The organism is Streptomyces sp. NPDC026659, from assembly GCF_040638245.1.
GTDB lineage: Bacteria > Actinomycetota > Actinomycetes > Streptomycetales > Streptomycetaceae > Streptomyces.
In genome coordinates this window covers 115,344-912,820 of sequence record NZ_JBEZXY010000002.1, presented here as the reverse complement: position 1 = coordinate 912,820, position 797,477 = coordinate 115,344, and the positions used below count along the sequence as shown (strand labels likewise).

Annotated in this window: 742 protein-coding genes, 6 tRNA genes, 2 rRNA genes, 5 pseudogenes and 3 riboswitches (1 of these 758 only partly in view); of the genes and pseudogenes, 459 read left to right on the top strand and 296 right to left on the bottom strand. The window is 71.5% G+C overall.

Going from position 1 to position 797,477, the window contains the following annotated elements; genetic code table 11:
* The 11 genes from AB0E91_RS08860 to AB0E91_RS08810 form a co-directional block, all read left to right on the top strand.
* Window positions 1–74 (top strand): 23S ribosomal RNA (locus tag AB0E91_RS08860); the annotation flags it as partial.
* An 86-nt stretch (window positions 75–160) separates the two neighbouring features.
* A 5S ribosomal RNA gene (gene rrf / locus AB0E91_RS08855) occupies window positions 161–277 on the top strand.
* 74 nt (window positions 278–351) lie between these two features.
* On the top strand, window positions 352–996 hold the full coding sequence (locus tag AB0E91_RS08850) for an HAD family hydrolase (RefSeq protein WP_361777243.1): 645 nt from the start codon (window positions 352–354) through the stop codon (window positions 994–996).
* A 93-nt stretch (window positions 997–1,089) separates the two neighbouring features.
* Window positions 1,090–1,827 (top strand): VC0807 family protein, encoded by a 738-nt coding sequence (locus tag AB0E91_RS08845; RefSeq protein ID WP_361777240.1) that lies wholly within the window; start codon window positions 1,090–1,092, stop codon window positions 1,825–1,827.
* A gap of 112 nt (window positions 1,828–1,939) precedes the next feature.
* Window positions 1,940–3,151 carry an MFS transporter gene (locus AB0E91_RS08840; RefSeq protein ID WP_361777237.1) on the top strand — a complete coding sequence of 404 codons (1,212 nt, stop codon included), beginning with the start codon at window positions 1,940–1,942 and terminating at the stop codon, window positions 3,149–3,151.
* Window positions 3,102–4,274, top strand: a complete 1,173-nt coding sequence (locus AB0E91_RS08835) for an acetoin utilization protein AcuC (RefSeq protein WP_361777234.1) — start codon at window positions 3,102–3,104, stop codon at window positions 4,272–4,274. The genes AB0E91_RS08840 and AB0E91_RS08835 overlap by 50 nt, the downstream gene beginning before the upstream one ends.
* Window positions 4,275–4,395: 121 nt before the next feature.
* Entirely contained in the window at window positions 4,396–5,211 is an 816-nt protein-coding gene (locus tag AB0E91_RS08830; protein WP_361777231.1) for a phosphatase, read from the top strand.
* A 130-nt stretch (window positions 5,212–5,341) separates the two neighbouring features.
* The gene (locus AB0E91_RS08825; RefSeq protein WP_093781815.1) at window positions 5,342–5,551 is read left to right on the top strand and encodes a helix-turn-helix domain-containing protein; all 210 of its coding nucleotides are present in this window, start codon (window positions 5,342–5,344) and stop codon (window positions 5,549–5,551) included.
* A gap of 132 nt (window positions 5,552–5,683) precedes the next feature.
* Complete coding sequence (locus AB0E91_RS08820) at window positions 5,684–5,782, top strand: AURKAIP1/COX24 domain-containing protein (protein WP_003948845.1); 99 nt, start codon at window positions 5,684–5,686, stop codon at window positions 5,780–5,782.
* A gap of 198 nt (window positions 5,783–5,980) precedes the next feature.
* Window positions 5,981–7,042, top strand: coding sequence for an NAD-dependent epimerase/dehydratase family protein (locus tag AB0E91_RS08815; RefSeq protein WP_361777228.1), 1,062 nt, complete (start codon window positions 5,981–5,983; stop codon window positions 7,040–7,042).
* 14 nt (window positions 7,043–7,056) lie between these two features.
* Entirely contained in the window at window positions 7,057–8,094 is a 1,038-nt protein-coding gene (locus AB0E91_RS08810) for a lysophospholipid acyltransferase family protein (protein ID WP_361777225.1), read from the top strand.
* A gap of 77 nt (window positions 8,095–8,171) precedes the next feature.
* Here the strand turns inward: AB0E91_RS08810 and AB0E91_RS08805 are convergent, their stop codons facing one another.
* The 3 genes from AB0E91_RS08805 to AB0E91_RS08795 form a co-directional block, all read right to left on the bottom strand.
* Window positions 8,172–9,398, bottom strand: a complete 1,227-nt coding sequence (locus tag AB0E91_RS08805; RefSeq protein ID WP_361777222.1) for a DUF5667 domain-containing protein — start codon at window positions 9,396–9,398, stop codon at window positions 8,172–8,174.
* A 151-nt stretch (window positions 9,399–9,549) separates the two neighbouring features.
* Window positions 9,550–10,335: an ECF subfamily RNA polymerase sigma factor, BldN family gene (locus AB0E91_RS08800; RefSeq protein WP_361777219.1), complete on the bottom strand. Its 786-nt coding sequence runs from the start codon at window positions 10,333–10,335 to the stop codon at window positions 9,550–9,552.
* 355 nt (window positions 10,336–10,690) lie between these two features.
* Complete coding sequence (locus AB0E91_RS08795) at window positions 10,691–11,611, bottom strand: HAD-IB family hydrolase (protein WP_361777217.1); 921 nt, start codon at window positions 11,609–11,611, stop codon at window positions 10,691–10,693.
* Window positions 11,612–11,717: 106 nt separating this feature from the next.
* Between AB0E91_RS08795 and AB0E91_RS08790 the strand changes: the two genes are divergently transcribed.
* From AB0E91_RS08790 to AB0E91_RS08770, 5 genes are all read left to right on the top strand, one after another.
* Complete coding sequence (locus AB0E91_RS08790; protein ID WP_361777399.1) at window positions 11,718–11,999, top strand: glutaredoxin family protein; 282 nt, start codon at window positions 11,718–11,720, stop codon at window positions 11,997–11,999.
* A 254-nt stretch (window positions 12,000–12,253) separates the two neighbouring features.
* Complete coding sequence (locus AB0E91_RS08785; protein WP_361777214.1) at window positions 12,254–13,033, top strand: redox-sensing transcriptional repressor Rex; 780 nt, start codon at window positions 12,254–12,256, stop codon at window positions 13,031–13,033.
* Window positions 13,030–14,748, top strand: a complete 1,719-nt coding sequence (locus AB0E91_RS08780) for a glutamyl-tRNA reductase (protein WP_361777211.1) — start codon at window positions 13,030–13,032, stop codon at window positions 14,746–14,748. Before AB0E91_RS08785 ends, AB0E91_RS08780 begins: the two co-directional genes overlap by 4 nt.
* Complete coding sequence (gene hemC, locus AB0E91_RS08775; protein WP_361777208.1) at window positions 14,745–15,704, top strand: hydroxymethylbilane synthase; 960 nt, start codon at window positions 14,745–14,747, stop codon at window positions 15,702–15,704. The genes AB0E91_RS08780 and hemC overlap by 4 nt, the downstream gene beginning before the upstream one ends.
* A complete protein-coding gene (locus tag AB0E91_RS08770) occupies window positions 15,701–17,407 on the top strand; it encodes a bifunctional uroporphyrinogen-III C-methyltransferase/uroporphyrinogen-III synthase (protein ID WP_361777205.1) in 1,707 nt (568 codons plus the stop codon). Before hemC ends, AB0E91_RS08770 begins: the two co-directional genes overlap by 4 nt.
* Window positions 17,408–17,467: 60 nt before the next feature.
* Here the strand turns inward: AB0E91_RS08770 and AB0E91_RS08765 are convergent, their stop codons facing one another.
* Entirely contained in the window at window positions 17,468–18,028 is a 561-nt protein-coding gene (locus AB0E91_RS08765; RefSeq protein ID WP_361777202.1) for an alpha/beta hydrolase, read from the bottom strand.
* A gap of 134 nt (window positions 18,029–18,162) precedes the next feature.
* Between AB0E91_RS08765 and hemB the strand changes: the two genes are divergently transcribed.
* From hemB to AB0E91_RS08750, 3 genes are all read left to right on the top strand, one after another.
* Complete coding sequence (hemB, locus tag AB0E91_RS08760; RefSeq protein WP_361777199.1) at window positions 18,163–19,155, top strand: porphobilinogen synthase; 993 nt, start codon at window positions 18,163–18,165, stop codon at window positions 19,153–19,155.
* Window positions 19,156–19,274: 119 nt separating this feature from the next.
* Complete coding sequence (locus AB0E91_RS08755) at window positions 19,275–19,643, top strand: hypothetical protein (RefSeq protein WP_361777196.1); 369 nt, start codon at window positions 19,275–19,277, stop codon at window positions 19,641–19,643.
* A gap of 188 nt (window positions 19,644–19,831) precedes the next feature.
* Window positions 19,832–21,001 carry a hypothetical protein gene (locus tag AB0E91_RS08750; protein ID WP_361777193.1) on the top strand — a complete coding sequence of 390 codons (1,170 nt, stop codon included), beginning with the start codon at window positions 19,832–19,834 and terminating at the stop codon, window positions 20,999–21,001.
* 27 nt (window positions 21,002–21,028) lie between these two features.
* On the opposite strand, the gene AB0E91_RS08745 is transcribed toward AB0E91_RS08750, so the two are convergent.
* The 6 genes from AB0E91_RS08745 to argS form a co-directional block, all read right to left on the bottom strand.
* On the bottom strand, window positions 21,029–21,604 hold the full coding sequence (locus tag AB0E91_RS08745) for an SUKH-4 family immunity protein (protein ID WP_361777190.1): 576 nt from the start codon (window positions 21,602–21,604) through the stop codon (window positions 21,029–21,031).
* A gap of 10 nt (window positions 21,605–21,614) precedes the next feature.
* Window positions 21,615–23,333: a nucleic acid/nucleotide deaminase domain-containing protein gene (locus AB0E91_RS08740; protein WP_361777396.1), complete on the bottom strand. Its 1,719-nt coding sequence runs from the start codon at window positions 23,331–23,333 to the stop codon at window positions 21,615–21,617.
* A 173-nt stretch (window positions 23,334–23,506) separates the two neighbouring features.
* Window positions 23,507–24,784: a hypothetical protein gene (locus AB0E91_RS08735; protein WP_361777187.1), complete on the bottom strand. Its 1,278-nt coding sequence runs from the start codon at window positions 24,782–24,784 to the stop codon at window positions 23,507–23,509.
* Window positions 24,785–24,865: 81 nt separating this feature from the next.
* On the bottom strand, window positions 24,866–26,524 hold the full coding sequence (locus tag AB0E91_RS08730; RefSeq protein ID WP_361777184.1) for a hypothetical protein: 1,659 nt from the start codon (window positions 26,522–26,524) through the stop codon (window positions 24,866–24,868).
* A 26-nt stretch (window positions 26,525–26,550) separates the two neighbouring features.
* Window positions 26,551–27,426: an SUKH-4 family immunity protein gene (locus AB0E91_RS08725; RefSeq protein WP_361777182.1), complete on the bottom strand. Its 876-nt coding sequence runs from the start codon at window positions 27,424–27,426 to the stop codon at window positions 26,551–26,553.
* Window positions 27,427–27,485: 59 nt separating this feature from the next.
* The gene (gene argS, locus AB0E91_RS08720; protein ID WP_361777179.1) at window positions 27,486–29,267 is read right to left on the bottom strand and encodes an arginine--tRNA ligase; all 1,782 of its coding nucleotides are present in this window, start codon (window positions 29,265–29,267) and stop codon (window positions 27,486–27,488) included.
* Between the two features lie 157 nt (window positions 29,268–29,424).
* On the opposite strand from argS, the gene lysS reads away from it, so the two are divergent.
* Window positions 29,425–31,167, top strand: a complete 1,743-nt coding sequence (gene lysS / locus AB0E91_RS08715) for a lysine--tRNA ligase (RefSeq protein WP_361777176.1) — start codon at window positions 29,425–29,427, stop codon at window positions 31,165–31,167.
* A 73-nt stretch (window positions 31,168–31,240) separates the two neighbouring features.
* Here the strand turns inward: lysS and AB0E91_RS08710 are convergent, their stop codons facing one another.
* The 3 genes from AB0E91_RS08710 to AB0E91_RS08700 form a co-directional block, all read right to left on the bottom strand.
* Window positions 31,241–32,521, bottom strand: a complete 1,281-nt coding sequence (locus AB0E91_RS08710; protein ID WP_361777173.1) for a DUF2637 domain-containing protein — start codon at window positions 32,519–32,521, stop codon at window positions 31,241–31,243.
* 99 nt (window positions 32,522–32,620) lie between these two features.
* A complete protein-coding gene (locus AB0E91_RS08705) occupies window positions 32,621–33,547 on the bottom strand; it encodes a DUF3558 domain-containing protein (protein WP_361777170.1) in 927 nt (308 codons plus the stop codon).
* A 111-nt stretch (window positions 33,548–33,658) separates the two neighbouring features.
* Complete coding sequence (locus AB0E91_RS08700; protein WP_361777167.1) at window positions 33,659–34,486, bottom strand: DUF3558 domain-containing protein; 828 nt, start codon at window positions 34,484–34,486, stop codon at window positions 33,659–33,661.
* Between the two features lie 225 nt (window positions 34,487–34,711).
* Between AB0E91_RS08700 and AB0E91_RS08695 the strand changes: the two genes are divergently transcribed.
* Window positions 34,712–35,905, top strand: coding sequence for an RtcB family protein (locus AB0E91_RS08695; protein WP_361777164.1), 1,194 nt, complete (start codon window positions 34,712–34,714; stop codon window positions 35,903–35,905).
* Between the two features lie 5 nt (window positions 35,906–35,910).
* On the opposite strand, the gene AB0E91_RS08690 is transcribed toward AB0E91_RS08695, so the two are convergent.
* From AB0E91_RS08690 to AB0E91_RS08675, 4 genes are all read right to left on the bottom strand, one after another.
* A complete protein-coding gene (locus AB0E91_RS08690) occupies window positions 35,911–36,711 on the bottom strand; it encodes a hypothetical protein (RefSeq protein WP_361777161.1) in 801 nt (266 codons plus the stop codon).
* A 163-nt stretch (window positions 36,712–36,874) separates the two neighbouring features.
* Complete coding sequence (locus AB0E91_RS08685; RefSeq protein WP_361777158.1) at window positions 36,875–37,024, bottom strand: hypothetical protein; 150 nt, start codon at window positions 37,022–37,024, stop codon at window positions 36,875–36,877.
* Window positions 37,024–37,800 (bottom strand): SDR family NAD(P)-dependent oxidoreductase, encoded by a 777-nt coding sequence (locus AB0E91_RS08680; protein WP_161180958.1) that lies wholly within the window; start codon window positions 37,798–37,800, stop codon window positions 37,024–37,026. Before AB0E91_RS08680 ends, AB0E91_RS08685 begins: the two co-directional genes overlap by 1 nt.
* 131 nt (window positions 37,801–37,931) lie before the next feature.
* Window positions 37,932–38,270 carry a YnfA family protein gene (locus AB0E91_RS08675; RefSeq protein WP_018543752.1) on the bottom strand — a complete coding sequence of 113 codons (339 nt, stop codon included), beginning with the start codon at window positions 38,268–38,270 and terminating at the stop codon, window positions 37,932–37,934.
* Between the two features lie 172 nt (window positions 38,271–38,442).
* Between AB0E91_RS08675 and AB0E91_RS08670 the strand changes: the two genes are divergently transcribed.
* From AB0E91_RS08670 to AB0E91_RS08650, 5 genes are all read left to right on the top strand, one after another.
* Window positions 38,443–38,922 (top strand): hypothetical protein, encoded by a 480-nt coding sequence (locus tag AB0E91_RS08670; RefSeq protein WP_361777154.1) that lies wholly within the window; start codon window positions 38,443–38,445, stop codon window positions 38,920–38,922.
* A gap of 55 nt (window positions 38,923–38,977) precedes the next feature.
* Window positions 38,978–39,550 (top strand): MarR family winged helix-turn-helix transcriptional regulator, encoded by a 573-nt coding sequence (locus AB0E91_RS08665; RefSeq protein ID WP_361777151.1) that lies wholly within the window; start codon window positions 38,978–38,980, stop codon window positions 39,548–39,550.
* Between the two features lie 75 nt (window positions 39,551–39,625).
* Window positions 39,626–40,435, top strand: coding sequence for a DUF4232 domain-containing protein (locus AB0E91_RS08660; RefSeq protein ID WP_361777148.1), 810 nt, complete (start codon window positions 39,626–39,628; stop codon window positions 40,433–40,435).
* Window positions 40,436–40,596: 161 nt separating this feature from the next.
* Complete coding sequence (locus AB0E91_RS08655) at window positions 40,597–41,325, top strand: response regulator transcription factor (protein WP_361777145.1); 729 nt, start codon at window positions 40,597–40,599, stop codon at window positions 41,323–41,325.
* Window positions 41,325–42,788, top strand: coding sequence for a HAMP domain-containing sensor histidine kinase (locus AB0E91_RS08650; protein WP_361777142.1), 1,464 nt, complete (start codon window positions 41,325–41,327; stop codon window positions 42,786–42,788). Before AB0E91_RS08655 ends, AB0E91_RS08650 begins: the two co-directional genes overlap by 1 nt.
* Window positions 42,789–42,859: 71 nt before the next feature.
* Here the strand turns inward: AB0E91_RS08650 and AB0E91_RS08645 are convergent, their stop codons facing one another.
* A complete protein-coding gene (locus AB0E91_RS08645; protein WP_361777139.1) occupies window positions 42,860–43,156 on the bottom strand; it encodes a hypothetical protein in 297 nt (98 codons plus the stop codon).
* A gap of 294 nt (window positions 43,157–43,450) precedes the next feature.
* Between AB0E91_RS08645 and AB0E91_RS08640 the strand changes: the two genes are divergently transcribed.
* Window positions 43,451–44,506: a MerR family transcriptional regulator gene (locus AB0E91_RS08640; protein WP_361777136.1), complete on the top strand. Its 1,056-nt coding sequence runs from the start codon at window positions 43,451–43,453 to the stop codon at window positions 44,504–44,506.
* 35 nt (window positions 44,507–44,541) lie between these two features.
* On the opposite strand, the gene AB0E91_RS08635 is transcribed toward AB0E91_RS08640, so the two are convergent.
* On the bottom strand, window positions 44,542–45,027 hold the full coding sequence (locus AB0E91_RS08635) for a hypothetical protein (protein ID WP_361777133.1): 486 nt from the start codon (window positions 45,025–45,027) through the stop codon (window positions 44,542–44,544).
* 273 nt (window positions 45,028–45,300) lie between these two features.
* On the opposite strand from AB0E91_RS08635, the gene AB0E91_RS08630 reads away from it, so the two are divergent.
* Window positions 45,301–46,731: a hypothetical protein gene (locus AB0E91_RS08630; RefSeq protein WP_361777130.1), complete on the top strand. Its 1,431-nt coding sequence runs from the start codon at window positions 45,301–45,303 to the stop codon at window positions 46,729–46,731.
* Here AB0E91_RS08630 and AB0E91_RS08625 read toward each other — a convergent pair.
* The 4 genes from AB0E91_RS08625 to AB0E91_RS08610 all read right to left on the bottom strand — a co-directional run bounded on the left by AB0E91_RS08625 (window position 46,643) and on the right by AB0E91_RS08610 (window position 50,228).
* Entirely contained in the window at window positions 46,643–47,560 is a 918-nt protein-coding gene (locus tag AB0E91_RS08625) for a YhjD/YihY/BrkB family envelope integrity protein (RefSeq protein ID WP_361777127.1), read from the bottom strand. The genes AB0E91_RS08630 and AB0E91_RS08625 overlap by 89 nt on opposite strands.
* A gap of 465 nt (window positions 47,561–48,025) precedes the next feature.
* Entirely contained in the window at window positions 48,026–48,790 is a 765-nt protein-coding gene (locus tag AB0E91_RS08620; RefSeq protein ID WP_361777124.1) for an ABC transporter permease, read from the bottom strand.
* Window positions 48,787–49,719, bottom strand: a complete 933-nt coding sequence (locus tag AB0E91_RS08615) for an ABC transporter ATP-binding protein (protein WP_361777121.1) — start codon at window positions 49,717–49,719, stop codon at window positions 48,787–48,789. The genes AB0E91_RS08620 and AB0E91_RS08615 overlap by 4 nt, the downstream gene beginning before the upstream one ends.
* Entirely contained in the window at window positions 49,716–50,228 is a 513-nt protein-coding gene (locus AB0E91_RS08610; RefSeq protein WP_361777117.1) for a YceI family protein, read from the bottom strand. The genes AB0E91_RS08615 and AB0E91_RS08610 overlap by 4 nt, the downstream gene beginning before the upstream one ends.
* A gap of 486 nt (window positions 50,229–50,714) precedes the next feature.
* Here AB0E91_RS08610 and AB0E91_RS08605 point away from each other — a divergent pair, with 486 nt between their 5' ends.
* On the top strand, window positions 50,715–52,370 hold the full coding sequence (locus tag AB0E91_RS08605; protein WP_361777114.1) for a hypothetical protein: 1,656 nt from the start codon (window positions 50,715–50,717) through the stop codon (window positions 52,368–52,370).
* Window positions 52,367–52,777 (top strand): hypothetical protein, encoded by a 411-nt coding sequence (locus AB0E91_RS08600; protein ID WP_361777111.1) that lies wholly within the window; start codon window positions 52,367–52,369, stop codon window positions 52,775–52,777. Before AB0E91_RS08605 ends, AB0E91_RS08600 begins: the two co-directional genes overlap by 4 nt.
* 85 nt (window positions 52,778–52,862) lie before the next feature.
* Here the strand turns inward: AB0E91_RS08600 and AB0E91_RS08595 are convergent, their stop codons facing one another.
* Window positions 52,863–53,528, bottom strand: a complete 666-nt coding sequence (locus AB0E91_RS08595) for a hypothetical protein (RefSeq protein WP_361777108.1) — start codon at window positions 53,526–53,528, stop codon at window positions 52,863–52,865.
* 415 nt (window positions 53,529–53,943) lie between these two features.
* Here AB0E91_RS08595 and hemL point away from each other — a divergent pair, with 415 nt between their 5' ends.
* The 8 genes from hemL (at window position 53,944) to AB0E91_RS08555 (ending at window position 62,074) form a co-directional block, all read left to right on the top strand.
* On the top strand, window positions 53,944–55,269 hold the full coding sequence (gene hemL, locus AB0E91_RS08590) for a glutamate-1-semialdehyde 2,1-aminomutase (RefSeq protein WP_361777105.1): 1,326 nt from the start codon (window positions 53,944–53,946) through the stop codon (window positions 55,267–55,269).
* 56 nt (window positions 55,270–55,325) lie between these two features.
* A complete protein-coding gene (locus AB0E91_RS08585; RefSeq protein WP_199587137.1) occupies window positions 55,326–55,979 on the top strand; it encodes a histidine phosphatase family protein in 654 nt (217 codons plus the stop codon).
* Window positions 55,980–56,122: 143 nt separating this feature from the next.
* Window positions 56,123–57,391, top strand: coding sequence for a hypothetical protein (locus tag AB0E91_RS08580; protein ID WP_361777102.1), 1,269 nt, complete (start codon window positions 56,123–56,125; stop codon window positions 57,389–57,391).
* Between the two features lie 102 nt (window positions 57,392–57,493).
* Complete coding sequence (locus AB0E91_RS08575; RefSeq protein ID WP_361777099.1) at window positions 57,494–58,084, top strand: TlpA disulfide reductase family protein; 591 nt, start codon at window positions 57,494–57,496, stop codon at window positions 58,082–58,084.
* Between the two features lies 1 nt (window position 58,085).
* Window positions 58,086–58,856 (top strand): cytochrome c biogenesis protein CcdA, encoded by a 771-nt coding sequence (locus tag AB0E91_RS08570; RefSeq protein ID WP_161180974.1) that lies wholly within the window; start codon window positions 58,086–58,088, stop codon window positions 58,854–58,856.
* On the top strand, window positions 58,856–60,568 hold the full coding sequence (locus AB0E91_RS08565) for a cytochrome c biogenesis protein ResB (protein WP_361777095.1): 1,713 nt from the start codon (window positions 58,856–58,858) through the stop codon (window positions 60,566–60,568). Before AB0E91_RS08570 ends, AB0E91_RS08565 begins: the two co-directional genes overlap by 1 nt.
* A complete protein-coding gene (gene ccsB, locus AB0E91_RS08560) occupies window positions 60,565–61,653 on the top strand; it encodes a c-type cytochrome biogenesis protein CcsB (protein WP_361777092.1) in 1,089 nt (362 codons plus the stop codon). Before AB0E91_RS08565 ends, ccsB begins: the two co-directional genes overlap by 4 nt.
* A 25-nt stretch (window positions 61,654–61,678) precedes the next feature.
* Entirely contained in the window at window positions 61,679–62,074 is a 396-nt protein-coding gene (locus AB0E91_RS08555; protein ID WP_361777089.1) for a hypothetical protein, read from the top strand.
* Between the two features lie 57 nt (window positions 62,075–62,131).
* Here AB0E91_RS08555 and AB0E91_RS08550 read toward each other — a convergent pair whose 3' ends face one another.
* The 4 genes from AB0E91_RS08550 to AB0E91_RS08535 all read right to left on the bottom strand — a co-directional run bounded on the left by AB0E91_RS08550 (window position 62,132) and on the right by AB0E91_RS08535 (window position 65,532).
* Window positions 62,132–63,526: a condensation domain-containing protein gene (locus AB0E91_RS08550; RefSeq protein WP_361777086.1), complete on the bottom strand. Its 1,395-nt coding sequence runs from the start codon at window positions 63,524–63,526 to the stop codon at window positions 62,132–62,134.
* Window positions 63,527–63,696: 170 nt separating this feature from the next.
* Complete coding sequence (locus tag AB0E91_RS08545) at window positions 63,697–64,146, bottom strand: nucleoside deaminase (protein ID WP_361777083.1); 450 nt, start codon at window positions 64,144–64,146, stop codon at window positions 63,697–63,699.
* A gap of 42 nt (window positions 64,147–64,188) precedes the next feature.
* Window positions 64,189–65,034: a putative RNA methyltransferase gene (locus AB0E91_RS08540; protein ID WP_361777080.1), complete on the bottom strand. Its 846-nt coding sequence runs from the start codon at window positions 65,032–65,034 to the stop codon at window positions 64,189–64,191.
* A gap of 222 nt (window positions 65,035–65,256) precedes the next feature.
* A complete protein-coding gene (locus tag AB0E91_RS08535; RefSeq protein WP_361777077.1) occupies window positions 65,257–65,532 on the bottom strand; it encodes a PLD nuclease N-terminal domain-containing protein in 276 nt (91 codons plus the stop codon).
* 75 nt (window positions 65,533–65,607) lie between these two features.
* Between AB0E91_RS08535 and AB0E91_RS08530 the strand changes: the two genes are divergently transcribed.
* From AB0E91_RS08530 to AB0E91_RS08485, 10 genes are all read left to right on the top strand, one after another.
* The gene (locus AB0E91_RS08530) at window positions 65,608–67,065 is read left to right on the top strand and encodes a menaquinone biosynthesis decarboxylase (RefSeq protein ID WP_361777074.1); all 1,458 of its coding nucleotides are present in this window, start codon (window positions 65,608–65,610) and stop codon (window positions 67,063–67,065) included.
* On the top strand, window positions 67,062–67,967 hold the full coding sequence (gene mqnP, locus AB0E91_RS08525) for a menaquinone biosynthesis prenyltransferase MqnP (protein WP_361777071.1): 906 nt from the start codon (window positions 67,062–67,064) through the stop codon (window positions 67,965–67,967). The genes AB0E91_RS08530 and mqnP overlap by 4 nt, the downstream gene beginning before the upstream one ends.
* A gap of 286 nt (window positions 67,968–68,253) precedes the next feature.
* Entirely contained in the window at window positions 68,254–68,904 is a 651-nt protein-coding gene (locus tag AB0E91_RS08520; protein ID WP_161180964.1) for a UbiX family flavin prenyltransferase, read from the top strand.
* A gap of 79 nt (window positions 68,905–68,983) precedes the next feature.
* Window positions 68,984–69,439, top strand: a complete 456-nt coding sequence (locus AB0E91_RS08515; protein ID WP_161180963.1) for an Lrp/AsnC family transcriptional regulator — start codon at window positions 68,984–68,986, stop codon at window positions 69,437–69,439.
* Between the two features lie 62 nt (window positions 69,440–69,501).
* Window positions 69,502–70,665: an aminofutalosine synthase MqnE gene (gene mqnE / locus AB0E91_RS08510; RefSeq protein WP_361777068.1), complete on the top strand. Its 1,164-nt coding sequence runs from the start codon at window positions 69,502–69,504 to the stop codon at window positions 70,663–70,665.
* A 72-nt stretch (window positions 70,666–70,737) separates the two neighbouring features.
* Window positions 70,738–71,262, top strand: coding sequence for a GNAT family N-acetyltransferase (locus tag AB0E91_RS08505; RefSeq protein ID WP_361777065.1), 525 nt, complete (start codon window positions 70,738–70,740; stop codon window positions 71,260–71,262).
* 96 nt (window positions 71,263–71,358) lie between these two features.
* Entirely contained in the window at window positions 71,359–71,658 is a 300-nt protein-coding gene (locus AB0E91_RS08500) for a DUF4229 domain-containing protein (protein ID WP_361777062.1), read from the top strand.
* A 148-nt stretch (window positions 71,659–71,806) separates the two neighbouring features.
* Window positions 71,807–74,632: a BTAD domain-containing putative transcriptional regulator gene (locus tag AB0E91_RS08495; protein WP_361777059.1), complete on the top strand. Its 2,826-nt coding sequence runs from the start codon at window positions 71,807–71,809 to the stop codon at window positions 74,630–74,632.
* 173 nt (window positions 74,633–74,805) lie between these two features.
* Entirely contained in the window at window positions 74,806–75,528 is a 723-nt protein-coding gene (locus tag AB0E91_RS08490; protein ID WP_361777056.1) for a DUF4232 domain-containing protein, read from the top strand.
* 319 nt (window positions 75,529–75,847) lie between these two features.
* Window positions 75,848–77,734 (top strand): AMP-binding protein, encoded by a 1,887-nt coding sequence (locus tag AB0E91_RS08485; protein ID WP_361777392.1) that lies wholly within the window; start codon window positions 75,848–75,850, stop codon window positions 77,732–77,734.
* Between the two features lie 6 nt (window positions 77,735–77,740).
* Here the strand turns inward: AB0E91_RS08485 and AB0E91_RS08480 are convergent, their stop codons facing one another.
* Window positions 77,741–78,406 (bottom strand): class I SAM-dependent methyltransferase, encoded by a 666-nt coding sequence (locus tag AB0E91_RS08480; RefSeq protein WP_361777053.1) that lies wholly within the window; start codon window positions 78,404–78,406, stop codon window positions 77,741–77,743.
* A 309-nt stretch (window positions 78,407–78,715) separates the two neighbouring features.
* A complete protein-coding gene (locus AB0E91_RS08475) occupies window positions 78,716–78,919 on the bottom strand; it encodes a cold-shock protein (RefSeq protein ID WP_023547521.1) in 204 nt (67 codons plus the stop codon).
* 286 nt (window positions 78,920–79,205) lie between these two features.
* Here AB0E91_RS08475 and AB0E91_RS08470 point away from each other — a divergent pair, with 286 nt between their 5' ends.
* From AB0E91_RS08470 to AB0E91_RS08450, 5 genes are all read left to right on the top strand, one after another.
* Window positions 79,206–80,054 carry a menaquinone biosynthesis protein gene (locus AB0E91_RS08470; protein ID WP_361777049.1) on the top strand — a complete coding sequence of 283 codons (849 nt, stop codon included), beginning with the start codon at window positions 79,206–79,208 and terminating at the stop codon, window positions 80,052–80,054.
* 72 nt (window positions 80,055–80,126) lie between these two features.
* Window positions 80,127–81,839, top strand: coding sequence for a serine/threonine-protein kinase (locus AB0E91_RS08465; RefSeq protein ID WP_361777046.1), 1,713 nt, complete (start codon window positions 80,127–80,129; stop codon window positions 81,837–81,839).
* The gene (locus AB0E91_RS08460) at window positions 81,836–82,555 is read left to right on the top strand and encodes an A24 family peptidase (protein WP_361777043.1); all 720 of its coding nucleotides are present in this window, start codon (window positions 81,836–81,838) and stop codon (window positions 82,553–82,555) included. The genes AB0E91_RS08465 and AB0E91_RS08460 overlap by 4 nt, the downstream gene beginning before the upstream one ends.
* Before the next feature lie 123 nt (window positions 82,556–82,678).
* Window positions 82,679–83,893: a cyclic dehypoxanthinyl futalosine synthase gene (gene mqnC / locus AB0E91_RS08455; protein ID WP_361777040.1), complete on the top strand. Its 1,215-nt coding sequence runs from the start codon at window positions 82,679–82,681 to the stop codon at window positions 83,891–83,893.
* Between the two features lie 7 nt (window positions 83,894–83,900).
* Entirely contained in the window at window positions 83,901–84,500 is a 600-nt protein-coding gene (locus AB0E91_RS08450) for a hypothetical protein (RefSeq protein ID WP_361777037.1), read from the top strand.
* Between the two features lie 28 nt (window positions 84,501–84,528).
* On the opposite strand, the gene AB0E91_RS08445 is transcribed toward AB0E91_RS08450, so the two are convergent.
* Window positions 84,529–85,509, bottom strand: a complete 981-nt coding sequence (locus AB0E91_RS08445) for a chitinase (protein ID WP_361777034.1) — start codon at window positions 85,507–85,509, stop codon at window positions 84,529–84,531.
* A 348-nt stretch (window positions 85,510–85,857) separates the two neighbouring features.
* Between AB0E91_RS08445 and AB0E91_RS08440 the strand changes: the two genes are divergently transcribed.
* Genes AB0E91_RS08440 through AB0E91_RS08425 form a run of 4 tightly spaced genes read left to right on the top strand, consistent with a single transcriptional unit; the run spans window position 85,858 to window position 90,211 of the window.
* A complete protein-coding gene (locus tag AB0E91_RS08440) occupies window positions 85,858–86,091 on the top strand; it encodes a hypothetical protein (protein WP_361777032.1) in 234 nt (77 codons plus the stop codon).
* Window positions 86,092–86,105: 14 nt separating this feature from the next.
* On the top strand, window positions 86,106–88,391 hold the full coding sequence (locus AB0E91_RS08435) for a bifunctional polysaccharide deacetylase/glycosyltransferase family 2 protein (protein ID WP_361777030.1): 2,286 nt from the start codon (window positions 86,106–86,108) through the stop codon (window positions 88,389–88,391).
* A gap of 60 nt (window positions 88,392–88,451) precedes the next feature.
* Complete coding sequence (locus AB0E91_RS08430) at window positions 88,452–89,519, top strand: acyltransferase (RefSeq protein ID WP_361777027.1); 1,068 nt, start codon at window positions 88,452–88,454, stop codon at window positions 89,517–89,519.
* Window positions 89,516–90,211, top strand: a complete 696-nt coding sequence (locus AB0E91_RS08425; protein WP_361777024.1) for a demethylmenaquinone methyltransferase — start codon at window positions 89,516–89,518, stop codon at window positions 90,209–90,211. The genes AB0E91_RS08430 and AB0E91_RS08425 overlap by 4 nt, the downstream gene beginning before the upstream one ends.
* A 58-nt stretch (window positions 90,212–90,269) precedes the next feature.
* Here the strand turns inward: AB0E91_RS08425 and AB0E91_RS08420 are convergent, their stop codons facing one another.
* Window positions 90,270–90,578: a PASTA domain-containing protein gene (locus AB0E91_RS08420; protein ID WP_361777022.1), complete on the bottom strand. Its 309-nt coding sequence runs from the start codon at window positions 90,576–90,578 to the stop codon at window positions 90,270–90,272.
* Between the two features lie 158 nt (window positions 90,579–90,736).
* Window positions 90,737–91,243, bottom strand: a complete 507-nt coding sequence (locus AB0E91_RS08415; RefSeq protein ID WP_361777019.1) for a GNAT family N-acetyltransferase — start codon at window positions 91,241–91,243, stop codon at window positions 90,737–90,739.
* Window positions 91,244–91,290: 47 nt separating this feature from the next.
* Here AB0E91_RS08415 and AB0E91_RS08410 point away from each other — a divergent pair, with 47 nt between their 5' ends.
* Window positions 91,291–92,625 (top strand): geranylgeranyl reductase family protein, encoded by a 1,335-nt coding sequence (locus AB0E91_RS08410; protein ID WP_361777016.1) that lies wholly within the window; start codon window positions 91,291–91,293, stop codon window positions 92,623–92,625.
* A gap of 183 nt (window positions 92,626–92,808) precedes the next feature.
* Here the strand turns inward: AB0E91_RS08410 and AB0E91_RS08405 are convergent, their stop codons facing one another.
* Window positions 92,809–93,633: a C40 family peptidase gene (locus AB0E91_RS08405; RefSeq protein ID WP_361777013.1), complete on the bottom strand. Its 825-nt coding sequence runs from the start codon at window positions 93,631–93,633 to the stop codon at window positions 92,809–92,811.
* 719 nt (window positions 93,634–94,352) lie between these two features.
* On the opposite strand from AB0E91_RS08405, the gene AB0E91_RS08400 reads away from it, so the two are divergent.
* The 15 genes from AB0E91_RS08400 (at window position 94,353) to recQ (ending at window position 112,478) form a co-directional block, all read left to right on the top strand.
* Window positions 94,353–94,712, top strand: coding sequence for an NADH-quinone oxidoreductase subunit A (locus tag AB0E91_RS08400; RefSeq protein WP_018543830.1), 360 nt, complete (start codon window positions 94,353–94,355; stop codon window positions 94,710–94,712).
* Window positions 94,713–94,724: 12 nt separating this feature from the next.
* Window positions 94,725–95,279, top strand: a complete 555-nt coding sequence (locus AB0E91_RS08395) for an NADH-quinone oxidoreductase subunit B (protein WP_161181938.1) — start codon at window positions 94,725–94,727, stop codon at window positions 95,277–95,279.
* Window positions 95,276–96,010, top strand: coding sequence for an NADH-quinone oxidoreductase subunit C (locus tag AB0E91_RS08390; protein ID WP_361777009.1), 735 nt, complete (start codon window positions 95,276–95,278; stop codon window positions 96,008–96,010). Before AB0E91_RS08395 ends, AB0E91_RS08390 begins: the two co-directional genes overlap by 4 nt.
* Window positions 96,007–97,329: an NADH-quinone oxidoreductase subunit D gene (locus tag AB0E91_RS08385; protein ID WP_361777006.1), complete on the top strand. Its 1,323-nt coding sequence runs from the start codon at window positions 96,007–96,009 to the stop codon at window positions 97,327–97,329. Before AB0E91_RS08390 ends, AB0E91_RS08385 begins: the two co-directional genes overlap by 4 nt.
* Window positions 97,326–98,189, top strand: a complete 864-nt coding sequence (nuoE, locus tag AB0E91_RS08380; protein WP_361777003.1) for an NADH-quinone oxidoreductase subunit NuoE — start codon at window positions 97,326–97,328, stop codon at window positions 98,187–98,189. The genes AB0E91_RS08385 and nuoE overlap by 4 nt, the downstream gene beginning before the upstream one ends.
* The gene (gene nuoF / locus AB0E91_RS08375) at window positions 98,186–99,535 is read left to right on the top strand and encodes an NADH-quinone oxidoreductase subunit NuoF (RefSeq protein ID WP_361777000.1); all 1,350 of its coding nucleotides are present in this window, start codon (window positions 98,186–98,188) and stop codon (window positions 99,533–99,535) included. The genes nuoE and nuoF overlap by 4 nt, the downstream gene beginning before the upstream one ends.
* Window positions 99,532–102,036, top strand: a complete 2,505-nt coding sequence (locus AB0E91_RS08370) for an NADH-quinone oxidoreductase subunit G (RefSeq protein WP_361776997.1) — start codon at window positions 99,532–99,534, stop codon at window positions 102,034–102,036. The genes nuoF and AB0E91_RS08370 overlap by 4 nt, the downstream gene beginning before the upstream one ends.
* Window positions 102,033–103,397 carry an NADH-quinone oxidoreductase subunit NuoH gene (nuoH, locus tag AB0E91_RS08365; protein ID WP_361776994.1) on the top strand — a complete coding sequence of 455 codons (1,365 nt, stop codon included), beginning with the start codon at window positions 102,033–102,035 and terminating at the stop codon, window positions 103,395–103,397. The genes AB0E91_RS08370 and nuoH overlap by 4 nt, the downstream gene beginning before the upstream one ends.
* A complete protein-coding gene (gene nuoI, locus AB0E91_RS08360) occupies window positions 103,390–103,992 on the top strand; it encodes an NADH-quinone oxidoreductase subunit NuoI (protein ID WP_361776991.1) in 603 nt (200 codons plus the stop codon). Before nuoH ends, nuoI begins: the two co-directional genes overlap by 8 nt.
* Complete coding sequence (locus tag AB0E91_RS08355) at window positions 103,989–104,819, top strand: NADH-quinone oxidoreductase subunit J (protein WP_161178695.1); 831 nt, start codon at window positions 103,989–103,991, stop codon at window positions 104,817–104,819. The genes nuoI and AB0E91_RS08355 overlap by 4 nt, the downstream gene beginning before the upstream one ends.
* Complete coding sequence (nuoK, locus tag AB0E91_RS08350; protein WP_161178696.1) at window positions 104,816–105,115, top strand: NADH-quinone oxidoreductase subunit NuoK; 300 nt, start codon at window positions 104,816–104,818, stop codon at window positions 105,113–105,115. The genes AB0E91_RS08355 and nuoK (AB0E91_RS08350) overlap by 4 nt, the downstream gene beginning before the upstream one ends.
* A 15-nt stretch (window positions 105,116–105,130) precedes the next feature.
* Window positions 105,131–107,026: an NADH-quinone oxidoreductase subunit L gene (gene nuoL / locus AB0E91_RS08345; RefSeq protein ID WP_361776987.1), complete on the top strand. Its 1,896-nt coding sequence runs from the start codon at window positions 105,131–105,133 to the stop codon at window positions 107,024–107,026.
* 5 nt (window positions 107,027–107,031) lie between these two features.
* Window positions 107,032–108,603, top strand: coding sequence for an NADH-quinone oxidoreductase subunit M (locus tag AB0E91_RS08340; protein ID WP_361776984.1), 1,572 nt, complete (start codon window positions 107,032–107,034; stop codon window positions 108,601–108,603).
* On the top strand, window positions 108,600–110,249 hold the full coding sequence (gene nuoN, locus AB0E91_RS08335; protein ID WP_361776981.1) for an NADH-quinone oxidoreductase subunit NuoN: 1,650 nt from the start codon (window positions 108,600–108,602) through the stop codon (window positions 110,247–110,249). Before AB0E91_RS08340 ends, nuoN begins: the two co-directional genes overlap by 4 nt.
* Before the next feature lie 237 nt (window positions 110,250–110,486).
* Window positions 110,487–112,478 carry a DNA helicase RecQ gene (gene recQ, locus AB0E91_RS08330; RefSeq protein WP_361777389.1) on the top strand — a complete coding sequence of 664 codons (1,992 nt, stop codon included), beginning with the start codon at window positions 110,487–110,489 and terminating at the stop codon, window positions 112,476–112,478.
* Between the two features lie 33 nt (window positions 112,479–112,511).
* Here recQ and AB0E91_RS08325 read toward each other — a convergent pair whose 3' ends face one another.
* Window positions 112,512–113,450, bottom strand: a complete 939-nt coding sequence (locus AB0E91_RS08325; protein WP_361776979.1) for a M56 family metallopeptidase — start codon at window positions 113,448–113,450, stop codon at window positions 112,512–112,514.
* A 185-nt stretch (window positions 113,451–113,635) separates the two neighbouring features.
* The gene (gene fahA / locus AB0E91_RS08320; RefSeq protein WP_361776976.1) at window positions 113,636–114,847 is read right to left on the bottom strand and encodes a fumarylacetoacetase; all 1,212 of its coding nucleotides are present in this window, start codon (window positions 114,845–114,847) and stop codon (window positions 113,636–113,638) included.
* Window positions 114,848–115,130: 283 nt separating this feature from the next.
* Between fahA and AB0E91_RS08315 the strand changes: the two genes are divergently transcribed.
* From AB0E91_RS08315 to AB0E91_RS08305, 3 genes are all read left to right on the top strand, one after another.
* A complete protein-coding gene (locus AB0E91_RS08315) occupies window positions 115,131–116,387 on the top strand; it encodes an ATP-grasp domain-containing protein (protein ID WP_361776973.1) in 1,257 nt (418 codons plus the stop codon).
* Window positions 116,388–116,489: 102 nt separating this feature from the next.
* Window positions 116,490–117,695, top strand: coding sequence for an FAD-dependent oxidoreductase (locus AB0E91_RS08310; RefSeq protein WP_361776970.1), 1,206 nt, complete (start codon window positions 116,490–116,492; stop codon window positions 117,693–117,695).
* 545 nt (window positions 117,696–118,240) lie between these two features.
* Window positions 118,241–119,050 (top strand): HAD family hydrolase, encoded by an 810-nt coding sequence (locus AB0E91_RS08305; RefSeq protein WP_361776967.1) that lies wholly within the window; start codon window positions 118,241–118,243, stop codon window positions 119,048–119,050.
* Window positions 119,051–119,126: 76 nt separating this feature from the next.
* Here AB0E91_RS08305 and AB0E91_RS08300 read toward each other — a convergent pair whose 3' ends face one another.
* A complete protein-coding gene (locus tag AB0E91_RS08300) occupies window positions 119,127–119,615 on the bottom strand; it encodes a transglycosylase SLT domain-containing protein (RefSeq protein WP_361776964.1) in 489 nt (162 codons plus the stop codon).
* A 2-nt stretch (window positions 119,616–119,617) separates the two neighbouring features.
* A riboswitch (cyclic di-AMP (ydaO/yuaA leader) is annotated at window positions 119,618–119,831 on the bottom strand.
* A gap of 615 nt (window positions 119,832–120,446) precedes the next feature.
* Between AB0E91_RS08300 and AB0E91_RS08295 the strand changes: the two genes are divergently transcribed.
* The 4 genes from AB0E91_RS08295 (at window position 120,447) to AB0E91_RS08280 (ending at window position 124,793) form a co-directional block, all read left to right on the top strand.
* Window positions 120,447–121,457 (top strand): polyprenyl synthetase family protein, encoded by a 1,011-nt coding sequence (locus AB0E91_RS08295; RefSeq protein WP_361776961.1) that lies wholly within the window; start codon window positions 120,447–120,449, stop codon window positions 121,455–121,457.
* Window positions 121,458–121,704: 247 nt separating this feature from the next.
* Entirely contained in the window at window positions 121,705–122,889 is a 1,185-nt protein-coding gene (locus tag AB0E91_RS08290; RefSeq protein ID WP_361776958.1) for a sigma-E factor regulatory protein RseB domain-containing protein, read from the top strand.
* Between the two features lie 52 nt (window positions 122,890–122,941).
* Window positions 122,942–123,937 (top strand): ABC transporter ATP-binding protein, encoded by a 996-nt coding sequence (locus tag AB0E91_RS08285; RefSeq protein WP_361777386.1) that lies wholly within the window; start codon window positions 122,942–122,944, stop codon window positions 123,935–123,937.
* Window positions 123,924–124,793 carry an ABC transporter permease gene (locus tag AB0E91_RS08280; protein ID WP_361776955.1) on the top strand — a complete coding sequence of 290 codons (870 nt, stop codon included), beginning with the start codon at window positions 123,924–123,926 and terminating at the stop codon, window positions 124,791–124,793. The genes AB0E91_RS08285 and AB0E91_RS08280 overlap by 14 nt, the downstream gene beginning before the upstream one ends.
* Before the next feature lie 12 nt (window positions 124,794–124,805).
* On the opposite strand, the gene AB0E91_RS08275 is transcribed toward AB0E91_RS08280, so the two are convergent.
* The gene (locus AB0E91_RS08275) at window positions 124,806–125,393 is read right to left on the bottom strand and encodes an NAD(P)H-dependent oxidoreductase (RefSeq protein ID WP_361776952.1); all 588 of its coding nucleotides are present in this window, start codon (window positions 125,391–125,393) and stop codon (window positions 124,806–124,808) included.
* A gap of 196 nt (window positions 125,394–125,589) precedes the next feature.
* Here AB0E91_RS08275 and AB0E91_RS08270 point away from each other — a divergent pair, with 196 nt between their 5' ends.
* Window positions 125,590–126,192: a hypothetical protein gene (locus tag AB0E91_RS08270; RefSeq protein ID WP_361776949.1), complete on the top strand. Its 603-nt coding sequence runs from the start codon at window positions 125,590–125,592 to the stop codon at window positions 126,190–126,192.
* Here the strand turns inward: AB0E91_RS08270 and AB0E91_RS08265 are convergent.
* From AB0E91_RS08265 to AB0E91_RS08240, 6 genes and pseudogenes are all read right to left on the bottom strand, one after another.
* Window positions 126,189–126,416: a hypothetical protein gene (locus AB0E91_RS08265; protein WP_361776946.1), complete on the bottom strand. Its 228-nt coding sequence runs from the start codon at window positions 126,414–126,416 to the stop codon at window positions 126,189–126,191. The two genes, AB0E91_RS08270 and AB0E91_RS08265, sit on opposite strands and share 4 nt — an antisense overlap.
* 157 nt (window positions 126,417–126,573) lie before the next feature.
* Window positions 126,574–126,912, bottom strand: a pseudogene (locus tag AB0E91_RS08260) (bifunctional diaminohydroxyphosphoribosylaminopyrimidine deaminase/5-amino-6-(5-phosphoribosylamino)uracil reductase RibD); the annotation flags it as partial.
* A gap of 103 nt (window positions 126,913–127,015) precedes the next feature.
* Window positions 127,016–128,404, bottom strand: a complete 1,389-nt coding sequence (locus tag AB0E91_RS08255; protein ID WP_361776943.1) for a M1 family metallopeptidase — start codon at window positions 128,402–128,404, stop codon at window positions 127,016–127,018.
* Between the two features lie 175 nt (window positions 128,405–128,579).
* Window positions 128,580–129,047 carry a VOC family protein gene (locus tag AB0E91_RS08250; RefSeq protein ID WP_361117883.1) on the bottom strand — a complete coding sequence of 156 codons (468 nt, stop codon included), beginning with the start codon at window positions 129,045–129,047 and terminating at the stop codon, window positions 128,580–128,582.
* Between the two features lie 106 nt (window positions 129,048–129,153).
* Window positions 129,154–130,167 carry an EamA family transporter RarD gene (gene rarD, locus AB0E91_RS08245; RefSeq protein WP_361776940.1) on the bottom strand — a complete coding sequence of 338 codons (1,014 nt, stop codon included), beginning with the start codon at window positions 130,165–130,167 and terminating at the stop codon, window positions 129,154–129,156.
* A gap of 126 nt (window positions 130,168–130,293) precedes the next feature.
* Window positions 130,294–131,148 (bottom strand): SDR family oxidoreductase, encoded by an 855-nt coding sequence (locus AB0E91_RS08240; RefSeq protein ID WP_361776937.1) that lies wholly within the window; start codon window positions 131,146–131,148, stop codon window positions 130,294–130,296.
* Between the two features lie 95 nt (window positions 131,149–131,243).
* Here AB0E91_RS08240 and AB0E91_RS08235 point away from each other — a divergent pair, with 95 nt between their 5' ends.
* The gene (locus tag AB0E91_RS08235) at window positions 131,244–131,648 is read left to right on the top strand and encodes a helix-turn-helix domain-containing protein (protein ID WP_361776934.1); all 405 of its coding nucleotides are present in this window, start codon (window positions 131,244–131,246) and stop codon (window positions 131,646–131,648) included.
* Window positions 131,649–131,688: 40 nt separating this feature from the next.
* Here the strand turns inward: AB0E91_RS08235 and AB0E91_RS08230 are convergent, their stop codons facing one another.
* The 5 genes from AB0E91_RS08230 to AB0E91_RS08210 all read right to left on the bottom strand — a co-directional run bounded on the left by AB0E91_RS08230 (window position 131,689) and on the right by AB0E91_RS08210 (window position 138,905).
* Complete coding sequence (locus AB0E91_RS08230) at window positions 131,689–132,771, bottom strand: 2-oxoacid:ferredoxin oxidoreductase subunit beta (protein WP_361776931.1); 1,083 nt, start codon at window positions 132,769–132,771, stop codon at window positions 131,689–131,691.
* Window positions 132,764–134,692 (bottom strand): 2-oxoacid:acceptor oxidoreductase subunit alpha, encoded by a 1,929-nt coding sequence (locus AB0E91_RS08225; RefSeq protein WP_361776928.1) that lies wholly within the window; start codon window positions 134,690–134,692, stop codon window positions 132,764–132,766. The genes AB0E91_RS08230 and AB0E91_RS08225 overlap by 8 nt, the downstream gene beginning before the upstream one ends.
* Before the next feature lie 251 nt (window positions 134,693–134,943).
* Window positions 134,944–135,615: a response regulator transcription factor gene (locus AB0E91_RS08220; protein ID WP_161178881.1), complete on the bottom strand. Its 672-nt coding sequence runs from the start codon at window positions 135,613–135,615 to the stop codon at window positions 134,944–134,946.
* A gap of 224 nt (window positions 135,616–135,839) precedes the next feature.
* Window positions 135,840–137,180, bottom strand: a complete 1,341-nt coding sequence (locus AB0E91_RS08215; protein ID WP_361776925.1) for a sensor domain-containing protein — start codon at window positions 137,178–137,180, stop codon at window positions 135,840–135,842.
* Between the two features lie 249 nt (window positions 137,181–137,429).
* A complete protein-coding gene (locus AB0E91_RS08210; RefSeq protein WP_361776922.1) occupies window positions 137,430–138,905 on the bottom strand; it encodes a sensor domain-containing protein in 1,476 nt (491 codons plus the stop codon).
* 256 nt (window positions 138,906–139,161) lie between these two features.
* On the opposite strand from AB0E91_RS08210, the gene AB0E91_RS08205 reads away from it, so the two are divergent.
* From AB0E91_RS08205 to AB0E91_RS08145, 13 genes are all read left to right on the top strand, one after another.
* Window positions 139,162–139,578 carry an NADH-quinone oxidoreductase subunit A gene (locus AB0E91_RS08205; RefSeq protein ID WP_361777383.1) on the top strand — a complete coding sequence of 139 codons (417 nt, stop codon included), beginning with the start codon at window positions 139,162–139,164 and terminating at the stop codon, window positions 139,576–139,578.
* Complete coding sequence (locus AB0E91_RS08200) at window positions 139,569–140,204, top strand: NADH-quinone oxidoreductase subunit B family protein (RefSeq protein WP_361776919.1); 636 nt, start codon at window positions 139,569–139,571, stop codon at window positions 140,202–140,204. Before AB0E91_RS08205 ends, AB0E91_RS08200 begins: the two co-directional genes overlap by 10 nt.
* Window positions 140,201–141,799, top strand: a complete 1,599-nt coding sequence (locus tag AB0E91_RS08195) for an NADH-quinone oxidoreductase subunit C (RefSeq protein WP_361776916.1) — start codon at window positions 140,201–140,203, stop codon at window positions 141,797–141,799. Before AB0E91_RS08200 ends, AB0E91_RS08195 begins: the two co-directional genes overlap by 4 nt.
* Window positions 141,796–142,764, top strand: coding sequence for a complex I subunit 1 family protein (locus AB0E91_RS08190; RefSeq protein WP_361776913.1), 969 nt, complete (start codon window positions 141,796–141,798; stop codon window positions 142,762–142,764). The genes AB0E91_RS08195 and AB0E91_RS08190 overlap by 4 nt, the downstream gene beginning before the upstream one ends.
* Window positions 142,764–143,366: an NADH-quinone oxidoreductase subunit I gene (locus AB0E91_RS08185; RefSeq protein WP_361776910.1), complete on the top strand. Its 603-nt coding sequence runs from the start codon at window positions 142,764–142,766 to the stop codon at window positions 143,364–143,366. The genes AB0E91_RS08190 and AB0E91_RS08185 overlap by 1 nt, the downstream gene beginning before the upstream one ends.
* The gene (locus AB0E91_RS08180; RefSeq protein ID WP_361776907.1) at window positions 143,363–144,040 is read left to right on the top strand and encodes an NADH-quinone oxidoreductase subunit J; all 678 of its coding nucleotides are present in this window, start codon (window positions 143,363–143,365) and stop codon (window positions 144,038–144,040) included. Before AB0E91_RS08185 ends, AB0E91_RS08180 begins: the two co-directional genes overlap by 4 nt.
* Window positions 144,040–144,417 (top strand): NADH-quinone oxidoreductase subunit NuoK, encoded by a 378-nt coding sequence (gene nuoK / locus AB0E91_RS08175; protein ID WP_361776904.1) that lies wholly within the window; start codon window positions 144,040–144,042, stop codon window positions 144,415–144,417. The genes AB0E91_RS08180 and nuoK (AB0E91_RS08175) overlap by 1 nt, the downstream gene beginning before the upstream one ends.
* Window positions 144,414–146,408, top strand: a complete 1,995-nt coding sequence (locus AB0E91_RS08170) for an NADH-quinone oxidoreductase subunit L (RefSeq protein ID WP_361776901.1) — start codon at window positions 144,414–144,416, stop codon at window positions 146,406–146,408. The genes nuoK (AB0E91_RS08175) and AB0E91_RS08170 overlap by 4 nt, the downstream gene beginning before the upstream one ends.
* A 6-nt stretch (window positions 146,409–146,414) precedes the next feature.
* Window positions 146,415–147,989, top strand: coding sequence for an NADH-quinone oxidoreductase subunit M (locus AB0E91_RS08165; RefSeq protein WP_361776898.1), 1,575 nt, complete (start codon window positions 146,415–146,417; stop codon window positions 147,987–147,989).
* A complete protein-coding gene (locus AB0E91_RS08160) occupies window positions 147,986–149,512 on the top strand; it encodes an NADH-quinone oxidoreductase subunit N (protein ID WP_361776895.1) in 1,527 nt (508 codons plus the stop codon). The genes AB0E91_RS08165 and AB0E91_RS08160 overlap by 4 nt, the downstream gene beginning before the upstream one ends.
* Window positions 149,513–149,667: 155 nt before the next feature.
* Window positions 149,668–150,531 (top strand): zinc metalloprotease HtpX, encoded by an 864-nt coding sequence (htpX, locus tag AB0E91_RS08155; RefSeq protein ID WP_161180987.1) that lies wholly within the window; start codon window positions 149,668–149,670, stop codon window positions 150,529–150,531.
* Window positions 150,528–150,920 carry a YccF domain-containing protein gene (locus AB0E91_RS08150; RefSeq protein ID WP_361776891.1) on the top strand — a complete coding sequence of 131 codons (393 nt, stop codon included), beginning with the start codon at window positions 150,528–150,530 and terminating at the stop codon, window positions 150,918–150,920. Before htpX ends, AB0E91_RS08150 begins: the two co-directional genes overlap by 4 nt.
* 138 nt (window positions 150,921–151,058) lie before the next feature.
* Window positions 151,059–151,325: a GlsB/YeaQ/YmgE family stress response membrane protein gene (locus AB0E91_RS08145; RefSeq protein WP_018543880.1), complete on the top strand. Its 267-nt coding sequence runs from the start codon at window positions 151,059–151,061 to the stop codon at window positions 151,323–151,325.
* Between the two features lie 61 nt (window positions 151,326–151,386).
* On the opposite strand, the gene AB0E91_RS08140 is transcribed toward AB0E91_RS08145, so the two are convergent.
* A complete protein-coding gene (locus AB0E91_RS08140) occupies window positions 151,387–151,875 on the bottom strand; it encodes a YajQ family cyclic di-GMP-binding protein (RefSeq protein WP_018543882.1) in 489 nt (162 codons plus the stop codon).
* A 226-nt stretch (window positions 151,876–152,101) separates the two neighbouring features.
* On the opposite strand from AB0E91_RS08140, the gene AB0E91_RS08135 reads away from it, so the two are divergent.
* Together AB0E91_RS08135 and AB0E91_RS08130 are read left to right on the top strand one after the other, a co-directional pair.
* Window positions 152,102–152,183: transfer RNA gene (locus AB0E91_RS08135), tRNA-Tyr, on the top strand.
* Between the two features lie 91 nt (window positions 152,184–152,274).
* On the top strand, window positions 152,275–153,198 hold the full coding sequence (locus AB0E91_RS08130) for a GNAT family N-acetyltransferase (RefSeq protein WP_361776886.1): 924 nt from the start codon (window positions 152,275–152,277) through the stop codon (window positions 153,196–153,198).
* A 388-nt stretch (window positions 153,199–153,586) separates the two neighbouring features.
* Here the strand turns inward: AB0E91_RS08130 and AB0E91_RS08125 are convergent, their stop codons facing one another.
* On the bottom strand, window positions 153,587–154,168 hold the full coding sequence (locus AB0E91_RS08125) for a lamin tail domain-containing protein (protein ID WP_361777380.1): 582 nt from the start codon (window positions 154,166–154,168) through the stop codon (window positions 153,587–153,589).
* Between the two features lie 373 nt (window positions 154,169–154,541).
* Between AB0E91_RS08125 and AB0E91_RS08120 the strand changes: the two genes are divergently transcribed.
* A complete protein-coding gene (locus tag AB0E91_RS08120) occupies window positions 154,542–154,754 on the top strand; it encodes a hypothetical protein (protein ID WP_161180991.1) in 213 nt (70 codons plus the stop codon).
* Window positions 154,755–154,781: 27 nt separating this feature from the next.
* Here the strand turns inward: AB0E91_RS08120 and AB0E91_RS08115 are convergent, their stop codons facing one another.
* Window positions 154,782–155,438, bottom strand: coding sequence for an SDR family oxidoreductase (locus AB0E91_RS08115; protein ID WP_361776883.1), 657 nt, complete (start codon window positions 155,436–155,438; stop codon window positions 154,782–154,784).
* Window positions 155,439–155,606: 168 nt separating this feature from the next.
* Entirely contained in the window at window positions 155,607–156,860 is a 1,254-nt protein-coding gene (locus AB0E91_RS08110; protein WP_361776880.1) for an amidohydrolase family protein, read from the bottom strand.
* A 290-nt stretch (window positions 156,861–157,150) separates the two neighbouring features.
* Between AB0E91_RS08110 and AB0E91_RS08105 the strand changes: the two genes are divergently transcribed.
* From AB0E91_RS08105 to AB0E91_RS08080, 6 genes are all read left to right on the top strand, one after another.
* A tRNA-Thr gene (locus AB0E91_RS08105) sits at window positions 157,151–157,223 on the top strand.
* A 46-nt stretch (window positions 157,224–157,269) separates the two neighbouring features.
* Window positions 157,270–157,342, top strand: a tRNA-Met gene (locus tag AB0E91_RS08100).
* Window positions 157,343–157,428: 86 nt separating this feature from the next.
* Window positions 157,429–157,593 carry a 50S ribosomal protein L33 gene (rpmG, locus tag AB0E91_RS08095; RefSeq protein WP_003948671.1) on the top strand — a complete coding sequence of 55 codons (165 nt, stop codon included), beginning with the start codon at window positions 157,429–157,431 and terminating at the stop codon, window positions 157,591–157,593.
* A gap of 124 nt (window positions 157,594–157,717) precedes the next feature.
* The gene (locus tag AB0E91_RS08090) at window positions 157,718–158,170 is read left to right on the top strand and encodes a MaoC family dehydratase N-terminal domain-containing protein (RefSeq protein ID WP_361776877.1); all 453 of its coding nucleotides are present in this window, start codon (window positions 157,718–157,720) and stop codon (window positions 158,168–158,170) included.
* 6 nt (window positions 158,171–158,176) lie between these two features.
* Window positions 158,177–158,605, top strand: a complete 429-nt coding sequence (locus AB0E91_RS08085) for a MaoC family dehydratase (RefSeq protein WP_361776874.1) — start codon at window positions 158,177–158,179, stop codon at window positions 158,603–158,605.
* A gap of 80 nt (window positions 158,606–158,685) precedes the next feature.
* Window positions 158,686–159,741, top strand: coding sequence for a UDP-N-acetylmuramate dehydrogenase (locus AB0E91_RS08080; protein ID WP_361776871.1), 1,056 nt, complete (start codon window positions 158,686–158,688; stop codon window positions 159,739–159,741).
* 12 nt (window positions 159,742–159,753) lie between these two features.
* Here the strand turns inward: AB0E91_RS08080 and AB0E91_RS08075 are convergent, their stop codons facing one another.
* Window positions 159,754–160,386, bottom strand: coding sequence for an NAD(P)H-binding protein (locus tag AB0E91_RS08075; protein WP_361776868.1), 633 nt, complete (start codon window positions 160,384–160,386; stop codon window positions 159,754–159,756).
* Between the two features lie 114 nt (window positions 160,387–160,500).
* Between AB0E91_RS08075 and AB0E91_RS08070 the strand changes: the two genes are divergently transcribed.
* Entirely contained in the window at window positions 160,501–161,097 is a 597-nt protein-coding gene (locus AB0E91_RS08070; protein ID WP_361776865.1) for a helix-turn-helix domain-containing protein, read from the top strand.
* 34 nt (window positions 161,098–161,131) lie between these two features.
* Here AB0E91_RS08070 and AB0E91_RS08065 read toward each other — a convergent pair whose 3' ends face one another.
* A complete protein-coding gene (locus tag AB0E91_RS08065) occupies window positions 161,132–162,172 on the bottom strand; it encodes an adenosine deaminase (RefSeq protein WP_361776862.1) in 1,041 nt (346 codons plus the stop codon).
* A gap of 124 nt (window positions 162,173–162,296) precedes the next feature.
* Complete coding sequence (locus AB0E91_RS08060; protein WP_361776859.1) at window positions 162,297–163,523, bottom strand: pyridoxal phosphate-dependent aminotransferase; 1,227 nt, start codon at window positions 163,521–163,523, stop codon at window positions 162,297–162,299.
* Between the two features lie 260 nt (window positions 163,524–163,783).
* Here AB0E91_RS08060 and AB0E91_RS08055 point away from each other — a divergent pair.
* From AB0E91_RS08055 to AB0E91_RS07965, 19 genes are all read left to right on the top strand, one after another.
* Window positions 163,784–163,856 (top strand) — tRNA-Trp (locus AB0E91_RS08055).
* 106 nt (window positions 163,857–163,962) lie between these two features.
* Window positions 163,963–164,241: a preprotein translocase subunit SecE gene (gene secE / locus AB0E91_RS08050; protein WP_161182758.1), complete on the top strand. Its 279-nt coding sequence runs from the start codon at window positions 163,963–163,965 to the stop codon at window positions 164,239–164,241.
* 80 nt (window positions 164,242–164,321) lie between these two features.
* Entirely contained in the window at window positions 164,322–165,191 is an 870-nt protein-coding gene (nusG, locus tag AB0E91_RS08045) for a transcription termination/antitermination protein NusG (RefSeq protein ID WP_361776855.1), read from the top strand.
* Window positions 165,192–165,370: 179 nt separating this feature from the next.
* Window positions 165,371–165,805, top strand: coding sequence for a 50S ribosomal protein L11 (gene rplK, locus AB0E91_RS08040; protein WP_018543896.1), 435 nt, complete (start codon window positions 165,371–165,373; stop codon window positions 165,803–165,805).
* Between the two features lie 98 nt (window positions 165,806–165,903).
* Window positions 165,904–166,635: a 50S ribosomal protein L1 gene (rplA, locus tag AB0E91_RS08035; protein WP_361776852.1), complete on the top strand. Its 732-nt coding sequence runs from the start codon at window positions 165,904–165,906 to the stop codon at window positions 166,633–166,635.
* A 153-nt stretch (window positions 166,636–166,788) separates the two neighbouring features.
* A complete protein-coding gene (locus AB0E91_RS08030; protein WP_361776849.1) occupies window positions 166,789–167,700 on the top strand; it encodes a hypothetical protein in 912 nt (303 codons plus the stop codon).
* 324 nt (window positions 167,701–168,024) lie between these two features.
* Window positions 168,025–168,555 (top strand): 50S ribosomal protein L10, encoded by a 531-nt coding sequence (gene rplJ / locus AB0E91_RS08025; RefSeq protein WP_361776846.1) that lies wholly within the window; start codon window positions 168,025–168,027, stop codon window positions 168,553–168,555.
* Between the two features lie 117 nt (window positions 168,556–168,672).
* The gene (gene rplL / locus AB0E91_RS08020) at window positions 168,673–169,056 is read left to right on the top strand and encodes a 50S ribosomal protein L7/L12 (RefSeq protein ID WP_361776843.1); all 384 of its coding nucleotides are present in this window, start codon (window positions 168,673–168,675) and stop codon (window positions 169,054–169,056) included.
* A 571-nt stretch (window positions 169,057–169,627) separates the two neighbouring features.
* Window positions 169,628–173,113 (top strand): DNA-directed RNA polymerase subunit beta, encoded by a 3,486-nt coding sequence (rpoB, locus tag AB0E91_RS08015; protein WP_361776840.1) that lies wholly within the window; start codon window positions 169,628–169,630, stop codon window positions 173,111–173,113.
* A 109-nt stretch (window positions 173,114–173,222) separates the two neighbouring features.
* Window positions 173,223–177,122 carry a DNA-directed RNA polymerase subunit beta' gene (locus tag AB0E91_RS08010; RefSeq protein WP_361776837.1) on the top strand — a complete coding sequence of 1,300 codons (3,900 nt, stop codon included), beginning with the start codon at window positions 173,223–173,225 and terminating at the stop codon, window positions 177,120–177,122.
* A gap of 185 nt (window positions 177,123–177,307) precedes the next feature.
* Complete coding sequence (locus AB0E91_RS08005; RefSeq protein ID WP_361777377.1) at window positions 177,308–177,808, top strand: DUF1707 and DUF4190 domain-containing protein; 501 nt, start codon at window positions 177,308–177,310, stop codon at window positions 177,806–177,808.
* Between the two features lie 327 nt (window positions 177,809–178,135).
* Complete coding sequence (gene rpsL / locus AB0E91_RS08000; RefSeq protein ID WP_003948652.1) at window positions 178,136–178,507, top strand: 30S ribosomal protein S12; 372 nt, start codon at window positions 178,136–178,138, stop codon at window positions 178,505–178,507.
* A 2-nt stretch (window positions 178,508–178,509) separates the two neighbouring features.
* Entirely contained in the window at window positions 178,510–178,980 is a 471-nt protein-coding gene (rpsG, locus tag AB0E91_RS07995; RefSeq protein ID WP_003974303.1) for a 30S ribosomal protein S7, read from the top strand.
* A gap of 39 nt (window positions 178,981–179,019) precedes the next feature.
* Window positions 179,020–181,146 carry an elongation factor G gene (gene fusA, locus AB0E91_RS07990; RefSeq protein ID WP_361776834.1) on the top strand — a complete coding sequence of 709 codons (2,127 nt, stop codon included), beginning with the start codon at window positions 179,020–179,022 and terminating at the stop codon, window positions 181,144–181,146.
* 142 nt (window positions 181,147–181,288) lie between these two features.
* Entirely contained in the window at window positions 181,289–182,482 is a 1,194-nt protein-coding gene (gene tuf / locus AB0E91_RS07985; RefSeq protein WP_161182749.1) for an elongation factor Tu, read from the top strand.
* 238 nt (window positions 182,483–182,720) lie between these two features.
* Entirely contained in the window at window positions 182,721–183,044 is a 324-nt protein-coding gene (locus tag AB0E91_RS07980) for a hypothetical protein (RefSeq protein ID WP_361776831.1), read from the top strand.
* Window positions 183,045–183,060: 16 nt separating this feature from the next.
* Window positions 183,061–185,055: a hypothetical protein gene (locus AB0E91_RS07975; protein ID WP_361776828.1), complete on the top strand. Its 1,995-nt coding sequence runs from the start codon at window positions 183,061–183,063 to the stop codon at window positions 185,053–185,055.
* 95 nt (window positions 185,056–185,150) lie between these two features.
* Complete coding sequence (locus tag AB0E91_RS07970) at window positions 185,151–185,579, top strand: hypothetical protein (protein WP_361776825.1); 429 nt, start codon at window positions 185,151–185,153, stop codon at window positions 185,577–185,579.
* 216 nt (window positions 185,580–185,795) lie between these two features.
* Window positions 185,796–186,518 (top strand): hypothetical protein, encoded by a 723-nt coding sequence (locus AB0E91_RS07965; protein ID WP_361776822.1) that lies wholly within the window; start codon window positions 185,796–185,798, stop codon window positions 186,516–186,518.
* A gap of 247 nt (window positions 186,519–186,765) precedes the next feature.
* On the opposite strand, the gene AB0E91_RS07960 is transcribed toward AB0E91_RS07965, so the two are convergent.
* The 4 genes from AB0E91_RS07960 to AB0E91_RS07945 are packed head-to-tail and all read right to left on the bottom strand — an operon-like array spanning window position 186,766 to window position 190,010.
* Window positions 186,766–187,443 carry a hypothetical protein gene (locus tag AB0E91_RS07960; protein ID WP_361776819.1) on the bottom strand — a complete coding sequence of 226 codons (678 nt, stop codon included), beginning with the start codon at window positions 187,441–187,443 and terminating at the stop codon, window positions 186,766–186,768.
* A gap of 4 nt (window positions 187,444–187,447) precedes the next feature.
* On the bottom strand, window positions 187,448–188,971 hold the full coding sequence (locus AB0E91_RS07955) for a putative T7SS-secreted protein (RefSeq protein ID WP_361776816.1): 1,524 nt from the start codon (window positions 188,969–188,971) through the stop codon (window positions 187,448–187,450).
* Window positions 188,972–189,003: 32 nt separating this feature from the next.
* Window positions 189,004–189,708 carry a hypothetical protein gene (locus AB0E91_RS07950; protein WP_361776813.1) on the bottom strand — a complete coding sequence of 235 codons (705 nt, stop codon included), beginning with the start codon at window positions 189,706–189,708 and terminating at the stop codon, window positions 189,004–189,006.
* Entirely contained in the window at window positions 189,705–190,010 is a 306-nt protein-coding gene (locus tag AB0E91_RS07945; RefSeq protein ID WP_361776810.1) for a hypothetical protein, read from the bottom strand. The genes AB0E91_RS07950 and AB0E91_RS07945 overlap by 4 nt, the downstream gene beginning before the upstream one ends.
* 474 nt (window positions 190,011–190,484) lie before the next feature.
* On the opposite strand from AB0E91_RS07945, the gene rpsJ reads away from it, so the two are divergent.
* From rpsJ to truA, 31 genes are all read left to right on the top strand, one after another.
* Window positions 190,485–190,793, top strand: coding sequence for a 30S ribosomal protein S10 (gene rpsJ, locus AB0E91_RS07940; RefSeq protein WP_003948644.1), 309 nt, complete (start codon window positions 190,485–190,487; stop codon window positions 190,791–190,793).
* A gap of 17 nt (window positions 190,794–190,810) precedes the next feature.
* Complete coding sequence (gene rplC, locus AB0E91_RS07935; protein ID WP_161182741.1) at window positions 190,811–191,455, top strand: 50S ribosomal protein L3; 645 nt, start codon at window positions 190,811–190,813, stop codon at window positions 191,453–191,455.
* Window positions 191,456–191,460: 5 nt separating this feature from the next.
* Window positions 191,461–192,117 carry a 50S ribosomal protein L4 gene (gene rplD / locus AB0E91_RS07930; RefSeq protein ID WP_018543907.1) on the top strand — a complete coding sequence of 219 codons (657 nt, stop codon included), beginning with the start codon at window positions 191,461–191,463 and terminating at the stop codon, window positions 192,115–192,117.
* Window positions 192,117–192,536 carry a 50S ribosomal protein L23 gene (rplW, locus tag AB0E91_RS07925; protein WP_161182740.1) on the top strand — a complete coding sequence of 140 codons (420 nt, stop codon included), beginning with the start codon at window positions 192,117–192,119 and terminating at the stop codon, window positions 192,534–192,536. Before rplD ends, rplW begins: the two co-directional genes overlap by 1 nt.
* A gap of 40 nt (window positions 192,537–192,576) precedes the next feature.
* Entirely contained in the window at window positions 192,577–193,413 is an 837-nt protein-coding gene (gene rplB / locus AB0E91_RS07920) for a 50S ribosomal protein L2 (protein WP_161182739.1), read from the top strand.
* Between the two features lie 12 nt (window positions 193,414–193,425).
* A complete protein-coding gene (rpsS, locus tag AB0E91_RS07915; protein ID WP_018543910.1) occupies window positions 193,426–193,707 on the top strand; it encodes a 30S ribosomal protein S19 in 282 nt (93 codons plus the stop codon).
* Between the two features lie 44 nt (window positions 193,708–193,751).
* Window positions 193,752–194,099 carry a 50S ribosomal protein L22 gene (gene rplV / locus AB0E91_RS07910; RefSeq protein ID WP_019329637.1) on the top strand — a complete coding sequence of 116 codons (348 nt, stop codon included), beginning with the start codon at window positions 193,752–193,754 and terminating at the stop codon, window positions 194,097–194,099.
* Window positions 194,099–194,929, top strand: a complete 831-nt coding sequence (gene rpsC, locus AB0E91_RS07905; protein WP_030317320.1) for a 30S ribosomal protein S3 — start codon at window positions 194,099–194,101, stop codon at window positions 194,927–194,929. Before rplV ends, rpsC begins: the two co-directional genes overlap by 1 nt.
* Window positions 194,930–194,934: 5 nt before the next feature.
* Window positions 194,935–195,354, top strand: a complete 420-nt coding sequence (gene rplP, locus AB0E91_RS07900; protein ID WP_161182738.1) for a 50S ribosomal protein L16 — start codon at window positions 194,935–194,937, stop codon at window positions 195,352–195,354.
* The gene (gene rpmC / locus AB0E91_RS07895) at window positions 195,354–195,578 is read left to right on the top strand and encodes a 50S ribosomal protein L29 (protein ID WP_007494763.1); all 225 of its coding nucleotides are present in this window, start codon (window positions 195,354–195,356) and stop codon (window positions 195,576–195,578) included. Before rplP ends, rpmC begins: the two co-directional genes overlap by 1 nt.
* On the top strand, window positions 195,578–195,862 hold the full coding sequence (rpsQ, locus tag AB0E91_RS07890) for a 30S ribosomal protein S17 (protein WP_018543912.1): 285 nt from the start codon (window positions 195,578–195,580) through the stop codon (window positions 195,860–195,862). Before rpmC ends, rpsQ begins: the two co-directional genes overlap by 1 nt.
* Window positions 195,863–195,988: 126 nt before the next feature.
* Window positions 195,989–196,357 carry a 50S ribosomal protein L14 gene (rplN, locus tag AB0E91_RS07885; protein WP_003998823.1) on the top strand — a complete coding sequence of 123 codons (369 nt, stop codon included), beginning with the start codon at window positions 195,989–195,991 and terminating at the stop codon, window positions 196,355–196,357.
* 2 nt (window positions 196,358–196,359) lie between these two features.
* Window positions 196,360–196,683, top strand: coding sequence for a 50S ribosomal protein L24 (rplX, locus tag AB0E91_RS07880; protein WP_018543913.1), 324 nt, complete (start codon window positions 196,360–196,362; stop codon window positions 196,681–196,683).
* Complete coding sequence (gene rplE, locus AB0E91_RS07875; protein ID WP_161182766.1) at window positions 196,680–197,237, top strand: 50S ribosomal protein L5; 558 nt, start codon at window positions 196,680–196,682, stop codon at window positions 197,235–197,237. Before rplX ends, rplE begins: the two co-directional genes overlap by 4 nt.
* A 5-nt stretch (window positions 197,238–197,242) precedes the next feature.
* A complete protein-coding gene (locus tag AB0E91_RS07870) occupies window positions 197,243–197,428 on the top strand; it encodes a type Z 30S ribosomal protein S14 (RefSeq protein WP_003948630.1) in 186 nt (61 codons plus the stop codon).
* 209 nt (window positions 197,429–197,637) lie between these two features.
* Window positions 197,638–198,036, top strand: a complete 399-nt coding sequence (gene rpsH, locus AB0E91_RS07865; protein ID WP_026248232.1) for a 30S ribosomal protein S8 — start codon at window positions 197,638–197,640, stop codon at window positions 198,034–198,036.
* A gap of 24 nt (window positions 198,037–198,060) precedes the next feature.
* Window positions 198,061–198,600 carry a 50S ribosomal protein L6 gene (rplF, locus tag AB0E91_RS07860; protein ID WP_361776801.1) on the top strand — a complete coding sequence of 180 codons (540 nt, stop codon included), beginning with the start codon at window positions 198,061–198,063 and terminating at the stop codon, window positions 198,598–198,600.
* Window positions 198,601–198,603: 3 nt separating this feature from the next.
* Window positions 198,604–198,987, top strand: coding sequence for a 50S ribosomal protein L18 (gene rplR, locus AB0E91_RS07855; RefSeq protein ID WP_199586236.1), 384 nt, complete (start codon window positions 198,604–198,606; stop codon window positions 198,985–198,987).
* A 64-nt stretch (window positions 198,988–199,051) separates the two neighbouring features.
* Complete coding sequence (gene rpsE / locus AB0E91_RS07850; RefSeq protein WP_007494753.1) at window positions 199,052–199,657, top strand: 30S ribosomal protein S5; 606 nt, start codon at window positions 199,052–199,054, stop codon at window positions 199,655–199,657.
* Window positions 199,657–199,839 (top strand): 50S ribosomal protein L30, encoded by a 183-nt coding sequence (gene rpmD, locus AB0E91_RS07845; protein WP_003974250.1) that lies wholly within the window; start codon window positions 199,657–199,659, stop codon window positions 199,837–199,839. Before rpsE ends, rpmD begins: the two co-directional genes overlap by 1 nt.
* A gap of 2 nt (window positions 199,840–199,841) precedes the next feature.
* Window positions 199,842–200,297 (top strand): 50S ribosomal protein L15, encoded by a 456-nt coding sequence (gene rplO / locus AB0E91_RS07840; RefSeq protein WP_361776796.1) that lies wholly within the window; start codon window positions 199,842–199,844, stop codon window positions 200,295–200,297.
* A 187-nt stretch (window positions 200,298–200,484) separates the two neighbouring features.
* On the top strand, window positions 200,485–201,798 hold the full coding sequence (secY, locus tag AB0E91_RS07835; RefSeq protein ID WP_361776792.1) for a preprotein translocase subunit SecY: 1,314 nt from the start codon (window positions 200,485–200,487) through the stop codon (window positions 201,796–201,798).
* Window positions 201,798–202,463 (top strand): adenylate kinase, encoded by a 666-nt coding sequence (locus AB0E91_RS07830; RefSeq protein WP_361776789.1) that lies wholly within the window; start codon window positions 201,798–201,800, stop codon window positions 202,461–202,463. The genes secY and AB0E91_RS07830 overlap by 1 nt, the downstream gene beginning before the upstream one ends.
* A gap of 99 nt (window positions 202,464–202,562) precedes the next feature.
* Window positions 202,563–203,399 carry a type I methionyl aminopeptidase gene (gene map, locus AB0E91_RS07825; protein ID WP_361777374.1) on the top strand — a complete coding sequence of 279 codons (837 nt, stop codon included), beginning with the start codon at window positions 202,563–202,565 and terminating at the stop codon, window positions 203,397–203,399.
* A 293-nt stretch (window positions 203,400–203,692) separates the two neighbouring features.
* Complete coding sequence (gene infA / locus AB0E91_RS07820; protein ID WP_004927214.1) at window positions 203,693–203,914, top strand: translation initiation factor IF-1; 222 nt, start codon at window positions 203,693–203,695, stop codon at window positions 203,912–203,914.
* 59 nt (window positions 203,915–203,973) lie between these two features.
* Window positions 203,974–204,087 carry a 50S ribosomal protein L36 gene (gene rpmJ, locus AB0E91_RS07815; protein WP_003998809.1) on the top strand — a complete coding sequence of 38 codons (114 nt, stop codon included), beginning with the start codon at window positions 203,974–203,976 and terminating at the stop codon, window positions 204,085–204,087.
* 185 nt (window positions 204,088–204,272) lie between these two features.
* Window positions 204,273–204,653 carry a 30S ribosomal protein S13 gene (gene rpsM / locus AB0E91_RS07810; protein WP_020132619.1) on the top strand — a complete coding sequence of 127 codons (381 nt, stop codon included), beginning with the start codon at window positions 204,273–204,275 and terminating at the stop codon, window positions 204,651–204,653.
* Between the two features lie 69 nt (window positions 204,654–204,722).
* Window positions 204,723–205,127, top strand: a complete 405-nt coding sequence (gene rpsK, locus AB0E91_RS07805) for a 30S ribosomal protein S11 (RefSeq protein ID WP_003956432.1) — start codon at window positions 204,723–204,725, stop codon at window positions 205,125–205,127.
* A 127-nt stretch (window positions 205,128–205,254) separates the two neighbouring features.
* A complete protein-coding gene (locus tag AB0E91_RS07800; protein ID WP_161182732.1) occupies window positions 205,255–206,277 on the top strand; it encodes a DNA-directed RNA polymerase subunit alpha in 1,023 nt (340 codons plus the stop codon).
* A 179-nt stretch (window positions 206,278–206,456) separates the two neighbouring features.
* A complete protein-coding gene (gene rplQ / locus AB0E91_RS07795) occupies window positions 206,457–206,942 on the top strand; it encodes a 50S ribosomal protein L17 (RefSeq protein WP_018543923.1) in 486 nt (161 codons plus the stop codon).
* 91 nt (window positions 206,943–207,033) lie between these two features.
* On the top strand, window positions 207,034–207,888 hold the full coding sequence (truA, locus tag AB0E91_RS07790; protein WP_361776784.1) for a tRNA pseudouridine(38-40) synthase TruA: 855 nt from the start codon (window positions 207,034–207,036) through the stop codon (window positions 207,886–207,888).
* Between the two features lie 43 nt (window positions 207,889–207,931).
* Here truA and AB0E91_RS07785 read toward each other — a convergent pair whose 3' ends face one another.
* Entirely contained in the window at window positions 207,932–208,801 is an 870-nt protein-coding gene (locus AB0E91_RS07785; protein ID WP_361776781.1) for a hypothetical protein, read from the bottom strand.
* Window positions 208,802–209,132: 331 nt separating this feature from the next.
* Here AB0E91_RS07785 and rplM point away from each other — a divergent pair, with 331 nt between their 5' ends.
* The 3 genes from rplM (at window position 209,133) to glmM (ending at window position 211,677) form a co-directional block, all read left to right on the top strand.
* Window positions 209,133–209,576 carry a 50S ribosomal protein L13 gene (gene rplM, locus AB0E91_RS07780; RefSeq protein ID WP_053748093.1) on the top strand — a complete coding sequence of 148 codons (444 nt, stop codon included), beginning with the start codon at window positions 209,133–209,135 and terminating at the stop codon, window positions 209,574–209,576.
* 42 nt (window positions 209,577–209,618) lie between these two features.
* Window positions 209,619–210,140, top strand: coding sequence for a 30S ribosomal protein S9 (gene rpsI / locus AB0E91_RS07775; protein ID WP_161178976.1), 522 nt, complete (start codon window positions 209,619–209,621; stop codon window positions 210,138–210,140).
* Between the two features lie 178 nt (window positions 210,141–210,318).
* Complete coding sequence (gene glmM, locus AB0E91_RS07770) at window positions 210,319–211,677, top strand: phosphoglucosamine mutase (protein ID WP_361776776.1); 1,359 nt, start codon at window positions 210,319–210,321, stop codon at window positions 211,675–211,677.
* On the opposite strand, the gene AB0E91_RS07765 is transcribed toward glmM, so the two are convergent.
* Together AB0E91_RS07765 and coaA are read right to left on the bottom strand one after the other, a co-directional pair.
* Window positions 211,674–212,603: a DUF389 domain-containing protein gene (locus AB0E91_RS07765; RefSeq protein ID WP_361776773.1), complete on the bottom strand. Its 930-nt coding sequence runs from the start codon at window positions 212,601–212,603 to the stop codon at window positions 211,674–211,676. The two genes, glmM and AB0E91_RS07765, sit on opposite strands and share 4 nt — an antisense overlap.
* 22 nt (window positions 212,604–212,625) lie before the next feature.
* Window positions 212,626–213,615, bottom strand: a complete 990-nt coding sequence (gene coaA / locus AB0E91_RS07760) for a type I pantothenate kinase (RefSeq protein ID WP_361776770.1) — start codon at window positions 213,613–213,615, stop codon at window positions 212,626–212,628.
* Between the two features lie 199 nt (window positions 213,616–213,814).
* Here coaA and AB0E91_RS07755 point away from each other — a divergent pair, with 199 nt between their 5' ends.
* From AB0E91_RS07755 to AB0E91_RS07715, 9 genes are all read left to right on the top strand, one after another.
* Window positions 213,815–215,020: an acyltransferase gene (locus AB0E91_RS07755; RefSeq protein ID WP_361776767.1), complete on the top strand. Its 1,206-nt coding sequence runs from the start codon at window positions 213,815–213,817 to the stop codon at window positions 215,018–215,020.
* 239 nt (window positions 215,021–215,259) lie between these two features.
* Window positions 215,260–216,063, top strand: a complete 804-nt coding sequence (locus tag AB0E91_RS07750) for a hypothetical protein (protein WP_361776764.1) — start codon at window positions 215,260–215,262, stop codon at window positions 216,061–216,063.
* Window positions 216,064–216,170: 107 nt separating this feature from the next.
* Window positions 216,171–218,018: a glutamine--fructose-6-phosphate transaminase (isomerizing) gene (glmS, locus tag AB0E91_RS07745; protein WP_361776761.1), complete on the top strand. Its 1,848-nt coding sequence runs from the start codon at window positions 216,171–216,173 to the stop codon at window positions 218,016–218,018.
* Window positions 218,019–218,048: 30 nt separating this feature from the next.
* The gene (locus tag AB0E91_RS07740) at window positions 218,049–218,420 is read left to right on the top strand and encodes a holo-ACP synthase (RefSeq protein WP_161178984.1); all 372 of its coding nucleotides are present in this window, start codon (window positions 218,049–218,051) and stop codon (window positions 218,418–218,420) included.
* Between the two features lie 46 nt (window positions 218,421–218,466).
* A complete protein-coding gene (locus AB0E91_RS07735; RefSeq protein ID WP_361776756.1) occupies window positions 218,467–219,915 on the top strand; it encodes an NAD(P)H-hydrate dehydratase in 1,449 nt (482 codons plus the stop codon).
* Window positions 219,916–220,019: 104 nt separating this feature from the next.
* On the top strand, window positions 220,020–221,186 hold the full coding sequence (gene alr, locus AB0E91_RS07730) for an alanine racemase (RefSeq protein WP_361776754.1): 1,167 nt from the start codon (window positions 220,020–220,022) through the stop codon (window positions 221,184–221,186).
* A gap of 128 nt (window positions 221,187–221,314) precedes the next feature.
* Window positions 221,315–222,568 carry an alpha/beta hydrolase gene (locus tag AB0E91_RS07725; protein WP_361776751.1) on the top strand — a complete coding sequence of 418 codons (1,254 nt, stop codon included), beginning with the start codon at window positions 221,315–221,317 and terminating at the stop codon, window positions 222,566–222,568.
* Window positions 222,534–223,046 carry a tRNA (adenosine(37)-N6)-threonylcarbamoyltransferase complex ATPase subunit type 1 TsaE gene (gene tsaE, locus AB0E91_RS07720; protein WP_361776748.1) on the top strand — a complete coding sequence of 171 codons (513 nt, stop codon included), beginning with the start codon at window positions 222,534–222,536 and terminating at the stop codon, window positions 223,044–223,046. Before AB0E91_RS07725 ends, tsaE begins: the two co-directional genes overlap by 35 nt.
* Window positions 223,047–223,228: 182 nt before the next feature.
* Window positions 223,229–223,402, top strand: a complete 174-nt coding sequence (locus tag AB0E91_RS07715) for a hypothetical protein (RefSeq protein WP_361776745.1) — start codon at window positions 223,229–223,231, stop codon at window positions 223,400–223,402.
* 11 nt (window positions 223,403–223,413) lie between these two features.
* Here AB0E91_RS07715 and AB0E91_RS07710 read toward each other — a convergent pair whose 3' ends face one another.
* Window positions 223,414–223,968: a hypothetical protein gene (locus AB0E91_RS07710; protein WP_361776742.1), complete on the bottom strand. Its 555-nt coding sequence runs from the start codon at window positions 223,966–223,968 to the stop codon at window positions 223,414–223,416.
* A gap of 114 nt (window positions 223,969–224,082) precedes the next feature.
* Between AB0E91_RS07710 and tsaB the strand changes: the two genes are divergently transcribed.
* From tsaB to AB0E91_RS07690, 4 genes are read left to right on the top strand one after another with little or no spacing between them, the layout of a single operon-like run.
* On the top strand, window positions 224,083–224,739 hold the full coding sequence (gene tsaB / locus AB0E91_RS07705) for a tRNA (adenosine(37)-N6)-threonylcarbamoyltransferase complex dimerization subunit type 1 TsaB (RefSeq protein ID WP_361776739.1): 657 nt from the start codon (window positions 224,083–224,085) through the stop codon (window positions 224,737–224,739).
* A 17-nt stretch (window positions 224,740–224,756) separates the two neighbouring features.
* Window positions 224,757–225,242: a ribosomal protein S18-alanine N-acetyltransferase gene (gene rimI, locus AB0E91_RS07700; RefSeq protein WP_361777371.1), complete on the top strand. Its 486-nt coding sequence runs from the start codon at window positions 224,757–224,759 to the stop codon at window positions 225,240–225,242.
* Window positions 225,235–226,338, top strand: coding sequence for a tRNA (adenosine(37)-N6)-threonylcarbamoyltransferase complex transferase subunit TsaD (gene tsaD, locus AB0E91_RS07695; RefSeq protein WP_361776736.1), 1,104 nt, complete (start codon window positions 225,235–225,237; stop codon window positions 226,336–226,338). Before rimI ends, tsaD begins: the two co-directional genes overlap by 8 nt.
* Complete coding sequence (locus tag AB0E91_RS07690) at window positions 226,335–226,589, top strand: hypothetical protein (protein WP_361776733.1); 255 nt, start codon at window positions 226,335–226,337, stop codon at window positions 226,587–226,589. The genes tsaD and AB0E91_RS07690 overlap by 4 nt, the downstream gene beginning before the upstream one ends.
* Window positions 226,590–226,811: 222 nt before the next feature.
* Here the strand turns inward: AB0E91_RS07690 and AB0E91_RS07685 are convergent, their stop codons facing one another.
* Genes AB0E91_RS07685 through AB0E91_RS07670 form a run of 4 tightly spaced genes read right to left on the bottom strand, consistent with a single transcriptional unit; the run spans window position 226,812 to window position 232,252 of the window.
* On the bottom strand, window positions 226,812–229,127 hold the full coding sequence (locus tag AB0E91_RS07685; RefSeq protein ID WP_361776730.1) for a glycoside hydrolase family 3 N-terminal domain-containing protein: 2,316 nt from the start codon (window positions 229,125–229,127) through the stop codon (window positions 226,812–226,814).
* A gap of 50 nt (window positions 229,128–229,177) precedes the next feature.
* The gene (locus AB0E91_RS07680) at window positions 229,178–230,026 is read right to left on the bottom strand and encodes a carbohydrate ABC transporter permease (RefSeq protein WP_361777368.1); all 849 of its coding nucleotides are present in this window, start codon (window positions 230,024–230,026) and stop codon (window positions 229,178–229,180) included.
* A gap of 49 nt (window positions 230,027–230,075) precedes the next feature.
* Window positions 230,076–230,930, bottom strand: coding sequence for a sugar ABC transporter permease (locus AB0E91_RS07675; RefSeq protein WP_361776727.1), 855 nt, complete (start codon window positions 230,928–230,930; stop codon window positions 230,076–230,078).
* 17 nt (window positions 230,931–230,947) lie between these two features.
* Window positions 230,948–232,252: an extracellular solute-binding protein gene (locus tag AB0E91_RS07670; RefSeq protein ID WP_361776724.1), complete on the bottom strand. Its 1,305-nt coding sequence runs from the start codon at window positions 232,250–232,252 to the stop codon at window positions 230,948–230,950.
* Between the two features lie 141 nt (window positions 232,253–232,393).
* Between AB0E91_RS07670 and AB0E91_RS07665 the strand changes: the two genes are divergently transcribed.
* Entirely contained in the window at window positions 232,394–233,422 is a 1,029-nt protein-coding gene (locus AB0E91_RS07665) for a LacI family DNA-binding transcriptional regulator (RefSeq protein WP_361776721.1), read from the top strand.
* Between the two features lie 21 nt (window positions 233,423–233,443).
* Here AB0E91_RS07665 and AB0E91_RS07660 read toward each other — a convergent pair whose 3' ends face one another.
* Window positions 233,444–234,631, bottom strand: coding sequence for a methyltransferase domain-containing protein (locus AB0E91_RS07660; RefSeq protein ID WP_361776718.1), 1,188 nt, complete (start codon window positions 234,629–234,631; stop codon window positions 233,444–233,446).
* Between the two features lie 90 nt (window positions 234,632–234,721).
* Here AB0E91_RS07660 and AB0E91_RS07655 point away from each other — a divergent pair, with 90 nt between their 5' ends.
* From AB0E91_RS07655 to groL, 4 genes are all read left to right on the top strand, one after another.
* On the top strand, window positions 234,722–235,645 hold the full coding sequence (locus AB0E91_RS07655) for a polysaccharide deacetylase family protein (RefSeq protein ID WP_361776715.1): 924 nt from the start codon (window positions 234,722–234,724) through the stop codon (window positions 235,643–235,645).
* A gap of 149 nt (window positions 235,646–235,794) precedes the next feature.
* Window positions 235,795–236,532 (top strand): hypothetical protein, encoded by a 738-nt coding sequence (locus AB0E91_RS07650; protein ID WP_361777366.1) that lies wholly within the window; start codon window positions 235,795–235,797, stop codon window positions 236,530–236,532.
* 345 nt (window positions 236,533–236,877) lie between these two features.
* Window positions 236,878–237,186 carry a co-chaperone GroES gene (gene groES, locus AB0E91_RS07645; RefSeq protein WP_018543953.1) on the top strand — a complete coding sequence of 103 codons (309 nt, stop codon included), beginning with the start codon at window positions 236,878–236,880 and terminating at the stop codon, window positions 237,184–237,186.
* Between the two features lie 116 nt (window positions 237,187–237,302).
* Entirely contained in the window at window positions 237,303–238,931 is a 1,629-nt protein-coding gene (gene groL, locus AB0E91_RS07640) for a chaperonin GroEL (RefSeq protein ID WP_361776711.1), read from the top strand.
* 574 nt (window positions 238,932–239,505) lie between these two features.
* Here the strand turns inward: groL and AB0E91_RS07635 are convergent.
* A complete protein-coding gene (locus tag AB0E91_RS07635) occupies window positions 239,506–240,279 on the bottom strand; it encodes an SDR family oxidoreductase (protein ID WP_361776708.1) in 774 nt (257 codons plus the stop codon).
* A gap of 51 nt (window positions 240,280–240,330) precedes the next feature.
* The gene (locus tag AB0E91_RS07630; protein ID WP_361776705.1) at window positions 240,331–240,999 is read right to left on the bottom strand and encodes an MOSC domain-containing protein; all 669 of its coding nucleotides are present in this window, start codon (window positions 240,997–240,999) and stop codon (window positions 240,331–240,333) included.
* A gap of 80 nt (window positions 241,000–241,079) precedes the next feature.
* On the opposite strand from AB0E91_RS07630, the gene AB0E91_RS07625 reads away from it, so the two are divergent.
* On the top strand, window positions 241,080–241,988 hold the full coding sequence (locus tag AB0E91_RS07625; protein ID WP_161182056.1) for a LysR family transcriptional regulator: 909 nt from the start codon (window positions 241,080–241,082) through the stop codon (window positions 241,986–241,988).
* Window positions 241,989–242,067: 79 nt separating this feature from the next.
* Here the strand turns inward: AB0E91_RS07625 and AB0E91_RS07620 are convergent, their stop codons facing one another.
* On the bottom strand, window positions 242,068–242,397 hold the full coding sequence (locus tag AB0E91_RS07620; protein WP_161182055.1) for a WhiB family transcriptional regulator: 330 nt from the start codon (window positions 242,395–242,397) through the stop codon (window positions 242,068–242,070).
* A 381-nt stretch (window positions 242,398–242,778) separates the two neighbouring features.
* Between AB0E91_RS07620 and AB0E91_RS07615 the strand changes: the two genes are divergently transcribed.
* The 4 genes from AB0E91_RS07615 to AB0E91_RS07600 all read left to right on the top strand — a co-directional run bounded on the left by AB0E91_RS07615 (window position 242,779) and on the right by AB0E91_RS07600 (window position 247,909).
* Window positions 242,779–243,390, top strand: coding sequence for a response regulator transcription factor (locus AB0E91_RS07615; RefSeq protein ID WP_003948568.1), 612 nt, complete (start codon window positions 242,779–242,781; stop codon window positions 243,388–243,390).
* 936 nt (window positions 243,391–244,326) lie between these two features.
* Entirely contained in the window at window positions 244,327–244,914 is a 588-nt protein-coding gene (locus AB0E91_RS07610) for a sigma-70 family RNA polymerase sigma factor (RefSeq protein WP_161182054.1), read from the top strand.
* Window positions 244,915–245,163: 249 nt separating this feature from the next.
* Window positions 245,164–246,672 carry an IMP dehydrogenase gene (gene guaB / locus AB0E91_RS07605; protein WP_361776700.1) on the top strand — a complete coding sequence of 503 codons (1,509 nt, stop codon included), beginning with the start codon at window positions 245,164–245,166 and terminating at the stop codon, window positions 246,670–246,672.
* A 112-nt stretch (window positions 246,673–246,784) separates the two neighbouring features.
* Window positions 246,785–247,909: a GuaB3 family IMP dehydrogenase-related protein gene (locus AB0E91_RS07600; RefSeq protein WP_361776697.1), complete on the top strand. Its 1,125-nt coding sequence runs from the start codon at window positions 246,785–246,787 to the stop codon at window positions 247,907–247,909.
* Window positions 247,910–248,446: 537 nt separating this feature from the next.
* Here AB0E91_RS07600 and AB0E91_RS07595 read toward each other — a convergent pair.
* Complete coding sequence (locus AB0E91_RS07595; RefSeq protein ID WP_361776694.1) at window positions 248,447–249,655, bottom strand: nucleotide sugar dehydrogenase; 1,209 nt, start codon at window positions 249,653–249,655, stop codon at window positions 248,447–248,449.
* Window positions 249,656–249,947: 292 nt separating this feature from the next.
* Here AB0E91_RS07595 and AB0E91_RS07590 point away from each other — a divergent pair, with 292 nt between their 5' ends.
* The gene (locus AB0E91_RS07590) at window positions 249,948–251,654 is read left to right on the top strand and encodes a glycerol-3-phosphate dehydrogenase/oxidase (protein ID WP_361776691.1); all 1,707 of its coding nucleotides are present in this window, start codon (window positions 249,948–249,950) and stop codon (window positions 251,652–251,654) included.
* A 155-nt stretch (window positions 251,655–251,809) separates the two neighbouring features.
* Here the strand turns inward: AB0E91_RS07590 and AB0E91_RS07585 are convergent, their stop codons facing one another.
* Window positions 251,810–252,943, bottom strand: a complete 1,134-nt coding sequence (locus AB0E91_RS07585) for a serine hydrolase domain-containing protein (RefSeq protein ID WP_361776688.1) — start codon at window positions 252,941–252,943, stop codon at window positions 251,810–251,812.
* A 172-nt stretch (window positions 252,944–253,115) separates the two neighbouring features.
* On the opposite strand from AB0E91_RS07585, the gene AB0E91_RS07580 reads away from it, so the two are divergent.
* The 7 genes from AB0E91_RS07580 (at window position 253,116) to AB0E91_RS07550 (ending at window position 266,196) form a co-directional block, all read left to right on the top strand.
* Window positions 253,116–255,077, top strand: a complete 1,962-nt coding sequence (locus AB0E91_RS07580; RefSeq protein ID WP_361776685.1) for a serine/threonine-protein kinase — start codon at window positions 253,116–253,118, stop codon at window positions 255,075–255,077.
* A gap of 165 nt (window positions 255,078–255,242) precedes the next feature.
* Window positions 255,243–258,077 (top strand): protein kinase, encoded by a 2,835-nt coding sequence (locus AB0E91_RS07575; RefSeq protein WP_361776682.1) that lies wholly within the window; start codon window positions 255,243–255,245, stop codon window positions 258,075–258,077.
* 210 nt (window positions 258,078–258,287) lie between these two features.
* Window positions 258,288–259,934 (top strand): serine/threonine-protein kinase, encoded by a 1,647-nt coding sequence (locus tag AB0E91_RS07570; protein WP_361776680.1) that lies wholly within the window; start codon window positions 258,288–258,290, stop codon window positions 259,932–259,934.
* Window positions 259,935–260,006: 72 nt separating this feature from the next.
* Window positions 260,007–261,656, top strand: a complete 1,650-nt coding sequence (locus AB0E91_RS07565; protein ID WP_361776677.1) for a protein kinase — start codon at window positions 260,007–260,009, stop codon at window positions 261,654–261,656.
* A gap of 68 nt (window positions 261,657–261,724) precedes the next feature.
* Entirely contained in the window at window positions 261,725–262,579 is an 855-nt protein-coding gene (locus AB0E91_RS07560; protein ID WP_361776674.1) for a serine/threonine-protein kinase, read from the top strand.
* Window positions 262,580–262,704: 125 nt separating this feature from the next.
* Entirely contained in the window at window positions 262,705–264,318 is a 1,614-nt protein-coding gene (locus AB0E91_RS07555) for a succinic semialdehyde dehydrogenase (RefSeq protein ID WP_361776671.1), read from the top strand.
* 48 nt (window positions 264,319–264,366) lie between these two features.
* Entirely contained in the window at window positions 264,367–266,196 is a 1,830-nt protein-coding gene (locus tag AB0E91_RS07550) for a GMC family oxidoreductase (RefSeq protein ID WP_361776668.1), read from the top strand.
* A gap of 491 nt (window positions 266,197–266,687) precedes the next feature.
* Here the strand turns inward: AB0E91_RS07550 and AB0E91_RS07545 are convergent, their stop codons facing one another.
* Complete coding sequence (locus AB0E91_RS07545) at window positions 266,688–266,966, bottom strand: chorismate mutase (RefSeq protein WP_361776665.1); 279 nt, start codon at window positions 266,964–266,966, stop codon at window positions 266,688–266,690.
* A 319-nt stretch (window positions 266,967–267,285) separates the two neighbouring features.
* On the opposite strand from AB0E91_RS07545, the gene guaA reads away from it, so the two are divergent.
* The 6 genes from guaA to AB0E91_RS07515 all read left to right on the top strand — a co-directional run bounded on the left by guaA (window position 267,286) and on the right by AB0E91_RS07515 (window position 273,934).
* A complete protein-coding gene (guaA, locus tag AB0E91_RS07540) occupies window positions 267,286–268,866 on the top strand; it encodes a glutamine-hydrolyzing GMP synthase (RefSeq protein ID WP_361776662.1) in 1,581 nt (526 codons plus the stop codon).
* Between the two features lie 139 nt (window positions 268,867–269,005).
* A complete protein-coding gene (locus AB0E91_RS07535; RefSeq protein WP_361776659.1) occupies window positions 269,006–269,800 on the top strand; it encodes a class II aldolase/adducin family protein in 795 nt (264 codons plus the stop codon).
* A gap of 215 nt (window positions 269,801–270,015) precedes the next feature.
* The gene (locus tag AB0E91_RS07530; RefSeq protein ID WP_361776656.1) at window positions 270,016–271,302 is read left to right on the top strand and encodes a hypothetical protein; all 1,287 of its coding nucleotides are present in this window, start codon (window positions 270,016–270,018) and stop codon (window positions 271,300–271,302) included.
* Between the two features lie 172 nt (window positions 271,303–271,474).
* On the top strand, window positions 271,475–272,005 hold the full coding sequence (locus AB0E91_RS07525; RefSeq protein WP_361776653.1) for a DoxX family protein: 531 nt from the start codon (window positions 271,475–271,477) through the stop codon (window positions 272,003–272,005).
* Window positions 272,006–272,077: 72 nt separating this feature from the next.
* Window positions 272,078–272,602, top strand: coding sequence for a hypothetical protein (locus tag AB0E91_RS07520; RefSeq protein WP_361776650.1), 525 nt, complete (start codon window positions 272,078–272,080; stop codon window positions 272,600–272,602).
* Between the two features lie 39 nt (window positions 272,603–272,641).
* The gene (locus AB0E91_RS07515; RefSeq protein WP_361776647.1) at window positions 272,642–273,934 is read left to right on the top strand and encodes a DUF6348 family protein; all 1,293 of its coding nucleotides are present in this window, start codon (window positions 272,642–272,644) and stop codon (window positions 273,932–273,934) included.
* A gap of 95 nt (window positions 273,935–274,029) precedes the next feature.
* On the opposite strand, the gene AB0E91_RS07510 is transcribed toward AB0E91_RS07515, so the two are convergent.
* Together AB0E91_RS07510 and AB0E91_RS07505 are read right to left on the bottom strand one after the other, a co-directional pair.
* Complete coding sequence (locus tag AB0E91_RS07510; RefSeq protein ID WP_361776644.1) at window positions 274,030–274,242, bottom strand: hypothetical protein; 213 nt, start codon at window positions 274,240–274,242, stop codon at window positions 274,030–274,032.
* Window positions 274,229–275,860, bottom strand: a complete 1,632-nt coding sequence (locus AB0E91_RS07505) for a PspC domain-containing protein (protein WP_361776641.1) — start codon at window positions 275,858–275,860, stop codon at window positions 274,229–274,231. Before AB0E91_RS07505 ends, AB0E91_RS07510 begins: the two co-directional genes overlap by 14 nt.
* Before the next feature lie 222 nt (window positions 275,861–276,082).
* On the opposite strand from AB0E91_RS07505, the gene AB0E91_RS07500 reads away from it, so the two are divergent.
* On the top strand, window positions 276,083–277,375 hold the full coding sequence (locus AB0E91_RS07500; protein WP_361776638.1) for a PspC domain-containing protein: 1,293 nt from the start codon (window positions 276,083–276,085) through the stop codon (window positions 277,373–277,375).
* Window positions 277,372–278,118, top strand: coding sequence for a response regulator transcription factor (locus tag AB0E91_RS07495; protein WP_361776635.1), 747 nt, complete (start codon window positions 277,372–277,374; stop codon window positions 278,116–278,118). Before AB0E91_RS07500 ends, AB0E91_RS07495 begins: the two co-directional genes overlap by 4 nt.
* 98 nt (window positions 278,119–278,216) lie before the next feature.
* Here the strand turns inward: AB0E91_RS07495 and AB0E91_RS07490 are convergent, their stop codons facing one another.
* Complete coding sequence (locus AB0E91_RS07490; protein ID WP_361776632.1) at window positions 278,217–279,323, bottom strand: NlpC/P60 family protein; 1,107 nt, start codon at window positions 279,321–279,323, stop codon at window positions 278,217–278,219.
* A 371-nt stretch (window positions 279,324–279,694) separates the two neighbouring features.
* On the opposite strand from AB0E91_RS07490, the gene AB0E91_RS07485 reads away from it, so the two are divergent.
* Entirely contained in the window at window positions 279,695–280,048 is a 354-nt protein-coding gene (locus AB0E91_RS07485) for a hypothetical protein (RefSeq protein ID WP_361776629.1), read from the top strand.
* Here AB0E91_RS07485 and AB0E91_RS07480 read toward each other — a convergent pair.
* A complete protein-coding gene (locus AB0E91_RS07480) occupies window positions 280,026–281,036 on the bottom strand; it encodes a tellurite resistance/C4-dicarboxylate transporter family protein (RefSeq protein ID WP_361776626.1) in 1,011 nt (336 codons plus the stop codon). The genes AB0E91_RS07485 and AB0E91_RS07480 overlap by 23 nt on opposite strands.
* A 238-nt stretch (window positions 281,037–281,274) precedes the next feature.
* On the opposite strand from AB0E91_RS07480, the gene pcrA reads away from it, so the two are divergent.
* Window positions 281,275–283,755, top strand: a complete 2,481-nt coding sequence (gene pcrA / locus AB0E91_RS07475) for a DNA helicase PcrA (RefSeq protein ID WP_361776623.1) — start codon at window positions 281,275–281,277, stop codon at window positions 283,753–283,755.
* Window positions 283,756–283,824: 69 nt separating this feature from the next.
* On the opposite strand, the gene AB0E91_RS07470 is transcribed toward pcrA, so the two are convergent.
* The 3 genes from AB0E91_RS07470 to AB0E91_RS07460 all read right to left on the bottom strand — a co-directional run bounded on the left by AB0E91_RS07470 (window position 283,825) and on the right by AB0E91_RS07460 (window position 287,076).
* The gene (locus AB0E91_RS07470) at window positions 283,825–285,312 is read right to left on the bottom strand and encodes a M23 family metallopeptidase (RefSeq protein WP_361777363.1); all 1,488 of its coding nucleotides are present in this window, start codon (window positions 285,310–285,312) and stop codon (window positions 283,825–283,827) included.
* Window positions 285,313–285,612: 300 nt separating this feature from the next.
* Window positions 285,613–285,969, bottom strand: coding sequence for a hypothetical protein (locus AB0E91_RS07465; protein WP_361776620.1), 357 nt, complete (start codon window positions 285,967–285,969; stop codon window positions 285,613–285,615).
* Between the two features lie 255 nt (window positions 285,970–286,224).
* Window positions 286,225–287,076, bottom strand: coding sequence for an alpha/beta fold hydrolase (locus AB0E91_RS07460; RefSeq protein WP_361776617.1), 852 nt, complete (start codon window positions 287,074–287,076; stop codon window positions 286,225–286,227).
* A 220-nt stretch (window positions 287,077–287,296) separates the two neighbouring features.
* Between AB0E91_RS07460 and AB0E91_RS07455 the strand changes: the two genes are divergently transcribed.
* Window positions 287,297–287,719 (top strand): cobalamin B12-binding domain-containing protein, encoded by a 423-nt coding sequence (locus AB0E91_RS07455; protein WP_361776614.1) that lies wholly within the window; start codon window positions 287,297–287,299, stop codon window positions 287,717–287,719.
* A gap of 38 nt (window positions 287,720–287,757) precedes the next feature.
* Here the strand turns inward: AB0E91_RS07455 and AB0E91_RS07450 are convergent, their stop codons facing one another.
* A complete protein-coding gene (locus AB0E91_RS07450) occupies window positions 287,758–289,365 on the bottom strand; it encodes a DUF5691 domain-containing protein (protein WP_361776611.1) in 1,608 nt (535 codons plus the stop codon).
* 26 nt (window positions 289,366–289,391) lie between these two features.
* Entirely contained in the window at window positions 289,392–290,525 is a 1,134-nt protein-coding gene (locus AB0E91_RS07445) for a hypothetical protein (protein ID WP_361776608.1), read from the bottom strand.
* 96 nt (window positions 290,526–290,621) lie between these two features.
* Here AB0E91_RS07445 and AB0E91_RS07440 point away from each other — a divergent pair, with 96 nt between their 5' ends.
* The 5 genes from AB0E91_RS07440 to sucD all read left to right on the top strand — a co-directional run bounded on the left by AB0E91_RS07440 (window position 290,622) and on the right by sucD (window position 297,917).
* Window positions 290,622–291,833, top strand: a complete 1,212-nt coding sequence (locus AB0E91_RS07440) for an AAA family ATPase (protein ID WP_361776605.1) — start codon at window positions 290,622–290,624, stop codon at window positions 291,831–291,833.
* Window positions 291,830–294,364 carry a DUF5682 family protein gene (locus AB0E91_RS07435; RefSeq protein WP_361776602.1) on the top strand — a complete coding sequence of 845 codons (2,535 nt, stop codon included), beginning with the start codon at window positions 291,830–291,832 and terminating at the stop codon, window positions 294,362–294,364. The genes AB0E91_RS07440 and AB0E91_RS07435 overlap by 4 nt, the downstream gene beginning before the upstream one ends.
* Window positions 294,361–295,554 carry a VWA domain-containing protein gene (locus AB0E91_RS07430; RefSeq protein ID WP_361776600.1) on the top strand — a complete coding sequence of 398 codons (1,194 nt, stop codon included), beginning with the start codon at window positions 294,361–294,363 and terminating at the stop codon, window positions 295,552–295,554. Before AB0E91_RS07435 ends, AB0E91_RS07430 begins: the two co-directional genes overlap by 4 nt.
* 269 nt (window positions 295,555–295,823) lie before the next feature.
* Window positions 295,824–297,005, top strand: coding sequence for an ADP-forming succinate--CoA ligase subunit beta (gene sucC / locus AB0E91_RS07425; protein ID WP_161181693.1), 1,182 nt, complete (start codon window positions 295,824–295,826; stop codon window positions 297,003–297,005).
* Window positions 297,006–297,032: 27 nt separating this feature from the next.
* Window positions 297,033–297,917 (top strand): succinate--CoA ligase subunit alpha, encoded by an 885-nt coding sequence (sucD, locus tag AB0E91_RS07420; RefSeq protein WP_361776596.1) that lies wholly within the window; start codon window positions 297,033–297,035, stop codon window positions 297,915–297,917.
* Between the two features lie 200 nt (window positions 297,918–298,117).
* On the opposite strand, the gene AB0E91_RS07415 is transcribed toward sucD, so the two are convergent.
* Window positions 298,118–299,185: a helix-turn-helix domain-containing protein gene (locus AB0E91_RS07415; protein WP_361776593.1), complete on the bottom strand. Its 1,068-nt coding sequence runs from the start codon at window positions 299,183–299,185 to the stop codon at window positions 298,118–298,120.
* A 107-nt stretch (window positions 299,186–299,292) separates the two neighbouring features.
* Here AB0E91_RS07415 and AB0E91_RS07410 point away from each other — a divergent pair, with 107 nt between their 5' ends.
* A complete protein-coding gene (locus tag AB0E91_RS07410) occupies window positions 299,293–300,897 on the top strand; it encodes a DUF6350 family protein (protein ID WP_361777360.1) in 1,605 nt (534 codons plus the stop codon).
* A 6-nt stretch (window positions 300,898–300,903) separates the two neighbouring features.
* On the opposite strand, the gene AB0E91_RS07405 is transcribed toward AB0E91_RS07410, so the two are convergent.
* On the bottom strand, window positions 300,904–301,740 hold the full coding sequence (locus AB0E91_RS07405) for a hypothetical protein (protein WP_361776590.1): 837 nt from the start codon (window positions 301,738–301,740) through the stop codon (window positions 300,904–300,906).
* Window positions 301,741–302,060: 320 nt separating this feature from the next.
* On the opposite strand from AB0E91_RS07405, the gene purN reads away from it, so the two are divergent.
* Together purN and purH are read left to right on the top strand one after the other, a co-directional pair.
* Complete coding sequence (purN, locus tag AB0E91_RS07400; RefSeq protein ID WP_361776587.1) at window positions 302,061–302,699, top strand: phosphoribosylglycinamide formyltransferase; 639 nt, start codon at window positions 302,061–302,063, stop codon at window positions 302,697–302,699.
* Window positions 302,696–304,267 (top strand): bifunctional phosphoribosylaminoimidazolecarboxamide formyltransferase/IMP cyclohydrolase, encoded by a 1,572-nt coding sequence (purH, locus tag AB0E91_RS07395; protein WP_361776584.1) that lies wholly within the window; start codon window positions 302,696–302,698, stop codon window positions 304,265–304,267. The genes purN and purH overlap by 4 nt, the downstream gene beginning before the upstream one ends.
* Before the next feature lie 93 nt (window positions 304,268–304,360).
* Here purH and AB0E91_RS07390 read toward each other — a convergent pair whose 3' ends face one another.
* Entirely contained in the window at window positions 304,361–305,056 is a 696-nt protein-coding gene (locus AB0E91_RS07390; RefSeq protein ID WP_361776581.1) for an RDD family protein, read from the bottom strand.
* 277 nt (window positions 305,057–305,333) lie between these two features.
* Between AB0E91_RS07390 and AB0E91_RS07385 the strand changes: the two genes are divergently transcribed.
* The 4 genes from AB0E91_RS07385 (at window position 305,334) to AB0E91_RS07370 (ending at window position 309,745) form a co-directional block, all read left to right on the top strand.
* Complete coding sequence (locus tag AB0E91_RS07385; protein ID WP_018544005.1) at window positions 305,334–306,188, top strand: bifunctional methylenetetrahydrofolate dehydrogenase/methenyltetrahydrofolate cyclohydrolase; 855 nt, start codon at window positions 305,334–305,336, stop codon at window positions 306,186–306,188.
* Window positions 306,189–306,240: 52 nt separating this feature from the next.
* On the top strand, window positions 306,241–306,666 hold the full coding sequence (locus AB0E91_RS07380; protein ID WP_361777357.1) for a DUF3017 domain-containing protein: 426 nt from the start codon (window positions 306,241–306,243) through the stop codon (window positions 306,664–306,666).
* Between the two features lie 521 nt (window positions 306,667–307,187).
* Window positions 307,188–308,354 (top strand): DUF2690 domain-containing protein, encoded by a 1,167-nt coding sequence (locus tag AB0E91_RS07375; protein WP_361776577.1) that lies wholly within the window; start codon window positions 307,188–307,190, stop codon window positions 308,352–308,354.
* A 401-nt stretch (window positions 308,355–308,755) separates the two neighbouring features.
* A complete protein-coding gene (locus AB0E91_RS07370) occupies window positions 308,756–309,745 on the top strand; it encodes a malate dehydrogenase (RefSeq protein WP_361776574.1) in 990 nt (329 codons plus the stop codon).
* Window positions 309,746–309,819: 74 nt separating this feature from the next.
* Here the strand turns inward: AB0E91_RS07370 and AB0E91_RS07365 are convergent, their stop codons facing one another.
* Window positions 309,820–310,506 (bottom strand): siderophore-interacting protein, encoded by a 687-nt coding sequence (locus tag AB0E91_RS07365; protein WP_361776571.1) that lies wholly within the window; start codon window positions 310,504–310,506, stop codon window positions 309,820–309,822.
* Between the two features lie 228 nt (window positions 310,507–310,734).
* On the opposite strand from AB0E91_RS07365, the gene AB0E91_RS07360 reads away from it, so the two are divergent.
* From AB0E91_RS07360 to AB0E91_RS07315, 10 genes are all read left to right on the top strand, one after another.
* On the top strand, window positions 310,735–312,471 hold the full coding sequence (locus tag AB0E91_RS07360; protein ID WP_361776568.1) for a hypothetical protein: 1,737 nt from the start codon (window positions 310,735–310,737) through the stop codon (window positions 312,469–312,471).
* 68 nt (window positions 312,472–312,539) lie between these two features.
* The gene (locus AB0E91_RS07355) at window positions 312,540–312,896 is read left to right on the top strand and encodes a hypothetical protein (RefSeq protein WP_361776565.1); all 357 of its coding nucleotides are present in this window, start codon (window positions 312,540–312,542) and stop codon (window positions 312,894–312,896) included.
* 764 nt (window positions 312,897–313,660) lie between these two features.
* A complete protein-coding gene (locus AB0E91_RS07350) occupies window positions 313,661–314,614 on the top strand; it encodes a hypothetical protein (RefSeq protein WP_361776562.1) in 954 nt (317 codons plus the stop codon).
* 187 nt (window positions 314,615–314,801) lie between these two features.
* Window positions 314,802–316,322 carry an aldehyde dehydrogenase family protein gene (locus tag AB0E91_RS07345; protein ID WP_361776559.1) on the top strand — a complete coding sequence of 507 codons (1,521 nt, stop codon included), beginning with the start codon at window positions 314,802–314,804 and terminating at the stop codon, window positions 316,320–316,322.
* A gap of 66 nt (window positions 316,323–316,388) precedes the next feature.
* Window positions 316,389–317,921 carry a GMC oxidoreductase gene (locus tag AB0E91_RS07340; protein WP_361776556.1) on the top strand — a complete coding sequence of 511 codons (1,533 nt, stop codon included), beginning with the start codon at window positions 316,389–316,391 and terminating at the stop codon, window positions 317,919–317,921.
* Complete coding sequence (locus tag AB0E91_RS07335; RefSeq protein WP_361776553.1) at window positions 317,918–319,123, top strand: glycine betaine/L-proline ABC transporter ATP-binding protein; 1,206 nt, start codon at window positions 317,918–317,920, stop codon at window positions 319,121–319,123. Before AB0E91_RS07340 ends, AB0E91_RS07335 begins: the two co-directional genes overlap by 4 nt.
* Window positions 319,123–321,069 carry an ABC transporter permease subunit gene (locus tag AB0E91_RS07330; protein WP_361776550.1) on the top strand — a complete coding sequence of 649 codons (1,947 nt, stop codon included), beginning with the start codon at window positions 319,123–319,125 and terminating at the stop codon, window positions 321,067–321,069. The genes AB0E91_RS07335 and AB0E91_RS07330 overlap by 1 nt, the downstream gene beginning before the upstream one ends.
* Window position 321,070: 1 nt before the next feature.
* Entirely contained in the window at window positions 321,071–322,033 is a 963-nt protein-coding gene (locus AB0E91_RS07325; RefSeq protein ID WP_361776547.1) for an ABC transporter substrate-binding protein, read from the top strand.
* A gap of 105 nt (window positions 322,034–322,138) precedes the next feature.
* Window positions 322,139–322,621, top strand: coding sequence for a gamma-glutamylcyclotransferase family protein (locus AB0E91_RS07320; protein WP_361776544.1), 483 nt, complete (start codon window positions 322,139–322,141; stop codon window positions 322,619–322,621).
* 7 nt (window positions 322,622–322,628) lie between these two features.
* Window positions 322,629–323,102, top strand: a complete 474-nt coding sequence (locus AB0E91_RS07315) for a hypothetical protein (RefSeq protein WP_361776541.1) — start codon at window positions 322,629–322,631, stop codon at window positions 323,100–323,102.
* A 25-nt stretch (window positions 323,103–323,127) separates the two neighbouring features.
* Here AB0E91_RS07315 and AB0E91_RS07310 read toward each other — a convergent pair whose 3' ends face one another.
* Together AB0E91_RS07310 and AB0E91_RS07305 are read right to left on the bottom strand one after the other, a co-directional pair.
* The gene (locus tag AB0E91_RS07310; protein ID WP_361777354.1) at window positions 323,128–323,526 is read right to left on the bottom strand and encodes a hypothetical protein; all 399 of its coding nucleotides are present in this window, start codon (window positions 323,524–323,526) and stop codon (window positions 323,128–323,130) included.
* 35 nt (window positions 323,527–323,561) lie between these two features.
* Window positions 323,562–324,062: a carboxymuconolactone decarboxylase family protein gene (locus tag AB0E91_RS07305; protein ID WP_361776538.1), complete on the bottom strand. Its 501-nt coding sequence runs from the start codon at window positions 324,060–324,062 to the stop codon at window positions 323,562–323,564.
* 46 nt (window positions 324,063–324,108) lie between these two features.
* Here AB0E91_RS07305 and AB0E91_RS07300 point away from each other — a divergent pair, with 46 nt between their 5' ends.
* A complete protein-coding gene (locus tag AB0E91_RS07300) occupies window positions 324,109–325,503 on the top strand; it encodes a PLP-dependent aminotransferase family protein (RefSeq protein WP_361776535.1) in 1,395 nt (464 codons plus the stop codon).
* Between the two features lie 118 nt (window positions 325,504–325,621).
* Here the strand turns inward: AB0E91_RS07300 and AB0E91_RS07295 are convergent, their stop codons facing one another.
* On the bottom strand, window positions 325,622–326,506 hold the full coding sequence (locus AB0E91_RS07295; protein WP_361777351.1) for a hypothetical protein: 885 nt from the start codon (window positions 326,504–326,506) through the stop codon (window positions 325,622–325,624).
* 132 nt (window positions 326,507–326,638) lie between these two features.
* Between AB0E91_RS07295 and AB0E91_RS07290 the strand changes: the two genes are divergently transcribed.
* From AB0E91_RS07290 to AB0E91_RS07280, 3 genes are all read left to right on the top strand, one after another.
* Window positions 326,639–327,046 (top strand): hypothetical protein, encoded by a 408-nt coding sequence (locus AB0E91_RS07290; protein WP_361776532.1) that lies wholly within the window; start codon window positions 326,639–326,641, stop codon window positions 327,044–327,046.
* A 20-nt stretch (window positions 327,047–327,066) separates the two neighbouring features.
* Window positions 327,067–328,254, top strand: a complete 1,188-nt coding sequence (locus AB0E91_RS07285) for a glutathionylspermidine synthase family protein (RefSeq protein ID WP_361776529.1) — start codon at window positions 327,067–327,069, stop codon at window positions 328,252–328,254.
* A gap of 388 nt (window positions 328,255–328,642) precedes the next feature.
* Window positions 328,643–328,731: riboswitch (ZMP/ZTP riboswitch) on the top strand.
* 40 nt (window positions 328,732–328,771) lie between these two features.
* The gene (locus tag AB0E91_RS07280) at window positions 328,772–330,229 is read left to right on the top strand and encodes a glycine hydroxymethyltransferase (RefSeq protein WP_361776526.1); all 1,458 of its coding nucleotides are present in this window, start codon (window positions 328,772–328,774) and stop codon (window positions 330,227–330,229) included.
* Window positions 330,230–330,252: 23 nt separating this feature from the next.
* Here AB0E91_RS07280 and AB0E91_RS07275 read toward each other — a convergent pair whose 3' ends face one another.
* From AB0E91_RS07275 to AB0E91_RS07265, 3 genes are all read right to left on the bottom strand, one after another.
* Window positions 330,253–330,957: a hypothetical protein gene (locus AB0E91_RS07275; protein WP_361776523.1), complete on the bottom strand. Its 705-nt coding sequence runs from the start codon at window positions 330,955–330,957 to the stop codon at window positions 330,253–330,255.
* Window positions 330,958–331,174: 217 nt separating this feature from the next.
* Complete coding sequence (locus AB0E91_RS07270) at window positions 331,175–332,152, bottom strand: hypothetical protein (RefSeq protein ID WP_361776520.1); 978 nt, start codon at window positions 332,150–332,152, stop codon at window positions 331,175–331,177.
* Window positions 332,145–332,705 (bottom strand): sigma-70 family RNA polymerase sigma factor, encoded by a 561-nt coding sequence (locus AB0E91_RS07265; protein ID WP_361776517.1) that lies wholly within the window; start codon window positions 332,703–332,705, stop codon window positions 332,145–332,147. The genes AB0E91_RS07270 and AB0E91_RS07265 overlap by 8 nt, the downstream gene beginning before the upstream one ends.
* 265 nt (window positions 332,706–332,970) lie before the next feature.
* Between AB0E91_RS07265 and trpS the strand changes: the two genes are divergently transcribed.
* Window positions 332,971–333,984 carry a tryptophan--tRNA ligase gene (trpS, locus tag AB0E91_RS07260; protein ID WP_361776514.1) on the top strand — a complete coding sequence of 338 codons (1,014 nt, stop codon included), beginning with the start codon at window positions 332,971–332,973 and terminating at the stop codon, window positions 333,982–333,984.
* A gap of 204 nt (window positions 333,985–334,188) precedes the next feature.
* Window positions 334,189–334,770, top strand: coding sequence for a 2'-5' RNA ligase family protein (locus AB0E91_RS07255; protein WP_361776511.1), 582 nt, complete (start codon window positions 334,189–334,191; stop codon window positions 334,768–334,770).
* Between the two features lie 7 nt (window positions 334,771–334,777).
* Here the strand turns inward: AB0E91_RS07255 and AB0E91_RS07250 are convergent, their stop codons facing one another.
* Complete coding sequence (locus AB0E91_RS07250; protein WP_361776508.1) at window positions 334,778–335,533, bottom strand: decaprenylphospho-beta-D-erythro-pentofuranosid-2-ulose 2-reductase; 756 nt, start codon at window positions 335,531–335,533, stop codon at window positions 334,778–334,780.
* A gap of 158 nt (window positions 335,534–335,691) precedes the next feature.
* Here AB0E91_RS07250 and AB0E91_RS07245 point away from each other — a divergent pair, with 158 nt between their 5' ends.
* Complete coding sequence (locus tag AB0E91_RS07245; RefSeq protein ID WP_361776505.1) at window positions 335,692–336,618, top strand: YihY/virulence factor BrkB family protein; 927 nt, start codon at window positions 335,692–335,694, stop codon at window positions 336,616–336,618.
* Here the strand turns inward: AB0E91_RS07245 and AB0E91_RS07240 are convergent.
* A complete protein-coding gene (locus AB0E91_RS07240) occupies window positions 336,566–337,888 on the bottom strand; it encodes a D-alanyl-D-alanine carboxypeptidase (protein WP_361776502.1) in 1,323 nt (440 codons plus the stop codon). The two genes, AB0E91_RS07245 and AB0E91_RS07240, sit on opposite strands and share 53 nt — an antisense overlap.
* A gap of 91 nt (window positions 337,889–337,979) precedes the next feature.
* Here AB0E91_RS07240 and AB0E91_RS07235 point away from each other — a divergent pair, with 91 nt between their 5' ends.
* The 4 genes from AB0E91_RS07235 to AB0E91_RS07220 all read left to right on the top strand — a co-directional run bounded on the left by AB0E91_RS07235 (window position 337,980) and on the right by AB0E91_RS07220 (window position 340,540).
* Window positions 337,980–338,219 carry a hypothetical protein gene (locus AB0E91_RS07235; RefSeq protein ID WP_361776499.1) on the top strand — a complete coding sequence of 80 codons (240 nt, stop codon included), beginning with the start codon at window positions 337,980–337,982 and terminating at the stop codon, window positions 338,217–338,219.
* A 158-nt stretch (window positions 338,220–338,377) separates the two neighbouring features.
* Entirely contained in the window at window positions 338,378–338,557 is a 180-nt protein-coding gene (locus AB0E91_RS07230) for a hypothetical protein (RefSeq protein ID WP_361776496.1), read from the top strand.
* A 33-nt stretch (window positions 338,558–338,590) separates the two neighbouring features.
* The gene (locus AB0E91_RS07225; protein ID WP_361776493.1) at window positions 338,591–339,856 is read left to right on the top strand and encodes a metallophosphoesterase; all 1,266 of its coding nucleotides are present in this window, start codon (window positions 338,591–338,593) and stop codon (window positions 339,854–339,856) included.
* A gap of 45 nt (window positions 339,857–339,901) precedes the next feature.
* Window positions 339,902–340,540 carry a hypothetical protein gene (locus AB0E91_RS07220; RefSeq protein ID WP_361776490.1) on the top strand — a complete coding sequence of 213 codons (639 nt, stop codon included), beginning with the start codon at window positions 339,902–339,904 and terminating at the stop codon, window positions 340,538–340,540.
* A 54-nt stretch (window positions 340,541–340,594) separates the two neighbouring features.
* On the opposite strand, the gene AB0E91_RS07215 is transcribed toward AB0E91_RS07220, so the two are convergent.
* Window positions 340,595–341,101 carry a hypothetical protein gene (locus tag AB0E91_RS07215; protein WP_361776487.1) on the bottom strand — a complete coding sequence of 169 codons (507 nt, stop codon included), beginning with the start codon at window positions 341,099–341,101 and terminating at the stop codon, window positions 340,595–340,597.
* 299 nt (window positions 341,102–341,400) lie between these two features.
* On the opposite strand from AB0E91_RS07215, the gene AB0E91_RS07210 reads away from it, so the two are divergent.
* The gene (locus tag AB0E91_RS07210; protein WP_361776484.1) at window positions 341,401–341,805 is read left to right on the top strand and encodes a hypothetical protein; all 405 of its coding nucleotides are present in this window, start codon (window positions 341,401–341,403) and stop codon (window positions 341,803–341,805) included.
* A gap of 4 nt (window positions 341,806–341,809) precedes the next feature.
* Here the strand turns inward: AB0E91_RS07210 and AB0E91_RS07205 are convergent, their stop codons facing one another.
* Window positions 341,810–342,394, bottom strand: coding sequence for a hypothetical protein (locus AB0E91_RS07205; protein ID WP_361776481.1), 585 nt, complete (start codon window positions 342,392–342,394; stop codon window positions 341,810–341,812).
* A 425-nt stretch (window positions 342,395–342,819) separates the two neighbouring features.
* Here AB0E91_RS07205 and AB0E91_RS07200 point away from each other — a divergent pair.
* The 4 genes and pseudogenes from AB0E91_RS07200 to AB0E91_RS07185 all read left to right on the top strand — a co-directional run.
* A pseudogene (locus AB0E91_RS07200) lies at window positions 342,820–343,567 on the top strand (transcriptional regulator); the annotation flags it as partial.
* 194 nt (window positions 343,568–343,761) lie between these two features.
* A complete protein-coding gene (locus tag AB0E91_RS07195; RefSeq protein ID WP_361776478.1) occupies window positions 343,762–346,281 on the top strand; it encodes a peptidoglycan recognition protein in 2,520 nt (839 codons plus the stop codon).
* Window positions 346,282–346,503: 222 nt separating this feature from the next.
* Window positions 346,504–346,707: a hypothetical protein gene (locus AB0E91_RS07190; RefSeq protein WP_161180751.1), complete on the top strand. Its 204-nt coding sequence runs from the start codon at window positions 346,504–346,506 to the stop codon at window positions 346,705–346,707.
* A 271-nt stretch (window positions 346,708–346,978) separates the two neighbouring features.
* Window positions 346,979–347,425 (top strand): NUDIX domain-containing protein, encoded by a 447-nt coding sequence (locus AB0E91_RS07185; protein ID WP_361776475.1) that lies wholly within the window; start codon window positions 346,979–346,981, stop codon window positions 347,423–347,425.
* Here the strand turns inward: AB0E91_RS07185 and AB0E91_RS07180 are convergent.
* The 4 genes from AB0E91_RS07180 to AB0E91_RS07165 form a co-directional block, all read right to left on the bottom strand.
* Complete coding sequence (locus tag AB0E91_RS07180; protein ID WP_361776472.1) at window positions 347,422–348,204, bottom strand: VOC family protein; 783 nt, start codon at window positions 348,202–348,204, stop codon at window positions 347,422–347,424. The two genes, AB0E91_RS07185 and AB0E91_RS07180, sit on opposite strands and share 4 nt — an antisense overlap.
* A gap of 140 nt (window positions 348,205–348,344) precedes the next feature.
* The gene (locus AB0E91_RS07175; RefSeq protein ID WP_361776469.1) at window positions 348,345–349,076 is read right to left on the bottom strand and encodes a TetR family transcriptional regulator; all 732 of its coding nucleotides are present in this window, start codon (window positions 349,074–349,076) and stop codon (window positions 348,345–348,347) included.
* Between the two features lie 11 nt (window positions 349,077–349,087).
* The gene (locus tag AB0E91_RS07170) at window positions 349,088–349,576 is read right to left on the bottom strand and encodes a DCC1-like thiol-disulfide oxidoreductase family protein (protein ID WP_361776466.1); all 489 of its coding nucleotides are present in this window, start codon (window positions 349,574–349,576) and stop codon (window positions 349,088–349,090) included.
* 5 nt (window positions 349,577–349,581) lie between these two features.
* A complete protein-coding gene (locus tag AB0E91_RS07165; protein WP_161180760.1) occupies window positions 349,582–350,001 on the bottom strand; it encodes a hypothetical protein in 420 nt (139 codons plus the stop codon).
* Between the two features lie 147 nt (window positions 350,002–350,148).
* Here AB0E91_RS07165 and AB0E91_RS07160 point away from each other — a divergent pair, with 147 nt between their 5' ends.
* The 3 genes from AB0E91_RS07160 (at window position 350,149) to AB0E91_RS07150 (ending at window position 351,627) form a co-directional block, all read left to right on the top strand.
* On the top strand, window positions 350,149–350,733 hold the full coding sequence (locus AB0E91_RS07160) for a TM2 domain-containing protein (protein ID WP_361776461.1): 585 nt from the start codon (window positions 350,149–350,151) through the stop codon (window positions 350,731–350,733).
* Entirely contained in the window at window positions 350,726–351,133 is a 408-nt protein-coding gene (locus tag AB0E91_RS07155) for a DUF2752 domain-containing protein (RefSeq protein WP_361776458.1), read from the top strand. The genes AB0E91_RS07160 and AB0E91_RS07155 overlap by 8 nt, the downstream gene beginning before the upstream one ends.
* 230 nt (window positions 351,134–351,363) lie before the next feature.
* On the top strand, window positions 351,364–351,627 hold the full coding sequence (locus AB0E91_RS07150; RefSeq protein ID WP_161180762.1) for a TM2 domain-containing protein: 264 nt from the start codon (window positions 351,364–351,366) through the stop codon (window positions 351,625–351,627).
* A gap of 72 nt (window positions 351,628–351,699) precedes the next feature.
* Here the strand turns inward: AB0E91_RS07150 and AB0E91_RS07145 are convergent, their stop codons facing one another.
* The 5 genes from AB0E91_RS07145 to AB0E91_RS07125 all read right to left on the bottom strand — a co-directional run bounded on the left by AB0E91_RS07145 (window position 351,700) and on the right by AB0E91_RS07125 (window position 355,830).
* Window positions 351,700–352,461 carry a succinate dehydrogenase iron-sulfur subunit gene (locus AB0E91_RS07145; RefSeq protein ID WP_361776454.1) on the bottom strand — a complete coding sequence of 254 codons (762 nt, stop codon included), beginning with the start codon at window positions 352,459–352,461 and terminating at the stop codon, window positions 351,700–351,702.
* Complete coding sequence (gene sdhA, locus AB0E91_RS07140; protein WP_361776451.1) at window positions 352,461–354,215, bottom strand: succinate dehydrogenase flavoprotein subunit; 1,755 nt, start codon at window positions 354,213–354,215, stop codon at window positions 352,461–352,463. The genes AB0E91_RS07145 and sdhA overlap by 1 nt, the downstream gene beginning before the upstream one ends.
* Before the next feature lie 19 nt (window positions 354,216–354,234).
* Window positions 354,235–354,708, bottom strand: a complete 474-nt coding sequence (locus AB0E91_RS07135) for a succinate dehydrogenase hydrophobic membrane anchor subunit (RefSeq protein ID WP_161180765.1) — start codon at window positions 354,706–354,708, stop codon at window positions 354,235–354,237.
* 5 nt (window positions 354,709–354,713) lie between these two features.
* A complete protein-coding gene (gene sdhC / locus AB0E91_RS07130) occupies window positions 354,714–355,094 on the bottom strand; it encodes a succinate dehydrogenase, cytochrome b556 subunit (RefSeq protein WP_361776448.1) in 381 nt (126 codons plus the stop codon).
* A gap of 187 nt (window positions 355,095–355,281) precedes the next feature.
* Window positions 355,282–355,830: a 2-oxo-4-hydroxy-4-carboxy-5-ureidoimidazoline decarboxylase gene (locus AB0E91_RS07125; RefSeq protein ID WP_361776445.1), complete on the bottom strand. Its 549-nt coding sequence runs from the start codon at window positions 355,828–355,830 to the stop codon at window positions 355,282–355,284.
* A 204-nt stretch (window positions 355,831–356,034) separates the two neighbouring features.
* On the opposite strand from AB0E91_RS07125, the gene AB0E91_RS07120 reads away from it, so the two are divergent.
* From AB0E91_RS07120 to AB0E91_RS07105, 4 genes are all read left to right on the top strand, one after another.
* Window positions 356,035–357,651 (top strand): glycoside hydrolase family 20 protein, encoded by a 1,617-nt coding sequence (locus AB0E91_RS07120; protein ID WP_361776442.1) that lies wholly within the window; start codon window positions 356,035–356,037, stop codon window positions 357,649–357,651.
* Between the two features lie 127 nt (window positions 357,652–357,778).
* Complete coding sequence (locus AB0E91_RS07115; protein WP_361776439.1) at window positions 357,779–358,603, top strand: DUF4328 domain-containing protein; 825 nt, start codon at window positions 357,779–357,781, stop codon at window positions 358,601–358,603.
* 91 nt (window positions 358,604–358,694) lie between these two features.
* Window positions 358,695–359,252 carry a hypothetical protein gene (locus tag AB0E91_RS07110; RefSeq protein ID WP_361776436.1) on the top strand — a complete coding sequence of 186 codons (558 nt, stop codon included), beginning with the start codon at window positions 358,695–358,697 and terminating at the stop codon, window positions 359,250–359,252.
* A gap of 174 nt (window positions 359,253–359,426) precedes the next feature.
* Window positions 359,427–359,831 (top strand): hypothetical protein, encoded by a 405-nt coding sequence (locus tag AB0E91_RS07105; protein ID WP_361777348.1) that lies wholly within the window; start codon window positions 359,427–359,429, stop codon window positions 359,829–359,831.
* Window positions 359,832–359,887: 56 nt separating this feature from the next.
* On the opposite strand, the gene AB0E91_RS07100 is transcribed toward AB0E91_RS07105, so the two are convergent.
* From AB0E91_RS07100 to AB0E91_RS07085, 4 genes and pseudogenes are all read right to left on the bottom strand, one after another.
* A complete protein-coding gene (locus AB0E91_RS07100) occupies window positions 359,888–361,300 on the bottom strand; it encodes a S8 family serine peptidase (RefSeq protein WP_361776433.1) in 1,413 nt (470 codons plus the stop codon).
* Window positions 361,301–361,451: 151 nt separating this feature from the next.
* The gene (locus AB0E91_RS07095; protein WP_361776430.1) at window positions 361,452–362,843 is read right to left on the bottom strand and encodes a S8 family serine peptidase; all 1,392 of its coding nucleotides are present in this window, start codon (window positions 362,841–362,843) and stop codon (window positions 361,452–361,454) included.
* Window positions 362,844–363,046: 203 nt separating this feature from the next.
* A complete protein-coding gene (locus AB0E91_RS07090; RefSeq protein WP_361776427.1) occupies window positions 363,047–364,588 on the bottom strand; it encodes a hypothetical protein in 1,542 nt (513 codons plus the stop codon).
* 139 nt (window positions 364,589–364,727) lie between these two features.
* Window positions 364,728–364,907: pseudogene (locus AB0E91_RS07085) on the bottom strand (UDP-N-acetylglucosamine--N-acetylmuramyl-(pentapeptide) pyrophosphoryl-undecaprenol N-acetylglucosamine transferase); the annotation flags it as partial.
* Window positions 364,908–365,182: 275 nt separating this feature from the next.
* Here AB0E91_RS07085 and AB0E91_RS07080 point away from each other — a divergent pair.
* Window positions 365,183–365,845: an RNA polymerase sigma factor gene (locus AB0E91_RS07080; protein ID WP_361776424.1), complete on the top strand. Its 663-nt coding sequence runs from the start codon at window positions 365,183–365,185 to the stop codon at window positions 365,843–365,845.
* On the top strand, window positions 365,845–367,032 hold the full coding sequence (locus tag AB0E91_RS07075) for a hypothetical protein (RefSeq protein ID WP_361776422.1): 1,188 nt from the start codon (window positions 365,845–365,847) through the stop codon (window positions 367,030–367,032). The genes AB0E91_RS07080 and AB0E91_RS07075 overlap by 1 nt, the downstream gene beginning before the upstream one ends.
* Window positions 367,033–367,218: 186 nt before the next feature.
* Here AB0E91_RS07075 and AB0E91_RS07070 read toward each other — a convergent pair whose 3' ends face one another.
* Window positions 367,219–368,055, bottom strand: a complete 837-nt coding sequence (locus AB0E91_RS07070; protein WP_361777345.1) for a L,D-transpeptidase family protein — start codon at window positions 368,053–368,055, stop codon at window positions 367,219–367,221.
* A gap of 188 nt (window positions 368,056–368,243) precedes the next feature.
* Here AB0E91_RS07070 and AB0E91_RS07065 point away from each other — a divergent pair, with 188 nt between their 5' ends.
* From AB0E91_RS07065 to AB0E91_RS07035, 7 genes are all read left to right on the top strand, one after another.
* Window positions 368,244–369,824 carry a methylmalonyl-CoA mutase family protein gene (locus AB0E91_RS07065; protein WP_361776419.1) on the top strand — a complete coding sequence of 527 codons (1,581 nt, stop codon included), beginning with the start codon at window positions 368,244–368,246 and terminating at the stop codon, window positions 369,822–369,824.
* A gap of 200 nt (window positions 369,825–370,024) precedes the next feature.
* Complete coding sequence (tnpA, locus tag AB0E91_RS07060) at window positions 370,025–370,447, top strand: IS200/IS605 family transposase (RefSeq protein WP_361777342.1); 423 nt, start codon at window positions 370,025–370,027, stop codon at window positions 370,445–370,447.
* Window positions 370,444–371,652, top strand: coding sequence for a transposase (locus AB0E91_RS07055; RefSeq protein ID WP_361776416.1), 1,209 nt, complete (start codon window positions 370,444–370,446; stop codon window positions 371,650–371,652). Before tnpA (AB0E91_RS07060) ends, AB0E91_RS07055 begins: the two co-directional genes overlap by 4 nt.
* Window positions 371,653–371,736: 84 nt before the next feature.
* Window positions 371,737–372,387, top strand: coding sequence for a leucine efflux protein LeuE (gene leuE / locus AB0E91_RS07050; RefSeq protein WP_361776413.1), 651 nt, complete (start codon window positions 371,737–371,739; stop codon window positions 372,385–372,387).
* A gap of 176 nt (window positions 372,388–372,563) precedes the next feature.
* Complete coding sequence (locus AB0E91_RS07045) at window positions 372,564–372,770, top strand: hypothetical protein (RefSeq protein ID WP_361776410.1); 207 nt, start codon at window positions 372,564–372,566, stop codon at window positions 372,768–372,770.
* Window positions 372,754–373,275 (top strand): DUF6879 family protein, encoded by a 522-nt coding sequence (locus AB0E91_RS07040; RefSeq protein ID WP_361776407.1) that lies wholly within the window; start codon window positions 372,754–372,756, stop codon window positions 373,273–373,275. Before AB0E91_RS07045 ends, AB0E91_RS07040 begins: the two co-directional genes overlap by 17 nt.
* Window positions 373,265–374,104 carry a helix-turn-helix transcriptional regulator gene (locus AB0E91_RS07035; RefSeq protein WP_361776404.1) on the top strand — a complete coding sequence of 280 codons (840 nt, stop codon included), beginning with the start codon at window positions 373,265–373,267 and terminating at the stop codon, window positions 374,102–374,104. Before AB0E91_RS07040 ends, AB0E91_RS07035 begins: the two co-directional genes overlap by 11 nt.
* A gap of 656 nt (window positions 374,105–374,760) precedes the next feature.
* Here AB0E91_RS07035 and AB0E91_RS07030 read toward each other — a convergent pair.
* Together AB0E91_RS07030 and AB0E91_RS07025 are read right to left on the bottom strand one after the other, a co-directional pair.
* Complete coding sequence (locus tag AB0E91_RS07030) at window positions 374,761–375,066, bottom strand: hypothetical protein (protein WP_361776401.1); 306 nt, start codon at window positions 375,064–375,066, stop codon at window positions 374,761–374,763.
* A 244-nt stretch (window positions 375,067–375,310) separates the two neighbouring features.
* Window positions 375,311–376,702: an FAD-dependent monooxygenase gene (locus AB0E91_RS07025; protein ID WP_361776398.1), complete on the bottom strand. Its 1,392-nt coding sequence runs from the start codon at window positions 376,700–376,702 to the stop codon at window positions 375,311–375,313.
* A gap of 79 nt (window positions 376,703–376,781) precedes the next feature.
* On the opposite strand from AB0E91_RS07025, the gene AB0E91_RS07020 reads away from it, so the two are divergent.
* A complete protein-coding gene (locus AB0E91_RS07020; protein ID WP_361776395.1) occupies window positions 376,782–377,432 on the top strand; it encodes a TetR/AcrR family transcriptional regulator C-terminal domain-containing protein in 651 nt (216 codons plus the stop codon).
* A gap of 83 nt (window positions 377,433–377,515) precedes the next feature.
* Here AB0E91_RS07020 and AB0E91_RS07015 read toward each other — a convergent pair whose 3' ends face one another.
* The 3 genes from AB0E91_RS07015 to AB0E91_RS07005 form a co-directional block, all read right to left on the bottom strand.
* The gene (locus AB0E91_RS07015; protein WP_361776393.1) at window positions 377,516–380,161 is read right to left on the bottom strand and encodes a glycosyltransferase family 4 protein; all 2,646 of its coding nucleotides are present in this window, start codon (window positions 380,159–380,161) and stop codon (window positions 377,516–377,518) included.
* Between the two features lie 182 nt (window positions 380,162–380,343).
* On the bottom strand, window positions 380,344–381,681 hold the full coding sequence (locus AB0E91_RS07010; RefSeq protein ID WP_361776390.1) for a polysialyltransferase family glycosyltransferase: 1,338 nt from the start codon (window positions 381,679–381,681) through the stop codon (window positions 380,344–380,346).
* Window positions 381,678–382,655: a glycosyltransferase family 2 protein gene (locus tag AB0E91_RS07005; protein WP_361776387.1), complete on the bottom strand. Its 978-nt coding sequence runs from the start codon at window positions 382,653–382,655 to the stop codon at window positions 381,678–381,680. The genes AB0E91_RS07010 and AB0E91_RS07005 overlap by 4 nt, the downstream gene beginning before the upstream one ends.
* Window positions 382,656–382,853: 198 nt before the next feature.
* Between AB0E91_RS07005 and AB0E91_RS07000 the strand changes: the two genes are divergently transcribed.
* The 5 genes from AB0E91_RS07000 (at window position 382,854) to AB0E91_RS06980 (ending at window position 389,061) form a co-directional block, all read left to right on the top strand.
* Window positions 382,854–384,182, top strand: a complete 1,329-nt coding sequence (locus tag AB0E91_RS07000) for a DUF6716 putative glycosyltransferase (RefSeq protein WP_361776384.1) — start codon at window positions 382,854–382,856, stop codon at window positions 384,180–384,182.
* A gap of 329 nt (window positions 384,183–384,511) precedes the next feature.
* Window positions 384,512–385,798 (top strand): N-acylneuraminate cytidylyltransferase, encoded by a 1,287-nt coding sequence (locus AB0E91_RS06995; protein ID WP_361776381.1) that lies wholly within the window; start codon window positions 384,512–384,514, stop codon window positions 385,796–385,798.
* Between the two features lie 14 nt (window positions 385,799–385,812).
* Window positions 385,813–386,751: an N-acetylneuraminate synthase family protein gene (locus tag AB0E91_RS06990; RefSeq protein WP_361776378.1), complete on the top strand. Its 939-nt coding sequence runs from the start codon at window positions 385,813–385,815 to the stop codon at window positions 386,749–386,751.
* Between the two features lie 715 nt (window positions 386,752–387,466).
* Complete coding sequence (locus AB0E91_RS06985; protein ID WP_361777339.1) at window positions 387,467–388,564, top strand: hypothetical protein; 1,098 nt, start codon at window positions 387,467–387,469, stop codon at window positions 388,562–388,564.
* A gap of 98 nt (window positions 388,565–388,662) precedes the next feature.
* On the top strand, window positions 388,663–389,061 hold the full coding sequence (locus AB0E91_RS06980; protein ID WP_361776375.1) for a hypothetical protein: 399 nt from the start codon (window positions 388,663–388,665) through the stop codon (window positions 389,059–389,061).
* A gap of 13 nt (window positions 389,062–389,074) precedes the next feature.
* Here AB0E91_RS06980 and AB0E91_RS06975 read toward each other — a convergent pair whose 3' ends face one another.
* Window positions 389,075–389,725: a class I SAM-dependent methyltransferase gene (locus AB0E91_RS06975; RefSeq protein ID WP_361776372.1), complete on the bottom strand. Its 651-nt coding sequence runs from the start codon at window positions 389,723–389,725 to the stop codon at window positions 389,075–389,077.
* Between the two features lie 592 nt (window positions 389,726–390,317).
* On the opposite strand from AB0E91_RS06975, the gene AB0E91_RS06970 reads away from it, so the two are divergent.
* The 9 genes from AB0E91_RS06970 to AB0E91_RS06930 all read left to right on the top strand — a co-directional run bounded on the left by AB0E91_RS06970 (window position 390,318) and on the right by AB0E91_RS06930 (window position 401,058).
* Window positions 390,318–391,571, top strand: a complete 1,254-nt coding sequence (locus AB0E91_RS06970; RefSeq protein ID WP_361776369.1) for a M20 family metallopeptidase — start codon at window positions 390,318–390,320, stop codon at window positions 391,569–391,571.
* 439 nt (window positions 391,572–392,010) lie between these two features.
* Window positions 392,011–393,066, top strand: coding sequence for a BMP family ABC transporter substrate-binding protein (locus AB0E91_RS06965; protein ID WP_361776366.1), 1,056 nt, complete (start codon window positions 392,011–392,013; stop codon window positions 393,064–393,066).
* 208 nt (window positions 393,067–393,274) lie between these two features.
* A complete protein-coding gene (locus AB0E91_RS06960) occupies window positions 393,275–394,801 on the top strand; it encodes an ABC transporter ATP-binding protein (protein ID WP_361777336.1) in 1,527 nt (508 codons plus the stop codon).
* Window positions 394,798–395,925, top strand: coding sequence for an ABC transporter permease (locus tag AB0E91_RS06955; RefSeq protein WP_361776363.1), 1,128 nt, complete (start codon window positions 394,798–394,800; stop codon window positions 395,923–395,925). Before AB0E91_RS06960 ends, AB0E91_RS06955 begins: the two co-directional genes overlap by 4 nt.
* A complete protein-coding gene (locus AB0E91_RS06950; protein WP_361776360.1) occupies window positions 395,925–397,214 on the top strand; it encodes an ABC transporter permease in 1,290 nt (429 codons plus the stop codon). The genes AB0E91_RS06955 and AB0E91_RS06950 overlap by 1 nt, the downstream gene beginning before the upstream one ends.
* Entirely contained in the window at window positions 397,211–397,612 is a 402-nt protein-coding gene (locus tag AB0E91_RS06945) for a cytidine deaminase (RefSeq protein WP_161178717.1), read from the top strand. The genes AB0E91_RS06950 and AB0E91_RS06945 overlap by 4 nt, the downstream gene beginning before the upstream one ends.
* 66 nt (window positions 397,613–397,678) lie before the next feature.
* Complete coding sequence (locus AB0E91_RS06940) at window positions 397,679–398,962, top strand: thymidine phosphorylase (RefSeq protein ID WP_361777333.1); 1,284 nt, start codon at window positions 397,679–397,681, stop codon at window positions 398,960–398,962.
* 272 nt (window positions 398,963–399,234) lie between these two features.
* Window positions 399,235–400,194, top strand: coding sequence for an ATP-binding cassette domain-containing protein (locus AB0E91_RS06935; protein ID WP_361776357.1), 960 nt, complete (start codon window positions 399,235–399,237; stop codon window positions 400,192–400,194).
* Between the two features lie 48 nt (window positions 400,195–400,242).
* Entirely contained in the window at window positions 400,243–401,058 is an 816-nt protein-coding gene (locus AB0E91_RS06930; RefSeq protein WP_361776354.1) for an ABC transporter permease, read from the top strand.
* A 92-nt stretch (window positions 401,059–401,150) separates the two neighbouring features.
* Here the strand turns inward: AB0E91_RS06930 and AB0E91_RS06925 are convergent, their stop codons facing one another.
* Together AB0E91_RS06925 and AB0E91_RS06920 are read right to left on the bottom strand one after the other, a co-directional pair.
* Entirely contained in the window at window positions 401,151–404,279 is a 3,129-nt protein-coding gene (locus tag AB0E91_RS06925; protein WP_361776351.1) for a BTAD domain-containing putative transcriptional regulator, read from the bottom strand.
* A gap of 288 nt (window positions 404,280–404,567) precedes the next feature.
* The gene (locus AB0E91_RS06920) at window positions 404,568–405,488 is read right to left on the bottom strand and encodes an AEC family transporter (RefSeq protein WP_361776348.1); all 921 of its coding nucleotides are present in this window, start codon (window positions 405,486–405,488) and stop codon (window positions 404,568–404,570) included.
* A gap of 125 nt (window positions 405,489–405,613) precedes the next feature.
* Here AB0E91_RS06920 and AB0E91_RS06915 point away from each other — a divergent pair, with 125 nt between their 5' ends.
* Window positions 405,614–406,027 (top strand): STAS domain-containing protein, encoded by a 414-nt coding sequence (locus tag AB0E91_RS06915; protein ID WP_361776345.1) that lies wholly within the window; start codon window positions 405,614–405,616, stop codon window positions 406,025–406,027.
* On the opposite strand, the gene AB0E91_RS06910 is transcribed toward AB0E91_RS06915, so the two are convergent.
* Window positions 405,911–406,924: a sigma-70 family RNA polymerase sigma factor gene (locus tag AB0E91_RS06910; protein WP_361776342.1), complete on the bottom strand. Its 1,014-nt coding sequence runs from the start codon at window positions 406,922–406,924 to the stop codon at window positions 405,911–405,913. The two genes, AB0E91_RS06915 and AB0E91_RS06910, sit on opposite strands and share 117 nt — an antisense overlap.
* Window positions 406,925–407,083: 159 nt before the next feature.
* A complete protein-coding gene (locus AB0E91_RS06905; protein ID WP_361776339.1) occupies window positions 407,084–408,445 on the bottom strand; it encodes an MFS transporter in 1,362 nt (453 codons plus the stop codon).
* A gap of 63 nt (window positions 408,446–408,508) precedes the next feature.
* Between AB0E91_RS06905 and AB0E91_RS06900 the strand changes: the two genes are divergently transcribed.
* Complete coding sequence (locus AB0E91_RS06900) at window positions 408,509–409,462, top strand: LysR family transcriptional regulator (protein ID WP_361776336.1); 954 nt, start codon at window positions 408,509–408,511, stop codon at window positions 409,460–409,462.
* Window positions 409,463–409,479: 17 nt separating this feature from the next.
* Here AB0E91_RS06900 and AB0E91_RS06895 read toward each other — a convergent pair whose 3' ends face one another.
* On the bottom strand, window positions 409,480–410,238 hold the full coding sequence (locus AB0E91_RS06895) for an alpha/beta hydrolase (RefSeq protein ID WP_361776333.1): 759 nt from the start codon (window positions 410,236–410,238) through the stop codon (window positions 409,480–409,482).
* Between the two features lie 466 nt (window positions 410,239–410,704).
* On the opposite strand from AB0E91_RS06895, the gene AB0E91_RS06890 reads away from it, so the two are divergent.
* On the top strand, window positions 410,705–411,022 hold the full coding sequence (locus tag AB0E91_RS06890; RefSeq protein ID WP_161178709.1) for an ATP-binding protein: 318 nt from the start codon (window positions 410,705–410,707) through the stop codon (window positions 411,020–411,022).
* A gap of 70 nt (window positions 411,023–411,092) precedes the next feature.
* On the opposite strand, the gene AB0E91_RS06885 is transcribed toward AB0E91_RS06890, so the two are convergent.
* Both AB0E91_RS06885 and AB0E91_RS06880 read right to left on the bottom strand, forming a co-directional pair.
* On the bottom strand, window positions 411,093–411,296 hold the full coding sequence (locus tag AB0E91_RS06885) for a PspC domain-containing protein (RefSeq protein ID WP_161178708.1): 204 nt from the start codon (window positions 411,294–411,296) through the stop codon (window positions 411,093–411,095).
* A 182-nt stretch (window positions 411,297–411,478) separates the two neighbouring features.
* Window positions 411,479–412,306 (bottom strand): SDR family oxidoreductase, encoded by an 828-nt coding sequence (locus tag AB0E91_RS06880; protein WP_361776328.1) that lies wholly within the window; start codon window positions 412,304–412,306, stop codon window positions 411,479–411,481.
* 237 nt (window positions 412,307–412,543) lie between these two features.
* Between AB0E91_RS06880 and AB0E91_RS06875 the strand changes: the two genes are divergently transcribed.
* On the top strand, window positions 412,544–413,455 hold the full coding sequence (locus AB0E91_RS06875) for a helix-turn-helix transcriptional regulator (protein WP_361776325.1): 912 nt from the start codon (window positions 412,544–412,546) through the stop codon (window positions 413,453–413,455).
* Between the two features lie 9 nt (window positions 413,456–413,464).
* On the opposite strand, the gene AB0E91_RS06870 is transcribed toward AB0E91_RS06875, so the two are convergent.
* The 4 genes from AB0E91_RS06870 to afsQ1 form a co-directional block, all read right to left on the bottom strand.
* Window positions 413,465–414,019, bottom strand: coding sequence for a VanZ family protein (locus AB0E91_RS06870; protein ID WP_361776322.1), 555 nt, complete (start codon window positions 414,017–414,019; stop codon window positions 413,465–413,467).
* A gap of 171 nt (window positions 414,020–414,190) precedes the next feature.
* Window positions 414,191–414,802 carry a hypothetical protein gene (locus AB0E91_RS06865; RefSeq protein ID WP_361776319.1) on the bottom strand — a complete coding sequence of 204 codons (612 nt, stop codon included), beginning with the start codon at window positions 414,800–414,802 and terminating at the stop codon, window positions 414,191–414,193.
* A complete protein-coding gene (locus tag AB0E91_RS06860) occupies window positions 414,799–416,427 on the bottom strand; it encodes a HAMP domain-containing sensor histidine kinase (protein WP_361777330.1) in 1,629 nt (542 codons plus the stop codon). Before AB0E91_RS06860 ends, AB0E91_RS06865 begins: the two co-directional genes overlap by 4 nt.
* A gap of 26 nt (window positions 416,428–416,453) precedes the next feature.
* A complete protein-coding gene (gene afsQ1, locus AB0E91_RS06855; protein WP_026248263.1) occupies window positions 416,454–417,131 on the bottom strand; it encodes a two-component system response regulator AfsQ1 in 678 nt (225 codons plus the stop codon).
* A 270-nt stretch (window positions 417,132–417,401) separates the two neighbouring features.
* Between afsQ1 and AB0E91_RS06850 the strand changes: the two genes are divergently transcribed.
* Window positions 417,402–418,172, top strand: a complete 771-nt coding sequence (locus AB0E91_RS06850) for a SigE family RNA polymerase sigma factor (RefSeq protein WP_361776315.1) — start codon at window positions 417,402–417,404, stop codon at window positions 418,170–418,172.
* Between the two features lie 286 nt (window positions 418,173–418,458).
* Here AB0E91_RS06850 and AB0E91_RS06845 read toward each other — a convergent pair whose 3' ends face one another.
* Window positions 418,459–419,094 (bottom strand): uridine kinase, encoded by a 636-nt coding sequence (locus AB0E91_RS06845; protein WP_361776312.1) that lies wholly within the window; start codon window positions 419,092–419,094, stop codon window positions 418,459–418,461.
* Window positions 419,095–419,221: 127 nt separating this feature from the next.
* On the opposite strand from AB0E91_RS06845, the gene AB0E91_RS06840 reads away from it, so the two are divergent.
* A complete protein-coding gene (locus tag AB0E91_RS06840) occupies window positions 419,222–419,647 on the top strand; it encodes a hypothetical protein (RefSeq protein WP_361776309.1) in 426 nt (141 codons plus the stop codon).
* A 106-nt stretch (window positions 419,648–419,753) separates the two neighbouring features.
* Here the strand turns inward: AB0E91_RS06840 and AB0E91_RS06835 are convergent, their stop codons facing one another.
* Genes AB0E91_RS06835 through deoC form a run of 3 tightly spaced genes read right to left on the bottom strand, consistent with a single transcriptional unit; the run spans window position 419,754 to window position 423,091 of the window.
* Window positions 419,754–420,665 carry an aldehyde dehydrogenase family protein gene (locus AB0E91_RS06835; RefSeq protein WP_361776306.1) on the bottom strand — a complete coding sequence of 304 codons (912 nt, stop codon included), beginning with the start codon at window positions 420,663–420,665 and terminating at the stop codon, window positions 419,754–419,756.
* The gene (locus AB0E91_RS06830) at window positions 420,666–422,123 is read right to left on the bottom strand and encodes an aldehyde dehydrogenase family protein (RefSeq protein WP_361776303.1); all 1,458 of its coding nucleotides are present in this window, start codon (window positions 422,121–422,123) and stop codon (window positions 420,666–420,668) included.
* 5 nt (window positions 422,124–422,128) lie between these two features.
* Entirely contained in the window at window positions 422,129–423,091 is a 963-nt protein-coding gene (gene deoC / locus AB0E91_RS06825; RefSeq protein ID WP_361777327.1) for a deoxyribose-phosphate aldolase, read from the bottom strand.
* A gap of 142 nt (window positions 423,092–423,233) precedes the next feature.
* Here deoC and AB0E91_RS06820 point away from each other — a divergent pair, with 142 nt between their 5' ends.
* On the top strand, window positions 423,234–423,902 hold the full coding sequence (locus AB0E91_RS06820) for a PH domain-containing protein (protein ID WP_361776300.1): 669 nt from the start codon (window positions 423,234–423,236) through the stop codon (window positions 423,900–423,902).
* Between the two features lie 31 nt (window positions 423,903–423,933).
* On the opposite strand, the gene AB0E91_RS06815 is transcribed toward AB0E91_RS06820, so the two are convergent.
* The 3 genes from AB0E91_RS06815 to AB0E91_RS06805 all read right to left on the bottom strand — a co-directional run bounded on the left by AB0E91_RS06815 (window position 423,934) and on the right by AB0E91_RS06805 (window position 427,158).
* Window positions 423,934–425,298 carry a hypothetical protein gene (locus tag AB0E91_RS06815; RefSeq protein ID WP_361776297.1) on the bottom strand — a complete coding sequence of 455 codons (1,365 nt, stop codon included), beginning with the start codon at window positions 425,296–425,298 and terminating at the stop codon, window positions 423,934–423,936.
* An 83-nt stretch (window positions 425,299–425,381) separates the two neighbouring features.
* Window positions 425,382–425,897, bottom strand: coding sequence for a hypothetical protein (locus AB0E91_RS06810; RefSeq protein ID WP_361776294.1), 516 nt, complete (start codon window positions 425,895–425,897; stop codon window positions 425,382–425,384).
* 46 nt (window positions 425,898–425,943) lie between these two features.
* Window positions 425,944–427,158 (bottom strand): transposase, encoded by a 1,215-nt coding sequence (locus AB0E91_RS06805; protein WP_361776291.1) that lies wholly within the window; start codon window positions 427,156–427,158, stop codon window positions 425,944–425,946.
* A 51-nt stretch (window positions 427,159–427,209) separates the two neighbouring features.
* Between AB0E91_RS06805 and tnpA (AB0E91_RS06800) the strand changes: the two genes are divergently transcribed.
* Window positions 427,210–427,638, top strand: coding sequence for an IS200/IS605 family transposase (gene tnpA, locus AB0E91_RS06800; RefSeq protein WP_361776288.1), 429 nt, complete (start codon window positions 427,210–427,212; stop codon window positions 427,636–427,638).
* Between the two features lie 19 nt (window positions 427,639–427,657).
* On the opposite strand, the gene AB0E91_RS06795 is transcribed toward tnpA (AB0E91_RS06800), so the two are convergent.
* The 4 genes from AB0E91_RS06795 to AB0E91_RS06780 form a co-directional block, all read right to left on the bottom strand.
* Complete coding sequence (locus AB0E91_RS06795; protein ID WP_361776285.1) at window positions 427,658–428,332, bottom strand: hypothetical protein; 675 nt, start codon at window positions 428,330–428,332, stop codon at window positions 427,658–427,660.
* Window positions 428,333–428,440: 108 nt separating this feature from the next.
* Window positions 428,441–430,072, bottom strand: coding sequence for a phospho-sugar mutase (locus AB0E91_RS06790; protein WP_361776282.1), 1,632 nt, complete (start codon window positions 430,070–430,072; stop codon window positions 428,441–428,443).
* Between the two features lie 52 nt (window positions 430,073–430,124).
* Window positions 430,125–430,937, bottom strand: a complete 813-nt coding sequence (locus AB0E91_RS06785; RefSeq protein WP_161181586.1) for a purine-nucleoside phosphorylase — start codon at window positions 430,935–430,937, stop codon at window positions 430,125–430,127.
* Between the two features lie 236 nt (window positions 430,938–431,173).
* Window positions 431,174–431,611 (bottom strand): gamma-glutamylcyclotransferase, encoded by a 438-nt coding sequence (locus tag AB0E91_RS06780; protein WP_361776279.1) that lies wholly within the window; start codon window positions 431,609–431,611, stop codon window positions 431,174–431,176.
* Window positions 431,612–432,306: 695 nt separating this feature from the next.
* On the opposite strand from AB0E91_RS06780, the gene AB0E91_RS06775 reads away from it, so the two are divergent.
* Window positions 432,307–433,755 (top strand): NAD(P)H-quinone dehydrogenase, encoded by a 1,449-nt coding sequence (locus tag AB0E91_RS06775; RefSeq protein ID WP_361776276.1) that lies wholly within the window; start codon window positions 432,307–432,309, stop codon window positions 433,753–433,755.
* A gap of 185 nt (window positions 433,756–433,940) precedes the next feature.
* Window positions 433,941–434,876, top strand: a complete 936-nt coding sequence (locus tag AB0E91_RS06770; protein ID WP_361776273.1) for a DeoR/GlpR family DNA-binding transcription regulator — start codon at window positions 433,941–433,943, stop codon at window positions 434,874–434,876.
* Between the two features lie 301 nt (window positions 434,877–435,177).
* Here the strand turns inward: AB0E91_RS06770 and AB0E91_RS06765 are convergent, their stop codons facing one another.
* The gene (locus tag AB0E91_RS06765) at window positions 435,178–436,950 is read right to left on the bottom strand and encodes a biotin carboxylase N-terminal domain-containing protein (RefSeq protein ID WP_361776270.1); all 1,773 of its coding nucleotides are present in this window, start codon (window positions 436,948–436,950) and stop codon (window positions 435,178–435,180) included.
* A 442-nt stretch (window positions 436,951–437,392) separates the two neighbouring features.
* Between AB0E91_RS06765 and AB0E91_RS06760 the strand changes: the two genes are divergently transcribed.
* On the top strand, window positions 437,393–437,932 hold the full coding sequence (locus AB0E91_RS06760; RefSeq protein WP_361776267.1) for a hypothetical protein: 540 nt from the start codon (window positions 437,393–437,395) through the stop codon (window positions 437,930–437,932).
* Here the strand turns inward: AB0E91_RS06760 and AB0E91_RS06755 are convergent.
* From AB0E91_RS06755 to AB0E91_RS06735, 5 genes are all read right to left on the bottom strand, one after another.
* Window positions 437,904–438,521 carry a nucleoside triphosphate pyrophosphatase gene (locus tag AB0E91_RS06755; protein WP_361776264.1) on the bottom strand — a complete coding sequence of 206 codons (618 nt, stop codon included), beginning with the start codon at window positions 438,519–438,521 and terminating at the stop codon, window positions 437,904–437,906. The two genes, AB0E91_RS06760 and AB0E91_RS06755, sit on opposite strands and share 29 nt — an antisense overlap.
* Before the next feature lie 27 nt (window positions 438,522–438,548).
* On the bottom strand, window positions 438,549–438,677 hold the full coding sequence (locus AB0E91_RS06750; protein ID WP_272919024.1) for a hypothetical protein: 129 nt from the start codon (window positions 438,675–438,677) through the stop codon (window positions 438,549–438,551).
* Between the two features lie 99 nt (window positions 438,678–438,776).
* Window positions 438,777–438,986, bottom strand: coding sequence for an acyl-CoA carboxylase epsilon subunit (locus AB0E91_RS06745; RefSeq protein ID WP_361776260.1), 210 nt, complete (start codon window positions 438,984–438,986; stop codon window positions 438,777–438,779).
* 37 nt (window positions 438,987–439,023) lie between these two features.
* A complete protein-coding gene (locus AB0E91_RS06740; protein ID WP_361776257.1) occupies window positions 439,024–440,625 on the bottom strand; it encodes an acyl-CoA carboxylase subunit beta in 1,602 nt (533 codons plus the stop codon).
* A 96-nt stretch (window positions 440,626–440,721) separates the two neighbouring features.
* Entirely contained in the window at window positions 440,722–441,963 is a 1,242-nt protein-coding gene (locus AB0E91_RS06735; protein ID WP_361776254.1) for an RNA-guided endonuclease TnpB family protein, read from the bottom strand.
* A 104-nt stretch (window positions 441,964–442,067) separates the two neighbouring features.
* Here AB0E91_RS06735 and AB0E91_RS06730 point away from each other — a divergent pair, with 104 nt between their 5' ends.
* Window positions 442,068–442,928 (top strand): biotin--[acetyl-CoA-carboxylase] ligase, encoded by an 861-nt coding sequence (locus tag AB0E91_RS06730; protein ID WP_361776251.1) that lies wholly within the window; start codon window positions 442,068–442,070, stop codon window positions 442,926–442,928.
* Window positions 442,929–443,449: 521 nt separating this feature from the next.
* On the top strand, window positions 443,450–444,568 hold the full coding sequence (locus AB0E91_RS06725) for an adenylate/guanylate cyclase domain-containing protein (RefSeq protein ID WP_361776248.1): 1,119 nt from the start codon (window positions 443,450–443,452) through the stop codon (window positions 444,566–444,568).
* Between the two features lie 91 nt (window positions 444,569–444,659).
* Here the strand turns inward: AB0E91_RS06725 and AB0E91_RS06720 are convergent, their stop codons facing one another.
* The gene (locus tag AB0E91_RS06720) at window positions 444,660–445,448 is read right to left on the bottom strand and encodes a hypothetical protein (protein WP_361776245.1); all 789 of its coding nucleotides are present in this window, start codon (window positions 445,446–445,448) and stop codon (window positions 444,660–444,662) included.
* Window positions 445,449–445,647: 199 nt separating this feature from the next.
* Here AB0E91_RS06720 and AB0E91_RS06715 point away from each other — a divergent pair, with 199 nt between their 5' ends.
* From AB0E91_RS06715 to hutH, 3 genes are all read left to right on the top strand, one after another.
* The gene (locus AB0E91_RS06715; RefSeq protein WP_361776242.1) at window positions 445,648–446,442 is read left to right on the top strand and encodes an enoyl-CoA hydratase-related protein; all 795 of its coding nucleotides are present in this window, start codon (window positions 445,648–445,650) and stop codon (window positions 446,440–446,442) included.
* A 251-nt stretch (window positions 446,443–446,693) separates the two neighbouring features.
* A complete protein-coding gene (locus AB0E91_RS06710; protein ID WP_361776239.1) occupies window positions 446,694–447,836 on the top strand; it encodes a GGDEF domain-containing protein in 1,143 nt (380 codons plus the stop codon).
* 129 nt (window positions 447,837–447,965) lie between these two features.
* Window positions 447,966–449,504 (top strand): histidine ammonia-lyase, encoded by a 1,539-nt coding sequence (gene hutH / locus AB0E91_RS06705; protein ID WP_361777324.1) that lies wholly within the window; start codon window positions 447,966–447,968, stop codon window positions 449,502–449,504.
* A gap of 104 nt (window positions 449,505–449,608) precedes the next feature.
* On the opposite strand, the gene AB0E91_RS06700 is transcribed toward hutH, so the two are convergent.
* Both AB0E91_RS06700 and AB0E91_RS06695 read right to left on the bottom strand, forming a co-directional pair.
* A complete protein-coding gene (locus AB0E91_RS06700) occupies window positions 449,609–450,370 on the bottom strand; it encodes a hypothetical protein (RefSeq protein ID WP_361776236.1) in 762 nt (253 codons plus the stop codon).
* 54 nt (window positions 450,371–450,424) lie between these two features.
* A complete protein-coding gene (locus tag AB0E91_RS06695; protein WP_361776233.1) occupies window positions 450,425–451,207 on the bottom strand; it encodes a TetR/AcrR family transcriptional regulator in 783 nt (260 codons plus the stop codon).
* A 95-nt stretch (window positions 451,208–451,302) separates the two neighbouring features.
* Between AB0E91_RS06695 and AB0E91_RS06690 the strand changes: the two genes are divergently transcribed.
* Entirely contained in the window at window positions 451,303–452,748 is a 1,446-nt protein-coding gene (locus AB0E91_RS06690) for a DHA2 family efflux MFS transporter permease subunit (RefSeq protein WP_361776230.1), read from the top strand.
* Between the two features lie 174 nt (window positions 452,749–452,922).
* Here the strand turns inward: AB0E91_RS06690 and AB0E91_RS06685 are convergent, their stop codons facing one another.
* Window positions 452,923–453,270: a hypothetical protein gene (locus tag AB0E91_RS06685; protein ID WP_361776227.1), complete on the bottom strand. Its 348-nt coding sequence runs from the start codon at window positions 453,268–453,270 to the stop codon at window positions 452,923–452,925.
* A 110-nt stretch (window positions 453,271–453,380) separates the two neighbouring features.
* Here AB0E91_RS06685 and AB0E91_RS06680 point away from each other — a divergent pair, with 110 nt between their 5' ends.
* The 4 genes from AB0E91_RS06680 to AB0E91_RS06665 all read left to right on the top strand — a co-directional run bounded on the left by AB0E91_RS06680 (window position 453,381) and on the right by AB0E91_RS06665 (window position 457,540).
* Window positions 453,381–453,725, top strand: coding sequence for a hypothetical protein (locus AB0E91_RS06680; RefSeq protein WP_161182469.1), 345 nt, complete (start codon window positions 453,381–453,383; stop codon window positions 453,723–453,725).
* 214 nt (window positions 453,726–453,939) lie between these two features.
* Window positions 453,940–455,187, top strand: coding sequence for an Ig-like domain-containing protein (locus AB0E91_RS06675; protein ID WP_361776222.1), 1,248 nt, complete (start codon window positions 453,940–453,942; stop codon window positions 455,185–455,187).
* 139 nt (window positions 455,188–455,326) lie between these two features.
* Window positions 455,327–456,802, top strand: coding sequence for an ABC transporter permease (locus AB0E91_RS06670; protein ID WP_361776219.1), 1,476 nt, complete (start codon window positions 455,327–455,329; stop codon window positions 456,800–456,802).
* A 54-nt stretch (window positions 456,803–456,856) separates the two neighbouring features.
* Window positions 456,857–457,540: an ABC transporter ATP-binding protein gene (locus AB0E91_RS06665; RefSeq protein WP_361776216.1), complete on the top strand. Its 684-nt coding sequence runs from the start codon at window positions 456,857–456,859 to the stop codon at window positions 457,538–457,540.
* A gap of 66 nt (window positions 457,541–457,606) precedes the next feature.
* Here the strand turns inward: AB0E91_RS06665 and AB0E91_RS06660 are convergent, their stop codons facing one another.
* Complete coding sequence (locus AB0E91_RS06660) at window positions 457,607–458,497, bottom strand: helix-turn-helix transcriptional regulator (RefSeq protein ID WP_361776213.1); 891 nt, start codon at window positions 458,495–458,497, stop codon at window positions 457,607–457,609.
* A gap of 186 nt (window positions 458,498–458,683) precedes the next feature.
* Between AB0E91_RS06660 and AB0E91_RS06655 the strand changes: the two genes are divergently transcribed.
* Together AB0E91_RS06655 and AB0E91_RS06650 are read left to right on the top strand one after the other, a co-directional pair.
* Window positions 458,684–459,727 carry an NAD(P)-dependent alcohol dehydrogenase gene (locus AB0E91_RS06655; protein ID WP_361776210.1) on the top strand — a complete coding sequence of 348 codons (1,044 nt, stop codon included), beginning with the start codon at window positions 458,684–458,686 and terminating at the stop codon, window positions 459,725–459,727.
* Window positions 459,728–459,999: 272 nt separating this feature from the next.
* On the top strand, window positions 460,000–460,896 hold the full coding sequence (locus AB0E91_RS06650; protein WP_361776207.1) for a hypothetical protein: 897 nt from the start codon (window positions 460,000–460,002) through the stop codon (window positions 460,894–460,896).
* Window positions 460,897–460,921: 25 nt separating this feature from the next.
* Here the strand turns inward: AB0E91_RS06650 and msrA are convergent, their stop codons facing one another.
* The 4 genes from msrA to AB0E91_RS06630 form a co-directional block, all read right to left on the bottom strand.
* Window positions 460,922–461,587 (bottom strand): peptide-methionine (S)-S-oxide reductase MsrA, encoded by a 666-nt coding sequence (gene msrA / locus AB0E91_RS06645; RefSeq protein WP_361776204.1) that lies wholly within the window; start codon window positions 461,585–461,587, stop codon window positions 460,922–460,924.
* A gap of 90 nt (window positions 461,588–461,677) precedes the next feature.
* Complete coding sequence (locus tag AB0E91_RS06640) at window positions 461,678–462,826, bottom strand: hypothetical protein (RefSeq protein WP_361776201.1); 1,149 nt, start codon at window positions 462,824–462,826, stop codon at window positions 461,678–461,680.
* Window positions 462,823–464,490: a M48 family metallopeptidase gene (locus AB0E91_RS06635; RefSeq protein ID WP_361776198.1), complete on the bottom strand. Its 1,668-nt coding sequence runs from the start codon at window positions 464,488–464,490 to the stop codon at window positions 462,823–462,825. Before AB0E91_RS06635 ends, AB0E91_RS06640 begins: the two co-directional genes overlap by 4 nt.
* 223 nt (window positions 464,491–464,713) lie before the next feature.
* A complete protein-coding gene (locus tag AB0E91_RS06630) occupies window positions 464,714–465,829 on the bottom strand; it encodes a hypothetical protein (RefSeq protein ID WP_361776195.1) in 1,116 nt (371 codons plus the stop codon).
* Window positions 465,830–466,008: 179 nt separating this feature from the next.
* Here AB0E91_RS06630 and AB0E91_RS06625 point away from each other — a divergent pair, with 179 nt between their 5' ends.
* Window positions 466,009–467,166: a cystathionine gamma-synthase gene (locus AB0E91_RS06625; protein WP_361776192.1), complete on the top strand. Its 1,158-nt coding sequence runs from the start codon at window positions 466,009–466,011 to the stop codon at window positions 467,164–467,166.
* Between the two features lie 45 nt (window positions 467,167–467,211).
* Here AB0E91_RS06625 and AB0E91_RS06620 read toward each other — a convergent pair whose 3' ends face one another.
* The 3 genes from AB0E91_RS06620 to AB0E91_RS06610 all read right to left on the bottom strand — a co-directional run bounded on the left by AB0E91_RS06620 (window position 467,212) and on the right by AB0E91_RS06610 (window position 468,641).
* Window positions 467,212–467,460 (bottom strand): hypothetical protein, encoded by a 249-nt coding sequence (locus AB0E91_RS06620; protein WP_361776190.1) that lies wholly within the window; start codon window positions 467,458–467,460, stop codon window positions 467,212–467,214.
* Window positions 467,457–467,972 carry a sigma factor-like helix-turn-helix DNA-binding protein gene (locus tag AB0E91_RS06615; protein ID WP_361776187.1) on the bottom strand — a complete coding sequence of 172 codons (516 nt, stop codon included), beginning with the start codon at window positions 467,970–467,972 and terminating at the stop codon, window positions 467,457–467,459. The genes AB0E91_RS06620 and AB0E91_RS06615 overlap by 4 nt, the downstream gene beginning before the upstream one ends.
* A 174-nt stretch (window positions 467,973–468,146) precedes the next feature.
* Window positions 468,147–468,641 carry a MarR family transcriptional regulator gene (locus AB0E91_RS06610; RefSeq protein ID WP_361777321.1) on the bottom strand — a complete coding sequence of 165 codons (495 nt, stop codon included), beginning with the start codon at window positions 468,639–468,641 and terminating at the stop codon, window positions 468,147–468,149.
* A gap of 162 nt (window positions 468,642–468,803) precedes the next feature.
* On the opposite strand from AB0E91_RS06610, the gene ilvA reads away from it, so the two are divergent.
* Together ilvA and AB0E91_RS06600 are read left to right on the top strand one after the other, a co-directional pair.
* The gene (gene ilvA / locus AB0E91_RS06605; RefSeq protein WP_361776184.1) at window positions 468,804–470,033 is read left to right on the top strand and encodes a threonine ammonia-lyase; all 1,230 of its coding nucleotides are present in this window, start codon (window positions 468,804–468,806) and stop codon (window positions 470,031–470,033) included.
* Between the two features lie 189 nt (window positions 470,034–470,222).
* The gene (locus tag AB0E91_RS06600; RefSeq protein WP_361776181.1) at window positions 470,223–472,526 is read left to right on the top strand and encodes an N-acetylmuramoyl-L-alanine amidase; all 2,304 of its coding nucleotides are present in this window, start codon (window positions 470,223–470,225) and stop codon (window positions 472,524–472,526) included.
* A 78-nt stretch (window positions 472,527–472,604) separates the two neighbouring features.
* Here AB0E91_RS06600 and greA read toward each other — a convergent pair whose 3' ends face one another.
* Window positions 472,605–473,105 carry a transcription elongation factor GreA gene (gene greA, locus AB0E91_RS06595; RefSeq protein ID WP_361776178.1) on the bottom strand — a complete coding sequence of 167 codons (501 nt, stop codon included), beginning with the start codon at window positions 473,103–473,105 and terminating at the stop codon, window positions 472,605–472,607.
* 207 nt (window positions 473,106–473,312) lie between these two features.
* A complete protein-coding gene (locus tag AB0E91_RS06590) occupies window positions 473,313–473,711 on the bottom strand; it encodes a DUF4307 domain-containing protein (RefSeq protein ID WP_361776175.1) in 399 nt (132 codons plus the stop codon).
* Between the two features lie 156 nt (window positions 473,712–473,867).
* Here AB0E91_RS06590 and mca point away from each other — a divergent pair, with 156 nt between their 5' ends.
* Both mca and AB0E91_RS06580 read left to right on the top strand, forming a co-directional pair.
* Window positions 473,868–474,749: a mycothiol conjugate amidase Mca gene (mca, locus tag AB0E91_RS06585; RefSeq protein ID WP_361776172.1), complete on the top strand. Its 882-nt coding sequence runs from the start codon at window positions 473,868–473,870 to the stop codon at window positions 474,747–474,749.
* A complete protein-coding gene (locus AB0E91_RS06580; RefSeq protein WP_361776169.1) occupies window positions 474,742–474,993 on the top strand; it encodes a hypothetical protein in 252 nt (83 codons plus the stop codon). Before mca ends, AB0E91_RS06580 begins: the two co-directional genes overlap by 8 nt.
* Here AB0E91_RS06580 and AB0E91_RS06575 read toward each other — a convergent pair.
* From AB0E91_RS06575 to AB0E91_RS06560, 4 genes are all read right to left on the bottom strand, one after another.
* Window positions 474,990–478,196, bottom strand: a complete 3,207-nt coding sequence (locus tag AB0E91_RS06575) for a tetratricopeptide repeat protein (RefSeq protein ID WP_361776166.1) — start codon at window positions 478,194–478,196, stop codon at window positions 474,990–474,992. The two genes, AB0E91_RS06580 and AB0E91_RS06575, sit on opposite strands and share 4 nt — an antisense overlap.
* Before the next feature lie 120 nt (window positions 478,197–478,316).
* On the bottom strand, window positions 478,317–480,713 hold the full coding sequence (locus AB0E91_RS06570) for a glycosyltransferase family 39 protein (RefSeq protein WP_361776163.1): 2,397 nt from the start codon (window positions 480,711–480,713) through the stop codon (window positions 478,317–478,319).
* An 86-nt stretch (window positions 480,714–480,799) separates the two neighbouring features.
* Window positions 480,800–482,626: an ABC transporter ATP-binding protein gene (locus tag AB0E91_RS06565; RefSeq protein WP_361776161.1), complete on the bottom strand. Its 1,827-nt coding sequence runs from the start codon at window positions 482,624–482,626 to the stop codon at window positions 480,800–480,802.
* Window positions 482,627–482,725: 99 nt separating this feature from the next.
* Window positions 482,726–482,857 (bottom strand): hypothetical protein, encoded by a 132-nt coding sequence (locus tag AB0E91_RS06560; protein ID WP_361776158.1) that lies wholly within the window; start codon window positions 482,855–482,857, stop codon window positions 482,726–482,728.
* 390 nt (window positions 482,858–483,247) lie between these two features.
* Between AB0E91_RS06560 and AB0E91_RS06555 the strand changes: the two genes are divergently transcribed.
* A complete protein-coding gene (locus AB0E91_RS06555; protein ID WP_361776155.1) occupies window positions 483,248–485,281 on the top strand; it encodes a thioredoxin domain-containing protein in 2,034 nt (677 codons plus the stop codon).
* A gap of 119 nt (window positions 485,282–485,400) precedes the next feature.
* Here AB0E91_RS06555 and AB0E91_RS06550 read toward each other — a convergent pair whose 3' ends face one another.
* Window positions 485,401–486,129, bottom strand: coding sequence for a Mut7-C RNAse domain-containing protein (locus tag AB0E91_RS06550; protein ID WP_361776152.1), 729 nt, complete (start codon window positions 486,127–486,129; stop codon window positions 485,401–485,403).
* Between the two features lie 49 nt (window positions 486,130–486,178).
* Window positions 486,179–486,862: a hemolysin III family protein gene (locus tag AB0E91_RS06545; protein WP_361776149.1), complete on the bottom strand. Its 684-nt coding sequence runs from the start codon at window positions 486,860–486,862 to the stop codon at window positions 486,179–486,181.
* A gap of 379 nt (window positions 486,863–487,241) precedes the next feature.
* On the opposite strand from AB0E91_RS06545, the gene AB0E91_RS06540 reads away from it, so the two are divergent.
* Window positions 487,242–489,074, top strand: a complete 1,833-nt coding sequence (locus tag AB0E91_RS06540) for a phosphoenolpyruvate carboxykinase (GTP) (RefSeq protein WP_361776146.1) — start codon at window positions 487,242–487,244, stop codon at window positions 489,072–489,074.
* A 6-nt stretch (window positions 489,075–489,080) separates the two neighbouring features.
* Here AB0E91_RS06540 and AB0E91_RS06535 read toward each other — a convergent pair whose 3' ends face one another.
* Together AB0E91_RS06535 and AB0E91_RS06530 are read right to left on the bottom strand one after the other, a co-directional pair.
* Window positions 489,081–489,509, bottom strand: a complete 429-nt coding sequence (locus AB0E91_RS06535) for a hypothetical protein (RefSeq protein ID WP_361776144.1) — start codon at window positions 489,507–489,509, stop codon at window positions 489,081–489,083.
* 114 nt (window positions 489,510–489,623) lie between these two features.
* Window positions 489,624–490,835, bottom strand: coding sequence for a pyridoxal phosphate-dependent aminotransferase (locus AB0E91_RS06530; protein ID WP_361776141.1), 1,212 nt, complete (start codon window positions 490,833–490,835; stop codon window positions 489,624–489,626).
* Window positions 490,836–490,970: 135 nt separating this feature from the next.
* Between AB0E91_RS06530 and AB0E91_RS06525 the strand changes: the two genes are divergently transcribed.
* Entirely contained in the window at window positions 490,971–491,660 is a 690-nt protein-coding gene (locus tag AB0E91_RS06525; RefSeq protein ID WP_361776138.1) for a hypothetical protein, read from the top strand.
* A gap of 26 nt (window positions 491,661–491,686) precedes the next feature.
* Here AB0E91_RS06525 and AB0E91_RS06520 read toward each other — a convergent pair whose 3' ends face one another.
* From AB0E91_RS06520 to AB0E91_RS06510, 3 genes are all read right to left on the bottom strand, one after another.
* The gene (locus tag AB0E91_RS06520; RefSeq protein ID WP_361776135.1) at window positions 491,687–492,517 is read right to left on the bottom strand and encodes an aldo/keto reductase; all 831 of its coding nucleotides are present in this window, start codon (window positions 492,515–492,517) and stop codon (window positions 491,687–491,689) included.
* Between the two features lie 77 nt (window positions 492,518–492,594).
* Window positions 492,595–492,900: a hypothetical protein gene (locus AB0E91_RS06515; protein ID WP_361776132.1), complete on the bottom strand. Its 306-nt coding sequence runs from the start codon at window positions 492,898–492,900 to the stop codon at window positions 492,595–492,597.
* A 16-nt stretch (window positions 492,901–492,916) separates the two neighbouring features.
* On the bottom strand, window positions 492,917–494,626 hold the full coding sequence (locus tag AB0E91_RS06510; protein WP_361776129.1) for a sodium:solute symporter family protein: 1,710 nt from the start codon (window positions 494,624–494,626) through the stop codon (window positions 492,917–492,919).
* 356 nt (window positions 494,627–494,982) lie between these two features.
* Between AB0E91_RS06510 and AB0E91_RS06505 the strand changes: the two genes are divergently transcribed.
* Entirely contained in the window at window positions 494,983–495,825 is an 843-nt protein-coding gene (locus tag AB0E91_RS06505) for a serine protease (RefSeq protein WP_361776126.1), read from the top strand.
* A gap of 22 nt (window positions 495,826–495,847) precedes the next feature.
* Here the strand turns inward: AB0E91_RS06505 and AB0E91_RS06500 are convergent, their stop codons facing one another.
* Both AB0E91_RS06500 and AB0E91_RS06495 read right to left on the bottom strand, forming a co-directional pair.
* Complete coding sequence (locus AB0E91_RS06500; protein ID WP_361776123.1) at window positions 495,848–497,458, bottom strand: D-aminoacylase; 1,611 nt, start codon at window positions 497,456–497,458, stop codon at window positions 495,848–495,850.
* Window positions 497,459–497,470: 12 nt separating this feature from the next.
* Window positions 497,471–498,748: an amino acid deaminase gene (locus tag AB0E91_RS06495; protein WP_361776120.1), complete on the bottom strand. Its 1,278-nt coding sequence runs from the start codon at window positions 498,746–498,748 to the stop codon at window positions 497,471–497,473.
* A 169-nt stretch (window positions 498,749–498,917) separates the two neighbouring features.
* Here AB0E91_RS06495 and AB0E91_RS06490 point away from each other — a divergent pair, with 169 nt between their 5' ends.
* From AB0E91_RS06490 to AB0E91_RS06470, 5 genes are all read left to right on the top strand, one after another.
* Window positions 498,918–499,976 carry a sugar kinase gene (locus tag AB0E91_RS06490; RefSeq protein WP_361776117.1) on the top strand — a complete coding sequence of 353 codons (1,059 nt, stop codon included), beginning with the start codon at window positions 498,918–498,920 and terminating at the stop codon, window positions 499,974–499,976.
* Window positions 499,973–500,737: an IclR family transcriptional regulator gene (locus AB0E91_RS06485; RefSeq protein WP_361776114.1), complete on the top strand. Its 765-nt coding sequence runs from the start codon at window positions 499,973–499,975 to the stop codon at window positions 500,735–500,737. Before AB0E91_RS06490 ends, AB0E91_RS06485 begins: the two co-directional genes overlap by 4 nt.
* Window positions 500,734–501,144, top strand: coding sequence for a RidA family protein (locus tag AB0E91_RS06480; RefSeq protein ID WP_199585142.1), 411 nt, complete (start codon window positions 500,734–500,736; stop codon window positions 501,142–501,144). Before AB0E91_RS06485 ends, AB0E91_RS06480 begins: the two co-directional genes overlap by 4 nt.
* A 138-nt stretch (window positions 501,145–501,282) precedes the next feature.
* Window positions 501,283–502,839, top strand: a complete 1,557-nt coding sequence (locus AB0E91_RS06475; RefSeq protein ID WP_361776110.1) for an SLC13 family permease — start codon at window positions 501,283–501,285, stop codon at window positions 502,837–502,839.
* A gap of 76 nt (window positions 502,840–502,915) precedes the next feature.
* Window positions 502,916–503,539 carry a hypothetical protein gene (locus AB0E91_RS06470; protein ID WP_361776107.1) on the top strand — a complete coding sequence of 208 codons (624 nt, stop codon included), beginning with the start codon at window positions 502,916–502,918 and terminating at the stop codon, window positions 503,537–503,539.
* Window positions 503,540–503,572: 33 nt separating this feature from the next.
* Here the strand turns inward: AB0E91_RS06470 and AB0E91_RS06465 are convergent, their stop codons facing one another.
* Window positions 503,573–504,043, bottom strand: a complete 471-nt coding sequence (locus tag AB0E91_RS06465; RefSeq protein ID WP_361776104.1) for a hypothetical protein — start codon at window positions 504,041–504,043, stop codon at window positions 503,573–503,575.
* A 53-nt stretch (window positions 504,044–504,096) separates the two neighbouring features.
* On the opposite strand from AB0E91_RS06465, the gene AB0E91_RS06460 reads away from it, so the two are divergent.
* Window positions 504,097–504,999 (top strand): hypothetical protein, encoded by a 903-nt coding sequence (locus AB0E91_RS06460; RefSeq protein WP_361776101.1) that lies wholly within the window; start codon window positions 504,097–504,099, stop codon window positions 504,997–504,999.
* A gap of 74 nt (window positions 505,000–505,073) precedes the next feature.
* Here AB0E91_RS06460 and AB0E91_RS06455 read toward each other — a convergent pair whose 3' ends face one another.
* Window positions 505,074–506,780, bottom strand: coding sequence for a glycoside hydrolase family 18 protein (locus AB0E91_RS06455; protein WP_361777318.1), 1,707 nt, complete (start codon window positions 506,778–506,780; stop codon window positions 505,074–505,076).
* A gap of 326 nt (window positions 506,781–507,106) precedes the next feature.
* Here AB0E91_RS06455 and AB0E91_RS06450 point away from each other — a divergent pair, with 326 nt between their 5' ends.
* From AB0E91_RS06450 to AB0E91_RS06385, 14 genes are all read left to right on the top strand, one after another.
* Complete coding sequence (locus AB0E91_RS06450; RefSeq protein ID WP_361776098.1) at window positions 507,107–507,967, top strand: hypothetical protein; 861 nt, start codon at window positions 507,107–507,109, stop codon at window positions 507,965–507,967.
* Window positions 507,968–508,032: 65 nt separating this feature from the next.
* On the top strand, window positions 508,033–508,734 hold the full coding sequence (cpaB, locus tag AB0E91_RS06445) for a Flp pilus assembly protein CpaB (protein WP_361776095.1): 702 nt from the start codon (window positions 508,033–508,035) through the stop codon (window positions 508,732–508,734).
* 12 nt (window positions 508,735–508,746) lie between these two features.
* On the top strand, window positions 508,747–509,988 hold the full coding sequence (locus AB0E91_RS06440) for a P-loop NTPase (RefSeq protein ID WP_361776092.1): 1,242 nt from the start codon (window positions 508,747–508,749) through the stop codon (window positions 509,986–509,988).
* Window positions 509,989–509,994: 6 nt separating this feature from the next.
* Entirely contained in the window at window positions 509,995–510,423 is a 429-nt protein-coding gene (locus AB0E91_RS06435; RefSeq protein ID WP_361776089.1) for a pilus assembly protein, read from the top strand.
* A gap of 97 nt (window positions 510,424–510,520) precedes the next feature.
* A complete protein-coding gene (locus tag AB0E91_RS06430) occupies window positions 510,521–510,835 on the top strand; it encodes a pilus assembly protein (RefSeq protein ID WP_361776086.1) in 315 nt (104 codons plus the stop codon).
* Window positions 510,836–510,859: 24 nt separating this feature from the next.
* Entirely contained in the window at window positions 510,860–512,197 is a 1,338-nt protein-coding gene (locus AB0E91_RS06425; RefSeq protein WP_361776083.1) for a CpaF family protein, read from the top strand.
* An 11-nt stretch (window positions 512,198–512,208) separates the two neighbouring features.
* Window positions 512,209–513,153, top strand: coding sequence for a type II secretion system F family protein (locus AB0E91_RS06420; protein WP_361776080.1), 945 nt, complete (start codon window positions 512,209–512,211; stop codon window positions 513,151–513,153).
* A gap of 16 nt (window positions 513,154–513,169) precedes the next feature.
* Complete coding sequence (locus AB0E91_RS06415; RefSeq protein ID WP_361776077.1) at window positions 513,170–514,057, top strand: DUF5936 domain-containing protein; 888 nt, start codon at window positions 513,170–513,172, stop codon at window positions 514,055–514,057.
* 358 nt (window positions 514,058–514,415) lie between these two features.
* The gene (locus AB0E91_RS06410) at window positions 514,416–515,723 is read left to right on the top strand and encodes an ATP-binding protein (protein ID WP_361777315.1); all 1,308 of its coding nucleotides are present in this window, start codon (window positions 514,416–514,418) and stop codon (window positions 515,721–515,723) included.
* On the top strand, window positions 515,723–516,481 hold the full coding sequence (locus AB0E91_RS06405) for a response regulator transcription factor (RefSeq protein ID WP_361776074.1): 759 nt from the start codon (window positions 515,723–515,725) through the stop codon (window positions 516,479–516,481). Before AB0E91_RS06410 ends, AB0E91_RS06405 begins: the two co-directional genes overlap by 1 nt.
* A gap of 113 nt (window positions 516,482–516,594) precedes the next feature.
* Window positions 516,595–516,780 carry a hypothetical protein gene (locus AB0E91_RS06400; protein WP_161178158.1) on the top strand — a complete coding sequence of 62 codons (186 nt, stop codon included), beginning with the start codon at window positions 516,595–516,597 and terminating at the stop codon, window positions 516,778–516,780.
* Window positions 516,777–517,361, top strand: coding sequence for a pilus assembly protein TadG-related protein (locus tag AB0E91_RS06395; RefSeq protein WP_361776071.1), 585 nt, complete (start codon window positions 516,777–516,779; stop codon window positions 517,359–517,361). The genes AB0E91_RS06400 and AB0E91_RS06395 overlap by 4 nt, the downstream gene beginning before the upstream one ends.
* Window positions 517,362–517,396: 35 nt before the next feature.
* Window positions 517,397–517,972: a hypothetical protein gene (locus AB0E91_RS06390; RefSeq protein WP_361776068.1), complete on the top strand. Its 576-nt coding sequence runs from the start codon at window positions 517,397–517,399 to the stop codon at window positions 517,970–517,972.
* Window positions 517,973–517,983: 11 nt separating this feature from the next.
* The gene (locus tag AB0E91_RS06385; protein WP_361776065.1) at window positions 517,984–518,643 is read left to right on the top strand and encodes an OmpA family protein; all 660 of its coding nucleotides are present in this window, start codon (window positions 517,984–517,986) and stop codon (window positions 518,641–518,643) included.
* On the opposite strand, the gene AB0E91_RS06380 is transcribed toward AB0E91_RS06385, so the two are convergent.
* Window positions 518,585–519,028 carry a DUF192 domain-containing protein gene (locus AB0E91_RS06380; protein WP_361776062.1) on the bottom strand — a complete coding sequence of 148 codons (444 nt, stop codon included), beginning with the start codon at window positions 519,026–519,028 and terminating at the stop codon, window positions 518,585–518,587. The two genes, AB0E91_RS06385 and AB0E91_RS06380, sit on opposite strands and share 59 nt — an antisense overlap.
* A 121-nt stretch (window positions 519,029–519,149) precedes the next feature.
* On the opposite strand from AB0E91_RS06380, the gene AB0E91_RS06375 reads away from it, so the two are divergent.
* The 5 genes from AB0E91_RS06375 to AB0E91_RS06355 all read left to right on the top strand — a co-directional run bounded on the left by AB0E91_RS06375 (window position 519,150) and on the right by AB0E91_RS06355 (window position 525,614).
* Window positions 519,150–519,953, top strand: a complete 804-nt coding sequence (locus AB0E91_RS06375; protein WP_361776059.1) for a methyltransferase domain-containing protein — start codon at window positions 519,150–519,152, stop codon at window positions 519,951–519,953.
* Window positions 519,954–520,533: 580 nt separating this feature from the next.
* Window positions 520,534–521,307 carry an isoprenyl transferase gene (locus AB0E91_RS06370; protein ID WP_361776056.1) on the top strand — a complete coding sequence of 258 codons (774 nt, stop codon included), beginning with the start codon at window positions 520,534–520,536 and terminating at the stop codon, window positions 521,305–521,307.
* 357 nt (window positions 521,308–521,664) lie between these two features.
* The gene (locus AB0E91_RS06365) at window positions 521,665–522,990 is read left to right on the top strand and encodes a PhoH family protein (RefSeq protein WP_361776053.1); all 1,326 of its coding nucleotides are present in this window, start codon (window positions 521,665–521,667) and stop codon (window positions 522,988–522,990) included.
* A gap of 425 nt (window positions 522,991–523,415) precedes the next feature.
* Complete coding sequence (locus AB0E91_RS06360; protein ID WP_361776050.1) at window positions 523,416–524,114, top strand: transglycosylase SLT domain-containing protein; 699 nt, start codon at window positions 523,416–523,418, stop codon at window positions 524,112–524,114.
* Window positions 524,115–524,231: 117 nt separating this feature from the next.
* Window positions 524,232–525,614, top strand: a complete 1,383-nt coding sequence (locus AB0E91_RS06355; RefSeq protein ID WP_361776047.1) for an AI-2E family transporter — start codon at window positions 524,232–524,234, stop codon at window positions 525,612–525,614.
* Between the two features lie 21 nt (window positions 525,615–525,635).
* Here AB0E91_RS06355 and AB0E91_RS06350 read toward each other — a convergent pair whose 3' ends face one another.
* Together AB0E91_RS06350 and AB0E91_RS06345 are read right to left on the bottom strand one after the other, a co-directional pair.
* A complete protein-coding gene (locus AB0E91_RS06350) occupies window positions 525,636–526,169 on the bottom strand; it encodes an alkyl hydroperoxide reductase (RefSeq protein ID WP_361776044.1) in 534 nt (177 codons plus the stop codon).
* A 3-nt stretch (window positions 526,170–526,172) separates the two neighbouring features.
* A complete protein-coding gene (locus tag AB0E91_RS06345) occupies window positions 526,173–526,727 on the bottom strand; it encodes a peroxiredoxin (protein WP_361104888.1) in 555 nt (184 codons plus the stop codon).
* 135 nt (window positions 526,728–526,862) lie between these two features.
* On the opposite strand from AB0E91_RS06345, the gene AB0E91_RS06340 reads away from it, so the two are divergent.
* Window positions 526,863–527,849, top strand: coding sequence for a LysR substrate-binding domain-containing protein (locus AB0E91_RS06340; RefSeq protein WP_361776040.1), 987 nt, complete (start codon window positions 526,863–526,865; stop codon window positions 527,847–527,849).
* A gap of 47 nt (window positions 527,850–527,896) precedes the next feature.
* Here the strand turns inward: AB0E91_RS06340 and AB0E91_RS06335 are convergent, their stop codons facing one another.
* From AB0E91_RS06335 to AB0E91_RS06325, 3 genes are read right to left on the bottom strand one after another with little or no spacing between them, the layout of a single operon-like run.
* Window positions 527,897–530,242, bottom strand: coding sequence for an FtsX-like permease family protein (locus AB0E91_RS06335; RefSeq protein ID WP_361776037.1), 2,346 nt, complete (start codon window positions 530,240–530,242; stop codon window positions 527,897–527,899).
* Window positions 530,239–530,928, bottom strand: coding sequence for an ABC transporter ATP-binding protein (locus tag AB0E91_RS06330; RefSeq protein WP_361776034.1), 690 nt, complete (start codon window positions 530,926–530,928; stop codon window positions 530,239–530,241). Before AB0E91_RS06330 ends, AB0E91_RS06335 begins: the two co-directional genes overlap by 4 nt.
* Entirely contained in the window at window positions 530,925–531,449 is a 525-nt protein-coding gene (locus AB0E91_RS06325) for a PadR family transcriptional regulator (protein ID WP_361776031.1), read from the bottom strand. The genes AB0E91_RS06330 and AB0E91_RS06325 overlap by 4 nt, the downstream gene beginning before the upstream one ends.
* 232 nt (window positions 531,450–531,681) lie before the next feature.
* On the opposite strand from AB0E91_RS06325, the gene AB0E91_RS06320 reads away from it, so the two are divergent.
* Complete coding sequence (locus tag AB0E91_RS06320) at window positions 531,682–534,000, top strand: transglycosylase domain-containing protein (protein WP_361776028.1); 2,319 nt, start codon at window positions 531,682–531,684, stop codon at window positions 533,998–534,000.
* Between the two features lie 90 nt (window positions 534,001–534,090).
* Here the strand turns inward: AB0E91_RS06320 and AB0E91_RS06315 are convergent, their stop codons facing one another.
* The 5 genes from AB0E91_RS06315 to AB0E91_RS06295 form a co-directional block, all read right to left on the bottom strand.
* Complete coding sequence (locus AB0E91_RS06315; RefSeq protein ID WP_361776025.1) at window positions 534,091–536,202, bottom strand: SpoIIE family protein phosphatase; 2,112 nt, start codon at window positions 536,200–536,202, stop codon at window positions 534,091–534,093.
* A gap of 292 nt (window positions 536,203–536,494) precedes the next feature.
* Window positions 536,495–537,184 carry a DUF402 domain-containing protein gene (locus AB0E91_RS06310; protein ID WP_361776022.1) on the bottom strand — a complete coding sequence of 230 codons (690 nt, stop codon included), beginning with the start codon at window positions 537,182–537,184 and terminating at the stop codon, window positions 536,495–536,497.
* 84 nt (window positions 537,185–537,268) lie between these two features.
* Complete coding sequence (locus tag AB0E91_RS06305) at window positions 537,269–538,657, bottom strand: class II fumarate hydratase (protein ID WP_361776019.1); 1,389 nt, start codon at window positions 538,655–538,657, stop codon at window positions 537,269–537,271.
* Between the two features lie 55 nt (window positions 538,658–538,712).
* On the bottom strand, window positions 538,713–539,492 hold the full coding sequence (locus AB0E91_RS06300; RefSeq protein ID WP_361776017.1) for an SDR family oxidoreductase: 780 nt from the start codon (window positions 539,490–539,492) through the stop codon (window positions 538,713–538,715).
* Between the two features lie 71 nt (window positions 539,493–539,563).
* On the bottom strand, window positions 539,564–541,234 hold the full coding sequence (locus AB0E91_RS06295; RefSeq protein WP_361776014.1) for a fumarate hydratase: 1,671 nt from the start codon (window positions 541,232–541,234) through the stop codon (window positions 539,564–539,566).
* A gap of 187 nt (window positions 541,235–541,421) precedes the next feature.
* Here AB0E91_RS06295 and AB0E91_RS06290 point away from each other — a divergent pair, with 187 nt between their 5' ends.
* Together AB0E91_RS06290 and AB0E91_RS06285 are read left to right on the top strand one after the other, a co-directional pair.
* Complete coding sequence (locus AB0E91_RS06290) at window positions 541,422–542,114, top strand: DUF1707 domain-containing protein (RefSeq protein ID WP_361776011.1); 693 nt, start codon at window positions 541,422–541,424, stop codon at window positions 542,112–542,114.
* 176 nt (window positions 542,115–542,290) lie between these two features.
* A complete protein-coding gene (locus AB0E91_RS06285; RefSeq protein WP_361776008.1) occupies window positions 542,291–542,656 on the top strand; it encodes a WhiB family transcriptional regulator in 366 nt (121 codons plus the stop codon).
* 109 nt (window positions 542,657–542,765) lie between these two features.
* On the opposite strand, the gene glpX is transcribed toward AB0E91_RS06285, so the two are convergent.
* On the bottom strand, window positions 542,766–543,797 hold the full coding sequence (gene glpX, locus AB0E91_RS06280) for a class II fructose-bisphosphatase (protein ID WP_361776005.1): 1,032 nt from the start codon (window positions 543,795–543,797) through the stop codon (window positions 542,766–542,768).
* A gap of 128 nt (window positions 543,798–543,925) precedes the next feature.
* Here glpX and AB0E91_RS06275 point away from each other — a divergent pair, with 128 nt between their 5' ends.
* Window positions 543,926–544,459, top strand: coding sequence for a DUF4245 domain-containing protein (locus AB0E91_RS06275; protein WP_361776002.1), 534 nt, complete (start codon window positions 543,926–543,928; stop codon window positions 544,457–544,459).
* Window positions 544,460–544,529: 70 nt separating this feature from the next.
* Here the strand turns inward: AB0E91_RS06275 and AB0E91_RS06270 are convergent, their stop codons facing one another.
* The 3 genes from AB0E91_RS06270 to xseA all read right to left on the bottom strand — a co-directional run bounded on the left by AB0E91_RS06270 (window position 544,530) and on the right by xseA (window position 546,725).
* On the bottom strand, window positions 544,530–545,120 hold the full coding sequence (locus tag AB0E91_RS06270; protein ID WP_361775999.1) for a malonic semialdehyde reductase: 591 nt from the start codon (window positions 545,118–545,120) through the stop codon (window positions 544,530–544,532).
* Window positions 545,121–545,240: 120 nt separating this feature from the next.
* Window positions 545,241–545,465 carry an exodeoxyribonuclease VII small subunit gene (locus tag AB0E91_RS06265; protein ID WP_161178259.1) on the bottom strand — a complete coding sequence of 75 codons (225 nt, stop codon included), beginning with the start codon at window positions 545,463–545,465 and terminating at the stop codon, window positions 545,241–545,243.
* A gap of 9 nt (window positions 545,466–545,474) precedes the next feature.
* Window positions 545,475–546,725: an exodeoxyribonuclease VII large subunit gene (gene xseA / locus AB0E91_RS06260; RefSeq protein WP_361775996.1), complete on the bottom strand. Its 1,251-nt coding sequence runs from the start codon at window positions 546,723–546,725 to the stop codon at window positions 545,475–545,477.
* 99 nt (window positions 546,726–546,824) lie between these two features.
* Between xseA and AB0E91_RS06255 the strand changes: the two genes are divergently transcribed.
* Together AB0E91_RS06255 and ppgK are read left to right on the top strand one after the other, a co-directional pair.
* A complete protein-coding gene (locus tag AB0E91_RS06255; protein ID WP_361775993.1) occupies window positions 546,825–547,832 on the top strand; it encodes a 4-hydroxy-3-methylbut-2-enyl diphosphate reductase in 1,008 nt (335 codons plus the stop codon).
* A gap of 117 nt (window positions 547,833–547,949) precedes the next feature.
* A complete protein-coding gene (gene ppgK / locus AB0E91_RS06250; RefSeq protein ID WP_161178262.1) occupies window positions 547,950–548,699 on the top strand; it encodes a polyphosphate--glucose phosphotransferase in 750 nt (249 codons plus the stop codon).
* A gap of 45 nt (window positions 548,700–548,744) precedes the next feature.
* On the opposite strand, the gene AB0E91_RS06245 is transcribed toward ppgK, so the two are convergent.
* Window positions 548,745–549,368, bottom strand: coding sequence for a DUF6542 domain-containing protein (locus tag AB0E91_RS06245; RefSeq protein ID WP_361775989.1), 624 nt, complete (start codon window positions 549,366–549,368; stop codon window positions 548,745–548,747).
* 231 nt (window positions 549,369–549,599) lie between these two features.
* Here AB0E91_RS06245 and ychF point away from each other — a divergent pair, with 231 nt between their 5' ends.
* The gene (gene ychF / locus AB0E91_RS06240; protein WP_361775986.1) at window positions 549,600–550,688 is read left to right on the top strand and encodes a redox-regulated ATPase YchF; all 1,089 of its coding nucleotides are present in this window, start codon (window positions 549,600–549,602) and stop codon (window positions 550,686–550,688) included.
* 84 nt (window positions 550,689–550,772) lie between these two features.
* Here the strand turns inward: ychF and AB0E91_RS06235 are convergent, their stop codons facing one another.
* From AB0E91_RS06235 to AB0E91_RS06210, 6 genes are all read right to left on the bottom strand, one after another.
* Entirely contained in the window at window positions 550,773–551,036 is a 264-nt protein-coding gene (locus tag AB0E91_RS06235) for a type II toxin-antitoxin system RelE/ParE family toxin (RefSeq protein WP_361775983.1), read from the bottom strand.
* Window positions 551,029–551,298: a type II toxin-antitoxin system Phd/YefM family antitoxin gene (locus tag AB0E91_RS06230; RefSeq protein WP_361775980.1), complete on the bottom strand. Its 270-nt coding sequence runs from the start codon at window positions 551,296–551,298 to the stop codon at window positions 551,029–551,031. Before AB0E91_RS06230 ends, AB0E91_RS06235 begins: the two co-directional genes overlap by 8 nt.
* Window positions 551,295–551,924 carry a hypothetical protein gene (locus AB0E91_RS06225; RefSeq protein ID WP_361775977.1) on the bottom strand — a complete coding sequence of 210 codons (630 nt, stop codon included), beginning with the start codon at window positions 551,922–551,924 and terminating at the stop codon, window positions 551,295–551,297. The genes AB0E91_RS06230 and AB0E91_RS06225 overlap by 4 nt, the downstream gene beginning before the upstream one ends.
* A gap of 164 nt (window positions 551,925–552,088) precedes the next feature.
* On the bottom strand, window positions 552,089–552,727 hold the full coding sequence (locus AB0E91_RS06220) for a DUF6000 family protein (RefSeq protein ID WP_361775974.1): 639 nt from the start codon (window positions 552,725–552,727) through the stop codon (window positions 552,089–552,091).
* 3 nt (window positions 552,728–552,730) lie between these two features.
* The gene (locus AB0E91_RS06215; protein ID WP_361775971.1) at window positions 552,731–553,462 is read right to left on the bottom strand and encodes a HEAT repeat domain-containing protein; all 732 of its coding nucleotides are present in this window, start codon (window positions 553,460–553,462) and stop codon (window positions 552,731–552,733) included.
* 86 nt (window positions 553,463–553,548) lie between these two features.
* Window positions 553,549–554,079: a hypothetical protein gene (locus AB0E91_RS06210; RefSeq protein ID WP_361775968.1), complete on the bottom strand. Its 531-nt coding sequence runs from the start codon at window positions 554,077–554,079 to the stop codon at window positions 553,549–553,551.
* 200 nt (window positions 554,080–554,279) lie between these two features.
* Here AB0E91_RS06210 and AB0E91_RS06205 point away from each other — a divergent pair, with 200 nt between their 5' ends.
* Together AB0E91_RS06205 and AB0E91_RS06200 are read left to right on the top strand one after the other, a co-directional pair.
* Entirely contained in the window at window positions 554,280–554,684 is a 405-nt protein-coding gene (locus AB0E91_RS06205; RefSeq protein WP_361775965.1) for a CbrC family protein, read from the top strand.
* 111 nt (window positions 554,685–554,795) lie between these two features.
* Entirely contained in the window at window positions 554,796–556,976 is a 2,181-nt protein-coding gene (locus AB0E91_RS06200; RefSeq protein ID WP_361775962.1) for a DEAD/DEAH box helicase, read from the top strand.
* Window positions 556,977–557,118: 142 nt separating this feature from the next.
* Here AB0E91_RS06200 and AB0E91_RS06195 read toward each other — a convergent pair whose 3' ends face one another.
* Window positions 557,119–558,276 (bottom strand): serpin family protein, encoded by a 1,158-nt coding sequence (locus AB0E91_RS06195; protein ID WP_361775960.1) that lies wholly within the window; start codon window positions 558,274–558,276, stop codon window positions 557,119–557,121.
* Between the two features lie 479 nt (window positions 558,277–558,755).
* Here AB0E91_RS06195 and AB0E91_RS06190 point away from each other — a divergent pair, with 479 nt between their 5' ends.
* The 5 genes from AB0E91_RS06190 to AB0E91_RS06170 all read left to right on the top strand — a co-directional run bounded on the left by AB0E91_RS06190 (window position 558,756) and on the right by AB0E91_RS06170 (window position 563,945).
* Entirely contained in the window at window positions 558,756–559,508 is a 753-nt protein-coding gene (locus AB0E91_RS06190) for a GntR family transcriptional regulator (RefSeq protein ID WP_361775957.1), read from the top strand.
* A gap of 338 nt (window positions 559,509–559,846) precedes the next feature.
* On the top strand, window positions 559,847–560,038 hold the full coding sequence (locus AB0E91_RS06185) for an SPOR domain-containing protein (RefSeq protein WP_361775954.1): 192 nt from the start codon (window positions 559,847–559,849) through the stop codon (window positions 560,036–560,038).
* Window positions 560,039–560,108: 70 nt separating this feature from the next.
* Entirely contained in the window at window positions 560,109–560,543 is a 435-nt protein-coding gene (locus AB0E91_RS06180; RefSeq protein ID WP_361775951.1) for a (deoxy)nucleoside triphosphate pyrophosphohydrolase, read from the top strand.
* Between the two features lie 155 nt (window positions 560,544–560,698).
* Window positions 560,699–561,097, top strand: a complete 399-nt coding sequence (locus AB0E91_RS06175; RefSeq protein ID WP_361775948.1) for an ATP-binding protein — start codon at window positions 560,699–560,701, stop codon at window positions 561,095–561,097.
* Between the two features lie 250 nt (window positions 561,098–561,347).
* The gene (locus AB0E91_RS06170; RefSeq protein WP_361775945.1) at window positions 561,348–563,945 is read left to right on the top strand and encodes a SpoIIE family protein phosphatase; all 2,598 of its coding nucleotides are present in this window, start codon (window positions 561,348–561,350) and stop codon (window positions 563,943–563,945) included.
* Between the two features lie 21 nt (window positions 563,946–563,966).
* Here AB0E91_RS06170 and AB0E91_RS06165 read toward each other — a convergent pair whose 3' ends face one another.
* Window positions 563,967–565,541, bottom strand: a complete 1,575-nt coding sequence (locus tag AB0E91_RS06165) for a hypothetical protein (protein WP_361775942.1) — start codon at window positions 565,539–565,541, stop codon at window positions 563,967–563,969.
* Between the two features lie 238 nt (window positions 565,542–565,779).
* On the opposite strand from AB0E91_RS06165, the gene AB0E91_RS06160 reads away from it, so the two are divergent.
* Window positions 565,780–567,978 carry an ABC transporter family substrate-binding protein gene (locus AB0E91_RS06160; RefSeq protein ID WP_361775939.1) on the top strand — a complete coding sequence of 733 codons (2,199 nt, stop codon included), beginning with the start codon at window positions 565,780–565,782 and terminating at the stop codon, window positions 567,976–567,978.
* Window positions 567,979–568,065: 87 nt separating this feature from the next.
* On the opposite strand, the gene typA is transcribed toward AB0E91_RS06160, so the two are convergent.
* Window positions 568,066–569,973, bottom strand: a complete 1,908-nt coding sequence (gene typA / locus AB0E91_RS06155) for a translational GTPase TypA (RefSeq protein ID WP_361775936.1) — start codon at window positions 569,971–569,973, stop codon at window positions 568,066–568,068.
* 781 nt (window positions 569,974–570,754) lie between these two features.
* Between typA and AB0E91_RS06150 the strand changes: the two genes are divergently transcribed.
* The 6 genes from AB0E91_RS06150 (at window position 570,755) to AB0E91_RS06125 (ending at window position 577,234) form a co-directional block, all read left to right on the top strand.
* Window positions 570,755–572,398 carry an ABC transporter substrate-binding protein gene (locus AB0E91_RS06150; RefSeq protein WP_361775933.1) on the top strand — a complete coding sequence of 548 codons (1,644 nt, stop codon included), beginning with the start codon at window positions 570,755–570,757 and terminating at the stop codon, window positions 572,396–572,398.
* Window positions 572,399–572,579: 181 nt separating this feature from the next.
* Window positions 572,580–573,506 (top strand): ABC transporter permease, encoded by a 927-nt coding sequence (locus AB0E91_RS06145; protein WP_361775931.1) that lies wholly within the window; start codon window positions 572,580–572,582, stop codon window positions 573,504–573,506.
* A 33-nt stretch (window positions 573,507–573,539) separates the two neighbouring features.
* Window positions 573,540–574,463 carry an ABC transporter permease gene (locus AB0E91_RS06140; protein WP_361775928.1) on the top strand — a complete coding sequence of 308 codons (924 nt, stop codon included), beginning with the start codon at window positions 573,540–573,542 and terminating at the stop codon, window positions 574,461–574,463.
* Window positions 574,464–574,514: 51 nt separating this feature from the next.
* Complete coding sequence (locus AB0E91_RS06135) at window positions 574,515–575,561, top strand: ABC transporter ATP-binding protein (RefSeq protein ID WP_361775925.1); 1,047 nt, start codon at window positions 574,515–574,517, stop codon at window positions 575,559–575,561.
* Window positions 575,554–576,711 (top strand): dipeptide ABC transporter ATP-binding protein, encoded by a 1,158-nt coding sequence (locus tag AB0E91_RS06130; protein WP_361775922.1) that lies wholly within the window; start codon window positions 575,554–575,556, stop codon window positions 576,709–576,711. Before AB0E91_RS06135 ends, AB0E91_RS06130 begins: the two co-directional genes overlap by 8 nt.
* 130 nt (window positions 576,712–576,841) lie before the next feature.
* Window positions 576,842–577,234, top strand: a complete 393-nt coding sequence (locus AB0E91_RS06125; RefSeq protein WP_361775919.1) for a VOC family protein — start codon at window positions 576,842–576,844, stop codon at window positions 577,232–577,234.
* 16 nt (window positions 577,235–577,250) lie between these two features.
* Here AB0E91_RS06125 and AB0E91_RS06120 read toward each other — a convergent pair whose 3' ends face one another.
* From AB0E91_RS06120 to AB0E91_RS06095, 6 genes are all read right to left on the bottom strand, one after another.
* Complete coding sequence (locus tag AB0E91_RS06120; protein WP_361777313.1) at window positions 577,251–578,246, bottom strand: ABC transporter ATP-binding protein; 996 nt, start codon at window positions 578,244–578,246, stop codon at window positions 577,251–577,253.
* Window positions 578,247–578,266: 20 nt separating this feature from the next.
* The gene (locus AB0E91_RS06115; protein WP_361775916.1) at window positions 578,267–579,283 is read right to left on the bottom strand and encodes an ABC transporter ATP-binding protein; all 1,017 of its coding nucleotides are present in this window, start codon (window positions 579,281–579,283) and stop codon (window positions 578,267–578,269) included.
* Window positions 579,280–580,197, bottom strand: coding sequence for an ABC transporter permease (locus tag AB0E91_RS06110; protein ID WP_361775913.1), 918 nt, complete (start codon window positions 580,195–580,197; stop codon window positions 579,280–579,282). The genes AB0E91_RS06115 and AB0E91_RS06110 overlap by 4 nt, the downstream gene beginning before the upstream one ends.
* A complete protein-coding gene (locus AB0E91_RS06105; protein ID WP_361775910.1) occupies window positions 580,194–581,258 on the bottom strand; it encodes an ABC transporter permease in 1,065 nt (354 codons plus the stop codon). Before AB0E91_RS06105 ends, AB0E91_RS06110 begins: the two co-directional genes overlap by 4 nt.
* A gap of 46 nt (window positions 581,259–581,304) precedes the next feature.
* Window positions 581,305–583,173: an ABC transporter substrate-binding protein gene (locus AB0E91_RS06100; RefSeq protein WP_361775907.1), complete on the bottom strand. Its 1,869-nt coding sequence runs from the start codon at window positions 583,171–583,173 to the stop codon at window positions 581,305–581,307.
* A gap of 385 nt (window positions 583,174–583,558) precedes the next feature.
* Window positions 583,559–584,095 carry a hypothetical protein gene (locus tag AB0E91_RS06095; RefSeq protein ID WP_361775904.1) on the bottom strand — a complete coding sequence of 179 codons (537 nt, stop codon included), beginning with the start codon at window positions 584,093–584,095 and terminating at the stop codon, window positions 583,559–583,561.
* A 308-nt stretch (window positions 584,096–584,403) separates the two neighbouring features.
* On the opposite strand from AB0E91_RS06095, the gene AB0E91_RS06090 reads away from it, so the two are divergent.
* From AB0E91_RS06090 to AB0E91_RS06070, 5 genes are read left to right on the top strand one after another with little or no spacing between them, the layout of a single operon-like run.
* Window positions 584,404–586,026, top strand: coding sequence for an ABC transporter substrate-binding protein (locus tag AB0E91_RS06090; protein WP_361775901.1), 1,623 nt, complete (start codon window positions 584,404–584,406; stop codon window positions 586,024–586,026).
* Between the two features lie 6 nt (window positions 586,027–586,032).
* Window positions 586,033–586,956: an ABC transporter permease gene (locus AB0E91_RS06085; RefSeq protein WP_361775898.1), complete on the top strand. Its 924-nt coding sequence runs from the start codon at window positions 586,033–586,035 to the stop codon at window positions 586,954–586,956.
* Window positions 586,949–587,932 (top strand): ABC transporter permease, encoded by a 984-nt coding sequence (locus AB0E91_RS06080; protein ID WP_361775895.1) that lies wholly within the window; start codon window positions 586,949–586,951, stop codon window positions 587,930–587,932. The genes AB0E91_RS06085 and AB0E91_RS06080 overlap by 8 nt, the downstream gene beginning before the upstream one ends.
* Window positions 587,933–587,939: 7 nt before the next feature.
* The gene (locus AB0E91_RS06075) at window positions 587,940–588,923 is read left to right on the top strand and encodes an ABC transporter ATP-binding protein (RefSeq protein WP_361775892.1); all 984 of its coding nucleotides are present in this window, start codon (window positions 587,940–587,942) and stop codon (window positions 588,921–588,923) included.
* The gene (locus tag AB0E91_RS06070; protein ID WP_361775889.1) at window positions 588,907–590,022 is read left to right on the top strand and encodes a dipeptide ABC transporter ATP-binding protein; all 1,116 of its coding nucleotides are present in this window, start codon (window positions 588,907–588,909) and stop codon (window positions 590,020–590,022) included. The genes AB0E91_RS06075 and AB0E91_RS06070 overlap by 17 nt, the downstream gene beginning before the upstream one ends.
* 111 nt (window positions 590,023–590,133) lie before the next feature.
* Here AB0E91_RS06070 and AB0E91_RS06065 read toward each other — a convergent pair whose 3' ends face one another.
* The gene (locus AB0E91_RS06065) at window positions 590,134–592,272 is read right to left on the bottom strand and encodes a prolyl oligopeptidase family serine peptidase (RefSeq protein ID WP_361775886.1); all 2,139 of its coding nucleotides are present in this window, start codon (window positions 592,270–592,272) and stop codon (window positions 590,134–590,136) included.
* Window positions 592,273–592,474: 202 nt separating this feature from the next.
* Between AB0E91_RS06065 and AB0E91_RS06060 the strand changes: the two genes are divergently transcribed.
* The 4 genes from AB0E91_RS06060 to AB0E91_RS06045 all read left to right on the top strand — a co-directional run bounded on the left by AB0E91_RS06060 (window position 592,475) and on the right by AB0E91_RS06045 (window position 595,664).
* On the top strand, window positions 592,475–592,669 hold the full coding sequence (locus AB0E91_RS06060) for a hypothetical protein (RefSeq protein ID WP_018544306.1): 195 nt from the start codon (window positions 592,475–592,477) through the stop codon (window positions 592,667–592,669).
* 177 nt (window positions 592,670–592,846) lie between these two features.
* Window positions 592,847–593,572, top strand: coding sequence for a DUF4241 domain-containing protein (locus tag AB0E91_RS06055; protein WP_361775883.1), 726 nt, complete (start codon window positions 592,847–592,849; stop codon window positions 593,570–593,572).
* A gap of 341 nt (window positions 593,573–593,913) precedes the next feature.
* Complete coding sequence (locus tag AB0E91_RS06050) at window positions 593,914–594,762, top strand: hypothetical protein (RefSeq protein WP_361775880.1); 849 nt, start codon at window positions 593,914–593,916, stop codon at window positions 594,760–594,762.
* A gap of 61 nt (window positions 594,763–594,823) precedes the next feature.
* Window positions 594,824–595,664 (top strand): IS5 family transposase gene (locus AB0E91_RS06045; protein ID WP_361775877.1). Its coding sequence is split into 2 segments (ribosomal slippage): window positions 594,824–595,225 and window positions 595,227–595,664, totalling 840 coding nucleotides; the frame shifts between segments, so codons are not numbered across the junction.
* 15 nt (window positions 595,665–595,679) lie between these two features.
* On the opposite strand, the gene AB0E91_RS06040 is transcribed toward AB0E91_RS06045, so the two are convergent.
* From AB0E91_RS06040 to AB0E91_RS06025, 4 genes are read right to left on the bottom strand one after another with little or no spacing between them, the layout of a single operon-like run.
* Complete coding sequence (locus tag AB0E91_RS06040; RefSeq protein ID WP_361775874.1) at window positions 595,680–596,168, bottom strand: hypothetical protein; 489 nt, start codon at window positions 596,166–596,168, stop codon at window positions 595,680–595,682.
* A gap of 53 nt (window positions 596,169–596,221) precedes the next feature.
* Window positions 596,222–596,416 (bottom strand): DUF397 domain-containing protein, encoded by a 195-nt coding sequence (locus AB0E91_RS06035; RefSeq protein ID WP_361775871.1) that lies wholly within the window; start codon window positions 596,414–596,416, stop codon window positions 596,222–596,224.
* A gap of 52 nt (window positions 596,417–596,468) precedes the next feature.
* Window positions 596,469–596,675 carry a DUF397 domain-containing protein gene (locus tag AB0E91_RS06030; protein ID WP_199585064.1) on the bottom strand — a complete coding sequence of 69 codons (207 nt, stop codon included), beginning with the start codon at window positions 596,673–596,675 and terminating at the stop codon, window positions 596,469–596,471.
* Window positions 596,672–597,547 (bottom strand): helix-turn-helix transcriptional regulator, encoded by an 876-nt coding sequence (locus AB0E91_RS06025; protein ID WP_361775867.1) that lies wholly within the window; start codon window positions 597,545–597,547, stop codon window positions 596,672–596,674. Before AB0E91_RS06025 ends, AB0E91_RS06030 begins: the two co-directional genes overlap by 4 nt.
* Before the next feature lie 140 nt (window positions 597,548–597,687).
* Here AB0E91_RS06025 and AB0E91_RS06020 point away from each other — a divergent pair, with 140 nt between their 5' ends.
* From AB0E91_RS06020 to AB0E91_RS05980, 9 genes are all read left to right on the top strand, one after another.
* Window positions 597,688–598,164 (top strand): ATP-binding protein, encoded by a 477-nt coding sequence (locus AB0E91_RS06020; protein ID WP_361775864.1) that lies wholly within the window; start codon window positions 597,688–597,690, stop codon window positions 598,162–598,164.
* A 213-nt stretch (window positions 598,165–598,377) separates the two neighbouring features.
* Window positions 598,378–599,523: a helix-turn-helix domain-containing protein gene (locus AB0E91_RS06015; RefSeq protein WP_361775861.1), complete on the top strand. Its 1,146-nt coding sequence runs from the start codon at window positions 598,378–598,380 to the stop codon at window positions 599,521–599,523.
* 34 nt (window positions 599,524–599,557) lie between these two features.
* On the top strand, window positions 599,558–600,412 hold the full coding sequence (gene mshB / locus AB0E91_RS06010) for an N-acetyl-1-D-myo-inositol-2-amino-2-deoxy-alpha-D-glucopyranoside deacetylase (RefSeq protein ID WP_361775858.1): 855 nt from the start codon (window positions 599,558–599,560) through the stop codon (window positions 600,410–600,412).
* The gene (locus AB0E91_RS06005; RefSeq protein WP_361775855.1) at window positions 600,409–600,825 is read left to right on the top strand and encodes a DUF6113 family protein; all 417 of its coding nucleotides are present in this window, start codon (window positions 600,409–600,411) and stop codon (window positions 600,823–600,825) included. The genes mshB and AB0E91_RS06005 overlap by 4 nt, the downstream gene beginning before the upstream one ends.
* A gap of 152 nt (window positions 600,826–600,977) precedes the next feature.
* A complete protein-coding gene (locus AB0E91_RS06000; protein WP_361775852.1) occupies window positions 600,978–603,299 on the top strand; it encodes a hypothetical protein in 2,322 nt (773 codons plus the stop codon).
* A gap of 233 nt (window positions 603,300–603,532) precedes the next feature.
* Window positions 603,533–604,471, top strand: a complete 939-nt coding sequence (locus AB0E91_RS05995) for an ABC transporter ATP-binding protein (RefSeq protein WP_361775849.1) — start codon at window positions 603,533–603,535, stop codon at window positions 604,469–604,471.
* The gene (locus tag AB0E91_RS05990; protein WP_361775846.1) at window positions 604,468–605,211 is read left to right on the top strand and encodes an ABC transporter permease; all 744 of its coding nucleotides are present in this window, start codon (window positions 604,468–604,470) and stop codon (window positions 605,209–605,211) included. The genes AB0E91_RS05995 and AB0E91_RS05990 overlap by 4 nt, the downstream gene beginning before the upstream one ends.
* A gap of 5 nt (window positions 605,212–605,216) precedes the next feature.
* On the top strand, window positions 605,217–606,401 hold the full coding sequence (locus AB0E91_RS05985; RefSeq protein WP_361777310.1) for a sensor histidine kinase: 1,185 nt from the start codon (window positions 605,217–605,219) through the stop codon (window positions 606,399–606,401).
* Window positions 606,398–607,012: a response regulator transcription factor gene (locus tag AB0E91_RS05980; RefSeq protein WP_361775843.1), complete on the top strand. Its 615-nt coding sequence runs from the start codon at window positions 606,398–606,400 to the stop codon at window positions 607,010–607,012. Before AB0E91_RS05985 ends, AB0E91_RS05980 begins: the two co-directional genes overlap by 4 nt.
* Window positions 607,013–607,049: 37 nt before the next feature.
* On the opposite strand, the gene AB0E91_RS05975 is transcribed toward AB0E91_RS05980, so the two are convergent.
* Both AB0E91_RS05975 and AB0E91_RS05970 read right to left on the bottom strand, forming a co-directional pair.
* Complete coding sequence (locus tag AB0E91_RS05975) at window positions 607,050–607,940, bottom strand: transglutaminase-like domain-containing protein (protein ID WP_361775840.1); 891 nt, start codon at window positions 607,938–607,940, stop codon at window positions 607,050–607,052.
* A gap of 8 nt (window positions 607,941–607,948) precedes the next feature.
* On the bottom strand, window positions 607,949–608,965 hold the full coding sequence (locus tag AB0E91_RS05970; RefSeq protein ID WP_361777307.1) for a GNAT family N-acetyltransferase: 1,017 nt from the start codon (window positions 608,963–608,965) through the stop codon (window positions 607,949–607,951).
* 140 nt (window positions 608,966–609,105) lie between these two features.
* Between AB0E91_RS05970 and fdxA the strand changes: the two genes are divergently transcribed.
* Complete coding sequence (gene fdxA, locus AB0E91_RS05965) at window positions 609,106–609,426, top strand: ferredoxin (protein ID WP_161182322.1); 321 nt, start codon at window positions 609,106–609,108, stop codon at window positions 609,424–609,426.
* 128 nt (window positions 609,427–609,554) lie between these two features.
* Window positions 609,555–610,652 (top strand): succinyldiaminopimelate transaminase, encoded by a 1,098-nt coding sequence (gene dapC / locus AB0E91_RS05960; protein WP_361775837.1) that lies wholly within the window; start codon window positions 609,555–609,557, stop codon window positions 610,650–610,652.
* Between the two features lie 126 nt (window positions 610,653–610,778).
* Here the strand turns inward: dapC and AB0E91_RS05955 are convergent, their stop codons facing one another.
* Together AB0E91_RS05955 and AB0E91_RS05950 are read right to left on the bottom strand one after the other, a co-directional pair.
* Window positions 610,779–611,081: a hypothetical protein gene (locus tag AB0E91_RS05955; protein ID WP_361775834.1), complete on the bottom strand. Its 303-nt coding sequence runs from the start codon at window positions 611,079–611,081 to the stop codon at window positions 610,779–610,781.
* A gap of 89 nt (window positions 611,082–611,170) precedes the next feature.
* On the bottom strand, window positions 611,171–612,166 hold the full coding sequence (locus AB0E91_RS05950; protein ID WP_361775831.1) for a heavy metal transporter: 996 nt from the start codon (window positions 612,164–612,166) through the stop codon (window positions 611,171–611,173).
* Window positions 612,167–612,239: 73 nt separating this feature from the next.
* Here AB0E91_RS05950 and dapE point away from each other — a divergent pair, with 73 nt between their 5' ends.
* Both dapE and AB0E91_RS05940 read left to right on the top strand, forming a co-directional pair.
* Window positions 612,240–613,319 carry a succinyl-diaminopimelate desuccinylase gene (gene dapE, locus AB0E91_RS05945; protein WP_361775828.1) on the top strand — a complete coding sequence of 360 codons (1,080 nt, stop codon included), beginning with the start codon at window positions 612,240–612,242 and terminating at the stop codon, window positions 613,317–613,319.
* 128 nt (window positions 613,320–613,447) lie between these two features.
* Window positions 613,448–614,206, top strand: a complete 759-nt coding sequence (locus AB0E91_RS05940) for a TIGR00730 family Rossman fold protein (RefSeq protein WP_361775825.1) — start codon at window positions 613,448–613,450, stop codon at window positions 614,204–614,206.
* A gap of 45 nt (window positions 614,207–614,251) precedes the next feature.
* On the opposite strand, the gene folP is transcribed toward AB0E91_RS05940, so the two are convergent.
* Window positions 614,252–615,112 (bottom strand): dihydropteroate synthase, encoded by an 861-nt coding sequence (gene folP / locus AB0E91_RS05935; RefSeq protein WP_361775822.1) that lies wholly within the window; start codon window positions 615,110–615,112, stop codon window positions 614,252–614,254.
* Between the two features lie 139 nt (window positions 615,113–615,251).
* Here folP and AB0E91_RS05930 point away from each other — a divergent pair, with 139 nt between their 5' ends.
* Together AB0E91_RS05930 and AB0E91_RS05925 are read left to right on the top strand one after the other, a co-directional pair.
* Window positions 615,252–615,602: a DivIVA domain-containing protein gene (locus AB0E91_RS05930; RefSeq protein ID WP_361775819.1), complete on the top strand. Its 351-nt coding sequence runs from the start codon at window positions 615,252–615,254 to the stop codon at window positions 615,600–615,602.
* A complete protein-coding gene (locus AB0E91_RS05925; protein ID WP_361775816.1) occupies window positions 615,599–616,195 on the top strand; it encodes a DNA-3-methyladenine glycosylase I in 597 nt (198 codons plus the stop codon). Before AB0E91_RS05930 ends, AB0E91_RS05925 begins: the two co-directional genes overlap by 4 nt.
* A gap of 37 nt (window positions 616,196–616,232) precedes the next feature.
* Here the strand turns inward: AB0E91_RS05925 and AB0E91_RS05920 are convergent, their stop codons facing one another.
* The gene (locus tag AB0E91_RS05920) at window positions 616,233–617,036 is read right to left on the bottom strand and encodes an enoyl-CoA hydratase-related protein (protein WP_361775813.1); all 804 of its coding nucleotides are present in this window, start codon (window positions 617,034–617,036) and stop codon (window positions 616,233–616,235) included.
* A 376-nt stretch (window positions 617,037–617,412) separates the two neighbouring features.
* Between AB0E91_RS05920 and AB0E91_RS05915 the strand changes: the two genes are divergently transcribed.
* Window positions 617,413–617,580: a DUF3117 domain-containing protein gene (locus tag AB0E91_RS05915; RefSeq protein ID WP_018544333.1), complete on the top strand. Its 168-nt coding sequence runs from the start codon at window positions 617,413–617,415 to the stop codon at window positions 617,578–617,580.
* A 99-nt stretch (window positions 617,581–617,679) separates the two neighbouring features.
* Here AB0E91_RS05915 and AB0E91_RS05910 read toward each other — a convergent pair whose 3' ends face one another.
* Window positions 617,680–618,378 carry an O-methyltransferase gene (locus tag AB0E91_RS05910; RefSeq protein WP_361777304.1) on the bottom strand — a complete coding sequence of 233 codons (699 nt, stop codon included), beginning with the start codon at window positions 618,376–618,378 and terminating at the stop codon, window positions 617,680–617,682.
* Window positions 618,379–618,550: 172 nt separating this feature from the next.
* Between AB0E91_RS05910 and sigE the strand changes: the two genes are divergently transcribed.
* The 5 genes from sigE to AB0E91_RS05885 all read left to right on the top strand — a co-directional run bounded on the left by sigE (window position 618,551) and on the right by AB0E91_RS05885 (window position 624,191).
* Window positions 618,551–619,330, top strand: a complete 780-nt coding sequence (sigE, locus tag AB0E91_RS05905) for an RNA polymerase sigma factor SigE (RefSeq protein ID WP_202486364.1) — start codon at window positions 618,551–618,553, stop codon at window positions 619,328–619,330.
* Window positions 619,327–620,268 (top strand): zf-HC2 domain-containing protein, encoded by a 942-nt coding sequence (locus AB0E91_RS05900; RefSeq protein WP_361775808.1) that lies wholly within the window; start codon window positions 619,327–619,329, stop codon window positions 620,266–620,268. The genes sigE and AB0E91_RS05900 overlap by 4 nt, the downstream gene beginning before the upstream one ends.
* 421 nt (window positions 620,269–620,689) lie before the next feature.
* Complete coding sequence (locus tag AB0E91_RS05895; protein ID WP_361775805.1) at window positions 620,690–622,753, top strand: trypsin-like peptidase domain-containing protein; 2,064 nt, start codon at window positions 620,690–620,692, stop codon at window positions 622,751–622,753.
* Window positions 622,754–622,837: 84 nt separating this feature from the next.
* Entirely contained in the window at window positions 622,838–623,275 is a 438-nt protein-coding gene (locus tag AB0E91_RS05890) for a sec-independent translocase (RefSeq protein WP_361775802.1), read from the top strand.
* A gap of 244 nt (window positions 623,276–623,519) precedes the next feature.
* On the top strand, window positions 623,520–624,191 hold the full coding sequence (locus AB0E91_RS05885; RefSeq protein ID WP_361775799.1) for a hypothetical protein: 672 nt from the start codon (window positions 623,520–623,522) through the stop codon (window positions 624,189–624,191).
* 55 nt (window positions 624,192–624,246) lie between these two features.
* Here the strand turns inward: AB0E91_RS05885 and AB0E91_RS05880 are convergent, their stop codons facing one another.
* The 3 genes from AB0E91_RS05880 to AB0E91_RS05870 are packed head-to-tail and all read right to left on the bottom strand — an operon-like array spanning window position 624,247 to window position 627,329.
* Entirely contained in the window at window positions 624,247–625,380 is a 1,134-nt protein-coding gene (locus AB0E91_RS05880; RefSeq protein WP_361775796.1) for an Mrp/NBP35 family ATP-binding protein, read from the bottom strand.
* Between the two features lie 43 nt (window positions 625,381–625,423).
* Window positions 625,424–626,044, bottom strand: coding sequence for a DUF1003 domain-containing protein (locus AB0E91_RS05875; RefSeq protein ID WP_361775793.1), 621 nt, complete (start codon window positions 626,042–626,044; stop codon window positions 625,424–625,426).
* Complete coding sequence (locus AB0E91_RS05870) at window positions 626,034–627,329, bottom strand: CBS domain-containing protein (protein ID WP_361775790.1); 1,296 nt, start codon at window positions 627,327–627,329, stop codon at window positions 626,034–626,036. Before AB0E91_RS05870 ends, AB0E91_RS05875 begins: the two co-directional genes overlap by 11 nt.
* A 223-nt stretch (window positions 627,330–627,552) precedes the next feature.
* Between AB0E91_RS05870 and AB0E91_RS05865 the strand changes: the two genes are divergently transcribed.
* A complete protein-coding gene (locus tag AB0E91_RS05865) occupies window positions 627,553–628,284 on the top strand; it encodes a hypothetical protein (RefSeq protein WP_361775787.1) in 732 nt (243 codons plus the stop codon).
* Here AB0E91_RS05865 and AB0E91_RS05860 read toward each other — a convergent pair.
* Window positions 628,281–628,820, bottom strand: coding sequence for a hypothetical protein (locus tag AB0E91_RS05860; protein WP_361775784.1), 540 nt, complete (start codon window positions 628,818–628,820; stop codon window positions 628,281–628,283). The two genes, AB0E91_RS05865 and AB0E91_RS05860, sit on opposite strands and share 4 nt — an antisense overlap.
* Window positions 628,821–628,863: 43 nt before the next feature.
* Window positions 628,864–629,985 carry a magnesium and cobalt transport protein CorA gene (locus AB0E91_RS05855; RefSeq protein ID WP_361775781.1) on the bottom strand — a complete coding sequence of 374 codons (1,122 nt, stop codon included), beginning with the start codon at window positions 629,983–629,985 and terminating at the stop codon, window positions 628,864–628,866.
* A gap of 459 nt (window positions 629,986–630,444) precedes the next feature.
* On the opposite strand from AB0E91_RS05855, the gene AB0E91_RS05850 reads away from it, so the two are divergent.
* The 4 genes from AB0E91_RS05850 to AB0E91_RS05835 all read left to right on the top strand — a co-directional run bounded on the left by AB0E91_RS05850 (window position 630,445) and on the right by AB0E91_RS05835 (window position 633,864).
* Window positions 630,445–631,029 carry a suppressor of fused domain protein gene (locus tag AB0E91_RS05850; protein WP_361775778.1) on the top strand — a complete coding sequence of 195 codons (585 nt, stop codon included), beginning with the start codon at window positions 630,445–630,447 and terminating at the stop codon, window positions 631,027–631,029.
* Between the two features lie 420 nt (window positions 631,030–631,449).
* Window positions 631,450–632,091, top strand: coding sequence for a DUF6758 family protein (locus tag AB0E91_RS05845; protein WP_361775775.1), 642 nt, complete (start codon window positions 631,450–631,452; stop codon window positions 632,089–632,091).
* 164 nt (window positions 632,092–632,255) lie between these two features.
* On the top strand, window positions 632,256–633,113 hold the full coding sequence (locus AB0E91_RS05840) for a PHP domain-containing protein (protein ID WP_361775772.1): 858 nt from the start codon (window positions 632,256–632,258) through the stop codon (window positions 633,111–633,113).
* Window positions 633,114–633,258: 145 nt separating this feature from the next.
* Window positions 633,259–633,864 (top strand): MarC family protein, encoded by a 606-nt coding sequence (locus AB0E91_RS05835; protein WP_361775769.1) that lies wholly within the window; start codon window positions 633,259–633,261, stop codon window positions 633,862–633,864.
* A gap of 47 nt (window positions 633,865–633,911) precedes the next feature.
* Here the strand turns inward: AB0E91_RS05835 and AB0E91_RS05830 are convergent, their stop codons facing one another.
* The gene (locus AB0E91_RS05830) at window positions 633,912–634,064 is read right to left on the bottom strand and encodes a hypothetical protein (RefSeq protein WP_202485837.1); all 153 of its coding nucleotides are present in this window, start codon (window positions 634,062–634,064) and stop codon (window positions 633,912–633,914) included.
* A 232-nt stretch (window positions 634,065–634,296) separates the two neighbouring features.
* Between AB0E91_RS05830 and AB0E91_RS05825 the strand changes: the two genes are divergently transcribed.
* Window positions 634,297–635,190 carry an NYN domain-containing protein gene (locus tag AB0E91_RS05825; RefSeq protein WP_361775765.1) on the top strand — a complete coding sequence of 298 codons (894 nt, stop codon included), beginning with the start codon at window positions 634,297–634,299 and terminating at the stop codon, window positions 635,188–635,190.
* Between the two features lie 64 nt (window positions 635,191–635,254).
* Here AB0E91_RS05825 and AB0E91_RS05820 read toward each other — a convergent pair whose 3' ends face one another.
* Window positions 635,255–637,612 carry a DEAD/DEAH box helicase gene (locus AB0E91_RS05820; RefSeq protein WP_361775762.1) on the bottom strand — a complete coding sequence of 786 codons (2,358 nt, stop codon included), beginning with the start codon at window positions 637,610–637,612 and terminating at the stop codon, window positions 635,255–635,257.
* Window positions 637,613–638,103: 491 nt separating this feature from the next.
* Between AB0E91_RS05820 and AB0E91_RS05815 the strand changes: the two genes are divergently transcribed.
* Window positions 638,104–638,868, top strand: a complete 765-nt coding sequence (locus AB0E91_RS05815; protein ID WP_361775759.1) for a ferritin-like domain-containing protein — start codon at window positions 638,104–638,106, stop codon at window positions 638,866–638,868.
* Between the two features lie 23 nt (window positions 638,869–638,891).
* Here the strand turns inward: AB0E91_RS05815 and AB0E91_RS05810 are convergent, their stop codons facing one another.
* From AB0E91_RS05810 to AB0E91_RS05795, 4 genes are all read right to left on the bottom strand, one after another.
* A complete protein-coding gene (locus AB0E91_RS05810) occupies window positions 638,892–639,161 on the bottom strand; it encodes a hypothetical protein (protein ID WP_161183685.1) in 270 nt (89 codons plus the stop codon).
* Between the two features lie 167 nt (window positions 639,162–639,328).
* Entirely contained in the window at window positions 639,329–639,556 is a 228-nt protein-coding gene (locus AB0E91_RS05805; RefSeq protein ID WP_018544356.1) for a DUF3107 domain-containing protein, read from the bottom strand.
* 131 nt (window positions 639,557–639,687) lie between these two features.
* Window positions 639,688–640,329 (bottom strand): TetR/AcrR family transcriptional regulator, encoded by a 642-nt coding sequence (locus AB0E91_RS05800; protein ID WP_161183683.1) that lies wholly within the window; start codon window positions 640,327–640,329, stop codon window positions 639,688–639,690.
* Window positions 640,330–640,520: 191 nt separating this feature from the next.
* Window positions 640,521–640,751 (bottom strand): hypothetical protein, encoded by a 231-nt coding sequence (locus AB0E91_RS05795; protein WP_361775754.1) that lies wholly within the window; start codon window positions 640,749–640,751, stop codon window positions 640,521–640,523.
* 231 nt (window positions 640,752–640,982) lie between these two features.
* On the opposite strand from AB0E91_RS05795, the gene AB0E91_RS05790 reads away from it, so the two are divergent.
* From AB0E91_RS05790 to moeZ, 12 genes are all read left to right on the top strand, one after another.
* Window positions 640,983–641,996, top strand: a complete 1,014-nt coding sequence (locus tag AB0E91_RS05790; RefSeq protein WP_361775751.1) for an alpha/beta hydrolase — start codon at window positions 640,983–640,985, stop codon at window positions 641,994–641,996.
* Window positions 641,997–642,313: 317 nt separating this feature from the next.
* Window positions 642,314–643,546 (top strand): DUF3152 domain-containing protein, encoded by a 1,233-nt coding sequence (locus tag AB0E91_RS05785; RefSeq protein WP_361775748.1) that lies wholly within the window; start codon window positions 642,314–642,316, stop codon window positions 643,544–643,546.
* Window positions 643,547–643,602: 56 nt separating this feature from the next.
* Window positions 643,603–643,698 (top strand): Ms4533A family Cys-rich leader peptide, encoded by a 96-nt coding sequence (locus AB0E91_RS05780; RefSeq protein ID WP_018544361.1) that lies wholly within the window; start codon window positions 643,603–643,605, stop codon window positions 643,696–643,698.
* Between the two features lie 184 nt (window positions 643,699–643,882).
* The gene (locus AB0E91_RS05775) at window positions 643,883–645,595 is read left to right on the top strand and encodes an ABC transporter substrate-binding protein (protein ID WP_361775744.1); all 1,713 of its coding nucleotides are present in this window, start codon (window positions 643,883–643,885) and stop codon (window positions 645,593–645,595) included.
* A gap of 4 nt (window positions 645,596–645,599) precedes the next feature.
* The gene (locus AB0E91_RS05770) at window positions 645,600–646,664 is read left to right on the top strand and encodes an ABC transporter permease (protein WP_361775741.1); all 1,065 of its coding nucleotides are present in this window, start codon (window positions 645,600–645,602) and stop codon (window positions 646,662–646,664) included.
* Window positions 646,661–647,659 (top strand): ABC transporter permease, encoded by a 999-nt coding sequence (locus AB0E91_RS05765; RefSeq protein WP_361775738.1) that lies wholly within the window; start codon window positions 646,661–646,663, stop codon window positions 647,657–647,659. Before AB0E91_RS05770 ends, AB0E91_RS05765 begins: the two co-directional genes overlap by 4 nt.
* A complete protein-coding gene (locus AB0E91_RS05760) occupies window positions 647,656–649,266 on the top strand; it encodes an ABC transporter ATP-binding protein (RefSeq protein WP_361775735.1) in 1,611 nt (536 codons plus the stop codon). The genes AB0E91_RS05765 and AB0E91_RS05760 overlap by 4 nt, the downstream gene beginning before the upstream one ends.
* Before the next feature lie 217 nt (window positions 649,267–649,483).
* Window positions 649,484–651,166, top strand: coding sequence for a DUF3492 domain-containing protein (locus AB0E91_RS05755; protein WP_361775732.1), 1,683 nt, complete (start codon window positions 649,484–649,486; stop codon window positions 651,164–651,166).
* On the top strand, window positions 651,163–652,419 hold the full coding sequence (locus AB0E91_RS05750; protein ID WP_361775729.1) for a hypothetical protein: 1,257 nt from the start codon (window positions 651,163–651,165) through the stop codon (window positions 652,417–652,419). The genes AB0E91_RS05755 and AB0E91_RS05750 overlap by 4 nt, the downstream gene beginning before the upstream one ends.
* A 208-nt stretch (window positions 652,420–652,627) precedes the next feature.
* Window positions 652,628–653,587, top strand: coding sequence for an NAD-dependent epimerase/dehydratase family protein (locus tag AB0E91_RS05745; protein ID WP_161181492.1), 960 nt, complete (start codon window positions 652,628–652,630; stop codon window positions 653,585–653,587).
* A gap of 86 nt (window positions 653,588–653,673) precedes the next feature.
* Window positions 653,674–654,408, top strand: a complete 735-nt coding sequence (locus AB0E91_RS05740; RefSeq protein ID WP_361777301.1) for a spherulation-specific family 4 protein — start codon at window positions 653,674–653,676, stop codon at window positions 654,406–654,408.
* Between the two features lie 63 nt (window positions 654,409–654,471).
* On the top strand, window positions 654,472–655,650 hold the full coding sequence (moeZ, locus tag AB0E91_RS05735; protein WP_361775726.1) for an adenylyltransferase/sulfurtransferase MoeZ: 1,179 nt from the start codon (window positions 654,472–654,474) through the stop codon (window positions 655,648–655,650).
* 71 nt (window positions 655,651–655,721) lie between these two features.
* Here moeZ and AB0E91_RS05730 read toward each other — a convergent pair whose 3' ends face one another.
* Complete coding sequence (locus tag AB0E91_RS05730) at window positions 655,722–655,943, bottom strand: hypothetical protein (protein ID WP_361775723.1); 222 nt, start codon at window positions 655,941–655,943, stop codon at window positions 655,722–655,724.
* 121 nt (window positions 655,944–656,064) lie between these two features.
* Here AB0E91_RS05730 and AB0E91_RS05725 point away from each other — a divergent pair, with 121 nt between their 5' ends.
* On the top strand, window positions 656,065–656,697 hold the full coding sequence (locus AB0E91_RS05725) for a DUF3887 domain-containing protein (protein WP_361775720.1): 633 nt from the start codon (window positions 656,065–656,067) through the stop codon (window positions 656,695–656,697).
* A gap of 27 nt (window positions 656,698–656,724) precedes the next feature.
* Here AB0E91_RS05725 and AB0E91_RS05720 read toward each other — a convergent pair whose 3' ends face one another.
* The 4 genes from AB0E91_RS05720 to AB0E91_RS05705 form a co-directional block, all read right to left on the bottom strand.
* Window positions 656,725–657,276 carry a 5-formyltetrahydrofolate cyclo-ligase gene (locus AB0E91_RS05720; protein ID WP_361775717.1) on the bottom strand — a complete coding sequence of 184 codons (552 nt, stop codon included), beginning with the start codon at window positions 657,274–657,276 and terminating at the stop codon, window positions 656,725–656,727.
* A 34-nt stretch (window positions 657,277–657,310) separates the two neighbouring features.
* Window positions 657,311–658,348, bottom strand: coding sequence for a serine hydrolase domain-containing protein (locus tag AB0E91_RS05715; RefSeq protein WP_361775714.1), 1,038 nt, complete (start codon window positions 658,346–658,348; stop codon window positions 657,311–657,313).
* Window positions 658,349–658,423: 75 nt separating this feature from the next.
* Window positions 658,424–659,968 carry an alpha/beta hydrolase gene (locus tag AB0E91_RS05710; protein ID WP_361775711.1) on the bottom strand — a complete coding sequence of 515 codons (1,545 nt, stop codon included), beginning with the start codon at window positions 659,966–659,968 and terminating at the stop codon, window positions 658,424–658,426.
* A 99-nt stretch (window positions 659,969–660,067) separates the two neighbouring features.
* Complete coding sequence (locus AB0E91_RS05705) at window positions 660,068–662,902, bottom strand: lysylphosphatidylglycerol synthase transmembrane domain-containing protein (RefSeq protein WP_361775708.1); 2,835 nt, start codon at window positions 662,900–662,902, stop codon at window positions 660,068–660,070.
* A 143-nt stretch (window positions 662,903–663,045) separates the two neighbouring features.
* Here AB0E91_RS05705 and AB0E91_RS05700 point away from each other — a divergent pair, with 143 nt between their 5' ends.
* The 5 genes from AB0E91_RS05700 (at window position 663,046) to nudC (ending at window position 673,461) form a co-directional block, all read left to right on the top strand.
* Window positions 663,046–663,492 carry an MGMT family protein gene (locus tag AB0E91_RS05700; RefSeq protein WP_361775705.1) on the top strand — a complete coding sequence of 149 codons (447 nt, stop codon included), beginning with the start codon at window positions 663,046–663,048 and terminating at the stop codon, window positions 663,490–663,492.
* A gap of 360 nt (window positions 663,493–663,852) precedes the next feature.
* Window positions 663,853–667,206: an ATP-dependent DNA helicase gene (locus AB0E91_RS05695; RefSeq protein WP_361775702.1), complete on the top strand. Its 3,354-nt coding sequence runs from the start codon at window positions 663,853–663,855 to the stop codon at window positions 667,204–667,206.
* A gap of 118 nt (window positions 667,207–667,324) precedes the next feature.
* Window positions 667,325–670,942: a UvrD-helicase domain-containing protein gene (locus AB0E91_RS05690; RefSeq protein ID WP_361775699.1), complete on the top strand. Its 3,618-nt coding sequence runs from the start codon at window positions 667,325–667,327 to the stop codon at window positions 670,940–670,942.
* Between the two features lie 10 nt (window positions 670,943–670,952).
* Complete coding sequence (locus AB0E91_RS05685; RefSeq protein ID WP_361775696.1) at window positions 670,953–672,362, top strand: dipeptidase; 1,410 nt, start codon at window positions 670,953–670,955, stop codon at window positions 672,360–672,362.
* Between the two features lie 154 nt (window positions 672,363–672,516).
* Window positions 672,517–673,461 carry an NAD(+) diphosphatase gene (gene nudC / locus AB0E91_RS05680; protein WP_161181193.1) on the top strand — a complete coding sequence of 315 codons (945 nt, stop codon included), beginning with the start codon at window positions 672,517–672,519 and terminating at the stop codon, window positions 673,459–673,461.
* Window positions 673,462–673,551: 90 nt separating this feature from the next.
* Here the strand turns inward: nudC and AB0E91_RS05675 are convergent, their stop codons facing one another.
* Window positions 673,552–673,809, bottom strand: a complete 258-nt coding sequence (locus AB0E91_RS05675) for a mycoredoxin (RefSeq protein WP_361775692.1) — start codon at window positions 673,807–673,809, stop codon at window positions 673,552–673,554.
* 182 nt (window positions 673,810–673,991) lie between these two features.
* On the opposite strand from AB0E91_RS05675, the gene AB0E91_RS05670 reads away from it, so the two are divergent.
* The 4 genes from AB0E91_RS05670 (at window position 673,992) to AB0E91_RS05655 (ending at window position 677,630) form a co-directional block, all read left to right on the top strand.
* Window positions 673,992–676,274, top strand: coding sequence for an ATP-dependent DNA helicase UvrD2 (locus tag AB0E91_RS05670; protein WP_361775689.1), 2,283 nt, complete (start codon window positions 673,992–673,994; stop codon window positions 676,272–676,274).
* 169 nt (window positions 676,275–676,443) lie between these two features.
* Window positions 676,444–676,764: a hypothetical protein gene (locus AB0E91_RS05665; RefSeq protein WP_361775686.1), complete on the top strand. Its 321-nt coding sequence runs from the start codon at window positions 676,444–676,446 to the stop codon at window positions 676,762–676,764.
* Between the two features lie 174 nt (window positions 676,765–676,938).
* Window positions 676,939–677,307, top strand: a complete 369-nt coding sequence (locus tag AB0E91_RS05660; protein WP_161181190.1) for a WhiB family transcriptional regulator — start codon at window positions 676,939–676,941, stop codon at window positions 677,305–677,307.
* The gene (locus tag AB0E91_RS05655; RefSeq protein WP_361775683.1) at window positions 677,304–677,630 is read left to right on the top strand and encodes a hypothetical protein; all 327 of its coding nucleotides are present in this window, start codon (window positions 677,304–677,306) and stop codon (window positions 677,628–677,630) included. The genes AB0E91_RS05660 and AB0E91_RS05655 overlap by 4 nt, the downstream gene beginning before the upstream one ends.
* Window positions 677,631–677,742: 112 nt before the next feature.
* Here AB0E91_RS05655 and AB0E91_RS05650 read toward each other — a convergent pair whose 3' ends face one another.
* Both AB0E91_RS05650 and AB0E91_RS05645 read right to left on the bottom strand, forming a co-directional pair.
* Entirely contained in the window at window positions 677,743–679,272 is a 1,530-nt protein-coding gene (locus tag AB0E91_RS05650; protein WP_361775680.1) for an AarF/UbiB family protein, read from the bottom strand.
* Window positions 679,265–680,512 (bottom strand): TOMM precursor leader peptide-binding protein, encoded by a 1,248-nt coding sequence (locus AB0E91_RS05645; protein ID WP_361775677.1) that lies wholly within the window; start codon window positions 680,510–680,512, stop codon window positions 679,265–679,267. Before AB0E91_RS05645 ends, AB0E91_RS05650 begins: the two co-directional genes overlap by 8 nt.
* Window positions 680,513–680,783: 271 nt before the next feature.
* Here AB0E91_RS05645 and AB0E91_RS05640 point away from each other — a divergent pair, with 271 nt between their 5' ends.
* The 4 genes from AB0E91_RS05640 to AB0E91_RS05625 all read left to right on the top strand — a co-directional run bounded on the left by AB0E91_RS05640 (window position 680,784) and on the right by AB0E91_RS05625 (window position 684,598).
* A complete protein-coding gene (locus tag AB0E91_RS05640; protein WP_161181187.1) occupies window positions 680,784–681,380 on the top strand; it encodes a M48 family metallopeptidase in 597 nt (198 codons plus the stop codon).
* 148 nt (window positions 681,381–681,528) lie between these two features.
* Complete coding sequence (locus AB0E91_RS05635; RefSeq protein ID WP_361775673.1) at window positions 681,529–683,133, top strand: TerD family protein; 1,605 nt, start codon at window positions 681,529–681,531, stop codon at window positions 683,131–683,133.
* Window positions 683,134–683,144: 11 nt separating this feature from the next.
* Window positions 683,145–683,825: an AIM24 family protein gene (locus AB0E91_RS05630; RefSeq protein WP_161182336.1), complete on the top strand. Its 681-nt coding sequence runs from the start codon at window positions 683,145–683,147 to the stop codon at window positions 683,823–683,825.
* A gap of 17 nt (window positions 683,826–683,842) precedes the next feature.
* Entirely contained in the window at window positions 683,843–684,598 is a 756-nt protein-coding gene (locus AB0E91_RS05625) for an AIM24 family protein (protein WP_361775670.1), read from the top strand.
* A gap of 85 nt (window positions 684,599–684,683) precedes the next feature.
* Here the strand turns inward: AB0E91_RS05625 and AB0E91_RS05620 are convergent, their stop codons facing one another.
* Both AB0E91_RS05620 and AB0E91_RS05615 read right to left on the bottom strand, forming a co-directional pair.
* The gene (locus AB0E91_RS05620; RefSeq protein WP_361775667.1) at window positions 684,684–685,205 is read right to left on the bottom strand and encodes an NUDIX hydrolase; all 522 of its coding nucleotides are present in this window, start codon (window positions 685,203–685,205) and stop codon (window positions 684,684–684,686) included.
* Window positions 685,202–686,650: a zinc-dependent metalloprotease gene (locus AB0E91_RS05615; RefSeq protein ID WP_361775664.1), complete on the bottom strand. Its 1,449-nt coding sequence runs from the start codon at window positions 686,648–686,650 to the stop codon at window positions 685,202–685,204. The genes AB0E91_RS05620 and AB0E91_RS05615 overlap by 4 nt, the downstream gene beginning before the upstream one ends.
* Before the next feature lie 191 nt (window positions 686,651–686,841).
* On the opposite strand from AB0E91_RS05615, the gene AB0E91_RS05610 reads away from it, so the two are divergent.
* The 4 genes from AB0E91_RS05610 (at window position 686,842) to AB0E91_RS05595 (ending at window position 689,963) form a co-directional block, all read left to right on the top strand.
* Entirely contained in the window at window positions 686,842–687,954 is a 1,113-nt protein-coding gene (locus tag AB0E91_RS05610; RefSeq protein WP_361775661.1) for an SDR family oxidoreductase, read from the top strand.
* 96 nt (window positions 687,955–688,050) lie between these two features.
* Window positions 688,051–688,512, top strand: a complete 462-nt coding sequence (locus AB0E91_RS05605; protein ID WP_161182341.1) for a molybdenum cofactor biosynthesis protein MoaE — start codon at window positions 688,051–688,053, stop codon at window positions 688,510–688,512.
* Window positions 688,513–688,686: 174 nt separating this feature from the next.
* The gene (locus AB0E91_RS05600) at window positions 688,687–688,815 is read left to right on the top strand and encodes a hypothetical protein (protein WP_267880467.1); all 129 of its coding nucleotides are present in this window, start codon (window positions 688,687–688,689) and stop codon (window positions 688,813–688,815) included.
* 50 nt (window positions 688,816–688,865) lie between these two features.
* Complete coding sequence (locus tag AB0E91_RS05595) at window positions 688,866–689,963, top strand: PDZ domain-containing protein (RefSeq protein ID WP_361775658.1); 1,098 nt, start codon at window positions 688,866–688,868, stop codon at window positions 689,961–689,963.
* 72 nt (window positions 689,964–690,035) lie between these two features.
* Here AB0E91_RS05595 and AB0E91_RS05590 read toward each other — a convergent pair whose 3' ends face one another.
* Window positions 690,036–690,578: a PPA1309 family protein gene (locus AB0E91_RS05590; protein WP_202486371.1), complete on the bottom strand. Its 543-nt coding sequence runs from the start codon at window positions 690,576–690,578 to the stop codon at window positions 690,036–690,038.
* A 163-nt stretch (window positions 690,579–690,741) separates the two neighbouring features.
* Here AB0E91_RS05590 and AB0E91_RS05585 point away from each other — a divergent pair, with 163 nt between their 5' ends.
* From AB0E91_RS05585 to AB0E91_RS05570, 4 genes are all read left to right on the top strand, one after another.
* Window positions 690,742–693,666 carry a UPF0182 family protein gene (locus tag AB0E91_RS05585; RefSeq protein WP_361777298.1) on the top strand — a complete coding sequence of 975 codons (2,925 nt, stop codon included), beginning with the start codon at window positions 690,742–690,744 and terminating at the stop codon, window positions 693,664–693,666.
* A 41-nt stretch (window positions 693,667–693,707) separates the two neighbouring features.
* A tRNA-Met gene (locus tag AB0E91_RS05580) sits at window positions 693,708–693,781 on the top strand.
* Window positions 693,782–693,987: 206 nt separating this feature from the next.
* Entirely contained in the window at window positions 693,988–695,805 is a 1,818-nt protein-coding gene (locus AB0E91_RS05575) for a tetratricopeptide repeat protein (protein ID WP_361775655.1), read from the top strand.
* Between the two features lie 84 nt (window positions 695,806–695,889).
* A tRNA-Met gene (locus AB0E91_RS05570) sits at window positions 695,890–695,963 on the top strand.
* Window positions 695,964–696,075: 112 nt separating this feature from the next.
* On the opposite strand, the gene AB0E91_RS05565 is transcribed toward AB0E91_RS05570, so the two are convergent.
* The 3 genes from AB0E91_RS05565 to hisN all read right to left on the bottom strand — a co-directional run bounded on the left by AB0E91_RS05565 (window position 696,076) and on the right by hisN (window position 697,963).
* Window positions 696,076–696,492: a Fur family transcriptional regulator gene (locus tag AB0E91_RS05565; RefSeq protein WP_361775652.1), complete on the bottom strand. Its 417-nt coding sequence runs from the start codon at window positions 696,490–696,492 to the stop codon at window positions 696,076–696,078.
* Window positions 696,493–696,611: 119 nt separating this feature from the next.
* Entirely contained in the window at window positions 696,612–697,013 is a 402-nt protein-coding gene (locus tag AB0E91_RS05560; RefSeq protein ID WP_361775649.1) for a CBS domain-containing protein, read from the bottom strand.
* A gap of 149 nt (window positions 697,014–697,162) precedes the next feature.
* Window positions 697,163–697,963: a histidinol-phosphatase gene (gene hisN, locus AB0E91_RS05555; protein WP_361775646.1), complete on the bottom strand. Its 801-nt coding sequence runs from the start codon at window positions 697,961–697,963 to the stop codon at window positions 697,163–697,165.
* 185 nt (window positions 697,964–698,148) lie between these two features.
* On the opposite strand from hisN, the gene AB0E91_RS05550 reads away from it, so the two are divergent.
* Window positions 698,149–698,757 carry a TetR/AcrR family transcriptional regulator gene (locus AB0E91_RS05550; RefSeq protein ID WP_161181473.1) on the top strand — a complete coding sequence of 203 codons (609 nt, stop codon included), beginning with the start codon at window positions 698,149–698,151 and terminating at the stop codon, window positions 698,755–698,757.
* A gap of 58 nt (window positions 698,758–698,815) precedes the next feature.
* Here AB0E91_RS05550 and AB0E91_RS05545 read toward each other — a convergent pair whose 3' ends face one another.
* From AB0E91_RS05545 to AB0E91_RS05520, 6 genes are all read right to left on the bottom strand, one after another.
* Complete coding sequence (locus AB0E91_RS05545; RefSeq protein ID WP_361775642.1) at window positions 698,816–699,139, bottom strand: multidrug efflux SMR transporter; 324 nt, start codon at window positions 699,137–699,139, stop codon at window positions 698,816–698,818.
* An 84-nt stretch (window positions 699,140–699,223) separates the two neighbouring features.
* A complete protein-coding gene (gene rsgA / locus AB0E91_RS05540; protein WP_361775639.1) occupies window positions 699,224–700,234 on the bottom strand; it encodes a ribosome small subunit-dependent GTPase A in 1,011 nt (336 codons plus the stop codon).
* A gap of 16 nt (window positions 700,235–700,250) precedes the next feature.
* Window positions 700,251–701,558, bottom strand: a complete 1,308-nt coding sequence (gene aroA, locus AB0E91_RS05535) for a 3-phosphoshikimate 1-carboxyvinyltransferase (RefSeq protein WP_361775636.1) — start codon at window positions 701,556–701,558, stop codon at window positions 700,251–700,253.
* A gap of 110 nt (window positions 701,559–701,668) precedes the next feature.
* Entirely contained in the window at window positions 701,669–702,385 is a 717-nt protein-coding gene (locus AB0E91_RS05530; RefSeq protein ID WP_361775633.1) for a M50 family metallopeptidase, read from the bottom strand.
* Window positions 702,386–702,540: 155 nt separating this feature from the next.
* Entirely contained in the window at window positions 702,541–702,903 is a 363-nt protein-coding gene (locus AB0E91_RS05525; RefSeq protein WP_361775630.1) for a hypothetical protein, read from the bottom strand.
* Between the two features lie 50 nt (window positions 702,904–702,953).
* Entirely contained in the window at window positions 702,954–703,364 is a 411-nt protein-coding gene (locus AB0E91_RS05520; RefSeq protein WP_361775627.1) for a hypothetical protein, read from the bottom strand.
* 191 nt (window positions 703,365–703,555) lie between these two features.
* On the opposite strand from AB0E91_RS05520, the gene AB0E91_RS05515 reads away from it, so the two are divergent.
* The 10 genes from AB0E91_RS05515 (at window position 703,556) to AB0E91_RS05470 (ending at window position 713,769) form a co-directional block, all read left to right on the top strand.
* Complete coding sequence (locus AB0E91_RS05515; RefSeq protein ID WP_361775625.1) at window positions 703,556–704,371, top strand: SOS response-associated peptidase; 816 nt, start codon at window positions 703,556–703,558, stop codon at window positions 704,369–704,371.
* A complete protein-coding gene (locus AB0E91_RS05510) occupies window positions 704,372–705,061 on the top strand; it encodes an alpha/beta family hydrolase (protein ID WP_361775620.1) in 690 nt (229 codons plus the stop codon).
* A gap of 258 nt (window positions 705,062–705,319) precedes the next feature.
* Entirely contained in the window at window positions 705,320–706,024 is a 705-nt protein-coding gene (locus AB0E91_RS05505; protein ID WP_361775618.1) for a sigma-70 family RNA polymerase sigma factor, read from the top strand.
* Window positions 706,021–706,323 carry a mycothiol system anti-sigma-R factor gene (rsrA, locus tag AB0E91_RS05500; RefSeq protein WP_161181484.1) on the top strand — a complete coding sequence of 101 codons (303 nt, stop codon included), beginning with the start codon at window positions 706,021–706,023 and terminating at the stop codon, window positions 706,321–706,323. Before AB0E91_RS05505 ends, rsrA begins: the two co-directional genes overlap by 4 nt.
* Window positions 706,324–706,476: 153 nt before the next feature.
* A complete protein-coding gene (locus tag AB0E91_RS05495) occupies window positions 706,477–707,895 on the top strand; it encodes an HD-GYP domain-containing protein (RefSeq protein ID WP_361775614.1) in 1,419 nt (472 codons plus the stop codon).
* 79 nt (window positions 707,896–707,974) lie between these two features.
* Complete coding sequence (locus AB0E91_RS05490; RefSeq protein ID WP_361775611.1) at window positions 707,975–709,204, top strand: HD domain-containing protein; 1,230 nt, start codon at window positions 707,975–707,977, stop codon at window positions 709,202–709,204.
* 111 nt (window positions 709,205–709,315) lie between these two features.
* Entirely contained in the window at window positions 709,316–710,296 is a 981-nt protein-coding gene (locus tag AB0E91_RS05485) for a hypothetical protein (protein ID WP_361777295.1), read from the top strand.
* Window positions 710,297–710,422: 126 nt separating this feature from the next.
* On the top strand, window positions 710,423–711,073 hold the full coding sequence (gene def, locus AB0E91_RS05480) for a peptide deformylase (RefSeq protein WP_161181488.1): 651 nt from the start codon (window positions 710,423–710,425) through the stop codon (window positions 711,071–711,073).
* 246 nt (window positions 711,074–711,319) lie between these two features.
* A complete protein-coding gene (cyc1, locus tag AB0E91_RS05475; RefSeq protein WP_361775607.1) occupies window positions 711,320–712,402 on the top strand; it encodes an epi-isozizaene synthase in 1,083 nt (360 codons plus the stop codon).
* Entirely contained in the window at window positions 712,399–713,769 is a 1,371-nt protein-coding gene (locus AB0E91_RS05470; RefSeq protein WP_361775604.1) for a cytochrome P450, read from the top strand. Before cyc1 ends, AB0E91_RS05470 begins: the two co-directional genes overlap by 4 nt.
* Window positions 713,770–713,805: 36 nt before the next feature.
* Here the strand turns inward: AB0E91_RS05470 and AB0E91_RS05465 are convergent, their stop codons facing one another.
* A complete protein-coding gene (locus AB0E91_RS05465; RefSeq protein ID WP_361775601.1) occupies window positions 713,806–714,768 on the bottom strand; it encodes a helix-turn-helix domain-containing protein in 963 nt (320 codons plus the stop codon).
* Between the two features lie 93 nt (window positions 714,769–714,861).
* Here AB0E91_RS05465 and AB0E91_RS05460 point away from each other — a divergent pair, with 93 nt between their 5' ends.
* Window positions 714,862–715,101 carry a hypothetical protein gene (locus AB0E91_RS05460; protein WP_361775598.1) on the top strand — a complete coding sequence of 80 codons (240 nt, stop codon included), beginning with the start codon at window positions 714,862–714,864 and terminating at the stop codon, window positions 715,099–715,101.
* Here AB0E91_RS05460 and AB0E91_RS05455 read toward each other — a convergent pair.
* The 6 genes from AB0E91_RS05455 to AB0E91_RS05430 all read right to left on the bottom strand — a co-directional run bounded on the left by AB0E91_RS05455 (window position 715,014) and on the right by AB0E91_RS05430 (window position 722,104).
* Window positions 715,014–716,027, bottom strand: a complete 1,014-nt coding sequence (locus tag AB0E91_RS05455; protein ID WP_361775595.1) for a ribonucleotide-diphosphate reductase subunit beta — start codon at window positions 716,025–716,027, stop codon at window positions 715,014–715,016. The two genes, AB0E91_RS05460 and AB0E91_RS05455, sit on opposite strands and share 88 nt — an antisense overlap.
* On the bottom strand, window positions 716,027–718,405 hold the full coding sequence (locus AB0E91_RS05450) for a ribonucleoside-diphosphate reductase subunit alpha (RefSeq protein ID WP_361775592.1): 2,379 nt from the start codon (window positions 718,403–718,405) through the stop codon (window positions 716,027–716,029). The genes AB0E91_RS05455 and AB0E91_RS05450 overlap by 1 nt, the downstream gene beginning before the upstream one ends.
* A 145-nt stretch (window positions 718,406–718,550) precedes the next feature.
* A riboswitch (cobalamin riboswitch) is annotated at window positions 718,551–718,630 on the bottom strand.
* An 88-nt stretch (window positions 718,631–718,718) separates the two neighbouring features.
* A complete protein-coding gene (locus AB0E91_RS05445; RefSeq protein ID WP_361775589.1) occupies window positions 718,719–719,225 on the bottom strand; it encodes a GNAT family N-acetyltransferase in 507 nt (168 codons plus the stop codon).
* Window positions 719,226–719,301: 76 nt separating this feature from the next.
* Complete coding sequence (mctP, locus tag AB0E91_RS05440) at window positions 719,302–720,912, bottom strand: monocarboxylate uptake permease MctP (protein WP_361775586.1); 1,611 nt, start codon at window positions 720,910–720,912, stop codon at window positions 719,302–719,304.
* On the bottom strand, window positions 720,909–721,172 hold the full coding sequence (locus AB0E91_RS05435) for a DUF3311 domain-containing protein (RefSeq protein WP_361775583.1): 264 nt from the start codon (window positions 721,170–721,172) through the stop codon (window positions 720,909–720,911). The genes mctP and AB0E91_RS05435 overlap by 4 nt, the downstream gene beginning before the upstream one ends.
* 167 nt (window positions 721,173–721,339) lie before the next feature.
* Window positions 721,340–722,104, bottom strand: coding sequence for a GntR family transcriptional regulator (locus AB0E91_RS05430; protein ID WP_361775580.1), 765 nt, complete (start codon window positions 722,102–722,104; stop codon window positions 721,340–721,342).
* Window positions 722,105–722,512: 408 nt separating this feature from the next.
* On the opposite strand from AB0E91_RS05430, the gene AB0E91_RS05425 reads away from it, so the two are divergent.
* From AB0E91_RS05425 to AB0E91_RS05410, 4 genes are all read left to right on the top strand, one after another.
* A complete protein-coding gene (locus tag AB0E91_RS05425; protein ID WP_361775577.1) occupies window positions 722,513–723,784 on the top strand; it encodes an extracellular solute-binding protein in 1,272 nt (423 codons plus the stop codon).
* 170 nt (window positions 723,785–723,954) lie between these two features.
* Window positions 723,955–724,941 carry a sugar ABC transporter permease gene (locus AB0E91_RS05420; RefSeq protein ID WP_361775574.1) on the top strand — a complete coding sequence of 329 codons (987 nt, stop codon included), beginning with the start codon at window positions 723,955–723,957 and terminating at the stop codon, window positions 724,939–724,941.
* The gene (locus AB0E91_RS05415; RefSeq protein WP_361105328.1) at window positions 724,938–725,786 is read left to right on the top strand and encodes a carbohydrate ABC transporter permease; all 849 of its coding nucleotides are present in this window, start codon (window positions 724,938–724,940) and stop codon (window positions 725,784–725,786) included. The genes AB0E91_RS05420 and AB0E91_RS05415 overlap by 4 nt, the downstream gene beginning before the upstream one ends.
* A gap of 8 nt (window positions 725,787–725,794) precedes the next feature.
* A complete protein-coding gene (locus tag AB0E91_RS05410) occupies window positions 725,795–727,276 on the top strand; it encodes a glycoside hydrolase family 3 protein (protein WP_361775571.1) in 1,482 nt (493 codons plus the stop codon).
* A gap of 69 nt (window positions 727,277–727,345) precedes the next feature.
* Here the strand turns inward: AB0E91_RS05410 and nagB are convergent, their stop codons facing one another.
* Window positions 727,346–728,131: a glucosamine-6-phosphate deaminase gene (gene nagB, locus AB0E91_RS05405; RefSeq protein WP_361775568.1), complete on the bottom strand. Its 786-nt coding sequence runs from the start codon at window positions 728,129–728,131 to the stop codon at window positions 727,346–727,348.
* Between the two features lie 594 nt (window positions 728,132–728,725).
* On the opposite strand from nagB, the gene AB0E91_RS05400 reads away from it, so the two are divergent.
* Window positions 728,726–730,192 carry a histidine kinase N-terminal domain-containing protein gene (locus tag AB0E91_RS05400; protein ID WP_361777292.1) on the top strand — a complete coding sequence of 489 codons (1,467 nt, stop codon included), beginning with the start codon at window positions 728,726–728,728 and terminating at the stop codon, window positions 730,190–730,192.
* 238 nt (window positions 730,193–730,430) lie between these two features.
* Here AB0E91_RS05400 and AB0E91_RS05395 read toward each other — a convergent pair whose 3' ends face one another.
* Both AB0E91_RS05395 and AB0E91_RS05390 read right to left on the bottom strand, forming a co-directional pair.
* Window positions 730,431–730,688 (bottom strand): WhiB family transcriptional regulator, encoded by a 258-nt coding sequence (locus AB0E91_RS05395; RefSeq protein WP_016639615.1) that lies wholly within the window; start codon window positions 730,686–730,688, stop codon window positions 730,431–730,433.
* A gap of 328 nt (window positions 730,689–731,016) precedes the next feature.
* On the bottom strand, window positions 731,017–731,985 hold the full coding sequence (locus AB0E91_RS05390) for a diacylglycerol kinase family protein (protein WP_361775565.1): 969 nt from the start codon (window positions 731,983–731,985) through the stop codon (window positions 731,017–731,019).
* Between the two features lie 125 nt (window positions 731,986–732,110).
* On the opposite strand from AB0E91_RS05390, the gene AB0E91_RS05385 reads away from it, so the two are divergent.
* Entirely contained in the window at window positions 732,111–732,563 is a 453-nt protein-coding gene (locus AB0E91_RS05385; protein ID WP_361775562.1) for a hypothetical protein, read from the top strand.
* A gap of 65 nt (window positions 732,564–732,628) precedes the next feature.
* Here AB0E91_RS05385 and AB0E91_RS05380 read toward each other — a convergent pair whose 3' ends face one another.
* From AB0E91_RS05380 to AB0E91_RS05370, 3 genes are all read right to left on the bottom strand, one after another.
* Window positions 732,629–733,765: an RNA polymerase sigma factor SigF gene (locus tag AB0E91_RS05380; RefSeq protein WP_361775559.1), complete on the bottom strand. Its 1,137-nt coding sequence runs from the start codon at window positions 733,763–733,765 to the stop codon at window positions 732,629–732,631.
* Window positions 733,762–734,178: an anti-sigma regulatory factor gene (locus tag AB0E91_RS05375; RefSeq protein WP_018544439.1), complete on the bottom strand. Its 417-nt coding sequence runs from the start codon at window positions 734,176–734,178 to the stop codon at window positions 733,762–733,764. The genes AB0E91_RS05380 and AB0E91_RS05375 overlap by 4 nt, the downstream gene beginning before the upstream one ends.
* Before the next feature lie 321 nt (window positions 734,179–734,499).
* The gene (locus AB0E91_RS05370; protein ID WP_018544440.1) at window positions 734,500–734,760 is read right to left on the bottom strand and encodes a UBP-type zinc finger domain-containing protein; all 261 of its coding nucleotides are present in this window, start codon (window positions 734,758–734,760) and stop codon (window positions 734,500–734,502) included.
* Between the two features lie 62 nt (window positions 734,761–734,822).
* Here AB0E91_RS05370 and AB0E91_RS05365 point away from each other — a divergent pair, with 62 nt between their 5' ends.
* Window positions 734,823–736,418 carry a Na+/H+ antiporter gene (locus tag AB0E91_RS05365; protein WP_361775556.1) on the top strand — a complete coding sequence of 532 codons (1,596 nt, stop codon included), beginning with the start codon at window positions 734,823–734,825 and terminating at the stop codon, window positions 736,416–736,418.
* Between the two features lies 1 nt (window position 736,419).
* Here the strand turns inward: AB0E91_RS05365 and AB0E91_RS05360 are convergent, their stop codons facing one another.
* Window positions 736,420–737,343, bottom strand: coding sequence for a pyridoxal-phosphate dependent enzyme (locus AB0E91_RS05360; protein ID WP_361775553.1), 924 nt, complete (start codon window positions 737,341–737,343; stop codon window positions 736,420–736,422).
* A gap of 80 nt (window positions 737,344–737,423) precedes the next feature.
* Window positions 737,424–738,017 carry an N-acetylmuramoyl-L-alanine amidase gene (locus AB0E91_RS05355; RefSeq protein WP_361775550.1) on the bottom strand — a complete coding sequence of 198 codons (594 nt, stop codon included), beginning with the start codon at window positions 738,015–738,017 and terminating at the stop codon, window positions 737,424–737,426.
* Between the two features lie 329 nt (window positions 738,018–738,346).
* On the opposite strand from AB0E91_RS05355, the gene AB0E91_RS05350 reads away from it, so the two are divergent.
* Together AB0E91_RS05350 and AB0E91_RS05345 are read left to right on the top strand one after the other, a co-directional pair.
* Entirely contained in the window at window positions 738,347–739,753 is a 1,407-nt protein-coding gene (locus AB0E91_RS05350) for a family 2B encapsulin nanocompartment shell protein (protein WP_361775547.1), read from the top strand.
* Between the two features lie 436 nt (window positions 739,754–740,189).
* Window positions 740,190–741,245, top strand: coding sequence for a family 2 encapsulin nanocompartment cargo protein polyprenyl transferase (locus AB0E91_RS05345; RefSeq protein ID WP_361777289.1), 1,056 nt, complete (start codon window positions 740,190–740,192; stop codon window positions 741,243–741,245).
* A gap of 151 nt (window positions 741,246–741,396) precedes the next feature.
* On the opposite strand, the gene AB0E91_RS05340 is transcribed toward AB0E91_RS05345, so the two are convergent.
* On the bottom strand, window positions 741,397–742,356 hold the full coding sequence (locus tag AB0E91_RS05340; RefSeq protein ID WP_361775544.1) for a beta-ketoacyl-ACP synthase III: 960 nt from the start codon (window positions 742,354–742,356) through the stop codon (window positions 741,397–741,399).
* Window positions 742,357–742,448: 92 nt separating this feature from the next.
* Here AB0E91_RS05340 and AB0E91_RS05335 point away from each other — a divergent pair, with 92 nt between their 5' ends.
* Window positions 742,449–743,060, top strand: coding sequence for a TetR/AcrR family transcriptional regulator (locus AB0E91_RS05335; RefSeq protein ID WP_361775541.1), 612 nt, complete (start codon window positions 742,449–742,451; stop codon window positions 743,058–743,060).
* Window positions 743,061–743,068: 8 nt separating this feature from the next.
* On the opposite strand, the gene AB0E91_RS05330 is transcribed toward AB0E91_RS05335, so the two are convergent.
* From AB0E91_RS05330 to AB0E91_RS05300, 7 genes and pseudogenes are all read right to left on the bottom strand, one after another.
* A complete protein-coding gene (locus AB0E91_RS05330; RefSeq protein WP_361775538.1) occupies window positions 743,069–743,500 on the bottom strand; it encodes a Scr1 family TA system antitoxin-like transcriptional regulator in 432 nt (143 codons plus the stop codon).
* A 277-nt stretch (window positions 743,501–743,777) separates the two neighbouring features.
* The gene (locus tag AB0E91_RS05325) at window positions 743,778–744,293 is read right to left on the bottom strand and encodes an NUDIX domain-containing protein (protein WP_361777286.1); all 516 of its coding nucleotides are present in this window, start codon (window positions 744,291–744,293) and stop codon (window positions 743,778–743,780) included.
* A 535-nt stretch (window positions 744,294–744,828) separates the two neighbouring features.
* Window positions 744,829–745,044: a DUF6243 family protein gene (locus AB0E91_RS05320; protein WP_361775535.1), complete on the bottom strand. Its 216-nt coding sequence runs from the start codon at window positions 745,042–745,044 to the stop codon at window positions 744,829–744,831.
* Between the two features lie 323 nt (window positions 745,045–745,367).
* A complete protein-coding gene (locus tag AB0E91_RS05315; RefSeq protein WP_361775532.1) occupies window positions 745,368–745,892 on the bottom strand; it encodes an Imm21 family immunity protein in 525 nt (174 codons plus the stop codon).
* Between the two features lie 175 nt (window positions 745,893–746,067).
* Window positions 746,068–746,421 (bottom strand): ASCH domain-containing protein, encoded by a 354-nt coding sequence (locus AB0E91_RS05310; protein ID WP_361775529.1) that lies wholly within the window; start codon window positions 746,419–746,421, stop codon window positions 746,068–746,070.
* Window positions 746,418–746,846 (bottom strand): annotated as a pseudogene (locus tag AB0E91_RS05305) (hypothetical protein); the annotation flags it as partial. The pseudogene AB0E91_RS05305 and the gene AB0E91_RS05310, both read right to left, overlap by 4 nt.
* Before the next feature lie 50 nt (window positions 746,847–746,896).
* Complete coding sequence (locus AB0E91_RS05300) at window positions 746,897–748,024, bottom strand: hypothetical protein (RefSeq protein ID WP_361775526.1); 1,128 nt, start codon at window positions 748,022–748,024, stop codon at window positions 746,897–746,899.
* 48 nt (window positions 748,025–748,072) lie between these two features.
* Between AB0E91_RS05300 and AB0E91_RS05295 the strand changes: the two are divergent.
* Window positions 748,073–748,239, top strand: a pseudogene (locus AB0E91_RS05295) (site-specific integrase); the annotation flags it as partial.
* A 7-nt stretch (window positions 748,240–748,246) separates the two neighbouring features.
* Here AB0E91_RS05295 and sodN read toward each other — a convergent pair.
* Window positions 748,247–748,642 (bottom strand): superoxide dismutase, Ni, encoded by a 396-nt coding sequence (sodN, locus tag AB0E91_RS05290; RefSeq protein WP_018544452.1) that lies wholly within the window; start codon window positions 748,640–748,642, stop codon window positions 748,247–748,249.
* A gap of 144 nt (window positions 748,643–748,786) precedes the next feature.
* Between sodN and sodX the strand changes: the two genes are divergently transcribed.
* Window positions 748,787–749,218 (top strand): nickel-type superoxide dismutase maturation protease, encoded by a 432-nt coding sequence (gene sodX / locus AB0E91_RS05285; RefSeq protein ID WP_361777283.1) that lies wholly within the window; start codon window positions 748,787–748,789, stop codon window positions 749,216–749,218.
* Here sodX and AB0E91_RS05280 read toward each other — a convergent pair.
* Window positions 749,122–749,751 carry a CGNR zinc finger domain-containing protein gene (locus tag AB0E91_RS05280; protein ID WP_361775523.1) on the bottom strand — a complete coding sequence of 210 codons (630 nt, stop codon included), beginning with the start codon at window positions 749,749–749,751 and terminating at the stop codon, window positions 749,122–749,124. The genes sodX and AB0E91_RS05280 overlap by 97 nt on opposite strands.
* A gap of 103 nt (window positions 749,752–749,854) precedes the next feature.
* Here AB0E91_RS05280 and AB0E91_RS05275 point away from each other — a divergent pair, with 103 nt between their 5' ends.
* Window positions 749,855–750,613, top strand: a complete 759-nt coding sequence (locus AB0E91_RS05275) for a class I SAM-dependent methyltransferase (RefSeq protein ID WP_361775520.1) — start codon at window positions 749,855–749,857, stop codon at window positions 750,611–750,613.
* A gap of 155 nt (window positions 750,614–750,768) precedes the next feature.
* On the opposite strand, the gene AB0E91_RS05270 is transcribed toward AB0E91_RS05275, so the two are convergent.
* From AB0E91_RS05270 to AB0E91_RS05260, 3 genes are read right to left on the bottom strand one after another with little or no spacing between them, the layout of a single operon-like run.
* Window positions 750,769–751,521: an amino acid ABC transporter ATP-binding protein gene (locus AB0E91_RS05270; RefSeq protein WP_361777280.1), complete on the bottom strand. Its 753-nt coding sequence runs from the start codon at window positions 751,519–751,521 to the stop codon at window positions 750,769–750,771.
* Between the two features lie 50 nt (window positions 751,522–751,571).
* A complete protein-coding gene (locus AB0E91_RS05265; RefSeq protein WP_361775517.1) occupies window positions 751,572–752,504 on the bottom strand; it encodes an amino acid ABC transporter permease in 933 nt (310 codons plus the stop codon).
* Window positions 752,505–752,540: 36 nt separating this feature from the next.
* Window positions 752,541–753,485 carry an ABC transporter substrate-binding protein gene (locus tag AB0E91_RS05260; RefSeq protein ID WP_361775514.1) on the bottom strand — a complete coding sequence of 315 codons (945 nt, stop codon included), beginning with the start codon at window positions 753,483–753,485 and terminating at the stop codon, window positions 752,541–752,543.
* Window positions 753,486–753,981: 496 nt separating this feature from the next.
* Here AB0E91_RS05260 and AB0E91_RS05255 point away from each other — a divergent pair, with 496 nt between their 5' ends.
* Window positions 753,982–755,205 (top strand): NADP-dependent malic enzyme, encoded by a 1,224-nt coding sequence (locus AB0E91_RS05255; protein ID WP_361775511.1) that lies wholly within the window; start codon window positions 753,982–753,984, stop codon window positions 755,203–755,205.
* A 222-nt stretch (window positions 755,206–755,427) separates the two neighbouring features.
* Window positions 755,428–756,390 carry a zinc-binding dehydrogenase gene (locus AB0E91_RS05250; protein ID WP_361775508.1) on the top strand — a complete coding sequence of 321 codons (963 nt, stop codon included), beginning with the start codon at window positions 755,428–755,430 and terminating at the stop codon, window positions 756,388–756,390.
* 115 nt (window positions 756,391–756,505) lie between these two features.
* Here AB0E91_RS05250 and AB0E91_RS05245 read toward each other — a convergent pair whose 3' ends face one another.
* The 3 genes from AB0E91_RS05245 to AB0E91_RS05235 all read right to left on the bottom strand — a co-directional run bounded on the left by AB0E91_RS05245 (window position 756,506) and on the right by AB0E91_RS05235 (window position 758,978).
* Entirely contained in the window at window positions 756,506–757,552 is a 1,047-nt protein-coding gene (locus tag AB0E91_RS05245) for a helix-turn-helix transcriptional regulator (protein ID WP_361775505.1), read from the bottom strand.
* Window position 757,553: 1 nt separating this feature from the next.
* Entirely contained in the window at window positions 757,554–758,480 is a 927-nt protein-coding gene (locus AB0E91_RS05240; protein ID WP_361775502.1) for a DUF4097 family beta strand repeat-containing protein, read from the bottom strand.
* Window positions 758,481–758,798: 318 nt separating this feature from the next.
* Complete coding sequence (locus tag AB0E91_RS05235) at window positions 758,799–758,978, bottom strand: DUF6104 family protein (protein ID WP_003992906.1); 180 nt, start codon at window positions 758,976–758,978, stop codon at window positions 758,799–758,801.
* Between the two features lie 304 nt (window positions 758,979–759,282).
* Between AB0E91_RS05235 and AB0E91_RS05230 the strand changes: the two genes are divergently transcribed.
* From AB0E91_RS05230 to AB0E91_RS05215, 4 genes are all read left to right on the top strand, one after another.
* Entirely contained in the window at window positions 759,283–759,675 is a 393-nt protein-coding gene (locus AB0E91_RS05230) for a CU044_2847 family protein (protein ID WP_161180673.1), read from the top strand.
* Window positions 759,672–761,666 (top strand): trypsin-like peptidase domain-containing protein, encoded by a 1,995-nt coding sequence (locus tag AB0E91_RS05225; RefSeq protein ID WP_361775499.1) that lies wholly within the window; start codon window positions 759,672–759,674, stop codon window positions 761,664–761,666. The genes AB0E91_RS05230 and AB0E91_RS05225 overlap by 4 nt, the downstream gene beginning before the upstream one ends.
* A gap of 98 nt (window positions 761,667–761,764) precedes the next feature.
* Window positions 761,765–762,775, top strand: a complete 1,011-nt coding sequence (locus tag AB0E91_RS05220; RefSeq protein WP_361777277.1) for a MoxR family ATPase — start codon at window positions 761,765–761,767, stop codon at window positions 762,773–762,775.
* The gene (locus AB0E91_RS05215) at window positions 762,775–766,947 is read left to right on the top strand and encodes an SAV_2336 N-terminal domain-related protein (RefSeq protein WP_361775496.1); all 4,173 of its coding nucleotides are present in this window, start codon (window positions 762,775–762,777) and stop codon (window positions 766,945–766,947) included. The genes AB0E91_RS05220 and AB0E91_RS05215 overlap by 1 nt, the downstream gene beginning before the upstream one ends.
* A gap of 62 nt (window positions 766,948–767,009) precedes the next feature.
* On the opposite strand, the gene AB0E91_RS05210 is transcribed toward AB0E91_RS05215, so the two are convergent.
* The 4 genes from AB0E91_RS05210 to AB0E91_RS05195 form a co-directional block, all read right to left on the bottom strand.
* Window positions 767,010–770,783 carry a multifunctional oxoglutarate decarboxylase/oxoglutarate dehydrogenase thiamine pyrophosphate-binding subunit/dihydrolipoyllysine-residue succinyltransferase subunit gene (locus AB0E91_RS05210; protein WP_361775493.1) on the bottom strand — a complete coding sequence of 1,258 codons (3,774 nt, stop codon included), beginning with the start codon at window positions 770,781–770,783 and terminating at the stop codon, window positions 767,010–767,012.
* Between the two features lie 312 nt (window positions 770,784–771,095).
* Window positions 771,096–772,202, bottom strand: a complete 1,107-nt coding sequence (locus AB0E91_RS05205; RefSeq protein WP_361775490.1) for an ATP-binding protein — start codon at window positions 772,200–772,202, stop codon at window positions 771,096–771,098.
* Complete coding sequence (locus AB0E91_RS05200) at window positions 772,199–772,939, bottom strand: response regulator transcription factor (RefSeq protein WP_361775487.1); 741 nt, start codon at window positions 772,937–772,939, stop codon at window positions 772,199–772,201. Before AB0E91_RS05200 ends, AB0E91_RS05205 begins: the two co-directional genes overlap by 4 nt.
* Before the next feature lie 108 nt (window positions 772,940–773,047).
* A complete protein-coding gene (locus AB0E91_RS05195; protein WP_361775484.1) occupies window positions 773,048–773,725 on the bottom strand; it encodes a spermidine synthase in 678 nt (225 codons plus the stop codon).
* A 184-nt stretch (window positions 773,726–773,909) separates the two neighbouring features.
* Here AB0E91_RS05195 and lon point away from each other — a divergent pair, with 184 nt between their 5' ends.
* Entirely contained in the window at window positions 773,910–776,333 is a 2,424-nt protein-coding gene (gene lon / locus AB0E91_RS05190; RefSeq protein ID WP_361775481.1) for an endopeptidase La, read from the top strand.
* A 125-nt stretch (window positions 776,334–776,458) separates the two neighbouring features.
* On the opposite strand, the gene AB0E91_RS05185 is transcribed toward lon, so the two are convergent.
* Window positions 776,459–777,313: a lysozyme gene (locus AB0E91_RS05185; protein ID WP_361775478.1), complete on the bottom strand. Its 855-nt coding sequence runs from the start codon at window positions 777,311–777,313 to the stop codon at window positions 776,459–776,461.
* 284 nt (window positions 777,314–777,597) lie between these two features.
* Between AB0E91_RS05185 and AB0E91_RS05180 the strand changes: the two genes are divergently transcribed.
* Window positions 777,598–778,041, top strand: a complete 444-nt coding sequence (locus tag AB0E91_RS05180) for a MarR family transcriptional regulator (protein WP_343245612.1) — start codon at window positions 777,598–777,600, stop codon at window positions 778,039–778,041.
* Between the two features lie 29 nt (window positions 778,042–778,070).
* Here the strand turns inward: AB0E91_RS05180 and AB0E91_RS05175 are convergent, their stop codons facing one another.
* Entirely contained in the window at window positions 778,071–778,859 is a 789-nt protein-coding gene (locus AB0E91_RS05175) for a hypothetical protein (protein WP_361775475.1), read from the bottom strand.
* 384 nt (window positions 778,860–779,243) lie between these two features.
* Here AB0E91_RS05175 and AB0E91_RS05170 point away from each other — a divergent pair, with 384 nt between their 5' ends.
* Genes AB0E91_RS05170 through AB0E91_RS05150 form a run of 5 tightly spaced genes read left to right on the top strand, consistent with a single transcriptional unit; the run spans window position 779,244 to window position 785,990 of the window.
* The gene (locus AB0E91_RS05170; protein ID WP_361775472.1) at window positions 779,244–783,101 is read left to right on the top strand and encodes a nitrate- and nitrite sensing domain-containing protein; all 3,858 of its coding nucleotides are present in this window, start codon (window positions 779,244–779,246) and stop codon (window positions 783,099–783,101) included.
* Window positions 783,098–783,595: a roadblock/LC7 domain-containing protein gene (locus AB0E91_RS05165; RefSeq protein WP_361775469.1), complete on the top strand. Its 498-nt coding sequence runs from the start codon at window positions 783,098–783,100 to the stop codon at window positions 783,593–783,595. The genes AB0E91_RS05170 and AB0E91_RS05165 overlap by 4 nt, the downstream gene beginning before the upstream one ends.
* A complete protein-coding gene (locus tag AB0E91_RS05160) occupies window positions 783,592–784,062 on the top strand; it encodes a DUF742 domain-containing protein (protein ID WP_361775466.1) in 471 nt (156 codons plus the stop codon). Before AB0E91_RS05165 ends, AB0E91_RS05160 begins: the two co-directional genes overlap by 4 nt.
* Window positions 784,043–784,708, top strand: coding sequence for an ATP/GTP-binding protein (locus tag AB0E91_RS05155; RefSeq protein ID WP_361775463.1), 666 nt, complete (start codon window positions 784,043–784,045; stop codon window positions 784,706–784,708). Before AB0E91_RS05160 ends, AB0E91_RS05155 begins: the two co-directional genes overlap by 20 nt.
* A 28-nt stretch (window positions 784,709–784,736) precedes the next feature.
* Window positions 784,737–785,990, top strand: coding sequence for a styrene monooxygenase/indole monooxygenase family protein (locus AB0E91_RS05150; RefSeq protein ID WP_361775460.1), 1,254 nt, complete (start codon window positions 784,737–784,739; stop codon window positions 785,988–785,990).
* 42 nt (window positions 785,991–786,032) lie between these two features.
* Here the strand turns inward: AB0E91_RS05150 and AB0E91_RS05145 are convergent, their stop codons facing one another.
* From AB0E91_RS05145 to AB0E91_RS05125, 5 genes are all read right to left on the bottom strand, one after another.
* On the bottom strand, window positions 786,033–786,275 hold the full coding sequence (locus AB0E91_RS05145; protein ID WP_361775457.1) for a hypothetical protein: 243 nt from the start codon (window positions 786,273–786,275) through the stop codon (window positions 786,033–786,035).
* Between the two features lie 292 nt (window positions 786,276–786,567).
* Window positions 786,568–787,611: a C40 family peptidase gene (locus tag AB0E91_RS05140; RefSeq protein ID WP_361775454.1), complete on the bottom strand. Its 1,044-nt coding sequence runs from the start codon at window positions 787,609–787,611 to the stop codon at window positions 786,568–786,570.
* Between the two features lie 111 nt (window positions 787,612–787,722).
* Window positions 787,723–788,046 carry a hypothetical protein gene (locus AB0E91_RS05135; protein WP_361775451.1) on the bottom strand — a complete coding sequence of 108 codons (324 nt, stop codon included), beginning with the start codon at window positions 788,044–788,046 and terminating at the stop codon, window positions 787,723–787,725.
* Window positions 788,043–788,711, bottom strand: a complete 669-nt coding sequence (locus AB0E91_RS05130; RefSeq protein WP_361775448.1) for a helix-turn-helix domain-containing protein — start codon at window positions 788,709–788,711, stop codon at window positions 788,043–788,045. The genes AB0E91_RS05135 and AB0E91_RS05130 overlap by 4 nt, the downstream gene beginning before the upstream one ends.
* Before the next feature lie 89 nt (window positions 788,712–788,800).
* Window positions 788,801–789,739 (bottom strand): diiron oxygenase, encoded by a 939-nt coding sequence (locus AB0E91_RS05125; protein ID WP_361775445.1) that lies wholly within the window; start codon window positions 789,737–789,739, stop codon window positions 788,801–788,803.
* A gap of 238 nt (window positions 789,740–789,977) precedes the next feature.
* Between AB0E91_RS05125 and AB0E91_RS05120 the strand changes: the two genes are divergently transcribed.
* Window positions 789,978–790,301, top strand: a complete 324-nt coding sequence (locus tag AB0E91_RS05120) for a hypothetical protein (protein WP_361775442.1) — start codon at window positions 789,978–789,980, stop codon at window positions 790,299–790,301.
* A gap of 7 nt (window positions 790,302–790,308) precedes the next feature.
* Here AB0E91_RS05120 and AB0E91_RS05115 read toward each other — a convergent pair whose 3' ends face one another.
* The 4 genes from AB0E91_RS05115 to AB0E91_RS05100 all read right to left on the bottom strand — a co-directional run bounded on the left by AB0E91_RS05115 (window position 790,309) and on the right by AB0E91_RS05100 (window position 795,091).
* Window positions 790,309–791,766, bottom strand: coding sequence for a penicillin-binding transpeptidase domain-containing protein (locus tag AB0E91_RS05115; RefSeq protein ID WP_361777273.1), 1,458 nt, complete (start codon window positions 791,764–791,766; stop codon window positions 790,309–790,311).
* Between the two features lie 65 nt (window positions 791,767–791,831).
* Window positions 791,832–793,193 carry an FtsW/RodA/SpoVE family cell cycle protein gene (locus tag AB0E91_RS05110; RefSeq protein ID WP_361775439.1) on the bottom strand — a complete coding sequence of 454 codons (1,362 nt, stop codon included), beginning with the start codon at window positions 793,191–793,193 and terminating at the stop codon, window positions 791,832–791,834.
* Between the two features lie 49 nt (window positions 793,194–793,242).
* Window positions 793,243–793,662 carry an SH3 domain-containing protein gene (locus AB0E91_RS05105; RefSeq protein ID WP_361775436.1) on the bottom strand — a complete coding sequence of 140 codons (420 nt, stop codon included), beginning with the start codon at window positions 793,660–793,662 and terminating at the stop codon, window positions 793,243–793,245.
* A 181-nt stretch (window positions 793,663–793,843) separates the two neighbouring features.
* On the bottom strand, window positions 793,844–795,091 hold the full coding sequence (locus tag AB0E91_RS05100) for an ATP-binding protein (RefSeq protein ID WP_361777270.1): 1,248 nt from the start codon (window positions 795,089–795,091) through the stop codon (window positions 793,844–793,846).
* A gap of 911 nt (window positions 795,092–796,002) precedes the next feature.
* Between AB0E91_RS05100 and AB0E91_RS05095 the strand changes: the two genes are divergently transcribed.
* Complete coding sequence (locus AB0E91_RS05095; RefSeq protein ID WP_361775433.1) at window positions 796,003–796,806, top strand: nuclease-related domain-containing protein; 804 nt, start codon at window positions 796,003–796,005, stop codon at window positions 796,804–796,806.
* A 19-nt stretch (window positions 796,807–796,825) separates the two neighbouring features.
* On the opposite strand, the gene ligD is transcribed toward AB0E91_RS05095, so the two are convergent.
* On the bottom strand, window positions 796,826–797,477 hold the 3' portion of the coding sequence (gene ligD, locus AB0E91_RS05090; RefSeq protein ID WP_361775430.1) for a non-homologous end-joining DNA ligase. The gene runs 230 nt beyond the window's last position; 652 of the gene's 882 nt are visible here — the last part of the coding sequence; its start codon lies beyond the right edge, outside the window — the gene reads right to left on this strand; the stop codon is at window positions 796,826–796,828.

Genomic DNA, 797,477 nt, shown 5'->3' with positions numbered 1-797,477 from the left:
GGTTGATAGGCCAGATATGGAAGCCCGGTAACGGGTGGAGTTGACTGGTACTAATAGGCCGAGGGCTTGTCCTCAGTTGCTCGCGTCCACTGTGTTGGTTCTGAAACCACGAACACCGCCATGTGCCACACATGGTTCGGCTGAAACAGTTTCATAGTGTTTCGGTGGTCATAGCGTGAGGGAAACGCCCGGTTACATTCCGAACCCGGAAGCTAAGCCTCACAGCGCCGATGGTACTGCAGGGGGGACCCTGTGGGAGAGTAGGACGCCGCCGAACAAATTTTAGGGAAACCCCCGCACCGATTGGTGCGGGGGTTTTCTGCGTTTGGGGATCTTTATAGGGTCTGGCATATGCGCTACGACCTCATTCTTTTCGACAACGACGGCGTCCTGGTGGACAGCGAGCCCATTTCCAACCGGTTGCTCGCCGCGTACCTCACCGAGCTCGGGCACCCGACGTCGTACGAGGAGTCCATCCGGGACTACATGGGCTCGGCCATGCACCGCATCCACGAGCTGGTTCTGGAGCGGACCGGGCAGCGGCTTCCCGAGGACTTCGACGACGTCTTCCACGCGCGGGTCTTCGCCGCGTTCGAGCGGGAGTTGCGGGCCGTCGCCGGGGTCGAGGGCGTGTTGGAGAAGCTGGCCGCGGACGGGGTGCCGTACTGCGTGGCGTCCTCCGGGAGCCATGAGCGGATTCGGGTGGGGCACCGGACGACCGGGCTCGACCGGTGGTTCGAGGAGGGGCGGGTCTTCAGCTCGCAGGACGTGGGGCGGGGCAAGCCGGCGCCCGACCTCTTCTTCTACGCCGCCGAGCGGATGGGGGTCGCCCCCGAGCGGTGTCTGGTCGTGGAGGACTCCCCGCTGGGCGTCCAGGCGGCCGTGGCGGCCGGGATGGACGTGTACGGGTTCACCGCCATGACCCCGGCCGAGAGGCTGGCCGGTGCCAATCAACTCTTCTCCACCATGGGCGAGTTGGCTGACCTGCTGGTATGACGGGGGCCATCGTCCGGGGGCTGACAATTGTCATGCGGACCTCCGGACGATCGTTTCTGTCGGCGGAGGGCCCTCGGCCGCGAAGCTGAGGGCATGACGAAGACGACGGGGAACCAGGGCCGGAACCAGCAGCCGAGCGCGCTGGAGAACTTCAAGCCGCTGCTCGTGGACGTGGCGGTGCCGCTCGGCGCGTACTACCTCCTGAAGGACGCCTTCGGGATGAGCACCTTCGCCGCTCTCGCCTGGAGCAGTGTGGTGCCCGCCGCGCGGACCGTCTGGAGTCTGGTGCGGGAGCGCACCGCCAACGCGTTCGCGCTCCTCATCCTCACCGTGAACGTGGTCGGGCTGGCGCTCAGCTTCGTGTCCGGCGATCCGCGGCTGATGCTCGCCAAGGACGGCGCGGTCAGCAGCACGATCGCCATCGGCATCCTCGTCTCCGTGGTGCTCGGCCGGCCGATGATGACCGAGGGCATGAAGCCCTTCCTGGTGAAGGGGGACGCGGCCAAGGAGAGTGCCTGGCAGCGGCTGGTGTCGGGCGGGGCTGCCGGGTCGGCGGACTTCCGGCGCAAGGAGCGGGCCTTCTCCGTGGTGTGGGGGGTGGCGCTGCTGGCCGAGTGCGTGGCGCGGGTGGTGGGGGCGTACACCGTGCCCGTCGACACCATGGTCTGGCTGGGCGGGGTGCTGATGGTCGGGGTGATGGTCCTGACGTTCATGGTCAGCGGTGCCGTCGCGGTCAAGCCGATGGAGCGGATCCTCGCCGACGAGGCGAAGAAGTCCGGCGAGAACCCCGAGGCCGCGGGTGCGGCCCGGAGCATCCCCGTCGCCGCCTGATCCGGCGTCCGGCCGACAGCCGGTCACCGACCACCGATCCGGCCGAAGATGAGCGGAACTCATCTTTGGCCGGATCTACCCATGCGCACCCCGGGGCCCTACGCTCGCCGCCATGACGGATGTGCTGCGGCGCGGCAGGGCCTCGCTGGCGTTCGGCTTCTTCACCCAGGGCGTCGCCTTTGCCCTGCTCGTGACCCGTATCCCGGCCGTCCAGGAGCGGTACGGGGTCTCGGACGCGCTGCTGCCCGTCTTCCTCGCCGCCGTGCCGGTCCTCGCCGGGTGCGGGAGTGTCGCCACCGAGCGGCTGGTGCGGCGGATACCGCCCAGCCGGTTGCTGCGCTGGTCCCAGCCGGTGGTGCTGCTGGCGCTGCTCGGTGTCGGGGCCGGGGACCAAGTGGCGGAGCTGGCCGTCGCGTTGGGGGTGTTCGGGCTGTCGGTGGGGGCGCTGGACGCCTCCATGAACATGCTCGGGGTGAGTCTCCAGCGGGCGTACGGGCGCAGCATCATGCTGAGCTTCCACGCGGCCTACAGTCTCGGCGGCATCCTCGGTGCCTCGCTCGCCTGGGCGGGCGCGCACTGGGAGTTGGCGCTGTGGGTGTCGTATCTGCCCGTGGTCCTGGTGCTGTTGCCCGCGACGCTGGTGGGGAGCCGGTGGTACGTCGACGGGGACGGCGGGTCGACGGGGGAGTCGGCCGGTGCGGGTGGCGGGGTCGCGTTCCGGGTGCTGTTGCCGCTGTGTCTGGTGATGACGTTCGCGTACATCGGGGACTCGACGGTCTCCAACTGGAGCGCGAAGTACGTCAAGGACGTGCTCGGCGGTTCGGAGCAGCTGGCGACCGTGCCGTACAACGTGTACATGGTGACCACGCTGGTGGGGCGGGCGCTGGGGGATCTCGGGGTGCGGCGGCTCGGGGCGGTGGCGGTCGTGCGGCTGGGGGCGCTGGTGGCGGCGGGCGGGTTCGCGGTGGTCGCGGCGGCGCCCGGGGCGTGGGCGGGGATGCTCGGGTTCACGCTGGTCGGGCTCGGGCTGTGCGTGCTGGTGCCGCAGACCTTCGCGGCGGCGGGCAGGCTCTTCCCCGGGGGGTCGGACGCGGCGATCGCGCGGCTCAACATCTTCAACTACGTGGGATTCCTGGTCGGTTCGCCGTTGGTGGGGGCGCTCGGAGGCGCCTGGAGCTATCGCGGGGCGATGCTCGTGCCGATGGCTCTGGTGCTGGTCACCATGGTGTACGCCCGGTCGTTCGACGGCGGAGGCGACCGATACGGTGACGGGCATGAGCGGCCGCGCACAGCTGATGTGGGACGAGGCAGTAACGGGCTATGACTTCGGCCCGGACCATCCGATGGCTCCGGTGCGCCTGGAGCTGACCCGGAGGCTGGTGTCGGCCCTCGGGCTCGACAAGGAGCTGGACATCGTGGCGGCGCCTCCGGCGGGGGAGTCCACGCTGCGCCTGGTGCACCGCGAGGACTACATCGACGCGGTGAAGGCGGCCTCGGCCGATCCGCGCGCGGCGGACGGGTCGTACGGGATCGGGACGGTCGACGATCCGGCGTTCGCCGGGATGCACGAGGTGTCGGCGCTGATCGCCGGGCAGTCGGTGGCGGCGGCGGAGGCGGTGTGGCGGGGGGACGTCGAGCACGCGGTGAACTTCGCGGGCGGGCTGCACCACGCGATGCCGGGCGGCGCGGCCGGTTTCTGTGTGTACAACGACGCGGCGCTGGCGGTGGCCCGTCTCCTTGAGCTGGGCGTGGAGCGGGTCGCGTACGTGGATGTGGACGTGCATCACGGGGACGGGGTGCAGGCGGCCTTCTGGGAGGACCCGAGGGTGCTGACCATCTCGCTGCACGAGCATCCGCGCACGCTGTTCCCGGCGACGGGGTGGCCGCAGGAGACCGGGGCCGGGGCGGGCGAGGGCGCGGCGGTGAACGTGGCGCTGCCGGCCGGGACCGGGGACGCGGGGTGGCTGCGGGCGTTCCACGCGGTGGTGCCGGAGCTGCTGGCGGACTTCCGGCCGCAGGTGCTGGTCTCGCAGCACGGCGCCGACACGCACTTCGAGGACCCGCTGGCGCATCTCGCGGTGTCGCTGGACGCGCAGCGGGCGGTGCAACTGGCCTGTCACGAGCTGGCGCACGCGTACGCGGACGGGAAGTGGCTCGCGCTGGGCGGTGGCGGCTATGCGGTGGTGGAGGTCGTACCGCGGTCCTGGACGCATCTGGTGGGGATCGCGGCGGGCCGGGAGATCGATCCGGAGACGGTGATCCCGGAGGGCTGGCGGCAGGAAGTGTACGCGCGGACACGGCAGTTGGGGCCGCAGCGGATGACGGACGGGCGCTGGCCGGTGGGTTACAGGGACTGGTCGGCGGGGTACGACCCGGCCGACCGCCTCGACCAGGCGGTGCTGGCGACGCGGCGGTCCGCGTTCCCGCTGCGGGGGCTGCTGCCGTGACGGGCGGAGGCCGCGCGGGCTCGTCGGCCGTGTCCGGTGGAGGCGCTCGGCGTTAGGCCGACCGTGCGGTCTTCCGCCGTTCCGGTCGCCGGGGCCGCGTTCATGGGCCACCATCGCTGCCGTGTCGGAAACCGGTGCCCTGCGGGCGCACCTGCTGGCCGCCCGGCTCGCCGGTGAGGTGGCCACCGCGCGCGAGGACAGCCTGCGCCGCTACCGGCTGTTCGCCGCGTGCGACCCGCGGGTGCTGATCGGGATCGATCCCGTACGGTCCTGGGGGCCGCGCGAGGTGCTGGCCCTGATGGCGGAGCGGTGCGGGGTGTCGCCCGACCCGGGGTGTGTCTCGGGGCCGGACGTGATCGACCCGGAGCGGACGCTGGCCGCGCTGGACGCCTTCGCGGGGCGGCTGCGGGCGGCGGTGCGGCGGGGGGTGCCGGTGCTGTTCGGCACCGGGCATCCGGGCGCGTTGCTCGGTTTCTACGCCGGGTTGGCGGCGGCGATGTCGGCGGCGGGATGTGTTGTGCTCACCCCGGCGCAGGGTCGCTGTGTCGACATATTGACCCGGTTCGGTCTACGCACGCACCGCCTCGACTACGTACGAGGTGTTGCGTTGGTGCGGGAAGCGGGTACCGGGCGCCCGGGGCGTGAGCCGGGGGCGCACAGCCATTCCCCGCTGCCGGTTCGGCTCGCGCTGGCCGCCCTGGCGGAGGCCGGCGAGCCGTTGCCGGGGCTGGTCGTCGGGGACCACGGGTGGGTCTGCGGCGCAGGTCAGCTGGGGTTCGAGGCGATCGGGCTGGCCGACTCCGACGACCCCGCGCCGTTCGTCGGCCAGGCCGAGGGGACGGTGTCCGTCGTCGTTCCGCTTGACGACGCCGTGCGGTCTAGTCACTACCGCCCGCTCACCCGCTACGTACTCAAACGGGCCTGTCTGTCACAGTAGGCCGCCGATGCGTCCACCTCTTCCCCACTCGCATCACCCGCCCCTACATTGGGGAGTGAGCACGCAACGACGAAGAGTCACCGGAAGGGGAAGCCGGTGGCCGTCGAGTGCGGAAGGTTCAGGTGTGGTCATGGCAGCTGGTGAGAGGCCTCTGAACGAGGTTCAGTTCCTTACCGTGGCGGAAGTCGCCTCGGTCATGCGAGTCTCGAAGATGACCGTGTACCGGCTGGTGCACAGCGGTCATCTGCCCGCGATCCGGGTGGGGCGGTCCTTCCGCGTCCCCGAGCAGGCGGTCCACGAGTATCTGCGCGAGAGCTATGTGGGGGTGGAAACGGCCTGACGACGGCCAGTGGATCTTCCCGGAACACCTCGATTACGACCCTGGCGTCCGGGCGGGTAGGCTGTCCCCTCGTAGGTCGTATGGGCCCATGGCGCCCAGCAACCGAGTCATGAGAAGTGAGCGAGGGTAGTCGTGGGCTCTGTTATCAAGAAGCGGCGCAAGCGGATGGCTAAGAAGAAGCACCGCAAGCTGCTCAAGCGCACGCGCGTTCAGCGTCGCAACAAGAAGTAAGCGGCGCGCCGCGAAAGCGCGGTCGGTGGCCCTTCGTCCCTCTGCGGGCGGAGGGCCATCGGCATGTCCGGGGCCGTTCGGCATGTCCGGGCCCGTGTGGTCATCGTGGCGCAACACCGACCCGATAGGTTGGCCGCACACGGGGAACGCGGGCGGAGAGCCGGGTTTCGCGCGAGGTCGGGAAGGAAGGCGCTGGTCTTGGGGAAGATCGTGCTCGTCACCGGAGTGGCCCGGCAGCTGGGCGGCCGGTTCGTGCGCCGCATTCAGCGGGACACCGACGTGGACCGCGTGATCGCGGTGGACGCCGTGCCGCCCGCGCACCATCTCGGCGGCGCCGAGTTCATCCAGGCCGACATCCGGCAGCCGACGATCGCCCGCGTGCTCGCGGAGACCGGCGCCGACACGGTCGTCCACATGGACGTGACCGGCACCGCGCTCGGCGGCGGCAGCCGGGCCACGGTCAAGGAGACCAACGTCATCGGCACCATGCAGCTGCTCGGTGCCTGCCAGAAGTCGCCCACCGTCAAGCGGCTCGTGGTGAAGTCCAGCACCAACGTCTACGGCTCCGCCCCGCGCGACCCGGCCGTCTTCACCGAGACCACCCCGGCCAAATCGCTGCCCAGCGGCGGCTTCGCCAAGGACGCCGTCGAGGTCGAGGGCTACGTGCGCGGGTTCGCCCGGCGCCGCCCCGACGTGGCGGTGTGCGTGCTGCGGTTCGCCAACATCCTCGGGCCGACGGCGGACACCCCGCTCGCCTCCTACTTCGCGCTGCCCGTCCTGCCGACCGTGTTCGGCTACGACCCGCGGCTGCAGTTCGTGCACGAGGACGACGTGATCGAGGTGCTGCGGATCGCCTCGCACGAGCCGCGCCGGGGCACCCTCAACAGCGGCACCTTCAACATCGCCGGGGACGGCGTGCTGCTGCTCTCCCAGTGCTCGCGCAGGCTCGGGCGGCCCACCGTGCCGCTGCTGCTGCCCGCGGTCACCTGGGCGGGCTCCCTGGTGCGTACGCTCGGTATGACGGACTTCTCGCCGGAGCAGATCCGGCTGCTGACCCACGGCCGGGTGGTGGACACCGGGCAGATGCGCGAGACGCTCGGCTTCGCGCCGAGGTTCACGACCGCGGAGACCTTCGCGGACTTCGCGCACGGCCAGGGCCCCGGCCTGCTGCCGCCGGAGGCGCTGGCGGGAGCCGTCGACCGGATCGCCGCGCTGACCGCGAGAAGCGGTGGCCCCTTCCCGCAGCCCGGCGCCAACTGAGGAGCGCAGCAACAATGGCGGACGCCAAGGTCATTCCGTTCGACGACGACCGTTCCCGGGGAAGCTCCACAGGCCGCCCGCAGCGGCGCCGGAGCATGGGCGGCAGGCCGGCCGGGGCCGGTGAGAGCGCGCCGGTCCAGCCGCTGCCGACGCGGGCCGTGCCCGAGGAACCCACGGGGGAGCCGCAGGGCGGCGGCCCGCACGAGGACGACGGCGGCCTCGACCGCCGCATCGCGCGCGGCCTCTCCTTCCTGCGCCGCAGGCTCACCGGGGACTACGAGGTCGACGACTTCGGCTACGACGAGGAACTCACCGACCAGGTCCTGATGTCGCTGCTGCGGCCGGTGTACGACAACTACTTCCGGGTCGAGGTCAAGGGCATCGAGAACATCCCGGCCGAGGGCGGCGCGCTGATCGTCGCCAACCACTCCGGGACGCTGCCGCTGGACGGCCTGATGATGCAGGTCGCCGTGCACGACCACCATCCGGCCGGGCGGCATCTGCGGCTGCTCGCGGCCGACCTGGTCTTCGTGCTGCCGGTGGTCAACGAGCTGGCCCGCAAGCTCGGTCACACCCTCGCCTGCACCGAGGACGCCGAACGGCTGCTCGGCCAGGGCGAGCTGGTCGGGGTGATGCCGGAGGGCTTCAAGGGCATCGGCAAGCCCTTCGGGGAGCGGTACAAGCTCCAGCGGTTCGGGCGGGGCGGGTTCGTCTCCACCGCGCTGCGGCAGGGGGCGCCGATCATCCCGTGCTCGGTCGTCGGGGCCGAGGAGATCTACCCGATGATCGGCAACGCCAAGACGCTGGCGCGGCTGCTCGGCTTCCCGTACTTCCCGCTGACGCCGACCTTCCCCTGGCTCGGCCCGCTCGGCGCGATCCCGCTGCCGACCAAGTGGACCATCCAGTTCGGCGAGCCGATCCCCACGGACGGCTATCCGCCGGAGGCGGCCGAGGACCCGATGCTGATGTTCAACCTCACCGACCAGGTGCGCGAGCAGATCCAGCACACGCTGTACAAGCTGCTGGTGCAGCGGCGGTCGGTGTTCTTCTGAGCCGTACAACGGCTTTTCGTGCGACGGTGGGGCGCCCCCGCTCGGAAAGGGGCGCCCCACCGTCGTACTGTTCGCGGCTAGTTGGAGTCCTGGCTGTCGATGCCCAGGCCGGGCAGCAGGCCCGGCAGGAGCGGCGGCAGGGTGACGTCCGGCTTGGCCGACGGGGACTTCTCGGCGGACGGGGAACCGCCCTGCTCGGAGCCCGACTTGGGCGGGTCGAGCAGTCCGCCGGTGCTGCCGCCGAGCAGGCCTTCGTCCCGGGCGGCGGCCGAACCGCTGGGGCTGCTGCCCGGGCTCGCGTGCTTGCCCCCGGCGGTGGGGGTGCTGCCGGGCTTGCTGGGCCTGGCCGGGCTCTGGGTGCCGGAGGGGCTGGTCGGTGTGGCGGCGTGCTTTCCGCCCTGCCTGCCGGTGACGGGCGGCTGCGGGAGCAGGGACTCCAGCGGGGCCACCTCTTGGTCTATGGCGTCGAAGACGGAGGAGACCTGGTCCTTGACGTCCCCCAGCTGCACGGGCAGCTGGTCGCTCAGGCTCGCCCATGCCTCGCGGTGGGAGCGGGAGAAGGACGAGAGGGCCTGGATGGGGCCGAGGGACTTCGGGTCGGCCTGGTAGGCCGCGTGCAGCAGGCGGTGGCCCTCGGTGACGTCCTGGCGCATCCCGGAGAGGGTGCGGCGGATCTCACCGATGGACTCGTGGTCGAGGTGGCCGCCGCGGCCGCGCTCCATCAGCCTGCGGGCCTCGCCCAGCCGGGTGGACGCCTGGTCGAGGTAGGTCTGGCCGCGTTCGCCGTCGCCCTCGCTCAGGTAGTTCAGCCGGAAGTCCTCGATGCCGCGTTTGAGGCCGTACAGATGGTCACCGGGCAGGGCGTCGGTGCTGGCGGCCGCCACGCCGCCGAAGGCGCTCGCGGTGACACCGAGGCCGAGTCCGCCCGCCGTGAGTCCCTTGGCCAGCCGCGACCGGGGGCGCAGTCGGCTCAGTGGGCTCGCCCGGTGGGCGCCCCGGGACCGTTGCCCGGGCACCGAGGTGTCCGCGGCTCCGCCCAGGGTGCCTTCCTGGAGCATGGCCTCCATCGCGGCCACCAGCTGGGCGCGCTGGACGACCTTGACCTCGGGGTCGAGCTGCGGTTGGGGCAGCGCGCCGAGGTCTCTGGTCAGGGACAGCAACAGCCCCTGCTCGGAGGGGTCCTCGGTCGGCGGTGATCCCGCCCGTGCTGCGGACTGCTCGGCCGCCGTGTCCCGGTCGGACTGCTCCTCCAGGGCCTGGGCGAAGGCGTTCGCCCGCCGGTGCGCCGATACGTTCGCGATCACTGGCGGCACCTCCTCTCGTCATGACGGTCGACTCCTGTATCCCGCACAACGAGCGGCTCGGCACTTCGGTTACGGACGGCGGATGACCGGATCGGAAAGACAACTGACGCTTACGGAACGTGAGTTGAGCGGCGTTCCTGGTTGCGCAGCGTCAGCGGGCGTCGTCCGGCAGGAGCCGGGCGAGGGTGCGTACGGCACGGTACTGGAGGGTCTTGATGGCGCCCTCGTTCTTCCCCATCACCCGGGCGGTCTCGGCGACCGAGAGGCCCTGGAGGAAGCGGAGCGTGACGCACTCCTGCTGCTGGGGGTTGAGCCGTCGTACGGCGTCGAGGAGGGCGGCGTTGGAGAGGGACTCCAGGACGGAGTCCTCGGGGGAGCGCTCGACCTCGTTGGCGTCGAGCATCTCGCCGGTGGTGACCTCCAGTCGGAAGCGGCTGGACTTGAAGTGGTCGGCGACCAGGTTGCGGGCGATCGTCACCAGCCAGGCGCCGAAGTCGCGGCCCTGCCAGGTGAAGGTGCCGATGCGGCGCAGGGCGCGGAGGAAGGTCTCGCTGGTGAGGTCCTCGGCGGTGGCCTTGCCGCCCACGCGGTAGTAGATGAACCGGTAGACGGTGTCGCTGTACTGGTCGTACAGCCGGCCGAACGCTTCCGCCTCTCCGGCCTGGGCGCGTTCGACCAGGTCCATCATGCGGGCGCTGTCGCTGTCCGCCGCGGGGCGGCGGGCGGCGGGCGCGCCGGACGACGCGGTACGGCCGCGTCTGCCGACGGCGGCGCTGCCCTCGGCCAGTGCGTAGCACGGGCCCAGGGGTGCGCCGGTGGCGAGGGCGGGGACGGTGAGCGCGGTGGGGACGAGGCCGCGCAGCGTCTCTTTGACCGTTGCGACAGTTGCGCGCAGCGTAGCCAGGCCCGAGGCGTCAACCCCGACGTGTGGGTACACGGGACTCCCAGAGGCAGAGCTTCCATCACGTGCAGTACGGGACCGTTCACCCGTCGTAGCGACGGAGGGGTACCGGTTTGCGTCTGAGGAGAATAACGCTTCGTGTAGACCCTGCTACACCCAGTTGCTCAAATCGTCGATTACGTTGCTTCTGTTACCACTTGACGCCTTGTCGGCTTTCAGTTTCTGATCGTTTCCTGACCGAAAACCAGCCGATTCCTGTGAACCTGAGGCGTTTCCGGGGCGGGCGCACATAATCGGCCGACTTGAGAAACGATTCATCGGAAAAGCCCGGTCCTGAAGTGGTCAGGACCGGGCTTGGGGCTTGTCCGCCGGGGTCGGCGGCGACAGGGGGTCAGCGGCGACGCCGGGTGAGCGCGATGGCCGCCGCCGTGCCGCCCGCCACCGCGCCGACGCCCGCCGCCGCCGGGATGCCGACCTTCGCGGCCTTGCGGCCGGTGCGGTAGTCGCGCAGACGCCAGTCCTTGTCGCGGGCGTGCTTGCGGAGCTTGGCGTCGGGGTTGATGGCGTAGGGGTGCCCGACGAGGGAGAGCATGGGGATGTCGTTGTGGCTGTCGCTGTAGGCGGCGCAGCGGGAGAGGTCCAGGCCCTCGGCCGCCGCCAGGGCGCGTACCGCCTCCGCCTTCGCCGGACCGTGGAGGGGTTCGCCCACCAGGCGGCCGGTGTAGACGCCGTCGACGGACTCCGCGACCGTGCCGAGCGCGCCGGTCAGGCCGAGACGGCGGGCGATGACCTGGGCGATCTCCACCGGGGCGGCCGTCACCAGCCAGACACGCTGGCCCGCGTCCAGGTGGGCCTGGGCGAGGGCGCGGGTGCCGGGCCAGATGCGGCCGGCCATGTACTCGTCGTAGATCTCCTCGCCGATCGTCTCCAGCTCGGCCACCCGGTGGCCCTTGACGATGGAGAGCGCCGAGTCGCGCGCGTCCTGCATGTGCTCGGGGTCCTCGACCCCGGCGAGCCGGAACCACGCCTGCTGCCAGGCGAACTTGACGAGGTCGCGGGTCTCGAAGAACTTCCGCTTGTACAGGCCGCGCCCGAAGTGGAACAGCGCGGCGCCCTGCATCACGGTGTTGTCGAGGTCGAAGAACGCGGCCGCGCGGTCGTCGCCGAGTACCGGGAACTCCGGCTCGGCGGTCTCCGGCTCCGGCGCGTTCCGTGCGGACTTGCGGGCGGCCTCCGCCGAGGCCTCGCCTGCCAACACGCTCCGCGCGGTGGCGGAGCGCCTACGGGGGGTGAGCCATCCTAGAGCGGCCATGGCGTGAGCATAGCCATTCCGTGACGCCGCTTCGGAGCCGAGACGTTGGAAGGGCGTGAACTCTGCGCGGCCTTGTTGTTAAGGGGCGCACATGAGCGGAGTGAGAATGGGCGGCATGAGTCCCCTCTTCCGGCGCCGGCCCGCGCCCCAGGAGCGCCTGGTCACGCTGATCCGCAAGCCCGGCTGCCACCTCTGCGAGGACGCCCAGGGTGTGATCGAGAAGGTCTGCGGCGACCTCGGCGTGCCGTGGGAGAGCCGGGACGTCACGGAGGACCGTGAGTTGTACGACACGTACTGGGAGCAGATCCCGGTCGTCCTCGTCGACGGTGAGCAGCACACCTTCTGGCGGGTGGACGAGAGCCGCCTTCGTAAGGCTCTGACCAAGTAGTCCGCAGGCGTCCCGGAACACCCGGAACGTCGCTTAGGATCGGACGCCTGTTTGGTCTCGGGGGCGGGATTCGCGAGGAGTGTGTAGTTTTGCCCCCAGGTACAGCCCCGGGAAGAGGGCGCGTGACCCCGGTCACGTTCGCCGGGCAAATCGGACACCATCTTTGTGCACACGTTCACAAAGACATAGCCTGCTTTCGACGGGGCGGTCCGGGGACGCATGACCGCCAGCCCCGCTCTACCCGCAGGAGCACCGTGGCAACTGGCCGAACTCACCGACCGGCGACCCGCAGCCGAGGGATTCCCGAGGCCACTGTCGCCCGGCTTCCGCTGTACCTCCGAGCCCTGACCGCGCTGTCCGAGCGTTCGGTCCCCACGGTCTCCTCCGAGGAACTCGCCGCGGCCGCCGGAGTCAACTCCGCCAAGCTCCGCAAGGACTTCTCCTACCTCGGCTCGTACGGCACCCGCGGTGTCGGCTACGACGTCGAGTACCTCGTCTACCAGATCTCCCGCGAGCTGGGCCTGACCCAGGACTGGCCGGTCGTCATCGTCGGCATCGGCAACCTCGGCGCGGCCCTCGCCAACTACGGCGGCTTCGCCTCGCGCGGCTTCCGGGTCGCGGCGCTGATAGACGCCGACCCCGCGATGGCCGGCAAGCCGGTCGCGGGCATCCCGGTCCGGCACACCGACGAGCTCGAGCGGATCATCGAGGACAACGGTGTCTCCATCGGCGTGATCGCCACCCCGGCCGGCGCCGCCCAGCAGGTCTGCGACCGGCTCGTGGCCGCCGGGGTCACCTCCATCCTGAACTTCGCACCGACCGTGCTGACCGTCCCGGACGGCGTCGACGTGCGCAAGGTCGACCTCTCCATCGAGCTCCAGATCCTCGCCTTCCACGAGCAGCGCAAGGCGGGCGAGGAGCTCGCCGCGAACGACGGCGCGCTGCCCGCCGCCGCCGCGCGCGCCGCCGCCGGGCACGGGCACTCGGCTGAGCAGGGACCGGACGGGGACGTACCCGCGGTGATGCCCGCATGAGCCTCCTCGTCGTCGGACTGAGCCACCGCAGCGCGCCCGTGAGCGTGCTGGAGCGGGCCGCGCTGAGCGTGGACGCCCAGGTCAAGCTGGCCCAGGACACGGTCGCCGCCGAACCGGCCGCCGAGGCCGCCGTGCTCGGCACCTGCAACCGCATCGAGCTGTACGCCGACGTCGACAAGTTCCACGCCGGTGTCGCCGAGCTGTCCACGCTGCTCGCCCAGCACTGCGGGGTCGGCCTGGAAGAGCTGACGCCGTACCTCTACGTGCACTACGAGGACCGGGCCGTCCACCACCTCTTCTCGGTGGCCTGCGGCCTGGACTCCATGGTCGTCGGCGAGGGCCAGATCCTCGGCCAGATCAAGGACTCCCTCGCCCGCGCCCAGGAGCTGCACACCGCCGGGCGCCTGCTCAACGACCTCTTCCAGCAGGCCCTCAGGGTCGGCAAGCGCGCCCACTCCGAGACCGGCATCGACCGTGCCGGGCAGTCCCTGGTCACCTTCGGCCTGGAGCAGCTGTCCGTCGGCGAGGACGTCGAGACGTGGGCCCAGGGCCGCCGGGCGCTGGTGATCGGCGCCGGTTCGATGTCCTCGCTGGCCGCCGCGACGCTCGCGCGCGCCGGGGTCGCCGAGATCGTCGTCGCCAACCGGACCTTCGAGCGCGCCGAGCGGCTCGCGCAGATCCTCGCCGACGCCGAGGGCGCCACCGCGCGTGCCGTGCGCATGGACGCCGTCTCCGCCGAACTGACACGTGCCGACGTCGTCGTCTCCTGCACCGGCGCCACCGGCCTGGTGCTCACCGCCGACGCCGTCGCCGAGGCCCTCCAGGACCGTACCGGCGCGCCCGTCGCCGAGGTCGCGGACGGCGGCCGTACGCCCGCCGCCGAGGCGCCGCTGCCGCCGACCACCGTCGGCACCGAGGAGAACTGCCCGCTGGACCTCGCCGCCGTGCAGGGCGCGAGCGGCTTCTCCGTGCTCGGCGAGGCCGCCGTGGCCGGACTTGACGCGGCCGCCCTTGAGCAGCACGCGGCCTGGGTCGCGGGCGGCACCGTGGACCGGCGCGAGCAGGGCACCGGCCGCGCGCTCAAGGCCGTCGAGGACACGCGGGCCGAGGCCGGGCTGATCGACGCGCTCGCCCAGACCGCCGCCACGATCGGTCGCGTCCCCGAGCACCGCAAGCCCGAGCCCGTCGCGGAGATCCCGCGTCCGGCGCCCGCCGTCTTCCTGCTCGACCTCGCCATGCCCCGCGACATCGACGCCGCCGCGCACCGCCTGGCCGGGGTGCGGCTGGTGGACATCGAGTCGCTGGCCGAGGCATCCGCCGACGCGCCGATGGCGGCCGACGTGGACCAGGTCCGGCGTATCGTCTCCGACGAGGTCGCCGCCTTCGGCGCGGCCCAGCGGGCCCAGCACATCACGCCGACCGTGGTCGCCCTGCGCACCATGGCCGCCGATGTCGTCGCCGCCGAGATCGCACGGCTCGACGGCAGGCTGCCCGGCCTGGACACACGCCAGCGCGGCGAGATCCGCCAGGCCGTGCACCGGGTCGTGGACAAGCTGCTGCACGCGCCGACCGTACGGGTCAAGCAGCTCGCGGCCGAGCCCGGCGGCGCCGGGTACGCGGACGCGCTGCGCACCCTGTTCGACCTCGACCCCGAGACGGTAGCGGCCGTCTCCCGGGCCGTGGACAACACAGACGAGAAGGACCGACCGGCATGACTGACAACGCACTGAGGCTGGGGACCAGGCGCAGCAAGCTCGCCATGGCCCAGTCCGGGCTGGTGGCCGAGGCCGTGAGCCGGGTGACCGGCCGGCCCGTCGAGCTGGTCGAGATCACCACGTACGGCGACGTCTCCCGCGAGGCGCTCGCGCAGATCGGCGGCACCGGTGTGTTCGTCACCGCCCTGCGCGACGCGCTGCTGCGCGGCGAGGTGGACTTCGCCGTGCACTCGCTCAAGGACCTGCCCACCTCCCAGCCCGAGGAGCTGGCCCTGGCGGCCGTCCCGGAGCGCGAGGACCCGCGGGACGTGATCGTCGCGCGCGACGCGCTGAAGTTCACCGATCTGCCGCGCGGCGCCCGCATCGGCACCGGTTCGCCGCGCCGCATGGCGCAGCTGAACGCGTACGCCCGCGCCCACGGTCTGGACATCGAGACGGTCCCGATCCGGGGCAACATCGACACCCGCGTCGGATACGTGCGCGAGGGGCGGCTCGACGCCGTCGTCCTCGCCGCCGCCGGACTCAACCGGATCGGCCGGATCGACGAGGTGACCGACTTCCTGTCGGTCGACACGGTTCTGCCCGCCCCCGGCCAGGGGGCCCTGGCGATCGAGTGCGCAGCGGACAACGCTGCCCTCGTCGCGGCACTCGGCGAGCTCGACGACCCGTCCACGCGGGCCGCCGTCACCGCCGAACGGTCATTGCTCGCCGCCCTGGAAGCCGGCTGCAGCGCCCCCGTGGGCGCGCTGGCCGACCTCCTGGCCGACGGGCCGCATGTCAAGGAAATGCGCCTGCGCGGCGTCGTCGGCACCACCGACGGTTCGCGCACGGTGCAGCTGTCCACCACCGGTCCCGTGCCCCAGACGCACGAGCAGGCTACGGCGCTCGGTCGCGAGCTCGCCGCCGAGATGCTCGTCCAGGGCGCGGCCGGTCTGATGGGGGAGCGAGCACTTTGAGCCCCACCACCCTTCCCGCCGCCCGTCCGGAACACGGTCACGTCACCTTCCTGGGTGCCGGACCCGGAGATCCGGGACTGCTGACTCTGCGCGCCGTGGAGGCGCTGGGGAACGCGGACGTCCTGGTCGCCGAGCACGACGTGCTCGACGTGATCCGGACGCACGCCCGCCCGGGCGTCTCCGTCGTACCGACGGAGGTCTCCGCGGACGCGTCCACGGGTGCGGGCGCACCCCAGCTGACGGTTGTTGACGGCACGTCAACAACCGTTGGGGCCCCGGCCGCTGCCCGGGATGCCGCTCATCTTGTCATGGAGGCCGCGCGTGGCGGCAGGCGGGTCGTGCGTGCGGTTTCCGGTGATCCGGGCCTCGACACGGACGCCGCCGAGGAGATGCTGGCCTGCGCCCGGGCCGGGGTGCCCTTCGAGGTCGTCCCCGGTGTCGCGGCCGCGACCGGTGTGCCCGCGTACGCCGGTGTGCCGCTGCGGGACGCGCAGGGCGCGGACGTGCGCTTCGTGGACGCGCGTACCGCCTCCGCCCGCTGCTGGACCGAGGTCGGCGCCTCCGACGGCACGGTGGTCGTCTCCACCGCGCTGGACTCCGTCGCGGCCGCCGCGGCCGAGCTGGTCTCGGCGGGCCGCAAGCCGGACACGCCGATGACGGTCACCGTCGCGGGTACGACCACCCGCCAGCGGACCTGGTCGGCCACGCTCGGCACGATCGCGCAGACGCTGAAGCAGGCGAAGGTGCTGCCGTCCCCGGACGGCGGGCGCCCGGTCATAGCCGTGGTCGGTGAGCGTTCCGCCGCCGCCCGCCGTGACCAGCTGTCGTGGTTCGAGTCCAAGCCGCTGTTCGGCTGGAAGGTGCTCGTGCCGCGTACGAAGGAGCAGGCGGCGTCGCTCTCCGACCAGCTGCGCTCCTACGGCGCGGTGCCGCACGAGGTCCCGACCATCGCCGTCGAGCCGCCGCGTACCCCGCAGCAGATGGAGCGCGCGGTCAAGGGCCTGGTCACCGGGCGCTACGAGTGGATCGCGTTCACCTCGGTCAACGCGGTCAAGGCGGTGCGCGAGAAGTTCGAGGAGTACGGGCTCGACGCGCGTGCCTTCGCGGGGATCAAGGTCGCCGCGGTGGGCGAGCAGACCGCCGCCGCGCTGATCGACTTCGGTGTGAAGCCGGACCTGGTGCCGAGCGGCGAGCAGTCGGCGGCGGGGCTTCTGGAGGACTGGCCGCCGTACGACCCGGTCTTCGACCCGATCGACCGTGTCTTCCTGCCGCGTGCCGACATCGCCACCGAGACCCTGGTGGCGGGCCTGATCGAGCTGGGCTGGGAGGTCGACGACGTCACGGCCTACCGCACCGTCCGTGCCTCGCCGCCGCCGCAGGAGACCCGCGAGGCGATCAAGGGCGGCGGTTTTGACGCGGTGCTCTTCACCTCGTCCTCGACCGTCCGCAACCTGGTCGGCATCGCGGGCAAGCCGCACAACGTCACGATCATCGCCTGCATCGGCCCGGCGACCGCCAAGACGGCCGAGGAGCACGGACTGCGTGTGGACGTGATGGCCCCGGAGCCGTCCGTGCACAAGCTGGCGGAAGCGCTGGCCGCGTTCGGCACCAAGCGGCGCACGGCCGCGCTGGAGGCGGGCGATCCGGTGACCCGGCCGAGCGAGCGGCGGCCGGGGGCGCGGAGGCGTCGTACGACGACGTGAGGCTGAGCTGAGTGGAAGTGTGGCGGGGTGTTCCCTTCGGGGGGCACCCCGCTCGCTTTGTCAGACCTTGATCGCCCTGAGCGCCTCGGGCAGCTCGGTGACCCCCTCGTCCGCCAGGAAGTGGCCCGCGCCGGGGACCACCTGGGCGGTGGTGCCGAGCAGGGTGGCGAGGTGGTCGGTGTGGGGGGTGGGAACCAGGGGGTCGGCGTCCGAGCGGAGGACCGTGAGGCGGTCGATGTGGGCGGGGAGGGCGGTGAGGTCGCAGCCGCCGGCGATGTACGCGTCCAGTTCGGGTATCGCGGGCAACGGGTCCACGAAGCCGGAGACCAGGACCAGGTTGCCCAGTCGCCAGGGACCTTCCAGGGCGCTCAGGTGGCGCAGGACGGTGAGGCAGCCGAGGCTGTGGGCGACGACCGTGGTGTGGGCGCCGGGAGTGCCGATGGCGGCGCCCGCGGCGGTCGTCCAGCGGGCGGGGCCGGGGTTGTCCGTGTCGGGGAGGGCGGGGACGGTGGTGGGGATGCCGTGCTCCTCCAGGCGCTCGGCGAGCCAGGGGAACCAGTGGTCCCCGGGGGTGGCGCAGTAGCCGTGGATGATCGTGGCGCGGGGGTGTGCGGTCGTCATGGGGGAGGACGGTACGGGCTGACACCGGTGTGAGGGTCAAGCCGGGGAAGGCCGTGCGGCGCCCGTGTGAAGCGTCCTCGCGTCCGACATCGCGTCGGCAAAGGCGCGGGTCCGGCGGGCGTAGCGTAGGGGATATGTCGAAGTACGGTTCCTTTCCCGGTACGCGTCCGCGGCGTCTGCGGACCTCGCCCGTCATGCGGCGGATGGTCGCGGAGACGCGGCTGAACCCGGCCGACTTCATCCTTCCGGCGTTCGTCCGCGAGGGCGTGAGCGAGCCGGTGGCGATCGAGGCGATGCCCGGGGTCGTGCAGCACACGCGGGACAGTCTGAAGAAGGCCGCGCTGGAGGCCGTCGAGGCGGGGATCTCCGGGATCATGCTGTTCGGCGTGCCGGAGGAGTCGAAGAAGGACGCGCTCGGCACGACCGGCACCGACCCGGACGGCATCCTCCAGGTCGCCCTGCGCGACGTGCGCGCCGAGGTCGGCGACGACCTGATGGTGATGTCCGACCTGTGCCTGGACGAGTTCACCGACCACGGCCACTGCGGGGTGCTGGACGCCGAGGGCCGCGTCGACAACGACGCCACCCTGGAGCGGTACGCCGAGATGGCCCAGGTCCAGGCCGACGCGGGCGCCCACATCGTCGGCCCGAGCGGCATGATGGACGGCCAGATCGGCGTCATCCGCGACGCGCTGGACCAGATCGGCCGCGAGGACGTGGCGATCCTCGCCTACACCGCGAAGTACTCCTCCGCCTTCTACGGCCCCTTCCGCGAGGCCGTCGCCTCCTCGCTCCAGGGCGACCGCAAGGCGTACCAGCAGGACCCGGCCAACCTCCGTGAGTCCCTGCGCGAGCTGGAGCTGGATCTCGCCGAGGGCGCGGACATGGTCATGGTCAAGCCGGCCGGGCCGTACCTGGACGTCCTCGCGAAGGTCGCGGACGCGGTGGACGTGCCCGTCGCCGCGTACCAGATCTCCGGCGAGTACTCGATGATCGAGGCCGCCGCCGAGAAGGGCTGGCTGGACCGGGACCGGGCCATCCTCGAGACCCTGACGGGGATCAAGCGGGCGGGGGCGCGGAACATTCTGACGTACTGGGCTACTGAAGTGGCCCAGAAGCTGCGGTAGGCGTCCGCCGTGACAACGACCTGGCCCCGGCCGCCCCTCCAGAGGGTGACCGGGGCCAGGTGCGCCGTGGGTACAGTTCGGACGCCGTACGAGTGGCGCGTGTACCGGAGGCTGTGATCGTGAAAGCTGAGGACGTCATGAACTTCCTTGTCGATCATCGGGCCGCGAATGTCACGCCGGGGTACATCTCTGAGCAGCTTCTCTCGATGTCATGGATCATCGATGCCAAGGACTCTGCTCGAATCATCGAAGTAGGGAAGCAATGGCTTGGATCGGACGATCCTTTCCGGGTGGCCGTTGCGATCGGACTGGAGAACGGGACGTACCTGGTCGATTCCTGGGAAGAGATCGTCGACCTGGCGGAGCCTCTGAAGGAGAGGTTCCCTTCCACGGCCATGGAGGTGGACGCGTGGATGGTGCGGGCCGAAGCCGCGTATGAGAGGCGGAGGAAGGGCGCTTTCTTCGATCAGGGTGTTGAGGGAGCCTGATGGGTTCAGGTGGCTGAAAGACATGGACCCGATGGTGTGGGTGCTCGACCTCGCGGTCTGGGCGGTTCCCCGCGCCGTACCGGTTCGGTCACGGCTTGTGCCGGGATGTTGTGCGGGACTTGTGGACGGCGCTTGTACCGACTAGGCAGTGATCTTGCTTCTCCTCTGACCCCGACGAGAGTGAGCCCGTGTCCACCGCCCCGCCCCCTGAACGGTCCGACGAGCCCGATGAGCCCGTGGCCATATCCGACGAGCAGTGGGACGCGTTTCTGCGTGACACGGTCGAGGGCGGTGGGCCGCCGGGGCCGAAGGAGCCGTCGGCCCGGGCGCGGATGGTGGCGCGGCGGTTGCGGGAGGAGGGGGAGCGGGAGGCCGCGGCCGCCGCGGGCCGGCGGTTCGGCCGGCGTGGCAAGGCCGCGCAGGCGCCCGTGGAGCCTCCCGGCTGGCGTACCGGGCCCACCCGGCAGGAGAAGCGGCGCGGGCCTCTCTGGGCGGTGCTGGGTGTGGTGCTGGCCGTGGCGGTCTGTCTGATCGCCCTGCGGCCCTCTCTGTTGCTGGACCACCTACCCGGGGGGCGGGCGGGCGCCGGCGCCACGTCCTCGCCGTTGCCCAGTGCGGCTCCGGGTGACACCGACGAGGGGGCCACCCTCGCGCACCCCTTCCGCGGCTCGCCCGCGGAGTCATGGGACGAGGGTGCGGACGCGATCGAGTTGCCGGAGGCCAAGGCGGTCAAGGGCTTCAGCGAGGCCGATGTGGCGCTCGCGCTGCGGCTCACCAAGGAGTACCTCGTCGGTACGAACCTCGACCCGGAGGTTCTGCGCGGCGGGCGGCCCGACAAGGCGCTGGCGCTTCTCGATCCCAAGCAGCCGGGGGCGGTTCAGCAGATTCTGCGGTCGCTGCGCGACCCGGACGCCAAGAACGACCCCGCCATGTACGTCAGCCGCTTCGACTACGCGCGGGTGCGGCCGGCCGGTGACGTGGTCAAGGTGCGCGGCCACATGTCCTTCGCGGCGGGGCGCCCCGGCGAGGTGAAGGTGCATGCGGACTACACCTTCGTCTATCCGCTCGTGCGGCGTGGCTCCGGCGACGGCCGTGTGGCTCGTACCATCGTCCGCCGCGACGTGACGACGACGTTGCTCGATCCGGCCAAGTGGGTTTCCACCAAGGGCAAGTTGGTGGTCGGCTCGGTGTCCGTGTACAGCTACAACAACGAGTGCGACGTCTTCGACGGCTATCTCCACCCCGTCTTCCCCGGCGACGCCCCCACCGGCGCCCCGTCGACCGGTGACCCTCACGACCCGTACGACTGGAGCGGGACCGTGCCCCGCGACGACTGCGGCAGGATCACGCGCTCCTGAGGCGTTACGGCCACGTGTACGCCGCGCTCAGGTGTAGACGCCCATCCACAGGTTCTCGAACAGTTCGTTCCACGTGCTTTGCTCATCCCTGAAGGGCAGAGGGTCGACCTGACTGATGCCGGCCATGAGCGCCTCGACCTCGTTGCGTCGGTGGGCGTCGTCGTACTCGTCGTCGGAATCGGAGTGGGAGTCGATGTAGTCGAGGAATTCGGTCACGGTGTGGACGAGTGACGAGACATCGCCGTGGAGGGGAATGACCCGCTTCGTTCCCTCGGTGTACTGGTACAGGATTCCCGTTCGCGGGTCGATCGCGACCGAGTTCGTGAGGAATCCGCCGAGCTTCACGACGGTTTCGGCTCGATCGGGGTTCACCCATCCCTGATCGGCCTGCTCGGTGAAGGACCAGACGAACTCGGGATCGAACTCGGCGGGTGGGCCGAACCACAGGTCGTACGCGTCGGACGACGGAAGGCCGGTGCGGACAAGGAAGTCCAGCGTCGCGCCCTGGAAGCCGTAGGCGCGGGCTGTGGCTTCCGGAAGGCAGCGGACCTCGTCCACGAGAGCGGATCCCGTCAAGGTGTCGTGGTCAACGCTGAACAACATGCTGTCGGCCTCACTTGCCTCGTGCGGCCTTCATGGCCGCGCCGTCCGATTCCGTCATCATCCCAGCATCGAGGCCATGTCGGCCGTGCCAGTCGCGGAGGTTCCGGACGAACTCCTTGTGTTCGCGGTCCATCTGCGAATCCCGCTTGCCGTTGGCGTCCTTTGTCTGGTCGTAGCTGTGGGAGTGCGTCACGTCCATTTTCTCGTCGAAGTGCTGGGCGAGCCACTGGTCGCACCATGAGCTGGCGTCCTGGCACGGTTCTCGTTCGGTGTAGAGGGGGCCGATCCCCTTCTTGTTGCCGTGTTTGAGTACGGGATAGCCGATGGTCCGCTCCGAATGGACGCCTTGGCTGTGGCCGACCAGGATGAATCTGTTGCCGTTGCTGTCGAGGTAATGCGAGGCGGCGTAATTGCCGTTGCTGTAGTCAGCTTTGGCATACCGGGCCAGCTGAGTGGCGTGGGCGAGGTCGTTGGCCTCGTCCGGCGCGAGCCGCCTGGACCGCACTTTCGGGCCGCCGGACGCGGGCTCCTCCACCGGGTAGGGGTTCTTTCCTCCGTCGACCGACTGCCGGTAGCGCCATACCTTGCCGTCCTCGCGGACCACGTCCGGCAGGCCGGTCTCGTCACCCTTGACGCGGACCTTGCTCCCGTCGTGGTGGAGACGGTAGACGCTGCCATCGGCATTGAGGAGATACATCGGGGTCTTGCCGTCCCCGCCGTGTTCCGTCTTGATCCGCTTCACCCGGTCCTCGACGTCGAGGTCCGTTCCCTTGTGCAGGCGGGATGTCGCCTTGACGCGTTCCGGGATGGTGTCCCGGAGGTGTTTGCCGACCTTGACCATGGCTTTTTCACAGCCGGTCAGGGCGCCGTGGAGCATGGCGTCGAAGGGCTGGGTGAAGGCGTCGCGGCCTCGGGTGCGGCCGAAGGCGCCCCTGGCGCGGCCGAGGGGGGAGATGCCGGCCAGGCGGAGTTCGCTGCCGTGGGTCGAGAGTCTGCCCGCCCCGTGTTCGAACTCGTCGTGGTCGATGAAGAGGTCGGCGGCGGAGGAGCCTGCGCCGGAGGAGGCCAGGCTGAGGCCGCCGTCGCCCGCCGAGGCGAGCTTCATGCCGTGGTGGCCGTGGGCGCCGTCGCCGCCGTTCGGTACCGGGGGGAGGGAGAAGGCGTCGTCCACCATGTTCAGGACGGCGTCCTCGATCATCGCCTCCAGCTTGGCGTTGACCGGTTCGGTGACGCGGGCGATCAGCTCGTCGACGATCCGGTCCACGGCCTCGTCGATGAGGCGTTTGATCACTTGCCGCATCGCCGTGACCTCGGCGGCGCCGATGAGGGCGGACAGGCCGCCCGTGACGACCGCGAGGCCGGCCGAGATGCCCAACGAGCCCGCCATGATGACGAGTTCTGCCTCGGCCTTGGTCTTCATGCCGAAGATGATGTCCGCGACGATGTCGCAGGCGTCGGCGAACAGCCGGGCCAGTTCCGGGATCTTGTCGAGGTGGCCGGCCTTGACCTGGGACCAGTGTTTCTCCATCGAGTCGACGGCCCAGCCGTGCGAAGAGGCCAGGATGCGTTCCACCGACTTGTGCGCGTCCGCGCCGTGCCCCTCGAACTTGTCGGCGAAGTCCCGCATGGCGTCGGCCATTTCGCGGTAGTCGTCCTCGTCGACGTTCGGGAAGTTGATGCCGATGAAGTCCAGCACGTCGTCCAGCCAGCCAGGCAGCGTGTAGCCCATCCCCGCGACGCCCCTCATCCCCGTGATTCAGCGTATGAGTACGAAAACCCTAGCGAGTGAAGGCAGTTGACCCGCAAGAGTGTGCGGGTGTTCATGGCAGGGCTGTGACAAGCTCCATGAAGTGATCACGACGCCCCCGGATGGTGTACGCCCCGCCAGGTGGCATAGGCCCGTCAGATGGCGTACGCCCCCGTGCTCGGCCTTCCGTGCTCACGGGCGTACGGGGTGAGCGCGACGAAGCCCGCGCCGCGCACCGTGGTGTGGGGGCCGAGGTCGAAGGGGCTCACTCCCAGCTTGGCGGCCAGTTCCGGGGCGAGGTAGGGGGCGAAGTCCGTCCACTCCTCCTCGCCGCTCTCCTCGAAGGCGGCGCGTTCCTCGGGGAGGGGCTCGCCCAGCTCGTACTCGCTGTCCTCGTCCTCCCAGGTCCCGCTGCAGCGGCGTACGGCCGTGCCGTTCTCGGCGATCAGCCAGCCCGAACCGCCGCCCTGATCGCCGAAGTAGTAGGCGTGGGCGCGCCCGTAGCGGATGCTCAACTCCGTGACGAGACGCAGCACTTCATCCGCCCGCTCCTCGTCGGTGGGGCTGCACCAGGGGCCCAGGACCAGGGTCCAGCCGTCCACTTCCGGGGTGACGTAGACCCTGCCGTACTCGGCGCCGTCATGGCTGTCGTGGGCGCCGATCTCCTGTCCCAGCTCGAACGTCGCGGGCCGGGCTTCGTAGAGGCCGAGCAGTTCCGCGATGCCCCGCTGGTCACCGCCGGGTACGGCGATCCAGGAGGTGAAGCACACGTCCAGGGACCGGGCTTGGTCGTCGAGCAGCTTGATCCGTATCAGCCGGTCCACGGCGGCCCGGTCCGCCGCCGACAGGGCCTCCTCGCCGCCCAGCGCGGCGAGCACGGACAACGCGGAGGCCCGGAGCCTGCCCGGTCCCTGCTCGCGGATGCGGCGCATGGGTTCCAGGACACCCGGGCCGAGCATGGTCAGCACCCACATGACGCGCTGGGCCACGCCCGGGTCGGGGTCGGCGAGCAGGGGGATCAGCGCGGCGATCAGCACGTCGTAGTCGACGTCCGGGTTCGGCTCCCGGCCGAAGGCCACCGAGCAGGCGGACTGGATGCCGTACGCGGCCGACCGGCGTACGGACGCGGCCGGATGGCTCAGCGCCGCGATGTAGCGGTCGACCGTCCCGAACGACGTGAACACGCGGCTGAGGCGGCGGCGCGACTCCTCGTCCGGCGCGGCGGCGAGCGCCGTCAGCACCTCGTCGTAGGCGTGCTCCGGAATCCACTTGACCAGCAGCCGTTCCATTTCCCATGTCTTCACAGGGGAGTTGACGTTCAGCAGCTCGTCGAGCAGGGGGCGTACCGCCGCACGGCCACCGGCGGTCAGTCTGACCCGTGCCGCCTCCCGCTCGTATCCGTCGCCCGTTGCCAGCGCCTTGAACAGGTCCATGGCCGTCTCCCCGCGTGAACTTCCGTTGTTCCGGAGCAACATGATCGTGCACGGCACTGACAGCGGCCGTATCCGCGAACTTCAGACGGCGGACAGCGCGATCAGCGACTCGTCCGTGCCGATCACGAGCAGGCCCGACCGGGTCACCGTCAACGCCCTTACCGCCAGGCCCGGATGGAACGTGCGGGGCGGGTCGTCGGAGTCCAGGGTGTGGTGTTCCACCAGGCCGTCGGACCAGGCGACGGCCAGCGCCGGGCCGTCCGGTGTCACTCCGGCGGCCAGCGCGGTCACCGGGCAGGCGCGGGCGGCCAGGGGTGTGCCGAGCGGGTCCGCCCGCGGACCCCACGCCCGCACCCGGCCGTCCAGCCCCCCGCTGTAGAGGAGGGGGATCGCCTGGCCTTCGGCCTCCGGCGGGACCGGCAGGTCCAGCGCCGCGAGCGCGGTCACGGGGCCCTCGTGCAGTACGGCATCGCGTTCGGTGCCGCCCTCCGGGGAGAGGGGGAAGGCGTGCACCCTCCCTGTCGCGTCCCCCGTCGCCAGTACCGTCCCGGAAGCCGCCAGTGCCGTGCCCGGGTGCTCCTTGAGCCGGGCGTTCACCCTCTCCAGCAGCCCTTCCAGGGGTGCCGGACCGTCGTCCAGTAGCGCCTCCAGGCCCTTCCGCTCGCGGACCGCGCCCGCGCGCAGGCGCAGGGTGCCCTCGGTGTCCAGGGCCAGCACCTCGCCCTCGGGGGCGGCAGCGAGGGCCTGGAGGCGGTCGGAGGACCGTGGCAGACGGCCGGCCGGGGTCGCGTCCTGCTCGTCGAGCAGGCGGACCGTGCCCTGGTGGTCGGCCACCAGGAGCTGCCCGCCCCGTACCGTCAGCGCCCGCGCCGGGCCCGGCCACGGCGGGCGCACGTCGTCGCGCACCCGGCGCCAGGCCATCCCCCACGCGGAACCGCCTGCCAGCGCCGCGAGGGTCTCCGGGTGGCGCGGGTCGGCCGCGTCGCCCAGGGCGGAGAGAAGGGTCAGGGCGCGCACGGAAGGGTCGCGCGCGTCCGTCAGGGACAGGCCCGCGCGCAGCCATGCCTCCCGCAGGCCCCCGTGAGACCCACCGGACCGTTCGAAGAGCCTCGTCACGTGCCACGGGTCGGCCGCGCAGATCGCTGTCGGGTCGTCCAAGTCGACGTGCGGCAGCGGGACTTCCGCTTCAGCGGCCGACTGCTCCGGCGCCTGCCGCGCCGCCCACTCGGCGTACCGGCGCGGGTCCGTCCACTGGTCCTCGTCCAGATTCATCACCGCTGAGCCGGTGGCCCTCAGTCGCGCACCGGCTTCCGGACGCGTCTCCACCACCAGCCGCACCTGGTCCAAGTCCAGCAGGGCCAGGGCGAGTTCGCTCACCGCCTCCGGGTCCTCCGCCGCGTGCAGATCCGGCAGGACCAGTACCGTACGGCGCCCGTCGGCGGCCAGCGCGGCCACCAGCCCGCCCGGTGTGTGCGCCGCCACCGACAGTTGCCGCGCCAGTGTCCAGGTCGCCGTCAGCGCGGACTGTCCGGCCAGCGGCACGAACCCGTGCACCCGCCGTTCCGCCCGCGTGTCCGGGCGCGTGCCGTGGCCCACCAGCCAGGCCAGTAACGTCGACTTGCCGCCGCCCGCGCCGCCCGTGACCAGGCAGAGTCTCGGCGCGTCCGGGTCCGCAAGCCAGGACAGCAGTGCGGCGGCGGCCGGTTCACGGCCCGCGGCAGGGCGCGACCAGTGGTCCATCGTGCGCTCCCCCTCTCGCACCGGAGTCAGCCGCGTCCGCCGTGTTCCGCCGCGTACGTGATCAGCTCCTTGAGCCCCTCCTCGCGGGACCCGGCGGTGTCGCCGTAGTCGAAGCTGTGTGTGAACTCCGCGTGCGGGAAGGTCGCCTGGAGCCAGACGGCGCAGTAGTGGCCCGGCATCATGCAGGGCTCCAACTCGCAGTAGACGCGGCGGACCTGCTCCGGGGTGACGCCCTGGGCGTGCAGGGTGTGCCAGACCAGTTCCTCGGGGTGGGGCAGGCCCGGACCGGTCGAGTCGGTGGCGATCTGCTTGGCGCCGGACGCGTCGACGTACTCGAAGGCGGCGGAGAAGGGGAAGTTGAGGGTGTGGCGCACGTCGTCCAGGACCTTCGGCCACCAGCTCTCGCGCTCCGCGAAGGCGTCGGGGTCGATCTGCCGCAGCTCGGCGTCGAGTTCGCGGAACGCGGCGGCGGCCACGGGGAGACTGGCCGAGGCGGCGATCACCGGGAGCCTGCGGTCGAGCGCGGCCAGACAGGCGTCGAACTCCGGGATGCCGGAGCTGACGAACATGTCGTCCTCGCCGAGCCCGAGGAACACCGCCTGGACCGCGCCGTCCGGCCGTACGCACAGGTGCGCCAGCGGGTCGGTGCCGATCCGCAGCCAGTCCTCCTGCCCGGCGGGCGCGCGCAGCCCCTGGTGCCCGGCGAACATCCCCAGCGTCAGCCCGTCGGTGTCGCCCGCCGCCGTGAAGTACGGCGTCACGTGCAGCGGAACCCCGGTGTCCGTCAGCGCCTCGCGGGCCGCCTCCGGCAGCCGTGTCCCGTACGAACCGGGGAGCTGGAACCGGCGCATACCGTCCGGGCCGAAGTGGTCCGTGGACGGGTCGGGAACGCGCTCGGGCATCGGGCACCTCTCGGTCGGTGGGGAGCGGTCACTCCCCACCGACCTTAAGGGGTCGGACGTCAGAGCTTCTCGGGCGTGCGGATGCCGAGGAGGGCCATGCCCTGGTGGAGGGTGCGGGCCGTGACGTCGCACAGGAAGAGGCGGTTCTCGACCTGGGCCGGCGTCTCGGCCTTCAGGACCGGGCACTTGTCGTAGAACGAGGTGTACAGGGAGGCCAGCTGGTACAGGTACGCGGCCAGCTTGTGCGGGGCGTACTCCGCGGCCGCCTCCGCGGCGACCTCGCCGAAGGAGTCGGCGTGCAGGCCCAACGCCCGCTCGGCGTCGGTCAGTTCCAGCTCCGGATGCGCGACCGGGCGGACCTCGCCCGCCTTGCGCAGGATGGACTGGATACGGGCGTAGGCGTACTGGAGGTAGACGGAGGTGTCGCCGTTGAGCGAGACCATCTGGTCCAGGTCGAACTTGTAGTCACGGGCCGCCGAGGTCGACAGGTCCGCGTACTTCACCGCGCCGATGCCCACCTGGGCGCCGCGCTCGGCGATCTCCTCCTCGGAGAGGTCCTGCGCCTTCTCGCGCACGACCGCCGACGCCCGCTCGACCGCCTCGTCCAGCAGATCCACCAGCCGCACCGTCTCGCCCTCACGGGTCTTGAACGGCTTGCCGTCCTTGCCGAGGACCGTGCCGAAGGCGAGCTGGTGCGCCTTGACCCGGTCGTTCAGCCAGCCGGCGCGGCGGGCGGTCTCGAAGACCATCTTGAAGTGCAGGGACTGCCGGGCGTCCACGACGTAGATGATGCTGTCGGACTTCAGGTGGAAGACACGGTCGCGGATCGCGGAGAGGTCGGTGGCCGCGTAGCCGTAGCCGCCGTCGGACTTCTGGACGATCAGCGGAACCGGGTTGCCGTCCGGGCCCTTGACGTCGTCGAAGAACACGCAGAGCGCGCCCTCGGAGCGGACCGCGACGCCGGACTCCTCCAGGAGGCGGCAGGTCTCGGCCAGCATGTCGTTGTAGCCGGACTCGCCGACCACGTCCGGGTCCTGGATGTCCATGTCGAGCTTGTCGAAGACCGAGTAGAAGTAGATCTTCGACTCGTCGACGAACCGCTGCCACATGGCCAGCGTCGCGGGGTCGCCCGCCTGGAGGTCGACCACCCGGCGGCGGGCCCGCGTCTTGAACTCCTCGTCGGAGTCGAAGAGCACCCGCGCCGCCTTGTAGAGGCGGTTCAGGTTCGACATGGCCTCCTCGCCGGAGACCTCGGTGACCTCGGCGGCGGAGGACTCCTTGTGGTCCAGCTCGTGCGGGTGCTCCTCCAGGTACTGGATGAGCATGCCGAACTGGGTGCCCCAGTCGCCGATGTGGTGGCGGCGGACCACGTTCTCGCCGGTGAACTCGAGGAGCTGGACGACCGCGTCGCCGATGACCGCCGAGCGCAGATGGCCGACGTGCATCTCCTTGGCCACGTTCGGCTGGGCGTAGTCGATGACCGTGGTGCCCGGGTGCGCGGCGAGCGGCACGCCGAGACGGCCGGTCTCGTCCGCGTAGCGCGCGGCCAGGTTCGAGGTGATCGCCTTGTCCGCGACGGTGATGTTGAGGAAGCCGGGGCCGGAGACCTCGACGTCCGCGATCACGTCCCCGGTGACGATCCCGGACACCACCTGCGTGGCCAGCTCGCGCGGGTTCGCCTTCGCCTTCTTGGCGAGCGCCAGGATCCCGTTGGCCTGGTAGTCGGCCCGGTCGCTTCGTCGCAGCAGCGGGTCCGCACCGGCGGCCTCCGGCAGGGCGGCCGAGAGGGCGGAGGCGAGGTGCTGCTGGACGGAGTCGCTGAGGGACGTGACCGAGGCCATAGGAAGGGGTGCCGTTCTCCTCGTGGGAATGGATAGACCGGCCCAGTATCCCATGGGAGGTAAAGCCGTTTTTTCGCGCGCGGGGCCGTCTGGGATTATGAAGAGGAGGCCGGCGGACGAGCGACCGCCGGACCGCCAACACTCCGAACCGAAGGACGTGCCGATCGTGGCTCAGAGCCCCGAGACCACCGACTGGGTCTCCCGTTTCGCGGACGAGGTCATCGAGGAGTCGGAGCGTCGGGCCCCCGGCAAACCGGTCGTCGTCGCCTCCGGGCTCTCCCCGTCCGGCCCGATCCACCTGGGCAACCTGCGCGAGGTCATGACCCCGCACCTGGTCGCGGACGAGATCCGCCGCCGCGGGTACCAGGTCCGCCACCTGATCTCCTGGGACGACTACGACCGGTACCGCAAGGTCCCGGCCGGTATCGCGGGCGTCGACGAGTCCTGGGCCGAGCACATCGGCAAGCCGCTGACCTCGGTCCCGGCGCCGGAGGGCTCCTCGTTCCCGAACTGGGCCGAGCACTTCAAGTCCGCCATGGTGGACGCGCTCGCCGAGCTGGGCGTGGAGTTCGACGGGATCAGCCAGACGGTGCAGTACACCTCGGGTGTCTACCGCGACCAGATCCTGCACGCGATGAAGCACCGCGGTGACATCGACGCGATCCTCGACCAGTACCGCACCAAGAAGGCCCCGGGGAAGAAGCCGCAGCAGAAGGCGGTCGACGAGGCCGAGCTGGAGGCCGAGGAGGGTTCCGGCGCGGCCGCCGAGGACGACGGCAGCTCCGGCTCCGCCGGGTACTTCCCGTACAAGCCGTACTGCGGCGAGTGCGGCAAGGACCTCACCACCGTCACGTCGTACGACGACGACACCACCGAGCTGTCGTACACCTGCACCGCCTGCGGCTTCGCCGAGACCGTCCGGCTCAGCGAGTTCAACCGGGGCAAGCTGGTCTGGAAGGTCGACTGGCCGATGCGCTGGGCCTACGAGGGCGTGATCTTCGAGCCCTCCGGTGTCGACCACTCCTCGCCGGGCTCGTCCTTCCAGGTCGGCGGCCAGATCGTCGGGATCTTCGACGGCAAGCAGCCCATCGGCCCGATGTACGCGTTCGTCGGCATCTCCGGCATGGCCAAGATGTCGTCCTCGCGCGGTGGCGTGCCCACCCCGGGCGACGCGCTGAAGATCATGGAGCCGCAGCTGCTGCGCTGGCTGTACGCCCGCCGCCGCCCCAACCAGTCCTTCAAGATCGCCTTCGACCAGGAGATCCAGCGCCTCTACGACGAGTGGGACAAGCTCGCCGGAAAGGTGGAGGACGGCTCCGCGCTGCCGGGTGACGTCGCCGCGTACACCCGCGCCGTCGGCACCGCCGCCGGTGAGCTGCCGAAGACCGCGCACCCGCTGCCGTACCGCACGCTGGCCTCGGTCGCGGACATCACCGCGGGCCACCAGGACCAGGCGCTGCGCATCCTGTCCGAGCTGGACCCGGCGAACCCGATCACCGACCTCGCCGACGCCCGCCCCCGGTACGACAAGGCCGAGGCGTGGATCAACGCCTACGTCCCCGCCGACCAGCGCACGATCGTCCGCGAGGAGCCGGACGCCGAGCTGCTGAAGTCGCTGGACGACGAGGCCCGCGAATCGCTGCGCCTCCTTGTCGACGGCCTCGCGGACAACTGGTCCCTGGACGGCCTGACCCACCTGGTCTACGGCGTCCCGAAGGTGCGCGCGGGCTTCTCCGCCGACGCCACCGCCAAGGAGCTGCCGCCGGAGATCAAGACGGCCCAGCGGACCTTCTTCGCCCTGCTGTACCACCTGCTGGTCGGCCGCGACACCGGCCCGCGTCTGCCCACCCTGCTGCTGGCCGTGGGCCAGGACCGGGTACGGACGCTGCTCGGCGAGTAGGTCGCACGGTGACGTGAGAGGGGGCGCCCGGTGTGACACCGGGCGCCCCCTCTACGTATCCCCACGCGCCGCGTCAGGCGATGTGGTCCTCCTCCATCTCCTTCATGTGGCGCTGCTGGAAGTGCTCGGCCAGTCCCTTCGCCTCACCAGGCTCCATGGTGATGCCGTACGTGGCCTGTATGTCCTCGGCGAGCATCGGGCCCGTCGGGTAACTGCCGTCTATCGACTGCCGGAAGACCTGGTACAGGTCCTCCTCGTCCGGCTCCGGGACGCCGCCGCCCTCGCCCAGCTCACGGGTGCGGTTCGGGCCGACCGGGATCGGGAAGCTGCCCGTCTCCTCCGGGGAGGGCTGCTGGAACTGCTCCTGCGGCTGCTCCTCGTACCAGTCCCCGTACTGCTCGTCGGGCACGTACTGGGGGTCGGGGACCGGCTCGAAGGCCGGGTCGTAGCCGCCCTGGTACTCCATGTCGCCCGGCGCCTTCCCCTGGAACCAGGGGCTCTGCTCGTCGCCCTCGGGACCCTCGGGGCCCATGGGGAAGCCCTGCGGCTGCTGGAACTGCCCGGCGGGCGGCTGCTGTTGGAGCTGCGGCCGGCCCTGCGCCGGGACCCCCTGGGCCGTCGGGGCCGGCTGGAGTTCGCCCGCCACCGGCACCGGCTGGGACAGCACCTGCACCGGCGGAGCCACCACCGCCTCGATGCCCGCCGCCGCCAGGCCCGCCGGGGCGGTCTCCGCGAGCGGGACGCCGTAGCGCGCCAGGCGCAGTGGCATCAGGGACTCCACGGGCGCCTTGCGGCGCCAGGCGCGGCCGAAGCGGGAGCGCAGCCGGGCCTGGTAGACGAGCCGTTCCTGCTCCAGCTTGATGACCTGCTCGTAGGAGCGCAGCTCCCACAGCTTCATCCGCCGCCACAGCAGGAAGGTCGGCCCCGGGGAGAGCAGCCAGCGCGTGATGCGCACGCCCTCCATGTGCTTGTCGGCCGTGATGTCCGCGATCCGGCCGACCGCATGCCGGGCCGCCTCCACGGAGACCACAAACAGGATCGGGATCACCGCGTGCATCCCGACGCCCAGCGGGTCCGGCCAGGCGGCCGCGCCGTTGAAGGCGATGGTGGCCGCAGTGAGCAGCCAGGCCGTCTGGCGCAGCATCGGGAAGGGGATGCGCATCCAGGTCAGCAGCAGGTCGAGCGCGAGCAGCACACAGATGCCCGCGTCGATGCCGACCGGGAACACATAGGAGAAGTTCCCGAAGCCCTTCTTGAGGGCCAGTGCGCGGACGGCCGCGTACGAACCGGCGAAGCCGATACCGGCGATGATCAAGGCGCCGGCCACGACCACGCCGATGAGTACGCGGTGCATCCGAGTCAGCTGAAGTGGCGCGGCCACTCGTACTCCCCTCCCGTTACGTGTTGTTGCGCGCAACAGGGTGGCACACGTGTACGCCGAACGTGGTGCCGGTCAGCTCTTCTTGTCGGCCCCGGCGGACGCGGAAGCGCTGGGCGAGGCGGACTGGGAGGGCTTGCCGGAGGCCGGGGCGGACGGCTTCCCGGACGGCTTCTGCGACGGCGAGGCGGACGCGCCGCCACTCGAACTCGGCGCCTGACCACGGCCGTTGGCGGCGGAGACGAAGGCGATGGCCTCCTTGGCGGCCTTCTCGGCCTTCTTCGTCAGGTCGTCGGCGTTCGGGGTCTTCTCGCCCGCGAGACCCGCGCCGTTGTAGTCGAGCGTGACGACAACATTCTGGACACGGGCGACCACCGTCTGCTGCTTGAAGGCGCCTTCCTTCTTCTTCAGGTCGTAGCGCACCACCGTCGCCTCGTCGCCCGTGCCGGTCAGCGGCTGCGACTTGGTGTTCTTCGCGTCCGAGACGTGCTGGGCGTCGGTGAGCTGCTGGGTGTAGTACGAGTGGGCCTGCTCGTTGCCGCTGCCCCGGGCCGCGTCGGAGTCGAAGCGCAGCAGGGAGACGCTCAGCCAGCGGAACTGCGAGCCCTTGACGCCGTTGTCGGCCAGGCTGGTCCACGAGCAGGACGAGCGGGCGGTGTTGTCGTCGGTCTTGCCCTGCTTGCCGGACTTGCTCTTCGGCACCAGCTCGCCCAGCGTCTTCTTGGTCAGCGCCGCGCAGGGCTCGGGAAGCTTCTGGTACGCGGCCGGAGCGACCGTCGGGGTGGTGTCCGACGAGGACGCGCCCGCCGTGTCACCGCCCGCGCTCTGCTGGGCGGCCGGGGTTTCCTTGTTCGCGGAGTCGCCGGAGTCCGACGAGCATCCCGCGGTGATGAGCACCGCGGGCACCGCGGCCGCGCACACCAGAACGCGGCTCAGGCGCCCGGCTCGATGGTGGGCACGGTCGTCTCGCTGTACGGCTCGCTGCATGGTTCCTTCACTCATGACGCTCGGTGTTCGTGCGGGTTCCTGCCAGGTCACCGTACGCGGTGAAGGAGACGTGTGTTTCCGGTTCGCGCGGTGCGCGGAGTGACGCCGGGGGCGGTCGAGGGGACGTCAGCCGTTGAGTTTGTCGGCCAGTTGAGAGGCCAGATCCCGGGCCCTGTCCTGCATTTCCTTGCTGTCCGGAACAGCTCCGACGACCATCGGCTGCTCCTCGTACTCGAGGGTGACGACGACGTTGGACGTGCGGAACACCACAGTCACGGTGCGCGGTTCGGCCGTCGAACCGGAGGTGGCGAGCTGGTCGTCGAGGTACGCCTCGTCGCCGAGGTCGGGGAGGGTGCGGGGGCGCAGATCGACGGCGTCGGTCTCGGTGTCCGAGGGGTCCGGGCTCGCGCCGGGGCTGGTGCCGGCGCTCGCGGCGGGGGTCGGGCTCGCCTTGCCGCTGGGGCTGCCGGAAGGAGCGGCGGGTTCGCCGCCCGGGGCGCCGGGGACAGGCAGATGGGCGGCCTTCTCCATGTCCTGGAACAGCGTGCGGGCCTCGCTGTCGTCGCTGACCGCGTTGTCGAAGGACACCACGCGCTCGAAGTCCACCGAGAGGCGGTCGGTCGCGGTGGTGGACTCGACCTTCCAGTGGCAGCCCACCTTGCGGTCGGTGTCGTAGGTCAGCTCGGGCACGCCCCGGTACGCCTTGTCGCGCTGGTCGGGGTCGGTGATCTGGCGGACGCCGGGCAACAGCGAGGCGAGGGTCTCGCGGCCGACGGCACCGCAGGGTTCGGGCAGGGTGCGGTACTTGCCGGGCTGGGCGGCGACGGTGGCCGCGCCCGCGTCACCCGGGTTGGCGTCGTCGGTGGGACTCGCTCCGTCCGAGCCGCTCGTGCAGCCTGTCAGCAGCGCCGCGAGAAGGGCGGCGGTACCGATGACGTAGGCCTTCCGCTGCACGGTCGGGCTCCTCTCGACGGGGATGCGGATCCGGCGGTGTGCGCGCCGGTGTTCCAGTGTCCCCGCTGGTTATTCGCTTGCCGCGGCGGGGCGCCTGCTGGACACAATGTGTATCGCACGCACCACCGCGGACGCCGGTCCCCTGTCCCATTTCGCTGACCATGGCGCCGCTTTTGCGTTCTGCGATTTTTGAGACTTTTGCCGCCCTGGGGGAACGAGGAAGCCATGTCGTACGTCGAGATACCGGGTGCCCGGGTACCGGTCCGCATGTGGGCCGACCCCGCCACCGTCGAGGACGGCGCGCTGCGCCAGCTCCAGAACGTCGCCACGCTCCCCTGGATCCACGGCCTCGCCGTCATGCCGGACGTCCACTACGGCAAGGGCGCGACGGTCGGCTCGGTCATCGCCATGCGGGACGCGGTGTGTCCGGCGGCGGTGGGGGTGGACATCGGGTGCGGGATGTCGGCGGTGAAGACGTCACTGACGGCGAACGACCTGCCGGGGGATCTGTCGCGGCTGCGGTCGCGGATCGAGCAGGTGATTCCGGTGGGGCGGGGGATGCACGACGACCCTGTCGAGCCCGGGCAGTTCCACGGTCTGGCCACGGCCGGCTGGGCGGAGTTCTGGGGCCGCTTCGACGGGGTCGCCGGAGCGGTCAAGTTCCGTGAGGAGCGTGCCCACAAGCAGATGGGAACGCTCGGCAGCGGCAACCACATGATCGAAGTCTGTCTCGACCAGTCGGACTCGGTCTGGCTCATGCTCCATTCCGGCTCCCGCAACATCGGCAAGGAACTGGCCGAACACCACATCGGTGTCGCGCAGAAGCTTCCGCACAACCAGGGCCTGGTGGACCGCGACCTGGCCGTCTTCGTCTCCGACACCCCGCAGATGGCGGCCTACCGCAACGACCTGTTCTGGGCGCAGGAGTACGCCAAGTACAACCGCACGCTGATGATGGCCCTCCTGAAGGACGTCATCCGCAGGGAGTTCAAGAAGGCGAAGCCGCTCTTCGAGCCGGAGATCTCCTGCCACCACAACTACGTGGCGGAGGAGCGGTACGAGGGCGTGGACCTGCTGGTGACCCGTAAGGGCGCGATCCGGGCCGGTTCCGGCGAGTTCGGCATCATCCCCGGCTCCATGGGGACGAGTTCGTACATCGTCAAGGGCCTCGGCAACGAGAAGGCCTTCAACTCCGCCTCCCACGGCGCCGGTCGGCGGATGAGCCGCAGCGCCGCCAAGCGCCACTTCACGGTCAAGGACCTGCAGGACCAGACCCAGGGCGTGGAGTGCCGCAAGGACTCCGGCGTCCTGGACGAGATCCCCGGTGCCTACAAGAACATCGACCAGGTGATGGAGCAGCAGCGCGACCTGGTGGAAGTGGTGGCGAAGCTCAAGCAGTTCGTCTGTGTGAAGGGCTGAGCCGTTCAGTCGGCGCCGGGCGGCGGCACTTGGCCGGTGCGCAGGCGCCAGAGCCGCAGATGGCAGCTCTGCGCCGTCCGGCCGAGCGCGTCGGCGGCAGCCTTCGACGAGTCGAGGCTCAACAGGATCCGGTCCTCGTCCGCACTCCAGCGACGGGGTGCGGAGGCGGCCCGCATACCGGCGGGCCGTACCCATGCGGCGAGCGAATCGGCGGCCACGCGCTTGCGCTCCAGCGCCAGGCAGTCCGGGTAGTACAGCCGGGCTGCCAGGCGCTGTGCCGGTTCCTTGACGTAGAGGACGTTGTAGATACCGTCCCGCGCGTTGCGCCGGACACTCCGCTCGGTTCCCGTCACTTCGGCGGCGTATTCGCACACGTAGGCCGTGATGGCCGTACTGGCCGAGGCCAGCGCGACGAACAGATCGCCTTTGCCGGTGAAGCCGACCGAGCCGTCGGCGTCGACGAGACCTCGCACGTAGTCGGTTCCTGAGAACTCGACGCCCGGCGGAGCGATCGTGTGCGATTTACGGCCGCAGGGCAGGCCGAGTTCGCTGATCCTGGTTCGCGCTTCCAGAGCACAGAGGGCCCAGATGGCCGAGGTGTGCGTCTCGGCGAAATTGGTTGACCGGGTGCGTTCGGTGATGCTGCTGTTGTACGGCGTCAGGCGCTGGAACGCGCGCAGAACGTCGCTGTCGCGAGCGCTCAGTTCGACGGTCAGGCGCCCCTTCTGTCCGGTGCCCTTCGAGAGGTGTCCGTCCGCCTGTAGGAATCCGAACATGTACGCGTACTCGGGAACCGTGAGGTCCATGAACCGATGGGCCCCGGGCCCGGGTTCAGCCATGAGGAAACCTCCCCTTGCCGACTGTCGCCTTGCTCGTGCGCTGCGAGCCTAGGACGCCGGTTCGGCCGGCGATCGGCTGATCGAAGAGATTCCCTCATGCGAGTGAGCAGGGGCGGAGCGACCCCCGCCCTCACTTCGCGTGCCGTACCGCGTAGATCATCACGAACGCGATCACGTGGATGCCGAAGAGGAAGTACGCCAGGAAGTACCAGACCTGGCGTTCGTCCTTGGTCTCCTGGGCGAGGCGGCGTTGTTCGGCGGTTTTGTCGGGGTCGGGCATCACAGCTCCCGGTGGACCTTGGTGTTGGAGGCCTGGGCGCGGGGGCGCAGGACCAGGAGGTCGACGTTGACGTGGCTGGGGCGGGTGACGGCCCAGGTGATCGTCTCGGCCACGTCGTCGGCGGTGAGGGGGGCGGCGACGCCCTCGTAGACCTTGGCGGCCCTGGCCGCGTCGCCGTCGAAGCGGGTCAGGGCGAACTCGTCCGTCTTCACCATGCCGGGGGCGATCTCCACGACCCGGACCGGCTTGCCGACGATCTCCAGGCGCAGGGTCTCGGCGAGGACGTGCTCGCCGTGCTTGGCGGCGACATAGCCCGCGCCGCCCTCGTACGTGCCGAGTCCGGCGGTGGAGGAGACGACGACCACCACGCCGTCGCCGCTCGCCTCCAGCTTGGGCAGCAGGGCCTGGGTGACGTTGAGGGTGCCGATGACATTCGTCTCGTACATCGTGCGCCAGTGCTCCGGGTCGCCCGTGGCCACCGGGTCCGCGCCGAGCGCGCCACCCGCGTTGTTGACCAGCACGCCGATCGTGCGGAACGCCGACGCGAACTCGTCCACCGCCGCGCGGTCCGTCACGTCCAGCGGGTACGCCGTCGCCGCGCCGCCCGCCGCGTTGATCTCCTCCGCGAGCGCCTCGATCCGGTCCTTGCGGCGCGCGGTGAGGACGACCCGGTACCCGGCCTCGGCGAGGCCGCGGGCGGTGGCCGCGCCGATCCCACTGCTCGCGCCCGTGACGACGGCGATACGGGCGGCGGCGGACGGGGCTGCGGGGGCCATGGGCTGCTCCTGGGGCGTGCTGGGAAACGGGCGCTGCCGTCCCAGCGTAGGCGAGCGCCGGTGGCCCGCTCCCCGGTGGTCGCGCGTCTCGGTGGCCCGCTCCCCGGTGGGCGCCTCTCGGTCCCCGTTCCTCAGCCGCCGTTCCTCGGCGCCCACATGATCAGCGCCATCCCCGCCAGGCACACCAGCGCGCCCGCGATGTCCCACCGGTCGGGGCGGTAGCCGTCCGCGACCACGCCCCACAGGATCGACCCCGCCACGAAGATCCCGCCGTACGCGGCCAGGATGCGGCCGAAGTGGGCGTCCGGCTGGAAGGTGGCGACGAAGCCGTACGCGCCGAGGGCCAGTACCCCGCCCGCCATCCACAGCCAGCCGCGGTGCTCGCGTACGCCCTGCCAGACCAGCCACGCGCCGCCGATCTCGAAGAGCGCGGCGACGACGAAGAGGGCGGCGGAGCGGAGGATCAGCATGGGGGAAGGGTGTCATGGCCCCGGCCGCCGTCCGCACGGGGGCGTCCAGGGCGCGTTCACCTGATGGACGGCGCCTGGCCTGCCGTTTCCGTGGCATACATCCCCTGGGCCCCGGCACGGACCGCGTGCCGCGGCCCCTCGGTACGGCATCGGCCTGGGAGTGGTGAGCGGCATGGGCGTGCGGGCGAGGACGTGGGTGCTGCTGGGTGCGTGCGTGGGTGCCGTGATGGGGGCGGGAGGACCCGCGGGCGCGGTGTCGGCCGCGACCCCACGCGCCGATCTCTCCTTCCACGGGCATGCCGCACTCGCGCGCGACCGGGTCGAGGTGCGGCTCACCCCGCGTGACGCCGGTCCCTCCGCCGTGAAGGACGCGAGTGTGCGGCTGCGGTGGTCGGTGGCGCTGGCCGAGCGGCAGGAGCTGCCCGCCGCGTGTGCGCGTACCGGGGAGCGGACCGTGGTGTGCGGCACCGGCGCGCTGGCCGTCGGACGGGCCGGCCGCACCCTCCTGCTCACCGTCGGCCTGCGCCGGGCGGCCTCGGAGGTCACCCTGGAGGTGGAGCCCGCCTGGAACGGCGGCGTGAGCGACCCGGACCGCTCGAACGACCGCCTGAAGGTGCTGGTCCTGGACACGGGGGACGCGTACGCGTTCTGAGCGGACGCGCCTCTCCGGCCCCCGAGGGGCCGCCGCCGATGTACAGGAGGTCCTCATGGCCGGGAACCGCACCGCCCGGGCCGGGCTGCTGGCGGAGCTGGAGCAGGTGTCCCGGCGGTACATCGCCGCGTACGCCCTGTTCAGCCAGGCCGTCGCCGACCGGATCGGGCTGCACCCCACCGACCTCCAGTGCCTGAACCTGCTCACCCTGGAGCCGGAGCCGGTCACCACCGGCCGGGTGGCGGAGCTGACCGGGCTCACCACCGGCTCCGCGACCCGCCTGGTGGACCGGCTCGAACGGGCCGGGTACGTCGTACGGGGCCGGGACGAGGCCGATCGGCGCCGGGTGCTCGTGGTGCCCGTACCGGAGCGGATCGGGGAGTTCCGGCGGGTGTGGGAGGCGCTGTCCGGCGACTGGTACCGGATCTTCGACGAGCTGGACGACGCCGAACTGGCCGTGATCGTGCGGCACATGGAACGCACGGTGGAGTTCTCCGGAGAGCAGGCCGCCCGGCTGCGCGAGGACCGCGCACCGGAGGAACGGAAGGCGCCGGCGGGGCCTGGTGAGGGGCGTCAGCGCGACATCAGCGAGGCGTCAGCGAAACGTGAGGCCGAGGGCGGAGAGTAAGGGATGTCAGCAGGTCGGGGCGGGTTTCACCCGCTTTCCGGTCACTCTCAGCGCCATGCTCCGGGGGGAATTCCCATGCGTACGTTCCACCGCTCCACCGCTCTCGCCGCCGCCGGTACCGCCGTCCTCGCCCTGGCCCTGACCGCGTGCGGCGGCTCCGACACCGGTGCGAAGGACGCGGGCGCCGCCAAGCCCGACGCCCCGGCGGTCTCGGCGCAGCCCTCGAAGGACGCCGCCGCCCCGGCCGGTTCCACCACCGGCGGGACCTCGGCGAACTCCGGCGGCACGTCGGGCAGCGGCTCCTCGTCGTCCGGCGGCACGACCGGCGGTACGTCCGGCGGCGGCACGGCCGGTACGACGTCCGGCAGCGGCGGCGCCAAGCAGACCGGCGCCAAGAGCGGTGGCGGGAACGACACCGACAGCTACGCCTACACCCACGCCTGCTCGGGCGGCCAGGTTACGGTGCGGGTGACCACGCGCACCGCCTCCCAGCGGGTGATCGAGGTGCGCAACACCGGCTCGTCGGCCTGCGGGCTGAGCTACTACCCCGCCGTCGACCTCGGCTCCTCCACCTCGGCGGACCAGAGCCGCAACATCAAGCCGCTGGTCCCCGGCGGCCTCGGCGGCCCGCCGGCGTACGCGCTCCGCGCGGGCCGCACCGCCTACGCGGTGATAGACCTCAACCCGAGCGGTGCGACCACCGGCACGGTGCCCGGCATCGACGAGATGAACGTCCTCGCGAACGGCGTCGACATGCCCGCCGCCGAGACCAGGAACTTCCCGCTGGGCTCCGGCGCGAAGGTCCTCAAGCCGAAGCTGGGCCTGTACTGCGAGACGGTCTCGGAGGCGGTCGCCTCGATGAAGCTGGCGGACTCGCAGTCCTGAACCACCCGCCCCGTCACCGGGCCCGCCGGAGCCGTCACGGTCTCCGGCGGGCCCGCCGACGGTGAGATCCCGGTAACGCCGACGGTGAGATCCCGGTAAAAAGGGCGACCGTGGATCACCGGGCCCGGCCGAACGGCCGCGCGCCTTGGCAGACTGGTCGGGTGCCCCAGACTGTGCTCCTCGCCGAAGACGACCGCGCCATCCGCCATGCCCTCGAGCGCGCCCTCACCCTGGAGGGCTACGCGGTGACGGCGGTCGCCGACGGGGTCGAGGCACTGGCGCAGGCCCACCGCACCCCGCCGGACGTGCTGCTGCTCGACGTGATGATGCCCGGCATCGACGGACTCCAGGTCTGCCGGGTGCTGCGCGCCGAGGGCGACCGCACCCCGATCCTCATGCTGACCGCGCTGGTGGAGACCGCCGACCGCATCGCGGGCCTGGACGCGGGCGCCGACGACTACGTGGTCAAGCCGTTCGACGTGGAGGAGGTCTTCGCCCGGCTGCGCGCGCTGCTGCGCCGTACCACCCCCGCCAAGGTGATCCCGGCCCCCGCCGTGAGCCCGGAGGACCGGCCGGTGGTCGCCGAGCGCCACCAGGTGGGCGCCGCCGGACTGCGCATGGACCTCCAGGCCCGCCGCTGCTGGCGCGGTGTGCGCGAGCTGGAGCTGACCCGCACCGAGTTCGAGCTGCTCGAACTGCTGGTGCGCAACGCGGGCATCGTCCTGGACCACGCCACGATCTACGACCGCATCTGGGGCTACGACTTCGGCCCCGGCTCCAAGAACCTCGCCGTCTACGTCGGCTATCTGCGCCGCAAGCTGGACGAGCCGGACGCCCCGCAGCTGATCCACACCGTGCGCGGTGTGGGGTACGTGCTGCGGGAGGAGTAGTGGGCCGTCCCTGGCGGGTGCCGGGCCGGTCCCGGGCCGGCCGGACCAAGCTGGTCTCGCTGCGCACCACCTTCGCGGTGTCCTTCGCCGCGGTCACCGCCGCCGTCACGATCCTGGTCGGCATCCTGTCGTACGGCTCGGCGGCCCGGCTGGTCCGGGTGGACCAGCAGTCGGTGTTCACGCAGGTCGTGCGGGACGTACGGGCCGAGGTCCGGCAGCACGACATGACCCCGGACGACTTCTCCTCCTCCCGTCCCGGGCACGACGTGGTGCGGCCCGCGCGGACCGACGTGCAGGTGCTGGGCGCGCGCGGGGAGATCGTTGACCACGGTAGTCCGGTGCTGCCGGTGACCGCCGCCGACCGTGCGGCCGCCGGGGCGCGGGCGGCGGGGAGGCTGGCCGAGCACAAGGACGTACGGGTCGGCGAGGACCTGTTCCGGGTCGCCACCGTCTCGCTGGGCGGCGGCAAGGGCGCGGTGCAGGTGGCGCAGGAGTTCAGCGACACCGAGGACCTGCTGCGCACGCTCCAGCAGCGGACGCTGATCCTGATGGCGGCGGTCGTGGTGGGGGCGGGGCTGTTCGGCTGGTGGCTGGCGCGCCGGATCACCCGGCGCCTGGTGGTGCTCACGGCGGCCGCCGAGGACGTGGCCCGTACCCGGCGGCTCGGCATCGAGGTGCCGGTCGCCGGTCTCGACGAGGTCGGGCGGCTCGGCCGCGCCTTCGACCGGATGCTCGGCCGGCTCGCCCAGTCCGAGGAGGACCAGCGGCGCCTGGTCCAGGACGCGGGGCACGAGCTGCGCACGCCGCTGACCTCGCTGCGTACGAACATCTCGTTGCTCAAGCGGCTCGACGAGCTGCCGCCCGCCGCGCGCGAGGAGCTGGTCGCGGACCTCGGGCAGGAGGCCCGCGAGCTGACCGACCTGGTGAACGAGCTGGTCGACCTCGCCGCCGGGCAGTCGGACTCCGAGCCGCCGCAGCGGGTGGACGTGGCCGACATCGCGGAGGACGTGGTGGGGCTCGCGGTGCGCCGTACCGGCCGGGAGATCGTGCTGCGGGCCGGCGGCGACACCCGGACCGAGGGGCGCCCCGGGATGCTTCAGCGAGCCGTGTCGAACCTGGTCGAGAACGCGGCCAAGTTCGACCGGGACGGCAGGGCGCCGATCGAGGTGCGGGTCACCGGTCCCGCCCGCGCGGGCATGGTGCGCGTCGAGGTCCGGGACCGGGGGCCCGGTGTCGCCGAGGGCGACCTCCTGCGCATCTTCGACCGCTTCTACCGCGCCGCCGACGCGCGCTCCCTGCCGGGCTCCGGCCTCGGCCTGTCCATCGTCCGCGAGGTGGCGCTGGCGCACGGGGGAGCGCCGTTCGCCTACCGGCGCGAGGGCGGCGGGGCGGTCATCGGGTTCACGGTGGGGGGCGGCGCGGCGCGGCCGGGCGATCCCGGGGGCGCGGCCGGGGGCGGATGACCGGGGGTACCCCTGGGGACCCGGTCGACCCGGTCGCCACGATCGACCTGTCGGCCCGGTTGACCGGGTTGTCAGCCCCCGCCGGGGTTGTCCCGGCGGGACGTGGCGAGGGTCCAGGCCAGGTTGCCCGCCGCCGCTCCGGCCGCGACCGCCGCGACGATCACGCCGCCGGTCGCCAGTCCGTCGCTGAACAGATGGGGGCGCCGGTCGAGGCTGTGCAGGCCGAAGCCGCACAGCTCGTACACCCCGACGGCGGCGACGACGAGGCTGCCGATCAGCAGGGTCAGCGTGGGGGTGAGGTCGCGCAGGTCGATGCCCGCCGCCGTACCCGGCGCCGCCGGTCCCGTGTGCGGTCGCGTCTGCTGCATGTCTCCCCTGGTGGACTGGATGGACTGGCTGGTCGCCGAAGGCGGATGGAAACCCACGGTATGGAGGACGGACCCGGGGCGGGTCCGGTGCCACGCGCACCGGCGACGTGCGTCACTGGTCGGGGTGACGCCCGCGGCAGCCGGCCGGGGCCGGTGACGCGGCCTTTCCATGATGACCGAGATCGCCGGCACCTCCGTACGGGGCGCGCGGACGGCCCCGTACGGGCGCGCCCCCTTACGCCTCCTGGCCGTGCTTGACCCTGCCCCCGGGGGCAGGGTTTAGCGTGCCGTGACATGAGCGGCGGGAAGAGCGGTGCGGACGATACGGCGACGGGCGCGGACGATACGGCGGTCGGTCCCGTCGGTTCCGTCGGCCCCATCGGTCCGGCCGGTGCGGCCGGGATGCGGATCGGGGAGCTGGCCCGCCGGGCCGGGACCACGGTCAAGGCGGTCCGCTACTACGAGTCCCTGGGCCTGGTCACCCCGTCCCGCCGCCCGAACGGATACCGCAGCTACGACGCGGCCGACCTGCGGCTGGTCCGCGAGATCCGGGCGCTCAAACGCCTCGGCATCCCCGCCGAGCGCACCCGCCCCTTCCTGGACTGCCTGACGGCGGGACGGAACCACGCGGAGTGCCCGGCGTCCCTGGCGGGATACCGCGAGGCGATCGACGAACTGGCCGTGCGGATCGAGGAGTTGACGGCCAGGAAGGCTCTGCTGGCCGCACGCCTGGAGGCGGCCGCGCGACCCCTGCCGAAGGAGACCCAAGCGGTGAACGACGACCACCTCACCCTGCCCGCCGACCTGCCCGTCCCCCCGGACGACGGCGCCGCCGATCACCTCCCCGGCTCCCGGATGCCGTCGCTCGCCCTGCCGGACACGGCGGACGGCACGGTCCGGCTCGACGGTCTCGGCCCCGGCCGCACGGTGATCTACGTCTATCCCCTCACCGGCCGCCCCGGCACGGACCTCCCCGAGGGCTGGAACTCCATCCCCGGCGCCCGGGGCTGCACCGTGGAGTCGTGCGGCTTCCGCGACCACTTCGAGGACCTGCGGGAGGCGGGCGCGGAGCGGGTGTACGGGCTCTCCAGCCAGGACACCCGCTATCAGCGCGAGGTCGTGGAGCGGCTCCGGCTGCCCTTCCCGATGCTCTCCGACCCCGGCTTCGCCCTCGCCGGGGCGCTGGGCCTGCCGACGTTCGAGGCAGCGGGGACGCGTCTGTACAAGCGGCTGACGCTGATCGTCCGCGCCGGGGTGGTCGAGCACGCCTTCTATCCGGTCTTCCCGCCCGGCGAGCACGCGGGGCGGGTGCTGGAGTGGCTGCGCGAGCGGCCGGTGCCCGTGGCGTAGCGGCCGCGTGGGTGCCGGGTGCCGGGTGCCCGGTGTCAGTGGCGCAGTGCCGTCGCCACCGTTGCCTGGATGTCGCCGGTCAGCTTGCGGTGGCTGCGGGCCGTGGCCTGGCGGGTGGAGCCCGCGTTCACGTTGTCGATGGTCACGACGACGGTGTCCAGCAGGTTGCCGTTCTTGTCGTCGAAGTTGACCTGGACCACGAAGGACTTCCGGGAGTCGGTGGTGTTCTTCGCGGTCACCGCGACATTCGCCCGGCCGTCCGCGTCGGTGGTGATCCCGCCCAGCGTCACCGCGCTCTTGGCGTTCACGCCGCCCTTGACCTGGTCCAGCTTGCGCCTGGCCTCCGCCGTGGCCGAGGCCAGCGAGTCGGACGCGCGGGAGGCGAGGGAGGAGGCCGCGGAGGCCGCCTTGCTCGCGCTGTCGGACGGGGTGCTCGACCCGTCCGAGCACCCGGCCGACGCCAGCCCGAGCGCCACCGCCACCACGGCCCCGGCCGTTCCTCTTATCCAGTAGCCCGCCATGTTCCGCCTCCATGCCTCGCCGACGATCACCGCTCCCAGTCAAGGGGCGCGCGTCCGACCCCGCACGCCGGGTGGGACGCCTGTGCGACCGGTCCACCCGAACGGGTCAGCGGAGCTGCCCGGCGCGGCCGCCGCCCGCGTCGGCGTCGCGGTGATCCCGCGTTACGGCCGAACAGCCCACCGCCGCTCGCGTGTGTCCACCGCACGGGTTCTGCTGCTCACAGGTGCCCGTCCGGCCGGGCCGCGGTGGAGTCGGAGCGGAGGAGTGCGGGCATGGCGCAGGAGCAGCCGTCGGGACGGAAGGACCGGGAGCAGCCGTCGGGACGGAAGGACCGGGAGCAGCCGTCGGAGCGGGAGGACTGGGACGCGTTGCGGGCCCGGGTGGCGGCGCTGGAGGAGCAGCGGCCCCGGCGGCCGCGGCGGCACCTCGGGCGGGCCGTCGTCGCCTTCGTGCTGATCGTGCTCGGCTGTCTGCTGGCCCCGCTCGGAGTGGTCGCCGCCTGGACCGCCGACCTCGCGGACGACACCGACCGGTACGTCGCCACCGTCGCCCCGCTGGCCCGCGACCCCGCCGTGCAGGACGCCGTGGCGAACCGGGTCACCAACGCGCTGATGGACCGGCTGGACATTCCGAAGCTGCTGGACAAGGTGGCGCCGAAGGACCGGCCGCTCGTCGACAAGGCGATCGGCGGCATCGGCAGCTCGCTCCAGGGGGCGGTGAGCAGCTTCGTGAACGACAAGACGCGGGAGATCGTCGCGTCCGACTGGTTCGCCACGTTCTGGACCAACGCCAACCGGCAGATCCACACCAGTGTCGACAAGGCGCTCACCGGCAGCGGGGGCGGCGCGGTCCAGCTCCAGGGCGACAAGGTGCAGATCGACCTCGCCCCCGTCATCGAGCAGGTCAAGAAGCGGCTGGTCGACGCGGGGCTCGGCCTCGCGGGCAAGATCCCCGTCGTGCACACCAGCTTCACCGTCCTCCAGGCGGAGGAGGTGGGCAAGCTCAAGACGTACTTCCGGCTGCTCGAACTGGCCGGGCTCTGGGTGCCCGTCATCGCCGCCGTCCTGCTGATCGCCGGTGTGCTGACCGCCGTACGGCACCGCAGGGCGCTCGTCGCCGCCGCGCTCGGCTTCGCCTTCACCGCCCTGCTGCTCGGCCTCGGCCTGACCGTTTTCCGGGTGATCTACCTGGACGCGCTGCCCGCCGACGTGTCCCAGCCCGCCGCCGAGGCCGTCTACGACACGCTCACCCGGTTCCTGCGCACCGCCGTACGGGCCGTGATCACGCTCGGCGTGGTCGTCGCCCTCGCGGCCTGGCTCTCCGGACCCGGCCGGTACGCGCGCGGCGCCCGGCAGCTGTGGCACGCGGGCATCCTCGCCGTACGCGGCCAGGCCGACCGGTTCGGGATGCGCACCGGCCCGGTCGGGCCGTTCGTGCACCGCTACCGGCGCTGGATCGAGTGGCTGCTGGTGGCGGGGGCGGTCGTGGCGTACGTCCTCTGGGACCACCCGACCGGGTGGGTGGTGGTCGGGCTCGCGCTCGCGCTGCTGTTCGCGCTGGCGGTGGTGGACTTCCTGGCGGAGGACCCGGCCGCAGAGAAGCCGGGTGGGGAGGTCAGGGGGCCGGAGGGCCGTCCGGCCGACGGTCCTGCGGACGACCGCCGTCCCGCGGAGGGGACGCCGGGCTCTCCCCGCGGCCCTTGAGCGACTCCGTCCCCAGCCACCGGCTCAGCGGCGGCTCCTGCGCCAGCACCGCCCCGATCGTCACCGCGAAGGTGATCGCCGCGCTGAGCACGATCAGCCAGGACAGCAGGGCCAGCACCAGGCCGAGGGAACCGTACTCGCGCAGGGAGCGGTTGAGGGCCTGCGGCATGTAGATCCGCGCGGTCAGGCTGAGCGCGGTCGACGCGGCCGAGGCGAGCAGCGCGCCCGGCAGCAGCGCGATCCACGGCACCCGCCCGGCGAGCAGCAGCCGCTGGGTCCACAGCCACACGAACGTGCCGACCAGGAAGAGCAGCGGCGTGCCGAGCCACAGCCCGACACCGAAGCCGTCGCGCACCGGCGCCTGGAAGAGGATCACCAGCACCAGCACGAGCAGCCACACCACCCACCGCCAGGCGGCGATCCGCGTACCGGCCTTGGGCAGCCGCCACGCCCGCTCGCACACCCGCGCCATCGCCCGGCTGAAACTGGTGGCCGAGGCCAGCGTCACCACCAGGCCGATGATCCCGCTGGTCTCCCGCGACTCGGGGTCGGCGGACTCGTTCAGCACCTGGTCCAGTTGCTGACTGGAACCCCCCGTCAGCCCGAACACGGCCCGCAACGAGTCCTGCAGTTGCTTCCGCATCCACTCGGGTGCGAACGCGGCGAACGCGAACAGCAGCGGTACGGTCGCCAGGAACGCCTGCGCGGCGAGCCGGGTGGCCGCGTCCAGCAGGTTGGCGGAGAGCAGCCGACTGGTCAGTTCGGTGATGACGGGGAAGCGCCGTTCGGCCTCCGCGCGCAGCCGCTCCAGCCGCGCCTTCCACGCCATACCGCCTCCCGACCCGCACGGCCCACAGAAACCCAGTCAACGGGGCGGTCGGCCGGGGCGGCGAGCGGTGCGCGTCCGATCGGGCGTGCGGGGGGCCATACCCGGCGCCGACCCGTACGGCGTACGCCCGCTCGTGCGCGCGGGGGCGGGCGGCGAGGCTGGCAGGGGCCGTGTCCGCGCGCGGGCCGCCGTACGGTCCGCAGCCCGAGGGAGCACGAGATGGCGTTCAGCAGCGACGGCAGCCGACCCGCCGAGCCCGCCATCGCCGAGGCCAACGCGGAGGTCGTACGACGGCTGCCGTTCGGGAACACCCGGGACCTCGCGGACGCGCGGCGCGGCTTCATGGGCACCGCCCGGGAGAACCTGATCAAGGACGCCGACGGGCGCACGGTGTGGGACCTGGACGCCTACGGCTTCCTGGACCAGGAGTGCCCGCCCACCGCCAACCCCAATCGCGGCGCCTGCTCAGTCCCCCCGCCCCTGATCCCACCGGAACCGCCGCACCGCCACCACCGCCCCCGCCACTCCCCACGCCGCCAGCACCCCGTAATCCCCCCAGGGAAGGCCCGTGTGGCCCGGGGTGAAGGCGTGGAGGAGGGCGTCGTTGAAGGGCTTCACCGGGAGGGCGGACGCGAGGGTGTTCAGCGCGTGGGAGTGGATCGGCATGTAGGTGCCGGAGACGAACACCAGTGGGAACAGGACGAGTTGGACCACCGCCGGGGCCGCCTCCGCGTTGCGGATCAGGGCGGCGACCGCGACGCCGAGGGCGCAGAAGGCGGCCGCGCCGAGGAGGAGGCCGGCCGCGAGGGCGGGCCAGTGGGCGGGAGTGGGGAGGGGAACGCCGTAGAGGGTGCCGACGGCGGTGATCAGCAGTACGTCGACCAGGCTGACCAGGACGCAGTGCGCCAGCAGGCCGACGAAGTACACCGAGGCGGGCAGGGGAGTGGCGCGGACCCGTTTCAGCACGCCGCTCTGCCGCCGCATCGCGAGCACGATCGCCAACTGGCTGTAGCAGGCGCCGAGTACGGACAGCGCGGCGATCGTGGGGACGTAGTACTGGAGCGCGGAGCGGCCGTAGTAGAACTCGGTCGGGCCGATGCCGCCGAACAGGCCGCCGAAGACCGCCATCACCACGACCGGGAACACGAAGGTGAAGAACGCGCTCTGCGGATTGCGCCAGAACGACAGCTGCTCGTACCGGATTTGGTGCCACGTCATGCTCGGGCTCATCCCGCGCTCCTCTCCCGTACGTCCGCCGTCGTCGGGGACGTCAGACGCAGATAGACCTCTTCCAGGCTCGGCCGGTCCACCGTCAGAGCGGTGAGGACGGTGCCGTGGCGCAGCGCCCAGCCGGTGAGGAGGTGCAGGGTCTCGGTGGGTTCGGCGGACTCGACGGTGAGGAGGCCGTCGTCGCCGTTCACGGCGTCAACAGGCAGGTCCGCAAGGGTGGTTCCGGGCGGTGGCGCGAAGCGGATGCGGGTGGTCGCGGTGTCGCGGCCGCCCAGGGTCTCCGGGGTGCCCTCGGCCACGATCCGCCCGTCGGCGATCACCGCGACCCGGTCGGCGAGGCGCTGGGCCTCCTCCATGTAGTGCGTGGTGAGGAGGACGGTGGTGCCCGTGTCGCGCAGGTCCCGGATCAACTGCCAGGCATTGCGGCGGGCGTTGGGGTCGAAGCCGGTCGTCGGCTCGTCCAGGAAGAGCAGCCCGGGGTCGCCGATCACCCCCAACGCCAGGTCCAGGCGCCGTTTCTGGCCGCCGGAGAGCGCCCGCACCTTCTGCCGCTCCAGCCCGCCGAGCCCGACCAGGCCGATGACCTCGTCGACGTCGCGCGGCGCGGGGTAGTAGCCCGCGTTGCGGGCGACCGTCTCGCGGACGGTGAGGTACGGCTCGACCGCGACGTCCTGCAGCACCAGCCCGATCCGCTCGCGCAGCGCCCGCCCGGTCGCCTTCTCGCCCGGGTCGAGCCCGAGCACCTCGACCCGCCCCGCGTCCCGGTCCCGGAACCCCTCCAGGATCTCCATGGTGGTCGTCTTGCCCGCGCCATTGCGCCCGAGCAGCGCGAAGATCTCCCCGTGCGCGACGGTGAATCCCACCCCGCGCACCGCGTGCACGTCGCCGTACCGCTTGTGCAGCCCCTCCACCACGACCGCGTCGCTCATCCCCGCACGCACCGCGCCTCCAGCGTCAGGTCGAGACGCCGCCCGGTCATCCCCGGCGAGGCCGTCACCCCGAACTCGGTGCGGTCGACCTGGAGCGTGGCCCGTACGGTGAAGTCGTCCGCCCGCACGTCGAGTCGTACGACCGACAGCCGCACCGGCCGGGAGACCCCGCGCACGGTCAGTGTGCCGGAGACCGAGGCCGCGTCCACCTCCTCGGAGACGAACGTGATCAGCGGGTGCGCGGCGGTGTCGAGGAACCTCGCCGACCGTACGGCGCCGTCCCGCTGCGCGTTGCCGCTGCGGAAGCTCGCCGCGTCGGCCTCCGCGCTGATTCGCGAGCCGGGGAGCGGGTCGGCCACGTCGACGCTGCCGCCGCGCAGCGCGAACGTGCCCCGCACCGGCAGCAGTCCGAAGACGTGCGTCGTCCTGAAGGAGAGCGTCGAGCCGTCCGGGTCGATCGTGTAGCGGCCGGGGCGGGGAGTCGTCGTGGTGTCGCCTGTCGCGTCCATGCGTCCATTGCACGACGGGGGCGGGTGGCGCGGAAGGGGGGAACGGCCTTATCCAGGGCCTGTGTTGGGGTGTGCGACGTCCGACTTTCGGGGTACGTCTCCCGCACCCTGGAAAAACTGGGCTGCGCGAACCGGACCCAGGCGGGGCTGCCGGCGCATGACGCGGGGCTGACGGACTGACGGGTTCTCTCACCTGACGGCGCCTTGTCGGCCAAGGGAGGCGCCACCTCTTCGAATTCCTCGCAGGGAACGAGATTCGGCCAAAGTGCTCAAGATACTCATGAGTTGGGCGCATTGTCGCGTTTGTGATCTGGTGCTTTGTTCGCCGCGCAGTCAGGATGCCCGCCGTGCTGAGAACGGGGGCGGACAGTGGGGTTCGGGTGGGGATCGCGTGTCCGGGCGCGGGTTGGAGAAGAGCTGTCCGACGGGCCCGAAGTGCCGGCCCAGGCCGGTCCTCCGACCATTGAGGACCAGCGGTCCGACGCAGTGGACCCGACGTCGTCGGAAGTGACCGGGTTGCTGTGCCAGGCCGTGTATGAGCGTCCTGACCGGATCGGGGCCGTCAAGGCGTGGTGGCGCACGGTACGCGGCAAAGGCGGCAACGCGGACAAGCCGCGGCGCAGCACGCGTCGGCGCATCTACCTGGAGGGCAGCGACGACTGTCCTCCCCTGGGCGAGCCGATGGCGCGATGGGTGATGGACCACGTTCTGCACGGGCCGCCGCTGGCTGTCCCGTCGTACGGGTTCGACTTGGTTCCTGTGGTGGCCCACAGCCTCCGCGCGAGAAGGGGCTGGTGGGCGAGGAGGCTTGGTGTGCTGCTGGTGGCCGCGGTCCTGGCCTGGCTGGCGCCACGAGCCGGCGCGGTGTGGGGCGTTGCAGTTCTCGTGGCTCTGCTGGCGCGGTGGGCCGCACTGCGGGCATCGAGAAAGATGAAGAAGTCACGGCTGGCCGCCTCTCCCCGGTCGGCGTACTTCGTGCTCTGCGTGCCGTGGGTGCTTGCGGTGGTGCCTTATGAGCCGACCGGTGCCGAGGTGGTAGGTCTGCGGGTCGGCTTGGTCGTCCTGCCATTCGCGCTCTTGACGGGAGCGGCGCTGGTGCATGCCGGTGACCGGTTGGCGGCTCGCGCGGCCATGAGGGGAATCACCCGCGAGGGAGTGTCGTCGGGCAGATTGCCCTGGATGGGTCCGAGAGCGGGGCGCCGGACGGCGAAGCTCGGCCGAGAACAGACGTGGCTGGAGCTGCCGTACGACCATCCGGAACGCTTCGTCGGTGCTGGACGCGATGTCTGGGGCGTCGCCGACCTCGGCATTCCGCTCGTACCCAAGGACCCGGAGACGTCGGTCAAGTTCGGGGAGGACGAACTGCTGGGGCGAATGGGCGCCGCCCTGAGAGAACTCGGAAACGAAGCGCACGAGATCACCGAACCACTGCGCGACCTGACCGCGACGAAGGTCAAGGGGCTTCCCGCCGCCTTGTGGCTGCGACACACTCGCGTGGCGAAGCTGGAGCTGCCGGATCTGCGTGGCCGTCGGTCGCCGTCGAGTGTCCCCGATCGACTGTACTTGCGTGCTCAGTGTGTGAGCTGGGACGGACAGGTCGTGGTGAGCGTCTTCGTGCACGCCGCGCTGGAGGCGGGAGAACTGCGCCTGACCGTACGGCCGCACGTGATGACGCCCCTGTACAACGAACTGCGGGCGACCGCTGCTCCGGTCGCCAAGCGCGGAGTCCGCCTGCTCGGCTGGATCGCTGTCCAAGCGCTGCTGGACGCCTTGTCGGGGCCGCTCGGGCTCTGGCGGACCGTGACCCGGCTCGCCCTCGGAGAGCCGGGTGAGGGCGGCCGGGCAGAGGAGAAGGACCCGGTCAGCCTGCGGGACCGATACTCCACGGAGGAGATCACCGACATGCACCAGAGCGACGACGCTAAACGGCACGTCGTGCTGATGCAGACCTGCGTTTTCCGCACCGTGTCCGAGTATCTCGATGAACTGGGCGTCGACACCGCTCCGTACGAGCGTCAGGTGGCCTCCGTGATCACCAACATCCAGGTGTACGGCGACAACAACGCCCCCATTCAGAACGTCGCGGGCAGCGACATCCGCGGTGTGGGCCAGAGCAACGGAACTCCAGGAGGGAATCGATGATCGTGGGACGTGGCCGTCGCGAGGAAGAACCGCCGGGACATGGATCGGGCGTGCATGTGGGCGGCAACAACAATGCCCCCATCCAGAACGTCGTAGGTCGGGACATCTCCCACGTGCGCCAGCACGCATCCGTCCAGGGGGCCGTCGACATCGAGACCGTGCGCGGACTCCTCACGTCCTTCCGGACTGACCTCGACCGCAACGAGGGAACCCTGGACCACGTGGTCGTGGTAGCCCTGCGTGCGATGAGCGACACGATCGACGCATCCCTGTCCGCCCCCGATCCCCAGGCATGCGCAGGTGCGCTTCGGGGAGTCGTTCAGGCGTTGCCCCAACTGGTCGTGGGAAGCGTGGTCGAGCAGGGCGGTGAAGCACTCGTCCATGCCCTTGCCGGCTGGCTGAGCTGAGGCGCCACGTGCTGCTGGAACTCAGAGAAGGCAGGCTGTGCCTGAGCACGTTCGGCACCCTGCCCGCGCCCAGCAAAGCCCAGCCTTATGGCCACACCAAGCAATAAGGCTGATGCCCCGCCTCATGCAGCCGGTGCGAGAAGTCCTGCCATTCATGCAGCAGTTGATACACATTGAACGCGTCCCGCGGCCCACCCCGGTCCGGCACCGTCGACCAGATGAACGCCGCCGCGCCCACCGCTTCCTCGCCTATGTCGCGGAGGGGGTCCACCACGGTCATGGGGAGCTTGACCACCGCGTAGTCCGGGTGCAGGACGACGAGTTCGAGGGGCGGCACCTTGTGCAGGGGGACGCCCTCGATGCCCGTGAGCACCATCGCCGCCATCGTCTCCGGCTTGATCTTGGTGAACATGCCGTTCATGCCCAGCTCGTCGCCGCCGAGTTCCTCGGGGCGCATCGAGATCGGGACGCGGGCCGCGGTCGCACCGTCCGGCGCGCCGAAGTACTTGTACGTCACCCCCACCCGACCACCATTCCTGCTCTCCAACCGGAGGCTCTCGGCCCGGTCGTCGGGCCGGCGGTCGCTCTGCCGGTCGTGCCGCTCGGGCTCACTCGGTACACCCTGTGTCTGACGCGCGTCAGCATGACGTGCTTCGGTCGCTTCCTCCGCTTCGCGCCGGTGCTTTCCCCGCCGGGCTCGCCGAGGACCCAGGTCATCAGTCCCCTCGCCCAGTCCGCCACCGCGATGCATATATCTCCACCCGAGTGCTTTTCTAGGACGCGTGGCCCCCGCCGCGCAACCCGATCATCGTGTCAGTGACCTCCCCCACGGCCGCCCGCCGAAACGTGCGGTGATTCTTCAGTCCGCAGGAAAATCCCCGGTCCCCGATCACTACGTGCCGCATGAGGTGTGTGTATCAGGTGTCAGTCTCGCAGATCGTGAAAGATCGGCCAGGGGTTCCGGGAGGAAGGTCCGGGAGACCCCGATCGAAAGATTCGAAAGATTCGGACCCACGCCCGTATGCCCATGCCGGTTGCCCACGTCCGTATGTCCACACCCCCGCCCGCAGCGCGCCCCCCGCTCCCCCTCTCCCTCCCGCCCCACCGCCTACCCTGAGGGAGTCCCCCCGCAACCGGAGTCCGAGAAGCCGGAGTAGTCGCACGCCATGAGTGCCCAGAGCGAAACGCCCTATCCCTACGACGCGCCCGCATCCCAGGCGCTCTTCGACCGCGCCTCCGCCGTCACCCCGGGCGGGGTGAACTCCCCGGTGCGCGCCTTCCGTGCCGTCGGCGGTACGCCCCGGTTCATGGTCTCCGGCAGCGGGCCGTATCTGACGGACGCCGACGGGCGCGAGTACGTGGACCTGGTGTGCTCCTGGGGTCCGATGATCCTCGGGCACTCGCACCCCGAGGTCATCGCCGCCGTGCAGGACGCGGTCGCCCGGGGCACGTCCTTCGGCACGCCCGGCGAGGGCGAGGTCGCGCTCGCCGAGGAGATCGTGGCCCGCGTCGAGCCCGTCGAGCAGGTCCGCCTGGTCAGCAGCGGCACCGAGGCGACCATGAGCGCGATCCGGCTGGCCCGCGGGTTCACCGGCCGGTCCAAGGTGATCAAGTTCGCCGGGTGCTACCACGGGCACGTCGACGCCCTCCTCGCCGCCGCCGGTTCCGGTGTCGCCACCTTCGCGCTGCCCGACACCCCCGGTGTCACCGGCGCGCAGGCCGGGGACACGATCGTGCTGCCGTACAACGACCTGGAGGCCGTGCAGGAGGCATTCCACCGGCACCCGGGCGAGATCGCCTGCGTGATCACCGAGGCCTCGCCGGGCAACATGGGCGTCGTCCCGCCGGACCCCGGTTTCAACCAGGGCCTGAAGGACGCCTGCGCCAAGAACGGCGCGCTGTTCATCTCCGACGAGGTGATGACCGGCTTCCGCACCTCCCGCGCGGGCTGGTACGGCATCGACGGCGTCAAGCCCGACCTCATGACCTTCGGCAAGGTGATGGGCGGCGGCTTCCCCGCCGCGGCGTTCGGCGGCCGCGCCGACGTGATGGCCCACCTCGCCCCGGCGGGCCCCGTCTACCAGGCGGGCACCCTCTCCGGGAACCCGGTCGCCACCGCCGCCGGTCTCGCCCAGCTCCGGCTGCTCGACGACGCGGCGTACGACAAGGTCGACGCGGTGTCCGCGCAGATCCAGGCCCTGGTCACCGAGGCGCTGAGCAAGGAGGGCGTGGCCCACCGGCTGCAGACCGCCTCCAACATGTTCTCGGTGTTCTTCACCGACCGGCAGGTGCGCACCTACGAGGACGCCAGGCGGCAGGAGTCGTTCCGCTTCAACGCGTTCTTCCACTCGCTGCTGGCGGACGGCGTGTACCTCCCGCCGTCGTCCTTCGAGTCCTGGTTCGTGTCCACGGCCCACGACGAGCGGGCCATCCAGAAGATCGCCGACGCCCTCCCGGCGGCGGCCCGAGCCGCCGCGGAGGCGACCGCGTGAGCACCAGCGCCAGCGACAACGGGACGAACGAGCAGGACATCACGGTCGTCCACGTCATGCGGCACGGCGAGGTCGACAACCCCGCCGGTGTCCTCTACGGCCGTCTGCCCGACTACCACCTCTCCGAGCTGGGCCGCCGGATGGCCGAGCGTGTCGCCGAGCACCTCGCCCCGCGCGACATCACCTACGTCGTCGCCTCCCCGCTGGAGCGCGCGCAGGAGACCGCCACGCCGATCGCCAAGGCGCACGGGCTCGACCTCGCCACCGACGAGCGGCTGATCGAGGCCGAGAACGTCTTCCAGGGCAAGACCTTCGGCGTCGGCGACGGCGCGCTGCGCAAGCCGGAGAACTGGAAGCACCTGGTCAACCCGTTCAAGCCGTCCTGGGGCGAGCCGTACGTCGACCAGGTCGTCCGCATGATGGGCGCGCTGAACGCGGCCAAGGACCGGGCCCGGGGCCACGAGGCGGTGCTGGTCAGCCACCAGCTGCCGATCTGGATCGTGCGCTCCTACGTCGAGCGGCGCCGGCTCTGGCACGACCCGCGCAAGCGGCAGTGCACCCTCGCCTCGCTGACGAGCTTCACCTTCCGGGGTGACAAGATCGTTTCCGTCGGCTACAGCGAGCCCGCCATCGACCTGGTCCCGGCCCACCTCCACGCGGGTGCCAAGCCCGCCAAGGGTGCCGGACAGGGCAAGGCGTTCGGGGCCTGAGGCAGGCGTGAATCCGCCCATAAGGAATGGTTCGTACGGTGTTGTCGTGTCCGCTGCGAAATAGGCGGTGGATCGCGCAACCTCCCCGTTCGTCGCGCCCTCTGACTGAGTGACACCAGCGGGCGTGACGGATCGGGGAACCCATGCACACCATCTCCCGGAGGGGAATACTCGGGCTCGGCGCGGGCGCGGCGGCGGCCGCCGGGCTCGCGGGCTGCGGGACCACGAAGTCCGCCCACTCCCCGGACGCCGACGGCCACCGGCCCGGTTCCGGGAAGCGCGCGGGCGACGGCAAGGGCCACCCCGCCGCGCGCCCCAAGGCCCGTCTCATCGGCGACGGCTCCACCTCCTTCACCGGCGCGCAGCCCCACCAGCCCGCCCGCCCCGAGCCGCTGGAGCCGGGCCAGACCCCGCCGCAGTTCGTGGTCTTCTCCTGGGACGGCGCCGGAGAGGTCGGCAACGGCCTCTTCCCGCGCTTCCTGGACCTGGCCAAGGAGCACGGCGCGAGCATGACCTTCTTCCTCTCGGGGCTCTATCTGCTCCCCGAGTCGAAGAAGCGCCTCTACGACCCGCCGAACAACCCGCGCGGCGCCTCCGACATCGGCTACCTCACCGACGCGCACGTCAAGGCCACGCTCATCAACGTCCGCCGGGCCTGGCTGGAGGGCCACGAGATCGGCACCCACTTCAACGGGCACTTCTGCGGCGGCCGCGGCACGGTCGGCAACTGGACGCCCCGCCAGTGGAGGAGCGAGATCGAGCAGGCCAAGTCCTTCGTCAAGGAGTGGCGCACCAACACCGGCTGGACCGACCAGCCGCCGCTGCCCTTCGACTACGACAAGGAGCTGACCGGCGGCCGTACGCCCTGTCTGCTCGGCCAGGACAACCTGCTGCCCACCGCCCGCGCGCTGGGCTGGCGCTACGACGCCTCCTCGCCCGGCGGCCGCCAGGTCTGGCCGTCCAAGCGGCTCGGGATCTGGGATCTGCCCCTTCAGCAGATACCTTTCCCCGGACACTCCTTCGAGGTCCTGTCCATGGACTACAACATGCTCGCCAACCAGTCGATCAACTCGACCAACGCCCCCGCGTACAACTACCCGGGCTGGCGCAAGCAGGCGGCGCAGGCGTACATATCCGGCTTCCAGCGGGCGTACGAGACGAACCGGGCGCCGTTCTTCATAGGCAACCACTTCGAGCACTGGAACGGCGGCCTCTACATGGACGCGGTCGAGGAGGCGTTCAAGCACATCGCTCGCGAGAAGGAGAAGGGCGGCGACGTGCGCCTGGTCTCCTTCCGGCAGTTCGCGGACTGGCTGGACGTGCAGAAGCCCGAGGTCCTCGCCGGACTGCGCACCCTCGACGTGGGGCAGAAGCCCGCCGGAGGCTGGAAGGGATTCCATGCCACGGCGTGACGGCCTGTCCGTTATGCCCGGTGTAAATACCGGCTGAAATGGGGTTTTCCGCCAGCAGGGGGGCGGGCGAAAGCCCCGGAACAGCCATGCGAAACTTTTCACATGAGTACCCGTAGCCGCGCCGCTCTGCTCGGTGCCGTGACCGCCCTCGCGGCCCTGGTCCTGTCCGCGTGCGGCAGCGGCGGCATCTCCGGCGGGGGCGGCGACACCAACTTCGTCACCGGAAGCAACGGCGTCGACACCGTCGCCCCGGCCAAGCGCGTCAAGGCGCCCGACCTGTCCGGGACGACCGTCGACGGCAAGAACCTCGACGTCGCCGACTACAAGGGCAAGGTCGTCGTCATCAACGTCTGGGGCTCCTGGTGCGGCCCCTGCCGCGCGGAGGCCAAGTACTTCTCCAAGGTCTCCAAGGAGTACGCGGACAAGGGTGTGCAGTTCGTCGGGATCAACACCCGCGACTCCAACACCACCCAGCCCCGCAACTTCGAGAAGGCCAACGGGATCACGTACCCCAGCCTGTACGACCCCACGGGCAAGCTCATGCTCCGCTTCGAGAAGGGCACCCTCAACCCGCAGCTGATCCCCTCCACCCTGATCATCGACAGGAACGGGAAGATCGCCGCGCGCGCCCTGGAGCAGCTGGACGACCTCGCGCTGCGGGAGATGCTCGAACCGGTCGCGGCGGAGAAGTGACGTGAGTCCGCTCCTCACGCTCGCCGCCGGCGGGCAGAACCAGACCGTGCTCAACGGCGCCCTGCTGCTCGCCCTGCCCGTCGCGGTGCTCGGCGGGCTCGTCTCCTTCTTCTCGCCCTGCGTCCTGCCGCTGGTGCCCGGCTACCTCTCCTACGTGACCGGCGTCACCGGCACCGACCTCGCCGACGCCCGGCGCGGCCGGATGGCGACCGGCGCCGCCCTGTTCGTGCTCGGCTTCACCGTCGTGTTCGTCTCCGGCGGCGCCCTGTTCGGGTTCTTCGGCCAGACCCTCCAGAGCTACAAGGACGTCCTGACCCGGGTGCTCGGCGTGCTCATGATCCTGCTCGGCGTCTTCTTCATGGGCCTGATGCCCTGGCTGACCCAGCGTGAGTTCCGCTTCCACCGGCGCCCGACCACCGGACTCCTCGGCGCACCCCTGCTCGGTGCCCTCTTCGGGATCGGCTGGACGCCCTGCATCGGCCCGACCCTCGCCTCCGTCGTCGCCCTCTCCTCCCAGCAGGCGAGCGCGGGCCGGGGCGCGATACTCACCGTCGCGTACTGCCTGGGGCTCGGCGTGCCCTTCGTGCTCACCGCCGTCGCCTTCCGCAAGGCCCTCGGCGCGTTCGGCTGGGTCAAACGCCACTATGTCTGGGTGATGCGCATCGGCGGCACGATGATGATCGTGACCGGTGTGCTGCTGCTGACCGGGGCCTGGGACCACCTGGTGCAGGAGATGCAGACCTGGTCCGACGGCTTCTCTGTGGGGATCTGATGAGCAAGACCACTACCGACACCTCCCCGGAGGGCCTGGGCGCGGCCGGCTCCCAGCTGTCCACCGCGCCCCAGGAGGACCTGTCGACCCCGCCCTCCCTGGGCGTGATCGGCTGGGCCCGCTGGTTCTGGCGGCAGCTCACCTCCATGCGGGTCGCGCTGCTGCTGCTCCTGCTGCTCTCGCTCGGCGCGATCCCCGGCTCGCTGATCCCGCAGACCGGCGCCGACGCCAACAAGGTCGACGACTTCCGCAAGGCGCACAGCACGCTCGCGCCCGTCTACGACAAGCTCGGCCTCTTCCACGTCTACAGCTCGGTGTGGTTCTCCGCGATCTACATCCTGCTCTTCGTCTCCCTCATCGGCTGCATCGTCCCGCGCACCTGGCAGTTCGTCGGCCAGCTCCGCGGCCGTCCGCCGGGTGCCCCGAAGCGCCTGGACCGGCTCCCGGCGTACACCACCTGGCGCACCACCGCCGACCCCGAGCAGGTCCGCGAGCGGGCGCTCGCGCTGCTGAAGAAGCGCCGCTTCCGCGCGCACCTGGTGGGCGACGCGGTCGCCGCCGAGAAGGGGTACGTGCGCGAGCTGGGCAACCTGGTCTTCCACATCGCCCTCATCGTCCTGCTCACCGCCTTCGCCTCGGGCCAGATGTTCAAGTCCGACGGCACGAAGCTGATGGTCGAGGGCGACGGCTTCTCCAACGCGCTGCCGATGTACGACGACTTCAAGTCGGGCAGCATGTTCCAGGCCGACGACCTGGTGCCGTTCAGCTTCGACCTGAAGAGCTTCACCGGCACCTACGAGATGACCGGCCCCAACCGGGGGACCCCGCGCACCTTCCAGGCGAGCATCGCCTACAGCGAGGGCGCCTACGGCAAGCAGCGCTCCACCACCGTCAAGGTCAACGAGCCGCTGAAGATCGGCGACTCCAAGGTCTACCTCGTCAGCCACGGCTACGCCCCCGTCATCACCGTCCGCGACGGCACGGGCAAGGTCGTCTACCGCGACGCCGTGCCCCTCCTCCCGCTCGACGGCAACGTCACCTCGCAGGGCGTCATCAAGGTCATGGACGGCTACCGCGACGCCCAGGGCACCAAGGAGCAGCTCGGCATCCGGGCCTTCTTCCTGCCGACCTACGGCGGCGGCGCCTCCGTCCTCTCCCAGTTCCCGGCGCTGCTCAACCCGGTGCTCAACCTGGAGCCGTACCACGGCGACCTCGGCGTGGACGCGGGCATCTCGCAGAGCGTCTACCAGCTCGACCAGCGGCACCTGAAGGGCTACAAGGACGCCAAGGGCGCCCAGCTGCGGGACAACCTGAAGCCCGGCCAGACCATGACGCTGCCGAACGGCGCCGGAACGGTCACCTTCGAGAAGAACATCAAGGAGTGGGCGGGCTTCGAGATCGTCCAGGAGCCCGGCGGCGGCTGGGCCCTCGGCGGTGCGCTCGCCGCGATCTTCGGTCTCGCCGCGTCCCTCTTCATCCAGCGCCGCCGCGTGTGGGTCCGCGCGGTACCGGGCCCCGACGGAGTGACCGTCGTGGAGATGGCGGGCCTCGGCCGCAGCGAGTCCGCGAAGGTCCCCGAGGAACTCGCCGACCTCGCCGGAACCCTGTACGACAGCGCGCCGGGCGCCCCCGAGAGCGCCGCCCCCGACGACGACACCAACGACGACACCGACGCATCCCGCGCCGTACCTGCCGAAGGGGCTGAGAAATGACTCTCGCCGCCGCCACCAACGAACACCTCGCGAGCGTCAGCAACACGCTGATCTACTCGTCGATGGCCGTCTACACCCTGGCCTTCTTCGCTTACATCGCCGAATGGCTCTTCGGCAGCCGCAGCAAGGTCGGCCGTACCGCCGCCGCGCTGACGGCCGGGGGCGGCACGGCGGAGAAGGCCAAGGGGCCCGCCGTCACCGTCAAGCAGGCGGGCGGGACCACCGTCCTGGAGCGGCCGCAGGTCGTCGTCCGCCAGGCGGCCGGTGCCCGGGACGTGCCGGACGGTCCCGGCGCCCACGGCGGCGACGCCCAGGGCGACATGTACGGCCGGATCGCCGTGTCCCTGACCGTGCTCGCGTTCCTCGTGGAGCTGGCCGGTGTGGTCGCCCGCGCGGCCTCCGTGCAGCGTGCCCCCTGGGGCAACATGTACGAGTTCAACATCACCTTCTCCACGGTCGCCGTCGGCGTGTACCTCGGGCTGCTGGCGCTGAAGAAGAACGTGCGCTGGCTCGGCCTGTTCCTGATCACCACGGTCCTGCTGGACCTCGGCCTCGCGGTCACCGTGCTCTACACCGCGAGCGACCAGCTGGTCCCGGCCCTGCACTCGTACTGGCTGTACATCCACGTCTCCACCGCGATCTTCTGCGGCGCGGTGTTCTACGTCGGCGCGGTCGCCACGATCCTGTACCTCTTCAAGGACTCGTACGAGAACAAGCTCCAGACCGGCGGCAAGCCCGGCGCCTTCGCCACCTCGGTCCTGGAGCGGCTGCCCGCCTCCGCCTCGCTGGACAAGTTCGCCTACCGGGTGAACGCGGCGGTCTTCCCGCTGTGGACGTTCACGATCATCGCGGGCGCGATCTGGGCGGGCGACGCCTGGGGCCGCTACTGGAACTGGGACCCCAAGGAGACCTGGTCCTTCATCACCTGGATCGGCTACGCCTGCTACCTCCACGCCCGCGCCACCGCAGGCTGGAAGGGCCGCAAGGCCGCCTACCTGGCGATGCTCGCCTTCGCCTGCTGGCTGTTCAACTACTACGGCGTCAACATCTTCGTGACGGGCAAGCACTCCTACGCGGGCGTGTGACCGACCGGTACGGGACACTGGTGCCATGAGCGGTTCCATCGAACAGGGCACCAGTCAGACCCACGGGAACACGCACATACTCCACCTCCTGGTGCGTCTGGCGAGGTCCATGGAGGACATCTGGCCCGCCCTGGCCACCGCCGAGGGCCTGACCGGCTGGTGCACACCGGTGGACGTCCTCGAACCCCGACTCGACGGCACCGTCGCCCTGCGCGGCCTCGGCGCGGGGCGCATCACCGCCTGGGACGTGGACCGCGTCGCCGAGTACACCGTCGAGGGCGGCGGCCGCATCCGCTTCCACCTGGAACGCGACGGCGAGAACGGCAGCGCCCTGCGCTTCACCCACGAGTTCCAGGGCGAGGGCGCGACGGAGACGGACTGGCGCGAGCGCTTCGAGCGGCTGATCACCCTGCTGAGCTAGTGCCGCAACAGGCAACGGGCCGCCCCGGCCTCCCGCGCCTCCGTCCCGCCCGTGCGCTCACCCCGGGAGCGTCGACATCAGGTCGCGCAGGCGCTCCACGTACAGGCGCATGTTCTTCGTCGCCACGTCCGTGTCCGGGTGGCGGCTGGCGAGCCAGAGGCCGTCGTGGAGGCGGCTGACCCAGACGCAGACCTGGTCGCCGTAGGAGACACGGAGGAGGGCGTGGGCGTTCTGGTCCGACCAGCGGTCGGCGCCCGCGATGCCCCGGGTGTCGACGTACGACACGATCGAGTACAGGTCGGGCGAGGTGGGGCGGAAGTCGGCGCCGAGCAGCCGCAGGACGCGGGCCAGCGGCATCCGGGACAGGGCGCGGTTGGACTGGAGCTCCGCGCGGACCGTGCGCAGGGTGGCCGTGAGGTCGGGGGTGTGGGACACCGGGACCTCGATGGGGGCGCCGCCGACGTACCAGCCGACCGAGCCGGTCCAGCGGGACTTCACTCGGGTGTGGAAGGGGACGACCGTGCGGTACACCGGCAGACCGCCCAGCTCGTGCACGATCAGCGCCGTGGCCGCGAGCAGCCCGACCAGGCTCCCGCCGTAGGGCCGGCAGTATGCCTCGAACGCGGCCGCCGCCTCCGCGTCCACCAGGGGCTCGCAGATCATCTTCTGCCGGGGCAGCGGACCGCCCGGCTCGACGCCGAGGTCCACCGGGAACGAGGGCAGCGTGCCGTCGCAGCGCTGGATGAACTCCCGCCAGCGGGCCACGATCGCGTGGTCGCCGTCGAGCCGGTCCGCGTCCGCGCGCTCGATCTCGCAGAAGTCGACGTAACTGGCGGCCGGGGTGCGCACCACCGGGCCGCGCCCCGCGAGCCCCGCCGTGTACAGCTCCTCGATCTCGGCCGGGATGCCGTGCAGCGAGTACGCGTCCACGTTGCTGTGGTCGAAGGCGAGGAAGACGGTGGCCGAGTCGTCCCGTACGACCGCCGCGTAGATCAGGTTGGGCCAGCGCAGCGCGTCCGCCACCGTGTCGAACCGGTCCTGGAGATGCGCGGCCAGTGCCTCCGCGTCCGGGAAGTCGCCGACCGTCTCCCGGTGCAGGGTCACGTCGTCCTCGTCCAGCGTGAACCGGCGCAGCTCGTCGCCCCGCTCGCCCGCCCAGCGGAAGCCGCTGCGCAGCGTCTCGTGCCGTACGGTCCAGGCGCGCAGGGACTCCTGGAGCACGTCGAGATCGACCGGGCCCGGCAGGTCGAAGGAGGTCCCCAGCCAGGTCGGCACGAACAGCCCGTCCTCCCGGACGGTCCTCGCGGTCCTGATGTGCGACTCCTGGATGTAGGCCGGGGGCCGGGAGTCCTCCGGCAGGCTCGCCGCCGCCGCGACGGTCGCCGGACTCAGCGTCCACTCGACGAGCCGTCCCGGCCGGACCTCGCAGCGCTGGATGTCAGTGATTCGCACGCGTCTCCGATCGCAGAGGGGGCCACTGCACGGGCCCCGCTCAAGGGAATGCCGTCCCGAGCGGTGGAGACATGCCCGCGCCGGTCATTTCAGCGGAACGGATGGTGAGCCGAACGCGGAAGTGATTAACCGACCGTGACCGGGAGAGGGACCTCACCTCAGGGGCGTCCTCACACCCCGATGTCCTCGAACCACAGCTCCGGCCGCTCCTCGATGAACCCCCGCATCAGCGCCACGCACTCCGGATCGTCGAGGAGCACGATCTCCACCCCGTGCGCGGCGAGCCACTCGTGCCCGCCGGAGAAGGTCTCCGCCTCCCCGATCACCACCCGCGAGATCCCGAACTGCCGCACCAGACCCGAGCAGTACCAGCACGGCGAGAGCGTGGTCACCATGGTCGTCCCCCGGTACGACCGCTGCCGCCCCGCCGCCCGGAACGCGTCCGTCTCCCCGTGCACCGAGGGGTCGTCGTCCTGCACCCGCCGGTTCCGCCCCCGCCCGAGCAGCTCGCCGCCGGGGCCGTACAGCGCGGCCCCGACCGGCACCCCGCCCTCGGCCCGCCCGGTACGGGCCTCCTCCAGGGCGGTGGCGAGCCAGGCCCGCGCCAACTCCGTGTCCATGCGGGCACTGTGCCCGGCCGGGGGCGCCGGGGAAACGTACGGTCACCTGGGCCAGTACGCGGTGGCCAGCACGGACACGGTGACCCGGCGGGGGAGGGCCGTCTCCGCGGGGCCCGGGTGGCGGGCGGTCGGGGTCATGTCCAGCAGGTCGCGGGCGTCCGCCGGGGGCAGGGACAGCACGTACTCCACCCGCTCGGTGACCGTCGCCGTGAAGAAGGGCTCCATCGCCCGGCGCAGCCGCTCCTCCTTGGCCGGATCGACCGCCACCGGCGCGCGCAGCTCGGCCAGATGACGCCCGGTCGGACGCGCCACGACCAGCCGCCCGCCCGGACGCAGCACCCGGTGGAACTCGGCCGGATTGCGCGGCGCGAACACGTCGAGGACCACATCGGCCACCCGGTCGGCCAGTGGAAAGGGACGGAACACGTCCCACGCGGCAGCGGCGGCCCGCTCGTGCGCCCGGGCCGCCGCCCGCAGCGCCCGTACCGAGCTGTCGATGCCGAGCCCGCGCGCCCCGGGGAGCCGGTCGAGCGCCCCGGCCAGGTAGTAGCCCGTACCGCACCCGGCGTCCAGCACCGCCCCCGTCCCGGCCGGGATGCCCTCCACCGCCAGCCCGGCCACCGCGTCCCGCACGGGCGCGTACCGCCCGCAGGACAGGAACCGCTCCCGCGCCCGGACCATCGCCGCGTCGTCCCCGCTGGTGGCCCGGGCGCCGGTCAACAGCCCGGCGTAGCCGTGCCGGGCGATGTCGAAGGCGTGCCCCGCAGGACAGCGCAGCACGCCCTCCTCGCGGCGCAGACACGGCACCCGGCACACCGGGCAGCGCAGCAGGCCGAGGACGGAGTCGAGGGCGGGGAAGGGGGAGGCGGGCAGGGGTGATGCGGGCATGGCGGCGCTCCTGGCGTGGCGTCGGAAAGGGACCGCGCCCGCGCGTGCGCCGGGAAAAGGCGTACCGGCCCGGAGAAGGGGCCGCGCCGAAGAAAAAAAGGGGCACACCGCGGGCACACCGAGGAGGGCGACGCCGTCCGGCCTCGCCCTCAGTGCCGCCCGGTCACAGGAAGCAGCGGTGCGGAGTGCTCATGAATGCCACGCCGGGAGTCTACGAGCCCCTCAGTCCCGGTCGGGGTCGTCCTTCTCCAGGGACTTCAGGAAATCGGGGTTGTCGTCCGGGGCCACCCACGTGGTCGCGGGGGCGGGTCGGTGCCGCACCTTGCCGGCGAGCAGCCAGGCCACAGGCCCGACCAGGATCTCGCCGAACAGGAGGATCACGACCACCCAGGCGAGCTTGGGGAGGTGGCGGACCTCGTCCTCGGGGGTGTTCAGACAGTCCACGAGGGCGTAGATCCACAGGGCCAGGACCAGCAGGAACGGCAGATACCTGAGCATGGGTGCGGGTTCTCCCGACGGTGTGTACGGCCCCGGTGACCGAGCCAGCGTATCCGGTGGCCGATACTGGGACACATGGCTTATGACGATCTTCGCTCCCTGCTGCGGGCGCTGGAGCGCGAGGGTGACCTCAAGCGCATCAAGGCCGAGGTCGACCCGTACCTGGAGGTCGGTGAGATCGTCGACCGGGTGCAGAAGGCCGGCGGACCGGCACTGCTCTTCGAGAACGTCAAGGGCTCCGCGATGCCCCTGGCGATGAACGTCTTCGGCACCGACCGCCGTCTCCTCAAGGCGCTCGGCCTGAAGTCGTACGCCGAGATCTCCGACAAGATCGGCGGACTGCTGCGGCCCGAGCTGCCGCACGGCTTCGTCGGCGTCCGCGAGGCGTTCGGCAAGCTCGGCTCGATGGCGCACGTCCCGCCGAAGAAGGTCAAGGGCGACAACGCGCCCGTCCAGGAGGTCGTCCTCACCGGCGACGACGTGGACCTCGACGCGCTGCCCGCGCTCTTCACCTGGCCCAAGGACGGCGGCTCCTTCTTCAACCTCGGGCTCACCCACACCAAGGACCCCGAGTCCGGCGTCCGCAACCTCGGGCTGTACCGGCTCCAGCGGCACGACAAGCGCACCATCGGCATGCACTGGCAGATCCACAAGGACAGCCGCAACCACTACCAGGTCGCGGCCCGGCGCGGTGAGCGGCTGCCGGTCGCCATCGCCTTCGGCTGCCCGCCCGCCGTCACCTACGCCTCCACCGCCCCGCTCCCCGGCGACATCGACGAGTACATGTTCGCCGGGTTCATCGCGGGCAAGCGGATCGAGATGGTCGACTGCAAGACCGTCCCGCTCCAGGTCCCGGCCAACGCCGAGGTCGTCCTGGAGGGCTGGCTGGAGCCCGGCGAGATGCTGCCCGAGGGGCCCTTCGGCGACCACACCGGGTTCTACACCCCGCAGGAGCCGTTCCCCGCGCTGAAGATCGACTGCGTGACGATGCGGAAGCGGCCGCTGCTCCAGTCGATCGTGGTCGGCCGCCCGCCGACCGAGGACGGCCCGCTCGGCCGCGCCACGGAACGCTTCTTCCTGCCGCTGCTCAAGATCATCGTCCCGGACATCGTGGACTACCACCTCCCCGAGGCCGGCGGCTTCCACAACTGCGCGATCGTCTCGATCGACAAGAAGTACCCGAAGCACGCGCAGAAGGTGATGTCCGCGATCTGGGGGGCACACATGATGTCCCTGACCAAGCTGATCGTGGTGGTCGACTCCGACTGCGACGTGCACGATCTGCACGAGGTCGCCTGGCGGGCGCTGGGCAACACCGACTACGCCCGTGACCTGGTGGTCGCCGAAGGCCCCGTCGACCACCTCGACCACGCCTCCTACCAGCAGTTCTGGGGTGGCAAGGCGGGCATCGACGCGACGAAGAAGCTGCCCGAGGAGGGCTACACGAGGGACGGGGGCTGGCCGGACATGGTCCTGTCCGACCCCGCTACGGCGGCGCTGGTGGACCGGCGCTGGAAGGAGTACGGACTGTGACCACCCCCTCTGCTGCCGCGATCCCGCAGCCGGGCCGCACCAAAGCCTTCCTCCGCCTCGTGATGATCGAGCACTCGGTCTTCGCGCTGCCCTTCGCCTACATCGCCTCCCTCACCGCGATGTACCAGTGGGACAAGAACATCCACTGGGCCCGGCTGCTCCTTGTCACCATCTGCATGGTCGGCCTGCGCACCTTCGCGATGGCCGTCAACCGGATCATCGACCGCGAGATCGACGCCCGTAACCCGCGCACCGCCCACCGCGAGCTGGTCACCGGCGCGATGTCGGTACGGCACGCGTGGACCGGCGCGCTGATCGCCCTGGTCGTCTTCCTCGGCTCGGCCGCCCTGCTGAACCCGCTCTGCCTGGCGCTCGCGCCGGTCGCGGTGATCCCGATGGTGGTCTATCCGTACGGCAAGCGGTTCACCAACTTCCCGCAGGCCATCCTCGGTATCGCCCAGGCGATGGGCCCGGTCGGCGGCTGGCTCGCCATCTCCGGCACCTGGTCCTGGGACGCGCTGATCCTCGGCCTCGCGGTCGGCATCTGGATCGGCGGCTTCGACCTGATCTACGCCTGCCAGGACGTCGAGACCGACCGCGAGATCGGCGTGAAGTCGGTCCCGGCCCGCTTCGGCATCCCGGCGGCGATCTGGGGCGCGCGGGTCTGCCACGCGATCACGATGGCCCTGTTCGTCTGGTACGCGCTGGCCACCCACGCGGGCGCGTTCTTCTGGCTGGGTCTGGTGATCGTCGCGGGCGCCTTCGTCTATGAGCACCGCATCGTGCGCCCGAACGACCTTTCGCGGCTGAACAGGGCCTTCTTCACGGTGAACGGCGCCATCGGTATCGCGTTGTTCGTATGTGCACTGCTGGATTTGCTGGTCCGTGGGCTTACGCCCTGACTCGATCGAGTGATCGGTCGGCGAAAGCGGGAGCGGAAGTTGGTAAAGGGATAGCTTCGGACCTGTCCCTGCTCGTGCGGGGGTGGTCCACCGTTCACGCTGAAGAATGCCCTGTTCAGCCGGTTGTCCCCGCCGACGCGGGGTTCGGTCCGGTACCCCGCAACACCAGCCGGGGTGCCGGACCTTCGCTGTCGCGCGGGTGCGAAGCCTCAAGGCCCCCACCCGGCCTGAACACGCCGCGTCACGCCGGTACTCTCAAGGTGTGAACGCAGGAGAATCGCAGCGCGTGCCTTGGATCGTGGGGGTTTCCGGAGCTTCCGGGACGCCGTACGCGGCTGCCGTGCTGCGGGCGCTGCTGGACGCCGGTGAGGCGGTGGACCTGGTGGTCAGCCGGGCCTCGCGGCTGACGCTGCTGGACGAGACGGGCATCTCGTTCCGCGACGCGCACTGGCAGGAGGACCTGCGGGAGTGGCTGGGGCGCGGCGCGGACGGCAAGCCCGGCACCTTCGAGGCGGACGTGAGCGGCGTGCGGTACTGGAGCGCGGGGGACCTGGCCGCGGGGCCGTCCTCGGGGTCGTACCCGGCCAAGGGGATGCTGATCGTCCCGGCCTCCACCGCCTGTGTCGCGGGAGTCGCCCTCGGCCTGTCCAAGGACCTGCTCCAGCGCGCGGCGAGCGTCACGCTCAAGGAGCGCCGCCCGCTGGTCGTGGCCGTCCGGGAGACCCCGCTGAACGGTCAGACCCTGCGCCATCTCGTCGCCCTGGACGACGCGGGCGCGAGCGTGGTCCCCGCCTCGCCCGCCTTCTACGCGGGCGCCACCCACATCCAGGACCTGGTGGACTTCGTGGCCGGACGGGTGCTGGATTCGGCGGGCGTCGGGCACGGGCTCTACCGGCGCTGGAAGGGCGAGCTGGGCGGCGGCGCGCAGAGCACGTAGCAGAGCTTGCGGCGGTACTTCTCCATCAGCGGTACTTCTCACTCCACTTGGCAATTTCACACCGGAAGGCTTCGATCGCATGGACGCGGTGGACAGGCAGCTCATCCAGGCCCTGAGGGAGAACGGCCGGGCCTCGTACGCGGAGCTGGGCCGCCTGGTCGGTCTGTCGGGGCCGAGCGTCACGGACCGGATCAACCGGCTGGAGGCGGCCGGGGTCATCACCGGCTACCGCGCGACCGTGGACGCGGCCTCCCTCGGCCTCGGGGTGACGGCGCTGATCGGCATCTCGCTCTCGGACGCCGCCGACCACGAGGACGTGGCGCGCAGGCTGCGGGACCTCACCGAGATCGAGGACTGCTGGTTCATCGCCGGTGACGACTCCTTCATGCTCAAGGTCCGCTCCTCGGACGTGGACGGCCTGGAGAAGACGATCCGCAGACTCAGCGGCACCAAGGGCGTCTCGCGCACCCGCACCACGATCGTGCTCTCCACCAAGTGGGAGAACCGGGTGGGGGAGCTGCCCGAAGAGGTGTAGCCGCCAGGAGCAGGCGGTGCGGGGGAGTACGGTTGGTCAGGTTGTCGGCGAAAGGTGTTGGTATGGACGTCGGGCTCAAGCGCGAGCTGGAGGAGAAGGTCCGCTCCGGTGAGCGGCTGACCCGTGAGGACGGCGTCGCACTCTACGAGTCGGACGACCTGGCCTGGCTCGGCGGCCTCGCGCACGAGGTGCGGACGCAGCTGAACGGCGACGTCGTGCACTTCAACGTCAACCGGCACCTCAACATGACCAACGTGTGCACGGCGTCCTGCGCCTACTGCTCGTTCCAGCGCAAGCCGGGCGAGAAGGACGCGTACACGATGCGCATCGAGGAGGCCGTGAAGCTGGCCAAGGCGATGGAGTCGGAGAACCTGACGGAGCTGCACATCGTCAACGGCCTCCACCCGAACCTGCCGTGGCGCTACTACCCGCGGTCCCTGCGGGAGCTGAAGGCCGCGCTGCCGCACGTCTCGCTGAAGGCGTTCACGGCGACGGAGATCCACCACTTCGAGACCATCTCTGGTCTCTCGGCCTCCGAGATCCTCGACGAACTCATCGACGCGGGCCTGGAGTCGCTGACCGGCGGCGGCGCCGAGATCTTCGACTGGGAGGTCCGCCAGCACATCGTGGACCATCGCACGCACTGGGAAGACTGGTCGCGGATCCACCGTCTGGCGCACGAGAAGGGTCTGAAGACCCCGGCCACGATGCTGTACGGCCACATCGAGGAGCCGCGCCACCGCGTGGACCACGTGCTGCGGCTGCGGGAACTCCAGGACGAGACCGGCGGCTTCCAGGTCTTCATCCCGCTGCGCTACCAGCACGACTTCGTGGACATGAAGGACGGCAAGGTCCGCAACAAGCTCCAGGCCCGTACGACCATGGCGACGGGCGCCGAGGCGCTGAAGACGTTCGCGGTCTCCCGGCTGCTGTTCGACAACGTCCCGCACGTGAAGGTGTTCTGGGTGATGCACGGTGTGCAGACCGCCCAGCTCGCCCTCCAGCACGGCGCGGACGACATGGACGGCTCGGTCGTCGAGTACAAGATCACGCACGACGCGGACAACTACGGCACGCCGAACAAGCTGACCCGCGACGACCTGCTGGACCTGATCCGCGACGCGGGCTTCCGCCCGGTCGAGCGCAACACGCGCTACGAGATCATCCGCGAGTACGAAGGCCCGGACCCGCTGCGCCGGGAGACGCCGCAGGCGATGCGCGTCTGAGGCGGCGGCGGACTCGTACCGCCTGTCGGAATTCTGTGGCCACGGGGCCAAGGTAAGGACTACCTTGGCCCCGTGCCTCTTACTTTCACGCTGGACCCCGAGATATCGCCCACCCTGCGCGACGGTCTGCTGGATCTGTGGACGGACGTCACCAACGCGGGCGGCGCGGTCGGCTTCGTACCGCCCGTCACGCGTGAGGAGGTACGGCCCGAGGTGGTCCGGTCGCTGGCGCAGCTCGCGCAGGGGCGGAGCAGACTGCTGGTCGGGCACGACGAGGAGGGGCGGGTCGCCGCCACCGCGTTCCTCACCCCCAACACCCACCGGCTGCGCACCCACTGGATCTGGCTGTACACGGTGATGGTCCACCCCAAGCACCAGGGCCTCGGTTACGGCCGCGACCTGATGGCGGCGGCCGCCGACGCCGCCCGCTCCCTCGGCGGGATCGAGGCGATCCGGGTCGGCTGCCGCGGCGGCCTCGGGCTGGAGCGCTTCTACACCTCCTGCGGCTATCGCGAGGTCGGCCGGGTGCCCGGTGCGATCCGGGTGGCGCCGGGCGACGACCGGGACGACGTGACCCTGCTGCTGCCGCTCGGCTGAGGCCCCCCACCCGCCGCCAAGATCGCCCGCTTGGCGTGCTTCACTGGGCGATGCCCCTTTGGGGGCTTCGAACCGTACGAACGGAAGTGGATGGACATGCTCCGCTACACGCTGATGCGTCTCGGCGTCTTCGCCGGCTGCCTCGTGGTCGCCTGGGGAGCCGTCTACTCGGGTCTCTTCCCGCGCGGCTTCGGTGACTCCAACTTCTTCTGGGTCGTGCTGATCGCGCTGGTTCTGTCCGCCCCGATCAGCTGGATCGTCCTGCGCAAGGAGCGCGAGCGCGCCTCCGTCCACATCGTCGGCCGGGTGGACCGCATGAAGGCCAACCTGGACGCCAACCGCAACCAGGAGGACGCGGTGGACGAGAGCGTGCGCACCCAGGGGCAGCCCGGCTGAGTTCCCGGCGGCCGAGTTCCCGAGCGGTCGTTTTCGGCCGCCCGGAAGGCGGCGGGCGCCGCATCGCCCCACGTCAGGCCCCGATACCCTGATACGCGATCCGCGTCCCCGTCCCGGGCGCGGGCCCGCTGCGAAGGAGAAGTCGCCCGTGGAGTTCCGGCTGCTCGGCACGGTCTCCGTCGACACCTTCACCGGGCCCCTGCCGCTCGGTCCCGCCAAGCGCCGGAGCCTGCTGGCCGCGCTGCTGCTGTCGGCCAACACCCCTGTCTCGGTGGCCCGGCTGACGGAGTCGCTGTGGGACGAGACGCCCCCCTCGCAGGCCCGGAGCGTCATCCAGGGGCATGTGTCCCGGCTGCGCGCCCTGCTCACCGGGGCGGACGCGGCGGCGTACGGGGTCGAACTGGTCACGCTGACCGACGCCTACCTCCTGAGGGTGCCCGAATCCCTCCTGGACGCGCAGCGGTTCGAGGAACTGCTGATGATGGCCCGGCAGCAGCGCGAGCCGGGCGACGCGGCCATGATGCTCACCGAGGCCCTGTCGCTGTGGCAGGGTCCGGCGCTCGGCGGTGCGTTCATCGGGCCGCCGCTCCAGGCCGCCGCGCACACGCTGGAGGAGTCGCGGCTCGCCACCGTCGAGGAGCTGGCCCGCACCTACACCGTGCTCGGGGAGCACCACCGTGCCGCCGCCGTGCTGCGTCCGGAGGCGGTCGCGCATCCGATGCGGGAGTCGCTGGCCGCCTCGCTGATCAAGGCGCTGTACGGAGCGGGGCGGCAGGCGGAGGCGCTGGACTGGTTCCACCGTACGAGGCGGCTGCTCGCGGAGGAGCTGGGCATCGACCCCGGGCGCGAGCTGGCCGACGCCTACGCGCTGATCCTGCGGGGCGGGGTGGTGGCGGACGATCCGGTCGTCCCCGTACCCCCGCCCGCGTCAGCGCCCGCGCCCGCGCCCGTAGCCGTGTCCGCGTCCGTGTCCGCCCCCGCGGCCGAGGCCCCGGTGCTGGCCGCCGTCGCCGTCGATCCGCTGGTCCGGCTGCCCCTGGCGGCCGCGGCGGTCGTGCCGCCCGCCGAGCTGCTGCCCCGGGCGCCCCGGGGCTTCCAGGGCCGTACGGAGGAGCTGGCCGCGCTCAGCCGGGCGGCGGCGGGCGAGGCGCCGGTGTGCCTGATCACCGGCCCCGCCGGGGTCGGCAAGACGGCGCTGGCCCTGCAGTGGGCGCACCACAAGGCGGCCGTGTTCCCGGACGGGCGGCTCTACGCGGATCTGCGCGGCTTCAGCGAGACCGGGGAACCCGCGCTGACCGACGTCCTGCGGGAGTTCCTGCCCGCGCTCGGGGTGCCGCCGCGCCGGGTGCCGGAGTCCGCGTCGGCCGCCGCCGCGCTGTTCCGGACGCTGACCGAGCGGCGCAGGCTGCTGGTCATCCTGGACAACGCCCGTGACTCGGCGACCGTACGGGCCCTGCTGCCCGGCGGACCCGACTGCGTCACGCTCGTCACCAGCCGCCACCGGCTCGAAGGGCTCATCGCGTCCGACGCGGCCCGGCCGGTGCCGCTGGACGTGCTCGAACCGCAGGACGGCATGGCGCTGCTCGCCGGAGTGCTCGGCGAGGAACGCGTGCTCGCGGAACCGGTGGCGGCCCAGCGGCTCGCGGAACTCTGCGGAGGGCTCCCGCTGGCCCTGCGCGTGGTCGCCGCGCGCCTGGCCGGACGGCCCGGCAGGCCGCTGGCCGCGCTGGCGGCGGAGCTGGCCGACGAGCGGGGGCGGCTGGCCTACCTCGCCGTGGACGACACCGGGGTCGCGGCCGCCCTGCGGCTCACCGTCCAGCAACTGCCGCCGGACGCCGTGCGGTTGCTGGCCCGGCTCGGCCATCATCCGGGCAGCCATGTCGACACGTACGCGTGCGGCGCGCTCCTGGACACCGGCCCCGCCGACGCGCAGGCGACGCTGGAGCGGCTCGGCGAGGCGCATCTCGTGACGGAGACGGCGCCGGACCGCTGGGTGCTGCACGACCTGGTCCGGCTGTACGCCCGGGACCTCGAACCCGAGGCCGGGCCCGAGGCGCTCGTCCGCGCCCTGGACCATCTGACGGCGACCGCGCTCGCCGCGACCGACACCGCCGAACCGGGCGGCGGCGCCTGCTTCGGGCTGCCGGACGACTTCCACCGACCCGCCGGGGTAAGGGAGTTCGCGGACCGGGCCGAAGCCCTCCGCTGGTTCGCCGCCGAACGCGACGACCTGGCCCGGGCGGTGGCCGCCGCCCGCTCCGCCGGGTTCCACGACCGGGCCTGGCGGATCGGCCTGCTGCACTGGCCGCAGGTGGTGCTGCGGGTGCGCGAGGGCTGGGTGCCGCTGCTGGAGTCGGCCCTCGACTCCGCGCGGGAGCTGCGGGACGCGTACGCCGAGTCGCGGGTGCTCAGCCTGCTCGGCTGGGTGCTGACGGAGGAGGGCCGGACCACCGAGGCCGTCGCCCTGCTGGAGACCGCGCCCGAGCTGGCGCGGAAGGCGGACGACGGGCCGGGCGAGGTGACCGCCACGATCAACCTGGCCGTGGCCCGGGCCCAGGACGGCGACCTCGACATCGCGCTGGAGGACTGCGAGCGGGCCGTCGCACTGGCCCGCGCGGCGGGCGACTGGCACACGGAGATGCTGGCGCTCCAGCACCTGGCCCGCACGCTCCTCACGGCGGGCCGCCCGGACCGGTCCCTGGAGGTCGTCCGCACCGCCCTCGCGCTCGGCCCCGAGCACGAGGAGACGGCCCGGCGCGCGCTGCTGCTCACCACGGCGGGCGAGGCCCGGCTGGCGCTCGGCGAGCACGAGGAGGGTGTCCACCTGCTGGAGCGGGCGGCCGACGAGGCGGAGCGCGAGGGCCACGACGAGGGCGCCGCCCGGGCGTTGGAGGGGCTGCTGCGGGTGGCGGAGAAGCCCGACCACCGCACCCGGTACGAGCGTGCCGTGCGCCGCCTCGCGCGGGAGGCGTGAGCCGCCGCAGGAGGCAAGGGGTGTGCTGACGCCGCAGGTCAGGGGCGTCAGCCGGACGTCAGCGCGACGGCACCGGAACGCAAGCGCCACCGCACAGACTCCTGGTGTCAGCAGCTCACCAGCGCCCCGGCCTCGACCCGGCCGGCCGCCCTTCTCCACCGGGGGATGCTCCCATGCGTACCTATCGCAGCCGTATCGCCGCCTTCACCGCCGTGACCACCGCCGCGCTCGCCCTCACGCTCACCGCGTGCGACGACGGCACCGGCGCCGCGGCCTCCGGGGCGGCGAGCGCCGCCTCGCCCTCCGCCTCCGCCGTCGAGCAGAGCGGTGACAAGGACCAGGGCGGTGCGAACCAGAGCGGCGACGAGGACCAGGGGAACGCCGGGCAGAGCGGCGACGCCGACCAGGGCAACGTCGAGCAGAACCGCGACGCCGACCAGGGCAAGCAGGTCGTGGGCGGCACCGGCTCGGCCACCGCTCCCCTGTGCACCACCAAGGGCCTGCGGATCAGCGCGGAGACCCAGGACGGGCCGCCCTACACCCACCTGGTCCTCACCGCGAAGAACACCTCGGGCCGCACCTGCCGCATGACGAGCTTCCCCGAGATCCGCTTCCTGGACAACGCCCGGGGCACCGTCCCGTCCGTCGCCAAGAGCAAGCCGGCCACCTCGGTCGTCCTGGAGCCGGGCTTCGCCGCCTACGCCGCCGTGCGGATCTCCGACGGCGGCCGCAAGGAGGAGACCGAGACGGTGAACGACTTCTCCGTCACGCTGCCGAACGGCACCGGCATGGCGATCGTGCAGGCCCCCGGCGCCGAGGGCATCTCCGTCGACCCGGCGCGGTGGGCCACGGGCTACTGGACGCAGGAACTGCGCAACGGCGCGGACGAGTTCTGATCCCGTCGAGGAGCGGCTCGGGCGCGCAAGCAGAACACTCCTCACGAAATCCCCGAGACTGCACAGCCCCGGCCCCGGACCCTCGCGCGATCCGCACAGACCCGCCACAGCGGCCTCGTACGATCGCCAGCCGGACCGGCGGTGCCGAGACCTCAGCGACGGCCGCCAGTGAACGCCTCGGTGTGCGAGGCGCGTATCTCATGCAGCAAGCAGTTCCCGCTGCACGCCCGAGGAGCCGCCCGTGACCGCCCCGTACCCGAACGCCCCCGTCGTCTCCGGCCCCCCGGTCTCGGCCCTCGACTACGACGGCCGGCCCGTCCTGGTGGAGCCCGAGATCCGGCGGCTGGACGGAGCGGTACGCGAGGTCGCCGTACCGCCGTTCGCGCCCCCGGTGACGCACGGCTCGCTCGCGGACCTGCCGTTCGAGAACGCCGAGGCGGACCCGGGCGCGATCGTGATCAGCCGACGCGGCGCGGACGGCGAGTGGGAGGATGTGACGGCCCAGCGGTTCGCCGCCGAGGTCCTCGCCGTCGCCAAGGGGCTGATCTCGGAGGGCCTGATGCCGGGCGACCGGATCGCGGTGATGGCCCGCACCCGGTACGAGTGGACCCTGCTGGACTTCGCGGCCTGGGCCGCCGGGCTGGTCACCGTGCCCGTCTACCCCACCTCCTCGGTCTACCAGACCAGTTGGATGCTCGGGGACTGCGGCGCCGTCGCCCTGATCACCGAGACCCGCGAGCAGGCCGCCGCCATGGCCCCCGAGCTGAGCCGGCTGCCCGGGCTGCGGCACGTGTGGGTGATCGACGACGGGCACGTGGACCTGCTGGCCGAGGTCGGCGACCGGACGGCGGACGGTGAGGTCGCCGTACGCCGGGGCATGCTGGGCCCCGACACCCTCGCCACCCTGATCTACACCTCCGGCACCACCGGCCGCCCCAAGGGCTGCGCCCTCTCGCACGGCAACTTCTTCGCCGAGGTCGACAACGCCATCGAACTGCTCCACCCGGTCTTCAAGGTGACGACCGGCGAGGAGGCGTCGGTGCTGCTGTTCCTGCCGATGTCCCACGTCTTCGGCCGCATGGTGGCCATCGCCTGCGTGCGCGCCCGGGTACGGCTCGGCCACGCGCCCAGCCTCAAGCCCGAGCATCTCCTCCCGGACCTGGCCGCGTTCCGCCCGACCTGCCTGCTGACCATCCCGTACATGCTGGAGAAGGTCTACAACACCGCCCGCGCCAAGGCCGAGGAGACCGGCAAGGCCGCCTCCTTCGACCGCGCCGCCGCCACCGCCGTCCGCTACGGAGAGGCCCTGGAAGCCCGCCGCAGCGGCACCGGGAACGGCCCCAGCGCCTCCCTGAAGGCGAGCCGGTCCATCTACGACCCCCTCGCCTACCGCCGTCTGCGCGCCGCCATGGGCGGCAAGGTCCGCTACGCCATCTGCGGCGGCTCCCCGCTCGGCCGCCGCCTGGCCGCGTTCTACGCCGGAGCCGGGATCGAGATCTTCGAGGGGTACGGCCTCACCGAGACCACCGGCGCCTCCACGGTCACCCCGCCGCTCAAGCCCCGTATCGGCACGGTCGGCTGGCCGCTGCCCGGCACCCGGATCAGGATCGCGGCCGACGGCGAGATCCTGGTCGCGGGCGACCATGTGCTGCGCGGCTACTGGGACGTGCAGGCGGGCGGCGTCGTCCCCGCCACCCGGGACGGCTGGCTGCCGACCGGGGACCTGGGCGAGCTGGACGACGACGGCTACCTCACCATCACCGGGCGCAAGAAGGAGCTGCTGATCACGGCGGGCGGCAAGTCGGTCGCCCCGGCCCCGCTGGAGAACTGGCTGCGCCAGCACCCGCTGATCTCCCACTGCCTCCTCGTCGGCGACGGCCGCCCCTACATCGGCGCCCTGCTCACCCTGGACCCCGACGGCCTCGCCCACTGGCGCCAGATGAACGGCAAGCACCCCGTCCCGGCCGAACTGCTCCTGAACGACCCCCAGCTGGCGGCGATCCTCCAGGACGCCGTCGACCAGGCCAACCAGCTCGTCTCCCGCCCCGAGTCCATCCGCCGCTTCACCGTCCTGCCCGTCGACTTCACCGAACGCGCGGGCCACCTCACCCCGTCGATGAAACTCCGCCGGGCCCGCATCCTGCGGGACTTCGCGGACGAGGTGGAGGGGCTGTACGCGGGGGCGGGGCAGATCACGGGGCCGTAGCCGCGCTCACCGGGCCGTGGCGAACAGGAACGCCTGGGCCACCGGCTCACCGAGGCGTTCGTCGGGCTCGCGGACCGTGCGGGAGACGAGGGCGAAGCCGGCCTCGCCGAGCAGCGCCGCCATGTGCTCGGGGTCGCGTCGCAGGAAGTCGAGGGCGACGGGGTGGCCCCACGGCTGCTCGTGGCGGCGCGGCCGGTCTCCCGCCTGGAAGGCGAGCAGCAGGTGTCCGCCCGGCGCCAGCACCCGCCGGTACTCGCGGAACAGGGCGGGCAGCCGGTCCACCGGCGTGTGGATGCTGGAGTACCAGGAGACGACCCCCGCCAGCGCGCCGTCGGGCAGCGCCAGTTCCAGCATGGAGCCCAGTTCGAAGCGCAGTCCTGGGTTCTCGCGACGGGCGATCTCCACCATGGCGGGGGAGAGGTCGAGCCCGGACACGTCGAGCCCGAGGGAGGCGAGGAGGGCGGTCACCTCTCCGGGTCCGCAGCCGAGATCGGCCACCGGCCGCCCGGGTCCCACCAGTTCGGCGTACGCGCGCAGCAGGGCCCGGTCGAGCGGCCGGCCGGCGTAGGCGCCCCGGAAGTTCGCGGCGTAGTCCTCGGCGACGGCGTCGTAGAACTCGCGGGTGGCGGTGAGGAATCCGGGGGCGTCGGAGGAGAGGCGGGAGTCGGTCATGCGGACGGACCCTACGGGGTGAACGGGCCCCGGCGCGGGGGCGGAGGAGGAGTATCGGCCACGGCCCCGGCACGCCCGGAATCCCGGCCGATTCCCCCGTCCGCACGCGTCCGTCGGAGTGAGGGCGCGTCACGGAAGGCGGGGCGGATTCCGCGCGCGGAATCCGTACGCCGGGCGCGCGACGGGAATGCGGCGGGCGGGAATTCACGGGGAATTCATCCGGGCGCCCCCGGGAAAGGCAGGAGCCCCGTTGCCGGAAGGCACGGGGCTCCTTGGGTACTGCACTCAGGTTCTGCGATCAGGGAGTGATCACGCGGGGGTGACGTTCTCCGCCTGCGGACCCTTCGGGCCCTGCGTCACGTCGAAGGTCACCTGCTGGTTCTCCTCGAGCGAACGGAAACCGTTGGCGTTGATCGCGGAGTAGTGAACGAAGACGTCGGGGCCGCCGCCCTCCTGGGCGATGAAGCCAAAGCCCTTTTCGGCGTTGAACCACTTCACGGTTCCGGTAGCCATAAGCCCTCCTTGGGCTCAAAAGGGTTGCCCTGCTCCAGAACCTGCAAGTGCGAAACGATGCTGCACGACTGCATTCGTCTGAAAACGACGAGAGCCCGCGGTCACATGCTCCGCAGGCTCTGTACTGCAAGGGAAACCAAACTGCAACTTGCGGCGAGCCTAGCACGCAGGCTCCCGAATGCAATAGAGGTCAAGATCACGTCACCCGAATGTTTGAACCCTCGGGCGGACGCGCTGACGCCGGGCCGGTCCCGGCCGACAGTCGTACGGGGTCTAGTCTCGCGATGTGGACAATTCTCGCACCCGGCCGCGCGTCGGCCACATCCAGTTCCTGAACTGCCTGCCCCTGTACTGGGGGCTCGCGAGAACCGGCACGCTCCTCGACTTCGAGCTCACCAAGGACACCCCGGAGAAGCTCAGCGAGCAGCTGGTACGCGGCGATCTCGACATCGGTCCGATCACCCTCGTCGAGTTCCTGCGCAACGCGGGCGACCTGGTCGCCTTCCCGGACATCGCCGTGGGCTGCGACGGCCCCGTGATGTCCTGCGTGATCGTCTCGCAGCTCCCCCTCGACCGGCTGGACGGCGCGCGTGTCGCCCTCGGCTCGACCTCGCGCACCTCGGTCCGCCTGGCCCAGCTGCTGCTGTCCGAGCGGTACGGCGTGCGTCCGGACTACTACACGTGCCCGCCCGACCTGAGCCTGATGATGCAGGAGGCGGACGCCGCCGTCCTCATCGGCGACGCGGCCCTGCGCGCCAACCTCCTGGACGGCCCCCGCTACGGCCTGGAGGTGCACGACCTGGGCGCGCTGTGGAAGGAGTGGACCGGCCTGCCGTTCGTCTTCGCGGTGTGGGCGGCCCGGCGTGACTACGCCGAGCGCGAGCCGGAGATCACGCGCAAGGTGCACGAGGCGTTCCTCGCCTCCCGCAACCTCTCCCTGGAGGAGGTCGGCAAGGTGGCCGAACAGGCCGCCCGCTGGGAGGCGTTCGACGAGGCGACCCTGGAGCAGTACTTCACCACCCTCGACTTCAGCTTCGGCGCCCCGCAGCTCGCGGCGGTCACGGAGTTCGCGAGCCGCGTCGGCCCGACGACCGGGTTCGCGGCCGACGTGAAGGTGGATCTCCTCCAGCCGTAATCACTACGCTGCGGGCGGTAGGCGTACCGAGGCCCACGGGGGTCCGGGGGTGCCTTCGGGGGAGGGGACGCCATGCAGCCGCTCGAAGCGGACGAACCGGCCGCCGTCGGGCCGTACGGGCTGCTCGGCCGGCTCGGCTCCGGCGGCATGGGCCGGGTCTACCTCGGCCGCAGCGCGGGCGGCCGCACGGTCGCCGTGAAGATCGTCCACCCGCACTTCGCGCTGGACGAGGAGTTCCGCGCCAGGTTCCGGCGCGAGGTCGCGGCCGCGCGCCGGGTCGGCGGCGCCTGGACGGCCCCCGTCCTGGACGCCGACCCCGACGCGCCGGTGCCCTGGGTGGCGACGGCCTACGCGGCGGGCCCGTCGCTGGCCGCCGCCGTCACCGAGCGGGGGCCGCTGCCGGAGCCGACGGTACGGGCGCTGGGCGCGGGCCTCGCGGAGGCGCTGGCCGCCGTCCACGCCCTTGACCTGGTCCACCGCGACGTCAAGCCGTCCAACATCCTCCTGACGCTCGACGGCCCCCTCCTCATCGACTTCGGCATCGCCCGCGCCACCGACGGCACCGCCTCCCTCACCTCGACCGGCGTCTCCATCGGCTCGCCCGGCTACATGGCCCCCGAGCAGATCCTCGGCACCCCGGTCACCGGAGCGGCCGACGTCTTCTCCCTCGGCGCGGTCCTCGCGTACGCGGCGACCGGCAGGCCCCCCTTCGCCAGTGACTCCGCGGCGGCGCTGCTCTACAAGGTGGTGCACGAGGAGCCCGCACTGGACGGCCTCACCGGTGACGTGCGCGACCTGGCGGCCGCCTGCCTGGCCAAGGACCCCGCGTCCCGCCCCACCCCCGCCGAACTGTCCCGCCGCCTGGCGCCCGAGGGCGCGGCGACCCTGATGACCCCGGGCTGGCTGCCGACTCCCCTGCTGGAGCAGGTGAGCCGGAGCGCGGTGAGCCTGCTGAACCTGGAGGGAATCCCCCAACCGCCTTCGGGCCCGGTCCCGTTCGCGAGCCCGGCCCTGATGCCACCGGAACAGGGCTCCAGGACCGGGGAGTTCGGCCCGGCACCGGTGATGTCCGCGCCCGGCGCGGAGAAGGAACCGGCCGACCCCGACCGCACCACACCCACCACAGGGCCGACACCCCCCGGCAAGGTCACCCTCAGCGTCTCGGCGGCCTCCGCGCCCGGGGAGTCGGGCCGGGGCCGCCGGGTGAGCTGCACGGTTGCGGTGGCCGTGGCGGCGGCGCTGGTCGGCGTCTCCGTGGGCCTGGGGGCCCTGCTGCGCCCCTGGAACGGCGGCGGGAGCCACGACGCGGCGGGCGGCAAACCGGAACCCACCCACCCCGCCTCCTCGCTCCCCGCCCACGCCTCCCCCTCGCCGCCTCCCGACGCGACGGAGCCCTCGGCGTCCCCGACCCCCGGCGAGACCGGAGGCGGTGCCGTACCGGCCCGCTACCTGGGCACCTGGGAGGGCAAGGCCACCGCACTCGGCGGCACCCTCCCCGCGGGCACCTTCAACCTGACGATCCATCAGGCAATCGTCGGCAAGGAGCTGGGCCGCATGCGCCAGACGGACCAACTCGGCGCGGTCTGCACGGACATACTCACCCTGAAGCAGGTCACGAAGAGCGGGATCGTCGCCACCTCCACCGGCGCCGCCGACAACCACGCGGGCTGCAACCCCACCCCGCACCCAGTGGAGTTGACCCCGGCAGGCGACAAACTGACGTACACGTCGGACAGTTCGGCCGAGGGCAACCCCGTGGCCCACCTGACGAGGACGGACCGATGACGGACGACCTGGCCCCCGTGGCGGTGGCCGCCCTCTGGGGCGCGGGAACGGGCGCGCTCCTGCCCCGGGCCGCCTACCGCTTCACCGTCCCCGAGGGCGAACCCTGGCGCTCCCGCTGCCCGAACGGCCACGCCCTCAGGGGCTGGCTGGGCCCGCACCCCTGCGCGGACTGCACATCAGCGACACCTCTGAGGCTGCCCCTGCTCACGGCGGCGGTCTGCGCGCTGCTCGCCCTGGCCACCGGCGCCCGCCCCGAAGTGGCCGTATGGCTCCTCCTGGCCCCCGCGGCCGTACTCCTGGCGGCGGTGGACCTCCGCGTACGCCGCCTCCCCGACCCGCTGACCCTCCCCCTGGCGGCGACCACCCTCACCCTCCTGGCCCTGGCCGCGCTGGTCCCGGAACACGCGGGCCACTGGCTCACCGCCTTGTACGGCACCCTCGCGCTGGGCACCGGCTACCTCGCCCTCCACCTCCTCAACCCCTCCGGCATGGGCTTCGGCGACGTGAAACTGGCCCCGGCGTTGGGCGCAGCCCTCGGCTGGTACGGCTGGCCCACCCTGATGCTCGGCACCCTCGCCGCCTTCGCCTCCGGCGCCCTCTACGGCCTCACCCTGGTCGCCTTCCGCAAAGCGGACCGCAAGTCGACGATCCCCTTCGGCCCCTTCCTCCTGACCGGCACGTTCCTGGGCCTGCTGGCGGGGGCCTACAGCGCTTGAAGTCGGGCAAGACCCATAGCTGGCGTAGGGTGAACAGGTCCGCCCACCCGTCTCCCGCCCCCACCCTTGTTTCGAGCGCTACGCGCACTGTCCTTGATTAACCCTTGACGAAAGGGACGCCCGGTGACCGAGAAGGCCGAACTCGCTTCTTTGGATGTCGCAGCCGTGCTGGACCGAGCGGCAGCGGGCGGACGCATCACGCCCGAAGAAGCGCTCGTCCTGTACCGCGACGCCCCCCTGCACGCGCTGGGCGCCGCCGCCGACGCCGTACGCCGCCGCAAGTACGCGGGTACCGAGCACATCGCGACGTACATCATCGAGCGGAACATCAACTACACGAACGTGTGCGTCACGGCGTGCAAGTTCTGCGCCTTCTACGCGGCCCCGAAGGACACCAAGAAGGGCTGGACGCGCGACCTCGACGACATCCTGCGCCGCTGCGCGGAGACGGTCGAGCTGGGCGGCACCCAGATCATGTTCCAGGGCGGCCACCACCCGGACTACGGCGTCGAGTACTACGAGCAGCACTTCAGCGCCATCAAGAAGGCGTTCCCCCAGCTGGTCATCCACTCCCTCGGCGCGTCCGAGGTCGAGCACATGGCCCGTATCTCCAAGGTGTCGGTCGAGGAGGCCATCACCCGTATCCACGAGGCGGGCCTGGACTCCTTCGCGGGCGCGGGCGCGGAACTCCTCCCGGAGCGCCCCCGCAAGGCCATCGCCCCCCTCAAGGAGAGCGGCGAGCGCTGGCTGGAGATCATGGAGACGGCCCACAAGCTGGGCGTGGAATCCACGTCCACCATGCTGATGGGCACCGGCGAGACCAACGCCGAGCGCATCGAGCACCTGCGCATGATCCGTGACGTGCAGGACCGTACGGGCGGCTTCCGCGCCTTCATCCCGTACACCTACCAGCCGGAGAACAACCACCTGAAGGGCCGCACCCAGGCGACGCTCTTCGAGTACCTCCGCATGATCGCCATCGCCCGCCTGTTCCTGGACAACGTCCAGCACATCCAGGGCTCCTGGCTCACCACCGGCAAGGAGGTCGGCCAGCTCTCGCTGCACTACGGCGCGGACGACCTGGGCTCGATCATGCTGGAGGAGAACGTGGTCTCCTCGGCGGGCGCCAAGCACCGCTCCAACCGCCTGGAGATCATCGACCTGATCCGCAAGGCAGGCCGCACCCCCGCGCAGCGAGCGACCACGTACGAACACCTGGTGGTCCACGACGACCCGGCGAACGACCCGGTCGACGACCGCGTGGTCTCCCACATCTCCTCGACGGCGATCGAGGGCGGCACGGCCCACCCGGAACTGAAGCTGATCGCCTCCAACTAGGCACACGATGCTGACACTTCACACCGCCGAACACTCTCCCGAGACGGCGGTCTTGATCGACGGCGCGACCGTCGTGGCCGTAGCTCCGTACGAAAACCTGACAGCCGCCGCACCCCAGGCCAGGGTGCGGCGCTGGCCGGGCATCCTCACCCCCGGCCTCCTGAACCCGTACGCCCCGGAACTCCTGGAGTCCACCTACCACCCGGACCCCCGCGAGGCAGCCGAACTCGGCACGGCCCCCATCACCGGAGACCGGGCCCGCGCACTCTTCCGCACCGACCCCACCCGCCTGGGCGCCAGCGCCCGCCGAGGCGTCCAGCGCATGCTGGCCCACGGCACGGTGGCAGTAGCCGGCGAACTCCACTCCAGAGCCGCAGCAGACGCCGTACGCAGAGCGGGCCTGGCGGTAGGCCAACGCCCACCCCGCCTTCCGGGCCCTCCGTCCCTCTCCCCCCGCCCCCTGATCCTCCTCCCACCCCTCAAGCCAGGCGCCCCGGCCCGCTTCGCGGTGTTCGACGTGGTGGACCGAGCAGCCCTGGTGGAACAGGGCGCGGGGACCTGTGTGGCGACGGTGGTGGCGGGCCGCCTGGTGTACCGCCGCCGCTGACCGCGTCCGCCCCCGGGCGGGGAACCGCTCACCCTGTGAACGCCTTTCCGAACGCCCCCGGCCGCTGGCTCACCCCGCTGCAGTTCGCCGACGCTTCGTTCCGCCCCGATTCGCCGTCCGCGCACGCCGTGTCCCGGAAGGCCGACCAGATCGACAGCCAGGCGAGGTTCTTTCGCCGCGCGAACTCCCGTACTCGTGCGGCGTCGGAGAGGGTGAAGGTCTCCCCGGCCACGTCGTTGACGCCGATCATCGAGGTGAGGGCCATGCCCCGCCACGCGGCCGCCGACGACAGCCCGAACACCTTCTCCAGCTGGGTGTGGGCGGCCCCGGCGGCGGTGACGGCGTACTCGCCCATGTTCCCGGTGTAGGACTCGCCGTAATTCATCGTCATGAGGTTGACGGTGGACACCTGGACGTCGTACGTGTTCGCGGACTCCAGCAGGGCGAGGCTGTCCGTGTCCAGCCCGGAGGGCATCACGGGGAGAGTGAAGGAGACCTCCAGGTCCGGCCGTTCCCGCTGCAACTGGGCTATCGCCCGGGAGCGCAGGGCGACGGACGCGGAGTCGGTCAGTTCGTCGCCCTCGATGTCGAAGTCGGCCTTGGAGGCGCCCGCCGCGTCCAACGCGTCGGCGTAGACGGCGGCCAGCGCGGACACGCTGCCGCAGACGGCGGCCAGTTCTTTGCCGGAGGCTCCCCCGAAGGAGACCCGGACGGCGGCTCCGTCCTTGCCGAGCCGTGCGATCCGCGTCTTCACGGCGGAGTCGCCGATCGCCTCGGTGCCGTTCCACTTCGGGGCGCAGGTGCCGTCGCCGGAGATCACGAAGGCGAGGTTGTAGGTGGCCGGTTCTCCGGCGGAGTCGGTCGCGGACGCCTCGACCGCGCTGACATAGGGGGCGTAGGAGACGGCCCCCGCGGCGGACTGCGAGGGCTGCGAGGACTGCGAGCACCCCGTCACGGCGAGTGCAAACGCACAGGTGAGCCCGGTCGCGGCGGTCAGGAGACGCCTCATCGTTCACGCACCTGCTTTCGTCTTGTCTGTCCCGGAACGGAAACAGAACGAGTTTTCCCCGACGGGAAATGTCTCACATGCCGATGAGGCGGGCGGTGGGAGTTTTGTGGCGAAGTGTCCGCGTTTCATGGCCGGTTCGCCCGTTTCGTCCATGGTGGACACGCTCAATTCCTCAGGGAAATGACAGCCTGTCGCCTTCTCTCACGGGTGGTTCAAATCTCTCGCCAAGAAAGTGCCACATGATGGTTTCCTAATATCCGGGGAATGCATTCCGAACCCGCCGTCGAAAGGCGCGCCGCCCGTAGCGGTCGCCATGGCAAACGTTGCAACGGGCCCGCAGGAGGGCCCGTGTTCGTCGACTCCAGCGGATTCCGGTCCAGAGTGCTGCGACGGATCGGTCTGGCCGTCGGCGTCGTCTGCCTCGCGTACGTGGGCGTGCTCGGCGCCACGTTCATGGGCTGGGGGACGTCCCTGAAACCGTCCGCGCTGCTGCCCTTCGACGGTGCTCCCCCGTCCCTCCCGTCGGGCGCCCCGCACCCGTCCGTATCCGCGCCCGCGTCCGCGCGGGCCGACCGTCCGTAGGCAGGCGACCGACGTTGACCACTTCCACGCCCTCCCGCGGTCGCAGGCGCGCCCCCTCCCGCATCGAGCGGGCGGCGAGCCGCGCCACCGCGCTCCAGCGCCCGCGCACGATCCTCGCCCTGCTGCTCCTGCTCGCGCTGACCTGCGTCATGCTGCTCGACGGCTATCTGCGCGCCGAGGTCGGCGGCGACCAGCGGGTACGTACCGGCGCCGCCTCCGACCAGGTACCCGACAAGGTCCTGGACGGCGGACCGATCCTCACCTTCCGCGGCGGCAGCGCCACCCCGGTCTCGGTGCCGGCCAAGACGATCGTGCTCACCTTCGACGACGGCCCGAATCCCACATGGACCCCACAGGTCCTCAAGATCCTCCGCGAGCACGACGTCCCCGGCACGTTCTTCCTGGTCGGCTCCATGGTGTCGCGCTACCCCGGCATCGTGCGGACGATGGTCGGTCAGGGCGAAGAGGTCGGTATCCACACCTTCACGCACGTCGACCTGTCCTACCAGAGCGCGAGCCGCGTCAACCGCGAAATGGAACAGACGCAACTCGCCCTCGCGGGTGCGGCGGGCATCACCACCACCCTGTTCCGCGCTCCGTACTCCTCAGAGACGGACGCCATCGACAACTACAGCTGGCCGGTCTACAAGAAGCTCGGCGAGGACGGCTACACCAGCGTGTTCGTGGACACCGACAGCGACGACTGGAAGCGGCCGGGCGTCTCCAGGATCGTCAAGTGGGCGACGCCCAAGGGCACCGAGGGCGCCGCCGTCCTCTTCCACGACGCGGGCGGCGACCGCTCGCAGACCCTGAAGGCGCTGCCCGAGTACATCGAGAAGATGAAGGCGAAGGGCTACACCTTCACCACCGTCAGCGGCGCCCTGCAAAAGGCCCGCGAGCAGAGCCGGACGGCACAGACCGCGGCGGCCGAACGACCCGCGCCCGCCGCCGAGCACGCGCCCGCCGGCCAGGGCGCTCCCGCCTCCTCGGGCCTCCAGGCCGCGCACCGCACCGCCACCGGCACGACCCTCTACGAGGGCAAGGCCCTCATCGCGGCCGTCGCCGTCGCCGAGTGGACCGTGCCCGTGCTCTCCGGCGGGCTGGCCGTCGTCGGCGTGGCCGTCATGGGCCGCTTCGGGATGATGCTGCTCCTCGCCCGCCGTCACCACCGGCAACGCAACAAGCGACGGTTCTCCTGGGGCCCGCCGGTCACCACCCCGGTGAGCGTGATCGTCCCGGCCTACAACGAGAAGGAGTGCATCGCCAACACCCTCGCCTCGCTCGCGAAAAGCACCCATCCCATCGAGGTCGTCGTGGTGGACGACGGCTCCACGGACGGCACGTCCGAGATCGCCCGCGCCGCCGCCGACTCGCTCGGCATGCCGAACGTCCGGATCGTCCGCCAGGAGAACGCGGGCAAACCGGCCGCCCTCAACAACGGTGTCCGCAACGCCCGGTACGACATCGTGGTCATGATGGACGGCGACACCGTCTTCGAGCCCGACACCGTGGGCCGACTCGTCCAGCCCTTCGCCGACCCGCGCGTCGGCGCCGTCGCGGGCAACGCCAAGGTCGGCAACCGGAACACGCTCATCGGGGCCTGGCAGCACATCGAGTACGTGATGGGCTTCAACCTCGACCGGCGCATGTACGACCTGCTGGGCTGCATGCCCACCATCCCCGGCGCGATAGGGGCGTTCCGGCGCGCGGCGGTCCTGGACGCCGGCGGGATGAGCGAGGACACCCTCGCCGAGGACACCGACATCACCATCGCGCTGCACCGGGCCGGATGGCAGGTCGTGTACCAGGAGCACGCCCGCGCCTGGACCGAGGCGCCCGGCTCGTTCAAGCAGCTGTGGTCCCAGCGCTACCGCTGGTCGTACGGCACCATGCAGGCGCTCTGGAAGCACCGCGGGTCCGTCACGGACAAGGGCGCCTCGGGCCGCTTCGGCCGGGTCGGCATGCCGCTGGTGGTGATCTTCCAGATCGTCACGCCGCTCTTCGCCCCGCTCATCGACGTGTTCACCGTCTACTCGATGCTCTTCGTCGACTTCTGGGCGGCCCTGCTGGCCTGGCTCGCCGTCCTCGGCCTCCAACTGGTCTGCGCCGCCTACGCGTTCCGCCTCGACCGGGAGAAGTATCGCTACCTGCTGATGATGCCCCTCCAGCAGCTGGCCTACCGGCAGATGATGTACCTCGTCCTCATCCACTCCAGTGTCACCGCCCTGACCGGCGGCCGCCTGCGCTGGCAGAAGCTGAAGCGCACCGGTGAGGTCGGCACCCCGGCGGGGGCGAGCTGAGTGGGCGCGCACAGCAGGACCGCGCCCCGGACTCCCGGCGCGGGAAGGGACACATCCCGGATGCCCGGAGCGGGACGGGACCGCTATTTCGACACCCTCCGCGCCGTGGCCCTCGTCCGGGTGGTCACCTACCACACCTTCGGCTGGGCCTGGTGCGGGCTGGTCTTTCCCTCCATGGGCATCATGTTCGGCCTGGCCGGCACCCTGATGGCCAAGTCCCTCCAGCGTCCCGCGCCCGGGGTTCTCAAGGGCCGCCTGCGCAGGCTGCTGCCGCCCTTCTGGTTCTGGGGCCTCTTCGTCGTCCTCGCGATGCTGATCCACGGCTGGATGCCCGGGTGGCAGATCGTCTACTGGATCGTGCCGCTCGGCGATCCCCCCGGCAACGCGTGGGGGCAGCAGGCCTGGGAGATCCTCTGGTACCTGCGCACGTACCTCTGGTTCGTCCTGCTCTCCCCGCTGCTCCTGCGCGTCTTCCGGCTCGCCCCGCTGCCGGTGCTGCTGCTGTCGCTCGCCCCGGTCCTGGCGCTCACCTTCCTGTGGACCCCGCCCGACGGCCGCTTCGGCAGCGCCCTGTGGGACCTGTCGACGTACCTCTTCTGCTGGCTCCTGGGGTTCGCCCACCGCGACGGTGTGCTCCGGCGGCTGAGCCCCGCCCTCGTGGCGGCCCTCTCGCTCGCCCTGCTCGGGTACGGCGCCTGGTACGCCTTCGCCCACCAGGCCGAGTACGGCACCTACGACCTGGACGAGAACCCGCTCGCCCAGGCGTTCTGGTCGGCCGGTTACGTGCTGCCGCTGATGTGGGCCAAGGAGCACCGGCGGATCGACTTCGCGTGGCTCAGCCGCTTCCCGAGGCTCGACCGGACGGTCACGGTCTTCAACGCGCGCGCGGTGACGGTCTACCTCTGGCACGAGATCGCCCTCGTCCTGGCAGTCCCGCTGATCGACCGGTTCTGGGACGTGCCCGCGTTCGAGGAATATCTGCCGCTCGGCAGCGAGTGGTTCCTGTTCGGCGTCGGCTGGTGCCTGCTCGCCGTCTTCGTCCTGACGTGCGGCTGGGCGGAGGACATGGCCGCCGGGAAGAAGCCGCGGCTGATTCCGGGGGGCCGGGCTGCAACAATGGCCGAGTGACCCGCGCTTCCTTGAACAAGCAGCCGCACGAAGTCGCCTCGATGTTCGACGACGTGGCGGAACGGTACGACCTGACGAACGACGTGCTGTCGCTCGGCCAGGACCGTCGCTGGCGCAAGGAGGTGGCGAGAGCGGTGGACGCGCGCCCCGCGCAGAAGGTCCTGGACCTCGCGGCGGGCACGGCGACCTCCTCGCTCCCCTTCGCGCGGACGGGCGCCTACGTGGTCCCCTGCGACTTCTCCCTGGGGATGCTCCAGGTGGGCAAGAGGAAGAACCCCTGGCTCCCGTTCACGGCGGGCGACGCCACGAAACTCCCCTTCAAGGACGACACCTTCGACGCCGTCACGATCTCCTTCGGCCTGCGCAACGTCCAGGACACGGACGCCGCGCTGCGCGAGATGTACCGCGTGACCAAGCCCGGCGGCCGCGTGGTGATCTGCGAGTTCTCGCACCCGACGTGGACGCCGTTCAGGACGGTGTACACGGAGTACCTGATGCGCGCCCTGCCCCCCGTGGCCCGCTCGGTGTCGTCGAACCCGGACGCGTACGTGTACCTGGCGGAGTCGATCCGCGCCTGGCCCGACCAGCCGAGGCTGGCGGAGAAGCTGCGCAAGGCGGGCTGGGAGCGCGTGGCGTGGCGGAACCTGACGGGCGGAGTGGTGGCGCTGCACCGGGGCTTCAAGGAGGCCTGAGAGCGCGCAGGGCAACGCACCTCGACCCAGGGCACACAGCACCCCGGGACGACGCACCTCAGCCCCCGACCACCTCGAACGCGTCCCCCGGCTCCCCCAACTCCCGCTGAAGTCCACCGGACGGCGGCCGGGGCAGCCGGGGCTCCCGCACGCCCCCGCCCCCCTCGCCCTCCCCGAAGTCGAACCAGACGTACACCATGGAGTCCGGCGGCACCTCGGCCCCGGGCGCCGGGTACTGGCGTACGACGTAGTCGACGACGGTGCGGGCGAAGTCCGGCCGGTCGGGGGCGTTGAGGAACAGCCCCCGCGCTCTGGCCGTCTCCCGCGCGTCCACGGCCATCAGCCCGACCAGACGAGGGACACGCACCTCGGATGTTTTGGGTGGTATGCGCACAGATGTCACCCCCAGCGGTACTGGAAGGGTAACTCTGCGAAGGGGTGCCCGGAAGCGGCAAGTGTCTTTCTGTAACAGTTAGTTACTCTCTGTTACGGAAAGCCGCCCACAGGCCCCGGCCGACCCACCACTCACAGCGCAAGCCGGTAACAGTGCCCCCGCCGCTCCGACGACGGAGTCGTGAACGTCTCCACGACCCGCATCCCCAGCCGCTCCGCCACAGCGATGGACCGCACGTTCTCGGCGTCGACCATCGCGACGACCCCCGCCACACCCGCGGAGCGCAACCGCTCCAGCGTCGCCTCCGCCGCAGCCGTCGCGTACCCCCGCCCCCAGTGGGCGCGCCCGAGCCGCCAGCCGATCTCGATCTCACCGGCCGGTCCCCACGCGTGCGGCCAGGGCTGCGCCCCGGTGAAGCCGACGACCTCCCCGGCGGGGTCGAGCACGGACCACAGACAGAACCCCAGCTCCGCGTCGTGCCGCCGCTGCCGCGCGGTCAGCTCCTCGTACACCGACAGCTCGGCGCCGCGGCCTCCGTGGAACTCCATGACGTCGGGATCGTCGAACACCCGGTGCCAGACGAAGGCGTCCTCGTCGGTGGGCACACGCAGCCGTACCACGGGGTGAGTTCGGTTCACGGTTCTGCCCTTCAGCCGGTTGATCAATTCTGCTGAATAGACTGCCCATGTCCAGTGCCGGTCGGCACGAAGATTCCGAACCTTGGGGAGATCCCGCCGTGACCGAGCCCCTCTCCGACCACTCCGCCGACGTGATCGTCGTGGGCGCGGGCCCAGCCGGCGCCTCCACCGCGTACCACCTCGCACGGGCCGGACTCGACGTACTCCTGCTGGAGAAGACCGAGTTCCCGCGCGAGAAGGTGTGCGGCGACGGCCTCACCCCGCGCGCGGTGAAGCAGCTCGTCGCCATGGGCATCGACATCTCCGAGGAGGCCGGCTGGCTGCGCAACAAGGGTCTGCGCATCATCGGCGGCGGCTCCCGGCTGCAGCTCGACTGGCCGGATCTCGCGTCGTACCCGAACTACGGACTGGTGCGCAAGCGCGACGACTTCGACGAGCAGCTGGCGCGCAACGCGCAGAAGGCGGGCGCGCGGCTGTACGAGCGCTGCAACGTCACCGGGCCGGTCCTGGACGACCGTACGGGCCGGATCACGGGCGTGACGGCCAAGCTGGGCGAGGAGAAGCGCGAGGCCACCTTCCACGCGCCGCTCGTCGTGGCCGCCGACGGCAACTCCACGCGCCTTTCGGTCGCGATGGGGCTGCACCGCCGGGAGGACCGTCCGATGGGCGTGGCGGTGCGCACGTACTTCAACTCGCCGCGCCACGAGGACGACTACCTGGAGTCCTGGCTGGAGCTGTGGGACCGCCGGGGCGCGCAGGACCGGCTGCTGCCGGGCTACGGCTGGATCTTCGGCATGGGCGACGGCACGTCCAACGTGGGCCTCGGCGTGCTCAACACCTCGGACTCCTTCAAGGAGCTGGACTGGCGCGAGGTGCTGAAGGCCTGGTGCGCGTCCATGCCGGAGGACTGGGGCTACACCCCGGAGAACATGACCGGCCCGATCCGCGGCGCGGCCCTGCCCATGGCCTTCAACCGCAAGCCGCACTACACGCGCGGCCTGCTGCTCGTCGGTGACGCCGGCGGCCTGGTGAACCCCTTCAACGGCGAGGGCATCGCCTACGCCATGGAGTCCGGCCAGCTCGCCGCCGACGTCATCGTCCAGGCGCACGCCCGCGCGACCCCGGCCCAGCGCGAGATCGCCCTCCAGCGCTACCCGCAGGTCCTCAAGGACACCTACGGCGGCTACTACACCCTCGGCCGCGCCTTCGTGAAGCTCATCGGCAACCCCAAGGTCATGCAGATCGGCGCCCAGCGCGGCCTGACCCACCCGATGCTGATGAAGTTCGTCCTCAAGCTCCTGGCGAACCTCACCGACCCCACGGGCGGCGACGCGATGGACCGCGTCATCAACGGCCTGACGAAGGTGGCCCCGAAGGCCTGACGCTCCCCCAACTCCCGCTCTCCCCCGGCCCGGCGCGACAACCTCGTCCCGCCGGGCCGCGGCCTGCCGCGACAAGCCACGACGAACCGGCACCCGCCAGGCCGCGGAGGGCCGCAGGAGACGCACGAAGGCCGCTGCCCCCCCCGCGTGGCAGCGGCCCTTCGTGAAAACGTGCCGGTGAGGTCAGAGGACCCGGACGGCGCCCGACGGCGGGTCGTAGGAGAGCGGCTTCTCCGCGACGCCCGTGGAGGGGTTCTGGGCGCCGACGAACATGCCGTCGCCGACGTAGACCGCCACGTGGTACGCGCTGCCCGCGCTGCCCCAGTAGAGGATGTCGCCGGGCTGAAGGTTGCTCAGGGAGACCTGGGTGCCCGCGGTGGACTGGTCCTGGGAGACGCGGGGGAGGCTGACGCCGACCTGCTTGAAGGCGGTCTGCACGAGGCCCGAGCAGTCGTAGGCCGAGGGGCCGGTGGCGCCGGAGACGTACGCCTTGCCGACCTGGGCCTTGACGAAGTTGATGATCGCGGCGGCCGAACCCGTCGCCGAGGACGACCCGGTGATGGTGCTCGCGTCGGCGCTGCTGCCGGACGCGGAGGCGGTGAGCACCGTGCGCTCGGCGTTGCGGGTGGCGCGGGCGGCGGCCTCCTTGCGGGCCTCCTCCTGCGCCTTCTTCTTCGCCTCGGCCTTCTGCTTGGCGTCGGCGAGGTCCGCCTTGGCCTGCTTGGCGGCGTTGGCCGCGGCCGCGTCACGCTCGGCCTGCAGCTCGTAGTTGGCGGCCGCCTGCTGGGTGGCGTCGGCGGACTGGGCGACCTGGGAGGCCACGTCGGCCGTCAGGGTGGGGAGTTCGAGCGTCTGCGTCGCGGGCGCGGCGTCGGCCGCGTTCGCGTAGCCGGCCGCTCCGACCGCCAGGGTGCTGAGGACGCCGACGGCGGCACCGGAGCGCACGGCGATCGACGACGCGCTGCGGCGGGGCTTCCGGTGGCTGCGTATGTGAGCGGTGTGGGACATGGGAACAACCGGTACCAGGGGCTCCTTCATATCTTCAAGAAACGTGTGCTGCGCCACAATTGTTCAACGGAGGCCCCGAAAACCTTTCGCGTCACTCTTTATTGACGCCGTAACGGACATTGCGGACGCCTGCCATAGGCCCGTTGATCACGGTCTTTGATCATTACGTCCGAATTGCCCCCGGCCTACCACCGGTTGGGGTGGTTGGCCAAGCCCGGTTACGGAATGATCACTACCGACGTGACGGAGGTCACGAAACCGGCTCGTGAACGCGCGCACGTGCGACATCGCGTCCACCTCGTATCGCCCACGTCGCTCCGACGTGTGAACGCGCATCCCTAGCACCCCACCCGGTCCAGCACCAATTTGCATGTACGGGAACTCTCTTGATATGGAGACGCCCCCTCGGACCTGCGGTAACAGGCGAGATTGTCACTTCTGGTGATCAACTGAACGCTTCGCGTGCGAAGATCACCCATCATCCGACTTCATGATCCTTCGTCAGGTGGTGGAGATCACAAAGCTCGTGCAATACCCCGTGTCGCAGATCACAGAGCGTCGGGCATAAGATGCGGAGCAGTTGGGCTTGTGACCTGCTTCACATGTTCTCGATCTTCGCCGGGACAGGTGGGGTTCATGGGACGCGTGCGGCGGAAGCGGGCCCCGAACCATCGAACCAACCGCCACCAGTCAATGCCGACTGAGAGGAGCGAGGAGCGGTGAACGCGTATGCGCCCATCCTCGTACTGGGAGCCCTCGGGGCAGGCTTTGCGATCTTCTCCGTGATCATGGCCGCGCTGATCGGCCCGAAGCGCTACAACCGCGCGAAGCTGGAAGCCTACGAGTGCGGCATCGAGCCGACCCCCACGCCGGCCGGCGGCGGGCGCTTCCCCATCAAGTACTACCTGACGGCGATGCTCTTCATCGTCTTCGACATCGAGATCGTCTTCCTCTACCCCTGGGCCGTCACCTTCGACGCGCTCGGGGTCTTCGGGCTCGTGGAGATGCTGCTCTTCGTGCTCACCGTCTTCGTCGCGTACGCGTACGTATGGCGGCGCGGCGGCCTGGAATGGGACTGAGGGGCCATAGACATGGGACTCGAAGAAAAGCTGCCGAGCGGCTTCCTGCTGACCACCGTCGAGCAGGCCGCGGGGTGGGTGCGCAAGGCGTCCGTCTTCCCGGCCACCTTCGGACTGGCCTGCTGCGCCATCGAGATGATGACCACGGGAGCCGGACGCTACGACCTCGCCCGCTTCGGCATGGAGGTCTTCCGCGGCTCGCCGCGCCAGGCCGACCTGATGATCGTCGCGGGCCGGGTCAGCCAGAAGATGGCGCCGGTGCTGCGCCAGGTCTACGACCAGATGCCCAGCCCCAAGTGGGTGATCTCCATGGGCGTCTGCGCCTCCTCGGGCGGCATGTTCAACAACTACGCGATCGTCCAGGGCGTCGACCACATCGTCCCGGTCGACATCTATCTGCCCGGCTGCCCGCCCCGCCCGGAGATGCTGATCGACGCGATCCTCAAGCTCCACCAGAAGATCCAGGGCGGAAAGCTCGGCGTCAACGCCGAGGAAGCCGCCCGCGAGGCGGAGGAAGCCGCGCTCCAGGCCCTGCCCACGATCGAGATGAAGGGGCTGCTGCGGTGAGCGACGCAGAGGGCACCAACCCCGAGAAGGACCTCTCGGCCTCCAACCTCCCCGGCCAGCGCGGCCGGGGTGGCGAGGAGATCCGCGTCCAGCGCGGCATGTTCGGCGCCAACAACGGCGGCGACACCTCCGGTTACGGCGGCCTGGTCCGCTCGGTCCGGCTCCCGGGACCGGCGGCCCGGCCCTACGGCGGCTGGTTCGACGAGGTCGCCGACGAACTGGAGGGCGCCCTGGAGGAACAGGGACTGCTCCCCGAGAACGCCATCGAGAAGACGGTCGTCGACCGCGACGAACTCACCTTCCACATCGAGCGCGAGCACCTGGTCCGCGTCGCCCGCACCCTGCGCGACGACCCGGCGCTCCGCTTCGAGCTGTGCACCGGCGTCAGCGGCGTCCACTACCCGCACGACAAGGGCCGCGAGCTGCACGCCGTCTACCACCTGCGCTCGATCACCCACAACAGGCTGATCCGCCTGGAGGTCTCCGTCTCCGACGAGGACCGGCACATCCCGTCCCTGGTCCCCGTCTACCCGACCAACGACTGGCACGAGCGCGAGACCTGGGACTTCTTCGGGATCGTCTTCGACGGTCACCCGGCCCTGACCCGGATCATGATGCCGGACGACTGGCAGGGCCACCCGCAGCGCAAGGACTACCCCCTCGGCGGCATCGCCGTCGAGTACAAGGGCGCCCAGATCCCGGCTCCGGACCAGCGGAGGTCGTACTCGTGAGCACTCCCCCCGTATCCGGCCGCGAGACCACCGAGGGAACCGTCTACACGGTCACCGGTGGCGACTGGGACGAGGTCGTCCAGTCCGCGGCCAAGGCCGACGACGAACGCATCGTCGTCAACATGGGTCCGCAGCACCCGTCCACCCATGGAGTGCTCCGCCTCATCCTGGAGATCGAGGGCGAGACGGTCACCGAGGCCCGCTGCGGCATCGGCTATCTGCACACCGGCATCGAGAAGAACCTCGAGTTCCGCACGTGGACGCAGGGCACCACCTTCGTCACGCGCATGGACTACCTGACGTCCTTCTTCAACGAGACCGCCTACTGCCTCGCCGTCGAGAAGCTCCTCGGCATCGAGGACCAGATCAGCGAGCGGGCGAGCATCATCCGGGTGCTCCTCATGGAGCTGAACCGGCTCTCCTCGCACCTGGTGTGCATCGCCACCGGCGGCATGGAGCTCGGCTCCACCACCATCATGATCTACGGCTTCCGTGACCGGGAGATGATCCTCGACCTCTACGAGCTGATCACCGGCCTGCGGATGAACCACGCCTACATCCGCCCCGGCGGACTCGCCCAGGACCTGCCCCCCGGCGCGGTCGACCGCATCCGCGAGTTCGTCAAGACGATGAGGAAGAACCTCCCCGAGTACGACAAGCTCGCCACCGGGAACCCCATCTTCAAGGCCCGCATGCAGGACGTCGGCCATCTCGACCTGGCCGGCTGCATGGCACTCGGCGCCACCGGCCCGATCCTGCGCTCCACCGGCCTTCCGCACGACCTGCGCAAGGCCCAGCCGTACTGCGGCTACGAGACGTACGACTTCGAGGTGCCGACCGCCGACACCTGCGACTCCTACGGCCGCTTCCTCATCCGTCTGGAGGAGATGCGCCAGTCGCTCGGGATCGTCGAGCAGTGCCTGGACCGGCTGCAGCCCGGGCCCGTCATGGTCGCCGACAAGAAGATCGCCTGGCCCGCGCAGCTCGCGCTCGGGCCGGACGGACTCGGCAACTCCCTCGACCACATCAAGAAGATCATGGGCACCTCCATGGAGGCCCTGATCCACCACTTCAAGCTGGTCACCGAGGGCTTCCGGGTCCCGCCCGGCCAGGCCTACGCGGCCGTCGAGTCCCCCAAGGGCGAGCTCGGCGTGCACGCCGTCTCCGACGGCGGCACCCGCCCCTACCGGGTCCACTTCCGCGACCCGTCCTTCACCAACCTTCAGGCCATGGCGGCGATGTGCGAGGGCGGCCAGGTCGCCGACGTGATCGTCGCCGTGGCCTCCATCGACCCCGTGATGGGAGGCGTCGACCGGTGACCACCTCTTCCTCCGAGCGGGGCGTCGGCCTCGGGATGCCCGAGCTGCCCCCGCCCGCCTACCCGGACGACGTCCGGGCCCGGCTGGAGCGGGACGCGCGCGAGGTGATCGCGCGCTATCCGGACTCCCGGTCCGCCCTGCTGCCCCTGCTCCACCTCGTGCAGTCCGAGGAGGGTTACGTCACGCGCACCGGGATGCGGTTCTGCGCGGACATGCTGGGCCTCACCACGGCCGAGGTCACCGCCGTGGCCACCTTCTACACGATGTACCGGCGCCGCCCCTCCGGCGACTACCAGGTGGGCGTCTGCACCAACACCCTGTGCGCGGTCATGGGCGGCGACGCCATCTTCGAGACCCTCCAGGAGCACCTGGGCGTCGGCAACGGCGAGACCACCGGGGACGGCAAGGTCACCCTGGAGCACATCGAGTGCAACGCGGCCTGCGACTTCGCGCCGGTCGTGATGGTCAACTGGGAGTTCTTCGACAACCAGACCCCGGCCAGCGCCACCCGCCTCGTCGACGACCTGCGCTCGGGGCAGCCCGTCGAGCCGACGCGCGGCGCGCGCCTGTGCACCTTCAAGGAGACCGCCCGCATCCTGGCCGGCTTCCCCGACGAGCGCCCCGGCGCCGTCGCCGAGGGCGGCAGCGCGGGCCCCGCCTCCCTGGTGGGGCTCCGCCTCGCCAAGGGCGAGACGCACCCCGCGCGCGTGGTCCACCCGCGCGACGGCGGACCGCACGAGGAGGAGCCGGTCCACGACCCCTCGCCCACCGAGCACCTCGGCTCGCACGACGCGCCGCAGGACACCTCGGCCTCCGACCCTGCGCATCCGGCGGGCCCGACCGCAGAGGAGGGGGAGTGATGACCGTGGCACCCGACCTCAAGGACACCAGCCCCGAGAAGCTGCTGGCCCCCGTGCTGTCGGCCTTCTGGGACGAGGACCGCTCCTGGTCGCTCGACGTCTACCGGCGCCACGAGGGCTACGAGGGCCTGCGCAAGGCGCTCGCGATGTCCCCGGACGACCTGATCGCCTACGTCAAGGAGTCCGGACTGCGCGGCCGCGGCGGCGCCGGATTCCCGACCGGCATGAAGTGGCAGTTCATCCCGCAGGGCGACGGCAAGCCGCACTACCTCGTCGTCAACGCCGACGAGTCCGAGCCCGGCACCTGCAAGGACATCCCCCTTCTCTACGCCAACCCGCACAGCCTCATCGAGGGCATCGTGATCGCCTGCTACGCGATCCGCTCCACGCACGCCTTCATCTATCTGCGCGGCGAGGCCGTCCCCGTCCTGCGCAGGCTGCACGAGGCCGTCCGCGAGGCGTACGCCGCCGGGTTCCTCGGCGAGAACATCCTCGGCACCGGCCTCGACCTCGAACTCACCGTGCACGCGGGCGCGGGCGCCTACATCTGCGGCGAGGAGACCGCGCTGCTCGACTCGCTCGAAGGGCGCCGCGGCCAGCCCCGGCTGCGTCCGCCCTTCCCGGCCGTCGAGGGTCTGTACGCCTGCCCCACTGTCGTGAACAACGTGGAGTCCATCGCGTCGGTTCCCGCGATCCTCCAGCACGGCAAGGACTGGTTCCGCTCCATGGGCAGCGAGAAGTCCCCCGGCTTCACGCTCTACTCGCTCAGCGGCCATGTCGCGAGCCCCGGCCAGTACGAGGCCCCGCTCGGCATCACCCTGCGCCAGCTGCTCGACATGAGCGGCGGGATGCGGCCCGGCCACCGGCTGAAGTTCTGGACGCCGGGCGGCTCCTCCACCCCGATGTTCACCGACGAACACCTGGACGTCCCCCTCGACTACGAGGGCGTCGCCGCCGCCGGTTCCATGCTCGGCACCAAGGCGCTCCAGTGCTTCGACGAGACCACCTGCGTGGTGCGGGCCGTCACCCGCTGGACCGAGTTCTACGCCCACGAGTCCTGCGGCAAGTGCACGCCCTGCCGCGAAGGGACGTACTGGCTCGTGCAGTTGATGCGGGACATCGAGGCGGGCAAGGGCGTGATGTCCGACCTCGACAAGCTGAACGACATCGCCGACAACATCAACGGCAAGTCGTTCTGCGCCCTCGGCGACGGCGCGGCATCCCCGATCTTCTCCTCGCTGAAGTACTTCCGCGAGGAGTACGAGCAGCACATCACGGGCCGGGGCTGCCCCTTCGACCCGGCCAAGTCGACGGCCTGGGCGGACCGCCCGGAGGTGAACGCATGACCGTGACCACCAATGCGCCCATGGGCGGGGGAGGCGCGGCGGTCCCGCCGGAGGACCTCGTCACGCTGACGATCGACGGCATCGAGATCAGCGTGCCCAAGGGCACCCTGGTCATCCGGGCCGCCGAACAGCTCGGCATCGAGATCCCGCGCTTCTGCGACCACCCGCTGCTCGCCCCGGCCGGCGCCTGCCGCCAGTGCATCGTGGAGGTGGAGGGCCAGCGCAAGCCGATGGCCTCCTGCACCATCACCTGCACCGACGGCATGGTGGTGCGCACCCAGCTCACCTCGCCGGTCGCGGAGAAGGCCCAGAAGGGTGTGATGGAGCTGCTGCTCATCAACCACCCGCTGGACTGCCCGGTCTGCGACAAGGGCGGCGAGTGCCCGCTGCAGAACCAGGCGATGTCGCACGGCAACGCCGACTCCCGCTTCGAGGGCCGCAAGCGCACCTACCCCAAGCCGCTCGCCATCTCCACCCAGGTACTGCTCGACCGCGAGCGGTGTGTGCTGTGCGCGCGCTGCACCCGCTTCTCCAACCAGGTCGCGGGCGACCCGATGATCGAGCTGATCGAGCGCGGCGCGCTCCAGCAGGTCGGCACCGGCGAGGGCGACCCCTTCGAGTCGTACTTCTCCGGCAACACCATCCAGATCTGCCCGGTCGGCGCGCTCACCTCGGCGGCGTACCGGTTCCGCTCCCGCCCCTTCGACCTGATCTCCTCGCCGTCGGTGTGCGAGCACTGCTCCGGCGGCTGCGCCACCCGCACCGACCACCGGCGCGGCAAGGTCATGCGGCGCCTCGCGGCCGACGACCCCGAGGTCAACGAGGAGTGGATCTGCGACAAGGGGCGCTTCGCGTTCCGCTACGCGCAGCAGCGGGACCGGCTCGACACCCCGCTGGTCCGCAACGCCGACGGCGTCCTGGAGCCCGCCTCCTGGCCGGAGGCGCTGGACGTGGCCGCGCGCGGGCTCGGCGCCGCCCGCTCCCGCGCCGGTGTGCTGACCGGCGGACGGCTCACCGTCGAGGACGCCTACGCGTACAGCAAGTTCGCGCGCGTGGCGCTCGACACCAACGACATCGACTTCCGCGCCCGCGTGCACAGCGGCGAGGAGGCCGACTTCCTGGCCGCCCGGGTGGCGGGCCGGGGCCGCGACCTCGACGGTACGGGGGTCACGTACACCGCCCTGGAGCAGGCGCCCGCCGTGCTGCTGGTCGGCTTCGAGGCCGAGGAGGAGGCGCCCGGCGTCTTCCTGCGGCTGCGCAAGGCCTGGCGCAAGCACGGCCAGAAGGTGTTCTCGCTGGCCACCCACACCACCCGGGGCCTGGAGAAGGCGGGCGGCACCCTGCTCCCCGCCGCCCCCGGCACCGAGCCCGAGTGGCTGGACGCCCTCGCGAGCGGCACCGGCCTGGAGGCGCCCGGCACCGAGGCCGCCGGGGCGCTGCGCGCCGACGGCGCGGTGATCGTCGTGGGGGAGCGGCTCGCGGGCGTGGAGGGCGGTCTGACCGCCGCCGTGCGCGCGGCGACCGCGACCGGGGCGCGACTGGTGTGGATTCCGCGCCGGGCGGGGGAGCGGGGCGCCGTCGAGGCGGGCGCGCTGCCCTCGCTGCTGCCGGGCGGCCGCCCGGCGACCGACCCGCGCGCACGGGAGGAGGTCGCCGCCGTCTGGGGCCTGGCCGAACTGCCGGGCCGCCACGGCCGCGACACCCAGCAGATCGTGGAGGGCGCCGCGACCGGCGAGCTGTCCGCGCTGCTCGTGGCCGGGGTGGAGATCGACGACCTGCCCGACCCGGCCCGCGCGCGGGAAGCGCTCGACGCGGTCGGCTTCCTGGTCTCGCTGGAGCTGCGGCCCAGCGAGGTCACCGAGCGCGCCGACGTGGTCCTGCCGGTCGCGGCGGTGGCCGAGAAGGGCGGCACCTTCCTCAACTGGGAGGGCAGGGTGCGCTTCTTCGAGGCCGCGCTCAAGCCCGACCAGATGACCCGCCGCCTCGCCCCGACCGACGGCCGGGTGCTCCAGATGCTGGCCGACGCCATGGACGTCCATCTGGGCCTGCCCGATCTGCGCACCACGCGCGCGGAGATCGACCGGCTCGGCGCCTGGAACGGCTCCCCGGCCGCCGACCCGCTGGCCACCGGCGGGGTGCTGCCCCGCCCGGCCGCCGGAGAGGCCGTGCTCGCCGGGCACCGGCTCCTGCTCGACCTCGGCGTCCTCCAGCAGGGCGACGACGCGCTCGCCGGCACCCGGCACGCGGCGTACGCGCGCGTGTCGGCCGCGACGGCCGCCGAGGCGGGCGTCGAGGACGGCGCCCCGCTCGCCGTGACCGGCCCGGCCGGAACCACCGAACTCCCGCTCCTGGTCACGGAGATGCCCGACCGGGTGGTCTGGCTCCCGCTGGACTCCACCGGCGCGGGCGTCGCCTCCGACACCGGGGCGCGGCCCGGCTCCCTCGTCCGTATCGGCCCGGCGGTGTCCGACGGCCAGGACCTCAAGGAGGACCGAGGATGAGCCCGTTCCTCGCCGCCGAAGACCTCTCGCTGTTCGGCCACGACCCCTGGTGGCTGGTCGTCGTCAAGGCCGTGTTCTGCTTCGCGTTCCTGATGCTGACCGTGCTGCTCTCCATCGTCTGGGAGCGCAAGGTCGTCGCCTGGATGCAGCTGCGCATCGGCCCCAACCGGCACGGCCCCTGGGGCATGCTCCAGTCGCTCGCCGACGGCGTGAAGCTCATGCTCAAGGAGGACGTGGTCGTCAAACGCGCGGACAAGCTGGTCTACGTCCTCGCACCGATCGTCGCGACCGTCCCGGCCTGCATGGCGATCGCGGTGATCCCGTTCGGCCCCGCCGACAACGAGATCTCGATCTTCGGCCACCGCACCACCATGCAGCTCACCGACCTGCCGATCGCGATGCTCTACATCCTCGCGGTCGCCTCCGTCGGCATCTACGGCATCGTCCTCGCGGGCTGGAGCTCCGGCTCCACCTATCCGCTCCTGGGCGGCCTGCGCAGTTGCGCGCAGATGATCTCGTACGAGATCGCCATGGGCGCCGCGTTCGCCTCGGTGTTCCTCTACTCGGGCTCCATGTCGACCTCGACGATCGTGGAGCAGCAGCACGACCGCTGGTACATCCTGCTCCTGCCGGTCTCCTTCATCCTCTACATCGTCACCATGGTGGGAGAGACCAACCGCGCCCCCTTCGACATGCCGGAGTCCGAGGGCGACCTGGTCGGCGGGTTCAACACCGAGTACTCGTCCATCAAGTTCGCGCTGTTCATGCTCGCCGAGTACATGAACATGGTGACGGTCTCGGCCGTCTCGGCCACCCTCTTCCTCGGCGGCTGGCGGGCCCCCTGGCCCATCAGCACCTTCTGGGAGGGCGCCAACCACGGCTGGTGGCCGATGCTCTGGTTCGTCATCAAGGTCCAGCTGCTGCTGTTCTTCTTCATCTGGCTGCGCGGCACACTGCCCCGCGTCCGCTACGACCAGCTGATGAAGCTCGGCTGGAAGGTCCTCATCCCGGTCTCGGTGGTCTGGCTGATGCTCGTCGCCACCGTCCGGGTCCTGCGCAACGAGAACTACGGCTTCGCCGACATCGCCCTCTACGTCGGCGGCGGGGTGCTCGCCCTGCTGCTGCTCTCCTTCGTCGCCGACCTGTTCCGCGAGAAGGCGAAGAGCGCCGAACCCCCGGTCGAGCGGCCCGCGTTCGACCCCCTGGCGGGCGGCTTCCCCGTCCCGCCGCTGCCCGGCCAGGAACTGCCGCCGGTGCCCAGGCGCCGTCCGCGCCGCGCCGAGCGGGAGCTGATTGTCAGTGGTGGGCCGGACACTGTCAGTGACGGAACCACGGATGGAAAGGAGGCGTCCGATGGCTGAGGAGCCGAAGGAGACCGCACCCGGTTTCCAGAACCCCGTGGCCGGCTTCGCCGTGACCTTCAAGGCCATGTTCAAGAAGCGGCTCACCGAGCAGTACCCGGAGCAGAAGAAGACCACCGCTCCCCGCTTCCACGGACGGCACCAGCTCAACCGCCATCCGGACGGCCTGGAGAAGTGCGTCGGCTGCGAACTGTGCGCCTGGGCCTGCCCGGCGGACGCCATCTACGTGGAGGGCGCCGACAACACCGACGAGGAGCGCTACTCCCCGGGCGAGCGGTACGGCCGCGTCTACCAGATCAACTACGCCCGCTGCATCCTGTGCGGGCTGTGCATCGAGGCGTGCCCCACGCGCGCGCTGACGATGACCAACGAGTTCGAACTGGCCGACTCCAGCCGCGCCAACCTCATCTACACCAAGGAGCAGTTGCTCGCCGGTCTGGAGGAGGGGATGGTCGACTCCCCGCACGCGATCTTCCCGGGCACGGACGAACAGGACTACTACCGGGGGCTGGTGACCGAGGCCGCCCCCGACACGGTCCGCCAGGTGGCCACCTCCAAGGGAGAGAAGCCCGAGGACGAGGAGGTGGAGGCGTGAACGCCTACACGACCTCCACCGGTGAGGCCGTCCAGTTCTGGATCCTCGGCACCGTCGCGGTGATCGGCGCTCTGTGCACCATCCTGATGAAGCGGGCCGTGCACAGCGCGCTCTCGCTCGCCGGGACCATGATCATCCTGGCTGTGTTCTATCTCGCCAACGGCGCCTATTTCCTGGGCGTCGTGCAGATCATCGTCTACACCGGCGCCATCATGATGCTGTTCCTCTTCGTGGTGATGCTCGTCGGTGTGACGGCGGCGGACTCGCTGAAGGAGACCATCAAGGGCCAGCGCTGGCTGGCCCTCCTGTGCGGGCTCGGCTTCGGCGTCCTGCTCGTCGGCGGCATCGCCAACGCCTCCCTGAAGCAGTTCGAGGGCACCGGCCAGGCGAACGCGAACGGCAACGTGCAGGGCCTGGCGGCCCTCATCTTCACCAAGTACGTCTTCGCCTTCGAGCTCACCGGCGCCCTGCTGATCACGGCCGCCGTCGGCGCCATGGTCCTCACCCACCGCGAGCGCACCGAACGCGCCAAGACCCAGCGCGAGCTGGCCGAGCAGCGCGTCCGCGACGGCAAGCACCTGCCCCCGCTGCCCGCCCCCGGTGTCTACGCCCGGCACAACGCCGTCGACATCGCGGGCCTGCTGCCCGACGGCACCCCCTCCGAGCTGACCGTCAGCGCGACCCTGCGCGCACGCGGCCAGATGCGGGACGTGTCCGCGCGGGCGCTCGGTGACCTCAAGGCACTCGAACAGCGCGCGAAGGACCGCCTGGAGCGCACGGAGAGCGAACCGGTGAACCTCAAGCGGACGGAGGACGCGTCGAAGTGAACCCCGTCAACTACCTCTATCTCGCGGCCCTGTTGTTCACCATCGGCGCGACCGGCGTGCTCATCAGGCGCAACGCGATCATCCTGTTCATGTGCGTCGAGCTGATGCTCAACGCCTGCAACCTCGCGTTCGTCGTCTTCTCCCGGATGCACGGCAACCTCGACGGCCAGATCATCGCCTTCTTCACGATGGTCGTCGCCGCGGCGGAGGTCGTGGTCGGCCTCGCGATCATCGTGTCGCTGTTCCGCGCCCGCCACTCGGCCTCGGTCGACGACGCCGGCCTGATGAAGCTGTAAGGGGTCGGAAGAATCGTGGAGAACCTGATCGCGCCGCTCATCGCGGCGCCCCTGCTCGGAGCCGCCGTGCTCCTGCTCGGTGGCCGGCGCCTGGACCGCGTCGGCCACTGGATCGGCACGCTGCTGTCCACCGCCTCCTTCGTCATCGGCCTGGTCCTCTTCGCCGGGCTGCTCGGCAAGGACGCCGAACACCGCACGCTGATCCAGCACTTGTGGACCTGGATCTCGGTGGGCGACTTCCACGCGGACATCACCTTCCGGCTCGACCAGCTGTCGATGACGTTCGTCCTGCTGATCACCGGCGTCGGCTCGCTGATCCACCTCTACTCCATCGGGTACATGGAGCACGACGAGCGGCGCCGCCGCTTCTTCGGCTACCTCAACCTGTTCCTCGCGGCGATGCTCCTGCTGGTCCTCGCCGACAACTACCTGCTGCTGTACGTCGGCTGGGAGGGCGTCGGCCTCGCCTCGTACCTCCTGATCGGCTTCTGGCAGCACAAGCCCAGCGCCGCGACGGCCGCGAAGAAGGCGTTCCTGGTCAACCGCGTCGGCGACATGGGCCTGTCCATCGCGATCATGCTGATGTTCACCACCTTCGGCACCTTCGCCTTCGGACCGGTCTTCGAGCGCGCCGGGGACGCCTCCGAGGGCAGGCTCACCGCGATCGCGCTGATGCTGCTGCTCGCCGCGTGCGGCAAGTCGGCCCAGGTGCCGCTGCAGTCCTGGCTCGGGGACGCCATGGAGGGCCCGACCCCGGTCTCGGCCCTCATCCACGCGGCCACCATGGTGACCGCGGGCGTCTACCTCATCGTCCGCTCCGCCGCGATCTTCAACGGTGCCCCGGACGCGCAGCTCGTGGTCACCGTGGTCGGCGCGGTCACGCTGCTCTTCGGTGCGATCGTCGGTTGCGCCAAGGACGACATCAAGAAGGCGCTGGCCGGGTCGACCATGTCGCAGATCGGCTACATGGTCCTCGCGGCGGGCCTCGGCCCCATCGGCTACGTCTTCGCGATCATGCACCTGGTCACGCACGGCTTCTTCAAGGCCGGGCTGTTCCTCGGCGCCGGTTCGGTCATGCACGGCATGAACGACGAGGTCGACATGCGCAGGTACGGCGGCCTGCGGAAGTACATGCCGATCACCTTCGTCACCTTCGGCCTCGGCTACCTCGCGATCATCGGCTTCCCGGGCCTGTCCGGCTTCTTCTCCAAGGACAAGATCATCGAGGCCGCCTTCGCCAAGGGCGGCACCGAGGGCTGGATCCTCGGCGGCGCGGCCCTGCTCGGCGCGGCGATCACCGCGTTCTACATGACGCGCGTGATGCTGATGACGTTCTTCGGGGAGAAGCGCTGGCAGCCCGACGCAGAAGGCCACGAGCCCCACCCGCACGAGTCCCCGAAGACCATGACGATCCCGATGATCGTGCTGGCCATCGGCTCGGTCGCGGGCGGTGCCTTCTTCGACGTGGGCGACCGCTTCCTGCACTGGCTGGAGCCGGTCACCGGGCACGCCGAGGGCGACTCCCCGCTGAGCGCGCTCACGGTCACCGGCGCCACCATGGTCTGCCTGGTGATCGGTGTGGGCCTGGCCTGGGCGCAGTACGGCCGCAAGCCGGTCCCGGCGCTCGCCCCGCGCGGCTCGCTGCTCACCCGGGCGGCCCGGCGCGACCTGTACCAGGACGACTTCAACCACGTCGTCCTCGTACGCGGCGGCGAGCACCTGACGCGCTCCCTGGTCTACGTCGACCACACGCTGGTGGACGGCGTGGTCAACGGCACGGCGGCCGGTTTCGGCGGCCTGTCCGGGCGGCTGCGCCGGGTCCAGAACGGCTTCGCCCGCTCCTACGCGGTCTCGATGTTCGGCGGCGCGGCCCTGCTGGTCGCCGCGACCCTGCTGATGAGGGCGGTCTGATACCCATGTCGTTTCCCCTGCTGACAGCGACGGCGGTGCTCCCGGCCCTCGGGGCCGTCGCCACCGCCGCCGTACCGGCCCGGCGGCGCACCGCCGCCAAGTGGCTGGCGCTCCTCGTCTCGCTGGCCACGCTCGCCCTGGCGATCGTCGTCCTGGTCCGCTTCGACCCGGACGGCGCGCGGTACCAGCTCACCGAGTCCCACGCCTGGATCAAGGACTTCGGGGTCCGCTACGACCTGGGCGTGGACGGCATCGCGGTCGCGCTGATCGCGCTGACCGCGCTGCTGATGCCGTTCATCGTGCTGGCCGGCTGGAACGACGCCGACCCGCTGGAGACCGGCAGCAAGCGGTGGCGCCCCACCCAGGGCTTCTTCGCGCTGATCCTGGCCGTCGAGGCGATGGTGATCATCTCCTTCGAGGCCACCGACGTCTTCGTCTTCTACATCTTCTTCGAAGCCATGCTGATCCCGATGTACTTCCTCATCGGCGGCTTCGGGGACCGTGCCCACGAGCACGGGGAGGTGGCGGCGTCCACGCAGCGGTCGTACGCGGCCGTGAAGTTCCTGCTCTACAACCTGGCCGGCGGTCTGATCATGCTGGCCGCGGTCATCGGGCTCTACGTGGTCGCCGGGAGCTTCAGCCTCCAGGAGATCGTGCAGGCCCGCGCGAACGGCTCGCTGCACATGGCGACGAGCACCGAGCGCTGGCTGTTCCTCGGCTTCTTCTTCGCCTTCGCGGTGAAGGCGCCGCTGTGGCCGCTGCACACCTGGCTGCCCAACGCCATGCAGGAGTCCACCGCCCCGGTCGCCGTCCTGATCACGGCGGTGGTCGACAAGGTGGGCACCTTCGCGATGCTCCGCTTCTGCCTCCAGCTCTTCCCGGAGGCGTCGAAGTGGGCGACGCCGGTCATCCTCGTCCTGGCCCTGATCAGCATCGTCTACGGCGCGCTGCTCGCGGTCGGGCAGCGGGACATCAAGCGGCTGGTGGCGTACGCGTCGATCTCGCACTTCGGCTTCATCGTGCTCGGCATCTTCGCGATGACCAGCCAGGGCCAGTCCGGCGCGACGCTGTACATGGTCAACCACGGCATCTCGACGGCCGCGCTGATGCTCGTCGCCGGATTCCTGATCTCCCGGCGCGGCTCGCGGCTCATCGCGGACTACGGCGGGGTGCAGAAGGTCGCCCCGGTGCTCGCGGGCACCTTCCTGATCGGCGGCCTCGCGACCCTGTCGCTGCCCGGACTCGCGCCCTTCGTCAGCGAGTTCCTGGTCCTGGTCGGCACGTTCGCGCGCTACCCGGTGATCGGGATCATCGCCACCCTCGGCATCGTCCTGGCCGCGCTGTACACGCTGGTGCTCTACCAGCGGACCATGACCGGCCCGGTGCGGCCCGAGGTCTCCGCGATGCCCGACCTGAGGGTGCGCGAGGTGCTGGTCGTCGCCCCGCTGATCGTGCTGCTGGTCTTCCTGGGCGTCTATCCGAAGCCCCTGACGGACATCGTCAACCCGGCGGTCAAGCAGACCCTGTCCGACGTACACGAGAAGGACCCCAAGCCCGCGGTGGAGGCGGCCAAGTGAGTGCGACAGCCGTCCACAGCCTGTGGACAATGGCGGCGGACCCGATCCCGAAGATCGAGGCGCCGAAGATCGAATACGGACAATTGTCCCCGACGCTCATCGTGCTCGGCGCCGCCCTGGTCGGGGTGCTGATCGAGGCGTTCGTCCCGCGCCGCTCGCGCTACTACGCCCAGGTGTTCGTCTCGGCCGTCGCGCTGTGCGCCGCCTTCGCGGCGGTCGTCGCGCTCGCGGCCGGGGGATACGGCACCACGAAGGCGCACGTCGCGGCCATGGGCGCGATCGCGGTCGACGGACCGGCCCTCTTCCTGGAGGGCACGATCCTGCTGGCCGGCCTTGTCGGTCTGTTCACCTTCGCGGAACGGCGTCTGGACCCGGAGGCGCACGGCAACCGGGTCGACTCCTTCGCGGCGCAGGCGGCGGCCGTGCCGGGTGGTGAGGGCGAGAAGGCGGCCGTGAAGGCCGGGTTCACCACCACCGAGGTGTTCCCGCTGCTGCTCTTCGCGATCGCCGGGATGCTGGTCTTCCCCGCGGCCAACGACCTGCTGACGCTGTTCGTGGCCCTGGAGGTCCTCTCCCTCCCGCTGTACCTGCTGTGCGCGCTGGCCCGCCGCAAGCGGCTGCTGTCGCAGGAGGCCGCGGTCAAGTACTTCCTGCTCGGCGCGTTCGCCTCCGCGTTCACGCTGTTCGGCATCGCCCTGCTGTACGGCTACGCGGGCTCGGTGTCGTACTCCCGCATCGCGCAGGTCGTCGACGGCACGGTCAGCGGGGTCGACCCGGCGCTCGCGGACACCATGGGCAACGACGCGCTGCTCCTGATCGGCATGGCGCTCCTGGTGATGGGCCTGCTGTTCAAGGTGGGCGCGGTGCCGTTCCACATGTGGACGCCCGACGTGTACCAGGGCGCGCCGACCCCGGTCACCGGCTTCATGGCGGCCGCGACCAAGGTCGCCGCGTTCGGCGCGCTGCTGCGGCTGCTCTACGTGGTGCTGCCGGGGCTGCGCTGGGACTGGCGCCCGGTGATGTGGGGCGTGGCCATCGTCACCATGCTGGGCGGCGCGGTCATCGCCATCACCCAGACCGACATCAAGCGCCTGCTCGCGTACTCGTCCATCGCGCACGCAGGCTTCATCCTCGCGGGTGTGATCGCCACGTCGCAGAACGGCGTCTCGTCGGTCCTCTTCTACCTGGCCGGCTACTCCTTCGTGACGATCGGCGCCTTCGCGGTGGTCACCCTGGTCCGCGACGCGGGCGGCGAGGCGACCCACCTCTCCCAGTGGGCGGGGCTCGGCCGCCGTTCCCCGCTGGTGGCGGCGGTCTTCGCGGTCTTCCTGCTCGCCTTCGCCGGTATCCCGCTGACCAGCGGCTTCGCCGGAAAGTTCGCGGTCTTCCGGGCGGCGGCGGAGGGCGGCGCGGCTCCGCTGGTGGTCATCGGTGTCCTCTCCTCCGCCATCGCGGCCTTCTTCTACATCCGCGTGATCGTCCTGATGTTCTTCAGCGCCCCGAAGCCGGACGGCCCCACGGTCGCCGTCCCGTCCCCGCTGACGACGACGGCGATCGCGATCGGTGTGGCGGTGACGGTGGTCCTGGGTGTGGCACCGCAGTACTTCCTGACGCTGGCGAACCAGGCGAGCGTGTTCGTCCGCTGAGGTCCACGCATGGCGCTGCCCGGCACCCCTGTTCTTCCAGGGGCGCCGGGCAGCGGCGTGGTTGGTGGGTCGCGGTCGTCGCACCAAGTTACCGACTGATCACGCGGAAGAGCCGGGGTTGTGGATAACTTCCGGGTCTGTCGGTGCGGGCGCCTATCGTGGGGGCGGTGGTCGATGGTCGGCGCACGGGGGAACGTACGGGGACGGACGATGAGCGGGACGGACGGGATCAGCGAGATGACGACAGCGACCGAGGGGCCGGGCGCGGACGCGAGTGAGGCGCTTGCCACGCTGCACCGGGTCTTCGGGTACGAGGCGTTCCGGGGTGAGCAGGAAGCGATCATCGAGCATGTGGTGGCGGGCGGTGACGCCCTGGTGCTCATGCCGACCGGTGGCGGCAAGTCGCTGTGCTACCAGATCCCGGCGCTGGTCAGGCCGGGCACCGGTGTCGTGGTCTCGCCGCTGATCGCGCTCATGCAGGACCAGGTGGACGCGCTGCGCGCGCTCGGTGTGCGGGCCGGGTTCATCAACTCCACGCAGGACTTCGACGAGCGCCGCACGGTCGAGGCCGAGTTCCTCGCCGGCGAGCTGGACCTGCTCTACCTCGCCCCCGAGCGGCTGCGCGTGGAGGCCACGCTCGACCTGCTCTCCCGGGGCAGGATCTCCGTGTTCGCCATCGACGAGGCGCACTGTGTCTCCCAGTGGGGCCACGACTTCCGCCCCGACTACCTGAACCTCTCGCTGCTCGGCGAGCGCTGGCCGGACGTGCCCCGGATCGCCCTGACCGCCACGGCCACCCAGGCGACCCACCAGGAGATCACCCAGCGGCTGAACCTCCCGTCGGCCCGCCACTTCGTCGCCAGCTTCGACCGGCCCAACATCCAGTACCGGATCGTCCCCAAGGCCGACCCCAAGAAGCAGCTCCTCGCCTTCCTGCGCGAGGAGCACGCCGGTGACGCGGGCATCGTCTACTGCCTCTCGCGCAACTCCGTCGAGCGCACCGCCGAGTTCCTCACCGCCAACGGCATCGCCGCGGTGCCGTACCACGCGGGCCTGGACGCGGCCACGCGCGCCGACCACCAGTCCCGCTTCCTGCGCGAGGACGGCCTGATCGTCGTCGCCACCATCGCCTTCGGCATGGGCATCGACAAGCCGGACGTCCGCTTCGTCGCCCACCTCGACCTGCCCAAGTCCATCGAGGGCTACTACCAGGAGACCGGCCGCGCGGGCCGCGACGGTATGCCCTCCACCGCCTGGATGGCGTACGGCCTCAACGACGTCGTGCAGCAGCGCAAGCTGATCCAGTCCGGCGAGGGCGACGAGAACTTCCGCCGCCGCGCCGCCGCCCACCTGGACGCGATGCTCGCCCTGTGCGAGACCGCGCGGTGCAGGCGCGGCCAGCTCCTCGCCTACTTCGGCCAGGAGCCCGGCGCCGAGGCGTGCGGCAACTGCGACACCTGTCTGACCCCGCCGGAGACCTGGGACGGCACGGTCGCCGCGCAGAAGGTCCTCTCCACGGTGGTGCGGCTCCAGCGCGAGCGCGGCCAGAAGTTCGGCACCCTGCAGATCGTGGACATCCTGCTCGGCAAGCGCAGCGCCAAGGTGATCCAGTTCGACCACGACCAGCTCTCCGTCTTCGGTATCGGCGAGGACCTGAGCGAGGGCGAATGGCGGGGCGTCGTCCGGCAGTTGCTCGCACAGGGGCTGCTGGCGGTCGAGGGCGAGTACGGCACGCTGGTGCTCACCGAGGAGAGCGGCGCGGTGCTGCGGCGCGAGCGGGACGTGCCGCTGCGCAAGGAGCCGAAGCGGCCCACCACGGCCCGTTCCGCAGGCGGCCGGGGCGAGCGCAGGGCCAAGTCCGCGGCCGTCGAACTGCCCGCCGAACTGGTCCCCGTTTTCGAGGCCCTGCGCGCCTGGCGCGCCGAGCAGGCGAAGGAACAGGGCGTCCCCGCGTACGTCATCTTCCACGACGCCACCCTCCGCGAGATCGCCACCGCCCGCCCGGAGTCGGTGCGTGAACTCGGCACGATCGGCGGGGTCGGCGAGAAGAAGCTCGCGACGTACGGCGAGGGGGTGCTGGCGGTGCTCAACGGGCAGCCGGAATCGGCGACTTCGGCCCCCGCCGCAGCTGCCGCACCCGCCCAGCCCGCCAGGGCCGCCGCGCCCGCCGCGGCGACCGGCCGCGACGAGCACTGGCCCGGCGACGACGAAGAGCCCTACTGGGACTAGACGAAAAGCCCTGCCGGGACGGGCCGTTCGCGCTCACGCCAGTGCCGTCAGCCCCGGTGCGAACGTGATCAGGAGGGGCAGCAGTGGTACCAGCGCGGCTGCCGCCGTGGCCAGCGCGCGCTGTCGGCGCAGCAGCCGGGGCGGGGGCTCAAGGAGCCGGTCCACGCGTTCGCCGAGCAGGCGGCGGCTGGAGGCGCAGGACAGCACGCCCCGGTGCTGGTTGAGCTCGATCAGGGCCAGGGCGGTGGTGAGGTGGCCGCAGCGCCGGGAGGCGGTGTCGTCGGCGGCCAGCTCCACCAGCCGGTGCGTCTGGTCGCGGAAGTGCGCGAAGAGCGGCACACGCGGGAAGCCCGACGCGAGCGCGCTCGACAGATGCAGCAGCCAGTCGTGGTGGGCGCGGGCGTGGCCGCGTTCATGGGTGAGGACCGCGTCCAGCTGGTGGTCGGTGAGCCGGTGCAGCGCCCCGGTGGTCACGACCAGGCGGGGCGGATGCCCGGGCAGCCACCAGGCGTCCGGGTACTCGTCCTCCAGGACCAGCAGCGGCCCGCGCCCCGAGGGCAGCCCGGCGGGCAGCTCCGGGGCCCGCTCGTCCAGATGCGCCCGGGTCACCCCGCGCCGCCGCCGCACCTCGGTCAGCTCGCGGGCCAGCATGGCCGTGGTCCAGGCGGCCCCGGAGGCCAGCAGCACCGTGAGCACGGCGGCCCACGGCGGCGCGGCCGAGAGGTCGTACGCGGCGGTGACGGCCGGCGGGGCGGGCGCGAACACATGGTCGCGGACGGTGTGGAAGACGGCCGCCGCGCCCAGCACCAGCGCGGTCAGACAGCACAGCAGCACGGTGGCGACCAGGCACTGCCACACCCACAGCGCCACCACGGGCTCCCGGTCGGGCCACGCGGCCCGGACGAGCGCGCGGGGCGCGGGCAGCGCGGCCGTCAGCGCGACGGCGCTCAGCAGGAGCAGGCAGACGGTCATGCCGGGGCTCCGGTTCCTGGTGGCCGAGGGGTGCGGGGCGGTGGTGCGTGTTACGCCAGTATGACGCGCGGTGGGCCGTCCGTCAGTCGTCCTCGGGGCCGAACGGGGAAGCGGAACAGCCCGGTTGGGACTTGCGCGCCACCGTCCCGGACCCGGCTCCCCCGGCCGTCCTCACCGCCCCGCGCTCAACTCCCCACGATCCGCCCGCTCACCTCGCCCAGCCCGACCCGGGCCCCGTCCGCCCCCGGCGCCCACGCCGACAGCGTCACCACGTCGCCGTCCTCCAGGAACGCCCGCTTCCCGTCCGGGAGTTCCAGTGGATCGCGGCCGTTCCAGGTCAGCTCAAGCAGCGAACCCCGCTGGTTCTCGGCGGGCCCGCTCACCGTGCCGGAGGCGTAGAGGTCGCCCGTGCGCAGGGAGGCGCCGTTGACCGTGAGGTGGGCGAGCTGCTGGGCGGCGGTCCAGTACATGGTGGAGAAGGGGGGCTCGGAGACGACCTGGCCGTTGATGGCGACGGAGATGCGGAGGTCGTAGCCGCCGGGGCCGGTGCCGGAGTCGTCGAGGTAGGGGAGGAGGGGGTGCGTGCGCTCGGGCGGGGTCACGCGCGCGTGCTCCAGGGCCGCCAGCGGGGTGATCCACGCCGACACCGAGGTCGCGAAGGACTTGCCGAGGAAGGGGCCGAGGGGGACGTACTCCCAGGCCTGGATGTCGCGCGCGGACCAGTCGTTGAGGAGGCAGAGCCCGAAGACGTGCTCGCGGAAGCCGGTCAGCGGCACCGGGGTGCCCTGCGCGGAGGGCGTGCCGACCACGAAGCCGACCTCCGCCTCGATGTCCAGCCGTACGGAGGGGCCGAAGACGGGCTCGGGGTCGCCGGGACCCTTGCGCTGTCCGGAGGGCCGTACGACATCCGTGCCGGAGACCACGACCGTGCCCGCGCGGCCGTGGTAACCGATGGGCAGGTGCTTCCAGTTGGGGGTGAGCGAGTCGGCGGCGTCGGGGCGGAAGATGCGGCCGACGTTGCGGGCGTGGTTCTCCGAGGCGTAGAAGTCGACGTAATCGGCCACCTCGAAGGGGAGGTGAAGGCCGACCTCCGCCAGGGGGTGGAGATGGGGTTCCACAGTGGCGCCGTAGGCGGGGTCGGTGACCCAGGTGGTCAGGGCGGTGCGCACCCGCGACCACGCCTCCGGCCCGGCGGCGAGCAGCGGGTTCAGCGTGGGCCGCGCGAGCAGGTCCGCGTCCGGGGAGCCGAGCTCCCTGGCGACCGCGCCCGCGTCGAGCACCCGGTCGCCGAGCCGGACCCCGACCCTCCGTTCGGCACTGCCGGAGGGCGAGAACACGCCATAGGGAAGGTTGTGCGGACCGAAGGGGTCGCCCTCGGGGACGTCGAAGGGGGGCATGGGTGCCGCCTCACTCTCATCCGGACCGTGCCTGGTGTGGCCATCCATGTGGTCGGCCCACACGTTATGGCCGGAACAGCTGTATTGGCAGCACTGTGAGGCGCGTTGACGAGCGGTTCCGTGGCGGTTTCGGGCGGCCGCCGTGGGGTTGTCCGCCCCATGTCTAAAGAGTTCGCAATGTCCGAATAGCTCTTGTCGGAGGGAACTGTTCCGGCTTAGCGTCCATGGGGGACACGGGCGGGGTGGGTCCGGTCCAAAGGGGGGACACGTGGGGGGACGACCCGTGGCCGGAAGCCGCGTCGGGGCGCCGGTCCAGGCGGACCGTGAAGTGCCGGGTCTCATAGTCAAGTTCGGCGGCTATCCGCTGCATCACGGCGGGGTCGGCGCGATCCGGAGTCTCGGCAGGCTGGGCGTGCCGATGTACGCGATCACCGAGGACGCCTACACCCCGGCCGCCGCGTCCCGTTATCTGAAGCGCGCCTTCGTCTGGCCGACGACGGGGGCCGAGGAGCCGGAGCATTTGGTCGAGGGGCTGCTGCGGATCGGCCGCCGGATCGGGCGCCCCACGGTCCTGATCCCGACCGACGAAGAGGCCGCCGTCCTCATCGCGGAGCACCAGGACGCGCTGGCCGGGCCGTTCCTCTTCCCGCGCGTGGACCCCGCGCTGCCGCGCCGCCTGGCCAGCAAGCAGGGGCTGCACGAGCTGTGCCGGGAGCACGGGATCGCGACTCCGGTGACGGTGTTCCCGCGTTCGTACGCCGAGATAGCCGAGTTCGCCGAGCGGGCCCGCTTCCCGGTGGTGGCCAAGAACCGCGAGGCGTTCGTCAGGCGCAGCCGGCCCGCCGTGGGCGGCACCACCCGGATCGCCACCCGCGCGGGGCTGCTCGACCTCGCCCGCGACTGGGGCGAGGACCCCGGCGTCATCCTCCAGGAGTATCTGCCGAGGGAGTCCGCCGAGGACTGGATCGTGCACGCCTGCTTCGACGCCGACGCGGGCCCGCTCGCCCTCTTCACCGGGGTCAAGGTGCGCTCCTGGCCGCCGCACGCGGGGATGACGGCGCACGCGTACGTCGTGGACAACCCCGAACTCGCCGACCTCGCGGCGCGGTTCATCAAGGAGATCGGCTTCAGCGGGGTCATCGACCTCGACCTGCGCTTCGACCGGCGCGACGGGCAGTACAAACTCCTGGACTTCAACCCCCGGATGGGCGCCCAGTTCCGGCTCTTCGAGAGCGAGTCCGGCATCGACGTCGTACGCGCCCTGCATCTGAACCTCACCGGGCGGCCCGTCCCCGAGGGCGCGCAGCGCTCCGGGAACCGGTACGTGGTGGAGAACATCGACCTGCCCGCGCTCCTCGCCTACCGCCGCAGCGGCTACACCACGCCGCACGCCCCGGCGCGGGCGAGCGGCACCGAACTGGCGTGGCTCGCGGCGGACGACCCGATGCCGTTCCTGACCATGATGGCCCGCTTCGTGCGTCCGGGCGCGAAGCACCTCTACGCGCTGTGGCGGACCAACCGCCGCGGCGGCACCGCCTGATCCCCGCAAGGGAATGACGCGGGCACCACGAAGGCAAGGCGCAGCGGCAAGCGAAGCGGCAGAGCCACGGGAGTGGCGTGAACGCGTCCTGGGAGGGACTTCGTGATTCGACCGGTTGCAGTCGTCGGGGCGGGGCCGTTCGGCCTGTCCACCGCGGCCCATCTGCGGGCGCGGGGGCTGCCCGTCCGCGTCTTCGGCGACCCCATGGTGAGCTGGCGCGACCACATGCCCGAGGGGATGCTGCTGAAGTCGACGCCCGCCGCCTCCAGCCTGGACTGCCCGCAGCCGGGGCACACCCTCGCGGACTACTGCGACGCGGCCGGGATCCGGCGGCTGGTCACCGACGAGGACATCATCCCGGTCGAGACCTTCACCGCCTACGGCGAGTGGTTCCAGCGCAAGCTGGTGCCCGGTCTGGAGCAGGTGCGGGTGGTCTCCGTCGAGCGGGCGCGGGGGAGCGGCGACTTCGAGCTGAAGCTGGACTCGGGGGAGGCGTTCCAGGCCCGCGCGGTGGTGGTCGCGACCGGCCTGTCCGGGCTCGCCCATCTGCCGCCCGAGCTGGCGGGCGCCGCGTCCGAGGGCTCCGGCCCCGCCGCCCCCGTCTCGCACGTCTACGAGCACCACGACCTCGGCCGCTTCTCGGGCAAGGAGCTGATCGTCGTCGGCGCGGGCCAGTCCGCGCTGGAGACGGCGGCGCTCGCCGCGGAGGCGGGCGCCCAGGTGCGGGTGGTCTCGCGCGGCCGGGGCCGGGTGGCCTTCGGCGCCCCGCCCTGGGAGCAGCCGCGCTTCCGGCCGGAGTCGCCGTTCGGCCGCGCCTGGTCCCTGTGGGCGCTCAGCTACCACGCCGACCCCTACCGCTTCCTCCCCGACCCCGTCCGCCACCACCTGGTCCGCCGGGTCCTCGGCCCGCTCGGCGCGTGGTGGCTGCGCGACCGCTTCGAGGGAAAGGTCCAGGTCGAGGAGGTCCAGCGCGTCGTGTCCGCCGAGGTGTCGGACGGCGCACCGGTCCTGAAGGTCCTCACCCACGGCGGCCGCGCCGAACGGCTGACGGCCGACCACGTCATCGCCGCCACCGGCTACCGCGTCGACCTCGCCGCCATGGACTTCCTCGGCCCCGGCCTCCGCACCCGCCTCGCCACCACCCGAGGCACCCCCCGCCTCGGCCCCGGCTACGTCTCCTCGCTCCCCGGCCTCTACTTCACCGGCCTCCCGGCGGCCTCGTCCTACGGCCCGGTCATGCGCTTCGTCTGCGGCACGGAGTTCGCGTCGCCACGCCTGGCGAAGCATCTGGCGGCGGCACACGGGTGAGGGGCGCGGGGGCGCGGGCGCGGCCTTCACCACCCGGGCTGCCCCCGGCCGCACCGGACCGCGTCCCCGGCCCCCGCCGACCGCACCCGGCGACATCCCGCACCCGACCGCGTCGCGGCTGCCTCCGGGTCACGTCCTGGCCGCGCATGGCGGCCCGGTGGGCCGCGACTCGGCCGCGTTCCGGTGGCAGCCGGGTTGCCCCCGGCAGGGGGGGCCGCACCGGGCAGCTGCCCGGCAGTCCCCCGGCCGCGCCCAGGCATCCCGCACTTGATCCCGTCGCGGCACCCCCTGGCTCCGCCTCGGTCGTGGTCCGGCGGCAGCTCGGGTTGCCGCACGGCGGTGCCATGGTCGTACGCGTTCGCCTTCCAGCGGCCCCGGCCGTAGCGGCCTCCCGGCAGGCGCCTGGGGCGCGCCTCGGTCAGACCTCGACTGCCCCTGGCCGTACTCCGCCCCCCCGGGCGCCCCGCGCCGCCACCGGCCGGCCGGGGTCAACTCCCGTACCCCGCCGGTGAGTCGGAGACCACCCGCGTCCGTATTCTCTGATCATGGCCGCACCTCCCCTTCCCGCACTCATCGCCACCGACCTGGACGGGACGCTGCTGCGCGGTGATGACACCGTCTCCGTGCGGTCCCGGGCCGCTCTCGCGGGGGCGGCCCGGGCCGGGGCGCGGCATCTGGTGGTGACCGGGCGGCCGGCGCCGCGGGTGCGGCCGCTGCTGGAGTCGCTGGGGTGTACCGGGCTCGCGGTGTGCGGGCAGGGGGCGCAGGTGTACGACGCGGGGAGCGGGAGCCTGCTGTGGTCGGTGCGGCTGGACCGGGAGCTGGCCGAGACGGCGCTCGGGAAGATCGAGGCCGAGGTCGGGCAGGTGTACGCGGCCGTCGACCAGGACGGGGTGGACGGCCTCACCCTCATCGAGCCCGGCTATCTGATGCCCCACCCCACGCTGCCCGCCGTACGGGTGGACCGGCGGGACGACCTCTGGCGTGAGCCCATCAGCAAGGTGCTGCTGCGCCACCCCGGCCTGTCCGACGACGAGCTGGCCGAGACCGCCCGCTCGGTCGTCGGCTCGCTGGCCACGGTCACGATGTCCGGGCCCGGTACCGTCGAGCTCCAGCCGTGCGGCATCACCAAGGCCACCGGACTCGCCCTGGCCGCCGAGCACCTGGGCCTCGGCCGCGCGGACACGATCGCCTTCGGCGACATGCCGAACGACATCCCCATGTTCCAGTGGGCCGCCCACGGCGTGGCCATGGCCAACGCCCACCGTGAACTGCTCGCCGTGGCGGACGAGATCACCCTCTCCAACGAGGACGACGGCATCGCGGTGGTCCTGGAGAGGGTGTACGGCGTCTGAGAGGACAACGGGCGGGGCGCCCGTAGGTGAGTCACCTACGGGCGCCCCGCCCCGGGAACGTGCCGGTCTCTACGGCCTAGTACGGGCCGTTGACGTTGTCGATGGAGCCGTAACGGTGCCAGGCGTAGTTGCAGGCGGCCGTGATGTTCGCGACCGGGTCGTACGGGTCGAGGGAGGTGCCCGCCACGTGGTACGCGGTGAAGGTCGGGTCGATGACCTGGAGCAGGCCCTTGGACGGGGTGCCGTTGACGGCGTTGATGTCCCAGTTGTTGATGGCGAGCGGGTTCCCCGAGGACTCGCGCATCACGTTGCGGTGAATGCCGTTGTAGGTGCCCGGGATGCCCTTCTGGGCCATGATCGCGAGGGACTCGCGGATCCAGCCGTCGAGGTTGTTCGCATACCCGGCCGGGGTCTTCACGGCGGCCGAAGCGGTGGCCGGAGCGGCGGAGGCGCTGGTGGCACCGATGAACGGCAGCGCGAGCACGGCGGCACCGGTACCGGTGACGGCGAGCGTACGGACGATGCGCTTGGCGCGGGCACGGCGCGGCTGAGCGGCAGCAGACATGACACGTTCCTCTCCGGCGCCTGCGAGGTGAGCTGTCGGGTTCGGGCGGGGAGGTGCCCGGCCGCTCACATCCGTGTCCGTGGGACACGAAGTCGCGGCTTCACCCCGAGCCGTTGCCGGGTCGACGCGCGTCAATCAACGCGCGTCGACCCGTCCCGGCGGCCTACCTGGTTCCCCCGCTCCTGCCGTACGAAATGAGTTCGTCGAGTGGGTGTGTCGGGCCCGGCAGGATTCGGCGTCGCCCGACGGGCCGGAACGTATGCGAGAGCAGATGTCCGGAACAAGTGCCGGATTCACACAAAGCAATGGTTGATCTTGACTTGCCCCAATTGAGGTACTTGATCCTTTGCGCCCGTCAACGCTCAACTGCCCCATGAACCAAGGTGAGGTGGGTAGTCGGGGCCTGTCGGCCGCCATCGGGCGTCCGGTGACCCAACTCACGAAACCGCAAAATACGCAAAGTCAGACATGGGCGATTAGGTGGATTTGATCCGTCTGTGGGTATTAGGGAGTGTCGGTCCGGTCGGATGCGGAACCTCTGGGGTGGTCCCGTTCGTTGGGGGAAGTGACCCCCTCCGCATGGGGGGCGGAGGGGCGCCCTGTCGGCGCGCCGTCCGACGACAGCAGGCACATCGTCCTGTTAAGTCGATGAATGTCCGACCATGTCCGCCAAAGCAGAAGACGACCGCTGTGACCCGATACCTCCCGTGGTGGACCGGTGGGTGATAGCGGTGATGGAAACGCGACCGGATACGCTGATCCGAGTGATGGCAGCGACCTATCGACAAACCGTGTAGTCGCCAGCAGACACCAGCAGACAGGAGACCCCTCGTGACCGTCGGCGAGCCGTTCGGGCTGAGCGTGCGGGACCAGGCACTGGAAGCCGATGTCCAGGCCGGATTGACGGCTGTCGAGGAGGGCCTGCTAGAGGCCACCAAGAGCGAGGTCCCCTTCATCACCGGAGCCGCGCAGCACCTCGTGCGGGCCGGCGGCAAGCGGTTCCGTCCCCTGCTCGTGCTCCTCGCCGCCCAGTTCGGCGACAAGTACGCCCCGGGCATCGTCCCCTCCGCCGTCGTCGTGGAGCTGACCCACCTGGCCACGCTCTACCACGACGACGTCATGGACGAGGCGGCCGTGCGCCGCGGCGTGGACAGCGCCAACACCCGCTGGGGCAACTCGGTCGCGGTCCTCACCGGAGACTTCCTCTTCGCCCGCGCGACGCAGATACTGGCCGACCTCGGCCCGGAGGCCGTCCGCGTCCAGGCCCTCGCCTTCGAGCGGCTGGTCACCGGCCAGATAATGGAGACCGCGGGTCCCATGGACGGCCGCGACCCGGTCGAGCACTACCTCGACGTGCTCTCCGGCAAGACGGGCTCCCTGGTCGCCGTCTCGTGCCGGTTCGGCGCGATGATGTCCGGCGCCGACGAGACCGTGGTGGACGTGCTCACCCAGTACGGCGAGCGCCTCGGCGTCGCCTTCCAGCTGTGCGACGACGTCCTCGACATCGCCTCCGAGACCCGGGAGTCCGGCAAGACCCCGGGCACCGACCTGCGCGAGGGCATCCCCACGATGCCCGTGCTCCGGCTGCGCGAGCGCGCCGCCCGGCTCGGCGAGGCCGAGGACGTCGCGCTGTGCGAGCTGCTCGACTCCGACCTCACCGACGACGCCCGGCACGCCGAGGCGCTGGCCGCGCTGCGTACGCACCCCGCCCTGGAGCAGGCCCGCCGCGACGCCGTGCGGTACGCGGAGGAGGCCCGCGCCGCGCTGGCCCCCCTCAAGGAGTGCAAGGCCAAGGCGGCCCTGCTCGAACTGTGCGACGCGGTGGTGCACCGCACCGGCTGACCGGGCAGACGTACGACAGGGGGCGGTGCCGCCCGTACGACCCCTACGGGTCGGGCGGGAGACACCGCCCCCTGCGTCATACCGCAGGTGTACGCCGAGTTGGCTCCGTGGACTGACGTGTTCACGCGGCTGATTTGGTCTGATGGTGACCACGGAAACCACCACTCCTCACCGATTCGGGTGAGAATGGCGGCTGGGTGGACCATAACGAGGGGCAGCCGCCGCCGACCACGGAGGTAAGGCACACATGGCACCGTACGCATCCGACGACACCAGGGGCACCGCAGCGGACGAGAACCCGCGCGCCGGCCGTCGCAAGGCCGTCCGGTACGTCGTTCCGGTCGCGGTGACGGGGGTGGCCGCGGCCACGATCGGCCTGGTCCCGGCACTCGCCAGCACCGGTGACCCCGATCTGCCGAAGATCAGCGCACAGCAGCTCGTGGAGAAGATCGCGAGCTCGGACGTCCAGCAGCTGTCCGGCACGGTGAAGATCAGCACCGACCTCGGCCTGCCCGACCTGGGCGGCCTGGAGAGCAGCCTGGGCTCCGGCAACGGCGGCCACGACGGCTCCTCGGCCGACCCGAGCAGCAAGCTCACCGAGCTGGTCTCCGGCACCCACACCCTGCGCGTGGCCGCCGACGGCCCGGACAGGCAGAAGCTCTCGCTGCGCGAGCGCGGCGCGGAGTACAGCCTGATCCACAACGGCAAGGACGTGTGGGGCTACGACAGCGGCAGCAACGAGGTCTTCCACGGCACCGCCGAGCAGCACGAGCAGGGCAAGGAGCGCAAGGAGGAGCGGCAGGGCACTCCCGGGGACTTCGCCAAGGAAGCCCTCAAGGCGGTGGACGACACCACCTCCGTCACCGTGGCCGGCACCGAGCGGGTCGCCGGGCGCGACGCCTACAAGCTGCAGATCAAGCCCAAGCAGCAGGGCAGCACGGTCGGCGCGGTCACCATCGCGGTGGACGCGAAGACGGGCATGCCGCTGAAGTTCACGCTCACCGCGAAGAGCGGCGGCAAGCCCGTCGTCGACACAGGCTTCACCCAGGTCTCCTTCGCCAAGCCGTCGGCCTCCACCTTCGACTTCACCCCGCCCAAGGGCGCGAAGGTCACCGAGGAGAAGGACTCCGGCAAGGAGGAGCACGGCCAGGGGCTGCGCGAGCTGTTCGGCGGGGCGCCCCAGGGCGGCGACGTCATCGGCAAGGGCTGGACCAGCATCGCCACCTTCGACACCGGCGCCGAGGGCGGTATGCCCTCCGGCTCGGCGGGCGGCTTCCTCGGCTCGCTCGGCGACCAGGTCACCGGCGACTTCGGCAAGGGCACGGTGTTCTCCACCCGCCTGGTCAACGCCCTGATCACCGACGACGGCAAGGTCTACGCGGGCGCGGTCACCAAGCAGACCCTGCTGAAGACGGCCAACGCCGAGCACTGATCCGGCGGGGCGGGGCCGCTTTTCGCGGAGGACGAGGATGAGTGAGGAGCCGATGAACGAGCCGTCCTCCGCGGAAGGGCCCGGGAGATCCGAGGCCGGTTCCCCGGCCGGGCCCGACGCCGGTCCGGTGATCGCCACCCAGGGCCTCACCAAGCGCTACGGCAGCCAGCTCGCCGTGGACGGTCTCGATCTGACCGTCCCGGCGGGCAGCGTCTTCGGGTTCCTCGGGCCCAACGGCTCGGGCAAGACCACCACCATCCGCATGCTGATGGGCCTGATCGAGCCGACCTCCGGCACCGCCCAGGTCCTCGGCCGCCCCATGCCCCGCTCCACCCGCGCCGTCCTGCCCCAGGTCGGCGCGCTCATCGAGGGCCCGGCCCTCTACGGCTTCCTCTCCGGCCGCGACAACCTCCTGCGCTACGACGCGGCCGACCCCACCGCCGACCCCCGCACCCGGAGCGCCCGCGTCGCCGCCGCGCTGGAACGGGTCGGTCTCGCCGCCGCCTCCGGCAAGAAGGCGAGGGCGTACTCCCTCGGCATGAAGCAGCGCCTCGGCCTCGCCGCCGCCCTGCTCCAGCCGCGCCGCCTGCTGGTCCTGGACGAGCCGACCAACGGCCTCGATCCCCAGGGCATGCGGGAGATCCGTACCCTCGTGCGCGAGCTGGCCTCCGACGGCACCACCGTCTTCCTCTCCTCCCACCTCCTCGACGAGATCGAGCAGGTCTGCACCCACGCCGCCGTGATGAACCGGGGGCGCCTGGTCGTCCAGGGCGCGGTGGCCGAGCTGGCCGCCGGGGCGCACGGACGGCTCGTGGTGAGCACCCCGGACCCGGCCGACGCGGCCCGGGTGCTGAAGGAACAGGGCGTGGCGGACGTGGCCGTCGAGGGCGAGCGGGTGACCGGCGCGCCGCCCGTGCGGGACCTCGCCGAGATCAACGCGGCCCTGGTGACGGCGGGCGTCCGGGTCCGCGGCTTCACGCTCGAACGCGCCTCGCTGGAGGACGCGTTCGTGGCACTGACCGGAGAGGGCTTCGATGTCGCGGGCTGAGCCGACGTACCGGGCCACGCACCCCCTGTGGACGTTCGGGCTGCTGCGCAGCGAGCTGGTGATCACGGTGCGCCGCTGGCGGACCCTCGCGCTGCTCGCCGTACTGGCGGCCGTACCGGTGCTGATCGGGATCGCGGTGAAGGCCGAGACCGGCGACGGCGGATCGGCCGGGGGAGGCGGCGGGGGACCGGCCTTCCTGTCGCAGATCACCAACAACGGCCTGTTCCTGGTGTTCACGGCGCTGGCCGCGACGCTGCCGTTCTTCCTGCCGATGGCCGTCGGCGTCGTCGCCGGGGACGCGATCGCGGGCGAGGCGAGCGCGGGCACCCTGCGCTATCTGCTGGTCGCCCCGGCAGGGCGCACGCGGCTGCTGCTCACCAAGTACGCGGCCGTCGTCGCCTTCTGCCTGCTCGCCACCCTCGTCGTCGCCGTCACGGCGCTGATCGTCGGGGCGCTGCTCTTCCCGTTGGGCGATGTCACCACCATCTCCGGGACCCGGATCTCCTTCGCCGACGGCATCGGCCGCGCCCTGCTGATCGCGCTGGTCGTCGCCGCCTCCCTGACCGGCGTGGCGGCGCTCGGCCTGTTCGTGTCGACGCTGACCAACAGCGGCATCGCGGCGATGGCGACCACGGTCGGCCTGCTCATCACCGTCCAGATCCTCGACCAGCTGCCCCAGCTGCACGCCCTCCAGCCGTACTTCTTCTCCCACTACTGGCTGTCCTTCGCCGACCTCCTGCGCGACCCGGTCCCCTGGGAGGACGTGTGGCGCAACCTCGGCCTCCAGGGGCTGTACGTGGCGGTGTTCGGCGCGGCGGCGTGGGCGCGGTTCACCGCGCGGGACATCGAGGCGTAGGCGCTCTTCGGCTCAGGCGTCCTGGTCCGGGAAGTGCGCGAGGGGTGCCTCGCCCGCGAAGAAGGTCTTGGCCCGGGCCAGCGCGTCGGTGTCCTGTCGTACGTCACCGGGCGCGCTGCCGTTGCCGAGCAGGACGCCGCCGAAGCGCATCCCCAGGTACGCGGCGGAGTTGTTGAGCGTGCCCACCAGCGGGTCGGCGACCGCGGGGTTCGCGCCCGCGAGCGCCGTCACGCCCCACAGGGTCCGCCCGGCCATGTGCTCCTTGAAGCCGAGCCCGGGGATGCGCAGCCAGCCCGACCAGTGGTCCAGGTAGTGCTTGGTGAGGTACGAGACCGAGTACCAGTACAGCGGCGAGGCGATCACGACGTCCGTGGCCGCGAGGGTGGCGTCCAGCAGCCGTCCGGCCGACGTGTCAGGCGCGGGCCGCACGTGGTCGCTGTCGTGCCGCAGGTCGGCGAAGTCGGGCAGCGGCAGCTCGGTCAGCCGCAGCCACTCCTGCTCCACGCCGGAGGGGAGCTGCTCGGCGGCGGCGCGGGCCAGGAACTCGGTGTTGCCCTCGGTGCGGGCGCTGCCCAGGACGAAGAGGAAGCGGCGGTTCATGGTTCTCCCGGGGTGGTGGCGGGCGACTTCCTTGATGCAGACGCAAGCATTTTATGCACACGCAAGTATTCCCCTTCAAGCCTCCGGCTGGTGCGAGGCTGTGACGCGCCGGTGACGGCCCGGCCGACGAGAGTTCGGCACACTGGCAGGCAGGAGGCGTACGGCCGGATGGCGGCGCCGGGGGAGTGAGGAAACGATGTCCGGACTGAGTCTGGAGAAGAAGCGCATGGTGTCGATCCCGGCGGCGCGGAAGGCGTCTGCCGAACCGATTCAGCAGACCGAACCGGTCCCGCCTGCCAGCCGCTTCGACACACTGGCCGAAGAAATCCTCTCCGACTCCCTGACCGGCCCCCTGACCCCGATCGCCGAGGCGATCCGCGACGGCCGCACCGCGGAAGCGGCGTCCCTGGCGTCCCGGACGATCACCGCTGCGGCCCGAGCCCTGGGCCCCCGCCACCCCGAGGTCCTCACCCTGGGCGAACTCGCGGCCTACATCGCCTACTTGACCGGCGACGTCCGCCACGCCTGCGAACTCTCCCTCAACCTCGCCTACCGCCACCGCGAGTCCGCCGACCCCACCGCGGCCTACGCCAACGTCCTCAGCGCGGCCACCGCCTGGCGAGCGATCCCCGACCCGGCTGTGGCCCTCCCCCTGGGCCGCACCCTGACCGCCCTCTGGACCCTCCTGCTGGCGGAACCGGGCCCGGCATCGACGGACGACCCGCACCTCCTGGAGTCGGCCCGCGCCCGCATGCCCCGCCTCGCGGCCCGCGCCCGAGCCGCCGGGGGCCCGGTCTAGAGATCCCGTTCCCCCACCAGCCGCACGAACTCCGCGTCGCGCGACACGTCGGTGAGGCGGTAGCCCGAGGGCAGCGCGACCGGAGTGCGGCTCGGCTGGGTGTACGACGCGCTGGTGGGCGTAGGCGGGAGATAACAGATCACCTGGTCGGCCAGTGCGGCCAGAGACGAGCCGGTGCCCGCCCCTTCCACCAGCACGGACCGCACACCCGCCCCGTCGAGCACCTTCAGCACCTCATCGCCACCGGTACTTGAGGAGAGCCGGGGAACCCGGAAAACCCGGTCCCCGTGACGGCCCGGATTTCCTTCTTCGACCTCTCCGCTCGCGCGAACCACCACGTCGTACGACTGCCGCAGCCGCCGAACCTCATCGGACACCGGCCCCCGCCGCCCGCAGCCGCGCGGCCCCGCCCTCTTCGCGCGACGTCGGGTCCATCACGGCGATGAGCACCCGGGCGACACCGGCGTCGATCAGCGCCTCCCGGCAGGGCGGAGTGTGCCCGTGGTGATTGCACGGCTCCAGCGTGACCACCGCCGTACCGCCCACCGCCCGCCCTCCGGCCGCCTTCAGCGCGTTGACCTCGGCATGGGACTCGCCCTTCCGCACGTGGTACTCCTCGCCGACGATCCGCCCGTCCCGATCGAGCACGACACACCCGACCGGCGGATTCGGACTCGTCGACCCGAGCCCCTGGGCGGAGACGGCGATGGCCCGCCGCATGGCGGCAAGTTCATGGGCCTTCACGTCGGAGACCCTCCCTTTTCTCGACGCGCTCGAACAAGGTGACCCATTGGTGAGGCGGCGGTCCGATGCTGTCTCCCGCTCACATCCGGGAGGGCTTCTCCTTGGCGAAGAGCCAGGTGTCGAAGAGTGCGGTCAGGTTCTTGCCGGACTTGGTCTCGCACAGGGTGATGAACTGCTGGGTGTCGGCGTTGCCGTGGCGGTGCTGTCGGGTCCAGGTGCGGAGGATGTCGAAGAAGGTGGCGTCGCCGACGGCCTGGCGGACCTTGTGGATGACCATGGCGCCGTGTCCGTAGACGGGCGGGTCGGAGAGACGGGCCGCGCTGGGGGGATTCGCCGGGGGGAAGGCCCAGATGCCTGCGCTCTCTTCGTCCTTGCCGTCGTAGTAGTCCTTGAAGGTCTGCTCGGTGGTCCGGCCGCTGCGTTTCTCCTCCCAGAGCCACTCCGCGTAGCTGGCCAGGCCCTCGCTGAGCCAGATGTCCTTCCACGCGCGCGGGGTGACGGAGTCGCCGAACCACTGGTGAGCCAGTTCGTGGACGAGGAGTCCCTCGTCGGGGGCCGCGCCGAAGTAGGGCTTGGTCTGGGTCTCCAGGGCGTATTCGAGGTCGGGCAGGTGGTCGACGACGGCGCCGGTCGAGGAGAAGGGGTAGGGGCCGAAGAGCGTGCTGCCCCAGTCGACCATCTCGGGCACCAGGTCCGGGACACCGGCGGCGGCCTTGGCCTCGGCGGGGTCGGTGGCGACGTAGACGGGCACGCCGTTCTTGCTGCGGCCCCGGTGGATCTCGAAGTTGCCGACGGAGACGTGGGCGACGTAGGAGGCCATGGGCTCCTTGTTGCGCCAGTGCCGGGTCACCGTCTCGCCGTGGTCCTTCTCCGTCAGCAGCTCGCCGTTGGAGATCACGTCGTACGGGTCGCCGTCCTCGTCCTTGGGCACGGTGACCGTGATGTCGTACGTGGCCTTGTCCGAGGGGTGGTGGTTGCCCGGGAACCAGGTCATGGAGCCGGACGGCTGGCCCAGGGCCGTCGAGCCGTCGGCGGTCTCCAGCCAGCCCTCCCTGGCGCCGTCGCTGCCGCTGCCGTACTTGAGCGTGTGCGGGGTGCCGTCGTAGGTGACGACCGTCCGGAAGACCTCGCGGTCGCGCACGGTCTTCGCCGGTGTCACCCGCAGCTCGTCGCCCGCGCGGGTGAAGTGGGCCCCGGCTCCGCGCACCGTGACGGTGCGCACCCGCAGTCCCGACAGGTCGAGGTCGAAGCGGTTCAGGTCCTGGGTGGCCCGCGCCGTGATGACCGCCGTGCCCTTCAGGTGGTTGGTCTCGGGTACGTAGTCCAGCGTCAGCCCGTAGTGCGTCACGTCGTAGCCGCCGTTGCCGAGCGTCGGGAACAGCCGGTCACCCACTCCGGCCGTGCCGTACTTTCCGGCCGCCGCGGCAGCGCCGCTTCCCGGCGTGGAGCCGGTGCAGGACGTCGTCACGGCCAGGAGGAGCGTTATGGCCGGGGCCCAGCCGGACACACGGCTCCGGCGCGTCGCGGGACGGCCCGCGTCCGTCGGAGGACGGCCCGGAATCGCCGGGATGTCACCCACAAGCTCACCACCCGTCTCGTCCGTACGACCCCGGCATCGTCGGAGCCGCCGCCTCCCGTACCGCCTAGCTCACGCAGAACTCGTTGCCCTCCGGGTCCGCCAGGACCACCCACTCGCCTGCCGGTTCCGAGACCTCGCGCAGGACGCGGGCGCCGAGGGTCTTCAGGCGCGTGATCTCCTCGGCGCGGTGGTCCGGGCCGGGGTGGAGGTCGAGGTGGAGGCGGTTCTTGGCGGTTTTTGGTTCGGGGACCCGCTGGAAGAGGAGGCGGCGGCCGAGGCCGGTGCCCGTGGCGGGGTCGTAGGGGTCGTCGGGGTGGCGGACACCGGCCAGGTCACGGAAGGCGGGGTGGCCGTGGTACTCCACCGTGGCCTCGCCGTCGAGCGCGCCGAAGGACAGGAGCCGTTCGATCAGCGCGCTGTTGTCCTCGGGCTCGTAGCGCAGGGCGGCGGCCCAGAAGTCGGCCTGCGCGTGCGGATCGGCCGCGTCGATGACGAGCTTCCAGTGCAGCGGGGCGGGGGACGGGTTCGTCATCCCTCACTTATAACCGCGGGGGCGGCCGGGCGCCGGGTGATCGACGGAACGGTGCGTCGCGGCGCCCCCTCGGGGAAGACCGGGCTGCCCCGGGAATCCCGGAGGCTCAGGACTCCGCCGAGGCCGTCTCCGCCGTGGCCGCTCGAGCGGGCGCCGCTTCCGCCGTGGCCGCCTCGGCCGGAGCCGTGGCCGCCGTCGGCACGGCCGCGGCCGACCGTGCGACCACCCGCGCCCGGCGGGCCGAGCGCATCGCGTTCCAGGTGAGGAGGATCAGGGCGATCCAGACCAGGCCGAAGCCGGCCCAGCGCTCCGGGGGCATCTCCTCGTGGAAGTAGAGGATGCCGAGCACGAACTGGAAGACCGGAGCCAGGTACTGGAGGAGGCCCAGGGTGGAGAGGGGCACCCGGATCGCCGCCGCGCCGAAGCAGACCAGGGGGAGCGCGGTGACGATGCCGGTCGAGGCGAGGAGCGCGGCGTGGCCGGGGCCGTCCGTGGTGAAGGTCGCGCCGCCGTGGGCGGAGAGCCAGATCAGATAGCCGAGCGCGGGCAGGAACTGGATCGCGGTCTCGGCGGCCAGCGACTCGACGCCGCCGAGGCCGACCTTCTTCTTCACCAGCCCGTAGATCGCGAAGCTGAAGGCGAGACAGAGGGAGATCCACGGCGGCTGGCCGTAGCCCACGGTGAGGACGACGACGGCGGCGAAGCCCACCCCGACCGCCGCCCACTGCACCGGCCGCAGCCGCTCCTTGAGCAGCAGCACGCCCATGGCGATGGTCACCAGCGGGTTGATGAAGTACCCGAGGGACGCCTCCACCACATGGCCCGCGTTCACGGCCCAGATGTAGACGCCCCAGTTCACCGTGATCACGGCCGCCGCCAGCGCGATCAGCCCGAGGCGGCGCGGCTGGCGCAGCAGCTCACCGGCCCACGCCCAGCGCCGTACGAAGACCAGCGCGGCCGCGACGAACACCAGGGACCACACCATCCGGTGGGCCAGGATCTCCATCGCCCCGGCGGGCTTCATCAGGGGCCAGAACAGGGGGACCAGGCCCCACATGCCATAGGCCGCGAAGCCGTTCAGCAGACCTATTCGATGCTCACCCTTGGACGTCCCGGCCACGGGCCCCTCCTTCTCACATTCCAGCCACGCGAGAAAGAAGGTAGCGCCGCCACGGGCCGCGTGTCATGTCCGTATCGCCATACGGTCATGACACACGGCCGGCAAGGGCGCTCGGGGCAGGGGCGCTCAGCCCTTCAGCGCCGCCTCGATCGCGACGGCCAGCGGCGTCGTCGGACGGCCGATCAGGCGGGACAGCTCCCCGCCGGAGACCACCAGCTCGCCCCGCTCGATCGCCTCGTCCACCTCGGCGAACACCGTCACGAGCGCCTCCGGCAGCCCGGCGCCGGTCAGGATCGCCTCCAGCTCCGGCACGGAGACCGCCTTGTAGACGATCTCCCGCCCGGTCGCCCGGCTCAGCTCCGCCGCGTACTCCGCGAAGCTCCACGCCGTGTCGCCACCCAGCTCGTACGCCGTGTTCTCGTGGCCCTCGCCGGTCAGCACCGCGACCGCCGCGGCCGCGTAGTCGGCGCGCGCGGCCGAGGAGACACGGCCGTCGCCCGCCGCCGCGACCACCGCGTCGTGGGCGAGGACCGGGGCCAGGTTCTCGGTGTAGTTCTCGTGGTACCAGCCGTTGCGCAGCAGCGAGTACGGCAGTCCGGAGGCGAGCAGCGCCTTTTCGGTGGCCCGGTGGGGGTCGACGAGCCGCGCGTGCAGCGCGCTCGGCGCGCTGGTGTACGCAAGGAGCGCCACCCCCGCCGCCTTGGCCGCGTCGATGACGACCTGGTGCTGGGCCGCACGGTCCTTGGCCAGCTCGTTGCCCGAGATCAGCAGGACCTTGTCGCCCTCGGCGAAGAGGCCGTCGAAGGTCTCGGGGGTGTTGTAGTCCGCGACGGCGATCCGCACCCCGCGCGCGGCGAAGTCGGCGCCCTTCGCCGCGTCCCGTACGACGGCGGCGATCTCCCCGGCGGGGACCTTCTCCAGCAGCTGCTCCACGACCAGGCGGCCGAGGTGTCCGGTGGCTCCGGTGACGACGATGCTCATGGGATGCGCTCTCCTTGGGGGTGGGTCGGTATGACACTCACCCTAGGGGTGGCACTAACCAAGTGAAAGTACCCACTTTGAAGTAAGATACTGGCATGGCAGTAAGTGACATGGCAGAGGCCGAGGCCCTGTGTCCGTACCGGCTGGTCCTGGAGCACGTCACCAGCCGCTGGGGCGTCCTCGTACTGATCGAGCTGCTCGACCGCTCCTACCGGTTCAGCGAGCTGCGGCGCGCCATCGACCGGTGGAACGGCCGGGGCGTCAGCGAGAAGATGCTCACCCAGACCCTCCAGACCCTGGAGCGCGACGGCCTGGTCCACCGCGACGCCAAGCCCGTCATCCCGCCCCGCGTGGACTACTCCCTCACCCCGCTCGGCCGCGAGGCCGCCGAACAGGTCCGGTCCCTGGCCCAGTGGACCCACGACCGCATGGAGCGGGTGGACGAGGCGCGCCGGACGTACGACGAGGCCCGGGCCGCCTCCGCGACCCGGGCCTCGTAGAACCGGCCCCGTAAACCGGCCCCGTAGAACCGGCGGCCCCTCAGCCGATGACCGTCCAGCTGTCCCCGCCCGCGAGGAGCGCGGCCAGGTCGCCCTTGCCGCGCTGCTCGACCGCGGTGTCGAGCTGGTCGGCCATGAGCGTGTCGTAGACCGGCCGCTCCACCGAGCGGAACACCCCGATCGGGGTGTGGTGCAGGGTGTCGGGGTCGGCCAGCCGTGAGAGGGCGAAGGCGGTGGTGGGGGAGTCGGCGTGGGCGTCGTGGACGAGCAGGTCCGCCTCGTTCTCCGGGGTGACGTCGACGACCTTCAGATCACCGGTCGCCCGGTCGCGCACGACCCCGCGCCCGCCGTCCGCGCCGCCGAACCGCACCGGCTGCCCGTGCTCCAGGCGGATCAGCGCCTCCTCGGAGCGCTGCCCCGTTTTTGAATCAGATGCAGTCTTGAGGGCGTCGAAGGCGCCGTCGTTGAAGATGTTGCAGTTCTGGTAGATCTCGATCAGCGCCGTGCCCGGGTGGTCGGCGGCCTGCCGCAGGACCTCGGTGAGGTGCTTGCGGTCGGAGTCGATCGTGCGGGCCACGAAGGACGCCTCCGCGCCGAGCGCGAGCGAGACCGGGTTGAACGGCGCGTCCAGCGAGCCCATCGGCGTCGACTTGGTGATCTTGCCCAGCTCGGAGGTCGGGCTGTACTGGCCCTTGGTCAGACCGTAGATCCGGTTGTTGAACAGCAGGATCTTGAGGTTGACGTTGCGGCGCAGCGCGTGGATCAGATGGTTGCCGCCGATGGAGAGGGCGTCGCCGTCGCCCGTGACCACCCACACGCTCAGGTCCCGCCGGGAGGCGGCGAGTCCGGTCGCGATGGCCGGGGCGCGGCCGTGGATGGAGTGCATCCCGTAGGTGTTCATGTAGTAGGGGAAGCGGGAGGAGCAGCCGATCCCGGAGACGAAGACGATGTTCTCCTTCGCCAGGCCCAGCTCCGGCATGAAGCCCTGGACGGCGGCGAGGATCGCGTAGTCACCGCAGCCCGGGCACCAGCGGACCTCCTGGTCGGACTTGAAGTCCTTCATCGACTGCTTGGCCTCCGCCTTGGGGACCAGCTGGAGCAGCCCGTTGCCCGGGTCAGTCATCGATGGCCTCCTTCAGCGCGGCGGCAAGCTGTTCCGCCTTGAACGGCATCCCGTTGACCTGGTTGTAGGAGCGGGCGTCCACCAGGTACTTCGCCCGGACCAGGGTGGCGAGCTGGCCGAGGTTCATCTCGGGGATCACCACCTTGTCGTAGCGCGCCAGGATCTCGCCCAGGTTGGCCGGGAAGGGGTTGAGGTGGCGCAGATGGGCCTGGGCGATCGGCTCGCCGGCCGTGCGCAGCCGTCGTACCGCCGCCGTGATCGGGCCGTACGTCGAGCCCCAGCCGAGGACCAGGGTGCGGGCGCCGTCCTGGTCGTCCACCCGGAGGTCGGGGACCTCGATGCCGTCGATCTTGGCCTGGCGGGTGCGGACCATCAGGTCGTGGTTGGCCGGGTCGTAGGAGATGTTGCCCGTGCCGTCCTGCTTCTCGATGCCGCCGATGCGGTGCTCCAGGCCGGGCGTGCCCGGGATCGCCCAGGGGCGGGCCAGGGTCAGCGGGTCGCGTTTGTACGGCCAGAAGACCTCGGTGCCGTCCTCCAGGGTGTGGTTCGGCCCATGCGCGAACTGCACGGTCAGGTCCGGGAGTTCGTCGGACTCCGGGATGCGCCAGGGCTCCGAGCCGTTGGCCAGGTAGCCGTCGGAGAGCAGGAAGACCGGGGTGCGGTAGGTCAGCGCGATCCGGGCCGCCTCCAGCGCCGCGTCGAAGCAGTCGGCCGGGGTCCTCGGCGCGACCACCGGGACCGGGGCCTCGCCGTTGCGGCCGTACATCGCCTGGAGGAGGTCGGCCTGCTCGGTCTTGGTCGGCAGACCGGTGGACGGGCCGCCGCGCTGGATGTCGATCACCAGCAGCGGCAGCTCCAGCGAGACCGCGAGCCCGATCGTCTCGCTCTTGAGCGCCACGCCGGGACCACTGGTCGTCGTCACCGCGAGGCTGCCGCCGAACGCCGCGCCCAGCGCCGCGCCGATCCCCGCGATCTCGTCCTCCGCCTGGAAGGTCCGCACACCGAAGTTCTTGTGCTTGGACAGCTCGTGCAGGATGTCGGAGGCCGGGGTGATCGGGTACGAGCCGAGGAACAGCGGCAGATCCGCCTGCCGGGAGGCGGTGATCAGGCCGTACGACAGGGCGAGGTTGCCCGAGATGTTGCGGTACAGGCCCGGCGGGAAGGCGCGCGCCGCCGGGGCCACCTCGTAGGAGACGGCGAAGTCCTCGGTCGTCTCGCCGAAGTTCCAGCCCGCGCGGTACGCGGCGATGTTGGCCGCCGCGATGTCCGGCTTCTTGGCGAACTTGGTCCGCAGGAACTTCTCGGTGCCCTCGGTGGGCCGGTGGTACATCCAGCTCAGCAGGCCGAGGGCGAACATGTTCTTGCTGCGCTCCGCCTCCTTGCGGGAGAGGTCGAACTCCTTGAGCGCCTCCACCGTGAGCGTGGTGAGCGGCACCGGGTGCAGCTGATAGCCGTCCAGCGAGCCGTCCTCCAGCGGGTCGCCCGCGTAGCCGACCTTCTGCAGGGCGCGCTTGGTGAACTCGTCGGTGTTGACGATGATCTCGGCGCCGCGCGGCAGGTCGCCGATGTTGGCCTTCAGGGCGGCCGGGTTCATCGCGACCAGAACGTTCGGCGCGTCGCCCGGGGTGAGGATGTCGTGGTCGGCGAAGTGGAGCTGGAACGAGGAGACACCCGGCAGGGTGCCCGCGGGGGCACGGATCTCGGCGGGGAAGTTGGGGAGGGTGGAAAGGTCGTTGCCGAAGGACGCGGTCTCGGAGGTGAAGCGGTCGCCGGTGAGCTGCATTCCGTCACCCGAGTCCCCCGCGAACCGGATGATCACCCGGTTCAGGCGCCGCACGTCCTTCGCGCCGCCCGGTGTGCGCTGCTCTCCCACGACCGTGTCGTCGGTCGGTTCCGCTGGGCTGCTGACCTGGCTGGTCACTGAACTGGACCTCCTTCGAGGCGGCTGTCCATGGGCGGCCGTCCCACCGGCCGTCCAGGATCAACCCTACGTCGGTTAGGGTCGCCTTCCGAGGCAATCCACATGGTGGACGGCTCTCCGGGACGGCCTCGGCGGGCTGACAGCTCATGATTTCCCGTCCCGGCCGAGGACCACTCGAAAGACACTCCCCAGGTGGCCCCCGGTTTCTCCCGGAGGGGACGCGCACGCCCGACCCGTAGGGGACCGGACCCTTACGAGTTCAGATACGTCAGCACCGCCAGCACCCGCCGGTGGTCCCCCTCGCTCGGGGCCAGGCCCAGCTTCATGAAGATGTTGCTGACGTGCTTCTCCACCGCGCCGTCGCTCACCACCAGCTGCCTGGCCACGGCCGAGTTGGTCCGCCCCTCCGCCATCAGCCCCAGCACCTCGCGCTCGCGCGGGGTGAGCCCGGCCAGCACGTCCTGCTTGCGGCTGCGCCCGAGCAGCTGCGCGACGACCTCGGGGTCGAGGGCCGTACCGCCCCCGGCGACCCGGACCACCGCGTCCACGAACTCGCGCACGTCGGCGACCCGGTCCTTCAGCAGATAGCCCACACCCCGGCTGGAGGCGGCCAGCAGTTCGGTGGCGTACCGCTCCTCCACGTACTGCGACAGCACCAGCACCCCGAGCCCCGGGTGCGCCTTGCGCAGCTCGACCGCGGCCCGTACGCCCTCATCGGTGTGGGTCGGGGGCATCCGTACGTCCGCCACCACCACGTCCGGCAGCTCGCCCGCCGCGTTCAGCTCGGTAATGGTCTTGACCAGCGCCTTCGCGTCCCCGACCCCGGCGACCACCTCATGACCCCGGTCGGTCAGCAGCCGGGTCAGCCCCTCCCTGAGCAGCACCGAGTCCTCGGCGATGACCACGCGCACCCTGTTCTCCACGATCGTCCGGCCCCCCAGAGCCCCGCTGCCTTTTCGGTCTGGACTAACGGGACCAGCATTCCAGCAATGGCGGCGGCGTGGGGGGTGTGTCGCGCGTCGCCTGTTCCGGTTGGGGAGTGGTGGGGTGGCGGTGATGCAGGGCGGGCCGCCCCGGCTCGGCTCGGTCCGGCTCGGTCCGGTCAAGGCGACCACGTCGGATCGGTCGGCCGGGGCGCCCCGCTCGCTCAGTCCCGCCAGGGCAGTTCCGCCGTGATGCGGGTCGGGCCGCCGGGCGGGGAGTCGACCACGAGCAGCCCGTCCACGGCCCCCAGCCGCGCCGACAGGCCCGCGAGCCCGGACCCCTTGGCGGGGTCGGCGCCGCCCACGCCGTCGTCCGTGACCAGCAGCATCAGCCGGTCGTCGGTGCGCCAGAGGTCGACGGTGGCGTGGTGGGCACGGCTGTGCTTGCTGACGTTCTGGAGGAGTTCGGATGCCGTGTAGTACGCGATGCCCTCGATGGCGGCGGCGGGCCGGCCCGGCAGGTCGGTGGTGACCGTCACCGGGACCGTGCAGCGGGCGGCGACGGAGGAGAGGGCGGGGTCGAGGCCGCGGTCGGTGAGGACGGCGGGGTGGATTCCCCTTGCCAGGTCGCGGAGTTCGCGCAGAGCCGTCTTCACCTCGCCGTGGGCCTCGTCGACCATGCGGGCGGCCTCCTCCGGGTCCTCGCGCAGCTTCTCCTTGGCGAGACCGAGGTCCATGGCGAGGTTGACCAGCCGCGCCTGGGCCCCGTCGTGCAGATCCCGCTCGATGCGCCGCAGGTCCGCCGCCGCCGTGTCCACCGCGGTCCCGCGCCCCGACTCCAGCCGCTCCACGCGCCGCGAGAGCCGCGACGGACCGAGCAGCCCGCGCACCAGCAGCCCGTCCACCGTGGTCAGACCCCGCAGGATCCACGGCGTGAGCAGTGTGAACACCAGGCCGAGCAGCGAGGTCACGGTGATCTCGAAGGGGTTGTCCAGATACACGCTGTGGTGGTCGTCGCCGTAGAGCTGGATGCCGCCCTGGCCGACGTACATCGGGAACACCCAGAACCACAGCGGGTACGACAGCAACGCCCAGCCGTACGTCCAGAAGCTCACCCCGACCGCGAACGAGAACACCGCCCAGGGGAAGCGGAGCAGCGCGAAGAGCAGGTTCCGCCAGGAGCTGCCGCTCTTCAGCACGGCGCCGATCCAGGCGAGGGCGCCCGGTCCGCGTACGGTCAGCGGCTCCGGCTCGGCCACGTCGACCCGCAGCAGCCCGCGCGCCCGCGCCCGCTCCAGTGCCCCGAACCCCCGGCAGCCGGCCAGCCCCAGCGCCAGCACCGGAATCCCGACGAACGTCACCAGCAGCCCCGCGCCGAGCGACATCGCCGTCACCGCCCACACGAACATCGCGATCGCGATCGGCAGGCTCAGCAGGACGTACCCGAACTCCCGCCAGGCCCGCGCCTCGAACGGCGCCCGCAGCCCGGCGGGCACCAGATGGCTCCGCCCGCCGCCGGATGCGCTGGGAACCCGGTACCCCTGTCCGTCGTACTCGGTGGCCATCGCCGTGGTCCGCCTCTCGTCGCGTGGGTGTCCGAACCGTGCCTTCAGGTTTCCGTGCGGGGTGGGTGCGGGGCCATGACGTGGGCTGGTGTCGGGGGCGGGGGTTTTCCCTACCGGGTCCCGGGCGAGCGGGGTGCCGTGCGGGCCCTGTTCCAGGGCGGCGGGCTGGTGGCATGGCACACGGCAGACCGGGCTGATCGCCCCAGGTCGGCTGGGGTGATCAGCCCGGTTCGGCGGCGCTCGTCCTCGCTATGCCGTCCGGTCCCGCCAGGGCAGTTCCGCCGTGATCACCGTCGGGCCGCCCGCCGGGGAGTCGATCAGCAGGAGGCCGTCCACCGCGCCGAGGCGTTCGGTGAGGCCGTGGAGGCCGCCGCCGGGGGACGCGGTCGCGCCGCCCGTGCCGTCGTCCCGTACCTGGAGCATCAGGCGGTCGTCGGTGCGCCAGAGGTCGATGGTGGCGTGGTGGGCGTGGCTGTGCTTGCTGATGTTCTGGAGGAGTTCGCTGGCGGTGTAGTACGCGATGCCCTCGATGGCGGGAGCGGGGCGGGTGGGGAGGTCGGTGGTGACGGTCACCGGGACCGTGCAGCGGGCGGCGACGGAGGAGAGGGCCGCGTCGAGGCCGCGGTCGGTGAGGACGGCGGGGTGGATTCCCCTTGCCAGGTCGCGGAGTTCACGCAGGGCGGTCTTCACCTCGCCGTGGGCCTCGTCGACCATGCGGGCGGCCTCCTCCGGGTCCTCCAGGAGCTTCTCCTTCGCCAGACCGAGCTCCATGGCGAGGTTGACCAGCCGGGCCTGGGCGCCGTCGTGCAGATCGCGCTCGATCCGGCGCAGGTCGGCCGCCGCCGTGTCCACGACGACTCCGCGGTCCGACTCCAGCTCGGCTATCCGGCGCTCCAGCTCGTCCGACGGCGACAACAGCCCCCGCGCCAGCGCCCGGTCCACGGCCGCCAGCCCCCGGGCGATGAACGACAGCACAGGCCAGAGCACGAACAGCGAGGTCAGGATCGTGCAGAAGGTGAAGATGCCCCAGGGCAACCGGATGAAGAAGTAGAGCAGCGTCCGCCAGCCCACCGGATCGCTCAGGACGAGCCACAGCCGCCGCGACAGCTTCCGGTCCCGCCGGCCCAGCAGCGACAGCGGCGACGGCTCGGCCACCCGCACCCCGAGCAGCCCCCGCACCCGCGCCCGCTCCAGCCGCCCCAGCAGCCGCGCCCCCAGCAGACAGCCCGCGAGCAGCGGCAGCCCGAGCACCGTCACCGTCAGCCCCGCGCTGACGGAGACCAGGGTGACGACGTACGTGAACCCGAACACCGCCACCGGGAGGTTCAGCAGGAGATGCGCGATCTCCTTCCAGGTCTGGGCGCCGTAGGGGAGGCGAGCGGGGGGCAGGGGGTCGGCGTCGGGGTGGGAGGTGGGGAGGGTCCGGCGGGGGGCGGGCCGGTTGGCACCGGCTTGGTGGGTGTGGCCGGGCCGGGTGGTGTCGGGGTGGTGGGCGTGACTGGTCCGGGTGGAGCCGGGTTGGTCGGTATCGGCCTGCAGGGCGTCGGCGGCCAGGAGGTGCCCGGCGTCCCGGGCGCCGACGCCCTGGCCGGGCTCGGCGTTCCGATCGAGGTCGGCGGCCCGGAGGGCACCGGTACCCCGGACGGGCTCGGCGTTCTGGTCAACGTCGGCGACCCGGAGGGCATCGTCCCCGTCCCGGCCCGCGGCGGAGGCGGCAGCGGTCATGGCGGTCAGCCTGCCGTGCCCAACACCCCCCGCGCCATGCGGCAGTCCGCCTTCCGCCCCCGGGGGAAAACCCCACCCCGCGCCCCTCCCGGCCCCTCTCAGCGCGTGACGACCTGCTTACCGCTCCTTTGCCAGGGCCTAGACTCCCGTGCATACAGACCCTCGGATCGCGTCACGTCGCGCGGTTCACAGGGGTCACCCAGGGCACGCGGAACACACAGGTCGGGGAGCGAGGAGAAGGACGGTGCGGGAGACGTTGGGGGACTCGACGGTCGCCGCGGCCAGCCTCGCGGCGGACCAGCCCGGTTCGTACTTCGGGTCGTACTCGGTCGTGGGGCTGATCGCCGTCGTCGGCGTGCTCTTCGTCGCGGTCGCCTTCGGCGCGGGCCGGCTGCTGCGGCCCGTCGTACCGACCCCCGAGAAGCTCATGACGTACGAGTGCGGCGTCGACCCGGTCGGTGAGGGCTGGGCCCACACCCAGGTCCGCTACTACGTGTACGCGTTCCTGTACGTGATCTTCGCCGTCGACTCGATCTTCCTGTTCCCCTGGGCGACGGTCTTCGCCGCCCCCGGCTACGGCGCGACGACCCTCGTGGAGATGTTCATCTTCCTCGGCTTCCTCGCCGTCGGCCTGCTGTACGCATACAAGAAGGGCGTCCTGACATGGACGTGAACCCGGCCGCGACCTCCGCCGCCTCCGAGCCGGTGCCGCTGCCCGACCCGGTGCTCCTGCCCGAACCGAAGAGGCTCGGCGCGCTCGCCCGGCTCGCCCCCGAGCCGATGAAGGTCGTCCTCAACTGGGGCCGCCGCTACTCCCTCTGGGTCTTCAACTTCGGCCTCGCCTGCTGCGCGATCGAGTTCATCGCCGCGTCGATGGCCCGGCACGACTTCATCCGGCTCGGTGTCATCCCCTTCGCGCCGGGCCCCCGTCAGGCGGACCTGATGGTCGTCTCCGGCACGGTCACCGACAAGATGGCGCCCGCCGTGAAGCGGCTCTACGAGCAGATGCCCGAGCCGAAGTACGTCATCTCCTTCGGCGCCTGCTCCAACTGCGGTGGCCCGTACTGGGACTCGTACTCCGTCACCAAGGGCGTCGACCAGATCATCCCGGTCGACGTGTACGTGCCGGGCTGCCCGCCGCGCCCCGAGGCACTCCTCCAGGGCATCCTCAAGCTCCAGGAGAAGATCGCGCGCGAGTCGCTGAGCGAGCGGTACGGCACCAGTCGTCCTTCGGCCGCCGCCCTCCAGAGCGGCCTGGTCAAGCCGCCGGCCGCCCCCTCTCAGGGAGACGCGCGATGACCACGACCGGCTGGCTGCCCGCCGACACCGAGGAGCTGTTCGGACCGGGAGCCACGGCGGAGGAGTCGTACGACGTCCTCACGGTGGACGTGGCCCCGGATGCCTGGCTCGACGCCCTGGAGACGGCCCGTACGACCCTGACCTGCACCTACTTCGACTGGCTGAGCGCGGTCGACGAGCCGGGCACCGGTTTCCGTGTCTCCGCGCACGTGGTGGCCCTGCATCCCGTACGGCGCCTGCTCGTGCGGACGACCGTGCCGCACTCGGCGCCGGTCCTGCCGTCCGCCGTCGGCGTCTACGCGGGCGCCGCCTGGCACGAGCGCGAGACGCACGAGATGTTCGGCGTCGACTTCACGGGCCACCCCGGCCTGGAGCACCTCCTGCTCCCCGAGAACTTCGAAGGCCACCCCCTCCGCAAGGACTTCGTCCTCGCCGCCCGCGTCGCCAAGGCGTGGCCCGGCGCCAAGGAACCGGGCGAGTCGGAACACGGCACCCCGAAGCGCCGTCAGATGCTCCCGCCGGGCGTCCCCGACCCCAACGAGTGGGGCCCTCTGAAGGGCCAGCTCCCGCCCGCCCCGACCCGCGAACGCCCCGCACGGGCCGCGGCGGGGGAGCGGCCGGTACGGCGTTCCCGTTCGGTGTCGGAGGGCTCGGCGAGTCAGGACGCCGCCGCGTCGGCGGAGCGCCCGGCACGTCGCGCGCGCTCGGCGTCGGACGGTTCCGCGAGCCAGGCGGCGCCTGCCGCCGAGGGGCGGCCGGTGCGTCGTTCCCGGTCGGCGGCAGAGGGTTCGGCCAGTCGGATCGCGGGGGCGGCGGAGGCCGCCGAGTCGGAGTCGGCCGGTCGTACCGACAGCTCTGCCGGGTCCACGGGCGCGACGGTGAGCGGCGAAGCCACCGGTGCCGCCCACCCCGCTGATGCCGCGTCGGCCGGCGAAGCCGCTGAGGCGGCCGGTCCCGCCGGCCCGGCTCGCGCTGCCTCGGCCGATGAGACCGCCGGTCCCGCGTCGACGGCTGGTGGCGCCACCCCCCGGCCCCGCCGTACCCGGAGCACGAGCGACGGCTCGGTGAGCCAGACGTCCGGTGCGGAACAGCAGGAGGCCGCGCCGCAGCCGCCCACGGCACCCGAGTCGGCCCCGGCCCGCCCGCGCCGCACCCGCAGCGCCTCCCAGGGCTCCGCCTCGCAGCAGCCGCAGGGCCCGGAACCGACACCGACCGCTGCCGAGCCCCCGGCCCGCCGAAGCACGGCCCCCCGCAGCGCGGACGCCCCCTGGCACCACGCCCGCCCGGCCTTCGACGAACCCACCCCGGAGCCCGACCAGGCCCCGCCCGCCGAGGAAACCTCGGAGCCGAGCGAGTCCCCGCAGGACAGCCGGAAGCCGGACCGGCCGCAGGAACCGTCCGCGAGCCGGGCGCCCGAGCCGGAGGAACCGTCCGCGAGCCGGGCGTCCGAGCCGCAGGAACCGTCCGCGAGCCGGGCGCCCGAGCCGGAGGACGTACCGGACCCCGAGCACCCCGCCGAGCCCACCCAGGCACCGGACCGCCCCGCGCACCCCGACCCCACCACCCCCGAAGACCCCACAGGAGGCCCGCGGTGAACGACGCATGGCCCGTCGCCCTGCGGCTCCTGATCGTGTTCGTCGTGTTCCTCACCTTCCCGCTGATCGTGGGTCAGACGGAGCACAAGGTGATGGCCCACATGCAGGGCAGGCTCGGCCCGATGTACGCGGGCGGGTTCCACGGATGGGCGCAGCTCGTCGCGGACGGGGTGAAGTTCGCGCAGAAGGAGGACGTCGTACCGGCGGGAGCCGACCGGCGGATCTTCCAGCTGGCCCCGGCCGTCGCGCTGCTGCCGTACCTGCTGGTGCTGCTGGCCATCCCGATCGGGCCGGGCAGCGGCGCGGTCGGGCAGGTGGTGGACGCGGGGATCTTCTTCGTGCTCGCGGTGATGGGCGTCGGCGTGCTCGGCTCGCTGATGGCCGGATGGGCGAGCGCGAACAAGTTCTCGCTGCTCGGCGGCCTGCGGACCGCGGCCCAGCTGCTGGCGTACGAGCTGCCGATGCTGCTCGCCGCCGCGTCGGTGGCGATGGCGGCGGGGACGGTCTCCCTGCCCGGCATCGTCAACGCCTTCCACTGGTGGTGGGTGCCCTGGCAGATCGTCGGCGGGCTCGTCTTCTTCGTCGCCGGACTCGCGGAGCTGCAACGCCCGCCGTTCGACATGCCCGTGGCGGACTCGGAGATCATCTTCGGCGCGTACACGGAGTACACCGGCCTCAGGTTCGCCCTGTTCCTGCTCGCGGAGTACGCCGGGATCGTCGTGCTGTGCGGCCTGACCACCGTCCTGTTCCTGGGCGGCTGGCACGGCCCCTGGGGCGCGGACGGGCTCGGCTGGGTGTGGACCCTGCTGAAGACCGCGGTGCTCGCGTTCCTCGTGATCTGGCTCCGCGTCACCTACCCCCGGCTGCGCGAGGACCAGCTCCAGAAGCTCTCCTGGACCCTCCTCGTGCCCCTCTCCCTCGCCCAGATCGCCCTCACCGGCGTCGTCAAGGTGGTGATCTCCTGATGCCCCGTATCCCCGGCTCCGGCCTGGCCAAGGGCCTGGCCGTCACCCTGCGCACGATGACGAGGAAGACCGTCACCGAGCGGTACCCGGACGTGGAGCCCGAACTGCCGCCCCGCACCCGCGGCGTCATCGGCCTGTTCGAGGAGAACTGCACGGTCTGCATGCTGTGCGCCCGCGAGTGCCCCGACTGGTGCATCTACATCGACTCCCACAAGGAGACGGTGCCCGCCGCCACCCCGGGCGGCCGCGAACGCAGCCGCAACGTCCTCGACCGCTTCGCCATCGACTTCTCGCTCTGCATGTACTGCGGCATCTGCATCGAGGTCTGCCCCTTCGACGCGCTGTTCTGGTCGCCGGAGTTCGAGTACGCCGAGACCGACATCCACGAACTCACCCACGAGCGCGACAAGCTCCGCGAGTGGATGTGGACGGTCCCGGCGCCGCCCGCCCTGGACCCGCACGCCGAGGAGCCCAAGGAGATCGCCGCCGCCCACAAGGCCGCCGACAAACTGGCCGCCGCGCAGGCGGCCGCTGCCGCCGAAGCCGCCGAAGCTGCCCAAGCGGCAGAGCCGAAGCCCGAGGAAAAGGAGGGAGAGTCGTGAGCCCCACCGCAGCCGCTCTGGCCGCCGCCGCTCCCCACGGCTTCCTGTCCCCGACCGGCGTCGAGATCGCCTTCCTGCTTGTCGGCCTCGCCACCTTCGGCGCCGCGCTGATCACCGTCACCACGCGGCAGCTGGTGCACGCCGCCCTGTGGCTGGTGGTCGCGCTCGGCGGCCTCGCCGTCGAGTACCTCCTGCTCACCGCCGAGTTCATCGCCTGGGTGCAGGTCCTCATCTACGTCGGTTCCGTCGTCGTCCTCCTCCTCTTCGGGCTGATGCTCACGCGGGCCCCCATCGGCCGCTCCCCGGACGCCGACTCGGGCAACCGCTGGGCCGCGCTCGCCGTCGCGGTGGGCGCCGCCGGTGCGCTGGTCTGGGTGGTCGTGGACGCCTTCCGTGCCACCTGGATCGACCTGGACGGCCCGGCCGCAGGCACCACCCGCGTCACCGGCGAGAGCCTCTTCCGCGGCTGGGTCCTGCCCTTCGAGGCCCTCTCCGTACTCCTCCTCGCCGCCCTGGTCGGCGCGATCGTCCTGTCCCGCAAGGCCAAGGCAGACCAAGGTCAGGACCAGCCACCCGGCGCCCCCGGCCTCACCAGGGCCCCCGGCGTCCCGAGCCCCACGCGGACGGCCGGCGAGCCCACCAAGACCCCCGGCGAGAAGGAAGGCGCCCGCTGATGCACCTCGCCTACCCCGCCGTACTCTCCGCCCTCCTCTTCTGCACCGGCCTCTACGGCGTCCTCGCCCGCCGCAACGCGATCCTGGTCCTCATGTCGGTCGAGCTGATGCTCAACGCCGTCAACCTCAACCTCGTCGCCTTCGACGTCTGGCTGAGCCGTGCCGCCCGGGACACCCTGCACTCCGGCCAGGCGCTGACCCTGTTCACCATCGCCATCGCCGCCGCCGAGATCGGCATCGGCCTGGCGATCGTGCTCGCCGTGTACCGCAACCGGGGCACCTCCGACATCGACCGACTCCGCGACACCGCCGAAGGCCCCGACACCACCGAGGGCCCCGACGCCCCCGGGGCCGAGAAGGCTGAGGCCACCGCGTGACCACGACCACCCTCGCCGCCCTCGTCCCCGTCCTCCCCTTCCTCGGCGCCGCCGCCGGACTGCTGCTCGGCCGCACCGCGCCCGGCCTCGTCCGGCCGCTTGCCGTACTGCCCGTCCTCGCCTCCCTCGTGCTGACCGCGCTCGTCGCGGCCCGCCAGGGCGGCGGCCGGGCGATCGACGCGGCCACGCTGTTGACGCCCACCGGTTCCGTCCCGGTCGACCTCGCCCTGCACATCGACGGCTTCGCCGCGCTCGTCGCCGTCCTGGTGGCCTTCGTCGCGAGCTGCGTGCAGATCTACTCGACCGGCTATCTGCGCGAGGACCCCCGCTACCCCTCGTACGCGGCCCTCGTCTCCCTCTTCACCTCCGCCATGCTTCTCGTCGTCTACTCCGGCGACCTGATCGTGCTGCTGGTCGGCTGGGAGGTCATGGGCATCTGCTCCTACTTCCTCGTCGGCCACTACTGGGAGACCCCCGAGGCCCGCGCCGCCTCCCTCAAGGCGTTCCTCGTCACCAAGCTCGGCGACGTGCCGTTCCTGATCGGCCTGTTCGCGCTCGGCACCGACGCCGGGTCCTTCCGCGTCACCCGCGTCCTCGCCACGGTGGCGAACGGCGGACTCGACCACCCGACCCTGATCGCCCTGCTGCTCCTCGCGGGCGTGGCGGGCAAGTCGGCGCAGTTCCCGCTGCACACCTGGCTCCCGGACGCGATGGCGGGCCCCACGCCCGTCTCCGCGCTGATCCACGCCGCGACCATGGTCGCCGCCGGTGTCTACTTCGTCGCCCGTCTCCTGCCCGTCTTCGAGGCGTCCGCCGCCGCGATGGTCGTCCTCGCCGCGATGGCCGCCGTCACCATGGTGGGCTCCGGCCTCTCCGCGCTCGCCCAGGACGACATCAAGCGCGTCCTCGCCTACTCGACCATCGGCCAGCTCGGCTACATGACCGGCGCCCTCGCCGTCGGCGACCGGGGTGCCGCCGTCTTCCACCTCCTCGCGCACGGCGCCTTCAAGGCGCTGCTGTTCCTCGCCGCCGGAGTGGTCATCCACGCCGCCGGCACCAACTCGCTGGCCGCCATGTCCCGGATGAGCCACCTGCGCGACCGCGTCCCGGACGCCTTCTGGACGATGACCGTGGCACTGCTCGCGCTCGCCGCGATCCCGCCGTTCAGCGGCTTCTTCTCCAAGGAGTCCGTCCTCGGCGCCGCCGAGCACACCGCCACCGGGCACGACGGCCCGATTCCCGGCGCGGCGGGCTGGATCGTCCTCGTAGCCGGTCTCGTCGCCGCCCTCCTCACCGCCGCCTACGCCACCCGTCTGTGGCTGCTTGCCTTCCGCGGCCGGGGTGCCGAGGCCCCGGAACGCATCCGTGAGCCCCTCACCATGACCGTCGTGCTCTGGGTGCTCGCCGTGCCCTCCCTGGCCTTCGGCGCGCTCGCCTACCGCACGCTGCCCGGCTGGTTCGACGGCCGTAGCCTCGCGCCCACCCTGCTCACTTCCGTCCTCGGCACCGGCCTCGCCGTCGTCGGCGGGCTGCTCACCTACGGCGTCTGGCAGCGCACCTCCGCCCGCGCCGCCCGCGTGCCCCTGGGCGCCGTCGCCGCGCACCCCGAGGGCGACGCGGGCCATGTGGAGGCCGAGGCCATCGCCGCGCACGAGGCGGCCTACGGCGACATCGCCCGCGCCCCCGACCCGGCCGACCCCGCGCGCGTCCTGCTCGGCCCGCTGTTCAGGCCCGCCGCGAGCGGCTTCCACCTGGACGCCGTGTACTCCGCGCTGTTCGTCCGCCCGGTCCTCGCCGGAGCGAGCCTCGTACGCTTCCTCGACCGCGAGGTCGTCGACACCTACGTGCGCGGCGCCGCCGCCCTGCCCCGGCTGCTCGGGGCCGCCGTACGCCGGGCACAGACCGGCAACGTCCAGACCTATGTGAGCGCGCTGCTCGCCGGCACCGTCGTCCTGACGGTCGCCGTCCTCCTCGTCGCCTCGGGAGCGTGAGCGGGCGTGATCGGTATCAACGAGTCAGTGATGCAGTTTCTTCTGGCGTTCATCGTCGTCGTCCCGCTCCTGGGCGCCGCCGCGGCTCTCCTGCCCGCCCCGCCCGGGCTCAGGGGCAAGTCCCCCGACCAGGCCGTGCTCCGCCACGGAGTGACCGTGACCGGCGTGGTCCTCGTCGCCGCGATCGTCCTCGCGCTCGGCTTCGACCACGACCACCCGTCGAGGATGCAGGCCCAGACCGACATCAGCTGGATCCCCGCACTCCATGTGCGCGTCCACCTCGGCATCGACGGCATCTCGCTCCCCCTCGTCGTCCTGACCGCGCTGCTGACCTTCCTCTGCGCGCTCTACTCCTACTTCAAGCCGCCCACGGGCCCGTCCCCGAAGGCGTTCACCGCCCTGGTCCTGCTGCTCGAAGGCGGCACCCTCGCCTCCTTCTCCGTGCTCGACCTCGTCCTCTTCTTCCTCGCGTTCGAGACCGTGCTCGTCCCGATGTACTTCCTCATCGCCCGCTGGGGCGGCGAGGGCCGGACCCGGGCCGCGTGGAAGTTCATCCTGTACACGCTGCTCGGCTCCGTGATCATGCTGCTCGGCCTGCTCCTGATCGGGATCAAGGCGGGCACTTTCGACATGGTGGCACTCGCCACTGACAACGGCCGGTCCCTGAGCACATCCGTGCAGGTCATCGCCGTTCTGGCGATCGGCATCGGGCTCGCCGTGAAGACCCCGATGTGGCCCCTGCACAGCTGGCTCCCGGACGCCCACACCTCGGCCCCGACCGTCGGCTCGGTCCTCCTCGCCGGCGTCCTGCTGAAGATGGGCACGTACGGGTTCGTCCGCATCCTGCTCCCCGAGGCGCCGCAGGGCTTCCACGTCTTCGCGCCCTACCTCGCCGCCTTCGCCGTGGTCGGGATCATCTACGGCTCCCTGGCCTGCCTCAACCTCGCCAAACCCGGCGCCAAGGGCGACCTCAAGCGGCTCATCGCCTACTCCTCCGTCGGCCACATGGGCTTCGTCCTGCTCGGCATCGCCACGATGACCCCGACCGGCGTGAACGGCGCCCTGTTCGCCAACATCGCCCACGGCCTCATCACCGGCCTGCTCTTCTTCCTGGTCGGCGCCCTCAAGGACCGCACCGGCAGCACCGACCTCGACACCCTGGCCGAGCACACGGGGGCGGCCCTGTACGGCAGGGCCCCGCGCCTCGGTGGCCTGCTCGCCTTCGCCGCCGTCGCCTCGCTCGGGCTGCCCGGGCTCGCCGGATTCTGGGGCGAGATGCTCTCCCTGTTCGGCGCGTTCCGCCCCGCCGCCGACCTCAACCGCACCGCCTACCTCGTCTTCATGGCGATCGGCGCCTTCGGCACCCTGCTCACCGCCGCCTACCTGCTGGTCGTGGTCCGCCGGGTCTGCATGGGCGACACGCGGCGCGACCTGCCCGAACTCACCGACGTACGCGGCTACGAGCTGGCGGCCTGGACCCCGCTCGTCGTCCTCACTCTCGTCGCCGGACTCTGGCCGAGGTCGCTGCTCGGTCTCACCGACCCGGCCGTGCAGCAGCTCCTCGCGGGAGGCACCCGATGACCGTCCTGGCCCAGCCGCTCGTCCAGTCGGCGGTCCAGTCCGTCGACTGGCTCGCGATCGCGCCGCCCGTCATCGCCGCCGTCACGGGGCTCGTCGTGCTCGTCGCCGACCTTTTCCTGCCGGAGGCCCGTAAACCCCTCCTGGGGTGGGTTTCCGTCGCGGGCCTGGCCGCCGCCGGGCTCATGCTGCTGCCCCTCCTGGACGGCGACCGCGCCACCTTCTGCGTGGGAAGCGGTGCCGCGCGCGCGTGCAGCTACAGCGCCGACCACTTCACCCTCGCCATCCAGCTCCTCGTCCTCGGCGGCGCCCTCCTCGCGGCCCTGCTGTCGATGACCGGGCTCAAGGACGAGCACCGGCGCGTCCCGGCCGGTGAGTTCTGGTTCCTGCTGCTGTCCTCGGCGGCCGGAGCCGCCCTGCTGCCCGCCTCCCGCGACCTCGCCACCCTGGTCGTCGCCCTGGAGGTCGCCTCGCTGCCCGCCTTCGCCCTCGTCGGCATCCGGCACGGCGACCGGCGCTCCTCCGAGGCGGCCCTGAAGTTCTTCCTCTCCTCGGTCACCGCCACCGCCGTCAGCCTCATGGGCGTCAGCTTCGTCTACGCCTGCACCGGCAGCCTCTACCTCACCCGGATCGCCCAGCGCCTGCCGCACGTCGACGGCCAGCTGCACGTCCTCGCCCAGACCGGCGTCGTCCTCACCCTGATCGGCTTCGCCTTCAAGACGGCCGCCGTCCCCTTCCACTTCTGGGTGCCCGAGACCTACGTCGGCGCGCCGCTGCCCGTCGCCGCCTACCTCTCGGTCGTCGGCAAGGCGGTCGGCTTCTCCGGCCTGATCCTCGTCACCGTGATCGGCTTCCCGTCGTACGCCGACGTCTGGGGCCCCGCCCTCGCGGTCCTCGCCGCGCTCACCATGACCGCCGGAAACGTCGGCGCCCTGCGTCAGAGCGGCACGCGCGCGTACAGCGCGGTACGGCTGCTCGCCTGGTCCTCCGTCGGCCAGGCCGGCTACCTCCTCGTACCGATCGCCGCCGCCGGATACACCCGCGACGCCCGCCAGGCCATCGGCTCCACCGTCGCGTACGCCCTCATGTATGGCGCGGTCAACCTCGGCGCCTTCGCCGTGGCCGCCCTGGTGGGCCGTACGCGCTCCGCCAACCGGATCGCCGACTACCGGGGCCTGTACGCCACCAACCCCGTCACAGCGCTGCTCCTGGCCTTCTTCCTGCTGTCCCTCGCGGGCCTGCCGCCCGGCGTGATCGGCCTCTTCGCCAAGGTCACGGTGTTCTCCACCGCCGTGAACGCGGGCCTCGGCTGGCTCGCCGTCGTCATGGCCGTCAACGTGGTGATCGCGCTGTACTACTACCTCAGGTGGACGGCCCTGCTGTTCCGCGCCCCCGAGGGCGAACCGGCCCGCCACCACGTCCCCGCCCCGCTCACGCTCGCCCTGGCCCTCACCGGAGTCGTCGGCGTCGCCCTGTCCGGCGCACCGGAACTGGTCCTGCGCTTCGCCGCCACGAACCTGTTCTGAGGCACCCGCGACCGCTCCCGAGCCACCCGCCCCACCCGTACGGACGTATGCCACCCCCGCCCGCACCTGGGAACTCGCGGCCGCCGCCTGGCGTTGACCAGTGCGGGAGGGTCCACTGGACCGAAGGGTTCGCTGCACGACTTGGAGGGCGTACCGTGCACCGCCGGCACAACGGGCTCAGGACCGCAGTACTCCTCGGGGGGCTGTCGGCGCTCATCATCGTCATCGGCAGCCTCTTCGGGCGTACGGGCCTGATCGTCGCCGTCCTGGTGGCCCTGGCCACCAACGCGTACGCGTACTGGAACAGCGACAAGCTGGCCCTGCGCGCGATGCGAGCCCGCCCGGTCAGCGAGTTCGAGGCGCCGGAGCTGTACCGGATGGTGCGCGAGCTGTCCACGCAGGCCCGCCAGCCCATGCCACGCCTGTACATCTCGCCCACCGAGGCCCCCAACGCCTTCGCCACCGGCCGCAACCCGCGCAACGCGGCCGTGTGCTGCACCGAGGGCATCCTGCGCCTGCTCGACGAGCGCGAACTGCGCGGTGTCATCGGCCATGAGCTGAGCCATGTCTACAACCGCGACATCCTCATCTCGTCCGTGGCCGGCGCCCTCGCCTCGGTGATCATGTTCCTGGTGAACTTCGCCTGGCTGATCCCGATCGGCCGCTCGGACGACGACGACGGCCCGGGCCTGTTCGGCATGCTGCTGATCATGATCCTCGGCCCGCTCGCCGCCACCGTCATCCAGCTGGCCATCAGCCGCTCCCGGGAGTACGAGGCCGATGCCTCGGGCGCCCAGCTCACCGGCGACCCGCTCGCCCTCGCGGGGGCGCTGCGCAAGCTGGAGACCGGCACCCAGCAGCTTCCGCTGCCTCCGGAGCCGCGCATCGAGACCGCGAGCCACATGATGATCGCGAACCCGTTCCGTCCCGGTCGGGGGCTGTCGCGGATGTTCTCCACGCACCCCCCGATGGCGGAGCGCATCGCCCGACTGGAACAGATGGCAGGTCGAAACCGGTGAAGACACTCCTCAACATCATCTGGCTCGTCCTGAGCGGCTTCTGGCTCTTCCTGGGTTACGTGCTCGCGGGCCTGCTGCTCTGCATCACGATCATCGGCATCCCCTTCGGGATCGCCGCCTTCCGCATCGGCGTCTACGCCCTGTGGCCCTTCGGGTACACCACCGTCGAGCGCCACGACGCGGGCGCGCCGTCCTGCGTCGGCAACGTCCTCTGGCTGATCCTGGCCGGCTGGTGGCTGGCGCTGGCCCACATCACGACCGGCGTGGCGCTGTGCCTGACGATCATCGGCATCCCGTTCGGCATCGCCAACTTCAAGATGATCCCGATTTCCCTGTTCCCGCTGGGCCGCGAGATCGTGCGCACGGACGAGGTGTTCGGAGCGCGCTGACGCAACCGATACCTGCCCGGAGGGCGTCTCCCCGGACGAAACGGAAGACGACCCCTGGTCTCCTCACCCACCTGGTCCGCACCGAATTCTCAGTGGTCGGACAGTGCGGAGACAGCGCGGAAGGGCAGGTAACTCGGCATGAGCATCATCGGTTGGATCATCCTGGGCCTGCTGGCCGGCGCCATCGCCAAACTCCTGCTCCCGGGCCGCGACCCGGGCGGCTTCATCGGCACCACCCTGATCGGCGTCGCGGGCGCCTTCATCGGCGGCTGGATCTCGTCCCGCTGGCTCGACCACCCGATCAGCAAGCACTTCTACGACGGAGCGACCTGGGCGGCGGCGATCGGCGGCTCACTGGTGCTGCTGATCCTTTACCGGGTGCTGTTCGGCAACTCGAGGGACTGACGCGTCCGGCGGACGACGGAGGGGGCTGCCCAGCTGGGCAGCCCCCTCCGTCCGTCTCTGCCTACCGGTAGTTCACGAACTGGAGGGCGAAGTCGAAGTCCTTGCCCTTGAGGAGGGCGATGATGGCCTGGAGGTCGTCACGGCTCTTGGAGCTGACGCGCAGCTCCTCGCCCTGGACCTGGGCCTTGACGCCCTTGGGGCCCTCATCGCGGATGATCTTCGCCACCTTCTTGGCGTTCTCCTGGGAGATGCCCTCCTCGATGGAGGCGAAGATCTTGTACTCCTTGCCGGACAGCTGGGGCTCACCCGCGTCCAGCGCCTTCAGGGAGATGCCACGCTTGATCAGCTTGGACTCGAAGACGTCGAGAACGGCCTTCACGCGCTCCTCGGAGTTCGCCTCCATGAGGATCTTCTCGCCGGACCACGAGATCGAGGCACCCACGCCCTTGAAGTCGTAGCGCTGCGAGATCTCCTTGGCGGCCTGGTTGAGGGCGTTGTCGACCTCCTGCCGCTCGACCTTCGAGACGATGTCGAAACTGGAGTCGGCCATGTCCTGTGGCTCCTTGCATCGGGGTGCGGATCGAGTGCGGCCCGGCCCAAGAGGCGACGGCCGCCGCGCCCGGCATCCTGCCGGGCCGCATCCGCACCAGCCTAGCCACCCCGCGCGCCTTGGGGCGGAGATCAACCGGGTGGCGAAGCACCCCTCCGCATCGGGTATTGTTTACGTCGTTGCCAGGGAGCACCGCCCACAGCGGGTCTCCTGACCAACACCCCCCGGCGGTGTGCCCGAGCGGCCAAAGGGAGCAGACTGTAAATCTGCCGGCTCAGCCTTCCCAGGTTCGAATCCTGGCGCCGCCACACGGGAACGAAGGGCCCGTGACCTGCTATCGCAGCAGGTCACGGGCCCTTCGTCGTACCCCCGTCGCCCAGGGTCCGCTACCCTCCGCCGATGCCTTCCCTCACCCCCTCCCTGCCGCCCGGCTACCGTTCGCGGCCCGCGACCCTCGACGACGTCCCCGCGATTCACGCGCTGGTCACGGAGTGTGAGCGGAAGCTGTATGGGCGGGGGCGGAGTGACGCAGGGGCCGTGGCCGCCGATCTCGCGCGGCCGGGGCTGGTGGTGGAGTCGGACACCGTTCTGGTGTTCGGTCCGGACGGTCGGCTCGTCGCCCGCGCCTGGGTGGACCGGCGGTCCGAGGTGGATGTGCATCCGGGGCACCGGGGGCGGGGGCTGGGGGCCGCGCTGCTCGGCTGGACGCTGGCGCGGGCGCGGCAGGCCGGGGTCGCCCGTGTCGTGCAGACCGTGCCGGACGCGGACACGGGCGCCGTGGCGCTGCTGCGGGCGTACGGGTACGAGCCGTTGGTGACGGCCTGGCTGCTGGAGTTCGCCCTGGCGGCCGAGCCCGCGGTACCCGAGCCTCCGGAGGGCATCACCGTGCGGCCCTTCCGGCCCGGTGACGGGGCTGCCACGCACGTCCTCGTCCAGGACGCGTTCGACGAGTGGCAGGAACGGCGGCAGCCGTACGAGGAGTGGGCTGCCCACACCGTGGAGCGGCCCGTGTTCGCCCCTCAGTGGTCGGCGCTGGCCTTCGCCGGTGACCAACTGGTGGGCGCCGCACTGGCGTTGGACGTACCGGGCACGGGGGAGGGGTACCTCGAACAGGTCGCCGTGCGACGCGATCACCGGGGCCGCGGCCTCGCCCGGCTGCTGCTGCGCCACACCTTCAGGGCCTTCCACCACGCGGGGCTCGACGCCTGCACCCTGTGGACCCACTCGGACACCGGCGCCCTCGACCTCTATCTGCACGTCGGTATGACGGTCCGCCACAGTTCCACGGTCTTCCGTAAAGACCTTGAAGACCTTGGCGCATAGACGCGCCGTCGCCGTGGGCCGAGGTTTCTCCGGTGCGGCCGGCTCGGTAGGAGCACGGGGGAGTGCGCGCCGTGCGCACCGGGGCAAGGGGGACTGACATGACCGATGACGACGGGATCAGTGCTCGGCTGCGCAGGCGGATTCGGAGGGACTTTCCCGATGCCGAGGTGGCGCGGGGTGTCGCCGGGGCGCTGCGGGGGCCGGCCGGAGGTGATGGACGCGGAGCTGGGGGCTCACTGACCACCCGGCGGCCGACCGAAACGGTGACCCGCTGAATTCCCGGCCGGGAAAACGCCAAGTGGCGCGGCAGCCCTCCGAGGGCTGCCGCGCCACCCGGGGTGGAGCGGAGGGAACGGTCAGAGATCAGAGATCGTTCGGGGTCGTCGCGTCAGCGACGGTGGTCGCCGCGGTGGTCGCGGCCGTGGCCCCGGTCGTCGCCTCGGTGGTCACGGCCGTGCCCGCGGTCGTCGTCACGGCCGCCGCGGCCGCCCCACGACGCGTCGTCGACGAGGCGGCGGTGGTCGTCGCGCAGCGTCGCGGTGTCGCGGTTGTTGTCCCAGACGTAGTTGCGACGGTCCAGGTAGACGTCACGGAAGGTGTCACGGCCGACACCGGTGTGGACGCGGACGGTCGAGTGCCCACCGAGGCTGAAGTGACGGAAGGTGTAGGTGACGCCGCGACGGCTCTCCGACAGCGTCCACCCGTCGAGGTTCACGCGGTGACGGGAGTTGTTGGTGAGCTCCACCCACTCGTTGTTCAGCGAGCGGTTGGAGCCGTTGTCGAAGCCGGGAGAGTCGTACTGCACGCGGCTGATCTGCACGTCTCCCCGGCCCGGGCGGGCGTCCGCGGCGGAGGCCGGCAGGGCCACCGAACCGACAAGAGCACCGGCCGCGATGGCGACGGCGGCCAGGCGGCGAGCGGTCACGGAAGCTGAAGCAGTCACAGGTTCTCCTGCATGGTGCGGGCACATCCGCATACGGGGACCGTATGCGGAGTCGTGCGGTGTGCGGATGGCGACCAACTGGCCGCGCATCCACACCTTGTCCGGGATGCGGATGTGATGTGGGGAAAACGTGAATCGTGTTACCGATCGAGCATGTATCTGTGACTCTTACCTGTAACGTCCATTCATAGGAAAAATGCACCGAGTTGACCACTTTGAAGGCCCGGAATCCTTGTGATCACTGGGGACGGGGTGTCTTCCGCCACACCGCGCCACCCCGGCCGCCCGGGCACCGTCACCCGAAAGTGAGTAACAGAGGTGTGTGACAGAACGGCGCTCGCAGGCCCCCGCACGCGCCCCTGACCGGCGCGCCCGCCCCCGCCCGGGGCAGACTGGCGGCATGTCCTCCCGCCGCAGAACCTGTCCCGTGTGCCGCCGCGAGATCGCCGTCGTGGCGGGCCGCTTCGCCCGCCACGACCCGCCCGGAGCGCGCGAGCACGGCGAACTCGTCTCCTGCTCCGGCTCCCGCAGCCATGCTCAACTCGGCACCGTACAGCCAACGTTGGACGGCTACGCCGTACCCGAGTTCCCCGGGCAGCTGCCCCTCTTCTGAGGGCGGCGCCGTCCGGGGGTGCCGGCCTCAGCCGCCCGCAACCGCCTTCACCGCCACCGCCACCGGCGTGGACCCGGCGATCAGTTCCAGCGTCAGCCCCGCCGTCGCCGAGGACTCCACCAAGTCCGCCAGTACGGCCGCGACATCGTCCCGTGACACCGGCCCGCGCCCGGTGTGCGCCGCGAGGGTCACCAGTCCGGTGCCGGGCTCGTCGGTCAGCGAACCGGGGCGCAGGACCGTCCAGTCGAGGGCCTCCTGCCGGGTGACGTACGCGTCCGCCGCACCCTTGGCCCGCAGATACACGTCGAACACCTCGTCACCGGCGTGGGCCGGGTCCGCGCCCATCGAGGAGACGACCAGGAACCGCCGTACGCCCGCGCGCACCGCCGCGTCCGCGAACAGCACCGCCGCGCCCTTGTCCACCGTCTCCTTGCGGGCCGTCCCGCTGCCCGGCCCCGCACCGGCCGCGAACACCGCCGCGTCCGCGCCACGCAGACACGCCTCGACCTCCTCGGGAGACGGCGACTCCAGGTCGAGCACGACCGGTTCGGCACCGGCCGCCCGCAGGTCGTCGGCCTGCCCCGGGGCGCGGATGATCCCCGCCACCTCGTCCCCGCGCGCGGCGAGCAGACGCTCCAGCCGCAACGCGATCTGTCCATGCCCTCCGGCGATGACGATGCGCATGTCTTCGACCGTACGCCCGGCCTCCGCCATCCGCCGAACGGGTCGACGCCCGCCCGCCGGAGCACCGGCACACCCGCCGGTCGACGCACCGACACCCCCGTCCGTCGAAGCACCCGCACACCCGCTCGCCGGAGCATCCGCACCCGCACCCCCGCCCGCCGAAGAAGCTCACGACAGCTTCCCCCGCCCCTGCCGCGGCAGCCCCAACTCCTCGGCGGCCGCCGAGTTGCAGTACTCCCGCACCGCGCTCGTACGGGCCACCACCCGCCCCCGGTGCACCACGATCCGGCTGTAGGCGAGGGAGAGCGCGCCCGGCAGCCGGTCGCCGCGCACCGCGAGGAGTTCGGCCGGGAAGCCCGCCTCCACGCGCACCTCGGGCAGCCCCAGCGCGGCGCGCGCCGAGACGCTCACCGTGTCGTAGGCGTCCTCGGGGTTGAGCCCGTGCACGGAGGCGAGGAGATAGGCCGCCTCCAGCGGATCGCCCCGGCCCACCGGGTTGGCCACGTCCCGCATCGCTCCGCTGCCCGCCGCCACCCGCACCCCGGCCGCGCGCAGCAGCCGTACCGGCGCCATGCCGCGGATGTCCGCGGCGCCGCAGACGCCCTGGGGCAGGCACATCACCGTCACCCCGGCCGCCGCGAGCTGGTCCGCCGCGCGGCGCGCGACCTCGACGGGCAGCCGGGCGAGACCCGCGCACGGGCCGATCGTCACACCGGCGCGCAGTCCGCCCGCCATGGCCGCGAGCCGGGCGAGCCGGGCCGGGTCGGCGGCGTCCGTGTGCAGGTCCACCGGAGCGCCGTGCTCGGCGGCCAGCTCCAGGACCGCCGCCGTGTACCCCGTGGGGTCCGGGTCCACGTCCGGGCAGCCGCCCACCACCGAGGCGCCCATCTTCACCGCGTCCCGCAGCAGCGCGAGCCCGTCGGCCCCGGCCGTCCCGGTCAGCAGCCGGGGCATCGCCACCGCCGTCAGCTCCGCGAGCCCGCGCAGCGAGCGCCGGGCCTGCAGCACCGCCTCCAGCGCGCCGAGCCCCCGCTCCTCGCCGACCCGGACGTGCGCGCGGGACGCCGTCGCCCCGTGCCCGAGCTGGAGCAGCGCCGCCTCGGTGGCCCGGCGCTGGACGTCCTCGGGGGCGTACGACACCGGACCGGGCTGCTCGGCGCTCAGTGCCGTGTCGCCGTGGGCGTGCGGTTCGGCGGGGGCGGGCAGCAGCAGATAGCCGCCGAGGTCCACGCGGGAGACGGTGCCGGGCGGCCCCGGAGCCAGGCTGCCGGCGGTGCCGACCGCCTCGATGCGCCCGTCCGACAGCCGTACGTCCACGGTCCGGCCGTCGGTCAGCCGTGCCCCGCACAGCAGGAGCGCGGCCGGGTCGGGACGGCCCGGGGGCTCCGGCGGATTCGGCGGCTGCGGATGGCTGTCGTGCATCGGACTCCAGGCGACGGAACGGACGGGATGGCCGCCGGAAGGCGTGGGGGAGGCGGCTCAAGATCACGCTGAGTAGTCCCGAGCCTAGGGTCGGCGCCTGCGCGGGCCGTGGAGGCCGCATTAGTCGTACCGGCGTGGTCACCCCAGGTCAGCCGCCTGCCGAGGGCCGGTGCCGACGTGGTCCCGGCCTGGTGCCGGAGGGGCGTGAGGGCCGGGAGAGGTGCCCGGGACGGGCGGCCGGATACGGATTTGGGCGAACGGCGGCGGACCGTGTAATGTCTTCCTCGCTCGCCCCAATAGCTCAGTCGGCAGAGCGTCTCCATGGTAAGGAGAAGGTCTACGGTTCGATTCCGTATTGGGGCTCTGATGTGAGAAGTTCCCGTCGCAAGGCGGGAACGGATCTCATCAAAGCGGTGTAGCTCAGTCGGTAGAGCAAGCGGCTCATAATCGCTGTGTCACCGGTTCAAGTCCGGTCACCGCTACACACGGTAGCCGATTGCGGGGTCGGTCCTTCGATCGGCTACTCTTTCCTGCGTTAAACCCATCCGTTCGTCCTAGGAGCACTCACGTGGCTGCCACCGACGTCCGCCCGAAGATCACGCTGGCCTGCGTGGAGTGCAAGGAGCGGAACTACATCACCAAGAAGAACCGGCGTAACAACCCGGACCGTCTTGAGATGAAGAAGCACTGCCCGCGTTGCAATGCGCACACCGCGCACCGCGAGACGCGATAAATCAGGCTCGTACATGAGGCCGCCCCCAGACACACGGGGGGCGGCCTCATGTCGTTTTATCTCACGTGTCGCACCACTCGGACACGCGAGCCGATGCCGCAGCTAGACCAGGAGGTTCCGGGCCATGGCGCTCGACCAGTCCTTCGTGGGGCGTACGTATCCGCCCACCGCGCCCTACGAGGTGGGCCGCGAGAAGATCCGCGAGTTCGCCGAGGCCGTCGGTGAGGCCAACCCGGCGTACACCGACCCGGAAGCCGCCCGCGCGTTCGGTCACCCCGATGTGATCGCGCCGCCGACCTTCGTGTTCTCCATCACCTTCCGCGCCGCCGGACAGGTCGTCCAGGACCCCCAGCTCGGCCTCGACTACAGCCGCGTCGTGCACGGCGACCAGAAGTTCGCCTACCGCCGCCCGGTGCGCGCCGGTGACCGGCTCACCGTCACCTCCACCATCGAGGGCATCAAGTCCCTCGCGGGCAACGACATCCTCGACATCCGGGGCGAGGTGCACGACGAGGCCGGCGAGCACGTCGTGACCGCCTGGACCAAGCTGGTGGCCCGCGCGGCCGAGGAGGGCTGAGCACCGATGACGGCGAACATCGCCTACGACGACGTCGAGGTCGGCACCGAGCTGCCCGCCCGGACCTTCCCCGTGGACCGCGCGGCCCTCGTGCGCTACGCGGGCGCCTCCGGGGACTTCAACCCCATCCACTGGAACGAGCGCTTCGCCAAGGAGGTGGGCCTGCCGGACGTCATCGCGCACGGCATGTTCACCATGGCCGAGGCGATCCGCGTGGTCACCGACTGGACCGGCGACCCGGGCGCGGTCCTGGAGTACGGCGTCCGCTTCACCAAGCCGGTCGTCGTGCCCGACGACGACAAGGGCGCGGAGATCCACGTCTCCGCCAAGGTCGCGGCCAAGCTCGACGACAACACGGTCCGCGTGGACCTCGTCGCCACCAGCGGCGGCCAGAAGGTCCTGGGCATGTCCCGGGCGGTCGTACGGCTGGCCTGACAGGCGGCAGCGCAGTGGGTAAGGGGCGTCCGCCGTGGCGGGCGCCCCTTACCGTTCACCCGGTCTCGTAGTCTGTGCCCGTGCACGTACTCCACGACGCCCCCCTCGCCCCGCTGACCACCTTCCGGCTGGGCGGCCCCGCCACCCGGCTGGTCACCGCCGTCACCGACGCCGAGGTGATCGACGCCGTACGGGAGGCCGACGACAGCGGCACCCCCCTGCTCGTCATCGGCGGCGGCTCCAACCTGGTCATCGGCGACAAGGGCTTCGACGGCACCGCCCTGCGCATCGCCACGCGCGGCCTGGAGCTGCGCGGCACCACCTTGGAGCTGGCCGCGGGCGAGGTCTGGAGCGACGCCGTCGCCCGCACCGTCGAGGCCGGACTCGCCGGGATCGAGTGCCTGGCCGGCATCCCCGGCTCGGCGGGCGCCACCCCGATCCAGAACGTGGGCGCCTACGGCCAGGAGGTCTCCGCCACGATCACCGAGGTCGTCGCCTACGACCGCCGAGCGGGGGAGACGGTCGTGCTGAGCGGCGAGGAGTGCGGCTTCTCCTACCGCCACAGCCGCTTCAAGGCCGACCCCGAGCGCTATGTCGTCCTGCGCGTCCGCTTCGGCCTGGAGGACGCGGACGGGCTGTCCGCGCCGGTCAAGTACGCCGAGACGGCCCGCGCGCTCGGCGTCGAGGTCGGCGACCGGGTGCCGCTGGCCGAGGCCCGCGCGACCGTGCTGAAGCTGCGTGCCGGGAAGGGCATGGTGCTCGACCCCGAGGACCACGACACCTGGTCCGCCGGGTCCTTCTTCACCAACCCGATCCTCACCGAGGAGGAGTTCGCCGCGTTCCACGCGCGCGTGCGCGCCCGCCTCGGCGACGGCGTCGAGCCGCCCGCGTACCCGGCGGGGGAGGGGCACCGGAAGACCTCGGCGGCCTGGCTGATCGACAAGGCGGGCTTCACCAAGGGCTACGGCACCGGCCCCGCCCGCATCTCCACCAAGCACACCCTCGCCCTCACCAACCGCGGCGAGGCCACCACCGAGGACCTGCTCGCCCTGGCCCGCGAGGTCGTCGCCGGGGTCCGCGAGGTCTTCGGCGTCACGCTGGTCAACGAGCCGGTGACGGTGGGCGTCAGCCTCTGACGGCCACCGGGGTCAGTACGCGACCCCGACGCCCTGCTTCACCGTGCCCGCATCGTTGATCACGGCCAGCATGGCGTGTGCCACGTCGGCCCGGCCGATCATGCGGGCCTTGTCGAGCGAACCACCGACCGCCGTGCGGTATCGGCCGGTCAGGGGCCGGTTCAGCAGGCGCGGCGGGCGTACGACGGTCCAGTCGGTGTCGCTGCGCGCCAGTTCCGCCTCCGTCTCTCGCAGGTCGGCGTAGACGTCCTTGTACAGCCCCGACACCAGGGTGCGGAGCGTGCGGTCCAGAAGGGGTTCGCGTGCCGGGAGGGGGCCGATCGGCGCGGCGGTCACCACCAGCAGACGCCGGGTGCCCTCCGTCTCCATGGCGGCCAGGATCGTCCGTGTGAGCCGTGCGGTCACCCCGGCGTCCTTGCGGGTGCGCGCGCCCAGCCCGGACAGGACCGCGTCCCGGCCCACGACGGCGGAGCGCAGGGACTCGGGGTCGGACAGGTCGGCGCGGACCACGTCGAGCCGGTCGTCGGCGACGGTCAGCCGGGCCGGATCACGGACCACCGCGGTGACGTCGTGCCCGGCCTCCAGCGCCTGCCGGACGATCTCGCCACCGATACCGCCGGTGGCACCGAAAACGGTGAGCTTCATGGCTTCTCCTCCTCGGGCATACCTCGGACCACGGGTGGGTGAGTATTCACTCACCCGTGTGCCTTCTAGAGTGGGTAAACACTCACCTGTTCGTCAAGGACGATTGGACGACACATGCAGACGAAGCCGGCCCGCGTCCGCATCCTCGACGCCGCCCACGAGCTGATGCTCACCGTCGGCCTCGCCCGCGCCACCACCAAGGAGATCGCCAAGGCGGCCGGCTGCTCCGAGGCGGCCCTCTACAAGCACTTCGACAGCAAGGAGGACCTGTTCGTCCAGGTCCTCCACGAGCGGCTGCCGGGCCTCACCCCGCTGCTGTCCGGCCTCACGGCCGCACCCGGCCAGGGCACCCTGGAGCAGAACCTCACCGGCATCGCCCGCGAAGCCGCCCTCTTCTACGAGCAGAGCTTCCCGATCGCCGCGTCCCTCTATGCCGAGCAGCAGCTCAAACGCCGCCACGACGACGCCCTGCGCACCCTCGGCACCGGCCCCCATGTGCCCATCGAGGGCCTGGACGCCTATCTGCGGGCCGAACAGTCCCTCGGCCGCGTGCGCCCCGACGCCGACACCTACGCCGCCGCCCTGCTCCTGCTCGGCGCCTGCGTCCAGCGCGCCTTCGCCTACGACGCGAGCCCCGACGGCACCCGGCCGCCCGTGGACGACTTCGCCGCCCGCATGGTCCGCACCGTGCTGACCGGCATCGCCGTCTGAGCCCGTACGGGCGCCCCGGGCCGCCGGGCGGCTCTCAGCCGGCCGGGCGCGTCAGCCAGTCGTCGACGCCCGCGAGCAGCTGCTCCTTCTTCGGCTCCGGAGCCGCCGAGGCGCGCACCGACTGGCGGGCCAGTTCGGCCAGCTCCGCGTCCGTGAACGCGTGGTGGTGGCGGGCGATCTCGTACTGGGCGGCCAGCCGGGAGCCGAAGAGGAGGGGGTCGTCGGCGCCCAGCGCCATCGGCACGCCCGCCTCGAAGAGCGTGCGCAGCGGGACGTCCTCCGGCTTCTCGTAGACCCCGAGCGCCACGTTCGAGGCCGGACAGACCTCGCAGGTGATGCCCCGGTCCGCCAGCCGCTTCAGCAGCCGCGGGTCCTCCGCCGCGCGCACGCCGTGCCCGATCCGGGAGGCGTCCAGGTCGTCCAGGCAGTCCCGCACCGAGGCCGGTCCGGTCAGCTCACCGCCGTGCGGAGCCGCGAGCAGGCCGCCCTCGCGGGCGATGTGGAAAGCCCGGTCGAAGTCACGGGCCATCCCCCGCCGCTCGTCGTTGGAGAGCCCGAAGCCGACCACGCCCCGGTCCGCGTACCGCACCGCCAGGCGGGCCAGCGTGCGCGCGTCCAGCGGGTGCTTCATCCGGTTCGCGGCCACCAGCACCCGCATCCCGAGCCCGGTGTCGCGGGAGGTGGTCTCCACCGCGTCCAGGATGACTTCGAGGGCCGGGATCAGACCGCCCAGGCGGGGGGCGTACGAGGTCGGGTCCACCTGGATCTCCAGCCAGCCCGAGCCGTCCTTCAGGTCCTCCTCGGCGGCCTCCCTGACCAGCCGCTGGATGTCCTCCGGCTCGCGCAGGCACGAGCGGGCCGCGTCGTACAGCCGCTGGAAGCGGAACCAGCCGCGCTCGTCCGTCGCCCGCAGTCTCGGCGGCTCCCCGCTGGTCAGCGCCTCCGTCAGCGCGTCGGGCAGGCGGACGCCGTACTTGTCGGCCAGTTCGAGGACGGTTTCCGGCCGCATCGACCCGGTGAAGTGCAGATGAAGATGGGCCTTCGGCAGCTCAGAGACATCACGTACACGCTCCATCCCCAGATCCTGCCGCACACGTGCGTCACACCGGTAGCGGGTTCCCCTTTAGTGGGCTTGCTCGCACACGGAAGCGGGCGCGACCCCTCGTACAGGAGATCGCGCCCGCTTCGGAGGAGGAACCTCAGTCCCGCGCCTCCGCCAGCAGCTTCTGCAGCCGGCTCACGCCCTCGACCAGGTCCTCGTCGCCGAGCGCGTACGACAGCCGCAGATAGCCCGGGGTGCCGAACGCCTCGCCCGGGACCACCGCGACCTCGGCCTCGTCCAGGATCAGCGCGGCCAGCTCGGCCGAGTCCTTCGGGCGCCGGCCCCGGATCTCCTTGCCGAGCAGCGCCTTGACCGACGGGTAGACGTAGAAGGCGCCCTCGGGCTCCGGGCAGACCACGCCGTCGATCTCGTTGAGCATCCGCACGATCGTCCTGCGGCGCCGGTCGAAGGCCTCGCGCATCTCCGCCACGGCCTCCAGATCGCCGGAGACGGCGGCGAGCGCGGCCGCCTGGGCCACGTTGGAGACGTTCGACGTGGCGTGCGACTGGAGGTTGGTCGCGGCCTTGATCACGTCCTTCGGGCCGATCACCCAGCCCACCCGCCAGCCGGTCATGGCGTACGTCTTGGCGACACCGTTGACCACGATGCACTTGTCGCGCAGCTCGGGCAGGATCGCCGGGAGCGAGGTGAACGTCGCGTCGCCGTAGACCAGGTGCTCGTAGATCTCGTCGGTCAGCACCCACAGGCCGTGCTCGACGGCCCAGCGGCCGATCGCCTCGGCCTCGGCCTCGCTGTAGACCGCGCCGGTCGGGTTGGACGGGGAGACGAAGAGGACGACCTTGGTCTTCTCCGTGCGCGCGGCCTCCAGCTGCTCGACGGTGACGCGGTAGCCCGTCGTCTCGTCGGCCACGACCTCCACCGGGACACCGCCCGCGAGGCGGATCGACTCCGGGTAGGTCGTCCAGTACGGCGCCGGGACGATGACCTCGTCGCCCGGGTCGAGGATCGCGGCGAACGCCTCGTAGATGGCCTGCTTGCCGCCGTTGGTCACGAGGATCTGGGACGCGTCGACCTCGTAGCCGGAGTCGCGCAGCGTCTTCGCGGCGATGGCGGTCTTCAGCTCGGGCAGGCCACCCGCCGGGGTGTAGCGGTGGAACCGGGGGTTCCGGCACGCCTCGACGGCCGCCTCGACGATGTAGCCCGGGGTCGGGAAGTCGGGCTCACCGGCGCCGAAGCCGATCACCGGACGCCCGGCGGCCTTGAGGGCCTTGGCCTTGGCGTCCACGGCGAGGGTGGCGGACTCGGAGATCGCGCCGACTCGGGCGGAGACCCGGCGCTCGGTGGGAGGGTTTGCAGCGCTCATGGGGCCCATCGTTCCAGACCCGAAACGCCCCGGGTACACGGGTTTCACAGACTGAACGGCAACAGGGCCCCGGCAGAACCGGTGTCCGAATCCGGGCCCCGGCCAGGACGATCACCGCTGCGCGGTACCCGGTCAGGCACTTTCTGTTCGACGCCGGGCCCGGGACCACGTACACTCACACCTCGTTGGCCTCCAGCGGCCTCGCACAGCCGGTGCACAACGGGCACTCGGCCGGATGCGGTACGTTGGGGAACACACAAAGGGTCGTAGCTCAATTGGTAGAGCACCGGTCTCCAAAACCGGCGGTTGGGGGTTCAAGTCCCTCCGGCCCTGCTACACACACCGCCAGGATGTGTGCGCTTGTACGTACTGCAATGCACCGCCGTGCGGCTCAGAACCGGGCGCGGCACGGTCACGACCCGGGATCAGGTGAGGACGCATGACGGACGCCGTGGGCTCCATCGACACGCCTGATGCTCAGGACGAGCTGCAGAAGAAGCCCCGTAAGGGCGGCAAGCGCGCCAAGAAGGGCCCGCTGAAGCGCCTCGCGATCTTCTACCGCCAGATCATCGCGGAACTCCGCAAGGTCGTCTGGCCGACGCGCAACCAGCTGACGTCCTACACCACTGTGGTGATCGTCTTTGTTGTCGTCATGATCGCCCTGGTGACCGTGATTGACTATGGGCTCAACCACGCGGCCAAGTACGTTTTCGGCTGAGCCAAAAGCGAAGGGCGCCGTGGTACCGGCGCCCGTTTTCGCATGTTCCACCCCTATGTATCCAGGAAGAAGCAGCCATCGTGTCTGACCCGAACCTGAACGACGACGCCATCGAGCCCAGCGGGCAGGCTGCCGAGACGGTCGACGACGAGCTCGACATCGTCGAGGGCGCGGACGAGCGGGACGAGTTCGAGGCTGCCGAGGAAGAGGCGGGCGAGCCGGCCGAAGAGGCCGCTGTGCACGTCGAGGACGACGAGGACGACGCCGAAGCGGTCGTCGAGGTCGCTGAGGACGCCGAGGGCATCGTCGAGGTCGAGGAAGAGACCGAGCCCGTCGACCCGGTCGTCGCGCTCCGCGAGGAGCTGCGCACCCTCCCCGGCGAGTGGTACGTCATCCACACCTACGCCGGTTACGAGAACCGCGTGAAGACCAACCTGGAGCAGCGCGCCGTCTCGCTGAACGTCGAGGACTACATCTTCCAGGCCGAGGTGCCGCAGGAAGAGGTCGTCCAGATCAAGAACGGCGACCGCAAGACGATCAAGCAGAACAAGCTGCCGGGTTACGTCCTGGTCCGCATGGACCTGACCAACGAGTCCTGGGGCGTCGTCCGCAACACCCCGGGTGTCACCGGCTTCGTCGGCAACGCCTACGACCCGTACCCGCTGACCCTGGACGAGATCGTCAAGATGCTCGCCCCGGAGGCCGAGGAGAAGGCCGCCCGCGAAGCCGCCGAGGCCGAGGGCAAGCCCGCTCCGCAGCGCAAGGTCGAGGTCCAGGTGCTGGACTTCGAGGTCGGCGACTCGGTCACCGTCACCGACGGCCCCTTCGCCACCCTCCAGGCCACGATCAACGAGATCAACGCCGACTCGAAGAAGGTCAAGGGCCTCGTCGAGATCTTCGGCCGCGAGACCCCGGTCGAGCTCAGCTTCGACCAGATCCAGAAGAACTAGCACTCGCCGGTTCCCGCTGGGCACACGCTTCCGGACAGGTCAGACAGGCTCTTCGCAGCCCGTCTGACCTGCTCGGTTTTCAGCCGCGCATCTATACCCGTTATCGTTGTGCGGTATGCCTGCATCCGGGTGGTTCCCCGGAAGCGGGCAGGACCCGAATCGAAAGGACCCGGAGAGCTATGCCTCCCAAGAAGAAGAAGGTCACGGGGCTTATCAAGCTCCAGATCAACGCCGGTGCGGCGAACCCGGCCCCGCCGGTCGGCCCCGCGCTCGGTCAGCACGGCGTCAACATCATGGAGTTCTGCAAGGCCTACAACGCCGCGACCGAGTCGCAGCGTGGCTGGGTCATCCCGGTGGAGATCACGGTCTACGAGGACCGCTCCTTCACCTTCGTGACCAAGACGCCGCCGGCCGCCAAGATGATCCTCAAGGCCGCGGGTGTCGAGAAGGGCTCCGGCGAGCCGCACAAGACCAAGGTCGCCAAGATCACCGAGGCGCAGGTCCGCGAGATCGCCACGACCAAGATGCCCGACCTCAACGCCAACGACCTCGACGCCGCGTCGAAGATCATCGCCGGCACCGCCCGCTCCATGGGCATCACGGTCGAGGGCTGAACACCCCCTTGTAGTCATGCGGCCGTAGCCGGTCGCACGTGGCAGGGCCTGCTCGGCCCGTACCACGACTCCTTTCCCAGAACACACCAGGAGCAGTTGTGAGCAAGCGCAGCAAGGCTCTCCGCGCTGCGGACGCCAAGATCGACCGGGAGAAGCTGTACGCCCCGCTCGAGGCCGTCCGTCTCGCCAAGGAGACCTCCACGTCCAAGTTCGACGGCACCGTCGAGGTCGCCTTCCGTCTGGGTGTCGACCCGCGCAAGGCCGACCAGATGGTCCGTGGCACCGTGAACCTTCCGCACGGCACCGGTAAGACCGCCCGGGTCCTGGTCTTCGCGACCGGCGACCGTGCCGAGGCCGCGCGTGCCGCGGGCGCCGACATCGTCGGCTCCGACGAGCTGATCGACGAGATCTCCAAGGGCAACCGCCTGAACGAGTTCGACGCCGTCGTCGCCACCCCGGACCTCATGGGCAAGGTCGGCCGCCTCGGCCGCGTCCTCGGCCCGCGTGGTCTGATGCCGAACCCGAAGACCGGCACCGTGACCCCGGACGTGGCCAAGGCCGTGACCGAGATCAAGGGCGGCAAGATCGAGTTCCGCGTCGACAAGCACTCGAACCTGCACTTCATCATCGGCAAGGCGTCGTTCGACGACACGAAGCTGGTGGAGAACTACGGCGCGGCCCTGGAGGAGATCCTCCGTCTGAAGCCGTCCGCCGCCAAGGGTCGCTACATCAAGAAGGCCGCCATCAGCACCACGATGGGCCCCGGCATTCCGGTCGACTCGAACCGCACCCGTAACCTCCTCGTCGAGGAGGACCCGGCCGCCGTCTGAGCCCTCGGCTCATGAGGCAGCCGCGTCGGTGACGCGTCAGCAGGGCGGACCCCGCACCCGAGAGGTGGCGGGGTCCGTCCTTTTTCTGTGCGCGCTGTCAGCGGCCCGCGCTACGGTGCGAACACGACAAGGCAGCAAGGGGTGGGGAAACACATGCAGAGCACGACCGTCCGCCGTACGGCCCTCGCGGCCGCCGTCGCCGCCGCGCTGTCCGGGGTGGCCGCCTGCGGCGCCCAGGACGACGGGAAGGGCGGGAAGGGCGGCAACGCGGCCCAGGAAGTCGTACCGGTGAGCCCCATCGCGGCGCTCCGCTCGGCGGACCGGTCGACCGAGCAGGCCGAGTCCGTGAAGGTGCGCTCCACCATGAGCCTCGGCAAGCTCATGGAGACCTCGGCCGACGGCTCCCTCGCGTGGAACGGCGGCCTGCGCGGTGAGATGACCATCACCTACACCGGCGGAGACATGGCCGAGCTGATGCGCAAGGCCGGCTCCGCCTCCTCCCAGGCCCGCTATCTGCCGGATGCCTTCTACGCGAAGATGAGCGGCGCCTTCGTCAAGCAGTACGGCGGCAGGCACTGGCTCAGGTACGGCTACGCCGACATCGCCAAGCTGGGCGGCCGGGGCGCGACCGCGTACCTCCAGGACCAGGTCCGCCACAGCTCCCCGAACCAGTCGGTGAAGCTGCTGCTCGCCTCCGGTGACGTGAAGAAGGTCGGCGAGGAGACGGTGGACGGCGTCGCCACGACGCACTACTCCGGTGCCGTGGACATCGCCGCCCTGGCCGGGAAGAACAGCGGACTCACGGCCGCGCAACTGTCCGATCTCAAGAGCGAGCTGACCCAGGCCGGCATCACCACCGAGACCGTCGACATCTGGATGAACGACAAGAATCTGCTGGTCAAGAAGGTCGAGAAGGCCAAGTCGGCGAACGGCGAGATGGTCAGCACCACCCACTTCAGCGACTACGGCGTCAAGGTCACCACCGAGGCGCCCCCGGCGAGCGACACCAGGGACTTCAAGGACCTGGTGAAGTCCCTGCCGTCCGGCAGCGGCCTCCCTTCCTGAGGGTCCAGGTCCTGAGGCTCCAGGGCCTCCGGAGGGTCCGGAGGGCACCGATTTGCTCGGCGGTGCCCCGGTCCCGTACTCTCTCGGAGAAGCCAAAGACCGCTGGTCGTTGCCGTGCGCTGTAATGAGCGCTCGGTGGCCGAAGGACCTACTGAAAAGTGGGCGACCCGCGCAGGTGATTGTGGAAGAACTCCCGGAGCAGACGCGCTCACGCGTGTGCGGCCGGTCGAGTCCGCCCCGAGCGCCTGCGCCGGGGCGTTTCGTTTTACAAGTCCTCCTTCGGGTCCGCGCGGTCAGAATCACCCGGAAGGAGGCCGAGGCTCTATGGCGACGCCCGACAAGGCTGCCGCGGTTGCCGAGCTGACGGACAAGTTCCGCAGCTCCAACGCCGCCGTGCTGACCGAGTACCGCGGTCTCACCGTGGCGCAGCTCAAGACGCTGCGCCGGTCGCTCGGTGAGAACGCCCAGTACGCCGTGGTGAAGAACACGCTGACCAAGATTGCGGCCAACGAGGCCGGGATCACGCTGGACGACCAGCTCTTCGCTGGTCCGACGGCCGTCGCCTTCGTCACCGGTGACCCGGTGGAGTCGGCGAAGGGTCTGCGTGACTTCGCCAAGGACAACCCGAATCTCGTCATCAAGGGCGGTGTCCTTGATGGCAAGGCGATGTCCGCCGACGAGATCAAGAAGCTTGCGGACCTCGAGTCCCGCGAGGTTCTGCTCAGCAAGCTGGCCGGTGCCTTCAAGGGCAAGCAGTCTCAGGCTGCTCAGCTCTTCCAGGCGCTGCCGTCGAAGCTCGTCCGCACCGTGGACGCCCTTCGCGCCAAGCAGGCCGAGCAGGGCGGTGCCGAGTAATTCGGCTCGCTTTCTGATCCTGGCCGCCTGACGCGGCCAGGGTCGCAGCGGGCCGAAAGTACGCCCGCCTCACCCAGTACATCCGGCACCTGCCGAATTAGTGGAAGGACCGCCATCATGGCGAAGCTCACCCAGGACGAGCTGCTGGCCCAGTTCGAGGAGATGACCCTCATCGAGCTCTCCGAGTTCGTGAAGGCCTTCGAGGACAAGTTCGACGTCACCGCCGCCGCTGCCGTCGCCGTCGCCGGCCCGGCCGGCCCGGCCGCCGCCGCTGAGGCCGTCGAGGAGCAGGACGAGTTCGACGTCGTCCTCACCGGCGCCGGCGAGAAGAAGATCCAGGTCATCAAGGTCGTGCGCGAGCTGACCTCCCTGGGTCTGAAGGAGGCCAAGGACCTCGTCGACGGCACCCCGAAGCCGGTCCTCGAGAAGGTCACCAAGGAGGCCGCGGAGAAGGCTGCCGAGTCCCTCAAGGCCGCCGGCGCCTCCGTCGAGGTCAAGTAAGACCTCACGGGGTTCAGCGAACCTCATAGCGCTCTGATTGCGGCCCGAGAGGGTCTGTAACGCGAACGCACCGAAGAGCGATCATCCATCCGGGTGGTCGCTCTTCGGCGTGTCCGGAGGGGGACCACGGTTGCCTTGCACTCGTGGTGGCGGGGGGTATGGTGATCATCGTCGTGTCTCCGGACGGCCTCGTTCCGGCTGGGGGGCCTTGACGAACCGCACGCAGCGCGCAATTCTCAGGACGCGTCGTCACAACGATCCGAATCCGAGGCATGGATCGACGGCGAAGAGGGCAGTATCAACGTGCGTTGAGGGCAGCATGCCGAGGGCGTCGAAGACGAGGGCGTTGAGAAAGACGAAGGGTCTCCGAAACCCGCACTGGACATCAGTGTGCCAAGTGGCTACACTGACCCTTTGCGCTGCCTGTTAGCTGTCCCCTGCCCGTCACCAGGGGTCTGCCCTCACCCGAGCACTGACGGCCGAACTTCCCTGACCTGGGGTTTTCCGTCTTCGCGCTGGGAGAGGGGCCGGTACGCGCGTAGTGAGTCCGAGCCCTCGGAAGGACCCCCTCTTGGCCGCCTCGCGCACTGCCTCGACCGCGAATACGAACAACGGCGCCAGCACCGCCCCGCTGCGCATCTCTTTTGCAAAGATCAAGGAGCCCCTCGAGGTTCCGAACCTTCTCGCGCTCCAGACCGAGAGCTTCGACTGGCTGCTCGGCAACGACGCCTGGAAGGCTCGCGTCGAGAAGGCTCTCGAGAACGGTCAGGACGTCCCCACCAAGTCCGGTCTGGAGGAGATCTTCGAGGAGATCTCCCCGATCGAGGACTTCTCCGGGTCGATGTCGCTGACGTTCCGCGACCACCGCTTCGAGCCGCCGAAGAACTCCATCGACGAGTGCAAGGACCGCGACTTCACGTACGCCGCTCCGCTCTTCGTCACCGCTGAGTTCACCAACAACGAGACCGGCGAGATCAAGTCCCAGACGGTCTTCATGGGCGACTTCCCGCTCATGACGAACAAGGGCACCTTCGTCATCAACGGCACCGAGCGTGTCGTGGTGTCCCAGCTGGTCCGTTCCCCCGGTGTCTACTTCGACTCCTCCATCGACAAGACGTCCGACAAGGACATCTACTCCGCCAAGATCATCCCGTCCCGGGGTGCCTGGCTGGAGATGGAGATCGACAAGCGCGACATGGTCGGTGTCCGCATCGACCGCAAGCGCAAGCAGTCGGTCACCGTCCTGCTCAAGGCGCTCGGCTGGACCACCGAGCAGATCCTCGAGGAGTTCGGCGAGTACGAGTCGATGCGCGCCACCCTGGAGAAGGACCACACCCAGGGCCAGGACGACGCGCTGCTCGACATCTACCGCAAGCTGCGTCCGGGCGAGCCGCCCACGCGCGAGGCCGCGCAGACGCTGCTCGAGAACCTGTACTTCAACCCCAAGCGCTACGACCTGGCCAAGGTCGGCCGCTACAAGGTCAACAAGAAGCTGGGTGCGGACGCTCCGCTGGACGCGGGTGTCCTGACCGTCGAGGACGTCATCTCGACGATCAAGTACCTGGTGAAGCTGCACGCGGGCGAGACCGAGACGGTCGGCGACAGCGGCCAGTCGATCGTCGTCGAGACCGACGACATCGACCACTTCGGCAACCGCCGCCTGCGCAGCGTCGGCGAGCTGATCCAGAACCAGGTCCGTACGGGTCTCGCCCGTATGGAGCGTGTCGTGCGCGAGCGCATGACCACCCAGGACGTCGAGGCGATCACGCCGCAGACCCTGATCAACATCCGGCCGGTCGTCGCCTCCATCAAGGAGTTCTTCGGCACCAGCCAGCTGTCGCAGTTCATGGACCAGAACAACCCGCTGTCGGGTCTCACCCACAAGCGCCGTCTGTCGGCGCTTGGTCCGGGTGGTCTCTCCCGTGAGCGGGCCGGCTTCGAGGTCCGTGACGTGCACCCCTCGCACTACGGCCGCATGTGCCCGATCGAGACGCCCGAAGGCCCGAACATCGGTCTGATCGGCTCGCTCGCCTCCTACGGCCGGGTCAACGCGTTCGGTTTCGTCGAGACGCCGTACCGCAAGGTCGTCGACGGCCAGGTCACCGACGAGGTGGACTACCTGACCGCCGACGAGGAGGACCGCTTCGTCATCGCGCAGGCCAACGCCACGCTCAACGACGACATGCGCTTCGAGGAGTCCCGCGTCCTGGTCCGCCGTCGTGGCGGCGAGGTCGACTACGTCCCCGGTGACGAGGTCGACTACATGGACGTCTCGCCGCGCCAGATGGTGTCGGTCGCGACCGCCATGATCCCGTTCCTCGAGCACGACGACGCCAACCGTGCCCTCATGGGCGCGAACATGATGCGTCAGGCCGTGCCGCTCATCAAGAGCGAGGCCCCGCTCGTCGGCACCGGCATGGAGTACCGCTCCGCCGTCGACGCCGGTGACGTGGTCAAGGCCGAGAAGGCGGGTGTGGTCCAGGAGGTCTCCGCGGACTACGTCACCACCGCCAACGACGACGGCACGTACATCACGTACCGCCTGCACAAGTTCTCGCGCTCCAACCAGGGCACCTCGGTCAACCAGAAGGTCATCGTCAACGAGGGCGACCGGATCATCGAGGGCCAGGTCCTGGCCGACGGTCCGGCCACCGAGAACGGCGAGATGGCCCTGGGCAAGAACCTGCTCGTGGCGTTCATGCCGTGGGAGGGTCACAACTACGAGGACGCGATCATCCTGTCGCAGCGCCTCGTGCAGGACGACGTCCTCTCCTCGATCCACATCGAGGAGCACGAGGTCGACGCCCGTGACACCAAGCTCGGCCCCGAGGAGATCACCCGGGACATCCCGAACGTCTCCGAGGAGGTCCTGGCGGACCTGGACGAGCGCGGCATCATCCGCATCGGCGCCGAGGTCACCGCGGGCGACATCCTCGTCGGCAAGGTCACGCCCAAGGGTGAGACCGAGCTGACCCCCGAGGAGCGTCTGCTCCGCGCGATCTTCGGTGAGAAGGCCCGTGAGGTCCGCGACACCTCGCTCAAGGTGCCGCACGGCGAGACCGGCAAGATCATCGGTGTCCGCGTCTTCGACCGCGAAGAGGGCGACGAGCTGCCGCCGGGCGTGAACCAGCTGGTCCGCGTCTACGTCGCGCAGAAGCGCAAGATCACCGACGGTGACAAGCTCGCCGGCCGTCACGGCAACAAGGGTGTCATCTCCAAGATCAACCCGATCGAGGACATGCCGTTCCTCGAGGACGGCACCCCGGTCGACATCATCCTCAACCCGCTGGGTGTCCCGTCCCGAATGAACCCGGGACAGGTCCTGGAGATCCACCTCGGCTGGCTCGCCAGCCGCGGCTGGGACGTCTCCGGCCTCGCGGAGGAGTGGGCTCAGCGTCTGCAGGCCATCGGCGCCGACCAGGTCGAGCCCGGTACCAACGTCGCCACCCCGGTCTTCGACGGTGCCCGTGAGGACGAGCTTGCGGGTCTGCTGCAGCACACCATCCCGAACCGCGACGGCGAGCGCATGGTGCTCCCGACCGGTAAGGCGCAGCTGTTCGACGGCCGCAGCGGTGAGCCGTTCCCGGACCCGATCTCGGTCGGCTACATGTACATCCTCAAGCTGCACCACCTGGTCGACGACAAGCTGCACGCCCGCTCGACCGGTCCGTACTCGATGATCACCCAGCAGCCGCTGGGTGGTAAGGCTCAGTTCGGTGGCCAGCGCTTCGGTGAGATGGAGGTGTGGGCGCTCGAGGCTTACGGTGCCGCCTACGCCCTCCAGGAACTGCTGACCATCAAGTCCGACGACGTCACCGGCCGCGTGAAGGTCTACGAGGCCATCGTCAAGGGCGAGAACATCCCCGAGCCCGGCATCCCCGAGTCCTTCAAGGTGCTCATCAAGGAGATGCAGTCCCTGTGCCTCAACGTGGAGGTGCTGTCCTCGGACGGCATGTCCATCGAGATGCGCGACACCGACGAGGACGTCTTCCGCGCTGCGGAGGAGCTCGGTATCGACCTGTCCCGGCGCGAGCCGAGCAGCGTCGAAGAGGTCTGACGGGAGTCCGGTACGGGGGCTCGGTCTCACAAGGACCAAGCCCCCGGCCGGCCCCAGGACCCCCGTTTCAGACCCCATGACTCACAACCCTGAGAGGGATTGACGCATAGTGCTCGACGTCAACTTCTTCGACGAGCTCCGGATCGGTCTGGCCACCGCTGACGACATCCGTCAGTGGAGCCACGGCGAGGTCAAGAAGCCGGAGACCATCAACTACCGCACGCTCAAGCCCGAAAAGGACGGACTCTTCTGCGAGAAGATCTTCGGTCCGACCCGGGACTGGGAGTGCTACTGCGGCAAGTACAAGCGCGTCCGCTTCAAGGGCATCATCTGTGAGCGCTGTGGCGTCGAGGTCACGCGCGCCAAGGTGCGCCGTGAGCGGATGGGCCACATCGAGCTCGCCGCTCCCGTCACCCACATCTGGTACTTCAAGGGCGTTCCGTCGCGCCTTGGCTACCTGCTCGACCTCGCTCCGAAGGACCTCGAGAAGGTCATCTACTTCGCCGCGTACATGATCACGTACGTCGACGAGGAGCGCCGTCAGCGCGACCTGCCCTCGCTGGAGGCCCATGTCTCCGTCGAGCGTCAGCAGATCGAGAACCGCCGCGACTCCGACCTGGAGGCCCGCGCCAAGAAGCTCGAGACCGACCTGGCCGAGCTGGAGGCCGAGGGCGCCAAGGCGGACGTGCGCCGCAAGGTGCGCGAGGGTGCCGAGCGTGAGATGAAGCAGCTGCGCGACCGCGCGCAGCGCGAGATCGACCGTCTCGACGAGGTGTGGAACCGCTTCAAGAACCTCAAGGTCCAGGACCTCGAGGGCGACGAGCTGCTCTACCGCGAGCTGCGTGACCGCTTCGGCACGTACTTCGACGGCTCGATGGGTGCCGCGGCGCTGCAGAAGCGCCTGGAGTCCTTCGACCTCGAGGAGGAGGCCGAGCGTCTCCGCGAGATCATCCGCACCGGCAAGGGCCAGAAGAAGACCCGTGCGCTCAAGCGCCTCAAGGTCGTCTCCGCGTTCCTGCAGACCAGCAACAGCCCCAAGGGCATGGTGCTCGACTGCGTGCCGGTCATCCCGCCGGACCTGCGTCCGATGGTGCAGCTGGACGGTGGCCGCTTCGCGACCTCCGACCTGAACGACCTGTACCGCCGTGTGATCAACCGCAACAACCGTCTGAAGCGCCTGCTCGACCTGGGCGCTCCGGAGATCATCGTCAACAACGAGAAGCGCATGCTTCAGGAGGCTGTTGACGCCCTCTTCGACAACGGTCGTCGTGGTCGCCCGGTCACCGGTCCCGGTAACCGCCCGCTGAAGTCCCTCAGCGACATGCTGAAGGGCAAGCAGGGTCGTTTCCGTCAGAACCTGCTCGGCAAGCGAGTCGACTACTCGGCGCGTTCCGTCATCGTCGTCGGCCCGCAGCTGAAGCTGCACCAGTGTGGTCTGCCCAAGGCCATGGCGCTGGAGCTCTTCAAGCCGTTCGTGATGAAGCGCCTGGTCGACCTGAACCACGCGCAGAACATCAAGAGCGCCAAGCGCATGGTGGAGCGCGGCCGCACGGTCGTGTACGACGTCCTCGAAGAGGTCATCGCCGAGCACCCGGTTCTGCTGAACCGTGCTCCCACCCTGCACCGCCTCGGCATCCAGGCCTTCGAGCCGCAGCTGGTCGAGGGCAAGGCCATCCAGATCCACCCGCTCGTCTGCACCGCGTTCAACGCGGACTTCGACGGTGACCAGATGGCCGTGCACCTGCCGCTCTCCGCGGAGGCGCAGGCCGAGGCCCGCATCCTGATGCTGTCCTCGAACAACATCCTCAAGCCCGCCGACGGCCGTCCGGTGACGATGCCGACCCAGGACATGGTCCTCGGTCTGTTCTTCCTCACCACCGACGGTGAACTGCGTGACACCAAGGGCGAGGGCCGCGCGTTCGGCTCCACGGCCGAGGCGATCATGGCGTTCGACGCCGGCGAGCTGGCCCTGCAGTCGCCGGTCGACATCCGCTTCCCGGTGGGCACCATCCCGCCGCGTGGCTGGACGCCGCCGGCGCGCGAGGAGGGCGAGCCCGAGTGGCAGCAGGGGGACTCGTTCCGTCTGCGCACCACCCTGGGCCGCGCGCTCTTCAACGAGCTGCTGCCCGAGGACTACCCGTTCGTCGACTACTCGGTGGGCAAGAAGCAGCTCTCCGAGATCGTCAACGACCTGGCCGAGCGCTACCCCAAGGTCATCGTGGCGGCGACGCTCGACAACCTGAAGGCGGCGGGCTTCTACTGGGCGACCCGTTCCGGTGTCACCGTGGCCATCTCCGACGTCGTCGTTCCCGAGGCGAAGAAGGAGATCGTCAAGGGCTACGAGGCGCAGGACGAGAAGGTCCAGAAGCAGTACGAGCGCGGTCTCATCACCAAGGAAGAGCGCACTCAGGAGCTCATCAACATCTGGACCAAGGCGACCAACGAGGTTGCCGAGGCGATGAACGCGAACTTCCCCAAGACGAACCCCATCTTCATGATGGTTGACTCGGGTGCCCGAGGAAACATGATGCAGATGCGGCAGATCGCCGGTATGCGTGGTCTGGTGTCGAACGCCAAGAACGAGACCATCCCGCGTCCGATCAAGGCGTCCTTCCGTGAGGGCCTGTCCGTGCTGGAGTACTTCATCTCCACGCACGGTGCCCGTAAGGGTCTGGCGGACACCGCCCTGCGTACCGCCGACTCGGGTTACCTGACCCGTCGTCTGGTGGACGTCTCGCAGGACGTCATCATCCGCGAGGAGGACTGCGGCACCGAGCGCGGTCTGAAGCTGCGGATCGCCAACCGCGGCGCCGACGGTGTGCTGCGCAAGGCCGACGACGTCGAGACCAGCGTCTACGCCCGGATGCTCGCCGAGGACGTCGTCATCGACGGCAAGGTGATCGCGCCGGCCAACGTGGACCTCGGCGATGTCCTCATCGACCAGCTGGTGGCCCACGGTGTCGAGGAGGTCAAGACCCGCTCGATCCTGACCTGCGAGTCCGCCGTCGGCACCTGCGCCATGTGCTACGGCCGCTCGCTGGCCACCGGCAAGCTGGTCGACATCGGTGAGGCGGTCGGCATCATCGCCGCCCAGTCCATCGGTGAGCCCGGTACCCAGCTGACGATGCGTACCTTCCACACCGGTGGTGTGGCCGGTGACGACATCACCCAGGGTCTGCCCCGTGTCGTCGAGCTCTTCGAGGCTCGTACGCCGAAGGGTGTCGCCCCGATCTCCGAGGCCAACGGCCGCGTGCGGATCGAGGAGACCGAGAAGACCAAGAAGATCGTCGTCACCCCGGACGACGGCAGCGACGAGACGGCGTTCCCGATCTCGAAGCGTGCCAAGGTCCTGGTGACCGAGGGCGAGCACGTCGAGGTGGGCCAGCAGCTCACCATGGGTGCCACCAACCCGCACGACGTGCTGCGCATCCTGGGTCAGCGTGCCGTCCAGGTCCACCTGGTCGGCGAGGTCCAGAAGGTCTACAACTCGCAGGGCGTGTCGATCCACGACAAGCACATCGAGATCATCATCCGGCAGATGCTCCGCCGTGTGACGATCATCGAGTCGGGCGACGCCGAGCTGCTGCCCGGCGAGCTGGTCGAGCGGTCGAAGTTCGAGACCGAGAACCGTCGTGTGGTCCAGGAGGGCGGTCACCCGGCCTCCGGTCGTCCGCAGCTGATGGGTATCACCAAGGCCTCGCTGGCGACGGAGTCCTGGCTGTCGGCCGCCTCCTTCCAGGAGACGACCCGAGTGCTGACGGACGCGGCGATCAACGCCAAGTCCGACAGCCTCATCGGCCTCAAGGAGAACGTCATCATCGGTAAGCTCATCCCGGCCGGTACGGGTCTGTCCCGCTACCGCAACATCCGGGTCGAGCCGACCGAGGAGGCCAAGGCCGCGATGTACTCGGCCGTCGGCTACGACGACATCGACTACTCGCCGTTCGGCGCCGGCTCCGGCCAGGCCGTGCCGCTGGAGGACTACGACTACGGTCCGTACAACCAGTAAGCGAGCAGTTTGAAGGGCGGCATCCTCTGCGGGGGGTGCCGCCCTTCGGCGTTGTCCGGGTGATGTCCGTGTCCGGGCGTTTCCGCCCGGGAAGGGGCGATCGGGCGCATCATGGAGAGACTCCGGCCGGGGGTTTCGGGAGGTGCTCCGTGTCGTATCCGTCGTGGTGGGAGGGGAACGGCCGTCTGCCGGGACCGGTCCCGGGCGGTGGTCCGTCGTTCCTGCTGGCCTCGCACGCCGACCGGGAGCGCACCGTGGACGTGCTGCGCGCCGGGTACGGCGAGGGACGGCTGGACAAGGGGGAGTTCGACCGGCGGGTGGAGCGGGCCTACGCGGCCCGTACGGTGGGTGAACTGGCGCTGGTGGTGGCCGACCTGCCCCATGGCCCCGCATCGCAGCAGACGGGCTTCGGGCCCGTTCCGCCGGCCTTTCTGCCGCACCCGCGGCCGCGGACCAACGGCAAGGCGGTCGGCGCCGCCGTCTGCGGGTTGCTGTGCCTGCTGACCGCCGGGCTCACCGGCATCCCGGCGATCGTGCTGGGACACACCGCGCGCGGTGAGATTCGGCACACCGGCGAGGACGGCGACGGGCTGGCGCTGATCGGGATCGTGCTCGGCTGGCTGTCGACGGCCGGCTGGACCGTGTTCTGGGCGCTGCTCATCGTGGCGGCCGCCACCGGTTCGTGAGATCCGTCGGCGTCCACGCGTGTCCGGCATGTGAAACCTGCGGCCGTCCGTAGCCCGGGGACTTGACATGCCCTGTCCGCCGGGTGCGGGTGCGCCGCATTTGTTTTGACCGAAGTCCGTGCGGTAGGTACGCTCATACCTTGTGCCTGGGGTGTGCCCTGGCTCTCGTGCGTGCCTTCGACCGCGCGGCGAGCCGTCACCGGCCATCGCAATCCGCGCCCTTCCCCCTTTGCGGCGGGAGGCAGCCGGATTCGACACACCCGACCGCGTGGGTCGGCGAAGTTCCAGGTTAGCTTCACCATTCGGCACACAGAAACCGGAGAAGTAGTGCCTACGATCCAGCAGCTGGTCCGGAAGGGCCGGCAGGACAAGGTCGAGAAGAACAAGACGCCCGCACTCGAGGGTTCCCCTCAGCGTCGCGGCGTCTGCACGCGCGTGTTCACGACCACCCCGAAGAAGCCGAACTCGGCCCTGCGTAAGGTCGCGCGTGTGCGTCTGACCAGTGGCATCGAGGTCACGGCCTACATTCCGGGTGAGGGACACAACCTGCAGGAGCACTCCATCGTGCTCGTGCGCGGCGGCCGTGTGAAGGACCTGCCGGGTGTTCGCTACAAGATCATCCGCGGTTCGCTCGACACCCAGGGTGTCAAGAACCGCAAGCAGGCCCGCAGCCGCTACGGCGCCAAGAAGGAGAAGTAAGAATGCCTCGTAAGGGCCCCGCCCCGAAGCGCCCGGTCATCATCGACCCGGTCTACGGTTCTCCTCTGGTGACCTCCCTCATCAACAAGGTGCTGCTGAACGGCAAGCGCTCCACCGCCGAGCGCATCGTCTACGGCGCCATGGAGGGTCTGCGTGAGAAGACGGGCAACGACCCGGTCATCACGCTGAAGCGCGCGCTGGAGAACATCAAGCCGACCCTTGAGGTCAAGTCCCGCCGCGTCGGCGGTGCGACGTACCAGGTGCCGATCGAGGTCAAGCCCGGTCGCGCCAACACGCTCGCGCTGCGCTGGCTCGTCGGTTACTCCCGCGCCCGTCGCGAGAAGACGATGACCGAGCGTCTGCTCAACGAGCTTCTCGACGCTTCGAACGGCCTCGGTGCGGCCGTCAAGAAGCGCGAGGACACGCACAAGATGGCCGAGTCCAACAAGGCCTTCGCGCACTACCGCTGGTAGTCGCTACCCACATCGAGACCGAGAGAAGACTGAAGCCTTATGGCTACCACTTCACTTGACCTGGCCAAGGTGCGCAACATCGGCATCATGGCTCACATCGACGCGGGCAAGACGACGACGACCGAGCGGATCCTGTTCTACACCGGTGTGTCGTACAAGATCGGTGAGGTCCACGACGGCGCCGCCACGATGGACTGGATGGAGCAGGAGCAGGAGCGTGGCATCACGATCACGTCTGCTGCCACCACCTGCCACTGGCCCCTCGAGGGCAACGACTACACCATCAACATCATCGACACCCCGGGTCACGTCGACTTCACCGTCGAGGTGGAGCGCTCCCTGCGCGTGCTCGACGGTGCCGTGACGGTGTTCGACGGTGTCGCCGGTGTCGAGCCGCAGTCCGAGACGGTGTGGCGTCAGGCCGACCGTTACGGCGTGCCGCGCATCTGCTTCGTCAACAAGCTGGACCGTACCGGCGCCGAGTTCCACCGCTGCGTGGACATGATCAAGGACCGCCTCGGCGCCGTCCCGATCGTCATGCAGCTCCCGATCGGTGCCGAGATGGACTTCCAGGGCGTTGTGGACCTCGTCCGCATGAAGGCGCTCGTGTGGTCCGCCGAGGCGGCCAAGGGCGAGATGTACGACGTCGTCGACATCCCGGCCACGCACACCGAGGCCGCCGAGGAGTGGCGCGGCAAGCTGGTCGAGACCGTCGCGGAGAACGACGACGAGATCATGGAGCTGTTCCTGGAGGGCCAGGAGCCCACCGAGGAGCAGCTGTACGCCGCGATCCGTCGCATCACCATCGCGTCCGGCAAGTCCGACGGCACCACCGTCACCCCGGTGTTCTGCGGTACCGCGTTCAAGAACAAGGGCGTTCAGCCCCTGCTCGACGCGGTCGTGCGCTACCTGCCGACCCCGCTCGACGTCGAGGCCATCGAGGGCCACGACGTCAAGGACCCCGAGGTCGTCGTCAAGCGCAAGCCGTCCGAGGACGAGCCGCTGTCCGCCCTCGCGTTCAAGATCATGAGCGACCCGCACCTGGGCAAGCTCACCTTCGTCCGGGTCTACTCGGGCCGCCTGGAGTCCGGCACCTCGGTGCTGAACTCCGTCAAGGGCAAGAAGGAGCGCATCGGCAAGATCTACCGCATGCACGCCAACAAGCGTGAGGAGATCGAGTCGGTGGGCGCCGGTGACATCGTCGCCGTCATGGGCCTGAAGCAGACCACCACCGGTGAGACGCTGTCCGACGACAAGAACCCGGTCATCCTGGAGTCCATGGACTTCCCGGCGCCGGTCATTCAGGTCGCCATCGAGCCCAAGTCCAAGGGTGACCAGGAGAAGCTGGGTGTCGCCATCCAGCGTCTCGCGGAGGAGGACCCCTCCTTCCAGGTCCACTCGGACGAGGAGACCGGCCAGACCATCATCGGTGGTATGGGCGAGCTGCACCTCGAGGTGCTGGTCGACCGTATGCGCCGTGAGTTCAAGGTCGAGGCCAACGTCGGCAAGCCGCAGGTCGCGTACCGCGAGACGATCCGCAAGGCCGTCGAGCGACTCGACTACACGCACAAGAAGCAGACCGGTGGTACCGGTCAGTTCGCCAAGGTGCAGATCGCGATCGAGCCGATCGAGAGTGGCGACACCTCGTACGAGTTCGTGAACAAGGTCACCGGTGGCCGCATCCCGAAGGAGTACATCCCTTCGGTGGACGCCGGTGCGCAGGAGGCCATGCAGTTCGGCATCCTGGCCGGCTACGAGATGACTGGCGTCCGCGTCATCCTTCTCGACGGTGGCTACCACGAGGTCGACTCCTCCGAGCTCGCCTTCAAGATCGCCGGTTCGCAGGCCTTCAAGGAGGCCGCGCGCAAGGCTTCGCCCGTGCTCCTGGAGCCGATGATGGCCGTTGAGGTCACCACGCCCGAGGACTACATGGGTGAGGTCATCGGCGACATCAACTCCCGCCGTGGCCAGATCCAGGCCATGGAGGAGCGGGCCGGTGCCCGCGTCGTGAAGGGCCTCGTGCCCCTCTCGGAGATGTTCGGCTACGTCGGAGACCTCCGCAGCAAGACCTCGGGTCGCGCAAGCTACTCGATGCAGTTCGACTCCTACGCCGAGGTTCCGCGGAACGTCGCCGAGGAGATCATCGCGAAGGCCAAGGGCGAGTAACGCACCCCGTTTACACGCTTTAGGCTTGACACCGACCGCCGGGGTCGGACCACTCGGAAACACCCCGGCGGGCGGCATCCCAGCAAAGATCACCTGGCGCCGATGAGTAAGGCGTACCAGAACCACTCCACAGGAGGACCCAGTGGCGAAGGCGAAGTTCGAGCGGACTAAGCCGCACGTCAACATCGGCACCATCGGTCACATCGACCACGGTAAGACGACCCTCACGGCCGCCATTACCAAGGTGCTGCACGACGCGTACCCGGACCTCAACGAGGCCACCGCGTTCGACAACATCGACAAGGCGCCCGAAGAGCGTCAGCGCGGTATCACCATCTCCATCGCGCACGTCGAGTACCAGACCGATGCGCGTCACTACGCCCACGTCGACTGCCCCGGTCACGCGGACTACATCAAGAACATGATCACCGGTGCCGCGCAGATGGACGGCGCGATCCTCGTGGTCGCCGCCACCGACGGCCCGATGCCGCAGACCAAGGAGCACGTGCTCCTGGCCCGCCAGGTCGGCGTTCCGTACATCGTCGTCGCCCTGAACAAGGCCGACATGGTGGACGACGAGGAGATCCTGGAGCTCGTCGAGCTCGAGGTCCGTGAGCTCCTCTCCGAGTACGAGTTCCCGGGCGACGACGTTCCGGTCGTCAAGGTCTCCGCGCTCAAGGCCCTCGAGGGTGACCCCGAGTGGACCGAGTCGGTTCTCGAGCTGATGAAGGCCGTCGACGAGGCCATCCCGCAGCCCGAGCGTGACGTCGACAAGCCGTTCCTGATGCCGATCGAGGACGTCTTCACGATCACCGGTCGTGGCACCGTCGTCACCGGTCGTATCGAGCGTGGTGTCCTCAAGGTCAACGAGACCGTCGACATCATCGGCATCAAGACCGAGAAGACCACCACCACGGTCACCGGCATCGAGATGTTCCGCAAGCTGCTCGACGAGGGCCAGGCCGGTGAGAACGTCGGTCTGCTGCTCCGCGGCATCAAGCGCGAGGACGTCGAGCGCGGCCAGGTCATCATCAAGCCCGGTTCGGTCACCCCGCACACCGAGTTCGAGGCCCAGGCCTACATCCTGTCCAAGGACGAGGGTGGCCGCCACACGCCGTTCTTCAACAACTACCGTCCGCAGTTCTACTTCCGCACGACGGACGTGACCGGCGTGGTGACCCTCCCCGAGGGCACCGAGATGGTCATGCCGGGTGACAACACCGAGATGTCGGTGCAGCTCATCCAGCCCATCGCCATGGAAGAGGGCCTGAAGTTCGCCATCCGTGAGGGTGGCCGCACGGTGGGCGCCGGCCAGGTCACCAAGATCACGAAGTAAGTTCCCTTGCTTCGAGGTCACTGACTGACCTTCGAGAGGCCCGTACGACTCCGGTCGTACGGGCCTCTTTGCCGTACCCGCGCAGACGTCAACCCGGCTCTCGACAACCCACCGTGACGAAGACCGGCGTCCGTCGGTTGGGGGTGTGGGACGGCGGATCGGAGGGTGGACGGTGGACGGACCTGGTATTTCTCTCGCACCTGGCGGTGCCGGCGGTTCCTCGGGTGGGGGCACGCTGTTGGCTTCCTCGCCCGCTCAGCAGCGTTCGGCGGCGCGGGCGCTCCAGGACGGCCTGGAGCCGGACACCCGGGCGGCCGGGGCGTGGGCGGACGACGAGACCGGCGCCGCCGTGAAAGCGTTCGGCGCCCGGGACGGCGACGGCTGGCTCACCTCGACGGCCCTGCGTACGGCACACACGACCTGGGGTGCGCAGGTGCGGAACCTGCTGGACCGCCTTGCCGCGGAGAAGGACGCGCTGGGCGGCACGATCACGGTGTTGACGGCAGCCGACCTGGACGTCGGTACGGACGTACGGCGCGTGTCGGCGCTGGACCGGTACTGAGCGGGGGCGGGCCGGGATGCCGACGTACCACGAGATCATGACCGCCGACCTCGCCGCGCTCACCGGCGCGGCCGAGCGCTGGGACGGCATGGCGGCGGAGTTCGCCAAGCAGGAGAAGGCGTACCGGCGGCAGGTGTACGGCATCACGCTCGCCCCCGCCTGGTCCGGCATGAGCGCGGAGGCGGCGCACGGCCGCTTCGGCGCCACCCTGCGGGAGTTCGAGTCCGCGCAGAAGGAGGCGAAGGCGATCGCGTCTCTCCTGCGGGACGCGTACGCGCAGTTCACGGAGCTGCGGGGGCGGTTGAGCGGGGTGCGTCGTGAGGTGGCGGCGGCGGGGCTGCGGGTGTCGGACCAGGGGGTGGTGACGGCGGACGGCTCCGACGACTCGGCCGTACGGTCCTGGCAGGACCGCATCGACCACGCCGTACGGGCGGTGTCGGACGCGGACGAGGGGGTGCGGCTGGCGCTGACCGCTGCGGTGGACGGCGGTTCGGACCGGGGCTTCAACGGTTCGGCGCGGGGAGATGTCGAGCAGTACGAGGCACTGGCCGCGGAGGGCCCGCTGGAGCGGCTGAGCCGGGGCGGGCGGCTCACCCCGGCTGAACTCGCCGAACTGCGGCGGGCGTTCCGCGACAACGCGGGCGACGAGACCTTCTCCCGCATGATCCTGGACGACCTGGGCCCTGCGGGCACCGTCCGCCTCACGAACGAGCTGAACGACCTCCTCCACGGCCCCCGGGGCGTTCCCGGCCTCTCCCCGACGTACAGCGCCCTCGAATCCGGTCTGGCCGACAGCCTGGCTACGGCGACCCGCGACACCGGCTCGGCCTGGTACCGCCACTGGCGCGCCGGTATGCGACGGGCAGGGGTACAGCGCCGGGCCACCGACGCGCAGGGCGAGCGCCTGGACAAGGCACTCGGCTACCAGTCCCTGGTCACCCTCATGCGCGCGGGCCACGGCTACTCCCCGCGCATGCTGGAGAACCTGACCGACGACCTGATCGCCGCCGAGCGGCGCCGTCCCGGGATCTGGCAGACGAGGGGGGAGTACGCGGGGGCTCGCTCGGGCTGGTTCGCCAACGACCCGGTGGACGGCGCGCTGGGTCTGATGAGCCGCGACCCCGCGACCGCGGCCCACTACCTCTCCTCGGACGCCCACATGCGGTACCTGGTGAAGGAACGGGACTGGTCGGTGACGCTGCGGGAGGGGAGGGGCGGCACCTGGACACCGGGCCCGGACGCGGACGACCGGGCCGGCTTCGGGGCGGCGCTCCAGGCAGGGGCGACGGGGGTCTCCCCGGCGGGCGGCCGCTACGTCCCGCACGGCCCCCAGAACGAAGCGGTGCTCCGCTCCGCCCTCCACCACCTCTCCGACCAGGGCGACGACTTCCCGCCGTCCCTGCGCCGCCCCATGGCGAACGTTCTGGTGAACCACGGTTCGACCGTGCACGCGTCGATGAGCGAGATCGACATCTCCCGCTCGCCGCTGCGGCAGGACGAGCTCTTCGAGGTGACGAAGCAGGTCTCCAAGGACCGGGGTGCCTACGGCGTCCTGAACGGCGGCCTCAACCAAGCGATGGTCTCCGGAATCCACACCCCCCACTCCCCGTCCCCCGAACCCCTCCTCCGCGCCGGCCGCACGGTCGGCTTCCTGGAAGAGGCCCGCGTGCAGGCTCAGGGGGACCCGAAGACGGCGACCTTTGAAACCAAGCCGTTGTTCGACAGGGTGATTGGTTATATCCCTGTGGCGAGTGCGGATGTGCAGGAGGGGTTTGATTATGTTACGGGGAAGTGGTTGGAGGATGAGCAGGAGAGGCTGGATGAAAAGCAGGCTGCTGGCAACGTCAAGGAATATTCGCGTAGGAATCAGCAGTTGATGGCTTTGGCTGGCGAGTGGTCCAAGGTGCACAAGGTGGACGAGGATTCCCGCTTTGATCCGCAGGTCGAGATCAGCCGGTCCAGCCAAGAAGGCATCGTCCATGCCACCGGAGTGTCCGGAGTAGTCAAGTGAATGTGCGCCGGATTTGTGCCTTCTTGGCTTGTGCTTTGATGACGGCAGGCTGTGCATCGCCGGATCGTGGCAGGGTCCCAGGGGTGATTTGTGGGGTGCGCGTCGATCCTGGACTCACTCGGCTCATTGTGAAGCCGGGAAGTGGTTGGCGTGAGTACAACCGAGTGGATCGGGCGCAGGCGGTCACCGCTCCTTGCTCGGTGCTCGCGGGGAAAAAGGTGATCCTCGACCTCCGATTCTCGTGGAGATCGACGGCGACAGATTTGATGTATCTCGCAAAGAGCACGGGGAATGTATCCGGAGTTGCGGCGCCGCGCGCTGTCGATTTCCGTTACAAGACAATCGTCGGAACCGACGGCGCCATTTCCCAAACCCCCTGCAGAACCAAAAGCGGGAACTACTTCACCCTCACCCTCCAGCTCCCCCAGATCAAGCTCACGGATCAGACCCACCGCAAGGACATCGAGAAGTTCATGCGGGCCTACTTTCCGGCGACCGTCAGGACTCTGGGCTGCGCTGGATGACGGCGCGAGTCACTCGTGACCCACGAGAGGTGCAAGACCGCTTCAAGGCGGGGCAAAGATTCCCAAGGCGGCGCATTGTTTGACCATCGCATGAATGTTCGGCCGCCGTTTCGTGATGCAGGCGTCCCTACACTCTGCGAGCCATCCAGCGATCTTGGCCCGTGCGGCAAGCCATACGGGCTTTCTCGTGCTGCCCTCTCCTCCGCAAGGACACCCATGCGCCTCCCGTCCCGTGCCGTCACGCTGCTCGCCGTAGCGGCGCTTCCCCTGGCCGCTCTGACGGCGTGCTCCTCCGGCTCGGCCTCCGACGGCGGTACGAGCGCCAAGGTGGCCAAGGCCAAGGACCCCAACGCCGGCCTGCTGACCGGTGCGCAGCTGAAGAAGGCGCTGGCTCCGGCCTCGTATTTCCCGGCGGGATTCGCGGTCGACGCCTCCGCGAGCCGGGACACCGGTGACACCTACACGCCGCCGTCCGCCAAGCCCATCGCCAAGCCCGAGTGCGACCTCCTCGGCGGCACCAGCTGGATCGAACTCACCGGCATCGGCGGAGTGTCGTTCGCCCAGAACTCCTACGTCAGCAAGAACACGTCCGAGGAGCTCGACCAGGAGATCGACGTCTACCGCGGCACCACCGCGGCCGACGTGCTGAAGGCCCTGCCGAAGGTCGTCGCCGCCTGCCCCTCCTACACGGACACCGATTCCCACAGCAAGGTCAAGATCGCCGGGGCGTCCACGGCCGGTCTCGGCGACGAGGCCTACACCATCACCCTCACCAGCGACGCCTGGGAGAGCGGGACCACGCTCATCGCCGCCCGGAAGGGCACCGCCGTCGTGACCGTGCTGTCCACGGCGGGGAGCGACAACGGGGTCGCGAACGCGAAGAAGCTCACGGACAAGGTCCTCTCCTCGCTGAAGGGCACGGACGCCGCGAAGGGCTAGTCCGGACGGTCCGACCGACGGAAACGGAAGGGGCCAGTGGGCGTGAAGCCCACTGGCCCCTTCCGGTGTCCGTGCTCAGCGCGCGCGGGACCGGTCCTCCAGCCAGGGCTCGTCGGCCGGGCACTCCCGCCGCAGCCGGGCCCGGCTCAGCCACAGGCGGCGGCGGGAGCGGAAACAGCGGCCGGTGCCGGGCGGCGCGGGCAGGTCGAGATCCCAGCGCTGCCGCTGCCCGGGGAGCCGATGGGGGTCAGCGTTGGGGGTCCCGGGTTCTGAGGACCGCGAGGGTGTAGGCCACGCGGAGGTCCAGGCGCTGGGGCTTGAAGTGGTAGGTCTTGCTGATGCCTCGGTAGTCCAGGGCCGTACCGATGCCCGGGACGCGCCAGCGGGTCCGGGCCGGGTGGCCGAAGGTGGCGTCGTCCGGTGAGCCCTCGAAGTACGAGTAGACCATCAGGCAGAGGACGAGCAGGAACCAGACCGGGGCGGTGGTGACGTAGGCGAGCCACGCGTACCAGGTGCCTTCCCTCCCCGTGACCTGCTGGGACGAGGTGTGGAGGTGGGCGGTCCAGCGGGCGCGGCGCGGCCACGGCATGAGGCGGCCGGTCCGGCGGGTGATCCGCGCCAGCGGCACCCCCTCTGCCGTGAACACGTCGTGGACATCGGGTGCCACGGGCTGGACGGAACAGAGCGGAGCGTCGTCCGGGCCCCTGTGTATCCAGAACGGCGCGGGTGACGGGTGGCTCCCGCGGTGGGTGGAACGCGGGGTGAAGATCTGGGCGAGCGGAGGTTGATCGGGGCGGCCGGTGCCCGGCAGCCGGATGGTGGCGGCCATCTCGGCGTCCGGCGGCAGATGCCCTGTTGATGGCCCGGACACCGGAACGGGGTTGTTCACGGAGACCAGGAACGTGTGCGGTGCGTAGTTGTCCACGGTGTCATCCAAACGGGTTGGCGCTCGCGAGGCGGCCGAGGGTCTGACCCGCCTTCTCGCGCGCCTGATCGATCTTCTCGTGGATCTTCTCGGAACCGTACTGAACGTCCTCGTTCGAGAGGCGAACGGCCTCCTTGTACAGGTCCTTCGTGCCGGTCACCGCTTCGTAGCCCCGCGCTGTCCAGGACCGGGGGTCGATGTAGTGGTCGACGACCTTGCCGGTCTCGTCGACGATCGGCCGGACCGAGTCCGCGAGCGCGGGAATGCGACGCAGCGGGGTCTTCTCGATCAGCTGGGGCATCAGCTTCTGGAAGCCCTTGTCCGTCAGCTTCGTGCCGGCCTTGTACAGGACGCGATCGCCGAGCTCCTTGGCCAGAGCCACGTGGAAGCGGTCCTTCAGGGTGTCCGCGGTGATGTGGATCGCCTGCGCCTTGCGGCCCAGGGCGCCCACGTTGCGCATCACCCATTTCTCGGTGTCCGTACCGAACTTCGCGGTGCCCCCGACGTGGTCGATGATGTCGCCGGCGCGCTTCCACGAGTCGGCCGCCTTGGCGCCGAAGTCGAGCAGGTTCATGGGGATCTTGACGCCGGTCAGGGCCCCCTTGGCGATCTTCCCCCCGCGCAGCAGATCGCCGAACGGGACGAAGCCGACGAGGTCCAGGCCGATGTCCAGCGCGTTGCCCTTCTTCGATCCGGCCGCCCAGCCGACGCCGTGGAAGGCGAGGGCGCCGCCGTTGAGCACCATGCCGATGGCCTCGAAGGCGATGGCGCCGACGACCGTCTCGGACGTGATGACGGCGAGGACGTCGCACGCGGCGCTGGCGTAGCCGAGCCAGTCGCCGATCTCGTAGATCGTGTCCGCGTGCTTCTGGACCCACTTCCAGAGATCGCCGGCGAGCTTCTCGATCTCGTCGCCGATGCTCGACAGCAGGTCGCCGAGCTTGTCGAGGAGGGACGCGTCCGGGGCGATCTCCGCGGCCCTGCGGAGCATCGACGCGGCTGCCGCGGCCGCAGCGTCGTGGTCGGCGAGCAGGCGCTGGGCCTTCTTGAGGATGTCGTCCAGGTCGGCCCGGGCGTCGTGCACCCGCTTCGTCGCGTGGTTCAGCCGCTGTTGTGCGTCATGCAGTTCCTCCTCCGTGTCGAAGGTCTTGCCGGCCAGCCCCAGATCGGGGTTGCCCTGCGCGGCCTTCAGCGCCTTGCGGGCCGCGGCGGCCTCGCTCTCGTAGCGGCGCGCGAGGGACTGGAACTCGCGCAGCCGCGTGTCCCAGCCGTGCAGTGCGTGTGCGGCGTCGGTCAGGGAGGTGTGGCCCTCGGCCAGGTACTTCGGCAGGCTGCCGACCTGCTTCGCGAAGGCCGAGGCCGCCTCGCCCGCCCAGGCGCCGTTCGACCTGCCCAGCCGCGTCAGCGTGGTGTGCGCGTCGTGGAGCCGCTTGCCCACCCCGGTGAGGGAGGTGACCAGGCGCTCCACCGAGGCGGGGACGCCGGGCGCGGGGTCGAAGCCGAGAGCTTCGTACGTCTGTGTGCTCACGGGGGTGATCTCCGGTGCCGTTCTCGGGTGCTTCAGTAGGCGGTGAAGGGGGAGGAGGGGGCCGCGGTGCCGTGCACGGGCCCGGCGGGCTCGCCGAAGGTGACGGTGTCGGCGATGTCCGCGAGGACCGCCTGGTAGTGGAAGAGGTCCTGTACGTCGGCGGTGCTCAGGCAGAGGAGCAGCAGCCGGTTCTCCGAGGGGAAGGGCAACCAGACCTCGATCCGGATGTGGAACTGCTCCAGCTGCTCCTCGTCGGGCAGCTCCCACACCGAGCGTGCCCCGGCGACGTGGACGACCCCGGGACCGGCCGGCAGCGTGATCAGCTGGACCTCGCTCTCCCCGCCGCCCTGGGCCAGGACCTCGGAGATGCCCGCCGCGGTGAGATGGGGGTCGGGATTCTCCAGCTCTCTCATGCTCACGGTGAGGGTGGCTCGGCTGATCCGCTCGGGCGGCTCGGTGCCGTCCGCGCTGCCACCGATGGGAAAGACCCCGATCGCGTGGTAGACGGCACCGCCCTCGACGAGGATCTGCGCACCGGCTGTCTGGATCACCCGGGTGAGCAGGCGCAGGGGCTCCAGGTCTTCCCGCTCGCCCCAGTAGTCGTGGGCGAACTCCCGCAGGCGCTCACCGTGTGTTTCCTCGTCGTCCCCGAGGCCGAGGGGCATCTCGTGGAACTCGGGCCCGACCTCGAAGCGGAACGCGGGCGGGGTGGTCTCCTCGGACAGGGGCGCCGTCATCGTCCCCCGGCCTTCACGGACCGGACCTTGGCGGCGACCTCGTCCTCCAGGTGCTGGAAGAGGCGTCCCGACTGCGCGACCTTCTCCGCGACGCCGCCCGTGGCCTCGGCTATCAGCTTGATGCCGTGACCCCACTTGTCCTGGAAGTCGTCGCAGGCGTCCTCCAACTCGGCGGAACCGGCCCCTCTCGGCCCGATGTCCTCCAGTTGCCGCATCGCGGACCGCATGTTCTCGGCGCACTCGCCGAGATCTCCGACGAGCCGGGCCAGTGCCTCGAACTCGGCCCTGCAGAAGCTCGCCATCCGTGTTCCGCCCCCATGGATCCGTCCATCAATGATGTGCACATCACAACATATGGACGACGCGGCGGCTGACCCGTGTTTGACCTGCGTCACTCTCGGGGTAATCTCTTCCGCTCGATTGGCCAGGGGCGGGGGCCATGTGGCAGACTGTCCGAGTTGCTCGGTCGAGTGTTGATGCTGCGCGCCTCCCGCCGGGAGGACCGGAAGCGAGTCCCACAGTACTCGTCAACCCCTGCGGGTTGGACGTACGGGAATCTTCCGGGAAGTGTAGGTGCGGCACCGGCCAGGCGCTCGGTGGGCCTTCCGCCCCCGGTCTGCGGTTCCGGACGGGCCGTGTGCATTCCCGAAGGGATGTTCCGTATAGGGACATTTCTGTCAGCGGGAGCGCGACACGCCCGACCGCGTGGGTCGGAGAGAAGGCATCGGAAACCACCGGGTTCCAGAGCGTTGAAGAGACAGGACTACTGAGTAGCCATGGCGGGACAGAAGATCCGCATCCGGCTCAAGGCCTACGACCACGAGGTCATCGACTCCTCGGCGAAGAAGATCGTCGAGACGGTGACCCGCACTGGTGCGTCGGTCGCGGGCCCGGTGCCGCTGCCCACTGAGAAGAACGTGTACTGCGTCATCAAGTCGCCGCACAAGTACAAGGACTCGCGCGAGCACTTCGAGATGCGCACGCACAAGCGCCTGATCGACATTCTCGACCCGACCCCCAAGACCGTTGACTCTCTGATGCGACTCGACCTTCCGGCCGGTGTCGACATCGAGATCAAGCTCTAGGGATCGGTGATCTGAGAATGGCTAAGCAGATCAAGGGCATCCTGGGCGAGAAGCTCGGCATGACGCAGGTGTGGGACGAGAACAACCGTGTTGTTCCGGTCACCGTCGTCAAGGCCGGTCCGAACGTTGTGACCCAGGTCCGCACGAACGACGTCGACGGCTACGAGTCGGTCCAGATCGCCTTCGGCGAGATCGACCCGCGCAAGGTGAACAAGCCCCTCAAGGGCCACTTCGCCAAGGCCGACGTAACCCCGCGCCGCCACCTGGTGGAGATCCGTACCTCCGACGCCAGCGAGTACACGCTGGGCCAGGAGATCACTGCCGAGGTCTTCGAGTCGGGCGTCAAGGTCGACGTCACCGCGAAGAGCAAGGGCAAGGGCTTCGCCGGTGTCATGAAGCGCCACAACTTCAAGGGTGGCAAGGCGTCCCACGGTGCCCACCGTGTGCACCGCATGCCCGGTTCCATCGGTGGCTGTGCCACCCCCGGCCGTGTCTTCAAGGGCATGCGCATGGCGGGTCGCATGGGCAACGAGCGGGTCACCACCCAGAACCTGACCGTTCACGCCGTTGACGCGGAGAAGGGCCTGCTCCTCATCAAGGGCGCGGTTCCTGGTCCGAACGGCGGCCTCGTCCTGGTCCGCACCGCGGCCAAGGGGGCCTGAGGACTATGAGCACCATTGACATCCTGTCGCCCTCCGGCGACAACGCCGGGACCGTCGAGCTCCCGGCCGAGATCTTCGACGTCGAGAAGATCAGCATTCCGCTGCTTCACCAGGTCGTCGTCGCGCAGCTGGCCGCGGCCCGTCAGGGCACGCACAAGGTCAAGAGCCGTGGCGAGGTCCGTGGTGGCGGTAGGAAGCCTTACCGCCAGAAGGGCACCGGCCGCGCGCGCCAGGGTTCGACCCGTGCGCCGCAGTTCGCCGGTGGTGGCGTCGTCCACGGCCCCACGCCGCGTGACTACTCGCAGCGGACCCCGAAGAAGATGAAGGCCGCGGCCCTGCGCCACGCCCTCACCGACCGGGCCCGCAACGCTCGCATCCACGTCGTCACCGGCGTGGTCGAGGGTGCGACTCCCTCCACCAAGGCCGCGAAGAGCTTCCTCGGCAAGATCAGCGAGCGCAAGAACGTGCTCCTGGTCATCGAGCGCTCCGACGAGGCCGCGCTGCTTTCCGCGCGCAACCTGCCCCAGGTCCACATCCTGGAGCCGGGCCAGCTGAACACGTACGACGTTCTCGTCTCGGACGACGTGGTCTTCACCCAGGCCGCGTTCGAGTCCTTCGTGTCTGGCCCCAAGGCCGCTGACACCGAAGGGAGCGAAGCCTGATGGCTACGCGTCACCCGAGCATCGCCTCGAAGGCCGCCAAGGCCGCCAAGGCCGCGCGCGTCGCCAAGGCGAAGCGCCACGCCACCGAGGGCAAGAACACGGTCGAGACCCCGCTGAGCAAGTCGTACACGGACCCCCGTGACGTCCTGCTGAAGCCGGTCGTCTCGGAGAAGAGCTACTCGCTCATCGACGAGAACAAGTACACGTTCATCGTCGACCCGAACGCCAACAAGACCCAGATCAAGCAGGCCGTCCAGGCGGTCTTCGACGTCAAGGTCACCGGGGTCAACACGATCAACCGCCAGGGCAAGCGCAAGCGCACGAAGACCGGCTTCGGTCAGCGTGCCGCCACCAAGCGCGCGATCGTGACCCTCGCCGAGGGCGACCGTATCGACATCTTCGGCGGTCCGACCGCCTAAGGGCGGTCTGGATCGTCCGATATCGGACGAGGACTGAGAAATGGGAATCCGCAAGTACAAGCCGACTACGCCGGGCCGTCGTGGCGCCAGCGTCGCCGACTTCGTCGAGGTCACGCGGTCCACGCCGGAGAAGTCGCTGGTCCGCCCGCTGCACAGCAAGGGCGGCCGTAACAACGCCGGTCGTGTGACCGTTCGCCACCAGGGTGGCGGACACAAGCGCGCCTACCGAGTGATCGACTTCCGTCGTCACGACAAGGACGGCGTGCCGGCGAAGGTCGCGCACATCGAGTACGACCCCAACCGCACCGCGCGCATCGCGCTGCTGCACTACGCCGACGGCGAGAAGCGCTACATCCTCGCCCCGCGCAACCTGCAGCAGGGTGACCGCGTCGAGAACGGTCCCGGGGCCGACATCAAGCCGGGCAACAACCTGGCCATCCGCAACATCCCGGTCGGTACCACGATCCACGCGATCGAGCTCCGTCCCGGTGGCGGTGCCAAGTTCGCCCGTTCCGCTGGTGCCTCCGTGCAGCTGCTGGCGAAGGAGGGCTCCATGGCCCACCTCCGCATGCCCTCCGGTGAGATCCGCCTGGTCGACGTGCGCTGCCGCGCCACCGTCGGCGAGGTCGGCAACGCCGAGCAGAGCAACATCAACTGGGGTAAGGCCGGCCGTAAGCGGTGGCTGGGCGTTCGCCCGACCGTCCGTGGTGTGGTCATGAACCCGGTTGACCACCCGCACGGTGGTGGTGAGGGCCGGACCTCCGGTGGTCGCCACCCTGTGTCCCCGTGGGGCAAGAAGGAAGGCCGTACTCGTTCGCCCAAGAAGGCGTCGAACAAGTACATCGTCCGCCGCCGCAAGACGAACAAGAAGCGCTAAGGACGGGTTGAGATGCCTCGTAGCCTGAAGAAGGGGCCCTTCGTCGACGACCACCTGATCAAGAAGGTGGACGCCCAGAACGAAGCCGGCACCAAGAACGTCATCAAGACCTGGTCCCGCCGCTCGATGATCATCCCGGCGATGCTCGGACACACCCTCGCGGTGCACAACGGCAAGACCCACATCCCGGTGTTCGTCACCGAGTCGATGGTCGGCCACAAGCTCGGCGAGTTCTCGCCGACCCGCACCTTCCGGGGCCACGTCAAGGACGACCGGAAGTCGAAGCGCCGCTAGTAGCGGATCGCATTCAGACACGTAAGTAACTGAGAGGGACAACCATGGAAGCCAGGGCCCAGGCGCGGTACATCCGCGTTACGCCCATGAAGGCCCGCCGCGTGGTGGACCTTATCCGTGGCATGGATGCCACGGAGGCTCAGGCTGTTCTGCGATTCGCTCCGCAGGCAGCCTCCGTGCCGGTCGGCAAGGTGCTCGACAGCGCCATCGCCAACGCCGCGCACAACTACGACCACACCGACGCCGACAGCCTCTACATCTCCGAGGCGTACGTCGACGAGGGCCCGACCCTGAAGCGGTTCCGGCCGCGTGCCCAGGGCCGTGCCTACCGGATCCGCAAGCGGACCAGCCACATCACCGTGGTCGTCAGCAGCAAGGAAGGAACCCGGTAATGGGCCAGAAGGTTAACCCGCATGGGTTCCGGCTCGGTGTCACGACCGACTTCAAGTCGCGTTGGTACGCCGACAAGCTGTACAAGGACTACGTCAAGGAAGACGTCGCCATCCGTCGGATGATGACGTCCGGCATGGAGCGCGCCGGCATCTCGAAGGTTGAGATCGAGCGCACCCGTGACCGCGTGCGTGTGGACATCCACACCGCTCGTCCGGGCATCGTCATCGGCCGCCGTGGCGCCGAGGCCGACCGCATCCGCGGTGACCTCGAGAAGCTCACGGGCAAGCAGGTCCAGCTGAACATCCTCGAGGTCAAGAACCCCGAGACCGACGCTCAGCTGGTTGCCCAGGCCGTCGCCGAGCAGCTCTCCTCCCGCGTCTCCTTCCGTCGGGCCATGCGTAAGAGCATGCAGTCCGCCATGAAGGCCGGCGCCAAGGGCATCAAGATCCAGTGCGGTGGCCGCCTCGGTGGCGCCGAGATGTCCCGCTCGGAGTTCTACCGCGAGGGCCGTGTGCCCCTGCACACGCTCCGCGCGAACGTGGACTACGGCTTCTTCGAGGCCAAGACGACCTTCGGCCGCATCGGCGTGAAGGTCTGGATCTACAAGGGCGACGTCAAGAACATCGCCGAGGTCCGCGCCGAGAACGCTGCGGCCCGTGCGGGTAACCGCCCGGCCCGTGGTGGCGCCGACCGCCCGGCCCGTGGTGGCCGCGGTGGCGAGCGTGGCGGTCGCGGTCGTAAGCCGCAGCAGGCTGCCGGCGCCGAGGCCCCCAAGGCCGAGGCTCCCGCCGCCGCCGCTCCGGCTGAGAGCACCGGAACGGAGGCCTGACCGACATGCTGATCCCCCGTAGGGTCAAGCACCGCAAGCAGCACCACCCGAAGCGCCGTGGTCAGGCCAAGGGCGGTACGCAGGTCGCGTTCGGCGAGTACGGCATTCAGGCCCTCACGCCGGCGTACGTGACCAACCGCCAGATCGAGGCGGCCCGTATCGCGATGACCCGCCACATCAAGCGTGGCGGCAAGGTCTGGATCAACATCTACCCGGACCGTCCGCTCACGAAGAAGCCTGCCGAGACCCGCATGGGTTCCGGTAAGGGTTCTCCGGAGTGGTGGATCGCGAACGTGCACCCGGGCCGGGTCATGTTCGAGCTGTCCTACCCCAACGAGAAGATTGCGCGTGAGGCCCTCACTCGTGCGGCTCACAAGCTGCCGATGAAGTGCCGGATCGTCAAGCGCGAGGCAGGTGAAGCGTGATGTCGGCCGGTACCAAGGCGTCCGAGCTGCGCGAGCTGGGCAACGAGGAGCTTCTTGCGAAGCTCCGCGAGGCCAAGGAAGAGCTGTTCAACCTCCGCTTCCAGGCGGCGACTGGTCAGCTCGAGAACCACGGCCGTCTGAAGGCGGTCCGCAAGGACATCGCGCGGATCTACACCCTGATGCGCGAGCGTGAGCTGGGCATCGAAACGGTGGAGAACGCCTGATGAGCGAGAAGAACGTGACTGAGAACGCAGAGGCCCGCGGCTTCCGCAAGACCCGTGAGGGTCTCGTCGTCAGCGACAAGATGGACAAGACCGTCGTCGTCGCCGTCGAGGACCGCGTGAAGCACGCGCTGTACGGCAAGGTCATCCGCCGTACGAACAAGCTCAAGGCGCACGACGAGCAGAACGCCGCGGGTGTCGGCGACCGTGTCCTCCTCATGGAGACCCGGCCGCTGTCCGCGACGAAGCGCTGGCGCGTCGTCGAGATCCTCGAGAAGGCCAAGTAATTCCCGCGAGGGAGTTGCTGAAGCAAGGTATTCCTGCGGGGTAAATCCGCAGGTCGTTCCGCCAGGCTCGGTCGGGGTCCTTCACCGGACCCCGGCCGGGAACCGGCAGACAAACAGGAGATAGACGTGATCCAGCAGGAGTCGCGACTGCGTGTCGCCGACAACACTGGTGCGAAGGAAATCCTTTGCATCCGTGTGCTCGGTGGCTCCGGTCGCCGCTACGCGGGCATCGGTGACGTCATCGTCGCCACCGTCAAGGACGCGATCCCCGGCGGCAACGTGAAGAAGGGTGACGTCGTCAAGGCGGTCATCGTTCGCACCGTCAAGGAGCGCCGCCGTCCGGACGGCTCGTACATCCGCTTCGACGAGAACGCCGCCGTCATTCTGAAGAACGACGGCGACCCTCGCGGCACCCGTATCTTCGGCCCTGTCGGCCGTGAGCTGCGCGAGAAGAAGTTCATGAAGATCATCTCGCTCGCGCCGGAGGTGCTGTAAGCATGAAGATCAAGAAGGGCGACCTGGTCCAGGTCATCACCGGTAAGGACAAGGGCAAGCAGGGCAAGGTCATTGCCGCTTACCCGCGCGACGAGCGCGTCCTGGTCGAGGGTGTCAACCGGGTCAAGAAGCACACCAAGGCCGGCCCGACCGCCAGCGGCTCCCAGGCCGGCGGCATCGTGACCACCGAGGCCCCCATCCACGTGTCCAACGTTCAGCTGGTCGTGGAGAAGGACGGCAACAAGGTCGTCACGCGCGTCGGTTACCGCTTCGACGACGAGGGCAACAAGATCCGCGTTGCCAAGCGGACGGGTGAGGACATCTGATGACTACCACCACTCCGCGTCTGAAGCAGAAGTACCGCGAGGAGATCGCGGGCAAGCTGCGTGACGAGTTCAAGTACGAGAACGTCATGCAGATCCCCGGCCTCGTCAAGATCGTGGTCAACATGGGTGTCGGCGACGCCGCCCGTGACTCGAAGCTCATGGACGGTGCCGTCCGTGACCTGACCACCATCACCGGTCAGAAGCCGGCCATCACCAAGGCCCGCAAGTCCATCGCGCAGTTCAAGCTGCGCGAGGGTCAGCCGATCGGTGCCCACGTCACGCTCCGTGGCGACCGCATGTGGGAGTTCCTGGACCGCACCCTGTCGCTCGCGCTCCCGCGCATCCGCGACTTCCGTGGTCTGTCCCCCAAGCAGTTCGACGGCCGTGGCAACTACACCTTCGGTCTCACGGAGCAGGTCATGTTCCACGAGATCGACCAGGACAAGATCGACCGTACCCGGGGTATGGACATCACCGTGGTCACCACGGCGACCAACGACGCTGAGGGCCGCGCGCTCCTTCGTCACCTCGGCTTCCCGTTCAAGGAGGCGTGAGCGAGATGGCGAAGAAGGCTCTTATTGCCAAGGCTGCTCGCAAGCCCAAGTTCGGTGTGCGTGGCTACACGCGCTGCCAGCGCTGCGGCCGTCCGCACTCCGTGTACCGCAAGTTCGGCCTCTGCCGCGTGTGCCTTCGTGAGATGGCTCACCGTGGCGAGCTGCCGGGCGTGACCAAGAGCTCCTGGTAATCCCCTAATTCGGGATTCCTGAAGCTCTCGGTAAGCATCTGGGTCGACAGAGGCCCTTCCCCGCATGCCGTAGGCTAGCGGGGTTGGGCGTCTGTCGCCCGTACGACTTACTACGCCGTAGGTCCACCGCGCCGCACCCGCCCCGTCTCGGATCGGGGAGAGGGATGGCGCACCAGGAAACCCCGGCGAGAGAGGCCGAAGGCCAATTCATGACCATGACTGATCCGATCGCAGACATGCTTACGCGTCTGCGTAACGCGAACTCGGCATACCACGACTCCGTGACGATGCCGGCGTCGAAGATCAAGTCTCACATCGCGGAGATCCTCCAGCAGGAGGGCTTCATCACCGGCTGGAAGACCGAGGACGCCGAGGTTGGCAAGAACCTCGTCCTCGAGCTGAAGTTCGGTCCGAACCGTGAGCGCTCCATCGCGGGCATCAAGCGGATCTCGAAGCCCGGTCTCCGGGTCTACGCGAAGTCCACCAACCTGCCCAAGGTGCTGGGTGGCCTCGGCGTGGCGATCATCTCCACGTCGCACGGGCTCCTCACCGACAAGCAGGCCGGCAAGAAGGGCGTAGGCGGAGAAGTTCTCGCCTACGTCTGGTAACGGAAGGGAACGGAGGAAACAGCTATGTCGCGTATTGGCAAGCTCCCCATCACGGTTCCCGCCGGCGTGGACGTCACCATCGACGGCCGTACGGTCAAGGTCAAGGGCCCCAAGGGCGAACTGACCCACACCGTCGTGGCGCCGATCGACATCGCCAAGGGTGAGGACGGCGTTCTGAACGTCACCCGCCCCAACGACGAGCGTCAGAACAAGGCCCTGCACGGCCTGTCCCGCACGCTGGTGGCGAACATGATCACCGGCGTGACCCAGGGTTACGTGAAGAAGCTCGAGATCAGCGGTGTCGGTTACCGAGTGACCGCCAAGGGTTCGAACCTCGAGTTCGCGCTCGGCTACAGCCACCCGATCGTCGTCGAGGCCCCCGAGGGCATCTCCTTCAAGGTCGAGGCCCCCACCCGGTTCTCGGTCGAGGGCATCGACAAGCAGAAGGTCGGCGAGGTTGCGGCCAACATCCGCAAGCTGCGCAAGCCCGACCCGTACAAGGCCAAGGGCGTCAAGTACGAGGGCGAAGTCATCCGCCGCAAGGTCGGAAAGGCGGGTAAGTAAGCCATGGCATACGGACAGAAGATCCTCAAGGGCGACGCCTACAAGCGCGCCGCGATCAAGCGCCGCCACATCCGGATCCGTAAGCACATCTCGGGTACGGCTGAGCGTCCGCGTCTCGTCGTGACGCGCTCGAACCGCCACATCGTGGCCCAGGTCATCGACGACATCAAGGGTCACACCCTGGCGTCGGCGTCGACCCTGGACGCCTCGATCCGCGGTGGCGAGAGCGACAAGTCCACGCAGGCCAAGTCCGTCGGCGCCCTGGTCGCCGAGCGGGCCAAGGCCGCCGGTGTCGAGGCTGTCGTATTCGACCGTGGTGGCAACCAGTACGCCGGGCGCATCGCCGCCCTGGCGGACGCCGCCCGCGAAGCCGGACTCAAGTTCTGAGTCCCCGTCGCGCAGCGACTTGTGTCACTGCGTAGCTAGCGGAAAACAGAGAGAGGTAATTCCAATGGCTGGACCCCAGCGCCGCGGTGGCGGTGCCGGTGGCGGCGAGCGGCGGGACCGGAAGGGCCGTGACGGCGGCGCAGCTGCCGCCGAGAAGACCGCGTACGTTGAGCGCGTTGTCGCGATCAACCGCGTCGCCAAGGTTGTGAAGGGTGGTCGTCGCTTCAGCTTCACCGCGCTGGTCGTGGTGGGCGACGGTGACGGCACCGTGGGTGTCGGTTACGGCAAGGCCAAGGAGGTGCCGGCCGCCATCGCCAAGGGTGTTGAGGAGGCCAAGAAGCACTTCTTCAAGGTCCCCCGTATCCAGGGCACCATCCCGCACCCCATCCAGGGTGAGAAGGCTGCCGGCGTCGTCCTGCTCAAGCCCGCGTCCCCCGGTACCGGTGTTATCGCCGGTGGCCCGGTGCGTGCCGTGCTCGAGTGCGCCGGTATCCACGACATCCTGTCGAAGTCCCTGGGCTCCGACAACGCGATCAACATCGTGCACGCCACCGTGGCGGCCCTCAAGGGCCTGCAGCGTCCCGAGGAGGTCGCGGCCCGCCGCGGTCTGCCGCTCGAGGACGTCGCCCCCGCGGCTCTGCTGCGTGCGCGTGCCGGGGCTGGTGCGTAATGGCGCAGCTCAAGATCACGCAGGTTAAGTCGTACATCGGCAGCAAGCAGAACCACCGTGACACCCTGCGTTCCCTTGGTCTCAAGGGCATCAACACGCAGGTCGTCAAGGAGGACCGCCCCGAGTTCCGCGGCATGGTGCACACCGTCCGCCACCTCGTGACGGTTGAGGAGGTCGACTGATCATGGCGGAGAACAACCCGCTCAAGATCCACAACCTCCGTCCCGCCCCGGGCGCCAAGACCGCCAAGACCCGTGTGGGTCGTGGTGAGGCGTCGAAGGGTAAGACGGCCGGTCGTGGTACCAAGGGTACGAAGGCCCGTTACCAGGTTCCGGAGCGCTTCGAGGGTGGCCAGATGCCCCTCCACATGCGTCTTCCGAAGCTGAAGGGCTTCAAGAACCCGTTCAAGACCGAGTTCCAGGTCGTGAACCTCGACAAGCTGGCCTCGCTCTACCCCGAGGGTGGCGAGGTCACCGTCGAGGGTCTGGTGGCCAAGGGTGCCGTTCGCAAGAACAGCCTCGTCAAGGTCCTCGGCCAGGGCGAGATCTCCGTGGCGCTGCAGGTGACGGTGGACGCCGTCTCCGACTCCGCCAAGGAGAAGATCACCGCCGCCGGCGGTACGGTCACCGAGCTGGTCTGAGTCCCTCAGGTCTCTCGATGACATAGACGATCCCGACCGGGGATACCTCACAATGAGGTATCCCCGGTTGGTCGTTCCTAGGGGGGCAGTGTCGCCGGTAAGGTGGCCTGCACTGTTCTTTTTCGTATTCGTCGAACCTCTAGACCGTCACCCTTGACGCAGTTGCGCGGGGGTCGCAGGAGGCACCGTGCTCACCGCGTTCGCCCGGGCGTTCAGGACGCCCGACCTGCGCAAGAAGCTGCTCTTCACGCTGGGCATCATCGTGGTCTACCGGGTCGGTACCCACATCCCGATCCCCGGCGTCAATTACAAGGCCGTCCAGACCTGCGTGACCGAGGCGTCCGGCAATCAGGGCCTCTTCGGACTGGTCAACATGTTCAGCGGCGGCGCGCTGCTGCAGATCACGATCTTCGCTCTCGGCATCATGCCGTACATCACGGCGAGCATCATTCTTCAGCTGCTCACCGTGGTGATTCCGCGTCTGGAAGCCCTCAAGAAGGAGGGGCAGTCCGGCACGGCGAAGATCACGCAGTACACGCGTTATCTGACCGTGGCGCTCGCCATCCTCCAGGGCACCGGCCTGGTCGCCACCGCCCGCACCGGCGCGCTGTTCAACGGCTGCACCGCCGCCGGGAGCATCGTCCCGGACCAGTCGATCTTCATCACGATCACCATGGTGATCTGCATGACCGCCGGTACCTGTGTCGTCATGTGGCTCGGTGAGCTGATCACCGACCGCGGTATCGGCAACGGCATGTCGATCCTGATGTTCATCTCGATCGCCGCGACCTTCCCGTCCGCGCTGTGGGCCATCAAGAAGCAGGGCACCCTGGCCGACGGCTGGATCGAGTTCGGCACCGTCATCCTGGTCGGCCTGGTCATGGTCGCGCTCGTCGTCTTCGTGGAGCAGGCCCAGCGCCGTATCCCGGTGCAGTACGCGAAGCGCATGATCGGTCGCCGGTCCTACGGCGGCACCTCGACGTACATCCCGCTCAAGGTGAACCAGGCCGGTGTCATCCCGGTCATCTTCGCCTCGTCGCTGCTCTACATCCCGGCCCTGGTCGCGCAGTTCGCGGGCGGGAACTCGGGCTGGAAGCAGTGGGTGACGGCGAACCTCACCAAGGGCGACCACCCGGTCTACATCACGCTCTACTTCCTGTTGATCGTGTTCTTCGCGTTCTTCTACGTGGCCATCTCGTTCAACCCCGAGGAAGTCGCGGACAACATGAAGAAGTATGGTGGCTTCATCCCGGGCATCCGGGCTGGCCGACCGACCGCTGAGTACCTGAGTTACGTGCTCAACCGGATCACCTGGCCGGGTTCGCTGTATCTGGGTCTGATCGCTCTTGTGCCGACGATGGCGTTGGCCGGCTTCGGGGCAAGCCAGAACTTCCCGTTCGGCGGGACCAGCATCCTCATCATCGTGGGTGTCGGCCTGGAGACCGTGAAGCAGATCGAGAGCCAGCTCCAGCAGCGCAATTACGAAGGGTTCCTCCGCTGATGCGTATCGTCCTCGTCGGGCCGCCCGGTGCCGGTAAGGGAACGCAAGCCGTCCGCCTCGCCGAGACTCTGTCCGTCCCGCACATCTCCACGGGCGACCTGTTCCGCGCCAACATCAGCCGGCAGACGGAGCTGGGCAAACTCGCGAAGTCCTTCATGGACGCCGGAAACCTCGTACCCGACGAGGTCACGATCGCGATGGCCAAGGACCGCATGGAGCAGCCGGACGCCGAGGGCGGCTTCCTGCTCGACGGCTTCCCGCGCAACGTCTCGCAGGCCGAGGCGCTGGACGAGCTGCTGCGCGGCGAGGGCATCAAGCTCGACGCGGTGCTGGACCTGGAGGTCCCGGAGGACGAGGTCGTCAAGCGGATCGCCGGCCGGCGCATCTGCCGCAACGACTCCTCGCACGTCTTCCACGTGACGTACAGCCCGTCGAAGCAGGAGAACGTCTGCGACGTCTGCGGCGGCGAGCTGTACCAGCGCGACGACGACTCCGAGGAGACGGTCCGTACGCGGCTGGAGGTCTACCACACGCAGACCGAGCCGATCATCGACTACTACCGGTCCCAGGGCCTGGTCGTGACGATCTCCTCGCTCGGTCCGGTGGACGAGATCACCGAGCGCGCGCTGGCCGCCCTCAAGAGCGAGCAGAGCGAGAACGAGTAACAAGCGGTACCTCCGGCCGCGGTGTCCCTCAAGGGCGCCGCGGCCGTAGTGTTGTGTCCCTAACCCCAGCCGATGAGTGACGGAGAGCGCAGGCCCCCCATGGTGCAGATCAAGACCCCCGAGCAGATCGCCAAGATGCGTGCGGCGGGGCTGGTCGTCGCCGCGATCCACGCGGCCACCCGTGAGGCGGCGGTGCCCGGCGCCACCACGCGCGACCTGGACCAGGTCGCCCGCAAGGTGCTCGACGAGCACGGCGCCAAGTCGAACTTCCTGGGCTACGGCGGCTTCCCCGCGACGATCTGCACCTCGGCCAACGAGGTCGTCGTCCACGGCATCCCCTCCGACGACGTCGTCCTCAAGGACGGCGACATCATCTCCATCGACTGCGGCGCGATCGTCGACGGCTGGCACGGCGACGCGGCGTACACGGCGTTCGTCGGTTCCGGGCACGCGCCCGAGCTGATCGAGCTGTCCCGGGTCACCGAGGAGTCGATGTGGGCGGGCATCGCGGCGATGAAGCAGGGCAACCGGCTGGTGGACATCTCCCGTGCCATCGAGACGTACATCCGCCGGCAGCCGAAGCCGGGTGGCGGGCGGTACGGGATCATCGAGGACTACGGCGGTCACGGCATCGGGACCGAGATGCACATGGACCCGCATCTGCTGAACTACGTCGAGCGGCGGCGGGGGAAGGGGCCGAAGCTGGTGCCGGGGTTCTGCCTCGCCATCGAGCCGATGGTTTCTCTGGGGACGCCGCGTACGGAGGTTCTCTCCGACGACTGGACGGTCATCACGACGGATGGCACGTGGTCCTCGCACTGGGAGCACTCTGTCGCGCTTACGGCCGAGGGGCCGTTGGTGCTCACGGCGCCTGACGGGGGTAAGGCGAAGCTTGCCGAGTACGGCGTGACCGCTGCGCCGGATCCGCTGGCCTAGGGGGCGGGCGCCGTCGTCGGCTGCGGGTGGTGCCGCTGTGCCCACCCGTTCCGCCCTGCGGAACGACTGCCCACAGCGACAGCGGCGAGCCCCCCCCACAGGCATAGTGGTGGGCCCCGGTGTGCATGATGATCTGTTGGGCAGGGCAGACTTCTGCGATTCGTGTTTTTCGGGTGCGCTGACGTAGACTGACTCGTCGGCTCTCGTGCACCCGCATGTCCTCATGCGCTCGCAGCCCGCCCTTCGGGGTAAGTGAGAGAGTCGATCAAGGTAGTCGATTCGAAGGGCGAAGCGTGGCCAAGAAGCAAGGTGCCATCGAGATCGAGGGCACTGTCGTCGAGTCTCTTCCGAACGCCATGTTCAGGGTCGAGCTCCAGAACGGCCACCAGGTTCTGGCACACATCAGCGGCAAGATGCGTATGCACTACATCCGCATCCTCCCTGACGACCGGGTCGTGGTGGAGCTGTCTCCGTACGACCTGACGCGTGGCCGGATCGTCTACCGCTACAAGTAGATCTTGCCCGCATCCCGGCAGCCGCCGGGGTGATGGCACTGACCCGGAGAACCTCACCCATGAAGGTCAAGCCGAGCGTCAAGAAGATCTGCGACAAGTGCAGGGTGATCCGCCGTCACGGCCGGGTCATGGTCATCTGCGAGAACCCGCGCCACAAGCAGCGCCAGGGCTGACGCACGACCGATCCCTCTGCACCGCAGAGATTCGCGCGACGCATAGCTGAATATGTTCATACGCAGAGCCCGAGCCATCCAGCTCGACACCCTCGGTTCGGAGGCCGAGGACCCGGTTCGTACCTAGTACGGCGGCCGGGGACCGGTTCTGTGGAAGACCTCCGAAGATCACCAGGAGCCATTGAATGGCACGCGTTTCCGGTGTTGACATCCCGCGCGAAAAGCGCGTGGAGGTCGCCCTCACCTACGTGTTCGGCATCGGCCGGACCCTGTCCCAGGAGACGCTGGCTGCGACCGGCGTCGACCCGAACACCCGCGTCCGCGACCTGAGCGAAGAGCAGCTCGTCGCGATCCGCGAGTACGTGGACGCCAACATCAAGACCGAGGGTGACCTCCGTCGCGAGATCCAGGCCGACATCCGCCGCAAGGTCGAGATCGGCTGCTACCAGGGTCTCCGTCACCGTCGTGGTCTGCCCGTCCGCGGTCAGCGCACCAGCACCAACGCCCGCACCCGCAAGGGCCCGCGTCGCGCCATCGCCGGCAAGAAGAAGCCGGGCAAGAAGTAGTCCTCAGCGGACAACGCTTCATCAGCGGTCTTCGCTGTAGGACCGACCACCTCCCCGTAGGAGTTTTAGATGCCCCCCAAGGGTCGTCAGGGCGCTGCCAAGAAGGTGCGCCGCAAGGAAAAGAAGAACGTCGCTCACGGCCACGCGCACATCAAGAGCACGTTCAACAACACGATCGTCTCCATCACGGACCCGTCGGGCAACGTGATCTCCTGGGCCTCCGCCGGCCACGTCGGCTTCAAGGGCTCCCGGAAGTCCACGCCGTTCGCCGCGCAGATGGCTGCCGAGTCGGCTGCCCGTCGCGCCCAGGAGCACGGCATGCGCAAGGTCGACGTGTTCGTGAAGGGCCCGGGTTCCGGTCGTGAGACCGCGATCCGCTCCCTGCAGGCCACGGGCCTTGAGGTCGGCTCCATCCAGGACGTCACCCCGACCCCGCACAACGGCTGCCGCCCGCCGAAGCGCCGCCGCGTCTGACGCACGGCTGCTTCTGCAGAGCTTTGGTTCCGGGCGGTACGGCACTGTAAAAGGGCCGTGCCGCCCGTACCCTTGCAGTACAAGTCGGGCGTCAAATAGTGGGCGCCCCTGACTGAAGGATCACAACATGCTGATCGCTCAGCGTCCCTCGCTGACCGAAGAGGTCGTCGACGAGTTCCGCTCCCGGTTCGTGATCGAGCCGCTGGAGCCGGGCTTCGGCTACACCCTCGGCAACTCCCTCCGCCGCACCCTCCTGTCGTCCATCCCCGGCGCCGCTGTCACCAGCATCCGCGTCGACGGCGTCCTGCACGAGTTCACCACCGTGCCGGGTGTCAAGGAAGACGTCACGGACATGATCCTCAACATCAAGCAGCTGGTCGTCTCCTCGGAGCACGACGAGCCGGTCGTGATGTACCTGCGCAAGCAGGGCCCGGGTCTGGTCACCGCCGCCGACATCGCGCCCCCGGCCGGTGTCGAGGTGCACAACCCCGACCTCGTCCTCGCCACGCTCAACGGCAAGGGCAAGCTGGAGATGGAGCTGACCGTCGAGCGCGGTCGCGGCTACGTCTCCGCCGTGCAGAACAAGCAGGTGGGCCAGGAGATCGGCCGTATCCCGGTCGACTCCATCTACTCGCCGGTTCTCAAGGTCACGTACAAGGTCGAGGCCACGCGTGTCGAGCAGCGCACCGACTTCGACAAGCTGATCGTCGACGTCGAGACCAAGCAGGCCATGCGCCCGCGCGACGCCATGGCGTCCGCCGGTAAGACCCTGGTCGAGCTGTTCGGTCTCGCCCGCGAGCTGAACATCGACGCCGAGGGCATCGACATGGGCCCGTCCCCCACGGACGCCGCCCTTGCCGCCGACCTGGCGCTGCCGATCGAGGAGCTCGAGCTCACCGTTCGGTCGTACAACTGCCTCAAGCGCGAGGGCATCCACTCCGTGGGTGAGCTCGTCGCCCGCTCCGAGGCCGACCTCCTCGACATTCGCAACTTCGGTGCGAAGTCCATCGACGAGGTCAAGGCGAAGCTGGCGGGTATGGGCCTTGCGCTCAAGGACTCGCCTCCCGGCTTCGACCCGACCGCCGCCGCCGACGCGTTCGGTGCGGACGACGACGCGGACGCCGGGTTCGTCGAGACCGAGCAGTACTGAGCGCTCCGCGGGGAGGCCGTACTGCGTCTGCGGGCCGGTTGTGGCTGGTCGCGCAGTTCCCCGCGCCCCTTCCGAGCGGGCCCCTTCGGGGCCTGCTCGGATCTTCGACGAGCAACCGCTCGCTCGGATACTGACTTCGGTACCTGACACGGCCGGGGCAGACACCTAGGAGAAACACCATGCCGAAGCCTGCCAAGGGCGCCCGTCTGGGCGGCAGTGCCGCGCACGAGAAGCTGCTGCTCGCGAACCTCGCGAAGAGCCTCTTCGAGCACGGCCGCATCACCACCACCGAGGCCAAGGCCCGCCGCCTGCGCCCGTACGCCGAGCGTCTGGTCACCAAGGCGAAGAAGGGTGACCTTCACAACCGCCGCCAGGTGCTCCAGGTCATCACGGACAAGGGCGTCGTCCACACGCTCTTCACCGAGATCGCCCCGCGCTACGAGAACCGCCCCGGTGGTTACACCCGCATCACCAAGATCGGTAACCGCCGTGGCGACAACGCGCCCATGGCCGTCATCGAGCTGGTCGAGGCCCTGACCGTCGCCCAGCAGGCGACCGGTGAGGCCGAGGCCGCCACCAAGCGTGCGGTCAAGGAGGCCGAGGAGGCCAAGGTCGAGCAGACCGAGGCCGTCGAGGCCCCCGCCGAGGAGTCCAAGGACGCCTGAGGCACTGCCTGACGCGTGAGAACGGGTCCGCCCTCCGGGGCGGGCCCGTTCTCTTGTTTTTCCATGGGCGGCGCCCTGAGAGGATTTCCCTGTGAGTGACGAAGCACAGCCCGGCCATGTCCGTATCCGCCTCGACCTGTCGTACGACGGCACCGACTTCCACGGCTGGGCCAAGCAGGCCGGCGGGAGGCGGACCGTGCAGGGGGAGATCGAGGACGCCCTCAGGACGGTCACGCGGTCGAAGGAGACGTACGAGCTGACCGTGGCCGGGCGCACGGACGCCGGGGTGCACGCGCGCGGCCAGGTCGCGCACGTCGACCTGCCCGAGGACGTGTGGGCCGAGCACCGGGAGAAGCTGCTGAAGCGGCTCGCCGGGCGGCTGTCCAAGGACGTACGGGTGTGGAGCCTGACCGAGGCGCCCCCCGGGTTCAACGCGCGCTTCTCGGCGGTCTGGCGGCGCTACGCCTACCGCGTCACCGACAACCCCGGCGGTGTCGACCCGCTGCTGCGCAACCATGTGCTGTGGCACGACTGGCCGCTCGACGTGGACGCCATGAACGAGGCCGCGCGCGTGCTGCTCGGCGAGCACGACTTCGCCGCGTACTGCAAGCGGCGCGAGGGCGCGACGACCATCCGGACGCTCCAGGAGCTGAGCCTCACGCGCGGTGCGGACGGGGTCATTACGGCGACGGTCCGCGCGGACGCGTTCTGCCACAACATGGTCCGCTCGCTGATCGGCGCGCTGCTGTTCGTCGGCGACGGGCACCGGGGACCGGAGTGGCCGGGCAAGGTACTGGCGGCCGGGGTGCGGGACTCGGCCGTGCATGTCGTACGGCCGCACGGGCTGACCCTGGAGGAGGTCGGCTACCCGGCCGACGACCTGCTGGCCGCCCGGAACAAGGAGGCCCGGAACCGCCGCTCGCTGCCGTCGACGGGGTGCTGCTGAGCCACGGGAGGCGGCGCGGGGGCCCGGGGGAGCCCCCTCGCGGCTACTTGGCGGCGGCCGACGCCTGGGCCTCGCCGCGGCGCAGGAGCTGGCGGAAGGTGAACTGCGCCAGGTCGTTGCCCGCCGAGAACACCTTGTTGTCCTTGAGGGTGACGTCCTTGCCGTTGGTGAAGCCCGCGGTGGTGAAGTAGGCGTACCGGCCGAGGGTGTTGGTCGTGGTGCGGCAGATCGCCGACTCGCAGAAGGGTTTGACGCCCTTGCCGGACAGCGAGGAGATGATGCTCTTCGTGTCGGTCTGGCCCTTGAAGGCGGTGGCCTCGGCCGCGGTGTCGAAGACGGCCACGCCCGCGGTGACCGCGACGCCGTCGTCGACGTAGCTGACCCGCATCAGACGGGTGCACTTGTTCGCGGTGAGGAGCTTCGGCAGGGTGCCGCGCGCGCCGGAGGCGCAGTTCTTCGTGTCGGCGGTGGCGCCCTTCTTGTACACCGTCTCGCCCATGGTGAGCTGGGTGCCCGGGAACAGGGTCTCGGGGCTGAGCGCGGCGGTGTCCTTCTTGGCGCTGGAGATGAAGTCCTTCGGGTCCAGCGGGGGCGGCGCGCTGGTCGGCTCGAAGGACGGCGCCGTGGCGGTGCCCGGCAGCGAGGCGCTCGGGGGCAGGGCGGAGGGGCCGCCGGCGGTGTCGTCGTCGCCCGCGTTGACGACGGCCATCGCGACGGCCGTGCCTATCGCGGCCGTGGCCAGGGCGCCGCCGACGATGAGCAGCACCTTGCGGCGCTTGCTCCGGTTCTCGGACTGGTCCGCGAGTGCGGCCCAGTCGGGAGACCCGTCGCCGCTCTTGGCGCTCCACGGCTGTTCGGATTGAGGTGTCCAGGGATCCCACTGATTCTGGGAGCCCCCCTGCCCGTAACTCATGGGGCGCATCTTAGAGGGGCCCCGAGGGTGCCGGTACGCCCGAGGGGACGGGCGCGGGAGGCGATACGGGGACCTTCCGCGCAGGGGGGAACATCTCGGCGCGCCGGGTTTTGGTTCCGGCGCGTTTTGACCCGTCCGGGGGTGCCCCGGTAGGCTGGCTCCTCGTTGTGTATTGGCTTGCTCATTCTCACGGGACGGGCCCTTACACCGGTCCACCGGGCCGATGACCAGCGATCTGCACGCGGTTGCGTCACCGCAGTGCGATCGAGGCTGTCGTGATCGTTTCGGTGACCTGTTCAGGACCATTCACTCGAAGCGAAGGCTACGAACCGTGCGTACGTACAGCCCCAAGCCCGGCGATGTGACGCGCCAGTGGCACGTCATCGACGCTCAGGACATCGTCCTGGGCCGCCTGGCCACCACCGCCGCCTCCCTGCTGCGCGGCAAGCACAAGCCGATCTACGCGCCGCACGTCGACACCGGTGACTTCGTCGTCATCATCAACGCCGACAAGGTGCACCTGTCCGGCAACAAGCGGACCCAGAAGATGGCGTACCGCCACTCCGGTTACCCGGGTGGTCTGCGCTCGGTCCGTTACGACGAGCTGCTCGACAAGAACCCCGAGAAGGCCATCGAGAAGGCCGTCAAGGGCATGCTCCCCAAGAACACCCTCGGCCGTCAGATGCTCTCGAAGCTGAAGGTCTACAAGGGCGACCAGCACCCGCACGCTGCCCAGCAGCCGGTGCCGTTCGAGATCACCCAGGTCGCGCAGTAATTCCGGCCGCCCCCTAAGACTGAACAGAATCTGAGGAGAATCGTGGCCGAGACCACTGCCGAGCAGCCGCTCGAAGAGACCGAGCTCGTCGACATCGAGAGCTACACCACCGAGACCGAGCTCCCCGTCGAGGGTGAGTACACCTCGGAGTCCGTCGCGTCCCGCTTCGGTGAGCCCCAGCCGGCCGCCGGCCTGGGCCGTCGGAAGAACGCCATCGCCCGCGTCCGGATCGTTCCGGGCACCGGCAAGTGGAAGATCAACGGTCGCACCCTCGAGGACTACTTCCCGAACAAGGTGCACCAGCAGGAAGTCAACGAGCCCTTCAAGGTGCTCGAGCTCGAGGGCCGCTACGACGTCATCGCCCGCATCGCGGGTGGCGGTGTCTCCGGCCAGGCCGGTGCGCTCCGTCTCGGTGTCGCCCGTGCGCTGAACGAGGCCGACGTGGACAACAACCGCGGCGCCCTCAAGAAGGCCGGCTTCCTCAAGCGCGACGACCGTGCGGTCGAGCGCAAGAAGGCCGGTCTGAAGAAGGCCCGTAAGGCCCCGCAGTACAGCAAGCGCTAAACAGCGGCGCTTCGCGCGTACTCCGAACGCCCCGACGGCACGCCTGTGTGCCGCCGGGGCGTTCGTTTATCTCCGTCAAGGGCGTATAACGACACAAGACGCTCAAAGGCTTGTGCGATTGGATGCTCTGGCACATGCCATGATTCCTCGCAGCAGTTGCGCTTCTTCAGGAGGACAAGTGGGACGACTCTTCGGCACCGACGGCGTGCGTGGCGTCGCCAACGCGGACCTGACGGCCGAGATGGCGCTCGGCCTGTCCGTCGCGGCGGCGCATGTGCTGGCCGAGGCGGGTACTTTCGCGGGCCATCGGCCGAAGGCGGTGGTCGGCCGCGACCCGCGGGCGTCCGGGGAGTTCCTGGAGGCGGCCGTGGTGGCCGGTCTGGCCAGTGCGGGCGTGGACGTGCTGTGTGTGGGCGTGCTGCCGACGCCCGCCGTGGCGCATCTGACCGGCGCGCTCGGCGCGGACCTCGGCGTGATGCTCTCCGCGAGCCACAACGCCATGCCGGACAACGGCGTCAAGTTCTTCGCGCGCGGCGGTCACAAGCTGGCCGACGACCTGGAGGACCGTATCGAGGCGGTCTACGATTCCCACCGCCACGGTGAGCCCTGGGAGCGGCCCACCGGTGCCGGGGTCGGCCGGGTGCGCACGTACGACGAGGGCTTCGAGACCTATGTCGCGCATCTGCTGTCGGTGCTGCCGAACCGCCTCGACGGACTGAAGATCGTCCTGGACGAGGCGCACGGCGCGGCCGCCGGTGTCTCCCCGGCCGCGTTCGCGCGGGCCGGTGCGACGGTCGTCACGATCGGCGCCGAGCCGGACGGCCTGAACATCAACGACGGCTGCGGCTCGACCCACCTGGGCCCGCTGAAGGCCGCCGTGATCGAGCACGGCGCCGACTTCGGCATCGCGCACGACGGCGACGCCGACCGCTGCCTGGCCGTGGACCACACCGGCGAGGAGGTGGACGGCGACCAGATCCTGTCCGTGCTCGCGCTGGCCATGCGCGAGCGCTCGGAGCTGCGCTCGGACACCGTGGTCGCGACCGTCATGTCGAACCTGGGCTTCAAGCTGGCCATGGAGCGGGCGGGCATCCGGCTGGTGCAGACGGGGGTCGGCGACCGCTATGTGCTGGAGGAAATGAAGCAGCACGGCTACGCGCTGGGCGGCGAGCAGTCCGGGCACGTCATCATCCTGGACCACGCGACCACCGGCGACGGCACGCTGACCGGTCTGCTCCTTGCCGCGCGGGTCGCCGAGACCGGGCGCGGGCTGCGTGAGCTGGCCTCCGTCATGGAGCGGCTGCCGCAGATCCTGATCAACGTCCCGGACGTCGACAAGTCCCGGGTCCAGACCTCGGCCGACCTCGCGGCGGCCGTCGGCGAGGCCGAGCGCGAGCTGGGCGAGACCGGCCGGGTGCTGCTGCGCCCCTCCGGCACCGAGCCGCTGGTCCGTGTGATGGTCGAGGCCGCCGACATCGACCAGGCCCGCTCGGTGGCGGGACGGCTGGCCGATGCCGTGAAGTCGGCGCTGGGTTAACTCGTGCTGCCCTTCCTGGCCCAGTACCACTTCTGGGCCAGGAGGGTCAGGACGCCCGCGAGCACGATGCCGAGCAGGTTCAGCAGGAGCTGTTCGCTGGAGCCGACGGTCTGGTTCGTGTCGCCGTAGGCCAGGGCGACGGCCGCGTTGGCGGCTGCCGGGACCGTCGTCACCGAGATGGCGACGCCGACCAGGGCACCCGACTTGGCCGAGGTCAGCGAGAGGGTGCCGGCGGCGCCCGCGAGCAGTGCGACCACGAACGAGAACGCGTCCGGCGCGTAGACGAACGCGGTGTTCGGGCGGTCGCCCTCCAGCTGCGCCTCACTGAACAGCCCGGCCGCGTCCATGAGGACGGCGAAACCGGCCGTCAGCGCCATCGCGGCGGCGAAGCCGACCAGCAGGGCGATGAGCGAGCGGGCCGCGAGCCGGGGCTTGCGCCGCACCAGAGCGGTGCTGATGCCCGCCAGTGGCCCGAACTCCGGCCCCACCGCCATCGCCCCCACGATCAGCACCGCGTTGTCCAGGACGACACCGCAGGCCGCGATCATCGTGGCGATGGCGAGGAACGCGACATAGGTGACCGAGAGGGTGGACTCCTCGTGGGTCTCCTCGACCAGGTGCTCCCACAGCACGGCGTCCGCCGCCTCGCCGGGTGCCTCCTCCTCGGCCCGGTCGGCCCGACGGGACAGCGACAGGTCGATGTCCTCCACGGCGATGGAGCCGTCGTCGTCGATGCCGAGCCGCTGGAGACCGGAGAGCAGCTCGTCGCCCGCCTCCCGTGCGACGTCGCACATCACCACGTCCCCTGCCGGGTTCCTGGCGGCACCGGGCAGCACCACCAGATGGGTGGTGCCGACGGTGTCCTCGATCAGACGTACGGCGTCGTCCGTGCGGTCGGGCGGGGTGATCAGGCGCAGATGCAGCATGGCGCCCATCCAACCGGAGCCGCTACAGCTTGCGCAGGCGGAGTCTCTGGACCGTGTGGTCGGGGCCCTTGCGCAGGACGAGGCCGGCGCGGCCGCGGGTGGGGGCGATGTTCTCGACGAGGTTCGGCTTGTTGATCGTGCGCCACAGGCCGCGCGCGTAGTCCATGGCCTCCTCCTCGGAGACCTGGGTGTACTTGCGGAAGTACGAGTCCGGGTCCTGGAAGGCGGTCTGGCGGAGCTTCTTGAAGCGGTTGAGGTACCAGCGCTCGATGTCCTCGGCGCTCGCGTCGACGTACACGCTGAAGTCGAAGTAGTCCGCGAGACCGACGCGGGTGCGGCCGTCCTTGCCGGGCAGGGCGGGCTGGAGGACGTTCAGGCCCTCGACGATCAGGATGTCCGGGCGACGGACCGTGAGCCTCTCGTCGGGGACGATGTCGTAGATCAGGTGGGAGTAGACGGGGGCGGTCACCTCGTCCTTGCCGGCCTTGATGTCGGCGACGAAGCGGGTCAGGGCGCGGCGGTCGTAGGACTCCGGGAAGCCCTTCCTGGACATCAGGCCGCGCGCCTGGAGCTCCTTGGTCGGGAGCAGGAAGCCGTCCGTGGTGACCAGCTCGACGCGGGGGTGCTCGGGCCAGCGGGACAGCAGGGCCTGGAGGAGACGGGCCACGGTGGACTTGCCGACCGCGACGGAGCCCGCGACGCCTATCACGAAGGGCGTCCCGGACTGGGAGCCCTTCTCGCCGAGAAAGGTGTTCAGCGCCCCCCTGAGGCCGTCGGTGGCGCCGACGTAGAGATTCAGCAGGCGCGAGAGCGGCAGATAGATGTCCCGCACCTCGTCGAGGTCGATCACATCGCCCAGCCCGCGCAGCTTCTCCACCTCCTCGGCGGTGAGCGGCAGCGGCGTCTTGTCGCGCAGGGCGCTCCATTCGGCACGGGTGAGGTCGACATAGGGAGTCGCCTCCGGCCGGTGCCGGTGGGCGCTCCTCGGGAACTCGGAGACCGGTGAGATCACATTCCATTGTTAACGGAGTTTGAACGGGGCAGGGAGGTGGGGTCGGTCACGTCGGGCGGATGAAGGGTGTGAGCGTCCTGTGTGGCAGGGTCGAAGGTTGTCCGGAGACGGCAGGGCAACCGTTCCTCCTGCCTGGCTGTCATGTGAGCGTGAGTTCGCACAGCACGGACGCAGAGACTGGTACTGAAACGGTGGATGGATGACCCTGAGGGATGACACGGCGGTGGCCGAAAAGACCGACGAGCGAAGCGCTGAGGAGACCGCCACCGCAGATGTCCGGGTGTCCCAGGCGCCCTCGGCACAGAAGGAGGCCGCCCCCGCCCGCCGCAAGGGGCGGCTGGCCGCGCTGGACGGGCTGCGGTTCCTGGCCGCGGTCGCGGTGGTGGTCTTCCACTTCACCGGCCAGGTCCCGGCGACCATGGAGCACATCTGGGGGCGCCCGTACCAGGCGGTCTTCCCCGACTCGCACCGCTATCTGGCCTACGGCCGGCTCGGTGTCGACCTGTTCTTCCTCATCAGTGGCTTCGTCATCTGCATGAGCGCGTGGGGCCGGTCCCCGCGGGACTTCTTCATATCCCGCGTCACCCGGCTCTACCCGATGTACTGGATCGGCGTGCTGGTGTCGGCGGCCGTCATCTACCTGTTCCACTCCCCGGTGGGGAACCCCAACCCGCGGGTGCTCTTCGCCAACCTCACGATGCTTCAGAAGCCGCTGGGCGTGCCCAACCTGGACGCGGTGTACTGGACGCTCTGGCCCGAGCTCTGCTTCTACCTGACCTTCTCGATCGTGGTGTGGATGGGCCTGACCTACACCCGGGTGGCGGTCTTCTGCGGCATCTGGACGGTCGCCGCGGTGCTCGCGCCGGCCGCTCACCTTCCCCTGATGACGGTCCTGGTCAACCCGACCTCCGCGCCGTACTTCATCGCGGGCATGGCCTTCTACCTGATGTACCGGTTCCGTCCGACCCCGCTGCTGTGGGGGATCGTCCTCATGTCGTGGCTGCTGGCGATGCACTTCGTCCTGACCCCGCACGGCGGCCGCCTCAACTGGGCCACCTGGCACCCGTGGCGGGGCTGGCTGGTGCTGGCGATCTCGGGCTGCTTCGCGCTGATCGCCGCCATCGCGCTCGGCTGGACCAGCCGCATCCAGTGGCGGTGGCTGAGCGTCGCGGGCACGCTGACCTTCCCGCTGTACCTGCTGCACGACGTGATCGGCCTGACCATCGTCCACCACTTCGGCGACCGGATCGACCCCCGTGTCCTGGTCGTGTCGACGGTGGCCGGACTGGTCGTGCTGTCCTACGTGGTGCACCGGCTCGTCGAGCGCCCGATCGCGCTGTACATGCGGCGCTGGCTGAACAGCGCCTCCTTCGGTCTGGAGGCACCTGCCACGCGCCGGGGCTGAACACTCCGACGCCGGGCACGGAGGCGCACCGCGGACGGATTGCCGTCCACGCGGTGCGCCTCCGCCTTGTGGCGGACGAGGAGCCCTCGCGGAGATCACATGATCGTCACGGTCCGGAGCCGGATGGTCATCGGATGATCATCTGTGGGGTATCTGTGATTAAAGTGCGAGGCAACTGTGCGTAAAGCGCAGGCCATTGCCGCGGGTTCCTTCCGCAGGCCCGAAGAGAGAGTCCCCACGTGAGTACCACTGCCGCCCGCCGTGCCGGTCTCGTCGCTGCTTCCGCCGCCCTCGCTCTGCTCGCCACCGCCTGTGGCGGCTCCGACGACGGGGCCAAGGGTGCGGAGGGCAAGGGAGACTCGACCGCCTCCGCCTCCGCCTCCGCCTCCGTGGCCGCCGCTCCGGTGGCCAAGCCGCTGACCGCCGCCGAGCTGGAGAAGGCCGCGCTGGCCCAGGCGGACGTCAAGAAGGGCAAGGTCCCCGCCAAGCTCGCGGCGACGGACGACATCGCCAAGGAGCGGGTCAAGGCGGACAACGCGGCCTGCCTGCCGCTGGCCTACGCCCAGGCCGGTGTGGCGCAGGGTGAGCCCGTGGCGACGGTCAAGCGGTCCTGGATGGGCGACGCGAAGCCGCCGGTCGCCGGTGCCAAGATCGAGGACGCGCTGGTGGCCTCGCTCGACAAGGAGAAGATGGTGGTCAACCTCGCCTCCTACAAGGACGGTGGCGCCGAGGAGGCGCTGAAGGGCCTGACCGCGGCCGCCGGGAAGTGCGCCGGCGGCTTCACGGCCACCGTGGACGGTGAGAAGGCCACGTACACCAAGGCCGCCGTCGCCCGCGCGCCGCAGGGTGGCGACGAGGGTGCCGCGATCACCCTGACCCTGGACGCCGGGGACGGTGTGAAGGCTCCGGTCAAGCTCGTCGCCCTCCGCAAGGGCGCCACGCTCGCGACCTTCAGTGTCATGAACTTCGCCTCCGCGGCCACGGGCAAGGACTTCACGGTCCCGGCCGACGCGATCGCGGCACAGATGGGCAAGCTGGGCTGAATCGCCCCCTCGGTGTTCCCGCCGGTGCTTCGTGCACCGGTGGGAATTTCCGAATTCGGGCACAGAGAGCCCGTTTTTGACAGCTGACGGACCGTAGGCTGCCGCGCATGTGCGGAATCGTGGGTTACGTGGGAGCGCGTTCGGCGCTCGAAGTCGTGATGGCGGGTCTGAAGCGGCTGGAGTACCGGGGGTACGACTCCGCCGGGGTCGCGGTGCTCGCGGACGGGGGACTGGCGTCGGCCAAGAAGGCCGGGAAGCTGGTCAACCTGGAGAAGGAGCTGGCCGAACGGCCGCTTCCGGCCGGGACGACCGGCATCGGGCACACCCGGTGGGCGACGCACGGCGGCCCGACGGACGCCAACGCGCACCCGCACCTGGACAACGCGGGCCGGGTGGCCGTCGTGCACAACGGCATCATCGAGAACTTCGCGGCGCTGCGGGCCGAACTCGCCGAGCGCGGGCACGAACTGGCCTCCGAGACCGACACCGAGGTCGTCGCGCACCTGCTGGCCGAGGAGTACTCCGCGACCGCCGACCTCGCCGAGGCGATGCGGCTGGTGTGCCGCCGTCTGGAGGGCGCCTTCACGCTGGTCGCCGTGCACGCCGACGCCCCGGACGTGGTCGTCGGCGCGCGCCGCAACTCCCCGCTGGTGGTGGGCGTCGGGGACGGCGAGGCGTTCCTCGCCTCCGACGTCGCCGCGTTCATCGCGCACACCCGGGACGCCATCGAGCTGGGCCAGGACCAGGTCGTCGAACTGCGCCGCGAGGGCGTGACGGTGACCGGCTTCGACGGCTCCCCGGCCGAGGTCCGCGCCTTCCACGTCGACTGGGACGTCTCGGCCGCCGAGAAGGGCGGCTACGACTACTTCATGCTCAAGGAGATCGCCGAGCAGCCGAAGGCCGTCGCCGACACGCTGCTGGGCCGCGTCGACCCGTCCGGCTCGCTCACCCTGGACGAGGTGCGCATCGACGCGGCCGAGCTGCGCGAGGTCGACAAGGTCGTCATCGTCGCCTGCGGTACGGCCTTCCACGCGGGCCTGATCGCCAAGTACGCCATCGAGCACTGGACCCGCATCCCCTGCGAGGTCGAGCTGGCGAGCGAGTTCCGCTACCGCGACCCGATCCTGGACGGCCGCTCCCTGGTCATCGCGATCTCCCAGTCCGGCGAGACCATGGACACGCTGATGGCGCTCCGGCACGCCCGCGAGCAGGGCTCCAAGGTGCTGGCCATCTGCAACACCAACGGCTCCACCATCCCGCGCGAGTCGGACGCGGTGCTCTACACGCACGCCGGTCCCGAGGTCGCCGTCGCCTCCACCAAGGCGTTCCTGACCCAGCTGGTCGCCTGCTACCTCGTCGCCCTCTATCTGGGCCAGGTGCGCGGCACCAAGTGGGGCGACGAGATCCGCGCGGTCGTACGCGACCTGTCCCGGATCTCCGGCGAGGTGGAGCGGGTCCTCGAAACCATGGAGCCAGTACGGGAGTTGGCCCGCTCCCTGGCGGACCACGACACGGTCCTCTTCCTCGGCCGCCATGTGGGCTACCCGGTCGCCCTCGAAGGCGCCCTCAAGCTCAAGGAACTCGCCTACATGCACGCCGAGGGTTTCGCGGCGGGCGAGCTGAAGCACGGTCCGATCGCGCTGATCGAGAAGGACCTCCCGGTGGTCGTGGTCGTACCCTCACCGCGCGGCCGCTCCGTCCTGCACGACAAGATCGTCTCCAACATCCAGGAGATCCGCGCCCGGGGCGCCCGCACCATCGTCATCGCCGACGAGGACGACGACGCGGTGGTCCCGTACGCCGACCACCTCATCCGCGTCCCGGCCACGCCCACCCTGCTCCAGCCCCTGGTCGCCACGGTCCCGCTCCAGGTCTTCGCCTGCGAACTGGCCGCCGCCCGCGGCAACGAGGTCGACCAGCCGAGGAACCTCGCGAAGTCGGTGACGGTGGAATAGTCCGGCAGAAACGCCCCTTAGGCTCCTCGCATGGGCATTGTCGGGGTCGGGATCGATGTGGCCGAGATCGAGCGGTTCCGGGCGGCTCTGCAGCGCACGCCCGGGCTTGCCGACCGGCTGTTCGTGGCGGGGGAGTTGCTGCTGCCGGGCGGTGAGCGGCGCGGGATCGCCTCCCTGGCGGCGCGGTTCGCGGCCAAGGAGGCGCTGGCCAAGGCGCTGGGCGCGCCGTCCGGGCTGCTCTGGGTGGACGCCGAGGTGTACGTCGAGGACAGCGGGCAGCCTCGGCTGCGGGTCAAGGGCACGGTGGCCGCCCGCGCGGCCGAGCTGGGCGTCAGGTCCTGGCACGTCTCCCTCAGCCACGACGCGGGTGTCGCCTCGGCCGTGGTCATCGCCGAGAACTGATCCACCCGGGTGCGCGGGGCCGCGCTCGCGGGGCAGACTCGAAGACATGCGTACGGCGTACAGCGTGGAAACGGTACGGGCGGCCGAGCGGGCCCTGATGGCACGGCTGCCCGAGGGCACCCTCATGCAGCGGGCGGCGGCCGGTCTCGCCGCGGCCTCGGCGGAGTTCCTGGGGCGGCTGCGCGGCAGCCGGGTGGTGCTGCTCGTCGGCAGCGGCGACAACGGCGGCGACGCGCTGTACGCCGGGGCCCGGCTGGCCCGGCGCGGCGCGGGCGTCACCGCCGTACTCCTCTCACCCGACCGGGCGCACACGGGCGGACTCCAGGCGCTGCGAAGGGCGGGGGGCGGCGTCGTCACAGACCCCGGGGACGCCGTCAAGGCCGTCGAGCGGGCCGGTCTCGTCCTCGACGGCATCGTCGGCATCGGCGGCAAGGGCGGGCTGCGCCCCGACGCCCGGCGGCTGGTGGAGGCCGCCGAGCGGGCGCGGGCCGGGATCGTCGCCGTCGACCTGCCCAGCGGGGTGGACGCGGACACCGGTGAGGTGCGCGGCGCGGCCGTGCGCGCCGATCTGACGGTCACCTTCGGGGCGTACAAGCCGGGCCTGCTGATCGACCCCGGGCACGAGTACGCGGGAGCGGTCCGCCTCGTCGGGATCGGGCTCGAACTGCCGCCGGAACCGGCCGTGGAGGCCCTGCAGCACGCGGACGTGGCCCGGCTGCTGCCGGTGCCCTCGGCGGAGAGCGACAAGTACCGGCGCGGGGTGCTCGGCGTCGCCGCCGGGTCCGCGCGCTACCCCGGCGCGGCCGTGCTCGCCGTCTCCGGCGCGCTGCGCGGGGGCGCGGGCGCCGTGCGGTACGTCGGACCGGCCGGGGACGCGGTGATCGCCCGGTTCCCCGAGACGCTCGTCTCCGACCAGGGCCCCGACCACGCGGGCCGCGTGCAGGCATGGGTGACCGGACCCGGCGCCGGGGACGACGCGGCCACCGTCGCCAAGGTGCTCGGCGCGGACGTACCGGTCCTGCTGGACGCCGACGGACTCCGGCTCGCGGACCGGGACGCGGTACGCGGGCGGAGCGCACCGACCCTGATGACCCCTCACGCGGGCGAGGCCGCCGCCCTGCTGGGCGTACGCCGCGAGGAGGTCGAGGCGAACCGGCTCGCCTCGGTGCGCGAACTGGCGGCCGTCTACCGGGCGACGGTCCTGCTCAAGGGCTCGACCACACTGATCGCCGCTCCCGACGGCGGCCCGGTCCGCGTCAACCCCACCGGCACCGCCTGGCTCGCCACCGCCGGCAGCGGCGACGTCCTCTCCGGACTCACCGGCTCGCTGCTCGCGTCCGGCCTTTCCCCGCTGGACGCGGGCAGCGTGGGCGCCTATCTGCATGGCCTCGCCGGGCGGTTCGCCTCGCGGGGCGCGCCGATCGCCGCCATGGACATCTCCGACCGGCTGCCGGAGGCGTGGCGGGACGTACGGCGGGAGCTTGACCGGGACTGAGCCCCATCGGCATGGGTGGGCATCCGGGGGACGCGCACCCGGGACAGGACCGCCGAGGAGTGCTTCCGGGGGCCGGGCGGTGCCTCTGAGAGACTGGGGGCGCCATGAACGAGACAGCAGCTGTGCCGACGGCGCCCCTGCGCGCCCGCGCCGAGATCGATCTGGGTGCCCTGCGCGCCAACGTACGGGCACTCCGCGCCCGGTTGAAGGGCGCGGCCCTGATGGCCGTCGTCAAGTCGGACGCGTACGGCCACGGCGCGGTGCCCTGCGCCCGCGCGGCCCTCGCGGCCGGGGCGACCTGGCTGGGCACCGCCACGCCCGAGGAGGCCCTCGCGCTGCGCGCGGCCGGGCTGCCGGGTCGGATCATGTGCTGGCTCTGGGTGCCCGGCGGCCCCTGGCGCCAGGCGATCGAGGCCGACCTCGACGTGTCGGTCAGCGGGATGTGGGCCCTGCGCGAGGTCACCGAGGCCGCCCGCGCGGCGGGCCGTACCGCCCGTGTGCAGCTCAAGGCCGACACCGGCCTCGGCCGCAACGGCTGCCAGCCCGCCGACTGGCCCGAACTGGTCGCCGAGGCGCTGAAGGCCGAGTCCGCCGGGCTGATCAAGGTCACCGGGCTGTGGTCCCACTTCGCCTGCGCCGACGAGCCGGGCCACCCCTCCATCACCGCCCAGCTCGACCGCTTCCGCGAGATGACCGCGTACGCCGAGGAGCAGGGCCTGCGCCCCGAGGTGCGGCACATCGCCAACTCCCCGGCCACGCTGACCCTTCCGGAGAGCCACTTCGACCTGGTGCGCACCGGCATCGCGATGTACGGCGTCTCGCCGAGCCCGGAGATCGGCACCCCGGCCGACTTCGGACTGCGCCCGGTGATGAGGCTGCGCGCCTCGCTGGCCCTGGTCAAGCGGGTGCCCGGCGGCCACGGCATCAGCTACGGCCACCACTACACGACCCCCGGCGAGACGACCCTCGGCCTCGTCCCGGTCGGCTACGCGGACGGCATTCCCCGGCACGCCTCGGGCACCGGCCCCGTGCTGGTCGAGGGCAAGTGGCGCACTGTCGCGGGCCGGGTCGCGATGGACCAGTTCGTGGTCGACCTCGGCGGCGACGAGCCCGAGCCGGGCACGGACGCGGTGCTGTTCGGCCCCGGCGACGCGGGCGAGCCCACCGCCGAGGACTGGGCACAGGCGTGCGGCACGATCGCGTACGAGATCGTCACCCGCATCGGCACCCGTGTGCCCCGCGTGCACCTGAACGGGGAAGAAGGGGAATAACCACCCTGCCGGGCCGGGCAGTTGAGCCCCGTGGCGCCCTGGGTGAGTCCTGTCCCCCTTTTTTCGTTTTTACGAACATGAGTACGGCGAAGATCTGAGCACGGCGGTACGGCGAGGAGGAGCGGTACGTGAGCGAGAGCAGTGCGGAGGGCGTGGCCGGGGCCGTCGCCGCGGTCTCCGCCGCCGGGGAGGCGGCGGGGAGCTGGCGCCGGGCGACCGGTCTCGCCGGGGCCGCGATAGGCGTCCTCGCCGCGGGCGCCGCCGCCGGGGTGGCCATCGAGCGCATGACGGTCGGACGCGGGATGCGCCGCAAGGCCCAGCTCGCCCTGGACTCGGCGGGCCCCTACGGCACCCTGCGCGGAACCCCCGGCAAGGCCATGGCGGACGACGGCACGGAGCTGTACTACGAGGTCGACGACATCGAGCCCGACCCCGGTCCGAACGTCTCCCCGCGCCGCCGCAGGCTCTTCGGCCGCAAGGCCCCCGCCCCCGTGACCGTCGTCTTCTGCCACGGCTACTGCCTCGGCCAGGACTCCTGGCACTTCCAGCGGGCCGCCCTGCGCGGCGTCGTCCGCACCGTCCACTGGGACCAGCGCAGCCACGGCCGCTCCGGGCGGGGTGTGGCCCAGACTCGTGACGGCGTGCCCGTCACCATCGACCAGCTCGGCCGCGACCTGAAGGCGGTGCTCGACGCGGCCGTGCCCGAGGGTCCGATCGTGCTGGTCGGCCACTCCATGGGCGGCATGACGGTGATGGCGCTCGCCGCACAGTTCCCGGAGCTGATCCGGGACCGCGTCGTCGCCACCGCGTTCGTCGGGACCTCCTCCGGGCGGCTCGGCGAGGTCAACTTCGGCCTCCCGCTGGCCGGGGTCAACGCGGTGCGCCGCGTCCTGCCGGGCGTGCTGAAGGCGCTCGGACAGCAGGCGGAGCTGGTGGAGAAGGGGCGCCGGGCCACCGCCGAGTTGTTCGCCGGGGTGATCAAGCGGTACTCGTTCGCGGGGCGGGACATCGACCCGGCCATCGCGCGGTTCGCGGAGCGGATGATCGAGTCCACGCCGATCGACGTGGTCGCCGAGTTCTACCCGGCCTTCACCGACCACGACAAGACCGAGGCGCTGGCCGCCTTCCGGGACATCCCGGTGCTCGTGCTCGCCGGGGTACGGGACCTGGTGACGCCGAGCGAGCACAGCGAGGCGATGGCGGACCTGCTGCCGGAGGCCGAGCTGGTGCTCGTGCCGGACGCCGGGCACCTGGTGATGCTGGAGCATCCGGAGGTCGTCACCGACCGGCTCGCGGACCTGCTCACCCGCGCGGGAGCGGTACCGGCAGGGGCTACCGTAAGTGCCTATGGAAGAGGCAGCAGCACCGCACAGCCCGGCTGAGATCCGGCTCACCGTCACCTCCCCCGAGCAGATGCGCCGGCTCGGCCTCCACCTGGCCGGGCTGCTGCGCGCGGGCGATCTCGTGATGCTCAGCGGGGAGCTGGGCGCGGGCAAGACCACGCTGACCCGAGGGCTCGGCGAGGGGCTCGGGGTGCGCGGCGCGGTCACCTCGCCGACCTTCGTGATCGCGCGGGTCCACCCCTCCCTGGTGGACGGGCCGCCACTGGTCCACGTCGACGCCTACCGCCTCGCCGGCGGCCTCGACGAGATGGAGGACCTCGACCTCGACGTGTCGCTGCCCGAGTCGGTGATCGTCGTGGAGTGGGGCGAGGGCAAGGTCGAGGAGCTGACCGACGACCGCCTGGAGGTCCTGATCGACCGCGCGGTCGGGGACACCACCGACGAGGTACGGCACGTGACGGTGACCGGGCTCGGCAAGCGGTGGGCGGAGACCGACCTGGGCGCGCTGGAGGGCTGAGGCGCCGAGGGGTGCCGAAGGGCGGGGCCGCCGCGGAGTGGGGCCGAGGGGTGGGCCCGCGTCCATATCCCGACATGCTGTCGGGATCGTATTGCGCGGGACGTACCGGGCGTGGTCACATGGTAGCCAGCCCGTGGTTAGGCATACCTAAGCACACCCGCCCCCGCAGCTCAGGAGGCGCCATGTCCGCTCCACGTCCCACGGCCCGGCCCGAGCGGGCCGGACACGCCCCGGTGACCCCGCAGGTGTCGATGCGCGACCTGCTGGCCTCGTGCGCGGCGGCGAAAGCGGTCTCCACCCCGCCTCCCGCCCCGGACCCGGCCGAACACACCCCGGACCACCGCGAGGCGGCCTGACCCCGCCGGGGTCAGCGGATCACCACCACCGGCACGCCGATCGTCGCGAACCGCCACATGGCGTCGCCGTCCGGCCGGGTCTCACGGATGCCGCCGGTCTTCACCGAGCCGGAGTCCGTCTGCGCCGGATCGTCGTCGGTGGCCGCGCTGAAGCCGATCGTCACGCCGTTCCGCGTGGCGAAGCGGACCACGTGCTCGACGAGCACCCCGTCGGTGCCCGGGACCTGCTTGGAGCGCGAGGTCACCCAGTACGCACCGAGGCGCGGGTCCACCTGTCCGGGGCGTACCCGGAAGGTGCGCTGTACGCGCTCGTGGTCGTCCACCAGCCAGACCCGGTCGTCGTCCACCGAGTACACGACCCGCTCCCCCTTGCCGGAGTCGCGCGGCAGCGCGGTCGGGTGGCGGCTGTCGCGCGGGGCCTTGGCGGCGGGGGAGGGGGAGGCGTTCGCCTTGACGCGGCCCATGCCCGGGGGGACGGTGGCCTGCGCCTGCCAGGCGAGGAGGGCGACGGTGCCGAGGGCGGCCGCGGTGAGGCCGGCCACGATTCCCGAGCTGGTGCCTGCCACGTGGGACCGCCTTCGCCTCGTGCCCATATGTCGTACTTCGTGCAGACCGTAGCAGCCGGTGACCGTCCGTCCGGGGCGGGCGTGCGCGAGCCGCGGGCGCCGTAGGCTGTTCGCGTGCTCTTGCTCGCTCTGGATACCGCCACCCCCGCCGTCACCGTCGCGCTGCACGACGGCGAGGGCGTCGTCGCCTCGTCCGGTCAGGTGGACGCGCGCCGCCACGGGGAGCTGCTGCTGCCCGCCGTCGACCGCGTGCTCGCCGCCGCCGGGGTCAAGCTCGACGCCGTCACCGGCATCGTCGTCGGCACGGGACCCGGCCCCTACACGGGCCTGCGCGTCGGTCTGATGACCGCCGACACCTTCGGCCTCGCGCTCGGCGTCCCCGTGTACGGCGTGTGCACCCTGGACGGCCTCGCCTACGCCGCCGACATCGAGAAGGGCCCCTTCGTGGTGGCCACCGACGCGCGGCGCAAGGAGGTCTACTGGGCGACGTACGCCGACTCGCGCACCCGGCTCACCGGCCCCGCCGTGGACCGCCCCGCCGACATCGCGGAACGGGTCGCGGGCCTGCCCGCCGTCGGCGCGGGCGCGCTGCTCTACCCGGACACCTTCCCCCAGGTCCACGAGCCGGAGCACGTCTCCGCCGCCGCGCTCGCCTCCCTGGCCGCCGAGAGGCTGGCGGCGGGCGAGGAACTGGAGGAGCCCCGGCCGCTGTATCTGCGCCGCCCCGACGCGCAGGTGCCGAAGAACTACAAGGTGGTCACGCCGAAGTGACCGCCGAACTGCGCGAGATGCGCTGGTGGGACATCGACCGGGTCCTGGAGCTGGAGAAGGACCTGTTCCCCGAGGACGCCTGGTCGCGGGGCATGTTCTGGTCCGAGCTGGCCCACTCCCGGGGCCCGGAGGCGACCCGGCGCTATCTCGTCGCCTCGGCGCCGGACGGCCGGATCGTCGGGTACGCGGGCCTCGCGGCCTCCGGCGACCTCGGCGACGTGCAGACCATCGCCGTCGCCCGCGACCAGCAGGGCACCGGTCTCGGCGCCCGGCTGCTGACCGAGCTGCTGCGGGCCGCGACCACCTTCGAGTGCGCCGAGGTGATGCTGGAGTGCCGGGTGGACAACACCCGCGCCCAGAAGCTCTACGAGCGCTTCGGCTTCGCCCCCATCGGCTTCCGGCGCGGCTACTACCAGCCGGGCAACGTGGACGCCCTGGTGATGCGCCTGACCGACCCCTCTTCCTCCCTGGAAGACGTACAAGGAACCGAGACCAATGGCTGACGAACCTCTCGTCCTCGGCATCGAGACCTCCTGCGACGAGACCGGCGTCGGCATCGTCCGCGGCACGACCCTGCTCGCGGACGCCGTCGCCTCCAGCGTCGACGAGCACGCCCGCTTCGGCGGTGTCGTCCCCGAGGTCGCCTCGCGCGCCCATCTGGAGGCGATGGTCCCGACCATCGACCGCGCGTTGAAGGAGGCGGGCATCAGCGCCCGCGACCTCGACGGCATCGCCGTCACCGCGGGCCCCGGCCTCGCGGGCGCCCTCCTGGTCGGCGTCTCGGCCGCCAAGGCGTACGCCTACGCCCTCGGCAAGCCGCTCTACGGCGTCAACCACCTCGCCTCCCACATCTGTGTGGACCAGCTGGAGCACGGCCCGCTGCCCGAGCCGACCATGGCCCTGCTGGTCTCCGGCGGCCACTCCTCGCTGCTGCTGTCCTCGGACATCACCTCCGACGTACGGCCGATGGGCGCCACCATCGACGACGCGGCGGGCGAGGCATTCGACAAGATCGCCCGCGTGCTGAACCTGGGCTTCCCCGGCGGCCCGGTCATCGACCGCTACGCCCGCGAGGGCGACCCGAAGGCCATCGCCTTCCCGCGCGGTCTGAGCGGTCCCCGCGACCCCGCCTACGACTTCTCCTTCTCCGGCCTCAAGACCGCCGTGGCCCGCTGGATCGAGGCCAAGCGCGCGGCCGGCGAGGAGGTGCCCGTCCGTGACGTGGCCGCCTCCTTCCAGGAGGCCGTGGTGGACGTGCTGACCCGCAAGGCCGTGCGTGCCTGCAAGGACGAGGGCGTCGACCACCTGATGATCGGCGGCGGTGTCGCGGCCAACTCCCGGCTGCGGGCGCTCGCCCAGGAGCGCTGCGAGGCGGCCGGCATCCGGCTCCGCGTGCCGCGCCCCAAGCTGTGCACGGACAACGGCGCGATGGTCGCCGCGCTCGGCGCCGAGATGGTCGCCCGCAACCGGGCCGCCTCCGACTGGGACCTCTCCGCCGACTCCTCCCTGCCGGTCACCGACCCGCATGTGCCGGGCAACGGGCACGACCACGACCACGACCACGTCCACGAGGTCAGCAAGGAGAACCTGTACTCGTGAGCGTCACCCTGATGTGGGAGGCGCGGGCCGCCGAGGGCCGGGGCGCCGACCTGCTCGCCTGGGCCCGCGCCCAGGAGCTGTCCGCCCCGCCGCTGCGCCGGGAGACCTTCCGGGCACCGGGGGAGCGGGTGCTGGTTCTCACCTGGTGGGACGCGGCGTACGACGCGGACGTGCCGGAACTGCCCGATCCGGACGCGGGGTTGGTGTCGCGGCCGGTGCACCGGTGGCGGTTCGAGCCGGTGGAGGACTGAGCCGGAAACTGTCCTTCGGACAGGGCTGGCGCTCGGTGGCGATCTTTGGCTATGATCATCACAGAGCGAACGGGCCGGAACAACTCCGGTCAGAACGCCAGGCGTTGGTGGTCCAAGGAAAGACGCCCCGCTTCCTGCGGGGAAATGCAGGTGCAAGGCCTGCCCGGCGCTCAGATCAGAAGGCGCCCCGGTTTCGACCGGGGCGCCTTCGCCGTTCCCGGCTCACCCGGCGGGGGTCACCACGGTGTCGCAGCGCAGTACGCGCTCCGGGCCCGCCACGCGCACCGGACCCGTCAGCGTCACACGGTCGGTGTGCCGCACCTCGGCACTCGACGGGCCCAACCGCAGCTCCAGCGCCCCCGGTTCGACGATCCGGGCGCCCGCGCGGCCGGTGAAGGACGCCAGGTCGGCGTGGAAACGGAAGCTCACACGGGCCGCCTCGCCCGGCTCCAACTCCAGCCGCCGGTAACCGATCAGCCGCACATCGGGCCGCGTCACCGAGGCCACCGGGTCGTGCAGATAGAGCTGCACCACCTCCGCGCCCGCCCGCTCCCCGGTGTTGCGCACGGTCAGCGAGAGGTCGTACGCCCCGTCCGTGCCGATCTCGACGGGCTCCGTTCCGCTGAACTCCCCCCAGGCGAACGAGGTGTACGACAGTCCATGCCCGAAGGGGAAGAGCGGGGTCGGGTCCAGGGCGCTGACCTCGCCCGCGAGGCCGAGCGGCGGCTGGAGGTAGGTCCAGGGCTGGCCGCCGGGGTCGCGGGGCACGCTCAGCGGGAGGCGGCCGGAGGGGTTGACCCGGCCCGAGAGCACTCCGGCTACCGCCGTGCCGCCCTCCTCGCCGGGAAAGAACGCCTGGACGGCCGCGCCGAGTTGGCCTTCCCAACGGCCCAGCGCGTACGGGCGGCCGGTCAGCAGGACCAGGACGACCGGGGTGCCGGTGGCCACCAGCGCGTCCAGCAACCCGGCCTGTACGCCCGGGAGTTCCAGGTCGGCCACATCGCACCCCTCGCCCGAGGTGCCCCGCCCGAACAGGCCCGCCCGGTCGCCGAGCACCGCCACGCACACGTCGGCGTCGGCTGCCAGGGCCGCGGCTTCCGCGAACCCGGAGGTGTCCGGGTCCGAGACGCCGCAGCCTTCGGCGAACTTGACCTCCATGTCCGGGAGTTCGGTGCGCAGGGACTCCAGGACCGTCGGGATCCCGATGCCGAGCGGCACGTCCGGGTGGTGGGGGAGGACATGGGAGGGGAAGGAGTAGCAGCCGAGCATCGCGAGCGGGTCGGCGGCGCGCGGGCCCACCACCGCGATCCGGGCGCCGGGGGAGAGCGGCAGCAGCCCGGCGGGGTTGGCGAGCAGGATCACCGACTCCTCCGCCAGGCGGCGGGCCAGGGCGCGGTTTCCGGGCGGGTCCAGATCCACCGGGCCCTCGTTCTCGGTCCCCGGGGTGAAGTCCTCGTCCAGCAGAGCCAGTTCGCACTTCTGGAGCAGCACGCGGCGGGCCGCGCGGTCCACCAGGGACTCGGGCACGTCCCCGGCCCGTACCGCCGCGACCAGGTCCGCGCCGTAGCAGTCCACGGTGGGCAGTTCGACGTCGATCCCGGCGGCCAGTGCGAGATGGGCCGCCCGGGTCTTCGTGGCGGCCACCCGGTGCAGGGTGCGCAGGAAGCCGACGGCGAAGTAGTCGGCGACCACCGTGCCGGTGAAGCCCCACTCCTCGCGCAGCAGCCCGGTCAGCAGCTCCGGGTCGGCCGAGGCCGGGACGCCGTCGGTCTCGGTGTACGCGGCCATCACCGACCGCGCGCCGCCCTCGCGCAGCGCCAGCTCGAAGGGCGGCAGGACGACGTCCGCCAGCTCGCGGACACCGGCCCGCACCGGCGCCAGATTGCGGGCGCCCGCCGAACCCGCGTACCCGGCGAAGTGCTTCAGCGTGGCGACCACCCCGGCCGACTCCAGGCCCCGTACATAGGCGGCGCCGACCGTGCCGACCAGGTACGGGTCCTCGCCGATGGTCTCCTCCACCCGGCCCCAGCGCAGATCGCGCGCCACGTCCAGGACCGGGGCGAGACCCTGATGGACGCCCACCGAGCGCAGGTCGGCGCCGATCCTGCGGCCCATCTCCGCCACCAGCTCCGGGTCGAAGGAGGCGCCCCAGGCGGGCGGGACCGGGTAGGCGGTCGCGCCCCAGGCGGTGAAGCCGGCCAGGCACTCCTCGTGGGCGAGCGCGGGGATGCCGAAGCGGCCCGCGGCGGCGATACGGCGCTGGGCGGCGGCGAGCGCACGGGCACCCGCCGCCGCGTCCACGGGGGCGGTGCCGAAGGAGCGCGTCAACTGGCCGAGGCCGTGCGCGATCAGCTCGTCCCAGTCCGCCACCCGGCTCATCTCGCCCTGGAGCGGGGCGACTTCACCGCCCTCCGCGTCCGCGCCCACCCACACGCCGTACAGCTGGGCCGTCTTCTCCTCCAGGGTCATCCGGGACAGCAGGTCGGCGACGCGGTCGGCGGCGGGCAGGGCGGGGTCGCGCCAGGGGGCGGTGGTCATGGAACTCCTGTCGGGGGTGTCGTACGAGAGCGGACGCGAGCGGGGTGGGGTCACTTGCCGCCGACGCCCATCAGGCCGCCGACCAGGGCGCGCCGGGCCACCAGGTAGACGGCGAACACCGGGATGCCGGAGAGGACGACCGAGGCGAGCAGTGCGGGGATGTTCACGCCGAACTGGCTGACGTAGGTGAACAGGCCCAGGGTGAGGACGCGGGGGCCGTCGGACTGGGTGAAGATCAGAGGGAAGAGGAAGCCGTTCCAGGCCTGGAGCGCCGCGTAGACGACGACGGTGCCGATGCCTCCCTTGGCGAGGGGGATGACCAGCTGGAACAGCATCCGCGCCGGGGAGGCGCCGTCCAGGGCCATCGCCTCGTACAGCTCCTCGGAGATGTCCCGCAGGGTGCCGGTGAGGACAAGGACCGACACCGGCATCGCGAAGGCGGCGGTGGGGAGAATGACCGCGAGCAGGCTGTCGTACAGGTTCAGCTTGGCGATCATCAGGTAGAGCGGGACCACCACGGCCTGCGCGGGGATGGCCACGCCGAGCAGGAACAGCCGGAAGGCGGCGCCGGACCAGAAGCCGCGGGTGCGTACGGCCACGTACGCCAGTGGCACGCACAGGACCAGGACGATGCCCACGACGGCGGCCGCCACCAGCGCGGTGTTGGCGAGGAAGTGGCCGAAGCCGCTGTGCAGGACGGTGTCGTAGTTGGCCAGGGTGGGGTGGCGCGGTGGGCGCAGGGCGTTGTGGCCCAGGGCCTCGTCCTGACCGGTCAGGGAGAGCGAGATCATCGCGTAGACCGGGACGATGACGACGGCCAGCCAGATCACCGAGCCGAGTCCGGCGAGCGGGTCGGCGCGGCGGGTCCAGGGGCGGCGCGGCGGCCGGGGCGGCTTCACGGCAGCGGGGGACTTCACCGGCGGGGTGAGGGTGTCGGGGGCCACGGCGTCACATTCCTTCGCGGGTGCTGCGCATGGCGCCGAAGCCGGACAGCCGGATCAGCAGCAGGGAGAGCGCGGTGGCGGCCACGACGAGGAAGGTCGCGACGGCGCTGGCGTATCCGAAGTCGTAGCTCTTGAAGCCCGCTTCGTACATCAGGTACGGCAGGATCGCGGTGTCCGTGCCGGGGCCGCCCTGGGTGAGGATGAGGACGGTCTCGAAGTAGGTCAGCGAGCCGACGATCATCAGCACGCCCGAGGTCGTCGCCGTGTTGCGCAGTTGGGGCAGCGTGATGGAGACGAACCGGCGCAGGCGTCCGGCGCCGTCGATCGCGGCGGCCTGGTAGAGCACGTCGGGGATCTGGCGTGCTCCGCCCTGGTAGATCATCGTGTGGAAGGGGATGAACTGCCAGCCGCCGACGAAGACGAGCGCGAGGAACGCGCCGGAGGTCGTGCCGAGCGTGTCGCCGCGCACGATGCCGAAGTTGGGGTCGAGCAGGGCGTAGAAGAGCAGCGAGATCGCCGTCGAGGACAGCAGGAACGGCACGAAGAAGACGGCCGAGAGGATCGCCCGGTTGCGCTGGCGTCCGGCCGCCCAGACGCCCAGGAGCAGGGAGGCGACCGTCTGGAAGGCCCAACTGGCCACCGTCAGCAGGGCGGTGGCGGTCAGGGACTGGGTGAGCCGGTCGTCCGTCATCAGCTTGTGCCAGTTGGCCAGACCGGCCGGGCGCGGGTCGCCCAGGCCGTTCCAGGTGGTGAAGGACAGGCAGAACGCGAGGACCATGGGCAGCAGGGCGAAGAAGCCGAAGAAGAGCACGGCGGGGAGGGCCCAGGAGGGGTGAGGGCGTCCAGCTCTGGCAGCCAACCCAGCGGTTTTACCGCTCACTTCAGCTCCTTGAGCGCCGACACGAACCGCTCCGGCGACGACTTGCCGACGAACAGCTTGTTGACCTCGGTGAGCATCGGGGTCGAGGCGTTCGGGTCGACCGCCTGGTCCCAACTGAGCGTGAAAGCGGGGGCGTTCTGGACCATGCGGTACTGGAAGCGGGCGAACTCCGGGTTGGGGGAGGCGTCCAGCAGCTTGGCCGCGTTGGAGGTGGCCGGGATGTCACCGTTGGCGATCAGGTCCCTGGCGTAGCGCTCGGAGGCGCAGTCGCGGAGGAAGGCGAGGGCCGCGTCCTTGTTGCTCGTACGGGCGTTGACGGACCAGTAGTTGGTGGGATTGCCGACCACGTTGCGGATGTCGCCCGCGCCGCCTTCGAACTCCGGGAACGGGCACCAGCCCAGGTCCTTCTTCGCGAAGTCGGGGAACTTGCCGAGCTGGGTGGAGTACTCCCACGACCCCATCAGATGCATGGCGGCCTTGCCCTTGGCGAAGGCCGCCGGCGCACCGCCGTTGGTGTACGCGACCGAGCTGAAGCCCTTGCCGAAGGCGCCGTCGTCGATGAGGTCCCGCACGGTCCGGGCGGCCTTGAGGACGGCGGGGTCGCCCCATCCCGCCGAGTCGCCGTTCTTGATCCGGTCGAAGACCTTGGGGCCGCCGATGCGGTCCACGAGGTACTCCAGCCACATGAGTTCGGGCCAGATGTCGGCGCCGCCGAGGGCGAAGGGGGTGATCCCGGCCTTCTTCAACTTCGCGTTGGTGTCCAGGAGTTGGTCCCAGGTGGCGGGCGCCTTCAGGCCGTGCTCGGTGAACAGGCGCTTGTTGTAGAAGAGGATCACCGGCTGCATTCCGCGCATGGGGATGCCGTACGCGCGGCCGCCGAGCGCGCCCGCGGCGAGGACGGAGGGCAGGAAGCCGTCCTTGAGGACCGGGTCGGAGGCGATGGTGCCGGTGAGGTCGAGGAGCTGGTGGGCCTCCTCGTACGCCTTGATGGAGCCGCCGCCCCAGTTGAAGAACACGTCGGGGGCGTTCGGCGAGCCCATCGCGGTGCGGAGCTTGGCGGGGTACTCCGCGCCGGGCACCTTCTCCAGTCGGACTCTGCCCTTGGTCGTGCGGGCGGCGGCCGAGGCGTTGAACCGCGAGACCGCCGCGGACTGCACCTTCGCCGCGTCGTCGCCGTACACGAACGCCGTGAGCGTGCCGTCCGCGCCGGAGCCGCCGCCGGAACCGCAGGCGGTGAGCCCGGCGGCGGCCCCGGCCGCGGCTCCGGCGGCGAGGAACCAGCGCCTGCTGTAGGTCTCCATGAACGGGCACCCCTCACGGATCGTTTCGCGGATGGCTCCGCGAGTGTCTTCGAATGTTTCGAAATTGAACTCGAATGTTCCGGGAACGTAAGACGCCCGAGGGAGCCCGTCAAGAGGTCGCGCAGAGATACGATCGCGGCCATGAAGCCGACGAAGAACGGAACGGCGCAGAGCGCCACGCTCGCCGAGATCGCCCGGGAGGCCGGGGTGTCGGCTCCGACTGTTTCGAAGGTGCTCAACGGGCGGGCCGACGTCGCCGCCGCCACCCGGGCCCGGGTCGAGGAGCTGCTGCGCGCCCACGGCTACCGCCGCAGACGGGCCGAGGCCACCCGCTCGCCGCTGATCGACCTGGTCTTCCACGAGCTGGAGAGCGCCTGGGCGATGGAGGTCATCCGGGGCGTGGAGAACGTGGCCCGGGAGGCGGGCCTGAGCGTGGTGCTCTCCGAGAGCGCCGGGCGGCTCACCCCCGGCCGCACCTGGGCCGACCAGGTCGCGGGCCGCCGCCCGCACGGCGTGATCCTGGTCCTGTCGGACCTCGACGACGCCCAGCGCGCCCTGCTGACCAGCCGCCGCGTCCCCTTCGTGGTCCTCGACCCGGCGGGCGACCCGGGGGCCGACGTGCCCTCCATCGGCGCCACCAACTGGCAGGGGGGTCTGGCCGCCACCCGGCATCTGATCGACCTCGGCCACACCCGGATCGGCGCGATCAGCGGGCCCTCCCGCATGATGTGCAGCCGCGCCCGCCTCGACGGCTACCGGGCCGCGCTGGAGACCGCGGGCCTGCCCGTCGACCCGGCCCTGGTCAAGGCCGGCGACTTCCACCACGACTCCGGCCGCCGCCTCGGTCTGGAACTCCTGCGCGCCCCCGACCGCCCCACCGCCGTCTTCGCCGGCAACGACCTCCAGGCCCTCGGCCTCTACGAAGCCGCCCGCGAACTCGGCCTCCGCGTCCCCGAGGACCTCAGCGTCGTCGGCTTCGACGACCTCCCCGTCGCCCGCTGGGTCGGCCCCCCGCTCACCACCGTCCGCCAGCCCCTGACCGAAATGGCCGAGGCCGCCGCCCGCCTGGTCCTCGACCTCGGCCGCACGGACTCCCCCTCCGCCTCCACCCGCGTGGAACTGGCGACGAGCCTGGTGGTGCGATCGAGCACGGGGGCGCCGCCTGCGTGAACACCGCCCGCGTGAGTGCCGCTACGCCGCCGGATGCCCGATCAGCATCGTCGGTGCGCCAGCCACCCGCGTGAGGAACACGGTCGCGGAGTTCGGCCCCTGCGGCTTCACCTTGCGGCGGAGTTCCTCCGGTTCGACCGCCGAGCCGCGCTTCTTGACGGTGAGGGTGCCGACCTGGCGTTCGCGGAGGAGGGCCTTCAACTTCTTGAGGTTGAAGGGGAGTTGGTCGGTGATCTCGTAGGCGGTGGCGTAGGGGGTGGGGCGCAGGGTGTCGGAGGTGATGTAGGCGATGGTCTCGTCCAGGAGGCCGCCGGACAGGTCCTCGGCGACCTCGGCGACCAGATGGGCGCGGATGACGGCGCCGTCGGGCTCGTAGAGGTAGCGGCCGACCGGGCGGACCGCCGGGTCGGGCAGGCCGCGGCCGAGCAGGGTGCGGGGGCCCGGGAGCAGGGTGGCGCGGACGCCGCCCGGGGCGCCGGTGCCGAACCACAGCACCGCCTCCTTCACGTCCCCGCCGTCCGAGATCCACTCGGCCTCGGCCTCGGCGGGCACCGCCTCGTGCGGGATGCCGGGGGCGATCTTCAGCGCGGCGCGCGGGGCCGTACGGGCCGCCGCGACCGCCCAGGACAGGGGCGGGGAGTACGCCTCCGGGTCGAAGATGCGGCCCCGGCCGCCGCGCCGCGCCGGGTCCACGAACACCGCGTCGTACCCGGCCGTGTCCACCTCGGTGACGTCCGCCTCGCGCACCTCGATCAGGTCGTCGAGGCCCAGCGCCTCCGCGTTCGCCCGGGCCACCGCCGCCGTCAGCGGGTCGCGGTCCACGGCCAGGACCCGGATGCCCGCGCGGGCCAGCGCGATCGCGTCGCCGCCGATCCCGCAGCACAGGTCGGCCACCGAGGTCACCCCGAGCGCCCGCATCCGCTCCGCGCGGTACGCCGCCACGCTGGTCCGGGTCGACTGCTCGACCCCGTTCGGCGTGAAGTACATCCGCTCCGCGTCCCCGGCCCCGAACTTGGCCGCCGCCCGCTGCCGCAGCCGGGCCTGCCCCAGCGCGGCCGACACCAGTTCGACGGGGTGGGTGCGGCGCAGCCGGGTCGCGACGGCGAGTTCGTCGGCCGGCGCGGTGCCGCGCACCTCGTCGAGCAGGGCCCGGCCCTCGTCGGTGCGCAGGGCGTGGAACGCGGGGAGGGGAGAGAGCTGGTCGTTCACCGGCTCATTGTGGGCCAGTCGGTGGACCGTACGCCTCCGGCGGCGGTGTCGGGCCGGTCACGGGGCTCCGGCCTGCCAGGATCCGGCACCATGCGAGCCGTCGTACAAAACGATAAAATTCGGGCGCGGTTGCGCTCGACCGCCCTGCGCTGCGGCGTCGCCGCACTGACCACCGCCGCCGTCCTCACCGGCTGCGCGGGCCCCGGCGACAGCGCCGCCCCGCACCACGCCCCGGCCGGACGGGGCGGCCCCGCCAAGGCCCCGGACGCGGCCGCCGCCCGCGCCGCCGAGCAGCAGCGCATGGCCGCCGCCACCCGCAAATGGGGCCTGAACGAGGTCCCCCTCACCCCGCCCGCGCCCCCCGCGACCAAGCCGGAGATCACCGCCCGCGCCGGTTTCGAGGTCGACCACCAGGACGACTGGGACCTCCCCCCGGTCTTCACCACCATCCCCACCCAGCAGAAGATCGTCTTCCTCACCATCGACGACGGCGCCGAGAAGGACCCCAGATTCCTGGAGATGATGCGGGAACTGAAGCTCCCGTACACCGCCTTCCTCAGCAACTACCTCGTCAAGGACGACTACGGCTACTTCCGCAAGATGCAGTCGTACGGCAACTCCCTCGAGAACCACACCCTGACCCACCCCTATCTCCCCGGCCTCTCCTACGAGCAGCAGCGCCACGAGATCTGCGGGATGCAGGACATCATGGAGAAGCAGTTCGGCAAGCGCCCCACCGTCCTGCGCCCGCCCTACGGCGACTACAACCAGGACACCCTGCGCGCCGCCAGGTCCTGCGGCATCAAGTACGCGCCGATCTGGAACGAAGAGGTCTACGTCGACCACTGGGAGTACCGCGAGGACGACCAGCGACTGCGCCGGGGCGACATCGTCCTCACCCACTTCCGGGGCCCCGACGAGTGGAACGGCACCATGGTCGACGACATGCGCCGCTTCCTGAACAAGATCACGGCCGAGGGCTACGCGGTCGCCCGCCTGGAGGACTACCTGTGAGCCACAGGGGGCGGGGACGGGTGCGGCGGGCGTTGGGACGTCCGGCGAGGGGCGGAGGCGACGGCGGGACCGGTGGCGGGACCGGTGGCGGGATCGGTGGCGGGATCAGGATCGGGACTGGGGTCGGAGTCGGGGGCGCACGCGCCGCACTGTGCGCCGTACTCGCCACCGCCGCCCTCCTGACCGGCTGCGCCCAGTCCGTCGACCCCATCGAACGCCTCGGCAAGAAGGCCGCCGAGGGAGTCCACCGCCCGGTCGTACGCGCCGACCGCGCCTACCGCCACTGGGGCCTCCCCGCCCCCCTCGCCACGGCCCCGCACCACGCCGCACGCCCCCTCGCGTCCCGCGGAACTCCCCTGCCCCGGGCCGTGGACCACGTCCCCACCACCGACAAGGTCGTCTTCCTCACCTATGACGACGGTGTCGGCCAGGACCCCCGCCTGGCCACCCTGATCCGCGAACTCCGCCTCCCGGTCACCGTCTTCGCCGCCGCCCACCAGACGGCCCTGCGCAGGGCGGGCGCGACGGTCGAGCGCCGGGCCCCCCGCCGGGGAACCCTCCCCGGCCTCCCCTACACCCGTCAGCGCGCCGTCCTCTGCGCCCACCCCGCGGCCCGCCTTCTCCGCCCCCGCCTCGGCACGTACGACCACACCACCCTCCGCGCCGCCGCCCACTGCGGCATCACGGCGGTCGTCCTCTGGCGGGCGACGGTCACGTCAACGGGCCTGGCCTACACGAGGGGCGCCCACACACTCCTCCCGGGCGACATCGTCAGAGTGGGCCCGGCGCGGGGCACGGCGACGGCGCTGGGGGAGCGGACGGCGAGGCTGTTGCGGAGGGTGCAGGAACGGGGGCTGACGGTGGGTCGCCTGGAGGACTACCTGTAGAAACGATTCGGCCCGGGCAACTGTCAGCCCGTCTCGGCCCGGGTAACTGTCAGCCCGTCCGGCGTTTGAGGACGAGGCCCGTTCAGGGCCGAAGCAGGGGCGTGGGGGTGCAACCCCCACACAGGCCGAGCCAACTCCCCGCACCCCCGATCGCCGACGCGCCGCACGGCAATTGGCACTCCGCTTGACCGAGTGCTAACCCCGGTCATAGTCTCGGCTCTGGCACTCGGCAGCAGAGAGTGCCAACAAAGCGACGGGCAGGTCCGGCACCCGCGACGACGGATCCACCTGGTCGCCACCTCAGACAGTCAACCCCGTGTGATCTCAGAAGGGGGAGGTCGGATCGTGACGACCGCCAGCTCCAAGGTTGCCATCAAGCCGCTCGAGGACCGCATCGTGGTCCAGCCGCTGGATGCCGAGCAGACCACGGCCTCTGGCCTGGTCATCCCGGACACCGCGAAGGAGAAGCCCCAGGAGGGCGCCGTCCTCGCCGTGGGTCCCGGCCGCTTCGAGAACGGCGAGCGCCTGCCGCTCGACGTCAAGGTCGGCGACATCGTGCTGTACAGCAAGTACGGCGGCACCGAGGTGAAGTACAACGGCGACGAGTACCTCGTCCTCTCGGCTCGCGACGTTCTCGCGATCATCGAGAAGTAGTTCACCCCGAAGCATCTGCTTCACCACTGCGCCCCTGGCCCCCGCTACCGAGAGGAAGCCGGGCGGCCGGGGGCGCGGTCACATCCACCCAGATTTTCGAGAGGGCTACCGCTGTCATGGCGAAGACTCTGAAGTTCGACGAGGACGCCCGTCGCGCCCTTGAGCGCGGCGTCAACAAGCTGGCCGACACGGTGAAGGTGACGATCGGCCCCCGGGGTCGCAACGTCGTCATCGACAAGAAGTTCGGCGCGCCCACCATCACCAACGACGGTGTCACGATCGCCCGTGAGGTCGAGATCGAGGACCCGTTCGAGAACCTCGGCGCCCAGCTGGTGAAGGAGGTGGCGACCAAGACCAACGACATCGCGGGTGACGGCACCACCACCGCCACCGTGCTCGCCCAGGCGCTCGTCCGCGAGGGCCTGAAGAACGTCGCCGCCGGTGCCTCCCCGGCCTCCCTGAAGAAGGGCATCGACGCCGCCGTCAAGGCCATCTCCGAGGACCTGCACGCCGCGGCCCGTCCGATCGACGAGAAGTCGGACATCGCCGCCGTCGCCGCGCTGTCGGCGCAGGACGACCAGGTCGGCGAGCTGATCGCCGAGGCCATGGACAAGGTCGGCAAGGACGGTGTCATCACCGTCGAGGAGTCCAACACCTTCGGTCTGGAGCTGGACTTCACCGAGGGCATGGCCTTCGACAAGGGCTACCTGTCCCCGTACTTCGTCACCGACCAGGAGCGTATGGAGGCCGTCCTCGACGACCCGTACATCCTGATCAACCAGGGCAAGATCTCCTCGATCACTGAGCTGCTCCCGCTGCTCGAGAAGATCATCCAGACCAACGCCTCCCGGCCGCTGCTGATCATCGCCGAGGACGTCGAGGGCGAGGCCCTGTCGACCCTGGTGGTCAACAAGATCCGCGGCACCTTCAACGCCGTCGCGGTGAAGGCCCCCGGCTTCGGCGACCGCCGCAAGGCGATGCTGCAGGACATGGCCGTCCTCACCGGCGCCACCGTCATCTCCGAGGAGGTCGGCCTCAAGCTCGACCAGGCCGGTCTGGACGTGCTGGGCTCCGCCCGCCGCGTGACCGTCACCAAGGACGACACGACGATCGTCGAGGGCGCCGGCAAGTCCGAGGACGTCCAGGGCCGCGTCAACCAGATCAAGGCCGAGATCGAGAACACGGACTCCGACTGGGACCGCGAGAAGCTCCAGGAGCGCCTCGCGAAGCTGGCCGGCGGCGTGTGCGTGATCAAGGTCGGCGCCGCCACCGAGGTGGAGCTGAAGGAGAAGAAGCACCGCCTGGAGGACGCCATCTCCGCGACCCGCGCCGCGGTCGAGGAGGGCATCGTCTCCGGTGGTGGCTCCGCTCTGGTGCACGCCTCCAAGGTCCTCGACGGCAACCTCGGCAAGACCGGCGACGAGGCCACCGGTGTCTCGGTCGTCCGCAACGCCGTGGTCGAGCCCCTGCGCTGGATCGGCGAGAACGCCGGCCAGGAGGGCTACGTCATCGTCTCCAAGGTCAAGGACATGGAGAAGGGCCAGGGCTACAACGCCGCCACCGGCGAGTACGGCGACCTGATCAAGGCCGGCGTCATCGACCCGGTCAAGGTCACCCGCTCCGCCCTGGAGAACGCCGCCTCCATCGCCGCCCTCCTCCTGACGACCGAGACCCTGGTCGTCGAGAAGAAGGAAGAGGAAGAGGCCTCCGCCGGTCACGGCCACGGCCACGGTCACTCCCACTGACCCGACCTCACCTCACGACCGAGGCCCGGCATCCCCACGGGGGTGCCGGGCCTCGGCGCTGTGCGGCCGCTCCTGATACGTCGTCGACATCGAGATCGCTGACATCGAATCGACGGCGCCCCGTTTTCACCACGAGAGCGTGGCAAGTCTGAGGCCAGGGGCTATCCATGATTCGACCCAGGCATTTCGTGGAGGCGGGTGGATATCAGGCTGTTCAGTGACGAAATCGCTGATGACGTGGACGTCCTGCCTCATCAGGCACTGCTCACCTATGCAGCCTTGATCCAGCCGCGCGGTTCCTGGCCTGCCACGCGCCGGCCTCCTGGGCTGATCCCATCGGCTACGCGACCGTCGTTGAGGCCGCCGTCGCGCCCGAGGGCCGGCGTGGCGGGGTCAGACCGCTCACCGCTTCAACGGGCAGAACGACACGTTCGCGCGCCTGGCCGGGGCCGTCGGCCGCAGCCAGGACATGGCCGGTGAGCGGGGAGCCGGGGCCGAGCACGCCAAGTGAGGGGGCGGAGTGGTACGCGAACGCCCCCCCCTCACCGACGAGGCTCCTCGGTGCCCCCGGCGTTCACTGCGGTCCGTACTTCCGCCCCGTCCGCGCGCTGAGCGTCCCCAGCAGCCCGCGCGGGGCCACCTTCGCCAGGCCCATCAGGGTCTTGTAGCGGGGGTCGGGGATGGAGAGGGTCTTGCCGCGGGAGAGGTCGTCGAGGCCCTCGGCGACGACCTTGTCGGCGTCGAGCCACATCCAGCCGGGGATGTTGTCGGTGCCCATGCCGGCGCGCTCGTGGAACTCGGTGCGGACGAAGCCGGGGCACAGGGCCATCAGCCGGACGCCGGTGCCCGCGAGGTCCTTCGCCGCGCCCTGGGTGAACTGCACGACCCACGCCTTCGAGGCGCCGTACGTGCCGCGCGGGACGAAGGCCGCCACCGAGGCGACGTTGACCACGCCGCCCCGCCCCCGCTCGCGCATCGCCTCCGTCGCGGCCGAGGTCAGCCGCAGTACCGCCTCGCAGTGGACCTTGAGCATCCGCAGCTCGTCGGCCATGGAGACGTCGAGATAGCGGCCCTTGTTGCCGAAGCCGGCGTTGTTGACCAGCAGGTCGATGGGGTTGCGGCGGTCGGCGAGGCGCTCGGCGACGGTCTCGATGCCCTTGTCGTCCGCCAGGTCGGCGGTGAGCACCTCCGCCTCGATGCCGTGCCGGTCGTGCAACTCGGTCGCCTGTTCCCGCAGCCGCGCGGTGTCGCGCGCCACCAGGACGAGGTCATGCCCGTCAGCCGCCAGCCGCCGCGCGAATGCGGCGCCGATCCCCGCGGTCGATCCCGTAATCAGAGCCGTTGTCATGGCCCAAGGGTAGTGACCCGGGCCGGGCCGTACCCCGTCGGTGACGTGGCCTCAGTCCGCCTGTTCCGTGAGGTACTTGTGCAGCCGCGCCCGCGTCTCGGTGTGCAGCGCGTCGATCGCCGGGAGCAGCCGGGGCAGCAGCTCGCGCTCCGTGGTGACCGCGCGGAACTGCATCGCCGCCGTCACCCCGTGCTCCGGCCGGTGCACGATCTCCACCGCGTCGCCCGCCCGGATCTCGCCCGGCTCGATCACCCGGAGGTAGGCACCGGTCGCGGCCTTCCGGGTGAATCTCTTCACCCAGCCCCGTTCGTCCAGATGGCCCTGGAACGTACGGCACGGGATACGCCCCGAGGTGACCTCCAGAACCAACTCCGCGCCGATCCGCCACCGCTCGCCGATGACCGCCCCGGACACCTCGACGCCGTCCAGGGTCAAGTTTTCCCCGAAGGAGCCATTGGCCAAAGGTCGGCCCAGTTCCCGTTCCCACTCGTCCAGATCCTCGCGCGCGAAGGCGTACACCGCCTGGTCGTCGCCGCCGTGATGGCGCAAGTCGCACACCGCGTCCCCGGCAAGACCGCTCCCGCCGACCCCCTTCGGGCCCGGGGCCGTCACCCGCACCGGTCCGTCGACGGGCCGCTTGTCGATGCCCGTCAGACCCTGCGCCTGGTCCGTGTACGGCACCGCCGTGGGGTGCCCGAGATTGACGGAAAGAAGCTTCATGAGCGCACGGTACGTGACCGTCTCCCAAAGCGTCGACGCGATATTGGGCATCTCTCCCAAGCGAGGCTTATGCTCAAAGGGTGATCGAGGCCCGTCATCTCCGCGTCCTGCGCGCCGTCGCCACGACCGGCTCCTTCTCGGCGGCCGGCCGCGAACTGGGCTGCACCCAGCCCGCCGTGAGCCAGCAGATGAAGGCGCTCGAAGCCTCGGTCGGCACCCCGCTGCTCGTGCGCGGCGGCCGCGAGATGCGGCTGACCCAGGCCGGAGAAGCCCTGGTCAGGCACGCCTCCGGCATCCTCGCCGGGCTCACCGCCGCCGAGGAGGAGGTCGCCGCCATCGCGGGCCTCAGGGCGGGCCGGGTCCGGCTCGTCTCCTTCCCGAGCGGCAGTTCCGCCCTGGTCCCCACCGCCCTGGCCGCCCTGCGCGCCGCCCACCCCGGCACCCGGGTCTCCCTGGAGGAGGCGGAACCCCCGAAGTCCGTCGAGCTGCTGCGCGAGGGCGACTGCGATCTGGCCCTCGCCTTCCGCTACGCGGGCGCGGCCGCCGAGGAGTGGGACGACCTGGTCGTACGGCGCCTGCTGACGGACCGCCTGGTCGCCCTCGTCCCCGAGCGCCACCGGCTCGCCCGCGCCGACTCCGTCGCCATCGGGGAACTGGCCGGTGAACCCTGGATCGCGGGCTGCCCCCGCTGCCGCGGCCAGCTGGTGCAGGTCTGCGAGGGCGCGGGCTTCACCCCGCGCATCGACTTCGCCACCGACGACTACCCGGCGGTGATCGGCCTGGTCGGCGCCGGTCTCGGGGTCGCGGTGCTGCCGCAGCTCGCCGTGGATTCGGTACGGCCCCGGGGCGTGCGCGTGGTCCGCCTGGAACCGGCGGTACGACGCGAGATCGTCGCCCTCACCCTCCCCGACCTGGCCCAGGTCCCGGCGGTGGCGGCGACTCTGGAGCAACTGGCGCGGGCGGCCGAGGGTTTGGGGCGACAGGGGTAGGCGCGCGGGAGCGCGAGGGGGGCTACGAAGGGGCGCGCGTGGGCGCACCCAGGGGGGAAGCGTCTGGAGAAACGTTCCTTCATGTATGGGGAGTGGCACTCCCGCCGGTGGTCGACGCCGACACCAGGCGGTTGCGTGCCCGCCCCATCAGCTCCTCGCGCTCGTCCTCGGTGAGGCCGCCCCACACGCCGTACGGCTCCCGTACCGCCAGGGCGTGTGCCGCACATTCGGCCCGGACCGGGCACCTCATGCAGACCTCCTTGGCCGAGTTCTCACGAGCGCTCCGAGCCGCCCCGCGCTCGCCCTCCGGGTGGAAGAAGAGCGAGCTGTCCACGCCGCGGCAGGCTGCGAGCAGCTGCCAGTCCCACAGGTCCGCGTTCGGTCCGGGAAGGCGGGAGAAATCTGCCATTACGTGACCCCTTGTAGCCGTTCTGGGCGGATACGGTGCCTTCGACCGTACATCTCCGGTCTAAGGAGATGAAAATATGACTCATTGCGAATCTAGCTCTAGACACCGTGAAATGGGAGCAAAAACGTCTAAATGGGGCATGGGTTGTGATGAAACGGCGAGGGTCCGTCGGCCATGTCTCGTCCGTGTCGGCCCCCTCACGTAGAGTGCCGAAGACAGCGTGTGGCCCCGTAACTCTTTCGAGTGACCGTCGTTGAGAGTGCGGAGGCGGTTGAAAACACAAGTGCTCGGGCAGGCGTCCGAGACGGTCGACCGCACAGGTGACGATTCCGTACCAGCCTGGAGGCTCAAGGTGACGCGCATCAGCTGCGGAGGGCGGTCATGACATCCGTCCTCGTCTGCGACGACTCCCCGCTTGCCCGAGAGGCGCTCCGCCGCGCGGTCGCGACCGTGCCCGGCGTCGAGCGCGTGACGACGGCTGCCAACGGCGAGGAAGTCCTCCGCCGCTGGGGTGCCGACCGCTCCGACCTCATTCTCATGGATGTCCGCATGCCCGGCCTGGGCGGTGTCGAGACCGTACGTCGGCTGCTGTCCGCCGACCCGGGCGCGCGGATCATCATGCTCACCGTCGCCGAGGACCTCGACGGCGTGGCGCTCGCGGTCGCGGCCGGGGCGCGGGGCTATCTGCACAAGGACGCCTCGCGCGCCGAACTGCGGGCCACCGTGACCCAGGCTCTCGCCGACCCGACCTGGCGACTGGCTCCGCGCCGGCTGCGCTCGGCCGAGATGGGCGCCGCGCCCACGCTCACCGCGCGTGAGATCCAGGTGCTGGAGGGCATGAGTCACGGCCGCTCCAACGCCGAGATCGGCCGCGAGCTGTTCCTCTCCGAGGACACCGTCAAGACCCACGCCCGGCGCCTGTTCAAGAAGCTCGGCGCCTCCGACCGCGCCCACGCGGTGGCGCTCGGCTTCCGCTGGGGTCTGGTCCGCTAGGACATGCTCGGCGGCGGTGCCCGGGCCGCCATCCGTCGCTCCCCGCCCGCGCGTTGGCGGGTGGGGCGGGTGGTGGGGGCTCGCGCCCCCGGCTGTCTTCGCGGTCTTCTCGCCTCCGTCTGCGGCGCGGTGCTGTCGGCCGCGTGGCATCGGGGGCTCACGGGGGCTGTCCGAGGGGCTTTCGCTGTGGGCTCGGTCGTGCGATCGGCGTCCGGAGGTGGGCTGTGATGCGGTCACCTGGTGGTGGGCCGTGGCGGGTGGCTGCCGTCGAGAAGCGCGGGCGTGCACGTGACGGTGCGCGTCGGCGGTGCTCGGGGGCGGTGGTGGGACGTGGCGCCGGGCCATGTGGTGCGGCGCCCCGTGATGGCTGGCCGCGTCAGGTCTTGGCGTGTGGGGTTTCGGTCCATGGTGGCTGGCCACATGGGGCCGTGGCACATGGGATCTCGACACACGCAGTCTGGCCCTATGGGGCCTCGGGGCCTAGTGCCCCGGCGCGTGGGGTCGGGCCGCACAGTTTTTGGCCACATGGGGTCGTGGCACGTGGAGTCTGGGCACATGGAGCTTCGGCCCGTGGGGTTCGGGCGCATGAGGCCCTGGCACACAGGGTCTCGGCACATGGAGTCCGGGCACGTGGTGACTTGGCACATAGGGTCTCCGCACGTGGAGTCCGGGCACACGGTGGCTGGCCACATGGCGCCCGCCCACACACCCCGAACCCCCCACCCGTACCCCCACTCCACCCACCCCCGAAGGTGCCCGCTGCTCGTTTCCGTGGGGATGCCGCATCCTTGAGGTGTGGAGTCTCTCGGGGAGTCGGTCAAGCGGAAGGGGAGGGTGCGGCGGATGAATGCTGCGGGCGCACCTGCTCATAACGCTTCGGTGCACAACCACGAACGCGATGCGACGGACCGGACGGCCGCAAGGCACCATGGACCGATGCGCGACGAGGAGGCGAGCACGGCTCACGGGGCGATCGGCGCCCTGGTGCACCGTGCCGTCGACGGGGACGAGCAGGCCACGCACGATCTGCTCGCGCACGTCCACCCCCTCGCCCTGCGCTACTGCCGTACGCGTCTGTCCCGGCTGCCCGGCGACGCGCGGCACTTCGTCGAGGACCTCGCACAGGAGGTCTGCGTCGCGGTGCTGCTCGCCCTGCCGCGCTACCGCGACACCGGCCGCCCCTTCGAGGCGTTCGTCTTCGCCATCGCCTCGCACAAGGTCGCCGACCTCCAGCGCGCCGCGATGCGGCACCCGGGTTCCACGGCCGTCCCCTCGGACGAGATGCCCGAGCGCCCCGACGACTCCCTCGGCCCCGAGGAACGCGCGCTGCTCAACAGCGACGCGGCCTGGGCCAAGAAGCTGCTGGCCAACCTCCCGGAGAACCAGCGCGAACTGTTGCTGCTGCGCATCGCCGTCGGCTTGACCGCGGAGGAGACGGGGCAGATGTTGGGAATGTCACCAGGAGCGGTACGGGTGGCGCAGCACCGCGCGCTGAGCAGGCTGCGCGCGCTGGCCGAGCAGTAGCCCGTACGCCGCCCCGTGACACTCCGCCGACGCCGGGCACGACCGGCCGGTGCGGAGCGAAAAGCGGTGGTGGGACGGCCGTGACGGCCGCCCGCGCAGGCCGGGTGCGAACCCGTGCGTGAACGCCCGCGCCACCGTTTCCGTACGAAAATACGAAGCCCGCGGTGCCCCCACAGCGTGGAATTTGCTGGCGACGCTTCCCGTTAGCATGGACATCCGCACCGATCAAGGCCATTTGGGGAAGGTGTCATGACTGCCAACGTCGACGGAGTGCCCGGTAAATTCGCGACACTCGGGCTGACCTACGACGACGTGCTGCTGCTCCCGGGCGCGTCGGACATGGCGCCCGAGGACATCGACACCGCCTCGTACGTCTCCCGCAATGTGCGTGTCAACATCCCGTTGCTGTCCGCCGCCATGGACAAGGTGACCGAATCCCGCATGGCGATCGCGATGGCCCGCCAGGGCGGTGTCGGCGTGCTGCACCGCAACCTGTCGATCGAGGGCCAGGCCAACCAGGTCGACCTGGTGAAGCGGTCCGAGTCCGGCATGGTCACCGACCCGATCACCATCCACCCGGAGGCCACGCTCGCCGAGGCCGACGCGCTGTGCGCCAAGTTCCGCATCAGCGGCGTCCCGGTGACCGACGCGGAGAAGAAGCTCCTCGGCATCGTCACCAACCGCGACATGGCCTTCGAGACCGACCGCAGCCGCCGGGTGCACGAGGTCATGACGCCGATGCCGCTGGTGACGGCCAAGGTCGGCATCTCCCGCCCCGAGGCGATGGAGCTGCTGCGCAAGCACAAGATCGAGAAGCTGCCGCTGGTCGACGACCGCGGTGTGCTCAAGGGTCTGATCACGGTCAAGGACTTCGTCAAGGCCGAGCAGTACCCGAACGCGGCCAAGGACTCCGAGGGCCGGCTGCTGGTCGGCGCGGCGGTCGGCGTGGCCGGTGACTCCTTCGAGCGCGCCCAGGCGCTGATCGAGGCCGGGGCCGACTTCATCGTCGTGGACACCGCGCACGGTCACTCCCGTCTGGTCGGCGACATGATCGCCAAGATCAAGTCGAACTCCTCCGGCGTCGACGTCATCGGCGGCAACATCGCCACCCGTGACGGCGCCAAGTCGCTGGTCGACGCGGGCGCCGACGGCGTGAAGGTCGGTGTCGGCCCGGGTTCGATCTGCACCACCCGCGTGGTCGCCGGTGTCGGCGTCCCGCAGGTCACCGCGATCTACGAGGCCGCGCTGGCCGCCAAGGAGGCCGGTGTCCCGGTCATCGGCGACGGTGGCCTGCAGTACTCCGGCGACATCGCCAAGGCTCTCGTCGCGGGCGCCGACACGGTGATGCTCGGCTCGCTGCTCGCGGGCTGCGCGGAGTCCCCGGGTGAGCTGCTGTTCATCAACGGCAAGCAGTTCAAGTCGTACCGCGGCATGGGCTCGCTCGGCGCGATGCAGACGCGCGGCGACCGCAAGTCGTTCTCCAAGGACCGCTACTTCCAGGAGGGCGTCGCCTCCGACGAGCAGCTGATCCCCGAGGGCATCGAGGGCCAGGTGCCCTACCGCGGCCCGCTGTCCTCCGTGGTCCACCAGCTGGTCGGCGGTCTGCGCCAGTCGATGTTCTACGTCGGCGGCAGCACCGTGCCCGAGCTGCAGGAGCGCGGCCGGTTCGTCCGGATCACCTCGGCGGGCCTCAAGGAGAGCCACCCGCACGACATCCAGATGACGGTCGAGGCGCCGAACTACAGCAGCCGCGGCTGACCAGCGTCCACGCGAAGCACCTGACAAGGGCGGTCCCGGTTCGACCGGGGCCGCCCTTGTCATGGGCGTCGGGGATACTGGAGGAGCCGAAACGCAAGAGGAAAGGCATGACGTGACTGAGATCGAGATCGGGCGCGGCAAGCGCGGCCGCCGGGCGTACGCCTTCGACGACATCGCCGTCGTCCCCAGCCGCCGCACGCGAGACCCGAAGGAGGTCTCGATCGCGTGGCAGATCGACGCCTACCGTTTCGAGCTGCCGTTCCTGGCCGCTCCCATGGACTCGGTGGTCTCCCCGGCCACCGCGATCCGCATCGGTGAGCTGGGCGGCCTCGGCGTCCTGAACCTGGAGGGTCTGTGGACCCGCCACGAGGACCCGCAGGCGCTGCTCGACGAGATCACCGAGCTCCCCGACGACCTGGCCACCCGCCGCCTCCAGGAGATCTACGCGGCTCCCATCAAGGAGGAGCTGATCGGCCAGCGCATCAAGGAGGTGCGCGACTCCGGTGTGGTCACGGCGGCGGCGCTCTCCCCGCAGCGCACGGCCCAGTTCTCCAAGGCGGTCGTCGACGCGGGCGTGGACATCTTCGTCATCCGGGGTACGACGGTCTCCGCGGAGCACGTGTCGTCCTCGCACGAGCCGCTGAACCTGAAGCAGTTCATCTACGAGCTGGACGTCCCGGTGATCGTCGGCGGCTGCGCGACGTACACCGCCGCGCTGCACCTGATGCGCACCGGCGCGGCCGGTGTGCTGGTCGGCTTCGGCGGCGGCGCCGCGCACACCACGCGCAACGTGCTCGGCATCCAGGTCCCGATGGCGACGGCGGTCGCCGACGTGGCGGCGGCCCGCCGTGACTACATGGACGAGTCCGGCGGCCGGTACGTGCACGTGATCGCGGACGGCGGTGTCGGCTGGTCCGGCGACCTGCCCAAGGCGATCGCCTGCGGCGCCGACGCGGTCATGATGGGCTCCCCGCTGGCCCGCGCCACCGACGCGCCCGGCCGCGGCCACCACTGGGGCATGGAGGCGGTGAACGAGGAGCTGCCGCGCGGCAAGAAGGTCGACCTCGGCACCGTCGGCACCCTGGAGGAGGTCCTCACCGGCCCCTCCCACACCCCCGACGGCTCGATGAACTTCTTCGGCGCCCTGCGCCGCGCGATGGCCACCACCGGCTACAGCGAACTGAAGGAGTTCCAGCGCGTCGAGGTCACGGTGGCGGACAGCCAGCACCGCCGCTGACACGCTCCCCTGAGCTGCGGAAAGGGCCCGGCCTGCGGAGGCCGGGCCCTTTCGCGTACCCGGGCGGGTGGGGCGCGCGTTGCGCCGGGGGGCGCATGGTTGCGTTCGGGGCGAATGCGCGGGGAACGGCCTGTACGAGCCGATAGTGTCCGTTTCCGGCGCCCCAGTTGTCTGGGACGCCCCCTTCCAAGGACACGATCCGGACCCCGGCCCTCGGGGCCCGGCCCGATTCCAGCGGACCGCCTACCGGGCTAATGGGCGGCGTCGTGGAAGGGGGTCGTCCATGGGACGTCACCGCAAGCCCACTCGCTGGGAACGGACCCGTCTGTGGATGGTGAAGTGCCGGAGGAGGTGGATCTTGCGGATTTTCGGATGGTGAGCGGCCGCCCCTACAACAACTAGGGGCGGACACTCCGCGAACCATCCCGGAGCCTGCCGCAGCAGCCACTGCGGTGGGCTCCACCTGGGTTCTACCGTAGCGGCGCGTGCCGTGGCTTGCCACCAACCTCGGGTGCCCCCGATCCCGCGCGCCCCCCTTCACAACCGGTGCGCCGCCCCCGTCGGAGTGACCCCCCTCGTGTCCAGCAGGAGCTGTGCCTTCACCGACAGGCCCTGGAGGTCGTACGTGCGGTGGGGCTGGAGGAGGATCGTGAGGTCGGCGGTGGCGGTGGCTTCGTAGAGGGAGTCGGCGCGGGGGACGGGGCGGTCCAGGAGGGTCCAGGAGGGGACCAGCGGGTCGTGGTAGCTGACGGAGGCGCCGAGTTCCAGCAGGCGCAGGGCGATCTCGTGCGCGGGGGTGTTCTGCTGGTCGGCGAGGTCGGCCTTGTAGGTGACGCCGAGCAGGAGCACGCGTGCGCCCCGGGCGGACTTGCCGTGCTCGTTGAGGAGAGCGGCGGCGCGCTGGACGACGTAGCCGGGCATGCGGCTGTTGACCTGCTGGGCCAGTTCCACCATGCGCAGCCCCCGGCTCGCGTGGCCGGTGAGGTCCTGCGGGACGGAGTGGCCGCCGACGCCGGGCCCCGGCCTGAACGCCTGGAAGCCGAACGGCTTGGTCTCCGCGCAGCGCACGACGTCCCACAGGTCGATGCCCAGCTCGTGGCAGAGGACGGCCATCTCGTTGACGAGCGCGATGTTGACGTGCCGGAAGTTGGTCTCCAGGAGCTGGACGGTCTCCGCCTCGCGCAGTCCGCGCGCGCGGACGACCTTGTCGGTGAGCCGTCCGTAGAAGGCGGCGGCCGATTCGGTGCAGGCGGGGGTGAGGCCGCCGATGACCCGGGGGGCGCCGGCGGGGGTGCGCTCGCGGTTGCCGGGATCCACCCGACTGGGTGAATAGGCGAGGTGGAAGTCGCGGCCGGCGCGCAGTCCGGAGCCGTGTTCCAGCAGGGGGCGCAGGACGTTCTCGGTGGTCCCGGGGAGGACGGGCGACTCCAGGACGACCGTGGTGTGCGGGCGCAGCTGTCCGGCCAGGGCGCGGGCGGCGGCCTCGACCTGGCCGAGGTCGGGGGAGCCGTCGGCGCCGCGCGGGGTCGGCGCGCAGATGACGGCGGTGCGGACGCGGCCGAGCTGGGCGGGGTCGGTGCCGGGGCGGAAGCCGGTGGAGCGCATCCGGCGCAGCTCGGCGGGGCTGAGCGGGCCCGGCTCGGGACCGGTGGCGTACCCGACGGTCGGGATGCCTGCGGCGACGGCGGCCTGGGCCAGCGGCAGGCCGTAGGGGCCGAGTCCGATGACGGCGAGGTCTGCGGGCATGGCGGGGGCCGTCCTTCGCGATAGCCGACGTGGAACAGGTGCGCAAGCGGTGTGGACCGGCTGAGCGAGCGCACGGTCAGACTAGGTACAAATATGACCGTTATGTGTGATTGTGTTCGTGTGTCTTCCGTGTCATGCGAGGGATACGGGGGAGTTGTCCACAGGGCGGAAGTCCGTGGTGGCTGAAGCCGCACGGGGCGGTCAGAATTTGGGCATGAGGAGGGGGTGAACCGGGCTTCGCCCACCGGGTGCGGCCGACGCGAGCGGGTTCTGCGAGGAGCGGGAGGCAGCGGTGAGGACAGCGAGTCTTGATCCGGCGCAGCGCGCCGAGGCACTGGCGGAGATGGCGGAGCGCGAGCTGGACGTGCTGGTCGTCGGCGGCGGCATCGTGGGCGCCGGGACCGCACTGGACGCCGCCACACGCGGGCTGTCCACCGGCATCGTCGAGGCCCGGGACTGGGCCTCCGGCACCTCCAGCCGGTCCAGCAAACTGATACACGGCGGACTGCGCTATCTGGAGATGCTCGACTTCCCCCTCGTCCGCGAGGCGCTGAAGGAGCGCGGCCTGCTGCTGGAACGGCTCGCCCCGCACCTGGTCAAGCCGGTGCCCTTCCTCTACCCGCTCCAGCACCGCGGCTGGGAGCGGCTGTACGCGGGCACGGGCGTCGCGCTGTACGACGTGATGTCGATGGCCCGGGGACACGGCCGGGGTCTGCCCATGCACCGCCACCTCAGCCGCAGCCGCGCCCTGCGCGTCGCCCCCTGTCTGCGCAAGGACGCCCTGGTCGGCGCCCTCCAGTACTACGACGCGGAGGTGGACGACGCCCGCTTCGTGGCCACCCTCGTGCGCACGGCGGTGTCCTACGGCGCGAAGGCGGCCAACCGCGCCCGGGTGACCGGGTTCCTGCGCGAGGGCGAGCGGGTCGTCGGGGTCACGGTGGAGGACGTGGAGGGCGGCGGGGAGTACGAGATCCGCGCCCGCCAGGTCGTCAACGCGACCGGGGTGTGGACCGACGACACCCAGGCGCTGGTGGGGGAGCGCGGCCAGTTCCACGTCAAGGCGTCCAAGGGCATCCATCTGGTCGTGCCCCGGGACCGCATCCACTCCAGCACCGGTCTGATCCTGCGCACCGAGAAGTCCGTCCTGTTCGTCATCCCCTGGGGCAGGCACTGGATCGTCGGCACCACCGACACCGCCTGGGACCTCGACAAGGCCCACCCGGCCGCCTCCAGCGCGGACATCGACTACCTCCTGGAGCACGTCAACTCGGTACTCGCGGTGCCGCTCACCCGGGACGACGTCGAGGGCGTCTACGCCGGGCTGCGGCCGCTGCTGGCCGGCGAGTCCGAGGCCACCAGCAAGCTCTCGCGCGAACACACCGTGGCGCACCCGGTGCCGGGGCTCGTGGTCGTCGCGGGCGGCAAGTACACGACGTACCGGGTGATGGCCGAGGACGCCGTCGACGCCGCCGTGCACGGTCTGGACCGGCGGGTGGCCGAGTCGGTCACCGAGGAGATCCCGCTGCTCGGCGCCGAGGGCTACCCGGCGATGTGGAACGCCCGCGAACGCATAGCCGCCCGCTCCGGACTGCACGTGGCCCGCGTCGAGCACCTGCTCAACCGGTACGGCTCCCTGACCGACCAGCTGCTCGACCTCATAGCCGCCGACCCGAGCCTCGGCGAGCCGCTGCGGCACGCGGACGACTATCTGCGCGCCGAGATCGTCTACGCCGCCTCGCACGAGGGCGCCCGGCACCTGGACGACGTGCTCACCCGTCGCACCCGCATCTCCATCGAGACCTTCGACCGGGGCACCCGCAGTGCCCGCGAGGCCGCCGAGCTGATGGCGCCGGTGCTCGGCTGGGACCAGGACCAGATCGACCGCGAGGTCGAGCACTACGAGAAGCGGGTCGAGGCCGAGCGTGAGTCCCAGCGCCAGCCGGACGACCTCACGGCGGACGCGGCGCGGCTGGGGGCGCCGGACATCGTTCCGCTGTAGATCCGTGCCGCTGTAGATCCGGGGCCCGGGGAGTGCGTCACCGGGTTCCGGCACCGGACCCGGGCCCCGGCACCGGACCCGGGTTCCGGTGCCGGGTGGCGGGTTCACTCGAACGAGTGGCCGATTCCGGGATCTCGGGCCGGAACCCGGACGTTCTACCAGGTGCGGGGGCAGAACTCGGCGGCGAGCAGGGCCGGTTCGAGCCGGTGGTCTGCCATCGCGTCCGTGTTCACGCGGAAGGTGAGCACATGGCCGCCGTCGGCCGTGGCGGCCGTGCGCACATAGCTTCCGCTGATCCGTCCGTTGTGTCCCCAGACGGTGACCCCGCACGGAAGCCGGGTCGGATACAGGCCCATGCCGTACTCGCCCTGTGCGGCACGGGTGTCCTTCATCTCGCGCAGCCAGTGCGGGGTGAGCAGCTCGCCGTCCAGCAGGGCCGCGTAGAAGCGGTCCAGGTCGTCGAGCGTGGTCACCAGCTCGCCCGCCGCGCCGGCCACGCGCGGGTCGAGTTCGGTGACGTCGGAGCCGTCGGCCGCGAAGGCGTGGCCGTGCGGTGCGGGAAGCGACCGGCGTGAGCCGGGGAAGGAGGTGCCCGCGAGACCCAGCGGGGCGATGATCCTGCGCTGTGCCTCGGCGGCGTAGGAGTGGCCGGTGACCTGGCGGATCACCATGCCGAGCAGGACGTAATTGGTGCTGGAGTAGGAGTAGTGGCCCCGGGGGGCCGGAGGGAGGGTGAGTGCGAGACCGACGGCCTGAGGCGGCGTCAAAGGCACTGCGCCGGCGGTGACCTGGGTGAAGTCGGGCAGTCCGCTGGTGTGGGTGAGCAGCTGACGCAGGGTGATGCGGCGGCCGTCCGGCGGTGAGCCGGAACCGGAATCGGAGCCGGAGCCGGAGCGGGACCGGGAGCGGGGCCCGGCGGTCCGGGCCGGTCGCAGCAGGCCCGGCAGATGCCGGTCCACGGTGTCGTCCAGCGACAGCCGGTGCTCGGCGGCCAGTTGCAGCACGACCACCGCGACGAACGTCTTGGTGATGCTCCCGGCCCGGAAGTGGTCGGTGCGGGCGATGCCCGGGCCGGTGTCGGCGTAGCGGGAGACACGCCCGGGCCCGGTGCGGATCCGGTCCAGCAGGGCGGCGGCCGGGGCCCCGCCCTCGGTGACCAGCCGGGGCAGCACCGCGTCCGTGGACCCGGCCGTGGTGGCGGTGCCGGACGTGTCGGGTGACAGGGCGGGAGAAAGGAGCAGCGCCGCCACGAGAAGCGGTATGGACAGGACTGTCCGAAGCGTCGGCATGTGTGTCTCCTCCCTCGCCGGGGGGCCATCATCCCGGCAACTGGAACATCTGGTTCAGGGGGCCTCCGGATACGGGGGCCGGGCATGCGAACAAGGGGCCCCCAGGGCGTCGGCCACTTGTCGGGTGAGGGACAATGGAGGCTCTGTCAGGGCGGGTTGCATGAGGGGACGCATGTCGGAGGCGGAGCGGGCGGGGTCATCCCGTCAGGAGACTCGTCAGGGCAAGAACGAGCGTCGTCTTCTCGCCGGGCGGTACCGGCTGGGGGATGTACTCGGCCGGGGCGGCATGGGCACGGTGTGGCGTGCCGAGGACGAGACCCTGGGCAGGACGGTCGCCGTCAAGGAGCTGCGGTTCCCGTCGAGCATCGACGAGGAGGAGAAGCGGCGCCTGATCACGCGCACCCTGCGCGAGGCCAAGGCGATCGCCCGTATCCGCAACAACAGCGCGGTCACGGTCTTCGACGTGGTCGACGAGGACGACCGGCCGTGGATCGTCATGGAGTTGGTCGAGGGCAAGTCCCTGGCCGAGGTCATCCGTGAGGACGGCCTGCTGGAGCCCCGGCGCGCCGCCGAGGTCGGCCTCGCCATCCTGGACGTGCTGCGCTCGGCGCATCGCGAGGGCATCCTGCACCGTGACGTGAAGCCGTCCAACGTGCTGATCGCCGACGACGGCCGGGTGGTGCTCACCGACTTCGGCATCGCGCAGGTCGAGGGCGACCCGTCCATCACCTCCACCGGCATGCTCGTCGGCGCGCCCTCCTACATCTCGCCGGAGCGCGCCCGGGGCCACAAGCCCGGCCCGGCGGCGGACCTCTGGTCGCTGGGCGGTCTGCTGTACGCGGCGGTCGAGGGCACCCCGCCGTACGACAAGGGTTCGGCCATCGCCACCCTCACCGCCGTGATGACCGAGCCCCTGGACGAGCCCAAGAACGCGGGCCCGCTGAGGGACGTCATCTACGGCCTGCTCACCAAGGACCCGGCCCAGCGGCTCGACGACGCCGGTGCCCGCGCGCTGCTCGACGACGTGATCAGCACGCCGGAGCCGCAGGTCCTGGAGCCCACGCGGGTCGTGCCGCTCCCGGTGCAGCCCGGCCCCGAGGAGAAGCGGGGCGAGGACGCGTCGGAGAAGCTGCGCGGGGCGCTGCGCTCGGTCCGCAAGGCGGCCGGAGCGGGTGCCACGGGCGTCGCGGGTGCGAAGACCGCCGGTCCGGGCGGTGCGTCCGGCACGGGTGCGCCGAAGACCACGACGGCGTCCGGACCGGCGTCCCAGGGTGCGGCGGGGGGCTCCGACTCCGTCGGCAACAAGCCAAGTTCGGGCTGGCCCGTCATGCCGCCGCCGGACCTCGACCTGCCGCCGCGCCCGGTGCCGAAGGCCCCGTTGACCGACGTCGTGCCCAAGCGCACGCTGGTGATCATCGCGGTGGTGGTCGCCCTCGCGGTGATCGGCACCGTCCTCGCCGTCGCCCTCAGCGGTGGCGACGAGGGAGACAAGGGCGACGGCTCCAAGGCGGCCCCCTCGTCCTCGGCCTCGGTCAAGCGGGACGACCACGACGGCAAGGGCAAGAACGGCGGTGCCGGGACCGACGGCGGTTCCTCGGAGGGCGCCGCGAACGGCACTGCGGCGAGCGCGGGGACGGCCTCGTCCGGGTCGGGCCCGTCCGGCTCGGACGGCTCCTCGGGCTCCGGGAAGGGCGGCGCCGCGCCGGTCGTCTCGACCCACAAGGCAGCCCAGGGCTACTCCATCGGCCTGCCCCAGGGCTGGTCGTACGAGTCGTCCTCCGCCGCCGGTGACCGCTACACCGGCCCGGACGGCCAGAAGCTGCTCGTCGGCTGGACCAGCACGCCCAAGGACGACCCGGTCGCCGACTGGAAGAGCCAGGAGCGGTACATGGTCCGCTCCCAGTACACGCGGATCGGCATAGAGAAGGTGGACTACCGCGGCTGGAACACGGCCGACTGGGAGTTCACGTACGTCGACGACGGCACCAAGTACCGTTCCATCGACCGGGGTTTCGTGGTCAACGACCACCTCGGGCAGGCGCTGATGTACACCGCGAAGGCCGACCACTGGGACAGCGCGGTGCGCGAGGGCACGTGGAAGACCCTGACGGCGTCCTTCGAGCCCAACTCGTGACCTGAACGAGCCCGGTTCGGGAGCGCGAGAATCCGTCATCCCCTCAATGCGGGTTGCCTCCGGCACGTATCGTGAGTGGTCGCGGACCGTACGCGGCGGGGTGTACGCGCGGAACGGACCGCCAGGGGAACGATTCTGGGCGACCGTACGGCAGGGGGTGGCGACGTGGACGAATACGCGGGCCGAGTGCTCGCCGACCGCTACCGTCTGCCGTTGCCGCCCTCCGACGAGTACGAGCTGACGGAGACGCGGGCCTTCGACACCTACAGCGGCCAGGAAGTGATGGTCCGCCAGGTGCCGTTGCCCGAGGTCGTCGAGGCCGAGGTGATCGACGCGGAGGGGCTGCCGGACGGGTTCACCGCGCGCGAGCGCGGGCGGCGTCCCTCGGCGGCCCGGGGTGCCACCCGCAGGCCGGCCGACCCCGCCGTGCGACGCGCGCTGGAGGCCGCGCAGGCGGCCGCCCGGATACCGGACCACCCCCGCCTGGACCAGGTCTTCGACGTGTTCGCGGAGGGCGGTTCGCTCTGGATCGTCAGCGAACTGGTGTCCGCACAGTCCCTGTCGGCGCTCCTCGCCGAGCAGCCACTCAACCCCTACCGCGCGGCCGAGGTCGCCTCCGACGTACTGATGGCGCTGCGCGTCCTGCACGCCCACGGCTGGACCCACCGCAACGTCACCGCCCGCACCGTCCTCGTCTGCGACGACGGCCGCGTCCTGCTGACCGGCCTCGCGTCCGGCGCGGCGGAGGAGGCGCTGTGCGGGTACGACCCGGTGCCGGTGGAGGCCGGGGAGGCTCCGCAGGGTCCGCCGCGTCAGACCGGTTCGGGCGGTCGGGGAGCGCAGGCCGGGGGGTCCGGCGGAGGCGGTGCCGGGGTGCCGCTCGCCGCCGGTGCGGGAGGCGCGGGCGCGTTGCCCGTCCGTCCCGGCGCCGATCACGGTGCCGACACCGACCCCGAGGCCGCCCGGCGCGCCGCGATCCAGGCGCGGGCCGCCGCGGCGGGCGGGGAGACCGCGGAGCCCGGAGCCTCCGGACGGCGGGCGCTGGAGAGCGGGGAGGACATCCGCGCGGCCCGTGCCGGTGCCATCGCCGCGTACCGCGCGGGAGCGCGTGCCGCGGCCCGGGTGCACGAGCATCAGGACGGTCACCGCGCCGCCCTGCCGGGGGCGCGTACCCCGGAGCCGGGCGAGACGGACGCCACGGACGCCGGGGCACGGTCCCCGTACCCCGAGCCGCGCCCCGCCGAGCCGTCCGCCTCCGGGCCGTACACCACCGAGTCGCACCGCGCCGCCCCGTACCCGGGGGAGCCGCGCCGTACCGAGCTGCCCGCCGCCGGGCCGCACGCCAACGGGCGGGACGGCTTGCCGCCCGGGTCCATCGCCGACCCCTACGGGGTGGCGGGCAGGCCGTGGCACGGAGCCGTACCCCGCTCGGGGTCCGTACCGCCGCCCGCCGCGGGGGAGCAACGGCGGGCGCCGGGGGAGCCGGTCCCGCCGTCGGGCCTCGACGCGTCCGGTACCGGCGCCGGGCGCGGCAGGCCCGCCATTCCCGGGCCCGGCGGCGAGGCGCCCGGCCCCGGCCAGGCCCGAGCGTCCGGCCACGCCACGCCCGACCACCGCATGTCCGGCAACGGGTCCGCCCGTACGACAGCGTCGCCCCCGTACGGAGCCGCCCACTCCCAGCCACCCGTTCCCGCCCAGTCCACCGCGAACTCCCGCTGGGACACGGCCGGTTCCGCCGGAGGCGCACCGCGCGGGCCCGGCAACGCCATCGCCGCCGAGCGGGCCCGGCAGATGCGGATGAGTGTCGTGGGGGCCGTCACCGAGCGGTGGGCGCCGGAGCAGGCCGGGCCGGTGCACGAGAACTGGCAGCTGGCGGCGCCGGTCGGGCCCGCCACCGATCTGTGGGCGCTCGGGGCGCTGCTGTTCCGGGCCGTGCAGGGGCACGCGCCGTATCCGGAGGAGTCCACGGCCGAGCTGGTGCAGCTGGTGTGCGCCGAGCCGCCCGCCTTCGCGGAGGAGTGCGGGGCACTGCGCCCGGTCGTGGAGTCGCTGCTGCGGCAGGACCCCACCGAGCGGCCGGACGTCGAGGAACTCGCCGGGTGGCTGCGCTCGTTGGTGCGGTCCGCGCCCGAGCCGGACGCCGGTGCCCATGTGGTGCCCGTGCCGCCCGCCGACCCGCGCAGGCTGCCGATAGTGCGGCGGCGCGGCGAGCTGGTGCGACGGCGCCGCAACCGCGCGCCCGCCCGGAATCCGCACGGCAAGCACAAGCGGGGCCGGTCGGAGCCGGAGCGTTCGCCGCGCAGCCTCGGCCGCTTTCTGCTGCTGCTCGTCCTGCTCCTGCTGGCCGGTGCGGTCGCCTACGCGATGCTGTTCCTGCCCAAGCGCGGCGAGGACGGCGCGTCGGGCCGCGACCACGCGGGTACGGCGGGGCGGGCGAGCCCCGAGCCTTCTCGTGAACAGCGGCCAAGTCCCGGTGAGACCAAGGGAGATGGCGAGCCGACCGCGTCCGCGCCCGCCGCCGAGACCCAGACCGGCGGTGTCACGGTGGCCGACGGTTTCACCCTGCGCACGGACCCGGACGGTTTCCGGATCGCCGTCGCCAAGGGCTGGGACCGCACCCCGCGCAACAACAGCGGCCAAGTCGTCTACAGCCATGGCAACTTCGAGCTGATCGTGGTGCCCGGCCGGGACGGTACGGCGTCCTACGGCACCGACCCGATGGCGTACCAGCGGGACAAGGAGCGCGAACTCCAGCCGTACCGCTCCTCCAGCTGGGCCACCGCGACCGGGCTCAGAACCATCGAGGTGGGCGGACGCACCATGGCCGAGGGGCAGTTCACCTGGACCGATGTGAGCGGGCGCGACCTGTACGTGCGCAACATGGCGATGCTGCTGAACGGCCGCTACCACGTCGTCCAGGTCCGGGGCCCGGAGGCGGAGCGGGACGAGGTGACGCGGCTGTACGACCAGGCCACGTCCTCGTACCGCTACACGGGCTGAGCGGCGTACCGCGCAGGCCATTCCCTGAAGCATCGTCATCAGTCGCGCAAAGCGCCTAAACCCCGCGGGGGAGCCGTACTTCGGTTCCCGGCACAGCGCGGAAGCGACAACCGTCACAGTGGTGTCTCCGTAGGACCCCGCCGGTTCCCTGCGGGGCGGCCGGTCCTTAGTCTGACCCTGTCAAGAGCATTGCGGGGCAACGTGAATCAGATGCAGGGTCTGCTCATAGCGGGCCGCTACCGGCTTGCCGATTCCATCGGCAGCGGCGGCATGGGCCGGGTGTGGCGCGCCCACGACGAGGTGCTGCACCGGAAGGTCGCCGTCAAGGAGCTGACCGCCGCGCTCTACGTCTCCGACAGCGAGCAGAGCGTGCTGCTGGCCCGCACCCGTGCCGAGGCCCGCGCCGCCGCGCGCATCAATCACTCCGCCGTCGTCACCGTGCACGACGTGCTGGAGCACGACGGCCGCCCCTGGATCGTGATGGAGCTGGTCGAGGGCGAGTCGCTGGCCGACGCGGTGAAGGAGCGCGGCCGCATCGAGCCGCGCGAGGCCGCGCGCATCGGACTGTGGGTGCTGCGGGCGCTGCGCGCCGCGCACGGGGCGGGGGTGCTGCACCGCGACATCAAGCCCGGCAATGTCCTGCTCGGCCGCGACCGCCGGGTGCTGCTCACCGACTTCGGCATCGCCCAGATCGAGGGCGACGCCACCATCACCCGCACCGGTGAGGTCGTCGGCTCGGTCGACTACCTCGCCCCGGAGCGGGTGCGCGGCCACGACCCGGGCCCGGCGTCCGACCTGTGGGCGCTCGGCGCCACGCTGTACACGGCCGTCGAGGGCCGCTCGCCGTTCCGCCGCACCTCGCCGCTGGCCACCATGCAGGCGGTCGTCGAGGAGCGCGAGGAGCGCCCGGAGCACGCGGGCCCGCTCGGTCCGGTCATCTCCGCCCTGCTCCGCAAGGAACCGGCGATGCGCCCCACTGCCGAGGACACGGAGCGGATGCTCGCCGACGTGGCCGAGGGCCGTGCGACCCGTCCGGCCCAGGTGCCCGTGCAGTCGGGCGTGGGCACGTCGCCCACCGTGCCCACCGGCCTCCCCGGGGTGGCGACGGCGACGAGCCCGACGGCCGCGGTGAACACCCCCGGCGGGCAGGTGCCCGCCGCGCCCCGTACGGGACGGGTGCGGCGCAGGCACCGCAACCGCACGGTCGCGCTCGTCGTCGTCCTCGCGGTCGTGCTCGGCGCGGCCGCCGCCGTCGGCTACCAGAAGTGGGGCGCGTCGAAGCACGAGGCGGCCACGGGTGGCGCCGGCCACGCGCCGGAGCCGACCGGTACCGCCAAGCAGGGCAGCAAGGGAACGAAGGGCGCCAAGGGCACGGTCCCGGCGGACTGGGTGCGTTACGACGACCCGCTGGGCTTCAGCCTCTCCCTGCCCAAGGGCTGGAAGCGCAAGACGTACGAGACGACGCCCCCGAGCGACCTCAAGCAGATCGACTACACCCCCGACGACGGCGTGCACTTCGTCCGCATCGGCATCGACCCCTCCCCGGACTTCGCCGACGCCTACAGCCACCAGGAGGACCTGGAACAGCAGTTGCAGAGGCTGGTCGACTACCGGCGGGTCAGGCTTGAGCAGAACACCTACCGCGACCGCGAGGGCGCGCTCTGGGAGTACACCTGGACCGCGCTGGAGAAGGACCCGCCCTACGTGCCGGGCCCGCGCCATGCCGTCGAGGAGACGTACATCTCGCGGGCGGGCGTGGAATACGCCATCTACATCTCCACTCCCCAGGCGGACTGGGCGGAGACGAACCAGCGGTTCAAGTGGGTCCTCCAGAGCTGGCGGCCCCCTGCGGGCTGACCCCGCAGACCGTCTCGTCTTGGCCGGTCACCGTCACGGAGGGTGTGCGTCCGGTACGGCATGATGGGATCCATGGGGACCGAGGGGCACGACTTCCGTGTGATCGCGGGCCGTTACCGCCTCCGGGCGCGCATCGGACGCGGCGGGATGGGCATCGTCTGGCGGGCCGAGGACGAGGTGCTGGGCCGCTTGGTGGCGGTCAAGGAGATCGTCCAGGACGACTCCGCGCCGGACGGGGACGCCCGGCTGCGGCGCGAGCGGACCTTCCGCGAGGCGCGGGCGGTGGCACAGCTGCACCATCCGCACATCATCGTCGTGCACGACGTGGTCGAGCAGGACGAGCGCCCGTACATCGTCATGGAGTTGGTCGACGGCGGCTCGCTCGCCGACCGGATCGCCGCGGACGGCCCGCTCACCCCCGAGGAGGCCGCCCGGATCGGCGCCGACCTGCTGAGCGCGCTCAGCACCGCGCACGACGCGGGGGTGCTGCACCGGGACATCAAGCCCGCCAACGTCCTCGTCGAGTCGGGCACCGACCGGGCCGTGCTCACCGACTTCGGCATCGCCCGGGTCGCGGGCGCCACCACGCTCACCGAGACCGGCTCCTTCGTCGGCTCGCCCGAATACACCGCGCCCGAGCGGATGTCGGGGCTGCGCAGCGGTCCGGCGGCCGACCTGTGGTCGCTCGGCGCGCTGCTGTGCACGGCGCTCAGCGGCGAGTCGCCGTTCCGCCGGGACTCGCTCGGCGGCATCCTGCACGCCGTCGTCAGCGACGACATCCGGCCGCCCGCCGAGGCCGAGCCGCTGCTGCCGGTCGTCCGGGGCCTGTTGGAGCGCGACCCCGAGCGACGGCTCGGTGCGGCGGACGCCGAACGGATGCTGCGCGCCTACCTGGAGACGGGCCGCACCCCCGCCCCGCCCGGCACCCCGACCCGCACGCCCCGGCTGCTGAACGCGGCCCGTGCCGTCAGATCCGCCGCCCAGCCGGACCGTACGGCCGACACCCCGCACCCGCCGACCGAGCACACCGCGCCCCCGGCCGCCGCCCCCGCCGAGACAGCCCCGGCCGCCCGGTGGCCGGGCCGGGGCGCCCTGGTGGCCGCGCTGCTCGTGGCGGCGGTGGCCGGGGCGGCCGCGTCGGCGGCGGTCCTGCTGGCCCACCAGAACGGCGGCGAACGCGACGGCACCCCCGGCACCACCGCGACCCGCCCGCCCACCGGCAGCCCCAGCCCCTCGGGCACACCCGCGACCCCCACCACCCCGGCCGGTCCCGTCGCGCCCTCCGGCTACCGCACCGCCCGCGACCCGGCAGGGTTCTCCCTCGCCGTGCCGTCGGCCTTCACCCGTGAACGGCAGGGCGAGCGGGTCTTCTACTTCTCCGCCGGGGACGTCTTCCGGCTCGGCGTGAAGGTCGCCCGCCCCGAGACCGGCGGCCCCGCGGCCGTCCTCGACCGGGCCGCCGCCGACGGCGCCGGCACCAACCCCGGCTACCGCGACGGCCGGGTCACCGAGACCACCCGCGCCGGACACCCCGCCGCCCTCTGGGAGTTCACCTGGAACGGCTTCAGCACCGCCGAGGGCGCCCGGCACACCTACGACCTGTGCTGGGAGGAGGACGGCCGGATGTACGACGTGCGGGTGTCGGCGCCGGTCGGCAAGGTGCGCGAGGCGCGGGAGTACTTCGACGTGGCGGTCGGGACGTTCACGGTGACGGCGCGCTGAGCCCGGATCGTCGTCCGGAAACGTCCGACCCTTCGACAAGGGCAGGGTGCGCACGGTACTCATGTGGCATGAGTGAAGACGGTGAACTCGCGCCCGGTGAAAGGCTGATCGGCGGACGCTACCGGCTCGTCGCCCGTATCGGCTCCGGCCCGACCGGCACCGTCTGGCGCGCGCGGGACGAGCGGGACGGGGGCGAGGTCGCCGTCAAGGAGCCCTCGCTGCCCGGGAGTCCGGCCGACGACGAGGAGAGCGCCCGGATCGCGCACCGGCTCCACCGCGAGGCGCGTGCCGCGGCCCGGGTGCGGCATCCCGGCGCGCTGACGCCGCGCGAGGTGCTCACCGAGGACGGAATCCCCTGGATCGTCATGGAGTTGGTCGAGGGCGAGTCGCTGAGCGAGGTCGTCCGGCGGGGCCCGCTGCCGCCCGCCGAGGCCGCCCGGGTCGGGCTCGCCGTGCTCGCCGCGCTGCGGGCCGCGCACGCGGTCGGCATCGTGCACCGGGACATCAAGCCCGCCAACGTGCTTGTCGAGTCCGGCACCGGACGGGTCCTCGTCACCGACTTCGGCATCGGGGACGGCCACACCGAGGCGGCCCCGGCCGGTTTCGTCGCCCCGGAACACGCCTCGGGTCCCGGCGCGGGCCCCGCCTCCGACCTGTGGTCCCTCGGCGCCCTGCTCGCCCTGGCGGTCGAGGGCGGCGACCCCGGCCTGCTCGCCCCGCTCCTGGACCGCCTGCGCTCCCCCTCCCCGGCGGCGCGTCCGACGGCGGACGAGGTGGCGGCGGCGCTGGAGGCGTGCCGGGCGGGCGGGTCCGATGCGGTCGCCGGTGCCAGTGGTGCCGCCGCCACCGTGCTCGGGGACCGCCCCGCCGCTCCCACGCCTGCCGAATCCGTGCCCGCCCTCGTTTCCGACGCGGCCCGCTGATCCGCGCCGACAACGCCCTGATCAGCGCGTTTGTCGCCAGTGATCACTGGCGCGATGTGTGCGGCTGGTGAAAGGGCATTACCGACGGGTACACAAAGCGTCCGGCCCGGCATACCCTGCGGCTCATGACGGACTCGCAGGCCCCGGAAACCACCGGCACCAACCCGCTCGCCCCGGCCCCCGAAGGCGTCCGCACCGCCGCCGACGTGGTCACCCCGGAGCTGGTGGCCCAGCTGACCAAGGGCGTGACCGGCTCGGGCCGTACCGCCAACCACAGCCCCTTCACCGGCGAGAAGCTGGCCGATCTGCCCGAGTCCACGCCCGAGGACGTGCTCAAGGCGTTCCAGGCGGCCCGCGCGGCGCAGGCGGTCTGGGAGCGGGTCCCGGTGCGCGAGCGCGCGGCGGTGCTGCTCCGCTTCCACGATCTGCTCCTGGAGCGTCAGTCCGAGGTGCTCGACCTCGTCCAGCTGGAGACCGGCAAGGCCCGGCTGCACGCGCACGAGGAGGTGCAGGCCGTCGCCGTCGCGGCCCGCCACTACGGCCGCAGGGCACCCGCGTACCTCCGTCCGAAGCGGCACACCGGTGCCGTTCCCGTGCTGACCAAGGTCACCGAACTCCGGCAGCCGCGTGGGGTGGTGGGGCAGATCGCGCCCTGGAACTACCCGCTGGAGCTGTCGGTCGGCGACGCGCTGCCCGCCTTCGTCGCGGGCAATGCGGTCGTGATGAAGCCCGACACCGAGACCTGTCTGACCGCCCTGTGGGCCCGTGACTTGCTCGTCGAGGCCGGTCTCCCCGCCGAGGTCTTCCAGGTCGTGCTAGGCGAAGGCCCGGTCGTGGGGCCCGAGTTGGTCAAGCACGCCGACTACGTCTCCTTCACCGGCTCCACCCGCACCGGTCGCGAGGTCGCCCAGGGTGCCGCCGCCCGCCTGGTCGGCGTCTCCCTCGAACTCGGCGGCAAGAACGCCATGCTGGTCCTGGAGGACGCCGACATCGAGAAGGCCGCCGCCGGAGCCGTCCGCGCCTGCTTCTCCTCGGCGGGCCAACTCTGCATCTCCATCGAGCGGTTGTACGTCCACGAGTCCATCGCCGACGCCTTCCTCGACCGCTTCGCCGCCCGCACCCGCGCCCTGCGCCTCGGCAACTCCCTCGCCTACGGTGCCGACATGGGCTCCCTCGCCGGGGAGCGCCAGCTCAAGGCCGTCGAACGCCACGTCCAGGACGCCGTCGCCAAGGGCGCGAAGGTGCTCGCGGGCGGGGTCGCGCGGCCGGACGCCGGGCCGTACTTCTTCGAGCCCACCGTGCTCGACGGCGTCGAGGACACCATGGCCGTCTGCGAGGAGGAGACCTTCGGACCGGTCGTCTCCGTCTACCGCTTCCGCACCGACGACGAGGCGGTCGAGCGCGCCAACGCCACGCCGTACGGCCTCAACGCCTCGGTGTGGACCGAGAGCGCCCGCCGGGGCCGCGACGTCGCCGCCCGGCTGCGCACCGGCACCGTCAACGTCAACGAGGGTTACGCCCCGGCCTACGGCAGCGCCCAGTCCCCGATGGGCGGCATGAAGGACTCGGGCCTCGGTCGCCGCCATGGCTCCGAGGGCATCCTCAAGTACACCGAGGCCCAGACGGTCGCCCAGCAGCGGCTGCTCCCCATGGCCCCCTCGCTCGGCATGGACGACGCCGCCTACGCCGCCTTCATGAGCCGCAGCCTGAAGCTGATGAAGGCGTTCCGCTTCCGCTGATCCCCACCCGCCCCGCCGTACCACCACCGTTCTCGACGAGGAGAGCACGTGTCGCAGGAGAAGACTGTCCAGACCCGGAACGAGGAAGGGCGCGACGACGGTCGCGACGACGGTTACGACTACGACGTGCTCGTGGTCGGCTCCGGCTTCGGCGGTTCGGTGACCGCCCTGCGCCTGACCGAGAAGGGGTACCGCGTCGGCGTCCTCGAAGCCGGCCGCCGCTTCACCCGCGACACCCTCCCCAGGAACTCCTGGGACCTGCGCAACTACCTCTGGGCCCCCAGGCTGGGCCTCTACGGCATCCAGCGCATCCATCTGCTCGGCAACGTCATGGTGCTGGCCGGCGCGGGCGTCGGCGGCGGCTCGCTGAACTACGCAAACACCCTCTACGTGCCCCCAAAGGCGTTCTTCGACGACCCCCAGTGGCGGGACATCACCGACTGGCAGGAGGAGCTGAAGCCGTACTACGACCAGGCGAAACGGATGCTGGGCGTCCGGCTGAACCCGACCGTGACGCCCTCCGACACGCATCTCAAGGCCGCCGCCGCGCGGATGGGCGTGGGCGACAGCTTCCACATGGCGCCGGTCGGCGTGTTCTTCGGCGACGGCGAGGACGCCGACGGCACCGCGAAGGCGCGGCCGGGGGAGAAGGCCGCGGACCCGTACTTCGGCGGCGCGGGCCCCGAGCGCCGGGCCTGCACCGAGTGCGGCGAGTGCATGACCGGCTGCCGCCACGGCGCCAAGAACACCCTCAACGAGAACTATCTGTACCTCGCGGAGAAGGCGGGCGCGATCGTCCACCCGCTCACCACGGTCGTCTCGGTCACCGACGACTCGCGCGGCGGCTACGCCGTCGCCACCCTGCCCACCGACCGCAGGCGCACCGGCGCGGGGCGGCTCTTCACCGCCCGCCGCGTCGTCCTCGCGGCCGGGACCTACGGCACCCAGACCCTGCTGCACCGCATGAAGGCGGGCCGCCAACTGCCGTACCTCTCCAGCCGGTTGGGCGACCTCACCCGCACCAACTCCGAGGCCCTGGTCGGCGCCCAGACCGACGACCGCCGCTACCGCAAGGCGCACGGCGCGGACAAGGTCGACTTCACGCGCGGGGTGGCCATCACGTCCTCCGTCCACCCGGACGAGAACACCCACATCGAGCCGGTGCGCTACGGCAGGGGCTCCAACTCGATGGGCGGCCTCACCATCCTCCAGGTGCCCTACGCCGAGGGCTCCTCGCGCGTCCTCGGCTGGCTCGCGCACGCGGTCCGGCACCCGGTGCAGCTGGCCCGGTCGGTCTCCAACCGGCGCTGGTCGGAGCGGACCATCATCGGCCTGGTGATGCAGTCCCTGGACAACTCGCTCACCACCTATCTGAAGCCCGGCGGCGTCGGCAAGGGCCTGCTCACCGCCCGGCAGGGGCACGGCGCCCCGAACCCGACCCAGATCAGGGCCGCCACCGAGGCCGCCTCCGCGCTCGCCGCCGAGATCAACGGCTTCCCGGGCAGCAACGTGGGCGAGCTGATGGGCACCCCGCTCACCGCGCACTTCCTCGGCGGCTGCCCCATCGGGGACTCCCCGGAGACCGGTGTGATCGACCCGTACCACCGGCTCTACGGCCACCCCGGCATCTCCGTGGTCGACGGCGCCGCCGTCTCCGCGAACCTGGGCGTCAATCCGTCGCTGACCATCACCGCACAGGCCGAGCGGGCCATGTCGTACTGGCCGAACAAGGGGGAGACGGACCCGCGCCCGGCACCGGGGGTGGTCTACGCGCGGCTGAAGCCGGTGGCGCCGCGCAGTCCGGCGGTCCCGGCGGAGGCGTTCGGGGCGCTGAGGCTGCCGCTGCTCAAGGTGCCGACGGTGCCGAAGCGGGACTGAGGCCGGGATACCGGGGCTGAGGCCGTCCAGGGCCCGGACATGCCACGAGGGACCTGTGTCCCCCTCCGAACGCAGGTCCCTCGACGCTTACCGTTTTCTTGATCCGGCAGCTGGTTCGATCGGTGAGGGCCCGGAAGGGTTGCGCCACCTCACAGGTATTTCCTGTGTGGCGTCGGTCACATCGGGAGGGGGTGCTGTAGGTGTGGTGTCCGCCGGTCGGCTCCGGGCGTCCCCGGAGCCGACCGTTTCTCTTGGGTGACCGGGCTGCTGTCCCCTGCCGTCCGATCACTTCCGGAGCGAGGTCCCACGGCGCACGGCACGACCCGTACGCCTCATCGCTCCGGCTATCCACGCGTGGTTCTGTCGGGCCCGCCCCTGGCTGGCACGGACACCGGGATCAACGAAGCGGCGCGCGCGGCGGTCACGCGCCGTACGGGTGAGAGCGGCACCGAACTCAGATACGACCCTTGACACGCGCGCGCCGCACACGCTCAGACGCGGCCCCGGCACAGCTCAAGGAGCGTCATCGCGAGCGCGGTGCCGGGCTTGCCGAGGGCGTCGCGGTAGCGGCCGAGGATCTCCATCTCGCGCGACAGGCTCACCCGGCGCCCGCCGGAGGAGATGCGCGCCTCCTGGACGACGGCGGAGACAGCCATGCGCTCCTGGACGAGGCCGAGGATGCGGTCGTCCAGCGCGTCGATGCGCTCACGGGCGTCGGCGATGGTCTCTTCGGCGGTGACGGCGTTCTCTTCGGCGGTGACGGTGGTCATGTTCGGGGCTCCTGGAAGAAGGGCGGCGACCCTGCGGTGACAGAACCCGGAAAACGACAGGCGCCCCGGGCCTTGTCGGCCCGGGGCGCCTGGTAAGTGCTTGGCGTTGGCTCAAGCAGCACGACCATGGCGACCGGCGGGCCGGTTGCCATAGGTAAAGAAGAAGGTCGTCTGCGTGAACATGCGGTCAGTATGCCACGGCCGCTCCGGGCCCGGCCCCGGTTTCGCCCGGGCCGCCCGGCGCACGGGGAAGGGGGCCCCGGCCCACCCCGTTAGAATCGGTCATACAGACCCCCGCCCACCCGCCGGAAGGCACCCCGTGTCATCAGCGACCCAGTCTGCCGCCGCCCCCGACACCGTCCTGGTCGTCGACTTCGGTGCGCAGTACGCCCAGCTCATCGCCCGTCGCGTCCGCGAGGCGCGGGTCTACAGCGAGATCGTGCCCAGCACCATGCCGGTCGCCGAGATGCTCGCCAAGAACCCCGCGGCGATCATCCTCTCCGGAGGCCCCTCCTCGGTCTACGAGGAGAACGCCCCGCAGCTCGACCGCGCCCTGTTCGAGGCCGGCGTCCCCGTCTTCGGCATGTGCTACGGCTTCCAGCTGATGGCGCAGACCCTCGGCGGCACCGTCGACAACACCGGCTCCCGCGAGTACGGCCGTACCGACCTGCACGTCTCCAAGTCCGGCTCCACCCTCTTCGAGGGCACCCCGGACGAGCAGCACGTGTGGATGTCCCACGGTGACGCCTGCTCCGCCGCCCCGGAGGGCTTCGCCGTCACCGCCTCCACGGACGTGGTCCCGGTCGCCGCCTTCGAGAACGACGAGAAGCGGCTCTACGGCGTCCAGTACCACCCCGAGGTCATGCACTCCACGCACGGCCAGCAGGTCCTGGAGCACTTCCTGTACCGGGGCGCGGGCCTGACCCCGTCCTGGACCACGGGCAACGTGATCGAGGAGCAGGTCGCCGCGATCCGCGAGCAGGTCGGCGACAGGCGCGCCATCTGCGGTCTGTCCGGCGGCGTGGACTCCGCCGTCGCCGCGGCGCTCGTCGCGCGCGCCATCGGCGACCAGCTGACCTGCGTCTACGTCGACCACGGCCTGATGCGCAAGGGCGAGACCGAGCAGGTCGAGAAGGACTTCGTGGCCGCGACCGGCGTCAAGCTGGTCGTCGTTGACGCCGAGGAGCGCTTCCTCACCGCCCTCGCCGGGGTCTCGGACCCCGAGGAGAAGCGGAAGATCATCGGCCGCGAGTTCATCCGCGTCTTCGAGCAGGCCCAGGCCGAGATCATCGCCGACGAGGGCCCGGCCGTGGAGTTCCTGGTCCAGGGCACCCTGTACCCGGACGTGGTCGAGTCCGGCGGCGGCACCGGCACCGCCAACATCAAGTCGCACCACAATGTCGGCGGCCTCCCCGAGGACCTCGAGTTCCAGCTGATCGAGCCGCTGCGCAAGCTGTTCAAGGACGAGGTCCGCATGGTGGGCCAGGAGCTGGGCCTGCCGGAGGAGATCGTCCAGCGCCAGCCCTTCCCGGGCCCCGGCCTCGGCATCCGCATCGTCGGCGAGGTCACCAAGGAGCGCCTGGACCTGCTCCGCGACGCCGACGCCATCGCCCGCGAGGAGCTGACGGCGGCCGGTCTCGACCGCGAGATCTGGCAGTGCCCGGTGGTCCTGCTCGCGGACGTCCGCTCGGTCGGCGTCCAGGGCGACGGCCGCACCTACGGCCACCCGATCGTGCTGCGCCCGGTCTCCTCCGAGGACGCCATGACCGCCGACTGGTCGCGCCTGCCGTACGACGTGCTGGCGAAGATCTCCACCCGGATCACCAACGAGGTCCGCGACGTCAACCGTGTCGTCGTCGACGTGACCTCCAAGCCGCCGGGCACCATCGAGTGGGAGTGACCCCGGCGCCGGTGCTCTGACCGGTCCCGCGAGAGGTGGAACGGCTCCGGCTGTTCCACCTCTTTTGGCAGGTTCCTTTTGGTGGGCGCCGCGTGACGGTACGTTCCGGTCCGTAAAGCACCCCAGCGCTGGAGGACCCATGCAGCGGCCCACCCCTCCCTCGCCCATGCCCACCGACCGGCTGCGGTTCGCGATGCCGCCCATGCACGAGTCGCTGGAGGACGAACGCCGCCACCGCAAGGAACGCCTCGCGGGCGCCCTGCGGCTCTTCGGGCGGGCGGGGTTCGAGGACGGGGTGTCCGGGCACATCACCGCGCGCGACCCCGAACACAGCGACTGCTTCTGGGTCAATCCGTTCGGGATGCCCTTCAAGCACGTCACCGTGAGCGACCTCGTCCTCGTCAACCAGGACGGCCAGGTCGTCGAGGGCCGCTACCACGTGAACCAGGCCGCCTTCACCGTCCACGCCCAGGTGCACGCCGCCCGCCCCGACGTGGTCGCCGTCGCCCACTGCCACTCCGTGCACGGCCGCGCCCTCGCCGCCCTCGGCGACCTCGTCGACCCCCTCACCCAGGAGAGCTGCGCCTTCTACGAGGACATCGCGCTCTACGACGCCTACAGCGGCGTCACCGTCGACGCCGAGGAGGGCCGCCGCATCGCGACCGCGCTCGGCTCCCGCAAGGCGCTGGTCCTGCGCAACCACGGGCTGCTCACGGTCGGGGACTCGGTGGACGCCGCCGCCTGGTGGTTCATGTCCCTGGAACGCTCCTGCCAGGTCCAGCTGACCGCCCGCGCCGCCGGACGCCCCGTCCTCATCGACCACAAACTCGCCGTCGCCACCCGGGAACAGCTCGGCGGCGACCTGGTGGCCTGGATCAACTACCAGCCGCTGTGGCAGGACATCAGCCGGAGCGAACCGGATCTGCTGAGCTGAGGGGGACCGTACGGGGGCGTGCAGGGGCGTGCGGGGTCGCGCGGCGTCAACACGGCGCCCCGCGCTTCACCCGCCACGACCCGGACCGGCTGCGACCGGCGTCCCGAGGTAGGGCACAATTCGCTTTGATCACAGGGGAGTTGTGTTGGGGCCGAAGTGTGCGCTGTGGGCGACTTCGGCCGGGTCCGGACTCGCGGGGAAGGCGGTCGGAGGTTGTGGCGGTACAGGAGGCGAGACGGGGCGCGTCGGTGGACGCCGACGGCGTCCACACGGGCGGCTGCACGTGCGGCGACTGCCCGCACGGCGCGCGCGAGGGACACCGGCGCGCGGTCGCCGCGTTCCTGCGCCGCCGTGACGAGTTCGCGGCCGGTCACGGCCTGCCCCAGGCGGTGGCCCACTCGGCCTCGGCGTCCCGGCAGTGGGTGTCCGCCGAGCTGACCCAGCGCGCGGAGACCATCGCCGAGCGCGGCCGCGCGGAGGGCGAGGCCTGGCTGGCCGGACTGTGGACGCGCACCGTGTGCGTGGCGTGGGGCGCCGTCGTCGTCCTGCTCCTCGCGCAGGCGCTCACCGCGATCGGCGCGGGCTGGAGCAACGCCCGCACCGCCGGTCTGCTCGCCGCCGTGGTCGTCGCGGGCGCGCTGACCACCGCCTCCTGGTTCCACCGGAGGCGCGGCGGGGTGCTCGCGCCGGTGATCGGCGAGGACAACCGCATGTCCACCTCCCGCACCGTCGCCGCCTCCTGGGTGCTCTTCGTCGCCTACGCCGTCCTGCTCCTGGCCGGCCGTCTGGCCGCCGCCTCCGACCCCGCAGAACGCGACGCCCTGATCGCGGGCCTCGACCTCGCGCGCGGCGTGGGCGTGGTGACCGTGCTCGCCGTGGTCTGCAGCATCGCCGTCCTGGTCCGCCGGGTGGTCGGACTGCGCGTCCTCGGCCAGCGGCTCCAGAAGGTCTCCGCGCACCGGCCGCGCGCCGCCGATCTGCTGACCGACGACGCGGGGCAGGGTGCCTTCGCCGACATCCAGTACGTCGTGATCAGCGCCGTCGCCCTCCTCTTCGCCGCCGTCCGTCTGGGCCGCCGCCCCGACCAGCTGCCCGACCTGCCCTGGGGCCTCGCGGTCGTGGTGCTGATCTCCGCCGCCACCTACCTCGCGGGCAAGTACGCGGAGGGCGGCCGCCCGGTGATCCTCTCCGTCGTCCGCTCCCGCGAACCCGGCGACCTGGACGGCCCGATCCGCCCCGGGGACGACATCGAGATCCGCGGCAGCGGCTTCGTCCCGCCCGGCGCGCAGGGCGCCGACCGGCTCGCCCGTCTGGTCGTGCGCATCGGCGTGGTCGACGTCCACGTGCCCCTGGTCCCGGTCCCCGGCGGCTTCCGCAACCCGACGGACAGCGTCCTCACCGTCCCCGTACCGGCCGAGGTGGAGCCCGGCCCGGTCGAGGTCCAGGTGGTGACGGCGGCCGGGGTGGGTACGAACCGGTACCCGGTAGAGGTCGTCGACTGAGTCTTCCGTTCTCCGTCCGCCCTCTGCCGTCCTCTCCGCCGTCCGTGCGGTGTGCCGGTGCCCCCCCCGAAAACCGGAAAAACCGCCGGGGGAGGATTGAACCGGCCCCGTTCGTCATACGTATCGTCCTGTTGAGGGGTCCGGCACGGCGAGCGAGAGGCAGCTGGCAGTGATGACTCACGGTATGCGTATGGACACGCACACCTCCCGACTGGACGGCGGCCACACCTGGCGGGAGACCGCCGTCCGCTTCTCTCTCCTCCCGCTCCGGGTCTTCCTCGGCGTCACCTTCGTCTACGCCGGGCTGGACAAGCTCACCGACAGCGCCTTCCTGAAGTCCGGCGGCGCGGGCTCCATCGGGGACACGATGCGCTCGGCCCGCGACTCCGCCGCCGTCCCCGCTCTCATCGACCTGGCCCTGCACAACCCGGTCGGCTTCGGCTACGCCATCGCCTTCGGTGAGTTGGCCGTCGGCATCGGCATCCTCGTCGGCCTCTTCGGCCGCCTGGCCGCCCTCGGCGGCGCCCTCATCTCCCTCAGCCTCTGGCTGACGGTGAGCTGGGCCGCCACCCCGTACTACTACGGCAACGACCTCCCCTACCTGATGGCCTGGCTGCCACTGATCCTGGCCGGAACGCCCTACCTGTCCCTGGACGCCCTGCTGCATGCCCGTCGGCGGCGGGGAATGGGCGGCTACCGGTAACTGACGGTGTGACAGCAGGGGAAGCGGAGGCTTGTACACTGCTCCGCTCCACCCCGACTGGAGGTCACCCGAGTGGTTCCCGCACGGATACTTGCCGGTGCTCCATTGGCTCTGGTGATCCTCGCCCTGTCGGGCTGCTCCTCCTGGGGATGCACCGACACGACGGCGGAGCGCGGCAAGGCCGGCGTCAAGGTGCGGATCGTGGACCCGTACGGGCAGTCCGACGGCGCCACCGCCGAGGTCGTCGACTGGCGCCGCAACCCCAACCCGCAGGCGCGCCACAAGGGTGACGAGATCAACTTCCACTACCGCTTCGACCATGTCCACTCGTATTCCGGCCCTGTGGTGGACGCCTGCGCGGTCGACAACAAGCGCAAGGCGCTGGGCTGCCAGACGATCTACTCCCCCGACGGGTCCCCACCGGGCGCCCCCGTCACAGGCGACGGCTGGCTCTATGCCGAGCACCCCGAGCAGGTCACCGGGGTACTGCTGATCCCCAACGACCAGTCCTACGACCGGCGAACCTGTGACCAGGACCCCAAGGACGGCGGCGGCCCGCATCCCCCGAAACCGGCGGAAGAGGGCGACCAGTTGTAAGCCGACGGGGTGGTCAAGCGGCTCAGTAGGATCCGCCGCATGTTCTGGATAAGACGGCGTGCACGCGACGCCGAGCCGCCCTCGGACCGCCTGCCCGACCTCGAGTTCCTGGCCCTGGTGCAGGCGAGTCTTGAGGAATACGCGCCCGGCGTGACACAGGGCACCGAGCTCAAGGGCAACTCGCTGATCAGCCCGAACGGATGGGCGGTGGCCGTGGCGCCACCCCATCACGGGGGCGGGCACCACTACGACCTCGTCGCGCTTCCGGACGTGAGTGTCCAACCGGACGTGCCCTGCTTCCCGGACTGTGTCGTGGCGATGGCCGGGGATCACCGGCGGGCGGCCGACAGTTGGGTGGAGACAGCCGGTGCCTGCCTGCTCGAACTCCTCGACCGGCGCGAGCGCTTCGCAGATCACGCGGGCCCCGGCCACGAGCGCGGCGTTCCCGGCCTGCACTCGATCACCTCCGGCGCGGTCGGCCTCGGGCTCGACACCGCCGAGAACCGTCGCCTGCAGACAGCGCTGATCGACGCGAACGTCCTCCACCGCATCGCCGACTCCATGACCGCAGACCTGGAATCGCCGTTCTTCAACGGGGTCAAGGTCTTCTACGGCGGGAGACCGGGCGCGATGCAGGCCGAGGTCCGCATCAACGGTGAGCGCCACGAGGCCGCCTCCGCCGCGATGGCCGCGCTGGGCCTCCCCGAACCCACAGTCTTCACGACCGTTCGCTACTACGCGCTCCTGCTGCCGGTTCCGGCCGACGGCGGGGAGCCGGCCTACCCCGCGACCAGCCTTGGCCTCGCCCCGGCCGCGCATCCCCACGGTGCGGTCTGCGGCTGCGGCGGTCACCTGGACCCCGAGCAACCCGGCTTCGCCTTCCCCCTGCCCCATCTGCTCGCTGAGCTTTCCGACGAGGAACGTGCCCGGCGCGTCAGGGCCGACACCGGGGCGATCATCATCGCGGACGGAATCGGCAACTTCCTCAAGGTGCGCCTGCCGGTCCGGCTCGAGGACGGACGCACCGTGGTCTACCACGTCTGGGTCTACCTCCACGCTGCGGTGATCAACGAGTTCACCGAGAGGGTCCACGAGGACAGGCTGTCCGGACACCGCTTCGAGGGCCTGCTGTGCAACGCTGTCGGCCCGTGGGGCGAGGAACTCCTGCGAGCGCCCGTCGTCCTCGGGGGCCAGCGAGTCAACGACGACGGATCGATCCGCATCCCCGAAGTCCTCGAGTCCAGCCACCCGCTGCTGAGCAAGGTGCTGGGGGAATCCTGGCCGGCGGAGTTCGTACTCGACGATCGTGATCCCCGCATGCACGCGTGCTGACCCTCCAGCTCTGGGTTCATCGGCGCTCGCCGGTGGGCGGCGATGAATGGCGGGGCGTCCGTCGCCATCCACCGCTGCCCCGTCCACCTGAGGCTCTACCCGTCCTCCGTCGCCCCGCGCTGCCTGCGTATCGCTCGGGCCACCGCGCCCGTCACGCCAGCCAGGAGCAGGGCGCCCGCGGTGATCGGGAGGGCGGTGAACCAGGGGATGTGCCAGAGGTTCTGGGCGTCGCCGATGTAGAGGGCGGCCACGGTGGCGAAGGCGAGGCCGGCGAGCAGGCGGCCGGGCTGGAATTCACGGCGTGGCACGGCTGACCACCACCTGTCCTACGCCGACTTCGAGGCCGATCGTCAGTGTTCCGGTGTTCTTCGCGCCTATGGCCGGGGCCAACGTCAGCTTCTTGTGCCTGCCCGGCTCCACGTCGATGTCCTTTCCGTTGTCGTAGGGCAACCGGATGTCGCCCACGCCGAGGTCGATCTTGATGGCGGCGGCCGTGTCCGCCGGGACGATCAGTCTGAGTCGGCCCGCGCCCACCTCGGCGTGGGTGGTCACGGTCTGCCCCTTCGCCGGGTGTACGCGGCTCAGATCGAGGGTGGCGGCGCCGGTCCCGAGGTCGTACGTGGGGCGGACGTCCGCCGCGGTGGCCGGCTGCCAGGAGGTCCGGGTCCACTGGGACTTGATGTCCCGGGGGAGAGCGGTGACCCCGGCCAGCAGGACCGCCGTGAGGATCGCCAGGAACGTCGTACCGGCTCCCGTGCGCCCGAGGAACGAGCTGAGGGCCATCCCCAGGCCGAACACCGCGAGCGCGCAGGCCAGACCGAGCTGGAGGCTCGTGCCCGGTGGCCGTGTGTGCCAGGTCTGTCCGACGGCCAGGACGCCCGCCAGCAGGGCGAGCAGGAACACCCGGCCGCCTATGCGGCGCGGGCCGCGCGGTCTCGGGGCGCGGGTGCCGGTGTCGGTGGGGTCTCCGGTGCCGGTGCTCGCCGGGCGCGTGGCGGTGCCGTGCGGCCACGGGGCGGCCATTCTCACGTCGAGGATCGAGGTCACGTCGCGCTGCTGGGAGTCGCCGGGTCCCCACAGATAGCCGGTGCCGCCGACATGGGTGCCGTCCTTGACGATCGGGTCGCGCCACCAGGAGGGGAAGTACGTCGCGATCGGCGGTGCCTGTGCCTCCGGCGGGGCGTCGGCGGCGGCCTGCGCGGCTATGGGGCTGGAGCGCGGGCGGGAACTCGGGGAGCTGGGGGAGGCGGGGGCGGGTTCCGATGTGCTCCGGTGCCGGGACCAGTACCCGGCACCGGCGAGGAGCAGGGAGAGGACCACCGCGAAGGTCAGCGCCCCGGTGTTCCGCAGCGTGGTCAGGACCACCCCGCAGCCGACCAGGGCGAACAGCACCGCGGCCAGCGCCTGGCCGTCGACCCGGCCGGTGAGCAGCTTGCGGACCTCGTTCTCCTCCTCGTCGTCCTGCGGCACGAGGAGCCAGGCGAAGCCGTAGAAGATCAGGCCGATGCCGCCGGTCGCGGCCAGCACGGCGAGGGTGATGCGGTAGATCACCGGGTCCATGTCCGTCTGCCGGCCCAGTCCCGCGCACACGCCCGCGATCATCTTGTGTCTGCGGTCGCGCCGGAGGGGACGGGAGGCGGGGGAGGCGGGAGGCGTCCCGTCCCCACCAGGAGCGCCTGGGGCGCCGGGAGTGCCCGACGTGCCGGGTGCCCCGGACGCGTCGGATGCTCCGGCCGTGCCCGTGACTCCGGGAGCGTCCGTCGCGCCGGTCCCGCCTGCCCCGTCCGTCCTGCCGGTTGCGCCGGTCCCGCCCGTTTCGCCGGTCCCGCCGATTCCGCCTGTCGTGTCCGCCATACCGGTGCCCGAGCCCGGGCGCGGGCCGGAGCCAGGTCCCGGACCCGTCGCTGCGTGCTCGTGATCCGTCATGCGTCCATCGTGACGGTTCGGGCGCCCGACCGGCAGTCGGATCAACCCTGGCCGAACCCTGAAATCGGCCCTGAGGCGGAACCGGGGGCATGTTCGAATCGCCGGTTCCGTCGCGGCCCGGGGTGCCCGGACCGGTATCGGGGAAACCCCGGCCGAAGATCAGGGGAGTCTCGGGGGCCGACCCTGATGACCCGCTGCCACGGCCGTGTGACCATCGATGTCATGCCGGAAGCCGCAGCACTGCCCCTCGAAGACCCGCGGCCGCCGCGCAAGCTCTACCGCAGCGGTGACGGCCGCTGGCTCGGTGGAGTGGCGCGGGGCCTCGCCGGGCACCTCGGGCTGCCCGTGGTGTGGGTGCGGCTGGCCTTCGTCGGCCTGTTCATGGCCAATGGGCTGGGCGCGCTGCTGTACGCCGCGTTCTGGTTCTTCGTTCCGCTCGGCGTCGGCGGCGTGGGCGACCACAAGCCGCCCTCGCTCGTCGGCACCGAGACCTCGCCGGACGGCCGCCGCAGACTCGTGGCCCGCAAGCCGGACAAGGGCCAGATGGTCGCCCTGCTGCTCATGGTCATCGTGTCGATGGTCTTCGTGGGCAGCGTCAACGTGACCAACACGGCGAAGGCGTACCTCGTGCCGACGGTCCTGGTCGCGGCCGGTGTCGCCCTGGTCTGGCGGCAGGCGGACAACGCCCGCCGGGCCCGCTGGGTCGAGGTCGGCAGCAGGCGGCGCACCCTCACCCTGCTCCGGGCGGGCGTCGGCGTGCTGCTGGTCACGGCCGGAGTGTCCGCCATCTTCGTCATGCAGGGCTCGGCGGCCCATCTGGGCGCGGTGCTCCAGGCGGCGCTCGCCGTCTTCGTGGGCATCACGCTGCTCGCCGGTCCCTATCTCGTCCGGGTCACCCAGGACCTCTCCGCCGAGCGCCTGATGCGCATCAGGGCCCAGGAGCGTGCCGAGGTCGCCGCCCACGTCCACGACTCCGTGCTGCACACCCTGACCCTGATCCAGCGCAACGCCGACAACGCGGGCGAGGTGCGCCGCCTGGCCCGCGCCCAGGAGCGCGACCTGCGCACCTGGTTGTACAAACCCGAGGGCACGGGCAAGGACGAGGCCGACGAGCCGGACACGGTTGCGGAGGCGGTCCGGCGCAGCGCGGCCGAGGTCGAGGACAAGCACGGCGTGCCCATAGAGGTGGTCGTGGTGGGCGACTGCCCGCTGGACGAGAGGACGGCCGCGCAGATGCAGGCCGCGCGCGAGGCGATGGTGAACGCCGCCAAGTACGGTGGCGACGGCGGTCCCGTGCAGGTGTACGCGGAGGTCGAGGGGAGGACTGTGTTCGTGTCCGTCCGCGACCGGGGTCCCGGGTTCGACATCGACTCGATACCCGCCGACCGCATGGGCGTCAGAGAATCGATCATCGGCCGGATGGAGCGGAACGGCGGCACGGCCCGGCTGCGGTCGGTGCCGGGCGGCGGCACGGAGGTCGAGCTGGAGATGGAGAGGGCGGAGAAGACGGCATGAGCGACGCGACCGAGGCGAACGGCACGACGGGGGCGGCGGAGGTGGCCGGTCCCGGGGGCGACGCCGGGAGCGGCGCGGGCGGCCGCCAGGTGCGGGTGGTGCTCGTGGACGACCACCGCATGTTCCGTACAGGTGTCCAGGCGGAGATCGGGCAGACCGAGCGGACCGGGGTCGAGGTGGTCGGCGAGGCCGCGGACGTCGACCAGGCGGTCACGGTGATCACCGCGACGCGCCCCGAGGTGGTCCTGCTCGACGTCCATCTGCCCGGTGGCGGCGGGGTGGAGGTGCTGCGCCGCAGCGCCTCCCTGATGGCGGACCCCGAGCGGCCGGTGCGGTTCCTCGCGCTGTCCGTGTCGGACGCGGCGGAGGACGTGATCGGGGTGATCCGGGGCGGCGCCCGGGGCTATGTCACCAAGACCATCACCGGCAGCGACCTCATCGACTCGATCTTCCGGGTCCAGGAGGGCGACGCGGTCTTCTCCCCGCGCCTGGCCGGGTTCGTCCTGGACGCCTTCGCGTCCACCGACGCCCCGCCGGTTGACGAGGACATGGACCGCCTCACTCAGCGGGAACGGGAGGTGCTGCGCCTGATCGCCCGGGGCTATGCCTACAAGGAGATCGGCAAGCAGCTGTTCATCTCGGTGAAGACGGTCGAGTCCCACGTCTCGGCGGTCCTGCGCAAGCTCCAGCTGTCCAACCGCCACGAGCTGACCCGCTGGGCGACGGCACGTCGCCTGGTCTGACCGCAGCCGTGAAGACCGTCTGTGAGACCGGGGCCGGGGGCCGGTGGAGACGCGGCAGCGCGCGGGCTTTCGGGCTGTCCCGTGCGCGTGTCGGCGCCTCACACGACCCGCGTCGCCCCCGCGAACGGCATCTGGCTGATCGGGGCCACGCGGACCGGGGCCGAGGGGTTCGGGGCGTGGATCATCCGGCCGTTGCCGATGTAGAGGCCGACGTGGCTGACGCCTGAGTAGAAGAACACCAGGTCACCGGGGCGGAGCTGGGAGCGCGAGACGCGCCGTCCGGCGTTGATCTGGGCGTAGGTGGTGCGGGGGAGGGAGACGCCCGCGGAGCGGTAGGCGGCCTGGATCAGGCCCGAGCAGTCGAAGGCGTTGGGGCCGGTGGCGCCCCAGACGTAGGGGCTGCCGAGCTTGCGGTAGGCGTAGGCGACGGCAGCGGCGGCGCGGGAGTTGGAGGCGACGGCCGGGGCGCCGGTCGCCTTCGCCGCCCGGTTTCCGGCCGTACCGCCGGCGGGCGTGTGCGCGCGGACCGGCCGGGTGGCCGTGACGGCCGCCCGGCCGGCGTGGGCCGGTGCGGTGCCGGTGGCCTTCTCCCGCTCGCGGGGGGTGAGCCGGTCGAGGAGCCGCCGGGCCTCGGTCAGCTTCGTGGTGACGGTCCTCTTCTGCCGCTTCGCCTCCGCCTGGCGGCCCCGCAGCGACTTCAGCTCGACGCGGGCGGCGCCGCGCAGCCTCTCGATCTCGCGCAGCTGGGTGCGTACCCGGGTGACGGCACCGGCCTGCTGGTCGCCGACGCGCTCGGCGAGCGCGGCTCCGTCCAGGTACCGGTCGGGGTCGCTGGAGAGGGCGAGCTGCCAGGTCGGGGCGATGGTGCCGTCGCGGTACTGCGCGGCCGCGTAGGTGCCGAGCGCGTCGCGGGCGGTGTTCAGCCGGGCCTGCTCGCGGGCGGTCTCGTCGTACAGCGAGTTGAGCCGCCGCTGTGCCGTGTCCGCCTTCTCCTTGGCGCCGTTGTACTTCTCGGTGGCGCTCTCCGCCTCCCGGTACAGCGTGTCCACTCTGGTCCTGACCTGCGCCGGGGTGAGCTGGGGCTCGGCATGTCCGACTCCCTCGAAGGCTGTCGCGGTCGCCGCCCCCGCGAGGGCGAGGGTCGCGGCCGTGCGGGCGGTGTTGCCACCCAGCGAGCGATGTCGGGGCCTCCGGTGCGTTGCCACCTGGACCGTCACGTCCTTCCCTGGACTCGTACGGCCGAGGACCCGTACGACTCGAGCGGCCGGTGTCCGACGGCCGCGCCCGCACAGGGGAGACGGGCCGCCGCCGGACGTTCCTCGGCGGTGGTGTCCGGCTGCCGCCCCTGGTCCGGGCGGCGTGGGGAGCCGGTCACCTGGGGGAGGACGCTAGGCGGCTGTGTGACAGCTTGGTAACGGGTGTGTGGAATTGTTCGCGACGGTCCATATAGAGACCGTTTACGAACGGGTCGCCTAAGCGGAAGCATCGCCTTCGCGCGGGCTGGTGACCGATGAGCGCATTGCGGACACGTGAGGCAGGAGAGGTGCTACGGCGCACCCCCGCTAGGCTCCTGAACATGGACGTACTCATCCATCTCTTCGTCGGCCTGCACATCATCGGCATCGCCGCGCTGCTCGGCGGTTTCCTCACCCAGATGAAGGCGATGGGCCGGGGCACCGCCCGCTTCGTCCCGGGCATGCTGCACGGCGCGTTCACCATGCTGGTCACCGGCGTGATCCTGGTCGGCCTCAACGAGGCGCAGGGCCACCACGTCAACTCCATCAAGATCGGCATCAAGCTGGCCCTGCTGATCGTGATCCTCGGCCTGGTCTACGTGAAGCGTGACGAGGAGGCGGTCGACAAGGGCTCCTTCGCCCTGGTCGGCGCGCTGACCACGGCGAACATCTTCATCGCCGTGCTGTGGACGTGACCCCGGGCTCCTCTGGGCCGCCGTCCTGACCCCGGGCTCCGGACCGCGCCGCGAACACCGCGCCCGCGGCGGCCGCGAGCCACACCGCGAACGACACCCACACCAGCACCCGGCCCGGCACGCGCAGCCAGTCGATGCCCACGGCGGCCGCGACCGCCAGTGTCGTCGCCCCCGTCATCCCCATCGAGAAGACCGTCGCCCAGCGCCCGAGGCCGTACCGCGGCCGCGGGCGCGCCAGTTCCGCCACCAGCAGGACGGCGTACCAGGCCAGGTCGAGGACGAGTAGGGCGACCGTCACATCGCGCAGGACGCCGCTGTCGTCCACGTTCCACAGGTACAGCCGCGAGCTGTCGGCCGAGATCAGCCGGGCCCCGGCCAGCGCCGAGACGGACAGCGCGCCGCCCGCGATCCAGTGGTCGCCGGGGCCCCGCGTCAGCTCGCGCGGGTCGAAGCGCGGCACGGCGAGGCCATAGAGCAGCAGCCCCACCCCGAACAGCACCAGTGCGGTGTGGGCGAGCCACGCCACCGCCTCGGTTCCGGCGAGCGTGGCCGCCAGCACCGCAAGCGCCTGTGTGGCGACACAACACAGGAACACCGCCCCGGGCATGCGATGCCCCCAGTGCCGTACGACGACGTAGAGCAGCACCGGCCAGCACAGCGCGGCCAGGGCCAGCAGCGCCTCGGCCAGGACGGGCACGCCGAGCAGCGCGAAGCGGGTGCCGAGCATGGCCGTCGCGGCCACGGCGGTGAGCGCGCCCGGGGTACGGGCCTCGGTCAGCCACCGCTCCCGCTGCCGGGCCAGCCGTACGGCGAAGTCGGCGCCCAGCGCGAGCCAGCCGACGCAGGCCAGGGCCAGGAAGATCAGGGACACCGTCTCGGCGCCGGCCAGGTGCAGGCCGATCGAGACGACGGCGGTCGCCATCACGGCGGTACCCGCCGCCGGAGGACGTTCCCACCACCACGCGCGCAGACCTGGGATGCCGGACATGAGGCGATGCTAGGGAGCCGTGCTGCTCCGGACCGCAGGGCACGCGCGCGGGGGGCTCGAAAGGACGCGCACGCGGAGCGTCGCGTCCGGCCCGGCGGCGCCGACGTGGGCCGCATCACCTCCGGACCCGCCCGACCAGGCCATACACCGCTCCACCGAGATCAACTCCCCGGAATTCCGACCGGGTTCCCCCGGGTGGCGACCGGTTGTCGGTGGGGCGCCCTAGACTCGTAGAGCGATGAGCAGCCTCTTTGACGACAGCTTCCTGGCGGACCTCCAGGCCCCGCACGGCCACGAGGAACAGCCCCCACCGCCCGAGGACGAACACGCTCCGGAGCCGCTTCCGGACGATCTGTTCGGCGGGAAGTTCGACCTGCCGCCGGACCGCGACGCGCACTACCGCGACGGCGCCCCGCGCCCCGCGATCGACGCGGCGGCCCTCCTGGACGGGCTGAACGAGAACCAGCGTGCCGCGGTCGTGCACGCGGGCTCCCCGCTGCTCATCGTCGCGGGCGCCGGGTCCGGCAAGACGCGCGTGCTCACCCACCGCATCGCCCACCTCCTGGCCGAGCGCCATGTGCACCCGGGGCAGATCCTCGCGATCACCTTCACCAACAAGGCCGCGGGCGAGATGAAGGAGCGCGTCGAGCAGCTCGTCGGCCCGCGCGCGAACGCGATGTGGGTCATGACCTTCCACAGCGCCTGCGTCCGCATCCTGCGCCGCGAGTCGAAGAAGCTGGGCTTCACCTCGTCGTTCTCGATCTACGACGCGGCCGACAGCAAGCGACTGATGGCCCTGGTCTGCCGCGACCTGGACCTCGACCCCAAGCGCTTCCCGCCCAAGTCCTTCAGCGCCAAGATCAGCAACCTCAAGAACGAGCTGATCGACGAGGAGGACTTCGCCGCCCAGGCCACCGACGGTTTCGAGAAGACCCTCGCCCAGGCCTACGCGCTCTACCAGTCGCGGCTGCGTGAGGCCAACGCGCTCGACTTCGACGACCTGATCATGACGACGGTCAATCTGCTGCGCGCCTTCCCGGACGTGGCCGAGCACTACCGCCGCCGCTTCCGGCACGTCATGGTCGACGAGTACCAGGACACCAACCACGCGCAGTACGCCCTGGTCCGCGAGCTGGTCGGCACCGGCGCGCACGATGAGGACGTTCCCCCGGGCGAGGCCGACCTGCCGCCCGCCGAGCTGTGTGTCGTGGGTGACGCGGACCAGTCGATCTACGCCTTCCGCGGCGCGACCATCCGCAACATCCTCCAGTTCGAGGAGGACTACCCGAACGCGACGACGATCCTGCTGGAGCAGAACTACCGCTCCACGCAGACCATCCTCTCCGCCGCCAACGCGGTCATCGAGCGCAACGAGTCGCGCCGCCCGAAGAACCTGTGGACCAACGCGGGCCAGGGCGCGGGCATCGTCGGCTATGTCGCGGACACCGAGCACGACGAGGCCCAGTTCGTCGCCGAGGAGATAGACCGTCTCACCGACGCCGGCGACGCCAAGGCCGGGGACGTGGCGGTGTTCTACCGCACCAACGCCCAGTCCCGTGTCTTCGAGGAGATCTTCATCCGCGTCGGCCTGCCCTACAAGGTCGTCGGCGGTGTCCGCTTCTACGAGCGCAAGGAGGTCCGGGACGTCCTGGCCTACCTGCGCGTCCTCGCCAACCCCGAGGACTCGGTGCCGATGCGCCGCATCCTCAACGTGCCCAAGCGGGGCATCGGCGAGCGTGCCGAGGCGATGATCGACGCCCTCGCCCAGCGCGAGAAGATCAGCTTCCCGCAGGCGCTGAAGCGGGTGGACGAGGCGTACGGCATGGCCGCGCGCTCCACCAACGCGGTCAAGCGGTTCAACGCGCTGATGGAGGACCTGCACACGATCGTGGAGTCCGGCGCCGGACCGGCCACCGTCCTGGAGGCCGTCCTCGAACGCACCGGATATCTGGCCGAGTTGCAGGCGTCCACCGACCCGCAGGACGAGACCCGCATCGAGAACCTCCAGGAACTCGCCGCCGTGGCCCTGGAGTTCGAGCAGGAGCGTGAGGAGAGCGAGGACCAGGGCACCCTGGCCGACTTCCTGGAGAAGGTCGCCCTCGTCGCGGACTCCGACCAGATCCCGGACGAGGAGGACGGCGACGGCGTCATCACGCTGATGACCCTGCATACCGCCAAGGGCCTGGAGTTCCCGGTCGTCTTCCTCACCGGCATGGAGGACGGCGTGTTCCCGCACATGCGCGCCCTCAACCAGACCAAGGAGCTGGAGGAGGAACGGCGCCTGGCGTACGTCGGCATCACGCGCGCCCGCGAGCGGCTGTACCTCACCCGCGCGTCGATGCGCAGCGCCTGGGGCCAGCCCTCGTACAACCCGCCGTCCCGCTTCCTGGACGAGATCCCGGCCACCCACATGGAGTGGAAGCGGACAGGTGCGGCGGCCGCGCCGCCGTCCTCCCGGGCGGGTTCGATCGCTTCCTCGCTCTCCTCGTCCCGCTCGCGTTCGTCGGCGGCGGGCGCGTCCGGGTTCGCCACGCGGCGGGCCTCGGAGAAGCCGGTGGTGTCGCTGGCGGTCGGAGACCGGGTCACGCACGACCAGTTCGGGCTCGGCACGGTCGTCGCGGTGGCCGGTGCAGGGGACAAGGCGCAGGCCACGATCGACTTCGGCGGCGGCAACGCCAAGCGACTGCTGCTGCGGTACGCGCCGGTCGAGAAGCTGTAGCCGGGCGGGAGTCGTGGACGAGTCAGCCCCCACCGGAAAGGCAGGGGCTGATTTCGGCTTCGGAGACGATCAGGTCGGGTCGAGCCCGTGGCTGCGCAGCCAGGGCAGCGGGTCGATCGCCGCGCCGCCGCCCGGACGCACCTCGAAGTGCAGATGCGGACCGGTGGAGTTGCCCGAGTTGCCGGAGAAGGCGACCGGGTCGCCGGCCTTGACGGCCGTACCGCTGGCGACGCGGTAGCTGGACAGGTGGCAGTACCAGGTCTCGGTGCCGTCCTTGGCCGTGATGATCATCATGTTGCCGTAGGCGCTGTTCCACTTGGTGGAGACGACGCCGTCGGTGGCCGCCATCACGCTCGTGCCATAGGCGACGGGGAAGTCGATGCCGGTGTGGACGGACATCCAGTTCACACCCGCCTGGCCGTAGTAGGCGCTGAGGCCCTTCTGGGCCACCGGGAGCAGGAACTTGGGGCGCAGCCGCTCCTTGAGCGCGGCCTCGGCGGCGGCCTTCCGCTTCTCCTCCGCCTTCTGTGCCTTGAGGTCGATGCGCTCCTGGGTACGGCTCGCCCGGTCGGTGAAGTCGTCGACCCCGGCGGAGAGCGTCTTGAGCCGGCTGTCCAGTTCGCTGTTGGCGACGGACGGCTGCACCGTGTGCGCGTCCGAGGCGGTGGCGCTGGTCTCCTGGGCGTCGTCGGTGAGGTTGCCCACCGAGGCGGCGGCGATCCCGGCCACGCCCATCACACAGACCGAGGGCACCGCGACCGTCAGCAGGGCCGAGCGCTTGGCGGGCGAACGGCGCCGGGAGCGGTTCGCCGCGCGGCCGCCCGCACGGGGTGCCGGTACGGTCTCCTCCTGGTCCTCCAGGAGGTCGGGCACGACGGGGAGTTCGCCGGTGGAGTCCGGCTCCTCATCGGGCAGCGCCGTCTCGCCGAACTCCTCGATCGCGGCGGCGTCGCCGTAGGGGGAGTGCGGGTCGTCGTCCAGGTGCTCGAAGGCGGCGGTCTGGTCGTACGGCGCGTGGTCCTGCGCCTCGTACGGCACCGCGTCCTGCGGGTCGTACGGCGCCGGATGCTCTTGGTGTTCCTGGTGCACGGAGGCAGCGCCGTCGGAGTTCCACTGCGTGGCGTCGTAGGCGCCGGTGTCGTAGGTCTGGGCGTTCCAGTCCCATTGCTGGGCCGGGTCGTGGCCCGCCGCGCCGTCGGTCTGGAGCCACGCGTTCGCGTCCCACTGCCCACTGACGTCGTGCCCGGTTGCCTGCGCGGGGACCTGCCAGGCGGTGGTCTCGTAGGCGCCCGTGTCGGCGACGGCGTGGTGCTGGGTGGCGTACGGGTCGTGCTCGTAGCCGGTCTGCCAGGCGGTGGTGTCGTACCCGCCGGTCTGCGCGCCGCCCGTCTGGACGCCGTAGTACGCGTCGAAGGCTCCGGTCTGGCCCGTGCCCACCGCGAAACCAGTGGCGTCGTAGCCGCTGTAGGTGGTGAGGTCGTCGTACGGGACTTCCGGTGCTCCGTACGGCGCGTAGTGCGCGGTGGAGGCGTCGGAAGCCGGGGCCGGGGAGGTCATGGTCCCCGACGGGTGACGGTCGTTCACCAACTTCTCTTTCGCCTCGACAACAGGGGCTGCCAGAGCAGTGCGGCGACTGTACCCGGCGGTACACGGGCGCCACAATCTTCGGCCGGTTTCGCGGCGACGGGAAACGGGCATTCAGCCGTGTTTCGGGGGTCGCGGACGCGAGTTTGGCTTTGTGTTCGAAGAATGTTCGATGGTGAGTGACGTTGTGTCACCTGTGCGCGGCCTGTGTTGCGGGTGTTTCGAGCGTCGGCAGGGGTGGCCCGGTGCGGGGTCTGTCTGTGTGACGCGCGTTCACAGGGCGGTCAGCCACTCCGTGTACCAGGCGCGGAAGCCGGGGTGCGAGGGGACGAACCCGGCCCAGTCCGGGTCGAAGAGCCAGATCTCCCTGGTGTGCGGGCCGTTCAGGACGAGCCGGAGGAACATTCCGCAGCCCAGCTCGGCCAGCAGGAGAGTTCCCCTGGTCAGCGTGGAGTCACTGGTCCCGATGCGGCCGGGCGCGGGCTCCGCGAGCGGGAACGGAGCGGCGAGACGCCCCGGCTGCCGGTCCTCCGCCCACTCGCCGTCCACCGCCCAGTCGTCGACGGCTTCGGGGCGGGGAGTGGTCAGGGGCATCAGGCCGTGGGCCGGACCGGCGGGGCCGTCGCCCACCTCCGCGACGAAGGAGCGGTACTCCGGCGGCAGTGCGATGCCGTGGACGGTCTCGAAGGAACGGATCTCCTGCTCGGGAAGCGGGGGCCTGAGTTCGTAACGGTGCGTGTTCGCCCCGAAGCGTTCCTCGGACCGGTCGCGTGCCGCCGCGCCTCTCGCAGCCGTGCCCGTACGGCGGCTCTGTCCCAGGTCTCCATGGCGGTGACCGTAACAATGCGGGCGTTCTGCCGCCCGGGCGTTTCCCGGGCCGCCGGGTCAGGCCACCGTGAGACCGCCCGGCTGCCGCTTCGTGGCGGACTCGGTGTCCAGGGCGTCCCGTATCCCGGCGGCCACGGCGGGGTGGACGGGGAGGGCGAGGTGACCGATGCCCGTGACGCGGACGTTGACGGCGTCCAGGTCGGGGTGCTCGACGCAGGCCGCCTCCAGGGGGTCCATCACGGAGTCCAGGTCGCTCCAGAAGCTCACGAACCGCGTGCGGCAGCCGGGCGCCGGGCGGGCCAGCTCCTCGATGACGGCGGAGTCCGGGCGCATCTGCCGGACGATGGGGTGCGCGTTGGCCAGCGGTATCGCGCGGGTACCGGCGTGCGGGGTGCCGAGGGTGACGAGGGTGCGGACCCGCAGGTCACCGCCGAGACACTGCACGTAGTAGCGCGCGATCAGGCCGCCCAGGCTGTGGCCCACGATGTCGATCCGCCGGCTGCCGGTGCGCTCGCAGATCTCCTCCACATGGCGGGCGAGCAGCTCGGCGGCCGTGCGGATGTCGCAGGTCAGCGGCGAGTAATTGAGCGATTCGACGCGCTGGCGGCCGTGCTGCGCGAGGCTGCGGCGCAGGAGCACGAACACCGAGCGGTTGTCGATGAAGCCGTGCAGCAGGATGACCGGAGGGCCCTCCGGGACGGGGAGCCGGGCCGCGCCGTCCGGCGGCGGGAGGGCCGCCTGGCGCCGCTCCTGGGTGAGTCCGGTCGGGTACAGCAGCACGTGTCCCGCCAGGATCGCGGCCTCCAGTGCGGTGGCCTTGAGCAGCGTGACGGACAGAGAGGCCAGTCTGCCGGGCCAGAAACGGCGGCAGATCGGGAGGAAGAGCGGAAATACTCCGGTGACCTTCATTGGCCGACCTCCTGTCGGCGCGCGGGAGGCGTCTCTGTCTCCCGCACACCCTCATGTCCCATCATGTGATTTCCCCCTCCCCGTCGGTCGTAAAACTGCCGGTTGCGGGATCCTGGGGATAACGTTCGTTCACTTCGCGACGGTGGCGGAACGTGCCAGAGATGCGGTACTTGTCGGTATGACGGAAGCGGCCGCTTCCGGTGGCTCGATGGAGGCAGTGATGGGTGTGGCAGCCGGTCCGATCCGCGTGGTGGTGGCCAAGCCGGGGCTCGACGGCCATGATCGCGGGGCCAAGGTCATCGCGCGCGCCTTGCGCGACGCCGGTATGGAGGTCATCTACACCGGTCTCCACCAGACACCGGAGCAGATCGTCACCACCGCGATCCAGGAGGACGCCGACGCCATCGGCCTGTCGATCCTCTCGGGCGCCCACAACACGCTCTTCGCCGCCGTCATCGACCTCCTCAAGGAGCGCGACGCCGAGGACATCCTCGTCTTCGGCGGCGGCATCATCCCGGAGGAGGACATCCCCCCGCTGCGCGAGAAGGGTGTCGCGGCGATCTTCACGCCGGGCGCGACGACCGGAGCGATCGTGGAGTGGGTGCGGGAGAACGTACGGCAGCCCGCGGCTTCCGGCGGCTGACACCTCCTTCTCCCCTTACTCAGGCACATTCGGGTTACTCAGGCGCTTTCGGGTATCAGCTCCTCCGCCATCGCCGTGCGCAGCCGCAGGGTGGTGGCGAGCCGCTGGAACGCCTCCGCCCAGTAGCCCCCGGCGCCCGGCCGGCCGTCCTCGCGTTCCTCGGGGCGGGCCAGCAGGGCGTCAAGGCGGGCGGTCTCCGCCGGGTCGAGGCAGCGTTCGGCCAGGCCCATCACACCGCTGAAGCTCCATGGGTAACTGCCCGCGTCCCGGGCGATGTCGAGCGCGTCCACCACCGCGCCGCCGAGCGGCGGCGCCCACGGCACCGCGCACGCGCCGAGCAGCTGGAACGCCTCCGACAGACCGTGCCGGGCGATGAACCCGGCCACCCACTCGGCGCGTTCGGCCGCCCCCAGGGTGGCCAGCAGCCTCGTCCGGTCCGCGAGGGACACGGCACCGGGGCCACCGGCCTCCGGCGCGGCGGGCGCCCCGAGCAGTGCCCTCGCCCACTCCGCGTCCCGCTGCCGCACCGCCGCCCGGCACCAGGCGGCGTGCAGCTCCTCCTGCCAGCCGTCGGCGACGGGCAGCGCCACGATCCCCTCCGGGGTACGGCCACCGAGCCGCGCGGACCACACCCCCAGCGGGGTCGCCTCTACCAACTGGCCCAGCCACCAGGACCGTTCACCCCTTCCCTTGGGTGCCCTGACCGCCATGCCGTCCCGTTCCATGCCCGCGTCGCAGACGTGCGGCGCCTCCACGGCGACGGTGGGCTCCGTGCCCGTGTGGTCGAGGGCCACGCAGGTCAGGGCGCGCTCCGCCATCCGCGCGGCGAGTGCCGAGCCGGGGAGGGCCGACAGCAACTCGGCCGCCGTGGCGCGCACATTGCGGCTGCGGTCGGCCAACGCCCGCTCCAGGAAAGGTTCGTCGTCCGCCGACAGGTTCGCGCGCAAGGAGTCGAGGAACATCAGGCGGTCCTCGGCGTGCTCCGTCGGCCAGGTGGATTCAAGCAACTCCCTTGCCTCCGAGGGGATGTGAGACCGCACGGCCGTCAGTACGGCGACCCGCTCGGCGAACAGGCCCTCCTGCCAGAGCTGTCGTACGGCCTCGCTGTCCCCGGGGTCGGGCAGGGCCGAGCCCCCGGGGGCCGCGCGGCGGGCGAACCGCCAGTCCGGGTTCAGCCGGGCCAGCCACAGGGCTCTCGGGCCCGCGAACTCCAGTGCCGCCGGGCGCAGATCGGTCCTGCCCCGGGCCGCGTCGAGCAGGGCGGGCAGGAGGTGCGGGGGTGGCGCGTAGCCGTGCGCGTTGGCCGCCGCGAGCCACTGGGGGAGGAGCTCGGTGAGGTCGGGGGCGCTGCCGCGCCGGGTGCCCGCGCCGGAACGATCGGCGAGGAGCGCCGTGAGTCTGCGGGCGGCGCGGCTGGGGAGGGGCGGGCGTGGGTCTTCGGGGGCGGGTTCCGGGCGGGGTGCGGAGGGCCCGGCACGTAGTCCGGCTCGGCGTCGGACGGTCGCCATGGCGGCGGCGTCGAGCAGGGCCAGGGGCGCCTGGCGTCCCTCGTTGTTCGTGGGGGCGGGGCGGCGGTCGGTGCCGAGCAGGGCGGTGGTGAGGAGGTCGTCCCAGGAAGGTGCGGTGGTGGCCGTCGTCTCGTGCATCAGGGTTCCCTTCCGTGCGGGCGGGGTCAGTGCAGCGTCACCGGGGCGCCGGGGTGTGCGGGCCAGGCCGTGAGGGGGGTGAAGCCTCGGTGGCCCAGCTCGCCGAAGACGGTGAGGGGAGTGCCGCCGGAGAGGGCGATCAGCCGCCAGAGGCCGGGGCGGGCGAGGAACGCCGAGGTCAGGGGGAGGGCCGCGTCGGCTGCCGGGTCGGTCTTCGAGTCCCCTTCCGCGTCGGCCAGTTGCCAGGTGCCCGGGCGCTCGCCCGGCGCCGGTACGACGCCCTCCAGGGTCACGGGGACCGTGTCGAGCCAGGGGTCCTCGCGCAGGGCGTCGCCGTAGTGGGCCATCGCCCGCGCCGTGGACAGTCCCTCCGGGCGGGTGGCGGCCGGGGCGGGCGGGGCGTACCGCTCGCCCAGCGCGGTGCGGAGCTGTCCCGCGCCCGGGAATGCGGTCAGGTCCGCCTCCAGGATGTGGCCGACCGGGAGGGACAGCTCGGGGGCGCGCCCGGCGGCGCCGTAGGAGAGGACCAGCCGGGTGTGGCCGGAATCGGTGCCGTGCAGCCATATGCGGCGGACCGTCAGCTTCGGGTCGGCCGTGTCGTACTGGGCGAGGACCAGCCAGCTGTCGCGCAGCGGTGGGCCGTCGGCGGAGGCGGGCAGACCGATCCGGGAGCGGACCGTGGCCGCGAGGGCGTCCGGCAGCCGGTCGCGGCGCAGCCAGCCCTGGGCGAGGAGGTGCAGCAGCGCGCACTCCTCCAGGAGCCGGGCGGGCCAACCCGGTCCGGAGGCGGGTATCGCACCCAACTCCCTTGCCTTCGCGGCGAGTCCGGGTGCCTGTGCGTCGACCATACGGGCGGCCGTCTCGTCCCACCACGCGTACCCCGTCTGCTCGGCCGAGGCCAGGCCGCCGCGCAGCAGGTCCGCGAGGCGTTGCTCCAACTCGGTCACGCCCGCTGTCACCCGCTGCTCCCGGCGCTCCGCTCGGCGCCGGGCCGCCTCGGGGTCGGCCGGGCCGCCCGATGCCGGCTTCTCCTCTTCTCTCTCCTTCGCCGTCCGTTCCTCCGTGCGCTCGTCGAGTCCGCTTCCCGTTCTGCGCGACGCGGCGTCAGGTGCCAGGGCAGACACCCGATCCGCAGGCCGGCGCACCCCCTGCTGAGTCATGCCAACGACGGTAGGTCCCGCCACTGACAATCGGCCCGGCCGAGTTGTCCACAGGCCGTTGTCCACAGGCCGGAGCGGTTGTCAGTGGCGTGCTGCATGGTGGATCCAGCTCGCCGACCGGCCGAGCCGAAGGGGGCCTCAGCCATGTCTGCGTCCAGGGGAACGACCGCCGAACCGACTGCCGAAACCACCGCCGTGCCGCCTGTCGCACCGCGCCGCGACCAGGCGTCCCAGGTGTTGCGTCCGCACGCCGAGGACGCCTTCGCGGCCGAACTCGCCGCGCTGGCCGCCCACGACGACCGTCCGCGCCCGGCCCGCTGGAAGCTGTCGCCCTGGGCCGTCGCCACCTATCTGCTCGGCGGCACGCTGCCCGACGGCACGGTCATAACCCCCAAGTACGTCGGCCCGCGCCGCATGGTCGAGGTCGCCGTCACCACCCTCGCCACCGACCGCGCCCTGCTCCTGCTCGGCGTTCCCGGCACCGCCAAGACCTGGGTGTCGGAGCACCTGGCCGCCGCCGTCAGCGGCGACTCGACCCTGCTGGTGCAGGGCACGGCGGGCACGCCGGAGGAGGCGATCCGCTACGGCTGGAACTACGCCCGGCTGCTCGCCCACGGCCCCAGCCGCGAGGCGCTCGTGCCGAGCCCGGTCATGCGCGCCATGTCCGAGGGCAGGACGGCCCGCGTCGAGGAGCTGACCCGCATCCCGGCCGACGTCCAGGACAGCCTGATCACGATCCTCTCCGAGAAGACCCTGCCGATCCCGGAACTGGGGGAGGAGGTCCAGGCCGTCCGGGGGTTCAACCTCATCGCCACCGCCAACGACCGCGACCGGGGTGTGAACGACCTCTCCAGTGCGCTGCGCCGCCGTTTCAACACGGTCGTGCTGCCGCTGCCGGAGACCGCCGAGGCCGAGGTGGACATCGTCACGCGCCGGGTCGAGCAGATCGGCCGCTCGCTGGATCTGCCGGCCGTGCCCGACGGCCTGGACGAGATCCGCCGCGTCGTCACCGTCTTCCGCGAGCTGCGCGAGGGCGTCACCGACGACGGCAGGACCAGGCTCAAGTCGCCGAGCGGCACCCTGTCGACGGCCGAGGCGATCTCCGTCGTCACCAGCGGCCTCGCCCTGTCGGCCCACTTCGGCGACGGCGTGCTGCGCGCCGGGGACGTGGCCGCGGGCATCCTCGGCGCCGTCGTCCGCGATCCGGCGGCCGACCGGGTCATCTGGCAGGAGTACCTGGAGACGGTCGTGCGCGAGCGTGACGGCTGGACCGACTTCTACCGGGCCTGCCGCGAGGTGGGCGCGTGAACGCGGCGCGCGGCGGGGTGTTCACGTCCGGGCCGCTGCTGCTGGGGGTACGGCATCACGGGCCCGGTTCCGCGCGTGCCGTCCGGACGGCACTGGACGCGGCCCGGCCCGCCGTCGTCCTGATCGAGGGGCCGCCCGAGGCCGACCCGCTGATCCCGCTCGCCGCCGACCCCGGCCTGCGACCACCGGTCGCGCTGCTCGCCCACGCCGTGGACGAGCCCGGGCGCTCGGCGTTCTGGCCGCTGGCCGAGTTCAGCCCGGAGTGGGTGGCGATCCGGTGGGCTGTCGAGCGGGGCATGCCGGTTCGGTTCATCGACTTGCCGGCCGCGCACACCCTGGCGGGGGTGGGGGAGCCGGAAGGCGGGGCGGGGCGCGAGGTCGAGCCGGGTACCGGGCCCCGTGCCGAGCCCGGTGCTGATCTCGGGCCTCCCGAGGGCGCGCGCCTCGATCCGCTTGCCGTGCTCGCCGACGCCGCCGGGTACGACGACCCCGAGCGCTGGTGGGAGGACGTGATCGAGCACCGGGGCGGTGAAGCGGGCGATCCCTTCGCGCCGTTCGCCGCGCTGGAGGAGGCGATGGGGGCGTTGCGTGAGCGGTACGGGGATGCGGGGCACGCAGGTGACCAGGCGCGGGAGGCGTACATGCGACTCCAACTGCGAGCGGCACGGCGGGAGTTCGGGGACGCGGTGGCGGTGGTGTGCGGGGCGTGGCACGTGCCCGCGCTGCGGGACAAGGTCACCGTCGCCGCCGACCGGGCACTGCTGAAGGGGCTGCCCAGGACCAAGGCCGAGCTGACCTGGGTGCCCTGGACACACCGCCGTCTCTCGCGCTTCAGCGGCTACGGGGCGGGGATCGACTCGCCGGGCTGGTACGCCCATCTGTTCCGGGTGCCGGACCGGCCGGTCGAGCGGTGGCTGACCAAGGTGGCGGGGCTGCTGCGGGAGGAGGACCGGATCGTGTCCCCCGCACACGTCATCGAGGCGGTCCGGCTGGCCGAGACCCTCGCCGTACTGCGCGGCCGCCCGCTGCCCGGGCTCGGCGAGACCACCGACGCCGTACGCGCGGTGATGTGCGACGGCTCGGACGTGCCGCTGTCCCTGGTGTACGACCGGCTGGTGGTCGGGGACGTGCTCGGGGAGGTACCGGAGTCGGCGCCCGCCGTGCCGTTGCAGCGGGACCTCGCCCGGGAGCAGCGCCGACTGCGGCTCAAGCCGGAGACGGCGGAGCGGGAGTTGGAGCTGGACCTGCGCAAGGACACCGACGCCGCGCGCGGCAGGCTCCTGCACCGGCTGCGGCTGCTCGGCGTCGGCTGGGGCGAACCCACCACGTCACGGGGGAGCACGGGCACCTTCCGGGAGACCTGGCGGCTGCGCTGGGAGCCCGAGTTGTCGGTGAAGGCGGCCGAGGCGGGTGTGTGGGGCACCACCGTCCTCGGCGCCGCGACGGCCAAGGCGGAGTCGGACGCGCTCTCGGCCCGCGCCCTCGCCGAGGTCACCGCGTTGGCCGAACAGTGCCTGCTCGCCGGGCTGCCGGACGCCCTCCCCGTGGTCATGCGGGTGCTGACCGACCGCGCGGCCCTCGACTGCGACGTGAGCCACCTCGCCCAGGCCCTCCCCGCGCTGGTCCGCTCCCTCCGCTACGGCGACGTACGCGGCACCGACACCGACGCGCTCGCCGACGTGGCCACCGGCCTGGCCGACCGCGTCTTCGTCGGCCTCCCCGCGGCCTGCGCCGGGCTGGACGCGGACGCGGCGCACGAGATGCGGGGGCATGTGGACGCGGTGCACGGGGCGGTCGCGTTGCTGTCCGAGACGCGGGGCGGGGGCGACGGTGCCGGGAGGATGCCCGATGCCGAGCGTCCCCAGCGCGCCGACCACCCGGGACGTGCCGACCACCCGGGACACACTGGGCACCCCCAACACCCTGGTCCCCCGACGCCCGACCACCCCCCACACCCGGACCGTCCACACCACCCCGCCCTCCGCGACCGCTGGCGGTCCGTCCTCCGCTCCCTCGCGCTCCGCGACGCCGTTCCCGGTGAGATCCGGGGTCGGGCCGTTCGGCTGCTGCTCGATGACGGGGCGTTGGCGGGTGGGGAGGCGGCGCGGCTGATGGGGCTGGCGCTGTCGCCGGGGACGCCGCCCGGGGACGCGGCCGTGTGGGTCGAGGGGTTTGTCGGGGGAGGCGGGGGCGGGTTGCTGCTCGTGCACGACGAGCGGTTGCTCGCGCTGGTCGACGGGTGGCTGACCTCGGTGCCGGACGACGCGTTCACGGACGTGCTGCCGTTGCTGCGGCGGACCTTCTCCGCGTACGAACCCGGAGTGCGCCGGACCCTGGGCGAGTTGGTCCGGCGGGGCCCGGACGGCGCCGCCGCACCAACGGCCGGCGCGACGGTGCCGCACGGCTTCGCCGCCGAGCCGGACCGGGGGCGCGCGGACGCCGTGGCGCCGGTGCTGCGGCTGCTGCTCGGCCTGGAGGACGAACGGACCGTGTCGGTGGACGGCAACACGCTTGCGGAGGTGGGCGGATGACCACGGGGACGACCGGTGCGGCACATCGCGACGCCGACGCCGAGGCCGAGCGGTTGCGGCGCTGGCGGCTGGTGCTCGGCGGGGACCAGGCCGACGGCACCAGATGCGCGCTCGCGGGCCGGGACGCGGCGATGGACGGCGCGCTGACCGCGCTGTACGGAAAGCAGGACCGGGGCGGCAAAGGTGCTGCGGGGCGGGAGCGTTCGGCGGGGCTCGGGGGTTCGGTGCCGTCGGTGGCGCGCTGGCTGGGGGACATCCGCACGTACTTCCCCTCCTCCGTCGTGCAGGTCATGCAGCGCGACGCCATCGACCGGCTCGGGCTCGCCGCGCTGCTGCTGGAGCCGGAGATGCTGGAGGCGGTGGAGGCGGATGTGCACCTGGTCGGCACGCTCCTGTCGTTGCACCAGGCCATGCCGGAGACGACGAGGGAGACGGCTCGGGCGGTCGTGCGGAAGGTGGTCGAGGATCTGGAGAAGCGGCTGGCGTCCCGTACCCGGGCGACCCTCACCGGCGCGCTCGACCGCAGCGCGCGGACCGCCAGACCGCGTCACCGGGACATCGACTGGAACCGCACGATCGCGGCCAATCTCAAGCACTACCTGCCCGAACACCGCACGGTGGTGCCGGAGCGGCTCGTCGGACACGGGCGGGCGGCGCGGTCGGTGAGGAAGGAGGTCGTCCTCTGCGTCGACCAGTCGGGGTCGATGGCCGCGTCGGTCGTGTACGCGTCCGTGTTCGGCGCGGTGCTCGCCTCCATGCGGTCGGTCGGCACGCGCCTGGTCGTCTTCGACACCTCGGTCGTGGACCTCACCGACCAGCTGGACGACCCGGTGGACGTCCTCTTCGGCACCCGGCTCGGCGGGGGCACCGACATCAACAGGGCGCTGGCGTACTGCCAGTCGCGGATCGCCCGGCCGTCCGAGACGGTCGTGGTGCTGATCAGCGACCTGTACGAGGGCGGCATACGCGACGAGATGCTGAAGCGGGTCGCCGCGATGAAGGCGTCCGGGGTCCGGTTCGTGACCCTGCTCGCGCTCTCGGACGAGGGCACGCCCGCCTACGACCGCGAGCACGCGGCAGCCCTGGCCGCCCTCGGCGTCCCCGCCTTCGCCTGCACCCCCGACCACTTCCCGGAGGTGATGGCAGCGGCTCTGGAGAAGCGCCCCGTCCCGCTCCCGAACCCGTCCTGACCTGTGGCAACACCCCATCACAGCCAAGCCTCCGGCCGGGGTTCCGGCACCGAGTGTCACGCGGCTCGGCATCATGTGACAGGTATCACCGCCCGGGTGTGACCCGCGATTTACGGGGCTCCCGTCAGCAGAGATAACCTGCGAGGCGGACATGCCGCGCACCCGGACACCGTGTGCGCCCCTTTAGTGACAAGCGGACGTCACGTTGCCCTTCGCGGCACGCCCACGCATCCAACGAACCGCGAGATCACTGATAGGGACGGAAGCGCGTGGACCTGTTCGAGTACCAGGCGAGGGACCTCTTCGCCAAGCACGATGTACCGGTGCTGGCCGGTGAAGTCATCGACACGCCTGAGGCGGCGCGCGAGATCACCGAGCGTCTGGGCGGCAAGTCCGTCGTCAAGGCGCAGGTGAAGGTCGGTGGTCGTGGCAAGGCCGGCGGCGTCAAGCTCGCCGCCACCCCGGACGAGGCCGTCGCCCGCGCGACGGACATCCTCGGCATGGACATCAAGGGCCACACGGTCCACAAGGTGATGATCGCCGAGACCGCTCCGGAGATCGTCGAGGAGTACTACGTCTCCTACCTCCTCGACCGTGCGAACCGCACCTTCCTCGCCATCGCCTCCGTCGAGGGCGGCATGGACATCGAGGAGGTGGCCGCCACCCGCCCGGAGGCCGTCGCCAAGATCGCGATCGACGCCATCGACGGTGTGGACGAGGCCAAGGCCCGCGAGATCGTCGAGGCCGCCAAGTTCCCGGCCGAGGTCGCGGACAAGGTCGTCAACGTCCTCATCAAGCTGTGGGACACCTTCATCAAGTCGGACGCCCTCCTCGTCGAGGTCAACCCGCTCGCGAAGGTCGCCTCCGGTGACGTCCTCGCCCTCGACGGCAAGGTGTCGCTCGACGAGAACGCCGAGTTCCGTCACCCCGAGTACGAAGAGCTGCACGACAAGGACGCGGCCAACCCGCTCGAGGCGGCCGCCAAGGCCAAGGGCCTCAACTACGTCAAGCTCGACGGCGAGGTCGGCATCATCGGCAACGGCGCGGGTCTCGTCATGAGCACCCTGGACGTCGTCGCGTACGCCGGTGAGAACCACGGCGACGTGAAGCCCGCCAACTTCCTGGACATCGGCGGTGGCGCCTCCGCCCAGGTCATGGCGAACGGCCTGGAGATCATCCTGGGCGACCCGGACGTCAAGTCCGTGTTCGTCAACGTCTTCGGCGGCATCACCGCCTGCGACGAGGTCGCCAACGGCATCGTCCAGGCGCTGCAGCTCCTGGAGGACCGCGGCGAGAAGGTCGAGAAGCCGCTCGTCGTCCGCCTCGACGGCAACAACGCCGAGCTGGGCCGCAAGATCCTCACCGACGCCAACCACCCGCTGGTGCAGCGCGTCGACACCATGGACGGCGCGGCCGACAAGGCCGCCGAGCTGGCCCACGCCGCCAAGTAAGCACTCAGGACGAGGACACAACACACCATGGCTATCTGGCTCAACAAGGACAGCAAGGTCATCGTCCAGGGCATGACCGGTGCCACCGGCATGAAGCACACCAAGCTCATGCTCGGCGACGGCACCGAGGTCGTGGGCGGCGTGAACCCGCGCAAGGCGGGGCAGACCGTGGACTTCGACGGCACCGAGGTACCCGTGTTCGGCACGGTCGCCGAGGCCATCGAGAAGACCGGCGCGAACGTCTCGGTCATCTTCGTGCCCGAGAAGTTCACTAAGGACGCGGTCGTCGAGGCGATCGACGCCGAGATCCCGCTGGCCGTCGTGATCACCGAGGGCATCGCCGTGCACGACACGGCCGCCTTCTGGGCGTACGCCGGCAAGAAGGGCAACAAGACCCGCATCATCGGCCCGAACTGCCCCGGCATCATCACGCCGGGCCAGTCGAACGTCGGCATCATCCCGGGCGACATCACGAAGCCGGGCCGCATCGGCCTGGTCTCGAAGTCCGGCACGCTGACGTACCAGATGATGTACGAGCTGCGTGACATCGGCTTCTCGACCGCCGTCGGCATCGGTGGCGACCCGATCATCGGCACCACGCACATCGACGCCCTGGCCGCGTTCCAGGACGACCCCGACACCGACCTGATCGTGATGATCGGTGAGATCGGTGGCGACGCCGAGGAGCGCGCGGCCGCGTTCATCAAGGAGAACGTGACCAAGCCGGTCGTCGGCTACGTCGCGGGCTTCACCGCGCCCGAGGGCAAGACCATGGGCCACGCCGGCGCCATCGTCTCCGGTTCGTCCGGCACCGCCCAGGCGAAGAAGGAGGCCCTGGAGGCCGCGGGCGTCAAGGTCGGCAAGACCCCGACCGAGACCGCCAAGCTGGCGCGGGAGATCCTCTCCGCCTGATCGCCTGATCGCCTGATCGCCTGATCGCCTGATCGCCTGATCGCCTGATCGGCCGATCGGCCGGTCATCGGCACACCGGTGGGCCCGGTCCCTTCTCGTGGGGGACCGGGCCCACCGGCGTTCCCGCAGGTCAACCGGGCCCGCGTCACCAGGCCCGCGTCATCCGAACCGCGTCACCCGGCCCGCGTCACCCGGTCGTGTCACCCCGGCTCCGGCGCCAGCCGCTGCGGCCCGTTGGCCTGTTCCCGGTGCAGCTTGGCGCGCAGATTCTGCTCCGTCTTCGACAGCGGGCCCATGGCCGGGGCAACGGGCACACCGCGTACCGCCTGGGCGGGGGCGATGGGGGCCTCGTAGTGCGTCGGGGCCGAGCGCAGGGTCAGCCCCGTCGCGCCGATGATGGCGACGGTGAAGGCGATGGCGGCGCGCGTCCAGAAGACGTTGCGGCGCTCGCCGACGGTGCGGACGGTGGTGGGGGCGTCCGCGCGCAGCCGTTCCGTGGAGGCCAGTTCGGTCAGCCGCCGGTGCAGCGCGGCGGGGTCGGCCAGTTCCGGGACGCACGCGGCGACGGCCTCGCGGGCGCGGGTCAGCCGCCCCGCCGCGGCCGGGGTGCTGGCCTCCGTCTCGGCGGCCAGCTCGGGGAGGTCCAGGCCGACGCCGTCGTAGAGGACGAGGGTGCGCCGGTACGACGGCGGGAGGCTCAGCAGCGCGTCCAGCAGGGCGCGGTCGGCCGGGTCGGCGGGCGGGGGCTCGGGGGTGCGGTAGCGGGGGCGGAAGCGGTGCCAGGGGGAGACGGCGTACTCGTACGCGGTCGCCCGCACCCAGCCGCCGGGGTCGCGGTCCCGGGCCACCTCGGGCCAGCGCTGCCAGGCGAGCTGGAAGGCGCGCTCGACGGCCTCGCGGGCCAGTTCGCGGCGGCCGGTGAGGAGGTAGGCCTGGCGGACGAGCGCGGGGGCACAGAACGCGTACAGCGCATCGAACGCCTGATCGGGTGTCAGGGGCGGCGGCTCGGGGCTTCTCGGTGGGGGAGGGCCCGCGGGGGACGCCTGACCCGCCGTCGGCTCGGCGAGGTCGGCCAGGTCGGCGAGCAGGCGGGCGTACGCCTCGTGGCGCGGGCCGCTCGGAGTGCTCCGGCCGCGTTCCCAGGCGCGTACGGTCGCCCGGCTGACGCCGAGTCGCCTGGCGACCTGAGCCTGTGTCAGTGCGCGGCTCTCGCGCAGGCGTCGGCGTTCGTCCGGTGGTGGCAGCGGACCGGCGTAAGTCTGCGTCACGGCTCACCCCTCTGCGTGAAAAAGCACATAAACACATCTTGGGCGACACTTCGGAGGTTCGCCTGTTACGCCGGGAAAGCGCGTGTCGTTGGGAGCATGTCGACGTGATCCTGCCGACCGATCGCCCCTCGGCGTCCCTGCCGTCGTCCCTGTCGTCGTCCCTGCGAACCCGGTTGCGCGACCGTTCACCCGGCCTGGGCGCGAGCCTCGCGGGCGGCGCGCTCGCGGCCGGGCTCGGACTCGCCGCGTGTGCCGCGCTGGTGATGGTGCTGTGGGTCAGCTCGCCGTATCCCGACAGCGGTCCGGGCGGCGCCCTGCACGTCGCCGCCGCGCTCTGGCTGCTGGCCCACGGCGCCGAACTCCTGCGCGCGGACACGCTCTCCGGTGCCCCGCAGCCGGTGGGCCTCACCCCGTTGCTGCTGCTCGCGCTGCCGGTGTGGCTGCTGCACCGGGCGGCGCGGGACGCGGTGGACGCACCCGATGCCTCCGCTGTCTCCGCTGTCTCCGGTGCCCCGGGCATCCCGGACGGACCCGCCAGGTCCGGCACCACCGGCACCATCGGCACCACCGGCTCGTCCGGCACCCCCGACACCCCACCCCCCGTCCCCGCCCGCACCGCGTGGACCGGCGTCGTCCTCGGCTACCTCGGCGTCGCCACGGCCGTCGCCCTCTACGGCTCCGGCGGTGAACTCCGCCTGTCCTGGCCCTGGGTGACGGCCTGTCTCCCACCGGTCGCCGCCGCTGCCGCCGCGTCCGGGGTCTGGTCGGCGTACGGCAGACCGCTCGGCCCGCTGCCGGGGCCCGTGCGGGGCCTGTGCGCAGGGGCCGAGGCGCGGGCCCGGCTGCGTACGGCCCTGCGCGCGGCCGTGGCCGGTGCGGCCGTGCTGACCGGCGGCGGGGCGCTGCTGCTCGGCGTCTCGCTGGTGGGGCACGGCGACGCGGCGCGGGTGTCCTTCACCCAGCTCACGGAGGGCTGGACCGGCCGGTCCACCGTGCTGCTGCTCGCGGTCTCGCTGATCCCCAACGCGGCCGTGTGGGCGGCCTCCTACGCCCTCGGCCCCGGCTTCACCCTCGGTTCCGGCCACCTGGTGCATCCGCTGCTCTCCGACCCGGCGCCGCTCCTGCCCCCGTTCCCGCTCCTGGCCGCCGTGCCCGACCCGGGCCCGGGTACCCCGCTGAACTGGGCGGCGGCCGCGGTGCCCGTGGCCGCCGGGGTGACCGTCGGCTGGTTCGTGGCCCGCGGGGCCACCCGGCGCGGAGAAGCGGCCACGCGCTGGCCGGCCCTGCACACCACCGGGGTACTCGCGCTCGCGGCCCTGCTCTGCGCGGGCACGCTGGCCCTGCTCGCCGCGCTGTCGGGCGGCCCGCTGGGCGTCGGCGCGCTGGCCGACTTCGGCCCGGTGTGGTGGCTGACGGGGCCCGCGGCGGGCCTGTGGGTCCTGGTCACGGGGCTGCCGGTGGCCTGGACGGTACGGGCCTGGCGGCTGCGCGGCACCCGGAAGCGGGGCGAGGCCGTCGCTCGGGCGGAAGACCCGCAGCGGCCGCTCGCCGGGTCACGGGAGGCGGCCATCGCACAGCCGCCGCAGCAGCCCGAGCCCCCCGCCGAGGAGCTGTACGACTTCCTCGACGCGGACGCCCCCTTCGCCTCGGACTGGTCCGACGCCCTCACCGGCGCGAGCCCGAAGCCTCCGCCCGAGCCCCGGACCGAGTAGCCCGGCTCAGCTCCTGCCCGACCCCAGAACGCCCCGCAGCTCCTTCGGCAGGTGGGTGTCGCAGGACTGCCTCGCCTGGCCCGTCAGGGCGTCGTTCACGCACGTGTAGTAGTCGCGGTAGACGATTTTGACGGCGAAGAGCGAGGCGGTCAGGCAGAGGGCCAGGGCCGCGGCGATCATGCCGCCGATCGCGGCCGTCGCCTGGGGGCGGCCGCTCGGGGGCGGCTGCGCGGCGGCGGGGGCGTCCGGGTCCGGGGTGCGGGGCTTGGCGCGCAGGGAGCTGCCGCCCCAGTACAGGGCGAGGGCGCCCAGGAGCAGCGAGACGTACGACCAGCCCAGGAGCACGAAGAAGACGGCCCACATGCCGGCCAGGAGCGCGTAGCGCGCGCGGCGCTGGGCCGGGTCGTTCAGGTCCCAGCGCTTCTTGTCCTGTCCGTCGCCGGGCCGCTCGGGACCGCTGCCGGGGCGCTCGCCGAAGCCGCCCGGGGCGCGGCCGGGCTGCCGGTCGCTCCACTGGCTGCCCCAGGGCGAGTGCTGCCCCTGGCCGGAACCCTGGGGACGGCCGCCCCACGGCGACCCCTGCCCCTCGCCGGAATCCGATCCCTCCGGGTGACGGGGGCGCCACGGCTGGTCGGGGCTGCCCTCGGGCGGGGGCGCGAACGGGTTGTCGTCCTGCCGGCCGTCGCCCCGGTCACCGCCGTCGCCGCCCGTCGGCGCCTCGGGCGGCGTGGAGGGCCGCTCCCGCAGCAACGTGAAGCCGCGCTCGGGCAGCACGGATCCGCGCTCGCCTCCCAGGTCCGGACGCGGCGGGAACGTGAGGAGTCGCGGGCTGCGATCGGGCATCAAAGGAGCGTCTTCCCCTAGGTCATGACGTGGGCCACTGCTGAAGGCCGTGACGGCTGTCCGGCGTGAGCTTCCGTCCCGTGAACGCACCGCGCCACCACGGCGTTCCCGAGCCGGTCCGGTGCGAACGCTACCTTCCGGCCACGCCCCCGTCCCGTGGGGGCCGTCCGGAGTGCCGGTATCGTTGCTGGCGACCGGCCGCTTCGTAGACTTCCCCGTATCCGGGGGCGCGAAGCATTCGTACGACCGCACAAACGCGACCGTACGGTCCGGCCGGACACATCGCCGTCCCGAGAACCGTCCCGAGAAAGGGCCCCATCGTGGCCGCCACCCCCGCCGGTCCAGCGGCCAAGCGCCTGGTCGTGCTGGTCTCCGGCTCCGGAACCAACCTCCAGGCCCTGCTGGACGAGATCGAGCGCGTCGGAGCGGAGGCGTACGGCGCCCGGGTCGTCGCCGTCGGGGCCGACCGCGACGGCATCGAGGGACTGGCCCGCGCCGAGCGCGCCGGGCTGCCCACCTTCGTGTGCCGGGTGAAGGACCACGGGAGCCGTGCGGAGTGGGACGCGGCGCTGGCCGAGGCGGTCGCCGCCTTCGAGCCCGACCTCGTGATCTCCGCCGGGTTCATGAAGATCGTCGGCAAGGAGTTCCTGACCCGGTTCGGCGGGCGGTTCGTCAACACCCACCCGGCGCTGCTGCCGAGCTTTCCCGGGGCCCACGGTGTGCGCGACGCGCTCGCGTACGGCGCCAAGGTCACCGGCTGCACCGTCCACTTCGTCGACGACGGCGTCGACACCGGGCCGATCATCGCGCAGGGCGTGGTCGAGGTCCGGGACGAGGACGACGAGAGCGCTCTGCACGAGCGCATCAAGGACGTCGAGCGAAGGCTGCTCGTCGAGGTCGTGGGCCGGCTCGCCCGCCACGGCCATCGCATTGAGGGACGAAAGGTAGTTATCCAGTGACCGCCACCGCCGAGAGCACCAAGCGGCCCCTTCGCCGGGCGCTCGTCAGCGTCTACGACAAGACCGGCCTCGAAGACCTCGCGCGCGGACTGCACGAGGCCGGTGTGGAGCTGGTCTCCACCGGCTCCACGGCGGCCCGCATCGCCGCCGCGGGCGTCCCCGTCACCAAGGTGGAGGAGCTGACCGGCTTCCCCGAGTGCCTGGACGGCCGGGTCAAGACCCTGCACCCCAAGGTGCACGCGGGCATCCTCGCCGACCTGCGCCTGGACTCCCACCGCGAGCAGCTGGACGAGCTGGGCGTCGCGCCGTTCGACCTCGTCGTCGTCAACCTCTACCCGTTCCGGGAGACGGTCGCCTCCGGCGCCTCGCCCGACGAGTGCGTGGAGCAGATCGACATCGGCGGCCCCTCGATGGTCCGCGCCGCCGCCAAGAACCACCCGTCCGTGGCCGTGGTCACCAGCCCCGAGCGGTACGCCGACGTGCTCGCCGCCGCGCAGGAGGGCGGCTTCGACCTCGCCGCCCGCAAGCGCCTGGCCGCCGAGGCGTTCCGCCACACCGCCGCCTACGACGTGGCCGTGGCCGACTGGTTCGCCACCGAGTACGCCCCGGTGGACGACTCCCCGTTCCCCGACTTCCTCGGCGCCACCTGGGACCGCGCGCACACCCTGCGCTACGGCGAGAACCCGCACCAGCCCGCCGCGCTGTACGTCGAGCCGGGCGCCGAGGGGCTCGCGCAGGCCGAGCAGCTGCACGGCAAGGAGATGTCGTACAACAACTACACGGACACGGACGCCGCACGCCGTGCCGCGTACGACCACGACGAGCCCTGTGTCGCGATCATCAAGCACGCCAACCCGTGCGGCATCGCGGTCGGCGCGGACGTGGCCGAGGCGCACCGCAAGGCGCACGCCTGCGACCCGCTGTCCGCGTTCGGCGGGGTCATCGCGGTGAACCGGCCGGTCAGCAAGGAGCTGGCCGAGCAGGTCGCGGAGATCTTCACCGAGGTCATCGTGGCGCCGGACTACGAGGAGGGCGCGCTTGAGGCCCTGACGCGGAAGAAGAACATCCGCGTGCTGAAGGCCCCGCACGCCCCTGCCTCCCGGGTCGAGGTCAAGCCGATCGACGGCGGTGTACTGGTCCAGGAGACCGACCGGCTCCAGGCCGACGGCGACGACCCGGCGAACTGGACCCTGGCCAGCGGTGAGGCGCTCTCCGCCGAGGAACTGGCCGAGCTGGCCTTCGCCTGGCGGGCCTGCCGCGCGGTGAAGTCCAACGCGATCCTGCTCGCCAAGGGCGGCGCCTCGGTCGGCGTCGGCATGGGCCAGGTCAACCGCGTCGACTCCTGCAAGCTGGCGGTCGAGCGGGCGGGCGAGGAGCGGGCGCGCGGCGCCTTCGCGGCCTCCGACGCGTTCTTCCCCTTCCCCGACGGGCCCGAGATCCTGATCGGCGCCGGGGTCCGCGCGATCGTGCAGCCCGGCGGCTCGATCCGCGACGAGCAGGTCGTGGAGGCCGCGAAGAAGGCGGGCGTGACGATGTACTTCACCGGGACGCGCCACTTCTTCCACTGAGTTCCGCCGAGCGGGCATACGCCGAGGGCCGTGTCCCACCCGATCCGGGTGGGACACGGCCCTCGGCCGTGAGCTGTGTGCTCAGTCCTGTGCTCAGTCCTTGTGCACGACCAGGGTGGTCGCGACCTTGTCGTGCCAGCCCTGCTGGCGGCCCGAGTTGTCCCAGAAGGGGGACAGGTAGACGAGGATCTGGCCGAGGCCGCAGCTGACGTAGCCCGCGGCGGTCGGGATGATCCAGCGCAGGAAGGACTTGAGCAGACCGGGCTTCTGGCCGGTGTCGGCCCGCACGACGCGGATGCCGACGGCCAGCTTGCCGAGGGTCGCGCCGACCAGGCCGACCATCAGCCACTCGTAGAGCAGGGTCGCGAGGCCGAACAGGAGCGCGATGGGAAGAATCTTGCTCATCATTCCCGTGCTGGCGTCGTTCATGCAGGTGTCGTACGTGGTCGAGGCCGGGTCGCAGTCCTGGACCGAGTTGGCGAAGCTCGCGATGCCGGCGCTCACCAGGATGATGTAGATCACGAACATGATCGCGAAGTCGATCGCGCGGGCGCCGAAGCGGCGGCCCATCGAGGCGAGCCGGGGGCCGGGGCCGCCGGGCTGGCCGAAACCGGGCTGCTGCGGGTAGCCGTAGCCCGGCTGGGGCGGCATGCCGGCGTCCTGCGGGTAGCCGTACTGCGGCGGCACGCCCTGCGGGGCCTGGGGGTAGCCGGGCTGCTGCGGCTGGCCGTAGCCCTGCTGGGGGTCCTGGGGCTGGCCGTACGGGTTGTTGGGCGAGCCGAAACTCATGGCTGGATTTCCTCCGTTGACCTTGCGGGGACGACGCGGAAGGCACGGAGGAATGACACGTTATGAGCGGTTAGCCCCCCACCGGACCGCGGCTTGTGCGCCATTCATCGTTGTGGAGGCGCAAGATCTTGTCCACCTAGATTCGCTATGTGTTGTGCAAGTGCAACATCAACGATCATCAGCGGACATCCCGGGGCGTGCGGGACGTGCGGGACGCCACTCCGCGAAGGGCCACCCGGATTGGAACCCGGGGCCCGTCATCCGGGAGGATGGGGGTATGACCGCCCAGATTCTCGATGGCAAGGCCACCGCAGCCGCGATCAAGTCCGATCTGACCGCCCGCGTGGCGGCGCTGAAGGAGAAGGGAATCACGCCCGGCCTCGGAACCGTCCTGGTCGGGGAGGACCCCGGCAGCCAGAAGTACGTCGCGGGCAAGCACCGCGACTGCGCGCAGGTCGGCATCGCCTCCATCCAGCGTGAACTGCCCGCCACCGCCACCCAGGAGGAGATCGAGGCGGTCGTCCGCGAGCTGAACGAGGACCCGGCCTGCACCGGCTACATCGTCCAGCTCCCGCTGCCCAAGGGCATCGACGAGAACCGCATCCTGGAACTCATGGACCCGGAGAAGGACGCCGACGGCCTCCACCCGACCAACCTCGGCCGCCTCGTCCTCAACGAGCCCGCGCCCCTGCCCTGCACCCCCAACGGCGTCCTCACCCTGCTGCGCCGCTACGGCGTCGAGACCAAGGGTGCCGAGGTCGTGGTCGTCGGCCGCGGTGTGACCATCGGCCGCTCGATGCCGCTGCTGCTCACCCGGCGCAGCGAGAACGCCACGGTGACCCAGTGCCACACCGGCACCCGTGACCTGGCCGCCCACCTCAAGCGGGCCGACATCGTCATCGCCGCCGCGGGCTCCCCGCACCTGATCCGCGCCGAGGACATCAAGCCCGGTGCGGCCGTCCTCGACGTGGGCGTCTCCCGCAACGCCGAGGGCAAGATCGTCGGCGACGTCCACCCGGACGTGGCCGAGGTGGCCGCGTGGATCTCCCCCAACCCCGGCGGCGTGGGCCCGATGACCCGTGCCCAGCTGCTGGTCAACGTGGTCGAGGCGGCGGAGCGCAGTGCCGGCTGACGACGTGCGCGAGGACCGCGAGAACACGGGGACCCGCGAGGAGGCCGGGACGGTGCGGACGCAGGCCGAGAGCGCCCCTGCGGGCGGATCCCGCAAGCGCCGCTTCCCGCTGTTCACCAAGGACACCGCCCGCCCCGAGGGCGGTGGCCGGGCCGCCCCCGGCGACGCCCCGGCGCCCGCCCGGCAGTGGCCCATGCTCGTCGTGCTGTCCCTGGTCGGGCTCGGTCTGCTGCTGACCGCGTTCGACCTGGTCCGCGTCGGCACCCTGCTGATCGGCCTCGCGCTGCTGACCAGCGCGGTGCTGCGCTGGCTGCTGCCCGGTGTCGGCATGCTGGCGGTCCGCTCGCGGTTCACGGACATCGTGACCTACGGCATCCTCGGCCTCTCGATCACCCTGCTGGCGCTGATGGTCCAGCCGAAGCCCCTGCTGGTGATCCCGTTCCTCAAGGACGCGCTGCACTTCACGGTGTCCAAGTAGCGCTGTCCGTAGGGCGGTTGCGGCCCGCAGCGGCCCCTGTGGCCATTGCGGCCCGCGATGGCCGATGGGCTCGCCCCCTCCCCCGGCCGGGGGCGAGCCGCCGGGATTCAGCCTGGCCCGGCCCGGCGCGGCTGTTCAACGCCTGTCCGTCGGCTGTGGCACGGAGGTGACGGTTCCGCTACGGCTCCGCGCCCTGGGCTCCGCCGGTTCCGGGGCAGTTCGGGGGTAACGGCGCGAACACCCCGTAGCGGCCGTGGAACCGGGCTAACGTGGTGAAGGTGCGTGAAGGCGCCCATCGGGGTTGCCCCGTGGGCGGGGGGCGGGGCGCGCGCGACGGAGCGCGGCCCACGGGCGGATGCTTCCGTGCGCCCCCGGAAGGGGAACTGGGGTCCTCCGGTGGCGCATCCCTGTGGATGAACGGGCGACCGGACGCACCGGGCGGATCGACGGGGACCGTCCGGTTCCGGGCGCGGCCGTGGGGAGACGGCCTTCGCCGGGGGACGAGTGTGGGGGGAAGTGGCATGCCTCGTTGGAAACCGCTGCCGGACGATCTCGATCCGCAGATACGGGAGTTCACCGGTCAGTTGCGGCGGATCGTCGACCGGGGCGGGCTCGGTGTCGCGGCCCTCGCCGACCGCACCGGCTACAGCAGAACGTCCTGGGAGCGCTACCTCGGCGGCCGCCTCCTCGCCCCGCTCGGCGCGGTCGTCGCCCTCGCCGAGGCCACCGACACCAGCCCGGTCCACCTCACCACCATGTGGGAACTGGCCGAACGCGCCTGGAGCCGCGCGGAGTCCCGCCACGACCGCACGATGGAGCAGATCAGGATCACGCAGGCGCGGGCGGCGCTGGGGGAGGCCCCGGCGCCGGGTGGCCCGGGCGGCACCGTCCAGGTGCCGGGGCCGGGCGAGACGGTCACCGACGCCGTTCCGGCGCCGGGCGGCTTCGGCCCGGCTCCCGCACCGGGCCGTAAAGGCGAGGGCGACGCCTCCGCGCCGGGTGGTACGAGTGGGGGTGACACCTCCGCACCGGGCGGCCCCGGCGCGGCTTCGGCGCCCGACGGTACGCCGCACGGGGGCAAGGCGGCCGGGGTTGCCGGACCGGCGGGTGTGGTGCCGTCGATTCCCGTCCAGCCGACCGCGGCCGACATGGACCGCGATGCCGCGACGGCCGAGGACACCGGCCGTGCCCGGCGTACGACGCTCTTCGCCGCCGGGGCCGCCGTCGTCCTGGTCGTCATCGGGGCGGTCCTGCTGTTCACCGGGCGGGACACCGGCGGCGACCGGCCCGGCACCGCCGCCCACAACTCGCCCTCGGCGGAGGCCAGTACGCCTCAGGTACTGCCGTCGGGCGTGCGGTGCGCCGGGGCCTCCTGCGCCGGGAAGGACGCCGAGGCCATGGGGTGCAGCGGGGGCCGGGTGGCGACGGTGAGCAACGCGGTCGTCGGGGCCGTCAGGCTGGAGGTGCGCTACAGCCGGATCTGCGGCGCGGCATGGGGGCGTATCACCGGGGCCGCGCCGGGGGACCAGGTGCGCGTGCTCGTCGGCGGCACCCGGCCGGGCGCGGTCACCAGGGCCGGGGAGACCATCGCGTACACCCCCATGGTGGCCGTGGAGAAGGCGTCCGGCGTCCGGGCCTGCGCGACCCTGGCGGCCGGGCGGACGGCCTGTACGAACCCGGCGAAGTAGGCGGAGGGGCCGCGTGCTCCGAATGAATTCCGGCTCACCCGGCATGGTCCGCCGGAACCCGGGCACTCGCACGAGTACCCCCCACGGGAGACCGGTGACGGCCGGTACCCCCGCCGGCGGCCGCCTTCGTTCACCTCTCCCGGACGGGCGGCCGCCTCAAACTTCTCGGGGGCGGGCCGGGGCGGCCGGTGCGGCCCGGGGCGGTTCAGGCCCGGCTCCGGGCCGACTCCGGGCCAACTCTGCGCCGGGGAAACCGCCCTGTGGGGTGAGCCACAGGGCCCCGGCCGTCCGGGATGCCGGATGCGCGATAGCCTGACCGCTGGATCTCTCTTGACGCCAAGAGATCGATCATCCACCCGGGGCAGGGACGCCCCACCGCCAGCTGTCATACGGAGAACGCCATGACCCGCACTCCCGTGAACGTCACCGTCACCGGCGCGGCCGGCCAGATCGGTTACGCCCTGCTCTTCCGCATCGCCTCCGGGCAGCTGCTCGGCGCGGACGTGCCGGTCAACCTGCGCCTGCTGGAGATCACCCCGGCGCTGAAGGCGGCCGAGGGCACGGCCATGGAGCTGGACGACTGCGCGTTCCCGCTGCTGAACGGCATCACCATCACCGACGACCCGAACGTGGCCTTCGACGGCGCCAACGTCGCCCTCCTCGTCGGTGCCCGCCCCCGCACCAAGGGCATGGAGCGCGGCGACCTCCTGGAGGCCAACGGCGGCATCTTCAAGCCGCAGGGCAAGGCCATCAACGACCACGCCGCGGACGACATCAAGGTCCTCGTCGTCGGCAACCCGGCCAACACCAACGCCCTGATCGCCCAGGCCGCCGCCCCGGACGTACCGGCCGAGCGCTTCACCGCGATGACCCGCCTCGACCACAACCGCGCGCTGACCCAGCTCGCGAAGAAGACGGGCGTGCCCGTCTCCGAGATCAAGCGCCTGACGATCTGGGGCAACCACTCCGCCACCCAGTACCCCGACATCTTCCACGCCACGGTCGCGGGCAAGAACGCCGCCGAGGTCGTCAACGACGAGCAGTGGCTGGCCGACGACTTCATCCCGACCGTCGCCAAGCGCGGTGCCGCGATCATCGAGGCCCGTGGCGCCTCCTCGGCCGCCTCCGCCGCCAACGCCGCCATCGACCACGTGTACACGTGGGTCAACGGCACCGCCGAGGGCAACTGGACCTCCATGGGCATCCCGTCGGACGGCTCCTACGGCGTCCCCGAGGGCCTCATCTCCTCCTTCCCGGTCACCACCAAGGACGGCCAGTACGAGATCGTCCAGGGCCTGGACATCAACGAGTTCTCCCGCGCCCGCATCGACGCCTCGGTGCAGGAGCTGGCGGAGGAGCGCGACGCGGTCCGCGCCCTCGGCCTCATCTGAGCCGTACCCGTGAGCTGAAGGGCCCCTCCGGGCTTACCGGAGGGGCCCTTTCACCTGTACGACGCCTACGACGCCTACTCCATGCCCCGCTTGCCCGGCGTCCAGAACGGCTTCGTCAGCACCGAGCGCCGGTCCCAGCCCGCGTCCCGCAGCACATGCCGTACCGCCTGCACGGTGCGCGCCTCACCGGCGACGTACGCCACTCCGCCGGGCGCGGGGGACAGCCGGCCCACCGCCTCGGCCAGCGGGATCTCGCCGCGCAGCACCCACTCGATCCGGCCCGCGTGGGCCAGCGGCAGCCGGTCGCCCACCGTGTCCGTCTCCACGCAGCCCGAGACCCGCGCCCCGGTGGGCAGCGCGGCGAGCATCGCGCCGAAGGCGACGGACGCGGTCTCGTCACCGACGAAGACATGGTGCGCGGCGTCCGCGCGCAGCGTGAACGAGCCCTCCGGCTTGCCGAGCCACACCTCGGCGCCGACCGCCGCCTCGCGGGCCCACCGCGCGCCCGGACCGTCGCCGGGGTGGTCGAGGACGCACAACTCCAGGGCGCCGGTGGGCTCGTAGCGCCACACCGAGTACGTGCGGCGGGTCAGCGCCGTGCCCACCAGAACCCGCACCTGCTGCCCCGGCAGCACCTCCAGACCGGCCAGCGCCTCGCCCTCGATGCGCAGGCGCCGCATCCGGGAGGTGAACCGTTCCACGGCGGTGACGGTGCCCCGGAGCATCAGCAGATCGAGAACGGGATTCAGCAGCGCGGCCATGCACGCCTCCTTGAAGTGCGACAACTCGGCCGAAAAGAACCCGAGTTGATCATCGGTGGGGGGTGGAGGGCGATGCTACGCGCTCCCTTTCCGGCGCCGTCGCCGGGAGGGGTCGCTTACGACCGCCGAGCAAAACGGGTGCCGTCGTCCCGGCCGCACCTCTATCCTCGGGGTCCGTCCGTCGGCCCACTGACAGGGGTCGCGCGTCACCACTTTCGGGGGAGTGGCATGAGCGCCGCACAGGTGCCGGAGCAGAGCCGGACCACGTCCGCGGGGGCGCCGCCCGCGCTTCCGGGCACGCCGCCGTACGCCAGCGAGGCGACCCGGCTGCTGTGCGCGGGGGTGTATCTGGACTCCGGCTACCGCGACCGCGTCATCGAGGAACTCCACGTCAACGAACAGCGCTTCGTGGCGCCGTCGTTCGGTTTCGACGCGGCGCGGGTCCTCGCCCACGCGCTGCGCGCCCGGCAGCTGGAGCTCCAGTGGGCCGGGGCGATCCTCGGGCTCTGGCTGGTGGGGATTCCGCTCAGCGGGGGCATGCTCGCGCTCGTCCTGTGGCCCAGCATCATGCTCGCGGCCGCCCCCGCGATCCGCGGCAGGGCCGCGCAGCCGCCGCTGTACCGCGTGGGTCTGGCGTTCCTCGTCCGCTGGTGGGGCCGTGTGTACTTCGCGGTGCTGCTCGCCCTGACGGTCGCCGCCGCGTTCGGCGCCGGGTCGGACAGCGGGCCGTCCCACGATTCCTACGACCCGTACGGTTCCACGGTCTCCTCGGGCGACCTCTTCGACGGGCTGATCGCGTTCGTCCAGCCCCTGAACGCGTGGCTCACGCTCGTCCTGCTCGCGCTCATCGCGGGATGCGTGCACCTCCAGCGCACCCAGCTCAGCCGGGCGCTCGCCGCCGAACTCTCTCCGCAGCGTTTCGCGGACGCCGCGGGCGACCCCGCCGAGCGGACCGGGAACCCGCGCCTCCAGCGGATCAGGCAGCGCATCCGGCTGGAGCAGCACGCGCCGCTGGTCCTGTACAACGAGGCCCGTCCCTTCTGCGGGGCCGGAGCGGCGTACGACACCTGGGTCCTCGCCGTGGAGCTGAAGCCGGACGAGCTGAAGAAGCGGCAGCCGCTCAGCAACCGCGCGATCCTGGACAAGATCCGGCCGCTGCTCGAACAGCTGCGGATTCCCGCGGAGTACGCGGGCCCCGCGGTGCGTGACCGGCTGCGGCGGATGGAGGTCGACGAGTGCGTGTTCCTCCCCGCGGAGGGGCTGCTCGCCCGTGACCAGGCGCCGTACACCGAGCAGGCCTTCGAGGAGCACCGGGCGCACGCCGTCGAGGAGGGCGCCGAGAAGCGGCGGCACTTCCTGCGGGTGCGTGTCGGCGGCTGGGAGGAGGAGCTGGTCGTCACGGTCTTCGTGCGCGTGCACACCCAGGGCCGGATGCTGGTGCTGGAGATCGCTCCGCATGTACTGACGCCGGTGCGCGAGGAGTTCAAGGACGCCGACCGTACGGCCCACCGGTTCCGCAACAACAACGCGTTCGGCAAGGCCGCCACCGCCCTCGTCCTGATGCCGGGCTCGGCGGGCCGCGCGCTGGCCCAGCTCGGCCGGGGCCTGGTGTACGTCTGGCGGCTGCTGACCGGCGGCCACTCGGGCGCCCTGCCCGACGGCCCCGCCCTCTCCGTGCGCGAACTCGGCTCCCGGCCCGACGGCTCCCTCTTCCAGGAGATGGACGTGGCCCGCTACCTCAAGGTCGTGCAGGACCGTGTCGCGGGCGGGGTACGTTCCGCGCTCGCCGAATCCGGTTACGAGACCGGTGAGTTCGTCCAGAAGGTCGTCAACATCAGCAACGGCGACGTGAACATCGGGCGCGTGGAGGGCAGCACGTTCGCCGTCGGCAGCCACGCGTCCGCCTCCGGCGCGGTCGCGGGTGGTCCGGTGCCGAAGAAGGGAACCGACGGTCATGTCCGGTGACGAGCCGAGGGCCCGTTCCGGCGACGCGATCGCGGGCAGCCCGGTGTCGAAGAAGGGAACCCACAGCCATGTCCGGTGACGAGCCCAACGTGAGCTTCGGGGACGTGTCGCACAGCACGTTCGCCGTCGGCAGCCATGCCCACGCCGAGAGTCATCACCACGCCGGGGGCGTCTCGCCCGACTCCGCGACCGAGGAACTCCTCGCCGCCGTCCGTGAGTTGCGTGCCGACCTGGCCCGTGTCCGCGCCGACGACCGCACCGCCGCGCTGGACGCCGAGCTCGCCGACACCGAGTCCGAGATCACCCGTACCGGCCAGGCAGCCCCGACCCGCCGCGAGCGCCTCCGGGAACTCCTCACCGACTCCCAGGCCCTCATGAGCGTGCTCGCCTCGGCCGGCGCCCTCGCCGGCCTCCTGGGAATCTGACCGCGCAAGGGGAGGGGGCCGCGATGAGCGGGGGACACCGGTACTGGAACGAGGACACCCAGCGATGGGAGGACGCCACGGGGGAGTCCCCGACGGCACCCACACCGCCACCACCGCCACGCCCGGACCGGGCACCGGACGTGACCGGGCCCGACGCGGCGGAAGGTGACACGACACCGGCTTCGCCCACGGCGTGGCCCCCGGCGGCGGGACAGGAGGCGTGGCCTCCGGCGGCGGGACCGGGCGAGTGGCCCCCGGCGGCCGGCCGGGCCGCATGGCCTCCGGCCGCGCCCGGGCCCCGGGGCGCGAGACCGTCCGACGGCGCCGACGGGCAGCCCCCGACCGAGCCGCCGGCCGGCCGCACCGACGGGACGGCTCACGCCGACGCGACGGCTCGCACCGACACGGCGGACGGCGGCCGGGGCGGGGGAGCGCCGGCCGGGGCTTCGCCCGGCGGACGTGGGCCGGGGCTTCCGGAGGGGTTCGTGCCGAAGGGTTCCGTTGAGGGGGCCTCGGCGCGCGATTCCGGCGCGGGGTCTCCGTCCGAGCCGTCGCCCGGCGGTCGTGGGCCGGGGGCGCCGGACGGGCTCGCGGGGGGTGCCCCCGATGCCGGGCCTCCGTCCGAGCCGTCGCCCGGTGAGCGTGACTCGGGGTTCCCGGCCGGTGCCCCCGACACGGGCTCTCCGGTGGAGCCGTCGCCCGGCGGACACGGGCCAGGACTCCCGGAGGGCTTCGCGGCGAAGGGGGCCGGTGGAGGGGCCTCGGTGGAGCCGTCGCCCGGCGGTCGTGGCGCGGAACCCCCGGAGGGCACCGCGTCGAACCGCCCCGCTCCCGCCTGGCCCCCCGCCGAAGCCCCGACCCACCCCTCGGTCCACCACCCCGATGCCGGGCTCCCCACCGAGACCTCCGTGAGTGCACCCGGCACCCCGTACCCCGGCGGCTGGCCCGCCGACAGCGGATGGCCGCCCCCCGACGGCCGCCCCGACCACCCCGACGACGACCCCGACGACCCCCACACCACCCGCACCCGGCGCCTCTGGCCCGTGCTCGCCGCTGCCGCCGTCGTAGGGGTGACCGTCGGTTTCGCGCTGGTCTTCGTGCTCGGCGGGGACGGCTCCGGTGGGCGTCGGAACACGGCGCAGGGCAGCTCCAGTTCGGCCCCGGCGCCGACCGGGACCACCGAGTCGGCCGCGACCGCGAGCCCCTCGCCGTCGGCCCCCCAGCCCCCCGAGGGCTACGACGTCCGCGAGGACGACGAGCGCTTCCGGATCGCTGTGCCGGAGGGCTGGACGCGCAGCACCGCCCCCTCGACGTACGGCATCGCCGTGGTCAACTACCGCAGCCCCGACCGCAGTCACCGGATTCAGATCTATCAGGTCGCGGAGCAGTCCCCGGACGCCTCGTTCGAGCTGTATCTGTCGGCGGAGACCCGCAAGCCGAACGGGTTCGAGAAGCTGGCGCTCACGAACATGGACGAGGGCGACTTCACCGGCTCGCGGCTGGAGTATCTGGCCGACACCATCCGGGGCGAGCCCGAGGTCGGGACCTGGCATGTGCTGGACGAGCGGTTCGTCGCGGCGGACGGAAGGATCTACGCGGTGGCGGTGTACGGCCCCGACGCCGACGGCCGTGCGGACGAGCTGGAGCTGCTCACCACGGCGCTGAGCTGGTTCTGCCCGCCCGACACCGGCTGCGACGCGTCGGCGTCGGTGGACTGAGCCCGCCACCGAGCAACCCCGAGCGGCCCATTTGTCCCCATTTCCTCCGTGATTTCAGTGACCCGGCCCACTTTCCCCCGTCGAACGCGCATGTGTGCCGCCGGGCAAGGGCATGCGGTCCCGGTCCTTGGACGTGGCACCTCTGTCACGCAGGGGCGCTGAACAGGAACGGAAGGCAATACCGATCATGGCGGACAGAACGGAACGACCGGCCGAGGCGACCATCCACGCCGGAGGCGAGTGGCTCGACGCGGCCTCCGGCGCGACACGCGAGATCCTGGACCCCGCGGACGGCCGGCCCTTCGCCGTGGTCGCGGAGGGCGGCGAGAAGGACGCGGACCGGGCGATCGCCGCCGCCCGGCATGCCTTCGACCACGGCCCCTGGCCCCACACCCCCGTCGCCGGGCGCGCCGCCCTGCTGCGCCGTGTGGCGGACCTCCTCGTACGCGACCGCGAGGCGCTCGGCCTGCTGGAGAGCCGGGACGCGGGCAAGACCCTCGAAGAGGGCCGCGTCGACATCGACTGCGTCGCCGACGCCTTCCGCTACTTCGCGGACCTGGTCGCCGCCGAGGCCCCCGGCCGCGTGGTCGACGCGGGCTCGCCCGACATCCACAGCGTGGTCGTGCACGAGCCGGTCGGCGTCTGCTCCCTGATCACCCCCTGGAACTACCCCCTGCTCCAGGCGAGTTGGAAGGTAGCCCCCGCGCTCGCCGCGGGCAACACCTTCGTGATCAAGCCGAGCGAGATCACCCCGCTGACCACGGTCAAGCTGATCGAACTGCTCACCGAGGCCGGACTCCCCGACGGCGTCGCGAACCTCGTCACCGGCCCCGGCCACACCGTTGGCGCCCGCATGGCCGAGCACCCCGACGTCGACCTGGTCTCCTTCACCGGCGGCCTGGTCAGCGGCGTCAAGGTCGCCCAGGCCGCCGCGCCCACCGTGAAGAAGGTCGCCCTCGAACTCGGCGGCAAGAACCCCAACGTGGTCTTCGCCGACTCCTGCGCCACCGAGGAGGGCTTCGACACCGCCGTCGACCAGGCCCTCAACGCCGCGTTCATCCACAGCGGCCAGGTCTGCTCGGCGGGCTCACGCCTCATCGTCGAGGAGTCGGTCCGGGACCGCTTCGTCGCCGAACTCGCGAGCCGCGCCGGGAAGATCAGGCTCGGCCGAGGCACCGCGCCCGGCGTCGAGTGCGGCCCCCTCGTCTCCGAGCAGCAGCGCGCGAAGACCGAGGAGTACGTCGCCTCCGCCCTCGCCGAGGGCGCCACCCTGGCCTGCGGCGGCAAGCGCCCCGAGCCCACCGAGGACCGCCCCTCGGAGGGCTACTTCTACGAGCCGACCGTCCTCGACCACTGCCACCGCGAGATGCGCGTCGTGCGCGAGGAGGTCTTCGGCCCCGTCCTCACCGTCGAGACCTTCCGCACCGAGGACGAGGCGGTCGCCCTCGCCAACGACACCGAGTACGGCCTCGCGGGCGCCGTCTGGACCGCCGACCCCGGCCGCGCCCGGCGCGTCGCCGCCCGGCTGCGGCACGGCACCGTGTGGATCAACGACTTCCACCCCTATCTGCCGCAGGCGGAGTGGGGCGGCTTCGGCAGGAGCGGCACCGGCCGCGAGCTGGGCCCCGCCGGACTCGCCGAGTACCGCGAGACCAAGCACGTCTACCAGAACCTCGCCCCCCGCCCGGTGCGCTGGTTCACGGGCTGACCCCCGCAGCCCCCCCCGCACGACCTTCGTACGACCTCCCTGCCCCCACCAGGAGCGAACACCCCCATGCCCGAACACACCCACGAGTACGACTACGTCGTCATCGGCGGCGGCACCGCGGGCTCCGTCATCGCCTCCCGCCTCACCGAGAACCCCGACGTCACGGTCGCCGTCATCGAGGGCGGCCCGAGCGACGTCGACCGCGACGACGTGCTGACCCTGCGCCGCTGGATGGGCCTGCTCGGCGGCGACCTCGACTACGACTACCCGACCACCGAGCAGCCGCGCGGCAACTCCCACATCCGGCACAGCCGCGCCCGCGTCCTCGGCGGCTGTTCCTCGCACAACACCCTGATCTCCTTCAAGCCGCTCCCGTCCGACTGGGACGAGTGGGAGCGGGCCGGGGCCAAGGGCTGGGGCGCGGTCCCGATGGAGGCGTACTTCGCCCGGCTGAAGAACAACATCGTCCCGGTGGACGAGAAGGACCGCAACGCCATCGCCCGCGACTTCGTGGACTCCGCGCAGGCCGCGCTGGACGTGCCGCGCGTCGAGGGCTTCAACCGGAAGCCGTTCACCGAGGGCGTCGGCTTCTTCGACCTCGCCTACCACCCGGAGAACAACAAGCGCTCCTCCGCCTCCGTGGCGTACCTCCACCCGGTGATGGACGAGCGCCCGAACCTCCACCTCTTCCTGGAGACCTGGGCGTACCGGTTGGAGCTGGACGGCACCCGCGCCGAGGGCGTCCACGTGCGCACCAAGGACGGCCAGGAGCTGCTGATCAAGGCGCGGGGCGAGGTGATCCTCAGCGCGGGCGCCGTCGACACCCCGCGCCTGCTGCTGCACTCCGGCATCGGCCCCAGGGCCCAGCTCGAAGCCCTCGGCATCCCGGTCGTCCACGACCTGCCCGGCGTCGGCGAGAACCTGCTCGACCACCCCGAGTCGGTCATCGTCTGGGAGACCGACGGGCCGATCCCGGAGAACTCCGCGATGGACTCCGACGCGGGCCTGTTCGTCCGCCGCGACCCCCAACACGCGGGCCCGGACCTGATGTTCCACTTCTACCAGGTCCCGTTCACCGACAACCCGGAGCGACTGGGCTACGAGCGGCCCGAGTTCGGCGTCTCGATGACCCCGAACATCCCCAAGCCCCGCAGTCGCGGCCGTCTTTACCTGACCAGCGCCGACCCGGCCGTGAAGCCCGCGCTGGACTTCCGCTACTTCACCGACGAGGACGACTACGACGCCCGGACCCTGGTCGACGGCATCCGCATAGCCCGCGAGGTAGCCAAGACCGAGCCGCTCGCCCACTGGCTCAAGCGCGAGGTCTGCCCCGGCCCCGAGGTCCAGGACGACGAGGCGCTCAGCGAGTACGCCCGCAAGGTCGCGCACACCGTCTACCACCCGGCGGGGACCTGCCGGATGGGTGCCCCGGACGACGAACTGGCCGTGGTGGACCCCGAGTTGCGCATCCGTGGCCTCGATGGCGTCCGCATCGCCGACGCCTCGGTCTTCCCGACGATGACGGCGGTGAACCCGATGATCGGAGTACTCATGGTCGGTGAGAAGGCCGTCGACCTGATCGGTGGTGACGCCCGATGACGCTCACCGTGCCGACCCGCAAGCCGCCCACCCATCCTTCCGGCGCCGACCCCGTCTTCTCCGTGGACGGCCTGTGGAAGGTGTTCGGACCCAAGCCCGAACGCGTCCCCGCCGACCCGGAGTTGGCTGCGCTCTCCCCGGCCGAGCTGCGCGCCCGCACCGGCTGCACCGCCGCCGTCCGCGACGTCTCCTTCGACGTGCGCAAGGGCGAGGTCTTCGTCGTCATGGGCCTGTCCGGCTCCGGCAAGTCCACCCTCGTGCGCTGTCTGACCCGGCTCATCGAGCCCACCGCGGGCACCATCGCCATCGACGGCGAGGACGTACGCGCCATGGACCGCACGCGGCTGCGCGAACTGCGCCGTCACCGTGCCGCGATGGTCTTCCAGCACTTCGGCCTGCTCCCGCACCGCACCGTTCTCGACAACGTCGCCTACGGCCTGGAGATCCAGGGCCTGGGCAAGTCCGAACGCCGGGAGAAGGCTGCCGAGTTCGTCGCCAAGGTCGGCCTCGCGGGCATGGAGAAGCGCCGTCCCGGCCAGCTCTCCGGCGGCCAGCGCCAGCGCGTCGGCCTCGCCCGCGCCCTCGCCGTCGACCCCGAAGTCCTGCTGTTCGACGAGCCGTTCAGCGCGCTCGACCCGCTGATCCGGCGCGACATGCAGGACGAGGTGGCCCGCCTGCACGAGGAGGAGGGCCGCACGATGGTGTTCATCACCCACGACCTCTCCGAGGCCCTCAAGCTCGGCGACCGCATCGCCCTGATGCGCGACGGCCGCGTGGTCCAGCTCGGTACCCCCGAGGAGATCGTCAACTCCCCGGCCGACGAGTACGTCCGCGAGTTCGTCCGCGACGTACCGCGCGAGCAGGTCGTCACCTGCCGCACCGCCATGCGGCCCGCCTCCGCCGACGAGGCGGGCAACGGCCCCGCCGTACGCCCCGAGGCGCCGGTCGCGGAGGCCATCGAGGCCGTCGCCCGCGCGGGCGCCCCGGCCCGGGTGATGGACGCGGGACGGTGCATGGGCGTGGTCGACTCCGAGGCGCTGCTGAGCGTGGTGGCGGGGACGAACGGGACGGACGGGACGGACGCCGGGGGCGACGAGGCCGCGCTCGAGACCCGGACCGAGCCGAAGTCCGCCCCCGACGCGAAGCCATCACCCCAACCCTCCGCCGCCCCCGACCCCGAGCGTGAGCCGGAGGCCGCCTGATGGCCACGATCACCGTCCCGGCCGCCGCCCGGCGCGCCCTCCCCGGTGCCCTCGGATCCCGCCCCGCGGCCAAGCTGCTCGTGCTCGCCGTCGTCGCCGCCGTCCTTGTCCCCCTGCTCAGCTCCCGCTGGGGCAGCGGAAGTTGGCCGCAGGCGCTGACCGTGAGCCTGGTGAAGCCGCTCGGTGCCGCCAGTGACTGGGTCATCGACAACCGGGACAGCCACCCGCTGTTCCTCTACTTCTTCGGCCACATCAGCAACGCGGTCGTCCTCGCCGTACGCGGCGTCTACCTCACCCTGCTCGCCGCCGGGTGGCCCGGCGTCGCCGTGCTCGGCGCCCTGGTCGCCTGGCGGGTGGCCGGAGTACGGCTCGCCGTCGGCACGGCCGTCGCGTTCCTCGCCTGCGGCGCGCTCGGCATGTGGGTGCCGACCATGCAGACGCTCGCGCTGATGGTGGTCGCGGTGCTCGCCTCCCTCGCCGTCGGCGCGCTGCTCGGCCTCGGCGCCGGGCTCTCCGACCGGCTGGACCGCGCCCTGCGCCCGGTCCTGGACACCATGCAGGTGCTCCCGGCCTTCGCCTATCTGCTGCCCGTGGTGCTGGTGTTCGGCATCGGCGTGCCCGCGGCCGTCCTCGCGACCGTGGTCTACGCGGCCCCGCCCATGGCCCGCCTCACCGCGCTCGGCCTGCGCGGCGCCGACCCCGAGGTACTGGAGGCCGTACGCTCGCTCGGCGCCACCTCGCGCCAGCGGCTGCTGACCGCGCGCCTCCCGCTGGCCCGCAAGGAACTCCTGCTCGGCCTCAACCAGACGATCATGATGGCGCTCTCCATGGCCGTCATCTCCTCCGTCATCGGCGCGGGCGGTCTCGGCGACCGCGTCTACCAGGCGCTCGCCTCCGTCGACGTCGGCGCGGCCCTCGCCGCCGGCATCCCGATCGTGCTGCTCGCCGTTGTCCTGGACCGCGTGACCGCGGCGGCGGGCCGTGCGGCCGAAGGCGCCGACCGGCCCCGCACCCAGTGGCTCTACGCCCTCGGCGCCACCGTCGCCGTCGCGGTCCTCGCGCGGCTGCTCGGCCGCGCCGACTGGCCCGACGGCCTGACCCTCGACATCGCCGCGCCCGTCAACGACGCCGTCAACTGGATGACCGCGCACCTCTACTCCGGCGTCCCCGTCATCGGCGGCACCGCCGACTGGGCGGGCCACTTCACCACCTGGATGCTGGACCCGCTGCGCGACGGCCTGCGCGCGCTGCCCTGGTGGGCGGTGCTGCTCCTGGTGGCCGCGCTCGCCTGGCTGATCGGCACCTGGCGCACCGCCCTGACCGCCGTCCTCGCCATGGCCGCGATCGGCGTGCTCGGCGTGTGGGACTCCTCGCTCGACACCCTCTCCCAGGTGCTGGCCGCCGTCGCCGTCACCCTGGTCCTCGGCATCGCCACCGGCATCGCGGCCGCGCGCAGCGAGCGCGTGGAGCGGGTGCTGCGCCCGGTCCTGGACGTGTTCCAGACCATGCCGCAGTTCGTGTACCTGATCCCGGTCGTCGCCCTGTTCGGCGTCGGCCGCGCGCCCGCCGTCGTCGCCGCCGTGGTCTACGCGCTCCCGGCCGTCGTCCGCATCACCGCGCAGGGCCTGCGGCAGGTCGACCCGGCCGCGCTGGAGTCGGCCCGTTCGCTCGGCGCGACCGGCCGCCAGCAGCTCTGGCAGGTCCAACTCCCGCTCGCCCGCCGCGCGTTGCTGCTCGCCGTCAACCAGGGAGTGGTCCTGGTCCTCGCCGTCGTCATCATCGGCGGCCTGGTCGGCGCGGGCGCGCTCGGCTACGACGTCGCGTTCGGCCTCGCGCAGGGCGACCTCGCGACGGGTCTGGTCGCCGGTGCCGCCATCGTCTGCCTCGGCCTGATGCTCGACCGGGTGACCCAGCCGACGGGGCGCGGCGCGAAGAAGGGAGCGTGAGATGCGTATCCGTACGACGTTCGGCGTGACGGCGGCCGCGGTCTCCGTACTGGCCCTGCTCACCGGCTGCGGCGCGGCCGACATGACCAAGCAGGCGAGCCCCTTCGCGGGCGCGGGCGGCCCGAAGAGCCTCACCCTCTCCGTGCAGTCCTGGGTGGGCGCGCAGTCCAACGTGGCCGTCGCGCAGTACATCCTCGAACACAAGCTGGGCTACCACGTCGACACCGTCCAGGTGGACGAGATCCCCGCCTGGGACGCCCTCAGCCAGGGCCGCGTCGACGCCCTCCTGGAGGACTGGAGCCACCCCGACCAGGAGAAGCGGTACGTCGACGACAAGAAGACGGTGACGCCCGCCGGGGGGCTGGGGGTGACCGGGCACATCGGCTGGTACGTCCCGACGTACTTCGCCAAGCAGCACCCGGACGTCACGGACTGGAAGAACCTGAACAAGTACGCGTCCCTCTTCCGCACCCCCGAGAGCGGCGGCAAGGGCCAGCTCATGGACGGCTCCCCGGCCTACGTCACCCACGACAAGGCCCTCGTGAAGAACCTGAAGCTCGACTACCAGGTCGTCTTCGCCGGCTCCGAAGCCGCCCAGATCACTCAGATGAAACAGTTCGCCAAGGAGAAGAAGCCCTTCCTGACCTACTGGTACACCCCCCAGTGGCTCTTCAAGAAGGTCCCCATGACAGAGGTGAAACTCCCTCCCTACAAGGAGGACTGCGACGCCGACCCAGCGAAGATCACCTGCGCCTACCCCCACACCCCCCTCCGCAAATTCCTCAACACGGACTTCGCCAAGTCCGGCGGCAAGGCGGCCGCCTTCTTGAAGAACTTCAAGTGGACGACGGAGGACCAGAACGAGGTCTCCCTCCTGATCGCCGACCGGAAACTGAGCCCCGAGGAAGCGGCGAAGAAGTGGGTGGACACCCACCCGACGGTGTGGAAGCGCTGGCTTCCGTAACCACTCTCGTAACCAACAGACCGCCGGGCGGTGGAGAGTGGGCCGCCGCCCGGCCCCCAGCCCTACACTCCGTACGAGGGCAAGCCGTCTGGAACGGAGAGTCACATGGGGGACACCATTCCGACGGGCGCGGACAGTGTGCCGGCGAACCGCCTCGTCGACGGTCCCGTCGCCCTGTTCGTCTACGGCACCCTCCAGTTCGAGGCCGTCCTCACCGGCCTCGTCGGACGTGTCCCCGACCACAGGCCCGCGACCGCCCCCGGCTGGCGTGCCGCGGCTCTCGATGCCCGCGTGTACCCCGGCCTGGTCCCCGCTCCCGGCTCCGAGGCCCACGGTCTGCTGCTGACGGGCATGAGCGAGCGGGAGTGGAGAATCCTCGACACCTTCGAAGACGATCAGTACGACCTGCGGCGCCTCGACCTGGCGTGCGGGTCCGCCGCCTGGGCGTATGTGTGGCTGGGCGGCGACGTACGGGCGGAGGACTGGGACGCGCGGGACTTCCAGGACCGCCACCTCCAGGACTACGCCGCCCGGTGCGCGCGGATCGCTCCCGCGCTGGAAGCCAAGGCGTCCACCGGCAGGGGATGAGCACGGCATGAGGGTGGGGATCACCGGGCACCGCGGACTCGGCGCGGACGTCGAGGCACAGGTGCGGGCTCTCCTGGCCGCCCAGGTCGAGGGGTACGACCCGGCCGAACTGGTCGGCGTCTCGTGCATCGCCGACGGCCCCGACGCCTGGTTCGCCGAAGCCGTACTGGCGCGCGGCGGCCGACTCGAGGTGGTCGTTCCGGCCGCCGAGTACCGCGCGGGCCTCCCCGGCCGGCACCACCCCGCCTACGACCATCTCCTCGCCCGCGCCGCAGACGTACACCACACCGGCCTGGCCGAGTCGACCTCCGAGGCCCACCAGGCCGGGTCCGAGATCCTGGTCGGCCTGGTGGACGAGCTGATCGCCGTGTGGGACGGGAAACCGGCGCGGGGCTACGGAGGCACGGCCGACGTGGTGGCGTACGCCGAGCGGACCGGGGTCCCGGTGCGGGTGCTGTGGCCGGAGGGGGCCGTTCGCTGAGAGGAGGGGAGGGCCGGCCGCCTTCTTACGCGGGCCCCGCGCCCCCGCGCCGGTCCTCGACGTGGACGACGTGCAGTTCGGTGCCGTCCTGGCCGCGCTGGGAGCGGCCGCAGAGGCCGACGGAGAGGTGGTCCTGGCCGCCGGGTTCGTCGGGGGTGACGTAGGTGAGGACGTCCGGATGGTGGCCGGTGACCACCCAGCCGTCGATGTCCTCGATCTCGATCACCCTGAAGTCTCCGGCGGGACCACCGCCATGGACGGGGCCGAACACCCTGAGGATGTCGGTGGCCTGGGCGGCGAGGTCGTCCTCGGGGGCGGTCAGCACCACACAGGTGCCGTGCTCGAACAGCACCCACGACTTGTGAGGGTCGGTGAGAAGCCGCTTCCAGACGTCGATGAGTATGTCGCTCTCCACGGCGGTCATCATGCCGCAGAGAGCCCCCGGCGCACAGTGACGGGCTACTTGTGCTGACCCGGCGTGTAGTGCCCCGGCACCATCCGGGTCGTCACCGCGAAGCGGTTCCACGCGTTGATCACGTTGATCGCGGCGATCAGGTGGGTGAGTTCGGCCTCCTCGAACTGCTTGGCGGCGCGCTCGTAGACCTCGTCGGGGACGAACCCGTCCGTCAACACCGTGACCGCCTCGGTGAGTTCGAGGGCGGCGGCTTCCTTCTCCGTGTAGAAGTGGCGCGACTCGTCCCAGGCGCTGAGCTGGACGATCCGTTCCACCGTCTCGCCCGCCGCGAGCGCGTCCTTGGTGTGCATGTCGAGGCAGAAGGCGCAGTGGTTGAGCTGCGAGGCGCGGATCTTGACCAGTTCGAGGAGGCGGGGGTCGAGGCCCTGCCGGGCGGCGATGTCGAGGCGGACCATCGCCTTGTAGACCTCGGGCGCGTGCTCGGTCCAGGCCAGGCGGGCGGGGTGCTCGGGGGCGTACTCGGTGGTGTCCTGTGCGGTGTCCATGCTTCGAGCCTAGGAGGGGAGCGGCCCAGGAGTATGGTCCATTCCCATGGCGGAATCGTGGGCCAATCCGGGCATCGACCTCCACCTGGAACCGGCCGGGAGTAGCGGCCTGCGCCAGGGGCTGACCGACGCGCTGCGCGACGCGGTGCGCGAAGGACGGCTCGCGCCCGGGACCCGGCTGCCCTCCTCCCGCGCCCTCGCCGCCGACCTCGGGATCGCCCGGAACACCGTCGCCGAGGCTTACGCGGGCCTGGTCGCCGAGGGCTGGCTCACCGCCCGCCAGGGCTCCGGCACCCGCGTCGCCGAGCGGGCCGCGCCCGCGGCCACGGCACCGGTCACCACCGTCCGGCACCGCCCACCGGGCCGCCCCGCCCTCAGCCTCGTCCCCGGCACCCCCGACCTCGCCGCCTTCCCGCGCGCCGCGTGGCTCCAGGCCGCCCGCCGCGCCCTGGCCACCGCCCCCTTCGACGCCCTCGGCTACGGCGACCCGCACGGCCGCCCCGAACTGCGCACCGCCGTCGCCGGATACCTCGCCCGCGTCCGTGGCGTACGCGCCGACCCCGACCATGTGCTGATCACCGCGGGCTTCTCCCACGCCCTGCGCCTCCTCGGTACAGTGCTGCGCGGCCGCGGCGCCCGCACGGTCGCCGTCGAGTCGTACGGCCTCGACGCGTACACCGCCCTGCTGCACGAGGCCGGCCTCACCACGACCCCGCTGCCCTACGACGAACTCGGCACGGACACACGTCCGTTGAGCGAGGAAGGTGCCGTACTCCTCACCCCCGCCCACCAGTTCCCCATGGGCACCGCGCTGCACCCCGACCGCCGCGCGGCCGTCGTCGACTGGGCCCGGCGCACCGGCGGGCTGATCCTGGAGGACGACTACGACGGCGAGTTCCGCTACGACCGCCGCCCCGTCGGCGCCCTCCAGGACCTCGCCCCCGACCAGGTCGTCTACCTCGGCACCGCCAGCAAGTCCCTCGCCCCCGGACTGCGCCTGGGCTGGATGGTGCTGCCCCCGGCCCTGTACGCCGAGACGGTCGCGGCCAAGGGCCGCATCGACACCTGCGGGGTCCTGGACCAGCTCACCCTGGCCGAGTTCCTCACCTCCGGCGCCTACGACCGTCACGTCCGCGCCGCCCGGCTGCGCTACCGGCGCCGCCGCGACGCCCTCGCGGCCGCCGTCGCCGACCGCGCCCCCGGTGTCCACGTCACCGGCATCGCCGCCGGTCTGCACGCGGTGCTGCGGCTGCCGCCCGGCACCGAGCGCTCGGTCGTCCAGGCCGCGGGCTGGCAGGGCCTGGCCCTGCACGGCCTCTCCTTCTACCGCCACCCCGACACCGTCACCGAACCGCTGGAGGCGCTGGTGGTGGGGTACGGGACACCGCCGGAGAGCTCGTGGAAGGCCGCGCTGGAGGCACTGTGCCGGGCGCTGCCGTAGCCGGGTGCCGGGTGCCGGGTGCCGGGTGCCGGGTGCCGAGGGCGCAGGGGGTGCAGGACGTGCAGAGGGGTGCGGGACGTGCAGAGGGGTGCAGCGGGTGGGCGGCGGCCCGCGTGTGTCAGCCCACGGGCTCGGCGTCCGCCTCTTCCGCCTCTTCCCGGGCGGCGGTCGAGCTGCCACCCGGACCCCCAGGCTCCGGCGCCTCCCCGAACCGAGCCAGCGCCAGCGCCCCCGCCACCGCCACGACGAACCCCAGCACCGCGAGCGGACCGAGCCCCGCCCTCGTGCGGTCGCCCAGCCAGATCACGCCCACCGCCGCCGGGCCCAGGGTCTCGCCGAGCACCATGCCGGCCGTCGCCGTGGTGACCGAACCGCGCTGCAGCGCCGAGGTCAGCAGCAGGAAGGCGGCGCCCCCGCCGAGGAGGAGGGCGTAGAGGGCGGGGTCGGTCAACAGGGCGGACGGACGCAAGGAGGTCACCAGGCGTACCGCCACCTCCACCACCCCGAACCCGAACCCCGCGCCGAGGCCGAGGAGCAGCGCGCGTGGCCGCCCCGAGAGCCGGCCGCCGACCGCGCCGAGCAGCAGGACGCCCGCCGCCGTCGCGAGCAGCGCGTACGGCAGCCAGGCCGGGCCGTCGCGGTCGCCCTCCGCGCCCGAGGCCAGGCCGAGCATCGCGAGCCCCGCGCACACCACGCCGACCGCCGTCCACTCCGCCCCGCTCAGCCGCACCCGCAGCAGCCGCGCCGCGACCACCGCCGTCACCGCGAGACTCGCGGCCAGCGCGGCGCCCACCGCGTAGATCGGCACCGAGCGCAGCGCGAGGATCTGGAGCACGAAGCCGAGCCCGTCCAGCGCGAGGCCCGCCGCATACCGCCACTGCCGCACCGCCCGCAGCAGCAGCGCCGCCTCCCCGCCACCCTGTCCTCCGGCCGCCCGCGCGGCCACCGCCTGAAGCACCGTGGCCGTACCGAAGCAGACCGCCGCGCCGAGCGCGCACACCATTCCAAAAAGCACAAAGCGACTCTAGGGGGAACAGGAGTACGTGGGGCCGCCCTCCCGGAAACTCACACCGATCTCTAGGCTGGCTGTCGAACACGACATCGACGGGTACGCATCGACGGGGGAGAACAGAACATGGCGAACACCCGGTCCCAACTCCGCTCCACCACAGTCGTCCTGGGCGGCATGGGCCTCCTCGCCGCCGCCCTGACCGCCTGCTCGTCCGAGCCGGACAAGCGCTGCGTCGACCACAGCAGCTACAACCTGGCCAAGGGCTACAAGGTCGTCGCGGGCAAGAACTGCACGTCCGCCACCAAGGTCAACGGCTACTGGTACTACGGCGGCAAGAAGAAGGGCTCCTGGGTCAAGGGCGGCTCCTTCACCGAACCTCGCGAGGGCTCCGGAAGCACCAGCACCTCCGGCACCTCCCGCACCTGGCGCAACGGGTCCGGCGGCTCGTCGCGCAACGACAGCGGCGACAGCGGCGACAGTGGCGTCCACCGGGGCGGCTTCGGCGACGGCCACGGCAGCTCCGGCGGCTGAGCGGACCGGAAACGACCACCATGGAACGCCACACCATCGCCCCCCGCCCCGACTGGCAGCAGATCGTCGAGCAGCAGGGCGTGATCTATCCGCTCACCCGCCACCCCGACGACTCCCTGCGCCCCTACTGGGACGAGAGCGCGTACTACTCCTTCTCCCTCCCCGAGGTCGAGGCGCTGGAGGAGACCGTCGCCGAGCTGCACGCCATGTGCCTGGCCGCCGCCGGGCACCTGGTCGAGCACGACCGGCTCGCCGAACTCGGCATCACCGACCCGAGAGTGGTCCGCGCGGTCACCGAGGCATGGCACCGCCGCGTCGAACTCCCCTCCGTCTACGGCAGGTTCGACCTCCGCTACGACGGCACCGGACCGGCCAAGCTGCTGGAGTACAACGCGGACACCCCGACCTCGCTGGTCGAGGCCGCCTCCGCGCAGTGGTTCTGGATGGAGGACCGCTTCCCTGGCGCCGACCAGTGGAACTCTCTGCACGAGCGCCTGATCGACGCCTGGCGCACACAGTCCAAGCTGCTCCCGCCCGGCGCCCCGCTGCACTTCGCGCACTCCTCGGCCGACGAACTCGGCGAGGACCTCATGACGGTCGCCTACCTCAAGGAGACCGCCGAGCAGGCCGGACTCGACACCGACTGGCTCACCATGGAGGAGATCGGCTGGGACACCCTCTCCGGCCGCTTCGTGGACAACCGGCTCAGGTTCATCCGCGCGATCTTCAAGCTGTACCCCTGGGAGTGGCTCACCACCGACTCCTTCGGCGGCCACGTCCTCGACACCCTCGACAACGGCGGCGGCACCGGCAGCACCCTGTGGATCGAACCCGCCTGGAAGATGCTGCTCAGCAACAAGGCGCTGCTCGCGATCCTCTGGGAGCTCTACCCCGATCATCCCAACCTCCTCCCCGCTCACCTGGACGGCCCCCGCGACCTGGCCGACACCACCGGCTACGTCGCCAAGCCCCTGCTCGGCCGCGAGGGCGACGGCGTCACCCTGCACCCGCCCGGCTCCCCGGCGCCCCCGGAGCCCGAGGACCTCTGCTGCTACCAGGCCCTCGCCCCCCTCCCCGCCTTCGACGGCAACCACGTCGTCCTCGGCGCCTGGGTCGTCGACGGCGAACCGGCCGGCCTCGGCATCCGCGAGTCCAGCGGCCTGATCACCGACTCCTACGCCCGCTTCGTACCGCATGTGATCCTCTGACCCCGGGGGCCGCTGCCGCTGCCCATCCACAGCCCCAGGGCCGCTGCCCATCCACAGCCCCAGGGCCGCTGCCCATCCGCAGCCCCCTGGGGGGCCGCAGCTCGCCCGCAGCCCCCAGGGCCGCTGCCCGCCCGTAGCTCCGGGGCTGCAGCCCGCCCGTCCCCCGGATCGACTGCCGTCCGCCTTTGTCCCGGACCGGCTGCCGTCTGCCTCGTCCGCCCTGGGACTGGCCGCCGTCTGCCTCGTCCGCCCTGGGACTGGCCGCCGCCCGCCTCGTCCGCCCACCCGGACCGGCCGCCGTCCGCCTTGTCCGCCCCCGGGACCGACCGCCGTCTGCCCCGTCCGCCCCCGGACCGTCCGCCGTCCCCCCGGCCCGGCCGGTATGGTGGCCGTGGGCCGTGACTGGCGCGCTGGGATGGGACGGACCATCGGGGAGCGGCCCGTGAACAGCGAGTGCCGTGCGCCTGGGCCGAACCGAACACGCCGACACACAGACGCGCCCTGTCCGGAGGTCCCCATGCCCGAGAACGCCACCCCGTCCGGCTCCGCCGAGTCCACCGCCTTCCGCGCCGCCCTCGACGTCATCCGCGCCGTGGAGCCCCGCGTCGCCGACGCCATCGGCCAGGAGGTCCACGACCAGCGCGACATGCTCAAGCTGATCGCCTCCGAGAACTACGCCTCCCCGGCCACCCTCCTCGCGATGGGCAACTGGTTCAGCGACAAGTACGCCGAGGGCACCGTCGGCCGCCGCTTCTACGCGGGCTGCCGCAACGTCGACACCGTCGAGTCCCTCGCCGCCGAGCACGCCCGCGAGCTCTTCGGCGCCCGGCACGCCTACGTCCAGCCGCACTCCGGCATCGACGCCAACCTCGTCGCCTTCTGGGCCGTCCTCGCCGACCGTGTCGAGGTCCCCTTCCTGGAGAAGGCGGGCGTCCGCCAGATGAACGACCTCAGCGAGGCCGACTGGGCCGAGCTGCGCCAGGCCTTCGGCAACCAGCGGATGCTCGGCATGTCCCTGGACGCGGGCGGCCACCTCACCCACGGCTTCCGCCCGAACATCTCAGGAAAGATGTTCGACCAGCGCTCCTACGGCACCGACCCCGCCACCGGCCTCATCGACTACGAGGCCCTGCGTGCCCAGGCCCGCGAGTTCAAGCCGCTGATCCTCGTCGCGGGCTACTCCGCCTACCCGCGCCTGGTGAACTTCCGGATCATGCGCGAGATCGCGGACGAGGTCGGCGCCACCCTCATGGTCGACATGGCCCACTTCGCGGGCCTGGTCGCGGGCAAGGTCCTCACCGGCGACTTCGACCCGGTCCCGCACGCCCAGATCGTCACGACCACCACCCACAAGTCGCTGCGCGGCCCGCGCGGCGGCATGGTCCTGTGCGACGACTCCCTGAAGGACCAGGTCGACCGGGGCTGCCCGATGGTCCTCGGCGGCCCGCTCCCGCACGTGATGGCCGCCAAGGCCGTCGCCCTCGCCGAGGCCCGGCAGCCCGCCTTCCAGGACTACGCCCAGCGGATCGTGGACAACTCCCGCGCCCTCGCCGAGGGCCTGATGCGGCGCGGCGCCACCCTGGTGACCGGCGGCACCGACAACCACCTCAACCTGATCGACGTCGCCGCCTCCTACGGCCTCACCGGCCGCCAGGCCGAGGCCGCCCTGCTGGAGTCCGGCATCGTCACCAACCGCAACGCCATCCCCGCCGACCCCAACGGCGCCTGGTACACCTCCGGCATCCGCGTCGGCACCCCCGCCCTCACCACCCGCGGCCTCGGCACGGCGGAGATGGACGAGGTGGCCGGCCTGATCGACCGCGTTCTCACCACCACGCAGCCCGGCACCACCAAGTCCGGCGCCCCCTCCAAGGCCCAGCACATCCTGGACCCGAAGCTGTCGGACGAGATCTCCAAGCGAGCGACGGACCTGGTGGCGGCGTTCCCGCTGTACCCCGAGATCGACCTCGGCTGACCTCATCCGGGCGGGCACGCCCCTCAGAGGTTGACCAGCTCATCCCGTGGCGGCCTGGCACTCTGCCGGGCCGCCACGCGGCGTATCAGCAGTCCACCGGCACCGCCCAGGACCAGTCCCGGTGCCGCCCACCACATCCCGTCCGTCAGCCGATCGGGCGCGGATACCCCCGACGCGCGGACGACAGCCGGGCGGGGAGTGGCCGACTCCGACTGCCAGGGCCCTGGGAAGACCCCCGCGTAACCGTCACCGGTGCGCGCGCCCATCACACCCAGCTTCTTGAGCAGCGCGGTCAGCTCGGCGCCATGTTCCGCGCGATGCCAGTAGCCGTTGGTCGAGTCGGGCAGGTCCTGCGCCGTGTGTATCCAGACGGTGCCCGGCTTGGTGCCGACGGGGAAGACCCGGTCTATCCGCCAGGGCGCCATGTCGTGCACCATCCAGGTCACATTGATCTGCCGGGCGTCCGACATGTCCAAGGACGCCTCGGGAGGCAGCTTGCGCGCGCCCTTGTTCTCCGGGCCGAGCAGCCGCAGCAAGGTCTCGTACTCCCTGTCGGAGTTGTACAGCGACGTGGTCTGCTGACTCTCCGGGGAGGCCACCAGCACACTGGTGGGCCCACCGGCGGCCGCAGGGGTCGCGGCCCACAGCACCAGACCGACCGTCGCCGCCAACAACCCGCCCAGAGCCCTCAGTTCACGAACCGTGCCGTTCCGCATTTCGTCCCCCAAGCCGTGTCCCGTGCGGCCCGTCCGTGAGCCGCGTGTCACTTCTGGTACACCGCTCGACACGACGGGGTTCCCACCCGGCCGGGACCGTTTTCGACGGCTTCGCCACGGCATCCACAGACCCCCGAAGCTCCGAGACCCGGAGCCCCCCGAGACCCCCGAAGCTCCGAGACCCGGAGCCCAGGAGACCCGGAGCCCCGGAGCACGAGACCCCCCAGACCTACCGCGCCCCCTTCTCCCCCGACCTCGCGATGTCCACGGCCCGCGACTTCGACGGCACCCCCTCCAGCCGGAGTGTGACCTCGCCGCCGGGCGACGCGTGCGTCCACAGCAGCGTCGGTCCGGCCGTGCGCACCGTATGGCTGTACCGCTCGCCGTGGTCGCCGAGCAGCCAGAAGCTCAGCAGGTGCGGCCGGGGGAACCACAGGGCCGGATCGGGCACACCGCCGCTCCCCTCCGCCGCGGTGCCGTTCAGCGCCAGCCACTCCGGTGGTTCGCGCACGGTCTTGATGAAGCCGACGTCCAGCCAGGCGGGGAACTCGTCGAGGCGGACGGTCCGGCCCTGCTCGCGCCAGCACAGGGTCACCAGGAAACGCCCGTGCGGTTCACCGCTCACTGTCACCACGTCCGGCGCCCCCAGCGCGTCCGGCACCAGCGGCTCGAACCCGGCCCGACGGGCTGCCTGCTCCAAGGTGATCGAGGACCTGCCGCAGCCGGGGATCTCGGCGCCGGGGGAGGGGGTCGCCGACGGGTCGTACCGCACCTCGACGCCGCCGAAGCCGAACCAGTCCAGCAGAGCCGCCCGCGCCGGGGGCGTGGCCACGGCCACCGTCAGCAGACCGCACAGTGTCGCGGCCAGCGAGCGCCGACGCAGCCGTATCCAGCGGCGGACCGCACGCAGCCGCTCCTGGGCGCTCGGCGGCTCGGCCACCGGGACCGGCAACTGCTCGGCCAATATCCGCTCCAGCACCCGCTCGACCATCGACTCGGCACCGGCGGCCGCGCCCGTCCCCCAGGCACTGTCCGCCCCGGCGGACCCGGCCCCCTCCGCGCCCCCGGGCGTGTCCAGGGACCGTCCCAGCCCCCGCAGCTCCTCCGGCAGCCCGGACTCCCGCTCACGGCCGCGCCGCCTCCAGGGCCACCGGCCGCCCGCGCCCTCGCGCGGACCCGGAGACATGTCCGCCTCGCCCTCACGCACCCCCGTCACCCCCTTCCCCGGGCTGAAGATCCGGCAGCAGGCGCCCCAGTTTCCGCAGGGCGCGGGTCAGGCGGGACTTGACCGTGCCCCGGGGCCAGCCCAGGGCCTCGGCGGTCTCGGACTCGTTCATCTCCAGCAGATAGCGGTAGGTGACGACCAGGCGATGCTCCTCGCTCAGCTGCTCAAGGGCGGAGAGGAGTGCCGCGCGGCGCTCGGTCTCCAGGGTCGCGACGGCGGGGTCCGCCGACTCGGGTATCAGCGGCTCCGCCTCCGCGAACGCGGCCTCCCGGCCCGCGAGCGTGCGCTGCCGTGCCGCCGTCCGCACGGTGTTCCGCGCCTCATTGGCGACGATGGCGAGCAGCCATGGCTTGAAGGCCGCGCCCTCCCGGAAGCGGCCCAGGGTGCAGTACGCCTTGACGAAGGCCTGCTGCACCACGTCCTCCGCGTCCGCACCCGCTCCGAGTGCTCTGGCCGCCCGGAGCGCGATGCCCATATGGGCCCGCACCAGCTCCGCATACGCCTCCGGCTCTCCGGCGCGTACGCGTGCGATCACTGCGGCCTCATCGGCGATGCGGCCCCCCTCCCGCGTTCTCACGTTCTTGTTACACCGCGAGAGCGGGATCGGTTCCCATCCGCTTCCGGCCGGTTCCGGACCGGCCCCGATGCCGGAGCGGACCGGTCCCTGGCGCCAGAGCGACCGGTCTCCGATGCCAGAGCGGCCAGTCCCCGACGTCAGAGCGACCGGCGCCCGGCACCGGAGCGATCAGTCCCCGGCACCTGGCGGAGACCGGTCCCCGACACCTGAGAGAATGGGGGGCATGGCGACTGACCGACCCCGCGTGCTCTCCGGCATCCAGCCCACCGCCGGCTCGTTCCACCTCGGCAACTACCTCGGCGCCGTGCGCCAGTGGGTGGCCCTCCAGGAGACCCACGACGCCTTCTACATGGTCGTCGACCTGCACGCGATCACGGTTCCGCAGGACCCGAAGGAGCTGCGGGCCAACACCCGCCTGGCCGCCGCTCAGCTGCTGGCCGCCGGTCTTGACCCCGACCGCTGCACCCTGTTCGTGCAGAGCCACGTGCCCGAGCACGCCCAGCTCGCCTGGGTCATGAACTGCCTCACCGGCTTCGGCGAGGCGAGCCGCATGACCCAGTTCAAGGACAAGGCCGCCAAGCAGGGCGCGGACCGCGCGAGCGTGGGCCTGTTCACGTACCCGGTCCTCCAGGTCGCGGACATCCTGCTCTACCAGGCCAACGAGGTCCCGGTCGGCGAGGACCAGCGCCAGCACATCGAGCTCACCCGCGACCTCGCCGAGCGCTTCAACACCCGCTTCGGCCAGACCTTCGAGATCCCGAAGCCGTACATCCTCAAGGAGACGGCGAAGATCTACGACCTCCAGGACCCGGGCGTCAAGATGAGCAAGTCGGCCTCCACGCCGAAGGGTCTCGTCAACCTGCTCGACGAGCCGAAGGCGACGGCCAAGAAGGTCAAGAGCGCGGTCACCGACACCGACACGGTGATCCGCTTCGACCCGGAGAACAAGCCCGGCGTCTCCAACCTGCTCACCATCCAGTCCACGCTCACCGGCAAGTCGATCGCGGACCTGGAGCGGGAGTACGAGGGCAAGATGTACGGCGCCCTCAAGACCGACCTCGCCGAGATCATGGTCGAGTTCGTGACGCCGTTCCGCGAGCGCACCCAGCAGTACCTGGACGACACCGAGACGCTGGACGCGGTCCTCGCCAAGGGCGCGGAGAAGGCGCGCGCGATCGCCGCCGAGACGCTGGCGCAGGCGTACGACCGGGTGGGCTTCCTGCCCGCCAAGCACTGAGCGCGCGCGGCGGAGACGCGCACTGAGCGGGCCCCGGGCGCCGAAGTCGCCCGGGGCGTACGACCGCACGCGTGTCCCAGGGGGAGAAGCGCCGTACATCACGTCCGTTGCGCCTGCCCGGGGGACGGCCGTGGCCGTACAGTCGATAGCCGGTGGCCGGGGCACAGGTGGCCGGCCGACCAACACGTGACGACGGGAGACGACGTGGGGACCGTAACGATCGGCGTGTCGATCGCGGTCCCGGAGCCTCACGGCAGCCTGCTCCAGGAGCGGCGCGCGGGCTTCGGTGACCCCGCCGCCCATGGCATCCCGACCCATGTCACCCTGCTGCCGCCGACCGAGGTCGACGCGGTGGACCTGACGGCCGTGGACGCCCATCTCGCCGCCGTCGCCGCCGCCGGGCGCCCGTTCCCGATGCGCCTGTCCGGCACCGGCACCTTCCGGCCCCTGTCGCCCGTCGTCTACGTGCGCGTGGTGCGCGGTGCCGAGGAGTGCGCGGAGCTCCAGCAGCGGGTGCGTGACGCCTCCGGACCGGTCCCGCGCGAGCTGCAGTTCCCGTACCACCCGCACGTCACCGTGGCGCACGGCATCGAAGAGGCCGCCATGGACCGCGCGTTCGAGGAGCTGGCCGGGTTCGAGGCCGAGTGGTCCTGCGCCGGGTTCGCGCTCTACGAGCAGGGCCCCGACGGGGTGTGGGGCAGGCTGCGCGACTACCAGTTCGGCGCGCCGGTCGTACCGCCGCAGGCGGGCCACCCGGCCGAACGCGGCACGATCGCCAGCCGCTGACCTCTCCTCAGAGGGGCAGCCGGCGGAACAGCGCCCGCGGAGTGTGCCGCAGCGCCGCCATGACCGGTCGCAGCGTCCCCGGCACCCACACCGTCTCCGAGCCCCGGCGCAGCCCGAGTTCGACGGCCGCCGCGACTGCCTCGGGGGTGGTGGAGAACGGCACCGGACCGAGCCCGGCCGTCTTCGCGGTCCGTACGAACCCGGGCCGTACGACCATCACCTGGACGCCCGTGCCGTACAGCGCGTCGCCGAGACCCTGCGCGAAGGTGTCCAGACCGGCCTTGCTGGAGCCGTAGATGAAGTCGGTGCGGCGGGCGCGTTCCCCGGCCGTGGCGGAGAGGACCACCAGCGCGCCGTGGCCCTGGTCCTGGAGCGCGCGGGCGGCGACCAGACCGGAGGAGACGGCGCCGGTGTAGTTGGTCTGGGCGAGGCGGACGGCGCGCATCGGGTCGCACTCGTCGCGCGCCTGGTCGCCGGGCAGCCCGAAGGCCAGCAGGACGAGATCCACCTCGCCCTCCGCGAACACCTTGCCGAGCACCGTCTCGTGGGACTCGGGGTCCAGGGCGTCGAAGGCGACCGTGCGCACGTCGGCGCCGAGGCCGCGCAGGCTCGCGGCCGCGCGGTCGAGTGCGGCGGAGGGGCGCCCGGCCAGCCAGACGGTACGGGTGCGGCGGGCGACCAGACGGCGCGCGGTCGCCAGCGCGATCTCCGAGGTGCCGCCGAGGACGAGCAGGGACCGGGGAGGTCCGGAGACAGCAGACATGCCCGTGACCGTATCGCCCGCATATGGGTGATTCACCGCAAGGCGCCGCCGGGCTCCCCGCAATGGGTGATTAGTGGGACGCGGTACAAGTGCGGTGCCGTACCCGTGGATCGGGGTACGGGCACATGGAGTTCCCGCGACGAGGGCAGAGACGGATCATGGACTGGCTGAAAAAGCTCCCTGGCATCGGGCCGGTCGTCACCTGGGTGATGACCACGCACGCGTGGCGGTCGTACGCGCGCCTGGATCGGGTGAACTGGACCTGGCTGGCCGCCGCGATGACGTTCGTCAGCTTCGTCGCGCTGTTCCCGCTGCTGACCGTCGCCGCCGCGATCACCGCCGCGACGCTCAGTCCGGCGCGGCAGAAGACGGTGGAGAAGCAGATCGCGGCCCAGTTCCCGGGCCTGGCCGACAAGCTGGACCTGGGTGCCCTGGTGCACAACGCCGGTACGGTCGGCGTCATCGCCGGTGCCGCGCTGCTGTTCACCGGCATCGGCTGGGTCGGCCAGATCCGGGACTGTCTGCGCGCGGTCTGGGAGCTGCCCGACCGGGGCATCAACCCGGTCGTCGCCAAGATCAAGGACGCCGGGGTCCTGGTCGGGCTCGGCGGCGCCCTGCTGCTCACCCTCGCCGCCTCGACCCTCGCCTCGGCCGCCATCGGCTGGGTGGCACACCAGGCGGGGCTCGACGAACACGGCTGGGGCACCGCGCTGCTGCGGGCGGCCGCCTTCGCCGTCGCCGTGCTCGCCGACTTCCTGATCCTGCTCTACGCCCTCACCCTGCTGCCCGGCGTCGAACCGCCGCGCCGCCGCCTGCTGGTGGCGGCCCTGCTCGGCGCGGTCGGCTTCGAACTGCTGAAGCTGCTGCTCAGCGGCTATATCCAGGGCGTCGCCGCGAAGAGCGTCTACGGCGCCTTCGGTGTCCCCGTCGCCCTGCTGCTGTGGATCAACTTCACCTGCAAGATCCTGCTCTACAGCGCCGCCTGGACGGCGACGACCGGCGAGGAGGGCAACGCGGAGGCGTCCGCCGAGGTCACGGACGGTTCCGGCGGTGCAGCAGGTCGGGCAGCGGCCAGCGGCGGTTGACCAGGAAGGCCGCGCCCGCGAGCAGTACGAGCAGTCCGCCCGCGATGGCGGCGGCGGTACCGGCGCCCCGGTGGCCGCCCTGGACGGCGGCACTGGCGACGGGTTCGGCCCCGGCGGCGCCGGGGGGCGTGCCCGGGGTGGTGGACGCCGAGGCGCCTGCCGATGCCGATGCCGATGCCGACGCCGAGGTGCTCGGCGAGGCGGTCACGGCGTTCTTCGGCGGGACCAGTGACCCCACCGGCTGGACCTTCCCGGCCGCCTGGAAGCCCCAGTCGAACAGCTTGGCCGTCTCCTTGTAGACCTCGTTGTGCTCGGCCTTCGCCGGGTTCATCACCGTGACCAGGAGCACCTTGCCGCCGCGCTCGGCGACGCCGGTGAAGGTGGCGCCCGCGTTGGTGGTGTTGCCGTTCTTGACCCCGGCGATGCCCTGGTAGACGGGCACGTCGGTGTCGCCGCTGAGCAGCCGGTTGGTGTTCTGGATGTCCTTGTACTCGGTGACCGCCTTGCCCTTGCCCGTCTGCGTGGTGCCGCTCGGGAACTTGGCCCGCACGGTCGAGCAGTACTCCCGGAAGTCCTTCTTCTGCAGCCCGGAGCGGGCGAACAGCGAGAGGTCGTACGCCGAGGAGACCTGGCCGGGGGCGTCGTAGCCGTCGGGGCTGACCACGCTGGTGTCCAGGGCCTGGAGCTGGTCGGCGTGGGCCTGCATGTCCTGGACGGTCGCGCCGACGCCGCCGTTCATGGCGGACAGCACGTGGACGGCGTCGTTGCCGGAGCGCAGGAAGACGCCGAGCCAGAGGTCCTGCACGGAGTAGGTCCGGTTCGCCTCTATCCCGACCACGCTGGAGCCCGCGCCGACGCCGGCCAGGTCGGCGGGCGCCACCTTGTACGTCTCCGACCTCGGAAAGCGGGGCAGCACCGTGTCCGCGAACAGCATCTTCAGGGTGCTCGCCGGGGGCAGCCGCCAGTGCGCGTTGTGCGCGGCCAGCACCTCGCCCGACTCGGCGTCGCTGACGATCCAGGAGCGGGCGGTGAGGTCCTTGGGCAGCACGGGTACGCCGCTCGCCAGGTTGACCTGGGTACCGGGCCGGCCGAGCCGTTCGCCGCCGACCATCGACATGTGGGCCGGGGGAGTGGCGGTGGCCGTGGGGCTGCCGGAGGGCTTGGGGGCGGCGAGGGCTGCTGGTGCCGTGAGCGTCGTGACGGAGGTGATCAGCAAAGTGGCGGAAGCGATCAACAAGGATCGCTTTCCGATCTTCTGAGGTGCGGACACGGTCGAGAACGTACCTGCCACGCGGTGTGAAGTCCCACTCCCCACCCCACCCCGCGCCCGGAACCGGCCAGCGGACGGAGATACTGGGGGCATGAAGCTCAGCCGCCCGGTGTCCTGGTTCCTGCTCGCCTTCGGGGTGTGGTCTTGGATCATCTGGGTAACTTTCGTTAAGAATTTGATCAAGGACGGCAGCGGCCTCGCCTTCGACAACGGCCACCCGACGGCCTATTTCTGGGTGCACCTGCTGCTGGCGATCGTTTCCTTCATCCTTGGGACCGTCGTCGGAGTGATCGGGTTGCGCGGACTGCGCGCATTGCGGCGGACGTCATAGGAGGACGGCTCGGCCCGGTCATCGCCCTCGCGTCGATCGCGCCGGCCGCGGGCCCTCAAGGACAAGGTCGACCGCGACGACGGCCGCGCGCGCTGTCGGACCCCGGGGACGACGAGAACCCGTTCCTGATCGGGTTCCTGCTGCTGGGCGACGGTGTGTTGCGGCTGTACGTACAGCGGCCGGATCTTCCCGGCATCGCCGGGGTCGACATCCGCCTCACCGGAGCCCCCACCGCGCTGATCGCCGCCGTCCCGAGCCTCGTCGAGGAGGAGCAGCACCGGCGGTCGTCCGCCGGCGACCCGCACTGCGATGTTCTGGTGGATCTGACCGACTGGTAGAACATCTGCAAGTCAAGGACGGGAGCGGTCTCGGTGGTCATCGTCTTCGTGCTGGTCGCCCTGGCCGTGCTGGCCGCCGTGGTGGGCCTGCACCACTACGTCTGGCGGCGCCTGGTCCGTGACACGACCCGCGCCCCGGGTCCGGCCCGCCGCGCGGGTACGGCGCTCTTCGTGGCGGGCCCGCTGCTGATGGTCGCCGCGCTGGTGGCGGAGCGCTCCGGGGCACCCTTCTGGCTCCAGCGGACGCTGGCGTGGCCCGGGTTCCTGTGGATGGCGCTGGCGCTCTACCTGCTGCTGACGACGGTGGCGACGGAGCCGGTGCGGTGGTGGGCGAACCGGCGGCGCGGCGCGGCCGCGAGCGCGGCCCCGGTGCCGACGGCCGAGACTCCGGAGCAGGTACCGGCTGCCTTGGCACCGGCGACGGACACCGTCGTCACCGCGCCCGTATCGCCTCCCGCCCCGGCCCCCTCGGACTTCTCCCGCCGCCTCTTCGTCTCCCGCGTGGCCGGAGGCGTCGTCGCCGGGGCGGCGGTCGGGACGGTCGGCTGGGGAACGTACGGGGTGCTGCGGGGCCCGCGCGTGAAGCGGGTCACCGTGCCGCTGGCGAAGCTGCCGAGGGCGGCGCACGGCTACCGGATCGCGGTGGTCAGCGACATCCACCTGGGCCCGGTCCTGGGCCGCGACTTCGCCCAGCGGGTCGTGGACACGGTCAACTCGACCCAGCCGGACCTGATCGCGGTGGTCGGCGACCTGGTGGACGGCAGCGTGAAGAACCTGGGCCCGGCCGCCGCGCCCCTCGCCGGTCTGAAGGCCCGCCACGGCGCCTACTTCGTCACGGGAAACCACGAGTACTTCTCCGGCGCCGCGCAGTGGGTCGCGGAGGTCCGCACCCTCGGGCTGCACCCGCTGGAGAACGCCCGCACGGAGATGCCGTACTTCGACCTCGCGGGCGTCAACGACGTCCAGGGTGCGAGCGAGGGCCAGGGTCCGGACTTCGCCAAGGCCCTCGACGGCCGCGACCCCGCCCGCGCCTGCGTCCTCCTCGCCCACCAGCCCGTCCAGATCCACGAGGCCGTCCGCCACGCCGTCGACCTCCAGCTCTCCGGCCACACCCACGGCGGCCAGCTCTGGCCCGGCAACCTGATCGCGGCGGCCGCCAACCCCACGGTCGCGGGCCTGGAACGCTACGGCGACACGCAGTTGTACGTCAGCCGGGGCGCGGGAGCGTGGGGTCCGCCGACCCGCGTGGACGCGCCGTCGGACGTGACGGTGATCGAACTGGCGGCGCTGCGCGCGTAGTCGCTCCGCCGGGCTTGCCGACCACTGACCTCAAGGGACTTCACCATGGGCGTTCATCCCGATGTGGCCGTACTGCTCGACCTCGTGCCGGCGGATCTCGCGGGCGGCGAACGGATCGACTGGGCCGCCGCCGAAGCCGCGCTGGGTACCGGATTGCCGAGTGACTACAAGGCCGTGCTGGACGCGTACGGCGTGGGCGACCTCGGCGAACTCGTCATCCTGCCGCCGCTCCCGAGCGACGTACGCGGGTGGGAGGAGTGCCACATCGGCGGCATGAGGGAGGACCTGCGCACGCGCTGGGAGGCGGACGGGGGAGTCCCCGGCGTGACTTCGGGTGCCGATGCCGTGCTGCCCTGGGGCACCGGAATGAACGCCAACGAGATGGCGTGGCTCATGAACGACCCGGACCCGGACAAGTGGCCCGTCATAGCCTGGCGCCGACAGCATGCGTGGGACGAGTCGCCGTGGGCCCTGTTCGACTGCACCATGGTCCAGTTCCTCACCCGCATGATGCTGGGCCGCTTCGACGACTGCCCGCTCGGCGACGCGTCGCTCTGGAAGCGGACGGACACGTTCGTCAGCTGGCGAGAACAGCACCGACGCCTCAGGTCCGGCCTGGACCCGCACACCGGCGAGCCGGACCCCTACGCCGACATGTTCCCCGTCACCGAGAACTGGCCCTGACCGGCACCGGCACCGGCACCGGCACCGGCACCGGCACCAGCGGCGAAGGCGCGGCTACCCTGCCCGGTGGAGCGTGACGTCGATGTCGGTCGGAGCGGACCGCCACATCACGCTGAGGAGCGGGTCCTGGTCGATGAAACGGCGTGTGGCCGCGAGCGCGTCCGCTCTGGGCCTGCCGATGGCCGCGTGATCGAAGCCGCTGTCTCCACCACCGCTGATGTACAGGCTCGCCCAGGCGGGGTCCTCGGCGAAGCATGCCTGGAACTCCACCTTCCAGTACTGAGGCTGCCAGTACGGATCCCGCCGATCGCCGATCTCGTTGACGGCCAGCAGTCGTCCAAGAGTCAGCGCGGGCCGGTTCCCGGTCCAGTCCCAGACGCCCCACTCGACGATGAAGCCGTCCCCGTCGTCCTCAGGGCCCTCGATGCCCTCGACCGGTACCTGTAGGAACTCCGCGAAGGCGGCCCACGCCGCCTCCATGGTGCGGGCCCCGGCGACGACACCATGCCGACCCAGCATCTGCTCGAACACTGCGGTGCTGGACCGCCAGGGGATGGACATGCCGCCAGGTTAGTCACACCGATCGCCTTCTCCAGGTTCAGGAGCGGAGGTCCGTGTTCCGTGATCCACGGCTGGGCCTCACGGCTCAACTCGCCCACGTGGTCCGCGCAGTTGCCGTCATGCCCGTTGCCCAGCTCGCACACGACGCGGTCGTACAGGTGCGGGGGGAATCCCTCGGGCGGTACAACTCCGGGCAGGGGCGTGCTCGTCAGGTCCGACCCGGGTGAAGGGGCGGAGGTGTTGCAGTGGTACATGGTCGGTCGTCCCGTCTGACGGTGGGAGAGAGCTACGCTCCGGTCATGTCCGAGCCCTTCGTGAACGGCGACGTGCATCACCGGGCGTGCGGTGTGTGTCCGTCGCGATTCCACACGGTCGGGGAATTCGACGTGTTTGAGCGGCCGACACCGGAATGCCCGTTCAGCCGGGACGACGGGCACCGGTATCTGAGCGACGGGACACCCGTCTGCGTCCACCCCGAAAAGGTCGGCCTGCCCGCGGGCCGCTACAAGAGCGCGGGCGTACCGCTCAGCGCCGAGCTGAACCTGCCGGCCGACCCGTCCGAGATGGTCCCTTACCTCCACTACGTGCTGTACGGCGCCGCGCCCGTGCTGCTCGACGAACTGATCGAGAAGGCGTCGGCCCAACTCCGGGACCGGTTCCCGGAACTCGACCCACTCACCGTTCTGCGCCGGGCGCTTGAGTAGCCGCTTATACGGTGGAGGTGGCGAGTTCTGCCGTCGAGAAGGTGAAGCTGTGCGCCTGGCCCTGCTTGCGGAAGCCCATGGCGACGTCCTTCCGGTCCAGCCAGTCGAGCCGCCGCGTGACCTCCTCCGCGCCGAGCCACAGGCGACTGTCCGGCTCGCCCCACGCGGCGCGATAGACCTGGTCCGTGTAATCGCCGGGACGCCAGTCCGTGTGCTCCTGGTCGGTCTGGTGGATGATCGCCACACCGACCCGGGCGGTGATACGGGCGAGCAACTGAGGCCGCGCGATCACCGCGTGCGTCATCTCGTCCACGGGAACGGCGATCGGGATCTCCGCCGCGTGCTCGTCGCCGGTCATCTCGTACACGGCCGCCTTGAGGCAGAGGGCCTTGAGCCCCTCCGCGAAGAGGGCGTGCTTGTCCTTCTCCTGGTCGTACTCGGCGACGACGACCGAGCCGGTGAAGCACTGCCAGTCGCTGTCGTACTTGAGGCTGGCCGCCTTGAACGCGGCGAATTCCGGGTCGGCCCCGACGGCCGCCAGGATCTCTCGTGCGCGCTCAGCCCACACGCTCGGCGGCAGGACGCTCAACTGTCATTGCTGCACTCCTTCGTGTACGTCAGGTTTGACCCGCTTCGTCACGCACCGTGTGGGACGAGCCGGGTATTGCCCGCCCCCTGCCGCAGAGCGAATCGATGTGGCAGGGGGCGGAGATCAGTTGCGGACAGCCGGCCTTCTCCAACTGGCGTTCGTCCACCGGTGAAGGCCGGGGCAGTCACAGGTACTCGCCCCTGCTCCGCGCGTTCGCGCAGGCCGTAAGGGCGTTCAGGCGTTGTTCGGGACTCGCTGGTTGCACGTCCCTGGGGTTGGCCTGCCAAGACGTGCCCCTGGCGACCGGAACACGGCGACGGTTTCTCGTGCGTTGTCGTGGGCCAGAGACCCGATCTCAGGTACTTCCGGTGAGTTCGTGCGTCCCGCCGCCCAGGCACGATCGACCGGCTGCCGCGGGTGACACGGTGGAAGGGTTGGTCGAACTGGGCAAGCAGGACATGGACCCCTCTCGGCGTGGCGTCCTGGAAGCCGGACTTTTCTCCGTCGCGCTCACCATCCCCGGGTGGCAGGACGTGCTCGGGCGGCTGGAGGCGTTCAAGGCCGGGCGGGCGACCCGCATCGGGATGCCGGAAGTCCGGATGGTCATCGACATGACGGCCAAGGTCTCCGAACTGGACGACCAGTTCGGCGGCCGCCACGCACGCCCCATGGCCGCCGCGTTCCTGGTGAACACCGTCACCGGCTATCTGCACGCGGACGGCCCCGAGGACGTACGCAAAGCCATGATGGCCGCGGCGTCCGACCTCAGTTATCTCACGGGCTACATGGCCGTCGACGAAGGTCTGCACGGTCTCGCGCAGCGCTACTACGTCAAGGCCCCTCGAACTCGCGGGAGCGGCGGGCGACCACCTGACGTACTGCACCACGCTCCGCGGCATGAGCGTGCAGGCCGTCGACCTCGGGCATGGCGCGAAAGCCATGGGCCTCGCGGAAAGCAGGGGCAAGCCCTTCGGTTCGTACGACCCGTCGTCGCTGAACTACCACATCGCGCAAGTCCGTTACGAGCTGGGCGATGTGGCCGGGTCGGTCGAGGCGATGGCGCAGTCGGACCACCTGCGCGTCGGGGTCTACCGAAGGGCCCGTGTACGTCACCGCGCCCTCCTCGCGGAACGGCAACTGCGGCTGGGGCATTTCGAAGCGGCATGCGAGACCTGTACGACCGAGCGAAGGCCGTACTGCCCGCGTCGCCGCGCTGACCGCCGGAAGCCCCGTCGCGTGATCCGGGTGCCCCTCGCCCTCGATCACCACCCCACCCGCAAGCCCCGTGCACCTCACCCCTACCATCCGTTTATGTGCACAGCGTGTGCACGTCAGCCGCTGGGGCGGCGGTGCAGGGGAGGGATCACATGGGAGCGGAAGCAGGGGGCGCCCAGGCGCGCCGGGGGAGACGGGCGCGGGTATGGCTCGCGGCCGGGATCGTCCTGGTGGGAGGGACGGGGGCGGCGGTCGCGCTGCACGGCTCCTCCTCGACCGACGACGCTGCGGGCCGCGGGCCGCACGTGGTGCACACCTCGGTCGACTCGCTCGGGCTGACCGGCGGTTCGGACGGTGAGCAGGCGCTCGCGGCCCGGTCGACCAAGCCGTTCCGGATGCTGGCGGTCAGCTGGAGCGACACCCACGCGCAGCTGGACGGCACGGTCGAGGTGCGGACCAAGTCGTCCGCGTCGGGACAGTGGAGCGACTGGCAGCGGCTGTCGGCCGGTGACGCGCAGCCCGATCCGGCGGAGCGGGACCGGGCCGGAGTGCGTGGCGCCACGGCACCGCTGTGGACCGGGCTCTCCGACGGAGTCCAGGTCCGCGTCCAGGGCAAGGACGGTACGCACGCGCTGCCGAAGGGCCTGACCGTCGACCTGGTGGACCCGGGCAAGTCCGGCTCCACCGCGTCCACCGACACCACCGACCAGGCCGCCGGCGCGGCCACTCCCGCCCTGCAGCCCGCCGCGTACAGCGTGGACGGGGACGGGGAGGAGACGGACCCCCCCGCCGACACCACCTCCCCGGATCCGGTGGACACCTCACCGGAGGCGTCGCCCTCGGGCGAGGCCTCGCCGGCGGACAGCAGCACACCGCCGCCCCCGCCCGTCGAGAGCGCGCCCGAGTCCCCGGTGGCCTCCTCGACGCCTCCGGCCGCCACCTCCTCGAGCCCGGCCTCCCCCACCGCGTCCGCGTCCGCGACCACCGCGTCGCCCAGCGCGACGCCGAGCGCGCCCGGCTACCTGCCGTCGCTCGCCGCCGCGTACCCGTCGTGCCAGGGGGCCTCCCCCGTACCGCACACGGTGCCGAGCCCGATGCCGGCCGCGCCCAGCGCCTCGACGGTGGCCGCGCCTCCGGTGGTCAGCCGCGCGGGCTGGGGTGCCGACGAGTGCGCCCGGGACACCGGTTACCCGGACTACGCGACGAAGGTGAAGGTGGTCTTCGTCCACCACACCGACACCACCAACACCTACTCCTGCACCGACTCCCCGGCGATCGTGCGGAGCATGTACGCGCTGCACCTGCACCAGGGCTGGCGCGACCTCGGCTACAACTTCCTGGTCGACAAGTGCGGCACGATCTTCGAGGGCCGCTTCGGCGGCACCGCCATGCCGGTGATCGGCGCGCAGACGTACGGCTTCAACACCGACTCGATGGGCATCGCCGCGATCGGTACGTACACCGACCTCAGCGGTGGTGACGCGTCCGCCAGCACCATCAAGGGCGCCGCTCCCAGCCAGGCCATGCAGACGGCCATCGCCCGCATCGCCGCCTGGAAGCTCGGCATGTCCGGCATCAGCCCCACCGCGACCAGCACCCTCACCGAGGGCGCCAAGGACAGCGTCAACTTCGTCTTCGGCAAGAGCTACACGCTGAACGCCGTCTCCGGACACCGCAACGGATTCGCCACCGACTGCCCCGGCAACCAGCTGTACAACCAGCTCGCCGCCATCCGCTCCTACGCGACCGGCCCCGCCACCGGGGTCGCCGTCACCGGCGTCGCCGGCGCGAGCGGCACCGCCAAGTCGGGCACCTCGTACGTCACCGGCACCAGCGCCACGGTCCGCTGGAGCACCACCACTCCCACCGCGCTGCTCTCCGGCGCGGAGGTCCTGGTGGACGGCAAGAGCGTGGCGAAGACGTCGGGCAGTGCCACCTCCGCGGCCGTCACCCTGACCGGTGGCCGGCACACCGTGCAGGTACGGGTCACGCACATCGCCGGCAAGACGACGACCTCGACCGGCGTCACCGTGATCGCGGACACCACCGTGCCGACCTACCCGACCGCGCCGTCCGCGGCGCTGCGCACCGGCACGGTGAACACGACCGGGATCCCGGTCACCGTCACCTGGAAGGCCGCCGACGACAACGGTCTGCGCGCCCAGGCCGCCACCTCTCCCACGGCGGCCACCCTGGCGAGCACGGCCACCAGCTGGGCCACCACGGCCAAGGCCGCCACGGCGACCAAGTTCGCCCTCAAGGCGACCGACCTGGCGGGCAACGCGGCCACCACCTCCGTCACCCGGACGGCGACGCTCGTCCAGGAGAGCTCGGCCAAGGCGACCGGCACCTGGACCAAGAAGACCAGCACCAGTTACCTGGGCGGCGCCTCGACCGGCTCCTCGGCCGCGAACGCCACCCTGACCTGGACCTTCAAGGGCCGCTCGGTCTCCTGGATCGCCTCCCGCGCCTCCACCTCGGGCCAGGTCAAGATCTACCTCGACGGCACCTACCAGTCCACCGTCGACTTGAAGTCCGCCACCACCCTGTACCGCCAGGCCATGTGGACCAAGACCTGGAGCAGTGCCGCCCAGCACACGCTCAAGATCGTGGTCGTCGGCACGGCGGGCCGTCCGGCGGTCACCACGGACGGCATCGCGGTCCTGAACTGACGTAGACACCGGCTGTGCGGAACGGGGGGTGCGATTTCTTCGCACCCCCCGTTCCATGTCGCCCGAGGCGGAGTCATCGCCAGCTGCAGCCGTAGGAGGAGCCGAGCGCGGCTACGGCCTGCGGGCCCAGCTCCGGATGCCGCGTGCGCATGAGCGCTTCCGCCGCCCGCGTTCCTGGCACCGTCCATGGATAAGCTCACAGGGAGCCTTTCAGGAGGGGTCATGGCGAAGGTCACCATCACTCTGGACAGCGATCTGGCCATCGAGGTCATGCTGCTGGCCGGTACCAGGAGCCCGCAGGACGCCGTCGAGCTGATCGTCCGGGACTACCTGGAACGGGGGCACCGCACCGAGGCCCGCACCGGCAACGCCACCGACCAGGAACGCCTCGCCGACCGGCGGTCGGCACCGGAAGAGGGCCGCTGACCACGGAACGGGCATACGCGCGGAGCGGGGACGCGGCGCCGTACCGCGAACTCCCCGACCGCGTGGAATCGCGACGGGCAGACACCGCACGCCACCTGGTGAGATCACAGACCGCACCCGCCGAGTTCGAGGACGACCGCTGGCTTGCCGCCCTGCCCCGGGGCTGACGAACCAACGCAGCTTGTCGATCTCCTGCTCGTCGTACGCCGTCGGGGACAGCCGCTGCGATCATCAGGGGTGATGTCGGCGCGCGGAGCGAAAGGGCTTGGCCGTGAAGCGAGTTGTCGCCTGGCTGTGGCGGAGCATCCGGGGTCCGCTGCAGTGGCGGATCCTGTGGTTCGTGAACGCCAAGTTCATGGTGGGGGTCACCGGGGTCGTACGGGACGACGCGGGGCGGGTGCTGCTGCTCAGGCATCGGCTGTGGCCGCCGGACCGGGCCTGGGGACTGCCCACCGGGTTCGCCCTCAAGGGTGAGGAGTTTCCGCAGACCGTCGTGCGGGAGGTCAAGGAGGAGACCGGGCTGGACGTCGAGCCCGGCCGGCTGGTGCGGCTGCTCAGCGGCTACCGGCTCCGTCTGGAGGTCGCCTACGAGGCGTCGTACGTCGGCGGCACCCTGAAGATCGACGACTTCGAGATCCTGGAGGCGCGGTGGTGCGACCCGGACGCGCTGCCGGAGGGCCTCCAGGAGTCCCACCGGCAGCTCATCAAGGGGGTCTAGGAGCGCGGGACCGGCTTGATCAGGGCGAACGGGGCGCCCTGGGGGTCCGCGACGACCGTCATGCGGCCGGCCACCATGTCGAACGGCGGGACCAGGACCGCGCCGCCGCGCTTGACCAGGGCGTCCACCGTGGAGTCGACGTCGTCGACGGCGAAGTAGGTGAGCCAGTGGGCCGGGGTGCCGGGCGGGTCGTTGGCGAGGAGGGTGGCGCCGCCGACGGTCCGGTCGCCGACGTGCAGTTCCCAGTACGCGTCCATGCCGTCGGCCGGGACGATGTCGATCCCGAACGCCTCGCCGTAGAAGGCGGCGGCCGCCTCCACGTCGGTGGTGTGCAGCTCGTTCCAGATCAGGGCGCCGGGCTCGTTGACCACGCCCGCGCCGAAGAAGTCCCCCGGCTGCCAGACGCCGAACACCGCGCCCTGCGGGTCGGCGGCGACCAGCATCCGGCCCAGCGTGCCGACGTCCATCACGGGGAAGAGCAGGGTGCCGCCCGCGGCGACGATCTGGTCCTGGGTGGCCTGGGCGTCGGTGGTGGCGAGGTAGCCGGTCCAGACGGTGGGCGGTTCCGGCATTCCCTCGGGGGCCATCGCCGGGCCGATGCCGGCCACCGGCTTGCCCTGGAGTTCACAGACCGCGTAGCCGCCGAACTCGGCCGGCCCTGCCACGCCCTGCCAGCCGAGCAGGTCGCGGTAGAAGTCCAGCGCGGCCTGCTGGTCCTGCGCCATCAGATCGACCCAGCACGGGGTGCCGGTCGCGTACGGGGTGGTGACGTCGGGCATCGCTCGCTCGCTCTCTGGAGAGGGTTCCCGCCAGCCACCCTGACGTTCACGCTCCGGGAACCACGCCCCGACACGCCGTCACGCTGTCCGGCACCGCCCCGCGAGCGCATCCTCACGCCGGAGAGCGCGGGACGCCGGACTCACCCCCGCTTCCCCGGATCCGGCAGCGCCTTCGTCATCCCCGGCAGGAAGTCCGTGAACAGTTCGTGCACCTCCAGGACGAGCGGGCGCAGGACGCGGAAGCGGGCCAGGGCCACGCCGCGGGCGGTGAGGCGGGCGCCGCGGCGGGCGAGGCGGTAGCTGCGTTCGCGGTTCTCGGTGCGGTCGAAGACCCAGTAGAGGACGAGGCCCATCTGGGAGAGCCACATCAACTCGGGCAGGACGTCGCGGAGTTCGGGGGCGACCTTGGACTTGGAGCCGGCCAGGACCTCGCGGTGGACGCGTATCGCCTGCTCGCGGGCGTGGCTGCTCTCGGGGGAGAAGGGGCTGAGCGGGCTGTCCGGGTCGGCGGCGTTCTTGAAGAACTGGACCGCGAACTCGTGGTACGGCCGGGCGATGTCCAGCCACGCCGTGAGGACGCCCGCGAGCCGCGCCTCCAGGTCGGTCTCCCGGTCGAGCACCTCCCGGACCGCCACCTGGTGTTCGGCGGCGATCCGGTCGTAGAAGCCCTGGATCAGGTGTTCCTTGCCCGCGAAGTAGTAGTAGGCGTTGCCCACGGAGACCCCCGCCTCCGTGGCGATGGCCCGCATCGTCGTCTTGTCGTAGCCGCGCTCCTGGAACAGCCGCATCGCGGTCTCCAGGATGAGTGCGCGGGTCTGCTCGGACTTGGTCTGGGGGCCGGCCTCGTCGGGGCCGTCGTTCTTCGCGGGCACGGTAGAAGAGCCTAACCAGTGGGGCACGAGCCGTCGGAACAGGACGGCGGGTTGTACACCCAGCCCGTGGACGGGTCGTACCGCCAGCCGTCCGCCCGGCGGTACGTCCGCCGCCCGCCCCACTGCCTTTCCCGGTACTTCGCGGCCGCCAGCACCGCGCCCCGCGCGAAGCGCATCCCGGTCGGGGTGCTCAGCTTGTGTGCCAGCGGGCGGTGCTCGCGCAGGGCCCACAGGACGACGATCCAGGCCCGGGCGCCCCGGTAGACCTGCCCGGCGTCGCCGACCACGGTCACCTCGTCCAGGGTGCGGGACGCGTCGAGCCCGGGGAACCGCCCGCGCGCCTCGGCGGACCCGGCCGCGACCAGCTCCAGCGGAACCAGCTTGGGCTGCCCGGCCAGCCAGTCCCGTACGTGTCGGCACAGCGCGCACTCGGCGTCGTAGAGCACGGTGAGCCCGCGGACCGGGGCGACGGGCGCGCCCCGGTCCCGAGCGGCGGTCATGGCGCTCACGCCCCGGCCGCCGGAGGCGCCATCGGCGGGACCCAGCCCTGCGGGGCCACCGGCGGGTGGGGCTCCCGCTCCATCAGCCCCCGCCGGCGGATCTTGTTGAGCACGTACACGTTGCCCAGGTGCATCACGCCGAGGACCAGCAGCACCACGCCGAGCTTGGTGGACAGGGCCTCGAAGATGCCGCGCGTGTCCTCGATCTCCCCGCTCTTGCTCAGGTAGAGCGCCACGAAGCCGAGGTTGACGAGGTAGAAGCCGACGACGAGCAGATGGTTCACGGCGTCGGCCAGCTTCTCGTCGCCGCGCAGCACGTCCGCCAGGAAGATCCGGCCGTTGCGGCTGAGCGTACGGGCCACCCAGACGGTCAGTCCGATGCTGACGGTCAGGTAGATGACGTAGGCGATGACGGTACGGTCCATGCCCCACCCCTTCTTGAACGCGTTCAAAACGCTGACAGGGCATGACTGTAGACCTGTTTTTGAACGCGTTCAACCGCCTGGCGCGACCGCCTGGCATGATGATCCGAAATACTCGGCTTGTCGTAACGATCCCCAGGAGCAGTCGCCTTGAGCGAGCAGCCTCAGCAGCCGGGCCCCGAGCGGCCCGACTTCCAGAAGTCCGGCCCCGGCACCGGTCCTGGCCCCGGTCGGCCGCCCGGCCCCGGCCCCGGTCAGGCGCCCGGTCAGGGCCCCGGCCCGACCCCCGGCCCGACCCCCGGCTACGGCTACCCCAACCAGCCCCCGCCCTTCCCGCCGCCCGGCTCCCCGCAGCCGGGCTACCAGCAGCCGGGCGGTTACCAGCAGGGCCACCAGCCGCCGCCGGGCTACCAGCCGCCTCCCGGCTACCAGCAGGGCTACTACCCGCCCCCGGGCCCCATCCCGCCCGGCATGTACACCGGCGACCCCAACGCCCCTTACGGCTACGACCCCTACGGGCGCCCGTACTCCGACAAGTCCAAGGTCATCGCGGGCGTCCTCCAGCTCCTCGTGGGCACCCTCGGTGTCGGCCGGTTCTATCTCGGCAACGTCGGCATGGGCCTGGCCCAGCTCTTCACCTGCGGCGGCTTCGGCATCTGGGCGCTGATCGACGGCATCATGCTCCTGGTCAGCGACAACCAGACCGACGCCCAGGGCCGTCCCCTGCGTGGCTGAGACCGCGCCCCGCGGCGCCCCGGCGTTCCGTCACCCGGCGGCGGCACCCCTGGCGGTGCTCGTCGCCGGTGCCGCCGGTTCCGGGTACCTCTACGTCACCGATCCGCACCAGCCCGGCCATCTCCTGCCCGGCTGCCCGTTCCGGATGGTGACGGGGCTGCTCTGCCCGGCCTGCGGCGGCACCCGCATGGTCTACGACCTGATGCACGGGCACTTCGCCCAGGCGTGGCTGGACAACCGCGTGCTGCTGCTCGCCTCGCCGTTCGCGCTGGCGCTGCTGGGGCGCTGGATGCTGGAGGGACTGCGCGGGCGCCGCTGGCGGCCCCGGCTGAGCCCGCGCGCCCAGGCGGCGATCCTGGGGACCGCGGTGGTGTGGTCCGTGGTCCGCAACGTCCGCTGAGCCGCTCCATCTGAGCCGCTCCATCGCGCCCTCGGGCGGCTCAACCGCCGTATGCGGCAAGGCATTTGATCACAGTAAGGGAACGGTAAGGGAACGATCGTTCGATCTTGCCCCTGAATATTCACTTCGCCTCCCTAGGATCACCCTTCACAGGGGGGACGACGAGGCACGCACTTCGCCGTGGGATCTCTCCTGCCCGCATCCCTACGGCACTGCCAGGAGCAACAGCCATGAGCGTTCCCACCCCTGACGCCCCCTACGGTTTCGACCCGCAGGGCCGCCCCTACTCCGACAAGTCCAAGATCGTCGCGGGCATCCTGCAGATCTTCCTGGGCGGCCTCGGCATCGGCCGCTTCTACGTCGGCAACACCGGCGTCGGGATAGCCCAGCTCCTCACCTGCGGCGGCCTCGGCTTCTGGGCGCTCATCGACGGCATCATCTTCCTCGTGAGCAACGACCGCACGGACAGCAAGGGTCGCGTGCTGCGCGGCTGACCCGCACCGTAAACGCCCGAGGGCCCCGCTTCCGGTGACGGAAACGGGGCCCTCGGGCGTGCTGCGGAAGGATCAGAAGCGGCGCGTGATCAGGGCGCGCTTGACTTCCTGGATCGCCTTGGTGACCTCGATGCCACGCGGGCAGGCGTCCGTGCAGTTGAAGGTAGTGCGGCAACGCCACACACCGTCACGGTCGTTGAGGATCTCCAGGCGCTGCTCGCCCGCGTCGTCACGGCTGTCGAAGATGAAGCGGTGCGCGTTGACGATCGCGGCCGGGCCGAAGTACTGGCCGTCGTTCCAGAACACCGGGCAGGACGAGGTGCACGCGGCGCACAGGATGCACTTCGTGGTGTCGTCGAAGCGCTCGCGGTCCTCGGCGGACTGCAGGCGCTCACGCGTCGGCTCGTTGGTGTCGTTGGTGACCAGGAACGGCATGACGTCCCGGTACGCCTGGAAGAACGGGTCCATGTCGACCACGAGGTCCTTGAGCGCGGTGAGGCCCTTGATGGGCTCGACCGTGATCGGCTTCTCGGGGTTGATGTCCTTGATCAGCGTCTTGCAGGCCAGCCGGTTCTTGCCGTTGATCCGCATGGCGTCGGACCCGCAGATGCCGTGGGCGCAGGAACGCCGGAAGGTCAGCGTGCCGTCGTGGTCCCACTTGATCTTGTTGAGCCCGTCGAGGACGCGCTCCTTGGGGTCCATCTCCAGCTGGAAGTCTTCCCAGTGGACGTCCGCCGAGACCTCCGGGTTGAACCGGCGGATGCGGAAGGTGACCGTGATGTAGGGGGACGCGGCGGCGGCCGTCTCCGCCTTGTCCAGAACAGGGGTAGCCATCAGTACTTACGCTCCATCGGCTGGTAGCGGGTCTGGACGACCGGCTTGTAGTCGAGACGGATGGTCTCCGAACCGTCGTCGCCCGTCTCGCGGTACGCCATCGTGTGGCGCATGAAGTTGACGTCGTCGCGGTTCGGGTAGTCCTCGCGGTAGTGACCGCCGCGGGACTCCTTGCGGGCGAGCGCGGAGACGGCCATGACCTCGGCCAGCTCCAGCAGGTTGCCCAGCTCGATGGCCTCGAGCAGGTCGGTGTTGAACCGCTTGCCCTTGTCCTGGATCGCCACGTTCTCGTACCGCTCGCGCAGTTCGGCGATCTTCTCGACCGCCGTCTTGATCGTCTGCTCGGTGCGGAACACCATGACGTTGGCGTCCATGGTCTCCTGCAGCTCGCGGCGGATGTCGGCCACCCGCTCGGTGCCGGTGGAGTTCCGCAGCTTCTCGATCTGCTCGACGACGAACCCGGCCGGGTTCTCCGGCATCTCCACGAAGTCGACCGTGTGCGAGTAGTCGGCGGCGGCGATGCCCGCGCGACGGCCGAACACGTTGATGTCGAGCAGGGAGTTGGTGCCCAGACGGTTGGCGCCGTGCACGGAGACACAGGCGACCTCGCCGGCCGCGTACAGACCCGGGATGACGGTGGTGTTGTCCGACAGGACCTCACCCTCGACGTTGGTCGGGATGCCGCCCATGGCGTAGTGCGCGGTGGGCTGGATCGGGATCGGGTCCGTGTAGGGCTCGATACCGAGGTAGGTGCGCGCGAACTCGGTGATGTCCGGGAGCTTCGCGTCCAGCTGCTCCGGCGGGAGGTGCGTGAGGTCGAGGTAGACGTGGTCGCCCTCGGGACCGCAGCCGCGGCCCTCGCGGATCTCCGTGTAGATGGAGCGCGAGACGACGTCACGGGACGCGAGGTCCTTCATGACCGGCGCGTACTTCTCCATGAAGCGCTCGCCGTCCTTGTTGCGGAGGATGCCGCCCTCACCGCGGGCGCCCTCCGTCAGCAGGATGCCCATGCGCCAGATGCCGGTCGGGTGGAACTGGAAGAACTCCATGTCCTCCAGCGGGATGCCCCGGCGGAAGCACGCGGCTTGGCCGTCACCGGTCAGGGTGTGCGCGTTGGAGGTCACCTTGAAGAACTTGCCGGTGCCGCCGGACGCGTAGATCACGGACTTCGCCTGGAAGACGTGGATCTCGCCGGTGGCCAGCTCGTACGCCACCACACCGGAGGACGTCTTGACGCCGTCGACCTCGGTGATGAGCTGGTCCAGGACGTAGAACTCGTTGAAGAACTCCACGCCCTCCTTGACGCAGTTCTGGTACAGCGTCTGGAGGATCATGTGGCCGGTGCGGTCGGCCGCGTAGCAGGACCGGCGGACCGGGGCCTCGCCGTGGTTGCGGGAGTGACCGCCGAAGCGCCGCTGGTCGATGGTGCCGTTGGGCGTCCGGTTGAACGGCAGGCCCATCTTCTCCAGGTCGAGGACGGCGTCGATGGCCTCCTTCGCCAGGATCTCGGCGGCGTCCTGGTCGACCAGGTAGTCACCGCCCTTGACCGTGTCGAAGGTGTGCCACTCCCAGTTGTCCTCCTCCACGTTGGCCAGCGCGGCGGCCATGCCGCCCTGCGCGGCGCCCGTGTGGGAGCGGGTGGGGTAGAGCTTGGTCAGCACGGCGGTGCGGCTGCGCTTCGTGGACTCGATGGCCGCGCGCATGCCCGCGCCACCGGCGCCGACGATGACGGTGTCGTACTTGTGGATCTTCATGATTCTCGCAGCCCCGTGCCTAGCGGATGTTCGGGTCGAAGGTGAAGATCACCAGCGTGCCCAGCAGGATGGTGAACACCGTGGCGGTGTAGAGCAGCGCCTTCAGCCACAGGCGGGTGTTCGCGCGCTCCGCGTAGTCGTTGATGACCGTGCGCAGGCCGTTGGCGCCGTGCAGCATCGCCAGCCACAGCATCGCCAGGTCCCAGACCTGCCAGAACGGGGACGCCCAGCGGCCGGCCACGAAGGCGAAGCCGATCTTGGAGACGCCGCCGTCCAGCACGAGTTGGATCAGCAGGTGGCCGAGGACGAGGACGACCAGCACGATGCCGGACAGGCGCATGAAGAGCCAGGCCGCCATCTCGAAGTTGCCCCGCGTGGACTTCGGGGTCTTCTTGGTGCGCGTACGGGAGCGCGGCGCGTCGAGGCTCATCGCGTAGGAGTCCTCGAAGGCGTCCGCGGAGGAGCCCGTCAGCTTGATCTCAGAGGTGGACATCGGCGTCAGCTCCCGAACAGGACACGAGCGGCGTGGCCGAGGACGGGGTAGAGCGCGCCCAGCATGAGGACGAGCCAGACACCGACGACGGTCCACAGCATCTGCTTCTGGTAGCGCGGTCCCTTCGACCAGAAGTCGACGGCGATGACGCGCAGACCGTTGAGCGCGTGGAAGAGGATTGCGGCGACGAGGCCGTACTCCAGCAGCGCGACGATCGGGGTCTTGTACGTGGCTACGACCTTGTCGTAGTCCTCGGGGGAGACACGCACGAGAGCGGTGTCCAGCACGTGAACGAACAGGAAGAAGAAGATGAGGACGCCGGTGACTCGATGAGCCACCCAGGACCACATACCTTCCCGGCCGCGGTACAGCGTTCCAGCCGGCACGGAAGAACCCTCCGGGTGCGGGGACTAGGGCCGCGCCGGCTTCACTGTCGGTCGGGCCCGGCCGGGTACGGTCCACCGGCCCTCAGCATCGTATCCATGACGTGCGCCAGGGCCGACGGGGGGCCGGTCTGTGTGATCCACCCCGCATCGCACGGGTGATCGGGCCCACGCCGGAACGGCTGCCCGACTAGGCCCTGGGGCGGGGCGCGTAGTCGCTGGTGGTGCGGCACCCGGAGCCGCCGAGGTGGACGGCGAGCCGGTACCGGGCCAGTCCGCGCAGTTCCTCGGCCACGACCACCCGCTCGTCGTCCGGATCGTTCGTCAATCGTGACCGGATGCCCTCCAGGACGCGGTCCGGGAGCTCCTCCGGCGTGGCGTCGCCGGGGGAGATGACGAAGACATGGCCGAACCGCGCCTCGTAGGCGGCGTGCGCGGCGTCGAGCGCGGTGTGGGCGGCGGAGTACGTCCCCTCGGGGAGCCGGGGCAGGGACTCCCCGGCCAGCGCCTCGGCGAGTTCGGCCCGGCTCAGGTCGTACGCCGCCTCGTCGGCGGCCGCGAGCAGGGCGGCCAGGTCCGGGTAGGGGCGGTGCTCGGCGAGCCGGTTGGCCCAGCGGCCGCTGCCCAGACAGCGCGTCAGCAGGGCGCGGGCCTCGTCGGCGGGGGCCAGGTTGAAGGCGTCGAGCGGCGTGGGGAGATACGGCGAACGGTGCGCAGGCAGCGTGGGTCCTCGCGTCACATGTGGGGCGGGGCAGGGGGGATGTGGCAGCGGTTGCGGCGGGGTGGGGCCGGGGAAACGGCAGGGGAACGTGTGAAAGGTGTGCCGACACGTTATCGAGAGTGGTCACTCCGTGTCCGACGGATGCCCGATTTTCACTCGGACGGGAGAGTTTGGGAATCGCTCGATGACGAGTCCCCGCCGGTTCGGTCGTAGGTTGGGAAGGTGAGCCAGCACAGGCGCCGTAGAGCGGCGCGGCAGGTGAAGCGGAAACGGGCGATCGTCGTCGCGGCGGTCGCCGGGACGGTCGTGGCCGGCGTGGGTGTCGGCGTGTGGGCCTCCTCGGGCGGCGGTCCGCCCAGTGGCTCGGACGTCGCGAGCGTGGGCGACAGTCCGAGCCCCTCGCCCACGCGGAACTATCCGCTGTCGAAGGCGCCGCAGACCATACCGGCGGTCCGCGCCCACACTCCGGCGCACGGCCCCGGCTGGCGGCCCTCGGGCGGCGACCGGGTGGTGGTCACCGACCCGGGGCTGGCCGACGAGGGCAAGCTCATAGCCGGGGAGCTCGGCCTGAAGTACGCCGGGCAGAAGAACGACGTGCGCGCGGGCGACGTACGGCTCACGCTCGGTGCCAGGGGCGGCAACCCGGAGTCGTACACCATGACCGTGCGCGACGGCCGGGTGGAGATCAGCGGCCCCGCCGACGCGGGCGTCTTCTACGGGACCCGCACCCTCAAACAGGAGGTGCACGGCGGCGGCACCGCCCCCGAGGGCGTCGTCAGGGACGAGCCCGCCAAGCCGGTGCGCGGCTTCATGCTCGACATCGCGCGCAAGCCGTTCTCCGAGACCTGGATCGAGGACCGGGTACGCGAACTGGGCGACCTGAAGTTCAACGAGCTGGGGCTGCACTTCTCCGACGACCAGGCGTTCCGGATCCAGTCCACCACCCACCCCGAGATCGTCTCCAAGGTCCATCTGACCAAGGCGCAGGTCAAGAAGATCATCGACCTCGCCGCCGCCCGGCACATCACGGTCGTCCCCGAGATCGACTCGCCCGGCCATCTCGGCGCCGTCCTCGCCGCCCACCCCGATCTCCAGCTGCGCAACGTGAGCGGCACCCCGACGCGGGGCGCGATCGACATCTCCAAGCCCGCCTCCGCCCGGATCGTCGACGATCTGCTGAACGAGTACTCCGGGCTGTTCACCCAGAAGCAGTGGCACCTCGGCGGCGACGAGTACCAGGCGCTGACCGTCTCCGACCCCGAGGCCTCCTACCCGCAGCTGGCCGCCGCCGCCCGCGAGAAGTACGGCTCCGACGGCTCCGTCGCCGACCTGGCCACCGGCTGGCTCAACGACCGCGCCGCCACCGTCCGCGCCCACGACCGCACCATGCGGGCCTGGAACGACGGCTTCCTGCGCGACACCTCCGTCCAGCCCGCCAAGGACCTCCAGGTCGCCTACTGGACCGGCAAGGAGATAGGCGCCCGGCAGCCGGTGACGTATCTGAGCGCGGGCCGCAAGGTCCTCAACTACAACGACGAGTACCTCTACTACGTCCTCGGCGAGCCCCAGACCTTCGTCTACCCGACCGGACAGCGGATCTACGAGCAGTGGACCCCGCGCGTGGTGCGCGGTACCGAGGCCGTCCCGGCGCGGTACGACGGGCAGATCCTCGGCGGCTCGTTCGCGGTGTGGTGCGACTTCCCCAACGCGCAGACCGAGGCGCAGGTCGCCTCCGGTATCCGGATGCCGCTGCGGGCGACCGTGCAGAAGCTCTGGTATCCGGGTCAACCCCCGTTGTCCTGGGCCCAGTTCCGGCAGTTGGCGAATCGGCTGGACTGAGGTTCGCGGGGAACGTAGGTTCCAGGTAAAGCCGTCGGCGGGTCCGCTCGTCGGCGGCTTCCTGGCGTACGCCGGCCCTGGGGAGGGGTGGTGACGCGCCGTCGGCATGCATCGGGGGGAAATCGTCATGACCTGCACTCATTGCGGCCGTCGGCCCGCGTCCGCCGGGAACACGCTGTGCCCCGAGTGTCTTGCGGCGGGGGCGCATCCGCCGTTCGCGCCGGCGGGGCCGCCGGTGGCTCCGCTGCCGGGTCCGCCTTACGACGCGTCGTCCGCGACGCCGTTCGCCGCGCCGTCCGCCGGGCCGTTCGCCTCGCCCTTCGCTCCGGCGCCCGGTCTCGCGCTGCGCTCGCCGGTCGGGCTCGGGCGGGCCACCGTCACGCTGCTCGGGCTCGTCGCCGTGGCCGACCTGTTCGCCGTCTGGGCCGACGCGCTGCAGCTGGACGGCGCGGTCCGGGGCCGTACCTCCGACCTGGCCGACCTCGCCACCGGGCTCACCGGGGGCGCCCAGGTGCTCACCCTGCTCGGGGCGATGGTCGTCTATCTGTGCTGGCTGTACCGGGTGCGGATCAACGCCGAGGTGTTCGACCAGGCCTCGCAGAGCCTGCGGCGGGGCTGGGCGATCGGGGCGTGGTTCTGTCCGGTCGTCAACCTGTGGTTCCCGCGCCGGATCGTGCTCGACGTCTGGAACGCGAGCGCGCCCCAGGGCCGTCCCGCCGGGCACGGGCTGATCAACGGCTGGTGGGCCCTGTGGCTCGTGTCGGTGTTCGCGAACGAGGCGGCCGTGCGCGATGCGACCGAGGGTGCCGTGTGGACGGCGCGCGTCATGCTCTTCTCCGACCTGACCGACATGGCGGCCGCCGTGCTCGCCGCCCTGGTCGTGCTCCGGCTGACCCGGATGCAGAACGGGAAGGCGCTCGGCCTTCCTCCGTTCGCCCCCGTTCTTGGCTGAAAACCGGCGACTGTGACACTCCGGGGCCGTCGCACGCAGTAAGGGGAAATGCGGGCTCCGTAAAGACGGTGCCCAGGCGAGGGGAGATTCCATGAGCCTGGTGGAACTGATCGCACAGGCCGACGCGCGCGGGCTGGCCGCCAGCGGACTGGCTTGTTCGGATCGGTGTGTCCCCCTGGTGTACGAGGACGACGAACTGCTGCGCCCGCTCTGGGCGCACCTCGCCGACGGCTCCGACTGGTCCGAGAGCCTGGAGAAGGCGCGGGCCGCGCTCACCGCGGTGGACCCCGGCGAGGACGAGGCGGCCCTGCTGGTCCGGCGGATGCTGGAGGAGGCCCCGGCCGAGCGCACCCTGGAGGCCGTACGGGCCTGGGCCGACACCTGCTCCATGGCCTCCCTGCGCATCCACCGCCTCCTCGACCCCGCTGTCGACGACACCACCCCGGCCGACGACGTGGAGGCCGAGCGCGCCGGCGGCCCGGAGAGCGCGTCCCCGCTGGTGGCCGCCGACCTGCGACGCCAGATCCTCGTCCTGGAACTCCTCGCCGAACACGGCACACAGGGGCTGCGCCGGGCCCTGGACGTGTCGGTCGAGGGGCGTCGGCTGCTGCGAGCGGTGGTGTCACGCCGGGAGCGCAGCCAGGGCTGAGCGGACCGGGCGTATCGGTTCTTCAGGGGCGCCCCACCGCTCAAACCCCCTCGCGTGGGCGGGAACTGTGATCGTTCCGGGGTGGCGGTGGGGCGGTCCTGCGCCGGTTCCCGGAACGGCCCGGATTCCTGTTACGGCCGGGGCCCCGGGACCGCTGTCCCCTGTGTGACAGCCCTGTACCCGCCCCCCGCGTACCCGCCCGTCCTGCCCGTGCCCGCGGACAGCCGTCCCGCGCGCTGGGCCGCGGACACCGTCGCCGCCCTGCGCGAGGGCGCCCGGCTGCGGCTCGACTACACCGCGCGCAGCCTGTGGCGCGTCGACCGCGTGATCGACGAGATACGCCGCGACGGCCCTCCGTACGAGGCCGTCCGCCGCGTCCTGCGCGGCTTCGGCGCCTACGCCGGTGAGGTCGTCGTCCGCCACACCGGCGCCGAGTGGCGGCTCACCGACACCGACCCCGACCCCTGCCTGCGCACCCCCGACGGCCGCCTCTGGACCCCGATGGACGAGGCGCGCCGGGCCTACGAGGGGGACGGGTCGCTGGGGGTGCTGTGCCGGGAGGCGATCGGGGGGCGGTGAGACGGGGCGGGGTGTGTACCGGCCCCCGCGACTCGGGCTGATCCGAAAGACACCCCCTAGTAACGGCGGGCCGAGACCAGGTGTCCGTAGGAGCGGCCCGGGATGGGGCGCAGGGGGTCGCCGAAGAAGCCGTAGCGGCGCTGCTTCTCGTTGTACTTCTTCGCGTCGTTCACGATCGTCCGCACGTTCCGGGCCGGGCTGTGGGTGCCGCAGCGGCCCGCGGAGACGCACAGCGCGGTCACGCCGGTGACCACGGGCGCCGAGAAGCTCGTACCGGTGACGAGGGCGAAGAAGGCAGGGTCCAGGTAGGTCGTCTCCATGCAGTCTCCGGGCGCGGCCACCGTGTGACGGCGGTCCGCCGCCGATACGGCGAAGTTGCTGAAGCCCAGCACCGCCTCGTCGTCCGCGTCACCGAAAACGCCGAGATCGGTGCCGTAGCAGACGGGTTCGGCCCGGCCGCCCGGACGTCCGTCGAAGTCCGCGATGGCGGTGGCGGCGAGCACCTCGTCGTAGGCCGCGGGGATCGAGTTGCGGAAGTCGACGTGGTCGTTGCCCGCGTTGGCCACCACGGTGACTCCCGCCCGCGCCGCCGCGCAGACGGCCATGTGGATGGCGTCGTGGTCGACCGTTCCGCAGTTGCCGTCGTCCGTTCCCCCGCCGTCCAGGCTCGTGTTGGCGATCGCGATGTCGTTGCCGGGGTCGTTGTCGGTGCGGGTCGACGCGACCCAGTCGAACGCGCACAGCACGGCGGCGTCGGTCGCGTCCTCGGTGGCGCCGTCGAAGACGTTCACCGCCCACAGCGGGGCGCCGGGGGCGACGCCCACGGTGTTCCGGTCGTTGTCCCGGGCGGCCGCCACCCCGGCCACCGCCGTGCCGTGATAGGTCACGGGAGTGAGGCTGTTGCCCGGGGCGACGGGCGAGCCGCTCGAACAGTCCACGCCGCCTCGCACGTTGAGGTCGGGGTGCCCGCCGGCGATGCCGTCGTCGATCACCGCGATGTGGACGCCGACCGAGCCGTGGCCGTCGCCGGAACGCGCCGAGGACCGGTCGGCTTCGACGCGGTGCGCCCAGTTCGGCAGGCACTGACCGGTGGCGCTCTCGGGCGTGCCGCAACGCACCGGCTCGGTCTGCGGGTGCGGGTGCGGATCGGGCCGCTGAAAGCCGTGCGACCGGCTCACGAACCGCACCGCCGGGTCGTTGCCGATCCTGCTCGCCTGATCCGGCGTCAGCGTGGCGGCATACCCCTTCAGCGCGTGGGAGTACACGCCCCTGCGGACGCCGCCATGGGTCTTGATCTGGGCGGCCGAGACCGCCGCCGGATCGGTCACCGACTCCTTGAGCACCACGACGTACTCCGCCGGGGCGGCGGAGCGGGCGGGTGGCGCCGCTGTGGCGGCGGGGGCGATCACGGGGACCAACAGCGCCACGGCCGACGTGGTCAGGATGACGGTACGTCTGAGACGGTTCATGAACCTCATCCGTGCCACGCGTGCCACACCTGCCACGACCCCTCACCCGGTCGGATGCCGTCCTCGGTGAAACGTCACCCCGGCGTCGCATCGGACAGCCGGTGGGTGGAGACATCCGAAGGTGCCGCCCGGCGGGTACACGAAGGCGTCGTCAGTAGCGGTCGGCGGCGACGAGGTGTCCGTAGTAGCGGCCGGGGATGGGGCGCCGGGGGTCGCCGAAGAAGCCGTAGCGGGGCCGCTTCTCGTTGTACTTCCTCGCGTCGTCCACGATCGTCCGCAGATTCCGGGCCGGGCTGTGGGTGCCGCAGCGGCCCACGGAGACGCACAGCGCCGTCACACCGGCGACCACGGGCGACGCGTAGCTCGTGCCGTCGACCCAGGTGTAGGGCGAGCCGGGGGGCTCCGTGGTCTCCATGCAGACCCCCGGGGCGGCCACGGTGTGGCGGCGGTCCTCCGCCGCTCTCGCGAAGTCGCTGAACTCCAGTGCGGCCTCGTCGTCGTGCTCCCCGAAGAAGGCGTGATCGAAGCCGTAGCACTGCGCGACGCCCTTGCCTCCCGGCCGTCCGTCGAAGTCCGCCATGGCGGTGGCGGTGAGCACCTCGTCGTACGCGGCGGGCACACGCTGTCCCAGATCGAGGTGCTCATTGCCGGCGGCGGCCACCAGGGTGACTCCGGCCCGCACCGCACCGCACACGGCGACGTGCACGGCGTCCGCGTTGGCCGTTCCGCAGGCGCCGTCGTCGGTTCCGGGCCCGGAGAGGCTCAGGTTGGCGATGGTGACGTCGTTGGCGGGGTCGCCGTCGGTACGGGTCGCGGTGACCCAGTCGAGTCCGCACAGCAGCGCGGAGCCGGTGATGTGCTCGTGGTCGTCGGCCACCTTGACCGCCCACACCGGTGTGCCGGGGGCGATGCCCACGACGTCGATGTCGTTGTCCTTGGCCCCGATCACGCCCGCGACCTCCGTGCCGTGCCCGTCCGGATCGTCGAAGCTGGTGCCCGGTACGACGGGAGAGCCCGAGAGGCAGTCGACGCCGCCGCGCAGATCGAGGTCGGGCTGGCCGTCGCTGATGCCCGTGTCGAACACGGCGACGTTCACATGGACCGAGCCCCGCCCGTCGCCCGAACGTGCCGACGACTTCTCGGCGTTCACCCGGCGCGCCCAGTCCGGCAGGCACTGCGCCGTACCGGTCGCCTCCTTGCAGCCGACGGGTCCGTGGTGCGACCGGGGAGGCAGGCTGTAGGTGCGCTCCCTGGTCACGAAACGCACCGCCGGGTCCCGCGCCAGGCTAGCCGCCTCGGCCTCCGTCAGTACGGCCGAGTATCCCTTCAGCGCGTGGGTGTAGACGTCGCGCCGAGTGCCGCCGTGGGCCTTGACCTGGGCCCGCGAGGTCGCGCGAGGGTCAGCCACCGAATCCTTCAGCACCACCACGTACGTCGCTTCCGGAGCCGGCGCCGAAGCGGCGGTGGACTGCGGGGGAACGGCGAGAGCGATGAACGCCAACGCCGACGTGGACAGGGTGACGGCACGGCCGAGGCGGGTCACGGGCACTCCGTTTCGAAGGGAGGGACTTCGCCCGGGACACCTCCGGGCACGACATCACTGCCACGTCCGCATCGGTATGGGACAACCCTTCACCCAGGCGGCGGCCGCCCGGCACACGAGCCTGGAGCGCGGGAGAGAACGGGAGCTGCCGGGCCGCCCACGCACCGGACGCCGCGACCTCGGCAGGATCCGGAAGACAGACCCTAGGTCCGTCCGACCGGCCGGAGGTGGCTCTCGGCGAGGTGGCGCAGTTCGGCGCGGGTGAGTGCGGGGTCGGCCGCGGCTTCGGTGGCGCGGCGGCTGGGGAGGTAGCGGACGCCGTCTATCTCGCAGATCAGCGGTCCCGCACCGGTGTCGCGCACCAGGGCCTCGCCGACCGGGGCGGGGCCGCCGATGGTACGGCGCCCGGTGCCCCGGGACCGGGATATCGGCTGGAGGAACTGGGGCGCCGTCACGTCCCCGCCCTCCGGCCGGAACAGGACCAGCACCATCTCGCCGGGCTCCGGGCACAGGCGGACGTAGCGCATGGGCTGCCAGGCGTCCTTCCCGGCATCCGGACGCGCGGCCCGCAGCACCGGACCGCAGAGCGTGGAGCGGTCGGTCACGACCCAGCCGATCCGGGCGAGGGACAGGATGCCGATCGTGCCGAACACGAGGAAGCGCCAGCGCCCCAGACCGAAGTGGTCGTCGAAGACGGCGCCGCAGGAGGCCACCAGGGGGAACCAGGCGCCGGTGCCGAGGACGGTCTCGGGCACCCACCTCCATGGCGACACGGACGTGCGGCCGGGGCCGCGGCGCGGCGGGGTCACCCGGAAGCCCGGCCGATGGCGGTCGGCGTGCCGGGCCGCGGCGGCGAGGCCCGCGTAGCGCAGGTCGTCGCCGAGGGCGGGCCACTTTTCCTCGTCCTGCTCCTCCGCCTCGCCGTCCGCGACCGCCTGCGGGAGGACCTCGGGCCCGTCCCGGCGTGCCCGTCGGACGCGCCGGGCGCAGAGCAGCGGGTTGAGCACCAACGCACCGGCCAGGCCGAGCAGTCCGGGGACGCCTCCGAGCACGGCGACCACACGCGGGGTGGTCACCGTGTCCACGGCCTCGCCCAGGAAGGGCCAGGGGAGGGCGACGACCGGTACGCGGTCGCCGGGGCGGACGTCCTTGGCGTCGCAGTCCACGCCTGCCTGCTCCACGCCGCCGTCCCAGGCGATGGTGCAGTCGTCCTCGTCGCGGTCCACCCGTACGACCTCGGCGTCCGTGTGCTTCCCGAACACCGCGAAGTCCGCGGTGGCCAGGCCCACGAACAGGGCCGCCGCGAGGGCGAACACCGCCCACGACGGCGCGGTCGGCAGCAGTGGCCACCGGACGGGCGTGGAGACCGGCCCGGCCTCTTCACCCAGCCAGGCGCCGAGAGTCCGCGCGTCGTGCGTGGCCAACCGCAGCTGCACGACCCGCCCTTGGGGTGTCCGGTAGCGCAGGCTGACCTTCTCGAAAGGGGGCCGGCCGACGGTGGAGACCGTCGCACCCAGCGCCTCGCCACCGCGCGGCAGCACGACGGCCTTCCCGGACCGGTGGAGAAAGACGGGCCCATCGAGCCTCGGGTCGATCAACAGCCGCCCCCTGCGTCCGTCGAGCCGACACCGGAAGTGCACGGCCCGCCCCACGGCCAGCGCGTGCCGCCTCCGCGCCGCGGCCCACCGGGCCAGCCCGGCGACGACCAAGGGCATCACCACGAACCCCACAAAGGCGCCCACCATCGGTTCCGTCGTCTCCTTCTCCGTGCTTGATCGGAGAAGAGTACGAGGACACCGGGAAGCACCTCACAACGGGCGGCAGGTGTGAAGCCGGGGCGGCCTGAGCGAGCGTCCGGGCAGGCCGTTCACGCCCGCACGGACGTCAGTCCCGCGCTGCGGACAGGATCACGTCCACAAGCCGCTCCGCGGCATCCGGACGACCATGCGCCCTGGCCGCGGCAGCCATCGCGGCCCGGCGCCGAGGATCGTCGAGCAGCGGGCCGACCGCCTCGCGCAGGTGCTCGCCGGTGACGTCGCCGAGGAGCGCGACAGTCGCCCCGGCGATCGTTCGCGAGGGGACGGTCGGCGCTGAGAAGGCCCGGCCGGAAGGGGGTTGGGGCGACGGCCGGGGCCGCCACCCCCCACAGGAGAGGCCCCGGCCGTCGCGGGTGGCGGGTCTGGGTGCGGCCCGCATTTCCTACAGCGCCGGGAGTGCGGCTTGTGTCACACCGGAATGGATCACGAGTCAGTTGCATCTTCTACAGACATGGACGGGGCACTGTTTCAGGCCGTAACGTGCCTTTCGCGCCGACCACCAGACAGGCGTAAGGGAGTGCGGTGCAGGGGGACGACGCGGAGCTGACCGCCGCGGTGCGCGCGGCCCAGGGCGGTGACGAGGGAGCCTTCCGCACGGTGTACCGCGCGGTGCATCCACGGCTGCTCGGCTATGTGCGCACGCTGGTGGGGGAGCCGGACGCGGAGGACGTCACGTCCGAGGCCTGGCTCCAGATCGCCCGCGACCTCGACCGGTTCAGCGGAGACGCGGACCGCTTTCGCGGCTGGGCCGCGCGGATAGCCCGCAACCGCGCCCTGGACCACATACGGATGCGCGGCCGCCGCCCGCTGATAGGCGGCGACGAGAGTGAACTGACCGGCCACGCCGCCGAGTCGGACACCGCCGGGGAGGCGATGGAGGCACTCGCCACCGACGGCACCCTCTCCCTCATCGCACGTCTTCCGCAGGACCAGGCCGAGGCGGTGGTGCTGCGCGTGGTGGTCGGACTGGACGCCAAGTCCGCCGCCGAGACGCTCGGCAAGCGCGCGGGAGCGGTACGCACCGCCGCGCACCGGGGCCTGAAGCGCCTGGCCGAACTCCTCGGCCCCGACCAGGAGTCGGCGGGCGGACTCGACGCGCTCCCGCCCCAGCGAGGACCCCGCGGCCGTGCGGTCGGGCCCGCGGGTGTGACGCCTGCGCGCGCCCGGACGCAGAGGGACATGTGATGGCCGACGAGCACGACGAGTGGCTGGACCTCGAGACGTCGGAACGTCTGCTGAACGGCGAGCCGCCGCGATTTTCCGCCGACCGGGTCCCCGGCGAGGCGGCCCGGGTGACGTCCCTCCTGGCGGCCCTCGCCGCCTCCGCGGTTCCGGCGAAGGGTGAACTCCCGGGCGAGGAAGCGGCGTTGGCCGCGTTCCGGGCGGCGAAGGCGGGGCGTGCGGCCGCCGTGCGCGATGCGGACGTTTCCGGTGATGTCGTACCCGAGGCCGTGGGTGATGTCGTCCGTGACGCCGCCGCGCCCCAACAAGCGTCCCTCGTAGGGGAGTTCCACGGTGTCGAGGTGGGCGTCGTCCGCATCGGCGCCCGGCCGGGCTGCCCCGTGGGCGAGCGGCGCGCGCGGTGGCGGCGGCCCGTGCGGATGGCGTTGGCCGCCGCCGTGGCCGTCGGGACGCTCGGCGGGGTGGCCGTGGCCGCCGGGACCGGGGTGCTGCCCGGACCGTTCCGGCAGGGGCGGCCCGAGCCCGGGGCGTCCGTGTCGGCCGCCGCGACGCCGGGGCGCTCCCGGCTTCCGTCGCCGCCGGGTCCGTCCCGGCCCGTCGCCCCCACCCCCAGCGCGAGCGGGTCCGTCGCGCCCGGTGGCGCCCCGCCCGAGGCGGCGGCCGGTGCCGGCCGGGACGCCGGCGGGACGGCCGGCCCCGGTGCCGAGTCCCGCAGGCCCGGTACCCGGTGGCGGGTGGCGATGGCCGCCTGCCTCGATCTGCGCGCGGGGCGGGAGCCGGAGGCGGGCCGCAGGCGTGCGCTGGAGCGTGCCGCGGGCGGCTCGGCGCGGGTGAGGACGTACTGCGCGGCCGTGCTCTCGGCCCGGCGGGACGGCCGGCCCACGGCCGTGCCCTCGACCGGCGGCGGGGAGAACGACGGCCCCTTCGGCCGCTTCGGCGACGGCCACCGGTCCGACGGCTCGGGCGGTTCCGGCGATGGTGATGGAGACGGTGACGGCGACGGTGGCTCCGGCTCCGGCTCCGGTGACGACGACAGCCGCATCCGTGACTACCGCCAGCGCGACCGCATCGCCCACCGTCATCACGACGGCATGGCCTCCCCCGTCCCCTCCACCTACGTCCTGCCCGCCGCCTCCGGCGGCACGGACCTCCCGACGGACACCCCGAGCCCGGCCTTCAATACCCTCTGACCTGCGGTTTTGTCCGGCGCGGAAAATTCTTCGCCACAGGTGTGACGTTTCTGGAGCCGGTGACGCAGTACAGAGTGAGCCGACTGGTCATCGGCCGTCGCACTGAGCCGGGGTTCCCCCCGTACCCACGGCTCGTGCACCCGGCGCGGGCGGGACACGTTCCCCCGGTCCCGCCCGCGCCCCGCTTCACCAGGAGACGACAACCTTGTCGCCCACCCTCACCTGCGCGAACAGCGAGGCGATCGCCTGCTCGTCCCGCACGTTGACACAGCCGTGCGAGCCGCCCGCGTAACCTCGCGCCGCGAAGTCGTACGAGTAGTGCACGGCCTGTCCGCCGCTGAAGAACAGGGCGTACGGCATGGGTGAGTCGTAGAGCGTCGACACATGGTGCCGGGACTTCCAGTAGACGCGGAACACACCCTCGCGGGTGGGGGAGTACTGCGAGCCGAAGCGGACGGACATCGTGGAGAGGGTCCGCCCGTCGGCCATCCAGCGCAGGGTGCGGCTGGTCTTGTCGATGCACAGCACGCGGCCGGTCAGACAGCGCGGGTCGGGCGCGGCGGCGGGCTGACCACCCATCAGATACAGCTCCCACCTGCCCGGCCGGTGCGTCATCGCGACCAGCCGCTGCCAGGTGACCGTGTCCGTACGGCCCGTCCTTGGCAGCCCGCGCTTGCCCTGGAAACCGCTGACGGCCTTCTCGGTCAGATCGTCGTAGCTCCCGGTCGGCCCGTCGAAGAGCCAGTCGAGCTGCCGCAGCCGCGCCTGCAGCTCGCGCACCCCGGAGCCGCCGTCGCCGCGCGACCACAGCACGCGGGCGGGGGTGGCGGGCGCGGGGGCACGGGGCGTCCGGGTGCGAGGCGTGGCCGCCGGGGTGCCCGACGGCACCTCGATGTGCAGCGGCGAGCGGTGCTTGCCGTCGGCGCCGTCCGGAGGCGTCACCGTGCAGCCGCAGAGCACGGCGAGGGCGGCGGCCGAGGCGAGTACGACGGCGGTTCTCCCCGGAACCCTGCCGCGCGGAATCCTGCCGCGCGGAATCCTGCCGCGCGGAATCCTGCCGCGCGGAATCCTGCTGCGCGGAACCCTCACGCGCGGAGCCCCCGCACCGGACCTGCCCCGAATCCTCATGCCCCGGATGCTTCCCCGCGTGCCCCGCGTTGAACTACACGGCAGGGTGGAACGGGGGAGGCACGCACACCCCGGAGGCGGCCATGGCGCGGCACACGGAATCGGGACGGCCCGTCGAGCCGGTGTACGGCCCCGGCGACCTCGCGGACTGGGACCCGGCCGAGCGGCTGGGCGAGCCCGGCGCCTACCCGTACACCCGGGGGGTCTACCCCACCATGTACACCGGCCGCCCCTGGACGATGCGCCAGTACGCCGGTTTCGGCACCGCCGCCGAGTCCAACGCCCGTTACCGCGAGCTGATCGCCCACGGCACCACCGGCCTGTCCGTCGCCTTCGACCTGCCGACCCAGATGGGTTACGACTCCGACGCGCCCCTCGCGCACGGCGAGGTCGGCCAGGTCGGCGTGGCGGTGGACTCGATCGAGGACATGCGGGAGCTGTTCGACGGCATTCCGCTGGACCGCGTCTCCACCTCCATGACGATCAACTCCCCGGCGGCCGCGCTGCTCCTCCTCTACCAACTGGTTGCCGAGGAGCGGGACATACCCGGCGACCGGCTCACCGGCACCGTCCAGAACGACGTGCTGAAGGAGTACATCGCGCGCGGCACCTACATCTTCCCGCCCCGTCCCTCGCTCCGCCTGACCGCCGACCTGTTCGCGTACTGCGCGGCCGAACTCCCGCGCTGGAACACCATCTCCATCTCCGGCTACCACATGGCGGAGGCGGGTGCCTCGCCCGCACAGGAGGTCGCGTTCACGCTCGCGGACGGCATCGCGTACGTCCGCACCGCGCTCGCGGCGGGCATGGACGTGGACGCGTTCGCGCCCCGCCTCTCCTTTTTCTTCGTGGCGCGCTCCACGCTCCTGGAGGAGGTCGCCAAGTTCCGCGCCGCGCGCCGCATTTGGGCCCGGGTGATGCGCGAGGAGTTCGGCGCGCGCGATCCGAAGTCGTGGATGCTGCGCTTCCACACCCAGACCGCCGGGGTCCAACTCACCGCACAGCAGCCGGAGGTGAACCTCGTCCGGGTCGCCGTCCAGGCGCTCGCGGCGGTCCTCGGCGGCACCCAGTCGCTGCACACCAACGCCTTCGACGAGGCCATCGCCCTGCCCACCGACAAGAGCGCCCGCCTCGCCCTGCGCACCCAGCAGGTCCTGGCGTACGAGACGGACGTCCCCGCGACGGTCGATCCCTTCGCGGGCTCCTACGCCGTCGAGTCGCTGACCGACGACCTGGAGGCGGCCGCGCTGGAACTGATGGGCCGGGTCGCGGAGTTGGGCGGCGCGGTCGCCGCCGTCGAACAGGGCTTCCAGAAGGGCGAGATCGAGCGCAACGCCTACCGGATCGCCCGCGAGACGGAGGAGGGCGAGCGCGTGGTCGTCGGCGTCAACCGCTTCCGCCTGGACGAGGAGGAACCGTACGTCCCGCTCCGCCTGGACCCGGACATCGAGACCCAGCAGCGGGAACGGCTGGCGCGGCTGCGGGCGTCGCGCGACACGGCGGCGGTGGAGTCGGCGCTGAGCGCGCTGCGGGAGGCGGCGCGGGGCACGGACAACGTCCTCCCGCCGATGAAGTCGGCGCTGCGGGAGCGGGCGACGGTGGGGGAGGTGTGCGAGGTGCTGCGGGGGGTGTGGGGGACGTATCGGCCGGCGTACGGCTTCTGAGCGCCGAGGTGCGGTGTGCCGCCCTGGCCTGCTGAGACGGGCCATCAGCACCTAGCCAGGGGAGGTCCCGCTTCAGCGGGGTGGGGAATGGCTTATGAGCCCTGCTCTGGCCTCAACTGTGTGCACGGATCTGCCCTGTTCGCCGATCCCGCCGATATGCCACATTAGACCTGTAGCGTGTGTATATTGATTTCGTGGCCGTGACCAGGAAAGTCCGTCGGTTCTCTGGCGGCGTGTGCGATCTCGGACTCCACGTGGTGTGGTGCCCGAAGTACCGCCGTCCGGTCCTCTGCGGCCGGGTCGCGGGACGGCTGGACGAACTGATCCGGCAGAAGGCCGCCGAACGGGGGTGGGAGATCGTGGCACTCGAAGTCATGCTCGACCACGTCCACCTGCTCGTAAAGCATGATCCGAAGTCGTCGGCCTCGTATGTGGCGAACCAGTTCAAGGGGTTCACCTCCCGCGTGCTGCGGGAGGAGTTCCCGCACCTGAAGTCGCGGATGCCCACCCTGTGGTCGTCGTCGTACTTCGCGGCATCGGTCGGCGCCGTCTCGGCGGACACCGTGCGCCGGTACATCGACACCCAGTGGGAACGCCCCCGGACGAAGGGCGACGGCTCGTGATCCGCGCGTACAAGTTCCTTCTGCGACCCACGGCCCGTCAGGCCGTCGCGCTGGGCGAGATGCTGCGGGACCACTGCTCGCTGTACAACGGAGCGTTGCAGGAACGTCGGGACGCCTACCGGCACGGCTCGAAGACCACAGTCAAGTACGGCGACCAGTCCGCGCAGCTCAAGGAGATCCGTACGTTCGACCCGGAATGTCAGGGCCGCTGGTCGTTTTCCTCCCAGCAGGCCACCTTGCGGCGCCTGGACAAGGCATTCCAGGCGTTCTTCCGCCGGGTCAAGGCCGGACAGACCCCCGGCTATCCGCGTTTCAAGGGCGTCGGGCATTTCGACACCGTCACCTTCCCGAAGGACGGTGACGGCTGCCGCTGGGACTCCACCTCCCACGGCCGTCAGACCCGTGTCCGCTTGCAAGGCGTCGGGCATGTCCGCGTGCACCAGCACCGGCCCGTGCAAGGTCATGTCAAGACGATCTCGGTCAAGCGGGAGGGAATCCGCTGGTACGTCGTCCTCGCCTGCGACAACGTGCCCGCCGAGGAGCTGCCCCCTACCGGTGAGGTCATCGGCATCGACATGGGCATCGCCCGCTTCCTGACCACCTCGGACGGCGGACACGTCGCCAACCCGCGCTTCCTTGAAGCGATGGCGGAGGAACTGGCCGAAGCGCAGCGGCACCTCGCGACATTCCCCAAGCGGACCCGGCGGCGCACCAAGGCACATCGGGCCGCCGCCCGGAAGGTCGCCAAGCTGCACGGCAAGATCCGGCGGCAGCGTGCCGACTTCCACCACAAGACCGCCCGCGCGCTCGTCACCGGCCACGACGTGATCGCGCACGAGCAGCTGAACACGGCGGGCATGACCAAGAGCCCCGCCCCCAAACCCGACCCCGACCAGTCCGGCAGCTTCCTGCCCAACGGTGCTACCGCGAAGGCCAGGCTCAACCGAAGTATTCTCGACGCGGGTTGGGCGCAGTTCCTCGGAATCCTGACGAACAAGGCTGAGAGTGCCGGTCGTCTGGTGGTCCCGGTGGATGCGCGCAACACCTCCCGCACGTGTCCCGAGTGCTGGCACGTCGCGAAGGAGAACCGTGTCAGCCAAGCGAAGTTCCAGTGCACGGCATGTGGCTTCACCGCGAATGCGGACCATGTCGGTGCGACGAACGTCCTCAACAGGGCCGGGCTGGCCCTCTGCGCGGCGGCTTAGCCACCGGCGCAGGAAGCCCGCGCTTTTCGCGTGGGTGGAGTCACAGGCACGGTCGGTGAGTCGTCGTCGTGCGACACTCCCCGCATGTTCGGCGTCATTGATCTCCCCACCTATCTGGCAGGGCTCGTCCTGATCGTGCTGCTGCCCGGTCCCAACTCCCTCTACGTCCTGTCCGTAGCCGCCCGCAAGGGTGTGCGCGCGGGCTATACGGCCGCCGCCGGTGTGTGGTGCGGCGACACCGTGCTGATGACGCTCTCGGCGGCCGGGGTCGCGTCGCTGCTCCAGGCGAACGCGCTGCTGTTCGGGATCGTGAAGTACGCCGGCGCCGGGTATCTGACCTGGCTGGCGATCGGGATGATGCGGTCCGCCTGGCAACTGTGGCGCACCCGGCGCGAGGCGGCCGTGGCGGAGGCGGGCGAGGAGAGCGCGGCGGACGAACGGCCGTTCCGGCGGGCGCTGGTGGTCAGCCTGTTCAACCCGAAGGCGATCCTGTTTTTCGTGGCCTTCTTCGTACAGTTCGTCGACCCCGGTTACGCCTACCCGGCCCTGTCCTTCGTCATCCTCGGCGCCTTCGCCCAGGCCTTCAGCTGCCTCTACCTCACCGCGCTCATCTTCGGCGGCACCCGCCTTGCGTCCGCCTTCCGCCGCCGCAAGCGGCTGTCGGCGACGGCCACTTCGGCGGCGGGGGTGCTGTTCCTGGGGTTCGCCGTCAAGCTGTCTCTGGCAAGCGTGTAGGAGGCTGGCATGTCTCAACTTGACGATGCTGCGGCTCTGTTCGCCCGCATGCGCCCCGCGCAAGATCCTTACCCGACAACGCGAATATTGGCGCTGCCGCATAGACCCCCATGTCCCCCCGCCGTACCGTCGTGTGCAACGGCCCCAGCAGGGGCCACACACAAGGGGGTTTCAGCATGGCCCGCGAGGAACTGACCCGCCTTACCGGCAACGGAAACGGCACCTGCAACAACGACGACTGCCCCAACGTCTACCGGACCGCAAGCGGCTCCATCGTCGTCCAGGGCGACGTATCCGACGCCTTCCTGCCGCCCCACGGTGAGGGCCTGGTGGAAATCCCCGAAGCGGTCCTCAAGGAGGCTGTACGTGCTCTTGGATGGTGAGGCGTGGACGGCACGAATGCAGGGCTTCCGGCGGGAAGCCTGGCGCCTTGAAACGCTCCCCTGGTACAGGGTTCCGAGCGAGGACGGGGATATCCGGGACTTCCTTGCGGGGCACCGGATTGATCCCGCGCACTACTCGTCCGGCTACACGGACGGCCTTCGGCGAATACGGGCCGAAGGGAAGTCCAAGGGGCGAGTTCACGTCGTATCGAGGCCCCTCACGGACTACCTCCGGTTTGAGTTCATGTACTACGCGGTTCATGCTGCGGCCGGTGACGATGTCCGAATCCTGGACGTGACCGACCGGCCCAACCCCCTTTACGGGGTACAAGACTTCTGGCTTTTTGACCGGTCGGAAGTCGTGCTCATGAACTACGCGGCAGACGGAACGCAGATCAACCGGGAAGTCTTCGAGGGGGACGTAACCCCGTTTCTCGAATATCAGCGCATCGCCTTGGCTGAGTCGGTGCCCTTTGAGGAGTACGTGAAGGGCCTTGACGTTTGATCCAGAGGAGCTAGGCCAGTCGAGATCAGACCTGGCGGAGGAACTGCGCAGTGAGCGGAGGCGGGCCGGGATCACTCAAACCCGGCTCGCTCAGCGCTGCAACATGTCACAAACCAAAATCAGCAACATTGAGGGCGGGAGACTCACTCCCGCCATTGTTGACGTTGAACTGATCCTTGAGGCTCTAGGGACTGAAAGTCCCGCCGCGACAAAAATTCTAGCCCTGGCCCGGACGGCGAACACGGAATGGCAAGGCCTGTGGGCCTCCCGCCGCCGTGGCATTGACAAGAAGCAAAATGAGCTGGCCCGTCTGGAATCCGCGACGGCGGAGTTTCGCTTCTTCCTGCCGACCATGATCACGGGCCTACTGGCAACCCCGGATTATGTGCGGGCGAGTCTCACCCGAAACCCCGGCAACATGTCCAAGACCGTGGCCAAAAAACTAGAGCGTCAGCAGGTCCTCACGGACCCGTCAAAATCCTTCACCTTCCTACTGACGGAGCAGGCCGTACGGTGGCCGCTGGCCTCACCTATCGCGATGTCTATGCAGCTCGACCGGCTCGTTTCCGTCTCACGCATTCCAACCGTACGACTAGGCGTGATCCCCCTCGGAATGGCTGGGCCTGTCACGGAGACACCGCTGAGCGTCTTCACCATTTACGACCGTCGCCTGGTCCAGGTGGAGACGCACACGGGGGCACTTATTCTCCGCGATCATAGGGATGTGACCGCGTACCGAGACGATTTTGAGCGGTACGAGTCGTACGCGCTCTTCGGGGACGAGTGCCGAGAACAATTGAGCGACTGGGCCGTCGGGTTCCGTTCGTGATCTTTACCCGACAACGCGAATGAGACGGTTGCCGCCGTCCTGTATCCGGCAACATTACCGAGACGATGGGAAATCTCGGGAAGAGGTCACGGAATGGGTCCGACGGCACCGGCAGACACGACCGACGCACGGCAGTGGGAATACATCACCTACGCCCCTAAGGGCGAGATGTGTCCGGCTTGCCTGCACAAGATCGAGCCGCTTGAGCAGGTGCGGCGCGGAAGTATCGAGAGGCAGTCCGGCCCGCCGGTCGTGGTCTATCGGCACATCGACTGCCCTCGGGGGTGATCGGCCCTGCCAATACCCCGTACTGACTACAGAGGCCCCGACGCCGGCCGGGGCCTCTCTCTTGTCGGAGGAGCCCCGTTACGCTGTCCCTTATGGAAGGGCCCGTTGGGGACCGGGGCGCCTGGGGAGAGCGTGAGGACATTGAGTAGACATCAGGCAGCCCCCGCAGGGGCTGTGTGGGAGCTTGAAGTAAACGGCATCACATACCAGTTGATGAAACTTGATGATGGATCGTACGCGGTGAGCGCTGAAGGCTGGGCCGTCACCGGGTGCGTAAACGAACTAGCCGCTATGGGTGCGATCCTGGACCGCATCGGGGAGCGCCAGGAAGCTCCTTAGGGGCTGAAACGGCGAAGAAATTCCGCTCCTCATCGCTGCCAGAGGAAGGCGGCTTCGCCGCAGGGGTGGCAGTGGAAGACGTAACCGCGGCCGCATCCGCCGAAGTTGACGGAGGTGGCGAAGTCGGCTCCCTCTTCCAGTTCGGCCGTGAAGGTCATACGAGTCGCGCAAGAGGGGCAGTCGGGGGTTTCGTCACCCAGCCGGCCCAGAACGGGCTCCGCGGCCGGGGTGCCGGCCGGGTGGGGGCGCAGGGCGGTCACCGCGCCGAGGAGCGCCTCGCTCTCGGCCGGGACGGTGGCCGCCGACAGGGGACCTGTGAAAGGCGCGGTTGGCACCGCCGGTGGCGTCCCAGTCGTCACACATGCCCGGGCCGTTCTGGCAGAAGAAGACCGCGACCACCCCCGTGTCGAGGGGCAGATGGGCGAGGAACTGCAAGGGCCCCTCACATTCACGGCAGTTCGGCCAGCGGAATCCCTCCGGAACCAGTGGCACGCCCCCCCCGTGCGCAGGACGGGACCGTCGGCTACGGCTCCTCCGCCGTTGATCAGCAGCATGGCCGAAGCCTAGGCGCAGCACCTCCTAGGACCCGGCCCGCCCGACGCGGGCCAGGTAGTCCCCGATCCCCTCGGCCGAGTCGCCCGCCCAGCCCACGTATCCGTCGGGCCGGACGAGGAAGACGCCGGGGCCGTAGGAGGCGGGGGCCGCCGGGAGTGAGCGGATGCCGTCGTGCGGGGCGGGGGCGCCGAGCAGGGTCCAGTGCGGGCCCCGGAAGGCGTCGAAGAGGCGTACGCCGTCCACGCGGCCGTCGGGTGCGCGGTCGCCCGCGCGGATGCCGGAGGGGTTCCGGCGGGTGTCCTCGGTGAGGGCGGAGTCCGGGTAGCCGAGGCCGAGTTGGACCGTGGCCCTGCCGCGCCGGACCTCGCCCCGGTGGACGCCGGTGGAGAGGTCGAGCATGGCGGCGGCGTTGGCGCGGCGCTCGGTCCCGTAGGTGTCGAGCAGCGCCTCGGGGGCGCCGTCGCGGAGCACCGCGCCCAGCTTCCAGCCCAGGTTGTAGGCGTCCTGGACGCTGGTGTTCAGCCCCTGCCCGCCCGCCGGGGAGTGCACGTGCGCCGCGTCTCCGGCGAGGAGGACCCGGCCCGCGCGGAAGCGGTCCGCGAGGGCGGCCCTCGGCCGGAACTCGGAGGCCCAGCGCAGCTCGGTGACGTCCTCGGGGGCGAGGTGGGTGTACGCGCCGACCAGCTTGCGGATGCCGTCCAGGGTCAGGTCGAGCACGGTGTCCTCGGGGAGCCTCGCCGCCAGCTGGAAGTCGTCCGTCCCGGCGAGCGGGCAGAGCATCATGCCGGTGCCGCCCTCGCCGGGGAAGGTGTGCCAGTGCTCCCGGCCGAGCCCGCGCACCCGTACGTCCGCCACCAGGAACGGGCTCGGGTCCACGCTCCCGCCGGTCATGCCGATGCCCACCGCGCGCCGTACCGCCGAGCGGCCGCCGTCGGCCGCGACCAGATGGCGCGCGCGGATCTCCGTACCGTCCGCGAAGTACGCCGTGACGCCCTCCGCGTCCTGCGCGAGGTCCGTCAGCTCGCGCCCGAAGGCGACCGTGCCGCCCAGCTCGGCCAGGCGCGCGGCGAGGATCTCCTGCGTGCGCCACTGGGGGACCATCCAGGGCTCGGTGTACGGCGCGCCCTCGTCCGGCTCCACGGGATCGAACATGGGCGCCGCGCCGACCTGTTCGCCGTCCTTCCAGATCACGCGCGGCGGGTACGGGCCGCCGCTCGCGCGGATCGCGTCGAGCACGCCGAGGTCGTCGAAGACCTCCATAGTGCGCGGCTGGAGCCCCTTGCCGCGCGAGCCGGGGAAGAGCGTCGCCGCCCGCTCCACGACCAGCGCGTCCACGCCGCGCCGGGCCAGGTCGACCCCGAGGGTGAGCCCGGTCGGCCCGGCCCCCACGATCAGCACATCCACCAGGGCATTCACGGCATATCTCCTTAACGTCGTTAAGTGCGGCCGCTCACCAGGGTGCCCTTAACGGCGTTAAGGTGTCAAGCTGTTCCCCGTGAGCACGGAACGACGCGCCCCTCTCGACCGCCGACGGGTCGCGGACACGGCACTCAGGCTGCTGAACGAGACCGGCCTGGACGGTCTGACCCTGCGCGCCATCGCCCGGGAACTGGACGTCAAGGCCCCCGCGCTCTACTGGCACTTCAAGGACAAGCAGGCCCTGCTCGACGAGATGGCGACCGAGATGTACCGGCGCATGGCGGCCGGTGTCGCGCTCGACCCCGCCGACACCTGGCGGGAACGGCTCCTCCACACCAATCGCGGCCTGCGCGCCGCCCTCCTCGCCTACCGCGACGGCGCCAAGGTCTTCAGCGGCTCCCGCTTCACCGGCACCGAGCACGGGAGCGCCATGGAGTCCCATCTGCGCGTCTTCACCGCCGCCGGTTTCACCCTGGCCCAGGCGGTCAACGCGGCCCGCACCGCGAACATGTACACGATCGGCTTCGTCACCGAGGAACAGGGCGTCCGCCCCCTGCCCGACGAGCGCCGCGAGGGCTACGACGTCGAGGAACGCGCCCGCAGACTCGCCGAGTTCCCCCTCGCCGCCGAGGCGGGCAGCCTGCTCTTCGACGACTACGACGCCCAGTTCGAGGAGGGTCTTGAGCTGATCGTGACGGGGATCGGGGCGCGGTACGGCCTGAAGTGAGGGCCCGGCCCGGCCCCGGTATACGCCGTGGAGGCGGCCGGGGTGAGCCTCCCCCGGCCGCCTCCACACAACAGCGGAAAGATCTACTCCGACTTCAGCAGCCGGGACGAGCGGTTGCCGAGCTGGATGCGCACCGACTCCTTGCGGGCGAGCTGCCGTATGGCCCTGCCCCGGGCGCCGAGCAGGTTCGCGACGCGGGCGACCTCCACCCACACCCGGCCGCGGTCGCCGCCCGCCATGGCCGCCGCCGCCAGCAGACGGCACGCCTCGGCCGGCTGGCCCCGCCGCGCCCGTATCTCGGCCATGCCGACCAGGACGTCCACCGGCTGTCTGCGGCGCAGTATCTCGGTGCCCACGCGCAGCGCGTCGTCGTGCCGGCCCGCCTGGAAGTGGCGGGTGAAGTCCTCGGCGAGGAAGCTGCCGCGCCGGGCGAGCAGCGCGGCGAACGGGCTCTCCTCGCCCTCCTCCGGTTCCCCGTCCCGGTGCGCCTCGTCGCCCGGGCCCGGAAGCCCCAGCGCCGTCGTCATCCGGGCGGTGAAGGCCGGGATGTCGAACAGCTCCTCCACGTCCTGGTACTGGCTCTCCGAGATCTCCTCGTCCAGCACCCGGCGCAGCGCCCCGAGCGCGGCCTCCGGGGTGTACTCGGCGAACGAGCGGTAGCCCGGCACGCCCTCCAGCACCTCACGGGAGCCGACCCGGTGATAGGTGACCGTGCGCAGCCGCTGCTGCACCGCCTCCACCACCGACAGCGGCATCGGGTCGTCCACGCTGGACAGGAAGAACACGTCGGAGGCGGCGAGTTCCTCGCGCACCCGGTCGCGGGAGAGCGCGCCCAGCCACTCCACCCGGTCCGACAGCAGCGTGGACGTGCCGATCCGCCAGGTCCTGTGCCCGATCCAGGTGAACCGCCACGGCAGACCCTGGGCGTACGCCAGTTCCGCGACCCGGGAGAACAGGTCCAGGCCCTTGCGGTCCTGCATCGAGCCGACCATGACGATGCGCGGCCGCTCACCCGGCGTACGGCGGGCCCGCTCGCGGTGGGTGTCGCGCGGGACGGTGTTGTAGACCACCACCGGGTCGATCACCCCGAGCGCGCGGAACATGTCGGCCTGCGCGGTGGACACGCACAGCACCTTCAGGCCGGGCAGCAGCGCGAGCAGCTCCTGATGCCGCAGAGTGTGTTCGCCGCCCTCGAAGTTCATGACGTACTCGGTCTCGTGGGCGTACAGCGCCACCGACTTGCCCGCGTCCTTCAGTGCCCGCACCAGCTCGCCCGCCAGCGGTGAACGCCAGAACGGCGCCAGGCTGTTGACGAGCACGACCTCCACGTCCGCGAGGTCGCCCATGACGTCCTCGGCCCGGGTGTAGGCGCCGAGGTCGAAGTAGCGCACGTCGACCGGGCTCTGCGCCAGCAGCGCCTGGGTGTAGGTGAGGACGGGGATCGCCACACCGGTGACGTAGGAGAAGCCGAGGCCGAGCACCGCGAGGGAGCGCGGCCGCTCCATGCGCCGCCGTACGTCGCGCAGCGCCCGCTCGGCGCGCGGCAGGGTGTCCTCGTCCTCCTCGGCGGAGGTCCAGCGGGGGGCGGGCCGCTCGGCCGGGACGGCGGCCTCCTCGACGATGGTGAGGACGCGCTCGGGCACGTCCTCGTGGAAGCCGATGAAGTGCTCGACGGGCTCGCCGTGCACATTGGCCGCGAACTTGCCCGAGCGCTGGAGGTCGGCGACGACGTCCGTCAGTTCTCCGACCGTGCCGACGTTGCGCAGCAGGGGGTGGTTGACCGTCGGGAAGACGATGTTGAGCGGGGGCGGGCTGAAGAGGATCAGCGGTGTGCCCGCGCGCAGGGTCTGGAGGTAGGTCGTGGAGAAGAACGTCACCGCGAGGTCGTAGCCGTCCAGCGCCTCGGCGTCGAGCAGGGCCTTCTCGTCCAGGACCGTCACGTCGGGCAGTGTGTGGAGCCAGTCGAGGTGTCCGCGCAGGGTCGAGGGGTGCGGCTTGATCTCCACGGAGCCGAACCGGGCCAGTTCCGCGCAGAGTTCGGTGAGCTGGGCGCGGTGGTCGGCGCGGGAGAGCTTCTTCTGGTCGCCCAGCGGCTGGTCCAGGACCACCATGCGCAGCGGCTCGCCGGGGTCCTTGGCGTGCCGGTGGGTGGTGGAGCGGGCCGCGCGCAGCAGCACCGGGTCGTCGCTGTGCCCGAGGGCGCCGGTCAGATGCACCGGCACGTCGGCGTCCGCCGTGCGGAACAGCAGGTGCTGTGCGGTGGCCGGACCCCAGACGCAGACGGCGGCGGGGCGGGACGAGCCGTAGTACCAGTTCTGGTCGTGGAGCCCGGCGTCGGTCCGCTTGAAACGGAAGTCCAGGTGGCCGTCCTGCACCAGGACCAGCGGCAGGGTGCGCCCGAGGGCGCCCGCGACCCGGCGGCCGCGCTGCGACTGGTCGTTGAAGAACACCAGCCGGTCGATGCCCTCCTCCGCCACGAACGCCCGTATGCGGTGGCCCAGTTCCTCCAGGAACTCGGCGTCGCTCAGCGGCTCGTCCACCACGAAGAGGTTGCGCACCGCGAGGCCGTCGAGGCGGGCGGCCGCCTCCTCCTCGATCCACCCGGCGACGTCCCCGTCACGGTCGGCCGTGACCAGGTGGAAGGAGTGGGCTTCGGCACCCGGGGCCCGCATGATCCCGGCGGCGAGCCCCACGCCGTTGCGGTTCTCGGCAAACACAGCGATACGCATGGATGTATCAGTCCACTCCGAATACTGGGCAGAAGAATTCTGGGGAGAAGCGAAGGAATCCGGGAAATGACGGCGTTCCGGTCGGGACATGAGCGCGAAGGAAACAGAGGTGCCCTCTTCGTGAATGAAATACGACCTCGTTTTCCCGGAGGGGGAATCCCGGGGAAATTCCCGGTGAACGGTCAGCGGCGTACGGACTTGCGCAGGTGTCGCGCTGTGCGGGCCATACGGCGGACCGTGGCGTTGCGCGGCAGGAACGCGAGCCGGCCGGGCACACCGCCGGGCAGCGCCAGGGAGGTCAGCCGCTTGCGCCGGAAATAGCGCAGGGTGCCCGCGTCCAGGTGTCCGGCCAGATAGCGCGCGGTCTCCCCGCGCAGCCGGTGCAGGATCTTCGGCTGCATGGTGAAGCCCACCGCGCGCACCAGCTCGCCCAGCGCCGCCACCGGCCTGCCCCGCCGCCCGGTGAGCACCGCGTCCCGGTCCGCGAGGTCCGGCAGCAGCGCGTCCACCACGGCCACCGGGACGCGGTTGCTGTTCTCGTACGGGTTCAGCCGCTCCAGCAGGGTGCCGGTGCCGACCCGGGCGACCGGCAGGCCGTACAGCTCGGCGGCGGTGAGCAGCGCGGTCGAGAAGCAGCCGACGACCAGTGCGGGCCGCAGCCGCTGGTACAGCACCTCGGCGAGGACGGGGGTGTCCAGCACCGTGAGGCTCACCCCGAGCCGCTCCGCCTCCTCCTCCAGGGTGCGCACATGGCGGGCCGGTGCGGTGGGATGGGGCTTGAACACCGCTGCGGTGTGGCCGAGTTCGACGGCGCCGCGCAGCATCCGCACATGCAGCTCCTCCTCCTGCTCGGGGGTGAGGATGCCGAGCGCGGAGAGGTACTGGCCGAGCAGGAGGGCGGGTTCGCCGGGGATCTCGGGCAAGTCCGTGTCGTCCGAGGCGAGTTCGCCCAGGATTTTGAGGAAGGCCGCCGTCGGCACGGTCTCCGGGGACACCCCGAACTCGGTGAGCAGCAGGGGCTTCAGGCCCGGCACCAGGTCCAGGTGGAGCAGCCGGTCGATGCGGGTGCCGACCAGCGGGTCGATCCTGTTGCGGGTGGGGCCGTAGCTCATCAGGCCGTCGGCGTAGACGGTGACGGGGGCGCCGTGCAGGATCTGGGCGAGCGCGAGGGACGGGTTGACCTGGATCGACTCGACCGCCAACTCCACGTCGCCATCGCCCAGTTGCCACTCGTGACGCAGATACCGCTCCCACAGCGGCAGGTCCTCCGGGCGCGGGGCCCAGACGCCGGGGTGGAAGGGGAAGATCGCCGCGTTGTACGAGACCACCTCGTCGAACCGGTCGCGCAGCCGCTCGAAGCCCGGCATCGCGTCCAGGCCCGGCATCGTCTCGGGCATCGCGGCGTTGTTGCAGACCAGCAGGATGCGCCGGTCGGCGTCCGCGAAGCAGCCCGCGTCCAGGGCGGCGGCGAGCGTGGCCGCGCCGTAGAGGGTGGACGCCTGGAAGATCTGGGTCGTCACGCGGCGGCTCCCAGCGTGGCGGGACGGCGGCGCAGCCGGCGCAGCAGCGTGGCGCGGTCGAGGTCCATGGAGTCCAGGGCGTCGCCCAGCACGTCCTGCGGCATCCGGCGCAGCGCGGCGGCACTCATGGATTTCAGCTTCTTCGCCACGGTGGGCTCGAACCTTTCGACGGAGCCCAGATGGTGGGCGATGATCGCGCAGTAGGTGCGTACGGCCTTCGGCAGCAGCAGGGCCGCGTCCGCGTCCCGCGCGGTCTCCTCCACCACCTGGTCGAAGGCCCGGACGAAGTCCAGCTGCCGTACGTCCCCGATCTGGGTCAGGGACGAGGCCACCCCGCGCCGGTAGAAGACGCCGAGGCGGGAGACCACCGCGAAGGACTCCGCCTCGCGGTGCAGCCTCCAGATCCAGGGGCGGTCCTCGGCCGTGCGCAGGCCGTCGGTGAAGTGGAGCAGGCCGCGGTCGAGGAGGCGGCGGTGATAGACGCCCGCCCAGGCGTAGGCGTAGTCGACGGACGTGGTCCGGTCGGCGGGCAGGATCGCGTCGCGCGGCCGCAGGACAACACCGCGCCGCCCGTGCGGCACCCGGTGCACCGTACGGACGCGGCCCGTGCACTGGACGTGGTCCGTGCGCACGAAGTCGCAGCCGAGGCGCTCCACGTCGGCCAGCAGCCGTTCGTAGTAACCGGGCGCCAGCCAGTCGTCGCCGTCCAGGAAGGTGACGTACTCGCCGCGCGCGGCGTCGATGCCGGTGTTGCGCGCGGTCGCCAGACCCTGGTTCCGCTCGTGCGCGAGCAGCACCGCGCCCGGCAGTTCGCGCTCCGCGCGCGCGAGTATGTCCGCCGTCCCGTCATGGGAACAGTCGTCGACGAGAAGGAACTCGAAATCGTCGCGCGCGTTGGCACGCAGACTCCTCAGAGTGTCGGGCGCGTATTGCCGCACGTTGTAGAACGGCACGATGACCGAGAGCTTGACCACCCGCGAGACGCTAGGCGGCGGCCCGGCATTCGCCCTGAAGAGCGGTGGGATATCAGGTGAACGAAGCCTGGCGATGCCGTGAACCGAACCGAATTCCGCCCCGAACGCGCGCCGAACGACCGTCCGTCGATGTGCTGTTAACCGTTTGTTGCATTCCGGTTGGGCCGCACCTCGAAATGGCTTCCTAGCGTCTGCGGCGTGCCAGCAATCACCACCGAACCCCTGAGGATCGCCGTCCTCGCGGATTCCGACACCCGATGGAAATGGGGCGCGCTCACCGCGCGACGCCTCGCTCCCGCCGGTGCGGAGATCCGGCTCGACGGCTTCCTGCTGCGCGGCCGGGCCACGCCGACCGCCCGCCAGCTCGAGGAGACCGGCGCCCACGCGGACAGCCTGCGCGAGGTGACGGCCGTGGAGTTCGTGCGCGCCATGGCCGGGGAGCGCTACGACGTGCTCGTGCTCGCGCTGGTCGGCGGGGGTGTGCAGGCGATGCTGCACGGGCTGCGGCACGCCTGGGGGAGCGGGCCGCGTCCCGTGGTCGTCACCGGGTACGTCGGTGTCGTCTACGAGAAGCTCGCCGACGGACTGCTGCTGCGGCACGGCGCCGATCTGGTGCTCGCCAACTCGGCGCACGACGCGGAGCGGTTCCGGGACGTGTACGAGGGGGTCGGCGCGGACGCCTCGGCGGTGACCGAGGTCGCGCTGCCGTTCCTCGACGGGGCGCCCTACAGCGGTCAACACGCGCCGTTCACCGTCGTGTTCGCCGCCCAGCCGTCGGTGCCCGCCAGTCGTGCGGACCGCGCCTATCTGCTCGGCCGGCTGATCGGTCACGCCCGCCGCCACCCCGGCCGCGAGGTGCTGCTCAAGCTGCGCTCCAAGCCCGGCGAGCACACCACGCACATCGAGGAACTGCCGTATCAGAAGCTGGTCCGGGGGATGGACGCGCCCGCCAACTTCCGCCTGGTGTACGGCCACATGGGCGAGGTGCTCGACCGCACCGACCTGCTGGTCACGGTCAGCTCCACCGCCGCCCTGGAGTCGCTGCACCGGCGCGTCCCGACGGCCGTACTCACCGACCTCGGGGTGCGCGAGGCGCTCGGCAACCACCACTTCATCGGCTCCGGGTGCCTGACCTCCTGGGACCGGATCGACGCGGGGGAGCTGCCGAAGCCCGATCCGGCGTGGGTCGCCCGGCAGGGGGTCGCGGCTGGCGGCACCCCCTCGGGGGGAGGCTCCTACGAGGCCGCCTTCGACGCCGCCCGCGAGCGCGTCGCCGCCCTGCTGACCCGCCCCGGCGGCCTGCCGCCGCTCGACCCGTACTACACGGCGGAGACCGCCCCCGGATACCTCCCCGGCATCCTCGCCCGCCACCACCTAGGCCCCGATGGCGCCCCGCTGCCCGGCTCCCCCGCCGCCGACCGGGCGCCCGGACCGGTGCGCCAGATCGTCCGCCGCGCGGCGCGGGGTGCCTACCGGCACGGGGTCCAGCGGGTGGCTCCGGTGATCCGCCGGATGGGGGAGCTGTGACGGACCCGGCCGGGATGCCGCGCGGCGGGCGAGCGGCGAGCGGTTCTGGCTGCATCCCGCGACTTGTGGCGAGCGGTTCCGGCTACGCCCCGCGTCTTGCGGCGAACGGTTCCGGCTGCACCCCGCGTCTTGCGGCGGGCGGCTCCGCCTCCACCCCGCGCCCTGCGGCGAGCGGTGACCGTCCGGGCCCGGGCGCCGCATCCCGGACCGCCGGGCAGGTCCCGCACGACGGGCGGCCGGGGACCGGCTCCGCCCCAGCCCGGCGCCCCGTCGCCCGCCCCGCCCATACCTCCACGCTCCCGCCTGAAGGATCTGAAGGAGACGACCCCATGTCCAACCCCGAAGCCCCGCGCAGCACTTCGCCGCGCCGGGTGCTCGCGGTGATCCCCGCGCGCGGCGGCTCCAAGGGGGTGCCCGCGAAGAACCTGGCGCCCGTCGGCGGGGTGCCGCTGGTGGCCCGCGCCGTCCGGGAGAGCCTCGCGGCGGCGCACGTCACCGACGTGGTCGTCTCCACCGACGACCCGGCCATCGCCGCGGCCGCCCGCGCCGCCGGTGCCGACGTGGTGCTCCGCCCGGCCGCCATCGCGGGGGACACGGCCACCTCCGAGGCCGCCGTGCTGCACGCCCTGGACGCGTACGAGGAACGGCACGGCACCACCGTCGACGTGGTGCTGCTCGTGCAGTGCACCAGCCCGTTCGTCGCCCGCGAGGACGTCGACCGGGTGGCCGCGGCCGTCGCGTCCGGCGCCGCCGACACGGCTGTCACGGTCGCCGCCTTCCACGGCTTCGTCTGGCGCGACGGCGACGGCGACGGCGATGACGACGGCAACGGTGACGGCAACGGCAACGGTGATGTCAACGGGGCTGCGGGCGACGGCGGTTACGGCGTCAACCATGACAAGTCCGTACGCCCGCGCCGCCAGGACCGCCCGCAGGACCTGCTGGAGACCGGTGCCGCGTACGCGATGGACGTGACGGGCTTCCGTACCCACGGCCACCGCTTCTTCGGCCGGACCGAACTCGTCCGCACCGACCCGGCCCGTGTGCTGGAGATCGACGACCCGCACGATCTCGCCCGGGCCCGCGCCCTCGCGCCGCTCCTCGACACCGAGCGGCCCGGCGCCCTCCCCCGCCACGACGACATCGACGCCGTGGTCCTCGACTTCGACGGCACCCAGACCGACGACCGGGTGCTGATCGACTCCGACGGACGGGAGTTCGTCTCCGTGCACCGCGGGGACGGACTCGGCATCGCGGCCCTGCGCGACAGCGGCCTGAAGATGCTGATCCTGTCCACGGAACGCAACCCGGTGGTCGCCGCCCGCGCCCGGAAGCTGCGGCTTCCCGTGCTGCACGGCATCGACCGCAAGGACCTCGCCCTCAAGCAGTGGTGCGAGGAACAGGGCATCGCGCCCGAGCGCGTGCTCTACGTCGGCAACGACGTCAACGACCTCCCGTGCTTCGCCCTCGTCGGCTGGCCCGTGGCGGTCGCGGGCGCCCACGACGCCGTACGCGGCGCCGCGCGCGCCGTCACCACCGTGCGCGGCGGCGCCGGTGCGATCCGGGAGGTCGCCGGCTGGCTTCTCGGACCCTCGCTCGAATCCCTCCCCCGTTAAGGAAACACCCTCACATGAGCATCAACTCCCGTATCCGCAAGCTCGGTTCGCGCGAGGCCGGCCCCGGCCGCCCGGTCTACGTCACCGGTGAGATCGGCATCAACCACAACGGCGACCTGGAGAACGCGTTCAAGCTCATCGACGCCGCCGCCGAGGCCGGGTGCGACGCCGTCAAGTTCCAGAAGCGCACGCCGGAGATCTGCACCCCGCGCGACCAGTGGGACATCGAGCGCGACACGCCCTGGGGCCGGATGACGTACATCGACTACCGCCACCGGGTCGAGTTCGGCGAGGACGAGTACCGCCGGATCGACGAGTACTGCAAGGAGAAGGGCATCGATTGGTTCGCCTCCCCGTGGGACACCGAGGCCGTCGCCTTCCTGGAGAAGTTCGACGTGCCCGCCCACAAGGTGGCCTCCGCCTCCCTCACCGACGACGAGCTGCTGCGCTCGCTGCGCGCCACCGGCCGTACGGTCATCCTCTCCACCGGCATGTCCACCCCGCGCCAGATCCGCCACGCGGTCGAGGTGCTCGGCTCGGACAACATCCTGCTCTGCCACGCCACGTCCACCTACCCGGCCAAGGCCGAGGAGCTGAACCTGCGCGTGATCAACACGCTGGAGAAGGAGTACCCGAACGTCCCGATCGGCTACTCCGGCCACGAGACCGGCCTGCAGACCACGCTGGCCGCCGTCGCCCTCGGTGCCGTCTTCGTCGAGCGCCACATCACCCTCGACCGCGCGATGTGGGGCTCCGACCAGGCCGCCTCCGTCGAGCCGCAGGGCCTGACGCGCCTGGTCCGCGACATCCGCGCCGTCTCGGCGTCCCTCGGCGACGGCGTCAAGAAGGTCTACGACTCCGAGCTGGGCCCCATGAAGAAGCTGCGCCGCGTCACCGGCGTCGTCGCCGAGGCGGACATCGCCGCGGCGGCGGGCGAGCCGGTCACGGTCTGATCCCTCAGCCCGACACCCCTCCCGGGACGGTCCCCCACCGATGAGTTCCCCACACGCCCACACCCTCGCGTTCGTCGAGAGCCCCGTGCAACTGCTGAACGTACTGGAGTGGGCCCACGTCCAGGGCCTGGGTCCGGCAGCGGCCCGCGCCACGGGAGCGGGCCAGGGCTCGCGCCCGGCGACGGGTCCGGCTCAGGGCCCGCGCACTGTGGCGGGTCCGGTTTCGGGTCCGGCTCATGGCTCGCTCCCTGCGGCGGGTCCGGTTTCGGGTCCGACTCATGGCTCGCGCACTGCGGTGCCCCACCTGGCGGGGGACCATCCCCAGGGGCCGGATCCGGCGGCGGCCCACGCGCGGGATTCGTCCCCTGCGACGGGCCCGGCCCCGGGCTCGCGCTCGACGGGGGGCCGCGCCCCGGGCCCTCACCCGGCGGGGCCCCGCTCGCAGGACCCGCCCCCGCCTATGGGGTCGGCTCCGGCGGCGACTTCGGCCCGGCATCCCGAGCCGGGAGCGCTTCCCGGGCAGCCGTCGTCCCAGGGCACCGAGCGGCGGTTGTCCTCCGGCTCGACGGCGTCCGGGGCTTTCGAGGTGGGGTTGTCTCCCCGTATGACCCCGTCCGAGGCTTCTGAGGCGGCGCCGCCTCCCCGCACGACCCCGTTCCGGGCCCCCGGCCCTGGGCCGCTCTCCGAGCGCGCCCCGAGCCAGGACCCCGGAGGGGTGTCGCCTCCCGCCCCCGAAACCGACCGTCCGCCCCGGCCCGCCCCGCTCCCGTCGTCCCCGGCCGGGCGGGGACGGCGGTCTTCGGGGGGCGGGGGAGCGGGGGACGCGGGGGCCGACGTACCCGGGGAAGCCGCACCCGGACTGACCCTCGTCGTGCTCGCGCCCACCGATCCCATGACCCGGGGCCAGCTGCGGCGGATGGCCGATCTGGCGCGGGACGAGGGGTATCGGGTGCGCTGGGAGGAGGCGCGGGGCGGCGCCGGGGCGCCGGTGCAGACGATCGGGGCGCTGGCGGGGCCGTTGCGGCGGGCGGAGCGGATCGTCATGGGCGACCCGTTCTCCCGGTACGTGCAGCTCCTGCTGACCATCACCCGCGCCCGCGACCTGGTCGTCGTGGACGATGGGACGGCGACGATGGAGTTCGTCGCCCAACTGGCCCGGGGCGAACGGCTGGTGCGCTGGCACCGCAAGGGCGGCCGCCCCGGCCCCCGCGATCTGCTCTTCGCGCCCGTGTCGGCCACCGCCCGCCGCCGGCTCACCCCGGTACCGGGCCGCCGCGTCGAGGTCTTCTCGGCGATGCCGGTGACGGAGACCCCCGAGGGTGTGACGGTCACCGCGAACGACTTCACCTGGACCCGCGCCCGCTTCGGACCGCCCCGCATCGCCAAGGGCGCCGACCTGGTCGGCACCTCCCTGGTGGAGACCGGCGTGGTGGACGTCGACCGCTATGTGGAGGCCGTACACACCCTGGCCAAGACCCATGGCGCCACCCGCTACTTCGCCCACCGTCGCGAAAGCACCGCCAAGCTCCACCGCTTGGCGGGCGAGACCGGTCTGGAGATCGTCCGCCCCGACCTCCCCCTGGAACTGATCGCCCGCCGCGGCCCCATCGGCCGTACGGTCCTCAGCTTCCCCTCCACCGTCGTCCACACCCTCCCCCTCGCCCTGAAGGGCACCGGCGTCCGCGTGGCCGTCTGCGACGTGGACCCCGACTGGCTCACTGAGCACGCCTCACCGCGCGCGCAGGGCTTCCTGTCGGGCGTGACGGGAACGGCCCGGGACGTGCACCGGCTGGCTTCGGTGCGGATGGCGTAGGGAAACGGGGCCCGGCCGTCGAAGGGCCAGGCCCGGCCGCAGAGGTCCGGCCGCCGAAGTCCGACCCCGCTGTCAGTGGGTGCTGCGATTCTGCCCGGATGACTCCCTGGAACCTGCTGGACCTCGACCGGGCACTGCGCACGAGCTGGGCCGCCGACACGTGCTCCCCCGACGACCTGCCCGACTGGCGCCCGGCCAACCCGGCCTGGGGACACTGCGACATCACCGCGCTGCTCGTCCACGACCTCTTCGGCGGCGAGCTCGTGGTCGGCGAGGTGCATCTCGACGGGGTCCAGCACGGATACCACTGGTGGAACCGGCTCGCCAACGGCATCGAACTCGACCTGACCCGCGAGCAGTTCCAGCGCGGGCAGACCATCACCACGCTCCGCGTCGTCGAGCGTCCGCCGGGCCCGGCGCTCCGCCGCTGGGCCGAGTACCTGCTGCTGCGCGAGCGGGTCGCGGCGCACCTCGGCCCGTTGCCGGAGCCGAGCTGAAGCGCGGACCCGCCTACTTCCGCGCCAGCACGAACCCCCGCGCCCGCTTCTCGTCCTCCTGCGGCTCCCGCAGCAGCGTCGCCACGGGGGTGAGCCCCGCCTCGGACAGCAGCCCCGCCATCTGCTCCGGCGTGCGCCAGTAGTAGTCGAGGTCGATGTCGTGGCCGAAGCGTTCGGCCAGATGGAGGTGGCCGGTGTCCGTACGGGCCTGGAAGGCCAGCAGGACGTGGCCGCCGGGCACCAGCGTGCGGCGGAAACCGGCGAAGACGGCGGGCAGGTGCGCGTCGGGGACGTGGATCGTGGAGTAGAGGGCGAGGATGCCGCCCAGGGTCCCGTCCGGCAGATCGAGGGACGTCATCGAGCCGACGTGGAACCGGATCCGGGGGTGCGCGGCGCGCGCGAGCGCGACCATCGCGGGGGAGACGTCCACCCCGAAGACCGGTACGCCCAGCTCGTGCAGATGAGCCGTGACATACCCCGGCCCGCTCCCCAGATCGGCCACCGGCTCCGGCCCGTTGGCCACCACCAGCCGGACGAAGGACGCCACCAGCGCCTGGTCCAGGGGGTACGTCAACGAGGACGGGTACTCGGCGGAGTAGTCCTTGGCGATCGCGTCGTAGGAGGAACGGGTGGCATGCAGAAAGCCGGTGTGCGTGTCGGTCACGCCCCCGCACCCTACTCCGCCGCGGCTCACCAGAACCCCGGCAACCCGAGCAGGCACCCCCTTCCCGCCTCCGCGTGCACGACACGGGCCCCCACGCGCCACCTCCACCCACGCCCCGCCCCCAGCTCCGCTCAAACCCCGCCCCCGCGGCGGCCTCGCACTCGCCCCGCACGAGCCCGTCTCCCGCCTGCGGCCCGACCTTGTCCGAGCCCCGCCCCCAACCCCACTCAAGCCCCGCGCCGGCGGTCTCGCGTCCGACCCGGCACGGGCCCCGTCTCCGCCCCGCAGTCCAAGCCGCGCCCCGAACCTTCGCCCAAGCTCCGCCCGAGCCCCGCGCACGCGGCCGCGCACCCCCACCCCGCTCAAGCCCCGCGCACGCGGTTCCGCCGCGCCAGGTCCGGTTCGTGGACAAAGCGAGCGGGGGCGCGTCAGGCGTGGTATCCGTGGAAGGAGAAAGAAAGGTTTTACCCACCCAAGCCCACCGCCATGCGTCCGCCGGTCGGATTTTCTTCCCTCTCACGGGCTGAACTTTTGTTGATCGAGGGTCAGTTGACCGGCCGGGCGTCCTACCCTTCAGAGGGTGAACCGATTGATGCTCCGAGAGACCGAGGCCGACCTGCCCGGGGATGTGCTCCCCGGCGCGCTCAGCGCGTCCCTGCACGCCGAACTCGTAGAGTTCCGCCGCGACTTGCACATGCACCCCGAACTGGGCAACCAGGAGTTCCGTACGACCGCCGCGATCAAGGAGCGGCTGGAGCGGGCCGGGCTCACCCCCCGCGTCCTGTCCACCGGAACGGGTCTCATCTGCGACATCGGGCTCACCGAGGGCCACGGCAGCCGCATCACCGACGACGGCCGCCCCGCCGCCCCCCTGCTGGCCCTGCGGGCCGACATCGACGCGCTGCCCATCCCGGACACCAAGACCGAGTGCGCCTACCGGTCCACGGTCCCCGGCCGCGCCCACGCCTGCGGTCACGACGTGCACACCACCGTGGTCCTCGGCGCCGGCCTGGTCCTCGCCGACCTGCACGCCAAGGGGCTGCTGTCCCGCCCCGTACGGCTGATCTTCCAGCCCGCCGAGGAGCAGTTGCCCGGCGGCGCGCTCACCGCCATCGCGGACGGCGCGCTCGAAGGGGTCGGCCGCATCCTCGCTCTGCACTGCGACCCCAAGGTCGAGACCGGCCGGATCGGCCTGCGGCACGGGCCCATCACCAGCGCCTGCGACAAGCTGGACGTCGCGCTGGACGGCCCCGGCGGCCACACCGCCCGCCCCCACCTGACCACCGACCTGGTCACGGCGGCCGCCCGCGTCGTCACCGACGTGCCCGCGGTGATCAGCCGCCGCGTCGACACCCGCAGCGGCCTCGCCCTGACCTGGGGCCGTATCGAGTCGGGCCACGCCCCGAACGTCATCCCGCAGCACGCCGAACTCTCCGGCACCGTCCGCTGCCTGGACCTCGACGCCTGGCGCGACGCCCCCGACATCGTGCACGCCGCCATCGACGAGGTCGCCGCCCTGCACGGCGCCAAGTCCGAGATCACTTACGTGCGCGGCGTGCCCCCGGTCGTCAACGACCAGGAATCCGCAGAGCTGTTGCGCCGCGCGATGGTCGCCCGCCGCGGCCTGGACTCCGTGGAGAGCACCGAACAGAGCCTGGGCGGCGAGGACTTCTCCTGGTACCTGGAGCACGTCCCCGGCGCCATGGCCCGCCTCGGCGTCCGCCGCCCGGGCGAGCGCACCGTACGCGACCTGCACCAGGGCGACTTCGACGCCGACGAGAACGCGATCACGGTCGGGGTGGAACTGTTCACCGCCGCCGCCCTCATGGAGGCGCCGGAGCTCTGACGCGCGGCGCGGGCGAGCCGCCGTACGAACCCCTGCGCGTGCCCTCGTACGAGCCGCCTCCCAGGCCGTTGTGCGGGCCACCACCCAGGCCCCGTACGCGCCACCATCCAGGCCCCCGTACGGGCTACCACCCAGGCCCTCGTGCGAGCCGTCGTACACCACCCGGCCCCCGGCACCACGCACACGCCGCCCGCCCGCGCAACACACCCGCAAGCCATTTGTTCCGCCCCCGAAACAAAGGCATGACACACCTGCCAGGCCGAGTTCAGACCCCGTTTGCCTCGGTTCGATAACGGCTGCCCGAGAGGTGTTTTTCTGACATCTACGCGCGTTACGATTCCGCGAGCCGACGCCGCCGGGGCGCTCGGCCGGAGCACCGCTCCTTGGTGCTCACATGAAGCGCCGTCGTGGCGCTCAGGTCAGGTGAAGGAGCCTTCCCGTGCGCCGGGTAGCCAAGCTTTCCGCTGCGTGTATAGCGACCGCAGCTCTTGCCCTCTCTGCCACCGCCTGTGGCAGCACCTCCACCGAGAACGACAAGGCCTCCGCCTCGTCGGGCGACGGCAAGGGTGTCAAGATCGGTCTCGCCTTCGACGTCGGCGGCCGTGGTGACCACTCCTTCAACGACTCCGCCGCGCGCGGTGCCGACAAGGCGAAGGGTGAGTTCAGCGGTTCCCTCAAGGAGCTGACCGCGAAGACCACCGACACCGAGGCCGACCGCGAGCAGCGTCTGTCGGACCTGGCGGACGCGGGCTACAACCCGATCATCGCCGTGGGTTACGCCTACGCCGTGTCGATGGACAAGGTCGCCGTCAAGTACCCGAAGACCAGCTTCGGCATCGTCGACTCGGTCGTGAAGGCCAAGAACGCCGACAGCATCACCTTCACCGAGGAGCAGGGCTCCTACCTCGCCGGTGTCGCCGCCGCGCTGAAGACCAAGACCAAGCACGTCGGCTTCATCGGCGGTGTCGACGTCCCGCTGATCAAGAAGTTCGAGGCGGGCTACGCCCAGGGCGTCAAGGACACCAACCCGAAGATCAAGGTTGACGTCCAGTACCTGAGCCACGGTGCGGACACCTCCGGCTTCGCCAGCCCCGACAAGGGCAAGGAAGCCGCGCAGGGCATGCTGGACAATGGCGCCGACGTCGTCTACTCGGCGGCCGGCTCCTCCGGCAACGGCGCGATCGAGGCCGTCAACGGCAAGAAGGGCGCCTGGGCGATCGGCGTCGACTCGGACCAGTACAACATCCCGGGTCTGGCCAAGTACAAGAGCTCGATCCTGACCTCGGTCGTCAAGAACGTCGACGTCGGTGTCTACGACTTCATCAAGTCCGTCCACGACGGCAAGCCGCTGACCGGCAACAACGTCTACTCGCTGGCCCAGAACGGCGTTTCGCTGGCCACGAGCGGCGGCTTCATCAACGACATCCAGCCCAAGCTGGACGCCGCGAAGAAGAAGATCGTCGACGGCTCCATCAAGGTCAAGACCACCCCGTGATCTGACCGGTCCACCAAGGACCATGGCTCGGCGTGGGGGCGCCTCGAAAGACGCCTCCCGCCGAGCCATAACAATGTGTCAACTCTACGCGTGTAGTACCGAGTTGCCGCGCTAGCGTCGCCGACGCCTGCCCTCCCTCCCCCAACGCAGCCCCTTTCCCCGAGGAGAGTGCGCCATCAACGCGTCCAGCCCTCCCGCTGCCGTCGAACTGCGCGGCATCACCAAGCGTTTCCCCGGCGTCGTCGCCAACCGCGACATCGACATCACGGTCCGCACCGGCACGGTTCATGCCCTGTGCGGCGAGAACGGCGCCGGCAAGTCCACCCTGATGAAGATCCTCTACGGCATGCAGCAGCCGGACGAGGGCACCATCACCGTGGCCGGCGAACAGGTCGTCCTGAACAACCCCGGTGACGCCATCGCGCGCGGCATCGGCATGGTGCACCAGCACTTCATGCTCGCCGACAACCTCACCGTCCTCGAGAACGTCGTCCTCGGCGCCGAGAAGCTCTACGGCATCGCGGGCAAGGCGCGCGCCAGGATCAAGGAGATCTCCGACGCGTACGGCCTGAACGTCCGCCCCGACGTCCTCGTCGAGGAGCTGGGCGTCGCCGACCGCCAGCGCGTGGAGATCCTCAAGGTCCTCTACCGGGGCGCCAAGACCCTGATCCTGGACGAGCCCACCGCCGTCCTGGTGCCCCAGGAGGTCGACGCCCTCTTCGACAACCTGCGCGAGCTGAAGGCCGAGGGCCTCACGGTCATCTTCATCTCCCACAAGCTGGGCGAGGTGCTGTCGGTCGCCGACGAGATCACCGTCATCCGGCGCGGCACCACCGTCGGCACCGCCGAGCCGAGCAGCACCACCCCCAAGCAGCTCGCCGAGCTGATGGTCGGCAGCGAACTGCCCACGCCCGAGACCGAGGAGTCCACGGTCACGGACGTCCCCATGCTGGAGGTCTCCGGGCTGCACCTCGCCCAGAAGGACCTCGACGGCGTGGAGCGGGTCATCCTCGGCGAGGTGTCCCTCACCATCCACAAGGGCGAAGTCCTCGGCATCGCGGGCGTGGAGGGCAACGGCCAGTCCGAGCTGGTCGAGGCGATCATGGGCATGCGCGCCCTGGACGCGGGCGTCGTGGTGCTCGACGGCGACGACATCTCCGCCGTACCCACCCGCCGCCGCCGCGAGGCCGGCATCGGCTACGTCCCCGAGGACCGCCACCGCCACGGCCTGCTCCTGGAAGCGCCGCTGTGGGAGAACCGCATCCTCGGCCACGTCACCGAGCGCCCCAACTCCCGCCGCGGCCTGATCGACATCAAGGCCGCCCGCGCGGACACCGAGCGGATCGTCGCCGACTACGACGTGCGCACCCCCGGCATCGACGTGACCGCGGCCTCGCTGTCCGGCGGCAACCAGCAGAAGCTGATCGTCGGCCGCGAGATGAGCCACGACCCCAAGCTGCTCATCGCCGCCCACCCCACCCGCGGTGTGGACGTCGGCGCGCAGGCGGCCATCTGGGACTACATCCGCGAGGCCCGCCGCGCGGGTCTGGCGGTCCTGCTGATCTCCGCCGACCTGGACGAGCTGATCGGCCTCTCCGACACCCTGCGGGTGATGTTCCGCGGCCGCCTGGTCGCCGACGCCGACCCCGCCACGATCACCCCCGAGGAGCTGGGCTCCGCCATGACCGGTGCCGCCTCCGGCCACCTGGAGCACACAGAGGACGCCGACCGATGAACAAGCTGACCTCACGGATCGACAAGGAGCGGCTGTTCCTCGGCATAGCCGCGCCGCTGCTCGCGATCGTCGCCGCGCTCGTGGTCACCGCCCTGGTGATCCTCGCGACCGGCAAGAACCCGGGCGCCGCGTTCAGCGACATGGTGACCTACGGCTTCGCCAGCGACAGCCAGGTCTACATCCTGAACAAGGCGACGACGTACTACCTCGCGGGTGTCGCGGTGGCCATCGGCTTCCGCATGAACCTGTTCAACATCGGTGTCGACGGCCAGTACCGCCTCGCCGCGTTCGTCGCCGCCGTCCTCGGCGGCGCGCTGACCGTGCCGGGCTGGCTCGCCATCCCGCTGATCATCCTGTGCGCCATGGGAACCGGCGCCCTGTGGGCGGCCATCGCGGGCGTCCTCAAGGTGACCCGGGGCGTCAGCGAGGTCATCGCGACGATCATGCTGAACTCGATCGCGACCGCGATCATCGGCTACCTCCTCCAGCCGGGCAAGCTCGGCCACCTCGACGAGGCGGGCACCCTGGTCTCCACCAAGCCGCTGCCCTCCTCGTCCTTCCTGCCGAACTTCGACGCGGGCCCGGCGGGCATGCTGGACAGCCTCATCGTGCTGGCCGTCCTGGTCGGCGTCGCCTACTGGTTCGTCCTCGGCCGCACCCGCTTCGGCTACGACCTGCGCACCGTCGGCCAGTCCGAGTCGGCCGCCGCCGCGAGCGGCGTCAGCGTCAAGAAGATGATCGCCACCAGCATGATCATCTCCGGCGCGGTGGCCGGTCTGATCGGCATGCCGACGCTGCTGAACGACGGCCACCAGTTCGACAACAGCTTCCCGGCGGGCATCGGCTTCACCGGCATCGCCATCGCGCTGCTCGGCCGCAACCACCCGATCGGCATCGCGCTCGGCGCCCTCCTGTGGGGCTTCCTGGAGCGCACCACCAACCACCTGGAGTTCCAGGGCTACGACAAGGAGATCCTCGGCGTGATCCAGGGCGTCATCGTCCTGTGCGTCGTGATCGCCTACGAGGTCGTCCGCCGCTACGGCCTCAAGCGCCAGCAGCAGCGGGTCGGCGCCGAACTCGCCGCCCAGGCCGCCAAGCCGACCGAGATGCAGGAGGTGGCGTGATGACCGCCACGATGACGGACGCGCCGCCGCCCACGGCGCCCAAGGCCCCGGGCAGCGCCGACAAGCGCCCGGGCCGTTCCACCACCCGGCTCTTCCTGGTCATCGCCGGTGCCCTGCTCCTCGTCGCCGTGGTGCGCCTGATCACCGGCGCCAACCAGCTGACCTCCGAGGGCCAGGTCAACGCCGCCCTCGGGCTCGCGGTGCCGATCGGCCTCGCCGGTCTCGCCGGTCTGTGGTCCGAGCGGGCCGGTGTGGTCAACATCGGCCTCGAGGGCATGATGATCCTCGGCACCTTCGGTGCGGGCTGGATCGGCTGGCAGTCCAGCCCCTGGCTCGGCCTGCTGTGCGGTATCGGCTTCGGCGTCCTCGGCGGCCTCGTGCACGCGGTCGCCACGGTCACCTTCGGCGTCGACCACATCGTCTCCGGTGTCGCGGTCAACCTGCTCGCGCTCGGCGCCACGCAGTACCTCGCCAAGCTGTTCTTCGCCGGCGGCAAGGCCGCCGAGGCGGGCGGCAACCCCAAGCAGTCCCCGCCGGCCGACTCGCTCGGCGACATCACCGTGCCCGGTCTGTCCGACGCGCTGCACTCGGTCGAGCAACACCACTGGTTCCTCATCTCCGACATCGCGGGCATTCTCGGCGGTATCGTCACCGACGTGTCCGTGGTGACGATCCTGGCCGCGCTGCTCTTCGCCGGCAGCTGGTGGGTGCTGTGGCGCACGCCGTTCGGCCTGCGTCTGCGCTCCTGCGGCGAGAACCCGGTCGCGGCCGAGTCCCTCGGCGTCAACGTCTACCGCTACAAGTACGCCGCCGTCGCCATCTCCGGCGGTCTCGCGGGCCTCGGCGGCGCCTTCCTCGCGCTGGTCACCTCGCACACGTACCTGGAGGGCCAGACCGGCGGCCGCGGCTACATCGGCCTCGCGGCGATGATCTTCGGCAACTGGCGGCCCGGCGGCCTGGCCATGGGCGCGGCCCTGTTCGGCTACTCCGACGCGCTCCAGCTGCGCAACGGCGGCGTCACCGTGCACGCCCTGCTGCTCCTGCTGGTCGTCCTGCTCGCCGTCCTCGCGGGCTGGAAGCTGTACCGCAAGGCCCTGTGGCAGGGCATCGTCAGCGCCGTCGTCGCCGCCGTCGTCCTCGTCTGGTACCTGCTCACCGACGAGGTCCCGAGCGACTTCGTGGGCGCCACGCCGTACGTCGTCACGCTGCTCGTGCTCTCGCTGTCCGCCCAGCGGCTGCGGATGCCGAAGGCGGACGGCATGCGGTACCGGAAGGGACAGGGCAAGTGACCACCGCGACCGCGTTCGACTGGGAGGCGCTGCGCGCCGAGGCCCGCGAGGCCATGGCCCATGCCTACGCCCCCTACTCCGGCTATCCGGTCGGAGTGGCGGCCCAGGTGGACGACGGCCGCACGGTCACCGGCTGCAACGTGGAGAACGCCTCCTACGGGCTCGGCCTGTGCGCCGAGTGCGGGCTGGTCTCCCAGCTCCAGCGCACCGGCGGCGGACGTTTGACACACTTCACCTGTGTGGACGGCACCGGCGCCCTCCTGGTGCCGTGCGGCCGCTGCCGTCAGCTGCTGTACGAGTTCGGCGGTCCCGGACTGCTGCTGGACACCCCCGAGGGCGTCCTCCCGCTCTCCGAGATGCTGCCCCAGGCCTTCGGCCCGGACCATCTCACCAAGTAAGTCCCGTACGGCCCCCCTACGCTCGCGCAGGGGGGCCGTACACCTGCACCTCCCGGAAGGAAACCCCTGACCATGGACGCCATCTCCGTCATCCGCACCAAGCGGGACCGCGCCGAACTGACCGACGAGCAGATCGACTGGGTCATCGACGCGTACACCCGCGGCGAGGTCGCCGACTACCAGATGGCCGCCCTCAACATGGCGATCCTGCTCAACGGCATGAACCGCCGGGAGATCGCCCGCTGGACCGCCGCGATGATCGCCTCCGGCGAGCGCATGGACTTCTCCGCGCTGTCCCGCCCGACCGCCGACAAGCACTCCACGGGCGGCGTCGGCGACAAGATCACCCTCCCGCTGGCGCCCCTCGTGGCCGCCTGCGGCGCGGCCGTCCCGCAGCTCTCCGGACGCGGCCTCGGCCACACCGGCGGCACCCTGGACAAGCTGGAGTCCATCCCCGGCTGGCGCGCGCTGCTCTCCAACGAGGAGATGCTGTCGGTGCTCGACGGCACCGGCGCGGTGATCTGCGCGGCGGGCGACGGCCTGGCTCCCGCCGACAAGAAGCTGTACGCGCTGCGCGACGTGACCGGCACGGTGGAGGCGATCCCGCTGATCGCCTCTTCCATCATGTCGAAGAAGATCGCCGAGGGCACGGGTTCCCTGGTCCTGGACGTGAAGGTGGGCTCCGGCGCCTTCATGAAGACCCTGGAGGACGCCCGCGAGCTGGCCTCCACGATGGTCGGCCTCGGCACGGACCACGGCGTGAAGACGGTCGCGCTCCTCACCGACATGTCCACCCCGCTCGGCCTCACGGCGGGCAACGCGCTGGAAGTCCGCGAGTCGGTGGAGGTCCTGGCGGGCGGCGGCCCCGCGGACGTGGTCGAGCTGACCCTCGCCCTGGCCCGCGAGATGCTCGACGCGGCCGGTCTCAAGGATGCCGACCCGGCGAAGGCCCTGGCCGACGGCTCCGCGATGGACGTCTGGCGCCGCATGATCGCGGCCCAGGGCGGCGACCCCGACGCGGCCCTCCCCGTGGCCCGCGAGCAGCACGTGGTGGTCGCCCCCACCTCCGGCATCCTCACCCGCCTCGACGCCTACGACATCGGCATCGCCGCCTGGCGCCTCGGCGCGGGCCGCGCCCGCAAGGAGGACCCGGTCCAGGCGGGCGCGGGCGTCCAGATGCACGCCAAGCCCGGCGACACGGTCGTCGCCGGCCAGCCCCTGCTGACCCTCCACACGGACACCCCGGACCGCTTCGCGTACGCCCTGGAGGCGACGGAGGGGTCGTTCGACATCGCCCCCGCCGGTACGGCGTTCTCGGCTTCGCCGGTGGTGCTGGGGCGGGTGGACTGATCCAGGGGCTTCTTCGTTCTGGGCGAAGAGGTCCTGACGGGCAAGACCAGGGCAAGGGCCCGATCCTCGGCGAGGATCGGGCCCTTCCCGTGTCTTCGGAGACCGTCTGGGAGAAAGCTGCGCCCCCGGCGACTACGTGCCCCCCGATACCGCTGACACCGCCTGACAGCTGTCGACGACCGCTGTCAGCGTGCTGTCCGCCGGCTGTCAGCGGAGTCCGGCAACGTCATGGTCATCGAGAACGACGAAGACCTGAAGAGGAGTTGTTGACCATGGCGTACGCGATCCGGGCCGAGGGGCTGGTCAAGAAGTACGGCGACTTCACCGCCCTGGACGGCGTCGACCTGGAGGTCCCGGCCGGCAAGGTCGTCGGCGTCCTGGGCCCCAACGGCGCCGGCAAGACCACCACCGTGCGCATCCTGGCCACGCTGATGCGCCCCGACGGCGGACACGCCACCATCGGCGGCCACGACATCGTCAAGGACCCGGTCAAGGTCCGGCAGCTGATCGGGCTGACCGGCCAGTTCGCCTCCGTGGACGAGACCCTGTCCGGCACCGAGAACCTGGTGCTCATCGGGCGGCTGCTCGGCCTGTCCCGGCGCGACGCGAAGGCGCGGGCCGCCGAGCTGCTGGAGAACTTCTCCCTCACCGAGGCGGCACGCAAATCGATCTCCACCTTCTCCGGCGGTATGCGACGGCGTCTCGACCTGGCCGCCTCCCTGGTCGGCCGGCCCCAGGTGCTCTTCCTGGACGAACCCACCACCGGCCTCGACCCGCACGCCCGCCAGGAAGTCTGGGACGTCGTAAGGCGGTTGGTCGCCGATGGCTCCACGGTGCTGCTCACCACCCAGTACCTGGAGGAGGCCGACCAGCTCGCCGACTCCATCACCGTCTTCGACAAGGGCCGCAAGGTCGCCGAAGGCCGGCCCGGGGAGCTCAAGCGCCGCATCGGCGGCCAGATCCTTCAGGTCCGGCCCACCGTGGCCGCGGATGTGCCGCAGGTCGCCGGGATGCTCGCCGAGCTGGCCGGACACGCCCCCGCCGAGGACTCCGGCGTACTCACCGTGCCGGCCGACGACCCGCTGATCGTCGCCGCGGTCGCCCGCCGCCTGGACGGCGCCGGCATCACCGTCGACGAGCTCGGCCTGCGGCTGCCCAGCCTCGACGAGGTCTTCCTCGCGCTGACCGGGCACGCGCCCACCGCCACCGAGGAACAGCCCGTCGCCGTCTGAGTCCCCGGCTCCCCGTTCCGCACAGACTTTCCCGAGAGGACCCCCGTCATGAGCACCCAGCCCCTCAGCGCGCACGCCGGACTCCGCAGCCGTATCGGCCTCGCGCAGACCGCCCAGCACAGCCTCGCCCTCGCCGGCCGCGGCATCACCAAGTTCATGAAGTCGCCGATGCAGCTGGTCGATGTGATCCTCACCCCGATCATCAGCCTGCTGATGTTCATCTACCTGTTCGGGGACGCCATGTCCGGCGGAGACACACACGGCTACCTGCAGCACGTCACCCCGGGCGTCATGGTCATGGCCGTCTTCCAGGCCAGCATCGGCGTCGGCGCCTCGCTCAGCGCGGACGCCAGTACAGGGATCTTCGACCGGTTCCGCAGCATGCCGATCGCCCGCTCCAGCCCGCTGATCGGCGCGGTCCTCGCCGACATCGTCCGCTACGTCGCCTGTCTGGGCACCCTGGTCGTCCTCGCCCTGGTCATGGGATACCGCGTCGAGACCAACCCGGTCGCCTCGCTCGCCGCGGTCGCCCTGCTCATCGGCTTCGCGCTCAGCTTCTCCTGGATCTCGGTGTTCCTCGGCATGCTGATCAAGAACCCCACCTCCGTCCAGGGCCTGATGACCATCCTGATCCTGCCGCTCACCTTCGCCAGCAACGTCTTCGTCCCCCGGGACGGCATGGCCGGCTGGCTCCAGGCCTGGTCCGACGTCAACCCCGTCTCCCTGGTGGCCGACGCTGTCCGCGGCCTGCTCAACGGTGGCCCGGTCGCCGGTTCCCTGGCCGGTGCCTCCGCCTGGATGGCGGGCGTGATCGTGATCTTCTTCCCGCTGGCCATGCGCGCCTACCGCAAAAGCGCCGGCTGATCCTTTCGCCGACAGGCCCGGCCGGGCGGGGTCCGCACCCACAGAGGTGGTGCGGACCCCGCCCGGCCGTCCGCGTGACCGCGCGCGCCTCGTCAGGTCCGCGCCACCGCCCGCAGGGTCTCCGCCTCCAGCCACCGCAGCGCATCCGCACGGGAGTACGCGGCCCCCTCCTCGTACGCCTTCTTGAAGCCCTCCGCGCCCAGCGTCGCCACGATGCGGTCGACCAGCTCGCGCCACTCCGGCTCGCCCCGGTCAAAGGCGCCGCGCATCACCTGGCTCATGCCGAGCGATCTGGCGCCGTCTTCGGGAGCTCCCTCCAATGTCCGTAGCCCGCCGAGCAGTTCGGCCACCCAGGCCAGCGCGGCGCCCGCTCCCTGGTCGAACAGGGCGCCGGCGGCCTCGGGCAGCAGAGCCCTGGCCCGCACGGCGTCCCCCTCGGCGAGACGGTTCTCGACGCGGGTGCTGACGATCAGGTCGCGGGCCAGTCCTCCGAGGGAGGGGCGCCGGGCGCCCAGCGCCTCGATGCGACCGAGGGTCGCATCGGACTGCGCCAGGTCACCGGCTCTGCGGTACACATTGGCCAGGCCCACGAGAATGTTGGCCTCCAGGCGCAGCTGTCCGCGCTCGCGGGCCTGCCGGTGTGCCGCGTGCAGATCGCGGAAGGCACCTGCGAGGTCGCCGCTGCGCCGTCGTTCGCGGGCGAGTCTGGCCTTGCTGAGGTAGAGGTAGTCCTCGGTGCCGAGTTCGGAGCTGAGCGCCACGGTCCGTTCGAAGACGGCGATGGCCTGGGGGTACTCGCCGCGCAGGGAGTGGTCGCGGCCGATCGGGAGCAGGCTCATCACGAGCCCCCAGCGATCGCCCACTTCCTCGAAGCCGCGCAGGGCCGCGATCCGGGACTCGGCGCCGGTCACCAGGTCCCCCTGTTCGGTGAGGGCGAAGTCCCGTGCCAGGTGGGCGCTGGCCCGCACCCAGGGGTCGGGCGAGTCGAGAGGGTCCCCCTGGTCCGCGGTTCCACCCGGTCCCGACGCGCCTGCGGGGAAGGAGGCCTGCGACATCCGCAGGAGCAGGGTGGCCGGGTGGAACTCGCGTGCCGTCGCCGACTCGCCCTCGACAGCCGGACGCTCGCCGCCCGTTGCCCGTCCGGAATCCCGTGCCGGCAGGGAATCCGGCCCGGCGATCTCCGCGAGATACGTGTCGAGCTGGGTACTCATCCCCCTGATCCCCCAGTACCAGAACATCGCCCTGGCGAAGCGCGCGGCCAGGTTCCCGTCCCGTGCGTCGACGACCGAGCGCAGCGCGAGGACGAGGTTGTCGTGTTCGGCGTCGAAGACCCCGATCGCACGCAGCTGTTCGCCGGTACGGAGGCGGGGTTCGTGTTCTTCCGCAAGGGCCAGGAAGTACGCGGCGTAGCGCTGGGTGACGACGTCCCCGGACTCGGCGCCGGCGAGCTGCCGCGCCGCGTACGCGCGTACCGTCTCCAGCATCCGGTAGCGCGGCTCGCCCACCCGTTCGTCGACGGTGTGGACCAGCGATTTCTCGACCAGGGCGTCGAGGACGTAGGGGATGTCGGCGGCCGGGAGCGACGGGTCCGCGCAGACCGCTTCGAGCGCGGAGACGGTCGCGCCGCCCGGGAACACCGACAGCCTGCGGGCGAGGATCCGCTCGGGTTCGTCGAGCAGGTCCCAGCTCCACTCGACGAGCGCGATCAGGGTGCGCTGGCGGGGCAGGGCGGTGCGGCTGCCCGAGGCGAGCAGGCGGAAGCGGTCGTCGAGGCGGCGCGCGATCTGCTCGACGCTCATCGAGCGAAGCTTTGCTGCGGCCAGTTCGAGGGCGAGCGGCATCCCGTCGAGCCGTCGGCAGACCTCGACCACGGCGTCGAGGGCGGCGTCGTCGAGCGTGAAGTCCGGCCGGACTCCGGTGGCCCGATCGACGAAGAGGCGGACAGCGGGCGACCGCACGGCTTCGGCGGGCTCCGGTGATCCCATCGGCATGTCGAGGGGGCCGAGGTGGCACAGGGACTCGCCGGTGATGGCGAGGGCCTCGCGGCTGGTGGTGAGGATTCGCAAATCCGGTATCTGATCCAGAAGTTCGGAGGCAAGTTCGGCCGCCGCCTCGACGAGGTGCTCGCAGTTGTCGAGCAGGAGCAGGGCGTCGCCGCTGCCGAAGAGCCCGGCCATGCGCTCGACCGGGGTGGCCCGCTGCCCCTGGCCGGCGTCGTAGAGGCGGCCGTCGGTGGAGCCGAGGGCGCCGAGTACCGCGTCGGCCAGCTGGTCCGGTGCGCTCACACCGGCGAGCGGCACGAACCAGACCCGGCCGCGCGCGTGGGCGCGGTCCCGGGTGGCCGCCTCGAGGGAGAGCCGGGTCTTGCCCGCGCCGCCGGGGCCGACGATGGTGACGAGCCGACCGCGGTCCAACTGCCCTGCGAGCCGGTTCAGTTCGGCGTCTCGGCCGACGAAGCTGGTCAGGCGGGCCGGGAGACGGCTCGGGGCGGCCTCGGCCCGCTCGGCGGGCGTCTCCAACTCGCCTCGCAGCAGGACGAGATGGATCTCTCGCAGTTCGGCCGACGGATCGACGCCGAGTTCGTCGCCGAGCCGCTTGCGTATCGTCTCGTACACCGTGAGGGCGTCGGACTGTCGTCCGGCCGCGGACAGCGCCCGGATCCGCAGCCCGGCGACCCTCTCGCTCAACGGCCGCTCGGCACCTGCCGTTTCGAGGTGGGCCAGCACCTCTCCGTACCGTCCGAGCCGCAGCTCGGCATCGCAGCGGTCCTCGGCCGCGGCGGCCCGCACACCGTCGAGCCGGGTCGCGACGGGCCCGGCGAACGGGGCGTCGAGGACATCGGCGAGCGCCGCGCCCTGCCACAGCCCGAGCGCCGTTCCGAGCAGCGAGGCCGCCTCGTCGGCCCGCCCGGCAGCGAGTGCCCGCCTGCCCCGCGCGGCCAGATCCTCGAAGCGGTGAACATCCACGTCCTCGGCCCGCACCGGGAGCCGGTAGCCGCCGGACGCGGACTCCACCGCCGCGGCTCCCCGCAGGGCCCTGCGCAGCCGGGACACCAGCGCCTGCAGCGCGTTGCCCGCGTCGGCGGGCGGCTCCTCTCCCCACAGGCCGTCGACGAGCGAGTCGACCGACACCGTCCGGCCCTCTTCGAGGGCGAGCCTGGCGAGGAGCATCCGCAGCCGGACGCCGCCCACCTCGACCGGCGTCCCGTCATCGGCATACACCTGAACCGGTCCAAGCAGCACTACACGCACCACCGCGGCCTCCCCCTCCGGCCCGACCGGCCCCCATCGGGGTCGGTCATTCCTCCAACGCCGGGTCAGCATCACCCACTTGACGCCCTTGGTAAAGGGTTTCCGGCACCGGACGGTGCCTCGGTGTGCGGTGCGTCTGCTCGGGCGCCGACGGGACCGCACCTTGGGGCGGCGCCGGCGGGAGATTCGGAGACTGCCTGACATCGTCGGCGAGAAACTCGCCAATCGACACCGGCGAGTTCCCCGTCGATGGAACCGTCACCCCAGTACCGCCGCCACCCCCACCAGCACCGGCACGGACACCACCGTCGACAGCAGGATCGACTCCCGGGCCAGGGATTCCGCCGTGCGGTACGTGCTGGCGTACGTGAAGAGGTTCTGGGCGGCCGGGAGGGCGGAGGTGACGACGACGTCCAGGAGGGCGGCGTGGGGGAGGGTGAAGGCGTAGTGGGCGAGGGTCCAGGCGATGAGGGGCTGGGCCAGGGACTTCAGGGTCACCGAGAGGAGGACCGGGCGGCGGTCGCGGCCGCGGGCGGGGAGGGTGCTGCCGGGGAGCGAGATGCCGAAGGCGAGGAGGGCCGCCGGGACGGACATGGCGCCGATCAGGGTGAGGGGGTTCATCAGGGGGCCGGGGACGGGGAGGTTCGTCGCCGAGACCACCACTCCGGAGAGGGAGCCGAGCGCGATCGGGTTGCGCAGCGGGGTCAGCAGGCGTCGCCACACCGGGCCCTTGTCGCCCGCGCCGGACAGGTCCAGGACGGTCAGGGCGAGCGGGGTCACCAGGACGACCTGGAAGAGCAGGACCGGCGCCACCAGGGACGCGTCGCCGAGGACGTACGCGGCGATCGGGATGCCGAGGTTGCCCGAGTTGACGTAGCCGGAGCACAGCGCGCCGATGGTCGTACGGCCCACGCCCCAGTGCCGCAGCACGCCCACCGCGACGAAGAACCCCGAGACCGCCGCCGTGCTCAGCGCGGTCACCAGCAGCCGGGCGGAGAAGAGGACCGACAGGTCGGCCGTCGCCAGGGTGGTGAACAGCAGTGCCGGGCCCGCGACCGAGAAGGCCAGCCGGGTCAGCACCTCACCGCCCCGCTCCCCGAGCGACCCGCGCCGCCCGAGCACGTACCCCACCCCGATGACGACCGCGATCACCGCGAACCCGCTCAGCACCCCCCGCACGGACCTCAGCCTCCGGGGCGGCCCGGTGACCGGTCAATGCGGGTGCCGCGATCTCCACGATCTCCGCGATTCCGCTCCCGGCCCCCGCGATTCCGCTCCCCGGCCCGCGATCTCCCGTCTCCGCGATGATTTCCGCGCCTCCCGCCGGTCCACCGCACGTGGACCCCGACACCCAGGCCGAGAGCAGGGCCGACAACCCCGCCGTGCCCATACCGCCCGGCCCCGCAGACCCCCGCGCGACGGCCGGGCTGTGCGACCGCGTGCGGGCGCTGCTGGTGAGCGACGGGGCGGCCGGGACCGTCGTGTGCGACGTGAGCGGGATGGGCGATCCCCGGCTCGGGCACGTCGAGCTGCTCGCCCGCCTCGAACTCGCCGCCCGCCGCGCCGGTGGGCGGATACGGCTGCGCGACCCCGCGCCCGCCCTAGTCGCGCTCCTCGCTTTCGTCGGACTCCGCTTCCAGGTGGAGGGGGAGGCCGAAGAGGGGGAACCAGCGGGCCGTGTCCAGGAAGCAGTGGAAACCGGTGATGCGGCCGGCTGAGATCTCCAGGGCCTGGACGGCCCAGGGGCTGAAGCCGCCCTTCTCCGGGTCCGGCTTGTAGTGGGCGAAGCCCGGGAGGCCGTTGACCTGGACCGGGACCAGGCGCGAGCCCGCGCACGAGGCGCCGATGGTCGACATGAAGCCCGTGATGTCGGCCGGGCCGCGCAGCCAGAGGTCGAACGGCGGCATCGTCATGACCGCGTCCTCGTGGAGGAGCGCCGTCAGGGCCGTCATGTCGTACCCCTCGAACGCCTTCACATAGCGCTCCAGGAGCCGCTGCTGCTCCTCGTCCAGCGGGTCGGAGACCGACGCGTCGTCGCCCGCGTCCGCGCGCTCGGCGAGGGTGGCGCGGGCCCGCTGGAGGGCGCTGTTCACCGAGGCGACCGTCGTGTCCAGCAGTTCCGCGACCTCGCTCGCCCGCCAGGCCAGTACCTCGCGCAGGATCAGCACCGCCCGCTGCTTGGGCGGCAGTTGCTGCAGTGCGGCCATGAACGCCAGCCGGATCGACTCCCGCGCGACCGCCGCCTCCGCCGGGTCCTGCACCGAGGGCAGCACCCGCGCGTCCGGCACCGGCTCCAGCCAGGTGTGGTCCGGGCGCGGGGACAGCGCCGCCCGCGCGAGCGGCGTCGCCTCCGTCAGGTCCATCGGCCGGGCCCGCTTCCCGCTCGCCGTCAGCATGTCCAGGCACACGTTCGTGGCGATCCGGTACAGCCACGACCGCAGACTGGAGCGGCCCTCGAACCTGTCGTACGCCCGCCAGGCGCGCACCAGGGTGTCCTGCACCGCGTCCTCGGCCTCGAAGGACGAGCCCAGCATCCGGTAGCAGTACCCGGTCAGCTCGGTCCTGTGCTTCTCCAGCGCGGTGTCGAGATCCGCCGTCGCCGTACCCTCGCCCATGGTCCACCCACCCCCGTGGCCGTCCTGATCGCGCCTCGTCGCGCCCCAGCACTCCGGAAGTTACCGCAGCCCACCGACAACGGCCCCCGGAGTACGGAAATGCCCGGTCCGCGCCCGCTGGATGACGGGCCCGAACCGGGCGACTGCCGAAGCGCGCGACTACGCGAGAACCGCCTCCCGCCGCGCCGCCCGCGTGCCCAGCAGCGTGATCGTGACGACGCCGAGCACCGCCAGGAGACCGACCGACACCGTGCCCGCCCAGCCGTCCGAGTGGAACGCCAGCGCGCCGACCGTGCTGCCCACGCTGGAGCCGATGTAGTACGCGGACTGGTACAGCGCCGACGCCTGCGCGCGGCCGTGCGTGGCCGTACGTCCGACGGCGGAGGACGCGACCGCGTGGCCCGCGAAGAACCCGGCCGTGATCAGCACCAGGCCGAGCAGTACGAGCGGGACGGCGGGGGCGAGGGAGAGCAGCAGGCCCGCCGCCGTGGTCCCGGCCGCCGCGTACAGCGCGCCCCGGCGGCCGAGGCGGCCCACCAGACGGCCCGAGGTGGACGCGGACACCGTACCGACCAGGTACACCAGGAAGATCGAGCCGATGATGCCCTGCGGCAGGGAGAACGGCGCCTCCGTCAGGCGGTAGCCGATCACCGTGTAGACCCCGCCGAACACCGTCATGAACAGCGCGCCGATCGCGTACAGACGGCGCAGCAGCGGGTTCGAGAGGTGGTCGCGGACCGTCCCGGCCAGCACGCGCGGGCGCAGGGAGCCCGCCCGGAAGTGGCGCGGCGCGGGCAGCAGCAGCCGGAACGCCACCGCGCACGCGACCGCCACCACGCCGATCACGGCGACGGCCGTCCGCCAGCCCCACTCCTGCGCGACCCAGCCGGTGATCACCCGGCCGCTCATGCCGCCCACGCTGTTGCCCGCCACGAACAGACCGATCGCCGTGACGAGTGCCTTTGGCTTGACCTCCTCGGCCAGATACGCCGTCGCGGAGGCGGGCAGCCCGGCCAGCGCCGCGCCCTGCACCGCGCGCAGCGCGACCAGCGCGCCGATGGACGGCGCGAACGGCACCAGCAGCCCGACGCCCACCGCGACCGCGAGCGAGGCCGTCATGACCGTACGGCGCCCGAAGCGCTCGGACAGTGCGCTCATCGGCAGCACGAACAGCGCGAGCCCGCCGGTCGCGGCGGCCACGGTCCAGCTCGCCTCGCCCGCCGCGACCCCGAGGTCGTCGGAGATCAGCGGGAGCAGGGCCTGGGTGGAGTAGAGCAGCGCGAAGGTCGCGACTCCGGCGAGGAAGAGGGCGAGGCTCATACGGCGGTAGCCGGGACCGCCGGGAGTCATGCGCGAATCGGCGGCCTCTGCGGCCTCGGCGGGCTTCACAGCTCCGGCGGGCTCCACGGCCCCGGCGGACTTCACGGCCTCGGGGGCCTGGGCGGCCGCTACGGCTTCGGAGGAGGGGACGGGCGTGCCGGCGTCCACGCGGATGGACGCCCCGGTACTGGCGGGAGACATGCTTCGACGCTACGTACGCTCCCGCTCATCCGTCCAATGCATGGAATCGCCATAATCGTTCCCATGGAGCATCAGCACAGGTCACAGCCGCACCTGTCACCGTCCGGTGACACAGAAGACATGGCGATGCTGCTCGCGCCGCGCCTCGCCTACTTCGCCGGGGTGGCCCGCACCGAGCACGTCACCCGGGCCGCGCGGGAGATGAACGTCCCCCAGTCCACCCTGTCCCGCGCGATGGTCCGCCTGGAGCAGGACCTCGGCGTCGGCCTGTTCGCCCGGCACGGCCGCACCGTCTCGCTCACCCCCGCGGGCCACACCTTCCTCGCCTCCGTCGAGCGCGCCCTCGCGGAGGTCGAGCGCGCCGCCGAGGAGGTCCGGGCCGACGCCGACCCGGCCACCGGCAAGGTCGCCTTCGGCTTCCTGCACACCATGGGCCCGGAGACCGTGCCCGGCCTGCTCCACGCCTTCCGCGCCGACCATCCGCGCGTCCGCTTCAGCCTGGTGCAGAACTACGGCGAGGCCATGCTGGAGCGGCTGCGCGCGGGTGAGCTGGACCTGTGTCTGACCTCACCGGTGCCGGACGCGCCGGACCTGGTGGCCCGGCGCCTGGACGAGCAGAAGCTGCGCCTGGTCGTCCCGGCCGACCACCACCTCGCCGGCCGCCGCCGCATCCGGCTCGCCGAGGCCGCCGAGGAGACCTTCGTGACCCTGGAGCCCGGCTACGGGCTGCGCCGCATCACCGACGACCTGTGCCACGAGGCCGGGTTCCGGCCGAGGGTCGCCTTCGAGGGCGAGGAGACCGAGACCCTGCGCGGTCTGGTCGCGGCCGGACTCGGGGTCGCGCTGCTGCCCCCGCCCACCGTGCCGAGGCCGGGCGTGGTCGAGCTGACCGTGACGGCACCGCGCGCGGTGCGCGAGATCGGCGTCGCCTGGCTGGCCGACCGCCCGGACACCCCACCGGTGGCCGCCTTCAAGAAGTTCCTCCTCTCCCGGCGGGGGAGCCTGCTGCCCAACTGACTTTCCCAAGGCCCCGCTTACCTGCGCAGCGAGCGGCCGAAGCCGGAGGCCAGCGGCATCCGCAGCCCTATCGGCGGCGGTGCCGCGAGGGCGTCCTCCACCGGACGGGACACCGCGTGCCCGAAGAGGGCGCCCAGGACGAAGTCCTCGGCAAGAGCGACGACTTCGTCCCGGTACTGGTGCAACCCATGGCCGTCCGCGTGCACTTCGAAGCGGCACACGTCCCGGTTGACCTTCTTGGCGCGGGCCGCGAGACGGAAGGACAGCTCCGGGTCGGACCGTTCGTCGTTGGTGCCGTGCGCGATCAGCACCCGTTGGCCGACCAACTGCTTCACCGGCTCGGGCGGCACCGCCACGTCCTCCTCCGGGAGCCAGGGCGCCAGCGCCACCACGGAGCTGACGGCCTCATGTCCTCCGGCGCGCAGCGCGGCCCGCCCGCCCATGTGCAGCCCCACCAGGCACACCGGCACATCGCCGTAGCGCCGTACCGCCTCGTCGGCCGCCCAGGAGGCGTCCGCCGCGAGGTGGGCCTCGGTGCCGTTCCACCCCCGGTACCGGTAGTGCACCGGATGGACGGCGAGTCCGTCGGCCCGGCCCGAGCGGGCGAGTCGGCGGCCGAGGGCGCGAACCAGGCCCGCGGAAAGGGGAAACGGCCGCCGCTCGGACACCTCCGCGCCCCCGGCGAGCAGCAGCACCGCCCCACTGACCGCGCCCGGCCCGGGGCCGACCGCCTTTCCCAGCCTGGCCGTTCGGACCGGCGCCGCTTGCTGTCCCATGGCAGAACAGTGTCAGAAGCGAGAGTGAACCAAACCCTTCACGGCGGTCACCGTTGCGTATCGGCCGAACACGTGCCCGACGTCGGGCAGGGGAGGGCTCACGGCGGGAAGGTGGCCCGGACCGGCACGTTCGGGTGTGTGCGCGATGTACCGGAACCGCTTCTCCGTCAATGCGATGAAAACAGGGTTCATTCCTTTCGATGAACGAGTCATGGTGTGAAATGACGCCCTCGAATGCGGATGCGAGGGAGAGTGGGGCGAATGTCTGTTCCTGGGCGGGGCGCCCATCAGGGGTTATCCCTCGAACGGGCGGCCGGGGGAGGGGGTGTTGGGGGCTGAGATACGGACACGCATTCACAGGTCGTCCGCATTTCGGTGTTTGCGGGGGACGGTTCGGCGCGTTTACGGTCGGGGACCGCTCATCGAATGAGATCCCCGTTTCTCGCATTCAAGGACGCCATTCACCATGAAGCAGTCTGCCGTCAAGACCCTCGGTGTCGCCGCGCTCGGTGCCGCTTTCGCCGCCGTCGGCGCCGGTGCCGCCAACGCCGCCCCGGCCGCTCCGCAGGGCCTGGACTCCGTCACCAAGACGCTCCCGGGTGCCACCGGGGCCCTCACCCAGGGCCAGGGTGCCGTCGGCAGCGGGCTCGCCGCCGCGCAGCCGGCCGTACAGAAGGTCCTCGCCCAGGGTCCGGCCGCGCCGGTCGCCGGGCTGCTCGGCGGCCTGCCGCTCAAGGGCCTGCCCACCCACGGTCTGCCGGTCAACGGCATTCCGCTCGGCTGACACCGAGGCACCCGCGAGCCGTCGTCGCGCCCGGATCCGTCCGGGACGCGTCGGCGGCTCGCGCATGGGGTCACCAGGTGGCCGGGCGCGCCTTGTCCTCGGACGGCAGCAGGATCCAGAGGGCTATGTAGAGCAGGAACTGCGGGCCGGGCAGCAGGCAGGACAGCAGGAAGATCACCCGCATCGTCGTCGCCGAGGTGCCGAAGCGGCGCGCCAGCGCCGCGCACACTCCGCCGATCATGCGGCCGTCGGTGGGGCGGGCAAGGGCGGTCATGGCTGTTCCTCCGTCGTCGTCGGCGGCCCGCGCACGGGCCGGTGGCCGGTCGGCGGCCGATGCGCCGCCCCCGTTCTGTGATTCCACGGTACGAGGGCAAAGCGGTCGAAATCATCACTCCAACGAGCGATGCCGACCCTGGAATTCGTCGGGGTCCACCCCTGAGGCGACCCCCGGGCCGCCTACCCAGCCGCCACCGAGTAAGCCACCTCCCGATGAGCCTCGTGCTCGGCGAGCCGCCCCGCGAGCGCCGTGTGCACGTCGTCGTACGTGTCGGGACCGAGCGGCAGCCGGAGCGGTGTCGCGCCGGAGTCGACGAGGCCGATCATCGCGTCCGCGATCTTCTCGGCGCTGTTGGGAAGCGGGAACCGGCCCTCGGCGATCGCCTGCCGGGTCGCGCCCGCGGGCGTGTCCGCGTAGGCGGCCAGCGGCGGCGCGGTGTCGATCGAGGCGCCGAAGTTGGTCGGGGTCGCGCCCGGCTCAACGATGGTCAGGGCGACCCCGAACGGCGCGATCTCGGGCGCCACGGTCTCGCAGAACCCCTCGATGCCCCACTTGGACGCGTGGTAGTAACCGAGCCCCGGATAGGTCGTCTGCCCGCCCGCGGTCGACACCTGGAGGACGCGTCCCCCGCCCTGCGCGCGCAGATGCGGCAGGGCCGCGCGGATCACCTGGATCGAGCCGATCAGGTTGGTGTCGACCACGCGGCGGATCTGCTCGTCGGACGCCTCCTCCACGGAGGCGAGCACGCCGTACCCGGCGTTGTTCACGACCACGTCGATCCTGCCGAGGTCCCGGAACGCCTCGTCCACGACGCGGCGCACCTCCTCGGTGTCCGTGACGTCGAGCCGGGCCGTCCAGAGCCGGTCGCCGTACTCCGCGCGCAGGTCGTCCAGGGCCTCGGGCCTGCGGAGCGTGGCCGCGACCCGGTCGCCCCGGGCCAGCAGGCGTTCGGTGAGCAGCCGGCCGAAGCCCGAGGAGGTGCCGGTGATGAACCAGGTGGTGGTCATGGTGCTTTCCTCGTCGTCTCATGGGTGTGTGTCGTACGGCTCCGCCGTCGGTCATGTCCGTATGTACGAGCCTGCCGCTGTCGGCGGGTTCCCGCTTCGCCGAGCGGAGCACGCGGCCGGGCGGCCGGGGAGGCGGTCACTCCATGCAACGGGAGTCCGCCGCGCCGGGGGAGTCCCCGCCGTGAGGGGTAATGGCAGGGACCCTCACGCCCGGCGCGGGCTGCCTACGCTGTTCCCATGGACAATCGGGACGCCGTCAGCGCCTTCCTCCGGTCCCGGCGCGACAGGATCACCCCCGACCAGGTGGGGCTGCCGGTGTACGGACAGCGGCGGGTGCCCGGACTGCGCCGGGGCGAGGTCGCGACGCTCGCCGGGGTGAGCGTCGAGTACTACACGCGGCTGGAGCGCGGAAACCTCCAGGGCGTCTCCGACGGCGTGCTGGACGCCCTCGCGCGGGCGCTGCGGCTCGACGCGACCGAGCGGATGTACCTGTACGACCTCGCCCGCGCCGCCGGACCGACGCCCGCCGCGCGGGCCCGGCAGCGGCAGAGCCGGCCGACGGTGCGGCCGAGCGTGGCGCGGATCGTCGCGGGGATGCCGGGACTGCCCGCGTTCGTGATGAACAACCGCCTCGACACGCTGGCCGCCAACCCGCTGGGCCGGGCGCTGTACTCGGAGTTGTTCGCCGACGCGGCCAACGGCGGGAACGTCGCCCGGTTCGCCTTCCTCACCCCCGCCGCCCGGCGGTTCTACACCGACTGGGAGCACATGGCCCGCTTCGCCGTGGGCGCGCTGCGCGTGGAGGCGGGGCGCAACCCCCACGACCGGGAGCTGTCCCACCTCATCGGTGAACTGTCCACCCGCAGTGAGGAGTTCCGCGTGATGTGGGGCTCCCAGGACGTGCATGTCTTCCGCGACACCACGAAGCGCGTCCACCATCCGCTCGTCGGCGACCTCGAACTCGAGCAGGAGACCATGAACCTGCCCGACGAGAGCGGCCTGAGCGTGCTCGTCTACAGCGCGGCTCCGGGAACACCCACCGAGGACGCCCTCACGCTGCTCGCCAACTGGTCGGCGACGACGGGACAGGCGGGGCCCACCGGACAGGGGCAGGACGCGGCATCGACCGACGAGCCCTACCGCCCCTGACGTACGCCCCTACGGCACGACCCCGACCCTGGGAAGCGTCGGGGTCCGCCCCTGAGACGCCTCCCCCGGAACCGCGACCGACCCCCGCTCCCCGTGCCGTGTTCTGCGCCGCAGCCAGCCGCGTCCCGCGGGGACGAACGCCAGATGGGCGAGGACGACCCCGGCGGTGTTCAGCAGCAGCGCGTCCACGTCCGCGACGCGCCCCGGCACGCCTGTCTGCGCCAGGACGATGCCCAGCGAGATCAGGGCGCCCGCGGCGGCCGTACGGAACAGGGAGCCGAGCAGGGAGACGGTGAGTCTGCCGTCGGCCATCGGCAGCAGGACGCCCAGCGGGGCCAGCAGCCCCAGGCCGGCGCCCAGCCGGGCGGCCGCGTCGGGCCAGCCCAGCGCCAGGTCGGCGCGGACCCCGGCGAGCGGGCGCAGATTGGCGGGCCGTACCCAGGGAACGTCCAGCGGACGCAGCGTCAGCCAGGCGACGAGGGCGAGGTGCGCGACGAGGAGGACGCCCCCTGTCACACGGATGCGGATCACGGCATTGCCGCCGATGGAGCCTTGACGCTGCACGCCTCCCAAGACGCGCCACCCCGCACGATCGGTTCCGCACGCACCACGCGCGCCCCCGTGAGGCATACGCCACACCGCCGTTCGCGGCGCCTCGTGCCCCGCACCCCGTGCGCCGAACCGCCGCGCGCCACCCCACGGCGGCCACTGGGGGGTGTCTCCTCGGCCCCGGGCTCAGCCCCGTTCGACCTCGCTGGACGGCGGCTCCGTGCGGCCCGGCCGGTCGCGTACGTCGTCGGTGCACGCGTAGCGGCGCAGGGTGCCCGTGCCCGGGCCGCCGAGGACCACCGCGCCGTCCTCCTCGGTCGCCGTCGAGTCGGAGAGGGTGCACACGACCTGGGCGAGGGCGTAGGAGGAGAGGCGGGAGGGGTCGGCGCTCAGCCGGAGCGCGTCCTCGGGGTCGTCGTGGCCCGGCCCGGACACGCCGAGGCCACCCGGCACCCGGGTCGCGTACCCGGCGGCGCGTTCCCCGGTGGAGGGGGCGGCGGCGAGCTGGTCGAGCAGGCCCTCGGCGACGATGATCCGGCGCCGCGCGTCCGGGGTACCCTCCGGCACCCGCACCGTACGGTCCACCGCGACCAGCGACGACTCGCACAGCAGGAAGACCTGGACGGGCACGCCGTGCGCGGACTCGTCGGGCCGGTCGGAGCCGGTGGGCGAGCAGGGCACCCGCGAGGGCGCCCGCCCGAAGTCGGTCGGCACCTCGGTGGGCCGGATGCCGCACCCGGCGAGCAGCGCGCCGAGCAGGGGCAGCGCCAGCAGCGGCCGCAGCGTACGCGCCCTCATCCGCGCCCCTCCCCGCCGGAAGCGCCAGGAGCACCAGGAGCACCGGAAGTGCCGGAAGCACCGGAAGTGCCGGAGCCGTCGCCCGCGGGGCCGCCCCCGGAAGCGCCGCCGTCCTTGCCCTCCTCGCCCTCCTCCTCGGTCAGCCGCGAGGCGTCCCGGGGCAGTCGCAGCGTGAACACCGCGCCGCCCTCGGGGGAGTTGGCGGCGGTGATCTCGCCGCCGTGGATGTGGGCGTTCTCCAGGGCGATGGACAGGCCGAGGCCGCTGCCCTCGGAGCGGGGGCGGGAGGCGCTGGCCTTGTAGAAGCGGTCGAAGACGTGCGGGAGGACGTCCTCGGGGATGCCGGGGCCGTGGTCGCGCACCGCGATGACCAGGTCGTCCCCGTCGATGCGCACCGAGACGCGCACCGGGGAGCCGCCGTGCTTGAGGGCGTTGCCGATGAGATTGGCGAGGATGACGTCCAGGCGGCGCGGGTCGAGCCGGGAGTGGATGCCGCGCTCGGCGTCCAGGTCCACCGCGTCGAGCCACGCGCGGGCGTCGATGCAGGCGGTGATCTGGTCGGCGAGGTCGACGTCGTCCAGGACGAGCCGAGCGGTGCCCGCGTCGAAGCGGGTGACCTCCATCAGGTTCTCCACCAGGTCGTTCAGCCGCCGGGTCTCGCTGACCACGAGCCGTACCGCGGGCTCGATCATCGGGTCTATGCCTCCGCCCTCGAACTCCAGCTCTTCCTCCAGGACTTCGGTCACGGCGGTGATCGCGGTCAGCGGGGTGCGCAGCTCGTGCGACATGTCGGCCACGAAGCGCCGGGACGCCTCGTCGCGCGCGGCCATCTCCGCGACCCGCGTCTCCAGCGCGGCGGCCGCGTTGTTGAACGTCCTTGACAGGTCGGCGAGTTCATCCGTGCCGGAGACCCGCAGCCGGGTGTCGAGGCGGCCCTCGCCGAGCCTTCGCGCGGCCACCCCGAGCCGGTGCACCGGCTTGAGGACGGTCGTGGCGGCGGCCTGCGCGAGCAGCGCGGAGCCGATCAGCGCCAGGCCCGTGGCGATACCGAGCGACCAGGCAAGGGAGTTGAGGTCCTTGGCCTCCGGTTCGAGGGACTTGGCCATGTAGCCGGTCGCGCCGCCGCCGATCACCTTCGTGCCCGCCACCAGGTACGGCGTGCCGTGCTCGGTGACCCGCTGCCAGTACAGGTGGTACGGCGCCTCGTCCGAACCGCTCGTCTTCTGCTGCTTGTTGACGGCGGCGGTCAGCGAGGGGGGCACGTCCTTCAGCGAGAAGCCGTTCAGCCCCTCCGAACTGCCGTACACCGTGCGGCGGTCGGTGTCCTGGGCGACCAGCAGCACGCTGAAGCGCTGGCTGCTGCCCGCCATCTGCCCGGCCGCGATCTGGAGTTCGTCCTGCGTGGGATGCGTGGGCAGCGCGCCCGCGCGGTTCTGCATCTCCAGGCGGAAGTCGCGCAGCACCGCGTCCTGGGCGCGTGTGAGCACCGCCTCGCGGTTGAGCCAGTAGGCGATGCCCGACGCGGACACCGCGGCGGTCAGCGCGACCAGACCGAAGACCAGCACCAGGCGCAGCCTGAGGCTCGAGAAACGCAGCCCGGCCGGCCTTCTCCCCCGCTCGGCCAGCCAGCGGCCGAGTCCCCCTCGTTCGTTCACTGCGGAGCGTCCAGGCGGTAGCCGACACCACGGACCGTGCGGATCAGGGTCGGGGAGGACGGCACGTCCTCCACCTTGGCGCGCAGCCGCTGCACACACGCGTCCACCAGGCGCGAGTCGCCCAGGTAGTCGTGCTCCCACACCAGCCGCAGCAACTGCTGCCGGGACAGGGCCTGTCCGGGCCTGCGGCTCAGCTCCAGCAGCAGCCGCAGCTCGGTCGGGGTGAGCTGAAGGTCCTCGCCGTTCTTCGTCACGGTCATCGCCGAGCGGTCGATGACCACGTTGCCGAAGGTCGCGGAGTCGCTGGACTCGCGTTCCCCGCGCCGCAGCACGGCACGGATACGGGCGTCCAGGACGCGGCCCTGCACCGGTTTCACGACGTAGTCGTCGGCGCCGGACTCCAGGCCGACCACCACGTCGATGTCGTCGCTGCGCGCGGTCAGCAGAATGATCGGCAACTGGTCGGTGCGGCGGATGCGCCGGCACACCTCGAACCCGTCGATGCCGGGCAGCATCACGTCCAGCACGATCAGGTCCGGCCGCTGTTCACGCAGCAGCTTCAGACCGTCCTCGCCGCTGGCGGCGGTGGCGACCCGGTGCCCCTGGCGCGTCAGGGAGAGCTCCAGGGCCGTACGGATGGCGTCGTCGTCCTCGATCAGCAACAGGGAAGGCACGGGCTCATTCTGGCCCATGCACCGGCTCCCGTACGACCCGTGCCGCACCGTCCGCTACGGCAGGAAGCGGGTCCTGCGAGGTCAGAAGGGATATGGCCCTGCCATTCGGGATGCCCGACAGCCGGGAACGACCCGCCGGGCGGGGCCCCTGTGACAGGTCTGTGACAGTCGGCGGACACGGCCATGAAGGTCGTTCGGCAAGCTTTTAGGCACGGGGGAAACAGCACCGAACAGCCCGAACACCGGAAAGTCCACGACGGGGAGCGCGAGATGAACACGCCGCACGGCATGAGCACCAGCGCAGTGGTCACACGTCTGCACGACGTGCACCGGGGGATCGAGAGCTCGGGGAAGTCCGGTGCCGGCACCGGCACCGCGCTGCTGGAACGCGGCCGGGAAGCCGGGAGCGTACGGGGGTGCGCGCGCGGCACCGGGCGTCAGCACACCGGGTACATGACGGTGGTCGACGCACGCCAGGGGGAGGCGTACGGGGAGGAGCAGGGGGAGCGACGCTCCCTGACGGAGGCGGAGTTCACCGCCTACGTCCAGGAGCGCCGCGCCTCCCTGTACGCGACCGCCTACCACCTCACCGGTGACCGGTTCGAGGCCGAGGACCTGCTGCAGAGCGCGCTGTTCTCGACCTACCGGGCCTGGGACCGGATCAGCGACAAGGCCGCGGTCGGCGGTTACCTCCGCCGCACCATGACCAACCTGCACATCAGCGCGTGGCGCCGCCGCAAGCTGAACGAGTACCCGACCGAGGAACTGCCGGAGACGCCCGCCAGTACGGACGCGATGCGCGGCACCGAACTGCGCGCGGTCCTGTGGCAGGCGCTGGCCCGGCTGCCCGAACTCCAGCGCACGATGCTGGTCCTGCGCTACTACGAGGGCCGTACCGACCCGGAGATCGCCGACATACTCGGCATCAGCGTCGGCACGGTGAAGTCCAGCATCTGGCGCTCACTGCGCCGGCTGCGCGACGACGAGGTGCTGAGCCTCGGCCGCGACGAGGAGAGCGCCTTCGGCGAACTGGTCGCCTGAGAGTTTCCGTAGGTCCGCCGGAGGTTCGGCGGCCGACGGGGAAAGCCCCGGGGCGATGGGGGAGAAGCCCTGGGGCGAGGCCCGAGGGGGCACGGGGGGAACGGGGGAAACCGTGGGACCGCTGGGGGGCGGTCCCACGGGAAGCAACGGGGGAACCGGGGGGGACGGGGAAACACGGGGGAGTACCCGGGGGGAGCACGGAACGAAGGGGCGGGACTGGAGGGCCGGGGGGCCGCCAGTCCCGCCCCTTCGCCGTGTCCGTCGTGCGGGCGAGGGCGCCGCGCCGTTACGCCGCCGCCTCCTGGGCCGTCTCACGCGCCGCCCCGGCCGCCGCGAGACGGCTCAGGGCCTCGTCGCGGCCGCATGGGTGGGCGCCCAGGGAGACCTGGCGGGTGACGATCACGCGCTCGGTGCGCATCAGGCGCCAGCCGCGCCGCAGCAGGAACGGAACCGACTTGCGGCCCTCCTTCAGATCGCGCAGGAAACGGCGCCGGAAGGTGGTGAGCGGGCCCCGGGTCAGACACAGCGCGTCCGCCAGCACGCCCAGTTCACGGCAGCGCTCCACGATCTCCGCCGCGAAGATGCCCTCGGCGACGAACAGCGGCGTACGACCGATGTCGAGGGCGGTCTCGCCGGTACGGGCGCTGCGCGAGATGTCGTACACCGGCACAGGGGTCGAACCCGTCGCGCACAGGCGGGTGATGGCCGCCACCGCCACGTCCGCGTCCCAGGACAGCGGATGGTCCCAGTCGATGTCCGAACTCGCGTCCACCAGGGGCAGCGTCGGGTCGTCGCCCTCCTTGTAGAAGTCGTCGAGGCGCAGGACGGGCAGCCCGGAGAGGGCGGCGACGAGTGACTTGCCCGAACCCGACGGGCCGCACAGCAGCACCACACGGGCGGGGGACGGGGGATGGATGCTCACGGAACACCAGTTTGACGCATGGTGGCGCCGTTGCCGACCACGCGGGTCGGCTTTGGAACGCGCGTCACACCTCAACTACCCTACGTGTCGACCGCATTACCCCGCGCACCCGAAGGTGGCACCAGCGATGGCCCGACACTCCGCACCCCGGCCCTCCCGGAACCCGGCCCGGCGCGCCCTGATCGCCCTCGCGACGGCCGGAGCGGCCCTCGGTGCGGGCGCGGCGACGGCCCACGCCGACGCGTCCGCCCCGCTCGTGGACCTGCCGTCCAGGCCCACGTCACTCGGAAAGGTGGACCCGCAGGCCGGCCTCTCCGCCCTCACCACCACCCTCGGCTACGCCACGGGCCCGATCGCCGGCCTCAAGCCCAACCCGCTCGCGGGCACCGGCGTCGACCCGCTGAACAACGGCATCGGCACCCAGCTCGCCGACTTCAAGCCGCTCACCTCCCGGGCCCTGACCGCGCCCATCGCCGAGGCCCAGTCCTTCGGCCACATTCCGGTCGTCGGCCAGGTCCTCGGTGTCCTCGGCGCGGGCACCCCGCAGAGCTGACCGGACCCCGTAACACGGCGAGCCGCGCCGCCCCCGCCTCGTGGACGGGGGGCGACGCGGCTCGTGCGCGTACGGAACGTACGGAGCGTACGGGGACCGGTCGGGGTCAGTACGAGGAACCCGCCGCGCCCAGCGCGCCCGTCGGGTGCCAGACCGTCTTCGTCTCCAGGAACGCCGTCATGCGGTCGATGCCCGGGGTCGCGGTGTGGTCCACAGGCTGTGGACGCAGGACGCGCTTGAGGTTGTCCGCCGCCGCGATCTCCAACTCCTTCGCCAGCTCCGGGCCGGCGCCCGCGAGGTCGATCGCGTTGACGTCCTGGTGCGCGGCGAGCGGCGCGGCGATCTCCGCCGTCTTGCCGGACAGGATGTTGACGACACCGCCGGGCACGTCGGAGGTGGCCAGCACCTCGCCGAGCGACAGCGCGGGGAGCGGGGACTTCTCGCTCGCGATCACGACTGCCGTGTTGCCCGTCGCGATCACCGGGGCGATGACCGAGACCAGGCCCAGGAAGGACGACTCCTGCGGGGCCAGGACGGCGACCACGCCGGTCGGCTCCGGGGAGGACAGGTTGAAGTACGGGCCCGCGACCGGGTTGGCGCCCCCGACCACCTGGGCGATCTTGTCGGTCCAGCCCGCGTACCAGACCCAGCGGTCGATGGCCGCGTCCACGACCGCCGCCGCCTTCGCCTTCGACAGGCCCTCGGCCTCGGCGACCTCGCGGACGAACTGGTCCTTGCGGCCCTCCAGCATCTCCGCGACGCGGTAGAGGACCTGACCGCGGTTGTACGCGGTCGCGCCGGACCAGCCGCCGAACGCCTTACGCGCGGCGACCACCGCGTCACGGGCGTCCTTGCGGGAGGAAAGGGGCGCGTTCGCCAGCCAGTTGTTCTTGGAGTCGGTCACCTCGTACACCCGGCCGCTCTCGGAACGCGGGAACTTCCCGCCGACGTACAGCTTGTAGGTCTTGAAGACCGACAGCCGCGGCTCGGTCTTCTCGGACTTCTCAACTGTGCTCATTTAGCGCTCGCCCTCCGGGCTCGACGGGGCGAGGTACGCCTCCAGGCCGTGGCGGCCGCCCTCGCGGCCGAAGCCCGACTCCTTGTAACCGCCGAACGGCGAGGTCGGGTCGAACTTGTTGAACGTGTTGGACCAGATCACGCCCGCGCGCAGCTTGTTGGCGACGGCGAGGATCCGGGAGCCCTTCTCGGTCCAGATGCCCGCCGAGAGGCCGTACTGCGTGTTGTTCGCCTTGGCGACGGCCTCGTCCGGCGTGCGGAAGGAGAGCACCGACAGGACCGGGCCGAAGATCTCGTCGCGGGCGATGGTGTGCGCCTGGGTGACGTTCGTGAAGAGCGTCGGGGCGAACCAGTAGCCGGAGGAGGGGAGTTCGCAGGCCGGGGACCAGCGCTCGGCGCCCTCGGCCTCGCCCTTGTCGGCGAGCGCGGTGATACGGGCCAGCTGCTCGGCGGAGTTGATCGCGCCGATGTCCGTGTTCTTGTCCAGCGGGTCGCCGAGGCGCAGCGTGGACAGGCGGCGCTTGAGCGCGTCGAGCAGCTCGTCCTGGATCGACTCCTGGACCAGCAGACGCGAGCCCGCGCAGCAGACCTGGCCCTGGTTGAAGAAGATGCCGGTGACGATGCCCTCGACGGCCTGGTCGATCGGGGCGTCGTCGAAGACGATGTTCGCGCCCTTGCCGCCCAGTTCGAGGGTGAGCTTCTTGTCCGTGCCCGCGACCGTGCGCGCGATCTGCTTGCCGACGGCCGTGGAGCCGGTGAAGGCGACCTTGTTCACGTCGGAGTGCGCGACCAGCGCGGCGCCCGCGTCGCCGTACCCGGGAAGGATGTTGACGACACCCTTGGGCAGGCCCGCCTGGCGGCAGATGTCCGCGAAGAACAGGGCGGAGAGGGGGGTCGTCTCGGCGGGCTTCAGGACGACCGTGTTGCCCGCCGCGAGCGCGGGGGCGATCTTCCACGCCAGCATCAGCAGCGGGAAGTTCCACGGGATGACCTGGCCCGCGACACCCAGCGGACGCGGGTTCGCGCCGAAGCCCGCGTGGTCGAGCTTGTCGGCCCAGCCCGCGTAGTAGAAGAAGTGCGCGGCGACCAGGGGGAGGTCCGCGTCGCGGGTCTCCTTGATCGGCTTGCCGTTGTCCAGCGTCTCCAGGACCGCCAGCTCACGGCTGCGCTCCTGGATGATCCGGGCGATGCGGAAGAGGTACTTGGCGCGCTCGGAGCCGGGCAGCGCCGACCACTTGGCGAACGCCTTGCGGGCGGCCCTGACCGCGCGGTCCACGTCGGCCTCACCGGCCTGTGCGACCTCGGAGAGCACCTCCTCGGTGGACGGGGAGACGGTCTTGAAGACCTTGCCGTCGGCCGCCTCGGTGAACTCGCCGTCGATGAACAGGCCGTAGGAGGGGGCGATGTCGACGACCGAGCGGGACTCGGGCGCCGGTGCGTACTCGAAAAGGGAACCCATGGTGATCAGTCCACCGTCACGTAGTCGGGGCCGGAGTAGCGGCCGGTGGCCAGCTTCTGACGCTGCATCAGCAGGTCGTTCAGCAGCGAGGAGGCGCCGAAGCGGAACCAGTGGTTGTCCAGCCAGTCCTCGCCCGCGGTCTCGTTGACCAGGACCAGGAACTTGATGGCGTCCTTGGTGGTGCGGATGCCGCCCGCGGGCTTCACGCCGACCTGCACGCCGGTCTGGGCGCGGAAGTCGCGCACCGCCTCCAGCATGAGCAGGGTGTTGGCGGGGGTGGCGTTGACCGCCACCTTGCCGGTGGAGGTCTTGATGAAGTCCGCGCCCGCCATCATGCCGAGCCAGCTGGCGCGGCGGATGTTGTCGTACGTGGACAGCTCGCCGGTCTCGAAGATGACCTTCAGACGGGCGCTCGTCCCGCAGGTCTCCTTCACGGCGGTGATCTCGTCGTACACCTTCAGGTAGTCGCCCGCGAGGAACGCGCCCCGGTCGATGACCATGTCGATCTCGTCGGCGCCCGCGGCGACGGCGTCACGCACGTCGGCCAGCTTCACGGGGAGCGCGGCGCGGCCGGCCGGGAAGGCGGTGGCGACCGAGGCGACCTTGACGCCGGAACCGGCGACGGCCTCCTTGGCGACGGCCACCATGTCGGGATAGACGCAGACGGCGGCGGTCGTCGGGGCCGTCCGGTCCGTCGGGTCCGGGTGGACCGCCTTGGCGCCGAGCGCCCGGACCTTGCCGGGGGTGTCCGCGCCTTCCAGCGTCGTCAGGTCGACCATCGAGATGGCGAGGTCGATGGCGTACGCCTTCGCGGTGGTCTTGATGGATCGGGTGCCGAGGGCGGCGGCGCGCGCCTCCAGGCCGACCGCGTCGACGCCGGGCAGCCCGTGGAGGAAGCGGCGCAGCGTGCTGTCGGACGCGGTGACGTCGGCGAAAGCCTGCGCGGGGGATGCGGTGGTGGTGGGCATGGTCACCAGACGAGCATATCTACGCGCGTAGCGGCTGTATACCCCCGGAGCGGGACGTAAAGGTGCCGGTGCAGATCACGGTTGGGCGCCGGTTTCGGCACCGGCCGCGGGCGAGGCGGACATGTCGTGCACAATCGGGGCCATGACGAGCCCGCAGCCTGAGCCCACCGCGCCTTCGGCGCCCGCCCACAAGGACTGGGTGCACCGTTCGACGATGGGTATCGGCGGCGGGCTCCTGCTGTGCGCGATCACCGGCTGGCTGGGCATCGACGCGCTGGTCCACGGTGACGGGCGCACCCCCTGGTTCGCGCTCGCCGGGATGCTCCTGGTGCTGCCGGTCGTGATCGCCTTCACGCTGCGGCCCGCCGTCTTCGTGAACGAGCAGCGGCTGCGCGTCCGCAACCCCTTCCGCGTGATCACCCTGCCCTGGGGGAAGGTCTCGGGCCTGCGCTCCGGCTACTCCAACGAGGTCTTCTCCGACGTCGGCACCAAGTACCAGCTCTGGGCCATCCCGGTCTCCCTGCGCGCCCGCAAGCGCGCCAACCGCCAGCAGGCCCGGCTGCAGATGGAAGCCGCCGGTATCACCTCCCGCCCCGGCGGCTTCGCCTCCGCCTTCACGGCCCCGCGCCCCGGCGACTCGGACGAGCCCACCCGCGCCGCGACCGACAAGATCATGGACGACCTCCGCGAACTCCACGAGGGCCACGCGGCCGTCGCCCAGGGCGAGGTCACGGTCCGCTGGGCCTACGAGATCCTGGCCCCCGCGCTGGTGGGCGCGATCGCCCTGGCGGTCCTGCTGGCGACGGGCTGACCCGGCGCCCGCTCGCGGCCCAGCCGAGCTGTCAGAACGGTGGTTCGGTGAAGGAGGCGCCGCCCCAGGCGGGTGTGGCCGGTTCGGGCCTCGGCTGCTGGAGGATTTGTACAGCGTCGTCGATGCGGCCGAGTTCGATGAGGCGCTCGGCACGGAGCGAGCTGTTGCATGTCGGGTGCCGTTCGAGGACCGCGGCGGCTTCCTCGGCGCGGCCGGCTTCGGCGAGCATGTGGGACAGGGCCCGGGCCGCGTACCAGGTGTCGCCCTCGGGGTGCGCCCGCGCCTCCTCGATCGCTTCATCGAGCAGGCCGCAGTCGGCCATGAGTGGAAGCCGCATGTGGAAGATGTCCCAGTCCTCCTTGCCGTCGCTTCGTGCCTTGAGGGCATCGAGATGGGCCAGGCCGTCCCGGGGCCGCCCGTGGTCGGCGTACAGGGTGCAAAGAGTGTGGACGATCCAGTCCTCCGCGCCGCCGGGCCGTTCGGTGAGCGCGCGCATCACCTCGATCGCCTCGGCGCCCCGTCCGCGCCGGACCAGGAGCTCGGACAGCGGGACAGCCGCATGCCACATTCCGTCCGGCGTGGCACCGAACGTGCGGTAGGCGGCGATCGCGCCTTCCACGTCGCCGCGTTCCTCCAGCACTTCGGCAAGGCGCTGCACGGCGTGCCCGTAGTGCTCGGACGCCGCGTACGCACGCAGTTCCGTGATCCGGTCGTGCCTGGCCAGCAGGTCGGCCAGCTGGTCACGGTTGTTGACGGAAGTGACCTCGCGGGTGTGCAGCAGGGCGATCGCCTCCTCGATCCGGCCCTGGCGTTCTCTGATCGTGGCGAGCAGGCCGACCGCGTTGGACGGTTCCATCCGGAGGTTGTCGCAGTCCGGGTCGTCACAGGCGGGGACCGCCGCTTGCGCCCGGGCCTCCAGCAGGACCGCCGCTTCCTCGTCCATGCCCGCCGCTTCGGCGACGTCGACCAGACACTTGGCGAGGAACCGGTCCTGGACCCCGGCGCGCAGCAGCATGAACGCCTCGCCGCCGCGGCCGTGGCGTGCCAGCAGGCGCGCGCAGAAGTCCAGCGCCGGCCGGTCACCAGCCTCCGCGTACGGGCGGGACAGTGCGATCGCCTCCTCCACCCGGCCCCAGCCCTCCAGCAGCTCCGCCCGCGCTCGGGCCGCCGGCCACCCGCTCGTGGCGATGTACGGAGCGAGCACCTCCAATGCCTGCTCGCGCCGGCCCCGATGCCCGAGCAGCCGTGCCCACTCCAGCGCGCAGAACCACTCCCCGCGGCCGGCCTGGAACTCCACTTCCCGCTCATGACCGAGTTCGAGAAGCCGCCCCACCAGCAGCGGAGGAATGCGGCCCGTCAACGTTCGGGCCCGGTAGTCAAGATCGGCATCGTCCACGACAGCGGACCTTAACGCTCACCACCGACACTGCCCGCATGCCGGATGTCGGCGCCGAAGAAGTCGGAGTGGTCCAGCTGCCCTCACACCTTGTAGTACAGGTCGAACTGGTGGTCGCTCCCCGAGTTGTTGGTGATGCCGAAGCTCAGGCGGGGTGAGCCGGAGCCGGTGTGGATGGCCATGCCCTCTGGTTCGCGGGGGTTGGCGGCGGCGTCGGCCTCGGAGTGGGTGCTGGCGATGTAGCCGGTGGTGGGGTTGTTCTGCGTGCCGTTGAGGTCGAAGGACGTGGTGTGGATCGCCCACTTGTCCGTGCCGGTCAGGGTGCCGGATGTCGTGTCGGTGCGGGCGTCGCCGTCGAGCATGTACACGTACTGGCCGTACGAGGTGAAGCCCTGGAAGGTCGCCTTGTCGGTCGTGGGTGTGCCGTCGGCGGCGTACTTGTACAGCGTCGGCTGCTGGATGCGGGCCAGCGGGGCGGGCAGCGGGTGGCCGGTGTTCGCGGTGGCGACGGCCGCCGCGAGGTCGTACGCCGCGAACCAGTGGTCCGAGCCCATCGCGTAGCGGTAGCGGATCAGCAGGATGTTGTGGTCCACGTCCACCGAGGGGGTCGTGACTCCTCCCCCTCATGAATGAGGGGGCTTCTCGCTATGCCGGGTTGGCGTCGCGACGGACCAGCCCGGCCCGTAGAACGTTGAGTGCCCCGACTATGTCGGCGTGCGCCCGGTGGCGGCAGCCAACGCAGTGGAACTTCTCCTGTGTGGGCCGGTTCTCCGCTGAGACGTGCCCGCATTCGGGGCAGGTCCGGGAGGTGTTGCGGGGGTCCACGGCGATCACTTCCCGTCCGGCGCTTTCAGCCTTGGCGTGCAGGATCGTCAGGAACACCCCCCATCCGGCATCCGAGATCGAACGGTTCAGGCCCGTCTTCGCACTGGCCCCGTTGGGCAGGAAGCTGCCCGACTGTTCGGGGTCAGGCTTCGGCGCGGGGGCCTTGACCATGTTGCGGATCTTGAGATCCTCGTGCGCTATCAGATCGTGGTCACGGACCAGGCCGAGCGCGGTCTTGTGGGCGTGGTCGAGCCGCTGGCGGCGGACCTTGCGATGCAGGTCGGCGACCTTCTGTACGGCCCGCTGGTGGTTCTTGGTGCGTTTGTCGCGGCGGACGCGCCCGAACCGGCTGAGCTTCTGCTGCGCGGCTTCCAGCTTCGCTGCGGCCTTCCGGGCATGACGCGGGTTCTCGACGTGCTCGCCGTTGGAGGTGGTGAGGAACGAGGCGATGCCCATGTCGATGCCGACCACGGAACCCGTTGCCGGAAGCGGCGCAGGCTGGGCCTGCTCGGCGGTCAGCACGACGTACCACTTGCGACCCTCGCGCTTGACCGACACGGTCTTGACCTTGCCGACCACGGGCCGGTGCTGGTTGACCTTGACGTGCCCGACACCCTGAAGTCGGACGCGGGTGACGGGGTCGTGCGGGGTGGAGTCCCAGCGGCAGCCGTCGCCGTCCTTGGGGAAGTCCACCGTGTCGAACCAGTTCACACCGCGAAAGCGCGGATAGCCGGGCGTGTCCCCGGACTTGATACGGCGGAAGAACGCGGCGAATGCCTTGTCGAGACGGCGAAGCGTGGCCTGCTGACTGGAGAACGACCAGCGCCCCTGCCGCTCGGGGTCGAAGGCCCGGATGTCCTTGAGTTGGGCGGACTGCATCCCGTACTTGATGCTCGTCTTCGAGGTGTGCCGGTAGGCGTCGCGGCGTTCCTGTAACGCGCCGTTGTAGAGCGAGCAGTGGTCGGCGAGCATCGCCGTCAGTGCGGCGGCCTGGCCCACGGTGGGCCGCATGAGGAACTTGTACGCACGGATCACCCGGCCCACCCCCTTCCCGGCCAGCTTCCGAGATCTTACTACACTTGGTGTATGTCACCGCGCTGGGAACCAAACCCCGATATCCGTACCGGTCGCCACGTCGCCTACAACCTCCACGCCCACTTGGTGTTCGTGACCAGGTGCCGGCGCGGCGTATTCGATGACGCGATGCTGAAGCGCTGCGAAGAGATCATGCGGGAGGTGTGCGGCAAGTTCGAGGTGGAGCTGAGGGAGTTCAACGGCGAGACGGACCACGTACACCTGCTGATCCACTACCCGCCGAAGATCGCCCTGTCGAAGCTGATCAACAGCTTGAAGGGCGTCAGCTCCCGATACTTGCGGGCGGAGTACACCGGCCGTATCAACCGGATCGGGATGGGCTCGGTGTTCTGGTCCCGCTCCTACTTCGCGGGCTCGTGCGGCGGTGCACCGCTGACGGTGATCCGTCAGTACATCGAGCAGCAAAAACGTCCGCTCTAAGGTGCGGGTCAGAGCAGTCTTAGGATGCGTTTCCCTCCCCGGCTGAAGCCGGGGATACCCACGCAAGATCAGGGATGGAGGTGGCCGCCGGGTCCGGTGAGCCGAAGCGCTGCACGGCCGGGTGGCTGGTCCACAGCACGGTCCGGTCGGCGAAGGGGAAGCGGACGAACTCCTGGCCGAAGCCCGTCTGCCCGCAGCCCGCCTCGGTCCAGACGTACGCCGGGGAGCCGCTCTGCGCCGGTTCGACGCCGAGCGAGACGCCGTGGCCGAAGCCCAGCAGGTACATGTAGCCGGTGATCGCGCCCGTGGACAGGTCGCGGCGGGTCAGACAGAGGTCGCCCGACTTGTCGTGGAGGTCGGCGCCGATCGACGGGGTGACGGCGGCCTGGCTGCCCGAGCGGAGGTAGGCGACCTGGCTCGCGCCCGCTATCTGGAGGGTGTACAGGTGGCCGTTGACCGAGTCGAAGGCGATGCCCTGCAGGGTGGTGGAGCTGTCCTGGTTGCCGACGCCCGTGAGCCAGCGGGTGGACCCGGCGGCGACGTCGATCAGTGCCGTACCGCCCGGAACGTTCGCGGGGTTCACGGCGGGCTCGGCGGCCGCGTCCTGAGCGGGCAGCGCGAGCGCGGCGGCCGCGCCCACGGCGACGCCGGTGCCGCCGCGCAGGAGGTTGCGGCGGGTCATGTCCATGGTCATGTCGGGGACTGTAACCGCAGGTTCCGCAGCAACCCGGAAGATTTTCCTCGCACTTGACGAGGGCCCGCCTCCTCGGGGAGACGGGCCCTCGATGTCGTACGGACGGGATCAGATCCCCGCCGCCTCCGACAGGTCCCGCTTGATCGCGGTCAGCAGGTCCGTCGCCCTCGCCCGGGCCGCCGGGAGGTCGGCGTGGGCGGCGACCGGGAGGACGACCTCCAGGTAGCACTTGAGCTTGGGCTCGGTGCCGCTGGGGCGGACGATGACGCGGGCGCCGTCCAGGGTGTAGCGCAGACCGTCCGTGGGCGGGAGGGTGGCGGTGCCCCGGGTCAGGTCCTCCGCGGAGGTGACCGTCAGCCCGGCCAGCACGGTCGGCGGCTGCTCGCGCAGGCGGCGCATGGCGTCGGCGATGACCGACAGGTCCTCCACGCGGACCGAGAGCTGGTCGGTGGCGTGCAGGCCGTACGTCACCGCGATGTCGTCCAGGAGGTCGGTCAGGGTGCGGCCCTGCTCCTTCAGCTCCGACGCCAGTTCGGTGATCAGCAGCGCGGCCGTGATGCCGTCCTTGTCGCGCACGCCCTCGGGGTCGACGCAGTAGCCGAGCGCCTCCTCGTACCCGAAGCGCAGGCCCTCCACGCGGGCGATCCACTTGAAGCCCGTCAGGGTCTCCTCGTAGGGGAGCCCGGCCCGCTCCGCGATCCGGCCGAGCAGCGAGGAGGAGACGATGGACTCCGCGAACACGCCCCGCGCACCCCGGCGCACCAGGTGCTCGGCGAGCAGCGCGCCCACCTCGTCGCCGCGCAGCATCCGCCAGTCGGCGCCGTCGCGCACGGCCACCGCGCACCGGTCGGCGTCGGGGTCGTTGGCGATCACGAGGTCCGGGTCCGTCGCGCGGGCCGCCGCGAAGGCGAGGTCCATCGCGCCGGGCTCCTCCGGGTTGGGGAAGGCCACGGTCGGGAAGTCCGGGTCGGGCTCGGCCTGTTCGGCCACCAGCACCGGCTCCGGGAAGCCCGCCCGCGCGAACGCGGCCAGCAGCACGTCCTTGCCGACGCCGTGCATCGCCGTGTAGACGGTACGGGCCGTGCGCGCCGAGTCCTTCGCGAGCACCGCGTCCGTACGGGCCAGATACGCGTCCAGGACCTCGTCGCCGAGGATCTCCCAGCCGGACTCCGGGCGCGGTACGTCGGCCAGGGCCACGACCGCGTCGATCTCGGCCGCGATCTCCGCGTCGGCGGGCGGGACGATCTGGGAGCCGTCGCCGAGGTACACCTTGTAGCCGTTGTCCCGGGGCGGGTTGTGGCTCGCGGTGACCTCCACGCCCGCGGCCGCGCCGAGGTGCCGTATGGCGTAGGCGAGGACGGGCGTGGGCAGCGGACGGGGCAGTACGGCCGCGCGCAGCCCGGCGCCGGTGATCACGGCGGCGGTGTCCCGCGCGAAGTCGGCCGACTTGTGCCGGGCGTCGTAGCCGATGACGACCAGGCCGTCGGTCTGCCCCTTGGCCTTGAGATACGCGGCGAGACCGGCGGCGGCGCGGATCACGACCGCGCGGTTCATCCGCATCGGGCCCGCGCCCAGCTCGCCGCGCAGCCCCGCCGTACCGAACTGGAGCGTGCCGCTGAACCGCGCCGCCAGCTCGTCGGTGTCCCCGGCGTCGAGGAGCGCGCTCAGCTCCGCACGGGTCTCGGGGTCGGGGTCCTCGGCCAGCCACGTCCGGGCCCGCGCGATGAGTTCGTCCTGCACGTCCTGCACCTCGGGTGAACCTCTCTCTCGATCTGTCCGCTGCCGTCCGGCGCTACAGCCGGTTCAGCACCTGTCCCAGCAGCTCGCCCATGTGCGCCGCCGAGTCGCGGCCCGCCTGGAGGACCTCCTCGTGGTTCAGGGGCTCGCCGGTCATGCCCGCGGCGAGGTTGGTGACCAGGGAGATGCCAAGCACCTCGGCACCCGCCTCGCGCGCGGCGATGGCCTCCAGGACCGTGGACATGCCGACCAGGTCGGCGCCGATGACACGGGCCATGCGGATCTCGGCCGGGGTCTCGTAGTGCGGGCCGGGGAACTGCGCGTAGACGCCCTCCTCCAGGGAGGGGTCGATCTCCTTGCACAGGGCGCGCAGGCGCGGCGAGTACAGGTCGGTCAGGTCGACGAAGTTGGCGCCGACGATCGGGGAGGTGGCCGTCAGGTTCAGGTGATCGCTGATCAGCACCGGCTGGCCGGGGCGCATGCCCTCGCGCAGACCGCCGCAGCCGTTGGTCAGCACGATCGTCTTGCAGCCCGCGGCGACGGCGGTGCGTACGCCGTGCGCGACGGCGGCCACGCCACGGCCCTCGTAGTAGTGCGTGCGGCCCAGGAACACCAGGGCGCGCTTGGCGCCGAAGGTGTACGAGCGGATCTTGCCGCCGTGACCCTGGACGGCGGGCGGGGGGAAGCCGGGCAGCTCGGTCACCGGGAACTCGGCGTCGGGCGCGCCCAGGGCGTCCACGGCCGGGGCCCAGCCGGAGCCCATCACGAGGGCGACGTCGTGGGTCTCGGCGCCCGTGAGCTCGCGCAGGCGCGCGGCGGCGGCGTCGGCGGCGGCGTGGGGGTCGTCCGGAAGGAGAGATGCGTTCACGGCACGAGGGTAGCCGGTCTTCGCCTACGCGCGTAGATGACAGCGCCCACGGGAATGCGATCGTTGTCAGGAAGATTTCGGCGAACGGTGGGCAAACCGTTGACGAAGGGACGGAGAGCCCTTCGCGCGGCGGTGTGGGGTGGACTCGTGCGGCGGCGCGGGATGGGCTCGTGAGACGGCCGGGGCGGACTCGTGAGAAGGGCGGAGAACCCCTCACACCACGGCCCGGGACCGGCTCAGCAGGGCCGCTTGCGCAGCTCCATCACATAGTCGTGCGGGGCGCCCGCGGACTCGGCGGCGTCCGCGATCTCGCCGAGGTAGCGGGCCGAGGGCAGACCGCCCTCGTAGCCGTTGAGGACGTACACCCAGGCGGGTTCCTCGCCGTCCAGGGTGTGCACCCGGACCTTCAGGCGCCGGTAGACGCCGAGGCCGACGCCCTCCCAGCGGTCCAACGAGTCCTCGTCCATCGGCGCGATGTCGTACAGACCGACGAAGACCTGCGCCCCGGGCTCCTCGACCAGTGTCGCGAGCGCGCCCTCCCAGCCGAGCTGCTCGCCGCCGAAGGTCAGCCGCCAGCCGTTCAGCCAGCCGGTCGCGCGCAGCGGGGAGTGCGGGGCGCGGCGCGACATCAGCCGCGCGTCGAGGTTGCCGGCGTAGGCGGCGTAGAGCGACATGGACAGAGGGTACGGCAGGGGGTGCGGGGGCCCCTGAAGCCGGAGGGGCGGCCTGATGAACGCCGCGCCTCGGTTGCCGGGGGGACCTGGCGTGTGCCTTTCGGGGCAGCCGGGATGGTTTGGGGGCGCGTTCCTCTCGGGCGGACGGTGGCCGGGCCCGGGGGTGTCCTCCTGCCGGGCTTGGGGATGCCGGTGTCTCTTCCCGCCGGGCCTCGGGAGGCGGGGTGGCCGCCTGTGCGGAATCGCCGAGGGGACCGCAGTGCCCCTGTCGACAGTGCCCCTGTCGAACCGTCGGAGACCCGCCCCGCGCCCCCGCCGAACCGTCGGAGACGCGGCGTGTGGGCCCTGCGAGCTGCCCGGAATGCCTGGTGCGCGCCGCTGCGGGTCTGCCGGGAGGCGGGGTGGGTCTGCGCCGGAGCGTCGGGGAAGCCGCCCGTGCCCCTGCCGGACCGGACCGTCGGAGGCGCGGTGTGCGCCGCCGCGGGTCTGCCGGGAGGCCGTCTCCCCGCATCGTCGGGGAAATCGGCCCGTGCCCCTGCGGAACCGTCGGAGACGTGACGTGCGGCTTTCGCGCTGCTCGGAGCGTCCGGGTGCGCGTCCCCCGCGGATGTGCGGGGACGTCGGGGGGCCGTTGCCGCCGAACCGCCGGAGAACGCCCGCCCCCGCCGAACCGTCGGAGACCCGCGTGCGGGACAATGGGGTACGTGACTCGGATCGTGATCATCGGTGGTGGACCCGGCGGGTACGAGGCGGCGCTGACGGCGGCGCAGCTCGGCGCGGAGGTGACCGTCGTCGACTGCGACGGTCTGGGCGGGGCGTCGGTGCTGACCGACTGCGTCCCGTCGAAGACGCTCATCGCCACGGCGGAGGTGATGACCACCTTCGACTCCTCCTACGAGGAGCTGGGGATCATCGTCGCCGACGACACCCCGCACATCGAGCAGGCCGCCCGCGTGGTCGGCGTGGACCTCGGCAAGGTCAACCGCCGGGTGAAGCGGCTCGCGCTCGCCCAGTCGCACGACATCACCGCCGCCGTGACGCGCGCCGGTGCCCGGGTCATGCGCGGCCGGGGCCGCCTGGAGGGCATGCAGGCGCTCGACGGCTCCCGCAAGGTCGTCGTCACCGCCGCCGACGGCTCCGAGGAGACCCTCACCGCCGACGCCGTGCTCATCGCGACCGGCGGCCACCCGCGCGAGGTGCCCGACGCGCAGCCCGACGGCGAGCGCATCTTCAACTGGACCCAGGTCTACGACCTCGACGAGCTGCCGGAAGAGCTGATCGTGGTCGGCTCCGGCGTCACCGGCGCCGAGTTCGCCGGTGCCTACCAGGCGCTCGGTTCCAAGGTCACCCTCGTCTCCTCCCGCGACCGCGTGCTGCCCGGCGAGGACCCGGACGCCGCCGCCGTCCTGGAGGACGTCTTCCGCCGCCGGGGCATGAACGTGATGTCCCGCTCCCGCGCCCAGTCCGCCAAGCGGGTCGGCGACCGGGTGGAGGTCACGCTCGCGGACGGCCGCGTGATCACCGGTACGCACTGCCTGATGGCGGTCGGCGCGATCCCGAACAGCGCCGGGCTCGGCCTGGAGGAGGCCGGGGTCAAGCTGCGCGAGTCGGGCCACATCTGGACCGACCGGGTCTCCCGCACGACCGCCCCCGGTGTGTACGCCGCCGGTGACGTCACCGGTGTCTTCGCGCTCGCCTCGGTGGCCGCGATGCAGGGCCGTATCGCCATGTACCACTTCCTCGGCGACTCGGTGGCCCCGCTGAACCTCAAGACGGTCTCCTCGAACGTCTTCACCGACCCCGAGATCGCCACCGTCGGCTACACCCAGGCCGACGTGGACGCGGGCAAGATCGACGCGCGCGTGGTCAAGCTGCCGCTGCTGCGCAACCCGCGCGCCAAGATGCAGGGCATCCGGGACGGCTTCGTCAAGATCTTCTGCCGTCCGGGCACGGGGATCGTGGTCGGCGGTGTCGTCGTCGCGCCGCGCGCCTCGGAGCTGATCCACCCCATCTCGATCGCCGTGGACAACAACCTGACGGTCGAGCAGATCGCGAAGGCGTTCACGGTCTACCCGTCCCTGTCGGGCTCGATCGCGGAGGTCGCGCGGCAGCTGCACACGCGGAAGGCGGGCGCGGAGGGCTGAGAAGGCCCTTCTGAGCCTTCTGTTTCACGCGAACTCCCCGCCGGGTGCGGGGAGTTCTCGTGTTTCCGGGGGCACGGCGGTGTGCGGCGGTTCCTATACCACCTCGGGCACCACGTCGCGAACAACTTCTGCTATTCGGCGCAAACTGCTGAAAGCAGACGGTCGTTGGGGTTACTGTCAGTTTCGTGTTCGCTGCAGAACGTCGTCAATTGATCCTCGAAATGGTGCGAGCGAACGGGGCCGTGTCGCTCCGTGAACTCGCCCGCGTCGTCCAGACCTCCGAAGTGACCGTACGGCGGGACGTGCGCGCGCTGGAGGCAGAAGGACTCCTCGACCGCCGGCACGGCGGTGCGGTGTTGCCGGGCGGGTTCACGCGAGAGTCCGGCTTCCCGCAGAAGTCCCATCTCGCGACCGCCGAGAAGACGGCCATCGCCGATCTCGCGGCGGGGCTCGTCGAAGAGGGCGAGGCCATCGTGGTCGGCGCCGGTACGACCACGCAGGAGCTGGCCCGCAGACTGGCCCGGGTACCCGGGCTGACCGTGGTCACCAACTCCCTGCTGGTGGCCCAGGCGTTGGCCCATGCCAACCGGGTGGAGGTCGTCATGACCGGGGGCACCCTGCGGGGCTCCAACTACGCCCTCGTCGGCTCCGGTGCCGAGCAGTCCCTCCAAGGGCTGCGCGTCTCCAAGGCGTTCCTCTCCGGGAGCGGGCTGACCGCCGAGCGCGGGCTGTCCACGTCCAACATGCTGTCGGCCTCCGTCGACCGGGCGCTCGTCCAGGCGGCCGCCGAGGTCGTGGTCCTCGCGGACCACACCAAGCTCGGCACCGACACCATGTTCCAGACCGTCCCGACCGAGCTGATCACCCGGCTGGTCACCGACGACCCGCCCCCGCACGACGACCGCGCCGCCACGGAACTCCAGGCTCTCGCCGATCAGGGGGTGCAGATCGTCGTGGCCGGGGGGAACGGGGCGAGCGGGGCGCCGGGGGGTGAGCCGGGGCCTGCGGCCACTCCCCGCCAGCGGGCCCTTCCCGGCCCGCGCCGGGGACACCCGTCGGCCGCACTGCGGTCGGCCTCCGGCCTGAGCGAGGGGCGCGTCGCTGATCTTCGGCGGCGGTAGGCTTCGCCGATTCGGCGGGGGGTTCGTTGTCGGGTGCGGGTGCGTGATGGCTTGTCGCGCAGTTCCCCGCGCCCCTGGGGGTGGCTTGCGTCGCGTTTCGGGTGCGGGCCGTCTTCGCCTTCGCGCAGTTCCCCGCGCCCCTAAGGGGTGGTTCGCGTCGCGTTTCGGGTGCGGGTCGTCTTCGCTTCTTGCGCAGTTCCCCGCGCCCCTTTGGGGTGGCTTGCGGCGCGTTTTGTCTCTCGTGCTGGCGTGAAACGGGGGACGCCCGGCCGGGGCCGGGCGTCCGTGGTGAAGCGGGGTTTCAGTCCTTGATCTCGCAGATCGGGGCGCCCGAGGTGATCGACGCGCCGACCTCTGCCGTCAGGCCCTTGATGGTGCCGGAGCGGTGGGCGTTGAGGGGCTGTTCCATCTTCATGGCTTCGAGGACGACGACGAGGTCGCCTTCCTTGACCTCCTGGCCCTCCTCGACCGCGATCTTGACGATCGTGCCCTGCATGGGGGAGGCGAGGGTGTCGCCGGAGGCGACCGGGCCGGACTTCTTGGCGGCGCGGCGCTTCGGCTTGGCGCCCGCCGCGAGGCCGGTGCGGGCCAGGGACATGCCGAGCGAGGTCGGGAGGGAGACCTCCAGGCGCTTGCCGCCGACCTCGACCACGACCGTCTCGCGGCCCAGCTCCTCCTCGGCCTCCGCGTCGGCGGGGGCGGTGAAGGGCTTGATCTCGTTGACGAACTCGGTCTCGATCCAGCGGGTGTGGACCTGGAAGGGGTCCGAAGAGCCCGTCAGCTCGGGGGCGAACGCCGGGTCGCGGACCACCACGCGGTGGAACGGGATGGCCGTGGCCATGCCCTCGACCTGGAACTCGTCCAGCGCACGGGCGGCCCGCTCCAGGGCCTCCTTGCGGGTGCGGCCGGTGACGATCAGCTTGGCCAGCAGGGAGTCCCACGCCGGGCCGATGACCGAGCCGGACTCCACGCCCGCGTCCAGGCGGACACCGGGACCGGACGGCGCGTCGAAGCGGGTGACCGTACCGGGGGCGGGGAGGAAGCCCCGGCCCGGGTCCTCGCCGTTGATGCGGAACTCGAAGGAGTGGCCGCGCAGCTCCGGGTCGCCGTAGCCCAGCTCCTCGCCGTCGGCGATGCGGAACATCTCGCGCACCAGGTCGATGCCCGCGACCTCCTCGGTCACCGGGTGCTCGACCTGGAGCCGGGTGTTGACCTCCAGGAAGGAGATCGTGCCGTCCTGGCCGACCAGGAACTCACAGGTGCCCGCGCCCTCGTACCCGGCCTCCTTCAGGATGGCCTTGGACGCGCGGTACAGCTCCGCGACCTGCTTCTTGGAGAGGAACGGCGCCGGGGCCTCCTCCACCAGCTTCTGGTGGCGGCGCTGGAGCGAGCAGTCACGGGTGGAGACGACGACCACGTTGCCGTGCTTGTCGGCCAGGCACTGGGTCTCCACGTGCCGCGGACGGTCCAGGTAGCGCTCGACGAAGCACTCGCCCCGGCCGAAGGCCGCGACCGCCTCGCGGACCGCCGAGTCGTACAGCTCGGGGACCTCTTCGAGCGTGCGGGCGACCTTCAGACCGCGACCGCCACCGCCGAAGGCGGCCTTGATCGCGATCGGCAGCCCGTGCTCCTTGGCGAAGGCCACGACCTCGTCGGCCCCGGAGACCGGGTCCGGCGTACCGGCGACCAGCGGGGCACCGGCGCGCTGCGCGATGTGCCGCGCGGCGACCTTGTCACCCAGGTCCCGGATCGCCTGCGGCGGCGGGCCGATCCAGACCAGGCCCGCGTCCAGCACGGCCTGCGCGAACTCGGCGTTCTCCGAGAGGAAGCCGTAGCCCGGGTGGATGGCGTCCGCGCCGGATTCCCGGGCGGCGTTCAGGACCTTCTCGATGTCCAGGTAACTGGTGGCCGGAGTGTCACCGCCCAGGGCGAACGCCTCATCCGCGGCCCGGACGTGCAGAGCGTCCCGGTCCGGGTCGGCGTATACGGCCACGCTCGCGATCCCGGCGTCCCGGCAGGCCCGGGCTACGCGGACAGCGATTTCGCCACGGTTGGCGATGAGCACCTTGCGCACGATTGAGGCTCCCTCCTTGAAACAAGCCGAGTTTAGGGACTGCCGACACGGCACTACGACCCGTCCCCAATGGTGAGCTTGCCCACACGGAGCGTGATGCGAGGCCCACTCGTTCCACGAAAGCCCATGTCGCACCTGGGTGCGCAGGACTCCACCGGAAAACCCTAGCCCTGCCATGTGGCCAAGGTCTCTGTGAAAGCGTGCTGCGGGCCACGCGGTTTCTTTGTGGAGTCCCTACGAATGGCCCAATGATTCTTTGCGGCCGCCCCGCCCCTTGTCCTCCGCTTTACCCTCCGCCGACCCCTCCCCGCCGGCCGTGACCGGATGTACCGTTCGCGATTGACGCGAACGTACTTCGGGTAACAGCAGAACTGTTCGGGCTTCGAGCTTTGTGCTTCGGCCTTCGGGTGAGAGTGGGTGGGGGCCGGTGGTGCGCAGACCGGTGGCATGGATCGTGACGGTCGTCCTGCTGGCCGAGGGCTGCGTCATCGCGGCGTTCAACTGGTTCCTCGGCATGGTCGCCGACCGCCAGAACATGTCGCTCGCCGGAGTCGACCCCGATCTGATGTCGGTGTCCTCGAAGATCGGCGGCGTGGTCTTCGGGCTCTACTTCGCGCTGTGCGCGCTCGTCGCCCTGCTGGTCGCGGTGCGCGACCGCGCCCCGGCCGGGTTCGGCCGCGTCCTGCTCATCAGCGTCGCCGTGGTCAACGCCCTGCTGGGCGCCGCCGCCCTGGCCCTCACGGACCCCGCGGTGTTCGTGACGCTGATGGTGGCCTTCGCCCTGCTCGTCCTGCTCCTGATGACCTACGACGCGGAGCCCGCGCCCCAGGCCGTGGACGGCGGCGACCCCGGCAAGGGCGGTGACGGTACGGCGACCGCCGAGGCCGCACCCCAGGCCCCGGCCCCCGTCATCCCGGCCCCCCGCACGGAGGACAAGCCGGGCCGCGCCCCGTTCACTCGGACGGCGCCCACAATTCCGTGATGCCGACGCCCAGTTCGGCCAGCAGCTTGCGGACCAGGGGCAGGCTGATGCCGATCACGTTGCCGTGGTCGCCGTCGATGCCCTCGATGAACGGCGCCGAACGGCCGTCCAGCGTGAACGCCCCGGCGACGTGCAGCGGCTCGCCCGAGGCGACGTAGGCGGCGATCTCCTCGTCCGAGGGCTCGCCGAAGCGGACCACCGTGGAGGCGGTCGCGGACACGTACCGCTTCGCCGTCGTGTCCCACACGCAGTGTCCGGTCTGGAGCACCCCGGCCCGGCCGCGCATCGCCTTCCAGCGGGCGGTGGCCTCCTCGGCGTCGGCGGGCTTGCCGAGCGCCTGCCCGTCCAGCTCCAGGACCGAGTCGCAGCCGATCACCAGCGCGCCCTGCACCTCGGGCTTCGCCGCGACCACGGACGCCTTCGCCTCGGCCAGCGCGAGCGCCAGCTCCGCCGGGGTGGGAGCCGTGACGGCGTCCTCGTCGACCCCGCTGACGATCACCTCCGGCGCGAGACCGGCCTGCCGCAGCAGGCCGAGCCGGGCGGGGGACTGGGAGGCGAGCACGAGACGGCGGCGCTGCTGGTCGGTCATGCCGTCAGCCTAGCGCCGCCGGACGGCTCACCTCAGGCCGATCACGATCATCGTCAGCACCATGGCCAGGGCCACGAAGAGCCCGAGCCGCCTGAGCTTCTCCTCCATCCGGCGGAGTTCCTCGGGCGGCTCGTTCTCGGGGTCTGACCACAGCATGCCCCCAGCGTGCGGGGACGCCCGGGTCCGGCGCCTGAGTACGCGTACTCACCTGAGGCGGCTCTTCCGGACCCGGCCGGAACCGTTCGGTCTCGCGGGTCAGCTCGGCCAGTAGGTGCGGCTCCAGGACACCGGGCCGGGCCGCGGCATCCGGCGCCCCGCGATCCGGGCCGGGTCGGACCACGCGTCCCGCGCGCTCGCCGCGCCGGACGGCGCCCCGGCGGCCGCCACGGCGCGGGCCCGGACCACCGCCAGTGCGGCGGCCAGCTCCTCCGGGGTCGGATTGCCTCGTACGACCTTGATGTTCATGACGGCTCCCGGTCTACGTCCGCGTGGTCCTCGGGTCCTACAGGGGGATGTTGCCGTGCTTCTTCGGAGGCAGGGATTCCCGCTTGGTACGCAGTTGACGCAGGCCCCGCACGATGTGGGAGCGGGTGTCGGACGGCATGATCACCGCGTCGACGTAGCCGCGCTCGGCCGCGACGTACGGGTTGAGCAGCGTGTCCTCGTACTCCTGGATCAGCCGCGCCCGCGTGGCGTCGCCCTCGCCGGCCGCCTCCGCCTCCGCGATGGTGCGGCGGTGCAGGATGTTGACGGCGCCCTGCGCGCCCATGACCGCGATCTGCGCGGTGGGCCAGGCCAGGTTGAGGTCGGCGCCCAGGTGCTTGGAGCCCATCACGTCGTACGCGCCGCCGAACGCCTTGCGGGTGATCACGGTGATCAGCGGGACGGTGGCCTCGGCGTAGGCGTAGATCAGCTTCGCGCCCCGGCGGATGATGCCGTCGTGCTCCTGGCCGACGCCGGGCAGGAAGCCGGGGACGTCCACGAAGGTGAGGACCGGGATGTTGAAGGCGTCGCAGGTGCGCACGAAGCGGGCGGCCTTCTCGCTCGCCTTGATGTCCAGGCACCCCGCGAACTGCATCGGCTGGTTGGCCACGAGCCCCACCGGGTACCCCTCGACCCGCCCGAACCCGGTGACGATGTTCGGCGCGAACAGCGCCTGCGTCTCGAAGAACTCCCCGTCGTCCAGGACGTGTTCGAGCACCGTGTGCATGTCGTACGGCTGGTTCGCGCTGTCCGGCACCAGCGTGTCCAGCTCGCGGTCCTCGTCCGTGACGGCGAGGTCGGCCTCCTCGGCGAAGACCGGGGCCTCGCTGAGGTTGTTGGACGGCAGGTACGACAGCAACTGCTTGATGTACTCGATCGCGTCCTTCTCGTCGCCCGCCATGTGGTGGGCCACGCCGGAGGTGGCGTTGTGCGTACGGGCGCCGCCCAGCTCCTCGAAGCCGACGTCCTCACCGGTGACGGTCTTGATCACGTCGGGCCCGGTGATGAACATGTGGCTGGTCCGGTCGACCATGACCGTGAAGTCGGTGATCGCGGGCGAGTAGACGGCACCACCGGCACAGGGCCCGACGACCAGGCTGATCTGCGGAATGACCCCGGACGCGTGCGTGTTCCGCCGGAAGATCTCGCCGTACGCTCCGAGCGACGCGACTCCTTCCTGAATACGGGCGCCACCGGAGTCGTTGATCCCGATGACCGGACAGCCGGTCTTCAGCGCGAAGTCCATGACCTTGACGATCTTCTGCCCGTACACCTCGCCGAGCGCCCCGCCGAACACGGTGAAGTCCTGCGAGAACACGGCCACCGGACGCCCGTCCACCGTGCCGTACCCGGTCACGACCCCGTCGCCGTACGGCCGGTTCGCCTCAAGCCCGAAGTTGGTCGACCGGTGCCTGGCGAACTCGTCCAGCTCCACGAACGACCCCTCGTCCAGCAGGAGTTCCACCCGCTCACGAGCCGTCAGCTTTCCCTTGGCATGCTGCTTCTCGACGGCCCGCGCCGACCCGGCGTGCGTCGCCTCATCGATCCGCCGCGTGAGATCCGCGAGCTTCCCCGCGGTCGTGTGAATGTCGATCTCGTGACGCTCTTCCGGCTCGGACATCGGGATGCGGCTCCCTGCCTGCTCAAAAGGGGGGACGGTAAGTCATCCGTAGCGTAGTGGCGTGTCCACCGGTCGGCAGTGCGGTGTTTCCCACACCTAGGGTGGCTTGCTTGGCCCCTTCCCCCGCTTTAAGGGCGGGAGTCCGGCGGTCGCCCGCCGGGTTTCCTGCTTCATCGGCGGTTGCCTCAATCGGGAGGATTCCCGTTGAGGTCTTACACCGCCTCCACAGGCAGTGGCCGCCAGCCCGGCGGCCAGGATGTTGCGTGCCGCGTTCACGTCGCGGTCGTGGACGGCGCCGCAGTGGTCGCACGTCCATTCACGGGTGTTCAACGGCAGCGTGTCGCGGACCGTGCCGCAGTTCCCGCACAGTCTGGAGCTGGGGAAGAAGCGGTCGATCACGATGAGATCGCGCCCGTACCAGGCGCACTTGTAGGTCAGTATCGACCGGAGTTCCGTCCAGGCGGCGTCGGAGATGGCGCGCGCCAGGCTGTGGTTCTTCAGCAGGTTGCGGACGGTGAGGTCCTCGATCACGACCGTTTGGTTCTCACGGACGAGACGAGTGGTGAGCTTGTGGAGGAAGTCCCGGCGGCGGTCGGCGATCCGGGCGTGGACACGTGCGACCTTCCGGCGGGCCTTCTCCCGGTTGTTCGAGCCCTTGGCCTTGCGGGAAAGCTCCCGTTGCGTGCGGGCGAGCCGCACCCGGTTCCGGCGCTCGTGCTTCGGGTTGGCGATCTTCTCCCCGGTGGACAGGGTCACCAGGGAAGCGATCCCGGCGTCGATCCCGACCGCCGCTGCCGTCGCCAGAGCGGGAGCGATGACGTCTTCGCACAGCAGGGACACGAACCAGCGCCCCGCGCTGTCGCGGGACACGGTCACCGTCGACGGCTCCGCACCCTGGGGCAGGGGACGCGACCAGCGGATGTCCAGCGGCTCGGCCATCTTCGCCAGCGTCAGACGGCCGCCGCGCCACTTGAAGCCGGAGCGGGTGTACTCCGCCGATGCGCGGGACTTCTTCCGCGACTTGAAGCGGGGGTACTTCGCCCGCCTGGCGAAGAAGTTCGAGAACGCCGTCTGAAGATGCCGCAACGCCTGCTGAAGCGGCACCGAGGAGACCTCGGCCAGGAAGGCGAGTTCCGCGGTCTTCTTCCAGCCGGTCAGCGCGGCCGACGACTGCACGTAGGAGATCCGGCGCTGCTCGTCACCCCAGGCGCGGGTGTGTTCCTCCAGCGCCTTGTTGTAGACGAGACGGGCACAGCCGAACGTGCGCGACAGCTCCGCCATCTGCTCGTCCGTGGGGTAGAAACGGTACCTGAACGCCCGTTTCACCTGCCGTGCCATGTCTCGGATCCTAGTGACTCCCAAGTGAGTCACGGGGCGGTCGGCAGCGGGCGGGCTCCGATTTCTCCCGGCCCGAAGGCCATGGTGTCTGCAAAGGAACCCCGATGACGCCCCGTGATGCAGCAGAGAACAGCCGTTGGTCCGATCTGGATCGTCCGCCCCTGAACGCCGTCGCGCTGCGGCGGGCGCTGGTTCGGGAGGGTGGGCTGTGGTCGCGGGTGGACGTGGTGCCGAGTACCGGGTCGACCAACTCCGATCTGGTCGCGCGGGCGAACGCGGGGGAGGCGGAGGAGGGGACGGTGCTGGTCGCCGAGGCGCAGACGGCGGCGCGGGGGCGGCTCGACCGGCGGTGGACGGCTCCGCCGCGCTCGGGGCTGTTCTTCTCCGTGCTGCTGCGGCCCGCCGAGGTGCCGATGGAGCGCTGGGGCTGGCTGCCACTGCTGACCGGAGTCGCGGTGGCCACCGCCCTGTCCCGTACGGCGGGCGTCGACACGGCCCTGAAGTGGCCCAACGACCTCCTGGTCACCGTCGGCGGCGAGGAGCGCAAGGCCGGGGGCATCCTCGCCGAGCGGGCCGGTGCGGACGGCGTGGTCGTCGGCGTCGGCCTCAACATCACCCTGCGCGTCGATGAACTGCCCGTGCCCCAGGCGGGCTCCCTCCTGCTGGCCGGCGCCGTGAACACCGACCGCGACCCGCTGCTGCGCGCGGTGCTGCGCTCGCTCGAGGAGTGGTACGACCGCTGGCGCGCGGCCTCCGGCGACCCCGCCGCGAGCGGCCTCCAGGAGACCTACGCGGCGGGCTGCGCCACCCTCGGCCGCCAGGTCCGCGCGGAGCTGCCCGGCGACCGGGTGCTGCGGGGCGAGGCGACCGCCATCGACGGGGACGGGCGGCTGGTCATCACGACGGCGGACGGGGAGCGGCAGGCTGTGGGGGCGGGGGACATCGTGCATCTGCGGCCCGAGTAGGGCCGGGTGGGGGTGGGGCGGCTGCGGGGTGGGGCTGTCCTGAAGGGGCCCGTGCCTGGTCTCGTCGGCAGAGGCGGGGGGCGGGGGCTCGGGGTGTCTTCGGCGGTGGAGTCGGGGCGGTTCGGGAGCGGCCGCCGGTAGGAGAGCTGGGCGGTGATGGCGTTCCGCTGCCGTACGCCCGGCGTATCGCGGGGGCCGTGGCTTGCGGCCCCGCTGCCGTGTACGTGGCGCCCACGCGCCCCTTCTGAGAGGCCGATGGTGTCTCGGGGGCGCCCCAGCGGGGCGAGTGCCCTCGGGGGGCCGGACCGTAGCAGGGGGGGGCGCGTGTCCCCGTGGGAGCGCCGGAGGGTGTACGACGGCCGTACCGCCGGAGGCATCCCGCGCCCTGTGCGACCCGGGTGCTCCAGCGGCGGAGAGCGTTGGTCCGGTCGGCCGGTCCCAGCGGAGTGAGCTGGCGCACACCTGCCGTAGAGTTGAGGCCGGTCGGTACCTGACCGCGGCAGATCGGAAGGGCAGCAGGCGTGAGCGTCGACGACACGGGATCCGGCGCGGGCGCGGAGGGCCGGGTGGACCCCGATGCCCCCGACCCCGGCGCCGACCCGCTCGCCCTCCGCCTCGAACAGCTGATCCTCGGCGCCGAGCGCCGTTACACCCCCTTCCAGGCCGCCCGCAGCGCCGGTGTCTCCATGGAGCTGGCCTCCCGTTTCTGGCGGGCCATGGGCTTCGCGGACATCGGGCAGGCCAAGGCGCTCACCGAGGCCGACGTACTCGCCCTGCGACGGCTCGCCGGTCTGGTCGAGGCGGGCCTGCTCAGCGAGGCGATGGCCGTACAGGTCGCCCGGTCCACCGGGCAGACCACCGCCCGGCTGGCCGAGTGGCAGATCGACTCCTTCCTGGAGGGCCTGACCGAGCCCCCCGAGCCGGGCATGACCCGGACCGAGGTGACGTACCCGATCATCGAGCTGCTCCTGCCCGAGCTGGAGGAATTCCTCGTCTACGTCTGGCGGCGCCAGCTCGCCGCCTCCGCGGGCCGCGTCATGCAGACCGTGGACGACGCCGAGATGGTCGACCGCCGTCTCGCCGTCGCCTTCGCGGACCTCGTCGGCTTCACCCGCCTCACCCGGCGGATGGAGGAGGAGGAACTGGGCGAGCTGGTCGAGGCGTTCGAGACGACCGCCGCCGACCTGGTGGCCGCGCGCGGCGGCCGGCTCGTCAAGACCCTCGGCGACGAGGTGCTGTACGTCGCGGACGACGCCGCCCTCGCCGCCGACATCGCGCTGCGCCTGGTGGAGACGCTGGCCAACGACGAGACGATGCCCGAGCTGCGCGTCGGCATGGCGTTCGGCACGGTGACCACCCGGATGGGCGACGTGTTCGGTACGACCGTGAACCTCGCCTCCCGGCTGACCTCGATAGCCCCGCGCGACGCCGTGCTGGTGGACAGCGCCTTCGCCGAGGAACTGATCCGGACCGGCGTCGCGCCCGCCTCGGAGGCGGAGGCCGCCGAAGCCGTGGCCGCCGCCGAGAAGGAGGGCGAGGAGCCGCCCGCCTACCGCTTCGCGCTCCAGCCCATGTGGCAGCGGCCGGTGCGTGGCCTCGGCGTGGTCGAGCCCTGGCTTCTCTCGCGTCGGCCTTCCTGACCGGCCGACCTTCCTGACCGGCCGACCTTCCTGACCGGCCGACCGGCTGCGTGGGTGGCGCGGGCGGTGCGGTCCCTTCGTTCTTACGCCCTTACGAGCCGCCCACGCGCAGGCACAGGCCCAGCAGGCACACCCCGCTCTGCTTCGGCGGGGGCGTGCTGTGGGCCGGTTCCGGTGCGGGGGCCGCGGTGTGGGACGGGGCGGGGGCGGGGGCCGTCGTGTCGGGGTCCGGGGCGGGCGCGGGGCCGGGGGCGGTGGTGTGCGGGGCGTTGTGCGACTGGCTGCCGGTCCCGGTGCCGGTGCTGGTGTCTGTGCCCGTGTCCGAGCGGGACGGGGTGTCCGCGGAGTGGGTGTCCTGGCCGACCGTTTCTGCGGGGGTCTTCCGCGTAGCCGACTTCTTGTCGTCCTTGGCGGCGTCCGTGCCGGTCGGCGCGGGGCGCGTACCGCCCAGTGCCGTGGCGGCCGAGGGGAGTGCCGTGGGCGCGGCGGCGAGCGTCGCGGCCGTGGTCGGCGAGTCGCCGGTGCTCTCGGCGCCCCAGCCGTGCTGCGGCTCGGCCTCGGCGGTGGCGGGCCCGGCGAGGCCGGACTCCGGGGCGACGCGTACGAGGCTCAGCACTCCGGCGGCGAGTGCGAGGCCACCGGCGGCGAGGAGCACCTTGCGGGGGCGGGGACGACGGTGCCGGCCCCGGCGTGGCGGGGGTACGACGGTGTCCTCCGGCGACTCCAGCAGGTCGGCCGTCGATTGCGGCAGCTCGGCCGTCGCTTCCGGCAGGTCGGCCAGGGTGATCGCGATCGGCCTGGTGGAGGCGGGGGCCTTCGACGGCGTGCCGGACCGGCCGTCCCGCGATGTCCCCGGTGTCCTCGAATTGCTCGGCGTCATGTCATCCCTCCCCACCGCGCACGTTATGCGCTGCTGTGGGCGGTGTGGGAGGAGTCGAACGAGATGTCACTCGAACGGGTGTAGGGCGGTCTCAGGGGCGAGTCAGGGCAACGTCGGGGTCGGTCGGCCTTCCCCTGGGCCCGGCGGGGCTGCGATGATCGAGGCGGATTCAGTTAACCCGCGTTAACCGGAGGGTGTCATGAGCGAGGAGCGGTTCGGGGAGTTCGTGCTGGTGCGGCGGCACGGGCAGGTGGCGGAACTGGTGCTGGACCGGCCCAAGGCCATGAACGCGGTCTCCACGGAGATGGCCCGCTCGCTCACGGCGGCCTGCGCGGCGCTGGCCGCCGACCGGGACGCGCGCGTGGTCGTCCTGACCTCCTCGCACGAACGGGCGTTCTGCGTCGGGGCGGACCTCAAGGAGCGGAACTCCTTCACCGACGCGGACCTGATGCGCCAGCGGCCGGTGGCTCGGGCGGCCTACACCGGCGTGCTGGAGCTGCCCATGCCGACCATCGCCGCGGTGCACGGCTTCGCACTCGGCGGCGGCTTCGAGCTGGCGCTCGCCTGCGACCTGATCGTCGCCGACGGGACGGCGGTGGTGGGGCTGCCGGAGGTGTCGGTGGGCGTGATCCCGGGCGGCGGCGGTACGCAGCTGCTGCCTCGGCGGGTGGGGGCGGCGCGTGCGGCCGAGCTGATCTTCACGGCGCGGCGCGTGGAGGCGGACGAGGCGGGGCGGCTGGGGCTGGTGGACCAGGTGGTGGAGGCGGGGCGGGACCGCGACGGGGCGTTGGCGCTGGCCGCGCGGATCGCCGGGAACTCGCCTGTGGGGCTGCGGGCGGCGAAGAGGGCGTTGCGGTTGGGGGTGGGGCTGGAGCTTCGGGCGGGGCTGGAGGTCGAGGACGCGGCTTGGCGGGCCACGGCGTTTTCCGGGGATCGGGCGGAGGGGGTGGCGGCGTTCAACGAGAAGCGGCGGCCTGCGTGGCCTGGCGAGTGAGGGTTGCCGTGCGGCGCCGGGGCGGTGAGTGGGTGCGGCGCCGTCTTGGCTGATCGCGCAGTTCCCCGCGCCCCTGGGCGGGGGTTGGCTGGGCCGGGTGGTTCGGCTTGCGCGCCGTTGTGGCTGGTCGCGCAGTTCCCCGCGCCCCCAAGAGAAACTCGCCGCGCTTTACAGGTCAGCCCACTCCGCACAATCCACCTGATCGCCCCGCCAGAGTCACCAGCATCCCATTTGCTGCCTAACCTGGAGTAATGGGTGAGGACGAGCGGCTTGTCGCTGTGGTGGCGCTGGCTCAGGGGATGGCGGCGGCGCGTACCGGGCCGGAGTCGTGGCGGGCGGCGGCGGTCGGGGCGTGTCGGGCGCTCGACGGGAGTTTTGCCGCGCTGTCGGTGTGGGAGCGGGGGCTGGGGCGGCTGCGGGTGCTGGTGAACGTGGGGGAGCGGGCGGAGGACGAGGAGGAGTTTCCGGAGGCGGAGGCGTATCCGGTGCACCAGTTCCCGGAGATCACCGAGTTTCTGCACGAGCGGTGGGCCGGGGGCGGCGGACCGAACGCGTGGGTGGAGACCGCGCGGGGGCCTGCCGCGGGTACTCCGGGCTACTTCCACCAGCGGGTCGCCGCCCTGCGCCGCCGGGGCCGGGGCTGCTGTGTCGTGGCGCCGATCGTGCTGCACGGCAGGGCGTGGGGCGAGCTGTATGTGGCGCGGGCGGCCGACGCGCCGGTGTTCGACCGGGGCGAGGCCGACTTCGCGACCGTGCTCGCGGCGGTCGTGGCGGCGGGCATCGCGCAGACCGAGCGGCTGGAGGAGGCGAACCGGCTCGCGTTCACCGACGCGCTGACCGGTCTCGCCAACCGGCGGGCCGTGGACGTACGCCTTGAGGAGGCCATCGAGCGGCATCGTGTGGAGGGTGTGCCCGTCAGTCTCGTCGTCTGCGATCTGAACGGGCTGAAGAGGGTCAACGACACGCATGGGCACGCGGTCGGGGACCGGTTGCTGGAGCGGTTCGGTTCGGTGCTGTCGCTGTGCGGGGCGATGGTGCCGGGGGCGCTCGTGGCGCGGCTCGGCGGGGACGAGTTCTGTCTGCTCGCGGTGGGGGCGCCCGCCGACGACGTGGTGAAGGCGGCCGACGAGCTGTGCCGCAGGGCCGGGGAACTGGAGCTGGGCGAGGGCGTGGCGTGCGGGGTGGCCTCGACGGAGGACCCGATCGGGCCGGTGCGGGACGCGCGGCGGCTGTTCCGGCTGGCGGACGCGGCGCAGTACCAAGCCAAGGCGGAGCGGGCCGACCGTCCGGTGGTGGCGGGACGGGAGGGGCCGGACGATCCGGTGGTCCGGCTGGCCGACGAGGCGTCGCCCGCCCGTCCCGAGCGCCGTCGCTTCCGGGGCCGGCTGCCGTGAGCCGCGGAGCCCGGCGTCGTGAGTGACGGAGCCCGTCGCCGTGAGCGGGAGCACAGGAGAAGTAAGGGGTGAGACCGCAATCCACTGGTGACAGCGCGGAATTCAATGCGTACGCTCCTGAATATGGATATGCACACTGTGGTGGTGGGGACCTCCGGCGTGACCGCGTCCGACGTGCTTGCCGTGGCGCGCGGTGGAGCCCGCGTCGAGCTGTCGGCCGAGGCGGTGGCGGCCCTCGCGGCCGCCCGCGAGATCGTCGAGGCGCTCGCCGCGAAGCCCGACCCCGTCTACGGCGTCTCCACCGGCTTCGGCGCCCTGGCGACCCGGCACATCAGCCCGGAGCTGCGCGCCCAGCTCCAGCGCAACATCGTCCGCTCGCACGCCGCCGGGATGGGTCCGAGGGTCGAGCGCGAGGTCGTGCGGGCGCTGATGTTCCTGCGGCTGAAGACCGTCTGCTCCGGGCACACCGGCGTCCGCCCCGAGGTCGCGCAGACCATGGCCGACGTGCTGAACGCCGGGATCACCCCCGTCGTGCACGAGTACGGCTCGCTCGGCTGCTCCGGCGACCTCGCCCCGCTGTCCCACTGTGCGCTGACCCTCATGGGCGAGGGCGATGCCGAGGGCCCGGACGGCACCGTGCGCCCGGCCGGTGAGCTGCTGCGTGAGCACGGCATCCAGCCCGTCGAGCTGCGCGAAAAGGAGGGGCTCGCCCTCCTCAACGGCACCGACGGCATGCTCGGCATGCTGATCATGGCCCTCGCGGACCTCGACACGCTCTACAAGTCCGCCGACGTCACCGCCGCCCTCAGCCTGGAGGCGCTGCTCGGCACGGACAAGGTCCTCGCCCCCGAGCTGCACGCCATCCGCCCGCACCCGGGCCAGGCCGACTCCGCCGCCAACATGCTCGCCGTGCTCAAGGGCTCCCAGCTCACCGGGCACCACCAGGACGACGCGCCCCGTGTGCAGGACGCCTACTCGGTGCGCTGCGCGCCGCAGGTCGCCGGTGCCGGACGCGACACCATGGCGCACGCCCGCCTGGTCGCGGAGCGCGAGCTGGCCGCCGCCGTCGACAACCCCGTCGTTCTCCCCGACGGCCGGGTGGAGTCCAACGGCAACTTCCACGGTGCCCCGGTCGCCTACGTCCTCGACTTCCTGGCCATCGCCGCCGCCGACCTCGGCTCCATCGCCGAGCGCCGTACCGACCGGCTGCTCGACAAGAACCGCAGCCATGGTCTGCCGCCCTTCCTGGCGGACGACGCGGGAGTGGACTCCGGGCTGATGATCGCGCAGTACACGCAGGCCGCGCTGGTCAGTGAGATGAAGCGGCTGGCCGTACCGGCCTCCGCCGACTCCATCCCGTCCTCCGCGATGCAGGAGGACCACGTCTCCATGGGCTGGTCGGCCGCGCGCAAGCTGCGTACCGCCGTGGACAACCTGACGCGGATCGTCGCCGTCGAGCTGTACGCCGCCACCCGCGCCGTCGAGCTGCGCGAGGGCCTTGCGGCCGCGCCCGCCTCGCGGGCCGTCATCGACGCCGCGCGGGCCGCCGGGGTCGAGGGGCCGGGTCCGGACCGTTTCCTCGCGCCCGACCTGGCCGCAGCCGAGGCGTTCGTCCGCGCGGGCGGCGTCGTCGCGGCCGCAGAGACGGTCACCGGGCCGCTGCGGTAAGGAAGTTGAGGGGGAGGAGGGGCTGCGTCCGACGGCGGGGCCCCTTCCCGTCGGCGCGGCTCGCCCCCTGGCCGTCAGCGCGGCTCGCCCGCCCCCTCCGTCCGTCAGCGCAGCTTGGCCGACTGCGCGCCGATCACCCGGGCCGGGACCGCGTACGCCCGACGCGCCATCATCGCGCCGACGTTCATCGTCATGTACGTCGCGAGGGTGCTGCCGTGGCGGACCACCTGGAAGTGGACCGAGTTCTCACCGGCCGTGTCATCGCTCGCCGAGCCCCCGCCCGTCGCCGCGAAGGCCACCGACTCCTCGCCCGTGTCCGAGGCGTGCTCCGGGGTGAAGGCGGTGAACGCGCGCCGTTCGCCGGGGCCGGTGCCGCCGAAGCCGTCCGCGCAGGCCCGTACCGCGCCGGAGACCGAGCGCAGTGCACGGTGGGCGCCGTCGCCGCCGTAGGAGGCGAGGGTGATCACGGTGACGTCGCGGTCCATGCTCCGGCGCACGGCGTCCTTCAACTCGCCCTCGGACAGGCCGTCCAGGGCCGTCGCGTGGGTCTCCGGGGCGCCCTTCTCCGCCGCCGTGCGGCTGACCTGGGCCGCCGGGGTGCCCGGCGCGGTACCGGCGAGGAGCGGGAGCAGGGGGCGGCACGCGGCCTCGGCGGACGTGGGCGGATCACCGGCGGTGGTGCCGGGGTCGGTGGGCCGTATCTCGTAACCGGGCAGCTCGCCCTCGGCTATGACCAACCGGTCCAGTGCGGCGGCGTTCGGCACCCGGCCGCGCGTGCCCGAGCCGGAGCAGCCCGTGACGAGGGCGACGGACAGCGTGCTCACGGCGGCGGTGGCGCACAGCCGCACGCCCGGTGATCTCCTCATGGGGCGGACTATGCGCGCTCGGTCAAAGGATCGTCAAACGGACGTATGTCATATTCACCGATCCGAGGCCCCCAGCCCGTCGATCATCAGGCCGATGGTGAAGTCGAAGCGGTCGTGGACGGTTCCGGCGGTCAACTCGGCGGCGTAGCGCTTGGTCTGCGGGAAGGTGTCGGGCAACGCGGCGAAGCGGCGCAGCAGTTCGTCGCGGCCGACCACCCAGCCGTCCGCACCCGGGGCCTCGCCCGCGCCCGAGCCCGTGCCCGCACCCGGTTCCCCACCGCGGTCGACGCGGCTGTTCGCGAGGGAGACCTCCAGGCTGTAGGCGTTGACGTAGAGCATCAGGGAGTCGATGGCCCAGGCGGCGGCCTGGGGGGCGATGCCCCCGGCGAGCAGGATGGCGAGCATCCCCTCGCCGACGCGCAGGGTGTCCAGGTTGGACGGGGCGGCGGCGAAGGCCGCCTGGGAGATGCCGGGGTAGCGCAGGTACTGGTCGCGCAGCCGCGTGCAGACGTCGGTGATCTGCCGCCGCCAGTGGGCAGGGTCCGGCTCGGGCAGCTCGATCTCCGCGCACAGCCGGCCGATGAGCAGCTCGTCCAGGTCCTCCTTGTTGACCACGTGGGCGTAGAGCGAGGACGGTCCCGTCTCCAGCGCGGTGGCCACGCGCCGCATGGTCAGGGCCGCGTAGCCCTCCCGCTCCACGATGCCGAACGCGGTGTCGATGATGGCGTCGACCGTGATCGGCTTCTTGCGCCCGCCGGACGGCCCGCGCCGCGTCGCGGAGGTGCTCGGTCCGGCGCCGTGCCGTGCTGCGCGCCGTTGCTGCGGAGTCGGTGACATGGGGGCAGTCTAGCCAACTCGGCGAACAGTGTTCTACGTCACTTGGAGCGAGGTTCGTGTTGTTACGAACACTGTTCCAGAGTAGAACGGTGTTCGTGTCCATCAATCAGCGCACCTCCGAAGCACCTCCCGCCACCGCGTCGCCCCTGCGTACCGCGTGGCTCGTTCTCGTCGTCGTGGTCCTGGCCGACGTCATGGATCTGATCGACTCCAGCGTCGCCAACCTCGCCGGACCCTCCATCCGCGCCGACCTCGGTGCCGGTCAGGTCACCGTGCAGTGGGTCTTGAGCGCCTACACCGCCGCCTTCGCGCTCGGCCTCGTCACCTCGGGGCGGCTCGGTGACCTGCTCGGCAGGCGGCGGCTGTTCCTGCTCGGCATGACCGGCTTCACCCTGGCCTCGCTGGCCTGCGGTCTCGCGCCGGACGCGGTCTTCCTGATCGTCGCCCGCACGCTCCAGGGCCTGTTCGGATCGGTCATGATCCCGCAGGGCCTCGCCCTGGTGAAGGTCGTCTTCCCGCCGAAGCATCTGCGCCGGGCGCTCGCCCCGGTCGGCCCGCTGATGGGACTGACCATGGTGGGCGGCCCCATTCTGGCGGGCTGGCTGCTCCACCTGAACCTGTTCGGCGGCCAGTGGCGCCCGATCTTCCTGATCAACGTGCCGTTCGGCGTCGCCGCCCTGCTTCTCGGCCACCGCGTCCTGCCCCACCGTGGCGGCGAGGACCGCACCGCCCGGCTCGACCTCACCGGTGTCGGCCTGCTCACCGCCGCCTCCGCCCTGCTGATCGTCCCGCTCATCCAGGGCCGCGACCTGGGCTGGCCCGCCTGGACCTACGTCATGATGGCGGGCTCGGCCGTCGCGCTCGCCCTGTTCGTCGCCTCCCAGCGGCGCAGCGACCACCCGGTCATCACGCCGTCACTGTTCCGCAAGCGCGGCTTCGTCGCCGGACTCGCGGTCGTGGCCGGGTTCTACGCCTCGCTCAGCGCGTTCGTCCTCGTCGTCAACCTGCTGCTCCAGCAGGGCCTGGGCTGGACCCCGCTGCGCACCGGGCTCACGCTGATCCCCTGGGCGCTCGGCACCGCCGTCGCCGTCCTGCTCGCGGGCGCCGTACTGGCCGAGAGGCTGGGTCGCGCGAGCCTGCGCCTGGGGCTGTCGATCGCCGTGGTGGGCCTGCTCGCCCTGTGGTGGTCCGTCGCCCACCGGGGTGCGGACCTCACCGTCTGGACACTGGCCCCCGCACTGCTGGTCACCGGCTTCGGCTCGGGGCTGGTGTTCGTCCCGCTGGTCGACTTCATCATCGGCGACGCCACTCCCGAGGAGGTCGGCACCGGCGCGGGCCTGCTCAACGCCGTCCAGCAGTTCGCGGGCGCGATAGGCGTCGCCGCCCTCGGCACGGTGTTCTTCGCGCGGGTGGGGAGCGGATCGGTGTCGTCGTACCTGGCCGCGGCCGGGCTGGTCCTCGGCATCGCCGCCGCGCTGAACGTCGTCACGCTGCTGCTGGTGGGCCTGCTGCCCCGGCACGCGCAACGGGCGCACGGCTGAGGGCGCGGGTATTTCCACGGGGCGGAAGGAGTATGGCCGGAATTACCGCTCCGGGAAAAGGGGCGGTTCCGGTGATTCCGGAAACCGCGGCCTCGTAAGCCCCTGGAGCCTCAAGAACCCCGGGGGACCTCAGGAGCCCCCGAATCCCCGGCGGCCCCGGAAACCCCGGAATCCTCAGAAACCCAGCCGTTCCCGGCGTACCGAATACACCACGAACCCCGCGCCCACCGCGAGGAGCAGCGTGCCGGTGACGACGTACGGCGTGGTGTCGAAGCTTCCGGTGTCGGCGAGTTCGGTCTCCTCCGGGGGTTCGGCCCCCTCCGGCACCTCCCGCCCGGTGTCGGCGGACACCGTGGCGGTCTGCTGGGTGATCCGCGTCGAGGAGTCGGCGACGGCCGACTGCTCCACCACGTTCTTCGGGAGACCGTCCTGGGACGCGTTCGCGGACGGGACGAACCACAGAGCGCACAGCAGCGTGCCCGCGGCGGTGGCGGTCAGCAGCGGACGGCGAGCGGATGACACGGAATATCGATCCCCCTTGCGGCACTGGCGAATTGGCCGTGTGGAGCGATGTTAGTGAAAATCGCGGGTCACAGGAAAGTCACGACAGGTTTCGGCTCTAGGCTCTCGGCATGGACGCTGAAAAGACATCACGTTTTGTACGGCTTCAGGTGGAGCTGATCCTGGAGGTGACCGCCGAGGACGAGCTGACGCAGGCCGCGATCAACCGCCTGGCCGGCGATCCGGACGTCCCGGAGAGCGAGCGGGCGCACGCCGAGTCCGCTGTGACGGAAGACACCGAAGAGGCTCTGGCGTATCTCGTCGATCCGTTCGGGCTGGTCAGCGGGGTACCCGGGGTGGAGCTCCAGCAGGCCTCCTGGTCCAGCGAGCAGATCGACTACGACCCGGATTCGCCGGAGTGGGACCTGGACGAGGATGATGGGGCGGACGACGACGAGAAGGACGGCATCGGCTGAGCGTCCCGGGGCATGTGTGAACCCGGACGGCAACCACCGTCCGGGTTCTCTCGTCTGTAACAGGAGAGCACGGCGCATCCCGGCCCCTTCGCGGGAGCGTGGCGTGTCCCACAACTCCCCGGAACGGGGAACGGGACGGTGTGGCCGTGACGTTGAGATCTTCCAGCAGGGACTCTCGGGGTTTTCGGATTCGGCAACGATGGAGAAGCGTGTGATGACGGACAGTAAGCGGCGCAAGGGCCTCACGGTCGCGTCCGCACTGCTCGGTGGTGTGCTCGTACTGACGGGCTGTTCCGGCGGCGGTGACGCCAGTGCGGCGGACGGCGGCGAAAGCTCGCAGGCCAAGGCCGACGAGGCCGCGGCGGCGAAGTCGTCCGAGGCAGCGATCACGATCACGCCGAAGGACGGCTCGAACAACGCCTCCATCAACAACTCGGCCACCGTCAAGGTCGCCAAGGGCGAGCTCACCGATGTGCACATGACCACCTCGGACGGTCATGACATCGAGGGCGCCCTCGCGGCCGACAAGCTGAGCTGGAAGCCGAACGCCCAGCTGGAGCGCTCGACCACCTACAAGATCTCGGCCGAGGCGAAGGACTCCAAGGGCCGCGTCGCCCACGAGAACGCCTCGTTCACCACGGTCGCCCCGGCCAACAGCTTCATAGGCAACTTCACCCCGGACAACGGCAGCACCGTCGGGGTGGGCATGCCCGTGTCGATCAACTTCGACAAGGCGATCACCAACAAGTCCGCCGTGCAGAAGGGGATCACCGTCTCCTCCAGCAGCGGTCAGGAGGTCGTCGGCCACTGGTTCGGCGCCAACCGCATCGACTTCCGCCCGGAGACGTACTGGAAGGAGAACTCCACCGTCACGCTGAAGCTGGCGCTCGACGGTGTCGAGGGCGCGAGCGGCGTCTACGGCGTCCAGCAGAAGACGATCACCTTCCACATCGGCCGCAACCAGGTCTCCTACGTCGACGCGGCGACCAAGCAGATGAAGATCACGCACAACGGTCAGGTCATCAAGCAGATCCCGATCTCGGCCGGTTCGCCCGAGAACAAGACCTACGCCGGCATCATGGTCATGTCCGAGAAGTTCAAGCAGACCCGCATGAACGGCGCGACGGTCGGCTTCACCGACGACGACGGCAAGGGCGAGTACGACATCAAGGACGTGCCGCACGCCATCCGCCTCACCAGCTCCGGCACCTTCCTGCACGGCAACTACTGGGGCGCGAAGTCCATCTTCGGCAGCGTGAACACCAGCCACGGCTGCGTGGGTCTGTCCGACACCAAGGGCGCCAACGACCCGAACACCCCGGCCGCCTGGATGTTCAACAACTCCCTGGTCGGTGACGTGGTCGTCATCAAGAACACCGGCGACAGGACCGTGTCCCCGGACAACGGCCTCAACGGCTGGAACATGGACTGGGCCCAGTGGAAGGCCGGTTCGGCCGCCTGATCCCACCCCTCTTCCGACAGACCCGAGCGCGCCGGTGCCGCCCTTCTCACAAGGGCGGCACCGGCGTTTTCCGGCGCTTCTCATCCCGCTCTCAGCGCGGCCTCAGCAAGCCATCAGGCAGCTTCCCTACCGTGCCGCCATGTTCTTCACCTACCTGAGGCGCGAACTGCGCCGCCGCAGAAAGGCGGCCCTCGTCGTCGCCTCCGGGCTCGCCCTGGGCATAGCCCTGGTCATTGTGGTCAACTCCGTGTCCAGCGGCATGAGCACGGCCCAGGACAAGGTGCTCCAGTCGCTGTACGGCCTGGGCACCGACATGACCGTCACCAAGGCGTCGTCGCCGAGCTCCAGCGGCTCCGGCCCCCGCTTCAAGTTCGACGCGCGCGGCAGCGACGACGACTCGCAGCAGAGCAGTGACCGCGTCATGGTGCAGGGCTTCACCACCCTCTCCTCCTCGACCGTCTCCAAGGTCGCGTCGCAGAAGGGCGTTTCGGAGGCCGTCGGCGGCCTCAGCCTCAACGTGTTCAAGGTCGACGGGCAGTTCACCCGGGGCCAGTTCCAGCAGAACGGCGGCTCCGGCGGCGGCCGTTCGCGCGGTTCCGGCCAGCCGCAGGGCGAAGTCAAGGGCGGCGGCGCCAACTTCGGCATCAACCAGTACACCGTCTTCGGCACCGACGTCACCCGCACCGCCCTCGGCCCGCTGTCCTCCTCCAAGCTGACCAGCGGCCGTACGTTCAAGACGTCCGAGACCGACGCGGCGGTGGCCGTCGTCGACTCGGCGTACGCCAAGGAGAAGAAGTACAAGGTCGGTTCGACCGTCACGGTCAAGGGCACCAAGTTCCAGGTGATCGGCATCGCCACCGCCGACAGCGGCGACGCGGCGGCCAACCTCTACATCCCGCTCAAGCGCGCCCAGACCCTCGCGGACGAGAAGGACAAGGTCACCACGGTCTACGTCCGGGCGACCGACTCCCAGCAGATCTCCGCCGTCAAGACCGTCATCCAGAAGAACGTCTCCGGTACGACGGTCACCACCTCCGCCGACCTGGCCAAGACGGTCTCCGGCTCGCTCTCCACCGCCTCCTCCCTCGCGACCAAGGTCGGCCGCTGGCTCTCCATCGCCGTGCTGATCGCCGCGTTCCTGGTCGCGGGTCTGCTGACCTCGGCCGCCGTCTCCCGCCGGGTGCGCGAGTTCGGCACGCTGAAGGCGCTCGGCTGGAAGTCGGGCCGGGTGGTGCGCCAGGTGGCCGGTGAGGCCATGGTCAACGGCCTGGTCGGCGGCGCCCTCGGTATCGCGCTTGGCCTGGCCGGTGCGTACGCGGTCACCGCGATCAGCCCCACTCTGCAGGCGCAGCTCGGCAGCACGGGCGGCGGTTTCGGCGGGGGCGGCGGCGGTTTCGGGGGCGGCGGTTTCGGCGGTGGCGGCGGCGGTGGCTTCGGGGAGCGCGGCCGGCAGGCGGCGAAGACCCTGGAGGTCGCCCTGACCGCCCCGGTCAGCGTCACCACCATCGCCCTCGCGGTGGGCCTCGCCGTGGCCGGCGGTCTGGTCGCCGGCGCCTTCGGCGGCTGGCGCGCCTCCCGGCTGCGCCCGGCGGACGCCCTGCGGCGCGTGGAGTAGCGACCGCGGCCCCAGGCCGTGTCCGCCCACCCCGAACCCCTCCCAGGAGCCCCCATGTACGAACTGAGAAACGTCACCAAGCGCTACACCCGCGGCAAGGACACCGTCCTGGCCCTCGACGGCGTCGACCTCACCATCGGTGCCGGTGACCGGCTGGTCATCCAGGGCCCCACCGGCGGCGGCAAGTCCACGCTGCTCCAGATGCTGGGCGCGCTCGACCGGCCCACCTCCGGTGAGGTCGTCCTCGACGGCACCGATCTGGCGAAGCTCTCCGAGGCCCGGCTGACGAAGGTGCGCAGCGAGAGCATCGGCTTCGTCTTCCAGTCCTTCAACCTCATACCGACGCTCACCGCCCAGGAGAACGTCGAGACCGCCCTCGTCCCCCTCGGCGTCAAGACCAAGCAGCGGCGCGAACTGGCCGCCGAGGCGCTGGAGTCGGTCGGCCTCGGGGAGCGCCTCGGACACCTCCCCTCGGAGATGTCCGGCGGCCAGCAGCAGCGCGTCGCCATCGCCCGCGCGCTGGTCAAGAAGCCCAAGGTGCTGCTCGCCGACGAGCCGACCGGCAACCTCGACGAGAGCATGCGCGACGAGATCATGGACGTACTCGAACGTCTGTGGAAGGAGCAGGGGCTGACCTTCGTCATGGTCACCCACGACTCCGCGATCGCCCGCAAGGCGCCGCGCCTGGCGACGATCCGCAAGGGGAAGATCACCGTGCGGGAGAACGCGGACGCCTGACGTGGGGGGCACCCGGGCAGTCGCCCCGGGTGCCCGCCTGGTCCACGGCTGTTCCGCCGCGCGGCTCTACAGCGTGGCGCGGGCCGCGTCTGTGCCCCAACTCGACAGCAGGCGCAGGGACTCGGCCGAGGGGGAGCCCGGTTCGGCGTGGTAGGTGACCAGGGAGAGGTCCGGGTCGCCGGTGGCGCGGAAGCTCTCGAAGCTGAGGGCGAGCGGGCCGACCAGCGGATGGTGCAGCTGCTTGAGGCCGTGGCACTGTTCCTTGACGTCGTGGGTGGCCCAGAGCCTGCGGAACTCCTCGCTCTTCACCGACAGTTCGCCCACCAGCGCCGACAGCCGGGGATCGTCCGGGCAGCGGCCCGCGTCCATGCGCAGCGCGCACACGATGTCGATCGCCTTCTGCTCCCAGTTCACGAACAGCTCGCGGTACGGCGGGTGCAGGAACACCAGCCGCGCCCAGGTGCGGTCGGCGGGGGCCAGCCGGGCCCAGTCGCCGAAGAGGGCCGCCGCCATCCGGTTCCAGGCGAGGATCTCCGAGCGGCGCCCGACGATGTACGCGGGCACCGAGTCCATCGCGTCGAGGAGCTCGCGCAGCGCGCCCCGTACCTGCGGCTGCCGGGCCGCGGGCCGCTTCTTGTGCGCCTTCGGCCGGGCCAGGTGGATCAGATGCGCGTGCTCGGCGTCGGTCAGCCGCAGCGCGCGGGCGATGGAGTCCAGCACCTCCGCCGAGACGTTGCGCCCGTTGCCCTGTTCCAGGCGGGTGTAGTACGCCACCGAGACCCCGGCCAGCTGGGCCAGCTCCTCGCGGCGCAGCCCCGGCACCCGGCGCTGCCTGCCGAAGCCGGACAGGCCCACGTCGTCCGGCTTCAGCCGGGCCCGCCTGCTGCGCAGGAACTCGCTCAGCTCGGCCCGCCGGTCCAGGGCCGGGCCGCCGCCCGCCTCCGGCTGTTCGTCCATATGGCCAGTATCCGTGCCTACGCCTGTGCGTGGGTCCGGGAGCCTGACCTTGCCAGTGGTAGGCACGGCGGTCGTACGCAAAGGGGAGGACTGGGCACCCCGGGGCCACCGGGGGCAGGCTGGAAGAGTGCCCGGACCGGACCCCGGCCGGGCAGGTACCACCACCCCCACCAGGAGAGTCCCGGCATGACCACTGTTGCCGCGTACGCCGCACCCGCCGCCAAGGCCCCGCTGGAGCGGACCACCATCGAGCGACGGCCGGTCGGCGATCACGACGTACTGATCGACATCCAGTTCACCGGCATCTGCCATTCCGACATCCACCAGGCCCGCGACGGCTGGAGCGAGGGCATCTTCCCGATGGTCCCCGGCCACGAGATCGCGGGCGTGGTCGCCGAGGTCGGCCCCGAGGTGACCAAGTTCGCGGTCGGCGACCGGGTCGGCGTCGGCTGCATGGTCGACTCCTGCCGCGTGTGCGAGAACTGCGAGGCGGGCCTGGAGCAGTACTGCACCGGCACGGGCACCGTCTGGACGTACAACGCGGTCGGCAAGGACGGCGAGCCCACCTACGGCGGCTACTCCCAGAACATCGTCGTGAACGAGGACTTCGTCGTCCGCGTCCCCGACGGGCTGTCCCTGGACGTGGCCGCGCCGCTGCTGTGCGCGGGCATCACCACGTACTCGCCGCTGCGGCACTGGGGCGCGGGCCCGGGCAAGAAGGTCGCGGTCGTGGGCCTCGGTGGCCTCGGCCATGTCGCCGTCAAGATCGCCCACGCGCTGGGCGCCGAGGTCACCGTCCTGTCGCAGTCCCTGCGCAAGCAGGACGACGGCCTCCGTCTCGGCGCCGACCACTACTACGCCACCGGCGACCCCAAGACCTTCGAGGAACTGGCCGGCACCTTCGACCTCATCCTCAACACGGTCTCGGCGCCGCTGGACTTCGCCGCCTACGCGTCCCTGCTCCGCACCGACGGCACCCTCGTCAACGTCGGCCTCCCCGAGGAGCCCGTCCAGATCACCCTCCAGTCCCTCTTCGGCCACCGCCGCAGCCTCAGCAGCTCCGGCATCGGCGGCATCGCCGAAACCCAGGAGATGCTCGACTTCTGCGCGGCGCACGGCATCGGCGCCGAGATCGAACTGATCGCCGCGGAAGAGATCAACGACGCCTACGAGCGCGTCCTGAACAGCGACGTCCGCTACCGCTTCGTGATCGACACGGCGACGATCTGACAGGCGTCGGCTCGGTCCGATCCCTCACCCGAGAGGGATCGGACCGGGGTCGTACCCCGTCCCGCACGGCGAAGTCGGCCTCCAGGTCGACGAGCAGCACATGCGCCGGCGCGGTCTGCGGGGGCGAGCCCCCGCCGGGGCGGTTCGTGCGCACCGAGACCTCGGTACACCAACTCGACAGCCATGACACTCCCCGCCCCACTACTGTCGGCAACGAACCGCCGCGCGTAACAGCGTGAGTGGAGGCGGCCGAGGTCAGAGGGGGTATGGCGATGATCCGGCAGGCGGGCTTCTACCGGGAGCTGCACGGTGCGGGGGACGCGTCCGCTCCGACACCCTCGCTCCGGCGGGCGGTGGCGGAAGCGCGGGGGCGGGACCGGGAGGTCGACGAGGACCGGATCGTCGCGTACCTGCGGTCGGGCACCGAGATCTTCTCCGCCATGGGAGCGGAGCGGGACCTCATCACCGACGACGAGTGGATCACCGGTGCGGGCAGTCTGGTCACCGACGGCACGTGGCTGTGGCCGGTGGAACTGGCGCACTGCGTCCGCCGACATCATGTGCCGCTGCCCCCGGAGTTCCTCGCCCACATCCGAAGCAACGCCCACACGAGCCCGCCGGTCGCTCCCGAGCACGCGCTTCGTATCGTCGAGGCCCACTTCGCCCGACGCCCCGCCCCAGCCCCGCGTCCCTACCTGATCTGGTACCGGCCGCCCTCACCTCCGGCCCCGCTGCCCGCCCTCCTCCACGCAGCGGGCCTCTCGGTCACGTCCCCCCACACGGGCCGTCCCTTCGGCTTCCGCCGCAAGCGGCAGGGCAGGCCGGAGCCGCTCCTGGGTACCGCCCGAGAACTGGGAACGACCCTCGCCGACCCCGGCTACGAGGAAACCGAGTTCTACTGCTGGCAGGGCTCCACCCACGCCCTCACCACCGAGGTCCGCCGCGTGACCGCGACAGCCGAGCGTCTGACGTTCCGCATCCCCGACGTCCGCACGACCGACCCCGACCAGCTCCTCCCCGCCCTCCTCCACCAACTCGTCCAGAACCCCTGCCTCGGCTATGTGACCGATCCCATCGGCTTCTCCGCCACGGAGGACTGGGACACCGCACTGCTGCAGCCGGACCACCTGCTACCCGTCCACCCGCACACGGTTGTCCACCGGCCCTAGCCCACGGCCGAGGCGGGGGAGGAGATCAGCCCTCCGCCGGAGCCACCCCGATCGGGCACGACACGCCCGTGCCGCCGATGCCGCAGTAGCCTGCCGGGTTCTTGTCCAGGTACTGCTGGTGGTAGGGCTCGGCGGGGTAGAAGGCGCGGCCTTCGGCGGGGAGGATTTCTGTGGTGATCGTGCCGAGGCCGGAGGCGGTGAGGACCTTCTGGTAGGCCTCGCGAGAGGTTTCCGCGGCGGCTGCCTGGGCGGGGGTGTGGGTGTAGATGGCGGAGCGGTACTGGGTGCCGACGTCGTTGCCCTGGCGGAAGCCCTGGGTGGGGTCGTGGGACTCCCAGAAGGTCTTCAGGAGGCGGTCGTAGGAGATCACCGCGGGGTCGTAGACCACGCGGACGGCCTCCGTGTGGCCGGTCAGGCCCGAGCAGACCTCTTCGTACGTCGGGTTCTCGGTGTAGCCGCCCTCGTAGCCCACCAGCGTCGTGTAAACCCCCGCCGGGAGCTGCCAGAACTTGCGCTCCGCGCCCCAGAAGCAGCCGAGGCCGAAGTCCGCGACCTCCAGGCCCTCGGGGTACGGGCCGAGCAGCGGGGTGCCGAGGACGGTGTGGTGGTCGGGGACCTCGAAGGCGGGCACGGTGCGCCCCGCCAGCGCCTGCTCAGGGGTGGGCAGCTGCGGTGTGCGGCCGAAGAGCATGGGGTCTCGTCTCCCTGTGGGTGGTTCGGGGGTGGTTCATGGGCCACCGGTTAGTGCAACGGCCCGGGCCTCCCCCGCATTCCGGCCCCGTCACGCCTGCGCCGCCACCTCTGCCGCCACTTCCTCCGCCGCCTTCGCCGTCGCGTTCCGGAAGGCGCAGTACTCCGCCGCCGGGTTGACCCGGTAGCGCCACGGGAGTGCCTCCACGTACCCGTCCACCAGGCGGAACTGCTCCAGCGCCTCCTTGTTACGGCCCTGGAGGCGGAGGAAGTACGCGAGCAGGTGGCGTACCTCCGGCAGGCGGGGGTGGGCCGGGTCGGCGGCCGTGACGTCCGCGAGGACCGTGTTCACGCGGGCGATCATCTCCGGGGTGTTCTCGGCCGCCGTGTCGTCCGACTCGTCGTGTTCCAGGTGGGCGATCAGCGGCAGGACCGTCAGCAGGCTTCCCGCCGGGGCACCGGCCGCCGCCCGCTCGGCGAAGCTCGTCGCCAGGCGCTCGGAGCCGCGCCACTTGGCGCACCAGTACTGGAGGGCCGAGAAGTGCGCCTCGTAGTGGTGCGGCGCGAGCTCGGTGAGCTTGGCCCACAGGGTGTCCATCTCGGCGTTCGGACGGCCGAGGCCGAGGGCGATCCAGATCTCCTTGACGTACGGGGTCGGGTCGTCCGGGTTCAGCGCGGCCGCGCGTGCCACGTCCTCGGGGGCAGCACCCTCAAGCGTCCGGCGGAAGCCCTCGAACTGCTCGTGCGTGGTGTACTCGGCCCGCTTCGCACCCCGCAGCTTCCAGGCCAGGGTCACCGTGGAGCTCGCCCGGACCACCGCCGCGTCCGGGTCGTCGGGACGCGCGTCCTCCCAGCTCAGCAGCCACTCGTCGGCCTCGGCCGCCTTGTCCCCGAGCAGCGCCGTGAACGCCGAGCGCCGCTCCCAGTCCCGGCCGATGCCGTGCATGACCTGCGCGGCCTGCTGCCACTCGCCACGGCCGACCGAGGCGAGCGCGGCGGCCCACTCGGCGGGCAGCGGGGCGGCGAGTTCGGTGTTCTGCCGCTCCAGGGGCAGCAGCCCGAGCCGCTCGGCCACCGCTGCCGCCTCGGCGGCCTCGTCATCGATGCGCGAGGACTCCTCCGCGGACTCGTATTCGGCCTTCGCGGAGAAGAACTCCTTCAGGAACACCCAGCCCAGCCACGCGACGAAGAGCACGAAGGGGGTGGCCAGGGCGGCCAGTATCCAGAGCAGGACGGTCATGGGGCGACGGGTCCGTTCACGTTCGAAGAGCCGGTTGTCAGGGGTACCGCCGCCCGTTCCAGCAGCGCGCGCAGCGGCGCCGTGTCCGGGCGGTCCGCGACCGCGGCCGACACCGCCGCGTCCAGCACGGCGGCCGGGTCCGCGTCCGTGTCCGCCGTCAGCGAGGGCAGCCGTACGGCAGCGGGGCGCGACCAGGAGAACTCCCACCGCAGCAGCGACCGCGCGCTGAGGTCGGCCAGCACCATCGTCCGCAGCGACCGCGTCAGCGCGGGCCGGGCGAACTCGCGGAACGCCCGCCCCTTCGCCGCCGACGCCTGCTCGGACAGGGGCAGCCGCTCGGCCACCTGCCACAGCCGCCCGTCGTCCATGACCCCGAGCAGCGCCTCCAGCGTCGGCGGCTGCCCGGTGTAGTCACCGAGCGCCTGTTCCAACGGCGTCCGCCCCGACGACAGCCCCTTGGCCATCGCCGCCTCCAGCAGCGCGGTCCAGTCCGCCGCGCGCGGCAGCGCCAGCGCCGATTCCGTCAGGGCCGCGTCCTCCAGCAGGGCCAGCGTGTGCGCCGGGTTGGTCAGCAGGGCGAGCGCCGGGCCGCCCGCGTCCGCCGTGCGACCGTCGGCGGGCAGTTCCTCGATCCGGCGTACGCGCTCCGCGAGGGGCGGGTGGGAGTCGTACGGCGACTCTTCCTCGATCGGCAACTCGGCGCGCATGGCGGTGAGTTGCTCCTCGCGAGCCGCGAGAAGGTGACCGAAGCCGCGGAAGAACTCGCCGCGTGGCGGCATCGAACCGGCCGACAGACCGATGGTGGCGTAGCAGTCGAGGTAGAACTCGAAGCGGTCGCTGAGGACCGCCAGCTCACGCAGCGCCGAGGCGGTCGCGTCGCGCCCGGCGAGGCGTACGGCCGTACGGTCCGCCGCGTACTCCTGGGCGCGGGCCGTGGACAGCGAGGCGCGCAGATAGAAGTTGCCGTACCGCGTGTAGAGCCAGGCCATCGCGCGGTACGTCGCCCCGGCACGCGCGGTGTCGATCGCGTGGGGCTTCTTGCCCTTGGCGATCCGCTTGGCCGCGGCCTCCTCCTGGCGGGCGCGTTCCTCGGTCACCTTGTCGCGCGCGCTCTCGTGGAACCGCTCGATGACCCGGCCGATCTGCACCCGGCCGCGCACCACGAGCGCCGACAGCCGGGTGTCGCCGCCGGTGAAGTGGCCGTACTCGTGGCCGAGCACCGCCCGTAGCTGCGCCTCGCTCAGCCCGGTCAGCAGCGGGACACCGAGGGTCAGCCGGCGCGGTCCCGGGAGCAGGCCGAGCAGGCGCGGCTCCTCGCGCACCGAGGCGTTGACGTCGGGGGTGAGCAGGATGCGGTCGGGTGCCCGGGTGCCCGCCTCGGCGGCCAGCTCGCGCACCAGCGCCCACAGCCGGGGCTCGTCGGCCTCGGTGACCTCGATGCCGGGCGGGTCCTCGCCCTTGGGGATGCGCAGCATGAACAGGCCGCGTACGACAGGTACGGCGAGGACGATCGAGAGGCCGACCAGCTTGAACGCGGCGTAGCCGTGCACATACTCCAGCAGGGAGATGTCCAGGCCGGCCAGCGCCGCGAGCACGAGGAGGCTCAGCAGGTAGAAGCCGAGGAGCAGGACGAGGGCACGCAGCGCGCGCAGGGTGGCGAACATCGGGCAGAGATCCCCCCACAGGGCCCGGGGAAGCGGGAAACCGAGAGATACGCGGACATGGCGGTGCCGGGTGAACGGCGCCGCCGGTGAGTGTGGGGGGACTCGGAGCGGCCCACGGCAAAGCGAGCGCAAAGGCCGAGGCAAGCGGAGTATGCCTTAACGCAGGTCAGCGCGGCAATCTTGATTCCGGGTCAGGTCAGCCCAGGGTTGACCCGAGGTGGTGTCAGCCCGGCAGGTTCGCCGGGCTTCCCCCGTTGGCCTCGAACCCCGCGACCGCCACCGCGCGGTACAGCGCGAACTCCGCCGCCGGGTCGGCCGACAGGGTCCACGGCAGCGCTCCGACGTGGCCGTCCACGTGCACCAGCTGGTCCATGGCCTCCGCCCAGCGCTCGGCGCGCACCAGGAAGAAGGTCAGCAGATGCCGGACGTGCGCCCGCACCGGGTCGTCCGCGCGGGCGGAGGACACCGCGTGCAGTGCGCCGTGCATCGCCTTGGTGACGACCTCGCTCTGGTAGAAACCCGCGACCAGGTTGACCTCGGGCAGATGCTCGAAGACCGCGAAGAGCGGCAGCGCGGACAGCAGCGAGCCCTGGGGCGCGCGGGCCGCGGCGGCCTCGGCGAAGTCGTACGCCGCCTCGCGCGAGCCGTGCCACTTCTCGCACCAGTGGTGCAGCGCGGCCAGATGCGCGCCCATGTGATGCGGGGCGCGGTCCAGGATCTTCAGCCAGAGCTGGTCGAACTCCTCGCGCGAGTAGCCGAGGCCGCGCGCGACGGACAGCTCGACGATGTACGGCACCGGGTCGCCGGGGGCCAGCAGCGCCGCCTGGGCGCAGGCGTCCCGGGCCTCCTCCATGATGATCCGGAAGTCGTCCGTGCCCGGCACCGACGTACGCCACGCCTGCTGCACCAGGAACTCCGCGTGCACCGCCGCGCCGCCCGCGTCCTTCGGCTGCTCGGTCCGCCACACCCTGAGCCACTGGCCGCCCGGCGTCTCGTGCACCCCGCCGGGCCGTTGCTGCAGCTCCAGCGCGGCCGCGCCCGCGAACGCCTGCACCCGCTGCCAGCGCGTCTCGCTCCCGGCCTCGGTGCCCGTCAGCAGCTGGGCCGCCGCGCGGTAGTCACCCGTGCGCTGCACCAGGTCGAGGACCTCCAGCAGGTCCTCGTCGGGGCCCGGCATCCGCACGTCCAGCTCCTCCTGGCGCACGAAGCCGTAGCGCGCCGGGTCGGCGGCGTCCGGGTGCCCGGGGTGCACCTGCTCGAGCCCGCGCCTGCGCCGCCGGAACGGGAGCAGCACGAAGCACAGCATGAGCAGCGCCATCAGCAGCCAGAGAATCGCCATGCCACAAGCGAACCAGACGAGCCCGACACTTGGCCAACCCCCCTCGGCCCGCCTGTGGAAAACTCCGCACGCGACCGCCGCCGAAACCCCGCAAGCGACCGCCGCCGAAAACTTCCCGCAACAGGGCACGGCCCCTCGCGTCCGGCATCACCCCCGCGAGCGCATTACGCTCGGTACACATGAGCGACAGGCACATCAGCGAGCACTTCGAGACTCTGGCGATCCACGCGGGCAACACCGCCGATCCCCTCACCGGCGCGGTCGTCCCGCCCATCTACCAGGTCTCGACCTACAAGCAGGACGGCGTCGGCGGGCTGCGCGGCGGTTACGAGTACAGCCGCAGCGCCAACCCGACCAGGACGGCACTGGAGGAGAACCTCGCCGCGCTGGAGGGCGGCCGGCGCGCCTTCGCGTTCGCCTCCGGCCTCGCGGCCGAGGACACGCTGCTGCGCACGCTGCTCGCCCCCGGTGACCACGTGGTGATCCCGAACGACGCCTACGGCGGCACCTTCCGGCTGTTCGCCAAGGTCGCCACCCGCTGGGGCGTGGAGTGGTCCGTCGCCGACACCAGCGACCCGGCCGCCGTGCGCGCCGCGATGACCCCGAAGACCAAGGCCGTCTGGGTGGAGACCCCCTCCAACCCGCTGCTCGGCATCACCGACATCGCCGCCGTCGCGCAGGTCGCGCACGCCGCCGGGGCCAAGCTGGTCGTCGACAACACCTTCGCCACGCCGTACCTCCAGCAGCCGCTGTCGCTGGGCGCGGACGTCGTCGTGCACTCGCTGACCAAGTACATGGGCGGTCACTCGGACGTGGTCGGCGGTGCGCTGATCGTCGCCGACGAGGGCCTGGGCGAGGAGATCGGCTTCCACCAGAACGCGATGGGCGCCGTCGCCGGTCCCTTCGACTCCTGGCTGGTGCTGCGCGGCACCAAGACCCTCGCCGTGCGCATGGACCGCCACAGCGAGAACGCCACGAAGATCGCCGACATGCTCTCCCGGCACCCGCGCGTGACCAGCGTGCTCTACCCGGGCCTGCCCGAGCACCCCGGCCACGAGGTCGCCGCCAAGCAGATGCGCGCGTTCGGCGGCATGATCTCCTTCCGCGTCGAGGGCGGCGAGGAGGCGGCGGTCGAGGTCTGCAACCGCACCAAGATCTTCACCCTCGGCGAGTCCCTCGGCGGTGTCGAGTCGCTGATCGAGCACCCGGGCCGGATGACCCACGCCTCGGCCGCCGGTTCGCCCCTGGAGGTCCCGGCCGACCTGGTGCGCCTGTCCGTCGGCATCGAGAACGCGGACGACCTGGTGGAGGACCTGAAGCAGGCCCTCGGCAAGTAAGCAGGCCCTCGGCAAGTAGGCGGGGCCCGACAAGGGCACCCCGGCTCACCAGCCCCGCACGGGTGGAGTCGTCCGCGACGGCGGCTCCACCCACGGCTGTGTCCGCGCCGCCCACACCACGAACGCCACCGCCGCCGCGCACAGCAGCAGCCCCAGCGCCCGGCGCGCCAGCCGCCCGCGCCGCAGCGCCCGCGCACCCCGCCCCAGCGCGTCGGCGTACAGCCCCGGCGGCACGACGACCGGCACGCGCTCCATGAGCCGTCGTACGGCGGCCTTCCGCTCGGCCCGGCTCACGAGGGCCGCCCCGCGCCCCGAGCCCAGGACGGCGCCCGGCGCACCACCTCGCGCCCCGGGGCCGGAGGCGGCGGACGCAGCACGCGGACCGTCGCGCGCTCGCAGATCCTGTACACCCGCTCGGCGGGCAGCCCCAGCAGCGCCGCCGTCTGCTCCTCTCCGACCTCCTCGTACCGTCGCAGCACCAGCACCAGTCGCTCCTGCGGGGTGAGGGCGGCCAGCGGACCCTCCGGGCGGACGAGGGGCGGGCGGCGGTACCAGTTCCCGCGCGCGAAGCGCACCGCGAGATGCGCGCGCGTCCGCTCGTAGGGGTCCTCGCCGGGCGGCCGGTCCCAGTGGGCGTAGGCGTGGGCGAGGGCCAGCGTCAGCAGGCGCCGCGCGCGGGGGTTGGCGTCCGGCGGCTCGGCGGTGAGCAGGGTCGCCACGCGCAGCAGCCGTACCCCGGTGCCCGTGGTGAACGCCGTGAACTCGCCGTCCCGGCGGGCGTTCCGCGCCGGCTGCCGACCGCGCACCGCGCCTCCCCCCTGACCGGTCCGGTACGAAGCCCGGTCCGGCCCGCCGTCATGGGCCCGCTCTCATCCGATGCCCGGTACGGCCCGGGGTCAAGAGCCGCGACGGCGACGGATCGGGGCTCCCGCACTCGACGGATCGGGACTCCCGCGCTCGACGGATCGGGACTCCCGCGCTCAGGAGACGGCGGGCGGCTGCGCCGGAGGCATCATGCGGGCGGAGAGCGCGGTGTTGAAGCGCGTGAGCAGTGCGCAGAACTCCTCGCGCTCCACCGCCGTCCAGTCCCGGGTCAGCTCGGCCATCAGCTGCCGCCGCGAGGTGCGTACCTCGGCGAGCCGGTTGGTGCCGCGCGGGGACAGCTGGAGCACCACCGCGCGCCCGTCCTCGGGGTGCGAGGTCCGCTTGACGAGCCCCGACTCCACCAGCGGGGCCACCTGCCGGGTCACCGTCGAGGAGTCGATGCCCATGCTCGCGGCGAGCGCCTTGACCCCCATGGGGCCCTCGTTGTCGAGGCGGTTGAGCAGCAGATACGCGGCACGGTCCATGGAGTTGCGGACCTGGCCGACCCCACCGAGCCGGGTCTGTTCGGCGCGCCGGGCGAAGACCGCCACCTCGTGCTGGAGCGTGTCGAGGAGGCCGGTGTCACCGACGGTCGTCATGTCCATCGACATATCAGGTGTTGTGGGCATGGCCGGAGGCTCGCTTCATGAAGGGCTGGCTGGGTTGGGGGACAGGGTACGCGGCCCGGCCCCGGCCCGTACGGGCCCTGGGGAAACCGGTCTTCGGGGCGGGCCGTGCCCTCGTGTGCGGGTGTGAACTGCGAGACTGGAGGCATGAGCTACGGCACGGCCGGCTCCTTGCGCTCCGTCACCCTCGACGACGTGCGCGGAGCCCAGAAAATGCTCTCGGGCGTGGCCCGCGTGACCGCCATGGAGGGCAGCCGTCATCTGTCCCGCCAGGTCGGCGCCCCGGTCCACCTCAAGTGCGAGAACCTCCAGCGCACCGGCTCGTTCAAACTGCGCGGCGCCTACGTCCGCATCGCCGGGCTCCTCCCCGAGGAACGCGCCGCCGGAGTGGTCGCCGCGAGCGCGGGCAACCACGCCCAGGGCGTCGCGCTGGCCTCCTCGCTGCTCGGCGTGCACTCCACGGTGTTCATGCCGAAGGGCGCCCCGCTGCCCAAGATCAGCGCCACCCGGGAGTACGGCGCGGAGGTGCGCCTGCACGGCCAGGTCGTGGACGAGACGCTGGCCGCCGCGCAGGAGTACGCGGCCGCGACCGGCGCGGTGTTCATCCACCCCTTCGACCACCCGGACATCATCGCCGGACAGGGCACGGTCGGCCTGGAGATCCTGGAGCAGTGCCCCGAGGTGGGCGCGATCGTGGTCGGCATGGGCGGCGGGGGACTCGCGGCCGGGATCGCGGTCGCGGTGAAGTCGGTGCGTCCCGACGTGCGGATCATCGGCGTGCAGGCGGAGGGCGCGGCGGCCTATCCGCCCTCGCTGACCGCCGGGCGCCCGGTGACCGTGCCGCACCCGGCCACCATGGCCGACGGCATCAAGGTGGGCACACCCGGCGAAGTGCCGTTCGAGATCGTGCGCGACCTGGTCGACGAGGTGCGCACGGTCGGCGAGGACCAGCTCTCCGCCGCACTGCTGCTGTGTCTGGAGCGGGCCAAGCTGGTCGTGGAACCGGCCGGGGCCAGCCCGGTCGCCGCGCTGCTCGGCGACCCCGGCGGCTTCCCGGGACCGGTCGTCGCGGTGCTCTCCGGCGGCAACGTCGACCCGGTGCTGATGCAGCGCGTGCTGCGGCACGGCATGGCCGCGCAGGGCCGCTACCTCGCGGTCCGGCTCCGCCTCACCGACCGCCCCGGCGCGCTGGCCACCCTGCTCGCCGTCCTGTCCGAGGCCGACGCCAACGTGCTCGACGTGAGCCACATCCGCACCGACCCCCGGCTCGGCCTCAGCGAGGCGGAGGTGGAGCTGCACCTGGAGACCAAGGGGCCGGAGCACTGCGCCGAAGTCGCCCGTGTCCTGCGGGAGTCGGGGTACGTGATCCTCGACTGACGCGGTACGGACCCGGATTCACCCCACGAACGAAGAGCCGTGCCGCGAAGCGCCGTACAACCCTGAGTGGCATACGCGTGTCGGATACATCGATGATCGCCTTTACATTTCTTTCACCACTCCCTCGCAGGGGTGGGGAGAGCATGTGGGCTCCTGTGTCGATGATCGAGGGAAGGCATCCGAAGCGGTATGAGACGTCGTTGGTGGGGGACGGGCGCGGTCGTCGCGGCGGCTGTGTGCGGGACGTTGGTCGTGCAGGGGGTGGGCGGGACCTCCGGGGACGACGCGAAGGGCGGTGACGCCGGGCCCGTACGCGGTCATGTGCGGTCGGCCGGGCTGAAGCTGAGCGGGGACGGGAAGGCCGCGACGCTCGTCCAGCGGGGCGCCGAGCCGTTCAGCATGCTCGGGGTCAGCTGGCAGAAACCTTCCGCCAGGCTGGTCGGCAAGGTGGAGGTACGGTCCCGGTCCGTACGGTCCGGGACGTGGTCGTCCTGGATGCCCGTCGACAGTGACAGCGGCGCCGGACCGCAGAGCGCCGCGCGCGGCGGTACCGAGCCCGCGTGGGTCGGGCTCTCCGACGCCGCCGAGGTACGGGTCGAGGGCAGGGGCGTCTCGAAGCTGCCCGCGGGGCTCCGCCTCGACATGATCTCGACCGGTGGTGACAGGACGGGCGCGGACGGCGGTGACGCCGAGCCCGCCGCCTATGTCGCGGACGGCCCCGACGACACGGCCGACCCCGTCGTCTCCGACCCGCCGCCGCTGGCGTCCGACGAGCCGACCGACACCGCCACGGAACCCGCGCCGCCCGAGGCGAGCACCGCCGAGCCCTCGCCCACGGACTCCGAGTCCGCGCCGGAGGAGCCGTCGCAGTCGCCTGCCGACCCGCCCCCGGCCACCGAGAGTGCCGCTCCCAGCGAGACGGCGACCGAGTCGCCCTCTCCCTCGGCGCCCGTGCCCACCGCCCCGTCCTCCACGGTCCCCCGGCCGGCGATCGTCCCCCGCTCGGGCTGGAACGCGGACGAATCGATCAGCCCGGAGGCGCCCGCCTACATCGACGGGAAGATCAAGGCGGTGGTCGTCCACCACACCGCCTCGACCAACGACTACACCTGCGCCGAGGCGCCCTCGATCATCAACGCGATCTACACGTACGACGTGACGGGCCTGGGCTGGAAGGACCTCGGCTACAACTTCGTCGTCGACAAGTGCGGGACGATCTACGAGGGCCGTAAGGGCGGGGTCGACCTCCCGGTCGTCGGCGCGCACGCGTACGGCTTCAACTCGCAGACCACCGGCATCGCCGTCCTCGGCACCTATGTCGACGCCGCGCCCCCGACGGTCGCGCTGACCTCGGTCGCCCGTCTCGCCGCGTGGAAGCTGGGCCAGTACGGCGTCCAGCCGGACGCGACCGTCACCCTCACCACCGCCCTTCCCGGCCAGAACCTCGCGGGCCGGACCTGGGGCCCGGGCGAGGAGATGACCCTCCCCGCGATCCACGGCCACCGCGACGGCTACAACACCCTGTGCCCCGGTGACGCCTTCTACGCCGCCCTCGGCACCGTCCGCGCCCTGGCCGCCGGCCCTGTCACCGGCCTGCAGCTGCGCACGGTCACCGGCACGGCCACGGTCGGCACGACGCCGTACACCAACGGCCCGGTCACGGTGACCTGGTCCGCGACCACTCCGGCGGCGCTCGTCTCGTCGTACGAGGTCCTCGTCGACGGCAAGAAGGCCGCCACGGCCACGGGCAGCGCGACCTCCGCCAAGCTGACCCTCGCCTCGGGCACTCACCAGGTGCAGGTCAGGGCCGTCCACCAGTCCGGCCGCATCGCCACGAGCACCGCGCGGACCGTGGTCGTCGACACCACCGCGCCCGTCTTCACCACCAAGCCGAACCTGGCCCTGCGGACCGGCACGGTCAACACCACCGCCGTCCCGCTGACCCTCGGCTGGAAGGCCGCCGACAGCGTCTCCCTGAAGGAGACCCGGCTCACCGCCCCGCTGGCGAAGACCTACGGTCCGACGGTGACCAGCGCGGCGCACACCGCCAAGTCCGGCGCCGCCACGACCTGGGCGCTGCGGGCGTACGACGCCGTCGGCAACTCCGCCGCCGCCTCGGTCGCGGGGACCCCGGTGATCCTCCAGGAGACCTCGGCCACCCGGACCGGCACCTGGACCACCAAGTCCTCCACCAGCTACCTCGGCGGTCGCTCCCTGGCCGCGGGCGCCAAGAACGCCTCCCTGACCTGGACGTTCACCGGCCGCTCCGTCGCCTGGGTGGTCTCCCGGGCCACGGCCTCCGGCCAGGCGGACATCTACGTGGACGGCAAGTGGGTCACCACCGCCGACCTCAGGTCCACGGCCACGGCCTACCGCAACGCCCTCTGGACCAGGACCTGGCCCACCGCCGCGAAGCACACCCTCAGGATCGTCGTGAAGGCCACGGCCGGCCGTCCCACCGTCACCACGGACGGAATCGTCTACCTCAAGTAGACCGCTCCCGACTCCGGGACACGACGGAGCCCCCGGCGCCTGATGGCACCGGGGGCTCCGTCATGTCGACGGCCGGGGTCAGCTCGAGTACGGCACGGCCTTCAGGATCTTCACCGAGGCCTTCTTGCCGTTCGGCAGCTCGTACTCCGCGTTCTCGCCGACCTTGTGGCCGATGACACCGGAGCCCAGCGGGGACTGCGGCGAGTAGGTCTCGATCTCGGAGCTGGCGTACTCGCGCGAGGCGAGCAGGAACGCCAGCGTGTCGTCCTCATCGCCGTCGAAGGCGATCGTGACGACCATGCCCGGCGCGACGGTACCGTCGGTGGAGGCGGGGGCCTCGCCCACCTGGGCCTTCTCCAGGAGCTGGGTCAGCTGACGCACGCGCAGCTCCTGCTTGCCCTGTTCCTCCTTGGCCGCGTGGTACCCGCCGTTCTCGCGCAGGTCGCCCTCCTCACGCGCCGCCGCGATCTTGGCCGCGATCTCCGTGCGCGCAGGACCAGTAAGGTACTCAAGCTCGCTCCTGAGCTTGTTGTACGCCTCCTGGGTCAGCCAGGTGACGTTCTCGCTGGTCTGGGTCACAGGGTGCTCCTCGTCGGTACTGGGAATACAAAGCATCGCCCTACCCAGAAGAATGTTCCCCGTTGGATGGGCGAAACCACGAGCCTAACAATTCAGGGGCGAAAGGGGGAGGACATAAGCCACCAGAATCGCGTCGTCCCAGCTCAGCCCGTACTCATTCCGGGTGAAGGGGGGATGGGGGGAGCAGAAGGGGCAGCGGGGCCCGGATCAGCGGGTGTGGCAGCCCAGCAGCTCGGCCGTCGTACCCCTCGCCGTCGTACGCAGCGTGACGACCTTGTCCACGCGCGTGGCCGCACCCGTGAAGGGGAAGTCCGCCCGGCCCACCTCGGCGCCGTCCGCGGACTGGGAGCGCAGGGTGCAGTAGCCGTCGACGCCGGAGTCCTTGTGGACCTCGAGATGCACCTTGACCGTGTCGCCCTCGGCCTGGAAGGTGATCACCTGGGCGCTGATCTCGTTCTTGGCGACGTAGTAGTACGCGAACCAGCCGACCAGCGCGAGCACCAGCGCGCCGAGGACCCAGCCGGCGATCTTGAGCGTGCGGTCGGTGCGCTCGTCCGAGGAGCGGCCGTAGCGGCCCTGGGGGAGCTCCGCGCTCGCCGTACCCATGATCGTCCTCTCCGCGGAATTATTCGCCCCCCGATTCGGTCACTATAGAAGCCGCCCGCATGCCCGCCGACCGCCGCCCCTGGACGACGTCCCGCCGGGACGGCACCTGTTGACAGCCCCCATGACGCGGGGCGCCGACTTAACAAGGAACGAGTCTTGACTGACCAGCTGCGACTGATGGCCGTCCACGCGCACCCCGACGACGAGTCGAGCAAGGGCGCGGCCACCATGGCGAAGTACGTGTCCGAGGGGGTGGACGTGCTGGTGGTGACCTGCACCGGTGGAGAGCGCGGCTCCATCCTCAACCCCAAGCTCCAGGGTGACGCCTACATCGAGGAGCACATCCACGAGGTCCGCAAGAAGGAGATGGACGAGGCCCGCGAGATCCTCGGCGTCGGCCAGGAGTGGCTGGGCTTCGTCGACTCCGGCCTGCCCGAGGGCGACCCGCTGCCCCCGCTGCCGGAGGGCTGCTTCGCCCTGGAGGACGTCGACAAGGCGGCCGGCGAGCTGGTGCGCAAGATCCGTGCCTTCCGTCCGCAGGTGATCACCACCTACGACGAGAACGGCGGCTACCCGCACCCCGACCACATCATGACCCACAAGATCACGATGGTGGCGTTCGAGGGCGCGGCGGACACCGAGAAGTACCCCGAGTCCGAGTTCGGTCCGGCCTGGCAGCCGCTGAAGCTCTACTACAACCAGGGCTTCAACCGCCCCCGCACCGAGGCCCTGCACCAGGCGATGCTGGACCGCGGCCTGGAGTCGCCGTACGGGGACTGGCTCAAGCGCTGGAACGAGTTCGAGCGGGTCGAGCGCACGCTGACCACGCATGTTCCGTGCGCGGACTTCTTCGAGGTGCGCGACAAGGCGCTGATCGCCCACGCCACGCAGATCGACCCCGACGGCGGCTGGTTCAAGGTCCCGATGGAGCTCCAGAAGGAGGTCTGGCCGACGGAGGAGTACGAGCTCGCGAAGTCGCTCGTGGACACCTCCCTCCCCGAGGACGACCTCTTCGCGGGCATCCGCGACAATGCCTGACATGAGTGCAAGCGTGAGCCTGGCAGTGGCGCATCTCGTCCCCCTCGCCAAGGAGGTCGACGAGAACAAGGTCACCCCCGGTGTCCTCGGTTTCATCGTGTTCGCGGTGATGGCCCTGGCGGTGTGGGGCCTGATGAAGTCGATGAGCAAGCACATGCGCAGGGTCGACTTCAAGGAGGCCCCCGAGCCGGAGGAGTCCGGCACGGGCGGCACCGCCGCCCGGACCGAACCGCAGCAGGGCTAACCCTTCTCCGGCACCGTCACCCCCATCACCTCCCGGGCGTGGCGGTCCGGGGTCATGCGCAGCGGCCACGCCTGCCAGCCCGTCTCCAGGGTGACCCCGCGCTCCAGCAGCAGGGCGTACGCCGGGGCGCACTCGGCCAGCCTGCCGTCGCGCAGCGGGTGCGCGGCGCCGATCAGCCGTGCCAGCTCCTCCTGCGCCACCGCCGTACCCACCTCCACGCCGCCCGGCGCCGCGTACGGCAGCAGTGTGCAGCGCAGGAAGCGCGCCCAGTCCTCGCCGCGCCGGTCGCCGTACGACGTGAACAGGGGCAGCGCCTCGTCGCACAGCGCCAGCGCCTGCCCCGTACGGCCGTTGCCCGCGTCCACCACCGCCAGCTCCAGGCAGGTCCACGCCTCGCCGTGTGCGAGGCCGATGCGCTGGAAGTCGGCGCGGGCGTCCATCAGCAGCTGACGGGCGAAGCCGGAGTTGCGCAGCGAGCCGGTCTGCGCGGCCCGCTGGTCCCGGGTGACCCGGGCCGAGTGGTGCCGGGCGCAGGCGAGGCCGTAGACGTCCCGCATCCGGGAGAACATCGTGCGCGAGCGCTCCAGCTCCCGCACCGCCCGGTCCAGGTCACCGGTCTCCTCCAGGGCCTGGCCGAGGTGGAAGAGGGTCCACGCCTCGCCGCGCGCGTCCTCGTTCTCCACGTGCCGGGCGGCGGCCCGGCGCAGTGCCTCGACGGCGGCCGAGGCGTCGCCGTCGAACAGCCGGACCCGGCCCAGCTGCGTCAGCGCCCACGCCTCGCCGCGCGCGTCGCGGGTCCGGCCGTAGCGCTCCAGGGCGGCCCGCAGCTCCGTCTCCGCGCGCGGTACGTCGCCGAGGCGCAGGGCGAGCTGGCCGAGCTGGTAGTGGGCCCAGGCCTCGCCGTGCAGGGAGCCGTTTGCGCGGTGCAGCACCAGGGAGCGCTCCAGCAGGTCCAGGGCCTCGGGCACGCGGGCCCGGTCGCGCTGGACGGCGCCGAGCGCGTGCATCGTCCAGGCGCGGTCCGTCGCCAGCTGCGGGGCCGCCTGGAGATCCAGGGCCTCCTGGAGCCGGGCCGCCGCCTCGGTCAGGTTGCCCTGGTGGTGCAGGGTGATGCCGAGCGAGCACAGGGCACGGGCGGCGCCCGCGTCGTGGTGGGCCTCCCGGTACAGGTCCACGACCGAGGCCAGGGTGGTGCGCGCCTTGTCCAGCTCGCCGAGCTGACGGGCCGCGATGCCGGTACGCCACTGCACCGAGCGGACGAGGAGGCCCTCGTCGACGGCCTGCGCCAGCTCGTTGATCTCGCCGAGGCGGTAGAGGTCGCCGCGCAGCAGGCAGTAGTCGCACAGGGCGCCGAGCAGGTTGAGCACGGCGCCCTGGTCGACGCCCTCCGCGCGGCGCAGCGTGGCCGTGATGAAGCTGGTCTCGTCGTCCAGCCAGCGCAGCGCCTCCTCCAGGGAGGTGAAGCCGTGCGAGCCGAAGCGGTCCGAGCGGGTCGACATGTTGCCGTCGACCAGACGCAGCACCGAGTCGGCCAGCTCCGCGTAGTTCACGATCAGCCGCTCCTGGGCCGCCGTGCGCTCCGCCGGGTCCTCCTCGTCGAGCAGCCGGGCCTGAGCGAAGGCGCGCACCAGGTCGTGCAGCCGGTAGCGGCTGCCGCGCACATGGTCGATCAGGCCCGCGCGGGTGAGCGCGGCGAGCTGCCGTCCGGCCTCCTCCTCGTCGGTGGCGAGCAGCGCGGCGGCGGCCGCCACGCCGAGCGAGGCCCGCCCGGCCAGCGCGAGACGGCGCAGCAGTCTGCGGGCGTCCTCGGACTGGTCGGCGTAGCGCAGCCACAGCGCCCGCTCCACCGGCCCGACCGGGCCGTACGCCCCCAGATCCGCGGCGAGTTGATGCGGGGTGCGGGGGCCGAGGGCGGAGCCCGCGCAGCGCAGCGCCAGCGGGAGTCCGCCGCACAACTCCCCTATTTTTTCGACGGATTCGGCGTCGTAGGGCTCCGTTCGGTCCTGCGCGGCCGCGTTCAGCAGCTCCTCGGAGGCGGCGGAGTCCAGCGCGTTCACCGACAACTGGTGCACCCAGGCGGGCAGTTCATCGGAAAGCGCCAGCGGGGCGCGGGCGGTGACCAGGACCAGACTGTCGGACCGCTCCGGCAGCAGCTCGGCCACCTGCTCCGGGTCCGAGGCGTCGTCCAGGACGATCGTCACCGGCAGGCCGGTCAGCTGCCGGTGGTACAACTCGGCCAGCCGCCTGACCTGTTGCTCGGTGGAGGCGTGCTCGCGGAACAGCAACTGCTCGCGGGGCGCACCGAGGCGGTTGAGCAGATGCAGCAGGGCGTCGCGGGTGGACAGCGGGGGCGCCTCGCGGCCGTCGCCGCGCAGGTCCACCACGACCGCGCCCCGGAAGTGGTCGCGCAGCTCGTGCGCCGCGCGCACCGCGAGCGCGCTGCGGCCCGAACCGGGCTCCCCGTGCAGCACGACCACCGTCGGCCGGGTCTCCGTGGCCGCGCGGGCCGCCTGCGCCCACTGGGCGATCCGCGCCAGCTCCTGCCGCCGTCCCGCGAACACGCCTTCCTTGTCGGGGAGTTGCCCGAACGACTGCTCAAGGACCGTACGCCGCCTGGCCGCCGCGCTCTTGTCCGCGCCGCGCAGCGAGGGGGCGCCCTTCTTCTGCTTCTGCGCGCCCTGCGCGGCGCTCAGCATCCGCTGCTGATCCAGGAAGGGCCGGATGCCGCGCACCTCCAGCGCAGTCAGCCACTGCAACCGCAACTGCTCGGGCCCGCCCGGCTGTCCGGCCGCGCCCTTGCGGTGATGCGCGGCGGGCAGATGCGCGCCGGCCACCTTCACGACGGTCGTGGCGGCCCCGGCCACCCCCACGACGACGCCCGTACCGAGCGCCGTACCCGCGCCGGTGCCGAGGGACAGATCGGCGACTGCGGCCGCGACGGCGGCAACGGACGCCACCACCAGGGGAGTTCCGGCCCCCTCCTTCGCATACCGCTGTTTGAAACTGACCCCGCCCTCCGACGCGTCCAGCGCCCGCGTGTACGCCGCGTACTCCTCCTCCGCCGCGACCGCCATCCCGTCCAGCCCGTCCCGCGCCCGCGCCAACAGTGCCTGCGCGTCGGCCCGTCCCCCCGACCGCCGCACTTCCTCCTCCACGGCCCGCACCACCAGCCGCTCCGCCTCCACCCGATGCCCGTCCCGCACGTCCCGTCCCCCTCCGGCGACAACTCCGTTGGCTACGAGTGTCCTTCGGGCGGGGTGTGAGCGCGAGGGGGCGGCGATCGGATGGTCGCCGCGGTGCGGGGCGGGCTCGGGTGTGCGGGGTCAGCCGACGTCGGACGGGTCCAGGCGGTAGACGGCCGACTGGTTCTGCTGCGACGTGGACTTCTCCGAGGACTTCTCCGTGGACTTCTCCGAGGACTCGGCGGACTTCGAAGAGGACGTGGCGGAGGACTTCGCCTCGGACGACGACTTCCCGCCGTACGCGCTCTCGTTCACCTTCGTCCCGTGCTTCTCCACCCACTGGGTGATCTGCTGGCTCAGGTTGTCGCCGCCGCCCATGCCGCCGAAGCCGCCCATGCCGCCGCCGACCTGGACGTAGTGCAGCTCGCCCTTCCCGACCAGGTCCTTGAGCTTGTCCAGCGTCATCGCCTTGTCGGTGCCGATGAAGCCGAACATCGAGATGACCGGCCGGCCGGAGCTGAGGATCATCTGGCCCGCCGACTGCGAGTTGGAGACAGCGATCAGCCACTTGGCGCCGTCCTGGTGCTTCTCCAGGTACGAGATCAGCTTGGTGTCCGCCGTACCGCCGGGACCGCCGCCGAAGCCGCCACCGCCGAAGCCGCCACGGGACATCTCGCCCCCGCCGGGGAACTCGCCGCCCTTCGCGCCGCCGGAGCCGCCGTTCGGCATTTCGCCGCCGTTCGGCAGCTGGCCGCCGCCGGGCATCTCGCCGTTGCCGCCGCCGAAGCCGCCGCTGGGCATTTCTCCCCCGTTCGGCAGCTGGCCGCCGTTCGGCATCTCGCCACCGCCCGGCATCTGTCCGCCGCCCGGGAAGCCGCCGCCGTTCGGCATTTCGCCGCCGCCGGGGAACTCGCCGCCGCCCGGGAACTCGCCGTTCGCCCGGCCCGTGGCCGACGCGGAGCCGCCCGGCATCCCGCCCCGGCCGCCGAAGCCCCCGAAGCCGCCGGTGGACGGTCCTGCCGTCGGGTTCACGCCTCCCATGCCGCCTCCCATGCCGCCGCCGGAGGAGCCGAAGGCGGGGGAGACCGCGTAGGCCGTGGGACCGGCCAGGCCGGCGACGAGGGCCGCCACCACCGACGCGCCCAGCAGGCGCGCCCGGCTGCCGGACCGGAAGACGTACAGGCCGACGACCCCCAGGACCGCGAGGACGCCGACGAGCGGCCACAGCCAGGTGTTCCAGTCGGTGGCCCGGCGGAGCAGGACGATCGCCCAGCCCGCGGTGATCAGGACCCCGGCGGGCAGCACCCATGTCCAGCGGGCGTCGCCGCTGCGGAAGGCACGCCACAGGAGGACGCAGCCCGCGCCGGTCAGCGCCGCGAGGCCCGGGGCGAGGGCGGTCGTGTAGTACGGGTGCATCGTGCCCTCGGCCATGGCGAAGGTCACGTAGTGGAGCACGGACCAGCCGCCCCACAGGATCAGCGCGGCGCGGGCGATGTCGGTGCGCGGGGCGCGCCGGTACAGGACCAGACCGGCGACGAGGGAGAGGGCGGCGAACGGGATCAGCCAGGAGATCTGGCCGCCGAGGGTGTCGTTGAACAGCCGGCCGAGGCCCGCGGTGCCGGAGAAGCCGCCGCCCATCTGGCCACCGCCCATCCCGCCTCCGCCGCCCCCGCCGTTGCCGTCGCCGCCGAGAATCCGGCCCAGGCCGTTGTAGCCCATGATCAGGTCCCAGGCGCTGCCGTCGGTGGAGCCGCCGATGTACGGGCGCTCGGAGGCGGGAACCAGGGAGACGGCGACCGCCCACCAGAAGCTGGAGACGACGAGTACGACTGCGGCAAGACCCAGCTGCGCGGCCTTCTGCGCCCAGCCGAGCCGCGACGCGATCAGGTAGACGGCGAACACGGCGGGCAGGGCGATCCAGCCCTGGAGCATCTTGGTGTTGAAGGCGAGGCCGAAGCACGCGGCCGAGCCGAGCAGCGGCAGCAGCCTCCCGTCACGGGTGGCGCGCAGCGCGAGGGCCGCGCCGGAGACCATCAGCAGCGAGAGGATCGTGTCGGGGTTGTTGTCCCGGTTGATCGCGACCGTGATGGGGGTGAGGGCGAGGGCGAGTGCGGCGATTGTCGCCGCGACGTGGCCGAAGGAGCGCTTCACCGAGGTGTGCAGGATCGTGATCGAGCCGAGCGCGGCGAGCACCTCGGGCAGCATCATCTGCCAGGTGCCGAAGCCGAGGATGCGGCACGACAGGCCCATCACCATCAGCGCGAACGGCGGCTTGTCGACGGTGATGAAGTTCTGTGCGTCCAGCGAGCCGAAGAACCACGCCTTCCAGCTCTTCGTGCCGCTGTAGATCGCGGCGCTGTAGAAGCTGTTGAGGCTGGAGCCGGACAGGTTCCAGCTGTACAGCACCGCCGCCAGGACGAGGATCACGCCCAGGGCGGGCAGCGCCCAGCGGGGGGTCTTCTCCTCCGCGGGGACGGGTGGGGCCGGTGGCTCCCGGTCGGGGGAAGCGGGCGAGGTCGTATGCAGGGCAGATGTCACCCCCGTACCGTGTGGCACGGGGGTGGGCGCGCGCTGTGCCGACCCTGTGAGCCGGATGTGGGATTCGGGCCGGGCCGCCTCGCGGCTCACGACGGCACGTCCTCCCACACCGGCATGCGCAGTTCACCCGTGTCCATGACGGCGTTGTTCTGCGAGCGGTGCAGCCGCGCGTACGCCCCGCCCCGGGCGAGGAGTTCGTGATGGCGGCCGGTCTCCACGATCCGGCCGCGGTCCACGACGAGGATACGGTCCGCGTCGGGGGCGAGGTTCAGATCGTGGGTGATCATGATGGTGGTGCGGCCCGCCATCAGGCGGCGCAGCGGCCGTACGATCCTGCGGGCCGCCATCGAGTCCAGGCCCGTGGTCGGCTCGTCCAGGACCAGGACGGGGCCGTCGCGCAGGATGGCGCGCGCGATGGCCAGGCGCTGGAACTGGCCGCCGGAGAGCCGGGCCGAGTTCGGGTCGACCTCGGTGTCGTAGCCGTCGGGGAGCCGGGTGATGAAGTCGTGGGCGTCGGCCGCCCGCGCCGCCGCCTCGATGGCCCCCGCGCTGGCGCCGGGGCGGCCGCACGCGATGTTGGCACGCACCGTGTCGTGCAGGACGAGGGTCTCCTGCGGCAGCAGGGTGACGTACTCGCGCAGCCGGGCCAGCGGGAAGTCGCGCAGCGGCACGCCGTCCAGGAGGATGTCGCCCGCGTCCGGGTCGTAGAAGCGGAGCAGCAGCTTGGACACCGTGGACTTGCCCGCGCCGCTCGGGCCCGTGATGATCACCAGCTCGCCGGGGCTGACCGTGAAGGACAGGCCGGTCAGGGCGGTCCTCGCGGCGCCCGGGTAGCGGAAGGAGACGCCCCGGACCTCGACCGTTCCGTCCGGGCGGCCGGCCTCCGTCTCCTGACGGGGGTCGGCGACCGAGGGCTGCGCGTCGAGGACCTCGACGAGCCGTTCGGCGCCCGCGGTGGCGGCCGTGACGGTGAGGCCGAGCTGGGCGAGCCCGCGCACGGGCGGGTAGAGGTAGCCGAGGAAGGCCGCGAAGGCGAGGAGCTGGCCCAGCGTCATGCGGCCGGTGGAGATCTCCCAGGCGCCGATGCCGATCACCGCGAGCACGCAGACCGTCTCGATGACCTGGACCAGCTGTTCGTACGCCTCGTTCAGACGGCTGGAGCGGACGGAGGCGCGGAACCAGGCGCCCGCTTCCCGGTGCAGCCTGCGGCGCTCGGCGTCCCTGCGGTCGTACGCCTGGGTGAGGACGATGTTGCCGAGGGACTCCTCCACCACCGAGATGATCGCCCCGTCGGCGACGCGGCCTTCCCGGGAGACCTTCCTTATCGATCCGGAGAAGCGCCGGGCGGCCAGCCAGAACAGCGGCGCGAGGACGAAGGTGGCGGCGGCCAGGTCCCAGCGCAGCCAGAACGCGGCGGCCGCGTAGAAGAGCGCGGAGAAGGCCGCCGAGGCCGCGCCCACCAGGCCGGAGGCGACCATGGTCTCGATCGCCTCGACGTCGCCGGTCAGCCGGGAGAGCAGATCGCCCTGGCGGTGGTGCTGGAAGAAGTGCGGGGGCAGCCGCTGGACGTGGTCGAAGACATGCTCGCGCAGTCGCATCACGAAGCGCTCGCTCACCCAGGTGGCCAGCGAGTTGCCCGCGTAGGCGACGATCGCGCCGAACACCGCCGTTCCCAGCCATTTCCAGGCCGGGCTCCAGAATGCCGCGAGCGATCCCTTCTGCAGCGCGTGATCGGTGAGATCACTGAACAGCAGGATGGCCTCGGTCTCGGCGAGCGCGGCGAGCATGGTGCACACCCAGATGACGAACAGCCATTTTCTGAGCCCCTTGGTGAGCGGCCAGAAACGCCGAAATGCTGTTCTGGCGGAGATTGTGGGAATTTCGTGTTCGAATTCCTCGGAATCATCGGACATGGGAATCGCCGAAGTCATGAGAGGGACCTCCCGCTGTCGCTGGGCAGGGAAAAGGGGGCCGACGGTGTACCGTCGGCCCCCCTTCGGCTCAGCGCCGGATCAGTGGTTGTGGCCGGGAAGCGGCTTGGGGGCCGGCTTGTGGGCGTGCTTCTTCGGCTTCGGCTTGGGCGGCGGCGGGAGCAGCTTCGACTTGGGCTTGGGGGGCAGCGGGGAAAGCTTCTTGAAGCTCATTTCCGTCTCCTGAAGTTGCGTTCTTTCTGGTCCATCGAATTCCGCGTCCGGAACCCGATAACGAAGAAGTTACACGCCTTGCGTGTCCCTGGAAGCCGAAAACGGCACAGGTTCGCTGTGAATACCCTGAGATAAGCTGGGGGTTTGTTGATAACGCTGAGAAGGCCCTCGGTGGCGGGTAACGCGAAGGCAAAACCGGATGCCCCGGAGCCGGATCGGCGGTAGTGGTCGCCGTCCGGACCACTGGGCGGAGCGGGCAGCAGCAGGCGGTGATGCCAGGGTGTCCGATTCACCAGAGCGCGATGGCGCGCAGCGGGGCGGTCCGGCCGAGCGGGACCGGGCTTGTGCGGCCTCACCGGCGCGACCGGCCATTGTGAGAGGCTGGATCGCATGAACCGGCTGGCTGGTGTGACCTCGCCTTATCTGCTGCAGCACGCTGACAACCCGGTCGACTGGTACCCCTGGTCGCCGGAGGCGTTCGAGGAGGCGAGGCGGCGGGACGTGCCGATCCTGTTGTCCGTCGGGTATTCCGCGTGCCACTGGTGCCACGTCATGGCCCACGAGTCCTTCGAGGACCAGGACACCGCCGACTTTCTCAACGAGAACTTCGTGAGCGTGAAGGTCGACCGTGAGGAGCGGCCCGACATCGACGCCGTGTACATGGAGGCGGTGCAGGCGGCGACCGGGCAGGGCGGGTGGCCGATGACCGTGTTTCTGACGCCGGATGCCGAGCCGTTCTACTTCGGTACGTACTTCCCGCCCAGGCCCCGCAGCGGGATGCCGTCGTTCCGGCAGGTGCTGGAGGGCGTGCGGCTGGCGTGGGAGGACCGGCGGGACGAGGTCGGGGAGGTCGCCGGGAAGATCGTGCGGGATCTCGCGCAGCGGGAGATCGTCCAGCAGGGGACCGAGCCGCCGGGGGACGTCGAGCAGTCGCAGGCGCTGCTCGGGCTCACCCGGGAATACGACCCGCAGCGCGGCGGATTCGGCGGGGCGCCCAAGTTCCCGCCGTCCATGGTGCTGGAGTTCCTGCTGCGCCACCACGCCCGCACCGGCTCCGAGGGCGCCCTGCAGATGGCCCAGGACACCAGTGAGCGCATGGCACGCGGCGGTATCTACGACCAGCTCGGCGGCGGCTTCGCCCGCTACTCCGTCGACCGCGACTGGGTCGTGCCGCACTTCGAGAAGATGCTCTACGACAATGCGCTGCTCTGTCGGGTTTACGCCCATCTCTGGCGCACCACCGGTTCCTCCCTCGCCCGCCGCGTCGCGCTGGAGACCGCCGACTTCCTCGTCCGCGAACTCCGCACCGAGCAGGGCGGGTTCGCCTCCGCGCTGGACGCCGACAGTGACGACGGCACCGGCCGCTCCGTCGAGGGGGCGTACTACGTCTGGACGCCCGAGCAACTGCGCGCGGTACTCGGCGACAAGGACGGTGAACTCGCCGCCCGCTACTACGGCGTGACCGAGGAGGGCACCTTCGAGCACGGTCGGTCCGTCCTCCAACTCCCTCAGACGGAGGGCGTGTTCGACGCGGACCAGATCGCCTCAGTCCGCGAGCGGCTGCTTGCCGAGCGCGCGCTGCGCCCCGCCCCCGGCCGGGACGACAAGGTCGTCGCCGCCTGGAACGGCCTCGCCGTCGCCGCGCTCGCCGAGACCGGCGCCTACTTCCGCCGCCCCGACCTGATCGAGGCCGCGGTGGCCGCCGCCGACCTGCTGGTCCGGGTGCACCTCGACGAGAACGGCCGCCTCGCCCGCACCAGCCGGGACGGTCGGGTCGGTGCCAACGCCGGGGTCCTGGAGGACTACGCCGACGTCGCCGAGGGCTTCCTCGCGCTCGCCTCCGTGACCGGCGAGAGCGTCTGGCTGGACTTCGCCGGGCTGCTCCTCGACCAGGTGCTCGCCCGCTTCGCCGACCCGGAGACCGGCGCGCTCTACGACACCGCCTCCGACGCCGAGCAGCTGATCCGCCGCCCGCAGGACCCCACCGACAACGCCACCCCCTCCGGCTGGACCGCCGCGGCCGCCGCCCTGCTGAGCTACGCCGCCCACACCGGCTCCGAGGCCCACCGCACCGCCGCTGAACGGGCGTTGGGCATCGTCACGACACTCGGCCCCCGCGTCCCGAGGTTCATCGGCTGGGGCCTCGCCGCCGCCGAGGCCCTCCTCGACGGTCCCCGCGAGATCGCCGTCGTGGGCCCCTCGCTCGCCGACCCGAAAACCGCCGCCCTCCACCGCGCGGCCCTCCTCGGCACCGCCCCCGGCGCGGTGGTCGCGGCAGGCGACACGAACACCGAGGGATTCCCCCTCCTCGCCGACCGCCCCCTGGTCTCCGGCGAACCCGCGGCCTACGTCTGCCGCCACTTCACCTGCGACACCCCGACCACGGACCCGGAAACCCTGAGAAGAACCCTCAATACCAACTGACCGGCCCCGGTCTCACCGAGAAGGGCAGCCAGCCCAAAGGGGCGCGGGGAACTGCGCGACCAGCCACATCGAGCCCGCACCCGCCAACGCTCCCCGCCCCCTCTCCCCGGATGGCGCCCTCAAGACCGCCGGAGATCCATCGCCTGGGAGACGATCGCCTCCAACTGCGAATGGTGCGCCCCCTTCCAGTACGCCCGCCCACACTCCGCGCACGCCGCGAAAACGTCGTACGACCTCCGCGTACCGTCCTCCAGCCGGTCCGCCACCTCCTCCGCCGAAGCCGAGCGCAGCGGGCCGTTGCAGGCGGTGCACCGCGTCCACGGGCGCAGCTCGGGCTCGAAGCGGTCCAGGATCTCGCGGAGCTGCTCCTCGGGGCGGGTGCTGTAGACGTACGCGCCGGCCCACAGCTCGCGGCGGCGCAGCAGGCCGCGGTCACGGCTCAGCATGACCCTCCGCTCGGCGGCGGAGCGCGCGGCCAGCGCCGGGTCGCCGATGTCGAGGGACTCGTACGCGGTGTCCACGCCGAGCAGGCGCAGCCGACGCGCGAGGGTGCCGAGGTGGACGTCGAGGAGGAAGCGGAGCGGGGCGCCGGGTACCCGCTGGGGGTGGGGGACCGGGCGGACGGTCACCGACTCGCCCGGTGCCGGGAGGTGTGCGGGCGGTACCTCGTGGCCGTCGGCGAGCAGGGTGCCGACCTCGGTCAGGGGGATGCCGAGGGACTCGACGAGGTGGCCGAGGGTCGAGACGCCGTCGACGCCGACCTCGCAGACCCCCGCGCCGCGTCGCGCCGAGGGGAGGAACAGGCGCAGTTCAGGGGCGACTTCGACGTGGATACCGGGTGTGCTCACCTCGTCAGCATCGCACGGCGGGCCGCCCCCATCGCAGCGTGTTTCCCGCTCAGGCGTGCTGGTAGGCCACCAGCGAGATGCAGACGTAGTGGACGATGAACGCGGCCAGGGTGAAGGAGTGGAAGACCTCGTGGAAGCCGAACCAGCGCGGTGAGGGGTTCGGCCGCTTGATGCCGTAGATCACGCCTCCGGCGCTGTAGAGGAGGCCGCCGACGATCACCAGGACCAGGACGGCGATGCCGCCGGTGCGCAGGAAGTCGGGCAGGAAGAAGACGGCGGCCCAGCCCATGGCGATGTAGCACGGGGTGTAGAGCCAGCGCGGGGCGCCGACCCAGAAGACGCGGAAGACTATCCCGGCGGCGGCGGCCCCCCAGATCCCCCACAGCAGCCACTGCCCCTTGGCGCCGGGCAGGAGCAGCAGGGTGAGCGGGGTGTAGGTGCCCGCGATGATCAGGAAGATGTTGGCGTGGTCGAGGCGGCGCAGGATGCCGTCCATCCGGGGGCTCCAGTTCCCCCGGTGGTACAGCGCGCTCACCCCGAAGAGCAGGCATGCCGTCAGGACGTAGATGCCACAGGCGATCCGTCCCCGGGTGGAGTCGGCGAGGGCGGTGAGCACCAGGCCCGCGATGAGCACGGCCGGGAACATCCCGAGGTGCAGCCAGCCACGGAGCCGGGGCTTGACGGAGTGTGGCAGGGAGAGCGCGGCGGGAGCGGACGCAGTCATGGGCCGCATCGTACCTACGGCACCGTAAGTTACGGATCAGACCCCCACGGTGTGCGTTCAAGGTCATCGTCTCACGCGCGACACCCGTCCCGTACGCAAAGAATGCGCCAGCGAAATTCCATGGGAAGGCAAAGCGTGTCCGGGTTGTCCAGCGGGAACACGGACGGCGTGGCCGTGCTCACTCCGCTCACCTGTGACGCGCTATGGACAGATGGGCGCTCGCGTCGGATGATCAAATGAGTGCGATCGGCACCGGATGAGCGGCCACCCGACCGGGATGCCGTACGGCGTCCGGGCCGCAGCCCCGGGGGCGTGCGACGCAACCCTTGCGGGGCCGACGGAAGAAGACCCCCACCGGGGTCACGGAAACCCTCACCTAGGAGCGATCGTGGCGCGCGACAATGCGGCTCCCACCGTCATCCCCACCACCCATCAGGAACTGATCTCGTGGGTCAACGAGATCGCCGAACTGACGCAGCCGGACAACGTGGTCTGGTGTGACGGCTCCGAGGCCGAGTACGAGCGCCTGTGCCGGGAGCTGGTCGACAGGGGCACCTTCACCGAGCTGGACCCCGTCAAGCGCCCGCACTCGTACCACGCCGCTTCCGACCCGACCGACGTCGCCCGGGTCGAGGACCGGACCTTCATCTGCTCCGAGAAGGAGGAGGACGCCGGTCCCACCAACCACTGGAAGTCCCCCGGCGACATGCGGGAGATCTTCCAGGGTGCCGGGGGAGAGGGCGGCCTGTTCCGCGGCTCGATGCGCGGCCGCACGATGTACGTCGTCCCCTTCTGCATGGGACCGCTCGGCTCCCCGCTCTCCGCGCTCGGCGTGGAGATCACGGACTCCCCGTACGTCGTCGTCTCGATGCGCACGATGACGCGCATGGGCAGCGCCGTCCTCGACGAGCTGGGCGACGACCGCGACTTCGTGAAGGCCGTCCACTCGCTCGGCGCCCCGCTGGAGGAGGGCCAGGAGGACGTCGCCTGGCCCTGCAACCAGACCAAGTACATCTCGCACTTCCCCGAGACCCGCGAGATCTGGTCCTACGGCTCCGGCTACGGCGGCAACGCCCTGCTCGGCAAGAAGTGCTACGCCCTGCGCATCGCCTCCGTCATGGCCCGCGACGAGGGCTGGCTGGCCGAGCACATGCTGATCCTCAAGCTCACGCCTCCGCACGGGGAGCCGAAGTACGTCGCCGCCGCCTTCCCCTCCGCCTGCGGCAAGACCAACCTCGCCATGCTGGAGCCCACCGTCTCCGGCTGGAGCGTGGAGACCATCGGCGACGACATCGCGTGGATGCGCTTCGGTGAGGACGGCCGGCTCTACGCGATCAACCCCGAGGCCGGTTTCTTCGGCGTCGCGCCCGGCACCGGCGAGCACACCAACGCCAACGCGATGAAGACCCTGTGGGGCAACGCGGTCTTCACGAACGTCGCCCTCACCGACGACGGCGACGTGTGGTGGGAGGGCATGACCGAGGAGCCGCCCGCGCACCTCACCGACTGGAAGGGCAACGCGTGGACGCCCGGGTCCGAGACCCCGGCCGCCCACCCCAACGCCCGCTTCACGGTGCCCGCCGACCAGTGCCCGATCATCGCGCCCGAGTGGGAGGACCCGCGCGGGGTGCCGATCTCCGCGATCCTCTTCGGCGGGCGCCGCGCCACCGCCGTACCGCTGGTGACCGAGTCCTTCGACTGGGACCACGGTGTCTTCCTCGGCGCCAACGTGGCCAGCGAGAAGACCGCCGCCGCCGAGGGCAAGGTGGGCGAGCTGCGCCGCGACCCCTTCGCGATGCTGCCGTTCTGCGGCTACAACATGGGCGACTACATGGCCCACTGGATCGACGTGGCCAAGGACAAGGACCCGGCGAAGCTGCCGCGGATCTACTACGTCAACTGGTTCCGCAAGGACGGCGAGGGCCGGTTCGTGTGGCCCGGCTTCGGGGAGAACAGCCGCGTCCTGAAGTGGATCGTGGACCGGCTCGACGGCCGCGCCGAGGGCGTCGAGACCCCGATCGGCGTGCTGCCGACCCGGGAGTCCCTGGACACCGACGGGCTCGCCCTGTCCGACGCCGAACTCGATCTGCTGCTCACCGTGGACCGGGACATCTGGCGCGAGGAGGCCGCGCTGGTCCCCGACCACCTGAACACCTTCGGGGACCACACCCCGAGGGAGCTGTGGGACCAGTACCGCGCGCTGGTGCGGCGCCTGGGCTGAGCGGGGTCAGCGGGCCGCGCTGAGCTGCCTCGGCGCGGCCGGCCCCTGCTCGGAGGGGTCGGGGGCGTGCGCGTCCATCCGCTCGGCGGCGAGGATCGCGGCGCCCGTGTCCGCGCGGGAGGCGGCGACGACCAGGGCGCGCCCGGCGAGCGTGTGCGCCCGGCGGTGCAGCCGTACGGGGTCGCCGGACGCCGCCGGAACCGCCCGCACCGGGGGCCTGCCGCCGCGCAGCCGGGCCACCTGTCCGGCGAGCCGCTCGGCGGCCGCGTCCAGATCGGGGTCCGGGGCCGTCCCCCGCAGCTCGTCCGTGACGGCGAGCAGCGCGGCGAGGTGTCCGGCGAGCTGGATGTCCAGCTCCTCCTCGCGCGAGCGGTGCGGGAAGTCCGAGGCCGCCGGGGTGCTGTGGACCGACTTCGTGCGGATCGCTTCGTACATGGGACGGCCTCCTCTGCGCTGACAGGAAACCATCCTAGCTTGGATTCAGTCTAAAGTTGAGTCGAGTCACGGACGGCGGCCCGGTTGTCACGGCCGGTACCGCCCTTCGCGCGTTTACGGCTGCCCGTAGCCGTCCAGGAACGTCCCGATCCGGGTCACCGCGTCCGTCAGATCCGCCACGTTCGGCAGCGTCACGACCCGGAAGTGGTCCGGCTCGGGCCAGTTGAAGCCGGTGCCCTGGACGACCATGATCTTCTCCTCGCGCAGCAGGTCCAGGACCATCTGCCGGTCGTCCTTGATCTTGAAGACCTTGGGGTCCAGGCGCGGGAAGAGGTAGAGGGCGCCCTTCGGCCGGACGCAGCTCACGCCGGGGATCTGCGTCAGCAGCTCGTACGCCGTGTCCAGCTGCTCCTTCAGCCGACCGCCCGGCAGCACCAGGTCGTTGATCGACTGGCGGCCGCTGAGCGCGGCGGCGACCCCGTGCTGGCCGGGCATGTTGGCGCACAGCCGCATGTTGGCCAGGATCGTCAGGCCCTCGATGTAGGAGTCGGCGTGCGCGCGGGGCCCGGAGAGGGACATCCAGCCCACCCGGTACCCGGCCACCCGGTACGCCTTCGACATGCCGTTGAAGGTGAGGGTGAGCAGGTCGGGGGCGACCTTGGCGGTGGGGGTGTGGGTCGCGCCGTCGTAGAGGATCTTGTCGTAGATCTCGTCGGAGCAGACCAGCAGGTTGTGGCGGCGGGCGAGGTCGGTCAGGCCCTTGAGCATCGCCTCGTCGTAGACCGCGCCCGTGGGGTTGTTCGGGTTGATGATCACCAGGGCCTTGGTGCGGTCGGTGATCCTGCGCTCGATGTCGGCCAGGTCGGGCATCCAGTCGGACTGCTCGTCGCACCGGTAGTGCACGGCGGTGCCGCCGGACAGGGAGACGGCCGCCGTCCAGAGGGGGTAGTCCGGAGCGGGGACCAGGACCTCGTCGCCGTCGTCGAGCAGGGCCTGCATGGCCATCACGATCAGCTCGGAGACGCCGTTGCCGATGAAGACGTGCTCCACGTCGGTCTCGATGCCGAGGGTCTGGTTGTGCATCACCACCGCGCGGCGGGCGGCGAGCAGGCCCTTGGCGTCGCCGTACCCGTGGGCCGTGGAGACGTTGCGGAGGACGTCCTCCAGGATCTCCGGGGGGCACTCGAAGCCGAAGGCGGCCGGGTTGCCGGTGTTGAGCTTCAGGATGCGGTGACCGGCTGCCTCCAGTCGCATCGCCTCCTCGAGCACCGGGCCCCGGATCTCGTAACAGACGTTGGCGAGCTTGGTCGACTGGATCACCTGCATGACGTGAGCTTACGGCCCCCGGCCGGGCGTCGCGTCGTGTTTTGCACCACGTGTGACGGTCGGTTTGCGGGGATTTCGCGGCCGGATGCCCCAGGGGTGTTCGGCGCGGCTTCCACGTCTCTAGAATTCGCGATCATGTCTAGCGAACGCGAGTACGAGGCGGGGGCGTACGGCGTGCACGAGGCGGCAGGCGCGGCCCCGGTCCCGCCCCCCGTCTACTACCAGCCGCAGCCCGCCGCGGCCCCCACGTACGACGAGTACGCCGACCCGGCCGCCGCGCACGGCTGGCAGAAGGCCTACGACGCGACCCGTGAACTCCCGGTCATCACACCCTTCATGGAGCCGCCGACGCCCGCCCCGGCCCCGGCGGAGGGCTCCCGAGCGGCCGCGCGGCGACGGCGCAGCAGCGGGCGTCGCCGGGTGGCGGTGGCCGGTGCCGTGGTCGGCACGGTCGGGGCCGCCGCTGCCGCGATCGCGGGCCTGGTGGCCTCCCCCTCGGGGGGCGACAGTCCGGCCGCCGACCGGGTCACCCCCGGCGCGTCCGAGGCACCCGACGCGCTGCCCGACGCGGCCGAACCGCAGACCTCGGCGTCGGTCGGCACCCCCTCCGCCGCGCCGTCCTCGGTCACCCCGTTGCGCGCCACCACGCCGGTGGCCGCGCTGCCTGCCGTCGCGTCGAGCGCTCCCGTGAGCGCTTCCCCCACCGAGAAGGCGTCACCGACGGCCCTGCCGACCGCGACGACCGCCCTCCCGACGGCCCTGCCGACCCCGACCGTCAGCGAGGGCTGGCCCACGCACGGAGGGCGGCACCGGCACCACTGGTGACGGCCACTCCCGCCCGCCGGTGCTCCTCAGAACTCCTCGTGGGTCTCCGGGTCGCCGCCGGTACGGCCCCGCTCCAGGGCGGAGAGCGCCGCGATCTCCTCCTCGGTCAGCGTGAAGCCGAAGAGGTCGAGGTTGGCCCGACGGCGCTGCGCGGAGCCGGACTTGGGGATCGGCAGGGCGCCGAGGTCCAGGTGCCAGCGCAGGACGATCTGGGCCGGGGTCACCCCGTGCCGGCCGGCCGCCGCGACGACGGCCGGTTCGGCGAGGAGTTCGCTGCCCCGGCCGAGCGGGCTCCAGCTCTGGACGGCGATGCCCCGGGCGGCATGGGCGGCGCGCTGGTGGGCCTGGGGGAAGCGGGGGTGCAGCTCGATCTGGTTGACCGAGGGCAGTACACCGGTCTTCTCGTGCAGCCGGTCGATGTGCCGGTCGGTGAAGTTGCTGACCCCGATGGAGCGTACGAGGCCCTCCGCGCGGAGGTCGATCAGCGCGCGCCAGGAGTCGACGTACTTGTCCAGGCGGGGCAGCGGCCAGTGGATGAGGTAGAGGTCGAGGTGGTCCACGCCGAGCCGCTCGGTGGACTCGGCGAACGCTCGGCGGGTCTCGTCGTAACCGTGGGCGCTCCCGCGCACTTTGGTGGCGAGGAAGACCTCCTCGCGGGGCAGGCCGCCGGTCGCGATCGCCCGGCCCACGGCGGCCTCGTTGCCGTAACTGGCGGCGGTGTCGATCAGGCGGTAGCCCGCCTCGAAGGCGTCGCGTACGGCCGCCTCCGCCTCGGCTCCCTCCAGCGGGTAGGTGCCGAACCCGACGACGGGGATGGTCACGCCGTCGGAGAGGACGCGGGTGGGGGCTGTGGTCATGGGATTCCTCGGTCTGGAGCGGATGACGCGTCCGCCCGGCGCCGTGGGACCGGTCGCCGGGCGGACGTGACGGGGGATCAGGCGGTGGGTGCGGGAGCGGCCTCGGGGGTTTCCCGTACGGGCTCCGCCATGGGCTCGCGCAGGGGCCGGAGCAGGGTCCACGCGGCGAATGAGGCCGCGAAGGCGAGCATCGCGAGGCCGCACCAGAGGTTGACGTTCCAGCCTCCGGTCTTGCGCAGGTCCGCCGCGCTCGCTCCGGACGCGCCCATGGCGGTGAGCACGGTTCCGTAGATCCCGAACAGGGCCGCGATGATGCTGCGCAGGTCGAGCAGCAGGTGGAAGCCCCTCAGGGGCCGGGTCTGTTGGGGGTCGTTCTCGGACATCGTGGGTCTCCGTATCTCACCAGAAGGCGATGTTCAGGGCGGTGGCGAGGGCGAGCACCCCGACGGCGAGCACGCCGGGCCTGCGGTACCAGCCCGCGTCCTCCCCGGTCGTCTCGTGGGCGCGGCTCTCGCGCGGGGTCAACGACCAGACCAGGCCCACCAGTTCGGCGTCGCTCTTGGGCTTGGTCACCAGCGAGACGGCGACGCTGAGCAGGATGTCGGCCGTGAAGGCGGCGATCGCGCCGAGGAAGCTGGCGCCCTGTCCCGAGAGGTGCAGCACACCGGTGCGGTTGAGCAGGTCGATGGTGACCGCGGCGGTGGTGCCCGCGATGAGCCCGATGCCGCCGGCCGCCGGGGTCATGCGCTTCCAGAACATGCCCAGCAGGAACGTGGCGAACAGCGGCGCGTTGAAGAACCCGAACAGCGTCTGGAGGTAGTCCATGATGTTGCCGAAGTTCCCGGCGATGAACGCGGTGCCGATCGCCACCACGCAGCCGACCACCGTGAGCACGCGGCCCGCGCGCAGGTAGTACGCGTCCGGCCGGCCCTTCTTCACGTACGTCTGCCAGATGTCGTAGGTGACGACCGTGTTGAAGGAGCTGACGTTGGCGGCCATGCCCGCCATGAAGGCGGCGAGCAGACCCGCGATGGCGATGCCGAGCATGCCGTTGGGCAGCAGGTCGCGCATCAGCAGCTCGATGGAGTTGTTGAAGGACACCCCGTTCAGGCTCTGCACCGAGGGGTCCGCCGCGTTGGCCGCCTTGAGCGCGGCGAGCTGGGGCGAGAGCACCGCGGCGACCATGCCCGGGATCATGATCAGCAGGATGAGCAGGGTCTTGGGGTAGGCGCCGATCAGCGGGGTGCGGCGGGCGGCGGACATGCTCTTGGCCGACAGCGCGCGCTGGACCTCGGTGAAGTTGGTCGTCCAGTAGCCGAAGGAGAGCACGAAGCCGAGGCCGAGGACGATGCCGAGCACGGAGAGCGTGGAGCTGCCGATGCCGGTGAGGTTGGTGCCCGGCCAGGAGTGCAGCTGCAGCGCGGAGTTGGCGTTGTCGTGCTCGATCTTCCCGACCAGGCCGCTCCAGCCGCCGACCCGGTGCAGCCCGACGAACGTGAGCGGGAGCAGCAGCGCCAGGATGACGAAGAACTGCATGACCTCGTTGTAGATCGCCGCCGACAGCCCGCCGAGCAGGGTGTAGACGAGGACGATGACGCCCGCGGCGAGGATCGACAGCCAGGTCGGCCAGCCCAGCATCAGGTTGACCACCGTGGACAGGGCGTAGAGGTTCACGCCCGCGATCAGCACCTGGGCGAGCGCGAAGCTCGCCGAGTTGACCAGGTGGGCGAAGCGGCCGAAGCGGCGCAGCAGGAACTCCGGGACGCTGCGGACCTTGGAGCCGTAGTAGAACGGCATCATCACCAGGCCGAGGAACACCATGGCCGGGATGGCGCCGATCCAGTAGTAGTGCACCGAGGGCAGGCCGTACTGCGCGCCGTCCGCCGTCATGCCCAGGATCTCGACCGCCGCGAGGTTGGCGGAGATGAAGGCGAGCCCGGTGACCCAGGCCGGCATGGAGCGGCCGGAGAGGAAGAAGTCCATGCTGGAGGCGATCTTCCGGCGGGCGAGCGCGCCGATGCCCAGCACGAAGGTGAAGTACACCGCGATCAGCGCGTAGTCGACGGGCTGCGCGTTCAGCCGCAGATCGGCCTCAGCGAGTGCGTACACCGCACGCTCCTTCCGGCTGCGCGGCCGCCGCTCCGCTCGGCGGAGGTCCGACGGGGCCCGGCGACGCTGCCGGGTCCGGCACGGCTTCGATCATGTTGGTAGTCCCTGCTGTCCGACCTGGCGTTTTATTGGTTAGGAAGGACTCCTAACCAAAGAATTGCGCGTCAACGTAACAGCGGGGGCGGGGGGTCGCAAGGGTTTGGGAAGGAGTCCTCACCAAAACCCTGGGGGGTCGCGCCGGGGCGGCTGTGAAAAGACGCCTTCTTGTCCTCTCTTGTGCGCCCAATGACAATGCGCATGACAAGACGGACGGCTGGAAGATCTCCGGCCGTCCGCTCCGCAGAGAGGACCCCCACATGAACAAGCCTCTCCTGGCCGCGCTGTCCGCCCTGGCACTCGCGGGGCTCGGCACGGTTCCGGCGGCCGCCGCGTCACCGGCCAAGGCCGCACCCCAAGTCAAGGCGGTGGCCGTCGACTTCGCCGGGACGGTCTCGCTCAGCAACTGCTCCGGCTCCGTCGTCCGCCTCCCGAACTCCGCCGACGCCGACCCCGCGCTCGTGCTCACCAACGGGCACTGCCTGGAGACCGGCTTCCCCGAGCCCGGCGAGGTCATCACCGGCCAGTCCTCCAGCCGCACCTTCGGCCTGCTCAACTCCGCCGGGACCAAGGTCGCCACGCTCCGCGCCAACCAGGTCGTCTACTCGACCATGACCGACACCGACGTCACCCTCTACCGGCTGACCACCACCTACGCGGCCATCAAGAGCTCGTACGGCATCAACGCGCTCGCCCTGAGCGACAGTCACCCGGTGGCCGGCAGCGCCATCAAGGTCGTCTCCGGATACTGGAAGCGGATCTACAGCTGCAACGCCGACGGGTTCGTCTACCGGCTCAAGGAGGGCGGCTGGACCTGGAAGGACTCGCTGCGCTACACGTCCGCGTGCAACACCATCGGCGGCACCTCCGGCTCGCCCGTGATCGACACCGCCACCGGCAAGGTCGTCGCGGTGAACAACACCGGCAACGAGGACGGCGGGCGCTGCACCGAGAACAACCCCTGCGAGGTGGACGAGAACGGCACAGTCACCGTCCGGCAGGGCATCAACTACGCCGAGGAGACCTACCAGATACCGGCCTGCTTCACGACCGGCAACAAGCTGAACCTGGGCGCGGCCGGGTGCGTGCTGCCCAAGCCGTAAGCATTTCAGGCGGGTTGAGCGGTCACAGCGGAGTGCGCCGTACCGCCCGGCCCGCCAGCACGTCCGTGCGCCGGCCGTCCTCGATGACGAACCGGCCGTCGACGAGGACGTACGGAATCCCGGTCGGCAGTGTGCGCGGCGCCGCGAACGTGGAGCCCGCGCCGACCGTCTCCGGGTCGAACAGCACCAGGTCGGCGCGGTAGCCCTCGCGCACCAGGCCCCGGTCCGGCAGCCGCAGCCGGGCCGCGGGCCGCGCGGTGAGACGGGCGACGCACTCCTCCAGGCCCAGTACGCCCAACTCCCTTGCGTAGTGGCCGAGATAGCGCGGGAACGTGCCGTATGCGCGCGGGTGGGGCTTGGCGCCCTGGAGGATGCCGTCCGAGCCGCCGGTGTGGGCGCGGTGGCGCATGATCGCGCGGACGTTCTCCTCGTGGCCGACGTGCTGGAGGATCGTGGTGCCGAGCCGGTCCCCGACCAGCAGCCGGTGCGCGGTGGTCCAGGGTTCCTCGCCGCGCTCGTCCGCCAACTCCCTTACGGTGCGGCCGACATGGTGGGCGAGGGTGGGGTCGCTCACGCCCGAGATCTCGATCGTCTCCCACTCCACCGGCACCCCGTGGCAGCCGTCGGCGCCGGTGACCTCCAGGTCGTGCCGGACGCGTGCGGCCGTCGCCGGGTCGGTGAGGCGGGCCAGGACCGACGCCGGGCCGCCCTCGCTCGCCCAACTCGGCAGCAGGGCCGCGAGGGTGGTGGAGCCGGGGGTGTAGGGGTAGGTGTCCAGGCTGATGTCGGCGCCCGCGTCGAGCGCGTCGTCCAGCAGGGTCAGCAGCTCGGGCGCGCGGCCCTTGTTCACACCGAAGTTCATGGTGGCGTGGGCGAGATGGAGCGGGCAGCCCGCTTCCCGGGTGAGCGCCACCATCTCGGCGTACGCCTCCAGGGCGCCCGCGCCGTAGGAGCGGTGGTGCGGGCAGTAGTAGCCGCCGTAGGAGGCCACCACCTTGCAGAGTTCGGTGAGTTCGGCGTTCTCGGCGTACATGCCGGGGGTGTAGGTGAGACCCGAGGAGAGGCCGACGGCGCCCTGTTCCAGGCCCTCCGCGACCAGTTGGCGCATCCGGTCCAGCTCGGCCGGGGTCGCCGGGCGGTCCTCCCAGCCGACGACGAGCGCGCGGACGGTGCCCTGCGGGATCAGATAGGCGGCGTTGACCGCGATGCCCCGGTCGAGGCGGTCCAGATACTCACCGACCGAGCGCCAGTCCATGTCGATGTCGTCGCCGTACCCGTTCCACCCGGTGATCGCCCGGCGCACCTCCTCCAGCGTGCGGTCGTCCACCGGGGCGTACGACAGCCCGTCCTGGCCCAGGACTTCGAGCGTGACGCCCTGCGCGGCCTTGGCGCTGTGGTCGGGGTCGCGCAGCAGGGCCAGGTCGGAGTGGGCGTGCATGTCGATGAAGCCGGGGGAGAGGACCAGCCCCTCGGCGTCCAGCTCGCGCGTCGCGCGCGGGCGCTGACAGCCCGAGGCCGCGGCCTCCTTGACGATCTGGACGATCCGACCCTGGTGGATCACCACATCGGCGCGGTAGGAGGGCGCACCGCTGCCGTCCACCACGTCGGCGTCCCGGATGACGAGCTGGTCCACGGCCCCGGCCTCCTAGAAGAACGTGCGGATGTATTCCACGACCGTGCCGTCCGCCTCCGCCACGGGGATCAGCGGCCACTTGTCGAAGGACGTGCAGGGGTGGGAAAGGCCGAAGCCGATCCAGTCGCCCACCATGACATCGGCCTCCGGTGTGGTGCGCAGCCACATGTGCTGGTCCGACAGGGCGCTCACCTCGACCCCGGTGGCCGGCCGCTCCACCCCGTCCCGGCGCACCACCTGGGCCTCGGGCAGATCGAGGTCGTACGCCGCGTCCCGCTTGCCCGCGTTGGCGAACGCCTGGCCGGGCTCGGGCCGGGAGACCACCTGCGCCCACAGCCGGAACGCGGGCTCCAGGGCGCCCTCCTCGGGCACCCGGTTGAAGGGGGTGATCCTGCGGTAGTGCCCGTCGTCGTGCGAGAGGTAGGCGCCCGAGCGAAGCAACTTCAGTACCGGGCGCGACAGTTCGGGGAACTCCGCGAACACCTCCGCCACCGCGTCGAACCAGGCGCTGCCGCCCGCGCTCACCACGATCTCGTCCGCCCCGGCGAACCGGCCCTCCGCGTCCAGAGCGGCGGCGAGTGCGGTGAGCCTCTTCAGATAGGCGGCCACGCGCTCCGGGTCGGCCTTCGGCACCTCGCCCTCGTAGCCCGCGACGCCGACCAGGCGCAGGGTGCTCGTCGCGGCCACGGCGGCGGCGACGGTCAGGCAGTCCGCCTCCGTACGGGCGCCGGTACGCGCCCCCTCGCCCGCGGCCAGCTCCACCACCACGTCCACCGGGCGCCCGGTGCCCGCGAGGGCCGCGTCCATCAGCTCGACCCCGCGCACGGAGTCGACGTAACAGACGAAGCGGAAGCCGGGGTCGGCGCTCAGCTCGGCGGTGAGGCGGCGGAGTGCGGCCGGGTCCACCAGCTCGTTGGCCAGGAAGATCCGCTCGATGCCGAACTCCCGTGCCACCCACACCTGATGGGGCGCCGCGACCGTGATCCCCCAGGCGCCGCGCTCCACCTGGCGCGCGAAGAGCTGCGGGGCCATCGAGGTCTTGCCGTGCGGGGCGAAGGCGAGTCCGTGCCGCTCGGTGTACGCCTCCATCAGCGCGAGGTTGTGCTCCAGGCGCTCGGCGGACAGGGCGAGCAGAGGAGTGGAGAAGTCACCGGAGAAGAGGTTGCGCCGCTGCTTCGTCAGCTCGCCGACGGTCAGGCCGGCGGCGTCCGGCGGGAGGCCCTTGAAGCGGTGGTCGACCCGTTCCCCGGCGAGCCGGGACAGCGCGTCGGTGCCGGTCTCACGGGCCATGGAAGCCTCCTGATCTGCGGCGTTGCGATATGTGCAACGTCCATTGCGTATGTCGCTGACTGCTGTCTAACATCTCGGCCAACGCGGGGTCAACGAAGTCGTCACCCCGGACCCCCGGGGCCCCGGCTGTGCGGACCCCCGGACCCATGGACGAGGAGCCGAGACCATCGTGACCGCCGACGGACAGCCGAGCGCCGGACCCGACGCCGTGGATGTCGTCGCCCTCGGCGAGTCCATGGTCACCTTCCTGCCCACCCGCCCCGGCCGCCTCGCCGACGTGCCCGCCTTCGAACGCGGCATCGGCGGCGCCGAGTCCAACGTCGTCTGCGCCCTCGCCGCCGCCGGGCACTCCGCCCGCTGGGTCGGCCGGGTCGGCGCCGACGGCTTCGGCCGGCACCTGGTGGAGCGGATCGCCTCCCACGGCGTCGACACCGGCGCCGTACGCGTGGACCCCGGTCGGCCCACCGGCATCTACTTCCGCACCGCCGCCGACCGCGCCACCGACGCGCACGAAGTCGCCTACTACCGGGCCGGATCGGCCGCCTCCGCGATGTCCGTGGACAACGTGGACCTCGCGGCGGTGGACGCCGGACGCGTGCTGCACCTGTCCGGGATCACGGCCGCGCTGTCCGCCGACTGCCTGGAACTTATGCGCGCGCTCACCTCACGTCGGCCCGGGCGCCCGGTGGTCTCCTTCGACGTGAACTTCCGGCCCGCGCTGTGGCGGGACGCCTCCGACGCCTCGGTGCTGCTGGAGCTGGCCCGGGGCGCCGACATCGTGTTCGTGGGCGCGGACGAGGCGGAGGACGCCTGGAACGCGCGGGGCGGCGCCGACGCCGTACGGCGACTGCTGCCCGAACCCCGGGTCCTGGTCGTCAAGGAGGGCCCGCACGGCGCCACGGTGTACGAGCGCACCGACACCGGTGAGCGCACGGTGCGTGTCCCCGCCCTCGCCGTCGACGTGGTGGCGACCGTCGGCGCGGGCGACGCCTTCGCCGCCGGGTTCCTCTCCGCCACCCTGCGCGGTCTGTCCGTACGGGACCGGTTGCGCCACGGCCACCTCATGGCCGCCGCCGCCCTCACCGCCCCCGGCGACCTCGCCGCGCCGCCCGCCCGCGACCACGCCGACCGGCTGGCCGCCCTCGACGACCACGCATGGGAGAGACTGCGACTCGGCCCCGGCTGGACCGGAACCGGCCAGGTCACCGAGGAGACGAGCACCCCATGAGCCAGACCGTGGACCGCGCCCTGAGCATCCTTCCGCTGCTCGCGGAGGGCCCCGCCGACCTCGGCCAGGTCGCCGGCCGGCTCGGCGTGCACAAGTCCACCGCCCTGCGCCTGCTGCGCACCCTGCACGAACACGGCCTGGTCTACCGCCAGTCCGACCAGCGCTACCGGCTCGGCGCCCGCCTCTTCGCCCTCGCCCAGGAGGCGATGGAGAGCCTCGACGTCCGCGAGATCGCCCACCCCCATCTCCTGCGCCTCAACGAGGCATGTGGACACACCGTGCACCTCGCCGTCCACGAGGAGAACGAGGTGCTCTACATCGACAAGGTCGACAGCCGCTACCCGGTGCGGATGTACTCGCGCGTCGGCAAGCCCGTCGCCATCACCGTCGCGGCCGTCGCCAAGCTGCTCCTGGCCGACCTGCCCGAACCCGAGCGCCGCGCCCTCGCGGAACGGCTCGACTACCCCCTCTACACGGCCCGTTCCACCCCCAACTCGACCGCTTTCCTGCGCGAGTTGGAGAAGGTGCGCGAACAGGGCTGGGCCACCGACCTCGGCGGCCACGAGGAGTCCATCAACTGCGTCGCGGCCCCCATCCGCGGCGCCGACGGGCGGGTGGTCGCCGCGATGTCGGTCTCCGCGCCGAACGTCGTCGTCACCGCCGACGAACTCCTCGCCCTGCTCCCGCAGGTGCGCCGTACCGCGGACGCGATCAGCGGCGAGTACTCCGGAAGAACCCCAGTGAAGGACCCCACCCCATGACCGACAAGATCGCGCTCACCCCGAAGACCCACACGACCCCGCCCGCGAAGTTCTCCCACGGGGTGCGGAAGGGCAACATCCTCCAGGTCGCGGGCCAGGTCGGCTTCCTCCCCGCCGAGGAGGGCAAGGCCCCCACCCCCGCCGGACCCACCCTGCGCGAGCAGACCCTCCAGACCCTCGCCAACGTCAAGGCGATCCTCGAGGAGGGCGGCGCGAGCTGGGACGACGTGATGATGATCCGCGTCTACCTGACGGACGTGGACCACTTCGCCGAGATGAACGGCATCTACAACACCTACTTCGAGGAGCAGGGGCTCACCCAGCCTCCCGCCGCCCGTACGACGGTCTACGTCGGCCTTCCGGCGGGGCTCCTCATCGAGATCGACGCGCTGGCCGTACTCGGCTGAGGTCGCGTCCCTCTCGCACCACCCGCACCAACCCGCACCAGGTACACGGCACGGCATTCCCCTCGGGGTGCCGTGCCGCGCTCCACCCTGCCCGAAAGCCCGATGCACGTACGGTACTCACGCAGAGGACCCCCTCTCATGTCCTTCTCCCTCGCCGCACCAGCCCCCGCAGCGCCACCCCACACCGGTGGACTGCTCCTGCTCCTCGACGGCACGCCCGGCCTGCTGACCGTCGCCGGAATCGGTATCGCCCTGCTGCTCTTCCTGATCATCAAGGTGCGACTCCAGCCGTTCGTCGCCCTGCTCGCGGTCTCCATAACCGTCGGCCTGCTGGCCGGCCTCTCGGTCACCGAACTCTTCGGCACCGTCCAGCGCTCCGACGCCGTCTCCACGCTGGAGTCCGGCATGGGCGGCATCCTCGGTCACGTCGCGATCATCATCGGCCTCGGCACCATGCTCGGCGCGATCCTGGAGGTCAGCGGGGGCGCGGAGGTACTGGCGGCGCGGCTGCTGCGGCTGTTCGGCGAACGCCGGGCGCCGCTCGCCATGGGCCTGACCGGCCTGATCTTCGGCATCCCGGTCTTCTTCGACGTGGGCATCTTCGTCCTGGCCCCGCTGGTCTACGCGGCCGCCAAGCGCGGCGGCAAGTCGATCCTGCTCTACTGTCTCCCCCTGCTCGCGGGCCTCTCCATGACCCACGCCTTCCTGCCGCCGCACCCCGGCCCGGTGGCCGCGGCGGGACTGCTGCACGTGCAGCTCGGCTGGGTGGTGCTGATGGGCATCGTGTGCGGCATTCCGGCGGTCCTCGCGGCGTGGGCGTACTCCGCGTGGGTCGGCCGGCGGATCTTCGTCCCCGTACCGCAGGACATGGTGGAGGCGGCGGAGGAGGCCCGGCGGACGGTCGCGGCGGAGCGGGTGGCCGCGGTGGAGCGGCCGGTGGTCGTGGGACAGCGGGGGGCGTCGGGTACTGATGCGCAGGCATCGGAAGATGAACCGCAGTCCGCTGTTGCCGAACCCCAGGAGAAGCCCGTCCCGTTGGGTGTCGTACTCGGCATCATCGGCACCCCGCTGGTGCTGATCCTCGCCGCGACGTTCTCCTCGGTCGCGCTCGACCCCTCCACCGGCCGGTCGGTCATCGAGTTCTTCGGTCACCCCTTCGTGGCCCTCACCCTTGCGCTGCTGCTCGCGTACTACCTGCTCGGCATCCGGCGCGGCTGGTCCCGCAAGTCCCTGGAGAACGTCTCCACCGCCTCCCTCAAGCCGGTCGGCAACATCCTGCTCGTGGTGGGCGCGGGCGGGATCTTCGGCGCCGTACTGAAGGCCAGCGGGGTCGCGCAGGCGCTGTCGGACACGTTCCACGGCGTGGGGCTTCCGGTGATCGTCCTGGCGTACCTGATCTCGCTGGTGCTGCGGGTCGCGCAGGGCTCGGCGACCGTGGCGATCGTGACGACGGCGGGCATCGTGGCGCCGCTGCTGTCGGAGGACCACCACTCGGCGGCGTTCGCCGCGCTGGTCATCATGGCGATCTCGGCGGGCTCGATCTTCGCCTCGCACGTCAACGACGGCGGCTTCTGGATGGTGGCCAAGTACTTCGGCATCACCGAGCGGGACACCCTGAAGACGTGGACCGTCCTCGAATCGGTGCTGTCCGTCGCCGGGTTCGCGATGGCGGCGGTGGTGAGTGTGTTCGTCTGACGGCAGGTTGGGGACTTACCGGTGGGAATGGAGCGCCGGGTGGTTCCGGCACAGGTAAGTCGTCCATACTGCCGCCGTGGACCAGCGCATAGGATCGAGCAGCAAGCCCGAGAAGGGCGAGCCCCTCACGGGCGCCGGATTCGACCCGGCTTTCATCCCCGGCCTGACGCCTCCGGCGAAGCCCGAGCCGAAACCGGAGGCGGACGGCCCGGTCGCGGAGGCGGAGGAGGACGGCCCGGTGCCGGAGGAGGAACGGCCGGCAAAGGCCGACGCCGACGCCGAGCCCGTGGCGAAGGCGGACACCGAGGTGGCGCCCGAGGCGAAGGCGGACACTGAGGCGGAGCCCCCGGCGGAGGCCGGCGCCGTGGCGGACGCGCGGGACGAGCCGGAGAAGGCCAACGCCGACGCCGACGCCGTCGACGGCCCGGCCTTCGAAGCCTCCGACCGCCGCGCCCGCATACTGGCGGACCGCACCGGCGTCCACCTCACCCTGGACGAGGAGAACTGCGAGTTCACCTGGGCGGAGATCGCCGCCGTCGAAACGGAGTCCTCCCGCTTCGGCAAGCGCTTCACGATCACCGTCCACACCCCGGACCACCGCTGGTACCCCATCGAGATCGAGGCCAAGGCCCGCGCCGACTTCAAGCAGTGGGAGTCGGAACTGGACGCGGTGCTGGACGCGTACTTCGAGGAAGCCTGAGCGTTCCGCGCGTGAAGGCCCCGCGTGGGGCCTTCACGGCAGCCCGGGGAGCAGGGCCAGCCACTCCGACAGCTCCCGGTGGATCGGGTCGTCCACCGGGAGTACGTCACGCATCGGCCGCAGCAGCGTCAGCACGTTCTTGATACGGCGCAGCCGCAGCATCTCCAGCCGGGGAAGCGCCCGCCAGTCGACGGCCTCCGCCGCCACCCCCGCCGGTGATGCCCCGAACTCCCGGAAGACCGTCTCGCAGAGAAAGACCGGGTCACGTATCAAGTCGCCCCGTCGCACCCCGAATTCCTCGATCGCGTAGACCCGCACGGCGACCACATCGGCCAACGTCCCAAGCGCACAGGCGTCACCGCCCTCACTCCTCAGCCGACACGCGGTCAGCGCAAGCCGCACCCACCGATACCGCGCCCCGGCGTCCTGCCCCTCGTCCCGCATACGAAGGACCGCCAACTCCCGCAGGGCTTCCCAGGTCTGGTTGTCGTAGTACGCCGTCACGCTGACCTCCCGTCGACTCGCTCGTTGAGCACGTCGTACGGAAAGGAGAGCTGATGGTCGGCTCGTCGCACGAGGCGCTGCACCGCATTTTCCAGAAGGACCCCGCACTGCTGACCCGCGCCCTGCAGCGCGTGCTCCATGTGCCGTTCCCCCCACCCCATGAGATCGTCGCGTTGAACGTGGACCTCACCGAGATCGAACCGGTCGAGCGGCGCGTGGACACGCTGCTGCGGGCCGAGACGGACGACGGCACGTATCTCCTCGTGGTCGAGTCCCAGACCCAGGCGGACGAGCGCAAGCGGGGCAGCTGGCCGTACTACCTGTCGTACCTGTACGAGAAGTACCGCTGCGAACCGGTCCTCATCGTCATCACCCAGAACAGCGCGACGGCCCAGTGGGCATCGCGGCCCATCCGGCTCGGCTTCCCCGGCTGGCACTCGCTGACCGTGCGGCCTCTCGTCCTGGGTCCGGACAACGTCCCGGTGATCACGGACGAGCGTGAGGCCGAACGCGATGTACCCCTTGCGGTGCTTTCCGCGATGACACACGGGCGCGGACCGAAGGCCGCGCCCATACTGGAATCACTCGCCACCGCCCTGAAGACCATCGACCCCGACAGTGCCGCGGTCTTCGTGCAGTTCGTCGACTCCTGCCTGGCCGACCCCCAGGCGAAGCAGATGTGGAGGGACCTGATGACAGCGATCCAGTACTTCTGGCGCCACCCGCTGGCCGAGCAGGTACGCGAGGAGGGGCGGGAGCAAGGCATCGAGGAGGGGCGTATCGCGGCTCAACGGGACATGGTGCTTCGCGTCCTCGAATGGCGTGGCATCCCTGTCCCCGAGGATGTCCGCGAGCGGGTGAACGCCTGCACCAGCCCGGAGCAGCTGGAGATCTGGGCTCAGCGGGCCGTCCATGCGGAGGAGGCGGGCGAGTTGTTCGCCGCTTCGGGGGAATAGCCCCTCGGCCACATGAGGGTGCCCCGGGCCGGTGTCGGTCCGGGGCACCCTCATGTGCGGGAGCGGTCAGGGGGTTACGGGAGGGCGTGCACGTGCGCGCCCACCGACCCGGACCACGCGTTCCCCGCCGTCGCGTCCCAGTTCGTCGACCAGGTCATCGCGCCGCGCAGGGACGGGTAGGTCTTCGACGGCTTGAACGAGCCGCAGGCCGTGCCCTGGGTGAGGCAGTCGAGGGCGTTGTTGACGATGGTGGGGGAGACGTAGCCGCTGCCGGCGCCCCGGGTGGAGGCGGGGAGGCCGAGGCCGACCTGGGAGGGGGAGAGGCCGCCTTCCAGCTGGATGCAGGCGAGGGCGGTGAGGAAGTCGACCGAGCCCTGGCTGTAGACCTTGCCGTCGCAGCCCAGCATGGAACCGCTGTTGTAGTACTGCATGTTGACGACCGTGAGGATGTCCTTGATGTTCAGGGCCGTCTGGAAGTAGGGACCGGACGTCGACTGCATGTCGATCGTCTGCGGGGCCATGGTGATGATCAGCGAGGAGCCCGCCTTCGACGACAGGGAGCGCAGCGCCTGCGACATGTACGTCGGGTTGAGGCCGTTCTCCAGGTCGATGTCGACGCCGTCGAACCCGTAGGTCTGCATCAGGGAGTAGACCGAGTTGGCGAAGTTCGCCGCCGAGTTGGAGTCGTTGACGGACACCGTGCCCGTCTCGCCGCCGACCGAGACGATCACCTTCTTGCCGGCCGCCTGCTTGGCCTTGATGTCGGCCTTGAACTGGTCGACGGTGTAGCCGTTCAGGCCTGCCGAGTCCAGGTTGAAGGTGACCGCGCCCGGCGTGGAGGTGGCGTCCGCGAAGGCGACGGCGATGATGTCGTAGGACGACGGCACGTCGGAGAGCTTCTGGACCTGCGCGCCGTTGTTGAAGTTCTGCCAGTAGCCGGTCACGGCGTGCTTGGGCAGCGCACCGCCGCCACCGCCCCCGCCGCCGGAGGACGCCGTGGTCGCCGTCACCGTCGACGACTTCACCGACTCACCGGCCGAGTTCACCGCCGTGACCTGGAAGGAGTACGAGGTCGAGGCCGACAGACCGCTGACGGTCGCCGACGTCCCGCTCGCCGACGCCACCTTCGCGCCGTCCCGGTAGACGTTGTAACCGCTCGCCCCGGAGACCGTGTTCCAGGACAGCGAGACCGAGGAGGAGGTCGTACCGGAGACGGCGAGGCCGCCCGGTGCCGACGGGACCGTCGGGTTGTCGCCGCCGCCACCACCGCCGCCGTCGGGGCCGAAGACCTGGATGTCGTCGGCGTAGTAGGCGGCCTGGCCGTACCAGCCGTGGGTGTAGACCGTGACGGACGTGGTGGAGGCGCCCGTGGTGAAGGTGGTCGTCAGCTGCTTCCAGGACGGGGCGTCCGGGGTCCAGGTCGACACGTCGGTGGTGCCGGTGCCGGTGACGCCGAGGTAGGCGTAGCCGCCCTGCACCCAACCGCTCAGCGAGTAGGTGGAGTTGGGCTTCACCGCGACCGACTGCGTGCACTGGGCGTTGTCCTGCCCGGCCGGGGTCGCCTTCAGAGCGGCGGAGCCGCCGTGCACCGGGGACGAGACGGTCGTGCCGCTGCCCGCCGAGCAGGTCCAGCCGCTCAGACCGGATTCGAATCCGGCGTTCTTCGCGTTGTTGACGTCAGCCGCGCTGGCCGGGGCCGCGGAGATGCCCGCGACCGCGAGGGCCACCGTGGCGGCGGCCGACCAGGTGCGGGCGCGGACGCGCCGACCGCGTCCGGGCATGACGGATACGAGGTCCAACTGGAGCCTCCAGTGGGGGAGTTCGCGAGGGGGGTGAGGTGGGAAAGAACGTCCACCCCATGAGTACAAGTTGGTCCAGACCAATCCTGCTGTCAAGTCGCGGCGCAGGCAGGGCCCTTCGTGTGTCTGATCAACCCGTCCCGGTTTGGTGCGACTTGCACCTGGCAAGTTCCCCACGAGGTACGCAAACGCTGTTCTCCCGTGATCGAGCCGTGGATACAGTGCTCGGGTAGTCACGCAATGAAGTCGTCCTGGCCCACGGGAGTGACACCGGTGGACCGGGTGATGCGAAGAGCGGGGAGCTGCGCGTGCCAACTGCCATTGCCGTGACCAGCGCCGACCTGGCGCTGCCGGCACAGGACGAACGGACCATGCCCGCCGTGGTGCTGCGCGATCTCGACCGGCGCCCGCTGGAGCAGACGCTCCTCGAACTCCAGTCCCTCACCGAACAGTTCGGACATCTGGTCGTCGTCTGCTCGCAGGCCACCCCGCAGCCGGTGCTGCGCCGCCTGTACACCCTGCGCGCGCTGCTGGAGAGCGACCGCATCGCCCTGTTCCTGCCCGAGCTGCCGCCCCTCGGAGTCGCCGTCCTGGCGCGGCAGTTACGGCAGCTCGCCTCCTGCGACCTGAGCCCCGGCGTGCTCGCGTCGGCAGGGCGGCTCCTCACCCACTACATCCACGCCGGAGCCGTCCTCGGCTCGGTCGCCCGGCTGGACCGCGTGCCGGTGGGCCTGAAGTCGCACGCCAAGTCCTGGGTGCCCGGCACCCAGTTCGCCGTCGTCGCCCACCCCGAGCCGCAGCTCGTCAAGGCCGTCCCCGGAGCCGCCCTCAAGGGGCCGGAGTTCGGCACCTGGCTGCTGCTCGCCAAGGGCCAGCTCCAGTCCGACTGGACGGCCTCGCTCGCCAACTCCTGGGGCACGCAGGGGATGCGCGAGGCCCCGCTGCCCGCCGAGTCCGCCGCCTGGTGGGGCACCGGGCGCCTGATCGAGTTCTGCGCCCATCTGGCCGACCTCTCCGTCCTGTACCAACTCGTCACCTCCGTACGGCAGTCCGTCTGCCACTGGTGCGGCGTCGACGTCATCGGCGACCGCTGTGTCTTCTGCTCGGCCACCCCACCCGACCGACGCCCGCCCGAACCCCGCGCCCTGGAACGGCGCACCCCCGCCTGACCGGCGCCCCGGCTCCCGCGCTCATATCCCGCCCGACCGATTCCCCCAATGAGGTTGCACGGTTCATGAACTCCCGTCAGCGCCGCGGCGTGATACTCCTGATCCTGTCGGTCCTGTGCGCGCTCGGCGCGTTCGCCGGCGTGCTCTCCGTCGTCCACGACGTGCAGTCCAAGGTCGGCCCCGAGGTGACCGCGTACCGGGTGCGGTCCGCTGTGCAGCCGTACACCGCCCTGAACGCGGGCCAGTTCGAGAAGATCCGCATGCCGAAGCGCTGGCTGTCGGAGAACGCGGTGACCGATCTCGCGCAGTTGCGCGGCAAGATCGCGGTGACCACTCTGCGGCCCGGCTCCCTGCTCCAGAGCGACATGATCGTCGACCGGCCCGCGCTCCGGCCGGGCCAGCAGGAGGTCGCCATCATGATCGACGCGGCGACCGGCGTCGCGGGCAAGATCACGGCCGGGGCCCGCGTCAACGTCTACGCCACCTTCGAGGGCAAGAAGGAGAGCGACCCCGACCAGTCGAAGATCATCGTCACGGACGCGCGCGTCATCGACGTCGGACAGATCAAGGCCCTCGACCCGGACGAGGACAAGAGCCGGCCGGCCGACGCCGTCCCGATCACCTTCGCCCTCTCCGCCCTCGACGCCCAGCGCGTCACCTACGCCGAGTCCTTCGCCAAGCGGGTCCGGCTCGCCCTGGTGGCCCCCGGCGGCGAGCCCGCCATACCCGAGCGGGACCGCACCTACGAACTCGCGACGGACAAGTGAGAGGCCGCCCGGATGCCCATCAGGATTCTTCCGGCCGGCGCCGACCCGGACGCCGTCCGCACCCTCACCACCCTGCTCAGTCAGCTCCCCGACGCCGAACCGCTGCCACCGGCCGTCGACTCGACCCAGCTGGTCGACACGCTCGCCCGGCTCGCCGCCGAGTCGGTGGACGAACTGCCCGAGGTTGTCGTCGTCCATGAACGCATCGGTCCCGTACCGGCGTTGGAGCTGATCCGCGAGGTCGCCCTGCGCTTCCCGGCCGTCGGCGTCATCCTCGTCACCACCGACGCCGGACCCGCCCTGTTCGCCGCCGCCATGGACTCCGGCGCCCGCGGCCTGGTGGCGCTGCCGCTGTCGTACGAGGAACTCGCCCACCGCGTCCAGGCGGTGGCCCAGTGGTCCACCGGGGTACGGCGCCACCTCGGGCACGGCGCGGCCGAGGGGCCCGGCGGCACCGTCGTCACCGTCAGCGGCGCCAAGGGCGGGGTCGGTGCGAGCCTGGTAGCCATCCAACTCGCCCTGGCCGCCCAGGCGTCGGGCCGCAGCACCGCGCTCGCCGACCTCGATCTCCAGACCGGCGACATCGCCTCGTACCTCGATGTGCAGTTCCGCCGCTCGGTCGCCGACCTCGCGGCCATCAACGACATCTCCCCGCGCGTCCTCGCGGACGCCGTCTTCCGCCACGACTCCGGGCTCGCCCTGCTCCTCGCCCCCGGCGAAGGGGAGCGCGGCGAGGAGGTCACCGACCGTGCCGTACGGCACACCGTCGCCGCGCTGCGGCAGCGCTACGAGGTCGTCGTCCTCGACTGCGGCGCCCAGCTGACCGGCGCCACCGCCGCCGCAGTGGAGGGCGCCGATACCGCGCTCCTGGTGACCACCCCGGACGTGATCGCCGTACGCGCCGCCAAGCGGACCGTGCGGATGTGGGACCGGCTCCAGATCCGCAAGGCGGAGGAGACGACCGTCGTGATCAACCGGTTCAGCCGGGCCACCGAGATCCAGCCCGCGCTCGTCCAGCGCATCACCGGCACCGCCCTGGCCCGTACGACCGTCCCCGCCGCCTTCAAGGAACTCCAGGGCGTCGTGGACTCCGGACGGCTGCACGAACTCGACCACCGCAGCACCGTCAAGCAGGCCCTGTGGAGCCTCGCCGGTGAACTCGGCCTCGCCAAGCCCCCGGAGGGCCCCGCGCACCGGGGCGGCCGACAGCGCGGCGACCGGGGCGCGGTCGGCTTCCGGCGGCGGAAGGAGTGAGGCGCGATGAGGACCGCTGCCGGGGAGACGGCGAGGACTGCTGCCGGGGACACGGGGAGGAGGGCGGCCGGGGACCGGGGGCAGGTCGCCGTCGAACTCCTCGGGATGACCCCGCTGATCGTGCTGACCCTGGTGCTGATGTGGCAGTGCGTGCTCACGGGGTACGCCTTCACGCTCGCGGGGAATGCTGCGGACGAGGGCGTACGGGCGGGCACGGCGGCGGCGCCCGGCGGCGCGCGCGAGGCCGCCTGCCGGGCGGCCGCCCTGGAGCACCTGTCGGGGGACTGGAGAGGGGGCGCGACGGTGACGTGCGGCGGCTCCGGGTTCGTCACGGCCGACGTCGACCTCAAGGTGCCCGTCCTCTTCCCCGGCTCCATCGACTTCCCGGTCACGGTGCACGGCCACGCCGGTGCCGTGGAGGAGGTGAAGCACTGAGATGCGGTACGGACGCGAGCGGGTACGGGTGCGGGCGCAGTTACGGGCGCGGCGGGTGCGGGCGCGGGTGCAGGTACCGGCGCACGATCGGGGCCAAGTGGCCATCGAATACCTGGGGTTCATCCCCGTCCTGCTGATCGTCGGCCTCGCCGGGCTCCAGATCGGCGCGGTCGCCTACGCCGCCGAGCAGGCCAGTACGGCGGCCCGCGCCGGGGCCCGCGCGGCCTCCCTGGGGCAGGGCGCGCAGGCGGCGTGCGCGGGGGCGGTCGGCGGGGGGCTGAAGGTGAGCTGCGCGAGCGGGGGCGGGGGCGACTCCGTCACCGTCACGGCCTCCGTCGACATACCGCAGCTCGTGCCCGGGTGGAGCTTCGGCGCCGCCCACAAGACCGCCACCATGCCGCTCGACCACTGACCAGGACCGAGGAGCAGCCGACCCATGAGTCTGCGGGCACGCATCAACTCCCCCGAGGAGCAGGGCAGCCGGGGCGAGGACGGCCATCTCGTCGCCTCGTACCGCGCCAAGCTCCTGGAGGAGATCGACCTCGCCGAGATGAGCGCGCTCGCGCCCGCCGAGCGCCGGGCACGCCTTGAACGGGTCCTCGGGCACATCATCAGCCGCGAGGGCCCGGTGCTGTCCACGGCCGAGCGCACCCAGCTGATCCGCCGGGTCGTGGACGAGGCCCTCGGCCTCGGCATCCTCGAACCGCTCCTGGAGGACGCCTCGGTCACCGAGATCATGGTCAACGGCCCCGACGCGGTCTTCGTCGAACGCGGCGGCCGCGTCGAACGCCTCCCGCTCCGCTTCGCCTCCGCCGACCAGCTGATGCAGACCATCGAACGGATCGTCTCCACCGTCAACCGCCGGGTGGACGAGTCGAATCCGATGGTCGACGCCCGGCTGCCGTCCGGCGAGCGCGTGAACGTCATCATCCCGCCGCTGTCGCTGACCGGACCCGTCCTCACCATCCGCCGCTTCCCGCGCTCCTTCACCCTCCAGGAGCTGATCGGCTTCGGCTCGCTGGACGAGCAGATGGTGTACCTGCTGGCGGGCCTGGTGCAGGCCAAGTTCAACATCATCGTCTCCGGCGCCACCGGCACCGGCAAGACCACCCTGCTCAACGCCCTGTCCGGGACGATCCCCGCGCACGAGCGGATCATCACCATCGAGGACTCCGCCGAACTCCAGCTCCAGCAGACCCATGTGGTCCGCCTGGAGTCCCGGCCGCCCAACGTCGAGGGCAGCGGGCAGATCACCATCCGCGACCTGGTGCGCAACTCGCTGCGGATGCGGCCCGACCGGATCGTGGTCGGCGAGGTCCGCGGCGGCGAGTCCCTGGACATGCTCCAGGCCATGTCCACCGGCCACGACGGCTCGCTCGCCACCGTGCACGCCAACAGCGCCGAGGACGCGCTCACCCGGCTCCAGACCCTCGCCTCCATGTCCGACGTGGAGGTGCCCTTCGCCGCCCTGCACGACCAGATCAACAGCGCGGTCGACGTCCTCGTCCAGCTGACCCGGTTCGCGGACGGCGCCCGCCGCATCACCGAGATCGCGCTCCTCGACAGCCACGGCGGCGAGCCGTACCGCCTGGCCACCGTCGCCCGCTTCGACGCCCGTCCCATGACCGCCGACGGCCGGGTGCCCGGCGCCTTCCAGTACTTCCCGCTGCCCCGCCGCACCGCCGACCGCCTCCACATGGCGAGCCAGCCCGTCCCGCAGGCGTTCGGCGTCGCCCACACCGACGCCCAGCTCGCCACCCGAGAAGCCAGGTAGGTAGGCCACCCATGGATCTCCCCACGCTCGTCCGGCTCACCACCGGCATCACCCTGCTGACCTGCGTCCTCGCCGTGCTCGGCGTGCAGAGCTACGCCGCCGGGCGGGCCCGGCGCGCCGCCCTCGTCGACCGCCTCTCGCACACCGGCCAGATCACTCCCGGCGGCCGCAGGCGGCACTTCCGCGGGCTGGACCGACGGCTGCGCCGTACCGGGCCCGGCCGCAGACTCGAACTGCGGCTCGCCGCCACCGGACTGGACGTCACTCCGGGCGAGTTCTTCGTCTACCTGCTGGTCCTGGTGGCCGGACTGTGGATCGTCGGCGACGCCACCCTGGCCCCCTTCTTCGGCCCCATCGCCGGACTCCTCGGCATCTGGGCCGCGCTCCAGTTCCTCAACTGGCAGCGACAGAAACGCATCGAGCGGTTCATCGGCCAACTCCCCGAACTGGCCCGCATCCTGGCCAACGCCACCCAGGCCGGACTCGCCCTGCGCACCGCCATCGGCATGGCGGCGGAGGAACTGGAGGACCCGGCAGGCGAGGAACTCGCTCGCGTCTCGGACCAGTTGGCCATCGGCCAGTCCATGGACGACGCGCTGGGTGAACTCGCGGATCGGCTCCCCTCACGCGAACTGGTGGTCCTGGTGACCACGTTGGTCCTGGCCAACCGTGCGGGCGGACAGGTGGTGTCGGCCCTGCGCAATCTCACCGAGACCCTGGAGGAGCGCAAGGAGACCCGGCGCGAGATCCGCACCCAGCTCTCCCAGGTGACCATGACCTCGTACGCCGTCCCCGTCCTCGGCGTCGGCGCGCTCTTCCTGATGAACGGCGTCAAGGACGGCGCCCTGGAACGCATGACCGGCTCACCCATCGGCCAGGCATGCGTGATCATCGCCTTCGCCCTGTATGCCCTCGGCTTCCTCCTCATCCGCCGGATGAGCCGGATCGACGTGTGAGGGGGTGACGGACCGCATGGCACTCCTCCTCGCGCTGATCGCCGCCCTCGGTGTCTGGGGCGCCTTCACCGGACTGCGCATGTACCGCGCCGACGCCAAGCTCCCCGGCGACCTCGCCCTCGCCCTGGAGATCGGCGCCACCCGCACCGGCGCGGTCGACTCCGTGATCGACCGCATGGGGATGCGCTACGCCCCCTTCGTCCTGCGCCTGATGGGCCCCCGCCTGGTCGCCCGCTACCGGCGCCGCATCGACCTCGCGGGCAACCCCGGCGGCCTCACCATCGACCGCTACGCCGCCCGCCGCGCGGTCTACGGCGTCCTCGGCGGCACCGGCTTCCTGGTCTTCCTGCTGCGCGGCCAGTGGTTCGTCGCCCTGCTGCTGCTCGCCTTCGGCGCGCTGTGGACCGAGGTCGGGCTCTGGTCCGCCATGCGGGTCCGCAAGGACGTCATCGAACGGACCCTGCCCGACTTCCTCGACGTCCTCGCCGTCGTCGTCAGCGCGGGCCTCGGCTTCCGCCAGGCCCTCGACCGCGTCTCCACCCGCTACGAGGGCCCCTGGGCCGACGAACTCCGCATCACACTCCGCCAGATGGACCTCGGCATGACCCGCCGCCAGGCCTTCGCCGAACTCCGCCGCCGCAACGACTCCGAACAGGTCGCCATGTTCGTCACCGCCCTCCAACAGGGCGAGGAACTCGGCGCCCCCATCGTCGACACCCTGGTGTCGTTGGCCAAGGACATGCGCCGCACCGACGCCCAGAACGCCCGCCGCAAGGCCGCCCGCGCGGTCCCCAAGGCGACGCTGATGATCACCACGTTCATGGTCCCGGCGACGATGCTGCTGCTCGGCGCGGGGCTGATCCTGGGGTCGGGCGTCGACTTCGGGTCGCTGGCGGGGAAGTGAGGGGGCGGTGAGCGGGCGCGGGGGTGTGCGGGGCCGGTTCGGTGCGGGGGCGCTTCATGGCGGTGGTGAGGGGGTGGCTTCGGGCGGTGCGGGGGTGAGCGCGGAGGCGACTCCGGGCGGGGACGCGGCCACGGGCGAGGGCGCGGCGCAGGGTGACGGAGTGGCTCCGGGCTGGGGCACGGTGCAGGGTGACGGAGTGGCTCCGGGCTGGGGCACGGTGCCGGGCGAGCGCGCGGCCTCGGGCGAAGGTCCGGCATCAGGCGCGGAGGCGAGTCCGGGCGGCGACGCGGTTCCGGCCGAGTGCACGGTGCCGGGCGGAGAACCGGCGCCCGGCGGGCATGCGGCGCCCGGTGAGGGCATGGCGCCCGGTGCGTACCCCGGCCGCCACACAGCGCAGGGCGAGCACACCCCCCTCCCGCTCGCCGAACCCCCGGAGGGCCCCCTCCCCGAACCCCCCGAGCGCCTCCAGGTCCGGGCCCTCCAGGCCCTCTGCCGTCAGGTCTTCGGCTTCCGGCTCGCCATGATCGTGCTGGCCGCGCCGGCCGCGCTGCTCAACGCCGCGCCCGGACTCGGTGCCCGGCTGGTCGGTGCGGCGGTCGTCGTGACGTTCATGGGGTCGTACGTCCTCTTCCGCGACTGGGAACGCTTCGGCCCCCTCCTCCTGCGCCACCCCGCGCTGCTCGCCGCCGACACCTTCTTCGGCTCGCTGCTGCTCGTCTCGGCGGGCCCGGACACCACCCTCGCCTACGTCAGCGTCTGCACTCCACTGCTGGCCGGGCTGGTCTACGGCTGGCGCGGCGCCGCCTGCTTCGCGTCCCTCCAGTCGCTGATCCTCCTCCTGGTCCACGCCACGCTGACGGCGGACCAGCACACCGGCCCCGCCGAGTCGCTGCTGCTGCCCGGCCTGTGTGTCGTCACCGGCGCGATGGGCTCCACCCTGCGCAACCTGATGCTCCGCTACGGCACCGCCACCCAGGCCCTCACCGCCGTACGCGCCCGCCTCGCGGCCACCGAGGCCGTCCACGCCGAACGCGCCCGCCTCGCCCGCGAGATGCACGACTCCCTGACCAAGACCCTCTACGGAGTGGCCCTCGCCGCCGACGCCCTCGCGGCCACCGCCGCCACTCCCGACCCCGACCCCGCTCTCCTGCGCGACCAGGCGTCCCTGGTGTCCCGCTCGGCCCGCAGGGCGGCGGCGGAGTCGCGGGCGCTGCTGACGGACCTGCGCGAGGAGACGCCCCCGCCGGACCTGACGACGGAACTCGACCACCTGACAACGGACTTCACGACCCGCACCGCCCTGCCCACCACCACCCATACCCCCACCCCCCTCCCACCCCTGTCCCCACCCCTCACCCGCACCCTCCTCGCCATCACCACCGAGGCCCTGGACAACGCCCACCGCCACGCCCACGCGACCCACGTCGAGGTGACGGTCGCCGTACACACCGACCGGCTCCACCTGACCGTCCGCGACGACGGCCGGGGCCTGCCCCCCGACACCACTCTCGAACAGCTGCGCATCACCGGCCATTTCGGTCTCCTCGGCATGACGGAGCGGGCGGAGGCGGCGGGGGGCCATGCCGTGGTGGTCCGGGGTGACGACGGCGGTACGGAGGTGCGGGTGGACGTACCCCTGCCGCCGACGACGGAGAGGACCGCCTGATGCGCCCACGCACACCGTCGTACGAGGACTTCCCGCCCCCCGCCCCGCCCGCCTGCCTCCGCCTGCTGATCGCCGACGACAATCCCGTGATCCGCGCGGGGCTCACCGCGTTGCTCTCCGGCCGCCCCGACACCACGGTCGTCGCGGAGGCGGCGGACGGGCGCGAGGCGTACGAGGCGGCGCTGCGGCACCGGCCCGACGTGGTCCTCCTCGACGTCCGCATGCCCGGCGTCGGTGGAATCCCCGCATTACCGCACCTGGTCCGGCTCGCCCCCGTCATGATGCTGACCTACAGCCACGAGACGGAGACCGTGCGGGAGGCGATGCGGCTGGGGGCGGGGGGTTACCTGGTCCACGGAGAGTTCACGGCGGAGCAGTTGGTACGGGCCGTGCGGGATGTCAGCGAGGGGCGTCCGCATGTGACGCCGGGGGCGGCGCGAGCGTTGCTTCCTGGCGTGGATTCCGATGCGAATGCACACACCGGTGCCGAAAATCTTTCTCCCGCAGCTGACTTGTCTCCCAAAAGCCTTTCGCGTTTGCAATCCCCTGTGGGACAGTCTTTCCGGTCGCGCTTTCAACTGAGCACCCGAGAGGCGGAGATCATGGACCTCGTCGCGTCCGGCCTGACCAACCAGCAGATCGCCGCCGCCTGCTTCATCACCGAGAAGACGGTCAAGAACCACATCAACCACATCTTCGCCAAACTCCACGCCACCAGCCGGGGGCGGGCCGTGGCCGTCTGGCTGGGGGTGAGCTGAAATGCGACGTCGCCGTGCGAACTGGGCCCGGTTATGGGCCCCCGGGCCCTCCGACCCACCCTCCCTCCCGCCCTACGGTGAGCGGATCGGAGTCCGAGCCGGAGGGAACCGTCATGAGCGATCCGATCCTGAAGCTGGTGACCGCGGTGCAGCGCCGCGTGGACGACAAGGGCCAGACGGCGGTGGAGTATCTGGGGATCATCGCGGTGGTGGTGGCGATTGTGCTGGCGGTGACGGGCACCAGTATCGGATCCGCGATCCTCGACAAGATCATGGCGCAGATCAACAGGATCGTGTGAACCGTCTTTTCCGCCGTGGCGACACCGGGCAGGCCTTCCCCATCTACATCACGGTGGTGGCGGGCCTGCTCTTTCTTGCGCTCGCGTACCTCGCCGTCGGGCAGGCCGCGGTGAACCGGTCCGGCGCCCAGACGGCCGCGGACGCCGCGGCCTTGGCGGCCGCACAGGACGTACGTGACCAACTGGCGGGTGCGTGGGCGGACGACCTGCTCGATCCCACCCAATGGTCGAAGATCTTCTCCGGGGGCGTGGATGTCGACGATCCGTGCGGGCGCGCGGCCGACCTGGCCGCTCAGAACGACGCACGTGTCGAGAACTGCGACTGGCCGCCCCTGCGCTACACGGTCGAGGTCACGACCAACAAGACGGTCGGCGACTCCATCGTGCCCGGAACGGAAAACCTCAAGGCGACGGCTTCCGCCACCGCTGTGATCGATTCTCGGTGCACTTTCAGACTTCCCGGAGACGGTGACGCCCTGCCGCGCCTCAAATGCGGCGGGAAGGACTGGGACCCGAACCCGGACGACGAGGAAAGCCTTCCCAAGCCCGAAGACCTCTTCGACGTCCACTTGGCCGACTGACGGACGAGACGACTAGGAATGAAGGAAGCGGTGCGATGAACGGTGGGTTCACTGCCAGGGCGGGGAGGGGGTTCGCCGCGTTGGCCGTTGCGACCGGTCTGATCCTCGGCGCGGCTTCCTGTGGGGGCGGCGGGGACGAGAAGAAGCCGGACTCCCGGGCTTCGGCTTCCAAGGGCGGCGCGTCCCGGCCCAGCCCCCAGGAAGGCGCGTCGCAGGCGCCGCTGGCCGAACTCAAGGGACAGGACGGCCTGCTCCTTCAGATCACGTCTGCCCAGCGGGATTCAGGCGGTTTCGTCACGGTGAACGGGAACTTCAAGAACGACGGAAGCCGGTCGCTCGTGATCCCTTCCGGGCTGCGCGGCGACGAGACCGAGATCGTGCAGCACGGCACATCGCTCGGCGGCGCCACCCTCGTCGACTCGCAGGGAAAGAAGCGCTACTACGTCCTGCGCGACACGGAGGGGCGTCCCCTGACGACCACGGGCCTGACGACGATCCAGTCGGGCCAGAACATTCCCGTCTTCATGCAGTTCCCGGCGCCGCCCTCAGGCGCGGAGGAGCTGACCCTCCAACTGCCCACTTTCTCCAGCGCCCCCATCAAAATCTCCTGATGAGGCCCCCCGTGACCACCACCCCCCGCCAAGCCCTCCCCCTCGCCCTCCTCACCACCCTCCTCCTCGCCACCCCCCAGACCACCGCCCACGCCACCGACACCACCCCCAGCGAGCCCCCCGGCACGGAACCCTCGGCCGCCGCCCCCGTGAAAGTCGACCCCACCGACCCGGACCTGAAGCTCCCGGAGGGCGGGACGCTGGCGGAGCCGAAGGTGTTGGACATCAAGTCGGTGGTGGAGGATCAGAGTGGGGACGAGCGGCGGGAGGACACGAACGCGGATGTGACGTTCGCGCTGCAGGCGGAGGTGCTGTTCGGGAAGGACAGTGCCAAGCTCGGGGCGGACGCGCGGGCGCGTATCGCGGCCATCGCCGGGGAGATCAAGAAGCAGAACGCGACACGGGTCAGGGTGTTCGGGTTCACCGACGACCTCGGCACGTCCGCACACGGCGACGTCCTGTCCAAGCAGCGCGCCAACGCCGTACAGGCCGTGCTCGACCAGGACCTCAACGACCCGGACGTGACGTTCGAGGTGCGCGGCTACGGCGAGCAGTACCCCATCGCCGACAACTCCACGGAAGCGGGACGGAAGAAGAACCGCCGCGTCGAGGTCAGCTTCCCGCGCACCGGTCAGGCCGGTCAGGCCGATCAGACCGATCAGACCAGTTAGACCGGCTAGACCGGTCAATAGGGACCGCCGACACCGACACCCGTACGCCCACCCCCACCCCCCACCCCGCCATCGCCCCGGCCCCCGCCTCCAGCACGTGCCGGGACCGCGGCCGGGGCAGTCCCAGCCGCCCCGGCACCATCGTGCGTACCGCGATCACCGTGAGGTGCCGGTCGAGGTACGCCACGTCGATGGGGAACCGCATCCGGAAGGTGTGCACACTCCCGGCCGGCGTCAGCAGCATCGCGCCGTCCACCGCGTCGCGCCCGAGCAGCCCCCTGGTCCGTGCCCGGTAGGACGCCGCGACCTCCAGCGGGACAGCCACCGCACCCCCCGCTCCGTGCACCGTCAGCGTCCCCGCCCCGTCGTGCCACCGCCGCCCCATCCCCGCACCACCTCCGCCGCGACCGTACCCGTCCGAGCGGCAAGCAGTGCGGCAAGCAGTACTGAAAAGCAGCGCGGAAAAGGAGAGGACGACACCCGCGCCCCCTGCCAGCATGGCCCTCATGACCGCCGCCCACCCCACCGCCTACGACAGCCTCGTCGCCGAAGCCACCGCCGTCTCCACCGACGGCTGGGACTTCTCCTGGTTCGAGGGCCGCGCCAGCGAGGAGCGGCCGTCCTGGGGATACGCCCGGTCCGCCGGTGAGCGCCTCGCCCGCGCCGGGGCCGCGCTGGACGTGCAGACCGGCGGCGGTGAGGTGCTGGACTTCGCGCTGGGTACGGCCGCCCCCGGGCGCCCCGCGCTGATCGCCGCCACCGAGGGCTGGCGCCCGAACGCCGCGAAGGCCACCGCCCTGCTGCGCCCGCGCGGTGTCGTCGTGGTCGAGGTGCCGGACGGCGCCCCGCTGCCGTTCGCCGACGCCGCCTTCGACCTGGTCCTCAGCCGCCACCCGGTGTCGCCGGACTGGGCGGAGATCGCCCGGGTGCTGCGCCCCGGCGGCACGTACTTCGCGCAGCACGTCGGACCGGCGAGCGTCTTCGAGCTGGTCGAGTACTTCCTCGGGCCCCAGCCGGAGGAGGTCCGCACCGGGCGCGACCCCGAGCGGGAGCGGGCCGGGGCGGAGGCGGCCGGGCTGGAGGTCGTCGATGTACGGGCCGAGCGGCTGCGGATGGAGTTCCACGACATCGGCGCCGTCGTGCACTTCCTGCGCAAGGTCGTCTGGATGGTCCCGGGGTTCACCGCGGAGACGTACGAGACGCGGCTGCGCGCGCTGCACGAGCGGATCGTCACGGAGGGACCGTTCGTCGCCCACAGCACCCGGCATCTCTTCGACGCCCGCAAACCCGAGGGGCCGGCACAGCGGTGATCACATGGATCCCCGCCTCGGTGACCACATCGTTATCCACACCGGCGGACCCGCCGCCCCACCGCACTTCACTCGGCATTCGCGGCAGCAAAACCAGAACCCCGTCCGTGGCCCCCGCCCGCCTCCCGCGGCCCCCTGAAGTCCGGCTATTCCGGAGCGGAATCGTCAAGTCCGCCGTTCGCTGACGGGGTCGCCCCGAGGGGGGACCTTGGACAACTCGCCACGCGGTCACCGAGACGGCTCAAACCCTGGTATTCGTTTCCTAGTGGCCCGTTTCTCCTGTGATTCCGTCGCGAATCAGCCATTCGAGGCCACTGAATCAAGCATTCCGCACCCACCAGGGCGCTATCGGGTGACTCCGCAGAGTAGTTGTGGTGCGCCGATGCACGCACCATCCCTCACGAAGGGTTATGGTGGAAACCCCCCCTCGGGCCGGTCCGTCTCCCCCCCCACGGACCGGCCCGTTTTTCTTGGGGGAAGGCTTTGGCACCGAAACCCCCGGCCACCGGCGTACCGAGGGCGGGGGTAGGCTCGGCCTCCGCGGGGACCGCAACCGCGGCCGTTTTGGAGGGGCTCACACGTGAACCTGCGCGACAAACTGCGCGGCCTGCTCGTCAGGCTCTACGCGCGCCGGGTGGAAGGTCACCTGGACCACGCTCAGGTGCCCAAGCACATCGGCGTCATCATGGACGGCAACCGTCGCTGGGCGAAGGCGGCGGGCTCCAGCACCGTCCACGGGCACCGGGCCGGGGCCGAGAAGATCGAGGAATTCCTCGGCTGGTGCTCCGAGACCGACGTCGGGGTCGTCACCCTGTGGCTGCTGTCCACGGACAACTTCGACCGTCCCCAGGACGAGCTGGGCCCGCTGCTCGGCATCATCGAGGACGTCGTCCGCACCCTCGCCTCCGACGGCCGCTGGCGCGTGCACCACGTCGGCACCCGCGACCTGCTGCCGGCCGGGATGCAGCGCACCCTCAAGGAGGCCGAGGAGGCCACCCGCGAGGTCGACGGAATACTGGTCAACGTCGCCATCGGCTACGGCGGCCGCCAGGAGATCGCCGACGCGGTGCGCTCCATGCTCCTCGACGCCCAGGACAAGGGCGTGCGCATGGAGGAGCTGGCCGAGTCGGTCGACATCGACATGATCGGCCGCCACCTCTACACCGGCGCCCAGCCCGACCCCGACCTGGTCATCCGCACCAGCGGCGAGCAGCGCCTGTCCGGCTTCATGCTGTGGCAGACCGCCCACTCCGAGTACTACTTCTGCGACGTCTTCTGGCCGGCCTTCCGCAAGGTCGACTTCCTGCGGGCCCTGCGCGACTACGCCGCCCGCCACCGCCGCTTCGGCGGCTGACGGACCCCACCGCCCACAGGGCGAACGGCGGGACCGGAGAGACCGATCGCCCCGTATACCCCCCTCCACCCCGATGTAACGACGAGTTCATCGGCGTGCCCGAGGGGGGTTCGGCATGGTGGCGGGGGTTGCCGGGCATAACGAAGGCAGGTCGACGCCCGAACCACGGGTGTCGTATCTCAGCGGGCGGCTCGGGGCCGTCCGCCCGGGAGGCCCTTTGCACCAGCCCGACCGTGCGGTCCTCGCGCGGAAGCAGCCGCGGAGGGCCGGTGTCCGGCCCGCCGCACGCGGGGGCCAGGAACCGGCCCAGCTCCTCTTCGTCGCTCCCCGACCTCATCCGAGGGGGTACGTCCTTCCGTGGTGACCAGCACAAAGCGCCGCACGCCCGACCGGCGCACCTATGTTCTCGACACCAGCGTCCTGCTGGCCGATCCCAATGCCCTGACCCGCTTCGAGGAACACGAGGTCGTGCTCCCGATCGTGGTGGTCACGGAACTGGAGGCCAAGCGGCACCATCCCGAGCTCGGCTACTTCGCCCGCCAGGCCCTGCGCCTGCTGGACGACTACCGGGTACGGCACGGCCGCCTCGACGCCCCGATCCCGATCGGTGAACTGGGCGGTACCGTCCGTGTCGAGCTCAACCACTCGGACCCCAGCGTGCTGCCCACCGGCTACCGCCTGGGGGACAACGACTCCCGCATCCTCGCGGTGGCCCGGAATCTGCAGGCCGAGGGATTCGACGTCACCGTCGTGTCGAAGGACCTGCCGCTGCGCATCAAGGCGTCCTCCGTCGGCCTGCTGGCCGAGGAGTACCGCGCGGAGCTGGCGATCACGGACGCCTCCGGCTGGACCGGCATGTCCGAACTGACCCTCCCCGGCGACCAGGTGGACATCCTCTTCGAGGAAGGACACGTGTACGTCCCGGAGGCCGCCGACCTCCCCGTGCACACCGGGCTGACCATCCAGTCCGAGCGCGGCAAGGCGCTCGGCCGGGTCACCCCGGAGGGCAACGTCCGGCTGGTGCGCGGCGACCGCGAGGCGTTCGGCATCAAGGGCCGCAGCGCCGAGCAGCGCATCGCGCTCGACCTGCTGCTCGATCCGGACGTCGGCATCCTCTCCATGGGCGGCCGCGCGGGCACCGGCAAGTCGGCGCTGGCGCTGTGCGCGGGCCTGGAAGCGGTCCTGGAGCGCCGTCAGCACCAGAAGGTGATGGTCTTCCGGCCGCTGTACGCGGTCGGCGGGCAGGAGCTGGGCTATCTGCCGGGCAGCGAGGCGGAGAAGATGGGCCCCTGGGCCCAGGCCGTCTTCGACACGCTCTCGGCGGTCACCAGCCGGGAGGTCATCGAGGAGATCACGGCGCGCGGGATGCTGGAGGTCCTCCCGCTCACCCACATCCGCGGCCGCTCCCTGCACGACGCCTTCGTGATCGTGGACGAGGCCCAGTCCCTGGAGCGGAACGTCCTGCTGACCGTGCTGTCCCGGATCGGCGCCAACTCGCGGGTGGTCCTCACCCACGACGTGGCCCAGCGCGACAACCTGCGTGTCGGGCGGTACGACGGTGTGGTGGCCGTGGTGGAGAAGCTGAAGGGACATCCGCTGTTCGCGCATGTCACCCTGAACCGTTCGGAAAGGTCCCAGATCGCGGCACTTGTGACCGAAATGCTGGAGGACGGCCACATCTGACATCCTGTTGAACCCCTCAGGCGCCGCCCGGAGAAGCCGAAGAGCTTATCCGGGCGGCGTCTTCGTGCGCGGGTGTTTCCTGAAATCCCCTGGGCCAAACGAGGTGTGAGCTTTCACACGCAACTCGGAATTGCCACCCGGCGTCCGGTTACGGCAGAGTCTCATTTCTGTCAGGCCCCGCATACGACACACCTGTACCCCTGGGTACCGCCCTCGCCCCTGGCGGGGAAGGTGCGGCACCACCGGGAGCACGATCCCAACTCCATACTTCCGTCGTATGCCGCCCGAGCACCACGCGGCGCTCCCGAGAAGGGAGTTGCCCACCGGGCCCGTGTCTCCCGTGACCCTCAGTTGGGAGGCCAGCGCCAGGGGCACGATTGCGTCCGCCAGGGTCACCGAAGCGGGCGGTGCTGGAAGGAAACCGTGTGAGCCGGATTTCGGTCCGGGGATTCGCAGTGGCCTCGGCCACCGCGGTCACCGCCGTAGGTAGCGTCGTCGGAGTTGCCTCGGGCAGCGTCGCGCAGCCCAACGACCCCGAGGCGATGGCAGCGGACGCCACGCTCCTCGCGGACATCCCCGCGGGTCAGCAGGCGCAGGTGCAGACCGCGTCCCTGACGCAGCAGGCCGATGCCCAGGCCATCGCGGCTGACGCGACCGCCAAGAAGGACGCCGAGGCCGCGGCCCGCAAGGCCGCCGCCGAGACGGCGATCGCGAAGAAGGAGGCCGCCGAGAAGGCGGCCGAGCTGGCCAAGGAGCGGGAGACCAAGGCAGCCGCCGAGGCCAGCCGCGACGACGTCCGCGACGCCTCCAGCTTCGCCACCCAGAGCAGCTACTCGGTCGCGCAGATCCAGGCGATGGCGCGTCAGATGGTCGCGGGCGACCAGTTCCAGTGCTTCAGCAACATCGTGGACCACGAGTCCAGCTGGAACTACCACGCCGTCAACGCCTCCTCCGGCGCCTACGGCCTCTTCCAGGCGCTGCCCGGCTCCAAGATGGCCTCGGCCGGCGCCGACTGGCAGACCAACCCGGCCACCCAGATCAAGTGGGGCCTCAGCTACATGGACGGCCGCTACGGCAGCCCGTGCCAGGCCTGGTCGTTCTGGCAGGCCAACCACTGGTACTAGGCCACCCGGCTCAACCCCGCACAGCCCCTCCCCGTCCTAGGGGGAGGGGCTTTCGCGTTGTACGGTCGTACCCGGACGGCTCGCAGCGCCCCGGTAGGCGGGGAAGAGGGACGGATGATGTCGCGAATGCCAGGGTGGCTCGGCCGGCTCGGGGCCGGTCTGACCGAGATGAGCGAGCGTCTGGACGAGCTCCGCGCCGAGGTGGAGAAGGAACACGCCCCGCCGGCCGAGTCGTCCCCCGAACCCGTGGACACCGTCAAGGCCGTGGTGCCCCATCAGGCGGGCGCCGACCGCCGCCCGGACCCCGCGCAGGCCGTCCCCTGGGGCGTACGGGTCGCCGCCGAGGCGGGCTGGCGGCTGCTGGTCCTCGCGGGCACCGTCTGGGTGCTGATGCGGGTCATCAGCGCGGTCCAGCTCGTGGTGTTCGCCTTCGTCATCGCCCTGCTCGTCACCGCCCTGCTCCAGCCGACGGTCGCCCGGCTGATGCGCTACGGCCTGCCACGCGGCCCGGCGACCGCGCTCAGCGCCATCTCGGGGTTCGTCATCATCGGCCTGATGGGCTGGTTCGTGACCTGGCAGGTCATGGAGAACATCGACACGCTCTCCGACCAGATCCAGAACGGCATCGACGACCTGCGCAACTGGCTGCTGAAGAGCCCGTTCCATGTGACGGACAAGCAGATCAACCAGATCGCCAAGAGCCTGCGCGAGGCCATCGGAGCCAACACCGACCAGATAACGTCCGCCGGACTCGAGGGAGTCCAGGTCGTGGTCGAGGCCCTGACCGGCATCCTGCTGGTCTTCTTCTCGACCCTGTTCCTGCTCTACGACGGCCGGCGCATCTGGCAGTGGTTCCTCAAGCTGGTCCCCGCAGCCGCCCGCCCGGGCGTCGCCGGAGCCGGTCCGCGCGCCTGGAGCACCCTGACCGCCTACGTCCGGGGCACCGTCCTGGTCGCCCTCATCGACGCCATCTTCATCGGCCTCGGCATCTACTTCCTCAACGTGCCGATGGCCGTGCCCCTGGCCGTCTTCATCTTCCTGTTCTCCTTCATCCCCCTGGTCGGCGCGGTCGCCTCCGGCGCGCTCGCGGTCGTCGTCGCCCTGGTGACCCAGGGCGTCTTCACCGCCGTCATGACCCTCGTGGTCGTGCTCGCCGTCCAGCAGATCGAGGGCCACATCCTCCAACCGTTCATCCTGGGCCGCGCGGTACGGGTCCACCCGCTCGCGGTGGTGCTCACGGTCGCGGCGGGCGGCATGGTGGCGGGCATCGGCGGTGCGGTGGTGGCGGTACCGCTGGTGGCGGTGACGAACACGGTGGTGGGGTATCTGCGGCAGTACTCGATGGGGCAGACGGCTGACGGTGTGCCTGTCGGCGCGGCCCGGCAACAACCAGCCCGTCCGGCGCTTGAGGACGAGGCCGTTCAGGCCGATGGGGGTCCCGGGGGCGAAGCCCCCGGGGACGCCCAGGAAAACACCGAGGGCCTCGCCCACAAGGAGTGAGCGAGGCCCTCGTACCGCCGACTACTCAGCGAGCAGCGCTTCCGCGTCCAGCGTGACGCCGACCGCCTGCACCACGGAGGCGATCTTGAACGCCTCCTGGATCACGTCGCGCTCGACACCGGCCTTGCGCAGCACCTGCTCGTGCGAGTCCAGGCACAGGCCGCAGCCGTTGATCGCGGACACCGCGAAGGACCACAGCTCGAAGTCGACCTTGTCGACGCCGGGGTTGCCGATGACGTTCATCCGCAGACCGGCGCGCAGGGTGCCGTACTCGTGGTCCGACAGCAGGTGCCGGGTGCGGTAGAAGACGTTGTTCATCGCCATGATGGCGGCCGCGGACTTGGCCGCGGTGTACGCCTCCGGCGAGAGGTTGGCCTTCGCCTCCGGCTCCAGCTCACGCAGGACGATGGGCGAGCGCGAGGCGATGGCGGTCGCCAGCACGGTGCCCCACAGCTGCTGCGCGGGAAGGTCGGAGTTGCCGATGACCGAGCCCAGGTTGAGCTTCAGGTCCTTGGCGTAGTCCGGGACGCGGGACTTCAGCGAGTCGAGCGACATGGGTCACTCACCGGCCAGCAGCGCGACGGCGTCGAGGGTCTCGTCGCCCTTGCTCCAGTTGCACGGGCACAGCTCGTCCGTCTGGAGCGCGTCGAGGACCCGCAGGACCTCCTTGGGGTTACGGCCGACGGAACCGGCGGTCACCATGGTGAACTGGATCTCGCGGTTGGGGTCGACGACGAAGACGGCGCGCTGCGCGAAGCCGTCCTCACCCTCGATGCCCAGGTCGCGCATGAGCTCGTGCTTGGAGTCGGCCATCATCGGGAACGGCAGGTCCGTCAGGTCCGGGTGGTCCTTGCGCCAGGCGTGGTGCACGAACTCCGAGTCACCGGAGAAGCCGAGGATCTGGGCGTCACGGTCGGCGAACTCGTCGTTCAGCTTGCCGAACGCGGCGATCTCGGTCGGGCAGACGAAGGTGAAGTCCTTGGGCCACGCGAAGACCACGAGCCACTTGCCCTCGTAGGACTTGTGGTGGATCTCCTCGAACTCCTTGCCCTTCTCCAGCGAGACGCAGGCGGTCAGTTCGAACTCGGGGAACTTGTCACCGACAGTGAGCACTTGCTCTCCTTGCAGCGAGGAGGCACCCCTGGTCGGGAGGTGCTTCCCATGGGTTGGACGGGGCCGATGGTGGCACAGGGTGCATTGATTAGGGAAATAGCTACACTCGGTGTCATTGATCGGAGGAGGTTATCGGTGACCAGCGGTAGCGGCACCCGGAAACAGCCGAGTCTCGCGCAGCTGCGGGCCTTCGCGGCGGTGGCGGAGCATCTGCACTTCCGTGACGCGGCGGCGGCGATCGGGATGAGCCAGCCGGCGCTGTCCGGCGCGGTCTCGGCGCTGGAGGAGACCCTGGGGGTGACCCTCGTCGAGCGTACGACCCGCAAGGTGCTGCTCTCGCCCGCCGGTGAACGGCTCGCGGTGCGGGCCAAGGCGGTGCTCGCCGAGGTCGGGGCGCTCCTGGAGGAGGCCGAGGCGGTGCGGGCGCCGTTCACCGGGATGCTGCGGCTCGGGGTCATCCCCACCGTCGCGCCCTATCTGCTGCCCACCGTGCTCCGCCTGGTGCACGAGCGCTACCCCCAGCTCGACCTCCAGGTGCACGAGGAGCAGACCGCCAACCTGGTCGAGGGCCTGCACTCCGGACGGCTGGACCTGCTGCTGCTCGCGGTGCCGCTCGCCGTGCCCGGGGTGGTCGAACTCCCGCTGTTCGATGAGGACTTCGTGCTGGTCACCCCGCTGGACCATCCGCTCGGCGGCGACGACGGCATCCCGCGCGAGGCCCTGAAGGAGCTGAACCTGTTGCTCCTGGACGAGGGGCACTGTCTGCGCGACCAGGCGCTGGAGATCTGCCGCGAGGCCGGGCGCGAGTTCCGCGGCGCGGGGCGCGGCGGGCGTCCGGCCGCGGCGCCGGTCACCACCACGGCCGCCGGGCTCTCCACGCTCGTCCAGCTCGTCGCGGGCGGTCTCGGCTGCACGCTGCTGCCGCGTACCGCGATGGAGCTGGAGACGGCCCGGGGCGACCGGCTGCGCACCGCCCGCTTCGCCGACCCGGCCCCGAGCCGCCGTGTCGGCCTGGCGATGCGCGCGGGCGCGGCCCGGGGCAGCGAGTACCAGCAACTGGCCGCCGCCCTGCGGGAGTCGCTGCGCCCGCTGCCGGTGCGGGTGCTGGACGAGGATGCGTGAGACGGGCGGGGCCCGTGCAGCCCCGCCCGTCCCCTCGCCCCCGAGGGCTACTCCGTGCGCAGCCCGTCGGGCCGCGTCAGCCGGAGCAGCGGGGGCAGGCTGAGCAGGGTCACGGCCGCGACCATCGCCGCGCCCACGCCCGTCAGGGACAGCACGCTCGTCCAGTCCACCCGTACCGGCGTCGCCGTCATGCGCAGCAGTACGGCGCCCAGGGCGAGGCCCGCGGCCGAGGCCAGCAGGACGCCGAGCGCGATCGGTACGGCCGCCTGCCACAGCACCGACAGGCCCAGGGTCCGGCGCCGGGTGCCGAAGGCCACCAGGACCGACAGCAGTCTGCGCCGCTCGCGCAGCTGCTCCAGCTGGGAGACCAGCAGGCTCGCCCCGATCAGCGCCAGCACGCAGGTCGCGCCGATGAACAGGCCGGTGCGCAGGGAGCTGTACCCGCCGTCGGTCTCGGTCGACGTCCAGGCGAGGACGTCCGAGACGGGGTCCACCCGTGCGGCGGTGTTGCGCACGTACTCCCGGCCGTCCGGAAGGGACGGGTCCAGGCGGAGGAAGACCTGGGCGGACAGCGCCGGTTTCGCCGCGGCGGGCAGCGCGGACGGGGTGACAAGCAGCCCGTTGACGCTCCGCATCAGGGAGTCCGCGCGGAAGGCCGCGTGCGGCAGCGACGCCGTGAGCTTCAGCGGGACCGCGAGACCGGGGCCGCCCATGATGCGCGGGTTGATCCAGGCGCGGCCGCCGGGACGCAGCGCGGCATCGCGCATCGCCTTGTCGGTCGCGCTGGAATAGTCCGGGCTGTTCACGGTGAACATGTCGCCGTCGCGGCACGAGGACAGCCGGGCCACCTCGCGCAGGGAGGCGCAGTCGCCGACGACCATGTCGGTGAAGGAGGCCGGGTCCGCCGGTCTGTCGCCGAGGCTCGCGGTGGCCAGCCCCACCGACGCCCGTACGCCCTCGGTCCGCGCGAACGCCCGGGTCGCCGAGGTGACATCGGTGCGGTGGCTGAGGGCGACCTCGATCTGCGCGCGGGCGGGATCGTGGCCGGTGCTCTTCACGTACTGGCTCTGCACGCCCGCGAACAGCATCTGGAGCGCGATCGCCCCGGCCACCGCGACCGCGATGCCGTTGACCGTGCGGGCCGCCATGCCGCTGCTCGACTGGAGCCGTCGTACGGCCAGTTGCCAGGAGAGCGGGCCCGCGCCGAGCGGGGTGACGCCCCGTTCGACGATCCAGGGCAGCAGCGCGGTCACGCCGACCAGGAGCAGCAGGACACCGCCGATGACGAGGAACTGGTTGAAGTCGCCGTTGACGCGGCCCTGGCCGATCATCGGCCAGAGCAGTGCGAGACCGGACAGCGGCAGGAGCAGCCGCCACCACAGCCGGCGCCGGGCGGACACGGCCGCGCGCACCACGCCGAGCGGTTCGACCACCACCGTGCGCATCGCCAGCAGGGTGACCAGCACCGCGCACACCGGGACCGCCACCGCGACCAGCGGGACCAGCGCCGGGGAGGGGGTGACACGGCTCGGGAAGAAGCTCTCGCCCTGGATCTCCACCAGGCCCGCGGCCTGCCGTCCGGCCAGGAAGAGGGCCGCGCCGACGAGGAGGCCGAGCACCGCACCGGCCAGCGCCTCGCCCGCCGCGATCCGCCGGGTCGTACGGCCGTCGGCGCCGACCAGCCGGAGCGCGGCCAGTCGGCGGTCGCGCCGTTCGCCGCCGAAGCGCACGGCGGCCGCGATGAACACGGCGACCGGCAGCAGCAGGGTCACGAAGACGACGATCATCATGAGCAGCAGCACCGGGTCGCTCTCGCGCTGCCACGACTGGGTCTGTCCGAACCGGGTCAGCCGGTCCGTACGCGCACCGCCCGAACGGGGCTCCAGGCCCTCGGCACCGGCGTAGTAGGCGAGTTCGCGCGGGCCGAGCAGCCCGCTCTCGCCGATGGTCCCGACGATTCTGTACGGCAGCCGCTCACGCAGCAGCCGGGCGTCGGGGGAGGCGAGCAGGTCCCGCAGCGGCGGGGAGACCACCATCTCGCCCGTGGCCGGGAAGCGGCTCAGTCCCGGTGGCAGCGGGGCCCTTGGGCCCTCCGGCTGGAGGAGCCGGCCCCGGATGTTCTTGTCGTGCCACCAGGTGTCGGTGGCCGCGACGACCACCGTGTTGTCGGCCTTCGGCCGGGGGACCGCGCTGAACGTGAGGTCCTGACGGGACAGTTCACGTTCGTGCCGCGCGTCCAGCACGCGCGGGACCGAGGTTGTCAGCAGCAGCAACGCCACTCCGATACCGACACCGACCGCCGTCAGTGTCGTACGGACCCACCCCTCGCGCCCTCCGGTCACGGCGAACCGGACCCCCATCCCCAGGTCGCGGGCGTACTGCCGCAGGCTCATCCGGCCCGCTCCATGTCCCGTGTGCGGCCGTCGCGTACGACGATCTCGCGGTCGGAGTACGCGGCGACCCGGGCCTCGTGCGTGACGAGGACGACGGCCGCGTTCGTGGAGCGGGCGGCGTCGGTGAGGAGCTCCATCACGCGCTCGCCGTTGAGCGAGTCCAGCGCGCCGGTCGGCTCGTCCGCGAACAGCACCCGGGGCCCGGTGACCAGTGCCCGCGCCACCGCGACCCGCTGTCCCTGGCCGCCGGAGACCTCGCCGGGCCGCTTGCGCCTGAGGTCGTCCACCTCCAGGCGCTCCATCCACTCGAGCGCGGCCTTCTCGGCCTCCTTGCGGCCGGTGCCGTTCAGCCGGAGTGGCAGCGCCACGTTCTCCACGCAGGTCAGCTCCGGCACGAGCTGGCCGAACTGGAACACGAACCCGAACTCGCCGCGCCGCAGGGTGCTGCGCCCGGCGTCGCTCATCGCGGTCAGCTCGCGGTCCGCGTAGGTGATCGTGCCCGAGTCGGGCAGCACGATCCCGGCGAGGCAGTGCAGCAGGGTCGACTTGCCCGAGCCGGAGGGGCCCATCACGGCGACGACCTCGCCGGGGTGGATGGAGAAGCCGGCGCCGTCGAGGGCGGTGGTGGGGCCGTAGGTCTTGCGCAGGTCCCGGGCGTGGAGCAGGGAGCCTTCGGGGGGTATCACGAGGTCACCTCCGTGCGGAGCCGGTCCAGGCGCGCGGCGGTCAGCTCCAGCCAGCGCAGATCGGCCTCAAGGTGGAACAGGGCGTGGTCACAGATCAGCTGGTCGGCGAGGTCGCCTCCGCGCTTGCGCTCGGTCAGCCCGCGCATGGCGCGCAGGTGCTCGGAGCGCTGGCTGTCGAGCAGTCCGGCCGCGTCGCGCCGGGTCAGCAGCGCGAGGACGACCTTGGTGTAGAGGGTCGACTGGAGGTACTCGGCGGGCTTCTCGGGGGTGGCGAGCCAGCGCTCGACGTCGGTTATCCCGGCGTCGGTGATGGCGTACCGTTTTCGTTCGGGCCCGCCGCCGGACTCGACGCCGTCGATCTCCACCATCCCGTGCTTCAGCAGCCGGGACATGGTCGAGTAGACCTGGCCGTAGTGCAGTGGCCGGTCGTGGCCGAACTTCTCGTCGAAGGCCCGCTTCAGGTCGTAACCGTGCCGGGGGCCGGACTCCAGGAGTCCCAGGAGTGAGTGACCGATGGACATGGCGAGCACTCTACACACGGTGTATACACCGGGTTCATAGTGGGTCGGGAATCAAACCCGTGATGCCTTTCGCGCCCCATGAGGCAACCTTCTGCCCCTTGATTCCGTCGGTTCCGATAGGGCGGGTGCTCATTCTCACGTCCCCAAAAGAGCGGATCAGCCGCCCTTTGTCACATAGAGGGGTGTTAGCTTTCGGAGCTGACCCCGAGACGGAAGCGGAGCGAAGGGACCCATGGGACGAGCGGAAGAGAGACGAGCGCGTCAGCGCGGCGGCCGCCGCGCGGCACCCGGAGGCCGCCGCTCGCCGTCCCCGGCGCCCGGCGGCGGCAAGCCCGCCAAGAGCTGGATACGCAGGCTCTTCACCTGGAAGAAGATCCTCGGGACGTTCCTCGGCTTCTGTGTGCTGGGCATAGGCGCGTTCGTCGCGCTGTATCTGTCGGTGGACATTCCCGAGGGCAATGTGGCCGCCCGGCAGCAGAGCAACATCTACAAATACAGCGACGGCAAGGTCATAGCCCGCTCCGGCAAGGTCAACCGTGAGATCGTCGACCTGTCGAAGGTGCCGAGGAAGGTCCAGCTGGACTTCGTCGCCGCCGAGAACAAGTCCTTCTACACGGACCCCGGCGTCGACCTGAAGGGCACCGCGCGCGGCATCATCAACACGCTGGCGGGCCGGGGCAAGCAGGGTGGTTCGACGATCACCCAGCAGTACGTCAAGAACTACTACCTGAGCCAGGACCAGACGGTCACGCGCAAGCTCAACGAGCTGGTCATCTCCCTCAAGGTGGAGCGCGAGAAGTCCAAGAACGACATCCTCGCGGGCTACATCAACACCAGCTACTACGGCCGCAACGCGTACGGCATCCAGGCCGCCGCCCAGGCCTACTACCGCGTCGACGCCCAGAAGCTCACGGTCGCGCAGGGCGCCTATCTCGCCGCCCTCCTCCAGGCGCCCAGCCAGTACGACTGGTCGGCGGCCACGCCCACCGGCCGCAGGCTGGTCACGGACCGCTGGAACTACGTCCTGAACAACATGGTCAAGCAGGGCTGGCTGGACAAGACCGAGCGCGACTCGCTGAAGTTCCCGTACCCCAAGGACCCCAAGCCCGCCCCCGGTCTCGACGGGCAGACGGGCTACCTGGTCGACCTCGCCAACCAGCAGCTCGAACGCCAGCTGATGAAGCAGGAGGGCCTGACCGCCTCCCAGGCGGAGAACGCGGTCATCGGCAAGGGCTGGACGATCACCCTCAACGTCGACCGCAAGAAGCAGGCCGCGCTGGAGAAGGCCGTCAAGACCCAGCTGACCTCCAAGCTCGACCCGAAGACGCGCAAGGTCGACGGCGACATCCAGGCCGGTGCCGTCTCGGTCGACCCCAAGACGGGCCACGTCCTCGCGCTCTACGGCGGCCAGGACCTCTTCACGCACTGGACCAACAACGCCACCCGGCCCGACTACCAGCCCGCCTCCACCTTCAAGCCGGTCATCCTCGCCGCCGCGCTGGAGCAGAGCGCCACCACGCAGGACGGCCGCCCCATCAACGCGAACACCGTGTACGACGGCACCAGCCGTCACCCGGTGACCGACCACGGCACCGAGGTCGGCTTCGCGCCGCCCAACGAGGACGACGCCGACTACGGCAGGATCACCGTCCAGCAGGCCATGAACAAGTCCGTGAACTCCGTCTTCGCGCAGATGGGCGTGGACGTCGGCATGAGCAAGGTCATGGCCACCGCCAAGCAGCTCGGCATGGACACCGACGGGATGCAGGCGGTACCCGCGCAGACGCTCGGCTCCATGGGCGCCAGCCCGCTGGAGATGGCCGGCATGTACGCCACCCTCGACAACCACGGCAGGAAGGTCACTCCGACCCTCATCAAGTCCGCGGAGAGTGAGGGCCGCAGTGTGCAGATGCCGGACCCGATCGGCGGCCAGGTGATCAGCCGCAACGCGGCCGACACCGTGAGCTCCGTGCTCACCGGCGTGGTCGACGACGGCACCGCCCGGCAGTCGGTGGCCAACAACCCGCTGCGCAACGGCCAGCAGGTGGCGGGCAAGACCGGTACCTCGGACGAGAACAGGTCCGCCTGGTTCACCGGCTACACGCCCGACCTGGTCACCTCGGTCGGCCTGTTCGGCGAGAACCCCAAGACCGGGGCCCATGTCTCGATGACGGGTGCCACCGGGCTCCTCCCGGCGCCCGGTCGCATCAACGGCGGTGGCTACCCGGCCCAGATCTGGGCCGCGTACACCTTCGGCGTGACCGGCAAGGTCCCCTTCGAGCTCGAGACCACGCAGGGTGCCGCCGTCGCGCCGACCGACACCCCGACGGTCAGCGAGACCCCGTCCGAGTCGCCCTCGGAGTCGCCCTCCAGCTCGCCGACCGAGTCCGAGACGCCGACGACCGAGCCGCCGACGTCCGAGACGCCGACCGAGACCGAGACGCGGACCCCGACGACCCCGCCGCCGTCCGAGACGCAGCCCACGGGACCGCCCACGGACCAGGCCAGCCCGAGGAACCCGTTCGACCTCGGGAACGACGACAAGAACTGAGACACCCGCACAGCGCGAAGGGCGCCCGGCGATCCGCCGGGCGCCCTTCGCCGTGCCGTACGGAAAACGCCGTACTCGCCCGGTCTCGGCTCAGCTGCCGCTCAGCTCGAACCACACCACCTTGCCGGCGCTCAGCCGGGTCGCGCCCCAGCGCCGGGCCAGCTTGTTGACCAGGTACAGGCCGCGGCCGCCCTCGTCCGTGGCGCGGGCCTGGCACAGCCGGGGCAGGCGCGGGATGTCGTCGGACACCTCGCAGCGCAGCACGTCCGTGCGCAGCAGCCGCAGGGACACCGGGCGCGTGGTGTAGCGCACGGCGTTCGTGACGACCTCGCTGACCAGCAGCTCCAGCGAGTCCGTCAGGTCCTCCAGGCCCCACTCGGCCAGCGCGGCGCGGGCCAGCCTGCGGGCCTTGCCCGGGGTGGCGTCCTCCGCCTCCAGCGACCAGTGCTTGACGTCGCTGGAGGTGATCCCGTCGAACCGGGCGGCGAGGAGCGCGATGTCGTCGTCCCGGTCGCCCGGGCCGAGCATGTCGAGCACCTCGTCGCACAGGGCCTCCAGCGGCGGCGGATGCCCGGGACCGGTCAGGCGCGCGGTCGCCGTCAGCTTCTCGCGCAGCTGCTCTATGCCCGTCGCCACGTCCCGCAGGCGGGACTCCACCAGACCGTCGGTGTACAGCAGCAGCGTGGCTCCGGCGGGCGCCTCCAGCTCGACCGCCTCGAAGTCCACCCCGCCGACCCCGATCGGGGCGTTCGGCGGCACGCGCAGCACCTCGGCCTCGCCGCCCAGGTGCAGCAGCACCGGCGGGGGATGACCGGCGTTGGCGATGGTGATGCGCTGCGCTATCGGGTCGTAGACCGCGTACAGACACGTCGCCATGCGGTCGGTGCCCAGGCGCTGGGCCTGCTCGTCCAGGTGGTGCAGCACCTCCTGCGGGGGCAGGTCGAGCCCGGCCAGGGTCTGCGCGGTCGTGCGCAGCTGGCCCATGATCGCCGCCGAGGTCATGGAGTGCCCCATGACGTCACCGACGACCAACGCCACGCGGCTGCCCGGCAGCGGGATCGCGTCGTACCAGTCGCCGCCCACCCGCGCGGTCTCCGCCGCGGGCAGATAGCGCGAGGCCAGGCGCACACCGGTGGGGCGCGGCAGGGTCTCGGGCAGCATCGTGCGCTGCAACTCGTCCGCGATGTACGCCTCGCGGCCGTAGAGCACCGCCTTGTCGATGCCGAGCGCGCTGTGCGTGGCGAGCTGCGCCGCCACCAGCAGGTCCTCCGCCTCGAATGCCAGGCGCTCCGGGCGGCGCAGGAACAGCGCTGCGCCGATCACCCGGCGCCGTCCGCGCAGCGGCGCGAGGATCGCGTGCTGCCCGTCGGGCACCAGCGCCTCGCCCTCCTCGCCGAGCAGCTCGGGCAGTGCGGCGCGCGCGGCGGGCGTGTCCGCGAACACCGGACGCACCCCGCGCAGCACCTCGTTCAGCGCGCCGCCGGGGCGCACCTCGCACAGCTCGGCGGTCAGCGCCGCGGGCCCGGAGAGCGCGGCGAGCCCCGGGGACTCCCCGTCCGGGTCGGGGTACGGCGCGGGCAGCAGGGCCTCGGTGTCCCGCTCGTCCGGGACGCGGTCGCTGCGCCGCAGCCGCAGCACCACCGGACCGGTGGGCCGCTCGTCGCCGACGGGCAGCGGGTCGCGCAGATAGACCAGGATCGCGTCCGAGAACGTCGGCACCGTGGCGCGGCACAGCCCCATCACGATCTCGTCGAGATCGAGGCCGCGCGCGATCCGCCGGGTCGCCGCGCCCACGAACCTGAGCCGGTCCCCGTCGCGCCGCATGGGCATGGGCCGGCCCGGCGGCAGACCGCGTCCGGTACGGCGCTCACGGCTGCCCGGCGTCCGGTCCTGCTCGGCGCCCGGCTGTGCCGGAATGCCCTCCGGCGCGGGCCGGGGGCGGTGGGTGCCCTGCTCGGTGGTGGCCGGCTGGGAGTGCTCGGGGCCGTTGACTGGGGGCTCCTTCCCCTTGTTTCCCTTGCCGCCGCCGCGCTTTCGGCGCGGCTCGGTGCCCGGGGAGGACGACTGTCCGTCCGCCCGGGTCTGTGCCGGTAAGCCCGGCGCGCCGAGTGGCGGCTGGGTACGCAGCAGCGCCCCGCGGGAGTCCGCGGGGTCCACGCCCGGCTGGGGGCGTTCGAAGGAGGAAGTGGGCTGCTCCGTCACGCGTGTCGAATCCGTCCGTCCGGGGCCGCGCGCCAGGCGCGCGTGTGGTGCCGCCGACATGCCGATACCCGCAATACGTGCCCCGGGAACGGATTTCCCGCGTGGTCAGGGGTGGTTCCGTCGCACGGGGCGTACCTCGCCCGGACGGTGCCGCCGCTCTCGTACCCCTCGCTCACGTCCTGCCGCCCCTCGGTGACATATGGTCAAGCCCGGCGTGTGTTCCGGTAGTTGCTACTCGATGCCCTTGCGGAGGACGATCCTACGTTTGTGGTCCGGGGGCGCATCAAGGGTCTCATGAGGACACGTGCGCGGGCGTACGGTCCCAGTCCTCCGGCAGCGACGGTACCGCCCAGGCGGGGTCGGGGCGCCAGTGCTGCCAGCCGTCCGCGTACGGCACTTTCCAGGCCCGGATGCCCTCGACCGCCCGCCGGCCCGCCTCCCGCACCCGCTCGGCGGTCTCCGCGTCCATCAGGCCGTCGCGCTGCGCCTGTGCGAACTCGTCCTCGTCGCGCCAGTGCCAACTGCGGTCCGGGTTCACCGAGATGTCCAGGAAGTGGTCCTCGGAGTCGACGCCGCCCGTCCAGCGGGCCAGCGGCTCCTCCAGGTTGACGTACCAGTTCTTGAACCGCCAGCCCGGATCCCAGAACAGCCACACCGACCAGGGCTCGCCGGGCCGCGCCAGCTTCAGCACGCCGGTGCCGAACCAGCGGTCCCGCCGCACCCCGCGCGGCTTGGTGTAGCGGGACTCCAGCGGCTCCAGATGGACCGGAGTGCCGTCGGCCAGCACGGGTTTGACGCACTCGGTGCCGGGCGCCAGCCACACCGCGAGCAGGTCGGCGTCGTCCCGGACGACCGTGACGGGCCGGGCGATGTGGAAGCCGTCACCGGCGTTCTCCCGGTACCGCCACAGGATCGGGGTGCCCGCGGCCCAGTACGTCGTCGTGTCCGTTTCCGCTCGTCTCACCGCTTCGTCGTCCGCCATGGAGAGATATTAGGTGCCATGGGCACCCGATGCCGTGGCGTCCGCCACGGTCGGGCGCCGGTGGCGGAAATCGGCGGACGCCCGTTACGGGTGTGTCATCCGCAGGACATCCAGCGCCTCGTCGAGCTGTTCCCGCGTCAGCTCCCCGCGCTCCAGATAGCCGCCCTCCAGGACCACTTCACGGATGGTCTTCCGTTCGGCCAGCGACCGCTTGGCGATCCGCGCGGCCTCCTCGTAACCCAGGTACTTGTTCAGGGGGGTGACGACCGAGGGCGACGACTCGGCGTACTCGCGGGCCCGTTCGCGGTCGGCGGTGATGCCGTCGATGGTGCGGTCCGCGAGCAGCCGGGAGACGTTGGCGAGGAGCCGCACCGACTCCAGCACGTTCCTGGCCAGCACCGGGAGCATCACGTTCAGCTCGAAGTTCCCCGCCGCACCGGCCGTGGCGATGGTCGCGTCGTTGCCGACGACCTGCGCCGCGACCATCAGCACGGCCTCCGGGACGACCGGGTTGACCTTGCCCGGCATGATCGAGGAGCCCGGCTGGAGATCGGGCAGCCGGATCTCGGCGAGGCCGGTCCGCGGACCCGACGCCATCCAGCGCAGATCGTTGGCGATCTTCGTCAGTCCGACCGCGATGGTCCGCAACTGGCCGCTGGTCTCCACGATCCCGTCGCGCGCCCCCTGTGCCTCGAAGTGGTCGCGTGCCTCGGTGAGCGGCAGTCCGGTGGCCCGCGCGACCTCCTCGATCACGGCGGCGGAGAACCCGGGAGGCGTGTTGATCCCGGTCCCGACGGCCGTCCCGCCGAGCGGCAGCTCCGCCAGCCGGGGCAGCGAGGCACGCAGGCGCTCGACGCCGTACCGCACCTGCGCCGCGTATCCGCCGAACTCCTGACCCAGGGTCACGGGGGTCGCGTCCATGAGGTGCGTGCGCCCCGACTTCACCACGTCGGCGAACTCCTCCGCCTTGCGAGTGAGGGCGTCGGCCAGGTGTTCCAGTGCCGGGATCAGATCGCGGGTGACGGCGGCGGTGGCGGCGATGTGGATCGAGGAGGGGAACACGTCGTTGGACGACTGCGAGGCGTTGACGTGGTCGTTCGGGTGCACGTCCCGGCCCAGCCGCTCGCTCGCGAGGGTCGCGATCACCTCGTTGGCGTTCATGTTGGACGACGTGCCCGAGCCGGTCTGGAACACGTCCACGGGGAACTGCTCGTCCCACGTCCCCTCGGCCACCTCCCCGGCGGCCTCCTGGATCGCCTCCGCGACCTCGGGCTCCAGCACCCCGAGCCCCGCGTTCACCTTCGCGGCCGCCCCCTTGATCCGCGCCAGCGCCTCGATGTGCGCCCGCTCCAGCCGCTGCCCGGACACCGGGAAGTTCTCCACGGCACGCTGCGTCTGCGCGCGCCACTTGGCGTGGGCGGGGACGCGGACTTCGCCCATGGAGTCGTGTTCGATGCGGTAGTCGTGACTCATGTCAGGTACAGCGAGCGGGGGCGGTGGGATGTTCCTGCCCTGATCCGAACGGGGCTCAGTGCACCGAGAACCCGCCGTCCACGAACAGCGCCTGACCGGTGACGTACGAGGAGGCCCGGCTCGCCAGGAACACGGCCGCGCCCGCGAAGTCCTCGGCCAGCCCGTTGCGCCCGACGAGCGTGCGCGCGGCCAGGGCCCGTACGGTCTCCGGGTCGGACGACAGCCGGGCGTTGAGCGGCGTCATCACAAAGCCCGGCACCAGCGTGTTGCAGGTGACGCCGTGCGGCGACCACTCCTCGGCCTGCGAGCGCGCGAGCGACTCCAGCGCGCCCTTGGAGACGCCGTACGCCCCGGAACGGGCGAAGGCGCGGTGCGCCTGCTGGGAGCTGACGTGGATGATCCGCCCGAAGCCCCGCTCGGCCATGCCGGGCGCGAACCGCCGGCTCAGCAGATGGGGTGCCTGGAGGTTCACGGCGAGGGTGAGGTCCCACTCGTGCTCGGTCAGCTCGCCCAGCGGGGGGCGGATGTTGATCCCGGCGCAGTTGACGAGGATGTCGGGCTCCCCGAACTCCTTCACGGCCTCGTCGGCCGCCGCCCGCACACCCTCACGGCCGCCGAGGTCGGCACTCACCCAGGCGGCACGGCAGCCGAGCGCGGTCAGCTGCGCGGTCGTCGCCTCCAGCGCCTCCTTGCCCCGCGCCACGACCACCACCGACGCCCCGGCCCGCGCCAGCGCCTCGGCGATCCCCCGCCCGATCCCGGAACTCCCTCCGGTCACGACGGCGACGCGGCCTTCGAGGGAGAAGAGCCCGGAGAGGTATGCGGGGGAGGTCATGTCGGCACCCTAGAACGGGCCTGGGGGCCGACTTTCGTCGGCCCCCAGGGTGTTGTCGCTCAGGGTGTTCCTCAGCCGAGGCCAGGCCCCCGCACCGGAATCGACGTGAACGTCGGCGCGGGCGCCGGGTCCTGGAAGAAGTCGTTGCCCTTGTCGTCCACGACGACGAACGCCGGGAAGTCCTCGACCTCGATCTTCCAGACCGCCTCCATGCCGAGCTCCTCGTACTCGACGACCTCGACCTTCTTGATGCAGTCCTGGGCGAGCCGCGCGGCCGGGCCGCCGATGGAGCCCAGGTAGAAGCCGCCGTGCGCGGCACACGCGTCGGTGACCTGCTTGCTCCGGTTCCCCTTGGCCAGCATCACCTTGGAGCCGCCCGCCGCCTGGAACTGCTCGACGTAGGAGTCCATGCGCCCGGCGGTGGTCGGACCGAAGGAACCGGAGGCGTACCCCTCGGGGGTCTTCGCCGGACCCGCGTAGTACACCGGGTGGTCCTTCAGGTACTGCGGCATCTCCTCGCCCGCGTCCAGCCGCTCCTTGATCTTGGCGTGCGCGATGTCGCGGGCCACGACCAGCGGACCGGTGAGTGAGAGGCGGGTCTTCACCGGGTACTTGGTCAGCTCGGCGAGGATCGTGTCCATCGGCTGGTTGAGGTCGATCCTGACGACGTCACCGTCGGCCTCGAGGTGCTCGTCCGTCGTCTCCGGCAGGAACCGCGCCGGGTCCGTCTCCAGCTGCTCCAGGAACACACCCTCGGCGGTGATCTTCGCGACGGCCTGGCGGTCGGCGGAGCAGGAAACCGCGATGGCGACCGGGCAGGACGCGCCGTGCCGGGGCAGGCGCACCACCCGCACGTCGTGGCAGAAGTACTTGCCGCCGAACTGGGCGCCGATGCCGATCTTCTGGGTCAGCTCGAAGACCTTCTCCTCCAGGTCCTTGTCCCGGAAGCCGTGGCCCAGCTCCGAGCCCTCGGCCGGGATCTCGTCCAGGTAGTGCGCGGAGGCGTACTTGGCGGTCTTCAGGGCGAACTCGGCGGACGTACCGCCGACCACGATCGCCAGGTGGTACGGCGGGCAGGCGGCCGTACCCAGCGAACGGATCTTCTCCTCCAGGAACTTCATCATGGAGGACTCGTTCAGGACGGCCTTGGTCTCCTGGTACAGGAACGACTTGTTGGCCGAGCCGCCGCCCTTCGCCATGAAGAGGAACTTGTAGGCGCCGCCGTCGGTCGCGTACAGCTCGATCTGCGCGGGGAGGTTGGAGCCGGTGTTCTTCTCCTCCCACATGGTGAGCGGAGCCATCTGCGAGTAGCGCAGATTGAGGTTCAGGTACGCGTCGTAGATGCCGCGGGACAGGGCGGCCTCGTCGCGGCCCTCGGTCAGCACGTTCTGCCCGCGCTTGCCCATGACGATCGCGGTGCCGGTGTCCTGGCACATGGGCAGCACGCCCGCCGCCGCGATGTTCGCGTTCTTCAGCAGGTCGAGGGCGACGAACTTGTCGTTGCCGGACGCCTCCGGGTCGTCGATGATCCGGCGGAGCTGGGCGAGGTGGGCCGGGCGCAGATAGTGCTGGATGTCGTGGATCGCCTCTTCGGCCAGCTTGCGCAGCGCCTCCGGCTCCACCTTGAGGAACGTCCGCCCGTCCGGCCCCTCGACGGTGGACACGCCCTCGGAGGTCACCAGCCGGTACGGGGTGGTGTCCTCTCCCTGGGGGAGCAGATCGGTGTACGCGAACTCAGGCATCTCAGCCCATTCCTCACTCGACGGACGGGGCCCGCCGACGCTGGCGAGCCTGTCCAGCGTAGAACCCCTTTTGGAGGGAGCTCTTGTGAGGTAAGGCTCAGTTGCGACACGCCGGGTGCGCGCGGCGGATGGGCGACTTATCCACACCCCCTAGTCGCGATCTATCGCGTTTGGGTACTCTGCCGTCGTGGACCTTCAGAAGCCTGCCCAGACCCCGGGCGCGGAGCCGCGCGTGTCCGAGCTGCGCGCCTCCGACGCCGACCGCGACCGCGTCACCGACATCCTCCGCGAGGCCCTGGCCGAGGGCCGGCTGACCGCCGAGGAGCACGCCGAGCGCGTCGAGGGGGTGCTGCACACCAAGACGGTCGGCGAGCTGGACGTCTACATCCAGGACCTCCCGGCCGGCCACGAGCGGCCCGCCCCGGCCGCCGCCCCGGCCCGCCCGATACCCGGCGCGGTCCCGGCCGACGCCGACGCCAGCGTGGTCGCCGTCTTCAGCAGCGCCGTGCGCCGGGGTCGCTGGCGCGCCGGGCGCCGGTTGCACGCGTTCGCGGTCTTCGGCAGCGTCGAGATCGACCTGAGCGAGGCCGTCTTCGAGTACCAGCAGGTGGTGATCAAGGCGATCTCGGTCTTCGGAGACGTCCAGATCCGCGTCCCGGAGAACGTGTCGCTGCGTGGCACCGGCGGCGGTGTGATGGGCAACTTCGAGGTCAGCACCCGCGACTCGACCGACTCCCAGGCCCCCGTGATCTACGTCGACGGCTGGGCGGTCATGGGCAACGTCGAGGCCAGGCCCAAGCGCGGCCGCTTCGTGGCGGACATCCTCGACCGGGTCCAGGACAAGGTCGACCACAAGCTGCGCAAACACCTGGACCGTTGACGGTCGCGAATTCCGGTGCGGTCCGCGGGGATGTCGCACACCGGCACCCGGGCGCGAGGGGTTGTGAACAGGCCGCCGCGCGCCCGGGGTTGGGGACGCAGTGCATAGGCGCGCGCACAGCGGGTAGGGCTTGCTGCATCGTCTCTCGCTCGCGAAGCCGTCGTCAGGAGTAGACCGTGCTGCAACCGCCGCGTTCGTCCCTGCAGGTCGCCGCCGTCCCGGCCCAGCGGTCACCGAAGCGGGACAGGGACCAGGACGCGCCCTGGCACACCGAGGCGGTGTGCCGGCGTGACGAGGCCACTCTGTTCTTCGCCCCGTCGAAGGAACCGACCGCCGCCCGGCTCTCCCGCGAGGAGGCCGCCAAGCGCGTCTGCGCCCGCTGCCCGGTCATGGTCGAATGCCGCGAACACGCCCTCCTCCAGCCCGAGCCCTACGGCGTCTGGGGCGGCCTGACGGCGGCCGAACGCCGAGTGGTCCTGGCCCGCCGCCGCAGGCGCGAGATGGAACTGAAGAAGACGACGGCACCGCGCATAGCGGGCTGAGGACCGAAGCTTTTGTTTTTGCTTTTGAGGGGCGCGGGGAACTGCGCGACGAGCCCCCACCGGCCCGCAGGTATGCACGGCCCGCAGTTCCCCAGTCCAACCGGCGGAGCTACTTCGCCCGGCCGAAATCAACCGCGCTGTACGCCCGCAGCTTGCTCAGCCGATGCTCGGAGTCGATCCTCCGCACCGTCCCCGACTTGGACCGCATCACGATCGAGTCGGTGGTGGCCGTCTCCGACCGGTACCGCACCCCCCGCAGCAACTCCCCGTCCGTGATCCCGGTCGCCACGAAGAACACGTTCTCCCCGTTGACGAGATCCTCGGTGGTGAGCACCCGGTCCAGATCGTGACCGGCGGCGATCGCCCGCTCCCGCTCCGCCTCGTCCTTGGGCCACAGCTTGCCCTGGATGGTCCCGCCGAGGCACTTGACCGCGCAGGCGGAGATGATCCCCTCGGGGGTGCCTCCGATGCCGAGCAGCAGATCGATGCCGGTGCCCTCGCGCAGCGCCAGGATCGAGCCCGCGACATCGCCGTCGGTGATCAGCTTGATCCGCGCACCGGTCTCCCGGATCTCCCTGACCAGCTCCTCGTGGCGGGGCCGGTCCAGCACGACCACAGTGACGTCCTCGGGCGCGCACCCCTTGGCCTTGGCGACCCGGCGGATGTTGACCGCCACGGGCGCGTTGATGTCCACGAAGTCGGCGGCCTCGGGGCCGGTGACAAGTTTGTCCATGTAGAACACGGCGGACGGGTCGAACATGGCGCCGCGCTCGGCGGCGGCCAGCACCGCGATCGCGTTCGGCATGCCCTTGGCGGTCAGCCTGGTCCCGTCGATCGGGTCGACGGCGATGTCGACCTCGGGTCCGGTGCCGTCACCCACCCGTTCCCCGTTGAACAGCATGGGCGCTTCGTCCTTCTCGCCCTCGCCGATGACGACGACGCCGTTCATCGAGACGGTGGAGACGAGGGTCCGCATGGCACGTACCGCGGCACCGTCGGCGCCGTTCTTGTCGTCCCGCCCGACCCACCGCCCTGCGGCCATCGCGGCGGCTTCGGTCACGCGGACCAGTTCCAGGGCGAGGTTGCGGTCGGGAGCTTCGGAGGGGACATCGAGTTCGGACGGCAGATGATGCTCGGTCATCGGAGCGCACCTTTCTGATACGACGACGGCCGGATGAGGGTTCGATTCCCGACTCTAACGCCAGGCCGACAAAATGAGCAGGGGGCCCCACGGATGAGCGCGCGGGGGTACCTGCGACCATAGGGGACGTGGCAGGAACGAACGGCAAGCAGAAGACGGCCAAGGACATGATCCTTTCCTTGGTCCTCATCGGTCTCGCGGCGGCGGTCGTCTACGTCTTCGTCCCGCACGACGATCACGCTCCCGACCTCAAGCGGGTCGACTACACGGTGGAGACGGCCGGTGCGCGCCGTGCGGCGAGCTACCCGTTGGCCGCCCCCGTGGGACTCCCGAGTACCTGGAAAGCGACCTCCGTACGCTTCCAGGGCGACGATTCCGACCGCTGGCACCTAGGCTTCCAGGCTCCCGGCGGCCAGTACGTGCAGGTGGAGCAGTCCGCCGGCAAGCGCGCCGACTTCATCGACCAGGCGACCCAGGGCGCCAAGGCGACCAAGGAGACCGAGCGCATCGACGGCCGCACCTGGACCCGGTACACCGGAGGCCGCTACGACGGCCTGGTCCTGGAGGGCACCCCCGGCTCCACGACCGTGGTCGCGGGCACCGCGTCCTTCGACCGGCTGGCCACGATGGCGGCCGCGCTGGAGATGAAGACGGCGAAGTAGCGGCGAAGCAGCGAAGGGGCCCCGGACGGAATCCGGGGCCCCTTCGTCGTGCGACGCGCGGTGCGGCGGCTCAGACGGTCGTGACGACGTCGTCGTACGCCAGGCGCGGCGAGCGCGGGTACCAGGCGTCCGGGCCCGGGTGGCCGATGTTCACGACCATCAGCGGCGTGTGGTCGTCGTCCAGGAACTCCTTGCGGACGCCCTCGAAGTCGAAGCCGGTCATCGGGCCCGCCGCCAGGCCGGCCGCGCGGACGCCGACGAGGAAGTAGGCGGCCTGGAGCGCGGCGTTCATCGCGGCGGAGCGCTCACGCACCGGGCGCTCGGCGAAGAACAGGTCCTTGGCCTGCGGGAACGCCGGGAACAGGGCCGGCAGCTCCTCGTGGAACTCGTTGTCCGCCGACAGGATCGCGACCAGCGGCGCGGTGGCCGTCTTGGACTTGTTGCCGTCGGCCATGAGGGCCACCAGGCGCTCGCGGGCCTCGGGGGAGCGGACCAGGGTGATGCGCAGCGGGGTCTGGTTGAAGGCGGTCGGGCCGTACTTGACCAGGTCGTAGATCGCCCGGACCTGCTCGTCGGTCACCGGCTCGTCGGTGAAGGTGTTCGCGGTGCGGGCCTCGCGGAACAGCAGGTCCTGGGCGGCCGGGTCGAGAACGAGAGACATGCGTGACTTCCTCGGATACGCGTCCGGCCCGAGGTGCCGGGCCGACTGAACGGGACGACCCTACGCGAGAGAAGTTAAAGCTTTAACGAAGGGTGCGCGCCCCGTGAAGCGCGCGGCCCGCTACTCGTCCCCCTCGGCCTCCGCCTCCTCCGCCAGCGCCGCGTCCAGCCGTGCCCGCGCCCCCTCCAGCCAGCGGCGGCACACCTTGGCCAGCTCCTCGCCGCGCTCCCACAGCGCCAGCGACTCCTCCAGCGTCGTACCGCCTGCCTCCAGGCGCCGTACGACGTCGATCAACTCGTCCCGCGCCTGCTCGTACGACAGCGCCTCGTCCACCTTGCTGGTCATCCGCCCACCCTAAGCATCGCTGCTGACATCGCCATCGCCACCGATGTCCCCACCGGCGTTCACCCGCACCGCGAACTCGCCCCCCGCGACCCGCGCCCGCAGCGCCTCGCCGTCCGTCACCTCGTCCGGCGCGCGCACCACATGGCCGTCCGCCTTCTGGAGCACCGCGTACCCCCGGCGGAGCGTGGCGGCGGGGGAGAGGGCCACCACGCGCGCGTGCGTGTGGGTCAGCTCGGAGTCGGCGCGGTCCAGGAGGTGGCCGAGGGTGCGGCGGCCGCGCTCAAGGAGGGCGTCCACCTGAGCTGCGCGCTCGTCCAGCATCCGGTGCGGCTGCTCCATGGCGGGCCGGGCCAGCGCGTGCGCGAGCCCCCGCTCCTCGCGCTCCAGGACCGCCCGCACACAGCGCCGGCCCCGGTCGCGCAGCATCCGCACCCGCTCGAACTCCTCGCCCACGTCCGGTACGACCTTCTTGGCCGCGTCGGTCGGCGTGGAGGCCCGCAGATCGGCCACCAGGTCGAGCAGCGGACTGTCCGGCTCGTGCCCGATGGCGGACACGACCGGCGTACGGCACGCGGCCACCGCCCGCACCAGCTCCTCGTCGGAGAACGGCAGCAGGTCCTCCACGCTGCCGCCGCCCCGGGCCACGACGATGACGTCCACCTCGTCCATCGCGTCCAGTTCCTTGACCGCCCCCACGACCTGCGGCACCGCGTGCACCCCCTGCACCGGCACATTGCGCACCTCGAAGCGGACGGCGGGCCAGCGGTGCCGGGCGTTCTCCAGCACGTCCCGCTCCGCCGCCGAGGCCCGCCCGCAGACCAGCCCGATCAGCTGGGGCAGGAACGGCAGCGGCTTCTTCCGGTCGGCCGCGAACAGCCCCTCGGCCGCCAGCGACTTCTTCAGCCGCTCAAGACGGGCCAGCAGCTCGCCCACGCCGACCGGCCGTATCTCGGCGGCGCGCAGCGAGAGCTGCCCGCGCGGGGCGTACCACTCCGGCTTGGCCAGCACCACGACCCGCGCGCCCTCGCCGACCACGTCCGCGACCGCGTCGAACACCTGGCGGTAGCACGTCACGCTGACCGAGATGTCGTGCGAGGGGTCGCGCAGGGTCAGGAAGACCACCCCGGCCCCCGGACGCCGCGACAACTGCGTGATCTGCCCCTCGACCCACACCGCGCCGAGCCGGTCGATCCAGCCGCCGATCAGCCGGGAGACGTCACCGACGGGCAGCGGGGCTTCGGGGGACGTGTTCACAGCCATGCCGCGAGCGTAACGGCCGCCACCGACAAAGGAGCTGTCCGCCGAACCCCACCCTGGGGGGATCTACGGGGCCGTGGGCCCGGCCTTACGATGGGACGCATGACCGCTTCGCCTGGCCGCCGTGTCCTGCTCGCCGCCCCCCGGGGCTACTGCGCCGGTGTGGACCGCGCCGTGATCGCCGTCGAGAAGGCCCTCGAACAGTACGGGGCCCCGATCTACGTCCGCCACGAGATCGTCCACAACAAGTACGTCGTCCAGACCCTGGAGAAGAAGGGCGCGATCTTCGTCGAGCAGACGGAGGAGGTGCCGCCGGGCAACATCGTCATGTTCTCCGCCCACGGCGTCGCCCCCACCGTGCACGAGGAGGCCCAGCGCGGGCGTCTGGCCACCATCGACGCCACCTGCCCCCTGGTTACCAAGGTCCACAAGGAGGCCGTCCGCTACGCCAAGGACGACTACGACATCCTCCTGATCGGCCACGAGGGCCACGAGGAGGTCATCGGCACCTCCGGCGAGGCCCCCGAGCACATCCAGCTCGTCGACGGCCCCGAGGACGTCGCCAAGGTCGAGGTCCGCGACCCGTCCAAGATCGTCTGGCTCTCCCAGACCACGCTCTCCGTGGACGAGACCATGGAGACCGTCAACGCCCTGAAGGCCAAGTTCCCGGGCCTGGTCTCCCCGCCGAGCGACGACATCTGCTACGCCACGCAGAACCGCCAGCTCGCGGTGAAGCAGATGGGCGCCGAGGCCGAGCTGGTCATCGTGGTCGGCTCGCGCAACTCCTCCAACTCCGTACGGCTCGTCGAGGTCGCCAAGCTCGCCGGTTCCCGCGAGGCGTACCTCGTGGACTTCGCCAGCGAGATCGACGAGGCGTGGCTCGACGGTGTCACCACGGTCGGCGTCACCTCCGGCGCCTCCGTCCCCGAGGTCCTCGTCGAAGAGGTCCTGGAGTGGCTGTCCGCGCGCGGCTACGGCGACGTGGAACTGGTCAAGGCGGCCGAGGAGTCCATCACCTTCTCGCTTCCCAAGGAACTGCGCCGCGACCTGCGCGACGAGGCGGCGGCGCTGATGGCGGAGCGCGGGGGCAGCGGGGCGTCCGAGGTGTGACGGTCGCCGGGGTGTGACGGTCAGCGGGGTGTGACGGTCATCGGCGTGCGGGGAGTCCCGTACGCCGATGGGGATGCCCGGGGCGTGACCGTCAGTCGTACGTCGTAACGTGTTGCCATGCAGATCTTCGGCGTGGACATCGGCGGTTCCGGGATCAAGGGTGCCCCGGTGGACCTGGACAAGGGCGATCTCGCCCAGGAGCGCTGCAAGGTGCTCACCCCGCACCCGGCGACCCCCGAGGGCGTCGCCGACGGCGTGAAGCAGGTGATCGACCACTTCGGGTGGACCGGCCCGGTCGGGCTGACCTTCCCCGGAGTGATCGCCGACGGCGCGACGGTCCTGACGGCGGCCAACGTCGACAAGAGCTGGATCGACACCGACGCCCGCGCCCTGTTCAGCGAGCGGCTGGGCGGGCTCCCGGTGACCCTGGTCAACGACGCGGACGCGGCGGGTCTGGCCGAGATGAAGTTCGGCGCCGGACGCGGCCGCACGGGCACGGTCATCGTCCTCACCTTCGGCACCGGCATCGGCAGCGCGGTCTTCAGCGACGGCGTGCTGGTCGCCAACACGGAGCTGGGCCACCTGGAGCTGAACGGCCACGACGCCGAGAAGAAGGCGTCCAGCAAGGCCAAGGAGGACGGCGAGCTGAGCTGGGAGCACTGGGCACGGCGGGTGCAGAAGTACCTGGCCCACCTGGAGATGCTCTTCTCGCCCAACCTGTTCATCATCGGCGGCGGCGTCAGCCGCAAGGCCGAGAAGTTCCTGCCGCACATCAAGGGCATCAAGGCCGAGATCGTCCCGGCCCAGCTGCAGAACAACGCGGGGATCGTGGGCGCGGCGATGCGGGCGGCGCAGTCGGAGCAGTAGGGGTGCGGTAGGGGTGCGGTAGGGGTTTCGACGCCGGGCCGGTGGTCAGCGAGGGTTCCGGCCCGGCGTCGCCCCGAGGTCGGTGGCGGCCCGGCGCCGCCGCTCCCGTACCCACCGCACCCGTCGTACGAGCACGATCACCCCGGCGATCAGCGTGCCGCCGTAGAGCCACGCCGCCTGGGTGGCGAGGCCGGTGAACAGCCCCATCAGCCGGGCGAGCAGCCCCGCGCCGCCGTCGGTGAGCGGGAAGAGCCCCACGCCGAAGGCGATCGGCACGACCACGGGCGCGGTCAGCAGATCGCCGCCGCGCACCCACAGCGCCGTCAGCACGCAGACGGGCAGGAACAGCACGCCGTACCCGGTCAGGGACGCGTCGAACAGCAGCAGGTCCAGCCAGCCGAGCAGATACATCGCCAGCGTGCAGAAGAGGCCGCCGCCGAGGCCGGTGAGCCGGGGCCCCGGCAGCCCGCGGCGAGCCGGGGCGGTCGGCTGGGACGGCCGTACGCGCGGGGCGCGAGGTGTGGCGGACTGGCGCGAGGGCCCCCGTTCGGCCCCGGCCGGCGGCCGCCGTGCCTGCGGCGGCAGATGCGCGGGCGGTGGCAGATGCGCGGGCGGCGGGGTGCCGCGTCGCGGTCCGTCGTGCGGGGATCGCGTTCTGTATTGCTCCACTGGACCAACTTAGGTCTGTTTATGTGCCGAATCGCACCTGAGACACGCCGAAGACGCCCGAGCGGGAGGGGCGGACCGAGGTGCGCGGGGACGAGCGGGCTGAGGTAAAGGGGTGGGCCCGGCTCCCGCGAGGGCGCCGGCCCCGGACGCCGTAGACTGGTGGATCGGCCGGTGTCACCTGGCCCCTGGCAGCCCCCGCCCCTGGCCCACTCATCAACGGGAAGTCGCAACGTGTCGCTCACGATCGGAATCGTCGGCCTGCCCAATGTCGGCAAGTCGACCCTTTTCAACGCCCTGACCAAGAACGACGTGCTGGCGGCCAACTACCCGTTCGCCACGATCGAGCCGAACGTCGGCGTGGTCGGCGTCCCCGACGGCCGCCTGGCGCAGCTGGCGTCGATCTTCGGCTCGGAGCGCATCCTCCCGGCGACGGTGGACTTCGTCGACATCGCGGGCATCGTGCGCGGTGCCTCCGAGGGCGAGGGCCTGGGCAACAAGTTCCTCGCGAACATCCGTGAGTCCGACGCGATCTGCCAGGTCATCCGGGCCTTCAAGGACGAGAACGTCGTGCACGTCGACGGCAAGGTCTCGCCGAAGGACGACATCGAGACGATCAACACCGAGCTGATCCTCGCCGACCTCCAGACCATCGAGAAGGTCCTGCCGCGCCTCCAGAAGGAGTCCCGGATCAAGAAGGACGTCGCGCCGAAGGTGAAGGCGGTCGAGGAGGCGAAGGAGATCCTGGAGAAGGGCGACACCCTCTTCTCCCAGGGCGTCCTCCAGGGTTCGGAGCGCGCGGAGCTCCTCCACGACCTGCACCTCCTCACGACGAAGCCCTTCCTCTACGTCTTCAACGTGGACGAGGACGAGCTGACGGACGAGGACTTCAAGAACGAGCAGCGGGCGCTGGTCGCCCCCGCCGAGGCGATCTTCCTCAACGCCAAGCTGGAGGCCGACCTCGCCGAGCTGGACGAGGAGGACGCCATCGAGCTCCTCGAGTCCGTCGGCGCCGAGGAGCCCGGCCTCGCCACCCTCGCCCGCGTCGGCTTCAACACCCTCGGCCTCCAGACCTACCTCACCGCCGGCCCCAAGGAATCCCGCGCCTGGACCATCAAGAAGGGCGCCACCGCCCCCGAGGCCGCCGGTGTCATCCACACCGACTTCCAGAAGGGCTTCATCAAGGCGGAGGTCATCTCCTTCGAGGACCTGGTGGAAACGGGTTCGGTCGCGGAGGCCCGCGCCAAGGGCAAGGCGCGGATGGAGGGCAAGGAGTATGTGATGCGGGACGGGGATGTGGTGGAGTTCCGCTTCAACGTCTGATTTGACGTGCAGAAACGGCCTGACCTGCGAGAACGTGGGTCGGGCCGTTGTGTTGTCCGCAGCAGTCCGCAGAACCTGGAGCAGCTACGTGTCGTAGACCGTGGAGCGGTGTCCGACGTGTACGGCCCACACCACCAGCTCCCCGTTGTCGATCGTGTAGACGACACGGTAGTCGCCGACCCGTAGGCGGCGGCGCTCAGGCTGGGATACGAGTGCGGTGGTGTTGAAGCCGAAGGGATCGTTCTCCAGCTCTGTCAGTTTGGCCAGGATGCGAAGCGCCATGTCACGCGGGATCTTGCGCAGCTCGGCCTGGGCCTCGGGCCGGAACACCGCGCGGTAGTCACTCACTGCGTTCCAGCGTCTCCCTCATCACGTCCTCGATCGGGACGCCCGCAGCCGGGCTCGCCATGCGCTCGTCGATGATGCGGTTGATCTCGCGCTCTTCCCATTCCTGATACTTGCGCAGCACCTCGATCGAGACCACGGCGGCTACCTGCTTGCCGCGACGGGTGATGACAGTGGGCACGTCGTCGCGGTCGGCCCGTTCGACGACTTCGGCCAAGTGGGCGCGTACGTCGCGGATGGACTCTATGGGCAGCGGCTGCGTCATCCCCCAAAGGTACCGAGTGTGCCATGTGTACACAACGGCTGCAGGTCCCGGCCAGTGCCGGGGGTTGGCGGTGGCAGTATGCGGGGGCATGGCGAGAGGCCGGGGCGGGATGGGGTGCAGTGAGCGGGAGGCGGTTGCCGCGGGAGAGCGGCTGCGTCGCGTCGACGCCGGATGCGGTCGCCCGGAAACATGAGTTCGTGCGGCAGGTACGCGTCGTCCGGAACGCACGGTACGTAGTCCGGGGCCGTGCGTGCCGCCACGGTCAGCAGGCGGGTGGCGGCTTCCTCCTCGGAGATGAGGGCGAGCCCGAGGGTGTGCAGGAGGTGGTCGCGCTCGGTGTCGAAGTCCGGGTGTTCGGTCCGGACGTCCGAGGCGAGTTCCGTGACCGAGAAGCTTTTCGCCAGGTCGCGCCAGAAGGGGAGCACGGCGATGAGTGTGACGGCCTCGACGAGGTCGGCGCCGATCAGCGTGGCCCGGCCCTCGGAATCGGCATAGAGGACAGGGCGTTCCGCGTCTTCGGTTTCCCCGCAGAGGAAGTACGTGCCGCCGGCGCCGCATCCGGCTATCGGGTGCAGCGGTCTCCCGGACGGGAGTACGAGTTCCTCGACGGGAATCCGGCGGTCCATGTCGAAGTCACCCGGCCAGGCGAGGGAATCAGCCAGTGACGGGTCCTGTTCGAGGCGGCGGAGCAGAGTGTCTGACGCGGTCATGGGCGGGAAGGCAGCAGCGCCCTCGGACAGTGCGTCCGGTTGTCGGGGCGCGTGATACCGAGGGCGCGTCTTGGCGCTCCTCAACGTCGAAGCCCGGTCCACCCGTTGGCGAAATCGCAGTGGAGGTCGGTCCAGCGGCGTTGCTCGGCGGGGGTGTGGTCGGGGTGGTTGCTGGGGTGGATCAGTGCGTTGACCCACTGGTCCCAGAGGCCGTCGGGCTGGGTGAAGCGGTCGGCGTGGTGGGTGCCGAGGAGGGCGTCGAGGCGGAGGAGGGCGCCGAGGGCCGCGGGCTGGTCGTAGTGGAGGTCGGTGCGGGGTAGGTAGCGGTCGAGGTAGGCGGTGAGGATCTCGGCGTCCGCGTGGGTGCCGAGGCGGGCCAGGGCGAAGCAGTAGGCGCTGCCGGAGTAGCAGACCTCGCTGGCGAGGAGGAGATCGCCGAGGCGCTCGCGGAAACGTGCCCGCCGGTCGACGCCGATCAGCCAGGCGGCGGTGAGACGTGACCGCCATTCGTACCCGAGGAGGGCTTCCAGTTCCTCGTCGGTGATCGCGGCGGCGTCACTGAGCAGGTGTCGGGTGAAGCGGGTGGTGTGCCACCACCGGGGGCCCAGGAACCGCCCGCCGTTCAGTACGAGGTAGCGCGGGAGGCCGCCGTACATCCTCGTCACGTAGCTCTCGACCACATGGCCGTAGCCGACTTCGTCGGGGCGTTGGGATGGCATCGGTCACCTCTCCGGGTACAGGTCGATACGGTCGATCCAGGTGGGAGCGACGAAGATGTTGTCGCCGACGGGCGCTTCGGAGGCTTCCAGCAGGGACCAGGTGCGTGACTCCTCGACCAGGTGCTCCCAGGGCGCGGTCCAGTCGAGTTCCCAGTCCGGGGCGGTGCCGGAGACGCCGTACGTGTGACCGGCGTCCACTCGCCAGAACTGGGAGTGGAGGATTACTTGGGAGTGGTCGGCCAGGTCGTTGACGATCTCCGGGAAGTGGGCCGAGGGCCAGCCGGGGCTGTCCGGTCCAGTACCGGCTTGCAGTCGGGCGGTCAGGGAGGGGACGACGGGGTTGCGGGCGCCGAGGTCGGTCAAGGCCCAGCGGATGGCCACGGGTTCGGACTCGTCGGGCGGAGTCCGCCGCTCCCGGCAGGCTCGGTAGGCGCGGCGCAGGGGCTCCACAGCGTCCTCGATCTCCAGACTCGCCAGGGCCGAGGCCGCCCACTGGCGGACGGTGGGGTTGTCGCCGCCGAGCAGGGTGATCAGGGCGGGGCCGCAGCGGGGGTCGGCGACCTCCTCGAAGACCTCGATGGCGGTCAGCTGCCCGAAGCTCCCGAGGGAGTCCAGGGCGGCGAGGATGGCCGGGGTGGCGGCGGACCCGATGTGGATCAGCTCGGCGCGGGCGTCGTAGGACTTGCTGGACTCGGCGTCGAGCTGCTGGACGAGGCTCTCGATGTGGGTGGTCATGACGCGGGGCGGACGTAGTGGCGGACGTACCGGCGGACGTATTGGCGGCCATGCCGGTGGCAGGCGCCGAAGTGGCCGGGCACGGTTCAGGCCCCCGTTTCGTCTGGATGGGGCCACTGACGGCCCACCCATTCGGATTCCGGGATCGCGCCCTCCCAGTCGTCGGTGCACCGGTCGGCCCAGGCGCGGCCCACCATGACCGGCCGGGTCGCCAAGCCGCCGGTGACCTCCTGCACCCGTAGCACCAGGCCGATCCCGTTGGCTCCGGGGTTCCCCCGTGGGCCGTAGGACACAGCGAGCACCCCACAGTTGTGGGCGTGCGAGAGGAACCGTTCCAGATCGGCCGGGACGCAGGCGGTCAACTCCCGGCCCCAGAGCAGCACCTGGGGTCCGTGGATCGCGTCGGCCGAGACGCAGAACAGCCGTCCGTCGACGAAGTAGGTATGCACGGCAGGCTCTGTCGTGCCGAACTCCACGCCGAGCGTCTCCGGAAACGAGGGGGCGGCCTGGAACCGGCGCAGCTCGGTCATGCCCGGCAGCGCCTCGGCAACCTCGTTGATGCGCATGCCGAACCACAGCGGGCCTACGCCGTCCAGTGGCATCAGCTCCCAGTCCAACCGTGCCGGCCCCTTCACAGCACCCCGGAGTTCTGCCACGTCTCCACGCCCGTCCCCGTCCGCACACCGATCCGCGCCGCTTCCCGACGCTCGACCTCACCTGCCATTACACCAAGCTCCAGATCCCTTACGGACCTTCGGGCGGAGCCAGTGGACCGACGTGGCCTTCCTGCGCGCAGGTAGCGTGACCGGCATACGCGGTGGAGGAACTCTCCGACCGGCTGTGCCCGTGGTGCATCGCGGATGGCAGCGCGGCCGCGAGGTACGACGCGCATTTCATCGGTGATCCGGTCGGGGACGATGTCCCGCTCGAGGTCGTGATGGCCGTCGACGCGTGTACGCCGGGCTTCTCGTCCTGGCAGGACCCGCGGTGGTTCTTTCACTGCGGTGATGGTGCGGCGTTCATGGGGGCGGCGGGAGCGGCGGAGCTGGCCGCGTTCCCGGAGGCCAGGGAGGGGCTGCGGGGCGAGGCCGGGGCGTGGGGGTGGTCGGCCGAGGACGTCGACAGCCGGCTCGGTGCTCTGGACAAGGACGGTCAGCCCACCGGCTATCTCTTCAAGTGCCGTACCTGCGGCCAATACATGGCGTACGCGGACTTCACGTAGCAGCGGTCGAGTCGCTCACCTGGGCAGTCTCGTCGCAAGCCCCGTCACCGTGCCATGGACTTCTCCGTCTCGGTGGGAGAATGCCGGCACATGTGAAGAGGGCGGGGGAACGTGGGGCGTGGGGAGCGGGACGTCGTCGCGAGGGGGACGCGGCTGTTCGAGGCGGCGCGGGCCGTGGTCGATGACCATGGCCGGGCCGTGGAGGCCGTGCGGGCGGCGCTGAAGCCGATTCAGGACGCGGCGGTGAAGCGGGAACTCGACGCCATTCCCGTCGTCCGTCTGCAGGACGTCACCGAGGGACGGCTGCGGGTGGGGAGCGTCGAGAAGGGCGGACTGCGCACCGTGGGCAGCGTCCTGGAGGCGGGCCCCTACCGGTTGCGTCAGATTCCCGGCGTCGGGCAGCACACCGTCGACCAGATGCTCGCCGCCGCCCGCCGGCTCTCCGAGGCCGTGTACGAGACGGTGGGTGTCCACCTCGACGTGGACCGGCCGGAACCGAGCACGACCGCGCTCGTCGTGGCCCTGCACGTGCTGGTGGAGGCCGGACCGGACGCCCGTCGCGCGGTCGACAGGGCCGTTGAACTGTCGGGGCGGGTGGGGCCGTTGCTCGATGATGCCCGGCTCGTCACCGGTCGGCTCCGGATGCTTCTGGCGGGCCGGGAGAAGAAGGCCCGCGCGTTGGCGGCGGTCACCGCGCTCCAGTCGCTGGTGGACGAGACGGAGCGGGCGGGGCTGCCCGAGCTGCTGGCCCAGGCGTCGGTGGACCTGCTCCGGGGGCCCTCGTCCGACATCGCGGCCTGGGTGGACTTCGAACTCCGGTCCGCCGAGTACTACAGCCTGTTGGCGGAGATCTCCGGACGGCGTCCCGACGTGGCCGCCGTCGAGGGGTTCCTGCCGGACGAGGTCGCCGAGCGGGTGCGGGTGCAGCCCCTCGACGACACGCACCGGCGGGTCTCCCTGCGCGGTTACCAGGCGTTCGGCGCACGGTTCGCGCTCGCCCAGCACAGGGTGATACTCGGCGACGAGATGGGTCTCGGGAAGACCATCCAGGCGATCGCCGTACTGGCGCACCTGGCCGCCGAGGGGGCGAGTCACTTCATGATCGTCTGTCCGGCGAGCGTCCTCGTGAACTGGACGCGGGAGATCGAGGCCCGCAGCGCGCTGCGTGTCGTACCGCTGCACGGTCCCGACCGGCAGTACGCGTTCGCCGACTGGAAGGAGCGGGGTGGGGTCGCGGTGACCACGTTCGACTCCCTTCGGGGTTTCCCGGTGTGGGACGGCGGGGAGGTCGGGCTGTTCGTCGTCGACGAGGCGCACTCCGTGAAGAATCCGAACGCCAAGCGGTCCCAGGCGGTGGCCGGCTGGGCGGAGCGGTGCGGGCGCACCCTCTTCATGACCGGAACCCCGATGGAGAACAGGGTCGTCGAGTTCCGCAACCTGGTCCGGATGCTCGACGGCGCTGTCGCGGACTCCCTGGGCGAGGGCGACGCGCCGGCGGGTTCGGTCGCCTTCCGTAAGGCGGTGGCCCCGGTCTATCTGCGACGCAACCAGGAAGACGTACTGACCGAACTTCCCAGTCTCCAGCGGACCGACGAGTGGGAGGAACTGAGCGCGTCCGACGAGGAGGCGTACCGCGAAGCCGTCCGCGCGGGCAACTTCATGGCGATGCGGAGGGCCGCGTACGCGCGCCCCGAGAAGTCGGCCAAGCTGGAACGGCTCCGGGAGATCGTCCAGGAGGCGGCCGTCAACGGGCAGAAGACGGTGGTCTTCTCCAATTTCAGAGACGTACTGGGCGTGGTGCGGGAAGCGCTCGCGGCCGGAACCGGCGGCAGCACCGCGGTCTTCGGCCCGCTCACCGGGAGCGTGGCGGCCGAGCGGCGGCAGCGGATCGTCGACGACTTCGCTGCCGAGGCGGGCCCCGCGGTGCTCCTCGCACAGATCCAGGCGGCGGGCGTGGGCCTCAACATCCAGGCCGCTTCCGTCGTCGTCATCTGCGAACCCCAGATCAAACCGACCATCGAGCACCAGGCGGTGGCCCGCGCCCACCGTATGGGCCAGGTCAGGCCCGTGCGCGTGCACCGCCTCCTGGCCACCGGGGGCGTGGACGAACGCATGGTGAGGATGCTGGAGGACAAGACCCGCCTGTTCGACGCCTACGCCCGCCGCAGCGCCGTGGCCGAATCCACGCCGGACGCGGTCGACGTGTCGGACACCGAGTTGGCACGCCGGATCGTCGAGGAGGAACAGGCGCGGCTCGGAGTGGTCCGCAAGGAGTCAGCGGGACACCCGTGAGCGGCCTTCGGGGCGCGATGCCTGCCGAACGGAATCCTTCCTCCGCGCGCCGGGGGCTGGGAGGAGACGCGGCGCGTCAACGGCGAGCCCCGTCCTCGGCAGTCCGCCCGCCACGGCCCCGAACCGGCCGCCGCAACCGCTTTCACCTCCCCTGATAAGGCACCGGCTCCGTAACCCACCCCGCCGTAAGGATCAGCCGGCTCTCGCGGTGGACGGCGAGGAAGGCGAAGGGGCGGTCGAAGGTCGCGCGGACCACTGTCGTCTCGTAGCGGTACTCGGGTACGCCGCCCGGGACCGCCATCACCGCCGTCACCGCGCCCGCGCGGAAGCCGAGGGCGCCGAACTGGGCTACGGCCGACTGGCGGGCGTCGCCGATGGCGAGGGGGGCGTCGCTGATGCCGGGGAAGTGGGAGCCCGGGGTCCGCACCGCCGTGGTGAGGCCGAACAGGGCGGGCAGGGCGAGGAGGTTGTGGTCGGTGCGCACCTCGTACGCCACCGTCCGCACGTCCAGGGCGATCGGCTCGGGCCGGACCGCGGGCTGGGACTCGATGTGCAGCCCCGGGCCGACGTGGCCGAACGGCAGCGCGCCCCCGGCCGTGACCGCGACCGTGCGCTCCACCACGCCGACGCCCGCCGAGAGGACCTGGCCCGGCGTCATGCGCTCCTCGCCGAGCACCAGATGGACGTCGATGCCGTTGTCCCCGGGCACGGTCAGGGTCGTGACGAAGCCCTCCGGCGCGCCCGCGACGCCCACCCGGTCGGGGCGGACGCTCCTGCGGTGCAGCCCGCGCAGCCTGCGGCCCTGCCAGGGGCCGGACTCCGGGGCCAGCATCGTATCGGTGAAGGGCTGCCGCCAGGTCGTACGCAGGGAGAGCGCGCTCGCCAGCACCATCCGCGCGTCACGCGTCAGCGTCACCGGCATGCGCTCGACCAGGCCGCCGGTCCGCTCGACCGCCCACGCGTCCAGCCGTTCCTGCGCGGTGAGCAGGTCGTCCCCGAACACCCCGTGGCTGCCCACCGGCAGGGCTCCGCGCCACTCCTCGCGGAACCGCAGGCTCTGGTGCGCCCACAGGCCGACCGCCGCGTCCAGGCCGGAGACGGAGTCCAGCGCGGTCAGCAGTCCCCGCGCGGCCGCCGCCGCGTGCTCGGCGGGCACCCCGAGGGCCTGGGCCAGTTCGGCCCGCGCCGGGCCGCCCGCGCCGTCCGCGAGGAAGGCCAGCAGGGGCCACGCCCCGGCCGCCGAGAACACCGTGCCGTCCGCCGGGGCCTCCCACGCCCATCTCGCGGTCAGCCCGTTCACCGCGCGTACCGTGTCGCTCCCGGTCCATGAGCCCACGCCGGTGCCCTCCACTGCCGCTCCGCCCACTGCCGTGCCCCCACTCCGCCCCTGCCGGTCAGGGTCCTCGCCGCCGCGTTCCGGGGCGGTCCGCCCCAGGAGCACCGTACCTGTCCGGTCTGTGCCCCGGAGCGGAGTCCGGTACGTCCGCTTGCGCCCGCCCCGGGACCGTCCCGAGACCCGCCTCGACACCCGCCCGGACACCCGCCGTGCACGCCCCGACGCGCCCGGCGCGACGGCCGGGTACGGCTCCGGAGGTGTGATCGTCGCCGGAGCGGGGAGTCATAGCGGAGTCATGGCGGGGGCCGGGGCGGGAAAGCCCCTGGGTGCGGCTCTCCCCGACACCACGTCATCACTTCGAGTGATTCTCTGGCCTTTGCTTGCACGGCACAACCCAGGGTTGCCACGCTGTTGCTGTCTGTACAACCTGATGGGAGCGGCCAGTGACTTTCGGTGAGCAGCCGGCGTATCTGCGCGTCGCGGGAGATCTCCGCAAGAAGATCGTCGACGGTTCACTGCCGCCCCACACCCGCCTCCCGTCCCAGGCCCGCATCCGCGAGGAGTACGGCGTCTCGGACACGGTCGCGCTGGAGGCCCGCAAGGTGCTCATGGCCGAGGGGCTGGTCGAGGGCCGCTCCGGCTCCGGCACCTATGTGCGCGAGCAGCCCGTGCCCCGGCGCGTGTCCCGCTCGGGGTACCGCCCGGCGGGCGGCGCCACGCCCTTCCGGCAGGAGCAGGCCGACGCGACGGCGCGCGGCACCTGGGAGTCGAGCAGCGAGCAGACCGAGGCCGTCGCCGCCGTCGCCGAGCGGCTCGGCATCCCGTGCGGCGAGCGGGTCATGCGCACCAAGTACCTGTTCCGGGAGGCGGGGGAGCCGATGATGCTCTCCACCTCCTGGGAGTCGCTCGCGGTCACGGGCCGTACGCCGGTGATGCTGCCCGAGGAGGGGCCGCTCGGCGGGATGGGCGTGGTCGAGCGGATGCGCGCCATCGACATCATCGTGGACAACGTCACCGAGGAGGTCGGCGCCCGCCCCGGCCTCGCCGAGGAGCTCCAGCTGCTCGGTGGTGTGCCCGGTCATGTGGTCATCGTCGTACGGCGGACGTATTACGCCTCGGGCCGTCCGGTGGAGACCGCCGACGTGGTGATTCCGGCCGATCGGTACCAGGTCGCGTACCACCTGCCCGTGAGGTAGCGCACACTCGATGCGCCCCCTGGGGGTCGGACCCTGTCGGCCGGCTCCTCGCCCCCGGTGCTTCCGTGCGCCGCGTTCCGGCCGTTTCCCCAGGTGATCGAAGGTCTGTTCGCCTACCCCGCGTGCTGCGGCACTTCCGCGCCGACCGGGCGCGTTCACTCGTGTGCGCCCCCATGCGTTCTGGCCGGTTGCATACCTCTTCGTGAAAAGCCGTATTCGCAGGGTGAAGGTTGGGCGTACGCTCGGGCATATGCGTATTGCGGTTTCCTTAGGCGGGGTGCGTCGGGAGCCCGGGACCGGAAGCGGGTGGGGCGGTGCGAAGGGGAGCGGTGGGGGCGATGAATGAGGGTGCGATCGTCCTGCCCTGGATCGTGATACGGCAGGACGACAACGGCAACACCTATCGGGTCGGCCGGTACGCCACACGGGCCGAGGCCGAGCGGATCGCCGACAGCCTCGACGGGCACGGCCACAAACAGCTCTACTGGGTCGAGCACATCGACCACAGCGGGGAAGCCACCCGCAACTGAGCCCCGGAGGTCCTCCGGCACCGGGCGCTCCCGCGGCCGACGCCGGACGCGCTCCCGTAGGCTCCACTTCATGAACGCACGGATCGTGGTGGGCGCCGCCCTGCTCGACGAGGGGCGGCTGCTCGCCGCGCGCCGTAGCGCGCCCCCCGAACTGGCCGGGCGCTGGGAGCTGCCCGGCGGCAAGGTCGAGCCCGGCGAGCGGCCCGACGAGGCGCTCGTGCGCGAACTGCGCGAGGAGCTGGGCGTCGACGCCGACGCGGTCGAACGCCTCCCGGGGCAATGGCCCCTGAAACCCCCTTATGTCCTGCACGTGTGGACGGCGCGGCTGCGCCCCGGCTCGGCGGGACCGAGCCCCCTCCAGGACCACGACGAACTGCGCTGGCTCACCCCCGACCGTCTCTGGGAGGTGCCCTGGCTGGATCAGGACGTCCCGGCGGTCCGCGAACTCGCCGCCCGGCTCGGCGCCCCGGCCGCGCACGGAAGCACGGCGTCCACCGACGGCTGAGGAGGGGCGGAGCTCCGGCGTGCGCCCCGCTCCGGATACGCCGTTCGTGCCACAGTGCGCCCACCCCTGCGATACCACCCCGCGAAATGCGGGTATATCGCCATTGACCCCATGAAAACGGGCATGAGTGGGCTCGCCGGCCTGGGAAGTGATCCGTGATCGACACCGGAGGCGACCGCGCCGAGTGGACGTTCGCCGCGGAGCCGGGCGCGGTGCGCGCCGCCCGCGCCGCCGTCCGTGGCCAGTTGCGCCACTGGGACCTGGAGAGTCTCGCCGAGCTGACGGCCCTGCTGGTCAGCGAGCTGGTGACCAACTCCCTGCGGCACGCCACCGGTCCCATCGGCCTGTGCCTGGTGCGCCCCTCCGGACTCGACGGCTCCCTCCTGGTCGAGGTCTCCGACCCGCTGCCCGACCCGCCGCGCGAGCGGATCGCCCGCCCCGAGGACGAGAGCGGCCGCGGGCTGCAACTGGTCGCGGGCGCCTCGCACCGCTGGGGCACCCGCCTCGGCGGCACCGGCAAGACCGTCTGGTTCGAACTCACGCTGCCGGGGTGAACCGGGGGCGCGCCGCGCCGTGCGCCGGTGGCGCCGGACACCCGGCCGACGACGCGTGCCCGCGTGGGTGATTCGAGGACGTGTTCCCTGGTTAGAAGAGTGGAAGTGTTGTCGCGGCGCGGTCCGGAACTCACCCGCACCGAGCTGTGATCGTGAACACCGTGTCCTACGGCGCCGTAGTGCTGGATACTGCGGGCAGCCGCCCCCGGTGACCGGTGCCGGACGCGGTGAGCTGGAGGGGACGGTTCGCGTGAGCGAGATACCAGCGAAGGCCACGGAGTCCGAGGACCCGTCGGACGGCGCGAGGAACGAGGTCGCGGCTGCCGCCGCGCGCGGTGAGACGCCGTCCGCCGACCTGTGGCAGAGCAGTCCGCCCGGCTCCATCTACGAGTACATCAAGGCGGCCTCCTTCTCCATCGGCCCCGGCGGACTGGTGGAGCAGTGGGGTCTGCGGGCCGAACAGCTCCTGGGCGTCCCGGCCGAACGCGCCCTCGGCATGGACCCCATCGAGGCGTTCGTCGACCCCGATCTGCACTCCCGCGGCCACCGCAAGATGGCCGAGATCCTGGACGGACGGGAGTGGACCGGCGTCGTCCCCTTCCGGATGCCGGACCGGGACGACGGCACCCGCGGCGAGGAGGGGCTGGCCGAGGTCTACGTCATGCCCACGAAGACCGCCGACGGGGAGAACGCCGCCGTCTGCGTCGTCGTGGACATCCGCACCCTGCGCGGCATCGAGACCGATCTCGCCGCCTCGCAGGCGATATTCGGCCAATCTCCCTTCGGCTTCCTGCTCATCGACGGCGATCTGACGGTCCGCCGGGCCAACAAGCGGTTCGCGTCCATCTTCGGCGGCACCCCGGACGACCACCGGGGCAAGGGAGTCCACGACTATCTCCCGCGCGCCGAGGCCGACCGGGTCGCCGCCACCCTGCGCCGGGTGATGGAGACGGGCGAGTCCATCACCGACATGCACGTCACCGGCTTCGTGCCCGACTCGGACGAGCGGCGGCACTGGTCCATCAACCTCTATCGCGTGCACAGCGGCAGCGGGCGCCCCATCGGTGTCGCCTGGCTCGGCACCGACATCACCGCCCGTCGCGCCGCCGCCCGCGAGGCCGCCGCCGCCCGGCGCAACCTCGCCCTGCTCAACGAGGCCGGTGCCCGCATCGGCAACAGCCTCGACCTGGAGACCACCGCGCGCGAACTGCTCGACGTGGTCGTCCCCGGCTTCTGCGACCTGGCCACCGTCGACCTCTGTCAGGGCCTGCTCACCGGCGACGAGACTCCGCCGGGCCTGGCCGACGGCAGCGCCGAACTGCGCCGGGTCGCCTTCGCCAGCGCCGTGTCCGACGTGCCCTTCGGCGACTCGGGCGAACCGGTCGAGGTCGGCTCGGTCCACCGCTTCCCGTTCAACTCGGCCTGCGCGGACGCCCTGCGCACCGCCCGCCCGCAGCGCGTGCCCGCCGAGGAGGGCGGGCTCGTGCAGTCCACGCTGGCCGTGCCGATGGTCGCGCACGACACCGTGGTCGGGATCGTGCAGTTCGCCCGCACCAAGGGCAGCGAGCCCTTCGGGGACCGCGACCGGGACCTCGCCGTCGAACTCGCCGCGCGCGCCGCCGTCTGCATGGACAACGCGCGCCTGTACCGCCGCGAGCACGAACGCGCCCTGATACTCCAGCGGTCCCTGCTCCCGCCCGACGACCCCGAGGCGTCCGGACTCGACATCGCCTGCCGCTATCTGCCCGGCAACGCGGCCACCGAGGTCGGCGGCGACTGGTTCGACGTCATCGAACTGCCCGGCCACCGCACCGCGTTGGTGGTCGGCGACGTGATGGGACGCGGACTGCGCGCGGCCGTCGCGATGGGTGAACTGCGCACCGCCGTCCGCACCCTGGCCCTGCTCGACCTCGAACCGGCCGAGGTCCTCTCGGCGTTGGACGAGATCGCGCGCGGTCTCGGCACCTCCGGCAACGTCCAGCAGGCCACCCGCGCCGCCCGCCAGCCGCGCGACGCCGACCTGTGCGAGGTCTACCTCGCCACCTGCATCTACGCGGTCTACGACTCCGTCACCCGGCGCTGCACCTTCGCCAACGCGGGCCATCTGCCCCCGGTCCTGGTGGAGCCGGGTGAGAGCGCGCTGATGCTCGACGTGCCGCCCGGGATGCCGCTGGGCGTCGGCGGCGAGCCCTTCGAGGAGGTCGAGGTCGACCTCCCCGAGGGCGCCCTGCTCGCGCTCTACACCGACGGCCTGGTCGAGTCCCGCGACCACCCGCTGGACGAGGGGCTGCAGGCGTTCGTGGGGGCGCTCACCGACCCGGCCCAGCCGCTGGAGGACGTGTGCGACCACGTCCTGAGCAGCCTGGACACCCGGCACGGCGAGGACGACATCGCGCTGCTCCTGGCCCGCGTCCAGGGCCTGCCCGCCGACTCGGTCGGCGACTGGACCCTGCCGCGCGAGCCGCGCAGCGTGGGCCGCGCCCGCGAGTACGCCCGCGCCCAGCTGCTCGCCTGGGACCTGGAGCCCCTGGTCGACACGACGGAGCTGCTGGTCAGTGAGCTGGTCACCAACGCCCTGCGGTACGGCGAGGGCGAGATCAGACTGCGGCTGCTGCTCGACCGCACCCTGGTCTGCGAGGTGTGGGACGCGGGACTCGTCCAGCCCCGCCGCAGGCGCGCCCGCGACACCGACGAGGGCGGCCGGGGACTGCAGCTGGTCGGACTGCTCAGTGCGGCCTGGGGCTCGCGCCGTACCCCGCGCGGCAAGACGGTGTGGTTCGAACTCCCGCTGCCCGGCGCCGAGAGCACGCTGACGGACCCGGCGGAGGCGTTGCTGAGCCTGTTCTGACCAGGGGCCTGTCGACTCGGGTCAGGCCGGCCGGGGCAGCCGGAGCCGGTCCCGGGTCGCGGGGCCGCCGAAGCTCACCGGCGGCCCGCCGTCCGGCTCCTCGCCGAGCAGCACCCCGCCGAGGACGGCACCGGCGAGACCTGCGGGATGCCCGGGCTCGTCGGCGTACGGGGCCGGGTGCGCGCGCACGTCCGCCTCGGCCGACTCCAGCGCGCGCCGGGCCAGGACGTCCGCCTCGGCGTCGTGCTCGGCCCGCCGGTCCGTCGCCGCCAGTGCCTGCCGTGCCGCCGCGAGCAGGGTGCGGGCATCGGCGCCGACGACGCCCCGGCGTACGGCGATGCAGTCCGCCGCCTCGTCTGCGGCGGCCTCGGCCACGAGACGCGCGGCCTCGTGCAGCACCTCCGCCCGCGCTTCCCCCGGCCGCCGCACGGCCCCCGTGATCCGGCGCAGCGCGTCCAGCGGGTCGTACGGCCGCGGGGCCTCGCGTACGGCGGCCAGGACCTCGTCGCCCCGTACGGGTGCCGCGCCCTGTTCGCGGGCCGCGGCCAGGTCCTCCTCGGCGGCGGCGAGGGCGGCCGGGACCAGCACGGTCGCCTCGGCGAGCCGGTCGGCGAGCCGTTCCACACCGTCGATCTGGATGCCCGCCTGGGATATCGCGGCCTCCGCGGCGCGGAGTTGACGGGCCGCCTCCCGGTCGGCGCCCGAATCGACGGCGCGACGAGCCTCGTTGAGCCGGGCGGTCGCGAACACCAGCCGGTCCAGGGCCACTTCGGTGTACCGGTCGGCCCGCACCCCGTACCGCTCCCGCAGCGCCGCCACCGTGCCCTGTGCGGCCGCCGCCCGCGCGGTCAGCTCCCGGAACCGCCGCTCCGCGACCCCGAGGGCCGGACCGCCCGCCGGTCCCCGCAGCCGGTCCAGAGCGGCCGCCTCCGCGTCCAGGCGCCGCCCTGCCTCCTCGCACCGGCCGACCACGCCGACCAGGGCCTGCCGCCGGGCGTGCGCGTCCTCGGGTACGCCCTCCGCCCAGCGTCCGAAGATCGCGAACGCGGCCGCCAGCTCCGCCTCGGCGGCGCGCAGCGCCTCGCGGGCCGGTCCGCCCTCCGCCTCCGAGACGTACGACAGCTCCTCCGCCGAGGCCCGTACGCAGTCGTCGGCGCGTATCAGGGCCTCCCGCGCCTGCCGCTCGGTGCCGCCGGTGCCCGGCGCGGGCGGGGCCGAGGGCGCCGGTGCCGGGGTCGTACGGGTCCGCACCCGGCGGGTCCGCCGTACATAGCCGTACCCGGCGGCCAGCACGGCGGCGACGGCCACGACCAGCGGCAGGGCGAGGTCGACGGCCGACCCGTCCTGCTCCGCCGCCCCGAAGCCGACGGCCGTACGGGTGGTCCCGGCGGGGGCGGTGTCCGTACGCGCGAGGGCGGTCGTGGACACGGCCGGCGTGGACACCGCGGACGGGGCCGCGACGGGATGTCCGGGCGCGTGCGCCGTGGCCGGGAGCAGGAGCCAGACCGCCGCCGTCGTCCCGCCCGTCAGGACGTGGACCACACGCAGGCGCAGGTGCGCCGTGGCGTGCCGGGGGCGGCCCAGGGTGCTGGTCACATTTCGGAGCGTATGGGCGGCCGGGCGGTGCCGCGAGTGGGCGGGACGCGGTGTTTTCCGGCGGAGTGCGCACGGGCGCCGGGGAGGGTTGCGCCGCACGGGTGGGCTTGTCGTACGACCCCGACGTGTCGCCCGCGATCAAACGACAAGGTCGTTTTCAGTGAGTCCATAGATCTGATCAGCTCCATATACCGCCAAAAGTGATCACCACGTCCGCGGCTTCCCGGAGGTAGCACAGATGTCCCACGACGGCGTCGGCCTGCGCGCGGTCATGCGCGCGGTCGCCTTCCTCACCGCGGGCGCCCTCGCGGTGCCCCTCCTGTCGGGATGTGGCTCCGACGACAAGGCCGACCGTCCCCTGGCCCCGCAGGACATCGCCCTTGCCGCCCGCACCCAGGTCGCCGAGGGCGGCACCCTGAAGTGGGCCGTGGACGCGGTGCCGGAGACCCTGAACGCCTACCAGGCCGACGCCGACGCGGGCACCACCCGGGTCGCCCAGGCCGTCCTGCCCTCGATGTTCCGCCTCGACGCGGGCGGCGCCCCCGAGGCCAACCCGGCCTACCTGGAGTCGGCCAAGGTCATCGAGACCGAGCCCCGCCAGGTCGTGCTGTACAAGCTGAACCAGCAGGCGGTCTGGAGCGACGGCCGGGAGATCGGCGCCGCCGACTTCGTCGCCCAGTGGCGCGCCCTGTCCGGCAGGAACACCGCCTTCTGGACCGCCCGCAACGCCGGGTACGACCGCATCGAGAAGATCGAGCGCGGCGCGAGCGACCTCCAGGTCCGGGTCACCTTCTCCCGCCCCTACGCCGACTGGAAGTCGCTGTTCTCCCCGCTGTACCCGAAGGACGTCATGGGCACCCCGGACGCCTTCAACGACGGCGCCCGCCGCAAGCTGACGACCACCGCGGGCCCCTTCAAGGTCGACAAGGTCGACACCGCGGCCAAGGACGTGATCCTCACCCGCAACCCGCGCTGGTGGGGCGAGCCCGCCAAGCTGGACCGGATCGTGCTGCACGCGGTGCCCCGCACCGGCCGCACCACGGCGCTCGCCGACGGCACCGTGGACCTCGCGGACATCGATGCCTCCGAGGCCCAGCGGATCGGCTCCGCCAACGGCGGCAACGGCGCGGGCAGCCCGCTCCAGGGCGGCGGCAGGACCTCGGCGAAGAAGCTCCGCTCCTGGGCACTCGCCCACGGCCTGGCGTCCGAGGAGGTCCACGCGGGCCAGAAGACGCTGCGCAAGGCGATCACCCGCTACCTGGACGAGCAGGAGGCGCTGCGCTCCTACGACGTCCGCAAGTCGCTGGAGCCCGCCTACACCCAGCTCGCCATGAACGGCGCGAGCGGTCTCCTCGCCGACGAGCGGGTCCGCCGTGCCGTGGCCCGCGCCCTGGACCGTACCGAGCTGGCCAAGGTCGTCCTCACCCCGCTCGGCCTGCCCGCCGTACCGGTCGGCAGCCATCTCGCGCTCGCCGGGCAGCCGGACTACGCCGACGGCAGCGACGCCCTCGGCGGCCAGGACACCAAGGAGGCCCAGGCGCTGCTCTCGGAGGCGGGCTGGGTGCCGGGCGGCCCGGTCAAGGAGCAGAAGAAGCCCGACAAGGCGGCCGGGGCCGAGGCCACCAAGGCCGTCGAGGACGAGTCCGAGGGCGGCAAGGACGGCGAGTACGTCGTCGGCGAGGACAACAAGCACCCCGGAAAGCCGGACGGCAAGCAGTCGGACGGCGAGCGGTCCGACGGCAAGAACGGCCACGAGGACGGCGGCCGGGAACTCGCCCAGGACGGCAAGCAGTACTCGGGCCAGGGCGGCGCGCCGGGGGCCTACGCCCCGAAGGGCACCGCGGCCCCGGCGGGCGCCGTCACCGGCCCGCTCGCCAAGGACGGCCAGGCGCTGAACCTGCGCTTCGTGCTCCCCTCGGGCGCGGGCTCGCAGACCCTGGACACCGTCGCCCGGAAGATCTCCGCGATGCTGGAGAAGGTCGGCATCCGCACGACGCTCACCAAGGTCCCGGACGCGGGCTACTTCAAGGACCACGTCGCGGCCGGCGACTTCGACCTCGCCCTGTACTCCTGGCCCGGCACCGCGTTCCCGGCCACCGACGCCCGCCCGATCTACGCCAAGCCCGCCCCGGCCGCCGACGGCTCGGTGAACATCGAGCAGAACTACACCCGGATCGGCACCGACCAGGTCGACCAGCTCTTCGACCAGGCCGCCGCCACGCTCGACGCGGACCAGGCGCGCGACCTGCTCCGCAAGGCCGACTCCCGCATCTGGGCGACCGCCGGTTCCATCCCCCTCTACCAGCGCCCCCAGCTCGTCGGCGCCCGGAAGAACCTGGTCAACGCGGGCGCCTTCGGCTTCCGCACCCCGGTCTACGAGGACATGGGCTTCCTGAAGAAGGGCGCGACGGTCTCGCCCAGCCCGTCCAGGAGCTGACCACCCCGAAAACGGCGCCGGCCGCCCCTCGCAATGGAGCGAGGAGCGGCCGGCGTCACGTGCTGGGGGATCAGCCTTCGCGGATGATCAGCCGTGCTTGGCGCGGCTCGCGGTGCGACCGCGCTCCTTCTGGTCGAGGACGACCTTGCGGATGCGCACGGCCTCCGGGGTCACCTCGACGCACTCGTCGTCGCGGCAGAACTCCAGGGACTGCTCCAGGGAGAGCTTGCGCGGCGGGACGATCGCCTCGAACGAGTCGGCCGACGAGGACCGCATGTTCGTGAGCTTCTTCTCCTTGGTGATGTTCACGTCCATGTCGTCGGAGCGCGAGTTCTCGCCGACGATCATGCCCTCGTACACCTCGGTGCCGGGGTCGGTGAACAGCACGCCGCGCTCCTGGAGGTTCGTCATCGCGAACGCGGTGACGGCGCCGGAGCGGTCGGCGACGAGCGAGCCGTTGTTACGGGTCGTCAGCGTGCCGAACCACGGCTCGAGGCCCTCGTGGATGGAGTGGGCGATGCCCGTGCCGCGCGTGTTGGTCAGGAACTCCGTGCGGAAGCCGATGAGGCCGCGGGACGGGACGACGAACTCCAGGCGGACCCAGCCGGAGCCGTGGTTGGACATGTTGTCCATGCGGCCCTTGCGGACGCCCATGAGCTGCGTGACCGCACCCATGTGCTCCTCGGGCACGTCGATCGTCATGCGCTCGACCGGCTCGTGGACCTTGCCGTCGATGAGCTGGGTGACGACCTGCGGCTTGCCGATGGTCAGCTCGAAGCCCTCACGGCGCATCTGCTCGACCAGGATGGCGAGCGCCAGCTCACCACGGCCCTGGACCTCCCAGGCGTCCGGGCGCTCGGTGTCGAGCACGCGGAGGGAGACGTTACCGACCAGCTCGCGGTCGAGGCGGTCCTTGACCTGGCGGGCGGTGACCTTGCGGTCCTTGACGGCGGACTTGGCGTCCGCGCCCTTGCCCGTGCCACCGCGGCCGACCAGCGGCGAGGTGTTGGTGCCGATGGTCATGGAGATCGCGGGCTCGTCGACCGTGATCAGCGGCAGCGCGACCGGGTTCTCCGGGTCGGCCAGGGTCTCGCCGATCATGATGTCGGGGATACCGGCGACGGCGCAGATGTCACCGGGGCCCGCGACCTCGGCGGGCTTGCGGGTGAGCGCCTCGGTCATCATCAGCTCGGTGATGCGCACGTTCTGGATCGAGCCGTCGCGCTTGATCCACGCCACGGTCTGGCCCTTGCGCAGCTCGCCCTGCTCGACACGGAGCAGCGCGATACGGCCGAGGAAGTTGTCCGCGTCGAGGTTGGTGACGTGGGCCTGGAGCGGCGCGTCCTCCTCGTACGTCGGGGCCGGGACGTGCTCCAGGATCGTGGAGAAGAACGGCTCCAGGCTGGTGGAGTCCGCCGGGACCGTGCCGTTCTCCGGCTTGGTCAGCGAGGCGATGCCGTCACGGCCGCAGGCGTAGACGATCGGGAACTCGATCTGCTCCTCGTCCGCGTCCAGGTCGAGGAAGAGGTCGTAGGTCTCGTTGACGACCTCGTCGATCCGGGAGTCCGGACGGTCCGTCTTGTTGATGCAGAGGATCACGGGCAGACGCTGCTGGAGCGCCTTGCGCAGCACGAAGCGGGTCTGCGGGAGCGGGCCCTCGGAGGCGTCGACGAGCAGGACGACCGCGTCGACCATCGACAGACCACGCTCGACCTCGCCACCGAAGTCGGCGTGGCCGGGGGTGTCGATGATGTTGATCGTGATCGGGTCCCCGCCGTCCTTGGGGTGATACTTCACCGCCGTGTTCTTGGCGAGGATCGTGATGCCCTTCTCACGCTCCAGGTCGTTCGAGTCCATCATGCGGTCGTCGACGGAGTCGAGCTGGTGGGCAGCGAACGCGCCGGCCTGCTTCAGCATGCCGTCGACGATGGTGGTCTTGCCATGGTCGACGTGGGCGACGATGGCGACGTTACGGATGTCGTGGCGCGTGGCCATATTGCGGCGTACTCCCGGAGTTGAGGAATGCCCTGCGCGGACGTCTGTGTTGCGCGGGCCCTGCCGGGCTGGACACGCCACGGCCATCCCCCATCGTACGTCCCGGAGCGCGCTGGGGCGCGCCGGGTGGCCAGAGGCATCCCCCCAAGCTACCCGAAACAGGGTTCTACCTGGTATAAGGCGCATATCTCCACAAGTCCGTCATGAAGATCACGGAGGCGAGGGGGCCCTGGAGAGATCCTTATAAGAAGAAAGGGGACCTCTATAAGAAGGGGAGGGTTCATACAGGGTTTTCCCTAGGGTCTGCCGTGATGGCCCGATTCCGTCGGCTCGGCCGTGTTCGCGGGGCTAGGGTGTCCGGACGCGGGCCTCGCCCCGCCGGCGTTCCGCCGTGTTCGAGTGCGGGCGGTGTTCGAGATCGATCTCCACCGCCGGGTGCAACTCATTTCCTTATCCCATGTCCGCTATTCGGACGACACGAACCGATAGTCGTGTAACAAGTCCGTTTCGCAGGGATCTTTCGGCAATCTGTTTGTCCGGATTTCGGAAGAAGTTAACGCCAGGTGTGATCGAACCGAGACCAAATCACTGTGGTCGGCCAGTGAACGCATGGCAGATAGTTAGGCGCGTAGAGCTCGGGTCAACGGGTCACGTGCCGTGGGAGGCGCCGACTCGCGAGCATTGCGGGGGCACTTGGTCTTCTCCATTCCTTCACGACTGCGGAATGGCGAATGCCCGGGCGCTCCCTTGCGGTGAACAAAATACTCAGGAGGAGGAACCCATGCGCGGTGCCAACAGCGCCAAGTGGGTCGCGGGTGCGATCGTCATAGCCCTGTCCGCGACTGCCTGTGGCGGCGGTGACGACAGCAGCAACAAGGGCGCGGGCCAGGACGGCGGCACCTTCCGGCTGGGTATCACCGAGCCGGTGGCCATCGACCCCTACAACTCGCAGGAGTCCGAGGGCCAGCTCGTCACGGACAACCTCTTCACCGGCCTTTACGAGCCGACCGCCGACGGTCAGGTCATTCCCACGCTGGCGACGTCGAAGAAGGTCAGCGCCGACGGCAAGACCTGGACCTTCACCATCAAGAAGGATACCAAGTTCAGCAATGGCGAGGCGGTCGACGCCGAGTCCTTCATCCGTGGCTGGAACCGCGTGGCGCAGAAGACCGCCGCGTCCGACGTCGCGTACCACATGGCCGGCATCGAGGGCTTCGAGGACGTCCAGTCCGGTAAGGCCAAGGAGCTGACCGGTCTGAGCGCTCCCGACCCGTACACCCTCCAGGTCAAGCTCTCCGCCCCGGACTTCGAGTTCTACATCAAGACCACGCACACGGTCTTCAGCCCGGTGCCCAAGGTCGCCGGTGACGCGAAGAACAAGGCGTACAACGAAGCCCCCATCGGCAACGGCCCGTTCAAGATCCAGGGCCGCTGGGAGCACAACAAGTCGATCACGCTGGTCCGCAACGACAGCTTCGGCGGCACGAAGGCGCACCTGGCCAAGGTGCAGATCGACATCCTCAACTCCGCCAACGGCGTGACCCTGGAGTACCAGGGCTTCGAGTCGGGTCAGTACAACTGGGCCCGGATGCCCACCCCGCAGCTCCCGGCCGCCAAGGCCAAGTACGACCCGCAGGGCGAGTGGCTCAACGTCGACACGAACGGGATGAACTACCTCCTCCCGATCACCGACAACGGTTCGCTGAAGACCGTGAAGGCCCGCCAGGCGGTCTCCTACGCGATCGACCGCGACGCCATCATCAAGGGCGTCTTCCAGGGCATGTACACGAAGTCGACGACGATCCTGCCGCCGGTCTTCAAGGACGTGTACCAGAAGGACCTGTGCACCTCCTGCATCAAGCAGGACAAGGCCAAGGCCAAGCAGCTCGCCAAGGAAGGCGGCCTGAAGCCGGGCACCACCATCGAGCTGGGCTACAACACGGGCGCCGGTCACGAGGAGTGGATCCAGGCCATCAAGCAGCAGCTCGAGAGCGTGCTCGGTGTCAAGGTGAAGGCCACCGGCAAGCCGTTCGCCGAGCTGCTCGCCGACCAGCAGAAGCCGAAGGCCTCCGGTGCCTACCGCTTCGCCTGGGGCGCGGACTACCCGACGCCGGACAACTTCCTGTACCCGCTGCTGGACACGGCCTCCATCAACAAGGACGCCAACGGCAAGGTCACCGGTGACAACCGCGGCCGCTACAGCAACAAGGCGTTCGACGACCTGCTCGCCAAGGCCCGCGCCACCCAGGACCAGGCCGGCCGCAACGACCTGTACAAGCAGGCCGAGAAGGTCGCGCTGGACGACCAGGCGCTGATCCCGCTGTGGAACCGCACCCAGCTGCGTCTCGCGGACACCAAGAAGTTCAAGAACGTGAAGATGGACTTCCACGAGAACCCGACCCTGGCTGAGATCAGCCTGAAGTAACGGGTCACCGCCGCAGGCGGAATCCGGCAACCGGGGGTCGTGGTGTCCGAGTGTCCACTCGGACACCACGACCCCCGACGACCGTCGGGGGAAGTTGATCCACTTCTCCCGTCCCACCCCACGCCCGTGATGCGGGGCGCGGGAGCCGCTGCGGAAGAGGCAGCGAGGCAGAGAGGCAGTCATGGGAAGGTATGTGGTCCGCAGGCTGGGCCAGTTGGTCATTGTCACGCTCGGCGCGACGATGATCCTGTTCGCCTGCCTGTTCGTGCTCCCCGGAGATCCGGTGGGCCAGATCGCGGGCAGCGACAAGGCGCGTGACCCCGCGGTCATCGCCCAGCTGCACAAGCAGTACGGGCTCGACAAGCCGCTGGTCGTCCAGTACGGCACCTATGTCGGGAAGCTCGCCACCGGCGATCTGGGCACGGACTACACGCAGGGCCGGCCGGTCACCGAGATCCTGATCCCGAAGCTCGGCAACACGGCCAACCTGGCGATCGCGGCCATGGTGATCGACATCGTCATCGGCATCAGCGTCGGTGTGCTCGCCGCCATGCGCAGATACTCCATCTGGGACGTGTCGGCGACCTTCATCACCACCCTGGCCATCGGCATCCCGTCCATCGTGCTCGGCATGATCATGCAGCGCGTGTTCGTGATCGAGCTGGACTGGTTCCCGCTGATCGCCGGCGACGACTTCGTGGGCATCGTCCTCCCTGCCTTCACCCTCGCCATCATCGACGCGGCACTCGTGGCCCAGCTCGCACGCAGCACCATGCTGGAGGTCCTGCGCGCCGACTACGTCAAGACGGCCATCGCCAAGGGCCTGCCGCGCCGGACGGTGCTGCTGCGGCACATCCTGCGGAACTCGGTCATTCCGGTGATCACCTACCTGGGCATCTCCTTCGGAACCCTGCTCGGCGGCGCGATCATCACCGAGACGATCTTCAACTGGAACGGCATCGGGCTCGCGCTGATCCAGGCGATCCAGCAGAACAACAACCCGATCATCGTCGGAGTCGTGACGATCAGTGTGGCGGTCTTCGTCCTGCTGAACCTGATCGTCGACCTGCTGTACGCCGCCCTCGACCCGCGTATCCGCCTCGCCTGACCCGCGGGATCGCCCCCTTCTAGGAGTCTCACAATGACCGAACTCGTCTCGCAGACCGAAGAGGCGACGGCGGCCGGTCCCGTTCCCGCGCCCCCGGGAGCCGAACCGAGCGTCGCCCGGGTCAGCCAGTGGTCCGACATCCGGCACCGCTTCTTCGCCAACAAACTCGCCGTGGTGGGCCTGGCCATCATCGTGGTCCTGATCCTGGTCGCGATATTCGCGCCGCTGCTCGCCCCGCACGACCCGCTCAAGCAGGACCTGACCAGCACCCTGCAGTCGCCGGGCGCCGGCCACTGGCTGGGCACCGACGCGCTCGGCCGCGACCAGCTGTCCCGGCTCGTCTACGGCAGCCGTATCGCGGTGATCGTCGGTCTGGCCTCGATCCTCGTCGCCCTCGTCATCGGCGTGGTCCTGGGCTCGCTGGCCGGCTACTACGGCGGCTGGGTCGACACGGTGATCATGCGTGTCGCCGACATCTTCTTCGCCTTCCCTGTGCTGATCGGCGCCATCGTCCTCATCCTGCTGATGGGCCGGGGCGTGCTGCCCGTCGTGCTCTCGCTGGCCATCTTCTCGTGGGCGACCTTCGCCCGGCTGCTGCGCAGCCAGATCCTCTCGGTGCGCGAGATGGACTACGTCCACGCCGCCAAGGCGCTGGGCGCGAGCCAGGGCCGGATCATCCGCAAGCACATCCTGCCCAACTCGCTGACCTCCGTGCTGGTGTACGGCACCAGCAACGTCGGCATCGCGATCGTGGCCGAGGCGTCGCTGTCGTACCTCGGCGTCGGCGTCGACCCCGAGGTCGCCGAGTGGGGCAACATGATCTCCGCGGGCCGCAACTTCATGGGCGTCAAGGACTTCATGTGGACCTACCCGAGCCTCGCGATCGTCATCACCGCTCTCGGCTTCATCCTGCTGGGCAACGGTCTTCGCGACGCGCTCGACCCGAAGCTCCGGTGACCGACCGCCATGAATCCAACCCCTTTGGCCAAGCACGATGAAGGTGACGGCATGACCAGCCTGGAGACGGCTCCCAGTGAAGCCGGGGCGGACGGGACCACCCCGCTCCTGGAGGTCCGCGATCTGCACGTGGAGTTCGAGGTCCGCGACTCCGTGACCAAGGCGGTCAACGGTGTCAACTACAGCGTCCGCGCGGGCGAGACGCTCGCCGTCCTCGGTGAGTCCGGGTCCGGCAAGTCGGTGACCGCGCAGGCGATCATGGGCATCCTCGACAGCCCGCCCGGACGGATCGCCAAGGGCGAGATCTTCTTCCAGGGGCAGGACATCCTGCGCCTGCCGGAGTCCGAGCGGCGCAAGCTGCGCGGCGCCAAGATGGCGATGATCTTCCAGGACGCCCTGTCCTCGCTCAACCCGGTGCTCTCGGTGGGCTTCCAGCTCGGCGAGATGTTCCGTGCGCACCAGGGCCTGTCCCGCAAGGAGGCCAAGGCCAGGGCGATCGAGCTGATGGATCGCGTGCGCATCCCGGCCGCGGCCCAGCGGGTCAACGACTACCCGCACCAGTTCTCCGGCGGTATGCGCCAGCGCATCATGATCGCCATGGCGCTGGCCCTGGAGCCGGACCTGATCATCGCCGACGAGCCGACCACGGCCCTCGACGTGACCGTCCAGGCCCAGGTCATGGACCTGCTCGCCGAGCTCCAGCGCGAGTACAACATGGGCCTGATCCTCATCACCCACGACCTCGGTGTCGTCGCGGACGTCGCCGACAAGATCGCGGTGATGTACGCGGGCCGGATCGTCGAGACCGCCCCGGTGCACGAGCTGTACAAGCGCCCGGCCCACCCCTACACCAAGGGCCTGCTGGAGTCGATCCCGCGCCTGGACCAGAAGGGCCACGAGCTCTACGCCATCAAGGGCCTGCCGCCCAACCTCCAGGCCATCCCGCCGGGCTGCGCCTTCAACCCGCGCTGCAGTGTCGCGCAGGACATCTGCCGCACCGATGTACCGCCGCTGGTGCAGGTGACCGAGCCGGACGGTACGGAGATCCCCGGCCGCTCCTCCGCTTGCCACTTCTGGAAGGAGACGATCCATGGCTGAGTCCACGAACCTCGCGAAGGACGACGAGCCCAAGGACGACGCCACGCCGAACGTCTCCGAGGTCGAGACCGTCGACGCGGCCACCGAGACGGAGGCGGTCGCCGCCATCGAGGCGCCCGTCGAGCAGGGCGAGCCGATCCTCCAGGTGCGCAACCTGGTGAAGCACTTCCCGCTCACCCAGGGCATCCTGTTCAAGCGGCAGATCGGCGCGGTCAAGGCCGTCGACGGCATCTCCTTCGACCTCTACCAGGGCGAGACCCTGGGCATCGTCGGCGAGTCCGGCTGTGGCAAGTCCACGGTCGCCAAGCTGCTGATGAACCTGGAGCGGGCGACCGCCGGCGAGATCTTCTACAAGGGCCAGGACATCACCAAGCTGTCGGGCCGCGCGCTGCGCGCGGTGCGGCGCAACATCCAGATGGTGTTCCAGGACCCGTACACCTCGCTCAACCCCCGTATGACGGTGGGCGACATCATCGGTGAGCCCTTCGACATCCACCCCGAGGTGGCCCCGAAGGGCGACCGGCGCAAGCGGGTGCAGGAGCTGCTGGACGTCGTCGGCCTGAACCCGGAGTACATCAACCGGTACCCGCACCAGTTCTCCGGCGGCCAGCGCCAGCGCATCGGCATCGCCCGCGGCCTCGCGCTCAACCCCGAGGTCATCATCTGCGACGAGCCGGTCTCGGCCCTGGACGTGTCGGTCCAGGCGCAGGTCATCAACCTGATGGAGCGCCTGCAGGACGAGTTCAACCTGTCCTACATCTTCATCGCGCACGACCTGTCGATCGTCCGGCACATCTCGGACCGCGTGGGCGTGATGTACCTCGGCAAGATGGCCGAGATCGGCACGGACGAGCAGATCTACGACCACCCGACGCACCCCTACACCCAGGCGCTGCTGTCGGCGGTCCCGGTGCCGGACCCGGACGCGCGTGAGCACCGTGAGCGGATCATCCTCACCGGTGACGTGCCCTCCCCGGCCAACCCGCCCTCGGGCTGCCGCTTCCGCACCCGGTGCTGGAAGGCCCAGGACAAGTGCGCCGAGGAGGTGCCGCTGCTGGCCGTGCCCGAGCGCTTCCAGGGCAGCGACACCCCGGCGGCCCACGAGTCGGCCTGCCACTTTGCCGAGGAGAAGGACGTGGTCCACGCCTGACCCGCCCCGGCTCGTCGTGTTCCCGGTGCCCTGTTGGATGAGGGCGCCGGGAACTCGGCGTTTTCCGGGAGCTTTTTTCGAGAGCTTTTTCCGAGAACCGTTCCGCCGAGAGCTTCGCTGGAGTCGCGCGATGACCCTGCACCATGTCGAGCTGTGGGTGCCCGACCTGCCCCGTGCCGAGGCCGAGTGGGGCTGGCTGCTCGGCCGCCTCGGCTACGAGCCGTACCAGAACTGGGAGCACGGCCGCAGCTGGCGCCTTGGACCGACGTACGTCGTCGTCGAGCGGTCACCGGCGCTGCGCGGCACCGGGCACGACCGGCTGCGCCCGGGCCTCAACCACCTTGCCTTCCACGCCGGTTCGCCCACCGAGGTCGACGTCCTCGCGGCCCAGGCGCCCGAGCACGGCTGGGAGTTGCTCTTCCCCGACCGGCACCCGCACGCGGGCGGCCCCGACCACTACGCGGCCTACCTCGCCAACTCGGACGGTTTTGAAGCCGAGTTGGTGGCCTCGCCGAAGGACTGACCCGGGCCCGCGAGTCCTACGCCGTCACCTGCGCGTGCACCCAGTGGCAGGCCGCCTGCGCGGTGGGGCCCGCGTCGAGGACGGCCGGGTCCTCGGTGCGGCAGGCGTCCGCGACGCCCGCCCGTTCCGCCTCGTCGCTCGCCAGGACCGGGCAACGGGCTCGGAAGCGGCAGCCGGTGGGGATGCGGGAGGGGTCGGGGGGTTCGCCGGTGAGGATCACGGGGTCGCCGGGCGCGTCCGGGAGGACGGACAACAGGGCGCGGGTGTAGGGGTGTTGGGGTGCGGTGAGGACCTGCTCGACCCGGCCCGTCTCCACGATCCGGCCGAGGTACATCACCGCCACCCGGTCCGCGATGTTCCAGGCGAGGCCCAGGTCGTGGGTCACCACCAGCGCGGCCAGGCCCAGTTCGGTGCGCAGTCGCAGCAGCAGGTCCAGGATCTCGCCGCGCACCGAGGCGTCCAGGGAGGCCACCGGCTCGTCGGCGACGAGGAGTTCGGGCTCCAGGACCAGCGCGCCCGCGATGACCACGCGCTGGCGCTGGCCGCCGGACAGCTCGTGCGGGTAGCGCAGGAAGAACCGCTCCGGGGGCCGCAGTCCGGCCCGGGACAGCGCGTCGGCCACCGCCGCCCGCTCGTCGCCGGAGTGCCCGTGGATGCGCAGTCCCTCGGCCACCGCGTCGTACACCGTGTGCCGGGGGTTGAGCGAGCCGATGGGGTCCTGGAGGACCAGCTGCGCGCGGCGGCGGTAGGCGCGCAGGGCGCGGGTGGAGTACGCCAGCGGGCGGCCGGCGAACGACACCTCTCCCGCCGTCGGCTTCACGAGCCCGAGCAGCGCCCGGGCGAGCGTGGACTTGCCGCAGCCGGACTCGCCGACCAGCGCGACGATCTCGCCGGGGCGGATCTCCAGTTCGACCTGGTCGACGGCGCGCGCGGGCGCGGCCCCGGACCGGCCGGGGAAGACCACCCGCAGGTCGCGCGCGCTCAGCAGGGCGGGCGGCTCCGTTGTCGTCATGGGGTGCTCACCGGTTGTCGTCATGGGGTGCTCCCGGTGTTCTCCGGCTCGGTCGCGCCGGTCCGTGCTGTTCCGGCATCGCCGCCCGGCGCCCCCACATGGACGCACGCCGCGACCCGTCCGGCCTCCGCCTGCCGCAGCGGCTGGTCCTCCGTGGCGCACTCGGGCAGCGAGACCGGGCAGCGCGGCTGGAAGGCGCACCCGGCGGGCAGCGCGAACGGGTCGGGCGGGTCGCCGGGCAGACCGCGCGGGGCGAACCGGGAGGCCGGGTCGCCGATGCGCGGGAACGCCCCGGACAGGGCCTGGGCGTAGGGGTGTCGGGCGTTCTCGTGGACGGCGCGGGCGGGGCCCTCCTCCACGACCCGGCCCGCGTACATCACCGCGAGGCGGTCGCAGGTGTCCGCGAGGACGGCCAGATCGTGGCTGATCATGACCAGGGCCACGTCCTGCTCGCTCACGAGCCGTTCGATCAGCCGGAGGATCTGCGCCTGGATCATCACGTCCAGGGCGGTGGTCGGCTCGTCCGCGACGACCAGTTGCGGGTCGCAGGCGAGCGCCATGGCGATCATGACGCGCTGGCGCTGGCCGCCGGAGAGTTCGTGCGGGTACGCCGTCGCGCGGGCGGCGGGCAGGCCGACCTGTTCCAGGAGTTCACCGGTCCGCTTCTTCGCGGCGGCCGCCGTCGCCCGGCCGTGCAGCAGGATCGGCTCCGCGATCTGCTCGCCCACCCGGTGCACGGGGTTGAGGGAGTGCATGGCGCCCTGGAAGACGATGGACGCGCCCGCCCAGCGCACCGCGCGCACCCGGCCCCAGCGCATCGCCAGGATGTCCTCGCCGTCCAGCAGGATCTGTCCGCCCACCTGGGTGCCGGCGGGCAGCAGCCGCAGCGCGGCCAGCGCCAGCGTGGACTTGCCGCAGCCGGACTCCCCGGCGATGCCGAGCTTCTCGCCCGCCGCCACCGACAGGTCCACACCCCGGACGGCGGCGGCCCCGCCCGGGTACGTCACGGTCAGGTTCCGCAGTTCAAGGAGGCTCAACGGGCCACCCCCAGCCGGGGATTGAGGACGGACTCCACCGCGCGTCCGCACAGCGTGAACGCCAGCGCGACCAGGGCGATCGCGATTCCGGGCGGCACCAGGTACCACCAGTCGCCCGCGCTGACCGCGCCCGCCTCGCGCGCGTCCTGGAGCAGCCCGCCCCAGGAGACGACGGACGGGTCGCCGAGCCCGAGGAACGCGAGGGTGGCCTCGGCGAGGATGGAGGAGGACACCATCAGCGTGGTCTGCGCGAGCACGAGCGGCATGACGTTGGGCAGCACGTGCCGGGTCATGACGTGCCAGTGGCCGCCGCCGAGCGCCCGGGCCCGTTCGATGTACGGGCGGGACTCCACGGCCAGCGTCTGCGCGCGCACCAGCCGGGCGGTGGTCGGCCAGGTGGTGACGCCGATGGCGAGGATCACCGTGCCCAGCGAGCGGGACATGACCGTGGCCAGCGCGATGGCGAGCACCAGCGTGGGCATCACCAGGAACCAGTCGGTGATCCGCATCAGCACGGTCGACCACGCCCCGCGGAAGTGCCCGGCGACGATCCCGACGACCGCGCCGATCGCCACCGACAGCACGGCGGCGAGCAGCCCGACCAGGAGCGAGACCCGCGCGCCCCAGACGACCAGGCCCAGCAGATCGCGCCCGAACCGGTCGGTGCCGAGCGGGAACTGTCCGCTCGGCGCCTCCAGCGGGTTGCCCGGCGCGTCGGTCACCCGCGCCACGTCGGAGCCGACGGTCAGCGGCGCGGTGAGGGCGATCAGCGCGAACAGTACGAGGGCGGCGAGCCCGGCGACTCCGGCGCGGTGGGTGCGGTACTGCCGCCAGAACCGCAGGGCCGAGCGGCGGCGGCGCTGCCAGGCGAGCGTCCGGGGTCCGGGGCCCGGCCCGGCGACGGTGGTGGTCATCGGCCCACCCGGGGGTCGAACAGCGGGTAGACCAGGTCGGCCAGGGTGTTCATGACGATCACCGCCGAGGCGAAGAGGAGGAACAGCCCCTGCACCAGGGGCAGATCGGGCACGCTGAGGGCCTGGTAGAAGAGGCTGCCGAGGCCCGGCCAGGAGAAGACGGTCTCGACCAGGATCACGCCCGCGACGGTCCGGCCGAGGTTGACGAAGACCAGGGTGACGGTGGGCAGCAGGGCGTTCGGTACCGCGTGCCGACGGCGCACCAGGTCGTCCCGCAGGCCCTTGGCGCGGGCCGTCGTCAGATAGTCGCTGCCCATCTCGTCCAGCAGGGCCGACCGGGTGACCAGCAGTGTCTGGCCGTACTCGACCGCGACCAGGGTGAGCACCGGCAGGACCATGTGGTGGGCGACGTCGAGGACGTACGCGAAGCCGCTCGTGTCGCCCGACTCCATGCCGCCCGTCGGGAACAGTCCCGGGACGGGGCCCATGCCGACGGAGAGCACGATGGTGAGCAGCAGGCCGAGCCAGAACGACGGCAGCGAGTAGAGGGTCAGCGCCAGGCCGGTGTTGAGCCGGTCGCCGAGGCCGCCGTGCCGCCAGGCCGAGCGGGTGCCCAGGTACATGCCGAGCGCGGTGTAGAGCACGAAGGCCGTGCCGGTCAGCAGCACCGTGTTCGGCAGCGCCTCGGTGATCTTGTCGGTGACCGGGGTGTGGAACTGGTACGACGTGCCCAGATCGCCGGTGAGCGCCTTGCCGCAGTACTGCGTGAACTGCTGCCACATCGGCAGGTCGAGGCCGAACTCCTTGCGGTACGTGGCGAGTTGCTCCGCCGAGACCCGGCGGCCGCCGGTCATGGCCTTGACCGGGTCGCCGGGGATCAGCCGGAACAGGAAGAAGCCGGTGACCAGGACGGCGAACAGCGAGACGACGGCGCCGCCCAGCTTGCCCGCGACATAGCGCGCGTACCCGGGCCAGGTGCGCGCCCGGGGGCCGCCGATGTCGGGCGTGACGGCGGCCGGGCCCGGTACGCCGGCCTCGGCGGGGGTGAGTTCAGCGGCCATCGGGCACCGCCCGCCGCCGGGCCGGGTGGATCATCGGTTCCATGGACTACTCGCGGTCGTCGGCGGAGGTGCGGCGCCGCCGGGTGAACAGGAACGCGGCACCGGCGAGGACCACCACGCCGACGACGATCCCGACCACGACACCGGTCGAGTCGGACCCCTTGGACTTGGCGGAGTCGGCCGGGACCGCCGACCACCAGCTCCAGTAGCCGTCCTGGCCGTAGATGTTGCCCGCGGACTTGGGCATGGTCTCGATGGACTTGATCTGGTCGGTGCGGTAGGCCTCGACCGCGTTCGGGTACGCCATGACGTTCATGTACCCCGTGTCGTACAGCCGCGACTCCGCCTGCTTGACGAGTTCAGCCCGCTTGGCGGAGTCGTACTCGGCCAGCTGCTTCGCGTACAGCTCGTCGAACTTCTTGTCGCAGATGAAGTTGTCGGTGAGTCCGGTGTCCTTCGGGGTGGCGGGCAGGGCCGCGCAGGTGTGGATGGAGAGGACGTAGTCCGGGTCGGGGTTGACGGACCAGCCGTCGAAGGCGAGGTCGTACTTGCCGGCGAGCCAGGGGTCGGTGACGTTGTCGAGGCAGTCGAGCGACATGCCGACGCCGAGCTTGCCCCACCACTCCTTGAGGTACTGGCCGACCGCCTTGTCGTTGGGGTCGGTGGCGTGGCACAGCACGCGGTAGTCCAGCGGCTTGCCGTTCTTGCCGGTGCGCTTGCCGTCGGCGTTCTTCTTGTACCCGGCCTGGTCGAGCAGGCGGCCCGCCTCGGTGGGGTCGTAGGCCAGCTCCTGGTCGGCGGACGGCTTCCAGAAGTACGAGGAGAAGCGGGGCGGGATGTAGCCCTGGCCCTGGACCGCGTGGCCCTGGAAGACCTTGTCGACGAGGGTCTTGCGGTCGACCGCCATGAAGAGGGCCTGACGCACCCGCGGGTCGAGCAGCGAGGGGTCGCCGTCGCCGAACTTCTCGCCGTTCCTGGCGCGGGCGCCGGGGTTGACGGCGAGGGCGTAGAAGCGGCGGCCGGGTGCCTCGTTCAGGTGAATGTTCGGCTGGCCCTTGAGGGAGGCGGCCTGGGCCGGGGTCAGCGAGGGCGACCCGGCGACGAAGGAGACCTCGCCCTTGCGGAGGGCGGCGACGGCGGCGTCCTGGTCCTTGTAGTACTTGAAGACCAGGTTGTCGAACTTGGGGGCCCCGCGCCAGAAGTCCTTGTTGGCCTTCAGCCGGACGTAGCTGTCGGGCTTGTAGGCGGTGACGGTGAAGGGGCCGTCACCGACGAGGGGGAACTTCTTGTCGTTGTTGAACTTGGCGATGTCGGTGACGTTCTTCCAGACGTGCTCGGGCACGATCGGAACGTCCAGGGCCGTCATCGTGGCCTGCGGCTTCTTCAGCTCGATGACCAGCTTGTCGGGGCTGGGGGCCGACACCTTGCGGAAGTTGGTGACGAAGCCGCCGTTGGCGGTCGCGGCCGCCTCGTCGGTCATCATCTTGTTGAAGGTCCAGGCCGCGTCCTGGGCAGTGACCTTCTGCCCGTCCGTCCACTTGGCGTCGGAGCGGATCGTGTAGGTCCAGGTGAGCTTGTCGGCCGACGGCGCCCACTTGGTGGCGAGGCCCGGGATCGGGTGGCCGTCGCCCGGGTCGTAGTCGGTGAGGTACTCGTACGTCAGCCGCAGGACGCTCGTGCTGAGCAGGCGCACCGCCAGGAACGGGCTGAGCGAGTCGACGCTCTGCGCGACCGCCACCGTGAGCGTCTTCTCCGCCGGGGCGGCCTCGGCGCGCTGGGGTGCCGGAGCGAGCGGGGTGACGAGTCCGGCCGTGACGGCCAGGGCGGCCGCCGCGGCGGCGGTCAGCCGGCGGACCGGGGACCACGGGCGTCTTGGCGTCAACTCTCGTCCTCCGGACTGGCCGTGTGTGCTCATAGGTCGTGACCTCACGTCGTCGCTCGCACGGAAACCGCTTGTTGGACTGCCCGGTCACGGCCGGCGGTATGCCGTCGGCCGAGAGTGATGAGCTTGTCTATCAGGGTGATCTGCACGCGTCAACGGTCGCGATAACCCCCTATGGCCTGCGGAAAAGCCCAGGTGGGAGGGGGTTTGGCGGTTATTGGTCCAGTCCACTGAAGACCTGCTGGTGAGGGGCTGACGGCACATGCGTACGACGTGGTTCGCCCGGTCGGCGGGGGTGGCGCGGGCGGTACGGGAAAGCACCGCGCCCCGCCGGAGGGAGACCGGCGGGGCGCGACGGGATGCGGTGGGGCGCGGTGGTGGCGCCCCGGATCAGCGGTACCGGATCAGCTGTACCGGATCAGCTGTACTGGATGCCCCACAGGTTGTTGTTGCGCTTGACCGGGGCCACGATGCCGTTCTTCTTCCAGATCGTGTGCTTCACGCACTTCTGCTGCCCGTTGGGCACCAGCCGGAACTTGGTGACGCTGAAGCCCTTGGCCTCGTGGTACATCATCAGCCGGCCCTTGGACTTGCCGGACTTCTTCTCCACCTTCGCCGCGTAGGTCCAGGTGTCGGACTTCGACCAGGTCTTGCCCACCGACACGCTGAACGACGTCGACGCCTTGGCGAAGATGACGCCCGCCTCCGCGCCGATCGTCGCGGTGCCGGTGGCGGTCCAGCTGCCGGTCTTGTTCTTCGCGTAGCTGATGGTCACGCCCGGCTTGGCCCAGTCGCTGTGGACGTTCGTCGGCTCCCAGACCGTCTTCTTGTTCGAGATGCTGTAGATCGGGTCCTTGCCGCAGTCGATGCCCGCGGCGGCGGGTGACGCCGAGACCGCGACGGCGCCGCCGCCCAGGAGTGCGGTGGACAGAAGTGTGCTCAGGGCACGTCTCATGGAATGCCTTCCCCGTTCTGGCATGGACGGGCGTTGGTCGCCGCCCGTCCGGTTCATGACGCGTCAGATCATGCACGCAACTCGCGCATCGGTAAACGCATTTGAGTGCTTCTTGAGCATGGCGTCACCGGGATCACGGGAGTCCCGGGCGTGTCGTGGGTGCCGATGGGGCCGAACGAGCTAAGCGGCACCGCAGACGGGCGCCTGCGCATGCGGAGAGGATCGTATATGCCGATATTTGACACCGAGGCGGAGTGATCACAAGACGGCGTGACCGAGGAAGACGGCACCCACACGAGGAGGCATCCATGCGCCCATCCGCGCGCCCCCGGCTGGCCGCCGGAGTTCTCGCGCTGGCGTTCACCGCCACCGGCTGCGCGGGCGGCGGAAGCGGGGCCGGGAGCGGCGGGGTGCTCAGCTCCTCCTGGGGCGACCCGCAGAACCCGCTGGAGCCCGCCAACACCAACGAGGTGCAGGGCGGCAAGGTGCTCGACATGATCTTCCGGGGGCTGAAGAAGTACGACCCGAAGACCGGCGCGGCCACCGACATGCTCGCGCAGAGCATCGACACCAGCGACTCCCGGTACTTCACCGTCAAGGTCAAGGACGGCTGGACCTTCTCCAACGGCGAGAAGGTGACCGCCCGCTCCTTCGTGGACGCCTGGAACTACGGCGCGAGCCTGAGGCGCAACCAGAAGAACGCGTACTTCTTCGGCTACATCGAGGGCTACGACAAGGTCCACCCCGAGAGCGGCAAGCAGAGCGCCGAGGCCCTCTCCGGGCTGAAGGTGGTGGACGACCACACCTTCACCGTCGCCCTCAGCCAGAAGTTCTCCGGCTTCCCCGACACCCTCGGCTACGCCGCCTTCGCCCCGCTGCCCCGCGCCTTCTTCACCGACCACGCCGCCTGGCTGAAGACCCCGGTCGGCAACGGCCCGTACACCGTCGAGGCGTACACCAAGGGCTCCCAGATGAACCTGAAGAAGTGGGACGCCTACCCCGGTCCGGACAAGGCGCAGAACGACGGCGTGGACCTCAAGGTCTACACCGACAGCAACACCGCCTACACCGACCTGATGGCCGGCAACCTCGATCTGGTCGACGACATCCCCGCCGCCCAGCTCAGGAACGTGAAGACCGACCTCGGCGACCGGTACATCAACACGCCCGCCGGGATCATCCAGACGCTCGCCTTCCCGTTCTACGACGCCCGCTGGAACACGCCCGGCGCCGAGAAGGTGCGCACCGGGCTCTCCATGGCGATCAACCGGAAGCAGATCACCGACACGATCTTCCAGCGGACCCGCACCCCCGCCACCGACTGGACCTCCCCGGTCCTCGGCAAGGAGGGCGGCTTCAAGGAAGGGCTCTGCGGGCACGCCTGCGAGTACGACCCGGCCGAGGCGAAGCGGCTGGTCAAGGAGGGCGGCGGCATCCCCGGCGGCCAGGTGAGGATCACGTACAACGCCGACGCAGGCTCCCACCGGGAGTGGATCGACGCCGTCTGCAACTCCGTCAACAGGGCGCTCGGCCAGGACGCCGCCTGCGTCGGCAACCCGGTCGGCACCTTCGCCGACTTCCGCAACCGGATCGGGCAGCACAAGATGACCGGCCCCTTCCGCGCGGGCTGGCAGATGGACTACCCGCTCATCCAGAACTTCCTCCAGCCGCTCTACTACACCGACGCCTCCTCCAACGACGGCAAGTGGGACAACGCCGAGTTCGACCGGCTCGTGGACCGGGCCAACGCCGAGACGGACACCGCCAAGTCGGTCGCCACATTCCAGCAGGCCGAGGAGGTGGTGCGGGACCACATGGCCGCCATCCCGCTCTGGTACCAGAACGGCAGCGCGGGCTACTCGGAGCGGCTCTCCCACGTCGAACTCAACCCGTTCAGCGTCCCCGTCTACAACGAGATCAAGGTCGGCTGACCCGCCATGGGGCGCTATGTCGTCCGGCGACTGCTCCAGATGATCCCGGTGTTCTTCGGGGCCACCCTGCTCATCTTCCTCATGGTCAACGTCATGGGCGACCCCATCGCCGGGCTGTGCGGGGAGCGGCAGTGCGACCCGGCAACCGCCGCCCAGCTCAAGGCGGAGTTCGGCCTCGACCGGCCGCTGTGGCAGCAGTACGCGACCTACATGGGCAACGTCTTCACCGGCGACTTCGGCACCGCCTTCAACGGCCAGCCCGTCACCGAGCTGATGGCGACCGCGTTCCCGGTGACGATCCGGCTCACCATCGTGGCGATCGTCTTCGAGATCGTCGTCGGGGTCACCCTCGGCGTCCTGACCGGGATGCGGCGCGGACGGCCCGTGGACACCGCCGTACTGCTGCTCACCCTGGTCGTCATCTCGGTGCCGACCTTCGTCACCGGCCTGGTGCTCCAACTGCTGCTCGGCGTCGAGTGGGGGTGGATCAGGCCGTCCGTCGCGCCGGAGGCGCCCTTCTCCCAGCTGATCGTGCCGGGGCTGGTCCTCGCGTCGGTCTCACTCGCGTACGTCACCCGGCTCACCCGCACCTCCCTCGCCGAGAACCGCCGTTCCGACTACATCCGCACGGCCGTCGCCAAGGGGCTGCCCCGGCGCCGGATCGTCGTGCGGCATCTGCTGCGCACCTCGCTGATCCCGGTGATCACCTTCATCGGCACCGACATCGGCGCGCTGATGGGCGGCGCCATCGTCACCGAGCGGATCTTCAACATCCACGGTGTCGGCTTCCAGCTCTACCAGGGCATCCTGCGCCAGAACACCCAGACGGTCGTCGGCTTCGTCACCGTGCTGGTGCTGGTCTTCCTCGTCGCCAACCTGCTGGTCGACCTGCTCTACGCCGTACTCGACCCGAGGATCCGCTATGTCTGAGCAGGGACCCGGCAACGGCGGCGCCATCGCCGGGACCGGCATGGGCGGCGCGATGGACCTCGCGACCGGCGAGGCGAGCAGCCTGGAGCGGGGCCCGGGCGGCGGCTCCGGCGGCACCGGACCGCGCGGCAGACCGCGCTCGCTGTGGTCCGACGCCTGGCACGACCTGAGGCGCAACCCGGTGTTCGTCCTCTCCGCGCTCGTGATCCTCTTCCTGGTCCTCATCTCGATCTGGCCCTCGGCCATCACCTCCGGCAACCCGCTCGACTGCGACCTCGCCAACGCCCAGCGGGGTGCCGAACCGGGCCATCCCTTCGGGTTCGACGGCCAGGGCTGCGACGTGTACACGCGGACCGTGTACGGCGCCCGTACGTCCGTCACGGTCGGCGTCTGCGCCACGCTCGGGGTCGCCCTGCTCGGGTCGGTGCTCGGCGGGCTCGCCGGGTACTTCGGCGGGGCGGGGGACGCGGTGCTGTCCCGGATCACCGACATCTTCTTCGCGATCCCGGTCGTGCTCGGCGGGCTCGTCCTGCTCTCGGTGGTGACCAGCAACTCGGTCTGGCCGGTGGTCGGGTTCATGGTGCTGCTCGGCTGGCCGCAGATCTCCCGCATCGCGCGCGGCTCGGTCATCACCGCCAAGCAGCACGACTACGTCCAGGCCGCCCGCGCGCTCGGCGCCTCCCACACCCGCATCCTGCTGCGGCACATCGCGCCCAACGCCGTCGCGCCCGTGATCGTCGTCGCCACCATCGCGCTCGGCACCTACATCTCCCTGGAGGCCACGCTGTCCTACCTCGGGGTCGGGCTGAAGCCGCCCAGTGTCTCCTGGGGCATCGACATCTCCGCCGCCTCGCCGTACATCCGCAACGCCCCGCACGCCCTGCTGTGGCCCTCCGGGGCGCTCGCGATCACCGTCCTTGCCTTCATCATGCTCGGCGACGCGGTGCGCGACGCCCTCGACCCGAAGCTGAGGTGACGGCGCGATGCTGCTCGAAGTCCGGGACCTGCACGTGGAGTTCCGCACGCGGGACGGGGTGGCGCGCGCCGTGGACGGGGTGTCGTACACCGTGGACGCGGGGGAGACCCTGGCGGTGCTCGGGGAGTCGGGCTCCGGCAAGTCGGTCACCGCGCAGGCCGTGATGGGCATCCTCGACACGCCGCCCGCGCGGATCACCAGGGGCCAGATCGTGTTCCAGGGCCGCGATCTGCTCACCCTCAAGGAGGACGAGCGGCGCCGGATCAGGGGCGCCCGGATGTCGATGATCTTCCAGGACGCGCTGTCCGCCCTCAACCCCGTGCTCACCGTGGGCGACCAGCTCGGCGAGATGTTCGTCGTCCACCGGGGCATGTCGAAACGGGACGCGCGCGCCCGCGCCCTTGAGCTGATGGACCAGGTGCGCATCCCGGGCGCGGCCCAGCGGGTGCGCGACTACCCGCACCAGTTCTCCGGCGGTATGCGCCAGCGCATCATGATCGCCATGGCGATCGCGCTGGAACCCGCGCTCGTCATCGCGGACGAGCCCACCACCGCGCTCGACGTCACCGTGCAGGCCCAAGTCATGGATCTGCTGGACGAGTTGCAGCGCGAGTACCGCATGGGGCTCGTCCTCATCACCCACGACCTCGGCGTGGTCGCGGACGTCGCGGACCGGATCGCGGTGATGTACGCGGGCCGGATCGTGGAGTCCGCACCCGTCCACGACCTCTACAAGGCACCGGCCCACCCCTACACCCGGGGCCTGCTCGACTCCATCCCGCGCCTGGACCACAAGGGCCGCGAGCTGTACGCGATCAAGGGCCAGCCGCCGAACCTGACCCACGTCCCGCCCGGCTGCGCCTTCCACCCGCGCTGCCCGATGGCCCGCGACATCTGCCGCACGGACCCGCCTCCGCTGTACGACGCGGGAGAGGGGCGGCGCAGTGCCTGCCACTTCTGGAGGGAGTGCCGCGATGACCTCCGAGACTGAGCCGGTTTTGGAGGTCCGCGGCCTCGTCAAGCACTACCCGCTCACGCGCGGGATCGTCCTGCGCCGCCAGATCGGCTCCGTACGGGCCGTCGACGGCGTCGACTTCACGCTCGGCCGGGGCGAAACCCTGGGCCTGGTGGGCGAGTCGGGGTGCGGGAAGTCCACGGTGGCGCGGCTGCTGTGCCATCTGGAGAAGCCGACGGCGGGCACGATCCGCTTCAAGGGCGAGGACGTGACCCGGCTGTCCGGGCGGGCACTCAAATCCGTACGCCGCTCGGTGCAGATGGTGTTCCAGGACCCGTACACCTCGCTCAACCCCCGGATGACGGTGGGCGACATCGTGGGGGAGCCGTACGAGATCCACCCCGAGGTCGCGCCGAAGGGCGAACGGCGGCGCCGGGTGCGGGAGTTGCTGGACGTGGTGGGGCTCGACCCCGACTTCGTGAACCGCTATCCGCACCAGTTCTCCGGCGGCCAGCGCCAGCGGATCGGCATCGCCCGCGCCCTCGCGCTGCGCCCGGAGGTGATCGTCGCCGACGAGCCCGTCTCCGCCCTCGACGTGTCGGTCCAGGCGCAGGTGGTGAACCTGTTGGAGCGGCTCCAGGCGGAGTTCGGGCTGTCGTACGTGTTCATCGCGCACGATCTCTCGGTGGTGCGGCACATCTCGGACCGGGTCGCGGTGATGTACCTGGGCCGGATCGTGGAGACCGGCACGGACACCGAAATCTACGAGCACCCCACGCATCCCTACACACAGGCGCTGCTCTCGGCGGTGCCGGTGCCCGATCCGGACGCCCGGTCGCGCCGTGAGCGGATCATCCTCACCGGGGACGTGCCGTCGCCGGCCGATGTGCCCTCGGGGTGTCGCTTCCGGACGCGCTGTTTCAAGGCGCGGGAGCGGTGCGCGCGGGAGGTGCCGGAGCTGACGGTGCCGGAGGAGTTCCGCTACGCGGCGGGCCCCGCCGCGCATCCCTCGGCGTGTCTGTTCGCGGCGGAGCGGCGGGTGGTGCCGCCGGAGCCGCTGCGCGAGGTGAACGGGGTCAACGGGGTCAACGGGGCCAACGAGGCCGAGGGGGAGCACGGCAACGGGCCGGGGTGACATGGTGCACCCCGGCCCGTACACGGCACCCGCACGGCCGTACGTTCTTCAGTCTGGCGCGTTCGTATATCGGTGCCACTTCCGTGGAGTTGCTGGAGTGTTAAACCCCGTTCACCCGGACTGAGTGGATGACTGACCGGGCGTCAGGGCCCGCTTGAGGAAGTCGACCTGGAGCAGCAGCAGGTTCTCCGCGACCTGTTCCTGCGGGGTCATGTGGGTGACGCCGGACAGCGGCAGCACCTCGTGCGGGCGGCCCGCGGCCAGCAGGGCCGAGGACAGGCGCAGGGTGTGTGCGGCCACCACATTGTCGTCGGCCAGACCATGGATGATCATCAGCGGGCGGTGCGGCTCGGCGGGGTCGGACAGGCCGTCGTCGGTGACGAGGGAGTTGCGGGCGTAGACATCCGGGTCCTCGTTCGGGTCGCCGAGGTACCGCTCGGTGTAGTGGGTGTCGTACAGCCGCCAGTCGGTCACCGGGGCGCCCGCGATGCCCGCGTGGAACACGTCCGGGCGGCGCAGCACGGCGAGTCCGGAGAGGTAACCGCCGTACGACCAGCCCCGGATGGCGACCCGGTCGAGATCGAGCGGGTAGCGCTTGGCGAGGTCGTGCAGGGCCTCGATCTGGTCGTCGAGGGTGAGCGTGAAGTCGTGGTGGATCGCCTTCTCCCACGCGGGCGAGCGGCCCGGGGTGCCCCGGCCGTCCGCGACGATCACCGCGAAGCCCTGGTCGGCGAACCACTGCGAGGTCAGATGGGCGTTGTGGGCGGACACCACGCGCTGGGCGTGCGGGCCGCCGTAGGGGTCCAGGAGGACGGGGAGCGGCGCGTCACCGGGGTAGTCCGTAGGCATAAGCACGGCGCACGGAATTCGCTGTGCGCCCCCCTCGGTGAGGGTCACGCGGGGGGACATACCGGGATCTTCGGCGTACGACGTGACAGTGGCCGCCGCTTTTCCGTCACGCAGGACCTGGGCACGGGCGCCGGGGCTGTCGAGCGTGGCGGAGATCAGCACGGTCGTGTCGCCACCGCGAACGGCGGTGTGGACACCGGGGTGTTGGGACACCCGCTCCACGCCGAGTTCGTTCACCCGGTACACATGGATCTCGCCGATTTCCGGGTCCTCGGCGGCCTCACCCGCGGAGGCCGAGACGAGCACCTCGCCGTCCGTCACGTCGAGCACCGAACGGATGTGCAACTGCGGTCCGGTCAGGGGACGTTCGCCCACGACCAGGACCCGCGCGCCGCCCTCGTCCGCGATCCGGACGAGCTGTCCCGAGGGGGTCCAGCAGGGCACGGAACCGAAAAGATCAAGCCAAACTGGATCATCGTCGGCGTGCACGGTGCGGGTGGTCCCGGTGTCCGGGTCCACCGCCAGGACAAGCTGGGAGCGCTGGTCCCGCGACTGCACCAGCAGGAGGGGCGCACCCGCCGCTGACCAGTGCACTCGCGCCAGATAGGGGTACCGCTCGCGGTCCCAGCCGACCTCCGTGCGCTCGCCGCCGAGCCCGATCACGAAGAGCCGCACCTCCGCGTTCGCCGTGCCCGCCGCCGGGTAACCGACGTGGTGTGGCTCACGCTCCGGGTGGGCCGGGTCGGCGATCCACCAGCGCCGCACCGGCGTGTCGTCCGCGCGCGCGACCAGCAGCCGGTCGGACTCCGGGGACCACCAGAAGCCGCGCAGCCGGTCCATCTCCTCGGCCGCGACGAACTCGGCGAGTCCGTAGGTGACATGCTCGGACTCGGGGGTGGCGAGGGCGCGGTCCGCCGCGCCCTCCGTGCCGACCACGCGGAGCTGCCCCTCGGCGACGTACGCGATGTGCCGGCCGTCGGGGGAGGGGCGGGGGTCGATCACCGGCCCGGGAACCGGGAGTTCACGTGCCGTGCCGGCCCGCAGCTCGGCCACGAAAAGCCGCCCCGACAAGGCGAAAGACGCCAACTCCACGGCCGCGTCGGTGGCGTAGCCGACGATGCCCGCGCCGCCCTCACGGCTGCGCTCGCGCCGGGCCCGCTCCTCGGCCGACAACTCCTCGTCACCACCCGCGAGCAGGGCGCCCGGGTCGGCGGCGAGGCGCTCCGTGCCGTCCGAAGTGTCCATCACCCACAGGGAATTGGTCCGGTCGGTACCGGACTCGGAGCGGAGGAACACGACACGTGAACCGTCCGGCGCCACGGTGAACGCGCGCGGCGCGCCGAGCGTGAACCGCTGGGTACGGGCGTGCCGTCGGGGAAAGGACTCAGCCTCGGTTGTCATACCCCGACCATATTGGCCATGCGCCCCCTTGTGCGGCCGTGCGCCGAGCGATGCGCGAGTACGGAAAGTTATGATCACTGTCGCAGCGTGGGTATGAACCAGGCGGCGTCCGCGTGGACTTGCTCCACCGGTGCAGAACCGAACGACAACCCCCATAGTCCGAACCCCCCGCGTCCCCGGGATTCTTTGGAGGTGAACCGCCGTGGCACTCTCGATTTCGGCGGTGGTGCTGCTGGCGATCATCGTCTTCCTCCTGATCAAAAAGTCAGGTCTGAAGGGCGGTCACGCGGCGATCTGTATGCTCCTCGGCTTCTACCTCGCCTCCTCGACGATCGCCCCGACGATCAGCGAGCTGACGACGAATGTGGCGAGCATGATCGGGAGCATCAAGTTCTGACGGGGCCTTGCGGGGCTTGTCGGGGCTTCCATCGCGGAGTGCGTGGAACCAGCTCGTTCCGCCGTCCTCCACCTTCATTGTGTTCCGTCCGCGTCGGCCGGCCGGCGATGTCGGTGGGTCCACATACCGTTCTTGTGGACTGCCCGGCCGGGTGGTGGCGGAGCGGAGGGGTGGGGCGTGGAGTGGATCGGGGATGTCCGGCTGGCGGCCGGGTCGGAGGCCGCCTGGTATCTGGAGACGGTGTTCACGCCCGGGGAGCAGTTGGGGACGGTGTACGACGACCCGACGACGCCCGTCATGGTGACGGGGATCGAAGAGGTGTGCACCATGCGCGTCCCCAGCGGCCGTCTCGTCGTGGACGCGCCGTGGCATGACGACGAAGCCCGGAACTACGAGCGAGGGCTGCCGACGAGTCCCCCGCGGGAGCTGGCGGTGCGGATTCCGCCGGGGACCTACCCGGTGGAGATCGCGTGGACGGCGGGGCCGTACGAGTTCTTCGGGGAGCGGTTCGACGGCGTCGCGTGCGCCGCGACCCGCTTGCGTGTCAGTGACGAACCCGTGGCCGGTTGGGAGATGGGCCTGGGCGTCGACGACGACATCGACCGGCTTCAGCCGGGTGAGAAGCCTCGCTTTGGCTCTGACGCCAATGTGGGGTGCTTCGCCGATGCCGGCGCGTGGACGGCTCTGAGTACGCCGTTCCGGACGTATGTGGACGGCATGCAGGTGCCGTACGCCTTCGAAGAGCTGCCCGGCTGGTGCGAGCGGGTGAGCGACGAGTCGCGACAAGCCGATCTGGTCACGTTCACGGCGGAGTCGGGCGGCGTCGTGTGGCTGGGCCGCACCGATACCGGCGACGTGGCCGTGATCGTCGTGACCAGCGGCATGTCCGGCTCCAAGGCGTGACGCCACGTCGCCGCTCGGACCGGCTAGGACCTGTCTCCTCGATCACGGGCGGAGTCGTGTAGGGAGGCAGGCCCTACTGGCCTGCCGATTCGACGGTGGCTTCGTACGCTACCGCGCTGGTGAGTGGTGATTCTGTCCGAACGGATGGCGAATTCGCCCGATCCTATTCACCTGCCCAGGTGACATATCGGCTCACATGCGATGCGGCAGTCGGATTCCATATAAAGATGATCAAGCGGGGCGGAATGTGCTCGTCCCGTCGGCGAGCCGGACGAATCCCCGACCCGTCTCACGAAGGGCGGGCCTCGCTCGTTCGAGTGCTCGCTGTACCGACTTCCACCGTGAACACCATGGTGTTGAGGAGCAAGATTTCTGTGAACAGGTTCTCGTCGGCACGCATCGCCGCGGTGGCGGTGCTCACCCTCGTAGCAGTTCCCGCCGTGGGTGTCGGTAGCACCGCGGAGGCCGCTCCTACGGCCCGCGCGGCAGCCGCGGGGGAGCCGCGCTGCACCGAGGGCGAGTCATGGAAGGGCGGCGGGTGGGGCCAGTACGCCGATGTGTGGGCGTGTATGAAGACCGACGGGCGGATGCTCGACATCACCGCACACGCGGCCTGCTACTACGCGTTGGGCACGTACGAACAATGCTCCGCCACCGGCCGGTGGACGCTCCGCAAGGACGGGAAGGACGTCGCATCGAGCATCTCCGGAGCCGAGGTGGTTTACCCCGGTCCGGGAACCTATGAGTTGGACATGTACATCGAGGCGAGAGGGCGCTCTGCCAGCAGCTCGTCGGACAATCTTCAAGTCTCCGGGCACCATGTTCGCACCGTCACCTTCGACACGCCTCTCATCGACGGCCCGCTCCTGGACGGCGCCGCCAGTCCGTCCGTCTACGATCCGTCGGCCCTGACGGTCACCAACAAGGGCAATCAGCCCGCGAAGGCCGTGGTCATCAAGCTTGAGGGCTCCGATATCACCAAGGTGACCAACGACAAGCGTTGCAAGCCGAATGACTGGGGCGACCTGGAGTGCGCACTGGGTGACGTGGCGCCGAAATCCTCGGTATCGGTGCCGCTGGAGCGGGATGCCCTCGACGATATCTGCATGAGTGATCGTGGTTTCACCTTCTGGACGTACAAGGCTGAGAACTTCCCCGAATCGGCGGGTAAGTCCCTCTGTCGCGACTGAGGCCACGAGCGTCCGTCGCGACGGACAACCACGCCGGCTCGCACCTCGCGTAGTTCTGGTCATGCTCAGCTGGGGGGGGCTCACGGACGGCGAGTGGGCGGTGCTCGAACCGCTGCTGCCCAGGAGTAATAGACGGTGCGGCCGGTGGCGGGATCACCGGCAGGTGATCAACGGGGTCATCCACCGGCTCAGCACCGGCTGCCAGTGGCGGAGACTGTCCGATCGTTTCGGTCCGTGGCAGACCATCCACAAACGCCAAGCCCTGTGGTCGGCCGACGGCACCTGGAAGCGACTTCTCCAGCACGTCCAAGCCGTCGCCGACGGAGCAGGTGACATCGACTGGAACATCAACGTCGACTCCACCTCGATCCGCGCCCACCAGCACGCCGCAGGCGCCCCGGCCAATCCGCCACCCGCACTGCCGGGCGCCTCAAAGGGAGGCCCGCAAAGGTCGGTTCACATGCGCCTGCTCCTGTTCCTGGCGGACGCTCTCCCCGGTCGTCGCTGCCGGCCAACGGGCGGGCTGTACGCAGTTCGAACCCGTCATGGACAAGATCCGCGTTCCTCGGCTCGGCGCGGGGCGGCCGCGGCGACTGCCCGACAGCGTCGGCGCCGACAAGGCGTACAGCAACAGCCTGATCCGCTCCTACCTGCGGCGACGCGGTATTCGGCACTCGATCCCGGAGAAGAGCGACTCCAGAACCGCCTGCCGGCGCAGAGGTTCTGACGGTGGCCGACCGCCCAGCTTCGACCAAGCCCGCCACAAGGTGAGGAACACCGCCGAGCGAGCGATCAACAAGATCAAGCAGTTCCGCGCCGTCGCCACCCGTGATGACAAGCGCCGATACGTCTACCTCGGCACCGTGACGACCGCCGCCCTCTTTGTCTGGCTCCGCTCGTGATCGACGAGACACCCTCTAGCAGGTCACCTCGACGGACAGCGAGGAGCCGCCGCTCTTTCCCTCCTGCGTCGATGACTTCACGGAGGCCGTGAGGCCCGACGAGGAGCAGAGGCCGGCCGTCTTCTGGTCCACGTGGGCGACGAACCTCAGGTAGCCGTTCCCGCCCGGGGCGTATGAGCCGATGTCGATGCCCTCCTTCGCGATGCTGTCCACGCTGAGGGACTTCCACTTGCCGTCGGTCGTACTCGCGGCGAACTGTGTCGTGCCGAGCATGTACACGGCCCCCGCCGGGAGCTTCAGTCGCACGACGACGTGGTCCTGCTGGACGTCCCCGTCGTTCAAGTACTTGATTTTGTAGACGACTTGCCCCGGACCTGTCGGCTGGGCCGCACCTTCCGGTGTTCCCGCGGACTTGTTCGTGCCCTTGGCGTCGGCCGCCTTGTCGTCGCCGGGGAAGTACGCCGGGACGAGTGCGATGAGGGCGGCGAGGACCGCCGCTGTCACGGCTCCTACGAACGCCCACTTCGCATTGTGTCTCGCCTCTTCGGACACAGCCATCAGCAGGCGCGCACGTCGGTGACGAAGGCCGCCCAGGTCCGGCGCGTGAGGGCGAGTTGGGGGCCGGTGGTGTGCTTGGAGTCGCGGACGTGGATCGTGCTGGGGGTCATGGCGATTTCCACGCAGGAGTTGCCGTCGGTGCCACCGCTGTAGCTGCTCTTGGACCACTTCAGGTCGGTGGTGTTCTCGCTCATGGGGTTCCCCGTTCTGTCGGCCCCGGCGTGCCCGTGCCGGGGCCGATCGGCGTCAGTGGCGCACAGTCGAGACGAAGGCCGTCCACGTCGCCTGGGTGAGGGCGAGCTGCGGGCCGGTCTGGTGCTTGGAGTCGCGGACGTGGATCGTGCCGGGGGTGACGGCGATCTCCACGCAGGAGTTGCCGTCGTTGCCGCTGCTGTAGCTGCTCTTGAACCACGTCAGCTCGGAGGCGCGCCCGTCAGCGGTCTTGCGGATCATTTCTCTCCCAGCAGTTGCTCGATGAAGGCCAGCGACTCCCCTGGTGAGAGTGCCTGAGCCCGGATCGTGCCATACCGCAGATCAAGGATGCGTAGCTGTTTGGGATCCGAGGTCGGCCTGCCGCTGAAAGTGCCGTCGGACCGGCCCACCGCTGAACCGTCCGCGAACTTCAGCATTTCGATCCGGCCGTCCAGCCCCGAGTGGGTGGTGCAGTTGTTCGGCATCACCTGAAGGACCACATTGTGCAACCCTCCTACCTCCAGCACGCGTTCGAGCTGTCGGCGCCACACCATTGTGCCTCCGATGGGACGCTTCAGAGCCGCCTCTTCGAGGACGAAGCTGAGTGCCGGTGCGGGCGAACGCTCGAAGACCGCTTGCCGGGCCACGCGGGCGGCCACCATGCGCTCCACGTCGTCCGGTGAATACGGGGGCTGAGCCGCCTGGAACAGTGCTCGTGCGTGATCCTCCGTCTGCAACAGCCCGTTGATGCTGTTGCACTCGTACACCCCGATCTCCACCGCCTGCGACTCCAGCTTCCCCAGCTCCCGCACCTTCCGGGGGTAGCGGACCTTCTTCACGTCCTCCCAGGCCGCCGAGATCAGCCCGTTCGCCTTCAACAGCTCGTCCGCCCTGTCCAGATACTCCCGGCGGGGAATCCGCTTGCCGCTCTCGATCTTGTAGACGAGGTCCTCGCCGTACCCGATCGCCGCCCCGAACTCGGCCGCCCGCAACCCGGCTGCCTCTCGTCGTAGCTTCAACTGCCGCCCCACTGTGGCGATGACGGCCGCGCCCCACTCGTCGTCGGGCTCGACCTCCCAGCCGGATTCGTCGTCCTCCACCGTGATCCGTACCGCCTCGCCGTCCACCGACATGCGCAACTCCTCCGGTGCGTCGTACCGCCCCCGCACCGGCTGCCGACAGGATGGACACCCCCGGACCAACTGCCGACAGTGACCGTACGCGACGGTGCGTTCACTCTTCACGGTAGGGCGACGCGGCAATCCTGGGTGATGTGAATGCGGAAAACACCGGGGCCACGGCCCAACTCAACCATCGTGCGGGTGACTTCAGCCTGCTGTTCTCGTCCACGCCGCGAGGTGCCCGGCTCGCCCGGCTGCTCGCCGCCGATCAACTGCGGAGCTGGGGGCTGCCGAGCGGGACCGCGAGCCAGATCGTGGCGGAGCTGGCGGCCAACGCCGCGACCCACGGCCGGCTGCCCGGCCGCAGCTTCCGGATGACGCTCGCCCTCGTCGGCGACACCCTCCGCATCGAGGTCACCGATACGCGCGGTGACCGTCGCCCGGAGTGCCAAGAGCCGGACCCGTACGCCGAGTCGGGGCGCGGCCTGCTCATCGTCGCCGCCCTGGCCGACTGCTGGGGCGTCTCCGAGGACTGTTTCCCGCGCAAGATCGTGTGGGCCGAACTGAAGCTCCCGGCACCGGAGCACGGGCCCCCGGGTTCCGGTGACCGCGGTGGTCAACAGACCTGAAAAGACGCTGGTGGAAAGGCACCCCACCCAACCCCACCAGTACCCCGCGGGTCTCTCTCACTCGGGCGGGTGAACATCACCGATTCCGCTGGCAATTGCCACCCCCGACGGCCCTACGCTCAGCGCAAACAACCGCAGACATACGTCGGCCCCCGCCGGGAGTGGCTTCCCAGTGCGAGGGCCTGACCACCAAGGAAGTTAAGGCCCTTCCCGATGGATACGCAGAACCCTAGCGCGCCCTCGCGCGCCCGGTCCCGCATTGTGGGCAACACGCACCCGAACCGGGTGTACCGCCGCGGCGGCGGCCTTCTGCACGACAACTCCCGCCACACCGTCCGCTTCACGGTGATCGGCAATCACCTCACCCAGCACGCGGACCTCTCCCTGCTGGCGATCGGCCTCGGCTGCCACATCCAGTCGCTGCCCAAGGGTGCCCGCGTCGACATCAAGAGCCTGGCCGCCCGCTTCCCCGAGGGAGCCGTCCGCATCGCCGCAGGGCTGCGCGAGCTGGAGAAACACGGGTACCTGCGCCGCGAACGCGAGCGCGTCCCCGGCGGCCGCATCATCACCCGTACGGTGTCCTGCAACCAGCCCGCGACCCGTCACCCCCACCGGGCGAACGGCTCCGGCTGCGGGGGCGACGACCAGGACCCCCGCGACAGATCCAGCTACGAAGACGAGGGCCGGACCGCCCGCCCCGATCACCAGAGCGCCCCACCCTCCGAATCCTCCGAACCCTCCGAGGTCTCGGCCGACGTCGCGCCGGGTGGGTCCACGTCGCCTGACTGCGCGCCGAGTGGGGCCACCTCGTCCGACTGCGCGCAGGGCGGGGTCCCCTCGCTCGACTGCGCGTCGAGCGGGGCCACGTCGCCCGACTGCACGCCGAGCGGCCCCCGTACCCGCCGCAAGGCCCTCCCCGCCGTCCCCGTCCCCTCCTGCACCGCGCCCGCGCTGTTCGAGACCGCTGCCCGCCTCCTCGCGGACCTGCGCCGAAGCGACGTACGCCTGCTCCTCTCCACCACCGACACCGCACACCTGACCCCCGGCGTAGCAGCCTGGCTGGAGCGCGACGTCACCCCCACGGCTGTACGCCACGCCCTCACCACCGGCCTCCCGGACGGCCCCCTGCACCGCCCCGCCGCCCTCCTGGCCCACCGCCTGACCGCCCTGCTCCCACCCCCGCCCCCGTTCCGCCCGGCCGCCGCCCCGCCACCCGTACGACACCCCCTCCAGACCTGCGACGGCTGCGAACGCGTCTTCCGGGCTGCGGACCCAGGGCTGTGCCGGGACTGCCGGGAGTGGACTCCGGAAGGAGTCCGGGGCGATGCGGGCACTGCCGTGCCCGAGCCCGCCTCCTGAACCCGCCGCCCGCCCGGCCTCGTACGCTGGACCCATGACGGATCTCCCCGCCCGGCGGCTGCTCCTGGTGCACGCGCACCCGGACGACGAGTCGATCAACAATGGCGCGACCATGGCGAAGTACGCGGCCGAGGGTGTCGGCGTGACGCTGGTCACCTGCACGCTCGGGGAGCGGGGGGAGGTCATTCCGCCGGAGCTGGGGCACCTGAGCGGGGAGGTGCTGGGGGAGTACCGGCGCGGGGAGCTGGCGGCCGCCATGGGGGAGCTGGGGGTCACCGACGTGCGGCTGCTCGGGTACGGCGACTCCGGGATGATGGGGCTGCCCGACAACGACGAGGCCGGGGTCTTCTGGCAGGCCGACCTCGACGAGGCGGCCGAGGCGCTGGCGGCCGTGATCCTGGAGGTACGGCCGCAGGTCGTCGTCACGTACGACGACAACGGGGGGTACGGACACCCCGACCACATTCAGGCCCACCGCGTCACCATGCGCGCCGTCGAGCTGGCCGCCGAGTGCGGGCACGAGGTCGCCAAGGTGTACTGGAACCGGATCCCGAGGTCCGTCGCCGAGGAGGGCTTCGCCCGGCTCGCCGAGGAGCTGCCGGACCTGCCCTTCCCCAAGAGCGCCGTCATCGAGGACCTGCCCGGTGTCGTCGAGGACGCGCGGATCACGACCGCCGTCGACGGCACCGCGTACGCCGCCGCCAAGGCCGCCGCCATGCGCGCCCACGCCACCCAGATCACCGTGGCCGGGCCGTACTTCGCGCTCTCCAACGACCTGGCCCAGCCGCTGTTCACCACCGAGTACTACGAGTTGGTGCGCGGCGCGGGCGAGGCCGGGGAGAGCGACCTGTTCGCCGGGATCGAGGACGGGATCGAGGTGGCGTCGTGAGCGGGGACGGACGTGGATCGATGCTCGCGCAGCCGCTGCGGCCGCCCTCCGCCGGGCGGGCGTTCGGGCTGTTCGGGCTGTTCATGCTCGGCGCGGTCGTCGGGCTCGCCGGATCGCTGATCCAGGACGCCTGGTTCCCCGGCGGGCTGCTGCTCGCCCTCGCGGGAGCGGCCGGGACGTTCCTCGGCGGGGCGTACGCGATCGGCGCCCGCTCCGGTGCCGTAGCACCGGTCATCGGCTGGGTCGTCGCCGTCATCCTGCTCACCGCCAGCCGCCCCGAGGGCGACTTCCTCTTCGGCGCGGGCGGCGCCTCCTACTTCTTCCTGCTCGGCGGGATGGCCATCGCTGTGATCTGCGCCACCCTCGCCCCGGGACGGCAACCCCCCGCCCGCTCCGGCCGACTTGGCAACTGACGTACCACTTCGTGCGACAACCGTGCGGGTCCGGTGCGGGTTTCCCCGACGGTCGTGGGATACGCGCCAGAAGTGGCCAGTATGGTGGTGCGCGCCGCCGAGAAGCCCGCTGAGGTCATGACGGGCGGCGGAGCCAACCGGGAGAACCTGCCTTGAGTCGTGAAACTGACACTCCGTCCTCCGGGAGCAACGGGCGCGGCGGAGCCGCATATCCCTCCGGGACACCGCCGTACGGGACCTCCGCCGCGTCCGACGGCGGCCTCGACGCGGACCGTTCGGGCACGCGGCCCGAGGAGCGCAAGACGGAGACCACGCTGACCACCCGCATCCGGATCAACATCCCCGGATCGCGGCCCATTCCGCCGGTCGTCGTACGCAAGACCGTCGGGGACGGCGAGGGCGCCGGGGACGAACCGGCCGTCGAGGCACGGCCCGAGGCCGCCGCCGCGCCGGACACCGCCACCCCCGAACCCGCTCCCGAGCCCGCCGCCCCGCCGGCCGAGGAGAAGACGAGCGACTGGTTCGCACCCCGCAAGTCCGGCCCCAAGGGCGCCGGTACGGGCGGTACGAACGGTGCCGGGATGCCTGGCGGTGCCGCCGCCGGTGCTGCTCCCGCTGCTGCTCCCGGGGCCGGTGGTGCCACCGGTTCCGCGCCCGCGCTTCCGTCCGGCGGACAGGCCGCGCTGCCGACCCGTCCGGCCGGCGCTGCCTCCGGTACGCCCCCGCTGCCGACCCGTCAGAGTGGCGCCACGCCTCCGCTGCCGACCCGTCCGAGCGCCGGTGCCGGCCGGCCCGGCGGTACGAACGGTGCCGGGCTGCCCGGTGCCACCGGCGGTCCGGTCGCGCCCGGGCACGGTGGCGGCACCGGTTCCTTCGACGTGACCGAGGCGCTGTCCTCCGGTCCGCTCGGCGGCGGCTCGCGCCCCGGCGGTTCCGGTGGCCCCGGCGGTCCCGGCGGTCCGAGCGCCTCCGGTGGTCCGGGCACCTCCGGTGGTCCCGGCGGCCCTGGCGGCGAACCCACCCGTGACGACCTCCCGTACTTCTCCGACGGGCCCGCCCGAGGCGGCGCCACCGGCGGTGCGAGCGGGCGCGGCCCCGGTGGCACCGGCGGCTTCAACGGTTCCGGCGGTCCGGGCGCGCCCGGCCCGAGGGGCCCCGCGGGCCCGACCGGCGGCCCGGTCACCGGTGACGCGCCGCTCGGCGGCCGCCCCGGGCGTCCCGGCGCCCCCGGCAGCCGCGACATGGGGCCCGGCGAGCCCTTCGACGGACCGCCCGCCTTCCGCGCCCCCGGCGCCTCCGGCGGCGGCCCGTTCGCGCCCGCCGGTGCCCTCGCCGAGGACACCGCGGTCCTGACCCCGCAGCCCCAGGCGGCCCTCGGCCACCGGCCGCCGGGTGTCTCCGGACCCAACGTCAGCACGGGCGCCACGGCCACCGTGGGCACCCCGTTCGCGCCCGGTGCCCGTCCCGACGGCCCGGCCATGCCCAAGCCGCCCGCCCCGGCCCCGCAGGCCAAGGGCAAGCCGAAGAAGAAGGGCCGCAGCAAGCTCGTCCTGGTCGCCGCGGCCGTGGTCGTCGTCGCGGGCGGTGCCTACGGCGCCGGGCTGCTGATGAACCGCAGCGACGTGCCCGGCGGCACCACCGTGCTCGGCGTCGACATCGGCGGGGGCACCCGCGACGAGGCCGTCAAGAAGCTTGATGACGCCTTCGCCGGCCGTGTCGCCAAGCCGATCCGGCTGGAGGTGGGCGGAAAGACCGTCACCCTCACCCCCGACAAGGCCGGGCTCCAGTTCGACTACCAGGCGACCGTGAGCAACGCCGCCAAGAGCGACTACAACCCGCTCTCCGTAATCGGCTCGCTCTTCGGCCAGAAGCGCGTCGTCGACCCGGTCATGCCGGTGGACGAGGAGAAGCTCCAGGCCGCGCTGGAGAACACCGGTGGCGGCTCCGGCTCGGTCGTCGAGGGCGGCATCACGTTCCAGGCGGGCAAGGCCGTGCCGGTGTACGGCAAGGCGGGCCGGGCCATCGACGCGGCCCGCTCCACCGACGCCGTCCAGCGGGCGTACCGCACGCTGGTCGAGACCGGCGAGGCGATCCCGGTGACCGTCCCGACCACCGAGAAGCAGCCGACGGTCTCCAACGCCGAGGTCGACCGGGAGATGAAGGAGTTCGCCCAGCCCGCGATGTCGGGCCGGGTGACCGTCCGCACCGACGCCGCCCACCAGGTCGCCTTCAGCCCGCAGAACTCCCTGTGGAAGTTCCTCCAGGTCAAGGCGGTCTCCGGCGGCAAGCTGGTCGACGCGCCCAACCAGGAGGCCCTGAAGGAGCTGTACGGCAAGACCTTCGACGGTGTCCTGATCACCCGGGCCACCGGCCAGAAGACGCCCGTCACGGTCCAGGACGTCTACGGCGCCCTGCGCCAGGCCCTGCTGAGCACCAGCAACCGGACCGGGGTCATCGAGACGAACCCGAACTAGCGGTCCAGGGCTGACGAGGGGGCCGTCCGGCACAGCGCCGGGCGGCCCCTTCGCCGTATCCACGGGTGTTGGTCCCACATGTGGCGCTCCCACATATGCGGCGCCCCCATGTGCCGCTCCCACACGTGCCGCTCCCACACGTACCGTCACGCCATCCGCATGACAGATGTCATCCCGCACCGTGGACCGCCGACACTGCCCCGCCCCCACCCCCTCCGGCCACCATGGTCGGCATGACGACGACAGCGGCACCCCCGGCCACCACCGCACCCGCACCGGTGGCCGGGTTCGACCAGGTGACCAAGACCTATGGCAGCGTGCGGGCCGTCGACGGCCTCTCGCTCACGCTGCACCCCGGCGAGACCGTCGCCCTGCTCGGCCCGAACGGCGCGGGCAAGTCCACCACCCTCGACCTGCTCCTCGGGCTGAAGAACCCCGACAGCGGCACGGTCCGCCTGTTCGGCACCACCCCGCGCGAGGCGATCACCACCGGACGGGTCGGCGCCATGCTGCAGAGCGGCGGCCTGATGGAGGACGTGACGGTCGCCGAACTGGTCCGCCTGGCCTGCTCGCTGCACCCGAAGCCGCACAAGGCCGCCGACGTGCTCGCCCGCGCGGGCATCACGCAGATCGCCGACCGCAAGGTCAACAAGCTCTCCGGCGGCCAGGTCCAGCGCGTCCGCTTCGCCCTCGCCACCGCCGGGGACAGCGACCTGATCGTCCTGGACGAGCCCACCACCGGCATGGACGTCACCGCCCGCCAGGCCTTCTGGGCCACCATGCGCGAGCAGGCCGACCAGGGCCGTACCGTCCTCTTCGCCACGCACTACCTCGAAGAGGCCGACGCCATCGCGGACCGCGTGCTCGTGCTGCACCGGGGCCGGCTGCTCGCCGACGGCACCGCCGCCGAGATCAAGGCCCGCGCGGGCGCCCGCCGCATCGCCTTCGACCTGGAGGGCGAGATCGACGAGACCGCGCTCGCCGGACTGCCGTTCCTCAGCTCGTTCGACGTGTCCGGGCAGACCGTGCGCATCCAGTCCACCGACGCCGACGCCACCGTGCACGCTCTGTACGGCCTCGGTGTCTACCCCCGCAATCTCGAAGTGGCCGGACTCGGCCTGGAGCAGGCGTTCGTCGCGCTCACCGCCGCCGAGGAGGCCAAGCAGTCATGAAGGCACTGATCAAGCTCGAACTCACCCGCGCCCTGCGCAACCGCAAGTTCCTGTTCTTCTCCGTGCTCTACCCCTCGATCATCTTCCTGATCTTCTCCAGCAGCGGCGGCCCGAACGCGAAGGTCGACGGCAGCGGCGGCCTCACCATGGCCACCTACCTGATGGTCTCCATGGCCTCCTTCGGGGCCCTGACCGCCGTCCTCATGGGCAACAGCGAGCGCATCGCCAAGGAGCGCGAGAGCGGCTGGGTACGGCAGCTGCGGCTGACCTCGCTGCCCGGCCACGGCTACGTCCTCGGCAAGACCGCGAGCGCGGCCGTGGTGAGCCTGCCGTCCATCGTCATGGTGTTCGTGGTCGCCGCCGTCGTGAAGGACGTACGCCTCGACGCCTGGCAGTGGCTCGCCCTCACCGGGGTCATCTGGGCGGGCAGCCTGGTCTTCGCCGCGCTCGGCGTCGCCATCGGCTACCTCGCCTCCGGGGACGCCGTACGCCCCATCACCATGATCGTGTACTTCGCGCTGTCGCTGCTCGGCGGTCTGTGGATGCCCTCGACCGGCTTCCCGAAGTTCCTCCAGAACATCGCCGAGTGGCTGCCGACGTACGCGTACGCTGCCGTGGGACGCGCGATCGAACAGAGCCAGGCCCCGCAGGCGCGGGACGTCGTCGTCCTCGCCGTCTACTTCGTCCTCTTCGCGGGCGGGGCGGCCTGGCTGTACCGGAAGGACACGCTGAAGGCGTGAGCGGCATGACGGAAGACCGGCAGATGTCCGACCCACTCGACACCCCCATGGGCCGGCCGCCGCGCACCCGGCGCGAGCTGTGGGTGAAGGTGCTGTGGATCGGCGTCTGGCTGGTCTTCCTCAGCTCGCCCGTCGACGACCTGGTGAACGGCGCGCATGGAACGGCGGCCACTTGGGCCGGAGCACTCGGCCTGACCGCGTTCGTCGGGGCCTATCTCGGCCTGGTCCTCCGCAACATGGGCAGGCCGTACTCCGGGCGCTTCGTGATCGTGCTGCTCCTGGTCCTCGGCGCCCTCGCCTCCCTTCTCGCCTACACCCTCGGCGACGCCTGGCTCGGCCTGTTCGTCTACGTGTCGGTGGCCTGCGGGGCGACCCTGCCACCCCGGGCCACCTACTGGGCGATCCCGGCGTCGGGGGCCCTGATGTACCTGGTCGGACTGCACGCCGGCGAGGCGGTGGCCCGCGATCTGCTGCTCCTGGTGGTGCTCATCGGGTTCGCGATGGTCGGCGTCGGACAGCTCGTACGCACCACCGTCGAGCTGCGCAAGGCGCGGGCCACCGTCGCCCAGCTCGCCGCCAACGAGGAACGGCTGCGCCTCGCCCGCGACCTGCACGACCTGCTCGGCCACTCCCTCTCGCTGATCACCCTGAAGAGCGAGCTGGCCGGGCGGATGCTGCCCGGCCAGCCCGAGAAGGCCGCGCAGCAGGTCGCCGACATCGAGCGGGTCAGCCGCCAGGCGCTGGTGGACGTGCGCGAGGCCGTCACCGGGTACCGGCGCCCCCGGCTCGCCGACGAACTCGCGGGCGTCCAGGTCGCGCTCACCGCCGCCGGGGTCGCCGCCGAGACCCCCGCCGAACCCGACCTCACCGGTGTCCCCGAGGAGGCCGAGGCCGTGCTCGCCTGGACGCTGCGCGAGGCCGTCACCAACGTGGTCCGGCACAGCGGTGCCGACCGGTGTTCCATCGAGCTGCTGCGCCGCCAGACCCTGGACGGACCGGTCCTCGAACTCACCGTCCAGGACAACGGCTCGGGCGGCTCCGCCACGCTTCCCGGCAACGGACTCACCGGGCTCACCGAGCGCCTGGAGAAGGTCGGCGGCACCCTGGAGGCGGCCCGGGCCGGGCGCGGTTTCCGGCTGGTCGCCCGCGTTCCCGCGGCCGCCGCGGCGGACGTAGTATCCGGGTCATGACGCGAACGATCAAGGTCCTCCTCGCCGAGGACCAGTCGATGGTCCGCGAGGCGCTCGCCGCCCTGCTCGGCCTGGAGGACGACATCGAGGTCGTGGCCCAAGTGGCACGCGGCGACCAGGTGCTGGCGGCCGTCGCCGAGCATGGAGTCGACGTGGCCCTGCTCGACATCGAGATGCCCGGCTGCACCGGCATCGAGGCGGCGGCCCAGGTGCACCGCGCGCACCCCGGCGTGAAGCTCGTCGTCCTCACCACCTTCGGGCGCCCCGGCTATCTGCGCAGCGCCATGGAGGCGGGCGCCGACGCCTTCCTCGTCAAGGACGCCCCCGCCGCCCAACTCGCCGCCGCCGTAAGGAAGGTGCTCGACGGGGAGCGGGTCATCGACCCCACGCTCGCCGCCGCCGCGCTGGCCGAGGGCGCCAATCCGCTCACCGACCGCGAGCGCGAGGTGCTGCGGGCGGCCGCCGACGGCTCCACCAACGCCGAGCTGGCCCAGGCCCTCCACCTCTCCCAGGGGACCGTGCGCAACTACCTGTCCACCGCGATCCAGAAGCTGGCGGTGCGCAACCGGGCGGAGGCGGTGCGGATCGCGCGGGAGAAGGGGTGGCTGTAGGCCGGGCCGCCGGTTGAGCGCCGTCGGCTGAGCGCCGTCAGTTGAGCAGCGCCCGCGCCGCCCGCGCCTGGGCCCGCGCCCGCTCCTCCGCCACCGGATCGACCACCGCGACCAGCTCCGCGTACGCCTCCAGCTCCGCCGCGCCCTCCGTGAACGCGCCCCGCTGCACGAGCAGCCGCGCCCGGTCGTAGCGCAGCCGGGCCGGGTGCGCGGGCAGCAGCAGCCCCAACTCCACGGCCAGCAGGGCGATGTCGGAGCGCTCGGGGCGGGCGGCGGCCCACGCCCGTACGTTGTTCAGAATCCGCTGGACCACCTCGACGGGCGTCGCGGGCACCAGCAGCGCCGGGTCCAGCGGCGCCCCCGTCGCCCCCACCACCAGCAGCTCGGCGTCCGCCCGGGTCAGCACCCGGCCCCCGTCGAACGGGTCCGCGAGGACCATCTCGCCGCCCGAGGGCCCGAACCCCACCACGAAGTGCCCCGGCAGCGACACGCCGTACACCGGCGCGCCCGCCCGCCGGGCCACCTCCAGCCACACCACCGACAGCAGGATCGGCAGCCCGCGCCGCCGCCGCAGCACCTCGTGCAGCAGGGAGGACTCCAGCCGCTCGTAGTCCCCGGCCGTGCCCCGGAACCCGCACTCCTCGCCGAGCAGCCGGGCCAGCGCCGTCGCCCAGGCGAGCGGGCCGCCCGGCCGGTACGGCACCCGTCCGGCCAGCTCGTCCAGCGCCAGCTGCGCCGCGTCGAGCCCGGCCTCGTCCAGCGAGCCGTCCGCCTCCGCGCCGATCAGCAGGCACAGCGCGGAGAGGTCAGGGCGGGACGAGCGGGCCTCCTCCGCGAACCTCCGCCGCAGCTCCGCCGACCGTTCGGCGGGCGGCGGGTACGGGGGCGGGAGGTACGGGGGACGCTTCGCCGGTTCCTGGCCGTCCACGGTGCCTCCTACGGCCGCCCGGCGCCGGAGCCGTCCGGTGCCCGGTAGTGGTGGTAGGCGTGGTGCGGGGCGAAGCCCAGGCGGTCGTACAGCGTCCGCGCGCCCGTGTTGGACTCCTCCACCTGGAGCCACGCCGCCGAGGCGCCCTCGTCCAGGGCGCGCCGGGCCAGCGCGGCCATCACCTCGGTGGCCAGCCCCTGCCGCCGCCGGGCGGGATCGACCTCGACGGCCGCGAAACCGGCCCAGCGCCCGTCCACGACACACCGCCCGATCGCCGCGGGCGCCTCACCCGCCGCGCCGGGCACCGTGGCGAACCACACCGACGGTCCTCCGCCGAGCACCCGCAGGGCCACGTCGCTCACTCCCTTGCGCTGGTACCGCGCGAGCCACGCCTCGTCCGCCTCGCGGGAGAGGACCACACCGGTGCCCTCCGCCCGGTCCGCGACCGGCGCCAGACCCCCGGTCCACAGCTCCGCCGTGACCTCCCGGCTCCAGCCGCGCTCCGCCAGCTCCGCGCACAGCGGCTCCGGCACACCGTCGGGGCCGCTCGCGGTCTGGACGTAGGCGGGCAGGCCGCGCTCGTCGTACCAGCGTCTTACGGCGAGCAGGGCCGCGTCGAGCGGAAGCCCCGGATCGCCCAGCGGCAGCACACTGTTCGCCCGCCGGGTGAAGCCCCCGGCGGCCCTCAGTTCCCACCGCCCCAGCCACTCGCTCTCCACCGGCCGCCACGCCCGCGCGGCGACCTGGGCCAGCTCCGCGTACCCGGCCGCCGGACCGCGCCGACGTGCGGGAACGGCCGGAACGACCTTGCCCGCGACGAGCACGGACTCCTCGATCCGTACCGTTCGGCCGTCCCGTTGTGTGATCATGAGCACGCCGTTGTCCCATGATGTGAGAACACCCACCGTGTCGGTGAACTTCTCACCCGCCTTCCCGGTCTGCGTCAACCGTCGTACCGAGACCCGTTTGCCCACGTCAGCAGGGGCAATTCGGACCTCGAGGCGTCCTGGCGCCGATATTTCCACTGGTCGGTCCACCCCTCCTGTTCGGATCACGTCCCGGAACGGAGATACTAGGGGCGGGCATCGACGACGCCGCGCTCCCGCGCGCCAGGCGGCGGAGCCTGAGAAGGCCCGCCAGCGCCCTATCGAGGAGGAACGACAGCGTGACCTACGTCATCGCGCAGCCTTGTGTCGACGTCAAGGACAAGGCGTGCATCGAGGAGTGTCCGGTCGACTGCATCTACGAGGGCCAGCGGTCCTTGTACATCCACCCGGACGAATGCGTCGACTGTGGTGCCTGTGAGCCGGTGTGCCCGGTCGAGGCGATCTTCTACGAGGACGACACCCCGGACGAGTGGAAGGACTACTACAAGGCCAACGTCGAGTTCTTCGACGAGCTCGGCTCCCCCGGTGGTGCCAGCAAGCTGGGCCTGATCGAGCGCGACCACCCCTTCATCGCCGCGTTGCCGCCGCAGGGCGAGTGACGCCGGGGCCGCCACCGCGCGGCCCGCACGAAGACAGCACCGCCTCGGTCCCGTACGGCCCGGTCTCCCCGACCACCGCCGTACGGGACCGAGGCGTTCGCCGTTACCCACGAAAGCGAGCAAGCCCCGTGTCCGCAGTCTCCGACCGGCTCCCCACCTTCCCCTGGGACAAGCTGGAGCCGTACAAGAAGACCGCCGCCGCGCACCCCGGCGGCATCGTCGACCTCTCGGTCGGCACCCCGGTCGATTCGGTCCCCGCGCAGGTCCAGCAGGCCCTGACCGACGCGGCCGACTCGCCCGGCTACCCGACGGTCTGGGGCACGCCCGCGCTGCGCGACGCGATCACCGGCTGGCTGGAGCGCCGCCTCGGCGCCCGCGACGTCACCCACCGCCACGTCCTGCCGGTGGTCGGCTCCAAGGAACTCGTCGCCTGGCTCCCCACCCAGCTCGGCCTCGGCCCCGGCGACCGCGTGGCATATCCCCGTCTGGCCTACCCCACCTACGAGGTCGGCGCCCGGCTCGCCCGCGCCGAGTACGAGGTCTACGACGACCCGCGCGACCTCGACCCGGAGGGCCTCAAGCTCCTCTGGCTGAACTCCCCGTCCAACCCGACGGGCGCGGTCCTCTCCCAGGAGGACCTCAAGGGGATCGTGTCCTGGGCCCGCGAACACGGCGTCCTGCTCGTCTCCGACGAGTGCTACCTGGAGCTGGGCTGGGAGGCCGACCCCGTCTCGGTCCTGCACCCGGACGTCAACGGCGGCTCCTACGACGGCATCGTGGCCGTCCACTCCCTCTCCAAGCGCTCCAACCTGGCCGGCTACCGCGCCGCCTTCCTGGCGGGCGACCCGGCCGTCCTGATGCCGCTCCTGGAGATCCGCAAGCACGGCGGCATGATGATCCCGGCGCCGACGCAGGCGGCGATGGCGGCGGCGCTCGCGGACGACGAGCACGTGCGCTTGCAGCGGGCTCGCTACGAGTCCCGGCGTACGCGTCTGCGTGAGGCGCTGCTCGCGCACGGGTTCCGTATCGACCACAGTGAGGCGAGCCTGTACCTCTGGTCGACGCGGGGGGAGTCCTGCTGGGACACGGTGGCGCATCTGGCCGACCTGGGGATTCTGGTCGCGCCCGGCGACTTCTACGGCGAGGCGGGGGCGGAGCACGTGCGGGTGGCTCTGACGGCGACGGACGAGCGGATCGACGAGGCGATCCTCCGGCTCAAGGCGTAACCAAGCCGGGCCCGGCTGCCGCTGCTCCTGTGCCCACCCGTTCCGCCCTGCGGAACGACTGCCCACAGGAGCAGCGGCAGCCGGGGCGGTGTCGCACAGGAGTAGCGGCAGCTGGTCCGGTGCCGGTCAGCCGAGGGGGAGGCCGCTCTTGGAGACGTTGCCCAGGAGGCCGCCGGTCGTGCCCGTGGCCTTGCTGGCGGCAGGCGCGGCGTTCTTGACCGCGCTCGCCGCCGGCACGGCCTCCTGCACGACCTTGTTCCCGGCGAGGTGGGACACCCCGTCCAGGGCGCTGAGCCCACCCAGCGCAGGCGTCGCGGACGGGTGCTGGGCCGCCGCCCCGGCCGTCCCGGCAACCCCCACCCCCGCGACGACTCCGGCGGCGGTGATCAACGCGGCGCGGGCAATCCGACGGGCCACAGGCAGAGACATGGTCGCTCCAATCAACGGCAGTGAACTGTGCCGTGACTACCGCGCGAACCCGCCGAAGGTTGCGGACACCCAAGGTAAAAAGACAATAACTACGGCCCGGTGACGATCCGCACGCTCGTCGGGGAGGACTCCGACCCCGCCGTGCCCGCGCCCGGCGCCGGATGCCAGTTGCCCCCGCCGTTGGACGCGGTCCACTCCTGCCCCGCGTACGTCACCCGGGAGATCCGCAGCGCGGAGGAGTTGGCCACCGCCCACTGCGCGAGCTGCCACCCCCGCTCCCGCTCGTCGCGCCCGCTGGCGTCCGTCGTGTTGCCCTGCGGCACCGGAACCGTCACGGTCCGCCCGCGCGCGGTCGCGGTCACGCTCGGGGACGGCGAGGGCGAGGGAACGGTCGTACCGCCCACCTCCGCGCCGGTCTCCTGGAGCGCGTCGCGCCCGAAGTCCCGTACCAGCGCGGTCCGTACGGCGTCCGGGCCCGCCTCCGCGCCGGTCGCCCGCATGGAGCGGCCGTCGCAGGTCAGGGTGGCCGCCGAGTAGCCGGTGAGCGCGGTGGCAAGCAGCGTGGCGTCCGACTCGTGCTTGGCGTACGCCTCCGGGAAGCCGCTGCGCTGCACCTTCTGCGCCGCGACGGTGAGCGGGAGTTCGGTGTAGTCCGGCACGCGCGCGAGGTGGGCGTAGAAGATGCCCGACGCGTACGCCGGGTCCATGATCTGGTCCTCGGAGCCCCAGCCCTGCGAGGGCCGTTGCTGGAACAGACCGAGCGAATCCCGGTCGCCGTGCTGGATGTTGCGCAGCCCGGACTCCTGGAGCGCGGTGGCCAGCGCGATGGTCACGGCCCGCAGCGGCATTCCGCGCCCGGTGCCGACGGCGGCGATGGTGGCCGCGTTGCCCGCCTGCTCGGGCGTGAACTCGTACGACGTCCGTTCGTCCGTCGCCGAGACCACCTTGCAGCCACGCGCGGCACCGCCTCCGGTGACGTACTGCACCACGAGGTAGGCGGCGACACCGGACAAAACGAGCAGCGCCGCACAGATGCGCAAGACACGGCCGCGGCGCCTGGGAGGGGTGGGGGACGGCTCTGACACGCGTACAAGGTACTGGAGTGCGCAACCCCGTTCGCACGGGGACGGGGACGGGGGTCGCGTTAGGGTCGGGAGCATGGCCGAAACCTCGCTTGACCTCACGCTGGACGCAGCCGAGCTGACCGCGCGGCTCGTGGACATCCCCTCCGAGAGCGGAACGGAGAAGCCGCTCGCCGACGCGATCGAGGCCGCGCTGCGCGCCCTGCCCCACCTGACGGTGGAGCGGTACGGCAACAACGTGGTCGCCCGGACCGCCCTCGGCCGCGCGGAACGGGTGATCCTCGCCGGGCACATCGACACCGTGCCGATCGCGGACAACGTCCCCTCCCGGCTCGACGAGGACGGCGTGCTGTGGGGCTGCGGCACCTGCGACATGAAGGCCGGTGTCGCGGTCCAGCTGCGCATCGCGGCCACCGTCCCGGAGCCCAACCGCGACCTGACCTTCGTGTTCTACGACAACGAGGAGGTCGCCGCCGAGCTGAACGGGCTGAAGAAGCTGGCGGAGGCTCACCCGGAGTGGCTGGAGGGGGACTTCGCGGTCCTGCTGGAGCCGTCCGACGGCCAGGTCGAGGGCGGCTGCCAGGGCACGCTGCGGGTCCTGCTGAGGACCAAGGGCGAGCGGGCGCACTCCGCGCGCGGCTGGATGGGCTCCAACGCCATCCACGCGGCCGCCCCGATCCTGGCCCGCCTCGCCGCGTACGAGCCCCGGTGGCCGGTGATCGACGGCCTGGAGTACCGCGAGGGCCTGAACGCCGTGCGCATCGGCGGGGGAGTGGCGGGCAACGTCATCCCCGACGAGTGTGTGGTGACGGTCAACTTCCGCTACGCGCCCGACCGTTCGGAGGAGGAGGCGATCGCGCACGTCCGCGAGGTGTTCGCGGACTGCGGCGTCGAGGAGTTCGTGATCGACGACCACAGCGGCGCCGCGCTGCCCGGCCTCTCCCACCCGGCCGCGGCCGCCTTCATCGAGGCGGTGGGCGGTGTCCCGATGCCGAAGTACGGCTGGACGGACGTCTCCCGCTTCGCCGCGCTCGGCATCCCTGCCGTCAACTACGGCCCCGGAAACCCCCACTTGGCGCACAAGCGGGACGAGCGCGTGGAGACGGCGAAGATCCTCGCGGGCGAGGAGCGGCTGCGCGGCTGGCTCACCGCGTAACGCCCAGCGGCTCACGGCGTGACGCCCGCACCACACGGCGCCGTGTTCCGGACATGCTCACGTCCCCCCGCCGTAACGGATGCGGATCTAGGCTGAGGGCGGAATACCGGCAAGTGGAGGGAGCGCACATGGCCACGGGAAACCCCGAGGGGAAGAAGCGCCCGCCGGACGAGCAGCGCCTCGGTCCGGTCCTCAGGCGGCGCGGCCAGGTGCAGACCAGCACCACCGACCAGCGGCTCCTGGACGAGCGCGCCCCCACCGACTGGGTGCACACCGACCCCTGGCGGGTCCTGCGCATCCAGTCGGAGTTCATCGAGGGCTTCGGCACGCTCGCCGAGCTGCCGCCCGCGATCAGTGTCTTCGGCTCGGCGCGCACCCCGGTGGGCTCGCCGGAGTACGACGCGGGTGTGCGGCTCGGACGCGGCCTGGTCGAGGCCGGCTGGGCCGTGATCACCGGAGGCGGCCCGGGAGCCATGGAGGCGGCCAACAAGGGCGCGCTGGAGGCGGGCGGCGTCTCGGTCGGCCTCGGCATCGAGCTGCCCTTCGAGCAGGGGCTGAACCCGTACGTCGACATCGGGCTGAACTTCCGGTACTTCTTCGTCCGGAAAATGATGTTCGTTAAATATGCCCAGGGATTCGTGGTTCTGCCCGGCGGGCTCGGCACCCTGGACGAGCTGTTCGAGGCGCTCACCCTGGTCCAGACCCAGAAGGTGACCCGCTTCCCGATCGTCCTGTTCGGCAGCGAGTACTGGGGCGGCCTGGTCGACTGGCTGCGCGACACCCTGGTCGCCCAGGGCAAGGCGTCGGAGAAGGACCTGATGCTCTTCCACGTCACGGACGACGTGGACGAGGCGGTCGCGCTGGTCTCCAAGGAGGCGGCCCGCTGAACCCCCTCCCGGGGGCGGACTCCGCGATCCGCCCCCGGGCTCGCCTCAGGCCAGGCCCCGCCGCGCGGTCGCGGGCGGGCGGTGCCCCGCGATCGACGCCACCATGTCCAGTACCTGCCGGGTCTCCGCGACCTCGTGCACCCGGTACACCTGCGCGCCCAGCCAGGCCGACACCGCCGTGGTCGCCAGCGTCCCGATCAGCCGCTCCTGGACCGGCCGGTCCAGGGTCTCCCCGACGAAGTCCTTGTTGGACAGCGACACCAGCACCGGCCAGCCCGTCGCCACCATCTCGCCCAGACGGCGCGTGGCCTCCAGGCTGTGCCGGGTGTTCTTGCCGAAGTCGTGCCCCGGGTCGATCAGCACCGACTCGCGCGGCACGCCGAGTTCCACCGCGCGCTCGGCCAGCCCCAGGGTGACGTCCAGGATGTCGGCCATGACGTCGTCGTACGCCACCCGGTGCGGGCGCGTACGCGGCTCGGCGCGGCCCGCGTGCGTGCACACCAGGCCCACGCCGTGACGGGCGGCGACCTCCGCGAGGCCGGGGTCGGCGCCGCCCCACGCGTCATTCAGCAGGTCGGCGCCCGCCTCGCACACGGCCTCGCCGACCTCGGCGCGCCAGGTGTCCACGCTGATCACCACGTCCGGGAACCGGCGCCGCACCTCGGCCACGAAGCCGACCGTGCGCCGCGCCTCCTCCTCGGCGGTGACCTCCTCGCCGGGGCCCGCCTTCACCCCGCCGATGTCGATGATCGCGGCTCCCTCGGCCACCGCGCGCTCCACGCGCGCGAGCGCGGCCTCGTCGGTGAACGTGGCGCCCCGGTCGTAGAAGGAGTCCGGGGTCCGGTTGACGATCGCCATCACCACCGGCTCGTGCGGCCCGAATTCCCGCGTGCCCAGCCTGAGCATCCCCTGTGACCTCTCCTCACCCGCCCACGGCGATACGGTCCGTGGGCCCTGACTGTCAGCGTCGCATGGCACGATCGGACCCAGACACATTGGGCCACCGGCACCGCGCCGGGCACATCGAGCTTGGGGAACCCTGGCGATGCTGATGTTCTTGTTCCTGGTCGTCGCGCTGGCCGTCGTGGTGGCCGCCGTGACGCTCGCCGTGGTGGGCGGCGGGGAGAGCACCCCGCTCCCGGAGGCCGCTCCGGAGCGGCTGACGGACCCGCTCCCGGCGGACCGGCCGGTCGGCGGCGCCGACGTGGAGAGCCTGCGCTTCCCGCTGGCCCCGCGCGGCTACCGCATGGCCGACGTGGACGACGCGCTCGGCCGTGTCGCGGCCGAACTCGCCGAGCGCGACGCCCGGATCGCCGACCTGGAGTCCGCGCTCGCCGGTGCCCGCGGCACCGGGCCCACCCGCCTGGACAAGCCGGGTTCCGAGGAGGAGCGATGAGCGACGGCACGGCGGTGGCCGGGTCCGACGGCAGGCTCCGCTGCCCCTGGGCCCTGTCCGCCGAGGAGTACGTGGCCTACCACGACGAGGAGTGGGGCCGCCCGGTCCACGGCGACGACGCCCTCTTCGAGCGGCTCAGCCTGGAGGCCTTCCAGTCCGGCCTGTCCTGGATCACCATCCTGCGCCGCAGGCCCGGCTTCCGCGCCGCGTTCGCGGGCTTCCACATCGAGAAGGTCGCCGCCTTCACCGACGAGGACCGCGAGCGGCTGCTGGCCGACACCGGGATCATCCGCAACCGCGCCAAGATCGACGCCACGATCGCCAACGCGCGGGAGCTCGCCGGCTGGTCCGAGGGCGAGCTGGACGAGCTGATCTGGTCCCACGCCCCGGACCCGGCCGGACGCCCGGTGCCCAAGGTCCTCGGGGACGTGGCCGCCGTGACCCCCGAGTCCACCGCCCTGTCCAAGGCGCTGAAGAAGCGGGGGCTGCGCTTCGTCGGCCCGACGACGGCGTACGCGCTGATGCAGGCCTGCGGGCTGGTCGACGACCACCTGGAGACCTGCATCGGCAGAGGGGGCACACCGGGCGCCTGAGGGGGCGTACCGGTGCCTGAGCGGGCGTACGCCCCGGTCAGCGGCCGAGGTACTCCGGCTTCCGCTTCTCCACGAACGCCCGGACCGCGATCGCGTGGTCCTCGGAGGTGCCCGCGCGGCTCTGCAGCTCGTCCTCCTTCTCCAGGGTCTCGGCGAGGGAGTGCGTCAGGCCGTACGCCACCGACTCCTTGAGCGCCGCGTAGGCCACCGTCGGTCCCTCGGCCAGCTTGCGGGCCACCCGCTCGGCCTCGGCGCGCAGCTCGGCGGCGGGCACCAGGCGGCTCGCGATGCCCAGCTCCAGCGCCTCCTGGGCGGTCAGGGAGCGCGGGAAGAGCAGCAGATCGGTGGCGCGGCCCGGGCCCACCACGCGGGGCAGCGTCCAGGACACGCCCGAGTCGGCGGTCAGCGCGACCCCGGCGAACGAGGTGTTGAAGGACGCGGTGTCGGCCACCAGCCGGTAGTCCGCCGCCAGCGCGAAGCCGAAGCCCGCCCCGGCCGCGACCCCGTTCACCGCCGCGACCACCGGCTTCGGCGCGTCCACCAGCGCCCGCACGATCGGGTTGTAGTGCTCCCGGACCGTGCTCATCGTCTGCCCCGAGCCGGACTCCCGGTCGGCGGCCAGCAGCCCGATGTGCTCCTTGAGGTCCTGGCCCACGCAGAAGGCCCGTTCGCCCGCCGCCGTCAGCAGGACGGCCCGTACCGCCGGGTCGGCGGCGGCCGCCTCCGCCGCCTCCCGCAGCGCGTTCTTGGTCGCGATGTCCAGGGCGTTCATCGCCTCGGGACGGTTCAGCTCGATCGTCGCGAGCCCGTCGTTCACCTCGTAGAGCACGGTGTCGGCCATGGCGCGTCCCCTCCGGTGTCGCGGCTGTGACGTACCGACCGGTACGCCTTTGTCCGAGTACAGCATGGCGGAGATCGCCGCCCATGGGCCGCGGTGTCCGTGTGACCTGCGTCAAAGAAAACCGGTACGGACTCGTCCGGGTACCGTCCGCGAGGCGGAGCAGTATCGCAGGCACATCCCCGAATTGAGTGGTTTTGCTCGCGCGCGTTGCCCAAGCGATGCCGACCGATGTTGGTCATCGGGTCCTGCGATGCGGGATAATGGCTGGGAAGCAATGTGTTCGATGCCGGTGTCGCGCGTCCCCTCAGTGGACCGCGGGTGCCCTTCGTGGGGTCGTCGGCAGACGATGAGCCTGGTTTCAGGAAGGGGTACGAGCATGGCGGCCATGAAGCCGCGGACGGGTGATGGCCCGCTCGAGGTGACCAAGGAGGGGCGGGGCATCGTCATGCGCGTTCCGCTCGAAGGCGGCGGTCGACTCGTCGTCGAGCTGACCCCTGACGAGGCCGAGGCGCTCGGCGACGCCCTCAAGAAGGTCGTCGTCTGACGCGCTCCCGATCTCAGACGGCCCCGGTACCGCTCGCGGTACCGGGGCCGTCGTGTTCCCGCTCGGCGCTTCCGCCGGTTCGGCGCCCGGCGGTCCCGCTCAGCGCTTGACGGCGCAGAGCAGCCCGTCGCCCACGGGCAGCAGCGAGGTCACCAGCTCCCCGCTCTCGCGCACCGTGCGCAGCAGCTCGCGCACGCGCAGCACCTCGGTCGGCTGCGGGCCCGAGTCGACGGTGCGGCCGCCCGCGAAGACGCCCTCGAAGACCACCAGGCCGCCGGGGCGCAGCAGCCGCAACGATTCAGCGAGGTAGTCCGAGTACTCCAGGCGGTCGCCGTCGCAGAAGACGAGGTCGTAGCCCGCGTCCGCGAGGCGGGGCAGGACGTCGAGGGCGGGGCCGGGGATGAAGCGGGCCCGGTTGCTGGCGAAGCCGCTGGCGCGGAAGGCCTGCCGGGCGAACTGCTGGTGCTCCGGCTCCGGATCGACGGTGGTGAGCACCCCGTCCGGGCGCATTCCGTGCAGCAGATGGATTCCGGACACCCCGCAGCCCGTGCCGATCTCGGCGACCGCCTTGGCGTCCACCGAGGCGGCGAGCAGCCGCAGCGCGGCACCCGTGCTGGGCGTCACCGAGCGCAGTCCCGCGTCCCGGGCCCGGTCGCGGGCCCAGAGCAGCGGTTCGTCCTCGGCGACAAAGGCGTCGGCGAACGCCCAGCTCGTCTGCCGGTTGCCGGTAATGGCCCTCTCCTGTCCCCGTAATTGCCTCGGCGTGACTGTATCCGTTGGGGGCGGGAACCCGCAGATGGGACCGAGCGTTCAACAGGATGAGCCGGCGATCCGCCGGACCGGCGGAACGCGACGGGGGCGAAGGGTGACGCAGGGTGCGGAACACATGCGCACGCAGCTGGATGACCCGGGGCGCCGCGCGTCAAATTCTCGTAAAACCGCTTATCCGGAGCTAACGGGCGAGGTGGCTATGGTAGGGGCTCCACTGGACACCACCAGAGCCGACAGGGGAGGTGCGGCCACGCCCGGGGACCGGGGAGGAGTGCTGCGGCGCTTCCTCGGGTCGGGCAGGCCGAAATCCGTGACCGACACCGCTGCTGACCGTCCCGCCGGAATCGCCGCGGGCGACTCCCAGACCGCGACCTTCGCCACCGACGCGGACGCACAGGCGTGGACTCCGCCCAGCTGGGAGGAGATCGTCAGCACCCACAGCGGCCGGGTCTACCGGCTCGCCTACCGCCTCACGGGCAATCAGCACGACGCGGAGGACCTCACCCAGGAGGTCTTCGTCCGGGTCTTCCGCTCCCTGTCGACGTACTCGCCCGGCACCTTCGAGGGCTGGCTGCACCGGATCACCACCAACCTGTTCCTGGACATGGTCCGGCGCAAGCAGCGCATCCGCTTCGACGCCCTCGGCGAGGACGCGGCCGAGCGCCTGCCCAGCCGCGAGCCCACCCCGCAGCAGGTCTTCAACGACGCCCACTTCGACGCGGACGTGCAGCAGGCCCTGGACACCCTCGCGCCCGAGTTCCGCGCCGCCGTCGTGCTGTGCGACATCGAGGGGCTGTCGTACGAGGAGATCGCCGCGACCCTGGGCGTCAAGCTCGGCACCGTCCGCTCCCGTATCCACCGCGGCCGCTCCCAGCTCCGCAAGGCCCTGGCCCACCGCTCGCCGGAGGCGCGCCGGGCCGAGCGCCGTTCCTTCCTGTCCCCGGTGCCCGCACTGGGGGGAGGGGGCACGCCCGCGTGAGCGCATCCCGGCCCGAACCCGCGACGGCACACCTCGCGGAACAGCATCTGGGAGACCGGCTCTCCGCCCTGGTCGACGGAGAACTCGGTCATGAGACGCGCGAGCGCGTCCTCGCCCACCTGGCCACCTGCGGCCGGTGCAAGGCGGAGGCGGACGCGCAGCGGCGCCTGAAGAACGTGTTCGCGCAGGCGGCCCCGCCGCCGCCCTCCGAGAGCTTCCTCGCCCGTCTCCAGGGCCTGCCCGGCGGCGACCCCGACAGCGGGGACCGGCTGCCCGGCGGCCCCTTCGGACCTGGCCCCGACGCCGGGGTCTTCGGCGTGCGCGACCCCGACCGCTTCGCCTTCGGCTACGTCCCCGCGGTCCCGGCCCACGCGGCCGTCCCCGGCGAACAGGGCTTCCGCATCCACCCCGTGGGGGAGCGGTCCGCCTCGCGCGGGCTGCGGTTCGCGGTCGCCGCCGCCGGTGCGGTCTCCCTCGCGGCCGTCGCCCTGGGCGGTGTGGGCGGCGCCCTCCCCGGCGACCTCACGGCCGACGCCCGCAGCGGCTCCGGCGCGGGCAGCAACGTGGCCCCGGCCCGCTCGGCGGGCACCGGCACCGGCACGCCGGGTACGGGTGCCGCGCCCGAGACCCAGCGGCGTCGCGCCACGGCCCCGCTGCTCGCCCAGGGCACCGGACAGCTCGGCCGGACCCCCGCGGCGCCCACCTCCGTCTCCGCGCCCCTGCTGCCCGGCCTGCCGGCACCGGCCGACGGACGGGCCCAGGACACCGTGCGCGACCTCGCCCTGCCCCAGGCCCCCGCCGCCCCGCTGATACGCCCGCTGGACGAGATCACCCCGTTCTCCGTCAACTCCACCGCTCCCACGACCGCCTGGGCCGCGGTCCCGGGCCCCTCCGCCGCCCCCGCCCCCGTCACGTCCCCCGCCCGTCAGGCACCCTGACACCGCCTGCGCCGCCTGCGGCGAACCTGGTTGAATCCTGTAAAGCCGTGCCCGGAGCGCTGGACCCCGGGCACCGCCAGGGGATCGAGCCGCGCGGCCACCACCGACACGCGTGGCCGCGAACAGCCGTGGGGAGAGCATGAACGAGGGCAACCCGCCGTACGTCCCGCAGGGCGAACGGGAGGAACGGCCGGAGGGGACGACAACGCCTGCGGGGGCGCCTGCGGCTGGGCTTGGCGGAGTGGAACCTGGGGTTTCTCCGGCTGCCGGGCCGGGTGCCGGTGGCGTGGTGGGGGGTGCGGATCGGCGGGGGGATTTCCCGGCTGGGCCGGTGCCGACGGCGCCTGCGGCTGGGCTTGGCGGGGCGGAACCTGGGGTTTCTCCGGCCGCCGAGCGGGATGCCGGTGGCGCGGTGGCAAGGGTGGAACAGCCAGGGGACTTCCCGGTCGTACGGGGGCGTGAGGCAGAGCCGGTGGACGGACTGGTCGTGCCGACCCGTGCGGCGGAGCCGGGGGACTTCCCGGTCGTGGCGGGGCGTGAAGTGGAGCCGGGGGACGGGCTGGTCGTGCCGGCGCGTGAGCCGGAGCCTGTGGGCGGACCGGCCGTGCCCGGGTGTGAGGGGGAGCTGGTGGAGGGTTCGGCCGGGCCCGCGCGTGAGGTGGAGCCGGTGGATGGGCTGGTTGTGCCGGTGTGCGAGCAGGAGTCGGGGGACGGACTGGTCGTGCCGGGGCGTGAAGTGGAGTCGGGGGACGAATTGGTCGTACCGGGGCGTGAAGTGGAGTCGGGGGACGGACTGGTCGTGCCGGCGCGTGATCCGGAGCCGGGGGACGGGCCGGCCGGGGTCGCGCGTGCGGCGGAGCCGGTGGACGGCCGCGCCCGTATATCGGCCGACACCGCCCCCGCCCGTCCCACCCCCCTGCACGAGCCCGACCCCTACAGCACCCCGCCCTACGGCGAACCCGGCCCCTGGGCCCCCGCTCCGCCCTTCCAGGGCCCCGGGGTGACACCCGCCCACGGGACGCCGTACGTGCCGCCCCAGGCGCCGTATCCCACGGCCGACGCCGTGCCGCCCCAGGCGCCGTACCCCACCGTCGACGCCCTGCCGGACCCGGCGCACGAGATCCACGCGCACCAGACCCATGCGGCCCCGCCCCACGTGCCCCAGCCTCACCTGGGTCAGGCCCACGCGCCGCAGCCTCACCTGGGCCAGGCCCACGCGCCCCAGCCCCACGCGCCCCAGCCCCACGCGCCCCAGCCCCACGCGCCCCAGCCCCATGCGGCCCCGCCCCACCCCGCCCCCGTCGACCCCTGGCAGCGCTACGACCCCTGGGCCGTGCCGAACCTCCAGCAGGCCGACCCCGTGATGCCCGCGGAGCGGCCCTCGCGGCGGAAGGTGCTGCTCGGGTGGGGGCTCGCCGTCGTGCTCGTCGCCGGGGGGCTCGGCGGGTTCGCCGGGGCGTGGCTGGAGCGGGCGGGGATCGGGGACGTCCATCTGCCGCAGGCGGCCAAGGTGCCCGCGGGCAGGGCGCCGGGCAGCGTGGCCGGGATAGCCGCGCGGGCCCTGCCCAGCGTCGTCACCCTGCATGTGAGCGGCGACGACGAGGCCGGGACCGGCACCGGGTTCGTCCTCGACACCCGGGGCCACATCCTCACCAACAACCACGTCGTCGCGCCCGCCTCCTCCGGCGGCGAGATCACCGTGACGTTCAGCACCGGCGACACCGCGCGGGCCCGAGTCGTCGGCCGGGACAGCGGGTACGACCTCGCGGTGGTCCAGGTCAGCGGCGTACGCGGCCTCACGCCCCTGGCGCTCGGCGACTCCGACGACGTGCGCGTGGGCGACCCGGTCGTCGCCATCGGCGCCCCCTTCGACCTGGCCAACACCGTCACCTCCGGCATCATCAGCGCCAAGGAACGCCCCATCACGGCCGGCGGCGAGAAGGGCGACGGCAGCGACATCTCCTACGTCGACGCGCTTCAGACCGACGCCCCGATCAACCCCGGCAACTCCGGCGGCCCGCTCCTCGACGCGCACGCCCAGGTCATCGGCATCAACTCGGCCATCCGCTCCGCCGGCAACGACACCGACTCCGGCGAGAGCCAGGCCGGGTCCATCGGCCTCGGCTTCGCCATCCCGGCCAACCAGGCCCGGCGGGTCGCCGAGGAACTGATCAACGAGGGGCACGCCACCCACCCCGTCATCGGCGTCACCCTCGACATGGGCTACACCGGCGACGCCGCCCGCGTCTCCGCCAAGGGCGGCACCGGCGGCCCCGCCGTGCAGCCGGGCGGCCCCGGTGACCGCGCCGGACTGAAGGCGGGCGACCTCGTCACCGAGGTCGACGGCCACCGCGTCCACTCCGGCGAGGAGCTGATCGTCAAGATCCGCGCCCACCGGCCCGGCGACCGGCTCCGCCTCACCGTCGAGCGCGCCGGGGCCGAACGCGTCGTCTCCCTCGTCCTGGGAGCCTCCGAGCGGAACTGACGGAAGTCTCACCCCGGCGCGGTACCGGACTCCGGACCGCGCCGGGTACCGTTGAGCGACCGAGGACATCCCAAGGAGCTTCAGGTGTTCAATGACATAGGGCCGCTTGAGCTGCTCACGCTCATCGTCCTCGCCGTGCTCGTCTTCGGTCCGGACAAGCTCCCCAAGTTCATCCAGGACGTCACGCGGACGATCCGCAAGATCCGCGAGTTCTCGGACAGTGCCAAGCAGGACATCCGCAGCGAGCTGGGCCCCGAGTTCAAGGACTTCGAGTTCGAGGACCTGAACCCCAAGACGTTCCTGCGCAAGCAGCTGGAGAACGACGACCTGGGGCTCCAGGAGATCCGCAGCGGCTTCGACCTCAAGCGCGAGATGACCGACCTCACCGACTCGGTCAACGGCCACGGCACGGCCGTACCCGCCGCCCCGCAGGCCCCTTCCGGCGGGCGTGTCGACATGACCAAGCGTCCCGACACGCCGGGCCCGGACGAGCGTCCGCCCTTCGACGCCGACGCCACCTGAGCCCGTCTCACCCGTACGGCCCACCGCGCGACACGCTGCCTCATCCGTCCCCCACGACCCCCTGAACGGCGCGTACCTGCCGCCCATCGCGTCGGCCCGTTCCCCGCACGACCCACGAGCAGGGCGGTTTCCCAGCGGCTCTCAGCGGTGTGGATATGCTGCCGAGTTGTTGTGCGGACCGGGCGCGTACGCCCGAAGGGGGGCGGGCTGCCCCGGTCCGACGAGAGCGAGGAGGCGTCCGGGCATGGAGACGACGAGTCGGGTGGGCGCGAAGACGCCGACCGCGGCGGGCGGACAGCGGGGCCCGTCCGGCCACCGATCGGTCGACGGCTATCTGCGGGCGCCCTTCCCGTGGTACGGCCTGGACGAGGCGTTCACGGGCGCCCGCTGGCTGATGCAGGTCGGCACGGCGGCCGACGGCGCCGTGGAGCACGGATCGATCGGTCACGGCGACGAGCCCTCGGTGCGCCACGAGCACAGCGCCGCGGCCACCGACGAGGCCAGGGAGAAGTTCGCGGTCGTCGTGACCGTCCCGGTGAACCCCTCCCGGCGCAGCGCGGACGGCACCGGGCTCCTGGAGGCCACCTCGGTCTCCTCGGCGGCCTGGCTGGCCGGGGTGGGGCTCCTGTCGGTCACCTGGCCCGGCCAGATGGACCACGCCCTGCGCGACGACTGGCTGGACCAGCAGACCGAGACCGCCTGGGCGCTCGCCGACGACCTGGAGGGCACGGAGTGGTCCATGCTCTCCCTGCCCGTGGACGGCGTGGCCACACCCTTCCACTACCGGGAGTCCGAGTTCGGCTGGGTGCTGGCCGGTTCCACCGGGGCCGGGGTGCATCTCGGCGCGTACGGCCGGGGCATGAGCGCCTACGGGCTCGGCTTCGCCATCGTCAAGGACATCGGCGCCTACGCCTGACGACACGGAAGGGGGCACCGGCGGATTCCGCCGGTGCCCCCTTCCACGTCGTGCCTCAGAACTTGTTCCGCGGCGTGATCCCCAGCGACAGCCCCGACAGGCCGCGCTGACGGCCGCCCAGCTTGCCCGCGATGGACCGCAGGGCCGAGCCGGCCGGGGACTCGGGGTCGGTCAGGACGACCGGCTTGCCGTCGTCGCCGCCCTCGCGCAGCCGCACGTCGATCGGGATGCTGCCGAGGACCGGGACCGTCGCGCCCGTGGTGCGGGTCAGGCCCTCGGCGACCGTCTGGCCGCCGCCCGTGCCGAACACGTCGACCATCTCGCCGCAGTGCGGGCAGGGCAGGCCCGACATGTTCTCGACCACGCCGACGATCTTCTGGTGGGTCTGCACCGCGATCGAGCCCGCGCGCTCGGCCACCTCGGCCGCCGCCTGCTGCGGGGTCGTCACGACCAGGATCTCCGCGTTCGGGATCAGCTGGGCCACCGAGATCGCGATGTCACCGGTGCCCGGCGGCAGGTCGAGCAGCAGGACGTCCAGGTCGCCCCAGTACACGTCCGAGAGGAACTGCTGGAGCGCGCGGTGCAGCATCGGGCCGCGCCAGACGACCGGCGCGTTGCCCGGGGTGAACATGCCGATCGAGATGACCTTCACGCCGTTCGCCGACGGCGGCATGATCATGTTCTCGACCTGGGTGGGACGGCCGTCCGCGCCCAGCATGCGCGGCACGCTGTGGCCGTAGATGTCGGCGTCCACGACACCGACCTTCAGGCCGTCGGCGGCCATCGCGGCCGCCAGGTTCACCGTCACGGAGGACTTGCCGACGCCGCCCTTGCCGGAGGCGACCGCGTAGACCCGGGTCAGACTGCCGGGCTTGGCGAAGGGGATCTCGCGCTCGGCCTGCCCGCCGCGCAGCGCGTTGGCCAGCTCCCGGCGCTGCTCGTCGCTCATCACGTCCAGGGCGACGTCGACCCCGGTGACCCCCGCGACGCGGGACACCGCCGTGGTCACGCGCTCGGTGATGGTCTCGCGCATCGGGCAGCCGGAGACCGTCAGGTAGACGGTGACCGCGACCGCGCCGTCCGCGCCGATCTCCACCGATTTGACCATGCCGAGTTCGGTGATCGGTCGGTTGATCTCGGGGTCGTTCACCGTCGCCAGTGCCTCGCGCACCGCGTCTTCCATAGCCATAAGGTCGATGGTACGGCGCGGGGCGGTGCCGCCGTGTAGCGCCTCAGCGGTCGTCTGCGTCACGCCCCGACGGCCGTTCCGCCCGTTCCGCCGGGAATGAGATACGGGACGGGTGTCCGTCGCGGCGCCGCTGCTCCTCCAGGTCCCGGACCAGGTCCTGGAGCTCGGAGCGGATCCAGTCCCGGGTGGCCACTTCACCCAGGCCCATGCGCAGCGCGGCGATCTCCCGGGTCAGGTACTCGGTGTCCGCGATCGACCGCTCGTTCTGCTTGCGGTCCTGCTCCAGGTTGACCCGGTCGCGGTCGTCCTGCCGGTTCTGCGCGAGCAGGATCAGCGGGGCCGCGTAGGACGCCTGGAGGGAGAGCATCAGGGTCAGGAAGATGAACGGGTACGGGTCGAAGCGCACCACCGCCGGGGCCGCGATGTTCCACAGCACCCACACGATGATGACGACCGTCATCCAGACGAGGAAGCGGCCCGTGCCGAGGAAGCGCGCGATCCGCTCCGAAAGGCGGCCGAACGCCTCCGCGTCCCACTCCGGCAGCAGCCGGCGGCGCGGCGGGCGCGGCTGGTCCAGGCGCATCCGGGGCCGGGCGGCGGCCGTGGCGCCCGCCGGGGAGCGCTCGCGGCCGCCGTCCCGGCTCCCGTCGCGTTCAGCCCCCATGGCTCGCGGCTCCCTGCTCCATCGCGCCGTCCAGGTGGAACTCCGTCTCCCGCCAGTCCTCGGGCAGCATGTGGTCGAGCACGTCGTCCACCGTGACCGCGCCGAGCAGTGAACCGGACTCGTCCACCACGGGCGCGGCGACCATGTCGTACGTGGCGAAGAACCCGGCGATGACCGGCAGCGTGGCGTCCGGGTCCAGGGACTGGAGGTCGTCGTCGATGAGCGAGCTGACCAGGGTGTACGGCGGGTCGCGCAGCAGCCGCTGGAAGTGCACGGTGCCCAGGTACTTTCCGGTCGGCGTCTCGTCGGGCGGCCGGCAGACGTAGACCTGCGCGGCGAGCGCGGGGGAGAGGTCGGGGTTGCGGACCCGGGCGAGCGCGTCCGCGACGGTGGCGTCCGGGCGCAGCACGATCGGCTCGGTCGTCATCAGACCGCCCGCCGCGTGCTCCTCGTACGCCATCAGGCGCCGCATGTCGGCCGCGTCGTCGGGCTGCATCAGGCTCAGCAGCCGCTCCTGGTCGTCCTCGGGCAGCTCGCCGAGCAGGTCGGCCGCGTCGTCGGGGTCCATGGCCTCCAGGACGTCGGCGGCGCGCTCCTCCTTGAGCTTGCCGAGGATCTCGATCTGGTCGTCCTCGGGCAGCTCCTCCAGGACGTCCGCCAGCCGGTCGTCGTCCAGGGCGGCGGCGACCTCGGCGCGCCGCTTGGGGGAGAGGTGGTGCAGCACGTTGGCCAGGTCGGCCGGGCGCAGCTGCTCGAAGGTGGCGAGCAGGCTCTCGGCGCCCTGCCCGTGCTCCTCCAGCGAGAACCCGGTGACGTCCGACCAGGGCACGGTCAGCGTCTCGCCCTTGGCCCGCCGGAAGGCGCCGCCCTTCTTGCCCTTGCGTACGAAGGCGCGGTCGACCTCCCAGTCCCGGCGGGCCGGGAGCTGCTGCACGGACAGGTCGAGGACGGTGACCTCCTCGCCGGTCTCCACCAGCTGCACCCGCCGGTCCAGGAGTTCCCCGAACACCAGCCGCTCGGTGGGCCGCTGCTCGAAGCGGCGCACGTTGACCACGCCGGTGGAGATGACCTGGCCGGAGTCGAGTCCGGTCACCCGGGTCATCGGCAGGAAGATCCGGCGCCGGTTGGACAGTTCGACGACCAGCCCGAGGACGCGCGGGGGCTTCCGCCCGACGCGCAGCATGACGACCAGATCACGGACGCGGCCCACCTGGTCGCCGGTCGGGTCGAACACGGGAGCCCCGGCCAGGTGCGAGACGAAGATCCGGGGAGCACCGGCTGCCATGGCTTCGCCTCCTTTGCGTGGAGATGCGGGGGGACGGGGCGGGGAGTGTGTGCGGAACGGGCCCTTGTTGCCCGGTTATGTCGACTCGCGTGCGCTTCAGGCTAGCCCGTACCGATCGGACACGCCCTGGTGGACGGTCCGGACGGACGCGCTCCGTCGTGGCCCCGGGGCCACCGGTACGCTGCCGTACGCCGTTCGGAACGTCAGAGAGGCAGCCCCACCTGTGACCGTGATTCCCCGGACCTCTGCCCGCCGCCGTACCGCGCTCCGCGCGTGCGGTCTGGCCCTCGCGGCCACGGTGCTGGCGGGCTGCGGCGGCGATGACCCGGACGCGGGCACGAACGGCGTCGGCAAGCTGCCCCCGGACAAGATCCAGTCGCGCACCCGGTCGGCGGCGGACGCGGCCGAGGACGTCCACCTGGCCGGGACGGTGGTCACCGGCAAGGACACCTACACCCTGGACATGCGGCTCAAGGCGGGCGGCGCCAGCGGCTCGGTCACCGCCAAGGGGTCGGCGTTCCGGCTGCTGCGTGTCGGCGAGAAGCTGTATCTGAAGGCCGACGCGGGCTTCTGGAAGCGCGCCGGGGACAGCTCGGCGGCGGCCAAGCTCCAGGACAAGTACGTGAAGGTCCCGCAGGCGGACGCGGCGTACAAGAAGTTCATCGGCTTCACCGAGAAGGACGTGCTGATGTCGGGTCTGCTGACCCTGCACGGCAAGCTCGCGACCGCCGGGCACCACCAGCAGGGCGGCACCCGCACGATCCGGGTCACCGGCGACGGCGGCCTCGGCGGCACCCTCGACGTCTCCCTGGCGGGCAACCCCTATCCGCTGCGCCTGGTGCGCGGCGGCGACGCGGGCACCCTCACCTTCTCCGACTGGGGCAAGGACTTCCCGCTCGACGAGCCCGCCGAGTCGGAGACCGTGGACTACGGCAGCAGCCTGCCCGCGTCCTAACCCTGTTTACGGCCTTTACGGCGCCGCGTCAGCAGCCTGGGCAGCGCGGCCGGGATCGGCTGCCGGGTCGTCGCCGGGGTGGGCAGCGGGGCGGCGGCCAGGCTGCCGGTGGGCTGCGGCTCCACGGCACCGGTCGGCACCAGGCGCACCACGCGGCACTCGCGGGCCCAGCGCTCCGTCATCGCCTCGCTGTCGGGGGCGTTGAGCCGCTTGCCCTTCAGCTCGGCCACCGTCTCCGCCCACTCGGGGGAGTCCGGCCGCAGCGCGTGCACCGTGGCGGGCCAGCTCACCAGGCGGCCGCCCTTGTCCTTGCTCCGCACCGTCACGACGGCCAGGCCGCCGTCGGCCAGACCGGGCAGCGGCTGCTCACCGGGACCGTCACCGATCAGACAGACGGCGCCCTCGTGCCACACATGCCACAGCGGGCGCGCGGCGGACACCTCCGCGCCCCGGACCCAGATCAGACCGGACTTCTTGGTGGCCTCCTCGATGAGGGCCTGGTCGAAGAGGTCCTGGCCGGGCAGCTCGCTAGTCATGCGCCCAGATTAACCAGGCGCGGGTACGGCGATTCCGGCGCGCTCACAGCCAGCCGTTGCGCTTCAGCGTGCGGTGGATGGCGAGACACAGCGCGGCGGTGATGCCCATGACCACCGGGTAGCCGTACCGCCAGTGGGTCTCGGGCATGTACTTGAAGTTCATGCCGTAGACGCCACACACCATCGTGGGGACGGCGATGATCGCGGCCCAGGCGGTGATCTTGCGCATGTCCTCGTTCTGCGCGACGGACGCCTGCGCCAGGTTGGCCTGGAGGATGGAGTTCAGCAGTTCGTCGAAGCCGACCACCTGCTCGTGCACCCGGGCCACGTGGTCCGCGACGTCACGGAAGTACTTCTGGATGTCGGGGTCGATCAGCCGCATCGGCCGCTCGCTCAGCAGCTGCATCGGCCGCAGCAGGGGAGCGACCGCGCGCTTGAACTCCAGTACCTCGCGCTTGAGCTGATAGATCCGCGCCGAGTCCACACCGCGCGAGACACCGCCGTTGCGCCCCGGGGAGAAGACCTCGGTCTCCACCTCGTCGATGTCGTCCTGCACGGCGTCCGCGACCGCGAGGTAGCCGTCCACCACATGGTCGGCGATGGCGTGCAGCACGGCCGAGGGGCCCTTGGCGAGCAGCTCCGGGTCGTCCTGGAGCCGGTGGCGCAGCGCCCGCAGCGAGCCCTGGCCGCCGTGCCGGACGGTGATGAAGAAGTCCCGGCCGGTGAAGCACATGACCTCACCCGTCTCGACGACCTCGCTGTTGGCGGTGAGCCGGTCGTGCTCGACGTAGTGGATGGTCTTGAACACTGTGAACAGGGAGTCGTCGTAGCGCTCCAGCTTCGGGCGCTGGTGCGCCTGCACCGCGTCCTCCACGGCGAGCGGGTGGAGTCCGAAGACGTTGGCGATCCCGGCGAACTCGGCCTCGGTCGGCTCGTGCAGACCGATCCACACGAACCCGCCGTCGCGCCGCACCTGACGCATCGCCTCCTGCGGGCCGAGCGGCTTGTCGCTCGCCACACGGGTGCCGTCGCGGTAGACCGCACAGTCGACGATGGCCGAAGGGGTGGCCGGGTCACGCGTGGTGTCGTACGCGGACATCGTCTCCGTGCGCGGGGCCGGACGGGACGGGCGGACCACGGCTCGCAGGTCGCGGATCATCGACATGGGCAGGCTCCTTCGCGGGCAGGCAGCGCAAGCGCGGCCCGCGACGGCTGGAACTACCCGGAATGGGGACGTCCTGACTCCGTAGGTTTGGCACGTCCACAAAGCGGGGAGCACCGCACCGTCGCGGTGGCGACTTCGCTACTGATGCAGAACTGATGGAGATCAGGCAGATCAGGCAAAGCGAAACGAAGTGCTCTTCCGAACGGCGAGGCGAACGTGAAGGTGGCAGCCGGCCAGGAATGACATCAACGGCCGGAAGAGCGAGTGGTACTGCACGGTCGACTTCGATCCATGACAGCCCCACCTCCTCCGGCCGGTCCCTCGTAAGGGAGTCTCATCGGCGTCGGGACTCGACAGCGTGCTTCTGCACGCGGCCCCGAACCACCGGCTCAGCGTAGCAGCCGCCTGTGGTGTCAAGGCGCAGCTTTGCCTGCCACTGACGAGTTCTATGCTCACCGCATGGTTGATGTTCTTCCTCTGGTCGAGGCCCGGTTGACCACCGCTCTGGGCGAGCCGGACGCGCGCGCCTCGGTCACCTTCCTCGGCGCCGACCGCGTCGAGGTGCTCCGTTTCCTGGAGGGAGACCTCGTCCGCTACGCGACCCTCGGCATGTCCGCGCACCCCATGACCGACCCCACGGCGATGGTGGCCGACCCCGTCAAGGGACCGCGCGCCGAGCTGGTCCTCACCGTCCGCACGGGCCGCGCCGACACCGCCCAGGTGCTCAGGCCGCTCGCCGTGCTCGCCGCGACCCCGCAGGTCGAGGGCCTGGTCGTGAACCCCGGCGCCTCCCTGGACGTCGGCGAGCCGCTGTGGCCCGGCGCCCCCTTCACCTCGGTCCTGGTCGGCGAGCCGGGCGGTCTGGTGGAGGACCTGGAGCTGGACGACCCGCTGGACCCCGTACGGTTCCTGCCGCTGCTCCCGATGACCCCGAACGAGGCCGCCTGGAAGCGGGTGCACGGCGCGCAGGCGCTCCAGGAACGGTGGCTGACCCACGGCACGGATCTGCGAGACCCGCTGCGCGCGGGCGTACCGCTGGACTGACCGGCGGGGTGAGCAAGCTCACCAAGGTGCTTGGCAGTCAGGGGAGTTGGGGCTCGCGGGCGGTGCGGGGCGCTGTCGCGCGCGACGTGGCCGCCGCCGGGCCTGCACGCGATCGCCCCCGCCGTGTGCCGCCGGCCGGCGGATGCCGTCCGGACTCCACGGGCGCCGGACGGGCGTGGTCCCCGAACATCCACTCCCCGCGGTCGGCGCCGGGCTCCCTTCTTTTGCTGTCCGGCTCCGGCTGCGCCGCGTTCCGGCGGCCTCGGCGCCCTCGCGGCGGCGGTCTGCCGCCGGACGGTGCCGGGCTCTCCGCTCCTGCCATGCGGCTCCGGCGCCCCCGGCGCCCCCGCGGCAGCGGTCCGCCGCCGGACGGGTGATCGTCCTTGACGTGGGGCGGTACGGGTAGGACCGTGGGGCTCTATGAGGGGCGAACCCAGTTGCCCGAGGTGTGGTGGCCGGGTCCGGGCTCCCGGTCTCTTCGCCGACTCGTGGCAGTGTGCCGCGCATGGGTCGGTGCAGCCGCTCCAGCCCGTGATCCCGCCCAGCGTCGAGGCGCTCACCGCCGTCGTCCAGCGCACGCACGTCCCGGTGTGGATGCCGTGGCCGCTGCCGGTCGGCTGGCTGTTCACCGGCATCGCCTACGCCGGTGACGACCGCAGCGGCGGCCGCGCGACCGCCGTCGCCTGCTCCGGGCCGGGCCCGCTCGGCGGCCCCGGCGAGCTGATCCTCGTCGCGGAGGAGCCGGGCGTCGGACTCGGCGCGGGGTACGCGGGGCTGGAGGGCCCCGACCCCGGCTCGTACCTGAACGTGGAGAAGCCGCCGCAGACCAAGGTCCTGGCGGCCGGCCGTCCAACCCCGCTCTGGCATGTCTCCGGCACCCCCACCGACCGCGCGGTCTTCGCGGGCGAGGCGCTCGGGATGTGGCTGTGGGCGGTGATGTGGCCCGAGCAGTCGAGCCTGCTGATGTACGAGGAACTGGTGCTGACCGACCTGAGGGACGCGGGCGCGGAGATCGACCTGGTGCCGTGCGGGGCGCTGTCGCCCCGGTTGATGCGGCCCTGAAAACCCGGATGAGGACCCAGATGGGGCGGCGCCACATGTGTTCCGCGCCCATGTGGTCCCCGCACGCTGTAGGGGGCGCCAACCCTGTGCGGGTGTGACAGGGCATCGGATGCGCGCGGCTATCCTTAGGTGTTCCCTCCGCCCCGTCATCGTCTGGAGTCGCCGTGCGCATCGACCTGCACTGCCACTCCACGGCCTCGGACGGTACGGACACCCCGGCCGAGCTGGTCCGGAACGCGGCCCGCGCGGGGCTCGACGTGGTCGCGCTGACCGATCACGACACCACCCGCGGTCACGCCGAGGCGATCGCCGCGCTGCCCGAGGGGCTCACCCTCGTCCCCGGCGCGGAGCTGTCCTGCCGGACCGACGGCGTCTCGATGCATCTGCTGGCGTACCTCTTCGACCCCGAGGAGCCCGCCCTGCTCGCCGAGCGCGAGCTGGTCCGCGACGACCGGGTGCCGCGCGCCCGGGCCATGGTCGCCAGGCTGAACGAGCTGGGTGTGCCGGTCGCCTGGGAGCAGGTCGAGCGGATCGCCGCCGGTGGTTCGGTGGGCCGCCCGCACATCGCCTCCGCGCTGGTCGAGCTGGGTGTCGTCCCCACCGTCGGTGACGCGTTCACGCCCGAGTGGCTGGCCGACGGCGGCCGGGCGTACGTCCCCAAGCACGAGACGGACCCCTTCGAGGCGATCCGGCTGGTCAAGAACGCGGGCGGGGTCACGGTCTTCGCGCACCCGGCCGCCGTCAAGCGCGGCCGTACGGTCCCGGAGGCCACGATCGCCAAGCTGGCCGAGGCCGGTCTCGACGGCATGGAGGTCGACCACATGGACCACGACCCCGCGACCCGGACCCGGCTGCGGGACCTCGCCGGGGAGCTGGGGCTGCTGGTCACGGGTTCCTCGGACTACCACGGCAGCCGCAAGACCGTCGCGCTCGGCGCGAACACCACGGACCCCGAGGTCTACGGGGAGATCATCCGCCGCGCCACCGGCGCGTTCCCCGTCCCGGGGACCGGCGGGATCTGACCGCCCGGGCCTCCTCGCCCCTCCCTTTTCCCCCAGCAATTCCGCACGTCCGCCGCGCGTACCGCCGTGGCCCGGGTTCCTATGGCCGGGTCACGGACGTTCGCGCGCGGTGGTGGCTCGTCATGCAAGGCACACAAGGCACACCATGTTCGACCTCGCCGTCTTCGGCTCGCTGTTCCTGACCCTCTTCGTGATCATGGACCCCCCGGGGATCACCCCGATCTTCCTCGCCCTGACCGCCGGACGCCCGGCCAAGGTCCAGAAGCGGATGGCCTTCCAGGCCGTCTGCGTGGCGGGCGGAGTCATCGCGGTCTTCGGCCTGCTGGGCCACCAGATCCTCGACTACCTGCACGTCTCGGTCCCCGCCCTGATGATCGCGGGCGGTCTGCTGCTCCTGCTGATCGCGCTGGACCTGCTCACCGGCAAGACCGACGAGCCCCAGCAGACCAAGGACGTCAACGTCGCCCTGGTGCCCCTCGGGATGCCGCTGCTCGCCGGGCCCGGAGCCATCGTGTCCGTGATCCTGGCCGTGCAGAAGGCCGGCACTGTCGCCACGCAGGTCTCGGTGTGGTCGGCGATCCTCGCCATCCATGTCGTGCTGTGGCTGGTGATGCGTTACTCGCTGCACATCATCAAGGTCATCAAGGACGGGGGCGTGGTCCTCGTGACGCGACTCGCGGGCATGATGCTCGCCGCGATCGCCGTGCAGCAGATCATCAACGGAATCACTCAGGTGATCCGGGGGAGCTGAGACGGAGCCCCGGCTCCCCCGGAAGGCTTGAGTGTCGTGCGCGCGCCCTACGAGGCCGTGGTGTCGGCCGGGCGGATCCACAGACGCTGCCCGATGGCGGCGGCCTGCTGCACGATCCGATTGACGGAGGCGGCGTCCACGACGGTGCTGTCCACGGTCGTGCCGTCGACCTCGTCGAGACGCATGATTTCGAAGCGCATGGCTTCTCCCTTCGTCTGGTCATCCTCCTGCGGAGAACTACTGGGTGCGACGTGTGGTGTCGCGGTGTTGCATACCTAGACAACGCACTGCGTGTTACAAACATTCCCTACGCTAAAGAAATTTTTCGAACGACTAATTACCCAACGGTAAGAACTGGCCCGACCGAGCCGCTTTGGTGGACTGACCGAGACCGGTTGTGTTCGCAGCGTGACGGCCGGGACAATGGACGTGATGAACGACGACCTGGCGGACCTGGGCGCCCGCATCGACCACACCAACGAGCTGCTCCAGCGGATGCTCGCCGAGGTGGCGAAGACCCCCTCCACGCACGCGATCTTCGTGGACGCGGGCTACCTCTACGCCGCCGCGGGCCGGCTCGTGGCCGGTACGGAGGACCGGCGCGCCTTCGACTTCGACGCCGAGGGCCTGATCGACGCGCTCATCGACAAGGCCCGCTCGATCTTCGCCGACAGCCGTCTGCTGCGCGTCTACTGGTACGACGGCGCCCGCCGCCGCATCCACACCGCCGAGCAGCAGACCATCGCGGAACTGCCGGACGTCAAGGTCCGCCTCGGCAACCTCAACGCGCACAACCAGCAGAAGGGCGTCGACTCCCTCATCCGCACCGACCTGGAGTCCCTCGCCCGGCACCGCGCCATCAGCGACGCGGCCCTGCTCGGCGGCGACGAGGACCTGGTCTCGGCGGTCGAGGCCGCGCAGGGCTACGGCGCCCGCGTCCATCTGTGGGGCATCGAGGCACCCGAGGGCCGCAACCAGGCCGAGCCGCTGCTGTGGGAGGTGGACAGCCAGCGCACCTTCGACCTGGAGTTCTGCAAGCCGTACGTCTCCCGTCGTACCGCCGCCGCGTACGAGGCGACCGGGAACCGGCCCACCCGGGAGGACGTGCGCTTCGTCGGCGCCCAGATCGCGGCCAAGTGGCTGGCTTCCCGGGGCCGCGACACCATCGGCGAACTGCTCCCGGGCCACCCCTATCTGCCCGGCTCCGTCGACCAGGACCTGTTGGTCGAGGCCGAGAACCTGCTCCAGTACTCGCTGCGCGGCCAGGCCGATCTGCGCCGGGCGCTGCGGGACGGCTTCTGGGACCATCTGCAGACGCAGTACTGACCCGCGTACGCCGACGGCCCGGCCCCCCTGAGGGGACCGGGCCGTTTCACGTGACCGGTGAGGATCAGCCCTCGGTGGCCGCCGTCGCCTTGCGGGTGCGGCGGCGCGGCTTGGCCTCCGGCTCCTCGGTGGCCTGCGCCGGGATCTCCGCGGCCTCGGCCACGGCCTTCCGGGTGCGGCGCGCCTTGGGCGCGGGGGCCTCGTCCCCGTCGACCGCCGCGGCGGTCGCCTTGCGGGTACGACGCGGCTTGACCTCCGCGACGTCACCGGCCTCGGGGGCGGTGGCGGCGGCCTTGCGGGTCCGGCGCGGCTTGGCCTCGACAGCCTCGGCCGTGTCCACGGCGGCCACGGCGGCCTTGCGGGTGCGGCGCTTCGGGGCCTCGGCCTCGGGAGCGTCGGTGGTCTCCACCGCGGCGGCCGTCTTGCGGGTGCGGCGCTTCGGAGCCTCGGCGACCGGCGCCTCGACCGTCTCCACGACCGGCTCGGCGGCCTTGCGGGTCCGGCGGCGCGGCTTGGCCTCGGCCTCGGTGCCCTCGACGGTGTCGACGACGGCCTCGGCGGCCTTGCGCGTACGGCGCCTGGGCGCCTCGGCCTCGGCGGCCTCGGTGGTCTCCGGGGCGACGGCGACCTTGCGGGTGCGGCGCTTCGGGGCCTCGGCCACCGGCTCCGCGACCGGCGCCTCGACCGTCTCCACGACGGCCTCGGCGGCCTTGCGGGTGCGGCGGCGCGGCTTGGTCTCCGCGACCGGCTCGGCCACGGGGGCCTCGACGGCGGGAGCCTCGGTCACCGCGACCGGCGCCTCCACGGCCTCCGCCTGCTTGCGCGTACGGCGGCGGCGCGGCTGCTCCGGGGCGTCCACGACGGTGTCCACGACGGCCGGACCCTCCGCCGTGTCCACGGCGGTCTCGGCGGCGGCCGTCACCGGCTGCACGGCCGCGTCCGACGCGCCGTTGCGCGTACGGCGACGGCGGCGCGGCGTACGGGTCGCCGGTGCCTCCTCGGTGGCGGCGGTCTCGACGGCCGGCGTGGCGGCACCGGACTCCAGCGGAGCACCGTTGCGCGTACGACGGCGGCGGCGCGGGGTGCGCGCCGGACGCTCCTGCTCGGCGGCGGCCTCACCGCGACCACCGCGCTCGTCACGACCACCGCGCTCGTCACGACCACGGCCACCGCGACCACCACGGTCGTCGCGGTCGCCCCGACCGCCCCGGCCACGCGGAGCGCGGCCACCGGGCTCGCCCAGGTCCTCCAGGACCTCCGCGTCGAGCCCGGCGCGGGTGCGCTCCGAGCGCGGCAGGGTGCCCTTGGTGCCCTCGGGGATGCCGAGGTCGGAGAACAGGTGCGGGGACGTCGAGTACGTCTCCACCGGGTCGTTGAAGTCCAGCTCCAGCGCCTTGTTGATGAGCTGCCAGCGCGGGATGTCGTCCCAGTCGACGAACGTGATCGCCGTACCCTTGGCGCCCGCGCGGCCGGTGCGGCCGACCCGGTGCAGGTACGTCTTCTCGTCCTCGGGGGACTGGTAGTTGATGACGTGCGTGACGCCCTCGACGTCGATGCCGCGCGCGGCCACGTCGGTGCAGACCAGCACGTCCACCTTGCCGTTGCGGAAGGCGCGCAGCGCCTGCTCGCGGGCGCCCTGGCCGAGGTCGCCGTGGACCGCGCCGGAGGCGAAGCCGCGGCGCTGGAGCTGCTCGGCGATGTCGGCGGCGGTGCGCTTGGTGCGGCAGAAGATCATCGCCAGACCCCGGCCGTCGGCCTGGAGTATGCGGGCGACCATCTCCGGCTTGTCCATGGAGTGACCGCGGTAGACGAACTGCTTGATGTTCGCGACCGTGGCGCCCTCGTCGTCCGGCGCCGTGGCGCGGATGTGCGTGGGGCGGGACATGTAGCGGCGGGCGAGACCGATGACCGCGCCCGGCATGGTGGCCGAGAACAGCATGGTCTGGCGCTTGGCCGGCAGCATGTTGATGATCTTCTCGACGTCGGGCAGGAAGCCCAGGTCGAGCATCTCGTCGGCCTCGTCGAGGACCAGGCACTTCACGTGCGAGAGGTCGAGCTTCTTCTGGCCCGCGAGGTCCAGCAGTCGGCCGGGGGTGCCGACGACCACGTCGACGCCCTTGTTCAGGGCCTCGACCTGCGGCTCGTAGGCACGGCCGCCGTAGATGGCGAGGACGCGCACGTTGCGCACCTTGCCCGCCGTCAGCAGGTCGTTGGTGACCTGGGTGCACAGCTCGCGGGTGGGCACGACGATGAGCGCCTGCGGCGCGCTGGTCAGTGCCTCGGGAGCGGCGCGGCCGGCCTCGACGTCGGCCGGGACGATCACGCGCTCGAGGATCGGGAGGCCGAAACCGAGGGTCTTGCCCGTACCGGTCTTGGCCTGGCCGATGACATCCGAGCCCGAGAGGGCGACGGGGAGCGTCATCTCCTGGATGGGGAAGGGGTTGATGATGCCGACGGCCTCGAGGGCTTCGGCGGTCTCGGGAAGAATTCCGAGGTCTCGGAACGTCGTAGTCAGGGTTTTGCCTCTTCTGTGTGCGCGGTGCGAGGCGAGCGCGGGGGTCGAGTTCGACCGTGCCGGGGACGTCGGCCGCCGTACGGGCCCACCACTCGGGCGAGCCGTAGACAGAGGACCTGTGTCGACGCTCTAGCGCTCGTACCGCTGAGGGATCCCTCCGGTCGTCGTACGTTCACTGTCGTACGGCCACGGAGGCTGTCGGGTCGGAGCCGATCGGGCCACCGACCGGGCATCCTCATGCGTGCGGCCTGGCAGGACACACCGAACACGTCGGCGCGCACCAGCAGGCGCATTACCACCATACCCCGGATTGACGCACTCGCGATGGCCGATTTGGTCACGTAGTCGTCGTCACACCGCTCGGTCGGGGGGTGGAGACGCAGGACAAGCGGGCTATTGTGCGCCTCATGACTAGCTCTGACAAGCCTGAGAACGTGGCCCCGGACGCCGTCGAATCCACCGGTCCCACCGGGGTGGCGGCCCAGGACTGGGCGTCGGCCGCGGCGGACCCGCAGTACCGCGCGGCGGTCGTGGACCTGCTCGGCGCGCTGGCCTACGGCGAGCTGGCGGCGTTCGAGCGCCTCGCGGAGGACGCCAAGCTGGCGCCGACCCTCGCGGACAAGGCGGAGCTGGCGAAGATGGCCTCGGCCGAGTTCCACCACTTCGAGCGGCTGCGGAACCGGCTGACCGAGATCGGGCAGGAGCCGACGGCCGCGATGGAGCCCTTCGTCGCCGCCCTGGACGGCTTCCACCGGCAGACCGCGCCCTCGGACTGGCTGGAGGGCCTGGTCAAGGCGTACGTCGGCGACTCGATCGCGAGCGACTTCTACCGCGAGGTCGCCGCCCGCCTCGACTCCGACACCCGCGAACTGGTCCTCGCCGTCCTGGACGACACCGGGCACGCGGGCTTCGCCGTGGAGAAGGTGCGCGCCGCCATCGACGCCGACCCGCGTGTGGGCGGACGGCTCGCGCTGTGGGCGCGGCGGCTGATGGGCGAGGCGCTGTCCCAGTCGCAGCGGGTGGTCGCGGACCGCGACGCGCTCTCGACCATGCTGGTCGGCGGCGTGGCCGACGGCTTCGACCTCGCGGAGGTCGGCCGGATGTTCACCCGGATCACCGAGGCGCACACCAAGCGGATGGCCGCGCTGGGCCTCGCCGCCTGACGTTCCCGTTCTTCTACGGGCGGCTACGCCGGCGCGGACCGTCGGCGCAGCCGCCCGGCCGGGCGCAACAGCAGCGACAGCGAGGCGGCCGAGACGACCGCCGCGCCGAGCAGGCTCACCAGCAGCGGGGCCGCCCCGAGCGCGCTGTGCGTGACGAAGTCGCCGAACAGGGCTCCCGCGAGACCCGTCGCGAGCACCAGCGCGCGGGAGGGCAGGCGGTGCGGCAGACGGCGCGCGGCCGCCCAGGCCAGGGCCGACCCGAGCACGGCCGATGCGAGCACTTCCAGGATCATCGCGAGGTACCTCCACGGTCGGGCGTGCTCTTGAGGTCGTAGCCCGTCCTACCCGTGACCTGCGGATTCCAATCACCCTGTGCACCAGTTGTGGGGTTTCCGTACGACGAAGGGCCCGGTGGCGCGTGCCACCGGGCCCTTCTCGTCGACTCTCGTCGACGCGTGTCCTACAGCGTGCCGAAGCCCACCTTGCGGACGGTCGGCTCGCCGATCTCCACGTACGCGAGGCGGTCCGCCGGGACCAGGACCTTGCGGCCGCGCTCGTCCACGAGGCTCAGCAGCGGCGACTTGCCCGCCAGCGCCTCGGCCACCAGGCGCTCGACCTCGTCGACGCTCTGACCGCTCTCCAGAACGATCTCGCGGGGCGCGTGCTGCACGCCGATCTTGACCTCCACGGCTATGTCCCTCCGACGGTCAGTGATGTGCGCGATCTGCCGCGCCGTACGCTGCACACATTAGCCCGGTGAGGGGACGAGTACGCTGCGCGCCCGCACGCCGTCAGCGAACAGGGCGCGCCGGAGCCGTCTCAGTGGTGGTCGGTGCCGTGCAGCGGGAAGCCCGCGATGCCCCGCCACGCCAGCGACGCCAGCAGCTGCACCGCCTGGTCGCGCGGCACGCTGCGGTCGCTGTGCAGCCAGGAGCGCGCGACGACCTGGGCGAGTCCGCCGAGCCCGGAGGCGAGCAGCATGGACTCCGCGCGCGAGAGGCCGGTGTCCTCGGCGATGACCTCGCAGATCGCCTCGGCGCACTCGGTGGTCACCTTGTCGACGCGCTCGCGCACGGCGGGCTCGTTCGTCAGGTCCGACTCGAAGACCAGGCGGAAGGCGCCGCCGTCGTCCTCGATGTAGGCGAAGTAGGCGTCCATGGTCGCCCGGACGCGCTGCTTGTTGTCCGTGGTCGAGGCCAGCGCGGTGCGCACGGCGTGGATCAGGGCCTCGCAGTGCTGGTCGAGCAGTGCCAGGTACAGGTCGAGCTTGCCGGGGAAGTGCTGGTACAGCACCGGCTTGCTCACTCCGGCGCGCTCGGCGATGTCGTCCATCGCCGCCGCGTGATAGCCCTGCGCGACGAACACCTCCTGGGCCGCGCCCAGGAGCTGGTTCCGCCGGGCGCGGCGCGGCAGACGGGTGCCGCGCGGGCGTGCCGCCTCTGTTTGCTCGATGGCTGTCACGCCGCCTCCCAAGGTCGTCCTCATGCGGTACGGGCCGCGCGGCCATCGTACTTTTCGGTAATCGTGGCGTGCGCGGTGCGAGCGCAGAATTTCACGTACCGGACGGCGGGCGGAAGGCGCGGGGCGCGGCGCTGTGCGCCGGTCGGGGTGCGAAGGGGCTCCGGCGCGGTCCGGGCGGGCATCCGGTGAGGTCAGCGGTAGTCGTCCTCGTCGAGGGTGACCACGCGCGCCTGTTCGATCAGATCGGCCTCGCTGCCCTTGGCCGGGTCCACGTCGGTCAGGGGCTCGTCCTGGTTCCGCGCGAGGTCGGCCTGCTGGTCGGCGGCGACGTTCTCCGGCTCCTCGACGCCGAGCTCCTCGACCGCCCCGCCCGCGGTCTCCAGCTCCTCGATCGCGTCCGGCTCGGTGGGGTCGTAGGCCATGGCGGGCTCCCTTCCTGAGGACGTCGGCTTCCTGAGAGCGTCGGTCGAAGCGGCACCGGGGCTTGTGGGGGCCGCCGCGCGCGGCTTCCCGCTGTACGAGCCTAGGAGACAGCTCGACGGGACGCCATGCCATGCGCCCGCCGCACGGCGGACCTCGCCTGTGAACGCCGGGACGGATGCTGTGACGGCGAACACATGAATCGCGGTGTGATCGTCTCGTAACATTGCCGCATGTCTTCGACCGAGTCGCCGTCGCTCCCGGCCGCCAGCGTCCTGCCGAGGGTCGCGCCCGTACGGGTCGGCGAGGGCGAGCGGATGCGGTCGGTGGGGCTGCCGGGCGTCACGCTCTCGGTCCGCTCCCGGCCCGCCGCGCGCGAGGGGCTGCCGCCCGCGCTGTACGTCCACGGGCTCGGCGGGTCCTCGCAGAACTGGTCGCAGCTGATGGCCGAGCTGGACGGTCTCGTGGACGGCGAGGCGGTCGACCTGCCCGGCTTCGGCGACTCCCCGCCGCCGGACGACGGCGACTACTCCGTCACCGGGCACGCGCGCGCCGTCATCCGCTACCTGGACGCCGCCGGACGCGGTCCGGTCCACCTCTTCGGCAACTCCCTGGGCGGCGCGGTCTCCACGCGGGTGGCGGCCGTACGCCCCGATCTGGTGCGCACCCTCACCCTGGTCTCCCCGGCCCTGCCCGAACTGCGCATCCAGCGCAGCGCCGCGCCCACCGGACTGCTCGGCGTGCCGGGCGTGGCCGCGCTCTTCAACCGGCTCACCCGCGAGTGGACGGCCGAGCAACGGGTGCGCGGCGTCATGGCGCTCTGCTACGGCGACCCCACGCGCGTGTCGCCCGAGGCGTTCCAGTACGCGGTCGAGGAGCTGGAACGGCGGCTGCGGCTGCCGTACTTCTGGGACGCGATGGCCCGCTCCGCGCGCGGCATCGTCAACGCGTACACGCTCGGCGGCCAGCAGGGGCTGTGGCGCCAGGCCGAACGCGTCCTCGCGCCCACGCTGCTGGTCTACGGCGGCCGTGATCAGCTCGTAGGCTTCCGTATGGCCGCCAAGGCCGCCCGCGCCTTCCGCGACTCCCGTCTGCTGACCCTGCCGGACGCCGGGCACGTGGCGATGATGGAATATCCGGAGGTCGTCGCGACCGCCTTCCGTGAACTCCTCGACGAGCGAGGCGGATTGGCCGCGAACGACGTGAACTCCGGCGCGCACGAAGCCGGTTCGAATACAGAGAGCTGAGGTCAGGGGTGGGACGTCACAGCCGCCGGGGCCCGACCCCGAGGGACACGACCGCCCCTGCGCCGACGCAGCGGGCCGAGGACACGGCAGGCGGCCCCGGCGGCCGGATTCCTGGCGCCCGGAACGGGTGGGGCGACTTCACGGGGCCGCAGACGCCGGGCTCTCCGGCCGCGGGTGGCCTGGGCTCGGGGCACCTGGGTGGCGCCGACCATCCCGGCGGGCCGCACCTGGGCGCACCACACATGGGTGGCCCCCACACGTCTGCTCCGCACACGGGCGCGTCGCACACAGGTGCCGGCCCCACAGGTACCGGCCCCATGGGTGGCGCCCACAGCTCATCCCCCACCCCGGACGGTGCCCCGACCTACGGCACCGGCTCCATGGCCGGGGCCGCGTCGCAGCGGGGCGCCGGGCGCGGGCCCGGTGGGCCGGCCTCCCGGGGCGGGCCGCCGTTCGGGGACGGGCAGGCCCGGGGCGGTCACCCCGAGGTGCGGGAAGAGGGCGGCGGCTGGGGCGCGTTCGCGCCGCCCGGGCGGGACGGGGCCGGTGCGGCTCCGGGCTCGCGGCGGCCGTTTCCCCGGCAGCGGCGGGCCGAGCCCGTACCGGACACGGCACCGGCCGGAGGGTCCGGGCGGGGGCCCCGGCAGGACTATCTGGACGCCTTCGAGGCGGAGTCGGCGGCGGGCGCCCCGCGCGTCACCGCGCCCGTCGAGCCGGTCGGCGTGGACACCGAGCCGTTCGAGCTGCCCGTGCGGCAGCGCGGTACCAAGGGGCGTACGTTCACCGGCGTCGCGGCGGCGGCCGTGACCACCGTGCTCGCGGTCGTGGTCGCCGGACAGGTGGCCGACGGCCGGGCGGACGGGCAGTCGCGGACCACCGCCGAGGGCACCGGTGAGGCCAGGACGGCGGCGCAGGCCGCCCCGTCGGCCGGTGCGAGCGCCGTCCCGCTGACGTACGAGCAGAAGATGGGCCGCCTCTATCCGCTGGGCGCGACGTTCAAGGGCCCGGGGAAGTTCGACGCCGTGCCCGGTTCCGCCAAGGCGCCCGGTACCGGCCAGAAGCTGACCTACCGCGTCGACGTGGAGCAGGGACTCGGCCTCGACGGCGCCCTCTTCGCCGACGCCGTGCAGAAGACGCTCAACGACGACCGCAGCTGGTCCCACGACGGCGCCCGCACCTTCGAGCGCGTCTCCTCCGGCAAGCCGGACTTCGTGATCACGCTCGCCAGCCCCGGCACCACCGCCTTCTGGTGCGCCAAGTCGGGCCTGGACACCACGGAGGACAACGTCTCCTGCGACTCGGCGGCCACCGAGCGCGTGATGATCAACGCGTACCGCTGGGCGCAGGGCAGTGTGACCTACGGCGACACCAAGATCCACGCCTACCGGCAGATGCTGATCAACCACGAGGTCGGCCACCGGCTCGGCCACGGCCATGTCACGTGCGAGAAGGACGGCCAACTCGCGCCGGTCATGCAGCAGCAGACCAAGTTCCTCGACCACGACGGAATCCACTGCCTGCCCAACCCCTGGCCTTATCCAAGGAGTTGACTCCCGCCGCTTATGTCACATTGACATGAGTCGCAAGTTCGTTCATATTTCTGCGCATGTGGTCCCGTCCCGCCGTCTGCCGTAGCGCCGCCATCGAGCTGGCGCTCATCGGCGTGACCGCGCTCTGCGTGGCCGACATTCACTGTCGCTGACGCCGCCGCTTCGGCGTTCGCGTCGGGATATCCCTTTCCTCCCTGTTTGCCGCCCCTTTGGGCCGCACGCCTCTCGACGACTGACGCCGGGGCCGACATCTGTCCGCAGCTGTCTCACTCCTCGTCCACATGTCTCACCCTTCGGGAATTTCCCGAGGGGCTCCCCGAGAGGTCGTCTATTCCGATGCGTCAACCGTCCCTCATAGCGCGCCGCGTGGCAGCGGCATCCGTCGGCCTGGTCGTGGCAGCGGGCGCCGCCGCCTGCGGTCCGAAGGACAACGATGCCAAGGGCGCCGGCGGCGACTCCACGCCCCACAAGGGCGGCACCCTCACCGTGCTGAACTCCCAGCCCCAGTCGGACTTCGACCCCGCCCGGCTCTACACCTCCGGCGGCGGCAACGTCCCCTCGCTGGTCTTCCGCACCCTGACCACGCGCAACCGCGAGAACGGCGCGGCGGGTGCCAAGGTGGTCCCCGACCTCGCCACCGACACCGGGCGTCCCAACAAGGACGCGACCGTGTGGACGTACACCCTGAAGCCGGGCCTGAAGTACGAGGACGGCACGCCGATCACCTCGGCGGACATCAAGTACGGCATCGAGCGCTCCTTTGCCCCCGAACTCTCCGGCGGCGCCCCCTACTTGCGCGACTGGCTGACCGGCGCCGCCAAGTACCAGGGCCCGTACAAGGACAAGAAGGGCCTCTCCGCGATCGAGACGCCCGACGCGCGGACCATCGTCTTCCATCTCAACAAGCCCGAGGGCGAGTTCCCCTACCTGGCCACCCAGACGCAGTTCGCGCCGGTGCCCCAGGCCAAGGACAAGGGCACCAAGTACGAGGAGCACCCGGTCTCCTCCGGCCCGTACCGCGTCGTGCGCAACGACAACGACGGCGAGCACGTGGTGCTGGAGCGCAACCCGCACTGGAGCGGTGACGACGAGCGCAAGGCGTACCCCGACAGGATCGACGTGCGCTCCGGGCTCGACTCCTCCGTCATCAACCAGCGGCTCTCCTCCTCCCAGGGCGCGGACGCCGCCGCCGTCACCACCGACACCAACCTCGGGCCGGCCGAACTCGCCCGCGTCAGCGGCGACAAGAAGCTCGCCGACCGCGTCGGCACCGGCCACTTCGGCTACACGAACTACATCGCCTTCAACCCGAAGGTGAAGCCATTCGACAACCCCAAGGTGCGCGAGGCGATCGCGTACGCCGTGGACCGCTCCTCGGTGGTCAACGCGGCCGGCGGCTCCGCGCTCGCCGAGCCCGCCACCACCTTCCTGCCGGACCAGAAGTCCTTCGGCTACACCCCGTACGACCCGTTCCCGGCCGGCAAGTCGGGCAACGCGGCCAAGGCCAAGGAGCTGCTGAAGGAGGCGGGTTACGCGAAGGGCCTGACCGTCACCCTCACCCACTCCAACGACAAGAACTTCGAGACCAGCCCGGAGATCGCCACCGCGCTCCAGGACGCGCTGAAGAAGGCGGGCATCACCGTCAAGCTCCAGGGCCTGGAGGACAACGACTACCGGGACAAGATCCACGGCGTGAAGACCGAGCCCGGCTTCTTCCTCGCGCACTGGGGTGCCGACTGGCCCTCCGGCGGTCCCTTCCTCGCCCCGATCTTCGACGGCCGTCAGATTGTCGAGGACGGCGCCAACTTCAACACCGGTCTGCTGAACGACAAGTCGGTCAACGACGAGATCGACGCCATCAACAAGCTGACCGACCTGAACGCCGCCGCCGTGCGGTGGGGCGCGCTCGACAAGAAGATCGGCGCGCAGGCCCTGACCGTCCCGCTGTTCCACCCCGTCTACAAGCGCCTGTACGGCTCGGACGTCAGGAACATCGTGATCAGCGACTGGACCGGCGTGCTCGACATCTCCCAGGTCGCGGTGAAGTGACCCCGTGAGTGACGCTCTTGTCGCCGTCGAGGCCGCCGGGACGGACCCCTCCGTCCCGGCGGCCTCGGGGGCCCGTCTGTTCTGGCGACGGCTGCGCACCCGGCGGGCCGCCCTGGCCGCCGCGGCCGTCGTCGCCCTGCTCGTCCTGATCGCGCTCGCCGCGCCCCTGCTCACCGCGCTGGAGGGCCAGGACCCGACCACCTACCACCCCGCGCTCGTCGACTCCGCGCGCGGCGGCGTGCCCGTCGGACCGCTCGGCGGGATCAGCGCCGAGCACTGGTTCGGGGTCGAACCGCAGACCGGCCGCGACCTGTTCGCGCGCATGGTCTACGGCGCCCGCGTCTCGCTCGGCGTCGCCCTCGCGGCCACCGTCGTCCAGGTCGCCGTCGGCGTGACCATCGGTGTCGCCGCCGCCCTGGGCAACCGCTGGCTCGACCAACTCCTCAGCCGCGTCACGGACATCATCGTCTCCCTGCCGCTGATGATCATGGCGCTCGCGCTGCTGGCCATCGTGCCCACGAGCTTCCCGCGTCCGATCCTGGTTGCCTTCGTGATCGGTCTGATCGCATGGGGCAACCTCGCCAAGATCGTGCGCGCGCAGACCCTCACGCTCAAGGGGCTCGACTACGTCGCCGCCGCCCGGCTCAGCGGCTGGGGCGCCGTCAGCGTCGCCCGCCGCGAGCTGCTGCCCGGCCTCGCCGCGCCCGTGATGACCTACGCCGCGCTGCTCGTGCCCAGCAACATCTCCGTCGAGGCCGCCCTGTCCTTCCTCGGCGTCGGCGTGAAGCCGCCCACGCCCTCCTGGGGGCAGATGATCACCTCGGCCGACATCTGGTACCAGTCCGCGCCGCAGTACCTGCTCTTCCCGGCCGGTGCCCTCTTCGTCACCGTGCTCGCCCTCACCGTCCTCGGCGACGGCGTGCGCACGGCCCTGGACCCGCGCGCCGCGTCCCGGCTGCGGATCGGCACGGGCCGCTCGGGCAGCTTGCGCCGCTCGGGCCGCTCGGGTGAGAAGGCGGCCGCGGAGAAGACCGCCACGAAGAACGTGACCAAGGAGGCCGGCCAGTGAACGGCTTCGGCGGATTCCTGCTGCGCCGCGCGGTGGGCATGGCCATCACCCTGCTCGCCGTCTCGGTCCTCGTCTACGTGGTCTTCTACGCCACCCCCGGCAACGTCGCCCAGATCACCTGCGGCCCGCGCTGCTCCCCGGAACAGGTGCGCCAGGTCGCCGACCAGCTCCACCTCGGTGACCCGCTCTACCTGCGCTACTGGCACTTCCTGGAAGGCATCCTCGTCGGCCAGGACTACTCCACCGGCACCTCGATCGAGCACTGCTCCGCGCCCTGCCTCGGCCTGTCGTACCAGACCGACCAGCAGGTGCTGGACGTCATCCTGACCCGCCTTCCGGTCAGCCTCTCGCTGGTCGCCGGGGCCATGGTGCTGTGGCTGCTCATCGGCGTCGGCACGGGCGTGCTCTCCGCCTGGCGGCGCGGGCGGCTGACCGAGCGGGTGCTGACCGCGCTCACCCTCGCGGGCTGGGCCACCCCGGTCTTCGTGCTCGGCCTGGTCCTGGTGATCGTCGTCTGCGGCGAACTCCAGCTGCTGCCCTTCCCGCAGTACGTGAACCTCACCGACGACCCCGAGCAGTGGGCCTGGGGCCTGCTGCTGCCCTGGCTGTCCTTCGCCCTGATCGAGTCGGCGCCCTTCGCCCGCCTCACCCGCTCGGCGATGCTGGAGACCCTCGCCGAGGACCACATCCGCACCTTCCGCGCCTACGGCGTGAGCGAGCGGGCCATCATCGGACGGCACGCCCTGCGCGGCGCGCTCGCCCCGGTCATCGCGCTCAACGCGAACAACCTCGGCTCGGGCATCGGCGGCGCGGTCCTCACCGAGACGCTGTTCGGGCTGCCAGGCATCGGCCAGGAACTAGTGCGGGCGGTCAAGGTGGTGGACCTGCCGGTGGTCGTGGGCATGGTCCTGGTCGTCGCCTTCTTCGTGATCGTCGCCAATGCCGTCGCGGACGTCCTGTACGCCGTGGCCGACCGACGGGTGGTCATCGCATGAGTGATCAGCGCACGAGCCTGGTCGAAGTCACCGACCTCGCCGTCGACTTCGGCGGCCTGAAGGCCGTGGACGGACTCTCCTTCAGCCTGGAGGCCGGGGCCGCGCTGGCCCTCGTCGGCGAGTCCGGCTCCGGCAAGTCCACCGTCGCGGGCGCCCTGTTGGGCCTGCACCGGGGGACCGGGGCCGAGGTCACCGGCGCGGTCCGGGTCGCCGGGACCGACGTACAGGCCGCCACGGACGAGGAGTTGCGGCGGCTGCGCGGGGCCAGGGCCGCCATGGTCTTCCAGGACCCGCTGTCCTCGCTCGACCCGTACTACGCGGTCGGCGACCAGATCGCCGAGGTCTACCGCGTCCACACCCGCGCCTCCCGGCGGGCCGCCCGCGCACAGGCCGTCGAGGTCCTCGACCGCGTCGGCATCCCGGACGCGGTACGGCGCTCCCGCTCGCGCCCGCACGAGTTCAGCGGCGGTATGCGTCAGCGCGCCCTGATCGCCATGGCGCTCGCCTGCGAACCCGAGCTGCTCATCGCGGACGAGCCGACCACCGCCCTCGACGTCACCGTGCAGGCCCAGATCCTGGACCTGCTGCACACCCTGCGCGAGGAGACCGGCATGGGTCTGCTCCTCGTCACGCACGACGTGGGCGTGGCCGCCGAGAGTGTGGACGACGTGCTGGTGATGCGGCACGGCAGGGCCGTCGAACGCGGGCCGGTCGCCGAGGTGTTGCGCGCACCGGTCGAGCCGTACACCCGTGAACTCCTGTCCTCCGTACCGAGGTTGGACGTGCGCCGCGCGGTGCCCGTGGAGGGGCCCGGCGACGTCGTCCTGGAGGCGAGCGGGCTGAGGCGCCAATTCGGGCGCGGGAAGCGGGCGTTCACGGCCGTGGACGACGTGTCGCTGACCCTGCGCCGGGGCGAGACCCTCGGCATCGTGGGCGAGAGCGGCAGCGGCAAGACCACGCTCGGCCGGATGCTGGTCGGGCTCCTGGAGCCGACCGCCGGGACGATCACGTACCAGGGGCGCCCGCACACCGGCGTCGACCCCTCCGTGCAGATGGTCTTCCAGGACCCCGCCTCCTCCCTCAACCCCCGCCGCACGGTGGGCGAGTCGATCGCCGACCCGCTGCGCGCGAAGGGGGAGCGGGACGAGACCCGCATCCGCGAACGCGTGACCGGACTCCTGGAGCGGGTCGGTCTGGACGCGTCCCAACGCGACCGCTACCCGCACGAGTTCAGCGGCGGCCAGCGTCAGCGCGTCGGCATCGCCCGCGCGCTCGCGGCCGACCCGCGCGTCCTCGTCTGCGACGAGCCGGTCTCCGCGCTCGACGTGACCACCCAGGCCCAAGTGGTGGCGCTGCTGGATGAGTTGCGCCGCGAACTCGGTCTCGCGCTGGTGTTCGTCGCGCACGACCTCGCCGTGGTCCGCCAGGTCAGCGACCGGGTCGCGGTCATGCGCCGGGGCCGGATCGTCGAAGCGGGCCCGGCCGACGAGGTCTACGACAGCCCGAGCGACCCGTACACCCGTGAACTCCTGGCCGCCGTACCGGCCCTGGACCCGGAGCTGGCCGCCGAGCGGCGCGCGGCCCGGCGGGAGCCCGCGGCCGCCTGACCCGGACGCGCGGGGGCGCGACCGGCGCGGCGGGGCTCGGCACCTGTCTTAGCGCGTCGGAACGCGCCCCGCACGCGAAAGTTACGACCGTTCACCCCTTTTGGTGGCGCGATGGACAACCGTCCGTCGCGCCACCGCCTTGTCCGCATACGTTCGTCCCGCTGCGAGCCGCCGGGAGGACGGCGGCTCCCACACACGGGAGATCGGGGGTGCACGCGTGCGCATCGGACTGCTTACGGAGGGTGGCTATCCGTATGTGAGCGGTGACGCCGGGATCTGGTGCGACCGGCTCGTGCGCGGGCTCGGGCAGCACGAGTTCGACGTCTACGCGCTCAGCCGGGACCACGACCAGGAGCGGGCGGGCTGGGTCACGCTTCCGCCGCAGGTCCACCGGGTGCGCACGGCCCCGCTGTGGACTACCGAAGACGAAGGACCCGCCCTCGGCCGGCGCGCCCGCAGGCGCCTCGCCGAGTCCTACGGCGACCTCCTCGCGGCGATCTGGGCCGAGCCCGGTGCCGGTCCGGCACCCGCCGCCGAAGAGCTGGCGGACCGTTTCGGCAACGCGCTGTACAGCCTGGCCGAACTCGCCCGCGAGGAAGGCCCGCTGACCGGAGCGCTCCGCTCCGAGACCGCCGTACGCGCCCTGGAGCGTGCCTGTCGCGCACCCGGCGCACCGCGCACCGCCCGCGAGGCCCGCGTGCCCGACCTGCTCACGGTCACCGACCACCTGGAGCGCGCCCTGCGCCCGCTCTCCCTCGGCTGGTACGGCGACGACGCCCTCACCGCTGCCGACCTCTGCCACGCCACCTCCGGCGGCACCGCGGCCCTGCCCGGACTGCTCGCCCGGCACTTCTCCGGCGTGCCCCTGCTCGTCACCGAGTACGGCGTCCAGCTGCGCTCGCGCTACCTCGCTCTCGGCCCCGACGCGGCCGCCCCCGCCGTCCGCGCGCTGCTCGCCGCCTTCCACGGCAGGCTGGCCGCCGAGGTCTACCGCCGGGCCGAGATCCTCACCCCGGGCAACGCCCACGCCCGCCGCTGGCAGGAGCGCTGCGGTGCCGACCGGGCCCGGATCAGGACCGTCCACCCGGGCATGGACGCGGCCCGCTTCGCCGAGGTCGGTGAGGGGCCCGACCGGTCCGACCCCGGCACGCTGGTGTGGGTCGGGCGGATCGAGCCCGCCAAGGACCTCATCTCCCTGCTGCACGCCTTCGCCGAGATCCGCCGGGAGGAGCCCGCCGCACGCCTGCGGATCGTGGGCGTGCCGGTGGACGCCGAGGGCGAGGCGTACCTCGGCCACTGCCGGGCGCTCGCGGCCCAGCTCTTCCCCGACGAGGCGGAGGGCGTGCACGAGGTCGGGGACAACCCCGTCTCCTTCGAGGAGATCGGCGGCCCCGAGGCGCCGAGCCTCGCGGAGGCGTACGCGTCGGGGGCCGTCGTGGTCCTCTCCAGCGTGGTCGAGGGCTTCCCGGTCAGCCTGGCCGAGGCCATGTTCTGCGGCCGGGCCACCGTCTCCACCGACGTGGGCGCGGTGGTGGAGGTCATCGGGGGCACCGGGCTCGTCGTACCGCCGCGCAACCCCCGCGCGCTCGCGGAGGCGTGCGTGACGCTGCTGCGCGACCCCGAGCGGCGGGCACGCCTGGGAGCCGCCGCGCGGGCCCGCGCGGTCGAACTGCTCGGCGTCGAACAGAACATCACGGCATTTCACGGCATTTACCTGGAGATCGTCTCGCACTGTCCGGTCAGCCGCGACGACACCGGTGAGCCGCTGCCCTTCGCCACCCCGGCCGAGATCCACGCCCCCGGCCGTCTGACGGCGCCCACGGCCCGTCCGGTCCCGGCCTGGGCCGACCCCGACCCGTCCCGCCCGGTGGCGGCGACGGCAGGGAAGGGGACGCGATGAGCGGCGGCGCGGGCAGAACGGCGGGGGAGCGGGGCGGTACGACGATGAGCGCGCGCGTGGCCGGGGAGGCCGGGGAGACCCCGGCGGGGTCCGACGGCACGGGACCGGCCGCCCCCGAGGCACCGGAGGTGTCGTCGCGCCCCGCCGCCCGTCGGCGCGGCACCGCCGACCCCGTCAAGGCCCTGCTGCACCAGCACCGGGACCTGTGCGAGCGGGCCGTCGACGCGCTGGAGATCGCGGCGGGCCTGGAGGCGCACGGCGTCACCGACCGCACCGCCGCCCGCTTCCGGCACCGGGACGTCTTCTCGCTCGCCGAGGAGCTGTACGCCCGCGTCCCCCGCGAGGACGAGCCGCAGCCCCCGGCGGACCCCGGCCCCGGCCCCCGGGTCCGTACCGACTGGGTCCTGCTCACGCTGCTGCCCGGCACGCTCGCCGCCGCGGCCGCCGCCGGGCTGCTCCTCACCCACGGCCAGGCCCGACTGCTCGTCGGACTCGGCGCCCTGCTCCTCGTCGGCGGCGCCGTCGCCGCAGCCCTGCGCCGGGGCCCGCTCGCCACCCGGCCCGGCACGGCCGTACGGCAGCCCGCGCTCGGCACCCGCGTCTCGGTCCTCTGTCTGCTCGCCCACGCCCTCCTCGGCGACGGCTTCCTGGCCGCCGTGATCAGCGGCGGCCCCGACAGCGCGCCGACGCTCGCCCCGGACGGCCCCTGGCCGGTGGCCCTCGCGCCCACCCTGGCCCTGCTGCTGTCCTGCGCCCCGGCCGCCTGGTGCGCCCACCTCCTCGCGGCCGCCGCCCACCGCAGGCTCGCGGGCAGCCGGGGCCTGGAGGACTTCACCGCCGCCGCCCGGCCCCTGCTCCTCGGCGCCCTCGCGCTGTACCTGGCCGCGCTCGCCGCCCTGCTGGCCGTCTCCGCCGCCGTACTGCGCGAACCCCCGGCTTTTCCGCAGGCCCTCGCGCTCGGTGCGCTGCTGCTGCTCGCCCGGCTGCTCACCGCGTACCACCACCGGCACGCGCCCGCCGTGGTGCTCGGCTCGGCCGCGATCGCCGAGCTGGCGGCTCCGGCCCTGGTGTCGACCGGCCGGCTGCCCGGCTGCGGTTTCGCCGCCGTCCCCGTCCAGCGGCTCGTGGACGCCTGGGGACCGGCCGCCGTACCCGTCCTCGTCTGCGGCGCCGCCGCCGTGGCCCTGCTGGTCCACGCGCTGCGCACCCTCACCCGCGCCTCGGCCCACGCCCCCACCGGAGCGGCCGAGTGAACCCCCCACCGCCCTCCCCGACCGGTCCCGCCGCAGCCCGTACGGGGCGCGCCGGCACCCGGCGGACGGCGCCAGGCCCCGCGCAGGGGCCGACCCCGCCCCTCAGACCCCGCGAAGGAGAACACCTGATGACCACCTCCCGACACGGAACGCCCGGAGCGTCCGGGTCCGTGGGAGCTGCCACACCGCGCACCCCGGGAGCCGCCCGATGAGGGTCCTGCTGATCGGAGCCAACGGATACATCGGCCGCTTCGTCGCCGACCGGCTGCTCGCCGACCCCGCCGTCCAGCTCACCGCGCTGGGCCGGGGCGACGACGCCGACGTCCGCTTCGACCTCGCCACCGGCAGCCCCGGCGCGCTCACCCGGTTCCTGGACGCCGTCCACCCCGGAGTCGTCGTCAACTGCGCGGGTGCCACCAGGGGCGGCGCCCGCGAGCTGACCCGGCACAACACGGTCGCCGTGGCCACCGTCTGCGAGGCACTGCGGCGCAGCGGCTGCGGGGCCCGGCTGGTGCAGATCGGCTGCGGCTCCGAGTACGGTCCCAGCCAGCCCGGTTCCTCCACGGCCGAGGACGCCGTACCCCGCCCCGGCGGACCGTACGGCGTCAGCAAGCTCGCCGCGACCGAACTGGTCCTCGGCTCGGGACTCGACGCCGTCGTACTGCGGGTGTTCTCGCCCGCGGGGCCGGGTACCCCGGCGGGTTCCCCGCTGGGCAGGCTCGCCGAGGCCATGCGCCGCGCCATGCAGGCCGGCGACGGTGAGCTGAAGCTCGGCGGTCTGGGCGTCCAGCGCGACTTCGTGGATGTACGCGATGTCGCGCGCGCGGTGCACGCCGCCTCGCTCTCCGCCGCGCAGGGCGTCATCAACATCGGCTCGGGCCGCGCGGTCCGGCTGCGCGACGCCGCCGCCGTGCTCGCCCGGGTCGCCGGATACGGCGGCTCCCTGCACGAACTCGACGCCCCGCCCGGCCCGTTGCGCGGTCCCCTCGGGCATCCGCGCGGCGACGTCGACCACGCGGCGCCGGTCGCCTTCCCCTACCCGGACGGCTGCGGCAGCTGGCAGCAGGCCGATGTCCGCACGGCACGCGACCGGCTCGGCTGGCGGCCGCGGATCAACCTGGAGGAGTCGCTGGCCGACATCTGGATGGAGGCGGCGTGCCGAATCTGACGGGTGGCGGCGGTGGGCCGGATCTGGCGGGTGGCGGTGGCCCGTCGAGTGGGGGCGGCCCGTCGGGTGGTGGCGGGCCGGATCTGATGCGGGCCGGGGGCGCCGGAAGCACCGCGGTGCGTACCGGCCTCGGGATCTACGACTTCGCCCACCCCCTGATCGCCCCGTCCCAGTGGGCGGAACTCACCCGGCCCGGCACACCCCTGGACTGGGTCGTGCTCAACGTGGCGGCAGGTCCCGGTGTCTGCCCCGACCCGCACTGCCTGGAGGCGTCGGGGCGGCTGCGCAACGGCGGGGTCCGCGTCCTCGGCCATCTCGACCTGGCACACGGCACGTGCTCCCTGGCCGATCTGCTCGGCGACGCGCAGCGCCACCTCGACTGGTACCAGGTGGACGGCTTCCTCCTCGAGCGCTGCCCGGCCGACCGCGCCGCGCTCCCGGAGGTCCGCCGCCTGGTCACCACCCTGCGGGCGCTGCGCGACGGCGCGTACGTCGTGCTCGGCCACGGCTGCCATCCGCACCCGGGGTACGCGGAGAACGCCGACCAGCTGGTGACCTTCCGGGGCCCCTGGACCGAGTACCGCTGGTCGCAGGTCGCGGAGTGGACGGCGGACTACCCGGCCGACCGCTTCTGCCACGTCGTGCACGGTGTGCCGCGCGGCCATCTGGAGGAGGCGCTGCGCATCGCCCGCTGGCAGGGCGCGGGCACGGTCTACCTCACCGACCGCACCGACCGGGGCGGCCAGGAGAACCCCTGGGAGACCATGCCCGGCCACTGGGACGACATCGTCTCGCAGGTCGGAACGGGTGTCTCGGAATGAAGAAACGCGTGGCAGTGTTACGGGAAGAACAACCGTAGTGAACGACCGACCAACGGAGTCCCCGTGTCGCTGCCACCCCTGGTCGAGCCCGCCGCCGAGCTCACCGTAGACGAGGTCCGCCGGTACTCCCGCCACCTGATCATCCCGGACGTCGGGATGGACGGGCAGAAGCGGCTGAAGAACGCCAAGGTGCTCTGCGTGGGTGCCGGCGGCCTGGGCTCGCCCGCGCTGATGTACCTGGCGGCGGCGGGTGTCGGCACGCTCGGCATCGTGGAGTTCGACGAGGTCGACGAGTCGAACCTCCAGCGCCAGATCATCCACAGCCAGGCCGACATCGGCCGCTCCAAGGCCGAGTCCGCGCGGGACACGGTCAAGGGCATCAACCCGTACGTGAACGTGGTCCTGCACGAGGAGCGGCTCGAGGCCGAGAACGTGCTGGAGATCTTCGGTCAGTACGACCTGATCGTGGACGGCACGGACAACTTCGCCACGCGCTACCTCGTCAACGACGCGTGCGTGCTGCTGAACAAGCCGTACGTCTGGGGCTCGATCTACCGCTTCGACGGCCAGGCGTCCGTCTTCTGGTCCGAGTACGGCCCCTGCTACCGCTGCCTCTACCCGGAGCCCCCGCCGCCCGGCATGGTCCCCTCCTGCGCCGAGGGCGGCGTGCTCGGCGTGCTCTGCGCGTCGATCGGCTCCATCCAGGTCAACGAGGCGATCAAGCTGCTCGCGGGCATCGGCGACCCGCTGGTCGGCCGCCTCATGATCTACGACGCCCTGGAGATGCAGTACCGCCAGGTCAAGGTCCGCAAGGACCCCAACTGCGCGGTCTGTGGCGAGAACCCGACCGTCACGGAGCTCATCGACTACGAGGCCTTCTGCGGCGTCGTCTCCGAGGAGGCCCAGGAGGCCGCCACCGGCTCCACGATCACTCCCAAGCAGCTCAAGGAGTGGATCGACGACGGCGAGAACATCGAGATCATCGACGTCCGCGAGCCGAACGAGTACGAGATCGTCTCCATCCCTGGCGCCAAGCTGATCCCCAAGAACGAGTTCCTGATGGGCTCGGCCCTCGAGTCCCTCCCGCACGACAAGCGCATCGTCCTGCACTGCAAGACGGGCGTCCGCAGCGCGGAGGTCCTGGCGGTGCTGAAGTCGGCGGGCTTCGCCGACGCGGTGCACGTGGGTGGCGGCGTGATCGGGTGGGTGCACCAGATCGAGCCGGAGAAGCCGGTGTACTGAGTTTTTCGCTTGAGGGAGAGGCCCACGGCGCCGCATTTGTGCGGGCGCGGTGGGCCTCTGTCGTTCTGTCGTCAGTGCCGCTGTTGCTTCTTGCGCAGCCCTCCGGCGCAGGCGACGGCAAGGAGGAAGCTGCCGCCCGCCGCCATGGGGAGAGAGGACGCGAGGGGCTCCAGGGGCGGATGCTCCAGGAAGGTCCGGTCGACCGCGACGCCGGCCAGGGCGGCGGTCAGCGTGACCGCCCACAGGACCGGGACCTGCAACCACGCGCTCCGGGCACTCAGCCAAGTGATCATGGGGCCACGGTGCGCCCGAGGTGGCGCGGTCCACAAGTGTGCGGTGCGTAAAGGTTCCTTGACGCACATGGCTGTAAAGGTTTCCTTGACGCATCGAGCCGCGTAAAGGCATCCTTTACGCGTGGCCGATGATTCCTCGAAGAGCCTCGCTTCCCTGAGCGCCCTGCTGGCGGAGCACGCCGCCGCGCTGGCCGGGGCGATGGGCAGTCCGCTGACCGCTCCCGCGTATCTGGACCTGGTCCGCCGGTCCCGGGACGTGGACGGCCTGGCGGAACAGGTGCTGAAGCTGTGCGTCCAGCAGTGCCGGGACGCGGGCCACACCTGGCAGGAGATCGGTGACCTGCTGGGCGTCACCCGCCAGGCCGCCTTCCAGCGGTTCGGCAAACCCATTGATCCCCGAACGGGAGAACCCATGGACAAGACGGTGCGCATGACCGACGCGGCGGAACGCGCGACCGAGATCGTGCGGGACGTCCTGGAGAACCGCATGGACGAAGCGCGGCGCTCCTTCAACTCCCAGGTCCTCGAAGCCTTCACCGACGAGGTCCGAGGCAACGCCCTCGCCACCATCGCCGGCCTGGTCGGCGCCTTCGAGGGTTTCGCCGACACCGCCCCCTTCGTCCGCCGCATCGGCGACCACACGGTCGTCGACGTCCCCCTGCGCTACGAGGCGGGAGACATGAAGGCGCGGGTCGCCTTCGACGCGGACGAGAAGGTGGCGGGTCTGTTCATTCTGCAGGCCGAGGTGCCGTAAGCCCCCGAGCCTCAGGAGACACCCGCGCTAGCGCTGCCCACGCTCAAGCCGGTACCGCACCGCGAGTGACGGTATCGCCGCGATCTTCTCCGCCGTCAGGGTGGACCAGTTCAGGCCGGTCGGCCGGTGGGGGTTCGGCCAGGTGAGGGTCTCGTCGGGGGTGACGATCAAGTCGACGCCCACGTCGTGCTCCGTCGTGGGGATCGGCTCCTCGATCACCTGGAGATCGTGAACGGTCGTGACGACAACGGTGCTCGGCGTCACGAGCCCCGCCTCCATCAACAGGGCGAACTCGATGTCCGAGTACCCGGCGCCCTTGCCGATGCGGGCGCCGTCCCGGTTGACGGCGACGGAGCCCAGGACGATCAGGTCCAGGGGGCGGAGCGCGTCCACATCGACGGTCGGGGCGATGGTCGCCGCGATGTGGCTGATCGCGGCTTCGGCGGGTGGGGCGGCGAGTGCGGCCGGGTCCAGGAGGTAGAAGGGTTTGCGGTCGGCCAGCTTCGGGACCGCCATGTAGACGGTCTTCCCCTCCTCCAGGGCCCTGACCCGAACGGGGAGTTGCGCCTTGTCCGGCACCGCCTTGACGATGCCCGCCCGCTGCCATCAGACACTACGGACGAGCGAAGGCCGCCGCGCGGAAACCGTCCCGTACGGCGGTGATCGGACCCCGGTCCCGGCTGTAATAAAGCTTGTTGGTGAGGAGAACCGCCCAACGCCCCTGCCTCGGGCTGACCCACATTCCGGTCCCCGTGAAGCCGTAGTGGACCCAGATGTCCTCGTCGGGCCCGGTACCAGGGGCCGGGTGCCAGAAGAGGCCGCGTGCCGGGGCGAGTTCGCCCGTATGGACGCGCAGCGAGTCCCTCACCCAGGCCGGTCCGAAGGAGCCGTCGCCGGGGGAGAGGAGGTGCCGCAGGAAGCGGGCCAGGTCGTCGGCGGTGGAGAAGACGCCGGAGATGCCGCAGACCCCGCCGAGCAGGCGGGCGGAGAAGTCGTGGACGGTGCCCCGGAGATGGGCGCCGATGGTGTCGTCGTACTCGGTGGGGGCGCACCGGGCGGCGGTGCCGGCGGGGAGTGGGCCGAAGTGGGTACGGGTCATGCCGAGGGGCTGCCAGACGCGTTCGGCGGCGAGTCGGTCCAGCGGTCGGCCCGAGAGGCGCTCGGCGAGGTAGCCGAGGACGAGGGCGGCACGGTCGGTGTATTCCACGGCCTCGCCCGGGGGGCGGTGCAGGGCCTCGTGCAGTACGCCGTCACGCACGTCCTGGGGGTCGGTCCCGTAGAGGCTGCGGAGGTTGGCCCGCAGCGGGAGCCCCGCGGTGTGGGTGAGCAACTGGTGCGCGGTGACCGACGCGAGCGGATGCCCGACGACCTCGGACCAGAAGCTCCCCAGCGGTGCCCTCAGGTCCAGCTTTCCGGCCTCCACGAGGGTGCCGACGACGGACCACACGGCGAGGATCTTGGTGAGGCTGGCGAGGTCGAAAGGGGTGTCCGGTCGCATGGGCTCGTCGGGTGGCCCGGGGCGTAACAGGCCGACGGCGCCGCTGTCCCGGGTGCCGGAGGCGTCACCCACGGCCCACACCGTGCCGGGGTAGACCCGCCGGTGGACACCGTCGCGCAGAAGGTCCTCGATCCGATGGCCGACGTGAGTCATGGTCTTCCTGTCGCGTTGGGAGTCCACTCGTTCCACAGCATGGGCACATTGTGGAGTGGGAGCAGGACAACCGTCTCAGGAGCACACCGTGTTCGCCTCCGGCACCGTGCCATTGAGCAAGTAACCGTTCACCGCCCCCTGCACACACCGGTTCTTGCTGTCGTACGCGCCGTGTCCCTGGCCCTGGTAGGTGAGTTCGACGCCGACGCCCTCGCCCAGCGCGTCCGCCATCGCGCGGGCGCCCTCGTACGGGGTCGCCGGGTCGCCGGTGTTGCCGATGACCAGGATGGGGGCGGAGCCGGGGGCGTGGACGTCGGGGTGGTCGGCGGCGCCGGGTACGGCCCAGTCGGTGCAGCCGACCATGCCCCAGGCGAGGTAGTCGCCGAAGACGGGGGAGGCGGCGCGGAAGGCGGGGAGCCGGTCGCGGACGTAGGCGGCGTCGTAACGGGGTTTCTCGTCGGCGCAGTTGATGGCGACGTTGGCGGCGGCGATGTTGCTGTACTGGCCGTTCTCGGTGCGGCCGTTCATGGAGTCGGACAGCAGCATGAGGATTCTGCCGTCGCCCTCGTAGGCGTCCTGCAGACCCTCGGTGAGGTACTCCCAGAAGTCCTTGGAGTACAGGGACTGGGCGATGCCGTTGGTCGCGGCGGTCTGGGTCAGCTTGCGCGGGGGGATGCCCGGAATGGGTTTCCTCTCCAGGGACTTGAGGAGTCCGGCGATGCGGTCCTTCACGTCCTGGGGGGTGTCGCCCACGGGGCAGTCCTCGATCTGCGACGTGCAGTCGTCGGCGAAGTTGTCCAGCGCGAGCTGGAAACCGCGGGCCTGGCCGAGCGCCCCCTCCTCCGGCGTCTGGGTGGGGTCCACGACCGCGTCGAAGACGGCGCGGCCGACCCGCTTGGGGAACAAGTGGGCGTAGACGCCGCCGAGTTCGGTGCCGTACGAGATGCCGAAGTAGTGCAGCTTGTCGTCGCCGAGGACCTGGCGCATCAGGTCCATGTCGCGGGCCGCGTCGGTGGTGCGGACGTGCGGCAGGATCTGCTGGGAGTTCCGCTCGCAGGCGTCGTTGAACTTCCGCGTGCGGTTGACGAGTTGGTTCTCCTCGTTCGTCGTGTCCGGCGTCGCGTCCTGCTGGAAGTACACGTCGAGCTGAGTGTTGCTCTCGCACTTCACCGGGTCGCTGCGGCCGACTCCGCGCGGGTCGAAGCTCACCAGGTCGTAGCGGGTGCGCAGGGCCGCGTAGTCCTCGCCGAACGCGGGCAGCGTGGTGACGCCGCTGCCGCCGGGGCCGCCGAAGTTGAACACCAGGGAGCCGATGCGCTCGCTCGCCGGGCCGCCGGCCTTCGCGCGGATCAGGGCGATGCCGATCGTGTCGCCCTTGGGCTTGGCCCAGTCCAGCGGCGCGCGCATGGTCGCGCACTGCCACTCGGCGCCGCCGGGCAGCGGGGAGGGCGGGGGGCCGCCGCCCTCCGCCTCGGAGGGGGCGGGGCAGTCCTTCCAGTCCAGCTTCTGCTTCGTCAGATCCCCGGTCTTCGGCGTGCTGTCGCAGCCGGCCAGCAGCGCCCCCAGGAGGAGGACGCCGGTGGTCAGAGCTGCGGCGCGCGGCCGGGAGGGGATCGCCATGCCCCCATCCTCACGGCGCGCACGCCACCGCGCGCGGGGCACGGGCCGTACGAGGTACGACCCGGTGCCCGGGCGCCGCGGCGGCCCCTGCAGCGCCCCTTACAGCGCTCCCTTGCGCGTGAGCTGGTTGAACGACAGCCACCCCGGCAGCACCGGCAGCCACAGCGTCAGCAGCCGGAACAGCAGCACCGCCGGAGCCGCGACCTCCTTCGGCAGGCCCACCGCGATCAGCCCCACCGTGAGCGTCGCCTCGACCGCGCCCACGCCGCCAGGCGTCGGCGCGGCGGAGCCCAGCGCGTTGCCCGCGAGGAAGACGACCGCGACGCTGGCGATGCTGAGGTGCACCGACTCGTCGCCGAACGCCCGGATGGAGGCGTCCAGGCACATCACGAAGCAGCCGGTCAGCAGGAGCATCCCGCCGATGCCGGTGACGAGCTTCTGCGGCCGCTGGAGCACGTCCAGCATGCGCGGGACCACGCCCGCGAACAGCGACCGCACCCGCGTCACCACGAACTTCCGCATCAGCGGCACCGAGGTCACCACCAGCACCAGGACCGCCACCGTCAGCAGTCCCGCGATGACCGTGCGGGACGGCGACAGCGAGGGGGTCTTCTCGGTGCCGGTCAGATAGCCGAAGGACAGCAGCATCAGGATGTGGCAGCCGAGTCCGAACAGCTGCGAGGCGCCGACGCTCGCCACCGCGAGCCCGGGGCGTACGCCCTGGCGCTGGAGGAAGCGGGTGTTCAGCGCGACACCGCCGACCGCCGCCGGGGCGACGATCTTCACGAACGACCCGGCCACCTGCGCCGCCACCGTCCGCAGGAACGGCACCCGCTCCGGCACGAACCCGAGCAGCGCCATCGCGGCGGCCACGTAGCTGAGCGCGGAGAAGCCCACGGCCGCCGCCACCCAGCCCCACTGGGCCTGCGCGAACAGCGTGCCGAACTCGATGTGGGTGAGCTGGGTCAGCAGGAAGTACCCGCCGATCGCGCCCGCGATGAAGCTGATCAGGGTGCGCGGCCGCACCCGCTCCAGGCGGGCGGGCTCCACCGGGGCCTGCGGCCTGATCCGCAGCACCTGGTGCCGGATCTGGGTGAGCAGGTCCTCCTCGCGGGCCTCGTCGAGCGCCTCGTCGATGGCCCGCTTCTCGGCCCGCTGCTCGGCGCGGACGGTCTTCTTGTCGGGCTTCTCGGGAAGGGCCGCACCCTCCTTCGACGCCGCCTCAAGGCGGGCCTGCTTGGCAAGGCGGGAGGACTCGAGGACCGCCTCGCGCTCGCGCTCGGCCCGCTCACGGGCCAGCCTGCGCAGGGTCGCGCGGGTGGAGCGGGTGAGCGCGATGGGCTGGAGCATCGGCAGACAGCCGGCCACCGCGTCCGGGCCGAGCACCTTGACCGCCGCGGCGACGGCACGCTCGGCGCCGACCCTGAGGCCGAGCGTGGTGAGCATCTGGGCCACGTCCATGCGCAGCAGCAGATCGCCCGCCGCGATCTCGCCGCCGCGCAGCTCGGTCAGGATCACCTTGCCGGAACGATCCACCAGTACGGCGTCGCCCGCGAGCCTGCGGTGCGCGATGCGCCGGGACTGCAGGGCCCGCACCTGGTGCCAGACCTTGTGGAGCAGCTCGTCGGTGATCTCGTCGTCCGGCAGGGAGTCCAGCCTGCGGCCGCCGGTGTGCTCGTAGACCAGCATCACGGCGTCGGGGCCCAGCTCGGAGGTGGCGATCAGCTTGGGCACGTTGGCCCCGGCGGCGGCGGTCGCGTAGGCGAGCAGGGCTTCCTGTTCCAGGGCCTGGCGCAGCGACTGGAGGCTGGAGCGGGTGGCGAAGCCGCGCAGGGTGAGGTTGCGCCAGGCGCGGTAGAAGAAGCCCTGGGCCTGCTGCTCGCGGTCGACGACCGTGACGTCCAGCGGGGGGCCGTCCTCCAGGGTGACGAAGTAGCGCCGCCCCCGGTCGCCGTTCTCCGACTCCGCGGCCTCCTCGCGGGCCGCGCTGACCGGGTGGAAGCCGACGGTCCGCAGGCCCGCCATCAGGGTCCGGCCGGTGGGCCGTACGTTGGGCGAGCCGACCGCGTAGAGGGTGCCGTAGGCGATGGTCCAGCCGATCAGCACCGTCAGGATGATCGCGAACGGGGTGGTGTAGCCGGTGACCAGCATCGAGAACGCGTCGAGCAGCAGCACGATCCACAGCACCGCCCGCCAGCGGGGTCTGCGGGACATGCCGACGGCCGTCATGTACGCGATGACCGGCGCCAGATAGCCGTGCACCGGGTCGGTCAGCGCGTGGATGTCGCCCGGCGCGGGCTGGGTCAGCGCCTCCTGGATGGAGGTCGGGGCGGCCTGCGCGACCCACAGGTCGGTCGCGAGCGTCACCCCGTGCGCGAGGACGGCCGCGAGCACGCCGTCGGCGATGCGCAGGCCGTCGCGTTTGATCAGCCGCTCGATGGCGAAGGCGACGGGGACGAGCAGGATCGCGATGCTGGACGCCAGGCCCGCGATCTTGATCAGCAGGTCGGGCGCCTGCCCGGTGCCCTTGTGGATGTCCTGTTCGAGGCCCGAGGTGGTGCCGTGCGCGAACGCGGCGAGCGCCAGCAGCAGCGCGATGGCCAGCAGGCCGATGCCCAGCCGCATGAGGTCGGAGGGGCGGTGCACCCGCGCGGGAAGCAACGGTTCGTCGCCCTCGACCTCACCGGGGTGCGCGTCGTCGGCGCCACTGGCGTGGCGCTGGCGGGCGGGGATCTGCGGGGGCCAGAAGCGGCGGCCCTCGGGCTCACGGCCCCCGGGCTCACGGCCCTCCGGCACGCCCGGGTCGCGTCCCCGGCCCGCGTCGTCGGTCGAACCCTTACGGGAGTCGTTCGAACCCCTACGGGAGGTGTCTGGACGCGCGGCCGCGCCAGGGGTGCCCTCCGCGTCCTCGGGGTGCACACCCTGTTGCTTCATCGTCTCTTCTTGGTCTCGTATCACCGGTCACCGCCCGGACGATGGTGGCACGTCCGATCGGCACAAGGGGGCATCAGGGTGCGAATCAGGGGGTTGGCGGGCTTCCGTACCCGTTGTCGGTGCCGTGCGGCAGGATGGGGCGGATGAGCGAGCAGAGCCCCGCCGACGACGCCCACGACGGGCCCGACTGCGCCCATGACGGTTCCGGCGACGCGCTTCCCGAGTACGCCGAGCGCGTCCTGGAGGTCGCCGAGCTGATCCCGTCCGGCCGGGTCATGACCTACGGCGACGTCGCCGAGTGGCTGGAGGACGAGCGCCGGGAGCGCACGGGGGGTGCCGGGCGCCCCGAGGGCGGGCCGCGCCAGGTGGGCCGGGCGATGGCCCTCTACGGCGGCGCGGTGCCCTGGTGGCGCGTGGTGCGGGCCGACGGCGCGCTGCTGCCGGGCCACGAGCGGCACGCCCTCGACCACTACCGGGCCGAGGGCACCCCGCTCAGGGAGCCGGGCGGCAGCGGGCGCGGCCGGATGCCCCGGCTCGACATGCGGCGGGCGCGGTGGGACGGCGAAGCGGGCACGGAAGGTCACACCTGACAGCTTCCGGCATCCGGTGCCGCTGAGGGGAACGCGCGGCCCGTAGGGGACACACGAACGGCGCACCGGCGATCCCGGGCGGACCCCGACCGGACGTGCGCGGCCCCCTACGGGACCGTCCACACCCCCTACGGGACGGCCCGCACCCCCTACGGGACGCACCGCACCCCTTACTGACCGCGCCGGACCCCCTACGGGACGTACCCGCCCCCTTACGGGACGTACCCGGCGAGTCCGGGAGCCACCGGGCACGTCCGAGGGATGGCGTACGTTCGTGGGGCGGGGGCTTCGCGCGCCGCGCGTGCCGCGTGTCTCCGCCCACCCGTACGACCACCAGGACCACCAGGACCGGCGAACCACTTGAGCTCCTCTTCCTCCACCGGGCGCCTACCGCACCCCCAGGGGCGGCAGGCGCTTCGTGGCGCCTACCGACTGGTGCGTACCCCTCCGGCGCGGTTCGACCCCCCTCGCCTGGACGCCGGACAGCGCGCCGTGGTTGAGCACGAGGCGGGACCGCTGCTCGTCCTCGCCGGACCTGGCACCGGCAAGACCACCACCCTGGTCGAGTCCGTCGCCGCGCGCGTGGCCCGGGGCGGCGACCCCGACCGCGTCCTGGTGCTGACCTTCAGCCGCAAGGCCGCCATAGAGCTGCGCGACCGGATGGCCCGGCGCATGGGCGCCGCCCGCGCGCCCCGCGCCACCACCTTCCACTCGTACTGCTACGCCCTCGTACGCGCCCACCAGGACGCCGACCGCTTCGCCCAGCCGCTGCGGCTGCTCTCCGGCCCCGAGCAGGACGTCACCGTGCGCGGACTGCTCGCCGGGCAGCCCGAGCTGGAACGCCTCGGTCTCGCCCACGTGCGCTGGCCCGACGACCTGCGCGCCTGCCTGACCACGCGCGGCTTCGCCGACGAGGTGCGCGCCGTTCTCGCGCGCACCCGCGAGCTGGGTCTCGGCCCCGAGGCGCTGGACGCCTTCGCGCGCGGCACCGGCCGCCCCGACTGGCGCGCGGCCGCCGCCTTCCTCGCCGAGTACCTGGACGTCATCGACCTCCAGGGCGTCATCGACTACGCGGAACTCGTCCACCGCGCCGTGCTCCTCGCCGACCGGCCCGAGTACGCGGCCGACCTGGCCGCGCGGTACGACGCGGTGTACGTCGACGAGTACCAGGACACCGACCCCGCGCAGGTACGGCTGCTGCGCGCGCTGGCCGGGGGCGGGCGCACGCTGGTCGCCTTCGGTGACCCCGACCAGTCGATCTACACCTTCCGGGGCGCCGACGTGAACGGCATCCTCGACTTCCCCGACGCCTTCCCGCGCGCGGACGGCGCTCCGGCCGCCGTCCAGGTGCTCGGCACCTCCCGCCGCAGCGGCGCGGACCTCCTGGCCGCGACCCGTCTGATCACCCAGCGGATGCCGCTGCGCCGTCTGCCCGCCGACAAGGTGCGCGCGCACCGCGAGCCGACGGCGGTGCGCGAGGGCGGCCGTGTCGAGGCGTACACCTACCCGACGCCCGGCACCGAGCTCGACAACATCGCCGACATCCTGCGCCGCGCCCACCTGGAGGACGGCGTCGCCTGGAGCGACATGGCCGTCCTGGTCCGCGCGGGCTCCAGCATCCCGGTCCTGCGCCGCGCCCTCACGGCCGCGGGCGTCCCCCTGGACACGGACGGCGACGACGTACCGCTCCGCCATGAACCGTCGGTCGCTCCACTGCTGACGGCACTGAAGGTGGTGGCGACGGCGGAGGCGGCGGCGTCGCCGGTGGGCGGGGAGCAGACCGCCGTACCCGGGTCCGACGCCGAGGAGGCCGACCCCGCTCCCGAGCGGAGGGGTACGGCCTGGCTGGATGCCGAGACCGCCCTCACCCTCCTCACCTCCCCCCTGGCCGGCATGGACGCCGCCGATCTGCGGCGGCTCGGGCGGGCGTTGCGGGAGGAGGAGCGGGCCGGGGGCAACCCCGTGCCGCCGCCCTCCGACGAGCTGCTGGCGCGCGCGCTCGCGGAGCCGGAGCGGCTGGCCGTGCACGACCCCGCGTACGCGCGCGGGGCGCAGCGGCTCGGCGCGCTGCTGCGCAAGGCGCGCACGCGGCTCGCCGAGGGCGGTACGGCCGAGGAGGCGCTGTGGGACCTGTGGAACGGCACGCCGTGGCCCAGCCGACTGGAGCGCGCCGCCCGGCGCGGCGGCGCGGCGGGCCGTAACGCCGACCGCGACCTGGACGCCGTGTGCGCGCTGTTCGCCACCGCCGCGCGCGCGGAGGAGCGCGTCGGCGGACGCGGCGCCCTCAACCTCCTGGAGGAGCTCGCGGCCGAGGACATCGCCGCCGACACGCTCACCCGCCGCGCGGTACGCCCCGACGCCGTGCGCCTGATGACCGCGCACCGCTCCAAGGGTTTGGAGTGGCGCCTGGTCGTCGTCGCCGGGCTCCAGGAGGGCGTGTGGCCAGACCTGCGCCGCCGCGGCTCCCTGCTGGAGGCCGACCGCATCGGCCGGGACGGACTCGCCGAGCCGCTGACCCCCGGCGCGCTGCTCGCGGAGGAGCGCAGGCTGTTCTACGTCGCCGCCACGCGCGCGCGTGACCGCCTCGTCGTCACCGCCGTGAAGGGCGCGTCCGACGACGGCGACCAGCCCTCCCGCTTCCTGACCGAGCTGGGCGCCGAGCCCCGCGACGTCACCGGGCGCCCGCGCCGCCCGCTGGCCGTGTCCGCGCTCGTGGCCGAGCTGCGCACCACCACCGTCGACCCGGCGGCCTCGCCCGCCCTCAGGGAGGCGGCCGCGCGCCGCCTGGCCCGCCTGGCGGCGCTCAGCGACGACGACGGCCGCCCTCTGGTGCCCGCCGCGCATCCCGACCGCTGGTGGGGCATGTACGAGCCGACCGAGAGCAAGGTGCCGCTGCGCGACCGCGAGAAGCCCGTCGTGCTCTCCGGCAGCGCTCTCGACCAGCTCGCCAACACCTGCGCGCTCCAGTGGTTCCTGGGCCGCGAGGTGAAGGCCGCCGCGCCCGCGACCGTCGCCCAGGGCTTCGGCAACGTCGTGCACGTCCTGGCCGACGAGGTCGCCTCGGGGCGTACCCCCGCCGATCTCGACGTCCTCATGGAGCGCCTGGACTCGGTGTGGAACGCGCTCGCCTTCGACGCGCCATGGAAGTCCGCGCAGGAGAAGGACACCGCGCGCGCGGCGCTCGAACGCTTCCTGAACTGGCACGTCCTGGACCGCGCCGCCCGCACCCCGGTCGCCAGCGAGCAGGACTTCGACGTCACCCTGGAGGCGGGCGCGTACCAGGTCCGCATCCGGGGCCAGATGGACCGCGTGGAGGCGGACGGCGCGGGCCGCGCCTATGTCGTCGACTTCAAGACCGGCAAGAACGCCCCCACCTCCGCCGAGGTGGACCACCACCCCCAGCTCGCCGTCTACCAGCTCGCCGTGGCCGAGGGCGCCGTGGACGACGCCTTCGGCGGTACGCGCCCCGAGCCCGGCGGCGCCGAACTCGTCCAGCTCCGGCTGGGCGCGGCCAGGAAGGACGGCGGCGAGACCCAGCCCAAGGTGCAGACCCAGGAACCGCTGTCGGGGGAGTGGGTCGGGGATCTGCTGGCCACCGCCGCCGGAAAGGTCCTGGACGAACGCTTCACCCCCGCCACCGGCCGCCAGTGCACCCACTGCGACTTCCGCGCCTCGTGCAGCGCCCGGCCGGAGGGCCGGCACGTGATCGAGTGACGGCGCATGATCGAGTGACGGCGCGCGGAGTGACGTACGGCACTCCACGTATCCCCTGACCTGCGTATACGTCGTCCCGCGCGCCCGGCTGTCGGTGGCCGCCGCTAGCCTCTGACGAATGTCCGCGCGCATCACCGACCCCGAACGGCTCAAGGAGCTGCTCGGCATCCCCTTCACCCCGGAGCAGCTGGCCTGCGTCACCGCGCCGCCCGCCCCGCAGGTGATCGTGGCCGGGGCCGGTTCGGGCAAGACCACGGTGATGGCCGCGCGCGTGGTCTGGCTGGTCGGCACCGGACAGGTCGCCCCCGAGCAGGTGCTCGGCCTGACCTTCACCAACAAGGCGGCGGGCGAACTCGCCGAGCGCGTCCGCAAGGCACTCGTCAAGGCCGGGATCACCGACCCCGACGCCATCGACCCGGACAACCCCCCGGGCGAGCCGGTCATCTCGACCTACCACGCCTTCGCCGGGCGGCTGCTCACCGACCATGGTCTGCGGCTCGGCCTGGAGCCCAGTTCCCGGCTGCTCGCGGACGCCACCCGCTACCAGCTCGCCGCGCGCGTGCTGCGCGAGGCGCCGGGCCCGTACCCGGCCCTCACCCGCTCCTTCGCGGACCTGGTGAGCGACCTGCTCGCGCTCGACTCCGAGCTGTCCGAGCACCTCGTGGACCCCGGGGACCTGCAAGCCTGGGACGCCGGGCTCCTCGACACGCTCCAGGGCGTCAAGCTCAGCAACGCCGACCTGCGCAAGGTCCCCGAGACCCTCGCCGCCCGCCGGGAACTGGCCGCGCTCGTCGAGCGCTACCGGGCCGCCAAACGCGAACGCGATCTCCTCGACTTCGGCGACCAGATCGCCCTGTCGGCCCGCCTCGCCGGCATCCCCGAGGTGGGCCGTGTGCTGCGCGAGGAGTTCCGGGTCGTCCTCCTGGACGAGTACCAGGACACCTCCGTCGCCCAGCGCGTGCTGCTCGCCGGGCTCTTCGGCGCGGGCACCGGGCACCCCGTCACCGCCGTCGGCGACCCCTGCCAGGCCATCTACGGCTGGCGCGGCGCCTCCGTCGCCAACCTGGACGACTTCCCCGAGCACTTCCCGCACGCCGACGGCACCCCCGCCGGGCGCCGGGCGCTCAGCGAGAACCGCCGCAGCGGCGGCCGCCTGCTCGACCTCGCCAACGGCCTCGCCGCGCCCCTGCGCGCCATGCACGAGGGCGTGGAGGCGCTGCGCCCGGCACCGGGCGCCGAACGCGACGGCATGGTCCGCTGCGCCCTGCTGCCCACCCACGCCGAGGAGATCGCCTGGCTCGCGGACTCCCTCGCCCATCTGGTCCGCACCGGCACCCCGCCCGGCGAGATCGCCGTCCTGTGCCGTACGGCGGGCGACTTCGCGGAGATCCAGGGCGCGCTGGTCGCCCGGGACGTGCCGGTCGAGGTCGTCGGCCTGTCCGGGCTGCTGCACCTGCCCGAGATCGCGGACCTGGTCGCCGTCTGCGAGGTCCTCCAGGACCCCGGCGCCAACGCCTCCCTGGTCCGCCTGCTGACCGGCCCGCGCTGGCGCATCGGCCCCCGCGACCTCGCCCTCCTCGGCCGCCGCGCCCGGCTGCTCGTCGCCCACACGGACGCGGGCGGCGACGACCCCGACCGCAGGCTCGCCCAGGCCGTGGAGGGGGTGGACCCCGCCGAGGTCACCTCGCTCGCGGACGCCCTGGACACCTTCCTGGACGCGGGGACCGAGGACGACGAGCTGCCGTTCTCCCCGGACGCGCGCGTGCGCTTCGCTCGGCTCGCCGCCGAACTGCGCGACCTGCGCCGCTCCCTGTCCGACCCGCTCATGGACGTCCTGCACCGGGTCCTCGCCGTCACCGGCCTGGAGGTGGAGCTGTCGGCCTCCCCGCACGCGCTCGCCGCCCGCCGCCGCGAGACCCTCGCCAACTTCCTCGACGTGGCCGCCTCCTTCGCCGCCGGCGACGGCGAGGCCACCCTGCTCGCCTTCCTCGGCTTCCTGCGCACCGCCGCGCGGTACGAGAAGGGCCTCGACAACGCCCTCCCCGGCGGCGAGAACACCGTCAAGGTGCTCACCGCGCACAAGTCCAAGGGCCTGGAGTGGGACGTGGTCGCCGTCCCCGGCCTGGTCAACGGCACCTTCCCCAGCGCCCAGGGCCGCGACAAATGGACCGCGCAGGCCAAGGTGCTCCCGCACGCCCTGCGCGGTGACACCGACACGCTGCCCGACGTGGACTCCTGGGACGCCAAGGGCATCAAGGGTTTCCACGAGTCCATGAAGGCGCACCAGCACACCGAGGAGCTGCGCCTCGGCTACGTCACCTTCACCCGCCCCCGCTCCCTCCTGCTCGGCTCCGGCCACTGGTGGGGACCCAGCCAGCAGAAGCCGCGCGGCCCTTCCGACTTCCTCCAGGCCCTGCACGACCACTGCGCCGCCGGGTACGGCGAGACCGAGGCGTGGGCGGAGGAGCCCGCCGAGGGCGAGGAGAACCCCGCCCTGCACACGGCCGACGACGACCTGGTCTGGCCGCTCCCGCTGGACCGGGCGGCCTTCGACCGCCGCCAGGAGGCCGCCCGCGTCGTCCGCGCCCACCTGAACGCGCCGGACGGGCCGCCGGTGGCGTACGAGGACCCCGAGTGGCCGACGGCGCCGGAGGACGAGGAGCCGTACGACGAGCCGCCGTATGAGCCCTCGTACGAGGACGACCCCTACGGGCCGGGCCCCGAGGATCCCGGGGACTGGGAGCGGCTGAGCACCGAGCGCCCCCTGATCCCGCACCAGGCCCCCGCCCCCGAGGACACCGGGCCCCTGGGGGAGGTCCCCGGGAAACCCCTGATCCCCGAGGAGATTCCCGCCCCCGGGGAGCCCTCGGCCTTCGAGGAGACTCCGGCCTTCGACGACCCCCTGACCTCCGAGGAGGCCCGCACCCTCGCCTCCTGGGACCGCGACCTCGACGCGCTCGCCGCCGAGCTGCTGCGCGCCAGGCGCGCCGTCACCGACGTACCCCTGCCGGCCACGCTCACCGCGACCCAGGTGCTCCAGCTCGCGGAGGACCCGGACGGGCTCGCGCAGGAACTCGCGCGCCCCATGCCGCGCCCCCCGCGCCCGGCCGCACGCCGGGGCACCCGGTTCCACGCCTGGGTGGAGGCCCGCTTCGAGGAGCTGACGCTGCCGATGCTGGAGCCGGACGAGCTGCCCGGCGCCGACGCCGAGATCGCGGACGAGGCGGACCTGGAGGAGCTGAAGGCCGCCTTCGAGCGCACCGAGTACGCCCATCGCACCCCGTACCGCGCCGAGGTCCCCGTGCAGCTCTCGCTCGCGGGCCGGGTCGTACGCGGGCGGATCGACGCCGTCTACAAGGACGGCGAGGGCGACGCGGCGACGTACGAGATCCTCGACTGGAAGACCGGCCGCAGCCAGAGCGCCGACCCGCTCCAGCTCGCCGTCTACCGGCTCGCCTGGGCCGAGCAGCAGGGCGTGCCGCCCGAGTCGGTCACGGCCGCGTTCCTGTACGTGCGCACCGGGGAGGTCGTCCGTCCGGCGGAGCTGCCCGGCCGCGCGGAGCTGGAGCGGCTGCTCGGCGGCGAGGCGGCCACGGGCGACGGCGAGAGCCCCGGCGGGGACACGCGGACACCCGACGGCGGGAAGAGCGACGGGGAGAGCGGCGGCGAGAAGGGGCCGGTCGGGGAAGCCGAGTGTGACGAACCGCCCGGAGAGGATGTCCGCGCGGGCCGATAGGCTCGTGCGTATGAGCCAGACCCCGGACAGCGCCGTCCACGCGTACATCGAGCGGCACCGCGCCGCCTTCCTCGACGACCTCGCCGCGTGGCTGCGCATTCCCTCGGTGTCGGCCCAGCCCGAGCGCGCCGACGACGTGCGCCGCAGCGCCGACTGGCTCGCCGCCGCGCTGAAGGAGACCGGCTTCCCGGTCGCCGAGGTCTGGCCGACCCCCGGCGCCCCGGCGGTGTACGCCGAGTGGCCCTCGGACGACCCCGACGCCCCGACCGTCCTGGTCTACGGCCACCACGACGTGCAGCCCGCCGCCCGCGAGGACGGCTGGGACAGCGACCCCTTCGAGCCCGTCGTCCGCGACGGCAGGCTGTACGCGCGCGGTGCCGCCGACGACAAGGGCCAGGTGTTCTTCCACACACTCGGCGTCCGCGCCCACCTCGACGCGACCGGCCGCACTGCCCCGGCCGTCAACCTGAAGCTGATCGTCGAGGGCGAGGAGGAGTCCGGCTCGCCGCACTTCCGCGCCCTGGTCGAGGAGCACGCCGACCGGCTCGCCGCCGATGTCGTGATCGTCTCCGACACCGGCATGTGGTCCGCCGACACCCCCACCGTCTGCACCGGGATGCGCGGGCTCGCCGAGTGCGAGATCCGCCTGGAGGGGCCGTACCAGGACATCCACTCCGGCTCGTTCGGCGGTGCCGTGCCCAACCCGGCCACCGCCGTCGCCCGCCTGGTCGCCGCCCTCCACGACGACGAGGGACGGGTGGCGATTCCCGGCTTCTACGACGGCGTGGTGGAGCTGACCGACCGCGAGCGCGAGCTGTTCGCCGAGCTGCCCTTCGACGAGGAGCGCTGGCTGCGCACCGCCAAGTCGCACGCCACCCACGGCGAGGCCGGCTACAGCACCCTGGAGCGCATCTGGGCCCGTCCGACCGCCGAGGTCAACGGCATCGGCGGCGGCTACCAGGGCGCGGGCAGCAAGACGATCATCCCTTCCTCGGCGCTGGTGAAGCTGTCCTTCCGGCTGGTCGCCGGGCAGGACCTCGGCCAGGTCGAGAAGGCCGTCCGCGCCTGGGCCGCCCACCAGGTGCCCGCCGGAATCCAGCTCGACATCCGCTTCAGCCCCGGCACGCGCCCGTGTCTGACCCCGCTGGACCACCCCGCGCTGCGCTCCGTCGTACGCGCCATGGAGCGCGCCTTCCAGGGGCCGGTCCGCTTCACCCGTGAGGGCGGTTCCGGTCCCGCCGCCGACCTCCAGGAGGTCCTCGGCGCCCCGGTGCTCTTCCTCGGCATCTCGATCCCCTCCGACGGCTGGCACGCCCCGAACGAGAAGGTCGAGCTGGACCTCCTCCTCAAGGGCGTCGAGACCACCGCCTACCTGTGGAGCGACCTCGCCGAGACCGCCGAGAACGGTGACGCCCCCTGACCGGCGGCCGCGGCACCGGGTGTCCGCCCGCGCCGGGCACACTGGAAGGAACGCCCCGACCACCCCACCGCACCCCAGCCGGTGCCCGCCGCCCTATGTCCCGCCGAACCGCCCGCCGAACCGAACCGTTCCATTGGGGGAGTTGGAAGCACCCGTGACCACCTGGACCGACCACACCGCCGACCGACCCATCTCGCTCACCGCCCCGAGCGGCATCGACCGCGCCGCCCACCACCGGCTCGACGAGGCCTGGCTCGCGGCGGCCTGGAGCCACCCCTCCACCCGCTGCTTCGTGGTCTCCGGCGGCCAGGTCCTCATCGACGAGACGCCCGACGGGCGCACCGAACTCGTCATGACGCCCTCCTTCGAGGCGCCGCTCACCGAGGCCCACCGCTACTTCCTCGGCGAGGACGAGGACGGCGTCAGCTACTTCGCCCTCCAGAAGGACTCGCTGCCCGGCCGCATCGACCAGTCCGCCCGGCCCGCCGGACTGCGCGAGGCGGGCCTGCTGCTCTCCCCGCGCGACGCCGGGCTCATGGTGCACGCGGTCGGCCTGGAGAACTGGCAGCGCACCCACCGCTTCTGCTCCCGCTGCGGCGAGCGCACGGTCATCGCCGCCGCCGGGCACATCCGCCGCTGCCCGGCCTGCGGCGCCGAGCACTACCCGCGCACCGACCCAGCCGTGATCATGGCCGTCACCGACGAGCAGGACCGCATCCTGCTCGGCCGCCAGGTCCACTGGCCCGAGGGCCGCTTCTCCACGCTCGCCGGGTTCGTGGAGCCCGGCGAGTCCATCGAGCAGTCGGTGCGCCGCGAGGTCTTCGAGGAGGCGGGCATCACCGTCGGCCGCGTCGAGTACGTCGCCAGCCAGCCCTGGCCGTTCCCGTCCAGCCTCATGCTCGGCTTCTTCGCCCACGCCACCTCCACCGAGATCGACGCCGACGGCGACGAGATCGAGGAGGCCCGCTGGTTCTCCCGCGAGGAACTCGGCGAGGCATTCGAGTCCGGCGAGGTCCTGCCGCCCTACGGCATCTCCATCGCGGCCCGTCTGATCGAGATGTGGTACGGCAAGCCGCTGCCGACGCGGAGCGCGTTCTAGACGCCGTGCGGACATGCGAGAACCCCGGCAACCCATGAAGGGCGGCCGGGGTTCTCGTACGTTCTACGACCCGCTCGTCGCGAACCGGTGTCAGGCGCCGAGCGCGTGCTTCACCTGGGCGAGGCTCGGGTTCGTCATCACGACCTCCTCGCCACCGGCGGCCGGGACGACGCGCACGGTCGGCACCGTCTGATTGCCACCGTTGGCCTTCTCCACGAACGCGGCGGACTCCGGGTCCTGCTCGATGTTGATCTCGGTGAAACCGATGCCCTCGCGGTCCAGCTGGCTCTTCAGCCGACGGCAGTAGCCGCACCACGTCGTGCTGTACATCGTCACAGTGCCCTGCATGGTCTCTCGCGCTCCTCAGGCAGCTCGGGAAGGGGTTCGTGCAGTGGGGCAACGCGCGAAAGCGGAGCGTAATTCCCGGCGCCGCGGCGGCCGCTGTGACACCCGCCGCATTAGTACGACCGCAGGGCCCCGCCTGTGGACAACGGGCGCGGTCGTCCCGGGCGACCTGGCAGCATGGCTGTGTGACAGCAGCAACGCACTCCCCCCTCTTCCCGCGGACACCGGACTCGGCCGACGCGGTGCTGGAAGGGCTCGACCCCGAGCAGCGCGAGGTCGCCACCGCACTGCACGGGCCGGTGTGCGTCCTGGCCGGAGCGGGCACCGGCAAGACCCGCGCCATCACCCACCGCATCGCCTACGGCGTGCGCGCGGGCATCCTCCAGCCCTCCAGCGTGCTCGCCGTCACCTTCACCAACCGCGCCGCGGGCGAGATGCGCGGCCGGCTGCGCCAGCTCGGCGCCCAGGGCGTGCAGGCGCGCACCTTCCACTCCGCCGCCCTGCGCCAGCTCCAGTACTTCTGGCCGAAGGCGGTCGGCGGCTCCCTGCCCCGGCTCGTGGAGCGCAAGATCCAGCTCGTCGCCGACGCGGCCACCGCCTGCGGGCTCCGCCTCGACCGCAGCGAGCTGCGGGACGCCACCGCCGAGATCGAGTGGTGCAAGGTCACCCAGACCGTCCCCGCCGACTACGCGTACGCGGCCGCGAAGTCCGGCCGTGACACCCCCCGCGACCCGGCCGAGATCGCCCACCTCTACACGGCCTACGAGAACCTCAAGAGCGCCCGCTCCGTCATCGACTTCGAGGACGTGCTGCTGCTCACCGTCGCCGTGCTCCAGGACCGGCACGACATCGCCGACCAGGTGCGCTCCCAGTACCAGCACTTCGTGGTGGACGAGTACCAGGACGTCAGCCCCCTCCAGCAGCGCCTGCTCGAGCTCTGGCTCGGCGACCGCGACAACCTGTGCGTCGTCGGGGACGCCAGCCAGACCATCTACTCGTTCACGGGAGCAACGCCCGACCACCTCCTCGACTTCCGGGAGCGCCACCCCGGCGCCACCGTCGTCAAGCTGGTCCGCGACTACCGCTCCACCCCCCAGGTGGTCCGCCTCGCCAACGGCCTCCTCGCCCAGGCCCACGGCCGCGCCGCCGACCACCGCCTGGAGCTGGTCTCCCAGCGCGGAGCCGGACCCGAACCCGTCTACGTCGAGTACACCGACGAGCCCGCCGAGGCCGAGGGCGCCGCCCGCCGCATCCGCGAGCTGATCGACGCGGGCGTCCCGGCCGCCGAGATCGCCATCCTGTTCCGCACCAACTCCCAGTCCGAGACCTACGAGCAGGCCCTCGCGGACGCCGGAGTCCCCTACCAGCTGCGCGGCGCCGAGCGCTTCTTCGACCGGCCCGAGGTGCGCCGGGCCGGGGTCGCCCTGCGCGCCGCCGCCCGCTTCGGCGGCAACGACTCCCTGCTGGACGAGGCCGTCGACCTGCCCTCCCAGGTGCGCGCCGTGCTGTCCGGCGAGGGCTGGACCGCCCAGCCCCCGGCCGGCTCCGGCGCCACCCGCGAGCGCTGGGAGTCGCTGGCCGCCCTCGCCCACCTCGCCCAGGACTTCGCCGCCACCCACCCCGGCGCCTCCCTCGCCGACTTCGTCGCGGAGCTGGACGAGCGGGCCGGTGCCCAGCACGCCCCCACCGTCCAGGGCGTCACCCTCGCCTCCCTGCACGCGGCCAAGGGCCTGGAGTGGGACGCCGTCTTCCTGGTCGGCGTCGCCGAGGGCATGATGCCGATCACCTACGCCAAGACGGACGAGCAGATCGAGGAGGAGCGCCGTCTCCTCTACGTCGGCGTCACCCGCGCGCGGGAACGGCTCCACCTCTCCTGGTCCCTCTCCCGCGCCCCCGGCGGCCGCCCGAACCGCAGACCCAGCCGCTTCCTCGACGGGCTGCGCCCCGGCACCACGCCCACCGTCGGCCGCACCGGGACCGGCGCCCTCGGCGGAATCGAACGCGGCATCGAACGCGGCACCGGCGGCGGCACGGGAAGCGGTACCGGCGGCGGCCTCATGGCCGTCCCCCGGCGTAAGCAGCGCACCCCGGCCCGCTGCCGGGTCTGCGGCCGCACGCTCATCGACGCGGGCGAGATGAAGCTGATGCGCTGCGAGGACTGCCCCTCCGACATGGACGAGGGGCTGTACGCACGGCTCAGGGAATGGCGGGCGGCCGAGGCCGGGCTCAGCGGACAGCCGGACTTCTGCGTCTTCACCGACCGCACCCTCATGGCCATCGCCGAGACCTGCCCGGACACCCCGGCCGAACTGTCCCGCATCCCCGGCGTCCTGGACCGCAAACTGCGCCGCTACGGCGCCGACGTCCTGGCCATCTGCGCGGGCGCCGAGGCCGTGCCGGAGCCGGAGAACGACCCCCTGAACGACGGGCGGAACGACCCGCCGAACACGGCGGACGACGCGCGTTGACGACTGATGCGAACTCGTCGAAAAAATAGTTTGCGCACGCCCCGCGAATCCCCATAGGTTCTAGACACGGAAACGGCGGCCTTCTCGGAGGCTGTGATTCCGTGCTGTACTTACATATCCGACGGACCGGTTCACCGGTCCCCCAAGGCGCCGAAAGGAGGCGAGTCCCGTGATCAGCATCAACACCAGCATCAGCAGCAGCTCGGCCAAAATGACCGATCGCCCGACCGTCTCCCTGTGCATGTTCGGCGCCTTTACCCAGGGCACCGGTGTGTCCGGCATTCCCGCCGTCCGCCCCGCCTCCGCCCTGTCCCTTGCGGATCTCCCTGTCCGCGAGCGGAATGAGCGACCGACCAAGGCACTGGAAGCGGTAGAGGCACAGGCGCACGCCTATGCCTTCGCGGCCGGTGCCGGATTCCAGCAGCAGACGACGCAGCACCACCTGATGTGGGCCTTCCGTGGGCCAGAACCCTGGAGTGATCCAGCCTGACAGTCGATCAGGCCGGCGCCTTCAGGGCCGCGGAACCCCACCCGGGAACCGCGGCCCTTCTGTTTTCCCCGAACGGGGTCGACGGAGCGAAGGGGCCTCGGGAACAAGGAACGACCCGGTACCCAGCCGACACCCGGTCAACCGGCCGGAACGAAAAGACGAGGAAAACACCCCGTGCAACTCGAAGCGCACGCCCCGTCCGTACCGCCCTCACAAACGCTCCCCCCGCCCGGCCCCACGGAGGACCCCGCCTTGTTCCCCCTCACCGCGCTGACCGCGCTCGACGACGCCATCGAGAGCCTCGGCACCCCCGTACCCTGCCGGTCCTACGACCCGGAGGTCTTCTTCGCCGAGTCCCCGGCGGACGTGGAGTACGCCAAGTCCCTCTGCCGCACCTGCCCGCTGGTCGAGGCCTGCCTCGCCGGGGCCAAGGAGCGGCGCGAGCCCTGGGGCGTCTGGGGCGGGGAGCTGTTCGTCCAGGGGGTCGTCGTGGCCCGCAAGCGGCCGCGTGGCCGCCCGCGCAAGAACCCGGTCACGGCATGAACACCCCAGGAACGATCGACCGCCCCCTCACGCACGACCCCATGAAGCAGGCCCCGATGAAGCCGTCCACCAGCGAGCCCACCCGCTCCGCGACCTCAGACCTCACCACCCACGGCGTGACCGGTTCGCGCCAGAAGAACAGGAACCGAGAGATGCAACTCATGCAAGAAGCCCTGGCCCGCGCGCATATGCACGAGCGCCTCCACGACGCCGAGCGGGAACGTCAGGCCATCCGCCTGGCCGCCGCCCGGCGGATGCAGCGCCGGGCGGAGCGCGCCTCGCTGCTGGCCCGGCGCGCGCTCGCCATGGCCGTCATGCAGTAGGCGCCCACCCGAAGCAGCACACCGGAAGCGGTGGCCTCCCCTCCCGGGGAGGCGGAACCTTCTCCCCGCGGGGGCCGGTCCGTCCGACGGACCGGCCCCCGCGGCGTGTCCGTCACGCCTCGGCCGCGGGTGCCTCCGGCACGTCCTCCTCGTCGGCGGACTCCATGACGGACTCCATGACGGACTCCTCGGCGGACGCCTTGGCCGTGAACTCCTTGACGACGAGCCGCCCGTCCACCGCCTCCCCGTCCAACTCCTCCTCCGCGAAGCCCTCTTCGATGACCTCTTCGACGTCCTCTTCGAAGGTCTCGTCCTCCACGAACCCGGGCAGCCAGTCCTCCAGTTCCTGCCGCAGCCGCACCGTCGCCCCCAACTGGCAGAGCACGCCGATGGTGCTGAGGGTCACGCGGTGTATCAGGAGGTAGGCGGGCGGCAGATTGAGCCGCTTGCCGAGCTGGTAGGCGGGGGAGCGGGGGTCGGCGACCCGGCCGGCCTGGCCGCGCATCCACGAGCGGGTGAAGGTGAAGGCGTCCACCCGGGCCGGTTCGATGATCGGCAGCAGATAGTCGAGCACCGCGTCGGGGTCCAGTTCGATGGACTCCTTGATGAACCCCTCCCCGCACAGCAGCCGGTAGACACTGTCGGCGTCACCGTCGAGCGTCAGCCGCAGCGAGATCCCGATCGGCAGGGGCAGCCCGCCGGAGAGCCGGTCGACCGTGCCGAAGTCCAGCACGCCCAGGCGCCAGTCGTCCTCGCCCTCGGGGCCGCCCGGCAGCAGCCGGAAGTTGCCCGGGTGCGGGTCGGCGTGCAGCAGCCCGGTGCGGGCCGGGCCGGAGAAGAGAAAACGGGCCAGCAACTGCCCCGCACGGTCGCGTTGTTCCGGGGTGCCGTCCGAGATGATCTCCGAGAGCGGGATGCCGTCGATCCACTCGGTCACCAGGACCTGCTCGCACTGGTGCACCACCGCCGGGACCACCACGTCCGGGTCGTCCGCGAACTCCTCCGCGTGCGCGGCCTGTGCCTGCGCCTCCAGCGCGTAGTCCAGTTCCTCGGAGACGCGGTCCCGCAACTCCGTGATCAGCGGCTTGATGTCCATCCCGGGGATGAGCGGACCCAACAGCCGTGCGAACCGGCTGAGTTGGTTCAGGTCGGAGAGCAGCGCCTCGCCCGCGCCCGGGTACTGCACCTTGACCGCCACCTCGCGGCCGTCGTGCCACACCGCCCGGTGGACCTGCCCGATGGAGGCCGCGGCCGCCGGTTTGTCCTCGAATTCGAGGAACAGCTCCCGCCACTCCAGGCCGAGCCGCTCCTCCAGCACGGCGTGCACCGTGCGGGTCGGCATCGGCGGCGCGGCCTCCTGGAGCTTGGTCAGCGCGGCACGGTAGGGACCGGCGACCTCCTCGGGCAGCGCGGACTCGAAGACGGACAGGGCCTGCCCGAACTTCATCGCGCCCCCCTTCAGCTCGCCGAGCACCTTGAAGAGCTGTTCGGCCGTGCGCTGCTGGAGCTCCCGGCCGACGATCTCCGCCGACTCGCCCACGATCCGCTTGCCCAGCCCCCACGTCGCCCGGCCGGCGAAGCCGAGCGGGAGCGCGGCGAGCTTGGCGGTCCGGGTGACCGCCTTCCGGGGAAGATCAGACATGCGCCCTCCAAGTCCCTGTCGGCCCCGCCGCGCCCGACTCGCGTCGCCGCCCGGCCGACGGCCGTTGCACCGCCATTGTCGCGCGCGGCACCCCCCTGGCCGAGGAGTGCTCCCCCCTTACGGCTCCCTTTCCCTTCCCTTTTCCTTTCTCCAGTGCGCCGCACGCACATGCCGGGTGCGGGGCGATCGGTCGAGAGTGCCAGGTCAGAGCGGGCAGGGACGCCTCCCAGCGGGCCCCGGCGCTGGACGGGGAGCCGCCGTCGAGGAAGGTCAGGGCATGCGCGGCGGCGAGTCCGGCCACCGCGACGGCCAGCGTGAGATCACAGGCGCCCACCCGGCGTGCCGCACCGCACCGCCACTGGGTGACCAGGCGCGGCCACGCGGGGTCACCGTCCGTGCGGTCCTCGTGCAGACAGCCCGCGCAGCTCGTCTCCCCGGGCAGGACCAGCGGCCCGACGACAGCGGTGCCCTCCACCACCCCGGCGTAGAGATGCGGTGTCCCGGAGGTCATCAGCCGCTCGGTGGTGAACGGGTCGGGGGCGTGCACGGCCACCTCGTCGCGCGGCGCGACGATCACCAGGGACAGACCCGCCTCCGCCGTCGCGGGCTCGGTGAGCGGGGAGGCGCGGGCCCGGCGTGGCGGGCGGTCCGGGGCCGCGCGGCGCACGGCCGCCCGCGCCGCCTCGTCCCGCCGCTCGCCCACCGACTCGGCCGGCAGTCCGCCCGGCGCCACGTCCCACGGCTCCACGCGCCCCACGTCCCGCACGTCGACCTCGCCCACCCCGGCGCCGGACAGCAGCGCGGCCAGCACCGCCCCGACCCGTCCCGCGCCGTGCACCCGCACCCGGAGGGAGCGGCGGGCGGCGAGCAGCCCGAGGGCGGCGCCCGGCTCGGACGTGGACAGCGACAGCGAGGCGAGGTCGGGCCGCAGCCGGTCCAGGGCGTCCCCTCTCTCCCGCAGCGCCTCCGCGTCCGGCGAACCGCCCCGCATGTCGTCGAGCAGCCCCGCCCGGCCGAGGCGTCGCAGCAGGGCGTCCACATGCCCGTCGGCCAGGTCCATCCGGCGCCCCTCCTCGCGCAGCAGCGGCAGCCCCCGCGCACCGTTGAGCAGCCGCAGGAAGCTGCCCGTGGCCGGGTCCACCGGGCCCAGCGTGATCGCATGCGCCGGAGTCATGCCGAACTGCACGGTGTTGAGATCGCGCCAGCCCTGCCGCAGCGCGGGTTTCACCATCGGATGCATCACAGAACCCCCGTCACCCTTCGTGTCGTACACGTCGGTCCCGGCGGGCCCGGCCGGGCTCCGCCTTCGAACGCCAGCATGGCCGGATTCCCGGAAGCGTGCCGCGAGTTGTCCACAGGCACGAGGTGATGGTCGTACGAGCATTCCGCAGGCGGGACGCCTCTGACCCTGGGTGGACAAAGCGCGCATAAGGGATGACCGGCCGACGGAGGAGCGGTATCCGGCCGCCCGGAGGGGGACTTCGGCGGGGCCCAGCGGGTAACGTCGAGGCGTGCCCGCCGAACCGTCCCCCCGCGCCGGACAGCCGCCGCGCGGTGCGCCGGAGCAGACGCCGGACGGCACGGCGGCGCGTGCGATCGAGGTCCGCCGGAGCGCCCGGCGCCGCCGCACCGTCTCCGCGTACCGCGAGGGCGACCGCACCGTCATCCTCATCCCCGCCCGGATGTCCGAGGCGGAGGAGCGGCGCTGGGTGACCGTCATGCTCGACAAGCTCGCCGCCCAGGAGAACAAGCGGGTGCCGGGCGACGCCGAACTGACCGCGCGCGCCGAGCGGCTGTCGGCGCAGTACTTCGACGGCCGGGCCCGCCCCGCCTCCGTGCGCTGGGTCACCAACCAGAACACCCGCTGGGGCTCGTGCACCCCGGCCGAGGGCAGCATCCGGCTCTCGCACCGGCTGAAGGGGATGCCGGAGTACGTCATCGACTACGTGCTCTGCCACGAGCTGGCGCATCTGCTGGTGCCCGGTCACGGCCCCGACTTCTGGCGGCTGCTGGAGTCCTATCCGCGCACCGAGCGCGCCCGCGGCTACCTCGAAGGAGTCGTCGCGGCCGCCCGGCTGCCGCAGGTACCCGGCGCGCGCGGTGAGTGAACAGCGCGGGTGAGATCCCGGATGCCGTCACGTGTGCGAACCCGGGCGCGGTTGTGTACCGGGTCCGTACCGGCTGCGCCCATTGTCGGTATGTGACGTTAGCCTGGCTCGACGCACTCGCATTCCGGATGGGGGACGGTCGTTACGCATGGCCAGGGAATTCCAACGCGGCCACAAGGCCAGGATCAGTGACCTGACGGCGGGCACGGATCTGTACGTGGGTGTGCAGATCTCCGCTCCCGGACTGAGCTTCGACATCAGCTGCTTCGGACTGGACGCGGACGAGCGTCTCTCCGACGACCGGTACTTCGTCTTCTTCAACCAGCCGAAGTCACCCGAGGAGTCCATCCAGCTCCTCGGCGCCCAGGCGGGAGACACCGAGTCCTTCCGGGTCACGCTGGACCGGATTCCGCCGCAGATCCAGAAGCTGTCCTTCACGGCGACCATCGACGGCGACGGCCAGATGTCCCAGGTGGCCCCCGGCTATCTGCGCATCGTGGCGGGCGGCGAGGAGGTCGCGCGGTACTCCTTCACCGGCGCCGAGTTCTCCACCGAACGCGCCGTGATGCTCGGGGACATCTATCTCAAGGACGTCTGGCGGTTCGCCGCGGTCGGCCAGGGCTTCGACGGCGGCCTGGACGCGCTGCTGAAGAACTTCGGCGGCGAGGTGCTGGAGGAGGAGGCCCCGGCCGAGCCCGCGCCGCCTGCCGCCGCCCCCGGCTTCGCCCCGCCCGCCTTCGCGGTCCCGTCGTCCCCGGCCCCGGCCACGACCCCGGCACCCGCGCCCGCTTCCGCCCCGATGGCCTCGCCGACCCCCGCGCCCCAGGGCTTCACCCCGCCCCCGGCGCCCGGGCCGAACGTGCACGGAGCCCCGACGGTCGTCGCCCCCCTGGCCACACCGCCCGGCGGCACGGTCCCGCCACCCGCCCCGCCCCCCGGCTACGGCACCCAGGGCGCGCCGGTCACCCCGGCCGCCCCGATGCCCCCGGGCTACGGCACCCCGCCCGGCGCTCCCCAGCCGCCCGGCCACGCGCAGGTCCCCGGCCAGCAGACCGCCCCGTACGGCGTGCCGCAGGGCGCCCCGCAGGGCGGTGCCGGGGTCGGCGCGGCGCTGCAGCTGTACAAGGAGGCGCCCACCGGGCAGCGCTGGACGCAGCAGAACAAGAAGCTGGTCCGCGTGGACCTGGGCGTCGCCGGTCAGCCGGTGCTGGCCCGCCAGGGAAGCATGGTGCTCTACCAGGGCAAGGTCGACTTCGCCTACAAGGGCGCCGGATTCGCCGGACGCATCGTCGGCAACGCCACCGGCCAGGAGATGCAGCTGATGCGCTGCACCGGCCAGGGACAGGTGTTCCTCGCCGACGACTCCACCCATCTCCACCCGGTCGAGCTCCAGGGCGACGCGATCTGCGTCTCCGCCGAGAACGTCCTCGCCTTCGACGAGAGTCTCCAGTACGAGGTCCGCCGGATCGAGGGCCACGGCATCCCCGGCGGCGCGCTGTTCACCATGCAGTTCCAGGGCACCGGCACGATCGTCGTCAAGACGCACGGCATCCCGGTCGTGCTCCCGGTGACCCCCACGACCTTCGCCGACTGCCACGCGGTGGTCGCCTGGTCGGCGGGCGCGCAGGTGATCGTCTCCAGCCAGGTCCGGATGCGCCGCAACGCGTACGCGGGCGACACCGGAGAGAGCGTCAACCTCCAGTTCCGGGGCGCCCCCGGCAACTTCATCGTCGTCCAGCCGTACGAGGTCTGAGGGAGCCCGACATGTACCAGCCGCTCGCGGGCCACGCCCCCGCACCCGTCACCGCCCGCATGGAGAACCACGGCGGCCAGATGCTGAAGGTCGCCATGCAGACCGGCAACGACCTTCTCGCGCGCGCGGGTTCGATGATCTCCTACGAGGGGTTCATCCAGTACGAGCCCAACCCGCCCGCCGTCCGCCAGATCGCCCGCGACTGGATGACCGGCGAGGGCGCCCCGTTGATGAAGTGCTCCGGCGACGGACTGCTCTACCTCGCCGACTACGGCGCCGACGTGGTCGTCATCAACCTCGCCGGCGAGGGCATCTCCGTCAACGCCACCAACCTGCTGGCCTTCGACGCGCAGCTGACCTGGGGCGTCGAACGGGTCAAGGGGATGGCCAAGTTCGCCGGACAGGGCCTGTGGAACACCACGATCTCCGGCCAGGGCTGGGTCGCGCTGACCTCGCGCGGCACGCCGATCGTCGTCGACTGCGGCGGCGGCGAGGACGAGACCTTCGTCGACCCGGACGCGCTCGTGGCCTGGTCCCCGAACCTCAAGGTGAAGGGCAAGCGCAGTTTCAAGGCCCAGTCGCTGATCGGCCGGGGCAGCGGCGAGGCCTACCAGCTGGCCTTCTCCGGCCAGGGCATCGTCGTCGTCCAGCCCAGCGAGGACAGCACCGACCGCCTCCGGTTCCGGGGCTGAGGGGGAGCAGACACACCATGCAGAGCCCGCTTTTCGCGCACAACGACCTCCAGACCCAGGACCGCTGGAGCCTGCAGAACCAGCAGATGCTCCGCGTCACCCTGGAGGGCCACGACGACCTTCTCGCCCGCAAGGGCTCCATGGTCGCCTACCAGGGTCTGGTCGAGTTCGACGCCGAGTACCGCACCCAGGGCCAGCGCCGCGCGCGTGCCCACACCGGCGAGGGCCTGGACCTGATGCGCTGTCACGGCCAGGGCACCGTGTACCTGGCCAACCTCGCCCAGCACGTGCACCTCCTGGACGTCGAGCAGGAGGGTCTGACGGTCGACAGCGCCTACGTCCTCGCCATGGACTCCTCGCTGCACCACGAGGTCATCGCCGTGGACAGCCTCTACGGCATCTCCGGCTCGGGGAAGTACCAGCTCAACATCACCGGACGCGGCAAGGTCGCCCTCATGACCTCCGGCCCGCCGCTGCTGATGCAGGTGACGCCCGACAAGTACGTGAACTGCGACGCGGACGCGATCGTCGCCTGGTCCACCTCGCTGCGGGTGCAGATGCAGGCCCAGACGCACTCCTCCGGGGTGTGGCGGCGGCGCGCCAGCACCGGTGAGGGCTGGGAGCTGAGCTTCATGGGCTCCGGCTTCGCCCTGGTGCAGCCCAGCGAGCTGATGCCGCCGCAGCACGCGCGGATCGGCGGCGGGGTCGCCGCCCAGTTCGGCATGGGCCAGCAGGGCGCGCACGGGCAGAACCAGGGCAACGTCTGGGGCTGACCGCGCCCGGACGAAAGCTGACCGCGCCCGGACGAACGTAAGGGGCTCCCGTCACTGCGGGCGCCCCTTACACGTTCACAGCCGTTCAGAGCCTGGCGCGGCTCGCCTCCAGCAGCCGTACGACCGACTCGTCGGCCACGTCCGCCACCTCGTCGTACCCGAACCAGCGCAGGTCCAGCGACTCGTCGCTGATCGCGTGCTCGGCACCGCGCGGGGCGAGCACCGTGTACTGCACGTCGTAGTGCCAGTGGCAGGGGGCCGGGATCGGATGCCGGTCCAGGCGGACCGGGCCGCCGGGCAGCAGGGTCAGACCCGTGATCCCGGACTCCTCGGTGGCCTCGCGCAGCGCAGCCTCCGCGAGTGTCGCGTCGCCCGGCTCGCAGTGGCCGCCCATCTGGAGCCACATCCGCAGCTTCCTGTGCAGGGTCAGCAGGACGCGGCCGTGCTCCGGGTCGATCACCAGGGCGCTCGCCGTCACATGACCGGCGTGGCAGGCCTTCCACATGCCGTCCGGGTGGGCGGCCAGATGCTCCAGGTAGGCGTCGCGCAGCTCGCCCTGGTCCGCGTACTCCTTGAGCACGTGGACCGCGTCGTCGTACAGGCTCACTCGGTCTCGTCGCCCTTGGTCTCGCCGGTCTCGCCCTCGTCCTTCTTCAGGTCGGGCTTGTGGGTGCCGCTCGCCGCCTCGCCGAGCATCCTGTCCAGCTCGGAGAAGTCCAGCTGCTCGCGGTGCACGAAGCCGTCCGGGTCGTCCAGGTCGGTGGCCGTCGGCAGCATGTCCGGGTGGTGCCACAGCGCGTCCCGGCCGTCGACCCCGCGCGCGTCCGTGAGCGAGGCCCACAGGCGCGAGGCGTCGCGCAGCCGGCGCGGCCGCAGCTCCAGGCCGATCAGCGTGGCGAAGGTCTGCTCGGCCGGACCACCGCTCGCGCGGCGGCGGCGCAGCGTCTCGCGCAGCGCGTCGGCGGACGACAGCCGCGGCTTCGCGGCCGCGTGGACCACCGCGTCCACCCAGCCCTCGACCAGCGCGAGCGCGGTCTCCAGCCGGGCCAGGGCGGCCTTCTGCGCGGGCGTGTCCTCGGGCTGGAACATGCCCTGCTGCAGCGCGTCCTGAAGCTGCTCGGGGTTCTGCGGGTCGAACTGGCCGACCACGTCCTCCAGCTTGGCGGTGTCGACCTTGATCCCGCGCGCGTACCCGTCGACCGCGCCGAACAGGTGCGAGCGCAGCCACGGCACGTGCGCGAACAGGCGCTGGTGCGCCGCCTCGCGCAGGGCCAGGTACAGCCGCACCTCCTCCTTGGAGACGCCGAGGTCCTTGCCGAACGTCTCCATGTTGACCGGGAGCAGCGCGGCCTGGCCCACCGGGCCGAGCGGCAGGCCGATGTCGGTCGAACCGACGACCTCGCCCGCGAGCACGCCGACGGCCTGGCCGATCTGGGTGCCGAACATGGCACCGCCCATGGAGCGCATCATGCCGATCAGCGGGCCCGCCATGGCCTGCATCTCCTCCGGCAGGACGTCGCCCATGGCCGCGCCGACACGCTCGGCGACCGGGTCGACCAGCTCCTTCCAGGCCGGGAGGGTGGCCTCGACCCACTCCGCGCGCGACCAGGCCACGGCCGTGTTCGCGCCGGAGGGCAGCGAGGTCGCGTCGTCCAGCCACAGGTCGGCCAGGCGCACGGCCTCCTGCACGGCGGTGCGCTCGGAGGGGCCGACGCTCGCGTCCTTGACGCCGTCGGGGGTGCCCTGGGCGACCGTCTGGCGGGCGATCTGCTTGGCCATGTCCCAGTTCACCGGGCCGCCCTCGTACGAGAGCATCTGACCCAGCTGCTGGAAGGCCGCGCCCAGGTCGGTGGGGTTCAGGGAACCGAACATCGCGGCGAGCGGATTGTCGGCGCCGGGGCCGCCAAAGCCACCGGCTCCCGGCAGGCCGCCGAAACCGAAGGGGTTGGCCGGTCCCTGCCCACCACCGCTCTGCTGGTCCTTCTTCTTGCCCTCGTCGCCGTCTTCCGGCTCCTCCGGCGGAAGGCCGAATCCGAATGGGGTGTCACTCACGGGGTTCCTCGGCTGGTAAGGCCACCGGTTTCCTCCGGCGGCGCGGCTGCCCGACTTCTCCACCCAGCGTAGACACCCGGACCGGATTGGGCCTCGGTGCTTCGCCCACGCAAGGGCTGCGGCAGGATGGATGCACCTGGTACGCGCGCGTCGTCCGCGCCCGTACTGAAGACAACCGCTGGAGACGCCCGGTGAGTTCCCCAGATCCGCAGGTTCGCGCAGCGCGAAACCCGACTTTTCCGTCCCCCGTGCGCGGCCCCGTCGTCGCGGTCACCGGTGCGGCCGGCGGGGTCGGCGCGCTGCTCACGGAGCGGCTCGCCGCCGACGGGGCGGTCCGGCAGGTCGTCGCCATCGACGAGCGGCGCGGGGAGTGCGCGGACGCGGTGTGGCACATCCTCGACGTGCGCGACCCGGCCATCGCCGACAAGCTGCGCGGCGTCGACGTGGTCGTGCACCTCGCGCTCGACCTGGACCTCGGCAGCGATCCGGCCGCCCGCACCGCCTACAACGTCCGGGGGACCCAGACCGTGCTGACGGCCGCCGCCGCGGCCGGTGTCCGCCGGGTGGTGCTGTGCACCTCGGCCATGGTCTACGGCGCGCTCCCGGACAACGAGCTGCCGCTCTCGGAGGACGCCGAGCTGCGCGCGACGGCCGAGGCCACCGGGGTCGCGGACCTGCTGGAGATCGAGCGCCTGGCCCGGCGCGCGCCCCGGGCGCACCCCGGCCTCAACGTCACCGTGGTCCGGCCCGCCGTCCTGGTGGGCGGCACCGACACCGCGCTCACCCGCTACTTCGAGTCGCCCCGGCTGCTGGTCGTGGCCGGGTCGCGGCCCGCGTGGCAGTTCTGCCACGTCGAGGACCTGTGCACGGCCCTGGAGTACGCCGTCCTGGAGAAGGTGGAGGGGGAACTCGCCGTCGGCTGCGACGGCTGGCTGGAGCAGGAGGAGGTCGAGGAGCTGAGCGGCATCCGGCGCATGGAGCTGCCCTCGGCCGTCGCGCTCGGCGCCGCCGCGCGGCTGCACCGGATCGGTCTCACCCCGTCACCGGCGGGCGACCTGGCGTACACGATGTACCCCTGGGTGGTCAGCGGCAGCAGGCTGCATGCCGCCGGGTGGCGGCCGCGCTGGACCAACGAGGAGGTCCTGGCGGAGCTCCTTGAGGAGGTCGCCGGGCGGCACACGGTCGCCGGACGGCGCCTGGGCCGCAAGGACGCGACGGCGGCGGGTGCCGCGGGCGCGACGGTCGCTCTGCTCGGCGCTGCGGCGGTGGTCCGCCGGGCCCGCAGGGCGCGTCGCCTCCTTTGAGGACACTTCCTTCGCAAACCTCTTCCCGCCGTCGCCTGCTCCCATCGGCCGAGCTTCGCGTTCCCGCATGTCCGGGGCGTGCGGCACCATGGAGACATGGCACCCACGAACGATCACCCCGGCGAGCAGGCCGCTGAGAACCCCGTCAAGCTGATCGGCATCCGGGACACCCCGCTCTCGCTCGACGAGGTGTACGCGGCCGTCGGCGACCCGGCCGCCGGTGGCATCTCGCTCTTCGTGGGCACGGTGCGCAATCACGACCAGGGCGCCGACGTGGACGCCCTCGGCTACTCCTGCCACCCGAGCGCCGAGGACGAGATGCGGCGCATCGCCGAGAAGGTCGCCGCCGAGTACCCGGTGCGCGCGCTCGCCGTCCTCCACCGGGTGGGCGACCTGGGCGTCGGGGACCTCGCGATCGTCGCCGCCGTGTCGTGCCCCCACCGCGCCGAGGCGTTCGAGGCGTGCCGCAGGCTCGTCGACGACGTCAAGCACCAGGTGCCCATCTGGAAGCACCAGCGGTTCTCCGACGGCACCGAGGAATGGGTCGGCGCCTGCTGATCATCGTCACATTGGGCCGATTGGGGCTTCCGCTTGCGTAACCGGTGCCCTGGCGTGAGCGTTATGAGTGCGAGCGGTTAATCTGCTGATCACTCAGTTCGCGGACGCTCATGGGGTTGGGAGGTCGGCATGGCGGCGCTCGCCTGGTTGCTGATTCCGGTTGTCGCTGCTGTCGTGGCGAGCCTGTGGGGAAGCTGGGCCAACCGGACCCGCAGGGCCCGCAGCGACGGGCCGGAGCTGGACGGATACGCCCGCTTCCGTGAGGCCATGGAGAAGTCCCGTACGGGTGCCCGCGGCGCGTGACAAGGGTGCCCTGACGGTGTGCTGACAGGCCCGTCCCGTACTGTCGTGCCATGCCACGCCGCACCGCGACGATGCTCGCCTCCACCCTGATGCTGATCGCGCTCCTGTGCGCGGGGGTGCTCATCCCCGTGCCGTACGCGGAGATGTCTCCGGGGCCGACCGTGAACACGCTCGGGGAGCACGACGGCGAGCCGGTCCTCCAGATCGCGGGGCACAAGACCTATCCGACGGACGGCCATCTGAACATGACCACCGTCCGGGTCACCAGCGCGAACTTCCGCATGAACCTGGTGCAGGCGGTCTACGGCTGGCTGGCGCACGACAGCAAGATCGTGCCGCACGACACGCTCTATCCGGACGGCAAGACCGAGGAGCAGTCCACCCAGGAGAACGCCGAGGAGTTCAGCCAGTCCCAGGAGAGCGCCAAGGTCGCCGCCCTGGAGGAGCTGAAGGTCCCGGTGAAGTCCTGGGTGATCGTGTCCACCGTGATCAAGGACTCCCCGGCCGAGGGCAGGCTGCACGCGGGTGACGTGATCAAGGCCGTGGACGGCACCGCGGTCAAGCAGCCCTCCGACGTGGCCAAGCTGGTGACGCGGCACAAGCCCGGCCAGAAGGTCGTCTTCACGGTCGTCCCGGCCAAGGAGCAGGCCGCCGCCGAGAAGGCGCACAAGGACGCGACCAGGACCCAGGACGTCACGATCACCACGGCCACGTCCGAGGACACCGGCACCAAGCGGGCCATCGTCGGCATCTCCGCCGGGACCGACCACACCTTCCCGTTCACCGTCGACATCAAGCTCGCGGACGTCGGCGGCCCCAGCGCCGGTCTGATGTTCGCGCTCGGCATCTACGACAAGCTCACCCCGGGCAGCCTCACCGGCGGCAAGTTCGTCGCGGGCACCGGCACCATCGACGACTCCGGCGCGGTCGGGCCGATCGGCGGCATCGAGATGAAGACCGTCGGCGCGCGCGACAAGGGCGCCCAGTACTTCCTGACGCCCGCCGACAACTGCGCGGCCGCCGCCCAGGACACCCCGAGCGGCCTCACCCTCGTCAAGGTCAAGACCATTCACGACGCCCTCGGCGCCCTGAACGACATCCGCACCGGCGACACGGCCGCGCTGCCGAAGTGCACGACGAAGGGCTGACCGCGCGCTGATGGCACGCTGACCCGCCGGGAGGGCACCCGTGTCGGGCGCCCTCCCCGGAGCGGCGCGGACTCAGTCCTCGAACGTCGCCGCCAGCGCCTCCGCCAGCCCCGGCACCAGGTCGGGGCCGGTCAGCACCTCGGTCGGCGAGTCCTTCTCGCGCAGCCGGATCGCGGAGTCGCGGCCGCCGCCGCGCAGGACCGCGACCGTCATGCGGACCTCCTGGCGCTCGGGGTGGGAGGCCACCCACTTGGCCAGCTTGGCGCCGCTCAGGCCCTGGGGGACCTGGTTCTCGGCGGACGGCGGCAGCATCTGGCGCTCGACCGTGAGCGCGCAGCCGGTCACCGCGTCGGGCCAGGCGATGGTGGCGAGGAACTCGTCGAGCGGCCGGTCGGCGGGCACCTCTTCCTGTTCGATGGGCGTGAGCCCCGTCTCGCCCGTGTCCTCGGCCAGGCCGAGCTGGGCCGCGAGCGCGGGTTCCCGGGTCCGCAGCCGTGCGGTGTCGACAAGGGCGAAGAGGCGGGCGGGCTGGTCCCAGCCGAGGCCGGAGGCGTACTCGTCGATCTCGAGTACGGCCCGGGTGAGCGGGTTCGCCGCCATGGGAGTGTTGGACATGGTCACAATCCTGCCTCGTTCCCGGCCGGAATCGGGAACCGAGCAAACCGTGAGTAAGTTGCATAGGTGGGGGCCCGCGATCACGGGGGGCCGCCGAGGGCCCGCGAACACGAGGGTCTGACGGATCGACAGCGACTTCGAGGTGCGCACCTTGGCTTTCCAGATGCCGGACCGGGGCGGAGGCCCGACGGGACCGCGGACGAGGGGGGACCGCCCGTCCCGGCGCGTGAGGACCCTGCTCGTGACGCTGGGCGTCCTGGCGGCTCTCGGCATGGCCTTCACCATGTTCGCGGGCTTCTGGACGGACTGGCAGTGGTACCGCTCGGTGCACTACTCGTCGGTCTTCACCACCACCCTGTGGACCAAGACCGGGCTCTTCTTCGTCTTCGGCCTGCTGATGGCCCTGGCGGTGGGCTTCAACATCTGGCTCGCGCACCGGCTGCGCCCCCCGCTCAGCGCCATGTCCATGGAGCAGCAGAGCCTGGACCGGTACCGGATGGGCATCGCGCCGTACAAGACCTGGCTGCTGCTCGCCGTCACCGCGCTCGTCGGCCTGGTCGCCGGCGCCTCGGCGGCCGGCCAGTGGCGGACCTGGCTGATGTGGGTCAACGGCGTGCCCTTCCACCAGAGCGACCCGCAGTTCCACCTCGACGTCTCGTTCTACGCGTTCGATCTGCCCTGGTACCGCTTCCTGCTGGCCTTCGGCTTCGCCACGACGGTCCTCTCCCTGATCGCCGCCGCGCTCACCCACTACCTGTACGGCGGGCTGCGCGTCACCAGCCCCGGCGCGCGTGCCTCGGCCGCCGCGACCGGCCATCTGTCCGTGCTCCTCGGCGTGTTCGTGGCGCTGAAGGCGGTCGCCTACTGGCTCGACCGGTACGGCCTCGCGGTGAAGTCCAGCGGCTTCAAGGCGACGGACAACTGGACCGGTCTGCGCTTCGTGGACGCCAACGCCTATCTCCCGGCCAAGACGATCCTGTTCTGCATCGCCGTCATCTGCGCGCTGCTGTTCTTCGCCACCCTGTGGCGGCGCACCTGGCAGCTGCCCGTCATCGGCTTCGGCCTCATGGTGCTCTCCGCCATCCTGATCGGCGGCGTCTACCCGGCCATCGTGCAGAAGTTCCAGGTCCAGCCCAACGAGCAGGCCAAGGAAGCGCCGTACGTCCAGAAGAACCTCACGGCGACCCGCCAGGCGTACGGCATCGACCACACCGATGTCAGCGGGTACCCGGGCAAGTCCGCGACCTCCGACAAGACCATGCTGCGCGACCAGGTCGGCGCCACGGCCAGCATCCGCATCATGGACCCGAACGTGGTCTCGCCCACCTTCCAGCAGAGCCAGCAGATCTGGGACTACTACGGCTTCCCGAAGAACCTGGACGTCGACCGGTACAGCACCAAGGACGGCAAGGACCAGGACACGGTCATCGGTCTGCGCGAGCTGGACCTGACCGGCATCCCGAAGCACAACTGGATCAACGACCACTTCCGCTACACCCACGGCTACGGCGCGGTCGCCGCCAAGGGCACCGAGGCCGACGACAAGGGCCGCCCGGTCTTCATCGAGAAGAACCTGCCCTCCACGGGCGAACTCGGCGAGTACCAGCAGGAGATCTACTACGGCGAGAAGACCACCACGTACTCCATCGTGGGCGGTCCGCAGAAGGAGATCGACTACTCCGACTCCCAGGGCGACAAGGACACCAGCTACCGGGGCAAGAGCGGCGTCGCCCTCGACAACCCGCTCAACCGGGCCGCGTACGCGGTGGCGTTCAACGAGCCGCAGATCTTCTACTCCGGGGCGATCGGCAAGGGCTCGCGCATCCTGTACAACCGCACGCCCAAGGACCGCGTCGAGGCCGTCGCCCCCTGGCTGACCATCGACGGCGACGCCTACCCGGCCGTGGTCAACCACCGCATCCAGTGGATCGTGGACGCCTACACGACCTCCAACGGCTTCCCCTACGCCTCGCGCACCACCCTCGGGGACACCACGGCCGACTCGCTGACCGCCACCAACAACTCCCGTGCGGTGGTGGCCCAGCAGAACCAGGTCAACTACATCCGCAACTCGGTCAAGGCGACGGTCGACGCCTACACCGGCGAGGTCAAGCTCTACCAGTGGGACACCGAGGACCCGGTGCTCAAGACCTGGATGAAGGCGTTCCCGCACACGGTGAAGCCCCGCGCGGACATCTCGCCCGACCTGATGGCCCATCTGCGCTACCCGCAGGACCTGTTCAAGGTCCAGCGCGAGCTGCTGAGCCGCTACCACGTGACGGACGCGAAGACCTTCCTCAGCGGCAACGAGGTCTGGCAGGTCCCGGACGACCCGACCAACGACTCGAGCAGCGCGGTCCCGCCGTACTACCTGAGCATGAAGATGCCCGACCAGAAGGAACAGGCCTTCTCGCTGACGACCACCTTCACGCCCAAGGGCCGGGACAACCTCAGTGCGTTCATGGCCGTGGACTCCGACCCGCGCTCGGACGACTACGGCCGGATCAGAATCCTGAAGCTGCCCACGAGCACCACCGTGGACGGTCCCGAACAGGTGCAGAGCCAGTTCAACTCCGAGCCGGAGATCGCCGAGACGATCGCGCTGCTCAGCAAGGGACACTCCCAGGTCGAGTACGGCAATCTGCTCACCGTCCCGCTCGACGGCGGCCTGCTCTACGCGGAGCCGGTGTACGTGCGCGGCGGCAAGCTGAAGTACCCGCTGCTGCGCAAGGTGCTCGTCACCTACGAGGGCAGGACCGCCTTCGAGGACACCTTGGACCAGGCGCTGGACAAGGTGTTCGGCGTGAAGGGCACCACCGAACCGCCGGGGACCGGCACCACCGAGCCGCCGAAATCGGAGAACCCGACGGTCCGGCAGGCCCTCGACGACGCCCAGAAGGCGTTCGACGCCGGGCAGAAGGCGCTCAAGGACGGCCCCGACTGGGACGCGTACGCCAAGGCGCAGAAGGACCTCCAGGAGGCGCTGCGCAAGGCCGAGGAGGCCCAGTCCAAGCCGGCCGAGTCCGCGAAGCCCACCAAGCCGGCCGAGCCCGCCAAGCCCGCCGAGTCCGCCAAACCGGCGGCCTGACCAGCCCCGCCCCGCGTCGTGATACGGTTGGCACACAACGACGCGGGGTGGAGCAGCTCGGTAGCTCGCTGGGCTCATAACCCAGAGGTCGCAGGTTCAAATCCTGTCCCCGCTACTGAACACGAAGGCCCGGATCTCACACGAGATCCGGGCCTTCGTGGTGTGCGAACTCATGTACTGGAGACGGAACCGGCCCTGCCGCCATGGGGAGTTGGGTGAACTGTGTTTGACTTGTCTCTCTGTGGGCATGTCGACAAAACGCTGAAGTGACCTCACGGACTGCGGTACACCGGGTGTACCCAGGTTGCAGGTGGTGCGACGATGGACGTTATGGGGGACAAGGCAACTCTGTTCGGAACGGGGCGATTTGCACAGCCTTCGGGCGAGGAGCCGTCCATCGACGAGACGGGGGAAGCCGCCGAGGAGGTGCGCCTGCGCATGGCGGCGCGCACCGGTGACGCCGAGGCGGCCAGCCTCCTCGGCGCCATTCTGCTGCGCCGGGGCGATCTGGACGGCGCCGAACCGCAGTTGAGAGCCGCGAGCGCGGCCGGTGACCGGGCCGCCGCCAACAATCTCGGTGTGCTGCTGCACCAGCGCGGCTATCCCGACGAGGCCGCCGACTGGTGGCGTATCGCCGCCGTGGCCGGATCGGCCGCCGCCGCGCACGCGCTCGGCCGCCATCACCGCGAGCGCGGCGACGAACCCGCCGCCGAGTACTGGCTGCGCCAGTCCGCCGAGCAGGGCCATGTGCTGGGCGCCTACGCGCTCGCCGATCTGCTGGACCACCGCGGGGACGCCGACGCCCGCCGCTGGCTGCGGGCCGCCGCCGAGCGCGGCCACCGGGAGGCCGCCTACCGCCTCGCGCGCGCCCTCGACCTCAAGGCCGAGCTGGGCGTGGGGCGCGGCGGCGCGGACCGGGACGCCCTCGCGGAGGCCGAACAGTGGTACCGGCAGGCCGCCGCGCGCGGTCACGGCCTCGCCGCGCTGCACCTCGGCGGCATCCTGGAGCGGCGCGGCGAGCTGAAGGAGGCCGGCCGCTGGTATCTGACCGCCGCCAAGGAGGGCGAGCACCGCGCCGCCTGCGCGCTCGCCTTCCTGCTGCGCGACGCGGGCGACACCGAGGGCGCCGCCACCTGGTGGCTGCGTGCCGCCCAGGGCGGCGACGGCAACGCGGCCAACGCGCTCGGCGCGCTGCACGCCGAGCGCGGCGAGACCCAGACCGCCGAGCGCTGGTACCGGGCGGCCCTGGACGCCGGTGACGACAACGGCGCCTACAACCTCGGTCTGCTCTGCGCCGAGCAGGGCCGCACCGCCCAGGCCGAGCAGTGGTACCGGCGTGCCGCGTACGCCGGGCACCGGGAGGCCGCGAACGCGCTGGCCATTCTGCTGCTCCAGGTCGGGGACACGCGCGGTGCCGAGCCCTGGTTCTCCAAGGCGGCCGAGGCCGGCAGCGTGGACGCCGCCTTCAACCTCGGCATCCTGCACTCCGGGCGCAGCACCGAGGAGGATGCCGCGAGCGCCCTGCGCTGGTACGAGCGCGCGGCCGCCGCGGGGCACCACGAGGCCGCGCTCCAGGTCGGCATCGCCCGGCTGCGCGAGGGCGACGAACAAACCGCAGAACGGTATCTGCGCTGTGCTGCCGGGGGCGGCAGCGCCGAGGCCGCCTACCGGCTTGCCGCCGTGCTCGACGCGCGCCGTCCGCCGGAGCCCGCGCACGAGCTGGGCGAGCCCGCGCACGACAAGACGGAGTGCGAGGAGTGGTACGAGCGGGCGGCCTGCCTGGGCCACCGGCGCGCACAGGTGCGGGTCGGCATGCTGGCGGCGGCCCGGGGCGACGTGGTCGAGGCCGCGCGCTGGTACCGGGAGGCGGCCGAGGCGGGCTCGCGCAACGGCGCCTTCAACCTCGGACTGCTGCTGGCCCGCGAGGGCAGCGAGCCGGAGGCGGCGGTGTGGTGGGAGCGCGCCGCCGACGCGGGTCACGGCCGGGCGGCACTGCGGCTCGCCCTCGTCTGCGCCCGGCGCGGCGAGCTGGCCGAGGGGCAGCGCTGGGCCGACCTGGCCGTGGAGCTGGGCCCGGAGGAGGTGGCCCGGCGGGCGGCGCGGCTACGGGACGCGCTGCGGGAGGAACTGTCGGCGTGACCTGGCCGTACGGCCTCGCCGAAGGGTCGCGCGCCAATGGATTTGCCCTGCGGGGCAGGTCTCGCGTAGTGTCATATTCACCGACGCGGGGTGGAGCAGCTCGGTAGCTCGCTGGGCTCATAACCCAGAGGTCGCAGGTTCAAATCCTGTCCCCGCTACTGAAGCCCGAGGGCCGGAATCCAGAGATGGATTCCGGCCCTCGGTCGTTGTGCGTGCGTTCATGCGCGGGTATGGGTGCGCCGCCCCCCGAAGGGAGCGGCGGTGGTGCGGTCAGGCGCCCGCGCAGTCCGGGCACAGTCCCCGGTACGTCACCTCGACGTCCGAGACCGCGAAGCCGAAGCGCTCGGCGTCGGGGAGGTCGGCCAGCGGGTTGCCGGTCGGGTGCACGTCCCGGATCGCGCCGCAGCGGGCGCAGACCAGATGGTGGTGCGGACGGTGCGCGTTGGGGTCGTACCGCTTGGCGCGGCGGTCCGTGGAGACCTCCAGGACCTCGCCGAGGGAGACCAGCTCGCCCAGCGTGTTGTAGACGGTCGCGCGGGAGATCTCCGGCAGCTTGGTCACCGCGCGCGCGTGGACCTCGTCGGCGGTCAGATGGACGTGCTCTCCGTCGAGAACCTCGGCCACGACGCGGCGCTGCGCGGTCATGCGCCAGCCGCGTCCACGCAGCCGTTCCAGAAGGTCACTCATGGCAGCCAGCGTAACAGTCACCAGGTCGGATCCCGAACATGTGTGATTTTGGAACGCGAATCGTATTGGACACGATCCAATGTGGACGCGGGTGTGTGGGACGGGTTCCGGGCCCGGTCTCAGAGGGCCGGTTCGGGCTCCCGGGCCGGGGCCCAGCAGCGGATGATGTCGCGGACCGAGACGATGCCGACGGGCTGGCCGCCGTCCAGGACGACCAGGTGCCGGAAGCCCCCGTGTGTCATGGCGCGGGCCGCCTCCCGCAGCGTCCAGGTCGGTGCGGCGAAGACGACGGCGGTGGTGGTGGCGTGCGTCTGGACGGTCTCCGTGTCGGGGTTCTGGCCGAGGCCGACGGAGTTCAGGACGTCGCGCTCGGTGAGGATTCCCGTGCCGCCCCCGGCGTCGGGGTCCAGGACCACGGCGGCGCCGACATGGCGCGCGGACATCAGGGCGGCTGCCTGGCGGAGGGTGTGGGTGGGGCCGACGGTGAGGACCACCGTGCTCATGGCGTCGCGGACGAGCATGGGATGGAGCCACCTCCTCGGAACCCGGGCGCGAGGCACGGATTCACGAATTCACAAGTGGGGTCGCTTCCCAGACTGCCAGGTAAAGAGGTGGTCAACAAGGGGGCGCGTGCGGCCGTCTGCGGGCGTGCGGGGCACACCCGGCCGGATCAGTCGCGCTGGTTGAGATACCCCAGCAGCTCTTCGTGCAGCGGACCGTTGGAGGCCGCCGCGTTGCCGCTGTGCGGGCCCGGCCTGCCGTCCAGGCCGGTGAAGGTGCCGCCCGCCTCGGTGACGATGATCGCGTTGGCGGCCATGTCCCACAGGGACAGCTCCGGCTCCGCGCAGATGTCGACGGCACCCTCGGCCACCATCATGTACGGCCAGAAGTCGCCGTACGCGCGCGTGCGCCACACCGCGCGGGTGAGGTCCAGGAAGCCGTTCAGCCGGCCCTGGTCCTCCCAGCCGGTCAGCGAGGAGTACGCGAAGGAGGCGTCCGCGAGCCGTTCCACACCGGAGACGTGGATGCGGGAGGCGGAGGTCAGGCTGCGCCCGGTGAAGGCGCCGTGGCCCTCGGCGGCCCACCAGCGGCGCCCGAGCGCGGGGGCGGAGACCAGGCCGACCACCGGCCGGAAGCCGCCCTCGCCCGCCTCCATGAGCGAGATCAGCGTCGCCCACACCGGGACGCCGCGTACGTAGTTCTTGGTGCCGTCGATCGGGTCGATCACCCAGCGGCGCGGCCCGGTGCCCTCGACGCCGTACTCCTCGCCGAGGACCGCGTCGCGCGGGCGGGCCCGCCGGAGCTGGCCGCGCACGACCTCCTCCGCCGCCTTGTCGGCCTCGCTCACCGGCGTCATGTCCGGCTTCGTCTCCACCTTCAGGTCGAGTGCCTTGAAGCGGGCCATGGTCGCGGCGTCGGCCGCGTCCGCGAGAACGTGGGCGAGGCGCAGGTCGTCGAGATAGTCCGGCATGTGACGAACGGTATCGGCCAGGGGCGCCACCGGGCCACACGGGGGGTCGCGCGGGTGTGCGGATTGCCGGGGGCGTGCGGAACGGCGCGCTGTCCGAAGCGCGCCCCCTGGGGCCTCCCGCCCCCTTGACAGTGCCCCGGCGCGCGTCAAACCTGGGCGCAGAGTCGCTCGCCCCCAGGGAGACGATGATGCCCGCAGCCCGGGAATCGCTGCTGGACGCCGCGTTCACCGCACTCACCCGCAGGCCGTGGTCCGCGGTGCGCATGGTGGACGTCGCCGCGTCCGCCGGGGTGTCCCGGCAGACCCTGTACAACGAGTTCGGCAGCAAGGACGGCCTGGCCAGGGCGCTGGTCCGGCGCGAGGCCGACGGCTATCTCGCCGGGGTGGAGCGGGCGCTCGCCGCGCACGCCGGACCCCACGAGCGGCTCACCGCCACCGCCGAGTGGACGGCCTCCGCCGCCCGGGAGAACGCGCTGGTACGGGCCATGCTCACCGGCTGCTGGAGCGAGCGGCTGCCCGCGCCGGTCCTGTCCGGGGTGCCGTCCACCTCAGCCGTCCCGGCGCAGCGCCGGGCGGACGGCCCGCTGCCCTCGCCCGGCGACCTCCTGCGGATCGTGCGGGACCGGGCGGTCACGGCGCTGTCCGCGCCCGGCGCCGCCCCCGCCGAGGTGGCCGAACTCGCCTTCTCCTGCGAGCTGGTGGCCCGCATCGCGCTCTCCTGCGCGGCGGTGCCGCCGGGAACAGGTGGCATGGCGGGCCTGATCGGCGGTGTCCTGCGCGGCCGTCAGCCCTGAGCCGCTTACCGGCCGTACCCGTGAACTGCCCGCCGCCATAAGCCGGTTGAGGGCGGATCTAGTGTGCCGAGCCCGAGAGCTGGAGGCCGATCACTCCGGCGATGACCAGGCAGATCGAGACGATCTTCAGGGTGGACACCAGGTCGCCCAGGAAGACCATGCCGTAGATCGCGGTGCCCGCCGCGCCGATGCCGGTCCACACGGCGTAGGCGGGGCCCACGTCCAGCTTCTTCAGGGCGAGCGTCAGCAGTCCGAAGCTGCCCAGCGCGAACGCGGCGAAGGCGATCGTCGGCCAGAGCCGGGTGAACCCGTGCGAAAGCTTCAGGCACACGGCGAAGCCGGTCTCCAGAAGCCCGGCGACGATGACCAGCAGCCACGCCATGTGCTGTCCTCCCGTAGGTCCGGATCTCCGGCTCGGTGCGATTATGCACTTACCGACCCCGGACCCCGGCAAACCACACGAGGCTCAGTCGCCTTCCCGGCGCTCCCTCGTCGACAGCAGCCTGCGCAGCGAATACAGCCGCGCCGGGTCCGCGTGACCCTCGGCCACCCACGCGTCCAGCGCGCAGTCCGGCTCGTCGTGACTGCACGCGCGCGGACAGCCCTCGGTGCCCGGCACCAGCTCCGGGAAGGCGTTGATCACGCGCGAGGGGTCGATGTGCGCGAGCCCGAAGGACCGTACGCCCGGGGTGTCCACGACCCAGCCCCGGCCGTCCGCGAGCGGCAGCGCGAGCGCGGAGGTCGTGGTGTGGCGGCCGCGCCCGGTCACCGCGTTGACATGGCCCGTCGTACGCTGCCGGTCCTCCGGGACCAGCGCGTTGACCAAGGTCGTCTTGCCGACGCCGGAGTGGCCGACGAACGCGGTGATCCGGCCGTCCAGATGCTCGCGCACCAGCTCCGCCGCGGCCCCGCTCGCCAGCTCCTCGCGGCTGGTGACCACGTAGGGGATGTCCAGATCGCCGTACAGCTCAAGGAACTTGTCCGGCGAGGCCAGGTCCGACTTGGTCATCACCAGGAGCGGCTCCAGGCCGCCGTCGAACGCGGCGACCAGACAGCGGTCGATCAGCCGGGGGCGGGGCTCGGGGTCCGCGAGGGCGGTGACGATGGCGAGTTGGTCGGCGTTGGCCACCACCACGCGCTCGTAGGGGTCGTCGTCGTCGGCGGTACGGCGCAGCACCGAGCCGCGCTCCTCGATGCGGACGATCCGCGCGAGGGTGTCCTTCGTGCCGGACAGATCACCGACGAGCGCCACCCGGTCGCCCACCACGGCCGCCTTGCGGCCCAGCTCGCGGGCCTTCATCGCGGCGATGGTCCGCCCGTCGACCAGACAGGTCAGCCGGCCCCGGTCCACGGTGAGGACCATGCCCTCGGCCGCGTCCTCGTGCTTGGGGCGGATATGGGTCCGCGGGCGGTTGCCCTTGCGGTTGGGACGGGTCCGGATGTCGTCCTCGTCGGTGTGCTTGCCGTAGCGGCGCATGGTTCCAGTCCGCCCGTCAGTTCCCGAGCATCCCGGCCCACAACTCGGGGAAGTCGGGCAGGGTCTTCGCGGTCGTCGCCACGTTCTCGATCGTCACGTCCTTCACCGCCAGACCGATGACCGCGCCGGCCGTGGCCATGCGGTGGTCCTCGTAGGTGTGGAAGACGCCGCCGTGCAACGGGCGGGGGCGGATGTGCAGACCGTCCGCCGTCTCCGTGACATCGCCGCCGAGCTCGTTGATCTCCTTGGTGAGCGCGGCCAGCCGGTCCGTCTCGTGCAGCCGCAGATGGGCCACGCCCCGCAGGGTCGAGGGGGAGTCGGCCAGCGCGGCGACCGCGGCGATGCCGGGGGTCAGCTCGCCGACGTCACCCAGGTCCACGTCGATGCCGTGGATCGCGCCCGAGCCGGTGAACACCAGGCCGTACTCGGTGAGTTCGCAGGAGCCGCCCATTTCGGTGAAGATCTCCCGCAGCCGGTCACCCGGCTGGGTGGTGCGCTCGGGCCAGTCCGGGATCAGCACCTTGCCGCCGGTGATCAGGGCGGCCGCCAGGAACGGCTGGGCGTTGGACAGGTCCGGCTCGATCGTCAGATCCCGGCCGAGCAGCGCGCCCGGCGTCACCCGCCACACGTTCGGCTCGCCGCCCGACTCCGGGGTGTCCACCTGGGCGCCGACCGCGCGCAGCATGTCGACGGTCATGCGGATGTGCGGCATCGAGGGCAGGGTCGCGCCGGTGTGGCGGACCTCGACGCCCTGGTTGAAGCGGGGTGCGGACAGCAGCAGCGCGGACACGAACTGCGAGGACGAGGACGCGTCGACCGACACCGGGCCGCCGTCCAGCGCCCCGACACCGTGCACGGTCAGCGGCAGCGCGCCCCGGCCGTCGTCGTCGATCCGGGCGCCGAGCGTGCGCAGCGCGTCGATCACGCCGTGCAGCGGACGCTCGTACGAACGCGGGTCGCCGTCGAAGCGGACCGGCCCGTCGGCCAGCGCGGCCACCGGGGGCAGGAAGCGCATCACGGTGCCCGCGTTGCCCACGTCGACCGTCGCGCCGCCGCGCAGCCCCGTGGGCAGCACCCGCCAGGCCTCCCCGGAACCGTCCGGGCCGACCCCCTCCTCGATCTCCACACCCATGGCCCGCAGCGCCCCGGCCATCAGCAGCGTGTCGCGGGACCGCAGCGGCCTGCGCAGCCACCCCGGCTCCGAGGCGAGGGCGGCGAGCACGAGAGCACGGTTGGTGACCGACTTGGACCCGGGCACGTGAACCGTCGCGTCGACGGGTCCGGTCGCGTACGGGGCGGGCCAGAGGGCGGGGATTTCGGGCATGGGCCCACTCTATAAGGCGGTCCCTGCCCGAGCGCCCGTCGTACGGGGGCCGCGTCCACGGGGTGGACGGCGTACGGGTGCGGCGCGCGCCGCCCGCGAGGACGCCGCTCTCACCGCTGCCCCAGCAGCCACCCCCCGCCCCCGATGAGCGAGCACAGCGACACCGCGTGGAAGAGGAACAGCCACAGCGCCGCCGGGACGTGCGTGAGGCGGGAGAGCTGGTCGGCGTCGGAGTCGCCCGCCTCGCCGTGGCGGCGCTTGGACTGGAGCTCGAACGGGGGCCGGACTCCGCCGAGGAGGAGGAACCAGACGACGGCATAGGCGAAGGCCGCCTGGACCTGGGAGTCCGCCAGCCAGGAGATCAGCAGGAAGGTGCCGCCGGTCAGGACCACGGTCAGGACGCCGTAGGCGTTGCGGATCATCACCAGCATCGCCAGGAGCAGCGCCGTCGCCACCCACAGGAGCAGGGTGATGCGGCCGTCCGCGAGCAGGGCGGCGCCGCCGAGGCCCAGCAGGGAGGGCGCGGTGTAACCGGCGGCGGCCGTCAGGATCATGCCCAGGCCGTGCGGCTTGCCCCGGCTGAGGGTGAGGCCGCTGGTGTCGGAGTGCAGACGTATCCCGGTCAGCTGCCGGCCGGTGACCAGCGCGATCAGTCCGTGGCCGCCCTCGTGCGCGATGGTGACGGCGTTGCGGGAGACCCGCCACAGCGGCTGCGGCACCACCGCGACGAGCGCGGCGGCCAGCGTGGCCACGACCACCCAGAGGTCCGGTCCTGGCTGGGTGCCGATGAGCCGGTCCCAGAGACCGGCGGCGGTACTGCTGTCCATGGCTGCGGGTGGCTCCCTGTCGTCGTACGTGCGGTGGTGCGTGCGGTGGTATGTGAGACGCCGACGCGGCGGCGATCGTTCCTGACGTCGAACACGCAGCTCACGACGGTACGGCCGGGAGCGGTCCGGGCGCCTCGTAACCCCGGCGCCGGAACTCAGAACCCCGGCGCGGGAAGGAGGGCCGGCCACCACGGGGGCACGCCGCTCGGGCACCCGTACGTGGGGCCGCTCCAGAAGAGGGAGAGGGCGCACCAGGAGAGGGCGAGGAGCACCACCGCGAGCACGACGGCGTGGGGGAGCGGACGGCTGCCGAGCAGGGCCCCCACCGCCACCCAGCCCGTGACCAGGACGGCCCACAGACCCGGGATGAAGAGGAAGAGCAGGAAGGTGCTGTTGGCCGCGTTGTTCACGCCCCCGTCGCAGGCGCTCAGCCCCCTGCCCAGCAGCATGGCCGTGAGCACGGCGAGAGCCAGACCCACCACGACGCCGAGACATCCGTGCAGCCGTCGGTTTCCCATACGTCCCTATCAATCGGCGTCGGCTCGGGCGCAGGACGGGAGCCCTCGGGTCACAGGGCCCCCGCTCGCCTCAGTTCGCCGAGGCGGTCGTCGATCTCGATGATGTCGTCGCGGGAGAGGGCGGGAGCGATCCACCGGCGGGCGGTGCCGTGGGCGATGAACTCCTCCGGAAGCCCGATCCCGTAGTGCTCCACGTAGTCGGCCGTGTCGCCCCGCCAGAAAAAGTGGCCGTCGCTCATGATGCCGGGGCCGCCGGGGCAGAAGAACTCGTTGCCCAGGACGTCCTCCGAGTATCCCATCAGGGCGATGATCGGAGCACCGGAGCGAAGGTACCCGGCGATCTCTCTCCGCTCCCCCTTGGGGATCTCGCCCACTCGCCGACGAAGTTCATCGGCGCTTTCCGAAAAGGCGGACTGGCTTGCCAGCCTGCCGAATATTCCGAGGGGGGCGACGTTCGTCATACGAGGATTCCCAGGAGATCGGTATGGCACAGGGCGGAGCGACGTCAGGACCTGTCGGGCCGCACCTTACTGGCCCTCGCTCCCCAGGGGACGGGAGCGCCCCAGGGGCCGCCCGGCCATGACCGGCGTCGCCCCGTGAGATCGGGGGACCACGCCACGCCCCCCGCGTCGGATCTGGCACTGTGGCACCTATGTGCGGACGGTACGCGTCGAGTCGTAGGCCCGAGGATCTCGCGGGGATCTTCGAGATCCAGAAGTGGGAGGCCGAGGAAACCCTCGCGCCGGACTACAACGTGGCCCCGACCAAGGAGGTCTACGCCGTCCTGGACCGTCCCCTCAAGGACGCGGACGACCGGCGTCCGGTGCGGCAGCTGCGCAGGCTGAAGTGGGGGCTGGTGCCGTCCTGGGCGAAGACCCCGGAGGGGGCCGCTCGGATGATCAACGCCCGCGCGGAGACCGTGCACGAGAAGCCCGCCTTCCGCCGTGCCTTCGCCGCCCGCCGCTGCATCCTGCCCGCCGACGGCTACTACGAGTGGGTCACCGGCGACAAGGAGCGCGAGCTGGAGGTCGAGGGCAGGAAGAAGCGGCCCCGCAAGCAGCCGTACTTCGTGCTGCCCGCCGACGGTTCGGTGTTCGCCATGGCCGGGCTGTACGAGTTCTGGCGCGATGCCACCCTGCCCGCCGACGACCCCCGCGCCTGGTGGGCGACCTGCTCGGTGATCACCACGGAGGCCGAGCAGACCCCGCTGGCGGTCGCCCCCGCCGAGGGGCCGCACGCGCTCGCCGACATCCATCCCCGGATGCCGCTGATGCTCACCCCGGACCGCTGGGACGCCTGGCTCGACCCCGCCCGCACCGACCCCGACGAGCTGCGCGGCCTGCTCGCCCCGCCGCCCGAGGGGCTGATGCGCGCCTACCCGGTGCCCACCGCCGTCAGCAACGTCCGCAACAACGGCCCGGAGCTGCTGAAGGAGCTGGAGGGGCCCGAGGAGGGCACACTGTTCTGAGTGATCGAGATCGTCGAGACCGACATCGGAACCGCCCGCCTCACCTGGCATCGCGCCCAGGACGCGCGGTTCGTCCTGGCCCTGAGTCACGGCGCGGGCGGAGGCATCGAGGCCCGGGACCTCCAGGCGCTGGCCCGGGTGCTCCCCGGGCACGGGGTGACCGTGGCCCTGGTCGAGCAGCCCTGGCGGGTCGCGGGCAAGAAGGTCGCCCCCGCCCCGAAGACCCTGGACGCGGGGTGGCGCGGCATCTGGCCCGCGCTGACCGGGATGGGGCTGCCGGTGATCGCCGGTGGGCGCAGTGCCGGGGCCCGCGTCGCCTGCCGTACCGCCACGGAGCTGGGCGCCCGGGCCGTGCTTGCTCTGAGCTTCCCGCTGCATCCGCCGGGCAAGCCCGAGAAGTCCCGCGCGGACGAACTGCTCGGCGCCGGGGTGCCCACCCTCGTCGTCCAGGGCGGCAACGACCCCTTCGGGCGGCCGGAGGAGTTCCCCGAGCCCCTCGGGTCCTCCGGGTCCTCCGAATTCCCCGAGTCTCCCGATTCCCCCGAGTCCTCCCAGGGCGGATTCGAGCTGGTGGAAGTCCCGGACGCCGACCACGGTCTCGCCGTCCCCAAGCGCTCCCCGCTCACCCAGGAGGAGGCACTGAAGGTCGTCACCGACGGTGTCGTGCGGTGGGCCGTGTCACTCGGGTGACGCCCGGGAATGCCCGGCGGCACACCGCTGTTGTGGCGGACAGAAGCGCTGGAGCGCCGGGACCGAGACCGTCGCAGGAGAGGAAACCGCATGGGTTCGACCGCATGTCCCAGCCGTAGCAGCAACCGTGCCGACCTGGACTGGACGGTGCTGCACGCGGCCAAGGCCGCTCCCGTTCGAGCGGCGGCGGGCACGGGTCGTGTTCTATCCTCCGAATCGAGTGGGACCGGCTTCGGTCCTGCCCGGGAACTTGAGGAGGTGGGTCCGGTCACTGGGACCGACGCGGGTGCCGACAACGGCCAGGCGGAGCTGCCCGAGGGCCAGGGCGTGAGCGCGGGGGCGGGCGAGACGCGCCCCGAGACCGGCACGGAGCGCAACGCGCGCTTCGAGCGGGACGCGCTCGAATACCTCGACCAGATGTACTCGGCCGCGCTGCGCATGACGCGCAACCCGGCCGACGCCGAGGACCTGGTGCAGGAGACGTACGCCAAGGCGTACGCGTCCTTCCACCAGTTCCGCGAGGGCACGAACCTCAAGGCGTGGCTCTACCGGATTCTCACCAACACCTTCATCAACTCGTACCGCAAGAAGCAGCGCGAACCCCAGCGCAGCGCGGCCGAGGAGATCGAGGACTGGCAGCTCGCGCGCGCCGAGTCGCACATGTCGACGGGTCTGCGCTCGGCCGAGTCGCAGGCGCTCGACCATCTGCCGGACTCGGACGTGAAGGCAGCGCTTCAGGCGATCCCCGAGGAGTTCCGCATCGCCGTCTATCTCGCGGACGTAGAAGGCTTTGCGTACAAGGAGATCGCGGACATCATGGGGACACCCATCGGTACGGTGATGTCCCGGCTGCACCGGGGCCGCCGTCAACTGCGCGGCATGTTGGAGGACTACGCCCGTGACCGCGGGCTGGTCCCGGCCGGCGCCGGGGAGTCGAACGAAGCGAAAGGCTCGGGCTCATGAGCTGCGGAGAGCCGCACGAGACGGACTGCGGTGAGGTCCTCGACCATCTGTACGAGTTCCTCGACAGTGAGATGCCGGACGTCGACCGCGACAAGTTCCGGCACCACTTCGAGGAATGCTCGCCCTGCCTCGAGAAGTACGGCCTGGAGCAGGCCGTGAAGAAGCTCGTCAAGCGGTGCTGCGGACACGACGACGTCCCCGCCGACCTGCGCGCCAAGGTCATGGGGCGGATCGAGCTGATCCGCTCCGGCCAGGCCGTCCCCGAGCACGACGTGACCGCCGTGGCCCGCGAGAGCTGACCCTCGCGCGAAGCTGATGCCCGCGAGGGCGTGAGACTCGCCGGATTTCACCCTGCTTTCACCCGAACGTGCTAATCCTCGGCTCGTAAGCCCCAGGCCCCCGGCCACCGCCCTAGGCTCCCCAGCCAGGACAGGCATGGTCGGGGAGGGCGCATGGAGGCGGTTCCGGCGAGAGCGCGGGCCTGTGTGGCCTGCGCCGCCCTGCTCGCCCTGCTCTGCGTCCTGCCGCTGACCGACGGCCCGCTGACCGACACCCCGCTCACCGGGACCTTCACGTCCTGGCGGGCGCCTCTTCTGCTCGCGGCCCTCTACGCGCTCTGCGACCAGATCGTGCGCCGCCGCTTCGGCGGCACCTTCTACCCCGTGCTGCTCGCCGCGGCCTTCCTGCTCACCCCGGCCGCCGCCGCGCTCGTCCCGCTGCCCGCCGCCCTGCTCTCCCCGGTCGAGCACCCGTCCGCCCCGGCGCGGCGCGCCTGGCGGGCCGCGCGCTCCTCGCTCGCCGTATGGGCCGCCGCGACGACACACCGCGCGCTCGGCGGCGCCGACGCCGTCACCCACCCCGCCTTCCCGCAGGTCCTGCTGCCCGCGGGGGCCGCCGTCCTCGCCTTCTGCCTGGTGCTCACCGTCCTCGACGGCGCGATGCTCGCGGCGGTCACGGCGGCACCCGCCTGGGGCCGGGGCGCCCTGCGCCGCACCTGGCGGGGGCCGTTCACCCACTCCCTCGCCCCGGTCGCCGTGCACGGACTGGCCGGACTGATGACCGCCGTCCTCTGGAAGAGCCCCTACGGTCCCGTCGCAGCCCTCCTCGTCCTGCTGCCGATGGGCGTCTCCTGCTGGGTGTTCGCCCAGTACCACCGCGAGCGCACCGCCCACCAGGCCACCATCCGCGCCCTCGTGCAGGCCGTCGACATCAAGGACGGCTACACCCGCGGCCACAGCGAGCGCGTCGGCCAGGCCTCCGTGATGATCGCCCGCGAACTCGGCATGGACGACGACCGCGTGGAGGTCCTCCGCTTCGCCGGCATCCTGCACGACGTCGGCAAGCTCGGCGTCCCCACCCGGCTGCTGCGCAAGGACGGCCCGCTCACCCCCGAGGAGCGCCGGATCATCGAACTGCATCCCGAGTACGGCCACGAGATGGTCCGCGGCATCTCCTTCCTCGGCGAGGCCCGCGCCGCGATCCTGCACCACCACGAACGCCTCGACGGCACCGGCTACCCCTACGGCCTCGCGGGCGCCCAGATCCCCGAGTGCGCCCGGGTCGTCGCCGTCGCCGACGCCTTCGACGCGATGACCTCCACCCGCTCCTACCGCCGGGCGCGCCCCGTCGCCGTCGCCGTCGCGGAGCTGGAGCGGTGCGCCGGGGCCCAGTTCGACCCCCGCATGGTGAGCGCGCTCGCCGCCGCCCTGAACCGCCACGGCTGGAGCCCCGCCGTCACCTCCGACGAACCGGCCCGCGCCCCCGACGACCCTGCCGTCACCTCCGACGAACCCGCCCGCGCCTCCGACGAAACGGCTCACCCGCAGCCGCCGAGCCAGCGCACGCACTACCGCACGGGGGCACACCGATGACGGCGGACGCCACGAAGACGGCGGACCCCGCGATGACGGCGGACCCCGCGAAGACCGCACCCGCCCGCCGGGGGCGCCGATGACCGCCCTGCGGCTCATCCACGGCGCCGCCGCGCTCACCGCCGCCGTCGCGCTCGCCACCACCCTGTGGACCGGCGTCGAAGGGCGGGGCACGGCGCTCGCCTTCGGCGTCCTCATAGCCGTCGGCGAACTCACCCGCTGGAGCGGCCCCGAGGCCCGGCAGACCGCGCCGCTCGGCACCGCCGGATCACTGGCCTACGCCCTCCTCGGCGCCGACGCCGGACACCCCGCGCGGCACGGCGCCGCCCAGATCGTCACCGTCGTCCTCACCGCCACCCTGCTCGGCGGCGTCCCGCACATCTGGCGCGGCCGCACCCCCACCCTCGATCACCTCGCCCGCCGGGTCCTGACCGTCGGTTTCGCCGCCGTCTGCTTCCAGCCCCTCTACGCCCGGGGCACGTTCGCCCACTGGGACGGCCCCGCCTACGCCCTGCTGCTCGTCGCCCTCATCGCGCTGACCGCGCTGTGCGACACCGTGCTGGCCGCCGCACTCGCCCACTCCCGCGCCCGCTGGCCCTTCGGCCCGCTGCTGCGCGAGGAGTTGCGCGGACTGCTCGGCATCGGCTCGGCCGTGTGCGCCACCGGCGCGGTGATGGCGCTCGCGGTGGCCGTCGTCGGACTGTGGGCGCTACCGGTGTTCTGTCTGCCCCTGCTGCTCACCCAGCTCTCCGTGCGCCGGTACGCGGCCGTGCGCGCCACCTACCGGCAGACCATCGCCTCCCTCGCCCGCGCCACCGAGATCGCCGGATACACCCCCGCCGGGCACGCCCGCCGTGTCGCCGCGCTCAGCCTCGCCGTCGGCCGCGACCTGGGGCTGACCGGCCCCGAGCTGACCGTCCTGGAGTACGCGGCGCTGATGCACGACATCGGCCAGCTCAGCCTGGTCGACCCCGTGCGGGCCGGGGCCACGGCCGTGCTGCCGCGCCGGGAGCAGCGGCGCATCGCCCTGCTCGGCGGCGCCGTCGTACGGCAGACCGGGGTGGCCCCGGCCGTCGCCGTGGTGGTCGAGCGGCAGGCCGACCCCTACCGCGAGCAGCCGCTCGCCGCCCGGATCGTGCGCGCGGTGAACGCGTACGAGGAGAAGGCGCGCGACGCCGGACCCGAGGGGCCGCTGCGCGCCCTGGAGGAACTGCGGCTCGCCACCGGCGGGGACTACGCTCCGGAGGTGGTGGAGGCGCTCGCGCGCGTCCTGTCCCGCGACTGTCTGCTTCTGCCGGTCGCCGGGTAACCGATGGGTAATGAGCGGCCGTCCCTTCGCACGTGGTTGGATGCGAGGGAGAGGGTGTCCGGGGGCACAAGCCAGCCCACTGTGCGGAACTGGAACTGGCAGGCGGGAATCGTGAGGATCTTCGGCAAGGGACGGAACCGGCCCTCCGCCTCCTGGCGGCAGGCCACCGACCGGGCGTTCACACTGATCGGTGACGGACGGTACGAGGACGCGGGCGAACTGCTGACCCGCGCCGCCGACCTCGAACCCTGGCTGGCCGAGTCCTGGTTCAACCTCGCCCTGCTGCACAAGTTCCGGCACGACTGGGAGCAGGCCCGGGCCGCCGGACTCCGCGCCGTGGCCCTCCTCGACCGCGAGACCGGCGCCCCCGACTGGTGGAACGTCGGCATCGCCGCCACCGCCCTCCAGGACTGGCCGCTGGCCCGTCGCGCCTGGCAGGCGTACGGCCTCAAGGTCCCCGGCGGTTCCGCCGTGCCCGGCGAACCGCTCGGCATGGAGCTGGGCAGCGCGGCCGTACGGCTCTCTCCCGAGGGCGAGGCCGAGGTGGTGTGGGGCCGCAGGCTCGACCCCGCCCGGATCGAGGTGCTGTCCATCCCGCTGCCCTCCTCGGGGCGCCGCTGGGGCGAGGTCGTCCTGCACGACGGCGTCCCGCACGGTGAGCGCACCACGTCCGCCGGGCACTCCTACCCGGTCTTCGACGAGATCGAGCTGTGGGCGCCCTCGCCCGTGCCGACCTGGGTGGTCCTCCTGGAGGCGGCGACCGAGGCGGACCGGGACGCGCTGGAGCGGCTGGCCGCGGACGCGGGGTTCGCTGCGGAGGACTGGTCCTCCTCCGTGCGGCTGCTGTGCCGGATGTGCTCGGAGTCGCGGATGCCGTCGGACGAGGGCGAGGGGGAGCACCTTGATCCGCACGATCACAGTGAGCCGGGGCATCCGGGGCCGCTGGGGCATCGGACCGACGGGCGGTTGTGGGTGCCGGAGCGGGAGTGCGGGGTGGCTGCGCCGGCTTCGTTGGTACGGGGGCTGCTCGACGGGTGGGTTGCGGACAGTCCGGACTCGCGGGACTGGCGGGATCTCGAAGAGGTGTGTTGATCGCCGCGGTCGGGTGCGGGTCCGTTGTGGCTGGTCGCGCAGTTCCCCGCGCCCCTTTCGGGGCGCTACCCGTACCCTGTATCCGCATTCACTCTGAGTTTTTGTGCAGGAAGGCGTAACTCGGTCATGGCTCAGCAGGACACCGATCAGCAGCACGCGGGCGTGCTTCCCGTCGACGACGAGGGTTATGTCGTCGACACGGAGGACTGCGAGGGGCGCGAGCTGGCCTGGCGCGAGCGTGGGACCTCGCGGCCGATCACGGTCGTCGGCAACCCGGTGCTGCACAAGGAGTGCGCCGACGTCACCGAGTTCGGTCCCGAGCTGGAGCAGCTGGTCGCGGACATGTTCGCCAGCCAGCACACCGCCGAGGGCGTGGGCCTGGCCGCCAACCAGATCGGCGTGGACCTGAAGGTCTTCGTCTACGACTGCCCGGACGACGAGGGCGTGCGCCACACCGGTGTGGTCTGCAACCCCAAGCTGGTCGAGCTGCCCGCCACCGCGCGCCGGCTGGACGACAGCAACGAGGGCTGCCTCTCCGTGCCGACGGCGTACGCGCCGCTCGCGCGCCCGGACTACGCCGAGGTGACCGGCCAGGACGAGAAGGGCAACCCGATCAAGGTGCGCGGCACCGGGTACTTCGCCCGCTGCCTCCAGCACGAGACGGACCACCTGTACGGCTACCTGTACATCGACCGCCTGTCCAAGCGTGACCGCAAGGACGCGCTGCGGCAGATGGCCGAGAACGAGCCACGCTACCCCGTGGTCGCCAACGACTGATCGGGCCGCCGGAGCACCCGGCGACCGTACGAGACCAGCCACGACGCCCGGCCGGGAGTGATCCCGGCCGGGCGTCGTTCATTTGTTCGCCGAAAGAATCCCGGCGACTTGGGGTGGTGAATGAAGCAAATCCGTTCCCCAGACGGTCAGTTGTGGTGCTGAATGGGGAGGGTGGGGATACGCGACGGCGCACACCCGGCACAGCAGGGAGGGGTATGCGCCCTGGCGGCTGAGAGGGGACTGCTCGTGCACGCTTTCTCACGCGACACCACATCACCGACCACGATCGCCGTACCGCCGTCTCTCGCCCTTCCGTTGGTCGAGGACGCCTTTCCCCGGCAGCTCCATCCGTATTGGCCAAAGCTTCAGGAGAACACCCGGCGCTGGCTCCTGGAAAAACGGCTCATGCCCGCCGACAAGGTGCGCGAGTACGCCGACGGCCTGTGCTACACGGACCTCATGGCGGGGTACTACCTCGGCGCCCCCGACGAGGTGCTCCAGGCGATCGCGGACTACAGCGCCTGGTTCTTCGTCTGGGACGACCGGCACGACCGCGACATCGTCCACGGCCGCTCCGGCGACTGGCGGCGGCTGCGCCACCGGCTGCACACCGCGCTCGACACCCCGGCGTCCCATCTGCAGCACAGCGACGCACTGGTCGCCGGGTTCGCGGACAGCGTGCTGCGGCTCTACTCCTTCCTGCCGCCCACCTGGAACCAGCGGTTCGCCCGGCACTTCCACGAGGTGATCGAGGCGTACGACCGCGAGTTCCGCAACCGGACCGAGGGCCGGGTGCCCGGCGTCGAGGAATATCTGGCGCTGCGGCGGCTCACCTTCGCCCACTGGATATGGACGGATCTGCTGGAGCCGAGCGTCGGCTGCGAACTCCCGGATTCCGTGCGGAAGAACCCGCACTATCGCCGGGCGGCGCTGCTGAGTCAGGAATTCGCCGCCTGGTACAACGACCTCTGCTCGCTGCCGAAGGAAATAGCGGGGGACGAGGTCCACAATCTCGGAATCAGTCTCGTCACGCACGAGGGACTGAAACTGGAAGAGGCCGTCGACGAACTCAGGCGGCGCATCGAGGAATGCGTCCGGGAATTCCTGGAAGTGGAGCGCGACGCCCTGGGGTTCGCCGACTCGCTCGACGACGGAACCGTGCACGGCAAGGAATTGAGCGACGCCGTGCGCATGTGCGTCGGCAATATGCGCAACTGGTTCAGCACCGTCTACTGGTTCCACCACGAGTCCGGCCGCTACATGGTCGACAGCTGGGACGACCGGTCCACGCCCCCTTACGTCAACAACGAAGCGGCAGGTGAGAAATGACCGTCGAGTCCGTCAACCCCGAGACGCGAGAGGCCGCGGAACTCCGCGAGCCGCCCCTCGCCGGAGGTGCCGTCCCGGTGCTCGGGCACGGCCTGAAACTGGCCCGCGACCCGCTCGCGTTCATGGCGCAACTGCGCGACCACGGCGAGGTCGTACGCCTCAAACTCGGCCCCAAGACGGTGTACGCCGTCACCGCTCCGGCGCTCACCGGCGCACTCGCGCTCAGCCCCGACTACAAGATCGACGGACCGGTCTGGGAGTCCCTGGAGGGACTGCTCGGCAAACAGGGTGTGGCCACCGCCAACGGCCCCCTGCACCGCCGCCAGCGGCGCACCATCCAGCCCGCGTTCCGCATGGCCGCGATACCCGCCTACGGCCCGATCATGGAGGAGGAGGCCCACGCGCTGACCGAGCGCTGGCGGCCCGGCGAGCCCGTCGACGCCACCTCCGAGTCCTTCCGCGTCGCCGTGCGCATCGCGGCCCGCTGCCTGCTGCGCGGGCAGTACATGGACGAGCGCGCGGAACGGCTCAGCACCGACCTCGCCACCGTCTTCCGGGGCATGTACCGCCGCATGGTGCTGCCGCTGGGGCCGCTCCACCGGCTGCCGTTCCCGGCCAACCGGGAATTCAACCGGGCCCTGGCCGATCTGCATCTCCTGGTGGACGAGATCGTCACGGAGCGGCGCGCCTCCGGTCAAAAGCCGGACGATTTGCTGACGGCTTTGCTCGACGCCAAGGACGACAATGGCGGACCCATCAGCGAGCAGGAGATCCACGACCAGGTCGTCGCGATACTGACGCCCGGAAGCGAAACCGTGGCCTCCACGATCATGTGGCTGCTTCAGATCCTCGCGGACCATCCGGAACACGCCGAGAAGGTGCGTGCGGAAGTTGAATCCGTAACCGGAGGTGCGCGCGTCGGATTCGAGCACGTACGCCGGCTCACGCACACCAACAATGTCGTCGTCGAGGCGCTCCGACTGCGCCCCGCCGTATGGATATTGACCCGGCGTGCGCTGACCGACACCGCGCTCGGCGACTATCGCATTCCGGCGGGGGCGGACATCATCTACAGCCCCTACGCCATTCAGCGCGACCACCGCTCCTACGTCCGCCACCTCGACTTCGACCCCGACCGGTGGCTGCCGGAACGGGCCGCCGAGGTGCCGAAGTACGCGATGAGCCCGTTCAGCGTCGGCAACCGCAAGTGCCCGAGCGACCACTTCTCGATGGCCCAGCTGAGCCTGATCGTGGCGGCCGTCTCGGCGAAGTACCGCTTCCGGCAGGTGAGCGGCTCCGACGACGCCACCCGGGTGGGCATCACCCTGCGGCCCAACCAGCTGCTGGTCGAGCCCGTCGAGTGGTGAGCGCCGAGTGGTGACGGACGCGTACCCGGCGTACGGTCAGGCGGCCTTCGGGCCCCGGAACGTGCGCCGGTACGCCGCCGGGGTCGTGCCCAGTGCCTTGCCGAACTGGTGGCGCAGCGCGGCCGCGGTGCCGAACCCGGTGCGCCAGGCGATCGAGTCCATGGTCTCGTCGGTGCCCTCCAGCAACCGCTGGGCCAGCAGCACCCGTTGGCGGAGAATCCAGCGGTACGGCGTGGTCCCGGTCTCCTGCTGGAAGCGGCGGGCGAAGGTGCGCGGGGCCATGTGGGCGCGGGCGGCGAGCTGCTCGACGGTGACCTCCTCGTCCAGGTGGGCCTCCATCCACACCAGGACCTCGCCCATGGTGTCGCAGGGCCCCTCCGGCAGCGGCCGCTCGATGTACTGGGCCTGGCCGCCGTCGCGGTGCGGGGGGACCACCATCCGCCGGGCGATCTTGTTGGCGACCTCCGGGCCCTGTTCCTTGCGGACGATGTGGAGGCAGGCGTCGATGCCCGCGGCCGTGCCCGCCGAGGTGATCAGCGGGTCCTCGTCCACGTAGAGCACGTCGGGCTCGACGGTGACCCGGGGATGGCGCCGGGTGAGCTGGTCGGAGTGGCGCCAGTGCACCGCGCAGCGGCGGCCGTCGAGGAGTCCGGCCGCGGCCAGCACGAAGACGCCCGAGCAGACGCTGAGCACCCGGGTACCGCGTGCGACGGCGCGGCGCAGGGCGTCGAGCAGCTCGGGCGGGTAGTCGCGCTCGGCGTAGGTCTCGCCGGCCGGGACGGCGATCAGATCGGCCTCCTCCAGCCGCTCCAGACCGTGCGGGGTGGAGACGGTGAAGCCGCAGTGGGTGGAGAGGGTCGGGCCCTCCGCCGAGACGACCGCGAAGTCGTAGACCGGCAGACCCTCCTCGCTGCGGTCGATGCCGAACACCTCGCACACCACGCCGAGCTCGAAGGGGTGGACTCCGTCGAGCAGTACGGCCGCCACGTTCTTCAGCATGGTGCCAGTGTGCCTCGCGGCTGGCAGTAAATCGAGGGTGCGCGGCAGTCCTGCCAGTGCCGGTCAGGAGTGAAACGCAGGACAGTGGTGTCCATGAACGGAAACCAGATCGAAGGTCTCATCGGAATGGCAGCCACCCTCGGCATCCTGGTCCTCCTGGTCCTGCCCTCGGTGTTCGGCATCGTGCGCGACCGGCGCGTCGACCGACAGATCGGGCAGGCCCAGAAGGACCGCGGAGTTCAGCCTCAGAAGTCCTCGTCCAGGTCCACGGTGCCCTCCACCGCGACCTGGTACGCCGACGGGCGGCGCTCGAAGAAGTTCGTCAGCTCCTGAACACCCTGGAGCTCCATGAAGGAGAAGGGGTTCTCCGAGCCGTACACCGGGGCGAAGCCGAGGCGCACCAGGCGCTGGTCGGCGACGCACTCCAGGTACTGGCGCATCGACTCGGTGTTCATGCCGGGGAGGCCGTCACCGCACAGGTCGCGAGCGAACTGCAGCTCGGAGTCGACGGCCTCCCGGAGCATGTCCTTGACCTGCTGCTCCAGCTGGTCGTCGAACAGCTCCGGCTCCTCCTTGCGGACGGTGTCGACCACGTCGAAGGCGAAGGACATGTGCATCGTCTCGTCGCGGAACACCCAGTTGGTGCCGGTCGCGAGGCCGTGCAGCAGACCCCGGCTGCGGAACCAGTAGACGTACGCGAAGGCGCCGTAGAAGAACAGGCCCTCGATGCACGCGGCGAAGCAGATCAGGTTCAGCAGGAACTTGCGGCGGTCGGCCTTGGTCTCCAGGCGGTCCAGCTTGTCGACCGAGTCGATCCACTTGAAGCAGAACTCGGCCTTCTCGCGGATGGAGGGGATGTTCTCCACCGCCGCGAACGCGGCCGCGCGGTCGTCCGGGTCGGGCAAATAGGTGTCGAGCAGCGTCAGATAGAACTGGACGTGCACGGCCTCCTCGAAGAGCTGACGGCTCAAGTACAGCCGCGCCTCGGGGGAGTTGATGTGCTTGTACAGCGTCAGCACCAGGTTGTTCGCCACGATCGAGTCACCCGTGGCGAAGAACGCCACCAGGCGGCCGATCAGGTGCTGCTCCTCGGGCGACAGCTTCGCGAGGTCGGCGACGTCCGAGTGGAGGTCGACCTCCTCCACGGTCCAGGTGTTCTTGATGGCGTCCCGGTAGCGCTCGTAGAAGTCGGGGTAGCGCATCGGGCGGAGAGTCAGCTCGAAGCCCGGGTCGAGCAGGTTCTTGGTTTCGTCGGACATTACTGGCAGGCCTCGCAGGACTCGGGGTTCTCAAGGGAGCAGGCGACGGCGTCGGGGTCGGCGGCCTGCTGGACGGGGATGGTCTTGGCGGGCTGGGCCTGGCCCTGGGCGGCACGGGCGATACGGGTCGCCGGGCGCGAGCGCAGGTAGTACGTGGTCTTCAGACCCGACTTCCAGGCGTAGGAGTACATCGAGGAGAGCTTGCCGATGGTCGGCGTCTCCAGGAACAGATTCAGCGACTGCGCCTGGTCGAGGAACGGGGTCCGCGCGGCGGCCATGTCGATCAGGCCGCGCTGCGGGATCTCCCACGCGGTGCGGTACAGCGCCCGCACGTCCTCGGGGATCCAGATGAAGTCCTGCACCGAGCCGTTGGCCTCGCGCAGCGCCTCGCGGGTGCGGGCGTCCCACACGCCGAGGTCCTTCAGCTCCTGCACCAGGTAGGAGTTGACCTGGAGGAACTCGCCCGAGAGCGTCTCGCGCTTGAACAGGTTGGACACCTGCGGCTCGATGCACTCGTAGACGCCCGCGATGGAGGCGATGGTGGCGGTCGGGGCGATGGCCAGCAGCAGGGAGTTGCGCATGCCCGTGGTGGCGATCCGCTCCCGCAGGGCGGCCCAGCGCTCCGGCCAGGTCAGCTCCACGCCGTAGTGGTCGGGGTGCAGCACGCCCTGCGCGGTGCGGGTCTGCTCCCAGGCCGGGAGGGGGCCGTTGCGCTCGGCGAGGTCGGCGGACGCCTCGTAGGCGGCCAGCATGATCCGCTCGGCGATCTTCGTGGACAGCGCCTTCGCCTCGGGGGAGTCGAAGGGCACGCGCAGCTTGAAGAAGACGTCCTGGAGGCCCATCGCGCCCAGGCCCACCGGACGCCACTTGGCGTTGGAGCGGCCCGCCTGCTCGGTCGGGTAGAAGTTGATGTCCACGACCCGGTCGAGGAAGGTCACGGCCGTGCGGACGGTCTCGTCCAGGCGCACCCAGTCGATGTCACCGTCCACCACGAAGGCGCCGAGGTTCACCGAGCCGAGGTTGCAGACCGCGGTCTCGCCGTCGTCGGTGACCTCCAGGATCTCCGTGCAGAGGTTGGAGGAGTGGACCACGTTGCCCGGCAGCGCCGTCTGGTTGGCGGTGCGGTTGGCGGCGTCCTTGAAGGTCATCCAGCCGTTGCCGGTCTGCGCGAGGGTGCGCATCATGCGGCCGTACAGATCGCGGGCCGGCATGGTCTTCTTCGCCAGGCCCGACGCCTCCGCCTTGCGGTACGCGGCGTCGAACTCCTCGCCCCACAGGTCGACCAGCTCGGGCACGTCCGCCGGGGAGAACAGCGACCACTGCTCGTCGGCGTTGACCCGGCGCATGAACTCGTCCGGGATCCAGTGCGCGAGGTTCAGGTTGTGCGTACGGCGCGCGTCCTCACCGGTGTTGTCGCGCAGCTCCAGGAACTCCTCGATGTCGGAGTGCCAGGTCTCCAGGTACACCGCGGCCGCGCCCTTGCGCCGCCCGCCCTGGTTCACCGCGGCCACCGAGGCGTCCAGCGTCTTCAGGAACGGCACGATGCCGTTGGAGTGCCCGTTGGTGCCCCGGATCAGCGAACCCCGGCTGCGGATGCGGGAGTACGACAGACCGATGCCGCCGGCGTGCTTCGAGAGACGGGCCACCTGGTGGTAGCGGTCGTAGATCGAGTCCAGCTCGTCCAGCGGGGAGTCCAGCAGGTAGCAGGACGACATCTGGGGGTGCCGCGTACCGGAGTTGAACAGCGTGGGGGAGGACGGCAGGTAGTCCAGGCGGCTCATCAGGCCGTACAGGGCGGCCACTTCGTCCACGGCGGGGGTGCTGTCGTTCTCTGCGAGACCGCTCGCCACGCGCAGCATGAAGTGCTGCGGGGTCTCGATCACCTTGCGGGTGATCGGGTGGCGCAGCAGATAGCGGCTGTGCAGGGTGCGCAGGCCGAAGTAGCCGAAGCGGTCGTCGGCGGCCGGGTCGATCAGCGCGTCGAGGCGGGCGGCGTGCAGCGCGACGAAGTCGGCGGTGCGGTCGGCGACCAGGCCCTCGCGGTGGCCCACGGCCACGGACTCGGTGAAGGTCGCCACGCCCTGCGAGGCGGCCTCGGCGCGGATGGAGAGCGTGAGCAGCCGGGCGGCCAGCCGCGAGTAGGCGGGGTCCTCGGAGATCAGACCGGCGGCGGCCTCGGTCGCCAGCTCGCGCAGCTCGGCCTCGTCGGCCTTCGCCGAGCGGCCGCGCAGCGCGGCGGCGGCGACCCGGCCGGGGTCGGCGTCGGGGAGGTCTGCGGTCAGCTCGGTCAGGGTCCGCAGCAGCACTGCTCCGGGACCGTCGTTCTCCACCCGGTTCACCGGGGTGGCTGAAGCCGGGTCGGACGGCGCGATGGTCACGTGGGGCTCTCCCTCGCTGGGCACGGGGGCCTGGCGGAGGGCAGGGGAGGGCACGAGCGCGCACGCGTCGCGTCCACCGGCCCACTCCACGAGGCCCGGACGTCTTCAGGGCACCCGGACCGGACGGCCGGGCGCGCTGTCGGCAGGTCCTCGGACTGAAGCGGGCGTGCGCAAAGCACGCGAGTACACCGTTGCGGGACAGTTCCGGATTCGCACCGGATTCCCCTGCGGCGACAGCGAGCATGAGCATACATCTAGTGCCGCGCTGTGATGGCACCCCCAGATGTTGTGTCTGTCGTGTGTCGCGGTGGTCTCAGAGCGTGAACTCGTAGGTAAGCAGGGCGATCTCCAGCAGGCCGGGCAGGGGGTTCCAGTCCCGCTCGGGTGTGCGAACAAAGCCGAGACGCGCATAGATCCGATGGGCGGCGCGCATGGTCGGCTGAGTGGACAGCACGACGCGTACACACCCCTCCACGGCCCGCGCGCGCTCCACACAGGCCCGTACGAGCGCCTCCCCGGCTCCCTGCCCCCGGCCCGCGTGGGCGACCGCCAGCATCCGGATCTCCGCCTCGTCCGCACCCGCGATGTCGGCCATCGGACCGCCGGACGGGACGAACGTCACACCGCCCAGCAGCACCCCGTCCCGCACGGCCACCAGCACCTCGGCGGCGGCCGCCCGTTTCGCCACGTCCCGCAGCTCGTGCAGATAGGCGTCGTCGTCCCCGAAGTCGAGGAGCCCGTCCTGGAGATAGGCATGCGCGGTGATGTCGCCCAGCTCCGCGTACTCGTCGGGGCGGGCCGGCCTGATGAGGAGATCCATGCCGCGAGTCTGTACGACAGCGGGCCGCCGGCGCTCTCGCTTTCCGGCGGCCCGCAAGGGAGTTGATCAGCAGGGACTAGTGCGTGCTGCCCGCCGTCGCGGGCGGCAGCTCCGCCTCGACGCCCGCGTCACCGGCGTCCGCCGTGTAGTCGCCCGGCGCGGTCTCGTCCACGCCCTCGGGGGCCTTCACGGCCTTCAGGACGAAGGTCAGGACCACCGTGACCACGACGTTCAGCACGAAGGCCGTCAGACCGATGTAGCCGATCTCGCCAATGCCCGGGATCTCCTTGGCCGAGCCGCCGAAGTGCGCCTGCGTCGGCGAGGCGACCCCGTACGCGGCCAGCGTGCCGTAGACCATGCCGACCGCCCAGCCCGCGAGCAGCGCCCAGCGGTGGAACCAGCGGGTGAACAGACCGCCGACCAGCGACGGGAAGGTCTGGAGGATCCAGATGCCGCCCAGGAGCTGGAAGTTGATCGCCACCGTCTTGTCCATGGTGAGGACGAAGGCCAGCGCGCCCACCTTCACCAGCAGCGACACCAGCTTGGAGACCTGCGCCTCCTGCTTGGGCGTGGCGTCCGGCTTGATGAAGTCCTTGTAGATGTTCCGGGTGAACAGATTCGCGGCCGCGATCGACATGATGGCCGCCGGGACCAGCGCGCCGATGCCGATCGCCGCGAAGGCCACACCCGCGAACCAGGACGGGAACATGTCCTCGAACAGCTGCGGGATCGCCAACTGCCCGTTGGTCACCTTCACCCCGGCCGCGATCGCCATGAAGCCGAGCAGCGCGAGCAGGCCCAGCATCAGGGAGTACAGCGGCAGGATCGTGGTGTTGCGGCGGATCACGTCACGGCTCTTGGACGACAGGGTCGCGGTGATCGAGTGCGGGTACATGAACAGCGCGAGCGCCGAGCCCAACGCCAGCGTGGCGTACGTCCACTGGCCCGCCGGGGCCGGGACCAGACCGCCCGCGCCCGCCGTCGTGAACTTCTTGTCGGCGGCGGCGAAGATGTGCTCGAAGCCGCCCAGCTTGATCGGGATGTAGATGATCGCCACGGCGATGACGATGTAGATCAGCGCGTCCTTCACGAACGCGATCAGCGCCGGGGCGCGCAGGCCCGAGGAGTAGGTGTAGGCCGCGAGCACACCGAAGGCGATCAGCAGCGGCAGGTCCTTCACGAACCAGTTGGTGTTCTCGCCGCCGCCCACGCCCATCACGTCCAGGACGGCCTGGATGCCGACCAGCTGGAGCGCGATGTACGGCATGGTCGCCAGGATGCCGGTGACCGCCACCGCCAGCGACAGGCCCTTCGAGCCGAACCGCCCGCGCACGAAGTCCGAGGTGGTGACGTACCCGTGGCGGTGCGAGACCGACCACAGCCGGGGCAGGAAGGTGAAGATCAGCGGGTACACCAGGATCGTGTACGGCACCGCGAAGAACCCGGCGGCACCGGCCGCGTAGATCGCGGCGGGCACGGCGACGAAGGTGTACGCCGTGTAGAGGTCGCCGCCCAGCAGGAACCAGGTGATCCAGGTGCCGAACGAGCGGCCGCCGAGGCCCCATTCGTCCAGCGAGTGCTCGTTCTCGGCCTTGCGCCAGCGCGCGGCCATGAATCCCACGACCGTGACGGCCAGGAAGAAGAAGACGAAGACGCCGAGCGCCACGCCGTTGACGCCGTCCTTCACTGGGACGCACCCCCGCTCTGGGCCTTGCGGGCGCGCTGGTCACGCTGCCACAGCTGGTACGCCAGCATCGTGAGCGAGGTCGAGACCAGCACCCACAGCATCTGGTACCAGTAGAAGAACGGGATGCCGATGAAGGCCGGGTCCGTCTTCGAGAACGAGCCGACCCACAGCATCGCGACGAACGGCGCGAGAAGACACAGGCCTATGACGACACGCACCGGTGTCACCACCGGGGGCCTCACTTCGGGTGATTCGGACATGCCACCGCTCCGTCCCCTCGTTGATCAGCGTTGATCACTGCGTGATGCGCTGGCAATTTAGGTGACGGCAGGCGGGAGCGGAACCCCTCGTCCGTGTATTGATATACCGCTGTGAGGTGCGGGGATCGGTGAGAGCGTCGCAGGTCAGTCCTGGGGCGACGGGATTCTCAGTCCATCGGGCGCTTCAGTCGGGCCACGAACTTGTAGCGGTCGCCCCGGTACACCGAGCGCACCCACTCGACCGGATTGCCCTCGCGGTCCAGGGAGTGGCGGGACAGCATCAGCATGGGCAGGCCCACGTCGGTGCCGAGCAGTCCGGCCTCGCGCGGGGTGGCGAGCGAGGTCTCGATGGTCTCCTCGGCCTCGGCGAGATGGACGTCGTAGACCTCGGCGAGCGCGGTGTAGAGCGAGGTGTACTTCACCAGCGAACGGCGCAGCGCGGGAAAGCGCTTGGCGGAGAGGTGGGTGGTCTCTATGGCCATCGGCTCGGCGTTCGCCATGCGCAGCCGCTCGATGCGCAGCACGCGCCCGCCCGCGGTGATGTCCAGCAGCCCGGCGAGCCGGTCGTCGGCCGTGACGTACCCGATGTCGAGGAGCTGCGAGGTCGGCTCCAGGCCCTGGGCGCGCATGTCCTCGGTGTACGAGGTCAGTTGGAGCGCCTGGGAGACCTTGGGCTTGGCGACGAAGGTGCCCTTGCCCTGGATGCGTTCGAGGCGTCCCTCGACGACCAGTTCCTGGAGGGCCTGGCGGACGGTGGTGCGGGAGGTGTCGAACTCGGCGGCCAGCGCGCGCTCGGGCGGGACGGGGGTGCCGGGGGGAAGCGTCTCCGTCATGTCCAGCAGATGCTTCTTCAGACGGTAGTACTTGGGCACGCGCGCGGTACGGACGGTCGCGCCGGCCTCGTTCTCCGCCCTGCTGACATCGGTGCTCATGCTCTGCCTTCCCGGCTCCGGACGCCGAAAGCGACCGACGTCCATCGGCCACGGCCCACATCGTGGCACGGCCGCGCGCGACCCGTTCCAGCCGCACGCTCCGTGACCTCCCTGTATACCGCCGCTACTTCTGCTGGTCTAGTCCACACCGCATTTCCTGCCAGTGGTCCACCGGAACTGGTCCGTCCGATCTGTCGCTTGAGCAATGAAAGGTCCCTGCATATCTCGGTCGCATCACGGACGCCCGTGGCCCGCAGGAACACCCTTGACATGCTCATTGGGGTGGGTCAGGCTCCCGGTGCTGGTCTACACCATTGGTCCAGTTCCCGGTCCCACGGGTGGTACGGCGCGCAGCCGTGCGTCGCGGGGGAGGCAGGGGGGTGGGTGGCATCCCTTGAGGAGGGTGGCGTGAAGCGCAGACTGACAGCCGCGATCGGCATCGCGGGCATGATCGTCTCGGTCGCGGCGTGCGGGAGCGAGAACGACAACAAGGGGGCGGACGCCAAGGAGCTGACCGTCTGGCTCACCGTCGACGCCCAGAACAACTGGCCCGAGCTGGTGAAGGAAGCCGACGCGGCCCTCGTCAAGGCGCACCCCGGCCTGAAGATCAAGCACGAGTACTACGGCTGGCCGGACAAGAACACCAAGCTCGACGCCGTCCTCGCCACCGACAAGGCCCCCGACGTGGTCGAGATGGGCAACACCGAGATGCTCGGCTACATGGTCAAGGGCGCCTTCGCCCCGCTGGACGCGGGCAAGTTCACCCAGTCCGCCGACTGGCTCGACGGCCTCAAGGCCTCGGTGACGTACCAGGGCAAGACCTACGGCGTGCCGTACTACGCGGGCGGCCGGGTCGCCACCTGGCGCAAGGACGTCGCCGCCGCGGCCGGCGTCAAGGCGGTGCCGAAGACCTACGCCGAGCTGACCGCCGACCTGGACAAGATCCAGAAGAAGAAGGGCGACAAGTTCAGCGCCTGGTACCAGCCCTCCCGCGACTGGTACGCCGCCATGTCCTTCGTCTACGACGCGGGCGGCGCCATCGCCAAGGAGAGCGGCGGCCAGTGGAAGGCGAGCCTGTCCTCGCCCGAGTCCCTCAAGGGCCTGACCGAGTTCAAGACCGTCCTCGACACGTACATGCACGGCGACAAGACCAAGGACGAGTCCGACCGTCCCATCGTGTTCGGCCAGGGCAACTCCGCCATGATCTTCGGCGCCGCCTGGGAGGGCGCGACCGCGGCCGACCCCAAGACCGACAAGGTCGGCGGGCTCAAGGACAAGCTCGAGAACTTCGTGATGCCCGGTCCTTCCGGCAAGAACATGCCGGTCTTCCTCGGCGGCTCCGACCTCGCCGTCCCGGTCAAGTCCAGGGCCCAGGGGCTGGCCGCCGAGTGGATCGCCGCCTACACCGGCCCCTCCGGGCAGAAGGGCCTGATGGCCAAGGGCAACCTGCCCAACAACAAGTCCGACCTCGCCACCCTGAAGAACGACCCGGCGACCGCCGTACCGGCCGTCGCGGCCGAGTCCAGCTGGTTCGTGCCGATGGCGCCCGGCTGGGGCCAGGTCGAGAAGGCGCAGATCCTGCAGAACATGCTGCAGAGCATCGGCACCGGCAAGCAGTCGCCCGCCGACGCCGCGAAGCAGGCCGACGCCGCGATCGACAAGGTCATCAACAACAAGTAGTGACCCGAGCGCGGAGCACACCGGCCCCGGACCGAACCGGGGCCGGTGCCCGCGCACTTCCCACCGCGCGGGGACCGGCCGCCCGCCCGCCGCGCGGCCGCCCGCGTACGACCGCCCCACCGCGCGGCCGCCGCCCGCGTACGACCAGAGGGACCGCTGAGGAGCGCGCGATGAGTGCCGCAGACACGACCACCCCGGCCAAGGTGCCGCCACCGCCCCAGGCACCGCCTCCCGCCGCACCGGACGGAACGCGCCGGCCTGGCGCGAAGGGCGACGCGACCACGCCCTGGCTGCTGCTCGCGCCCTGTCTGCTGGTCCTCGCCCTCGTCATGGGCTATCCGCTGGTCCGCCTGGTCACCCTGTCGTTCCAGAAGTTCGGCCAGTCCCAGCTGTGGGGCTTCCAGCCGCCGGAGTCCGTGGGCCTGGACAACTTCTCGGCGGTGCTCGGCGACGGCGAGTTCTGGCAGGTCGTCCTGCGCACACTGATCTTCGCGGGCGGCTCGGTGATCCTCACCATGGTCCTCGGGATGCTGGTCGCCCTGCTGCTCCAGCGGGTCTCCGGCTGGGTCCGCACCCTGGTCAACATCGTCCTGGTGGCCAGCTGGGGCATGCCCGTCATCGTCGCCACCACCGTCTTCAAGTGGCTCTTCGACTCCGACTACGGCATCCTCAACGCCCTGCTCAGCAAGCTCCCCGGCGTCGACATGGTGGGCCACAACTGGTTCGCGAGCGGGCCGCAGGGGCTCGCGGTCATCATGCTCCTGGTGGTCTGGGGCGCGGTGCCCTTCGTGATCATCACGCTCAGCGCCGGACTCACCCAGGTCCCGAAAGAGCTGGAGGAGGCGGCCCGGCTCGACGGTGCTGGCGCCTGGGGCGTCTTCCGCCATGTCACCCTGCCGATCCTCAAGCCGGTCCTCGTGATGCTCACGACCCTGTCGGTCATCTGGGACATGGGTGTCTTCCCGCAGGTCTTCGTGATGCGCGGCGGCCACCCCGAACCCGAGTTCCAGCTGCTGACCACCTACTCCTTCGACCGCGCCTTCGTGGTCAACGACTACGCGCAGGGCTCGGCCATCGCCGTCGTCACCATCCTGCTGATGCTCGCCGTGGTCGCCGTCTACATGCGCCAGATGCTGAAGATCGGAGAGGTCGAATGAGCGCACCGGCTTCCCACGCCCCCCGCCGCCGCACGGCCCGGTTCGGCTGGAACGCCCTCGGCCTGTTCGTCTTCGTCTCGCTCGGCTTCCCGGTCTACTGGATGCTCGACACGGCCATCAAGCCGGCCAAGGACGCCATCGACCCCGACCCCAGTCTGCTGCCCACGGGGTTCACCCTCGCCAACTTCCGCCGCGCGCTGGCCATCGCGGACTTCTGGGGCCCGGTCGGCCGCAGCCTCGTGGTGTCCGTCTCCGTCGTGCTGATCGGCCTCGTCGTCGGCACGCTCGCCGCGCTCGCCATCTCCCGCTTCGCCTTCCGCGGCCGCAAGGTCGTCATCGTCGGCATCCTCGCGGTGCAGATGGTCCCGCTCGTCGCCATGATCATCCCGGTCTTCCTGCTGCTCAACGACCTGGGCCAGTACGACAGACTCCCCGGCCTGATCATCACGTACCTGACCTTCATCCTCCCGTTCACGGTGTGGACCCTGCGCGGCTTCATCGTCAACATCCCGCGCGAGCTGGAGGAGGCCGCCATGGTGGACGGCTGCTCGCGCACCGGTGCCTTCCTGCGCGTGGTCTTCCCGCTGCTGGCCCCCGGCATGGTCGCCACCTCGGTCTACGGCTTCATCCAGGCGTGGAACGAGTACCTCTACGCCCTGATGCTGCTCAGCCAGGAGCACCAGACGGCCACCGTGTGGCTCGGCAACTTCACCACCAAGAACGGCACCGAATACGCCCCGATGATGGCCGGCGCCACGATGATGGCCGTGCCGATCGTCGTCCTGTTCCTCATCATCCAGCGCAAGATGGCCGCGGGCCTGACCGCGGGCGCCGTGAAGGGATAACGCCACCGATGACGACACTCGCCCGCGGCAGCGACACCCTCACCCGGGACGCGCTGACCGTCCTCCAGCCCGGCTTCACCGGCACCACCGCCCCCGACTGGCTGCTGCGCCGCCTCGGCGAGGGCCTGGCCTCGGTCGGCCTGTTCGGCCGCAACATCACCTCGCCCGAGCAACTGTCCGCGCTCACCGCACAGTTGCGCGCGGAACGCCCCGACGTCCTGGTCGCCATCGACGAGGAGGGCGGCGACGTCACCCGCCTTGAGGCCCGTACCGGCTCGTCCTTCCCGGGCAACCACGCCCTCGGCGCGGTGGACGACGTGGAGCTGACCCGCGCGGTCGCCCGGGAGCTGGGCCGCCGCCTGGCCGCCTGCGGGGTCCACCTCAACTGGGCCCCCTCCGCCGACGTCAACTCCAACCCCGCCAACCCGGTCATCGGCGTCCGCTCCTTCGGCGCCGACACCGACCTGGTCGCCCGGCACACCGCCGCGTACGTGACCGGCCTCCAGTCGGCCGGGGTCGCCGCCTGCACCAAGCACTTCCCCGGCCACGGCGACACCGCCGTGGACTCCCACCACGCGCTGCCCCGCATCGACGTGGACGCGGACACGCTGGACCGCCGCGACCTCGCCCCCTTCCGGGCGGCCATCGAGGCGGGCACGCGCGCGGTGATGAGCGCCCACATCCTCGTCCCCGCCCTGGACCCGGACCGCCCCGCGACCCTCTCCCGGCCGATCCTCACCGGTCTGCTGCGCGACGGACTCGGCTACGAGGGCCTCATCGTCACCGACGGCATGGAGATGCGCGCCATCTCCGGCACCTACGGCATCGAGCGCGGCAGCGTCCTCGCCATCGCCGCCGGTGCCGACGCGATCTGCGTGGGCGGCGGCCTCGCGGACGACGAGACGGTACGACGGCTGCGGGACGCGCTGGTCGAGGCGGTGCGCTCCGGCGAACTCGCCGAGGAACGGCTCGCGGACGCGGCCCGCCGGGTGCGCGAACTGGCCGCCTGGGGCACCGGGACGGCCGGGGCCGACACCGCGCCCGACACCGGGGTGGGGCTGCGCGCGGCCCGCCGGGCCCTGCGGGTGACCGGCGGCGAGACCTTCACCCCGCTCACCGGGGCGCCGTACGTCGCCGCGTTCACACCCGTCGCCAACATCGCGGTCGGCGACCAGACGCCCTGGGGCGTGGCCGCCGACCTGGCCCGGCTGCTGCCGGGCACCCGCACCGGCGGCTTCGCCGGGGAGAAGGCGGGCGAGGAGGCGCTGGCGGAGGCGGGGGAGAGCCGGATCGTCGCCGTGGTCCGCGACGAACACCGTCACCCCTGGATGTCGGCCGCCCTGGACACCCTGCTCGCGGCCCGCCCCGACACGGTCGTGGTGGAGATGGGCGTGCCGCGGGCCCCCGCCCGGGGCGCCCTGCACGTCGCGACCCACGGCGCGGCCCGGGTCTGCGGGCAGGCGGCGGCGGAGGTCATCGCGGGGGCCTGAGGCGGGGGTTGTTCCAGGGGTGTGCCGGGATCGCGCCGGGGGCCGAGCGGCCCCCGGCGGGTCGGCGGGTCAGATGCCCTGCCAGGCCGGCTTGTGCGCGTAGGTGTGCCGGAAGTAGTCGGCCAGCTTCAGCTTGGACGCGGCCGCCTCGTCGGCGACCACCGTGGCGTGCGGGTGCAGCTGGAGCGCGGAGGCCGGGCACACCGCCGCCACCGGGCCCTCGACGGTCGCGGCCACCGCGTCCGCCTTGCCCTCGCCGGTCGCGAGCAGCACCAGGTGCCGGGCCTCCAGGATGGTGCCGATGCCCTGGGTGATGACGTGGTGCGGGACCTGCTCGATGTCGCCGTCGAAGAAGCGCGCGTTGTCGACGCGGGTCTGCTCGGTCAGCGTCTTGATCCGGGTGCGCGAGGCGAGCGAGGAGCACGGCTCGTTGAAGCCGATGTGCCCGTCCGTGCCGATCCCGAGCAGTTGGAGGTCCACGCCGCCGGCCTCGGCGAGGGCGCGGTCGTACGCCTCGCAGGCCGCCTGGACGTCCTCGGCCGTGCCGTCGGGGCCCATGAAGGCGTCCATCGGGATGCCGAGCGGTTCGAGGACCTCGCGGCGCAGCACCGAGCGGTAGGACTCGGGGTGGTCGGCGGGCAGTCCCGCGTACTCGTCGAGCTGGGCGATCCGGGCGCGCGAGGTGTCGACGGCGCCGGAGCGCACCTTGGCGGTCAGTGCCTGGTAGACGGGCAGGGGGGTGGAGCCGGTGGCCACGCCGAGCAGGGCGTCGGGCTTGCGTCGCAGCAGCTGGGCCATGGCCTCGGCTATCAGCTCGCCGCCCGCCGCCGCGTCCGGAACGATGACAACTTCCACGCTGGGGCCTGCCGTTCTGAAGAGGGCCGGGATGGGGGAGCGCGTGCCGCGCGTCGCCATGTGGTTTAGACCAATCTAGCAGAGGGGCCCCTCCCGGACCGGCTCCGCGGGGGAGGCGTGACGGCACTGGGTGCCCTCCTCGCGCGCCCCCGTGCACCCGCGTGGCGTAAATCGCCCTGGCCTACCGCTCCCCTGAGCGGTACCCCCGGGCTAGGCTGCGTGGCATCGGGTGCCACCTGGCCCCGCCGTCCGTTGCCCGTGCCGTCATCCATGCTTCACGGTGCGATCCACGCTGCTTCATGCATGGACATGCCAGCGTGGTCTAGTCCACAATGCAGGCAACGAACACCGCAGGGCGAACAGCTGTAAAGCCTCCGTCTTCCCCGCACAGGAAGGCGGATTCGAGGAACCGGTGCTCTCTGCCCTGACTGCCCCGGCTCCTCGGCCTTCGGCCGACCGGGACCGCACACCCCACGGCCGATGATGCTCCGGGCTGCGGTGCCGGGAGGGCTGAGGGTCCCTCTCAGGCGCCGCGGCCCGCGGGTGTTTTCCGGCCGCTCCGAGTGCCCCGGTACGCTCGCACTCGTGCCCTCCATGAACGAACTGGTCCGCCAGCACACCGCGCTCGACGACTCCGACCTCGAGTGGCTTCACCTGCTGGTGTCGGAGTGGCAACTGCTCTCCGACCTCTCCTTCGCCGACCTGGTCCTGTGGGTCCCCACCGAGGACGGCACCCGCTACGTCTCGGTGGCGCAAATGCGCCCCAACACCGGCCCCACCTCCTACCAGGACGACATGGTCGGGCACCTCGTGCCGCGCGGCCGCCGTCCCCTGCTGGACGCGGCGCTGGACGAGGGGCGCATCGTCCGCGAGGGCGACCCGGAGTGGCGCGAGGAGGTCCCCGTACGGGTCGAGTCCATCCCGGTGCGCCGCAACGGCCGCGTCCTCGGTGTGATCGCCCGCAACACCAACCTGCTGACCGTGCGCACCCCGAGCCGGCTGGAGCTGACCTACCTCCAGAGCGCCTCCGACCTCGCGCAGATGATCGCGGCCGGGACCTTCCCCTTCCCCGGCCAGCACGTCGACATGGACGCCTCCCCGCGTGCCGGGGACGGACTGATCCGGCTGGACGCGGACGGCATCGTCCAGTACGCCTCCCCGAACGCGCTCTCCGCCTACCACCGCCTCGGCCTCGCCGCCGACCTGGTCGGCCACGACCTCGGCACCACCACCGCCGAACTCGCCCCCACCCGGGGCCCGGTGGACGAAGCGCTCGCCAAGCTGGCCAGCGGCTGGGCGCCCCGCGAGTTCGAGATCGAGGCGAATGACGGGGTCATCCAGTTCCGGACGATTCCGCTCAAGCCCAAGGACACCCGCATCGGTTCCCTGGTGCTCTGCCGCGACGTCACCGAACTGCGGCGCCGCGAACGGGAATTGATCACCAAGGATGCGACCATCCGGGAAATCCACCACCGGGTGAAGAACAACCTCCAGACCGTGGCCGCCCTTTTGCGGCTCCAGGCCCGCCGGATCGAGTCCGAGCGCGGCCGGGAGGCGCTGGAGGAGGCGGTGCGCCGGGTCGGCTCGATCGCCATCGTGCACGAGACGCTCTCCCAGAACCTGGACGAGCGGGTCGAGTTCGACGAGATCGCCGACCGCGTGCTCGCCATGGTCGCCGAGATCTCTCCCGGCCGTGTCACCGGCCGGCGCAGCGGACGCTTCGGCGTACTCGACGCCGAGGTGGCCACCCCCCTGTCGATGGTCCTCACCGAGGTCCTGCAGAACGCCCTGGAGCACGGCTTCCGCGAGGGCGACACCGGAACCGTCGAGGTCTCGGCGGTCCGCGGCGGCACCACCAAGGAGGGCCGCCTGCTGGTCACCGTCCAGGACGACGGCGTGGGCCTGCCCGAGGGCTTCGACCCGCACACCGCGGGCAACCTCGGCCTCCAGATCGTACGGACGCTGGTGGAGGGCGAGTTGAGCGGCACCTTCGACATGGTGCCGGGGCCCGAGCGCGGGACGCGGGTGATCCTGGACATCCCGGTGCGGCCGCAGCGATAGGGGCGTCGGGCCGGTTTTCCCCCGGCCCGCTCCGGCCCGGGCAAGCGAAAAGCCTCGGACCACTGGTGGTCCGAGGCTCGTGCTCGTTGCTGTTGCCCCTCGGTGGGGGCACCCCCCCGCCCGGCCGGAGCCGGGACCTGGAGGAGCATCGGGGAACTGCGCGCTGCGGCTCGGGGGCGGGAGAAGCGCACGTGGTGTGCGCGCCGCCAAGCTCAGGCTGTCAGCAGGGGTGGGAGTGTCAGGCGGAGGCCTGACGAGCCCGGTTGCGGGCGGCGCGGCGCTTCATGGCGCGGCGCTCGTCCTCGCTGAGACCACCCCAGACGCCGGAGTCCTGGCCGGACTCGAGCGCCCACTGCAGACACTGCTCCATGACGGGGCAGCGACGGCAGACGGCCTTGGCTTCCTCGATCTGCAGCAGCGCAGGACCGGTGTTGCCGATGGGGAAGAAGAGCTCGGGGTCTTCCTCGCGGCAAACGGCGTTGTGACGCCAGTCCATGGCTGCTACCTCTCCTTGGTACGTGCAGGTATTACGTGCAAGTTGCTTGTGAATGTGAACGCTTTCACGAGTCCCCCAACAAGTGAAGGGCCGACTGCCGAGTTGTCCCGGTGTGGTCCTGTGGATTGAAGGGAGATCGGTGATCAGTGGACGCCGATTCTGCGGGCCGTCCCGATCGCCACGTAGAGACTCGCAAACCTCGGCGACGGATACAACCCCTTCCGGAAGATTTTTTTTGATTCCTCGGTGTCGACTAGGTCACAGCCGTACTTCCATGGGGTGGACCCTGGCCTAAACGTTCGAGTGAAAGGACTTTTGCCTGTTCCGCTCACACAATCACACGCAGTGCACGGCGAACGCCTGTGAACGTCACGCTCGTCCGCAGCCCTAGGTGGTCGCCGTCCATCTGGAGGGGCAGAGGGACCTTCGAATGCAAGGTGAAGCGGTCCAGATCGTGCAGGGAGAAAGCATGTCTCCCATGGGGTCCACGCTCGGGGGACGAAGTGAGCAACTGGGTCGCATACCGGGCAACGGCGGCCGTGGACAAGCGACTTAGGCCGAGTACGTCGAGCCCTTTATCGAACGACGCCTTAGGCGACGTGTACATCGGGCGATTGCCGAGATAGGTCCAGGGGGACGTGTTCGAGACTATGGCGACAACCAGGTCCGCCACCGGGTCGGCGCCCGGCCGCTCCAGCTCGATCGTGCCGTGCCGGCGGTTGGGCTCACCGAGGAACTGCCGTACCACCTGGCGCACGTAGAGGGCGTGCGTCGACTTCCTGCCGCGCTCGCGCTCCCGCTCGACCCGGCCGACCACGCCCGCGTCGAAGCCGAGACCGGCATTGAAGGTGAACCAGCGCTCCGGCACCGCCTCGTCCGCCGTACCCGGCGTCCCGGAGGTCAGACCGAGCCCGACCACCCGCTCCCGGCCCTCGCGCAGCGCGTCGAGGAGGGCGCCGGTCGCCTCGACCGGATCGTTGGGCAGCCCGAGCGCGCGGGCGAAGACATTGGTGGAACCGCCGGGCACCACGGCGAGACCGGGCAGCCGCTCCAGGTCGGGGCCCGCGTGCAGCAGGCCGTTGACCACCTCGTTCACCGTGCCGTCGCCGCCGAGGGCCACGACCATGTCGATGTCGTCACTCTCCGCAGCCGACTGGGCCAGATCGCGCGCGTGGCCGCGGTACTCGGTGGTGACCGCCTCCAGCTTCATCTCGCTCGCCAGGGCGTGGATCAGCACATCGCGTCTGCGTGCGCTGGTGGTGGTTGCCGCCGGATTGACCACGAGAAGTGCACGCATGACTGGCAGCGTACCTACTGGGGGGTATCGGGCCCAGAGCGAGTTGAGGATCGGGTAAGAGAAGACGGCGTGAGCCTCGCCACGCACCGCCCGGCGCCCCTCGGGCACAGGGCTACCCTTCTCGGGTGAGCAGCGAGCAGACTTCCGCCCCGGACCCCGCCGAGGCCGCAGCGGCCCCCACTCCCCGCCCGCGCCGGCTGACCTGGGCCGCCGCGCTGGCCGCCGTGGAGGGCGCCGGACTGGTGATCGCGGCCGTATGGATACTCGTGCTCGGCCTCACCGGCTCCCCGGACGACCGCCAGCAGGCCGTCACCGGCGGGATCACCCTGGCAGTGCTCGCGCTCCTGCCGCTGCTCGCCGCGCGCGGGCTGTTCCTCATGCGCCGCTGGAGCCGGGGCCCCGCCGTCATCACCCAGATCCTGGCCCTGCCGGTCGCCTACAACCTGCTCAAGGCCGACAGCGTGGCCATCCCGGCCGGCATCGTCCTCGCTGCGGTGGCCGTGGCCTCCCTGGTCCTCCTGGTCAACCCGGCCACGGCCCGGGCCCTCGACATCAAGGGGCCGGGCCGGGCGGGCTGAGACCCGGCCCGGCGGTCGTACGCGCGAAGCCCCCGCCTCGGCGGGGGCTTCGTGTTTCCCGAGGGCTACTCCTCGACCAGGAGCTTCTCCCGCAGCTGCGCCAGCGTGCGGGCCAGCAGCCGCGAGACGTGCATCTGCGAGATGCCGACCTCCTGTGCGATCTGCGACTGGGTCATGTTCCCGAAGAAGCGCAGAAGCAGGATGCGCTTCTCCCGGGGCGGCAGGTCCTCCAGGAGCGGCTTCAGCGACTCGCGGTACTCCACGCCCTCCAGCGCCTCGTCCTCGGCGCCGAGGGTGTCCGCGACCGCCGGGGACTCGTCGTCGGTGTCGGGGACGTCCAGGGACAGCGTGGAGTAGGCGTTCGCCGACTCCAGGCCCTCCAGGACCTCCTCCTCGGAGATGGCCAGCTTCTCGGCCAGCTCGTGCACCGTGGGGGAGCGGCCGTGCTGCTGCGACAGCTCCGCCGTCGCCGTGGTCAGCGCGAGCCGCAGCTCCTGGAGCCGGCGCGGCACCCGGACCGCCCAGCCCTTGTCCCGGAAGTGCCGCTTGATCTCGCCGACGACCGTCGGGGTGGCGTACGTGGAGAACTCGACCCCGCGCTCGGGGTCGAACCGGTCCACGGACTTGATCAGACCGATGGTGGCGACCTGGGTGAGGTCGTCCAGCGGCTCGCCGCGGTTGCGGAAGCGGCGCGCCAAGTGCTCGACGAGCGGCAGATGCATCCGGACCAGCCGGTTGCGCAGCTCCGCGTACTCCGGGGTGCCGTCCGCCAGACCGCGCAGCTCGATGAACAGCGCACGGGCGCCGCTGCGGTCGTGCGGGTCGTGCGGGGCCGCGCGCACGGCCTCCGTCGTGCCCGGCGCCGCGTCCTCGGCGTGTCGCTCGTGCTCGCTCATCGTCCCGCCCGTAGCCCTTCCCCGAGCCCTCGCCCCGGCGCGGGCGGCCGTGCCGCCGCTGCCGCGCTGCCCCAAGGGCGCGCTCCGCACGGTCCCCTCGCCGACGGCCCGCGCGGAGTCGTCCTCCGGGTGGGGCCTGGCCTGCTCGGGAATGCCGTCGATGCCGTCGGCCATGTGCCGGGGTACGTCCGCCGGGCCCTGCCTCGGGTTCTCGGCCTCGCCCGAGCGGGGAGCACCCGTCTCCCCGGTCGGCAGCCGCCTTGTGCCGCGCTCTTCGTCCCGCACCGGACCGTCCCCGTTCCTCACGCCGGGCCGGGGCCCGCGCCGCGTTGTTTGTACAGGCTGATCGACACGGTCCGGTCCTCGTCCACGGCGGACGAGACCTTGCCCGCCAGGGCCGACAGAACGGTCCAGGCGAACGTGTCCCGCGACGGGGCGTGGCCGTCGGTCGTCGGCGCCGAGACCGTGACCTCCAGCGAGTCGTCGACGAGCCGGAAGACACAGCTCAGCACGGACCCCGGCACGGCCTGCTGGAGGAGGATCGCGCAGGCCTCGTCGACCGCGATGCGCAGGTCCTCGATCTCGTCCAGGGTGAAGTCCAAACGGGCCGCCAGACCGGCCGTGGCCGTCCGCAGCACCGACAGGTAGGCACCCGCGGCCGGCAGACGGACTTCCACGAAGTCCTGGTTCGCCGTGGGCTCGCCCGCGATCTGGGACACCCTCACCTCCATGGTGGTACAAGCTTTACGGGGCCGAGGGTCGCCCCCCGGCGTAACGCGTTGGTGGTTCCGCGGTGACGCTATCGCGCCCGGAACGTCCCTGTCCCCATGACCCCGACCCCCTGGCGTCACTCACAGTAAAACTCTGAATACGCTCCGTGTCTAGGGGGTTTGCGGGTCCAAATGGGAAGAGCGCGCGCCGGGTTGACGTACCCAGGCGTCAGGCGGTCGAACCGTCCGAGGTCGGAGTGCCTGTCACACGCGCGTTCATGGTCACGTCCGCGGTCATATGCGCGGTCACGGTCGCGGTCACGTTCGTGGTCATACGAGTACGTGGTCGACGAAGCACCACCGCCAGTCCTCGCCCGGTTCGTACGTCCGCATCACGGGGTGGCCCGAGTCCGCGTGGTGCTTGGTCGCGTGCCGGTTCGGCGACGAGTCGCAGCAGCCGATGTGGCCACAGGTCAGGCAGATCCGCAGCTGCACCGGGTCCGTCCCGTCCGCCAGGCACTCCAGGCACGTCTCGCTGAGCGGTCCGGGTTCCGGGAGCGGCAGCGCGTCGACGTGCGTGCACTGTTTCATGATTGCCAGATTACGTCGGGTGCGCGGGTGGCCGCGCGGAAAAACGAGGGCGGGCGAGGACCATGGACGTGATGCCGCTGCTGTTGCTGGTGGCGGGCAGCGCCGCCGTCGCCGGCGCGGCCCGGCGCACCCCCGTACCGGCACCGCTGCTGCTGGTCGCCGTCGGCCTCGCCGCGTCGTACATCCCCGGGGTGCCGGACTACACCCTCGAACCCGAGGTCGTCCTGCCGCTGCTGCTGCCCCCGCTGCTGTACACCTCCGCGACCGACAGCTCCTACCTCGACCTGCGCGCCCAGGTGCGCCCGGTGGCCCTGCTCTCGGTCGGCTATGTGCTCTTCGCGACCGTGGCCGTCGGCTGGGCCGCGCATCTGCTGGTCCCCGGGCTGCCGCTGACCGCCGCCCTGGTCCTCGGCGCGGTCGTGGCGCCGCCCGACGCCGTCGCGGCCACCGCCGTGGCACGCCGGGTCGGGCTGCCGTCCCGGATCACGACGATCCTCCAGGGCGAGTCCCTGCTGAACGACGCCACCGCCATCACCGCCTACAAGGTCGCCCTCGCCGCCGCCATCGGGGAGGGCGCCACCTGGTCCGGCGGGGTGGAGGAGTTCCTGCTCGCCGCCGTCGGCGGGGTCGGCGTCGGCCTCGTCCTCATGGCGCCGCTGCACTGGCTGCGCACCCATCTGAAGGAACCCCTCCTCCAGAACACCCTCTCCCTGCTCATCCCCTTCGTCGCCTACGGCATCGCCGAGCAGCTGCACGCCTCCGGGGTGCTCGCGGTCGTGGTCGTCGCGCTCTACCTCGGCCACCGCGCGTGGGAGGTCGACTTCGCCACCCGCCTCCAGGAGGAGGCCGTGTGGAAGATGGTCGCCTTCATCCTGGAGTCCGCCGTCTTCGCCCTGATCGGCCTCCAGCTGCACGGCGTCATCCAGGGACTCGGCGCGTACGAGGCCGCGGCCGCCGCCGGGTACGCCGTCGCCCTCTTCGCGGTCGTCGTCCTGGCCCGGTTCGTCTGGGTCTACCCGGCGGCCTTCCTGCCCCGCATCCTCTCGGAGCGCGTGCGAACCCGCGAGGAGAACCCGACCTGGCGGGGCGCCCTGGTCACCGGCTGGGCCGGAATGCGCGGCGTGGTCTCGCTCGCCATCGCCTTCTCCATCCCGGCCACCGTGCACGGGGGCGAGCCCTTCCCGCAGCGCAACCTGATCCTCTTCCTGACCTTCACGACCGTCATCGGCACGCTCGTCGTCCAGGGGCTGTCGCTGCCCCCGCTGATCCGCCTCCTGAAGTTCCCCGGGCGCGACCAGCAGGCCGAGACCCTGGCCGAGGCCAACGCCCAGGCACAGGCGTCGCTCGCCGCCGAGTCCCGGCTCGACGCCCTCCTGTCCGACGAGCGCAACACCCTGCCCGCCCCGCTCGCCGACCGGCTGCGCGCCGTCCTGGAGCGCCGCCGCAACGCGGTCTGGGAACGGCTCGGCCAGGTCAACCCGGTCACCGGTGAATCCGTCGACGACACCTACCGCAGACTCTCCCGCGAGATGATCAGCGCCGAACGCGAGGTCTTCGTCCGGCTGCGCGACCACCGCTACATCGACGACGAGATGCTGCGGGCGCTGCTGCGCAGGCTGGACCTGGAGGAGGCGGCGGCTTATCGGGAGGCGGGGTAGGTCACTGGTTCTCCAAGGGGCCCTGATTCTCCAAGAGTCCCCGGTTCTCCAAGGGGCGCCCGGTGATCACCGCCGCGACCCTCGTCCCGCGCGGGAAGGCGCCCTCTTCCGCGAGCGTGGTGAGGGCGAACAGCAACTTGGCGACATACAGCCGCTCCACGGGCAGTCCATGGAGCTTCTCGAACTCATCGGCGAACGCCTCCAGCTCCGGTGTCGTCCGCGCGTAACCCCCGCAGTGGAAGCGGTCGTCCAGCGACCAGGAGCCCGTACGGGCGCCGAACGCGCGCTCCTGGAGCGCACGTATCCCGCCCTCCATGAAGCCGCCTTTGAGCACGGGGACGCCGAGCGCGCGCTGACCGGGCGCGAGCCCCGCCGCGAGACCGGCCAGCGTGCCGCCCGTACCGCAGGCCACCGCGATCACGTCGGCCCGGTCGCGCAGCTCCGCGCCGAGTGCCCGGCAGCCGCGTACCGCCTCGGCGTTGCTGCCGCCCTCCGGGACGACGTACGCCCCCTCGGCGCCCGCCGCGCGCAGGATCGCCGCGAGAGTCTCCGGCTCGTCCTTGCGGCGGTACGCCGACCTGTCCACGAAGTGCAGCCGCATTCCGTCGGCCGCGCAGCGCGCCAGCGAGGGGTTGAGCGGGCGGTCCGCCAGCTCCTGGCCGCGCACCACCCCGGTCGTGGCGAAGCCGAGCAGCCGGCCCGCCGCCGCGGTGGCGCGCAGATGGTTGGAGTAGGCCCCGCCGAAGGTGACCAGCTCCCGGCCGCGCGCCGCCTCGACGTTCGGCATCAGCTTGCGCCACTTGTTGCCGATCAGCTCCGGGTGGATCAGGTCGTCCCGCTTGAGCAGGAGGCGTACGCCGTGCCGGGAGAAACGGTTGTCCTGGATCTCTGTGAGGGGGGAGGGGAGGGCGGGGCTGAGGGGCATGGGGTCATTGTCGCGCGAGGGCCGGGCGGGGGCGCTCGGGGCCGCTCGGGGCCGCCCGGGGTCGCTCAGGGGCGCGTGGGTCAGCCCTTCAGCTGCTCCTTGATCCGCGCCCGCAGCCATTTCATCGTGAAGCCGCGCGGGTCGACCTTGCCCGGCTGCCACTCGAGGTGGCCGATGACCGACCACTCCGTCCAGCCATGATGGCGGCAGACGGCCGCGGCGGCCCGCACGATCGCGTCCAGCTGCTCCTCCGGCCAGGGGTCCTTGCCGTCGCCGAGGTTCTCGCACTCGAAGCCGTAGAAGTACCGGTTGCCGTCGGTGTTCGCCTCGTTGTCCGGCGGCAGCCCCTTCTCCGCGATCACCGCGCGCAGCACCTCGTCGTCCCCCAGACCGGCGTGGTTCGTACGGCCGTAGCCGACCAGGTGGACCGTGCCGTCCTTGGTGATCACGCCGTGGCAGAGCGGCCCGGGCAGGTCGTCGTGGCCGGTGCGGCACAGCTCCACGGTGCGCTCGCTGCCGCTGGTCACGGTGTGATGGATCATCACGCCGTGGACCGGGCCCCACGGCCCCTTGTGGTTGCGGCTGTGCTGCCGCCAGCCGTCGACGCCGACGACCGTGAGTTCCTCCCGCCTGAGAGCGTCCAGAAACGCGCTCGCGGACATGGGTGAGGACATGACCGCCTCCTTCGTGCCGTGCGTGCGGGGCCGCCGGAACGGCCCGTTCTTATCGCTGCTTCTACCGAGGTCGGGGGGTCGGGATCACATCGTTCGCACGGTGTGCGAGCCGATTCGGACAAGTTGGGGCGGGCGCGCAGGCGGTGTTTGCGGCGCGGGCGCCGGTCGGCCGCGAACTCGACAAAGTCGCTCCAATTGCCCAGGAGTTGGATGATCCATTCCCCTCCTTTCGGGTAATGGTGCGGGCACACTCCGTGATGGAAAGCTCGGTCGTGGGACCGGTGCCCCGCGAGATCGGGCACCGGGCATACATGGGAGGGCATTTCCTTATGTCGGTAGGCGAAGAGGTCCGCACGGAGCAGGCCAAGCCGCAGCAGTCACTCGGCACGGCGGCGGCGCGGAACCTGGCCACCACCACCAAGTCCGCACCGCAGATGCAGGAGATCAGCTCCCGCTGGCTGCTGCGCAGTCTGCCCTGGGTCGACGTGAAGGGCGGCGCGTACCGGGTCAACCGGCGGCTGACGTACACCGTGGGGGACGGCCGCGTCACCTTCGTGAAGACGGGCGACCAGGTCGAGGTCATCCCGGCCGAGCTGGGTGAGCTGCCCGCCCTGCGCGACTACGAGGACGAGGAGGTGCTGACCGAGCTGGCCCGCCGCTGCCGCCAGCGGGACTTCGCGTCCGGCGAGGTGATCGCCTCCTTCGGCAGCCAGTCCGACGAGGTGTACCTCCTGGCCCACGGCAGGGTCGAGAAGATCGGCACGGGCCCCTACGGCGACGACGCGGTGCTCGGCGTCCTCGCCGACGGCGCCTACTTCGGCGAGCAGTCCCTGCTCGACCCGGACGCCATCTGGGAGTACACCGCCCGCGCGGACACCGCCTGCACGGTGCTGATCCTCACCCGCCAGGACTTCGAGCAGGTGGCCGAGCGCGCCGACTCGCTGCGCGGCCACCTCCAGCAGTTGCGCGCGATCCCGGACCAGCGGACCAACAAGTACGGCGAGAAGGAGGTCGAGCTCGCGGCCGGCCACTCCGGCGAGCCCGACATCCCGCACACCTTCGTGGACTACGAGGCCCGCCCGCGTGAGTACGAACTGAGCATCGCCCAGACCGTGCTGCGCATCCACACCCGCGTCGCCGACCTCTACAACCAGCCCATGAACCAGACCGAGCAGCAGCTGCGGCTCACGGTCGAGGCGCTGAAGGAGCGCCAGGAGCACGAGCTCATCAACAACCGGCAGTTCGGCCTCCTCCACGCCTGCGAGTACGACCAGCGCATCCAGCCGCACGACGGCGCCCCCGGCCCGGACGACCTGGACGAACTGCTCAGCCGCCGCCGGGGCACCAAGTTCCTCCTCGCCCACCCGCGCGCCATCGCCGCGATCGGGCGCGAGCTGAACAAGCGCGGACTGGTCCCGGAGACCATCGACGTCGGCGGCAACCGCATCCCCACCTGGCGGGGCGTGCCGATCTACCCGTGCAACAAGATCCCGGTCACCGAGGCCCGCACGACCTCGATCCTCGCCCTGCGCACCGGCGAGGCCGATCAGGGCGTCATCGGCCTCAGGCAGTCCGGCATCCCGGACGAGATCGAGCCGAGCCTGTCCGTCCGCTTCATGGGCATCAACGAGCAGGCCGTCATCAACTACCTGGTCACCGCGTACTACTCGGCGGCCGTCCTGGTGCCGGACGCGCTCGGCGTGCTGGAGAACGTCGAGATCGGCCGGTGGCGGTGACCTCCCGCCACCGTGCACCCGGGTTCCCGCCCCACGGGGCGGGAACCCCTTCGGGGGGAGGACCCGCCCGGCACCGTGCCGGACGGGGCCACGCGCTCGCACTTCGGGAGGGGGAGCTATGACCGAGTTCATGACCCAGGCGGAACAGCGCCCGCCGGGCGCGGGGAAGGTGGGCGCGGGGAGGGCGGTTACGCCGCCGCGTCCGCCGGGGCAACGGGAGCCGGTGGAGGACACCGGGGCTCTTGACGGGCGGGGTGCGGCGGAAGCCGCCGGGCCGCTCGACGGGACGGCGGGGGCTGTCGGGTCGCCGGACGGACAGGGCGCGACGAAGGTCGCTGGGTCGCTCGACGGGCGGGGCGCGGCGGAGACTGCCGGGTCGTCGCTCGACGGGCGGGGTACGGCGGAGGCTGCCGGGTCGTCGCTCGATGGGCACGGGGTGGCGGAGGAGGACTCCGGGGCTGTCGACGGGCAGGAGGCGACGGTCCTGCTGGAGCGGACCCGGGAGCTGGTGGACCCGGAGCTGCGTGCCGCGATCGAGTCGCTGCCCGCCCCCCTGCGCCGTATCGCGCTCTACCACTTCGGCTGGCAGCACGCGGACGGCACTCCGGCGGCGGGCAACGCGGGCAAGGCGATCCGGCCCGCCCTCGTGCTCGCGGCGGCGTCCGCGCTGGGCGGCCCGTCCGCCCGGGCGGCGGCGGTGCGGGCCGCCGCGGCGGTCGAACTGGTCCACAACTTCACGCTGTTGCACGACGACGTGATGGACCGCGACACCACCCGTCGGCACCGGCCAACCGCCTGGACCGTCTTCGGCGACGCCGACGCGATCCTCGCCGGGGACGCCCTCCAGGCCCTCGCCCTGCGGCTGCTCGCCGACGACCCGCACCCGGCGGCCCGGGAGGCGTCGGCCCGTCTCACGGAGTGCGTCATCGAACTCTGCGCGGGCCAGCACACCGACACGGCCCTGGAGCAACGCGCGCCCACCGAGGTCGGGTTGGCCGAGGTGCTCACCATGGCCGAGGCGAAGACCGGCGCGTTGCTGGGCTGCGCCTGCGCGCTCGGCGCGCTGTACGCGGGCGCGGACCCCGCCGAAGTGGCGGCCATGGACGGCTTCGGCCGCCAGGCGGGCCTCGCCTTCCAGCTGATCGACGACGTGATCGGCATATGGGGCGACCCGAGACGCACCGGCAAGCCGGCCGGCGCGGATCTCGTGGTCCGCAAGAAGTCCCTGCCGGTCGTCGCCGCGCTCACCTCCGGCACCCCGGCGGCCGCCGAACTCGCCACGCTGTACGCCCGCCCCTACGCGGACGCCGACGGCGAGATCGCCCGCACGGCCCTGGCCGTGGAACAGGCGGGCGGCCGCGACTGGGCCCAGGCCGAGGCCGCCGACCGCATGGCCCGCGCCGTCCAGGAACTCTCCCGCGCCGTACCCGCCCCCGAGACGGCGGGCGGCCTGCTGGCCCTGGCGGAATTCGTGACCCGCCGGACCAGCTGACACCGCCGTCCCCCACACTCCGGAGCCTCCGGGCCCGTGCGGCCCTTGACCCCGCACGGTCCCGGAGGCTCCGGCCGGCCCCGCACACCCCCACGGCGTGCGGGGCCGGGTGTTTCGGCGATTTCACGGAGCGCGCGTGTCTCCCGGTATCTCAGGGACAGGTGACGACCTGCCCCGCCCAGGACAACCCGCCACCGAACGCGAGCAGCAACACCGGGGCGCCGCTGGGCAGTTCACGCCGCTCGGTGAGCTTGGACAGAGCGAGCGGTACGGAGGCGGCGGAGGTGTTGCCGGACTCCACGACGTCCTGCGCGATCACCACGCCTTCGGGCAGGTCGAGTTGGCGCAGGACGGCGTCGATGATCCGCAGGTTCGCCTGGTGGGTGACCACACCGGCCAGGTCGGACAGGGCGAGCCCGGCTCGCGCGCATGCCTCCCGGGCGATGGCGGGGAGATCGGTCGTGGCCCAGCGGAAGACCGTCTGACCGTCCTGGGCGAAGCGCGGGTGCCAGTCGCCGGTCAGCCGGACGGCGTCGCCCCGCGTGGGGTCGGAGCCCCAGGTGACCGGCCCGATTCCGGCCTCGTCGGCGACGCTCAGCACGGCGGCGCCCGCGCCGTCGCCGAGCAGGACGCAGGTTCGGCGGTCGGTCCAGTCGGTGACGTCGGACATCTTCTCGACGCCGATGACCAGGGCGTTTGTGGCGGCTCCCGCGCGCAGGGAGTGGTCGGCGCAGGCGAGCGCGGTGCAGAACCCGGCGCAGCCGTTGTTGAGGTCGAAGGCGACCGGGGAGGGCAGGCCGAGCCGCCCGGCGACCTGGGCGGCGATGGAGGGGCACCGGTCGATCGCGCTGCACGTCGCCACGGTGATCATCCCGATGTCGGCGGGCTGGAGCCCCGACGCGGCCAGCGCCTTGCTCGCGGCGGCGGTGGCCATGTCGGTCACCGACTCGTCCTCGGCAGCGATACGACGGGTCGCGATACCGGTACGGCGCCGGATCCACTCGTCGTCGGTGTCGACCATGGCGGCGAGGTCGTCGTTGGTCAGGACGCGTGCGGGCTGGTAGTGGCCCAGTGCGGTGATACGGCTTCCCGGCGCGGCGGTGACGGGCACAGGTGATCTCCTCGGCTCGGCGTCGATGCCGCCGGAATATAGCAACCGACCGATCGGAAGTTAAAGAGGGGCGGCTCGCTACGATGGCAGCCATGAGCCCTCGCAAGTCCGCCGCCGAAGCCCGCCGAACACGGCAGCGCATCGTCCAGCGCGGCATCGCCCTCGCTTCGGTCGACGGCCTCGAAGGGCTCACCATCGGCCGTCTCGCCGCAGACCTGTCGATGAGCAAGGCGGGGGTCCTCGGCCACTTCGGCACGAAGGAAGCCCTCCAGTTGGCGACCCTGGAGGGCGCGGCGGCGGAGTTCTCCCGCCTGGTCTGGAACCCCGCGGCCGCCGAACCCCCGGGCCTGTCCCGTCTCCGCGCGATCTGCGAAGCCTGGATCACCTACCTCGAAACCGCCCGCGACATCTTCCCCGGCGGCTGCTTCTTCACCACGGCCTCGGTCGAGTTCGACGCCCGAAGCGGGCCCGTCCGCGACGCGGTCACCCGGCTGTCCCTGGTGTGGCGCCGCCGCCTCGCGACGGAGATCCGCACAGCGGTGACCTCCGGCGACCTCCCCCCGGACACCGACCCCGACCAGTTGGTCTACGAGTTGATCGGTCTCTACCTGGCCCTGAACCAGGAGATACAGCTCTTCGTCAACCCGTCAGCGGGAACCCGGACCCGCAGGGCGTTGGACCGGTTGCTGGGCTCTCGCGCCTGAAGCGGCGCTCACCCCCGCACGGGCACAGTGCTCCAGTAGGCGTGAGCTTTCCGTAGAAGGCTTGCGGCGTCGGCGCCGTGAACTGGCGCGGTGGACAGCAGCCCGAAGGCCTTCTCATGGAGGGCCAGTTCGCCCGGCTCGGTGATGTCGACGGAGGAGGAGGCGAGTTCGATGTGGACCCGGGTGCTGTCACCGGCGCCGTAGATGTTGAAACCGGGGACGGGGAACAGGTCCCTCACCCGCGCGGTGGCGGGCAGAATCCCGAGAGTCAGAGAGGGGAGACCGGTCTCGCCGATGAGGCGCTCGATCTGACCGAGCATGACCTCAGGGCCTCCGACGTTCGTATAGAGGGCCTGCTCGCCGAGGACGACGTCGTAGTGGTGCTCGCCGTCGTACAGCACCTTCTGCCGCCGCATCCGCTTGGCGACCCCCGCCGGCACGTCGTCCGGAATCCCGAGGAACGCGACGACCCGGCCGAGGGTGATGCCGACTGCCCCGCCCCGTAAGAGCGCGAATCGGCCGGACAGCGCGCGGAAGTGCTTGCGATCCCTGCACCGACTGGTGCGCAGGATGTGGCATCGCGTCCGGCGACACTGGATGAACTGCGGGCGGTTGGCGCGATCGCGGATGTGGAGTACCAGGACCGCGTCGGAGCCTTCGCGGTCCGGCTCCGGACGTGAGAGGCCGCTCTGTCAGTCCGGCGGTTGTCCCGTACCTCTATCGCCAGCCGTCAAGGGAGACCTCCGGGCCTCCCGTGAGGTAGCGGTGCAGGGCGCTTGAGGTGGTGTCCACGAATTTCTCGGGGATCGCACCGGTATCCACCCAGCGGACCTGGGCGTGCTTGCGCGGTTCGCGGTTTTCTGGCTCACCGGCCCACTCGTGCGCGACGAATACGACCGTGAGGAAGCCGTTGGGCGCTTCGACGCCCCAGGCGCCGTGGATGAGGTGGGCGACCTTGAGGGACTCGGGCTTCACCGTGAGGCCGGTTTCCTCGTAGAGCTCGCGGACTGCGGTCTTCGTGATGGGTTCGCCCGGCTCGCTCTTGCCGACCGGAAGGTCCCACATTCCCTGGGCGAACTTGGCGTTCTCGCTGCGCTGGAGGAGGACGACGCGGTGGGTGGCCTTGTCGTGGACGATGACGGCGGCGACGAGCAGGGTCATCGATTCGAGCGCCGACTTGAGGGGCTTCGGCTGAACCACGGTCATCCCTTCGCCGGGCTGCTTGTGGGGCATGTTGGGCGAGATCGTCGGCACTGGGAACGCCTGGTCGGCGAGGCTGTCGTCGACCACCCCAACGGCCATCTGTGGAAACGCGGCCACGTCGACACCTGGTTCGGTGAGTAGAAGCCGGGCGGAGTGGCAGAAAAAAAGGCCGTACCCGGACCGTCATGACGCCCGCCGAGGGCGGAGGGTCTTGCGGGCCGGGTGCGGCCTCGGAAAGACGCTGCAACCAATGAAATCACAGGTCAAGCGGCATGACCGGAAGTCATGCCTTCCTGGTCTCCTAGTAACGGGCCAGGTCAGCGACCTGCGGCGATGGCTGTCGCAGGTCGCTGACCTGGCCTGTTGATGTTGGGTGGCGATGGAGTGCGACGGTCTTGATCGGGCGCCTTGCGGACTGTGTGCGGACAGTCAGGGGGCCAGCAGGACCGAGGCCGTTCCGCTGCCCAGCCAGAGGGTGTGGATGTGGTCCGGTGAGCGGGACCGGCCGCGCCCGGTACGGCGGCAGGGCCCGGCCCGTGCGGTGCCGCCCTGCGGCGGCGGTGCGTCAGCTCTGTGCGGGTTCGTCGCCCGCCTGCCCGGTGCCCTCAGCTGCGCCTGTCTTCTCGCGCATCTTGCGCACCAGCTCCGCCTTCTTGTCCGCTGCCTTCTGGCGGTCGAGGTTGCGGTGCGGACCGTTGTTCTGCCGTTCGGCGCGGGACAGCTTCTTGCGCTGGCCGCCGCCCTGGCCCACGGGGTTGTTGATGTTCTTGCTGTCTGTCACGGGTTCTCCCGGTAATGATGTGAAGTGATTTACGGATTCATTGGTGGGGGACGGGCAGCGACGTCGAAGAACGTCAGCAGAGGCCCATCACGCTCTCACCCGTGAAATCGGCGTCTGGAAGAACATGACAAAGACGTTACCCGGTTCCATCGGCCCCGCACGCCAACCTTTTCGCCGCCCGGCGTCGGCCGGGCCTTCGGCGAGCGGCTGGGGCAGGTCCAGATGGGCGTTACTGGGCCGCCTCGGGCGCTGTCAGCGGTCGCGAGCACACTGATGGCATTGAGCGGTCATCTCACTTGCGCCCCGCCGTTTCGGGACAACCTTTAGCCTCCGACGGCCAGGAGCTGCACCAGGCCAACCCAGTTTTCCTCGTCAGTCTTGGTATGGGTGGCGCGGACCCTCCAGCGGCCGGCAGCCAGGGAAACCGCTGCCTGTGCGGGGAGTCCCCCATCCGGATACTCCACGTTCAGATCAGTGCCCGCTTCGGCGGAGTCCATGAGCACAGCGGGGCCGTCTGTGGTCCACGTCCCGCACTCCTCCCACTGGGTGGCAGGGTCGGTGAGGACGGCTTCTGCAGCAGCCTTGAGCTCGGACTCGGAGCTGGCGGCGAGCCAGCGCAGGAAGACGCGATGCTCAGGGAGGTAGCAGGTGGTGGCTGGCTCGTCCCCCAGCACCAGAGCGTGCGTTCCTTCTTCGCCGACGGTGATTGTGCCGGCCAGATCGTCAACAGCGCAGGCCCTGTCGTAGTCATCCAGGTCGGGTTCGTCCGACAGAACCATCCCGTCCTCCGTGCATCCGTGCCATGCGTCCAGAGACGAAACGGGGATGACGATCAAGGGGCCACCCATTGACTCCACCCATACAAGAGGGGTGTGGGAAGAATCGGGTGCGGTGGACGAGGAGGCTCTCATATCGGCAGTTTGCACTCCGCACCGACAACGGTCGCTCCGCAGGCGCATACCGACTTCGGTCAAGGTGGCGCACGCCCAGTACCCATGGGACACCTTTTCGCGGAGGCGCGCTTCAGTGAGCCAGCTTCATTTTGATGGCCAGAGCGCCGAGGGCTTCCTTCTCGGGGCCGTAGATCGTGCGGATGTTGGCGAGCTGCTGATCGCGGGTGGCGGTCGGGTTGACGTTGGACGGGCCCTCGCCGTCGAGGAGGGCCTCGAAGTCGGGGTACTCGGTGACGCGGAGGACGGTCACGTCGCAGGTCTCGTCCGTGCCCTTGATGTGGAAGCGGATGGTGTCGCCGGCGGCGAGGTCCGCGAGGTGCGGGTACTTGACCCGCAACTCGATGGTCTTGGTGCCCGCGGCGACGAGCTCGAAGTACTGACGGTAGAGGTTGAGATCGCGGACGCGGGCGGTGCGGTCGGTCATCGGGAGGGAACGCTCCTGGGGGACGGCGCGGTGACCAGGCGGCCGATCTCGGCGGCCGAGTACGAGCGGAAGAAGTGGCGGGGGTCGGAAAGCACGGTCTCGGTCATGGCGAGCAGCTGATCGGCGTACTCGGTGACGGTGCCGGGCCACTGCCGGGTGTCGAGCATCCAAGGGGCGGCGCCCTCGGGCAAGGGGGAACGGCCTTCTCGTATGAGGGATTTCGACAGCTTGGCACCGGTGTCGGTGACGACCTGAGGGCAGAACAGCCGGGCCGGGAGCTGGGTGCGGGTGAGTCCCACTGCCTGGAGGGCCTTGTCGGCGAGGTGGGAGTCGAAGACCCAGTCGCCGCCCTTGACCATGACGTGCAGGGTGCTCTGGGGACTGGTCAGGGCGAGTTCCTCGACCAGATTTCGGTAGAGCGTGGCCCGTACGAGATCACCTGCCTCGGCGGCATCCTCGTCTGCCGCCGGTGAGATCACCCCTGGGGCGGCCAGGGCCCGGTGAGCAGGCGTCGTGACTCCTCGACGATGGAGTCGGCCAGGGGTTCGCGGTCGCCGAGTCGGGTCGCCGCCCGGTCGTTGTACGCCTCGGTCTTGTCGACCAGCGGTCTGAGCGTCCGCGGCTGGGCCAAAGCGCCCCACCCTTCGTACGTGATCAGGTCACCGCCGGCGCCGGGGGCCAGGCTGCCGTTCACGATCAGCCGGAGCCACCAGCGGACGAGTTCCCAACGAGCCACTTCCCAGGGGAGGTCGGTGGTGTCGGTCGGGAGGTCCTGGCGCAGGGCCAGTTCGGCCAGCACCTGGTCGAACAGTGCGTCGGCCTGCTCGTGCTCGGAGCGTGACAGGCCGGCGAGGAGGGGGAGGGACTCCGTCTCGACGTCGAGAGTCAGGGCCGTGAGGCCGGCTTCGACGAGCTGCTCCGGGTGATGCCGACGGCCGATCAGGCGTTCCAGGGCCAGCATCCTGATGCAGTCGACGGCCTCCTGCGCGCTCCTGGCGTACGGCGTGAACGGCGTGGGCAGGGAGACGTCGATGCCCGGACCGCCCTCGATGAAGTACGACCAGAAGTCGACGGACGCGTGAGCGAGGAGGCCGTTCGACCGACCGGTGAATTCGTGCTGGATGTAGTCGGTGAGGTCGTTCCCGTACAGGATGATGTCGGTCTGGTGGACGGACAGGACAGGGTGTCCGTACTCGCCCGCCGTGCCGGGCAGATAGCGGTGTCCGTGGACCGGAACCAGCTGCGGCACGCTCTCCAGCTCGGTTCTCGCGACGCGCAGTGCCTCGGACGTCTCCGCCGGCCTCGACGGCCAGCCAGGATGCCAGAACACGTTGTGCTCCACGTCGAAGAGCACGCCCTCCACCGGCCGTGCCAGCCGCTCGGCCAGCTCCCCGGGGTCGCCGTCGCGCCAGTCGGGCCACCGTGACGAGCCGTGCGGGAGTCCGGCGGCGAGGAAGACGCGGTGGTCTGCCGAGAAAGTGAAGCCGAACCGTGTCTCGACCGCGTCGAGTTCTCGCTCGGTGAGCCCTGGCCCGATCTTGGTCCGGAGCATGCCCTGAAGGGCGCGGGCGGCGTCCGGGGTGAGGCGTGGGGGCGACGGCATGTTCACGCCTGCCAGCGTAGGGAGTGGTACGGCCGTACATGCTCGGAGGTTTTCGGGCACGCGTCCGCCGTCATCACGCTGCGGATCTCGCGCACCTGTGGCCGGGAAAAGAAGACCGCACCCGGGTCGTCATGGACACCGTGCTCGGCGGCCTGCGGACCGGGTGCGGACTCGAAGACACTGCAACCAAGAAAATCGCAGGTCAGAGTGCATGATCGAAGATCAGGCCTTCTTGGTCTCCCAGAAGATCTTGGCGACCTGGTCGATGTAGTCCAGCGCCTTCTGACCCGTCGCCGGGTCGGTGGAGGCCTTGGCGGCGGACAGGGACTTCACGGCCTCGTTGAGGAGGTTCTGCAGCTCGGGGTAGCTGTCGAAGTGCGGGGGCTTGAAGTAGTCGCTCCACAGCACGTCAAGGTGGTGCTTCGCCAGCTCGGCGCGCTGCTCCTTGATCACCGTCGCGCGGATCTGGAAGTGGGGGTCGTCGTTGGCGGCCATCTTGTCCTGGATGGCCTTCACCGACTCCGCCTCGATGCGGGCCTGAGCCGGGTCGTACACGCCGCAGGGCAGGTCGCAGTGAGCGCTCACCGTGACCGTGGGGGCAAACAGGCGGGAAAGCATGGAGCGTTCCTTCCTCGTGATCGTCTTCTCAGGTGGGACATTACTCCCTGAGGGACTGGTTTTCCCGAGTGCCCCCCAGGGCTTAGGACAAAAGTCCGGGGTCACACTGAGACTGTGGAGGAACGGACCGGGGAGGTGCCGGGGATGCCGGAGCTGTCGCAGGAGACCGAGCGGGGCAGGGTGCTGCCGCCCTTCGGGCTGGCCGAGGTCACGGGGCCGTCCATGGTGCCCACGCTGCACCACGGGGACCGGCTGCTGCTGCGGTACGGCGCCCAGGTCAGGCCCGGTGACGTGGTCGTCCTGCGCCACCCCTTCCAGCAGGACCTGCTGGTCGTCAAGCGGGCCGCCGAGCGGCGCGAGGGCGGCTGGTGGGTGCTCGGCGACAACCCGTACGCGGGTGGGGACAGTACTGATTACGGCGTCGTACCCGAGGAGCTGATCCTGGGGCGGGCCTGGCTGCGTTACCGCCCGCTCGGCGGTCAGCGGTCGCCGCTCGCGCTGACCCGCTGGCTGTTCTCGGCCGCCAGGCCGCTGCTCTCGGACCGGTCGGCCGCCAGGCGCTTGCGGGCGCGGTAGGCGGCGACGTTGGCGCGGGTCGCGCAGCGGTCGGAGCAGTAGCGCCGGGAGCGGTTGGTCGAGGTGTCCAGGTAGGCGTTGCGGCAGGGCGCGGCCTCGCACAGGCCCAGGCGGTCCACGCCGTACTCGGTGAGGTGGAAGGCGAGGCCCATCGCGGCGATGGCGGCGTAGCCCGCGGTCGCGTTGGAGGGGTGGTCGGCCAGGTGCATGTGCCACAAGGGGCGGCCGTCCTCGTCGCGGTGGTCGTGGCCGGAGATCTGCGGGCTGACCGGGAACTCCAGGAGCAGTGAGTTCAGCAGGTCCACGGCGAGGGTCTCGTCACCCTTGTCGGCCGCCTCGAAGACCCCGCGCAGCCGCGCCCGCACCGAGCGGAAGCGGGTCACGTCGGCGTCGGTGGCGCGCCGGGCCGCCTGGGCGTTGGCGCCGAAGAGGTCGCGGACGGCCTCGACGGAGGTCAGGGAGTCCTTGCCCCGCGCCGGCTCCTCGCTGTTGACGAGGCGTACGGCGTAGTCCGAGTAATAGGCCAGTTCCACTAGTAATCCTTACGCGGGCGCTCTATGGTCGTGTCGGCGGGCGGGTAACAGACGTTCGCCCATCCAGGGTATTACGTCTGAGGTGGGAGGGGGCGGGTAAATCATGACCAGCAGCATCGGTACGGACTGGGCCGCGTGGCAGGAGAGCTGGGACCGGCAGCAGGAGTGGTACCTGCCGGACCGCGAGGAGCGGTTCCGGATCATGCTCGACATGGTCGAGGCGTTCGCCGGACCGGCCCCGCGGGTGCTCGACCTCGCGTGCGGCATGGGCACCATCACCGCCCGGCTGTTCGACCGCCTCCCGAACGCCGTCAGCACCGGCGTCGACCTCGACCCGGCCCTGCTCACCATCGCCCGCGGCACCTTCGCGGGCGACGACCGGGTGACCTTCGTGGAGGCCGACCTCAAGGACCCGGAGTGGACGGCCGCGCTGCCGTACGACTCGTACGACGCCGTTCTCACCGCCACCGCGCTCCACTGGCTGCACCTCGGCGACCTCACCGATCTCTACGGCAGGCTCGCGAAGGTGACCCGTGACGGCGGTGTCTTCATGAACGCCGACCACATGCCCGACGAGACGACGCCCCGGATCAACGCGGCCGAGCGCGTCCAGCGGCACGCCCGTATGGAGGAGGCCCGGCGGGCGGGCGTCCTGGACTGGGCCGACTGGTGGCGGCTCGCCGCCGCGGACCCGGTGCTCGCCGAGCCGACCGCCCGCCGCTTCGAGATCTACGGCGAACACGCGGACGGCGAGACCCCGTCCGCGGCCTGGCATGCGTCCGCCCTGCGCGAGAAGGGGTTCGCGGAGGCCCGGCCGGTGTGGTGCTCGCCGTCGGACACGCTGCTCCTCGCGCTGAAGTAGACCCCCGGCGCACGGCCGACGCCGAAGTAGACCCCCGGCGCACGGCCGGCGCCGAAGTGGGCCCGGGCGCGCCCGGTCGAAACGAGAACGGCGGATGCCGCCCGTCCCGGTGGGGGCGCGGGCGGCATCCGCCGTCGCATCGGGTGCGATCCGGTTCAGAGGACCTTCGACAGGAACGACTTGGTCCGCTCGTGCTGGGGGTCGGTCAGGACGTCGCGGGGGTTGCCGGACTCGACGACCACGCCATCGTCCATGAAGACCAGGCTGTCGCCGACCTCGCGGGCGAAGCCCATCTCGTGGGTCACGACCACCATCGTCATGCCCGACTCGGCCAGGTCGCGCATGACGTCCAGGACGTCTCCGACCAGTTCCGGGTCGAGTGCCGAGGTCGGCTCGTCGAACAGCATGAGCTTCGGGTCCATCGCCAGGGCCCGGGCGATCGCCACCCGCTGCTGCTGACCGCCGGAGAGCTGCGAGGGGTAGTGACCGGCCCGGTCGCCCAGACCCACCCGCTCCAGCAGGCTCATCGCCCGCTCCCGGGACTCGCTCCTGCTCTGCCCCTTGACCTGGACCGGGGCCTCCATGACGTTCTCCACGGCCGTCATGTGCGGGAACAGGTTGAAGCGCTGGAAGACCATGCCGATGTCCCGGCGCTTGAGCGCGACCTCGCTGTCCTTGAGCTCGTGCAGCTTGTCGCCCTTCTGGCGGTAGCCGACCAGCTCGCCGTCGACGTACAGCCGGCCGGCGTTGATCTTCTCGAGGTGGTTGATGCACCGCAGGAAGGTCGACTTGCCCGAACCGGAGGGGCCGATGAGGCAGAACACCTCGCCCGGCTTCACCTCCAGGTCGATGCCCTTGAGGACCTCGACGGCACCGAAGGACTTGTGGACGCCCTCGGCCTTCACCATCGCCACGGAGGGGCTCTCCGCCACGGCGCCGGCCTTGTTCAGCTTGTCGGTCATGCCGTGACCTTCCTGCTAGAGAAGGTCGTCAGGTGGGCCTTGACCTTCTGCCACGGGGTCGCCGGGAGGCTGCGGCTGGAACCGCGGGCGTAGTACCGCTCGATGTAGTACTGGCCCACGCTCAGCACGGAGGTCATGATCAGGTACCAGGCCGCGGCCAGGAAGTACATCTCCACCGGGGCACCGGAGTTCTGGCCGATGTCCTGGGCGTAGCGGAACAGCTCGGGATACTGGACGACCGACACCAGCGAGGTCGTCTTCAGCATGTTGATGACCTCGTTGCCCGTCGGCGGCACGATCACCCGCATCGCCTGGGGAATGATGATCCGGCGCAGCGTCTTGCTGTGGCTCATGCCCAGCGCGTGGGCGGCCTCGGTCTGGCCCTCGTCCACGGCGAGCAGACCGGCGCGGCAGATCTCCGCCATGTAGGCGGCCTCGTTGAGGCCGAGGCCCAGCAGCGCGGTCAGGAGCGGGGTCATGAAGTCCGACCACTCGTCCTTGTAGACCGGGCCGAGGTTGATGGTGTGGAAGACCAGGCCCAGGTTGAACCAGACGACCAGCTGGACCAGGACCGGGGTGCCGCGGAAGAACCAGATGTAGAACCAGGCGATCGACGAGGTCACCGGGTTCTTCGACAGCCGCATCACCGCGAGCAGGATGCCGCCGAGGATGCCGATCGCCATCGACGCGACCGTCAGCAGGAGGGTCTTGCCGACGCCGGTCAGGATCCGGTTGTCGAAGAAGTAGTCAGGTACCGCGCCCCAGTTGATCTCGCCCTGGCTGAAGGCGTAGACGATCGCGCCGAGGATCGCGATGGCGACGACGGCGGATATGTAGCGGCCGTAGTGCCGGACCGGGATGGCCTTGATGGCCTCCGGGCCGGCCGGGGGAGTGCTCTGCTCCCCGGCCGTCTTCTCGATGTCAGTCACGGGTGTTGCCTCTCAGTGGCCGCGTCGCTGCCGCGGTCACTTGCCGCCGTTGATCACGGACTCCTTGACGGCGCCGTCCTGGGCGCCCCACTTCTTGAGGATGGTTTCGTACTCGCCGCTCTTGACGAGGGCGGTCATCGCGGCCTGGAGGGCGTCGCGCAGCTGCGCCTGCTTCTTGGAGACGGCGATGCCGTACGGGGCCGCCTCGACCTGGTCGCCGACGATCTGGAAGTCCTTGCCGCCGCCCGAGGTCTTCACCGCGTACGCGGCGACCGGGAAGTCGGAGGAGGCCGCGTCCACGCCACCCGAGCGCAGGCGGGTCTGGGACTGCTGGTCGTCGTCGAAGGCCTCGATGCTGAGCTTCTTGCCGCTCGGACACTTCTTGGCCTCCTGCTTGGCCAGGTCCTCCGAGACCGTGCTGCGCTGGACGGCGAGCTTCTTGCCGCACAGGTCGGACCAGGTCGTGATGCCCTTGGTGTCGCCCTTGCGGGTGTAGATCGAGACACCGGCGGTCAGGTAGTCGACGAAGTCGACGCCCTCGCCGACCTTCTTGCCGGTGTCCGGGTCGATGCCCTGCTGGCGGTTCTTGTTGTCGGTCATCGCCGACATGGCGATGTCGTAGCGGCCCGACCGCAGACCGGTGAGCAGCGTGTCGAAGGTGCCGTTGTTGAACTTGAACGTCACGCCGAGCTGCTTGCCCATGGCCGCCGCGAGGTCGGGGTCGAGACCGACGACCTTGCCGGAGGAGTCCTTGAACTCCACCGGGGCGTACGCGATGTCGGAGCCGACCTCGACGACACCCTTGTCCCTGATGGCGCTGGGGAGCTTGGCGGCGAGCGGCGCCGACGACGAGCCGGAGTCACTGGACTTGTTCGTCTGGTCACCGCAGCCGCTGAGGAGCAGGGTGCCCGCGACCGCGATCGAAACGCCCGCTGCAAGCCGGGTGCGAGTGGTCGTGCGACGGGTGGAGCTTGCGGTCATCGTGGGTTCCTCCGGCGGATGGGAAGAGGTCCGATGGGACGACGACAACACACACCTTCGTGTGTCGCGACCTCGTGGGTTTACGGCATCCTGCCATTCGGACCAGGCCATTCAGGGCCGTCGCAATGTCAAAATCGGATAACGGGTGAACTCGAACCGGTTCAGGTCGGTACAACACCACTCCACGCGCATTCGGGGTATTCGCGCACCCGGCGAGAAGGCGGTACGGGGCCGGACCGGCGGGCGCGGACCGGCCGTTGCCGGGCGTCGTCGCGCGGCCGCGCCGTGTGACCTTGCGCCCAATGGACTCGTGGTCGGCCCCTCCGTCCGGTAAGAAGGTTCTTTACACCCCTCATCCGGGGCTCAGGGCGCGTGTGCGGCGCGCCCGTCGCGTATGTGCTCCCGCTTCACCTTCGACGAGCCGTACGCGGTGCCCGCCCGCTCCTCACCCGGAGCGGCCGACCCTCAACCATGCATACCTAAGGGGTAAGACAAAGTGGCAGCGGAGATCGTCAATCCTCGCAGCGACAGCGGTACCGGACCGGAGGGCGGGGCCGAGCCCCTGGACTCCTTCGATCCCGCGTTCGCGCTGCATCGTGGCGGCAAGATGGCCGTGCGGGCCACCGTGCCGATCCGCGACAAGGACGACCTTTCCCTCGCGTACACGCCCGGTGTGGCGCGCGTGTGCACCGCGATCGCTCAGCAGCCTGAGCTCGTCAACGACTACACCTGGAAGTCCTCGGTCGTCGCCGTCGTCACCGACGGCACCGCCGTGCTCGGCCTCGGGGACATCGGTCCCGAGGCGTCCCTGCCCGTGATGGAGGGCAAGGCGATCCTGTTCAAGCAGTTCGGCGGAGTCGACGCGGTGCCGATCGCGCTCGCCTGCACCGACGTGGACGAGATCGTCGAGACCGTCGTCCGGCTCGCCCCCTCCTTCGGCGGGGTGAACCTGGAGGACATCTCGGCCCCCCGGTGCTTCGAGATCGAACGGCGCCTGCAGGAACGGCTGGACATCCCGGTCTTCCACGACGACCAGCACGGCACGGCCGTCGTGACCCTCGCCGCGCTCCGGAACGCGGCCCGGCTCAGCGGCCGGGAGATCGGGCAGCTGCGCGCCGTCATCTCCGGCGCCGGAGCGGCCGGGGTCGCCATCGCCCGCATGCTGGTCGAGGCCGGCATCGGGGACGTGGCGGTCGCCGACCGCAAGGGCGTCGTCTCGGCGGAGCGCACCGACCTGACCGACGTCAAGCGGGAGGTGGCCTCCTTCACCAACAAGGCGGGCATCACCGGCTCGCTGGAGGACGCGCTCGCGGGCGCGGACGTCTTCATCGGCGTCTCCGGCGGTACGGTCCCCGAGGAGGCCGTCGCCTCCATGGCCGAGGGCGCCTTCGTGTTCGCGATGGCCAACCCGAACCCGGAGATCCACCCCGAGGTGGCGCACAAGTACGCGGCGGTCGTCGCGACCGGGCGCTCCGACTTCCCCAACCAGATCAACAACGTGCTCGCCTTCCCCGGCATCTTCGCCGGGGCGCTCCAGGTGCGGGCGAGCCGGATCACCGAGGGCATGAAGATCGCCGCCGCGGAGGCGCTGGCCGCCGTCGTCGGCGACGACCTCGCCCCCGACTACGTGATCCCCTCGCCCTTCGACGAGCGGGTCGCCCCCGCCGTGACGGCGGCCGTCGCGGCGGCCGCCCGCGCGGAGGGCGTGGCCCGGCGCTGACGCCCGCGGGCGCGGTGGCGATCGGCCCGGTGCCGTAGCTGCCGCGTCCGGTGCGGAACGGCCCCGCCCTCTTCGGGCGGGGCCGTTCTGTCGTTCCGCCGTTCCGCCGTCGTGGCTGGCGCTCGAAGTCCGTTGCGCCGCACGGGTGTCGGGGGCAAGAGGGCGTGTGTCACACCGTCCGACGGTTCCGCCCGGGGTGGGACGGAACCTATCGTCGGGCCCATGTTCGCTGTCTACGCCGCCCGGATCGACCGTGACCAGCCGCTGTCCGGCCTCGAGTCGGGGGAGCGCCCGGCCCCCGAGGCCCGGCCCGGCTGGAGCACCGTCGACGTCCGCGCCGCCTCCCTCAACCACCACGACCTCTGGTCCCTGCGGGGTGTCGGGCTCCCCGAGGACCGGCTGCCGATGATCCTCGGCTGCGACGCCGCCGGGGTCGACGCGGACGGCAACGAGGTCGTCCTGCACTCCGTCATCGGGCAGAGCGGCCACGGAGTCGGCCCCCGCGAGCCCCGCTCGATACTCACCGAGCGCTACCCGGGCACCTTCGCCGAGCAGGTCGCCGTGCCCACCTGGAATCTGCTGCCCAAGCCGGCGGGCATGTCCTTCGCCGAAGCCGCCTGTCTGCCGACGGCGTGGCTGACCGCGTACCGCATGCTGTTCACCAACGCCGGGGTGCGGCCCGGTGATTCGGTCCTGGTGCAGGGCGCGGGCGGTGGGGTCGCCACTGCCGCGATCATGCTGGGCAAGGCGGCCGGGCTGCGCGTCTTCGCCACGAGCCGGGACGAGGCGAAGCGGAAGCGGGCCCTGGAGCTGGGCGCCGTCGAGGCGGTGGAGCCGGGGGCGCGGCTGCCGCAGCGGGTGGACGCCGTGATCGAGACCGTGGGCGCGGCGACCTGGTCCCACTCGGTGAAGTCGCTGCGGCCCGGCGGCACGCTGGTCATCTCCGGCGCGACCAGCGGTGACCGGCCCTCGCACGCCGAACTGACCCGCATCTTCTTCCTGGAGCTGAAGGTCGTCGGCTCCACCATGGGCACCAAGGACGAGTTGGAGGACCTGCTGTCCTTCTGCTCCGTCACCGGTCTGCGGCCCGTCATCGACGAGGTGCTGCCGCTGGACCGCGCCCGCGAGGGCTTCGAACGGCTGGAGTCCGGCGAGCAGTTCGGGAAGATCGTGTTCACTCCCTGAACCGCCCGCCTGCCGAGCGGCCCGCCTGCTGAGCGGCGTTGCCGTCCGAGCCGTCCGAGCAGCCCGAGCCGTCCGAGTCGTCCGCTCCGGCGGCACCCGCGCCGGTGCCGTCGGGTCAGACCCGTGGGCGGCGCAATATGGAGCCGACCTGGGCCGCCGCCGTCGCGAGGCGGTGGCGGACCTCCCGGAGCTGGTCGTCGGTGACGCCGTGGTCCCGGGCCGCGTCCCGGATGTCGTCCCGGAAGCGGTCGAGGAGGCGGTCCAGGTCGCGCGCCGGGTCGCCGGTCGGGTCCTCGTGCGCCCACTCCGGCGCGTACTCGGCGGGGAAGTCCTCCGGGGTGGTGGAGAACTCCGGCTCCATGGAGGGGCCGCCCGTGCGGGCCGAGGTCCGGCCGGGGCCGGAGGAGGTGCCGTACTCCTTGCCGAACTCGCCGAATTCCCGGGCCAGTTCCGAGATGCCCTCGCGGACGCCGGTCGGCCAGTCGCCCCGGCCGAAGGCGTCCTGCACCCGCTCCTGGACCCGGCGGGCGACGCGCTGCAGCTCCTCCTGCGCCTGGGCCCGTGCCCGCGACTGCGCCTCCTGGGCCTGGCGGCGGGCCCGCTGGGCCTCCTCGCGGGCCCGGCGGCTCTCGTCCTTGGCGCGGCGGGCCTGCTCCTTCCACTCCTGCTTGGCCCGGCGCAGCTCCTCCTTCGCGGCCCGCCACGACTCGGCGTCGCCCCGGTCGCCCTGGTCCCCGTAGGCGTGGGACTGGGTGGAGCCGGTCCGGGCGCCCTGGCGGGCCTCGGTCGCGGCCGCGCGCATCTCACGGCGCAGGTCGCCCGCAGCGCCGCGCACGTCGGCCTTGATCTCGGCGGCCAGTTCCGCGACCGAGTCACGGATCTCCAGCTCCAGGTCGGCGAGTTCGCCGCTGCGGTCGGCCAGTTCGGCGCGGCCCGCGTCCGTGATCGCGTACACCTTGCGGCCGCCCTCGGTGATGTGGGTGACCAGGCCCTCCGCCTCCAGCTTGGCCAGGCGGGGGTAGACCGTGCCCGCCGAGGGGGCGTACAGCCCCTGGAAGCGTTCTTCGAGGAGCCTGATCACCTCGTAGCCGTGGCGGGGCGCCTCGTCGAGCAGCTTCAGCAGATACAGGCGCAGGCGGCCGTGGGCGAAGACGGGAGGCATGTCAGAGCACCTTCTTGTCGGTCGTGCCGTCGGCGGGGTTCCGGGTGGCGTCGTCGCCCCGACCGGTGAAGGAATTGTCCCCCGGACCGGTGCCGGGGCCCGCCGACGGGCCGTCCGCGTCCTCGTCCGCCGGGCGGCGCAGCAGGGCGATGGAGCCGGAGACCGTGGTGGCCCGGAGCCTGCCCTTGCCCGCGCCCAGCCGGCCGGCGATCTTGTGGGCGCCCCACTGGCCGTACACCCGCAGGCCGTCGAAGGCGTTGGAGATCGTGCCGCTCGCGGTGTTCGCCTCCACCTCCGTGTCCGCCGGGTGCGGCAGGCGGATGGCGATCTCGCCGGAGACGCTGTTCAGCCGGACGTCGGTGGGGCCCGCCGGGTCGAGGTCGACGATCATCGAGCCGCTGACGGAGTCGGCGCGCACGGAAGGACCGGAGCCGTCCATCACGGTCAGGTCGCCCGAGACGGAGTTGAAGCGCAGGTCGCCGGTGACGGTCAGGGCCTCCAGATTGCCGGAGACGGTGTCCGCGCGGACCGCGCCGGAGAGGCCGACCAGGGTGGCGTCACCGGTGACACCCTTGACCACCGCCGGGCCGCGCAGCCCCGAGACGACCGCCGCGGCGCCGACCACGCCCACCTCCACGCGGGTGTCCGCGGGCACGGCGAGGGAGACCACCACGCTGCGCCGCCAGCCCTTGCGGTCGAGCCACTTCAGGAAGCCCTTCCAGGGCAGGTCCTCGTACGCCACCGTGAGCGTGCCGCCCTCCTGGGTGACGATCAGGGGCGGGCCCTCGATCTCGGAGACCTCCAGGCGGGCGGAACCCTCCTCGGTGCCCACCACGTTCACCAGGCCATTGACGACGCGCACGTGCAGTTCGCTCACGGGAGCGTCGAAGGCGAGCTTCTGGGGCTCGGCGACGGACCACTCGGACATGGGGCCTCCTCGGCAAGGGCACGCGACACGACACGCCATATCGCGTCTACGGGAAACACGATATATCGTGGCTGTCGGAAGTCAAGACACTCTTTCGTGAGAGCCCGGGAGGGGGTGGGGCGTCCGCGGAAGTGGTGGGGGCGCGTGGAAGCGCGGACGGAAGCGCGTACGGCAGGCAGAAGTGCGTACGGCGGACGGAAGTGCGTACGGCGGGACGGAAGCGCGTACGGAGGCGTCGACGACAACAGGCCCGCGACCGGAAGCCGAAGCCGTTCGGTCGCGGGCCTGCCGAAAGAGGCGGGGTCTCCCCGAGGAGCCCTACTCGTCGTCCTCGTCGTCCAGCCGCGCCAGCCACGTCGCCAGCCGCTCCACCGGGACCTCGAAGTCGGGGTTCAGATCGACGAACGTGCGCAGCTGCTCGGCGAGCCACTCGAAGGTGACCTCCTCCTCGCCGCGCCGCTTCTCCAGTTCCTCGATGCCTCGGTCGGTGAAATACATGAATGCTCTCCTGGGGTGGGCCCGGTCCGCAGGCCGTTCGCCTCCAGGTTATGCACTGGAGCGGCCCGGCGGACGAGCGGCCTCACCCGGCCGAACCGCTCCCGACCTCCCCGAACCGCCCCCGACTTCGCCGAACCGCGCCCGACCTCCCCGAACCGCTCCCGACCTCCCCGAACCGTCCCCGACCTCGCCGAACCGCCCCCCTCGCGCACCCGCCCCCGGCACAATGGCTCCGGACAGGGTCGTCACGCACACGGCGGACCGGCCGGTGGAAGCCGGACCGGGGCCGCGGCACGGGGGAGTCATGGACCACCGCGGGATTCAGGAGATCGAGCTGCCCGGCGGAGGGACGGTACTGGCGCGCGTCAGCGTGCTCGACCCGGCCGAGCTGCCCGGCGACGACGAGTTCTCGTACGACGACGTCGGCGCCCTCGACCACATGGCGGCCCGCGTCGACCAGCTGAACGAACTCGTCCGGGGAGTCGGCCGGGCCGTGCTCGACGCCGCGCGCACGGTCGCCCCCGACGAGGTCAGCACCACTTTCGGCGTCGAACTCGCCGTCAAGCCGGGCAAGGCGGTCGCGCTGCTCGCGGACGGCGAGGCCAAGGCCGCCCTGTCCATCACGCTCACCTGGCGGTCGGCGCAGCTTCCGGCGCCCCGTTCGGGAGCCGATGAGGACAGCACCGTCACGGCATGACGGGGAAGCTCGACGCACTGCTGCTGCGCGCCACCGTCCGGATCGGGCCCGACGGCGCACCGGACACGCTCTGGGGCAGCGGCTTCTTCGTGGCTCCCGGCTGGGTCCTGACCTGCGCGCACGTACTGCGGCCCGCCGGGGAACCGGAGAAGGCCGGCCCGCTGCGGGTGCGCGGGCACAACGGACTGGACGCGCGGGCCCGCCTGGCCTACCGGCTCGGCGGCGGCACCGACCCCGAACAGGACCTGGCCCTCCTCCGCGTGGCAGGTGGCGGCGACCACGCCTGCGTACGGCTCACCGACCGCCATGACGCGCCGCTGGCCGTCACCGCCCACGGCTGGCGGACGCCCGCCGGTGGCGCGCCCCAGCGCTGGACGGGGCAGACCGACTGCAACGGCAGGGACGGCGCGCACGGACTGACGCTCGCGCCTCAGGTGGAGATCCCGCACGGAGCGTCCGGCGGCCCGCTGCTCGACGTGCGGCGGGGTGTGGTCGTCGGTGTGGTCAAGGCACGCCGGAAGGACAAGGACGGCGGTCTGGCCGTGGCGGTCACCGCCCTGCGCGGCTTCCGGGCAGCCGTTCCGGTGGGCGGTGAGCGCGGTCTCGGCGGCGACCCCTACGCGGCGCTGATCCGCGCCCACGACATCTGGCACCGGCAGGTCGAGGGACCACTGTCCTGGGTGAAGGCGCAGGTCGAGGCGGGTGGGGCGGACGGGCACCCCTGGGGGCCCCGGGACAGCGCCGAAGCCTGCGCCCTCCTCGCCGCCCTGCCCCCGCCGGAGTCACCGGCCCAGTTGCAGGGGCTGATCGACCGGGTTCTCGGCGAAGAGCTGCTCTGGGACGACGAGACCGCCCCGCAGGACTGGCGGGACGGCCACGGCCGCCTCCACGACCGGCCCGAGAACGCCGACATCGTCGCGCTGCACTACCTGCGCGTCGTGGCCCGGATGCACGCGGAGCGGGTGCCGGACGCCGCGTCGGCGCTGGAGAAGTGGGTCGAGCAGCGGGCCGCACGGCTGCCCGACCCGGTACGGGCGCTGCTGACCGGTGTCGCGAAGCAGGCGCCCGCGCTTCGCGGGGCCGCGGCGTGCCCGGCCCCTTCGGCTGCGGGCGCCGTCGCAGCGGTGAACAGCGCCGCACCGGTGGGGACCATCGCGTCGGCGGGTGCCGCCCGGGACGAAGGGCCCGTCGTGGCCGTGGAGTTGGAGCCCGATCTCTTCCGCCCGCACGACCGCTTCCACTGGCGGATCTGGATCTGGACCGGCGGCCCCGAGACCGTGCGCGCCGTGGACGAGGACACCGATGGCGAGGGGGCGTCCCTCGCCGAACTCCCGTACCTCCTCAACGAACCGCTCACCCGCGCCTTCGGGCGGCTCGACAGCGACCGGCGGGCGCGGCTGGAAATCGCGCTGCCCGTCGAGCAGTTCGGCGTGGACGCCCATCTGTGGCGGCCGAGCCCGGTCGTGCGGAGCCTGCGGCCGCATCCGGCCGAGCGGCCGTTCGGGGTGCACCGGCAGGTGGTCCTGCGCTGTCTGAAGCGCCGGGGTGAACCGTCCCGGATCTGGCGCGACCGGTGGCACGCGCTCGCGGCGGGCGCACCGCAGGCGCTGCCCGTCGCGTCGGACGCCTACGCCGCCACGGCCTTCCACGACGCCCCGCCGGGCGCGGTCCCGGTGCTCTGCAGACCGCCCGCCGAGACCACCGCCGCGCTGGCCCAGGCGATCGGCGAGGGCTTCGGCGTGATCCTCTGGAGCCTGAGGGCCGAGCACGCGCACGGCTGCGGATCGGCGTGCGGCGAACTCCACGGCAGAGCCTCGGAATTGCTCGGCTCCGCACACCGGACGACCGCACTGCCCGAGCAGGTGCGTGTCCTGCGGGAACGCGTCAGCCAGGCCGACGCGGACGCCGACTGGGCCGAGCACCTCGCCCTCTTCTACGACGACCCGGGACGCCCGATCCCGCTCTGCGACGACCTCCTGGAGTCCCCGTGACCGAGATCCCCGAGATCCCCGAGACCTCCGAGTCTTCCGAGACCCCCGAGACCTCCGAGAACCCCGAGACCTCCGAAACCCCCGCGACGGACTGGCACATCTACCGGGGTACCGGTGAACCGCACGACGCCATCGGGTCGTTGCCCGCACCGCCGCCCTGGCGGGCCTTCGACGGCGACCCCGTCATCACCTCCGTGCCACCCCTCGGCACCGAGTCCGCCCGCCGCTTGGGCACTCCGGGACGGCGCCCGGCCTGGCGTCCCGAGGAACTGGAACTGATCAACGCGGCGATCTATCTGCGCCGCCCGCTGCTCGTGACCGGCGATCCCGGCTCGGGCAAGTCCACCCTCGCCCACGCCATCGCGCACGAACTGGGCCTCGGCCGGGTCCTCCAGTGGCCCATCGTCAGCCGTACGAGCCTGCGGGACGGCCTCTACACCTACGACGCCATCGCCCGCCTCCAGGACACGCAGATGGCGAAGCTGCGCCACGAGAGTCACCGGGACATCGGCGAGTACATCAGGCTCGGCCCCCTGGGGACCGCCCTGCTGCCCTACGAACGGCCCAGGGTCCTGCTCGTCGACGAGCTGGACAAGAGCGACATCGACCTGCCCAACGACCTGCTGAACGCACTGGAGGAGGGCGAGTTCCGCATCCCCGAACTGCAGCGCGCCGGAGGCCGGGACAGTGGGACGAAGGTCCTCACCGACGACGACGAGAACGCCACGGTGCGAGGCGGGCGCGTCCGCTGCCGCGCGTTCCCCATCGTGGTGATGACCAGCAACGGCGAACGCGACTTCCCCGCGCCCCTGTTGCGCCGCTGTCTGCACCTCGACCTCCCCTCGCCCCGGAACGACGCCTGGGGGCAGGCCCGGCTGAGCGCCATGGTGGGCGCCCACTTCGGCGATCAGGACGCGTCGGCGAACAGCGAACTGATCCACACCTTCCTCAGCTCCGCACCAGGAGCCCTCCGCGCGGCCGACCAACTCCTCAACGCCATCTACCTCACCCAGGAGGCCGTCCGCGACAGCACGCCCGACCGCCGTCGTCTCGCCGAGCTGCTGATGCGGCCCCTGGAACAGGGCGATCACGGGGTCGGACCGCGCTGATGACCGCACCGGACGGGCAGCTGGGTGAACTGGCCGAACGCATCAGGGCGTTGGGTGCCGACCCCTCGGCGAGGGAACTCGCGGAGTCGCTCTGGCTCGCGCGGTACGTGGGACGCCCCGCGCTGGGCCCCGCCACGCCGGAGCCGTCGCCGCTCGACCCCGCCGACCCGGAGGAGATCGGCGAGTTCCGGATCGACTACACCCCGCCCGCCTGGTACACCGAGAACGTAGGGACCGGCCGCCGCAAGGACGCCCGCTCCGGCGATCCCGTACGTCTGCACGCCGAGCGTCCCGGGCCCGGCGCTATCCCGGCGCCGACGACGGCGGGACCGGACGCCGACGCCGTCCGGGTCCGCGTGCCCACCGCCACCGCGCTGCCCCAGCCCCTCGTCCTCCAGCGGGCCCTGCGACCGCTCCAGCACTACACCCCGCCCGTCCGCACGCCCGCACTCCTCCTCGACGAACAGGCCACCGCCGAGCAGGCCGCCGAGACGCACCTGGTGCTTCCCGTCCTGCGCGCCGTCACGCGCCGCGAGGCCCGGCTGCGGCTGCTGATGGACGTGTCCACCTCCACCGGTGTCTGGGACACCGCCCTCGGCGAACTGCGCCAGATCTGCGCGGGCCTGGGCGCCTTCCGCGAGGTGACGGCGCACTACCTCCGCGAGGACGAGGACGGCCGCCTCATGGCCGCCACCAGCCGCGATGGGGTCCGGGCGAGCCGGGGCGCCGAGCAGCTGCGCGACCCCACCGGACGGCAGCTCACCCTCGTCCTGAGCGACTGCGCCGGTCCGCTCTGGCGCTCCGGCCGTATGCAACGGCTCCTCCACCACTGGAGCCAGGCCGCGCCCGTCGCCGTCGTACAGCCGCTGCCCCAGCGCATGTGGCGGCGCACCCATCTGCCCGCGCTGCCCGGCACCCTGCGGCGCCGCGAAGGGCTGGGCGCCCGGCTCGACTTCGCCTCCGCCGACGGCGGGACACCGGCGGGAGCGGCGCCGGTCCCCGTCCTGTCCCTGTCCCGTACCGCCCTGGGCACCTGGGCCCGGCTGCTGGCCGGCAGCACCGGCCTGGCACTCCCCGCCCCCGCGGCCTGGGTGAGCGCCGGTCATCCGGCGGCACCCCCGCGCGCGACACCGCGCGAGACCGACGCGGAGACGCTGGTACGGGCCTTCCGCCGCTCCGCGTCACGGCAGGCGGTGCAACTCGCCGTCTCCTTCTCCGCCGTGCCGCTCACCCTGCCCGTGATGCAGCTCGTCCAGCGCGCGATGCAGCCGCGATCGGGTCCGACGGTCCTGGCCGAGGTCCTGCTGAGCGGCCTGCTGGAACGCGCCGGGGACGAGGGCTGGTACGACTTCCGGCCCGGCGTCCGCGAGACCCTGCTGCGTCTTCTCCCGCTCGGCGACGCCCAGTTGATCCTCAAGCACTGCGGCGACTACGTCGAACGCCACTTCGGCCGCCGCGCCCGCAACTTCCCCGCCCTCGCCCTCGCCGGACTCGGCGGCCCGCAGGCGGAGGTCCCGGACGGCGGCGCTACGGAGGCGGTACCGGACGCGTTCGCCGTGGTCTCCTCACTGGTCGCCGGACGGTTCGGCGCGAGCGTGCCCGCCGTACGGCAGGAGACGCACCACCTCGTGTACGCCGAGAAGGACGCGCCGTGGGCCCGGTGGGCCGCCCATCTCCTCGCCTCCCACGGCAAGGAGGTGGCGCTGCGGAGGTTCGGCGGGGGAGCGGGGGAGCTGCGCGAGCTTGTGCGGGGCGCGGGAGATGCCGGGAGTTTGCGCCGGACGGTGCTCTTCATCGGGGCCTGGCACGCCGAATTCCGCCTGATCAACCCGCTGCGCGGCGTCGCCCCGGGCGGCGACGACCGGTTCGACGCCGTCTCCGTCGTACGGACCGTGCCCTTCTCGTGGGTGGGGGAGCTGGAGCGGGTGACGCCGCTGTGGGACACGACGGAGTCGGAGGCGGGGGGACGACTGCTGGAGCTTCTCGGTGTCGAGCCCCAGGACCCGGCCGGGGACGGCCCGGACTTCCCGGGGCCGACGCTCCGCGTCGTGGATGGAGTCCCCGATCCCCCCAAGGAGCTGTCCGTCCGGGACGAACTGCTGGAGGCGGCGCGGGAGAGCCTGGCGACATACGGCGTCTGCACCTTCATCGGGGGACCGGGCACCGGCAAGACGGCGCTCGCGGCCCAGTACGCGCACCACCACGCCTCCGCGTACGACGTCGTCTGGTGGGTACGGCCCGGGTCCGCCGAGCAGCGCCGGGAACGGCTGGCCAATCTGGGGGTCGAGTTCGGCATCCCCTCGCGGGGCGACGTCCCCGACCGGCTGGCCGAGCTTCGACGCGTCCTGCGGACGACCGCTCTGCGCTGGCTGATCGTCTTCGACGACTGCGACGACTCGGACGAACTCGCCGGTCAGGACTTCGACGGCGGCCATGTCCTGATCCTCGGCCGTTCCCCGAAACGGTGGAGCGAGCGTGCCCCCGTGCTGCGGCTGGAACCTCTGGGCGCCGGCCAGGAACGGCCCCCGACGCCGGTGCAACCGGGGCTGGTCGAGGGGGCTCTGGCTCGCGTGTACGGCCGCCTGGAGGGGGCCTACACGGGCTTCTTCATCGCGCCGGGGCTCCTGGTCAGCACGGTACGTCTGGTGCGGCCGCCGTACGTGGACGGGGAACAGAACATGGTCACCGTCGTCACCGATGACGGGCGCAGACACTGGGGTGACCTGCTGCGGGTGCTGGGGCAAGTGGCCTTGTTCCGGGTGCCGCAGGCACACGGGACCCCGTGCCTGTGGATCACGGACGCTCCGGATGTCCGACCCGACGACGTGGTGCTGTGCGGCACGACGCGCATGATGAACGAGCCGCCGGTCAGGCTCTTTCCCGCGCGCGGTGAAGGACAACCAGGCAGTGACACCATGCGTCTCGTCGGCGACTTGCCGACGGGTGGCGTCGGGCAGCCGGTTCTCAGCGCTCGGGACGGTTCGGTCGTCGGAATGGTCACGGGCCCTCCCATCGATCGGAACACCGGCGGCAAGGCCGTACGGATCGAGGCACTCCGGCAGCTGTGCGACCTCGACGCCGAGGGCGCGCGGCTGTGGCACGACATCGTCCGTGAACACGACCGCCACCACGCCCGTCGGACAGGCTCGGGGGCCGTGAGGCCGATGCCCTGGCAGCGTGAACTGTACGGTCTGTTCGCCGAGTTGCCCCCGCCTGCCGGGCCGGGCCAGGTGCGGAGCATGATGGCGTCCGCCGGGGAGTCGGCGGGAGACCATCCGCCCCGCAGCTGGCGCGACGGGGCCGGCCTGGAGTACGCCAGGGGTGGTCACGTCGCCGTCGTCCGCTACGCGGCCCAGGTCTGGAACCATCTCGCCGACATCCTGCGCGTGTCCGACGAACTCGAGGACCTCCGGCAGTGGATCAGGCAGCAGCAGACCTTGCGCGGGTCTACCCAACCTGGTCGGACCGAAAGCGAGTTGACGGTGGAAATCCGTCCCGACCGGTCCGGCCGCTATACCTGCGAGGGGCATTTCCGGCAGTGGGAACGGGGCGGCCACGGCAGGATCGTGTTCTCGTCCATGCCCATGAACACCCTGTCCACAGGCGTGCGCGAGGTGCTGCGGCTCGCGGAGCACCGGTTCCAGGCGGACGGCACCGCAAGCGTGAGGGTCGTGTACCGGCTTCCGGACGAATTGCTTTGGGAACTTCCCGTCGAGCGCTGGACGGCGGCGGCGCTCCCGCATCTCGCCCAGTCCGTCTCCGTCCGTGGTCTGCCGGACAACCGGAGACAGCCACCTCGGCACCAGACCCGCTGGAACGCGGTGTCCCGTGGGCCACTGATCGGCTTTCGCTCACCACCGGCCGACATGTCGCCCGAGGGCCCCGTGAACGCCGTGCCGCTCCTGTGCCTGCACACCGACGGCGCCGCAGGAACGACAGCCTTGAGGAAGGCCCGCGACACCGGATATCCACTGATCCTCTGGAGCCGCGCCCCAGGGCACGAGACCTGCCTCGGCTTCTTCGAGCACATGCGGGAGGAGGTGCGCACGAGCGCCGGAGCCGACGACCTCCTGAGCCGCGTCGGTTCCCTCAGGGCCAGGGGTGGCCGGAAGGACGACTGGACGTCCTACGTCGCCGCCTACTTCGACCCCGGGAGCGACCCCGCCCCATGAGAAAGGCCCGGCCCCCGGACGAATCCGGAAGCCGGGCCCCGCTCAACGCGGCCCGCGCAGGGCTACGCCTCGAAGACCTCGCGCACCAGCTGCTCCTGCTCCGCCTGGTGGCGCTTGGCGGAGCCGACCGCCGGGGAGGAGCCGTGCGGACGCGAGATGCGGCGCAGGCGCTCGCCCGCCGGGACGTCGGCGCCGACGGCCAGGTCCAGGTGGTCGATCAGGTTGAGGGCGATGAAGGGCCACGCGCCCTGGTTCGCCGGCTCCTCCTGGGCCCAGATGTACTTCTCGGCGTTCGGGTACTTGTTGACCTCCGCCTGGAGCTCCGCACCCGGCAACGGGTACAGGCGCTCGATGCGGATGATCGCCGTCTCCGTGTCGCCGCGCTTGACCCGCTCGGCCTCCAGGTCGTAGTAGACCTTGCCCGCGCAGAAGACGACCTTCTTGACGGCGGCCGGGTCCACCGACGCGTCGCCGATGACCGGGCGGAACTCGCCCGAGGTGAACTCCTCCGCCTTCGAGGCCGCCGCCTTCAGGCGCAGCATCGACTTCGGGGTGAAGACGATCAGCGGCTTGTGGTCCGGGTTGTGGACCTGCCACCGCAGGAGGTGGAAGTAGTTCGACGGGAGCGTGGGCATCGCGACCGTCATGTTGTTCTGCGCGCACAGCTGCAGGAAGCGCTCCGGGCGGGCGGACGAGTGGTCCGGGCCCTGGCCCTCGTAGCCGTGCGGGAGGAGCAGGGTGACGCCAGAGGTCTGGTTCCACTTCTGCTCGGCCGAGGAGATGAACTCGTCCACGACGGTCTGCGCGCCGTTGACGAAGTCACCGAACTGGGCCTCCCACATCACGAGCGCGTCCGGGCGGGCCAGCGAGTAGCCGTACTCGAAGCCCATGGCCGCGTACTCGGAGAGCAGGGAGTTGTAGACGTTCAGCCGCGCCTGGTCCTCGGAGAGGTACTGGAGCGGGGTGTACTCCTCGCCGGTCCGCCGGTCGATGAGCACCGCGTGCCGCTGGCCGAAGGTGCCGCGCTGGGAGTCCTGGCCCGAGAGGCGGACCGGGGTGCCCTCCAGGAGCAGCGAGCCGATGGCCAGGGTCTCGCCCATGCCCCAGTCGATCGTGCCGTCCTCGACCATGGTCGCCCGGCGCTGGAGCTGCGGCAGCAGACGCGGGTGGGCGGTGATGTGGTCGGGGATGTCGATCTGGGACTCGACGATCCGCTTCACGGTCTCCGCGGAGATCGCGGTCGGCACCGCCACCGGGAAGTTGTCGCTCGGCGCCTGGGACTCGCCCTGGGCCGGCTGCGCGGTGGCCTCGCGGACCTCCGTGAAGACCTTCTCCAGCTGGCCCTGGTAGTCCTGGAGCGCCTGCTCGGCCTCTTCCAGGGTGATGTCGCCGCGACCGATGAGGGACTCGGTGTAGAGCTTGCGCACCGAGCGCTTCTTGTCGATCAGGTCGTACATCAGCGGCTGGGTGAAGGCCGGGTTGTCCGACTCGTTGTGACCGCGGCGGCGGTAGCAGATGAGGTCGATCACCACGTCCTTGTTGAACGCCTGGCGGAACTCGAAGGCGAGCCGCGCGACGCGGACCACGGCCTCCGGGTCGTCGCCGTTCACGTGGAAGATCGGGGCCTCGATCATGCGGGCCACGTCGGTGGCGTACATGGAGGAACGCGAGGACTCCGGGGCGGCGGTGAAGCCGACCTGGTTGTTGATGACGATGTGGACCGTGCCGCCGGTGCGGTAGCCGCGCAGCTGCGACATGTTCAGGGTCTCGGCCACCACGCCCTGGCCCGCGAAGGCCGCGTCGCCGTGGATCGCCACCGGCAGGACGGTGAAGTCCGTGCCGCCCTTGTTGATGATGTCCTGCTTGGCGCGGGCGACGCCCTCCAGGACCGGGTCGACCGCCTCCAGGTGCGAGGGGTTCGCGACCAGGGAGACCGCGATCTGCTCGCCGTCCAGGCCGGTGAAGGTGCCCTCGGCGCCCAGGTGGTACTTCACGTCGCCGGAGCCGTGCATCGACTTCGGGTCGAGGTTGCCCTCGAACTCGCGGAAGATCTGCGCGTACGACTTGCCGACGATGTTGGCGAGGATGTTCAGCCGGCCGCGGTGGGCCATGCCGATGATGACCTCGTCCAGGCGCGACTCGGCAGCGGAGTCGATGACCGCGTCGAGCAGCGGGATGACGGACTCGCCGCCCTCCAGCGAGAAGCGCTTCTGGCCGACGTACTTCGTCTGCAGGAAGGTCTCGAACGCCTCGGCCGCGTTCAGGCGGCGCAGGATGCGCAGCTGCTCCTCGCGCTCCGGCTTGGAGTGCGGGCGCTCGACGCGGTCCTGGATCCACTTGCGCTGCTTGGGGTCCTGGATGTGCATGAACTCGATGCCGATGGTGCGGCAGTACGAGTCGCGCAGCACGCCGAGGATGTCGCGCAGCTTCATCAGGGACTTGCCGGCGAAGCCGCCGACGGCGAACTCGCGCTCCAGGTCCCAGAGGGTGAGCCCGTGCTCGGTGATGTCCAGGTCGGGGTGCTTGCGCTGCTGGTACTCCAGCGGGTCGGTGTCGGCCATGACGTGGCCGCGGACCCGGTAGGAGTGGATCAGCTCGAAGACGCGGGCGGCCTTGGTGACGTCGTCGTCGTGGCTGGCGTCGATGTCCTTGAGCCAGCGGACCGGCTCGTAGGGGATGCGCAGCGCCTTGAAGATGTCGTCGTAGAAGCCGTTCTCGCCGAGGAGAAGGTTCGAGACCTGGCGCAGGAACTCGCCGGAGGCGGCGCCCTGGATCACCCGGTGGTCGTAGGTCGACGTGAGCGTCATGACCTTCGCGATGCCGAGCTTGTTCAGGGTGTCCTGGCTGGTGCCCTGGAACTCCGCCGGGTAGTCCATGGAGCCGACGCCCATGATGACCGACTGGCCGGGCATCAGACGCGGGACCGAGTGGACGGTGCCGAGGCCGCCGGGGTTGGTCAGGGAGACCGTGACACCGGTGAAGTCGTCCATGGTCAGCTTGCCCTCGCGGGCGCGGCGGACGATGTCCTCGTAGGCCTGCCAGAACTCGAAGAAGTTCAGCGTCTCGGCCTTCTTGATCGCCGCGACGACCAGCTGGCGGTCGCCGTTGGGCTTGACCAGGTCGATGGCGAGACCGAGGTTGACGTGCGGCGGCTTGACGAGGGTGGGCTTCCCCTCCTTCTCGCCGAACGACCAGTTCATGGACGGCATGGCCTTGATGGCCTGCACCATGGCGAAGCCGATCAGGTGCGTGAAGGAGATCTTCCCGCCCCGGGCGCGCTTCAGGTGGTTGTTGATGACGATGCGGTTGTCGAACAGCAGCTTCACCGGGACCGCGCGGACCGAGGTGGCCGTCGGCAGCTCCAGCGAGGCGTTCATGTTCTTGACCACGGCGGCGGCCGGGCCGCGCAGGGTGATCAGCTCGGGGCCCTCGGCGGCCGGAGCGGCTGCCTTCGGCTGCGCGGCGGCCGGGGCCTGCGCGGGCTTGGCGGCGACCGGGGCGGCCTTCGCCGCCGGGGCCGGGGCCTGGGCGGGAGCGGCGGCGGGCTTCGCGGCGGCCGGGGCCTGCGCGGCGGGCGCGGCCTGGACCGGAGCGGCCGAGGTGGTCCCCGCGGCCCCCGCGGCCGTGGCGCTCACCGGAGCCGAGGCGGCAGGAGCCCCCGGCTTGTAGTCGGCGAAGAAGTCCCACCAGGCCCGGTCAACCGAATTCGGGTCCTGGAGGTACTGCTGATAGATCTCGTCGACGAGCCACTCGTTCGGGCCGAACGCCGCGGCGGGGTTCTTCCCGGCTTGGTCGTCGGTCGAAAGGTTCGAGTTACTGGGGGACTGTGGCGACACGGCGGCAACCGCCCTCTTCCGCTTCACAAGGTGATGGACAGCGGGAATAAAGGCTACGCCTCCCGGAGCGGGAAGGTCAGGTCGGGCCCGTTCATCGTCGTGTAAGTCACACCGCGAACCGCGTTTCGGGGCCGGAAATGGCGGGAAACAAGCGTGGTTCCGCACGTCAGAGCGAGGGTGAGGGTGCGAGGAACCAGGCCCCTGGACGCCGTCGTTCATCGACCGGCGTGGGCCCGGACCTGATCACACGGGTCCGACGGCGCGGATCAACGGTGATCTTGGTCTTCCGAAATGAACTCTACGTCAACTCGACTACGAGGAAAGCCCCGGAAGGGTGATGATGATCCGGCATCCGCGCTCGGATTCGGCCACGCCGATCCGGCCGCCGTGCAGATCCACCGCCCAGCGGGCGATCGCGAGACCGAGTCCCGTGCCGCCGTCGCTGCCCGGGCCGTGCGGACGTGTCACCGCGCCCCGGTTGAACCGCTCGAACACCCGGTGCCACTCCGACCTGGGGATGCCCGGACCCTCGTCCTGGACCTCCAGCTCCAGCGACTCCGGCTGCGCCCCGCGCCGCGCCCTCACGGTCACCCGGCCGTAGGGAGGGCTGTGCTTGACGGCGTTGTCGATCAGGTTGGCGACGACCTGGTGGATGCGCTCGGGGTCCGCGTGCGCGGTCAGCTCCGGCGGGGAGACGTCCAGGTGCAGATGTACGTCGGTGCGGGTGTGCGTGCCCGAGCCCGAGGCGATGCCCGCGCGCGCGGAGGCGACCATGTTGGCCTCCTTCAGCACCCCGGACAGGTACGGCCACACCTCGAAGCGGCGCAGCTTCAGCGGTACGACGCCGTTGTCGAGCCGGGAGAGGTCGAGCAGGGTCTCCACGAGCCGGCCGAGGCGTTCGGTCTGCTGCAGGGCGGTGCGCATGGTCTCGGGGTCGGCCTCGGTGACGCCGTCGACGATGTTCTCCAGCACCGCGCGCAGGCCCGCGATCGGGGTGCGCAGCTCGTGCGAGACGTTCGCCACCAGCTCCTTGCGCTGGCGGTCCTGTGCCTCCAGCTCGTCGGCCATGACGTTGATCGTCACGGCCAGGTCGCCCAGTTCGTCGCGGCGGCCCTCGCTCACCCGGCGGGTGTAGTCGCCGTGCGAGATGGAGCGGGCCACCGCGTTCATCTCGTCGAGCGGGGCGGTGAGCGAGTGCGCCACGAACTGGGTGATCAGCAGCGTGGCGATCATCGAGAAGACCGTGATGAAGCGCAGTTCGGTCTTGGTGTGCACCGCGATCATCGACAGACCGGTGGTGATCAGCACCGAGATGACGACCAGGGCGCCCAGCTTGGTCTTGATCGAGAACGGGCGTACGCCGCCCCAGGGTTGATCCTCCCCGGAGCCCTTCCGTGCGGCTTCCCGTCCCCCGCTCACGGGGTCGGCGTCTCCAGCGCGTACCCGACGCCGTGCACCGTGCGGATGCGTTCGGCGCCGATCTTCCGCCGCAGGGCCTTGATGTGGCTGTCCACGGTCCGGGTGCCGGAGGCGTCCGCCCAGTCCCACACCTCGGCGAGGAGCTGCTCACGGGAGAGCACCGCGCGCGGGGTGTTGGCCAGGCAGACCAGCAGGTCGAACTCGGTGGGCGTCAGATGCACGTCCTCGGCCTTCACCCGCACCCGGCGCTGGGCGTGGTCGATCTCCAGCTCGCCGAGGCGGAGTATCCCCGAGCGGGGCGTGGTGGCCGCGATGGCGGCGCGCTCCATGCGGCGCAGCAGCACATGCACGCGGGCCGCCAACTCCCGCATGGAGAACGGCTTGGTCATGTAGTCGTCGGCGCCGACGCCCAGGCCGACCAGCATGTCGGTCTCGTCGTCGCGCGCGGTGAGCATCAGCACCGGCACCGGGCGGGCGGCCTGCACACGGCGGCAGACCTCCAGGCCGTCGAAGCCGGGCAGCATGATGTCGAGGATCAGCAGGTCGGGCTGCCATGCCTCGGCGGTGTCGACGGCGGCCGGACCGTCGCCGGCGGTCTGTACGAGGAAGCCCTCCGCACGCAGCCGGGCCGCGATGGCGTCGACGATCGTGGGGTCGTCCTCGACGACCAGCACCCGGCGCTGGGCGCCCTGGGTCGTGGTCGCCGCACCGGTCTGGGAGGTCTGTGTCTGCTCCATCGCCCGCCCCTGCTGCTTTCCGGAATCCGTGGGGTGATCCCATGACTGCGTTCGACGCCCAGTGATCGGCGTCAGGGCAGCACACTACGGGGACACGACGCGCCGTCGCTATCCAGGGCGGACGGCGAGGTGCACCACGTCGGGAACGCCACGGGCAACGGGCACCTCTTCGGTACGCACCTGCCGGAATCCGGCATTCCGCAAGGTTCCTTCAAATTCCGGAGAGGGCTGGGCCGACCACACCGCCAGCACCCCGCCCGGCCTCAACACCCTTGCGCAGGCGGCGAGTCCGGCCTTCGTGTACAGCCCGTCGTTGTCCTCGGTGACGGTCCATCCGGGGCCGTTGTCGATGTCGAGGCACAGCGCGTCGAACGTGTCCGATGTCTCATTGACGTAAGAGACGAGATCGTCCTCGACGACGGCCGTGCGCGGGTCCGCGAGCGCGTCCGCCGACAGTTCCCCGAGCGGTCCGTCCCGGTGCCAGCCGACCACGGCGGGCTCCCGCTCCACCACGACGATCCGGCCCCAGTGCGGATCGGCCGCCGCGTGGGCGAGCGAGAAGCCGACCCCGAGGCCGCCGATCAGCACGTCCGGCGCCGGCCGGTCGTCCAGCGCGGCCCGCGCGGCGTCCACCAGCAGCCGCTCCGAGCGCCCGTCCGAGGTGTCCATCAGGAAGCACCCGTTGGCGATGATCTGGAGCAGGCCGCCGTGCCGGCGCAGCACCACCTCGCCGTACGGCCCGTCGCGCCGGTCCAGGACAACGGGGCTGTCGTGCGTCGTGGTCATGGAGGCATCCTGCTCGACCGGCGCGGGCCGCCGCAGGCGTTTTTCGGAGAACCGCTCCCCCTCTCAACTGCGGCAACGCATGCGTCGCCAGGTGTTCGCTCAGAGTGAACAGGAGGTGGGGAACATTCCAGGGCTCACGAGCATTGAGTCAGTGTTACTCAAGTTGACTGTCAAAGGGGAGATCATGGCTGATGAGTCCACGGCGTTCACGCTCGTCCTGCCCGTGCTGCCGCTCGACGGTGAAGTCGTGCTGCCCGGCATGGTCGTACCGCTGGACCTGAGTGACGCCGAGGTGCGGGCGGCCGTGGAGGCCGCGCAGGCCGCCGCCCGCTCGGAGTCGGGCAAGCCCAAGGTGCTGCTGGTGCCGCGCATCGACGGGACCTACGCCAGGACCGGCGTCCTCGGCACCGTCGAACAGGTCGGCCGCCTTGCCGACGGCGACCCCGGCGCGCTGATCCGGGGCCGCGACCGCGTGCGCATCGGTGCCGGTACGACCGGTCCGGGTGCCGCGCTGTGGGTCGAGGGTGCGCAGGTCGAGGAGATCCTGCCCGACCCCCTGCCCGGTCAGGTGACCGAGCTGGTGAAGGAGTACAAGGCGCTGGCCAGCACCTGGCTGAAGAAGCGCGGCGCCTGGCAGGTCGTGGACCGGGTCCAGGCCATCGACGGCGTCTCCGCGCTCGCCGACAACTCCGGTTACTCGCCCTTCCTCACCGCCGAACAGAAGATCCAGCTCCTGGAGACCACCGACCCGGTGGCCCGGCTGAAGCTCGCCACGCAGCAGCTCCGCGACCACCTCGCCGAGCAGGACGTGGCCGAGACCATCGCCAAGGACGTCCAGGAGGGCGTCGACAAGCAGCAGCGCGAGTTCCTGCTGCGGCGCCAGCTGGAGGCGGTCCGCAAGGAACTGCGCCAGCTGAACGGCGACGGCGACGACTCCGGCGAGGAGTCCGACGACTACCGCGCCCGTGTCGAGTCCGCCGACCTGCCGGAGAAGGTCCGCGAGGCCGCCCTCAAGGAGGTCGACAAGCTGGAGCGCTCCTCCGACCAGTCGCCCGAGGGCTCCTGGATCAGGACCTGGCTGGACACGGTCCTGGAGATGCCGTGGAACGAGCGGACCGAGGACGCGTACGACATCCAGGGCGCCAAGGAGATCCTGGACGCCGAGCACGCCGGTCTGGACGACGTGAAGGCGCGCATCACCGAGTACCTCGCGGTGCGCAAGCGGCGCGGTGAGCGCGGCCTCGGTGTGATCGGCGGGCGGCGCGGCGGTGCCGTGCTGGCGCTGGTCGGGCCTCCCGGCGTCGGAAAAACCAGCCTGGGCGAGTCCGTCGCGCACGCGATGGGGCGCAAGTTCGTCCGCGTCGCGCTCGGCGGTGTCCGGGACGAGGCGGAGATCCGGGGCCACCGGCGCACCTACGTCGGCGCGCTGCCCGGCCGTGTCGTCCGCGCGATCAAGGAGGCCGGGTCGATGAACCCGGTCGTGCTCCTGGACGAGATCGACAAGGTGGGCTCGGACTTCCGGGGCGACCCGGCCGCCGCCCTCCTCGAAGTACTCGACCCGGCGCAGAACCACACCTTCCGGGACCACTACCTGGAGGTCGAACTCGACCTGTCCGACGTGGTGTTCCTCGCCACCGCCAACGTCCTGGAGGCGATCCCGGAGGCGCTGGCCGACCGGATGGAGATCGTCCGCCTGGACGGCTACACCGAGGACGAGAAGGTCGTCATCGCCCGCGACCACCTGCTTCCGCGCCAGCTGGAGCGTGCCGGTCTGACCGGCGAGGAGGTCGTGATCGACGAGGGCGCGCTGCGCGGGCTCGCCGGTGAGTACACCCGTGAGGCGGGCGTGCGCACCCTGGAGCGGACCATCGCGCGGCTGCTGCGCAAGGTCGCGGCCCAGCACGAACTGGGCGAGCGCGAGCTGCCGTTCACCGTCCGCGAGGAGGACCTGCGCGGTCTGGTCGGGCGTCCGCACCACGTGCCCGAGTCCGCCCAGGACCCGGCCGAGCGCCGTACGGCCGTACCCGGTGTGGCGACCGGACTCGCGGTCACCGGCGCGGGCGGCGACGTGCTGTTCGTCGAGGCGTCCCTCGCGGACCCCGAGACGGGCGGGGCGGGGCTGACCCTCACCGGTCAGCTCGGCGACGTGATGAAGGAGTCGGCGCAGATCGCGCTGAGCTTCCTGCGCAGCCACGGCGCGGAACTGGAGCTGCCGGTGGCCGACCTGAAGGACCGGGGCGTGCACATCCACTTCCCGGCGGGCGCGGTCCCCAAGGACGGGCCGAGCGCGGGCATCACCATGACGACCGCTCTCGCCTCCCTGCTCTCCGGCCGGCTGGTCCGCACGGACGTGGCCATGACCGGTGAGGTCTCGCTGACCGGGCGGGTCCTGCCGATCGGCGGCGTGAAGCAGAAGCTGCTCGCCGCCCACCGCGCCGGGGTGACCACCGTGATCATCCCCAAGCGCAACGAGGCCGACCTGGACGACGTCCCGGCCGAGGTGCTGGAGAAGCTCGACGTCCACGCCGTGACCGACGTGCGCCAGGTGCTGGAGCTGGCGCTGGCCCTGGCGGACACCGCGGCACCCGAGGTGCCCGTGGCCGCGTGACGGCGGCAGGCGCCGGCCGGTGTACGAAGGCCGGCCGGTGTGTGAAGGCCCGGACTCCGCTGCGGAGTCCGGGCCTTCGGGCTGTCCGGGGACGGAAGAGGGCCTGGCCGTCGCCCGGCAGGGGCTCAGCCGTTGGCCAGCGCGACCACCCGGTCCAGGGCGCCGTTGAACTTGTCGTGGTCGCCGACGGTCGGGCCGGACGAGGTGTACTGCCACATCGTCTGGTAGCCCCAGCCCGCCGGGAGGGTGCCCGGGTCGGACGCGTAGCGGGCGATCCACAGCGGGTTGTTCGCGGCGAACCCGGCGTAATTCCCGGTGCACTGGGTCCACCAGCTGGTCGCCGTGTAGATCACGGCGTCCCGGCCGGTGCGGGCCTTGTAGGTGTTCAGGAAGTCCGCGATCCAGGAGACCATCCCGGCCGCGGTCTTGCCGTAGCAGGCGGCGCCGTACGGGTTCCACTCGATGTCGAGCGCGCCGGGCAGCGTCCTGCCGTCGCGCGACCAGCCGCCGCCGTGGTCCACGAAGTAGTTGGCCTGGGCGGCGCCGGTCGTGGTGTCCGGGGTGGCGAAGTGGTACGCACCGCGGATCATGCCGACGTTGTACGAGCCGTTGTACTGCTGCGCGAAGGACGGGTTGGTGTAGTAGGTGCCCTCGGTGGCCTTCGTGTAGGCCCAGCGGACGCCGCTGTTCCAGAGGGTTGCCCAGTCGACGCTGCCCTGGTGGCCGGAGACGTCGACGCCCTCGGTCTGGACGGCGGCGGCGACGGCCGGGGGAGTGCCGGAGCGGCCGTCGTGGGCGGCGACGCCGATACCGAGGTAGGCGGAACCCCGCGCGGGCGCCGCGGCGGTGCGGGCGGCGGCGGGTACGGCGGTCAGGGCGGCGAGCGCGAGTGCCGTCAGCAGGGCCAGGGCGAGCCCCGCGAGGGAACCGGGAGAACCGGGAGACCGCGATCGGCGGGAGCCGGGTCTGTGCACGGGCATGACGTACCTCCTGGGCGGTCCGAGGAGAAGTGGGGGGATCGTGGTCATGTCACAGGAACTGTCGGGCCTGTCTGGCATGTCGGGCCCGTCCATTGAAGCTACGCACGTAGATGAGCGGGTGGAAGAGGGCTTCGATGCCGCCGTTGGTCTACGCCTGCGAAATACTGGCGGAGCTGCGGTGATGCCGGGGTTCGGCAGAAAATTTCAGGACGCGAAACCGATTCAGGGGTGCTGACGTGCACGAGGACGGAAAGGGCGGCGCGCACGGCGCCGGCGGCCAGGAGGTGCCGCGCTGCGCGGACCAGGAGTTCCTGGCGCTGGAACGCGAGCTGACCGTGCTGCTGCGGCGCGCCCGCGCCAACCAGGGGGAGATGGCCCGCGAGGTCCACCCCGACCTGGAGTCCTCCGCGTACGGCCTGCTCATCCGGCTCGACGAGTGCGGCGGTCAGCGGGCCACCGAACTGGCCGCGTACATCGGCGTCGGCAAGGCCACCATGTCCCGCCAGCTGCGGGCCCTGGAGGAGCTGGGGCTGATCGCCCGCGAGCCCGATCCGGCCGACGGCCGCGCCTGGCTCGTCACCCTCACCGAGGAGGGGCGCCGCCGGGTCGGCACGGTCCGCGAGGCCCGCCGCGCCCGTTACGTCAGCCAGCTCGCCCACTGGGACCGCCGGGAGGTCGCCGAACTGGCGCGGCTGCTGCACCAGTTGAACGGCATCGCGGAGAAGTAGCCCCGCTCGGGCGGAGAAGTGGCCCCGCCTCAGAAGGCGACGTGGATCACCGACGCGTCGTCGTGCGTCTTGCTCCGGCGCAGGAAGGTCCGCTCCTCGCGGTCCTTGTCCTCCAGTTCGCGTACCCGGGCCACCAGCGCGTCGGCGCCCTGTTCGGCGATCAGGTCGAACAGGGCCGTCCAGTCGCCCTCGTGGAACTTCTCCGTCCAGCGGGCCGCGCCGTCGGTCAGGGCGGCCAGGGCGCGCACCCGGGCGCGGGGGACGCTGCCGGTGACCGCCCGGGCGGCGACCGAGGGATCGGCGGCGGCCGTGAAGAAGCCGCCCTCCTGGTTGCGCAGGTTCGCGTCGATCAGCGCGTCGGTGGAGAGCGCCGCGCGCGGGAGCCGGGCCAGCCGGTCGTCCAGAACCGGGGTGACCACCCCGTCAGGGGCGCGGAGCAGCAGCGCCGAGTCGGACAGGACCAGGTACTCCAGCAGGTCGGCGGACCAGCGGGCCAGAACGACCGTGGCCTGGGGCGTTCGCGGGTGAGAAAGGTCACAGGTTTGAGAGTGCGCGGAACGGGTTCGGTCGATCGCGTGCGCGAGAATCTCCGGCAGCGTCAGATGTCGGTCGGAAACGGTCAGTTCGGTCAGTGCGCCGCCGAGCCGTGCCGTGAACCAGGGGACGGAGTGCACACATCCGGTCGCCTCCCGGGGCGGTGTCACCCCGTCGAGCAAGATCACGCAACCACCCTGACCGCAGGCGGGTAGTCCGACCCCGGCGAAGTCCTCGTTGGGGCGGTCCGGGTCACCGGGTTCCGAGACGAGTTCAGTGCGCACCGGCCCAGTCTGCACGAACCCTTTACAGAAATCGCCAAACCTCGTCGGCGGCGGCGCAATTGAGCCGCCGGTGCCGTTCGGGAGCCTGCTTTGGGGGAGATTGGCATGGTCCGGGAAGACGTGGCGGCGAATACTGCCAAAGGCTGCCCCGCGCGTCCAACCGGCCCACCGCACAGGGGTGTCGGACGGCCCGGCGGAACTTGCCCGCCAACTCCCCTCCGATGTTCACTCCTTCGGGTGGCGGGTCAGGTGATGCGCGACCACTGCCCACCAGCGCTGGGAGGGTCGGGAACCGTACGAACCGGGTGTACGCACCACTTGGCACCGAGACGACGGGGCGCCACCCGGGCCCTTCGGTAGACGAGTTCAGGATTGCGAGCACCGGTGCAGAAGAAGCGGCCTCGGCGCGCAGGCAGGCAGACGGCCCCCGAGGGGGCTGCCGAGCAGACCCCCGTGGGCGCCGGACGCCCCACTCATGTGCGCACCCGGTTGATCGTCGCCGTGGCGGTGGTCGCCGCGGCCATCGCCGGAGCAGGCGCGCCCGCGCTGCTCGGCGCGTCCCAGGATCTCAGCGAGTCCCAGGAGCTGGCGACACTGTCCGCCCGCACCCAGGACGCCCTCGCGCTGGCGCACTCCCTGGCCGACGAGCGCGACGAGGTCACCGCCTACGTGGCGGCCGGGCGACCCAAGTCCAAGGCACCCTCCGAGGAACGCGGAGCCCGGGTGGACCGCCAGGTCGAGGACCTGCGCGCCGACACCGGCATCCCGTCCCGGCTGCGGGCCGACCTCGACGGAATAGCGGCCGTCCGGCGCACCGCGCTGACAGGGAAGACGGACGCGCTCCAGACCCATCAGGCGTACTCCGCCACCATCGCGGACCTGCACCGGCTCGCCATGGAACTGGCCGAGAAGATGCCCCCGCGCGCCGGTACCGGCAGCTACGCGCTCGCCGAACTGGACACCGCCGTCCAGCAGTCCGCCGCCGCCCGCGGTCTGCTGCTGGCCGCGCTCAGCGTGCCCTCCGTCGAGAACACGGTGATCAGCCCGATCACCGGTCTGCCCGTCACCACGCACACCACCACCGAGGCGGACGGCAAGCAGCGCGACGCGCTCACCGCCGCCGCCCAGCAGGCCCGGCTGCGCGCCGACGCGACCCTCGCGAACTTCCGCGCCACCGGCGCCAAGGACGCGGTCACCTCCTTCGACTCCACGGTCACCGGTGCCGAGGTCAACTCCGCGGACAAGTACCTCGCCGCCCTCACCGACCAGCCGACCCTGGGCGACCGTGAGCTGAACGTCAGCCCCAAGAAGCTGGACGCCGCGCTCTCCGCCCGTGTCGACCTGATGCGCGGCGCCGAGCAGGCCCTCTACGACCGGCGCACCAAGGACCTCGCCCAGCTGAGGGACGACGACGTCACGGCGCTGGAGATCCGCGTCGCCGCGCTCGGCGTGCTCATGCTGGTCGCCGTCGGCATCGCCACCGGCATGGCCCGCACGCTGACCCGCCCGCTGTCCGTGCTGCGCCGCGGCTCCGCGCGGCTCGCGGGCGCCGAGGACCCGACGACCGAGCAGCCGATCGCCTTCACCGGGCGCAACGACGAGTTCGCCCAGGTCGTCCGCTCCGTCAACGCCCTGCACGCGCACGCCGTCGCGCTGCACGAGCGGATCGCCACCCTGGAGACCGACCGCAAGCACCTGGTCGGCCAGCGGCAGAAGATGGCCGACGCGCGCGAGCAGCTGCGTACCGAACTGTCCGAGTCCTCCGCCCAGTTGGAGCGGCTGCGGACCAGCATCGGCGGCACCTTCGTCAACCTCGCGCTGCGCACCCTCGGCCTGGTCGAGCGTCAGCTCTCGGTCATCGAGGGCCTGGAGGAGCGCGAGCAGGACCCGGAGCGGCTGGCCACGCTGTTCAAGCTGGACCACTTCGCCACGGTCATGCGCCGGCACAGCGAGAACCTGCTCGTCCTCTCCGGCACCGAGCACGTCCTGCCGCACCCGGGACCGGTCCCGCTGGTCGACGTGGTCCGCGCGGCCGTCAGCGAGATCGAGCGCTACGAGCGCGTCCGCATCGCCGCGCTGCCCCCGCACGCCCATGTGGCCGGGTTCGCCGCCGACGACCTCTCCCATCTGCTCGCCGAACTCATGGAGAACGCCAGCTCGTTCTCCCCTCCGGACCTGCCCGTCGAGGTCTCCGGCTGGATGCTGGAGTCCGGCGAGGTCATGCTCTCCGTGCAGGACGAGGGCATCGGCATGACCACCGAACGCATGGACCGGCTCAACTCCCGCCTGGCGGAGTTCGATCCGGACTCGCCGTACGAGCAGGAGGGCACCGAGGGTCTCGGTCTCGGCCTGTACGTGGTGGCCCGGCTCGCCCACCGGCACGGCATCCGCGTGAAGCTGCGCGAGCAGAAGCAGGGGGGAGTGGCGGCGGTCGTCGTCCTGCCCGAGGCGCTGCTCGCCGAGACCCCGGTCGCCGCGATCCCGCATCCGGCCACCCGCCGCGACACCACCCAGTCCTTCTCGCTGCCCGGCGCCGACGCGGAGGCCAACTCCAACGTCCTGCGCGGCCGCGCCAAGGACCCGCTGGTCGCCCTCGCGGAGAAGGCGGTACTGGACAACGAGGGTCAGGACGAGGACGTCCGGGACGAGAAGGTCCAGGACGACGACGTCCAGGACGAGAAGGCCCAGGACGACGACGTCCAGGACGACGAGTTCCATGACGACTCCGCCGGTCGCGTACCGCCGCTGGTGACCGAGACCACGATGGAGCTGCTGCTCCCGGAGGCGGACGCCGAGGACGAGGCTGCGGACGCCGAGGACGAGCCGTCGGACACCGAGGTCGAGGCTTCGGGCGTCGAGGGCCAGGCTTCGGACACCGAGGAGGAGCCTGCGGGCGCCGAGGACGGTGCCTGGTTCGCCGAGGGCGCGACCGAGCGTCCCGACGGCGAGAGCAAGCCCGCCGACGGCGACGCCGGACAGCCGGACACGGGGAACGGGCGCATCGCCCGGGCCCAGCGCCTCGCCGCGCGTGCCGCCCGGCGCGCCGACGCCGACGACTGGCCTGGTGAAGCCGCCGTCCCGGCCGACGCGGCAGCCGCGCCCACCGCCCCGGCCGACGACTGGCCCGGTGCGACGGACGACCGGTCCGACGAGTCAGCCGCGCCCTCCGCCGCGCGCGCCGCCCGGCGCGCCCAGGCCGACGACTGGCCCGGCGAGACCGCCGCCCCGTCCGAGACCGAGACCGCAGCCACGTCCTCCGCCGCTTCGTCGGACGATTGGCCCGGCGAGACCCCGGCGCCCTCCGGTGACGCGGCCGCACCCTCCGCCGCGCGCACCGCTCGGCGTGCCCAGGCCGACGACTGGCCTGGCGACGACGCCGCCGCGTCCTCCGACGACTGGCCCAGCGAGGCCGCCGCCTCGTCCGACGAGGCAGCCGCGCCCGCCGCCCCTGCCGACGACTGGCCCGGCGTTGCGACCGACCGCGTCGACGACTGGCCCAGCGAGGCCGCGCCGTCCGACGCCGTAGCCGCGTCCCCCGCCCGCGCCGCCCGGCGTGCGTCCGCCGACGACTGGCCCGGCGAGGCCGCTGCCTCGTCCGGCGAGGCAGCCGCGCCCGCAGCCCCGGCCGACGACTGGCCCGGCGGAACGGCCGACCCCGTAGACGACTGGCCCGGCGAAGCCGCCACCCCGTCCGATGCCCAGGTCGACGACTGGCCCAGCGCTGCGACCGACCCCGTAGACGACTGGCCCGGCGAGGCCGCAGCCGCGTCCCCCGCACCCGCCACCCCCCGCGCCGCCCGGCGTGCCCAGGCCGATGACTGGCCGGGCGGAGCCTCCGAGCACGAGCGGTCCGGTCAGGGCGAGCGGAGCGGTGACGTACGCGAGGAGCCCGTGCCGCAGGCCCGTATCCCCGCCCCGAGGTCCGGTGACGCCCCTGGGGAGGGGACCGTTCACGGCCGTGCGGCGGACGAGACGGAGACGGAGGACCGGCTGACCGCCAAGGGCCTCCCGAAGCGCACACCCAAGATCACCGCACCCGAGGCGCCACCGAGCCCGCGCGGCGGAAACGTCGATGCCGAGGCCCTGCGCCGCATGCTCGGCGGCTTCCGCCGCGGAGCCCAGGCCGGCTACCGGGATGTGGAAGAGGAGATCGCCGAGAAGACGGGCCAGAGCGAGCGGCCCGCCATCGGCGAACACGTCGAAGAAACCACGGGGGGCCCAGCCGAGGAGGCAAGCAGTTGACCACGCCCAGTACCTACGGACTGAGCAGTGAAGCCCGCAACCTGCACTGGCTGCTGACCAACCTGGTCGAGGAAGTACCCGGCATCCAGTCCGTGGCGGTCGTCTCCTCCGACGGCCTGCTGCTCCTGTCCTCCGACCCCGAGCGGGCGGAGGAGTCCCGGCAGGCACGCCCTGCCAAGGGGCCGCGCGGTTCCGCCGCCGACCTCGCCACCATCGTCTCCGGCATCGGCAGCCTCACCGTCGGCGCCGCCAAGCTGATGGACTCCGGCGCGGTCAAGCACACGATGGTCGCGATGGACGAGGGAAGCCTGTTCGTCATGTCGATCAGCGACGGTTCGCTGCTCGGCGTGCACGGCTCCGCCGAGTGCGACATGAGCGTCGTGGCGTACCACATGGCCCTGTTCGTCGGCCGCGCCGGACACGTGCTCACGCCCGAACTCCGCAGTGAGCTGCGGAAATCGCTGGAGTCCGAGACGACGGGGAGCGGCCGATGAGCAGGACGGGGACGAGGAACAAGTCCAAGAAGGGGCAGCTTCCCGTACGCGGCGGCGACCGCAAGGCCGCCCGCGTACGCCCCTACTCGCTCACCGGCGGGCGCACCCGCTTCGGCCACGTCCTCCTGGTGGAGACGTTCGTGGCCACCACGGCGGCCATCGACGCCCCCGAGGAGCGCAGGGAACTGACTGGGGGTACCGCCCACGCGTTGAGCAGTGGGGGAGGAACCACCGGCGCCCGGGTCATGCCCGAGATGCTGGCCATCGTCGAACTGTGCCGCCGTATGCGCACGGTGGCCGAGATCGCCGCGCTGCTGAGCATGCCGCTCGGCGTGGTCCGGGTGCTTCTGAGCGACCTCGCGGACCAGGGAAAGATCCGTGTGTACGGCACCGGAACCGGTCACGGCACCGGCCGTCCGGACCGCGCTCTGCTGGAAAGGGTGCTGAGTGGACTCCGTCGTCTCTGACGCCACCGCCTCCGTCGGGAACGTCTCCACCGTCTCCGCCCTGGTCGGGACCGCCGATCCCGACGAGAACCTCCAGTCCTGGCAGCAGGACCGCACGCGCGCCCCCGTCGCCACGAAGATCGTGGTGGCGGGCGGCTTCGGCGTGGGCAAGACCACCATGGTCACCGCGGTCTCGGAGATCACTCCGCTGCAGACCGAGGCCCTGATGACCCAGGCGAGCGAGGACACCGACGACCTCACCGCCACCCCGGGCAAGACGTCCACCACCGTGGCGATGGACTTCGGCCGCATCACGCTCGACGACGACCTGGTGCTCTACCTGTTCGGCACGCCGGGCCAGCAGCGGTTCTGGTTCATGTGGGACGACCTGACGCGCGGCGCGATAGGCGCCGTGGTCCTGGCCGACACCCGGCGGCTCAAGGACTGCTTCCCGGCGCTGGACTACTTCGAGAGCTGCGGCCTGCCCTATGTGGTCGCGGTCAACCACTTCGACGGCACGGAGATCTTCGAGCCGGAGGACGTGCGGGAGGCGCTGACCGTCCCGGCGCACATCCCTGTCATGATCATGGACGCCCGGCGCCGGATCTCGGTCGTCGAGACCCTCCTGGCCCTGGTGGGCCACGCGCTGGACGTCACCCCCGAGTAGCCCCAGCCCCCGTAGGAGACACCCCCGTATGCGCAAGATACTCGTCGTCGGAGCCGGTCAGTCCGGCCTCCAGCTCGCCCTCGGCCTCCAGTCGCACGGCTACGAGGTCACGCTCATGTCGAACCGGACCGCCGACGAGATCCGCTCCGGCCGGGTCATGTCGACGCAGTGCATGTTCGACACGGCGCTGGGGCACGAGCGGGATCTGAAGCTCAACTTCTGGGAGTCCCAGGCCCCGAAGATCGAGGGCCTGGGCGTGTCCGTCGCGGCCCCCGGCTCCTTCGACCCCGGCCCCTCCCAGCGGGCCATCGACTGGGTCGGCAAGCTGGACGGGTACGCGCAGTCCGTCGACCAGCGGGTGAAGATGGCCGGCTGGATGGAGACCTTCGCCCAGCGCGGCGGCCAGCTGGTCATCCACGGCGCGGCCGTCGGCGACCTGGACTACTTCTCCCGCACCTACGACCTCGTCCTGGTCTCGGCGGGCAAGGGCGAGCTGGTCTCGATGTTCGCCCGCGACCCGGAGCGCTCCCCGTACACCGAGCCGCAGCGCGCGCTCGCGGTGGCGTACGTGCACGGGCTCGGCCCGCGCCCCGAGCACCCGGACTTCGAGGCCGTGCGCTGCAATCTGGTGCCGGGCGTCGGCGAGCTGTTCGTCATGCCGACCCTGACCACCTCGGGCCGCGCCGACATCCTGTTCTGGGAGGGCATACCCGGCGGCCCCCTCGACGTCTTCAACGGCATCAAGGACCCGGCCGAGCACCTCTCCCTCACGCTGGAGCTGATGGAGAAGTTCCTGCCCTGGGAGTACGCGCGCGCCACCAAGGTCGAGCTGACCGACGCGGGCGCCACCCTCGCGGGCCGTTACGCGCCGACCGTGCGCAACCCCATCGGCCGCCTCCCCGGCGGCGGTCTGGTCCTCGGCGTGGCCGACGTGGTCGTGGCCAACGACCCGATCACCGGCCAGGGCTCCAACTCCGCGTCCAAGTGCGCCGCTTCGTACCTCGACTCCATCCTGGAGCGGGGTGAGCAGCCCTTCGACGAGGAGTGGATGCGGGCCACCTTCGACCGCTACTGGAACACCGCCCAGCACGTCACCAAGTGGACCAACGCGATGCTGGCCCCGCCGCCGGAGCACATCCTCAACCTGATCGGCGCCGCGGGCCAGCTCCAGCCGGTCGCCGACCGCTTCGCCAACGGCTTCAACGACCCGGCCGACTTCGAGAACTTCTTCTACGAGCCGGAGAAGACGGGCGCGTACCTGGCGTCGGTCACCGAGGCCTGATCGGCCTGTCCCGGGACGGAGCGGCCCTGTGCGCCACGGCGTTCAGGGCCGCTCCGTCCCGGTTGCCGTCAGGGAGGCGCCGTCGTCGATCGGCGAGGCGGCAGCCCGCCTGGCCCGCTCCTCCTCGGCCTTCATCGAGCCCTGGTGTTCCAGCTCAATCGCCGCGTCCCCGGATTGGCCCGCGCACTCCTCGGGGGTGGGGTCCTCCTTCGGACTCCAGTTCCTGGGGTGGGCAAGGAGGAGGTCGGCCCAGGCGTCGATGCAGTCCAGGCGGGCCGCCGCCATGCTCGCGTTCGGTGTCGCGGCCGGGAAGCCGGGCGGTTGCACCGGTCCGCCGGCTTTGCCGCTGCCGCCGCCGCATCCTGTCGTTGCGACGGCAAGGGTCAACAGCGCCGCACAGGCGGCTCGTCGGGCGTGCATGGTCTCCCCAGGGCTTGTTGATCACTTGGGAAGAATCATGGAACGCGGCGTTCGATCATGAGCATGACGTGGCCGTGTCGTTACCTGGCTCGGCGGATCCTGCCCTGTGGCACGTGGATGCGCAGGGCCCGGCCCGGGCGAGCGCTCGCTCCGGTGGTCAGAGGCGCCTCGGCGGCGCGTCCGGGCGGACCGCGCCCAGGACGGGGTTGGCGGCGATGGGGGAGATCTTGACGTGGTCGCCGGTGCGGGGGGCCTGGACGACCTTGCCGCCGCCGACGTACATCGCCACATGGGTGGCCTCGGGGAAGTAGATGACCAGGTCGCCGGGGCGGAGGGCGGTCAGGGGGATGCGGCGCAGGGTGGCCCACTGCTCCTGGCTGGTACGGGGGATGGGGGTGCCCGCGCGGGCCCACGCGCGGGAGGTCAGGCCCGAGCAGTCGTAGGAGGACGGACCCACCGCGCCCCACTCGTACGGCTTGCCGATCTGGTCCATCGCGAAGCTGAGCGCGCGGGTGCCGGCGGCGGAGGCGGGCCGGTTCGGGCCCAGCGCGCCGGAGGAGGCGAGACGATTCTGCGCCGCTGTCACACCGTCCTGCTCCAGCTGGTTCACCTCGGTCAGCTGGGCCGGGGTGAGGGCGGCGAGCATCCGCTCCACGTCCCGCAGCCGGGCGGTCACGCCGTCCCGGTCGCGCTTCTGCCGGTCCGCCAGGGTCTCCTGGGTGTCCAGCGCCCTGCGCGCGGCCCGCGCCACCGTGTCCGCTTGTTTCTCGGCGCCGGTCAGCCGGTCCAGCGTCCGGGCGCGCTCGCTCGCAAGGCGGCCGATGACGTGCCCCTCGTCCAGCGCCCGCTGCGGATCGCGGGCGAGGAGCAACCGGACGTAGGGGGAGAAGGCCGAGCTGTTCTGGTACTGCTCGCGCGCCAGCCGCCCGGCGTCGCCCCGGCTGCCGTTCAACGCCAGTCGTGCGTACGCGAGTTCGCCGTCGAGGCGGCGCACCTCGGCGCGCTGCCGGGTCAGCTTCTCCGAGGTGCCGTTGTAGGTCTCGGTGGCCTTCTCGGTCTCCCGGTACAGCCGCTGAAGATCCGTCAGCAGCTGGGCCGCCGAGCGCGGCGGCACCGGTTCGGCCGCCGCGGGTACGGGCGCCAGGGCGGCCTGGGCGGCCACCACGGCCGTACAGGCCAGACGCAGGAGCATTCCTGACACGCCATCACCTCCGGTGCGGAGTCGCGGACCTCCCGCCTCCTCCGTACCGCGAGCATCGGGTGCCTGTCGCGGGACGCGCGCGCCGGGCGTGCGCGGTCCGGCGCAACCTTGTCACCCGGTCGGGTCGTCCGGCTTGCCGTCCGGCGTGTTGTCCGGCGTCGGGCGCGGGAGGGGTTTGGACCACGGCCAGCGCGGCCTGTCGCCGCTCCGCTCGCCCTCGGGGTCGTAGACGTACTTCCAGCCGCGCTGCAGGCCCAGCCTCTTGGTGTGCCCGAGCGGTTCGCGACGGTAGTACAGCACCGTGGGCGGGCCGCCGGCCGCGTCGGGGACGGGGATGCGGTACGTCTTCGGGGGGTGCCCGGTGGGGCCGAGCAGCACGGGCAGCACCCGGCCGTCCATGGGGCCGCCCTCGAAGGGGGTGTCCTGACTCTTCACGCGCCCCAGTCTCGGTCATCGCCGCCGAGGTCGCCGAGGAGCGTCGCCGTCTGCGGGTCGCGGGCGGCGGTCACCGCGAGGACGGCCGTGAACTGCTCCACCAGCCAGTCGCGCAGCTCGTCCGCCGGGGGCCGCTTGCCGTCGTCCAGCCACATCAGCGAGGACGCCTCGACCGCCGCGATCCACATCCGTACGGTCATCCGCAGCCGGGGGCCGGGATCGGCCACGCCGAGATGGCGGAAGAGGTGCTCGGCGGCGGCCCGGCGCACCCCGTCCACGATGGCCGTGGTCCGCGAGGTCTCGACCACGCTGCCGCCCCGGAGCAACGCGCTGAACCCGGTGTCGTGCCCGTCCACGAAGGCCAGGTACCGGTCGAGCGCGCGGGACAGCCGGGGCACCAGCGGCCCCTCGCGCGGCTCGTCGAAGCACTGGCGCAGCGCGTCCGCCGCCGAGGTGAGCGCGGCCTCGTACAGCTGCTGCTTGCCGCCGGGGAAGTACCGGTACACCAGCGGCCGCGAGACCCCGGCCGCCTCCGCCACGTCGTCCAGCGAGACGTCCTCCGGCGCCCGGTGCGCGAAGAGGGACAGCGCCGCGTCGAGCAGCTGGCTGCGCCGCTGCTCCACGCTCAGGCGCCGGTAGGCGGGGGAGGGGGCCTGCGGGGTCATGCCCGGCAGCGTAATCGCTCCGCGCTGGGCGTCTCGGCGGACCGGGGGGTTCCGGTGCCCGGCGGTGCCCGCCGCTCCCGCGTACCCGTCTACGCCAGCAGCCCCGACGACTTCCACAGGCGCCGGCCCGCCCCGCGCAGTACGCCGATCTCGTCCAGGAAGTCGGTCAGGCGCTTCGCGCCGGTCTGCATGACCTCGCGGCGGTGGCCGCTGGCCTTCACCTGGGCCATCGCCTCGCGCCTGTCGAGGCCGACGTTGGTGTACACCTCGGGGTTCACGAAGGCGACGGAGAAGATGCGCGCGAACTCGCCGGAGCTGACGCGGGTGAACTCCTGGGACCACTTCGGCGCGGTCACCATCTGGCGCCGCAGCTCCTCGCGGGCGTAGCGCACGTGCCGGGCCTCCTCCACGACGTGGATGCGCGTGACGCCCCGGACCAGGGGCTGGACCCGCTCGTCCGGGAAGGTCAGCCGCTGCATCCAGTCCAGCACCTCCTCGCCGAGCAGGGTCGCCGTGAAGGAACCCGGGGTCGTGGAGATGGTCTTGAACAGCCGGCCGAGGTTCTGGTGGGCCCGGCTGACGGGGTACCAGGGCGTCTCCCCGCGCGAGATCAGCCGGGCGAACATCTTCGAGTGACGGCACTCGTCCTCGATCTCGGTGAGCGCGTACCGCACGTGCGCGCTCGTCGCCGCCTTGTCGTAGACGTGCCGCACCAGCAGCTGCATGAGGATCAGCTCGAACCAGATGCCGAGCGAGGCGAGCGCGGCGGCCTCGTGCCGGGAGAGGTCGATGCGCTGCTCCTCGCTCATCCGCTCCCACAGCGGTGTGCCGTAGAGCGAGACCAGCTCCGGCGGCCAGAACCACTTGCCCTCCTCGAAGGGCGCCTCCCAGTCCAGCTCCTTGTCCGGGTCGAAGGAGTGCCTGGCCGAGGAGGCGAGCAGCCGCTCGGCCACCTCCTCGCGGTCCTTGAGCAGGCCCAGCGCGTCGCGCAGCCCTTCGAGCGCGTCCGCATCGGTCAGGGTCGTCATGGCTCACTCACCTCGTCACCCGGGGTACGTCGTCGTCCGCCTCTTATGAGACTGCGTGTCAGCAAGGGCGTCAATCCCTCGTGCGGGACTTGTTGACGGGGTGTCGGGTCGGTGGGCGGCGATGTCGTCCGCGCGGGCCGGGATGTCCGGGTGAAGCGCCGCGCTGTTCCCGCTCGGCGACGCCCTCGATAGCGGACTGCCGCAGGCGAAATACGAACTGGCGCTCCCTCAGCGGCTGATGGACGACGAGTTCGTCCTGGCCCAGGACCTCTCCGGCACCGAGGGCAAGAAGATCGAGGACAGCTCCAGGAGTGTCTGGGACGCCGAGGACATCCACGCCGTCGTCGCTCTGTACGACCGGGGCGGCAACGGGACCGACGGCATGATGGTGGCGTCCGGCGTCGAACTCGCCTACCCCGCCTGCGCCTGGGCGGACGGCAACACGGGCGCGGTGGTCGTCGCCGCGGACCTGACCACGGAGGACCCCGCCGACGTGGACCTCGACGCCGCCGCCCGCGACACCCTGAAGATCCGCACCGAGATGCTCCGGCCGGCGGGCTGAGCGCCCCTCACCGCCCCAGCACCGCCCGCATCACCTCGCGCGCGATCGGCGCCGCGTCGCCGCCCCCGCTGACCTCGCCCCGGTCGGCGGCCGCGTCCTCCACCACCACGGCCACCGCGACCTCGGGCTGCGGATCGTGGTCGCCCTGGGCCCAGGAGACGAACCAGGCGTACGGCACACCGGAGTTGTCCACACCGTGCTGGGCGGTGCCGGTCTTGCCGCCGACCGTGGCGCCCGGGATCGCGCCGTTGCCGCCGGTGCCCCGCTCCACCGCGTCCGTCATCAACTGGCGCAGCAGGACGGCCGTGGAGGGGCGCATCACCTGGATCAGCGGATGCGTGTCCGCGCCCCGGACCGTCTCACCGCCCGGCCGCGTGGTGCGCTCCACCAGATACGGCGCCCGCGTCTGCCCGCCGTTCGCCACGGCCGCCGCGACCATCGCCATCTGGAGCGGGGTCGCCCGCGTGTTGTACTGCCCGATCGAGGACAGCGCGAGCTGCGCCCGGTCCACCACCGTGTCGAAGGTCGACTCCGCCACCGAGAACGGGACGCGCAGCTCCGTGTCGTTGAAGCCGAACGCCCGCGCCGTCGCCGCCATGTCCTTGAGCCCCACGTCCACGCCCAGCTTGGCGAAGACCGTGTTGCAGGACCACGCGAACGCCTGCCGCAGCGAGGCGTCCCGGCAGCCGTCGATCTCGTTGGTCAGCCGGGTCGTGGTGCCGGGGAGACGGTACGGATCGGGGGAGTCCGTCGGCCGGTCCACGTCCGTGATCACCCCCGCGTCCAGCGCGGCCGCCGCCGTGACCACCTTGAAGGTCGACCCCGGCGGATAGGTCTGCCGCACCGCCCGGTTGAGCATCGGCTTGTCCGGATCGCCGTTCAGCCGCGCCCAGGCCGCCGACGCCGCCTTCCCGTTGCCCGACAGCTCGGCCGGGTCGTACGACGGGGTCGACACCAGCGCCAGCACCCGGCCGGTCGCCGGATCGATCGCGGCCACCGCGCCCTTGCGCCCGGCGAGACCCCGGTACGCCGCCTGCTGCGCCTTCGTGTCCAGCGTGGTCACGACGTCGCCGCCGGGCGCGGGCTTACGGGCCACGTCCCGCCACAGCGTGAACGACGACAGCGCCGGATCGGTGCCCGAGAGCAGCGCGTCCTCGGAGTGCTCCAGGAACGTGCTGCCGTACAGCTGCGAGGCGAAGCCGGTCACCGGCGCGTACAACGGGCCGTCCCGGTAGGTGCGTTCGTAGCGCAGCTGCTCCCCGGTGTCCGCCGAGCCGGTCACCGGCGCGCCGCCCACGAGGATGTCGCCGCGCGGCTGCTGGTAGCGGGCGATGGAGGCGCGCCGGTTCGCCGGGTTGTCGTTGTACGACCCGGCCTGGACGACCTGCACCCGGGCCGCGTTGGCCAGCAGCGCCGTGAGCAGCAGGCCGCACAGCGCCGAGGCGCGCCGGATGTACTTGGCCATCGGCAGCCCGCCGCCGTAGTCCCGGCCGTCCTGGCCCGCGGCGCTCCCCTGCCGCCCCTCCTGCCTCACGGCGCCTCCTTGCCGTCGTACTGGCTGCGGGCGGAGTCGCTGATGCGGATCAGCAGCGCCACGATGGCCCAGTTGGTGACGACCGAGGAGCCGCCCTGGGCGAGGAACGGCATCGCCATGCCGGTCAGCGGGATCAGCCCGGTCACCCCGCCCGCGATCACGAACACCTGGAGCGCCACGATCGAGGCGAGCCCCACCGCGAGGAGCCGCCCGAACGGCTCGCGCAGCGCACGGCCCGCCCGGTAGCCGCGCTCCACCAGCAGCCCGTAGAGCAGGAAGAGCGCGGCCAGACCGGCGAGGCCCAGCTCCTCCCCGGCCGTCGCCAGGATGAAGTCCGACTTGGTGGCGAACCCGATCAGCGGCGAGTGGCCGAGCCCGAGCCCGGTGCCCAGCATCCCGCCCGCCGCGAAGGCGAACAGCGACTGGGCGAGCTGATTGGGGCCCTGTCCGGCCTCGATGGTGGCGAAGGGGTGCAGCCAGTCCTCGATCCGGCCGCCCACGTGCGGCTCCAGACGGCCGACCGCCATCGCGCCGAGCACCGCGAGCAGCAGCCCGACCGCGATCCAGCCGGTGCGCCCGGTGGCGACGTACAGCAGCACCACGAACAGGCCGAAGAACAGCAGCGAGGTGCCCAGGTCCCGCTCCAGGACCAGCACCCCGACGCTCAGCAGCCAGATCGTCACGATCGGCCCGAGCACCCGCCCCGTCGGCAGCTGGACACGCCAGAACCGCCGCCCGGTGTACGCGAGCGCGTTGCGGTTGGCGGCCAGATAGGCGGCGAAGAACACCGCGAGCAGCACCTTCGCGAACTCGCCCGGCTGGATGGAGAACCCGGCGAACCTGATCCAGATCCGGGCGCCGTTGACCGCCGGGAACAGGATCGGCGCGAGCAGCAGCACCAGGGCGGCGGCGACGCACACATAGGAGTAGCGCTGGAGCACCCGGTGGTCGCGCAGCAGCAGGACCACCACGATGAACAGCGCCACCCCGAGCGTGGACCACACCAGCTGGGCCGGGGCCGCGTGGTCGCCCGGCGTCTGGAGATCCAGCCGGTAGATCAGCACCAGGCCGAGCCCGTTCAGCAGCACCGCGATGGGCAGCGGCAGCGGATCGGCGTACGGCGCGCGCAGCCGCACCGCCAGATGGGCGGCCAGGGCGAGACCGCCGAGCCCGGCGCCGTAGCCGAGGACGCCGGGCGGTACGGCCCCGGTGCGCGCGAGGCCCACCGCGCAGTAGCCGTACACGCACAGCGGCACGGCCAGCACCAGCAGGGCGAGTTCGACGCCGCGCCGCCGGGCGAGCGGCACGGCGGAAGCCGGTGCCCGTGAGGCGGACACCGCGATTCCGGCCTTGGTCATGTCCGGAACCTACACATAAGTGAGGTAATACGCCGTCTCTGTCGGGAGGTCAGCACCAGCGTGGCGCGGCCCCGACATTGGCGATGTACCGCGCGGAACCCCACGCCCAGGTGCCGTCCGTGAGCAGGTACCACAGGGGGTTGCCGCCCACCGCGGAGCCCTTCACCTTGCAGTAGATGGAGACCTTCGCGCCGTGCTCCGCGAAGCGGACCCTACGGGTGCTCCGGTCCGGCCGGTCGCGCAGCCACAGCCCGTCCTTGGCCGTGACGACGCCCTGGTAGCGGCGCGGGTCGCGGTCGCCCCGGCCGTAGCCCGGACCGTCGGGTCCGCCGTTCGACGGCGCGGCCGCGGACGTGCCGTTGCCCTTGCCGTCGGCGGCCCCGGCCGGGACGGCCGCGGCGCCGGCGACCAGGGTGCCCGTCGCGGCCGCCAGGGCGAGGCCGCGGGTGAGGGCGGAACGCAGGGACATGGAACACCTCCGGAGGCGGGTGCAACTGACTAATCGCCACATTAGGAGCGGCCTCCGGCGGCTGCGCGCCGCAGTGGGCCATCGGGGAGGGGGCCTTTCGGGGGTGCCCGGCGCATGCCGGGTGAGCGCTCGGCCGTACGTGTCCCGCACGCCCGGCGTGCCCTTGGTGTCCCCCTCCCGGCTACGCGCCGTCCGCCCCCAGCCGCAGCGTCGCCACCGCGCCCCCGTCCGCCGCGTTCGTGAACGCCAGCCGCGCGCCCAGCACCTCGGCCTGGCCAAGGGCGATGGTCAGCCCCAGACCGTGCCCCTTCGAGCCGCCCTCGGTGCGGAAGCGCTGCGGGCCGTGGTCCACCAGATACGCCGGATAGCCGTCCCCGTGGTCCCGGACCGTCACCACGGGCCCGTCCACCGTCAGCAGCACCGGCGCCCGCCCGTGCCGGTGCGCGTTGGCGACCAGATTGCCGAGCACCCGCTCCAGGCGCCGCCGGTCGGTCTCCACCCGCGCGTCCCGGACGACCGCCACCTCGGTAGCCGTCCCCGAGGCCCGCACCACCCGCCGTACCAGCGCGCCCAGTTCCTCGGTGTCCGCCTCCAGCCGCTCGCGCCCGCTGTCCAGCCGGGAGATCTCAAGCAGGTCCTCGGTCAGCGTGCGCAGCGCGGCCACCCGGTCCCGCACCAGCTCGGTCGGCCGCCCCGGCGGCAGCAGCTCGGCCGCCGCGTGCAGCCCGGTCAGCGGGGTACGCAGCTCGTGCGCCACGTCCGCCGTGAACCGCTGCTCGCTCAGCAGCTTGCCCTGGAGGCTCGCCGCCATCGAGTCCAGCGCGGCCGCCACCGCCGCCACCTCGTCCCGCTGCCGCGCCGGGTCCCGCGTACGGGGATCGTCCACCCGCGCGTCCAGGTCGCCCGCGCTGATCCGCCGGGCCACCCGCGCGGTCGTGTGCAGCCGCCGGGTCACCCGGGTCACCGCGAACGCCCCGACCAGCGCCGTCGTCCCTATGGCCGGCGCCGAGGACCACAGGATCGACCGGTCGAGCCCCGCGATAGTCCGCGCCTGCTGCGAGTGGTCCACCTCCACCGCGATCGCCCGCCCGCCGTCGGCCGGCGCCGCCGCCCACATCGTGGGCCGCCCCTGGTACGCCGCCACCATCGTGCCCCGCCGCCCGGACACCGCCAGCTCCCGCAGCGGCGCGGGCAGCCCGGCCGGGTCGAGCCCGGCGCCCGGCGGCAACGCGTCCCCGGACCGGTAGGCGCGCACCGCCTCGTCCAGCCGGTCCAGCGCCTGACCGCGCGCCTGCCCCACCGTCCGGTCCGTCACCGAGACATGGACCAGGACGCCGAGCAGCGCGGCCAGCGCGCAGCACATCACGGTGATGAACGCGGCGGCCTTGGCGGCGAGCGTCCCGGCCCAGCGGGGGAACGGGCGCCTCACGGGGCACCCGGGGGCGTGTTCGGGTTCCGGCCCGGCGAGGGCGAGGCGGACGCCCCCGGAGCCGCCGCGGTGCCGCCCCGTGCGCAGGAACTCGTCCCGGGTGAACACCATCGCCCGCTGCTCCGCGTCCCACTCCCACGTGGTCCGGTACTCGTACCCCGAGATCTCCGCCGGGGAGCGCACGATCACCGAGCGCCCGGCCAGCTCCACGCCGGTGATCGCGTCGTTGTCGGCCAGCACCCGCACCAGCGCGTGTCCCTCGGCCGTGTACACCCGCACCGCCGTCTGATTGGTGGGCCCGAGGTGGAAGCCGAGGGTGAGGTCGTCCCGGCCGTCGCCGGTCAGGTCCCGGTAATAGGCTTTCAGCAAGGGGCACTTGGGGTTCCGTGCGCCTTCCGCGCAGTTCTTCATGCCGTCCACCGTCGAGTGGTACGCCCCCTTCGAGCCGTAGTCGTCGGGGTGCGCGGCCAGCTCCGCCGTCACGACCGCGACTGGATCGACCGCGCGTATGCCGTCCCCCGGCACCCGTATCCCCTGGACCGTCTCCCGGCTGGCCACGTCGTACGGATACGCCGGGCTCGACGCGGGCCGCAGATCCGGCCACAGCGTCGCCGGGCCCACCGCGACGGGGGCACGCCCGTCCGCGAGCAGTCCCCCGGAATCCCCGCATCCGGCGAGCCCCGCCGCCAGCACCGCGACGAGCCCGGCGACGCGGACACCCCGCGCGGACCTGCGACGACGGTCGGACACGGCGCTCCTGTGCTGGTGGGCGAACGGGGCCCGTACACCTTACGCGGGGCGGCTGTGCGGTTTGCGCGGGGCGGCTGTGCGGCCGACGGGGCCCGTCGAGGGGGCGCGACTTCTTGCACGGGGTGCCCCCGCCTGGTCCCATGGTCGAGGGGTGATGGCGCATGAGCGGACTGCGCGTGGTGCCGACCCGGCTCCGCGGCCGCGAGCGGCTGTACGTCTGCGGCAGGGACGGGAAGAACGTCGCCTGGTACGACCGCGAGTCGGCCCGGGTCAGCCTCCTCGCCGAGGACTCCCGGCAGGCCGTGCTCGCCGCCCTGAAGCCCTTCCTCGCCGGCCCCGTCACCGTGGGCCCGCCCCCGGTCCCCACCCCCGCCGAACTCGCCCGCCTCACCCTCCACCCGGACGACGACCTCGCCCCCAACCGCCCCGGCGAGGCCCTGCTCGTCGCCCTCGACCGCGACCCGGGCCCGGCCCACCGGCTCCGCCCCGACCCGCGCCGGCACGCCCTGACCGCCGAGGAGACGGTGGGCGCCGCCCTGGACGACCTCGAAGGCGCGGGGTGGCACACCCTGCACTCGATCCCGCTCCCCGGCGGCGACCGCATCCACCACCTGCTCATCGGCCCCGCCGGCCTCTTCGCCGTACGCGCGCTGTACGCCCGCAGACAGCGGGTCCTGGTCGCCGACCCGATGGTCGCGGTGGGCCGCCGCGCCCCCGAGCCACTGCTGCGGCGGCTGCGCGCGGACGCCGACCGGGCCGCGTACGCCCTGACGGCCGAGGTGCGCCCCGTCCTCGCGGTCGCGGGCCCGGCCGAGGTGCTGATCACGGCCGCGCCCCGGACCGTACGGATTCTGCGGGAGGGGGAGCTGGCGGGCCTCGCGCGGCTGGGCGGGCTGCTGAAGCCGGGGGACGTGGAGGCGTTGCACGCGATGGCGCGGGATCGGCGGACGTGGTTGTCGCTGTAGGTCTTTTGGGGCGTGGGGTCTACGGCAGCTCCGCCGCCCGCTCCAGGTCCAGGAGCCCCGCCATCAAGTCGCCGTGTTCCTCCACCCGGGGCGCGATGTCACCGGCCAGGAACTCCAGGTCCGCCGGGGCGCGGCATGTCTCGACCTCGTCCCAGGTGACCGGCGCGGAGACCAGCGGGGCGTGGCGGGCGCGCAGGGTGTACGGGGTGGCGGTGGTCTTGCGGGCGGCGTTCTGGCTCCAGTCCACGAAGACCTTGCCGGGCCGGAGGCTCTTGGTCATGCGGTGGGTGACCAGCCCCGGCAGCGCGTCCTCGGCCTCCACCGCGAGCGCCTTCGCGTACTCGCTCGTGGCCTCCGGCGATGCCCCGCGCACGGCCGCCAGCAGATGGAGCCCCTTCGACCCGGCGGTCTTGGCGTACGCCTCGATGCCGTCGGCGGCGAGCCGTTCCCGCAGCCACAGGGCGACCTCGCAGCAGTGGACGACCGTCGCGGGTGCCCCGGGATCGAGGTCGAACACGAGCCGGTCGGCCTCGCCGGGCGCCTGGACGAGCCACTGGTGGGTGTGGAACTCGGCGACCAGGTTCGCCGCCCAGACCAGCGAGGGGAGGTCCTGCACGACCACCATCCGGGCGGGCCCCTCCGAGCGGGGCACCTCGGCGGTCGTGACCCAG

Bases quoted from the DNA above. Each gene is read 5' to 3' on its own strand.
- AB0E91_RS08850 (WP_361777243.1), top strand. From the start codon at position 352: ATGCGCTACGACCTCATTCTTTTCGACAACGACGGCGTCCTGGTGGAC.
- AB0E91_RS08845 (WP_361777240.1), top strand. From the start codon at position 1,090: ATGACGAAGACGACGGGGAACCAGGGCCGGAACCAGCAGCCGAGCGCG.
- AB0E91_RS08840 (WP_361777237.1), top strand. From the start codon at position 1,940: ATGACGGATGTGCTGCGGCGCGGCAGGGCCTCGCTGGCGTTCGGCTTC.
- AB0E91_RS08835 (WP_361777234.1), top strand. From the start codon at position 3,102: ATGAGCGGCCGCGCACAGCTGATGTGGGACGAGGCAGTAACGGGCTAT.
- AB0E91_RS08825 (WP_093781815.1), top strand. From the start codon at position 5,342: ATGGCAGCTGGTGAGAGGCCTCTGAACGAGGTTCAGTTCCTTACCGTG.
- AB0E91_RS08810 (WP_361777225.1), top strand. From the start codon at position 7,057: ATGGCGGACGCCAAGGTCATTCCGTTCGACGACGACCGTTCCCGGGGA.
- AB0E91_RS08795 (WP_361777217.1), bottom strand. From the start codon at position 11,611: ATGGCCGCTCTAGGATGGCTCACCCCCCGTAGGCGCTCCGCCACCGCG.
- AB0E91_RS08790 (WP_361777399.1), top strand. From the start codon at position 11,718: ATGGGCGGCATGAGTCCCCTCTTCCGGCGCCGGCCCGCGCCCCAGGAG.
- AB0E91_RS08780 (WP_361777211.1), top strand. From the start codon at position 13,030: ATGAGCCTCCTCGTCGTCGGACTGAGCCACCGCAGCGCGCCCGTGAGC.
- hemC (WP_361777208.1), top strand. From the start codon at position 14,745: ATGACTGACAACGCACTGAGGCTGGGGACCAGGCGCAGCAAGCTCGCC.
- AB0E91_RS08765 (WP_361777202.1), bottom strand. From the start codon at position 18,028: ATGACGACCGCACACCCCCGCGCCACGATCATCCACGGCTACTGCGCC.
- hemB (WP_361777199.1), top strand. From the start codon at position 18,163: ATGTCGAAGTACGGTTCCTTTCCCGGTACGCGTCCGCGGCGTCTGCGG.
- AB0E91_RS08745 (WP_361777190.1), bottom strand. From the start codon at position 21,604: ATGTTGTTCAGCGTTGACCACGACACCTTGACGGGATCCGCTCTCGTG.
- AB0E91_RS08740 (WP_361777396.1), bottom strand. From the start codon at position 23,333: ATGGGCTACACGCTGCCTGGCTGGCTGGACGACGTGCTGGACTTCATC.
- AB0E91_RS08735 (WP_361777187.1), bottom strand. From the start codon at position 24,784: ATGGACCTGTTCAAGGCGCTGGCAACGGGCGACGGATACGAGCGGGAG.
- AB0E91_RS08730 (WP_361777184.1), bottom strand. From the start codon at position 26,524: ATGGACCACTGGTCGCGCCCTGCCGCGGGCCGTGAACCGGCCGCCGCC.
- AB0E91_RS08725 (WP_361777182.1), bottom strand. From the start codon at position 27,426: ATGCCCGAGCGCGTTCCCGACCCGTCCACGGACCACTTCGGCCCGGAC.
- argS (WP_361777179.1), bottom strand. From the start codon at position 29,267: ATGGCCTCGGTCACGTCCCTCAGCGACTCCGTCCAGCAGCACCTCGCC.
- AB0E91_RS08710 (WP_361777173.1), bottom strand. From the start codon at position 32,521: ATGCACCGCGTACTCATCGGCGTGGTCGTGGCCGGCGCCTTGATCATC.
- AB0E91_RS08705 (WP_361777170.1), bottom strand. From the start codon at position 33,547: ATGAGTGAAGGAACCATGCAGCGAGCCGTACAGCGAGACGACCGTGCC.
- AB0E91_RS08695 (WP_361777164.1), top strand. From the start codon at position 34,712: ATGTCGTACGTCGAGATACCGGGTGCCCGGGTACCGGTCCGCATGTGG.
- AB0E91_RS08690 (WP_361777161.1), bottom strand. From the start codon at position 36,711: ATGGACCTCACGGTTCCCGAGTACGCGTACATGTTCGGATTCCTACAG.
- AB0E91_RS08685 (WP_361777158.1), bottom strand. From the start codon at position 37,024: ATGCCCGACCCCGACAAAACCGCCGAACAACGCCGCCTCGCCCAGGAG.
- AB0E91_RS08680 (WP_161180958.1), bottom strand. From the start codon at position 37,800: ATGGCCCCCGCAGCCCCGTCCGCCGCCGCCCGTATCGCCGTCGTCACG.
- AB0E91_RS08675 (WP_018543752.1), bottom strand. From the start codon at position 38,270: ATGCTGATCCTCCGCTCCGCCGCCCTCTTCGTCGTCGCCGCGCTCTTC.
- AB0E91_RS08670 (WP_361777154.1), top strand. From the start codon at position 38,443: ATGGGCGTGCGGGCGAGGACGTGGGTGCTGCTGGGTGCGTGCGTGGGT.
- AB0E91_RS08665 (WP_361777151.1), top strand. From the start codon at position 38,978: ATGGCCGGGAACCGCACCGCCCGGGCCGGGCTGCTGGCGGAGCTGGAG.
- AB0E91_RS08660 (WP_361777148.1), top strand. From the start codon at position 39,626: ATGCGTACGTTCCACCGCTCCACCGCTCTCGCCGCCGCCGGTACCGCC.
- AB0E91_RS08645 (WP_361777139.1), bottom strand. From the start codon at position 43,156: ATGCAGCAGACGCGACCGCACACGGGACCGGCGGCGCCGGGTACGGCG.
- AB0E91_RS08640 (WP_361777136.1), top strand. From the start codon at position 43,451: ATGAGCGGCGGGAAGAGCGGTGCGGACGATACGGCGACGGGCGCGGAC.
- AB0E91_RS08635 (WP_361777133.1), bottom strand. From the start codon at position 45,027: ATGGCGGGCTACTGGATAAGAGGAACGGCCGGGGCCGTGGTGGCGGTG.
- AB0E91_RS08630 (WP_361777130.1), top strand. From the start codon at position 45,301: ATGGCGCAGGAGCAGCCGTCGGGACGGAAGGACCGGGAGCAGCCGTCG.
- AB0E91_RS08625 (WP_361777127.1), bottom strand. From the start codon at position 47,560: ATGGCGTGGAAGGCGCGGCTGGAGCGGCTGCGCGCGGAGGCCGAACGG.
- AB0E91_RS08620 (WP_361777124.1), bottom strand. From the start codon at position 48,790: ATGAGCCCGAGCATGACGTGGCACCAAATCCGGTACGAGCAGCTGTCG.
- AB0E91_RS08615 (WP_361777121.1), bottom strand. From the start codon at position 49,719: ATGAGCGACGCGGTCGTGGTGGAGGGGCTGCACAAGCGGTACGGCGAC.
- AB0E91_RS08610 (WP_361777117.1), bottom strand. From the start codon at position 50,228: ATGGACGCGACAGGCGACACCACGACGACTCCCCGCCCCGGCCGCTAC.
- AB0E91_RS08600 (WP_361777111.1), top strand. From the start codon at position 52,367: ATGATCGTGGGACGTGGCCGTCGCGAGGAAGAACCGCCGGGACATGGA.
- AB0E91_RS08595 (WP_361777108.1), bottom strand. From the start codon at position 53,528: ATGCATCGCGGTGGCGGACTGGGCGAGGGGACTGATGACCTGGGTCCT.
- hemL (WP_361777105.1), top strand. From the start codon at position 53,944: ATGAGTGCCCAGAGCGAAACGCCCTATCCCTACGACGCGCCCGCATCC.
- AB0E91_RS08585 (WP_199587137.1), top strand. From the start codon at position 55,326: ATGCGGCACGGCGAGGTCGACAACCCCGCCGGTGTCCTCTACGGCCGT.
- AB0E91_RS08580 (WP_361777102.1), top strand. From the start codon at position 56,123: ATGCACACCATCTCCCGGAGGGGAATACTCGGGCTCGGCGCGGGCGCG.
- AB0E91_RS08575 (WP_361777099.1), top strand. From the start codon at position 57,494: ATGAGTACCCGTAGCCGCGCCGCTCTGCTCGGTGCCGTGACCGCCCTC.
- AB0E91_RS08565 (WP_361777095.1), top strand. From the start codon at position 58,856: ATGAGCAAGACCACTACCGACACCTCCCCGGAGGGCCTGGGCGCGGCC.
- ccsB (WP_361777092.1), top strand. From the start codon at position 60,565: ATGACTCTCGCCGCCGCCACCAACGAACACCTCGCGAGCGTCAGCAAC.
- AB0E91_RS08555 (WP_361777089.1), top strand. From the start codon at position 61,679: ATGAGCGGTTCCATCGAACAGGGCACCAGTCAGACCCACGGGAACACG.
- AB0E91_RS08545 (WP_361777083.1), bottom strand. From the start codon at position 64,146: ATGGACACGGAGTTGGCGCGGGCCTGGCTCGCCACCGCCCTGGAGGAG.
- AB0E91_RS08540 (WP_361777080.1), bottom strand. From the start codon at position 65,034: ATGCCCGCATCACCCCTGCCCGCCTCCCCCTTCCCCGCCCTCGACTCC.
- AB0E91_RS08535 (WP_361777077.1), bottom strand. From the start codon at position 65,532: ATGCTCAGGTATCTGCCGTTCCTGCTGGTCCTGGCCCTGTGGATCTAC.
- AB0E91_RS08530 (WP_361777074.1), top strand. From the start codon at position 65,608: ATGGCTTATGACGATCTTCGCTCCCTGCTGCGGGCGCTGGAGCGCGAG.
- AB0E91_RS08515 (WP_161180963.1), top strand. From the start codon at position 68,984: ATGGACGCGGTGGACAGGCAGCTCATCCAGGCCCTGAGGGAGAACGGC.
- mqnE (WP_361777068.1), top strand. From the start codon at position 69,502: ATGGACGTCGGGCTCAAGCGCGAGCTGGAGGAGAAGGTCCGCTCCGGT.
- AB0E91_RS08500 (WP_361777062.1), top strand. From the start codon at position 71,359: ATGCTCCGCTACACGCTGATGCGTCTCGGCGTCTTCGCCGGCTGCCTC.
- AB0E91_RS08490 (WP_361777056.1), top strand. From the start codon at position 74,806: ATGCGTACCTATCGCAGCCGTATCGCCGCCTTCACCGCCGTGACCACC.
- AB0E91_RS08480 (WP_361777053.1), bottom strand. From the start codon at position 78,406: ATGACCGACTCCCGCCTCTCCTCCGACGCCCCCGGATTCCTCACCGCC.
- AB0E91_RS08475 (WP_023547521.1), bottom strand. From the start codon at position 78,919: ATGGCTACCGGAACCGTGAAGTGGTTCAACGCCGAAAAGGGCTTTGGC.
- AB0E91_RS08465 (WP_361777046.1), top strand. From the start codon at position 80,127: ATGCAGCCGCTCGAAGCGGACGAACCGGCCGCCGTCGGGCCGTACGGG.
- AB0E91_RS08460 (WP_361777043.1), top strand. From the start codon at position 81,836: ATGACGGACGACCTGGCCCCCGTGGCGGTGGCCGCCCTCTGGGGCGCG.
- AB0E91_RS08450 (WP_361777037.1), top strand. From the start codon at position 83,901: ATGCTGACACTTCACACCGCCGAACACTCTCCCGAGACGGCGGTCTTG.
- AB0E91_RS08445 (WP_361777034.1), bottom strand. From the start codon at position 85,509: ATGAGGCGTCTCCTGACCGCCGCGACCGGGCTCACCTGTGCGTTTGCA.
- AB0E91_RS08430 (WP_361777027.1), top strand. From the start codon at position 88,452: ATGCCCGGAGCGGGACGGGACCGCTATTTCGACACCCTCCGCGCCGTG.
- AB0E91_RS08410 (WP_361777016.1), top strand. From the start codon at position 91,291: ATGTCCAGTGCCGGTCGGCACGAAGATTCCGAACCTTGGGGAGATCCC.
- AB0E91_RS08405 (WP_361777013.1), bottom strand. From the start codon at position 93,633: ATGTCCCACACCGCTCACATACGCAGCCACCGGAAGCCCCGCCGCAGC.
- AB0E91_RS08395 (WP_161181938.1), top strand. From the start codon at position 94,725: ATGGGACTCGAAGAAAAGCTGCCGAGCGGCTTCCTGCTGACCACCGTC.
- AB0E91_RS08370 (WP_361776997.1), top strand. From the start codon at position 99,532: ATGACCGTGACCACCAATGCGCCCATGGGCGGGGGAGGCGCGGCGGTC.
- nuoH (WP_361776994.1), top strand. From the start codon at position 102,033: ATGAGCCCGTTCCTCGCCGCCGAAGACCTCTCGCTGTTCGGCCACGAC.
- nuoI (WP_361776991.1), top strand. From the start codon at position 103,390: ATGGCTGAGGAGCCGAAGGAGACCGCACCCGGTTTCCAGAACCCCGTG.
- AB0E91_RS08340 (WP_361776984.1), top strand. From the start codon at position 107,032: ATGTCGTTTCCCCTGCTGACAGCGACGGCGGTGCTCCCGGCCCTCGGG.
- recQ (WP_361777389.1), top strand. From the start codon at position 110,487: ATGACGACAGCGACCGAGGGGCCGGGCGCGGACGCGAGTGAGGCGCTT.
- AB0E91_RS08325 (WP_361776979.1), bottom strand. From the start codon at position 113,450: ATGACCGTCTGCCTGCTCCTGCTGAGCGCCGTCGCGCTGACGGCCGCG.
- fahA (WP_361776976.1), bottom strand. From the start codon at position 114,847: ATGCCCCCCTTCGACGTCCCCGAGGGCGACCCCTTCGGTCCGCACAAC.
- AB0E91_RS08305 (WP_361776967.1), top strand. From the start codon at position 118,241: ATGGCCGCACCTCCCCTTCCCGCACTCATCGCCACCGACCTGGACGGG.
- AB0E91_RS08300 (WP_361776964.1), bottom strand. From the start codon at position 119,615: ATGTCTGCTGCCGCTCAGCCGCGCCGTGCCCGCGCCAAGCGCATCGTC.
- AB0E91_RS08290 (WP_361776958.1), top strand. From the start codon at position 121,705: ATGGCACCGTACGCATCCGACGACACCAGGGGCACCGCAGCGGACGAG.
- AB0E91_RS08285 (WP_361777386.1), top strand. From the start codon at position 122,942: ATGAACGAGCCGTCCTCCGCGGAAGGGCCCGGGAGATCCGAGGCCGGT.
- AB0E91_RS08280 (WP_361776955.1), top strand. From the start codon at position 123,924: ATGTCGCGGGCTGAGCCGACGTACCGGGCCACGCACCCCCTGTGGACG.
- AB0E91_RS08275 (WP_361776952.1), bottom strand. From the start codon at position 125,393: ATGAACCGCCGCTTCCTCTTCGTCCTGGGCAGCGCCCGCACCGAGGGC.
- AB0E91_RS08270 (WP_361776949.1), top strand. From the start codon at position 125,590: ATGTCCGGACTGAGTCTGGAGAAGAAGCGCATGGTGTCGATCCCGGCG.
- AB0E91_RS08250 (WP_361117883.1), bottom strand. From the start codon at position 129,047: ATGACGAACCCGTCCCCCGCCCCGCTGCACTGGAAGCTCGTCATCGAC.
- AB0E91_RS08240 (WP_361776937.1), bottom strand. From the start codon at position 131,148: ATGAGCATCGTCGTCACCGGAGCCACCGGACACCTCGGCCGCCTGGTC.
- AB0E91_RS08235 (WP_361776934.1), top strand. From the start codon at position 131,244: ATGGCAGTAAGTGACATGGCAGAGGCCGAGGCCCTGTGTCCGTACCGG.
- AB0E91_RS08230 (WP_361776931.1), bottom strand. From the start codon at position 132,771: ATGACTGACCCGGGCAACGGGCTGCTCCAGCTGGTCCCCAAGGCGGAG.
- AB0E91_RS08215 (WP_361776925.1), bottom strand. From the start codon at position 137,180: ATGGCCACCGAGTACGACGGACAGGGGTACCGGGTTCCCAGCGCATCC.
- AB0E91_RS08210 (WP_361776922.1), bottom strand. From the start codon at position 138,905: ATGACCGCTGCCGCCTCCGCCGCGGGCCGGGACGGGGACGATGCCCTC.
- AB0E91_RS08200 (WP_361776919.1), top strand. From the start codon at position 139,569: ATGGACGTGAACCCGGCCGCGACCTCCGCCGCCTCCGAGCCGGTGCCG.
- AB0E91_RS08195 (WP_361776916.1), top strand. From the start codon at position 140,201: ATGACCACGACCGGCTGGCTGCCCGCCGACACCGAGGAGCTGTTCGGA.
- AB0E91_RS08185 (WP_361776910.1), top strand. From the start codon at position 142,764: ATGCCCCGTATCCCCGGCTCCGGCCTGGCCAAGGGCCTGGCCGTCACC.
- nuoK (WP_361776904.1), top strand. From the start codon at position 144,040: ATGCACCTCGCCTACCCCGCCGTACTCTCCGCCCTCCTCTTCTGCACC.
- AB0E91_RS08160 (WP_361776895.1), top strand. From the start codon at position 147,986: ATGACCGTCCTGGCCCAGCCGCTCGTCCAGTCGGCGGTCCAGTCCGTC.
- AB0E91_RS08145 (WP_018543880.1), top strand. From the start codon at position 151,059: ATGAGCATCATCGGTTGGATCATCCTGGGCCTGCTGGCCGGCGCCATC.
- AB0E91_RS08140 (WP_018543882.1), bottom strand. From the start codon at position 151,875: ATGGCCGACTCCAGTTTCGACATCGTCTCGAAGGTCGAGCGGCAGGAG.
- AB0E91_RS08130 (WP_361776886.1), top strand. From the start codon at position 152,275: ATGCCTTCCCTCACCCCCTCCCTGCCGCCCGGCTACCGTTCGCGGCCC.
- AB0E91_RS08125 (WP_361777380.1), bottom strand. From the start codon at position 154,168: ATGTGCCCGCACCATGCAGGAGAACCTGTGACTGCTTCAGCTTCCGTG.
- AB0E91_RS08120 (WP_161180991.1), top strand. From the start codon at position 154,542: ATGTCCTCCCGCCGCAGAACCTGTCCCGTGTGCCGCCGCGAGATCGCC.
- AB0E91_RS08115 (WP_361776883.1), bottom strand. From the start codon at position 155,438: ATGCGCATCGTCATCGCCGGAGGGCATGGACAGATCGCGTTGCGGCTG.
- AB0E91_RS08110 (WP_361776880.1), bottom strand. From the start codon at position 156,860: ATGCACGACAGCCATCCGCAGCCGCCGAATCCGCCGGAGCCCCCGGGC.
- AB0E91_RS08090 (WP_361776877.1), top strand. From the start codon at position 157,718: ATGGCGCTCGACCAGTCCTTCGTGGGGCGTACGTATCCGCCCACCGCG.
- AB0E91_RS08085 (WP_361776874.1), top strand. From the start codon at position 158,177: ATGACGGCGAACATCGCCTACGACGACGTCGAGGTCGGCACCGAGCTG.
- AB0E91_RS08075 (WP_361776868.1), bottom strand. From the start codon at position 160,386: ATGAAGCTCACCGTTTTCGGTGCCACCGGCGGTATCGGTGGCGAGATC.
- AB0E91_RS08070 (WP_361776865.1), top strand. From the start codon at position 160,501: ATGCAGACGAAGCCGGCCCGCGTCCGCATCCTCGACGCCGCCCACGAG.
- AB0E91_RS08065 (WP_361776862.1), bottom strand. From the start codon at position 162,172: ATGGAGCGTGTACGTGATGTCTCTGAGCTGCCGAAGGCCCATCTTCAT.
- AB0E91_RS08060 (WP_361776859.1), bottom strand. From the start codon at position 163,523: ATGAGCGCTGCAAACCCTCCCACCGAGCGCCGGGTCTCCGCCCGAGTC.
- secE (WP_161182758.1), top strand. From the start codon at position 163,963: ATGACGGACGCCGTGGGCTCCATCGACACGCCTGATGCTCAGGACGAG.
- rplK (WP_018543896.1), top strand. From the start codon at position 165,371: ATGCCTCCCAAGAAGAAGAAGGTCACGGGGCTTATCAAGCTCCAGATC.
- AB0E91_RS08030 (WP_361776849.1), top strand. From the start codon at position 166,789: ATGCAGAGCACGACCGTCCGCCGTACGGCCCTCGCGGCCGCCGTCGCC.
- rplJ (WP_361776846.1), top strand. From the start codon at position 168,025: ATGGCGACGCCCGACAAGGCTGCCGCGGTTGCCGAGCTGACGGACAAG.
- rplL (WP_361776843.1), top strand. From the start codon at position 168,673: ATGGCGAAGCTCACCCAGGACGAGCTGCTGGCCCAGTTCGAGGAGATG.
- rpsG (WP_003974303.1), top strand. From the start codon at position 178,510: ATGCCTCGTAAGGGCCCCGCCCCGAAGCGCCCGGTCATCATCGACCCG.
- fusA (WP_361776834.1), top strand. From the start codon at position 179,020: ATGGCTACCACTTCACTTGACCTGGCCAAGGTGCGCAACATCGGCATC.
- AB0E91_RS07975 (WP_361776828.1), top strand. From the start codon at position 183,061: ATGCCGACGTACCACGAGATCATGACCGCCGACCTCGCCGCGCTCACC.
- AB0E91_RS07965 (WP_361776822.1), top strand. From the start codon at position 185,796: ATGCGCCTCCCGTCCCGTGCCGTCACGCTGCTCGCCGTAGCGGCGCTT.
- AB0E91_RS07950 (WP_361776813.1), bottom strand. From the start codon at position 189,708: ATGACGGCGCCCCTGTCCGAGGAGACCACCCCGCCCGCGTTCCGCTTC.
- AB0E91_RS07945 (WP_361776810.1), bottom strand. From the start codon at position 190,010: ATGGCGAGCTTCTGCAGGGCCGAGTTCGAGGCACTGGCCCGGCTCGTC.
- rpsJ (WP_003948644.1), top strand. From the start codon at position 190,485: ATGGCGGGACAGAAGATCCGCATCCGGCTCAAGGCCTACGACCACGAG.
- rplC (WP_161182741.1), top strand. From the start codon at position 190,811: ATGGCTAAGCAGATCAAGGGCATCCTGGGCGAGAAGCTCGGCATGACG.
- rplD (WP_018543907.1), top strand. From the start codon at position 191,461: ATGAGCACCATTGACATCCTGTCGCCCTCCGGCGACAACGCCGGGACC.
- rplW (WP_161182740.1), top strand. From the start codon at position 192,117: ATGGCTACGCGTCACCCGAGCATCGCCTCGAAGGCCGCCAAGGCCGCC.
- rplB (WP_161182739.1), top strand. From the start codon at position 192,577: ATGGGAATCCGCAAGTACAAGCCGACTACGCCGGGCCGTCGTGGCGCC.
- rpsS (WP_018543910.1), top strand. From the start codon at position 193,426: ATGCCTCGTAGCCTGAAGAAGGGGCCCTTCGTCGACGACCACCTGATC.
- rplV (WP_019329637.1), top strand. From the start codon at position 193,752: ATGGAAGCCAGGGCCCAGGCGCGGTACATCCGCGTTACGCCCATGAAG.
- rpsC (WP_030317320.1), top strand. From the start codon at position 194,099: ATGGGCCAGAAGGTTAACCCGCATGGGTTCCGGCTCGGTGTCACGACC.
- rplP (WP_161182738.1), top strand. From the start codon at position 194,935: ATGCTGATCCCCCGTAGGGTCAAGCACCGCAAGCAGCACCACCCGAAG.
- rpmC (WP_007494763.1), top strand. From the start codon at position 195,354: ATGTCGGCCGGTACCAAGGCGTCCGAGCTGCGCGAGCTGGGCAACGAG.
- rpsQ (WP_018543912.1), top strand. From the start codon at position 195,578: ATGAGCGAGAAGAACGTGACTGAGAACGCAGAGGCCCGCGGCTTCCGC.
- rplX (WP_018543913.1), top strand. From the start codon at position 196,360: ATGAAGATCAAGAAGGGCGACCTGGTCCAGGTCATCACCGGTAAGGAC.
- AB0E91_RS07870 (WP_003948630.1), top strand. From the start codon at position 197,243: ATGGCGAAGAAGGCTCTTATTGCCAAGGCTGCTCGCAAGCCCAAGTTC.
- rpsH (WP_026248232.1), top strand. From the start codon at position 197,638: ATGACCATGACTGATCCGATCGCAGACATGCTTACGCGTCTGCGTAAC.
- rplF (WP_361776801.1), top strand. From the start codon at position 198,061: ATGTCGCGTATTGGCAAGCTCCCCATCACGGTTCCCGCCGGCGTGGAC.
- rplR (WP_199586236.1), top strand. From the start codon at position 198,604: ATGGCATACGGACAGAAGATCCTCAAGGGCGACGCCTACAAGCGCGCC.
- rpsE (WP_007494753.1), top strand. From the start codon at position 199,052: ATGGCTGGACCCCAGCGCCGCGGTGGCGGTGCCGGTGGCGGCGAGCGG.
- rpmD (WP_003974250.1), top strand. From the start codon at position 199,657: ATGGCGCAGCTCAAGATCACGCAGGTTAAGTCGTACATCGGCAGCAAG.
- rplO (WP_361776796.1), top strand. From the start codon at position 199,842: ATGGCGGAGAACAACCCGCTCAAGATCCACAACCTCCGTCCCGCCCCG.
- AB0E91_RS07830 (WP_361776789.1), top strand. From the start codon at position 201,798: ATGCGTATCGTCCTCGTCGGGCCGCCCGGTGCCGGTAAGGGAACGCAA.
- map (WP_361777374.1), top strand. From the start codon at position 202,563: ATGGTGCAGATCAAGACCCCCGAGCAGATCGCCAAGATGCGTGCGGCG.
- rpmJ (WP_003998809.1), top strand. From the start codon at position 203,974: ATGAAGGTCAAGCCGAGCGTCAAGAAGATCTGCGACAAGTGCAGGGTG.
- rpsM (WP_020132619.1), top strand. From the start codon at position 204,273: ATGGCACGCGTTTCCGGTGTTGACATCCCGCGCGAAAAGCGCGTGGAG.
- rpsK (WP_003956432.1), top strand. From the start codon at position 204,723: ATGCCCCCCAAGGGTCGTCAGGGCGCTGCCAAGAAGGTGCGCCGCAAG.
- AB0E91_RS07800 (WP_161182732.1), top strand. From the start codon at position 205,255: ATGCTGATCGCTCAGCGTCCCTCGCTGACCGAAGAGGTCGTCGACGAG.
- rplQ (WP_018543923.1), top strand. From the start codon at position 206,457: ATGCCGAAGCCTGCCAAGGGCGCCCGTCTGGGCGGCAGTGCCGCGCAC.
- AB0E91_RS07785 (WP_361776781.1), bottom strand. From the start codon at position 208,801: ATGAGTTACGGGCAGGGGGGCTCCCAGAATCAGTGGGATCCCTGGACA.
- AB0E91_RS07765 (WP_361776773.1), bottom strand. From the start codon at position 212,603: ATGCTGCATCTGCGCCTGATCACCCCGCCCGACCGCACGGACGACGCC.
- AB0E91_RS07755 (WP_361776767.1), top strand. From the start codon at position 213,815: ATGACCCTGAGGGATGACACGGCGGTGGCCGAAAAGACCGACGAGCGA.
- glmS (WP_361776761.1), top strand. From the start codon at position 216,171: ATGTGCGGAATCGTGGGTTACGTGGGAGCGCGTTCGGCGCTCGAAGTC.
- AB0E91_RS07740 (WP_161178984.1), top strand. From the start codon at position 218,049: ATGGGCATTGTCGGGGTCGGGATCGATGTGGCCGAGATCGAGCGGTTC.
- AB0E91_RS07735 (WP_361776756.1), top strand. From the start codon at position 218,467: ATGCGTACGGCGTACAGCGTGGAAACGGTACGGGCGGCCGAGCGGGCC.
- alr (WP_361776754.1), top strand. From the start codon at position 220,020: ATGAACGAGACAGCAGCTGTGCCGACGGCGCCCCTGCGCGCCCGCGCC.
- tsaE (WP_361776748.1), top strand. From the start codon at position 222,534: ATGGAAGAGGCAGCAGCACCGCACAGCCCGGCTGAGATCCGGCTCACC.
- AB0E91_RS07715 (WP_361776745.1), top strand. From the start codon at position 223,229: ATGTCCGCTCCACGTCCCACGGCCCGGCCCGAGCGGGCCGGACACGCC.
- rimI (WP_361777371.1), top strand. From the start codon at position 224,757: ATGCGCTGGTGGGACATCGACCGGGTCCTGGAGCTGGAGAAGGACCTG.
- tsaD (WP_361776736.1), top strand. From the start codon at position 225,235: ATGGCTGACGAACCTCTCGTCCTCGGCATCGAGACCTCCTGCGACGAG.
- AB0E91_RS07685 (WP_361776730.1), bottom strand. From the start codon at position 229,127: ATGACCACCGCCCCCTGGCGCGACCCCGCCCTGCCCGCCGCCGACCGC.
- AB0E91_RS07670 (WP_361776724.1), bottom strand. From the start codon at position 232,252: ATGGAGACCTACAGCAGGCGCTGGTTCCTCGCCGCCGGAGCCGCGGCC.
- AB0E91_RS07665 (WP_361776721.1), top strand. From the start codon at position 232,394: ATGAAGCCGACGAAGAACGGAACGGCGCAGAGCGCCACGCTCGCCGAG.
- AB0E91_RS07655 (WP_361776715.1), top strand. From the start codon at position 234,722: ATGCGAGCCGTCGTACAAAACGATAAAATTCGGGCGCGGTTGCGCTCG.
- groL (WP_361776711.1), top strand. From the start codon at position 237,303: ATGGCGAAGACTCTGAAGTTCGACGAGGACGCCCGTCGCGCCCTTGAG.
- AB0E91_RS07635 (WP_361776708.1), bottom strand. From the start codon at position 240,279: ATGACAACGGCTCTGATTACGGGATCGACCGCGGGGATCGGCGCCGCA.
- AB0E91_RS07630 (WP_361776705.1), bottom strand. From the start codon at position 240,999: ATGAAGCTTCTTTCCGTCAATCTCGGGCACCCCACGGCGGTGCCGTAC.
- AB0E91_RS07620 (WP_161182055.1), bottom strand. From the start codon at position 242,397: ATGGCAGATTTCTCCCGCCTTCCCGGACCGAACGCGGACCTGTGGGAC.
- AB0E91_RS07615 (WP_003948568.1), top strand. From the start codon at position 242,779: ATGACATCCGTCCTCGTCTGCGACGACTCCCCGCTTGCCCGAGAGGCG.
- AB0E91_RS07610 (WP_161182054.1), top strand. From the start codon at position 244,327: ATGCGCGACGAGGAGGCGAGCACGGCTCACGGGGCGATCGGCGCCCTG.
- guaB (WP_361776700.1), top strand. From the start codon at position 245,164: ATGACTGCCAACGTCGACGGAGTGCCCGGTAAATTCGCGACACTCGGG.
- AB0E91_RS07595 (WP_361776694.1), bottom strand. From the start codon at position 249,655: ATGCCCGCAGACCTCGCCGTCATCGGACTCGGCCCCTACGGCCTGCCG.
- AB0E91_RS07585 (WP_361776688.1), bottom strand. From the start codon at position 252,943: ATGCCGACGCTTCGGACAGTCCTGTCCATACCGCTTCTCGTGGCGGCG.
- AB0E91_RS07580 (WP_361776685.1), top strand. From the start codon at position 253,116: ATGTCGGAGGCGGAGCGGGCGGGGTCATCCCGTCAGGAGACTCGTCAG.
- AB0E91_RS07570 (WP_361776680.1), top strand. From the start codon at position 258,288: ATGCAGGGTCTGCTCATAGCGGGCCGCTACCGGCTTGCCGATTCCATC.
- AB0E91_RS07565 (WP_361776677.1), top strand. From the start codon at position 260,007: ATGGGGACCGAGGGGCACGACTTCCGTGTGATCGCGGGCCGTTACCGC.
- AB0E91_RS07560 (WP_361776674.1), top strand. From the start codon at position 261,725: ATGAGTGAAGACGGTGAACTCGCGCCCGGTGAAAGGCTGATCGGCGGA.
- AB0E91_RS07555 (WP_361776671.1), top strand. From the start codon at position 262,705: ATGACGGACTCGCAGGCCCCGGAAACCACCGGCACCAACCCGCTCGCC.
- AB0E91_RS07545 (WP_361776665.1), bottom strand. From the start codon at position 266,966: ATGACCACCGTCACCGCCGAAGAGAACGCCGTCACCGCCGAAGAGACC.
- AB0E91_RS07535 (WP_361776659.1), top strand. From the start codon at position 269,006: ATGCAGCGGCCCACCCCTCCCTCGCCCATGCCCACCGACCGGCTGCGG.
- AB0E91_RS07525 (WP_361776653.1), top strand. From the start codon at position 271,475: ATGACTCACGGTATGCGTATGGACACGCACACCTCCCGACTGGACGGC.
- AB0E91_RS07515 (WP_361776647.1), top strand. From the start codon at position 272,642: ATGTTCTGGATAAGACGGCGTGCACGCGACGCCGAGCCGCCCTCGGAC.
- AB0E91_RS07505 (WP_361776641.1), bottom strand. From the start codon at position 275,860: ATGACGGATCACGAGCACGCAGCGACGGGTCCGGGACCTGGCTCCGGC.
- AB0E91_RS07500 (WP_361776638.1), top strand. From the start codon at position 276,083: ATGCCGGAAGCCGCAGCACTGCCCCTCGAAGACCCGCGGCCGCCGCGC.
- AB0E91_RS07495 (WP_361776635.1), top strand. From the start codon at position 277,372: ATGAGCGACGCGACCGAGGCGAACGGCACGACGGGGGCGGCGGAGGTG.
- AB0E91_RS07485 (WP_361776629.1), top strand. From the start codon at position 279,695: ATGGACGTACTCATCCATCTCTTCGTCGGCCTGCACATCATCGGCATC.
- AB0E91_RS07480 (WP_361776626.1), bottom strand. From the start codon at position 281,036: ATGTCCGGCATCCCAGGTCTGCGCGCGTGGTGGTGGGAACGTCCTCCG.
- pcrA (WP_361776623.1), top strand. From the start codon at position 281,275: ATGAGCAGCCTCTTTGACGACAGCTTCCTGGCGGACCTCCAGGCCCCG.
- AB0E91_RS07470 (WP_361777363.1), bottom strand. From the start codon at position 285,312: ATGACCTCCCCGGCCCCGGCTTCCGACGCCTCCACCGCGCACTACGCG.
- AB0E91_RS07460 (WP_361776617.1), bottom strand. From the start codon at position 287,076: ATGAAGGTCACCGGAGTATTTCCGCTCTTCCTCCCGATCTGCCGCCGT.
- AB0E91_RS07455 (WP_361776614.1), top strand. From the start codon at position 287,297: ATGGGTGTGGCAGCCGGTCCGATCCGCGTGGTGGTGGCCAAGCCGGGG.
- AB0E91_RS07450 (WP_361776611.1), bottom strand. From the start codon at position 289,365: ATGCACGAGACGACGGCCACCACCGCACCTTCCTGGGACGACCTCCTC.
- AB0E91_RS07445 (WP_361776608.1), bottom strand. From the start codon at position 290,525: ATGACTCAGCAGGGGGTGCGCCGGCCTGCGGATCGGGTGTCTGCCCTG.
- AB0E91_RS07440 (WP_361776605.1), top strand. From the start codon at position 290,622: ATGGTGGATCCAGCTCGCCGACCGGCCGAGCCGAAGGGGGCCTCAGCC.
- AB0E91_RS07430 (WP_361776600.1), top strand. From the start codon at position 294,361: ATGACCACGGGGACGACCGGTGCGGCACATCGCGACGCCGACGCCGAG.
- sucD (WP_361776596.1), top strand. From the start codon at position 297,033: ATGGCTATCTGGCTCAACAAGGACAGCAAGGTCATCGTCCAGGGCATG.
- AB0E91_RS07405 (WP_361776590.1), bottom strand. From the start codon at position 301,740: ATGCCCGATCGCAGCCCGCGACTCCTCACGTTCCCGCCGCGTCCGGAC.
- AB0E91_RS07390 (WP_361776581.1), bottom strand. From the start codon at position 305,056: ATGAGTTTCGGCTCGCCCAACAACCCGTACGGCCAGCCCCAGGACCCC.
- AB0E91_RS07385 (WP_018544005.1), top strand. From the start codon at position 305,334: ATGACCGCCCAGATTCTCGATGGCAAGGCCACCGCAGCCGCGATCAAG.
- AB0E91_RS07375 (WP_361776577.1), top strand. From the start codon at position 307,188: ATGCCTCGTTGGAAACCGCTGCCGGACGATCTCGATCCGCAGATACGG.
- AB0E91_RS07370 (WP_361776574.1), top strand. From the start codon at position 308,756: ATGACCCGCACTCCCGTGAACGTCACCGTCACCGGCGCGGCCGGCCAG.
- AB0E91_RS07365 (WP_361776571.1), bottom strand. From the start codon at position 310,506: ATGGCCGCGCTGCTGAATCCCGTTCTCGATCTGCTGATGCTCCGGGGC.
- AB0E91_RS07360 (WP_361776568.1), top strand. From the start codon at position 310,735: ATGAGCGCCGCACAGGTGCCGGAGCAGAGCCGGACCACGTCCGCGGGG.
- AB0E91_RS07355 (WP_361776565.1), top strand. From the start codon at position 312,540: ATGTCCGGTGACGAGCCCAACGTGAGCTTCGGGGACGTGTCGCACAGC.
- AB0E91_RS07345 (WP_361776559.1), top strand. From the start codon at position 314,802: ATGGCGGACAGAACGGAACGACCGGCCGAGGCGACCATCCACGCCGGA.
- AB0E91_RS07340 (WP_361776556.1), top strand. From the start codon at position 316,389: ATGCCCGAACACACCCACGAGTACGACTACGTCGTCATCGGCGGCGGC.
- AB0E91_RS07335 (WP_361776553.1), top strand. From the start codon at position 317,918: ATGACGCTCACCGTGCCGACCCGCAAGCCGCCCACCCATCCTTCCGGC.
- AB0E91_RS07330 (WP_361776550.1), top strand. From the start codon at position 319,123: ATGGCCACGATCACCGTCCCGGCCGCCGCCCGGCGCGCCCTCCCCGGT.
- AB0E91_RS07325 (WP_361776547.1), top strand. From the start codon at position 321,071: ATGCGTATCCGTACGACGTTCGGCGTGACGGCGGCCGCGGTCTCCGTA.
- AB0E91_RS07320 (WP_361776544.1), top strand. From the start codon at position 322,139: ATGGGGGACACCATTCCGACGGGCGCGGACAGTGTGCCGGCGAACCGC.
- AB0E91_RS07315 (WP_361776541.1), top strand. From the start codon at position 322,629: ATGAGGGTGGGGATCACCGGGCACCGCGGACTCGGCGCGGACGTCGAG.
- AB0E91_RS07310 (WP_361777354.1), bottom strand. From the start codon at position 323,526: ATGACCGCCGTGGAGAGCGACATACTCATCGACGTCTGGAAGCGGCTT.
- AB0E91_RS07305 (WP_361776538.1), bottom strand. From the start codon at position 324,062: ATGGACACCGCACAGGACACCACCGAGTACGCCCCCGAGCACCCCGCC.
- AB0E91_RS07300 (WP_361776535.1), top strand. From the start codon at position 324,109: ATGGCGGAATCGTGGGCCAATCCGGGCATCGACCTCCACCTGGAACCG.
- AB0E91_RS07295 (WP_361777351.1), bottom strand. From the start codon at position 326,506: ATGGTGTGCGCGCTCGGCGCGGCGGTCTGCTTCGGTACGGCCACGGTG.
- AB0E91_RS07290 (WP_361776532.1), top strand. From the start codon at position 326,639: ATGGCGAACACCCGGTCCCAACTCCGCTCCACCACAGTCGTCCTGGGC.
- AB0E91_RS07285 (WP_361776529.1), top strand. From the start codon at position 327,067: ATGGAACGCCACACCATCGCCCCCCGCCCCGACTGGCAGCAGATCGTC.
- AB0E91_RS07280 (WP_361776526.1), top strand. From the start codon at position 328,772: ATGCCCGAGAACGCCACCCCGTCCGGCTCCGCCGAGTCCACCGCCTTC.
- trpS (WP_361776514.1), top strand. From the start codon at position 332,971: ATGGCGACTGACCGACCCCGCGTGCTCTCCGGCATCCAGCCCACCGCC.
- AB0E91_RS07250 (WP_361776508.1), bottom strand. From the start codon at position 335,533: ATGTCTGCTGTCTCCGGACCTCCCCGGTCCCTGCTCGTCCTCGGCGGC.
- AB0E91_RS07245 (WP_361776505.1), top strand. From the start codon at position 335,692: ATGGACTGGCTGAAAAAGCTCCCTGGCATCGGGCCGGTCGTCACCTGG.
- AB0E91_RS07235 (WP_361776499.1), top strand. From the start codon at position 337,980: ATGAAGCTCAGCCGCCCGGTGTCCTGGTTCCTGCTCGCCTTCGGGGTG.
- AB0E91_RS07220 (WP_361776490.1), top strand. From the start codon at position 339,902: ATGGGCGTTCATCCCGATGTGGCCGTACTGCTCGACCTCGTGCCGGCG.
- AB0E91_RS07215 (WP_361776487.1), bottom strand. From the start codon at position 341,101: ATGTCCATCCCCTGGCGGTCCAGCACCGCAGTGTTCGAGCAGATGCTG.
- AB0E91_RS07210 (WP_361776484.1), top strand. From the start codon at position 341,401: ATGTCCGAGCCCTTCGTGAACGGCGACGTGCATCACCGGGCGTGCGGT.
- AB0E91_RS07195 (WP_361776478.1), top strand. From the start codon at position 343,762: ATGGGAGCGGAAGCAGGGGGCGCCCAGGCGCGCCGGGGGAGACGGGCG.
- AB0E91_RS07190 (WP_161180751.1), top strand. From the start codon at position 346,504: ATGGCGAAGGTCACCATCACTCTGGACAGCGATCTGGCCATCGAGGTC.
- AB0E91_RS07180 (WP_361776472.1), bottom strand. From the start codon at position 348,204: ATGCCCGACGTCACCACCCCGTACGCGACCGGCACCCCGTGCTGGGTC.
- AB0E91_RS07170 (WP_361776466.1), bottom strand. From the start codon at position 349,576: ATGACCGCCGCTCGGGACCGGGGCGCGCCCGTCGCCCCGGTCCGCGGG.
- AB0E91_RS07165 (WP_161180760.1), bottom strand. From the start codon at position 350,001: ATGGACCGTACCGTCATCGCCTACGTCATCTACCTGACCGTCAGCATC.
- AB0E91_RS07150 (WP_161180762.1), top strand. From the start codon at position 351,364: ATGAGCGTTCCCACCCCTGACGCCCCCTACGGTTTCGACCCGCAGGGC.
- AB0E91_RS07145 (WP_361776454.1), bottom strand. From the start codon at position 352,461: ATGGCTACCCCTGTTCTGGACAAGGCGGAGACGGCCGCCGCCGCGTCC.
- sdhA (WP_361776451.1), bottom strand. From the start codon at position 354,215: ATGAAGATCCACAAGTACGACACCGTCATCGTCGGCGCCGGTGGCGCG.
- AB0E91_RS07135 (WP_161180765.1), bottom strand. From the start codon at position 354,708: ATGTCCACCTCTGAGATCAAGCTGACGGGCTCCTCCGCGGACGCCTTC.
- AB0E91_RS07115 (WP_361776439.1), top strand. From the start codon at position 357,779: ATGACCTGCACTCATTGCGGCCGTCGGCCCGCGTCCGCCGGGAACACG.
- AB0E91_RS07110 (WP_361776436.1), top strand. From the start codon at position 358,695: ATGAGCCTGGTGGAACTGATCGCACAGGCCGACGCGCGCGGGCTGGCC.
- AB0E91_RS07100 (WP_361776433.1), bottom strand. From the start codon at position 361,300: ATGAACCGTCTCAGACGTACCGTCATCCTGACCACGTCGGCCGTGGCG.
- AB0E91_RS07090 (WP_361776427.1), bottom strand. From the start codon at position 364,588: ATGGTGGGCGCCTTTGTGGGGTTCGTGGTGATGCCCTTGGTCGTCGCC.
- AB0E91_RS07075 (WP_361776422.1), top strand. From the start codon at position 365,845: ATGGCCGACGAGCACGACGAGTGGCTGGACCTCGAGACGTCGGAACGT.
- AB0E91_RS07065 (WP_361776419.1), top strand. From the start codon at position 368,244: ATGGCGCGGCACACGGAATCGGGACGGCCCGTCGAGCCGGTGTACGGC.
- leuE (WP_361776413.1), top strand. From the start codon at position 371,737: ATGTTCGGCGTCATTGATCTCCCCACCTATCTGGCAGGGCTCGTCCTG.
- AB0E91_RS07045 (WP_361776410.1), top strand. From the start codon at position 372,564: ATGGCCCGCGAGGAACTGACCCGCCTTACCGGCAACGGAAACGGCACC.
- AB0E91_RS07015 (WP_361776393.1), bottom strand. From the start codon at position 380,161: ATGCGTATCGCTGTGTTTGCCGAGAACCGCAACGGCGTGGGGCTCGCC.
- AB0E91_RS06995 (WP_361776381.1), top strand. From the start codon at position 384,512: ATGTCCAACCCCGAAGCCCCGCGCAGCACTTCGCCGCGCCGGGTGCTC.
- AB0E91_RS06990 (WP_361776378.1), top strand. From the start codon at position 385,813: ATGAGCATCAACTCCCGTATCCGCAAGCTCGGTTCGCGCGAGGCCGGC.
- AB0E91_RS06980 (WP_361776375.1), top strand. From the start codon at position 388,663: ATGACTCCCTGGAACCTGCTGGACCTCGACCGGGCACTGCGCACGAGC.
- AB0E91_RS06970 (WP_361776369.1), top strand. From the start codon at position 390,318: ATGCTCCGAGAGACCGAGGCCGACCTGCCCGGGGATGTGCTCCCCGGC.
- AB0E91_RS06955 (WP_361776363.1), top strand. From the start codon at position 394,798: ATGAACAAGCTGACCTCACGGATCGACAAGGAGCGGCTGTTCCTCGGC.
- AB0E91_RS06950 (WP_361776360.1), top strand. From the start codon at position 395,925: ATGACCGCCACGATGACGGACGCGCCGCCGCCCACGGCGCCCAAGGCC.
- AB0E91_RS06935 (WP_361776357.1), top strand. From the start codon at position 399,235: ATGGCGTACGCGATCCGGGCCGAGGGGCTGGTCAAGAAGTACGGCGAC.
- AB0E91_RS06930 (WP_361776354.1), top strand. From the start codon at position 400,243: ATGAGCACCCAGCCCCTCAGCGCGCACGCCGGACTCCGCAGCCGTATC.
- AB0E91_RS06915 (WP_361776345.1), top strand. From the start codon at position 405,614: ATGATTTCCGCGCCTCCCGCCGGTCCACCGCACGTGGACCCCGACACC.
- AB0E91_RS06910 (WP_361776342.1), bottom strand. From the start codon at position 406,924: ATGGGCGAGGGTACGGCGACGGCGGATCTCGACACCGCGCTGGAGAAG.
- AB0E91_RS06905 (WP_361776339.1), bottom strand. From the start codon at position 408,445: ATGTCTCCCGCCAGTACCGGGGCGTCCATCCGCGTGGACGCCGGCACG.
- AB0E91_RS06900 (WP_361776336.1), top strand. From the start codon at position 408,509: ATGGAGCATCAGCACAGGTCACAGCCGCACCTGTCACCGTCCGGTGAC.
- AB0E91_RS06895 (WP_361776333.1), bottom strand. From the start codon at position 410,238: ATGGGACAGCAAGCGGCGCCGGTCCGAACGGCCAGGCTGGGAAAGGCG.
- AB0E91_RS06890 (WP_161178709.1), top strand. From the start codon at position 410,705: ATGAAGCAGTCTGCCGTCAAGACCCTCGGTGTCGCCGCGCTCGGTGCC.
- AB0E91_RS06885 (WP_161178708.1), bottom strand. From the start codon at position 411,296: ATGACCGCCCTTGCCCGCCCCACCGACGGCCGCATGATCGGCGGAGTG.
- AB0E91_RS06880 (WP_361776328.1), bottom strand. From the start codon at position 412,306: ATGACCACCACCTGGTTCATCACCGGCACCTCCTCGGGCTTCGGCCGG.
- AB0E91_RS06875 (WP_361776325.1), top strand. From the start codon at position 412,544: ATGGACAATCGGGACGCCGTCAGCGCCTTCCTCCGGTCCCGGCGCGAC.
- AB0E91_RS06865 (WP_361776319.1), bottom strand. From the start codon at position 414,802: ATGAGGGCGCGTACGCTGCGGCCGCTGCTGGCGCTGCCCCTGCTCGGC.
- AB0E91_RS06850 (WP_361776315.1), top strand. From the start codon at position 417,402: ATGAACACGCCGCACGGCATGAGCACCAGCGCAGTGGTCACACGTCTG.
- AB0E91_RS06840 (WP_361776309.1), top strand. From the start codon at position 419,222: ATGGCCCGACACTCCGCACCCCGGCCCTCCCGGAACCCGGCCCGGCGC.
- AB0E91_RS06835 (WP_361776306.1), bottom strand. From the start codon at position 420,665: ATGAGCACAGTTGAGAAGTCCGAGAAGACCGAGCCGCGGCTGTCGGTC.
- AB0E91_RS06830 (WP_361776303.1), bottom strand. From the start codon at position 422,123: ATGGGTTCCCTTTTCGAGTACGCACCGGCGCCCGAGTCCCGCTCGGTC.
- deoC (WP_361777327.1), bottom strand. From the start codon at position 423,091: ATGCCCACCACCACCGCATCCCCCGCGCAGGCTTTCGCCGACGTCACC.
- AB0E91_RS06820 (WP_361776300.1), top strand. From the start codon at position 423,234: ATGACGAGCCCGCAGCCTGAGCCCACCGCGCCTTCGGCGCCCGCCCAC.
- tnpA (WP_361776288.1), top strand. From the start codon at position 427,210: ATGTCACCGCGCTGGGAACCAAACCCCGATATCCGTACCGGTCGCCAC.
- AB0E91_RS06795 (WP_361776285.1), bottom strand. From the start codon at position 428,332: ATGACCATGGACATGACCCGCCGCAACCTCCTGCGCGGCGGCACCGGC.
- AB0E91_RS06780 (WP_361776279.1), bottom strand. From the start codon at position 431,611: ATGTCGCTCTACGCCGCCTACGCCGGCAACCTCGACGCGCGGCTGATG.
- AB0E91_RS06775 (WP_361776276.1), top strand. From the start codon at position 432,307: ATGGGGTACGTGACTCGGATCGTGATCATCGGTGGTGGACCCGGCGGG.
- AB0E91_RS06755 (WP_361776264.1), bottom strand. From the start codon at position 438,521: ATGACCGACCAGCAGCGCCGCCGTCTCGTGCTCGCCTCCCAGTCCCCC.
- AB0E91_RS06750 (WP_272919024.1), bottom strand. From the start codon at position 438,677: ATGCTGTGGTCAGACCCCGAGAACGAGCCGCCCGAGGAACTCCGCCGG.
- AB0E91_RS06745 (WP_361776260.1), bottom strand. From the start codon at position 438,986: ATGAACATCAAGGTCGTACGAGGCAATCCGACCCCGGAGGAGCTGGCC.
- AB0E91_RS06740 (WP_361776257.1), bottom strand. From the start codon at position 440,625: ATGTCCGAGCCGGAAGAGCGTCACGAGATCGACATTCACACGACCGCG.
- AB0E91_RS06735 (WP_361776254.1), bottom strand. From the start codon at position 441,963: ATGGCACGGCAGGTGAAACGGGCGTTCAGGTACCGTTTCTACCCCACG.
- AB0E91_RS06730 (WP_361776251.1), top strand. From the start codon at position 442,068: ATGACGCCCCGTGATGCAGCAGAGAACAGCCGTTGGTCCGATCTGGAT.
- AB0E91_RS06720 (WP_361776245.1), bottom strand. From the start codon at position 445,448: ATGACGCCGAGCAATTCGAGGACACCGGGGACATCGCGGGACGGCCGG.
- AB0E91_RS06715 (WP_361776242.1), top strand. From the start codon at position 445,648: ATGAGCGAGGAGCGGTTCGGGGAGTTCGTGCTGGTGCGGCGGCACGGG.
- AB0E91_RS06710 (WP_361776239.1), top strand. From the start codon at position 446,694: ATGGGTGAGGACGAGCGGCTTGTCGCTGTGGTGGCGCTGGCTCAGGGG.
- hutH (WP_361777324.1), top strand. From the start codon at position 447,966: ATGCACACTGTGGTGGTGGGGACCTCCGGCGTGACCGCGTCCGACGTG.
- AB0E91_RS06700 (WP_361776236.1), bottom strand. From the start codon at position 450,370: ATGAGGAGATCACCGGGCGTGCGGCTGTGCGCCACCGCCGCCGTGAGC.
- AB0E91_RS06695 (WP_361776233.1), bottom strand. From the start codon at position 451,207: ATGTCACCGACTCCGCAGCAACGGCGCGCAGCACGGCACGGCGCCGGA.
- AB0E91_RS06680 (WP_161182469.1), top strand. From the start codon at position 453,381: ATGGACGCTGAAAAGACATCACGTTTTGTACGGCTTCAGGTGGAGCTG.
- AB0E91_RS06675 (WP_361776222.1), top strand. From the start codon at position 453,940: ATGACGGACAGTAAGCGGCGCAAGGGCCTCACGGTCGCGTCCGCACTG.
- AB0E91_RS06670 (WP_361776219.1), top strand. From the start codon at position 455,327: ATGTTCTTCACCTACCTGAGGCGCGAACTGCGCCGCCGCAGAAAGGCG.
- AB0E91_RS06665 (WP_361776216.1), top strand. From the start codon at position 456,857: ATGTACGAACTGAGAAACGTCACCAAGCGCTACACCCGCGGCAAGGAC.
- AB0E91_RS06660 (WP_361776213.1), bottom strand. From the start codon at position 458,497: ATGGACGAACAGCCGGAGGCGGGCGGCGGCCCGGCCCTGGACCGGCGG.
- AB0E91_RS06655 (WP_361776210.1), top strand. From the start codon at position 458,684: ATGACCACTGTTGCCGCGTACGCCGCACCCGCCGCCAAGGCCCCGCTG.
- AB0E91_RS06650 (WP_361776207.1), top strand. From the start codon at position 460,000: ATGATCCGGCAGGCGGGCTTCTACCGGGAGCTGCACGGTGCGGGGGAC.
- msrA (WP_361776204.1), bottom strand. From the start codon at position 461,587: ATGCTCTTCGGCCGCACACCGCAGCTGCCCACCCCTGAGCAGGCGCTG.
- AB0E91_RS06640 (WP_361776201.1), bottom strand. From the start codon at position 462,826: ATGACCGTCCTGCTCTGGATACTGGCCGCCCTGGCCACCCCCTTCGTG.
- AB0E91_RS06635 (WP_361776198.1), bottom strand. From the start codon at position 464,490: ATGTTCGCCACCCTGCGCGCGCTGCGTGCCCTCGTCCTGCTCCTCGGC.
- AB0E91_RS06630 (WP_361776195.1), bottom strand. From the start codon at position 465,829: ATGGCGATTCTCTGGCTGCTGATGGCGCTGCTCATGCTGTGCTTCGTG.
- AB0E91_RS06625 (WP_361776192.1), top strand. From the start codon at position 466,009: ATGAGCGACAGGCACATCAGCGAGCACTTCGAGACTCTGGCGATCCAC.
- AB0E91_RS06610 (WP_361777321.1), bottom strand. From the start codon at position 468,641: ATGTCGATGGACATGACGACCGTCGGTGACACCGGCCTCCTCGACACG.
- ilvA (WP_361776184.1), top strand. From the start codon at position 468,804: ATGAGCTACGGCACGGCCGGCTCCTTGCGCTCCGTCACCCTCGACGAC.
- AB0E91_RS06600 (WP_361776181.1), top strand. From the start codon at position 470,223: ATGAGACGTCGTTGGTGGGGGACGGGCGCGGTCGTCGCGGCGGCTGTG.
- AB0E91_RS06590 (WP_361776175.1), bottom strand. From the start codon at position 473,711: ATGGGTACGGCGAGCGCGGAGCTCCCCCAGGGCCGCTACGGCCGCTCC.
- AB0E91_RS06580 (WP_361776169.1), top strand. From the start codon at position 474,742: ATGCCTGACATGAGTGCAAGCGTGAGCCTGGCAGTGGCGCATCTCGTC.
- AB0E91_RS06565 (WP_361776161.1), bottom strand. From the start codon at position 482,626: ATGTCCGATGATTCCGAGGAATTCGAACACGAAATTCCCACAATCTCC.
- AB0E91_RS06560 (WP_361776158.1), bottom strand. From the start codon at position 482,857: ATGAGCTTCAAGAAGCTTTCCCCGCTGCCCCCCAAGCCCAAGTCGAAG.
- AB0E91_RS06555 (WP_361776155.1), top strand. From the start codon at position 483,248: ATGAACCGGCTGGCTGGTGTGACCTCGCCTTATCTGCTGCAGCACGCT.
- AB0E91_RS06545 (WP_361776149.1), bottom strand. From the start codon at position 486,862: ATGCGGCCCATGACTGCGTCCGCTCCCGCCGCGCTCTCCCTGCCACAC.
- AB0E91_RS06535 (WP_361776144.1), bottom strand. From the start codon at position 489,509: ATGTACGAAGCGATCCGCACGAAGTCGGTCCACAGCACCCCGGCGGCC.
- AB0E91_RS06530 (WP_361776141.1), bottom strand. From the start codon at position 490,835: ATGCAGGTGATCCAGTCGACCAAGCTCGCCAACGTCTGTTACGAGATC.
- AB0E91_RS06525 (WP_361776138.1), top strand. From the start codon at position 490,971: ATGTCTAGCGAACGCGAGTACGAGGCGGGGGCGTACGGCGTGCACGAG.
- AB0E91_RS06520 (WP_361776135.1), bottom strand. From the start codon at position 492,517: ATGACCACAGCCCCCACCCGCGTCCTCTCCGACGGCGTGACCATCCCC.
- AB0E91_RS06515 (WP_361776132.1), bottom strand. From the start codon at position 492,900: ATGTCCGAGAACGACCCCCAACAGACCCGGCCCCTGAGGGGCTTCCAC.
- AB0E91_RS06505 (WP_361776126.1), top strand. From the start codon at position 494,983: ATGAACAAGCCTCTCCTGGCCGCGCTGTCCGCCCTGGCACTCGCGGGG.
- AB0E91_RS06495 (WP_361776120.1), bottom strand. From the start codon at position 498,748: ATGGCCCGTGAGACCGGCACCGACGCGCTGTCCCGGCTCGCCGGGGAA.
- AB0E91_RS06485 (WP_361776114.1), top strand. From the start codon at position 499,973: ATGAGCCAGACCGTGGACCGCGCCCTGAGCATCCTTCCGCTGCTCGCG.
- AB0E91_RS06480 (WP_199585142.1), top strand. From the start codon at position 500,734: ATGACCGACAAGATCGCGCTCACCCCGAAGACCCACACGACCCCGCCC.
- AB0E91_RS06475 (WP_361776110.1), top strand. From the start codon at position 501,283: ATGTCCTTCTCCCTCGCCGCACCAGCCCCCGCAGCGCCACCCCACACC.
- AB0E91_RS06460 (WP_361776101.1), top strand. From the start codon at position 504,097: ATGGTCGGCTCGTCGCACGAGGCGCTGCACCGCATTTTCCAGAAGGAC.
- AB0E91_RS06455 (WP_361777318.1), bottom strand. From the start codon at position 506,780: ATGCCCGGACGCGGTCGGCGCGTCCGCGCCCGCACCTGGTCGGCCGCC.
- cpaB (WP_361776095.1), top strand. From the start codon at position 508,033: ATGAACTCCCGTCAGCGCCGCGGCGTGATACTCCTGATCCTGTCGGTC.
- AB0E91_RS06440 (WP_361776092.1), top strand. From the start codon at position 508,747: ATGCCCATCAGGATTCTTCCGGCCGGCGCCGACCCGGACGCCGTCCGC.
- AB0E91_RS06435 (WP_361776089.1), top strand. From the start codon at position 509,995: ATGAGGACCGCTGCCGGGGAGACGGCGAGGACTGCTGCCGGGGACACG.
- AB0E91_RS06425 (WP_361776083.1), top strand. From the start codon at position 510,860: ATGAGTCTGCGGGCACGCATCAACTCCCCCGAGGAGCAGGGCAGCCGG.
- AB0E91_RS06420 (WP_361776080.1), top strand. From the start codon at position 512,209: ATGGATCTCCCCACGCTCGTCCGGCTCACCACCGGCATCACCCTGCTG.
- AB0E91_RS06415 (WP_361776077.1), top strand. From the start codon at position 513,170: ATGGCACTCCTCCTCGCGCTGATCGCCGCCCTCGGTGTCTGGGGCGCC.
- AB0E91_RS06410 (WP_361777315.1), top strand. From the start codon at position 514,416: ATGGCGCCCGGTGCGTACCCCGGCCGCCACACAGCGCAGGGCGAGCAC.
- AB0E91_RS06405 (WP_361776074.1), top strand. From the start codon at position 515,723: ATGCGCCCACGCACACCGTCGTACGAGGACTTCCCGCCCCCCGCCCCG.
- AB0E91_RS06400 (WP_161178158.1), top strand. From the start codon at position 516,595: ATGAGCGATCCGATCCTGAAGCTGGTGACCGCGGTGCAGCGCCGCGTG.
- AB0E91_RS06390 (WP_361776068.1), top strand. From the start codon at position 517,397: ATGAACGGTGGGTTCACTGCCAGGGCGGGGAGGGGGTTCGCCGCGTTG.
- AB0E91_RS06380 (WP_361776062.1), bottom strand. From the start codon at position 519,028: ATGGGGCGGCGGTGGCACGACGGGGCGGGGACGCTGACGGTGCACGGA.
- AB0E91_RS06375 (WP_361776059.1), top strand. From the start codon at position 519,150: ATGACCGCCGCCCACCCCACCGCCTACGACAGCCTCGTCGCCGAAGCC.
- AB0E91_RS06355 (WP_361776047.1), top strand. From the start codon at position 524,232: ATGTCGCGAATGCCAGGGTGGCTCGGCCGGCTCGGGGCCGGTCTGACC.
- AB0E91_RS06350 (WP_361776044.1), bottom strand. From the start codon at position 526,169: ATGTCGCTCGACTCGCTGAAGTCCCGCGTCCCGGACTACGCCAAGGAC.
- AB0E91_RS06335 (WP_361776037.1), bottom strand. From the start codon at position 530,242: ATGAGCCTGCGGCAGTACGCCCGCGACCTGGGGATGGGGGTCCGGTTC.
- AB0E91_RS06325 (WP_361776031.1), bottom strand. From the start codon at position 531,449: ATGTCCATCGGTCACTCACTCCTGGGACTCCTGGAGTCCGGCCCCCGG.
- AB0E91_RS06320 (WP_361776028.1), top strand. From the start codon at position 531,682: ATGGGACGAGCGGAAGAGAGACGAGCGCGTCAGCGCGGCGGCCGCCGC.
- AB0E91_RS06310 (WP_361776022.1), bottom strand. From the start codon at position 537,184: ATGGCGGACGACGAAGCGGTGAGACGAGCGGAAACGGACACGACGACG.
- AB0E91_RS06305 (WP_361776019.1), bottom strand. From the start codon at position 538,657: ATGAGTCACGACTACCGCATCGAACACGACTCCATGGGCGAAGTCCGC.
- AB0E91_RS06300 (WP_361776017.1), bottom strand. From the start codon at position 539,492: ATGACCTCCCCCGCATACCTCTCCGGGCTCTTCTCCCTCGAAGGCCGC.
- AB0E91_RS06295 (WP_361776014.1), bottom strand. From the start codon at position 541,234: ATGCCTGAGTTCGCGTACACCGATCTGCTCCCCCAGGGAGAGGACACC.
- glpX (WP_361776005.1), bottom strand. From the start codon at position 543,797: ATGACCGAGCATCATCTGCCGTCCGAACTCGATGTCCCCTCCGAAGCT.
- AB0E91_RS06270 (WP_361775999.1), bottom strand. From the start codon at position 545,120: ATGTCTCTCGTTCTCGACCCGGCCGCCCAGGACCTGCTGTTCCGCGAG.
- AB0E91_RS06265 (WP_161178259.1), bottom strand. From the start codon at position 545,465: ATGACCAGCAAGGTGGACGAGGCGCTGTCGTACGAGCAGGCGCGGGAC.
- xseA (WP_361775996.1), bottom strand. From the start codon at position 546,725: ATGGCTGTGAACACGTCCCCCGAAGCCCCGCTGCCCGTCGGTGACGTC.
- AB0E91_RS06255 (WP_361775993.1), top strand. From the start codon at position 546,825: ATGACCGCTTCGCCTGGCCGCCGTGTCCTGCTCGCCGCCCCCCGGGGC.
- ppgK (WP_161178262.1), top strand. From the start codon at position 547,950: ATGCAGATCTTCGGCGTGGACATCGGCGGTTCCGGGATCAAGGGTGCC.
- AB0E91_RS06230 (WP_361775980.1), bottom strand. From the start codon at position 551,298: ATGACGCAGCCGCTGCCCATAGAGTCCATCCGCGACGTACGCGCCCAC.
- AB0E91_RS06225 (WP_361775977.1), bottom strand. From the start codon at position 551,924: ATGGACCGCCGGATTCCCGTCGAGGAACTCGTACTCCCGTCCGGGAGA.
- AB0E91_RS06220 (WP_361775974.1), bottom strand. From the start codon at position 552,727: ATGCCATCCCAACGCCCCGACGAAGTCGGCTACGGCCATGTGGTCGAG.
- AB0E91_RS06215 (WP_361775971.1), bottom strand. From the start codon at position 553,462: ATGACCACCCACATCGAGAGCCTCGTCCAGCAGCTCGACGCCGAGTCC.
- AB0E91_RS06185 (WP_361775954.1), top strand. From the start codon at position 559,847: ATGAATGAGGGTGCGATCGTCCTGCCCTGGATCGTGATACGGCAGGAC.
- AB0E91_RS06180 (WP_361775951.1), top strand. From the start codon at position 560,109: ATGAACGCACGGATCGTGGTGGGCGCCGCCCTGCTCGACGAGGGGCGG.
- AB0E91_RS06160 (WP_361775939.1), top strand. From the start codon at position 565,780: ATGTCCCACGACGGCGTCGGCCTGCGCGCGGTCATGCGCGCGGTCGCC.
- typA (WP_361775936.1), bottom strand. From the start codon at position 569,973: ATGGCCACGCGCCACGACATCCGTAACGTCGCCATCGTCGCCCACGTC.
- AB0E91_RS06150 (WP_361775933.1), top strand. From the start codon at position 570,755: ATGCGCGGTGCCAACAGCGCCAAGTGGGTCGCGGGTGCGATCGTCATA.
- AB0E91_RS06145 (WP_361775931.1), top strand. From the start codon at position 572,580: ATGGGAAGGTATGTGGTCCGCAGGCTGGGCCAGTTGGTCATTGTCACG.
- AB0E91_RS06140 (WP_361775928.1), top strand. From the start codon at position 573,540: ATGACCGAACTCGTCTCGCAGACCGAAGAGGCGACGGCGGCCGGTCCC.
- AB0E91_RS06135 (WP_361775925.1), top strand. From the start codon at position 574,515: ATGACCAGCCTGGAGACGGCTCCCAGTGAAGCCGGGGCGGACGGGACC.
- AB0E91_RS06130 (WP_361775922.1), top strand. From the start codon at position 575,554: ATGGCTGAGTCCACGAACCTCGCGAAGGACGACGAGCCCAAGGACGAC.
- AB0E91_RS06125 (WP_361775919.1), top strand. From the start codon at position 576,842: ATGACCCTGCACCATGTCGAGCTGTGGGTGCCCGACCTGCCCCGTGCC.
- AB0E91_RS06120 (WP_361777313.1), bottom strand. From the start codon at position 578,246: ATGACGACAACGGAGCCGCCCGCCCTGCTGAGCGCGCGCGACCTGCGG.
- AB0E91_RS06110 (WP_361775913.1), bottom strand. From the start codon at position 580,197: ATGACCACCACCGTCGCCGGGCCGGGCCCCGGACCCCGGACGCTCGCC.
- AB0E91_RS06105 (WP_361775910.1), bottom strand. From the start codon at position 581,258: ATGGCCGCTGAACTCACCCCCGCCGAGGCCGGCGTACCGGGCCCGGCC.
- AB0E91_RS06100 (WP_361775907.1), bottom strand. From the start codon at position 583,173: ATGAGCACACACGGCCAGTCCGGAGGACGAGAGTTGACGCCAAGACGC.
- AB0E91_RS06095 (WP_361775904.1), bottom strand. From the start codon at position 584,095: ATGAGACGTGCCCTGAGCACACTTCTGTCCACCGCACTCCTGGGCGGC.
- AB0E91_RS06090 (WP_361775901.1), top strand. From the start codon at position 584,404: ATGCGCCCATCCGCGCGCCCCCGGCTGGCCGCCGGAGTTCTCGCGCTG.
- AB0E91_RS06085 (WP_361775898.1), top strand. From the start codon at position 586,033: ATGGGGCGCTATGTCGTCCGGCGACTGCTCCAGATGATCCCGGTGTTC.
- AB0E91_RS06080 (WP_361775895.1), top strand. From the start codon at position 586,949: ATGTCTGAGCAGGGACCCGGCAACGGCGGCGCCATCGCCGGGACCGGC.
- AB0E91_RS06075 (WP_361775892.1), top strand. From the start codon at position 587,940: ATGCTGCTCGAAGTCCGGGACCTGCACGTGGAGTTCCGCACGCGGGAC.
- AB0E91_RS06070 (WP_361775889.1), top strand. From the start codon at position 588,907: ATGACCTCCGAGACTGAGCCGGTTTTGGAGGTCCGCGGCCTCGTCAAG.
- AB0E91_RS06065 (WP_361775886.1), bottom strand. From the start codon at position 592,272: ATGACAACCGAGGCTGAGTCCTTTCCCCGACGGCACGCCCGTACCCAG.
- AB0E91_RS06035 (WP_361775871.1), bottom strand. From the start codon at position 596,416: ATGAGCGAGAACACCACCGACCTGAAGTGGTCCAAGAGCAGCTACAGC.
- AB0E91_RS06030 (WP_199585064.1), bottom strand. From the start codon at position 596,675: ATGATCCGCAAGACCGCTGACGGGCGCGCCTCCGAGCTGACGTGGTTC.
- AB0E91_RS06025 (WP_361775867.1), bottom strand. From the start codon at position 597,547: ATGTCGGTGGACGGCGAGGCGGTACGGATCACGGTGGAGGACGACGAA.
- AB0E91_RS06015 (WP_361775861.1), top strand. From the start codon at position 598,378: ATGGATACGCAGAACCCTAGCGCGCCCTCGCGCGCCCGGTCCCGCATT.
- mshB (WP_361775858.1), top strand. From the start codon at position 599,558: ATGACGGATCTCCCCGCCCGGCGGCTGCTCCTGGTGCACGCGCACCCG.
- AB0E91_RS05995 (WP_361775849.1), top strand. From the start codon at position 603,533: ATGACGACGACAGCGGCACCCCCGGCCACCACCGCACCCGCACCGGTG.
- AB0E91_RS05990 (WP_361775846.1), top strand. From the start codon at position 604,468: ATGAAGGCACTGATCAAGCTCGAACTCACCCGCGCCCTGCGCAACCGC.
- AB0E91_RS05985 (WP_361777310.1), top strand. From the start codon at position 605,217: ATGACGGAAGACCGGCAGATGTCCGACCCACTCGACACCCCCATGGGC.
- AB0E91_RS05980 (WP_361775843.1), top strand. From the start codon at position 606,398: ATGACGCGAACGATCAAGGTCCTCCTCGCCGAGGACCAGTCGATGGTC.
- AB0E91_RS05955 (WP_361775834.1), bottom strand. From the start codon at position 611,081: ATGTCTCTGCCTGTGGCCCGTCGGATTGCCCGCGCCGCGTTGATCACC.
- dapE (WP_361775828.1), top strand. From the start codon at position 612,240: ATGGCCGAAACCTCGCTTGACCTCACGCTGGACGCAGCCGAGCTGACC.
- AB0E91_RS05940 (WP_361775825.1), top strand. From the start codon at position 613,448: ATGGCCACGGGAAACCCCGAGGGGAAGAAGCGCCCGCCGGACGAGCAG.
- folP (WP_361775822.1), bottom strand. From the start codon at position 615,112: ATGCTCAGGCTGGGCACGCGGGAATTCGGGCCGCACGAGCCGGTGGTG.
- AB0E91_RS05930 (WP_361775819.1), top strand. From the start codon at position 615,252: ATGCTGATGTTCTTGTTCCTGGTCGTCGCGCTGGCCGTCGTGGTGGCC.
- AB0E91_RS05925 (WP_361775816.1), top strand. From the start codon at position 615,599: ATGAGCGACGGCACGGCGGTGGCCGGGTCCGACGGCAGGCTCCGCTGC.
- AB0E91_RS05920 (WP_361775813.1), bottom strand. From the start codon at position 617,036: ATGGCCGACACCGTGCTCTACGAGGTGAACGACGGGCTCGCGACGATC.
- AB0E91_RS05915 (WP_018544333.1), top strand. From the start codon at position 617,413: ATGGCGGCCATGAAGCCGCGGACGGGTGATGGCCCGCTCGAGGTGACC.
- sigE (WP_202486364.1), top strand. From the start codon at position 618,551: ATGGTAGGGGCTCCACTGGACACCACCAGAGCCGACAGGGGAGGTGCG.
- AB0E91_RS05885 (WP_361775799.1), top strand. From the start codon at position 623,520: ATGGAGACGACGAGTCGGGTGGGCGCGAAGACGCCGACCGCGGCGGGC.
- AB0E91_RS05880 (WP_361775796.1), bottom strand. From the start codon at position 625,380: ATGGCTATGGAAGACGCGGTGCGCGAGGCACTGGCGACGGTGAACGAC.
- AB0E91_RS05875 (WP_361775793.1), bottom strand. From the start codon at position 626,044: ATGGGGGCTGAACGCGACGGGAGCCGGGACGGCGGCCGCGAGCGCTCC.
- AB0E91_RS05870 (WP_361775790.1), bottom strand. From the start codon at position 627,329: ATGGCAGCCGGTGCTCCCCGGATCTTCGTCTCGCACCTGGCCGGGGCT.
- AB0E91_RS05860 (WP_361775784.1), bottom strand. From the start codon at position 628,820: ATGACTAGCGAGCTGCCCGGCCAGGACCTCTTCGACCAGGCCCTCATC.
- AB0E91_RS05855 (WP_361775781.1), bottom strand. From the start codon at position 629,985: ATGTCGATGATCCGCGACCTGCGAGCCGTGGTCCGCCCGTCCCGTCCG.
- AB0E91_RS05850 (WP_361775778.1), top strand. From the start codon at position 630,445: ATGGTTGATGTTCTTCCTCTGGTCGAGGCCCGGTTGACCACCGCTCTG.
- AB0E91_RS05845 (WP_361775775.1), top strand. From the start codon at position 631,450: ATGAGGGGCGAACCCAGTTGCCCGAGGTGTGGTGGCCGGGTCCGGGCT.
- AB0E91_RS05835 (WP_361775769.1), top strand. From the start codon at position 633,259: ATGTTCGACCTCGCCGTCTTCGGCTCGCTGTTCCTGACCCTCTTCGTG.
- AB0E91_RS05830 (WP_202485837.1), bottom strand. From the start codon at position 634,064: ATGCGCTTCGAAATCATGCGTCTCGACGAGGTCGACGGCACGACCGTG.
- AB0E91_RS05825 (WP_361775765.1), top strand. From the start codon at position 634,297: ATGAACGACGACCTGGCGGACCTGGGCGCCCGCATCGACCACACCAAC.
- AB0E91_RS05820 (WP_361775762.1), bottom strand. From the start codon at position 637,612: ATGACGCTCCCCGTCGCCCTCTCGGGCTCGGATGTCATCGGCCAGGCC.
- AB0E91_RS05810 (WP_161183685.1), bottom strand. From the start codon at position 639,161: ATGATCCTGGAAGTGCTCGCATCGGCCGTGCTCGGGTCGGCCCTGGCC.
- AB0E91_RS05795 (WP_361775754.1), bottom strand. From the start codon at position 640,751: ATGGCCTACGACCCCACCGAGCCGGACGCGATCGAGGAGCTGGAGACC.
- AB0E91_RS05790 (WP_361775751.1), top strand. From the start codon at position 640,983: ATGTCTTCGACCGAGTCGCCGTCGCTCCCGGCCGCCAGCGTCCTGCCG.
- AB0E91_RS05785 (WP_361775748.1), top strand. From the start codon at position 642,314: ATGGGTGGCGCCCACAGCTCATCCCCCACCCCGGACGGTGCCCCGACC.
- AB0E91_RS05780 (WP_018544361.1), top strand. From the start codon at position 643,603: ATGTGGTCCCGTCCCGCCGTCTGCCGTAGCGCCGCCATCGAGCTGGCG.
- AB0E91_RS05775 (WP_361775744.1), top strand. From the start codon at position 643,883: ATGCGTCAACCGTCCCTCATAGCGCGCCGCGTGGCAGCGGCATCCGTC.
- AB0E91_RS05760 (WP_361775735.1), top strand. From the start codon at position 647,656: ATGAGTGATCAGCGCACGAGCCTGGTCGAAGTCACCGACCTCGCCGTC.
- AB0E91_RS05750 (WP_361775729.1), top strand. From the start codon at position 651,163: ATGAGCGGCGGCGCGGGCAGAACGGCGGGGGAGCGGGGCGGTACGACG.
- AB0E91_RS05745 (WP_161181492.1), top strand. From the start codon at position 652,628: ATGAGGGTCCTGCTGATCGGAGCCAACGGATACATCGGCCGCTTCGTC.
- AB0E91_RS05740 (WP_361777301.1), top strand. From the start codon at position 653,674: ATGCGGGCCGGGGGCGCCGGAAGCACCGCGGTGCGTACCGGCCTCGGG.
- AB0E91_RS05730 (WP_361775723.1), bottom strand. From the start codon at position 655,943: ATGATCACTTGGCTGAGTGCCCGGAGCGCGTGGTTGCAGGTCCCGGTC.
- AB0E91_RS05715 (WP_361775714.1), bottom strand. From the start codon at position 658,348: ATGACTCACGTCGGCCATCGGATCGAGGACCTTCTGCGCGACGGTGTC.
- AB0E91_RS05710 (WP_361775711.1), bottom strand. From the start codon at position 659,968: ATGGCGATCCCCTCCCGGCCGCGCGCCGCAGCTCTGACCACCGGCGTC.
- AB0E91_RS05705 (WP_361775708.1), bottom strand. From the start codon at position 662,902: ATGAAGCAACAGGGTGTGCACCCCGAGGACGCGGAGGGCACCCCTGGC.
- AB0E91_RS05700 (WP_361775705.1), top strand. From the start codon at position 663,046: ATGAGCGAGCAGAGCCCCGCCGACGACGCCCACGACGGGCCCGACTGC.
- AB0E91_RS05690 (WP_361775699.1), top strand. From the start codon at position 667,325: ATGTCCGCGCGCATCACCGACCCCGAACGGCTCAAGGAGCTGCTCGGC.
- AB0E91_RS05685 (WP_361775696.1), top strand. From the start codon at position 670,953: ATGAGCCAGACCCCGGACAGCGCCGTCCACGCGTACATCGAGCGGCAC.
- AB0E91_RS05675 (WP_361775692.1), bottom strand. From the start codon at position 673,809: ATGCAGGGCACTGTGACGATGTACAGCACGACGTGGTGCGGCTACTGC.
- AB0E91_RS05655 (WP_361775683.1), top strand. From the start codon at position 677,304: ATGAACACCCCAGGAACGATCGACCGCCCCCTCACGCACGACCCCATG.
- AB0E91_RS05650 (WP_361775680.1), bottom strand. From the start codon at position 679,272: ATGTCTGATCTTCCCCGGAAGGCGGTCACCCGGACCGCCAAGCTCGCC.
- AB0E91_RS05645 (WP_361775677.1), bottom strand. From the start codon at position 680,512: ATGCATCCGATGGTGAAACCCGCGCTGCGGCAGGGCTGGCGCGATCTC.
- AB0E91_RS05635 (WP_361775673.1), top strand. From the start codon at position 681,529: ATGGCCAGGGAATTCCAACGCGGCCACAAGGCCAGGATCAGTGACCTG.
- AB0E91_RS05630 (WP_161182336.1), top strand. From the start codon at position 683,145: ATGTACCAGCCGCTCGCGGGCCACGCCCCCGCACCCGTCACCGCCCGC.
- AB0E91_RS05625 (WP_361775670.1), top strand. From the start codon at position 683,843: ATGCAGAGCCCGCTTTTCGCGCACAACGACCTCCAGACCCAGGACCGC.
- AB0E91_RS05605 (WP_161182341.1), top strand. From the start codon at position 688,051: ATGGCACCCACGAACGATCACCCCGGCGAGCAGGCCGCTGAGAACCCC.
- AB0E91_RS05595 (WP_361775658.1), top strand. From the start codon at position 688,866: ATGCCACGCCGCACCGCGACGATGCTCGCCTCCACCCTGATGCTGATC.
- AB0E91_RS05590 (WP_202486371.1), bottom strand. From the start codon at position 690,578: ATGTCCAACACTCCCATGGCGGCGAACCCGCTCACCCGGGCCGTACTC.
- AB0E91_RS05585 (WP_361777298.1), top strand. From the start codon at position 690,742: ATGCCGGACCGGGGCGGAGGCCCGACGGGACCGCGGACGAGGGGGGAC.
- AB0E91_RS05575 (WP_361775655.1), top strand. From the start codon at position 693,988: ATGGACGTTATGGGGGACAAGGCAACTCTGTTCGGAACGGGGCGATTT.
- AB0E91_RS05565 (WP_361775652.1), bottom strand. From the start codon at position 696,492: ATGAGTGACCTTCTGGAACGGCTGCGTGGACGCGGCTGGCGCATGACC.
- AB0E91_RS05560 (WP_361775649.1), bottom strand. From the start codon at position 697,013: ATGCTCGTCCGCGACGCCATGAGCACGGTGGTCCTCACCGTCGGCCCC.
- hisN (WP_361775646.1), bottom strand. From the start codon at position 697,963: ATGCCGGACTATCTCGACGACCTGCGCCTCGCCCACGTTCTCGCGGAC.
- AB0E91_RS05550 (WP_161181473.1), top strand. From the start codon at position 698,149: ATGATGCCCGCAGCCCGGGAATCGCTGCTGGACGCCGCGTTCACCGCA.
- AB0E91_RS05545 (WP_361775642.1), bottom strand. From the start codon at position 699,139: ATGGCGTGGCTGCTGGTCATCGTCGCCGGGCTTCTGGAGACCGGCTTC.
- rsgA (WP_361775639.1), bottom strand. From the start codon at position 700,234: ATGCGCCGCTACGGCAAGCACACCGACGAGGACGACATCCGGACCCGT.
- aroA (WP_361775636.1), bottom strand. From the start codon at position 701,558: ATGCCCGAAATCCCCGCCCTCTGGCCCGCCCCGTACGCGACCGGACCC.
- AB0E91_RS05530 (WP_361775633.1), bottom strand. From the start codon at position 702,385: ATGGACAGCAGTACCGCCGCCGGTCTCTGGGACCGGCTCATCGGCACC.
- AB0E91_RS05525 (WP_361775630.1), bottom strand. From the start codon at position 702,903: ATGGGAAACCGACGGCTGCACGGATGTCTCGGCGTCGTGGTGGGTCTG.
- AB0E91_RS05520 (WP_361775627.1), bottom strand. From the start codon at position 703,364: ATGACGAACGTCGCCCCCCTCGGAATATTCGGCAGGCTGGCAAGCCAG.
- AB0E91_RS05515 (WP_361775625.1), top strand. From the start codon at position 703,556: ATGTGCGGACGGTACGCGTCGAGTCGTAGGCCCGAGGATCTCGCGGGG.
- rsrA (WP_161181484.1), top strand. From the start codon at position 706,021: ATGAGCTGCGGAGAGCCGCACGAGACGGACTGCGGTGAGGTCCTCGAC.
- AB0E91_RS05495 (WP_361775614.1), top strand. From the start codon at position 706,477: ATGGAGGCGGTTCCGGCGAGAGCGCGGGCCTGTGTGGCCTGCGCCGCC.
- AB0E91_RS05490 (WP_361775611.1), top strand. From the start codon at position 707,975: ATGACCGCCCTGCGGCTCATCCACGGCGCCGCCGCGCTCACCGCCGCC.
- def (WP_161181488.1), top strand. From the start codon at position 710,423: ATGGCTCAGCAGGACACCGATCAGCAGCACGCGGGCGTGCTTCCCGTC.
- AB0E91_RS05470 (WP_361775604.1), top strand. From the start codon at position 712,399: ATGACCGTCGAGTCCGTCAACCCCGAGACGCGAGAGGCCGCGGAACTC.
- AB0E91_RS05465 (WP_361775601.1), bottom strand. From the start codon at position 714,768: ATGCTGAAGAACGTGGCGGCCGTACTGCTCGACGGAGTCCACCCCTTC.
- AB0E91_RS05460 (WP_361775598.1), top strand. From the start codon at position 714,862: ATGAACGGAAACCAGATCGAAGGTCTCATCGGAATGGCAGCCACCCTC.
- AB0E91_RS05455 (WP_361775595.1), bottom strand. From the start codon at position 716,027: ATGTCCGACGAAACCAAGAACCTGCTCGACCCGGGCTTCGAGCTGACT.
- AB0E91_RS05445 (WP_361775589.1), bottom strand. From the start codon at position 719,225: ATGGATCTCCTCATCAGGCCGGCCCGCCCCGACGAGTACGCGGAGCTG.
- AB0E91_RS05435 (WP_361775583.1), bottom strand. From the start codon at position 721,172: ATGTCCGAATCACCCGAAGTGAGGCCCCCGGTGGTGACACCGGTGCGT.
- AB0E91_RS05430 (WP_361775580.1), bottom strand. From the start codon at position 722,104: ATGAGCACCGATGTCAGCAGGGCGGAGAACGAGGCCGGCGCGACCGTC.
- AB0E91_RS05420 (WP_361775574.1), top strand. From the start codon at position 723,955: ATGAGTGCCGCAGACACGACCACCCCGGCCAAGGTGCCGCCACCGCCC.
- AB0E91_RS05415 (WP_361105328.1), top strand. From the start codon at position 724,938: ATGAGCGCACCGGCTTCCCACGCCCCCCGCCGCCGCACGGCCCGGTTC.
- AB0E91_RS05410 (WP_361775571.1), top strand. From the start codon at position 725,795: ATGACGACACTCGCCCGCGGCAGCGACACCCTCACCCGGGACGCGCTG.
- AB0E91_RS05400 (WP_361777292.1), top strand. From the start codon at position 728,726: ATGAACGAACTGGTCCGCCAGCACACCGCGCTCGACGACTCCGACCTC.
- AB0E91_RS05395 (WP_016639615.1), bottom strand. From the start codon at position 730,688: ATGGACTGGCGTCACAACGCCGTTTGCCGCGAGGAAGACCCCGAGCTC.
- AB0E91_RS05390 (WP_361775565.1), bottom strand. From the start codon at position 731,985: ATGCGTGCACTTCTCGTGGTCAATCCGGCGGCAACCACCACCAGCGCA.
- AB0E91_RS05370 (WP_018544440.1), bottom strand. From the start codon at position 734,760: ATGAAACAGTGCACGCACGTCGACGCGCTGCCGCTCCCGGAACCCGGA.
- AB0E91_RS05365 (WP_361775556.1), top strand. From the start codon at position 734,823: ATGGACGTGATGCCGCTGCTGTTGCTGGTGGCGGGCAGCGCCGCCGTC.
- AB0E91_RS05360 (WP_361775553.1), bottom strand. From the start codon at position 737,343: ATGCCCCTCAGCCCCGCCCTCCCCTCCCCCCTCACAGAGATCCAGGAC.
- AB0E91_RS05355 (WP_361775550.1), bottom strand. From the start codon at position 738,017: ATGTCCTCACCCATGTCCGCGAGCGCGTTTCTGGACGCTCTCAGGCGG.
- AB0E91_RS05350 (WP_361775547.1), top strand. From the start codon at position 738,347: ATGTCGGTAGGCGAAGAGGTCCGCACGGAGCAGGCCAAGCCGCAGCAG.
- AB0E91_RS05335 (WP_361775541.1), top strand. From the start codon at position 742,449: ATGAGCCCTCGCAAGTCCGCCGCCGAAGCCCGCCGAACACGGCAGCGC.
- AB0E91_RS05325 (WP_361777286.1), bottom strand. From the start codon at position 744,293: ATGCCCCACAAGCAGCCCGGCGAAGGGATGACCGTGGTTCAGCCGAAG.
- AB0E91_RS05315 (WP_361775532.1), bottom strand. From the start codon at position 745,892: ATGGGTGGCCCCTTGATCGTCATCCCCGTTTCGTCTCTGGACGCATGG.
- AB0E91_RS05310 (WP_361775529.1), bottom strand. From the start codon at position 746,421: ATGACCGACCGCACCGCCCGCGTCCGCGATCTCAACCTCTACCGTCAG.
- AB0E91_RS05300 (WP_361775526.1), bottom strand. From the start codon at position 748,024: ATGCCGTCGCCCCCACGCCTCACCCCGGACGCCGCCCGCGCCCTTCAG.
- sodN (WP_018544452.1), bottom strand. From the start codon at position 748,642: ATGCTTTCCCGCCTGTTTGCCCCCACGGTCACGGTGAGCGCTCACTGC.
- sodX (WP_361777283.1), top strand. From the start codon at position 748,787: ATGCCGGAGCTGTCGCAGGAGACCGAGCGGGGCAGGGTGCTGCCGCCC.
- AB0E91_RS05275 (WP_361775520.1), top strand. From the start codon at position 749,855: ATGACCAGCAGCATCGGTACGGACTGGGCCGCGTGGCAGGAGAGCTGG.
- AB0E91_RS05270 (WP_361777280.1), bottom strand. From the start codon at position 751,521: ATGGTGAAGGCCGAGGGCGTCCACAAGTCCTTCGGTGCCGTCGAGGTC.
- AB0E91_RS05260 (WP_361775514.1), bottom strand. From the start codon at position 753,485: ATGACCGCAAGCTCCACCCGTCGCACGACCACTCGCACCCGGCTTGCA.
- AB0E91_RS05250 (WP_361775508.1), top strand. From the start codon at position 755,428: ATGTTCGCTGTCTACGCCGCCCGGATCGACCGTGACCAGCCGCTGTCC.
- AB0E91_RS05245 (WP_361775505.1), bottom strand. From the start codon at position 757,552: ATGCCTCCCGTCTTCGCCCACGGCCGCCTGCGCCTGTATCTGCTGAAG.
- AB0E91_RS05240 (WP_361775502.1), bottom strand. From the start codon at position 758,480: ATGTCCGAGTGGTCCGTCGCCGAGCCCCAGAAGCTCGCCTTCGACGCT.
- AB0E91_RS05235 (WP_003992906.1), bottom strand. From the start codon at position 758,978: ATGTATTTCACCGACCGAGGCATCGAGGAACTGGAGAAGCGGCGCGGC.
- AB0E91_RS05230 (WP_161180673.1), top strand. From the start codon at position 759,283: ATGGACCACCGCGGGATTCAGGAGATCGAGCTGCCCGGCGGAGGGACG.
- AB0E91_RS05225 (WP_361775499.1), top strand. From the start codon at position 759,672: ATGACGGGGAAGCTCGACGCACTGCTGCTGCGCGCCACCGTCCGGATC.
- AB0E91_RS05215 (WP_361775496.1), top strand. From the start codon at position 762,775: ATGACCGCACCGGACGGGCAGCTGGGTGAACTGGCCGAACGCATCAGG.
- AB0E91_RS05200 (WP_361775487.1), bottom strand. From the start codon at position 772,939: ATGGAGCAGACACAGACCTCCCAGACCGGTGCGGCGACCACGACCCAG.
- AB0E91_RS05195 (WP_361775484.1), bottom strand. From the start codon at position 773,725: ATGACCACGACGCACGACAGCCCCGTTGTCCTGGACCGGCGCGACGGG.
- lon (WP_361775481.1), top strand. From the start codon at position 773,910: ATGGCTGATGAGTCCACGGCGTTCACGCTCGTCCTGCCCGTGCTGCCG.
- AB0E91_RS05185 (WP_361775478.1), bottom strand. From the start codon at position 777,313: ATGCCCGTGCACAGACCCGGCTCCCGCCGATCGCGGTCTCCCGGTTCT.
- AB0E91_RS05160 (WP_361775466.1), top strand. From the start codon at position 783,592: ATGAGCAGGACGGGGACGAGGAACAAGTCCAAGAAGGGGCAGCTTCCC.
- AB0E91_RS05150 (WP_361775460.1), top strand. From the start codon at position 784,737: ATGCGCAAGATACTCGTCGTCGGAGCCGGTCAGTCCGGCCTCCAGCTC.
- AB0E91_RS05145 (WP_361775457.1), bottom strand. From the start codon at position 786,275: ATGGCGGCGGCCCGCCTGGACTGCATCGACGCCTGGGCCGACCTCCTC.
- AB0E91_RS05130 (WP_361775448.1), bottom strand. From the start codon at position 788,711: ATGACCCCGCAGGCCCCCTCCCCCGCCTACCGGCGCCTGAGCGTGGAG.
- AB0E91_RS05125 (WP_361775445.1), bottom strand. From the start codon at position 789,739: ATGACGACCCTGACCGATGCGGACGCGCTCGAAGGGCTGCGCGACGCG.
- AB0E91_RS05120 (WP_361775442.1), top strand. From the start codon at position 789,978: ATGGACGACGAGTTCGTCCTGGCCCAGGACCTCTCCGGCACCGAGGGC.
- AB0E91_RS05115 (WP_361777273.1), bottom strand. From the start codon at position 791,766: ATGGCCAAGTACATCCGGCGCGCCTCGGCGCTGTGCGGCCTGCTGCTC.
- AB0E91_RS05110 (WP_361775439.1), bottom strand. From the start codon at position 793,193: ATGACCAAGGCCGGAATCGCGGTGTCCGCCTCACGGGCACCGGCTTCC.
- AB0E91_RS05105 (WP_361775436.1), bottom strand. From the start codon at position 793,662: ATGTCCCTGCGTTCCGCCCTCACCCGCGGCCTCGCCCTGGCGGCCGCG.
- AB0E91_RS05095 (WP_361775433.1), top strand. From the start codon at position 796,003: ATGAGCGGACTGCGCGTGGTGCCGACCCGGCTCCGCGGCCGCGAGCGG.